The sequence below is a fragment of the Curtobacterium poinsettiae genome, from assembly GCF_047226435.1.
Taxonomy (GTDB): Bacteria; Actinomycetota; Actinomycetes; order Actinomycetales; family Microbacteriaceae; genus Curtobacterium; species Curtobacterium poinsettiae.
This window is the reverse complement of sequence record NZ_CP178434.1, coordinates 2,736,193-3,567,335: the sequence shown is the minus strand read 5'-3', so window position 1 is coordinate 3,567,335 and position 831,143 is coordinate 2,736,193. Positions and strand designations below refer to the sequence as shown.

The 831,143-nt window shown below is 70.6% G+C and carries 791 protein-coding genes, 7 tRNA genes, 3 rRNA genes, 3 pseudogenes and 1 riboswitch (1 of these 805 running past the window's edge); of the genes and pseudogenes, 466 read left to right on the top strand and 338 right to left on the bottom strand.

The window, feature by feature from the left end; all coding sequences use genetic code 11:
- Window positions 1-514 precede the first annotated feature (514 nt).
- The 9 genes from rpmH (at window position 515) to ACL00U_RS16855 (ending at window position 6,158) form a co-directional block, all read left to right on the top strand.
- Window positions 515-652 carry a 50S ribosomal protein L34 gene (rpmH, locus tag ACL00U_RS16895; protein WP_022889115.1) on the top strand — a complete coding sequence of 46 codons (138 nt, stop codon included), beginning with the start codon at window positions 515-517 and terminating at the stop codon, window positions 650-652.
- A gap of 48 nt (window positions 653-700) precedes the next feature.
- A complete protein-coding gene (gene rnpA / locus ACL00U_RS16890) occupies window positions 701-1,051 on the top strand; it encodes a ribonuclease P protein component (RefSeq protein ID WP_017887818.1) in 351 nt (116 codons plus the stop codon).
- Complete coding sequence (yidD, locus tag ACL00U_RS16885; RefSeq protein ID WP_017887819.1) at window positions 1,048-1,428, top strand: membrane protein insertion efficiency factor YidD; 381 nt, start codon at window positions 1,048-1,050, stop codon at window positions 1,426-1,428. The genes rnpA and yidD overlap by 4 nt, the downstream gene beginning before the upstream one ends.
- 8 nt (window positions 1,429-1,436) lie before the next feature.
- Window positions 1,437-2,405, top strand: a complete 969-nt coding sequence (yidC, locus tag ACL00U_RS16880; protein WP_412873672.1) for a membrane protein insertase YidC — start codon at window positions 1,437-1,439, stop codon at window positions 2,403-2,405.
- Window positions 2,406-2,906, top strand: a complete 501-nt coding sequence (locus ACL00U_RS16875; RefSeq protein ID WP_307358133.1) for a protein jag — start codon at window positions 2,406-2,408, stop codon at window positions 2,904-2,906.
- Window positions 2,903-3,562, top strand: coding sequence for a 16S rRNA (guanine(527)-N(7))-methyltransferase RsmG (gene rsmG, locus ACL00U_RS16870; RefSeq protein ID WP_412873671.1), 660 nt, complete (start codon window positions 2,903-2,905; stop codon window positions 3,560-3,562). The genes ACL00U_RS16875 and rsmG overlap by 4 nt, the downstream gene beginning before the upstream one ends.
- An 81-nt stretch (window positions 3,563-3,643) precedes the next feature.
- Complete coding sequence (locus ACL00U_RS16865) at window positions 3,644-4,537, top strand: ParA family protein (protein ID WP_017887823.1); 894 nt, start codon at window positions 3,644-3,646, stop codon at window positions 4,535-4,537.
- Window positions 4,537-5,505: a ParB/RepB/Spo0J family partition protein gene (locus ACL00U_RS16860; RefSeq protein ID WP_307358136.1), complete on the top strand. Its 969-nt coding sequence runs from the start codon at window positions 4,537-4,539 to the stop codon at window positions 5,503-5,505. Before ACL00U_RS16865 ends, ACL00U_RS16860 begins: the two co-directional genes overlap by 1 nt.
- A 164-nt stretch (window positions 5,506-5,669) precedes the next feature.
- Window positions 5,670-6,158 (top strand): RES family NAD+ phosphorylase, encoded by a 489-nt coding sequence (locus ACL00U_RS16855; protein ID WP_307358139.1) that lies wholly within the window; start codon window positions 5,670-5,672, stop codon window positions 6,156-6,158.
- A gap of 111 nt (window positions 6,159-6,269) precedes the next feature.
- Here ACL00U_RS16855 and ACL00U_RS16850 read toward each other — a convergent pair whose 3' ends face one another.
- The 5 genes from ACL00U_RS16850 to ACL00U_RS16830 all read right to left on the bottom strand — a co-directional run bounded on the left by ACL00U_RS16850 (window position 6,270) and on the right by ACL00U_RS16830 (window position 14,361).
- Entirely contained in the window at window positions 6,270-7,232 is a 963-nt protein-coding gene (locus ACL00U_RS16850) for a D-alanine--D-alanine ligase (RefSeq protein ID WP_412873670.1), read from the bottom strand.
- A gap of 60 nt (window positions 7,233-7,292) precedes the next feature.
- Complete coding sequence (locus ACL00U_RS16845) at window positions 7,293-8,597, bottom strand: PLP-dependent aminotransferase family protein (RefSeq protein WP_071249971.1); 1,305 nt, start codon at window positions 8,595-8,597, stop codon at window positions 7,293-7,295.
- A 150-nt stretch (window positions 8,598-8,747) separates the two neighbouring features.
- Window positions 8,748-9,074 (bottom strand): thioredoxin, encoded by a 327-nt coding sequence (trxA, locus tag ACL00U_RS16840; protein WP_017887828.1) that lies wholly within the window; start codon window positions 9,072-9,074, stop codon window positions 8,748-8,750.
- Window positions 9,075-9,140: 66 nt separating this feature from the next.
- Window positions 9,141-10,139, bottom strand: coding sequence for a thioredoxin-disulfide reductase (trxB, locus tag ACL00U_RS16835; protein WP_017887829.1), 999 nt, complete (start codon window positions 10,137-10,139; stop codon window positions 9,141-9,143).
- A gap of 94 nt (window positions 10,140-10,233) precedes the next feature.
- Window positions 10,234-14,361 (bottom strand): DUF6049 family protein, encoded by a 4,128-nt coding sequence (locus ACL00U_RS16830; protein WP_412873669.1) that lies wholly within the window; start codon window positions 14,359-14,361, stop codon window positions 10,234-10,236.
- Between the two features lie 133 nt (window positions 14,362-14,494).
- Between ACL00U_RS16830 and ACL00U_RS16825 the strand changes: the two genes are divergently transcribed.
- The 10 genes from ACL00U_RS16825 to ACL00U_RS16780 all read left to right on the top strand — a co-directional run bounded on the left by ACL00U_RS16825 (window position 14,495) and on the right by ACL00U_RS16780 (window position 28,146).
- Entirely contained in the window at window positions 14,495-15,952 is a 1,458-nt protein-coding gene (locus tag ACL00U_RS16825) for a CCA tRNA nucleotidyltransferase (RefSeq protein WP_194589903.1), read from the top strand.
- 176 nt (window positions 15,953-16,128) lie between these two features.
- Window positions 16,129-16,518, top strand: a complete 390-nt coding sequence (gene rpsF / locus ACL00U_RS16820) for a 30S ribosomal protein S6 (RefSeq protein ID WP_056072707.1) — start codon at window positions 16,129-16,131, stop codon at window positions 16,516-16,518.
- Between the two features lie 3 nt (window positions 16,519-16,521).
- Window positions 16,522-17,091 (top strand): single-stranded DNA-binding protein, encoded by a 570-nt coding sequence (locus ACL00U_RS16815; RefSeq protein WP_017887833.1) that lies wholly within the window; start codon window positions 16,522-16,524, stop codon window positions 17,089-17,091.
- Window positions 17,092-17,191: 100 nt separating this feature from the next.
- Window positions 17,192-17,449 (top strand): 30S ribosomal protein S18, encoded by a 258-nt coding sequence (gene rpsR, locus ACL00U_RS16810; protein ID WP_017887834.1) that lies wholly within the window; start codon window positions 17,192-17,194, stop codon window positions 17,447-17,449.
- Between the two features lie 14 nt (window positions 17,450-17,463).
- Window positions 17,464-17,916, top strand: a complete 453-nt coding sequence (rplI, locus tag ACL00U_RS16805) for a 50S ribosomal protein L9 (RefSeq protein ID WP_017887835.1) — start codon at window positions 17,464-17,466, stop codon at window positions 17,914-17,916.
- Between the two features lie 569 nt (window positions 17,917-18,485).
- Window positions 18,486-19,850 carry a replicative DNA helicase gene (dnaB, locus tag ACL00U_RS16800; protein ID WP_031260130.1) on the top strand — a complete coding sequence of 455 codons (1,365 nt, stop codon included), beginning with the start codon at window positions 18,486-18,488 and terminating at the stop codon, window positions 19,848-19,850.
- Window positions 19,851-21,379: 1,529 nt separating this feature from the next.
- On the top strand, window positions 21,380-23,326 hold the full coding sequence (locus tag ACL00U_RS16795) for a type I restriction-modification system subunit M (protein WP_412873668.1): 1,947 nt from the start codon (window positions 21,380-21,382) through the stop codon (window positions 23,324-23,326).
- 44 nt (window positions 23,327-23,370) lie between these two features.
- Window positions 23,371-24,567 (top strand): hypothetical protein, encoded by a 1,197-nt coding sequence (locus ACL00U_RS16790; RefSeq protein ID WP_412873667.1) that lies wholly within the window; start codon window positions 23,371-23,373, stop codon window positions 24,565-24,567.
- A gap of 20 nt (window positions 24,568-24,587) precedes the next feature.
- On the top strand, window positions 24,588-27,674 hold the full coding sequence (locus ACL00U_RS16785) for a type I restriction endonuclease subunit R (RefSeq protein WP_412873666.1): 3,087 nt from the start codon (window positions 24,588-24,590) through the stop codon (window positions 27,672-27,674).
- 67 nt (window positions 27,675-27,741) lie between these two features.
- Window positions 27,742-28,146 carry a hypothetical protein gene (locus tag ACL00U_RS16780; protein WP_412873665.1) on the top strand — a complete coding sequence of 135 codons (405 nt, stop codon included), beginning with the start codon at window positions 27,742-27,744 and terminating at the stop codon, window positions 28,144-28,146.
- A 127-nt stretch (window positions 28,147-28,273) separates the two neighbouring features.
- Here the strand turns inward: ACL00U_RS16780 and ACL00U_RS16775 are convergent, their stop codons facing one another.
- Window positions 28,274-29,017: a hypothetical protein gene (locus tag ACL00U_RS16775; protein WP_412873664.1), complete on the bottom strand. Its 744-nt coding sequence runs from the start codon at window positions 29,015-29,017 to the stop codon at window positions 28,274-28,276.
- A gap of 118 nt (window positions 29,018-29,135) precedes the next feature.
- Window positions 29,136-29,723, bottom strand: coding sequence for a hypothetical protein (locus ACL00U_RS16770; RefSeq protein WP_412873663.1), 588 nt, complete (start codon window positions 29,721-29,723; stop codon window positions 29,136-29,138).
- 299 nt (window positions 29,724-30,022) lie between these two features.
- Here ACL00U_RS16770 and ACL00U_RS16765 point away from each other — a divergent pair, with 299 nt between their 5' ends.
- The 9 genes from ACL00U_RS16765 to ACL00U_RS16725 all read left to right on the top strand — a co-directional run bounded on the left by ACL00U_RS16765 (window position 30,023) and on the right by ACL00U_RS16725 (window position 41,312).
- The gene (locus ACL00U_RS16765; protein ID WP_412873662.1) at window positions 30,023-30,289 is read left to right on the top strand and encodes a helix-turn-helix domain-containing protein; all 267 of its coding nucleotides are present in this window, start codon (window positions 30,023-30,025) and stop codon (window positions 30,287-30,289) included.
- A 302-nt stretch (window positions 30,290-30,591) separates the two neighbouring features.
- Entirely contained in the window at window positions 30,592-31,338 is a 747-nt protein-coding gene (locus ACL00U_RS16760) for a hypothetical protein (protein ID WP_412873661.1), read from the top strand.
- Window positions 31,339-31,390: 52 nt separating this feature from the next.
- Window positions 31,391-33,397, top strand: coding sequence for a hypothetical protein (locus ACL00U_RS16755; RefSeq protein ID WP_412873660.1), 2,007 nt, complete (start codon window positions 31,391-31,393; stop codon window positions 33,395-33,397).
- The gene (locus ACL00U_RS16750; RefSeq protein ID WP_412873659.1) at window positions 33,397-34,554 is read left to right on the top strand and encodes a hypothetical protein; all 1,158 of its coding nucleotides are present in this window, start codon (window positions 33,397-33,399) and stop codon (window positions 34,552-34,554) included. Before ACL00U_RS16755 ends, ACL00U_RS16750 begins: the two co-directional genes overlap by 1 nt.
- Window positions 34,503-36,620: a TniQ family protein gene (locus ACL00U_RS16745; RefSeq protein WP_412873658.1), complete on the top strand. Its 2,118-nt coding sequence runs from the start codon at window positions 34,503-34,505 to the stop codon at window positions 36,618-36,620. The genes ACL00U_RS16750 and ACL00U_RS16745 overlap by 52 nt, the downstream gene beginning before the upstream one ends.
- A gap of 108 nt (window positions 36,621-36,728) precedes the next feature.
- Window positions 36,729-38,249: a GNAT family N-acetyltransferase gene (locus ACL00U_RS16740; RefSeq protein WP_412873657.1), complete on the top strand. Its 1,521-nt coding sequence runs from the start codon at window positions 36,729-36,731 to the stop codon at window positions 38,247-38,249.
- Entirely contained in the window at window positions 38,222-38,656 is a 435-nt protein-coding gene (locus tag ACL00U_RS16735) for a hypothetical protein (RefSeq protein WP_412873656.1), read from the top strand. The genes ACL00U_RS16740 and ACL00U_RS16735 overlap by 28 nt, the downstream gene beginning before the upstream one ends.
- A gap of 1,049 nt (window positions 38,657-39,705) precedes the next feature.
- The gene (locus ACL00U_RS16730; RefSeq protein ID WP_412873655.1) at window positions 39,706-40,701 is read left to right on the top strand and encodes a hypothetical protein; all 996 of its coding nucleotides are present in this window, start codon (window positions 39,706-39,708) and stop codon (window positions 40,699-40,701) included.
- 176 nt (window positions 40,702-40,877) lie between these two features.
- Complete coding sequence (locus ACL00U_RS16725; RefSeq protein ID WP_412873654.1) at window positions 40,878-41,312, top strand: hypothetical protein; 435 nt, start codon at window positions 40,878-40,880, stop codon at window positions 41,310-41,312.
- 75 nt (window positions 41,313-41,387) lie between these two features.
- Here the strand turns inward: ACL00U_RS16725 and ACL00U_RS16720 are convergent, their stop codons facing one another.
- The 5 genes from ACL00U_RS16720 to ACL00U_RS16700 all read right to left on the bottom strand — a co-directional run bounded on the left by ACL00U_RS16720 (window position 41,388) and on the right by ACL00U_RS16700 (window position 50,264).
- Window positions 41,388-42,326 carry a DUF6602 domain-containing protein gene (locus ACL00U_RS16720; protein WP_412873653.1) on the bottom strand — a complete coding sequence of 313 codons (939 nt, stop codon included), beginning with the start codon at window positions 42,324-42,326 and terminating at the stop codon, window positions 41,388-41,390.
- A gap of 148 nt (window positions 42,327-42,474) precedes the next feature.
- Window positions 42,475-43,815: a hypothetical protein gene (locus ACL00U_RS16715; RefSeq protein ID WP_412873652.1), complete on the bottom strand. Its 1,341-nt coding sequence runs from the start codon at window positions 43,813-43,815 to the stop codon at window positions 42,475-42,477.
- Between the two features lie 393 nt (window positions 43,816-44,208).
- Window positions 44,209-46,494, bottom strand: coding sequence for an AAA family ATPase (locus tag ACL00U_RS16710; RefSeq protein ID WP_412873651.1), 2,286 nt, complete (start codon window positions 46,492-46,494; stop codon window positions 44,209-44,211).
- A 456-nt stretch (window positions 46,495-46,950) separates the two neighbouring features.
- Window positions 46,951-48,999 carry a CHAT domain-containing protein gene (locus tag ACL00U_RS16705; protein WP_412873650.1) on the bottom strand — a complete coding sequence of 683 codons (2,049 nt, stop codon included), beginning with the start codon at window positions 48,997-48,999 and terminating at the stop codon, window positions 46,951-46,953.
- 779 nt (window positions 49,000-49,778) lie between these two features.
- Complete coding sequence (locus tag ACL00U_RS16700; protein WP_412873649.1) at window positions 49,779-50,264, bottom strand: GNAT family N-acetyltransferase; 486 nt, start codon at window positions 50,262-50,264, stop codon at window positions 49,779-49,781.
- Between the two features lie 68 nt (window positions 50,265-50,332).
- On the opposite strand from ACL00U_RS16700, the gene ACL00U_RS16695 reads away from it, so the two are divergent.
- Together ACL00U_RS16695 and ACL00U_RS16690 are read left to right on the top strand one after the other, a co-directional pair.
- Window positions 50,333-50,902: a GNAT family N-acetyltransferase gene (locus tag ACL00U_RS16695; protein WP_412873648.1), complete on the top strand. Its 570-nt coding sequence runs from the start codon at window positions 50,333-50,335 to the stop codon at window positions 50,900-50,902.
- Between the two features lie 134 nt (window positions 50,903-51,036).
- Window positions 51,037-51,411: a DUF3021 family protein gene (locus tag ACL00U_RS16690; RefSeq protein ID WP_017887839.1), complete on the top strand. Its 375-nt coding sequence runs from the start codon at window positions 51,037-51,039 to the stop codon at window positions 51,409-51,411.
- Window positions 51,412-51,480: 69 nt separating this feature from the next.
- Here ACL00U_RS16690 and ACL00U_RS16685 read toward each other — a convergent pair whose 3' ends face one another.
- Window positions 51,481-52,299: a hypothetical protein gene (locus tag ACL00U_RS16685; RefSeq protein ID WP_412873647.1), complete on the bottom strand. Its 819-nt coding sequence runs from the start codon at window positions 52,297-52,299 to the stop codon at window positions 51,481-51,483.
- 209 nt (window positions 52,300-52,508) lie between these two features.
- On the bottom strand, window positions 52,509-52,976 hold the full coding sequence (locus tag ACL00U_RS16680; RefSeq protein ID WP_017887842.1) for a tetratricopeptide repeat protein: 468 nt from the start codon (window positions 52,974-52,976) through the stop codon (window positions 52,509-52,511).
- A 282-nt stretch (window positions 52,977-53,258) separates the two neighbouring features.
- Here ACL00U_RS16680 and ACL00U_RS16675 point away from each other — a divergent pair, with 282 nt between their 5' ends.
- Window positions 53,259-53,756 (top strand): hypothetical protein, encoded by a 498-nt coding sequence (locus ACL00U_RS16675; protein ID WP_412873646.1) that lies wholly within the window; start codon window positions 53,259-53,261, stop codon window positions 53,754-53,756.
- 45 nt (window positions 53,757-53,801) lie between these two features.
- On the opposite strand, the gene ACL00U_RS16670 is transcribed toward ACL00U_RS16675, so the two are convergent.
- On the bottom strand, window positions 53,802-54,236 hold the full coding sequence (locus ACL00U_RS16670) for a hypothetical protein (RefSeq protein WP_263136891.1): 435 nt from the start codon (window positions 54,234-54,236) through the stop codon (window positions 53,802-53,804).
- A 283-nt stretch (window positions 54,237-54,519) separates the two neighbouring features.
- Between ACL00U_RS16670 and ACL00U_RS16665 the strand changes: the two genes are divergently transcribed.
- The 4 genes from ACL00U_RS16665 to ACL00U_RS16650 are packed head-to-tail and all read left to right on the top strand — an operon-like array spanning window position 54,520 to window position 57,035.
- Window positions 54,520-54,984: a hypothetical protein gene (locus ACL00U_RS16665; RefSeq protein WP_412873645.1), complete on the top strand. Its 465-nt coding sequence runs from the start codon at window positions 54,520-54,522 to the stop codon at window positions 54,982-54,984.
- 54 nt (window positions 54,985-55,038) lie between these two features.
- On the top strand, window positions 55,039-55,458 hold the full coding sequence (locus ACL00U_RS16660; RefSeq protein ID WP_017887847.1) for a DoxX family protein: 420 nt from the start codon (window positions 55,039-55,041) through the stop codon (window positions 55,456-55,458).
- Between the two features lie 48 nt (window positions 55,459-55,506).
- Window positions 55,507-56,067, top strand: a complete 561-nt coding sequence (locus tag ACL00U_RS16655; protein ID WP_017887848.1) for an MOSC domain-containing protein — start codon at window positions 55,507-55,509, stop codon at window positions 56,065-56,067.
- Window positions 56,067-57,035 carry an NAD-dependent epimerase/dehydratase family protein gene (locus ACL00U_RS16650; protein ID WP_412873644.1) on the top strand — a complete coding sequence of 323 codons (969 nt, stop codon included), beginning with the start codon at window positions 56,067-56,069 and terminating at the stop codon, window positions 57,033-57,035. The genes ACL00U_RS16655 and ACL00U_RS16650 overlap by 1 nt, the downstream gene beginning before the upstream one ends.
- Window positions 57,036-57,058: 23 nt before the next feature.
- On the opposite strand, the gene ACL00U_RS16645 is transcribed toward ACL00U_RS16650, so the two are convergent.
- Window positions 57,059-57,505 carry a MarR family winged helix-turn-helix transcriptional regulator gene (locus ACL00U_RS16645; RefSeq protein WP_139179589.1) on the bottom strand — a complete coding sequence of 149 codons (447 nt, stop codon included), beginning with the start codon at window positions 57,503-57,505 and terminating at the stop codon, window positions 57,059-57,061.
- A gap of 174 nt (window positions 57,506-57,679) precedes the next feature.
- Here ACL00U_RS16645 and ACL00U_RS16640 point away from each other — a divergent pair, with 174 nt between their 5' ends.
- The 4 genes from ACL00U_RS16640 (at window position 57,680) to ACL00U_RS16625 (ending at window position 60,976) form a co-directional block, all read left to right on the top strand.
- A complete protein-coding gene (locus tag ACL00U_RS16640; RefSeq protein WP_017887851.1) occupies window positions 57,680-58,333 on the top strand; it encodes a hypothetical protein in 654 nt (217 codons plus the stop codon).
- Window positions 58,334-58,437: 104 nt separating this feature from the next.
- On the top strand, window positions 58,438-59,322 hold the full coding sequence (locus tag ACL00U_RS16635; protein WP_052481869.1) for a S26 family signal peptidase: 885 nt from the start codon (window positions 58,438-58,440) through the stop codon (window positions 59,320-59,322).
- Complete coding sequence (locus ACL00U_RS16630) at window positions 59,319-60,176, top strand: LamG domain-containing protein (RefSeq protein WP_042539953.1); 858 nt, start codon at window positions 59,319-59,321, stop codon at window positions 60,174-60,176. The genes ACL00U_RS16635 and ACL00U_RS16630 overlap by 4 nt, the downstream gene beginning before the upstream one ends.
- 230 nt (window positions 60,177-60,406) lie before the next feature.
- Window positions 60,407-60,976, top strand: a complete 570-nt coding sequence (locus ACL00U_RS16625; RefSeq protein ID WP_412873643.1) for a manganese efflux pump MntP family protein — start codon at window positions 60,407-60,409, stop codon at window positions 60,974-60,976.
- An 83-nt stretch (window positions 60,977-61,059) separates the two neighbouring features.
- Here the strand turns inward: ACL00U_RS16625 and ACL00U_RS16620 are convergent, their stop codons facing one another.
- Window positions 61,060-61,395 carry a DUF4190 domain-containing protein gene (locus tag ACL00U_RS16620; RefSeq protein ID WP_017887855.1) on the bottom strand — a complete coding sequence of 112 codons (336 nt, stop codon included), beginning with the start codon at window positions 61,393-61,395 and terminating at the stop codon, window positions 61,060-61,062.
- An 85-nt stretch (window positions 61,396-61,480) separates the two neighbouring features.
- Here ACL00U_RS16620 and ACL00U_RS16615 point away from each other — a divergent pair, with 85 nt between their 5' ends.
- Complete coding sequence (locus tag ACL00U_RS16615) at window positions 61,481-61,837, top strand: hypothetical protein (protein WP_412873642.1); 357 nt, start codon at window positions 61,481-61,483, stop codon at window positions 61,835-61,837.
- Window positions 61,838-61,866: 29 nt separating this feature from the next.
- On the opposite strand, the gene ACL00U_RS16610 is transcribed toward ACL00U_RS16615, so the two are convergent.
- Window positions 61,867-63,255, bottom strand: coding sequence for a hypothetical protein (locus tag ACL00U_RS16610; protein ID WP_412873641.1), 1,389 nt, complete (start codon window positions 63,253-63,255; stop codon window positions 61,867-61,869).
- 138 nt (window positions 63,256-63,393) lie between these two features.
- On the opposite strand from ACL00U_RS16610, the gene ACL00U_RS16605 reads away from it, so the two are divergent.
- Both ACL00U_RS16605 and ACL00U_RS16600 read left to right on the top strand, forming a co-directional pair.
- Complete coding sequence (locus tag ACL00U_RS16605; RefSeq protein ID WP_412873640.1) at window positions 63,394-64,116, top strand: SDR family NAD(P)-dependent oxidoreductase; 723 nt, start codon at window positions 63,394-63,396, stop codon at window positions 64,114-64,116.
- Window positions 64,117-64,183: 67 nt separating this feature from the next.
- Window positions 64,184-64,654, top strand: a pseudogene (locus ACL00U_RS16600) (DUF6766 family protein); the annotation flags it as partial.
- A 206-nt stretch (window positions 64,655-64,860) separates the two neighbouring features.
- Here ACL00U_RS16600 and ACL00U_RS16595 read toward each other — a convergent pair.
- Window positions 64,861-65,256 carry a MerR family transcriptional regulator gene (locus ACL00U_RS16595; protein WP_017887859.1) on the bottom strand — a complete coding sequence of 132 codons (396 nt, stop codon included), beginning with the start codon at window positions 65,254-65,256 and terminating at the stop codon, window positions 64,861-64,863.
- A gap of 95 nt (window positions 65,257-65,351) precedes the next feature.
- Between ACL00U_RS16595 and ACL00U_RS16590 the strand changes: the two genes are divergently transcribed.
- Window positions 65,352-66,053, top strand: a complete 702-nt coding sequence (locus ACL00U_RS16590; RefSeq protein ID WP_412873639.1) for an SDR family oxidoreductase — start codon at window positions 65,352-65,354, stop codon at window positions 66,051-66,053.
- 121 nt (window positions 66,054-66,174) lie between these two features.
- Window positions 66,175-67,158 carry a matrixin family metalloprotease gene (locus tag ACL00U_RS16585; protein WP_159556166.1) on the top strand — a complete coding sequence of 328 codons (984 nt, stop codon included), beginning with the start codon at window positions 66,175-66,177 and terminating at the stop codon, window positions 67,156-67,158.
- Between the two features lie 87 nt (window positions 67,159-67,245).
- Here the strand turns inward: ACL00U_RS16585 and ACL00U_RS16580 are convergent, their stop codons facing one another.
- Window positions 67,246-67,896, bottom strand: coding sequence for an NAD(P)H-binding protein (locus tag ACL00U_RS16580; protein WP_412873638.1), 651 nt, complete (start codon window positions 67,894-67,896; stop codon window positions 67,246-67,248).
- A gap of 160 nt (window positions 67,897-68,056) precedes the next feature.
- On the opposite strand from ACL00U_RS16580, the gene ACL00U_RS16575 reads away from it, so the two are divergent.
- Window positions 68,057-68,542 carry a DUF4126 family protein gene (locus ACL00U_RS16575; RefSeq protein ID WP_017887863.1) on the top strand — a complete coding sequence of 162 codons (486 nt, stop codon included), beginning with the start codon at window positions 68,057-68,059 and terminating at the stop codon, window positions 68,540-68,542.
- A 467-nt stretch (window positions 68,543-69,009) separates the two neighbouring features.
- Window positions 69,010-69,981, top strand: a complete 972-nt coding sequence (locus ACL00U_RS16570) for an NAD-dependent epimerase/dehydratase family protein (RefSeq protein ID WP_412873637.1) — start codon at window positions 69,010-69,012, stop codon at window positions 69,979-69,981.
- Between the two features lie 9 nt (window positions 69,982-69,990).
- On the opposite strand, the gene ACL00U_RS16565 is transcribed toward ACL00U_RS16570, so the two are convergent.
- From ACL00U_RS16565 to ACL00U_RS16555, 3 genes are all read right to left on the bottom strand, one after another.
- Entirely contained in the window at window positions 69,991-71,184 is a 1,194-nt protein-coding gene (locus ACL00U_RS16565; RefSeq protein ID WP_140448602.1) for an MFS transporter, read from the bottom strand.
- A gap of 155 nt (window positions 71,185-71,339) precedes the next feature.
- The gene (locus ACL00U_RS16560) at window positions 71,340-71,543 is read right to left on the bottom strand and encodes a hypothetical protein (RefSeq protein WP_412873636.1); all 204 of its coding nucleotides are present in this window, start codon (window positions 71,541-71,543) and stop codon (window positions 71,340-71,342) included.
- On the bottom strand, window positions 71,540-72,460 hold the full coding sequence (locus ACL00U_RS16555; RefSeq protein WP_412873635.1) for a helix-turn-helix transcriptional regulator: 921 nt from the start codon (window positions 72,458-72,460) through the stop codon (window positions 71,540-71,542). The genes ACL00U_RS16560 and ACL00U_RS16555 overlap by 4 nt, the downstream gene beginning before the upstream one ends.
- An 86-nt stretch (window positions 72,461-72,546) precedes the next feature.
- Between ACL00U_RS16555 and ACL00U_RS16550 the strand changes: the two genes are divergently transcribed.
- Complete coding sequence (locus ACL00U_RS16550; RefSeq protein ID WP_412873634.1) at window positions 72,547-73,431, top strand: aldo/keto reductase; 885 nt, start codon at window positions 72,547-72,549, stop codon at window positions 73,429-73,431.
- 110 nt (window positions 73,432-73,541) lie between these two features.
- Here the strand turns inward: ACL00U_RS16550 and ACL00U_RS16545 are convergent, their stop codons facing one another.
- Window positions 73,542-74,699, bottom strand: a complete 1,158-nt coding sequence (locus ACL00U_RS16545) for a PQQ-dependent sugar dehydrogenase (protein ID WP_259553159.1) — start codon at window positions 74,697-74,699, stop codon at window positions 73,542-73,544.
- Window positions 74,700-74,809: 110 nt separating this feature from the next.
- Between ACL00U_RS16545 and ACL00U_RS16540 the strand changes: the two genes are divergently transcribed.
- Both ACL00U_RS16540 and ACL00U_RS16535 read left to right on the top strand, forming a co-directional pair.
- Window positions 74,810-75,208 (top strand): cupin domain-containing protein, encoded by a 399-nt coding sequence (locus ACL00U_RS16540; RefSeq protein ID WP_412873633.1) that lies wholly within the window; start codon window positions 74,810-74,812, stop codon window positions 75,206-75,208.
- Entirely contained in the window at window positions 75,205-75,876 is a 672-nt protein-coding gene (locus tag ACL00U_RS16535; protein ID WP_017887872.1) for an SDR family NAD(P)-dependent oxidoreductase, read from the top strand. Before ACL00U_RS16540 ends, ACL00U_RS16535 begins: the two co-directional genes overlap by 4 nt.
- A gap of 167 nt (window positions 75,877-76,043) precedes the next feature.
- Here ACL00U_RS16535 and ACL00U_RS16530 read toward each other — a convergent pair whose 3' ends face one another.
- The 6 genes from ACL00U_RS16530 to ACL00U_RS16505 all read right to left on the bottom strand — a co-directional run bounded on the left by ACL00U_RS16530 (window position 76,044) and on the right by ACL00U_RS16505 (window position 82,271).
- Window positions 76,044-78,866 carry an ABC transporter permease gene (locus ACL00U_RS16530; protein WP_071250012.1) on the bottom strand — a complete coding sequence of 941 codons (2,823 nt, stop codon included), beginning with the start codon at window positions 78,864-78,866 and terminating at the stop codon, window positions 76,044-76,046.
- Window positions 78,863-79,591 (bottom strand): ABC transporter ATP-binding protein, encoded by a 729-nt coding sequence (locus ACL00U_RS16525; RefSeq protein ID WP_017887875.1) that lies wholly within the window; start codon window positions 79,589-79,591, stop codon window positions 78,863-78,865. The genes ACL00U_RS16530 and ACL00U_RS16525 overlap by 4 nt, the downstream gene beginning before the upstream one ends.
- Window positions 79,588-80,172, bottom strand: a complete 585-nt coding sequence (locus tag ACL00U_RS16520) for a PadR family transcriptional regulator (protein ID WP_071250014.1) — start codon at window positions 80,170-80,172, stop codon at window positions 79,588-79,590. The genes ACL00U_RS16525 and ACL00U_RS16520 overlap by 4 nt, the downstream gene beginning before the upstream one ends.
- A gap of 177 nt (window positions 80,173-80,349) precedes the next feature.
- Window positions 80,350-81,231 (bottom strand): aldo/keto reductase, encoded by an 882-nt coding sequence (locus tag ACL00U_RS16515; RefSeq protein WP_017887877.1) that lies wholly within the window; start codon window positions 81,229-81,231, stop codon window positions 80,350-80,352.
- Window positions 81,232-81,356: 125 nt separating this feature from the next.
- Window positions 81,357-81,902 (bottom strand): acyl-CoA thioesterase, encoded by a 546-nt coding sequence (locus ACL00U_RS16510; RefSeq protein ID WP_214518529.1) that lies wholly within the window; start codon window positions 81,900-81,902, stop codon window positions 81,357-81,359.
- A gap of 141 nt (window positions 81,903-82,043) precedes the next feature.
- Complete coding sequence (locus ACL00U_RS16505) at window positions 82,044-82,271, bottom strand: hypothetical protein (RefSeq protein ID WP_139179590.1); 228 nt, start codon at window positions 82,269-82,271, stop codon at window positions 82,044-82,046.
- 119 nt (window positions 82,272-82,390) lie between these two features.
- On the opposite strand from ACL00U_RS16505, the gene ACL00U_RS16500 reads away from it, so the two are divergent.
- Window positions 82,391-83,377 carry an aldo/keto reductase gene (locus ACL00U_RS16500; RefSeq protein WP_262118181.1) on the top strand — a complete coding sequence of 329 codons (987 nt, stop codon included), beginning with the start codon at window positions 82,391-82,393 and terminating at the stop codon, window positions 83,375-83,377.
- A gap of 164 nt (window positions 83,378-83,541) precedes the next feature.
- Here the strand turns inward: ACL00U_RS16500 and ACL00U_RS16495 are convergent, their stop codons facing one another.
- Both ACL00U_RS16495 and ACL00U_RS16490 read right to left on the bottom strand, forming a co-directional pair.
- Complete coding sequence (locus ACL00U_RS16495; RefSeq protein WP_017887881.1) at window positions 83,542-84,024, bottom strand: FBP domain-containing protein; 483 nt, start codon at window positions 84,022-84,024, stop codon at window positions 83,542-83,544.
- Between the two features lie 225 nt (window positions 84,025-84,249).
- Window positions 84,250-84,966: a methyltransferase domain-containing protein gene (locus tag ACL00U_RS16490; protein WP_412873632.1), complete on the bottom strand. Its 717-nt coding sequence runs from the start codon at window positions 84,964-84,966 to the stop codon at window positions 84,250-84,252.
- A gap of 38 nt (window positions 84,967-85,004) precedes the next feature.
- Between ACL00U_RS16490 and ACL00U_RS16485 the strand changes: the two genes are divergently transcribed.
- Complete coding sequence (locus ACL00U_RS16485; protein ID WP_017887883.1) at window positions 85,005-85,208, top strand: hypothetical protein; 204 nt, start codon at window positions 85,005-85,007, stop codon at window positions 85,206-85,208.
- Window positions 85,209-85,253: 45 nt separating this feature from the next.
- On the opposite strand, the gene ACL00U_RS16480 is transcribed toward ACL00U_RS16485, so the two are convergent.
- From ACL00U_RS16480 to ACL00U_RS16470, 3 genes are all read right to left on the bottom strand, one after another.
- On the bottom strand, window positions 85,254-86,165 hold the full coding sequence (locus ACL00U_RS16480) for a helix-turn-helix transcriptional regulator (protein WP_017887884.1): 912 nt from the start codon (window positions 86,163-86,165) through the stop codon (window positions 85,254-85,256).
- Between the two features lie 430 nt (window positions 86,166-86,595).
- Window positions 86,596-87,870 (bottom strand): hemolysin family protein, encoded by a 1,275-nt coding sequence (locus tag ACL00U_RS16475; protein WP_412873631.1) that lies wholly within the window; start codon window positions 87,868-87,870, stop codon window positions 86,596-86,598.
- A gap of 146 nt (window positions 87,871-88,016) precedes the next feature.
- Complete coding sequence (locus tag ACL00U_RS16470) at window positions 88,017-89,069, bottom strand: M23 family metallopeptidase (RefSeq protein ID WP_017887886.1); 1,053 nt, start codon at window positions 89,067-89,069, stop codon at window positions 88,017-88,019.
- A gap of 162 nt (window positions 89,070-89,231) precedes the next feature.
- Between ACL00U_RS16470 and ACL00U_RS16465 the strand changes: the two genes are divergently transcribed.
- A complete protein-coding gene (locus ACL00U_RS16465; RefSeq protein WP_071250024.1) occupies window positions 89,232-89,726 on the top strand; it encodes a hypothetical protein in 495 nt (164 codons plus the stop codon).
- Between the two features lie 106 nt (window positions 89,727-89,832).
- Complete coding sequence (locus tag ACL00U_RS16460) at window positions 89,833-92,043, top strand: NADP-dependent isocitrate dehydrogenase (protein ID WP_140448590.1); 2,211 nt, start codon at window positions 89,833-89,835, stop codon at window positions 92,041-92,043.
- A gap of 347 nt (window positions 92,044-92,390) precedes the next feature.
- Here the strand turns inward: ACL00U_RS16460 and ACL00U_RS16455 are convergent, their stop codons facing one another.
- Window positions 92,391-92,846: a DUF3817 domain-containing protein gene (locus ACL00U_RS16455; protein ID WP_017887889.1), complete on the bottom strand. Its 456-nt coding sequence runs from the start codon at window positions 92,844-92,846 to the stop codon at window positions 92,391-92,393.
- 79 nt (window positions 92,847-92,925) lie between these two features.
- The gene (locus tag ACL00U_RS16450) at window positions 92,926-94,365 is read right to left on the bottom strand and encodes a DUF4832 domain-containing protein (RefSeq protein WP_159556155.1); all 1,440 of its coding nucleotides are present in this window, start codon (window positions 94,363-94,365) and stop codon (window positions 92,926-92,928) included.
- Window positions 94,366-94,505: 140 nt separating this feature from the next.
- Here ACL00U_RS16450 and ACL00U_RS16445 point away from each other — a divergent pair, with 140 nt between their 5' ends.
- Entirely contained in the window at window positions 94,506-95,282 is a 777-nt protein-coding gene (locus ACL00U_RS16445) for a ThuA domain-containing protein (protein WP_235517678.1), read from the top strand.
- Window positions 95,279-96,436 (top strand): PP2C family protein-serine/threonine phosphatase, encoded by a 1,158-nt coding sequence (locus ACL00U_RS16440; RefSeq protein ID WP_017887892.1) that lies wholly within the window; start codon window positions 95,279-95,281, stop codon window positions 96,434-96,436. Before ACL00U_RS16445 ends, ACL00U_RS16440 begins: the two co-directional genes overlap by 4 nt.
- Before the next feature lie 41 nt (window positions 96,437-96,477).
- Here the strand turns inward: ACL00U_RS16440 and ACL00U_RS16435 are convergent, their stop codons facing one another.
- Window positions 96,478-96,921 carry a hypothetical protein gene (locus tag ACL00U_RS16435; protein ID WP_017887893.1) on the bottom strand — a complete coding sequence of 148 codons (444 nt, stop codon included), beginning with the start codon at window positions 96,919-96,921 and terminating at the stop codon, window positions 96,478-96,480.
- A gap of 90 nt (window positions 96,922-97,011) precedes the next feature.
- Between ACL00U_RS16435 and ACL00U_RS16430 the strand changes: the two genes are divergently transcribed.
- The 8 genes from ACL00U_RS16430 to ACL00U_RS16395 all read left to right on the top strand — a co-directional run bounded on the left by ACL00U_RS16430 (window position 97,012) and on the right by ACL00U_RS16395 (window position 103,926).
- A complete protein-coding gene (locus ACL00U_RS16430) occupies window positions 97,012-97,662 on the top strand; it encodes a ScbR family autoregulator-binding transcription factor (protein ID WP_017887894.1) in 651 nt (216 codons plus the stop codon).
- Window positions 97,663-97,779: 117 nt separating this feature from the next.
- Window positions 97,780-98,658: an aminoglycoside phosphotransferase family protein gene (locus tag ACL00U_RS16425; RefSeq protein ID WP_214518537.1), complete on the top strand. Its 879-nt coding sequence runs from the start codon at window positions 97,780-97,782 to the stop codon at window positions 98,656-98,658.
- A 58-nt stretch (window positions 98,659-98,716) separates the two neighbouring features.
- Window positions 98,717-99,319, top strand: coding sequence for a DUF6197 family protein (locus ACL00U_RS16420; protein ID WP_017887896.1), 603 nt, complete (start codon window positions 98,717-98,719; stop codon window positions 99,317-99,319).
- A complete protein-coding gene (locus ACL00U_RS16415; RefSeq protein WP_017887897.1) occupies window positions 99,316-100,020 on the top strand; it encodes a DinB family protein in 705 nt (234 codons plus the stop codon). The genes ACL00U_RS16420 and ACL00U_RS16415 overlap by 4 nt, the downstream gene beginning before the upstream one ends.
- A gap of 208 nt (window positions 100,021-100,228) precedes the next feature.
- Window positions 100,229-100,876 (top strand): ABC transporter permease, encoded by a 648-nt coding sequence (locus ACL00U_RS16410; protein WP_412873630.1) that lies wholly within the window; start codon window positions 100,229-100,231, stop codon window positions 100,874-100,876.
- Window positions 100,863-102,134, top strand: coding sequence for an ABC transporter ATP-binding protein (locus ACL00U_RS16405; protein ID WP_017887899.1), 1,272 nt, complete (start codon window positions 100,863-100,865; stop codon window positions 102,132-102,134). Before ACL00U_RS16410 ends, ACL00U_RS16405 begins: the two co-directional genes overlap by 14 nt.
- On the top strand, window positions 102,131-102,895 hold the full coding sequence (locus ACL00U_RS16400; protein WP_017887900.1) for an ABC transporter permease: 765 nt from the start codon (window positions 102,131-102,133) through the stop codon (window positions 102,893-102,895). Before ACL00U_RS16405 ends, ACL00U_RS16400 begins: the two co-directional genes overlap by 4 nt.
- Window positions 102,892-103,926, top strand: a complete 1,035-nt coding sequence (locus tag ACL00U_RS16395) for a glycine betaine ABC transporter substrate-binding protein (RefSeq protein WP_017887901.1) — start codon at window positions 102,892-102,894, stop codon at window positions 103,924-103,926. Before ACL00U_RS16400 ends, ACL00U_RS16395 begins: the two co-directional genes overlap by 4 nt.
- An 81-nt stretch (window positions 103,927-104,007) precedes the next feature.
- On the opposite strand, the gene ACL00U_RS16390 is transcribed toward ACL00U_RS16395, so the two are convergent.
- Entirely contained in the window at window positions 104,008-104,637 is a 630-nt protein-coding gene (locus ACL00U_RS16390) for a TetR/AcrR family transcriptional regulator (protein ID WP_412873629.1), read from the bottom strand.
- Between the two features lie 80 nt (window positions 104,638-104,717).
- Between ACL00U_RS16390 and ACL00U_RS16385 the strand changes: the two genes are divergently transcribed.
- From ACL00U_RS16385 to ACL00U_RS16360, 6 genes are read left to right on the top strand one after another with little or no spacing between them, the layout of a single operon-like run.
- A complete protein-coding gene (locus ACL00U_RS16385) occupies window positions 104,718-105,446 on the top strand; it encodes an ABC transporter ATP-binding protein (protein WP_159556154.1) in 729 nt (242 codons plus the stop codon).
- Window positions 105,443-106,720 (top strand): ABC transporter permease, encoded by a 1,278-nt coding sequence (locus tag ACL00U_RS16380; protein WP_159556153.1) that lies wholly within the window; start codon window positions 105,443-105,445, stop codon window positions 106,718-106,720. Before ACL00U_RS16385 ends, ACL00U_RS16380 begins: the two co-directional genes overlap by 4 nt.
- A 27-nt stretch (window positions 106,721-106,747) precedes the next feature.
- A complete protein-coding gene (locus ACL00U_RS16375; protein ID WP_017887905.1) occupies window positions 106,748-107,275 on the top strand; it encodes a GNAT family N-acetyltransferase in 528 nt (175 codons plus the stop codon).
- 54 nt (window positions 107,276-107,329) lie between these two features.
- A complete protein-coding gene (locus ACL00U_RS16370) occupies window positions 107,330-107,998 on the top strand; it encodes a hypothetical protein (RefSeq protein ID WP_017887906.1) in 669 nt (222 codons plus the stop codon).
- 39 nt (window positions 107,999-108,037) lie between these two features.
- Window positions 108,038-109,483, top strand: coding sequence for a phytoene desaturase family protein (locus ACL00U_RS16365; RefSeq protein WP_194589953.1), 1,446 nt, complete (start codon window positions 108,038-108,040; stop codon window positions 109,481-109,483).
- A gap of 5 nt (window positions 109,484-109,488) precedes the next feature.
- Window positions 109,489-109,932, top strand: coding sequence for an SRPBCC family protein (locus ACL00U_RS16360; RefSeq protein ID WP_071250042.1), 444 nt, complete (start codon window positions 109,489-109,491; stop codon window positions 109,930-109,932).
- 135 nt (window positions 109,933-110,067) lie between these two features.
- Here ACL00U_RS16360 and ACL00U_RS16355 read toward each other — a convergent pair whose 3' ends face one another.
- Window positions 110,068-110,886, bottom strand: coding sequence for a shikimate 5-dehydrogenase (locus ACL00U_RS16355; RefSeq protein WP_412873628.1), 819 nt, complete (start codon window positions 110,884-110,886; stop codon window positions 110,068-110,070).
- 103 nt (window positions 110,887-110,989) lie between these two features.
- Between ACL00U_RS16355 and ACL00U_RS16350 the strand changes: the two genes are divergently transcribed.
- The 3 genes from ACL00U_RS16350 to ACL00U_RS16340 all read left to right on the top strand — a co-directional run bounded on the left by ACL00U_RS16350 (window position 110,990) and on the right by ACL00U_RS16340 (window position 113,645).
- A complete protein-coding gene (locus tag ACL00U_RS16350; RefSeq protein ID WP_042537586.1) occupies window positions 110,990-111,916 on the top strand; it encodes an NADP-dependent oxidoreductase in 927 nt (308 codons plus the stop codon).
- Window positions 111,917-112,009: 93 nt separating this feature from the next.
- A complete protein-coding gene (locus ACL00U_RS16345; RefSeq protein WP_017887911.1) occupies window positions 112,010-112,204 on the top strand; it encodes a PspC domain-containing protein in 195 nt (64 codons plus the stop codon).
- Window positions 112,205-112,238: 34 nt separating this feature from the next.
- Window positions 112,239-113,645, top strand: coding sequence for an L-serine ammonia-lyase (locus ACL00U_RS16340; protein ID WP_412873627.1), 1,407 nt, complete (start codon window positions 112,239-112,241; stop codon window positions 113,643-113,645).
- 39 nt (window positions 113,646-113,684) lie between these two features.
- On the opposite strand, the gene ACL00U_RS16335 is transcribed toward ACL00U_RS16340, so the two are convergent.
- From ACL00U_RS16335 to ACL00U_RS16315, 5 genes are read right to left on the bottom strand one after another with little or no spacing between them, the layout of a single operon-like run.
- The gene (locus tag ACL00U_RS16335; RefSeq protein WP_017887913.1) at window positions 113,685-114,521 is read right to left on the bottom strand and encodes a class II fructose-bisphosphate aldolase; all 837 of its coding nucleotides are present in this window, start codon (window positions 114,519-114,521) and stop codon (window positions 113,685-113,687) included.
- Window positions 114,518-115,546, bottom strand: a complete 1,029-nt coding sequence (locus tag ACL00U_RS16330) for a 1-phosphofructokinase family hexose kinase (protein WP_412873626.1) — start codon at window positions 115,544-115,546, stop codon at window positions 114,518-114,520. Before ACL00U_RS16330 ends, ACL00U_RS16335 begins: the two co-directional genes overlap by 4 nt.
- A complete protein-coding gene (gene nagA / locus ACL00U_RS16325; RefSeq protein ID WP_412873625.1) occupies window positions 115,543-116,661 on the bottom strand; it encodes an N-acetylglucosamine-6-phosphate deacetylase in 1,119 nt (372 codons plus the stop codon). The genes ACL00U_RS16330 and nagA (ACL00U_RS16325) overlap by 4 nt, the downstream gene beginning before the upstream one ends.
- Complete coding sequence (locus ACL00U_RS16320; protein WP_412873624.1) at window positions 116,658-117,569, bottom strand: ROK family protein; 912 nt, start codon at window positions 117,567-117,569, stop codon at window positions 116,658-116,660. The genes nagA (ACL00U_RS16325) and ACL00U_RS16320 overlap by 4 nt, the downstream gene beginning before the upstream one ends.
- A complete protein-coding gene (locus ACL00U_RS16315) occupies window positions 117,569-118,447 on the bottom strand; it encodes an SIS domain-containing protein (protein ID WP_214518547.1) in 879 nt (292 codons plus the stop codon). Before ACL00U_RS16315 ends, ACL00U_RS16320 begins: the two co-directional genes overlap by 1 nt.
- A gap of 133 nt (window positions 118,448-118,580) precedes the next feature.
- Between ACL00U_RS16315 and ACL00U_RS16310 the strand changes: the two genes are divergently transcribed.
- The 13 genes from ACL00U_RS16310 (at window position 118,581) to ACL00U_RS16250 (ending at window position 133,126) form a co-directional block, all read left to right on the top strand.
- Complete coding sequence (locus ACL00U_RS16310) at window positions 118,581-119,369, top strand: DeoR/GlpR family DNA-binding transcription regulator (protein ID WP_031260150.1); 789 nt, start codon at window positions 118,581-118,583, stop codon at window positions 119,367-119,369.
- Window positions 119,370-119,516: 147 nt separating this feature from the next.
- Window positions 119,517-120,758, top strand: a complete 1,242-nt coding sequence (locus ACL00U_RS16305) for a Gfo/Idh/MocA family protein (RefSeq protein ID WP_412873623.1) — start codon at window positions 119,517-119,519, stop codon at window positions 120,756-120,758.
- A 23-nt stretch (window positions 120,759-120,781) separates the two neighbouring features.
- A complete protein-coding gene (locus tag ACL00U_RS16300; RefSeq protein WP_412873622.1) occupies window positions 120,782-122,107 on the top strand; it encodes an ABC transporter substrate-binding protein in 1,326 nt (441 codons plus the stop codon).
- A 9-nt stretch (window positions 122,108-122,116) separates the two neighbouring features.
- Window positions 122,117-123,094 (top strand): carbohydrate ABC transporter permease, encoded by a 978-nt coding sequence (locus ACL00U_RS16295; protein WP_140448581.1) that lies wholly within the window; start codon window positions 122,117-122,119, stop codon window positions 123,092-123,094.
- The gene (locus ACL00U_RS16290; RefSeq protein ID WP_031260151.1) at window positions 123,091-123,951 is read left to right on the top strand and encodes a carbohydrate ABC transporter permease; all 861 of its coding nucleotides are present in this window, start codon (window positions 123,091-123,093) and stop codon (window positions 123,949-123,951) included. The genes ACL00U_RS16295 and ACL00U_RS16290 overlap by 4 nt, the downstream gene beginning before the upstream one ends.
- On the top strand, window positions 123,948-124,721 hold the full coding sequence (locus tag ACL00U_RS16285; protein ID WP_259576674.1) for a hypothetical protein: 774 nt from the start codon (window positions 123,948-123,950) through the stop codon (window positions 124,719-124,721). The genes ACL00U_RS16290 and ACL00U_RS16285 overlap by 4 nt, the downstream gene beginning before the upstream one ends.
- A 34-nt stretch (window positions 124,722-124,755) precedes the next feature.
- The gene (locus ACL00U_RS16280) at window positions 124,756-124,950 is read left to right on the top strand and encodes a hypothetical protein (RefSeq protein WP_017887924.1); all 195 of its coding nucleotides are present in this window, start codon (window positions 124,756-124,758) and stop codon (window positions 124,948-124,950) included.
- A gap of 54 nt (window positions 124,951-125,004) precedes the next feature.
- Window positions 125,005-126,690 carry a bifunctional 3'-5' exonuclease/DNA polymerase gene (locus ACL00U_RS16275; protein WP_412873621.1) on the top strand — a complete coding sequence of 562 codons (1,686 nt, stop codon included), beginning with the start codon at window positions 125,005-125,007 and terminating at the stop codon, window positions 126,688-126,690.
- A gap of 43 nt (window positions 126,691-126,733) precedes the next feature.
- Window positions 126,734-127,552: a phosphatase PAP2 family protein gene (locus ACL00U_RS16270; RefSeq protein ID WP_017887926.1), complete on the top strand. Its 819-nt coding sequence runs from the start codon at window positions 126,734-126,736 to the stop codon at window positions 127,550-127,552.
- A gap of 180 nt (window positions 127,553-127,732) precedes the next feature.
- The gene (locus ACL00U_RS16265) at window positions 127,733-129,319 is read left to right on the top strand and encodes a protein kinase domain-containing protein (RefSeq protein ID WP_412873620.1); all 1,587 of its coding nucleotides are present in this window, start codon (window positions 127,733-127,735) and stop codon (window positions 129,317-129,319) included.
- Between the two features lie 46 nt (window positions 129,320-129,365).
- Complete coding sequence (locus tag ACL00U_RS16260) at window positions 129,366-132,578, top strand: GH92 family glycosyl hydrolase (protein WP_412873619.1); 3,213 nt, start codon at window positions 129,366-129,368, stop codon at window positions 132,576-132,578.
- A 34-nt stretch (window positions 132,579-132,612) separates the two neighbouring features.
- Window positions 132,613-132,849 (top strand): hypothetical protein, encoded by a 237-nt coding sequence (locus ACL00U_RS16255; RefSeq protein WP_412873618.1) that lies wholly within the window; start codon window positions 132,613-132,615, stop codon window positions 132,847-132,849.
- 64 nt (window positions 132,850-132,913) lie between these two features.
- Window positions 132,914-133,126, top strand: a complete 213-nt coding sequence (locus tag ACL00U_RS16250; protein ID WP_139179591.1) for a hypothetical protein — start codon at window positions 132,914-132,916, stop codon at window positions 133,124-133,126.
- A gap of 129 nt (window positions 133,127-133,255) precedes the next feature.
- Here ACL00U_RS16250 and ACL00U_RS16245 read toward each other — a convergent pair whose 3' ends face one another.
- The 3 genes from ACL00U_RS16245 to ACL00U_RS16235 are packed head-to-tail and all read right to left on the bottom strand — an operon-like array spanning window position 133,256 to window position 135,431.
- On the bottom strand, window positions 133,256-133,783 hold the full coding sequence (locus ACL00U_RS16245) for a GNAT family N-acetyltransferase (RefSeq protein WP_071250071.1): 528 nt from the start codon (window positions 133,781-133,783) through the stop codon (window positions 133,256-133,258).
- Window positions 133,784-133,820: 37 nt separating this feature from the next.
- Window positions 133,821-134,759 (bottom strand): aldo/keto reductase, encoded by a 939-nt coding sequence (locus tag ACL00U_RS16240; RefSeq protein WP_017887933.1) that lies wholly within the window; start codon window positions 134,757-134,759, stop codon window positions 133,821-133,823.
- A gap of 51 nt (window positions 134,760-134,810) precedes the next feature.
- A complete protein-coding gene (locus ACL00U_RS16235) occupies window positions 134,811-135,431 on the bottom strand; it encodes a CG0192-related protein (protein WP_017887934.1) in 621 nt (206 codons plus the stop codon).
- A 68-nt stretch (window positions 135,432-135,499) separates the two neighbouring features.
- On the opposite strand from ACL00U_RS16235, the gene ACL00U_RS16230 reads away from it, so the two are divergent.
- Window positions 135,500-136,312 carry a putative RNA methyltransferase gene (locus ACL00U_RS16230; RefSeq protein ID WP_412873617.1) on the top strand — a complete coding sequence of 271 codons (813 nt, stop codon included), beginning with the start codon at window positions 135,500-135,502 and terminating at the stop codon, window positions 136,310-136,312.
- 13 nt (window positions 136,313-136,325) lie between these two features.
- Here ACL00U_RS16230 and ACL00U_RS16225 read toward each other — a convergent pair whose 3' ends face one another.
- Window positions 136,326-136,859, bottom strand: coding sequence for a hypothetical protein (locus ACL00U_RS16225; RefSeq protein WP_017887936.1), 534 nt, complete (start codon window positions 136,857-136,859; stop codon window positions 136,326-136,328).
- 96 nt (window positions 136,860-136,955) lie between these two features.
- On the bottom strand, window positions 136,956-137,375 hold the full coding sequence (locus ACL00U_RS16220; protein WP_017887937.1) for a VOC family protein: 420 nt from the start codon (window positions 137,373-137,375) through the stop codon (window positions 136,956-136,958).
- A 62-nt stretch (window positions 137,376-137,437) separates the two neighbouring features.
- On the opposite strand from ACL00U_RS16220, the gene ACL00U_RS16215 reads away from it, so the two are divergent.
- Window positions 137,438-138,394, top strand: a complete 957-nt coding sequence (locus tag ACL00U_RS16215; RefSeq protein ID WP_412873616.1) for a helix-turn-helix transcriptional regulator — start codon at window positions 137,438-137,440, stop codon at window positions 138,392-138,394.
- Here the strand turns inward: ACL00U_RS16215 and ACL00U_RS16210 are convergent, their stop codons facing one another.
- Together ACL00U_RS16210 and ACL00U_RS16205 are read right to left on the bottom strand one after the other, a co-directional pair.
- The gene (locus tag ACL00U_RS16210; RefSeq protein ID WP_412873615.1) at window positions 138,395-138,928 is read right to left on the bottom strand and encodes an Abi family protein; all 534 of its coding nucleotides are present in this window, start codon (window positions 138,926-138,928) and stop codon (window positions 138,395-138,397) included. It lies immediately after the preceding gene.
- A complete protein-coding gene (locus ACL00U_RS16205) occupies window positions 138,903-139,241 on the bottom strand; it encodes a hypothetical protein (RefSeq protein WP_228500774.1) in 339 nt (112 codons plus the stop codon). The genes ACL00U_RS16210 and ACL00U_RS16205 overlap by 26 nt, the downstream gene beginning before the upstream one ends.
- Before the next feature lie 343 nt (window positions 139,242-139,584).
- On the opposite strand from ACL00U_RS16205, the gene ACL00U_RS16200 reads away from it, so the two are divergent.
- The 6 genes from ACL00U_RS16200 to ACL00U_RS16175 all read left to right on the top strand — a co-directional run bounded on the left by ACL00U_RS16200 (window position 139,585) and on the right by ACL00U_RS16175 (window position 147,345).
- Complete coding sequence (locus tag ACL00U_RS16200) at window positions 139,585-139,674, top strand: potassium-transporting ATPase subunit F (protein WP_017887940.1); 90 nt, start codon at window positions 139,585-139,587, stop codon at window positions 139,672-139,674.
- Window positions 139,674-141,356, top strand: coding sequence for a potassium-transporting ATPase subunit KdpA (kdpA, locus tag ACL00U_RS16195; RefSeq protein ID WP_056072128.1), 1,683 nt, complete (start codon window positions 139,674-139,676; stop codon window positions 141,354-141,356). Before ACL00U_RS16200 ends, kdpA begins: the two co-directional genes overlap by 1 nt.
- A complete protein-coding gene (gene kdpB / locus ACL00U_RS16190) occupies window positions 141,353-143,449 on the top strand; it encodes a potassium-transporting ATPase subunit KdpB (RefSeq protein ID WP_071250081.1) in 2,097 nt (698 codons plus the stop codon). The genes kdpA and kdpB overlap by 4 nt, the downstream gene beginning before the upstream one ends.
- 2 nt (window positions 143,450-143,451) lie before the next feature.
- The gene (kdpC, locus tag ACL00U_RS16185) at window positions 143,452-144,051 is read left to right on the top strand and encodes a K(+)-transporting ATPase subunit C (protein WP_159556144.1); all 600 of its coding nucleotides are present in this window, start codon (window positions 143,452-143,454) and stop codon (window positions 144,049-144,051) included.
- 121 nt (window positions 144,052-144,172) lie between these two features.
- Window positions 144,173-146,665 (top strand): ATP-binding protein, encoded by a 2,493-nt coding sequence (locus ACL00U_RS16180; protein ID WP_017887944.1) that lies wholly within the window; start codon window positions 144,173-144,175, stop codon window positions 146,663-146,665.
- Entirely contained in the window at window positions 146,662-147,345 is a 684-nt protein-coding gene (locus tag ACL00U_RS16175; protein WP_412873614.1) for a response regulator, read from the top strand. The genes ACL00U_RS16180 and ACL00U_RS16175 overlap by 4 nt, the downstream gene beginning before the upstream one ends.
- Window positions 147,346-147,375: 30 nt before the next feature.
- On the opposite strand, the gene ACL00U_RS16170 is transcribed toward ACL00U_RS16175, so the two are convergent.
- Entirely contained in the window at window positions 147,376-148,221 is an 846-nt protein-coding gene (locus ACL00U_RS16170; RefSeq protein ID WP_017887946.1) for a helix-turn-helix transcriptional regulator, read from the bottom strand.
- Between the two features lie 110 nt (window positions 148,222-148,331).
- Here ACL00U_RS16170 and hxlB point away from each other — a divergent pair, with 110 nt between their 5' ends.
- The 4 genes from hxlB to ACL00U_RS16150 all read left to right on the top strand — a co-directional run bounded on the left by hxlB (window position 148,332) and on the right by ACL00U_RS16150 (window position 150,907).
- Complete coding sequence (gene hxlB / locus ACL00U_RS16165) at window positions 148,332-148,895, top strand: 6-phospho-3-hexuloisomerase (RefSeq protein ID WP_017887947.1); 564 nt, start codon at window positions 148,332-148,334, stop codon at window positions 148,893-148,895.
- An 11-nt stretch (window positions 148,896-148,906) separates the two neighbouring features.
- The gene (gene hxlA / locus ACL00U_RS16160; protein ID WP_214518555.1) at window positions 148,907-149,533 is read left to right on the top strand and encodes a 3-hexulose-6-phosphate synthase; all 627 of its coding nucleotides are present in this window, start codon (window positions 148,907-148,909) and stop codon (window positions 149,531-149,533) included.
- Between the two features lie 148 nt (window positions 149,534-149,681).
- On the top strand, window positions 149,682-150,188 hold the full coding sequence (locus tag ACL00U_RS16155; RefSeq protein WP_214518556.1) for a GNAT family N-acetyltransferase: 507 nt from the start codon (window positions 149,682-149,684) through the stop codon (window positions 150,186-150,188).
- Entirely contained in the window at window positions 150,185-150,907 is a 723-nt protein-coding gene (locus tag ACL00U_RS16150; RefSeq protein ID WP_042537555.1) for an alpha/beta hydrolase, read from the top strand. The genes ACL00U_RS16155 and ACL00U_RS16150 overlap by 4 nt, the downstream gene beginning before the upstream one ends.
- Window positions 150,908-150,978: 71 nt before the next feature.
- Here the strand turns inward: ACL00U_RS16150 and ACL00U_RS16145 are convergent, their stop codons facing one another.
- Entirely contained in the window at window positions 150,979-152,334 is a 1,356-nt protein-coding gene (locus ACL00U_RS16145) for an APC family permease (RefSeq protein WP_071250089.1), read from the bottom strand.
- A 201-nt stretch (window positions 152,335-152,535) separates the two neighbouring features.
- Between ACL00U_RS16145 and ACL00U_RS16140 the strand changes: the two genes are divergently transcribed.
- From ACL00U_RS16140 to ACL00U_RS16130, 3 genes are all read left to right on the top strand, one after another.
- Complete coding sequence (locus ACL00U_RS16140; RefSeq protein WP_042537551.1) at window positions 152,536-153,309, top strand: HAD family hydrolase; 774 nt, start codon at window positions 152,536-152,538, stop codon at window positions 153,307-153,309.
- A gap of 73 nt (window positions 153,310-153,382) precedes the next feature.
- The gene (locus tag ACL00U_RS16135) at window positions 153,383-155,893 is read left to right on the top strand and encodes a glycoside hydrolase family 65 protein (protein ID WP_017887953.1); all 2,511 of its coding nucleotides are present in this window, start codon (window positions 153,383-153,385) and stop codon (window positions 155,891-155,893) included.
- 186 nt (window positions 155,894-156,079) lie between these two features.
- A complete protein-coding gene (locus ACL00U_RS16130) occupies window positions 156,080-156,847 on the top strand; it encodes an SDR family NAD(P)-dependent oxidoreductase (protein WP_017887954.1) in 768 nt (255 codons plus the stop codon).
- A 107-nt stretch (window positions 156,848-156,954) separates the two neighbouring features.
- Here the strand turns inward: ACL00U_RS16130 and ACL00U_RS16125 are convergent, their stop codons facing one another.
- Window positions 156,955-157,470 (bottom strand): DUF1697 domain-containing protein, encoded by a 516-nt coding sequence (locus tag ACL00U_RS16125; protein ID WP_412873613.1) that lies wholly within the window; start codon window positions 157,468-157,470, stop codon window positions 156,955-156,957.
- A 26-nt stretch (window positions 157,471-157,496) separates the two neighbouring features.
- Window positions 157,497-157,763, bottom strand: a complete 267-nt coding sequence (locus ACL00U_RS16120) for a hypothetical protein (protein WP_017887956.1) — start codon at window positions 157,761-157,763, stop codon at window positions 157,497-157,499.
- Between the two features lie 133 nt (window positions 157,764-157,896).
- Between ACL00U_RS16120 and ACL00U_RS16115 the strand changes: the two genes are divergently transcribed.
- Complete coding sequence (locus ACL00U_RS16115) at window positions 157,897-158,349, top strand: hypothetical protein (RefSeq protein ID WP_017887957.1); 453 nt, start codon at window positions 157,897-157,899, stop codon at window positions 158,347-158,349.
- Between the two features lie 195 nt (window positions 158,350-158,544).
- Here ACL00U_RS16115 and ACL00U_RS16110 read toward each other — a convergent pair whose 3' ends face one another.
- Window positions 158,545-160,020, bottom strand: a complete 1,476-nt coding sequence (locus tag ACL00U_RS16110) for an NCS2 family permease (RefSeq protein WP_042537544.1) — start codon at window positions 160,018-160,020, stop codon at window positions 158,545-158,547.
- A 157-nt stretch (window positions 160,021-160,177) separates the two neighbouring features.
- Between ACL00U_RS16110 and folE the strand changes: the two genes are divergently transcribed.
- From folE to ACL00U_RS16085, 5 genes are all read left to right on the top strand, one after another.
- Window positions 160,178-160,789, top strand: a complete 612-nt coding sequence (gene folE, locus ACL00U_RS16105) for a GTP cyclohydrolase I (protein ID WP_042537542.1) — start codon at window positions 160,178-160,180, stop codon at window positions 160,787-160,789.
- Window positions 160,786-161,736: a dihydropteroate synthase gene (folP, locus tag ACL00U_RS16100; protein WP_412873612.1), complete on the top strand. Its 951-nt coding sequence runs from the start codon at window positions 160,786-160,788 to the stop codon at window positions 161,734-161,736. Before folE ends, folP begins: the two co-directional genes overlap by 4 nt.
- The gene (locus tag ACL00U_RS16095) at window positions 161,733-162,482 is read left to right on the top strand and encodes a pyrimidine reductase family protein (protein ID WP_231564036.1); all 750 of its coding nucleotides are present in this window, start codon (window positions 161,733-161,735) and stop codon (window positions 162,480-162,482) included. The genes folP and ACL00U_RS16095 overlap by 4 nt, the downstream gene beginning before the upstream one ends.
- 24 nt (window positions 162,483-162,506) lie before the next feature.
- Window positions 162,507-163,160 (top strand): HAD-IA family hydrolase, encoded by a 654-nt coding sequence (locus ACL00U_RS16090; protein WP_071250096.1) that lies wholly within the window; start codon window positions 162,507-162,509, stop codon window positions 163,158-163,160.
- Between the two features lie 450 nt (window positions 163,161-163,610).
- A complete protein-coding gene (locus ACL00U_RS16085; RefSeq protein ID WP_031259152.1) occupies window positions 163,611-164,153 on the top strand; it encodes a type 1 glutamine amidotransferase domain-containing protein in 543 nt (180 codons plus the stop codon).
- Window positions 164,154-164,268: 115 nt separating this feature from the next.
- Here ACL00U_RS16085 and ACL00U_RS16080 read toward each other — a convergent pair whose 3' ends face one another.
- Entirely contained in the window at window positions 164,269-164,874 is a 606-nt protein-coding gene (locus ACL00U_RS16080) for a molybdenum cofactor biosysynthesis protein (RefSeq protein ID WP_412873611.1), read from the bottom strand.
- Window positions 164,875-165,123: 249 nt separating this feature from the next.
- Between ACL00U_RS16080 and ACL00U_RS16075 the strand changes: the two genes are divergently transcribed.
- Genes ACL00U_RS16075 through ACL00U_RS16060 form a run of 4 tightly spaced genes read left to right on the top strand, consistent with a single transcriptional unit; the run spans window position 165,124 to window position 167,762 of the window.
- Complete coding sequence (locus ACL00U_RS16075) at window positions 165,124-166,707, top strand: AlkA N-terminal domain-containing protein (RefSeq protein WP_263136850.1); 1,584 nt, start codon at window positions 165,124-165,126, stop codon at window positions 166,705-166,707.
- Window positions 166,704-167,216 carry a methylated-DNA--[protein]-cysteine S-methyltransferase gene (locus tag ACL00U_RS16070; RefSeq protein ID WP_017885832.1) on the top strand — a complete coding sequence of 171 codons (513 nt, stop codon included), beginning with the start codon at window positions 166,704-166,706 and terminating at the stop codon, window positions 167,214-167,216. Before ACL00U_RS16075 ends, ACL00U_RS16070 begins: the two co-directional genes overlap by 4 nt.
- Before the next feature lie 28 nt (window positions 167,217-167,244).
- Window positions 167,245-167,505 carry a type II toxin-antitoxin system Phd/YefM family antitoxin gene (locus ACL00U_RS16065; protein ID WP_262118136.1) on the top strand — a complete coding sequence of 87 codons (261 nt, stop codon included), beginning with the start codon at window positions 167,245-167,247 and terminating at the stop codon, window positions 167,503-167,505.
- Window positions 167,502-167,762, top strand: a complete 261-nt coding sequence (locus ACL00U_RS16060; RefSeq protein ID WP_071250103.1) for a type II toxin-antitoxin system RelE family toxin — start codon at window positions 167,502-167,504, stop codon at window positions 167,760-167,762. The genes ACL00U_RS16065 and ACL00U_RS16060 overlap by 4 nt, the downstream gene beginning before the upstream one ends.
- 4 nt (window positions 167,763-167,766) lie before the next feature.
- On the opposite strand, the gene ACL00U_RS16055 is transcribed toward ACL00U_RS16060, so the two are convergent.
- Together ACL00U_RS16055 and ACL00U_RS16050 are read right to left on the bottom strand one after the other, a co-directional pair.
- Window positions 167,767-168,360, bottom strand: a complete 594-nt coding sequence (locus ACL00U_RS16055; protein WP_412873610.1) for a TetR/AcrR family transcriptional regulator — start codon at window positions 168,358-168,360, stop codon at window positions 167,767-167,769.
- A 9-nt stretch (window positions 168,361-168,369) separates the two neighbouring features.
- The gene (locus ACL00U_RS16050) at window positions 168,370-168,930 is read right to left on the bottom strand and encodes a hypothetical protein (protein ID WP_412873609.1); all 561 of its coding nucleotides are present in this window, start codon (window positions 168,928-168,930) and stop codon (window positions 168,370-168,372) included.
- A gap of 211 nt (window positions 168,931-169,141) precedes the next feature.
- On the opposite strand from ACL00U_RS16050, the gene ACL00U_RS16045 reads away from it, so the two are divergent.
- From ACL00U_RS16045 to ACL00U_RS16035, 3 genes are all read left to right on the top strand, one after another.
- On the top strand, window positions 169,142-169,963 hold the full coding sequence (locus ACL00U_RS16045; protein WP_017885837.1) for an alpha/beta fold hydrolase: 822 nt from the start codon (window positions 169,142-169,144) through the stop codon (window positions 169,961-169,963).
- Between the two features lie 18 nt (window positions 169,964-169,981).
- Window positions 169,982-170,854, top strand: a complete 873-nt coding sequence (locus ACL00U_RS16040) for a hypothetical protein (protein ID WP_083389175.1) — start codon at window positions 169,982-169,984, stop codon at window positions 170,852-170,854.
- Window positions 170,855-171,029: 175 nt separating this feature from the next.
- The gene (locus ACL00U_RS16035; RefSeq protein ID WP_017885839.1) at window positions 171,030-172,505 is read left to right on the top strand and encodes an APC family permease; all 1,476 of its coding nucleotides are present in this window, start codon (window positions 171,030-171,032) and stop codon (window positions 172,503-172,505) included.
- A gap of 95 nt (window positions 172,506-172,600) precedes the next feature.
- Here the strand turns inward: ACL00U_RS16035 and ACL00U_RS16030 are convergent, their stop codons facing one another.
- Window positions 172,601-173,350 (bottom strand): LysE/ArgO family amino acid transporter, encoded by a 750-nt coding sequence (locus tag ACL00U_RS16030; RefSeq protein ID WP_412873608.1) that lies wholly within the window; start codon window positions 173,348-173,350, stop codon window positions 172,601-172,603.
- Between the two features lie 70 nt (window positions 173,351-173,420).
- Here ACL00U_RS16030 and ACL00U_RS16025 point away from each other — a divergent pair, with 70 nt between their 5' ends.
- Window positions 173,421-174,335, top strand: a complete 915-nt coding sequence (locus ACL00U_RS16025) for a LysR family transcriptional regulator ArgP (protein WP_017885841.1) — start codon at window positions 173,421-173,423, stop codon at window positions 174,333-174,335.
- On the opposite strand, the gene ACL00U_RS16020 is transcribed toward ACL00U_RS16025, so the two are convergent.
- Complete coding sequence (locus ACL00U_RS16020) at window positions 174,326-175,105, bottom strand: Fpg/Nei family DNA glycosylase (RefSeq protein WP_017885842.1); 780 nt, start codon at window positions 175,103-175,105, stop codon at window positions 174,326-174,328. The genes ACL00U_RS16025 and ACL00U_RS16020 overlap by 10 nt on opposite strands.
- 50 nt (window positions 175,106-175,155) lie before the next feature.
- Window positions 175,156-179,934, bottom strand: coding sequence for a DEAD/DEAH box helicase (locus ACL00U_RS16015; protein WP_412873607.1), 4,779 nt, complete (start codon window positions 179,932-179,934; stop codon window positions 175,156-175,158).
- Window positions 179,935-180,094: 160 nt separating this feature from the next.
- Between ACL00U_RS16015 and ACL00U_RS16010 the strand changes: the two genes are divergently transcribed.
- Window positions 180,095-180,769 (top strand): PadR family transcriptional regulator, encoded by a 675-nt coding sequence (locus ACL00U_RS16010; protein ID WP_017885844.1) that lies wholly within the window; start codon window positions 180,095-180,097, stop codon window positions 180,767-180,769.
- A 72-nt stretch (window positions 180,770-180,841) separates the two neighbouring features.
- Here ACL00U_RS16010 and ACL00U_RS16005 read toward each other — a convergent pair whose 3' ends face one another.
- A complete protein-coding gene (locus ACL00U_RS16005) occupies window positions 180,842-181,462 on the bottom strand; it encodes an alpha/beta hydrolase (RefSeq protein ID WP_412873606.1) in 621 nt (206 codons plus the stop codon).
- Between the two features lie 73 nt (window positions 181,463-181,535).
- On the opposite strand from ACL00U_RS16005, the gene ACL00U_RS16000 reads away from it, so the two are divergent.
- Window positions 181,536-182,078 (top strand): NUDIX hydrolase family protein, encoded by a 543-nt coding sequence (locus tag ACL00U_RS16000; RefSeq protein ID WP_017885846.1) that lies wholly within the window; start codon window positions 181,536-181,538, stop codon window positions 182,076-182,078.
- Window positions 182,079-182,185: 107 nt separating this feature from the next.
- Here ACL00U_RS16000 and ACL00U_RS15995 read toward each other — a convergent pair whose 3' ends face one another.
- Window positions 182,186-182,389, bottom strand: coding sequence for a CsbD family protein (locus ACL00U_RS15995; RefSeq protein ID WP_017885847.1), 204 nt, complete (start codon window positions 182,387-182,389; stop codon window positions 182,186-182,188).
- 251 nt (window positions 182,390-182,640) lie between these two features.
- Window positions 182,641-184,251: a DEAD/DEAH box helicase gene (locus ACL00U_RS15990; protein WP_412873605.1), complete on the bottom strand. Its 1,611-nt coding sequence runs from the start codon at window positions 184,249-184,251 to the stop codon at window positions 182,641-182,643.
- 295 nt (window positions 184,252-184,546) lie between these two features.
- Here ACL00U_RS15990 and ACL00U_RS15985 point away from each other — a divergent pair, with 295 nt between their 5' ends.
- On the top strand, window positions 184,547-185,374 hold the full coding sequence (locus tag ACL00U_RS15985) for an endo alpha-1,4 polygalactosaminidase (RefSeq protein ID WP_236559495.1): 828 nt from the start codon (window positions 184,547-184,549) through the stop codon (window positions 185,372-185,374).
- 139 nt (window positions 185,375-185,513) lie between these two features.
- Here the strand turns inward: ACL00U_RS15985 and ACL00U_RS15980 are convergent, their stop codons facing one another.
- The 4 genes from ACL00U_RS15980 to ACL00U_RS15965 all read right to left on the bottom strand — a co-directional run bounded on the left by ACL00U_RS15980 (window position 185,514) and on the right by ACL00U_RS15965 (window position 187,790).
- Window positions 185,514-185,873 carry a GntR family transcriptional regulator gene (locus tag ACL00U_RS15980; protein WP_031259158.1) on the bottom strand — a complete coding sequence of 120 codons (360 nt, stop codon included), beginning with the start codon at window positions 185,871-185,873 and terminating at the stop codon, window positions 185,514-185,516.
- A 10-nt stretch (window positions 185,874-185,883) separates the two neighbouring features.
- Entirely contained in the window at window positions 185,884-186,456 is a 573-nt protein-coding gene (locus tag ACL00U_RS15975) for a DUF1684 domain-containing protein (RefSeq protein WP_214563226.1), read from the bottom strand.
- A 132-nt stretch (window positions 186,457-186,588) separates the two neighbouring features.
- Window positions 186,589-187,071 (bottom strand): hypothetical protein, encoded by a 483-nt coding sequence (locus tag ACL00U_RS15970; protein ID WP_214584675.1) that lies wholly within the window; start codon window positions 187,069-187,071, stop codon window positions 186,589-186,591.
- 80 nt (window positions 187,072-187,151) lie between these two features.
- On the bottom strand, window positions 187,152-187,790 hold the full coding sequence (locus tag ACL00U_RS15965; RefSeq protein ID WP_017885853.1) for a GNAT family N-acetyltransferase: 639 nt from the start codon (window positions 187,788-187,790) through the stop codon (window positions 187,152-187,154).
- 91 nt (window positions 187,791-187,881) lie between these two features.
- Between ACL00U_RS15965 and ACL00U_RS15960 the strand changes: the two genes are divergently transcribed.
- Together ACL00U_RS15960 and ACL00U_RS15955 are read left to right on the top strand one after the other, a co-directional pair.
- Entirely contained in the window at window positions 187,882-188,487 is a 606-nt protein-coding gene (locus ACL00U_RS15960; protein WP_031259161.1) for a 2-phosphosulfolactate phosphatase, read from the top strand.
- Window positions 188,488-188,529: 42 nt separating this feature from the next.
- The gene (locus tag ACL00U_RS15955; RefSeq protein WP_412873604.1) at window positions 188,530-188,832 is read left to right on the top strand and encodes a DUF427 domain-containing protein; all 303 of its coding nucleotides are present in this window, start codon (window positions 188,530-188,532) and stop codon (window positions 188,830-188,832) included.
- Window positions 188,833-188,859: 27 nt separating this feature from the next.
- Here the strand turns inward: ACL00U_RS15955 and ACL00U_RS15950 are convergent, their stop codons facing one another.
- From ACL00U_RS15950 to ACL00U_RS15925, 6 genes are all read right to left on the bottom strand, one after another.
- Window positions 188,860-190,119 carry an Nramp family divalent metal transporter gene (locus tag ACL00U_RS15950; protein ID WP_017885856.1) on the bottom strand — a complete coding sequence of 420 codons (1,260 nt, stop codon included), beginning with the start codon at window positions 190,117-190,119 and terminating at the stop codon, window positions 188,860-188,862.
- Window positions 190,120-190,682: 563 nt separating this feature from the next.
- On the bottom strand, window positions 190,683-191,378 hold the full coding sequence (locus tag ACL00U_RS15945) for a CGNR zinc finger domain-containing protein (RefSeq protein WP_056072072.1): 696 nt from the start codon (window positions 191,376-191,378) through the stop codon (window positions 190,683-190,685).
- 47 nt (window positions 191,379-191,425) lie between these two features.
- Entirely contained in the window at window positions 191,426-191,917 is a 492-nt protein-coding gene (locus ACL00U_RS15940) for a SprT-like domain-containing protein (RefSeq protein ID WP_071250131.1), read from the bottom strand.
- The gene (locus ACL00U_RS15935; protein ID WP_052481644.1) at window positions 191,914-192,744 is read right to left on the bottom strand and encodes a hypothetical protein; all 831 of its coding nucleotides are present in this window, start codon (window positions 192,742-192,744) and stop codon (window positions 191,914-191,916) included. The genes ACL00U_RS15940 and ACL00U_RS15935 overlap by 4 nt, the downstream gene beginning before the upstream one ends.
- A gap of 140 nt (window positions 192,745-192,884) precedes the next feature.
- A complete protein-coding gene (locus ACL00U_RS15930; RefSeq protein WP_259553127.1) occupies window positions 192,885-193,643 on the bottom strand; it encodes a DUF308 domain-containing protein in 759 nt (252 codons plus the stop codon).
- A gap of 108 nt (window positions 193,644-193,751) precedes the next feature.
- Entirely contained in the window at window positions 193,752-194,594 is an 843-nt protein-coding gene (locus tag ACL00U_RS15925) for a spermidine synthase (protein ID WP_017885553.1), read from the bottom strand.
- 130 nt (window positions 194,595-194,724) lie between these two features.
- On the opposite strand from ACL00U_RS15925, the gene ACL00U_RS15920 reads away from it, so the two are divergent.
- The 6 genes from ACL00U_RS15920 (at window position 194,725) to rpoC (ending at window position 205,959) form a co-directional block, all read left to right on the top strand.
- Complete coding sequence (locus tag ACL00U_RS15920; protein WP_017885552.1) at window positions 194,725-195,246, top strand: hypothetical protein; 522 nt, start codon at window positions 194,725-194,727, stop codon at window positions 195,244-195,246.
- Window positions 195,243-196,520 (top strand): sensor histidine kinase, encoded by a 1,278-nt coding sequence (locus tag ACL00U_RS15915; protein ID WP_412873603.1) that lies wholly within the window; start codon window positions 195,243-195,245, stop codon window positions 196,518-196,520. The genes ACL00U_RS15920 and ACL00U_RS15915 overlap by 4 nt, the downstream gene beginning before the upstream one ends.
- On the top strand, window positions 196,517-197,194 hold the full coding sequence (locus ACL00U_RS15910; protein ID WP_412873602.1) for a response regulator transcription factor: 678 nt from the start codon (window positions 196,517-196,519) through the stop codon (window positions 197,192-197,194). The genes ACL00U_RS15915 and ACL00U_RS15910 overlap by 4 nt, the downstream gene beginning before the upstream one ends.
- A 332-nt stretch (window positions 197,195-197,526) precedes the next feature.
- Complete coding sequence (locus ACL00U_RS15905) at window positions 197,527-198,126, top strand: hypothetical protein (protein ID WP_159556129.1); 600 nt, start codon at window positions 197,527-197,529, stop codon at window positions 198,124-198,126.
- Between the two features lie 418 nt (window positions 198,127-198,544).
- Complete coding sequence (gene rpoB / locus ACL00U_RS15900; protein WP_017885548.1) at window positions 198,545-202,033, top strand: DNA-directed RNA polymerase subunit beta; 3,489 nt, start codon at window positions 198,545-198,547, stop codon at window positions 202,031-202,033.
- A gap of 44 nt (window positions 202,034-202,077) precedes the next feature.
- A complete protein-coding gene (gene rpoC / locus ACL00U_RS15895; RefSeq protein ID WP_017885547.1) occupies window positions 202,078-205,959 on the top strand; it encodes a DNA-directed RNA polymerase subunit beta' in 3,882 nt (1,293 codons plus the stop codon).
- Between the two features lie 129 nt (window positions 205,960-206,088).
- Here rpoC and ACL00U_RS15890 read toward each other — a convergent pair whose 3' ends face one another.
- Window positions 206,089-206,484 (bottom strand): VOC family protein, encoded by a 396-nt coding sequence (locus ACL00U_RS15890; protein WP_017885546.1) that lies wholly within the window; start codon window positions 206,482-206,484, stop codon window positions 206,089-206,091.
- A 185-nt stretch (window positions 206,485-206,669) separates the two neighbouring features.
- Here ACL00U_RS15890 and ACL00U_RS15885 point away from each other — a divergent pair, with 185 nt between their 5' ends.
- From ACL00U_RS15885 to map, 34 genes are all read left to right on the top strand, one after another.
- Entirely contained in the window at window positions 206,670-207,587 is a 918-nt protein-coding gene (locus tag ACL00U_RS15885; protein WP_412873601.1) for a prepilin peptidase, read from the top strand.
- Window positions 207,588-207,648: 61 nt separating this feature from the next.
- On the top strand, window positions 207,649-207,897 hold the full coding sequence (locus ACL00U_RS15880; protein ID WP_017885544.1) for a hypothetical protein: 249 nt from the start codon (window positions 207,649-207,651) through the stop codon (window positions 207,895-207,897).
- A gap of 161 nt (window positions 207,898-208,058) precedes the next feature.
- Window positions 208,059-208,670 (top strand): CBU_0592 family membrane protein, encoded by a 612-nt coding sequence (locus ACL00U_RS15875; RefSeq protein WP_412873600.1) that lies wholly within the window; start codon window positions 208,059-208,061, stop codon window positions 208,668-208,670.
- 27 nt (window positions 208,671-208,697) lie between these two features.
- A complete protein-coding gene (locus ACL00U_RS15870; RefSeq protein WP_042537507.1) occupies window positions 208,698-209,225 on the top strand; it encodes a DUF6121 family protein in 528 nt (175 codons plus the stop codon).
- A 37-nt stretch (window positions 209,226-209,262) separates the two neighbouring features.
- The gene (locus ACL00U_RS15865; protein WP_017885541.1) at window positions 209,263-210,495 is read left to right on the top strand and encodes a hypothetical protein; all 1,233 of its coding nucleotides are present in this window, start codon (window positions 209,263-209,265) and stop codon (window positions 210,493-210,495) included.
- Between the two features lie 228 nt (window positions 210,496-210,723).
- Window positions 210,724-211,092 (top strand): 30S ribosomal protein S12, encoded by a 369-nt coding sequence (gene rpsL / locus ACL00U_RS15860; protein ID WP_017885540.1) that lies wholly within the window; start codon window positions 210,724-210,726, stop codon window positions 211,090-211,092.
- Between the two features lie 5 nt (window positions 211,093-211,097).
- Entirely contained in the window at window positions 211,098-211,568 is a 471-nt protein-coding gene (rpsG, locus tag ACL00U_RS15855) for a 30S ribosomal protein S7 (protein ID WP_017885539.1), read from the top strand.
- 87 nt (window positions 211,569-211,655) lie between these two features.
- Window positions 211,656-213,773: an elongation factor G gene (gene fusA / locus ACL00U_RS15850; protein ID WP_017885538.1), complete on the top strand. Its 2,118-nt coding sequence runs from the start codon at window positions 211,656-211,658 to the stop codon at window positions 213,771-213,773.
- Between the two features lie 147 nt (window positions 213,774-213,920).
- The gene (gene tuf / locus ACL00U_RS15845; protein WP_017885537.1) at window positions 213,921-215,108 is read left to right on the top strand and encodes an elongation factor Tu; all 1,188 of its coding nucleotides are present in this window, start codon (window positions 213,921-213,923) and stop codon (window positions 215,106-215,108) included.
- A 173-nt stretch (window positions 215,109-215,281) separates the two neighbouring features.
- The gene (locus ACL00U_RS15840; RefSeq protein ID WP_412873599.1) at window positions 215,282-216,259 is read left to right on the top strand and encodes a DNA topoisomerase IB; all 978 of its coding nucleotides are present in this window, start codon (window positions 215,282-215,284) and stop codon (window positions 216,257-216,259) included.
- A 79-nt stretch (window positions 216,260-216,338) separates the two neighbouring features.
- A complete protein-coding gene (locus ACL00U_RS15835; RefSeq protein ID WP_052481641.1) occupies window positions 216,339-217,166 on the top strand; it encodes a DarT ssDNA thymidine ADP-ribosyltransferase family protein in 828 nt (275 codons plus the stop codon).
- 521 nt (window positions 217,167-217,687) lie between these two features.
- Window positions 217,688-217,996, top strand: a complete 309-nt coding sequence (rpsJ, locus tag ACL00U_RS15830) for a 30S ribosomal protein S10 (protein WP_017885534.1) — start codon at window positions 217,688-217,690, stop codon at window positions 217,994-217,996.
- 12 nt (window positions 217,997-218,008) lie between these two features.
- A complete protein-coding gene (gene rplC, locus ACL00U_RS15825) occupies window positions 218,009-218,665 on the top strand; it encodes a 50S ribosomal protein L3 (RefSeq protein WP_017885533.1) in 657 nt (218 codons plus the stop codon).
- A gap of 2 nt (window positions 218,666-218,667) precedes the next feature.
- Complete coding sequence (gene rplD / locus ACL00U_RS15820; RefSeq protein WP_027466730.1) at window positions 218,668-219,327, top strand: 50S ribosomal protein L4; 660 nt, start codon at window positions 218,668-218,670, stop codon at window positions 219,325-219,327.
- On the top strand, window positions 219,324-219,623 hold the full coding sequence (rplW, locus tag ACL00U_RS15815; RefSeq protein ID WP_017885531.1) for a 50S ribosomal protein L23: 300 nt from the start codon (window positions 219,324-219,326) through the stop codon (window positions 219,621-219,623). Before rplD ends, rplW begins: the two co-directional genes overlap by 4 nt.
- Before the next feature lie 18 nt (window positions 219,624-219,641).
- Complete coding sequence (gene rplB, locus ACL00U_RS15810; RefSeq protein ID WP_017885530.1) at window positions 219,642-220,481, top strand: 50S ribosomal protein L2; 840 nt, start codon at window positions 219,642-219,644, stop codon at window positions 220,479-220,481.
- Window positions 220,482-220,492: 11 nt separating this feature from the next.
- Window positions 220,493-220,774, top strand: coding sequence for a 30S ribosomal protein S19 (rpsS, locus tag ACL00U_RS15805; protein WP_017885529.1), 282 nt, complete (start codon window positions 220,493-220,495; stop codon window positions 220,772-220,774).
- A 25-nt stretch (window positions 220,775-220,799) separates the two neighbouring features.
- Window positions 220,800-221,192, top strand: coding sequence for a 50S ribosomal protein L22 (gene rplV / locus ACL00U_RS15800; protein WP_017885528.1), 393 nt, complete (start codon window positions 220,800-220,802; stop codon window positions 221,190-221,192).
- Window positions 221,192-222,004: a 30S ribosomal protein S3 gene (gene rpsC, locus ACL00U_RS15795; protein WP_017885527.1), complete on the top strand. Its 813-nt coding sequence runs from the start codon at window positions 221,192-221,194 to the stop codon at window positions 222,002-222,004. Before rplV ends, rpsC begins: the two co-directional genes overlap by 1 nt.
- A gap of 2 nt (window positions 222,005-222,006) precedes the next feature.
- A complete protein-coding gene (gene rplP, locus ACL00U_RS15790) occupies window positions 222,007-222,426 on the top strand; it encodes a 50S ribosomal protein L16 (protein ID WP_017885526.1) in 420 nt (139 codons plus the stop codon).
- Complete coding sequence (gene rpmC / locus ACL00U_RS15785) at window positions 222,426-222,746, top strand: 50S ribosomal protein L29 (RefSeq protein ID WP_017885525.1); 321 nt, start codon at window positions 222,426-222,428, stop codon at window positions 222,744-222,746. The genes rplP and rpmC overlap by 1 nt, the downstream gene beginning before the upstream one ends.
- Window positions 222,746-223,030, top strand: coding sequence for a 30S ribosomal protein S17 (gene rpsQ / locus ACL00U_RS15780; protein WP_017885524.1), 285 nt, complete (start codon window positions 222,746-222,748; stop codon window positions 223,028-223,030). The genes rpmC and rpsQ overlap by 1 nt, the downstream gene beginning before the upstream one ends.
- A gap of 31 nt (window positions 223,031-223,061) precedes the next feature.
- Entirely contained in the window at window positions 223,062-223,430 is a 369-nt protein-coding gene (rplN, locus tag ACL00U_RS15775; RefSeq protein WP_017885523.1) for a 50S ribosomal protein L14, read from the top strand.
- A 3-nt stretch (window positions 223,431-223,433) separates the two neighbouring features.
- Window positions 223,434-223,793, top strand: coding sequence for a 50S ribosomal protein L24 (rplX, locus tag ACL00U_RS15770; RefSeq protein WP_017885522.1), 360 nt, complete (start codon window positions 223,434-223,436; stop codon window positions 223,791-223,793).
- On the top strand, window positions 223,793-224,383 hold the full coding sequence (rplE, locus tag ACL00U_RS15765) for a 50S ribosomal protein L5 (RefSeq protein WP_042537502.1): 591 nt from the start codon (window positions 223,793-223,795) through the stop codon (window positions 224,381-224,383). The genes rplX and rplE overlap by 1 nt, the downstream gene beginning before the upstream one ends.
- A 153-nt stretch (window positions 224,384-224,536) precedes the next feature.
- Window positions 224,537-224,935 carry a 30S ribosomal protein S8 gene (gene rpsH / locus ACL00U_RS15760; RefSeq protein ID WP_017885519.1) on the top strand — a complete coding sequence of 133 codons (399 nt, stop codon included), beginning with the start codon at window positions 224,537-224,539 and terminating at the stop codon, window positions 224,933-224,935.
- 6 nt (window positions 224,936-224,941) lie between these two features.
- A complete protein-coding gene (rplF, locus tag ACL00U_RS15755) occupies window positions 224,942-225,478 on the top strand; it encodes a 50S ribosomal protein L6 (protein WP_017885518.1) in 537 nt (178 codons plus the stop codon).
- A gap of 2 nt (window positions 225,479-225,480) precedes the next feature.
- Window positions 225,481-225,855, top strand: coding sequence for a 50S ribosomal protein L18 (gene rplR / locus ACL00U_RS15750; RefSeq protein WP_031259041.1), 375 nt, complete (start codon window positions 225,481-225,483; stop codon window positions 225,853-225,855).
- Window positions 225,852-226,700 (top strand): 30S ribosomal protein S5, encoded by an 849-nt coding sequence (gene rpsE, locus ACL00U_RS15745; protein WP_017885516.1) that lies wholly within the window; start codon window positions 225,852-225,854, stop codon window positions 226,698-226,700. The genes rplR and rpsE overlap by 4 nt, the downstream gene beginning before the upstream one ends.
- On the top strand, window positions 226,700-226,885 hold the full coding sequence (rpmD, locus tag ACL00U_RS15740) for a 50S ribosomal protein L30 (protein ID WP_017885515.1): 186 nt from the start codon (window positions 226,700-226,702) through the stop codon (window positions 226,883-226,885). The genes rpsE and rpmD overlap by 1 nt, the downstream gene beginning before the upstream one ends.
- Window positions 226,882-227,346 carry a 50S ribosomal protein L15 gene (gene rplO / locus ACL00U_RS15735; protein WP_017885514.1) on the top strand — a complete coding sequence of 155 codons (465 nt, stop codon included), beginning with the start codon at window positions 226,882-226,884 and terminating at the stop codon, window positions 227,344-227,346. Before rpmD ends, rplO begins: the two co-directional genes overlap by 4 nt.
- 147 nt (window positions 227,347-227,493) lie before the next feature.
- The gene (secY, locus tag ACL00U_RS15730; RefSeq protein ID WP_017885513.1) at window positions 227,494-228,816 is read left to right on the top strand and encodes a preprotein translocase subunit SecY; all 1,323 of its coding nucleotides are present in this window, start codon (window positions 227,494-227,496) and stop codon (window positions 228,814-228,816) included.
- Window positions 228,813-229,403, top strand: coding sequence for an adenylate kinase (locus ACL00U_RS15725; RefSeq protein ID WP_017885512.1), 591 nt, complete (start codon window positions 228,813-228,815; stop codon window positions 229,401-229,403). The genes secY and ACL00U_RS15725 overlap by 4 nt, the downstream gene beginning before the upstream one ends.
- Before the next feature lie 59 nt (window positions 229,404-229,462).
- Complete coding sequence (gene map / locus ACL00U_RS15720) at window positions 229,463-230,242, top strand: type I methionyl aminopeptidase (RefSeq protein ID WP_042537634.1); 780 nt, start codon at window positions 229,463-229,465, stop codon at window positions 230,240-230,242.
- A gap of 150 nt (window positions 230,243-230,392) precedes the next feature.
- Here the strand turns inward: map and ACL00U_RS15715 are convergent, their stop codons facing one another.
- Window positions 230,393-231,682: an LCP family protein gene (locus tag ACL00U_RS15715; protein ID WP_042537499.1), complete on the bottom strand. Its 1,290-nt coding sequence runs from the start codon at window positions 231,680-231,682 to the stop codon at window positions 230,393-230,395.
- A 294-nt stretch (window positions 231,683-231,976) separates the two neighbouring features.
- Between ACL00U_RS15715 and infA the strand changes: the two genes are divergently transcribed.
- From infA to glmM, 13 genes are all read left to right on the top strand, one after another.
- Entirely contained in the window at window positions 231,977-232,198 is a 222-nt protein-coding gene (gene infA, locus ACL00U_RS15710; RefSeq protein ID WP_017885509.1) for a translation initiation factor IF-1, read from the top strand.
- Between the two features lie 70 nt (window positions 232,199-232,268).
- Window positions 232,269-232,385: a 50S ribosomal protein L36 gene (gene rpmJ / locus ACL00U_RS15705; protein ID WP_022903266.1), complete on the top strand. Its 117-nt coding sequence runs from the start codon at window positions 232,269-232,271 to the stop codon at window positions 232,383-232,385.
- Between the two features lie 186 nt (window positions 232,386-232,571).
- Window positions 232,572-232,946: a 30S ribosomal protein S13 gene (gene rpsM / locus ACL00U_RS15700; RefSeq protein WP_017885508.1), complete on the top strand. Its 375-nt coding sequence runs from the start codon at window positions 232,572-232,574 to the stop codon at window positions 232,944-232,946.
- 9 nt (window positions 232,947-232,955) lie between these two features.
- Window positions 232,956-233,354: a 30S ribosomal protein S11 gene (rpsK, locus tag ACL00U_RS15695; RefSeq protein WP_017885507.1), complete on the top strand. Its 399-nt coding sequence runs from the start codon at window positions 232,956-232,958 to the stop codon at window positions 233,352-233,354.
- 205 nt (window positions 233,355-233,559) lie between these two features.
- Window positions 233,560-234,555 (top strand): DNA-directed RNA polymerase subunit alpha, encoded by a 996-nt coding sequence (locus ACL00U_RS15690; RefSeq protein ID WP_017885506.1) that lies wholly within the window; start codon window positions 233,560-233,562, stop codon window positions 234,553-234,555.
- Between the two features lie 63 nt (window positions 234,556-234,618).
- Window positions 234,619-235,185 (top strand): 50S ribosomal protein L17, encoded by a 567-nt coding sequence (rplQ, locus tag ACL00U_RS15685; protein ID WP_042537495.1) that lies wholly within the window; start codon window positions 234,619-234,621, stop codon window positions 235,183-235,185.
- 141 nt (window positions 235,186-235,326) lie between these two features.
- Window positions 235,327-236,445 (top strand): FUSC family protein, encoded by a 1,119-nt coding sequence (locus ACL00U_RS15680; RefSeq protein WP_017885504.1) that lies wholly within the window; start codon window positions 235,327-235,329, stop codon window positions 236,443-236,445.
- A 76-nt stretch (window positions 236,446-236,521) separates the two neighbouring features.
- A complete protein-coding gene (truA, locus tag ACL00U_RS15675; RefSeq protein WP_175470701.1) occupies window positions 236,522-237,430 on the top strand; it encodes a tRNA pseudouridine(38-40) synthase TruA in 909 nt (302 codons plus the stop codon).
- Window positions 237,427-238,170: an MBL fold metallo-hydrolase gene (locus ACL00U_RS15670; protein WP_017885502.1), complete on the top strand. Its 744-nt coding sequence runs from the start codon at window positions 237,427-237,429 to the stop codon at window positions 238,168-238,170. Before truA ends, ACL00U_RS15670 begins: the two co-directional genes overlap by 4 nt.
- Window positions 238,171-238,254: 84 nt before the next feature.
- Window positions 238,255-241,314, top strand: a complete 3,060-nt coding sequence (locus tag ACL00U_RS15665; RefSeq protein ID WP_017885501.1) for an ExeM/NucH family extracellular endonuclease — start codon at window positions 238,255-238,257, stop codon at window positions 241,312-241,314.
- A 331-nt stretch (window positions 241,315-241,645) separates the two neighbouring features.
- A complete protein-coding gene (gene rplM, locus ACL00U_RS15660) occupies window positions 241,646-242,092 on the top strand; it encodes a 50S ribosomal protein L13 (protein ID WP_017885500.1) in 447 nt (148 codons plus the stop codon).
- 37 nt (window positions 242,093-242,129) lie between these two features.
- Window positions 242,130-242,615, top strand: a complete 486-nt coding sequence (gene rpsI, locus ACL00U_RS15655; protein WP_017885499.1) for a 30S ribosomal protein S9 — start codon at window positions 242,130-242,132, stop codon at window positions 242,613-242,615.
- Window positions 242,616-242,637: 22 nt separating this feature from the next.
- Window positions 242,638-244,011 (top strand): phosphoglucosamine mutase, encoded by a 1,374-nt coding sequence (gene glmM / locus ACL00U_RS15650; protein WP_056072023.1) that lies wholly within the window; start codon window positions 242,638-242,640, stop codon window positions 244,009-244,011.
- A 93-nt stretch (window positions 244,012-244,104) separates the two neighbouring features.
- Here the strand turns inward: glmM and coaA are convergent, their stop codons facing one another.
- Both coaA and ACL00U_RS15640 read right to left on the bottom strand, forming a co-directional pair.
- On the bottom strand, window positions 244,105-245,049 hold the full coding sequence (gene coaA, locus ACL00U_RS15645) for a type I pantothenate kinase (protein ID WP_017885497.1): 945 nt from the start codon (window positions 245,047-245,049) through the stop codon (window positions 244,105-244,107).
- 105 nt (window positions 245,050-245,154) lie between these two features.
- Entirely contained in the window at window positions 245,155-245,640 is a 486-nt protein-coding gene (locus tag ACL00U_RS15640) for a glutathione peroxidase (RefSeq protein ID WP_017885496.1), read from the bottom strand.
- A 70-nt stretch (window positions 245,641-245,710) separates the two neighbouring features.
- Between ACL00U_RS15640 and glmS the strand changes: the two genes are divergently transcribed.
- The 10 genes from glmS to ACL00U_RS15590 all read left to right on the top strand — a co-directional run bounded on the left by glmS (window position 245,711) and on the right by ACL00U_RS15590 (window position 254,340).
- Window positions 245,711-247,558 (top strand): glutamine--fructose-6-phosphate transaminase (isomerizing), encoded by a 1,848-nt coding sequence (gene glmS / locus ACL00U_RS15635; protein WP_017885495.1) that lies wholly within the window; start codon window positions 245,711-245,713, stop codon window positions 247,556-247,558.
- An 8-nt stretch (window positions 247,559-247,566) separates the two neighbouring features.
- On the top strand, window positions 247,567-247,962 hold the full coding sequence (locus tag ACL00U_RS15630; protein WP_017885494.1) for a holo-ACP synthase: 396 nt from the start codon (window positions 247,567-247,569) through the stop codon (window positions 247,960-247,962).
- Window positions 247,959-249,062 carry an alanine racemase gene (gene alr / locus ACL00U_RS15625; RefSeq protein ID WP_017885493.1) on the top strand — a complete coding sequence of 368 codons (1,104 nt, stop codon included), beginning with the start codon at window positions 247,959-247,961 and terminating at the stop codon, window positions 249,060-249,062. The genes ACL00U_RS15630 and alr (ACL00U_RS15625) overlap by 4 nt, the downstream gene beginning before the upstream one ends.
- Window positions 249,059-250,225 carry an alanine racemase gene (gene alr, locus ACL00U_RS15620; protein ID WP_017885492.1) on the top strand — a complete coding sequence of 389 codons (1,167 nt, stop codon included), beginning with the start codon at window positions 249,059-249,061 and terminating at the stop codon, window positions 250,223-250,225. The genes alr (ACL00U_RS15625) and alr (ACL00U_RS15620) overlap by 4 nt, the downstream gene beginning before the upstream one ends.
- The gene (gene tsaE, locus ACL00U_RS15615; RefSeq protein WP_017885491.1) at window positions 250,222-250,737 is read left to right on the top strand and encodes a tRNA (adenosine(37)-N6)-threonylcarbamoyltransferase complex ATPase subunit type 1 TsaE; all 516 of its coding nucleotides are present in this window, start codon (window positions 250,222-250,224) and stop codon (window positions 250,735-250,737) included. The genes alr (ACL00U_RS15620) and tsaE overlap by 4 nt, the downstream gene beginning before the upstream one ends.
- Before the next feature lie 92 nt (window positions 250,738-250,829).
- Window positions 250,830-251,192, top strand: coding sequence for a GNAT family N-acetyltransferase (locus ACL00U_RS15610; RefSeq protein ID WP_017885490.1), 363 nt, complete (start codon window positions 250,830-250,832; stop codon window positions 251,190-251,192).
- 20 nt (window positions 251,193-251,212) lie between these two features.
- Window positions 251,213-251,848: a tRNA (adenosine(37)-N6)-threonylcarbamoyltransferase complex dimerization subunit type 1 TsaB gene (gene tsaB, locus ACL00U_RS15605; protein WP_031259031.1), complete on the top strand. Its 636-nt coding sequence runs from the start codon at window positions 251,213-251,215 to the stop codon at window positions 251,846-251,848.
- Window positions 251,845-252,390, top strand: a complete 546-nt coding sequence (rimI, locus tag ACL00U_RS15600) for a ribosomal protein S18-alanine N-acetyltransferase (protein ID WP_017885488.1) — start codon at window positions 251,845-251,847, stop codon at window positions 252,388-252,390. Before tsaB ends, rimI begins: the two co-directional genes overlap by 4 nt.
- On the top strand, window positions 252,377-253,432 hold the full coding sequence (gene tsaD / locus ACL00U_RS15595) for a tRNA (adenosine(37)-N6)-threonylcarbamoyltransferase complex transferase subunit TsaD (RefSeq protein ID WP_031259030.1): 1,056 nt from the start codon (window positions 252,377-252,379) through the stop codon (window positions 253,430-253,432). Before rimI ends, tsaD begins: the two co-directional genes overlap by 14 nt.
- Before the next feature lie 86 nt (window positions 253,433-253,518).
- Window positions 253,519-254,340 carry a DUF4190 domain-containing protein gene (locus tag ACL00U_RS15590; RefSeq protein ID WP_412873598.1) on the top strand — a complete coding sequence of 274 codons (822 nt, stop codon included), beginning with the start codon at window positions 253,519-253,521 and terminating at the stop codon, window positions 254,338-254,340.
- Window positions 254,341-254,389: 49 nt separating this feature from the next.
- Here ACL00U_RS15590 and ACL00U_RS15585 read toward each other — a convergent pair whose 3' ends face one another.
- Window positions 254,390-255,592, bottom strand: a complete 1,203-nt coding sequence (locus ACL00U_RS15585) for a class I SAM-dependent methyltransferase (protein WP_017885485.1) — start codon at window positions 255,590-255,592, stop codon at window positions 254,390-254,392.
- Between the two features lie 159 nt (window positions 255,593-255,751).
- On the opposite strand from ACL00U_RS15585, the gene groES reads away from it, so the two are divergent.
- Window positions 255,752-256,048 (top strand): co-chaperone GroES, encoded by a 297-nt coding sequence (groES, locus tag ACL00U_RS15580; RefSeq protein ID WP_017885484.1) that lies wholly within the window; start codon window positions 255,752-255,754, stop codon window positions 256,046-256,048.
- Window positions 256,049-256,212: 164 nt separating this feature from the next.
- Complete coding sequence (gene rarD / locus ACL00U_RS15575) at window positions 256,213-257,175, top strand: EamA family transporter RarD (RefSeq protein WP_017885483.1); 963 nt, start codon at window positions 256,213-256,215, stop codon at window positions 257,173-257,175.
- An 84-nt stretch (window positions 257,176-257,259) separates the two neighbouring features.
- On the opposite strand, the gene ACL00U_RS15570 is transcribed toward rarD, so the two are convergent.
- The 4 genes from ACL00U_RS15570 to guaB all read right to left on the bottom strand — a co-directional run bounded on the left by ACL00U_RS15570 (window position 257,260) and on the right by guaB (window position 262,096).
- Window positions 257,260-258,588: an ABC transporter substrate-binding protein gene (locus ACL00U_RS15570; RefSeq protein ID WP_031259028.1), complete on the bottom strand. Its 1,329-nt coding sequence runs from the start codon at window positions 258,586-258,588 to the stop codon at window positions 257,260-257,262.
- 309 nt (window positions 258,589-258,897) lie between these two features.
- Window positions 258,898-259,299, bottom strand: a complete 402-nt coding sequence (locus tag ACL00U_RS15565; protein ID WP_017885481.1) for a VOC family protein — start codon at window positions 259,297-259,299, stop codon at window positions 258,898-258,900.
- A gap of 182 nt (window positions 259,300-259,481) precedes the next feature.
- The gene (locus ACL00U_RS15560) at window positions 259,482-260,387 is read right to left on the bottom strand and encodes a hypothetical protein (protein ID WP_017885480.1); all 906 of its coding nucleotides are present in this window, start codon (window positions 260,385-260,387) and stop codon (window positions 259,482-259,484) included.
- Between the two features lie 206 nt (window positions 260,388-260,593).
- Window positions 260,594-262,096: an IMP dehydrogenase gene (gene guaB, locus ACL00U_RS15555; protein ID WP_017885479.1), complete on the bottom strand. Its 1,503-nt coding sequence runs from the start codon at window positions 262,094-262,096 to the stop codon at window positions 260,594-260,596.
- Window positions 262,097-262,422: 326 nt separating this feature from the next.
- Between guaB and ACL00U_RS15550 the strand changes: the two genes are divergently transcribed.
- From ACL00U_RS15550 to ACL00U_RS15520, 7 genes are all read left to right on the top strand, one after another.
- On the top strand, window positions 262,423-263,733 hold the full coding sequence (locus ACL00U_RS15550; protein ID WP_017885478.1) for a branched-chain amino acid ABC transporter permease: 1,311 nt from the start codon (window positions 262,423-262,425) through the stop codon (window positions 263,731-263,733).
- A gap of 12 nt (window positions 263,734-263,745) precedes the next feature.
- The gene (locus tag ACL00U_RS15545; protein WP_017885477.1) at window positions 263,746-264,732 is read left to right on the top strand and encodes a branched-chain amino acid ABC transporter permease; all 987 of its coding nucleotides are present in this window, start codon (window positions 263,746-263,748) and stop codon (window positions 264,730-264,732) included.
- The gene (locus ACL00U_RS15540) at window positions 264,725-265,627 is read left to right on the top strand and encodes an ABC transporter ATP-binding protein (RefSeq protein WP_017885476.1); all 903 of its coding nucleotides are present in this window, start codon (window positions 264,725-264,727) and stop codon (window positions 265,625-265,627) included. Before ACL00U_RS15545 ends, ACL00U_RS15540 begins: the two co-directional genes overlap by 8 nt.
- Window positions 265,624-266,430 (top strand): ABC transporter ATP-binding protein, encoded by an 807-nt coding sequence (locus ACL00U_RS15535; RefSeq protein WP_412873597.1) that lies wholly within the window; start codon window positions 265,624-265,626, stop codon window positions 266,428-266,430. Before ACL00U_RS15540 ends, ACL00U_RS15535 begins: the two co-directional genes overlap by 4 nt.
- A gap of 362 nt (window positions 266,431-266,792) precedes the next feature.
- Entirely contained in the window at window positions 266,793-266,984 is a 192-nt protein-coding gene (locus tag ACL00U_RS15530; protein ID WP_139179596.1) for a hypothetical protein, read from the top strand.
- Window positions 266,985-267,079: 95 nt separating this feature from the next.
- The gene (locus ACL00U_RS15525; RefSeq protein WP_017885473.1) at window positions 267,080-268,198 is read left to right on the top strand and encodes a GuaB3 family IMP dehydrogenase-related protein; all 1,119 of its coding nucleotides are present in this window, start codon (window positions 267,080-267,082) and stop codon (window positions 268,196-268,198) included.
- A 62-nt stretch (window positions 268,199-268,260) separates the two neighbouring features.
- The gene (locus ACL00U_RS15520; RefSeq protein WP_412873596.1) at window positions 268,261-270,147 is read left to right on the top strand and encodes a glycerol-3-phosphate dehydrogenase/oxidase; all 1,887 of its coding nucleotides are present in this window, start codon (window positions 268,261-268,263) and stop codon (window positions 270,145-270,147) included.
- Window positions 270,148-270,380: 233 nt separating this feature from the next.
- Here the strand turns inward: ACL00U_RS15520 and ACL00U_RS15515 are convergent, their stop codons facing one another.
- The gene (locus tag ACL00U_RS15515) at window positions 270,381-270,884 is read right to left on the bottom strand and encodes a hypothetical protein (protein ID WP_259494488.1); all 504 of its coding nucleotides are present in this window, start codon (window positions 270,882-270,884) and stop codon (window positions 270,381-270,383) included.
- 75 nt (window positions 270,885-270,959) lie between these two features.
- Here ACL00U_RS15515 and ACL00U_RS15510 point away from each other — a divergent pair, with 75 nt between their 5' ends.
- Genes ACL00U_RS15510 through guaA form a run of 5 tightly spaced genes read left to right on the top strand, consistent with a single transcriptional unit; the run spans window position 270,960 to window position 275,761 of the window.
- Complete coding sequence (locus ACL00U_RS15510) at window positions 270,960-271,490, top strand: cation:proton antiporter regulatory subunit (RefSeq protein WP_017885470.1); 531 nt, start codon at window positions 270,960-270,962, stop codon at window positions 271,488-271,490.
- Window positions 271,491-271,493: 3 nt separating this feature from the next.
- Window positions 271,494-272,945 (top strand): cation:proton antiporter, encoded by a 1,452-nt coding sequence (locus ACL00U_RS15505; protein WP_042539854.1) that lies wholly within the window; start codon window positions 271,494-271,496, stop codon window positions 272,943-272,945.
- Window positions 272,946-272,950: 5 nt separating this feature from the next.
- Window positions 272,951-273,727 (top strand): SURF1 family cytochrome oxidase biogenesis protein, encoded by a 777-nt coding sequence (locus tag ACL00U_RS15500; protein WP_071250173.1) that lies wholly within the window; start codon window positions 272,951-272,953, stop codon window positions 273,725-273,727.
- A 10-nt stretch (window positions 273,728-273,737) separates the two neighbouring features.
- A complete protein-coding gene (locus ACL00U_RS15495) occupies window positions 273,738-274,184 on the top strand; it encodes a DUF3817 domain-containing protein (protein WP_412873595.1) in 447 nt (148 codons plus the stop codon).
- Window positions 274,181-275,761, top strand: coding sequence for a glutamine-hydrolyzing GMP synthase (guaA, locus tag ACL00U_RS15490; protein WP_042539757.1), 1,581 nt, complete (start codon window positions 274,181-274,183; stop codon window positions 275,759-275,761). The genes ACL00U_RS15495 and guaA overlap by 4 nt, the downstream gene beginning before the upstream one ends.
- A gap of 350 nt (window positions 275,762-276,111) precedes the next feature.
- Here guaA and ACL00U_RS15485 read toward each other — a convergent pair whose 3' ends face one another.
- Together ACL00U_RS15485 and ACL00U_RS15480 are read right to left on the bottom strand one after the other, a co-directional pair.
- The gene (locus ACL00U_RS15485; protein WP_017885465.1) at window positions 276,112-276,984 is read right to left on the bottom strand and encodes a Bax inhibitor-1/YccA family protein; all 873 of its coding nucleotides are present in this window, start codon (window positions 276,982-276,984) and stop codon (window positions 276,112-276,114) included.
- A 31-nt stretch (window positions 276,985-277,015) separates the two neighbouring features.
- Window positions 277,016-278,011 (bottom strand): DUF817 domain-containing protein, encoded by a 996-nt coding sequence (locus tag ACL00U_RS15480; protein WP_412873594.1) that lies wholly within the window; start codon window positions 278,009-278,011, stop codon window positions 277,016-277,018.
- 106 nt (window positions 278,012-278,117) lie between these two features.
- Here ACL00U_RS15480 and ACL00U_RS15475 point away from each other — a divergent pair, with 106 nt between their 5' ends.
- The 6 genes from ACL00U_RS15475 (at window position 278,118) to ACL00U_RS15450 (ending at window position 289,025) form a co-directional block, all read left to right on the top strand.
- Window positions 278,118-279,128 carry a glycerophosphodiester phosphodiesterase family protein gene (locus ACL00U_RS15475; protein ID WP_017885463.1) on the top strand — a complete coding sequence of 337 codons (1,011 nt, stop codon included), beginning with the start codon at window positions 278,118-278,120 and terminating at the stop codon, window positions 279,126-279,128.
- A 12-nt stretch (window positions 279,129-279,140) separates the two neighbouring features.
- A complete protein-coding gene (locus ACL00U_RS15470; RefSeq protein ID WP_412873593.1) occupies window positions 279,141-281,588 on the top strand; it encodes an ATP-dependent helicase in 2,448 nt (815 codons plus the stop codon).
- 99 nt (window positions 281,589-281,687) lie between these two features.
- Entirely contained in the window at window positions 281,688-283,679 is a 1,992-nt protein-coding gene (locus ACL00U_RS15465) for a LamG-like jellyroll fold domain-containing protein (protein WP_274007389.1), read from the top strand.
- A 95-nt stretch (window positions 283,680-283,774) separates the two neighbouring features.
- Window positions 283,775-285,199, top strand: coding sequence for a pyridoxal phosphate-dependent decarboxylase family protein (locus ACL00U_RS15460; RefSeq protein ID WP_071250177.1), 1,425 nt, complete (start codon window positions 283,775-283,777; stop codon window positions 285,197-285,199).
- Window positions 285,196-286,617: a lysine N(6)-hydroxylase/L-ornithine N(5)-oxygenase family protein gene (locus ACL00U_RS15455; protein WP_159556107.1), complete on the top strand. Its 1,422-nt coding sequence runs from the start codon at window positions 285,196-285,198 to the stop codon at window positions 286,615-286,617. Before ACL00U_RS15460 ends, ACL00U_RS15455 begins: the two co-directional genes overlap by 4 nt.
- Window positions 286,614-289,025, top strand: coding sequence for a GNAT family N-acetyltransferase (locus tag ACL00U_RS15450; RefSeq protein ID WP_412873592.1), 2,412 nt, complete (start codon window positions 286,614-286,616; stop codon window positions 289,023-289,025). Before ACL00U_RS15455 ends, ACL00U_RS15450 begins: the two co-directional genes overlap by 4 nt.
- A gap of 30 nt (window positions 289,026-289,055) precedes the next feature.
- Here the strand turns inward: ACL00U_RS15450 and ACL00U_RS15445 are convergent, their stop codons facing one another.
- From ACL00U_RS15445 to ACL00U_RS15395, 11 genes are all read right to left on the bottom strand, one after another.
- On the bottom strand, window positions 289,056-289,691 hold the full coding sequence (locus ACL00U_RS15445) for a pyridoxal 5'-phosphate synthase (RefSeq protein WP_412873591.1): 636 nt from the start codon (window positions 289,689-289,691) through the stop codon (window positions 289,056-289,058).
- A gap of 18 nt (window positions 289,692-289,709) precedes the next feature.
- Window positions 289,710-290,360 (bottom strand): NUDIX domain-containing protein, encoded by a 651-nt coding sequence (locus ACL00U_RS15440; protein ID WP_017885456.1) that lies wholly within the window; start codon window positions 290,358-290,360, stop codon window positions 289,710-289,712.
- Complete coding sequence (locus ACL00U_RS15435) at window positions 290,357-291,943, bottom strand: nicotinate phosphoribosyltransferase (RefSeq protein ID WP_412873590.1); 1,587 nt, start codon at window positions 291,941-291,943, stop codon at window positions 290,357-290,359. Before ACL00U_RS15435 ends, ACL00U_RS15440 begins: the two co-directional genes overlap by 4 nt.
- Window positions 291,940-292,791 (bottom strand): phosphoribosyltransferase family protein, encoded by an 852-nt coding sequence (locus ACL00U_RS15430; RefSeq protein WP_412873589.1) that lies wholly within the window; start codon window positions 292,789-292,791, stop codon window positions 291,940-291,942. The genes ACL00U_RS15435 and ACL00U_RS15430 overlap by 4 nt, the downstream gene beginning before the upstream one ends.
- Window positions 292,792-292,815: 24 nt before the next feature.
- Window positions 292,816-293,847 carry a hypothetical protein gene (locus tag ACL00U_RS15425; protein WP_412873588.1) on the bottom strand — a complete coding sequence of 344 codons (1,032 nt, stop codon included), beginning with the start codon at window positions 293,845-293,847 and terminating at the stop codon, window positions 292,816-292,818.
- A 47-nt stretch (window positions 293,848-293,894) separates the two neighbouring features.
- The gene (locus ACL00U_RS15420; protein ID WP_152427103.1) at window positions 293,895-294,329 is read right to left on the bottom strand and encodes a hypothetical protein; all 435 of its coding nucleotides are present in this window, start codon (window positions 294,327-294,329) and stop codon (window positions 293,895-293,897) included.
- Between the two features lie 188 nt (window positions 294,330-294,517).
- On the bottom strand, window positions 294,518-295,351 hold the full coding sequence (locus ACL00U_RS15415) for a hypothetical protein (protein ID WP_412873587.1): 834 nt from the start codon (window positions 295,349-295,351) through the stop codon (window positions 294,518-294,520).
- Window positions 295,342-295,950 (bottom strand): hypothetical protein, encoded by a 609-nt coding sequence (locus tag ACL00U_RS15410; protein ID WP_017885450.1) that lies wholly within the window; start codon window positions 295,948-295,950, stop codon window positions 295,342-295,344. The genes ACL00U_RS15415 and ACL00U_RS15410 overlap by 10 nt, the downstream gene beginning before the upstream one ends.
- Window positions 295,947-297,785 (bottom strand): WXG100 family type VII secretion target, encoded by a 1,839-nt coding sequence (locus ACL00U_RS15405; protein ID WP_368859542.1) that lies wholly within the window; start codon window positions 297,783-297,785, stop codon window positions 295,947-295,949. The genes ACL00U_RS15410 and ACL00U_RS15405 overlap by 4 nt, the downstream gene beginning before the upstream one ends.
- A 2-nt stretch (window positions 297,786-297,787) precedes the next feature.
- Window positions 297,788-298,117: a DUF6507 family protein gene (locus ACL00U_RS15400; protein WP_152427322.1), complete on the bottom strand. Its 330-nt coding sequence runs from the start codon at window positions 298,115-298,117 to the stop codon at window positions 297,788-297,790.
- Between the two features lie 107 nt (window positions 298,118-298,224).
- Complete coding sequence (locus tag ACL00U_RS15395; RefSeq protein ID WP_017888162.1) at window positions 298,225-298,521, bottom strand: WXG100 family type VII secretion target; 297 nt, start codon at window positions 298,519-298,521, stop codon at window positions 298,225-298,227.
- A gap of 105 nt (window positions 298,522-298,626) precedes the next feature.
- On the opposite strand from ACL00U_RS15395, the gene ACL00U_RS15390 reads away from it, so the two are divergent.
- Window positions 298,627-303,042, top strand: coding sequence for an FtsK/SpoIIIE domain-containing protein (locus tag ACL00U_RS15390; protein WP_056071947.1), 4,416 nt, complete (start codon window positions 298,627-298,629; stop codon window positions 303,040-303,042).
- 64 nt (window positions 303,043-303,106) lie between these two features.
- Here the strand turns inward: ACL00U_RS15390 and ACL00U_RS15385 are convergent, their stop codons facing one another.
- The 6 genes from ACL00U_RS15385 to ACL00U_RS15360 all read right to left on the bottom strand — a co-directional run bounded on the left by ACL00U_RS15385 (window position 303,107) and on the right by ACL00U_RS15360 (window position 307,735).
- Complete coding sequence (locus tag ACL00U_RS15385) at window positions 303,107-303,718, bottom strand: FHA domain-containing protein (protein WP_056071944.1); 612 nt, start codon at window positions 303,716-303,718, stop codon at window positions 303,107-303,109.
- Window positions 303,718-304,326, bottom strand: coding sequence for a hypothetical protein (locus tag ACL00U_RS15380; RefSeq protein WP_017888159.1), 609 nt, complete (start codon window positions 304,324-304,326; stop codon window positions 303,718-303,720). The genes ACL00U_RS15385 and ACL00U_RS15380 overlap by 1 nt, the downstream gene beginning before the upstream one ends.
- Before the next feature lie 5 nt (window positions 304,327-304,331).
- Window positions 304,332-305,171: an oxygenase MpaB family protein gene (locus ACL00U_RS15375; protein WP_412873586.1), complete on the bottom strand. Its 840-nt coding sequence runs from the start codon at window positions 305,169-305,171 to the stop codon at window positions 304,332-304,334.
- Window positions 305,168-305,500, bottom strand: coding sequence for a hypothetical protein (locus ACL00U_RS15370; protein ID WP_412873585.1), 333 nt, complete (start codon window positions 305,498-305,500; stop codon window positions 305,168-305,170). Before ACL00U_RS15370 ends, ACL00U_RS15375 begins: the two co-directional genes overlap by 4 nt.
- 71 nt (window positions 305,501-305,571) lie before the next feature.
- Window positions 305,572-305,859, bottom strand: coding sequence for a hypothetical protein (locus ACL00U_RS15365; protein WP_017888156.1), 288 nt, complete (start codon window positions 305,857-305,859; stop codon window positions 305,572-305,574).
- A 244-nt stretch (window positions 305,860-306,103) separates the two neighbouring features.
- Window positions 306,104-307,735, bottom strand: a complete 1,632-nt coding sequence (locus tag ACL00U_RS15360; protein WP_412873584.1) for a RecQ family ATP-dependent DNA helicase — start codon at window positions 307,733-307,735, stop codon at window positions 306,104-306,106.
- Between the two features lie 223 nt (window positions 307,736-307,958).
- On the opposite strand from ACL00U_RS15360, the gene sucC reads away from it, so the two are divergent.
- The 8 genes from sucC to ACL00U_RS15320 all read left to right on the top strand — a co-directional run bounded on the left by sucC (window position 307,959) and on the right by ACL00U_RS15320 (window position 319,284).
- On the top strand, window positions 307,959-309,128 hold the full coding sequence (sucC, locus tag ACL00U_RS15355; protein ID WP_412873583.1) for an ADP-forming succinate--CoA ligase subunit beta: 1,170 nt from the start codon (window positions 307,959-307,961) through the stop codon (window positions 309,126-309,128).
- A gap of 11 nt (window positions 309,129-309,139) precedes the next feature.
- A complete protein-coding gene (sucD, locus tag ACL00U_RS15350) occupies window positions 309,140-310,027 on the top strand; it encodes a succinate--CoA ligase subunit alpha (RefSeq protein ID WP_042539799.1) in 888 nt (295 codons plus the stop codon).
- A 141-nt stretch (window positions 310,028-310,168) separates the two neighbouring features.
- Window positions 310,169-312,247: a DUF6350 family protein gene (locus tag ACL00U_RS15345; RefSeq protein ID WP_412873582.1), complete on the top strand. Its 2,079-nt coding sequence runs from the start codon at window positions 310,169-310,171 to the stop codon at window positions 312,245-312,247.
- 41 nt (window positions 312,248-312,288) lie between these two features.
- Entirely contained in the window at window positions 312,289-312,882 is a 594-nt protein-coding gene (purN, locus tag ACL00U_RS15340) for a phosphoribosylglycinamide formyltransferase (RefSeq protein ID WP_042539801.1), read from the top strand.
- Window positions 312,879-314,513 carry a bifunctional phosphoribosylaminoimidazolecarboxamide formyltransferase/IMP cyclohydrolase gene (gene purH, locus ACL00U_RS15335; protein WP_056071930.1) on the top strand — a complete coding sequence of 545 codons (1,635 nt, stop codon included), beginning with the start codon at window positions 312,879-312,881 and terminating at the stop codon, window positions 314,511-314,513. The genes purN and purH overlap by 4 nt, the downstream gene beginning before the upstream one ends.
- 577 nt (window positions 314,514-315,090) lie before the next feature.
- Window positions 315,091-316,899 carry an ABC transporter ATP-binding protein gene (locus ACL00U_RS15330; RefSeq protein WP_042539805.1) on the top strand — a complete coding sequence of 603 codons (1,809 nt, stop codon included), beginning with the start codon at window positions 315,091-315,093 and terminating at the stop codon, window positions 316,897-316,899.
- A gap of 119 nt (window positions 316,900-317,018) precedes the next feature.
- A complete protein-coding gene (locus tag ACL00U_RS15325; RefSeq protein WP_031260262.1) occupies window positions 317,019-318,818 on the top strand; it encodes an ABC transporter ATP-binding protein in 1,800 nt (599 codons plus the stop codon).
- 37 nt (window positions 318,819-318,855) lie between these two features.
- The gene (locus ACL00U_RS15320; RefSeq protein ID WP_017888146.1) at window positions 318,856-319,284 is read left to right on the top strand and encodes a DUF805 domain-containing protein; all 429 of its coding nucleotides are present in this window, start codon (window positions 318,856-318,858) and stop codon (window positions 319,282-319,284) included.
- Between the two features lie 22 nt (window positions 319,285-319,306).
- Here the strand turns inward: ACL00U_RS15320 and ACL00U_RS15315 are convergent, their stop codons facing one another.
- The 8 genes from ACL00U_RS15315 to ACL00U_RS15280 all read right to left on the bottom strand — a co-directional run bounded on the left by ACL00U_RS15315 (window position 319,307) and on the right by ACL00U_RS15280 (window position 325,514).
- Entirely contained in the window at window positions 319,307-319,645 is a 339-nt protein-coding gene (locus tag ACL00U_RS15315; RefSeq protein ID WP_017888145.1) for an MGMT family protein, read from the bottom strand.
- A gap of 14 nt (window positions 319,646-319,659) precedes the next feature.
- The gene (locus ACL00U_RS15310) at window positions 319,660-320,115 is read right to left on the bottom strand and encodes a GNAT family N-acetyltransferase (RefSeq protein ID WP_017888144.1); all 456 of its coding nucleotides are present in this window, start codon (window positions 320,113-320,115) and stop codon (window positions 319,660-319,662) included.
- A gap of 104 nt (window positions 320,116-320,219) precedes the next feature.
- Window positions 320,220-320,969 carry an SDR family NAD(P)-dependent oxidoreductase gene (locus ACL00U_RS15305; RefSeq protein WP_017888143.1) on the bottom strand — a complete coding sequence of 250 codons (750 nt, stop codon included), beginning with the start codon at window positions 320,967-320,969 and terminating at the stop codon, window positions 320,220-320,222.
- Window positions 320,969-321,766, bottom strand: a complete 798-nt coding sequence (locus ACL00U_RS15300; RefSeq protein WP_228500948.1) for an SDR family NAD(P)-dependent oxidoreductase — start codon at window positions 321,764-321,766, stop codon at window positions 320,969-320,971. Before ACL00U_RS15300 ends, ACL00U_RS15305 begins: the two co-directional genes overlap by 1 nt.
- Window positions 321,763-323,112, bottom strand: a complete 1,350-nt coding sequence (locus tag ACL00U_RS15295; protein WP_412873581.1) for an MFS transporter — start codon at window positions 323,110-323,112, stop codon at window positions 321,763-321,765. Before ACL00U_RS15295 ends, ACL00U_RS15300 begins: the two co-directional genes overlap by 4 nt.
- A gap of 82 nt (window positions 323,113-323,194) precedes the next feature.
- Window positions 323,195-324,241, bottom strand: coding sequence for an asparaginase (locus ACL00U_RS15290; protein ID WP_017888140.1), 1,047 nt, complete (start codon window positions 324,239-324,241; stop codon window positions 323,195-323,197).
- Window positions 324,238-324,612, bottom strand: coding sequence for a hypothetical protein (locus ACL00U_RS15285; RefSeq protein WP_017888139.1), 375 nt, complete (start codon window positions 324,610-324,612; stop codon window positions 324,238-324,240). Before ACL00U_RS15285 ends, ACL00U_RS15290 begins: the two co-directional genes overlap by 4 nt.
- Complete coding sequence (locus ACL00U_RS15280) at window positions 324,612-325,514, bottom strand: polysaccharide deacetylase family protein (RefSeq protein WP_017888138.1); 903 nt, start codon at window positions 325,512-325,514, stop codon at window positions 324,612-324,614. Before ACL00U_RS15280 ends, ACL00U_RS15285 begins: the two co-directional genes overlap by 1 nt.
- Before the next feature lie 195 nt (window positions 325,515-325,709).
- Here ACL00U_RS15280 and ACL00U_RS15275 point away from each other — a divergent pair, with 195 nt between their 5' ends.
- The 4 genes from ACL00U_RS15275 (at window position 325,710) to ACL00U_RS15260 (ending at window position 331,942) form a co-directional block, all read left to right on the top strand.
- Window positions 325,710-326,762 (top strand): LacI family DNA-binding transcriptional regulator, encoded by a 1,053-nt coding sequence (locus ACL00U_RS15275; protein ID WP_017888137.1) that lies wholly within the window; start codon window positions 325,710-325,712, stop codon window positions 326,760-326,762.
- Window positions 326,763-326,865: 103 nt separating this feature from the next.
- On the top strand, window positions 326,866-328,155 hold the full coding sequence (locus tag ACL00U_RS15270) for an ROK family protein (RefSeq protein ID WP_412873580.1): 1,290 nt from the start codon (window positions 326,866-326,868) through the stop codon (window positions 328,153-328,155).
- 101 nt (window positions 328,156-328,256) lie between these two features.
- On the top strand, window positions 328,257-329,267 hold the full coding sequence (locus ACL00U_RS15265; RefSeq protein ID WP_262118087.1) for a hypothetical protein: 1,011 nt from the start codon (window positions 328,257-328,259) through the stop codon (window positions 329,265-329,267).
- Between the two features lie 266 nt (window positions 329,268-329,533).
- Window positions 329,534-331,942 carry a lamin tail domain-containing protein gene (locus tag ACL00U_RS15260; protein ID WP_194590019.1) on the top strand — a complete coding sequence of 803 codons (2,409 nt, stop codon included), beginning with the start codon at window positions 329,534-329,536 and terminating at the stop codon, window positions 331,940-331,942.
- Window positions 331,943-332,104: 162 nt separating this feature from the next.
- On the opposite strand, the gene ACL00U_RS15255 is transcribed toward ACL00U_RS15260, so the two are convergent.
- Window positions 332,105-332,617, bottom strand: coding sequence for a hypothetical protein (locus ACL00U_RS15255; RefSeq protein WP_056071909.1), 513 nt, complete (start codon window positions 332,615-332,617; stop codon window positions 332,105-332,107).
- A 144-nt stretch (window positions 332,618-332,761) separates the two neighbouring features.
- Between ACL00U_RS15255 and ACL00U_RS15250 the strand changes: the two genes are divergently transcribed.
- The 11 genes from ACL00U_RS15250 (at window position 332,762) to ACL00U_RS15200 (ending at window position 346,562) form a co-directional block, all read left to right on the top strand.
- Window positions 332,762-333,604, top strand: a complete 843-nt coding sequence (locus ACL00U_RS15250) for a PhzF family phenazine biosynthesis protein (RefSeq protein ID WP_194590020.1) — start codon at window positions 332,762-332,764, stop codon at window positions 333,602-333,604.
- A gap of 201 nt (window positions 333,605-333,805) precedes the next feature.
- Entirely contained in the window at window positions 333,806-335,164 is a 1,359-nt protein-coding gene (locus ACL00U_RS15245) for an extracellular solute-binding protein (RefSeq protein WP_017888132.1), read from the top strand.
- A gap of 108 nt (window positions 335,165-335,272) precedes the next feature.
- Window positions 335,273-336,223, top strand: a complete 951-nt coding sequence (locus ACL00U_RS15240; protein ID WP_017888131.1) for a carbohydrate ABC transporter permease — start codon at window positions 335,273-335,275, stop codon at window positions 336,221-336,223.
- A 5-nt stretch (window positions 336,224-336,228) separates the two neighbouring features.
- Window positions 336,229-337,122 carry a carbohydrate ABC transporter permease gene (locus ACL00U_RS15235; protein ID WP_371830315.1) on the top strand — a complete coding sequence of 298 codons (894 nt, stop codon included), beginning with the start codon at window positions 336,229-336,231 and terminating at the stop codon, window positions 337,120-337,122.
- Window positions 337,123-337,227: 105 nt separating this feature from the next.
- A complete protein-coding gene (locus ACL00U_RS15230) occupies window positions 337,228-340,263 on the top strand; it encodes an alpha-mannosidase (RefSeq protein WP_412873579.1) in 3,036 nt (1,011 codons plus the stop codon).
- Between the two features lie 385 nt (window positions 340,264-340,648).
- Window positions 340,649-341,389, top strand: coding sequence for a histidine phosphatase family protein (locus ACL00U_RS15225; protein ID WP_042539822.1), 741 nt, complete (start codon window positions 340,649-340,651; stop codon window positions 341,387-341,389).
- Window positions 341,379-342,242, top strand: a complete 864-nt coding sequence (locus tag ACL00U_RS15220) for an NAD(P)H-hydrate dehydratase (RefSeq protein WP_214518621.1) — start codon at window positions 341,379-341,381, stop codon at window positions 342,240-342,242. The genes ACL00U_RS15225 and ACL00U_RS15220 overlap by 11 nt, the downstream gene beginning before the upstream one ends.
- 228 nt (window positions 342,243-342,470) lie before the next feature.
- Window positions 342,471-343,613 carry an ABC transporter substrate-binding protein gene (locus tag ACL00U_RS15215; protein ID WP_017888126.1) on the top strand — a complete coding sequence of 381 codons (1,143 nt, stop codon included), beginning with the start codon at window positions 342,471-342,473 and terminating at the stop codon, window positions 343,611-343,613.
- 5 nt (window positions 343,614-343,618) lie between these two features.
- On the top strand, window positions 343,619-344,584 hold the full coding sequence (locus ACL00U_RS15210) for an ABC transporter permease (protein WP_412873578.1): 966 nt from the start codon (window positions 343,619-343,621) through the stop codon (window positions 344,582-344,584).
- Window positions 344,581-345,495: an ABC transporter permease gene (locus tag ACL00U_RS15205; protein WP_082509733.1), complete on the top strand. Its 915-nt coding sequence runs from the start codon at window positions 344,581-344,583 to the stop codon at window positions 345,493-345,495. Before ACL00U_RS15210 ends, ACL00U_RS15205 begins: the two co-directional genes overlap by 4 nt.
- Window positions 345,492-346,562 carry an ABC transporter ATP-binding protein gene (locus ACL00U_RS15200; protein WP_017888123.1) on the top strand — a complete coding sequence of 357 codons (1,071 nt, stop codon included), beginning with the start codon at window positions 345,492-345,494 and terminating at the stop codon, window positions 346,560-346,562. Before ACL00U_RS15205 ends, ACL00U_RS15200 begins: the two co-directional genes overlap by 4 nt.
- Window positions 346,563-346,726: 164 nt before the next feature.
- On the opposite strand, the gene ACL00U_RS15195 is transcribed toward ACL00U_RS15200, so the two are convergent.
- Window positions 346,727-347,206, bottom strand: a complete 480-nt coding sequence (locus ACL00U_RS15195; RefSeq protein WP_017888122.1) for an NUDIX hydrolase — start codon at window positions 347,204-347,206, stop codon at window positions 346,727-346,729.
- A 60-nt stretch (window positions 347,207-347,266) separates the two neighbouring features.
- Here ACL00U_RS15195 and nagB point away from each other — a divergent pair, with 60 nt between their 5' ends.
- Complete coding sequence (gene nagB / locus ACL00U_RS15190) at window positions 347,267-348,052, top strand: glucosamine-6-phosphate deaminase (RefSeq protein ID WP_274007368.1); 786 nt, start codon at window positions 347,267-347,269, stop codon at window positions 348,050-348,052.
- A 184-nt stretch (window positions 348,053-348,236) separates the two neighbouring features.
- On the opposite strand, the gene ACL00U_RS15185 is transcribed toward nagB, so the two are convergent.
- On the bottom strand, window positions 348,237-349,412 hold the full coding sequence (locus ACL00U_RS15185) for a MalY/PatB family protein (RefSeq protein ID WP_017888120.1): 1,176 nt from the start codon (window positions 349,410-349,412) through the stop codon (window positions 348,237-348,239).
- A gap of 145 nt (window positions 349,413-349,557) precedes the next feature.
- On the opposite strand from ACL00U_RS15185, the gene ACL00U_RS15180 reads away from it, so the two are divergent.
- The 3 genes from ACL00U_RS15180 to ACL00U_RS15170 all read left to right on the top strand — a co-directional run bounded on the left by ACL00U_RS15180 (window position 349,558) and on the right by ACL00U_RS15170 (window position 354,760).
- A complete protein-coding gene (locus tag ACL00U_RS15180; protein ID WP_240048641.1) occupies window positions 349,558-352,005 on the top strand; it encodes a GH92 family glycosyl hydrolase in 2,448 nt (815 codons plus the stop codon).
- 342 nt (window positions 352,006-352,347) lie between these two features.
- On the top strand, window positions 352,348-354,219 hold the full coding sequence (locus ACL00U_RS15175) for an alpha/beta hydrolase (protein ID WP_412873577.1): 1,872 nt from the start codon (window positions 352,348-352,350) through the stop codon (window positions 354,217-354,219).
- 13 nt (window positions 354,220-354,232) lie between these two features.
- The gene (locus ACL00U_RS15170) at window positions 354,233-354,760 is read left to right on the top strand and encodes a hypothetical protein (RefSeq protein WP_412873576.1); all 528 of its coding nucleotides are present in this window, start codon (window positions 354,233-354,235) and stop codon (window positions 354,758-354,760) included.
- Between the two features lie 25 nt (window positions 354,761-354,785).
- Here the strand turns inward: ACL00U_RS15170 and nagA (ACL00U_RS15165) are convergent, their stop codons facing one another.
- The 5 genes from nagA (ACL00U_RS15165) to ACL00U_RS15145 form a co-directional block, all read right to left on the bottom strand.
- Entirely contained in the window at window positions 354,786-355,952 is a 1,167-nt protein-coding gene (gene nagA, locus ACL00U_RS15165) for an N-acetylglucosamine-6-phosphate deacetylase (RefSeq protein WP_042539248.1), read from the bottom strand.
- Window positions 355,949-356,356 carry a YrdB family protein gene (locus ACL00U_RS15160; RefSeq protein ID WP_052481808.1) on the bottom strand — a complete coding sequence of 136 codons (408 nt, stop codon included), beginning with the start codon at window positions 356,354-356,356 and terminating at the stop codon, window positions 355,949-355,951. Before ACL00U_RS15160 ends, nagA (ACL00U_RS15165) begins: the two co-directional genes overlap by 4 nt.
- An 8-nt stretch (window positions 356,357-356,364) precedes the next feature.
- Window positions 356,365-357,225, bottom strand: coding sequence for a formyltetrahydrofolate deformylase (gene purU / locus ACL00U_RS15155; protein WP_031260247.1), 861 nt, complete (start codon window positions 357,223-357,225; stop codon window positions 356,365-356,367).
- Between the two features lie 91 nt (window positions 357,226-357,316).
- Window positions 357,317-357,529: a hypothetical protein gene (locus ACL00U_RS15150; protein ID WP_194590026.1), complete on the bottom strand. Its 213-nt coding sequence runs from the start codon at window positions 357,527-357,529 to the stop codon at window positions 357,317-357,319.
- Window positions 357,530-357,666: 137 nt separating this feature from the next.
- Window positions 357,667-358,122, bottom strand: coding sequence for a MarR family winged helix-turn-helix transcriptional regulator (locus ACL00U_RS15145; RefSeq protein ID WP_412873575.1), 456 nt, complete (start codon window positions 358,120-358,122; stop codon window positions 357,667-357,669).
- 75 nt (window positions 358,123-358,197) lie between these two features.
- On the opposite strand from ACL00U_RS15145, the gene ACL00U_RS15140 reads away from it, so the two are divergent.
- Complete coding sequence (locus tag ACL00U_RS15140; RefSeq protein ID WP_052481810.1) at window positions 358,198-359,070, top strand: NAD(P)H-binding protein; 873 nt, start codon at window positions 358,198-358,200, stop codon at window positions 359,068-359,070.
- Window positions 359,071-359,113: 43 nt separating this feature from the next.
- Here ACL00U_RS15140 and ACL00U_RS15135 read toward each other — a convergent pair whose 3' ends face one another.
- Window positions 359,114-359,587, bottom strand: coding sequence for a DUF2017 family protein (locus tag ACL00U_RS15135; RefSeq protein WP_017888109.1), 474 nt, complete (start codon window positions 359,585-359,587; stop codon window positions 359,114-359,116).
- On the bottom strand, window positions 359,584-359,889 hold the full coding sequence (gene clpS, locus ACL00U_RS15130) for an ATP-dependent Clp protease adapter ClpS (RefSeq protein ID WP_042539252.1): 306 nt from the start codon (window positions 359,887-359,889) through the stop codon (window positions 359,584-359,586). Before clpS ends, ACL00U_RS15135 begins: the two co-directional genes overlap by 4 nt.
- A gap of 38 nt (window positions 359,890-359,927) precedes the next feature.
- A riboswitch (ZMP/ZTP riboswitch) is annotated at window positions 359,928-360,012 on the top strand.
- A gap of 96 nt (window positions 360,013-360,108) precedes the next feature.
- Between clpS and glyA the strand changes: the two genes are divergently transcribed.
- The 3 genes from glyA to ACL00U_RS15115 all read left to right on the top strand — a co-directional run bounded on the left by glyA (window position 360,109) and on the right by ACL00U_RS15115 (window position 362,876).
- Window positions 360,109-361,386 carry a serine hydroxymethyltransferase gene (gene glyA / locus ACL00U_RS15125; protein ID WP_056071863.1) on the top strand — a complete coding sequence of 426 codons (1,278 nt, stop codon included), beginning with the start codon at window positions 360,109-360,111 and terminating at the stop codon, window positions 361,384-361,386.
- On the top strand, window positions 361,383-362,306 hold the full coding sequence (locus tag ACL00U_RS15120; RefSeq protein ID WP_412873574.1) for a tetrahydrofolate dehydrogenase/cyclohydrolase catalytic domain-containing protein: 924 nt from the start codon (window positions 361,383-361,385) through the stop codon (window positions 362,304-362,306). Before glyA ends, ACL00U_RS15120 begins: the two co-directional genes overlap by 4 nt.
- A 120-nt stretch (window positions 362,307-362,426) precedes the next feature.
- Window positions 362,427-362,876: a hypothetical protein gene (locus ACL00U_RS15115; RefSeq protein WP_214518630.1), complete on the top strand. Its 450-nt coding sequence runs from the start codon at window positions 362,427-362,429 to the stop codon at window positions 362,874-362,876.
- A 172-nt stretch (window positions 362,877-363,048) separates the two neighbouring features.
- Here the strand turns inward: ACL00U_RS15115 and galK are convergent, their stop codons facing one another.
- Window positions 363,049-364,188: a galactokinase gene (gene galK, locus ACL00U_RS15110; RefSeq protein ID WP_042539255.1), complete on the bottom strand. Its 1,140-nt coding sequence runs from the start codon at window positions 364,186-364,188 to the stop codon at window positions 363,049-363,051.
- On the bottom strand, window positions 364,185-365,282 hold the full coding sequence (gene galT / locus ACL00U_RS15105) for a galactose-1-phosphate uridylyltransferase (protein ID WP_140448512.1): 1,098 nt from the start codon (window positions 365,280-365,282) through the stop codon (window positions 364,185-364,187). The genes galK and galT overlap by 4 nt, the downstream gene beginning before the upstream one ends.
- Before the next feature lie 64 nt (window positions 365,283-365,346).
- On the opposite strand from galT, the gene ACL00U_RS15100 reads away from it, so the two are divergent.
- Both ACL00U_RS15100 and ACL00U_RS15095 read left to right on the top strand, forming a co-directional pair.
- Window positions 365,347-366,201 (top strand): DeoR/GlpR family DNA-binding transcription regulator, encoded by an 855-nt coding sequence (locus tag ACL00U_RS15100; RefSeq protein ID WP_110863128.1) that lies wholly within the window; start codon window positions 365,347-365,349, stop codon window positions 366,199-366,201.
- Entirely contained in the window at window positions 366,198-367,130 is a 933-nt protein-coding gene (locus ACL00U_RS15095; protein WP_412873573.1) for an aldose 1-epimerase family protein, read from the top strand. The genes ACL00U_RS15100 and ACL00U_RS15095 overlap by 4 nt, the downstream gene beginning before the upstream one ends.
- A gap of 88 nt (window positions 367,131-367,218) precedes the next feature.
- Here the strand turns inward: ACL00U_RS15095 and ACL00U_RS15090 are convergent, their stop codons facing one another.
- The 4 genes from ACL00U_RS15090 to ACL00U_RS15075 all read right to left on the bottom strand — a co-directional run bounded on the left by ACL00U_RS15090 (window position 367,219) and on the right by ACL00U_RS15075 (window position 368,941).
- Window positions 367,219-367,539: a hypothetical protein gene (locus ACL00U_RS15090; RefSeq protein WP_027466636.1), complete on the bottom strand. Its 321-nt coding sequence runs from the start codon at window positions 367,537-367,539 to the stop codon at window positions 367,219-367,221.
- Window positions 367,540-367,715: 176 nt separating this feature from the next.
- Window positions 367,716-368,552: an SGNH/GDSL hydrolase family protein gene (locus ACL00U_RS15085; protein WP_412873572.1), complete on the bottom strand. Its 837-nt coding sequence runs from the start codon at window positions 368,550-368,552 to the stop codon at window positions 367,716-367,718.
- Window positions 368,553-368,650: 98 nt separating this feature from the next.
- A tRNA-Lys gene (locus tag ACL00U_RS15080) sits at window positions 368,651-368,726 on the bottom strand.
- A gap of 53 nt (window positions 368,727-368,779) precedes the next feature.
- Complete coding sequence (locus ACL00U_RS15075) at window positions 368,780-368,941, bottom strand: hypothetical protein (RefSeq protein WP_017888098.1); 162 nt, start codon at window positions 368,939-368,941, stop codon at window positions 368,780-368,782.
- A 127-nt stretch (window positions 368,942-369,068) separates the two neighbouring features.
- Between ACL00U_RS15075 and ACL00U_RS15070 the strand changes: the two genes are divergently transcribed.
- The 3 genes from ACL00U_RS15070 (at window position 369,069) to ACL00U_RS15060 (ending at window position 371,696) form a co-directional block, all read left to right on the top strand.
- Complete coding sequence (locus ACL00U_RS15070) at window positions 369,069-369,698, top strand: hypothetical protein (protein ID WP_017888097.1); 630 nt, start codon at window positions 369,069-369,071, stop codon at window positions 369,696-369,698.
- A 526-nt stretch (window positions 369,699-370,224) separates the two neighbouring features.
- Window positions 370,225-370,824: an ECF RNA polymerase sigma factor SigK gene (gene sigK / locus ACL00U_RS15065; protein ID WP_017888096.1), complete on the top strand. Its 600-nt coding sequence runs from the start codon at window positions 370,225-370,227 to the stop codon at window positions 370,822-370,824.
- A complete protein-coding gene (locus ACL00U_RS15060; protein WP_017888095.1) occupies window positions 370,821-371,696 on the top strand; it encodes an anti-sigma factor in 876 nt (291 codons plus the stop codon). The genes sigK and ACL00U_RS15060 overlap by 4 nt, the downstream gene beginning before the upstream one ends.
- 275 nt (window positions 371,697-371,971) lie before the next feature.
- Here ACL00U_RS15060 and pstB read toward each other — a convergent pair whose 3' ends face one another.
- The 9 genes from pstB to ACL00U_RS15015 form a co-directional block, all read right to left on the bottom strand.
- The gene (gene pstB, locus ACL00U_RS15055) at window positions 371,972-372,751 is read right to left on the bottom strand and encodes a phosphate ABC transporter ATP-binding protein PstB (RefSeq protein WP_017888094.1); all 780 of its coding nucleotides are present in this window, start codon (window positions 372,749-372,751) and stop codon (window positions 371,972-371,974) included.
- Window positions 372,752-372,800: 49 nt separating this feature from the next.
- Complete coding sequence (gene pstA / locus ACL00U_RS15050) at window positions 372,801-373,886, bottom strand: phosphate ABC transporter permease PstA (RefSeq protein WP_017888093.1); 1,086 nt, start codon at window positions 373,884-373,886, stop codon at window positions 372,801-372,803.
- 13 nt (window positions 373,887-373,899) lie between these two features.
- A complete protein-coding gene (gene pstC / locus ACL00U_RS15045) occupies window positions 373,900-374,850 on the bottom strand; it encodes a phosphate ABC transporter permease subunit PstC (RefSeq protein ID WP_017888092.1) in 951 nt (316 codons plus the stop codon).
- 238 nt (window positions 374,851-375,088) lie between these two features.
- Window positions 375,089-376,195, bottom strand: a complete 1,107-nt coding sequence (locus ACL00U_RS15040; RefSeq protein ID WP_017888091.1) for a phosphate ABC transporter substrate-binding protein PstS — start codon at window positions 376,193-376,195, stop codon at window positions 375,089-375,091.
- 397 nt (window positions 376,196-376,592) lie between these two features.
- Window positions 376,593-377,540, bottom strand: coding sequence for an NUDIX hydrolase (locus ACL00U_RS15035; RefSeq protein ID WP_042539261.1), 948 nt, complete (start codon window positions 377,538-377,540; stop codon window positions 376,593-376,595).
- Window positions 377,537-379,702, bottom strand: coding sequence for an RNA degradosome polyphosphate kinase (locus tag ACL00U_RS15030; RefSeq protein ID WP_042539263.1), 2,166 nt, complete (start codon window positions 379,700-379,702; stop codon window positions 377,537-377,539). The genes ACL00U_RS15035 and ACL00U_RS15030 overlap by 4 nt, the downstream gene beginning before the upstream one ends.
- A gap of 116 nt (window positions 379,703-379,818) precedes the next feature.
- Window positions 379,819-380,412: a hypothetical protein gene (locus ACL00U_RS15025; RefSeq protein ID WP_214562582.1), complete on the bottom strand. Its 594-nt coding sequence runs from the start codon at window positions 380,410-380,412 to the stop codon at window positions 379,819-379,821.
- 83 nt (window positions 380,413-380,495) lie between these two features.
- Window positions 380,496-381,326 (bottom strand): mycothiol synthase, encoded by an 831-nt coding sequence (gene mshD / locus ACL00U_RS15020; protein WP_214518636.1) that lies wholly within the window; start codon window positions 381,324-381,326, stop codon window positions 380,496-380,498.
- Entirely contained in the window at window positions 381,326-382,009 is a 684-nt protein-coding gene (locus ACL00U_RS15015; RefSeq protein ID WP_017888078.1) for a response regulator transcription factor, read from the bottom strand. The genes mshD and ACL00U_RS15015 overlap by 1 nt, the downstream gene beginning before the upstream one ends.
- A 214-nt stretch (window positions 382,010-382,223) precedes the next feature.
- On the opposite strand from ACL00U_RS15015, the gene ACL00U_RS15010 reads away from it, so the two are divergent.
- From ACL00U_RS15010 to ACL00U_RS15000, 3 genes are all read left to right on the top strand, one after another.
- Entirely contained in the window at window positions 382,224-382,505 is a 282-nt protein-coding gene (locus ACL00U_RS15010; RefSeq protein WP_140448504.1) for a hypothetical protein, read from the top strand.
- A gap of 137 nt (window positions 382,506-382,642) precedes the next feature.
- Window positions 382,643-383,245 carry an FABP family protein gene (locus tag ACL00U_RS15005; RefSeq protein ID WP_214518638.1) on the top strand — a complete coding sequence of 201 codons (603 nt, stop codon included), beginning with the start codon at window positions 382,643-382,645 and terminating at the stop codon, window positions 383,243-383,245.
- Window positions 383,245-384,327: a YgfZ/GcvT domain-containing protein gene (locus ACL00U_RS15000; protein WP_214518639.1), complete on the top strand. Its 1,083-nt coding sequence runs from the start codon at window positions 383,245-383,247 to the stop codon at window positions 384,325-384,327. The genes ACL00U_RS15005 and ACL00U_RS15000 overlap by 1 nt, the downstream gene beginning before the upstream one ends.
- Window positions 384,328-384,423: 96 nt before the next feature.
- On the opposite strand, the gene ACL00U_RS14995 is transcribed toward ACL00U_RS15000, so the two are convergent.
- Entirely contained in the window at window positions 384,424-385,197 is a 774-nt protein-coding gene (locus ACL00U_RS14995) for a class I SAM-dependent methyltransferase (RefSeq protein ID WP_214518640.1), read from the bottom strand.
- 44 nt (window positions 385,198-385,241) lie between these two features.
- On the opposite strand from ACL00U_RS14995, the gene ACL00U_RS14990 reads away from it, so the two are divergent.
- Window positions 385,242-385,988, top strand: a complete 747-nt coding sequence (locus tag ACL00U_RS14990; protein WP_042539322.1) for a phosphoglyceromutase — start codon at window positions 385,242-385,244, stop codon at window positions 385,986-385,988.
- Between the two features lie 183 nt (window positions 385,989-386,171).
- On the opposite strand, the gene ACL00U_RS14985 is transcribed toward ACL00U_RS14990, so the two are convergent.
- Window positions 386,172-386,720: an AAA family ATPase gene (locus ACL00U_RS14985; RefSeq protein ID WP_042539320.1), complete on the bottom strand. Its 549-nt coding sequence runs from the start codon at window positions 386,718-386,720 to the stop codon at window positions 386,172-386,174.
- A gap of 31 nt (window positions 386,721-386,751) precedes the next feature.
- The gene (gene phoU / locus ACL00U_RS14980; protein WP_017888070.1) at window positions 386,752-387,420 is read right to left on the bottom strand and encodes a phosphate signaling complex protein PhoU; all 669 of its coding nucleotides are present in this window, start codon (window positions 387,418-387,420) and stop codon (window positions 386,752-386,754) included.
- Between the two features lie 146 nt (window positions 387,421-387,566).
- Between phoU and ACL00U_RS14975 the strand changes: the two genes are divergently transcribed.
- Together ACL00U_RS14975 and ACL00U_RS14970 are read left to right on the top strand one after the other, a co-directional pair.
- Complete coding sequence (locus ACL00U_RS14975; protein ID WP_214518641.1) at window positions 387,567-388,733, top strand: sensor histidine kinase; 1,167 nt, start codon at window positions 387,567-387,569, stop codon at window positions 388,731-388,733.
- On the top strand, window positions 388,730-389,410 hold the full coding sequence (locus ACL00U_RS14970) for a response regulator transcription factor (protein WP_017888068.1): 681 nt from the start codon (window positions 388,730-388,732) through the stop codon (window positions 389,408-389,410). Before ACL00U_RS14975 ends, ACL00U_RS14970 begins: the two co-directional genes overlap by 4 nt.
- Before the next feature lie 311 nt (window positions 389,411-389,721).
- On the opposite strand, the gene ACL00U_RS14965 is transcribed toward ACL00U_RS14970, so the two are convergent.
- The gene (locus tag ACL00U_RS14965; RefSeq protein WP_140448501.1) at window positions 389,722-390,324 is read right to left on the bottom strand and encodes a hypothetical protein; all 603 of its coding nucleotides are present in this window, start codon (window positions 390,322-390,324) and stop codon (window positions 389,722-389,724) included.
- 141 nt (window positions 390,325-390,465) lie between these two features.
- On the opposite strand from ACL00U_RS14965, the gene ACL00U_RS14960 reads away from it, so the two are divergent.
- From ACL00U_RS14960 to rlmB, 4 genes are read left to right on the top strand one after another with little or no spacing between them, the layout of a single operon-like run.
- Window positions 390,466-390,948, top strand: a complete 483-nt coding sequence (locus ACL00U_RS14960; RefSeq protein WP_017888066.1) for a CarD family transcriptional regulator — start codon at window positions 390,466-390,468, stop codon at window positions 390,946-390,948.
- Window positions 390,949-390,952: 4 nt separating this feature from the next.
- Window positions 390,953-392,215 carry a 2-C-methyl-D-erythritol 4-phosphate cytidylyltransferase gene (ispD, locus tag ACL00U_RS14955; RefSeq protein ID WP_412874074.1) on the top strand — a complete coding sequence of 421 codons (1,263 nt, stop codon included), beginning with the start codon at window positions 390,953-390,955 and terminating at the stop codon, window positions 392,213-392,215.
- 32 nt (window positions 392,216-392,247) lie between these two features.
- Window positions 392,248-393,657 carry a cysteine--tRNA ligase gene (gene cysS / locus ACL00U_RS14950; protein WP_042539317.1) on the top strand — a complete coding sequence of 470 codons (1,410 nt, stop codon included), beginning with the start codon at window positions 392,248-392,250 and terminating at the stop codon, window positions 393,655-393,657.
- A gap of 28 nt (window positions 393,658-393,685) precedes the next feature.
- Window positions 393,686-394,696 (top strand): 23S rRNA (guanosine(2251)-2'-O)-methyltransferase RlmB, encoded by a 1,011-nt coding sequence (rlmB, locus tag ACL00U_RS14945; RefSeq protein WP_017888063.1) that lies wholly within the window; start codon window positions 393,686-393,688, stop codon window positions 394,694-394,696.
- A gap of 435 nt (window positions 394,697-395,131) precedes the next feature.
- On the opposite strand, the gene ACL00U_RS14940 is transcribed toward rlmB, so the two are convergent.
- Window positions 395,132-396,448, bottom strand: a complete 1,317-nt coding sequence (locus ACL00U_RS14940; protein ID WP_140448498.1) for a DUF4032 domain-containing protein — start codon at window positions 396,446-396,448, stop codon at window positions 395,132-395,134.
- 84 nt (window positions 396,449-396,532) lie between these two features.
- Window positions 396,533-397,633, bottom strand: a complete 1,101-nt coding sequence (locus ACL00U_RS14935) for an ABC transporter ATP-binding protein (protein ID WP_017888061.1) — start codon at window positions 397,631-397,633, stop codon at window positions 396,533-396,535.
- 242 nt (window positions 397,634-397,875) lie between these two features.
- Between ACL00U_RS14935 and ACL00U_RS14930 the strand changes: the two genes are divergently transcribed.
- Window positions 397,876-398,808: a DsbA family protein gene (locus tag ACL00U_RS14930; RefSeq protein ID WP_274007358.1), complete on the top strand. Its 933-nt coding sequence runs from the start codon at window positions 397,876-397,878 to the stop codon at window positions 398,806-398,808.
- Between the two features lie 84 nt (window positions 398,809-398,892).
- Here ACL00U_RS14930 and ACL00U_RS14925 read toward each other — a convergent pair whose 3' ends face one another.
- Entirely contained in the window at window positions 398,893-399,786 is an 894-nt protein-coding gene (locus tag ACL00U_RS14925) for a neutral zinc metallopeptidase (protein ID WP_412873571.1), read from the bottom strand.
- Window positions 399,787-399,886: 100 nt separating this feature from the next.
- On the opposite strand from ACL00U_RS14925, the gene ACL00U_RS14920 reads away from it, so the two are divergent.
- Window positions 399,887-401,029, top strand: a complete 1,143-nt coding sequence (locus ACL00U_RS14920; protein ID WP_042539311.1) for a glycerol dehydrogenase — start codon at window positions 399,887-399,889, stop codon at window positions 401,027-401,029.
- A gap of 13 nt (window positions 401,030-401,042) precedes the next feature.
- On the opposite strand, the gene ACL00U_RS14915 is transcribed toward ACL00U_RS14920, so the two are convergent.
- Window positions 401,043-401,846, bottom strand: coding sequence for an NAD(P)H-hydrate epimerase (locus tag ACL00U_RS14915; RefSeq protein WP_031260218.1), 804 nt, complete (start codon window positions 401,844-401,846; stop codon window positions 401,043-401,045).
- Between ACL00U_RS14915 and ACL00U_RS14910 the strand changes: the two genes are divergently transcribed.
- Both ACL00U_RS14910 and ACL00U_RS14905 read left to right on the top strand, forming a co-directional pair.
- Window positions 401,845-402,630, top strand: coding sequence for an alpha/beta fold hydrolase (locus ACL00U_RS14910; RefSeq protein WP_042539307.1), 786 nt, complete (start codon window positions 401,845-401,847; stop codon window positions 402,628-402,630). The two genes, ACL00U_RS14915 and ACL00U_RS14910, sit on opposite strands and share 2 nt — an antisense overlap.
- A gap of 53 nt (window positions 402,631-402,683) precedes the next feature.
- Window positions 402,684-403,715, top strand: a complete 1,032-nt coding sequence (locus ACL00U_RS14905) for an aldo/keto reductase (protein WP_056071789.1) — start codon at window positions 402,684-402,686, stop codon at window positions 403,713-403,715.
- 242 nt (window positions 403,716-403,957) lie between these two features.
- On the opposite strand, the gene ACL00U_RS14900 is transcribed toward ACL00U_RS14905, so the two are convergent.
- A tRNA-Thr gene (locus tag ACL00U_RS14900) sits at window positions 403,958-404,033 on the bottom strand.
- Between the two features lie 37 nt (window positions 404,034-404,070).
- A complete protein-coding gene (gene msrB / locus ACL00U_RS14895; RefSeq protein WP_017888054.1) occupies window positions 404,071-404,478 on the bottom strand; it encodes a peptide-methionine (R)-S-oxide reductase MsrB in 408 nt (135 codons plus the stop codon).
- Between the two features lie 65 nt (window positions 404,479-404,543).
- Between msrB and ACL00U_RS14890 the strand changes: the two genes are divergently transcribed.
- The 7 genes from ACL00U_RS14890 (at window position 404,544) to ACL00U_RS14860 (ending at window position 410,595) form a co-directional block, all read left to right on the top strand.
- The gene (locus ACL00U_RS14890; RefSeq protein ID WP_162243023.1) at window positions 404,544-405,017 is read left to right on the top strand and encodes a GNAT family N-acetyltransferase; all 474 of its coding nucleotides are present in this window, start codon (window positions 404,544-404,546) and stop codon (window positions 405,015-405,017) included.
- Entirely contained in the window at window positions 405,017-406,096 is a 1,080-nt protein-coding gene (locus ACL00U_RS14885) for a DUF2332 family protein (RefSeq protein ID WP_412873570.1), read from the top strand. Before ACL00U_RS14890 ends, ACL00U_RS14885 begins: the two co-directional genes overlap by 1 nt.
- A gap of 96 nt (window positions 406,097-406,192) precedes the next feature.
- Window positions 406,193-406,504, top strand: a complete 312-nt coding sequence (locus ACL00U_RS14880) for a DUF3263 domain-containing protein (protein ID WP_231564081.1) — start codon at window positions 406,193-406,195, stop codon at window positions 406,502-406,504.
- Window positions 406,501-407,112, top strand: a complete 612-nt coding sequence (locus ACL00U_RS14875; RefSeq protein WP_412873569.1) for a LytR C-terminal domain-containing protein — start codon at window positions 406,501-406,503, stop codon at window positions 407,110-407,112. The genes ACL00U_RS14880 and ACL00U_RS14875 overlap by 4 nt, the downstream gene beginning before the upstream one ends.
- Window positions 407,113-407,292: 180 nt before the next feature.
- Complete coding sequence (locus tag ACL00U_RS14870; protein ID WP_017888049.1) at window positions 407,293-407,496, top strand: cold-shock protein; 204 nt, start codon at window positions 407,293-407,295, stop codon at window positions 407,494-407,496.
- A 257-nt stretch (window positions 407,497-407,753) separates the two neighbouring features.
- Window positions 407,754-409,376 (top strand): chaperonin GroEL, encoded by a 1,623-nt coding sequence (gene groL, locus ACL00U_RS14865; RefSeq protein WP_017888048.1) that lies wholly within the window; start codon window positions 407,754-407,756, stop codon window positions 409,374-409,376.
- Between the two features lie 322 nt (window positions 409,377-409,698).
- Window positions 409,699-410,595 (top strand): hypothetical protein, encoded by an 897-nt coding sequence (locus ACL00U_RS14860; RefSeq protein WP_152427318.1) that lies wholly within the window; start codon window positions 409,699-409,701, stop codon window positions 410,593-410,595.
- Window positions 410,596-410,805: 210 nt separating this feature from the next.
- On the opposite strand, the gene ACL00U_RS14855 is transcribed toward ACL00U_RS14860, so the two are convergent.
- The 5 genes from ACL00U_RS14855 to ACL00U_RS14835 form a co-directional block, all read right to left on the bottom strand.
- Window positions 410,806-412,503, bottom strand: a complete 1,698-nt coding sequence (locus ACL00U_RS14855; protein ID WP_031260211.1) for a sensor histidine kinase — start codon at window positions 412,501-412,503, stop codon at window positions 410,806-410,808.
- A gap of 79 nt (window positions 412,504-412,582) precedes the next feature.
- The gene (locus ACL00U_RS14850) at window positions 412,583-413,278 is read right to left on the bottom strand and encodes a response regulator transcription factor (protein ID WP_017888045.1); all 696 of its coding nucleotides are present in this window, start codon (window positions 413,276-413,278) and stop codon (window positions 412,583-412,585) included.
- Between the two features lie 51 nt (window positions 413,279-413,329).
- Window positions 413,330-415,027, bottom strand: a complete 1,698-nt coding sequence (locus ACL00U_RS14845) for a DNA repair helicase XPB (RefSeq protein ID WP_017888044.1) — start codon at window positions 415,025-415,027, stop codon at window positions 413,330-413,332.
- Between the two features lie 48 nt (window positions 415,028-415,075).
- Entirely contained in the window at window positions 415,076-416,842 is a 1,767-nt protein-coding gene (locus ACL00U_RS14840; protein ID WP_412873568.1) for a helicase-associated domain-containing protein, read from the bottom strand.
- Between the two features lie 28 nt (window positions 416,843-416,870).
- A complete protein-coding gene (locus ACL00U_RS14835) occupies window positions 416,871-417,170 on the bottom strand; it encodes a hypothetical protein (RefSeq protein ID WP_167578319.1) in 300 nt (99 codons plus the stop codon).
- A 55-nt stretch (window positions 417,171-417,225) separates the two neighbouring features.
- On the opposite strand from ACL00U_RS14835, the gene ACL00U_RS14830 reads away from it, so the two are divergent.
- Window positions 417,226-417,603: a cold-shock protein gene (locus tag ACL00U_RS14830; RefSeq protein WP_017888041.1), complete on the top strand. Its 378-nt coding sequence runs from the start codon at window positions 417,226-417,228 to the stop codon at window positions 417,601-417,603.
- Between the two features lie 4 nt (window positions 417,604-417,607).
- Window positions 417,608-418,402: a DUF3027 domain-containing protein gene (locus ACL00U_RS14825; protein ID WP_262118056.1), complete on the top strand. Its 795-nt coding sequence runs from the start codon at window positions 417,608-417,610 to the stop codon at window positions 418,400-418,402.
- Window positions 418,403-418,489: 87 nt separating this feature from the next.
- On the opposite strand, the gene serC is transcribed toward ACL00U_RS14825, so the two are convergent.
- Window positions 418,490-419,605 carry a phosphoserine transaminase gene (gene serC, locus ACL00U_RS14820; RefSeq protein WP_412873567.1) on the bottom strand — a complete coding sequence of 372 codons (1,116 nt, stop codon included), beginning with the start codon at window positions 419,603-419,605 and terminating at the stop codon, window positions 418,490-418,492.
- A 184-nt stretch (window positions 419,606-419,789) separates the two neighbouring features.
- Here serC and ACL00U_RS14815 point away from each other — a divergent pair, with 184 nt between their 5' ends.
- The 4 genes from ACL00U_RS14815 (at window position 419,790) to ACL00U_RS14800 (ending at window position 423,992) form a co-directional block, all read left to right on the top strand.
- A complete protein-coding gene (locus ACL00U_RS14815; RefSeq protein ID WP_017888038.1) occupies window positions 419,790-420,485 on the top strand; it encodes a metal-dependent transcriptional regulator in 696 nt (231 codons plus the stop codon).
- Between the two features lie 242 nt (window positions 420,486-420,727).
- On the top strand, window positions 420,728-421,699 hold the full coding sequence (locus tag ACL00U_RS14810; protein WP_051067405.1) for a C40 family peptidase: 972 nt from the start codon (window positions 420,728-420,730) through the stop codon (window positions 421,697-421,699).
- A 354-nt stretch (window positions 421,700-422,053) separates the two neighbouring features.
- A complete protein-coding gene (locus ACL00U_RS14805) occupies window positions 422,054-422,548 on the top strand; it encodes an HNH endonuclease (RefSeq protein ID WP_017888036.1) in 495 nt (164 codons plus the stop codon).
- A 298-nt stretch (window positions 422,549-422,846) separates the two neighbouring features.
- Window positions 422,847-423,992 (top strand): TIGR03364 family FAD-dependent oxidoreductase, encoded by a 1,146-nt coding sequence (locus ACL00U_RS14800; protein ID WP_262118050.1) that lies wholly within the window; start codon window positions 422,847-422,849, stop codon window positions 423,990-423,992.
- A 90-nt stretch (window positions 423,993-424,082) separates the two neighbouring features.
- On the opposite strand, the gene ACL00U_RS14795 is transcribed toward ACL00U_RS14800, so the two are convergent.
- Window positions 424,083-424,775 (bottom strand): HAD family hydrolase, encoded by a 693-nt coding sequence (locus tag ACL00U_RS14795; RefSeq protein WP_262118049.1) that lies wholly within the window; start codon window positions 424,773-424,775, stop codon window positions 424,083-424,085.
- A gap of 216 nt (window positions 424,776-424,991) precedes the next feature.
- Between ACL00U_RS14795 and ACL00U_RS14790 the strand changes: the two genes are divergently transcribed.
- Together ACL00U_RS14790 and ACL00U_RS14785 are read left to right on the top strand one after the other, a co-directional pair.
- Window positions 424,992-426,095: an epoxide hydrolase family protein gene (locus ACL00U_RS14790; protein WP_262118047.1), complete on the top strand. Its 1,104-nt coding sequence runs from the start codon at window positions 424,992-424,994 to the stop codon at window positions 426,093-426,095.
- A gap of 13 nt (window positions 426,096-426,108) precedes the next feature.
- Window positions 426,109-426,180, top strand: a tRNA-Arg gene (locus tag ACL00U_RS14785).
- 281 nt (window positions 426,181-426,461) lie between these two features.
- Here the strand turns inward: ACL00U_RS14785 and ACL00U_RS14780 are convergent.
- Window positions 426,462-427,544: a DUF3644 domain-containing protein gene (locus tag ACL00U_RS14780; protein ID WP_262118046.1), complete on the bottom strand. Its 1,083-nt coding sequence runs from the start codon at window positions 427,542-427,544 to the stop codon at window positions 426,462-426,464.
- Window positions 427,545-427,607: 63 nt separating this feature from the next.
- Between ACL00U_RS14780 and ACL00U_RS14775 the strand changes: the two genes are divergently transcribed.
- From ACL00U_RS14775 to ACL00U_RS14745, 7 genes are all read left to right on the top strand, one after another.
- Window positions 427,608-428,453, top strand: a complete 846-nt coding sequence (locus ACL00U_RS14775; protein WP_412873566.1) for a hypothetical protein — start codon at window positions 427,608-427,610, stop codon at window positions 428,451-428,453.
- Between the two features lie 30 nt (window positions 428,454-428,483).
- Window positions 428,484-429,338 carry a hypothetical protein gene (locus ACL00U_RS14770; RefSeq protein WP_262118042.1) on the top strand — a complete coding sequence of 285 codons (855 nt, stop codon included), beginning with the start codon at window positions 428,484-428,486 and terminating at the stop codon, window positions 429,336-429,338.
- Window positions 429,339-429,822: 484 nt separating this feature from the next.
- On the top strand, window positions 429,823-431,265 hold the full coding sequence (gene argG, locus ACL00U_RS14765; protein ID WP_042540079.1) for an argininosuccinate synthase: 1,443 nt from the start codon (window positions 429,823-429,825) through the stop codon (window positions 431,263-431,265).
- 258 nt (window positions 431,266-431,523) lie between these two features.
- On the top strand, window positions 431,524-431,691 hold the full coding sequence (locus tag ACL00U_RS14760; protein WP_017888026.1) for a hypothetical protein: 168 nt from the start codon (window positions 431,524-431,526) through the stop codon (window positions 431,689-431,691).
- Window positions 431,692-431,732: 41 nt separating this feature from the next.
- Window positions 431,733-432,344: a copper resistance CopC family protein gene (locus ACL00U_RS14755; protein WP_017888025.1), complete on the top strand. Its 612-nt coding sequence runs from the start codon at window positions 431,733-431,735 to the stop codon at window positions 432,342-432,344.
- Window positions 432,345-432,589: 245 nt separating this feature from the next.
- Window positions 432,590-433,417, top strand: coding sequence for an ammonia-dependent NAD(+) synthetase (gene nadE / locus ACL00U_RS14750; RefSeq protein WP_031260204.1), 828 nt, complete (start codon window positions 432,590-432,592; stop codon window positions 433,415-433,417).
- Between the two features lie 178 nt (window positions 433,418-433,595).
- Window positions 433,596-435,053 (top strand): SPFH domain-containing protein, encoded by a 1,458-nt coding sequence (locus tag ACL00U_RS14745; RefSeq protein ID WP_017888023.1) that lies wholly within the window; start codon window positions 433,596-433,598, stop codon window positions 435,051-435,053.
- A 27-nt stretch (window positions 435,054-435,080) separates the two neighbouring features.
- Here ACL00U_RS14745 and ACL00U_RS14740 read toward each other — a convergent pair whose 3' ends face one another.
- Both ACL00U_RS14740 and ACL00U_RS14735 read right to left on the bottom strand, forming a co-directional pair.
- Window positions 435,081-435,494, bottom strand: coding sequence for a hypothetical protein (locus tag ACL00U_RS14740; RefSeq protein ID WP_017888022.1), 414 nt, complete (start codon window positions 435,492-435,494; stop codon window positions 435,081-435,083).
- A 72-nt stretch (window positions 435,495-435,566) separates the two neighbouring features.
- Entirely contained in the window at window positions 435,567-436,517 is a 951-nt protein-coding gene (locus ACL00U_RS14735) for a phosphotransferase (protein ID WP_412873565.1), read from the bottom strand.
- A 169-nt stretch (window positions 436,518-436,686) separates the two neighbouring features.
- Here ACL00U_RS14735 and ACL00U_RS14730 point away from each other — a divergent pair, with 169 nt between their 5' ends.
- The 9 genes from ACL00U_RS14730 (at window position 436,687) to ACL00U_RS14690 (ending at window position 446,924) form a co-directional block, all read left to right on the top strand.
- A complete protein-coding gene (locus ACL00U_RS14730) occupies window positions 436,687-438,747 on the top strand; it encodes an MDR family MFS transporter (RefSeq protein WP_140449398.1) in 2,061 nt (686 codons plus the stop codon).
- A gap of 77 nt (window positions 438,748-438,824) precedes the next feature.
- Complete coding sequence (locus ACL00U_RS14725; protein ID WP_214531968.1) at window positions 438,825-439,418, top strand: TetR/AcrR family transcriptional regulator; 594 nt, start codon at window positions 438,825-438,827, stop codon at window positions 439,416-439,418.
- A 241-nt stretch (window positions 439,419-439,659) separates the two neighbouring features.
- A complete protein-coding gene (locus ACL00U_RS14720) occupies window positions 439,660-440,997 on the top strand; it encodes an enolase C-terminal domain-like protein (protein ID WP_071250318.1) in 1,338 nt (445 codons plus the stop codon).
- A 47-nt stretch (window positions 440,998-441,044) separates the two neighbouring features.
- Window positions 441,045-442,280 carry an ABC transporter substrate-binding protein gene (locus ACL00U_RS14715; protein WP_235517659.1) on the top strand — a complete coding sequence of 412 codons (1,236 nt, stop codon included), beginning with the start codon at window positions 441,045-441,047 and terminating at the stop codon, window positions 442,278-442,280.
- A 108-nt stretch (window positions 442,281-442,388) separates the two neighbouring features.
- On the top strand, window positions 442,389-443,363 hold the full coding sequence (locus ACL00U_RS14710) for a carbohydrate ABC transporter permease (protein WP_042540073.1): 975 nt from the start codon (window positions 442,389-442,391) through the stop codon (window positions 443,361-443,363).
- Window positions 443,356-444,246, top strand: coding sequence for a carbohydrate ABC transporter permease (locus ACL00U_RS14705; RefSeq protein ID WP_052481878.1), 891 nt, complete (start codon window positions 443,356-443,358; stop codon window positions 444,244-444,246). The genes ACL00U_RS14710 and ACL00U_RS14705 overlap by 8 nt, the downstream gene beginning before the upstream one ends.
- Window positions 444,247-444,295: 49 nt before the next feature.
- On the top strand, window positions 444,296-445,621 hold the full coding sequence (locus ACL00U_RS14700) for an alpha-L-fucosidase (RefSeq protein WP_214562566.1): 1,326 nt from the start codon (window positions 444,296-444,298) through the stop codon (window positions 445,619-445,621).
- Window positions 445,621-445,965 carry an L-rhamnose mutarotase gene (locus tag ACL00U_RS14695; protein ID WP_056071737.1) on the top strand — a complete coding sequence of 115 codons (345 nt, stop codon included), beginning with the start codon at window positions 445,621-445,623 and terminating at the stop codon, window positions 445,963-445,965. The genes ACL00U_RS14700 and ACL00U_RS14695 overlap by 1 nt, the downstream gene beginning before the upstream one ends.
- A complete protein-coding gene (locus ACL00U_RS14690) occupies window positions 445,962-446,924 on the top strand; it encodes an aldo/keto reductase (protein WP_042540067.1) in 963 nt (320 codons plus the stop codon). The genes ACL00U_RS14695 and ACL00U_RS14690 overlap by 4 nt, the downstream gene beginning before the upstream one ends.
- A gap of 88 nt (window positions 446,925-447,012) precedes the next feature.
- Here the strand turns inward: ACL00U_RS14690 and ACL00U_RS14685 are convergent, their stop codons facing one another.
- The 6 genes from ACL00U_RS14685 to ACL00U_RS14660 all read right to left on the bottom strand — a co-directional run bounded on the left by ACL00U_RS14685 (window position 447,013) and on the right by ACL00U_RS14660 (window position 451,087).
- Window positions 447,013-447,288, bottom strand: coding sequence for a GlsB/YeaQ/YmgE family stress response membrane protein (locus ACL00U_RS14685; protein WP_056071734.1), 276 nt, complete (start codon window positions 447,286-447,288; stop codon window positions 447,013-447,015).
- Window positions 447,289-447,384: 96 nt separating this feature from the next.
- Window positions 447,385-448,020 (bottom strand): FadR/GntR family transcriptional regulator, encoded by a 636-nt coding sequence (locus ACL00U_RS14680; protein ID WP_042540122.1) that lies wholly within the window; start codon window positions 448,018-448,020, stop codon window positions 447,385-447,387.
- A 138-nt stretch (window positions 448,021-448,158) separates the two neighbouring features.
- Entirely contained in the window at window positions 448,159-448,980 is an 822-nt protein-coding gene (locus ACL00U_RS14675) for an SDR family NAD(P)-dependent oxidoreductase (protein WP_412873564.1), read from the bottom strand.
- A complete protein-coding gene (locus ACL00U_RS14670; RefSeq protein ID WP_412873563.1) occupies window positions 448,980-449,828 on the bottom strand; it encodes a fumarylacetoacetate hydrolase family protein in 849 nt (282 codons plus the stop codon). Before ACL00U_RS14670 ends, ACL00U_RS14675 begins: the two co-directional genes overlap by 1 nt.
- A gap of 42 nt (window positions 449,829-449,870) precedes the next feature.
- A complete protein-coding gene (locus ACL00U_RS14665) occupies window positions 449,871-450,764 on the bottom strand; it encodes an amidohydrolase family protein (protein ID WP_412873562.1) in 894 nt (297 codons plus the stop codon).
- A 53-nt stretch (window positions 450,765-450,817) separates the two neighbouring features.
- A complete protein-coding gene (locus ACL00U_RS14660) occupies window positions 450,818-451,087 on the bottom strand; it encodes a glutaredoxin family protein (protein WP_017888006.1) in 270 nt (89 codons plus the stop codon).
- A 114-nt stretch (window positions 451,088-451,201) separates the two neighbouring features.
- On the opposite strand from ACL00U_RS14660, the gene ACL00U_RS14655 reads away from it, so the two are divergent.
- From ACL00U_RS14655 to ACL00U_RS14630, 6 genes are all read left to right on the top strand, one after another.
- Window positions 451,202-453,034 carry an adenosylhomocysteinase gene (locus ACL00U_RS14655; RefSeq protein WP_412873561.1) on the top strand — a complete coding sequence of 611 codons (1,833 nt, stop codon included), beginning with the start codon at window positions 451,202-451,204 and terminating at the stop codon, window positions 453,032-453,034.
- Window positions 453,031-454,416 carry an amidohydrolase family protein gene (locus ACL00U_RS14650; protein ID WP_017888004.1) on the top strand — a complete coding sequence of 462 codons (1,386 nt, stop codon included), beginning with the start codon at window positions 453,031-453,033 and terminating at the stop codon, window positions 454,414-454,416. Before ACL00U_RS14655 ends, ACL00U_RS14650 begins: the two co-directional genes overlap by 4 nt.
- The gene (locus tag ACL00U_RS14645) at window positions 454,413-454,931 is read left to right on the top strand and encodes a cupin domain-containing protein (protein ID WP_236559526.1); all 519 of its coding nucleotides are present in this window, start codon (window positions 454,413-454,415) and stop codon (window positions 454,929-454,931) included. Before ACL00U_RS14650 ends, ACL00U_RS14645 begins: the two co-directional genes overlap by 4 nt.
- Before the next feature lie 85 nt (window positions 454,932-455,016).
- Complete coding sequence (locus ACL00U_RS14640; protein ID WP_412873560.1) at window positions 455,017-455,838, top strand: ABC transporter substrate-binding protein; 822 nt, start codon at window positions 455,017-455,019, stop codon at window positions 455,836-455,838.
- Between the two features lie 4 nt (window positions 455,839-455,842).
- A complete protein-coding gene (locus ACL00U_RS14635; RefSeq protein ID WP_017888001.1) occupies window positions 455,843-456,721 on the top strand; it encodes an amino acid ABC transporter permease in 879 nt (292 codons plus the stop codon).
- Window positions 456,718-457,494, top strand: coding sequence for an amino acid ABC transporter ATP-binding protein (locus ACL00U_RS14630; protein WP_412873559.1), 777 nt, complete (start codon window positions 456,718-456,720; stop codon window positions 457,492-457,494). Before ACL00U_RS14635 ends, ACL00U_RS14630 begins: the two co-directional genes overlap by 4 nt.
- Here the strand turns inward: ACL00U_RS14630 and ACL00U_RS14625 are convergent.
- On the bottom strand, window positions 457,491-458,456 hold the full coding sequence (locus tag ACL00U_RS14625; protein ID WP_042540057.1) for an NAD(P)H-quinone oxidoreductase: 966 nt from the start codon (window positions 458,454-458,456) through the stop codon (window positions 457,491-457,493). The two genes, ACL00U_RS14630 and ACL00U_RS14625, sit on opposite strands and share 4 nt — an antisense overlap.
- A 146-nt stretch (window positions 458,457-458,602) precedes the next feature.
- On the opposite strand from ACL00U_RS14625, the gene ACL00U_RS14620 reads away from it, so the two are divergent.
- Window positions 458,603-459,010 (top strand): hypothetical protein, encoded by a 408-nt coding sequence (locus ACL00U_RS14620; RefSeq protein ID WP_017887998.1) that lies wholly within the window; start codon window positions 458,603-458,605, stop codon window positions 459,008-459,010.
- Entirely contained in the window at window positions 459,010-459,495 is a 486-nt protein-coding gene (locus tag ACL00U_RS14615; protein ID WP_071250337.1) for a hypothetical protein, read from the top strand. Before ACL00U_RS14620 ends, ACL00U_RS14615 begins: the two co-directional genes overlap by 1 nt.
- Before the next feature lie 81 nt (window positions 459,496-459,576).
- Here the strand turns inward: ACL00U_RS14615 and ACL00U_RS14610 are convergent, their stop codons facing one another.
- From ACL00U_RS14610 to ACL00U_RS14600, 3 genes are all read right to left on the bottom strand, one after another.
- Window positions 459,577-460,455: an aldo/keto reductase gene (locus ACL00U_RS14610; RefSeq protein ID WP_031260190.1), complete on the bottom strand. Its 879-nt coding sequence runs from the start codon at window positions 460,453-460,455 to the stop codon at window positions 459,577-459,579.
- A gap of 181 nt (window positions 460,456-460,636) precedes the next feature.
- Window positions 460,637-461,104 (bottom strand): DUF6264 family protein, encoded by a 468-nt coding sequence (locus ACL00U_RS14605; RefSeq protein ID WP_017887995.1) that lies wholly within the window; start codon window positions 461,102-461,104, stop codon window positions 460,637-460,639.
- Between the two features lie 10 nt (window positions 461,105-461,114).
- Window positions 461,115-461,987 (bottom strand): HpcH/HpaI aldolase/citrate lyase family protein, encoded by an 873-nt coding sequence (locus ACL00U_RS14600; protein WP_017887994.1) that lies wholly within the window; start codon window positions 461,985-461,987, stop codon window positions 461,115-461,117.
- 143 nt (window positions 461,988-462,130) lie between these two features.
- Between ACL00U_RS14600 and ACL00U_RS14595 the strand changes: the two genes are divergently transcribed.
- On the top strand, window positions 462,131-465,958 hold the full coding sequence (locus ACL00U_RS14595) for an AAA family ATPase (RefSeq protein WP_412873558.1): 3,828 nt from the start codon (window positions 462,131-462,133) through the stop codon (window positions 465,956-465,958).
- 352 nt (window positions 465,959-466,310) lie between these two features.
- Complete coding sequence (locus tag ACL00U_RS14590) at window positions 466,311-466,895, top strand: CDP-alcohol phosphatidyltransferase family protein (RefSeq protein WP_042540049.1); 585 nt, start codon at window positions 466,311-466,313, stop codon at window positions 466,893-466,895.
- A gap of 110 nt (window positions 466,896-467,005) precedes the next feature.
- Here ACL00U_RS14590 and mscL read toward each other — a convergent pair whose 3' ends face one another.
- The 3 genes from mscL to ACL00U_RS14575 all read right to left on the bottom strand — a co-directional run bounded on the left by mscL (window position 467,006) and on the right by ACL00U_RS14575 (window position 468,453).
- On the bottom strand, window positions 467,006-467,500 hold the full coding sequence (gene mscL, locus ACL00U_RS14585) for a large conductance mechanosensitive channel protein MscL (protein ID WP_412873557.1): 495 nt from the start codon (window positions 467,498-467,500) through the stop codon (window positions 467,006-467,008).
- Window positions 467,501-467,576: 76 nt separating this feature from the next.
- The gene (locus ACL00U_RS14580; RefSeq protein ID WP_071250341.1) at window positions 467,577-467,867 is read right to left on the bottom strand and encodes an FmdB family zinc ribbon protein; all 291 of its coding nucleotides are present in this window, start codon (window positions 467,865-467,867) and stop codon (window positions 467,577-467,579) included.
- A gap of 1 nt (window position 467,868) precedes the next feature.
- Window positions 467,869-468,453 carry a 5-formyltetrahydrofolate cyclo-ligase gene (locus tag ACL00U_RS14575; protein WP_017887988.1) on the bottom strand — a complete coding sequence of 195 codons (585 nt, stop codon included), beginning with the start codon at window positions 468,451-468,453 and terminating at the stop codon, window positions 467,869-467,871.
- 114 nt (window positions 468,454-468,567) lie between these two features.
- On the opposite strand from ACL00U_RS14575, the gene galU reads away from it, so the two are divergent.
- From galU to ACL00U_RS14550, 5 genes are all read left to right on the top strand, one after another.
- A complete protein-coding gene (gene galU, locus ACL00U_RS14570) occupies window positions 468,568-469,458 on the top strand; it encodes a UTP--glucose-1-phosphate uridylyltransferase GalU (protein ID WP_017887987.1) in 891 nt (296 codons plus the stop codon).
- A gap of 87 nt (window positions 469,459-469,545) precedes the next feature.
- A complete protein-coding gene (locus ACL00U_RS14565) occupies window positions 469,546-470,205 on the top strand; it encodes a GNAT family N-acetyltransferase (protein WP_017887986.1) in 660 nt (219 codons plus the stop codon).
- A 118-nt stretch (window positions 470,206-470,323) separates the two neighbouring features.
- Complete coding sequence (locus tag ACL00U_RS14560) at window positions 470,324-471,433, top strand: hypothetical protein (RefSeq protein WP_412873556.1); 1,110 nt, start codon at window positions 470,324-470,326, stop codon at window positions 471,431-471,433.
- Window positions 471,434-471,506: 73 nt separating this feature from the next.
- A tRNA-Ala gene (locus ACL00U_RS14555) sits at window positions 471,507-471,582 on the top strand.
- A gap of 215 nt (window positions 471,583-471,797) precedes the next feature.
- Entirely contained in the window at window positions 471,798-472,625 is an 828-nt protein-coding gene (locus ACL00U_RS14550) for a hypothetical protein (protein WP_017887984.1), read from the top strand.
- 117 nt (window positions 472,626-472,742) lie between these two features.
- On the opposite strand, the gene ACL00U_RS14545 is transcribed toward ACL00U_RS14550, so the two are convergent.
- Window positions 472,743-473,126 carry a hypothetical protein gene (locus tag ACL00U_RS14545; RefSeq protein ID WP_017887983.1) on the bottom strand — a complete coding sequence of 128 codons (384 nt, stop codon included), beginning with the start codon at window positions 473,124-473,126 and terminating at the stop codon, window positions 472,743-472,745.
- A 107-nt stretch (window positions 473,127-473,233) separates the two neighbouring features.
- Here ACL00U_RS14545 and ACL00U_RS14540 point away from each other — a divergent pair, with 107 nt between their 5' ends.
- Window positions 473,234-474,283 carry an amidase domain-containing protein gene (locus tag ACL00U_RS14540; RefSeq protein WP_194590069.1) on the top strand — a complete coding sequence of 350 codons (1,050 nt, stop codon included), beginning with the start codon at window positions 473,234-473,236 and terminating at the stop codon, window positions 474,281-474,283.
- Between the two features lie 105 nt (window positions 474,284-474,388).
- On the opposite strand, the gene ACL00U_RS14535 is transcribed toward ACL00U_RS14540, so the two are convergent.
- The gene (locus ACL00U_RS14535; protein ID WP_017887981.1) at window positions 474,389-475,618 is read right to left on the bottom strand and encodes a hypothetical protein; all 1,230 of its coding nucleotides are present in this window, start codon (window positions 475,616-475,618) and stop codon (window positions 474,389-474,391) included.
- Between the two features lie 150 nt (window positions 475,619-475,768).
- Window positions 475,769-477,631 (bottom strand): glycoside hydrolase family 2 protein, encoded by a 1,863-nt coding sequence (locus tag ACL00U_RS14530; RefSeq protein ID WP_412873555.1) that lies wholly within the window; start codon window positions 477,629-477,631, stop codon window positions 475,769-475,771.
- Between the two features lie 104 nt (window positions 477,632-477,735).
- Here ACL00U_RS14530 and ACL00U_RS14525 point away from each other — a divergent pair, with 104 nt between their 5' ends.
- Window positions 477,736-479,025, top strand: coding sequence for a phosphotransferase (locus ACL00U_RS14525; protein WP_042540041.1), 1,290 nt, complete (start codon window positions 477,736-477,738; stop codon window positions 479,023-479,025).
- A 76-nt stretch (window positions 479,026-479,101) separates the two neighbouring features.
- Here the strand turns inward: ACL00U_RS14525 and ACL00U_RS14520 are convergent, their stop codons facing one another.
- Window positions 479,102-479,452, bottom strand: coding sequence for a DUF1844 domain-containing protein (locus tag ACL00U_RS14520; RefSeq protein WP_017887978.1), 351 nt, complete (start codon window positions 479,450-479,452; stop codon window positions 479,102-479,104).
- 314 nt (window positions 479,453-479,766) lie between these two features.
- On the opposite strand from ACL00U_RS14520, the gene infC reads away from it, so the two are divergent.
- The 30 genes from infC to ACL00U_RS14370 all read left to right on the top strand — a co-directional run bounded on the left by infC (window position 479,767) and on the right by ACL00U_RS14370 (window position 513,662).
- Window positions 479,767-480,441: a translation initiation factor IF-3 gene (gene infC / locus ACL00U_RS14515; RefSeq protein ID WP_017887977.1), complete on the top strand. Its 675-nt coding sequence runs from the start codon at window positions 479,767-479,769 to the stop codon at window positions 480,439-480,441.
- 60 nt (window positions 480,442-480,501) lie between these two features.
- On the top strand, window positions 480,502-480,696 hold the full coding sequence (gene rpmI, locus ACL00U_RS14510; RefSeq protein WP_017887976.1) for a 50S ribosomal protein L35: 195 nt from the start codon (window positions 480,502-480,504) through the stop codon (window positions 480,694-480,696).
- A gap of 28 nt (window positions 480,697-480,724) precedes the next feature.
- Window positions 480,725-481,108 carry a 50S ribosomal protein L20 gene (gene rplT, locus ACL00U_RS14505; protein ID WP_017887975.1) on the top strand — a complete coding sequence of 128 codons (384 nt, stop codon included), beginning with the start codon at window positions 480,725-480,727 and terminating at the stop codon, window positions 481,106-481,108.
- Between the two features lie 65 nt (window positions 481,109-481,173).
- Window positions 481,174-482,025: a TrmH family RNA methyltransferase gene (locus tag ACL00U_RS14500; RefSeq protein ID WP_027466551.1), complete on the top strand. Its 852-nt coding sequence runs from the start codon at window positions 481,174-481,176 to the stop codon at window positions 482,023-482,025.
- Window positions 482,026-482,117: 92 nt separating this feature from the next.
- Window positions 482,118-483,158 (top strand): phenylalanine--tRNA ligase subunit alpha, encoded by a 1,041-nt coding sequence (pheS, locus tag ACL00U_RS14495; protein WP_042540039.1) that lies wholly within the window; start codon window positions 482,118-482,120, stop codon window positions 483,156-483,158.
- A complete protein-coding gene (gene pheT / locus ACL00U_RS14490) occupies window positions 483,158-485,650 on the top strand; it encodes a phenylalanine--tRNA ligase subunit beta (RefSeq protein ID WP_412873554.1) in 2,493 nt (830 codons plus the stop codon). The genes pheS and pheT overlap by 1 nt, the downstream gene beginning before the upstream one ends.
- A gap of 77 nt (window positions 485,651-485,727) precedes the next feature.
- Window positions 485,728-486,825, top strand: coding sequence for an N-acetyl-gamma-glutamyl-phosphate reductase (locus ACL00U_RS14485; protein ID WP_412873553.1), 1,098 nt, complete (start codon window positions 485,728-485,730; stop codon window positions 486,823-486,825).
- Window positions 486,822-488,021, top strand: a complete 1,200-nt coding sequence (argJ, locus tag ACL00U_RS14480; RefSeq protein ID WP_412873552.1) for a bifunctional glutamate N-acetyltransferase/amino-acid acetyltransferase ArgJ — start codon at window positions 486,822-486,824, stop codon at window positions 488,019-488,021. Before ACL00U_RS14485 ends, argJ begins: the two co-directional genes overlap by 4 nt.
- On the top strand, window positions 488,021-489,073 hold the full coding sequence (argB, locus tag ACL00U_RS14475) for an acetylglutamate kinase (protein ID WP_412873551.1): 1,053 nt from the start codon (window positions 488,021-488,023) through the stop codon (window positions 489,071-489,073). Before argJ ends, argB begins: the two co-directional genes overlap by 1 nt.
- A complete protein-coding gene (locus tag ACL00U_RS14470; RefSeq protein WP_017887968.1) occupies window positions 489,070-490,293 on the top strand; it encodes an acetylornithine transaminase in 1,224 nt (407 codons plus the stop codon). The genes argB and ACL00U_RS14470 overlap by 4 nt, the downstream gene beginning before the upstream one ends.
- Window positions 490,290-491,213, top strand: a complete 924-nt coding sequence (gene argF, locus ACL00U_RS14465) for an ornithine carbamoyltransferase (protein ID WP_017887967.1) — start codon at window positions 490,290-490,292, stop codon at window positions 491,211-491,213. Before ACL00U_RS14470 ends, argF begins: the two co-directional genes overlap by 4 nt.
- Window positions 491,214-491,231: 18 nt before the next feature.
- Window positions 491,232-492,428, top strand: a complete 1,197-nt coding sequence (locus tag ACL00U_RS14460) for an argininosuccinate synthase (RefSeq protein ID WP_017887966.1) — start codon at window positions 491,232-491,234, stop codon at window positions 492,426-492,428.
- An 81-nt stretch (window positions 492,429-492,509) separates the two neighbouring features.
- Entirely contained in the window at window positions 492,510-493,946 is a 1,437-nt protein-coding gene (gene argH / locus ACL00U_RS14455; RefSeq protein WP_412873550.1) for an argininosuccinate lyase, read from the top strand.
- Window positions 493,943-494,641 carry a DNA-3-methyladenine glycosylase gene (locus tag ACL00U_RS14450; protein WP_412873549.1) on the top strand — a complete coding sequence of 233 codons (699 nt, stop codon included), beginning with the start codon at window positions 493,943-493,945 and terminating at the stop codon, window positions 494,639-494,641. The genes argH and ACL00U_RS14450 overlap by 4 nt, the downstream gene beginning before the upstream one ends.
- Before the next feature lie 63 nt (window positions 494,642-494,704).
- On the top strand, window positions 494,705-496,018 hold the full coding sequence (gene tyrS / locus ACL00U_RS14445; RefSeq protein WP_412873548.1) for a tyrosine--tRNA ligase: 1,314 nt from the start codon (window positions 494,705-494,707) through the stop codon (window positions 496,016-496,018).
- A 581-nt stretch (window positions 496,019-496,599) separates the two neighbouring features.
- Window positions 496,600-498,121: ribosomal RNA gene (locus tag ACL00U_RS14440) — 16S ribosomal RNA — on the top strand.
- A 433-nt stretch (window positions 498,122-498,554) separates the two neighbouring features.
- A 23S ribosomal RNA gene (locus tag ACL00U_RS14435) occupies window positions 498,555-501,682 on the top strand.
- A gap of 157 nt (window positions 501,683-501,839) precedes the next feature.
- A 5S ribosomal RNA gene (rrf, locus tag ACL00U_RS14430) occupies window positions 501,840-501,956 on the top strand.
- Together the 16S, 23S and 5S rRNA genes form the textbook arrangement of a ribosomal RNA operon.
- Window positions 501,957-502,346: 390 nt before the next feature.
- Entirely contained in the window at window positions 502,347-503,330 is a 984-nt protein-coding gene (locus ACL00U_RS14425) for a hypothetical protein (RefSeq protein ID WP_412873547.1), read from the top strand.
- Entirely contained in the window at window positions 503,321-504,181 is an 861-nt protein-coding gene (locus tag ACL00U_RS14420) for a hypothetical protein (protein WP_042540840.1), read from the top strand. Before ACL00U_RS14425 ends, ACL00U_RS14420 begins: the two co-directional genes overlap by 10 nt.
- Window positions 504,182-504,212: 31 nt before the next feature.
- Window positions 504,213-505,184: an HAD-IIA family hydrolase gene (locus tag ACL00U_RS14415; RefSeq protein WP_231564126.1), complete on the top strand. Its 972-nt coding sequence runs from the start codon at window positions 504,213-504,215 to the stop codon at window positions 505,182-505,184.
- 10 nt (window positions 505,185-505,194) lie between these two features.
- Complete coding sequence (locus tag ACL00U_RS14410; protein ID WP_156155395.1) at window positions 505,195-505,362, top strand: hypothetical protein; 168 nt, start codon at window positions 505,195-505,197, stop codon at window positions 505,360-505,362.
- A complete protein-coding gene (locus ACL00U_RS14405) occupies window positions 505,355-506,188 on the top strand; it encodes a TlyA family RNA methyltransferase (protein ID WP_042540838.1) in 834 nt (277 codons plus the stop codon). Before ACL00U_RS14410 ends, ACL00U_RS14405 begins: the two co-directional genes overlap by 8 nt.
- The gene (locus ACL00U_RS14400) at window positions 506,185-507,108 is read left to right on the top strand and encodes an NAD kinase (RefSeq protein WP_017886924.1); all 924 of its coding nucleotides are present in this window, start codon (window positions 506,185-506,187) and stop codon (window positions 507,106-507,108) included. The genes ACL00U_RS14405 and ACL00U_RS14400 overlap by 4 nt, the downstream gene beginning before the upstream one ends.
- A gap of 16 nt (window positions 507,109-507,124) precedes the next feature.
- Entirely contained in the window at window positions 507,125-508,819 is a 1,695-nt protein-coding gene (recN, locus tag ACL00U_RS14395) for a DNA repair protein RecN (RefSeq protein ID WP_042540836.1), read from the top strand.
- Between the two features lie 123 nt (window positions 508,820-508,942).
- A complete protein-coding gene (locus ACL00U_RS14390) occupies window positions 508,943-510,658 on the top strand; it encodes a CTP synthase (protein WP_042540834.1) in 1,716 nt (571 codons plus the stop codon).
- Between the two features lie 172 nt (window positions 510,659-510,830).
- On the top strand, window positions 510,831-511,406 hold the full coding sequence (locus tag ACL00U_RS14385; RefSeq protein ID WP_017886921.1) for an NUDIX domain-containing protein: 576 nt from the start codon (window positions 510,831-510,833) through the stop codon (window positions 511,404-511,406).
- Complete coding sequence (locus tag ACL00U_RS14380) at window positions 511,403-512,002, top strand: DUF1349 domain-containing protein (protein WP_042540832.1); 600 nt, start codon at window positions 511,403-511,405, stop codon at window positions 512,000-512,002. Before ACL00U_RS14385 ends, ACL00U_RS14380 begins: the two co-directional genes overlap by 4 nt.
- Window positions 512,003-512,040: 38 nt before the next feature.
- Window positions 512,041-513,087 carry a site-specific tyrosine recombinase XerD gene (locus tag ACL00U_RS14375; protein ID WP_412873546.1) on the top strand — a complete coding sequence of 349 codons (1,047 nt, stop codon included), beginning with the start codon at window positions 512,041-512,043 and terminating at the stop codon, window positions 513,085-513,087.
- A gap of 116 nt (window positions 513,088-513,203) precedes the next feature.
- A complete protein-coding gene (locus ACL00U_RS14370) occupies window positions 513,204-513,662 on the top strand; it encodes an ASCH domain-containing protein (RefSeq protein ID WP_371831433.1) in 459 nt (152 codons plus the stop codon).
- Window positions 513,663-513,701: 39 nt separating this feature from the next.
- Here ACL00U_RS14370 and ACL00U_RS14365 read toward each other — a convergent pair whose 3' ends face one another.
- Window positions 513,702-514,739, bottom strand: coding sequence for an LLM class flavin-dependent oxidoreductase (locus ACL00U_RS14365; RefSeq protein WP_412873545.1), 1,038 nt, complete (start codon window positions 514,737-514,739; stop codon window positions 513,702-513,704).
- Window positions 514,740-514,789: 50 nt separating this feature from the next.
- Between ACL00U_RS14365 and ACL00U_RS14360 the strand changes: the two genes are divergently transcribed.
- Complete coding sequence (locus ACL00U_RS14360; protein ID WP_017886916.1) at window positions 514,790-515,122, top strand: TraR/DksA family transcriptional regulator; 333 nt, start codon at window positions 514,790-514,792, stop codon at window positions 515,120-515,122.
- Window positions 515,123-515,252: 130 nt separating this feature from the next.
- On the top strand, window positions 515,253-515,702 hold the full coding sequence (locus ACL00U_RS14355; protein ID WP_017886915.1) for a TIGR02611 family protein: 450 nt from the start codon (window positions 515,253-515,255) through the stop codon (window positions 515,700-515,702).
- Between the two features lie 134 nt (window positions 515,703-515,836).
- On the opposite strand, the gene ACL00U_RS14350 is transcribed toward ACL00U_RS14355, so the two are convergent.
- Window positions 515,837-517,090, bottom strand: a complete 1,254-nt coding sequence (locus ACL00U_RS14350; protein ID WP_042540827.1) for an MFS transporter — start codon at window positions 517,088-517,090, stop codon at window positions 515,837-515,839.
- Window positions 517,091-517,193: 103 nt separating this feature from the next.
- Between ACL00U_RS14350 and ACL00U_RS14345 the strand changes: the two genes are divergently transcribed.
- Together ACL00U_RS14345 and ACL00U_RS14340 are read left to right on the top strand one after the other, a co-directional pair.
- Window positions 517,194-517,559: an ArsR/SmtB family transcription factor gene (locus ACL00U_RS14345; RefSeq protein WP_042540826.1), complete on the top strand. Its 366-nt coding sequence runs from the start codon at window positions 517,194-517,196 to the stop codon at window positions 517,557-517,559.
- On the top strand, window positions 517,556-519,181 hold the full coding sequence (locus ACL00U_RS14340) for a DUF7059 domain-containing protein (protein WP_412873544.1): 1,626 nt from the start codon (window positions 517,556-517,558) through the stop codon (window positions 519,179-519,181). The genes ACL00U_RS14345 and ACL00U_RS14340 overlap by 4 nt, the downstream gene beginning before the upstream one ends.
- A gap of 3 nt (window positions 519,182-519,184) precedes the next feature.
- Here ACL00U_RS14340 and ACL00U_RS14335 read toward each other — a convergent pair whose 3' ends face one another.
- Window positions 519,185-520,048 carry an NAD-dependent epimerase/dehydratase family protein gene (locus tag ACL00U_RS14335; protein WP_031259567.1) on the bottom strand — a complete coding sequence of 288 codons (864 nt, stop codon included), beginning with the start codon at window positions 520,046-520,048 and terminating at the stop codon, window positions 519,185-519,187.
- 114 nt (window positions 520,049-520,162) lie between these two features.
- The gene (locus ACL00U_RS14330; RefSeq protein WP_159556950.1) at window positions 520,163-520,753 is read right to left on the bottom strand and encodes a TetR/AcrR family transcriptional regulator; all 591 of its coding nucleotides are present in this window, start codon (window positions 520,751-520,753) and stop codon (window positions 520,163-520,165) included.
- 176 nt (window positions 520,754-520,929) lie between these two features.
- Here ACL00U_RS14330 and ACL00U_RS14325 point away from each other — a divergent pair, with 176 nt between their 5' ends.
- Entirely contained in the window at window positions 520,930-523,410 is a 2,481-nt protein-coding gene (locus ACL00U_RS14325) for a beta-glucosidase (RefSeq protein WP_412873543.1), read from the top strand.
- Between the two features lie 548 nt (window positions 523,411-523,958).
- Here ACL00U_RS14325 and ACL00U_RS14320 read toward each other — a convergent pair.
- Window positions 523,959-524,972: an LLM class flavin-dependent oxidoreductase gene (locus ACL00U_RS14320; protein ID WP_412873542.1), complete on the bottom strand. Its 1,014-nt coding sequence runs from the start codon at window positions 524,970-524,972 to the stop codon at window positions 523,959-523,961.
- Window positions 524,973-525,154: 182 nt separating this feature from the next.
- Here ACL00U_RS14320 and ACL00U_RS14315 point away from each other — a divergent pair, with 182 nt between their 5' ends.
- Complete coding sequence (locus tag ACL00U_RS14315; RefSeq protein WP_412873541.1) at window positions 525,155-527,725, top strand: DEAD/DEAH box helicase; 2,571 nt, start codon at window positions 525,155-525,157, stop codon at window positions 527,723-527,725.
- A 64-nt stretch (window positions 527,726-527,789) separates the two neighbouring features.
- Window positions 527,790-528,041, top strand: a complete 252-nt coding sequence (locus ACL00U_RS14310; protein WP_017886906.1) for a DUF6458 family protein — start codon at window positions 527,790-527,792, stop codon at window positions 528,039-528,041.
- Between the two features lie 237 nt (window positions 528,042-528,278).
- On the opposite strand, the gene ACL00U_RS14305 is transcribed toward ACL00U_RS14310, so the two are convergent.
- A complete protein-coding gene (locus ACL00U_RS14305; protein WP_027465941.1) occupies window positions 528,279-528,800 on the bottom strand; it encodes a ribonuclease H family protein in 522 nt (173 codons plus the stop codon).
- Window positions 528,801-528,894: 94 nt separating this feature from the next.
- Window positions 528,895-529,725, bottom strand: a complete 831-nt coding sequence (locus tag ACL00U_RS14300) for a hypothetical protein (RefSeq protein ID WP_262159285.1) — start codon at window positions 529,723-529,725, stop codon at window positions 528,895-528,897.
- 118 nt (window positions 529,726-529,843) lie between these two features.
- On the opposite strand from ACL00U_RS14300, the gene ACL00U_RS14295 reads away from it, so the two are divergent.
- Entirely contained in the window at window positions 529,844-530,182 is a 339-nt protein-coding gene (locus ACL00U_RS14295) for a hypothetical protein (RefSeq protein WP_214585311.1), read from the top strand.
- A gap of 6 nt (window positions 530,183-530,188) precedes the next feature.
- Here the strand turns inward: ACL00U_RS14295 and ACL00U_RS14290 are convergent, their stop codons facing one another.
- From ACL00U_RS14290 to ACL00U_RS14280, 3 genes are all read right to left on the bottom strand, one after another.
- The gene (locus ACL00U_RS14290; RefSeq protein ID WP_412873540.1) at window positions 530,189-530,755 is read right to left on the bottom strand and encodes a hypothetical protein; all 567 of its coding nucleotides are present in this window, start codon (window positions 530,753-530,755) and stop codon (window positions 530,189-530,191) included.
- Window positions 530,756-530,810: 55 nt separating this feature from the next.
- The gene (locus tag ACL00U_RS14285; RefSeq protein WP_412873539.1) at window positions 530,811-531,629 is read right to left on the bottom strand and encodes an aldo/keto reductase; all 819 of its coding nucleotides are present in this window, start codon (window positions 531,627-531,629) and stop codon (window positions 530,811-530,813) included.
- 188 nt (window positions 531,630-531,817) lie between these two features.
- Entirely contained in the window at window positions 531,818-533,023 is a 1,206-nt protein-coding gene (locus tag ACL00U_RS14280) for an MFS transporter (protein WP_412873538.1), read from the bottom strand.
- A gap of 355 nt (window positions 533,024-533,378) precedes the next feature.
- Between ACL00U_RS14280 and nrdH the strand changes: the two genes are divergently transcribed.
- The 4 genes from nrdH (at window position 533,379) to nrdF (ending at window position 537,328) form a co-directional block, all read left to right on the top strand.
- A complete protein-coding gene (gene nrdH, locus ACL00U_RS14275; RefSeq protein ID WP_017886897.1) occupies window positions 533,379-533,612 on the top strand; it encodes a glutaredoxin-like protein NrdH in 234 nt (77 codons plus the stop codon).
- 111 nt (window positions 533,613-533,723) lie between these two features.
- On the top strand, window positions 533,724-534,140 hold the full coding sequence (gene nrdI / locus ACL00U_RS14270) for a class Ib ribonucleoside-diphosphate reductase assembly flavoprotein NrdI (RefSeq protein ID WP_031259561.1): 417 nt from the start codon (window positions 533,724-533,726) through the stop codon (window positions 534,138-534,140).
- Between the two features lie 17 nt (window positions 534,141-534,157).
- Window positions 534,158-536,263 carry a class 1b ribonucleoside-diphosphate reductase subunit alpha gene (nrdE, locus tag ACL00U_RS14265; protein WP_017886895.1) on the top strand — a complete coding sequence of 702 codons (2,106 nt, stop codon included), beginning with the start codon at window positions 534,158-534,160 and terminating at the stop codon, window positions 536,261-536,263.
- A gap of 90 nt (window positions 536,264-536,353) precedes the next feature.
- A complete protein-coding gene (gene nrdF, locus ACL00U_RS14260) occupies window positions 536,354-537,328 on the top strand; it encodes a class 1b ribonucleoside-diphosphate reductase subunit beta (RefSeq protein ID WP_017886894.1) in 975 nt (324 codons plus the stop codon).
- A gap of 164 nt (window positions 537,329-537,492) precedes the next feature.
- Here the strand turns inward: nrdF and ACL00U_RS14255 are convergent, their stop codons facing one another.
- The 4 genes from ACL00U_RS14255 to ACL00U_RS14240 form a co-directional block, all read right to left on the bottom strand.
- Window positions 537,493-538,344, bottom strand: coding sequence for a carbohydrate ABC transporter permease (locus tag ACL00U_RS14255; protein ID WP_017886893.1), 852 nt, complete (start codon window positions 538,342-538,344; stop codon window positions 537,493-537,495).
- Window positions 538,341-539,327: a carbohydrate ABC transporter permease gene (locus tag ACL00U_RS14250; protein ID WP_231564124.1), complete on the bottom strand. Its 987-nt coding sequence runs from the start codon at window positions 539,325-539,327 to the stop codon at window positions 538,341-538,343. The genes ACL00U_RS14255 and ACL00U_RS14250 overlap by 4 nt, the downstream gene beginning before the upstream one ends.
- 73 nt (window positions 539,328-539,400) lie before the next feature.
- A complete protein-coding gene (locus ACL00U_RS14245) occupies window positions 539,401-540,726 on the bottom strand; it encodes an extracellular solute-binding protein (protein ID WP_412873537.1) in 1,326 nt (441 codons plus the stop codon).
- A gap of 44 nt (window positions 540,727-540,770) precedes the next feature.
- Window positions 540,771-541,820 (bottom strand): glycosyl hydrolase family 32, encoded by a 1,050-nt coding sequence (locus ACL00U_RS14240; RefSeq protein ID WP_412873536.1) that lies wholly within the window; start codon window positions 541,818-541,820, stop codon window positions 540,771-540,773.
- 187 nt (window positions 541,821-542,007) lie between these two features.
- Here ACL00U_RS14240 and ACL00U_RS14235 point away from each other — a divergent pair, with 187 nt between their 5' ends.
- Window positions 542,008-543,060, top strand: coding sequence for a LacI family DNA-binding transcriptional regulator (locus ACL00U_RS14235; RefSeq protein WP_031259559.1), 1,053 nt, complete (start codon window positions 542,008-542,010; stop codon window positions 543,058-543,060).
- A 223-nt stretch (window positions 543,061-543,283) separates the two neighbouring features.
- Complete coding sequence (locus ACL00U_RS14230; RefSeq protein ID WP_412873535.1) at window positions 543,284-543,748, top strand: hypothetical protein; 465 nt, start codon at window positions 543,284-543,286, stop codon at window positions 543,746-543,748.
- Window positions 543,749-543,890: 142 nt separating this feature from the next.
- Here ACL00U_RS14230 and ACL00U_RS14225 read toward each other — a convergent pair whose 3' ends face one another.
- Window positions 543,891-544,664, bottom strand: a complete 774-nt coding sequence (locus ACL00U_RS14225; RefSeq protein WP_412873534.1) for an SGNH/GDSL hydrolase family protein — start codon at window positions 544,662-544,664, stop codon at window positions 543,891-543,893.
- A gap of 129 nt (window positions 544,665-544,793) precedes the next feature.
- On the opposite strand from ACL00U_RS14225, the gene ACL00U_RS14220 reads away from it, so the two are divergent.
- Window positions 544,794-545,255 carry a hypothetical protein gene (locus ACL00U_RS14220; RefSeq protein ID WP_412873533.1) on the top strand — a complete coding sequence of 154 codons (462 nt, stop codon included), beginning with the start codon at window positions 544,794-544,796 and terminating at the stop codon, window positions 545,253-545,255.
- Between the two features lie 136 nt (window positions 545,256-545,391).
- Here the strand turns inward: ACL00U_RS14220 and ACL00U_RS14215 are convergent, their stop codons facing one another.
- The 4 genes from ACL00U_RS14215 to ACL00U_RS14200 all read right to left on the bottom strand — a co-directional run bounded on the left by ACL00U_RS14215 (window position 545,392) and on the right by ACL00U_RS14200 (window position 549,761).
- Entirely contained in the window at window positions 545,392-546,627 is a 1,236-nt protein-coding gene (locus tag ACL00U_RS14215; protein WP_412873532.1) for an acyl-CoA dehydrogenase family protein, read from the bottom strand.
- Between the two features lie 416 nt (window positions 546,628-547,043).
- Window positions 547,044-547,469 (bottom strand): hypothetical protein, encoded by a 426-nt coding sequence (locus ACL00U_RS14210; RefSeq protein WP_412873531.1) that lies wholly within the window; start codon window positions 547,467-547,469, stop codon window positions 547,044-547,046.
- A 248-nt stretch (window positions 547,470-547,717) separates the two neighbouring features.
- Window positions 547,718-548,767, bottom strand: a complete 1,050-nt coding sequence (locus ACL00U_RS14205) for a methionine synthase (protein WP_071251293.1) — start codon at window positions 548,765-548,767, stop codon at window positions 547,718-547,720.
- Between the two features lie 37 nt (window positions 548,768-548,804).
- The gene (locus tag ACL00U_RS14200; protein ID WP_412873530.1) at window positions 548,805-549,761 is read right to left on the bottom strand and encodes a putative oxygenase MesX; all 957 of its coding nucleotides are present in this window, start codon (window positions 549,759-549,761) and stop codon (window positions 548,805-548,807) included.
- Window positions 549,762-549,880: 119 nt separating this feature from the next.
- On the opposite strand from ACL00U_RS14200, the gene ACL00U_RS14195 reads away from it, so the two are divergent.
- A complete protein-coding gene (locus ACL00U_RS14195; RefSeq protein ID WP_110861016.1) occupies window positions 549,881-550,822 on the top strand; it encodes a LysR family transcriptional regulator in 942 nt (313 codons plus the stop codon).
- A gap of 56 nt (window positions 550,823-550,878) precedes the next feature.
- Here the strand turns inward: ACL00U_RS14195 and ACL00U_RS14190 are convergent, their stop codons facing one another.
- Together ACL00U_RS14190 and ACL00U_RS14185 are read right to left on the bottom strand one after the other, a co-directional pair.
- Entirely contained in the window at window positions 550,879-552,279 is a 1,401-nt protein-coding gene (locus ACL00U_RS14190) for a family 20 glycosylhydrolase (protein WP_412873529.1), read from the bottom strand.
- 251 nt (window positions 552,280-552,530) lie between these two features.
- On the bottom strand, window positions 552,531-553,109 hold the full coding sequence (locus ACL00U_RS14185) for a hypothetical protein (protein ID WP_412873528.1): 579 nt from the start codon (window positions 553,107-553,109) through the stop codon (window positions 552,531-552,533).
- Between the two features lie 207 nt (window positions 553,110-553,316).
- Between ACL00U_RS14185 and ACL00U_RS14180 the strand changes: the two genes are divergently transcribed.
- On the top strand, window positions 553,317-553,832 hold the full coding sequence (locus ACL00U_RS14180; RefSeq protein ID WP_159556918.1) for a GNAT family N-acetyltransferase: 516 nt from the start codon (window positions 553,317-553,319) through the stop codon (window positions 553,830-553,832).
- Between the two features lie 94 nt (window positions 553,833-553,926).
- Here the strand turns inward: ACL00U_RS14180 and ACL00U_RS14175 are convergent, their stop codons facing one another.
- Entirely contained in the window at window positions 553,927-554,067 is a 141-nt protein-coding gene (locus ACL00U_RS14175; RefSeq protein ID WP_156463817.1) for a hypothetical protein, read from the bottom strand.
- 9 nt (window positions 554,068-554,076) lie between these two features.
- The gene (locus ACL00U_RS14170) at window positions 554,077-554,910 is read right to left on the bottom strand and encodes an ornithine carbamoyltransferase (RefSeq protein WP_071251284.1); all 834 of its coding nucleotides are present in this window, start codon (window positions 554,908-554,910) and stop codon (window positions 554,077-554,079) included.
- Window positions 554,911-555,181: 271 nt separating this feature from the next.
- Here ACL00U_RS14170 and ACL00U_RS14165 point away from each other — a divergent pair, with 271 nt between their 5' ends.
- Window positions 555,182-556,450: an MFS transporter gene (locus tag ACL00U_RS14165; protein WP_412873527.1), complete on the top strand. Its 1,269-nt coding sequence runs from the start codon at window positions 555,182-555,184 to the stop codon at window positions 556,448-556,450.
- Between the two features lie 16 nt (window positions 556,451-556,466).
- Here ACL00U_RS14165 and ACL00U_RS14160 read toward each other — a convergent pair whose 3' ends face one another.
- From ACL00U_RS14160 to ACL00U_RS14145, 4 genes are all read right to left on the bottom strand, one after another.
- Window positions 556,467-558,200, bottom strand: coding sequence for a glycosyltransferase (locus ACL00U_RS14160; RefSeq protein WP_159556914.1), 1,734 nt, complete (start codon window positions 558,198-558,200; stop codon window positions 556,467-556,469).
- A gap of 3 nt (window positions 558,201-558,203) precedes the next feature.
- The gene (locus ACL00U_RS14155; protein ID WP_259494168.1) at window positions 558,204-559,391 is read right to left on the bottom strand and encodes a hypothetical protein; all 1,188 of its coding nucleotides are present in this window, start codon (window positions 559,389-559,391) and stop codon (window positions 558,204-558,206) included.
- Window positions 559,392-559,672: 281 nt separating this feature from the next.
- On the bottom strand, window positions 559,673-560,479 hold the full coding sequence (locus ACL00U_RS14150) for a hypothetical protein (protein ID WP_412873526.1): 807 nt from the start codon (window positions 560,477-560,479) through the stop codon (window positions 559,673-559,675).
- A gap of 56 nt (window positions 560,480-560,535) precedes the next feature.
- Complete coding sequence (locus ACL00U_RS14145) at window positions 560,536-560,850, bottom strand: SdpI family protein (RefSeq protein WP_017886875.1); 315 nt, start codon at window positions 560,848-560,850, stop codon at window positions 560,536-560,538.
- Between the two features lie 294 nt (window positions 560,851-561,144).
- Here ACL00U_RS14145 and ACL00U_RS14140 point away from each other — a divergent pair, with 294 nt between their 5' ends.
- Window positions 561,145-561,516, top strand: coding sequence for a hypothetical protein (locus tag ACL00U_RS14140; RefSeq protein ID WP_412873525.1), 372 nt, complete (start codon window positions 561,145-561,147; stop codon window positions 561,514-561,516).
- Here ACL00U_RS14140 and ACL00U_RS14135 read toward each other — a convergent pair.
- From ACL00U_RS14135 to ACL00U_RS14120, 4 genes are read right to left on the bottom strand one after another with little or no spacing between them, the layout of a single operon-like run.
- On the bottom strand, window positions 561,513-561,941 hold the full coding sequence (locus tag ACL00U_RS14135) for a hypothetical protein (RefSeq protein ID WP_042540680.1): 429 nt from the start codon (window positions 561,939-561,941) through the stop codon (window positions 561,513-561,515). The two genes, ACL00U_RS14140 and ACL00U_RS14135, sit on opposite strands and share 4 nt — an antisense overlap.
- Window positions 561,942-561,987: 46 nt before the next feature.
- Window positions 561,988-562,665, bottom strand: coding sequence for a DUF402 domain-containing protein (locus ACL00U_RS14130; RefSeq protein ID WP_412873524.1), 678 nt, complete (start codon window positions 562,663-562,665; stop codon window positions 561,988-561,990).
- Between the two features lie 40 nt (window positions 562,666-562,705).
- Window positions 562,706-563,368, bottom strand: coding sequence for a response regulator (locus ACL00U_RS14125; RefSeq protein ID WP_412873523.1), 663 nt, complete (start codon window positions 563,366-563,368; stop codon window positions 562,706-562,708).
- Complete coding sequence (locus tag ACL00U_RS14120) at window positions 563,365-565,071, bottom strand: ATP-binding protein (protein WP_412873522.1); 1,707 nt, start codon at window positions 565,069-565,071, stop codon at window positions 563,365-563,367. Before ACL00U_RS14120 ends, ACL00U_RS14125 begins: the two co-directional genes overlap by 4 nt.
- A gap of 153 nt (window positions 565,072-565,224) precedes the next feature.
- Between ACL00U_RS14120 and ACL00U_RS14115 the strand changes: the two genes are divergently transcribed.
- Window positions 565,225-566,718 carry a CitMHS family transporter gene (locus tag ACL00U_RS14115; RefSeq protein ID WP_056069962.1) on the top strand — a complete coding sequence of 498 codons (1,494 nt, stop codon included), beginning with the start codon at window positions 565,225-565,227 and terminating at the stop codon, window positions 566,716-566,718.
- A gap of 33 nt (window positions 566,719-566,751) precedes the next feature.
- Here the strand turns inward: ACL00U_RS14115 and ACL00U_RS14110 are convergent, their stop codons facing one another.
- Window positions 566,752-567,825 carry a threonine aldolase family protein gene (locus tag ACL00U_RS14110; RefSeq protein ID WP_412873521.1) on the bottom strand — a complete coding sequence of 358 codons (1,074 nt, stop codon included), beginning with the start codon at window positions 567,823-567,825 and terminating at the stop codon, window positions 566,752-566,754.
- Window positions 567,826-567,911: 86 nt separating this feature from the next.
- Here ACL00U_RS14110 and ACL00U_RS14105 point away from each other — a divergent pair, with 86 nt between their 5' ends.
- Entirely contained in the window at window positions 567,912-568,490 is a 579-nt protein-coding gene (locus ACL00U_RS14105) for a TetR family transcriptional regulator (protein WP_156463819.1), read from the top strand.
- An 82-nt stretch (window positions 568,491-568,572) separates the two neighbouring features.
- On the opposite strand, the gene ACL00U_RS14100 is transcribed toward ACL00U_RS14105, so the two are convergent.
- The gene (locus ACL00U_RS14100; protein ID WP_159556904.1) at window positions 568,573-569,217 is read right to left on the bottom strand and encodes a GntR family transcriptional regulator; all 645 of its coding nucleotides are present in this window, start codon (window positions 569,215-569,217) and stop codon (window positions 568,573-568,575) included.
- Between the two features lie 97 nt (window positions 569,218-569,314).
- On the opposite strand from ACL00U_RS14100, the gene ACL00U_RS14095 reads away from it, so the two are divergent.
- The 4 genes from ACL00U_RS14095 to ACL00U_RS14080 all read left to right on the top strand — a co-directional run bounded on the left by ACL00U_RS14095 (window position 569,315) and on the right by ACL00U_RS14080 (window position 572,387).
- Complete coding sequence (locus ACL00U_RS14095) at window positions 569,315-570,022, top strand: DUF969 domain-containing protein (protein ID WP_017886865.1); 708 nt, start codon at window positions 569,315-569,317, stop codon at window positions 570,020-570,022.
- Entirely contained in the window at window positions 570,019-571,101 is a 1,083-nt protein-coding gene (locus ACL00U_RS14090) for a DUF979 domain-containing protein (RefSeq protein WP_042540668.1), read from the top strand. Before ACL00U_RS14095 ends, ACL00U_RS14090 begins: the two co-directional genes overlap by 4 nt.
- Window positions 571,088-572,143 carry a DUF2891 family protein gene (locus tag ACL00U_RS14085; RefSeq protein WP_274006815.1) on the top strand — a complete coding sequence of 352 codons (1,056 nt, stop codon included), beginning with the start codon at window positions 571,088-571,090 and terminating at the stop codon, window positions 572,141-572,143. Before ACL00U_RS14090 ends, ACL00U_RS14085 begins: the two co-directional genes overlap by 14 nt.
- Before the next feature lie 61 nt (window positions 572,144-572,204).
- On the top strand, window positions 572,205-572,387 hold the full coding sequence (locus ACL00U_RS14080) for a hypothetical protein (protein ID WP_071251269.1): 183 nt from the start codon (window positions 572,205-572,207) through the stop codon (window positions 572,385-572,387).
- Between the two features lie 52 nt (window positions 572,388-572,439).
- On the opposite strand, the gene ACL00U_RS14075 is transcribed toward ACL00U_RS14080, so the two are convergent.
- The 4 genes from ACL00U_RS14075 to ACL00U_RS14060 form a co-directional block, all read right to left on the bottom strand.
- A complete protein-coding gene (locus ACL00U_RS14075) occupies window positions 572,440-572,742 on the bottom strand; it encodes a putative quinol monooxygenase (protein WP_017886861.1) in 303 nt (100 codons plus the stop codon).
- A 63-nt stretch (window positions 572,743-572,805) separates the two neighbouring features.
- Window positions 572,806-573,690, bottom strand: a complete 885-nt coding sequence (locus ACL00U_RS14070; RefSeq protein ID WP_071251267.1) for a biotin-dependent carboxyltransferase family protein — start codon at window positions 573,688-573,690, stop codon at window positions 572,806-572,808.
- A complete protein-coding gene (locus tag ACL00U_RS14065; RefSeq protein ID WP_071251265.1) occupies window positions 573,687-574,319 on the bottom strand; it encodes a 5-oxoprolinase subunit B family protein in 633 nt (210 codons plus the stop codon). Before ACL00U_RS14065 ends, ACL00U_RS14070 begins: the two co-directional genes overlap by 4 nt.
- Window positions 574,316-575,095 (bottom strand): LamB/YcsF family protein, encoded by a 780-nt coding sequence (locus ACL00U_RS14060; RefSeq protein ID WP_056069985.1) that lies wholly within the window; start codon window positions 575,093-575,095, stop codon window positions 574,316-574,318. The genes ACL00U_RS14065 and ACL00U_RS14060 overlap by 4 nt, the downstream gene beginning before the upstream one ends.
- Window positions 575,096-575,263: 168 nt before the next feature.
- On the opposite strand from ACL00U_RS14060, the gene ACL00U_RS14055 reads away from it, so the two are divergent.
- Both ACL00U_RS14055 and ACL00U_RS14050 read left to right on the top strand, forming a co-directional pair.
- On the top strand, window positions 575,264-575,434 hold the full coding sequence (locus ACL00U_RS14055) for a hypothetical protein (RefSeq protein WP_017886857.1): 171 nt from the start codon (window positions 575,264-575,266) through the stop codon (window positions 575,432-575,434).
- 211 nt (window positions 575,435-575,645) lie between these two features.
- Window positions 575,646-577,010 carry an MFS transporter gene (locus ACL00U_RS14050; RefSeq protein ID WP_052481922.1) on the top strand — a complete coding sequence of 455 codons (1,365 nt, stop codon included), beginning with the start codon at window positions 575,646-575,648 and terminating at the stop codon, window positions 577,008-577,010.
- A gap of 99 nt (window positions 577,011-577,109) precedes the next feature.
- Here ACL00U_RS14050 and ACL00U_RS14045 read toward each other — a convergent pair.
- The 4 genes and pseudogenes from ACL00U_RS14045 to ACL00U_RS14030 form a co-directional block, all read right to left on the bottom strand.
- A pseudogene (locus tag ACL00U_RS14045) lies at window positions 577,110-577,259 on the bottom strand (DivIVA domain-containing protein); the annotation flags it as partial.
- A 9-nt stretch (window positions 577,260-577,268) separates the two neighbouring features.
- A pseudogene (locus tag ACL00U_RS14040) lies at window positions 577,269-577,364 on the bottom strand (DivIVA domain-containing protein); the annotation flags it as partial.
- Window positions 577,365-577,417: 53 nt separating this feature from the next.
- The gene (locus ACL00U_RS14035; protein ID WP_056069993.1) at window positions 577,418-577,762 is read right to left on the bottom strand and encodes a hypothetical protein; all 345 of its coding nucleotides are present in this window, start codon (window positions 577,760-577,762) and stop codon (window positions 577,418-577,420) included.
- 145 nt (window positions 577,763-577,907) lie between these two features.
- Complete coding sequence (locus tag ACL00U_RS14030; protein WP_412873520.1) at window positions 577,908-578,765, bottom strand: alpha/beta hydrolase; 858 nt, start codon at window positions 578,763-578,765, stop codon at window positions 577,908-577,910.
- Window positions 578,766-578,890: 125 nt separating this feature from the next.
- Between ACL00U_RS14030 and ACL00U_RS14025 the strand changes: the two genes are divergently transcribed.
- The 4 genes from ACL00U_RS14025 (at window position 578,891) to ACL00U_RS14010 (ending at window position 581,503) form a co-directional block, all read left to right on the top strand.
- Window positions 578,891-579,478 carry an LppP/LprE family lipoprotein gene (locus tag ACL00U_RS14025; RefSeq protein ID WP_140448778.1) on the top strand — a complete coding sequence of 196 codons (588 nt, stop codon included), beginning with the start codon at window positions 578,891-578,893 and terminating at the stop codon, window positions 579,476-579,478.
- A 73-nt stretch (window positions 579,479-579,551) separates the two neighbouring features.
- On the top strand, window positions 579,552-580,583 hold the full coding sequence (locus tag ACL00U_RS14020) for a YeiH family protein (protein WP_017886851.1): 1,032 nt from the start codon (window positions 579,552-579,554) through the stop codon (window positions 580,581-580,583).
- Window positions 580,584-580,661: 78 nt separating this feature from the next.
- Complete coding sequence (locus ACL00U_RS14015; protein ID WP_056070005.1) at window positions 580,662-581,273, top strand: hypothetical protein; 612 nt, start codon at window positions 580,662-580,664, stop codon at window positions 581,271-581,273.
- Complete coding sequence (locus tag ACL00U_RS14010) at window positions 581,273-581,503, top strand: helix-turn-helix domain-containing protein (RefSeq protein ID WP_017886849.1); 231 nt, start codon at window positions 581,273-581,275, stop codon at window positions 581,501-581,503. The genes ACL00U_RS14015 and ACL00U_RS14010 overlap by 1 nt, the downstream gene beginning before the upstream one ends.
- A 17-nt stretch (window positions 581,504-581,520) precedes the next feature.
- Here the strand turns inward: ACL00U_RS14010 and ACL00U_RS14005 are convergent, their stop codons facing one another.
- The 10 genes from ACL00U_RS14005 to ACL00U_RS13960 are packed head-to-tail and all read right to left on the bottom strand — an operon-like array spanning window position 581,521 to window position 592,731.
- Complete coding sequence (locus tag ACL00U_RS14005; protein WP_071251254.1) at window positions 581,521-582,339, bottom strand: GntR family transcriptional regulator; 819 nt, start codon at window positions 582,337-582,339, stop codon at window positions 581,521-581,523.
- Window positions 582,336-582,968, bottom strand: coding sequence for a TetR/AcrR family transcriptional regulator (locus ACL00U_RS14000; protein WP_412873519.1), 633 nt, complete (start codon window positions 582,966-582,968; stop codon window positions 582,336-582,338). The genes ACL00U_RS14005 and ACL00U_RS14000 overlap by 4 nt, the downstream gene beginning before the upstream one ends.
- Window positions 582,965-583,588, bottom strand: coding sequence for an isochorismatase family protein (locus ACL00U_RS13995; RefSeq protein WP_071251251.1), 624 nt, complete (start codon window positions 583,586-583,588; stop codon window positions 582,965-582,967). The genes ACL00U_RS14000 and ACL00U_RS13995 overlap by 4 nt, the downstream gene beginning before the upstream one ends.
- 46 nt (window positions 583,589-583,634) lie before the next feature.
- Complete coding sequence (locus tag ACL00U_RS13990; protein ID WP_412873518.1) at window positions 583,635-585,092, bottom strand: MFS transporter; 1,458 nt, start codon at window positions 585,090-585,092, stop codon at window positions 583,635-583,637.
- A 43-nt stretch (window positions 585,093-585,135) separates the two neighbouring features.
- Window positions 585,136-586,779 carry an amidase gene (locus ACL00U_RS13985; RefSeq protein ID WP_412873517.1) on the bottom strand — a complete coding sequence of 548 codons (1,644 nt, stop codon included), beginning with the start codon at window positions 586,777-586,779 and terminating at the stop codon, window positions 585,136-585,138.
- Window positions 586,776-587,687, bottom strand: coding sequence for a carbon-nitrogen hydrolase family protein (locus tag ACL00U_RS13980; RefSeq protein ID WP_412873516.1), 912 nt, complete (start codon window positions 587,685-587,687; stop codon window positions 586,776-586,778). Before ACL00U_RS13980 ends, ACL00U_RS13985 begins: the two co-directional genes overlap by 4 nt.
- Window positions 587,684-588,784, bottom strand: coding sequence for a pyrimidine utilization protein A (gene rutA, locus ACL00U_RS13975; RefSeq protein ID WP_042540642.1), 1,101 nt, complete (start codon window positions 588,782-588,784; stop codon window positions 587,684-587,686). The genes ACL00U_RS13980 and rutA overlap by 4 nt, the downstream gene beginning before the upstream one ends.
- Before the next feature lie 43 nt (window positions 588,785-588,827).
- The gene (locus tag ACL00U_RS13970; RefSeq protein WP_412873515.1) at window positions 588,828-589,865 is read right to left on the bottom strand and encodes an ABC transporter permease; all 1,038 of its coding nucleotides are present in this window, start codon (window positions 589,863-589,865) and stop codon (window positions 588,828-588,830) included.
- Window positions 589,865-591,553, bottom strand: a complete 1,689-nt coding sequence (locus tag ACL00U_RS13965) for a sugar ABC transporter ATP-binding protein (protein WP_259494116.1) — start codon at window positions 591,551-591,553, stop codon at window positions 589,865-589,867. Before ACL00U_RS13965 ends, ACL00U_RS13970 begins: the two co-directional genes overlap by 1 nt.
- Window positions 591,550-592,731 (bottom strand): sugar ABC transporter substrate-binding protein, encoded by a 1,182-nt coding sequence (locus tag ACL00U_RS13960; protein ID WP_284760580.1) that lies wholly within the window; start codon window positions 592,729-592,731, stop codon window positions 591,550-591,552. The genes ACL00U_RS13965 and ACL00U_RS13960 overlap by 4 nt, the downstream gene beginning before the upstream one ends.
- A 655-nt stretch (window positions 592,732-593,386) precedes the next feature.
- On the opposite strand from ACL00U_RS13960, the gene ACL00U_RS13955 reads away from it, so the two are divergent.
- On the top strand, window positions 593,387-593,899 hold the full coding sequence (locus ACL00U_RS13955) for an NADPH-dependent FMN reductase (protein ID WP_412873514.1): 513 nt from the start codon (window positions 593,387-593,389) through the stop codon (window positions 593,897-593,899).
- Entirely contained in the window at window positions 593,896-594,399 is a 504-nt protein-coding gene (locus ACL00U_RS13950; RefSeq protein ID WP_017886837.1) for a flavin reductase family protein, read from the top strand. Before ACL00U_RS13955 ends, ACL00U_RS13950 begins: the two co-directional genes overlap by 4 nt.
- A 121-nt stretch (window positions 594,400-594,520) precedes the next feature.
- On the opposite strand, the gene ACL00U_RS13945 is transcribed toward ACL00U_RS13950, so the two are convergent.
- From ACL00U_RS13945 to ACL00U_RS13920, 6 genes are all read right to left on the bottom strand, one after another.
- Window positions 594,521-595,597, bottom strand: coding sequence for an ABC transporter permease (locus tag ACL00U_RS13945; protein ID WP_071251241.1), 1,077 nt, complete (start codon window positions 595,595-595,597; stop codon window positions 594,521-594,523).
- The gene (locus ACL00U_RS13940) at window positions 595,594-596,475 is read right to left on the bottom strand and encodes an ABC transporter ATP-binding protein (protein WP_412873513.1); all 882 of its coding nucleotides are present in this window, start codon (window positions 596,473-596,475) and stop codon (window positions 595,594-595,596) included. Before ACL00U_RS13940 ends, ACL00U_RS13945 begins: the two co-directional genes overlap by 4 nt.
- Window positions 596,476-596,949: 474 nt before the next feature.
- Entirely contained in the window at window positions 596,950-597,669 is a 720-nt protein-coding gene (locus ACL00U_RS13935; RefSeq protein WP_412873512.1) for a response regulator, read from the bottom strand.
- Window positions 597,651-598,925 carry a sensor histidine kinase gene (locus tag ACL00U_RS13930; protein ID WP_412873511.1) on the bottom strand — a complete coding sequence of 425 codons (1,275 nt, stop codon included), beginning with the start codon at window positions 598,923-598,925 and terminating at the stop codon, window positions 597,651-597,653. The genes ACL00U_RS13935 and ACL00U_RS13930 overlap by 19 nt, the downstream gene beginning before the upstream one ends.
- 82 nt (window positions 598,926-599,007) lie before the next feature.
- Window positions 599,008-599,316, bottom strand: coding sequence for a transcriptional regulator (locus tag ACL00U_RS13925; RefSeq protein WP_194590784.1), 309 nt, complete (start codon window positions 599,314-599,316; stop codon window positions 599,008-599,010).
- Complete coding sequence (locus tag ACL00U_RS13920; RefSeq protein WP_152427231.1) at window positions 599,313-599,723, bottom strand: hypothetical protein; 411 nt, start codon at window positions 599,721-599,723, stop codon at window positions 599,313-599,315. The genes ACL00U_RS13925 and ACL00U_RS13920 overlap by 4 nt, the downstream gene beginning before the upstream one ends.
- A gap of 126 nt (window positions 599,724-599,849) precedes the next feature.
- Between ACL00U_RS13920 and ACL00U_RS13915 the strand changes: the two genes are divergently transcribed.
- A complete protein-coding gene (locus ACL00U_RS13915) occupies window positions 599,850-600,218 on the top strand; it encodes a YciI family protein (RefSeq protein ID WP_214585128.1) in 369 nt (122 codons plus the stop codon).
- Here the strand turns inward: ACL00U_RS13915 and ACL00U_RS13910 are convergent.
- Entirely contained in the window at window positions 600,124-601,326 is a 1,203-nt protein-coding gene (locus tag ACL00U_RS13910; protein ID WP_214585129.1) for an MFS transporter, read from the bottom strand. The genes ACL00U_RS13915 and ACL00U_RS13910 overlap by 95 nt on opposite strands.
- 62 nt (window positions 601,327-601,388) lie before the next feature.
- Here ACL00U_RS13910 and ACL00U_RS13905 point away from each other — a divergent pair, with 62 nt between their 5' ends.
- Both ACL00U_RS13905 and ACL00U_RS13900 read left to right on the top strand, forming a co-directional pair.
- Window positions 601,389-601,979 carry a TetR/AcrR family transcriptional regulator gene (locus tag ACL00U_RS13905; RefSeq protein WP_017886829.1) on the top strand — a complete coding sequence of 197 codons (591 nt, stop codon included), beginning with the start codon at window positions 601,389-601,391 and terminating at the stop codon, window positions 601,977-601,979.
- Window positions 601,976-602,869, top strand: coding sequence for an alpha/beta hydrolase (locus ACL00U_RS13900; protein WP_042537689.1), 894 nt, complete (start codon window positions 601,976-601,978; stop codon window positions 602,867-602,869). Before ACL00U_RS13905 ends, ACL00U_RS13900 begins: the two co-directional genes overlap by 4 nt.
- 118 nt (window positions 602,870-602,987) lie before the next feature.
- Here ACL00U_RS13900 and ACL00U_RS13895 read toward each other — a convergent pair whose 3' ends face one another.
- Window positions 602,988-603,470 carry an ATP-dependent zinc protease gene (locus ACL00U_RS13895; RefSeq protein ID WP_017886827.1) on the bottom strand — a complete coding sequence of 161 codons (483 nt, stop codon included), beginning with the start codon at window positions 603,468-603,470 and terminating at the stop codon, window positions 602,988-602,990.
- An 87-nt stretch (window positions 603,471-603,557) separates the two neighbouring features.
- Between ACL00U_RS13895 and ACL00U_RS13890 the strand changes: the two genes are divergently transcribed.
- The 4 genes from ACL00U_RS13890 to ACL00U_RS13875 all read left to right on the top strand — a co-directional run bounded on the left by ACL00U_RS13890 (window position 603,558) and on the right by ACL00U_RS13875 (window position 609,579).
- Window positions 603,558-604,736, top strand: coding sequence for a RimK family alpha-L-glutamate ligase (locus ACL00U_RS13890; protein WP_412873510.1), 1,179 nt, complete (start codon window positions 603,558-603,560; stop codon window positions 604,734-604,736).
- 69 nt (window positions 604,737-604,805) lie between these two features.
- Window positions 604,806-605,879: a 3-oxoacyl-ACP synthase III gene (locus tag ACL00U_RS13885; protein ID WP_412874073.1), complete on the top strand. Its 1,074-nt coding sequence runs from the start codon at window positions 604,806-604,808 to the stop codon at window positions 605,877-605,879.
- 8 nt (window positions 605,880-605,887) lie between these two features.
- Window positions 605,888-608,593 (top strand): alpha/beta fold hydrolase, encoded by a 2,706-nt coding sequence (locus ACL00U_RS13880; protein ID WP_412874072.1) that lies wholly within the window; start codon window positions 605,888-605,890, stop codon window positions 608,591-608,593.
- Window positions 608,590-609,579 carry an NAD-dependent epimerase/dehydratase family protein gene (locus tag ACL00U_RS13875; RefSeq protein WP_412873509.1) on the top strand — a complete coding sequence of 330 codons (990 nt, stop codon included), beginning with the start codon at window positions 608,590-608,592 and terminating at the stop codon, window positions 609,577-609,579. Before ACL00U_RS13880 ends, ACL00U_RS13875 begins: the two co-directional genes overlap by 4 nt.
- On the opposite strand, the gene ACL00U_RS13870 is transcribed toward ACL00U_RS13875, so the two are convergent.
- The 10 genes from ACL00U_RS13870 to ACL00U_RS13825 all read right to left on the bottom strand — a co-directional run bounded on the left by ACL00U_RS13870 (window position 609,555) and on the right by ACL00U_RS13825 (window position 615,381).
- Window positions 609,555-610,130 (bottom strand): gamma-glutamylcyclotransferase family protein, encoded by a 576-nt coding sequence (locus ACL00U_RS13870; RefSeq protein WP_412873508.1) that lies wholly within the window; start codon window positions 610,128-610,130, stop codon window positions 609,555-609,557. The two genes, ACL00U_RS13875 and ACL00U_RS13870, sit on opposite strands and share 25 nt — an antisense overlap.
- A 100-nt stretch (window positions 610,131-610,230) precedes the next feature.
- Entirely contained in the window at window positions 610,231-610,647 is a 417-nt protein-coding gene (locus tag ACL00U_RS13865) for an MFS transporter permease (protein ID WP_259494101.1), read from the bottom strand.
- Entirely contained in the window at window positions 610,644-611,555 is a 912-nt protein-coding gene (locus ACL00U_RS13860; protein WP_259494100.1) for an Asp23/Gls24 family envelope stress response protein, read from the bottom strand. The genes ACL00U_RS13865 and ACL00U_RS13860 overlap by 4 nt, the downstream gene beginning before the upstream one ends.
- Before the next feature lie 78 nt (window positions 611,556-611,633).
- A complete protein-coding gene (locus tag ACL00U_RS13855; RefSeq protein ID WP_017885408.1) occupies window positions 611,634-611,807 on the bottom strand; it encodes a CsbD family protein in 174 nt (57 codons plus the stop codon).
- An 83-nt stretch (window positions 611,808-611,890) separates the two neighbouring features.
- Entirely contained in the window at window positions 611,891-612,454 is a 564-nt protein-coding gene (locus tag ACL00U_RS13850) for a hypothetical protein (protein WP_017885409.1), read from the bottom strand.
- Window positions 612,451-613,026: a DUF6286 domain-containing protein gene (locus ACL00U_RS13845; protein WP_056070061.1), complete on the bottom strand. Its 576-nt coding sequence runs from the start codon at window positions 613,024-613,026 to the stop codon at window positions 612,451-612,453. Before ACL00U_RS13845 ends, ACL00U_RS13850 begins: the two co-directional genes overlap by 4 nt.
- A 9-nt stretch (window positions 613,027-613,035) precedes the next feature.
- Complete coding sequence (locus ACL00U_RS13840) at window positions 613,036-613,350, bottom strand: hypothetical protein (RefSeq protein ID WP_017885411.1); 315 nt, start codon at window positions 613,348-613,350, stop codon at window positions 613,036-613,038.
- Window positions 613,347-613,538: a DUF2273 domain-containing protein gene (locus ACL00U_RS13835; RefSeq protein ID WP_017885412.1), complete on the bottom strand. Its 192-nt coding sequence runs from the start codon at window positions 613,536-613,538 to the stop codon at window positions 613,347-613,349. The genes ACL00U_RS13840 and ACL00U_RS13835 overlap by 4 nt, the downstream gene beginning before the upstream one ends.
- On the bottom strand, window positions 613,535-613,993 hold the full coding sequence (locus tag ACL00U_RS13830; protein WP_017885413.1) for an Asp23/Gls24 family envelope stress response protein: 459 nt from the start codon (window positions 613,991-613,993) through the stop codon (window positions 613,535-613,537). Before ACL00U_RS13830 ends, ACL00U_RS13835 begins: the two co-directional genes overlap by 4 nt.
- A gap of 161 nt (window positions 613,994-614,154) precedes the next feature.
- Window positions 614,155-615,381: a helix-turn-helix domain-containing protein gene (locus ACL00U_RS13825; RefSeq protein ID WP_017885414.1), complete on the bottom strand. Its 1,227-nt coding sequence runs from the start codon at window positions 615,379-615,381 to the stop codon at window positions 614,155-614,157.
- A gap of 82 nt (window positions 615,382-615,463) precedes the next feature.
- On the opposite strand from ACL00U_RS13825, the gene ACL00U_RS13820 reads away from it, so the two are divergent.
- The 6 genes from ACL00U_RS13820 (at window position 615,464) to ACL00U_RS13795 (ending at window position 622,581) form a co-directional block, all read left to right on the top strand.
- Entirely contained in the window at window positions 615,464-615,754 is a 291-nt protein-coding gene (locus ACL00U_RS13820) for a metal-sensitive transcriptional regulator (RefSeq protein WP_027466001.1), read from the top strand.
- Between the two features lie 33 nt (window positions 615,755-615,787).
- Window positions 615,788-616,006 (top strand): heavy-metal-associated domain-containing protein, encoded by a 219-nt coding sequence (locus ACL00U_RS13815; protein ID WP_017885416.1) that lies wholly within the window; start codon window positions 615,788-615,790, stop codon window positions 616,004-616,006.
- Window positions 616,003-618,234, top strand: a complete 2,232-nt coding sequence (locus ACL00U_RS13810) for a heavy metal translocating P-type ATPase (RefSeq protein ID WP_412873507.1) — start codon at window positions 616,003-616,005, stop codon at window positions 618,232-618,234. Before ACL00U_RS13815 ends, ACL00U_RS13810 begins: the two co-directional genes overlap by 4 nt.
- Before the next feature lie 237 nt (window positions 618,235-618,471).
- Window positions 618,472-620,193 carry a glucose-6-phosphate isomerase gene (gene pgi, locus ACL00U_RS13805; RefSeq protein WP_412873506.1) on the top strand — a complete coding sequence of 574 codons (1,722 nt, stop codon included), beginning with the start codon at window positions 618,472-618,474 and terminating at the stop codon, window positions 620,191-620,193.
- A gap of 238 nt (window positions 620,194-620,431) precedes the next feature.
- Window positions 620,432-620,968: a hypothetical protein gene (locus tag ACL00U_RS13800; protein WP_139179692.1), complete on the top strand. Its 537-nt coding sequence runs from the start codon at window positions 620,432-620,434 to the stop codon at window positions 620,966-620,968.
- A gap of 155 nt (window positions 620,969-621,123) precedes the next feature.
- A complete protein-coding gene (locus ACL00U_RS13795) occupies window positions 621,124-622,581 on the top strand; it encodes a sugar porter family MFS transporter (protein WP_214585134.1) in 1,458 nt (485 codons plus the stop codon).
- A gap of 148 nt (window positions 622,582-622,729) precedes the next feature.
- Here ACL00U_RS13795 and ACL00U_RS13790 read toward each other — a convergent pair whose 3' ends face one another.
- The 3 genes from ACL00U_RS13790 to ACL00U_RS13780 form a co-directional block, all read right to left on the bottom strand.
- Entirely contained in the window at window positions 622,730-623,704 is a 975-nt protein-coding gene (locus ACL00U_RS13790; protein WP_412874071.1) for a zinc-binding dehydrogenase, read from the bottom strand.
- Between the two features lie 27 nt (window positions 623,705-623,731).
- Window positions 623,732-624,154 carry an organic hydroperoxide resistance protein gene (locus ACL00U_RS13785; RefSeq protein WP_017885422.1) on the bottom strand — a complete coding sequence of 141 codons (423 nt, stop codon included), beginning with the start codon at window positions 624,152-624,154 and terminating at the stop codon, window positions 623,732-623,734.
- Between the two features lie 100 nt (window positions 624,155-624,254).
- The gene (locus ACL00U_RS13780) at window positions 624,255-624,731 is read right to left on the bottom strand and encodes a MarR family winged helix-turn-helix transcriptional regulator (RefSeq protein WP_175470736.1); all 477 of its coding nucleotides are present in this window, start codon (window positions 624,729-624,731) and stop codon (window positions 624,255-624,257) included.
- A gap of 104 nt (window positions 624,732-624,835) precedes the next feature.
- On the opposite strand from ACL00U_RS13780, the gene mvk reads away from it, so the two are divergent.
- From mvk to ACL00U_RS13735, 9 genes are all read left to right on the top strand, one after another.
- Entirely contained in the window at window positions 624,836-625,819 is a 984-nt protein-coding gene (mvk, locus tag ACL00U_RS13775) for a mevalonate kinase (protein WP_140448800.1), read from the top strand.
- Window positions 625,813-626,826, top strand: a complete 1,014-nt coding sequence (mvaD, locus tag ACL00U_RS13770) for a diphosphomevalonate decarboxylase (RefSeq protein ID WP_412873505.1) — start codon at window positions 625,813-625,815, stop codon at window positions 626,824-626,826. The genes mvk and mvaD overlap by 7 nt, the downstream gene beginning before the upstream one ends.
- Window positions 626,823-627,905: a phosphomevalonate kinase gene (locus tag ACL00U_RS13765; RefSeq protein ID WP_042539904.1), complete on the top strand. Its 1,083-nt coding sequence runs from the start codon at window positions 626,823-626,825 to the stop codon at window positions 627,903-627,905. Before mvaD ends, ACL00U_RS13765 begins: the two co-directional genes overlap by 4 nt.
- Window positions 627,898-628,962 carry a hypothetical protein gene (locus ACL00U_RS13760; RefSeq protein ID WP_017885427.1) on the top strand — a complete coding sequence of 355 codons (1,065 nt, stop codon included), beginning with the start codon at window positions 627,898-627,900 and terminating at the stop codon, window positions 628,960-628,962. Before ACL00U_RS13765 ends, ACL00U_RS13760 begins: the two co-directional genes overlap by 8 nt.
- Window positions 628,959-630,122 carry a hydroxymethylglutaryl-CoA synthase gene (locus ACL00U_RS13755; RefSeq protein WP_042539902.1) on the top strand — a complete coding sequence of 388 codons (1,164 nt, stop codon included), beginning with the start codon at window positions 628,959-628,961 and terminating at the stop codon, window positions 630,120-630,122. Before ACL00U_RS13760 ends, ACL00U_RS13755 begins: the two co-directional genes overlap by 4 nt.
- A gap of 187 nt (window positions 630,123-630,309) precedes the next feature.
- Window positions 630,310-630,777 (top strand): hypothetical protein, encoded by a 468-nt coding sequence (locus tag ACL00U_RS13750; protein WP_017885429.1) that lies wholly within the window; start codon window positions 630,310-630,312, stop codon window positions 630,775-630,777.
- Window positions 630,777-631,682, top strand: a complete 906-nt coding sequence (locus tag ACL00U_RS13745; RefSeq protein WP_042539900.1) for a hypothetical protein — start codon at window positions 630,777-630,779, stop codon at window positions 631,680-631,682. The genes ACL00U_RS13750 and ACL00U_RS13745 overlap by 1 nt, the downstream gene beginning before the upstream one ends.
- A gap of 4 nt (window positions 631,683-631,686) precedes the next feature.
- Window positions 631,687-632,901 (top strand): alpha/beta hydrolase family protein, encoded by a 1,215-nt coding sequence (locus ACL00U_RS13740; protein WP_052481865.1) that lies wholly within the window; start codon window positions 631,687-631,689, stop codon window positions 632,899-632,901.
- A gap of 8 nt (window positions 632,902-632,909) precedes the next feature.
- Entirely contained in the window at window positions 632,910-633,305 is a 396-nt protein-coding gene (locus ACL00U_RS13735; RefSeq protein WP_042539899.1) for a hypothetical protein, read from the top strand.
- Window positions 633,306-633,667: 362 nt separating this feature from the next.
- Here the strand turns inward: ACL00U_RS13735 and ACL00U_RS13730 are convergent, their stop codons facing one another.
- From ACL00U_RS13730 to ACL00U_RS13720, 3 genes are all read right to left on the bottom strand, one after another.
- Window positions 633,668-635,458: a sulfite reductase subunit alpha gene (locus tag ACL00U_RS13730; RefSeq protein ID WP_042539898.1), complete on the bottom strand. Its 1,791-nt coding sequence runs from the start codon at window positions 635,456-635,458 to the stop codon at window positions 633,668-633,670.
- The gene (locus ACL00U_RS13725) at window positions 635,455-641,025 is read right to left on the bottom strand and encodes a glutamate synthase-related protein (protein ID WP_412873504.1); all 5,571 of its coding nucleotides are present in this window, start codon (window positions 641,023-641,025) and stop codon (window positions 635,455-635,457) included. Before ACL00U_RS13725 ends, ACL00U_RS13730 begins: the two co-directional genes overlap by 4 nt.
- Before the next feature lie 340 nt (window positions 641,026-641,365).
- A complete protein-coding gene (locus ACL00U_RS13720; protein WP_412873503.1) occupies window positions 641,366-642,658 on the bottom strand; it encodes a glycosyltransferase in 1,293 nt (430 codons plus the stop codon).
- A gap of 122 nt (window positions 642,659-642,780) precedes the next feature.
- Between ACL00U_RS13720 and ACL00U_RS13715 the strand changes: the two genes are divergently transcribed.
- A complete protein-coding gene (locus ACL00U_RS13715; RefSeq protein WP_031259005.1) occupies window positions 642,781-643,599 on the top strand; it encodes a helix-turn-helix transcriptional regulator in 819 nt (272 codons plus the stop codon).
- A gap of 39 nt (window positions 643,600-643,638) precedes the next feature.
- Here ACL00U_RS13715 and ACL00U_RS13710 read toward each other — a convergent pair whose 3' ends face one another.
- The 9 genes from ACL00U_RS13710 to ACL00U_RS13670 all read right to left on the bottom strand — a co-directional run bounded on the left by ACL00U_RS13710 (window position 643,639) and on the right by ACL00U_RS13670 (window position 653,357).
- A complete protein-coding gene (locus ACL00U_RS13710) occupies window positions 643,639-644,142 on the bottom strand; it encodes a hypothetical protein (protein ID WP_235045642.1) in 504 nt (167 codons plus the stop codon).
- Window positions 644,143-644,356: 214 nt separating this feature from the next.
- Window positions 644,357-644,626 (bottom strand): hypothetical protein, encoded by a 270-nt coding sequence (locus ACL00U_RS13705; protein ID WP_017885437.1) that lies wholly within the window; start codon window positions 644,624-644,626, stop codon window positions 644,357-644,359.
- A complete protein-coding gene (locus ACL00U_RS13700) occupies window positions 644,623-646,230 on the bottom strand; it encodes a sensor histidine kinase (protein WP_412873502.1) in 1,608 nt (535 codons plus the stop codon). Before ACL00U_RS13700 ends, ACL00U_RS13705 begins: the two co-directional genes overlap by 4 nt.
- Window positions 646,231-646,316: 86 nt before the next feature.
- The gene (locus tag ACL00U_RS13695; RefSeq protein WP_284731617.1) at window positions 646,317-647,039 is read right to left on the bottom strand and encodes a response regulator transcription factor; all 723 of its coding nucleotides are present in this window, start codon (window positions 647,037-647,039) and stop codon (window positions 646,317-646,319) included.
- Between the two features lie 35 nt (window positions 647,040-647,074).
- A complete protein-coding gene (locus tag ACL00U_RS13690) occupies window positions 647,075-649,246 on the bottom strand; it encodes an ArnT family glycosyltransferase (RefSeq protein ID WP_412873501.1) in 2,172 nt (723 codons plus the stop codon).
- A 334-nt stretch (window positions 649,247-649,580) separates the two neighbouring features.
- Complete coding sequence (locus ACL00U_RS13685) at window positions 649,581-650,393, bottom strand: fructosamine kinase family protein (RefSeq protein WP_017885441.1); 813 nt, start codon at window positions 650,391-650,393, stop codon at window positions 649,581-649,583.
- A gap of 53 nt (window positions 650,394-650,446) precedes the next feature.
- Window positions 650,447-651,172 carry a response regulator transcription factor gene (locus tag ACL00U_RS13680; RefSeq protein WP_042539892.1) on the bottom strand — a complete coding sequence of 242 codons (726 nt, stop codon included), beginning with the start codon at window positions 651,170-651,172 and terminating at the stop codon, window positions 650,447-650,449.
- Window positions 651,160-652,401, bottom strand: a complete 1,242-nt coding sequence (locus tag ACL00U_RS13675) for a sensor histidine kinase (RefSeq protein WP_412873500.1) — start codon at window positions 652,399-652,401, stop codon at window positions 651,160-651,162. Before ACL00U_RS13675 ends, ACL00U_RS13680 begins: the two co-directional genes overlap by 13 nt.
- Window positions 652,402-652,508: 107 nt before the next feature.
- Window positions 652,509-653,357, bottom strand: a complete 849-nt coding sequence (locus ACL00U_RS13670) for a LysR family transcriptional regulator (RefSeq protein WP_017885444.1) — start codon at window positions 653,355-653,357, stop codon at window positions 652,509-652,511.
- Window positions 653,358-653,428: 71 nt separating this feature from the next.
- Between ACL00U_RS13670 and ACL00U_RS13665 the strand changes: the two genes are divergently transcribed.
- The 3 genes from ACL00U_RS13665 (at window position 653,429) to ACL00U_RS13655 (ending at window position 656,953) form a co-directional block, all read left to right on the top strand.
- Entirely contained in the window at window positions 653,429-654,334 is a 906-nt protein-coding gene (locus tag ACL00U_RS13665) for a DMT family transporter (protein WP_159556088.1), read from the top strand.
- Window positions 654,335-654,454: 120 nt separating this feature from the next.
- Entirely contained in the window at window positions 654,455-656,041 is a 1,587-nt protein-coding gene (locus ACL00U_RS13660) for a long-chain-fatty-acid--CoA ligase (protein ID WP_140448815.1), read from the top strand.
- A 42-nt stretch (window positions 656,042-656,083) separates the two neighbouring features.
- Window positions 656,084-656,953, top strand: coding sequence for a UbiA family prenyltransferase (locus tag ACL00U_RS13655; RefSeq protein WP_042540242.1), 870 nt, complete (start codon window positions 656,084-656,086; stop codon window positions 656,951-656,953).
- 9 nt (window positions 656,954-656,962) lie between these two features.
- Here ACL00U_RS13655 and ACL00U_RS13650 read toward each other — a convergent pair whose 3' ends face one another.
- From ACL00U_RS13650 to ACL00U_RS13630, 5 genes are all read right to left on the bottom strand, one after another.
- Window positions 656,963-658,156: an FAD-dependent oxidoreductase gene (locus tag ACL00U_RS13650; protein ID WP_159556086.1), complete on the bottom strand. Its 1,194-nt coding sequence runs from the start codon at window positions 658,154-658,156 to the stop codon at window positions 656,963-656,965.
- 57 nt (window positions 658,157-658,213) lie between these two features.
- A complete protein-coding gene (locus ACL00U_RS13645) occupies window positions 658,214-659,488 on the bottom strand; it encodes an acyltransferase family protein (protein WP_159556085.1) in 1,275 nt (424 codons plus the stop codon).
- Between the two features lie 367 nt (window positions 659,489-659,855).
- Window positions 659,856-661,154: an NAD(P)/FAD-dependent oxidoreductase gene (locus ACL00U_RS13640; protein WP_017886975.1), complete on the bottom strand. Its 1,299-nt coding sequence runs from the start codon at window positions 661,152-661,154 to the stop codon at window positions 659,856-659,858.
- A gap of 103 nt (window positions 661,155-661,257) precedes the next feature.
- A complete protein-coding gene (locus tag ACL00U_RS13635; RefSeq protein WP_017886974.1) occupies window positions 661,258-661,806 on the bottom strand; it encodes a dihydrofolate reductase family protein in 549 nt (182 codons plus the stop codon).
- Window positions 661,807-661,827: 21 nt separating this feature from the next.
- Window positions 661,828-662,268, bottom strand: a complete 441-nt coding sequence (locus ACL00U_RS13630; RefSeq protein ID WP_159556084.1) for a hypothetical protein — start codon at window positions 662,266-662,268, stop codon at window positions 661,828-661,830.
- An 82-nt stretch (window positions 662,269-662,350) separates the two neighbouring features.
- On the opposite strand from ACL00U_RS13630, the gene ACL00U_RS13625 reads away from it, so the two are divergent.
- Together ACL00U_RS13625 and ACL00U_RS13620 are read left to right on the top strand one after the other, a co-directional pair.
- The gene (locus ACL00U_RS13625) at window positions 662,351-663,124 is read left to right on the top strand and encodes an alpha/beta fold hydrolase (protein ID WP_159556083.1); all 774 of its coding nucleotides are present in this window, start codon (window positions 662,351-662,353) and stop codon (window positions 663,122-663,124) included.
- A complete protein-coding gene (locus ACL00U_RS13620; protein WP_262117960.1) occupies window positions 663,121-663,876 on the top strand; it encodes an esterase/lipase family protein in 756 nt (251 codons plus the stop codon). The genes ACL00U_RS13625 and ACL00U_RS13620 overlap by 4 nt, the downstream gene beginning before the upstream one ends.
- 63 nt (window positions 663,877-663,939) lie before the next feature.
- Here the strand turns inward: ACL00U_RS13620 and ACL00U_RS13615 are convergent, their stop codons facing one another.
- The 4 genes from ACL00U_RS13615 to ACL00U_RS13600 form a co-directional block, all read right to left on the bottom strand.
- Entirely contained in the window at window positions 663,940-664,947 is a 1,008-nt protein-coding gene (locus ACL00U_RS13615; protein ID WP_262117959.1) for a LacI family DNA-binding transcriptional regulator, read from the bottom strand.
- A gap of 73 nt (window positions 664,948-665,020) precedes the next feature.
- A complete protein-coding gene (locus ACL00U_RS13610) occupies window positions 665,021-666,049 on the bottom strand; it encodes a Gfo/Idh/MocA family protein (protein WP_262117958.1) in 1,029 nt (342 codons plus the stop codon).
- Window positions 666,046-667,068 carry a Gfo/Idh/MocA family protein gene (locus ACL00U_RS13605; RefSeq protein WP_214533210.1) on the bottom strand — a complete coding sequence of 341 codons (1,023 nt, stop codon included), beginning with the start codon at window positions 667,066-667,068 and terminating at the stop codon, window positions 666,046-666,048. Before ACL00U_RS13605 ends, ACL00U_RS13610 begins: the two co-directional genes overlap by 4 nt.
- 39 nt (window positions 667,069-667,107) lie before the next feature.
- Window positions 667,108-667,761, bottom strand: a complete 654-nt coding sequence (locus ACL00U_RS13600; protein WP_262117956.1) for a chloramphenicol acetyltransferase — start codon at window positions 667,759-667,761, stop codon at window positions 667,108-667,110.
- Window positions 667,762-667,802: 41 nt separating this feature from the next.
- Between ACL00U_RS13600 and ACL00U_RS13595 the strand changes: the two genes are divergently transcribed.
- A complete protein-coding gene (locus ACL00U_RS13595) occupies window positions 667,803-668,360 on the top strand; it encodes a YbaK/EbsC family protein (protein WP_056070162.1) in 558 nt (185 codons plus the stop codon).
- Here ACL00U_RS13595 and ACL00U_RS13590 read toward each other — a convergent pair.
- The 7 genes from ACL00U_RS13590 to ACL00U_RS13560 all read right to left on the bottom strand — a co-directional run bounded on the left by ACL00U_RS13590 (window position 668,341) and on the right by ACL00U_RS13560 (window position 678,927).
- Window positions 668,341-668,709, bottom strand: a complete 369-nt coding sequence (locus tag ACL00U_RS13590; protein WP_042540251.1) for a VOC family protein — start codon at window positions 668,707-668,709, stop codon at window positions 668,341-668,343. The genes ACL00U_RS13595 and ACL00U_RS13590 overlap by 20 nt on opposite strands.
- 19 nt (window positions 668,710-668,728) lie before the next feature.
- Window positions 668,729-672,580, bottom strand: coding sequence for an ATP-dependent RNA helicase HrpA (gene hrpA, locus ACL00U_RS13585; protein ID WP_412873499.1), 3,852 nt, complete (start codon window positions 672,578-672,580; stop codon window positions 668,729-668,731).
- A gap of 39 nt (window positions 672,581-672,619) precedes the next feature.
- Window positions 672,620-674,452 carry a thioredoxin domain-containing protein gene (locus ACL00U_RS13580; RefSeq protein ID WP_412873498.1) on the bottom strand — a complete coding sequence of 611 codons (1,833 nt, stop codon included), beginning with the start codon at window positions 674,450-674,452 and terminating at the stop codon, window positions 672,620-672,622.
- A 91-nt stretch (window positions 674,453-674,543) separates the two neighbouring features.
- A complete protein-coding gene (locus ACL00U_RS13575; RefSeq protein WP_017886963.1) occupies window positions 674,544-675,074 on the bottom strand; it encodes an AAA family ATPase in 531 nt (176 codons plus the stop codon).
- A gap of 4 nt (window positions 675,075-675,078) precedes the next feature.
- Window positions 675,079-676,146 (bottom strand): NAD-dependent epimerase/dehydratase family protein, encoded by a 1,068-nt coding sequence (locus tag ACL00U_RS13570; protein WP_412873497.1) that lies wholly within the window; start codon window positions 676,144-676,146, stop codon window positions 675,079-675,081.
- Window positions 676,147-676,251: 105 nt separating this feature from the next.
- A complete protein-coding gene (locus ACL00U_RS13565) occupies window positions 676,252-677,112 on the bottom strand; it encodes a sulfurtransferase (RefSeq protein WP_412873496.1) in 861 nt (286 codons plus the stop codon).
- 273 nt (window positions 677,113-677,385) lie between these two features.
- Window positions 677,386-678,927, bottom strand: coding sequence for an MFS transporter (locus tag ACL00U_RS13560; protein WP_017886960.1), 1,542 nt, complete (start codon window positions 678,925-678,927; stop codon window positions 677,386-677,388).
- Between the two features lie 170 nt (window positions 678,928-679,097).
- Between ACL00U_RS13560 and ACL00U_RS13555 the strand changes: the two genes are divergently transcribed.
- Window positions 679,098-679,760, top strand: a complete 663-nt coding sequence (locus tag ACL00U_RS13555) for a TetR/AcrR family transcriptional regulator (RefSeq protein WP_181440417.1) — start codon at window positions 679,098-679,100, stop codon at window positions 679,758-679,760.
- A 112-nt stretch (window positions 679,761-679,872) separates the two neighbouring features.
- Here the strand turns inward: ACL00U_RS13555 and ACL00U_RS13550 are convergent, their stop codons facing one another.
- A complete protein-coding gene (locus ACL00U_RS13550) occupies window positions 679,873-681,504 on the bottom strand; it encodes a dolichyl-phosphate-mannose--protein mannosyltransferase (RefSeq protein ID WP_412873495.1) in 1,632 nt (543 codons plus the stop codon).
- Window positions 681,505-681,635: 131 nt separating this feature from the next.
- Between ACL00U_RS13550 and rsmI the strand changes: the two genes are divergently transcribed.
- From rsmI to ACL00U_RS13525, 5 genes are all read left to right on the top strand, one after another.
- Window positions 681,636-682,457 carry a 16S rRNA (cytidine(1402)-2'-O)-methyltransferase gene (gene rsmI / locus ACL00U_RS13545; RefSeq protein WP_194590752.1) on the top strand — a complete coding sequence of 274 codons (822 nt, stop codon included), beginning with the start codon at window positions 681,636-681,638 and terminating at the stop codon, window positions 682,455-682,457.
- A 134-nt stretch (window positions 682,458-682,591) separates the two neighbouring features.
- Entirely contained in the window at window positions 682,592-684,160 is a 1,569-nt protein-coding gene (gene metG / locus ACL00U_RS13540; RefSeq protein ID WP_071250709.1) for a methionine--tRNA ligase, read from the top strand.
- On the top strand, window positions 684,157-685,089 hold the full coding sequence (locus ACL00U_RS13535; protein ID WP_017886955.1) for a TatD family hydrolase: 933 nt from the start codon (window positions 684,157-684,159) through the stop codon (window positions 685,087-685,089). Before metG ends, ACL00U_RS13535 begins: the two co-directional genes overlap by 4 nt.
- Window positions 685,090-685,091: 2 nt before the next feature.
- Window positions 685,092-685,943, top strand: coding sequence for a 16S rRNA (adenine(1518)-N(6)/adenine(1519)-N(6))-dimethyltransferase RsmA (gene rsmA / locus ACL00U_RS13530; protein WP_214545523.1), 852 nt, complete (start codon window positions 685,092-685,094; stop codon window positions 685,941-685,943).
- 160 nt (window positions 685,944-686,103) lie between these two features.
- Window positions 686,104-686,760, top strand: a complete 657-nt coding sequence (locus tag ACL00U_RS13525; RefSeq protein ID WP_412873494.1) for a type II toxin-antitoxin system VapC family toxin — start codon at window positions 686,104-686,106, stop codon at window positions 686,758-686,760.
- Window positions 686,761-686,846: 86 nt separating this feature from the next.
- On the opposite strand, the gene ACL00U_RS13520 is transcribed toward ACL00U_RS13525, so the two are convergent.
- A complete protein-coding gene (locus ACL00U_RS13520; protein WP_262117950.1) occupies window positions 686,847-687,587 on the bottom strand; it encodes an SDR family oxidoreductase in 741 nt (246 codons plus the stop codon).
- A gap of 101 nt (window positions 687,588-687,688) precedes the next feature.
- Here ACL00U_RS13520 and ACL00U_RS13515 point away from each other — a divergent pair, with 101 nt between their 5' ends.
- The 5 genes from ACL00U_RS13515 (at window position 687,689) to ACL00U_RS13495 (ending at window position 693,203) form a co-directional block, all read left to right on the top strand.
- On the top strand, window positions 687,689-688,531 hold the full coding sequence (locus ACL00U_RS13515; RefSeq protein WP_071250668.1) for a helix-turn-helix transcriptional regulator: 843 nt from the start codon (window positions 687,689-687,691) through the stop codon (window positions 688,529-688,531).
- A 274-nt stretch (window positions 688,532-688,805) separates the two neighbouring features.
- Window positions 688,806-689,804, top strand: coding sequence for an ATP-grasp domain-containing protein (locus ACL00U_RS13510; protein ID WP_214519456.1), 999 nt, complete (start codon window positions 688,806-688,808; stop codon window positions 689,802-689,804).
- A gap of 85 nt (window positions 689,805-689,889) precedes the next feature.
- Complete coding sequence (locus tag ACL00U_RS13505; protein WP_412873493.1) at window positions 689,890-690,960, top strand: LLM class flavin-dependent oxidoreductase; 1,071 nt, start codon at window positions 689,890-689,892, stop codon at window positions 690,958-690,960.
- A complete protein-coding gene (locus tag ACL00U_RS13500) occupies window positions 690,957-692,261 on the top strand; it encodes an O-acetylhomoserine aminocarboxypropyltransferase/cysteine synthase family protein (RefSeq protein ID WP_194590747.1) in 1,305 nt (434 codons plus the stop codon). The genes ACL00U_RS13505 and ACL00U_RS13500 overlap by 4 nt, the downstream gene beginning before the upstream one ends.
- A gap of 9 nt (window positions 692,262-692,270) precedes the next feature.
- The gene (locus ACL00U_RS13495) at window positions 692,271-693,203 is read left to right on the top strand and encodes a 4-(cytidine 5'-diphospho)-2-C-methyl-D-erythritol kinase (RefSeq protein WP_042540561.1); all 933 of its coding nucleotides are present in this window, start codon (window positions 692,271-692,273) and stop codon (window positions 693,201-693,203) included.
- A 42-nt stretch (window positions 693,204-693,245) separates the two neighbouring features.
- On the opposite strand, the gene ACL00U_RS13490 is transcribed toward ACL00U_RS13495, so the two are convergent.
- Entirely contained in the window at window positions 693,246-694,898 is a 1,653-nt protein-coding gene (locus tag ACL00U_RS13490; protein WP_259552939.1) for a glycosyltransferase family 39 protein, read from the bottom strand.
- Between the two features lie 95 nt (window positions 694,899-694,993).
- Here ACL00U_RS13490 and ACL00U_RS13485 point away from each other — a divergent pair, with 95 nt between their 5' ends.
- From ACL00U_RS13485 to ACL00U_RS13460, 6 genes are read left to right on the top strand one after another with little or no spacing between them, the layout of a single operon-like run.
- A complete protein-coding gene (locus tag ACL00U_RS13485) occupies window positions 694,994-696,049 on the top strand; it encodes a ThiF family adenylyltransferase (RefSeq protein WP_259552938.1) in 1,056 nt (351 codons plus the stop codon).
- A 58-nt stretch (window positions 696,050-696,107) separates the two neighbouring features.
- Window positions 696,108-696,524: a TOBE domain-containing protein gene (locus ACL00U_RS13480; RefSeq protein ID WP_259552937.1), complete on the top strand. Its 417-nt coding sequence runs from the start codon at window positions 696,108-696,110 to the stop codon at window positions 696,522-696,524.
- Complete coding sequence (gene modA, locus ACL00U_RS13475; protein ID WP_262117947.1) at window positions 696,521-697,330, top strand: molybdate ABC transporter substrate-binding protein; 810 nt, start codon at window positions 696,521-696,523, stop codon at window positions 697,328-697,330. The genes ACL00U_RS13480 and modA overlap by 4 nt, the downstream gene beginning before the upstream one ends.
- A 3-nt stretch (window positions 697,331-697,333) precedes the next feature.
- Window positions 697,334-698,134: an ABC transporter permease gene (locus ACL00U_RS13470; RefSeq protein ID WP_056070218.1), complete on the top strand. Its 801-nt coding sequence runs from the start codon at window positions 697,334-697,336 to the stop codon at window positions 698,132-698,134.
- Complete coding sequence (locus ACL00U_RS13465) at window positions 698,131-699,171, top strand: ABC transporter ATP-binding protein (protein WP_263136671.1); 1,041 nt, start codon at window positions 698,131-698,133, stop codon at window positions 699,169-699,171. Before ACL00U_RS13470 ends, ACL00U_RS13465 begins: the two co-directional genes overlap by 4 nt.
- Window positions 699,172-699,183: 12 nt before the next feature.
- A complete protein-coding gene (locus ACL00U_RS13460; protein WP_017888287.1) occupies window positions 699,184-700,284 on the top strand; it encodes a calcium:proton antiporter in 1,101 nt (366 codons plus the stop codon).
- A gap of 142 nt (window positions 700,285-700,426) precedes the next feature.
- Here ACL00U_RS13460 and ACL00U_RS13455 read toward each other — a convergent pair whose 3' ends face one another.
- From ACL00U_RS13455 to ACL00U_RS13445, 3 genes are read right to left on the bottom strand one after another with little or no spacing between them, the layout of a single operon-like run.
- Entirely contained in the window at window positions 700,427-700,675 is a 249-nt protein-coding gene (locus ACL00U_RS13455; protein ID WP_042540574.1) for a MoaD/ThiS family protein, read from the bottom strand.
- Between the two features lie 3 nt (window positions 700,676-700,678).
- Entirely contained in the window at window positions 700,679-701,731 is a 1,053-nt protein-coding gene (gene moaA / locus ACL00U_RS13450; protein ID WP_412873492.1) for a GTP 3',8-cyclase MoaA, read from the bottom strand.
- Window positions 701,732-701,736: 5 nt separating this feature from the next.
- Window positions 701,737-703,176, bottom strand: coding sequence for a glycosyltransferase 87 family protein (locus tag ACL00U_RS13445; protein WP_071250655.1), 1,440 nt, complete (start codon window positions 703,174-703,176; stop codon window positions 701,737-701,739).
- A gap of 87 nt (window positions 703,177-703,263) precedes the next feature.
- On the opposite strand from ACL00U_RS13445, the gene ACL00U_RS13440 reads away from it, so the two are divergent.
- The 4 genes from ACL00U_RS13440 to pheA all read left to right on the top strand — a co-directional run bounded on the left by ACL00U_RS13440 (window position 703,264) and on the right by pheA (window position 706,712).
- Complete coding sequence (locus ACL00U_RS13440) at window positions 703,264-704,652, top strand: molybdopterin-dependent oxidoreductase (RefSeq protein WP_071250652.1); 1,389 nt, start codon at window positions 703,264-703,266, stop codon at window positions 704,650-704,652.
- Window positions 704,649-705,119 (top strand): hypothetical protein, encoded by a 471-nt coding sequence (locus ACL00U_RS13435; RefSeq protein WP_017888292.1) that lies wholly within the window; start codon window positions 704,649-704,651, stop codon window positions 705,117-705,119. Before ACL00U_RS13440 ends, ACL00U_RS13435 begins: the two co-directional genes overlap by 4 nt.
- Before the next feature lie 28 nt (window positions 705,120-705,147).
- The gene (locus tag ACL00U_RS13430; RefSeq protein ID WP_042540579.1) at window positions 705,148-705,693 is read left to right on the top strand and encodes a MarR family winged helix-turn-helix transcriptional regulator; all 546 of its coding nucleotides are present in this window, start codon (window positions 705,148-705,150) and stop codon (window positions 705,691-705,693) included.
- Window positions 705,694-705,755: 62 nt separating this feature from the next.
- Window positions 705,756-706,712 carry a prephenate dehydratase gene (gene pheA / locus ACL00U_RS13425; RefSeq protein WP_412873491.1) on the top strand — a complete coding sequence of 319 codons (957 nt, stop codon included), beginning with the start codon at window positions 705,756-705,758 and terminating at the stop codon, window positions 706,710-706,712.
- A gap of 39 nt (window positions 706,713-706,751) precedes the next feature.
- On the opposite strand, the gene ACL00U_RS13420 is transcribed toward pheA, so the two are convergent.
- A complete protein-coding gene (locus tag ACL00U_RS13420; protein WP_052481911.1) occupies window positions 706,752-707,822 on the bottom strand; it encodes a diacylglycerol/lipid kinase family protein in 1,071 nt (356 codons plus the stop codon).
- Between the two features lie 55 nt (window positions 707,823-707,877).
- On the opposite strand from ACL00U_RS13420, the gene serS reads away from it, so the two are divergent.
- From serS to ACL00U_RS13395, 5 genes are all read left to right on the top strand, one after another.
- Window positions 707,878-709,140, top strand: a complete 1,263-nt coding sequence (serS, locus tag ACL00U_RS13415) for a serine--tRNA ligase (RefSeq protein WP_017888296.1) — start codon at window positions 707,878-707,880, stop codon at window positions 709,138-709,140.
- Window positions 709,137-710,000, top strand: a complete 864-nt coding sequence (locus ACL00U_RS13410; RefSeq protein ID WP_214519465.1) for an HAD family hydrolase — start codon at window positions 709,137-709,139, stop codon at window positions 709,998-710,000. Before serS ends, ACL00U_RS13410 begins: the two co-directional genes overlap by 4 nt.
- Window positions 710,001-710,082: 82 nt before the next feature.
- Window positions 710,083-710,167: transfer RNA gene (locus ACL00U_RS13405), tRNA-Ser, on the top strand.
- A gap of 2 nt (window positions 710,168-710,169) precedes the next feature.
- Window positions 710,170-710,700, top strand: a complete 531-nt coding sequence (locus ACL00U_RS13400) for a GNAT family N-acetyltransferase (protein WP_214519484.1) — start codon at window positions 710,170-710,172, stop codon at window positions 710,698-710,700.
- On the top strand, window positions 710,697-711,260 hold the full coding sequence (locus ACL00U_RS13395) for a GrpB family protein (protein WP_071250640.1): 564 nt from the start codon (window positions 710,697-710,699) through the stop codon (window positions 711,258-711,260). Before ACL00U_RS13400 ends, ACL00U_RS13395 begins: the two co-directional genes overlap by 4 nt.
- Before the next feature lie 84 nt (window positions 711,261-711,344).
- On the opposite strand, the gene ACL00U_RS13390 is transcribed toward ACL00U_RS13395, so the two are convergent.
- The gene (locus ACL00U_RS13390) at window positions 711,345-712,040 is read right to left on the bottom strand and encodes an SDR family oxidoreductase (protein WP_412873490.1); all 696 of its coding nucleotides are present in this window, start codon (window positions 712,038-712,040) and stop codon (window positions 711,345-711,347) included.
- Between the two features lie 84 nt (window positions 712,041-712,124).
- Between ACL00U_RS13390 and ACL00U_RS13385 the strand changes: the two genes are divergently transcribed.
- Complete coding sequence (locus ACL00U_RS13385; protein WP_263136658.1) at window positions 712,125-712,580, top strand: winged helix-turn-helix transcriptional regulator; 456 nt, start codon at window positions 712,125-712,127, stop codon at window positions 712,578-712,580.
- A 71-nt stretch (window positions 712,581-712,651) separates the two neighbouring features.
- On the opposite strand, the gene ACL00U_RS13380 is transcribed toward ACL00U_RS13385, so the two are convergent.
- On the bottom strand, window positions 712,652-713,674 hold the full coding sequence (locus ACL00U_RS13380; protein WP_042540619.1) for a LacI family DNA-binding transcriptional regulator: 1,023 nt from the start codon (window positions 713,672-713,674) through the stop codon (window positions 712,652-712,654).
- A gap of 66 nt (window positions 713,675-713,740) precedes the next feature.
- Window positions 713,741-715,021: a Gfo/Idh/MocA family protein gene (locus ACL00U_RS13375; RefSeq protein ID WP_374101221.1), complete on the bottom strand. Its 1,281-nt coding sequence runs from the start codon at window positions 715,019-715,021 to the stop codon at window positions 713,741-713,743.
- A gap of 202 nt (window positions 715,022-715,223) precedes the next feature.
- On the opposite strand from ACL00U_RS13375, the gene ACL00U_RS13370 reads away from it, so the two are divergent.
- From ACL00U_RS13370 to ACL00U_RS13360, 3 genes are read left to right on the top strand one after another with little or no spacing between them, the layout of a single operon-like run.
- Window positions 715,224-716,198: a carbohydrate ABC transporter permease gene (locus ACL00U_RS13370; protein ID WP_081612346.1), complete on the top strand. Its 975-nt coding sequence runs from the start codon at window positions 715,224-715,226 to the stop codon at window positions 716,196-716,198.
- Between the two features lie 11 nt (window positions 716,199-716,209).
- Window positions 716,210-717,151, top strand: a complete 942-nt coding sequence (locus tag ACL00U_RS13365) for a carbohydrate ABC transporter permease (protein WP_175470719.1) — start codon at window positions 716,210-716,212, stop codon at window positions 717,149-717,151.
- 26 nt (window positions 717,152-717,177) lie between these two features.
- The gene (locus ACL00U_RS13360; protein WP_056071014.1) at window positions 717,178-718,551 is read left to right on the top strand and encodes an ABC transporter substrate-binding protein; all 1,374 of its coding nucleotides are present in this window, start codon (window positions 717,178-717,180) and stop codon (window positions 718,549-718,551) included.
- A 667-nt stretch (window positions 718,552-719,218) separates the two neighbouring features.
- Here the strand turns inward: ACL00U_RS13360 and ACL00U_RS13355 are convergent.
- Complete coding sequence (locus ACL00U_RS13355; protein ID WP_017888306.1) at window positions 719,219-719,647, bottom strand: BLUF domain-containing protein; 429 nt, start codon at window positions 719,645-719,647, stop codon at window positions 719,219-719,221.
- A gap of 76 nt (window positions 719,648-719,723) precedes the next feature.
- Window positions 719,724-720,878, bottom strand: a complete 1,155-nt coding sequence (locus ACL00U_RS13350) for an AI-2E family transporter (RefSeq protein ID WP_017888307.1) — start codon at window positions 720,876-720,878, stop codon at window positions 719,724-719,726.
- 91 nt (window positions 720,879-720,969) lie between these two features.
- Between ACL00U_RS13350 and ACL00U_RS13345 the strand changes: the two genes are divergently transcribed.
- From ACL00U_RS13345 to ACL00U_RS13335, 3 genes are read left to right on the top strand one after another with little or no spacing between them, the layout of a single operon-like run.
- Window positions 720,970-721,734, top strand: a complete 765-nt coding sequence (locus ACL00U_RS13345; protein ID WP_042540585.1) for an MSMEG_4193 family putative phosphomutase — start codon at window positions 720,970-720,972, stop codon at window positions 721,732-721,734.
- A gap of 48 nt (window positions 721,735-721,782) precedes the next feature.
- Window positions 721,783-722,310 carry a DUF3090 domain-containing protein gene (locus tag ACL00U_RS13340; protein ID WP_017888309.1) on the top strand — a complete coding sequence of 176 codons (528 nt, stop codon included), beginning with the start codon at window positions 721,783-721,785 and terminating at the stop codon, window positions 722,308-722,310.
- Window positions 722,307-723,065, top strand: a complete 759-nt coding sequence (locus tag ACL00U_RS13335) for an SCO1664 family protein (RefSeq protein ID WP_056070262.1) — start codon at window positions 722,307-722,309, stop codon at window positions 723,063-723,065. Before ACL00U_RS13340 ends, ACL00U_RS13335 begins: the two co-directional genes overlap by 4 nt.
- A 71-nt stretch (window positions 723,066-723,136) precedes the next feature.
- Here ACL00U_RS13335 and ACL00U_RS13330 read toward each other — a convergent pair whose 3' ends face one another.
- Both ACL00U_RS13330 and ACL00U_RS13325 read right to left on the bottom strand, forming a co-directional pair.
- A complete protein-coding gene (locus ACL00U_RS13330) occupies window positions 723,137-725,155 on the bottom strand; it encodes a vWA domain-containing protein (RefSeq protein ID WP_412873489.1) in 2,019 nt (672 codons plus the stop codon).
- Entirely contained in the window at window positions 725,148-726,533 is a 1,386-nt protein-coding gene (locus ACL00U_RS13325; protein WP_017888312.1) for an AAA family ATPase, read from the bottom strand. Before ACL00U_RS13325 ends, ACL00U_RS13330 begins: the two co-directional genes overlap by 8 nt.
- A gap of 210 nt (window positions 726,534-726,743) precedes the next feature.
- Between ACL00U_RS13325 and ACL00U_RS13320 the strand changes: the two genes are divergently transcribed.
- From ACL00U_RS13320 to ACL00U_RS13305, 4 genes are all read left to right on the top strand, one after another.
- On the top strand, window positions 726,744-728,198 hold the full coding sequence (locus tag ACL00U_RS13320; protein WP_040420052.1) for an MFS transporter: 1,455 nt from the start codon (window positions 726,744-726,746) through the stop codon (window positions 728,196-728,198).
- 169 nt (window positions 728,199-728,367) lie between these two features.
- Window positions 728,368-729,048 carry a GntR family transcriptional regulator gene (locus ACL00U_RS13315; protein WP_056070268.1) on the top strand — a complete coding sequence of 227 codons (681 nt, stop codon included), beginning with the start codon at window positions 728,368-728,370 and terminating at the stop codon, window positions 729,046-729,048.
- A gap of 264 nt (window positions 729,049-729,312) precedes the next feature.
- A complete protein-coding gene (locus ACL00U_RS13310; RefSeq protein ID WP_254783370.1) occupies window positions 729,313-730,536 on the top strand; it encodes an LCP family protein in 1,224 nt (407 codons plus the stop codon).
- 428 nt (window positions 730,537-730,964) lie between these two features.
- Window positions 730,965-731,054, top strand: a tRNA-Ser gene (locus ACL00U_RS13305).
- Between the two features lie 116 nt (window positions 731,055-731,170).
- Here ACL00U_RS13305 and ACL00U_RS13300 read toward each other — a convergent pair.
- Window positions 731,171-732,175 (bottom strand): LacI family DNA-binding transcriptional regulator, encoded by a 1,005-nt coding sequence (locus tag ACL00U_RS13300; protein ID WP_214585159.1) that lies wholly within the window; start codon window positions 732,173-732,175, stop codon window positions 731,171-731,173.
- Between the two features lie 115 nt (window positions 732,176-732,290).
- Between ACL00U_RS13300 and ACL00U_RS13295 the strand changes: the two genes are divergently transcribed.
- The 5 genes from ACL00U_RS13295 (at window position 732,291) to ACL00U_RS13275 (ending at window position 739,423) form a co-directional block, all read left to right on the top strand.
- Entirely contained in the window at window positions 732,291-733,529 is a 1,239-nt protein-coding gene (locus ACL00U_RS13295; protein ID WP_262117930.1) for a Gfo/Idh/MocA family protein, read from the top strand.
- The gene (locus ACL00U_RS13290; RefSeq protein WP_412873488.1) at window positions 733,526-734,530 is read left to right on the top strand and encodes a sugar phosphate isomerase/epimerase family protein; all 1,005 of its coding nucleotides are present in this window, start codon (window positions 733,526-733,528) and stop codon (window positions 734,528-734,530) included. Before ACL00U_RS13295 ends, ACL00U_RS13290 begins: the two co-directional genes overlap by 4 nt.
- Before the next feature lie 203 nt (window positions 734,531-734,733).
- Window positions 734,734-735,738: an AAA family ATPase gene (locus ACL00U_RS13285; RefSeq protein ID WP_259496748.1), complete on the top strand. Its 1,005-nt coding sequence runs from the start codon at window positions 734,734-734,736 to the stop codon at window positions 735,736-735,738.
- The gene (locus tag ACL00U_RS13280; protein WP_017888339.1) at window positions 735,738-737,069 is read left to right on the top strand and encodes a DUF58 domain-containing protein; all 1,332 of its coding nucleotides are present in this window, start codon (window positions 735,738-735,740) and stop codon (window positions 737,067-737,069) included. The genes ACL00U_RS13285 and ACL00U_RS13280 overlap by 1 nt, the downstream gene beginning before the upstream one ends.
- Entirely contained in the window at window positions 737,066-739,423 is a 2,358-nt protein-coding gene (locus ACL00U_RS13275) for a transglutaminaseTgpA domain-containing protein (protein ID WP_412873487.1), read from the top strand. Before ACL00U_RS13280 ends, ACL00U_RS13275 begins: the two co-directional genes overlap by 4 nt.
- 503 nt (window positions 739,424-739,926) lie before the next feature.
- Here ACL00U_RS13275 and ACL00U_RS13270 read toward each other — a convergent pair.
- Together ACL00U_RS13270 and ACL00U_RS13265 are read right to left on the bottom strand one after the other, a co-directional pair.
- The gene (locus tag ACL00U_RS13270; protein ID WP_017888341.1) at window positions 739,927-740,529 is read right to left on the bottom strand and encodes a TetR/AcrR family transcriptional regulator; all 603 of its coding nucleotides are present in this window, start codon (window positions 740,527-740,529) and stop codon (window positions 739,927-739,929) included.
- A gap of 246 nt (window positions 740,530-740,775) precedes the next feature.
- Window positions 740,776-741,537 carry a trimeric intracellular cation channel family protein gene (locus tag ACL00U_RS13265; RefSeq protein ID WP_056070282.1) on the bottom strand — a complete coding sequence of 254 codons (762 nt, stop codon included), beginning with the start codon at window positions 741,535-741,537 and terminating at the stop codon, window positions 740,776-740,778.
- 69 nt (window positions 741,538-741,606) lie between these two features.
- Between ACL00U_RS13265 and efeU the strand changes: the two genes are divergently transcribed.
- From efeU to ACL00U_RS13250, 3 genes are read left to right on the top strand one after another with little or no spacing between them, the layout of a single operon-like run.
- Complete coding sequence (efeU, locus tag ACL00U_RS13260; protein ID WP_017888343.1) at window positions 741,607-743,217, top strand: iron uptake transporter permease EfeU; 1,611 nt, start codon at window positions 741,607-741,609, stop codon at window positions 743,215-743,217.
- A complete protein-coding gene (gene efeO / locus ACL00U_RS13255; RefSeq protein ID WP_042540603.1) occupies window positions 743,204-744,424 on the top strand; it encodes an iron uptake system protein EfeO in 1,221 nt (406 codons plus the stop codon). Before efeU ends, efeO begins: the two co-directional genes overlap by 14 nt.
- The gene (locus ACL00U_RS13250; protein ID WP_412873486.1) at window positions 744,421-745,761 is read left to right on the top strand and encodes a Dyp-type peroxidase; all 1,341 of its coding nucleotides are present in this window, start codon (window positions 744,421-744,423) and stop codon (window positions 745,759-745,761) included. Before efeO ends, ACL00U_RS13250 begins: the two co-directional genes overlap by 4 nt.
- Window positions 745,762-746,097: 336 nt before the next feature.
- Here ACL00U_RS13250 and ACL00U_RS13245 read toward each other — a convergent pair whose 3' ends face one another.
- Both ACL00U_RS13245 and ACL00U_RS13240 read right to left on the bottom strand, forming a co-directional pair.
- The gene (locus ACL00U_RS13245) at window positions 746,098-748,479 is read right to left on the bottom strand and encodes a bifunctional metallophosphatase/5'-nucleotidase (RefSeq protein ID WP_140448852.1); all 2,382 of its coding nucleotides are present in this window, start codon (window positions 748,477-748,479) and stop codon (window positions 746,098-746,100) included.
- 87 nt (window positions 748,480-748,566) lie between these two features.
- A complete protein-coding gene (locus tag ACL00U_RS13240; protein WP_412873485.1) occupies window positions 748,567-749,724 on the bottom strand; it encodes a Gfo/Idh/MocA family protein in 1,158 nt (385 codons plus the stop codon).
- 76 nt (window positions 749,725-749,800) lie between these two features.
- On the opposite strand from ACL00U_RS13240, the gene ACL00U_RS13235 reads away from it, so the two are divergent.
- The 3 genes from ACL00U_RS13235 to ACL00U_RS13225 all read left to right on the top strand — a co-directional run bounded on the left by ACL00U_RS13235 (window position 749,801) and on the right by ACL00U_RS13225 (window position 752,220).
- Complete coding sequence (locus ACL00U_RS13235) at window positions 749,801-751,222, top strand: glucose-6-phosphate dehydrogenase (protein WP_017888348.1); 1,422 nt, start codon at window positions 749,801-749,803, stop codon at window positions 751,220-751,222.
- A 29-nt stretch (window positions 751,223-751,251) separates the two neighbouring features.
- Window positions 751,252-752,037 carry a dienelactone hydrolase family protein gene (locus ACL00U_RS13230; protein ID WP_042540609.1) on the top strand — a complete coding sequence of 262 codons (786 nt, stop codon included), beginning with the start codon at window positions 751,252-751,254 and terminating at the stop codon, window positions 752,035-752,037.
- A gap of 110 nt (window positions 752,038-752,147) precedes the next feature.
- Window positions 752,148-752,220: transfer RNA gene (locus ACL00U_RS13225), tRNA-Arg, on the top strand.
- A gap of 79 nt (window positions 752,221-752,299) precedes the next feature.
- Here ACL00U_RS13225 and ACL00U_RS13220 read toward each other — a convergent pair.
- The 10 genes from ACL00U_RS13220 to ACL00U_RS13175 all read right to left on the bottom strand — a co-directional run bounded on the left by ACL00U_RS13220 (window position 752,300) and on the right by ACL00U_RS13175 (window position 762,537).
- The gene (locus ACL00U_RS13220; RefSeq protein WP_412873484.1) at window positions 752,300-753,466 is read right to left on the bottom strand and encodes a N(5)-(carboxyethyl)ornithine synthase; all 1,167 of its coding nucleotides are present in this window, start codon (window positions 753,464-753,466) and stop codon (window positions 752,300-752,302) included.
- 52 nt (window positions 753,467-753,518) lie between these two features.
- The gene (locus tag ACL00U_RS13215) at window positions 753,519-754,148 is read right to left on the bottom strand and encodes a TetR/AcrR family transcriptional regulator (protein ID WP_017888351.1); all 630 of its coding nucleotides are present in this window, start codon (window positions 754,146-754,148) and stop codon (window positions 753,519-753,521) included.
- Between the two features lie 93 nt (window positions 754,149-754,241).
- A complete protein-coding gene (aroQ, locus tag ACL00U_RS13210; protein ID WP_017888352.1) occupies window positions 754,242-754,922 on the bottom strand; it encodes a gamma subclass chorismate mutase AroQ in 681 nt (226 codons plus the stop codon).
- Window positions 754,919-755,140, bottom strand: coding sequence for a hypothetical protein (locus tag ACL00U_RS13205; protein ID WP_017888353.1), 222 nt, complete (start codon window positions 755,138-755,140; stop codon window positions 754,919-754,921). Before ACL00U_RS13205 ends, aroQ begins: the two co-directional genes overlap by 4 nt.
- 28 nt (window positions 755,141-755,168) lie before the next feature.
- Window positions 755,169-756,830, bottom strand: a complete 1,662-nt coding sequence (locus ACL00U_RS13200; RefSeq protein ID WP_214519548.1) for a glycoside hydrolase domain-containing protein — start codon at window positions 756,828-756,830, stop codon at window positions 755,169-755,171.
- A gap of 228 nt (window positions 756,831-757,058) precedes the next feature.
- Complete coding sequence (locus ACL00U_RS13195; RefSeq protein WP_042540613.1) at window positions 757,059-758,153, bottom strand: alkene reductase; 1,095 nt, start codon at window positions 758,151-758,153, stop codon at window positions 757,059-757,061.
- A gap of 64 nt (window positions 758,154-758,217) precedes the next feature.
- Complete coding sequence (locus ACL00U_RS13190) at window positions 758,218-758,430, bottom strand: hypothetical protein (RefSeq protein ID WP_017888356.1); 213 nt, start codon at window positions 758,428-758,430, stop codon at window positions 758,218-758,220.
- Window positions 758,431-758,481: 51 nt separating this feature from the next.
- A complete protein-coding gene (locus ACL00U_RS13185) occupies window positions 758,482-758,925 on the bottom strand; it encodes a MarR family winged helix-turn-helix transcriptional regulator (RefSeq protein WP_017888357.1) in 444 nt (147 codons plus the stop codon).
- 233 nt (window positions 758,926-759,158) lie between these two features.
- Window positions 759,159-761,810, bottom strand: a complete 2,652-nt coding sequence (locus ACL00U_RS13180; protein ID WP_412873483.1) for an MMPL family transporter — start codon at window positions 761,808-761,810, stop codon at window positions 759,159-759,161.
- An 88-nt stretch (window positions 761,811-761,898) separates the two neighbouring features.
- Entirely contained in the window at window positions 761,899-762,537 is a 639-nt protein-coding gene (locus ACL00U_RS13175) for a TetR/AcrR family transcriptional regulator (RefSeq protein ID WP_017888359.1), read from the bottom strand.
- A gap of 161 nt (window positions 762,538-762,698) precedes the next feature.
- On the opposite strand from ACL00U_RS13175, the gene ACL00U_RS13170 reads away from it, so the two are divergent.
- Window positions 762,699-764,180, top strand: a complete 1,482-nt coding sequence (locus ACL00U_RS13170) for a mannitol dehydrogenase family protein (RefSeq protein ID WP_412873482.1) — start codon at window positions 762,699-762,701, stop codon at window positions 764,178-764,180.
- An 84-nt stretch (window positions 764,181-764,264) separates the two neighbouring features.
- Here ACL00U_RS13170 and ACL00U_RS13165 read toward each other — a convergent pair whose 3' ends face one another.
- The gene (locus ACL00U_RS13165; protein WP_259576132.1) at window positions 764,265-764,822 is read right to left on the bottom strand and encodes a GNAT family N-acetyltransferase; all 558 of its coding nucleotides are present in this window, start codon (window positions 764,820-764,822) and stop codon (window positions 764,265-764,267) included.
- A gap of 42 nt (window positions 764,823-764,864) precedes the next feature.
- Between ACL00U_RS13165 and bla the strand changes: the two genes are divergently transcribed.
- Window positions 764,865-765,809 (top strand): class A beta-lactamase, encoded by a 945-nt coding sequence (gene bla, locus ACL00U_RS13160; protein WP_412873481.1) that lies wholly within the window; start codon window positions 764,865-764,867, stop codon window positions 765,807-765,809.
- Window positions 765,810-765,837: 28 nt separating this feature from the next.
- Here bla and ACL00U_RS13155 read toward each other — a convergent pair whose 3' ends face one another.
- The 4 genes from ACL00U_RS13155 to ACL00U_RS13140 all read right to left on the bottom strand — a co-directional run bounded on the left by ACL00U_RS13155 (window position 765,838) and on the right by ACL00U_RS13140 (window position 769,627).
- Window positions 765,838-766,827, bottom strand: a complete 990-nt coding sequence (locus ACL00U_RS13155) for an alpha/beta hydrolase (protein ID WP_214563079.1) — start codon at window positions 766,825-766,827, stop codon at window positions 765,838-765,840.
- A 93-nt stretch (window positions 766,828-766,920) separates the two neighbouring features.
- Complete coding sequence (locus tag ACL00U_RS13150; RefSeq protein ID WP_412873480.1) at window positions 766,921-768,687, bottom strand: hypothetical protein; 1,767 nt, start codon at window positions 768,685-768,687, stop codon at window positions 766,921-766,923.
- Between the two features lie 123 nt (window positions 768,688-768,810).
- Window positions 768,811-769,002, bottom strand: a complete 192-nt coding sequence (locus ACL00U_RS13145; RefSeq protein WP_214519554.1) for a hypothetical protein — start codon at window positions 769,000-769,002, stop codon at window positions 768,811-768,813.
- Between the two features lie 55 nt (window positions 769,003-769,057).
- On the bottom strand, window positions 769,058-769,627 hold the full coding sequence (locus ACL00U_RS13140; RefSeq protein ID WP_412873479.1) for a GNAT family N-acetyltransferase: 570 nt from the start codon (window positions 769,625-769,627) through the stop codon (window positions 769,058-769,060).
- A 166-nt stretch (window positions 769,628-769,793) separates the two neighbouring features.
- On the opposite strand from ACL00U_RS13140, the gene ACL00U_RS13135 reads away from it, so the two are divergent.
- Entirely contained in the window at window positions 769,794-771,848 is a 2,055-nt protein-coding gene (locus tag ACL00U_RS13135; RefSeq protein WP_412873478.1) for a transglycosylase domain-containing protein, read from the top strand.
- 81 nt (window positions 771,849-771,929) lie between these two features.
- On the opposite strand, the gene ACL00U_RS13130 is transcribed toward ACL00U_RS13135, so the two are convergent.
- From ACL00U_RS13130 to ACL00U_RS13115, 4 genes are read right to left on the bottom strand one after another with little or no spacing between them, the layout of a single operon-like run.
- Window positions 771,930-772,949: an ABC transporter substrate-binding protein gene (locus ACL00U_RS13130; RefSeq protein WP_412873477.1), complete on the bottom strand. Its 1,020-nt coding sequence runs from the start codon at window positions 772,947-772,949 to the stop codon at window positions 771,930-771,932.
- 11 nt (window positions 772,950-772,960) lie between these two features.
- Window positions 772,961-773,875 (bottom strand): ABC transporter ATP-binding protein, encoded by a 915-nt coding sequence (locus tag ACL00U_RS13125; protein WP_412873476.1) that lies wholly within the window; start codon window positions 773,873-773,875, stop codon window positions 772,961-772,963.
- Window positions 773,872-774,978: a FecCD family ABC transporter permease gene (locus tag ACL00U_RS13120; protein ID WP_042540364.1), complete on the bottom strand. Its 1,107-nt coding sequence runs from the start codon at window positions 774,976-774,978 to the stop codon at window positions 773,872-773,874. Before ACL00U_RS13120 ends, ACL00U_RS13125 begins: the two co-directional genes overlap by 4 nt.
- Before the next feature lie 50 nt (window positions 774,979-775,028).
- A complete protein-coding gene (locus tag ACL00U_RS13115; RefSeq protein WP_231564117.1) occupies window positions 775,029-776,132 on the bottom strand; it encodes a FecCD family ABC transporter permease in 1,104 nt (367 codons plus the stop codon).
- Between the two features lie 28 nt (window positions 776,133-776,160).
- On the opposite strand from ACL00U_RS13115, the gene ACL00U_RS13110 reads away from it, so the two are divergent.
- Window positions 776,161-776,991 carry a siderophore-interacting protein gene (locus tag ACL00U_RS13110; RefSeq protein ID WP_017888372.1) on the top strand — a complete coding sequence of 277 codons (831 nt, stop codon included), beginning with the start codon at window positions 776,161-776,163 and terminating at the stop codon, window positions 776,989-776,991.
- 144 nt (window positions 776,992-777,135) lie between these two features.
- On the opposite strand, the gene ACL00U_RS13105 is transcribed toward ACL00U_RS13110, so the two are convergent.
- The 3 genes from ACL00U_RS13105 to ACL00U_RS13095 are packed head-to-tail and all read right to left on the bottom strand — an operon-like array spanning window position 777,136 to window position 780,421.
- Window positions 777,136-778,047, bottom strand: coding sequence for a carbohydrate ABC transporter permease (locus tag ACL00U_RS13105; protein ID WP_056070327.1), 912 nt, complete (start codon window positions 778,045-778,047; stop codon window positions 777,136-777,138).
- Window position 778,048: 1 nt separating this feature from the next.
- Window positions 778,049-779,014: a carbohydrate ABC transporter permease gene (locus tag ACL00U_RS13100; RefSeq protein WP_017888374.1), complete on the bottom strand. Its 966-nt coding sequence runs from the start codon at window positions 779,012-779,014 to the stop codon at window positions 778,049-778,051.
- A 54-nt stretch (window positions 779,015-779,068) separates the two neighbouring features.
- Window positions 779,069-780,421, bottom strand: a complete 1,353-nt coding sequence (locus ACL00U_RS13095; protein ID WP_042540360.1) for an extracellular solute-binding protein — start codon at window positions 780,419-780,421, stop codon at window positions 779,069-779,071.
- A gap of 294 nt (window positions 780,422-780,715) precedes the next feature.
- Here ACL00U_RS13095 and ACL00U_RS13090 point away from each other — a divergent pair, with 294 nt between their 5' ends.
- Window positions 780,716-782,221, top strand: coding sequence for an alpha-N-arabinofuranosidase (locus ACL00U_RS13090; RefSeq protein ID WP_017888376.1), 1,506 nt, complete (start codon window positions 780,716-780,718; stop codon window positions 782,219-782,221).
- 350 nt (window positions 782,222-782,571) lie between these two features.
- Here the strand turns inward: ACL00U_RS13090 and ACL00U_RS13085 are convergent, their stop codons facing one another.
- Window positions 782,572-783,597, bottom strand: a complete 1,026-nt coding sequence (locus tag ACL00U_RS13085) for a LacI family DNA-binding transcriptional regulator (protein ID WP_031260382.1) — start codon at window positions 783,595-783,597, stop codon at window positions 782,572-782,574.
- Between the two features lie 196 nt (window positions 783,598-783,793).
- On the opposite strand from ACL00U_RS13085, the gene ACL00U_RS13080 reads away from it, so the two are divergent.
- The 4 genes from ACL00U_RS13080 to ACL00U_RS13065 all read left to right on the top strand — a co-directional run bounded on the left by ACL00U_RS13080 (window position 783,794) and on the right by ACL00U_RS13065 (window position 789,055).
- Window positions 783,794-784,738, top strand: a complete 945-nt coding sequence (locus ACL00U_RS13080) for a carbohydrate ABC transporter permease (protein WP_017888378.1) — start codon at window positions 783,794-783,796, stop codon at window positions 784,736-784,738.
- Window positions 784,735-785,706 carry a carbohydrate ABC transporter permease gene (locus ACL00U_RS13075; protein ID WP_017888379.1) on the top strand — a complete coding sequence of 324 codons (972 nt, stop codon included), beginning with the start codon at window positions 784,735-784,737 and terminating at the stop codon, window positions 785,704-785,706. Before ACL00U_RS13080 ends, ACL00U_RS13075 begins: the two co-directional genes overlap by 4 nt.
- 97 nt (window positions 785,707-785,803) lie before the next feature.
- On the top strand, window positions 785,804-787,138 hold the full coding sequence (locus ACL00U_RS13070; protein WP_017888380.1) for an ABC transporter substrate-binding protein: 1,335 nt from the start codon (window positions 785,804-785,806) through the stop codon (window positions 787,136-787,138).
- An 87-nt stretch (window positions 787,139-787,225) separates the two neighbouring features.
- Window positions 787,226-789,055, top strand: coding sequence for a glycoside hydrolase family 35 protein (locus ACL00U_RS13065; RefSeq protein WP_042540358.1), 1,830 nt, complete (start codon window positions 787,226-787,228; stop codon window positions 789,053-789,055).
- A gap of 115 nt (window positions 789,056-789,170) precedes the next feature.
- Here ACL00U_RS13065 and ACL00U_RS13060 read toward each other — a convergent pair whose 3' ends face one another.
- The 4 genes from ACL00U_RS13060 to ACL00U_RS13045 form a co-directional block, all read right to left on the bottom strand.
- A complete protein-coding gene (locus ACL00U_RS13060) occupies window positions 789,171-789,476 on the bottom strand; it encodes a biopolymer transporter Tol (protein WP_412873475.1) in 306 nt (101 codons plus the stop codon).
- A gap of 184 nt (window positions 789,477-789,660) precedes the next feature.
- Complete coding sequence (locus ACL00U_RS13055; protein ID WP_412873474.1) at window positions 789,661-789,837, bottom strand: CsbD family protein; 177 nt, start codon at window positions 789,835-789,837, stop codon at window positions 789,661-789,663.
- A 107-nt stretch (window positions 789,838-789,944) separates the two neighbouring features.
- Complete coding sequence (locus ACL00U_RS13050; RefSeq protein ID WP_159556006.1) at window positions 789,945-791,045, bottom strand: SDR family oxidoreductase; 1,101 nt, start codon at window positions 791,043-791,045, stop codon at window positions 789,945-789,947.
- 37 nt (window positions 791,046-791,082) lie between these two features.
- Window positions 791,083-791,481: a DUF3253 domain-containing protein gene (locus tag ACL00U_RS13045; protein ID WP_017888385.1), complete on the bottom strand. Its 399-nt coding sequence runs from the start codon at window positions 791,479-791,481 to the stop codon at window positions 791,083-791,085.
- A gap of 81 nt (window positions 791,482-791,562) precedes the next feature.
- Between ACL00U_RS13045 and ACL00U_RS13040 the strand changes: the two genes are divergently transcribed.
- Window positions 791,563-792,903: an alpha-amylase family glycosyl hydrolase gene (locus tag ACL00U_RS13040; RefSeq protein ID WP_412873473.1), complete on the top strand. Its 1,341-nt coding sequence runs from the start codon at window positions 791,563-791,565 to the stop codon at window positions 792,901-792,903.
- An 81-nt stretch (window positions 792,904-792,984) separates the two neighbouring features.
- Here ACL00U_RS13040 and mmsB read toward each other — a convergent pair whose 3' ends face one another.
- From mmsB to chvE, 3 genes are all read right to left on the bottom strand, one after another.
- A complete protein-coding gene (gene mmsB / locus ACL00U_RS13035; RefSeq protein ID WP_017888387.1) occupies window positions 792,985-794,166 on the bottom strand; it encodes a multiple monosaccharide ABC transporter permease in 1,182 nt (393 codons plus the stop codon).
- Window positions 794,153-795,706, bottom strand: coding sequence for a multiple monosaccharide ABC transporter ATP-binding protein (gene mmsA, locus ACL00U_RS13030; RefSeq protein WP_042540350.1), 1,554 nt, complete (start codon window positions 795,704-795,706; stop codon window positions 794,153-794,155). Before mmsA ends, mmsB begins: the two co-directional genes overlap by 14 nt.
- Before the next feature lie 106 nt (window positions 795,707-795,812).
- The gene (gene chvE, locus ACL00U_RS13025) at window positions 795,813-796,940 is read right to left on the bottom strand and encodes a multiple monosaccharide ABC transporter substrate-binding protein (protein WP_017888389.1); all 1,128 of its coding nucleotides are present in this window, start codon (window positions 796,938-796,940) and stop codon (window positions 795,813-795,815) included.
- 180 nt (window positions 796,941-797,120) lie between these two features.
- On the opposite strand from chvE, the gene ACL00U_RS13020 reads away from it, so the two are divergent.
- Window positions 797,121-798,170, top strand: a complete 1,050-nt coding sequence (locus tag ACL00U_RS13020; protein WP_017888390.1) for a substrate-binding domain-containing protein — start codon at window positions 797,121-797,123, stop codon at window positions 798,168-798,170.
- 252 nt (window positions 798,171-798,422) lie between these two features.
- Here ACL00U_RS13020 and ACL00U_RS13015 read toward each other — a convergent pair whose 3' ends face one another.
- The 4 genes from ACL00U_RS13015 to ACL00U_RS13000 all read right to left on the bottom strand — a co-directional run bounded on the left by ACL00U_RS13015 (window position 798,423) and on the right by ACL00U_RS13000 (window position 803,748).
- Window positions 798,423-799,376, bottom strand: coding sequence for a carbohydrate ABC transporter permease (locus tag ACL00U_RS13015; protein WP_052481898.1), 954 nt, complete (start codon window positions 799,374-799,376; stop codon window positions 798,423-798,425).
- 3 nt (window positions 799,377-799,379) lie between these two features.
- Window positions 799,380-800,348: a carbohydrate ABC transporter permease gene (locus ACL00U_RS13010; RefSeq protein WP_259494051.1), complete on the bottom strand. Its 969-nt coding sequence runs from the start codon at window positions 800,346-800,348 to the stop codon at window positions 799,380-799,382.
- 77 nt (window positions 800,349-800,425) lie between these two features.
- A complete protein-coding gene (locus tag ACL00U_RS13005) occupies window positions 800,426-801,742 on the bottom strand; it encodes an ABC transporter substrate-binding protein (RefSeq protein ID WP_236559471.1) in 1,317 nt (438 codons plus the stop codon).
- Entirely contained in the window at window positions 801,739-803,748 is a 2,010-nt protein-coding gene (locus ACL00U_RS13000) for a glycoside hydrolase family 127 protein (RefSeq protein WP_412873472.1), read from the bottom strand. Before ACL00U_RS13000 ends, ACL00U_RS13005 begins: the two co-directional genes overlap by 4 nt.
- A gap of 162 nt (window positions 803,749-803,910) precedes the next feature.
- Between ACL00U_RS13000 and ACL00U_RS12995 the strand changes: the two genes are divergently transcribed.
- The 10 genes from ACL00U_RS12995 (at window position 803,911) to ACL00U_RS12950 (ending at window position 817,704) form a co-directional block, all read left to right on the top strand.
- The gene (locus ACL00U_RS12995; RefSeq protein WP_042540344.1) at window positions 803,911-804,909 is read left to right on the top strand and encodes a LacI family DNA-binding transcriptional regulator; all 999 of its coding nucleotides are present in this window, start codon (window positions 803,911-803,913) and stop codon (window positions 804,907-804,909) included.
- 519 nt (window positions 804,910-805,428) lie between these two features.
- Window positions 805,429-807,132 carry a xylulokinase gene (locus tag ACL00U_RS12990; RefSeq protein WP_412873471.1) on the top strand — a complete coding sequence of 568 codons (1,704 nt, stop codon included), beginning with the start codon at window positions 805,429-805,431 and terminating at the stop codon, window positions 807,130-807,132.
- Window positions 807,129-807,839, top strand: a complete 711-nt coding sequence (locus ACL00U_RS12985) for an L-ribulose-5-phosphate 4-epimerase (RefSeq protein ID WP_412873470.1) — start codon at window positions 807,129-807,131, stop codon at window positions 807,837-807,839. The genes ACL00U_RS12990 and ACL00U_RS12985 overlap by 4 nt, the downstream gene beginning before the upstream one ends.
- Complete coding sequence (araA, locus tag ACL00U_RS12980) at window positions 807,836-809,371, top strand: L-arabinose isomerase (RefSeq protein WP_140448871.1); 1,536 nt, start codon at window positions 807,836-807,838, stop codon at window positions 809,369-809,371. Before ACL00U_RS12985 ends, araA begins: the two co-directional genes overlap by 4 nt.
- Window positions 809,372-809,388: 17 nt before the next feature.
- Entirely contained in the window at window positions 809,389-810,663 is a 1,275-nt protein-coding gene (locus ACL00U_RS12975; RefSeq protein WP_071251966.1) for a D-arabinono-1,4-lactone oxidase, read from the top strand.
- Between the two features lie 511 nt (window positions 810,664-811,174).
- Window positions 811,175-812,101, top strand: a complete 927-nt coding sequence (locus ACL00U_RS12970; RefSeq protein ID WP_194590699.1) for a cation-transporting ATPase — start codon at window positions 811,175-811,177, stop codon at window positions 812,099-812,101.
- Window positions 812,102-812,304: 203 nt separating this feature from the next.
- The gene (locus tag ACL00U_RS12965; protein ID WP_412873469.1) at window positions 812,305-813,972 is read left to right on the top strand and encodes an ABC transporter substrate-binding protein; all 1,668 of its coding nucleotides are present in this window, start codon (window positions 812,305-812,307) and stop codon (window positions 813,970-813,972) included.
- Complete coding sequence (locus ACL00U_RS12960) at window positions 813,969-815,771, top strand: dipeptide ABC transporter ATP-binding protein (RefSeq protein WP_140448874.1); 1,803 nt, start codon at window positions 813,969-813,971, stop codon at window positions 815,769-815,771. The genes ACL00U_RS12965 and ACL00U_RS12960 overlap by 4 nt, the downstream gene beginning before the upstream one ends.
- Window positions 815,768-816,703, top strand: coding sequence for an ABC transporter permease (locus ACL00U_RS12955; protein ID WP_017888404.1), 936 nt, complete (start codon window positions 815,768-815,770; stop codon window positions 816,701-816,703). The genes ACL00U_RS12960 and ACL00U_RS12955 overlap by 4 nt, the downstream gene beginning before the upstream one ends.
- Window positions 816,700-817,704, top strand: coding sequence for an ABC transporter permease (locus tag ACL00U_RS12950; protein ID WP_412873468.1), 1,005 nt, complete (start codon window positions 816,700-816,702; stop codon window positions 817,702-817,704). The genes ACL00U_RS12955 and ACL00U_RS12950 overlap by 4 nt, the downstream gene beginning before the upstream one ends.
- 215 nt (window positions 817,705-817,919) lie before the next feature.
- Here the strand turns inward: ACL00U_RS12950 and ACL00U_RS12945 are convergent, their stop codons facing one another.
- The 6 genes from ACL00U_RS12945 to ACL00U_RS12920 all read right to left on the bottom strand — a co-directional run bounded on the left by ACL00U_RS12945 (window position 817,920) and on the right by ACL00U_RS12920 (window position 823,613).
- On the bottom strand, window positions 817,920-818,384 hold the full coding sequence (locus ACL00U_RS12945) for a DUF2087 domain-containing protein (protein WP_017888406.1): 465 nt from the start codon (window positions 818,382-818,384) through the stop codon (window positions 817,920-817,922).
- Window positions 818,384-819,703 carry a GNAT family N-acetyltransferase gene (locus ACL00U_RS12940; protein ID WP_412873467.1) on the bottom strand — a complete coding sequence of 440 codons (1,320 nt, stop codon included), beginning with the start codon at window positions 819,701-819,703 and terminating at the stop codon, window positions 818,384-818,386. The genes ACL00U_RS12945 and ACL00U_RS12940 overlap by 1 nt, the downstream gene beginning before the upstream one ends.
- 1,068 nt (window positions 819,704-820,771) lie before the next feature.
- Complete coding sequence (locus tag ACL00U_RS12935; protein ID WP_231564114.1) at window positions 820,772-821,545, bottom strand: signal peptidase I; 774 nt, start codon at window positions 821,543-821,545, stop codon at window positions 820,772-820,774.
- Window positions 821,542-822,438, bottom strand: a complete 897-nt coding sequence (locus tag ACL00U_RS12930) for a hypothetical protein (RefSeq protein ID WP_020381115.1) — start codon at window positions 822,436-822,438, stop codon at window positions 821,542-821,544. The genes ACL00U_RS12935 and ACL00U_RS12930 overlap by 4 nt, the downstream gene beginning before the upstream one ends.
- Window positions 822,435-823,013: a TasA family protein gene (locus tag ACL00U_RS12925; RefSeq protein ID WP_071251972.1), complete on the bottom strand. Its 579-nt coding sequence runs from the start codon at window positions 823,011-823,013 to the stop codon at window positions 822,435-822,437. Before ACL00U_RS12925 ends, ACL00U_RS12930 begins: the two co-directional genes overlap by 4 nt.
- 45 nt (window positions 823,014-823,058) lie before the next feature.
- Complete coding sequence (locus ACL00U_RS12920) at window positions 823,059-823,613, bottom strand: alternate-type signal peptide domain-containing protein (RefSeq protein ID WP_056070388.1); 555 nt, start codon at window positions 823,611-823,613, stop codon at window positions 823,059-823,061.
- Window positions 823,614-824,008: 395 nt separating this feature from the next.
- Here ACL00U_RS12920 and pnuC point away from each other — a divergent pair, with 395 nt between their 5' ends.
- The 4 genes from pnuC to ACL00U_RS12900 all read left to right on the top strand — a co-directional run bounded on the left by pnuC (window position 824,009) and on the right by ACL00U_RS12900 (window position 826,216).
- The gene (gene pnuC / locus ACL00U_RS12915) at window positions 824,009-824,674 is read left to right on the top strand and encodes a nicotinamide riboside transporter PnuC (protein ID WP_017888412.1); all 666 of its coding nucleotides are present in this window, start codon (window positions 824,009-824,011) and stop codon (window positions 824,672-824,674) included.
- A gap of 66 nt (window positions 824,675-824,740) precedes the next feature.
- Window positions 824,741-825,373 carry a TetR/AcrR family transcriptional regulator gene (locus ACL00U_RS12910; protein WP_042540330.1) on the top strand — a complete coding sequence of 211 codons (633 nt, stop codon included), beginning with the start codon at window positions 824,741-824,743 and terminating at the stop codon, window positions 825,371-825,373.
- 103 nt (window positions 825,374-825,476) lie between these two features.
- Complete coding sequence (locus tag ACL00U_RS12905) at window positions 825,477-825,911, top strand: chemotaxis protein CheY (protein WP_111022076.1); 435 nt, start codon at window positions 825,477-825,479, stop codon at window positions 825,909-825,911.
- Window positions 825,908-826,216 carry a winged helix-turn-helix domain-containing protein gene (locus ACL00U_RS12900; protein ID WP_017888415.1) on the top strand — a complete coding sequence of 103 codons (309 nt, stop codon included), beginning with the start codon at window positions 825,908-825,910 and terminating at the stop codon, window positions 826,214-826,216. The genes ACL00U_RS12905 and ACL00U_RS12900 overlap by 4 nt, the downstream gene beginning before the upstream one ends.
- A gap of 179 nt (window positions 826,217-826,395) precedes the next feature.
- On the opposite strand, the gene ACL00U_RS12895 is transcribed toward ACL00U_RS12900, so the two are convergent.
- The 4 genes from ACL00U_RS12895 to ACL00U_RS12880 all read right to left on the bottom strand — a co-directional run.
- Window positions 826,396-827,616: an ABC transporter permease gene (locus ACL00U_RS12895; RefSeq protein ID WP_262117867.1), complete on the bottom strand. Its 1,221-nt coding sequence runs from the start codon at window positions 827,614-827,616 to the stop codon at window positions 826,396-826,398.
- Complete coding sequence (locus ACL00U_RS12890; protein ID WP_056070397.1) at window positions 827,613-828,548, bottom strand: ABC transporter ATP-binding protein; 936 nt, start codon at window positions 828,546-828,548, stop codon at window positions 827,613-827,615. Before ACL00U_RS12890 ends, ACL00U_RS12895 begins: the two co-directional genes overlap by 4 nt.
- A gap of 125 nt (window positions 828,549-828,673) precedes the next feature.
- Window positions 828,674-830,332 carry a glycoside hydrolase family 13 protein gene (locus ACL00U_RS12885; RefSeq protein ID WP_214563619.1) on the bottom strand — a complete coding sequence of 553 codons (1,659 nt, stop codon included), beginning with the start codon at window positions 830,330-830,332 and terminating at the stop codon, window positions 828,674-828,676.
- A gap of 77 nt (window positions 830,333-830,409) precedes the next feature.
- Window positions 830,410-831,143, bottom strand: the 3' portion of a protein-coding gene (locus ACL00U_RS12880) for a carbohydrate ABC transporter permease (RefSeq protein WP_274006660.1). It continues 187 nt past the right edge of the window; the window shows 734 of its 921 coding nt (coding positions 188-921); the start codon falls outside the window, past its right edge; it ends in the stop codon at window positions 830,410-830,412.

Sequence of the window (831,143 nt, the reverse complement as noted above, 5' to 3'; positions counted from 1 at the left end):
GTCGCGCTCGTCTCCAGGGGTCGTGTCGTGCGTTCGCTGCCGGACGAGAGTGCGTCCCGCGGGGTCGGACATGCCGTGGCGTCCTCGGCGACCGCACTCGGGACAGGGTCGTCTCCGGCGGATCGTCGGTGGCTCCGGAGAGTTCTCCGAAGCCTCGTTGCCACGGAGGTTCCCACAGGGTTGTCCACAGTGTTGTCCACGACCGCTCCGAGTCGTCCCACAGGAGTACTTCCCTGTCGTACCGGGCCTTCGAGGCGATCGATCACACCACTGTAAAGGACCGGACCGAGTCCCACCGAACGGAAGTTGTCCCCAATGTGGAGAATTGGGTCGAGCGACACCAGCCACGGGTGTGACGGCACGACCGGTCCGCGCGGGGTTTGACCTGCCCGCCGCTGTCACGTACCGTTAACCAGTTGACTGCGGCCCTTTGGTCGCGCCCATCTGCGTCGTCCGCACCCGGACGACTACACATACGTGACGGCTCGCCGCGAGCAGCCGTGTGGAGAACATCATGAGCAAGCGCACCTTCCAGCCGAACAACCGTCGCCGCGCCAAGAAGCACGGCTTCCGCCTCCGCATGCGGACGCGTGCCGGCCGCGCCATCCTGTCGGCGCGTCGCGCCAAGGGCCGCACCGAGCTCTCGGCCTGATCAGGCTCATCCGCCTGATCCGGTCCTCGGTCTGACCCCGGCGTCGCAGTGTTGGCCAGCGCCAACCGCATCGTGCGCGGGGACGACTACCGGAACGTCGTGCGTCGTGGTCGCAAGAGCGCCACGGCGCACGTCGTCGTGTCCGTGGTCCGCCAACCGGCCGACCGCGACGGACCGACACGCTTCGGCTTCATCGTCGCGAAGACGGTGGGCAACGCCGTGACCCGGAACCTGATCAGGCGGCGGCTCAAGGCGATCGCGCACGACCTGCTCGTCGAGTGCCCAGAAGGGTTCGACGTGGTGGTCCGTGTACTGCCAGCCGCATCGCAGGCCGGATGGCCTACCCTGCTCGAAGACGTCACGCGCTCCTTCGCGCGCGGGGTGGAGAAGGCAGCATGAACCGCACTCTGTGGACCCGGCTGGCCTGGGTCATCGCGTTGCTCCCACGCAACGCGTGCGTCGTCGTGCTCCGGGCCTACCGTGCGGTGATCTCCCCGCTGTACGGCAACGTCTGCCGCTACCACCCGTCGTGCTCCCGGTACGCCCTCGACGCGATCCAGCAGTACGGCGTCGTGCGCGGATCCGCCATGGGCGCCTGGCGCATCGCCCGCTGCAACCCCTGGGCTGCCGGCGGCATCGACGACGTCAAGGAACGTCGTCACCCGTTCGTCGTCAACCGGTTCGGGTTCGTCCTCGCGCCGATCCCGCAGCAGCCGCACCCCGCGGTCGGAACGGCCCGGCCGGTCCTGCTCCCCCAGCGCACTCGAAAGGCGTAGCCGTCCCCATGGACATCATCGGAACGATCCTCTGGCCGCTCAAATGGGTGGTCTCGGCCATCCTCGTCGGCTTCCACTGGATCTTCGAGAGCATCGGGATGGACCCGAGCGCGGGCATCACGTGGGTGCTCTCGATCATTTTCCTGACGTTCGTCGTCCGCGCCGCGTTGATCCCGATCTTCGTCCGGCAGATCAAGTCGCAGCGTCGCATGCTCGAGGTCGCGCCGCAGCTGAAGAAGATCCAGGACAAGTACAAGGGCAAGAAGGACCAGTTCTCGCGCGAGGCCATGAGCCGCGAGACGATGGCGCTCTACAAGGAGACCGGGACCAACCCGCTCAGCTCCTGCCTGCCGCTGCTCCTGCAGATGCCGATCTTCTTCTCGCTGTACTCCGTGCTGCACGAAGCGCAGATCAACAAGACCGGCATCGGCCTGCTGACGAACGACCTCGCGGCCTCGTTCGGCAACGCGGCGCTGTTCGGCGCTCCCCTGCACGAGACGTTCACGAACGCCTCCGGCTGGGAAGTCCGCGCGATCGCCGGCTTCATGATCGTCGTCATGACCGCGTCGCAGTTCATCACGCAGCTGCAGCTCGTCGCCAAGAACATGTCGCCGGAGACCAAGGAGTCTCCGATGTACCGCCAGCAGAAGATGATGCTGTACATCCTCCCGCTGGTCTTCGTGATCTCGGGCCTCAGCTTCCCCCTGGGCGTCATGTTCTACTGGCTCGCCTCGAACCTCTGGACGATGGCGCAGCAGTACTTCGTCATCCGCAGCATGCCGACCCCGGGTTCCGAAGCTGCTCTGGCTCGTGAAGCCCGCCTGGCCAAGAAGGCCCAGCGTCGCGGGACCGCCACTCCGGTCCTCGCCGAGGCCGGCGCCGGCGTCGGCGCGACGGAGATCGAGCCCGAGCGCGTCACCACCCAGCGTCAGCAGCCGGTCGGCAGGCAGCGCCAGAAGAAGAACGGGAAGAAGTAAGTGACCGAGCAGGACACCGCGGCCGCCGTCGAGACGGCGGACACCGAGACCGAAGACGTCCGCGACGAAGCGGACATCGCAGCGGACTACATCGAGGAACTCCTCGACATCTGTGATCTCGATGGTGACATCGAGATCGAGGAACGCGGCGGTCGCGTGTACTTGTCGGTCACCGACGACGGAGAGGCACTTCGTGTCCTCTCGAAGCCCGACACGGTGACCGCACTGCAGGAACTCACCCGCATCGCGGTACAGGCGGAGACCGGCGAGTTCAGTCGGCTCATCCTCGACGTCGGCGGCTCGCGCGACGCCCGTGCCGAGGAACTCCAGCGTCTCGTCGACACCGCGGTCGAGCGGATCGAAGCCGGTTCGTCGACGGCAGCACTCCCCCCGATGTCGTCGTACGAGCGCAAGCTCGTCCACGACCTGGTCGCTGAGAAGGGCTTCCACTCGGAGTCCGAGGGTGAGGGTCGGGACCGCCACACGGTCGTCACCCGATGACGGACGAGCCAGTGGCCCCCACGGCCGCACCGGTGCTGGAGACCGAGCCTGCTGCCGCCGTGACGCTGTTCGGCGACCAGATCGAGGTGGCGCGGTCGTTCACGGACGTGCTGGCGCGACGAGGTGAGGAGCTGGGCCTGATCGGCCCGCTCGAACTCCCCCGGCTGTGGACTCGACACATCCTCAATTCTGCGTTGCTGGCGCCCCTCCTGGAGGCGCGTGGCCGGGTTGCGGACGTCGGTTCCGGGGCAGGACTGCCAGGCCTTGTGCTCGCCATCGCCCGCCCCGACGTCGAGTTCGTACTCATCGAGCCGATGGAGCGTCGGACGGATTGGCTCCGCGCTGAGGCCGACCGGCTCGGCCTGCAGAACGTGACGGTGCTCCGTGGCCGTGCAGAGGACGTCGCTGACGAAGTGGTGGTCGACCAGGTCACCGCTCGGGCCGTCAGCGCGCTCTCGAAGCTGATCCCCCTGACCGTGCCCTTGGTTCGGTCCGGTGGCCAGCTCATCCTGATGAAGGGTGCGCGTGTCGACGAAGAGATCGAGAAGGCCCGCAAGGTGATCCTCCGGAAGCGCCTCTCCGACGTCGAGGTGCTCGAGCTCGGAGACGGTGTGGTCGACGAGACCACTCGCGTCTTCCGGGCTACAGTTGACTGACGCTGCGGCTCGGGCCGGGTCATCCGGCCGCCAGTGGCTCCGCGTTCCACGTGAAACATCGAACCGGGGAAGAGGCACTCGTTGAGTTCATCGACCGACTACGACGCGTCGACACCGCTCGCTCGCGAGATCGCCGACCTCAACCGTCGCCGCCGCGCGATTGCGACGCAGCAGTTCCCGCTGCCTGCTGAGACGCGGATCATCACCGTCTCGAACCAGAAGGGTGGCGTCGGCAAGACGACATCGACGGTCAACCTCGCAGCGGGACTCGCCCACGGTGGCGCTCGAGTGCTCGTGATCGACCTCGACCCGCAGGGCAATGCGTCGACCGCACTCGGCGTCGATCACCAGGCCGAGGTCGCGAGCATCTACGACGTCATCGTCGATGAGGCACCGATGGCCGACACTGTCCAGGCCTCCCCCGAGTCGGACACGCTCTGGTGTGTGCCGGCAACGATCCACCTCGCCGGTGCAGAGATCGAGCTCGTCTCCCTCGTTGCACGTGAGCAGCGCCTGCGGACCGCGCTCGACATGTACCTGCAATCGCTCGACGAGCCGTACCACTACGTCTTCATCGACTGCCCGCCGTCGCTCGGTCTGCTGACGATCAACGCGTTCGTCGCGGCACAAGAGGTCCTGATCCCGATCCAGTGCGAGTACTACGCGCTCGAAGGGCTGAGCCAGCTCCTGCGGAACATCGAGCTGATCGAGCGCCACCTCAATCCGAACCTCCGGGTGTCCACGATCCTCCTCACGATGTACGACAGCCGCACGAACTTGGCGAACCAGGTGGCGAACGACGTCCGGGAGCACTTCGGTGACCAGGTACTCAAGGCGATGATCCCCCGCTCCGTCCGAGTGAGCGAGGCACCCAGCTACGGGCAGAGCGTCGTCGCGTACGACGTGAACTCCACCGGGTCGCTGTCCTACCTGGAAGCGGCCGCCGAGATCGCAGCACGAGGAGCAAAGCACTGATGGCACCGAAGCGAACCGGGCTCGGCCGAGGCATCGGCGCCCTGATCCCCACAGCGACGGACCAGCAGGACCGTCCCGTGGATGTGTTCTTCCCGACCGGGGGCTCCCCCGCCTCCGCGCCGACGGCGGACGATCTCGTGGCAGTGCCGGGCGCCCGTCTGGCGAACCTCAACCCGCTCGACGTGATCCCCAACGCGCAGCAGCCGCGGAAGGAGTTCCGCGAAGAGGAGCTCCAGGAGCTTGTCCACTCCATCCGCGAGATCGGCGTCCTACAGCCCATCGTCGTGCGTCCCATCGCCGGCGCGACGGGGACGGAGCCGCAGTACGAGCTCATCATGGGTGAGCGTCGTCTGCGAGCCACCAAGGAACTCGGGCTGAGCACGATCCCTGCGATCGTGAAGGACACCCCTGACGACGCGATGCTCCGGGATGCACTGCTCGAGAACCTCCACCGGGCACAGCTCAACCCCCTCGAAGAAGCGTCTGCCTACCAACAGCTCCTCGCGGACTTCGGCATCACGCAGGAGCAGCTCGGTCAGCGCATCGGTCGGTCTCGACCGCAGATCACCAACACCATCCGTCTCCTGCGCCTCCCCTCCCCCGTCCAGCGCCGAGTGGCCGCAGGTGTCCTCTCTGCCGGGCACGCTCGTGCGATCCTCGCTGCGCCGGACGCAGAGGCGATGGAGTACCTGGCAGAGAAGATCGTCAACGAAGACCTCTCGGTCCGGGCGGCTGAGGCGATCGCGCAGCAACTCGCCGCGAAGACCCCGCAGACGAAGCCGAAGCCCGAGCCGTCGAAGCGTCAGGCGCACTTCGACGACCTCGCAGAGCGGCTCGGTGACCGGTTGAACACCCGGGTGAAGATCGCGGTCGGCGCCCGGAAGAGCTCGGTCACCATCGACTTCGCGAACGGCGACGATCTCAACCGGATCCTCGCCGAGCTCGGCGTGCGGGACCTCGAGAGCTGAAGCAGGCCTCACGCGGCGCTGTGGGGCGCTGTGAGCCTCTGAGACGCAATAGCCGAAGTGGACGGACGCCAGACTTCTGCCGTGCGCTCTGTCGGCAACGCAGCGCTCCGGACGACGCTGCGCCGTTGGCGGATGCGAATGGCCTTCGCTGAGATGGTGGTGTGGTGACCACCAGCGGCTCGCCCTTCACGCCAGCGATCCGGGGAACGTTCTTCCGCGCCGTGGATCCGAGGTTCCGAGAGTTCGCGATCGCGGGATCGCGCTCCGTGGGCCGGTATTCCAGGGCCGATGAGCCGACGTTGTACCTCAGTGCGTCGGTCGAAGGAGTCGAAGCTGCGATGGTCGCGCACAGGGACGTCCGTGCGGCGACGTTGGAGATCGTCGCGATCGATGTCGACGCTGCACGAATCGTCGACCTGCGTGATCCAGGCACGCTCGATTCGATCGGCATCGACCTGCAGGACGCTGTTGCTCCATGGCAGGACATCGCCGCCGCCGGTGGGTCGCCCGGTTCGTGGCAGGTGCGCGACCGCTTGCTCGAGATCGGCGCCGACGGACTCATCGATCCGTCTCGGAAGAGCCCCGGCCTGTGGCACTTGGTGCTGTTCCGGTGGAACGAGGACGACGCGCCAACCGTTGTGATCCGTCGATGAGATCGGCCGGACGAGCAGTGCGACGTTCCACGTGGAACATCGAAGCCCGTCAATCACGCCAGCGTGGTCCCGAGCGCGCGGTGTTCCACGTGGAACATCGCGCGACACTGATCAGGCGCGGTGGTCCCGGATGGCCTGCTCGGCGAGCTCGGCGTAGGTCCAACCGAGGTCGAAGCCCGACGCCGAGAGCGCTTGCGGCAGCAAAGACGTCTCCGTGAGCCCGGGGAGCACGTTGGCCTCGAGGAACCACGGTGTTCCGGCGCCGTCGATGATCAGGTCAACGCGCGACAGGTGACGGAGTCCCAAGGCCGTGTGCGCGGCGACTGCTGCTTCTGCCGCTGCCGCCGCGAACTCGTCTGACAGCCGCGCCGGCGTGTAGAAGGTCGTCTCCCCCGCGTTGTAGCGAGCCTCGAAGCCGTAGATACCGTTGCGGGGCACGATCTCGACGGCGGAGAGGGCGACCGGGCCGTCACCGGTGTCGATGATCCCCACGGCCACCTCGGTGCCGCGGATGAGCTGCTCGACCACGACGTCGTCGCAGTACGTGTAGGCAGTGACCATAGCGCGTGGCAGGTCGTTGACGTCGTCGACGAGGGTCACGCCCTGGGCGCTCCCGCCACGTGCGGGCTTCACGGCGAGTGGCAATGGGTGTTCGGTGGCGATCGACTCGAGGACGCCGACGGCGCCGAGCTCACGGAAGACGTCGTGGGACAGTGTCACCGAACGAGGGGTCCGCACGCCGGCGCGGGCGACCAGTGCGGACGCCGTGGGCTTGTCCCATGCCAGCCGAGCCGAGGTCGAACGCGAGCCGACGAACGGGATGTCCACGGCCTCCAGGATGCCCCGCAGGGCCCCGTCTTCACCGGAGGCGCCGTGCAGCGCCGGCCACACGACGTCCGGGCGGGACTCCGCGAGGGCGGGCAACAGGAGTGCGTCGGCGTCGCGGAGATCGACCTGCCAGCCGTAGCCGGTCAGTGAGTCGGCGACCCGCCGACCGGATCGCAGGGAGACGTCCCGCTCGTGCGAGATGCCTCCGGCGACGACGACGACGTGACGACGGGTGAGCTCGGCCATGCGGGGTCCTCCGGTGTGGAACTGCGGTGCTGTGCGATCAGCGTCGCGCAAAAGTGCTGATCAGGAGATGTTCGGCGGCGGCGCGCTGACGGATGACGTCGCTCGGACCACCGTGTTGGGGCGCGTGGTCGGCCCGAAGGTCTCGATGAGTTCGAGCTCGTCGTTGACGACGTTCGCCAACCGCTTGACGCCGACGCGGATCTGCTCCGGCGTCGGGTAGCAGAACGACAGGCGGATGTGTCCACCGCCACGTCCGTCGGCGTAGAACGCCGTCCCCGGTGTGTAAGCGACGAGCTCCTTGACGGCACGCGGCAGCATGCCCTTGGAGTCGAGCGACTCCGGCAGCGTCAGCCAGACGAAGAAACCACCGTTCGGCTTGGTCCAGGACAGGTCGGGCAGGAACTCCCCCAGCGCGGACAGCATGGCGTCACGTCGCTCGGCGTAGATGCCTCGGAAGGTGTCGACCTGACCCTTCCAGTCCGCGGCGTCGAGGTAGGCGTTCACGACGTACTGGCCGAAGGAGTTGGGCGCGAGGACGGCCGACTCGTTGGCGAGCACGAGTTTCTCGCGGATCGCGTGCGGCGCGAGTGCCCAGCCGACGCGGAACCCGGGCGCGAGCGTCTTGGAGAAGGAGCCGAGGTACACGACGCCCTCTTCGTCGATCGAGCGGATGGCCTGGGGTGCCGGCTCGTCGAACCAGAGGAGTCCGTAGGGGTTGTCCTCGAGCACGAGGATGTTGTTCGACCGGCAGATGTCGAGCACCTCGATGCGTCGCTCTCGGCTCATCGTGACGCCGGCCGGGTTGTGGAAGTTCGGGATCGTGTAGAGGAACTTGATCCGCTTGCCCTGGGTGCGGAGGTTCGCGATCGCCTCACGCAGCGCCTCGGGGACCAACCCGAGCTCGTCGGTCGTCACGTGCACCGTCTCGGCCTGGTACGACCGGAAGACACCGATCGCACCGACGTAGGACGGCGACTCGGCGAGCACGACGTCGCCCGGATCGATGAACAGCCGCGTGACGAGGTCGAGCGCGTGCTGCGAGCCCGTGGTGACCACGACGTCCTCGGCGCTGGCGCGGATGCCCTCGAGGCTCATGACGTCCACGATGTGCTCGCGGAGGGAACGCAGGCCCTGTCCCCCGCCGTACTGGAGCGCCATGGCGGCGTGCTCGTTCATGACACGGTCCAGAGAGCCCGTGACGAGCTCCCTGGGGAGCGCGGAGACGAACGGCATGCCGCCGGCCAGCGAGACGACTTCGGGGCGCGAGGCGACGGCGAACAGGGCTCGGACCTCGGAGGCGCTCAGCCCGGCGGTGCGCTGGGCGTAGGAGTCGTACCAGGGGTCGAGGCTGTTGCCGTTCGTCATCGAGTGCTCCGTTCAGTGGGACATTCCCGCCACACTACGACATCGGCCCGGGGAACCCGGGTTCCGCGACGGGGCCGATCGGCATCCGGTGGCTCCGGACGAGAACGGCCCCGCTCTCCGGGGAGAGCGGGGCCGTTCGTGCGGGGCGACCTACGCGAGGAACTCGGCGAGGTCGGCCTCGAGCGCGGGCTTCGGCTTGGCGCCGATGACGGTCTTGACGACCTCGCCACCCTTGAAGACCTTCATCGCCGGGATCGACGTGATCTGGTAGTTCATGGCCGACTGGGGGTTGTCGTCCACGTTGAGCTTCACGATCTCGATCTTGCCGGCGTGCTCTTCGGCGATCTGGTCGAGGATCGGCGAGACGGCGCGACACGGGCCACACCACTCGGCCCAGAAGTCGACGAGGATCGTCTTGTCGGACTTGAGGACCTCGTCCGAGAAGGTGGCGTCGGTGACAGCCTTGGCGTTGGACATGTGTGCTCCTTCGAGAAGTCGTTCAGGGGGTACAACGGCGATGCCGTCGTGGTATTCCGAGACTGCTCAGGCCCGGGAGGCGATGACGTCGACCATGGCGGGTTCGGTCGGACCGACACCCTCGGCCTCGTTCGTCAGTTCGTCGTCGAGCTCGGCGAGGTACTTCTCGGCGTCGAGCGCGGCGACCGTACCCGAACCGGCGGCCGTGATGGCCTGGCGGTAGGTCGGGTCGATGACGTCACCGGCGGCGAAGACACCCGGCAGGTTGGTCTTCGACGAGCGGCCCTGGACAGCGATCGTGCCCTCGGGCGCGATGTCGATCTGGCCGTGGATCAGGTGCGTGCGCGGGTCGTTGCCGATCGCGATGAACAGGCCGTCCAGTGCGAGCTCGGACTCCTCACCCGTCACGGTGTCCGTGAGTGTGACGCCTTCGACCGCGGAGTCACCCGTGATGCCGGTGACCGCCTTGTTCCACGCGAACTCGATCTTCGGGTCGTTCATCGCGCGGTCCTGCATGATCTTCGAGGCACGCAGCGAGTCCTTGCGGTGGATGACCGTCACCTTGTCGGCGAAGCGGGTGAGGAACGTCGCCTCTTCCATCGCCGAGTCGCCACCGCCGACGACGGCGATGTTCTTCTGGCGGAAGAAGAAGCCGTCGCAGGTCGCGCACCACGAGACACCGTGGCCGGACAGGCGCTCTTCGTCGGGGAGACCGAGGTGGCGGTACGCCGAGCCGGTGGCGTAGATGACCGCGAGCGCCTCGTACGTCTCGCCCGAGCCGACGGTGACCTTCTTGACCTTGCCGGTCAGGTCGACGGAGACGGCGTCGTCGTACAGGACCTCGGCACCGAACTTCTCGGCCTGCTCCTGCATCTTGATCATGAGGTCGGGGCCCTGGATCCCCTCGGGGAAGCCGGGGAAGTTCTCGACCTCGGTCGTCTTGGTGAGTTCACCGCCCGTCTCGACACTGGAGGCGACGATGAGCGGCTTGAGCTCTGCGCGCGCTGCGTAGATGCCGGCGGTGAACCCGGCCGGACCGGAACCGATGATGATGAGCTGGCGCATGCCTGATTGCCCTTCCGTTGCGTCTGACCGGGTCAACCCATCGTACCGGCGTGGCATTCCGCACGGGCCGTGAGCGTGCGGTGCTCGGCTGGGATCAGCGGCCGAGCTTGCTGCGGAGCATCCGGACGGCGTTGCCGATCTCGCCGTTCTTCGCGACGACCAGGGCTCCGAAGTACACGGCGACCATCGCGGCGCCGGTGAGGACGATCGTGATGAGGGCCCCGGTGCGGTCGGACATCGCGAACCCGGACTCCGAGAAGGCACCGAAGAAGTTCACGACGAGGAGCCCGACGACGCCGGAGATGAGCGCCGCGATGACGAACTGGACGTGCGACCGGGTGATCACCGGCCCCTCGATGTGCCCCAGCCGCTTGCGGACGACCACGAGCGCGACGATCGTCTGCGCCGATCCGGCGATCGTGGTGCAGGCGGCGACACCGATGCCGATGACCGAGGTCGGGAACGTCGAGACCGCCAGGGCCCCGATGACGAAGAGCACCGACTGGATGCACTGCATGAGGAACGGGGTGCGGTGGTCGTGCATCGCCCAGAAGACGCGCTGGATGACGAACAGCATGCTGAACAGGACGAGACCCGGCATGTAGGCGACGAGCACGGCACCGACCTGCAGGGCGCTCTCGAACGTGCCCTCGTACAGGCGGCCGAACGGGACCGCGACGACGATCAGTGCCACCGAGGCGAAGACGGTGAACAGCCCGACGATGCGCAGGGACAGCGACAGGTTGCGGCGGACCGCGTCGAGGTCACCGCGCTCGGCGTCGTGGCTCATCCGGGTGAAGTACGCCGTCGCGATGGACACCGTGATGATCGAGTGCGGGAGCATGAAGATCAGCCAGGCGTTGCCGAGCACGGCGTTGCCCGGACCGTCGTCCCGTCCGAGCCACGCGACCTGCGACTGCACGATGCCGGCGATCTGGGTGACGAGGATCATCGCGAAGAGCCAGCCGGCAGCGGTCCCCGTGGACTTGAGGCCCACGCCGCGCCACCGGAAGTCGGGGCGGAACGACAGGCCGGCGCGCTTCCAGAAGAACGGCAGGAACGCTGCCTGGGCGAAGACACCGAGCGATGCGCTGCCGGCCAGGAGTGCGATCTTCGCCGGCGTCCACTGGTCGAGCTGGCTGCCGCTGGTGCCGTACAGGGCGATGAACACGACGAGGCCGCCGATGGCGATGACGTTGTTGAGCAGCGGCGCCCACGTGAACGGCCCGAAGACCTGCTTCGCGTTGAGGACCTCGCCGAGCAGCGAGTACATCGCGTAGAAGAGGATCTGCGGCAGGCACCAGAACGCGAAGGCGACGGCGAGGTCGGTCGCCTCGGGCCCGGAGCCGACCGATGAGCTCGTGTAGAACCGGACCAGCAACGGTGCGAACACCGTCGCCACGATCGCGATGACGACGAACACGGATCCACCGAGCGTCACGATCTTGTTGACGTACGCCTGGCCGCCGTCCGTGCCGGTCTTCATCGCGCGGACGATCTGCGGGATGAGCACGGCGGACAGCAGACCGCCGGCGATGAGCGCGTAGATGTTGTTCGGCAGCTGGTTCGCGACCGCGAACGCGTTGGCCGAGGGGCTCGCGTTCTGCCCGATCGCGTACGCGAGCACGAACGTCTTCGCGAAGCCGAGGATCCGGCTCACCATCGTGCCCGCCGCGAGCATCGCGCTCGCCCGGCCGAGACTGCGCTCGGCGACCGGCTCGGCGTCGACGTCGGGCTGGGGCTGGCTGGCGCTGATGGTCGGCTCCTCGGCGTCGCGGTCGTCCGCGACGGTGGTGCGTGCTGCGTCGGACGGGAGGCGCGGCTCGGCCCCGGCGCGCGCGATGGCGTCCTGCAGGGGGCCGTGGTCCACCCCCGTGGCCGGCGCCGTGGTCGACGTGGCGGCCGGCGTTCCTGCGGCCGCAGCGGCCGTGGACGCGGCCACGCTGGGTGCAGTGGCTGCTCCGGAGGGGCGATCCGTGCCTCCAGGCCGGGTCGTCGTCGCCTGCGCGCCCCCGACCGTCGGCTGGACCGCCAGGGGGCGGTTCGGGTCGTCGTCGTCCTCGTCGTCGAGTTCGCCGTTGCGGCGCCGGATGCGCTTGCGGATGCTGCGGAAGATGCCGAAGCCGAAGATGCCGATCAGGGCGATCGCAGCGACCGCGGTGATGACGGTCTCCCACTGCGCCTGCACGTTGAGCTCGACCGTGGCGGGCTGGGCGACGGCGACACCGGTCGGACTCGAGAGCGACATCGTCAGCTCGACCGTGCCGTTCGCGACCGACTGCACCGGGACGGTGGCACGCGTCGAGGAGTCCGGCTGGATCTCGACGACGATGTCGTTCCGGACGACCCGGAGCGCCGAGTTGGACGGCTGCACGGACAGGTGCACCGTGACCGGGTAGTCGGAGCTGTTCCGGATGGACACCGGCAGCGACGACCGGTCGCCGAGCAGGGTGAGACTGCTCGAGTCGACGATGCCGACCTCGGTCGTACTCTTCGCCCACGCGGCCGCTCGGGCCTCCACCGCGGCTGCGAGACCCTGGTCGTCATCGCGCCAGGCGTTCGAGGCGAGGGCGAGCAGGCGGAGCCGTGCCGGGGCCGTCAGCTGGTTCGGGTCGCCGAGGATCGTCGCGAACGCGGTGAGGCCCTGCTCCCCCCGCACGAGCTTCTGGAGCTGGTCGATGCGGGATTCGCCGGTGGACGCGCTGGCGAGCGTCAGTGACCCGGGTGTGGCGTCCGAGGCGGTGGAGAGGTCGGCGGGAGCGACCCACGGCGTGCCTTCGAGCGCGTCCAGCGCCTGGCTGAGCCGCGTGGAGTCGGACGGCCACTCGCGACCCAGGGTGAGCAGGATCGGGCCCGTCGCCGAGCCTTCACGGGCCGAGGTGGCCAGTGTCGCGGTGAGCTCGGACATCGTCGACGACCAGCTCTGGCGGTCGGGGGCGGTCGCTGCGCGGCGGAGCATCGACGACATCGACTGGTCGGAGACGAGCACGTGGTCGCCGCCGATCTTCTCGGACGCGGCGATCGTGGTGTCCGCGCCGGCCGAGGTGTTGCCGCTCGAGACGATGGTGGTCTTCGTGCCGGCTCGCCGGAGTGCGGGGAGGTCATCGGAGGACACCGTGCCGTCGGTCGGCCAGGCGATCGGGTCCATCGAGTAGGGGAAGTCGAGCAGGGACTCCGTGGTGGGCAGGGTCTCCTGCGCCTGGTCGGTCCCCGGGTCGGTCGTGGCGTCGTCCGGGGCCTGGGCGGGCGCCGGTGACGAGGTCTGCCCCGGGGTGGCGCTCGGCGTCGGCGCCGGGGTCTCGGCGCCGGGGAAGTTCTCGGCCTTGACGGACTCGTCGAGGGAGATCGGCGACAGGATGCCGTCGGACCCGGCCTGCCGGAGCCCGGTCACGTCCGCGTCGGCGTATGGCAACGCGAAGGTCTCGTTGCGCATGGCCTGCAGGCGTTGGAGCCAGCTGACCGCGCTCGAGGGGGCGTTCTCGCCGAGGATCCGGATCGAGGCGATGATCCGCGGGTCGACGGCCACGGCGACGTTGTGGTCTTCGGCCGCGTCGAGCTGCTGCGTGAGGGTGCCGTCCACCGAGGTCGCGGCGGCCAGCACGGCAGCGCTGAGGATGCCGTCGGTGGACTTCGGCACCGTGACGGGCATCGCCACGGACACGCTGACCGGAGCCTGCTCGAAGTCCGGGTACCAGGTGATCGCGGACCGGTCGACGGCGAAGGCGTCACCCGCCGTGTACTCCGCCGCGATGCGCCGGGCACCGAACGACGAGTACCCGCCGAGTGCCACGTTGCCGGAGACGATGTCGACCGAGTCGATCGTGACCGAACGGTGCGCCGGGACCGCCGGGATGTCCACGGAGTCCATCGGGGCGCCAAGGTAACCAGTTGTGGTGGTGTCGTTGAGCCAGCTCGCCAGGACGTCCCGGGTGCTCACCGAGCGGAAGATGTCGAACTCCGCGGTGCCCGCCGGCAGGGCTGCGTCGGTGTCGTTCGTGACGGTGACCGACAGGGTGAGGTCCTGGTCGCGCTGGACGATCCCCCGGTTCGCGGGGGCGATCGAGATGGTCGCCTTCCCCGCGTCGGCGGCGGCCGGGTCGGCGACGTGGCTCTTCGGTGCGGAGACCGTGGCGGCCGAGGCGAGGTCGGTGGTGACGGGCGCGACGACCAGGCCGAGCGCGACGAGGGTCGACGCGGCTGCGGCGAGCGTGGTGCGGAGCATCTGCATACGGGGAGCGGGCCACGGGGTCGGTTCGGGCCGAGCACGAGTGTATGAGGCGCGACCATGAACAGGACCCGTGCGCGCGCGGCTTGTGGAGAACTCGGGGCCTCGATCTGGGAGGATGAGCACCGTCATGCAGTCCGTTGCCCAGGCCGTCGAACGACTCGACGCACTCGCCACCACCGAGCCCGTCGACCTCCTCGCTCGGGCCTTCGCCGACGCCGGACACGAACTCGCCCTGGTCGGCGGGCCCGTCCGTGACGCGTTCCTCGGCCGTCCGGTGACCGACCTCGACTTCACGACCGACGCCCGGCCCGACGACATCCTGCGGATCGTCGAACCCATCGCGAGCGCCACGTGGGACGTCGGCCGCCAGTTCGGCACCATCGCCGCACGGGTCGCCGGCGAGCAGGTCGAGATCACCACGTACCGCAGCGACGTCTACGACGGCGAGACCCGCAAGCCCGAGGTCGCGTTCGGCGACACCATCGAGGACGACCTGCTCCGTCGCGACTTCACGGTGAACGCCATGGCGCTGCGGCTGCCGGCCCGCGAACTCGTCGACGTGCACGGCGGCGTCGAGGACCTGCTCGCCGCACGGCTCCGGACGCCACAGACCGCGGTCGTCTCGTTCCGCGACGACCCCCTGCGGATGATGCGCGCGGCCCGGTTCACGTCCCAGCTCGGGTTCACCGTCGACGACGACGTGCGCGCCGCGATGCAGGAGCTCGTCGCGTCGATTGACATCGTGTCCGCCGAGCGCGTGCGCGACGAGCTCGTCAAGCTCCTCAACACCAGCGACCCCGTCCCCGGCATCCGGCTGCTCGTCGACACCGGCCTCGCCGAGCGGTTCCTGCCGGAGCTGCCCGAGATGCGGCTCGAGGTCGACGAGCACCACCACCACAAGGACGTCTACGAGCACTCGCTCACCGTGCTCGAGCAGGCCATCGGGTACGAGGCCGAGCGGCACGCCGGCGATCCCCCGGACACCGTGCTCCGGCTCGCGGCGCTGCTGCACGACATCGGCAAGCCCGCGACGCGCAAGCTCGAGCCCGGCGGCGCCGTGAGCTTCCACCACCACGACCTGGTCGGCTCGAAGATGGCGAAGAAGCGACTCCGTGCGCTCCGCTTCGACAACGACACCATCGCCGCGGTGTCCCGGCTGATCGAGCTGCACCTGCGCTTCTTCGGGTACACCGAGGGCGCCTGGACCGACTCGGCCGTCCGCCGCTACGTCCGCGACGCCGGGGACCAGCTCGAGCGACTGCACGAGCTCACCCGCTCGGACGTGACCACCCGCAACCGCCGCAAGGCCGACCGGCTGGCGTTCGCGTACGACGACCTGGAGGAACGCATCCGGGTGCTGTCGGAACAAGAGGAACTCGAGTCGATCCGTCCGGACCTGACCGGCGACGACATCATGCGCATCCTCGACATCCCGCCGGGGCGTGCCGTGGGCGAGGCCTACCGGTTCCTGCTCGAGGCCCGGATGGACGAAGGACCCCTCGGCGAGGAGACCGCCGAGGAGCGCCTGCGCGCGTGGTGGGCCGCCCGGGGCGAGACCGGCGGCACCGGCGCCACCGGCACCTGAGACGCGACCGCCTGACGGGCGGAACCGTTCTCCACAGCCCGGTGGCGCGCCTCCAGGCAGTCCGGTAGGCTACGCAGGTTGCCCCACGCGCACCTGCGTGGTCTGGGGCACATGCATCAACCCTCCTGCCCCGGGAACCGCCCGGGGCCGCTGAGACCAGAGGAGGTGGGTTCCGCATGCACCAGTACGAACTGATGGCGATCCTCGACCCCGAGATCGATGAGCGCACCGTCGCTCCCAGCCTGGACAAGTTCCTGGCCGTGATCCGCAACGCGGGTGGCACCGTCGACAACGTGGACGTCTGGGGCCGTCGCCGGCTCGCGTACGAGATCGCGAAGAAGTCCGAGGGCATCTACGCCGTCGTCGACTTCACGTCGTCGCCCGAGGCCGCCAAGGAGCTCGACCGTCAGCTCGGTCTCTCCGAGGCCGTGCTCCGCACGAAGGTCCTCCGCGCTGAAGAGGGCATCGCGCAGGTCGCCGCCCAGAAGCAGCGTGACGAGGCACGGGCCGCCCGCAAGGCCGCCAACGCCTCCCAGGCCGCAACCGCGACCGCGAGCGCCGAGTAACCCGTGGCCGGCGAAACCGTCATCACGGTGGTGGGCAACCTCACCGCGGACCCCGAGCTGCGCTACACGCAGAACGGGCTCGCCGTGGCGAACTTCACCATCGCGTCGACCCCTCGCACGTTCGACCGTCAGGCGAACGAGTGGAAGGACGGCGACGCGCTGTTCCTCCGTGCGAGTGTGTGGCGCGAGTTCGCCGAGCACGTGGCGGGGTCGCTGACCAAGGGCTCGCGCGTCATCGCGCAGGGTCGTCTGCGTCAGCGTTCCTACCAGGACCGTGAGGGCCAGCAGCGCACGAGCATCGAGCTCGAGGTCGACGAGATCGGCCCGTCGCTCCGCTACGCGACCGCACAGATCACCCGCGCAGCGGGTGGCAGTGGCGGCGGTCGTGGCCAGGTCGGCGGCGGCGGCAACGCCCCCGCGGGCAACGGCGGCGGCAACTGGAACAACAACGGTGGCGCTCAGTCGGACGCGCCCTGGTCTCCCCAGGGCGGCCAGCAGGGTGGCGGCAACGCACAGTCGAACGACGTGTGGAGCACCCCCGGCGGCAACTTCGACGACGAGACCCCGTTCTGATCGGAGCACGCAGCGCCGCCTGACAGCGGCAACTGCGAGTTCCGGACTGACCCTCCCGGTTCCGACGGACACACAACTTTTCTTCTAAGGACAAATCACTATGGCTGGAAAGAGCACCGGCGACCGCCGGAAGCCTCGCGGCAAGGGCGGCAAGAACGCTGCTCCCGCGAAGTCGATCAAGGTCGGCGTCATCGACTACAAGGACGTTGCGACCCTTCGCAAGTTCATCTCGGAGCGTGGAAAGATCCGCGCCCGTCGCATCACCGGCGTCTCCGTCCAGGAGCAGCGCCTCATCGCCCGTGCCGTGAAGAACGCCCGTGAGATGGCGCTCCTCCCCTACGCCGGCTCCGGCCGCTGATCGGAGGTCGACACATGTCGAAGCTCATCCTCACCCACGAGGTCTCCGGCCTCGGTTCCGCTGGTGACGTCGTCGACGTCAAGAACGGCTACGCCCGCAACTACCTCATCCCCCAGGGCTTCGCTGTCGCGTGGTCCAAGGGCGGCGAGAAGCAGGTCGAGTCGATCCGTGCCGCGCGTACCGCGCGCGAGCTCGCCACCATCGAAGAGGCACAGGACCTCAAGATGAAGCTCGAGAACGCGACCATCACCCTGTCGGTCAAGGCCGGCAAGGACGGTCGTCTGTTCGGCTCCGTCCGTCCGGGCGACGTCGCTGACGCCGTTCAGGCGCAGGGCGTCGGCTCGCTCGACAAGCGCAAGGTCGAGGTCCCCGCGACCATCAAGACCGTCGGTGACCACGAGGCGACCGTGCGCCTGCGCGAGGACATCACTGCCGTGATCTCGCTCCAGGTCGTCGCTGCCAAGTAGCACCGACGTTCCGCTCCACGACGGGCGGGTCTCCTCCGGGAGGCCCGCCCGTCGTTGTGTTCCCGGGGCGGTCGCGCGGCTTGTCGTACGGCTGTCGCCGAGACGGTCGCCAGACTGGAGGCGCGGCTCGACTCGGCCTGGCTGGTTACGGTTCAGACGGGGTCACGTTGGCTGGGAGCGGGCCGAGAACTCTTCCCACAGGAGGGGTGCTTGTCAAGTCGTTTTACACAGTGGAAACGTGTCAAATCGGAACCTTCAAGGGGTAGTTGAACCCCACTTTTCCACACACCGTGTGCAACACAAAAGCCCAGGTCAAGCGGTCGAAAGTGTGTTCGTACGGGCCTTTTTCCACAGGCTCCTCCACAGTTGTCCACACAGCAGTCCGGCGTGTTCCGCAGCCTCTCCACAGAGTTATCCACAGGGCCGTTTGTTGGGGATAACTCTCGGGCCGTACCTTGGGCCAGCGACTCGGGGATGTCGGTCGCCGGGGGTAGAAACAGGGGTGCGGGTTCCGGCCGGTGGGTGCTGACCCGCCGCTTCCGGTCCGTGTCGTCAACAGAGGAGAGCGTGTGTCGATCGCACATCTTGAGCCCGCACCGCAGGACTACGCGGAGCGCGGCATGGAACGCACCCCGCCGCACGACATGCTCGCGGAGCAGTCGACCATCGGCGGCATGCTCCTGTCGAAGGACGCCGTCGCCGACGTCATCGAGACCGCACGCGGCGTGGACTTCTACGTCCCCAAGCACGAGGTCATCTTCGACGCGATCCTGTCGCTCTACTCGCACGGTGAACCCACCGACGTCATCGCCGTCACCGACGAGCTGACCAAGACCGGCCTGCTGTCCCGTGCCGGCGGCGCCGAGTACCTGCACAGCGTCACGAGCATGGTGCCGACCGCCGCGAACGCCGGCTACTACGCCGGCATCGTCGCCGAGAAGGCCGTGCTCCGTCGGCTGGTCGACGCCGGCACCCGCATCGTCCAGATGGGCTACGCGTCGGAAGGTGAGGTCACCGACCTCGTCAACAGCGCCCAGGCTGAGGTCTACAACGTCGCCGGTGGCGTGCAGACCGAGGACTACGTCCCGCTGACCGACGCCATCTCCGCCGCCCTCGACGAGATCGAGGCCGCCAAGGGCCGCGACGGCCAGATGACCGGCGTGCCGACCGGGTTCGCGCAGCTCGACGGCCTGACCAACGGCTTCCACCCCGGACAGCTCATCATCGTCGCCGCCCGCCCTGCGCTGGGCAAGTCGACGCTCGCGCTCGACCTGTGCCGCGCCGCCGCGATCAAGCACGACCAGACCGCCGCGTTCTTCTCGCTCGAGATGGGCCGCGCCGAGATCGCCATGCGTCTGCTCTCCGCCGAGACCAGCGTGCCGCTGCAGAACATGCGCAAGGGCACCGTGGACTCCCGCGACTGGACCACCATCGCGCAGACCCGCGGTCGCATCAACGACGCCCCGTTCTTCATCGACGACTCCCCCAACATGACGCTCGTCGAGATCCGCGCCAAGTGCCGTCGACTCAAGCAGCAGCACAACCTGAAGCTCGTGGTCATCGACTACCTGCAGCTGATGACCTCGGGCAAGAAGGTCGAGAGCCGCCAGCAAGAGGTCTCCGAGTTCTCGCGTGCCCTGAAGCTGATGGCCAAGGAGCTCCAGGTGCCCGTCATCGCCCTGTCGCAGCTGAACCGTGGGCCCGAGCAGCGTGCCGACAAGAAGCCCGCGATCTCCGACCTGCGTGAGTCCGGCTCCATCGAGCAGGACGCTGACATGGTCATCCTGCTGCACCGTGAGTCGGCGTACGAGAAGGACAACCCACGTCAGGGTGAGGCGGACCTGATCGTGGCGAAGCACCGTAACGGGCCGACGGACACCATCACCGTGGCGTTCCACGGGATGTTCTCGCGGTTCGTCGACATGCCGCAGTAGGCGCCTGTCGTTGTCGGTGTCCCAGCTAGATGGTCTCTCCGCCTAGGAGATGGTCCCTTCCGGTGAGACTGACCATCTGCAAGGCGGACGATGACCCGATGATCGGATCGACATCATGAGGTTCCTGCCCTACCTACCCGCGCCGGCGTCTGGGCCGTTCACTGGAGCACCCAGGACCTTCGCCCTCGGCCCCGAGCCTCGACGTCGACGTACCCCGAACCCCTGGGCGGATTTCGAAGCGTGGTGTGCGCGGCGCGGGATCAGCTCGTTGCCCGCCTCGGGCCCGGTTGTTGCTAGTTATCTACTCGATCGGTCCCGGGAAATCGATGACTCAGGCGCACTCGCTCATTCGCCTGGTCGACTTCAAAGTTGGATCGGTGCCATCGATGCAAAACACGTGGAAGCAGACCTTCCGCGAGTAAGACTTGCTCCGCCGGTGCCGGCCGTTCTCTCCACCCTCATCCGGTACCGAGACCGCAAGGCGGAGTGTCAGTCCTTCCGGGCGGTGCGCGCGCTGGAAGCTGTGCTCGAGGCTATCGAGTTCTCTCTCAAGGGAGCAGAGAAGGACCGCGCCCGGGCGTTGCTTCTGATCGGAGCAGTCGGAGGATTGACATACGCGAGCCTTGAGGCCCTACGAGTCGGCGATGTGCTTGCGGACCCCGGGGACGGCCTTCGAGTTTCGACTTCCTCCGCTGACACCATTTGGATCCCGGTGACCCGGCAGGCCGAATTGTGCCCCGCATGTGCTTTCGTCAGGTGGTGCGCCCACATTGCGCCCCGGAAAGAGCCGGTGGCGAATGCCGGGCAGTTCGGTCATGTCTGCTTAGTTGCCGCCATCTCGTCGCCGGCCGGGCTAGAGAAGTCCCCCTTGTTCCGTCAGTTAGGGACGAGACACGTGGAGGCTCTCATGGTTCGGGATGTTACGTCGATCCTCGACGAGGTGCTGCAACGTGCCGGTCAGAGTCGGGGCGAGTTGGACGGTCTTCGTGACGAGCTACTGATGGCTGACATCGTCTCATCTTTGTAACCACCCGCGAACAGTCCGTCGTCGCACGCCCCCGCAGCACCATCACAGTGACGATTTGGGGGATGTTTTCGCGAACCGCGAACCGCGAACCGCGAACCGTCGTCCGCCAGCTAACTTGTCCAACTGCCAGGCAACGTGTCTGAAATACGCACGTGGACACGTTGTTTGGCAGTAGGGTCGGCTGACGGGCTCCAAATGGGTTGGACCACCCTGGTCTTTTGAGCGAAAGGGTTCTGGGTCGTCCCTCCTGAACGAGCGTTAGTAGGGGCCGCGCAGGACCACCGCTCGCGATCCTGCGCCGATGCCCACCACTTGGCTCAGCTACTGACGGAGCGTCACTGAGGCCTACCCCTCACGATCGGCCCTGTCGTCGCTGAGGCAATGCGCCATCGATCGCGGGAGCCGGGCGATGCATGCCTGTCGGCTCCTATGGACCAAGATGGGAGCGTTCGCGGCACTGGTGCCGCTCGTCAGTTGCCCCACATCAGGAGTGCCACCTTTGGTGAATCACGTCGCCTTCATCTGGAACATCGCCGAGTCTCTTCGCGGCCCGTTCAAGCCCTCCGAGTACGGGTCAGTCGTTCTCCCGTTCACGGTGCTCCGCCGACTCGACGCCGTACTGGCCGACACAAAGCCCGCCGTCCTTCAGACAGCCAAGGCAATCGGATCGCTCCCCGAGATGCTGCAGACCGTCACGCTCACCGAAGCATCAGGTCACGAGTTCTACAACACGTCCCCCTTCGACCTCGGGAAGCTCGTCGCCGACCCGCAGGACCTCCGAGCGAACCTCGCCTCGTATCTGGCCGGATTCTCTCCGAACGTGCGGGACATCTTCGACCGGTTCGAGTTCGACAAGACGCTGAACAAGTTGGCCGAGAAGAACAAGCTGTTCGCGGTCACGGATAAGTTCGCGCAGGCCGACTTCCACCCCCGCACGGTCAGCAACATTCAGATGGGACTCGTGTTCGAGGAGCTCATCCGGTTCGCCAACGAGAAGTCGAACGAGACCGCCGGCGACCACTACACGCCCCGTGAGGTGATCGCGCTGATGGTGCAGCTGCTGTTCGCGCTCGACGACGATGCCCTGTCCAAGTCGGGGGTGGTTCGGTCCATCTACGATCCGACCGCCGGCACTGGAGGGATGTTGTCCGTCGCAGACGAGTACCTGCGCAGAATGAACCCGGGCATCCAGCTCAGCCTGTACGGGCAGGACTACAACGACGCCTCCTACGCAATCTGCAAGGCCGACATGGTCATCAAGGGCCAGGACGTCGACAACATCGCCCTCGGCGACACCCTCACTGAGGACGCCTTCGACGACAAGAAGTTCGACTACGGCCTGTCCAACCCGCCGTTCGGCGTCGACTGGAAAGACCAGCGTGCCGCCGTTGACGACGAGCACACCAAGCTCGGCTTCAACGGACGATTCGGCCCCGGCACCCCCGCTGTCAGCGACGGGGCCATGCTGTTCCTGCTGCACCTGGTGTCGAAGATGCGCAAGCCCGAAGATGGCGGCTCCCGCATGGCGATCGTCCTCAACGGATCCCCGCTGTTCTCCGGCGGCGCAGGCGGCGGAGAATCGAACATCCGCAAGTGGCTGCTCGACAACGACCTCGTCGAAGCAATCATCGGGCTGCCGAAAGACATGTTCTACAACACGGGCATCTCCACCTACATCTGGGTCCTCACCAACCGCAAGGACGCTCACCGCAAGGGCCTGGTGCAGCTCATCGACGGCCGCGACATGTTCACCAAGCTCCGCAAAGGCCTCGGGTCCAAGCGCAATGAGCTCTCGCCGCAGAACATTGAGACGATCGTCGGCCTCTACGCCGGATTCGCGGATGGCGGGGACTCGAAGATCTTCCGCAACGAGGACTTCCTCTACCGCACTATCACCGTCGAGCGCCCTCTAAAGCTCAACTGGCACGCCACTCCCGAAAGCATCGACGCCGTCCTCCGAGCGAAGGCTGTTCAGAAGCTGAGCGAGTCGGATGCGGCAGCGCTGCGTGGCGCGCTCGACCGGCTGGGCACCGACACGGTGTGGAAGAACCGCACGGCATTCCACAAGGCGCTGAAGGACGCCGCGAAAGCCGAAGGCCTCACCCTCCCCGCACCGCTGCTCAAGTCCGTGACCACCGAGCTCGGCGAGCAGGATGACAGCGCCGACATCTGCACCGACACCAAGGGAAACCCGGAACCGGATGCCGCGCTCCGCGACACTGAGAACGTGCCGTGGGATGAGGATGTGGACGCCTACTTCGCCCGCGAGGTGCTTCACTACGCGCCCAATGCTTGGGTCGACCACGCCAAGACCAGAGAGGGCGCGGAGATCCCATTCACCCGGCACTTCTACCAGTACGGACCGCCTCGTCCACTTGAAGAAATCGACCGCGACCTCGACGCCGTCATGGATGAACTCCGAGTGATGCTCGTCGAGGTCGAGCGGTGATAGACACAAGCGCTCCTCTGTCCAGCGAAGCGTGGATCGGCGTCGTGCCCAAAGACTGGAGCGTGGAGCCGCTCGGCCGCTGGTTCAGAGAACGAAAAACTACGGTAAGTGACGCCGACTTCGCGCCTCTCTCCGTCACCATGCAGGGAATCGTCCCCCAGCTCGACAACGTGGCAAAGACCGACAACAACGCGAACCGGAAGCTCGTTCTCGCGGGGGATTTTGCCATCAACAGCCGCTCCGACCGCAAGGGCTCGGCTGGCGTGTCTGGACTGGATGGCAGCGTCTCAGTGATCACGACAGTGCTGCAACCATGCGGTCTGAACGCAAGGTTCAGCCATCACCTGCTTCGGAGCCGCCCCTTTCAGGAGGAGTTCTACCGATGGGGCCACGGGATCGTTGACGACCTCTGGAGTACCAAGTGGTCCGACATGAAATCCATCAAGATCCCAGTGCCCCCTGAGCCCGAGCAGCGGGCGATCGCGGACTATCTTGATCGGGAGACGGCGCAGATCGACGCGTTCATCGCGAAGAACGAGGAACTCATCACCCTCCTCACCGAACGCCGCAGTGCAGAGATAGAGCTTGCCGTGGCACCACGAGAGTTGCCGGCGACGTGGGACTCGGTTCAGATACGTCGGCTCGGTCCAAAGAGTCAGTCTGGCGTCAGCGTCAACGGATTTTCGGTCCCTGCGGAGGGCGACGAGATTGGAGTCCTGAAGACCGGGGCGGTCTCCAAGGGCTTCTTCGACCCGGCTGAGAACAAGCGGGTCGTTCCGGAAGACCTGGGTCGAGTGGCGGCCGCGGTTCGCGGTGGGTCGCTGATTGTGAACCGCGCGAACACGCCGGAGCTCGTTGGTAGCGCCGCTCTCGTCGCCGAGAACCATCCCACGTTGTACCTTTCAGACAAGCTGTGGCAGGTTACATTCGAGTCGGCGAATGCCGCTTACATGCACTACTGGACAAAAACGGACGCTTATCGGTCGCAACTCCGAGGAATGAGCGTTGGTGCGAGCCTAAGCATGCAGAATCTCAGCTATGGAGATTTCTTATCGGTGAGGGTTTCGGTTCCTCCGATGCGAGAGCAGGCTGAACTCGTTGCGCGCCTGGACCAAGCCCTCGGGGAGATAAATCGCGCAATAGACGCTGCGCGACGAGGTAGCAACCTGGCAGGCGAGCGCCGGGCTGCGCTCATTGCGGCCGCTGTGACAGGGAAGATCAACGTTGGGGTGAAGTTGTGAGTGGGGTTGCGGGGGCACATTTGGAGTCGGTCCTGGAGGAGGAGATTGCCGAGCATCTTGCGGCAAACGGTTGGCTTTACTCGCCGACCGGCGAGGGGTACGACCGTGAACTCGCCCTCTTTCCCGAGGATGTGCTCGGTTGGTTGGAGGAGTCGCAGTCAGCCGAGTTCACGAAGGTTGTTCGGCCGCAGGACACCGATGATCAGCAGGGGGCCGCTCGTCGCAGCATCTTGCATCGTCTGGCGAAGTCACTGGATTTGGATCCGTTGAAAAACGGGGGAACGATCCGGATCCTGCACGATGGCTTCTCGATGGTGCCGCTGCAAGGGGGTGCGGTGAAGTTCCGGTTGGCGCAGTTCCGGCCGGCGACTACGCAGAACCCGGATACCCTCGACGCGTACGCGAAAATGCGGGTGCGGGTGGTGCGTCAGGTGCACTATTCGGTGAAGCATCCGAACAAGGCGTTGGACCTGGTGCTCTTCGTGAACGGTATCCCGGTCGCGACGGTCGAGTTGAAGACGGACTTCACGCAGCAGATCGTGAACGCGATCGATCAGTATCGGTTCGACCGGTCGCCAGCGGGCGAGCCGTTGTTCGGGTTTGCGAAGCGATCGCTCGTGCACTTCGTGGTGTCCAACTCCGAAGTGCGGATGACGACCAAGCTTGCCGGTGCTGCGACTCGGTTCCTGCCCTTCAACAAGGGCGCGGACGAGGGGGCAGGGAACCCGGTGAACCCGCACGGGTCGGCGTCCTCTTACTTCTGGCATGAGGTCCTCCAGCGCGACACCTGGCTGCAACTATTGGGGACCTTCGTGCACCTGCAGGTCGAGACAGAAGTCGACCCGGACACAGGGAAGAAGACAAGAACGCAAAAGGTGCTGTTCCCCCGCTACCACCAGTGGCGGGCCGTAACCCGACTTGTTGAGGCGGCGCGGACCGAGGGGGCAGGGAACCGTTACCTTGTTCAGCACTCGGCGGGGTCGGGGAAGACGAACTCGATCTCATGGCTCGCCCACCGCCTCTCTCAACTGCACGACGACGAGAACCAGCGAGTGTTCGACACGGTGGTCGTGGTCAGCGACCGCACCGTGCTGGACAAGCAGCTGCAGGACGCGATCGCACAGTTCGAGAAGCAGGCCGGGGTAGTCCAGTCCATCACGAAGGATGGAGGCGAGTCGAAGTCGAAGCAGCTCGCCGCGGCGCTCACGGGTGGTAAGAACATCGTGATCGTGACGATCCAGTCGTTCGAGGCGTTGATTACCGCGATCCAAACCCTGCCTGAGCTGAAGGGGCGCCGCTTCGCGATCATCGCTGACGAGGCCCACTCGTCGCAGACCGGGTCAACGGCGGGAGCGTTGACGAAGGTCCTTTCTCCGGACGAGCAGGCCGCAGTATCCCAAGGTGCGCCGATCGATTCGGACGCGTACCTCCAGTGGGCGATGGCGGTGACCGCGTCCGCACCGAACCTTTCCTACTTCGCGTTCACCGCTACCCCGAAAGCGAAGACGCTGGAGCTGTTCGGGCGAGTGCCGGAGGGTGCGGCCCCGGATGCGACGCCGGAGCCGTTCGACCTGTACTCGATGCAGCAGGCGATCGAGGAGGGCTTCATCCTGGACGTGTTGCAGAACTACACCCCGTACAAGGTGGCATGGAAGCTGCAGCATCCCGACGGCGACTACGACGGCGCCGGTGAGGTCGACGAGTCAACAGCGGTGAAGGCGCTCGTTCGATACGTGCGGCTGCATCCGACGAACATCAGTCAGAAGGCCAAGATCGTCGTCGACCACTTCCGCACCTTCGCGCAGCCGCTGCTGAACGGCAAGGCGAAGGCGATGGTCGTCACCGGGTCCCGGCTCGAGGCCGTGCGTTGGAAGAAGTACCTCGACAGCTACATCACCGATGCGAGCGTGCTCGGGGTGCGGTCTCTGGTGGCGTTCTCCGGCACGGTCGAAGACTCCGACGATGTCGGTGAGGGGCTGACGGAGCGAACCCAGAACCCTGGGGTGCAGTCAGACCTCGCTGAGGCGTTCAAGCCCGCCACCTACAACGTGATGATTGTTGCCGAGAAGTTCCAAACCGGCTTCGATCAGCCCCGCCTGGTCGCGATGTACGTCGACAAGAAGCTCGGCGGGGTGCAAGCCGTGCAGACCCTGTCCCGGCTGAACCGCACACACCCGGGTAAGAACAAGACGTTCGTCCTCGACTTCGTCAACGACCCGAAGGAGATACTGGACGCGTTCCTGCCGTACTACCGGAAGGCGACCCTCACCGCGACGACCGATGCGAACCTAATCTACGACCTCGCGACCAAGCTCGACTCGGCCGGGATCTACGACATGACCGAGGTGGAGCAGGCGTTCGACGCTGCATTCACTGGCGGGCTCAATGTCAATTCAAAGGTGTCCGCTGCGACCGCTCCGGCAGTGAATCGGTTCCAGAAGCGGTGGGTCGCGGCGGTGCTCGACGACGACAAGGACGAACAGGACGAACTTCGACTGTTCAAGGCGGACGTGGGGAACTACGTGAAGTTCTACGACTTCATCTCCCAAGCCCGCAACCTGGAAGATACCGACCTACCCCGCCGGCACTACTTCTTCCGCCGCATCCTCCCGCAACTCTCGACCGCGACGATCCTAGAACCAGTCGACATCTCGGACGTGTCACTTGTGGGCTACAAGATCCGCGCTGGCGACGCAGTGAAGCTGAACCTCGAGCAGGGGTCCGGACTGGATCCGATCACCGCGATCGGGTCGGGCGCGATCCACGAGAAGCATCGCAGCGCCCTCGAGGAGATCATCCAGAAACTCAACGAACGCCTCGGCGATAAGTATGGCGTTGGCGTCATCGATCTCCAGATGAACCACATCGTCGGCAAGCTTGCGCTCGATGAGGACCTCAAGGGTCAGGCGTCGGTGAACACGGCGCAGCAGTTCGCGGAGTCCCCGGCCCTTCCGAAGGCGTTCACGAAGGCGCTACTCGGGGTGCGGGACGAGACTCCAGCGTTCATCGACGACCTCTTCACCGACAGCGGCCTGTTCGGCGAGCTCGGGAAGGCGCTGCCGGCAATGCTGTACGAGTACTTGAAGAGCCCACCCACGGCGGAATGAGTGCAGGACATCAGTGACTGAAGTTTCACCAACGGGCCAGTCCTCGATGGGAGAGAGGGTGAAGGTTGTGGCGGACGAGCAGGAGCGGGAGGCGTTCGAGGACGCGCGAGCCCAGATTAGCTGGATGGCGGAGCAGCAGAATCAGCAGCCGAAGGTCGTCACGGAGGTGAAGGACCGGGACCTCATCACGTTGATGGACCGGTTCGCGGGGTCGCTCGAGTTCCACTCGATGCTGGTCGCGTCTCAGCTGATTGCAGAGGTGAGCCGTCGGCAGCTGTGGGAAGCCGTCGTGGAGCGTGGAACTGCCAGGCTCGCCCGCATGCACCCTGACGAGGACACGTCGACGCTGCGAGAACAGGCGCGGTCGTCCATTGATCACTTCCGCAACGAGCACTTCCCGGTCGATCCCGACATCTTCGATGAGGACGGGGCTAAGGCGGAGCAGGGCTGGAACGGGTATATCCAGTTCTGACCTCGGCGATCGCAAGGTCCCGCCGCTACCACTAGCGTTTCGCCTCAGGAGCGCGACCTGACTAGATTCGTCCCTTCTGTCCGTGAGGAGTAAGGCCGATCGGCCGAGAGACCCTTCGGCGCGGGAGCTATCTCAAGCGTCGGGTTTCGAGTAGTTCCAGCAACGGCTGCACGCGGCGGCCGGCGGTGAGCCACTCGATCGGCGTCGTGGGTTCATCGTGGATGCGCGTGTACGGGTGTGGTGTGGTCATGAAGCCGAGGATCGACGTCGGGTGCATGTCGTCGTCGAAGGCTCCGACCAACGTCGATAGGTGGTCCAGCACCGGGTGGTTCGGGTCGACGGTGAACTGCCATGCCGGGAACCGAAGCTCGTCGTCGCATACGAACGCGAACAGGTCGCCGAACGCGAGGTTGGTGAGGACCCGTGCCGTGCCGTCATTCAGCCAGTCGGCCGCCTCCTCCAAAGTGAGGGTGGCGCTCATCGAGCCCTGCCAAGAGCGGCGTTCGGCTGCGTCGAGCTCTCCTCGCGCGACGGCAGCCTTTGCTGCTTCGTACCGCTCCCGGGTACCGAACGCGGACTCGATGAGGGCGTCTTCCTCGTCTGGTGTGAGATCTCGGCCGGTTCGAGGACGCGGCGGATTGTGGCGCGGCCCGAAATCTCGACCGCCGGCGTGAACACCGATCAGTCGCGTAAAGGCGCCGTCTTGCCGCGGCGGGTCAAGAACGCGGTCCCGGGTGACCAGGACAGCGTCGTTAGCATCCGCGAAGTCCATGGTGGCGGTGTTGCGGACGCTGTCGGGCAGGTCTTCACCTGTCAGGGAGGCGAGAGCAACACGTGCGCGTGCGCGTGCGATCTGTACCCGTGACGTCATCAGGCACTCCCCTCTTGTCTGACTTCTAGGTCCCCCGCAGACATCGCCTGGAGGGATGGGCGGGTGGAGGGCGATTGCGAGACGCGAAATGGCGGACACCTGTGCATCCGAGGGGTTCCTAACTCCAGCTCGCGGCTTCGAGATGGTCGAGGACGACCTGGACATCGCCGCCGATCGTCAACCACTCGACGGGCGTGAAGGACTCATCGGTCCCCTCGATCTCGAGGTCCGCGTGGTACATGTAGCCGAGGATCGTGGACGGGTGCTTTTGCTCGCCCCACGCCGGCGTGAGTCGTGCGAGGCCGGGGAGGACCGGTGTCGCTGGGTCATCGGTGAACTGCCACGCCGGGTAACGCAACTGACCGTGGCAGACGAAGGCGGTCACTTCTCCCGCGACGAGGAGCGCATGTAGTTCCGCGTCGCTGATGCCCAACCAGTCCGCGGTCTCCTCGGCTGACAGTGAGGCGATGAGGCCCTCTAGCTCGGTGCGACGCTCGATCTCGTCGAGCTCGCCGCGAGCGACTTCTCCCTTCGATTCGTCGTACTGCTCGCGGGTGAAGCTGCCGGAGCGGATGAGGAACTCCTCCTCATCGGGCGTCGCTTGGCGTCCTTGTCCCTTTGCCGGCGGCTCATCTGCCGTACCGAAGTCGCGGCCATGTGCGAGAACCCCAGCAAGCGAGGCGAACGTCGGTTCTGGTTCGTCCATGTCGGCTACATCCCACGATTCGTCGATTTGGCTCGTAAACGAGGGAGAATGGTGGCGCTGGCCTGGCGGGAAGTCGGGCCGGGAGGGCGACGGGACCCGGGAGCTACCATGGCTTGTAGGCAGGACTCACAGGGGTCGTCATTGACCCCGTGGCACGCGACCGCCAAATCGCGTGAAGTGCCCACAAGAACCCAGATTCCTATGTCCGATCCGAGCGAGATTCGCGTCGGATCCTTCCACGTGCCCGCGGGGCGCGCAACTACCGTTCCGACGCTCGAACTGAACGTTGGAGCGCAACCGTGAGCACATCGACCCCGGGTCGCCGGATCGGCCGTCCCCCGAAGGTTGTGAAGGATCAGGCAAGGGCCGACGCCCTGCTTGACGCGATGCGAACCGCGGAGCGCGTTCTCCGTGAGACGACTGAGGAGCGCGTCCGGCTGGCGCTGGAGGCGTACGAGGAAGGTCTCACGTTGGACGCCATCGGGGAAGCACTTGGCGTGAGTGACCGGGCCGTCGGGAAGTGGATCCGGGCTGCCAAGGAGCAGACGACCTCGCACCGGCGGTAACCTCCTGCCACTTGTTTTCCGAACTCTGTTCGGGTTAGTTTGCCGTTGTGACCCCCTCGTTGTCCAGTACCGTTCCGCCTCTCTGGGCCGGTGATCGCGGCCCGGAGCTGGTCGAACTGACCGCGCAACAGGATCGGGTTGGCGTTGACGACCCTGCCACGCGCAACGTTGACCCGCTCGGTCTCTTCACCGCGTGGTTCGGGCCTGGCGATCGACGCTTGAAGCCCGTCCATCAGCCATCGTCGGCGCGCTTCCACCCAAAGCGCGTACGGGTCTTCAGACCCTCATCGGGTCCGCGCCGCTTGGCGATCGACACGCGCCACTTCGCCGATCAGATTCGCATCGCTTATACCCTGGACGGCGAGACGACCTCGGTGAGCAGGCTCGAGCAGTTCGACTTCGAGCTGCTGCCGCGGCTGCTGTCGATGCGGGAGTTCGCCCGGCGCCTGAGTCAACAGAACAAACCTGTGGCGACCTGGATGCATACGGTCGGCCATCACGTCGGGGCTGAATCCCATCACGAGCGGTCGCTCATGACGATTGCTGACTTCCATCCAGCGGTGCACTTCATCTCGGGCCAGCCGTTCACGATGCTTTGGCCAGCGGGCGCGCCGCTGAAGACACACACGCCCGACGTCATGACCTTGGGGCCGTCGAACGCAGCGTTGATCATCGACGTGCGGACGCCAGAGGAAGCTGCGGCCGACGACTGGGTGCGAAAGGTTCCAGCAATCGCGGAAGCAGCACGCTCGATTGGGATGGGGTACGCCATCTGGACAGGCATGTCGCGACCATTCCGATGCAACCTCGAGAACCTGTCGGAGGCGTTCGTCCCCGCGATCAGCTACGGCCGCTGGTCGCAGGTGGCGCTCGACCTGTGTGACGAAGCAATGCCCGCAACAGAGCTCGCTGACCGCTTAGACGCGAGCGGCTACCAGCGGCTCTGGTCACTGACCCTGATCCGGAGGATGCTCTGGCGACGGGCACTCCTCACAGACATGTTCTCCCCTTACAGTCAGCAGTCCCGTGTGTGGCGGAACGATGACTGACCGCGCCTGGCGGCAGGAAATCGCGCCGAACGTACCCGTGACCATCGACGGGGTGTCCCACATCATCGACACCGTAAACGAAGCCTGGGTGACGCTCCGTGACACAGCCGGCCGCGCGAGCTCGATGCCGATCCGTCGACTCGCACGCCTCATTGCACGGGACGACGCGCCTCCGCCACTGAGCGACAAGCTCGACTCACTGGAGCAGCGTGCATCGCCCACTCAGGCGGCGAAAGTCGCCGAACGGAAAGCGATCATTCGCTGGTTCGAAACGGGTCTCCGTCCCGAGCAGTCGGATGGGGACCAACCGGATTCGAGACACGACCCAGCGCGGATCACGGGACGGGTGCCCCGCATCACTGCGATGGCGCTCGTACTTGCCAAGCGGCGCGGGACGCAGGTCGAGAGCGCGAAGAAGTACATCCGCACGATGCTCGACAAGGCGACGACCGGGGAATCGGGGCTGTACGACACCCGAATGTTGACCGACGATCTGGGCACGCTGCCGCAGCGCATCGAGCCGTCTGTGCGGCGGTTTCTCAAGGACTCGACATTCCAATCGACCGTGACGGACCAGGCGATGTTCGAGGCCTACTGCGGATGGGCGCGACGCGGGTCTGACGAGATTGTGCCGACGCAACGGACGTTCGAGCGCGCCCTCACGATCGTTTACGCCCGTTACCCACACCTGCGGCGCAACGCGAAGAGCAAAGCATCCACCGCCGAGGGGCCGAAGGTGTCCCTGCAGCGACGCGATCCCGGGCGGGTTGGTGAGCTCTGGCTCATCGATGCAACCCCTGCCAACGTGATGGTCCGCGACCCGTACGCTGCTCCGGGCCTGCACCGCGAAGTGCGTCTTGATCACACGAAGATCATGGACGCCTGCTCCCGGTACATCGTCGGCAGGTCCATCGCCGAGGAAGTGACCGGGTACGCCGCCGGCCTCGCCATCGCGGACGCATTCCACCGGATGACCGATGAACACGACGCGATCGTGTTCGAAGGGCGCACCTACCCCCGGCCGTTCGTCGGACTGCCACGCGTCATCTCCCGGATGCCGGTCTGGCCGCGCCGATTGCTCATGGACAACGGTCGGGAATTCCTGAACAAGCACGGCATGCTCACCCTTCACCGCCTCGGTATCGACGTCGAACCCGCGCGCGTGAAGGACGGCCGTGGGAAGGGCCGCGTGGAGCGCCACTTCGGCTCCCAGAAGACCGGTTACGAGCAGCAGCAGCGCAACTACATCGGATCGGCAGTCAGCGAGCGTGGCCGCGACGCGACGAAGGAACTAATTCTCACCTGGCGGGAACTCGTTGATCGTGACCAGCAGTGGACCGATCTACACAATGTCGAGGAGCACGAGGGTCTGTACGCCGACACGCACCGCTGGCTCAGCCCAACGGATCGGTGGATTGAACTCGCCGAGGAACACGGTGTGACCGAGATGCCCGCGTGGCGGAACGAGTGGATCCGGTTCCTGCCGAACCAGGTGCTCCGGCTCACTCGGTACGGCGTGACTCGTAGGAGCCTCGTCTACAACGCGCCCATCATTCGGTTCCTGATCGAGGTCGACGGGGCTGCCCCGAGCGGCAAAGCTCGCATCTTTTGGAATCCTGCAGACCTACGGCAGGTGTACTGCTTCGACCCAGAGGGCAACGCCTACGTGGTCCCGTGGGTGCACCGCACCGAGGACACGATCCCCTTCGGGGACCTCGACCTTGATTGGGCCAACGCCCGGCTTGAAGGCGGCGCCTATTCCAAGAAGCAAGCACAGTCGCTTCGGATCGACATGATCACGCAGTGGCAAGCAGAGGACAAGATCCTCCTCGCCAACCTGCACGGCAAGAGGAACGCGGAAGAGATTCTCGTCTCCCAGCTGGCCGCGATCCAGCGGGGCGACGTCGGTACGATCGTCGGCGCTGAGCAATTCCTCGGCGCGGAGTTCGTCGACGACGTGCTCGCTGCTGAAGAAGAGCTCGTTCTTGACGATGCTGGCCTTGAGCTCTTGCCCAACGTCGACGCGGTTGACGTCGACCTGTTCGACCGGTTCGGCTAATGGGCGGACTCGATGGACGGATCCGCACCTACTTCGGATCCGACGAGCACCCGTCATCAAGCTGGATGCAGTTGCACGCGGTCGATCAACGATGGATCAGTCGAATCGCGCTCGCAGGCGGCGACGATCCTGGTGTGCTGTCGTACGACGCGCTCCGGAAGCTTGGAGGCGACGACCGGCGTCGCCGTTTGCGCGCGCTGGAGGATTGGTACAAGGCGTGGCCCTACGTCCGAACCGAGCAAGTGCGGGCAGTTGAGGACCATCTTGCGCAGCTGCCGGAACCGCAGCCCGGCGACGACAACAATCTCCTCGACGTTCCTGTCATCACCGGGCCACCCGGCGTGGGCAAGACAGCGATCCTGAAACGGGCCGCAGTCCGCGCACTCTGCACTGCCGCTTGGGACCGCCGTCTGGAGGGAACCGCCGAGCAGACGGGCGACGGGTCCGTTCATCCCGACTGGCGTCCGGTGATTTTCCACTCCATCGACGGTAATCCACGCGTCAACGCGTTCTTCTCACACCTGTGCGACGAACTCTCCGTCCCAGCGACGAAAGATCCCCAGATGGCCTTCCAGAAGGGGGCCCTCCGGCATGGCGTGCAGTACGTCTTCATCGACGAGGTGCAGATGATCAACTTCGATGGCCAGTACGGCATGTACCTGCACAACGCGATCAAAGCCCTGCAGAACTTGAATCTCCGGGTCGTGCTCGCCGGGCACAACATGCGCGACCTGCTCGTCGAGCAGAGAACCGTCGCGCAGAACGCCACACAGACCCAAACGATCGCCCGATGGGCTTTCCAGGACCTCACCCGGTACCCCCACGAAACGAAGGCGGACATCACGCAGTGGCGCACACTCCTGCGGGGACTTGACGCACACATCCGACTCGCAGGGCACGAACCTGGCGAACCTGTCTTCAGCGATCAGTTCGAAGAACACCTCTGGGTCTCGACCCTCGGTTACGTGAACGCTGTCGCCGCCCTCGTCACCGGCGCATGCCTTGCCGCTACCCGCACTCCGGGTCAACGCATCACAGCAGAGATCATCGATGCGGTGCGACTCAACGAGCGCGTAGCCCGGGGCCGCGAGCCGAGACTCAAGGGATGGCGTTCCGGAAAGTTTCGTTGGTCTGCGAACGCGCTAGCCGCGTCATGATTAGGCGACTCGACTACATCGACCTGACCGCCGTTCGACGAATCGGCGCGACCATCGACTTCACGCGCCGCGAATGGCTGCCTTCGATGTTCCGACGCGTTGGGCACCACCTCGACTCGTCCGCCGCGGACATCGTCACGTGGTGCGGCCTCAACGCCGCCCCGAGCGGGGATCGGCAGAAGATCGGCAATCTCCTCACTGACGAGATCGCCAGCGCGATCCAGATCGGCCTCGGCGTCGACGCCGACACGCTGTCAACAATGGTTATGGGGCACCTCCCCGAAGAGCTCGAAGCCTTCCGCGTCAATGGCACCTTCGCCCAGTCCAAGAACTGGACACGTGGCGGCGGCACCCGCTACTGCCCAACATGCCTCCTCGAACGGCCCGGCGTGTTTTACACAGAGTGGCGCCTGTGGTGGTGCTTCATCTGCGAGCGACACAACACGGTCCTGCATGAGTCGTGTTCCGCCTGCCAGCAGCCGATCGTCGAAGCGTCCCCTCGCGAAGTCGAGTCGCGCGACCCATCCCTGTGCTGGGCGCTGTTAAGCGAGGGCGACTACTGCCGCCATCCCCTCGCGCAGACATGGCAAGAGGAGCCGCTTGCAGGAAACTCACCCATGCTCCTCGCGCAACGCGCGATCTCGCATCATTGGCGTCCCGAGGACTCCGACAGCCCCGACATCCCGGCCGCGACCTTCCGAGGCACCGCGATAGCACTCCTCTCGGCGGGGCACCACGACACCATCGCTCAGCTCTCCGGCGTCGACGAATCCGAACTTCGAGGGCTGTTTGATCACAGCGTTCGCATCGGCACCTCCCCACCGAAGGAACCCCTCGCCATGGCGGCGCTCCTCGGAGCCGCCTACCTACTCATCATGGGTGACGAGCGAACCCTGGCAGCAGCGATCAGGCGCCTCACCTACGACCGGGCAGCTCGCACCGACAAAGAAGCGCCCGCACCGTGGAGCGCCCGCAACTTCCTCGACGCCTGGCCAGGAATCGACTCGCTGATGCGCGGCCGAGTCATCCGAAGCCTCGACAACGACCTCAGCCCCATCCAGCGGCTCGTACACGGATCGGCCGCCTCAGCAGCCGCATGGGAAGGCTTCGAACTCATCCGCCGAGCGGGATGGGAAGCGCCCGACGCGCACCCCGAATCGTTCAGCGCCCTGATGAACGCTGCCGACTCACCCACCAGCGTCACCTGGGCCGCGTCCGCCGTACCGCCGCTGCTCTGGCCATCATGGGCGACACCACTCGGCATCAACTCCAGAACAGACGGCAGCACGCTGCAACACGCACTCGCTGATGCGCTTCGCATCGCCGGGACCGGCGCTCTACCGGACTACGACGCAATCGCTGGCATCGGGCGGAAGCTGCGCCCGACCATGCTCGGCACACCCCAGCAGACCACCTCGGTACTGCGCCAACTCACCGAACTTGCCCTCACCCTCAGGGCCGCACCGGGACCCATCGATTACCTCCAACGCCGGCAGCTGGACACGTCGCGGCTCCTCGAGGAGAAACACTGGCAGGTCATTTGCGAGTCATCAGGACGTGACGCAGGCCGATCCCGGCGCCACCTCAATGCGCAGCGATACGCGTACATGCGCATCACCGCCACAGCGCCATCGGCATTGCCTGCCCGACTACGGTTCCGGGGCCACGTCCCCGATGCAGCGGACTACACCGAGTTCCTCCTGCAGATGACCGCGGAACTCAAGGCGTCGATCGACGAGTACCTCAGTGCCTGGCTCACCCTCATCGCACCACCCCACCCGTCGATGCCGCCCAATTCGCCGCTGGTCACCTGGGACCCGCCACGCTTCGCGCATCCCGACGCCAACCTCGGCCATGAACTCGGCGACATCGACCTCGAGCTGCTTCACGATCGCCTCAGGCTGAACGCGCCATCACTGAAGGCCCTCGCCGCCGAGCTCAGTCGGCCAGTGCGACACGTGCGGTGGGCTGTCGCGGCCTTCCCACCACCGACAGGAAATCGTTGCGCGCCGATCGACTGGCTTGAACACCTTCCGGCAGAGCAGTCCTCGCCTCGCTTGCCCTGACGCGAGTCCGAACGCACGATCGAGAAGCACTCCGACACCCGCGCGGGTTTCACAAGGAAGGCTCGCTTTCGGCTAGCTTCAGATCGACCTCACGAATGGGCTTCGATCATGGCCGCGCCGCCGCTCCTCACCTTCCTGCTCGACACCAACGCGGTTATCGCGCTGGAACCGTACGCAGGCTCCGACGATGAGCAGAGCCCTGCCCTGGCGGACCTGCTCCGCCTCGCCCGCGAACACAATCACCACGTCGTCGTCCATCCGGCCAACTTCGACGACCTGCGCGAAACTGCGGATGAAGGACACCGTGGCGCGAACCTCCGGGCGCTTCGGAAGTACGAGCTGATCGGTGAACCACCGATAGCTGACGATCTGCGCGATGCGTTCGGCAGCGTCGTCGACGGGTCAAATGACCATCGAGATTTGCGATTGCTTGCGGCCGCCGCTGCGGGCGCGGCAACGCACCTCGTCACGAACGACCGCCGGCTCCTTCGTCGTGCTGCCCGTGTTGGTCTTGAGGAGCAGGTCCTTCGACCCGCAGAGGCGCTGGCTCTACTCCAGACCTTGTACCCGGATGACCCTGCAGCGCCGCCGCAGGTGCACCGCCGGATGGCCGCCGCGCTCAGGCTCGATGAACCGATCTTCGACTCGCTGCGACGCGACTACGCCGAGTTCGATCACTGGATCCGCACGACGGTCGCACCCGACCCGAATCGTCGCGTGTGGGCCGTCGAGGATGCTGACGGCGGCTACCGTGCGATCGCAATTGTCAAGCTTTCCGATGACCACCCGCTCGTACCCGGCCGAAAGCTGATGAAGATCTCGACGTTCAAGGTCGACGAACGAGCTGAGGGCGAGAAGCTCGGCGAGTTGCTCCTGAAAACGGTGCTCGGTTGGGCCGCAACGAAGCGGGTCGAGGCCATGTTCGTCACAGTGATCAAGGACGAGGCAAAGCAACTCCTCATTCGTTTCCTCGAAACGTTCGGGTTCGAGGAGGCTGGTCAGCTACCTGGCACCGAGAACGAGTGGGTGTTCGAGAAGACGCTGCAGCCTGAACCCGAGGCGCCGCTCGACCCTCTCGCGTACCACGTGAAGTACGGGCCACCAGCGGTTGCATCACAGGCCGAAGTGTTCGTCGTGCCGATACAGCCGCACTGGTACGGCGGGCTCTTCCCGGACAGCCCGGCCGAGGAGGCGGACGCAGCCGCTCTGTTCGACGTCACTGAGCTCCTCCCGTTCGGCAACGCACTGCGGAAGGCGTACCTCAGCAACTCCAAGCGTCGAGTACTCCCTCAGGGGGCGGTGCTCCTCTTCTACAAGTCCGCTGGCGACAAGCCGGGCAGCGGGGCAGTGCGCGCGATCGGCGTCGTCGAACGCACCTTGCGCAGCTCGGTTCCCTCCGAGGTCCTTGCGTTCGTCGGGCGACGTACCGTGTACAGCGCAGAAGAAGTCGCCGGCATGTGTCAAAGTGGCGTGATCGCCGTTCTGTTCCGCCAGGACCGCTTCCTTGAGGGGCCGTGGAGTCTCGACGAACTCATCGAGATGCGAGTGCTCAACGGGGCCCCTCAGGCGATCACGCGAGCAGCATCGGACGAAGGGCGCGCATGGGTACTGCAGCAACTGAGCGCGTAGCGGTCATGGCGATTCACCCCCGCTATGCGGACGCGATCCTCAGCGGCGAGAAGCTTGTCGAGTTCCGGAAGCGAAAGCTTGCCGATGACATCACGACGGTGCTCATCTATGCAACGGCTCCGGTTCAGAGGGTTGTCGGCGAGTTCAGCATCAAAGAGACGGTGATCGATAAGCCCGCGTCCATCTGGGCCACCTTCGGTGGGGTGGGAATAATCGACGAATCTAATTTCGATGACTACTACGCGTCGTCGACTCAGGCCGTCGCCTTGGTTGTTGATCAGGCATACCGCTATGCCCGACCTCAAACGCTAGACGAGCTAGAGGCCAGCTCGATCCCGCAGAGCTTCTACTACGTGCACCGGAGTCGAAGAGTCGACCGTAAGCGATTGATGCCGGCGGTGGCGTAGGTGTGAGTGCTTCGGGACGTGTGACGAGCCGGCAGCGAGTCGAATGACGGAAGCCTGGCGTTGAAGCCCTAATGCTCGCCGTCGTCCTCCACTGATATGTCCGCGACGCACTCGAGCCAATGCCAGCGGCGGCCTTCGGTAATGACGGCCTTCCGCCCCGCGAGCGTGCACGCCACCCACACGCGGTCGACGCTCGAAGGTAGCTTCGGGGCCCGTTCCGGAGGAAGCGCGGGATCCGCGCGACATCCGGACCAGTGAGAAGTCCCGTGACAGTCAGATCGCTGGCGAGCGTTGCCCACATGAACACATCTCCGTGTCCGCCGACAAACGAGCGAATCTTCTTTGGAACCTTGTCGTCGCGCTCGAGAACCTCGAGAACCCAGCTGTTGAGCCGATCCGGCTCGTCAGCCCCGCTCCATCCTGAGCTCGCGGCTAGCGATCTGCCTTGACCAGCACTCGACGAGGAGCTCCCGATAACCCTTCGGCTGCTGGTTCACGCCGTTTTTCGCCTGCGGCCGATGACAAGGAAGTGAGACGCCGCACGCTCCCTAATTTGCCTTACGCGCCCTGCCTGCGGCTCAACACTGAAGACTTAGTTGGACCGATCACGGTCTCCGATGCAGGAGAACTTCCTGCTTGCTCATACAAGTCGTTTGGCCGTTGAATCAGGACGAGAGCAGCAGCCCAGCTGCCACCGACACGCCAAGCGCCCACGCGGTCTCTAAGGTGTTACTGAGAATCTTATGCGAAAGGTTTTTGTTCATAGGTGCCTCCTTCAGGCTATCATTTCGATGGGCTTCTGACTTGTCTTTCAGAGAGGTAATCAGACTTACAAACCGCATTGCAATGAGAGCCGCGAAAACACCAAGCGCACCAGCGACGAGGGGAATCGAACCCCAAACCCCTGCCCCTGACCTGATCCAACGGACTGGTCAGAAAGTAGCACATGAGGGGGCGAGTCGCGACCGGCATCGAGTCATCGCGGACGCCAAGGCGGAATCGCGCCCCTTCCACCGCCCGTTCAAGCGTCTAAGTCTTATGCTTGTGGGGTGACATCTCCGGAAGAAGCGCATCCGAAACTGACCGCTGCCGACGACCCGAAGAAGGCGTCTGCGCAACTACTGCTAGAAGGGGCCAAGCGGTGGATGCGAGATGCGCTCGAAGCATGGTCGAACGACGACCTCGAGCAGGTGGCGATGATAGCGCCGCTGAGCCTCGAACTACTTGGCAAGGCGACACTATGGGATATCAATCCTGTCCTGGTTATGCCGTCAGCGCCTTCGGAGGAACAAATACTTCGATCGGTGTCCCGCCCAGATCTCCGAGATCCGAGCGCTCGCACAGTCGGCCTCGGGGGAGTTTTGAACCGGCTGGCGTCGCTCATACCCAACTGGCCGATACCAAAGTCGCGCCAATCTTTGATTGCTGACGTACGCAACGGCGCAGCACACGTGGGGATTACCGACAGAGTGGAAAGTGTTCTGCAGGATTGCCTCCTTGCCACTACGGTACTACTGCCCCAGCTGGGGATGACCAAGGAACAGCATTTTGGAACGTACGTAGGTCTCGTAGATGCCCTCATGAATAAGCGTCGTGAGACGGTCGAGGGACGCGTCAGACTCCGCCGAGAACAGGCGCTCGCTCAGCTCGCAGCGCTGGAGGCCCGGCTAGGGCCGACAGGTTACGAGGGCGCTTTGGTGAGCAAGGAGTCGGCCCGACGATTGCTAGACCCGTCGGATGGACGCATCGGGGTGGATTCGCAATGTCCAGCCTGCGACTACATCGGACGCCTTCAAGGGGAGGCTGCTATCGAGGTCGAAGTCGACGTCGATGTGGAACGGGATATGGACGGCTGGATGCCCGTTTATCAGGCATTTCCTGTGGTTTGGTTCCATCCCGATGAGTTTGCCTGCGCTGTCTGTAATTTCCGGGTAGCGGATCAAGAGGAACTCGCCGAGGCTGGCCTACCTGGTGAGCGATACGTGTTGGAATCTGGAGACTACGACGAGGCCCTGATTGAGAATTGGCAGGACCAAGACTACTGATGCCGCGTCTATCCGCAGTGCTATGACCCGGTGCGTTCCGCTCGCGCTCCTCCGAAACGGTGATGACAGCGGCTAACTCGGCTGATCGTCGTGTGACCCGTGAATCGCCGGATGTGCGGGCGGGTTGAGATCTGGGCCGAGTGCGACGAGGACTGATCTTCGATCAGCGGGCGCAGATGCAAGTGTTCCAGGGCGGTGAGTACGCCGAGCTCTACCGCGCATTGCTGAGTATGAAGGTCGAGCATGCGCTGGCAATAGCAGATTCGGCTTCGCCTGAGCCGGATGACCGACACCGCGTGTTCGTCACCGTTGGCGGCGGTGGCAGCGCATCCGGAAGTAACGAGGCTGTCGAGCTATTGAGCGATGCGCTTGCAGCGACGACCGACAATGCAGCAAAGCTGACCGAGTCAGGCGCGCTGCAGCGACACCTGTTCGTCTGGATCGACGGTGCGACCCCGTTCGCCATTGAGCGAGCGCTCAGTCGTCAGCCGCCTTCCTCGGACGATGACGGTGACAACGGGTTCGGGGTGCCGACCCAGCCGCCGACGCTGGATCCGGCCTTCACCCACTTGTGGGTCTTGCACGAAGGATCAGGCCGCGGCTGGCTCTAAGATGGCCGGGACTGGCGGTCTCTTGAAGACGACTCGTCGTTCGGTGGTGATCTCTGAGCGCAGGCTCAATTGAGCTCAGAAGAGCAAAGGGTTCCCGTAGTCATTGAGCAGCATGCTTCCCTGCTCCAGCATCCTCGCCGGATAGATCGAACGCGGCCACGGGGTCGCCCTCCCTGACGATGCGTCTGCGCCGAACATCGCCTCCAATGCGCCGAGGGATGAGGCTCCTGGCGGGAGCAGTGTCTGGCTCAGCCACGTGACGAACTGCGCCAAGGGTGCGCCGGGAAGATCCGTCGCCGCACCGTGATAACTGTTGAAAGACGACATCGGCTGCCAGCTAAGTGCCGTACCAGGAACGCCTCCTGGGGCCAGTGACGCGCGTCGTGCGCTGAAGAAGGCGCGATCGGCGATGAGTAGAGCGTCCAGTTCCTCCCGCGGCGCCCGGACCAGCGGCTCCGTCGAGTTGTGGGCAGTCTTCTCGTGGAACTCTTGAATCGCAGCGCGGAAGTCGGTCGCGTTCCGGGCAACTTCGCTACTATGCGCGAGAAGTCCGAACGGGAACGGACCACACAGCGCTTCGCGGACTGACCCTGGTGATGCCCCGGCAACCTCGAGCAGTCGACGCTTCTGCAACAATGCATCGGTCAGATGCTGGGGCCGCAACGTGAGCTTCACAGAGAAGGCGGCCGCTACGCCGCTTGCGAGGACCGACGGGTCCTCCATCAAGTGCCTCGGGTAGTCGGGCTTCAGCACGAGGAGGTCAACCTCGTTCGAGTCACCTCCCGGCCCAACAATGTACTTCCGCGAAACGACGGGCCAGCCTGGTCCCCAGTCGCTCAGCAATCGAATCCAGGTGGCCTCACCTTCATGACCCGATCGCTGAGGGTCGTGCTCGCGCGCGTGCTGACGGGCTTCCTCATAGTCGGCTTGCACCTGGTCCGCGACGCGACGGATCAGACCCTGGAACCTGTTTTCGGTCACGTTCGATGCCCCGTTGTCTTCCTCTGTAATCATGGCTGGCTGAACTCCGGTTGAACATATGCGAACCGCTCTAGCGAGCAAAGCCGGCGAAAATGTCGTGAGAATTGGCGTCCCTAGAGAGGCAGTAGCCGACAGTCTCAGTGAGGGGTCACATGTGTCTCATACCGCTTGTTCTCCCAGGTCAGGATGGGTCAGCTGATTTCATCTTTCTAGGGCTGCGGGGTGCTGGTGTCCGGCCGACCGCGTCGGCGAACACATCGATAGGAGATTCAAGGCCTCCCATCAACTTCTGCATCACCTCAAGCACCCTACTGATGTTTGCGGCTTGAAGCGGTTTCGTGCGTTCGGGGTGAGTCATCGCCAGCGAGTCTGTTATTGTCGGGTCAATAATCGGTAAGTGTGCGACGACGAAGGAGAAGCCGGGAAACTCGAAGCCAACCACGAACCATCCGAGCGCCTCCCGGGGCGGAGCGAAGCGAATCACGCTGAAGCGATAGAATGGCTCGCTTGCCCTCGAGGTCGCTTCGGCCCAAATACGCAGGTGAGGATCGACTCGGCCTGTTGCAATAGTCCGCTGAAGGACCGTCGGAATGGGTAGGTTGGCGGCAGCTCCCAAGGTTGCAGCTGTTTTCGCCATCCACAAGTTCAACAGAGGCAAATTCTCTGATTCGCCCATGGTGTCCTGCTTATACATGTCACTGACCGGCACTTCGAGCTCGTCGCCAAGCTTGCTATTGCATTCGTTGCAAAGCACCTCGGCAACAATTGGCTCCAATTGCAGCGCGTGAGCTAACCAATTGGGGGTGCAATGCTCGCGGTTGACAGTTGTTGACTCACAAACAAGACACGACCTGGGGAACGTCCTCGGCGGGTAATGCACGTGGCGATCAGAATAGAATGTCCACTGTCGATCGCCTACGTCGACCCCGACTCCTGAATACGAACCAGGTGAGCCGAGGTCGGGATAGTTCGCCTCCCATTTTTTCGAGTTTAGGAGTATGTTCGCGGCATTCTTGCTCGTGATAGAACCCGGGTGAAAACCGTGCGCTACCATCGGGTGCAGGTTGTCCAATGCTAGGGTCGCGAGGGCGAAGCTATCTGTATCCTGTCGATCCTGGAGGACAAATCCTACGTTGCCAATCAGTCGAACAAACCAGGCTGTGCGCTTGTCTAGATCGATCTCAAGTTCCGTGCGCGAGTGCTCATCAAGGACTTCGAGTCTGGTCCCACTTAATCTGAGCGTGAAGGTCGGGTCGACGGTCTGAAGCACCGGCATTCTCGCTTGCTCATATGGAATTTGTTCTCGGTGAACTCCCGCTGGCAGGAGGCTGCGCCCGTTGCCAAGCAGGATGACAATCGGCACTAGGCTGACGACGCTTTTGGGAGTGGTGATTACGTCTCGACCGTTACTGTCCAGGGTGCCTAGCAGATTGCTATTTACGTAAGTAACGCCCCATTGTATGTCTGAGACTCCTGTGAATGCCGAGGTTGCCGCGGCGCCGAGTTCCTTGTATTCGATCATGCTTTCCCCCTGTAAAGCTGTGTCCCACGATGTGCGGTGTTGTAGCTCCTGACTAGTAGTCCGCTGGTTCAGCTTAGTAGTAATGTCCGCATGCGTTGCCCCCGGCGTCGATTTTGCCCTTTGATGGGCCTCTCGCTTCGGATTCACCGGTCGGCGTCGATCCCGATTGCGTGGAGGCGCGACTCAGGGTCGCAGCGACCTGCCCTAGCGCCGGACCGGTGATCGACCTCACGAATGCGCTCCGATCGAGCCAGCGCCGCCGATTCCTGCCCTCCTCCTCGAGACCACAGATTGACATCTGGCGGACCTCGGCGCGGTCAGTGGCACGACCCTCGACCTAAATGTTTGGCGCGACCGGCCGATGACGGTTCACGCGGGAAACGCCTCAGGTGTCTACTCGGACGTGTCGTCGTCTGAGTCACTTGTCCCGCTGTCGGGTTCGTCTTCCAGAGGCAGGCCCATCATCATGCGGTAGTGACCGGTCTGGTTTTCGTGCTCGAAGATCCGTCGGAAGACGTCGAGGTTGGCGGTCAGCGACATCGTGGTCTGCGTGTAGTGGAGGTCGTCGAAGATCGTGTGCGAGCCGGCGTTCACCCACGAGAAGAGCGCTTCGCAGATCCATCGATCAGATCCGTTGAAGTGCGCGACGATCTCGTCGGTGTCGATGCTGCCGAGGACCTTGAAGTACGTCTCGACGATACGTCGTAGCACGTTTTGCAGACCCACGACGGGAGTGCGCTGGTCGGTCTCGGCACGCTTGACCTCGTCCCACAACGCCGCGTACGCGGTCTGGATCGGGCTCGTGTCGGTGAACTCGACGATGCTCGGGTTCGTGGGATGCTTCCGCACCACTCCGTAGATACGCCTGGCTCGGCCGCTCTTGGTCTTGTCAGCCTTCCGGGGTGGCTCGTAAATGACTTCTTTGTGGAAGTGCGCGTTGTGGGTCAGGACGATGAGCTGTCGGACGCGGCCCAGGCCGTCGGCAATTCTTCGGAGTATGTGCCGGACGATGGTCGAGACGGCGTAGAGCACGTCGCTGTCGAGGCTGGAAATGGGGTCGTCGATGACCGCGAGGAGATTGGATGATTCATTGTCGCCGCGGGTGCCCTCCAGTGATTGTGCGAAGTACAGGAATGAGATAAAGGTGCGCTCCCCCTCGCTCAGCGATTCCGACGCCACGTCTCCGTTGGCGCGACGAATCGTATAGCCGTCCCGAAGCGATTCTGAAGGTCCGAGGGTGAAGTTGTGGAAGCCGGCACCGAGCAAGAGCTTGTTAATGGTCTCGATGATCGGGCGGCTTGAGGTGGTCTCGCTGTGGAGCTGACTGAGCCGATCTTCGAATTCTTTGACCCGCGTGTCGGTCCGCGCGAGCGACTCGGCGATGCCCTGCTCCGTTTTTCGCAGAGTCGTCATTGCCGTGGAGTATTCCGCGACGGAAGCAGCGAGGTCGTCGGTGACGAACGCGGTCCAGCAGTCAACGATGAGTTGGCTGCGGAGCGTGCTGCGCGCGCGTATGCGAGCGTTGTGGGCCGAGATCTCGGTGTTCGCGGCGTCGACCAGTTCGAGCAGAGCGGCTGCGGCTGCCGTCGGCGACGGGAACTCGAGTGGGGTCGACGGGGCACCGATCTTCTTCTCGACCGCGTCGAGGGCATCGTCTATGACGTGCTCGAGACGCTGCACGGCCGCAGCCCACGCGTCCGGCTGGATGTGTGTCGATCGTGCTGGTGCCGCGGTGGTGTCAGCGACGTATTGACGCAAGCCTGTTGCCCAGGCCTGAACGTTGTCGCGGAGAGCACGCACCTGCGCCATCTGCGTGGCGTACGTTTCGTCGAAGTAGGCGGCGAGGAGGGCTTCTAGATCGGTGGGAGCCGGTTGCTGGCAGAACGGGCATACGCCATGTGATTCTTGGAGGAGATGGCGTCCGTGCTCGACCCAGTCGGCGTTGTGCAGGCGTTCGATCAACCCCGCGAGTCGGACGTCGGTGCGTCCGACGATGGCGACGGGCATCAGATCGGCGCCATCGAGTGCACTGACATCCGCGCTCGCGTACAGCGGCAGCGGGGTCTGTGAACTGACCGAGTCGTCGAAGACCGTTGCAGCGTCGGCGACAAGTTCGCTGAGCCGTTTGCCGGTGGCGGGTCGCATGTTGGCGATCCGAATGACCTCGCCTACCAGCTTGTCGCGGCTGCCGTTGTATCCGGCGAACATCGGCTCGAGCTCCGACGCGACGCTCGCCTTTGCTTCCCACGCTCGTTTTCGCAGCGTCTCTCGAGCCGCCTGCTGGTTGGTGACGTTCTCGTCCCGTTTGGTGAGCAGTCCTCTTCGGAGATTCTTGGTCTGCTCAATGGTGCCCGTAGGCCCTTCGAGGCTGGCGATTTCGGCCTGCGCTTCGGCGCTGGTTTCCCCGAGCAGGAAAACACCGGGAAGGTTGGCCGCTTGGTTGATGGTGCGCTCGACGTAGTCACGGTTGTAGACCTTGACGCTCAGGGGACCGGTCGTTGGGTCCCATTCCAGCCGGCTGCCCGGGTAACGCGAGGGATCGGTCAAGGCGCGGCTGAGGGTTGTCTTGCCGGATCCGTTCGCGCCGAAGAGGAACGTCACCGGGGCGAAGTCGCCGATGCGTTGTCCTGGGGCGGGACCGAATGCGGGGCTGCTGCTGAGATGGAGGGCGTCGAGCACGGCGGAGTCCTTGGCGGTTGCGAGGTCGGAGCGATCATGTGGCCGTAACAGCTTCCGAAAGATGCTCACGTCCAGTGCAATCCTAGGCGGGGGACGACGTCAGGGCCTCGACACGTCGGACTTCAGGGGTGCTTGTCCGTGGCCGGTCGGAGGGTGAACTTCGTTGCGGTCCGTTTAATGGGTTTGGTGTGGACGAAACGGCGCTTTCAGGCACGATGAATCGTGGCGATCTTTAGTGAGGGTGTTGAATTCGGTTGCAGCGAGCGTATTTCTCAGGGCAATCGCCCCTCGGCGCCTCTCTGGGTCTGCTTGCCGTGACGCGGGATCAGACCAGCAATAAAGAAGCAGTTCCGGCTTTCGTCGGAAACCTTGCCAGGAGTTGGGTCCTCATCATCGTCAATCTGGAGTCCGCGTCTTTGTCTATGCTTGCCGGGTAACCGGGAGAAGTGGACCGATTCACGTCCGTAAAAGTATCGACGCGGGGTGTCCGAGGAGCGTATACATCAGAGATTCCGGCAGGTAGCCGGGCACTCGCAACCAGTTCCGCACCCGTGCGTCATCGCCGGTGGCTTTGGCGATCTCGATCAGTCGCTGTTCGGCGTCCTCGTACAGATGCCCGACGCGGAGCGGAACGCCAAAATCACTGGTCATAAACTGTTTGATGGGACTGGGCTTGGTACCATCGCGTTGAAATGACCATTCGCGCAGTCGCTCGTTGCCGTACGTCAAGTCGATGACGACGTTGCTCGATTGAACGCGATGCCATACGTCGAGCACGCTCGTGGCAGGCTCAGGTGCTTCCTCGCCAATCGCCAGCGCGAGGTAGCGCAGGAATCGGGAAGTGAGAGCGGAGTTGTGCTGGACGAGAACGGGCACTAGGGCGGTGAGGACGGCGTCGGCTCCGGCTCGTATGAGAAGATCGCCGACGCTCACGACGCCTCCACCCCTCGGGGTCGTATGGCAGGCACTGAGGATGACCAATGGAGGCAGTTCCCCGAGGTCGTTGCCCATACTGGGTGTATCCCCGATAACAAGGCCGGCTACGTTCAGGGATGGGTCGTGGAACCCGTGGGCGCTGAGAACGAGGACGTCGGGATGGACCCGTTCGATCGCGTCCCGAACTGCCGCCGGGGTGAGCGTCTCCGCCATGGTCACGTGAACGTGACGCTGGGTGCTCATCTCTGCCTCGACGGCTGACCATCCCCTGCGGCTGACCTGGCCTACAGGGTCAGAGTCGGGAATGCACTCGGCGATCAGGATTCTCATGCCGGACGACAAGTCGGTTGGGTGCTGTGGTGACAGCTCGAACTGCAAAGCCCGCGTCAGGGGATTCAGAGGGCTGTAGCTGATGGGTAGCCGGCCGGCAAGGGGCTCCTGATCCCCTGGGAGGGTGAGCAGGCCGATCGGGAAGTTGCTGTATACCTCCAAGCGAGACGCGACTTTGATCAATTGGACAAGATCGTCCGTCCACAGAGATTCGGCGGATTCGCTCAGACGCTTCAGGAGCTTCCGGATACCAGCCGCCCTCGCGTTCTCCGCCCAGCCACGTTCCAAATCCGCCAGAGCGACAAACATTGCGGGCGTTAAGGCATCTTCCAGGACGACACCGGTGCTATCTTCGCGGACTGCCGCGTGACCGACGAGGGTCGTTCGGACGTCGGAATAGTCATCGCGGAAAGTACTCTGGGACACTCCGTCCACGCCGGAGGCGAACCGAATGTACCGGGGTGCCGTACCCGACACCCCGAGAATGAGAGGAGTCCTGGTCAAGGGAGCCTGCCGCCGCATTTCTCCTGGAAGGCGTTGGGCGGCCTCATCTAGGGAGACGCCATCGAGCTCCATCTGCACGAGTGCGTTGAGCCGCAGCCATGTGAGCCGCAGCTCGTGCGCCGAATCGAACGGGTTCTTTGGATGTGGAAGGACGCTGAGCGGCGATCCCATCAGCCGACGAAGGCGTTGCAACGGGAGCAGGGATCCGTCGCCATCGATCGGCCACGTCCACCGCAGCGGAGTTCGGTCCGGTGCTGGTGCGTCTGCCGGCCACTCTGCTGCCCAGCGGTCCGCGAGAGATCCCCAATGCTTATTAAGCAGGGCCTGATCGAGCTGGTCGACAGTCACTGGTGGCAGGGCGAAATCGAGTTCGGCGGCGGCGAGGGCGGCGTCGGCCATCGCCCGATCCGTGGCGATGATCAGCGCTGGCTCGTGGGGGCCAATCAAAAGCCGGAGGAGATCGAAGTCGCGAAGAAGTTTATCCGGCACTAGAGCGATGTTGTGCGATTTACTGTACCGGCTGTCTCCGGCCTGCACGCCACGCAATGGCAGGTCGAGCATCTCGAACCTGTTCTTCGGTAGGTGCATGGCGTACCAGATGCCAGGAAGCACCGAAAGGAGGTCCTCGTCGAACGTTCCTCCCGGGAGAGTATCGGTCAGCAAGGGTGGCTCAACGTCATCAAGGCCACCGCTCAGCGGGGCAGCGACAACATAAAGGATGGGCTGGAACGACACCTCGCCTGGGCGCGGTTCGTGGGGTAGCATTCGGTGCCTTCCTGTCGGTGAGCCTACGTCTGGCCAGAAGTCCAGACGTCTCCTGTCGAGCCTGCCTCAGAATGGGAGGGAAGACTACTGACCACTCGGAGTCTTGTTCGATTCGAAAGTCAGTGACCGCGGCTGGAGATGCTGTTTAGTGGCGGTCGGAGAACGAGTTGTCAGGGACCTCCCGTCCGATTGTCTCCGTAGCCAGCAGGTCGTCGACATTCGCGACACTCGAGCGGCTCGCGACTAAGGTTCCGGGGAGCAGACGAAGCGGACCGGCTGCGCGTTCACCCAATCGGGGCTCTAGCCGCGCAGCGGTGTGGGGTGGCTCGTGCAGACTCGCCGCGTCCCGGCCGACGTCTTGCTGCCCGGCGGGCTCATGAAGTCGGACGATTTAGTTGGCGGAACGCGCAGACGAGATCATGGCGGAGACCGAGATGCGTGCCCAATTCCGGACCATCTGCTGCTGTCGTCGACAGTCGTCGCGCACACAATTTGTCTCCTTCGCGCACAACTTGTCGCCGTTCAGCGCGGGCGGGGTCACCCTGGTCATCCGCGCGAGCCCTAGGCCTGTCAACTCGCGCGAAGCGTCCGTATGACGCACCTTCACTGCGAGGGACCGCGGACCACCTATGTGAGACGGAGTCTCGCGGCAGCCAGCGCGAGGATGGGGATCTCAGCGATGCAGCGACTTCGGTCGCGGGAACTGACTCCGCGTTCGGTGCGAGCAGCTGAGTCCGGCAGCCGATCGGCTATTGAGGCGCAAGGCTGCGCCTGTAGTAGACAAGCGACTCGTCACGGTCGATCTCAAGGAACCCGTTCTTGATTAGGACCCGTTGCGACTCGATGTTCTCGAGGTCGGTGTCGGCGACGGCGAAGCGAGCCCCCCACAACGACGCACTCTCGAGCGCCAACCGAACCGCTTCGGTTGCAAGACCTACCCCTCGCGCCGACGGGACGAGACCGTAACCGAACTCCACCTGGTCCGTCGTATCTGGCGGACCGAAGAAGCCGAAGCCTCCGACTGCTCTCCCATCCTCAGTTCGCCGGAGCAGGTACATCGTGAACGGTGTGTTCGTCGGTTCTGCAGCCGCGAGGGATTTCAGCGGGTTGAGCTCATCGTCCAAGGGATACTCACGGTGCCAGTCGTCCCCAGGCAGCTCCTCCCGCTCGATGATTCGCCGAGCGAGGTCGGGAGAGATCGGCTCCAGCGATAGACGAGCACTTCGAAGAATCATCTGCCGATCATCCCATCGCGTCCGTTTGGTGATCGGTCACCGAACCTGACTCTTGAGAGGATGACGGGGTGCGCACTTCTCCGTGGCCCGCTCAGAGCGGGGCTCTCCTCCTCCGCGATCCTCGGCCCGAGGATGCAGACCAGCTCGTCGCCCTGCGGAACAACCCGGTCGTCAACCGGTTCATGCTCCGCACTCATGTCAATCCGGACGCCTACGCCCAAGAGTGGGCCAGCATTCCCGACAGCGACACCGACTTCTCCTGCATCGCGGAGCTGGACGGCCAGCTCGCCGGGCTGGGCTTCCTCGACGTCGTAGACGGCCTGGGACAGCCGGGGATACCGCTGGCGACGCAAGGCGTCATCGGTTACATGCTGCAACCCGACCTCGCCGGACAGGGACTGGGAACAGACCTGGCACGCGGTCTCCTGACCGCGGCGTTCGACGTGCTCCGGCTCAGACGCGTCACCGCGAGCTGTAACGCTGACAACATAGCCTCCGCCCGCGTACTCGAGAAGAACGGCATGCGACGTGAGCAGCACGGCGTCGAGGACTCCTGGCACGCTGACTTGGGCTGGGTCGACGGCTACCAGCACGCCATGCTCGATCGCGAGTGGACCGCCGCTCGGACCGTCCGATAGCCGATCCGCTATCGGACACCAGTCGGCCGGTCGACAGGTCGTCCTTTGAATGGGCTGTACGAGCGGACTCTGATGTGTGGTCGACTGGGCGCAAACCAGGGGGCACCATGCAACAACCACGTAGGCGAATCGCTTTGCGCGCCGTCCTCCTGGCAGCGATCCCGCTGGTGCTCATGTCCGCGATCGGTGCTTTCCTCCTCCACGACGGACAGGCCGAGGACGGTCGCAGCACCTTCACGGTCGGCGTAATCATTGCAGCTGTGTCCGCGTCGTCCGTCATCTACCAGGTGGACCGTTGGTCCCTCATGCGGCAGTCGCTCACGCACCTCACCATGATGCTCGTCACCGTCCTCCCCGCGCTGCTGCTCAGCGGCTGGTTCCCGGTGGACACGGTCGGCGGCGTGCTCCTCGTCGTCGCGGTGTTCGCGCTCGTGGGCTTGGTCCTCTGGTCGTCGCTGTTCCTCATCATGCGCTTTGTCGAGCGCCGCCAGGCCGCGCGCGTGCAGTAGCCCTCTCTGACTGGCGGCTCGGCATACGTTCGACTCGTCATCGCGCGGCGTCGTCCGGACCGGGATCGGCTACCGGACGCAACACACCACGTGTGCGTGGGCGCTCGGGCCTGTCAGTCGTCGGGCCGATCGCTCGCTCGCCGCGCCAGAGAACTGAGCCTCACGGCAGCGAGGACCGGGCCGAGAAGCGCGATCGGAAGCGGCGTTGACAACGCGATCAGCGTGAGGGCCATGATGCTCGCGCCCACGACCAATGCCAGGATCGCGAAAGCTGGTTGTATGTACCGCTCCTTCGGTCGGATGAAGACGACGGCCGAGACGTTGCCGACTGCCCCGTTCTCGACAGCATGGTAGGAGGATGCCGCGCGCTTCGTTGTGGTTCTTCTTGCAACTGTCCGCGTTCAGCCACGCCAACGCCGCGCCGGAGTCGGCCTGGTTGCCGGAGCCCTTCTCCTTGTCCTCAACGTTCCAGATGGGCGCGTTCGCACCGAAATTGGCGTCGTGCAACGACCCGAGCTTGGTCGACTTGCCACTGGTGTCGTCCGTCGCCATGTCGAGGTGTTGCAGCTTCGCGCACTTGTTGATGTCGAACTCCAGGGTCGCGACGTCTCCCGGATCGGTCTGCCCAGCGAAGTAGTTCGCGAACTTCCAGTGGCCTCCGAACTCCCACCCGTCCAGAGTGTTGACCTTGACGACCCAGACCTTGAAGACGTCTGTCGGGAGCGAGGAGAGCGTCGTCGTCGCCTGTCCGCGATGAGCCGCAGCCGCGTCTGCAGCGTCCTTCTGACCCTGCGCTGTGGTGCCGTCGACGAGCTTCGGCTGGCCTTCGAACCGTACCTGGATGTGAGTGTCGAACAGGCGCAGCGCTTCGGCATCTTGGGCAGCCAAGCGGCAGGGGCCGGGGGCAAGAACCCTTGAAGCGCTCGAATCTCACGATCCGGTGACAGACCTGTCCGAGCGCCTCCCCGAAGGAGCGGCGACCGGAACCAGTCAGCCCGCGCTCGGGCTCGTCGATAGGGCGAACGCGAGTGCGGGTACCGCGCGGAGCGCTGACGGCGACGAGATCGGAGGTCTCACGACACCGGTTCGGCCGGCGATCATCCGATGTCCACGCGACTGCGTGCGACCGCCAAACCCTGCTCTGCTGAGGCGAGGAGCACCGGGTCTGCTGTTCGTCGGAGTTCGACGGCTTGCTGGAAGTCCTCGATCGCGCGTCTTATTTCGCCGTTCGCGAGGAGGGCTTTCCCCCGGTGTTGCCGCATCACGGCCTCGCGTGCCGTGCCCAAGCTCTCTGCGACAAGGACGTCATACTCCCCCACAGCAAGAGCGGTGTCCCCGAGATCGCGACGGCAATCGGCAGCAAGCGCCCGCACTCGGGGCGTCTGCTGGAGCGATTCGAGGCCGTGAAGAGCAGCGCGGGCGTTCCCGGTCCACAGCAGTTCGATCGTCTCGGCAAGTGGATCCCCAGCGAGGCCGGCTCGGAAGGCGTCCAGGTCGGTGACGGCGGGGCGGAGGTCGGCAGCTCTGATGATCCAACCGGGTCCACCGTCGACGTCGCTCACCATGCAACGAGGGTAGGTGCCTGTCGTGGCTGCCGGCCGGACTGTTCGCGACCGGACACATCGTGGTGATGCGCCGGGTGGCGGCGACCGGGACAGCTCCTTCGGTACGAAGACGGTCTTGGATGCGGCAGCAGACCGAGGAGAATTGGCTCATGTTCGACTGGCAGACGGGACCAACGGGTGATCCGACACCGTAGGCGCTTGACTCTGGTGGGTGTGTTGATCTCGTCCGCTGCGCTTCTGATGACTGCGTGCGCCGATCACGGTCCGCATACTCCGGCGAGCATGGACTCTTCGTTGACCCCAGAACAGTCACACGACAACGTCATAGACATCTTCCAGGCGGTGAAGTCCGTCGTGGGTGAGGGGGGCTGGGACGAGGGAACCGAGTTCGAGTGGAACGACTGTTCGTCCAATGGCGAAGACGGAGCGCAATTCACGCTCACAGCCATCCGCAAGCACCCGCTGCTTGCCACTCCAGCCGTCGTGACCGGGCGAGTTGCTGCAGCGTTGAAGACGTCGGTCGGGTTGGACGGTGCCCCTGTCGAGCACGATGACACGCTCAAGCCCGCACGAACCGTGATCGCCTACCCGAACGGTTACAACGGCGGCACTTCTGCCGATGGGTTCGGTGTCGAATTCCAGTCCGGCACGGACTTCGCCAGCCTTCTCGTCTACGGGCACTGCGTGCCAGGGAAGCCCCCGAAGTTGGGAACTCCGCTCAACCCGCGCCCTTCCGACGCTCCGAAGCCGCTGCGAGCCGGGCCGTCGCTCCGCTCCTGAGCCTGATCGCTCACAAGACGGGCAACTGGCTCGTCGCTCGCCGTGTCAGCGGCACGCCCAATCGGTCCCGAAGGCTTCGTGCACGCGCCGGAGTGCTTCGGGGTTGCCCCACTCGTCGATCTCCGAGCAGTCGGCGGAGGAGCGCGCTGCGACGAGACCCCAGTTGCCGACGCTCTGCCACGAGTACCGGGTGTCGGAACTCGAGCCCGAGGATGCGCCGCCGCCACCTTGCTGCTCCGGAAGCTGCAGCTGCTCACCGTCGGGGAAGACCAGCACCTGACCCAGCGGGTCACAAGTCGGCAGGCGCGTCGTGTCCAGCTGCTCGACCGAGACCATCGCTGCGGTGGTGCAGGGCGACAAGGTGGCTTCCCCCGCAGAGAGCGTCAGGAAGTCGTCGTCCCGATCGGGCTGGGCACAGCCGACGAGTGCGACTGCAGCCGCTGCGAGGATCGCGGGTGCGGTCAGGAACTGAGGGATCACCACCTCAGTCTTGTCCTCGCCCGGCTTCTCGGGTTCACTGCGCTCATGGGTCTCGTCGAAGCAACAGCGTCGTGTGTCGAGTCAGTTCCGGAATGCAACGACACGATGAGCGCATCCACCGACCTGCTGTCGGCGGCGTGGCTCGCATCGGCCGTGGTCGTCGCGGTGCTCGTGGTCTTCGTCGTGATCGTCCTGCGGCGTCGTCGCCGACGGTAGGGCTCTCGCCTCTGGCCCGCTGGACACCTCGACGTGTTAGGTTGTGCACAACCTAATGGAGCACATCGTGAAACTGACCAGCTCGCTCGATCTCGTCACCGGCGTCCTGCTCGCCGGGCACGGCATCGCCACGGTTCGCCGCACCTCGCTGCGCGCCCGAGCCCAGCAGATGCAGCGCCGGGGCTTCGAGCCGGGCGTCCCGCACGCACTCGGCATCCCGGCGCTGCAGGTCCTGTCCGGGCTCGGAGTCGCTGCCGCAGCGGTCCGCCGTGCGCCCGGGCGCGACCTGGTCGGCACCGGCTCCGCCATCGCGGCGACCGCCCTGGGCGGGACCCGGCTCGTGATCGACCTCGAGGACCAGTCGGTGACGACCACAACCGGTGCTGCCGGGGCACTCGCACTCGCCGGTTGGCTTCGACTCCTCACCTCGACCCGCGGCCGTCCGGTCGCCCGGATCCTCACGCTCGGTGCCGCCGCTGCCGCGATCACGTTCGAGGCCGCACGCCGACGCCGAGTCCTCAGCAGCCGCTGACCTCGGCTCCCCACTCCACCGAACCCCACCCCGATCGTGAAAGGCACCACTCCGATGGCAACCCGCACCCCCGCAGTCCGCTCAACGCTCCCCCGGACCATCGTCCGCATCCTGTTCGGCGCGATGCTCACATGGGCTGGCATCAGCCACCTGACCGTGGCGCGCGAGGAGTTCCAGGCGCAGGTGCCGAAGTTCGTGCCGCTGCCGACGGACGTCACGGTGATCGCGTCCGGCGTGGTGGAGATCTCGCTCGGCGCTGCGCTGATGCTCCTGGCGCGGCGACAGGTGACCGTGGGGTGGGTCGTCGCGGTGTTCTTCCTGGCGGTCTTCCCGGGCAACATCGCGCAGTGGATGCACCACCGCGACGGCTTCGGTCTGGACACCGACACCAAGCGCTTCGTCCGCCTGCTGTTCCAGCCCGTGCTCATCGCGATCTCGCTCTGGTCCACGAACGCCCTGCGCAAGCGCCGCTGAACAAGGCCGCACTCGCGCCGCGCGGACGATGGGTGCAGAATCGGCCCCATGAGCGGGGACGACGAGGACCAGCCGCGCGTGGTCGCGGTCAGCAAGGACGGCGAGCACCGGTTCAGCAAACCGTTGGTCGACGCGGTGACCCTGGTCGCCGGGTGGGGCATCGAGGGGGATGCTCACGCCGGCACGACCGTGCAGCACCGCTCCCGGGTCGCGCGTGACCCGTCGCAGCCGAACCTGCGACAGGTCCACCTGCTCCACGCCGAGCTGTTCGACGAGGTCGCCGAGGCCGGGTTCAGCGTCGAGCCGGGCCAGATGGGCGAGAACGTCACCACGAGCGGCATCGACCTGCTCGGGCTGCCGGAGGGCACGGTGCTGCACCTCGGCGGCGACGCCTCCGTCCGGGTCACCGGCCTGCGGAACCCCTGCCAGCAGATCAACGGCTTCGAACCGGGGCTGCTCCGCGCGGTGCTCGGACGAGCCGAGGACGGCACCGTCGAGCGCAAGGGTGGTGTGATGAGCGTCGTGCTCACCGGTGGCACGGTCCGACCGGGCGATCGCATCCGGGTGGAGCTGCCCACCGGCGAGCGACGAGCACTCGAGCCGGTCTGATGCCGCAGCCCACGCGACGCGTCCTGGTGCTCGGTGGAACCGGCTGGCTCGGACGGACGATCGTCGACGAGCTGTTGATCGAGGGTGCCGACGTCACGTGCCTCGCCCGGGGCACCACCGGCAGCATTCCCGAGGGTGCACGCTTCGTCCAGGCGGATCGGTCCCTGCCCGGCGCCTACGAACCGGCCACCGGCACCTGGGACGAGGTCATCGAACTCGCTCACGCCCCCGAGCTCGTCGCCCCGGCGCTCGACGCCCTCGCCGACCGGGCCGCCCACTGGACGCTGGTGTCCACGGTCTCCGTCTACGCGGAGAACGACGAACCGGGCGCCGATGAGTCCGCCCGGCTGGTGGAGCCGAAGGACCCGTCCGCCTACGCCGACGCGAAGGTCCTCGCCGAGCGCACCACGCGGCTCCGGCTCGGGTCGCGGCTGCTCATCGCACGCCCGGGGTTGATCGTCGGCCCGGGTGACCCCAGCGACCTGTTCGGCTACTGGCCGGCACGCCTCGATCGCGGCGGGCCCGTGCTGGTGCCGACGTCGGCGGAGCGCTTCGTGCAGGTGATCGACGTCGCGGACCTCGCCTCCTGGCTCGTCCGGGCGGGGCGCGACGGGTCCGTCGGCACGGTCAACGCTGTCGGGGCACCGGTGCCGCTGCACGACTTCCTGCGGTGCGTGGCGGAGGTCACCGGGTTCGACGACGAACTCGTCGCGGTCGACGACGACGTCCTGCTTGCACACGACGTGGCCTACTGGGCGGGCCCCCGATCACTCCCCCTGTGGATCCCGGTGTCGGACGCGGGGTTCGCGCAGCGCTCCGCAGTGGCGTTCACCGACGCCGGCGGGGTGACCAGACCCCTCCGGGACACCGTCGTGCGGGTGTTCGAGGACGAGCGTGCCCGCGGGACGGATCGGGAACGCCGTGCTGGCCTCACCTCGACCGAGGAACGGGCGGTCCTCGCCAGGTAGACCCTCGGTCCCCACCAGGAAGGTCAGGACGCAGCGGCAGCCTGCTCGTACAGACTCGTCGCCAGGTCGTTGAGCACCTCGTGCAGTTCACCCTTGTGCGCCCCGTCGACGGCCCGGAGCATCGCCGCGTACCGCTCCTGGTAGTCCGACACGACGACATGGCCCGGGGGCAGCAGCCGCAGCAGTGATCCTCGGCGATCGGCCGGGTTCGGTGCGCGCTCGAGGAGCCCGGCGGCGCTCATCCGGTCGATCATGTTCGTCACCGCACCGGAGGTCAGCCCCAGGTACCCGGCGACCTCGGTCGGCGTGGAGTACCCGGTGTCGCTGATGAGCACCATGGCCCGGAGCGCGTTCTCGTGCACGCCCGCGCGAGCGCTCAGCTGACTCACCAGGCTCGCGTTCGCGCGCACCACAGCGGTGAACGCGGTCATGAGCTCGGCTGCGCTGTCACCGCTTCGTGCTGCTGTCACGACGGTCTTCCTCCGGGTCGGGTGATGGGGGGACAAGGGCCGTCCCCCGCACTGGGGTAAGTATACGAGTCGCACACATGCTCAATCACTGACTATCTTAACCATTGAAGCAAAACAGCCCGAATGTCTTGCTCCCCCCCGACCACTGAGCATCACCGAACGAAGAGGTACCCCGTGTCCACCAAGCTCCGCACCTCCGCACTGAAGCGGATCCGCTTCGCCCCCGTGGCCCTCCTCGCAGGCATCTTCGCCGCCGTCCTGCTCTCCCTCTCGCTCACCGGCACCCTGTCAGGGTTCGCCGCGAGCATCACGAACAGCAGCAACACCGCCGCCAGCGGCACGCTGATCATGCAGGAGCAGAACGCCGGCGCGACCGTCACCTGCCTCAGCACCGACGGCGGCTCGGTCTCGACGAACTCGGCGACCTGCTCGACGATCAACAAGTTCGGCGGCAGCACGACGATGACCCCGGGCAACACGGTCAACACCGCGATCTCGATCAAGAACACCGGCACCGCGAACGCCAGCACCTTCACGCTGAACCCGGGCGCCACGTGCACCCAGTCGGCGAACGGTTCGGCCAACGGCACCGCGACCGACCTGTGCGCCAAGATGAACCTCGTCGTCACCTCTGGCTCGACCACCGTGTTCAGCGGCACCCTCGCCAGCTTCAAGGGTGCGGCCGCGTCGGCCATCACGATGCCGCAGGCCCCGGCCGCCGGTGCGAGTGTCCCGTTCAACTTCGCGGTGACCCTGGACTCCTCGGCCGGCAACACCTACCAGGGCCTCGCCGCCTCGGTCCCGATGACCTGGACGTTCACGGCCTGATCCGGCCCGATCCGGTCCCCATCACCACTCCCCAGACCGGCGACGCTCGGCCGACCCCCCTCCGGTCGAGCGTCGCCATTCCCTGAACCCTCGGAGCAGCACCCATGAGCCAGACCGCAGCGATGCCGCTCAGCGGCATGCTCGACCGCTCGGTCCTGCGCGGCCGTCCGGTCACCCGCTCCGAGACCGTCCTGGCGTGGTCGGTCGCCGCGATCGCTGCACTCCTGCTCACCGCCGCCGTCCTGTTCCTCTCCGCCGGCGGCCGCTGGTTCGTCGTCGAGACCCCCTCGATGGGCGAGGCCGCCCCGGTCGGCACCCTCGTGCTCGACCTGCCGGTGGACGCCTCCACCCTGCGGGTCGGCGAGATCGTCTCGTTCGAGACCTCCGCCAACCCGGACGTCGTCTACACGCACCGCATCGTGTCGATCGACGCGGACGGTGGGCTCCACACCCGCGGTGACGTCAACGGCGCGATCGACCCGTGGACGCTCACCCAGGCGGACGTCATCGGCACCCCGGCGCTCCTGGTCCCGCACCTCGGGTGGCTGTTCCGGGCCGCCTCGGTCCTGCTCATCGGCACGCTGATCATCCTGACCCTGACCAGCGCGTTCACCGACCGGGTGACCCGCACATGCCTGCGGATCACCGGTGGCGCCCTCACGGCCGCGTACGCGGCCTTCGTGTTCAAGCCGTTCGTCAACGTGACGACGATCACGAACACGTCGAGCCCGAACGGGGTCGAGGCGACCGTGGTCTCGTCCGGGATCTTCCCGGTCCGCATCGACGCCCACGGCGGCAACAGCGTCCACCTGGTCGACGGCGAGGTCGGGCGCGTCGTCATCCACGAGCTCACGGAGCACGGGAACTACCAGCTCATGTCGAACATCGACCTCGACCCCCTGGGTTGGGTCGCCCTGATCGCCGTGTGCCTGGTGCCGCTCGTGGCCTGCCTGGCGGTCGGCCGTGTCGAGGCGGTGCGTCCCTCGTGATCCTCGGTCGCCTGCGCGACGGCCGCGTCGTCGCCGTCCTGCTCGTGGTCGCCCTGGCCGTCGTCGTCCTGCTCAACCAGTTCGCGCCGACCCGCTCGGCCTTCAGCGCACGTGTGACGAACAGCACGAACACCGCGGCGACCGCGCCGTACTTCACGTGCACGGGTGCGGTCGGCGCCGACACCGCGAACGCGCTGTTCGCCTACCGCCTGACCGAGGCCTCGGGGTCGAAGACCGCGACCGACTGGTCGGGTCGCGGCTCCAACGGCACCTACCAGGGCACCATGACCGCGACCACGCCGAGTCCGAACGCCTGCCCACGTGACAGCGGTAGCGCCTACGCGCTGAACGGTTCCACGAGCTACGTCTCGACCCCCCGCTCGGTCGCGAACCCGACGACCTTCAGCGAGGAGGTCTGGTTCCGCACGACCGTCGCGGGCGGCATGCTCATCGGCTTCGGGAGCAGCCAGACCGGCGCGTCGAGCCAGCACGACCGGAAGCTCTACCTGACCACCACGGGGCAGCTCGCCTTCGGTACCTACACCGGCAGCGCCACGCAGGTGCTCACGTCGCCGAGGTCGTACACCGACGGCAGCTGGCACCACGTGGTGACGACGATGTCGCCCACCAACGGCATGCGCCTGTCCGTCGACGGCAAACTCGTCGCGTCGAACGCGGCCTTCACGACCGCCGAGAACTTCACCGGGTACTTCCGCATCGGCTACGACGTCGTCAGCGGCTGGCCGGGTGCTTCCAGCAACCCGTACTTCACCGGGTCCATGCGGTACGCCGCCGTCTACAGCACCGAACTGACGGCCAGCCAGATCGCCGCGCACGCGGCCGCAGGTTCCTGACGCACTGACTGCCGGCCTGGAGGCGCATCGCGGCGCCGCCACGGGCCTCCAGTCCGTCCCCTGGGCACGTCGACGACGTGGGCCGGGTTGGCGGACCGGGCCCACCAACCCCCAGATTCGGCGCGACGAATCCCGCTGATCAGGCCTTTTCGTGCCCCGGACCGTGCCAGGATCGTCAGGTCCTGAGACGTCGGCGTCTCCGCCCGACCCTCTCGAAAGGCGCCGTTCCCATGTCGTTCTGGGCCCTCTTCCTCATCGCGCTCGGCGTCTCCGCAGACGCCTTCGCCGTCGCCCTCGGCAGGGGCCTGCACATGAAGCGCTTCGACGTGCGGCACGCGATCGTGATCGCGCTGACGTTCGGGGTGTTCCAGGCGGTGATGCCCCTGATCGGCTGGCTGCTCGGGTCCGCGTTCGCGCAGTACATCGCGGCCTTCGACCACTGGGTCGCGTTCGGGCTGCTCGCGCTGATCGGCGGGAAGATGCTGTGGGAGGCGTTCTCGAAGCACGAGGACACCGAGCAGGACACCGATTGGCTGCCGGTCCGGGAGCTCCTCGTGCTCGCGGTCGCGACCAGCATCGACGCCCTGGCGGTCGGGGTCACCCTGGCGTTCCTGCCCGTCTCGATCGGCGGCGCGGTGCTGCTCATCGGGATCACCACCGCGGTGCTGTCGTTCGTCGGGGTCCTGGTCGGTCGCCGTGTCGGAGCCCGCTTCGGCAAGCCTGCGGAGATCGCGGGTGGTGTCGTGCTGATCCTGATCGGCCTGAACATCGTGCTGGAGCACACCGGCGTCATCGGCTGAGGCCGCGTCTCCGGAACCGACCCCGGACACACCGGAGGCCCGTGGCGAGCTGCCACGGGCCTCCGGTCTGGTGCTGGTGCGCGTCAGTAGCCGGTGGTGCTGCCCGCCGGGGCGTTCGCGACGGCTGTGATCACGAGGATGATCCACAGGATGCCGAACACGACCGACAGGGCGCTGATGATGACGCCAGCGAGGGCCAGGCCGCGGCCGCGCTCCCCGGTCTTCTTGATCTGCGAGAGGGCGATGATCGACACGACCAGGCCGGCGATGTTCACCACGAAGGCCAGGACGAACCCGACGATCGCCATGACGTTGAAGCGGTCGGACGACGGCTGCATGGGCGCACCGTACGGCTGTGGTCCGCCGCCGGCGTAGGGGTTCGGGTTCTGCTGGTTGAACTGGGGCGTGCCGTCACTCATGGCGCCGCGTCCTCTCTGGTCAGGGATTGTCGACACAGGAAACGTACAGGACGAGCGGGCTGAACGGGGGTGGGATCATCGGAACATGGGATGGCTCCGCCGACACGTGCTGCACGGCGGCCGGTACGACGAGCGTGATCGACGTGACCAGCTCCGGCGGTACGTCGTCCGGGGCGACCGCCTCGTCGCGTTCCTCACCGGGCACGGCGATCCGTCCGCCGCGCGGGTACGGACACGCGTGGACCATGCGCGGGAGCTGCTCGAGCACGGATGGTCCCGTGACGACCTGCTGACGGTCGCCGCCCCGGTGTGGGCACCGTGGCCGAGCAGCAAGGGGCGTGATGCGGGGGCGCCTGCTCCGGAGGACGCCGACCGGGCGGACGGGTTGATCGCGGACCTGAACGCCGTGGCACTCGAGCTGCGGGCCGTCGCCGAGGTCTGACGGTGCACTGACCGGCAGCACGACACCCGTCAGATGTCGAGCACCCCGTCCACCGCGTCCGACCGGTCGGCGATGTGCCCGGTGGCGATCTCCTCCTCCAGGTGCACCGTGACGTACGTCCAGTCCTCCACGTGCCCGGCGTCGTCGAACACCCGGTAGCGCCGGCGGAGCCGCAGGTACGGCACGGCGCGGTGCTCCAACGACACCACGAGCTCGGTCGCCGGCCACTCCCCCTCGACGGTGACCTCGACCGCCCGGTAGTCGCTCGCCGACCGCCGGGGTTCGGGGTGGTCGCGGGTCCACAGGATGCCGGGCTGGTCGAGGGCTTCGAACACGTCCACGAGGTCCGCGACCGCGCGCTCCCGTGCGGCAGCGTCCAGGTCGTGCAGCGGCCAGTGTGCGCCCTCGACGTCGGTCAGGTCGAACCGCTCCGTCCACGGAGCGAGGGCTGCTTCCAGACGCTCCTGTTCGTCCTCCCACGACGTCTCGTCCTCGTCGCTCGCGGGGCGGGACGGCAGGTCATCGGTGGTGATGACGCTGGGCAGTCCGGCAGCGACGTCGAGGTCGACCTCCCGAGCGTCGTAGTGGTAGGTCAACCCGCTCGTCCGATCGGGCGTGCGCCGGGGTCCGGTGGGCATGTACCGGACGGTGAGCACCGTGCCGTCGCGACGTACCTCCTCAGCCAGGTGGTCGACGAAGATTGCCGTCCGGCTGCCGTCGGTCCGGACGAGCACGAGCTCGGTCGGCGGGGTCGGCAGGGGTGGACCCGGTTCGGCCTGTGGTTCCGGTGTCGGGACGAAGCCGCCGACGCTGACACTCCAGGAACGGGGGCCGTCGTCGTCCTCGTCGTCGTCTAGCAGCTCGGGGTCGTCGTCCTCCTGCTCCTCGCCGGCAGCGAGCGTCGCTGCCCACTCTTCCGGTGACGGCCAGAACGGCTCCGACGGCGCCCACGGCAGGGTCTCCGGGTCGACGCCGTCGAACGGGTCGGCCGAGTCCTCGTCGAGGTCATCCGCGGACGCGTCGTCCTCGGGATCCTCGTCCTCGTCCTCGCCTGCCCACATCGACGCGTCACGCGGGTCGCCGATCCACAGCCCCTCGACGTCCGCCCCGAGCACGCGTCGATCCCCGAGGTCGACCGCGCACGTCACCCCGGCCGGCGTGACGTGCACGGCCGTCCGCGACTCTGTGTCGAGGTCGCCTTCAGCGTCCTCGCGCGACAGGTAGACCACCCAGGCGCCCCCGTCGGTCGCGAGGACCCCGACCTCGTCGACCGCACCGTCCGGCAACCGCGCGTCCGGCCACGTCACCCACCGCACGTCGTCGCCCGTGACGACCGCCGCGACCGGTCGCGTGGCGTCCGGCACGATCGTCGCGTCACCGACGCCGACGGCGTCGATCGGCTCGAGGAAGCTGCTCATGCAGCGACCGTACCGCGGCCCTGTGGCCGGCCCGTGAACAGCCGGGAGGCCCGTGGCGGGCCCGCACCGTGCCTCCCGTCCGACCGTTGCCGGTCCACCTGCCGGACCCGCCGCAGCGGCCGGGCGCATGATGGGCGGATGGCACGCATCCTCGTCACCGGATCCACCGACGGCCTCGGGCGGGGGACCGCCGACGCGCTGCTCCGCAGCGGACACGACGTCGTCCTCCACGCGCGCAACACGGCGCGCGCCGAGGCGGTCGCCGACCTGGTGGAGCGCGGCGCCGAACTCGTCGTCGCCGACCTGGCGGACCGCGACGCCGTGATCGCCACCGCCCGGGAACTCGACGCCGGCACCGCGCTCGACGCCGTCGTGCACAACGCCGGGGTGATCTCCGGCCGTTCCCTGGTGCCCGTCAACGTCGTGGCGCCCTACCTGTTCACCGCGTTGCTGCGCTCGCCGGAGCGGCACGTGTACCTGAGCAGCGGGATGCACCGGGGCGGTCGTCCGCGCCTGGACACCGTCGACTGGACCGGGGCCTCGGAGACGAACTCGTACTCCGACACGAAGCTGTTCGTGACGGCGCTCGCCGCCGAGGTGCCGCTCCGACGCCCGGGCGTGCTGAGCAACGCCGTCGACCCGGGCTGGGTGGCGACCAAGATGGGCGGGGCCGGCGCTCCCGACGACTTCGAGCTGGGACACCGCACGCAGGAGACGCTCGCGACCGACCCGGACCAAACCGTGACAGGTGGTTACTGGTTCCACGGAGAGCGGCAGGAACCGCACCCGGCGGTCGCCGACCAGCGGTTCCGCACCGAATTGCTCGACGCGCTCGCCGAGGCCACCGGCATCACGCTCTGAGTCGCTGACGGAACCGCCGCGACCGGTCGGGTGCTCCTGCGAAGGCGTTCGTCGCGCCCGGACGAGGATGGCGTCGACACGACGAACGGAGGACCCGGTGACCCTCGGCCTGCACAACGGATCGAGCGGGTGGCAGCGCGTGCGACGGCACGGCCTGCTCCTCGCGAACGTCGCCGTCTTCGTCGTGTGCTTCGTCGGCATGGTGTTCGCCGGGTGGCGGGTGTCCGCGGCGGACGCGATGCAGCACGGCGAGGCGGCCGTGTCGCTCTGGGGCTTCCTGACGAGCGGCGACTTCGCCGAGGCCACCTTCGAGAACTGGGAGAGCGAGTTCCTGCAGATCGGCGCGTACATCGTGTTCACGGTGTTCCTGTTCCAGAAGGGGTCGAGCGAGTCCGAGCCCCTGGACGAACAGGGCCCGCAGGACGAGGACCCCCGGGAGCACGCCGACGACCCGAAGGCGCCGTGGCCGGTGCGCCGGGGCGGGATCGTGCTCGTGCTGTACGAGAACTCCCTGCTGATCCTGTTCGCGGTGCTGTTCCTCGGCAGTGTCGGCCGACTTCGACCGCACGGCTGCGACGGCCGTCGGGGTGCTCGTCGCCCAGCTCGAGGAGGGTGCCCCGGCGACACCCGGGGTGCTGCGCTCGCGCCACGCGCTGGTGGTGCGGGCGTCGTCAGCGACCCGCTCGGGACGGGAGGCCCGTGGCGGACCCGCCACGGTCCTCCCGTCCGTCCTGGGGTGGTGTCTCAGGCCGCGACCGGCTCCGCAGGTCGGTCACGCAGTGCCGGGCAGTGCTCGGCGGTGGGGTGCTCGGTGATCGCGATGACCTGCTCGAGGCGCCCGCGGACCGCCTCGAGCTCCGCCAGCTGCGCGGTGATCCGGTCCCGCTCCGCGAGGAGGAGCGCGAACGACTCTGGCGTCGACTCCCCGCGGTCGACGCACGGCAAGAGCTGCACGATCGTGCGGCTCGCGAGCCCGGCGGCGAACAGCTGCTGCACGAGCTGGACCCGCTCCACGGCTGCGTCCGTGTAGATCCGCTGCCCGCTCGCGGTGCGCGACGCGGTGAGCAGTCCCTGCTCCTCGTAGTACCGCAGCGAGCGGACGCTGACGCCGGTCGCGGCTGCGAGGTCGCCGATGCGCATGTGGACTCCGATCCGGGCTTGCCCCTGACATGGATGTGAGGTCTTAGCGTAGCCGAGCCGCTGCGGGAGACACCCGAGCGGCAGGAGGAGACACCATGGAGATCGCTGGATCGGTCGCACTCGTCACCGGCTCGAACCGGGGCATCGGACGCCGCTTCGCCCTGGAGCTGCTGGAGCGCGGCGCCACCAAGGTCTACGCGACCGCACGTCGACCCGAGCTCGTGGAAATCGAGGGCGTCGTGGCGCTGCCGCTCGACATCACCGACCAGGCATCGGTCGAGGCGGCGGCCGCCGCCGCGGGCGACGTCACCCTGCTCGTGAACAACGCCGGCATCTCGACGACGGGCTCGTTGCTCACCGACGACCTCACCGATGCGCGCCGCGAGATGGACACGCACTACTGGGGGAACCTCGCGATGATCCGGGCGTTCGCGCCGGTGATCGAGCGGAACGGTGGCGGCGGCATCGTGAACGTCCTGTCCGCACTGTCCTGGTTCGTCTACCCGGGATCCGGCGCGTACGCGGCGGCGAAGGCCGCCGAGTGGAACCTGACGAACGCCGTCCGGCTCGAGCTCGCAGGCAAGGGGATCAGCGTGCAGGGGCTGCACCTCGGGGCGGCGGACACCGACATGATGGACGGCTACGAGGGGCCGAAGGTCGACCCGGCCGACGTGGCGCGGGCCGCGCTGGACGGCGTCGAGCGCGGTGCGGCCGAGGTCGTCGTCGACGACTGGAGCCGGATGGTGAAGGCATCGCTCGCCGATGCACCGGAGCGCTTCTACGCGCAGTTCGCCTGAGCGTCGCCCCTGACTGGGGGCATGTCCCCGCAGCGCAGTCCTGGACCCGGCGCTGGGTCATCAGCGACCATGGACCCGGATCAGGAACGGGGGGCACGTCGCCCGCCGCTGGAAGGGAACCATGCGTCCTGTCAGGAACGCACTCAGCACCGGGGCGATCGTCGCGATCCTCGCCGGGCTCACCATCACCGCAGCACCCGCCCAGGCGGCGACCCCGGGGACCGGCGCGAGCTGCGCCCCGGGGACCCTGTCGGTGCAGACCCTCGAGAGCGGCTGCACCGCGACGTCCGGCACGGTCGTCACGCCCGACGGCCGCACCTTCGCGCTCCCCGCACCGGGTGAGAGCGTGATGGCGAGCAGCACCTCGGCGCCGGGCGCGCCCGAGCTCGCCGACGTCCTCATCGCGAACAACGGCTCCGCCGGCGTCGCCGTCCGCGTGGACGAGGCATGGCGCGGGTCCGCTCCCGCCGTCCAGCAGGAACGTGCGCAGAGCCAGGCCGCGACCGCGCAGGAGCCCGCCGCGACGACCGCTGCGACCACGAAGTGCACGAGCACGGCGTGGAAGGCGTCCGGCTACAGCTGGGCGAGCACGGTCAAGTGGTACTACAACCAGACCGGCCAGAAGTCGACCTACGCCAAGGACGCCCTGCGCAAGGGCGCGAACGCGTGGAACGGCACCATCTCGGCCTGCGACCGCACGGTGACGTCGACGGCGAAGAACGACTACCTGCGCCTCGCGACCCAGAAGCCGAACCTCACCGACCAGGGCGGCTGCTCGCGCAACAACGGGTACAACGTGATGGGCTGGGGCAAGCTCCCCACCGGCACCCTCGGGGTCACGTGCGTCTGGTTCGACGGCAACGGCAACGCCCGTGAGGCCGACCAGCGCTACGCCACCGGCTTCAAGTGGAGCTCGACGGCCACCTGCTCGGGCGCCCGCTTCGACACCCAGGTCGTCGCGACGCACGAGTGGGGCCACCTGTACGGGCTCGACCACGTCGCCACCGGTACCGGTCAGGTCATGGAGCCGTCCGGCGGCTACTGCGAGCTCGGCGGCCGCACGCTCGGCCGCGGCGACATGACGGGCATCTCGACGCTCTACTGAGCTCGATGCGCTCCTGGGACAGGGACGGGGTCGCGACGGAGAACCGCCGCGACCCCGTTCGTCTGTCTGTGGGGCTGGAGGTCTTGCTCAGACCGCGTCGGCGCGCAGGAACTCCGCCACCGGGGTCGACCCCTCGTTGAACCGGAAGGTGTTGCCGGCCGTGCCCGGGTTCTCGACCACGTCCGCGACCACGTGGGCCACGTCACCGCGCGGCACCTGGCTCGACGTGCCGTCCCAGTCGACGGACCCGGTCGGCTCGTCATCGGTCAGGGTGCTCGGGGCGACGATCGTCCAGTGCAACCCGGAGTCGCGGAGCACGGCGTCGGCGATCATCTTGGACTGCGCGTAGGCGAAGAAGTCCTGGTCCTGCGGGACCCCGTGGTCGAGCTGCGAGCCGGAGAACGACACCATCACGTAGCGGTCGACCCCGGCCTGCTTCGCCCCCTGGATCGAGAGCACCGCGGCGTCGCGGTCGATGGCCCAGGTGCGGTCGACGGAACCGCCACCGGCACCGGCCGACCACACCACCGCGTCGTGCCCGCGCACGAGCTCGGCGAAGTCGTTCAGGGACTGCTGCTGGATGTCCGCGACGTGCGGTTCGCCGCCGTGCGCCCGGATCTCGTCGGACTGGTCGGCGTTCCGGATGACGGAGGTGACGGTGTGCCCGCGCTCGGACAGGATGCGGGTGGCGAGGAGTGCGACCTTGCCGTGGCCGCCGAAGACGATGACGTTGCTCATGGTCCGGACGCTACTCGGGGCGGCTCCGTGCCCGGGGAACGCGGGACGTCCGCTCGTCGCTCGTCGCTCGTCGCTCGTCGCTCGTCGCCCGTCGCCTGCGATGCTCGGAACACCCGGGGGCACCGTGCGTACCGTCGGGGGCAACACGACAGGAGTCACGATGAGCAAGCAGCACGAGCAGCACACCCTGGTCCGCACCCTGGTCCTCGGCATCATGAGCGGCGGCCGGAGCGCCACCCCGCTCGCCGTCCTCGCACTGAACCACGACCGGTCATCGCTGAAGGGGTCGTGGCAGCAGTGGAAGGTCTTCAGCACCCCGCTCGGCCGTGGGCTGCTCGTGGCGTCCGCGGTCGGTGAGCTCATCGGCGACAAGCTGCCGAAGACCCCGAACCGCATCGCTCCCTCTGCGCTGCTCGGTCGCGTCGCGTCCGGTGCCCTCGCCGGTGCGGCCCTCGGCACCACCGGCAAGCGCGACCTGCGCATCGAGGGCGCGATCCTCGGTGGCGTCGGCGCCCTCGTCGGCAGCTTCGTTGGCTGGGGCGTGCGCAAGCTCGTCGGGAGCACGGGACTTCCCGACCCGGTCGTCGCGCTCGCCGAGGACGCCGCGGTCGTCGCGGGCTCGGTGAAGGTCATCACCGCCGACTGAGGGGCGGGAGCGGCGGTCACGACGTGCCGCTCAGGTCCGTGGGGTGGTCGCGATCTGTCGGTCGCCGGGTCGGTGGCCGACAGTTCGTGACCGGTCGGCATTCGCCTCGCGACGTGTCGTGACCGGCCGACGGATCGGCGGACGGACGGACGGACGGGCGGAAGGACGGACGGACGGACGGGAGGCGCGGTGCCAGGCCGCCACGGGCCTCCCGGCGGGCAGGTGCGAGCGGTCAGGACGTGCCGCTCAGGTCCCTGGGGTGGTCGCGAAGTGTCGGTCGGCGGGTCGGCAGTCGACAGTTCGTGACCGGTCGGCGTTCGCCTGGCGACGTGTCGTGACCGGCCGACCGACGGCCGACCGTCCGCCCGACAGCGGTAGGCACGGTGCCCGACCGCCACGGGCCTTCCCGGCCGCCACACCCGCCCGTTCCTGCTCACGATCCACAGGCCGCGGCCTACGGTGGCCCCATGCACATCGTCGTCATCGGAGCCACCGGCCACATCGGCTCGTTCCTCGTCCCCCGTCTCGTCCGCTCGGGTCACCGGGTCGTCGCCGTCACCCGCGGCACGAGCACCCCGTACGCCGACGCCCCGGAGTGGCAGCAGGTCGAGCGGATCACCGCCGACCGCGAGCAGGAGGACCGCGACGGCACCTTCGGCAGCCGCATCGCCGCACTCGGTGCCGACGCCGTCGTCGACCTCGTCTGCTTCACCGAGTCCTCGGCCGCAGCGATGGTCGACGCGCTCCGTGGCACCGGCACGCACCTGGTGCACTGCGGCTCGATCTGGCGCGCGGGTGTCTCGCACGTGCTGCCGATCACCGAGCGGAACGCGACCCAGCCGTTCGGCGACTACGGCGTCCAGAAGGACGCCATCGCCCGGATGCTCAAGGAAGAAACTGCATCAGGCGGTTTGGTCACGACGTCGCTGCACCCCGGGCACATCAGCGGGCCGGGCTGGACGCCGATCGGTCCGCTCGGCAACCTCGACACGTCGGTGCTGACGAAGCTGTCCGCCGGCGAACCACTCGAGGTCCCCGGGCTCGGTGCCGAGACGATGGCACACGTGCACGCCGACGACGTCGCGCAGGCGTTCCAGCTGGCGGTCGAACACCGCGACGCTGCGGCCGGCGAGGACTTCTTCATCACGGCCCCGACGGCGCTCACCGCGCGCGGGTACGCCCACCTGGCAGCGTCCTGGTTCGGCCAGGAGGCCCGGCTCGACTCCGTCACGTGGGACCGGTTCCGCGAGACCACGGCTCCGGAGTACGCTGACGCCAGCTGGGAGCACCTGTCCCGCAGCCAGGTCTTCAGCACCGAGAAGGCGAACCGGCTGCTCGGCTACGGCCCGGCGTTCACCGCCGAGGAGACCGTGCTCGACGCCGTGCGCTGGCTCGTCGACCACGGGGAGCTCGAGGTCGCGAACCCCCTGGTCCGCTGAGCACCGTGGTCACACCCGCTCCGGCTCGACCACGAGCCCGCGGTTCCGGTGCACGACCCAGACCGTCGCCGCGAACCCGGTCAGCACCGCGGCGCCGATCGTGACCGCTGTCCAGCCCCCGGCGTTCCACAGCACCGACGCCAGCGCGGAGCCGATCGCCCCGCCGATGAAGTTCGAGGTGACGAAGGCGGTGTTGAGCCGACTCCGCGCGGCCGGGTCGACCGAGAACAGCCGGGTCTGGTTGAGCACGTTCGCGGCCTGCACGGCGACGTCGAGCAGCAGCACGGCGAGCAGCACCACGACGATCGAGTGTGCACCGATCCCGGCGACGACCAGGGAGACGAGCAGGAGCACGATCGCTCCCCCGGTGACGGGTACCGACAGCCCCCGGTCGTGCAGTCGCCCGACCCGCTGCGCCGCCACGGCACCCGCGAGCCCCACCAGGCCGACCAGCCCGATGCTGCTGGTGGAGAAGTCGTAGGGGTCGCTGCTGAGCAGGAACGTCAGGGCGGTCCAGAACATCGTGAACACGGCGAAGACCGACGAGCTGATCACGAGCGTGACCTGCACGGTCCGGTGGGTCCGGACGGCACGGAACACCGACAGGATGAGCTGCGGGTACGCCACCTCGGCGCGGGTTCCGAGCTCCGGGATGGCGCGGCGCAGCAGCACGGCGAGGACGATCGCGACGACAGCGGCGAGCACGTAGATCGCACGCCACCCGAACGCGTCCGCGACCAGGCCGCTGATCGTCCGCGACACCAGGATGCCGGTGAGCACCCCGGACGCGATCGTGCCGACCACGCGTCCGCGCTGCGCGGGGTCGGCGAGGTCCCCGGCCAGCGGGATGAGGAGCTGCCCGGCGACCGTGGTCAGCCCGACCAGCGCCAGGGCGACCAGGAGCGTCGCGAAGGTCGGAGCGATCGCGGCGAGCAGCAGCGCGACGGCGGAGGCGACGAGCACCCAGGGGATGAGGCGCCGGCGGTCGAGGACGTCCCCGAGCGGCACGACGAGCAGGATGCCGAGGGCGTAGCCGACCTGGGTCAGCGTGACGAGCAGTCCGGCGAGCGACGCCGAGGTGCTGAGCGACGATGCGATGTCGTCGAGCAGCGGCTGCGACCAGTACAGGTTGCCGACCGCCGCTCCCCCGGCGACGGCGAACAGCAGTGTCCGGCCCGTCGACATCGAGTGCTCCGTGCTCATGCTCCGGGTGCTCCGAGCGAGGCGTTCCGCAGGGTCTCGTCCACGAAGTCGGCGTGGTTCCGGGTGAACTCGGGGTCGGTGTCGACGAACGGCATGACCTCGACGCTAGGGCCGACCGCGGGGCCGTGACAGGTGCTGTCTTCCCCCCTCAGCCGTCACCGCCGCCGGAACAGCTCCCCCAGGTGCCACGGCCCGGGCGCGAGCCGCACCGCTGCCTCGGCTCGGACCCGTTCCTCGAGTCCGCGGTCGCGGGTGAGTTCGTGGATCTCCTGATCGGCACGCCACCGGAACCGCAGTCGACCGAGGAACCCGGTCGTCGGAGCCTGGACGACGGTCTCGACGGACTCGGTCTCGTTCACGCGTCCTCCCCGGCAGCAGCAGCGGCGGCAGCGCCAGCAGCACCAGCGGAGATGGTGTCCGTCGACACGGCCGTCGCGCTCGTCGCAGCGAGGTTCGCCAGCAGCTGCAGCCGTTCCTCGGAGGACGACCCGGGCTCGGTGCCGTACACGACCATGGTCAGTCCGGAGTCGGTGACGAGCTCCATCGTCTCGTAGGTCATGTCGATGTCGCCGACGTCCGGGTGGTGCACCCGCTTCACGCCGCTCCGGTGCCGCATCACGTCGTGCGCGGCCCAGCGTCGCCGGAACTCGTCGCTGCGGGTGGAGAGCTCCCCGATCAGGTCCGTCAGCCCCTTGTCGTACGGCGAGCGGGCCGCCTCGGCGCGCAGCGCGGCGACCACGTCCCCGGCGACCGAGTCCCAGTCGCGCCAGAACTGCTGCCCCCGCGGGTCGAGGAACGCGAAGCGCGCGGTGTTCGGGGTACCGGAGGGCGAGAGGAACAGCGGCGAGTACACCGCTCGGGCGAGGCTGTTGCCGGCCAGGAAGTCGAAGCGTCCGTTGCGGACCCAGGCGGGCGCGCTGATCGAGTCGAGCACCCGCTGCACGTTCGGCCGCACCTTCGACGTCGGGGTCGTCCGGCGCGAGGCCCCCGAGGCGTTCTGCAGGCGGGCCAGGTCGAACAGGTGCGCGTGCTCGGCGTCGTCGAGATGGAGCGCGCGGGACAGCGCTTCGAGGACGCCCTCGGACACACCGGTCAGGTTCCCGCGCTCGAGGCGGACGTAGTAGTCGACGCTCATCCCCGCGATCAGTGCGAGCTCTTCACGACGCAGTCCCTTGACGCGGCGGACCCCGCCGAAGTCGGGCAGCCCGACCTGCTGCGGCGTGACGCGCTCGCGGCGTGTGCGCAGGAAGTCACGCACTTCGCTCCTGGTGTCCATGCGTCCACGGTACGGCCGGCAGGGTGGCGGAAGCAGGGGCTGCTGGTACCCGTCAGGTGGCGCCCGGCGGTCGTAGCGTCGTCGGCATGGAGACAGTCACCCTGAACAACGGCCTCGAGATCCCCGCCATCGGTTTCGGCGTGTTCCAGAGCGCCCCGGAGGAGACCGTGGACGCCGTCCGCACCGCCCTCGAGACCGGGTACCGCCACATCGACACCGCCGCCGCGTACGGCAACGAACGCGAGGTCGGCGAGGGCATCCGTGCCTCGGGCGTCGACCGTGACGACATCGTGGTCGAGACCAAGATCTGGGTCTCGGACTACGGCTTCGACGAGACCCTGCACGCCTTCGACAAGGCCACCGGCAAGCTCGGCTTCGACACGATCGACGTGCTGATCCTGCACCAGCCCGCGCCGGACCGCTTCGAGCAGACCGTACAGGCGTACCGGGCGCTCGAGCGCCTGTACGCCGACGGCCGGGTCCGCGCGATCGGTGTGAGCAACTTCATGCCGCACCACCTGCGCTCCCTGCTCGAGCAGTCCGACGTCATCCCGGCGCTCAACCAGGTCGAGCTGCACCCGTACTTCACCCAGCCGGACGTCCAGCGCGCCGACGCTGCGCACGGCATCCTCGACCAGGCGTGGTCCCCCATCGGCGGCATCACGTTCTACCCGGGCTGGGGTGACGAGCGGGTCAGCGTGATGGACGACCCGACGATCGGGTCGATCGCCGAGGCGCACGGCAGGACGCCGGCGCAGGTGATGCTCCGCTGGCACGTGCAGCAGGGGCGGAACGCGATCCCGAAGTCGACGAACCCCGGTCGCATCGCCGAGAACTTCGACGTCTTCGACTTCGCGCTGACCGATGACCAGCTCACGCGGCTCGATGCGCTGGACACCGGCCGTCGCAACGGCCCGGACCCGGACGGGGCGGACACGAGCCGGTTCGACCGGGTGATCCCGGAGGCCTGACGCGACCACGAGCGGCCCGGAGGCGCGGTGCGGGCCGCGCTCGGCCGTGCGGTGGTCGCCACCTCCGCGTCAGGCGACCTGGTGCGAACGAAGGGCCACAAGCCTCCCGTTCACGTGCGCGTGAACGGGACGGAGACGATCCGGTCGTCCCCGCTCGACGGCGTCCCGCGGCCGTCGGTGTTGTTCGTGACGAACCAGAGCGTGTCCGACGGCCCCTCGAGCACCGTCCGGATGCGGCCGAAGTCACCCGCGAAGTACTCGGTCGCGGTGCCGGGCTCGTCGGCGGGGACCGCCCGGAGCACCTCGCCCCGCAGGTTCGCGACGAACACGGTGTCGTCGACGACGGCGAGGCCGCTCGGGGACGCCTCATCGGTGGACCACTGCTGCACGGGGTCGACGAAGCCCTGGTCCTCGCCGCCGGTGCCCTCGACCTCGGGCCAGCCGTAGTTCGATCCCGGTTCGATCACGTTGAGCTCGTCGTGCGTGTTCTCGCCGAACTCCGACGCGAACATCGTGCCGTCCGACGACCACCCCATGCCCTGCACGTTGCGGTGCCCGAGGCTCCACACCGGCGACCCGTTGATCGGGTTGTCGGCGGGGACGTCGCCGTCCGGCGTGAGCCGCAGGATCTTGCCCGCGAGCGAGTCCTCGTCCTGCGCGTCCGTGCTCGCACCGGCGTCCCCGACGCTCGCGTAGAGCATGTCGTCCGGGCCGAACGCGATCCGGCCGCCGTCGTGGAACGAGTTCTTCGGCAGGCCGTCGATGATCGTCGTCGCCTCGCCGAGCCCCCACGACCCGGTGTCCCCGGTCAGCTCGTACCGCTGGATCCGGTTGCCGTCGTCGGCCGTGGAGTACACGAACAGGTCGTCGTCGTGCAGTGCGAGCCCGAGCAGTCCTCCCTCGCCGCCGTGGCTGACACCGTCGACGGTGCCGACCTGGCGGGTGGTGCCGTCAGACCGCAGCTCGAGCACCCGGGCCGAGTCGCGCTCGCTGACCAGCGCGTCGCCGTCGTCACCGGTCAGGACCACCGACCAGGGGGCCTCCAGGCCGGTGACCACGTCGGTGGTGTCACCGTCGAGCGCCACCTGCCCGGCCGACAGGTCGGCGGGTGCGGTCGCGCGCGCCGACGGCGAGCCGCCGCGATCGGACCCGTCCTGCTCCGTTCCGTCGCTGCTCGTGCAGGCGGTGAGGGCCAGCGCCGCGACGGCGGCGAGGCCGGCCACCGACCAGAGGCGGCGGCTGCGGGGCGTTCCGGCGGGTGTGTCCACGATGATCCTCCCGGGGTCGTTGGTCGATCACACACGCTGCGTTCGGGAAACCCCTGAGGGGGTCTGTCGGCACCTCTCGACGGTGCGCACAGCGGCCTACCGTCGTCGGCATGCAGATCGAACCGAAGCAGCCGACCGTCAAGAACCCGCCCGAGCAGTTCACCGGCGACGTGTACCTCGACGCCATCGCCTCGCCGAAGGAGCCCGGTCAGACGATGACCGTCGCCAAGGTCCGGTTCCTGCCCGGCGCCCGCACCGCCTGGCACTCGCACGCCAAGGGGCAGACCCTGCACGTCACCGAGGGCGTCGCGCGGATGGGCACCCGGGACGGACACGTCAGCGAGGTGCAGGCTGGACAGACCGTCACCACGCCGGCCGGCGAGGAACACTGGCACGGCGCGACCCCCACCGACTACATGGAACACCTCGCGATGCTCGATGCCGCCGACGACCCGGCGACGACCACCACCTGGCTCGAGCACGTGAGCGACGAGGAGTACACCGCATGACCACCATCGCCATCGTCGGGGCCGGCAAGGGCCTCGGCCTCGCCGTCGCCGAGCGCTTCGCCCGCGAGGGCTTCGCCGTCGCCCTGATCTCCCGCAACCAGGACCGCCTGGACGGCCTCGCCGCGGAGCTGCGTGAGCGCGGCCACACCGCAGCCGGGTTCGCCGCGAACGTCCGTGACGGGGACTCCCTGCGCACCGCACTCGAGCGCGCCACCGAGCAGCTCGGCCCCATCGAGGTGCTGCAGTACAGCCCGCTCCCCGCCAAGGAGTACATGCGCCCCGTGCTCGAGACCACGGCGGACGACCTGGTCGGCCCGATCGAGTTCTCGGTCTACGGCTCGGTCAACGCCGTCCGCCAGGTGCTGCCCGGCATGCGCGCGATCGGCCACGGCACGATCCTGTTCGTCAACGGCGGCAGCGCGGTCCGACCGGGCGCCCGCGTCACCGGCACGTCCGTCGCCTTCGCGGCCGAGAGCGCCTACGCGCAGCTCCTGCACGACGCCGTCCGCGACGAGGACGTCCACGTCGGGCAGCTCATCATCCCGTTCGGCATCGACGACGGGCAGCCCGAGCACTCCGGGGAGTCCATCGCCGACCGCCTGTGGGCGATCCACACGGAGCGCGGCGACTTCCGCGCCTACGCGGAGGCGCTGCCCGAGCTCCCGTGAGCGGCATCGAGTGAGCAGAACGCGACGGGTCCGGAGACGCGACCCGTCGTCTTCTGCTCACTCCCTGACGGACTGGAGGCCCGTGGCGACGCCGCCACGGGCCTCCAGTCCGAGCAGCCGACTCGACATCTTCTGCTCACCAAGCGAAGCCTCACGCAGCACGCGCGTCAGTGCGCCCGTCGCACCGCCACCCGCCGCCGACCCCGCGAGGTCAGCCACGCTCCGGCCGTCACCACGAGGGGCAGGCCGATCGCGAGCAGCGCCAGCACCGGCCAGTCCGGCACGAACGGCATGTGGTTCACCCCGACCGGACTCTCGGTGAACCGCAGGGTCAGGGCGCGGATCGGCAGGAGGCCGAGCAGCGTGCCGATCACCGAGCCGACCGTGGCCAGGATCGCCGCCTGCCAGGTCGACACCCCACGGCGCAGACGCGGAGCGGCACCGATGGCGTCGAGCACCTCGTCGTCCCGACGCCCGTCGGACCGTGCGAGTCCGATCGCCACCGCCGTCGCACCGATGGTCACGGCCGCGGCGAGTGCGAGGACGATCGCCCGGATGAGCGCCTCGTTGTCGGTGGGACCGGCTTCGTACGTGAACGTCGGGCCGCTCCACCGTGCACGGTCGTCGCCGCCGAAGCTCTGCCACGCCGAGCTCAGCTCGTCCGCCTGGGCAGGGTCGAGGTCGTGCGGCAACGTCGTGACGAGCATGCCGTCGACCACGGGGACGCCGTACTGCTCGGCAGTGGCCTTCGTCATGAAGACGCCGACCTGGATCCGCGGGGTCTGCACGTCGAGCACCGCGGGGATCGAGACGCTGGCCGCCGGTCGGGTGCGCTCGGTGATGGGCTCGCTGTCCCACGTCCGGTCGTGGAACGTGTCGATGCGGACCGCGCCGTCGTGGGCGTACTCGGGCCAGAGCGACACGGCCCGACCGCCCTCGAGTGCGCTCCGGACGGCTGCGGACGGCTGGTGTCCGGTGAGCACGGCGTAGTCGTCGACGGTGCCCGTCCAGATGTGCGGCATCGACGCGCTCGCCGTGTCCAGGTAGTACGAGCAGCTCGTCGTGTCGTTCGCCGGGCAGTCGTACGCGCTCCAGCGGTGCGGGATCGTGACGGTCGAGGGGGTGTCGCCCGGCTGCTCCTGCGTGACACCGAGCACCCGGATGCGGTCCTGGTCGAAGACCCCGGACACCACCTTCGCGGCGTGGGCGGTCAGCTCCGCGTCGTGGCGACCGGTACTGCCGCCGTCCTTCGTCTCGGTCAGCACCTCGGACGTCGCCACCCCGACCGCCGTCGTGTACTCGTACCCGCGGACGTACTGGGCGTGGCTCGACGCACTCCACGTGATGACGACCGAGGCCACGAACACCACGCTCATCACGCTGGCGAGCACCGGCACCGTGCGGACCGGGTTGCGGCGGGCGTCGCGGGCGGCCAGTCGCGCAGACAGACCGGCCCGCGAGGTGAGCCGGGTGACCAGGGCGAGCAGCCACGGTGAGCAGATGGCGATGCCGAGCTGCATCAGGCACGGCCCGAGCGCGACACCGGCACCGACCACCCAGGCCCAGTGGTCGTCCTGCACGGGACGGTCGTTGAGCATGAGCACCCCGACGCCGCAGACCATCGTCGTCAGGGCCCCGAGGACCACGAGCAGCGGCCCCCAGATGCGCCGACGTCGGCGGGCCGGACGGCTGACGGGCACCGGACGGAGCGAACCCCGCAGGGCTGCGAGCACGTTGATCCGGGTGGCCGACCGTGCGGCGACGAGCGCGGAGACGAGCCCGGCGAGCACTCCCGCGGCGGCGATGGACAGCAGCAGGAGCGGCGGCACGTGCAACCCGGGGAACGACACCACGTTGCCGTTGTCGATGAGTCGGTAGGCGAGCACGCCGATCCCGGTGCCCACGGCCACGCCGAGGACCGCGCCGACGAGCCCGAGCACCAGGCCGGACCCGGCGACGATCGTGCGGACGAACCGTCTGTCACCGCCGACGCTCGTGACGATGGCGTACGAGCGGGTGTCCGCCCGGGTGCCGACCAGGAACGCCGCACCGGCGAGCAGGGCGACCTCGAACATCGCGAAGACGCCGAGCAGTGCCATCGCGCCGAGGTACCAGCCGATCGTCGAGCTCATCTGACCGCCGGGGAGCCGGGCGTCCGGCGGGTCGAGCACGACCGGACGCGACTGCACGACGATGCCGTGCGCGTTGAGCTGCCGGATCTCCGACCAGGTCGGGGCGTCCGACGGCAGGTACACGGTGACGTCGGTCAGCCCGACGTCGTCGGTGGTGTCGGTCGTCGAGAGCGTCGTGCCCCAGGGCAGGAAGATGCCCTGCGATCCCGGGTCGGTGCCCAGGTCGGTCATGGTGCCGGTGATCGTGAAGCGCTTGGTGACGGGGTCGGTCAGGTCCACCGTGTCACCGATCCGCGCCCCGAGGCGGTCGAGCGTGGCCGGCGTGACCATGAGCTCACTGCGTGTGGTCGGCCGGGAACCCTCGAGCACGTGCCAGTGACCGTCGAGCGACGGGTCCCAGACGCTGCCCTCGACGGCGGTCAGCCCGACCGGACCCTTCGGCCCCTGGAGCACGACGGGCGTGCTGCCGACCGGGATCGACAGCGCACCGTCGGGCACGTGTGCCAGGACGTTCGCGAACGGGGAGTCCTGGTCCGACTTCGTGACCGGGCTGTTCCGCTTCGAGTCGGTGAACTCCCACTGCACCGGGTCCTGCACCATGCCGGGCAGGTCCGGGCCGGACACCCGCATCTGCGCCGATGCGTGCCCGAGGTCGTGGTCGAGCCGCTCGGTGGCGGTGGCCTGCGTCGACTGCACCACGACGGCGACGGCCGCGAACCCCGCGGTGGGGATCCCGATGAGCGCGATGATCAGTGCCGCGCGGCCTGCCTTCGCGAACGCCAGCCGACGCCCCAGACGGAGCGCCGGTCGGAGGGCGAACGGCGTCCGGGCGGTCCCGGAACGCCGGCCCCGGCTCACGACGCGGTCCGGTCCGTCAGCGCGGTCTCGACGCCCGAGTACACGGTCTCGTCGACGACACGTCCGTCGCGCAGGAACACGATCCGGTCCGCCCAGGCCGCGTGCCGGGCGTCGTGGGTCACCAGGAGGGCGCCGGCTCCAGCGTCGACGTGTCGACGGAGCATGCGGAGCACGACCTCGCCGGTCTGCGAGTCGAGGGCGCCGGTCGGTTCGTCGGCGAGCACGAGTCGACGTTCACCGACCACGCCGCGGGCGATCGCGACGCGCTGCTGCTGCCCGCCGGACAGGTCGTCCGGGTAGGCGTCGGCACGGTGCGACAGCTCGACGTTGTCCAGCGCGAGTTCCGCGGCGCGGCGGGCCTGCGAGGCCTTCCACCCGTCCAGTTCGAGCGGCAGCGCCACGTTCTCGACCGCGGTCAACGAGGGGATCAGGTTGAAGTCCTGGAACACGAACCCGATCAGCCGGCGCCGCAGCGCTGCGAGTTCCCTGGCGGGACGGTCGGAGACGAACGCGCCGTCGATCAGGACCTCGCCGCTCGTCGGCGGCAGCAGGGTGCCGGCGCAGGCGAGCAACGTCGACTTGCCCGACCCCGAGGTGCCCATCACGGCCACCATCTCGCCGCGCTCGACCCGCAGGTCGATGCCGGCCAGGGCGGTGACGGCCTTGGCGCCGGAGCCGTAGTGCACGCTCACGGCGTCGAGCTGCAGGAGCGGTGCGGCGGTCACCGTGCGCTCCGGGGAGCGGCAGCGGAAGCGGAGGCGTCGGCACTGGCCGGTGCCGCCGGGTGCTCGTCCGGCCGGTACCGCGCGACACTCGACTCCACGTGGTCGAGCCAGCGCACCTCTGCCTCGGCCTGGAACACCATCGACTCGAGCACGAGCGACCACGCCAGGTCCGACGACGGGTCGGTCGTCCGCTTCAGCCGCGTCAGGTCCTGCAGGTTCCGGATCGCGGCACCACGCTGCACCTGCACCAGCCGGGCGACGTCGACCCCGGGCACGGTCACGGCGAGGGCGAACTTGATCGCCAGCTCGTCGCGGCCGCGCTTGGCCGGCACGGGCTCGCTGAACCAGCGGGCCACCTCCGCGCGGCCCGCGTCGGTCGCCGTGTAGACGACGTGGCCGTCGTCGTCGGCGTCGCCGCGGGCGACCAGGCCGTCGCGTTCCAGGCGGTCCAGGGTCGTGTAGACCTGGCCGATGTTCAGCGGCCAGCTCCCGCCGGTGCGGTGCTCGAACTCCCCCCGGAGCTGGTACCCGTAACCGGGTCCCCCCACCAGCAGCGCGAGTACGCCCATCCGAACGCTCATGACACTTCCCCTGTCCCGGGCCACCATGGCCATACCGAGTATGCACATACCCGGTATGCGCACGCAAGCGCGGATCTGGACAGGGCGAAAAACGGACGGGAGGCGCGGTGCCAGCTGGCACCGCGCCTCCTGTCCGTCGGCTGGTCGCGTTCGCGACCCGCGGTCGCGTCCGAAGGGTCAGTGACCCAGCTTCGCCAGCTCCTCGAACTCGTCGTCGGTCAGCTCGACCGTGGCACCCGCCAGGTTGTCCTCGAGGTGCGCGACGCTCGACGTGCCGGGGATCGGCAGCATCACCGGGGAGCGCTTGAGCAGCCACGCGAGCGCGAGCTGCGCCGGGGTGGCGCCCTTGCGCTCGGCGATCTCGGTGAGCGGCGAGTCCTCGCCGGTCAGGCCACCCGTGGCCAGGGGGAACCACGGGATGAAGCCGATGCCCTGCTGCTCGGACCAGTCGAGCAGCTCCTCGGCGTCACGCTTCTGCAGGTTGTAGAGGTTCTGCACGGAGACGATCGTGGCGATCTGCTGCGCGGCCTTGACCTCGTCGACGGAGACCTCGGACAGGCCGATGTGGCGGATCTTGCCCTCGTCCTGCAGCTTCTTCAGCTCGCCGACCTGGTCCTCGAGCGGGACCTTCGGGTCGATGCGGTGCAGCTGGAACAGGTCGATGCGCTCCAGGCCCAGGCGGCGGAGGCTCATCTCCGCCTCTTGCCGCAGGTACTCGGGGCGGCCGACGGGCGGCCAGACGTTCGGGCCGGTGCGGGTCAGGCCGGCCTTCGTCGCGATGACGACGTCGTCGCCGTAGGGGTGCAGGGCCTCCTTGAGGAGCTCCTCGGCGACGTAGGGGCCGTACGAGTCGGCGGTGTCGAAGAAGTTCACGCCGAGCTCGACGGCGCGCTTGAGGACGCGGATCGCCTCGTCGTGGTCCTTCGGCGGTCCCCAGACGCCGGGGCCGGTGAGCTGCATGGTGCCGTAGCCGAGCCGGTTGACCTCGAGGTCGCCGCCGATGCGGAAGGTGCCGGAGGACGCGGCCGGACGGTTCGTGGTGTCAGTGCCTGTGGTCATGTCCCCGGTCTACGCCCGGTGCGTTGCCGGTCCCTGAGTCGGTGTCCCCCGACCGCTTGCCGTGTTCGCAGAGTCCACGGACGGGTTCGTGCGCACCGTGGCGTTCGGAGCGGTGGTGCTGCCGTTCAGGCCGCGCTGCTGCTGATCCGCGTCGCGGTCGCCCAGTCGTGCACCCAGTCGGGCAGCGTCAGGTCGCGGTCCGCGCCACCCGCAGCCTCGAGCAGGTCCGCGGTCGGCACGGTCCCGCCGGCACGCCGCAGGAACCGGGCCTGCACCACGGCTCGAGCCATCACGGCGCCGCCGCGCACGAACGTCTGCTCCAGGTACACGGCACGGTCGTCGACCCCGAGCACGTGGGTGCGGAGCTCGAACCGCTGCCCGAGCGTCAGCGACCGCTTGTACGTGATCGTCTGCGCCGACACGACGGGGTACCAGCCACGTTCGGACAGCACCGCCCAGTACCCGGAGCGGAGCATCAGGTCGAGCCGACCCAAGTCCAGCATCGACAGGTACTTGCCGTTGTTGACGTGCCGCAGCGGGTCGAGGTCGGTCGGAGCGACCCGGAACGGCGTCCGCACCTCGTCCCAGAGCGAGGCCCGGCGGCGTCCACCGACCCGAGCGCGCAACCGGGTGCGCAGCTGCAGCAGGAGCAGTCGGAAGTACAGGTTCACGGGACGATCACACCAGTGGACCGCGTGCTCGTGCCAGCACCTTGGAGGAACCTCACCAAGCGCGCGGGCGACCGGCGAACCGGAACGCCTGGTCCCGACAAGCGGCGCGAACGGCGGGGCCGACAGTCCAGCTCGGCCGGTTCAGCCGGGGATGCCGCCGCCGGCGCCGGTGATGCCGGGATGCGCGGACTTGGCGAGCCCCTCGGTCCTGGAGTGCGCCGCATCGGCTTCGGCCGCGGCGCGTGCGCTGTCACGCGGATCCGACAGGTCTTCGATCGATTCGAGCGCCCGCCGACGACGACGGTTCTGCACCTCGAGCACGGTCAGCAGGGCGCCGATGACGACGACCACGGCGATGACGATCCACATGACGACCACGACACTGCCCCGAACCCGGGGCCCCTGCCCCGTCCTGGCAGCGTAGCGATGACGAGGCGGGTACAGCCAGTGCCTCCCGCCGTCCCGGGGACCGGGAGTAGACCTGCAGCATGCACACACGCAAGCTCGCAGACCTCGAGGTCGGACCCATCGGCCTCGGAACCATGGGCATGAGCGCCTTCTACACGGGCGCCGGCACCGACGACGACGAGTCGATCCGCACCATCCACCGCGCGATCGACCTCGGCGTCACCCTGTTCGACACCGCCGAGGCGTACGGCCCCTACACGAACGAGGAACTCCTGCGCCGCGCGCTCGAGGGCCGTCGCGACGACGTCGTCATCGCGACCAAGTTCGGCCTGTACCGCCACGAGGCCGGTGAGGAGACCCCGACGCGGCAGCGCGGTCTCTCCAGCCAGCCGGAGTCCGTGCGCGAGGCGCTCGAAGGCTCCCTCCGTCGCCTCGGTACGGACCACATCGACCTCTACTACCAGCACCGCGTCGACCCCGCCGTCCCGATCGAGGACGTCATCGGCCAGCTCGCCGGCTTCGTGCAGGAGGGCAAGATCCGGCACATCGGGCTGTCCGAAGCCGGAGCCGAGACCATCCGCAAGGCCCACGCCGTCCACCCGATCACCGCACTGCAGAGCGAGTACTCGCTGTGGACGCGCGACCCCGAGGGCGACGTGCTCGACACCCTGCGCGAGCTCGGCATCGGCCTGGTGCCGTACTCGCCGCTCGGCCGCGGGTTCCTGACGGGTGCCATCACGAAGCCGTCCGACCTGGACTCCGACGACTTCCGCCTGGCGAACCCGCGCTTCCAGCAGGAGGCGTTCGCGCAGAACATGCGCATCGTCGACGCCGTCAAGGACATCGCGACCGAGGCCGACGCCACTCCGGCGCAGGTGTCGCTCGCATGGCTGCTGGCCCAGGGCGACGACATCGTCCCGATCCCCGGCACGAAGCGGGTCTCACGCCTCGAGGAGAACGTCGGCGCAGCCGACCTGACCCTCACGACGGACCAGCTGTCGCGCCTTTCGGCGCTGCCCGTCCCGACCGGTGACCGCTACCCCGACATGTCGACCATCGGTCGCTAGACGCGACCGGTTGACGGACGGGAGGCCCGGTGCCAGCTGGCACCGGGCCTCCCGTCCGTCGTCAGTCGCGTTTGCGGACGCGAGACGCCGGCGTCAGCGCGTGACGCCCCCGAATCCGGCGGCGTCTCGCTGACTCGGCGGCGTCTTGCGAGCACGCCGGCGTCTCAGACCTCGGCGGCGAAGGACGCGGCCCGGACCTGCAGGTCCTCGATGCGCCGGAGCCGCGCTGCCTCGACGTCGTAGCCCTCGTAGGCGGGCGGCGGCAGCTTCCGGACGTTCCGCGAGCACTGGAAGTCCTGGCACACCAGGGTGCCGACGGTGTTGCCGTTGCGACCGGCCGGCCCGGACCGCTTGGCGCTGTAGAACGTGACGTCGTTCGGCAGCTTGACGTCCTGGCACCACGAGCACTGGGCGCGGGAGCGCGGCGAGGCCTCGGCCTGCCGGAACAGGATGCCGATCAGTTCGCCGTCCAGGGTCGGCACGACGGCGTACGCCCGCCGACCGATCTTCGGGTCGCGCCAGCCGAGGTAGTCGAGCGCGTCCCAGTCGAGCGTCTCGAAGCCGGCGGGCAGTGTGATGTCGGTCGTCTCCTTGCGGGAGGCGTTGACGAAGGACGTGCGGAGGGTCTTCTCCACGATGGGGAGCATGGGTGATCGCTTTCGAGCAGGCCCGGGGTGTGCGGACGCACACCGCACCGGGCGGAGGAGGTCAGGGTTCGACGAGGACGGCCGCGCCCGAGGGCACGACCGGGGGCCTCACGCCCTGATGCCGGCGATACGGGCGCCGACCACCTCCTGGAAGCTCACCCGACCAGCCTACGACCGGGTGTCAAGCCCGGGCCGGGCCGGTGCCGCCGCGTTGATCGTCCGCGGTCAGTTCGGCGTCGCCGTGACCAGGACGACGGAGCCCTCGTCCGTCGGGCGGATCCGGAGCGACCCGTGCCGTCGGTCCCACTCCCCCGACTCCAGCGCGGTCCGGAGCGCAGCCACCGACCGCCGGACGGTGAACTCGTCGACCAGGTCCCATGCCGGGTCCGCGCGGCGCACGGCTGGGTCGAGCAGGCGTTCCGGGCGGGCGTAGTACGCCTCGGCGAACCCGTCGACGCACGTGAACGGGATCGGCAACGGGGTGCTCGTCACGGTGTCGTCGCCGAGCGCGTCGGTGATCCGAGGCAGTGCCGGGTGGCGACGGGCCTCGGCCGACAGCACCTCGGGGGCGTACTCGGCGAGCCAGGAGCGCTCGATGCGGTCGGGGTCGAACGTCACGATCACGATCGGCCCTCGGGTCACCCGACGCACCTCGGCGAGCCCGCGCTCGAGGTCGGCCCACCCATGCAGCGAGAAGGTCGACACCGCGGCGTCGAAGGTGTCGTCGGCGAAGGGAAGGTCCTCGGCGGCCTGCACCGCGGTCACGTCGCGGTCGGTCGGCGCGTAGGACCCGGCGGCACCGGCGCCGGCACCGGCACCGACGTCGAGCACGGTCCGGGCGTCGCCGAGGGCCTTCGCGACCGCACGGGCGAACGCGGGCTCGGGCCGGCGGTGCTGCCGACGGTCCGCATCCCCTGCTGAGCCGTCCGTCGTCGTGGTCACGTCCCCACCCTACGAACCCGCGCTGCTATCTTCGGCAGATGCTCGCAGACAGTGGTCTCGGATTCGTCGTCGTCCTGTACGCCCTGTTCGTGCTGGCGCTCGCCGTGCTGGCCGTCGCCCTCATCGTGCTCGTGTTCGCCGCGATCCGCGTGCTGCGGTTGTCGGCGACGGAGCGTCAGCTGCGCATCGAGCGGATGCGCTCACCGGAGCTGTTCGACGGCGACGTCCCGCCCCAGGCCTGACGGTCCGATCGCGGCGCTGACGCACCTGCCCGTCGGCGGGCCGGGTCAGTCGACGGACTCGGACTCGGACTCCGACTCGCGGACGGCCGCGTACTGCTCGGCCCGTTCCGTCGCGGCCCAGCTGCCGAGCAGCGCGAGCGACCGCTCGGAGTCGCTGCCCGGTTCGGCCGAGTACGAGAACAGCGTCAGACCGGGGTCGGCGACCAGGTCGAGCGCCTCGTAGGACAGCCGGAGTTCCCCCACGATCGGGTGGTCGATGCGCTTCTTGCCGGTCCGCTGCATCCGGACGTCGTGTGCGGCCCACCAGCCGCGGAACTCCTCGCTCCGGGTGGAGAGCTCACCGACGAGCGTGATGAGCCCCGGCTCGCAGGGGTTCGACACCGCGGCGGTCCGGAGCACGGCCACGGCGTCCTTCGCGGTCTGCGCCCAGTCCGGGAAGAAGTCGCGGGCCGCCGGGTCGAGGAACGTGAAGCGTGCGGTGTTGACCGGGCGCCCGGGGCCGGCGAAGAGCGGCGCGTACAGGGCACGGCCGAGTTCGTTCGTCGCGACGACGTCCCCGCGCTCGTTCCGCACCCAGGCCGGGGCGCCGGTGATCGCGTCGAGCAGGCGCTGGACGCCAGGGCGGACGCGGGTCGGCACGTTCCGGTGCATGACCTTCGCGCCGGAGTTCGCCAGGCGCGTCAGGTCCCACAGGTGCGCACGCTCGTCCTCGTCGAGCTGCAGGGCGCTCGCCAGACCCTCGAGCACACTGTCCGAGACGCCCTTGAGCGAGCCGCGCTCGAGCCGCGTGTAGTAGTCGACGCTGACGCCGGCGAGCATGGCGACCTCGTGCCGACGCAGCCCGGGGACCCGCCGCACCCCGCCGCCGAACGACGGCATGCCGACCTGCTCGGGGGTGAGCCGCGCCCGCCTGGAGGACAGGAAGTCGCGGATCTCGTTGCGCACGTCGATACCCATGCGACGAGCGTACGTGCCCGGGCCGTGCGGCACGCGGGCGGGAGGGCCGTGGCGGGGCCGCCGGCCGTCGCCGACTGGTCACGACACGTCGCGTGCTGCCCGCCGGGTGGTCGCGACCTGTCGGCTGGTGGCGCCGCAGGCGACGGCCTGTGACCGCTCGTCGGCGTCTGGCGGGGTGTTGTGACCACCCGGAGCGGACGGGAGGCGCGGGACGGCCCCGCCACGCGCCTCCCGTCCGCCGTCTGGTCGCGTTCCGTTGCGTGCCCGGCCGTGCCCGACCGGTCACGACACGTCGCGTGCTGCCCGCCGGGTGGTCGCGACCTGTCGGCTGGTGGCGCCGCAGGCGACGACCTGTGACCGCTCGCCGGCGCTCCGCGGGGTGTTACGACCGCCTGCCGCCACGGGCCTCCCGACCGCTGGGGGGCCGCGGTCAGGGCGCGGCGTCGGCCCCGATGCGCACCCGCGCGACGCGGTGACCGTCCATGGCGGTCACCTCGAGGCGGTGTCCGCCGGCCAGGACGACGTCACCGACTTCGGGTACGCGGTCCAGCTGCACCTGCACGAGCCCACCCACGGTCTCGTAGTCGCCGTCCGGCAGGACGGGACCGCCGTCCGCAGCCAGGTCCTCGAGCACCGTGGCGCCGTCGACGCCGTCGTGCGCCAGCACCGACTCGTCGTACTCGGTGGAGTCCCACTCGTCGCGGATGCGGCCGACGAGGTCCTCGAGCAGCGCCTCGAGCGTGACCATGCCGGCGCTGCCGCCGTACTCGTCGACCACCAGGGCGATCTGGTGGCCGTCGGTGCGCATGTCCGCGATCGCACTCGACAGCGACTTCGTCTCGGGCAGGGCGAGCACCGGCCGGACGAGCGTGGCGACCGGGGCCGCGGGGTCGACCGGACGCAGCAGGTCACGGAGGTGCACGAAGCCCTGCACCTCGTCACGCCCGCCGGAGGTCACGAGGTACCGCGTGTGCCCGGCCGCGATGGCCTGGTCGGTGGCCTCGGCGACGGAGACGCCGGCGTCCAGCGTCGAGACGTCGTACCAGGGGCGCATGGACTCGCGCAGGATGCGGTCACCGGCGTCCAGGGCGCTGCGGGCGATCCGGCGTCCCTGCTCGTCGACGCCGGTGTGCTCGTCGACCAAGCCGCGGAGCTCCTCGGTGCTCATCGACTCGCTGCGGGCGTCCGGGTCGCCACCGAGGAGCCGCACGACGGTGTCGGTGGACTTCGAGAGCAGCCAGATCACCGGGCGCATCAGCACCGCGAAGCGCTCCAGGGTCGGGGCGACGGCCATCGAGAAGCCCTCGGCACGCTGCAGGGCGAGGCGTTTCGGCACGAGTTCGCCGAACACGAGCGACAGGTACGCGATGACCAGGGTCATGAGCACGAGGGCAACTGCCTCGGACGTGCCCCGCTCGAGCCCGAGTCCCTGGAAGAGCGGCGCGACGTCGGGCGCGATCGACGACGCTCCGTACGCGGCGGAGAAGAACCCGGCGACGGTCACACCGATCTGCACGGCGGACAGGAACCGGTTCGGGTCGCGGCCGAGCTCGGCGACCCGCACGCCCCGGGGGCCGCGGCGTTCGAGCTGCTGCAGCTGCGATTCACGCAGGGAGACGAGTGCGATCTCGGCGGCCGCGAAGACCCCGCCGACGAGCACGAAGAGGATGACGAGCCCGAAGGCGATCCAGGTGTCGGCGCCCATCAGCGGGCAGCTTCCTCGGATCGACGACGGGCGGGCGGTCTGTGGGGATCGTCCATGCCTGTGAGTCTGCACAGGACGACTGGGACATCACCGTGCTGGTGCTCGACAACGGCTGTGGATCGTCGCGCGGCGACGGGGCGTGGTCGCTACAGGGTGAGCGAGCGACCGATGCGGGCCTCGAGCCACGCCTTCGGGTCGATCGGCGTGACGCCGTCCATCAGGACCTCGAGGTGCAGGTGCGCGCCGGTCGAGACGCCGGAGGACCCGACGAGTCCGATGAACTGTCCGGCCGCGACGGTGTCGCCGACCTTGAGCGGCGACGACCCGGGGATCATGTGGCCGTACAGCGTGGACACCTGACGGCCGTCGACCACATGGTCGATGATGACCGCGTTGCCGTACGAGAAGTACGTGCCGGAGACCCGGACCTTGCCCGCGGCGACGGCACCGATCGGCGTCCCCATGCCCGGGGTGAAGTCGAGGCCCTGGTGCAGCGACGAGCACGCGCCGCACGGTGCCGAGCGGTAGCCGAAGCCGGAGCTCATCTGCACGGGGCCGGGGAACGGCGAGCGGACCGCGCCGCCGAACGACACGGCGCCACCGGCGGTGCCGGAGGACCCTGCCGTCTTCGTCGTGACGGTCGACCCGCCGCCGACGGTGAACCCGTCGCGGTCGGAGCCGGCGGCCGTGACCGCCTGGGTCACGGCGTAGTCCTGGGTGCGCACGATCGGCGCGATGGTCGAGGTGGCCATCGAGGTGCCGGCGCTGGCGTGTGCGGGCATCGCCGACGCGGCGAACATCGCGATGGCGGCGGCGGCGCTGGTGAGCGTGATGCGTCCGGCGCGGGCCGACCGGGAGGCCCTGGGTGCGGTCGCCGTGCGGGTTGCCCGGGGTGCGGGGCGGCGGACCACGCGCTGGATGCGGTCGTCGACGTGCTCGGTGGTGGCGCGCGCGGCTGCGGCGCGGCGGCCGGTCGGCTCGGTGGTGGCGAGGACGAGGGGCTTCGCTGGCTTGGCGGGTTTCGCGACCTTGGCCGGCTTGGCGACCTTGGCTGGGTTCGCGACCTTCGCCGCCGGAGCCGCCTTGCTGCGACGCTGCGGACCGCGGGCGGCTGCGCGCTCGGCTTCGAGGGCGGCGCGACGGGACAGGTGCACCACCGGGGTCGCCGGGTGCTGTTCGGGTTCGGGTGCAGTCGTCATGGCCGCCAACCATTCTGCACGACTCTGTCGCTTTGTACAGGCCCTTCCGTGATCTTTTCGTTACCGAGTCGGCTGGGAGGGGCCTGATCACCCTGTGCTGCCGCGTCCCCCGGGCCGCCCCGATCAGTACGGTCGAGGGAAAGCGACGGAAGGACCCGCACCATGGCCCGAACGCCGCGCGAGCGGTACGGAACGGTCGACCTGTCGTCGGCCGACGTCGTGCTGGCCGGTACCCAGGAACTCCTGCCCGTGCTCCGGGCCGCGGCCGTGCGCGCCGGCATCGACGCCGCACGGATGCGGGTCATCGGGGTCGACGACCTGCCGGACCCCGAGGAGACCTGGGATGCCGCGCTCGCCGTCATCGCGATCCGTCGCCCCGGTGACGACCCCGCGTTCCACCGGGCCCAGGCGGCGGCCGAGCTCATCGCGCCGCTGCTCGCGCCGCACGCCGTGCGCATCGTCGTCACGGTGTCCGGGGTGACCCGCCTCGCACCGAATCTCGAGCGCACCCTGACGTCCGAGGTCCTGCACCAGATCGACGCGGCCTCGGCGTCGTCCGGGTTCCGACGCCCCTTCCGGCCCCTGCGCATGCGGCTCGGCCTCGCCGGGCTCCGTGCCGCGGGCGTCCGGGTGTTCCGCGTCTCGCTCGGCGACTGACGCGCTCACGCCCCACTCTGGGGGGCGATGTATCTTGATGTCGAGACATCCTGCGCCACGAGTACCGTGGACGTACCGACGGTCGAACAAGGGAGTACCCGCCAGCATGGCCAAGATCATCTACACCCTCACGGACGAGGCGCCGTTCCTCGCCACCCACTCCTTCCTCCCGGTCATCCAGGCCTTCGCCGGCACCGCGGGTGTCGACGTCGAGACCCGCGACATCTCGCTCGCCGGCCGGATCATCGCCCAGTTCCCGGAGCGGCTCACCGACGAGCAGCGCCTGGACGACGCCCTCGCCGAGCTCGGCGACCTGGCGAAGACCCCCGAGGCGAACATCATCAAGCTGCCGAACATCTCGGCGTCGATCCCCCAGCTCAAGGTCGCGATCAAGGAACTGCAGTCGCAGGGCTACGACCTGCCCGACTACCCGGACGAGGCCACGACCGACGAGCAGCGCGACGTCCGCGCCCGCTACGGCCGCGTCCAGGGCAGTGCCGTCAACCCGGTGCTGCGCGAGGGCAACTCCGACCGCCGCGCACCCCTGTCGGTCAAGAACTACGCCCGCAAGCACCCGCACCGCATGGGCGCCTGGTCGCGTGACTCGAAGACGAACGTCACCACCATGGGCGTCGACGACTTCCGGTCCAACGAGAAGTCCTGGATCGCCCCCGCCGACGACGTCCTGACGATCACCTTCGTGGCCGAGGACGGCACCGAGCAGGTCCTCAAGCAGTCGATCCCCGTGCTGCAGGGCGAGGTCGTCGACGGCACCGTGCTGCACGTCGCCGCCCTCGAGTCGTTCCTGCGGAAGCAGATCGAGCGTGCCGCGGCCGAGGACGTCCTGTTCTCCGTGCACCTCAAGGCCACGATGATGAAGATCTCCGACCCGATCATCTTCGGGCACGTCATCAAGGCGTTCTTCCCGTCGGTGTTCGAGCGCTACGGCGCCGACCTCGCCGCCGCCGGCCTCACCCCGAACGACGGCCTCGGCTCGATCCTCGCCGGCCTCGGTGCGCTGCCGAACGGCGCCGAGATCGAGCGCGCCTTCAAGCAGGGCATCGCCGACGGCCCCGAGCTCGCCATGGTCGACTCGGACAAGGGCATCACGAACCTGCATGTGCCGAGCGACGTCATCGTCGACGCCTCGATGCCCGCGATGATCCGCACCTCGGGGCACATGTGGGGTCCGGACGGCGACGAGCACGACACCCTCGCCGTCATCCCCGACTCGAGCTACGCCGGCATCTACCAGGCCGTGCTCGACGACTGCCGCGCCCACGGCGCCTTCGACCCGTCGACGATGGGCTCCGTGCCCAACGTCGGCCTGATGGCACAGAAGGCCGAGGAGTACGGCTCGCACGACAAGACCTTCGAGCTCCCCGGCGCCGGTGTCGTCCGCGTCACGACCGCCTCGGGCGACGTCGTCATCGAGCACGACGTCGAGCCCGGTGACATCTGGCGCGCCTGCCAGACCAAGGACGTCGCCATCCGCGACTGGGTGAAGCTCGCCGTCACCCGCGCCCGTGCTTCCTCGACGCCCGCCGTGTTCTGGCTCGACGAGACCCGCGCGCACGACGCCAACCTGATCGGGCTCGTCCGGAAGTACCTCGGCGAGCACGACACCGACGGCCTGCAGATCGAGATCCTCGCGCCCGAGGACGCCATGCGCTTCTCGCTCGAGCGGATCCGCCGCGGCGAGGACACCATCTCGGTCACCGGCAACGTCCTGCGCGACTACCTGACCGACCTGTTCCCGATCATGGAGCTCGGCACCTCGGCGAAGATGCTCTCCGTCGTCCCGCTGCTCGGCGGCGGCGGCCTGTTCGAGACCGGTGCCGGTGGTTCCGCGCCGAAGCACGTGCAGCAGCTCGTGCAGCAGAACTACCTGCGCTGGGACAGCCTGGGCGAGTTCCTGGCCCTGGCGGTCAGCCTCGAGCACCTGGCCGGTGTGACGGGCAACGAGCGGGCGAAGATCCTGGGCGAGACCCTGGACCGTGCCACCGGGACCTTCCTGGAGCAGGACAAGTCCCCTGGCCGCAAGCTCGGCTCAATCGACAACCGCGGCAGCCACTTCTACCTGGCGAAGTACTGGGCCGAAGAGCTCGCCGCGCAGACCCAGGACACCGAGCTCGCGGCGTCGTTCGCGGACCTCGCGGCGAAGCTCGGTGAGCAGGAGCGCACCATCGTCGACGAGCTCGTCTCGGTGCAGGGCCACCCGGCAGACATCGGTGGCTACTACCGCCCCGACGACGCCAAGACGAGCGCGGTCATGCGCCCGTCCGCCACGCTGAACGCGGCGCTGGCAGCGCTCTAGCAGCGCCCAGCCCACGGACGGGAGGGACGGTGCCAGCTGGCACCGTCCCTCCAGGCACGGCCGTCACCCCGCTGGCGCGGTGCGCCGGTACCGGCTGGTGGGGCCCACCTCCAGGCACGGCCGTCACCCCGCTGGCGCGGTGCGCCGGTACCGGCTGGTGGGGCCCACCTCCAGGCACGGCCGTCACCCCGCTGGCGCGGTGCGCCGGTACCGGCTGGTGGGGCCCACCTCCCGTCCGCCCGTGGTCGCGACCACGGCCGCGTCGAGTGAGCAGAAGACGTCGGGTCCCGCTTGCGAACCGGACGTCTTCTGCTCAATCGTTGATCAGCCGGGGGGCGCTCGTCGCCTCAGCCGCGCGACGGCACGGGCGGGCCGACGGCCAGCAGCCCGGTGAAGACCAGGGCGACGGCCACGACCCCGATGCCGGCGGCCACCGCGGGACGACGCACGACGAAGAACAGCAGGCGGTCCCAGAAGCCCGAGTGGGCGTCCGGCGAGCGGCGCCACGACCCCTCGAGCATGCCGCGGCGGGCGACCGCGACCTCGAACGGCACGGTGGCGTACGGCACGACGGCACTGACCCAGCCGAGCACGAGCGCCCCGAACGACCACCGCTGGTTCACGGCGACGACCGTCGTGACCACCAGGTACGCCAGGAACACGAAGCCGTGCACGCCGCCGCCGATGCGGACGCCCCAGTCGCCGGCGTCCAGTCCGTACTTGAGCACCATCCCGGCGATGAGCAGGGTCCAGGTCACGAGTTCGGCCACCGCGGCGGCGCGGAACAGGGAGCGCGGAGTCATGCCGTCAATCGTGGCGGACCCGGTTGACAGACAGCAGAACGCCCCGGATCGTCCGACCCGGGGCGCGCTGCAGGTCTGCTCAGTGCTGTACGACCACCGTCTGACCGAGGCGGTTCACGCCCGTGCTCGCGTCCCATGTGCCGGTGTTCGCCGTCTGGATCGCGAACGCGGGGTCCGTCGCCACCGAGGCCTCCGGTGCGGGCAGGGCCAGTGCGACGCTCCAGCGCCCGTTCGGCACGTCGGCGAGGGACGCCCGGACGGTCACGGTCCGTCCCGGCTGCCAGGACGACGCGTCGGCGGCCACGGGCACGGTCACCCGGCGGTCGCCGTCGGTCAGGACGAGCTGCACCGGGCGGCTGTTGTACGGCGCCGCCCAGCCGTCGTTCCGGATCGACACCGCCACCGACGCCTTCGCGCCCGAGGTGGCGGTGCTCGAGGTCATGGTGAAGCGGTAGCCGAGCTTCTTCGCGGCGTCGGTCATGCCGTCCGTGCCCCAGGTCGCCAGGACGTCCTTGTTGTAGTCCAGGTTGAGGTAGCTGTAGTGGTACTTCGCCATCTCGGCCGAGGCGGACGGGTAGTCGGTCCGCGGCGTGTTCACGGCGCAGGTCTCACCGCCGACGGGGACGTACCGCGACTCCGCCGCCAGGTAGTCCTGGTCGAGGGACAGCGGGTTGCTCAGGAACGTGCCGAAGTCGTCCGCCGAGGCGAGGAAGCAGTCGTTGTGGTGCCCGATCCGCGACGCCGGGGAACCGTCGTGCGCTTGCTCCGGGGTGAGCGCCCCGGCCGTGCCGGACGGGGTGCGGAGCGCGTCCTGCTTCATCTGCATGGTGCGGACCTGGACCGATCGGCTGGACGGCAGGGCGGCGAGCTCGGCCTGCAGGACCTGGCGTCTGGCGTCCTTGTCGGCCTCGGTCAGCACCCCCGGGTTCGCCGGGTCGCTGGCGAAGTGGTCGGTGTAGTAGCCCTCGCCCCAGAGCCCGATGAAGCCCCCCTGCAGGGTCGGGATGACGTCGGCGTTCCGGCGGAGCGTCGGGGTGAGCTGCTCGATGTGCGCGAGCACGGTCGGCAGGTCGGCGTCCCCGTAGGGCGCCGAGTACGGGTACGAGCCGCCCTGGACGTACGCGAACCGGGTGATCACACCCACGCCGGCTGCACGTGCGGTGTCGTAGTCGTGCTGCACGAGCGCGAGCCAGGCCGGGCTGAGCTGCCGCTGCTGGACGAACGCCTCCATGTAGAACACCCGGACGACCTGCGTGACGCCCTCGGCCCGGTAGCCCCGGAGCGTCGCGGCGTCGAGCGGCGTGTACCCGGTGCCGTCGGCGCGGTAGTGCGTCTCGGTGGTGTGGTCGAACCCGCGCGAGGGGTTCGGGATGACCGCGTCGCTCGCCGTGTAGGTCACGGTCGAGGTGGTCGCGGTCCGCTGCTGGTGGTGACCGGTGGGCGATGCCCACGCGGCGGTCGGTACGGCGAGTGCGAGCACCGCCGCGAGCGCGACGGTGGTGATGGTTCGGTGCTGCATCGGACGAGCCCCTGTCCTCGGCGCGGACGGGGATCGGTACCCCCTGGTACCGCCGTCTGCGCGTTTGTGATCTGAAGCTAGGCGAAACGATCAGAAAACGCCAGTGTCTGCGCAATCCGATCACGGGTAGCGTTGGTGCCATGTCGCCGTCGACCGAGAACCGTCCCCTGAACATCGTCGTCTGGAACGAGAACGTGCACGAGACCCGCGGTGACGCGACGGTCACCGGGCACTACCCCGACGGCATGCACACCGTGATCGCCGAGGCGCTCCGGCGGTCGCAGCCCGGGGCCGACGTCTCCACCGCCACCCTGCAGGAACCCGACCACGGCATCACCGCCGAACGACTGGCCACCACGGACGTGCTGTTCTGGTGGGGGCACGTCGCCCACGACGAGGTGCGCGACGCCGTCGTCGACCTGGTCGTCGACGCCGTGCACGCCGGCATGGGACTGGTGGTGCTGCACTCCGGCCACTACTCCAAGCCGTTCAAGCGCCTGATGGGCACGACCTGCTCGCTGAAGTGGCGGAACGACGGCGAGCGTGAACTCGTCTGGACGGTCGCGCCCGAGCACCCGATCGCCGCCGGGGTCCCGCACCCGATCGTCATCGACCGGCAGGAGATGTACGGCGAGTACTTCGACATCCCGCGCCCCGACGAAGAGGTCTTCCTGTCGACCTTCGCGGGCGGCGAGGTCTTCCGCTCCGGCGTCGCGTACCGCCGTGGTCTCGGCCGGGTCTTCTACTTCTCGCCGGGCGACCAGGAGTACCCCGTGTACCACCACCCGGACATCCAGCGCGTGCTGTCGAACGCCGCCGCCTGGGCTGCACCGGTTTCCGAGCGCCGCGCGCTGACCGCCGACCCCCACCCGAGGGACTGGTTCCTGGCGGACGATGCGGGTAGACAGGCCGGGTGACCAACCATCTCGCCGATGCGGACCGCCGCACCGCGGTGATCGAGGCGCTCGCCATCTTGGGATCAGGACCCGAGGAGCGCTTCGACCGCATCACCCGCATGGCCCACGAGGCGTTCGACGTCCCGTTGACCTTCCTCAACCTCGTCCACCACGACCTCGTCACCACCCAGTCGACCTTCGGCTGGCACCAGGGGTCGAGCGTCCCCGCGAGCGAGCAGTTCTGCGCGACGACCGTCCTCTCCCGCGAACCGATGGTGATCCCGGACGCGTCGCTCGACGCCCGCTTCGCCGACACGGCCGCGGTGGCGGAGCACGGCATCCGGTTCTACGCCGGCGCACCACTGACCATGATCGACGGCACCCGGGTGGGCACGCTGTGCCTGATGGACGCGGTGCCGCGCACGTTCTCCCCCGAGGACGTCGCCCTGCTGCGTGACCTCGCCCGGTGGACCGAGCGGGAACTCGGCGTCGCCATCGACCTGGGACGGGTCCGTCGGGTGCTCGACGGGCTGGTGCCGGACCCGGTCGCGGTGCCGGGGTACGCCCTCGACGTCCTGGTCGCCCAGCACGACGGTGGCGGGGGTGACGTCGCCGACTGGCGCCTCGCCCCGGACGACGCCCTGCACGTCACCGTCGGCCGGGTGAGCGCCGCCGGACCGGCGTCCGGCCTGCTCGCCGCGGTGGTCCGCGGCGCCGTGGTGGCGCGGACCGGTGCCGAGGTGCAGGACACGATCGTCGGCCTGGAGGCCCAGGTCACCGCCGACCTGTCGGCCGCGGACGCCGTCGGCTCGCTCTTCCACCTGCGGCTCGACCCGACGTCGGGGCACGTCGACTTCGGCGACGCCGGCCACGGGCTCGCGGTGCTCGTCCCCGCGGACGGGCCCGCTCGGGTGCTGCGCCCGGTCGACCTGCCGCTCGGGTTGCAGCCGGTGTCGATCCCCCGGTCGTCCGGCTCGCTCGACCTGGCACCCGGCGACCGGTTGGCGATCTGCACGCAGGGTGTCCTGACGCTGGACGGGACCCGCCGCCTGGACGACCTCGCCGCGCTGGTGCGGTCCGCTCCGGACGGGGCGGGCGTGATCGAGCGGGTGCGCACGGCGGTCACCGTGGACGCCGAGGTCGACGTCACGCTGGTGGTGCTCACCCGACTCTGAGCGCGGAGCACGTCCGGGCGCCGAGCGTTGCCACGGGGCGGTCAGGAGCGGAAGCGGTCCTGCCGGGGGCGTGGCGTGCCGGTCAGCGAGACCACGAGCAGGGTGGCGAGCAGGCCGAACCCGGCGAGCTCGATGCCCAGGCCGGCGAGCTGCCAGTAAGCACTGCCGACGGTCTGCGGCTGCGTGATCGACTCCGGCCACCACGACGCGATGAGCGGGAACGAGCCCGGGAACGGGTCGAGGCCGAACACCACCAGGCCGCCGAGCAGCAGCACGACCCCGAGGGCGGCCATGGCCCCACGGGACCGACCGAGCATGTGCACCACCAGGGCCGCTGCCATGCCGGCGAGCCCGACGACGGCGATCAGGAACGCGAGCACCACGATGGTCTGCGGCGCGAGCGCGACCCAGTCGAGCACCGCGATCGGCAGCAGCAGCCACCGGCCCGTCCGTGCCCAGCGCGCAGGGTTCCGCCATCCGTCCATGGCGACCGACCGTAGGGCACGCGGCCGAACGCCTGCCGAATGCGGCCAGGGCTCCCCGGCGATCGCGTGCGCTGACTACGATCGGACCCCATGGCGCAGGACCGACCGACCCGGCAGCAGCGGTCGCTCGCGACCCGCACCGCGATCATCGAGGGCGCGGCCGCGGAGTTCGACGAACGCGGGTACGTCGGAGCCTCGATGGACGGCATCGCCGAACGCATCGGGATGACCAAGGGTGCGCTGTACTTCCACTTCACGTCGAAGGCCGACATGGCGGGGGCCGTCGTCGCCGAGCAGCACGCGATCTCGCGCCGGTACGGCGAGGCCGCGGTGGCGCGGGGCACCACTCCGCTCGAGTCGATCATGTGGCTGTGCCAGGGGCTCGCCGTGCAGATGACCACCGAGGTCGTCGTGAGCGCCGGGGTGCGCCTGTCGACCGACGTGGCGGCGAGCGACGTGGACCGGCGGGACCCGTACACCGACTGGGCCGCGGTGGTCGCCGGGTTCGCGCGGCAGGCCGTCGACGCGGGAGAGCTCGATCCGCGGTGGGACCCGGAGCTCGTCGGCCGGGTCGTCGTCCGTGCCTACACGGGCGTGCAGACCGTCTCGGACGTGATGACGCGGCGGGCCGACCTGTTCGCGGGCCTGCGGGAACTCTGGACGGTCCTGCTGGACGCGTTCGTCACCGAACGGCTGCGTCCGGAGATCCCGCGACTCGTCGCGCTCATCGCTCCGGAGTGACGCGGGTCCCCCCAGGGAAACACCCACGTCACCTCGCCTCTGAGACTACCGAGAAGCCGGTCGCGCCACCGGCCCCAGTTCGCGGGCATGTGTCCGGCGGCCCACTAGCCTGACGCGGTGCCCACACCCGCTGCCGAGGTCGACGTCGACGTCCCGCTCGTCCGCTCCCTGCTGCGTGACCAGCACCCCGACCTGGCCGGGCTGTCGCTCGAGGTCGTCGCGAACGGGTGGGACAACGTCGTCCTGCGTCTCGGTGACGACCTGGCCGTGCGGGTCCCCCGCCGGCAGCTGGCCGCACGCCTCGTCGAGCACGAACAGCGCTGGCTGCCGGACATCGCCGCCCGGGTCGGGTCGGTCGTCCCGGTGCCGGCTCCGGTGCGGACCGGCCGACCCGCCCTCGGGTACCCGTGGTCGTGGAGCATCGTGCCGTGGCTCCCCGGCACCCCGATCGGCGCACGCGCGGCCGGGGTACCCGTGGCCGAGGCGCTCGCCGCGTTCGTCGGGCTCCTGCACGTGGCGGCCCCGGCCGGTGCCCCGGCGAACCCGTTCCGTGCGGTGCCGCTCGCGTCGCGGAGCGACGCGGTGCTGGCGCGACTCGATGGACACGACGTGCACCGGGCCGGCGAGCTGGCCGCGCTCTGGCGGGCCGCAGCCGCGGCGCCGACGCACGCCGGGCCTCCTGTCTGGGTGCACGGCGACCTGCACCCCTTCAACCTGCTCGTCGACTCGTCATCCGCTGGCGTCGACCACCTGTCAGCCGTGATCGACTTCGGGGACGTCACCGCGGGCGATCCCGCCGTCGACCTCGCGACCGCCTGGTTGACGTTCGACCAGCCTGGGCGACGCGCGTTCCGTGCCCACGTCGCAGCCTCGGACGCCACCTGGCAGCGCGCCCGCGGGTGGGTGGTGGCGCTCGCGTCCGCCCTGGCGACCGCCGACGAACACGCCTTCCGGAGCGTCGCCCGACGGAGCATCGACGCGGTGCTGGACGACTGAGTCTCCCCGGGGCTATCGTGACCGCACCATCCGTGCACAGTCGATCGGAGGGGCCGCCATGACCCTCGAGCTCCGCGTCCAGCACGACGTCGCCACCGACGCCTCCCCCGCCCCCGTCCGACGCGGTCTCCGCGGCCTGGTCGACCGACTCGCGGACCGCCGCGCCACCGCACGCGCGCGACGGGTCGACGACCGGGTGCGCGAACTCGGCGAACTCGTCCACCTGCTCTCCGACGCCCGCGCCGTCGTCGAGCGCGGCTGGGTGCAGCACGCCTGGTTCGCCTACCTCGACGAGCACGGCCACGAGCGGAAGGCCTCCAGTGCCGCCGCGATGGACGTGCAGGGCCGACCGCTCGTCGGCGCGTGCCTGGTCGGTGCGGTCGTGTCCGCAGCCGGTGGGCCGCTCGCGGTGCACGCACCGCGGGTCCAGCACGCGCTCGACGTCGTCTGGCACGCCCTGGCCCGCGACGAGGGCGAGCCCGTGCTGTGGTGCCCCGCGCCGGACATCCGGATGGGGCGCGTGCGCGACCTGACGAGCTGGAACGACGCCCCGGCACGCTCCGGTGCCGAGGTCGCGGGGCTGCTGCTGACGGCCGAACGGGTCGCGGTGCAGGAATCGACACGCCTGCAGGAGCTCCGGGTGGCACGATCGGGGGCATGAGCGACGTCGAAGCGGTCCCCGAGGTGCACCCCGCGAGCACCAGCACGCTGGCGGCCAGCGGCAACGCGCTGCTGTCGGACGAGGGGTCTGCGCCGACCCCCGACCAGGCGGCTGCCGACGCCGCGGTGAAGCAGACGCTGCACCGGTACCTGCAGAAGCACCGAGCAGCACTGCTGGCCAAGCTCGACGGGCTGGCGGAGCGACAGGCACGCTGGCCGGTGACGCCGACGGGCACGAACGTCCTCGGGCTGGTGAAGCACGTCGCGGGCGTGCAGGCCGGCTACTTCGGCGAGGTGTTCGGGCGCCCGCTGCCGGACCCGCCCGCGTGGCTCGAGTCGGAGGACGGCGACGACATGTTCGCCCCGCTCGACGAGACGATGGCGGACGTCGTGGCCTTCCACCACCGGAGTGCCGCCCACGCCGACGCGACCATCGAGGCGCTCGACCTCACCGCGACCGGCACCGTGTCGTGGTGGCCTGAGGAGCACCGGCACGTCACGCTGCACCGGATCCTGGTGCACATGGCCTACGAGACCGCGCGGCACGCCGGGCACGCCGACATCGTGCGCGAGATGCTCGACGGCCTGGCCGGTGACGGCGACGGCAACCTGGCCGACAAGACGCCGGACGAATGGGTCCGGTGGCGCGAGCAGCTCGTCGACATCGCGGAGCGCGCCGGGTTGCGTGACCTGAGCGCATAGCCGGGCACCCAGCCCGATCGTTACCGTTCTCCCAGGCTTGCCCTGGTGTTCCCCCTCTGACCAGGGGTTGTCCTCATCGCAACTGCGAGGGAAACTGCCGCTTCGGCAGGGTTGCGTTGTACAACCGGTCCAGGTGCTGCGTAGCTTTGGCCGAGCTCGTGCCCCGATCTGTGGGCAGTTCAGCCGACCGGAAGGGGAGCGCCCACCCGTGTTCCAGTACGTCGTGGAGCGATGGAACCAGATCTGGTTCGCATCGTGGCAGCACTTCTCACTGGTCGTCCAGTGCGTCGTCCTCGCCACGGTCATCGCCGTGGTGCTCGCCACACTCGTCTACCGCAGCCCGCGCTTGACCGCGTTCGCGAACGGGATGTCGGCCATCGGCCTCACCCTGCCGTCGTTCGCCGTCATCGGCCTGCTCATCGTCCCGCTCGGCTTCGGCGTCCTGCCGTCGGTCGTCACGGTCGTCTTCTTCGCCGCACTGCCGATCCTGCGCAACGCGGTCGTCGGTCTCGCCGAGATCCCGCCCACCGTCGTCGAGTCGGCGCGCGGCGTCGGCATGAGCCGGTTCCGCACCCTGCTGCAGATCGAACTGCCGATGGCGTGGCCGATCATCCTGAGCGGCGTCCGCGTCTCCGCACAGATGGTGATGGGCATCGCCGCCATCGCCGCGTACGCGCTCGGCCCCGGACTCGGCGGCTTCATCTTCTCCGGGCTGTCCCGCCTCGGCGGCGCCAACGCCCTGTCCTCCGTCGTGGTCGGGGTGGTCGGCGTCGTCCTGCTCGCCCTCGTCCTCGACCTGCTCCTCATCGGCCTCGGCCGCCTGACCATCTCGAGAGGTATCCGTGTCCAGCACTGACTCCGCCACCACCACCGCGCCCGACGGGGACGTCACCGGGCGCAGCATCCTGCTCGACGAGGTCACCAAGCGGTACCCCGGGCAGTCGAAGCCCGCCGTCGACGGCATCACGCTCGAGATCCCGGCTGGCAAGATCGTCATGCTCGTCGGCCCGTCCGGCTGCGGCAAGACGACGACGCTGAAGATGATCAACCGCCTGATCGAGCCCACCCAGGGCCGGATCGTCGTCGGCGACGACGACGTCACGGGCATCGACGGCGACGAGCTCCGCCGCCGCATGGGCTACGTGATCCAGGCCGGCGGCCTCTTCCCGCACATGACCGTCGCGGCGAACATCGCGATCGTGCCGAAGATGCTCGGCTGGTCGAAGGAGAAGATCGCGGCGCGCGTCGACGAGCTGCTCGACCTGGTCTCGCTCGACCCCGACACCTACCGGGACCGGTTCCCCCGCGAACTCTCCGGCGGCCAGCAGCAGCGCGTCGGCGTGGCCCGTGCGCTCGCCGCGGACCCGCCCGTCCTGCTCATGGACGAGCCGTTCGGCGCGGTCGACCCGATCACCCGCCAGCGCCTGCAGGACGAGCTCCTGCGCATCCAGGAGGAACTGCACAAGACGATCGTCATCGTCACGCACGACTTCGACGAGGCCGTGAAGCTCGGCGACTGGATCGTCATCTTCACCGAGGGTGCGCACATCGTGCAGTACGACACCCCGGAGCGGATCCTGGCGGAGCCGGCGAACGAGTTCGTCGAGAACTTCATCGGCTCCGGCGCCGGTCTGAAGCAGCTCACGCTGAACCGCGTGCGCGACGTCGAGGTCGAGTCGGCCGTGACGTGCTCGCCCGGCGAAGAGGTCAAGGCCGTGCTGCAGCGGATGAACGAGGCCGGTGGGCACCAGCACGCCGTCGTCGTCGACCACCGCCAGCGGCCGATCGGGTGGCCGTCGCGCCGCCAGCTCGAGCGCCTCGACCGCATCCCCGACGGCGTCGAGCCCGGCCTGCCCGTCGTGGGCGAGGCCGCGACCCTCAACGACGCGCTCGACACCATGCTCGTCTCGAGCGCGGGTGCCGCACTGGTCACCGGTCGTCGCGACGCGTTCCGCGGGGTCATCACCGTCGAGACCGTGATGGAGGCGATCACCCGCTCCCGCGCGACCGCCGCCGGCGACCAGGCCTACACGCCGGTCGGCACGAACACGAACCCGATCGAGACCATGCCGTCGTCGCCGGTGTCGGCGATGCCCACCGGAGAAGACCTGTGAGCGCAGTCGCCGTCGCCGGTCCCGCCACCGGTGCGAGCACCTCGTGGAAGGGCCTGCTGTTCCAGCCGATCGCGATCCTGGTCGTCCTGGCCGGCTTCGCGGTGTGGCTCGCGACGGCGGACCTGACCCCGACCGAGCGCACGACGCTCAACCCGGCGGACATCCTCTCCCTGACCGGCCAGCACCTCGTCCTGACCCTGCAGTCGACGGTGCTCGTGCTCGTGATCGGCATCCCGCTGGGCGTCCTGCTCACCCGCGGCCCGCTGCGCCGGGCGAGCCCGTACGTGCTCGCCGTCGCGAACTTCGGGCAGGCTGCCCCGGCCGTCGGCCTCATCGTGCTGCTCGCCGCCTGGCTCGGCCTGAACACGCGGTCGGCCGTCATCGCGCTCGTCCTCTACGCGATCCTGCCGGTGCTCCGGAACACCATGATCGGCGTGCAGAGCGTCGACGCCCGACTGGTCGAGGCCGGTCGTGGCATGGGCATGAGCGCCTTCAGCGTGCTGATGCGCGTCGAGCTCCCGCTCGCGGTGCCGGTCATGCTCTCCGGCATCCGGACCGCGCTCGTGCTGCTCGTCGGCACGGCGAGCCTGGCCACCTTCGTGGGTGCGGGCGGACTCGGTCTGCTCATCACCACGGGCGTGACCCTGTTCCTGCCGAAGGTGCTCGTCTCGGGTGCCCTGCTGGTCGCCCTGCTCGCCCTCTCCATCGACTGGCTCGGCCGCGTGGTCGAGACGGTCGCACGACCGAAGGGACTCCGATGACCCGCAGCACCCGCAGCACCCGCCGCACCCGCCGCACCCGCACCCGGGTCGGAGCCGCCGCGTTCGTCGCCGGTGCCACCGCCCTCGTCCTGACCGGCTGCGGCCTGCAGCCCGCCACCTCGTTCGTGCCCGAGGCCGGTGCCGGTTCCATCCAGCGCATCGACGACCTGCCGGCCGGCGCCCACATCACCGTGACGTCGAAGAACTTCACCGAGCAGCTCGTGCTCGGCAAGATCGCCGTGCTCGCCGCCAAGGCCGCCGGGTTCGACGTCACCGACGAGACGAACGTGCCCGGCAGTGTCGCGGTCCGTGAGCTGATGACCTCGCACGCGGCCGACTTCACGTACGAGTACACGGGCACCGCTTGGCTGACCTTCATGGGCCACGCGAAGGGGATCCCGGACAAGACCGAGCAGTGGACGGCGGTGAAGAAGGAGGACGCCGGCAACGGGCTGACCTGGCTCAACCCGGCGCCGATGAACAACACCTACGCCTTCGCCGTCCGTGACGAAGCGGTCAAGGAGCTCGGGAACGTCAAGACGCTCTCCGACATCACGAAGCTGCCGGTCGACCAGCGCACGTTCTGCGTCGAGTCGGAGTTCAACTCGCGTGCCGACGGCTTCAAGCCGATGCTCAAGAAGTACGGCTTGGAGCTCGGTGGCTCGGGGTCGAACGGCGTGCCGAGCAGCAACGTCAGCATCCTCGACACCGGCACGGTCTACACGGCCACCGACCGCGGCAAGTGCAACTTCGGTGAGGTATTCACCACCGACGGCCGCATCAAGTCGCTCGGTCTGACGGTGCTCGAGGACGACAAGGGCTTCTTCCCGGCGTACAACGTCGCGCCCGTCATCGACTCGAAGACGCTCAAGGAGTACCCGCAGCTTGAGGGGATCTACGACCAGATCTCGCCGAAGCTCACCGACGCGGTGCTGCAGGAGCTGAACCGTCAGGTCGACGTCGAGGGGCGCGAGCCGGCCGACGTCGCCTTCGACTGGATGGTGAAGGAGGGCTTCATCACGAAGCCCTGACCGTTCTCGACGCATCCACGTCACGGACGGGAGGCACGGTGCCAGCTGGCACCGTGCCTCCCGTGCGTTCGTGGTCGCGTCTCAGGCCGCGGCGATGCGCGCCGCCGTGTCGCGGATCGCCGCGACCACTGCCGCCCGCACCTGTTCGGGGTCGGAGCCCTCGTGCCGAGCGGCACTGCGCAAGCCCGTCATGCACATGCCGAGGAGCATCTCGGCCGCCTGCGGGGTCGCGGCGTCCGGCCCCCAGGCCGGGTCGCGTTCGAGGATCGTGCGCACCGCGCCGGTCATCGCCTCGGCGACCGTGGTCATCCGCGCGACCTGCCGACGCATCAACTGCGGGAACCGCACGATGACGGCCTTGCGCTCGAGCCGCTCGTGCTCGTCGCCGAACGACGACCCGAACACCAGGAACGCCAGGTCGACGACCGCCTGCGCTGCCGGCTCCCCCGAGACGGATTCCAGGTGTGCCTGGAGGGTGGCGGGTTCGAGGTCGAGTTCGGTGTGCCCGAGGACCGCGTCCTCCTTGCTCTCGAAGTAGTTGAAGAACGTCCGCGGGGACACGTCGGCGCGGGCGGCGATCTGCTCGATCGTGGTGCCGTCGACGCCCTGCTCGAGCACCAGGGACCGAGCGGCCTCGGCGATGCGGTTGCGGGTCTCGATGCGCTTGCGGTCACGGAGACCGAGTTCTGACGGCGTCGCGGAGTCGGGCATGGCCCGACTGTAACCGGAACGTCACATGATCTACAGCAAACGCAAACTTGCAGTCGTGCACCGGACACTACGGTGAACCCATGACCACTCCCGTGCTCGAGGCCCGTGACCTCGCCAGGACCTACGGCCGCGGCGCGACGCGGTTCGACGCGCTCAAGGGGGTGTCGCTGGCGGTGCACCAGGGCGAGAGCCTGGCAATCGTCGGCAAGTCCGGCTCCGGCAAGTCGACGCTCATGCACCTGCTCGCGCTGCTCGACAAGCCGTCGGCCGGACAGGTGCTGCTCGACGGCACCGACGCCGCGACGCTCGGTGCCCGCCAGGTCAACCGCACCCGGAACAGCACGTTCGGCTTCGTGTTCCAGCAGTTCTTCCTGACACCGAAGACCTCGGTGCTCGACAACGTCGTGCTCCCGCTCAAGATCGCCGGCGTCTCCGGGGCCGAGCGGAAGCGACGGGGCATGGCGGCGCTCGACGCCCTCGGGCTGGCCGACAAGGCGAAGAACGACGCCAACGACCTGTCCGGCGGCCAGAAGCAGCGCGTGGTCATCGCCCGCGCGCTGGTCGGTGAGCCGAGCGTGATCTTCGCCGACGAGCCCACCGGCAACCTCGACACGAACACCGGACAGGTGGTCGAGGACATGCTGTTCGGGCTGCAGCGCGAGCGGGGGATCACGCTCGTCGTGGTCACGCACGACGACGAGCTCGCCGCGCGCTGCGACCGCAGCGTGAACGTCCGCGACGGCCTGATCGTCGGCGGACCCGACGACGCGGTCGACGCGTCCGCCACGCACGGAAGGCACTCCGCATGAACTTCCTCGACCTCCTGCGCACCGCGGTCTCGAACACCTTCCGCTCGAAGCTGCGCACGACCCTGACCGTCATCGCGATCTTCATCGGCGCCTTCACGATCACGCTCACCTCGGCCATCGGCACGGGCGTCAGCAACTACATCGACACCCAGGTCTCGTCGATCGGCGACACCGGTTCCCTGACCATCACGAAGGCGGTCGACACCAGTTCGACCGACAGCGGCCCGGCGAAGTACGACCCCGAGGCCTCTGGTCAGAGCGTCGACCGTGGCCCGGCGTCGTTCTCCTACCTGTCGCAGTCCGACGTCGACGCGATCGAGAAGACCGACGGCATCAAGAGCCTCCGCCCCGCGGTCGCTCTCGCGCCGAAGTACGCCGAGTACGGCGACCACGGCAAGTACGTCGTCTCGCTCACGGCCAACGCCGGCGAGCTCGACGCCGACCTGGCGAGCGGCAAGCAGCTCGACGACCAGACCGACGCCAACCAGGTGATGCTGCCGACCGACTACCTGAAGAACATGGGCCTCGGCAGCGCCTCCGCCGCCGTCGGCAAGGAACTCACGATCGCCGTCGACGACTACCAGGGCAAGGCGCACACGCTCACCGCCACGGTCGTGGGCGTGCAGAACGAGTCGCTGTTCGGCAGTGGGGCCGGGGCGAACGCCGCGCTGACCGACGCCATGCAGGCCGCGCAGGAGATCGGCAAGCCCGACTCGATCGCGACCTCCTACGCCAGCGCCACCGCGACGCTCGATCCCGACGCCTCCGTCACCACGGTCAAGAAGTCCCTGGCCGACGACGGGTTCCTCGGCCAGACCATCCAGGACCAGCTCGGTCAGTTCCAGACCGTCATCAGCGGCATCGTCGGGGTCCTGAACGCCTTCGCCGTGATCGCGCTCATCGCCGCCGGCTTCGGCATCATCAACACCCTGCTCATGAGCGTGCAGGAGCGCACCCGCGAGATCGGCCTGATGAAGGCGATGGGCATGGGCGGCGGCAAGGTCTACACGCTGTTCTCGCTCGAGGCGGTCTTCATCGGGTTCCTCGGCAGCGCCATCGGCGCCGGGGTCGCGATCGCGCTCGGCACCGGGATCTCGAACGTCCTGGCCGGCACGCTCCTCAAGGACCTGCCGGGGCTGCAGATCATGCAGTTCGCGCCCGGGTCCGTCGCCACGATCATCCTCGTCGTGATGTTCATCGCGTTCCTGGCGGGCACCCTGCCGGCACGACGAGCCGCACGGCAGAACCCGATCGAGGCGCTCCGGTACGAGTGACAGGCAGGGCTGCCTAGTGTCGGAGCGGTGACGACGTTCGGACGCGACCTCGGTGACGGCTCCACGCTGACGCTGCGCGACCTGACGACGGTCGACCAGGTGCTCGCACTCGTGCACGCCAACACCGATCGTCTGCGGGCCGCCGAGCCCTGGGCGTGGGACCCGCAGACACGCGAGGCCATCGCCCTGCACACCGAGCGGCTGCTCGGGCAGTACGCGATGGACCGCTCGCTGCCCTGCGTCATCCGCCACGACGACCGCGTGGTCGGGGTGGCCTCGCTGACGTTCGACCCGTACCTGGGGCAGGCATCGCTCGGCTACTGGGTGGACGCCGGACAGGAGGGCCGTGGTGTCGCCCGGCGGGCCGCCACCGTGCTGATCGGGGTCGCCCGGGCCCGCGGCGTGGCCCGGGTGGAGATCCGGACGGCGGTCGACAACGTGCGGAGCCGGCGGCTCGCCGAGCGGCTCGGCTTCACCCACGAGGGCACCCTGCGTGGCGCCTTGCCGCTCGGCCCCGAGCGGGTCGACGTCGCCGTCTACGGCCTGCTCCTCTGACGTCCGCCGCCCTCGTGCAGACGGACCGACACCGGTCGCCGGTATCGTCGGAGCATGGCCTTGTTCGGACGACGCAACCACGACGTGCGCGATCGACCCATCAGCCAGGTCGAACTGAAGCGTGCGGTCGACGAGGGCTTCCTCATCGCGAAGGCCGCCGTCACCATCGCGGTGGCCAACCGCATCATCACGAACGCCCTGCGTGACCAGGGGTACTTCGACCACGCACTCATCGCCGAGGCCACGCGCGAGGAACTCCACCGCATGGCCGAGGAACAACGGGGTGACGCCGCACGGATGCGCGACATCCGTTCCACCTCGAGCAAGCAGAAGGGCCGTTCCCGCCACCAGCACGACTACCGGCGCGGCGACGACCTGAAGCTCCGGATGCGCGAGGCCACGTACGAGCAGCTCGCCGCCATGCTCGACAAGCGACGCGACGACCAGCACTTCGTCGACGGGATCGTCCTCGCCGCGCGGGCCCGCGCCTGGGACGACATCGGCACCACCGTCGTCGGACGCCTCGGCTGGGCACAGCGCCCGGCGGACGACTACGAGATCGGCCGCGACGACCGGTTGCAGCAGATGCTCGACGAGGACTTCGCCGAGTTGCTCGCCGAGCACCCCGTCGGATCGACCCCGGTCGACGCCGACGAACCGGACGACGCCGACGGTGACCAGGACGAGTCCGACCCGGCCGACCCCGACACCTCGCGCACCTGACCGACACCACACGCAGTCACGAGTCCCTAGGCTCGGGGCATGGTGGATGCGGTGGTCGTCGGAGCGGGACCGAACGGGCTCGCGGCAGCGGTGACGCTCGCACGGGCCGGACTGTCGGTCGAGGTCGTCGAACGGAACGACACGATCGGCGGCGGCGCCCGCACGGCCGAGCTCACCCTGCCCGGCTTCCTGCACGACGTCTGCTCCGCCGTGCACCCGATGGCCCTGCAGTCCGAGTTCTTCCGGCGCTTCCGCATGGAGGAGCGCATCGAGCTCCGCCTGCCCGAGGTGCAGTACGGCCACCCGCTGGACCACGGTCGCGCCGGCATCGCGTACCAGGACCTCGACCGCACCGCCGCCGAGCTCGGGGTGGACGGACCGGCCTTCCGGCAGCTGATGGCGCCGCTGGCGGAGAACGCCGACCAGGTCGCGGACTTCGCGACCGACGCGCTGCTGCACGTGCCGCGGCACCCCCTGACCGTCCTGCGGTTCGGGCTGCGGGCGCTCGAGCAGGGCACCGCCGCGTGGAACCTGCGCTTCCGCGGCGAGGCTGCCCCGGCGATGGTGTCCGGCGTCGCGGCGCACTCGATCCAGCACCTGCCGTCCCTGTCCACCGCGGCGGCGGCACTGTCGCTCGGCTCGTACGCGCACGCCCGCGGCTGGCCGGTGCCGATCGGTGGCAGCCAGGCGATTGTCGACGCGCTCGCCGCCGACCTCGTCGCGCACGGCGGCCGCATCGTCACCGGACACGAGGTCCGGTCGCTCGGTGACCTCACCCCGGCGAAGGCGGTGCTGTTCGACACGAGCGTGCCGGGCATGCTCCGGATCGCGGGCAAGCAGATCCCGACCCCGAAGCGCGGTGCGCTGCGTCGCTTCCGGTTCGGCAACGCGGCGGCGAAGGTCGACTTCGCGCTGTCCGACCCGGTGCCGTGGACCAACGAGTCGCTGCGGAAGGCGGGGACCGTGCACATCGGCGGGACCCGGCAGGAGATCGCGGCCGCCGAACGTGCCGTCGCGAACGGGCAGCACGCCGAGCGTCCGTACGTGCTCGGCGCGGAGCCCACGGTGGTGGACCCGACCCGCGCCCCGAAGGGCAAGCACGTCTTCTGGGCCTACGCGCACGTCCCCGCGGGCTCGGACGTCGACCCGACCGAGGCCGTCACCCGTCAGATCGAGCGCTTCGCGCCGGGGTTCCGCGACACGATCCTGTCGTCGAGCTCCCGCACCGCCGTGCAGATGGGCGAGTACAACCCGAACTACGTCGGTGGCGACATCGCCGCCGGTGCCGCGAGCTTCTGGCAGCTCGTCAAGCGCCCCGTCCTGTCCAGCGACCCGTGGCGGATGGGCGGCGGCATGTACCTGTGCTCCGAGTCCGCGGCACCCGGCCCCGGCGTGCACGGCATGGCCGGCTGGCACGCGGCGAAGAGCGCGCTCCGGCACACCTTCGGACTGCCGGAGGACGTCGACCTCACCCCGGAAGGCTGAACACCATGGCGAAGAACGTCCGCATCCTGCACTGCCGTCCCGAAGCCGTCTTCGACGTGCTCGGCGACGGGTGGCTCTACACGACCTGGGTGGTCGGGGCGTCGCGTATGCGCAAGGAGGAATCCGGGTGGCCGCAGGTCGGCACGCGGCTGCACCACTCGTTCGGCGCCTGGCCGATCGTCATCGACGACGTCACGACGTCGCTGGTCTGGGAGCCGCCACACCGCATGGTCATCCAGCCCAAGGGCTGGCCCATCGGCGAGGCCCGCGTCGAGCTGACGGTCGAACCGCACCGGCACGGCAGCAAGGTCACGATCACCGAGAACGCGGTGGCCGGGCCGGGGTCGCACGTGCCGGACTTCCTCATGCAGCCGCTCATCTGGATCCGCAACCGCGAGACGCTCCGCCGCCTCGAGTGGGTGGCCGTCGGGCGCGCGGCGAACGCCTGAGACGTCCCCACGAACGGACGGGAGGCCCGTGGCGGCGCCGCCACGGGCCTCCCGTCACGGCCGTCGTGCCGCTGGCGCGTCACGCCGGAACCGGCGGGTGGGGCCCACCTCCCGTCCGCCCTGTGGGTGCGTCGACTACTCGGCGCGCGAGAACTCGCTGGCCCGCGCCACCTGGTCGTCGGTCAGGGCGACGCCCGTGTACCGCTCGAACTGACGGGCTGCCTGCAGGGCGATGACCTCGGCGCCGGTGATGACGTGCTTGCCGGCGTCGCGGCCCGCCCGCACGAGCGGGGTCTCCGACGGGAACGCGACGACGTCGAAGACGGTGTGGGCAGCCTCGATCCGCTCCGGCGCGAAGGCGAGTGCGGCCTGCTGGTCGCCGCGCATGCCGAGCGGGGTGACGTTGACGACCAGGTCGGTCTCCCCCGCCTCACGCTCGTCGGCGACCCACTCGTAGCCGTACTGCGTCGCCAGGGCCGGGCCGGTCTGCTCGTTGCGGGCGACGACCGTCAACCGGTCGAAGCCGGCGCCTCGGAACGCCGCCGTGACGGCCTTGGCCATGCCGCCGGAGCCGCGGAGCAGCACACGCGAAGCCGGGTCGACCCGGTGCGACCCGAGCAGTGCGGCGATCGCCTCGTAGTCGGTGTTCGACGCGGTGAGCACGCCGTCGTCGTTCACGACCGTGTTGACCGACTGGATCGCGGCGGCGGAGTCCTCGATGTGGTCGACGAGCGGGATGATCGCCTCCTTGAAGGGCATCGACACCGAGCAGCCGCGGATGCCGAGCGCGCGGATGCCGGCGACGGCGCCGGGCAGATCCGTCGTGGTGAAGGCCTTGTACAGGAACTCGAGACCGAGCTCGTCGTACAGGAAGTTGTGGAAACGGGTGCCGATGTTGCTCGGTCGCGCGGCCAGCGACATGCAGACCTGCATGTCCTTGTTCAGGATGGGCATGCTCTCAGTCTCGCACTGTCGCACGCCCGCACTCTCCTGCTCTTGCAGGGATGGAGCGGTCCACGCAGGCCGGGTGCGGCGCTCCGGGGTAGCGTCTGTCCCGATGACTGAGATCCCGGAGACCATGCGCGCTGTCCGCTTCGACGAGTGGGGTGACCGATCGGTCCTGCACGTCGCCGAGGTGCCCGTGCCCGACGTGACCGCCGGGCGGGTGCTCGTCCGCGTGCGTGCCGCCGGGATCAACCCCGGTGAGTCGGCGATCCGCCAGGGCGCGTTCGGCGGCGACTTGCCGTCCGGGCAGGGCACCGACTTCGCCGGCATCGTCGTCGCCGTCGGGGCCGAGGTCGACGGCGTCGACGAGGGCGAAGAGGTCATCGGCTGGTCGTGGGACCGCGCGAGCCAGGCCGAGTACGTCTCGGTGCCGGCCGTGCAGGTCGTCCAGAAGCCACGCCTGCTCGACTGGACGGTGGCGGGTGGCCTCGACGTCATCGCGACCACCGCGGCGGCGGCCGTCCGCGCGGTCGACCCGCGTGCCGGTGAGACCGTCGTGGTGTCCGGTGCCGCGGGCGGGGTCGGCGGCTTCGTCACCCAGCTGCTCGCGAACGAGGGCATCGACGTCATCGCCGTCGCGTCCGAGGCGAACCACGAGTGGCTCCGCTCCAAGCGCGCACGACCCGTCGCGTACGGCGACGGCCTGCAGGAGCGCATCACGGAACTCGCGACGAACGGCGTCGACGCCGTGATCGACACCCACGGTGCCGAGTACGTCCGGCTCGGCATCGCGCTCGGGGTGCCGGTCGACCGCATCGAGACGATCATCGCGTTCGACGAGGCAGCCGAGGTCGGGGCGAAGACCTCGGGCAGTGCGGACACGGCCGATCCGGAGATCCTCGGCGCGCTCGCACTCGAGGTCGCGAACGGCGCGATCGAGGTGCCCGTCGCCGCGACCTACCCGCTCGACCGCGTGCAGGACGCCTTCGAGGAGCTCGAGCACGGCCACACGCGCGGCAAGATCGTCCTCATCCCCTGACCCCTCGACCACGCGGGTCCGGGGGTTTCCCCCACCACGCTCGGGGTGCGTCCCGGATGCGCCGGACCGGCGGCGTTGCGTAGCGTCGTCGGTATGAGCACACTCTCCCGTCCCCGCAACGGTCGTCTGCTGGCCGGTGTCTGCGCCGGTCTCGCCGACCGCTTCACCCTGTCCCGCACCCTGGTCCGGGTGATCTGGGTCATCCTGAGCCTGTTCCCCGGGCCGCTGTGGATCGCCTACGTCGTGCTGTGGTTCGTGATGCCGCCCGAGGGTGGTCGGCGGCGCTGATAACCGGTCCGTCCGGACGGGTTAGTGTGGCGGCGTGCCGGTCTCCGTCTTCGATCTGTTCAGCGTCGGTGTCGGCCCCTCGAGCTCGCACACCGTCGGCCCGATGCGGGCCGGTGCCGAGTTCGCGAGCCTGGTGCGTGGCCTGCCCGTCGCCTCCGTGGTGGTCGACCTGTACGGGTCCCTCGCGTCGACCGGGCAGGGCCACGGGACGCTCGGCGCCGTCGTCGCGGGGCTCATGGGTTCGCACCCCGAGACCGTCGACCCGGATGCCATGGCCCGCGCACTCGAGGCGCTGGAGCGCGACGGCGTCCTGCGGCTCGACGGCGGAGCGAGCGTGCCGTTCCGCCTCGCCGACATCGTCCTGCACCCCCTGACGATGCTGCCCCGCCACCCGAACGCCATGCGGCTGCGAGCCCGTGACGCCGCGGGTGTCGACCTGGCCGACGAGACCTACTACTCGATCGGCGGCGGGTTCATCGCGCGGGACGACGAGGCCGAACCCGCCGTGGACGCACCGGCTGCCGTCGCCGGCGCCGCGATCCCCGTCGACGACGCCGTGCCGTACCCGTTCTCGAGCGGTGCCGAGCTGCTCGCCGCCTGCGCGGATTCGGGCCTGCCGATCAGCGGCGTCGCCCTGGCGAACGAAGCCGTCACCCGGACGGACACCGAGGTCCGCTCGGGGCTGCTCGAGATCCACGGCGTGATGGAGTCGTGCGTCGACCGATCCGTCCGCCGGGGCGGGTGCCTGCCCGGCGGGCTCGACGTCCGTCGTCGCGCGGCCACCTGGCACGAGCAGCTCACCCGCGAGGACCCCGACCACGACCCGCTCTTCGCGATGGAGTGGGTGAACCTCGTCGCCATGGCGGTCAACGAGGAGAACGCCACCGGTGGCCGCGTCGTCACCGCCCCGACGAACGGTGCCGCCGGCATCATCCCCGCGGTGCTGTACTACGCGCGCACCTACGTCCCCACGGTCGCCGACGCCTCCGCGGACGAACGGGACGACGCCGTCGTGCGGTTCCTGCTGACCGCCGGGGCGATCGGGTCGATCTACAAGGAACGGGCGTCGATCTCCGGCGCCGAGGTCGGCTGCCAGGGCGAGGTCGGTTCGGCAGCGTCGATGGCGGCTGCGGGGCTCGCCGAGGTCCTCGGGGGCACGCCGGAGCAGGTCGAGAACGCCGCCGAGATCGCGATGGAGCACAACCTCGGGCTGACCTGCGACCCGATCGGCGGGCTGGTGCAGATCCCGTGCATCGAGCGGAACGCGATCGCGGCGAACAAGGCGATCAACGCCGCCCGGATGGCCCTGCGTGGCGACGGGGTGCACCACGTGTCGCTCGACCAGGTCGTCGAGACGATGCGGCAGACCGGGGCGGACATGTCCTCGAAGTACAAGGAGACCGCGATGGGCGGGCTCGCGGTGAACGTCCCGCTCTGCTGAGCGTCGCGGTCGCGCGTGCTCGTCTGCTCCGCTCGCTCGTCAGGCGTGCAGGAGCGTCAGCAGCCGCGCCGTCTCGGTGGCGATGGCGTCCCGGCCCGCTGCGACGTACTTGCGCGGGTCGACGACGTCCGGCCGCTCGTCGAGCACGGTGCGGAGCGCACGGGTGAACAGGCCGTTCAGGTGCGTCGAGATGTTGATCTTCGTCATCCCCGCGTGCACGGCGCCGCGGAGTTCGTCGTCGGACAGGCCCGAGGAGCCGTGCAGCACGAGCGGCACCGGCACCGCGGCACGCAGGCGCTCGACCAGGTCGCGGTCCACCGACGCCTCGCGGGTCTGCATCGCGTGCGACGTCCCCACCGCGACCGCCAGGGCATCGACGCCGGTGTCGGCCACGAACGCGGCGGCGTCGGTCGGATCGGTGCGGACGCCGGGTGCGTGCACGCCGTCCTTGCCACCGACCTCGCCGAGCTCGGCCTCGATCGCGACCCCCGCGGCGTGACACCGAGCAGCGAGTTCCCGCGTTGCAGCCACGTTCGCGGCGAAGTCCAGGTGCGAGCCGTCGTACATGACCGAGTCGACGCCCAGGTCGACGCCGGCCGCCACCAGCTCGGGGTCCTCGATGTGGTCGAGGTGCACGAGGACCTCGACATCGGCCGCACGTGCGACGGCCTGGGTCGCGGTCGTGATCGGTGCGAGGCCGCCGTGGTACCGGACGCAGTTCTCGCTGATCTGCAGGATCACCGGCAGCCCCGCCAGCTCGGCACCGGAGACGATCGCCTCGGCGTGCTCGAGCAGCACCACGTTGAACGCGCCGACCCCGCGGCGTGCCGTGCGGGCGGTGTCGAGCAGGCCGGTGAGGGCGAGGTCGGTGATCATGCGGAGGTCCTCGTTCGGTCGTGTGCGGGAGCAGGAGCGGGCGGGGTGGACAGGAAGCGGTCGACGTCAGCCGGGTCGACCGCGCCGGCCACCGGCTGCAGGACGGCGGCAGCCCCGTGTGCGGCGGCGGACCGCAGCGCGCGGAGCAGGGTGGCGTCGTCGGGGGCGCTGACACTGCCCTCGGGCGTGGGCAGGCCGGCCGCGACGAGCGCACCGACGAGTCCGGCGGTGGCTGCGTCGCCCGCGCCGGTGGGGTTGCCCGAGACCCCGGGGACCGCAGGCACCTCGAGCACGTGGTCGGCGGTGTGGGCGGCGATGCCCTCGGAACCCCGGGAGACCACGACGACCGCGGCGCCGAGCCCGAGGAGCCGGAGCGCCCCCGACCGTTCGTCGTCGGCGCCGGCGGCCTCGAGCAGTTCCTCGCGGTTGGGCTTGCAGACCGTCGCCCCGGCCGAAGCGGCAGCCAGCAGCGCGGTGCCCGAGCAGTCGACCACGGAGAGCACACCGCGGCGGCGGGCGGCGGTGACCCAGCGGGCGACGACCGCGGGGTCGGTGTCGCGGGGCAGGGAGCCCGACACCACCAGGGCCGCTGCGGTCGGGGCATCGGCGGCGCCGCCGACACCGCCGACACCGGCGGCACCGCCGACGAGCAGTGTCTCGACCGCGGTGGTGACGGTGTCCCACTCGCCGGGGCTGAGCACGGGCCCGGGCTCCCCGAACATCGTCGGGTGCGCGGTGTCGTCCACCACCGTCACGGTCGTGCGGGTCTCGCCACGGACAGCGACGTCGGTGTGGACGAGCCCGAGGCCGTCGAGGGCGTCGGCGATCCAGTGCCCGCCGTCGCCGCCGAGGGGCAGCACGGCATGGGTCGGGACACCGGTGGCGGCGAGGACCCGGCCGACGTTCAGCCCCTTGCCGCCGGGGCGTCGCTCGACCCCGAGCACGCGCTGGGTCTCGCCGATGCGCTGTTCGGCGACCCGGTAGGTCACGTCGACGGCGGGGTTCGGGGTGACGACGAGGATCACGAGACCACCGCCGTCGGCAGGGCTCGGACGCTGCCGTGCTCCGGGTCGAGCACGAGCAGATCGGCGGGGGCGCCCACGCTGAGGGGCGCCGGTGCCCCGAGCAGGCGTGCCGCACGCGCCGCGGAAGCAGCGACGACCTCGGGCAGGTCGGTCCCCGCGTCGAGCAGGCGGCGGACGGCGTCGGCGACCGTGATCGTGCTGCCCGCCAGCGACGAACCGTCAGCGAGCACGGCGAGCCCGTCGCGGACGGTCACGGCCGATCCGGCCACCGTGTACGCCCCGTCGGGGCAACCGGTCGCGGCCATGGCGTCGGAGACCAGGACCATCCGGCCCGGTGCGCTGCGCTGGACGACGTCGACGGTGACCGGGTCGAGGTGGTGGCCGTCGACGATGCACTCGAGCAGCACCCGGTCGTCGGTGAGCGCGACCCCGACCGGCCCGGGTGCGCGGTGGTGCAGCGGTGCCATCCCGTTGAACAGGTGGGTGACGAGCGAGGCGCCGGCGTCGACCGCGCGGCGGGTCTGCTCGGCGGTGGCGTCGGTGTGGCCGATGGCGACGACGACCCCGGCTCCGACGAAGCGGGCAACGGCGTCGAGGGCACCGGGCAGCTCCGGCGCGAGCGTGACGATCCGCAGTGCGCCACCCGCGGCGTCGCAGTAGGCGTCGACCTCGGCGGGGTCCGGGGCGTGCAGCAGGTCGACGCGGTGCGCCCCGCGACGGGCGGGCGCGAGCCACGGCCCCTCCAGGTGGAGTCCGGCGAGCGTGCCGTCCGCGACGAGCGGTCGGAGCCGGGTGAGGGCTGCCACGGTGTCCGCGCGCTCACCCGTGGCGATGGACCCGACCAGGGTGGTCGTGCCCCGTGACCGGTGGTGCCCAGCGGCGGCACGGGCGTCCTCGGCGGAGCACCCGGCGAAGTCGTGCCCGAGTGCGCCGTGGGCGTGCAGGTCGACGAACCCGGGCACGATCGCACCGTCGACGGTGACGGCGGTGTCCGTGCGCATCGGGGACCCGGTGCCGGTCGCCAGCACAGTGTCGTCATCGCCGATGACGAGCCAGCCGTCGTGCAGGTCCGACTGGGCCGTGACGATGCGACGGGCCCGGACGAGGGTGGTCACAGCAGGACCCCGGTCTCGGTCTCGAGCAGCTCGCGTGCGAGGATCCCCGCACCGATGGCGCCGGCTGCGTCGCCGTGCCGGGCGGGGACGATGACGGGGACACGGACGCCCCGCAGACGCTCCGTGACGGCAGCGCGCAGCGGGTCGAGCAGCAGCGGTCCGGACTCGGCGAGTCCCCCGCCGACGATGATCGTGTGGTTCCCGGCGACCGCGGTGGTCCAGGCGAGCGCATCGGCCAGGACCGCGACGCAGTCGTCCCAGACCGCACGGGCGGCTGCGTCGCCCTGGCGGACCAGGAGCATGGCGGCGTGTGCGGACGGCGCACCGGCACGACGTGCGACTCCCCCGGCGGACGCGATCTCCTCGACGCGGTGACCCGCGTGCGGGCCGGTCTGGATCCGGACCTGCCCGATCTCCCCGGCCCAGCCACCACCGGACACGACGACACCGTCGACCACCAGGGCGCTCGCGAGCCCGGTACCGACCGGCACGAACGAGACCGACCCCCGACACAGTGCCGGGTCGCCGGCCCGGACCTCGGCCAGGGCACCGGCGCGGACGTCGTGGCCGAAGGCGAGCGGGACGTCGATCGCCTGTCGCAGGAGCTCGGCGCGGACGAGGTCACGCACCGGGACGTCACGCCATCCCAGGTTGACGGACAGGTCGACGGTGCCGCGGGTCTCGTCGACGACGCCGGGGGTCACCAGCCCGATCGCTCCGAGCGGCGCCCGTCGCATGGCCTGGGCAGCCAGTCCGGCGACGGCCAGGGCGAGGCGCTCGGCGTCCGGGTCGTCACGCGGCGTCGGTACCCGGGTCTCGTCGAGGACGAGTCCGTCGGCGGTCGTCAGACGGGTCTTGATGCCCGTGCCGCCGACGTCGACCCCGAGCACCGCGCCTGCGCCACCCATCAGGTGAGGATGACCGACCGGGTGAGCGACCGGGGGTTGTCCGGGTCGAGCCCGCGTCCCTCGGCCAGGGCGACGGCGAACCGGTGCACGACGACGAGTCCGGCGAGCGGGTCGAGGTCGTGCTGGACGAACCGGGCACCGGTGGCGGCGACCTCGGCGGCCAGGCCCTCGGGTGCCGCGCCGAGCGACCAGACGAGTCGGCCGGGCTGCGCGATCGCGATGGGGCCGTGCCGGTAGTCCATCGCCGGATAGGACTCGGCCCAGAACTGCGCGGCCTCGCGCGTCTTGAGCGCGGCTTCGAACGTCAGACCCACGGCGGGCCCACGACCGACGAACGAGACCTGCTCGGCGTCGAGCAGGTCGTCGATCGGCACCGTCAGTGCGGTCTCGGCCTGGGCTGCGAGCGCGTCGACGTCGTCGCCGATGGACGCTCGCAGCAGTGCGAGCGTCGTGGTGGCGAAGCGGGTCTGGACGACCGAGCGCTCGTCGGCGAAGGGCAGTGCGACCACCTGGTCGGCGACGGCCGCGGCGGGGCTGTCGGCGACGGCGGTGACCAGCACGGTCCGCTGGGACGGCAAGGCCTGCAGCAGGTCGACGATCTCGGTCGTCGTGCCCGAGCGGCTGATCATGAGCACGCGGTCGTACTCGCGTGACGCGGGGTACTCGGACCCGGCGAAGGCGTCGGTCACGCCGAGGCCCGCCTGCTCACGGGCGACGGCGTAGCTCATGGCGATGAACCAGCTCGTCCCGCAGCCGATCACGGCCACGCGTTCGCCCGGCTGGGGGAGCGCGTGGGCGAAGGTCGGCAGGAGCGCGGCGGCTGCACGCCAGGTCTCCGGCTGCGAGGCCAGTTCAGCGCTCACGAAGGTGTCGGTCATGGGAGCCTTCCGGGTCCGGATCGATCCGGGTGATCGATGATCAGGAAGCGTAGCGAGCGATCGTGCGCAAGGGAAGGGCAAAACGTCATTTCCGATCACCGAGGGACGGCGGCGACGCCGTAGGATGACCGTCATGACCCCCCAACAGCGGCTGAACGCCCTGCTCGAACTGGTGAGCGAACGCGGCAACGTGTCGATCGCCGAGATCGGGGAGCTGCTGGGGATCTCCGCCGCGACTGCCCGCCGCGACCTCGCGATGCTGGCCGACCAGCGACTCGTCACCCGCACGCACGGGGGAGCAGCCGCACTCGGTGCCGGCTACGAGCTGCCGCTGCAGTACAAGATCGCCCGGCAGGCCGAGGCCAAGACCGCGATCGCCCGTGCCGCCGCCCGGCTCGTGCAGCCCGGCGAGACCGTCGGGCTCAACGGCGGGACGACCACGACCGAGGTCGCGCGCGAACTCGGCAAGAGCGAACGGTTCATCCGCGCTGACGGCGAGTTCGGCATCACGATCGTGACGAACGCCCTGAACGTCGGGTACGAGCTGTCCGTCCGTGCCAACGTGAAGATCGTGGTCACCGGCGGCGTGGCCCGACGCCAGTCCTACGAGCTGGTCGGGCCGCTCGTCCGGGACACCCTCGACGAGTTCGCCCTCGACCTGGTGGTGCTCGGCGTCGACGGACTCACCGGGCAGTACGGCGCGACGACCATGCACGAGGGCGAGGCCGAGGTCAGCAGGCACTTCGCCTCGGTCGGTCGACGGGTCGTCGTAGTCGCCGACTCCACCAAGATCGAACGCTCCACCTTCGCCCGGATCTGCCCACTCGACCGCATCGACGTCCTGGTCACCGACCAGCCCGTGCCGGCCTCGTTCGCCGCCGACCTGGCCAGCGCCGGCGTGGAGCTCGTCGTCGCCGACTGAGCCCTCCGTGCGTCCGGCCCCGGGTGGGCCGGACGTTTCGATCGTGTAAAACCCTTCCCTGCGCGGATGCGTGAGCGATCCGTGAGCGCCTATTGTGCATTCATGAGCGATTCGGCATCATGGACGTCACATTCACGCAAGGGAGCGATGAGCATGGGCGTCGACAACGCAGGACTCCGCGTCGCGGTGATCGGGATGGGCCAGCGGTCCGCCATCGCGCGCCACGTGGCCGAGGCCACCGCCGCCGACGCGTCGCTGCAGGCCCGGGTCATGGCCGTCGCGGACGTCACGGCGGCGGGCCGCCAGCGCGGACTCGACGAGTACCCGGATGCCCTGGTGGTCGAACACCACCTGGACCTCACCGGTCACGTCGACGCCGCCATCGTCACCACGCCGGACTGGACCCACGCCGAGATCGCGATCGACCTGCTCCGCGCGGGCATCGCCGTCTACCTCGAGAAGCCGCTCGCCATCACGGTCGAGGACGCCGACGCGGTCCTGAACACCGCGGCCCGGACCGGCACCCCGCTGTACGTCGGACACAACTTCCGGCACGCCGCCGTCGTCCGCCTGATGCGCGAGATCATCGGCCGTGGCGAGATCGGCCAGGTCAAGGCCGTCTGGTGCCGGCACTTCGTCGGCAACGGCGGTGACTACTACTTCAAGGACTGGCACGCCGACCGCAGCAAGGTGAACTCGCTCCTGCTGCAGAAGGCGAGCCACGACCTCGACGTCATCCACGCGCTCGGCGGGGGTGACACCGCCCGGGTCGTCGGGATGGGCTCGCTGTCGGTCTACGGCGACGTCACCGACCGCCGCGACCGCAGCGGTGAACTGATGGGGGACTGGTTCTCCCACGGCAACTGGCCGCCGCTCGCCCAGACCGGGCTGAACCCCGTCGTCGACGTCGAGGACGTCTCGATGGTGATGATGACGCTCGACAACGGCGTGCAGGCCAGCTACGAGCAGTGCCACTTCACGCCGGACTACTGGCGGAACTACACCGTCATCGGCACCGAGGGGCGCCTCGAGAACATCGGTGACACCGGTGGTGGCGTCGTGAAGGTCTGGACGCACCGCCGGGGCTGGGACACCGCGGGGGACCGCGAGTACCCGATCGACGGCGTCGAGGACGGCCACGCCGATGCCGACCTGCTCACCATGACCGAGTTCCTGCGGTCCGTCGCCCTCGGCGAACCGTCGGAGCTGTCCCCGATCGCGGCCCGTGCCGCGGTCGCCGCGGGCGCGCTGGCCACGCGCTCGCTCCGCAACGGGTCCGTCCCCATCGACGTCCCGCCCCTGCCGGCCGAGACCATCGCGCACTTCACGTCGAACGCCCTGCACTCCACCCCCTCCACCCCGCATCCCGCCCAGACCGTCGGCTCCTGACGGCCGTGCGAAAGGACACCCCGATGACCGCACACATCCCCACCCGAGGAACCGGCGTGCGCCGCGTCCTCCTCGGCGCCGTCGCCGCCCTCGGCGCGGCCGCACTCCTGGCCGGCTGCTCCTCGTCGTCCGGAGCGTCCGGCTCCGGCGGCGACTACGAAGCCGCGCCGAAGGACACCAGGGCGTCCCTGACCTACGCCGTCTGGGACGAGAACCAGGTGAAGGCGATCAAGGCCAACCTGAAGGGCTTCAACGAGGAGTACCCGGACATCAAGGTGAGCGTCGACGTCACACCGTTCGCCAACTACTGGACGAAGCTGCAGACCCAGGGGTCGAGCAACACGCTGCCCGACCTGTTCTGGATGAACGGCCCGAACTTCCAGCTGTACGCGGCCAACGGCAAGCTCGCGCCGATCACCGGCGAGGTCGAGTCCGGGGACATCGACGCGTCGAAGTACTCGAGCGCCCTCAACGACCTGTACACGTACGACGACACCCAGTACGGCGTGCCGAAGGACTTCGACACCATCGGCGTCTGGCTCAACAAGTCGCTGTTCGAGCAGGCTGGCATGGACCTGCCGTCCAAGGACTGGACCTGGGACGACTTCCAGCAGACCGGCGCCGAGCTGTCCGAGAAGCTCGAGTCGAAGGGCGCCTACGGAGCGGCCGGCGGCATGGACGGCCAGACGACCTACTACAACACGATCCTGCAGGCCGGGGGATCGGTCCTGAACGCTGACGGCACCGAGTCCGAGTACGCCACCAAGGCGTCCGAGGACGGCCTGCGGTTCTGGACCGACCTGATCGACTCGGGGGCATCGCCCTCGATCAAGCAGCTCACCGACACCACGGCCGACCAGTGGTTCACCTCGGGCAAGCTCGCGATGTACCAGGGCGGCAGCTGGTTCCGCTCCGCGCTGACCGGCACCGAGCTCGAGAAGGACGTCGTCGCCTACCCGCTGCCGAAGGGCAAGGAGCAGGCGACCGTCATCCACGGCGTCTCGAACGTCGTGTCCGAGGCCAGCAAGGACAAGGCCGCCGCCCAGGCGCTGCAGGTCTACCTCGCGGGCAAGACGGCCCAGCAGCAGCAGGGCGACATGGGCGCGGTCATCCCGGCGTACGAGGGCACGCAGGGCGCCTTCACGAAGACGATGCCCGACGCCGACCTGCAGGTGTTCCTCGACGCGGTGGACTACGCGAAGCCGCTGCCGGTGTCGAAGAACACCGCGGCCTGGAACACCCTCGAGACCACCCTGCTGCCGAGCGCGTTCGACGGGTCGAAGCCCGTCGACCAGGTGGCCGAGGACCTCGCACAGAAGATGGACGCCGCCCTCGCCAAGGAAGAGTAGGACCCGCGCGTGACGATCAACACCGAGCGGCCCCCGGCCGCAGCCGCCCCCGCCCGGACGACACGTTCGCCCGGGCGGGGTGCCCCGGCTCCGCGAGGCGGCGGCGGCCGAGCGCCACGACGGACCGACGGCTGGTGGCCGTGGCTCTTCGTGCTCCCGATGCTCGTGGGCGTCGGCACCTTCTACATCTGGCCGATCATCCAGACGTTCTGGTACTCGTTCACCAGCTGGGGCGTCTTCGGCGGTGCGACCTTCACCGGCGTCGCGAACTACGTCCGGCTCGTCGGTGACCCGCAGCTGTACCAGTCGCTGCTCAACACGGTGATCTACACGGCCGTCGTCCTGGCCGGGATCCCGATCGCGGTGTGGCTGGCCAGTCTGCTGAACACCCCGGGGCTGCGGTTCGCGCAGTTCTACCGGGTGCTCTTCTTCCTGCCGTACGTCGCCATGCCCGCGGCGATCGCGCTGGTCTGGCGCATCATGTACAACGGCGACTACGGCATCGTGAACTGGTTCCTCGGGAACGTCGGCATCGACGGCCCGTACTGGATCTCGACGCCCGGCTTCGCGCTGGTCGCGGTGAGCCTGGTCGGCCTCTGGTCGTCCCTCGGCTTCTCGATGATCATCCTCGGCGCCGGGCTCAAGGACATCCCGCCGGAGCTCTACGAGGCCGCCGAACTCGACGGCGCGAGCCGGTGGCGGCAGTTCCGCTCGGTGACCGTGCCGTTGCTCAGTCCGAGCATCTTCTTCGTGGTGATCGTGACGACGATCTCGAGCTTCCAGCTGTTCGACCTGCTGTACGCGATCCTCGGCAGCACCAACCCGGTGATCCCGAAGACGATGTCGCTCGTCTTCTACTTCTACAACGCCGGGTTCATCGACAACGACAAGGGCTTCGCGGCTGCGATCGCGATGGTGATCTTCCTGCTCATCGGCATCGTCACGCTCGTGCAGTTCCGCGTCCAACGGAAGTGGGTGCAGGGATGACCGCCACCGTCACACCACCCCGGGCGGCACGCCGGCCCGGCCGTCGAGGCGGCAGCCACTGGTGGATCCACGTCGTGCTGGGCATCGGCGGCTTCGCGATGGCGTTCCCGTTCCTGTGGCAGATCATCATGTCGCTGTCGACGAACGCGCAGGTGCAGTCCGTCACGCCGGTCTTCTGGCCGGGGGAGCTGCAGTGGCAGAACTACGCGCAGGTCTTCGAACGCCTGCCGTTCCTCAGCCAGCTCGGCACGTCGGTGTCCGTCACGATCATCCGCACGATCGCGCAGATCGTCCTGTGCACGCTCGCCGGGTACGCCTTCGCCCGGATGCGGTTCCGCGGCCGGGCGGCGCTGCTCGCGATCGTGCTCTCGATCCTGCTCGTGCCCTCGCAGGTCTACCTGATCTCGCAGTACCAGATCGTGCAGGGCCTCGGCTGGCTCGACACCCTGATGGGGATCGTCGCACCCGGGCTGTTCAGCGCCTTCGGCACGTTCCTGATGCGGACCGCGTTCCTGAACATGCCGCCCGAGCTCGAAGAGGCCGCGCGGATGGACGGCGCGAACCCGTTCCAGACGTTCTGGCGGATCATGCTGCCCCTGGCCCGTCCGTCGATCAGCGTGCTCGCGATCACGACCGTGCTGTGGTCGTGGAACGAGCTGCTCTGGCCGCTCGTGGTCTCCACCCGCGCCGAGGACATGCCGCTCGCCGCCGGCCTCGCGACGCTGTCGAGCGACCGCACGATCGACTACCCGGTGCTGATGGCCGCGAGCCTGATGGCGATGGCGCCGGTGCTCATCATGTTCGTCGTGCTGCAGCGTCGGGTGATGGACGGGCTCGCCTCGTCCGGTCTGAAGTGACCACCGCGACCCCCGGCCTGGAGGCCCGTCCCGCGTCCGTCGCGGTCCTCGCCGCCGCCGTGGGGTCACCGGACGACTCCGCGACGGTGGCGGCCGCAGTGGCCGCCACCGTCGCCGACGCCGGACCCGCGGAGCGGGACGCACTGCTGGTGGCAGCGCTCCGCGCCGCGGTGCCGGACACCGCCGATGCCCTCGCGGGGCGTGGGCTCCCGCGCGCGCTCGCCGAGGCATCCGTCGCCGACGTCGACCGCAAGCTCGCGCGCTACGGGCTGCACGGCACCGGGGTGGAGTGGCTCGTCGCCGTGGTGACCGGGCGCGTGGTGGCCGTGGGGCGCCTCCAGTTCGAACTCGGCGACCACCTGGCGGACGGCACGCTGGCCTGGGGTGTGCACGTGCCGGAGACGGGGCCGCTCGACCCGGCGGCCTGCGACCGCGCGTTCGCCGGCGCACCCGAGGTCCTGCGCGGCTTCGCGGGGCACCTCGCTGCGGACCGGTGGCAGTGCCGCTCCTGGATGCTCGACCCGGGGCTGCCCGCCGTGCTCGGTCCCGATGCCAACCTCGTGCGGTTCGCCCGGCGCTTCAGACTCGTCCCGCCGGGGGAGCACGATGCGACCGAGGGCGACGCCAGCGTCGCGAAGTTCGTCTTCGGGGTGCCGCTGGCGACCGCTCGGTCCGCGGCGCCGTCCGGTCGGTTGCGTGCGGCCGTGCTCGACCGGTGGGCTCGCGGTGGGCACTGGACCGAGCGGACCGGAACGGCGCCGGTCGCGTGACCGTCCGCAGCCGCGGCCGCGTACCGTGCACGGCATGACGAAGCCCGACCACGACCACCTCGACGACGGCGTCGACATGACGTTCGAGGAACGCCGACAGGACACGTTCCGTCGCATGTCCGGATCCGACGAGCACGACGCCGATCCGCGGGTCGAGGTCTCCCGTGCCGAGGACGGCGACGTCCGCATCGACGTCGCCGACACCGCGGCGGTCCGACCCGGCGAGTGACGCCCGTTCCGGCCCTGGTCCGCCGGGGTCGGTGGGGCACGGCATGATCGTGTCGTGCACCTCGTCCTCCGCCGCGTCGACGGCGGCGTCCTCGCGACGCCCCTGACCGACGCGGGGACCGCCGGGGGTGAGCCGGTCCGCCTGGACGAGCCGGGCCTCCCGGCCTTCGTCGCGGCCCACGACGCACCGGGCGTGCGCTGGGTGTGGGACGACACCGCGCGCTGGTACCCGGCCGTGCTCGCCGCCGGGGGTCGGGTCGGTCGCTGCGTCGACCTGCGCCTCGCCCGTCGTGTGCTGCGGGCCGCGCTCGCTGCTCGGGGATCCGCGCTCGCCGCTGCGCCGGCCGACGGCCTGGACGCCCCGGTCGCCGAAGCCCGCGTGGTCCGCCCGACGCAGGCCCAGCTCTTCGACGACGCGTTGTTCACCGCCGCCGTGCCCGACGACGAGGTCGACCCGGTGGCAGAGTTCCGCGCGCAGCTCGCCGCCGTTGCGGGGTCGAGCGCGCCCGGCGCCCTGCGCCTGCTGCTCACCGCGGAGTCAGCCGGTGCGCTCGTGGCGGCCGAGATGCTGCACGCCGGGCTGCCGTGGCGGGCCGACGTGCACGAGCGCCTGCTCGAGGACGCCCTCGGGCCGCGCGTGCCCTACGGCGTGCGGCCGCGACGGCTCGAGGAGATCGCCGCCGTCGTGCGGGAACGCCTCGACGACCCCGGTCTCAACCCGGACTCGCCCGCCGACGTGCTGAAGGCGCTCCGCCGCGTCGGCCTGATGGTCACCAGTACCCGGAAGTGGGAGCTGCAGGAGATCGAGCACCCCGTCATCGAGCCGCTGCTCGAGTACAAGCGCCTGGCGCGACTGCTCACCGCCAACGGCTGGACGTGGCTCGACGACTGGATCCGCGACGGCCGGTTCCACCCGAAGTACGTCGTCGGCGGTGTCGTCACCGGTCGTTGGGCGGCCGACGGCGGGGGAGCGATGCAGCTGCCGAAGGGCATCCGCGGAGCCGTCATCGCCGACCCCGGGTGGAAGCTCGTCGTGGCCGACGCCGCACAGCTGGAGCCCCGGGTGCTCGCCGCGATGTCCGGCGACCGGGCGATGGCCGCGGCCGGCGACGGACGCGACCTGTACGACGGCGTGGTGGCCTCGGGCGCGGTCGAGACCCGGCAGCAGGCCAAGGTGGCGATGCTCGGCGCGATGTACGGGGCGACCCAGGGCGAGGGCGGTCGGCTCGTGCCGCGCCTGGTCCGGGCGTTCCCGCAGGCGCTCGACATGGTGGAGCGCGCGGCCCGTGCGGGGGAGCGCGGCGAACCGGTGACGACGCTGCTCGGGCGGACGTCACCGGTGCCCGAGGACTCGTGGTTCGAGGCCCGGAACCAGGCCTACACGGTCGAGGGGACCCCGGCCATGCAGCGTGCCGTCGAGTCCCGCGCCCGGAGCTGGGGGCGGTTCACCCGGAACTTCGTGGTGCAGGGGACCGCGGCGGAGTGGGCGCTCGCGTGGATGGGGTCCCTGCGATCGCGGCTCCTCGCGCGGTTCCCCGGTGACGTGACGGACGGGCCGCACCTGGTGTTCTTCGTGCACGACGAGATCGTGGTGCACGCCCCGGCGGAGCACGCGGACTGGGTGGCACAGCAGATCCGGGAGGCCGCCGTCGACGCCGGGCGGCTGCTGTTCCAGGACTTCCCGGTGACGTTCCCGCTGTCGGTCGCGGTGGTGGGGGCGTACTCGGAGGCGAAGGACTGACGCTGCCGGGACGGCTCCCGGCGGCTTCGGGCAGGGTGGACGGATGCACACCGAACGCGGGGACGCCGCCGACCGCACCGTCGGCGAAGTCGACCTGACCCGCTGGCGCTCCCGGGTCGGCCGCGGTGTCGCCGGTGCGTGGACCGCACTCGGCAAGCGCTTCGGTGCCATGCCCGTGCTGCTGCTGACCCTCGCCGTGGGTCTCGGTGTCGCCGTCCTCGCCACGTGGATCGCGTCCGAGGTCTACGACGCCGTCCGTGAAGCCGACGACGTCGCGGTGCTCGACCGGCCCGTCCTCGACTGGGCCCTCACGCTCCGATCACCAACGGCCGACACGGTCGTCACCTGGTGGACCGACATCGCGGGCACGATCGGGATGCCGATCGTCGCGCTCGGGTTCCTGGTCGGCTTCACGATCCAGCGGCGTGCATGGACGCCATTGGTGCTCCTCGTCGCCGCGAGCGGTGGTTCGCTGCTCATGACGATCGCGGGCAAGGACCTGATCGGTCGGGCGCGTCCGCCGCTGTCCGACGCGGTGCCGCCGTACGAGACGTCGCCGTCGTTCCCGTCGGGGCACACGCTCAACTCCACGGTGATCGTGGGCACCATCGTGTACCTGCTGCTCCTGCGGCAGTCGCGCGTCGTCACCCGGGTGCTGACGATCGTCGTGGGCACCCTCTTCGTGCTGTCGGTCGGTGCGTCGCGCGTGTTCCTCGGGCACCACTGGCTCACCGACGTGCTGGCGGCGTGGGCGCTCGGGCTGGCGTGGCTCGCGCTCGTGATCACGGCGCACCGGTTGTACCTGACGGCGATCCACCACGGTGCCGAGCCCGCGCCGGACGTCGACCGCGTCATCCACTGAGCAGAAGAAGTCGGGTGGCCGCGAGCGACCCGACATCTTCTGCTCACTCGACGGCCGCCCGGGCCGCGCGGGCCGCGCGGGCCGCCCGGGCCGCCCGCGCCGGCGTCGCCCGGGCCCGCCCGCGCCGCGCCGCCGCGCTCCGGCAGAGCGCCGTCAGCCGCGACCGGTAGGTTGCCGGGCATGGAAGAACGGGTCTTCGGCGGCAGGTACCGCGTCACGGGCACGCTCGGACACGGTGGCATGGCGTCCGTGTACCGGGCGGTCGACGAGCAACTCGGTCGCGAGGTCGCGGTCAAGGTGTTCCGCATCGGCCCCGTCGACCGTGGTGAGCGCGCCCGCGCCGAGGCGGAGATCCAGACCCTCGCGACGCTCCGTGCCCCCGAGCTCGTCACGCTCTACGACGCCGCCCTCGACGACGTCGACGGCGACTCGTACCTCGTCATGGAACTCGTGCCGGGCAGCGACCTGGCGACGCGTCTGCGCGAGGGGCCGCTCGACCCCGCGACCGCCGCCCGCCTGGGTGCGCAGGTCGCCGGCGGCCTGGCCGCCGTGCACGCGCAGGGGATCGTCCACCGTGACGTGAAGCCCGCGAACGTGCTGCTCGAGAGCGACGGCCGGCACGTCAAGCTCGCCGACTTCGGGATCGCCCTGCTCCGCGACGCCTCGCGCGTGACGGGGACGGGCACCGTGATGGGCACGGCCGCGTACCTGGCACCGGAGCAGGTCCTGGCGCAGGAGATCACCGGCAAGGCCGACGTCTACTCGCTCGGACTCGTGCTGCTGGAGTGCCTGACCGGCCGCCAGCCGTTCCCGGGCAGCGCCGTCGAGTCCGCCACCGCCCGGCTCACCCGCTCGCCCGAGATCGACCGCCAGCTGCCGACGGCCTGGCGGACCCTCCTGCACGTGATGACGGCGCAGGACCCGGCGGAGCGCCCGACCGCCGCCGAGGCAGCCGAGCGCCTGCGTGCCCTGGGCCGCGACGAGCCCACCAACGCCACGCAGCTCCTGCCCGGTGCGCCCGGTGCGGTGACGGCCGCGGCCGCCGGCGCGGCTGGTGCCGCAGTCGGCGCCGCCGCAGCGGCGAACGCCGACGACCGGACGCGGGCGATGCCGGCGAGCGAACTACCGAACGGCGGCGCGCAGCCGGGCGACGACGCCACGCGCGTCCTCGACACCCACCGTCCGAACGCCGCTGACGACGTCTCGACGACCGTCCTCGGCGCCCAGGCGAACGGCCGCGGTGCATCGGGCCCGAGCGGGCCGACCCCGCCGCCGGTCGCGCCCCGCCCGGTCCGGGGCGACCAGCCGGAGGACCAGCCGGCGAAGAAGAAGCGCGGGCCCCTCATCGCCGCGATCATCGTGATCGTCCTGGTGCTCATCGGCATCGGTGTGGCCGTGTTCGCCCTGAACGGTGACGGTGACAGCACGCCGGCTCCGACGGACACCACCTCGACGGCTCCGACGGAGCAGCAACCGACCGAGGACCCGGGGCAGGAACAGCAGCCGAGCGAGCCGGCGGAGCAGCAGCCGTCCCAGGAGCAGCAGCCGTCGCAGCCGGCCGAGGAGCCCAGCGAGCAGCCGAGCGAACCGACCGAGCCGGAGCAGCCCACGCAGGACCCGCCCGTCGGCCCGGAGCCGAGCACCCCCGCCTCGAACCCGGTGCAGGCGCCCCAGGACGGCACCGGCGCGGTCGACACCTCGTCGGACAAGGGCCCCGGTGCCGGCCCCGGCAAGTCCGGCAGCGCCCCCGGGCAGAACAGGGACTGACACGCCGGGGTTTTCGTCCAGTTCCTGGAGCAAATAGGCTCGCACGGTGCGAGAACTGCAACGGAGCGGTGGTCCGACGACGGCCGTGGCCGCTCGGAACGGTGTCGGCTTCGGTTCTGCCGCGGGCTGGCTCGTCGAACGACCAGCGGGCGCGTCGGTGGCCGAGGCGATCGTCCCCGGCCTCACCGGACGCACCATCGCCCCCGGCGACGAGCTGTCCTGGGTCTGGTTCCCCGAGCGGACCCTTCCCGACGGGGCGACGGAGCCGACGGAAGCAGACCTGCCGCACTTCTGGGACGCCACGGCCTTCGCCGTCGACGTCGTCTTCACCGACGGCTCGCGGCTGCGTGAGCACGCGGGGGCCCGCGACCAGTACGGCGACGTGGTCACCCCGGGCGCGCAGGACACAGCACGCAAGCAGTGGGTGGATCAGTGGAACCGCCGAGCGGTCGACCTCACGCCGTTCGCGGGGCTGGTCGTCGACCGCCTGGAGGCCCGGCTCGGCTCCGACACGTCGGCTGCGGCCACCGACGGCGAGCGTCCGGCACTGCGCGGCTGGCTCGACGCCGTCCGGATCGGTCCCGCGCGCCCGACCCCGACGACCGCGCTCGGCCACGTCCGGACGACCCGCGGCACCCAGGCGTCGTCCCGGTTCTCCCGCGGCAACAACGCCCCGCTCGTCGGCGTCCCGCACGGCGGCGTGTTCGGGCTGCCGATGACGGACGCCTCGAGCAACCGCTGGCCGTACGCCTACCAGGAGCACGACCGGCTCGACGACCAGGGACGACTCCGTCCGGCGATCCAGGCCTTCGCGACGAGCCACATCCCGTCGCCGTGGATGGGCGACCGCGGGGTGTTCCAGGTGATGCCCTCGCCGCTCGACACCCCCGACGTCGACCGGGCCGCCCGCGCGCTCGGGTTCGACCACGAGGACGAGCAGGACGGCCCGCACCGCTACCGGGTCGCGCTCGACCACGGTGTGACGGCCGAGCTGACCGCAGGGGAGTTCGCCCTCGGGTTCCGGTTCACCGGTACCCGCAGCGTCGTGCTCGACCACCACGGCCGGGTGTCCGACGTCTCCGTGACGGTCACCGACGGCACCGCCGTGGTCGAGGCTCTGCTCGACGACCGCCCCGGCACCCCGCCGCACCACGTGCACCTGCGGGTCGCCGGGGTCACCGCCGACCACACGACGATCGGCGAGCACGAGCTGCGCGGCTGGCTGTCCGTGGGGGAGCCCGGCGGCACCGGCGGCCCGGTCGACGTCCTGCTCGGCATCTCGACCGTCTCGATCGAGGACGCCCGCGCGAACCTCGACGACGCCGGCTCGTTCGACGCCATGTGCTCCCGTGCCGAGGCGCTGTGGACCGAGAAGCTCGCGACGCTGTCCTTCGACGGCGCGAGCCCCGACCAGCTGACGAGCCTGTACTCGGGTCTGTACCGGCTGTTCCTCTACCCGAACCGTGCCGGCGAGACCGCCTTGACCGGCACCCCGCGGCACCGCTCCCCGTACGGCGGCGTGCTGGCGGAACCGATCCGCGACGAGCCCGGGCCGGAGACCGTCGACGGCCCGTTCACCACCACGAACGGCTTCTGGGACACCTACCGCACCGCCTGGCCGCTCCTCGGACTCCTGACCCCCGACACCGCGGGCGAGCTGGCCCAGGGCTTCGTCGAGCACCACCACGACGGCGGGTGGACCCCACGCTGGAGTGCTCCCGGTGCCGAGGACTGCATGACCGGCACCACGAGCGACACCGTCTTCGCCGACCTGGCCGTGAAGGGCGTGCGTGGCTTCGACCTGGCCGAGGCGTACCGGAGCGCGGTGCGGAACGCGACCGTCCCGCCGCGGGACGAGCGCGTCGGACGCAAGGGGAGCCTCCCGGGCGCCTTCCGCGGCCACGTCGACACGGCGACCCACGAGGGGATGTCGTGGACCCTGGACGCGGCCATCAACGACTGGGGTCTGGCCGTCATGGCGGGCCTGCTCGCATCGCGTGCGCGGACGCCCGCCGACCTGTCCCGGTACGAGGCCGAGGCCGAGTGGTTCGCCCGCCGGTCCCTGCAGTACCGGCACGTCTTCGACTCCGAGCGCGGGTTCTTCATCGGCCGCGACCCGGACGGCTCGTGGCGCGTGGGAACCGAGTTCGACCCGCGCGACTGGGGCGACGACTACACCGAGACGAACGCGTGGGGTACCGCGTTCACGGCGCCGCACGACGGCGCCGGCATCGTCGACCTGCACGGCGGGCCGGAGCGCTTCGACGCCGCCCTCGACGCCTTCTTCGCGACCCCCGAGACCGGCGCCCTCGCACGCTCCGGCTCGTACGGCTTCCCGATCCACGAGATGACCGAGGCCCGCGACGTGCGGATGGGCATGCTGGGGCTGTCGAACCAGCCGGCGCACCACATCCCGTTCTTCCCGATGTTCACCGGGCGCCACGACGACGCGCACCGCATCGTCCGCGAATCGCTCGAGCGCCTGTTCGTCGGGTCCGACCTCGGCCAGGGCTACCCCGGCGACGAGGACAACGGCGAGATGAGCGCCTGGTACGTCTTCGCCACCATCGGCCTGTACCCGCTGGCGCCGTCGACCGGCACCTACGTGCTCGTGCCGCCGTCGGTCCGCAGGACGGTGCTGCGACAGCCTGGGCCCACGCCGCCGGATCCTGACCGACGCGCCAGCGGCGGGCAGGCTGTGCCGGTGGGGAGAAGAACGGAGACGGTCATCGAGATCGCCGCCGGCTCCGCAGGCCGGTACGTGGCGTCGGTGACGGTCGACGGCTCGCCCTGGACCTCGGTCAGCATCCCGCACAGCGTGGTCGTGGCCGCGTCGCGGATCGAGTTCACCCTGTCCGACGAACCGCAGGGCTGGGCATCGGACACCCGGCCGGTGTCGGCCTCCGAGGTCCACGGCTACCGGGACGCCCCGGTGGACGTCCTGCCCGTCGGCGCCTCGGCGCTCACCGACGACACCGGCCGCACCGTCACGGCGCTCGCCGCCGGGGAGTCCGTCTCGTTCGACGTGTCGTGCGCCACCGCTTCGCTGTACACGGTGACGGTGGCATCGCCAGGGTCGTACTCGTGGCAGGTCGGCCTCGACGGCACCGTCACCGCGGTCGACGGCGCCGAGTTCACGTGGGCCGGCCAGACCCGGGTGTTCCGCATCATCGGCGGGGGTTCGTCGTTCACGTTCACCGCCGGCACCGACCTGGCGCTGACGCAGCTCGAACTCATCGCGGCCGACGGACAACGCTGACCGCGCGTGCACCGAGCGGGAGCATGCTCGCCCCATGTCGATGAGCGCACCGTTCGATCCCGAACAGCAGGGCCGGTCCATCCCCGTGGACGGCAGTGACGAGTCCGAGCTCAAGGTGGAGGAGGACCGCGGCGCCGACGTCGGCGACGACTCCGCCGACCCGAGCGTCTCGCCCGTCAGCCATCACGACGAGGACGAAGCCGGCGGCGGCCCGGTGTTCCGGCGTCCGCACGCCGGCGATCGGCTGCACCCGGACGACCTCGCCGGCTGAGCGGTCCGGGGGTCCTCAGAGGTTTCTTGGGCGATTGCCAAGCGGCTCGGGCATGCTCGTGCGCATGTCGATCGCGAACTCGTGGGACCCGTCCGGTGGCCGTGCGATCCCGGAGGACCAGGTCCGCCAGGACGGGCTCGAACTCGACGAGGACCCGGCGATGCTGGGGATCTCGTTCGACGTCGTGGGTGGCGCCTCCGCCGATCCCGCCGGGGTGTCCCCGGTCGACGTGAACGTTCCGACGCCGAGGTCTGCTGGTTCCGCCTCCGACGACTAGCGCGCCTGGTCGAATCGGGCGTACCTGGTCGAATCGGGCATACCTGGTCGAATCGCGCATACCTGGACGGAAATTTCGACCAGGTACGCCCGAAAGCACCTTGCATCGCACGCGTTCTGGGAAAGAACGTCAGCGCGCCGAAGGGTCGGGGACCCGGTACTTGAACCCGACGTGCGAGCCGGTGAAGCCGAGACGCTCGTAGAACCGGTGCGCATCGGTCCGTGCAGCGTCCGACGTGAGTTGCACGAGCGGGGTCCCGAGGGCCGGCGCCGCGACGTCGGTGACCCAGCGCATCAGCGCACTCCCGATGCCGGCAGATCGGCGTGCACTGCTGACCCGCACCGCCTCGACGAGCAGTCGGGTGGCACCACGACGAGCCATCCCGGGGATCCGGGTGAGTTGCAGCGTCCCGACGAGCCGCCCGTCGGCGTCCTCGGCGACGAGCAGCGCGTTCGCCGGGTCGTCCACGATCGATCGGAGTGCCTCGGCGTACCGCGGTCGGTCCTCCGGCGCGGCGACGTCACCACGTGCAGCGCTGATCGGGTCGTCGGACAACAGTGCCATGAGCGCATCGAGGTCCTCGTCCACCGCGTCCCGCAGCGTCACCTCGCCGGAGCGTGTGGTCAGGCGGACAGGCAGGGCGAGGTCGTTGAGCACGATCCCACCCTGCCCGACCTGACCGGGCGGTCCCGGTTCAGGGAACGGTGTGTCCGGCCGCGGTGAAGATCCGGTACCACTCCTCGCGCGACAGCTCGACGTCCGAGCCGGCGGCCGAGTCCCGCACGCGCTGCGGGTTCGTCGTGCCGAGGACGACCTGGAAGTGCGCGGGGTGGCGGGTGATCCACGCGACCGCGATGCCGGTCGGGGTGACTCCGTGCGCGGCGGCGACCTCCTCGAGCACGTCGTTCAGCTCGGCGTACTGCTCACGGTCGCCCAGGAAGACGCCGTCGAAGAAGCCCTTCTGGAACGGCGACCAGGCCTGCAGCGTGATGTCGTTGATGCGCGAGTAGTTGAGGATGTCGTTGTCGCGGTCGACCGACTGCTCGAGGCCGCCCATGTTCGCGGTCAGGCCCTGCGAGATCACGTTGGCGTGCGTGATGCTCAGCTGCACCTGGTTGAACGCGAGCGGCTGGCGGACGTGCTTCTTGAGCAGGTCGACCTGGCCGGGGGTGTGGTTCGAGACGCCGAAGTGGTGCACCTTGCCGGCGGCGTGCAGCTCGTCGAATGCCTTCGCGACCTCTTCCGGCTCGACCAGGGCGTCGGGGCGGTGCAGCAGCAGCACGTCGACGTACTCGGTCTGCAGTGCCTCGAGCGACTCGTGCACGGACTCGAGGATGTGCTCGTACGAGAAGTCGAAGTACGCGCCCTTCGGCGTCGGCCGGATGCCGACCTTGGTCTGCAGCACGATCTCGGCGCGTTCCGCGGGCGTCAGCGTGACGGCGGCGCCGAACCGCTCCTCGCAGCCGTGCCACTCGCCGTAGACCGCGGCGTGGTCGAACATGTTCACGCCCGCATCGCGCGAGGCGCTGTAGAGCGAACGGATGCCCTCGTCGCTCATGTCGTTGATCCGCATCAGTCCGACGACGACGTCGGAGGCGGTGAGGTCTGTCTGTGGCAACTCCAGTGTCTTCACGTCGTCGATCCTGCCAGCCGGTCCCCGGCACAGGCAGGCCCTGCCAGTACCTCAGGCGCGTTCGGGCAGCAGGACGGCGAGCACCTCGGAGCCGTCCGTCCACGTCCCGGTCAGCGTCTCGCCCTCGGGCAGGGCCGTACCGACGACCCGAGCGACGACGATCGTGCCGTGGTCGGTCGCGATCGACGTCACCGCACCCGTCGTCGTCGCGTGCAACGAGGTGATCGTGGGGGAGTCGGGTTCGGAGCCGCTGCCGCTGGCCCAGGCGTCCTTCGGCCGCTGTCCGGCACCGTTGGCCAACTCGAGCTCCGCTTCGTGCCCGCCGGTGACGATCGCCCGGCGCAGCACGTCGGCGTGCACGGGATCGCCCACCGCGTCGTACACCCACCGTCGTCCGAGCACGGAGTGGTCCATTTCGGTCACCAGGAACGCGTCGGCACCCGGCAGCGGTGCGTCCCGGTAGGTCAGTGGCGCCTGCAGGACCCGGCCGCCGTCGGTGCGGACGAGCAGCACTTCGATGCCGACCTCGCCAGCGGGGTCGTCGAACCGGAACTGCCCGACGACCTCGAGCGGCGCTCCCGCGACGACGCCGCTCCACGCCTGGTCGGGGAGCCAGGCGGCGAGCGCCTCGGCCTTGGACGGACGGAGCGTTGCCTGTTCGATGACTGCCATGTCCTGACCGTACTGCCGCGCAGGCAGCGACATCCGGTCAGGGTGAGCCAGCCCCGTACGCTGGGCCGGTGCGTGACGACCTGCTGCCGATGCTCGCCTGCCCCGTGTGCGCCGCGCTGCTCGGTCGCGTCGACGGCGGCCAGGTCGGCTGCCCGAACGGGCACCGGTTCGACGAGGCGAAGCAGGGCCACCTGACGCTCCTGCCCGCGAAGCGGCGTGCGCTCACCGCGGACACCCCGGAGATGGTGGACGCGCGGCTGCGGTTCCTGGGGCGCGGCCACTACGCGCCCGTCGAGCGGGCGCTCGCCGTAATCGTCGCGGACGCCACCGCGCCCGGCATCGTCCTCGACGTCGGTTCCGGCCCGGGGACCTACCTGGCGCATGCGCTGCGCGAGGCGGACGGGAGGCTCGGGGTCGCGCTCGACCTGTCGGCCGTCGCGATCCGGCGTGCGGCACGCGCCCACGAGCGTGCAGGGGCCGTCGTCGGGGACGTGACCGAGCGCCTCCCGGTCGTCGACGGCGCTGCCGCCGTTCTGCTCGACGTCTTCGCACCCCGCAACCAGACCGAGTACGCCCGCGTCCTGCACGCCGACGGCGTGCTCGTGGTGGTGACCCCGCGGACCGGCCACCTGGCGGAGCTCGCCGAGGCGACGATCAGCGTGGACCCGGAGAAGGAGCGCCGACTGCACGACTCCCTGACGCCGTCGTTCGCGCTGCGGTCCTCCGAGGACCTGATGTGGTCCATGGAGCTGTCGGCGGAGGACGTCCACGACGTCGTGCACATGGGGCCGAGCCACCACCACGTCTCGGCGGAGCAGGTGTTCGCGCCGACGAGCGTGACCGCGACCGTGACGGTCAGCACCTGGAGCCGCTCGGGCTGATCCTCCGACCGGGTCAGCGCTCGCCCACGTCCCGCGGACTGTCCTGTTCGGCCCGCCGACGGGCGGTGTGGGCTCGCCCGCGCACACGGTCGACGGCCATCCCGATCCGGGCGAGCAGGAGGACGACGCCCAGGCTCCCGGCTCCGATCGGCGTCACGAACAGCCCGAGGTCGATGCCGGGCATCCGCCACCAGTCGATTGACCACGCGGCGACGAGCGCGAACCCGAGCAGGAGCGCGCCCGTCCACCACCACCGCCCGGGGACCCGGACGGTGCCGAGACCGGCGAGCACGAGGAGCGCCCAGCACCCCTCCGGCGCGAAGGACCGCGGGTCGCTCGTGCCGCAGGTGGACACCGCGCACTCCCACTCGACCTGGTCGGCCACGCCCGCGTACCAGTGGAACAGCAGCGCGGCAGCGACGACGGCGACGAGTGCGACCGGCGGCCCGATCCAGCGCCACACGCTGCCGAACCGGGAGCGGCGTCGGCGGGCGGCCACCCATCCGTGGCCGAGCTCGTAACCGGGCATCGGGCGGAACTCGGGCATGCCAGCACGCTATCGGCGGCTGGATTCCGTGGGGAAGTGGTTCACAAACGTCCGAGCGTCGGTGCGGGGCGGGACCATCCGGGCCGCACCGCCGCGTCACTCGGTCGGGGCCGCGACGTCGAGCTGCCAGACCACGCCGAAGCGGTCGCGCAGCTGCCCGGCCAACGGTGCCCAGGCCGAGGGTTCCAGGGGCTGCCGTACTTCGGCGCCCTCGGACAGTGCCGCCCAGTACCGCTCGATCTCGGCCGTGTCGTCGCCGTGCACGAACACGTAGAAGGCGTTCGATCCCTGGTCGTAGGGCTGCCCGGGCCAGACGTCGAAGGCCATGACGCGGAAGCCGGCGGCCGTGGAGACCTGCCCGAAGACGATGCGGTCCGCCCAGTCCGGGTCGTCCAGGGCGCCCATCTGGCCGTAGGTGGCGGCGGTGACCTCGCCGCCGAAGACCGATGCGTAGAAGTCGAGCGCCGCGCGGGCGTCGCCGTCGAAGTTGAGGTGGGTTGTCGTTTCGATGCTCATGGGACGAGGATCTCGGGCAATGCGGTCAGATCCTGTCCGCTTCTCGGACGAAGATGGACGCCATGGCCGGACCCTCCGCACGGATGCTCACGCTGCTCTCCCTGCTCCAGGTGCACCGCGACTGGCCGGGGGACGAGCTGGCCGGGCGGCTCGAGGTCAGTCCCCGTACGGTCCGCCGCGACGTCGATCGACTCCGTGGGCTCGGGTACCGGGTCGAGGCGCTCCGCGGACCGGCCGGCGGCTACCGGCTCGAGGCCGGCTCCGACCTGCCCCCGCTGCTCTTCGACGACGACCAGGCGGTGGCGATCGCCCTGGCGCTCGCCGTGGCACCGGCATCGGGGGCGGACGTCGCCGAGTCGGCGGCCCGCGCCCTGGCGACCGTCCGGCAGGTGATGCCCGCGCGACTGCGGTCCCGGGTCGACGCGGTGCAGGCCGTGACCGCGACGAGCCGGACCACCACCGACCCGGAGGTCCTGGTGGCGGTGAGCGAGGCCGTCCACCTGCACGAGGTCTTCCGCTTCGGGTACGGCGACGACGAGACCCCGCACCGGGTGGAACCGCACGCCGTCGTCGCCCGGAACGGTCGCTGGTACCTGCTCGACTGGGATGCCGCCCGCGACGAATGGCGCACGCACCGCATCGACCGGATCACGCCGCGGATGCGCACCCGCGTCCCCTTCACGCCACGTCCGATCCCCGGTGGCGATGCGGCCGCGTTCGTGTCCGCGCGGTTCAAGGGGTCGGCGGTCGACGACGTGTGGCCGTGCACCGGTTCGGTGACCACGACGGCGGACGATGGGCGGCGGATCGCGCCGTACCTGCCCGAGGACGCCGTGGTCGAGCAGCTCGAGGGCGACCGGGCCCGCGTCACCCTCGGGTCGTGGTCGTGGGACGGGCTCGCCGGAGTCGTCGCCGGGCTGGCCGTGCCGATCCGGCTCGAGGGGCCGGAGGCGCTCGTCGAGGCCGTGGCAGACCTCGCTGACCGGTTGCGCACGGCCGGCACGCGTCGCCCAGCGTGATCAGTGGGGACCTGTCCAGAGCGCGTGGTCCAGCCAACCGCCGCCGACACCCATCGACGAGAGATCGAGGTGTTCGTTGCTCGGGAAGGCCCCGAGGAGAGCGGCCACGCGCTCGGCCCAGTCGTGGTCGGACGGGACCGACCTGAGCAGGTAGGCCATCACCGCCAAGGTGGTGTAGGCACCGAACTGCTTCGGGGCATCGGTTCCCGAGAGATGTGCGAGGAGCGGTACCGCACCGGACCTCGGCCGTTTCGGGACCACGACCAACTTCCGGTTGAACAGACGCGCATGGTGTGCTGCGACGTTCCGGACGTAGTTGACCGAGGCGAGCCAGCTCAGCATCGTCTTCTTGGTCGGGACGCCGAACTCTCGGGCGATCCGGGTGGCGACGTCGTTCCGGAGACCGCCGTACAGCCGAGCGAGGTGTCCCAGTTCGAGGATTTCGGTGAGTGCCCAGATGGGCATCCGGTCGTCGTACTCGGTTCGGAAGTGTGCGACGAACTGTTCGTCAGAGGAATCCTGTCGGTCTCGCACTCGCTGCAGCCACGCCGTGTGTGCGCTGGAGCCATCCGGTGGGTCGGGCCGAGGTGCAGTGAACGCTCCGGTGTCCGGCTGCTGCGAACTCCGTCCCTGCTCGGTACCGGTCGTGGACCTCGCCGTGTCGGCGGCCGACCTCATCGGTGACCGATGACGATTCACGGAAGGGATAGAGGTATCCGGTGAGGCGGTAGTAGCCGACTTCGCGCAGTACCGATCCCGCGACGCCCCGATCACCGATGCGGACTCCCTTGGAAGCCAGCTTCTCGATCTGCTCACCGATCGAGAGCCACGGTTTCACGTACTCCATGCGCCCCCCCGAGACAAGAAAATCGGCCCGAGCCGTGAGGCGAGCGGGCCGATCGTGATGCTGAAACCCTACCAGGATCCGCGTCACGGGATCGAGCGCTCTCCACAGGCGTTAGGAGCGTGCATGCGTCCGCCAGGGCGGCGTCAGGGATCCGTTAGGAGCGGACTGGAGGCCCGGCGCAGGATCCAGCATCGGTTCGGCACCACAAGTGGTGCCGGTCCGCGTCACCCGGCGCGGACACCGCAGACCTTCTGGAGTCCCTCGTGTTCGACGTGTTCGTCGTCGCCGGTGTCCTCGCCGTGTTCGGCGTGGTGGCACTGATCGCCAAGGGGGTGGAACGGCTGTGATCGGCATCACCATCGCGGCCGCCGTCCTCGGCATCGCCGCTGTCGTGTACCTCGTCTGGGCGCTCGTGCGTCCGGAGCGCTTCTAGTGGGCGCCGCGGACCTCTGGGCGGGCATCGCCCAGGTCGCCACCCTCGTCCTGCTGCTCGTCGTCGCGTACCGCCCGCTCGGCGACTGGATGGCGAAGGTCTTCACACCCGTCCGGCACAACCGGGTCGAGCGCGGGGTCTACCGGCTGATCGGCGTCGATCCGGACGCCGAGCAGTCCTGGCCCGTGTACCTGCGCGGGGTGCTGCTCTTCAGCGTCGCCGGGCTCCTGCTCGTCTACCTGCTGCAGCGCATCCAGGTCGTCCTGCCCGGCGACCTCGGACTGCCCGGTGTCGGACCCTCGCTTGCGTTCAACACCGCGGCGTCGTTCGTGTCGAACACGAACTGGCAGTCGTACTCGCCCGAGGTCACCCTCGGCTACACCGTGCAGATGGCCGGCCTCGCGGTGCAGAACTTCCTGTCCGCAGCCGTCGGCCTGGCGGTCGCCGTGGCGCTGGTGCGCGGGTTCGCCCGTCGCAAGTCCGGCACCCTCGGCAACGTGTGGGTGGACATCGTCCGCGGGCTGGGCCGGCTGCTGCTGCCCGGGGCGTTCGTCTTCGCGATCGTGCTCGTCGCCGGCGGGGTCGTCCAGTCGTGGGGGAGCGGCACCGACGTCACCACGCTCATCGGTGGCACGCAGCACATCCCCGGCGGGTTCGTCGCCTCGCAGGAGGCGATCAAGGAACTCGGCACGAACGGTGGCGGCTACTTCAACGCGAACTCGGCGCACCCGTTCGAGAACCCGCAGGCGTGGACGAACCTCGTCGAGATCTTCCTCATGCTCGTCATCCCGTTCTCGCTCCCGCGCACGTTCGGGCGGCTCGTCGGGGACGACCGCCAGGGCTACGCGATCCTCGCCGTGATGGGCGCGATCTTCCTCGTCTCGCTGTCGGTCATGTCGATCGCCGAGCTCGGCGGCGGCGGGATCGCCACACACGCCGCCGGGGCCGCGATGGAGGGCAAGGAGAGCCGCTTCGGCATCCTCGGTTCGACGCTCTTCTCGACCGCGACCACCTCGACGTCCACCGGCGCCGTCAACGCGATGCACGACAGCTACACCCCGATCGGCGGGATGATGGCGCTCGTCAACATGATGCTCGGCGAGGTCACCCCCGGCGGCGTCGGCTCCGGCCTGTACGGCATGCTCGTGCTCGCCGTCATCACGGTGTTCATCGGCGGCCTGCTCGTCGGCCGAACCCCGGAGTACCTCGGCAAGAAGATCCGCGCCAAGGAGATGACCTTCGCGGCGCTGTACATCCTCGTCACGCCGACGCTCGTGCTCCTGGCCACCGGGCTCTCGCTCGTGATCCCCGGGGTCCGCGAACAGGTGCTCGGGACGTCGATCTTCAACCCCGGCAACCACGGGCTGACCGAGCTGCTCTACGCCTTCACCTCGGGCGCGAACAACAACGGCTCGGCCTTCGGCGGACTCACCGCGAACACCACGTGGATGAACTCCTCGCTCGGCGTCGTGATGCTGCTCGGCCGCTTCGTGCCGATGGTGTTCGTCCTGGCGCTCGCCGGGTCCCTCGCGGCGCAGGACCGGGTGCCGGAGACCGCCGGCACGCTGCCCACCCATCGCCCGCTCTTCATCGTGCTGCTCGGCGGCGTCGCCGTCATCGTCACCGCACTCACCTACTTCCCGGTGCTCGCACTGGGTCCGCTCGCAGAAGGACTGTCATGACCACCGTGACCTCCGAGCACGAGGCGACCACCGCCTCCAGGCCGGCCATCCGCTCGTCCGCATTCGGACCCCGCCAGCTGGTGGCGGGCCTCCCGGGCGCCCTGCGGAAACTCGATCCGCGACTCATGTGGCGGAACCCCGTCATGTTCATCGTCGAGGTCGGCGCGGCGCTGACGACGGCAGCCGCCGTCGTCGAGCCGTCCGCCTTCACGATCGCCATCGCCGTCTGGCTCTGGCTCACCGTCGTCTTCGCCAACCTGGCGGAGTCGGTGGCCGAGGGCCGCGGCAAGGCCCAGGCCGACACCCTGCGGAAGACCCGCTCGACCACGAGTGCCCGCCGGGTGCTCGGGTACGCGACGTCCGACGCGGCCGCGACCGGCAACGCGACCGAGGAGGTCGCTTCCGTCGACCTGGCCAAGGGCGACGTGGTCCTGGTCGTCGCGGGCGAGGTCATCCCGGGCGACGGTGACGTCATCGACGGCATCGCGTCGGTCGACGAGTCGGCCGTCACGGGTGAGTCGGCACCGGTCATCCGCGAGTCCGGCGGCGACCGCAGCGCCGTCACCGGCGGCACCCGCGTGCTGTCCGACCGGATCGTGGTGCGCATCACCTCGACCCCGGGCGAGACCTTCATCGACCGGATGATCCGTCTGGTCGAGGGTGCGGCACGGCAGAAGACGCCGAACGAGATCGCGCTGAACATCCTGCTCGCCTCGCTGTCGATCGTCTTCGTGATCGTCTGCCTGACGATGCAGCCCATCGCGGGGCTCGTCGGTGCGACGGTCAGCGTGCCGGTGCTCATCGCCCTGCTCGTCTGCCTCATCCCGACCACCATCGGGGCCCTGCTCTCCGCGATCGGCATCGCCGGCATGGACCGACTCGTGCAGCACAACGTGCTCGCGATGTCGGGCCGCGCGGTCGAGGCCGCCGGTGACATCACGACGCTGCTGCTCGACAAGACCGGCACGATCACCTACGGCAACCGCCGGGCATCCCGCGTGGTGCCCGTGCCGGGCGTGACGACCGCCGACCTGCTCGAAGCCGCAGCGCTGTCGAGTGCCGCGGACAGCACCCCGGAAGGACGCTCGATCGTCGACCTGGCGCGCGAGGACGGCGCCGCCGTGGGCCTGCCGGACGGGGCCGTCGAGGTGCCGTTCACGGCGCAGACGCGCATGTCCGGTCTCGACCTGCCCGACGGATCGCAGATCCGGAAGGGTGCCGCTGCGGCTGTGCTCGCATGGGCGGACACCACCGAAGCCGGTGTTGTTTCGGCCATCGACGCGACCGTCGCGGAGATCTCCGACCAGGGCGGCACGCCGCTCGTCGTCGGCCGTCGGTCGTCGACCGGTGCGGTCACGCTGCTCGGCGTCGTGCACCTGAAGGACGTCGTCAAGGACGGCATGGCATCACGGTTCGCCGAGCTCCGGTCGATGGGCATCCGCACGGTGATGATCACCGGTGACAACCCCCGCACCGCGGCGGCCATCGCCCACGAGGCCGGCGTCGACGACTTCCTGGCCGAGGCCACCCCGGAGGACAAGCTCGCCTACATCAAGCGCGAGCAGGAGGGCGGCAACCTCGTCGCCATGACCGGTGACGGCACCAACGACGCCCCGGCCCTGGCCCAGGCGGACGTCGGCGTCGCGATGAACACCGGTACGACGGCGGCGAAGGAGGCGGGCAACATGGTCGACCTCGACTCCGACCCGACCAAGCTCATCGACGTCGTCCGCATCGGCAAGCAGCTGCTCATCACCCGCGGTGCCCTGACCACCTTCTCCATCGCCAACGACGTCGCGAAGTACTTCGCGATCATCCCGGCGATGTTCCAGGCCGCGTTCCCGGGCCTCGCGGCGCTCAACATCATGGGGCTGCACAGCCCGTCGTCCGCGATCCTGTCGGCGGTCGTCTTCAACGCGCTGGTCATCGTGGCGCTCATCCCGCTGTCCCTGCGTGGCGTCAAGTACCGCGCAGCCGCAGCGTCGTCGATCCTCGGCCGCAACCTGCTCGTCTACGGGCTTGGCGGCGTGGTCGTCCCCTTCATCGGCATCAAACTGATCGACCTCGTGGTCGGTCTCATCCCGGGGTTCTAGTCATGGCATCTGCACGTTCCACCTTCCGTTCCGCCGGTGTGGCCATCCGCCTCACCCTCGTCGCCACCGTCGTCCTCGGCGTCGGGTACCCGCTCGCCGTCTGGGGCGTCGGCCAGGCGGCGTTCCACGACCAGGCCAACGGCTCGATGGTCACGGACTCGTCCGGCAAGGTCGTCGGTTCCTCGTTGATCGGGCAGTCGTTCACCGGGAAGCAGGCCGACCGCTGGTTCCAGTCGCGGCCGTCCGCCGCCGGGGACGGCTACGACGCGGGGGCGTCCTCCGGCTCGAACCTCGGGCCGAACAACGCCGACCTGCTCAAGGCCGTCGAGGAGCGTCGTACCGCCCTGGCGAAGGCCGACGGGGTCCCCGCCGCACAGGTGCCGGCCGACGCCGTGACCGCCTCGGGTTCGGGGCTCGACCCGGACATCAGCCCGGAGTACGCACGCCAGCAGGTGGCGCGCGTGGCATCGGCGCGGGGGTTGTCCGCCGCCACCGTGCGGCAGCTCGTGCAGTCGCACACCGAGTCGCGGCAGCTCGGGTTCCTCGGTGAGCCCGTGGTGAACGTGCTCGCGCTGAACCTGGCGCTGGCGAAGGCCTCCTGAGCGTGGGCGACCCCTCCGCAAGACACCGGTGCTCGCGCGTCGAACACTCGCAGACCGCGGTGCGACAGGTGAACACCGGTGTTTTGCGGAGACCGACCCCCGCACGCGAGAGGATGAGCACGTGAAGCGCGGGAAGCTGCGGGTCCTGCTCGGTGCAGCGCCCGGTGTCGGCAAGACCTACACGATGCTCGAAGAGGGGCGTCGGCTGCTCGACGAGGGTCGCGACGTGGTCGTCGCCGTCGTCGAGACGCACGAGCGCGCCGCCACCGCGGCCCTGGTGAACGGGCTCGAGGTGGTGCCCCGCCGCACCGTCTCGCACCGCGGCGTCGACCTGGACGACCTCGACCTCGACGCTGTCATCGCCCGGGCACCCGAGGTCGCGCTCGTCGACGAACTCGCCCACACGAACGCCCCCGGCAGCCCGAACGAGAAGCGCTGGCAGGACGTCGAGGCGCTGCGGGACGCCGGCATCGACGTCATCTCGACGGTCAACGTGCAGCACATGCAGTCCCTCGGCGACGTGGTCCGCGAGATCACCGGCACCGTGCAGCGCGAGACCGTCCCCGACGCCGTGGTGCGCGCGGCCGACCAGATCGAGGTCGTCGACCTGGCCCCGGCAGCGCTGCGCGAACGGCTCTCCGACGGGCTCGTGTACCCGGCGGCCCGGATCGACGCCGCGCTGTCGAACTACTTCCGCCTCGGCAACCTCACCGCCCTGCGCGAGATCGCCCTGCTCTGGCTCGCGGACGAGGTCGACGACGCGCTCAAGGCCTACCGCGCCGAGCACGGCATCGAGCACCGCTGGGAGACCCGGGAGCGCGTGCTCGTCGCCCTGACCGGCGGCCCCGAGGGCGAGACCCTGCTGCGCCGCGGCGCCCGCATCGCCGCCCGCAGCGCCGGCGGCGAGCTCGCCGCCGTCCACGTGACCACGAACGACGGCCTGCGCGTGCGGCACCCCGGCGCGCTCGGCAAACAGCGGACCCTGCTCGAGCAACTCGGTGGGACGTACCACCAGGTCGTCGGCGACGACGTACCGAGCACCCTGGTGCGGTTCGCACGGTCGATCGACGCCACCCAGATCGTGATCGGGGTCAGCCGCCGCAGCCGGCTCGCGGCCGCCATGACCGGTCCGGGCATCGGCAACACCGTCATCCGGGAGTCCGGCGACATCGACGTGCACGTCGTCACGCACGAGCGGGCCGGCGGCGGGATCACCCTGCCGAAGCTCGGGGGCAGTCTGTCCCGCGGACGCGTGATCGCCGGGTTCGTGCTGTCGGTCCTGGTCGGCCCGCTGCTCACGTGGGTGCTGTCGATCGGCAGCGACCCGGACGCCATCACCGTCGACGTGCTGGCGTACCAGCTGCTCGTGCTCGTCGTGGCGCTCGTGGGCGGGATGTGGCCGGCGGTGTTCGCGGCCGTGCTGTCCGGGCTGAGTCTCGACTACTTCTTCGTGCAACCCCTCTACATGGTGACGGTCCAGCAGCCGTGGCACCTGTTCGCGCTGGTCATGTACGTCATCAGCGCGGTGCTGGTCAGCTTCGTGGTCGACCGGTCCGCCCGCCGGTCACGTGCCGCCCGTCGGGCCTCGGCCGAGTCCGGGCTCCTGATGGGCATCGCCGGCAGTGTGCTCCGTGGTGACGACGCCCTGCAGGCGCTGCTCGACCGCACCCGTGAGGCCTTCGGCTTCGCCGGCGTCCGGATCCGCCAGGGCGACGAGGTGCCGGCGACCTCCGGCGAGTTCGGTGCGACGCCGGACGCGTCGACGACGCTCGCTTCCGGCGCCGTGCTCGAGTTCGCCGGCGCACCCGACGACCCGACCCAGCGCCGCCTGCTGCGGGTCGTCGAGCAGCAGCTCGACGCCGCCGTCGAGCACCGCGAGCTGACCCGCACGGCCGTCGGTGCCGAACGCATCGCCGCCGCCGACCGGGTTCGCAGCGCACTGCTCGCGGCCGTCGGCCACGACGTGCGCCGACCGATCGCAGCGGCCTCCGCCGCCGTGCAGACGCTGCGTGCGCCCGACATCGACCTGTCCGGACCCGACCGGGAGGCGCTGCTCGCGACCGCCGACGAGAGCCTCGGTCAGCTGGCGGTGCTGTTGGCAGACCTGTTGGACGTCAGCCGCGTGCAGGCCGGTGTCCTCGCGGTCACCCCGGCGTCGATCGCACTCGAGACGGTGGTCGCCCCCGCACTCGACGAGCTCGAGCTCGGCCCCGACGACGTCGACCTCGACCTGCCCGCCGACCTGCCGCCGGTGCTCGCCGACCCCGTCCTGCTGCAGCGCGTCGTCGTGAACCTGCTCGCCAACGCCGCCCGGTACGCCCCGGACGGCACCCACGTCCGGGTCGCCGCCAGCGCCTTCGCCGGCGTGGTCGAACTCCGCGTCGCCGACCACGGCCCCGGGATCCCCGCGGACCGCCGCGACGAGGTGTTCCAGCCGTTCCAGCGGCTCGGCGACACCGACAACGAGACCGGCCTCGGGCTCGGCCTGGCTCTGGCGCGCGGGTTCACCGAGGGCATGGGCGGCACGATCGAGGTCGACGACACCCCGGGCGGTGGCCTCACCGTCGTGGTGCGGCTGCCGATCGCCGGGCACGTGGGAGTGGAGATCCGATGAAGGTCCTGATCGCTGACGACGACGCGCAGCTCGTCCGTGCGCTGTCGGTGACGCTCTCGGCGCGTGGGTACGACGTCGTCACGGCTCGGGACGGGCGCGAGGCGATCGACGCCGTCATCACCGAGCGCCCCGATCTGGTGCTCCTCGACCTCGGCATGCCCCGACTCGACGGCATCGGGGTGCTCGAGGGCGTCCGGGCCTGGTCGCAGGTGCCCGTCCTGGTGCTCTCCGGCCGGACCGACTCGTCGGACAAGGTCGACGCGCTCGACGCCGGCGCCGACGACTACGTGACGAAGCCGTTCCAGATGGACGAGCTCCTCGCCCGGCTGCGGGCACTCGGACGACGCCGGGTGGTGGCGACGGAGGAGACCCCGACGATCGCGATCGGACCGCTGCTCGTGGACCTCGTCGCGAAGCAGGTCAACCCGGCCGAGGGTCCGGCGATCCGCCTGACGCCCACCGAGTGGCGCCTGCTCGAGGTCCTGGTCACGAACCCCGACCGGCTGATGACCCGCGAGATGCTGTTGACCGAGGTCTGGGGGCCGACGCACGGCAACGACTCCGGGTACCTGCGCCTCTACATGGCCCAGCTGCGGCGGAAGCTCGAGCCCGACCCCGCGCACCCGCGCTTCCTGGTGACGGAGTCCGGCATGGGGTACCGCTTCGCCCCCGGAGCGTAGGAACCCGGCACGCGTCGCGATCCCGTCGGTTCACGCCCGGGAGCTGAACGCCGCGAGCTCGGCCCGGGTCCGGGCGCCGTGCTTCCGGAGCAGGTTCGCCACGTGGTACTTCACGGTGTTGACACTGATGCCGAGCCCCTCGGCGATCTCCCGGTTGCCGACACCGGTCGCCACGAGCCGCAGCACGTCGCGCTCCCGCGGGGTCAGATCGCCGTCGTCGACCGCGTCCACCTCGGTCGGTCGCGGGTCGAGGGGCAGCGAGATGTCGAGCACGGACCCCCAGCCGGGCGTGCTCGCGACCTGCACCCGCCCGTCGAGCGTGACGACCCGCTCGGCGATCGGTCGCATGGCGTCGTCCTGCACGTCGAGCGTGCCGGAGCCGTCGTCGCGGAGCTGCATGAGCAGGTTCCGGCCGTCGCAGTCCCACTGGATGCGCACCCGCTTCGCCGCACCGTCGTCGACCAGGGCGAGCACCGCGGTCCGCACGATCGCCCGGGCAGCGTGGGCGACGTCACCGGGGAGCGCACGACCGGTTGCCGGCGGCTCGACGAACTGCACGTCGAGGTCCCCGAAGCGCACGAGCGGCCGCAGGTCGGCGCGCAGCCGCGAGAACGCACCGGTGACCGGTTCGAGCAGGGTGCTCCGCTGCTGATCGGTCACGGTGCGCAGGTCGACGAGGGCGGCCGAGGCGATCTCGACGGCCTCGGCCCGGGCGGCCGCGTCGGTGACCCGCGACGACCGGAGCACGGCGAGGACGGATTCGAGGGTGAGGGCGTGCCGGTCCGCCTGCTCGGCGACGGTGCGGGCGTGCTCGGCGGCCGCGAGCCGGATGGCGGAGCCGCCCCGGGCCTCCAGGGTGTCGACCGATGCGTCCATGGAGGCGACCGTACCCGTCCCACCCGAGCGGACGGGCCCACCCGATGGGATGGGACCCCTGCCGGGGCGGGTAGCGGCGCGCAGGGTCCGCTGAAGGAAGGATCGTCGTCATGGCAGCAACCACCGTCTCCGCAGCGCTCGACCTGGTCGTCCGCGAGGTCGGCGACCTGGCAGCCCGCCTCGACGACGCTCCCGCACAGCGCGCACTCGACCTGATCGAGGGCGCCGACCGGGTGTTCGTCCACGGCGCCGGTCGCTCCGGCCTCGCCCTCCGCATGACCGCGATGCGTCTCATGCACCTGGGGCTCGACGCGCACGTCGTCGGCGAGGTCACCACCCCGGCCATCCGGCAGGGTGACCTGCTCCTCGTCGCGAGCGGTTCCGGGACGACCACCGGCATCGTGCAGGCCGCACGCACCGCGCACGAGGTCGGGGCATCCGTCGTGGCGCTCTCGACCACCGACGACTCGCCGCTCTCCGAGCTGGCGGACGTCACGATCGTGCTGCCCGCCGCGACGAAGACCGACCGCTCCGGCACCGCCTCGGCCCAGTACGCCGGTGGCCTCTTCGAACAGGCGGTCGCCCTGGTGGGCGACGCCGTGTTCCACGCCCTGTGGGCCCGAGGCGGGCAGTCCGCCGACGACCTCTGGCCCCGTCACGCCAACCTCGAATGAAAGGCACACCCATGCAGCTCCAGTTCGCCATGGACACCCTGACCACCGAAGCCGCCCTCGAGCTCGCCGCCGCGGCCGCGCCGCACGTCGACGTCCTCGAGCTCGGCACGCCCCTGATCAAGAGCGCCGGCCTGTCCGCCGTCACCGCGATCAAGGAAGCGCACCCCGACAAGATCGTGTTCGCCGACCTCAAGACCATGGACGCCGGTGAGCTCGAGGCCGACATCGCCTTCTCGGCCGGTGCCGACCTGGTCACCGTCCTCGGTGTCGCCGGCGACTCGACGATCGTCGGCGCCGTCAAGGCCGCGAAGAAGCACGGCAAGGGCATCGTCGTCGACCTGATCGGCGTCTCCGACAAGGCCGCCCGTGCCCGCGAGGTCGTCGCACTCGGCGCCGAGTTCGTCGAGGTCCACGCCGGGCTCGACGAGCAGGCGGAAGAGGGCTTCACCTTCTCGACCCTGCTCGACGCCGGCAAGGACTCGGGCGTCCCGTTCTCGATCGCGGGCGGCGTGAACGCGTCCTCGGTCGCCTCGGTGCAGGAGGCCGGTGCCCGCATCGCCGTCGCCGGCAGCGCGATCTACAGCGCCTCGGACGTCGGCGCAGCCGCCGCCGAGATCCGCGCCGCCATCAAGGCGTAGTCCCGGTCGCCCTTCCCGGGCGACGGCCGACGAGTGAGCAGAAGACGTCGGGTGCGACCACCGCACCCGACGTCTTCTGCGCACTGGATGCGGGACCCTGCCGGTCCCGCCCTGCCGGTCGCACCCCGCTCCGCGGTACCGTCGGGACGTGGGGATCGAACTGCGCCGCGTGACCGTCGACGACTGGGAAGCGTGGCGACCCGTGCGCCTCCGCGCCCTCGCCGACGCCCCGGACGCCTTCGGCTCGACGCTGCAGGACTGGGTGGACGCCCCCGAGCACCGGTGGCGCACCCGCCTGTCGATCCCGGGAGCGCTCGACCTGCTCGCGGTCGACACCGATGCCGACGGACCCGGCGCGGTCGTCGGGATGGCGAGCGGCGTCCCGTCCACCGACCCGGACGGCCCCGCCGAGCTCATCTCGATGTGGGTCGACCCGGCAGCGCGCGGCCGCGGGATCGCCCGTGCGCTCATCGACGCGATCGCCACGTGGGCGGCTGCTACCGGAGCCACCGAGCTCGAACTCTCGGTGCTGCCCGACAACGCCGTCGCCCGTCGCGCCTACGAGCACGTCGGCTTCAGCGCCCGCGACGAACCCGGCGATCCGTTGCCGGACGGCCGGACCGAGGTCCTGATGCGCCGTACGGTGGCCACATGAACCGAGCGCTGCGCTGGACCACCTGGATCGTCGCCGTCGTCGTCCTGCTCGCGGTGGTGTTCCTCGTGTGGGCGTACATCGTCATGCAGGGCACGCGCAGTGCCGCCCTGCAGGTCTGGCGTGACGACCGGATCGCGGTGCGGGACGCCGGTGACTCGGTGGTGATGACCCCGACCGGCCAGGCCGACGGGGTCGGGATCGTGTTCATCCCCGGTGCGAAGGTGGATCCCTACGCCTACATGGCGACGTTCCGGCAGGTGGTCGCCAACGGCACGACGGTCGTCATCACGAAGCCGACGCTCAACCTGGCGTTCTTCGACACCCGGCCGCTCGCCACGTTCGAGGCCCACGCCCCCTCGGTCACGCGCTGGGCCGTCGGCGGGCACTCCCTCGGCGGGGTCCGTGCGTGCCAGCTCGCCCAGGACGCCGACGGTCTGCTGCTCTTCGGCAGCTACTGCGCGAACGACATCAGCCGCTCGTACATCGACGTGCTGAGCGTCTCCGGTTCGCGTGACGGCCTGTCGACGCCGGCCAAGGTCGACGCCGCGCGGGACAAGCTGCCGTCGACCGCCACCATGACCGAGATCCAGGGGTCGAACCACGCCGACTTCGGTGCCTACGGCGACCAGCCGGGCGACCGGACGGCGACCATCAGCCGTGCTGATGCCCGGCAGCAGATCTCGGACGCGGTCGAGGCCTGGGTGCGCGACCTGCGCTGACTCCGCGCGCCGACCGGCGGACGCACCACGGGCCTCCAGACGGTCTGCCTGGAGGCCCGTGGTGCGCGACGTCAGTGGATCACGCCCGCCTCGTGGTCGCGTCCGGAACGGCGCCCGGTGAACCGGGCGATGAAGTAGAGCACCACGCCGACGGCGAGCAGGATCGCGGCGTAGAGCCAGACCTGGCCGCTCTGCTGCGTGAGCAGCAGGACGCACGACAGCACCCCGAGCACCGGGACGAAGGTCCAGACCCGGAAGTGGTCGTGCTCGACGTGGTCGCGGCGGAGCACCAGGACGGCGACGTTCGTGCTGATGAACACGAAGAGCAGCAGGAGCACGACGGTCTCGGCCAGCACGCCCACGTCACCCACCAGGGTCAGGAGCATCGCGACGACCGTCGTGGCGACGATCGCGGTCCACGGGGTCTTCCGGTTCGGCAGGACCTTCGCGAGCAGGGCGGGCAGGAGCCGCTGCTCGGCCATGCCGTAGGTCACGCGGCTCGCCATGATCATCGTGAGCAGCGCGCCGTTCGCGACGGCGACCAGGGCGATGAGGCTGAAGACCCAGTCAGGGATCGGGACGCCGGTGGCGGAGACGACCGCGAGCAGCGGGCCGCTGGACTCGGACAGCTCGGACGCGGGCAGGGCGATCGCGCTGGCGAGGGCGACGAGGACGTAGACGACACCGGCCGTGGCGAGGGCGCCGAACAGGGCCTTCGGGTAGACGCGGCGGGGGTCGCGGACCTCTTCGGCGATGTTGGCGGACGTCTCGAAGCCGACGAACGAGTAGTAGGCGACGATCGCGGCGCTCAGCGTCGCCAGGGCCGGGTTCGCCTCGGACGGGAACGCGCCGATGCGCGAGACGTCGCCGCCGCCCCCGCCGAGCATCACGGCCACGACGACGACCACGATGACGAGGCCGGAGACCTCGATGACCGTCATCACGACGTTGCTCCTGAGCGAGTCGGAGATGCCGCGGGCGTTCAGGCAGGCGATCAGGGCGAGGAAGACGATCGCGGTGGGCACCGGAGGCAGGTCGACGAAGGTGCCGAGGTAGTCGCCGGCGAAGGCGAGTGACAACCCGGCGGCGCTCGTGACACCGGCGGCGAGCATGCTGAAGCCGACCAGGAACGAGACGATCGGCGTCTTGTAGGCCCGTTCGGCGAAGACCGCGGCACCGCCCGCCTTCGGGTACTTCGTCACGAGTTCGGCGTACGACCCCGCGGTGAGCAGGGCCAGCAGGAGCGCGAGCACCAACGGTGCCCAGAGCGCTCCGCCGACGTCCTCCGCCAGGGTCCCCATCAACGCGTAGATGCCGGCGCCGAGCACGTCGCCCAGGATGAAGAGGAACAGCAGCGGGCCGGTGATCGCCTGGCGGAGCTTCGACTGCGAGCCGTCGTGGGGTGCGGCGGTGGTGTCGCTGGTCATGGAGGTGCCTTTCGTCCGGGTCAGCGTGCCGGGGTGTGTCTCGGAGGCTTCACAGGTGCGCCGCGGAGGGGGTTCCCCCTGCACAGTGCAGCCCCTGGTGAACTCTCTCCACAGCGTGCGGCGCGTCGGGACCCGGCACCTGGAGCGGTCCTAGACTCGTCGGGAGCCACACGTCCACCACCAGTCCCCGGAGGACCGCAGATGACGACGCAGGACCAGCGCACGCCCGCTCGACTCAGTGACCAGCGAGCGCTCCTGTTCGACCTCGACGGCGTGCTCACCCCCACCGCCGACGTGCACATGCGGGCCTGGAGCCGGCTCTTCACGCCGTACCTCGAAGCGCACGGGGTCGCGCCGTACACCGAGCAGGACTACTTCACGTACATCGACGGCAAGCCCCGGTACGACGGCGTGCGCTCGCTGCTCGAGTCGCGTGGCATCGACCTGCCGCAGGGCACCCCGGACGACGCGCCCGACACCGACACGGTGTGCGGACTCGGCAACCGGAAGAACGCGGAGTTCACGGCCGAGCTCGACGAGCACGGTGTCGAGCCCTACCCGGGCTCGCTGCGGTTCCTGACCGCCGCGATCGACGCCGGTCTGTCCGTCGCGGTCGTCTCGAGCTCGGCGAACGCCAACTCGGTGCTCCGGACCGCGGGCATCCTCGACCGGTTCCCGGTCGTCGTCGACGGGCTCGTCGCGCGCCAGGACGGCCTGACCGGCAAGCCAGCACCCGACACCTACCTCGACGCGGCAACCCGGTTCGGGCTCACCGCCGCCGAGTGCGCCGTGGTGGAAGACGCGACGAGCGGGGTCGAAGCCGGCCGCAACGGTTCGTTCGGTCTGGTCATCGGTGTCGACCGCGGTGCCGGGGCGGACGCCCTGCGCGAGCACGGTGCCGACGTCGTGGTGTCCGACCTCGCCGAACTCCTCGACGACCTGCCCGCACCGGTCGCCAGCACCAGCACGACGTAGGCCACCCGGCCGGGCGCTCCCTGCCTGCCCGCCGCACCGACGTACCCATCTCCCTCCCTTCCCACGGAGCAGCATGAACCCCATCACCTCGGACCCCCTCGACCGCGTCCGCTACCCGATCGACGAGTGGGCCCTCGTCGAGACCGAGTACACCCCCGACGAGCAGGGCGTCGCCGAGACGAACTTCGCTGTCGGCAACGGGTACCTCGGCCTGCGCGGCAACCTCGACGAAGGCCGTGGCGGCGTGCAGTACGGCACGTACGTCAACGGCTTCCACGAGACCTGGCCGATCCGGCACGCGGAAGACGCCTTCGGCTTCGCGAAGACCGGGCAGACGATCATCAACGCGCCCGACGCCAAGGTCATCCGCCTCTACGTCGACGACGAGCCCCTGGTGCTGGCCGAGGCCGACATCCTGCGGCACACCCGCCGGTTGGAGTTCCGTGGCGGGTACCTGTTCCGCGAGACCGAGTGGTCGACGCCGTCCGGCAAGCGGGTCCTCATCCGGTCGCGCCGGCTCGTGTCGTTCACCGACCGGCACCTCGCCGTCATCGACTACGAGGTCACCGTGCTCGACGCAGACGCCTCGATCCTGCTGTCCAGCCAGATCCTCAACCGCCAGGACGTGCAGGACGAGTACCACGCCGGCATGCGGGCCGCGGCGAACGCCTTCGACCCCCGCAAGGCCGAGTCGTTCACCGAGCGGGTGCTCGTGCCGAAGGTCAAGCGCAGCACCGGTGACCGTTCGGTCCTCGGGTACCAGGCGTCCAGCTCCGGCATGACGATCTGCGTCGGCGTCGAGCACCACATCGAGACCGAGAACAGCTGGGACGAGTCGTCGTCGATCGAGGACGACCTGGCGAAGCACGTCTACCGGGTGCAGGCCCGCGCCGGTCAGCCCATCCGCCTCGTGAAGCACGTGGTCTACCACACCTCGCGCGGCGTGCCCGTGCGTGAGCTCGCCGACCGGTGCGAGCGCACGCTCGACCGCGCACACGCCGAGAACGTCGACGAGACCTTCGCGAAGCAGCGCGAGTGGCTCGACGACTACTGGGCACGCAGCGACGTCGAGATCACCGGCCAGCCCGCGATCCAGCAGGCCGTGCGGTGGAACCTCTTCCAGCTCGCGCAGGCCACGGCCCGCACCGACGGCCACGGCATCGCCGCGAAGGGCGTCACCGGCTCCGGCTACGGCGGCCACTACTTCTGGGACATGGAGATCTACGTCCTGCCGTTCCTGTCGTACACGGCGCCGATCGTTGCCCGGAACGCCCTGCGCTTCCGCTACAACATGCTCGACGCGGCACGGGCGCGAGCCCGCGAGCTGAACCAGCGCGGGGCGCTGTTCCCGTGGCGGACCATCAACGGCGAGGAGTCCAGCGCGTACTACGCCGCCGGCACCGCGCAGTACCACATCGACGCCGACATCGCCCATGCACTCATGCAGTACGTGCGGGCATCGGGCGACCGTGAGTTCCTGAAGCGCGGCGCCATCGACGTGCTCGTGGAGACCGCCCGACTCTGGGCCGACCTCGGGTTCTGGCGGTCCAACGGCGACAAGAAGTTCCACATCGACGGCGTGACCGGACCGGACGAGTACACGACCGTCGTCGACGACAACCTCTACACGAACGTGATGGCGCGTGCGAACCTGTGGTTCGCCGTCAACGCCTGCCGCGAGCTCGCCGCCGACGACGCCGAAGAGTACGACCGCATGGTGCGCCGGACCGGCCTGCGCCCCGACGAGCTCGTCGAGTGGGAGCACGCCGCCGAGTCGATGGAGATCCCCTTCGACCCGCACCGCGGCATCCACCCGCAGGACGCCCAGTTCCTCGACAAGGAACTCTGGGACCTCGAGAACACCCCCGACTCCAAGCGCCCGCTGCTGCTCCACTACCACCCGCTGGTGATCTACCGGTTCCAGGTGCTCAAGCAGGCCGACGTCGTGCTCGCACTGTTCCTGCAGGGGCACGAGTTCACGGCGGCCGAGAAGCGTCGCGACTTCGACTACTACGACGCACTCACCACCGGTGACTCCACGCTGTCGGCGGTCGTGCAGTCGATCATGGCGGCCGAGGTCGGCTACCACGACCTCGCCGACCAGTACTTCCAGACCGCGCTCTACGTCGACCTGGCGGACCTGCACGGCAACACCTCGGACGGCGTGCACATCGCGTCGACCGGTGGCATCTGGGGTGCGTTGGTCAACGGCTTCGGCGGCATGCGCGACCACGGTGGCCGGATGACCTTCAACCCGCGGCTGCCGAAGCACTGGGACCGTCTGTCCTACCGCCTGACGGTGCGCGGCTCGCGCGTGCGGATCGACCTGGAGCAGGACACCATGACGCTCACGGTCGAGACCGGTGCGGGCTTCACCGTGTGGGTGCACAACCAGCAGTGGGACATCGAGGCGGGGGAGCCCACCGTGGTGCCGCTGCCGCACCACGGGCCGCGGATGTCCGGGCACGCTCCGACCACGAGCGACATCCAGGGCACGCTGCGTGCCGACGGCTCGGTGATCACCGCGTCGATCCCGACGATCTCGCTCGAGCGCGACTTCGACCTCGACGAGACGACCGCCTGACACCGGTTCCTCCGCCCGCGGTCACACGTCGCCCCGGTCCCGCCTCGCGGTGCCGGGGTGATGTGCGCGGCGCGTGCTCCCGGCACCTCCGAACGCGTTCAGTCGCCCCCGGGCACCGTGGTCTGCCGTGCCCTTCGGGTCGATGGCGTCTCCCCGGGCACGGTTCGTGCAACGAGAGGAGACATCATGGGCAACCGGTTCGAGGGCAAGGTCGCGATCGTCACGGGCGCGGGTTCGGGCATCGGCGCAGCGACGGCGCGCGCGTTCGTCGACGAGGGTGCGTCCGTCGTGCTGACCGACAGCGTCGAGGAGAAGGTCCGCACGGTGGGAGACTCCCTGCCGACCGACCGTGTCGTCTCCCTGCACGCCGACGTGGCGAGCCCGGAGGACTGGGAGACCGTCGTCTCCGCGGCGATCGACCGCTTCGACCGGCTCGACGTCCTGGTGAACAACGCCGGGACCTTCAGCTCGGGCGACATCACCGACATCAGCACGGCCGAGTGGCGCCGCGTCATCGAGACCGACCTGTCCGGGGTGTTCTACGGCACCCGGGCAGCGTTGCCGTTCCTGCGCGAGACGAAGGGTTCGATCGTCAACACGTCGTCGGTCTCCGGTGAGGACGCCGACTGGCGGATGAGCCCGTACAACGCGGCGAAGGGCGGCGTCACGAACTTCACGAAGGCGGCCGCGCTCGACAACGGGCAGTTCGGCGTCCGCGTGAACGCCGTCGCTCCGGGACTCATCTGGACCGACCTGACCCAGGAGCAGGCCGAGGACGAGGCCCTGCAGTCGAAGTTCGAGGAGCGGATCGCGCTCGGCCGTGGGGGTCGCTCCGCCGAGGTCGCCGAGGCGATCCTGTTCCTGGCCAGCGACGCTGCGTCGTTCATCACGGGCGCGGTCCTGCCGGTGGACGGCGGCACCATGGCGAGCAACGGGCAGCCTCCGCAGGCCTGAGTCTCCGCCGCGTCGGCGGAGATTCGGCCCGGCGGACACTTCGGGCGGTCAGGAACGCCCGGATCGTCCGCGGGAGCGAGTCTCGGCCCGCTTCGAGTGCACGAGCGTCACAGGAGCTTCCGCAGGGTGTTCGTGTTGCGGGTCGTCGTCGTGCGCTTGAAGCGTGCGGCGCCGGCCCGCTTGGCGAACACCGTGTCGGTGCTCGACCCCTTCGGGCACGACCAGTAGACGACGCCGTTCCCACGGGCGACCTGCTCGACCGCGTCGTCGAGCTCGAGGTCGGCCACCAGGTCGTCGAGCGCTGCATCCTCGGACCCGAACACGACGTAGTCGTGCCGATCGTCGTCACGCGCGAAGGGGAACCCGTCGACGACAGCGGCGAGGGCGTCGTGCCGGACGAGCACGATCCAGGCGTCGTACCCGAACCGGTCGCGCAGCCCCTGCTCGATTGACGTCTTGAGCCGTCCGGCGGGCACGTCGGCTGCGAACACGACGTTGCCCGAGGCGAGCACGGTGCGGACGTCGTCGAACCCGAGCCCCCGGAAGAGTTCCGCGAGTTCGGCGCTGCGGATCGTGATGCCGTTCACGTTGACCCCGCGCAGCAGCGCCACCCACCTGTCCATGTCCGGACGCTAGCGGTCCGAGCCGTTCACGTCCACGTCCGGGCCACGCCCCAACCGGAGCCCTGCGGGACGATGTCGACCACCAGCGCCTCACCGTCGTCGTCGCTGGTCGCCTGGAACCGCCAGCCCACGGTGCGCTCGGGTGCGTGCGTGATCGCTGTCGGCAGTTCGGCGCGCGTCACGGTCAGCCGCGTGGGGGTGTCGCTCACCCGCCAACGCCGTCCGGCCCACACCAGCCGGGTCGGCGTGCCCTCGGACCACCACACCGTGGCGGCCGTTTCGGTGATCATCATCGGGTCTCCTCGTTCGAACGTGTGTTCGAATGGTAGGTGTCGACCTCTGACGTCGCAACCACCGGCAGTGGACCTCGGCGGGTCGTGGACGAACCCCTCGAACGACGCAGCAACCCTCGTGTAGACGGGACCCATGACGAACGACGCACAGGGCCCCGACGCACAGCACCAGGTTCCCGAGGGGGTGTCCGAGGCCACGGTCGAGGCGCTCGGCAGCCTGTCCGCCGCGGTCGAGGTCATCGAGCACGCCCGTGGCCTGCTCTACGGGTTCCACCGCCTGACCGGCACCGCCGACCTGAACCTCGGTGAAGCGGTCGAGCAGCTCCGGAAGGCCGGGCACACCGAACTCGCCGAGCGCATCGACACCGAACTCGTGGGCCGCAACGTCATCGCGGGCCGCTGGACGTTCCAGATCGTCGAGGACTACGACGACGGCTACTACGCCCTCGCCAAGGAGCTCGAGCGCACCGCACGGGACGAGCTCGTGCAGGGCCGCCGCCACCTGTTCGAGGCGGGCATGAAGGAAGACCGACGCACCCAGGACCAGCGCCACCACGAGGCGACGCCGAGCGACCTGCCGGACTGAGCACGGGCCTCCAGGTCGACGCGGCCGACGTGGCCGACGGAAGACGCCGGCGTCCTGCGGAAGACGCCGGCGTCATCCGGATACGCCCCGGAAACGTCGAGACGCCGCCGGATTCGGCGGCGTCTCGATGACACGACGGCGTCTTGCGCCGGACCCCGATCAGCAAGGCCCAGCAGCAAGGCCCAGCAGCAAGCCTCAACCGACGCCGAGCATCGTCTCCAGCGGCCCCCGCGCGAAGTACAGCAGGAAGCCCGCGGCGACGACGTAGAGCAGCCACGAGACCTCGCGGCCACGGCCGGACAGCAGCTTGATGAGCACCCAGCTGATGAAGCCGGCGCCGATGCCGTTCGCGATCGAGTAGGTCAGCGGCATGACGACGATCGTCAGGAAGGCGGGCAGGGCCGAGCCGAAGTCCGACCACGAGATGTCCGCGACCTGCGCGACCATGAGCGCACCGACGACGACGAGCCCGGCGGCGGCGACCTCGAGCGGGACGACCTGGGTGAGCGGCGTGAGGAACATCGACGCCAGGAACAGCAGCCCGGTGACGACCGAGGCCATGCCCGTGCGGGCACCCTCGCCGATGCCGGAGGCCGAGTCGATGAAGACGGTGTTCGACGACACCGACGCGCCACCACCGGCGATCGCGCCGACGCCCTCGACGACGAGCGCCGACTTCAGGCGGGGGAACGTGCCGTCCGGCTTCGCGACACCGGCGGCCTTGGCCAGCCCCGTCATGGTGCCCATCGCGTCGAAGAAGTTCGTGAACACGAGGGTGAAGACGAGCATCGACGCGGCGAGCGGGCCGATGCGGGTGAAGGCGCCGACGACGTCGGCGTGGCCGACGAGCGACAGGTCCGGCACGGCGAACAGTGCGCTCGGCAGACCGGGGGCGTTGAGGTTCCAGCCGGTCTTCGAGTCGACCGAGGTCGGCACCTGGAAGATCGCCTGCAGGATGATCGCGATGATCGTGGTCGCGACGATGCCGATGAGCAGCGCACCCTTGACCCGGCGGGCCATGAGCGTGCCGATGATGATCAGGCCGATCAGGAACACGACGGTCGGCAGGGCGCCGACGGAGCCGTCCTCACCGAGCTGCAGCGGCGGCGACGGGTTCCCGGAGGACCGCACGAAGCCGGAGTCGACGAGCCCGATGAACGCGATGAACAGGCCGATGCCGACGGTGATCGCGGCTTTCAGCTGAGCCGGGACGGCGGTGAAGATCATCGTCCGGATGCCCGTCAACGCGAGGATCACGATGATCACGCCGTTGATGACGACCAGGCCCATCGCCTCGGCCCAGGTGACCTGGTGCACGACGCTGACAGCGAGGAACGAGTTGATCCCGAGCCCCGCGGCGATGCCGAACGGCAGGTTCGCGATGATGCCCATCGCGATGGTCATGACGCCGGCGACGAGGCCGGTCGCCGCGGCCACCTGAGCGTTCTCGAGCCACCCGCCGTTGACGTCCTTCGCGGCCTGGTCGGCGCTGAAACCACCGAGGATGAGGGGGTTCAGGATCACGATGTACGCCATCGTGACGAACGAGACGAGGCCACCGCGGACCTCGCGGGGGATCGACGATCCGCGTTGCGTGATGGAGAAGAATCGATCGAGGCCGGTCGCGAAGCGGTTCCGGGGCGTGGTGTCGGTCTGCGGGGCGCTCACCACGAGAGTTTAAAGGACGCTGGGTTTCGGGCGTGTCACACCGGTCTCACAGGTTCCGGCGGCCGGGAGGCCCGTCCCACGCGGGTCGCGCACGTCGCGCTGGGCGTCTGCCCGCGTTCTCCGGCCAGGGCTGGTGTTGGATGAGCGGGTGACGTCACACATGGACCGCGCCCGTGTGGAGGCCGCCGTCCGCGAGCTGCTGCTCGCCATCGGCGAGGACCCCGACCGCCCGGAACTCACCCGCACCCCCGCCCGGGTCGCCGACTCGTACTCCGAGTTCTTCTCCGGGATCGGCACCGATGCGGTCGCGATCGCCCGGGACGGCACCGTGCACGCCGAGGACGGCGAACGCGGTCGGCTCGTCATCGTCCGCGACGTGAAGTTCCGATCCGTCTGCGAGCACCACCTGCTGCCGTTCCTCGGGGTCGCGCACCTGGCGTACGCCCCGGGGGAACGGCTCATCGGCCTCGGCACGCTGGCACGGGTGCTCGACGCGGTGGCCTCCCGCCCGCAGCTGCAGGAGCGGCTCGGCGAACAGGTCACCGCGACCATCGCCGAGGGCCTCGGCGCCGAGGGTGTCCTGGTGGTCCTCGACGCGCAGCACCAGTGCGTGACGACGCGTGGGGAGCGCCAGACCGGTTCGACGACGGTGACGGTCGCGGCGACCGGCTCGCTGGCCGACACCGCGGGACGGGCCGAGGCGATCGCGCTCATCGGCGCGGGGCGTGGGACCGATGCCGCGGGTGCGGCGACTGCCGAGGCGGGCGCATGACCGGCCTCCCGCACGTCTCGGGCGAACACGCCGCGGCCGGACCCGACGCGGCCGGACCCGGCTGGGTCGTGCCGGACCTGCGGCACCCGGTCCGGACGTTCGGACGCCGCACCATCGACTTCGACCACCGCATCGCCGTGATGGCGATCGTGAACCGCACCCCGGACTCGTTCCACGACCGCGGCGCCACCTTCGAGCTCGACCGGGCCGTCGCCGCCTCGGTCCGCGCAGCCGAGCAGGGTGCCGACTGGGTCGACATCGGCGGCGTGAAGTTCGCCCCCGGCCCGGAGCTGCCCGCGTCCGACGAGATCGACCGGGTCGTCCCCGTCGTCGAGCAGCTCGCCCAGCAGTCCGACGTCGTCATCAGCGTCGACACCTTCCGACCCGAGGTCGCCGCGGCGGCGATCGCAGCCGGCGCGACCGTCGTCAACGACACCACCGGCCTGTCCGACCCGCGGATGGCCGCCGTGGTCGCCGACTCCGAGGCCACCGTCGTCATCACGCACTCGCTCGCCGAACCCCGTCGTCCCCTGCCGGCTCCACCGCAGTACGCCGACATCGCGGGCGAGGTCGTCGCGTTCCTGCGCGAACGGGTCGACCGGGCGCTCGCCGCGGGCATCCCGGAGTCGCGGATCATCGTCGACCCGGGCCACGACCTGCACAAGAACACCGTGCACACCCTCGAGATCACCCGGCGCCTGCCCGAGGTCGTCGCCCTCGGCTACCCGGTGCTCGCAGCGGTGTCGAACAAGGACTTCGTCGGGGAGTCGCTCGGCCGCCCCCGCGGGGAACGGCTCTCCGGATCGCTCGCCGTCGCGACCGTGAGCGCGATGCTCGGCGCCCGGATCGTCCGCATGCACGACGTCGCCGAGAGCGTCGACGCGATGCGCATGGTCGAGGCCACCCTCGGATGGCGCACCCCCGTGGAATCGAGGCACAACACGTGACCGTCCTGCCCCCGTCGATCGCGGACCTGTCCGACGACGACCTGCTCGAGCTCTACACCGCCGACGTCGGGGACCCCTGGCTCCGCGTGAACTTCGTCGCGACGCTGGACGGCTCGGCCTCGGCCGCCGGGGTGTCCGGGTCGCTCGGCGGCGACGACGACCTGCGGGTCTTCGACCTGCTCCGCCGCGTGGCCGACGTCGTGCTCGTCGCCGCCGGCACCGTCCGTGACGAGGGCTACGGGCCGATGGTCCTGCACGACGCCGACGTTGCCTGGCGTCGGGCCCACGGCATGCCGGACCACCCCGTGTTCGCGATCGTCACCGGGTCGCTGTCGCTCGACCCGGCGTCGCGGGTCTTCACCGAGGCGCCGGTGCGGCCGATCGTCCTGACCTCGGCGACGGCGGCTGCCTCGGCGACGGCCCGGGCGCTCGCCGAGGTGGCCGACGTCGTGCCCTGCAGCGCGGACGACGCCCCCGACTCGGTGGACGCCGGACGGATCCGCGGTGTGCTGGCCGATCGTGGCCTCGGGACGATCCACTGCGAGGGTGGTCCGTCGTTCCTCGGGGCGCTCGTCGCCGCGGACGCCGTCGACGAGCTGACCCTGACGATCGACCCGTCGCTCGAGGGCGGGGAGGGGCCGCGCATCGCCCGCGGGTCGTCCCCGGAGCTCCGGCGGATGCGACCGGCGCACGTGCTGCTCGGCGCCGGCGACGTGCTGCTCACGCGGTACGTCCGGGCGCGCTGACCCCCTTGGGCTAGGGTCGGGCGCGTGATCGACATCGTGGCGTCCGGGGTCCTCTTCGACATGGACGGGACCCTCGTCGACTCGACCGCGGTGGTCGAGGCGACCTGGACCCGGTTCGGCCACGCGAACGGCATCGACCCCGACGAGATCCTCGCGTTCTCGCACGGACGGCAGGCGATCGACACCCTCCGGCGCTTCCTGCCCGACCTGCCCCTGGCCGAGCAGCAGCGGATCGCGGCGGAGCTCGTCGCCGAGGAGACCGCGAGCACCGAGGGCATCCTCGAGATCCCCGGCGCCGTCGCCTTCGTGCAGCGCCTCGTCGACCTCGGCGTCCCGGTCGCCCTCGTGACGAGCGCGCCCCGTGACCTCGCCGCGGGCCGGATGGCGGCCGCCGGGTTCGCCGTGCCCGAGGCCTTCGTCCCCTCGGAGGACGTCGAGCACGGCAAGCCCCACCCCGACGGCTACCTGCGCGGCGCCGCACTGCTCGGCGTCGACCCCGCCGACTGCGTGGCGTTCGAGGACGCCCCCGCCGGCCTGGAGTCCGCCATCGCCTCCGGCGCGACCACGGTCGTCGTCGGTCCCCTCGAGCACCCCGTGACCGCCGGGCTGCACCGGGTGCACGGGTACGACGGGCTGACCGTCGAGCGCGACGGCGTCGCCTTCCGCATCCGGGGCTGAGCCCCGGCCGGTCAGGACACCCCGCCCGCCCTGCGCCGAGTGGTCGCGAACCGTCGGCTGCGCCGTCGCCAGCCGACACTTCGTGGCCACCGCGCGGACTTGAGCGGGGAGTTGCGACCGGTCGCGCTGTCGGCCTGGAGGCCCGTGGCAGGCCCGCACCGTGCCTCCCGTGCGACCGTGGGCGCGTCCACGGCACCCCGCCCGGCGTGCGCCGAGTGGTCGCGACCCGTCGGCTGCGCCGCCGCCAGCCGACACTTCGTGACCGCCGCGCGGACCTGAGCGGGGAGTTGCGACCGGTCGCCGTGCGACATGTCGTGACCGCCGGGCGGACCTGGGCGGGGTGTCATGACCAGTCAGCCGGGCGCCGGACCGCTCCTGGAGGACTGCCCAGCCGAGCCCGACGACCCTCGGGTGTGCGGCCGGAACGACCGGGCCGCGGAAGGAGTGATCATGGCAACCCTCGACGGCAAGAAGATCCTCGTCATCACGACGAACTACGGCGTGGAGCAGGACGAGATCGTCGTCCCCACCGAGCAGCTGCGCGAGCGCGGTGCCTCGGTGACCGTGGCGGCCAAGGAGACCGGCACGATCCAGACCCTGGTCGGCGACAAGGACCCGGGGCAGACCCTCGAGCCCGACACCACCCTCGCCGGTGTCGACGCGAACGACTTCGATGCCCTCGTCATCCCCGGTGGCACGATCAACGCCGACACGCTGCGCCAGGAGTCCCGCGCGGCGACGCTCGTGCAGGCCTTCGCCGAGGCGAGCAAGCCGGTCGCGGCGATCTGCCACGGCCCGTGGACCCTCGTCGAGGCGGGTGTGCTGTCCGGCAAGACCGTCACCTCGTTCCCGTCGCTGCAGACCGACCTGCGCAACGCCGGTGCCGAGTGGGTCGACCGGGAGGTCCAGGTCGACGGCGGCTTCATCACGTCCCGCACCCCGGACGACCTGCCGGCGTTCGTCGACGCGATCGAGAGCGCCCTCACCGCCTGAGCGCCTCGTCGCCGAGCCGAGTCTCGGCCGACCGGACACCGTGCGCCTCCGGCTGTCGACGAAGTGTCCGCCGAGCCGAGTCTCGGGTACGCCCGGGCGCCCGACCCCGCCGGCGTCAGCCGAGCGGCACGGGGCGGGCAGTGCGGAGCACCGCCGGACCGAGGGCGAGCACACCGTCGGACTCCGGATCGCACCGCACGCCGCCCCGGCCGCGCATCGCCCGGAACGCACCGGGGGCCACCTCGTGGTCCATCCAGGCGCAGGGGTTCGCCGCACGGTAGCCACGGAACCGGACGGCACGACCGAGGTCGCCGCTGCCGTCGCCGTCGCCACCGGGGAGCAGGCTCTCCAACGAGAACGGCTGGCCCCGCAGCGCTTCGACGTCGGCGCCGCGCAGGAACACGTTCCGCCGGGTCGCGACGGGGTCGACGGTGGTGCCGATCGCCTGACCGACCGCCTCGAGCCCCTCGAGGCCGATCACGGTGACCGAGGCGTGCACGTGTGCTCGCGCGGCGAAGTAGCGGTCGCCGACGATCCCGAGCCCGGCACGCAGCTCGATCCGGTCGCGCCGTTCGTCCGGGTCCGTCGACCGGGGTGGCAGCGCGCCGTCGGCCGGGCGCCCCTCGTACCGGTGCCGCGGTGAGACGAGCAGCAGTGCGATCTGTACCTCGGTCCGGAACGGCAGGTCGTCGAGCCCGGCCACGTCGTCTGCTGGGGTCACGCTGCCAACGCTAGCCGGGCCTCCCGGCCATGCGCTGCCGTGTCCGCCTGCGGTGACACGCCGTCGTGGCGCCGGGACGCCGGCTTCTTCGCGAGACGCCGCGTTCTCCGCGAGACGCCGCGGATTCCGGCGGCGTCTCACGCGGTCGGCGGCGTCTCGACGAGACGGCGGCGTCATGGCCACCTGGCCCTGCGCTGCTCCGTCCGATTCCCGCCAGTCGACGTCGGTGGCGCGTGCCAGGCTGAGGCCATGACCAGCCCGGACACCGACGCGCAGCACGACGCGCTGCACGCCGAACGACACCGCGCCGTCGCCTCGCGCGACGCTCGGTTCGACGGCCAGTTCGTCACCGCCGTGCACTCCACCGGCATCTACTGCCGCCCGAGCTGCCCCGCCCGCACACCGAAGGTCACGGGCGTCACCTTCTACCGAACGAGTGCCGCAGCGCACCTGGCCGGCTTCCGTGCCTGCAAGCGCTGCCTGCCCGAGGCGACCCCCGGCAGCCCCGAGTGGGACCTGCGCGAGGACGTCGCCGGCCGGGCGATGCGCCTCGTCCTCGACGGCGTCGTCGAGCGCGACGGCGTCCCCGGGCTCGCCGCACGCGTGGGCTACTCGGAGCGGCAGCTCAACCGCATCATGACCGCCGAGCTGGGTGCCGGGCCGAAGGCGCTCAGTCGAGCACACCGCGCGCAGACGGCCCGCACCCTGCTCACCTCCTCGGACCTGCCCGTCGCCGACGTCGCGTTCGCCGCGGGGTTCGCCAGCGTCCGACAGTTCAACGACACCGTCCGCGAGGTCTTCGCCGTCACCCCGACCGAGCTCCGCGCACGCCGGGTCGGCCGAGGCGACGGCGACCCCGACGGCGCACTGCACGTCCACCTGCCGGCCCGGGCACCCTTCGACGCGCAGGGCCTGCTCGACTGGCACGCGCTGCACGCCCTGCCGGGCACGGAGCAGGTGGACACCGACCCCACCGGCCGAGTCACGTCGTACGGGCGGCTGGTCGACCTGCCTGGAGGCCCGGGCTGGTTCAGCGCGTCGGCCGCCGTCCCCGACGTGCCCGGTCGGGGCACCGGGATCGACCTGCGCGTGCGCGTCGCCGACCTGTCCGACCTGCCCGCGCTCGTGGCGCGGGTGCGTGCGCTGTTCGACCTCGACGCCGACCCGGTCGCCGTCGACGCCGTCCTCGGAGCCGTGCCCGAGCTCGCCGGCCCCGTCGCACGGGTGCCCGGCCTGCGGCTGCCCGGCGCGGTGGACGCCCACGAGATCGTGTTCCGCACCCTGATCGGGCAGCAGGTCTCGGTGGCCGCGGCGCGCACCGCCCAGACCCGGCTCGTGGCCGCGCTCGGTGCGCCGGTGCCCGACGCGATCCGGCCCGGCGGGCTGCTGTTCCCGTCCGCAGCGGTGGTCGCCGAACGCGGGCACGAGGTCCTGCGCGGTCCGGCCGCGCGCGTCGACACGATCCTGCGGGTGGCTGCGGCGCTCGCCGACGGGTCCCTGGTGGTGGACGGCGCGCAGTCCCTCGGTGACCTGCGCGACGGACTGCTCGCGGTGAAGGGCATCGGGCCGTGGACCGCCGACTACGTCGCGCTGCGGGTCCGGCACCACCCCGACATCTTCCTCCACAGTGACCTCGCCGTGCGGAACGGTGCACAGGAACTCGGGCTGCCCGGTACGGCGCGTGAGCTCTCCCTATGGTCGGAGCAGGTGGCCCCCTGGCGGAGCTACCTCACGATGCACTGCTGGCGACCGATCATCGACCGCGCGATGACCGCGACCGCCGGCACCCGTGCAGCCCGTGCCCCCGAGGACCCCCGGAAGGACGACCGATGACCGACGCAACCATCCAGACCCTGGACACCCCCGACGGGCCGTTCACCGTGCTCGAAGACGCCGAGGGCAGGGTCCTCGCCTCGGGGTGGACCGACTCCGTCGAGCGGATCCTCGCCCGCCTGGCCGACCGGCACCGCCCCGACCGCGTCCTCGACGGCGTGGTCGCCTCGGCCGACGCGGTCGACGCCTTCTACTCGGGCGAGGTCGAGCACGCCATGCAGGTGCCCGTGCGGCAGTTCGGCACCGAACTCTTCACCGAGGGGTGGAGGCAGCTCCGCCGGATCCCCGCCGGCGGCACGCTGACCTACACCGGGTTCGCGGCGGCGATGGGGCGACCCGACGCCGTACGGGCGGCGGCGAGCGTGTGCGCCCGGAACGCCCCGGCACTGTTCGTCCCGTGCCACCGGGTGCTGCGCTCCGACGGCACGCTCGGGGGCTTCGCATGGGGGCTCGACGTCAAGCGGTCCCTGCTCGAACGAGAGTCGGTCGGCACCACGGCACTCGTCTGAATTGTACAAAACGCTCTAGAATGTACAGGTGAGCGAAGTGTCGATCTCCGAAGCCCGTGGCCGTCTGGCGTCGATCATCGACGACGCCCGGCATGCACCCGTCTACCTGACCCGGCGCAACAAGCGCGTCGCGGCCGTGGTCGACGCGGCCGTCCTCGACCGGTTGCTCGAGGCGGCGGAGGACCTGGACGACCTGAAGGCGGTGGAAGAGGCCCGACTCGAGAACGAGCGCATCGGCGGCGAGAACGTCAAGTGGGAGGACCTCAGGCGCGAACTCGGTCTGGGATGACCTACGACATCGAGTTCGAGCCGAGTGCGGGGCGTGCCATCCGCAAACTGCCGCCACATGCCCGACGACTCGTCGAAGGGGTTCTCGCGATCCTGGCTGACGAGCCACGTCCACCAGCGGCTCGTCGACTCGTCAACAGCCCGGAATGGCGTGTCCGGGTCGGTGACTACCGCGTGATCTACCTGATCGACGACGGGCGGCTCGTGGTCGTCGTCGTGCGCGCCGGGCACCGGCGCGAGGTCTACCGAGGTCGCTGAGACGTCAGGCGATCGTGCCGCGCAGGCTGTCCACGTGCAGTTCGACCAGCGCCAGGACCCGCTCCGGCGCACGCGCCGTCGGGTCCCACGTGTGCTCGATCGCCAGCCCGTCGATCAGCGCGTGCAGCCGGTCCGCCTCGTCGGTCAGGTTGCGATCGGCGCCGAGGCTGCCGTCCTCGCGCAGGATCTCCAGCGCCCGGGTGCACACCCGGCTGACCCCGTCGTTCAGGCGTCGAGCGCTCGCGGCCAGGTGTTCGTCGGTGCGCGCGAGCACGCCGAGCTGCACCTGCGCCAGGATCTCGGTCGTGCGCTCGGCGTCGAGCGGCAGCACCTGGGCGAGCACGTCCAGTGCACGGGCCCGGCCGGTCGAGCGCAGAGATGTGAGCCGAGCGATGACGCGTTCCTCGATGATCGTCAGGCAGTGCTCCCGCAGGGCGTGCTGCGTCGGGAACACGCGACGGAGTGAGGCCGGAGCGATGCCGGCCTCGTCCGCGACGTTCCGCACCGACAGCGCGCTCAGGCCTTCCCGCTCCAGGATCCGCAGGCACGCGGCGGCGACCAGGGATCCCCGTTCCTCCAGGTCGACGCGTCGTGGCACCGGGTCAGCCTACGACCGGGCCGCCTGTCCCGTCGGTGCACCGGCGGCGGGCCGGCGCGGCCAGATCGTGTAGCTGATCGCGCGCACCAGCTCGATGCCCATGAGCAGCCCGAGCAGGGACAGGTTGCCCTGCAGGTCGCTGGTGCGCTCCGGGTCCCCGACGACGAGGACGAGCACACCGATGACCCCGCCGGCGATCAGCACGGCGAGCCCGGTCCGCAGCACGTCGCCCCAGCAGTGGGCCGTGTGGCGCCGTCCGCTCAGGCGCTCCGGCGCGGGACCCCCGGCGAACCGGTGCGTGAACCGGACGTCGGCCCACGCGATCATCCGGTGCCCGTACGCGACCGAGAAGCCGATGTAGATCGCCGCGAGTCCGTGGTGCCACGACGCGGTCCCACCGCCGAGCAGGTCGACCGTGACGACCGCGAGCAGCACGACGTCGATCACGGGTGCCGCGACGAGCATCGCCGCGCCCGTCCGCGGCCGTCGCAGCAGGTACCGGGTGGTGAGGCCGCCGAGGATCGCGACCCAGAAGGCGATCTCGCAGGCGACGATGGCGATGAGTGTCATGGTTCCCCGTTGCAGTGGCGGTGATCGTGTGAGTACAGGTGTACTCAAACAGCATCGCACGGCGACCGCCGCGGTGTCGAGCGGCGGTGTTCTGCCCCTGGAAGCGGGGGGAGACACGGGCTCCCACGCCTGCGACACTCGGAGCACCGGTAATCCGCACGGTCCCCTCCGAGGCCCGACGCATCGCCGTCGACAGCCCGCAAAGGACCCCATGCTCCCTCCCGTCGACCGAACGGTCGTCTCCTCCGACGGCACCACCATCGCCGTGTCCGAGGCAGGGGACGGACCGGCGGTCGTCGTCGTGGGCGGTGCCTTCGACCACCGGGGGACCCCGTACCTCGACCGCGTGGTCGCCGAGCTCGCTCCCACCCATCGTGTCGTCACCTACGACCGACGCGGTCGCGGTGCCAGCGGCGACTCGGCGTCGTGGGCGATCGAGCGCGAGGTCGACGACCTCCGCGCCGTCGTCGAGAGCGTCGGCGTCCCCACGACCGCCGTCGGGATCTGCGTCGGTGCCGGTGTCGTCCTGCACGGCCTCGCCACCGGCCTGCCCGTCGACGGTGCCGTCCTGTGGGAACCGCCGTACCGCGCCTCGGTCGACCCGCACGCCGACGACGTCGTCTTCGCCGACCTGCTCGACGAGCACGTGGTCGCAGGCCGCCGCACCCAGGCCGTCCGCGGCTTCCTGACCCAGGTGCTCGGGCTCCCGATGGGCCAGGTCACGGCGCTCCGACTCAAGGGCTCGCTCTGGCGCTCCCTGGTCGTCGACGCCCACGTGCTCAGCCGCGAGGTCCGGGTGCTGAACGGCCTCGCCGTGCCCGAGCGGGTCGCCGCAGCCGTCGGCGTGCCGGTGCTCGTCGGCGCCGGCGGTGACGGTCTCGAGTGGATGCGTCGTGCGGCCCGCGCCGTCGTGGACGCGGTGCCGGGTTCGGAGTACGCGGAGGTACCCGGGCAGGGACACGTCCCCGCCCCCGCCGCCCTCGGAGCACTGATCGACCGCGTCCGGAGCCGGATCGTCTCGCCCAGCAGCTGACTGCGAGAGGATGGGCTGGTGAACGCACCCCGCCTCGGTCTCCTGCTCGACGTCGACGGGCCCATCGCCAGCCCGGTCTCCCGCACCATCGCGATCCCGAGCATCGTCGCGGACCTCGTCGCGCTCGCCGCCGAGGGCATCCCGATCGTCTTCAACACCGGCCGCAGCGATGCCTTCATCCGCTCCGAGGTCGTCGGTCCGCTGCTCGCCGGTGGCCTCGCCGAGGGCGGCCGGGTGCACGCGGTCTGCGAGAAGGGTGCCGTGTGGTGCTCGATCGGCCCGCAGTACGACGGCGGCATGGGTGAGCTGACCGTCGCCGAGGACCTCGCGCTGCCGCGGGACTACGCCGACGAGATGCGCGAGCTGGTCCGCACCGAGTACGCCGACCTGGTGTTCTTCGACGAGACGAAGCGCGCGATGGTGTCGATCGAGCAGCGCGTCGAGGTGCCGAACGCCACGTACCTCGCCCGCCAGCCGGAGTTCGACGCGAAGGCGATGGCCGCGCTCGAGCGTCGTGGCCTCGGTGTCCGCCGCCTCGACGATGTCCGACCCGACGCCGACGGTGCCGTGCAGTGGCGCATCGACCCGACCATCATCTCCACCGACGTCGAGTCCGACCGCAGCGGCAAGGACCTGGGCGCCGAGCGGTCGCTCGCACTCCTCGGGCAGGACGGCGAGCTCCCGATCACCTGGCGCACCGTGGGCGACTCGCGGAGCGACTACGCCATGGCGGACTGGCTGCACGCCAACGGGTACGAGGTCGCGCACGTCGACGTCCGTCCTGCCGACGGTGTGCCGGCCACGCCGTACCCGGTGCTCACCGCGCCCGACGGCGTCATCCACGACGAGGCCGGCGCCCGGTTCCTGGCGGACTGGCGCGCCGCGCGCTGACGCGACCGCGGCCCTGGACGCACCCGTCCGCCGACCGAGCGGTGCGCGCCGGACGGCCATCGCGCCTCCCGTCCGTCCCCGGACCGGCCCACCGTCCGGCCGGACGCTTTGCGTGACACAGTGGTACACCAGTACCCTTCCGAGGTCCGCCGCCAGCCGATGACGGGATCCACCCATGGCAACGAAGATCCGCATCAAGTCGATCGAGGCCTCCCTGGCCGACTCCGAGGAGCAGGGCAGGTCCCTGAAACGCTCCCTGAAGACGTTCGACATCGCCGCGATGGGCATCGCGGTCGCCGTCGGCGCCGGCATCTTCTCGGTCGGCGCGAACGCCGCCGCGAACTTCGCCGGGCCCGGCGTGATCGTCTCCTTCCTGCTCGCAGCCGTCACGTGCGGCCTGGCGATCATGTGCTACGCCGAGTTCGCGTCGACGATCCCCGTCGCCGGCTCCGCGTACACGTTCACGTACGCCACGATGGGTGAGCTGCTCGCCTGGATCGTGGGCTGGGACCTCATCCTCGAGACCCTCACGGCCAGTGCCGTGATCGCGAAGTACTGGGGCATCTACCTCAGCACCGCGTTCGACGTCTTCGGCGTGACCCTGCCCAGCACGATCCAGCTCGGTCCGATCCCGTTCACCTGGGGTCCGGTGCTCATCGTCGGGATCTTCACGGTGCTCCTCGCCTTCGGCACCCGCCTGTCCTCGCGGGTGTCGGCGGTCATCACCGTCATCAAGGTCGCCATCGTCGTGTTCGTCATCGTCGCCGGTGCGTTCTTCGTCAAGGCCGCGAACTTCACCCCGTTCATCCCGCCGGCCGAGCCCGCCAAGGGTGCCGAGGGCAGCGTCTGGACCCAGTCGCTCGTGTCCTGGTTCACCGGTGCGGAGCCCGCCCAGTACGGCGTCTTCGGCCTGCTCGCCGCCGCGTCCCTGGTGTTCTTCGCCTTCATCGGCTTCGACGTCGTCGCCACGAGCGCCGAGGAGACCGAGAACCCGCAGAAGACCCTGCCCCGCGGCATCTTCATCGGCCTCGGCATCGTGACGCTGCTCTACGTCGGCGTCAGCATCGTCATCACCGGCATGGTCTCGTACCAGCGCCTGGCGGAGGAGAAGGCACCGTCGCTGGCCTCGGCGTTCGACATCGTCGGGCTGCCGTGGGCCGCCGGCATCATCGCCATCGGCTCGCTGATCGGTCTGACCACCGTCGTCATGGTGCTGCTGCTCGGCCTGTCCCGCATCGTCTTCTCGATGAGCCGCGACGGCCTGCTGCCCCGCTGGTTCTCCAAGACCAACCCGAAGACGCAGACGCCGGTCCGCGTGCAGGTCGTCGCCGGTGTCGTCGTTGCGCTGCTGGCCGGGTTCACCGCGGTCGACAAGCTCGAGGGCATGATCAACATCGGCACGCTGTCCGCGTTCGTCCTGGTGTCGATCGGCATCGTCGTGCTGCGTCGTTCGCGGCCCGATGCCCCGCGGGCCTTCCGGGTGCCGTGGTCGCCCGTGCTGCCGATCATCTCGGCGGTGCTGTGCTTCTGGCTGATGCTGAACCTCGAGGTCGAGACCTGGCTCCGGTTCGTCGTCTGGCTGGTCATCGGCTTCGTCATCTACTTCGGCTACAGCCGTCGCCACAGCCGCGTCGGCCAGGGCATGCAGTAGGGCCGTCCCGCAAAACACCGGTGTTCGCACGTTGCACACCCGCACACCGCGGTTCGACGTGTGGACACCGGTGTTTTGCAGCCCGCAGCGCGCCCCTACGCGCCGACGAGCAGCAGCCCGCCGAACGCGAGCATCACGACGGCGACCAGGCCGTCGAACACCCGCCACGTCAGCGGCTTCGCGAACAGCGGCCGCAGCAGCCGACCGCCGAACCCGAGCGCACCGAACCACAGGCAGCTCGCCGCGACGGCACCGATCGTCCAGAGCCACCGGTCGTCCGCACCCTGCTGGTTCGCCACCGACCCGAGGAACACCAGCGTGTCCAGGTACACGTGCGGGTTCGCCCACGTGAAGACGAGCATGGTCAGCACCGCCGTCCGCATGGTCACCCCCTGGCCGGGAGGCACGGTGCGCGTCCGCCCCGCCGCCACCGTCGAACGCCCGGTCGCGTCGATCCCCGGACGGGCGCCCGCGCCCGTGTCGACCCCCGCGCCTGCGCCCACGACCCCGTCGTCGGCCGCCTCGTCGGCGACCCGCATCGCGTCCCCCGACGGCCGCAGCGCACGCCGCGCCGCGAGCACCCCGTAGGTGAGCAGGAACGCGGCACCGACGAACCGGACCACCAGGAGCGCCACGGGGAACCGCTCGACCACGGCGCCGATCCCGAGCACCCCGGCGACGATGAGCAGCGCATCCGAGACCGCGCACACCACGACCGCCGCGGCCACCACCCGGAGTCCTGCGCTGACCGCGAGCCGGAGCAGGTACGTGTTCTGCACACCGATCGCGACGATCAGTGCGAGTCCCGTGCCGAGGCCGGAGAGCAGGGGCAGGAGGGTGGTCACGGATCCGACGCTAGAGCGTCGCCGCGGTGCAGTACAGCTCACGTTCCTGCAGCGCCGTAAGCTCAGCTGTATGTCCCGGTTCCAGCGCGAACACCTCGAGACGCTGCTCGCCGCCGTCGACCACGGCACCCTGGACGCCGCGGCTCGCGCGCTGGCCATCACCCCGTCGGCGGTCTCGCAGCGGATCAAGTCGATGGAGCAGCAGGTCGGTCGGGTCCTGCTCCAGCGCACCACCCCGGTGCGCCCGACCGCGGACGGCGAGGTGGTGCTCCGGCACGCGCGGCAGGTCCGGTTGCTCGACGAGGAGACCTCCCGTGCACTCGGCGGTGGCTCCTCGGTGGTGCCGTCGATCCCGCTGGCCGTCAACGCCGACTCGCTCGGCACCTGGTTCCTCGACGCCCTCGCCCTCGTCCGGGCCGACACCGAGGTGGTCTTCGACCTGCACCGCGAAGACCAGGACCGCACCGCCGAGCTGCTCCGCGCCGGCACCGTGATGGGCGCGGTGACGGCCGAGGCGGACCCCGTGCAGGGCTGCTCGTCGGTGCCGCTCGGCATCGATCGGTACCGGGCCGTGGCGTCACCGGCGTTCGTCGCCCGGTACCTCGGCGACACCGGCACCGAGCGGCGGATGCTCCGGCGGCTCGACGAGGTCCCGCTCGTCGACTACGACCGCGACGACGACCTGCAGCAGGGGTACCTGCGCCAGGTCCTGGGGCACGCTCCCGGCGGCCCGCGCCACTTCGTCCCGACCTCTGCCGACTTCGCCCGCGCCGTCACGCTCGGGTTCGGGTGGGGGCTGCTGCCCGAGGCGCAGTGCCTCGACGCGATCGACCGCGGTGTCCTGGTCGAGCTGGCCCCGGGTCGGCACGCCGACGTCGCGCTGTGGTGGCAGCGCTGGAACCTGGCGTCACCGCTCCTCGAACGGGTCACCGACGCGGTCCGGGTGACCGCCGCGGAGCGCCTGCACCCCGTGCGTCAGGTCTGACAGCGCGGACACCAGTAGGTGTCGCGCAGGGTGAGCTCCGAGTCGCCGAGTTCGCCGTGCCGGATCGGGGTCCCGCAGCGCAGACACGGCTTGCCGGCGCGACCGTAGACCCAGAACCGTCGACCGGGGCGGTCGACACCGGTGGTCACGCGGGCGCTGCGGTCGCGGTTCGCCAGGATCAGTCGGCTGGCGAGCGTGATCGTGCGCGCCGGGTCGGGGACCTGGCCGGCCGGACGCGTCGGCAGCACCCCGCGCAGGAAGCAGAGTTCGTTCCGGTACACGTTGCCGAGCCCGGCGAGCACCCGTTGGTCGAGCAGCGCCAACCCGACCGGCCGTTCGGGGTCCTCCGTCAGGTTGGCGAGGGCCAGGTCGGCGTCCCAGTCGGGGCCGAGCAGGTCGGGCCCCAGGTGTCCGACGACCTCGGACTCCTGGTCGCGCGGGACGACCTCGAGCACCCCGAGCGCGAAGCCGACGGTGGAGACTCCTTCGGCGTCCAGGATCGCCCGGGCTTGGTGCGCCGGACGTCGCCAGCGGTCACCGGGCGCGTAGACGTCCCACCGGCCCTCCATCTTCAGGTGCGAGTGCACGGTCAGGTCGCCGATCCGGTGCAGCAGGTGCTTGCCGCGGGGGACGACCTCGTCGACGGTGCGCCCCACCAGGTCGAGGGTGGCGAAGGCCGGGACCCGGAAGTCGCTCTTCGTCAGGACCTTGCCCGCCAGCGCGGTGTGCAGGCGGCGTGCCGCACGGTAGACGGTGTCGCCTTCAGGCACGGGGCACCTCCGGCATGTGGTCACCGCACGGCCGGGAGGCGCGGCTCGCCTCACACACGGAGCCGCAGCCCCTGCGGGGTCGCCGTGAACCCCGCCTGACGGAGCGCGCCGCCGAGCGGCGTCTCGAGCACGAAGTCCCCGTCGACCCGCTCGACCGAGAGTTTCCGCAGCCCGGTCCGGACGATCGAGGCGATCGAGGTGGCGGCAGCGGCGAGGTCGGCCGCGTCGTCGGTGAACGTGAGCACGGACTTGCCGCCCCGCTCGACGTACACGGTGAGCTTGCCGTCGACGGTCGTCACGAGGGCGCCTGCCTTGCGCCCGGGCCGGTGACCGCGGGTGGCCTTCGCACCGCTCGCAACGCCGCTCGCCGCATCGTTCGCGCCGGTGCTCGCCCCACCGGCTGCGACGGCATCGTCCGCGACTCCGGGGTCGACGTCGCCCGTGGGCCACGGCAACGAGGCCCCGTACGGGTTCGCCGGGTCGGTCGCCGCGAGCGTCAGGGCCTCGCGCTTGCGGTCCGGATCGCCACGCTCGTCGTCGCCGAGCTCGCGGGCGTAGGTGCGCAGCCGGTCGACGGTCGGGCCGGTGGCGAACTGGGCGGCACCGAGCCCCTCGACGAAGTACCCGCGACGAGCCCGGCCGGACTCCTCGAACCGCGAGAGCACCCGGTACACCCCCGCGAAGCCGCCGCGGACACCCTCGACCTGCACGGCGCCGCGGGTCACGACGCCGTAGCGTTCGAGCAGCTGTTCGGCGGTCGCCGCGGCCCGCACGGTCGAGTCGGACTCGGCCAGCGGCAGGAGCGACCAGCGACCCCCGACGGACGGCGGCCCGGACTGCGTCGGCATGGTCGGCCGCCGACGGCCGCGGTAGGCCCGGGCCCGTGGAGCGCTCGAGCTCTTCGCCTTGCCGCCGAGCATCGACCGCAGCGGGGCGAACGTGTCGTTCGTGATCTGCCCGGCCCAGACCAGGTCCCACAGCGCGGTCGTGAGCGCCTGGTCGTCGCTGCTGCCCACGGCCTGGCCCAGCTGCCGGAAGAAGTAGGCGCCGCCACCGGCCAGCGCACCGAGCACGTCGCGCTGCAGCTCGGTCGTCTCGTCGCCGGAGGGCTCGGCGAGCGTCGTCGCCGCGGTGTCGGCCAGGTGCAGACGCACCCAGCCGTTGTTGCCGGGCAGTGTGCCGCCGCCGGACCACAGGACCTCGCCCGTGGCGGTCAGTTCGTCGAGCATGCTCGTCGAGTAGTCGGTGACGCGCGACGGCAGCACCAGGGTCTCCCACGCGCTGGCGGGCAGGGCCACCCCGGCGAGCTGGTCGATCACCTGCAGCACGCCGTCGACGCCACGGAGGCCACCGCGGGTCCCGGGAGTCTGCACGTGCTGCCAGGCCGGCAGGAAGCGGGCGAGGGTGTCCGGCGAGACCGGTTCGACCTCATGCCGCAGGGCCGCGAGGGACTTCGTGCGGATCCGTCGCAGGACCTCGGCATCGCACCACTCGGCACCCTGGCGATCGGGTCGGAACTCGCCCTCCACCACACGGCGGTCGGCGACGAGTCGGCGCAGGGTGTCCTGCACGACGGCGATCCCCAGGCCGAGGCGACCGGCGGCCTCCTGTGCGGAGAACGGTCCGTGCGACCTCGCGTAGCGGCCGATCAGATCGCCCAGGGGATCCGCCACGGGCTCGATGAACGCCGTGGGCACACCGATCGGCAGCGGGACCCCGAGGGCGTCACGCAGACGGGCGGCGTCCTCGATCACGGCCCAGCGCGTCGCCCCGGCGTGCGAGAACGAGAGCACCCGGCGATCACGTTCCAGGGCCTGGAGCGTGCTGCGCAGTTCGGCGGTCGCTCCGGCCCGGTCGGCGGTGTCGGCGAGCCAGCTCCGGTCGACCGCTTCGTCCAGGTCGAGCGCGCCGACCAGCCGCAGGACGTCGACGAGCCCCTCGGCGTCACGGGCACGGCGGTCCGGCGAGAGCCGCTGCAGGTCGCGTTCCACCGACGTGATGACCGCGGGATCGAGCAGCTCGCGCAGCTCCGCACGACCGAGCAGTTCGCCGAGCAGCGTCGAGTCGAGCGACAGCGCCGCTGCCCGGCGTTCGGCGAGCGGGGTGTCGCCCTCGTACATGAAGGCCGCGACGTACCCGAACAGGATCGACCGGGCGAACGGCGACGGCTGCTCGGTCTCGGTCTCGACCAACCGGATCCGGCGCCCGGCGATGTCGTCGGCGATCCCGAGCAGGGCGGGCACGTCGTAGACGTCCTGCAGCACCTCGCGCACGGTCTCGAGCACGATCGGGAACGTCGGGTACTTCTGCGCGACCTCGAGCAGCTGCGAGGCCCGCTGCCGCTGCTGCCAGAGCGGCGACCGCTGCCCGGGGTTCCGTCGGGGCAGCAGCAGGGCGCGCGCCGCACACTCGCGGAACCGCGCGGCGAAGAGCGCCGAGCCGCCGACCTCGTCGGTGACCAGGGCCTCGAGGTCGTCGCGCTCGAACACGAACAGGTCGGCACCCGGCGGCTCGGCGTCGGTCTCCGGGATGCGCACGACGATCCCGTCGTCGGCCGCCATCGCGTCGCCGTCGATGCCGTGCCGTTCGCGCAGCCGCGCGGCGACGGCCAGGGCCCACGGCGCGTGCACCTGCATGCCGTAGGGCGAGTGCAGGATGAGCCGCCAGTCCCCGAGCTCGTCGCGGAACCGCTCGACGACGAGCGTGGTGTCGTTCGGCACGTGGCCGGTGGCCGCGCGCTGGTCGCGCAGGAACGTCAGCAGGTTGGTGACGGCACGCTCGTCCAGTCCGCCGGCGGCGACCCGGGCGCGGGCGTCGTCGTCCGATGCGCCCTCGACCTCGCGCACGAACGCACCGGTGGCCCGGCCGAGCTCGGCGGGTCGGCCGATGCCGTCGCCCTTCCAGAACGGCACGCGACCGGGCTGCCCGAACGCCGGGCTCACGACGACGCGGTCGTGGGTGATCTCCTCGATCCGCCAGCTCGTGGCACCGAGGGCGAAGACGTCCCCCACGCGTGATTCGTAGACCATCTCCTCGTCGAGCTCGCCGACGCGGGACGCCTTCTCGCCGACCATGAACACGCCGAACATGCCACGGTCCGGGATCGTCCCGCCGCTCGTCACCGCGAGCCGCTGCGCCCCGGGCCGCCCGGTCAGGGTGCCGTGCACGCGGTCCCAGACCAGCCGTGGCCGGAGTTCGGCGAACTCGTCGCTCGGGTACCGACCCGTGACCAGGTCGAGCGTCGCCTCGAACGCCGACCGGGGCAGGCCGCTGAACGGGGCGCTCCGCCGCACGAGTTCGAACCAGTGCTCGACGTCGAGGGTGTCGATCGACCCGGCCGCCACGGTGTGCTGCGCCAGGACGTCGAGCGGGTTCGCCGGCACCGAGATCGACTCGATCTGGCCCGAGACCATCCGCTCGACCGTGACCGCGCTGTTGACCAGGTCGGCCCGGTGCTTCGGGAACAGCACCCCGCGCGAGATCTCGCCCACCTGGTGTCCGGCACGACCGACGCGCTGCAGCCCGCTCGCGACCGAGGGCGGCGCCTCGACCTGGACGACCAGGTCGACCTCGCCCATGTCGATACCGAGTTCGAGCGAGCTCGTCGCGACGACGCACCGCAGCCGACCGGACTTCAGGTCGTCCTCGATGATCGCGCGCTGGTCCTTCGACACCGAGCCGTGGTGCGCGCGGGCGAGCACCGGGACGGAGGCGTCCGAGCCCCCGCCGGCGGTCTGCCCGGACCCGCCGATGAGCTGCGCCGGCGGCCGTTTGGCCCCCTGGGGCGCGACCGCGTGCGCCGAGGTGCGCGCCGGAGACTGCGGCCGCCCCCGTGCCACGGGCAGGCCGTCGTCGTCCGGGGACGCCCCTGCCGGCACCAGGGCGCCGTCGCCGGCTGCGGCGAGCACGCGTTCCTCGTGGATCTCGTTGAGGCGTGCCGTCAGCCGCTCGGCCAGCCGCCGCGAGTTCGCGAACACGATGGTCGAGCGGTGTTCCTCGATCAGGTCGACGACGCGCTCTTCGACGTGCGGCCAGATCGACCCGTTCGTCGGCGACTCGGACGCGTCCGCACCGACCGGCGACGCCCCGAGCTCGGTCATGTCGTCGACGGGCACGACGACCCGCAGGTCGAAGGTCTTCTGCGCCGGCGGCGCGATGATCGTCACCGGGGCGCGGCCGCCCAGGAACCGCGCGACCTCTTCCGGCGGACGGACGGTCGCGGACAACCCGATGCGCTGCACGGGCTTGCCGAGCAGGTCGTCGAGGCGTTCGAGCGACACGGCCAGGTGTGCGCCGCGCTTGCTCGAGGCGACCGCGTGGACCTCGTCCACGATGACGGTGTCGACGTTCACCAGGGTCTCGCGTGCCTGCGAGGTGAGCATCAGGTAGAGCGACTCGGGCGTGGTGATGAGGATGTCCGGCGGCTGGCGCAGGAGCTTCTGCCGGTCGGACGACGGGGTGTCACCGCTGCGCACACCCACCGTGACGTCCGGTGGTTCGGTACCGAGACGGCGTGCGGTCTGGGTGATGCCGACGAGCGGGCTCCGCAGGTTGCGCTCGACGTCGACGCCCAGGGCCTTGAGCGGCGAGACGTAGAGCACCCGCGTGCGCTGCTTCGCCGGCGGCCGGTCGGTCGCGCTGATGAGCCGGTCGATCGACCACAGGAACGAGGCCAGGGTCTTGCCGGAACCGGTCGGGGCGATCACGAGCGCGTGCTGCCCGGTCGAGATGGCGTCCCACGCCCCGGCCTGTGCGGGGGTCGGTGCGTCGAAGGCGCCGCGGAACCACTCGGTGGTGGCGGGGGAGAAGCGCTCGAAGACGTCCGTCATGGTCCGTCCCATCCTGCCCGTCGCCACCGACAGCAGGCCGAGCGGACGTCGCTCTTGACAGAGCGATAGTTACCGATCTATCGTAAACACATCGCGATACGACGAAGACGATCAGGTCAGACCGGTCGCGAGCCGACTCAGCACGACGAAAGGACTCCTCATGCGCCCCTCGTATGACGACAACAGCAACACGTCCCCCCGCGACCAGCGCGGGTTCGGCCCGCGCGGCCCCCGCTTCGGCGGCGCGCGGCAGCACCACGGCGCCGGCTTCCCCGGCCGCGACCGCGGTGACCACGACCACGGCGGCCGGGGCTTCGGTGGCCGCGGGTTCGGCCCCGGCTTCGGCCCGGGCATGGGCTTCGGTCCCGGATTCGGCGGCCCCGGCTTCGGCCGCGAACGCCGTCGCCGCGGCGACGTCCGACTCGCGATCCTCGGCCTGCTGGCCGAGGGCCCGCAGAACGGCTACGCCGTGATCAAGACCATCGCCGAGCGCACCGGCGGCGCCTGGAAGCCGAGCCCCGGCTCGGTCTACCCGACGCTCCAGCAGCTCGTCGACGAAGACCTCGTGGTCTCGTCCGGCGACGGTCGCAAGACGCTCTTCGAACTCACCGACGCCGGCAAGGCCGAGACCGAGGCCAAGGCCGACGAGATCGCCGCGGCACTCGACGGGGCCCCTGGCATCCCGGACGCCCAGCGCGAGTTCTTCGAGGCGCTCCGGAAGACCATGGGCGTCCTGCACATGTACCGCAGCACCGCGACCGAGGAACAGGCCAAGGCCGCCACGGCCAAGGTGGACCAGCTCCGCAAGGACCTGCTCCAGATCCTCGCCGACTGACGGACGTCACCCCGTGACGGACAGGAGGCCCGGTGCCAGCTGGCACCGGGCCTCCCGTCCGTCGTCGTGCGCCTACACCGCGTCGACGAACGCCGTCACGTCCGCGAGCTCCGCCGTCGACACCGCGTGCGGCAGGCCCGCGTAGGTCCGGTCGGTCACGTCGGTGTGCGCCGCGGCCCACGCCTGTGTCCGAACGGTGGCCTCGGGCGGGATCACCGGGTCGAGGTCGCCGTGCCCCAGGAAGACCCTCGGCCGCACAGCCGAGACGGCCTCGTCACGCGAATCCGTGACGCCCGGCACCACGAACCCCGACAGCGACACCGCGAACGCGAAGGCCGCGGGCCGTGCCCGCAGGAGCTGGAGCGCCATCGAGCCGCCCTGCGAGAACCCGAGCAGTCCGATCCGCGGGTGGTCTGCGGCGACGGAGTCGATCCAGTCGAGCACCTCGTCGACCGCGGCGTCGACCGCCTCGAGCGCGGGGGAGCCGGGGGTGCCGAGCGGGTACCAGCTGAAGCCGGCCCCCCACGGCATCGGTGCCCGGAGCGAGGCGACGGTCCACGCGGGCGGCAGCGCGGGGGCGAGTCCGAGCAGGTCGTGCTCGTTCGACCCCACCCCGTGCATCGCGACGAGCAGGGGTGTGCCCCGCCGGTCCGAGGCACTCCGTGTCCACTGCACCAGGTCCGCATCGATCATGTGGACAACGCTAACCATCCCCAACTCCCGCGCCTTCCGCCGAACTCGCTGCCGTCCCTGGTAGACACGGTGCATGTCCTCGCTGCGCACCCCCGATCCCGACTCCGGCTGGCTGTCCGACGAGGAGCTCGCGAACGTCCGCCGTCGTCTGCCGATCTGCTACGTCGAAGCGGTCCCCGTCCGCACCGACGGCCTCGGTGTCGTGACCGAGGTCGGGGTGCTGCTGCGGGTCTCCCCGAGCGGTTCGATCGCCCGCACCCTGGTGTCCGGTCGCGTGATGTTCGGCGAGTCGATCCGCACCGCACTGTTCCGCCACCTGGAGAAGGACCTCGGGCCGATGGCGTTCCCGCAGCTGCCCTCGAGCCCGGCCCCGTTCACCGTGGCCGAGTACTTCCCGCTGCCCGGCGCCTCGGTGTACACCGACGAGCGGCAGCACGCGATCTCGCTGGCCTACGTCGTCCCGGTCACGGGGACGTGCGAGCCCCGGCAGGACGCTCTCGAACTCACGTGGATGAGCCCGATGGAAGCCGCGTCCGACGCCGTCGCCGACGAGATGGAAGGCGGCCGCGGCGCCCTGCTCCGGGCCGGTCTCGCGTCGGTCGGCGCCCTGCACTAGCCCGACGGGGGCGGTCGTACCCAGCGCACGACGAAGCCCCGCGCGCACGACGAAGCCCCCGGATCCGATCGGATCCGGGGGCTTCGCAGCGCGGTCGCGAACCGGCTTCAGTGCTTGTCGTTCTTGAAGCTGTCGGCGACGCCGTGCGCGGCGTCCTTGACGTCAGTGACGCCCTGCTTCGCCGAGGCCTTGCCCTGGTCGGTCTGGCCTTCGGCCTTCAGGCGGTCGTTGTCGGTCGCGTTCCCGACGGCTTCCTTGACCTTGCCTGCCGCCTTCTCAGCGGCGTTCTTGATGTCATCGATGCCAGCCATAGGCACTCCTTCCAGAAGCGGACGTGTTCCCCGTCAGCCGCTTGCGCGGCATCCGGTGAAGCAGACCGTACGCCCGCCGGGGTACCCCACCCCCAGCCCCCGCCAAGGTTTGGCCCCCGCCTTCACGCAAAACACCGGTGTTCGCGGATCACACCCCGGGATGCGGGGGTGCGAAACGTGAACACCGGTGTCTTGCGAGCACCGACGGGCTCAGACCAACGGGCTCAGACCGCGCGGGTCGAGCGGGTGGTTCAGTGGCGGTCCGCAGCGCCGGCCGGACGGGAGGCGCGGCGCGAGCCACCACGACGGTTGCTGCCCGACTCGTTGCCGGACCGACCCGCGGCGTAGCCGCCCTCGGACGACCAGACGGCCGACGAGCCGCCGCGCACGACGTCACCGCTGCCGGAGCGGCGGTTGCCGCCGCTGCGGCGACCACCGGTCGAACCGGCGGCCGCGGCGCCGGAGCGCCCGGCGCCCTCGGAACGCGCGCCACGGGCCGGACGGCCCTGACGGCCCCCGGCCGAACCGGCGGACTCGCCAGCGGAACCGGAGCGTGCGGGCTGCGCCGCGCCTCCCGACCGACCGCCGCGACCACGGCGACGACCGCCACCGTCACCGGCGGACTCGGCCGAGCGCTGCTTGGGCTGACGCTGCTGGGTGGGCTGCTCCTCGGCGACGTGGCGGATCGGGGCGACCTCGCCGACGAGCGCGGTGACCGCGGCGGAGGTCGAGGTGACGTGCTGCGGGGTGACCTTGATCGCGGCCGCACGCATCATCTGCGCGACGTCGCGACGCTCGGCGGGCATCGTCACCGTGACGACGTCACCGGACGAACCGGCGCGCGCCGTGCGACCCGAGCGGTGCAGGTACGCCTTGTGCTCGGTGGGCGGGTCGACGTGGACGACGAGCTCGACGTTGTCGACGTGCACGCCACGGGCGGCGACGTCGGTGGCGACGAGCACGAGGGCCTCACCGGAGGAGAACTTCGCGAGGTTGCGCTCACGGGCGCCCTGCGACAGGTTGCCCTGCAGGTCGACGGCCGGGATCCCCTGGCTGCTGAGCTGCTTGGCGAGGCGCTTGGCGTGGTGCTTCGTGCGCATGAAGAGGATGCGGCGACCGTTGCCCGAGGCGAGGGCGCTCACGAGGTGCTTCTTCGCGTCGGCGTCGGCGACCTCGAACAGGTGGTGGGTCATCGCCTCGACGGGGCTGTTCGCCTCGTCGACGGAGTGCATCACCGGGTTGTGCAGGAACTTCTTGACGAGCTTGTCCACACCGTTGTCGAGCGTGGCGGAGAACAGCAGACGCTGTCCCTTCTCGGGGGTCGCCTGCATGATCTTGGTGACACCGGGCAGGAAGCCCATGTCGGCCATGTGGTCGGCCTCGTCGAGGACGGTGACCTCGATGTCGCCCAGGTTCACGTGGCCCTGCTGCATGAGGTCGGCGAGGCGACCCGGGCAGGCGACCACGACGTCGACGCCGCCGCGCAGGGCGTCGACCTGACGACCCTGACCGACGCCACCGAAGATGGTCGTGGTGTTGAGGCCCATGGCCTTGGCGAGCGGGGCGAGCGCGACGTCGATCTGCGTCGCGAGCTCACGGGTCGGGGCGAGCACCAGCGCGCGGGGGCGACCGGCGCGGCGCTTGCGGCCACTGGCGGCGAGGCGGGCGACCAGCGGGATCGCGAACGCGATGGTCTTGCCGGAGCCGGTGCGGCCGCGGCCCAGGACGTCCTTGCCCTGCAGGGAGTCCGGGAGCGTGTCCGCCTGGATGGGGAACGCCATGTCCTTGCCCTGGTCGGCGAGGACGGAGACCATCGGCGCGGGGACGCCGAGGTCGGAGAAACGGATGTCTTCGGTGGTCATGGTGACCTTTCGAGCCGGAGCGAGCCGGCTGTGGGCGCACTTGCGAGGCAGCGCGCGGGCGGGATGCGCGCCAACGGATGTGGCTGGCGCAGTCGCCGCAGCAGAGAAGCCTGGGCACCTTCGTGAGGTGCTCGATCATCGACCGGAGTCCGGAGACAGGTGGTCGGGAGTTCGGGGCGTCCGTACGACGCACGAGGCGATCGGCGCCTCGAGTACGACCAGCATAGCGTGCACATGCCCGGATCAGCGAGGGCCGGGTGGTTCTCCCCGCGCATGCGAGGATTCCGGGGTGCGCATGCGAACCGTCCTGTTGACCACCGCGATGGCCCTGGTGGCCGTCCTCGGCACCGCCGGCTGCGCCGAGGCCGCCACGACGAGCGCGGCCGCCAGCTACCGGAACCTGCCGACCTCGGGCCGTGTGGACTATCAGCTCGGCGGCGGCTACACCCCGCCGTCCGGCGTCACGATCGTCGAGCGGGACAGCACCGACCGCCCGGCGAAGGGCAAGTACAACATCTGCTACGTCAACGGGTTCCAGACGCAGCCCGAGGCCGCCCGCACCTGGAAGAAGTCCTACCCGTCGGCGATCCTCCGCGACCGCGCTGGCAAGCCGGTCTCTGACCCGGGGTGGCCCGACGAGATGCTCCTCGACACCCGGACGGCGGCCAAGCGTGCCCTGATCACGAAGGTGCTCGCGAAGACCGTTGCCCGCTGCGCTGACCGCGGGTTCGACGCGGTCGAGTTCGACAACCTCGACTCCTGGACCCGCAGTGGCAAGCGGCTCACCCGGTCTGGCAACCTGGCGCTCGCGAAGTCGCTCGTCGCCAAGGGACACCGGCACGGCCTGGCCGTCGGGCAGAAGAACACACCGCAGCTCGGGGCGTCCGGCCGGAAGCAGACCGGGTTCGACTTCGTCGTCGCCGAGGAGTGCGTGCAGTACCGGGAGTGCGCGGCGTACACGAAGGCCTACGGCGGGCGGGTCATCGACGTGGAGTACTCGGACACCCTCAAGCGCTCGTGGGGGTCGGTGTGCACGCTGAAGAGCCGTCCGGCCATGACCATCCTGCGCGACCGCGACCTGGTGACCCCGAAGGACGACGCGTACGTCTACAAGCGCTGCTGATCGCTCGGGCGTTCCTTCCCAGAACGCGTGCGATGCCTGGTCGAATCGGGCGGAGCGGGTCGGAACTCCCGACCGGGTACGCCCGGAACGACCGGGTACGCCCGGAAGCGCCAGCCAGCCGGGCCAGCCCCGCGCAGCCTTACGCTGGCCAGGCCTCGCGCAACGCGGTCGCGGCCTGGTCCGCCGACAGCCCCGCCGAGCGCGCCGCGCCGGCCAGGGCACGAGCGGCCTCGGCCACGGCGTCCGGGACCGCTGCCGGCCGCACCACCCGGGTGCCGGCGCCCCGTGCGGTGTGCACGAGCCCGGCTTCCTCGAGCAGCTGGTAGGCCTTCGCGACGGTGCCGGCGGCGAGGCCGAGCTCGTCCGCCAGCCCCCGCACGCTCGGCAGCCGTTCGCCGTCCACCAGGTACCCGGCGGCGATCTGCGCGGCGATCTGCGATCGGACCTGCTCGAACGGGGGCACGCGGCCGCCGACGTCGAGCGCGACGAGTCCTGTCATGCGTTCCACCCTAGAAGTCGTACTGCTCGCCGACGGGGATCGGGACCGGCACGGTGTTCCCCGGAGGGGCGAGCGGGCACGCCCACGCCGGGTCGTACGCGCACGACGGGTTGTAGGCGAAGTTGAAGTCGAGCACGAGCGACCCGAGGTCGTCGCCGCCCAGGTCCGAGCCCTTGATGGTGTCGAGCAGGTAGCGGCCGCCGCCGTAGGTGCCGCGGGCCTTGCCGGCGCTGGCGTCCTTGACGGGTACGAACACCCCGCCCGCGTAGCCGCCGTGCTTCCAGACGTCGAGGGTGCCGACACCGGGGACCCGCACCAGGCCGAGGCGGTCGAAGTGGACGACGCCGTCGGTGCCGGTCTCGAAGTCGAACTCGGCTGGCTCCGTGGCCTCGATGCGGACCTGGAAGCGCCAGGCGGGGTCGTAGTCCGGCACCGGCAGGGACTCGAAGTCGCGGGCATCCTCGTCGAGCAGTGGCGATGCCGGGTGGTCCGCGAACATCGCGTCGCGGGTCTCCCGCCAGAGCGCGTGCGCCGTCTGGGGGTCCGGCGTCGCGCGGACACGGCGGTACAGGTCGAACGTCATCCGCCGCCAATCCGTCGTCGCCAGCGTGCTGCGCACACGGTCGTCGGTCGTCGGCTCCTGGGGGCGCGTCTGGCTCACGTGGACGAGGCTACGCCCGCTGCGCGGTGGACGGGAGGCCCGACCCGCGTCGCGTCACGCGCCGTCGGTCCGCCAGGTGGGCGCGAGGGCACGCATCCGGAACGCCCGCCACTGCCAGATGACCCACATGCCGGGCCACAGGGCGAGGCCGAGGGCGGCCGGTCGCATGCGGTAGGTCAGGCGGTCGAGCAGCAGGGTCCGGGCACCCGGTGCGGGGAGGACGGCCATCCGGTGCGACATCGTCATCCGGCCGAACAGCCCGGACGTGCCACCGCCGTTGTCGCGCTGCACGGGGACCCCCTGGACCTCGTACAGGTCGAGGTCGACGTGCGTGTCGCCGCTCGGTACCAGGCCGAAGGCGTCCGCGGTGATCGGGTGCGGGTGACCGGGTTCCCACCGCTCGGGGAACCCCTGCGGATCGCGGGAGCGGTACGCCAGGAAGGGCTTCGTCACCGCCACCATCACGGACGGGGACAGCAGGGCGTCGCGCACGGCCTCGACCGGCGCGTCGAGGACGATCCGGAGGCCGACGTGCATGCCGCTGACGCTACGCCCGCGGGCTGGGCGCTGCTCCGTGCGTCGCCGATGCGGGCATCACACCCGTCGCGGCGCGGGGATCAGGCGTGCCGGGCCGACCGGCGGCGGGACCCCTCGGCGCGGTCGTGCCGGCGGAGCCGCTCGGCCAGTCCGAGCCGGACGGCCGGCCACTCCGACGCGATGACCGAGAAGACCACGGTGTCGCGCAGGGTGCCGTCTCGGCCGATCGCGTGGTTCCGGAGCACGCCGTCCTGCTTGGCGCCGAGGCCCGCGATGGCCGCGCGCGACTGCAGGTTGTGCCAGTGGGTGCGGAACTCGACCGCGATGCACTGCCACGCCTCGAACGCGTGCGAGAGCATGAGCAGCTTCGACTCGGTGTTGATCCCCGAGCGCTGGGCGGACTTCGCCAGGAACGTGCTGCCGATCTCGACGTGACGGTTGCCCGTGTCGATGTTCATGAAGGTCGTCGCGCCCACCACCCGCCCGGTCGGGCGGTCCCGCACGGCGAAGGGCACCATGCGGCCGGCCTCGTGCTCGGCGAGCCGCCGGTCGATCTCGGCCTCGACCTGTGCCGGAGCGGGCACCGAGGTGTACCAGGTGCGCCACAGATCGCCGTCCGCGACCGCCGCCCGCAGGTCTTCCGCGTGCTCCTGCCCGAGGGGCTCGAGGGTCACACGGTCGCCGGTCAGGGTGGGCACGGGGGCGATCTCCATGACCATGCATCCTACGGTCGCCGACCCTGGCGGAACCCGGTCGGACGGCGACCCTGTGGAGAGGGACAGCATCGCCCGGACAGCTATCGTGACGGACGTGGCAGAACGCACCCAGGAGAAGTACCAGGTCCGGTTCGCGTGGGGTCCCGGAGGCGCGGCACGCATCGCCCACGGCACCCACCTGCTCGTCTGGGTCGACGCCCTGCCGCCGAGCCCCGACGCCGCCGCGCAGCGGCGCGCGCTCCGGAACGTGAGCGCCCAGCTGCCGGAGGGTCCGGAGGTCGTGCTCGGCCACCTCGGCAACGCGGCGGCGGTCGCGGAACGGGTGACGGGCCTCCAGGCCGCACGTGGTGACCGATGCGTCGTCGCGATCGTGGCCGCCGGGCTGCACCACACCGCGACCCTCGACGACGCGGCCGAGGCGGCGGGGGAGTCCGTCGACGTCGCCGACGCACCCGACTTCGCCGTCGAGGACCTGCTCGCCGCCGGAGCCGTCGTCGACGCACTCACCGAGGTCGGCATCGACCACACCTCGCCCGAGGCCGCTGCGGCCTGCGCGGCGTACACGGGGCTCCGCCGTGCCGTGCGGCACCTGGTCAGCGCGTCCGAGGGAGCCGCCGTCCTGAGCCGGGACGACGTGCACGCGGCGCTCGCCGCAGGCCCCGACCTGCCCGTCCTGCGGGAATCGGGGGAGCGCGCGTAGCGTTCGCCCCGTCACGGAACCAGCGAGCGAAGGAGCAACGCCATGAAGGCAGTCGTCGGCGACACGGTGATCGCGGAGGCCCGGGAAGAGGACCTCATCAAGATCGAGGGCAACTGGTACTTCCCGCCGTCGAGCGTGCACACCGAGCTCTTCACCGAGAGCCCCACCCAGTACCACTGCCCGTGGAAGGGCGACACCCAGTACTTCACGGTGAACGTGGACGGCCAGGCGCTGCAGGACCGCGCGTGGTCGTACCCGACGCCGATCCCGTCGTCGTTCGAGCGTGTCGGCAAGGACTACTCGGGCTACGTCGCGTTCTGGAAGGACGTCCAGGTCGTCGCGTGACGACCGCCGCGCCCTGACCGGTGTGCCTCAGCCGGTCAGGGTGAGCACCACCAGCGCGATGTTGAGCGCCACGATGACCGCCGCGATCACCCACGCCACCACGCGGGTGATCGCGGCGTTCACGTCGGTGCCCATCACGCTCCGCCGTGACGTGTAGACCACGAGCGGCACGATCGCGAAGGCGATCCCGAAGCTCAGCACCACCTGGCTGACGACGAGCAGCATCGTCGCGTCGATGTGCAGCGCGAGCAGCACGATCGCGGGCACCAGGGTGATCGCCCGCCGGGCCACCAGCGGGATCCGCACGTGCAGCAGCCCCTGCATGATCTCCGCCCCGGCCATGCAGCCCACCGAGGTCGAGGCCAGTCCGGACGCCAGCAGTCCGACGGCGAAGAGGACCCCGACGACCGGGCCCACGTTCTCGGCGATGGCCCGCTGCGCCCCGGGGATCGAGTCGGTGCCCGCGACGCCCGGCAGGGTGGCCGCGGCGAGGACGAGCATCGCGATGTTCACCCCACCGGCGACGATCAGGGCGAGCCCGACGTCCCACCGGGTCGCGACGAGCACCCGGCGACGCTCCGGCCCGGCGGGGACGTCCCCGTGACGGTCCCGGGCGAGCGCCGAGTGCAGGTACACGGCGTGCGGCATCACGGTCGCGCCGAGCATCGAGGCCGCGAGCAGCACCGACCCGGCGCCCTCGAACCGCGGCACGAGCCCGGCGACCAGGTCGGCCGGTGTGACCCGGGCGAACAGCAGCCCGGCGCAGAAGCCCACCGTCAGGATCGCGAGCATCGCCGTCACCACGGTCTCGAACAGGCGCGTGCCCCGGCGGCTGTGCAGGGTCAGCAGCAGCATCGAGACGAGCCCGGTGATGATCCCGCCGACCACGAGCGGCAGGTCGAAGAGCAGGTAGAGGGCCAGCGCGCCTCCGATGACCTCGGCGATGTCGGTCGCTGCCGCCACGATCTCGGCCTGGCCCCAGAACAGCAGGCGCGGCGCGCGCCGCATCCGCAGGCCCAGGTGTTCGGGCAGCGACTTGCCCGTCACCACCCCGAGCTTGGCGGACAGGTACTGCACCACCACGGCGCTGGCGTTCGCGGCCACGAGCACCCAGAGCAGCAGGTAGCCGTACTCGGCCCCGGCGGTCAGGTTGGCGGCGACGTTGCCCGGGTCGACGTAGGCGATGGCTGCGACGAAGGCCGGTCCGAGCAGGGTGAGGCCGGCTGCACGACGACGCGGGGCGCCGGGTGGGCGCTCGTCGAGCCGGGTGCTGGCAGTGTCGGTCATGCACCGATCCTGCCAGAGGATTCGGTGTGCCGAATCTTTTTCTTCGCCGATGCTGCGTTCGGTGGCCACCACGCCCGTGAGCGTGCCTCGGGCGGTCGCGATCCGTCGGCTGGGATGCCGTCGAGCGACGGTTGGTGACCACACGGCAGAGGCGAGCGGGGTGTCGTGACCGCTCGCGGAGGGCGGACGGGAGGCCCGTGGCGGCGCTGCCACGCGCCTCCCGGCCGGTGGCTGGTCGCGACTCGTCGCTTGCGTTGCGTCGAGTGGTCGCGATCCGTCGGCTGCGCCGCCGTCGGGCGACGGTTGGTGACCGCTCGGCGGAGGCGAGCGGGGTGTCGTGACCGCTCGCGGAAGGCGGACTGGAGGCCCGTGGCGGCGCTGCCACGCGCCTCCCGGCCGGTGGCTGGTCGCGACTCGTCGCTTGCGTCGCGTCGGCTGGTCACGACCGGTCGGCTGCGAGGCCGTCGGGCGACGGTTGGTGACCGCTCGGCGGAGGCGAGCGGGGTGTCGTGACCGCTCGCGGAGGGCGGACGGGAGGCGGTCAGGCCGTGCTCAGTGCCTGCTCACTCCGCTGCCCGGCGGGCGCGGTGCGCCCGGACCTTCGCACGGTTGCCGCACCGCTGCATCGAGCACCAGCGCCGGGTCCCGCCGCGCGACGAGTCGTAGAACACCAGGCCGCAGTCCTCGGCCGAGCAGCGGCTCAGCCGGGTCGGGCGGCCGTCGGCCTCGACGTCGTCGAAGCCGACCTCGGTGAAGAGCGCGACGGCGTCGCGCGCGACGCTCGACAGGGCCTGGGCCAGGCGGACCCGGTTGGCTCCGGCGCGGCGTCGGCCACCGGGGAGGCTCGGGGGCACGTCCGGCAGGGCGGCGAACAGGTTGACGGTGTCGATGTCGTCGGGCGCGGGGCGCGTGCGGCCGGCTCCGGCGCGCAGGCCCGCCGCCACGGCGGTGCGCTCGGCGGCCGTGCTCGCCGGCGCGGGGGCGGCGGCGACGGCCAACCGGGCGATCGCGGCGCGCAGGGCGCGGGCGTCCTGCAGCTCGCGGCCGCTGGCGCCGACGTCGATCGGCTCGGTGTGCTCGCTGAGCCACTCGTCCAGGTCGGCCGGGCTCGCGAGCAGTTCGCCGAGCTGCGACCGCGGGCGTCGTCCGGCGGAGTCGTCGGCGAAGCCACCCGTGTGCGCGAAGTCGAGCGCGATCCGTCCGGCGTCGAAGAACCAGGAGGAACCGGCGTCCGTGCGGATGTGCTGCCCCGTGTGCATCCGTCCAGGCTAACGGGTTACCGGCGCGCCTCCGTGCGTCGGGCACCTCATGCGGTAGTCGACGCCATCGTGGCCGCGTCGTCGTCCGCGGTCCGGCGCCGCCAGGTGATGACGTTCCGGGCGTCGAACCGTCGGGAGCAGCGGGCACAGGCCAGGGGGCGTGTGGGGGTGCGGTACCGGAAGTGCTCGTGGCCCGCGGGGCAGCTGCCGATCCACGGTGCGAGCTCGCTGGCGATCGGCCCGTCGTGCAGGCGGGAGCCGGTGTACCCGATCGACGCGGCCGTGCGCTTCCACTTCGGTCCGTGTGCCGCCCGTGCGCCGGCGAGGGCGTGGGCGACCTCGTGCAGCAGGACCTGCTCGACGTCGTGGTCGGAGAACCGGGTGGCCAGGTGACGGCTCACGGTGATCCGCTTCCGCGCGAAGTCGCACTGGCCGGCACGGGTCTTCGCGTGGTCGAACCCGAACGCCCAGGTGCCGGCGCCGAGGTGTTCTGCGATCAGGGCCTCGGCGCGGAGCCGGACGGTCTCGAGCGCGGTCACTGCTCGGCGCGCGGGTCGGCCTGGCCCTTCTTCGCTGCCCGGGCCGCGATCCGACCCCAGATGTCGTCGGCCTCGGTCCGCGCGGCGTCGGGAGCACCGAGCACGCGACGGCGGATCGGCGGGACCTGCTTCACCGGCTCGGCGACGCGGGTGACGGGTTCGTCGTCCTCGGCGCGACGGGCGGCGACCTCGCGGGCCGTCCGGGGCTTGTCCGACGGTTCCGCCGGGTGCGTGATGGCGGCACGCATCGCGGCCTCGACCGCGGTGCGCAGGGCGTCGGTGCGCTCCGACGGCGCCCCCGCCTGGCGGAAGGCCTGGTACGCCCGCGACAGGGCGGCGCGCGCCTCGTCGAAGCGGTCGTTCTCGAACAGCGACCAGCCCTCGATCTCGGCGGCGGCACCTTCGAGTTCCGGCCACTCCTCGGTGGCGGCGGTGTCGCGGGCCATGGCGGCTTCGTTGGCGGCGCGGTCGTGGCGCCCCAGGTCGTGCAGGACGTGCGCACGACGGATCCGTGCGGCGACCTTGTCCTGGCGCTCCCCGGTGAACATCGCGAGACGGAACACCTCTTCCGCGATGACGAGCGACTCGTCCAGACGACCGAGCAGACGGAGCAGCTCGGCCCGTTCGGCGAGGGCGTCGGTGCTGCGGCTCTGGCCGAGGTCGCGGAGCCGCTGGTGCACGGCGTCGACGTCGACCGCGGGTCGCAGGCTGATGGGCGCGAAGGTGCTGCCCGGGCTGACCCCGGCCGTCACGGGAGCCGCGTGGCGCGGTTCACGGGAACGGTCGGACGGGTCGGGCAGCTGGCGGTCGTCGGGCGGGAGGGACATCGGTTCGAGGGTAGCCGCGGTCTGCAGGGAGCCGTCGGTGCGACGCGCTCAGGTTGCGCGGGTGCGGCGGTCCGGGGTGCCCGGCGGAACGACCGACGGCCCGCCGTGCCGGAGCACGACGGGCCGTCCGGAGCGGTCGATCAGGAGTTGGCGGCCACCGCGGCGGCAGCGGCCACGCCGACGTAGGTGACCAGCGTCGCGATCGTGGCGACGACGGCCAGGACGATCGCGAAGATGCCCCAGCCGCGACCACGCTTGGTCACGGCGGCGATGATGCCCTGCACGAGCGCCCAGAGCCCGAGGATCGCGGCGACGCCGGCGATCACCGCACCGACACCGATCTGCGAGATGACGGCCGGGTCGTTCATGAGCTGACGCTGCAGCTCCTGCTGGTCCGGGGTCGCACCGCTGCTCGGGACGAGGTTGTTGATCGCGTCGCTGTTGGCGAGCGCCGACCCCATCACGTACCCACCGATGACGCCGATCACGAGCGCGGCGAGTCCGAGGACGAACGCCACCACACCGAGGGTCTTCTTCTTGGGCTTCGGCTCGTCGTAGCTCTGCCAGGCCGGGGCACCGGAGTGCGACGGCGCGGCGGCGTACGGCTGCTGGTCGTGGCCCTGCTCGTGACGCTGCTGGTCGTTCCAGCTCGGCGTGCTCGACGGCTGGTCGTACTGCTGCTGCCCGTACTGACCCTGCTGCTCGCCGTTCGGCTGGCCGTACTGCTGCTGGCCCTGCCCGTACTGCTCGCCGTACTGCGGGGTCGAGGTCGGCGTCGGGTCCACCCGCTCGCCGTACCGCGGGGCGTCGGCGTCGGGCCGCTGCTGCGGGGCGTCGCCCCAGCTCGGCGCCTGGCCGTCGCCCGTCCGGTCCTGGTCGTTCCGGTCGTCGTTCGTCATCAGGGTTCCCATCGCTCGGTCGCGCACCTGCGCGGTCGTTCAGACCATCCTGACAGCCGGACCGGCCGAGCGCCCGAAGTCCGTCCCCGGCGAGGCCCCGCGCGGGCGTCAGCCCCCGAACACGCTCCGGTTCGGCTCGGGGGACGCGACCGCCGTCTGGTCGGTGACGATCGGCGCTCCGGCGATGAACGAGCGGAGCTCCGCACCGTGCACGACCTTCGCCGGCATCGGGTCCGACGAGTACCGCCTGGGCATGTCCGCCACCGGCAGGTCGGTCGGCGAGCCGAGCAGCACGATGTTGCCGAACCGTCGGCCCTTGAGCATCCCGGTGTCCGCGACCGCGGCGACCGAGGGCAGCACCGACTGCAGGGTCGACGCCTGTCCGCGGGCGAAGGCCAGCCCGGCGCCGTCGGCCACGTTCACCGCGACGATGCCCGTCGGCGACAGGAACGCGGCGACCTCGCGGTAGAACTCGACGCTCGTCACGTGGGCGGGGATCTGCGAACCGCCGAACACGTCCACCACCGCCAGGTCCACCGTGCCGCGCAGGCCGGCGGGCAGCTTGCCGAGGACCTCGCGGGCGTCGCCGTACCGCACCCGGATCGAGGCGCCGCGGGGGAACGGCAGGGCCTCGCGCACGTGCTCGACCAGGTCGCGCTCGAGCTCGATGACCTGCTGCCGCGAACCCGGACGCGTCACGGCGACGTAGCGGGGCAGGGTCAGTGCCCCGGCGCCCAGGTGCAGCGCCGTGACCGGGCCGTCGGGCAGCAGGTCGATTGCGTGCCCGATCCGCCGGATGTACTCGAACGCCAGGTGCGTCGGGTCCTCGAGGTCCACGTGCGACTGCGGGGTGCCGTCCACCACCAGGGTGAAGGACCCCGGCCGGTGCCGGTCCGGCTCCACCACCGAGTACCCCGCACCGATCCGGAACCCGTCGAACGCATCAGCCATGCCATCAATGGAACACCACCGCGATCACCACCCGCGTCCCCACCCCTGGTTGGTGTGCCCGGGGGACACCCGGAACGAGGCTGATCCCACCGGTCGGAACACCCCGCCGGACCACCTCGAAAGGCACACCATGTCGGTCCAGCTCCTCGCGAACGTGCTCATCGGCCTCGCCCTCGTCGGCCTCCTGGCGTACCGGCAGGCGACCTGGCGCTCCCTCGACCCGGCGCGCATCTGGCGCGGACCGCTCGTCATGGCGATCGTCGGGGTGGTCGTCCTCGCGCAGACCACGACGACCGTCACCACCACCGACGTCGTGTTCCTCGGCCTCGAGGCCCTGCTCACCGTCGCCGTCGGCCTGGCCATGGGGGCCATGACCCGGTTCCGCACCGTGACGACACCGGACGACAAGGGCCGGACCCTGCAGTCCCGCACCGGTTGGCTCGGCGCCGGCCTCTGGATCGTCCTCATCGCCGCCCGCATCGGCCTCGACGTCCTCGGCGGCCACCTCGGAGCGCACCTGCTCACCTCGACCGGCACGATCCTGCTCGTGCTCGCCCTGAACCGAGCCGCCCGCGCCCTGGTCGTCGACCAGCGCATCCCCCGCGGGACCGACCGCCCGGCGACCGCCGGCCGCGGCATGATGGTGCGGTGAGCCTGCCGACCGAACCGGAGCGGACCGACCCCGCCGGGGTCCGGTCCCGCTCCGGCGTCTCGTGGCTGCTCAACGGCGTGGGCATCGCCGTGGTCGCCTTCTGGTTCGTCCGGAACGGCGTCCTGCTCCACCACCCCGCGTGGGTCTGGGTCCTCGGGGCCGCTGCGCTCGCCGCCTGGGCCGTCCGTGAAGGGGCACGCACACCCCGGGTCCTCGTCGCCGCAGCCGGCGTGATGGTCGCCGCCGGATCGCTCACCGTGGTGCCGACCGACTCGCTGCTGGTCGTGCCGGTGATCGTCGGGCTCGTCGTCCTCGGTGCCGACCTCCGCCTGCCGGTCTGGACGGCCGCGGTCGCCGCGCTCGCCGCCGTCGTGGTGGTCGCCGTCACCGCGACGATCGAGCAGACGTCCGTGCAGTTCGTCCTCGGCGTGAGCGGCGGGCTGCTGCTCGGCGTGCTCGTCGGGTTCAGTCGTCGGCAGGCGCGGCTCACGACGGCGCAGGCCCGCGAGACCGAGCGCCAGCAGCAGCGCGCACGGCTCCTGGCCGACCGGTCGCGGGCGTCCCGGGACATCCACGACGTCCTCGCCCACTCGCTCGGCGGCCTGGTGCTGCAGCTCGACGCGGTCGAGGCCCTGCTCGAGGCCGGCCGCGTCGACGAGGCCACCCGCCGTGCCGGTGACGCCCGCGCGCTCGCCGCCGACGGTCTGGCCGAGGCGCGGCGTGCGGTGCACGCGCTCCGCGACGAGCCGCCGTCCGGACGACCGGCGCCCGACGAGTCCCGGACCCACCGACCGCAGCCCGACCAGCCGGAGCCGACCCGTGCCTCCAGTCCGTCCGCCGACCGCGGGGCGGGCCTGACGGCCCTCGTCGACGCGCACCGCTCGTTCGGCGGCGAGGTCGTGGTGCAGGGCGACGCGACCCTCGCTGTCCTCGACGACGCCCACCGTGCCGCCGTGGTCCAGGTCGTCCGGGAGGCCCTCAGCAACGCCCGCAGGCACGCCCCCGGCCGCCCCGTGTCCCTGTCCGTGATCCGGGACGGCGACGCCGTGGACGTCGTCGTGGCGAACCCGTTGCCCAGCGGCGGCCAGGGGCTGCTCGGGATGCGCGAGCGGTTCGCGGAACTCGGCAGCGAGGCCACGGTCGAGGCCGAGCGTTCCGACGACGAGTTCGTCGTCGCCATGCACCTGCCCGTCGACGGCACGCGCGAGGCGGACACTGCGGACGACGCGGACGGCGCGGACGCGGCGGTCGTCGCCGAGGACGACCGCTCGTGACCATCCGGGTGCTCGTGGTCGACGACCAGGCCATCGTCCGCGACGGCCTGGTGACGGTGCTGTCGCTCGTGCCCGACCTGCGGGTCGTCGGGCAGGCGGCCGACGGGGCCGAGGCGATCGCCGCCGTCGGCCGGGACACACCCGACGTCGTCCTGATGGACCTGCGGATGCCGGGCGTCGACGGGCCGACCGCCACCGCACGGATCGTCGCCGAGCACCCCGGGGTCGCGGTGCTGGTGCTGACGACCTACGCCGACGACGACTCCATCGTCACCGCGATGCGGGCCGGGGCGCGTGGCTACCTGACGAAGGACGCGGGGCGGGCGGAGATCTCGGCCGCGGTGCGTGCGGTGGCCGCGGGGCAGTCGACCTTCGACGCGACGGTGGGAGCGCGGCTCGTGGCACACCTCGTCGGTGGTGCCGGTGCCGGTTCCGGTGGCCCTGCTGCTGCGCCTGCGGAGCCCGATCCCGGCCCGGCGCTCGGTGCGCGGTTCCCGGACCTCACCCCGCGCGAAGTGGACGTCCTCGAGCGCATCGCCGACGGCCGGACGAACCCCGAGATCGCCGCCGAGCTGTTCCTGACGGTGCCCACCGTGAAGTCGTACGTGAACCAGGTCTTCGCGAAGCTCGGGGTCCGCACCCGCGCCGAGGCCGTCGCCCGCGTCCTGCGCTGACCGTCGGCAGTCCGACGTTCTCCCCGGGCGACGCACTCGGGACAGGTGGATGCGTGCACATCGACGGCCAGCGGACGCCAAGACTCGTCGCCTACCGTTGACGCCTGTCGTCACGACGCCCGAGCGTCGATGCGTGTGTGCCCCACACCCCACGCGTCCGCCCGGACACCGTGACCACGACGTGCCCGTGAGCGCCCCCACCGCTCGAGCGTGCGCGCCGTCGGCGTGCTGCTGCGCGCCACCCCTCCGGCCACCCGCGCGCGCTGGCCGTCGAACGCACCGCACCCGATGACGAGTGCACCACTGCTGATCCGCCGCAGGAGACCTCCGTCATGACCGCCGACACCATGAGCGTGCCCACCACACGCCGCACCACCCCGGACCCCCACCGGTCCGGCAGCCGACCCACCCGGGCGATCCGGGCCTCCAGGCCGTTCCACGCCGACCGCGAGGCGGCGCCGACCTGGATGCGCCTCGTCGGCACCGCGCTGTTCGTGGCCGGCGCCGGGCTGTCCGCCGCCGTGCTCGGCTGGCCGGGCGATGCACCCGAGGTCGCGCTCCTGGTGCCGGGACTGCTCGCCGTCGCCCTCGGACTGCTGCTCGTCCTCGCCCGTGCCGGGTTCACCGTCACCGAGCGGCACGTGACCCTGCACTTCCGTCCGCTCCCGCCGCGACGCATCGCGCGCCGGCGGATCACCGACGTCCGTCTGGTCGAGGCGGACGCGGCCACCTACGGCGGGGTCGGCCTGCGGATCCGTCGCGGCGTGCGGGCGCTCATCCTCACGCCGGGGCTCGGGATCGAGCTCACCGACGACCGGGGGCGGGTCACGTTCGTCCGCACGCGGCGTCCCGAGGACGCGTTCCGTGCGCTGGCCGGACTGCCGGGCGGGCCGGGAGGCGCGGATCGCGTCGATCGCGAGCGTCTGGGCTGAGCAGGGGGCGCGTCCGGGCTGCACATCGGATGCGTCTCGGCTGCCTGCGCAGGGGAATGGAAGCGGCGTCCGGCGGCTTATACACGCCACTGCCGAATCCGGTCAAGCCGGGACTGGACAGCACGCCGCGGAGCGAACTATGATGACAGTTCGCGCTCCCTGGCATCCGTGTCGTCATATTTCGGTCGACGCAGAGTTCTGAGACAGAAACTCATCTCGCCCTGGTGCAGCCGGACCCGTATATGGCGGCGGGTACCGCTCACGGAGATCATCCCACACGTGCACCGACGTTCCGCGTCAGGCACGCGTCGGCGTGGTCGCAGGGCTTGCACTCTCAGGGTTCGCCGAGCGATCAATCCACTCACCTACACACTGCTCGTCAGTGTCGGCCCGACGGGGCCTACCGGAGGTCACACCCTTGGCTGCTGCGCCCAACGCATCCACCAACCCCAAGAACGGTCGCAACCACTCGCGACTCTCGTTCGCCAAGATCACGGACACCCTCACGGTTCCTGATCTGCTCGCACTCCAGACGGAGAGCTTCGACTGGCTCGTCGGCAACGACGTCTGGAAGGCCCGCCTCGCCGAAGGGCAGGAGCAGGGTCGCACCGACCTCGCGCTGCACTCGGGGCTCGAGGAGATCTTCGAGGAGATCTCCCCGATCGAGGACCTCGGCGAGACCATGCAGCTCTCGTTCACGGCTCCCGAGCTCGAGGACCCGAAGTACTCGATCGACGACTGCAAGGAGCGCGGCAAGACCTACGCCGCTCCGCTGTACGTCAACGCCGAGTTCATGAACCACATGACGGGTGAGATCAAGACGCAGACGGTCTTCATGGGCGACTTCCCGCTCATGACCGAGCGCGGCACGTTCATCATCAACGGCACCGAGCGCGTCGTCGTGTCGCAGCTCGTCCGTTCGCCCGGCGTGTACTTCGAGCGCCAGCAGGAGAAGACCTCCGACAAGGACATCTACTCGGCGCGGATCATCCCGTCGCGTGGTGCCTGGCTCGAGTTCGAGATCGACAAGCGCGACCAGGTGGGCGTGCGCATCGACCGCAAGCGCAAGCAGTCCGTGACCGTCTTCCTCAAGGCCCTCGGCCTGACGAGCGAAGAGATCATGGACGAGTTCCAGGGCTTCGCGTCGATCGAGTCGACCCTCGAGAAGGACGCCGTCCTCACGAAGGAAGAGGCGCTCAAGGACATCTACCGCAAGCTCCGCCCGGGCGAGCAGGTCGCTGCCGAGGCCGCGCGTGCGCTCCTCGACAACTTCTACTTCAACTCGAAGCGCTACGACCTGGCGAAGGTCGGCCGGTACAAGGTCAACCGCAAGCTCGGCATGGACGCCCCGCTGTCCGACTCGGTCCTCACCGTCAAGGACATCGTCGCGACGATCAAGTACCTGGTGTCGCTGCACGCCGAGCGCACCACGATCGACGGCATCCGTGACGGCGAGCCGGTGCAGCTGCGCCTCGACGTGGACGACATCGACCACTTCGGCAACCGTCGCATCCGCGCCGTCGGCGAGCTCATCCAGAACCAGGTCCGCACGGGTCTGTCCCGCATGGAGCGCGTCGTCCGCGAGCGCATGACCACGCAGGACATCGAGGCGATCACGCCCCAGACGCTCATCAACGTGCGTCCGGTCGTCGCCGCGATCAAGGAGTTCTTCGGGACCTCCCAGCTGTCGCAGTTCATGGACCAGAACAACCCGCTCGCGGGTCTGACGCACAAGCGTCGCCTGTCGGCCCTCGGCCCGGGTGGTCTGTCCCGTGAGCGTGCCGGCGTCGAGGTCCGCGACGTCCACCCGTCGCACTACGGCCGCATGTGCCCGATCGAGACCCCGGAAGGCCCGAACATCGGCCTGATCGGCTCGCTCGCGTCGTTCGGTCGGATCAACTCGTTCGGTTTCATCGAGACCCCGTACCGTCGCGTCGTCGACGGCGAGGTCACGAAGACCATCGACTACCTCACCGCTTCGGAAGAGGACGACTTCGTCGTCGCGCAGGCCAACGCCCCGCTGACGAACGACTTCCACTTCGCCGACGACAAGGTGCTCGTCCGCAAGAAGGGCGGCGAGGTCGAACTCGTCGCCAAGGGCGAGGTCGACTACATGGACGTCTCCCCGCGCCAGATGGTGTCGGTCGCGACGTCGCTCATCCCGTTCCTCGAGCACGACGACGCGAACCGCGCCCTCATGGGTGCGAACATGCAGCGTCAGGCCGTCCCGCTGCTCCGCTCCGAGTCGCCGCTCGTCGGCACCGGCATGGAGGGCTACACGGCCATCGACGCCGGCGACGTCGTCACCGCCGACAAGGCCGGTGTCGTCTCCGAGGTCTCGGCCGACGCCGTCACCCTGCAGCTCGACGAGGGCGGCACGCAGACCTACTACCTGCGCAAGTTCGACCGCTCCAACCAGGGCACGAGCTACAACCACCGCGTCATCGTCTCCGCAGGCGAGCGCGTCGAGCAGGGCGAGGTCATCGCCGACGGTCCCGCGACGGAGAACGGCGAGCTCGCGCTCGGCAAGAACCTCCTCGTCGCGTTCATGCCGTGGGAGGGCTACAACTACGAGGACGCGATGATCCTGTCGCAGAACCTCATCAAGGACGACACGCTCTCCTCGATCCACATCGAGGAGTACGAGGTCGACGCCCGCGACACCAAGCTCGGCAAGGAGGAGATCACCCGTGACCTCCCCAACGTCAGCCCGGACCTGCTGGCCGACCTCGACGAGCGCGGCATCATCCGCATCGGTGCCGAGGTCCGCCCCGGCGACATCCTCGTCGGCAAGGTCACGCCGAAGGGCGAGACCGAGCTGAGCGCCGAGGAGCGTCTGCTCCGTGCCATCTTCAACGAGAAGTCGCGCGAAGTCCGCGACACCTCGCTCAAGGTGCCCCACGGTGAAGAGGGCACGATCATCGGCGTCAAGGTGTTCGACTCGCAGGACGGCGACGACGAGCTCGGCTCGGGCGTCAACCAGCGCGTGGTCGTCTACATCGCCCAGAAGCGCAAGATCACCGCGGGTGACAAGCTCGCCGGTCGTCACGGCAACAAGGGCGTCATCTCGACCATCCTCCCGGTCGAGGACATGCCGTTCCTCGCCGACGGCACCCCCGTCGACATCGTCCTCAACCCGCTCGGCGTCCCCGGCCGCATGAACTTCGGTCAGGTGCTCGAGATCCACCTCGGGTGGCTCGCCAAGCAGGGCTGGAACGTCGAGGGCATCCAGGAGTGGGCCGAGAACCTGCCGGAGGCAGCGCACAGCGCCGAGCCCGGCACCAAGGTCGCCACCCCGGTGTTCGACGGTGCGTACGAGCGCGAGATCGAGGGCCTCCTCGACTCGACCCTCCCGAACCGCGACGGCGAGCGCCTGATCGGCTCGTCCGGCAAGGCGCAGCTCTTCGACGGCCGCTCCGGCGAGCCGTTCCCGGAGCCCGTCTCGGTCGGCTACATGTACATCCTCAAGCTGCACCACCTGGTCGACGACAAGATCCACGCGCGTTCGACCGGTCCGTACTCGATGATCACGCAGCAGCCGCTGGGTGGTAAGGCGCAGTTCGGTGGACAGCGATTCGGTGAGATGGAGGTGTGGGCGCTCGAAGCGTACGGCGCCGCTTACGCCCTCCAGGAGCTCCTGACGATCAAGTCCGACGACATCCTCGGCCGCGTGAAGGTCTACGAGGCGATCGTCAAGGGCGAGAACATCCAGGAGCCCGGTATCCCCGAGTCCTTCAAGGTCCTCATGAAGGAGATGCAGTCGCTCTGCCTGAACGTCGAGGTCCTCTCGGCCGACGGCCAGGCGGTCAGCCTGCGCGACAACGATGACGAGGTCTTCCGCGCTGCGGAGGAGCTGGGCATCAACATCTCCTCGCGGTTCGAGTCGTCCTCCGTCGACGACATCTGATCCCGCCCGTACATCGAAGCCTGAATCAGCAAGAGAGAAGAACATTGCTCGAAGCAACTTCCTTTGACGCCATTCGGATCGGCCTCGCAACCGCCGAGGACATCCGTCAGTGGTCGTACGGCGAGGTCAAGAAGCCGGAGACCATCAACTACCGCACCCTGAAGCCCGAGAAGGACGGTCTGTTCGGCGAGCAGATCTTCGGTCCTTCCCGCGACTGGGAGTGCGCCTGTGGCAAGTACAAGCGTGTCCGGTTCAAGGGCATCGTCTGCGAGCGCTGCGGCGTCGAGGTCACCAAGTCCTCGGTCCGTCGTGAGCGCATGGGCCACATCGAGCTCGCTGCCCCCGTCACGCACATCTGGTACTTCAAGGGCGTCCCGTCGCGCCTCGGGTACCTCCTCGACATGGCGCCGAAGGACCTCGAGAAGGTCATCTACTTCGCGGCGTACATGATCATCGACATCGATGAAGAGGGCCGTCACGCGGACATGCCGGGTCTCGAGAACGAGATGCGTCTCGAGATCAAGACCCTCGAGGGCCAGCGCGACTCGATCATCGCCGACCGCCTCAAGAAGCTCGAGGACGACCTCGCAGCCCTTGAGGAAGAGGGTGCGAAGGCCGACGTCAAGCGCCGCACCAAGGACACCGCCGAGAAGGAGATGTCCCAGGTCCGCAAGTCGTTCGACGAGGACATCACCCGTCTCGAGCGTGTGTGGGAGGACTTCCGCAACCTCAAGGTGGGCGACCTCAAGCCCGAGGACGCCGTCTTCCACGAGCTCCAGGACCGGTTCGGGATCTACTTCGACGCCTACATGGGCGCCGAGGCGATCAAGCTCCGGCTCGAGGCGTTCGACCTGGCCGCCGAGGCCGAGGCGCTGCGTCTGCAGATCGCCGAGGGCAAGGGCCAGAAGAAGATCCGTGCGATCAAGCGTCTGCGCGTCGTCAGCTCCTTCCTCGCCACCGGCAACTCGCCGGCGGCGATGGTGCTCGGCGTCGTGCCGGTCATCCCGCCGGAGCTGCGCCCGATGGTGCAGCTCGACGGTGGCCGGTTCGCCACGTCGGACCTCAACGACCTCTACCGTCGTGTGATCAACCGCAACAACCGTCTCCGCCGCCTGCTCGACCTCGGTGCTCCCGAGATCATCGTGAACAACGAGAAGCGCATGCTGCAGGAAGCCGTCGACGCGCTGTTCGACAACGGTCGTCGCGGACGTCCGGTCACGGGTACCGGCAACCGCGCCCTGAAGTCCCTGAGCGACATGCTCAAGGGCAAGCAGGGTCGTTTCCGCCAGAACCTGCTCGGCAAGCGTGTCGACTACTCGGGCCGTTCGGTCATCATCGTCGGCCCGCAGCTGAAGCTGCACCAGTGTGGTCTGCCCAAGCAGATGGCGCTCGAGCTCTTCAAGCCGTTCGTCATCAAGCGCCTGATCGACCTGTCGCACGCGCAGAACATCAAGTCGGCCAAGCGCATGGTCGAGCGTTCGCGTCCGCAGGTGTGGGACGTGCTCGAGGAGATCATCCGCGAGCGCCCCGTGCTGCTGAACCGTGCGCCGACGCTGCACCGTCTGGGCATCCAGGCGTTCGAGCCGCAGCTCGTCGAGGGCAAGGCCATCCAGCTCCACCCGCTCGTGTGTGCTGCGTTCAACGCGGACTTCGACGGTGACCAGATGGCCGTGCACCTGCCGCTGTCGGTCGAGGCTCAGGCCGAGGCACGCATCCTGATGCTCGCCTCGAACAACATCCTGAAGCCGTCCGACGGCCGCCCGGTGACCCTGCCCGCACAGGACATGATCATCGGTCTGCACCACCTCACGACCGTCCGCGAGGGCGCCGTGGGCGAGGGCCGTGCGTTCTCGTCGGTGGCCGAGGCGATCCTGGCGAACGACCAGCACACGCTGCACCTCAACGCGATGGTGAAGATCCGCATGACGGGTGTCCACTTCGCCGAGGGTGAAGCCCCCGAGGGCTACGAGCAGGGCGACACGCTGCTGCTCGAGACGACCCTGGGCCGTGCGCTCTTCAACGAGACGCTGCCGGCGAACTACCCGTTCGTCCAGAAGGTCACCGACAAGGGCGTGCTCTCCGCGATCGTCAACGACCTCGCCGAGCGCTACTCCAAGACCGAGACGGCCGCTGCGCTGGACCGGATCAAGGACGCCGGCTTCTACTGGGGCACCCGCTCCGGTGTGACCGTCGCCCTGTCGGACGTCGTGACGCCTCCTCGCAAGAAGGAGATCATCGCGGGCTACGAGATCCAGGCCGCCAAGGTGCAGGGCGAGTTCGACAAGGGTCTGATCACCGACTCCGAGCGTCGCGCCGACCTGATCAAGATCTGGACCGAGGCCACCAACGAGATCGCACAGGAGATGCGGGACAACTTCCCCGTCGACAACACGATCAACCGCATGGTGTCGTCCGGTGCTCGTGGTAACTGGCTGCAGGTCCGCAACATCGCCGGTATGCGTGGTCTGGTGAACAACCCGAAGGGCGAGATCATCGCCCGCCCGATCATCAACTCGTACCGCGAGGGCCTGACCGTGGCGGAGTACTTCATCGCCACCCACGGTGCTCGAAAGGGTCTGGCCGACACGGCGCTCCGTACGGCCGACTCCGGCTACCTCACCCGTCGTCTCGTCGACGTCTCCCAGGACGTCATCATCCGCGAGGACGACTGCGGTACGACGCGTGGCCTCGAGCTGCCGATCGCGACCGTGGACGCCGACGGCAAGCTCGTCCGCGACCCGCGCGTCGAGAACACCGTGTACTCCCGCACCCTGGCCACCGAGGCCGTGGACGCCAAGGGCACGGTCGTTGCAGAGGCCGGTGAGGACGTCGGTGACGTGCTCCTCGAGAAGCTGCTGGCAGCCGGTGTCGAGAGCATCAAGGTGCGCTCGGTCCTGACCTGCGAGTCGGCCGTCGGTGTCTGCGCGAAGTGCTACGGCCGTTCGCTCGCCACCGGCAACCTGGTCGACATCGGTGAGGCAGTCGGCATCATCGCCGCGCAGTCCATCGGTGAGCCCGGTACCCAGCTGACGATGCGTACCTTCCACACGGGTGGTTCGGCCTCGGCCGACGACATCACCCAGGGTCTGCCGCGTGTCACGGAGCTCTTCGAGGCGCGTACCCCCAAGGGCGCGTCCCCGATCGCCGAGGCCCCCGGCCGCGTCGTCGTCGAGGACACGGACAAGGGCCGTCGGATCATCCTGACGCCGGACAACGGCGACGAGCCGTTCATCTACCCGGTGCTCAAGCGTGCGACGCTCCTCATCGAGGACAACCAGCACGTCGAGCTCGGCGAGCAGTTCATCGCCGGCACCGTCGACCCGAAGGAAGTCCTCCGGGTCAAGGGCGTCCGAGAGGTCCAGAAGCACCTGGTCAACGGTGTGCAGGACGTCTACGGCTCGCAGGGTGTGCCGATCCACGACAAGCACATCGAGGTCATCGTCCGCCAGATGCTCCGCAAGGTCACCGTCGTCGACCACGGCGACACCGACCTGCTGCCGGGTGAGCTCGTCGACCGGTCGCGCTACAACGCGCTGAACCGTGCGGCGCTGCAGGAGGGTCGCAAGACCGCCTCGGCTCGCCAGGAGGTCATGGGCATCACGAAGGCGTCCCTCGCGACCGAGTCGTGGCTGTCCGCCGCTTCCTTCCAGGAGACCACCCGCGTGCTCACGCAGGCGGCCATGGAGGGCAAGCAGGACCACCTCGTCGGCCTCAAGGAGAACGTCATCATCGGTAAGCTCATCCCTGCCGGGACGGGCCTCAGCCGGTACCGTGACGTGGACGTGAACGCGACCGAAGAGGCGAAGGCGGAGCGGTACCCCAACCGCATCTTCGCTGACGACTCGTCGTTCTCGGACGCCGACCTGAGCTTCGTCGACTTCGACAGCTTCTCGTCGGACGACTTCACGCCGGGCACGTACAACTGAGCCTGATGTGATCCCACGAAGGCCCCGTCTCCGCAAGGAGGCGGGGCCTTCGTCGTGTCGTCACCACGTGACGGCCTGGAGGCACGGTGCCCGGCCGCCATGGGCCTCCCGTCCGCCGTGGGGTCGCGGCTAGAGCGCGCGGCCCGCGCCGTTGTCGCGGCCGGAGCCGCGACCGGTCTCGTCGACCAGCGAGAACAGGCTCAGCACGTTGCCGTCGGGGTCGCGGACGTCGAACCAGTCGACCGCGCCGTCGACGCACTCGACGGGGCCGATGTCGATGCCGAGCGCGCCGATGCGTGCGTGCTGCGCGGCGACGTCGTCGACGCCGAAGCGGACGCTGACCGGGTTCTCCTCGGCCTGTTCGTCGACGTAGAGCTGGATCCAGATGCCGCCGACCTCGTACTCGGCGACGCCGTCCTCGGGTTCGAGGTCCGGCTCGGTGCGCTCGAAGACCGCGCCGTACCAGAGGCAGGACGCCTCGATGTCGGTGACGGGCAGCCCCACGGTCACGCTCGTGATGTCCATGTCTCATCATGTGCCCGGGCGGGGGCGCGCGTCGAGAGGGATTCCGCTGCGTCGCGCTGTCCGGCCCGTGTCGACCTGGTGTCGTTCGTCGCGGTGTTCCTCCACAGGCGGCATCGCGCCGATGTCCTCCACCGCCTGCCGGTCTGAGGCCACGGAGCGGTCCGCGGTCCGTGAGGCTGGTCGTCATGTGCACCCGAACGACCGCAGCGAGACCGCACCGACGGCACCCCGACGGGGAGGTGACCGGCACCGTGTCCACCTCGGCGCTGCCCCTCGTCACCGCGTTGGTCGGTCTGCTCGGTCTCGCGATCGGGTCGTTCCTGAACGTCGTCGTGCACCGCATCCCCGCCGGGATGTCGGTCGTCGCACCGGCCAGCTCCTGCCCCGGCTGCGGCCACGGGATCCGGGGGCGCGACAACGTGCCGGTGGTGTCCTGGCTCCTCCTGCGTGCCCGGTGCCGTGACTGCGACGCGCCCATCTCGGCTCGGTACCCGCTCGTCGAAGCCGCCACGGGCCTCCTGTTCGTCGCGGTGACCCTGCTCTCGGTCCTCGCACCGTGGCCGACGTGGGCGGCACCGGACGGTCTTCCCGGAGCGATCCACGCTGCGATCCTGCTCGTCGCACTGCTGTACCTGATGGCGATCAGCATCTCGTTGACGCTCATCGACCTCGACACCCACACCCTGCCGAACCGGATCGTGCTGCCGGCGTACATCGTGTTGCCCGTGCTCCTGCTCGTGGCATCGGTGGTGTCCGGGGACTGGGGCGCCGCGGTCCGCGGGATCGGCGGTCTCGTCGTCCTCGGCGGTGTCTACCTCTTGCTCGCGCTGGCGGTCCTCGGCGGGATGGGACTCGGGGACGTGAAGCTCGCCGGCGTGCTCGGTCTCGTGCTGGCGTACCTCGGATGGGGACCCCTCGCGGTGGGTTCTTCCGCCGCGTTCCTGCTCGGCGGTACCTTCGCAGTCGTCCTCCTGGCCGTGCGCCGGGCGGGCCGCCGGAGCGGGATCCCGTTCGGCCCCTGGATGCTCGCGGGTTCCTGGCTCGGCATCGCCGTCGGTGCGCCCGCGTGGGATGGCTACCTGCGCCTCCTCGGACTCGCCTGACGCCTCGTCACGCGCTGCGCCACCAGACCGACCCGAAGACGGTCACGGGGAAGGACCGCCCATGTCGAAGAGCATCGTCGGCGTCGACATCGGCGCCGCCGCGATCCGTTCCGTCGAGGTGCAGGACGCGGACCGGGCGAGACCGACGATCCTGCGGTTCGCCGAGGTGCCGGTACCCGTCGGCGCGACGAAACAGGGCGAGGTGCTCGAACCGAACACCGTGGCGGTCGCACTCCGCCAGCTCTGGTCGATCGGGCGCTTCCGCTCGAAGGACGTGACGACGGACGCAGGCGGCACCGCGGCGGGCTGATCCGACCCGCACGGACCGGTGTCGGCCGCGCCACGCCGACATCACTTCCGCGACGCCCGTCGCGGAGATTACGATGCTCACGGCGCCGTGTCCGCGGCTGCTCATCCCCTCTCGAACGGTCGGCTCGAATCGGCCGTTCCTCGTCGTGCCCGGAGTCGCGCGTGTTGGTCGGAATCGTCGAATTCCTCGGTTGGTTCGGGGCAGTAACCGTCCTTGCTGGTTACATCTTGTTCTCCACGGGCAGGATCTCGAACGGTCCGCTCTACCAGTTGCTCAACCTGGTCGGCGGCCTCGCGGTGGCCGTCAACGTCGCCGCCCACCACGCCGTCCCCTCGACGATCGTCAACGGCATCTGGGCGATCGTCGCCGTCGTCGTCCTGGTGAAGATGGTCCGTGCGCGTCGCGCGGCGAAGCGCGACGGGTCCGCTGCGGCCGAGCCGCCGGTCCTGCGCGCGGAGCCGCCGGCCACGACCGGGGTCCTGCCGGTCATCGGGCCGGCGCTGCGCGACCACGAGCCGGAGGGGGCCGGCGAGACGGACGCGACCACGGGCCTCCAGCGGGTCGACCTGGCGGACGCGACGGTCGCGACGGACCCGACCCGCCCGACGACGTCGGATCTCGTGCCCGCGACGGTGCCGGAGGCGCCCGCCCCGATGACGGAGACCGTCCCGATCATCACGGCGACCATCGCGCTCGCCCTGGTCGCCGCAGCGCAGGAGCAGTCCGACCGTGCGCACGCCGACGACACGGACCACGCCGAACCCGCTCGCTGACCAGCCGGTCGGCGATACGATCGGCCCATGTCCCGGTGGCTGATCGCGACGATGACGTCGATCCTCTTCATCGCGCTCGTGATCGCCGTCACGGGCTTCGAAGCCCTGCTCGCCGACGTCGAGGTCATCTCGCAGCCCGACGCCACCCCGTACCTCGGGCCCGCGATGGTGGTCGGCGGCGCGGTGGTCGTCTTCCTGGCTACCGCGGCGGGTGTCCGCGACGGCAACCCCGGGGTGACCGCCCTCGTCGCGGCGGCGACCGTCTACCTGGTCATGCTCGGCGTCGGAGCCGTGGGCTACGCACTCGTCCGCTCGGACGCGACCGAGCTCCTCGTCTTCCCCGCGGGATACGCCCTCGGCCCGTTCGTGGTCGGTTCCGTCGTGGTGGCGCTCCTGTCGGTGCTCGGCGGGATCGCGACGGCTCGCCACCAGGCGCGGACCGCGGGCGGCTCGGTCGCGACCGACGGGACGCACGCGACCAGCGGCGCGGACGGGTCGGGCGGACTCTCCGGGCACAACCGGACGAACGCGGGCGAGGGACCCGCCGAGCGGTAGTCTTCGGACAGCACGACGCACACCAAACGGGGGAACGATGAGCGACCAGCACGCGCAGGATCCGGACCAGCAGGGCGGCTGGGGCGCCGTCCCGCCGGTGGCCTCGATCCGTGGCACCGACGGCGCGTCCGCCGCAGCCGGCCAGACGGTCGGCCCTGGTCCTGCGGTCGGTCCCGGCGCCGGCTTCGCCGGAGCGCCCGGCGCCGGCTTCGCCGGAGCGCCCGGGCCGGTGCCGCAGCGTCCCCGCCGGAAGCTCCGCCGCGGGCAGCTCATCGGGATCATCTCGGGTGGCACCGCCGTCGTCCTGCTGCTCGTCGCCGGGGTCGTCGGGTACTCGGTCGGTTCCGCCTCGCACTCGGCCGACCGCCCCGTGCGGGCGTTCCTCGACGACCTGACGGCCGGACGCGTGGCCGACGCCCTCGACGACGCGGGCATCGAACGTGGGAAGTCCGACGTGCTGCTCGGTGACGCCGCCTACGCGAAGGCATCGGACAAGGTCACCGGGTACCGCGTCGCCGCGACGCGGACGGACGGCGACACCGCGACCGTCCGGGCGTACCTGCGCCAGGGTGGCCAGGACGTCGCCGCGACCTTCACGCTCGACAAGACCGGGACCGACTGGGGTGTGTTCCCGGTCTGGGAGCTCCAGGCCCCCGAGCTCGGCTCGGTCGACGTCGCCGTGCGCGGACCCTCCGGTGCGTCGGTCACGGTCGCAGGCCGGAACGTGCGGACCGCGAAGGACGGCACGGTGAGCCTCCGCGCGCTGCCCGGTACCTACGACGTCGCCTTCGACGGCGGCAAGTGGACCACGGCACGTGGTGGATCGGCGGACGTCAGCGGGTTCGGCCGGACGACGTCGACCCCGGTGCAGATGACGACCACCCTCACGACCGCGGGGCAGCAGGCCGCCAAGCGAGCGGTGGACGACTGGGTGGACGGCTGCATCGCCTCCACCGACGCCGCGCCGGCCGGCTGCAGCTTCTACGCGTACGGCCAGAACCCCGCGTACACCTACACGAACCAGAAGTGGACGCTCGAGACGCGGCCGACGGTCCGGGTCGGCAGCTGGACGACGAACGGCTGGTTGATCACGACGACCACGTTCGGGCGGGCGAAGTACACGGCGGACATCTCGGGTGCCGCCGGCACCGGAACGGCGTCCGCGGGGCCGCTCAACGTCAACGCGAGCGGGTACGTCACCGGCTTCTCGAGCGACGGTGCGACGTTCCGCTCGGCGGTGGGCAACGGCTCGTCCGACACCGGCTCATGACGGTGTCGGTTCCCGGGGTGACCCGGATTGATTTCGTCCCGTTCCGCGGGTAGTCTCTACCGGGTGTGCGCCCTCGGGCGCGCCCGAAAAGTCCGGCGAGCGGGATCGCCCAGCCGGACCACTCCGTCCCCCACTCGAACACCCGCCGTCCGGCGGTGATCAGCGTGGGACGAGGAAGCCGGCGGAACGCGCCGGCCAGAGAGCACGAGCGAAGAACCAGGAGAACAGTTGCCTACTATTCAGCAGCTGGTTCGCAAGGGTCGTACGCCGAAGGTCACCAAGACCAAGGCGCCCGCCCTGAAGGCGAACCCCCAGCAGCGTGGTGTGTGCACCCGCGTCTACACCACCACCCCCAAGAAGCCGAACTCGGCACTGCGCAAGGTCGCTCGTGTCAAGCTCTCGAACGGCACCGAGGTCACGGCCTACATCCCCGGTGAGGGCCACAACCTCCAGGAGCACTCGATGGTGCTCGTCCGCGGCGGTCGTGTGAAGGACCTCCCGGGTGTGCGGTACAAGATCATCCGTGGCGCCCTGGACACCCAGGCAGTCAAGAACCGTAAGCAGGCTCGCAGCCGCTACGGTGCGAAGAAGGGTTGAGTTAGATGCCTCGTAAGGGTCCCGCTCCCAAGCGTCCCGTCGTCGCCGACCCGGTCTACGGTGCGCCGATCGTCAGCCAGCTCGTCAACAAGATCCTGCTCGACGGCAAGAAGGGCCTCGCTGAGCGCATCGTCTACGGTGCACTCGAGGGCGTTTCCGCCAAGAACCAGCAGGACGCCGTCGTGACGCTGAAGAAGGCGCTCGACAACGTCCGTCCGACCCTCGAGGTCCGCAGCCGCCGTGTCGGTGGCTCGACCTACCAGGTCCCGGTCGAGGTCAAGCCGCACCGCGCGAACACCCTCGCGCTCCGTTGGCTCACCTCGTACGCCAAGGCCCGTCGCGAGAAGACGATGACCGAGCGTCTCATGAACGAGATCCTCGACGCGTCCAACGGCCTCGGTGCCGCGGTCAAGCGCCGCGAGGACACGCACAAGATGGCCGAGTCGAACAAGGCCTTCGCCCACTACCGCTGGTAGTCCCGGCACCGTCCGGGCGCCGGTGGTCAAGAACCCCGGCGCCCGGACGGCCGCCAACCTCTCCTACAACTCTTCCGGAGGAACCCTGTGGCACAGGACGTGCTCACCGACCTGAACAAGGTCCGCAACATCGGCATCATGGCGCACATCGATGCCGGCAAGACCACGACGACCGAGCGCATCCTGTTCTACACGGGCATCACGCACAAGATCGGTGAGGTCCACGACGGCGCTGCCACGATGGACTGGATGGCGCAGGAGCAGGAGCGCGGCATCACGATCACGTCGGCCGCGACGACCTGCTTCTGGGACAACAACCAGATCAACATCATCGACACCCCCGGTCACGTGGACTTCACGGTCGAGGTGGAGCGTTCGCTCCGCGTCCTCGACGGTGCCGTCGCCGTGTTCGACGGGAAAGAGGGCGTCGAGCCCCAGTCCGAGACCGTCTGGCGTCAGGCCGACAAGTACGAAGTCCCGCGCATCTGCTTCGTCAACAAGATGGACAAGCTGGGCGCCGACTTCTACTACACCGTCGACACCATCGTGAACCGCCTCGGCGCGGAGCCCCTCGTGCTCCAGCTGCCGATCGGTTCCGAGAGCTCGTTCGAAGGCGTCGTCGACCTCGTCCAGATGCGTGCACTCACCTGGCGCGGCGACGCCAAGGGTGACGTCGCGATGGGCGCGAAGTACGAAATCGAAGAGATCCCGGCCGACCTGCAGGACCGTGCCGCCGAGTACCGCGAGAAGCTCATCGAGCGCGTGGCCGAGGCGGACGACGTCCTCATGGAGCGCTACCTCGAGGGCGACACCGACTTCTCGGTCGCCGAGATCAAGGCAGCGATCCGTGCCCTCACGGTGAGCAGCACGCTCTACCCGGTCCTCTGCGGTTCCGCGTTCAAGAACCGTGGTGTCCAGCCGATGCTCGACGCCGTCATCGACTACCTCCCGTCCCCGCTCGACGTGCCGCCGATGATCGGCCACGACGTCAAGGACGAGGAGAAGGAGATCATCCGCAAGCCCGACGCGACCGAGCCGTTCTCGGCGCTCGCGTTCAAGGTCGCGGTGCACCCCTTCTTCGGTCGTCTGACCTACGTGCGCGTCTACTCCGGCTCGATCGAGTCCGGTGCCCAGGTCATCAACTCGACCAAGGGCAAGAAGGAGCGCATCGGCAAGATCTTCCAGATGCACTCCAACAAGGAGAACCCGGTCGCCAACGTGACCGCTGGCCACATCTACGCGGTCATCGGCCTCAAGGACACCACCACCGGTGACACCCTGTGCGACCCGACCAACCAGGTCGTCCTCGAGTCGATGACGTTCCCGGAGCCGGTCATCGAGGTCGCCATCGAGCCGAACACGAAGGCTGACCAGGAGAAGCTCTCCACGGCCATCCAGAAGCTCGCCGAAGAGGACCCGACGTTCCGCGTCGAGCTCAACGCCGAGACCGGTCAGACGACGATCAAGGGCATGGGCGAGCTCCACCTCGACATCCTCGTCGACCGCATGAAGCGCGAGTTCCACGTCGAGGCGAGCGTCGGCAAGCCCCAGGTGGCCTACCGCGAGACGCTCACCAAGATCGTCGAGCGCTACGACTACACCCACAAGAAGCAGACCGGTGGCTCCGGTCAGTTCGCGAAGGTGCAGATCGCGCTCGAGCCGATGGAGGTCACGAGCGAGAAGGTCTACGAGTTCGTCAACGCGACCTCCGGTGGCCGTGTCCCGCGTGAGTACATCCCGTCGGTCGACGCCGGTATCCAGGACGCCATGCAGGTCGGCATCCTCGCGGGCTACCCGACCGTCGGCGTGAAGGCCATCCTCAAGGACGGCGCGGCGCACGACGTCGACTCGTCCGAGATGGCGTTCAAGATCGCCGGCTCGATCGCCTACAAGGAAGCGGCTCGCAAGGCCGGTCCGGCGATCCTCGAGCCGATCATGGCCGTCGAGGTCCGTACTCCTGAGGAGTACATGGGCGACGTCATCGGTGACCTGAACTCCCGTCGTGGCCAGATCGCCTCGATGGAGGACGCCTCGGGCGTCAAGGTGGTCCGCGCGAGCGTGCCGCTGTCCGAGATGTTCGGCTACGTCGGCGACCTGCGGTCGAAGACCTCTGGTCGTGCGGTCTACTCGATGACCTTCGAGACCTACAGCCAGGTCCCGGCCAAGGTCGCCGAGGAGATCATCGCGAAGAACGCGGGGGAGTAGCGCTCAGCGCTTCTCCACAGGCGGGGGCGCCCGGCGACGGGCCCCTCGCCACCAAGTAAAGTACAGACACACACCGCGCACCTCCGGTTCCGAGCCCATCCAGGGCCGGCCGGGGGTGACGCTTCCGAGTCCTGAGGAGGACCCACAGTGGCCAAGGCCAAGTTCGAGCGCACCAAGCCGCACGTCAACATCGGAACCATCGGTCACGTCGACCACGGCAAGACCACGCTCACGGCGGCGATCACCAAGGTTCTGCACGACCAGTACCCGGACCTCAACGAGGCCCGCGACTTCGCGCAGATCGACAACGCTCCCGAGGAGCGCCAGCGCGGCATCACGATCAACATCTCGCACGTCGAGTACCAGACCGAGAAGCGTCACTACGCGCACGTCGACGCCCCCGGTCACGCCGACTACGTGAAGAACATGATCACGGGTGCGGCACAGATGGACGGCGCGATCCTCGTGGTCGCCGCCACCGACGGCCCGATGCCCCAGACGCGTGAGCACGTCCTGCTCGCCCGCCAGGTCGGCGTCCCCTACATCGTCGTCGCACTGAACAAGTCCGACATGGTGGACGACGAGGAGATCCTGGAGCTCGTCGAGCTCGAGGTCCGCGAGCTCCTCGGCTCGCAGCAGTTCGACGAGGACGCCCCCGTCGTGCAGGTCTCGGCGCTCAAGGCGCTCGAGGGCGACGAGAAGTGGGTCAAGTCGGTCCAGGACCTCATGGCCCAGGTCGACGAGCACGTGCCGGACCCGGTGCGCGCCACCGACCAGCCGTTCCTGATGCCGATCGAGGACGTCTTCACGATCACCGGTCGTGGCACCGTCGTCACCGGTCGCGTCGAGCGTGGCACGCTCAACCTGAACGCCGAGGTCGAGATCGTCGGCATCCGCGCGACGCAGAAGACCACGGTCACGGGCATCGAGATGTTCCGCAAGCTGCTCGACTCCGCGGTCGCCGGTGACAACACCGGTCTGCTCATCCGTGGCCTCAAGCGCGAGGACGTGGAGCGCGGCCAGGTCGTCGTGAAGCCGGGTTCGGTCACGCCGCACACCGAGTTCCAGGCGAACGCGTACATCCTGACCAAGGACGAGGGTGGGCGTCACAACCCGTTCTACGCGAACTACCGCCCGCAGTTCTACTTCCGCACCACGGACGTCACCGGCGTCATCACGCTGCCCGAGGGCACCGAGATGGTCATGCCCGGTGACACCGTCGCCATGACGGTTGAGCTGATCCAGCCGATCGCCATGGAAGAGGGCCTCCGCTTCGCCATCCGTGAGGGTGGTCGTACGGTCGGCGCCGGTACGGTCGAGAAGATCATCAAGTAACTCCGGTTCCTTGCGACAGCGGGGTCGGGCCTTCGGGTCCGGCCCCGCTTCGTCGTACCCGGCCGCTGGCGCGCCGTACAGGGCGCCGGACAGGAGGAACGGGGCGGGGTCGGCCACGGGCCTCCTGTCCGCCCCGTGACCCGTCACAGGCTTCACGGAGTTGGCTCGGGCACGTGACCCGCCTCCGCAGATCCGCGACCTCCGGTCGCGGCTACCACCGCGTCCGTTCCGGACGCGGTTTCTCGTTCCGTGACCCCGACGGCAAGACCGTGACCGATGCGGACGAGCGCCGTCGGCTCGAGGAGTTCGTGATCCCGCCGGCGTGGGACGACGTCTGGATCTCGCCGTACCCGAACGGCCACATCCTGGCCACGGGCACGGACGGTGCTGGTCGTCGCCAGTACATGTACCACCCGTCGTGGCGTGAACGGATGGACCGGATCAAGTACGACCGCGCGCTCGCACTGGCGGAGTCGTTGCCGGTCGCCCGTCGCGGTGTCACACAGGACCTCCGCCGGCCGGAACCGGACCGCCGGCGCGCGCTGGCCGCAGCCTTCCGCATGCTCGACCAGGGGTCGCTCCGGGTCGGGTCCGAGCGGTACGCCACCGAGCACGGCAGCCGCGGGCTGTCCACGCTGCTCTGCGCGCACGCCCACGTGTCCGGCGACGACATCGAACTCGACTTCCCCGGCAAGAGCGGGCAGGAGTGGTCGTCGTCGATCCACGACCACGACCTGGCGCGGGTCATCGCCGGCATGAAGCGTCGCGGACCCAATGCGCGTCTGCTGTCGTTCCGCGAGCGCCGTGGGGCGGAATGGGAGCCGCTCTCCGCCGAGGACATCAACGCCTACGTCAAGGAACGTGCCGGCGACGAGTTCACCGCGAAGGACTTCCGGACCCTGCACGGGACGGTCGCGGCCGCGGTCGACCTGGCGAAGACCGGGCCGCAGTCATCCCAGGCCAAGCGGAAGAAGGCCGTGTCGCACGCGGTGAAGGCCGCGAGCGACGAGCTCGGCAACACCCCGACGGTGTGCCGACAGAGCTACATCGACCCCCGTCTGCTCGATGCGTACGACCACGGGGAGACCATCGATCCGGACCGCCTGGCGTCCGCCGAGGCCGAGGTCCGGGCACTGCTCTACCGACAATGACCCGGGGGCCGTCCGGATGACGTAGCGTTGGTCGACGTGCCGGACCACCCCACACGGCACGGAAGGACCCACAACAGTCGTGACCGACGAGTGCATCCACGGTTTCCCCACCGAGCTCTGCGACATCTGCGCACCCCGGCAGCGCGAGGCGTCGGAGATCCCAGCCACCCCGGCACCACGCCGGACCCGCATCACCACCAACCTGCGCGTCGACCCGCCGGCCTCCGGGCCGAACACGTCGCTCCGGTCGCCGACGTCGCTCCGTTCGTCGTCCGCCGACCTGCCCGAGGCACGTGAGTTCGCAGCGCTCCGTGCCCACCACGTCACCCACATCGACAACCTCGACGGCATCGTCGGCGCCGGCGCGATCCTGGCGGCCGACCAGGCCGAGCCTGTCGTGGACGTCAGCTCCGCCGACACCCGTGCCGCACGTGCCGAGGCCGAGGCACCGGACGGTTCCTCGATCGCCGGGCACGTGCCGTTCACGCTGTCGCCCGACGCGACGCGGTGGGACGAGCTCCGCACGGGCGCCGAGGGTGAGCGCTGGTCCGATGCCGCCCGTCGCACCCGCGCGATCGACTACGTGGTGCTCGTCGTGCCGGTCTCGGCGTTCGGCGCCTCGGTGATCGTCGCGGACCAGGACGCCGACGCCGACGACGTCCGGTTCGCCGTCGGCCCCGACGCCGGCACGAACCTGATCCGTCGCACCGACTTCACGGACCCGGAGATGCACGGCCTCGAGCTGCTCGCCGGTCCGAGCGTGCCGTTCACCTCGGTGGCCGTGATCGGTGTGCCGAACGACAAGGCCCGGCAGACCGTCCGCGCCGTGCTCGCCGACCACGGCGGACACGCTCCCCGCGTGGCCGTCTTCCCGCCGTGGTTCGTGCCCCCGGTGACCGCCGAGTGACGGTCTCCTGACCCGTCTCGACGCACCCTCCGGACCACGTCCGGAGGGTGCGTTGCGTTGCGGGGCCGAGCCGGGCCTCCAGACCGTCCGATCCCCGTGGATCCGGGCAAGCGAGCCGGCGGGACACGCCCGGCAATTCGCGACACGCCCGGGTTGCACGTGGGCCGGGGCTATGCGAGACTTGTCCGGTTCCGAATTCCCCGTGGGTGTACGCCCACAGGATCACTGCTCTGGCAGTGCACAACCCCCTTGTTCAGCAGGGCTGGGTTGGGCCGCAGGCAGCAGAACACGACTCCCCGAGATGTGACGGACGCGGTGCACCACTGCTGCGCCCGGAGCACGAGGCAGTCGATTGCCCACGCTGGACGGCCACGGTCGCCCGCGAGGTTGACAGGTGAACAGCGGTCATCCCCAGTGGATGCGGCCGGTTGGTTCAGGAAAACAGCACGGTCCGCAGGAATGCGGAACCGAGCGGCGTCAGGCGGCCAGAGGGTGCGCGGCGCAGAGAGGACAAGAGACACATGGCGGGACAGAAGATCCGCATCCGGCTCAAGTCGTATGACCACGAGGTCATCGACACGTCGGCCCGGAAGATCGTCGACACGGTGACCCGTGCCGGTGCAACCGTGGTCGGCCCGGTGCCGCTCCCCACCGAGAAGAACGTGATCGCAGTGATCCGTTCCCCTCACAAGTACAAGGACTCGCGCGAGCACTTCGAGAAGCGCACGCACAAGCGGGTCATCGACATCGTCGACCCGACGCCGAAGGCCGTGGACTCGCTCATGCGACTCGACCTGCCGGCCGACGTCAACATCGAGATCAAGCTGTAAGGGGGCTGACCAATGGCGAACTCAACCAAGACCGTCAAGGGCCTCCTCGGCAAGAAGCTCGGGATGACCCAGGTGTGGGACGAGAACAACAAGTTCATCCCCGTTACCGTGATCGAGGTCGGCCCGAACGTGGTCACCCAGATCCGCAACGCTGAGCGCGACGGCTACGAGGCGATCCAGATCGCCGCCGGTGCCATCGACCCGCGCAAGGTCAACAAGCCGGCCGCTGGCCACTTCGAGGCCGCTGGCGTGACCCCGCGTCGCACCCTCACCGAGATCCGTACCAACGACTCCGCTGAGTACACGCTCGGCCAGGAGCTCACCGTGGACAGCACGTTCACGGCGGGCCAGAAGGTCGACGTCGTCGGTACCTCCAAGGGCAAGGGCTTCGCCGGTGTCATGAAGCGCCACGGCTTCCACGGCGTCGGCGCCTCGCACGGTGCGCACCGCAACCACCGCAAGCCCGGCTCGATCGGTGCTTCCTCGACCCCGTCGCGTGTCTTCAAGGGCATGCGCATGGCCGGTCGTATGGGTGGCGACCGCGTGACCGTCCTCAACCTCACGGTGCACGCCGTCGACGCCGAGAAGGGTCTGCTGCTCGTCAAGGGCGCCGTCCCCGGTGCTCGTGGCCGCTCCGTCTTCGTCCGCACCGCCGTGAAGGGTAAGTGATCATGGCCACCACGACCGCAACCACGATCGACGTCCTCGACGCATCGGGTGCCAAGTCCGGCACCGTCGAGCTCCCCGCAGCTCTCTTCGACGTCGAGACCAACGTCCCGCTGATCCACCAGGTCGTCACCGCGCAGCTCGCAGCCGCGCGTCAGGGCACCCACAAGACCAAGAACCGCGGCGAAGTCCGCGGTGCCGGTCGCAAGCCGTTCAAGCAGAAGGGCACCGGCCGCGCCCGTCAGGGTTCCGTCCGTGCTCCGGAGCACACCGGCGGTGGCGTCGTCCACGGACCGACCCCGCGTGACTACTCGCAGCGCACCCCGAAGAAGATGATCGCCGCTGCTCTGCTCGGCTCGCTCTCGGACCGCGCCCGCGGTGGCCGCATCTCCGCTGTGGAGGGCTTCGTCGCGGCTGAACTGCCGTCGACCAAGACCGCCCGCACGCTCCTCGAGAAGGTCGCGCCCGTCAAGAACGTGCTCGTCGTGCTCGAGACGGACGACGAGCTGACGCTCAAGTCGATCCGCAACCTGTCGAACGTCCACGCGCTCTCGTACGGCCAGCTCAACGCCTACGACGTGCTGCGTTCGGACGCCGTCGTCTTCAGCAAGAGCGCCCTCGACGCCTTCATCGCGTCGAAGACCGCGAAGGAGATCACCGCATGAGCGGCTTCAACAAGGACCCGCGCGACGTCGTCATCTCGCCGGTCGTCTCGGAGAAGAGCTACGCGCTCATCGACCAGGGCAAGTACACGTTCATCGTGGACCCCCGCTCGAACAAGACCGAGATCAAGCTCGCCATCGAGAAGATCTTCAACGTCAAGGTCGCGAGCATCAACACGCTGAACCGCCCGGGCAAGACCCGTCGCACCAAGTTCGGTCTCGGCAAGCGCAAGGACACCAAGCGCGCCATCGTGACGCTCAAGTCCGGTTCGATCGACATCTTCACGGCTGTCGGCTGAGGACCAGAGGGATAAATCATGGCTATTCGTAACTACAAGCCGACGACCCCCGGTCGTCGCGGCTCGTCGGTCGCCGACTTCGCTGAGATCACCCGTTCGACTCCGGAGAAGTCACTGCTTCGTCCGCTGCCGAAGACCGGTGGTCGCAACAGCTCCGGCCGTATCACCACGCGTCACATCGGTGGTGGCCACAAGCGCCAGTACCGCGTGATCGACTTCCGTCGCTCCGACAAGGACGGCGTCGACGCCAAGGTCGCTCACATCGAGTACGACCCCAACCGCACTGCGCGCATCGCGCTCCTGCACTACGTGGACGGCACGAAGCGGTACATCATCGCGCCGAACAAGCTGAAGCAGGGCGACGTCGTCGAGCAGGGCCCCGGCGCCGACATCAAGCCCGGCAACAACCTGCCGCTGCGCAACATCCCCGTGGGTACCGTCGTGCACGCCATCGAGCTCCGCCCCGGTGGCGGCGCCAAGATGGCCCGCTCCGCGGGCGCCTCGGTGCGTCTCGTCGCCAAGGACGGCCCCTACGCGCAGCTCCGTCTGCCGTCGGGCGAGGTCCGCAACGTCGACGCACGCTGCCGCGCCACGATCGGCGAGGTCGGCAACGCCGAGCAGTCGAACATCAACTGGGGCAAGGCCGGCCGCATGCGCTGGAAGGGCGTCCGCCCGACCGTTCGTGGTGTCGCCATGAACCCGGTCGACCACCCGCACGGTGGTGGTGAGGGCAAGACGTCCGGTGGTCGTCACCCGGTCAGCCCCTGGGGCCAGTCCGAGGGCCGTACGCGCAAGCCGAACAAGCCGAGCGACAAGCTCATCGTCCGTCGCCGTAACGCCGGCAAGAAGCGCAAGTAGGAGTTCAGAAGATGCCACGCAGTCTGAAGAAGGGCCCCTTCGTCGACGAGCACCTGCTCCGCAAGGTCGTCACGCAGAACGAGGCCAACACCAAGAACGTGATCCGTACGTGGTCGCGTCGGTCGATGATCGTCCCGAACATGCTCGGGCACACGATCGCCGTCCACGACGGCCGCAAGCACATCCCGGTGTTCGTCACCGAGTCGATGGTCGGTCACAAGCTCGGCGAGTTCGCGCCGACCCGCACCTTCCGTGGTCACGTGAAGGACGACAAGAAGGGCCGTCGCCGCTGAGGCGGCGACGCAGAGGAGGAACGAAATGGTGGAGTCGATCGCACGCGTGCGACACATCCGCGTCACGCCTCAGAAGGCCCGTCGCGTCATCGAGCTGATCCGCGGCAAGCAGGCCCACGAGGCCCTCGCCATCCTGAAGTTCGCCCCCCAGGGCGCTTCGGAGCCCGTGTACAAGCTGGTCGCCTCGGCGATCGCGAACGCACGGGTCAAGGCGGACTCGACGAACAGCTTCCTCGACGAGCGCGACCTCTACGTGAGCCGCGTCTTCGTCGACGAGGGCACGACCCTGAAGCGGTTCCAGCCGCGCGCCCAGGGCCGCGCCTTCCGCATCAACAAGCGCACCAGCCACATCACGGTCGTCCTCGCGACGCCGGACGAGGTCGAGGCTGCCGCGACGAGCAAGAAGGCGAGCAACTAATGGGCCAGAAGGTCAACCCGTACGGTTTCCGTCTCGGGATCACGACGGACCACGTCTCGCACTGGTTCACCGACAGCAAGAAGGCCGGTCAGCGCTACGCCGACTACGTGGCCGAGGACATCAAGGTGCGCGAGTACCTGAAGAAGACCCTCGACCGCGCCGGTGTCGCACGCATCGAGCTCGAGCGCACCCGTGACCGTGTCCGCGTGGACATCCACACGGCTCGTCCGGGCATCGTCATCGGCCGCCGCGGCGCCGAGGCGGAGCGCGTTCGCGGTGAGCTCGAGAAGCTCACCAAGAAGCAGATCCAGCTGAACATCCTCGAGGTCAAGAACCCCGAGACCGAGGCCCAGCTCGTCGCGCAGGGCATCGCCGAGCAGCTCTCCGCTCGTGTCGCGTTCCGTCGCGCCATGCGCAAGGGCCTGCAGGGTGCACAGCGCGCCGGCGCCAAGGGTGTCCGCATCCAGGTGTCGGGTCGTCTCGGCGGCGCCGAGATGTCGCGTTCGGAGTTCTACCGCGAAGGCCGTGTGCCGCTGCACACGCTCCGCGCGAACATCGACTACGGCTTCTACGAGGCCCGGACCACGTTCGGCCGCATCGGCGTGAAGGTCTGGATCTACAAGGGCGACATCACGAACAAGGAGCTCGCTCGCGAGCAGGCGAACCAGCGTTCGTCGCGCCCCGAGCGTCGTGGCGGCCCGCGCGGTGAGCGTGGAGACCGTGGCGGCGACCGTCGTGGCGGCGACCGCGGTGACCGTCGCCCGCAGCAGGCCCCGCAGGACGCGCCGGCCGGCGCAGGAGTTGAGGCGTAACCATGCTTATTCCCCGTCGAGTCAAGCACCGCAAGCAGCACCACCCGAAGCGTTCGGGTCAGGCAACCGGTGGTACCAAGGTCAGCTTCGGCGACTACGGCATCCAGGCCCTCACCCCGGCGTACGTGACCAACCGTCAGATCGAGTCCGCTCGTATCGCCATGACGCGTCACATCAAGCGTGGTGGCAAGGTCTGGATCAACATCTACCCGGACCGTCCGCTGACCAAGAAGCCCGCCGAGACCCGCATGGGTTCCGGTAAGGGCTCGCCCGAGTGGTGGGTCGCGAACGTGAAGCCGGGCCGGGTGCTCTTCGAGCTCTCCGGCGTCAGCGAGGAGATCGCCCGCGAGGCGTTGACTCGTGCAATCCACAAGCTGCCCCTCAAGGCACGCATCATCAAGCGCGAGGAGGGCGACGCATAATGGCGATCGGTTCCAAGGAGCTCCGTCCGACGGAGCTCGACACGTTCGAGAACGAGCGTCTCGCTGACGAGCTGAAGAAGGCCAAGGAGGAGCTCTTCAACCTCCGCTTCCAGTCGGCCACCGGCCAGCTGGAGAGCCACGGTCGTCTCCGTGCCGTCAAGCGCGACATCGCCCGCATCTACACCGTCCTCCGCGAGCGCGAGCTCGGCATCCGTGCCACTCCCGCGCCCGTCGAGACCGCCCCCAAGGCCAAGAAGACGACGAAGAAGGCTGACAAGCCGGCCGAGTCGACCGAGGCCGAGACCGCCGAGGAGAAGTAATGGCGAACGAAGAGAAGAACTCCGCCGCCCTCACTCGCGGCTACCGCAAGACGCGTCGCGGCTACGTGACGAGCGACAAGATGGACAAGACCATCGTGGTCGAGGTCGAGGACCGCGTGAAGCACGCGCTCTACGGCAAGATCATCCGTCGTACGTCCAAGGTGAAGGCCCACGACGAGCTCGGCACCGCTGGTGTCGGTGACCTCGTCGTGATCAGCGAGACCCGTCCCCTCAGCGCGTCCAAGCGCTGGCGCCTGGTCGAGATCCTCGAGAAGGCCAAGTAGGCCTCGGCCTGCTTCGGAATAGGAGACAGCAGTGATTCAGCAGGAATCCCGCCTGAAGGTCGCCGACAACACGGGTGCCAAGGAGATCTTGACCATCCGCGTGCTCGGTGGCTCGGGTCGTCGCTACGCCGGCCTCGGTGACGTCATCGTCGCCACGGTGAAGGACGCCATCCCCGGCGGCAACGTGAAGAAGGGTGACGTCGTCAAGGCCGTCATCGTTCGCACCAAGAAGGAGACCCGTCGTCAGGACGGCTCCTACATCAAGTTCGACGAGAACGCGGCAGTGATCCTCAAGGCCGACGGCGACCCGCGCGGTACGCGCATCTTCGGTCCGGTCGGTCGCGAGCTCCGTGACAAGAAGTTCATGAAGATCATCTCGCTCGCGCCGGAGGTGCTGTAAGCCATGGCGAACATCAAGAAGGGTGACCTCGTCCAGGTCATCACGGGCGCGACGCAGGAGCGTGGCGGCGACCGTGGCAAGCAGGGCAAGGTCATCGAGGTCCTCAAGGACAAGAACCGCGTCGTCGTCGAGGGCGTGAACTTCGTCACGAAGCACGTCCGCGTCGGCCAGACGCAGCGTGGTTCGAAGACCGGTGGCATCGAGCAGCACGAAGCCTCGATCCACGTCTCGAACGTCGCGCTCGTCGACCCGAAGACGAAGAAGCCGACGCGTGTCGGTTTCCGCACCGAAGAGGTGGAGAAGGACGGCGTCAAGAAGACCGTCCGTGTCCGCTACGCGAAGAAGTCTGGTGAGAAGCTCTGATGACTGACACGACTGCTGCGCCCGCTGGCAAGATCCAGCCGCGCCTCAAGCAGAAGTACCTGGCCGAGATCAAGACGGCCCTCACCGAGCAGTTCGGTTACGCGAACGTCAACCAGGTCCCCGGCCTGGTCAAGGTCGTCGTGAACACCGGTGTCGGTGAGGCAGCTCGCGACTCGAAGATCATCGAGGGGGCCATCAAGGACCTCACGGCGATCACGGGTCAGAAGCCCCAGGTGAACATCGCCCGCAAGTCCATCGCACAGTTCAAGCTGCGCGAGGGTCAGGCCATCGGCGCGCACGTCACCCTCCGTGGTGACCGCGCGTGGGAGTTCCTCGACCGCCTGGTCACGCTCGCACTGCCCCGCATCCGCGACTTCCGCGGTCTCAGCGACAAGCAGTTCGACGGCAACGGCAACTACACGTTCGGTCTCACGGAGCAGTCCGTGTTCCACGAGATCGACCAGGACCGCATCGACCGTGTCCGCGGCTTCGACATCACTGTCGTGACCACCGCGAAGACGGACGACGAGGGACGCGCGCTGCTCCGGCAGCTCGGCTTCCCGTTCCGCTCCAACGAGCAGACGGTCTAAGCTACTTCGAGCAGTGCGGGCCGGAGGATTCACGTCCTCCGGCCCGCACGCACGAACACACCGATCTCGGGGAACCGCCCCGGGATCACTCGATCGCTCAGGTCGGCATTCGTGGAACGGGTGTCGAAACCAGGCGAGAAATGGACGAACATCATGACGATGACCGATCCGGTCGCAGACATGCTGACCAGATTGCGGAACGCGAACTCCGCGCACCACGACGCAGTCGCGCTCCCGAGCTCCAAGCTCAAGAAGAACATCGCCGACATCCTCAAGCGTGAGGGCTACATCAGCGAGTGGAAGGTGGAGGACGCCCGAGTCGGGCAGACCCTCACCATCGACCTGAAGTACGGCCCCGAGCGCGAGCGTTCGATCGCCGGCATCAAGCGCGTCTCGAAGCCGGGCCTCCGGGTCTACGCGAAGTCGACGGAGATCCCCCAGGTCCTCGGTGGCCTCGGTGTGGCGATCCTCTCGACCTCCTCCGGCCTCCTGACCGACCGCGAAGCCGAGCAGAAGGGCGTGGGTGGGGAAGTCCTCGCCTACGTGTGGTGATCGACAATGTCACGAATCGGACGTCTCCCCATCGACATCCCCGCCGGCGTCACCGTCTCCGTTGACGGTCAGAACGTGGCGGTCAAGGGCCCGAAGGGCGAGCTCGCGCTCGTCATCGCGGAGCCCATCCAGGCCAAGGTCGAGGAGAACCAGGTCCTCGTCACCCGTCCGGACGACGAGCGCGAGTCGCGTTCGCTCCACGGACTGACCCGGACCCTCATCGCCAACAACATCATCGGCGTGACCCAGGGCTACACCAAGGGCCTCGAGGTCGTCGGCACCGGTTACCGTGTCGCGGCCAAGGGCTCGAACCTCGAGTTCGCGCTCGGGTACTCCCACTCGATCACGGTCGAGCCGCCGGCGGGCATCAGCTTCGCGGTGGAGGGCAACAACAAGGTCACCGTCGCCGGTATCGACAAGCAGGCTGTCGGCGAGGTCGCCGCGAACATCCGGAAGCTCCGGAAGCCCGAGCCCTACAAGGGCAAGGGTGTCCGTTACGCCGGCGAGAACGTGCGCCGCAAGGCCGGAAAGTCAGGTAAGTGATCATGGGACTCCTCAAGACACGAGGCAAGAGCAAGGCGGCCGCCAAGGCGCGTCGTCACAACCGTCTCCGCAAGAAGATCACCGGCACCGAGGCTCGTCCCCGTCTCGCCGTCACCCGCTCGTCGCGTCACGTGTTCGTGCAGGTCATCGACGACGCGAAGGGTCACACCCTCGCCAGCGCCTCGACGATGGAGGCAGACCTCCGCTCGTTCGACGGCGACAAGACCGCCAAGGCCCGTCGCGTCGGTGAGCTCCTCGCCGAGCGCGCGAAGTCGGCTGGCGTCGAGGCCGTGGTCTTCGACCGCGGTGGCAGCAAGTACGCCGGTCGCGTCGCCGCGATCGCCGATGGTGCCCGTGAAGGAGGGCTGAACCTGTGAGCGACAACGCGAACACCAACGAAGACGCCAAGACCGAGGCCGTCGAGGCCACGGAGACCGAGGCAGTCGAGACCACGGAGGCCACCGAGGCGAGCACGGAGGCCACGGCCACCGATGCGACCGCCGAGGCACCTGCCGAGGGCGCCAAGACCGGCAAGGAGGCGGAGGCACCTGCCGTCGCCGAGCGTCCGGTCGAGACCGCCGCGGGTTCCGCGTCCAACAACCGCGACTCCGCTGACAACCGTGGCCGTCGTGGTGGCGGTCGTGACCGTCAGCAGGGCCGTGACCGCAACAACCGCGGTGGCGACAGCCAGTTCCTCGAGCGCGTGGTGACCATCAACCGCGTGTCGAAGGTCGTCAAGGGTGGTCGTCGCTTCAGCTTCACGGCGCTCGTCGTCGTCGGCGACGGCAACGGCCTCGTGGGTGTCGGCTACGGCAAGGCCAAGGAGGTCCCCACGGCGATCTCCAAGGGCGTCGAAGAGGCGAAGAAGAACTTCTTCCGCGTCCCCCGCGTCGGCAACACGATCCCGCACCCGGTGCAGGGTGAAGCCGCCGCTGGCGTCGTCCTCCTGCGTCCGGCCGGCCCCGGTACCGGTGTCATCGCCGGTGGTCCGGTCCGCGCCGTGCTCGAGTGCGCCGGCATCCACGACGTGCTGAGCAAGTCGCTCGGCTCGTCGAACACCATCAACATCGTGCACGCGACCGTCGAGGCTCTGAAGCAGCTCGAGGAGCCCCGCGCCGTCGCGAGCCGTCGTGGCCTCGACGTCGAGCGGGTCGTCCCGGCCCGTCTGCTCCAGGCCGAGGCCGCAGCCCTGCGTGCCGCGACCGAGAAGGCAGGTGCGTGATGGCGATGCTGAAGATCACGCAGATCAAGTCCGTTATCAGCGAGAAGCAGTACCAGCGCGACACCCTGCGCAGCCTGGGCCTCAAGCGCATCGGCCGTTCGGTCGAGCGTGAGGACAACTCCCAGAACCGCGGGTACATCGCGACGGTGGCGCACCTCGTGAAGGTCGAGGAGGTCGACGCATGAGCGACGAGAAGAACGAGCGCGTGCAGGTGCTGAAGCTGCACCACCTCCGTCCCGCAGAGGGCGCCAAGAAGGACCGCACCCGTGTGGGTCGCGGTGAGGGCTCGAAGGGCAAGACCGCTGGGCGTGGTACCAAGGGCACGAAGGCCCGTTACCAGGTCCGGGTCGGCTTCGAGGGTGGGCAGATGCCGCTGCACATGCGCACCCCGAAGCTCCGCGGGTTCAAGAACCCGTTCCGGGTCGAGTACCAGGTCGTGAACCTGGACAAGATCTCGGAGCTCTACCCCGATGGTGGCGACGTCACCGTTGCGGGCCTGGTCGCCAAGGGCGCCGTCCGCAAGAACGAGAAGGTCAAGGTTCTCGGTCAGGGTGACATCACCGTGAAGATCACGGTCGCGGTCGACAAGGTCTCGGCGTCCGCCGCCGAGAAGATCGTGGCTGCTGGCGGCACCGTCTCCCAGTAACCCCCGTCGGCGGCCCGTGCGTTTGCGCACGGGCCGCCGTTACGGTTTCCTTGACAGTGGCCGGCATCCGCCAGCCGGGTCGGCCCTGCCGACCGAAACCGGTCCGGCCGCGATCGACGGCCCCGGTCCCACAAGTTCGGAGTCATCGTGTTCAGAGCGGTCGCGCGCATCATGCGCACCCCTGATCTTCGCAAGAAGATCGGCTTCACCCTCGCGATCATCGCGCTGTTCCGTCTCGGGTCGTACATCCCGGCACCGTTCGTCGACTACACCGCTGTGCAGAGCTGTCTCGCCAGCGCGTCGTCCTCCGGCGGCCTCTACGACCTGATCAACCTCTTCTCCGGCGGCGCGCTGCTGAAGCTCTCGGTCTTCGCGCTCGGGATCATGCCGTACATCACGTCGTCGATCATCGTGCAGCTGCTGCGCGTGGTCATCCCGCACTTCGACACCCTCTACAAGGAGGGCCAGTCGGGCCAGGCGAAGCTGACGCAGTACACGCGGTACCTCACGATCGCGCTGGGCGTCCTGCAGTCCACGACCCTGATCACGGTCGCTCGTTCCGGCGCCCTGTTCGGCACCAACGCCTCCGCCTCCTGCACGTCGATCATCTCGAACGACAGCTGGTACGCCATCATGCTGATGGTCGTCACGCTGACCGCCGGCACCGGCATCATCATGTGGATGGGCGAGCTCGTCACCGAGCGCGGCATCGGCAACGGCATGTCGCTCCTGATCTTCACGTCGATCGCGGCGCAGTTCCCGTCGGCGCTCTGGGCGATCGAGCAGTCGCAGTCCTTCGAGCTCTTCCTGTTCGTGATCCTCGTCGGACTCGTGATCATGATGGCCGTCGTGTTCGTTGAGCAGTCACAGCGCCGGATCCCCGTGCAGTACGCCAAGCGCATGGTCGGGCGGCGGACGTACGGCGGCAACAACACGTACATCCCGATCAAGGTGAACATGGCCGGCGTCGTGCCCGTCATCTTCGCCTCGTCGCTGCTGTACCTGCCGGCCCTGGTCGCGCAGTTCAACCAGCCCTCCGACGGCTCCGAGCCGGCCGCGTGGGTGACCTGGGTCCAGAACAACCTGACCTCGGGTGACAACTGGTTCTACATGGTCCTGTACTTCCTGCTCATCGTCGGGTTCACGTACTTCTACGTGGCGATCACCTTCAACCCCGAAGAGGTCGCCGACAACATGAAAAAGTACGGCGGGTTCATCCCCGGCATCCGTGCCGGGCGTCCGACGGCCGAGTACCTCGACTACGTCCTCACCCGGGTGACGCTGCCCGGCTCGCTCTACCTCGGTCTCATCGCGCTCATCCCGCTGGCAGCACTGGCGCTGTTCGGCGCGAACCAGAACTTCCCGTTCGGTGGCGCGAGCATCCTCATCATCGTGGGTGTCGGTCTCGAGACCGTGAAGCAGATCGACTCCCAGCTGCAGCAGCGTCACTACGAAGGGCTTCTCCGTTGAGCGCACGTCTCATCATCGTCGGACCTCCCGGAGCCGGGAAGGGCACCCAGGCCGGCCGCATCGCCGAGTCCTTCGGGATCCCCGCCATCTCGACCGGGGACATCTTCCGCAAGAACGTGGCAGAGGGCACGCCCCTCGGCGTCCAGGCGAAGGCGATCATGGACGCCGGCGACTACGTGCCGGACTCGCTCACGAACGAGCTCGTCAAGTCCCGTCTGCAGGAGCCGGACGCCGAGAACGGGTTCCTGCTCGACGGCTACCCCCGGACTGTCGGCCAGGTCGAGTACCTCGACGCACTGCTCGCTGAGCAGGGCACCGGGATCGACGCCGTCGTGCAGCTCGTCGCGGACCAGGACGAGCTCGTCGGTCGCCTGCTGAAGCGTGCTGAGGACCAGGGCCGCAGCGACGACAACGAGGAGACGATCCGTCGTCGTCAGCAGGTCTACGCCGAGCAGACGGCGCCCATCGTGGCGGCGTACGGCGAGCGTGGCCTGGTGGTCGACGTCGACGGCCTCGGCGGCATCGACGAGGTCGGCGACCGGATCCAGACCGCACTGTCGGGTCGCGGGCTCGCCGCGGCCGTCTGACCAGCGTGGTGCGGTTCCGGAAGCCCTCGATCTACAAGACCCCGGACGAGCTCCGGGCGATGGTCCGCCCGGGGCTGCTGACGGCTGAGGCGCTGGACGCCGTCCGTGCAGCGATCCGTCCCGGCGTCACCACCGGTGCGCTCGACGTGATCGCGGAGCGCACGATCCGCGACGGCGGCGGCATCCCGAACTTCCAGCTCGTCCCCGGCTACCGCCACACCTTGTGCGTCTCGGTGAACGACGAGATCGTGCACGGGATCCCCGGCGACCGCGTGCTCGCGCCCGGTGACATCGTGTCGGTCGACGCCGGTGCCGAGGTCGACGGTTGGAACGGCGACAGCGCCTTCACGACCGTCGTCCCCGGTGGCGACGAGACGGTCACGGTGGCTCGGCAGGCGCTCTGCGACACGACGGAGCGGTCGCTCTGGCACGGCATCGCAGCACTGGCCAGCGCCAAGAACCTGCACGAGGTCGGCTCGGCGGTCGAGGACGCGATCGACGAGACCGGTTCGTGGGGCATCGTCGAGGACTACACCGGCCACGGCATCGGCCGGTCGATGCACGAGGAACCACCCGTCTTCAACTACCGCGTCCGTGGCGCCGGTCCGGCCGTCAAGCCCGGCCTGGTGGTCGCCATCGAGCCCATGGTCACGGCCGGGTCGATCGACAGCTCGACGGACGACGACGACTGGACGGTCCGCACGCTGGACGGCAAGGACGCCGCCCACTGGGAGCACAGCGTCGCGGTGCACGCGTCCGGCATCTGGGTGCTCACCGCCGCCGACGGCGGCGCACGGGGCCTGGCCCCGCTGGGCGTGACGCCCGTCCCGATCCCGTAGGGCGGGCCTCCAGGGCTGGGCCTGACGGCCTGACGGCCTGACGACCTGGAGGCGCGGCCCGGGTCCGCCCCGCCGGGTCCCCGTGTGTGCGGCGCGCGCTCAGGGCGCGTCAGGCGGACCGTGCGGGTGGGCGACCGACGGCGGCGGCCGTCAGTTGCCGACGGAGCAGGTCTGCTCCGAGGCACTCTGCCCGGTGATCGACGAGGGCAGCGGTGTCGCCGACGCGGCAGGCGTCCGGGTGGCCGTTGCGCTCGACGAGGGTGCGGGGGTGCCGGCAGGCGACGAACCGCCAGTCGACGTTCCCGACGATCCCGACGACCCCGACGACCCGGTCGTGCCCGACGATCCGCCGCTCGACGTCGACTCCTCGGACGCCCGGCCGGTGCTCGAGTCGCTCAGCGAGGACCGGACGTCGTTCTGCAGCGCCACGTTGAGCGTGTGCGCGGTCTCCTGGTCGACGACCACGCGCGCGTTGTCGGCGGGGTCGTCGACGACGGGGTACTGCACGAAGAGCATGTTGGCCGTGCTCATCCCACGCAGGGCGGCGGCGAGCTTGACCAGTGTCCCGGTCTGCGCCAGCCCGTCGGAGAGCGTCATGTTGGACAGCGCGGCGCCGGCCAGCTTGTAGAGCGTGATGGGGTTCGAGAGGGTGCCGTCCGAGGTGACCTTGCGGAGCAGTGCAGAGAGGAACACCTGCTGCGAGCTGATCCGGGCCAGGTCGCTGCCGTCCCCGACACCGTGGCGACTGCGCAGGAAGGCCAGGGCGTCCGTGCCCTGGAGCGAGTGCGAGCCCTTCGTCAGGTGCAGGCCGGTGAACGTGTCGTCGATCGGCTGGGCGACGCAGACGTCGACGCCGCCCAGGGCGTTCGACATCTCGATGACACCGTCGAAGGTGATCAGGCCGGCGTAGGGGATGCTCAGGCCGGTCAGGTTCTCGACCGTGTCCACGACGCAGGAGACACCACCGTTGCCGAGTGCGGTGTTGAACATCGCCGACGTCGCGGCGGGGTAGGTCGTGCCGGTCGCGGGGTTCGTGCACGCCGGGATCGGGACCATCAGGTCACGGGGGAAGCTGACCGCGGTGAGCTGCTGGTGGTCGGCTGAGATGTGGATGAGCATCGTGACGTCGTTGCGAGCGCCCTCGACGTCCTCGTCGGAGTCGAACTGGCCGACACGGGTGTCGCTGCCGATGAGCAGGATGTTCGCCCCGCCCTTGATCGCCGAGATGTCGGCGGTCTTCGCGGTGCTCTGGTCGTCGGTGCTGAGCGCGACGGTCCGGGGAGCGGACGACAGCTGTGCGCCGGCGATCGCGGCGACGCTCGTGCCGCTGACGAGCAGGACGGCGACGGCGGACGCCACGACGGTGACGAGCGTGCCCCAACCCCGGCGACGGGCCTGCTTGCCGTGACTGGCGAAGGGGCGTCGTGTGGCGTCGGGCACGTGTTCTCCGTTCGGTGGTCCGTCGCGAGCTGCTGGTGCGGCGGACGTGGCTGCGGAGCAAAACTACGGTTCGCACGCATGAGCGCGCCCGGAGCGCGCCGTCAAACCACTGTGGAACGCTCAGACACTGCTCCGGAAGCCCCAGACGTGGGGTGTTCCGCGCCCCCACTTGGCAATTGCGGGTTTACCACATAAGATCGATCTTTGGTGTGTCATGCCCTCTCGGGTGTGGCGACCGACCCGCAGACCGGTTCGGGGATCACACCTGTTCCACAACCAAGCGACAGTGAGGCTATGGCCAAGAAAGACGGCGTCATCGAGATCGAAGGCTCGGTGCTCGAAGCTCTGCCCAACGCGATGTTCCGCGTTGAGCTGACGAACGGACACAAGGTCCTCGCGCACATCTCCGGGAAGATGCGCCAGCACTACATCCGCATCCTCCCCGAGGACCGCGTGATCGTGGAGCTGAGCCCGTACGACCTGACCCGCGGCCGGATCGTCTACCGCTACAAGTGATCCGCGAGCTGGAAAGGAACGGCACGGCAATCCTGCCGAGCACGAAGCCAGCGAGCACGAGGAAAGAACCATGAAGGTCAACCCCAGCGTCAAGCCCATCTGCGAACACTGCCGTGTGATTCGCCGCAAGGGCCGCGTCATGGTGATCTGCAAGAGCAACCCGCGTCACAAGCAGCGCCAGGGCTAGTCCCGGGCGCGTGACCGGCGCCGACGGTGTCCCTCGGACACCAGGCTGCTCGAGCACGACCCACAACTGAAGATCGACAACGCAGTACCAGAACCCGACCGCACGACGGCCGGGGGACACCTCGGGGCGGAGGCCCGAGCACCGGTACTGCGCCACACCTCCATCGACAACAGGAGCAGCCATCACATGGCACGTCTAGCAGGCGTCGACATCCCGCGCGAGAAGCGCGTGGAGATCGCACTCACGTACATCTACGGCGTCGGCCGTACCCGCGCCGTCCAGGCACTGACGGAGACCGGTATCTCCGGTGACATCCGCGTCAAGGACCTGACCGACGACCAGCTCGTCGCCCTCCGTGACTTCATCGAGGGCAACTTCAAGGTCGAGGGTGACCTCCGCCGTGAGGTCGCCGCCGACATCCGACGCAAGGTCGAGATCGGCAGCTACGAGGGTCTCCGCCACCGTCGTGGTCTCCCGGTGCGCGGTCAGCGCACCAAGACCAACGCTCGTACCCGCAAGGGACCGAAGCGCACCGTGGCAGGCAAGAAGAAGGCTCGATAGGAGACCCCGATGGCTACCCCCAAGACTGCCGCGCGCAAGCCGCGCCGCAAGGAGAAGAAGAACGTCGCTGTGGGCCAGGCCCACATCAAGAGCACGTTCAACAACACGATCGTCAGCATCACCGACCCGTCGGGTGCCGTCCTCAGCTGGGCGTCCTCGGGTGCCGTGGGCTTCAAGGGTTCGCGCAAGTCGACGCCGTTCGCGGCGCAGCTCGCTGCCGAGTCCGCTGCGCGTCAGGCGCAGGAGCACGGCGTCAAGAAGGTCGACGTCTTCGTGAAGGGCCCGGGTTCGGGTCGCGAGACCGCGATCCGTTCCCTCCAGGCCGCTGGCCTCGAGGTCGGCTCGATCAACGACGTCACGCCGCAGGCGCACAACGGGTGCCGCCCGCCCAAGCGCCGCCGCGTCTGACGCGAGGAGCAACCGGCCGCGCCCTGCTCGTCCCCTGACCGGATCCGTTCCGGCGAGGGCGGGCAGGGCCCGCGGCCATTCCTGGTCGTTCGATCGCGCACGTGTGTGCGCGTGATCACAACTCAACAGACCCGTCGGGGCCCATGCGGCCCCGTCGTACCGCCAAGTGTCATATAGCGGACACTTCGCCGAAAGGAATCCCACAGTGCTCATTGCACAGCGCCCCACCCTGACCGAGGAGCCGATCTCCGAGCACCGCTCGCGCTTCGTCATCGAGCCGCTCGAGCCCGGCTTCGGGTACACCCTCGGCAACTCGCTGCGCCGCACGCTCCTCTCCTCGATCCCCGGCGCGGCTGTCACCAGCATCCGCATCGACGGCGTCCTCCACGAGTTCAGCACCGTTCCCGGTGTCAAGGAAGACGTCACCGAGATCATCCTCAACATCAAGAGCCTGGTCGTCTCCAGCGAGCACGACGAGCCCATCACGGCGTACCTGCGCAAGCAGGGTGCCGGTCAGGTCACCGCAGCGGACATCTCCGCTCCGGCCGGCGTCGAGATCCACAACCCGGAACTCGTCATCGCGACCCTGAACGACACCGCGCGCTTCGAGCTCGAGCTGACGATCGAGCGTGGCCGTGGCTACGTCTCGGCGACGCAGAACCGTTCCGAGTTCAGCGAAGCCGGTCAGATCCCGATCGACTCGATCTACTCGCCCGTCCTCAAGGTCACCTACCGCGTCGAGGCGACGCGTGCCGGTGAGCGCACGGACTTCGACCGCCTGGTCGTCGACGTCGAAGCGAAGCCGGCCATCACGCCGCGCGACGCCATCGCGTCGGCCGGTCGCACGCTGGTCGAGCTGTTCGGGCTCGCTCGCGAGCTCAACACGGCGGCCGAGGGCATCGAGATCGGCCCCGCGCCGGTCGACGCCGTGCTCTCGAACGAACTGCAGACCCCGATCGAGGACCTCGACCTGTCGGTCCGCAGCTACAACTGCCTGAAGCGGGAGGGCATCAACACGGTGTCCGAGCTCGTCGCCCTGTCGGAGACGCAGCTCATGAACATCCGCAACTTCGGTCAGAAGTCGGTGGACGAGGTCAAGGACAAGCTCACCGAGCTCGGCCTGTCCCTCAAGGACACCGTCCCCGGATTCGACGGCGCCCACTTCTACAGCGGGTACGACGAGGACGAGTCCAACAACTGACCTCGCGCTCACGCGCAAGCGCGCTGACACCGCGCGCACCACTTTCACCACTGGAGAACTGACATGCCGAAGCCCACCAAGGGCCCCCGCCTCGGTGGCGGTCCCGCCCACGAGCGCCTGCTCCTGAGCAACCTCGCCAACGCCCTCTTCACGCACGGTCGCATCACGACCACCGAGACGAAGGCCAAGCGCCTCCGTCCGGTCGCGGAGCGTCTCATCACGTTCGCGAAGCGCGGCGACCTGCACGCGCGTCGTCGTGTGATCAGCATCCTGCGCGATAAGTCCGTCGTGCACACGCTGTTCACCGAGATCGCCCCCCAGGTCGAGGACCGCCAGGGTGGTTACACCCGCATCACGAAGCTCGGCTTCCGCAAGGGCGACAACGCCCCGCTGGCGTCGATCGAGCTCGTCCTCGAGCCCGTCTCGAGCACGCCCGCTCCGGTCAAGCGCAACTCGGCTCCGGCCGCTGCTGCCGCCCCGGCCGCCGACGAGACCACCGAGGAGGCCCCGGTCGAGGAGACCGAGACCACCGAGGAGTCCGCCCCGGTCGAGACCGAGTCCGAGACCGAGGCAGCTGCCGAGGTCGAGGCCGACGCCGCCGAGAAGTCGGACGACGCCGACACCAAGTAGTCCGGTGCGCCCCTGGCGCGCTGCACCACCACGACGAAGCCCCCGCGACCCAGGTCGCGGGGGCTTCGTCGTGCCCGAGGCTGGTCGCGCTCACCGACGGCTCGGCGTAACGTCACCGGCCGGGTGCGACGGAGGGAAGTCATGGCGTTCCAGCACGTAGCGGGTCTGGGGACACGGGTCTGGCGGTGGAGCCGGACCTCGGGCACGCAACCGCGCCTGCTGCACGCAGGCAAGGCCGCTGCCGCCGCGGTGATCGCCTGGTTCGTGGCGCAGCACATGCCGGGCGTCGCGGCCGAGTACCCCTACTACGCACCGCTCGGTGCCGTCGTCGCGATGCAGACCACGGTGTTCGCGGGCATCCGGAGCGGCGTGCAGACCCTGGTCGGGATCGCGCTCGGCATCCTGATCGCCGGGTTCACGATGTGGGTCGGGGACCCCGGTTTCCTGGCGATCGCCCTGGCGGTCGGCGTCGGTGTGCTCGTCGGTGGGTTCCGCGTGCTGGGCGAGGGCAGCTCGTGGGTGTCCACCGCGGCGCTCTTCGTGCTGCTCGTCGGCGGCGCGCACGCCGAGGGCTACTCGCTCGGGTACCTGGTGCAGATGGCCGTGGGCGTGGTCGTCGGGCTGCTCGTCAACTTCCTGGTGTTCCCGCCGCTGCACTTCTGGGACGCCGAACACCGCATCGACGCGGTGAACGGCGTGCTCGCCGACCACCTCGACGGCCTGGCTGCCGTGCTCGAGGAGGGCAAGCGCGACGAGAAGGCGTGGGACCACCAGCAGGACCGCCTGGACCGCGCCATCGCCGACGTGCGATCGCGCGTGGCGATCGCGCACGAGAGCCGACGGCTCAACCCCCGCGGTGCCCTGCGCGGATCCCGCGCGCGGCTCCAGAAGGACGGTGGACGCTTCCGCGCGCTGGAACGGGTCGCCTGGTACACGACGGACCTCACCGAGCTCGTGGCACGTTCCGGCCCGGTGTCCGAGGGCGTCGGGCGGCCGGACCCCGCCTTCGCCACGCCCATCGCCGAGGCGGTCCGGAAGATCGCCAGCACGATCCGCGGCGACTCCCCGGAGGACCAGGCCGAGGCGGCGATCGCCGACCTCGAGCAAGCGCTCGACGCCTCGCGCGAGAACCCCTCCCACGTCGCCGTCACGTCGGCCGCGCTCGTCGCCCTGCGTGGGATCGTCGAGTCCGAGCGACGCGCCACCGACGACCTCGACACCCGCACGGGCCCGTCAGCGTTCGGTCGGCCGCGCGGCTGAACGGGTGCAGGCAGCCACGACCCGGTGGACGGGGCACCTGCCGGGAGGCACGGACCACCCCCGCTACGGTGGTCACGTGGACGAGACGGCCGGGTTGCAGGATTCCGACAGCACCGCCGACGTGCGGCTGCGGCTCGACATCGCCTACGACGGGGCCGCGTTCTCCGGGTGGGCACGGCAGCCCGGGCTCCGGACCGTGCAGGGTGCCCTCGAAGCCGCCCTCGCCACCGTCTTCACCCGCTGGGGCGAACCGCCGCTGCTCACCGTCGCCGGACGCACCGACGCCGGCGTGCACGCCACCGGGCAGGTCGCGCACCTGGACCTGTCGGCAGAGCAGTGGGCAGCACTCACCGGGAAGCGTGGGTCGGGCCGCTCACCCCTCGACGGGTTGCGCAAGCGGGTGAACGGCATCGCGGCACCCGAGGGGGACGTCGTCGTCACCGGGGCCTCGGTGGCGCCCGCCGGGTTCGACGCCCGGTTCTCGCCACTCTGGCGCCGGTACGAGTACCGGATCGCGGACGCCGACGCCCCGCGCGATCCACGTCGGCGGGGGCACACGCTCTGGCACGCGGCGCGGCTCGACCCGGCAGCGATGGAGCGCGGTGCGCTGACGCTGCTCGGGCTGCACGACTTCGCGACGTTCTGCAAGCCGCGCGAGGGGGCGACCACCATCCGGACGTTGCAACAGTTCCGCTGGGACCGCGAGCCGGACGGCGTGCTGGTGGCGCGCCTCCAGGCCGACGCCTTCTGCCACTCGATGGTGCGGGCCATGGTCGGCGCGACCATCGCCGTCGGCGAGGGCCGCTTCGGCCCGGACCGCCTCGAGGAACTGCGCGTCGCCGAGGAACGCACCAGCGCGTTCAAGACGGCGCCCGCGAAGGGACTGACCCTGACCGAGGTGGGCTACCCGGCGGACGCTGCGCTCGCGGAGCGGGCGGAGCAGACCCGGGCCCGACGCTCGGCGGACGGTACCGTCGAGGGATGAGCCCGCGCGAACCCCGTTCCGTCGTGTCCGTCGCCCCCGGAGTCGTCTTCGTCGAGGGCCCCGTGTCCAACTGGGTGGTGCTGGCGGAGGAGGACGGCGTCGCGCTCATCGACGCGGGGTACCCGGCCGACACGGACCTGGTGCTCGACACCGTGCGCGCCGCCGGACACGACCCCGCCGACCTCCGACGCGTCTACGTCACGCACGGACACGTCGACCACGTCGGCGGCATCCCCGGGATCCTGGAGCGGTACCCGCACGTCGAGGTGCTCGCCCACGCCGACGAGCTCGACAACGTCCGCGGGCCGGAGCGGCAGCAGGTCACCCCGGCGGAGATCGGCGGTCGGCTCGCCAGCCCACGCGTCCTCGCCTGGTTGGCACGGGCGATCCGGTCGGACGCCCTGCGGCCCACCACCGTGCCGTCGGCGCGTGCGTTCACGGGCGCGGACTTCGCGGGACGCGCGATCGCGCCGCTCCCGGCCGTCGGGCACACCGACGGTTCGACGGCGTACCTGCTGCCCGCAGCCGACGCGATCGTGACGGGCGACGCGGTCGTCAGTCGCCACGACACCCAGCCCGGGTCGTGGGCCCCGCGGCCGCGGATGATCACGCCGTTCTTCACCGCCGACCAGGACCGCGCGCTCGAGTCGGCGCGGGCGCTGCCGTTCCCGGCACTGGTACTGCCCGGACACGGACCAGCCGTGCGGCGCGTGGGCGGGACCTGGCTGCCGATCGGCTGATGCCGCCGCATCGCTGATGTTGCCGAACGCAATCATTTACCTCAGCGCAACCTGAATGTCCCCGCAGGTCGGTAGCGTGCGGGCATGGCCAACACCCTCGGGCGCACTCTGCTGTGCGCCACGGCGGCCGCGACGCTCCTCGCGGCACCACTCGTCACCGTCACCGCAGCGTCCGCGAACCCCGAGGGGACCGGCCTCGTCATCGAGGAGGCCTACCTGAAGGCGGGCAGCAAGGGCGCCTCCTACAACCAGAAGTTCGTCGAGATCGGCAACCCGACCGACGCCCCGGTGTCGCTCGACGGGTGGTCGCTGCAGTACCGCTCCGCGACGGGCACCGGCACCTTCTCGGCCAGCGCGCTCGCGGGCACCGTGCCGGCGAAGGGCACCTTCCTGGTGTCGATGGCGGGCAACGGCGGGGCCACCGCGGCCGGCGAGGACCTGCCCGCCGACGACGACACCGCGTCGCTCACCCCGTCGGGCACCACGGGCACCCTCGTGCTCTCCGACGCCACCGCACCGCTGGCGCTCGCCGCCGGACCCGTCGCCGCAGGCACCGACGGCGTCGTCGACCTGCTCGGCTACGGCGCCTCGAACACGTTCGAGTCGACCGTCCGCACCGTGACCGGGGACAACTCGGTGCCGAACGGCCTGGTCCGCCAGGGCACCACGGACACCGACGTCAACGGCGCGGACTTCTCGGTGACGACGACGCTCACCCCGCGGAACGCCGCGGGCGAGACGACGGCGCCGACCGAACCCACGGACCCGACCGACCCGGGCGACGGCGGGACCCCCACGCCCGGCACCCCCGCCGAGACGGTGACCATCGCCCAGCTGCAGGGCACCACGGACACCTCGCCGTACGCCGGCAAGAACGTCACGACCGACGGCGTCGTCACCGCGGTGTACGGCACCGGTGGCTTCGACGGCTACACGATCCAGACCGCCGGCACCGGCGGCGCGATCGACCTCGGCGCCCACACCGCGTCCGACGCCGTGTTCGTGTTCTCGTCCGCAACCGCCGGACTGGTGCAGCGGGGCGACCACGTCCGCGTCACCGGCGCCGTGTCCGAGTACTTCGGCCTGACCGAGCTCACGGTGTCCGGCGCCTCGTCGCTGCAGCAGCTCGACGACACCGTCGCGGCACCGCAGCCCGCCGCGGTCGCGTTCCCGTCGTCCGACGCCCAGCGGGAGTCGCTCGAGAGCATGCTCGTCGCTCCCCAGGGCGCGTACACCGTCGCCGACAACTACACGACGAACCAGTACGGCGAGGTCGTGCTCGCCAGTGGGACGAAGCGTCTGGTCCAGCCGACCGAGGTCGGTCGCCCCGGCAGCGCCGAGGCGAAGGCCGTCGAGGCCGACAACGCCGCGCGCAAGGTCACGCTCGACGACGGCGCGAGCACGAACTTCCTCACCCAGGCGAACCAGGGCATCCCGGTGTCGTGGCTCACCCAGGGCCCCGTCACCGTCGGGGCCGCCGCCACCTTCACCGAGCCGGTCGTCCTCGACTACCGCAACAACGGGTGGAAGTTCCAGCCGACCGCGCCGATCACCGGTGCGACCCCGGCGGCCGACCTGCCGGCGTCGTTCTCGAAGGTGCGCCAGCCGGCACCGCAGGACGTCGGCGGTGACCTGAAGCTCGCCGGCTTCAACGTGCTCAACTACTTCCCGACCACGGGCGACGAGCTCACCGGCTGCAAGTACTACACCGACCGTGCCGGCGACCCCGTCACGGTGAACTCCGGCTGCGACGCCCGCGGCGCCGCTGAGCAGGAGGACTTCCTGCGCCAGCAGGTCAAGATCGTCAAGGCCATCAACGGGCTGGACGCCGACGTCGTCTCGCTCGAGGAGATCGAGAACTCGGCCCGCTTCGGCCAGGACCGCGACGCCGCCGTGGCCACCCTGGTCGACGCGCTCAACGCCGCCACCGGCCAGGACACCTGGGCGTACGCGAAGTCCCCGGCCGTCGTGCCCGCGAGCGAGGACGTCATCCGCCTCGCACTCATCTACAAGAAGGCCCGCGTCGAGCCCGTCGGCGAGTCCACGATCCTGCTCGACGACGCGTTCACGAACGCCCGCCAGCCCGTCGCGGACGCGTTCCGCCCGGTCGGTGGCACCGCGGACGACGACTTCCTGGTGATCGCGAACCACTTCAAGTCCAAGGGCTCCGGCACCGGTGAGAACGCCGACCAGGGTGACGGGCAGGGAGCGTCGAACGCGTCCCGCGTGGCCCAGGCGAAGGCCCTCGTGACCTTCTCCAGCGCCATGCAGGACCAGTACGGCACCGACAAGGTGTTCATGCTCGGCGACTTCAACGCCTACAGCAAGGAGGACCCGGTGGTCGTCCTCGACGGCGCCGGCTACACCGACCTCGGCCCGGCTCGGGACAGCACCGAGTACTCCTACGTGTTCTCCGGCCTGAGCGGTTCGCTCGACCACGTGTTCGCCTCGAAGGCCGCACTCGAGACGGTCACGGGCGTGGACATCTGGAACATCAACTCGGTCGAGTCGGTGGGCCTGGAGTACAGCCGCTACAACTACAACGCGACGAACCTGTACACCGACGACGTGTACCGGGCGAGCGACCACGACCCGATCCTGGTCGGCTTCGACCTGGACGCCCCGGGCACCGAGCCCGGGACCGACCCGACCCCGGTGCCGAGCCCGACGCCCTCGAAGCCGACCCCCGCTCCGACCCCGTCGGCTCCCGGGGCGGTGCCGCCGGTGGCCCCGTCGGAGACCGGTCTCACCGACGCGAACCGCGGGAGCGTCTCGGCTCCGGCGTCGGCTCGTGCGGGGGAGACCATCACGGTGACGGTGGGTACTGCGTCTGCCGGTGACACGGTGAACGTGTGGTTGTTCTCGGAGCCGACGCTGATCGGCACGGCTGTGGTCGCTGCTGACGGGACGGTCCGGGTGACGATCCCTGCCGACACGGTGGTTGGTGCACACCGGTTGGCGGTGACGGCTGCGGACGGCACGCTGATCGGGTGGACCCCGATCACGATCACCGCGGACGGGCAGCTCGCATTCACGGGAGCGTCGGGGCTCGGTGCCGGTGCGCTGGTGGCGTTCCTGCTGCTCGCGGCGGGTGCGGGTGTGCTGGTCGTGCGTCGCCGCCGTCGGGCTGCGGCTGCGGAGTAGTCCCCACGCCCCACGTCGGGGCGATGAGTGTGCAGAAGACGTCGGGTTCGCGGTGCGGACCCGACGTCTTCTGCTCACCATGCGCGGTGGGCGCGACCGCGCGGCGGACTGGAGGCGCGGTGCGGGGCCGCCCCGCGCCTCCAGGCCGCGGGTGGCCGCGTTTGACCGACGCACCCCGCGTCGGCTAGGCTCTCACCTTGGTCTGTGCGCCCCGCGCGCGGACAGTCAGATGAGCCCTCCAACCGAGGTGTTCCCCGTGCTTCTGCCCGCGGAACTCCCGACCGGAGTGGGATTCACGGACTCCTCACCTCGACACGAAAGCAGCACTCCTGTGACTCGCACGTTCTCACCGAAGCCGGCAGACGTCCAGCACGACTGGATCGTCATCGACGCCACCGACGTCGTCCTCGGCCGTCTCGCCACCCACGCCGCGGCGCTCCTGCGCGGCAAGCACAAGGCCACCTTCGCCCAGCACATGGACATGGGTGACTACGTCATCATCGTGAACGCCGACAAGGTCGCACTGACCGGTTCGAAGCTCGCGAAGAAGGTCTACTACCGTCACTCGGGGTACCCGGGCGGCCTGACGGCGACCTCCTACCCGGAGATGCTCGAGAAGCACCCCACCCGCGCCGTCGAGAAGGCGATCCGCGGCATGCTGCCGAAGAACACCCTCGGCCGCGAGCAGCTCAAGAAGCTGAAGGTCTACGCCGGCGCGGAGCACCCGCACGCCGCGCAGCAGCCCAAGGCGTACATCTTCGACCAGGTCGCACAGTAGTTCCGGCCACGACGACTTCAAGGACATAGAGAAACTCATGGCTCAGATCGCTGATTCCCTCGACCAGACCCCGGAGAGCTTCACCACGGAGAGCGCACCCGCCGCTGCCGAGGCTGCTCCCCGTCAGATCCTCAACGTCTCCGGCGGTGCCGTCGGGCGCCGCAAGGAGGCCATCGCGCGCGTTCGCCTCGTTCCGGGCTCCGGCACGTTCGTCGTGAACGGCCGCACGCTCGAGGACTACTTCCCGAACAAGCTGCACCAGCAGCTCATCAACGACCCGTTCAAGGTGCTCGAGCTCCTCGGCTCGTACGACGTCGTCGCCCGCATCACCGGTGGCGGCCCCTCGGGTCAGGCCGGCGCGCTCCGCCTCGCCATCGCCCGCACGCTGAACGAGATCGACCGTGAGAACAACCGCGCGGCCCTCAAGAAGGCCGGCTTCCTCACCCGTGACGCCCGCGTCATCGAGCGCAAGAAGGCCGGTCTCAAGAAGGCCCGCAAGGCGTCGCAGTTCTCGAAGCGCTAGTCGTCACCGGCTGAAGATCGCCATGCCGCGTCTGTTCGGTACCGACGGGGTTCGTGGTCTCGCCAACGGCGAGCTGACGGCCGCGCTCGCACTGGGTCTTGCCCAGGCGAGCGCGGCCGTCCTCACACACGGACACCATGCCGACGCCCGCCGGGCGTCGGGTCGACCGCGCCCGCGCGCGGTCCTCGCGCGTGACCCGCGCGTCTCCGGCGAGTTCCTCGGTGCCGCCGTCGCGGCCGGGCTCGCCTCGGCCGGCGTCGACGTGCTCGACGCCGGGGTCATCCCCACGCCCGCCGCGGCGTTCCTCGTCGCGGACATCGACGCCGACTTCGGCGTGATGATCTCCGCGTCGCACAACCCCGCTCCCGACAACGGGATCAAGTTCTTCGCCACGGGTGGTCGCAAGCTGCCGGACGAGGTCGAGGACCGCATCGAAGCGGCCATGCACGACCACTCCGCACCGACCCCCACCGGCATCGACGTCGGGCGCATCTCGCGGTTCGCCGACGCCGAGGACCGCTACGTGGTGCACCTGCTCGGCACACTGCCGCACCGGCTCGACGGAATCCACGTCGTGCTCGACTGCGCCAACGGTGCCGCCGCTGGCGTCTCACCCGAGGTCTTCGTCAACGCGGGTGCCCGCGTGACGCTCATCGGTGCCGACCCCGACGGTTGGAACATCAACGACGGCGTCGGGTCGACCCACATCGACAACCTGTCGCGCGCCGTGCTCGAAGCCGGCGCGGACGTCGGCATCGCGCACGACGGCGACGCGGACCGCTGCCTGGCGGTCGACGCCGCGGGCAACGCGATCGACGGCGACCAGATCATGGCGATCCTGGCGTTGTCGCTGCAGGAGCGCGGACGCCTGAAGGACGACACCCTCGTCGCGACGGTCATGTCGAACCTCGGGCTCAAGCGGGCCATGGCCGACGCGGGCATCACCGTCATCGAGGCCGGTGTGGGCGACCGCTACGTGCTCGAGAAGATGACCGAGGGCGACTACTCCATCGGTGGCGAGCAGTCCGGCCACATCATCTTCAACGAGTTCGCCACCACGGGCGACGGCATCCTCACCGGGCTCCACCTGGTCGCCGAGATGGCGCGGACGGGCAAGACCCTGCAGGAGCTCGCCTCGTGCATGACGGTGTTCCCGCAGGTGCTGCTCAACGTCCGTGGCGTCGACCGTCACGGGCTCGCCGACCAGGGCGTGCAGGACGCCGTGACTGCGGCGTCCGCGGCACTCGGCGACACCGGTCGCGTGCTGCTCCGACCCTCCGGCACCGAGCCGGTCGTGCGGGTCATGGTCGAGGCTGCGTCGCAGGACGACGCCCAGCGCATCGCCGAGGAGCTCGCCGCCGTCGTGCAGGACCGCCTGGCGCTCGACGCCGCGTAGGTTCCCCTCCGCAAGACACCGGTGTTCGCCGGTTGAACACGCGCAGGACGCGGTTCAGCTCGCGAACACCGGTGTTTTGCTGCCCGCTCCCGTTCAGATCTTGCGGAGCAGGACCGAGTTCACCTTGTGGTTCGCGCCCTTCTTCAGCACCAGGGTGGCGCGGGAGCGCGTGGGCAGCACGTTCTCGAGCAGGTTCGGCTCGTTGATCGCCCGCCAGACCTCGGTCGCCGTCCGCACCGCGTCCTCACGCGAGAGCGAGGCGAACCGGTGGAAGAACGAGTCGGGGCTCGAGAACGCCTCTTCCTGCAGGGCGAGGAACCGGTCGACGTACCAGGACTCGATGTCCTTGGTCTTCGCGTCCACGTAGATCGTGAAGTCGAACAGGTCGGACAGCGCGAGCCGCCCGTGCACCGGGGGCGCCAGCACGTTGAGACCCTCGACGATGAGCACGTCGGGCTGCCGGACGACGATCTCGGCATCAGGCACGATGTCGTAGACCAGGTGCGAGTAGTACGGTGCCCGGACCTCGGTTGCCCCGCTCTTCACCTGGCTCACGAAGCGCAGCAGGGAGCGGCGGTCGTACGACTCCGGGAAGCCCTTGCGGTCCATGATCCCGCGGCGCTCCAGCTGGGCGTTCGGGTACAGGAAGCCGTCGGTCGTCACGAGCTCCACGCGAGGGGTGTCCGGCCAGCGCTTCGTCAGCTCCCGCAGCAGACGGGCGACGGTGGACTTGCCGACGGCGACGGAACCCGCGACGCCGATGACGAACGGCGTGCGTCCGGCGCGCTCACCCAGGAACCGGCTCGTCTCGGCGTGCAGGTTCCGTGCGCCGGCCGCGTAGAGCGTGAGCAGGCGGGACAGGGGCAGGTAGACCTCCTGCACCTCCTGCATGTCCAACCGGTCGCCGAGTCCGCGCAGCTGCACGATCTCGGTCTCGGTGAGCGACAGGTGCTCCTTGGGTGCGAGCTGCGACCACTCGGCACGCGGGATCTCCACGAACGGGGTCGGGTGCGCGACGGCGGTCTCCGGGATCGGCATGGGATCGAGCGTACAGACGGGAGGCCCGGGGCACGTGAGCCGGTCGGCTCACGTGCCCCGGGCCTCCCGGCCAGTGCTCGGTGCGCGCCCGCAGGACGCGACGCGTCAGGCGGGCAGGGCCGCCTCGATGGCGGCGACGACCTCGGGGGCGTCCGGCTTCGTGGTGGGGCGGAAGCGCGTGACGGTGCCGTCGGGGGCGACGAGGAACTTCTCGAAGTTCCAGCTCACCCGACCGGCCTTGCCGTCGGCGTCCGGGGTCTCCTTGAGGGCCTGGTAGAGCGGGTGGGCGCTCTTGCCGTTGACCTTGACCTTCTCGGACATCGGGAACGTCACGCCCCACGTGGTGGAGCAGTACTCGTCGATCGCCTCGGACGAGCCGAGCTCCTGCAGGAACTGGTTGCTCGGGAAGCCCAGCACCGTGAACCCGCGGGGGCCGTACTGCTTCTGCAGGGCCTCGAGCTGCTCGTACTGCGGGGCGAGGCCGCACCGGGAGGCGACGTTCACGACCAGTACGGCCTTGTCGGCGTAGGCGCCGAACGTGGTGTCCTCGCCGTGCAGCGTGGTGATGGCGATGTCGTCGAAGCGTCCCATGGCCGAAACGTTATCCCCACCCCCGGGACTTCGCAGGGTCGGCGTCCAGGCAGACCGTAGGATCGGTCCCATGTGTGGAATCGTCGGCTACGTCGGCAGCAACAGCAGCCAGGACGTCCTCCTCGGTGGCCTCCGCCGCCTCGAGTACCGCGGCTACGACTCGGCGGGCATCGCCGTGGTCGACCCAGCCGGAGACCTCGTGTCGGCCAAGAAGGCCGGCAAGCTCCAGGCCCTGGTCGACGAACTCGAGTCGTCGCCGATCCCGGACGGCACGACCGGCATCGGGCACACCCGCTGGGCGACCCACGGCGGCCCGACCGACGGCAACGCCCACCCGCACCTGGCCGACGGCGACAAGCTCGCCCTCATCCACAACGGCATCATCGAGAACTTCTCCGAGCTCCGCGCCGAACTGCAGGCCGAGGGCATCGAGTTCCGGAGCGAGACCGACTCCGAGGTCGCCGCGCACCTGGTCGGGCGGGCCTTCCGCGACACCGGTGACCTGACCGCCGCCATGCAGCAGGCCGTGCAGCGGCTCGAGGGCGCCTTCACGCTCCTCGTCGTGCACGCCGACCAGCCCGGTGTCGTCGTCGGCGCCCGTCGCAACTCGCCCCTGGTCGTCGGGCTCGGCGACGGCGAGAACTTCATGGGCTCGGACGTCGCCGCGTTCGTCGCCTACACGCAGCGCGCGCTGTCGATCGGGCAGGACGAGATCGCCACGATCCGCCCCGACGGCGTCGACGTCATCCACTTCGACGGCACCCCCGCCGCGCCGACCGAGTTCGAGGTCAACTGGGACGCCTCCGCCGCCGACAAGGGCGGCTGGTCCTCGTTCATGGCGAAGGAGATCAGCGAGGAGCCCGAGGCCGTCGCCAAGACGATCCTCGGCCGTGTCCACGACGGCGCCGTCACCCTGACCGACCTCGACCCGATCGCCGAGCGCCTGGCGACCGTCGACCGGGTCATCGTGATCGCCTGCGGCACCGCCGCCTACGCCGGCATCCTGGGCAAGTACGCCATCGAGCAGTGGGCCCGCATCCCGGTCGAGGTCGAGCTCGCCCACGAGTTCCGCTACCGCGACCCGGTGCTGAACGAACGCACCCTGGTCGTCTCGATCAGCCAGTCCGGCGAGACCATGGACACGCTCATGGCCGTCAAGTACGCCCGCGAACAGGGCGCCCAGGTCCTGTCGATCTGCAACACCCAGGGCGCCACGATCCCGCGTGAGTCCGACGCCGTGATCTACACGCACGCGGGGCCCGAGGTCGCCGTCGCGTCCACCAAGGCGTTCATCGCCCAGGGCGTCGCGCTGTACCTGCTCGGGCTGCACCTGGCGACGCTGCGCGGCACGCTCACCACCGAGCAGATCGCCGAGCAGGTGGCCGAGCTCGAGGGGCTCGCACCGAAGCTGCAGCAGACCATCGAGGACGCCGCCGGCATCAAGGACCTGGCCCGCTGGATGGCGGACACCCGGAGCGTGCTGTTCCTCGGTCGCCACGTCGGCTACCCGATCGCGCTCGAAGGTGCGCTGAAGCTGAAGGAACTCGCGTACATCCACGCCGAGGGCTTCGCCGCCGGTGAGCTCAAGCACGGTCCGATCGCGCTGATCGAGCCGGGCCAGATCGTCTTCGTCATCGTGCCGTCGCCCCGCGACCCGCGATCGCTGCACCCGAAGGTCGTCTCGAACATCCAGGAGATCCGCGCCCGCGGTGCCCGGGTCATCGCCATCGCGGAAGAAGGCGACGCCGCGGTGCTGCCCTTCGCCGACGAGGTCCTGCGGATCCCGCTCGCGACCCCGCTGTTCGAGCCGCTGCTCGCCGTGGCCCCGCTGCACATGTTCGGCATGGAGCTCGCCGCGGCCAAGGGCCTCGACGTCGACCAGCCACGCAACCTGGCGAAGTCGGTCACCGTCGAGTAGTCGAGACGGTGATCATCGGGATCGGGGTCGACGTGGTCGACCTGGAGCGGTTCGAACGGGTGCTGGAACGCACACCGGCGATGCGGGCGCGGTTGTTCACGCCGTCCGAGCAGGTCCGTGACGGCGAACCCCGTCCGATCGCGTCCTTGGCGGCACGGTTCGCCGCCAAGGAAGCACTGATCAAGGCCTTCGGGTCGAGTGCCGGGCTCAGCTGGCAGGACCTCGAGGTCGTGTCCGACGACCAGCGGAACCCCTCGCTCACCCTGCGCCAGGGTGCGCGCCGGGTCGCGGATGCGCGTGGCGTGACGAGCGTGCACCTGTCGCTCTCGCATGATGGAGGGATCGCGACCGCGTTCGTGGTCCTGGAAGGAACAGACGTGGTCCTGGAAGGAACGGCCCGGTGAGTGCGTTCACCGGCATCACGATCGATCGCGGAGCCCTGATCGAGAACTACGCGACGATCGCCGACCGGGTCGCCCCGGCTGGTGTGATCGCGGTCGTCAAGGCGAACGCCTACGGCCACGGGGCCCTCGACGCCGCGCAGGCCTTCGTCGACGCGGGCGCCGAGTGGCTCGGGGTCGCCGACATCGACGAGGCCGTCGCGCTCCGGCAGGGCGGCATCGACGAGGGGGTCCGGATCCTCACGTGGCTGCACGCCCCCGACGAGGACTTCCGTCGCGCCGCGCAGTTCGACGTCACGCCGGCGGTGTCGAGCGTCGAGCAGCTGTCCGCCGCCGCCGACTCCGACGTCCGTGCCGTGCACCTGTGCGTCGACACGGGCCTGAGCCGCAACGGGGCCGTCGAGTCCGAGTGGGCCGAGCTCTTCGCGACCGCCGGCGCCCTGGCCCGCGGCGGCAACCGCACCCGGGTCGAGGGGCTCATGTCCCACCTGTCGAACGCCTCGCGCACCGACGACCTCGACCAGGACGCCGCACTGCAGCGTGCGCTGGACGGTCTCGCCGCGAACGGCATCGTGCCGGACGTGGTGCACCTCGCCGCGAGTGCCGCGAGCATCGCCGTGCCGGAGACCCGCCACGACCTGTCCCGCGTCGGACTCGCTCTGTACGGACTGAGCCCCTTCGACGGCCGCACCTCGGCCGACCTGGGGCTGCGTCCGGCGATGCGGGTCACCGCCGCCGTGCTCCGCACCGTGCCGGTCGCCGCGGGTGACGGCGTCTCGTACGGGTACACCTGGCGCGCCGAGACGGACACCCGCCTCGCTGTGATCGGCCTGGGCTACGCGGACGGCTTCGACCGCGACTTCGGCAACCGGGTCTCGTTGCGCATCGGGGACCGCACGTTCCCGGTGGTCGGACGCGTCGCGATGAACGCCATGCACGTCGACGTCGGCGACGCGGACGTGCAGGTCGGCGACGAGGCCGTGCTGTGGGGCGACCCCGCGAACGGCGACCCCGCCGTCGAGGACTGGGCCGACGCCATCGGCACGATCAACTACGAGGTGGTCGCCCGGATCGGCCGCAGCGTGGAACGGAGGACCGCGTGAGCTCCGCACCACTGCGTCAGGCACGCATCGACCTCGACGCGTACCGCGCCAACCTCGAGCGTGTCCGCGAGTGGATGGACCCGGTCGAGGTCATGGCGATCATGAAGGCCGACGCGTACGGGCACGGCCTCGAACCGATCGCGCTCGCCGCAGTCGACGCCGGCATCCGTTGGATCGGTGTACTGACGGTCCCCGCCGCCCTGCGCCTGCGGTCGATCGGGGTGGGCGAGGACGTCCACCTGTTCACCTGGCAGCACGACCCTGACCTGGACTTCCGTGACGCCATCGACTCGGCCGTCGACCTCGGTGTCTCGAACGTCGCCGAACTGCAGCGCATCGTCGACGCCGTCGACCAGCGCCCCGCCCGGGTCCACCTGGGCGTCGACTCCGGACTGCACCGCGACGGCGCGGTCCCCGCAGACTGGCCGGCCCTCGTCGAGGCCGCGCGGGACGCCCAGCGGAACGGCCGCATCGAGGTCGTCGCCGCCTACACGCACCTGGCCGAGTCGTCCGACCACGAGGACAGCGCCGCGGTCGCCGTGTTCGACGCCGCGATCGAGATCGCCGAGGACCTGGGGCTCGATGTCCCGACGGAGCACGTCGCCGCGTCGCTCGCGGGGCTGGAACGCAAGGAGTTCCGCAAGGACATGGTCCGGATGGGTGCGAACCTGTTCGGCATCCCCGGGGCCGACGGGGTCTCGGCAGCAGACCTCGGGCTCGAGCCGGTGATGACCCTGACCGCGTCGGTGGCGAAGACGAAGCGTGTCCCCGTCGACACCGGCGTCTCGTACGACTACACGTACCGCACCGCGACCGAGACGACCCTGGCGCTCGTGCCCGTCGGGTACGCCGACGGGGTCCCGCGACTGGCGCAGGGCCGCATCGAGGTCGCGATCGGCGGCAAGCGCTACCCGATCGCCGGCCGCGTCGCGATGGACCAGTTCCTGGTGGACGTCGGCGACGACGACGTGCGGACCGGTGACACCGTCGTCCTCTTCGGCACCGGCGAGCACGACGAGATGACCGTGCTCGAGTGGGGCGCGGCGCTCGAGACCATCGGTGAAGAGATCGTCTGCCGGATCGGCAGCCGTGTGCCCCGGTCCTACGAGGGTCACGACATCGAGGGACGCGTCGGGGAGTACCTGCGGGGCGAGCGGCCGTGACCGGGTCGTCCCACGTCCTGCTCGACACCACCGTCGACGGCACCGAGGCGATGGGGGAGCTCGGTGCCCGGTTGGCCCGGGTGCTGCGCGCCGGAGACCTCGTCGTGCTGACCGGCCCCCTCGGCGCCGGCAAGACGACCCTGACCCGTGGGCTCGGCGCAGCACTCGGTGCGCGTGGACAGGTGTCCAGCCCGACCTTCGTCCTCGCCCGGACACACCCGACCACCGCCGGGCCGGACCTGGTGCACGTGGACGCCTACCGCCTGTCCGACCCGGTCGAGCTCGACGACCTCGACCTCGACTGGGACGCCGCGATCGTGGTGGTCGAGTGGGGCCGCGGGATGGTCGACGGCGTCAGCGACAGCCTGCTCGACGTCGAGATCACGCGGGCGACCGGTGCCGACGCCGGACCCGCAGCTCCCGACGACACGGACCCGGACGACGTCCCCGACGAGCCCCGCCGGGTCGTCGTCACCGCCTCCGGTCCGCGCTGGCAGGGCGTGGTCCTCTGACCCTGCGGCCCGTCACCGCGGACGACGTCGAGGCGCTCCGGGCGTTCCTCGTCGAGGCCGACCTGACCCTGGCCGGGCTCGACGTCCCGACCGTGCGGCTCTGGACCGATCGCGCCGACGACGGCAGCGTGATCGGCAGCACCGGCTTCGAGTCGAGCGCGGACGGCGTGCACGTCCTCGTCCGCAGCGTGGCCGTCGCTCCGCAGCACCGCGGGTCCGGAGCCGGCACCCGCCTCGCACGGTTCGCGATCGACCGGGCCGCCGAGGCCGGCGCCCAGCGTGCGTGGCTGTTCTCCCGTCGCTCCGGTCCGTTCTGGCAGTCGCTCGGCTTCGCACCCGCCGACCGACAGGCCCTGGCTGCCGCGCTGCCGGACACCCACCAGGTCCGCCTGTTCCGCCGGACGGGGCAGCTGGAGCACGAGGTCGCGTGGTCCCTGGGACTGCCGGTGCGCTGACCGCCGCCTACGATGGACGGGTGCTGCTCGCGATCGACACCTCCGCCGGGACCTCCGTCGCCGTCGTCGACCCGGTCACCGGCCAGGCCCTCGCGACCCGCGACACCGAGGACAGCCGCCGGCACGCCGAGGTGATCGGCCCGTTCCTGGCCGACACCCTCGCCGAGGCGGGCATCACCGGCGCCGACGTCACCGGGGTCGTCGCCGGCATGGGCCCGGGCCCCTTCACCGGCCTGCGCGTCGGCATCGCCGCCGCCCGCACCTTCGCCGCAGCCCGCGGCGTCCCCGTCCTGCCGCTCGTCAGCCACGACGCCGTCGCCCTCGACCAGCGCGCCGCCGGCCTCGCCGGCCCCTTCGTCGTCCTCACGGACGCCCGCCGCCGCGAGGTCTACTGGAGCGCCTACGACGCCGACGGCGTCCGCGTGGCCGGCCCCGGACTCGCCAAGCCCGCCGATCTCGACGACGCGATCCGCGCCTCCCGGCCCGCAGCCGTGGGCTGGGACCGCGTGACCGTCACGTCCATCCCGGCCTGGAGGCTCGGCGCGCTCGCCGCGGACCGACTCGCGTCCGGCGCGGCGTTCGACCAGGACACCCCCCTGTACCTGCGCGACCCCGACGTCACGGTGCCCGGTGCGCCGAAACGGGTGAAGCAGTGACCCTGCCGGACGCGCTCCGCCTGCGCCGAGCCCACCCGCAGGACCTCGACGACATCATGTGGCTCGAGCACGTCTCGTTCCCGACGGACGCCTGGTCGGCGTCGCAGATGTCGGGCGAGCTGTACTCACCGCACGGGTACTACGTCGTGATCGAGACCGTCGACGACACCGCAGCGCCGATGGTCGTCGGGTACGCCGGACTCTCGTCCCTGGCGGGCAACCCGGTGGCCGACGTGCAGACCATCGCGGTCGCCGCCGATCAGCGCGGCAAGGGGCTCGGACGGGTCCTGTTCACGGAACTGCTCGACGAGGCCCGGCGCCGCGGGGTGCGCGAGGTGTTCCTCGAGGTGCGGGCGGACAACCCCGTCGCGCAGGCGATGTACACGGCGTTCGGGTTCGAGCACATCGCGACCCGGCCACGCTACTACCAACCGGACGGCGTCGACGCGTGGGTGATGCGGGCGGAACTGCCCGGCCCGGACGCGGAACCGTCGTCGGACGTCGGACCCATCGGACAGGAGGCCCTCGGTGAGCGCGACTGAACCACTGGTGCTCGGCATCGAGACGAGCTGCGACGAGACGGGCGTGGGGATCGTGCGGGGGAACACCCTGCTGGCGAACGTGATCGCCTCGAGCATGGACGAGCACGCGCGCTACGGCGGGGTCGTGCCCGAGGTCGCCGCACGGGCCCACCTGGAGGCGATGACCCCGACGCTGCACGAGGCGCTCGAGCGTGCCGGCGTCACCCTCGACGAGCTCGACGCCGTCGCAGTGACCGCCGGGCCGGGTCTGGCCGGAGCGCTCATGGTCGGGGTGGGGGCAGCGAAGGCGCTCGCCGTGGCCACGGGCAAGCCGCTGTACGGCGTCAACCACCTGGTCGGGCACGTCGGTGCCGACGTGCTGCGCGAGGACGGCAGCGAGATCGAGCTGCCGACGATCGCGCTGCTCGTCTCCGGTGGGCACACGTCGCTGCTGCTGGTGCGGGACCTGGTCGGTGACGTCGAACTGCTCGGCGAGACGATCGACGACGCGGCGGGCGAGGCGTTCGACAAGGTCGCGCGGCTGCTCGGACTGCCCTACCCCGGCGGCCCGCAGATCGACCGGGCCGCGGCCGAGGGCGACCCGACGGCGATCCGGTTCCCCCGCGGGCTGACGCTGCCGAAGGACATGGCCGCACACCGGTACGACTTCTCGTTCTCGGGGCTGAAGACCGCCGTGGCCCGCTGGGTCGAACGCTGCCGCGACGAGGGCCGAGAGGTGCCGGTGGCCGACGTCGCCGCGAGCTTCCGCGAGGCCGTCGTCGACGTCCTGCTCACCAAGGCCCTGAACGCCTGCCGCGACACCGGTGTCGACCGGCTGCTGCTCGGTGGCGGCGTCGTCGCGAACGCCCGGTTGCGGCAGGTCGCCGAGGAACGCTGCGCGGCCGTGGGCGTGCGGCTGCGGATCCCGCCGTTCGACCTGTGCACGGACAACGGCGCGATGATCGCCGCCGTCGGCGCCCGACTCGTTGCCGAGGGGCACGCGCCGAGCGACCTCGGCATCGCGGCGGACTCGACCCTGCCGGTGACGACCGTCCAGGTCTGACCAGTTCGGCCCCGGTCCTTCTGGGGGAGCCTGTGGGAGGATTCACACGGGCGTCGGAGAGACCGGACGCCCGAGAGGGGTGGACGGTGTCCGATCAGAACGAGTGGCCGAAGCCGGGCGAGACGCCGAACGGCGCGGCGAACGGACAGCCCGACGGTGCACCCGCCCCGGACGCCCCGCAAGCACCTGACGCGCCGCAGGCCCCGTCGGCTCCGGAAGCGCCCCAGAACCCGTACGGCCAGCAGCAGAACCCGTACGGCCAGCCGCCGCAGCAGCAGAACCCGTACGGCCAGCAGCAGAACCCGTCCGGCCAGCCGCCGCAGCAGCAGAACCCGTCCGGCCAGCCGCCGCAGCAGCAGAACCCGTACGGCCAGCCGCCGCAGCAGCAGAACCCGTACGCCGCTCCGCAGCAGCCGCAGCCGCAGCCGAATCAGTACGGTCAGCAGCAGAACCCGTACGCGGCCCCGCAGCAGCAGCAGCAGCCGCCGCAGCAGGCGTACGGCGCACCGCAGAACCCCTACGGTCAGCAGCAGAACCCGTACGCGCAGCAGCAGCCGTACGCGGCCAACCCGTACTCGTACCAGCCCTACGCGCAGCGACCGAAGACGAACGTCCTGTCGATCCTGTCGATCGTCTTCGCGTTCGGCGGCGTCATCATCTGGCCGATCATCATCCTGACGAGCCCGGCCGGCGCGATCATGGGCCACATCGCCCTCGGCAAGATCAAGCAGAGCGGCGAGGGCGGCCGTGGCCTGGCGCTCGCAGGCATCATCGGTGGCTGGGTCCTGACGGGCCTGTTCATCCTGATCGTCGCCCTGGTGTGGATCTCGATCGCGAACTCGTCGAACTACTCGGACTACTCCGACTACTCCGACTACAGCTCGAACACCGGGGCCTTCGTCAGCTGACTTCGCCGCAGGGTGACGGAGGCCGCGAGCGGCCCCCGGCCCCCGGCCGTCAGCCGACCGTGTCGGTGAGCCGCTCGCACAGGATCGCCGTGTGGCGTCCCTCCAGGCGGGTGAGCACGAGTGTGACGCGACCCGATCCGCGCAACCGCAGCCGTTTGCGGAACTGCGCCGGGTCGACGTCGACGCCGCGCTTCTTGATCTCGACGGTGCCGATGCCGTCGGCGGCGAGCCGCGCGGCCAGCCGCTTGACGTCGAGCGGCATCGTGTCGAGCACCCGGAACCCCTGCGCGAAGGGTGTCGTGACGGCCCGGTCGGACGTGACGTAGGCGATGCCGTCGGACAGCATGTGCCCGTCGAGGCCCCTCGCCAGGTCGCCGATCAGTCGCGCGCGGATCACGGCGCCGTCCGGCTCGTACAGGTAGGCGCCGAGCGGTCCGACCTCGGTGTCGTCGGCGTCTGCCGCTCCGGTCATCTCGTCGATGCCGTGGCTGCCGATGACGGTGGCCGCGCGGCGGATGCCGGGGCGTGCGAGGGGGCCGAACCACAGGGCGAGCTCGACGACCTCGCGGTCGACGGAGGTCCACTGGGCCTCGGCGGTGTCCGGGATCAGGTCGCGGTCGATGCCGGGTCCGAGCTTCACGCCGGTCGGTGTCGTCGTCGCTGCGGCGAACACCGTGTCGAGCGAGGGGGACCAGTCGTCCGGGTCGGCGAGTCGGCGGGTGTCGGAGTGGCCGGAGGTGCGTCGTGCGGGGTCCATCCACGCGCCGTCCACCGAGGACAGGTCGAAGGACTCGGCGTCGCCGAGCTCCACCCGCGCGTTCGGCCAGAGGGCCAGGTTGTGGGTCGCGACGGCAGCCGTGACCTCGTCGCGGTCGACGGCGGTGACGTCCAGGTCGAGCGCCGCCATCGCCATGGCGTCCCCGCCGATGCCGCAGCCGAGATCGGCGACCCGGGTGAGCCCCGCGGCGGCGAAGCGTCCGGCGTGCTGGGCCGCGACCTGCAGTCGGGTGGCCTGCTCGAGACCGGCCTCGGTGAAGAGCATCCGGGACGCGAAGTCACCGAACTTGCCGCGGGCCTTGAGCCGGAGCTTCGCCTGGGTCAGCACGGCTGCGACGAGCCGTGGGTCGTGGCCCTCGGCGCGCAGCCGGGACACCACGCGGACGATCTCGCCGCCGTCGGAGACACCGGGGGTACGGTCGAGCAGGGCCATCCCGTCCGGGGTCAGCAGTGCGGTGAGTTCGGCGGCGTCCATGCGTCGATCCTCGCAGGTGCTGCGTGTTCTCCGGGTGTGCTGGCACTCGGATTGACCGAGTGCCAGTGGCCCCCTAGAGTTGGCGTTGGCACTCTCCTGCGCGAAGTGCCAACCGGTTTTCATCTGTACCGAGTCCGTACCGAGAAAGAAGAGGTCACCGTGGCCGTCAGCATCAAGCCGCTCGAGGATCGCATCGTCATCCGCCAGGTCGAGGCGGAGCAGACCACCGCTTCCGGTCTGGTCATCCCCGACACCGCGAAGGAGAAGCCCCAGGAGGGCGAGGTCGTCGCCGTGGGTCCGGGTCGCATCGACGACAACGGCAACCGCGTCCCGCTCGACGTCGCCGTGGGTGACAAGGTCATCTACTCCAAGTACGGCGGAACCGAGGTCAAGTACTCGGGCGAGGACCTGCTGGTCCTGTCGGCCCGCGACGTCCTCGCGGTCATCGTCCACTGAGTCCAGTACGCATGACGGACGCCCCGTCCGGCCTTCGGGCCGACGGGGCGTTCGTGTGTCCGGGGCCGGTCTGCAGAGCGCTCCGGTCCTGATCAGCCCGCTTGCAGCCCGCCTGGAGGCCCGGTGCACGTCCCGGGGTCGGCGGTCCTTCCTAGGATGGTTCCGTGAGTGAACCGAGTCCGGCGCGACCCGTCCGCAGCGAGGCATCCGTCGGCGTGGTGCAGGCCGTCGTGGCCTACGGGCTCTGGGGGCTGATGCCCCTGCTCTTCGCGGCCATGGCCCCCGCGGCGGCGTTCGAGATCGTGTCGTGGCGGATCGTCTTCGGTCTGGTGTTCTGCGCGGTGGCGATCGCGGTCACCCGGTCGTGGCTCCGCACCCGCACCTTGATGGCCCAGCGCCGCGTGATGCTCGTGATGGGGCTCGCCGCCGTCCTGATCCTGGTGAACTGGACCGTCTACGTCCTCGCGACGACGACCGGTCACACGGTCGAGGCCGCGCTCGGGTACTTCATCAACCCGCTCGTCACGATCGCCCTCGGCGTCGTGGTCCTGCGCGAACGCCTGCGTCCGGCGCAGTGGGCCGCGGTCGGGTTGAGCGTCGTGGCGGTCGTGGTCATCGCGATCGGCTACGGGCAGATGCCGTGGATCTCGCTGGCCCTGGCGTTCTCGTTCGGCCTGTACGGCTTGGTGAAGAAGCGCGTCGGCGGCACCGTGGACGCGCTGAGCGGCCTGACGATCGAGACCGTGTGGCTGCTGCCGATCGCGGTCGTGGCGCTGGTGGTGCTCGGTGTGACCGGGCTCGGCGGCGGCGTGACGTTCACGAGCGAGGGCTGGGGGCACGCTGTCATCACCGTGCTGACCGGGCCGGCGACCGCGGTGCCGCTGCTGCTCTTCGCCTCGTCGGCGCGCCGGGTGAGCCTGTCGACCCTGGGCTTGACCCAGTACCTGGCACCGGTGATGCAGCTGCTCGTCGGGGTCCTGGTGCAGCACGAGGAGATGTCGGCCGGGCGCTGGTTCGGCTTCGGCATCGTGTGGCTCGCGCTCGTGGTGCTGACGGCGGACTCGTTCGCCGCCGCACGCGCGTCCCGCCGCCGGGCGCTCGCACCCACCCCGGCCGAGCCGGTCTGACCCGGTCTCCACCGCGAAAGCGACAGGCCCCCGCGGAACTTCCGCGGGGGCCTGTCGCTCTCGCGAGCGGTGCTGGGCTGAACCCTACTTCTTCACCGCACCCTGGATGGCGCTCTGGTAGACGGGCTTGTTGTCGCCGTCGAACTTGTAGATGCCGATGTACGCGCTCGACGGGTCGTTGTTGTCGTCGAACGGACCGATGCCGGACGGGCCGGTGTAGTGGATGTCCTTGCCGTCGTCCAGGAGCGTCTTGCACTCCTTGAACGTCGCACACTCCGTGCCGCCGTCAGCTCCCGACACCGCAGCCATGTTGGCCTGGATCGTGCCGGAGTCGGTGCCCTTGCCCTTCACCGCAGCGAGGGCGGCGAGGACCGTGGCGTCGTACGACTCGGCCGCGTACGAGTAGTCGGCGAGCGTCTTGCCCGACGAGTCCTTGTAGAACGCAGCGAGCTGCTTCTTGAAGTCGTCCTTCGGCGAGGCACCGGGGATGGTGCCCTGGGCGCCGCTCAGGGTGCCCTTGTCGAAGTCCTTCGAGTAGTCCGCCGTGTTGCCGTCGGACATGTAGATCTTCGCTTCGTTCCCCTGCGAGACGAGCTCCGGGATGATCGACTTCGTCTCGTCGAAGGCCAGGACGACGATCGCGTCGGGCTTCTGGGCCAGTGCCGCGGTCACCTCGGACGAGAACGTGGTCTGGCCGGGCGGGAACTCCTGGCCCTCGCCCTTGCCGCCGTAGACGACCTGGCCGCCCGAAGCCTCGACCGCGGCCTGCACGGAGTTGCGGAGGCCGGTGCCGTACGTGTCGTTGAAGACCAGGAAGGCGACCTTCGCGTTGCCGTCACCGGTCACGAGCTGACCGAGCGCGGAACCCTGCACCGAGTCCGGCGGTGCGGTCCGGTAGTAGTACGACGAGTACCCGGAGAGGTCGCTCGCCGTGTTCGCCGGCGAGATCTCGACGATGCAGTTGCTGGTCAGCTGGTCGATGACGTTCAGCGTGACGGACGAGGACTCGGCGCCGATCGCGACCGGGACCTTCGCGTTGACGAGCTTCGTCGCCGCGGAGCTCGACACGGTCATGTCGTTGCTGTCACCGGAGTCGGTCGCCGGGTCGATCGTGACGTCCTTGTCGAGGACACCGCCCGCGGCGTTGATGTCCTTGACGGCCAGGCCGACACCGGACTCGGCCGGCGGGTTCAGGTAGGCCAGCGAACCGGTCAGGGGCAGGATCGTGCCGATCTTCAGCGCGTCCGTGCCAGGGGTGTCGGGGGCCTTGCAGCTGGCGGCGGGATCCTTCTTCGCATCGCTCGACGCCGAGCTCGAGGGGGAAGCACTGCCGGTGGTGGAACACGCGGCGAGGAGGACGGCTGCTGCGCCCGCCAACGCCAGTGCCGCGGTGGCACGGGTGGTTCTGATCATCCGTGGAGCCCTTTCTCTGCGCGGAGGCTGTGCCGCTTCGGGTGAATGCGACGCCTCCACTGGATGTCGAGAAACGTAGGGTCCATGTGTTTCGCCCGTGTGACGGGGCGGTACGCAAAGGTGTTTCGTTACCGAGCCGTGACGTTCCTGTGCGTGGGGACAGGCATCCGTGCAGGAGCCGCGGTGCCGGCGTGGTGCCCTGACCTGCGCCAGGCGGATGGTCCGGCAGGGTGTTCGGGAGGCCCGGGGGCGCGCCGGTGGACGGCGGGCCGGTCAGCCGTGCTGGCCCGGTCAGCCGTGCTGGCCCGGTCAGCTCTGCTGTCCGGCTTCCTCGTCGAGTTCGGCCTGGGACCGCAGGACGCAGAACTCGTTGCCCTCCGGGTCGGCGAAGACCACCCATCCGCCGTCCGGGTGGCGCAGGTCGGCGAGCTCCACGGCACCGATGCCGCGGAGCCGCTCGACCTCCTCGTCGCGGGTGCGGTCGGTGGGGCGCAGGTCGAAGTGGATCCGGTTCTTCACGGTCTTCGTCTCGGGCACCTGGAGGAACAGCACCGTGTGCGATCGATCGGGTGCTGTGATCTCGCACTCCTCGTGCCCCGGAGCATTCGGGTCGTCGGGCAGGTCCACGTACCCGAGCACCTGCTTCCACCACTCGGACTGGGCGTAGGCGTCGCGGGAGTCGATCGTGGTGTGGGAGACAGCGCTGACCATGCCGCGACACTACCGCCGGGGAACGCAGCTGCGGGGGACGGGGCGGGGGACTGGGTGAAGACGCCGTCGTGCTGCTCCGACGCCGCGGTGCTCGCGAGACGCCGCCAAATTCGGCGGCGTCTCGGGGACTCGGCGGCGCCCAACCCGCACGACGGCGTCTCGCGCTGCCCGCCAGCCGCTGCTCACGAGCCCGGCTGGCGACGTGCGCCGATCGGTGCTGCGCGGAACAAGGGGAGCCCGGCAGCCGACAGCACCGCAGCCAGCGCTCGTGCATCCGCAGCTTCCCGCATCGTCCACCGCGCGAACCCGCGCACCTCGGGATCCCGTCGGAGCGCGTCCTCACGGTTCTTCTCGTCCCACAGCGCTCGAGGGTCGTCGTACTTCAAGCGACCGTCGAACTCACCGATCACGCCGGCGTCGGGCCACCAGAAGTCCGTCCTGAACCTGCCGAGCGGTGTCTCGAACTCGCGCTGCAGCTCCGGAGCAGGACCCCCGAGGTCACGGGCGGTGACGCGGCTGATCGACTCGCCGGGCGATTCGGCACGGGCATCGGCGAAGTCGATCGCGGCGGCAGCCTGTCGGCATCCGCGCAGGCGCCCAGGTGGTCCGAGCGCGTCGAGTGCGGCGACGAGCCCTTCGCGGCTGACCAGGGCAGACCGGAGCACGTGGTCGAGCACGACGACGGCGTGGGTGAACGACTGCCGACGCGCGATGTCGAGCACGGTCCGGTCGAGCGAGGTCGTCGGGATCCCGTCGACCACGACGCGTTCGCCGTTCCGGATCCGCCCAGCGTGACGGACGACGCCTCGACCGGTGTGCGTCTTGTCGAGCCGGACGTCGATCACGTGCAGCCGCCAGTCGGTCGCGTCGAAGTCAGGCAAGCCCCAGAGCGCCGCGGCCGAGGTCCCCGAGACGACGCACTCGGACTGCAGGGACCCGTACCGTGCGCGGACGAACAGGCGCCGGCGTTCCAGGGGTGAGAGCGCCTCCCACTCCGGACGTTCGACGGCGGCGCCGTGGAACAGGCGTACCGGTTCGTGCAGGGCCGACGGGACACGGACCAGTGCTGTCCGGGCGAGCGCGTTCATCCCCGCAGCATGGAACGCGACCACGGCGCGAGGCGACTCGCACGACGGACCGGTGGAGAGCCTCCAGGCCGTTGCCGCCTGTGGAGGAGTCGCAAGACGCCGTCGTCTCCGAACCACGCCCGGAAAGCGTTGAGACGCCGCCGGATTCGGCGGCGTCTCAACGACACGACGGCGTCTTGCGGACCAGAACCGGCCCGGCCCGCAGGCTAGCTGCGGTAGTTCGGCGCCTCGACGACCATCTGGACGTCGTGCGGGTGGGACTCCTTGAGCCCCGCCGCGGTGATGCGGACGAACTTGCCACGGGCCTTCAGCTCGGGGATCGTGCGACCGCCGACGTAGAACATCGACTGCCGCAGCCCACCGGTGAGCTGGTACACGACGTTGCCGACCGAGCCGCGGTAGGGCACCTGGCCCTCGATGCCCTCGGGGATGAGCTTGTCGTCGTTCGGCACGTCCGCCTGGAAGTAGCGGTCCTTCGAGTACGAGGTCTTCTTGCCGCGGGTCTGCAGGGCCCCGAGGGACCCCATGCCGCGGTAGGCCTTGAACTGCTTGCCGCCCACGAACACCAGGTCACCGGGGGACTCGTCGGTGCCGGCCAGCAGTGATCCGAGCATGACGGTGTCGGCACCGGCGACCAGGGCCTTCGCGATGTCGCCCGAGTACTGCAGGCCACCGTCGGCGATGATCGGCACACCGGCTTCACGTGCGGCGAGGGACGCCTCGTACACGGCCGTCACCTGCGGCACGCCCACACCGGCGACGACGCGCGTGGTGCAGATCGAGCCCGGGCCGACACCGACCTTGACGGCGTCGACACCGGCGTCGATGAGCGCCTGGGCGCCCGCGCGGGTGGCGACGTTGCCGCCGATGACGTCGATCGCGTCGAACGTCGGGTCGGCCTTGAGGCGGCGGACCATGTCGAGCACGCCTTCGCTCTCACCGTTGGCGGTGTCGACGACGAGCACGTCGACGCCGGCGTCACGCAGGGCCTCGGCGCGCTGCCAGGCGTCGCCGAAGAAGCCGATCGCCGCACCGACGCGGAGCCGGCCCTCGTCGTCCTTGGTGGCGTCCGGGTACTGCTCGCTCTTGTCGAAGTCTTTGACGGTGATGAGGCCGCGGAGCTTGCCCTCGGCGTCGACCAGCGGCAGCTTCTCGATCTTGTGCTGGGCGAAGATGGCGATCGCCTCTTCGGGGTCGATGCCCTCGAGCGCGGTGATCAGCGGCGCCTTCGTCATGACGTCGCGCACGTACGTGGTGGCCTGCTCGAACGTGGCCACGAAGCGCATGTCGCGGTTCGTGATGATGCCGACGAGGGTGCCGTCCTGCTCGACGACCGGCAGGCCGGAGACACGGAACTGGCCGCAGAGCGCGTCGACCTCGGCCACGGTGGCGTCCGGGGTGGTGGTCACCGGGTTGGTGATCATGCCCGACTCGGAGCGCTTGACCTTGTCGACGTAGGCAGCCTGGTCCTCGATGGACAGGTTGCGGTGCAGGATCCCGATGCCGCCCTGGCGCGCCATGGCGATCGCCATGCGGGCTTCGGTGACGGTGTCCATCGCAGCAGAGAGCAGCGGGACGTTGACGGAGATCCGCTTGGTGAGCCGGGACGCGGTGGACGCCTCGCTCGGGATGACGTCGGTGTGCCCGGGCAGGAGCATGACGTCGTCGTACGTGAGTCCGATGAATCCGAACGGATCCGGCTGGTCCATGGGTCCCCTTCGTGGGCGAGTGAAGTGTCGAGACACCGGGAACACGACGACGGGTTCCGGATAGGACATGGTAACGCGAGCGGCTGTCGCCGCATTCCGCCTGGAGGCACGGATCGCGCCCGCCTCGGAGCATTCCTCCACAACGTCACAGTTCGGGTACGAATCACACAGGGAACGTGTTGGAAACACGGGTGTCACAAAATCCCCATAGGTTCCTCGTCATCCGAACGAGAGGCTCTTCCGTGGGATCCATCACTCCTCCGGGACGGGCGCAGCCGCGCCTGTTCCGCCTCCGCCAGACACGACGACGACCGGTCCTCGCGGCCGTGCTCGTGGCCGCGTTCCTGGCGACCTTCCTGATCGACTGGGCGGTCACCCTGCCGGCCTTCAGTGCCACGTCGGCTCCGGCCACCAGCCAGGCGTGCACCGTCAGCCCCGACAACGGGTGCATCCAGGGCACGATCACCGACTCCGAGCGTGATCCGGCCGAGGGCGTCGACGTCGACGTGACCGGCCCGAGCGGCTTCGACCAGACGGCTACGACCAACGCCGACGGCCGCTGGTCCGTCAAGGTCGAGACCGCTGGCGAGTACACGGTGAGCGTCGACCAGGGCACCCTGCCGAAGGGGCAGTACCTGACCAACGCCGCGGACGCCGAGCGGAAGGTGCAGGCGACGCTGAACGCCAACGTCGGGCAGATCTTCCAGCTGTCCGACCAGAAGGGCGCGACGACCTCGTCCGACTCGTCGGGTGTGAGCATGCAGCGGGCCTGGCAGCAGTTCGCATCCGGGCTCCGGCTCGGCCTGCTGATCGCGCTGGCGTCCATCGGGCTCTCGCTCATCTACGGCACGACGGGGTTGTCGAGCTTCTCGCACGGTGAGCAGGTCACCCTCGGCGGTCTGCTGGCGTACGTCTTCGCCAACCAGCTCGGCTGGAACATCTGGGTCACCGGCATCGTCGTCACGCTGTTGTGCGCCGCGACCGGGTACCTGCAGGACGCCGCGATCTGGCGCCCGCTCCGGCGCCGACGCATCAGCCTGACGCAGCTCATGATCGTGACGATCGGGCTGTCGATCGCCGCCCAGTACGCGTTCCAGTACTTCTTCGGCGCCTCGACGGTCCGCATCCAGCAGGGCAACCCGGAGACCGTGCGGTTCGCCGGCGTGACCCTGACGGTGCAGTCCTACGTCGCCATGGGGATCGCGCTCGTGGTCCTCGTCGCCACCGGGCTCTTCCTGGCGAAGACGCGCTTCGGTCGGGCCACCCGCGCCGTGTCGGACAACCCGGCGCTCGCCGCGGCCTCCGGCATCGACGTCGACCGGGTGATCCGCTTCGTGTGGACGCTCGCCGCCGGTCTGGCTGGCCTGTCCGGCGTGATGCTCGGGCTCGTCCTGAACGGCGTGAACTGGCAGACGGGGCTCCAGCTGCTCCTGCTCATGTTCGCCTCGGTCACGCTCGGCGGCCTCGGTACCGCGTACGGCGCCCTGGTCGGCTCGATGATCATCGGGGTCGTCGTGGAGCTCACGAACCTGGTGCTCCCCGGTGACTTCAAGTACGCCACCGCCCTCGTCATCCTCATCCTCATCCTGCTGTTCCGGCCGCAGGGCATCTTCGGCCGCGCCGAGCGGATCGGCTAAGGGAGCACGCGCATGGACTACATCCTCAACCTGCTGTCCTCGCTCACCCAGGAGGCACTCGCCCCGACCACGGCGGCGTTCGCGCTGGCCGCGATCGGCCTGAACGTGCACTTCGGGCTCACCGGGCTCGTGAACATGGGCCAGGCGGCGTTCCTGCTGCTCGGGGCCTACGGCTTCGCGATCTCGATCACCAACGGACTGCCGTTCGTGATGGCGGTGCTCATCGCCCTGCTCGTCTCGATCGTGTTCGCGATCATCCTCGGCGTCCCGACCCTGCGGTTGCGCGGCGACTACCTGGCGATCGTCACGATCTCCGGCGCCGAGATCATCCGCATGGTGGGCCGCTCGAGCCTGCTCACCTCGACCACGGGCGGCTCGAACGGCATCACCGGGTCGAGCTACCGCGACCCGTTCACCGCCCTCAGCCCACTGCCCGACGGCACCACCACGATCCTGTGGTTCACGTACGCCAACAACGGCGTCAACGGCTGGTGGATCCGCATCGCGGCGTGGGCCATGGTCGCCCTGTTCACCCTGGTGCTGTTCCTGCTCATGCGCAGCCCGTGGGGCCGCGTGGTGAAGGCCATCCGCGAGGACGAGGACGCCGTCCGCTCGCTCGGCAAGAACGTCTACTCGTACAAGATGCAGGCGCTCGTGTTCGGTGGGGCGCTCGGTGCGATCGCGGGCATCATCTACGTCCTGCCGAGTTCCGTGCAACCGGACGCCATGGGCCGCTCGATGACGTTCTTCATCTGGACGGCGCTCATCCTCGGTGGCGCGGCGACGGTGTTCGGACCGGTGCTCGGAGCCGTGCTCTTCTTCGTCGTCCGGCTCTTCATCCGCACGCTGGCCGGCGACTTCATCCCCGACTCGATCATGAACGCACAGCAGGCCGAGCAGTTCTCGTACGTGCTCGTCGGCGTCGCGCTCATGCTGCTCATCGTGTTCCGTCCACAGGGGTTGCTCGGCAACAAGAAGGAGCTGACGTTCAGTGTCTGAGACCTACGGCCACCCCAAGGCCGACCCGATCCTCACCGTCGACGACGTCACCCGCCGCTTCGGGGGCATGACCGCCGTGGACGTCGACCACCTCGAGGTCCAGCGCGGCTCCATCACCGCCCTGATCGGCCCGAACGGCGCCGGCAAGACCACGTTCTTCAACCTGCTCACCGGATTCGACAAGCCGAGCCCCGGTGCGAAGACGCAGTTCAACGGCGCCACGCTGCAGAAGACGAGCGCGACGCACATCGCGAACAAGGGCATGGTCCGCACCTTCCAGCTGACCAAGGCCCTGTCGCGGCTCACCGTGATGCAGAACATGCTGCTCGGCGCTCGCGACCAGCCCGGCGAGAACTTCTTCGCCGCCCTGGTCAAGCCGGTGTGGGCGAAGCGGGAGCGCGAGATCACGGCCAAGGCCGAGGACCTGCTCGCCCGGTTCAAGCTCGACACCAAGGCCGACGACTACGCGGGCTCGCTGTCCGGCGGGCAGCGGAAGCTGCTCGAGATGGCCCGGGCGCTGATGTCCGACCCGACGATGATCATGCTCGACGAGCCGATGGCCGGCGTGAACCCCGCGCTCACCCAGTCGCTCCTCGGGCACATCCAGTCCCTGCGCGACGACGGCATGACCGTGCTGTTCGTCGAGCACGACATGCACATGGTCCGGCACATCTCGGACTGGGTGGTCGTGATGGCCGAGGGCAAGGTCGTCGCCGAGGGCCCGGCGGACACGGTGATGGACGACCAGGCCGTGATCGACGCCTACCTCGGTGCGCACCACGACACCGACCTGGGTGACGACTCGCTCCTCACCGAGGAGACCTTCGAGGAACTGGCAGAGGAAGTCGCGGAAGAAGACGCGGCGGACGCAGCAGCAGAGGAGACGACCCGATGACGGACCAGGCGGACCCCACGAACGCGAGCAGTGCCTCCAGTCCGTCCCCGGCGGCCACGCTGGAACGCGAGCCGGTGCTCAGCGCGAAGAACCTCGTCGCCGGGTACCTGCCGGGCGTGAACATCCTGAACGGCTGCGACGTGGACTGCTACCCGGGCGAGCTCATCGGCATCATCGGGCCGAACGGGGCGGGCAAGTCGACGCTCCTCAAGGCGCTGTTCGGGCTCGTGTCCATCCGCGAGGGTTCGGTGACCCTGCAGGGTGACGACATCACGAACCTCAAGGCGAACAAGCTCGTGCAGGCCGGTGTCGGCTTCGTGCCGCAGACGAACAACGTGTTCCCGTCGCTGTCGATCGAGGAGAACCTGCAGATGGGGCTGTACCTGCGGCCCCGGAAGTTCACCGAGCGGCTCGAGGTCATCTACGACCTGTTCCCGGTCCTCGCCCAGCGGCGGAACCAGCGGGCCGGATCGCTGTCGGGCGGTGAGCGGCAGTCCGTCGCGATGGCCCGGGCGCTGATGATGGACCCGAAGGTGCTGCTGCTCGACGAGCCGAGCGCCGGACTGTCCCCCGTGCGTCAGGACGAGACGTTCCTGCGGACCCGCCGGATCAACAAGGCCGGTGTGTCGATCATCATGGTGGAGCAGAACGCGCGACGCTGTCTGCAGATCTGCGATCGTGGGTACGTGCTCGACCAGGGGAAGAACGCGTACTCGGGCACCGGGAAGGAACTCGCTGACGATCCCAAGGTCATCGAGCTCTACCTGGGGACGCTCGCCAAGGACGTCGACGCACAGCGCTAGCGCTGTCGTCGGCTACGGGTACCGCTGTGGGGGTGGTATCCGTGACGGGTGGGGCCGTGCGTGGTCGCTTCGCGCCGCACGGCCCCGCTCCTGTACCCGGCCCGGAGGCGCGGCTCGCGTCTGGTCGCGTCCGATCGCGTCTGGTCGGGTGACTGTGGTCGCATGACGCCGTCGTGTTCCGTCGACGCCGCGGTCCCGTCGAGACGCCTCGGAATCCAGCGGCGTCTCGTCGGGATGGCGGCGTCCTGCGCTGACGACGGCGTATTCCGTTGACGACGGCGTCTTCCGTTGACGACGGCGTCGCCCGTCGCACCCGGCCAGGAGGCGCTACTCGCCCCGCGCGGGTCGGTATCGTTCCGCAGGTGCAGAGACTGTCGGTGAGCGCGATGGACGCCCTGGTGTGGGTGGTCTTCATCGCGCTGTTCGTCGGTGCGGCGCTGCTCGTCAAGGTCGCGGCAGTGCTCCTCGTCGTCCTCGTGGTGCTCGCGCTCCTGCTCGGCTTCGTGCTGCGGGTGCTCCGCAAACGTCGACGAGCCCCGCGCCGCCCGCGCTGACGGCTCCGCCGTGACGGCTGCACGGTGCGAGGTTGCCGGCCGTCCGCACCGTCCGGCCCGTGCACGCCGCAGAGCCCGCCCGGTAGGCTGTCCTGGTGAGCGAAGTCGAGATCGGTGCAGGCAAGCGCGGACGTCGGGCGTACGCGTTCGACGACATCGCGGTGGTCCCCTCCAGGCGGACGCGTGACCCGCGCGACGTCAGCGTGCAGTGGTCGATCGACGCGTTCACGTTCGAGTCGCCGATCCTGTCGGCACCGATGGACTCCGTGTCCTCGCCCGCGACGGTCATCCAGATGGGCAAGCTCGGCATCCTGGGCGTGCTCGACCTCGAAGGCCTGTGGACCCGCTACGAGGACCCGACCCCGTACTACGACGAGATCAAGTCGCTCACCGACGGCAACGTCACGAAGCGCATGCAGGAGATCTACTCCGAGCCGATCAAGGCCGAGCTGATCACCGCCCGCCTGGCCGAGATCCGCGCAGCCGGGGTGCCGGTCGCCGGTTCGCTCAGCCCGCAGCGCACCCAGGAGTTCTCGAAGACGGTCGTCGACGCCGGTGTCGACCTGTTCGTCATCCGCGGCACCACGGTCTCGGCGGAGCACGTCTCCCAGACCGAGGAACCCCTCAACCTCAAGAAGTTCATCTACGAGCTGGACGTCCCGGTGATCGTGGGCGGCGCCTCGACCTACACGTCGGCGCTGCACCTCATGCGCACCGGTGCCGCCGGTGTGCTCGTCGGCTTCGGCGGCGGCGCAGCATCGACCACCCGTGCCGCACTCGGCATCCACGCCCCGATGGCCACCGCCGTCGCGGACGTCGCAGGTGCCCGTCGCGACTACCTCGACGAGTCGGGCGGCCGCTACGTGCACGTCATCGCCGACGGCGGGCTCGACACCGCGGGCGACATCGTCAAGGCCATCGCCGTCGGCGCCGACGCCGTCATGCTCGGCACCGCGCTGGCCCGTGCGACCGAGGCCCCGGGTGGCGGTTACCACTGGGGTGCCGAGGCGCACCACCCCGAGCTGCCGCGTGGCCGCCGGGTCGAGGTGGGCACGATCGCCCCGCTCGAGAACGTCCTGAACGGCCCGACGCCGACCCACGACGGCCGCGCCAACCTGGTCGGTGCCCTGCGCCGCTCGATGGCGACGACCGGATACTCCGACGCCAAGGAGTTCCAGCGAGTAGAAGTGGTCGTGGCGCCGTACCACCAGTGACGGTGGCACCCGGACACTGCTCCGGGTGACGCCTCGGCGCCGACCGTGACCCGGAGGCGACGATGGCGAAGTCCAGCACGACGAAGCAGACCAGCACGGCCGGACGTCCGCGTGACGTCGCGCCCGGCGTGGGGTTCGACCCCACGGCGAAGCTCGGACCGGACGAACGTGCGGCCGCGATCGAGACGCTGAAGACCAAGGAGCTCGACGTCCTGGTCGTCGGCGGCGGCATCGTCGGTGCGGGCAGTGCGCTCGACGCCGTGACCCGCGGCCTGAGCGTCGGCATCGTCGAGGCCCGTGACTGGGGCTCGGGGACGTCGAGCCGTTCGTCGAAGCTCGTGCACGGCGGCATCCGGTACCTCGAGCAGCTCAACTTCGCACTCGTCCGCGAAGCCCTCATCGAACGCGGGCTGCTGCTGCAGCGCATCGCCCCGCACCTGGTGAAGCCCGTGCGCTTCCTCTACCCGCTCAACCACCGGGTCTGGGAGCGCTTCTACATCGGCATCGGCATGGCGATGTACGACGTGTTCAGCTGGTCCGGCGGCCGTCCGCCCGGCGTCCCGCACCACCGACACCTCAGCCGGAAGCAGGTGCTCAGGAACATGCCCGGGCTCAAGAAGGACGCCTTCGTCGGCGGCATGACGTACTACGACGCCCAGGTCGACGACGCGCGCTACGTCGCGTCGCTCGTGCGCACCGCGGCCTCGTACGGTGCCGAGGCGGCGAGCCGCGTCCGCATCGAGGGGTTCATCAAGGTCGGAGAGCGCGTGGTCGGCGCGCAGGCCCACGACATCCAGACCGGTGAGCGGTTCGAGATCCGCGCGAAGCAGGTCGTCAACGCCACCGGTGTCTGGACCGACGACACCCAGGCGATGATCGGCACCCGCGGGCAGTTCAAGGTGCGGGCGTCAAAGGGCGTGCACCTCGTCATCCCGCGCGACCGGTTCCAGTCGAACACGGGCATGATCCTGCGCACCGAGAAGAGCGTCCTGTTCGTCATCCCGTGGGGCCGGCACTGGCTGGTCGGCACGACCGACACCGACTGGTACCTCGACAAGGCGCACCCGGCGGCGACCGCGGCGGACATCGACTACATCCTCGAGCACGTCAACAAGGTGCTCGCCGTCCCGCTGACCCGCGAGGACGTCGAGGGCGTCTACGCCGGCCTCCGCCCGCTGCTGGAGGGGGAGTCCGACCAGACGTCGAAGCTCAGCCGCGAACACGTCGTCGCGCACACCGTGCCCGGGCTCGTCGTCGTCGCCGGCGGCAAGTGGACGACGTACCGCGTGATGGGCAAGGACGCGATCGACGAGGCCGTCGCTGCCATGGACGGCAGGATCCCGGAGTCGACGACCGAGGACATCCCGCTCCTCGGCGCGGAGGGCTACCCGGCCGCGTGGAACCGACGCGCCCGCACCGCACGGAGCTGCAACGTGCACAAGGTCCGGATCGAGCACCTGCTCAACCGGTACGGCACCCTCGCGACCGAGGTGCTGCAGCTCGTCGAGCAGGACCCTGCGCTCGCCGAACCCCTGCCCGGGGCCGACGACTACATCGGCGCCGAGGTCGTGTACGCCGCCTCGCACGAGGGCGCCCTGCACCTGGAGGACGTCCTCGCCCGCCGCACCCGCATCTCCATCGAGGCCTGGGACCGCGGCGAGTCAGCAGCGCCCGTCGCCGCGAAGCTCATGGCGGACGTGCTCGGGTGGGACCAGGAGACGACCGAGCACGAGGTCGCGAACTACCTGAAGCGCGTCGCCGCCGAACGGGAGTCGCAGCTGCAGCCCGACGACGAGAGCGCGGACCGCGTGCGGCTCGAGGCTCCGGACATCGCGTTCGGCTTCGACGAGGACGACGTGGTCGTGGGTGGCGGCCGTTCGGACGGCGCGGAGGGCGCGAAGGCGTCCGACGAGCAGGTCATCGGCGAGAAGACGAGCGAGCCGGAGTGAGGAGGCCCGCAGACGCCGTCGTGTCACCGAGACGCCGGCGTCTGCGGGTTGCGTAAGACGCCGTCGTCTCGGGTCGACGCCGTCTGGTCGCCGAGACGCCGCCGAACATGGCGGCGTCTCGCGGTGGACGAGGCGTCTCGACGAGACGACGGCGTCTTGCGGAGTCCACGCGCGCCTCCAGGACGGAAGACCGGAAGGACGGAAGACCGGACTGGAGGCCCGTGGTGCGTCCGTCAGACGGCGCGCGACCGCAGGGCCGCACGGCGCACGTGCACCGCCTGGCCGACCACGAGCACCACCGGGATCCCGATCAGCGCGACGAGGCTCGTCACGTACAGGGCGCCCGACCAGATCGTGTGGGCACCGCCGCCGACCCCGTAGGCATCTGCGACGTCCATCTGCAGGGCGAACGCGGCCACGAACGACATCGGCGTCCCCATCACGACGACGGCGAGCAGCACCGCCGCGATGACGTGCGCCGTCGCCCGGGTGATGAGCAGCAGCACCGACAGTCCCGCGGCGAACAGGACGCCGACGACGGCGATCCCCACGACGGTCGCGATGTCCGCCCCGACCGAGAACCCCTGCTCCGAGAGCTCGGCGTGGATCTCGGCCAGGCTCGCACCGGGGACCGCGGCGAGCGGGTCGAGCACCAGTGCGTTCAGCGCCAGCAGTGCCGCGTACAGTGCGACGACCAGCACCCCGACGACGGCGACGACGATCCGTGTTCTCCCCATCCACAGAACAGTAGTGGGCGGAATGCGCGGGGTCACCGGGTGGTTATCATCGGGGTACTCGAAGAGGGAGCCATCATGGTCGACGTCCATCGCGTCAAACTCCCCGGAGTCGGCGTGCTGCACAGCTTCTACACCGACGACGGTGGCAAGTGCGGTGTCATCACGCACCGGTCGGGGCACTCCGACCTCATCTCGTTCGCCGACGTCTCCGACGGCGCGGACAAGTCCGAGAAGGTCTCGCTCCGTCTCAGCGAAGACGAAGCGCACACCCTCGCCGAACTGCTCGGCGGCACCCGGATCACCGAGGGCCTCGACAAGCTCGACGAGATCCCCGGGCTGTCCATCGACTGGTTCTCGGTCGACTACGACGACGCCATCGCGGGCAAGCCCCTCGGTGACCTGCACGACTCGGGCTTCATCGGCCTGACCGTCGTCGCCGTGGTCCGTGGCGACAGCGCCAACCCGGCGCCCTCGTCGGACTTCGTCGTCTTCCCCGGTGACACCATCGTCGTCGCCGGATCCCCCGAGAAGGTCGCCAAGGCGTTCTCCTTCTACCGCAGCGGAGAGCTTGCGGCCGCCTCGGCCGAGGCCCCGCGGAAGAGCTAGCGCATGCACCTGGGTGGTGAGCTGCTCACCATCGGTGTGCTCTTCGTCATCGCCTACGTCCTGGGCCGACTCGGCAAGACCATCGGTCTGCCGGCCATCCCGATCTACATGGTGGTCGGGCTCGTCGCGAGCCCGAACACGCCGTGGTTCGGGCTGAGCGTCGAGTCCCACACGATCGAGCTCATCGCCACGTTCGGGCTCATCCTGCTGCTGTTCAACCTCGGGCTCGAGTTCGACCAAGAGGAGTTCTACGGCAACGCCGGCAAGCTCCTGGTGTCGGGCGGCACCTACGTCGTCATCAACATGGGCGTGGGGTTCGCCTTCGGGTTCTCGCTCGGCTGGGGCACCCGTGAAGCCCTGATCATCGCGGGCATGACGGCGACGTCGTCGAGCGCCATCGTGACGAAGCTCCTCATCGAACTCCGCCGTCTGGCGAACGACGAGACCCCGATGATCCTCGGCGTCACCGTGATCGAGGACGTCTTCATCGCCGTGTACCTGGCGATCGTCTCCGTCGTGCTGTCCGGCGACACCAACCTCTGGGCCGTCGTCGGCAAGCTGGCCCTGGCGTTCGGGTTCCTGATCGTGATGTTCACGCTCGCGCGCTTCGCGGGCAAGTGGGTCTCGAAGATCTTCGCCACGCGTGACGACGAGCTGTTCACCGTGCTGTTCTTCGGACTCGCGGTCATGTTCGGCGGCATCGGCGACCTGCTCGGTGTGACCGACGCCATCGGCGCCTTCGTCATCGGCCTGCTCTGCGGAGCGACCCGGTACCGCGACCGCATCGAACAGCTCGCCCTGCCGATGCGCGACGTCTTCGCGGCATTCTTCTTCGTGAACTTCGGGCTCGGTCTCGACCTGTCGACCTTCGGCGAGGTGCTCTGGCCCGTCCTCGGCGCCATCGGCATGACCATCGTGCTCAACGCGGTCGCCGGCCAGATCGTCGCGCGGATGAACGGCTTCAACGTCCAGCAGGGCATCAACACCGCCGTCATCCTGGTGAACCGCGGCGAGTTCGCGCTGATCCTCGCGACGCTGTCGGCTGCCGCCGGGCTGGAGGCGCGGATCACCGCCTTCGCGGGCCTCTACGTCCTCTGCATGGCGGTCCTCGGGCCGCTGCTCGCGGTGAACTCGGAGCGGATCGGCCGCCTCGTGGTGCGCCCGGGCCGGCTCATCCGCCTGCGCGGACGCCTGGGCGGCCGACGTGCCGTCGCCGCGGCAGCCGCCGCCGAGAGCGCCGAAGCAGCCGAGGCCGAGGCGGACGCCACCGCCGCGGCACGGAAGGCCGAGCGGGATCGCCAGTTCGCCGAGGAGTTCGCCCTCGTGGAGGCCGCTGGCAGGGACGAGCGAGACAATGAGGGGCCCGAGCCGACGTCCGCACCCGTGACGTCGCCGGTCGAGATCCCCGCCGAGCGCCCCGAACGCCCGGTCCGACAGCGCGATCCGGAGTACTGATACAGATGTGGGCCGTTGCCCGACGACCGAGGTGGATCGCGCTGCTGTTGCTGGCGCTCGTGCTGGCGGCGGTGTTCGCCGGGCTGGGCAAGTGGCAGCTCGAGCGGTCCATCGCCAACGGCAAGCCCCTGCCGGCGACCACCGAGACCCGCCGCACGCTCGAGGCGGTCACGACCCCCGAACGCCCCGTCAGCGAGAGCCTCGCCGGGCAGAAGGTGACCGTCACGGGGACCTTCGTCGCCGACGACACCACCGTGCTGACCGGCCGCACCGGGGGTGGGAAATACCAGACCGTCGGGCACCTGGTGGACTCGGATGGTGGGGCGAGCCTCCCGGTCGTCATCGGGTGGTCCGACCAGCGGTCGGCCGCCGTCGCCGGGGGCGAGCGCCTGGCGGACGGCCAGACGCTCACGATCCAGGGCCGGTACTACCCGGCCGAGTCCCCGGACCAGGACGCCTACAAGAAGGCCGAGTACTCGGCCGTCGCGCCCGCACGGTTCGTGAACACCTGGCAGGCCTTCGACGACCGCATGTACCTGGGGTACGTCGTCGCCGACGGTGCCACCGCGAAGGCCGCCGACCTCGGCACCATCGCCGACCGTGCTCCGTCACGCGAGGTCCAGTTCGACTGGCTCAACCTGTTCTACGCGATCGAGTGGGTCGTCTTCGCGGGCTTCGCCGTGTTCCTCTGGTACCGGTTCGTGAAGGACGCCTGGGAGCGCGAGCAGGAAGAGGAGCGCGAGGCACTGCTCGCCACCGAAGCCGACGCGCTCCGACGGTAGGATTGCCGGCATGGCCCTGACCGTCCGAACCCGTGACATCCCCAAGATCCCGGGGGCGGTGAAGTGGTACCGCGTCTCGGCGTACATCACCGGTGTGCTGCTGCTCGCCCTGGTGGTCGAGGTCATCATCAAGTACACGCCGCTGCAGCTCGAGATGCAGCTCGGCAACGGCCCGTTCTTCGTGCCCAACGGCACGGCGGGCGAGACCCCGGGCACGTTCAACCTGTCGATCGCGATCCTCATCGCCCACGGCTGGCTGTACGTGCTCTACCTCTTCACGGACTTCCGTCTGTGGAGCATCATGCGCTGGAGGCCGTCGCGCTTCCTGCTCATCGCCCTCGGGGGCATCATCCCGTTCATGTCCTTCGTGGTCGAACACCGTATGCAGCTGAAGGCCATGGACACCTACCACGAGCTGATCGCTGCCCAGCAGCGTGAGAAGGAGGCCGCTCGGTGAGCGAGACCGAACAGCGTCCCGTCCTCGTCGTCGACTTCGGGGCCCAGTACGCGCAGCTCATCGCGCGTCGGGTCCGAGAAGCGAACGTCTACAGCGAGATCGTGCCGCACTCCATCACCGCGGACGAGATCCGCGCCAAGGACCCGGCGGCCATCGTGCTGTCCGGCGGTCCGTCGTCCGTCTACGAAGCAGGTGCGCCGTCGCTCGACGGTGACATCCTCGACCTCGGCGTCCCCGTGCTCGGCATCTGCTACGGCTTCCAGGCCATGGCGACCGCCCTCGGCGGCGAGGTCGCGAACACCGGTCTGCGCGAGTACGGCGCCACCGACGTGACGCTCGCGCCCGGCACCAGCACCCTGCTCGGCGACCAGCCGGCAGACCAGGTGACGTGGATGTCGCACGGCGACTCCGTGGCGAAGGCCCCGGCCGGCTTCGAGGTGCTCGCCTCGAGCGCATCCACGCCCGTCGCAGCGTTCGCGTCCGACGAGCGCAAGCTCTACGGCGTGCAGTGGCACCCCGAGGTGAAGCACTCCGTGTACGGCCAGGCCGTCCTCGAGAACTTCCTGCACCGTGCCGCGGGCCTGCCGGGCGACTGGAACTCCAGCAACGTCATCGAGGAGCAGGTCGCCCGCATCCGCGAGCAGGTCGGCTCCGCGCGGGTCATCGCCGGACTCTCCGGTGGTGTCGACTCCGCCGTCGCCGCAGCCCTGGTGCACAAGGCCGTCGGTGACCAGCTCACCTGCGTCTTCGTCGACCACGGGCTCCTGCGTGCCGACGAGCGCAAGCAGGTGGAAGAGGACTACGTCGCCTCCACCGGTGTCCGGCTCATTACGATCGACGCCGAGCAGCAGTTCCTCGACGCCCTCGCCGGTGTCAGCGATCCGGAGCAGAAGCGCAAGATCATCGGGCGCGAGTTCATCCGCACGTTCGAAGGCGCGGCCGAGGCACTCGTGCTCGAGGCCCAGGCGTCCGACTCCGACGCCGAGGTCAAGTTCCTCGTGCAGGGCACGCTCTACCCGGACGTCGTCGAGTCCGGCGGCGGAGCGGGCACCGCGAACATCAAGTCGCACCACAACGTCGGCGGCCTGCCCGAGGACATGACGTTCGAGCTCGTCGAGCCGCTGCGCACCCTGTTCAAGGACGAGGTCCGTGCCGTCGGTCGCGAGCTCGGCCTGCCCGAGGTCATCGTCGGTCGCCAGCCGTTCCCCGGGCCCGGCCTCGGCATCCGCATCGTCGGCGAGGTCACGAAGGACCGGCTCGAACTGCTCCGCGCGGCCGACAAGATCGCCCGCGAAGAGCTCACGGCGGCCGGCCTCGACGAGGAGATCTGGCAGTGCCCGGTCGTGCTGCTCGCCGACGTCCGCTCCGTGGGTGTGCAGGGCGACGGCCGGACCTACGGCCACCCGATCGTGCTCCGTCCGGTCTCGTCCGAGGACGCCATGACCGCCGACTGGACGCGTCTGCCGTACGACACCTTGGCGAAGATCTCGAACCGCATCACGAACGAGGTGCCCGACGTCAACCGGGTCGTGCTCGACGTCACGTCGAAGCCGCCGGGGACGATCGAGTGGGAGTAGGGCTCCCCTGAGCGACGGAAGGCCCGGTACGCGTCACGCGTGCCGGGCCTTCGTGTGTCCGGGGGCGCTGCCGGAGCGGTGGGCGTGGGTGCTGCCGGGGTCGTCGAGTGGTCACAACACCCCGCGGGCCCGGTGCCGAGCGGTCACGAAGTGTCGAATGGCCCCGGCTCGGGCGACGCTTCGTGACCACTCGGCGGGTGACTGGCGGGGTGTTGCGACCACCCGGGACCGCCGCCGCCTTCCGCCCCCGCCACCGCCGCCTCCCGCCACCGCCCCGGCTGTCGCCGACCACCGGCCCGGGGACGACGAAGGGCCCCGGCAGCGCCGGGGCCCTTCGTCGTGCGGTGGTGCTAGTTGCGCGAGCTGCTCGCGATGATGGCGAGGATGCGCAGGATCTCGAGGTACAGCCAGACGAGCGTCACGATCAGGCCGAACGCCGCGGTCCAGGCGTAGATGCGGGGTGCGCCGCGCTCGACACCGGTCTTGATCTGGTCGAAGTCGAGGATCAGCGAGTACGCCGCCATGACGACCACGAAGATGCCGATGAGCACACCGAGCGGGATGCCGAAGAGCGTCACGCCCATCAGGCCGAACGCGCTCTGCGTCACGCCGGTCCACATCAGGACCAGGTTGACGAGCGAGAACGCCATGTACCCGACCATCGCGATCAGGAAGAAGCGCGTGGCCTTCGGGGTCGCGCGGACCTTGCCGGAGCGGAACAGCAGCAGGGTGACGAAGAACACACCGAGCGTGCCGAACACCGCCTGCGCGACGATGCCGTCAGCTTCGGGGAACGCAGTCTGGAAGTAGTTCGAGATACCGCCGACGAACAGCCCCTCGAAGAACGCGTACGTCAGGATCAGACCCGGCGACGGCTTCTTCTTGAAGGTGTTGACGAGCGCCAGGACGAACCCGACGAGCGCGCCGACGACCCAGACGGCCGGCGGCAGGTTCCAACCGGCCACCGCGCCCACGACGAGCACGCCGAACGCGAGCAGCGTCTTGACGATGGTGTCTTCGTACGACATGCGGTCGGTGTCCACCGGGGACGCAGTCGGGCGGTCGTACATGTACTGCAGCTGCTCGGGGGTCATGCCGCCCTGTGCCTGCTGCGGGGTCTGTCCCCAGCCGGCCTGCTGCTGACCAGCACCGCGCCCGCCCCAGGTGTTTGCCCCCTGTGCGTTGAAGGCGGGGGACTGGTCGAAACCGGGCTTGAAGGCCATGGTGTCCTCTTCCTAGGAGATTCGAGTCCTCTCAGCCTAGGTGCGCTCGGTCGCGGAAGGCTGAGGATTCGCGGCGAGCGGACGCGGGCCCAGCGGGCCCCGACGAGGGAAGCCTAGGGTCGCCCGCTGCACGCGCGCCTCGAAGACGTCGAGAGTCCGCCGTCGAGCGCGGGGAGCCCGAGGGCGACGCCGGGTGCAACCAGGTCACGAGTGCGACCGAGATCGTCATGAGCAGGAACCACGCAACGATCTTCGTCGGGGCCACCGGGTGCCAGGCGGCGAGCTGCGCCGGGTAGCTCCACGCCCCGGCCCAGGTCGCGACGTTCTCGGCCGCCCAGACGAACACGGCCACCAACCCCATCGCGACGAGCACGGGCATCCGCATCGTCGCCCGGTGGATCCGGACGTCCATGGTGGTGCGGGCGAAGAGCAGCAGCACGAGCGCGAGCAGCACGTACCGGGCGTCGGCGACGAAGTGGTGGCCGAAGAAGTTCAGGTAGACGCCGCCCGCGACGACCGCCAGCAGCCACTGCCGCGGGTACCGGTCGAACCGCAGGTCGAACAGCCGGTGGACCCTGACCATGTACGACCCGACGGCCCCGTACATGAACCCCGAGAACAGCGGCACCCCGGCGACGACGAGCAGCCCTCCGGGTTCGTAGGTCCACGAGCCCACGTGGGTCTTGAAGACCTCCATCACGGTGCCGACGACGTGGAACAGCACCACCACCCGGAGTTCCCGTACGGTCTCGAGCCCGAACACGAGCATGCCGACCTGCAGCAGCACGGCCGCGGTCGTCAGGACGTCGTTCCGCATCGGGGCCGGCACGGTCAGGTGCACCAGGGCCATCGTCGCGAGCAGCAGCGCCCCGAACGCACACGCCCAGGCCTGCTTGGCACCGAACACCAGGAACTCGGTGACGAACACGCGGACGGGTCGGTGCGGTCGGTGCCCGGCGTCGAGCACACGGCGTGCGGCCCGGTCGATCCGGGCCTCGACAGCGGTGGAGAGCGATCGGACGGTCATGCGGTGATGCTCGGCGTCGGCGCTGGGAACGGCGGTCCCCGGCGCGACGAGTGTGTCCCGCGACACAGGTGGCCCGCTCGTCATCCCCGGCAAGTAGGGTCGCGCCATGACCCTCGTGATCGCCCACCGCGGCGCGTCCGGCTACCGCCCCGAGCACTCGCGGAGCGCGTACGACCTGGCCATCGAACTCGGCGCCGACGCGATCGAACCGGACCTGGTGCCCACGAAGGACGGCGTCCTGGTGCTCCGGCACGAGAACGAGGTCTCGGGCACCACGGACGTCGCCGACCACGCCGAGTTCCGGCACCTGCGCACGACGAAGACCGTCGACGGCCAGACGCTGACGGGCTGGTTCACCGAGGACTTCACGTGGGCGCAGCTGCAGACGCTCCGCACCCGCGAGCGCCTGCCCGCGCTGCGCCCGGGATCCGCCGAGCACGACGGCGCGCAGCCGATCCTGCGGTTCGTCGACCTGCTCGCGATCCTCGACGCGGCGCCCCGCCCGGTCGGGCTCGTCGCCGAGGTCAAGCACGCCGCGTCCTTCGACCGCGCCGGGTTCCCGATGGGCGAGCTCGTCGACGCCACGCTCGGCGAGGCCGGGTGGCGGCAGGACGAGCGGCTGACGGTGGAGAGCTTCGAGAAGGGCGTGTTGCGGGACCTGCGCGAGCGGGCGACCGGTGGTCGGCTCGTGTACCTCCAGGAGGCCCGTGGCAGCGCCGCGGACGAGGTCGCGTCCCACGGGGCGCTCGCCCCGACCTACGCCGCCGAGCGCTCCGAGGACGCGCTCGCGTCGTTCGCGACCGAGTTCCACGGCATCAGCGTCGACCTCGGCACCCTGATGGCCGGCGTGGACAGCGTCGCGCTCGACGACCCGACGCCGGTGCGCAGCGCGATCGTCGACCGTGCCCACGCCGCCGGGCTCGCGGTGTACACGTGGACCCTCCGGCCGGAGAACCGGTTCCTGCCGTCGCCGTTGCGTCGCGGCGGGGACGTCGCGGCCTTCGGCGACTGGGAACGCTGGTTCACCTCGGTCATCCGCACCGGACTCGACGGCGTGTTCGCCGACCACACGGACCTGGCGGTGCTCGCCCGGTCCGCTGTCGGGGGTCCCGCCTAGACTGTTCCGGACATGACGATCGTGCTCGACCCCTTCGAATCGACGCCCGAACCGGGCGCCGGTGCCCGCGCGTACGAAGACCCGTTCACCGCGGGTCTGAACCCCCAGCAGAAGGAAGCCGTCGAGTACCGCGGCGAGTCCCTGCTGATCGTGGCCGGTGCCGGTTCCGGCAAGACGAGCGTGCTCACCCGCCGCATCGCGCTGCTGCTCGCCAACCGCGAAGCCTGGCCGTCGCAGATCCTGGCGATCACGTTCACGAACAAGGCCGCCGCCGAGATGCGCGAGCGTGTCCGGGCCCTGGTGGGCGGCGAGGCCGAGGGGATGTGGATCTCCACCTTCCACTCGGCGTGCGTGCGCATCCTGCGGCGCGAAGCCGAGCGGTTCGGGTTCCCGCAGTCGTTCACGATCTACGACTCCGCCGACTCCAAGGCGCTGCTGAAGCGGATCATCAAGGAGCTCGAAGCCGACTCCCTCGGGCTGACCGTGGGTGCCGCGGCGTCGAAGATCTCGAAGCTCAAGAACGAGCTGCAGGACATCGACACCTACGCGCGCAACATCAACGTGAACGACCCGCAGGAAGTCATGTTCACCGAGGTGTTCCGGCGCTACACGAACGAGCTCCGCCGGGCGAACGCGTTCGACTTCGACGACCTCATCGGCCAGACGGTGTTCCTGTTCCGCGCCTTCCCGGACGTCGCCGCCCTGTACCAGCGGCGCTTCCGGCACATCCTGGTCGACGAGTACCAGGACACGAACCACGCCCAGTACGCCCTGATCCGTGAGCTCACCCGCCCGGTGCCGGTCGAACAGGTCGACAAGCTCGAGGACTCCGGGCAGCACGTCGCCCGGATGCGCGAGACCGACGGCTCGATCGCGCCCGCGTCCCTGACGGTGGTCGGTGACTCCGACCAGTCGATCTACGCCTTCCGCGGGGCGGACATCCGCAACATCGTCGAGTTCGAGCGGGACTTCCCGAACTCCAAGACGATCCTGCTCGAGCAGAACTACCGGTCGACGCAGAACATCCTCGACGCCGCGAACGCCGTCATCGCGAACAACTTCGACCGCCAGGCGAAGAGCCTGTTCACCGACGTCGGTGCCGGCGAGAAGATCGTCGGCTTCACCGGGTACACCGGCCACGACGAGGCGCAGTTCGTCGCCGACGAGATCCAGCGCCTGCGGGAAGACGGCATGGACTACCGCGACATGGCGGTGTTCTACCGGACCAACTCGCAGACCCGTGCGCTGGAGGAGATCTTCATCCGTGCGGCGATCCCGTACCGGGTGCTCGGCGGCACCAAGTTCTACGAGCGCGCCGAGATCAAGGACGCCATGGCGTACCTGATCACGGTCGCCAACCCGGCCGACCCGATGGCCCTGCGCCGCATCCTCAACGTGCCGAAGCGCGGCATCGGGTCGGTCACCGAGACCACGCTGCAGCGCTACGCCGACGAGCACGAGACCACGATGCGCGACGCCCTGCGGCACGCGGGTGAACTCGGGTTCGGGCCGAAGGTGCGGAACGCCATCACGGAGTTCGCGGCGCTGCTCGACGCCGTGTCCGAGAAGGCGCAGACGCAACCGGTGGTCGACACCCTGACGCAGCTGCTCGACGGCTCCGGGCTGCTCGACAACCTGCGGAAGTCGCCCGACGCGCAGGACGCCGCCCGAGCCGACAACATCGACGAGCTCGTGGCCGTGACGCGTGAGTTCCAGAAGAACAACCCCGAGGGCACCCTGTCGGACTTCCTGACCGAGGTCTCGTTGGTCGCAGCGGCGGACGAGCTCGACGACTCCTCGGGCACGGTCTCGCTGATGACCCTGCACACCGCGAAGGGCCTGGAGTACGACGCGGTGTTCCTGACCGGTGTCGAGGAAGACCTGCTCCCGCACCGGATGTCCGCCAACGAACCCGGTGGTCCGTCGGAAGAGCGCCGGCTGTTCTACGTCGGCATCACCCGCGCCAAGAAGGTCCTGTTCCTGTCGCTCGCGATGACCCGTGCGCAGTTCGGCGACGTCAACGTGGCGATGCCGTCGCGCTTCCTGCAGGAGATCCCCGAGGGGCTCATCGAGTGGAAGCAGTCGCCGGGCATGGCGAACAGCCGCGGTGGCACGCAGCCCCGGGCCCTGAACGCCAAGCGCGACGGTGGCTTCAACGGTGGTGGCGGCGGCGGTGGCTACCGCGGTGGTGGTGGCTGGGGCGGCGGATCGTACGACCGGGCAGCAGCGGCCTCGAAGACCCGTCCGAAGACCGAGTGGGCGAACCGGGTGTCCGGCCAGGTGCGCGACAACGGGGACATGGAACTCGTCGCCGGCGACCGCATCAAGCACGTCGACTTCGGCGAGGGCACGGTGTCCGCGGTGACGGGGCAGGGTGCCAAGCGCATCGCCGAGATCGCGTTCGACTCCGCGGGCCGCAAGAAGCTCCTCATCAAGATCGCCCCGATCGAGAAGCTGTAGGAGCCCTCACCGGTCCACACCGAACCGGCAGCAGCGGCCGGTCTGGTGTTCACGGGACGGACCCGGGGCGTTCCCCCGCGGACCGTACGGTGCGGTGCTGTGCAGAACAGCCCTGACGACCACGAAGCCGCCCACGACGGTGCAGCAGCCCCCGCCGACGATCGCAGCAAGCGCATCCCGGTCTCCCGCCGTGGCTTCTTGGTCGGGTCCGGACTGGCCGGCGCCGCAGGCCTCGTGGCGTCGAACGGTTTCGGCAGCGCCCCGGCCGTCGCCGACGCGCTGACCGCAGCCCCCGCCGTCACCCCGGCGGCCCTCGGCGGGTCCGGCATCGCGGCCCAGCAGGCGGTGGCACGTGGGCGCACCGGTCCGTGGCGACCCGACACGACCTCGCCGCGCTTCACCGTCGCGGTGATGCCGGACACCCAGTACATGTTCGACGGTGCCGCGGTCGACCAGGCCCCGATGCGCGCCTCGCTCGAGTACGTCGTGCGCGAGCAGGCCCGGCACAACACGGTGTTCCTCGTGCACCTCGGTGACCTGACCCAGAACGGTGCGGCGTCCGAGATGCGCGCGTCCGGCGAGGTCTTCGACGTGCTCGACCGTGCCGGAGCGCCCTACAGCGTGCTCGCCGGCAACCACGACGTCGACTCGTCGACCGACGACCAGCGGGGCCGCACCCCGTACCTCGACGTGTTCGGTCCGCAGCGGTTCCGGAAGGCCCCGGGCTGGATCGGTTCGAGCCCCGACGGCTACAACACCGCCCACCGGTTCACCGCGGCCGGCCGCGAGTGGGTCGTCCTGGCCCTCGACTGGCGGACGAGCGCGAGCGGCCTCGCCTGGGCCAGCTCCGTGCTCGCAGCCCGGCCGCACTCGCCGGTGATCCTCACGACGCACGCCATCGTCGACTCGGACGCCGACGGCGGGGCGGCGTTCGACCCCTACGGGCAGCAGCTCTGGGACTCCTTCATCACGAAGCACGACCAGGTGTTCCTGACGCTCAACGGCCACTACTGGGGGCCGGGCCGCACGACGGCGAAGAACGCGGTGGGACACGACGTCGCCCTGCACCTGACCAACTACCAGAACCGGTACTACGGCGGGGCGGCCATGATCCGGCTGTACCACGTCGACCTCGAACGGAACGTCATCGACGTCGAGACGCTGTCGCCGTTCCTGCTCGCCGGCGGGCTCGGCGAGGCGAACGAGCTCGCCGCCCAGGAGGTCAACCTCAGCGGTGACGTCGACCGCTTCACCATGGCAGTGGACTTCGAGGCGCGCTTCGCGGGCTTCGCGCCGGTCGCACCACGGGCCTCCCGGCCGGCGGCACGCATGCTGGTACCGGGGACGCTCGCGTACTGGCGGTTCGACGGCAACCCGGACGGGGCGGCGCTCGCGCCGACCACGCGGGTGCGCGACCAGAGCGGCAAGGGCAACGACCTGGTGGTCGCCCGCCGGACCGGCGCCGTCGCAGGGGCGTTGCGCTGGACCGCCGCGCACCACCCCGACCAGCCGGGTGCCGGCAGCCTCGCGCTGCAGGGTGGCAAGACCGGGGGCGACCACCTGCAGACCGTCCGGGCGGCGCCGCTCAACCGCACCCACTTCCCTCGCGGGTACACGGTCGAGGCGTTCTTCGCGCTGCCGACCACCTTCGACTCGAGCACGAACGGGTTCAGCGCCCTGCTGTCGCAGTACTCGAGCGCCGGCCAGGCGGGGAAGGCGACCGGAGCCGACGGCGACCCGGACGAACCCGCGGTGACCCTGAGCCTGTCGGGGGACCGCGAACTGCAGTGGTGCGTGTACCCGACGAGCCAGGACGGATCGTTGACGAACTGGGGGCACGAGCTGCCGCTCGGAGCCTGGTGGCACGTGGCCGTGGTGAACGACGGGACGCACACCGTGCTCTACGTCGACGGGTGCCCGGTCGTGCGGAACCCGTCCACCCAGAACCGCGGTCTGAGCACGATCGGCAAGCCGTGGCTGCTCGGCGGGTACCGCTACGGCGGCAAGCTCGACAACGTGTTCGTCGGGTCGATCGGTGACGTGCGCATCGTCGGCCGGGCGCTGCAGCCGAGCGAGTTCATGAACGCCTGACGACCCGACAGACGGCCGTCTGACACGCCCGGCCGACCAGGACACCCCTCGTTCGGGTGGCGTGAACGCGTTTTGTGAGGTTAGCCTTACCTAACGTGACACCTCCCATCGAACTCCTGACCACCGCCACCGCCGAGCGCTACCGCTCCGCCGTGACGTCCACGGTGGACCGTCTGGCCGACCGGTTCGCCGCGGCCGACCGTCCGACCACCGACACCGCCCCGGACGTCCTCCGGGCCCGGGTGCAGGACGTCGACCTCGACGCCGAACCCCTCGGGACGGACCGCGCGCTCGCCGAACTCGACGAGCTGTTCGTCAGCGAGGCCGTCTGGTTCCACGACCCGGCGTACCTCGCGCACCTGAACTGCCCGGTCGCGCTGCCCGCGGTCGCTGCCGAGTCGGTCCTGGCCGCCGTGAACCCGTCGGTCGACACGTGGGACCAGTCCCGCATCGGCACCGAGATCGAGCGCCACGTCGTCGCCTGGCTCGCCGGTCGGATCGGGTTCGCCGCGGGGGACGGCATCTTCACCTCGGGCGGCTCACAGTCGAACCTGCAGGCCCTGCTGCTGGCGCGCGAGGCCCTCGGCACCGGCGGCACCGTGTTCACGACCGCTGAGACCCACTTCAGCATCGCGAAGTCCGCCCGGCTGCTCGGGCTCGAGACCGTGGTCGCCGTCGCGACCGACCACGCCGGCCGGATGGTGCCCGCGGCCCTCGCCGAGGCGATCGCTGCAGCCAGGGCCAACGGGCAGCGACCGATGGCCGTCGTCGCCACGGCCGGTACCACCGACCGCGGCGTGATCGACCCGATCGAACCGATCGCGGACGTCTGCGACCTGGAGGACGTCTGGCTGCACGTCGATGCCGCGTACGGCTGCGGGCTGCTCGTGTCGCCGACGCGCCGCCACCTGCTCGACGGCGTCGAACGAGCCAGGAGCGTGACCGCCGACCTGCACAAGTCGTTCTTCCAGCCGGTGTCGTCGAGCGCCCTGCTCGTGCAGCGCCCGGAGGACCTGCGCCGCACCGCGTGGTACGCCGACTACCTGAACCCGGAGGACGCCGCCGAGCCGAACCAGGTCGACAAGTCCCTGCAGACCACCCGCCGGTTCGACGCCCTGAAGCTCTGGGCCACGCTGCGGGCAACGGGGGCCGACGCGATCGGTGCGGCGTTCGACGCCGTCATCGACCTCGCCGTGGTCACCCACCGGATCGTCGAGGAGCACCCCGACCTGGTGCTCGTCGCGCCGACGCAGCTCAGCACGGTGCTGTTCCGCTGGCAGCCCGCCGGCATGACCGACGAGGCCGCCGACGCGCTGGTCGCCCCGATCCGCTCGGCCCTGCTCGCCGAGGGCCGGGTGCTCATCGCCAAGACGGTCATCGACGGCCGGCCGTGCAACAAGCTCACGCTGCTCAACCCGGAGACGACGCCGGAGCAGATGCGCGCGTCGCTCGAGCACGTCGTCGCCACGGCCGCCCGGGTCAGGGCCACCACCACCGCCCCGGAAGGAGCGTCCCGATGACCGCCGACCGCGCAGCAGACCGCGCAGCAGACCGCACCGCCGACACCGTGCACGACGTCGTCGGCATCGGCATCGGCCCGTTCAACCTCGGCCTGGCCTGCCTGACCGACCCGATCGCCGACCTCGACGCGGTGTTCCTCGACGCTGCCGACGGCTTCGCCTGGCACCACGGCATGATGCTCGACGACGCCACGATCCAGGTGCCGTTCCTCGCCGACCTGGTGACGATGGCCGACCCGACCTCACCGTTCTCGTTCCTCGCCTGGCTCAAGGAGACCGGGCGCCTGTACCCGTTCTACATCCGCGAGGACTTCCACCCCCTGCGCAGCGAGTACGACGCCTACTGCCGCTGGGCCGCCGACCGGCTCGACACCCTGCGGTGGGGCCGCCGGGTGACCGCCGTCGAGCACGACCCGGTCACCGACACGTTCACGGTGCACGCCGAGACCGATCAGGGTCCCGAGACGTACCGCGCACACCACGTCGTCGTGGGCATCGGCACCGAGCCGTCCGTCCCCGCCCCGCTGCGCGGGATCGGCGGACCGGCGGTCCACTCCGCCGAGTTCCTGCCGAACCGCAATGCCCTGCGCGACGCCGGGTCGATCGCCGTCGTCGGCAGCGGGCAGTCCGCCGCCGAGGTCTACCGCGAACTGCTCGAGGACATCCGGCAGGACGGCTACCGCCTCGACTGGATCACGCGGTCGCCCCGGTTCTTCCCGATGGAGGACACCAAGCTCACCCTCGAGATGACGAGCCCGGAGTACACGGACCACTTCCACGGGCTGCCCGAAGCCGTCCGCGACCGCCTCGGACGGGAACAGCGGGGGCTGTACAAGGGCATCAGCGCCGACCTGGTCGACGACCTGTACGACCAGCTCTACCGGATCAGCGCGCGGGGTCCGGTCCCGACGACGCTCCGGACCGAGACGAGCGTCGTCGACGCCGCCTGGCTCGCCGACCGCGGCACGTACCGGTTGACGCTCCGCCACGAGCAGCTCGACCAGACGTACGAGCACGAGGTCGAGCAGCTCGTCCTCGCCACCGGGTACACCCCGCGGGTCCCGCGCTTCCTCGACCCGGTCGAGCACCTCGTCGCCCGCGACTCCCGCGGTCGCCTGGCGGTCGCCCGCGACCACCACGTCGACACCCTGGGCGGGCGCATCTGGGTGCAGAACGCCGAGGAGCACACGCACGGCCTGACCGCGCCCGACCTCGGCATGGGTGCGTGGCGGAACGCGTCGATCATCCGGTCCGTCACGGGTCGCCCCGTGTACGGCCTGGAGGCCCGGATCGCCTTCCAGGAGTTCGGCCTGCCCGCCTCGGAGCAGTCAACACCAGAGCCGTCCACCGCCCATCCCGGCGCCGCGGAGCGCGCGCCGGCCCGGCCCGCGACCGAACGTGCGGAGGTCTCCGCATGAGCACGACCGTGACCACCACGGCGCCGGACGCGACCGCGCCTGTGGGAGCCGGGCCGGGCCTCCTGACCGTCGAACCCGTGGACCCGGAACGCGACGCCGCCGTCGTGCAGTCGTGGCTCGCCCACCCGGCGTCGTCGTGGTGGGAGATGGGCGACCTCGACGTGGACGGCGTCCGCACCTACCTGGCCGGCGTGCAGGCCGACCCCGCGCAGGCCGCGTGGCTCGGCCGCCGGAACGGCGAACCGTGCTTCCTGGCCGAGACCTACGACCCCTCGGCCGTCCTGCTCACCGACGTGTGGGCTGCCGAACCCGGCGACGTCGGCATGCACCTGCTCGTCGCACCGGTGCCGGCCGAGGGCCGCGTGCACGGCCTGACGAGCGCGGTCATGCGTGCCGTCGTCGAGCACTGCCGGGACGTCCTCGGCGCGCGTCGGGTCGTCGTCGAACCGGACGTGCGGAACACCGCCGTGCAGGCGAAGAACGCCGAGGTCGGGTTCCGTGCCCTGCGACAGGTCGACGTCGACGGCAAGCGGGCGCTGCTGTCGGTGCTCGACACCGACCGGATCGGCGTCCCCGACGACGACGGGCCGGCCGCGCACCTGCGGCCCGAGCACCTGGAACCCGCCGAACGGCACCTCGTCGCGAAGGCGATCGCGGAGTTCACCCACGAACGGCTCATCGCACCCGTGCCGGACGGGGACGGGTGGCGGCTCGACACGGGGGAGTCGACCTACCGGTTCCGGGCACGGCAGCACCTGCTCGAGCACTGGTCGATGGACGAGGCCTCGCTGACGCGGACCCGTGCGGGGGCGTCGGCACCACTCAGCGCGCAGGAGCTCGTGCTCGAACTGCACGAGGTGCTCGGGATCCCCGACGAGTTGCTCGGGACGTACCTGGAGGAGATCGCGTCGACGCTGGCGAGTGCTGCGGCGAAGCACCGACGGGGCGGACCGTCGGCAGGGCAGCTGGCGCGGGGGCGGGGCGGGGCCGGGTCGGCCGGTTCGGTCGGTTCGACCGGTTCGACCGTCTCGTCCGGGGCCGTCGACGACGCCGTAGCGTCGTTCCAGGACGTCGAGTCGGCGATGACCGAGGGCCACCCGGCGTTCGTCGCCGCCAACGGGCGGATCGGGTTCGGCCTCGACGAGTACCGGGCGTTCGCGCCCGAGTCCGGCGGCCGGTTCCGGTACCGGTGGCTCGCCGCCCGACGCGAGCACACGCACCTGGCGCTCGCCGCGGACCGGACCGAGCAGGCGCACTGGGAGTCGGAGCTCCCGGCAGCGGTCGTGGCCGGGTTCCGCGCCACCCTGGAGCGCCGCGGGCTCGACCCCGACGACTACGTGTGGCTGCCCGTGCACCCCTGGCAGTGGCAGCACCGGATCGCCGTGACCTTCGCGCCTGACCTGGGGCGGCAGGACCTGGTGGACCTGGGCGAGGGGCCCGACGAGTACCAGCCGCAGCAGTCCATCCGCACCGCGTTCAACCGCACCGAGCCGGTACGCTCGTACGTGAAGACGGCGCTCGCCGTGCAGAACATGGGGTTCCTGCGGGGGATGTCGCCCGCCTACATGCGGAACACGCCGGCCGTGAACGACTGGGTCGCGTCGATCGTCGCCGCCGACCCGACGCTCGCCGAGGCCGGGTTCTCGGTGCTCCGGGAGCACGCCGCCATCGGCTACACCGGCGACGCGTACCACCGGGTCGACGTGTCCTCGCCGCAGCGCAAGATGCTCGCGGCGCTGTGGCGGGAGAGTCCCGTCCCGCAGCTGGCCGAAGGCGAACGCCTGCTCACCATGGCGGCACTGCTGCACCGGGACGCTTCGGGGAACGCCGTCGTGTCAGCCCTGATCGAGGCATCGGGAGTCCCTGCCGACGAGTGGGTCCGACGCTGGCTCGACGCCTACCTGCTGCCCGTCGTGCACTGCCTGACCGTGCACGACCTGGTGTTCATGCCGCACGGTGAGAACCTGGTGCTCGTCGTGCGCGACGGTGTCGTCGTCCGCGCCGTGATGAAGGACATCGGCGAGGAGGCCGCGGTGCTCGGCCGGCACGACGACCGCCCGGTGCCCGCCGACATCGACCGGATCGTGCACCCGGTGTCCGACGACGAAGCCGCGCTCGCCGTGTTCACCGACGTGTTCGACGGGGTGCTGCGGTTCGTCGCCGCGATCCTCGACGACGACGGGGTGCTGCCGGAGGCCCGGTTCTGGCAGGTCGCGGGGGAGTGCATCGACGCGCACGCCGCCGCACACCCGGACCGCCGTCGACCCCTGGACCTGCGGGTGCCGACGTTCGAGCACTCGTGCCTGAACCGCTTGCAGCTGCGGAACACCCTGTCGATGGTGGACCTGGCCGACCAGTCGTCGTCGCTCATCCGGGCGGGCGCGATGCCGAACCCGATCGGGCGGTAGGGGGCGCCGGCGCTCGCGATGCGCGAGACGTCAGGGCTGCAGGCGGGTGGCCGACCACGCAGCGTCGGCGAGGACGTACTGCAGCCGGCGGTGCATCCGGTCACGGCTGCCGTGCCAGAACTCGACGACGTCGGGTTCGAGTCGCCAAGCCACCCAGCCGGCCGGCCGCGGCACGGCGTCGTCGGTCTCGTCGAGCAGGTCGTTCGCGTCGTCGATCAGGTCCTGCAGGGTCCGCGGTTCGAGCACGTCGGACTGGTCGGCGATCGCGGTCGCCGCGCGGGACTTCGGGGAGCGGTCGGCGAACAGCGCGTCGGACTCGTCGTCGGAGAGCTGCACCGCCCGGCCCTCGAACCGCAGCTGCTGCATGGTCTCGCGCCAGTAGACCTGCAGTGCTGCATGCGGGTTCTCGGCGAGCTGGCGTCCCTTCGGGCTCAGGGTCGAGGTGCCGAACACCAGCCCGCGGTCGTCCAGGCGCTTCACGTCCACCGTCCGGGCGCTCACCCGACCGTCGGCGCCGGCGGTGGCGAGGGTCATCGACCTCGGCTCGGAGACGTCGCGCTCGTCGGCGGCCTCGAGCCACTGTCGGGCCAGGTCGAGGGGTGATGCCGGGGGAGCGTCGAACTCGGGCAGCTGCAGGGAAACGTCACCGGACAGGGAGGAGGACATGCCTCCACCCAACCGTGCTCAGGCGCTCCACGTCCAGGCTGCCGGGGGACGACCCCCGCGGGGACCGGCCGCCGCGGGGGCGTCGACACGGCTGAGCACCGGGTTCGTCCGGAGCATCCGGTTCAGGTTGCCCGGGTCCGGGCTCGCGCCGGTCAGCGCGGTGAGCAGCCGACGGGCGTCCGCCGTGGTGAAGGGCGATCCGAGCAGCGCACGCGTGAGGGGGACGTCCGACCAGCACCGCAGTCGCACGTGCTCCAGCGCGGCGTCGACGATCCGGTCGTGGTCGAAGGGCAGCGCGAGGGGGCGGTCCGCGGCGGCGTGCCACGTCGCCGTCGAGTCCGTGCCCGGCTCGACGACCGCCAGGAACGCGATGCTGATCGCGGCGCTCCGCGGGTCGCGGTCGGGTCCGTCGAACGCGCCGATCTGCGCCAGGTGGCGGACCGCGGCCGCGTCGATCCCGGTCTTGGTGCGCAGCGCGCGCCGCGCACCGTCCGCCAGGATCTCGGTGCCGTCCAGGAGCACGCCGGGCAGGGCCTCCAGTCCGGCGTACGGGGCGTAGGCCCGACGCGCGGTGGCGACCCGCAGGCCGTCCGCCCCCGCGAACGACACCGGGACGACGTCGATCGCGATGAGCGGTTGGTCGCGGGTCGCCGATCCGGCGGCCGTCACGCGATGGTCGTCCGGCGGGCAGCGCGGGCCGCACGTTCGTCCCGCAGCGTCTGCCGGACGTCGGCGAAGGACTGGAGGCGCGTGAACCGTCCGTCGATCCACACCGGCTGGAGCAGGCTGGTCGCCTCGTCCTCGGCCGTGGCCTGGTCGGTCTGCCGGATCTCGCCGGTCTCGTCGCGGTGCAGGGCGATGCGGCCCTTCGCGCTCTTCTTGCCGCTGCCCGTCTTCGGGTCCTTCTGGATGTCGACCGGCTCGCCGTCCACCAGTGCCCAGGTCGCCTTGACGGCGCTGCCGAGGTTGTCGCGCGTCATGTACTGGTACGTGTACGACCCGATACCGAGCACGATGTTGTCGCTCGAGTAGCCCTTCGCGGCGAGGCGCTCGTAGATGCGCTGTGCCCGGTCGAGCGTGATGCTGTCGCCGTAGATGACGCCGATGTGCTGATCGAGGACCTTGAAGCCCTGGTCGTTCACGGTGTGGCCGAAGATCTCGTCGAGCAGTTCGACGACGCCCTTCTCCTCGTGGCTGCGCCCGGGGGCGAGCAACTCGGCCTCGTCCACGCCGTGCACGGTGCCGGTGACGATGTCGACCGGGTCGCCCGAGTCGGGTCGGATGACGAGCTTGCCGTCGCGGGCCGTGATGCGGTCCTTGAGGGCCGGGAGGGTCTCGGTGACGACCTTGAACAGGTCGAAGCCGTCGCTGACCGCCGACACGATGCCCGTCGGGTAGACGTCGAGGATCTGCTCGAACGTCGCGAGCTCCCCGTCGGCGCCACGGACGCACATCACGCTGTGCTCGGTCGCGGGGACGCTCGCTGCCACCAGCCCGTTGTCGCCCGGGTAGTACCGGTCGATGAAGTCGAGCGACGGCATCGAGTCGGTGCCGAGGAACGAGAGCAGGTGGCCCGCGCCGCCCGCCGCAGCCGACTCGATGCTCGACTGCCCGCGGAACGAGAAGTCGTGCGCGGCGAAGTCGATGCCGGCCGGGACGGCACCGGTGCGCGCTGCCCAGTTCTCCATCAGGTCGCGGTAGGCGAGCGCCTTGGTCGCGACCGTGGACGGGTGCCAGATCGATGCGGACAGGGCGGTCTCGATGTAGTTGGGCAGCCAGAAGAACTCGTCGATCGTGTTCTCGACGGTCAGGGTCGCGACGCCGATCGGGGCGAGGGTGCCCTCGGGCAGGGCACGGATCTCGAGCGGCAGGTAACCCAGGCGGTGCAGGGCGCGGACGTGGTCGGTGCCGATGTGGTTCGGGCCGAAGTACCCCTGCAGGGCTTCTTCGAACAGTCGGGCGACCTCGTCCTCGTCCGCGGCGAAGAACGGCGCCCAGGCCTCGACGAGCGAGCGCTGGATGAAAGCCTGCAGCCCGAAGACCACGGCGTGCGTCGACTCGGGCATGTGCGCGTTCGACCGGTTCGTCCAGTTGATCAGGATCCGGGAGGTGCCCGCGGGGTAGACCTGCCGGTGCGAGTGCTTGTAGCCGTCGACGGCCAGCAGCGGCGCGATCGGGCTCGCCGTGGTGATGCGGGGTTCGAGGCCGGCGGCGCCGGTGCCGGTAGTGGTTGCGGGGGCGGTCTGGGTCATCGGATCTGCTCCGTCAGGTAGGGGGTGAGTGCGATCGTGCGCAGGCCGTCGATGGCGTTCTGCGCGGGGTACGAGTCGGTGGTGACGATCTCGCCGAAGTGGTCGGCGAGCTGCGCTGCCCGGCCGGAGAAGATACCGTGCGAGACCCAGAGGCCGAGCCGCTCCTTCGGCAGTCCCGTCGAGCCGGCGAGGCCCATGAACGTGCCGCCACCGTCGCAGATGTCGTCGACCACCAGGAACCGGCCGGTGTCCGGCAGCGGTTCGCAGGTGAAGCCGTCGAGCTTGCCGGTGTCCGGGTTGCGGTGCTTCTCGGCGCGGTACACCGGCAGGCCGCATGCCCGGGCGACCGCGGTCGCCCGAGGGACCGCGCCCTTGTCCGGGGCGATGATGCCGGTGTACGGGTCGCCACCGCCGTGCTCGGACGCCCCGACCACCGCGTCACGGACGACCTGTTCGCTCGTGACGACGGTGAGGTTGTCGACCAGGCCGACGATGACCGGCGAGTGCGGGTCGAACGCGATGACCTGGTCGACGTGGAAGCCGTTGAGGATGTCCGCGTAGACCTTCGCGCCGAACGGCAGGCCGCGGTCCTGCCGGGCTCCGGGCAGGTAGGGGACGAGCGCGACGGACTTCGAACCGCGCTGTCGCACGGCGTCCGCCCACATGCCGAGCATGATCAGGTCGTCGCCGTTCGTGCCGCGCAGGGTCGCGATCTCGGTGAGGCCCCCCGGCTCGGCGGTGTCGTTCGCGACCTTGACGTGGGCTTCACCGGCGGGGAACCGCATGGTGGAGAACGTCGGTGTCGTCTGGTTGCCCTGGGCGTCCCAGGTGCTGAGTTCGACTGCCATGGCTCGACCGTAGCACGGTATTTGTCAGTGTGACAAGAACGGTTTCTCCTGAACGATCCGGAGGTGCCCGACACCGCTGACGAGCACCTTGTAGGCCGCCTTGTCGGCCCAGCCGTGGAACGTCGTGTTCGACCCCTGGTCCTCGTCGCGACCGGTCGGGACACGGCCGCGGTCGGTCCAGAACATTGCATCGATAGCTGGTGTCGGCACCAGACCGAGACCCTGGACGTGCCGCCGCAGCGCATCGACCTGCCGCTGCCCGGTGAGCGCTGCCAACTCGTCCGGCCGGAACCGTGTCGGTGGCAGACCCTGCGCGCGGGTGTCGAGCAGCACCTCCACGTGCGCGCGGGTCCGTCCGGTGTAGCGGCGTCGGAACCGTCGGACCCGCACCACGCCAGCCTCGTCGACCCCAATGTCGACGAGGTCCGACCACCGCACACCGTCCTCGTCCGCACCGACCGTCGTCACGAGCCGCACACCGTCCGGTTCGTCGGACAGCGCTTCGGCCTCGTCCCATCGGTCTGGTCGCAGTGCATCGCCGACCAGCGAACGCACGACCTGCCATCGCTCGTCGCCGGGGCGTCGGCCACCGAAGAGTGCGGCACGGAGGCCGCCTCGCCGGCTCCGTTCGGCGACGAGCTGGTCGCACGGTGCCGAGACCGAGACCACCTCGTCGGCGTCCTCGTACGATGCGGCAGCAAGATCGAGTGGCGCGACCCCGACCGCCAGGCGCTGCTCGGCCACGGTCGCCAGGTGATCGGCAGCCGGAGCGAACACGTCGACCAGGTCCGCTGAACGGGGAGAACGCCCACGTCGGAGCCGGTAGGCGCGAAGGCCCCCGCCCTGGTCCCTCGCCATGCCGCTCGGCCAGACGTCGATCCGTGCACCCTCGACGCCGAGCAGCCAGCCGCGTCGTTCGAGCTCCATCCGCACCGTCGACAGGGCCCCGAAGGCGTCGTCCTCGACGGCGACGTGCTCGACACCGTCGACGACGACGGTCACGGAGTAGCGAAATCGGCCGTCCGAGCCGGACGGCTCGGAGCTCACGGTGATCATGGCTGGCGTCGTCTCGCCCTGGCGGTGCGCCGTTCGCGCGTACTCGGTCATCCGGGCGTCGATGCCAATGTCGGCCCGAGCAGGTTGCGGGCGGCGGTTCGCCAGGCACGGGCGACGGCGTCGAGGGAGTCGACGACGGTGATCTCCGGGTGCGGGCGTCGACCAAGGGCCTCGACCGCTCGCCTCCGCCATCCGTCCGGGTCAGGGTCGATGATGACGGTGCAGCTCGCACCGCCCGTCGACGCCTCGAGGAGCATCCATGCCGAGTGCGGCCGAGCCAGTCTGCTGACGACGTCCCCCCAGATCCCGTTGGCTGCCGACAGCTCGAGGACGCGGACGCCGGACGGCGCGAACGAGATTAGACCTGGGCGACGCGGCTGTCGTTCCGTGATCAGGACGCCGTCTCCGTGTCCCTCGGCGGCGGCGACCTGCACGACGAAGCGACCGCTCCGCTCGTCATCGAGCAGGGACTGCCGCGTCACCGGTCGCGTTGCGACTCCTCGCGTCGCCGGACGGTCCTCGGCGACCGAGTACGCGGACTCGACACGAACATCCCGATCGTGCGGTTCGGTGGCGGGGCGACCATCGGACTCGATCGCCAGGTAGAGGCCGTTCGGAACCGGTACAGCCCAGACCGTCGTCTGACGGGTACTCGCGCGCCAGGTCACCATCAGGACACGTGGCTGTCGGGCCGCCCGAGCACCCACGCCTGCTCTGGTGAGGACCGGCGATCGGTCACGAAGACGGGCAGGGGCACGAGCGATGCGGCCTGGACCCGGACGCGTCCGAGTTCGTCGGCGTCATCCGTGTCGACGAGTACCACGATCCGCTCGGACGCCCGTGCGACGATGACACCGACCGTGCTGATCGCCGCCCCGTCGTACTGTTCGCGGAAGTCGGTCACCGCCGGGTACTGCTCCGGCTTCGGGGCACCGACGACGACGTCGAACCCCGCCGGGAACGGGCTCGCCGCTCGGACGAGTGCCGCCGTCGTCCATGCGTCGAGTTCGAGGGGCATCGTCGGCCCCGCCGCCAGCGTCAACGGGACGCCGGATCGGCCGGCCTGGTCGAGGAGCACCCCCACGGGCAGACCATCCGGTTGCGGGCTGACGACTCCGTCCACGATCACCGCGGGGATCATCGACGTGATCGCCAGGTCGCGGGGTGAGAGCACCGGCGCGCGGTCTCGCGATACACCGACGATCCGGTCGATGTCCTCGGGCAGCAGGACCTGCTCGTCGGGCTGGCCGGGCTGGAGCAGGAGAGCCACGTCGGCCGGGGTCGCGCGGAGCGCCGACCACAGCGTCGTGTGCAGGAGGACCGCGTCGTCCGGGGCCGCGGCCTGCGCCTGTTGCTGGTCGAGGAACGCGAGCGCGACGGCCTGGGGCGACTCGTCAGCCGGGGCGATGACCGCCGGGACGCCGTCCTCCGTCGCCAGCATCCACAGGTCCGTGTCGACCGCCCGTCGCCAGGCCGTGAGCTCGGCCGGCTCGCTCAGATCCACGGGCCTTCGAGTTCCCGTTGCGCGGGAGTGGCCTTCGTCCGCCAGCGATCTACGATCTTCGTCCATCGGTGCAGTGCCTTGGTGGTCTGCTTCGAGGGCGGTGCAGCATTGTCGGTCTCGAAGGAGAGGACCTGGTCGAAGTACCCGGTGTCGCCGTGGCGCGTGAGTGCGGCTCCGGGGCCGATCTGCGAGACGACATCGGCGCCGCGGGGGAAGGTGAAGAGCCCTTGTGCCATCGAGGGTTCGTTGCGGACATCCACGAGTCGGCCGAGGTCACTCGACCGGATCACAGTGGTCGTCAGCGAGCCGTACGCGAGCAGGCGCGGCGGAGTCCCACCGGCGCGGGTGTCGACGCGCCCGTCGATGTGGTCGTTGAGCAGGAACTGGTGACGTGCGCCGACTCGGACGTCGACTTCGGGGTCGAGCGCGTCGAGGAGCAGCGCCAGGAGTTTCGCCCGTGCGACGAGATCCGGGAGCGTTGCGTCAGGGGACCACCGAGGCGCCGTGCCGTAATCGATGACCAGCTGGCCGTCATCGGAGAACGACCGATCGGCGACCGGTCCCACGACGAGGACGTCCGGGAAGCCCTCGTGGATCATTCGTCGCTCCCGACGAGCGGCTGCGTGTAGGCCACCGCGCGCCACGGTGCGTGCAGGGCTCCGCGCATACCGACCGACTCGGTGATCGACCGAACGCTCGGGTCCATGCCGGAAGGCCCGCCTGCCGGGAACGGCGATGGGCTGTCGGTCGCCATGCCGGAGTGGAAGTACTGCGTTCCACCGCCGGCGCCGAACTGCGGGTTGGCCTGCGCCGTGCCGACGGCGTACGGCTGGTCCGCTCCGATGTGTGCGACTGAGACGTCTTCACGGTACGGGGTCGGGTAGTCGAAGTTCGCGCCGACCTGGGCCGATTCGTGGAACGCGGCGGAGTCGCCGCTCGGGGCGTTCGGGACGGCGTAGCTCGCCGACGGGCTCTGCATGCCGGACGGCGTCGAGGCGAACGCGTCGATCTGCGCGTGCGGGCCGGTCACGTTGGTCATCGAGTCGACACCGTAGTAGCCTTCGCCGCCCTGCCACAGCTGGCTGGCCCGGGCCGGATCCGTCCGAGCGATGTCGGACACGTGGGCGTTGTAGGCGCCGCTGACGGTGCGGTTGAAGGCGCGGTCACTCGCGGTGAAAGCGTCGGTGAGGCGCTCGACGATCGGCTTGCCCTGCGACCCCAAGAAGCCGGTGTGCAGCCCCTTCGCCGCATCGACGGCGCTGTGCACCATGTTCGCTGGGGTCAGGTAGCGCACCTGGAGCGCCATGCGCTCGAGTCGCCGCGTCGGGTTTGACGCGAACTGCTTCACCGCCAGCGGAAGCTCCTTGAGCGCCATCACGCCGTAGCGGCCAGCTCCGCTGAGGGTCCGGGCGGCGAGCGAGCCGAGCGATCCGGTCGAGCGGGCGAGCGAGAACGCCTTGCGTGCGTCGCCGGCTGCGGACAGCAGCCGTCCGGCGGTGGTGATCCCCTTCATACCCGGGATGCAGTCGAGCAGCGCGAACGCGAGGTCCCACCCGTCGGCGGTGCCCTTGCTCATCTTGTACAGGGTGTCAGCGAGTACGAGCAGCGCTGCACCGAGCACGATCCATGCGAGCGGTCCGCCGACGATCATGACGATGATGCCGCCAACAGCGACGACGACCTTCGCAATGGAGACGATGGTCTCCCATCGTTCGGACCCGAAGATCTTGTCCCACGTGGACTGCTTCCCGAGGCCCGCGTCAGCAGCTTCACCGATCTTCGTCGCGGTCCGCTGCTCCGCGTCCTGCCAGTCACCCTTCGCATCCGCCACGAGCCGCTTCGCCGCATCGATCCGCGACTGCGCCGCCGAGATGTCCCCCTGCGCCGAGGACACCGACCCCTGCGCGACGGAAGCGTTGTCGGACGCTGCCCGCAACTGCGCCGGCGACGGAACATCCACCCCGTCCGGCACCTCGGAACCGGCCGGGTACTTGTCCGCGACCTTCGACAGGTCCTTCGACGCCGACTCGTAGTGCGACAGGTTCGACTGCGCATCTGCCAACCGGTCCTGCGCCGCGGCGAGGTCCCCGGAGGCGTCCTTCGCGTCCGCCAACGCACCGTCAGCCCGGTACTGGGCGTCATCGACCGTGTCAGCCCACCCCGACAACGCCGTCGCGGCGAGTTCGTACGAATCGACGAGCTTCGTCAGGTCCGACGGGGTGTCCTCGATCGCGTCGACGAACACGTCCGCGGCTTCACCCTCCCAGTCGGTCAGCCACCCCGAGCCCTTCACCGACTTCAGTCGGGTCGAGGCGTCATCGGCTGCGTCGGAGATGCGCTGGTACTCCCGCGCCATCATCCGCAACGTCGACGGATCACCCTTGACCGGATCATCACCCTGATCGACAACGTCCCACCCCGACGGCCGCCCCATGGCTACTGAGCCCTCGAGGCGACGGGCCCGCCGCCGCCGTTCTCGTCGTTGACCTGCAGGGCCTGCGCGAGCTTCTCGTCGGTCTCGGTGTAGGTCTCGATGGACGAGCTCAGCATGTCCGCCAACGCCTTCGTCGACTCGCTGATCTTGTCCCGCTTGTCGCCCCAGCGGTGGTCGAAGTCGTGCAGAGCGTCCTGTACCGTCCCCGAACCGATCTCGTCGTCGGACGCATCGACACGCTTGTGCGCCTGCTCGAGCGTGCTGTGCACGGTCGTCAGGTCGTTCTGGAGCTCCCCGAGCCCCATCAGATCAACCAGCAGTTTGCCTGCCACGGAACAATCCCTCCCCGATCACGAACCGGCGCCACCAGGACGACGCCACAGGAACCGCGACGACCCCGTGCCCCACGCGATCGCGGGGCACGGGGTCGACGACGATGTCAGCCCTTGAGGCCGGAGGCCAGCGACTCGTCCGTCTCGGACAGGGTCTGCGAAGCCTTCGAGAGGAACGTGGAGAGGCCTTCGAGCCCCTGGACCGTCTGGCTCACGCCACGGTTGAACTCGTCGTAGGACTCGCCGAACGCGACGGACGACTTGTCGGTGACGTAGCCATCCGAGATGAGCTGCTGGATCTTTCGCTGCAGTGCTGACAGACGGTCTTCGATGTCTGCCTGGCCTGCCTTGAGGTCGGAGGCTGCTGCCTCGAGGTCTGCGTACGAGACGTTGATGTTCGCCACGGTGTGACTCCCTTTCCCCGGAGTTTCGTTGTCCCCCCAACGGGGCGTGTGGGATGGACACTACCATCGTCCTGCGACACGAAGTCAACGCTACGGGGGATTGCCATGACCTTCACGTTCACGATGGTCGACCGCGAGAGCGGCCAGACCGCGAACGTCTACGTCGACGGTGACGATTCCCGGGCGGTGCGCGAGTTGGTGGCCGAGGCCGAGCGCCTCATCGCGACGGACGTCGACGCCTCCGGTCGGACTCCGGTGTACTTCGTCGGGGAGCAGCAGCTCGACCTCTCGGCGTCGGTCGCCGAGTCCGGTGTCCGGGAGGGAGTGGTGGTGAGCCGCAGCCTGGAACAGGTGCCGCCGCAGCCACTCCGTCCGCTGACCGACGCCGAGATCCGGATCGTCTCCGGGCTGCACGCGGGGACGATTGTCCGGGTCAGCACCGGCACGGTGACCATCGGTACAGCACGGTCCGCGCACGTGCGGGTGCCGGTGAGCACCACGGACGAGGTGGAGGCCGAGGCGTCGGGGGTCGACACGGTGCCGGAGATCGCCCTGCTGGTCACGGTGACCGCCGACGGCGCGAAGGTGCGTCCGGCGAACGGCTTCTCCGGAGCGCTGCTCGACGGTGAGCCGGTCACCGAGGAGACGGACTGGCCCGAGACAGCACAGCTCGCGATCGGTGCGGTACTGCTCGGATTCGGCCGCGCTCCGGACCGTGGCGCCCATCTGTCACTGGCGGACGACGGCATGTCGCTCGAGTACAACCGGCCGCCGCGCATCCTGCCCCCGGACGAGCACACCCGCTACCAGCTGCCGCCGCCGCCGACCGAGCCCCCCGCCCGGGCGCTGCCCATCCTGATGGCACTGGCGCCGATGGGCATGGCGGTCATGTTCGTGTCGACAACCGGCCGCTGGATCTACCTGCTCATCGCCTTGCTGTCGCCGGTCCTGATGATCATCACAGGGCTGCAGGGTCGCCGACAGGGCAAGAAGACGTACCGGCAGCGCGTCGTGGAGTACGAGGACACCAAGGCGCGGATCGAGGCGGACGCGACCGAGAGCCTCCAGTCCGAACGCGCACGCTGGATCGCGAGCGCGCCGGACCCGGCCGCCGTCTACGAGACCGCGGTCACGCCGCTGCCGCGACTGTGGGAGCGACGCCGGACTGATCCGGACCACCTGCTCGTCCGCGTCGGCACGGCGACGCAGCGCTCCGAGGTGACCATCGAGGACCCGGAGCAGCTGTCCCACAAGCGGACCGTGGCGTGGGACGCCACGGACGTGCCGGTCCGCATCCGTCTGGCCGAGCGCGGCGTGATCGGCATCGCCGGTCCCGACGACGACGCCCGACGACTGGCGAACTGGGTGGTCGCGCAGCTCGCGACGCTGCAGAGCCCGAAGGACGTCACCTTCACGCTGCTCACCGACACCACGCGCACGTCGCTGTGGGAGTGGATGTCCTGGCTGCCGCACGTCCGCCGGGACGGTGCAGACCAGCCGATGACGAGCATCGCCTCGAACGCCGCGTCGACCGCGCGGGCGATCGCCGAGCTCGCCGCGATCATCGACGCCCGGAAAGAGGCGGGTATCGGCAAGAAGACCCCGCCAGCTGACGAGATCGTCGTCGTGATGGACGGCGCACGGCGGCTCCGCGCGATGCCCTCGCTCGTGCAGGTGCTCAAGGAGGGGCCGTCGGTCGGGGTGTTCAGCATCTGCCTCGACCTGGACGAACGGCTCCTGCCCGAGGAGTGCGACGCGGTGGTGGTCGTCCGCGACGACCGGGTGCGGGTCACCCAGCAGCGCAGTGAGCGCATCGACGACGCACGCCCCGACCTGGTCGACCAGGACTGGCTCGAGTGGGTAGCCCGGTCGCTGTCGCCGATCGTCGACGCCAGCCCGGACGTGCAGGACGGCGCCATCCCCTCGTCCGCCCGCCTGCTCGACGTCCTCCAGCTCGAACCGCCGACGTCCGAGGCCGTCCAGGCTCGCTGGCTGCTCGGCGGCCGCAGCACCACCGCCGTGGTGGGGGCGTCGATCGACGGGCCGTTCGCGATCGATCTGCGGAACGACGGTCCGCACGGCCTGGTCGCCGGCACGACCGGTTCCGGCAAGTCCGAGCTGCTGCAGACGATCGTGGCGTCCCTGGCGGTGGCGAACAGGCCGGACGAGATGAACTTCGTGCTCGTCGACTACAAGGGCGGTGCGGCCTTCAAGGACTGCGTCGACCTGCCGCACACCGTCGGCATGGTCACGGACCTCGACACGCACCAGGTCGAGCGCGCGCTCGAGTCGCTCGGTGCCGAGCTCCGCACCCGCGAGCACGCCCTCGCGGAGGTCGGCGCGAAGGACCTCGAGGACTACCAGGACCTGCAGGCCAAGCGTGCGGCGAACGGGGACACCATCCCGAGCCTGCCGCGGCTGCTGATCGTCATCGACGAGTTCGCCTCGCTCGCCCGTGAGCTGCCCGACTTCGTCAAGGGCCTGGTGAACATCGCCCAGCGCGGTCGCTCCCTCGGCATCCACCTCATCCTCGCCACGCAGCGACCGGGCGGCGTCGTCTCGCCTGAGATCCGCGCGAACACGAACCTGCGGATCGCGCTGCGCGTCACCGACCAGTCGGAGAGCCAGGACGTCATCGGCGCGAACGACGCCGCGCGGATCGCGAAGTCGACCCCGGGGCGCGCCTACGTGCGGCTCGGCGCGGCCTCGCTGCTGCCGTTCCAGTCCGGTCGCGTCGGCGGGCGCCGGCCCGGCACGGACGACCAGGAGGCCCGACCCGCCCTGGTCCGCGAGCTCACGTTCGCCTCGTACAGTGACCCGGCCCCTCGCCCGGCCGCCGTCGAGGCCGCCGCGAGCGACGTGGAGGTCACCGACCTGAGCGTCCTCGTCGCGTCCATCGACGACGCCACCCGAGCCCTCGGCACCCCCGAGCAGCGGAAGCCCTGGCTGCCACCGCTCGGCGAGGTCGTCGGGCTCGACGACGTCGAGGCGACCGGCACCGGCGACCTGGCGCCCCTGGCGGTCGCCTGGGGCGTCGAGGACCACCCCGGTGACCAGCGGCAGCGCCCGGCGGTGTTCGACCTCGACGCGGACGGCCACCTGTTCGTGATCGGCTCGCCACGCTCCGGTCGCAGCCAGACCCTCCGCACCCTCGCCGGTGCGATGGCCCTGCGGCTCGGCGTCGGCGACGTGCACATGTACGGGATCGACTGCGGCAACGGTGCCCTGCTCGCCCTCGGTGCTCTGCCGCACTGCGGTGCCGTCGTGCAGCGGCACGAGCCCGACCGGGTCTCGCGGCTGCTCGGCATCCTGCTCCGCACGGTGCAGGAGCGCCAGGCCGCGTTCTCCGCCGGCGGCTACTCGTCGATCGCCGAACAGCGGACCGACTCCGGCACCGTGCCGATGCCCCACGTCGTCGTGTTCCTCGACCAGTGGGAGAGCTTCATGGCGACCCTGGCGGACGCCGAGAACGGCATGCTGCACGATGCCGTCCAGACCCTGCTGCGCGAGGGCGTCGGCGTCGGCGTGCACCTGGTCGTCTCCGGCGACCGCACCCTCACGTCCGGCCGGATGTCGAGCCAGGTGGAACGGAAGCTGCTGCTTGCCCTGGCCGACCGCGGCGACTACAACTACGAGGGCATCAACGGCAAGAAGCTGCCGGAGTCGATCCCGCCGGGGCGCGGGTTCCGCAACGCGACGGCGACGGAGACCCAGGTCGCCGTTCTGCCCGGCGGACTCGGGGGCCGCGACCAGGCCGCCGCGCTCCGGGGCATCGGTGACGAGGTCCGTGCGCACGTGTCGGCCGACGCCCCGAAGCCGTTCCGGATCGACGTGCTCCCGCGCTCCATCACCTTCGAGGACGCCGTGCGGTACCTGCCGTCGGCGGAGGCGTCGGTCGGCCGGGTCGCGCTCGGCGTCGGCGGCGACGAGCTCCGGCTGTTCACGCACGACTTCGTGCAGGACACCTCGGTCTTCATCGTCGGCGGCAGCCCCCGCTCGGGCAAGAGCACCGCACTCGTCGCGATGGCCCGCCACGTGCTGTCTGCCGGTGGTTCGGTGGTCGCGGTGACCCCGCGGGAGTCCCCGCTGCGGGCGCTCGACGGAGCGCCACGAGCCACGGTCGTGACCGATGGTGCGATCGGAGCCGAGGGCCTGTCCGCCGCCATCGACACCGGCGCCGCGGGCTTCACGCTCGTGCTCGTCGACGACGCCGAAGCCCTGAAGGAGTCGCCGGCCGAACCGGTGTTCCGGGCGATCATGGAGTCCGACCGGGGCCGTTCGGTCGGGCTCGTCCTGGCGGGAGACGTCGAGGGGGTGGCGAGCGGGTTCCGCGGTTGGCAGGTCGACGCGAAGAAGGCCCGTCGGGGCATGCTCCTCGCGCCGCTCAGCACGGTCGATGGCGACCTGATCGGCACGAAGCTGTCGAAGAGCCTCGTCACCCAGGACCGCGTCGCCGGCCGGGCTCTGCTGAACGACGCCGACCAGGCGCTCCGACTCGTGCAGGTGCCGGCCGGCGACTAGCGCCGGCCGCAGGGGCGCAGCCCGGAGCGTGCGCACCCCGCAGTCTGCCCGGTCCAGGGTCGGCTCAGCCCAGCGGCGTCTCGCTGACGAGTCCGACGGCGGGTTCGGCGCGGAGCGAGTGCCCGCCGAACACCACGGTGTCCCCGGGCCGCACGGTCGTGCGCTGCGACGGAACGAGCATCGCCGGGGGGAACCCCGGACGCTGCAGTTCGACCCCGTTGGCCGACGCGGTGTCGAGCACCCAGAGCGAGCCCTCGGCACCGAACCCGAACTCCAGGTGGGTACGACTGAGCAGCCGCTCCGGGTCCTCCAGGGCGATCATGTGGGCGTATCCGTCGTCGGGATGGGAGCTCGCAGGATCGCGGCCGATCAGTCCCCCGCCGGACACGGTGACCCGCTGGGCGCCGTCGAGGACGAGCACGGCCGCCGCGGCCTGGCGGGCCGGCGCGGCGTCGGGTCGCGCGGTGCTTCCGCCGGACGAGCCGAGTGGTCGGCCGGGCATCTGCGCCACGGTCGCCCGGACCCGGTCGGCGCTCGCACGCGGAGCCAGGGGAGGGGTGACGACGGAACGGGCGAGCTCTCCGCGCTGTGCCATCTGCGCCAGATCACGCTCTCCGACCCGTTCGACGACGGGTTCGACGACCTTGCGCTTCTTCCGGAACGGCCAGAGGCGCATCAGGACACCTCGCTGCCGACCGTGGCGGAGTCGATGAGCTCGAAGGTGTCGGTGACGGTCTCGAACAGTTCGTACAGCGGCTCGGCCAGGTCGGTCGCGGGTGACGAGACGCTGACCAGGGCGACCTGGTCGCCGGCCGGCACGAAGGTCTGCATGAGCACGACGTCGAACGATCCGCGGCCGTCCGGTGCCTGCACCGTCGAGACGCCCCAGACTCGCGGCACCCGGCCGATGCGAGGGACCTCGTGCACGTCGACGTGCATCCCGTCGTCGTCCCCGCCGAGCGCGGCGACGTGGTCGGTCAGTGCGGCGAGTGGGTCCCCGCCGGCCTCGGGCGCGGGCAGGACCGTCACGGTGAGGGCACCGGAGACGATGCCGTCCTCGCTGGGCTCGGCGAACGCGGCGCAGTACCGCGCCCCGCTGTCCCAGGCGGAGCGGGCGAACCGGCGGAGCACCCGGACGATCTCGGTGCGGTGGTCCCAGAGTTCCCGGTGGTCCTCGATGCGTTCCTGCACGAGGGCGCTGATCCGGTCGTCGCGGCGTTCCGGATCGACCGGGAGCTCGAACCAGGAACGCGGGACCGTGATGGCGAAGTGGTCGACCGACATGCCCGCTACCGTACCGCGCCGTGTCGCTCGGCGGTCCGCCGCATCGCCCGCAGCAGCACCGGCCCCGGCAACCGGAGCAGCGCCCGCGGCACGAGCGCCCGCACCCCGGCCACCACCCGCACGGTCCGCCGGAAGCGCCGCTCCTCGCGCCGCCCCCACGCGAAGCCGTACGCCGTGCGCACCGGTTCCGGCAGCATCCCCACGGTCACGATGCGCACGAGGGGCATCGCCGCCTGCACCCACAGCGGCGCGAACCGCGGGTGCAGCAGGTCACGGACGACCCCGCGGGCGTCGTCGGTGACCTGCAGTCCGTCGAGCGTCTGCTGCCAGTACCGGTCGAACGCCGCGACCGAGGTCGGCCAGCGCTCCGCTGGCACCCGCAGCGCGGTCGCGATCGGCGCGTAGGCGGCGAGGACCTGCTCGGCCCGGGCAGCGGAGACCTTCGTGCCGAACAGGTCGTGCGCCCGCCGGGCGGAGTCGAACAGGGTCGCGGCCACCCAGAGCTGCCGGTCGACGTCGTCGGCGCCGGCGACGGGCCCGTGCGCGTGGTTGACGAAGCCCGTCGCGGTCGCCGAGTCGGACTCCGTGCCGATGACGACGGCGTAGATGAACATCAGGGTGTGGGCGAGCCGCTGCTGGGGTCGCCGGGCGAAGTCCGAGTGCCGTCGGACACCGGCCGCGACGACCGGGTCGGCGATCTGCAGCAGGATGGCGCGGCCGCCCGCGGCCACGGGTGTGCTGTCGGCGAGGAACCGACGCAGGTGACGGCCGTGGACGTGCGCAGGAGACGGACGGGAGGCCCGGTGCGGGCCGTGCGCCGCGCCTCCAGGCCCTGGGGTGGTCACGCCGCACCCCGTCGGCGTCGCGCCCGCAGGACGGGTCGCAGGTCCACAGCGATCGCCACCAGGAGCGCGACTGCGCCGACGATCACGGCGACCCGTGCGGAGGCGGGGTCGACGGGCGCGTCACCGGTCAGGGCGAGGAGCGTCGCGACGAGCCAGATCGCGGGGAGCGGCCAGAGGCGGGTCGGGGAACCGGTGACCAGCGCGCCGAGGACGCCGGCGACGAGCAGCGGGACCCAGCGGCCACCGGGCTCCGAGCGGGCGGCGAGGTGCGCCGCGGCGGCGACCAGCAGCATCACCGCGACGGCCAGCAGCCGCGCCGCCGAGGGCATGCTGCGGACGCTGGCACGGACCCGTCGGAACACGGCCCGATGCCACCGAGCCGTGTTCCGGAGGAGCCTGATCAGAGCGGCTTCGTGCCGAGGTCGCCGCCGAGGTCCGGGCGCTCCTCGTCCTGCTCCCACAGGTCGGGCGAGCCCTCGCGCGGGGATCCGCCGGTGGGACCGTCGTCGGAGCCGTCACCGGGCTGCGGTTCCACCGTCTCGCCGGCGACCGCGTCGTTCGTGACGGTCTCGAGCGACTCCTCGGCCTCGTCCACCTCGTACGGGCCGACGTGCTCACGGTCGATGTCGTCGTCGCGACGCTGCTGGGAGTCGAAGTCGTCGACGGGGCTGATGCCGGGGTCGCTCATGGTGGTTCCTTTCCGTTGCGGGCTTCCTGCCTACCCGCGGGTGCTTGGCGGCTGTCCGGTTTCGTGTCGTGTTCACCCGGGCGTCACCTCCCGGTCACGCCGTCACGGCAGCATCGCCGATGCTCGGGGGAGTGGAGCGCGGTCGCCGACGGGTGGTCGAGCGGCCGCGCCTTCCCCGCCCGGGTCGGCTGCGCTGGTGCGCTGGCCGCCGGTGCGCTCCGTCCGTGCTCCGTCCGTGCCGCTGTCAGACGCGTTCGAGCAGGTCGCGTTCCTCGACGTCGGCGAGTGCGAGGGTGCGGTAACCGGCGGACTCGAAGAACACCGTGATGCGGTCCTCTTCCGTGCTCATCACCACGCCCGTGCCCCACTCCGCGTGCTCGACGCGGGCATCCGGTGGCCAGACGGCGTCGTTCGCACCGTCGGCGACGTGGGCGGAGGCGTCGCGTGCCGTGCCCGACGAGCAGGTGTCGCAGTTGCCGCACGGCTCCGGCAGTTCGTCGCCGAAGTAGCCGAGCAGGAACTGCCGGCGGCACGCGGTCGTCTCGGCGAGCTGGCGCATCATCGCGATGCGGGACTCCTCGACCCGTTCCCGTTCGGCGGCTCGGTCGGCGGTGGCGCGAGCCGCACGGTCGGCGTCCCGGGGGCCGTCCGGCATCCGGGAGACACCGTCGACGTCGTCTCGGAGGGCACCGGCGTCGAGCAGGGCGTTGAGCGCACGGCCGGCGGTGCGGGCCGACAGCCCCGAGGCCTCCGTGAGCGCGGAACGAGCGATCGAGCCGCTGGGCGGGACGGCGTCGAAGACGGCCCGCACCGATGCGGGCCGGGGGGAGCCGGACGCGAAGAACGTGCGCAGGCCGAAGTCCTCGGCGCGGTAGTGCAGGGTGGCGCCGGCCGGTTCGGCGTCCCGCCCGGCCCGTCCGATCTCCTGGTAGTAGGCGTCGACCGACTCCGGGACGTCGGCGTGCACGACGTACCGGACGTCGGGCTTGTCGATGCCCATGCCGAACGCGCTGGTCGCCACCACCACGTCGACGTCGCCGTCCAGGAACCCGGTGTGCACGGACTCGCGCTCCGCCACGCGCATGCCGGCGTGGTACGGCTGTGCGCGACGACCACGGGTGGCGAGGGCATCGGCGTACTCGGTGGTCGCGGCGCGGGTGGCGACGTAGACGACCGTGGCCCCGTCCAGTTCGGCGACCTGGTCGACCACGGCCTGGCGCTTCTCGGCGTCCTCGGCGTGCCGGATGACCTCGAGTCGGATGCCGGGTCGGTCGAACCCCGACGCGAGCACGAACGGGTCGCGCATGCGGAGCCGCTCGACGATGTCATCCCGCACCGGAGCGGAGCCCGTCGCGGTCAGGGCGAGCACGGGTGGGCGGCCCAGGCGCTCCGCGACCTCGCCGAGCGCCAGGTAGTCGGGTCGGAAGTCGTGACCCCAGGACGAGATGCAGTGCGCCTCGTCGACGGCGACCAGCGCGACGCCGGCATCGCGGAGTCGCTCGAGCACGTCGTCCTTCACCAGCTGTTCGGGGGCCAGGAACACGTAGCCGACCTGGCCTCCGGCAACGGCGTCCCAGGCATCGGCGACGTCCCGGGCTTTCTTCGTTGCGTTCAGGGCGACGGCGCGGGGTGCACCCGGATGGTGCTCGAGTCCGACCACCTGGTCCTCCTGCAGCGCGACGAGCGGGGAGACCACGACGACGAGCCCGTCCAGGCCGAGGCCGGCGACCTGGTAGATCGCGGACTTCCCCGAACCGGTGGGCATGACCGCCAGGGCGTCGCGGCCTTCGAGGACCGCGTCGATGACGGACTCCTGGTCGGGGCGGAGCTTCCAGCCGAAGACCTCGGTGGCGCGGGTACGGAGTTCGGGGTGCACCGATCCACAGTGCCGAGCGGGAGCCTGAGGCCGGTCCCAGCGATGCGCGCAGCGGCTCACGCCCGTCGGAGCCGGCTCGCTGCGGTATCCGTGCACCGGCCGTCCACCGAGCAGCGCTAGGCTGCGTGGCGGCCGTTGTCTCGACATCGAGCGACCCTCGATGTGGAGTGCGCGACCGGGAAACCGATGCCGATCGCACGAACCGTGCGGGAAGAAGAACAGCGTGGATCTTTTCGAGTATCAGGCCAGGGACCTCTTCGAGTCCTACGGCGTCCCCGTGTTGCAGGGGATCATCGCCGACACCCCCGAGCAGGCGAAGGCGGCGGCCGAGAAGATCGGCGGCGTCGTGGTCGTCAAGGCGCAGGTGAAGGTCGGCGGTCGCGGCAAGGCCGGCGGCGTCAAGGTCGCGAAGACCCCGGACGAGGCCTTCGAACACGCGCAGGCCATCCTCGGCCTCGACATCAAGGGCCACGCCGTCCAGCGGGTCATGGTCGCCCAGGGTGCCGACATCGCCGAGGAGTTCTACTTCTCCGTGCTGCTCGACCGGGCCAACCGCTCCTACCTCTCGCTCACCAGCGTCGAGGGCGGCATGGAGATCGAGCAGCTCGCCGTCGAGAAGCCCGAGGCACTCGCCCGGGTCGAGGTCGACCCGCTGACCGGCATCGACAAGGCCGCGGCGCTCGAGATCGCCGCGCAGGCGAACTTCCCATCGGAGCTGCAGGACGCCGTCGCCGACGTCTTCGTCAAGCTCTACGACGTCTACAAGGGCGAGGACGCGACCCTCGTCGAGGTCAACCCCCTGGTCCGCACCGGCGACGGCCAGATCCTGGCACTCGACGGCAAGGTCTCGCTCGACGAGAACGCCGACTTCCGCCACGAGGGCCACAAGGACCTCGAGGACACCGCCAGCGAGGACCCGCTCGAGGCGAAGGCGAAGGCCCACGGGCTGAACTACGTCAAGCTCGACGGCCAGGTCGGCGTCATCGGCAACGGCGCGGGGCTCGTCATGTCGACGCTCGACGTCGTCGCCTACGCCGGTGAGCGCCACGGCGGCGTGAAGCCCGCCAACTTCCTCGACATCGGCGGCGGCGCCTCGGCCGAGGTCATGGCCAACGGCCTCGACGTCATCCTCGGCGACCCGCAGGTGAAGAGCGTGTTCGTGAACGTCTTCGGCGGCATCACCGCGTGCGACGCCGTCGCGAACGGCATCGTCGCCGCGCTCGGCATCCTCGGCGACGCGGCCACCAAACCGCTCGTCGTGCGTCTGGACGGCAACAACGTGGAAGAGGGTCGTCGGATCCTGGCGGAGGCAGCGCACCCGCTCGTCACCGTCGCCGCGACCATGGACGATGCGGCCGAGCAGGCCGCCGAACTCGCCGCCGCAGCGGCCTGAAGGGACTGACCATGTCGATCTTCCTCAACAAGGACTCCAAGGTCATCGTCCAGGGCATCACGGGTGGCGAGGGCACGAAGCACACCGCCCTGATGCTCAAGGCCGGCACGAACGTCGTCGGCGGTGTCAACGCCCGCAAGGCCGGCACCACCGTCACCCACGGCGACGTCGAGCTGCCGGTCTTCGGCTCGGTGCGCGAGGCCATCGACACCACCGGTGCCGACGTCTCGATCGTCTTCGTCCCGCCGGCGTTCGCGAAGGACGCGGTGACGGAGGCCATCGACGCCGAGATCCCGCTCGTCGTCGTCATCACCGAGGGCATCCCCGTGCAGGACTCGGCCGAGTTCTGGGCGCACGCCAAGGCGAAGGGCGGCACGACCCGGATCATCGGGCCGAACTGCCCCGGCATCATCACCCCGGGGGAGTCGCTCGTCGGCATCACCCCTGCGACGATCACCGGCAAGGGGCCGATCGGCCTCGTCTCGAAGTCCGGCACCCTGACCTACCAGATGATGTACGAGCTCCGTGACCTGGGCTTCTCGACCGCCATCGGCATCGGCGGCGACCCCGTCATCGGCACCACGCACATCGACGCGCTCGCCGCGTTCGAGGCCGACCCCGAGACCGAGGCCATCGTGATGATCGGTGAGATCGGTGGCGACGCCGAGGAGCGCGCGGCCGAGTTCATCAAGGCGCACGTCACCAAGCCGGTCGTCGGCTACGTCGCGGGCTTCACCGCTCCCGAGGGCAAGACGATGGGCCACGCCGGCGCGATCGTGTCCGGTTCGGCCGGCACCGCCGAGGCGAAGAAGCAGGCGCTCGAGGCCGCAGGCGTCAAGGTCGGCAAGACGCCGTCCGAGACCGCCGCGCTGCTGCGCGAGGTCGTCGCCGCCCGCTAGCGACGAGCCCGTTCCGCAAAACACCGGTGTTCGTCGGGTGAACCGCGTCTTGCGCGTGTTCGTCCTGCGAACACCGGTGTTTTGCGTCGGCAGCCGCGCGGCTCCGGGGCGGCCGCGCGAGGGGCACGTATCCTCGCTGCGATGAACCGCCTGGGAACCGCTCTGCTCGCCGCGATCGAGGCGGTCGTGACGGTCGGCGTCGGCATCGGGATCGCCCTCGTGCCGCTGACGCTGCTCTGGGGGTTCGAGTACGGCCTGCAGGTCGACTGGGACGTCTTCTGGAAGGCCACCGGCAGCGTCTGGCTCGTCGGGCACGGCGTCGACGTCTCGTTCCTGCTCGGTTCCGCACTCGCCAAGAGCACCGGGGTCAGCGGCGCTGCCGACCCCATCCACGTCACCCTGGCGGCCCTCGGGTTCGCGGTCGTGACCGCCTGGCTCGGCGCCCGTGCCGGACGCCGGTTCGCCGAGACCGAGCACCGCACGACCGGCCTGCTGGTCGGCACCGCCGTCGTCGCGCTCCTCGGTCTGGCCGTCGCGCTGTCGACGACCTCCGCCGCCACCCACCCCACGCTCTGGCAGGCCGTGGTGCTGCCGGCGCTCTGGTTCGGGATCCCCGCACTCGCCGCGTCCGAGGTCTGCCGTCGTCGCCGGGACATGCCCGCCGACGCCGTCACCCAGCGGGTCATCGACCTGGTCGACCGCGTCCCCGCCGTCTGGCGGTCCGTCGCCGGGTTCGGCCTGCGCGCCGGGACCGCCGCGACCGCCGTGGTCGTCGGCGTGGCCGCGGTGCTGGTCGGCCTGCTGCTCTTCACCTCGTTCGCCGAGGTCATCACCCTGTACGAGCAGTCGCACGCCGGGGTGATCGGTGGTGTCGCGCTCACCGTCGGACAGCTCGCGTTCCTGCCGGACTTCGTCGGGTGGGCGACCTCGTGGCTGATCGGCCCCGGGTTCGCCATCGGCACCGGGTCGAGCGTGTCCCCGATCGCCACGACCCTGGGCCCGATCCCCGGCCTGCCGGTCTTCGGCGCGCTGCCGACCTCGGGTCACACCTTCGGGCTCGTCTGGATCCTGGTGCCCGTCATCGCCGGGTTCGCGATCGGCGGCTCGATGCGGCCGCGGTTGGTGCGGGCCCTGGGCGCTGCGGACTCCGCACTGCACCGTGCGTTCGGCGGCGTCGCGGCAGGACTCGTCGCCGGCGTGCTCACGGGGCTCGTCGCCTGGGTGTCGTCCGGTTCGTTCGGCCCGGGACGCCTGGCCGACGTCGGCCCGAACGCCCTGGCGGTCGGTGGGTTCGCCGCACTCGAGGTCGGCCTGCCGGCGATCATCGCCCTCGCCGCGGGCAGTGACCTCGTCCGCCTGCCGGAGGGCGGGTGGAGGCGCGAGCGCTGGACCGAGGCGGACGAGGCCGCCGAGGCCGACGAGGACCACGACACCGCGCGCGCCGGAGCAGACCTCGGCGAGGGGTCCCTGCTCGCCGCGCTCGACCAGGCCGGGGCCGGACGGACCACCGACGTGCACCGCTTCGTCGTCGAGGAGTCCCACGACGGGTCGACGGCAGCGCGCCCGCGGGCGACGACCGAACACGCGACGACCGAGCGGGCGACCGGGCCGATCGGCAGCGAGGTCGTCGGGGACGAGCCGGCCGATGCGACACCGGCGCGGCCCGCCCGCGAACCCGACCCCGCCTCCGCACCCACGCCTCCACCCCGCGCACCGCGTGCCGGCGACACCGACCACGACGTCGAGCTCCCCGACTGGGCGAAGACCGACGCGGTGGCCGCCGACCGCCTCGCCGCCGAGCCCGAACCGGTGCGACGCGGTACCGGACGAGCAGCCCTGGGCGGCCTGCGCGACCGTCTGGCCGGCGCGGCCGAGGGGGTCCGGGGACGAGCCGGTGCACTGCGCGGCCGCGTGACCGGCTCCGACGCCGAGCCGCAGCAGCCCGCCCCCGAGCCGCCCACGGCCACCGCCCCCGCGGCAGCACCGCCGCGCGTGCCCACCGACGCCCAGCCCGCGTTCCCGTGGAGCACCGAGGAGTTCGTCGCCGGCCGGGACGACCTGGACGAGACCGCCGAGGCGGACCGCGTCGACGTCGCCCACGACACCCGGGCGGCCACACCGGAGCGGGAGCAGCAGCCCCGCCAGGCGAAGTGGGACGTCACCGACCAGATCCCCGAGGACGAACTGCCCTGGTGGCGACAGCCGAAGGACGACCGGTAACAGCGCCCGCCGACGCCGTGCCTCCCGGTAGGGTTGGTGCCGTGCTCGAACTGGTCGTCCTGATCTCCGGTACCGGGTCGAACCTCCGAGCCCTGCTCGAAGCGACCTTCGACGCCGAGTACCCCGCCCGTGTCGTCGCCATCGGTGCCGACCGCGACGCCGAGGGGCTCGGGCTGGGCGAGGAGTTCTCGATCCCGACCTTCACGGTCCCGTTCACCCGCTACGACTCCCGCGCCGAGTGGGGTCAGGCCCTGGCGGAGCAGATCCGTCCGTGGTCGCCCGACCTGCTCGTGCTCTCCGGCCTGATGCGCCTGCTGCCCCCGGCCGTGGTGTCCGAGTTCGCACCGGGGATCATCAACACCCACCCGGCGTACCTGCCCGAGTTCCCCGGCGCCCACGGCGTGCGCGACGCACTCGCCGCCGGCGTGACCGAGACCGGCGCGAGCGTCATCGCGGTCGACGACGGCGTCGACACCGGGCCGATCCTGGCCCAGGAGCGCATCCCGGTGCTGCCGGGCGACAGCGAGTCGACGCTGCACGACCGCATCAAGCCGGTCGAGCGCCGCCTGCTCATCCAGACCATCCTCGACATCGCCAACGGCACCACCGAACTGAAGGGCACCCCGAGCGCATGAGCGTGCACGCAGCCGACCCCAGCCTCTACCGCGACCGGGACGTGGTGCCGGTCCGCCGTGCACTGATCTCGGTGAGCGACAAGTCCGGCCTGCTCGAGCTCGCCGGCGCCCTGGCCGACTCCGGGGTGGAGATCGTGTCGACCGGTTCCACCGCGCAGACCATCCGTGACGCGGGCTACGCCGTCACCGACGTCGCGAGCGTCACCGGGTTCCCCGAGTCGCTCGACGGTCGCGTGAAGACGCTGCACCCGTCGGTGCACGCCGGCCTGCTCGCCGACCTGCGGCTCGAGTCGCACGAGCAGCAGCTCGCCGACCTCGACATCGCGCCGTTCGAACTCGTCGTGGTGAACCTCTACCCGTTCGTCGAGACCGTGGCGTCCGGCGCCGACACCGCGACCGTGGTCGAGAACGTCGACATCGGCGGCCCCGCGATGGTCCGTGCCTCGGCGAAGAACCACCCGAACGTGGCGATCGTCGTGTCCCCGGCGTCCTACCCCGAGGTCGTCGAGGCCGTGCGTGCCGGCGGCACCACGCTCGAGCTCCGCAAGCGCCTCGCCGCCCAGGCCTTCGCGCACACCGCCGCGTACGACACCGCGGTGGCGTCCTACTTCGCGAGCGACGTCGTCTCCGCCGCCGCAGCCCCGACGGCCTCCGGCGACATCCGGACCCCCGGCGCGTTCGACGAGTACCTGTCGGTCGGTGCCGAGCTGTCCGCGACCCTGCGCTACGGCGAGAACGCCCACCAGGCCGCGGCGCTCTACACGACGCCGGACGGCACCGGTATCGCACAGGCGACGCAGCTGCACGGCAAGGAGATGTCGTACAACAACTACGTCGACGCCGACGCGGCGGTCCGCGCGGCCTTCGACTTCGACGAGCCCGCCGTCGCGATCATCAAGCACGCCAACCCGTGCGGCATCGCGATCGCCCCGGCCGACGCCGCCGACCCGATCGCCTCGGCCCACGCCGCCGCGCACGCCTGCGACCCGCTGTCGGCGTTCGGCGGGGTCATCGCCGCGAACCGCCCGGTCACCCTGACCATGGCCGAGACCGTCAAGGACATCTTCACCGAGGTCGTCGTCGCCCCCGGGTTCGACCCCGAGGCGCTCGAGGTCCTGTCGCGCAAGAAGAACATCCGCCTGCTCACGCTGCCGGCCGACTTCGCGCTCGCCGACCGCGAGGTCAAGCAGGTCTCCGGCGGGTTCCTGGTGCAGGACGCCGACCGCTTCACGGGCTTCGACCAGTCCACCTGGACCCTCGTGGCCGGCGAGCCCGCCGATGCGCAGACCCTGACCGACCTGGCCTTCGCGTGGCGTGCCAGCCGTTCGGTGAAGTCGAACGCCATCCTGCTGGCGAACCAGGGCGCGAGCGTCGGTGTCGGCATGGGCCAGGTCAACCGGGTCGACTCGTGCCACCTCGCCGTGAACCGTGCGGGTGACCGGGCTGCCGGCAGCGTCGCGGCGTCGGATGCGTTCTTCCCGTTCGCCGACGGCTTGCAGGTGCTGCTCGACGCCGGTGTCCGTGCGGTGGCGCAGCCCGGTGGCAGCGTCCGTGACGACGAGGTCATCGCTGCGGCGAAGGCTGCTGGCGTGACGATGTACTTCACGAGCGAGCGCCACTTCTTCCACTGATGTGCACTGCCACTTCGTCCACCGATGTGAACAATCGGTGGCAGACCATTGCGCGGCGACAGTCACTGTGAATAGTCTGTAAGGCTCCGCGGCAGGCAGCCGACGATCCCTCGGGACCGGCGGCACCGCGGACACAACGGTGACGAAGACGACGACTGGAGTGACGATGGACAACATGACCGGAACCGTGGCGACGGCCGCCCGCGCAGGTCTCGTGTCCGTCGTGGGGACCACTCCCGCACGGCGATCCCCGATCGCACCGCGACCCCGCGTCGCGGCCGCCGTCTAGTCGGGCCGTTCCCACGGCCCCGCGACGCAGCACCACCGGCGTCCGCGAACCACCCGCCTGAACCCGGGGGACGACGCTCCCCCGGTGCCTCCGGCCCGACCGACGTCACGCGAGTGACGGCGGAGACGCGACCACGCGCCCGGCCGATGATCACCACGCAACGCCACACCGAGCCTCCAGGCCGAAGCCGCGCGACGCGAGCAAGCAAGCAGCAAGCAAGCAAGCAGCAAGCAAGCACGCACCGCGCAGCGCGACCCGGGGACCCGGCAGACGCATGAGGACGCAACCATGTCCAAGTCGCCCACCACGGCGCGCCCGTCCACCTTCCGCGCGATCGCGCGGATCTACCCCTACGTGAAGCCCTACCAGGGGCGCCTCATCGGCGGCATGGCCGCAGCGATGGGAGCCTCCCTGGTGGCGCTCGCAATCCCCTACGTGCTGCAGTGGCTCGTCGACGGTCCGCTGTCGTCGCGCGACTCGGCACAGATCTGGCCCGCCGGGCTCGGGGTGCTCGCCCTCGGTGTGCTCGAGGCGTTCTTCATCGCCTCGCGCCGCCGGCTGGTGATGCGTCCCTCGACCCGCATCGAGACGAGCATGCGCAACTCGCTCTACGCGAAGCTGCAGGACCTGCCGGTCGCGTTCCACGACCGCTGGGAGTCCGGGCAGCTGCTGTCCCGTTCCGTGTCCGACCTGTCGCTGATCCGGCGCTGGCTGGCCTTCGGGGTCGTCCTGCTCGTCGTCAACATCGTGACGATCGTCGTCGGCTTCGTCGTGCTGTTCACCTTCGGGTGGATCCTCGGGCTGATCTTCCTGATCGCGTCGATCCCGCTGTGGATCAACGGCCTGCTGTTCGAGCGCCGGTACTCCGCCGTCGCACGCCGCAGCCAGGACCAGGTGGGCGACCTCGCCACGAGCGTCGAGCAGTCGGTGCACGGCATCCGCGTGCTCAAGGCGTTCGGTCGCGGCGGCGCGAAGCTCGAGGAGTTCAGCGAGCAGGCCGAAGCCCTGCGCGGCACCGAGATCAAGAAGGCGAAGGCCATCGCCGGCATCTGGCTGTGGCTGCTGCTCGTGCCGGACGTCGCGTTCGCGCTGTGCCTGCTCGCCGGCATCTGGCTGGCCTCGCAGGGGCAGCTCACCGTCGGCCAGCTGTTCGCGTTCTTCGCGACGGCGACGGTGCTGCGGTTCCCGATCGAGTCGATCGGCTTCCTGCTCTCGATGACGTTCGACACCCGCACGGCGGTCGACCGCTTCTTCGAGGTCATGGACTCCGAGAACACCATCACGGACCCGGAACACCCGAAGACGATCGCCGAGCCGCACGGTGCGCTGTCGTTCAACGGCGTGCACTTCCGGTACCAGGACTCCGCACCGCAGTACCCGGACCTGATCAACGGCGTCGAACTGCAGCTGCAGCCGGGCGAGACCATGGCGCTCGTCGGGCTGACCGGCTGCGGCAAGACGACCCTGCTCTCGCTCGTGCCGCGTCTGTACGACGTGACCGGTGGTTCGGTGACGATCGACGGGGTCGACATCCGCGACCTCACCCGCGAAGAGCTCCGCCGGCACGTCGGCGTCGCCTTCGAGGACGCCACCCTGTTCTCGTCGACCGTGCGTGAGAACGTGCTCCTCGGTCGACCGGACGTGCAGGGTGCCGAGGCCGAGGCGCTCATGCGCGAGGCACTCGACATCGCGCAGGCGTCCTTCGTGGACGACCTGCCCGACGGCGTCGACACCCGGGTCGGTGAAGAGGGGCTGTCGCTGTCCGGTGGCCAGCGACAGCGCCTGGCACTCGCCCGCGCGATCGCCGCGCGGCCGTCGGTGCTCGTGCTCGACGACCCGCTGTCGGCGCTCGACGTCGACACCGAGGCGCGGGTCGAGGCGGGCCTGCGACGCGTGCTCGCCGACACCACGTCGCTCATCGTGGCGCACCGTCCGTCGACGGTGACGCTGGCCGACCGGGTCGCCCTGATGGAGAACGGCGTCGTCACGGCCGTCGGGACCCACCACGACCTGATGGCCACCAACGAGCACTACCGCTACGTCATCTCGTCGCTCGACGACGACGACGCGACCGCACGACAGGAGGCGATGGCATGAGCCAGCAAGAGAAGAACCTGCCGCTCGACACGTCGGCCGGGCCGGGAGGCGCGGATCCCGTCGTCGACGACATCGCCGACGCGCAGTCTGCCGCCCCCGTCACCGCCTCGATCACCACCATGGGCGTGCGCGGCGAGGAGCGTGAGGACTTCACGAAGGCCGAGAGCAAGCGCCTGCGGCGCCGGTCCCTCGCCCTGCTCGGGTCCCTCGCCGCACCGCTGAAGCTCCGGCTGGTGCTGCTCGGCATCGTGGTCGTGGTCTCGACCGCCGGCACCGTCGCGGGTCCGGCGCTCATCGCGTGGGGCATCGACAACGCCCTGCCCGCGGTGATGGACCAGAACGACTGGGTGCCGGCGTTCGGCGTCGTCTCGACGTACATCGTCGTGGCCGTCCTCGGTGCGGTGCTCACCGCCTGGTACACGGTGCTCGCGGCTCGGATCAGCCAGGCGATCCTGTTCGACCTGCGCAAGCGGGTGTTCCTGCACACGCAGCGGCTCTCGCTCGAGTTCCACGAGACCTACACGTCGGGCCGGATCATCTCGCGCCAGACGAGTGACCTCGACTCGATCCGCGAGCTGCTCGACTCGGGGCTGAACCAGCTCATCCAGGGCGTGCTGTACATGGCGTTCACCGCCGTGGCCCTGGTGCTGCTCGACCCGACGTCCGGGCTCGTGCTCGCGGTGTCGCTCGTGCCGCTCTGGTTCCTGATCCGCTGGTTCCAGACGAACTCGCAGACGCTGTTCCGCTCCACCCGTGTCACCTCGGCGCGCGTGATCGTGCACTTCGTCGAGACGATGACGGGCATCCGCGCGGTGCAGGCGTTCCGCAAGGAGTCCCGCAACCGTGACGAGTACGGCGGCTACGTCGAGGACTACCGGGTGGCGAACACGAAGGTGTTCAACCTGTTCGGGACCTTCGACCCGGTGCTCGTGCTCATCGGCAACGCCACGCTCGCCGCGGTCGTCATCGTCGGCGGCTTCCGGATCGTCGGCGGGACGCTCGAGGTCGGTGCGCTGCTCGCGGTCGCGCTGTACGCCAAGCGCTTCTTCGACCCGGCGCAGGAACTCGCGATGTTCTACAACGGGTACCAGTCCGCCTCAGCGGCGATGGAGAAGATCTCCGGCGTCCTCGAGGAACGGCCGAGCGTGCCGGACCCCGTGAAGCCCACCCGTCTGGCGGACGCCACCGGGAAGATGGACTTCGACGACGTCGTGTTCGCCTACAACAAGGGCAAGGTCGTGCTGCCGGAGTTCGACCTGCACATCCCGTCGGGGCAGACCATCGCCCTCGTCGGTTCCACCGGCGCCGGCAAGTCGACGCTCGCCAAGCTCATGGCGCGCTTCTACGACCCGAGTCAGGGCTCCGTCAAGCTCGACGGTGTGGACCTGCGTGACCTCGACACGAAGGACATGCGCCGCGCGATCGTCATGGTCACGCAAGAGGCCTACCTGTTCTCCGGAACCGTCGCGGACAACATCGCGCTCGGCAAGCCCGGGGCGTCCCGCCAGGAGATCGAGGCGTCGGCCAAGGCGGTCGGCGCGCACGAGTTCATCATGGCGCTGCCCGACGGGTACGACACCGACGTGAACAAGCGCGGTGGCCGTGTCTCGGCGGGCCAGCGGCAGCTGCTCTCGTTCGCGCGGGCGTTCATCGCGGACCCGAAGGTGCTCATCCTCGACGAGGCCACGGCGTCGCTCGACATCCCCTCGGAGCGACTCGTGCAGGAGGGCCTGGAGACCCTGCTCGCCGACCGCACCGCGGTGATCATCGCGCACCGGCTGTCCACCGTCGCGATCGCCCACCGGGTGCTCGTGATGGAGCACGGCCGGATCGTCGAGGACGGTACCCCCGCCGACCTCATCGCCGGCACCGGGCGCTTCGCCCAGCTGCACGCAGCCTGGCGCGACTCGCTCGTCTAGGCCCCGGTCGGGCTGCACCACGTGGTTGGCTTGCTCCATGAGCAACGACAGCGTGGTGCAGCCCGGCGGCGTCGCCCTGCACGACCCCTTCTACGGTGCCCCCTTCACCGAGGCCGTTCGCCGGTTCTGGCGGAAGTACACCGTGTTCACCGGACGGGCATCGCGCGCCGAGTTCTGGTGGTGGTGGCTGACGTCGCTCGCGATCGGGCTCGTGCTGCAGCTCGTGCCGCAGGTGTTCACGCCGGACACCCCGGTGCTCGAGAACCCCGTCGGGTCGTACCTGTTCATGCTGTGGGTGCTCGCGACGCTCGTCGGCTCCCTCGGCCTCGGCGCCCGACGACTGCACGACGCGAACCTGTCCGGCTTCTGGCAGTTCCTGCACGTGCTGCCGGGCCTCGGCTCGCTGATCGTCTACGTGCTGTGCCTGCTGCCCGCGAACCCGAAGGGTGCGCGCTTCGACCGCTGAGGTCGACCCGCGCGGCGCGGGGTCAGAACGGGTCGTCCGCGTCCGTTGCCGGTGACCAGCGCGCACGACGCATGTCGAGCCTCCAGGTCGTCGTCCCCTGCACGAGCGGGGTCCCCTCGGCCCGGTAGTGCTCGAGCGCCCGGGCCTCGTGGCGGAGCGGCGGGTGCCCACCCGCGCGCACCACACGCCACCACGGCAGGTCGGCGCCCTCGTGCGCCATCACCTTGCCGACGGCACGAGAGGCCCGCGATCCGAGGACTGCGGCGACGTCGCCGTACGTCATGACGTGACCGGGCGGGATCATCCGCACCACCTCGGCGACGGCGGCGCCGAAGTCGACCGATGCGTCGTCGGTGGGCACGTCGTCGGAGCGTGCTAGAGCGTCAGGACCGCGAAGTGGTCGCCGTACTGGGTCTCGCGCACGACCTCGAAGCCCACGGCGCGGAAGAACGCCTCGGGGCTGTCGTCGCCGCCGGGCTCGTACACGACCGTCAGTCGCTCGAACCCGCGGCTGCGCGCTTCGTCCGCCAGACCGTGCACGGCGAAGCGACCGACGCCACGGCCCTGCGCGCTGGCTGCCACGTTGACGCGCCAGATGCAGCTGCGCAGTTCTTCCTGCGCGTTGTCGGCGTCGAACGAACCGATGATCAGGCCGAGGACCTCGTCGTCGTCGAGGACGACACGGGTCCACGCGGAGCTCGGCTTGACGTCGGTCTCGGCGACCCCGTAGGTGGTCGGCTGCACGAACTGTTCCTGGCCCGGCTTGAGCGTCAGGGAGTTGGCCGCGGCAGCGGTCTTCGCGGAGAGTTCTTCCAGGCGCAGGTCGGACATGCGGCCAGGGTAACGGTGCTGACCCTGCGGAAGCCAGTGGCGACGGCAGACCGAGACCGCACCGTTGTCGCGGCGGAACCGGGCGGCCGACCGGCGGGTGCTGCTCACGGCATGACGTCACCCGAGTTCGGGCCGAGCGTCTGCCCGGTGTACAGGTCACCCGCCGGGGACGACGCGAGCAGCAGGGCGGTCGGCGCGACCTCGGCGGGGACCCCGAAGCGTCCGATCGGGAGCTCGGCGGCCTTGTCCGTCCGCCACTGCTGGGTCATCCGGTCCGTCATCGGGGAGACGATCGGGCCGGGTGCGATCGCGTTGACGAGCACACCCCGCCCGCTCCACTCGATCGCGGCGCTCTTCGTCAGCGCGATGACGCCGGCCTTCGCTGCCGCGTAGTGCGCGACCTCGGAACCGCCCTTGATCGCCAGCTGCGAGGCGAGGTTGATGATGCGCCCGTGCCCGTCGCGGAGCATCCGCCGACCGACTGCTCGCATCACCAGGAAGACCCCGGTCAGGTCGATCGCGATGACACGCGCCCAGTCCTCCGTGGTGAGTTCCTCGAGCGGCGCCTGCGAGAGCACGCCGGCGGCGTTCACCAGGACCTGGATCCCGCCGGACTCCTCGTCGACCGACGCCACGGCGGCCTCGACCCGGTCCTCGTCGGTGACGTCGAGCACGATGGTCCGGACGCCCAGCCGCTCGGCGAGGTCCGCCAGGCCGTCGGCGTCGAGGTCGGCGGCGACGACCCGCGCTCCTGCGGTGACGAAGGTCTCCACGATCGCGAGCCCGATGCCGCTCGCACCGCCCGTCACGAGCGCGGTCGTCCCGGTGAGGTCGAACGCCGTCCGGTCCGGCATCAGTCGGCCATCAGGATCGTCAGGCCGCCGTCGACGACGAGTTCCTGCCCGGTGACGTAGCGCGCCTCGTGGCTGAGCAGGAACCGGATGGCCGCGGCGGCCTCCTCGGCGTGGCCGACCCGACCCCACGGGATCCGAGCACCCGCGGCGGCGAGGCCCGCCGGACCGAGCGAGTTCTGGGCGTCCGAGGACTGCGGCGTCTCGATGAGCCCCGGGATGATGGTGTTTACCCGGATCCCACGCGGTGCGAGTTCGGCTGCCGCACTCCGGGCGAGGCCGATCACCGCCGCCTTGCACGCGGCGTAGTGGCTGTGCGCGACCCAGCCGTACACCCCGCCCGCGATCGACGAGACGGCCACCATCGACCCGCCCCGGTCGAGGTGTCGGGCGCCGGCCCGGAGCGTGCGCATCACACCGTGCAGGTCCACCTGCAGGATGTCGTCCCACGCCGCGTCGGTCATGGTGTCGAGCGGCTGCCGGCGGAGCACCCCCGCTCCCGCCACGACGTGGTCGACGCGCCCCCAGCGGTCGACGGCCGCCTGGAACACGGCGTCGACGTCCTCGGTGCTGCGGACGTCCGCGGCGACCGTCAGCGCACTGCCACCGGCCGCCTCGACGGCGTCGACGACGGGTGCGGGATCGTGCGGGTCACCCGCGAAGACGGGGATGACGATGTTCGCGCCGTACTCGGCGAGCTGCACGGCGAGGGCCGCGCCGATCCCGCTCGCGGCGCCGGTGATGACGACCACGCTCCCCGCGAACTCGGAGTACACGCCTGCCGGTGTCGTGACGCTCAATGCTCGATCACCGCCACGCGCTTCGTCGCGAGCATGATCAGACCGGAGAGGACCATGCCGCTCGCACCGACGATGAGGGCTGCCGGGCCGAGCCCGATGCTCCCGGCGACGAGGGCCGTCAGCACAGCCGAGCCGATGATGGTGCCGGGCTGTCCCATCGCGGTGACGAACGCGGACCCGGTCGCGCGGCAGCTCGAGTCGAAGCACTCCGCCTGCAGGAAGAGCAGCGACGCGTACGGTCCGAGCAGGAAGAACAGCGTCAGCATGTACGTGACGAGGACGTAGCCGAAGTCGTCCGGCCCGAGCACGAAGAGGGTCCAGCACACACCGGCGAGCACCCAGCCCACGACGATCGTGGTCTTGCGGCCGATGATGTCGCCGAGCCAGCCGTGGAACAGGTAGCCCGCGGCGCCTACCACGTTGGACAGCACGATGATGAGCAGCGACATGCTCGGGTCGACACCCTTGACGCCCTCGAGCATCGTCGTCCCGAGCACGCTCGTGGTGGTGATGCCGAAGTAGTTCACGATCCAGGCGATCGAGAGCACGACGGTGTTGCGTGCGTACCGTCGGCCGAAGATCGCCCGCAGCGGGTTCGGACCCTCGTCGACGATGCCGAAGCGGGCGGCGACCTCGGCGGCCTCCTCGGTGCGACCGGACTTCCGCAGCTGCCGCAGGTAGGTGTTCAGACGGTGCTGCGGCGTCTCCTTGATGCCCTTGCGCAGGAACAGCACGAAGAGCGCCGGGACGGTGGCGATGAGGAACGCGAGCCGCCAGGACTCCTGTCCGAACAGCCCGTTGATGCCGGCGATGAACGCGGCCGCGAGGAGCGCGCCGATCGGCCACCCGGTCTGGACGAGGCTGTAGAAGAAGCCGCGACGCTTCTTGACGCCCTCGAGCTCGGTGAGCGCGAAGACCTCGTTGAGGTAGGTGGAGTTGACCGACTGCTCGGCCATCCCGAAGCCGCTCAGGGCCCGGAAACCGACGAGCGAGGCGACCCCCGTCGACGCCGCCGTCAGCAGCGAGGACAGGGCCGCGCCGCCGATCGTGATCATCATGCCCCGGCGCCGACCGAGTCGGTCCACGAACAGACCGACGAGGACGACGACGACGAAGACCCCGACGCTCACGAGGGTGTTCGCCAGCAGGGCGGTCTGCTCGTTCCACCCGAAGTCCTCGGCGATGCGGGGGAGGAGCGTGCCGAACATGATGAAGTCGTAGACGGCGAGGGTCCAGGCGAAGAACGCCAGCGTCGCGCCGCGCTTGGTCTCCTTCGGCCCGATCGTCGGGAACGTCCCGGTGGCGAGCTCGAGGTCCTCGGGCTCGTGGATGGTCGTGGTGGACATGGTCTTCCTCTCGGTACGGCGGTGCGGCGCTGCGACGGTGTCGCGGCGCGGGCTGACGGGCGGAGGCGGAGCGTCGGTGCGGTCAGGGGTGTCCGGTCGGGGATGAGCCCCGGCCATGGGCGTCGAACGCCGCGTGGATGCGGTCGTCCGGGGCGTCGAGGGCGAGCAGCGCGGCCAGCAGGAGGCGCGCCTTGAGGCCGTCGAGGGTGCCGGCGGGGACGAGTCCGGCGCCGAGCAGGTCGATCTCGCCGCCCGCGAAGCCGTACGTCGTCGTGAGCGTCGCGCCGGCGCCGGTCCGCGACGCCAGCACGACCGGCATCTGCGCGGCGAGTGCGCGGACGGCATCGACCGTGCGCTCGGCGACGTGCCCGCCGCCGAAGCCCTCGATGACCGCGCCGCGGTACCCGAGTCCGTCCAGGGTCGACAGGACCCGGCCGTCGTCAGCGAGGGTGACCCGCTGCAGGGCCACCGGGGGCAGCGGGGCGACGCGTGTGGTGAGCGCGGGCACTCGGGCCGCCGGAGCGTGGAAGACGGGCGAGCCCTCGGTGACCCGTCCGAGCGGACCGGAACCCGGAGAGGTGAAGGCGCCGGTCGACGAGGTGTGCGTCTTGCGGACCGCCCTGGCGGCGTGCACCTCGTCGTCGAGCACGACGAGGACACCGCGTCCCGCTGCTGCCGGTGCCGCGGCCACGTTCACGGCCGCCAGCAGGTTCGCCGGACCGTCCGCACCGGGCGAGGAGGCGTGGCGCATCGCTCCGGTGACGACGAGGGGCTCGGGGCGGTCCCACGCGAGGTCGAGCAGGTACGCGGTCTCCTCGATGGTGTCCGTGCCCTGCGACAGCACGACGCCCGAGGCTCCGGAGCCGACGGCGTCCCGCGCGGCGTCGAGCGCGCGCTGCACGTCGTCGAAGTCGAGCGAGGGAGAGGGCACCATGCCGAGCTGGCGGGCCTCGACCCGTGCGACCTGCGCGATGGCCGGCACACCGGCGAGGAGGTCACGGGCTGCGATCCGCGGGACGGCGCCGGAGCCGCGCGGATCGCCGGAACCGCGCGGATCGCCCGAGGTGACGCTCGCGATGGTCCCACCGAGGGCGAGGTACACGATCCGCGGGAGCGTGGGGTCCGTCACGGCCGGGTGTCCCTTCGTCGATCGACCGCGCGGGCGAGGCTGCGGTGTTCCCAGTCGGTGTCGTCCCGCGGGTCGGCCCTGCGGACGCGGGTCGCGACGGCCGACCAGTCGGTGCGCCCGGCTCCGACCTGTTCGACCGCGTCCAGGACGCCGTCGACGCCCTGCGCCACGACGCGCTTGCCGGTCGGCCCGACGATCACGAGCCGGACGGTGCCCGGGACCTCGTGGACACGGATCCGGTCGTCCGCGAAGAGCCGGGTCGCCCAGGCGGCCAGCCGGAGCTGCGCCCGCTTGCGCGCGGCCGGGGAGTCCTCGACACCGGCGGCGTACCAGTCACGGTTCCCGCCGTTGCCGCCACATCCGCCGCACATCAGGACTCGCGTGGACGCTCGGGCTGCGCGAACGGGAAGCGGACGCGGAAGTCGTCGGCGATCTCGTTCATCGTGACGAACCGGACGCCCTCGTGGCCCCTGATGTACTCGATGAGCCGCTCGATCATGAGCAGGACCTGCGGGCGCCCGGAGACGTCGGGGTGGATCGTGATCGGGAAGACGGCGTAGTCGAGTTCGCGGTACACCCAGTCGAACTGGTCCTTCCACATCTGCTCGACGTCGCGCGGGTTGACGAAGCCGTGGCTGTTCGGGCTCGACTTGATGAACATCATCGGGGGCAGGTCGTCGACGTACCAGTTCGCCGCGATCTCGACGAGGTCGATTTCGCTCCCGTGGACGAGCGGCGTCATCCACGTGTGCGGGTCCTGCGAGTAGTCGATCGGTGTCCACTGGTCGCCGACGATCGAGTAGTAGGGGACGAAGTCCTTGTGCTGCTGACTGTGGTCGTAGCTGAACCCGAACTTCTCCAGGAGTGTGGGCGTGTAGCTGCTCAGTTCCCACCACGGAGCGACGTAGCCCGTCGGCTGCCGACCCGTGAGCCGGGTGATCAGCTCGACCGAGCGCTCCATCACCGCGTCCTCCTGCGCCTCGGTCATCGCCACCGGGTTCTCGTGGCTGTACCCGTGCGCACCGATCTCGTGGCCGGCGTCGAACAGGGCCTTGCACTCGTCCGGGAAGGTCTCGAGCGAGTGGCCGGGGATGAACCAGGTCGCTGCGATGTCGGCGCGGTCGAACACCTTCTGCAGACGCGGCACACCGGTGCGCCCCGCGAAGATCCCGCGCTGGATGTCCGAGGGGGAATCCGCCCCGCCGTAGGAGCCGAGCCAGCCCGCGACCGCGTCGATGTCGACGCCGAAGGACACGAAGATCTCTTTCACCATGGGACACCGTCTCTCATCGTTGCTGCAATTCGTGCAATCGTTTGCATTGCCCGGAATCCTGACACCCGACTGTTTCGACCGACGTCCAGCCGTGTAACCAGTGTGTTTCGGATCCTCCGGGCCGTCGTCGGTCGAGGTGCTCGCAAACGTTCGCGCCGCACGGTGTCACGACGATCCGTCACCTAGACTCGACGGATGGGCAGTGCAGGCGACGACCCGGCCGGACACGGTCAGCAGGATCGTCGTGGTGACGTGAACCTCCAGGCCATCGCCGCGCTCGCCGGCGTGCACGTCTCGACGGCGTCGCGCGTGCTCCGACAGGCGGAGCCGACCAAGGGGTGGAGCGACTCGGCGCAGCGGGTGATCGCGGCGGCGGCCGAGCTCGGGTACCGCCCCAACCGGATCGCAGCGTCGCTCCGGACCCGGCGGTCGAACACCATCGGCGTCGTGATGCCGCGGCTCGCCGACACGGTCATCGCGACGATCTGCCAGTCCGTCGAGTCGGCTGCCCGCTCCGCCGGGTACCAGCTCCTGCTCACGACGCCCCCGGACGACATGGGCGCGCAGCTGGACGCGGTCGACTTCCTGCTCTCCCGACAGGTCGACGGCCTCATCGTCAGTTCGCTCCACCTGTCGTCCCCGAACCCGCGGCTGACGGACCTCCCCGTGCCGGTCATCGCGACGAACCGCCACCCCGGGGACTGGATGCCCGCGGTGGTCGGTGACGACGTCGAGGGCGGCCGGATGGCCACGGAACACCTGCTCGCGTTGGGGCACCGCCGCATCGGCGTCATCGCCGGTCCGCGCCACGCCAGCACCGCCGTGGAGCGGGTGGCCGGGTTCCGTCTGGCACACGAGCGACGGGACGTCGTCGTCGACGACGCGCTCGTCGTCCACAGCGACTTCGAGGTCGAGGGAGGCGTCGTCGGCGCGCACACGCTGCTCTCGCTGTCGGACCCGCCGACCGCGATCTTCGCCGTCAACGACACCGCGGCGATCGGCGTGATGGGCGCTGCACGGCAACGCGGCCTCCGCGTGCCCGACGACCTGTCGATCGTCGGCTACAACGACATCTCCGTCGTGGCGCAGCTGCCCACACCCATGACGACCGTGCACTCACCGACCGCCCTGATGGGCACCGTGGCCGTGGAGCGACTGCTCGCGGCGATCGGCGACGGGACACTGCAGGGTGCGACGCTCCCGGTCTCGCTCGTCGTGCGGTCGTCGACCGGGCATCCGGCGGGCTGACCCGGCACAGGGCACCCGGACCGGACCACGCGAGCGGGCGCCAGAGCGGCGGACGCTGGCCCACCCGCCGGGTACCCGGGCGGGGTCGCGGTATCGTCGCGGCATGGCAGAGCATCGACGCGGAGCGAACCTCCCGTCGATCGGCGGGTTCAACCGCACCGTGGTCCTCGACGCCGTCCGCCGCTCGCCCGACGGCCTGAGCCGCGTCGAGCTCGCCGCCCGCACCGGCCTGAGTGCGCAGACCGTGTCGAACGTCACCCGGTTCCTGATCGATGCCGGGATGATCGTCGAGTCCGGCACCGTCGTCTCGGGCCGCGGCAAGCCCCGCACCATCCTGCGGCTCGAGCCCGGCAGCCGGTACGCGGTCGGCGTGCACGTCGACCCGGCCGTCGTCACCTACGTGCTGCTCGACCTCGCCGGCACCGTCGTCGCTGCGTCCACGACCTCGACCCCCACCGCCGACGACCCGTCCCAGGTGGTGCGCACCATCGCCTCGGCCGTCGACGGGCTCGTCGCCGACGCCGGGGTGGCCGTCGACAGCGTGCTCGGCGTCGGGATCGCGAGCCCCGGACCCATCGACGTCGAGGCGGGCATCGTGGTCGACCCGCCGTTCCTGCCGCGGTGGCGGGACGTGCCCCTGCGCGACGCGCTCGCCGAGGCCACGGGCTACCCGGTGCTGCTCGAGAAGGACGTCACGGCCGCCGCGGTCGGTGAGATGTTCCTGGCGGGGGAGTCCTCGGCCCGCAACTTCGCGTTCGTGTACTTCGGCACCGGGTTCGGCGTCGGGCTCGTCGTCGACCACGAACCCGTGCGCGGGGTGGGGTCGAACGCGGGCGACGCCGGACACATCATGGTCGACCAGGGGCCGCTCGCGGGCACCCCGGACGGCTCGGGCACGCGTGGCGAGGTCGGCGCTGCCGTCGCGCCCGACCGGCTGGTGCGGGTCGCGCGGTCGCGGGGCCTGGCGTTGTCCGGCGGCGGCGTGAGCGCCGAGGCCGTCGCCGCCGACGCCACGGACAGCGGCGCCACCGACGTCGACGCCGTGGACGCCGCGTGGGACGAACTCGCAACGGCGATCGCGGACGGGGACGACACCGCCGTCACGCTCGCGGCCGATGCCGGCACCGTCATGGGCAACGCCGTCGTCCTCATCGTCAACCTGCTCGACATCGACCGCGTGGTGTTCGGCGGTCCGTTCTGGTCGCGCATCGCGAGTGCGGCGCTGCCCGCGGCGCGTGCAGCCATCGTCGGGTCGCCGCTGCTCGTGCCGAAGCACCCGGTGCAGGTGGTCGAGAGTGACCGCGGTGCCGACGTCGCCGCCGTGGGTGCCGCCTGCCTGGTGCTCGACGCCGCGCTCTCGCCGCGGGCCAGCACCCTGCTCATCCGGCGCTGACGACCCCGGCAACGAGACGGGCCCGATCCGTGGGCACCGCCCCGGCCCGCTACGCTGCGGTCCGACGCACCCGCCGTGGGTGCGGGGACGACGGGGGACACATGACGGACAGCGGCACGGACAGCACGGACAGCACGGACAGCACCGACGGCACGATGGACCCGCGGTGGGCGAGGGTGCGCCCGCTCGTCTTTCGCACGATCATCGGCGCGGTCGTCGCCGCCGGGCTCGTCGGGATCGCCGCGGTGCTCCTCGGCGACTTCGGCATGGTCGCGGTCCAGCTGCTCCTGACGATCGTCGTGGTGGTCGTCTTCGCACTGCTGTCCTGGTACGACGCCGACGTGTCGTCCCGGCGGTCGGGGATCTTCGCGTTCGCGAGCATCGCCACGTCGATGTACCTGCTCGTCGCCGGCCTGTACAAGGTGTGGATCGTGCCGACGGGGCCGGACGGTGACGGCATCTGGTACGTCCTGGAGCACTTCTGGCACTGGATCTGGCTCGTCGGCGTCGCCCGGGTGGCGCTCCTGCACGTCCACCTGCTGCTCGTGATCCACCGCCGCTACCCGACGCCCGTCCTGCAGGTCGTCGCGAAGACCACCGTCGGCGTCATCGCCCTGCTCGCGCTGCTGCTCTCGATCCCGCTGCTCGCGCCGGACGTCGACTACGCGCGGGGCTACTGGCGGCTCGTCTGGGTGGTGGTGATCCTCGACCTGCTCGGCACCGTCGTGGTGCCCCTCAGCAACGCGCTGTTCCGGCCCCGAGCGCCCCGGTCATCGGCGACGTGGCCGGTGCCCGACCAGCAGCCGGCGTGGGGTGCGACGCCGACGCCCGCCGCTCCGGAGCCCGAGGCTGCCGTGCCCGAAGCGCCCTCGCCGCCCGCGCCGCCCGCGCCCGCGCCCGCACCCGCACCCGCACTGCACCCTGAGCCCACCCCGGCACCGGCACCGGCACCGACGCCCGAGCCCGGCACGGTCGTCGCGTCCGACGGACGGCGCTACGCGGCCCGTCCGACGGCCTCCCGCGCGCTGGCCTGGCCCCGCTACGTCGACGGCACGCCCCTGCCCGCGCTGCCCGACGGGACGCCGGACTTCTCGGAGGTCACCGAGCGCTGACACCACGGGCAACGAGTGTGCAGAAGACGTCGGGTTCGCCGTGCGGACCCGACGTCTTCTGCACACCGGATGCGGTGGGCTGTGCCCACGGCGGACGGGAGGCGCGGTGCGGGCCCGCCCCGAGCCTCCAGGCCGACACGTCGCGCGTCCAGCGCGCCGGGCGCGACCCGGGACACCGCCCGTTCACCGGGCGGCCACCGGCCGGTCGCGTGGATGCTGAACAGTCGTGCAGGTCTTCAGCCCGATCGCCCCGAGAAGGACCCTGCATGCGCGCTCCTGCCCTGCGCCCACCCACCCTCCGCATCGGCGCGGCCGTCGCGACTGCCCTGGTCGTCGCCGCCGGTGTCGTCACCGCCAGCCCGGCCCTCGCCGCCGTCGGTGACGACGACCCGTCCGTCGGTGCCGTCGCCGCGAACGGCCTCGTCGTCAACGAGGTCGAGTCGAACGCCGACGACACCGATTGGGTGGAGCTCGAGAACACCTCGGGCACCGCGATCGACCTGACCGGGTACACGTTCCTCGACTCCGACAACTCGCACGACGCGTACGTGCTCCCCAGCGGCTCGACGATCGCCGCCGGCGGGTACTTCGTCGTCGACCAGCTGTCCGCGACCGCCCCCGGCTTCGACTTCGGGCTCGGTGGTGCCGACACCGCGCGCCTCTACGACCCTGCCGGCGACCTGGTGCTCCGGTACGCCTGGACGACCCACGCGGGTGTCACCTACGGCCGTTGCGCCGACGGCGTCGGGCCGCTCGTGGACACCACGGCCTCGACCAAGGGGGCTGCGAACGACTGCTCCTCACCCGTGCGGATCAACGAGGTCGAGTCGCAGGACGGCACTCCCGGCGACTGGGTGGAGCTGACCAACACCGGCAGCACCACCGTCGACCTGGGCGGGTACGTCCTGCGCGACAACGACGACGACCACGCGTACACGATCCCCGCGGGCACGACCGTCGCGGCCGGGGGCTTCACCGTCCTCGACGAGGCGGCGTTCGGCTTCGGACTCGGCAAGGCGGACTCCGCGCGGCTGTTCGACGCCCGCGGCGCGGTCGTCGACTCGACCTCGTGGACGGCGCACGCGACCACGACGTACGGCCGCAACCCCGACGGCACCGGGGACTTCGCCGAGACGGCAGCACCCACGAAGGGCGCGGCGAACCGGTTCGCCGGCGTCGTCACCGCCGAGGCCTGGCCCGGCGGCCCGGACGAGACCGTGCTCGACGACGAGGACACCTTCACCGGTGACCTGAGCGGCCTCGACTGGACGACCTCGACGACCTCGCGGGACGGGCAGCTCTGGGCCGTGCAGAACGGCGACGGCCTGCTCTACCACCTGACCTCGGACGGCGCGGGCGGCTGGGCGCTGTCGAACGCCGCGGGCACCGACCTGCGCTACGCCGACGGCACGGGCACCCCGGACGCCGAGGGTGTGACCGTCACGAGCGACGACCCCGGCGCCGTCTACGTGTCGACCGAGCGCAACAACGACGTGTCGAGCACGAGCCGCCCGTCGGTCCTGCGCTACGCCACGACCGACGGCTCCGAGGCCACCCTGCGGGCCACCGACGAGTGGAACCTCGCCGCGGACTTCCCCGGGCTCGGCGCGAACGCCGGGCTCGAGGGCGTCACCTGGATCCCGGACACCTGGCTCACCGCGCACGGCTTCACCGACGAGCGCACCGGCGCCGCCTACGCACCGTCGCGCTACGCCGGACACGGCGAGGGGCTGTTCTTCGTCGGGGTCGAGGGCACCGCGAGCGTGTACGCCTACGCCCTGATGGACGACGGGTCCTCGGCGCGCATCGCCACGATCGCGACCTCGCTCGCCGTCGTCGCCGACGTGCAGTTCGACCCGACGCTCGACGCGCTCTGGGTGGTCTGCGACGAGGTGTGCTCCGGCCGGACCGCGCTGTACGAGGTGACCGACGGGGCCTTCAGCGCCTCGACGCTGTACGAGGCACCCTCGGCCGCCGACCGCACGCTCGCCAACGAGGGCTTCGCGATCTCGGGCATCTGCACCGACGGGGAGCGCGCGACCTTCTCCGCCGACGACAACGACACGGACGGGTTCTCGCTCCGGACGGGGACGTACCCGTGCGAGGGCGGCGACACCGATCCGGGCACGGAGCCGACGCCGACGCCGACGCCGATCCCGTCGCCGGGCGACGGCGGCACGACCCCGACCCCGACTCCGGGTGGGACGCCCACCGCGGTCCCGACCCCTGGTCCGTCGGCTGCGCCGGTCGCCCCGGTGGCGCCGTCGGAGTCGGTGTTGACGGAGGCGAACCGTGGTGGGGTCTCGGCGCCGTCGTCGGCTCGTGCGGGGGAGACCATCACGGTGACGGTGGGTACTGCGTCTGCCGGTGACACGGTGAACGTGTGGCTGTTCTCGGAGCCGAGGTTGATCGGCACGGCTGTGGTCGCTGCTGACGGGACGGTCCGGGTGACGATCCCTGCCGACACGGTGGCTGGTGCGCACCGGTTGGCGGTGACGGCTGCGGACGGCACGCTGATCGGGTGGACCTCGATCACGATCACCGCGGACGGGCAGCTCGCGTTCACGGGCGCCGCAGGGATGGGTGCCGGTGCGCTGGTCGCGTTCCTGTTGCTCGCGGCGGGTGCGGGTGTGCTGGTCGTGCGTCGCCGCCGTCGGGCTGCGGCTGCGGAGTAGTCCCCACGCCCCACGTCGGGGCGATGAGTGTGCAGAAGACGTCGGGTTCGCGGTGCGGACCCGACGTCTTCTGCTCACCGTGCGCGGTGGGCGCGACCGCGCGGCGGACGGGAGGCGCGGTGCGGGGCCGCCCCGCGCCTCCAGGTCGGTGGGTGGCTGCGTTCAGTGCTCGGTGCCGTGCATGGTCTGGGTGTCGTCCTGACCGGGGATGGCGTCCTTCGTGGTCCAGCCGTACCAGCGGCCGTCGATCTCGGTGACCGCGCGACCGTCGCCGCAGGTGACGAGGCCCTTGGTCGGAAGACGCTCCGGCAGGAAGTCGGCGGTCATCGCCGTGCCGCCGTAGGACGTATCGAGCGGGGTGCAGGCGTCCACGTCCACGCCGTCCTTCGAGGCGAACCCGATGACGTACCCGGGCTGCGAGACGTGGAGGCGGACGTCGATGTCCTTCGCGTCCTTCGGCACCCACTTCGGCATGAAGAAGGCCAGGTCCTCGGACTCCCCGGAGTGCGGGGCGTCGGAGTACGTGTCGAAGTGCTTCTGCGGCGTCTTGTTCGGCACCATGTCCTGGATCGCGCTGCAGCCGGCGGTCAGCAGCAGGGCGGACACCGCAGCCGTGGTGGCGAGGGCGATCCGGAGGGTGCGGCGAGCGGTGGTGGGGCGCGTGTCGGTGCTCATGGATCCAGTCTCACGACGGACGCGTCGCTGAAACATCACGTGCGCACCCGGATGTGGTCGGGGGTTACCCCCACCCGCCACGCCGGGCCACCCGTCGGTGATCGGCCCGCGCACCCCGTCGTGACGCCGCAGTATCGTCGGGGCATGCAGCAGGAGATCCTCCGGTACACCGCGTTCGCCGCCGAGCCGGGCGGCGGCAACCCCGCAGGGCTCGTGCTCGACGCGGCCGGACTGTCCGACGACCAGATGCTCGCGGTCGCCCGGCAGGTCGGGTACCCCGAGACCGCATTCGTCGTGGGTGCGACGGCGACCGGGCCGCGGGTCCGCTACTTCTCGCCGAGCGCCGAGGTGCCGTTCTGCGGGCACGCCACCGTCGCGCTGGCCGTCGCGCTGGCCGAGCGCGAGGGGCCGGGCCGCCGGGTGTTCACGACCCTGGCCGGCGAGGTCACGCTCGATGCCACCGTCGGTGCGGACGGCTCGGTGCTGGTCGCGATGACGAGCGTCGAGCCGGCGACACGGGACATCGACCCGGTTCTGCTGGTGCGGCTGTTCGACCTGCTCGGGCTCTCGGCCGCGGACGTCGCTCCGGGGTTCCCGGTGCTGGAGTCCTTCGCCGGCAACTGGCACCCGGTGCTCGTGCTGCACGACTACGAGCTGTTCCACCAGTTCCGGTTCGCGCCGGGGCCCCTGGCCGAGCTCAAGCGCGAGGCCGGCTGGGCGGGGACCGTCACGGTGCTGCACCGCACCGGCGAGCGGGAGTACGAGGCGCGCAACCTGTTCCCCGCCGGACGCATCACCGAGGACCCGGCGACGGGATCGGCAGCAGCGTCGACCGGGGCGTACCTGCGGCAGATCGGTGCAGCGCATCCGGGCGACCGCGTCACGATCCGGCAGGGGCGACACGTCGGGCGTCCGAGTCTGCTGCTCGTGGACGTGCCCGAGGCCGGCGGGATCACGGTGACGGGGAGCGCGACCCCGATCTCCTGACGGACGTTCCTTCCCAGGACGCACGCGATGGGAAGCGGAATCGGGCGTACCTGGTCGAAACTTCCGACCCGGTACGCCCGATTCGACCCGGCACGCCCGAATCCGCCAGGCAACCACTTGACACGGTTAAGTCAATACGGTGGACTAATCCTGCGCGCGGGCGATGGTGCCCGCGGACATCACCCGTGCAAAGGAGCACCGATGAAACGCACCCGCATCATCGCCGGACTCGCAGCTGTGGCCGTGGCCGCAGTCGGTCTGGCTGGCTGCTCGAGCTCGGGGTCTGCCTCGAGCGACACGATCAAGATCGCGTACCAGAAGTTCGGCGCCTTCCAGCAGCTCGACGCCCAGATGAAGGTCGTCAAGAAGCAGTACGAGAAGGACAACCCCGGCAAGAAGGTCACCCTCGTGCCCATCCAGGCGCAGGGCAACGACTACTACACCAAGCTCGCGCTCATGAACAAGGCGCCGGCCACCGCCCCGGACGTCATGTACGAGGACACGTTCCTCGTCAAGGCCGATGCCGAGGCGGGCTACCTGCTGCCACTCGACAAGTACACGGACAAGTGGGACGAGTGGGACCAGTTCTTCGACAACGCCAAGCAGGCCGGGCAGGGTGACGACGGCAAGATCTACGGCGTCCCCATGGGCACCGACACCCGAGCCCTCTGGTACAACAAGGACATCTTCAAGAAGGCCGGGCTCGACGTCCCGTGGAAGCCGAAGACGTGGGACGACGTGCTCGCGGCGGCGAAGACCATCAAGGAGAAGCAGCCCGACGTCATCCCGTTCAACATCTACTCGGGCAAGGCGCAGGGCGAGGCCTCGACCATGCAGGGCTTCGAGATGCTCCTGTACGGCGCCGACGGCTCCGGCAACACCCTGTACAAGGACAAGAAGTGGGTCACCGGCTCGAAGCAGTTCGAGGACTCGCTCAAGTTCGTGAAGGACGTCTACCAGGGCGGCCTCGGCCCGACACCGCAGCAGGCGCTCGACACGAACGTCGGCACGACCATCGCCCAGACGTGGCTGCCGAAGGGCAAGCTCGCGATCGACCTGGACGGTTCGTGGCAGTCCGGCACGTGGCTGAAGTCCGGCACGGCGCCGTGGCCCGAGTGGAACGACGTGATGGGCCAGGCACCCATGCCGACCCAGAACGGGCAGGCTCCCGGCTACAACTCGATGTCCGGCGGCTGGACCCTGGCGGTCGGCGCGAAGTCGAAGAACCCGCAGGCGGCGTTCGACTTCATCACGAGCTTCCTCGACAAGGACGGTTCGCTCAAGTACGACACCGAGAACAGCCAGATCGCCGTCCGGAAGGACGTCGCGGACGACCCGGAGTACACGGCGGCGAACCCGACGTTCAAGTTCTTCTCGGGGCTGGTGGAGAACACCAACTTCCGCCCGGCGACGAGTGACTACTCGCAGGTGTCCAACGCGATCCAGGTCGCGATGGAAGCGGTCATGACCGGTCAGCAGTCGCCGAAGGACGCGGCTGCCGCCTACGACAAGGCCGTCACGCAGGTGGTCGGCAAGGAGAACACCGTCTCCGCTGGTTGACGGTCCGTCACCCACTGACGGACTGGAGGCGCGGGGCGGTCCCGCACCGCGCCTCCCATCCGTCCTTCCCCACCTTCGGAACCCCTCCGCACCCGGAAGGCACCCATCGTGTCCAGCACCCCCCTCGCGCCGACGCTGTCGGCGCCCGGTGCGCCGAAGCGCACCGATCCACCCGTGCCGCGCAAGCGGCGACCACTGCGGAACGTCGGACGAGCCGTCCCGCTCCTGCCCGCCCTGGTCCTGCTCGTCATCTTCCTGCTCGGCCCGGTCATCTCGTCGTTCTACGGGTCGTTCACCAACTCGGCCCTGACCGGTGCGAGTGCGGCCGACCAGCAGTTCGTCGGCTTCCAGAACTACGTCGAGCTGTTCCAGGACCCGGACTTCCCGAAGTCCGTCATCCTGACCATCGTCTTCCTGCTGGCCTCGGCCGTGGTGGGGCAGAACGTGCTCGGGCTCGGCCTGGCGCTGCTGATGCGCTCGGCGAACAAGGCCGTGCGGGCGATCGTCGGCACCTTCGTGGTCGCGGCGTGGGTCCTGCCCGAGATCGTGGCGTCCTTCGCGGCGTACGCGTTCTTCAACGACGAGGGGACGCTCAACACGTTCCTCGCGTCCATCGGGATCACCGGCGCGAACTGGCTCTACACGTACCCGATGCTCGCCGTGATCCTGGCGAACATCTGGCGCGGCACCGCGTTCTCGATGCTCGTCTACTCGGCCGCCGTGCAGGAGGTCCCCGAGGAGATCACCGAGTCCGCCGAGGTCGACGGCGCCACCGGCTGGCAGCGGCTCGTCTACATCACGCTCCCGGTGATCCGCCGGAGCATCTCGACGAACCTCATGCTCACGACGCTGCAGACCCTGTCCGTCTTCACGCTGATCTTCGTGATGACCGGCGGCGGTCCGGGCACGAACTCGTCGACCCTGCCGATCCTGGCGTACCAGGAGGCGTTCAAGTTCTCGCAGCTCGGCTTCGGGACCGCGATCGCGACCATCCTGCTCGTGGTGGGGGCGGTCTTCTCGATCATCTACATCCGAGCTCTCAAGCCGGAGGTGGACTGATGGCCATGACAGCCCCGTCCCTGGACCAGACCACGACCCGATCGGTGACCGCACCGGGGTCGATGCACATGACCTCGCCGCGCGGCCGCACCATGCGGTGGGTGTCGAACGTCGTGCTGCTCGTCATCGCGGTGTGCTTCGCGGTGCCGCTGCTCTGGCTCGTGCTCGCCTCGTTCGACACCCAGGCGTCGCTGTCGGTGAAGCTGCCGTCGCAGTTCACGCTCGACAACTTCGCCAAGGTGCTCACCCCCGAGCTGTCGTTCATCCCGCTCGCGAACAGTCTGCTGCTCTCCGGCGGCACCGCGGTCGTCACCGTGGTGTTCGCCCTGCTGGCCGCGTACCCGCTGTCCCGCTACAAGATGCGCGTCAACAAGCCGTTCCTGTACAGCATCCTGTTCGGCACCGGCCTGCCGATCACCGCGATGATGGTGCCCGTCTACGCGCTGTTCGTGTCGCTCAACCTGATCGACAACGTGTGGGGCTGCATCTTCTTCCTCGCCGCCACCAGCTTGCCGATGGCGATCTGGATGGCGAAGAACTTCATGGACTCGGTGCCGATCTCGCTCGAAGAGGCGGCATGGACCGACGGCGCCTCGATGCTCACCACCCTGACCCGCATCGTGATCCCGCTCATGCGTCCGGGCATCGCGGTCGTGTTCATCTTCGTGTTCATCCAGGCGTGGGGGAACTTCTTCGTCCCGTTCGTCCTGCTGCTCTCGCCCGAGAAGGTGCCCGCCGCGGTGAGCATCTTCAACTTCTTCGGGCAGAACGGGGCCGTGGCGTACGGCCAGCTCGCCGCGTTCTCGATCGTCTACTCCGTGCCCGTCATCGCCCTCTACGTGATCGTGTCCCGAGGCCTCGGCGGCGGCAACGCCCTCGCCGGTGGCATCAAGGGCTGACGCCGGCCCCCACCCCCGCAAGACACCGGTGTTCGCGCGTCGAACACCCGCGAACCGCGGTTCGATCCGCGAACACCGGTGTTCCGCGAACCAGAAAGGAAGCACATGCACCAGGACGAACCGCTCGTCGAGGCCCGGATCGCCCGCCTCGTGCGCGACCGTGTCGACCCCGCCGTCCTCCGTCGCTCGGCGCCGGTGACGATCGAGGCGTGGGAGGTGCCGGGCGAACCGGTGCCGTTCGACGCCGCCGTGGGCGAGACGTACACACCGTTCACGGTGGGGTCGCACTGGGGCGGGCGCCCGTGGGGCACGACGTGGTTCCGGGTGACCGGCACCGTGCCGGCGGACTTCGGCACCGCGCAGGGGACCACAGCCGAGCTCCTCGTCGACCTGGGGTTCACCAAGCGGCAGCCCGGGTTCCAGGCCGAGGGACTCGCGTTCCGCGCCGACGGCTCCACGATCAAGGCGATCGAGCCGCGGAACGACACCGTGCCGCTCGAGGTCGGCCCGGGGGAGTCCTTCGAGCTCTGGATCGAGGCCGGGGCGAACCCCGACATCGGCGGCGACTCGTTCCAGGGGGCGACGCCGCTCGGCTCGCGCTCCACCGCCGGCGACGACCCCATCTACCGCCTGAAGGCCCTGGAGGTCGTCGAGCGGGACGACACCGTGTGGGAACTGCAGCAGGACCTCTGGGTGCTGCGCGGGCTGATGGCCGAGCTCCCCACCGACGGCACCCGCGGCGCCGACATCCTGCGCGCGCTCGAACGGGCCGCCGACGCCCTGGACCCGGACGACGTCGCCGGCACCGCCGCGGACGCCCGGCAGGTCCTGGCGCCCGTGCTCGCCGTCCCCGCCAGCCCCGCCGCCCACCGTGCCATCGCCGTCGGGCACGCCCACATCGACTCCGCCTGGCTGTGGCCCGTGCGTGAGACGAAGCGCAAGTGCGCCAGGACGTTCTCGAACGTGCTCGACCTGATGGACCGCGACCCCGACTTCACCTTCGCCTGCTCGTCCGCCCAGCAGTACGCGTGGATCCGCGACGAGTACCCCGAGGTCTTCGCGCGCATCAAGCAGCGCGTCGCCGAGGGCCGGTGGATCCCCGTCGGTGGCATGTGGGTCGAGTCGGACACCAACCTGCCCGGCGGTGAGGCCCTGGCCCGCCAGTTCGTCGCAGGCAAGCGCTTCTTCCTCGAGGAGTTCGGCATCGACACCCCCGAGGCCTGGCTCCCTGACTCGTTCGGCTACTCGGGCGCCCTGCCCCAGATCGTCCGTGCCGCCGGCTCGAAGTGGTTCGTCACCCAGAAGCCGTCGTGGAACGAGACGAACGTCATCCCGCACACCTCGTTCCACTGGGAGGGCATCGACGGCTCACGCGTCCTGACGCACCTGCCCCCGGCCGACACCTACAACTCCGACGTCTCACCGGCCGACCTGCGCCGCGGCGAACGGAACAACAAGGAGCGCGGCACCGCCAACACGTCGATGCTGCTGTACGGCTTCGGCGACGGTGGTGGCGGTCCCACCCGCGAGATGGTCGGTGCCGCACACCGCCAGCACGACCTCGACGGGTCGCCGCACGTGACCCTCGGCACGCCGGCGCAGGTGTTCGAGCAGCTCGAAGCCGAGCTGTCGACGCCCGGGGTCTGGTCGGGGGAGATGTACCTGGAGTTCCACCGCGGCACCTACACGTCGCAGATCCGCACGAAGCAGGGCAACCGCCGCTCCGAGCACCTGCTGCGCGAAGCCGAGCTCTGGGCAGCGACGGCGGCCGTCCGGCTCGGCAGCGAGTACCCGTACGCCGAACTCGAGGACGCCTGGCACACCGTCCTGCTGCAGCAGTTCCACGACATCCTGCCGGGGTCGTCGATCGCGTGGGTGTACGAGAACGCCGAGGAGCAGTACGCCCGGGTCGCCGAGGTGCTCGAGGGGCTTATCGGGAGCGCGACGACGGCGCTCGCCGCAGGCGGGAGCGGTGCCGCTGCCGGCGCAGCCGACGACGCCGCGTCGGTCGTGCGCTTCAACGCCTCGCCGGTCGCGGCGGGAGAGGTGACCGCCCTTGCAGGTTCGGTCGTCCACGCGCCGCGACCCGTGCCTCCCGTCCGGGCAGGCGACCGCTTCGTCTTCGACACCGGCGTCGTCACCGCGACCATCGACGCAGCCGGCCACGTCGTGTCCTTCGTCGACTCCGCGACCGGACGCGACGCGATCGCGCCAGGCGCGGCGGCGGCCGAGTACACGGTGTTCCGCGACACCCCGAACCAGTGGGAGGCCTGGGACATCGACCGCGCGTACCAGCGCAACGGCACGGTGCTGTCGGCGTCGTCGGTCTCGATCGCAGGCGACGCGCTCGTGGTCGAGCGGTCCTTCGGATCGTCGACGCTCACCACGCGCTACTCGGCGGTGCAGGGCGAACCGGAGCTGACCGTCGAGACCGAGGTCGACTGGCACGAGCACCAGAAGCTGCTGAAGCTCGCGTTCCCGATCGACGTGCTCGCGTCGTCGGCCTCGAGCGAGATCCAGTTCGGGCACATCGACCGGCCGACGCACCAGAACACCTCGTGGGACCACGCCCGGTTCGAGACCTCGGCGCACCGCTGGGTGCACGTCGCCGAGCCCGGGTTCGGCGTCGCGGTGGCCAACGACTCGACCTACGGCCACGACATCACGCGTGAGACCCGGGCGGACGGCGGGACCACCACGCTCGTGCGGGAGTCGCTGCTGCGCGGACCGACGTTCCCGGACCCGAACGCCGACCAGGGGCACCACGTGTTCCGGACGGTGCTGCGGATCGGGGCCTCGGTGCTCGACGCCGCAGACTCCGGGTACCGGCTGAACCTGCCGGTGCGGAGCGTCCCCGGGTCGACCCCGATCGAGCCGCTCGTCACGGTGTCGTCGCCGCAGGTGTTCGTCGAGGCCGTCAAGCTCGCCGAAGACCGCTCCGGCGACGTCGTCGTGCGGCTGTACGAGGGGCTCGGGGGCCGGGCGACGGACGTCGGGGTGGCCTTCGGGTTCGACGTCGAGTCGGTGTCGCAGGTCGACCTGCTCGAGCGGCCGCTGGAGCGCTCGTGGTCGGCCGGTCAGGCAGTCGCGTTGACCTTGCGTCCGTTCGAGATCGTGACGCTGCGCGTGCGTCGGGCCTGAGGCAGCGGGCCCGGCGCACTGCTGGGAGGGACCACGGCGCCGGACGGGACACGGGTGCGTTCCGTTCGGCGCCGTGTTGTGCGCGGGGCTGGCCGGGTGGAATCGGGCGTGGCTGGTCGAATCGGGCGTACCTGGTCGGAACTTCCGGCCAGGTACGCCCGATCCCGCTTGGCATCGCGCCCGTTCTGGGAAGAAACGTCTTCCCTCCACAACCGCCCAGGCCTGGAGGCCCGTCCACAGTTCGCGACATCGGCCCGCTGGGCGGGTGGCCGGTCCGGCATTGCGGACGCGGCGTTGCGAGGTGGGTTCGACGTCGGCGACCTCGCGTGGGGTGACCTCGTCGCACCGGTGAACCGGCACAGCACGCTCTGGCTAGCGTGGCGGCATGGCAGTGCAGGAGATCTGGCTCGTCCGTCACGGCGAATCGGTCGCGAACGTCGCAGCGGCTCGGGCCGAGGCAGCGGGGGACGACGTCATCGACGTCGAGTTCCGCGACGCCGACGTCCCGCTCAGCCCGCTCGGCGCCGCCCAGTCACGTGCTCTCGGGCAGGAGCTCGCCGACCGCGGGATGGACGACGTCCCCGTCGCGCTCTGGGTGTCGCCGTACCTCCGCGCACAGCAGACCATCGCCATCGCGCTCGAGGCAGCCGGGCTCGCCGAACCCCGCAAGCGTGTGGACGAGCGCCTGCGCGACCGCGAACTCGGCGTCCTCGACCTGTTGACCCTGCAGGGCGTCCGCAACCGGTACCCGGACGAGGAACGCCGCCGGCAGTGGCTCGGCAAGTACTACCACCGGCCCGCGGGCGGGGAGTCGTGGGCGGACGTGATGCTCCGGCTCCGGACGCTCCTGGGTGACCTCGAGCGAGTCGACGGTGTCGAGCGCCTGGTGATCGCCGCACACGACGCCGTGGTGATGCTCGCCGTCGCGGTGTGCCTCGACCTCGACGAGCCGGCACTCATGGAGTTCGCCCACACCCACGCGGTCGCCAACGCCTCCCTCACCCGACTCCGACGCGACGGCGCCGGGTCGCCGTGGGTCCTCGAGGAGTTCTCCTCGGTCGGACACCTGGACGACGACGAGGTCACCGAGCACACCGGCCGGAAGGACGACGAACATGTCCACTGAACCCGTCACCCCGAACTTCCTGCGGGACTGGCCGCTGCCAGAACCCGGTGCCGGCAAGTACGGCCGCGGGCAGGTGCTCGTCATCGGGGGCGCGGCTCGCACCCCGGGAGCCGCGCTGCTCTCGGCGCTCGCCGCACTCCGCGTCGGCGCCGGTCGCCTCACCCTGGCCGTCGGCCGGAGCGTCGCGAACGAGGTCGCGGTCGCCGTGCCCGAGTCCGGGGTCGAGCCCCTCGACGAGGACGAGGACGGGCACATCGCCGTCGGCGCGATCGAGGGCATCGCGGACAGCGCCTCGAGCGCCGATGCCGTGCTGGTCGGCCCGGGACTCGACGAACCGGACGGTTCCCGTGACCTCGTGGCCGGACTCGCCGACGTCGTCGGTCCGCGGACCACCGTCGTGCTCGACGCCTTCGCCCTCGGTGTCGCCGCCGACGTACGGGACCGCCTCGAACCGCTGCGTGGACGGCTCGTGATGACGCCGAACTCCGGCGAGGCAGAACGCCTGCTCGGTCGGGAGTGCAGCGACGACGGCGTGGCCGACGCCGTCGCGATCGCGAACCGGTTCGGTGCGGTCGTCGCCCTCGGTGACGCCATCGCGACACCGCACGGTCGTGCGTGGCTCAAGGGCACCGGCTCGGGTGGTCTCGGCACCAGCGGGAGCGGGGACGTGCTGTCCGGCGCGGTCACCGGGTTGCTCGCCCGCGGTGCCGATCCGGCACAGGCCGTGGCGTGGGCGTCGTACGTGCACGCTGCCGCCGGTGACCGGCTCGCGGTGCAGGTCGGACCACTCGGCTACCTGGCGAGCGAACTCGTGACCGAGATCCCGCGGGTCCTCGTCGAACTCGGAGCCTGAGCGCGCCCGGAACGACCCGCGGGACCGTCGTCGTGAACCGCATCCGCGCCTCCAGGCCTGGTGCGGGCGCGACCCTGCGCCCAGAACGAGCAATGCGTACAGCCGCACCCGCTGTTCCGCCGTCGTTCACCACCGGAGCACGGGCCGGAAACCGGCTGCGTCCACGATCGACCAGAACCCGGACACCCGGTCTGGCGCAGCACCCTCTCCCACCCGAAAGGCCCACCCGTGCAGCACAAGCGCACCCTGGCCGGCATCGCCCTGGCCGCCGCCGCAGTCGTCACCCTCGCCGGATGCTCCTCGACGAGCTCCGCCAGCACGAGCAAGGGCGACGCCGACTGGAAGACCACCACCAGCGCCCAGTCCGCCGGCGGCATGGACGCCCTGGTCAAGGCCGCCAAGGCCGAGGGCCAGCTCAACGTCATCACGCTCCCGCCGACGTGGGCCAACTACGGCAAGATCATCGACGGCTTCACCAAGAAGTACGGCATCAAGATCAACTCCGCGAACCCGAACGGCTCGAGCGCCGACGAGGTGGCAGCGGTCAAGTCGCAGAAGGGCCAGTCCACCGCCCCCGACGTGCTCGACCTCGGCAACGCCGTGCTGCAGGAGAACCTCGACCTGTTCGCCGACTACAAGGTCGCGAACTGGGACGACATCCCCACCAACCTGAAGGACAAGGACGGCGCCTGGACGCGCGACTACACCGGCCTGATGTCGATCGGGTACGACTCGTCGAAGATCTCCGACGCCCCGAAGGACATGACGGACCTGCTCGGTTCCGAGTACAAGGGCAAGGTCTCGATCGGCGGCGACCCGACGCAGGCCAACCAGGCCGCGTCCGCGGTGTACCTGGCGGCGCTGGAGAACGGCGGTTCGGCCGACGACATCACCAAGGGCGTCGACTTCTTCGGCAAGCTCAAGCAGGCCGGCAACTTCCAGAACGTGCTGCCGACGCAGGCCACCGTCGCCTCGGGTGAGACCCCGGTCGTCGTCCAGTGGTCGTACAACAACCTGGCCTGGGGTCCCGCCGCCGGCGGCTCGGGCAACAAGGACTGGAAGACCGTCGTCCCGAAGGGGCAGGCGCTCGGCTCGTACTACTCGCAGGCCATCAACAAGGACGCCCCGCACCCCGCGGCCGCCCGCCTGTGGGAGGAGTACATCGCCAGCCCCGAGGTCCAGAACCTGTACCTGCAGGCCGGCGCCTTCCCGTCCACCCTCGCCGCGCTGACGAAGTCGGGCAAGGTCGACCAGGACGCCCTCGACGCTGCCGGTGGTGCGCCGAAGGACTACGTCGAGCTGACCGACGCGCAGGTCGCCGCCGCCGCGAAGGTGCTCAAGGCCAAGTGGTCCTCGACGATGGGGTCCTGAGCAGCATGACCACCGCATCGGCAGACGCGCCCGCGACGGCGACGAGCGCCCCGAGCACTGCGCGCACGGCGTTCGCGGCGGCGCCCGCCGATGCCGTCCGACGCGGCGCCGGACCCCGTGTCCGGCGCCGCGTCGGCCTCGCCTGGCTGGGGCTGACCCCCTTCGCCGCCTACGTCCTGCTCTTCCTCGCCGTCCCCGCCGTGATCGCGATCGGCAGCGGGTTCTTCGACGGCTCCGGCGCGTTCACGCTCGCGAACCTCGCAGCCTTCGCCGACCCCTCGGTGCTGCAGGCGTTCGCCGGGTCCTTCGGCCTGTCCGCCGCATCCGCGGTCATCGGCGCGGTCATCGGCGCGGTCGTCTGCTGGGCGCTCTCGGCGCTGCGGCCGGACGGACTGGTCCGGTCGATGATCGACTCGGCGGCCAGCGTCCTCGCCCAGTTCGGCGGCGTCATGCTCGCGTTCGCGTTCATCGCCACGATCGGCGTGCAGGGACTCGTCACGACCTGGCTGGTCACGGTCTTCCACGTCGACCTCAACGCCGACGGGGCCTTCCTGTACACGGTGCCCGGGCTCGTGATCCCCTACGTCTACTTCCAGGTGCCGCTCATGGTCCTCACGTTCATGCCCGCACTCGAGGGCGTCAAAGCGCAGTGGGGTGAGGCCGCGGCGACGCTCGGCGCCTCGCGCCTGACGTACTGGCGCCGCATCGCGTTGCCCGTGCTGGCGCCGGCGTTCTGGGGGTCGCTCCTGCTGCTCTTCGCGAACGGCTTCTCGTCGTACGCCACCGCCGCGGCCCTCATCTCCCAGGGCGGCATCGTGCCGCTCACCATCCGCACGCAGCTCACCAGCGAGACAATCGTCGGCCTGCAGAACGTCGCCGGGGTGCTCGCCTTCGGCATGGTCGTCGTGATGGCGGTCGTGATGGGCGCCTACTCGCTGCTGCAGCGCCGGGCCGCCAGGTGGCAGCGATGAGCGCCGCGGCTCCGGTGCGGCCGGTGCGGCCGGTACGTCCCGTCCGGTCTGGAGGCTCGTCCCGCGTCCGCCGGTTCGGCACCGCCCCGTCCCGTGGTGCGGCAGCCATCGTGCTCACCGTGATCGGGCTCCTGTTCGCCGTCCCGCTGGTCGCGCTGCTGCAGTTCACCTTCCGGCAGGGCACGGACGGTGGGCTCACCCTCGCGCACTGGGCGGCGATCGGTGACCCGGCCAACGCCTTCACCTACCAGCCGGTGTTCGACGGGCTCGGGGCGTCGTTGCTCATCGCCGTGATCACCGTCGGGATCGTGCTGTTCGTGCTGCTGCCCGCCCAGATCATCACCGCGCTCCGCTACCCCAGGCTCCGGAGCGTCCTGGAGTTCGTCTGCATCGTGCCGATCACCGTGCCGGTCGTGGTGCTCGTCGTCGGGTTCATCCCCGTGTACCAGGTCGTCTCGCAGGTCTTCGGGTCCGGCTCGTGGACGCTGGCGTTCGCGATCGGCATCATCACGCTCCCGTTCGCGTTCCGCCCGATCGCGGCCGCCATCACGGCGACGGACCTGATCGTCCTGTCCGAGGCGGCCAGGTCGCTCGGCGCCTCGTGGTGGACCGTCACCTGGCGCGTGCTCCTGCCGAACCTGCGCCGGGGCATCACCGCCGCGTGCTTCCTGACGATCACCGTGGTCCTCGGCGAGTACACCCTCGCCTCGTTCCTCTCCCGCTCCACGTTCCAGACCGGGCTCGTCCTCGTGCAGGGGACCGACCCGTACGTCGCCGCCATCTTCTCGGTCGCCGCGCTCCTGTTCGGCTTCGTGCTGCTCGTCCTCATCGGCCGGATCGGGACCCGCCGCACCACCCGCGTCCGCCGCACCCGCACCACCCGTCGTCCCCGACTCGAGGAGTCCGCATGACCGTCACCGCCCCGGTAGCCCCGGCGTCCCTCGCCACCACCGGTGCCGTCGTCGAACTGCACGCCGTCGAGAAGCACTACGGCCCGCACCGGGCCCTCGCCGGACTGTCGCTCCGGGTCGAGCCGGGGGAGTTCGTCTCGCTCCTCGGTCCGTCCGGCTGCGGCAAGACGACCGCGCTCCGAGCACTCGCGGGCCTCGAGGCCATCGACGCCGGCTCCATCCGCATCGACGGCCAGGACGTCGCGGACACTCCGGTCAACAAGCGCGACATCGGCATGGTGTTCCAGCAGTACTCGCTGTTCCCGCACATGACGGTCCGGCAGAACGTCGCCTTCGGTCTCGAGATGCGCCGGGTCCCCGCCGCCGAGCGCAAGACCCGCGTCGTCGAGGCCCTCGACATGGTCCGCCTCGGCGAGTTCGCCGAGCGGTACCCGCACCAGCTCTCGGGTGGGCAGCAGCAGCGTGTCGCCCTGGCCCGAGCGCTCGTCACCCGGCCCCGTGTGCTCCTGCTCGACGAGCCGCTGTCGGCGCTCGACGCGAAGGTCCGGGTCTCACTGCGCGACGAGATCCGCCGCATCCAGAGCGACCTCGGCATCACCACCGTGTTCGTCACGCACGACCAAGAGGAAGCGCTCGCCGTCTCCGACCGGATCGCCGTGATGCAGGCGGGTGACATCGAGCAGATCGGCACGCCCGAGGAGCTCTACCGCACCCCGTCGTCGGCGTTCACCGCGGACTTCGTCGGGCAGTCGAACCGGCTGCAGGGCGACCTGCGCGGCGCGGACGTGTTCGTCTACGGGTTCCGCGTGCCGGCGCTCGACTCGTCGATCGCGGACGGACCGGTGCTCGCCTACGTCCGACCGGAGGACATCGCCTTCGCCGCCGAGGGCGTCACCGGCACCGTCGTCAGCTCGAGCTTCCTCGGGTCGATCCGCCGCACCACCGTCCGCCTGGACGACGACACCGTCGTGACCGTCCAGCACGAGGTCGGTGACCGCCGGGCCACCGGCGACCCCGTCGCCGTGCGCCTGCTCGGCGCACCCGTCGCCGTCGCGCCGCTCGCGTAGTCGCGAGGGCGACAGTTCCCGCCGGGCCTGCCGGTGTCCTCTGCGGAAGCGACAGTTCGCCGCGGAACGTTCGCGGCACACTGTCGCTTCGGCGGGGTGGGCGCGACCGACGGGCGGACGGGAGGCCCGTGGCGGCCTGGCACCGCGCCTCCAGGCCGGTGAGGTCAGCGCTGGAAGCGCGCCTCGCGCTCGTCGGCGAGCCCGGCCTCGACGCGTGCGCGCATGTTCTCGGACATGTCGGGCAGTGCGTCGAGCCGGGCCCAGAACGCCTCGGTGTTCTCGCCGTCGGCGGGGTTCGGCGTGCCGGAGACGTACCGGCAGGCGAAGACCAGGTCGAGGTACTGCGAGCGGTCGCCGTTCGGGTAGGTCATCTCGGGCAGCACCTGGACCCACGCCAGGCGTTCGGCGACGGCGACGACGTCCGCTTCTTCCAGGACCTCGCGTTCGGCGGCGACGGCGGGTTCCTCGCCCGGGTCGACGATCCCGGTGACCGGGGTGTACGCGCCGGTGTCGGCCCGCCGAACCACGAGCAGTTCGCGATCGGCGCCGGAGCCGCGGGTCACGATGGCGCTCACGCCCGACAGCCAGAGCGGTGCCGTGCCGATCTTCTCGCGCAGGGACAGGACGAAGTCGGGGGTCGGCATGCCTCCACGCTACCCACCCGACCCCTGTCGCAGACTGGTCATGACCAGTAGGCTGGTGGTGTGGAGATCATCATCCTGCCCACGCCGGACGAGGTCGGTCGCGTCGCCGCGGCCAAGATCGCGTCCGTCGTCGCCAAGAAGCCGTCCGCCGTCATCGGTCTCGCCACCGGATCCAGCCCGCAGGGCATCTACGCCGACCTGCGGCGCCGGGTGCAGGCTGGTGAGATCTCGTTCGCCGAGGCGCGTGGGTTCGCCCTCGACGAGTACGTCGGCATCCCGCTCGAGCACCCCGAGTCCTACGCGGCCGTGATCGCCCGCGACGCCGTGGCCCCGCTCGGCTTCGACGCGTCGCGTGTGCGTGTGCCGGACGGCCGTGCCGCCGACCTGGAGTTCGCGGCCAAGGAGTACGACGCCGCGATCCGTGCCGCCGGTGGGATCGACGTGCAGATCCTCGGCATCGGAGCGAACGGCCACATCGGGTTCAACGAGCCGACGTCGTCGTTCGCCTCGCGCACCCGCATCAAGACCCTCGCGCCGTCGACCCGTGACGCCAACGCGCGCTTCTTCGACTCGCCCGAACAGGTCCCGACGCACTGCATGACGCAGGGGCTCGGCACCATCCTCGAGGCCCGCGAGCTCGTCCTCGTCGCCCAGGGGCCGTCGAAGGCAGCGGCCGTCGCCGCCGCGGTCGAGGGGCCGCTCAGCTCCTTCGTGCCCGGTTCGGCCCTGCAGCTGCACGAGCACGCGACCGTCGTCGTCGACGAGGAAGCCGCCGCCGGGCTGCAGCTCGCCGACTACTACCGCTACACGTACGCGAACAAGCCGGCCTGGCAGCGGTTCGAGTAGGCGCTGCGCCCTTCTCTCCACTCACACGCCGGCGTCTTGCCCCGGCGCCGCCGAAGCGTCGAGACGCCGCCGAATCCCGCGGCGTCTCGACGATTGCAGGGCGTCGAACGCACACGCCGGCGTCTCGCGGCAGCCACACGCCGGCGTCTCGCGGCAGCCACACGCCGGTCGACGCAGCTCGGGTTCAGGCGCGGGCGGCTGCGGCCAGGCGGCTGAGTCCCTCGTCGAGGGTCTCCGCCGAGCACCCGAAGTTCAGCCGCGCGAAGCCCCGGCCCTGCCGTCCGAACGCCGGGCCGGAGCCGAGCGCCACCTTCGCCCGGTCGACGAGCTCCGCTGCGGGATCGTCGCCCCACGGCAGCGCCCGCAGGTCGAGCCACGCCAGGTACGACGCCTGCGGCTGCCGGTACTCGGCGCCGGGCAGCACGTCGCCGATCCGCTCGGCCAGGGTCCGACGGTTCGCCGCGAGCTCGGTGAGCAGTGACGCCAGCCACGGTCCGCCCTCGCTGAAGGCCGCGACGCTCGCCGTGTAGCCGAGGATGCCGGTGCGCTCGACGACCTCGGTCGGCAGGCCGTCGAACCACGCGCGGGCCCGCTCCGAGGCGCCGATCATCATCGCGCACTTCGTGCCGGCGAGGTTCCAGGCCTTGCTCGCGCTCGTCAGGGCGACGCCGAGCGACGCGGCCTCGGGGCAGGACTCCAGGAACGGCGTGAAGACCGCGTCGGCGTGCACGAGCGGCGCGTGGATCTCGTCGGACACCACGACGGCGTCCCACTCGGCGGCCAGCTTCGCGAGTGCGACGAGCGACTCGCGGTCGTGCACCAGCCCGAGGGGGTTGTGCGGGTTGCAGAGCAGCACCGTGCGGGCTCCGTCGGCGAACGCCTGCGCGAGGCCGTCGAGGTCCATCCGCCAGCCGGCCGTGGTGTCGAAGGGGTCGGCCGGGCCCGCGGGGGCGAGCAGCGGGACCTCGGTGACGGTGCCGCCGGCCTCGGACACGTACTCCCAGAACGGCGGGTACACGGGCGGCATGATGACGACCTGGTCGCCCGGCTCGATGACCCGGCGCAGCACCTCGACCGCAGCGACCGACACGTCCGTGGTGGTGCGGACCAGGTCGGGGTCGACCCGCCACGCCCACCGGCTCTCGGCGAAGTCGGCGAACGCCTCGGGCAGGGCCCGTCCGTGCCCGACGTAGCCGGTGTCGCCGTTCGTCACCGCCGTGACCAGGGCGTCGCGGATCGGTTCGGCGAGCATGCTGTCCATCTCGGCGACGAACATGGGGAGCACGTCCGGCGGGTAGGCCGTGTACTTCTCGCTCGTGCGGGACCGGTACGCATCGAAGACGGACACCATGACGCTCATGCGCCCATCCTGACAGCGACCCCCGCGGGGCGCGAGGGTCGGGCGCCGCGCGGGCCGCGTCCGACGCCGGACCCGACGTGAACAGCGGGAGAGCGATCGGTGACGCGGGCGGCGTCCCCCGTCCGAGGGGGCTAGCGTCGCCGATGTGAACCGATCTCGCGTGCACCGTCGCCCGCTCGTCCGTCCGTTCCCGCTCGCCGCGGTGGCCGCGATCGCCGCCCTGGTGGGAACGGGGATCGTCGCCGCGCCCGCTGTGGGCTCGCCCTCGGCACAGGCCGGGCGGACCGTCAGCGATCCTGCGCGGTACGTCGACCCCTTCATCGGCACGAGCAACAACGGCAACACCTGGCCGGGTGCCACGGCGCCGTTCGGGATGATGCAGTGGAGTCCCACGGGCACCGCGGGTGACCAGACGTCGACCCCGGTCGCGAACGGGTACTCGTACGACGTGAACCGCTTGCGTGGCTTCAGCCTGACGCACCTGAACGGCGCCGGGTGCGCTCCGGGTGCAGCCGGCGACGTGCCGATCATGCCGGTCACCACCCCGGTCACGACCTCGCCGTCGGCCGACTCGAAGGACGCCGTCTACGCCGCCGGGTACTCGCACGACCAGGAGTCGGCGAGCCCCGGCCGCTACGGCGTGACGCTCGACAACGGCGTCCGCACCGACCTCGCCGTGACCACGCGTGCCGGCGTCGGTGCGTTCACGTTCCCGGCGGGCAAGGACGCGAACCTGCTGTTCCGCACCTCGAACTCGATCAACGGCAGCGAGGCCGCGGTCACCCGCGTCGACCCCCGCACCCGCACCGTCAGCGGCAGCGTCCTGACCGGCGGCTTCTGCAGCCGCCGCGCGAACGGCGGCGGCGCCACCAACCCGGACCGTCGCAGCTACTACCGCCTCTACTTCACCGCGACCTTCGACACGGCGTTCGCGAGCACCGGCACCTGGAAGGACGGCACGGTCCAGCCTGGAGGCACGTCCTCCTCCGGTGGGGAGGGCTACCTGACCGGCGCCGACCGCGCCGGACGCGGCTCCGGCGCGTGGGTCGGGTTCGATGCGCGTCGCGGAGCGACGGTGCAGGCGAAGATCGGCATCTCGTACGTGAGCGCGGCCGGGGCGGTCGCGAACCGTGACGGCGAGGTGACCGGGCGCTCGACCGTCGCCAGCGTCGCGGCAGGCACACGGGCCTCCTGGAACCGTGAACTGTCGCGCCTGCGCGTCGGTGGCGGCACGGCGGACCGCACCACCCAGCTCTACACGTCCGTCTACCACGCACTCATGCAGCCGAACACGCTGAACGACCGCGACGGGCGCTACCTCGGGCCGGACCTGCGGGTGCACCGGATGGACCGCGGACACCGGGCCGTCTACGGCACGTACTCCGGGTGGGACCAGTACCGGGCGCAGATCCAGCTGCTGGCCCTGCTGCGGCCGGACGTCGCCGGGGACATGGCGCAGTCGATGCTGCGGTTCGCCGAGCAGAACGGCGGGGTGTGGGACCGGTGGCTGCACCTCGGAGCGCCGACGCACGTGATGACCGGCGACCCCTCGGCCGCGACGCTCGCCACCTGGTACGCCATGGGCGTCCGGAACTTCGACGTCCGGGCCGCGTACGCCTCCCTCAAGCGCCAGGCGACGGTCGAGAACGCGGACGCCGAGAGCGACGTCGGGTGCCCCGGACAGTGCCTGTCGCAGCGGCCCGCGCTCGACGAGTACCTGGATCGGCAGTACGCCGCGAACGACGACTGCGCCTGCTGGGGTGGTGCGGCCGAGACCCTCGAGGACTCGATCTCCGACAGCGCGCTCGGGTACTGGGCAGGCGCACTCGGACTGCACTCCGATGCCCGGATGTTCGCCGCTCGTGGTGGGTACTGGAAGAACACCTTCAACGCGGCGGTCGGCCACCAAGCCGCTCGGCAGGCCGACGGATCGTGGACGCCGGGCTGGTCGCCCTCGACCGGCACCGGGTTCGCGCAGGGCACCAGTGCGCAGTACACCTGGCTCGTGCCGCAGGACGTGCGGGGGCTGTCGAGCGCGCTCGGTGGTGACGACGCCGCCGTCGCACGGCTCGACGACTTCTTCCACGACGCCTCGGGCAACTGGGCCGTCACGGGCGGGGACGCCACGAAGTTCGACCCGACGAACGAACCCGACATCCACACACCCTGGATGTACAACGCACTCGGCACGCCCTGGAAGACGCAGGAGACCGTGCGCCGGGTCGTGGACGACGCCTACTCGACCGGCCCCGGTGGGCTGCCGGGCAACGACGACCTCGGCACGATGAGCGCCTGGTACGTCTTCGCTTCGATCGGCCTGTTCCCGCAGACGCCCGGGCGAGCGGAGATGCTCATCGGCAGCCCGACGTTCAGCACGGTCGACATCCGACGCTCCAGCGGCGAGCGGCTCGTGATCCGGTCCTCGGGGACCGAGCCGTACGTGCAGGGGGCGCGGTTGAACGGGTGGACCCACGAGCGGTCGTGGGTGCCGGCGTCGTTCGTGACGCGTGGCGGGACGCTGTCGCTGCGGGTGGGCAACTCGGCGGACACGGGCTGGGCGAGCGGCGAGCGGGGGCGCCCGATCGATCACTGAACACTCCTTGACACACCGTACTTCAGCGGTGATATGTTGACCTCCTCGGGGAACACGAGGGGGAACCATGGGGGATCTGACGGTCGATCTGCCGACCATGCAAGCGGTCGCGCGAGCGGCGGGGCGAGCGGTCACTGACCTGCATCCCGAGCGACCGTTGTCCGGTTCGGACGGCGGTGCGTTCGGCTCAGGGGCGGTCGCATCCGCGTTCATCGCATCGTCCTCGGCCCACGATGCGATGATCCGTTCGCTCGGCGACGACGCGGACACACTCCGTGCGTACGTGACCACCGCCGCCGAAGCAGTCCTGCGGGCGGACGCCGACCTCGCCCGGCGGGTCCGGTGAGCGCGGACCCCGTCGCGGGCGATCCGGACGGCATCCAGCGGATCGCCCGAAGGCACGAAGACCGCTCGGACGCGGTCCGTGACGGCGCCCGGCACGTGCTCGTCGCTGCCGAGCACGCCGCCTCGGGCTGGGCGGGGCGGGCACAACAACAGTTCCTCGTGGCGGCAGCGGCGATGCCGGCGAGTGCGCATCGCGTCGCGGCGAGGCTGGACGCGGCGTCGGCTGCACTCGCCACCTACGCGCGCCAGGTGCGGGAGATCCAGGACGACGCCGCGAGCCTGCAGACGACGCGGCGGAACACCGCGGACGACATCGCGGCCAACGACCGAGCAATCCGCGACGCGACCGCGGCGGCATCCGGACCGGACGCGGTCGAGTCGGATCGGGCACTCCTGCAACAGCTGCAGCACAGCGGCGAGTGGCTGGCCGGGCTGGACGCTCGGCTGTCGGCGCAGTGGGACGAGCTCGTCGCCCGCCGGGCCGCAGCTGACCGAGCGGCGGCCGCTGCGCTCGAGGACCGCTCGGTGCTCGGCAAGCTGGTCTCCGCCGCGGTCGTGTCCGCGATGAGCGACGGGCAGTTCCTCACGTGGCTCGCCACCCTCGATCCGGAGAGCATCGCTGCGCTCGGTGGCGACTCGCGGGTCGCGAAGCGGCTCGCCGGCATCGACGCGGCGCAGGTCGCCGGGTGGTGGCAGGCGATGTCGGGCGTCGACGGTGCGCCGTCCGCGGCCCAGCGGGCGTTCGTCGCGGCGATGCCGGCGGTCATCGGCAACCTGAACGGTGTCGCCTCCTGGGCGCGGGCACGGGCGAACACGACGGTCTTGGCCGACCGGCTCGCACACGCACGGCGGCAGGTGCGCCACTGGCGCGAGCTGCACGACGCCGCCCGGAACCCCGCCGACGCGGCCGCGGCGCGCGAGCAGCTGCTCGTCTGGGAACGGCAGCGTGACGCCTACCGGAACATCCAGGACACCCTCGCGACGACGCCGGTCTCACTGGTGGCACTCGTCGACGACCGTCCACCGCTCGCGCAGATCGTCGCGGGTGACCTCGACCGTGCCACGCACGTCAGCGTCATCGTGCCGGGCATGAACACCGCGACGTACCAGGACGGCACGGTGCAGGACTACAGCGCGATCGCCATCGGCATGCGTGCGGAACAGGTCCGGGTGTCCGGTGCCCGCGCGGGCGACGTGGCCGTCCTGTCCTGGATCGGCTACCACCCGCCGATGGCTGACGACCCATCGTTCCGGACCGTCCTGGCGGACGACCGCGCGCAGGCGGGCGCGGGCCGGCTCGTGGCCGACCTCGACGGGTTCCACGCGGCACGAGCCGCTGCCGGGCGGGACGCCGACCTGACCGTCATGGGGCACTCCTACGGCACGACCGTGGCGACGATCGCCCTGACGAAGACGCACGCCGACCACGTGGTGCTGTTCGGCTCGGCCGGCGTCACGGACGCCGCACCGAAGGCGTCCGCACTGCACGTGCCCGAGGGACAGGTCTTCGCCACCCAGGGCGCGAAGGACGGCTGGGCCGTCACCGGGCAGAACCTGTCCGGTCGCCGTGACCCGACCGAGTCCACGTGGGACGCGCACGAGTTCAGCTCCGAGACCGAGGGTCGTGGGTCGGACACCCGGCACGGCGTCACCCGCCACGGGCCGTACGACGGCGATGACGACGACGGCCGGTACTCCTACTTCGACAACGGGACCACCGCCCAGTACAACGCTGCACGAGCGGCGATGGGGCACGGGGACGAGATCCCCGAGCGGGGCGGCCCCTTCGACCGGATGCGGCAGCAGACCAAGGACGACTGGCTCATGTACGGCTGGCAGACCGGGGGCACCGGTGACCCGATGCTCTGAACCGTGGGGCGCGGTGATCGCCGTCGTGTGTGCCGTGCTCCTGACCGGGTGCACCGACCCCGCCCTGTACTCCCCGATGCAGAAGGACACGTCGATGAACGTCGAACAGTCGCACCAGGACGTCCTGGACATCTTCGCCGCCGTGCGCTCGGTCGTCGGGCAGGACGGTTGGGGCGATGACGAGCCCGCCTGGTTCATCTGCGGCACGGGAGACCAGGAAGCCGCCCAGTACTCGTACTCGGCCTCGCGGAGGCTCCCGCTGCCGGGCACCCCCGACCAGGTCGCCGGGCGGGTCGCGAAGGCCCTCGCAGCGATCGGGTACGGCGGCGCCCGCGTCGAGCACGACGACACCCTGACGCCCGAGCGCACCGTCATCAGCTACCCGAAGGGGTACCTCGGCGGCACGGCAGGGGACGGTTTCGCCGTCCTGTTCCAGGCGTACGAGTCCCACGCGGACGTGACCATCTACGGGCACTGCGTCCCGGGCCGGGCCCCGAGGTTCGGTGAGCCCCTCAACCCCCGCCCGACCGACCTGCCGTGACGGGTTCGAGCGAACGGTGCGTGCCTCAGCGCAGCTCGCGCCCGCCGCCCCACACACGTTCGACCTCGAGCGCCGACGACAGCGCCACGAGGTCCGCGGCGAACCCCGGCGCCAGCCGACCCAGGCGGTCGCCGAGCCCCAGCGCGCCGGCCGGCACACTCGTCAGCGCCGCCACGGCCTCGGGCAGGGTCCGCCCGGCGAGCGAGACCGCGTTGCGGAGCGCCACGTCCTGCGTCAGTGTCGATCCCGCGATGGTCTCGGTCCCCGCGACGTGTGCGACGCCGTCGGTCACCGTGACGTCGAGCGACCCGAGTCGGTACGAGCCGTCCGCGGCGCCGGCAGCACCCATCGCATCGGTGATCAGCGCGACACGACCCGGCGTCGCCCGGAAGAGCGTGTCCGCCACGACCGGGTGCACGTGCACGCCGTCCAGGATGAGTTCGAGCGTCACGCGGTCGTCCGCCACGGCAGCGCCGATCGGTCCCGGCGCGCGGTGGTGCAGGCCGGGCATCGCGTTGCACGCGTGGGTCAGGATCGTCGCGCCGGCGTCGAAGGCGGCCCGGGCCTGGTCGTACGTGCCGACCGTGTGGCCGACGGCGACCGTGACACCGGCTTCGACGAACCGACGGACGGCGTCGAGCGCGCCCGGCAGCTCGGGCGCGATGGTGACCTGGCGGATGACGCCCTCGCCCGCTTCGAGCAACGCGTCGACCGCAGCGGGCGTCGGGTCGATCAGGAACGACTCGTTGTGGGCGCCCTTGTTGTGCGGGGACAGGAACGGCCCCTCCAGGTGCACGCCGAGCACGAGTGGGTCGGTAGCCATGACGGCACGGACGTGGGTCAGCGACGCCACGAGCGCGGGGACCGGGTTCGCGACGAGCGACAGGACGGAACGGGTCGTGCCGTGCGCGCGGTGCATCGCGAGCGAGCCGTCGAACGAGTCGTCCTCGTACGCCTCGGTCGCCCCACCGTGCCCGTGCAGGTCCACGAACCCGGGCGTCAGGACCCGGTCGCCCAGGTCGACGACCTGGTCGGCCGCGGGGGCCTCGGGGCCGGAGCCGGTCGCGTGGATCGTGTCACCGACGACCAGGACCCAGCCGTCGGCCGTGGTGCCGGCCGCGTCGACGACGCGGGCCGCGCGGACCAGCGTGCGCTGGGCCTCCCGGCCGGTCTGGAGGCCCGTGGCGGTCATGCGGTCTCCTTGCGGAACGCGATCACGCCGCTCAGGGCGGCGATCACGATGAAGACGATCCCGACGACCGGATGGCCGATGGAGATCCAGGTCGCGCCTGCGGCGACGACCAGGGCGACCTCGACGATGGTCTTGCCGACGATGTCGGTCTCGATCGGAGAGCGCGGTGAGCGGAAGAAGTACCAGACGACCGCGGCGAACAGCGGGGCGCCGACCATGAACAGGTAGCCGGGGAGTGGGAGCTGCCACGACCAGTAGCCCCAGAAGGCCAGGGACAACAGCCCGAACACCATCACGGCGATGCGCAGGACCTTCCAGGCCTCGAACCGCGGTCGCGGCTGCCGGACGGCTGCCGGGTCGGGGACCGATTCCCAGTCGACGGGGGACTGCGGGGCGTTGGTCATGGTGCTGCCTACTTGAAGATGATGGTGCGGGCGCCGTCGAGCAGGACGCGGTCCTCGGCGATCCAGCGCACCGCCTGGGTGAGCGTGCGGGACTCCTCGTCCTGCCCGATGGACACCAGCTCGGCCGGTTCTTTGGTGTGGTCGACGCGGACGACGTTCTGCTCGATGATCGGGCCCTCGTCGAGGTCGCTCGTGACGAAGTGCGCGGTCGCGCCGATGAGCTTCACCCCGCGGGCGTGCGCCTGCCGGTACGGGTTCGCGCCCTTGAAGCCGGGCAGGAACGAGTGGTGGATGTTCACGGCACGGCCCTCGAGCGCGGCGCAGAGTCCGGGCGACAGGATCTGCATGTAGCGGGCGAGGACGACGAGCTCGATGTCGTGCTCCTCCACCGCCTGCAGCACGCGCCGCTCCATCTGCTCCTTCGACTCGGCGTCGGTGACCGGACGGTGCTCGAACGGCACGGAGTAGAACGCGGCGAGCTCGGACAGGTCCGCGTGGTTCGACAGCACGAGGGGCACCTCGATCGGCAGCTGTCCGCCGCGCTGCCGGTAGAGCAGGTCGTTGAGGCAGTGACCGGCCTTCGACACGAGCACGAGGGTGCGCAGCGGACGACCGACGACGTCGAGCTGGACGCGGGCGTCGTAGCGGGTGGCGACGGGCGCGAGTGCTGCCTCGAAGGCGGCGCGGTCGACCGGCGCCATCACCTGCAGGCGCATGAAGAACGTGTTGGTGTCGGCGCTGGAGAACTGCTGCGACTCGGTGATGTTGCCCTGGGCGGCGACGATCGCTCCGGAGACGGCGTGCACGATCCCGGGCTGGTCGTCGCAGACGAGCGTCAGGGTCCAGTGCGTGGGGGTCGGGTCGGTCACCGGATCAGGGTACCGGCCGCGGGGGAGGTGCTTCGTGAGCACGAATGGTCGAGTGCGCCGCGGCGACTCGACCACTCGTGCTCACGAAGCGTCAGCGCCGGTGCGCGAGCAGGCGGCGGACGAAGGAGACCTCCATGCACAGGGCCAGGACCGTCGCGGCGATGCCGCTGCCGACGGACGCGGAACCCCGGTCGGCGTTGACGATCGCCGCGATCGGGATGCCGATGCAGAGGATGCCGCAGATCACCACGTTCCAGATCGCGCCTGCCGTGGTGTCACTGCTGAACCCGCCGCCCTTCGCCATGCCCCGACGCTACCGGTCCGCGGGCGGCGAGGCTCCAGGACGTCCGGCGGTCGTCGAGTGAGCAGAAGACGTCGGGTGCGGGGGTGCGAGCCGTCGTCTTCTGCTCACTCGGCGTCGGGCGAGGCTTCCGATGTCGGTCAGGGAACGGCGGACCCGTCGTCGCCCGCGTCCGGCTCGAGCAACGGGAGCAGGGTCGCCGAGATCGGTTCCGCACCGTCGCCGAACCACGCGTTGCTCGCCCGGACGATCGGGTGGGCGCGTGCCAGCAGCGCCTCGCCCTGGTCGGTCAGTCGCATCCGGGAGGCCCGTCCCCGGCCCGGTGCGGCGCCCCGCTCCACGAGTCCCCGCGTCGAGAGCCCCCCGACGAGCGTCGTCATGCTCTGCGGTCGGACGCCGACCGCGCGCGCCAGGTCGGCCTGGCTGAGCTCGCCGGCCGCTGCGAGCTGGATGAGCGCGCCGAACTCGACGGGCGTCAACCCGAGCGGCGCCAGCTCGGCCGCGAGTCGGCGGGAGAGCGTCCGTGCGGCCCGGATGACCGTCCACGCCACGATGCCGTCGACGTCGTCGCACGGGGCTGGGAGTTCCTGGGGCACGGGGCGATCGTACCGGCGTACGTTCTGGTATCAGGAAACTGATACCAGAACGGGTCAGTGGGACGAGGAGCAGACATGGGCGAGATCGTGGCGGTCACCGGCGTGACCGGGGACGTCGGGGGCAAGACCGCGGAGCTGCTGCGGGCGGCAGGGGTGACGGTCCGCGCAGTGGTCCGACGCCCCGAGCAGGTCGACGCGCTCCGGGCACGCGGCATCGACGGTCGCCTGGCCGACCTGGACGACGAGGACGCGCTCACCGCGGCGCTCGACGGGGCCGACCGCTTCTTCCTCGTGACGCCGGTCAGCCAGCGGCAGCGGGAGCAGGGCGCCAGCGGGGTCCGAGCGGCACAGCGGGCCGGGGTCGGACGGATCGTGCAGCTGTCGGGCGGAGACGCCGCCGAGCACTCCCCGATGTCGTGGGCGAGCGCCGCCTGGCACACCGACCGGCTGGTACGCGAGAGCGGGTTGGCGTGGACGATCCTGCACCCCTCGTCGTTCATGACGAACGTGCAGCCCTCGGCACCGGCGATCCGACGGGGGTGGTTCCCGCACACCACGGGCCGCGGGGTGATCGGCTGGATCGACACCGAGGACATCGCCCGGACGGCGGCGCGGGTGCTGACCGAGGACAGCCACGACGGCACCGAACCGGTGCTCACCGGCCCGGACCTGCTCGATGCGCGGGGTGTCGCCGCCGCGCTCGCCGAAGGGCTCGGCCGACCCGTGCGCCCCCTGCACCTGCCGAGCCGGGTCTACGCCGCTGTGCTGCGCCTGAGCGGGGTGCCCGCCTGGCAGGCCGAGGGGCTCCGGCAGCAGTTCGGCCGGGTCGTCCGCCGCGGCCTCGACGGCGTCGACGTGATGAGCGCCGACGTCCTGCGCATCACCGGCACCGCACCGCGGAGCCTGGCCGACTGGGCGCGAGCCCACCGCGACGACCTGCTGGGGTGACCCGTCGCGCCGGAGGTGATCCGGGCCTCCAGGCCGTGGGCCGTCAGCGCGACGTGAGCGTGACGACCAGGTGTTCCTGTACGAAGCCGAGCCAGTCGTAGACGTCGCGCAGGCCGACGCCCGCGTCGGCCTCGACCGAGCGCTCCTCGTCGTCGGCGTCCTCGATGCCCAGCCGGTCGGCGATCGTCAGCCGCAGGTCGGTGAGGGTGCGGAGCCACGCCTGCTCGTCCTCGGCGTCGAGCGAACCGTCGCGGGTGCCCGTCAGCCACTCGTGCACGATCGAGGCGTTCGTCGTCTTCTGCGTGAGCAGGTCGGACTGCGTGTACTTCCGGAACTCTGCGCTCGCCTCGTCGTCACCGGGGTAGGCGTCCGGGAACATCCGCTCGCTGATCGGGTCGGCGGACAGGTCGCCGCCGAGCACCTGCCGCAGCTGCTCGGTGAGCGAGGCGAGCAGGTCGCGCTCGCCGGAGGACAGGCCGAGGTGGACGCCGTCGGCGCGGCGGACGAACGGGATCACGCTTCGGGGGCCTTGTCGACGGTCGCCTGCAGGCCGTAGCCGTGCATCGACTGGACGTGGGCCTCCATCGACTCGCGCGGGCCCGTTGCCACGATCGCGCGGCCGTCGTCGTTCACCTGGTGCATGAGCCGCTCGGCCTGCGCGCGCGAGAACCCGAAGTGCTGCTGGAAGACGTAGGTGACGTAGGACATCAGGTTGACCGGGTCGTCCCAGACCACGGTGACCCACGGGGTGTCCGCCCGTGCACTGGTCCGTTCGTCCGTGGTGGTCCGTTCGTCCACGTCGGGCGAGAGCAGCGTCATGCATCCAGGGTGACACAGGGCGGGGTCGCTCGGTACGATCGTCACGTCGCGACTGGCGTTGGATGGGTCACCATCAGGGAGCGACATAGACACGGTGCGCGGCCGTACGCCTGGGCTGCACCGACCGACCGTCCGAGTGCGACCAGCTGGTCGTCCGCACACCGTAGGAGTCCCGTGTCCATTGCCGATCTGCCCCCGTTCGTCTCCGACTCTGCCGAGGTGGCCGAGCAGGCCGCCGCCCGCGCCGCGTTCAACGCCCCGCTCACCGAGGTCGACCCCGAGATCGCCGCCGTCCTGCAGCAGGAGCTCGGCCGCCAGCGCGACACCCTCGAGATGATCGCGTCCGAGAACTTCGTGCCGCGTGCCGTGCTCGAGTCGCAGGGCTCCGTGCTCACCAACAAGTACGCCGAGGGCTACCCGGGCAAGCGCTACTACGGCGGCTGCGAGTACGTCGACGTCGCCGAGCAGCTCGCCATCGACCGTGCCAAGGCGCTGTTCGGTGCCGAGTACGCCAACGTCCAGCCGCACTCCGGCGCGACGGCCAACGCCGCTGTCCTGCACGCCATCGCCTCGGCGGGCGACACCATCCTCGGCCTCGAGCTCGCCCACGGTGGTCACCTGACCCACGGCATGAAGCTGAACTTCTCGGGCCGCATCTACAACGCCGTGGCGTACGGCGTCGACCCCGAGACGTTCGAGGTCGACTACGACGACATCCGCGCCAAGGCCATCGAGCACCAGCCGAAGGTCCTGATCGCCGGCTGGTCCGCCTACCCGCGCCAGCTCGACTTCGCGAAGTTCCGCGAGATCGCGGACGAGGTCGGCGCGAAGCTCTGGGTCGACATGGCGCACTTCGCCGGCCTCGTCGCCGCCGGGCTGCACCCGTCCCCGGTCCCACACGCCCACGTCGTCTCGTCGACGGTCCACAAGACCCTGGGGGGCCCCCGCTCGGGCATCATCCTGTCGAACGACGAGACCCTGTTCAAGAAGCTGAACTCCGCGGTCTTCCCGGGCCAGCAGGGCGGCCCGCTCATGCACGTGATCGCCGCCAAGGCCACCGCGTTCCTGCTCGCCGGCACCCCCGAGTTCAAGGACCGTCAGGAGCGCACGATCCGCGGCGCCCAGGCCCTCGCCGCCCGCCTGACCGCGGACGACGCCAAGGCCGCGGGCATCGACGTGCTCACCGGCGGCACCGACGTGCACCTGGTGCTCGTCGACCTGCGCACGTCCGAGGTCGACGGCAAGCAGGCCGAAGACCTGCTGCACGAGGTCGGCATCACCGTGAACCGCAACTCCGTGCCGTTCGACCCGCGCCCGCCGATGGTCACCTCGGGTGTCCGCATCGGCACCTCTGCGCTGGCGACCCGCGGCTTCGGCGACGCCGAGTTCACCGAGGTGGCCGACATCATCGCGCTGACCCTCATGCCGAACCCGGACGTCGCAGCGCTCTCGGCACGGGTGAAGGCCCTGACCGACGCGTTCCCGCTGTACGCGTGAGCGGCACCATCCCTCGGACGCTCTGGGCCGGAGAGGGCAGCGCCGTCCGCATCGACGGCACGGCCCTCGCCGCCCGGACGCTCGACGAACTGCGGGGCCGGATCGACCGCCTGCACGAGCACGGCATCCGTCCGGGCCTCGGCACGATCATGGTCGGCGCGAACCCCGGCTCGATGTCCTACGTCGCGGGCAAGCACCGCGACTCGGCGTCGATCGGCCTCGACTCGCACCGCATCGACCTGCCGTCGTCCGCGAGCGCCGCGGACATCCGGGCCGCGATCCTGCAGATGAACGACGACCCCCGCGTCACCGCCTTCATCGTGCAGCTCCCGCTGCCGCAGGGCATCGACCCGACGCCGATGCTCGAGCTGATGGACCCGGCGAAGGACGCCGACGGCCTGCACCCGACGAACCTCGGCGAGCTGGTGCTCGCCGTGCCGGGTGGTGCCGGCACGATCGACGCACCGCTGCCGTGCACCCCGCGGGGCATCGTCGCGATGCTCGACGCGTACGAGATCCCGATCCGTGGTGCGCACGTGACGATCATCGGCCAGGGGCTGACCGTCGGACGGCCGCTCGGCCTGCTGCTCACGCGACTCGAGGCCACCGCGACCCTGACGCACTCGCTGACCGCCGACGTCGCCGCGGAGTGCCGTCGCGCCGACATCATCGTCGCCGCTGCCGGGGTCGCCGGGCTCGTCAAGCCGGACTGGGTGCGGCCCGGTGCCGCCGTGATCGACGTGGGCATCACCCGCGTGGTCAACGAGGAGACCGGCAAGGCGAAGCTGCACGGCGACGTCGACCCCGCGGTCGCATCGGTCGCGGGCTTCCTGTCGCCGACTCCCGGCGGCGTCGGGCCGATGACCCGCGCGATGCTGATGAAGAACGTGGTCGAGGCCGCCGAGCGCCAGCTGTCGTAGCACGCGCGGTCGCGCGGGGCTCGGCGCGGTCGCGATCGTGAGCAGCAATGGTCGGGTGGCGTCATCGCACCCGACCATTGCTGCTCACGAAGTGCACCCCGCCGGTGCTACGGTCGCGGCATGGGGGACGAACGACTGCAGACGGCGCCGGTGATGCGACCCCGGCCCGAGCCGTCGCAACTGACCAAGGACGCCCGGTGGCTGATCGTCATCGTGGCGATCTGCGTGCTGTTCCAGGCTCCGGGGTCGACCTGGGCGACGACCTTCGTGCACGCCGGCCAGGAGTACACGTTCACGTCGGGTCCCTGGTTCGGGTGGACGCTCGCGACGGTGGGGTTCGCAGTCGTCGGGTTCGTCGTCGCGATCGCCCGCCGTGGGGCAGCCCGGTTCGACGAGCACACCGTGATGGGCCTGACCCTGGCCGCCGTGCTCGGGACCACCGCGCTGGTGTGGCTGCTCATGCCGGCGCAGTCCGCGTGGGTGGAGTGGGCCGTGGAGCACGGTCGGGCGCACCCGTTCGTGCTCGGGAACGTCGTGGAGCACGTCCGGTACGCGGACTACCTCGGCTGAGTCGGCCGAGCCGTCGAACGCACGGCGGGCACGGCTCGTCCGGCCTCGCCGTGCTTTCGTGCTGAACGACAGCTCACGGGCTGATCGCCGCGTGACCTGTCGCTGAGCGCGAAACGTCGAGCGCCGAGCGCCGAGCGGCCGAGCGCGCGGGTGACGGCCTGCGCCGCAGCGGTCAGTCGCGCCGAGCGCCCTGCGCGGCGCGCACCGTGAACACGTTCGGCTCGCGGTACCCGGCGTCGGCGAACGCGGCGGTGACCGCTGCGGCGATCGCGTCACGCGACGCCTGGTCGACGAGCGCGATCGCCGCACCGCCGAACCCCCCGCCGGTCATGCGGGCGCCGACGGCGCCGTGCTCGACCGCCGTCGCGACGGCCAGGTCGAGCTCCGGAACGGAGATCTCGAAGTCGTCGCGCATCGACTCGTGCGACGCGACCAGCAGCGGACCGATCGCCCGGGGGCCCTGTTCGCGCAGGGTGCGGACGGTGTCCAGGACACGCTGGTCCTCGGTCACGATGTGCCGCACACGACGGAAGGTCTCGTCGTCCAGGAGCTCCTGCGCACGGGGCAGGTCCTCGATGCTGACGTCACGCAGTGCCTCGACGCCGAGCACCTCGGCACCCTTCTCGCACGAGGCCCGACGAGCGGCGTAGCCACCGGTCGCGTGGGCGTGCTCGACACGGGTGTCGATCACCAGGACCTCGAGCCCGTTCGCTTCGAGCGCCAGGTCGACGACGGCGGTGTCGAGCGTGCGGCAGTCGAGGAACACGACGGCGTCCTGCTCGCCGAGCAGCGAGGCCGACTGGTCCATGATCCCGGTGGGGGCGCCCACAGCGTGGTTCTCCGAGTACTGCCCGACGCGCGCCAGGGACTTCCGGTCGAGGCCGAGTGCCCACAGGTCGTTGAACGCCAGCGCGACACCGCACTCGATCGCGGCACTGGACGACAGGCCGGCACCGACCGGGACCTCGGAGTCGATGAAGACGTCGAACCCGGTCTTGTCGCTCAGATCGGCACCCGCCTGCTCGCGCAGGGCCCAGGCGATCCCGAAGACGTAGGCCGACCAGCCGTCCATGGCCCCGGGCGACAGGTCGTCGAGGGACAGCGCGACAGGCTCGCTCGCGGCGTCGAAGGCCGATGCCACGCGGATCATCCGGTCGTCGCGCTGGGCGATGGACGCGGTGGTGCGACGGTCGATCGCGAAGGGCAACACGTAGCCGTCGTTGTAGTCGGTGTGCTCACCGATCAGGTTGACGCGACCCGGTGCGGAGTACCGCACCGTCGGCTCGTACCCGAAGACCTGCTGGAACGTCATGCGCGCTCGACTCCTTGTCGGATGAACTCGGCCGCCTTCTCGGGCACGAGGTCCCCGATCCAGGCGCCCATGGCGGCTTCGCTGCCGGCCAGGAACTTCAACTTGTCCGCCGCGCGTCGCGGCGAGGTGATCTGCAGCATCAGCCGCACGGTGTCGCGGGCGGTGTGCACCGGCGCCTGGTGCCACGCGGCGATGTACGGCGTCGGGTCGCCGTAGAGCGCGTCGAGCCCACGGGTGAGCCGGAGGTGCATGTGCGCCAGCTCGTCCTTCTCGGCGTCGGTCAGGCCGGCGAAGTCGGGCACGTGGCGGTGCGGCAGCATGTGGATCTCGATGGGCCAGCGCGCGGCGAACGGGACGAAGGCGGTGAAGTGCTCGCCGGCGAGGACGACCCGCTCGGAACCCCGCTCGTTCGCGAGGTGCTGCTCGAACAGGTCCGGCCCGAACCGCTCGATGCTCGCGAGCAGGCGCTGGGTGCGCGGCGTGATGTACGGGTACGAGTAGATCTGCCCGTGCGGGTGGTGCAGCGTGACGCCGATCGCCTCGCCCCGGTTCTCGAAGGGGAACACCTGCTGGATGCCCGGCATCGCGGAGAGCGCGGCGGTGCGGTCGGCCCAGGCTTCGACGACGGTGCGGGCACGCGACTCGGAGATGGAGGCGAAGGAACCCGAGGTCTCGGGGGAGAAGCACACGACCTCGCACCGGCCGACCGAGCGGAGCTGGCGGTTCAGGCCGACGTCGCTCAGGGACTCGAGCGACTCGGGGGCGTCGTCGGCTTCGAGCAGCGGTCCGAACGACGGCGAGCGGTTCTCGAACACCGCGACGTCGTAGCGGCTCGGGATCTCGGACGGGTTGGCCGGGCTCTGGGGCGCGAGCGGGTCCTGGTCGGCCGGCGGCAGGAACACACGGTTCTGCCGGGACGCAGCGATCGACACCCACTCACCCGTCAGGACGTCCTGCCGCATCCGCGCCGTCTCGGGCCGCGGGTCGAGCACGCGGTCGTCGATGCTGCGTTCCGCGGGCAGCGTCGAGTCGGCGTCGTCGAAGTAGAAGAGGTCGCGGCCGTCCGCGAGCTTCGTCACGCGCTTGGTGATCACCGGAACAGCCTAGCGCCCATCCGAAGCGTTGCGAAGGACATCGGAAGCAAGCGAAACTGTCCACATGACGGACGCCGACCTCTCCTTCCTCGCCGGCGCGCTGCCCGCGCCCCTGCGGCAGGACCGCATCGTCGCGATCGTCGACGGTGCCCCGGGCATGGTCCGGACGGCCGCGTTGGCCGCGTCCCTCGGCACCAGCGAGGTGACCGTCCGCCAGGACCTCGCCGTCCTCGACCAGGAGGCCCGGATCCGCCGGGTGCACGGGGGCGCGGTCCGCCTCGGGGCCGGCTCCACCGAGCGCCCCTTCGAGGAGACCGCCGTCGAGCACCAGGTGGCCAAGGCCGCCATCGGCCGCGCGGCCGCTGCGCTGGTCCGCCCGGGGGAGTGCGTCGTCCTCGACGTCGGCACCACGCCGGCCGCCGTCGCCGAGGCCCTCGTGGCGCGCACCGAGCTCACCGGCGTCACGGTCGTCACGAACTCCCTCACCACGGCGCTCGCGCTCGAGCGAGCTGTCCCGCGCTTCACCGTGATCGTCACCGGCGGCACCCTCCGGCCCCTGCAGCACTCGCTCGTCGCCCCCTTCAACGGCGCGGTCCTGCCGATGATCGCCGCGGACCTCGTGTTCCTCGGCGGGACCGGACTCGACGTCGACCACGGCCTGACGAACGTGAACCTGCCCGAGACCGAGGCCAAGCGGATGCTCGCGGCGACGGCCCGGCGTACGGTCGTGGTCGCGGACGGGTCGAAGTTCGGCCGGGCCCACATCGGGGTCGTCCGCGCGCTCGAGGACATCGACGTCGTCGTCACCGCCGAGGCCGACGCCGCCGCGGTCGCCACGATCCGGGCGGCCGGGGCCCAGGTGATCGTCGCCGACGGCGAGCAGCACACCGAACCAGCCGGAAGGAAGAACACCCCATGACCGCAGCACCCACGGGTGGCCAGTACCGCCTCCACCACGCCGGACCCGACGGGGTCGTCGAAGCCGTGGTCACCGAGGTCGCCGCGGGCATCCGCGAACTCCGCGTCGCCGGCTTCGACATCACCGAGCCGTTCCCCGTGACCGAGCAGCCGCCGGGGGCGAACGGCATCGTCCTGGCACCCTGGCCGAACCGCGTGGCCGGTGGTGTGTGGGAGCTCGACGGGAAGCGGCAGCAGCTCGACGTCTCGGAGCCCAAGTACGGCAACGCCTCGCACGGACTGCTCCGGTTCGCCCCGTACCGGGTGGTCTCGCAGACCGAGACGTCGATCCAGCAAGAAGCGACGATCCACCCGCAGCACGGGTGGCCCTTCACCCTCGAGACGCGCGTGCTGCACGAGCTCGTCGACGACGGCATCCGCGTCACGCACCAGGTCACGAACCGCTCGGGCGTCCGCGCACCCTTCGCCGTCGGCGCGCACCCGTACCTGCGTGCCGGTGACACCCCCGCCGACGACCTGGTCGTCACGCTCGACGCCGCGACCGCCTTCACCGTCGACGAGCAGAAGGTGCCGAAGGGGTCGGTGCCGGTCGAGGGCACCCCGTACGACCTCCGTCAGGGGCGGCGGGCCGGGGACTCGGACCTCGACACCGCGTACACGGACGTCACCCCCGACGCCGAGGGGATCCGCCGCACGACGATGCACGGGCCCGAGGGTGACGGGGTGGAGCTCTGGCAGGACGCCTCGTTCCCGTACGTGCAGGTCTTCACGTCGCGCGAGTACCCGCGCGGCGACGGGAAGGGCCTGGCCGTCGCGGTGGAACCGATGACGGCGCCCGCGAACGCCCTGAACTCCGGCGAGGGCCTGCGCTGGCTCGAGCCCGACGAGACCTGGACCGGTTCGTGGGGGATCCGCCGCGTCTGGTCCTGAGGACTCCGGTCGGCTCGCACCGCTGACACGACGAAGGCCCCGCCGGGTGTCCGGCGGGGCCTTGTGCGTTCGCGTCGGAAGCCGGGCGTCAGCCGCGGCGCATCCGGAGCGCCTCGACCGCGAGGGACTCGGTGGCGTACCGGCCGACCTCGTGCGCCCAGGCTGGGTCGTCGCCGCGGAGCGCGATGAAGTCCTTGCGCTGGCGGCAGACGTAACCGAGCACGGCGGTGGCGGTCGCGACCTCGATGAAGTCCTTGCGGATGTGGCGGGTCGTGACCTGGGCGTTGCGGCGGAGCGTGTCGAGCAGGAGCTCGTTGCTCATCGTCGTGTTGGTCGCTGCTGCGAGCTCGACGATGCGGCGCGCGTCACCGGTGGTGCTGGTCTGCGTGGCTTCGATGGGCTCGATCACGGTGTACCCCGTTCGTTCGTGGTGGTGCGGTGCTGCAGGATCCGGTGATCGGATCCGGGAACGACACTATCTGCGGGAGCCCAACAGTCCGCTGGGCACCGACTGTGCTGTGCAGGGGATCTCCCATGAGCTCGCTGGGGATGGGTTGTACCCCGTTCAGGAGCGGACGGCACCCGTCAGGCGCACCGGGCACTGTCGGCGGGGGTGGCGAGGGCGTCCAGCGCCTCGCTGACGCGGTCAGCCAGGTACTGGTGGCCGGCATCGTTCGGGTGCCCGCCGTCGGGCGCCGAGTACCCGGGACTGTTCGTGGTCGTGAACCACCGGCCGGCGAGGGCATCGATGTAGGGGACCCCGACGGTGGCTGCAGCCGACGAGACCGAGGCGGCGACACCGACCGTGGTCTTCGCGTGCGGCAGGGGTGCCGACGGACCGAACGCGACGACGACCGCGTCCGGCCAGGTCTGCTGCGCCGTGCGGAGCGTGCGCTCGACGGCGGCGCGCAGGGTGTCGGCGTCGACGAGCCAGTCGTTCTGACTGCCCTGCACGATCACGAGTTCCGGGTCGAAGGAGGCGTCTCGTTCGATCCGGGGACCGAACGTGAAGTGCGACGAACCGGAGGCGCCAGCGTCGACGTAACCCGTGCCCGGGTAGTCGTCGATCTTGGCCTTCCACTCGCGGTCCTCGCTGATGTCCTGGGCCCAGCCGTGGATCCCGCTGGTCGACCCACGACCGGACGTGTACGAGTCGCCGACGATGAGGACACGCGATCCGGGCTCGATCGCCGCCGCGATCCGCTCGGCCGAGACCCCGGGGGCCGCGACGGCCGAGGCCGAGGTCGACGAGGAGACGGGCTGGCAGGCACTCGACACGCTCGGCAGGATCAGCAGGAGTCCGGAGACCCCGAGTGCCATGGCGCCGAGGGCGAGTGCGGGGACGAGTCTGCGGCGGCGTCGCGGCATCGTCGCCGGGTCGGTGGGGGTGCCCGGCCGTTCGCGCTGCGATCCTCGGCCCATCGGACCGATTGTAGACAAGAGCAACAGGGAAGACTGGTGGTGGGCCCCGTGGGGCTCGAACCCACGACCCTCGGATGAAAAGCCGGCGTTCAGGAAGGTGGTGGGCCCCGTGGGGCTCGAACCCACGACCCTCGGATTAAAAGTCCGGTGCTCTACCAACTGAGCTAGAGGCCCTCACCCGCAAGGCTAGCGGGTGAGGGCCTCTGGGACAGAACCGTGCGAGCGGGTCAGCCCCGGCGTCCGGTGAGCGTTCGCAGCAGCCACGCGATGACCGCGATGATCAGCAGCACGATGCCGACGTAGAGCAGGAACTTCAGGCTCGCGGCGAACCCGCCGACGAACAGCAGGATGACTGCGATCACAGCCAGGATGATGAGCAGGGCGTTCATGGAAGATCCTCTCCTTCACGTGCAGGGAGGAGCGCCTCCCTGCCGCAACACGGTACGCGCGGCGCAGTCGTTGCGTTCTCGGCGAACGGGCCGCGGGCGTGTCACCGGCCGCGCCTACACTGCTGCGGTGCCTCGCGATCACCACCGTCCTGTCCACTTCACCGACGCCGAGTTCGCCGCCATCCAGGGCGGTGAGGACCCGGCGCTGGTGAACCGTGTCGCGCACGAGACCGCGAACGCCCTGCTGCACCGTGTGCGTGAGGACCCGGACCCCGCCGTGGTCGAGCGGCTCGTCACCTACACCGACGTGCACGGCATCGACGCCATCGCGGAGCTGTGGGCGCGGGTGGGGGCGCACACCCTGCCGGGGGCGCTCTGGCGGGTCTACCTGGTGCGCATCGTCATCCGGCAGAACCCGGAGGAGATCGCGTACCTGTTCGAACGGGGCACGGCGCAGATCGGCACGATCGACCAGGCGGTCGCGGGTGCTGAGGAACCGACCGGCCCGGCCGAGATCCTGACGCTCGCCGACCGCATCCTGCACGGCCTGTACACGGGCGACCTCGCGGTGGCGCTGGACCGCGGGGCATCGTTCTGCCGCCTGACCGCCGCCGGTGCGACCGCCGTGGCGGACGAGTCCGACCTGGTCGCGTCCGAGCGGGCGGGCGAGCTGACGACGCGGGCGCTCCGCCTGACGGAGCTGGCGGCCGACCTGACCGAGGCGGCGGCGCTCTGGCGTCGCGACAGCCTGGACTGAGCGGGCGGCGGGGCGGACCCGCACCCAGCCTCCAGGCCAGGGGCGCGGAGTTTCGCGACGACGCGCACGGCCGCGCGAGCGCGCGACGCATCCGGGCATGGAGAAGCCGAGCCGCAGAAAGCGCCTCTCGGCGCGAGGCCGCTCGAAGCGGCGAATTTTGGAGCCCGGGGCTTGCTGCGGCCCGGCGATCACCAGTCTACGAGACGTCGGCTGATCACTCGACCCTGTTCACTCATGGTGGACAGAACCGGCCCCGGGCGTGCCAGCGCACCGCCCGCGGGGAGCCCGCCGCGCCCGCGCCGCCGAGAAATCCCGATCCCCGCCCAATCCACAGCGGGGACCGCGCCGAATCATCATCGTGGCGGACGGAATGCCCGTCACGAAGCGAGAGGCCCGGTGTGACCCGGACCGGCACCGCCGGTCAATTCCCTGTGGGTCACGCCGGCCCCTCGTCTCGACCGCCCATGCGGGGGCTTCGTGCTACCCGCCTGGTCAACGAAAGCAACCGAGAGGAGGGAAACCTGCAATGCTTGCCCTCGTGGATAGCGACACCGAACGCTGGAGCTCGTCAGAGCCAGCTCAGGCATCGCCGGACGACCTCCTCGCCCGGGTCGCCTCCGGTGACCAAGCCGCCTTCGCGGACCTCTACGACGCACTGTCCGGCCGGGTCCTCGGTCTGATCACGCGGCTCCTCCGGGACCGCGCGCAGTCGGAAGAGGTCACGCAGGAGGTCTTCCTGGAAGTCTGGCAGCAGGCCACCCGCTTCGACCGGACGCGCGGAACGGCCGCCAGCTGGGTCCTCACCATGGCCCACCGCCGCGCGGTCGACCGGGTCCGCGCCTCGCAGTCCTCGCACGACCGCGACACCAAGATCGGCATCCGCGACCTCGAGGCCGGTTTCGACCAGGTCTCCGAGTCCGTCGAGATCCGCATCGAGCACGAGCGCGTCGGCCGAGCGCTGGCGAAGCTCACGGAGTTCCAGCGGCAGGCTGTGCAACTCGCGTACTACGGCGGCTACTCGCACAGCGAGATGGCCGAACACCTCGGTGTCCCCATCGGCACCGTCAAGACCCGTCTCCGTGACGGGATGATCCGACTCCGAGACGAGATGGGGGTGACCTCATGACCGAACGCCACGACGACCCCGCACTGATGACGGGGTCCCACGCACTCGACGCGCTGTCCGATGACGAGCGCGCGCTCCTCGAGGACGCCCTCCGGACGTCCCCCGAGCTGCAGGCCGAGAACGACTCGCTGCGCGAGACCGCGCTGCAGCTCGCCTACGCCGTCGCACCGATCGAGCCCCCCGCGTCGCTGAAGGCGTCGCTGCTGGCCCGGATCGCCACGACCCCGCAGGCCGCACCCCTCGCCGACACGACGGTCGACCAGACCCCGGTCGCCGAGACCACCCCCGCCCAGGAGGCCCGCCCTGCGCCCGCCGTGCCCGTCACCTCGATCGCCGACGGCCCCACCGCCGGTGGCCGGGCGTCGTCCGAGGCTCGCCGCCGCTGGTTCCAGCGTCCGGCGGTGATGCTGACGGCCGCTGCTGCCGTCGCCGCGGTCTTCTTCGGGGGACTCGGCGTCGGATCGGTCTTCGACCCGAACGGCTCCGGACCGGGCACCACGCAGGCCTCGAGCGGCCTTGACCGCATCTACGCCGCGTCGGACTTCCAGCGCACCACGACCAAGGTCGCGGGCGGCGGTTCGGCGACGGTCGTGTGGTCGAACGACCTCGGCAAGTCCGCGGTGATCCTGGACGGCGTCGAGCAGGCGCCGAAGGGCAAGACGTACGAGCTCTGGTACATCGGCTCCGAGGAGCAGGGCGGTGCCATCAAGTCGGCCGGCCTGGTCGACGGCGCGGCGGACGGTGTGCACTCCGCTGTGCTGAAGGGTGCGATGTCCGAGGGTGCGACGATCGGCATGACGGTCGAGCCCGCTGGTGGTTCGAAGCAGCCGACCTCGTCGCCGATCATGGCTGTCCCCACCACCACGGCCTGACGGTACTCCGGAAGGTGCCCGTGCAGTCGATGCGCGGGCACCTTTCGTCGTTCCACGAGTCGATCGACGCGTGGACTGTCGGAACATGCGCACGCAACGTCTGCGTGCGCATCGAACGACGATCCACGAGTCGATCGACGCGTGGATCGTCGGAACATGCGCATGTCCGGCGGGCCGCCGCGGCACCCGGCGCAACCACGAAGGCCCGGTGCGCGTCCGTGACGGACGTGCACCGGGCCTCCAGGCCGTCCGTCAGCGCGACGGACGGATGCCGATCAACCGAAGCGGCCCGAGACGTAGTCCTCGGTGGCCTGCACGGACGGGTTCGAGAACATCGTCGCGGTGTCGTCGAACTCGATGAGCTTGCCCGGAGCGCCGGTGCCGGCGATGTTGAAGAACGCCGTCTTGTCGCTGACGCGCGACGCCTGCTGCATGTTGTGGGTCACGATCACGATCGTGAACTCCTTCTTGAGCTCCTCGATCAGGTCCTCGATGGCCAGGGTCGAGATCGGGTCGAGGGCCGAGCAGGGCTCGTCCATCAGCAGCACGTCCGGCTCGACCGCGATCGCGCGGGCGATGCAGAGCCGCTGCTGCTGGCCACCGGACAGGCCCATGCCGGGCTTGTCGAGGCGGTCCTTGACCTCGTTCCACAGGTTCGCACCCTGCAGCGAGCGCTCGACGATGTCGTCGGCCTCGGAACGGGAGACGCGCTTGTTGTTGAGCTTGACGCCCGCGAGCACGTTGTCGCGGATCGACATCGTCGGGAACGGGTTCGGTCGCTGGAAGACCATGCCGACCTGACGGCGGACGAGCACGGGGTCGACGCCGGGGCCGTAGAGGTCGTCGCCGTCGATCTTGACCGATCCCTCGACCCATGCGCCGGGGATGACCTCGTGCATGCGGTTCAGGGTGCGGAGGAAGGTGGACTTGCCGCAGCCCGACGGGCCGATGAAGGCCGTGACGGTGCGGGGCTCGATGGTGATGTCGACACCCTCGACCGCCTTGAACTTCGAGTAGTAGACGTTGAGGCCGTCGACCTCGATGCGCTTGGACACGTTGATCCTTCTGGGTGGGTGGTGACGCTGGATCCGCGGGGGCGGACGGTCAGCGGCTGAGCTTGGGGGCGAAGAGGCGGGTGATGATCCGGGCAAGCAGGTTGAGCAGCATCACGATCAGGATGAGCACCAGGGCCGCGGTCCACGCCCGGTCGACGAACGGCACCGGGTTGGCGCCCTGCTGCGAGTACTGCGTGTAGGCGTACACCGGCAGGGTCATCATCGGGTCGCGGAACAGGTTGTAGTTCATGCTCGCGGTGAAGCCGGCCGTGACGAGCAGCGGGGCGGTCTCACCGATGACGCGGGCGATCGAGAGCATGATGCCGGTCATGATGCCCGCGAGGCTCGTGGGCAGCACCACCTTGAGGATCGTCAGGTACTTCGGGACACCGAGGGCGTACGAGGCCTCGCGGAGTTCCATCGGGACGATCTTCAGCACCTCTTCGGTGGAGCGCACGACGATCGGGATCATCAGCACCGACAGGGCGACGGAGCCGACCAGACCGAAGCGGGCACCCGGGCCGAGGAACAGCGCGAAGAGCGCGTAGGCGAACAGCCCGGCGACGATCGACGGGATGCCCGTCATGACGTCGACGAAGAACGTGATGCCCTTCGCCAGCGCGCCACGACCGTACTCGACCAGGTAGATCGAGGTGAGCAGACCGATCGGCACCGAGATGAGCGCCGCGAACAGGGTGATCTCGAGGGTGCCGATGAGCGCGTGGACCGCGCCGCCGCCCTCGGAGATGACCCCGCGCATCGAGTACGAGAAGAAGTTCGCGTCGAGGCGGGCGACGCCCTTGGCGATGACCGTCCAGAGCAGCGACACCAGCGGCAGGACCGCGATGACGAACGCCGTGATGACGAGCGAGGTGACCAGGCGGTCGACGGCCTTGCGACCGCCCTCGACGATGCGCGAGACGACGACGATGAGCACGTCGAACAGGACCGTGCCGAGGAAGATCGCGGCGACGACGTTGAAGTCCTTGACGGCGCCACCGGCGTTGAGCAGGGCGAAGACCAGGACGAGGGCGACCCAGCTGCCGACCAGCAGCAGCCACGGGACGGACGCGTGCAGCTTGCCGTTGGCGTAGACGTTGCCGGCGGTGCCGGTCTGACGGAGCGCGAGGGACATCGGGTGCGACCTCTCAGCTGACTCGGCTGCGGACGATGTACCGCGCGAGCATGTTGATGACCAGGGTGATGACGAAGAGGATGAGACCCGACGCGATGAGCGCGTTCAGTGCCGTCCCGGAAGCCTCGGCGAACTGCAGGGCGATGTTCGCGGCGATCGTCGAGGGGTTCTGCGACGTCAGCATCTCGAACGTGACGTTCGTCGAGACCGACAACACCAGCGCGATCGCCATCGTCTCGCCGAGTGCACGACCGAGGCCGAGCATGATCGCGGACACGATGCCGGACTTCGCGAACGGCAGGACAGACAGGCGGATCATCTCCCAGCGGGTCGCGCCGAGGGCCAGGGCCGCTTCCTCGTTGAGGGTCGGGGCCTGCAGGAAGATCTCACGCATGACCGCCGTCATGATCGGGATCGCCATGACGGCGAGGACGATCGAGGCCGTCAGGATCGTGCGGCCGGTGCCGGACACCTGACCGGAGAACAGCGGGAACCAGCCGAGGTACTCGTTCAGGAACACGTAGAAGGGCTTCACCAGGGGAGCCAGCACGGCGATGCCCCAGAGGCCGTAGACGACCGACGGCACCGCGGCCAGCAGGTCGATGACGTAGCCGAGGACCGGAGCGAGTCGACGCGGCGCGAAGTGCGAGATGAAGAGGGCGATCCCGAGGGACAGCGGCACGGCGATCACGAGCGCGATGAGCGCGGACCAGACGGTGCCGAACACCAGGGGGCCGACGAAGTCCCAGAAGTTCGTGGCCTTCCCGGGCAGCTCGCCGACCTTGGCGGAGAACGCCGGGATGCTCTGCCAGACGAGGAACGCGGCGACGAGCACGAGCACGAAGAGGATGAGGCCGCCGGCGATGACCGAGGCGGCGGAGAAGATCCGGTCACCGACGCGGACGACGGCCTTCGGCTTGATCGGGGTGACGGTGGCCCCTGGCTGGGCCGGTGCGGTCGTCATGGGGTACTCCAGTCGGAGGAACGCCGGGGGAGGCGACGGGTGCGGGTGGTGGAGCGGGGTGGGACGTCCGGGTGCGGGCTCTTCCCGGTGGGAGCGGTGATGCTGTGCTCCCGGTGGCGGCAGTCGTGCTGCGCTCCCGGTGGCGGCGGTGGTGCTGCACTCCCGGTGGGGCCCGGACGGGCGAGGGCCCGGACGCCGGTCATGTGGGTGGGACCGGCGTCCGGGCGCTCAGGGGGCCTTACTTGATGGACGCGACCGCGTCCTTGGCCTTCGACGCGAGGTCGGAGGAGAGGGCGGCCGACTTGGCCTCCTTCGCAGCGGCGTCCTGAGCAGCGCTCGAGACGACGTAGTCCAGGTAGCCCTTCACGAGCTCGGCCTTGTCGGCGTCCTTGTACTCCTGGCACGCGATGGCGTAGGAGACGAGGACCAGCGGCCAGGCACCGTCAGCGGTGTCCTTGCGGTCGATGTCGATCGCGAGGTCGTTGTCCTCGCGGCCGGTTGCGATCTTCGAGTCGGCGACGACCTGCGCGGCACCGTCGGCCGAGATCTCGGTCGCCTTGTCGCCGACCATCAGCTTCGCGCGGTCGAGGTCACCGGCGCCGGAGTCGTCGATGTAGGTGATGGCGTTGGTGGCGTTGCCCATCGCGGAGGCGACACCGGAGGTGCCCTTCGCGCTGTCACCGACCGAGTACGGGAAGGTCTGGCTCGGCTCTTCGGTCCAGACGTCGCCGGCGTTCGCGGAGACGTACTCCGAGAAGTTCTGCGTGGTGCCCGAGTCGTCGGAGCGGTGCACGACCGTGATGTTCGCGTCCGGCAGCTTCGCGTCCTTGTTCAGGTCGGCGATCTCCGAGTCGTTCCACTTGGTGATCTTGCCCGAGAAGATGCCCGCGATGGTCTTCGCGTCGAGGGTCAGGTCGCTGACGCCGTCGACCTTGTACGCGATGGCGATCGGGGAGATGTAGACGGGGATGTCGATGCCCTTGGTGTCCGCCTTGCAGGACTCGAACTTGCCCGAGAGCTCCTCGTCCTTCAGTGCGGCGTCGGAGCCGGCGAAGTCCGCGGCACCCGACATGAAGTTCTCGCGGCCGGCGCCGGAGCCGTCCGGCGTGTAGTTCACCGTGACGCCCTTGGCTTCGTCCTGGAAACCGGCGGCCCAGGTGGCCTGCGCGGTCTGCTGTGCGGACGAGCCCGAGCCGGTCAGGGTGCCGGAGAGCTTCGAGTAGTCGCTGCCGCTGGTGGAGGAGGACTTGGTGCTGCCCGCGTCCTCGTTTGCCGCGCACGAGGAGAGCACGACTGCGCCGGCGATCGCGATTGCTGCGATCGAACCGATTCGCTTGATGTTCACAGGGGTCCCTTCGGGAATGGAATGCAGTGGGACCACTGCGGTCCCTGGGCCGGTGCCGACCCGGGAGCGACTGTAGGGACGCGAGGTGACGGGGATCACCCCCGCTGGTGAACGGAAGGTGAACGAGGGGTTGTCCGCGTCGGGGCGGCGTGCGCCGCGCCCGCGCAGGGAGCAGGATCGGGGGCACTGTGCGCGCGTTCGGAAGATACGCACGCATGATCGCGGAAGGGCGGTCGGGAGGCCCGGATCGCGTTCTCCGGGCGCGGCGCGGCCCCGTCATGTGGTCGGGTGCCGAGCGCGTCGGCTGCGGCGCTCTGGTCCGGCGGCGCTGCGGTCCGGCGGCGCTGCGGTCCGGCGGCGCTGCGGTGCGGCGGCACTGCGGTCCGGCGGTGGCCGGCTACGCCGGGGTCGTGTTGCGGTGCGTCTCGACCGCGACGAGCGTGTCTCCGGCGATGTGCATGACGGAGAAGTCCCCGACGGACAACATCGCCGCACGACGCAGGTCGAAGCGGCCGGAGTCGTCGGCGGTCACGGTGGCGATCCGGGCGATGATGTCGGGCAGCACCGGGCCGTGCGAGCAGAGCACGGCGGTCTTGCCCTTGTCGAGGCGGCGCCGGACGACACCCTTGACGTCGGCGGCTCCGCGGTCGTGAGCGTCCTGGCTGATGTCCGGGGTGCTCGAGACGCCGAGCTTCGTCGCGGCCGAGAGCGGTTCGACGGTCGCGAGGCACCGCGCCGCCGTGCTGCTCACGATCTTCTTCGGGCCGAACGCCGCGACCGGCGCCGCGGCGGCCTTGGCCTGCGAACGGCCGACGGGCAACAGCGGTCGGGTGGCATCGGGACCGTCCCAGTCCGAGCCGGGCACGGTCTTCGCGTGGCGCAGGGTGATCAGGGCGAAGGTGCGGTGCTGTCCGGCGGCGGCGCGTTCGGCGAAGCGGTCGAGGATCGCGACGTCCCGCTCGTACGTCAGACGGTTGCGGGCGTCGTCGATGGTGACCCACTCGAGTGCGGCGACCTCGTGGTTCGGCTCGAAGGCCCCGGCGCGGGCGTACTCCTTGGCCGAGACCCGGGCCGCCCAGTAGTGCACGACCTTGTCGCGACCGTTCGGCAGCACGTACTCGGCGGTGCCGAGCGGAGCGCCGAGGTGGACGCGGTAGCCGGTCTCCTCGTCGATCTCGCGCACAGCGGTCGTCGGGACGGCCTCGCCCGGGTCCACCTTGCCCTTGGGCAGGGAGACGTCCTTGTGGTGGTCGCGGTGGATGAGCAGCACGAGGGGTGTGCCGTCCTGTTCGCGCCAGACGACCGCACCCGCAGCGACGACGGGGCCCGAGGGACCGCCGCTCACCGAGTCGAGCGCTTCCGAGCCGAGATCTTCCGCATGGTCACATTCTGCACGTCCTCGAGCGGGCGGCCCGCATCGTCGGTGGAGTGCCGCGTCCACTCGCCGTCGGACTCCAGGTGCCACGAGCTGGCGGTGTCGGCCATCGCCAGGTCGAACATCTCCTGGACCTCGTTGATGTGGTCCGGTGCGACCAGCCGCACGAGTGCCTCGACGCGACGGTCGAGGTTGCGGTGCATCATGTCGGCGCTGCCGATGAACACCGCCGGGTCGCCGTCGTTGTGGAACGCGAAGGCGCGGGAGTGCTCCAGGTAGCGGCCGACGATGCTCCGCACGCGGATGGTGTCGCTGACGCCTTCCATCCCCGGCTTGAGCGAGCAGATGCCCCGGACCCAGACGTCGATCGGCACCCCGGCCTGGCTCGCCAGGTAGAGCGCGTCGATGATCTGCTCGTCGACCATCGAGTTGACCTTGATCCGGATGCCCGAGGGCTTGCCGGCACGGGCGTTCGCCGCCTCGGTCTGGATGCGCTTGAGCAGGCCCTTCCGCAGGTGCAGCGGTGCCACGAGCAGGCGCTTGAACTTCTTCTCGATGGCGTAGCCGGACAGCTCGTTGAACAGGCGGGTGAGGTCCTTGCCCACGGTGTCGTCCGAGGTGAAGAGGCCCATGTCCTCGTAGATGCGCGAGGTCTTCGGGTTGTAGTTGCCCGTGCCGATGTGGCTGTAGTGCTTGAGCGTCCCGCCCTCTTGCCGGATGACGAGCACCAGCTTCGAGTGCGTCTTCAGTCCCACCAGGCCGTACACGACGTGCACGCCGGCCTTCTCGAGCTTGCGGGCCCAGGTGATGTTGTTCTGCTCGTCGAAGCGCGCCTTGATCTCGACCAGGGCGAGGACCTGCTTGCCGGCGGCCGCTGCGTCGATGAGCGCTTCGACGATGGGGCTGTCGCCGGACGTACGGTACAGCGTCTGCTTGATCGCCAGGACGTTCGGGTCGGCGGCGGCCTGCTCGAGGAACGCCTGCACGCTCGTGGCGAAGGACTCGTAGGGGTGGTGGACCAGGACGTCGTTCGCCTTGATCGCACGGAACAGGTCGGGCTTCGTGTTCGGCTCACCCGGCTGGAACTGCACCGGGGTCGTCGGCACGTGCTTCGGGTAGTGCAGGTCCGGGCGGCTGATCTTCGAGATCTCGAACAGCCCGCCGAGGTCGAGCGGCGACGGCAGCCGGAACACCTCTTCCTCGGTGATGTCGAGTTCACGCACGAGCAGGTCGAGGGTCACCGGGTCCATGTCCTCGGTGATCTCGAGGCGGATCGGCGGGCCGAACCGGCGGCGCAGGAGCTCGCGCTCGAGGGCCTGGATGAGGTTCTCGGCCTCGTCCTCCTCGATCTCGACGTCCTCGTTGCGGGTGACCCGGAACACGTGGTGCTCGAGGACCTCCATCCCCGGGAACAGGTCGTCGAGGTGGTTCGCGATGAGGTCTTCGAGCGGGATGAAGCGCATCCGGCCGGAGTTGTCGTCGGGGAGCTTGATGAAACGGGAGAAGTTCTGCGGCACCTTGAGGCGCGCGAACTCCTGGCGCTGCGACTTCGGGTTGCGGACCCGCACCGCCAGGTTGAGCGAGAGCCCGGAGATGTAGGGGAACGGGTGCGCCGGGTCGACCGCCAGCGGCATGAGCACCGGGAAGATCTGCTCGTTGAAGTACTCCCGCATCCGCTGCCGGTCGGCTTCGTCGAGGTCGGACCAGTGCTCGATGTGGATGCCCGCGGCGTCGAGGTCCGGCTTGAGCGACCCGATGAACGCCTGGGCGTGCCGGTCCTGCAGCTCGTGGGCCTTCTTCGCGATGTCGCGCAGGACGTCACTGGGGGCACGGCCGACGTTGGTCGGGACGGCGATGCCGGTGTCGATGCGGCGCTTCAGGCCGGCGACGCGGACCATGAAGAACTCGTCGAGGTTGGACGCGAAGATCGCCAGGAAGTTCGCTCGCTCCAGCAGGGGCTGCGTGCGGTCTTCACCCAGCTCGAGCACGCGCTGGTTGAACCTGAGCCAGCTGAGCTCGCGGTCGAAGTAGCGGTCCGTCGGCAGCGACTCGTGCTCGATCTCGACGACCTCGTCGAAGTCGTCGAGGTCGGGTGCGACGGATTCGCCGTCGAGCTGCGGTTCGGTGTCCATCCCCACATCCTGCCACCCGGCCCCTGCCGTCGGAGGGGCCCCGGTGGACGCTGTGGAAACCGGTGGTGAACCGTTCGTGTGTGGAGGAACCGTCACGACGGACCGAGGTGCTGCGCTCAGCGCGTGAAGACCTGCACGAACGCGCCCCACTGCGCCGGCGCGCGCTGCTCGAGCCACGCGCAGAACTCGGGGTACGCGGCGTCGATGGACAGGACAGTGATCACCCCGCGCTGGCCGTGCACCTTGACGTCCAGGCCGCCGAAGCGGTTCGTCGTGGGCCGGATGTGCTTGATGGCCGCGGGGTCGACGGTCCGGGCGGCACGGAACATCGGCGTGACGACCAGCTGGGTGTCGTACGCCTCGACTCGGCGACGCTTCTGTCCGACACCGAGGTAGACGAAGAGCAACCCGAACAGCCCGAAGGCGACACCGCCGAGCAGCATCCCGGTCGAGTCGGGGTCGTCGAGCAGGGCGAGTGCGGACAGCAGGAACAACCCGCCGACCACGATGACGACGATCCCGACGATCCGGAGCAGCAGGTAGTTCCACCGGCGAGCCCGGACGGTGAAGAGGACGCCGTACGCCTCGTCCCCGACGACCGTCGACGGGGGTCGCTTCCGGTCGCTGTGGCGGACGAGTGCGGTGACGGCGGCGGGGATGGCGACCATCGCGGCCATCGCGAGGAACACCGGCGACGGGTTGAAGTTCACCGCCCTGCCCCCGACCGTGCGTCCGGACGTCGTCGTTCGATGGGCGATCCGCCCTGGTCCCCCTGGATCATGGGCGCACGGTATCAGTGACCGATGGACTGCTCCGGGGCCGCGTACTGCACGTCGATCGCGTGCTGCGTGAACCCCGAGCGCCGGTACAGCGCGAGCGCCGGCTCGTTGTCCCCCTCGACGTACAGTGCGGCGGCGGTCAGCCCACGGCCGTGCAGCCGGGCGGTTCCCGCACGCATGAGCACACCACCGAGCCGCTGTCCCTGCAGGTCGGGCCGCACGGCGACGGCGTAGAACTCGCCGATGCCGTCCTCGACCTTGAGCCAGCACGACCCGGCGAGCTGCCCGGAGGCATCGCGGAGCAAGAGCAGGTCGTCGCCGGAGAACCAGGCGTCGGCTTCTCGGGCATGCAGGTCGTCCAACGTCATCCGCCCCTGCTCGGGGTGGTGCGCGAAGGCTGCGGCGTTCAGCGCGAGCCAGTCGGTCTCGTCGTCGGTGCCCGGGCGGAACGCCGACAGGCTGAACCCGTCGGGCAGCTCGACGTCGGCGGCGACGTCCACCTCGGAGTCGGCGACGGGCGCCCGGAGCTGCAGCAGCGTGCGGACCGCGCGCCAGCCGAACCGGTCGGCCAGCGCCCGCGCTGCCGGGTGGTCCCCGTGCGCCCAGGCGAGCCGGGGAGCGGCCCCGCCGCCCAGCGCGAGCGCCTGCGTCACCAGGGCGGTGCCGATGCCGCGGCCGCGGGCCTCCTGGGCGACGACCATCTCGAGCTCACCGTCACGGACCACGGCGACCCCGTCGTCGACGGACAGGACGCTCGCGCGCCCGGCGCGGACGTCCACCAGGGTCTGGTCGGAGAACGGCGGGGCCTCGCCAGGGGCGACGAAGGCGCCGAAGTCGGGCAGCACTACTGCCCCATCAGGCGCTCGGCCTCGTCGTCGTAGACGTTGAAGCGGTACCCGACGTTGCGGACGGTGCCGATGAGCGACTCGAGGTCCCCGAGCTTGGCGCGGAGCCGTCGGACGTGCACGTCGACGGTGCGGGTGCCCCCGAAGTAGTCGTAGCCCCAGACCTCGCTGAGCAGCTGCTCGCGGGTGAAGACGCGTGACGGGTGGGTGGCGAAGAACCGCAGGAGCTCGAACTCCTTGAACGTCAGGTCGAGCGGCCGACCGCGGACCTTGGCGGAGTAGCTGGCCTCGTCGATGACGACACCGGACGCCTGGATCTTCGAGCTCGTCTGGCCCTTCGCGGCACGACCGGCCGACAGGCGGATGCGGGCGTCGATCTCGGCGGGGCCGGCGCTCTCGAGCACGACGTCGTCGACGTTCCAGTCGCTGTTCACCGCGGTCAGACCGCCCTCGGTGACGACGAGCACGATCGGCGTGGTCGACCCCGACGATGCGAGGATCTTGCACAGGGCCTTCGCGCTGACCAGGTCGGTGCGGGCGTCCACGAACATCAGGTCGCTCTGCGGGGCGTTGACCAGCTGCGCGGCCTCGGCCGGCACGTGGCGGATCCGGTGGCTCAGGAGGCCCAGGCTCGGCAGGACGTCTCCGGGCGCGGTCGAGGTGAGTACCAGGAGCTGTGCCACAGGACCTCCGGAGGTGGATGACGTCGTGGAGACATCCTAGTGATGCTCGGGAAGGACTCATCCGGCCGGACGGATTGCGCGCCGTCCCGCACAGCACCGCACCGGCGGTGCGAGCGTCCCGCACGAGCACCGCACCCGGCGGTGCGAGCGTCCCGCACGAGCACCGCACCCGACGGTGCGAGCATTCCGCACGTCCCCTGTCATGATGGATCGCGTGACCGAGCCCGTGCACCCCACCGACCAGCGTCGCCTGCGGCTGACGTCCGTCCTGCCGGTCTGGGTGCTGGCGGTCGTCGGGGCGGTGCTCGTCCTGACCCTGGCCGAGCGTGACTCGTTCGCCTGGCTGCTGCTCGTCTTCGTCGCCTGCGTCATGGTCAGCTTCGTGCTGCAGCTCATCACCGCCACCAAGGACGGGCTGGTCGAACGGATCAGCATCGCGTCGTCCGGGGCGTTCGTCGTGGTGCTCGTCACCGCGGTGGTGCTCCTGGCGCGTTGAGCCGAGCCGCGTAGACTCCGGACCATGGATTCGCTGCTTGCGCTCGAGCTCTTCTACGTCGGCCTCCTCGGCCTGGCGTCGCTCGCGATCGCGTTCATCTCGGTGGTCGTCGTCGTGAAGCTGTTCAAGGGTCAGCGTTGATCGAGCTGCCCGAAGGCCTCGCCCCCGAACTGGTCCCGCTGTCGTGGCTGGTCGGCGTGTGGGAGGGCACCGGTGTGGTCGAGTACCCGGTCGGTGACGACGACGAGGTCCGGAACTACGAGTTCGGCCAGCGCGTCAGCTTCAGCCACGACGGCCTGCCCTACCTGAACTACTCGTCCACCACGTGGCTGCTCGACGACGACCACACCCCGCTCGCCGCCGAGATGGGCTACTGGCGGATCGACCGTCCGACCGAGCCCGGCGACCGCGGCCCCGCGATGCTCCTGGGCGAGGGGCCCACGCCCTTCAGCACGGTCGAGAGCGTCGAGGCGCTCCGCAACACGACCGACGGCTTCGACGTCGAGGCCGCGATCATCCACCCGACGGGCGTCAACGAGCTCTACGTCGGCCGTGTGCTGAAGGGCCGGATCGACCTGTCGACCGACGCCGTGCTGCGCTCGCCGAACGCGAAGGACTACTCCGCCGCGACCCGCCTGTACGGCCTGGTCGAGGGCAAGCTCTTCTGGGCGTGGGACATCGCCGCGCTCGGCCGTGAACTCACATCGCACGCCTCGGGGCAGCTCGCGAAGGTCGAGTGATGTCGGTGTTCGCCGCGCGGGACGGCTTCGTCGCGGCCGATTCGGTCGCCGCGCACTTCGGCAACCCGATCGGGGAGCAGCGCCTGCTGTCCCGCGGCCGCGCCGTCGTCGAGCTCGGTCTGGGTGTCGTCACGGTCTCCGGGCCGGACCGCCTGTCGTGGCTCAACTCGATCACCTCGCAGCAGCTCACCGGGTTGCCCACGGGCGTCAGCACCGAGACGCTCGTGCTCGACCAGGCCGGACGCGTCGAGCACGCGGCCCGGATCGTGGACGACGGTGCGACCGCCTGGCTGCTCTCCGAGCGCGCTGACGCTGCGCCGCTCGCCGGCTGGCTCGACTCGATGCGCTTCATGCTCCGGGTCGAGGTCGCCGACCGTTCGGCCGACTTCGTCACCCTCGGCTGGCTCGGCGAGGCCGCACCGTTCGCCTCCGTCGAACTGCCGAAACCACCCGTCGTCGAGTGGGTCGACCCGTGGGGCGTCGTCACGCCCGGCGGGTGGGGCTACGCCGCCCAGGAGGCCCACCCCGGCTCCGACTGGACCCTCCGCATCGCCGTGGTCACCCCCGGCACTGCGGCCGCGATCGCCGCGTCGGACGTCCCCGTCGCGGGGCTCCTGGCGTACGAGGCGTTGCGGATCGCCGCCTGGCGACCGGTCCTGTCCGACGTCGACGAGCGGACGATCCCGCACGAGCTCGACTGGCTGCGTTCCGCCGTGCACCTGTCGAAGGGCTGCTACCGCGGGCAGGAGACCGTCGCCAAGGTCCACAACCTCGGGCACCCGCCGCGTCGGGCCGTGCTGCTGCACCTGGACGGGTCCGACGGCGTGCTGCCGGCACCCGGCACCCCCGTGCTGCTCGACGACAAGCAGGTCGGTCGGCTGTCGGCGTCGGCGATCCACCACGAGCTCGGTCCGATCGGGCTCGCCGTGGTCAAGCGTTCCCTCGACCCCACCGCGACCCTGCGGCTCGAGGCCGACGACGTCGTGGTGACCGCGGCGCAGGAGACCATCGTCCCGCCCGAGGCCGGTGCGACGGCGAACGTCCCGCGCCTGCCCCGTCTCGGAGCCGTGAAGCGCTCCTAGCCTGCGCGTTGACGGTCGCAAGACACCGGTGTTCGCCGGTCGCACCGCGGTTCGCGGGTGTTCGGAGCGCGAACACCGGTGTTCTGCGCCGCGGCGTCAGGCGGGCTCGACGGCCGACCAGGGGACGCTGAGCTCGCCGAGCCGCCACCTGGTCACGCCGTGCAGCACCGGCCACCCGCGGTCGCGCATGCCGCGCACCGTGGCGATCCACCGCTGCCGGGGTCCGTACGTGCCGAGCGGAGCCGCGACCGCCCACGACAGGTCGAGATCGCCGAGGAACGCGTGCACCCGTTCGCCGGGCACGTTGCGGTGGATCAGGGCCTTCGGCAGGCGCTCGGCGACGATCGAGGGCACGTCGAGCCCGGCGAGCCGCAGCGACACCGTGAAGGTCCGTGGCGCGACGTCGTCGAGCGTGACCCACGAGGCGACCCGGCCGACCTCGTTGCAGGTCCCCTCGACGAGCGCACCGCCGGGCTGCAGCCGGTCCTGCATGATCCGCCACGACCCGACCACCGCGGACTCGTCGTACTGCCGCAGCACGTTGAAGGCCCGGATGACGGCGGGTCGGCGCTGCCCGGGCGTCGGCGTCTCGAAGCCACCCAGGCGGAAGGTCACGCCGTCGCGGGTCCCGGCGTTCGCGAGCGCGACCCGCGAGGGCTCGATCTCGATGCCGGTCACCTCGACGTCCGGTCGGACGGCCGCCAGCCGGTCGCGGAGCTCGAGGGTGGTGGTCGGCGATGCCCCGTAGCCGACGTCGGCGACGAGCGGGTCGTCCGTCCGGCGCAGCACCGGCAGGGTCGCGATCCACCGGTCGACGCGGCGGAGCCGGTTGTACCCGGTCGTCCCGCGCGTCACGTTCCCGATGGGCATGCGTCAAGGGTACGGGGCCGGTACCGCTCGGTAGACTCGGAGGCATGACCTCCACGCTCGTCCTGCTCCGTCACGGCAACAGTGACTGGAACCAGAAGAACCTGTTCACCGGTTGGGTCGACGTCCGGCTCAGCGAGCTGGGCGAGAAGGAGGCGAAGCGCGCCGGCGACCTCATCGCCGAGTCCGGCATCGTCCCCGACGTCCTGTACACCTCGCTCCTGACCCGCGCGATCCAGACCGCGGACATCGCGCTGCTGCAGGCCGACCTGGCCTGGCTGCCGGTGAAGCGCGACTGGCGCCTCAACGAGCGCCACTACGGCGCCCTGCAGGGCAAGGACAAGGCCCAGACCCTGGCCGAGTACGGCGAGCAGCAGTTCATGGAGTGGCGCCGCTCGTTCGACGTCCCGCCGCCGCCCATCGCAGACGGAGCCGAGTGGTCGCAGTCCGGTGACCGCCGCTACGCCGAGCTCGGCGACCAGCTGCCCCGCACCGAGTCGCTCAAGCTCGTGATCGACCGCCTGCTGCCGTACTGGGAGTCCGACATCACGAAGGACCTCGCCGCCGGCAAGACCGTGCTCGTCACTGCCCACGGCAACTCGCTGCGTGCGCTCGTGAAGCACCTCGACGGCATCTCCGACGACGACATCGCCGGTCTGAACATCCCGACCGGCATCCCGCTGGTGTACGAGCTCGACGACGACTTCACGCCGACGAAGCCCGCGTACTACCTGGACCCCGAGGCCGCCGCTGCCGGCGCCGCCGCCGTGGCCGCCCAGGGCGCCAAGAAGTAGCGCCCACGCAGAACGCCCCGTCCGGCATCCGGGCGGGGCGTTGGTGCGTGTGCCGTGCTTCCCGGAAGCGACAGTGGGCCGCCAACGTTCCGCCGACTCCTGTCGCTCTGCCAGGAGGAACGGATCGCCCCGTCGACGACGTGTCGCTCCGGCAGCACGGTCGGCTCGACGAGCCGTGGCTGGTCAGACGAAGTGCGACGCGATCTCCTGCACCAGGGCCCCGACGTCGTAGGGCTTCGTGGTGTCGACCCGGATCACCGGGACACCGGCGAGCCCGACCGGGTGCGCGTCGTCGCCGTGCTCGTCCCAGAAGGCCAGCACGTCGGCCATGTCCCCGTGCACCTCGTGCCGCACCGGCACGGTGCCCGGGTCGTACCGGTCCCGCAGCCGCTGCTCGGCGGCGGCGCGGTCCGTGTCGCACCACACCTCGACGGCGCGCGGCGACCCGGCGGAGGCGAGCCCGGCCTCCAGGCGGTCCCGGTCGCGGGACGGCAGCCAGACGGCGTCGAGGACGACCCCGTTCTCGACGGCCCGGGCCATGGACCACATCGTGTCCATGGCGATGCCGCCGAGCGGACGCGAGGCGATCATCGGGCCGACGACGTCGGCCAGGGGCTCCTTGATGCGGTCCTTCGACAGGAACGGGCAGCCGAGCACCTCGGCGAGTGCCGTGCCGATCGTGCTCTTGCCGGAACCGGGCATGCCGTTGACGATGATCGCGACCTGGGCCATGCCACGATCCTCGCAGACCGATCGGGTCGGGTCAGACCGCCGCGGTCGAGGTGGACGCGCCGGTCCAGTCGCCGGTCGCCAGGTACTCGACCTTCTTCGCGATCGAGACCGCGTGGTCGGCGAAGCGCTCGTGGTAGCGGGAGGCCAGGGTGGCGTCGACCGTGTCGATCGGGCCGCCCTTCCAGGCCTCGCCGAGCACGAAGTCGAAGACGCTGGCGTGCAGCTCGTCGACGGCGTCGTCCTCGTCGCGGATCTCGGCCGACAGTGCGATGTCCTCGGTGGCGAGCAGGCGCGTGAGCTTCTGCGCCATCGCGACGTCGTGCTTGCCCATCTCCTTGAAGGTGCTGCGGAGGCCCTTCGGCACGACCTTCTCGGGGAAGCGCTGGCGGGCGAGCTGCGCGATGTGCTCGGCCATGTCTCCCATGCGCTCGAGCGAGGAGCTGACGCGCAGGGCGGTGACGACGACGCGCAGGTCGCGGGCCACCGGCGCCTGGCGGGCCAGGATGTCGATCGCGATCTCGTCGAGGCTGTTCGCAGCGAGGTCGATCTTCTCGTCGTCGGCGATCACCTCTTCGGCGAGGGCGACGTCGGAGTCGCCGAAGGCCTGCGTGGCTCGGGTGATGGCGGACTCGACGAGCCCGGCGATCTCGGTCAGTCGCTCCTGGACGTCCTGGAGTTCCTGCTGGAAGACTTCGCGCATGGGGGAGTACCTCTCTCTGCGTACCGGACGAGTGTCGTCAGCGCAGGTGAACGAACGGTGACGCGGGGCTGAACGCTTCGCGTTCTGGCCTTCCGCGGACGGTGAACGGTACCGGAACCCCGCATGACCATCCCTACACTGGCGGCATGGACAACGCGTGGCTCGTGCCACTGTCGATGCTCCTCGGCGGGGTCTTCGGCGCGGGCGTCGTGGTGCTGATCATCACCGCCGAGCGCACGGCACGTGCTGCCGACGTGGCGGAGCGGACCCTGCCGGACGGTGTCGCAGCGGTCATCTCGACGATGCACAACCCGGCGGTCGTCATCGACCCGTCGAACACCGTCGTCGCGGCATCGCCCCAGGCACTCACCGCGGGGCTCGTCGTGCGCCGACGTCTGGTGCACCAGGAACTGCTCGGCCTGATCGACCGGGTGCGCAAGAGCGGGGAGATGGGGGTGGAGGACCTCGAGCTGCCACGCGGCCGCCACGGGGAGCTCATCGGCTACCTCAGCTTCCGCGCGGCCCAGCTGGGCAACCGGTACGTCCTGCTCACCGCGGACGACCTGACCGAGAGCCGCCGCATCGACGAGGTCCGCCGCGACTTCGTCGCCAACATCTCGCACGAGCTGAAGACCCCGATCGGTGCCATCGGGCTGCTGTCGGAGACGCTCGTGCTCGCCGCCGACGACCCCGCGCACGTCAAGAAGTTCGCCGCGCAGCTCATCACCGAGTCCGAGCGGCTCGGGGCGCTGACGAAGGACATCATCGAGCTGTCCCGCCTGCAGTCGGTCGACGCGCTCGAGAACAGCGAGGAGACCGGCATCGACAAGATCGTGCAGGCCGCCATCGACGGCAACGAGGTCGTCGCCCGCGCCCGGTCGATCGAGATCATCCGCGCCAAGAAGTCGAAGCTGCGGGTGATGGGCGACCCGGGCCTGCTGCAGGTCGCGGTGTCGAACCTCATCGCCAACGCGGTGAAGTACTCGCCGGACGGCACCCGCGTCGGTGTGGGCGTCCGGTCGTCGAAGGGCTTCGTCGAGATCGCCGTCACCGACCAGGGTGTCGGCATCCCCGAGGCCGACCTCGACCGCGTCTTCGAACGGTTCTACCGTGTCGATCCCGCACGGTCGCGCGCCACCGGGGGCACCGGCCTCGGGCTCGCGATCGTCAAGCACGTCGTCAGCAACCACGGTGGTGACGTGCGCGTCTGGTCGCAGTCCGGCAAGGGCTCGACCTTCACCATCCGTCTGCCCGAGGCAGATCCCGAACTGACCACAGCCCTCGAAGAGCAACTGGAAGAGCAGCCATCGTGACCAAGATCCTCATCGTCGACGACGAGCCGGCCCTGAGCGAGCCCCTGGAGTTCCTGCTGCAGCGTGAGGGGTACGAGACCTCCGTCGCTGCCGACGGCGTGACAGCGCTGTCGAAGTTCGACACGGAGAACCCTGACCTGGTGCTCCTCGACCTCATGCTGCCGGGCCTGAGCGGCACCGAGGTGTGCCGGCAGATCCGGACCCGCTCGAACGCGCCGATCATCATGCTGACCGCGAAGGACTCGGAGGTGGACATCGTCGTCGGGCTCGAACTCGGCGCCGACGACTACGTCACGAAGCCGTACTCCACGCGGGAGCTCCTGGCCCGGATCCGTGCGGTGCTCCGCCGGCGTACCGAGGACGACCCGGCCGACAGCGGCATCCTGCAGGTCGGCGGCATCCGGATGGACGTCGAGCGCCACACGGTGTCCGTCGACGGGTCCGAGACGCCGATGCCGCTCAAGGAGTTCGAGCTCCTCGAGCTGCTGCTCCGGAACGCCGGCCGCGTGCTGACCCGTGGTCAGCTCATCGACCGGGTCTGGGGGTCCGACTACTTCGGCGACACCAAGACCCTCGACGTGCACATCAAGCGCATCCGCTCGAAGATCGAGCGGGTCCCGTCGACCCCCGAGATCCTGGTGACGGTCCGCGGTCTCGGCTACCGCATCGAGGCGTAGGCCCCGCGACCGGTCACGACTCACCGCGCGTCGTCCTGGGAGTGGTCGCAAGTCGTCGCCTCCGGCGCCTTGCAGTGACGGTTCGTGACCACTCGACGAGTGGTCTGCGACGAGTCATGACCGGGCCGCGCGCGAGGGCGCGCGCGACGGCTGGCGACGGCTGGCGACGGCTGGCGACGGCTGGCGACGGCTGGCGACGGCTGGTGTGTGCACCGCACGGACAGGAGGCCCGGTGCCGGTCCCTGGGACCGGCACCGGGCCTCCCGGTCTGCAGTGGTCGAGCGTCGCGTCAGCGCGTCAGCGCGGACGGACTACTGGCCGTCCGTCGGCGTGGCCGTCGGGGTCGAGGTCGGCAGCGTGACCGTGTCGGTCGGCTCCGGGGTCGGGCTCGGCGCGAGGGTCTGGTACTCCTCCTGCGAGCTGGTCAGCACCGGCACGTTCGCCGAGGTGCCCTCGGCGTCGGGGTAGCTGAAGTAGACCTTGACGAGCGACCCGGGCTTCGCGTCCGCGTTGTCGAACACGATCGGCTCGGCGTCGGCGGCGGTGGTGCCCTGGGTGGTGTCGCCCTCTTGCACGCTCGACTCGGCGTCGCTGCCCGCACCCGCTGCCATGGCGAGGTCGACGTGGCTGTTCGCCGGCACGTCGACGGTCTGGGTGTCGCCGCCGATCTCGATCGAGACGGTGTAGTCGTCCTGGTCGTCGTTGTTCACGAGCGTGCCGATGAAGCGGGCGCTCTCGCCGTCGTCCGAGATCAGCAGGGCGTTCCGCACGTCGACCTTGCCGGTCGAGACGTCCACGCCGTCGGTGATCTGCTTGATGTCGACGGTGTGGGCCGGCGACATGAACTCGCACCCGGTGGCGCCGAGCGCGATGGTTGCCGCAACGGCGACGGACACGAGTACCCGAGGTCGCAAGAGATTCCTCCGTAAGTCACGATGAGGACCGGGCGGTCCCCGCGCCCATCCTAGCGATCACCGGGAGGGGTGAGCGTTGAGGGTCCCCTTACCGGAACGGCCCTTGTGGTAAACTGGAGGTCTGGGAACGGAGCCTGATACATGCAATTCGAGGTCGGCGAGACCGTCGTCTACCCCCATCACGGGGCGGCAACCATCTCTGAAGTCAAGACTCGCGTCATCAAGGGCGAGGAAAAGGTCTACCTGAAGCTGCGGGTGACGCAGGGCGACCTGACGATCGAGGTCCCGGCGGACAACGTCGACCTGGTCGGCGTCCGCGACGTGATCGGCAAGGAAGGGCTCGACAAGGTGTTCGAGGTCCTCCGGGCACCGTTCACCGAAGAGCCCACGAACTGGTCACGCCGGTACAAGGCGAACCTCGAGAAGCTCGCTTCCGGTGACGTCATCAAGGTGTCCGAGGTCGTCCGCGACCTCTGGCGGCGCGATCAGGACCGCGGGCTCTCCGCGGGTGAGAAGCGGATGCTGGCCAAGGCCCGGCAGATCCTGATCTCCGAGCTCGCGCTGGCCGAGAAGACCGACGAGGACAAGGCATCGACCGTCCTCGACGAGGTCCTGGCCTCCTGAACGCCTGAACGCTGAACCACTGAGCGCGACAGCACGAACGACGACCGCACGGTTCCCCGACGGGGTGGACCGGGCGGTCGTCGTCGTTGCAGCGGGGTCCGGCACCCGGCTCGGCATCGGGACGGCGAAGGCGTTCGTGCCCGTGGCCGGTTCGCTGATGCTCGCGCGGGCACTCGAGCCCCTGTTCGCGTTGCCGTCGCCGACGCTCGTCGTCGTGGTCGCACCGGCGTCGCACCTGGACGAGTGCCGGCAGGTGGTCGGTTCCGTCGCGGGTGCTGCGGTCGCGTACACGGCCGTCGTGGCCGGAGGCGCGGATCGCCACGGTTCGGTCGAGGCCGGCCTGGCCGTGCTGCCGGACTCCGTCACCACGGTGCTCGTGCACGACGCGGCACGGTGCCTGACACCCGCGGCGCAGTTCGCGCGGGTGTTCGACGCCGTCGCCGCCGGGGACGGTGCGGGCGTCGTGCCGGCACTCCCCGTCACGGACACCGTGAAGCGCGTCGACGGTGACGTCGTCGTCGAGACCGTCGACCGTGCCGCACTCGTCGGGGTGCAGACGCCGCAGGGCTTCCCCCTCGCCGCACTCCGGCGGGCGTACGCGGTTTCGTCGCAGTCCGAGACGGACGATGCCGGCGTGTTCCAGGCCGTCGGGGGCACCGTCCGGTTTGTACCGGGTGACGCCGACGCCTTCAAGATCACGACGCCGTGGGACCTCGGCCGGGCCGAGTCGATCGCGCGGGCGCGGTCCGAAGCCGGTGCTGGTGCTGGTGCGGCGGGTGCCGGCCAGGCGGACACCGTCGCGGTCCGACTCGGGCTCGGGGTGGACGTGCACGCCTTCGACGACGCCTCGCCCTGCCGCGTCGGGCTGCTCGACTTCCCCGGCGAACCCGGGCTCTCCGGGCACAGCGACGGCGACGCGGTGGCGCACGCGGTGTGCGACGCCCTGCTCTCCGCCGGGGGCCTCGGCGACATCGGCGGCCGCTTCGGCACCGCCGACCCGCAGTACGCCGGCGCCACGGGCGACGTCTTCGTCCGCGGCGCGGTCACGCTGCTCGCCGACGCGGGGCTCGTGCCGGTGTCGGTCACCGTGCAGGTCATCGGCAACCGGCCGCGCATCGGTCGTCGCCGTGACGAGATGCAGGACGCCCTGTCCGCCGTGGTCGGCGCACCCGTGGCGGTGTCCGGCACCACGACGGACGGACTCGGGTTCACCGGCCGCGGTGAGGGGCTCGCCGCGATCGCCACCGCGCTCGTGCGTCCCGCCTGAAACCGCGGCCCCGCGCCGATTAGGGTTGAGGCGTGACCGTTCGCCTCTACGACTCCCGCGCCGCAGCCGTCGTCGACCTCGTGCCCCTGGTCGACGGACACGTGAGCGTCTACGTCTGTGGGCCGACGGTGCAGTCGTCGCCACACATCGGGCACCTGCGGTCCGCGCTGGTCTACGACATCTGGCGCCGGTGGCTCACCCACCGCGGGTACCGGGTGACCCTGGTGCGCAACGTCACCGACATCGACGACAAGGTCCTCGACCTGGCTGCCGGCACGGACGAAGCGTGGTTCGCACGCGCCTACCGGGTCGAGCTCGAGTTCACCGCCGCGTACAACGCCCTCGGCATCCTGCCCCCGACCTACGAGCCGCGGGCCACGGCGAGCGTGCCGCAGATGCACGAGATCATCCAGCGTCTCATCGACCGCGGGCACGCCTACGCCGCCGACGACGGCTCGGGCGACGTCTACTTCGACACCGGCAGCTGGGCCGACTACGGGGTGCTCACCCGGCAGCGGCGCGAGGACATGGTCGAGGCTGCCGACGCCGATCCGCGTGGCAAGCGCGACGCCCGTGACTTCGCGCTCTGGAAGGGTGCGAAGCCCGGCGAACCGTCGACCGCCAACTGGGACTCCCCGTGGGGCGCCGGCCGTCCGGGCTGGCACATCGAGTGCTCGGCGATGTCACGTCGGTACCTCGGCCCCGCGTTCGACATCCACGGCGGCGGGCTCGACCTGCGCTTCCCGCACCACGAGAACGAGCTCGCGCAGTCCACGGCCGCCGGGGACCCGTTCGCGTCGTACTGGCTGCACAACGGCCTGGTGACGGTCGAGGGGCAGAAGATGTCGAAGTCGCTCGGCAACTCGATCTTCGCCGCGGACTTCATCGGATCTGCTCGTCCCGCGGTCGTCCGGTACTTCCTCGGCGCCGCCCACTACCGCTCGTCGATCGACCACCACGAGGGCTCCCTGGCCGAGGCCGAGGCGGCGTACGACCGCATCGCCGGGTTCCTGGAGCGCGCCGAGCCCCGGCTCGAGGGCGTCCACCTCACCGATGCCCCATCCGTGCCCGAGGCCTTCGCCGCGGCCATGGACGACGACCTCTCCGTGCCCCAGGCCCTGGCCGTGCTGCACGAAACCGTGCGCACCGGCAACGCCGCCCTGGACGCCGACGATGCGGAAACGCTCGGGACCGCGTACCATCAGGTGGCTGCGATGGTGGAGGTGCTCGGCATCGACCCGCGAGCCGCCCACTGGTCGGGCGGCGGCCACGACACCTCGGCAGGCCCGCTCGCCGCCCTCGTCGAACGCCTCGTGCAGGAGCGCGCGGACGCCAGGGCAGCACGGGACTTCACCGCGGCCGACCGCGTGCGCGACGACCTCGCCGCCGCGGGCATCACGATCGAGGACACGCCGTCCGGAACACGCTGGAGCATCGCCTGAACACGGCAGTGCCGAACAGGAGCTACGCATGAAGAACGTCTCGGGAAGCAAGAAGGGTCGGCCCGGCGCCGTCCGCGCCGGTCGCAAGGGCAACAAGCAGGTCGGTTCCGGCGGACAGGGCGCGCAGGCGCTCGAGGGCCGCAAGCCGACCCCGAAGGCCGAGGACCGCCCGTACCACCCCGCGGGCAAGCGCAAGGCCGCGAAGGACCGCTTCGAGGCAGCCAAGGGTCGGCACGGTTCCTCGAGCACCCCGCAGGGTCGCACCGGCCGTCCGCCGGCACGCAAGACCGACGACTCCGAGCTGGTGACCGGGCGCAACTCGGTGCTCGAGGCGCTGCGCACGAAGACCCCGTCGTCGACGCTCTACATCGCGTCGCGCATCGAGGTCGACGACCGTGTGAAGGAGATCCTCGCGCTCGCGAACCACCGTGGCGTGCCGATCATCGAGCTCATGCGTCCCGAGCTCGACCGCATCACCGGGCACGACAGCGTGCACCAGGGAGTCGCCCTCAAGGTGCCGGCGTACCAGTACGCCGTGTCCGAGGACATCGTCGAGCAGGCGTTCTCGCGCGACCAGGTCCCGCTGCTCGTCGCCCTCGACGGCATCACGGACCCCCGTAACCTCGGTGCGATCATCCGCTCGACCGCGGCGTTCGGCGGACACGGTGTCATCGTGCCGCAGCGTCGCTCGGTCGGTGTGACGGCGTCGGCGTGGAAGACCTCGGCCGGTGCCGCGGCCCGCACCCCCGTCGCGATGGCCCCGAACCTGACGCAGACCCTGAAGTCGCTCAAGTCGATGGGCCTGTTCGTCCTCGGGCTCGATGGCGACGGCGACGTGGAGCTCGACGGCCTCGAGCTCGCCGACCGCCCGATCGTGATCGTCGTCGGTTCCGAGGGCAAGGGCCTGTCGCGCCTGGTCACCGAGACCTGCGACGCCATCGTGTCGATCCCGATCTCGAGCGCCACCGAGTCCCTGAACGCCGGCATCGCCGCGAGCGTCACCCTGTGGGAGGTCGCGCGGCGCCGCCGCACCGCGTAGCCCCGGCGCTTCGTCCGCAGGAACGGCCGCCTCCCCTCGTGGGAGGCGGCCGTTCCTGCGTGCGGCGCCGACCGGGGCAGGCCCGACGGGTCAGGACACGTCGGATGATGCCCGCCGGCAGGTCACGAGTCGTCGCTGCGCGACGCCGCAGGCGACGGTTCGTGACCGGCCGACGTGCACCTGGCGGGGTGTCGTGACCGCTCGACGTCCAACGGCACCACCGGCGGTGCAGGTGACGGTCTGGAGGGCCGGCACCGGTCTCCGGGACGCACGCCGGGCCTCCAGGCGGTCGCGTTCTCGAACCCCGAGCGGCCGCGACCCGTCGGCGGGTGTCGGCCGTGTGGTCATGAGTCGTCGCTGCGCGACGCCGCCAGCGACGGTCTGTGACCAGTCGGCACCCACCCGGCGGGGCGTCGTGACCGACCGGGGACCGCGTCAGACGGTGGCGCGCCAGTCGTCCACGTCGTCGGACTCGTCGGACTCATCGGCGGCGTCGTCGTCGAGCACCGGGATCGGCACGGTGATCGACGAGGTCGGCGGGTTGATGAGCAGGCGCTCGTCGCGACGGTGGCGGAGCACGTCGTTGATGTACGCGGTCGTGGCCTCTGGCAGGGAGACGGAACGCTCCTCCTGCTGGGACATGAACCAGCGGTGCTCGAGCAGCTCGTGGAACACCTCGGCGGGTTCGAGCCGACCGCGCAGGTCACGGGGGATCGACCGGACGACGGGCTCGAAGACCCGTGAGACCCACTCGTGCGCCACCATCTCCTCGTCGAGTTCGTCACGGCCGTTGCGGGCACGGTACGAGTCGAGGTCGTTGAGCAGGCGCCGGGCCTGGTTCTCGCCGGCGTCGAGCCCGGTGAGCCGCAGCAGTCGGCGCTGGTGGTGCCCGGCGTCGACGACCTTCGGCTGGATCCGGACCTGCGAGCCGCCCTCGGTCGTGTGGATCGACAGTTCTTCGATGTCGAAGCCGAGCTCGTTCAGGCGCTCCACGCGGTCGTTGATGCGCCAGCGTTCCTTGATGTCGAACTGCTCGGTGCCGGTGAGCTCGGTCCAGAGCGTGCGGTACTGGGCGACGATGCGGTTCGAGACGTCCACGGGGTCGGCGTTCTCGTCGAGCCGTCCGCCGGCCTCCAGGTCGAGGAGCTCGCCGGCGATGTTCACGCGGGCGACCTCGAGGTCGTTCTCGCGCTGGCCGTTCGACAGCCCGCCGGGGTAGAGCTTGCCGGTCTCCGCGTCGACCAGGTACGCGGCGAAGGCGCCGGCGTCGCGACGGAACAGCGTGTTCGACAGGGACACGTCGCCCCAGTAGAAGCCGATGACGTGCAGGCGGACGAGCAGCAGCGCGAGGGCGTCGACCAGACGGGTGGCGGTCTCCGGGCGCAGCGTCTGCGAGTAGAGCGCACGGTAGGGCAGCGAGAACCGCAGGTGACGAGTCACGAGCACAGGGTGCAGTGGTTCACCGTCGGCATCGGCGCGGTTCGTGATGACCGCGACCGGGTCCACACACGGCACGTCCATGCGCTGCAGGGTCCGGAGCATCTCGTACTCGGACCGGGCGACCTCCTCGCCGGTCTCCTTCACCGCGGCGACGTACCCACTCAGGTGCACGAACCGCACGAGGTGCCGTGAGATGCCCTTCGGCAGCGCGACGATCGCGTCGTCGGGCCAGTCGGCGAGCGGCAGGTCCCACGGCAGGTCGAGCAGGCCGGGGTCGACGGTGGCGGCGGTGATGGACATCGAGTCGGGCACGGTGGTTCCTCTGGTGTCGGGGACAGCCGAGAGCCCGCGTCCGGCCTGGTGAGGCGGGCGCGGGCTCTCGGGGGAGTGCGCTGGTTACGCGCTGACGACGGCCTTGTCGTCGAGGCGGTCGCCCGACTCGGTGTCGAAGGCGTGCACGTGGCCCTGCTTCGGCGTGATGACGATCGTGTCACCGATCGACGGGTGCGCACGACCGTCGACGCGGGCGACGATGTCGGCGCGCTGGCCGTTCACGTCGGCGTGACCGTAGAGGTAGCCGTCGGCGCCGAGCTCCTCGACGACGTCGACCGTGACGGGCAGGCCCTCGCCGGACTGCGACACGACGACGTCCTCGGGGCGGATGCCGACCGTGATCTGTGCGGCACGGGCGTTCGACAGCGTGTCGCGGTCGATCGCGTGGTTGAGCGTGCCGAACTTGATGCCGCCCTCGATGACGTCGGCGGGCAGCAGGTTCATGGCCGGCGAACCGATGAAGCCGGCGACGAACACGTTGTTCGGCTTCTCGTACAGGTCGCGCGGGGTTCCGACCTGCTGCAGGATGCCGTCCTTGAGCACCGCGATGCGGTCACCCATGGTCAGTGCCTCGGTCTGGTCGTGCGTGACGTAGACCGTGGTGACGCCGAGACGACGCTGCAGCGACGCGATCTGCGTGCGGGTCTGGACGCGGAGCTTGGCGTCGAGGTTCGACAGCGGCTCGTCCATGAGGAACACCTGCGGCTGACGGACGATCGCACGGCCCATCGCGACGCGCTGACGCTGACCACCGGAGAGCGCCTTCGGCTTGCGGCCGAGGTAGTCCTCGAGGTCGAGGAGCTTGGCGGCTTCCTGCACGCGGGTGGCGCGCTCTTCCTTGCCGACGCCGGCGATCTTGAGCGCGAAGCCCATGTTCTCGGCGACGGTCATGTGCGGGTACAGCGCGTAGTTCTGGAACACCATCGCGATGTCGCGGTCCTTCGGCGGGACGTCCGTGACGTCGCGGTCGCCGATGCGGATCTGACCGGAGTTGACCTCTTCGAGGCCGGCCAGCATGCGGAGCGAGGTGGACTTGCCGCAGCCCGAGGGGCCGACGAGGACGAGGAACTCGCCGTCGGCGACGTCCAGGTCGAGGGAGTCGACCGCGGGACGGTTGCCTCCGGGGTAGAGACGGGTTGCCTTGTCATAGGTGACGGACGCCATGAGCGTTCGGTCCTTCCTTCACCGGCAGGTACGTGCCGGACGATCCGAGTGAAGCGGTGTGCCCGTACGGGCCCCGGACAGTCGTCGTCGACTGTCGAGCTTCATACAACACGAGTTCACCCGGGTGCGCCAGTGTTTTCCCCTTGGTCGGCTGCTTCCCAGAGCGCCCCACTACAATCGCCGGGTCCGTCCGCCGAGCAGGGGAACGCCGAGCGGACACCGATCAGGAGGACGACGCACCGATGAACAACCGCCCCGAGGGTGCTGCCCGCGCCGCGCGGAACGAGCGCCGTGAAGCCGCCCGCCAGCGAGCCCAGCGTGCCCGGACCCAGCAGAAGCGACGCCAGCGCGGTGTCCGGCTCGGACTGCAGATCGGGCTCGGGGTCGTGCTCCTCGCCGCCGCGACGATCGTCACGCTCGTGCTGGTCGACTCCGTGAAGCCCGCCGGGCCCGGACCGTCGACGATGTCGCAGGGCGGCATCACGATCGGACAGGACCTGAAGCCGGTCACCGCGTCCGCATCCGGATCGGCCTCTGCCGCCCCGAGCAACGCCGAGACCGACGGTGCCGGGACCGTCCGGATCACCCTGTACGTCGACTACCTCTGCCCCGGCTGCGGCCAGTTCGAGCGGGCCAACGGTGACTACATCAAGGACCTGGTCGACTCCGGCGCGGCCACGGTCGACATCCACCCGGTCGCGATCCTGTCGAACCGCTCGCAGGGCACGAAGTACTCGCTCCGCGCCGCGAACGCCGCTGCCTGCGTCGCCGAGCACTCGCCGAACCAGTTCTACGCGGTCAACCAGGCGCTCTTCGCGAAGCAGCCGGACGAGGGCACGGCGGGCCTGACGGACGCGGAGCTCACCGAGGTCGTCACGGGTGTGCAGGGGCTCCAGGAGCGCAGCGCCGTCCGGAGCTGCATCACCGACCAGGACTACGCCAAGTGGGTGGACGAGCAGACGTCGAAGGTGTCCGACGGCACCATCCCCGGGTCGACGCTCAAAGAGTTCCCGGGGACGCCGCTCGTGCTCGTGAACGGCCAGCGGTACGAGCTGACCTCGCCGGTCACGAACGACGACTTCCGCACCTTCGTGGTGACGGCCGCCGGGACGACCGACGCGACCCCGACGCCCACCCCGAGCGCGACCCCGACGCCCACGCCGACCAAGCGCTGACGTCTGGACGAGCGCTGACGCGCTGACCACGGGCGTCAGGCCCGGTGCCGGCTGGTACCGGACCTGACGCCCGCAACGGCGCGGCTACAGGGCCGAACCCGGGATGCTCAGGGTGTCGCAGTGCGTCGCACCCTGCTGGTAGCCCCGCAGGAACCAGCGCTGCCGCTGCTCGCTCGACCCGTGCGTGAACGAGTCCGGGTCGACGCGGCCGGTCGCACGCTCCTGGATGCTGTCGTCGCCCACCGCACTCGCCGCCGACAGGGCGTCCGTGATCTGTGTGCGGGTGATCGGCTCGAAGAAGGTCTCGCCGTCCGCGTCCTCGGTGGTCGCGGCGTCGCCGACCCAGGCTCCGGCGTAGCAGTCCGCCTGCAGCTCGACGCGGACGCTGTCCGACGACGCCCCCGTGCCGGAGCGGTCGGTGCTCGCGAAGGATCCCTGCAGCTGCTGGATGTGGTGCCCCCACTCGTGCGCGACGACGTACATCTGCGCGAGCGGACCGCCTGACGAGCCGTACTGCGACTGCAGGTCGTCGTAGAACGCGGTGTCCAGGAAGACCGCCCGGTCCGGCGGGCAGTAGAACGGGCCGGTCGCGGCGGACGCCTGCCCGCACGCGGTGTCGGTGGAGTCCTGGAACAGGAAGAACTCCGGCGAGGTGTACGAGATGCCGAGGGATCGTGCCTCGGACGTCCAGTAGGCGTCGAGGGACTCGGCTGCGCCCTCCATCCGGCACTCGACGCGCAGGTTGGCATCCCGCCCGGTCCGGCACTCGGGGGCGGCGTCGGCGGACTCGCCCCCCTGCTGGATCGCCGTCAGGCCGTTGTCGCCGCCGACGATCCCGCTCAGGTCGACCCCCGTGAACTGCAGGATCAGGAACACCACGACGGCGCCGACACCCACGGCACCACCGCCGATCGCCGTGGTGCGACCCCGCCGCTTGACCTTGCCGCCCCGGAGCCGAGCATCGTCGTTGAACGTCATGGCCCCGAACCTACCGATCAGCGGCCCCGCGTAGCGTCGGCGGCGTCGGCCACCCCGACACCTGACGTACACCTGTCGCACAACCGGAAGGAACCGCACGATGGCCACTCCCATCAGCACCGTGATGAGCCCCGCCCGCTACGTCCAGGGCAAGGACGCGATCACCCGCGTCGGCGAGTTCATCGCCCCGATCGGCAAGCGGCCCCTGATCGTCGCCGACGACGTGGTCTGGAGCATCGTCGAGACCGCCGTGACCGAGAGCTTCCGGTCCGCCGACCTGGCCGTCGAGCGTGTCGGGTTCGGCCGCTTCGCCACCCCCGAAGCCGTCGACGAGCTCGTCGAGCAGATCGCCGCGAAGGACGCCGACGTCATCGTGGGACTCGGCGGCGGCTCCGCCATCGACGCCGCGAAGGCCGCCGGACACCTGGCCGGCATCCGGTGGGCGAGCGTCCCGACGGCCGCGTCCACCGACGCCCCCACCTCGGCGCTCGCCGTCATCTACACCGCCGAGGGCGAGTTCATCGAGTACCGCTTCTTCCCGCACAACCCGGACCTCGTGCTCATCGACACCAGGCTCGTCGCCAACGCCCCGGTGCAGTTCCTGGTCGCGGGCATCGGCGACGCGCTGGCGACCTGGGTCGAGGCCCGTGCCGCGAAGCGTGCCAACGCCGACACCATGGCCGGCGGCCTGCAGACCCAGACCGGCGTCGCGCTGGCCGAACTGTCGTGGCGGCTCCTGCACGAGAACGCCCTGCAGGCCATCGAGGCCGTCAAGTCCAAGGTCGTCACCCCCGCGCTCGAGAAGGTCGTCGAGGCGAACACGCTGCTGTCCGGCCTGGGGTTCGAGTCGGGCGGGCTCGCCGCCGCCCACGCGATCCACAACGGGCTGACCGCCGCTCCGCAGGCCCACGGCCTGGCGCACGGGCAGAAGGTCAACATCGGCACGATCGCGCAGCTCGTGCTCGAGGGCGCCCCGGCGGAGGAGATCGAGGACTTCGTCGTCTTCACCACGAAGGTCGGCCTGCCGAACACCCTGACCGAGATCGGCCTGACGGTGGACGACCGCGACGTGCTGCAGGCCGTGGCCGAGGCCGCGACGGCGGAGGGCGAGACCATCCACAACATGCCGTTCCCCGTCACGCCGGAGCTCGTGGTCGACGCCCTGGTCGCGATCGAGGGCATCGCGCGCAGCATCCGCGCCGAGCACGGTCTGCCGGAGCCCGTGCTGTACGAGCACCACTGACCCCGGCGCGGGATCAGGTGCGGATCAGCGGTTCCATCGTCGCCAGGTCCGCACCGATCCCGACGTCGACGAGTTCGATCCGACCCGCGAGGGTGGCGGCGGGTCCGGTCAGCAGTCCGGCCTTCACGCCGCCGAACGTGACGGTGACGTCGGCGTGCAGGACGTGGTCGTCCGCGACGCCGCCGGTGTCCACGTCGACGCCGCTCGGCACGTCGACCGCGACGACGAACGGCGCGCGCTGGTCGCGGGCGAGCTCGCGGATCGCGTCCACGACCTCGCGGGCGGGGGACCGCAGTGCGGTCGCGCCGTGCACCCCGATGCCGAGGATGCCGTCGAGCACCAGGTCGGCCTCGAGTGCCGCCTCGGTCGCGACGGCGGCCAGGCGCTCGCCGTCGCTCCGGCCGGCTGCCCGCAGGATGTCGGCCGCTCCGCCCGCGTTCGGTCCCGAGGTGCCGGACGCGCCGTCCAGCAGACGGGCGCCGGCGTCCAGCGCCGCTGCCAGGCCGGCCGCGTGGACACGGGAGCCGACGCGCAGGACCGCCACGTGCCTCCCGGCCGCTGCCAGGCGAGCACCCGCGAACAGGGCGTCCCCGCCGTTGTCGCCGCTGCCCGCCAGCACGAGGACCGATCCCGGCCCGTCGACCGGCCGCACGGCCGGGTCGTCCAGCAGGTCGCCGACGATGCGCGCGAGCCCTGCGGCGGCTCGCTGCATGAGCGGTTCCCCCGCGTCGAGGTGGGGGCGTTCCGCCGCCCGGATCTGATCGCCGCCGTAGCCGTCCATGGCGACCACACTGCCCCGATACGCTGGAGAGGACATGTCACTCGTCCCCGAAGCGCCCCGCCCCCGGTTCGTGATGTCGCCCGACGGGCTGCGACTCGCGACCTACGACTTCGGCGACCCCGACGCCCCGGCCGTCATCGCGGTGCACGGGTTCGCCTCCGGCGCGGTGCTCAACTGGCACGCATCGGGCTGGACGCGACACCTGGTCCGTGCCGGCTACCGCGTGCTGGCGCTCGACCAGCGGGGGCACGGCGCGAGCGCGAAGCCGCACGACCCGGGTGCCTACTCGATGGACCTGCTCGTCGCCGACGTCACCACGGTCATCGACACGTACCTGCTCGACGACGTCGCGTACCTCGGCTACTCGCTCGGCGCCCGCGTCGGCTGGCACACCGCCGAACGCCTGCCCGGCCGGATCTCGCGAGCGGTCTTCGGCGGGATCCCGGACGCCGACCCGATGCGTCGCGTCCGCGTCGACCAGGCGAAGGCCTACATCGCCGACGGCACCCCGATCGAGGACCGCGTGACGAACGGCTACCTGACGATGGCGGGCAACGTCGAGGGCAACGACCTCGGCGCGCTCGTGGCCATGGTCGAGGGGATGCGGAACAGCATCGAGCCGACCCCGCAGAACGCCCCGGCGCAGCCGCTCCTGATCGCGGCCGGCAGCGAGGACGGCATCCGCGACAGTGCGGTCCGGCTCGCCGAGGCCGCACCGGACGCCACCTTCTTCGAGATCCCGGGGCGCAACCACTTCAACGCACCGACCTCGCGGCCGTTCCGCGAAGCGGCGCTGCGGTTCCTGTCCGCCCCGCGCTGAGGGGTACTCGTGGGTCCCCTCGGTCGGACCCCACCGGGCGTACCGTCCCCGCCATGGACTACAGACTCCTCGGCAACAGCGGGACATCGGTGTCGACGCTGACCCTCGGCACCATGACGTTCGGCAGCGAAGCCGACGAACCCACCTCACACGCCATCCTCGACGCCTTCGTGGCCGCCGGTGGCACGCTCGTCGACACGGCGGACGTCTACTCCGGCAACGAGTCCGAGCGGATCATCGGCCGCTGGCTCGCAGCACACCCCACCGAGGCGGCGCAGGTCGTCCTCGCCACCAAGGGCCGGTTCCCGCAGGGCGACGGTCCGAACGACCTCGGGCTGTCCCGACGACACCTGCGCGTGGCCCTCGACGCCTCGCTCGAACGGCTCGGCGTCGACCACATCGACCTGTACCAGATGCACGCCTGGGACGCCCTGACCCCCATCGACGAGACCCTGCGGTTCCTCGACGACGCCGTGTCCGCCGGCAAGATCGGCTCGTACGGGTTCTCGAACTACCTCGGCTACCAGGTCACCAAGGCCGTCTACGAGGCGAAGGCGCACGGCTGGGCACCGCCGGTCACCCTGCAGCCGCAGTACAACCTGCTCGTCCGCGACATCGAGCACGAGGTCGTGCCCGCCTGCCTCGACGCCGGCATCGGCCTGCTGCCCTGGTCGCCCCTGGCCGGCGGCTGGCTGTCGGGCAAGTACCAGCGCGACGAGGCCCCGTCCGGCGCCACCCGCCTGGGCGAGAACCCGGAGCGCGGCATGGAGGCGTGGGAGGCCCGCAACGGCGACGAGCGCACATGGGAGGTGCTCGACGCCGTCTCCGAGGTGGCCGACGCCCACGACGCGTCGAAGTCGCAGGTCGCACTCGCCTGGCTGCTGGCCCGGCCCGCGGTCACGAGCGTGATCCTCGGTGTCCGCACCCTGTCGCAGCTCGAGGACAACCTCGGTGCCGCCGACCTGGTGCTCACCGACGACGAGCTCGCCCGGCTGACCGACGCCAGCGCGCCCCGCATCGACGACTACCCCTACGGCACGGCGGGCGTCGCGCAGCGGGAGCGGAAGATCACCGGCGGGCGCTGAACCGGCGGGCGCTGAGCCGGCGGGCGCTGAGTCGGCGGGCGTCGGCCGGACCGCGCCGTTTCGCGTTCGTGCACATCGTGCGGATTTCCGCGGATGTGGGGTCAGGGTGTGGACGCGCGGGTCGGTGAGGTGTCATCCTCGTCGCACGACCGGCTGGTTACCGCGTCCAGCGCCCGGAACGCCCCCTGATCCGCGTTCCGTGTGCCGATGCCCCGGGCGAGACTTCGCCCGGGGCATCGCTCTGGGGCCGGCAGCGGGACTTGAACCCGCAACCCCCGTATTACAAGTACGGTGCGCTACCAATTGCGCCATGCCGGCTGACGCCGCTCATCCTACCGGTGAGGGCGTCCGGGGCTCACTCGCCCGACTTCTCCGAGAAGTTCAGCGAGATCGAGTTCATGCAGTACCGGTCACCGGTGGGGGTGCCGAACCCGTCGGGGAACACGTGGCCAAGGTGCGAACCGCAGCTCGCGCACCGGACCTCGGTCCGGGCCATGCCGAGCGAGTTGTCCTCGATGAGCTGCACGGCGTCGGGGTTCACCGACTCGTAGAACGACGGCCAGCCGCAGCCGGAGTCGAACTTCGTGCCGCTCTTGAACAGCTCCGCGTTGCAGGCCGCACAGGTGTAGACGCCGGCGCGCTCCTCGTCGAGGAGTTCACCGGTCCACGGTCGTTCGGTCCCCGCCTGGCGGAGGACGGCGTACTGGTCCGGGGAGAGCTCCTCGCGCCACTGGGCGTCGGACTTGTCGACGTTGTATGCCATTGGTTCCTCCTGCTTCCGGTCGGGCTCTTCCGGGTACTCCCGACCACTTCAGTAAACTCGCCACGATGTCCGAGCATTCCGTGCACCACGCCCGCTGGACCCGTCTGACGACGGACGCACTGTACGGCATCGTCGTCCTGCGCAACCGCGTGTTCGCGCTCGAGCAGCGGGTCACCGCCGAGGACTTCGACGGCCGTGACCGCGAGCCCGACACCGAGCACTGGTGGTTCGGCACGGACACCGCTGCGGTTGGGTACCTGCGGCTCATCCGCCCGGCGGTGGACGAGGTCCACCCGGACGGCGCCGAGTCGCCGGCGTGGGTCATCGGGCGGGTCGCGACCGACCCGGAGCACCGCGGGCAGGGGATCGCCGGCGGGCTCGTCGCCGCCGTCCTCGACGAACACGGACACGACCCGTTCGTCCTGCACGCCCAGGAGTACGTCGCGGCCCTGTACGAGCGGTACGGCTTCGTGCGGTTCGGGGAGCCGTACGTGGAGGCCGGCATCCGCCACGTCGGCATGCACCGGCCCGGGCGCTGATGGGCACCCGGGCCCGGTACGCCGCCTTCGCCGACCGCATCGAGGCGGTCTCACCGTCGTACGCCGCCTGGGCACGGTCGCTCGACGACGCCCTCGTCGCGCTCCTCGCCGAGGTCCCCGAGCAGCAGCGGCAGCCGGAACTGTTCTTCGCGGTCGCGCGGCGGCTGGGCGCGGACCCGTCGGACCCGGGTGCGCTCGGCGCGCTCGGCCTGGAGGCCCGCCCCGCGCTGGTCACGGCCCTCGCGTCCGCCACGGTGCAGGCCAACGACCCGCGGCGGCTCGCCCCGGTCGTCCCGCTCTTCGCGGCGCTCGCCGAACGCTCCTCACGGCCGCTCGGCCTGGTCGATGCCGGGGCTGCCGCCGGGCTGTGCTCGATCCCGGACCGGGTGACGCTCGACCACCGGACGTCGGAATCCGGAGTGTCGGCGGAACGCGCCCCGGTGCCGTCGTCGCGCCCCGACTCCTCGGGGCGCGACGACCACGGCGGGGCGCGCACCGAGCTCGTCCGGATGCACGCGGCGGTCGACGAACCCGCGGTCCGTCTCGTCGCGGACGTCTCCGGGGTCCTTCCGGCTCCGGCGAGCAGGCCGATCCGGATCGGCGCGCGGATCGCGCTCGACCCGAACCCGATCGACCTCGCCGCACCGGGCGCGTTCGACCGGTTGGTCGAGGCGGTCCCGCCCGAGGCGACGGACCGGATCGCCCTGATGCGCGAGGCGGCGCGCGCGACGCTCGCCGTGCCTCCCGTGCGGATCAGGGGCACGCTGCCGGGTGACCTCGACCGTGCACTGGACGCCCTGCCGGACGACGTCGAACCGGTCGTCCTGACCACCGGGACCCTTGTCTACGTGCCGGGCGCGGACCGGCAACGGTTCGTGGACCGGATCCGTGAGCGGGGGGTGCACTGGATCGCCCTCGAGCGCACCGGGATCCTGCGCGATGTGGCCGCGACGCTCCCCGATGACGTCGACGCCGCTGACCCGGACGCGTTCGCGACGGCCTCAATCGACGGGGTCGCGGTCGCCGCCTCCGACCCGTTCGGTACCCGCGTGCGCTGGTTCCGTGCGCCGAACCTGTGACCAGTGTTCGCGACAGTCCAGCCCCGTGCCAGGGTCCGGATCGACTCCACCCCTACGATGTGCGAGACCCGTTACCCGACCGTGATCGGAACCGCCGTGACCAGCCCCACCGACGAACGCAGCACTGAGCAGCTCAGCGAGCTCGCCCAGCGCGTGCTGTCGTTCGAGCAGGACCGGGCACGGCACGACCGCACGAAGGAAGCGGAGATCCGGGTCGAGTTCGAGATGTCGGCGGCGCGCTACTACCAGGTGCTGAACCGCGTGATCGACTCGCCCGCGGCACTCGCGTACGACCCGCAGCTCGTCAGCCGGCTGCAGCGGCTCCGGCACGCGCGCACCAGCGCCCGGGCCACGCGCAGCTTCGTCGCGCCAGGCGTGGCTCCCGAAGGACGTGAAGAGGAACGATGAGCACGAGATTCCCCCGAGACCGGTTCGACGACGTCGCCGACGGCCCGCGGGTCGGTGCGCACCGCGGTGCCCAGCGTCGCGGCCGTGGCTGGATCGCCTTCGCCTGGGCGGCACTCGCCACCGGGGTGCTCGTCGGCATCGGCGTGCTCGTGCTCGCGCTGCTGAACGGCAGCTACTCCTTCAACGGCTCGGACTCTCCGTCGGCGTCCACGTCGGCGTCCGCCACCGCGAAGCCCTCGGCGACGTCGAAGCCGTCCGCGTCCTCGTCGGCCGGATCGGGTTCCGCGGGGTCCGGCGCGGGCAGTGCCGCGGCCGCGACGCCGGCGCAGCAGGGCACCACCACCGTGGTGGTCCTGAACGGCACGACCACCACGGGCCTGGCAAGCCGGGCGAGTGCGGCGCTGACCGGTGCCGGCTGGCAGGTCGCCTCGACCGGTGACGCCGGCACGACGGGCTCGACGTCGACGATCGTCTACTACCAGCAGGCGTCGCAGGCGGCGGTCGCGCAGGGCATCGCGAAGCAGCTCGGGGTCACCGCGGTGCAGCAGTCGGCGGCGTTCCCGAACGCGGACGTGAGTGTCGTCCTCGGCGCGGACTACACCGGTTGATCCCGGCACCACCGCGTTTTTCGCGCATTGTGTGACGGGTGTGTTTCGGGCACGTTGATTTCTGCCGGAATCGACGTGAAACAACGTCACACCTCTTGCCTGATCCGGCGCGTTCGGTCAGAGTCCCATGCAGACGACGATCACGTCGTTCCGCACTGCAGTACCAGGGAGCAAGAGATCATGGCCAACGGAACCGTGAAGTGGTTCAACGCTGAAAAGGGCTTCGGCTTCATCACCGTGGATGGAGGGGGCCAGGACGTGTTCGTGCACTACTCGGCCATCGACATGTCGGGTTACAAGGTCCTCGAGGAGGGCCAGGCCGTCGTGTTCGACGTCGGGACCGGGTCGAAGGGCCCGCAGGCAGAGTCCGTCCGCCCCGCCTGAGCACCACCACTTCCAGAACGCGCCGTCCCGTCAGGGGCGGCGCGTTCGTCGTGTGCGGGGGTGAGGACGGGTGCGGGGAGCGCGACCGCGGCGGTGGTGCGGGGTCCGCCGGACGTGGCGTGTCCTGGGAAGTCGTCACGAGCCTCCCGACTGTGTTGCACTCGCACCCGTCGAGTGCCAGAATCGGCGTTGGCACTCGCTCACGCTGAGTGCCAGCACGACCCCCAAGACGACGTCCGGGAGGGACGAAAAACCACATGGCTAAGATCATTGCTTTCGACGAGGAGGCCCGCCGTGGCCTCGAGCGCGGCCTGAACCAGCTGGCCGACGCCGTGAAGGTGACGCTCGGCCCGCGCGGCCGCAACGTCGTCCTCGAGAAGAAGTGGGGCGCCCCCACGATCACGAACGACGGTGTCTCCATCGCCAAGGAGATCGAACTCGACGACCCGTACGAGAAGATCGGTGCGGAGCTCGTCAAGGAGGTCGCCAAGAAGACCGACGACGTCGCCGGTGACGGGACGACCACCGCGACCGTCCTCGCCCAGGCCCTCGTCCGCGAAGGCCTGCGCAACGTCGCCGCCGGTGCCGACCCCGTGTCGCTCAAGCGCGGCATCGAGAAGGCCGTCGCCGCCGTCTCCGACCAGCTCCTCGCCAACGCGAAGGACATCGAGACCAAGGACCAGATCGCCGCGACCGCGTCGATCTCGGCCGCTGACCCGACGATCGGCGCGCTCATCGCCGAGGCCATCGACAAGGTCGGCAAGGAAGGCGTCGTCACCGTCGAGGAGTCGAACACCTTCGGCACCGAGCTCGAGCTCACCGAGGGCATGCGCTTCGACAAGGGCTACCTGTCGCAGTACTTCGTCACCGACCCCGAGCGTCAGGAAGCCGTCTTCGAGGACGCCTACATCCTGATCGTCAACTCGAAGATCTCGAACATCAAGGACCTCCTGCCGGTCGTCGACAAGGTGATCCAGGCGGGCAAGCAGCTCCTGATCATCGCCGAGGACGTCGACGGCGAGGCCCTGGCCACGCTCGTCGTGAACAAGATCCGCGGCATCTTCAAGTCCGTCGCCGTCAAGGCTCCGGGCTTCGGCGACCGCCGCAAGGCCATGCTGCAGGACATCGCGATCCTCACCGGTGGCCAGGTCATCTCGGAAGAGGTCGGCCTCAAGCTCGAGAACGCGACGCTCGACCTGCTCGGTCGTGCCCGCAAGGTCGTCATCACCAAGGACGAGACCACGATCGTCGAGGGTGCTGGCGACGCCGAGCAGATCGCCGGCCGTGTCCGCCAGATCCGTGCCGAGATCGAGGCGACCGACTCCGACTACGACCGCGAGAAGCTCCAGGAGCGCCTCGCGAAGCTCGCCGGTGGCGTCGCCGTCATCAAGGCGGGTGCCGCGACCGAGGTCGAGCTCAAGGAGCGCAAGCACCGCATCGAGGACGCCGTCCGCAACGCGAAGGCTGCCGTCGAAGAGGGCATCGTCGCCGGTGGTGGCGTCGCCCTCATCCAGGCCGGTGCCGTCGCACTCGAGGCCCTCGAGCTCGAGGGTGACGAGGCGACCGGTGCGAACATCGTCCGCGTGGCCATCGACGCGCCGCTCAAGCAGATCGCGCTGAACGCCGGTCTCGAGCCGGGCGTCGTCGCCGCCAAGGTCCGCGAGCTCGAGTCGGGTTGGGGCCTCAACGCCGCGACCGGCGAGTACGTCGACCTGATCGCCGCCGGCATCATCGACCCCGCCAAGGTCACGCGTTCGGCGCTGCAGAACGCTGCGTCGATCGCCGGTCTGTTCCTGACCACCGAGGTCGTCGTCGCCGAGAAGCCCGAGCGCACCCCCGCTGCTCCGGCTGGCGACCCGACGGGTGGCATGGACTTCTAAGTCCGCCTGACGGAAGGGCCCCGCACGCTGCGCGTGTGGGGCCCTTCTGTGTGTGTGGGGGGTGCGGGCTGCGGGTGGGCCTGTTGGTCACGACACCCCGCTCAGGCTCGCGGCGCGGTCACGAACCGTCGGTTTGGCCGCTTCCCGTCGACACTTCGTGACCGTCCGGCGGCGCAGGAGCGGGGAGTCATGACCGGCTCGTGGATGCGGCTTGCTCGTGTCGCGCCTCACCACTCCCGCACAGGAGGCCCGACTCACCTCGTTCTCCACAGGTTCCGAGCGCAGGTGGTCGGCTCGCGTGCCCTGCAGCGACCATGACGGCATGCCAGCTGCCCGTCGCCTCCCCGCTCCGTTCGACCGATCCACCTTCCGCGTGGCCGATGCCGTGGGTGGTGGCATTCATCCGGAACGACTCCGACGTGCCGACCTGGCAGCCCCGGTCCACGGTGTCCGCGCTCCGATCGACTCGGTGGACTTCATCGACGCCGTCGCCCTGGTCATGCGTCCCGACCAGTTCTTCAGTCACACGACCGCCGCTGCGATCTGGGGTGCGCCACTGCCGCAGTCGGTGCAATCGCTCCGGACCGTGCACGTCTCCACTGTGGGAGACGGGGTCCGGATGCGTCGGCCGGACGTGATCGCGCACCGCATCCGTCGGCCGACCGTCGTCGAACACCGCGAGCGCCGGGTCAGTTCGCCCGCGCAGATGTGGTTCGAGTGCGCCGGTGTCGTGGACCGTGACGGCCTGGTCGCGATCGGGGACCACCTCGTCGGAGTGTCGGGTCTCGCGACTGCGGACGACCTCCGTGCTGCGATCCGTCCCGGCACACGCTTCGCGCTCGCTGCTCGGCGCGCGCTGGAACTCGTCCGGGCCGGGGCGGAGTCGCCGCAGGAGACCTGGCTCCGTCTGGCAGTGGTCGAAGCGGGGTTCCCCGAGCCGGAGCTGAACGTCGACGTGCACGACGGTGCGGGACGGTTCCTCGGCCGCGTCGACATGGCGTGGCCGGAGTTCGGCATCGCGTTGGAGTACGACGGCGATCACCACCGCGAGCGTGACACCTTCCGACACGATCAACGACGGGACAACGGGTTCGTGGTGAACGACTGGCTCGTGATCCATGCAACGGCGTCGGACGCCCACCGGCCCGCAGTGTTGTTCGAGCGGCTCCGGCAGGCGTTCGAGGTCCGTGCGGTCGGAAACCGTCGGCGCTCGGCGTGAGAGCGGCATGTGCCACGCGGACGAGTACTTCGTCGGGCGGTCACGACATGTCGTCGGCTGTGCGCCGGTCGGTCACGAACTGTCGGTCAGCGAGTGCGCAGACGACAGATCGTGACCACTCGGCGGCCGTGAACGGGGTGTTGTGACCAGCCGGGACGCCGCGGGACGGCCGGGACGCCGCGGGACACACGGCCCTCGCCGGTCAGGCGGTCAGGCGGCGAAGTCGCGGGGGAGCAGGGGGAGCCAGACGCGGAAGGTCGCGCCGCCGCCCTCGGTGTCGAAGACCTCGACCGAGCCGTGGTGCGCCGCGACGATCCCGGACACGATGGCGAGTCCGAGACCCGAGCCACCGGTGTCGCGTGCGCGCGAGGTGTCGGCACGCCAGAAGCGCTGGAAGATCTTCTCGCGCAGCTGCGGCGGGATGCCCTCACCGTGGTCGATCACGTCGAGGTGCGCCATGCCGCGCTCGTCGTCCACGCCGATGCCGATCTCGATCGGGTCGTCGTGCGCCGTGAACCGCATGGCGTTGCCCATCAGGTTCGTGACGATCTGGCGGATCTTGTTCTCCTCTGCCAGGACGATCGGCGGGCGCTTCGGCAGCACGACCGTGGGCAGCGGCGTGGTCTCGTCGGTCGGTGTGGCGCCGGCGTCGATGTTCATCGCGCGCGTGCGGCGGGCTCGGAGGCGCGCGATGGTCTGGCGCGAGAACGCGATCGGGCCCGTGGTGTTCGCCGAGGTCGGCGACACGGGCGGTGCCTCGCCGGTGTCCGGAGAGACGACGGACGACGGGGACGACGACGGACGGACGGCCTGCGGCACGCTCTCGCCGGTCAGGGAGTCCTCGACGAGGACCTGGATCTCGCGGTCGGGGTTGGAGGCCATGGTGTCGAGCGCCGAGTCGCGGGCGATGGCGACGAGGTCGACGGGGCCGAGCTCGAGCGGCTTGGACTCGTCGATGCGGGCGAGCTGCAGCAGGTCCTGCACGAGCAGGCCCATCCGCTGCGCTTCCTTCTCGATGCGCTCCATCGCCTGGGCGACGTCTTCTTCCTTGCGGAGGGCACCCATCCGGTACAGCTCGGCGTACCCGCGCAGGGACACAAGCGGGGTGCGGAGCTCGTGGGAGGCGTCCCCGACGAACCGGCGCATCTGGTCGATGGTGCGCTCACGGTCCTCGAACGCGGAGTCGATCCGCTCGAGCATCACGTTGAGGGAGCGGTTGAGCCGGCCGACCTCGGTGTTCGGGGTGTCGGCTTCGAGGCGCTGGTTGAAGTCACCGGCGGCGAACCGGGCCGCGGTGTCCTCGACGTCGCGCAGCGGGTCGAAGGTCGCGGTGACGAGCAGCCGGGTGAGCATGGCGCCGAGCAGGATGACCGAGGCGCCGAACCCGAGGAAGATCGCGGTGAACTTGCCGATCGTCTCGTCGGTGCCGGCACTGGAGACCGCGATGAGCACGTAGCCGGTCTCGGTGGTGCCGTCGGACTGGTTCTGCAGCGACGCCGGGATGATCTGGGCACGCCACTCGTGGTCGTGCTGGCTGTCGTAGAGCGAGATGCGCTGGTTCGACTGCGCGGCCTGCACCAGGGTGGCCTCGCGGACGTCGGGCCGACTCGACGCCTTCGTCTGGCAGATCCGGTCGCCGTCGGCGTCGTACGCGGCGACGTAGGCGCTCTGCGACACCACGACGGACAGCTTGCAGTACTGCTCGCCGTCACTGATGTTCTGGCCCTCGAGCTGCTCGGTCGTCTGCTTGACCGTGTTGTCGAGCTGCTGCATGAGGTAGGTGGACAGCACCGTCATCGTGCCGAGTCCGGCGACGAGCAGTCCGAGCGCGACGAGGAGCACCGTGATCCCGGTGATCTTGGTGCGCAGGGAGATCCCGTCCCACCAGTGGTTCATTCGCGTGTGCATGCTGCCTCAACGATAGACAGCGGCCGCCCGGTGAAACCGGACGGCCGCCGTGAAGTCGAGCCCCGAGGGGCCCTGGTCCCTAGGAAGCCTTGGACGCCTTCAGCATGTAGCCGAAGCCGCGCTTGGTCTGGATGATCGGCTCGGCGGAGTACTGGTCGAGCTTGCGGCGCAGGTACGAGATGTAGCTCTCGACGATGCCCGCGTCGCCGTTGAAGTCGTACTCCCACACGTGGTCGAGGATCTGCGCCTTCGACAGCACGCGGTTCGGGTTGAGCATGAGGTAGCGGAGCAGCTTGAACTCGGTGGGGGAGAGCTCGATCTGCGCGTCACCGATCGTGACCTCGTGCGTGTCCTGGTCCATCGTGAGCTCACCGGCGCGGATGATCGCGTCTTCCTCGTCGTTCATGGTGCGACGGAGGATGGCCTTGATGCGGGCGACGATCTCGTCGAGCGAGAACGGCTTGGTGACGTAGTCGTCACCACCGACGGTGAGGCCGGTGATCTTGTCCTCGGTGTCGTCCTTCGCCGTGAGGAACAGGATCGGCGAGGTGTAGCCCGAGGAACGGAGGCGCTTGGTGACGCCGAAGCCGTTCATGTCGGGCAGCATCACGTCGAGGATGATGAGGTCCGGCTCTTCTTCCAGCACGGCGGAGATCGCCTGTGCGCCGTTGCCCACCGCACGCACGGCGAAGCCGGCGAAGCGCAACGAGGTCGTCAGGAGGTCGCGGATGTTCGGCTCGTCGTCGACGATCAGGATCTTGGGGCCATCGCTCATGGTCTTATCTTCTGACTGTTCCCTCGGGGTTTCCTGAGAGCGCTTCGTACGTCAGCCCACGGGCGTCTGGACCTGGTCGGCGTCGAGGATCGTGTAGGAGTACCCCTGCTCCGCCAGGAACCGCTGCCGGTTCTGCGCGAAGTCCTGGTCGACGGTGTCCCGGGCCACGAGCGTGTAGAACGACGCGGGCAGGCCGTCCTTGTTCGGGCGGAGGAGTCGGCCGAGCCGCTGCGCCTCTTCCTGCCGGGACCCGAACGAGCCGGACACCTGGATCGCGACGGTCGCGTCGGGCAGGTCGATCGAGAAGTTCGCGACCTTGGACACGACGAGCACATCGACCTCGCCGGACCGGAACGCGTCGTACAGCCGCTCCCGTTCGTCGACCGGGGTCGCTCCGGTGATCTCCGCCGCGTCGAGCGACGCGGCCAGTTCGTCGAGCTGGTCGATGTACTGCCCGATCACCAGGATCTGCTCACCGCGGTGCTTCTCGATGAGTTCCCGCACCACCGGGGTCTTCGCCGGCGACGTCGCGGCGAGCCGGTAGCGCTCGTCGTCGCTCGACGCCGCGTACTCCAGGCGGTCCTGGTGCGGCAGGTCGATGCGGACCTCGTAGCAGGAGGCCGGCGAGATGTAGCCCTGCGCCTCGATCTCCTTCCACGGGGCGTCGTAGCGCTTCGGCCCGATGAGCGAGAAGACGTCGCCCTCGCGGCCGTCCTCGCGCACGAGCGTGGCGGTGAGGCCGAGGCGTCGGCGGGCCTGCAGGTCGGCGGTCAGCTTGAACACCGGAGCGGGGAGCAGGTGCACCTCGTCGTAGACGATGAGGCCCCAGTCGAGGGCATCGAGGAGCGACAGGTGCGTGTACTCGCCCTTCCGACGGGCGGTGAGGATCTGGTACGTCGCGATCGTGACCGGCCGGATCTCCTTGACGCTGCCCGAGTACTCGCCGATGTCCTCCGGCGTCAGGGTCGTGCGCTTCAGGAGCTCGGTGCGCCACTGCCGCGCCGAGACGGTGTTGGTGACCAGGATGAGCGTCGTCGCCTTGACGGTCGCCATCGCACCGGCGCCGACGAGCGTCTTGCCCGCACCGCAGGGCAGCACGACGACGCCGGAGCCCTGGGCGAAGAACGTGTCGACCGCCTGCTCCTGGTACGGCCGCATGTGCCACTCGGCGGTGTCCAGGTCGATCGGGTGCGGCTGGCCCGGGGTGTAGCCCGCCAGGTCCTCGGCCGGCCAGCCGAGCTTCACGAGTTCCTGCTTGATCTGCCCACGCGCCCACGGCTGCAGTTCGACCTCGGTCGAGGACCGCATGTCACCGAGCAGCGGCTTGATCCGCTTCGACCGGATGACCTCGGCGAGCACCGACGGGTCCTCGGCGGTGAGCAGCAGGAGCGGCAGCCGCTCGAGTTCCTCGGCGGGGGAGTTCGCGATCACGGGCGCGTCGGGGCGTTCCTCGCGACGGATCACGAGTCGTCCGTAGCGCGAGACCGTGTCGCGGATGTCGACCGTGACGCTCTGCGGCACGGGGAACTTCGCGAAGCGTTCCAGGGTGTCGATCATCGCCTCGGCGTCGTGGCCCGCGGCGCGCGCGTTCCAGAGTCCGAGTCGGGTGATCCGGTAGGTGTGCACGTGCTCGGGAGCGCGTTCGAGCTCGGCGAAGGCCGCGAGCTCGTGGCGTGCGTCCTCGGCGTCGGGGTGCGCGACCTCGAGGAGCACGGTGCGGTCGCTCTGCACGATCAGCGGTCCGTTCATGACCTGCCAGCCTAGCCGTCAGCGCCTGCGTACTGGTGACCGCACGGCTCAGGCGTCGCTCTCGACCGACACGACGAGCGACAGCGGCAGCGTGCGCTCGACGTCGACGGCGGTGTCCCGCCCGCGGACGCGTCCGGCGGCGACCGACGTCGGCACGATCGAGAACGGTCGCTCCGAGCCGTCCGGCATCCGGACGGTCACGCGGATCGGCGTGCGCCCGCGGACGGCCAGGTCGATCTGCCGACCGAGCCACTCCTGCTCCGGCTCCGCGTCGCCGCGCCGGGTCGTCAGGCGGAGCCGTTCGACGAGTGCGTGCGCCGACTGCTCCGGCGAGCGTCCGGTGGGGCTGCGCCGGCCGGGAGGCCCGTGGTGCGCCTCGGGACGGGCTGCGGTCGTCAGGACGGCCGGGTAGCGCTGGTCCTCGAGCGCGTTGTGCACGACGTGCGGCGGGTAGCGCGTGGTCAGCGTCGTCAGGTCGGGCCGGTCCCAGGCGAGCTGCCGGAGTTCGGCGTCGACCCCGATCAGGTCGAGCTGGTCGGGGGTGCCTCGGACCTCGGTGCCGACACCGCCGGGTCCCCGGTCGACGACGATGCTGCCGTCGCGTCCGGCGACCTGGTCGATCAGGTAGGCCAGGGGCTGCGGGATGCCGGTGGCCGACAGCCGCCCGAGCAGCGCCAGCAGGTCGTCGCGGGAGTGTCCGGCCCGGAACGCCGTGCGCAGGGTGTCCTCGGAGATGCGGTACCGCGCCGCGAGCCCCGGTGCCTCGAGCACGGCGACCGTGCGCAGGGCGTCGTCGTCCACCGGCGCGAGGGGGCCCGGCGCGATGACGGTGAGGTCGTGCTGCAGGTAGACCCGTTCGACGGTGCCCGGCAGGTCGTCGGCGGCCTGCTCGGCGTCGCCGTCGAACAGCGCCCGGCCCGTGCTCGTGACGAGACCGTCGACGGCCAGGCCGAGCGACGCCGCGGTGCCGGCGACGTCGAGCAGCAGGGCGTCGAGCCAGCGGGATCCGGCCGGGTAGGCCCAGCGTCCGAGCGGTACGAGGTCGCGCAGGTCGCCGTCGGCCAGCGCGAGCACTTCGTGCACGGCCGGCGGGAGGGTGTCCGACCATGCGGCCACCAGCGACACCCAGCGCTCCGGCCAGCTGGCGAGCAACCAGGCGTGCCCGGCGTCGGTGACGATCCAGCGTCCGGTGTCGGGGTCGGCGAACCCGATGCCGTCGAGCAGCGCCAGGCGACCGGCGACGAGTTCGGCGTCGGTGCCGATGCGCTCCGCGAGGGTCCGGGCGAGCGGCATGCCGATCCCGCCCTTGACGAGTTCGCGGACCGCGCCGGCGTCGACCGCCCGCAGCAGCTCCGCGAGCACGGTCATCGTCGCGAACGCCTGTTCCGCTCCCGTGGTGCGCGCACGCGCGAGCGCCGCGGCATCGAGGACGGGAGCAGCGGGGCGGACCTGCTCCGGGCCTCCAGGCTGTTCGTCGAGTGAGGTGAGGTCGGGGTGGGCGGCCACGCGTGCGGCGACCGCGTCGTCGACGGCGCCGTCCTGGTCGGCCAGGCCGAGCTCGACCGCGGGGCCGAGCGCGTCGACGGCACCGCCGTCGCGGAGCGCCAGGATCGTGGCGCGCGGCAGGTGCTCGACGGCGGCGTCCACAGCATCGTCGCCGCGGAGCGCCTCGGCGAGGTCGAAGAAGTCGGTGATGCGCTGCGGGCCGGTCTCGGCGAGTGCAGCGGTGGGGAGTCGCCTCGCCGCGACGAGGCGCTGGAGCGCGTCGTCCGGCATCGCCCGGAGTCGGGCGGCGAGGTCGGCGGTGGTCGTCATCGTCCGGTGCCAGCGTCCGGGGCGGACGTCAGCGAGCCGTCCGGTTCGCTCGTGCGCGACGCGTCCAGGTGATGGCGAGGAGCGTGAAGACCAGCACCATGCCGATCGGGAAGCCGATGAGCGGGACCGCCATGATCACCGGCCACGGCATCGACGCCTGCGCACTCGAGGCCGTCAGCCACATGACGATGATGGCCGCCATGCAGAGGAAGGCAGCGATGAAGATGCCACCGATCATGAACGCCAGAGCGCGTTCGGTACGATTGAACGTCAGCGGGGGTTCTGCGGAATCCTGCGGGTTCCCGGTTGATCGGGTCGGATTGGCCATCGACCCAGGATATCCGACGCACCACGGCCGTACCACGACCTCGAGGAGTCCACGCATGCCCACCGGCAAGGTCAAGTTCTACGACGACGACAAGGGCTTCGGCTTCATCACCGGAGACGACGGCGACCAGGTGTTCCTGCACGCGTCCTCGCTGCCCGACGGCGTCGTGACCGTCAAGGCAGGCACGCGGCTCGAGTACGGCGTCGTCCAGGGCAAGAAGGGGTCGCAGGCGTTGTCCGTGCGGCTGCTCGAACCCCAGCCGTCGCTGTCGCGGATGACCCGTCGCTCCGCGGACGACATGGCCGTGATCGTCGAGGACCTGGTGAAGGAACTCGACCGGATCAGCGGAGACCTCCGCCACGGCCGCTACCCGAAGAACGGCGATCGCATCGCCGCCATCCTGCGGCACGTCGCAGACCAGTTGGAGGCGTGACCCCATGACCGAGTCCGAGACAGCAGGGGCCGAGTCGGCTCCCGACGCAGCGTCGACTGACGCCGTGTCCATCGACGCAGCGTCCATCGACGCAGCGTCCATCGACTACACCGACCTGGCGCGCGAGGCCTTGCTCGAGGTCACCCCCGAGTCGACCGTCGGCGCACCCGTCGGCACCGTTGACGAAGGGGACGGCGTCGTGTCCGTCCTGTTCGCCAACCGCCTGCCCGGGTACCCCGGGTGGCGCTGGACCGTCAGTGTCGCGAAGATCGGCGACGACGAACCCACCGTGCTCGAGGTCGAGCTGATGCCCGGGGACGGCGCGCTCGTCGCACCCGAGTGGGTTCCGTGGTCCGAGCGGCTGGCCGAGTACCGGGCCGCGCAGGAGCACGAGGCAGAGGACGGCGAGTCGGACGAGGACGACGAGTCGGACGATGACGATGACGACGACGAGTTCGACGACGAGTCGGATGACGACGAAGACGAGTCGGACGACGACGAAGACGACGACTACGACGACTCGGACGACGAGGACGACGAAGACGATGACGAGTTCGATGCCGACGAGGACGACCTCGACGAGTCGGACGACGACGACATCGAGGGCGTGGACGTCGATGCGCTCGCCGATGTGAGCGACACCGACGCCTCCGACGGCGACGACGAGGACCAGGATGAGGCTCCGCAGTCGCCGCGCCGCCGCCGTGCCCGCCGCGTGCAGCCGGTCGAGCCCGACGCCGACCTCGAGGTGGACCAGCTCGACGCGGGCGAGGCCGACCCGGACTTCCACCGCGCCTGACGCACCCGCCCCGACGAACGAACGGGCCCGGCACCACCGATCTGGTGGTGCCGGGCCCGTTCGGCGTTCCGGCGGGTGTCCCCGGCGTCAGCGCAGGGCGTCGACCGTGAAGTCGATCGCACGCACGAGCTTCGCGACGTCGTCCGGGTCGATCGCGGTGAACGTCGCGACGCGCAGCTGGTTGCGGCCGAGCTTCCGGTACGGCTCGGTGTCGACGATGCCGTTGGCGCGCAGGGTCGCGGCCACGGACTTGGCGTCGATCGAGTCGTCGAGGTCGATCGTGGCGACGACCTGCGACCGAGCAGCGGCGTCGGTGACGAACGGGGTGGCGTACTCGCTCGCCTCGGCCCAGTCGTAGATCGTCGACGACGAGGTCTTCGTGCGGAGGTCCGCCCACGCCAGACCGCCGGACTCGTTCATCCACCGGACCTGCTCGTCGAGGAGCAGCAGCGTGGAGATCGCCGGGGTGTTCAGGGTCTGGTTCAGGCGCGAGTTGTCGACCGCGTTCTTCAGCGACAGGAACTCGGGGATGTACCGGTCCGATGCGGCGATGCGCTCGATCCGCTCGATCGCCGCGGGGGAGAGCAGTGCGAGCCAGAGCCCGCCGTCAGAGGCGAAGTTCTTCTGCGGCGCGAAGTAGTAGACGTCGGTGGCGCTGACGTCGAACAGGGCACCACCTGCGGCGCTGGTCGCGTCCACGACGGTCAGGGCGCCGGCGTCACCGGTCGCTCGGACGACCGGGGCCATGACGCCCGTCGAGGTCTCGTTGTGCGGGTAGGCGTAGACGTCGACGCCGTCCACCGGCTCGAGTGCGGCGAGGGAGCCGCCCGGCGCTTCGACGACGTGCGGAGCCTGGAGCCACGGGGCTGCGGCGGCCTTGGCGAACTTCGACCCGAACTCGCCGAAGGACAGGTTCTCGGCCCGACGCTCGATGAGGCCGAAGGCGGCGGCGTCCCAGAACGCTGTCGAGCCGCCGTTGCCGAGGACGACCTCGTAGCCCTCGGGGATCTGGAACAGGTCGGCGAGGCCGGAGCGGACGCTGCCGACCAGGTCCTTCACGGTCTTCTGGCGGTGCGAGGTGCCGAGGACCGTGGCGCCGCGCGTCACGAGTGCCTCGAGCTGTGCACCGCGGATCTTCGACGGACCGCAGCCGAAGCGACCGTCGGTGGGGAGGAGTTCGGCCGGGATGACGATGTCTGCCATGCACCGATCCTACCGACGCCGATCCGCATGCCCCCGCCCGTGTACCGGCCGGACGGGGTGGGTCCGGCGCACCCGCTCACCGCGTCCGATGACCCTTTCTCACGTGTGCCCGGGCGCCGGTCGGTGTTCGTCGGTGCGAACAAGTAGTGTGGTCGGCGCTGGGCCCAGACATGAGAGGCGGACCGTGACCGATCTCGTCGACACCACGGAGATGTACCTTCGCACCATCCTCGACTTGGAGGAAGAAGCGATCGTGCCGCTGCGCGCGCGCATCTCCGAGCGCCTCGGCCACTCGGGTCCGACCGTCTCCCAGACCATCGCCCGCATGGAGCGCGACGGCCTGGTCGTCGTCTCCGGTGACCGGCACCTGGAGCTCACCGACGAAGGCCGTTCCCGCGCCACCCACGTGATGCGCAAGCACCGTCTTGCCGAGCGCCTGCTGGCCGACGTCATCGGACTCGACTGGGCGTTCGTGCACGACGAGGCATGCCGGTGGGAACACGTCATGAGCGAGCAGGTCGAGGTCCGTCTGCTCGAGATGCTCGGCAACCCGACCGAGTCGCCGTACGGCAACCCGATCCCCGGGCTGGCCGAGATCGGTGGCCCCGCGGCCGCCGGGTTCCTCGACGGCGTCCAGAACATCGTCGCCGCGACCGAGGGCACCGACGCCGTCGCGACCGGCGTCATCCGACGACTGGGCGAGCCCGTGCAGTTCGAGCCGGAACTCCTGCACCAGCTCCGCACAGCGGGTGTCATGCCCGGCCGGGTCGGCAGTGTGCAGCGTGCGGGGGCCTACGTGGCGGTCCGTGTCGAGGGCGAAGACTCGGGCATCGAGCTCCCCATCGAGGTCGCCCAGCACGTCTACATCGAGCGCGACTGACCCCTCCGGGGTCGTCCCTGAGAGTCTTTACCGATTCGTTACCTCGGGGCGTTTTGTCTCGACACGGTAACGACGCCTCCGTACACTCGTCCGAGTCGCCGTGCTGCCCCTGAGCCGGAGACCCGTGGCAGGACGTCTCGAACCCGTCTCCTGCCTCGATCGGAAACGATGACGAACGGATGGGGTTGCACACCGCCGGACACCCACGGCGGCGTGATGACGAGACGTTGGAGACACACCTCTTGACGCAGACCGGTACCGCCGCGGACGACCAGACGCCCGCGAACCCGACGAACACCGAGAACGCCACCACCGCCCCGCTCACCCGGCGGGCCGTGCGCGAGACCGAGGGCCGAGCCGTCCGCAAGGTCGTGCCGGTGCGCTCCGCTCCGCTGCCCGGCGGTCGTCGTGCCGCGCAGGCCGCCGCCGCCGCGAGCACCGCGAAGGCCAGCTCGGTGTCGCGGAAGCGCAAGTTCCTCGCGCCCGTCGTCCTCACCGTCGCCGCCGGCATGTTCGGGACGGTCGCGGTCGCTCCGGCCTTCGCCGCGACGTCCGCCAGCAACTCGACCGTCGCCGCGGACGCCCAGCGTCAGGTCCGCGCCACGCAGAGCCAGGAGCTGTCGGTGTCCGACGCCGTGGCGCTGGCGGACACGAGCCGTGACGGCTACGGCGCCACCTCCACCGCGACGCTCAACGCCGAGAAGGCTGCCGCGCAGGCAGCCGCCGACCAGGCTGCTGCAGCGAAGCAGGCCGCAGCTCAGGCGAAGGAGACGCAGGCCGCCCGCGCCGCGACCGCGAAGCAGTACGCCTCGTACACCGGGCCGTCCGCGGCGGAGTACGCAGCCAGCTCGTCGGCGGCGAACACCCCGTTCTCGCTGCCGGCCGTGGTCAACACCGCCAAGCAGTACATCGGCACCCCGTACGTCGTCGGCGGCGCTGACCCCTCGGGCTTCGACTGCTCCGGCTTCATCATGTTCGTCTACGCCCAGTACGGCATCAACCTGGCGCACTCGGTGCCGCTGCAGGACCAGGCCGGCACCACGATCCCCGAGTCCGAGGCGCAGCCCGGCGACGTCGTCATCTTCAACAACGAGGCGCACGACGGCTTCTACATGGGCAACGGCATGATCATGGACGCCCCGAAGCCCGGTGGCGCGGTGTCCATCCGCCCGATCTGGACGAGCGACTACCACATCGTCCGCTTCGGCATCTAGCGAACACTGCCCCCGGGGGAGTGTGAACTTCTCCAGAACCGGCCCGCACACCCTCGTGCCGGGCCGGTTTCTGGGTTAACCTGACGCTGCACCGGTCCGCACCGGCGCGAACAGGAGACCCTCATGTCGACGTTCCGCACGACCCGCACCATGGGTCGGCGCGCGCGTGTCGACATATGGTCGAGCACAGCCTGCGTGCACGAGCACGCCCCTGCATGACGAGAGCACTGCCCATCCGGGTGGTGCTCTTCGTGGTTCCAGGGGTGTGAACAGGCCGTGTTCACCCGTTCCGCGTCGTCGGTCCGACGCACCCGCAGCGCCTGGAAGCCGTCCAGGCACGTCGGAAGGGAACCCATGCGCACTCTCGTCCTCAACGCCGGTTACGAGCCCCTCGCGGTGATCTCGTTCCGACGAGCCCTCGTGCTGGTCATGAACCAGAAGGCCGCCGTCGTCGCGGCCGACGTCGAACACCCGGTCACCGGGTCGACGTCGAGCTACGAACGTCCGACAGTCATCATCCTCACCCGCTACGTCCGCATCCCGCACTCCCGGCTCGTGCCCGTGTCCCGTCGCGGCGTCCTGCGTCGCGACGGCAACCACTGTGCCTACTGCGGCCGGCACGCCACCACCATCGACCACGTGCACCCGCGGTCGCGCGGTGGGCAGGATTCGTGGGAGAACCTGGTCGCCTGCTGCCTGACCTGCAACAACACCAAGGGCGACCGCACCCCGCAGGAGATGGGGTGGCGCCTCCGGTTCCCGCCGAAGGTGCCGCACGGGTCCTCGTGGGTCGTGCGTGGCATCGAGCGCCCGCAGGCGGAGTGGGACGAGTACCTCGTGGCCGCGTAGCGGCCGTCGGTAGGAGGCACCACGAGACGGACGGGAGGCCCGTGGCGACGCCGCCACGGGCCTCCAGTCCGCCCTGACGCGCGTGCAGGGCACGCGGCTCCGCAGTCGACGGGACCGCCGCGCCACGCCGGGCGGCACCGAGACCACCTGACCCGGCCGGGCTGTCCGGACAGGTGCCGATCGATTTCACCTGCCGTCCACGCCGTGTGCACCGGGACGGAACCCCGCCCCACCGGTTGCCTGCGACAGTTGCGACGTCCGCACCGGACCGGCGTCCCGCACTGCCCGAAAGGTCTCCATGCCCCGCTCCGCACGCACCGCACTCGACACCGAGACGGACCACCAGCCGCTGACCGAACGGTACGACGTCGTCGTGGTCGGCGCGGGCATCGTGGGACTCGGCATGGCGTACGAGGCACTCCGGCAGGGCGCCCGGGTCGCGGTGGTCGACCGTGCGGGCGCGGTCGTCGGGGCGAGCGTCCGGAACTTCGGCCACGCCTGCGTCACCCCGCAGAGCGGCGAGGCAGCCGGGTACGCCCAGGAGGCACGCCGCCGCTGGCTCACACTCGCGCAGCTCGCCGGCTTCACGGCTCGGGAACGCGGTGCCCACGTCGTCGCCCGTCGCCCCGAGGAGATGGCGGTGCTCGAGGAGTACCGCGACTCGGGCGCGGAGGTGCGGCTGGCCGACGCTGTCGAGATCGCCGCGGCCGTGCCGGTCGACCCGGACACCGCCCTGGGCGGCGCGCACCTGGCGCACGACCTGCAGGTCGACCCCCGGGAGGCAGCACCCGCGATCGCGCGCTGGCTCGCCGAGCAGGGGGTCACCTTCCTCTGGCGCACCCCCGTGCTCGAGGTCGCCGCCGGCGCCGTCCGCACCGGTCGCGGCGTCGTCGAGGGGACCAGGGTCGTCGTCTGCACCAACCACGACCTCGACCAGCTCTTCCCGGAGCTCGCCGAGTCGATCGGCCTGGTCCGCTGCCGGCTCCACATGCTGCGTGCGACGATCCCCCTCGCCTTCCCGCTCGCCACACCGCTGCTGACCGGGTGGTCGCTACTGCGCTACTCGGGGTTCGCCGCGATGCCCGGAGCGGGAGCCCTGCGGGACCGGCTCGCCGCCGACCTGCCCGAGGGGATCCGCTGGGACCTCAACCAGATGTACACGTCGCCGCCGGACGGCAGCATCATCGTCGGGGACACCCACGAGCGCGGGGTCGACGCACCGCCGTTCCAGGACGAGGACGGCTTCCGGCTGCTCGTCACCGAGACCGAGCGCCTGTTCGGTGCGCCGGTCTCCGTGGTCGACCGGTGGCAGGGCGTCTACGCCTCGGCGCCGGGGCGGGAGTTCCTCATCGACCAGCCGCTGCCCGGCGTCGACGTCGTGACGGTCACAACGGGCATCGGCATGACGACCGGCCTCGGCATCGCCCCGGCGGTCCTCGGCTGAGGGGGACCGTCAGTCGCGGAGCCGCCGACCAGGCCGGCCAACGCTGCGACCCCGGCGGCCTCTGGCACCGGCGAGGTCGTCACGCGGTCGTCACACCGCGGCCACGGCCTCGTCGACCTCGGCGAGCACCGACGGCAGCTCGGCGACCGAGTCGAGGACGTGGGTGTGCTCGACCGTCGCGAAGTCCGCGTCCTGGTGCGTCCCGGTCCGCACGCCCGCCACGACGGAGGCGCCGGCGCGGTGTCCCGTGAGCAGGTCGGCGACGGTGTCACCGACGACCGCCACGGCACGGACGTCGTCGGTGCCGGTCCGGAGCACGGCGGTGAGCACCATGTCCGGGTACGGGCGCCCGCGTCCGGCGTCGGCGGGGGAGAGCGCGAGGTCGATCAGCGGCCGCCAGCCGAGCAGGTCGAGCACCGCGTCGCGCGTCGTGGGCGAGAACCCGGTGGTCAGCGCGATCTGTCGCCCCGCGGCGCGGAGTGCGACGAGCGTCTCGACGGCGCCGTCCACCGGCCGCACGCCCCGGTCGAGGGTGCGTGCGTAGGCGCGTTCGAACGCGGTGTTCGCCGCTGCGGCGCGGACGCCGTCCCCGTCGAAGAGCGCCGTGAAGACGGCGATCTTCGACTGGCCCATGGTGTCGACGGCGTACTGCACGGCATGGTCGTGCTCGGCGCTCCCACGCTCGAGGCCGACGTCGGTGAGCGCGGTGCGGAAGGCGTCGAGCACGACGCCACCGTCGTCGACGGTGGTTCCTGCCATGTCGAGGCAGACGAGCGAGATCATGGGACTCCTGGGTACGTGCCGCCACGCCGGGACCGGCGCGGTCCGACCAGCGTCGACGCACCCCATGGCGGGCAGACGATGCGCGGGTGTCCGCCAGGTGAACGCCGCCAGGAGGCTCGTCACGGCCTGTGCGGACATGCAGCCGGTCCGCCAGGGGGAGCGGCGCCGGTCCCCGTTCGCCGATCTGCGTCGGTGGCGCCGCGTAGCGTCGGCCGCATGGGCGAGACACCGCACATCGACGGCGCGACCATCGACGACCTGCGCGCGCGGCTGCGTGCCACACGCTGGCCGGACGCACCCGCCGGGGTCGGCTGGTCGCTCGGTGCCGACTACGACGTCCTGCGGCCACTCGTCGAGTACTGGGCCGACGGCTTCGACTTCGACGCGCACCGTGCCGCGCTCGCCGCGCTGCCCTCGCGTCGTGCCGTCGTGGACGGCATCGGCATCCACCTGCTGCACGCCCGGGCCGCACAGCCGGACGCGCTGCCGGTCCTGCTCGCGCACGGCTGGCCGGACTCCGGCTGGCGGTACCGGAAGGTGCTGCCGATGCTCGTCGACGCCGGGTACGACGTCGTCGTGCCGGACATGCCCGGGTACGGCTTCTCGGATGCGCCGCCGCAGGTGCTCGACGCCCGGCAGGTGGCCGGCATGTGGGCGACACTGATGACGGATCTCGGGTACGAGCGGTTCGCGGTCTCCGGTGGCGACATCGGCACACACGTCGCCCGGTACCTGGCACTCGACCACCCCGACCGGGTCGTCGCCGTGCACCGCATCGACGGCGGGCTCGCCTGGCCGGGGCTCGACCCGTCGACGCTGTCCGCCGCCGAACGGGAGTTCGTCGCCGCGACCGACCGCTGGCGCACCGCCGAGGGCGCCTACGCGATGCTGCACCGGACGAAGCCGCAGACCGCAGCGGTCGGGCTGAACGACTCACCCGCTGGGCTGGCCGCCTGGATCGTCGAGAAGCTCCGGGCGTGGAGCGACTGCGACGGCGACCTGTGGTCGGTCTACACGCGCGACCAGGTCCTGGCGCTGCTCACCGAGTACTGGGCCACCGCCACGATCGGCTCGGCGATGCGGATGTACCACGCGAACGCCGCGATCCCTGCGGAGCAGCTGGAGCGACGGGTCGAGGTGCCGTCCGGGTTCTCGATCTTCCCCGGCGACCTGGTGCGGGCGCCGCGCGAGTGGCTCGAGCGGACCACGAACCTCGTGTTCCACCACGAACTCGACCGCGGCGGGCACTTCGCGCCGTTCGAGCAGCCCGACCTGTTCGTCGACGAACTGCACGCGTTCCTGGGGCCCTTCCGCCGCTAGAGTGGACGGGCCAGCCTCTGTAGCTCAATGGAAGAGCAGTTCCGTCCTAAGGAAACGGTTGGGGGTTCGAGTCCCTCCAGGGGCACTGACGTTGCCCCCCACCAGGCATAGTGGCCTGGTTGGGGGCAAAGTGACTCGGACGGCTTGCCCATCAGGGAAGTAGTCCTGACGCAGATCAAGGCGGTCGTACAGGTACGCTCGCTGCTCTCGGCTAGCGAGCCCCATCACTACCCGCATCTCACGTCCCACAAAGAGCGAGTAATCAAAATACAGAAAAGCCTGGGCAGTCGCCCTGCTCGGGGTCTTTTATCGCCGCACTCTGCGGACGGGCTATGGATGTAAGTGCTCAGGGGCTGGTGGTCGTTCTCAGGCTGGGTCCTTGGCCGCAGGGAGCTTCGCTGCAACCCCCACGGTCTTCTTGAAGCCTTCTTCTGTGCTGCACTGCTTGATGAGCCATGCCGTGTACGCGGGCGTGTACGTGTAATCGTTGTGTGGTGCGTCCCAAATGCACCACTCCTTGCGCGTCTCCGCTGGCGAATTAGTGGCCCCGTACGGGCGAACATGCTGAGCCTTGTTCACGAGGACGAAGTGACGTTGGTTGAACACGAACGGGATGGCAGAGGCAACGTCCGCGATGACCTGCTTCGGTTTGCTGTTGCCAGCGTTGGAGACAGCCACTTCCTTCGCATGCTTGATAACCATCCCGCGCTGCGCGAGCTTCTCAGCTGCTTCGCGTTCCTCTTCGGTCAGGTCGTCCATGTTGAAGAACTGGATCGGCATGTCACCCTTGCGGTTGCCTCTCTCCAGCAGCACGGTCAGCCGCATGCAGTACTTCGGATCACGGGTCACTGCGTCGTCAAGGCTGCTGTCGTACTCCGCGAGGAACGTCCGAAGGTCTGCTGGCAGGCTCTTCGTCATCCGAAGTAAGTCTGCTTTCCCCCTGTCGGTGAACCCGCCGATGAACACGGGGAACCTCAGGATGTGCGCAAGGGACTGTTCGCTGCCAGCCAGGGCCACAAGAGCTTCCTCGTAGTTCAACAGCAACGAGTGGCACTCGCCGCTCACTATGGACTGCAAGACCTCCTCGGCCCCGTTGTGCCGATGCTCGATCTTGTTGCGGAGCTTGATGAAAAAATTGAGGTTTGCCCGAACGGGGTTCGCGGGGGCGGGGTACTCGCTCTTCACAAACCAGTCCAGCGGGTAGTTCTCGTACTCACCGTCAATCTTCTTGTAGCGCAGCGGCTTGTCACTCTCGCGGCGGCGGTACGCCTTTTCCTTGCCCGCCTTCATCCACTTCGCTTGGAACAGGTACAACCACGCTATGTGCATGTGAACAATGAACCCCTCCAGCGACCGCGCCTCTTTGGGATCGTTGTACAGACGCACGGCAAGGGTCGCTTCGTCTTTGGACGCATCCAGCATGCGCTGCCACTTGTACGGAGGGGCCATGATGCGAGCGTGCCACAACTGAGCCGACGTCAGGGTGTCCGCCGCGCTGTGTAGCCTGCTGACATGACCGACAACACCTGGCAGCCTCCTGTCCCCTCTGGGATGGAAGGGGTGCTCGTTGACGGGTTCCCGCGATGGCTGCGAGAGCCAACCATCACCTGGTTCCGAGAGAAGTTGCTATCTGCATACGAGGAGCAGTTCTTCCCTGCTGCGCTGATCCGCTTTCAGCTTACGATGCGCGCGGACTATGGGTTCAGCCCACGAGAGATCTACTTTGAGGACGACGTGCGGCCGTTCTTGCGCCGGTGCGACGACGCGACGCTCGTCAACTTCATGGACTACCTGCTCGTGTTCGGGGAGGATGACCGCCCTGAGGGTCCGAATAACAGCTACCTGGAACACATCCTCAGCGAGGGTGGAAGCAAGTGGGCTGTCGCCGTAGTGGGTGATGAGCCACGGCTGGTGGAACGTGTCCCAGCAGGAGTGTTGAACTCGGTCCAGCAGGCCGCGGCAGGGGCGGACGCCGCAGCGCAGAAGTTGCAGGAAGCATGGGTTGACGCGTTCGGTACGAATCCGCGCGCGTCCATCGCCTACTACAACGCGGTGGTGGCGGTTGAGAGCGCAGCCTTCGCTGTCATCCCTCTCGGCATGCCGGAGCCGACCCTTGCCAACATCTTCTCCTTGCTTGAAGCCGAGACACCGAAGTGGAAGCTGACGCTCCGCGACTCAGAGAAGGCTCCTGGAGCGAAGAGCCTAGCCGCGATGCTACGTACGCTCTGGCGTGGCCACGACTCTCGGCACGGTGCAAAGGAGTATGCGAATGTGACAATTGAGCAGGCGCGAGCTGCCGTGATCCTCGCAGCCACCCTCGTGTGGTGGTTCCGTAGCGGAGTAGTTATTGCCGCATGATGCCGCCCGCCGTTTAGTAGAGTTCCGATCATGACGGCAGTCTGGCAACCGATCTTCCCGAACGGGCGAGAACAGCTCGTCACCGAGGGCTTCCCGCCGTGGTTGCGTAGACCGCTCATGCCCTGGTTCCGCAACCGCTTGTCACCGCACGGCGACTACTTTCCTTCCGACGCTCTCACTGATTTCCAGCTTCTGACGCACACGGACTGGGGCTTCACCAGCGCCAGCATCTCCTTCGGTTCGCAGATGATGAAGTTCCTTGAAACGGTTGAGGACGAGACATACATCAACTTGATGGACTTCCTTCTCGCCTGGATCCCTCAGCCCGCGGGCTGGGGGATTGATCCGAAAGCCAACGAGTTGAACGAAGTGTTGAAGAAAGCCAACAGCGAGTGGACTGCTGCTCGCATCGGTGACAGATTTACGCTCGTCAAGTCTGTCTCCGCCGGCGTACTGCGCAGCGTGGAGCAAACACTGAACCGCGACAGCGCCGCCGCGGTGGAACTGCAACAAGCCTTCACGCAAGCCTTCGGAGTGCACCGATCGCCCTCGGATGCGTACTCCAACGCCGTCGTCGCCGTGGAAATCGCTGCTCTCACCGTCGTGAAGGTCAACAAGGACACGGCAACGCTGAGCAACGTCATCAATTACTTGGAGACGCAGCCTGACAAGTGGACTCTGGTCTTCCGTGACGATCGCAACGCACCGGGGGCTGAGACATTGGCGAAGATGCTCCGCGCCCTCTGGAAGGGTCACGAGAGCCGCCACGGGCGCGAAGACTACAAGGATGCGACCGAGCAGCAGGCACAGGCCGCAGTGCTGCTTGCGTCAACCCTCGTGTGGTGGTTCAGTGAAGGAGTGGTGCGGCCAGCATCGGAAAGCTGACGGTCACGTTCGCAAGTCTGTTCGGAGAGGGCGGAGCCTGTCCTGCGTGGTCACTTTAAGTAGAAAGCGCACCCTCATCTGCTCCGCTCAATGGCTTCATCGCGCGGCCCGGCCCCGTCATTCTCAGCAATGAGGAGTTGGAAGGTCGCCCGGTAATGGAGGCGGATACCCCTGTCCCCGTCACAGCGTAGGTGCTCTATCCCGAGACGGCTATTCAGATGGAGGCGTTTCTTCGCCCACACCGCCCGAGCTCTCCTCGTGCAGTACACGGCGGACGGCGGAGCTACGCGCCACGTGTGGGTCTGGGGAAGAGCCGTGAGTCGGAGATAGCCCCAGGCCACTTCGTGCAGCCGCACCAGACCCGAGGGCACGGCGGGGTTAGGGGCGAACTTTTGTCTCCCGCAAGGGGCACTTGGCCGGAGAGGTCTCCACAACCGTCGCCCCGGACGGTAGTCCACCCCGCTGGCCCCGTACGATTGACCCTGTGTCCAAGGTCCTGAGCAGTCTCCCCGTCGGCGAACGAGTCGGCATCGCGTTCTCAGGGGGTCTCGACACCTCCTGCGCCGTTGCCTGGATGCGCGAGAAGGGAGCGATCCCCTGCACGTACACGGCCGACATCGGCCAGTACGACGAGCCGGACATCGACGCCGTCCCGAGCCGCGCCCACGAGTACGGCGCGGAGATCGCCCGACTGGTCGACGCGAAGAGCGCCCTGGTCGAAGAAGGCCTGGTCGCCCTGCAGACCGGTGCGTTCCACATCCGTTCAGGCGGCAAGACGTACTTCAACACGACGCCGCTCGGTCGCGCGGTGACGGGCACGATGCTCGTCCGCGCCATGAAGGAAGACGGCGTCGACATCTGGGGCGACGGCTCCACCTACAAGGGCAACGACATCGAGCGGTTCTACCGCTACGGCCTGATGGCCAACCCGCGCCTGCGCGTCTACAAGCCGTGGCTCGACTCCGAGTTCGTCGAGGAGCTCGGCGGCCGCAAGGAGATGAGCGAGTGGCTCGTCGCCCGTGGGTTCCCGTACCGCGACTCCACCGAGAAGGCGTACTCGACCGACGCGAACATCTGGGGCGCGACGCACGAGGCGAAGAGCCTCGAAGAGCTGTCCAGCGGCCTGGACATCGTCGAGCCGATCATGGGTGTCGCCGCCTGGCGTGACGACGTCGAGGTCGCGACCGAGATCGTCAGCGTCCGGTTCGAGGCCGGTCGCCCCGTCGCGATCAACGGCGTCGAGTACACCGACGCGGTCGCCCTGGTCTACGAGGCGAACGCCATCGGTGGCCGCCACGGCCTGGGTGCGTCCGACCAGATCGAGAACCGCATCATCGAGGCGAAGAGCCGCGGCATCTACGAGGCGCCGGGCATGGCGCTGCTGCACATCGCCTACGAGCGCCTGCTCAACGCGATCCACAACGAGGACACGGTCGCCTCGTACCACAACGAGGGTCGCCGTCTCGGTCGCCTGATGTACGAAGGCCGCTGGCTCGACCCGCAGTCCCTGATGCTCCGTGAGTCGCTGCAGCGCTGGGTCGCCTCCGCCGTCACCGGCGAGGTCACGCTGCGTCTGCGTCGCGGCGACGACTACACGATCCTCGACACCACGGGCCCGGCGCTGTCGTACCACCCGGACAAGCTGTCGATGGAGCGCGTCGGCGACGCCGCGTTCGGGCCGGACGACCGCATCGGCCAGCTCACGATGCGCAACCTCGACATCGCGGACTCTCGTTCGCGACTCGAGCAGTACGCCGCCGCCGGCCTCATCGGTGGCGCGACGGCCGAGCTCGTCGGCGAGCTCGAGGCGGGCGAGGCCGAGGAGATCCTCGGTGGCGCGATCGTCGCCTCCGACGCCGAGGACGCGATGGGCCGTCGCACCGACCTGGCCTCCGAAGGCGCCGCCTTCGACTCCGGCACCGACTGATCGAGCGGACCCGCGCCCTGGGCGCGACCCCCTGACGACGGGAGGCCCGGTGCCGGCTGGCACCGGGCCTCCCGTCGGTCGTCAGCCGCGAAGCGCATCCACCTCGACGGCGGTGGGACGCGACCGTATCGTTGCGGTACCGGGTCAGTCATCAGGGACTCGTCGTCACGATGCTCCTCACGATCTGTGGGGTCTGGCACAGCGGGTCGACCCGGACGGATCCGAGATGCGCATCATCTCGACGAAGGGCTGGTCATCATGGCCGCCAACTTGCAGAACATCTGGCACCGCCACGGGCTCCGGTCCCCGGAAGAACTCGCCGCCCTCGTTGCCGAGCGCCTCGAAGGAACCGGCCACCAGCTCGTCGGCGCCGGCGACGCGCGCTACGAGCCGACGTACGCAGACTTCCTCGGCGAGCAGCTCTGACCCGCAGCGGATTGCCGCTCGACCGTCGGTAGAGTCTGCGCATGCGTACAGCCCGAACCACTGCGGCGGCACTGGCGATCGTCGCGGCGGGACTGCTGACGCTCGTCGGCGTCCAGCCCGCGTCTGCCCACTCGGCCCTGACGAGCAGTACCCCGGCGGACGGGGCGGTCATCACCGAACCGCTGCAGACCGTCGACCTGACCTTCTCCGAGGCGCCGCTCGCCGGCCTCGACGCCGGGCTCCGGATCCAGGTGACGGATGCTGCCGGCACGGACGTCGCCACGGGTGACGTGACCGTCTCCGGCACGACCATGCGCCGCGCGGTCGATCTCGACCGGGGCAACTACACGGTGCTCTGGCGGTACGTGTCGCCGGACGGCCACCCGATCGAGGGCACGCTCGCGTTCGACTACCGGGCTGCAGCTGCTGTTCCGACCCCGAGCGCGACCGGTGCTCCGACCCCGACGGCGAGCACCGCGCCCACACCGAGCGCCACCGCGACGGCCACCGGGGCGTCCGACGGAGCGCCGTCGTCGTCACCGGGCATCGCGCCCGGCGTGTGGGTCGCCCTCGGCGCCGGCACGGTCCTGGTGGCCGGTGCTGTCGTCGTGCTGCTGCTGCGCCGTGGGCGCAGCGCCGAGCGCAGCTCGTAGCGCGGCGCACCTCACTTCGTGAGCAGGAACGGTCGGGTCGCAGGCGCGCACCCGACCGTTCCTGCGCACGAAGCGCACGCGGCGCGACCGCGTGCGCCACGGGAGTGGCCTCGAGTGCGGCGTCGGCGTGGCGACGAACACGATCGGGACGAACAGCACTCCTGGGCGATCGACAGCGCCATCGCGTGGCATCGAACTGTCGATCGATCCGGTCCATCCGGGCCGATCGGCGTGATACTGGGGTGGTGCGTGAACTCCAAGCCGCCATCGCAGCGGACCTCAACGTCCAGCCGACCATCGACCCGGAGCAGGAGGTCGCCCGTCGTGTCGGGTTCCTGCGCGACTACCTGCTGACGACCGGGGCGAAGGGGTACCTCCTCGCCATCAGCGGCGGGCAGGACTCCACCCTGGCCGGCCGCCTGACCCAGCTCGCGGTCGAGTCGCTCCGTGCTGAGGGGCACCCGGCCGAGTTCACGACCGTCCGCATGCCCTACCGGGTGCAGGCCGACGAGGACGACGCCCAGCTCGCCCTGCAGTTCATCGCGGCCGACCCGGGCATCACCGTGAACATCGAGCACGGGGTCGACGGGGTCGTCGAGGACACCGCGGCCTCCGGCGTCGAGCTGAGCGACTTCGTGAAGGGCAACGTCAAGGCCCGCATGCGCATGGTCGCCCAGTACGCGGTCGCCGGGCAGCGTGGCCTGCTGGTGGTCGGCACGGACCACGCGGCCGAGGCCGTCACGGGCTTCTTCACCAAGTACGGTGACGGCGGCGTCGACCTCACCCCGCTCACCGGGCTGTCGAAGAGCCAGGGGCGGCAGCTGCTCGAGCACCTCGGCGCACCCGCCCGTCTGTACGAGAAGGCCCCCACCGCGGACCTGCTCGACGAGACGCCCGGGCAGACCGACGAGGCGAACCTGGGGCTGTCCTACGCCGAGATCGACGCCTACCTGCAGGGGCACGACGTGCCGATCGAGGTCGCCGAGGCGATCGAGTCGCGCTACCGCGCGACGGAGCACAAGCGGCAGGTGCCGGCGACGCCCTTCGACGACTGGTGGCGTGCGGGCGCGTAGGCGCTGACGCGACACGGCCGGGAGGCGCGGTGCAGGTGATCCTGCACCGCGCCTCCCGTCTGTCGTCCCCGACACTTCCCTGCGCGCCCCCCGCTGTCCGCCGGCGCTCCTAGGATGGGAGCCAACGGAACAACAGATGCGGAATCCAGGCTGGTACCTGGTCCGCAAGGGGGGAAACATGGACGTCCTGTTCGCGCTCGGAGCCATCCCGCTGGTCATCGTGGGGATCATCGTCCTCGCCGTGATCGCGCTGATCTACGCCAAGGTCGTGTACCGCAACGCCGGCGCCGACGAAGCGCTCATCATCACCGGCAAGCGCTCGCGCAAGGTCAAGAACGACGACGGCACCGAGACCGTCGAGTCCGGCATCAAGGTCGTGCTCGGCGCCGGCGTGCTCGTCCGACCCTTCTTCGAGAAGGTCGCGAAGCTGTCGCTCAGCTCGCGCGCGATCGACATCAACGTCAACGCGCAGGACTCCCGAGGGGTCACCATCGACGTCGAAGCGGTCGCGCTCGTCAAGGTCGGCGAGACCGACGCCTCGATCCGGGCTGCCGCGCAGCGGTTCCTCGGGCAGGAGAAGAAGATCGACGACTTCGCGCGCGAGGTCCTGTCCGGTTCGCTCCGCGCCTCGATCGGTGCGACCGACGTGTCGACCATCATCCGCAAGCGCGACCAGCTCACCGTCGCCGTGCTCGACGTCGCGAAGGACGCCCTGCACAGCCAGGGGCTCGACGTCGACTCGTTCGAGATCAAGGGCATATCGGACCGCAACGAGTACATCAGTGACCTCGGTCGTGCCGAGCGTGCACGGGTGCGACTCGAGGCCGAGAACGCCGAGGCCCAGGCCGACCGTGAAGCGCGAGAGGCGCGCGCGACCGCCGACCAGGCGATCGCCGAGGCCGAGAACACCCTGGCCATCCGTCGTGCCGCGCTGCAGCTCGACGCCGACCGTGCGTCCGCCGAAGCCGCTGCCGCCGGCCCGCTCGCCCAGGCGCGTGCGTCCCAGGGCGTCGTCGAGCAGGAGCAGATCACCGCGCAGAAGCGTGCCGAACTGCGCCGTGCCGAGCTCGAGTCCGAGGTCTCCGCCGTCGCCGAGGCCCAGGCTCGCAAGACCCGCGTCGAGGCCGAAGCCGCTGCCGGTGCCCAGGTCGAGACCGCACGCGCCCAGGCCGAGGCCCGCCGGATCTCCGCCGAGGCCGTCGCGGCCGAGGCGAAGGCCGAAGCGGACGCCCGCAAGCTCGCCGCCGACGCCTCACGCGCCGAGGGTGAAGCCGCCGCCGACGCGATCCGTGCGAAGGGTCAGGCCGAGGCCGATGCGACCAAGGCGCAGGCCGACGCGCTCGCACAGCACTCCGAGGCCGTCCTGCGGGTCAAGGCGATCGAGACACTGCCGAGCATCGCCCGCGAGCTCGCTGCTCCGATGAGCAACATCGACACGCTCACCGTGGTGTCCTCCGACGGCGCCGGCGCACTGTCGAAGAGCGTCGTCAGCCAGTTCAGCGAGGTCGATGCGCTGCTCGGTGCCACCGCCGGGTTCACCCTGAGCGACATCGTGAAGAGCACCACGACGGGGCAGGCAGCCGCCCGTGCCGTTGTGCGCGAGCAGGCGGCGCCGCAGGCCGAACCGGTCGAGTAACCGAGCGTTCGGCGGGCGCGTCGGGGGTCAGCCCTCGCCGCGCCCGTTCTCGTCCTGTTGGTCGCGCTGCTGCCCACCGGCGTCCTCACGCTGCTGCGACCCGGCGTCCTCGCGCTGGTCGGCCAGCCGCTGCTGCCAGACGACACTGCGAGCGGCGCCCTCGAGCACGTCGTCGACGCTGCGTCCGCTCTGTGCGGCGAGGGCGCCGCTGAGCCCAGCGGTCAGGGTCCCACCGGCCGCGGCGAGTCGCTCGACGACCTCTTCCTGCCGCTGCGTCAGGGGCTCGTCGACCAGCTCGTCGATCGTGTCGCGGATGTTCTGCTCGCTCGCGTCCAACGCCGCTTCGTCGCCGGACTGCAGGGCTGCTGCCTCGCCGACGACGACGAGACCGAGGCGCGCGGCGTCGTCTTCGGGGCGCGGGGTGCGGTGCTCGTCAGTCATGCGGTGGACCGTACGCTCCGGCGCGCTGCGCTCCCTGGACAGATGCGTCCCCCGGCGTCCGCGGACGAGCCGTCAGTCGGCCCAGCGGCGGAGCAGCCACTCGGCGGCCGCCACGCCCTCGCGCCGCTGGAAGTCGCGGATCGTGGGCATGTTCGGTGGCGCCGGCGGCAGGGCGTGCTCGAAGAACAGCCCGGCGAGCCCGGCCAGCACGGCGTCGATCGTGTCGGCCGGAACCTCGGCGAACACCGGGTGCGTGGCGAGGTGGTGCTCGACGTCGGCGTCCTCACCACGCACGAGGGTGTCGAGCAGGTAGGTCAGCGGGTCGAGCCAGTGCGCACCCACGCTCGCCCAGGGCCAGTCGACCACCCAGACGAGCCCGCCGCCGTCGACGAGCAGGTTGTCCGCTCGGCAGTCGGCGTGCACGAGGTGCTCGCCGTCGACGAGCGCGGCCGCCTGCGACGCCGCACGGGCGATCGCGGGGCCGGCGTCGAGCACGTGCGGCGGCACGACCTCGGCGACGCGGGCGGCGGTCGCGTCGTCGGTCAGCATCCGGTCCCAGGCCCCGAACTCGTCGCGCAGGTCCTCGGCGATGCGGGGGAGTGCCGCCAGCGCGCCGGTCGCGAGGGGCAGGGTGTCGAGCGCGTCGAGCACGGCCGTCGTGTCCGAACCGTCGAGGTGGCTGCCCGGGTGCTGTCCCGCGACGTCGTCGAGCACGAGCGCGACCCAGTCGTCGCCGTCGACGGTGGTGTGCAGTGCGTCGAGCAGCCGCGGCGCCTGCACGGTGGTCGGCAGCTGCGCCATGACCGTCGCCTCGCGCCGGTGCAGCTCGAAGGCCGCTTCGTTGCGCGAGCGCGACACGGTCTTCACGAAGGCGCGTCGTCCGGCCCCGGTCGTCACGCGGTCGGCGCTGCCGGGGGACCACCCGCTCGCCTGCGACTGGGCGGTCACGACGGGCCCGCCCAGCATCCCCTCCACCTGCTGCCGCAGCGTCGTCGGTACGTCGGTCCAGGTGGTTCGCCCCATGACCCGACGCTACCTGAGAACCCGTACACAAACGTGCACGCTCGGCAACTTTGCGTTGGCGGCAAAGGTGCTTGCGGTGTAAAGTTGCAGAGCCTGCAAGGTTGATCCTCGTTCGGGGTCCCGACCAGGCCGACGACAACCACGCCACACCCCCTGTGAGGAACACCGCATGTCCACTGCCACCGCACCCGTCGAGGTGTCGCGCGGACGACAGGACTCCCCGGCGAGCACGCCGGGCAAGCCGATCATGTCGCACCGCCAGATCCTGCTCGTCATCTACGGCCTGATGGCGGGCATGTTCCTGTCCTCGCTCGACCAGACCATCGTCGGCACCGCGATCCGCACGATCGGCGACGACCTGCACGGCCTCGACCAGCAGGCCTGGGTCACGACCGCCTACCTGATCGCGTCGACCATCACCACGCCCATCTACGGCAAGCTCTCCGACGTCTTCGGTCGTCGCCCGCTCTACATCTTCGGCATCGCGGTCTTCATCCTCGGGTCGCTGCTCTCGACCCTGTCGACGTCGATGACCATGCTGGCCGCCTTCCGCGCGTTCCAGGGCATCGGTGCCGGTGCGCTGATGTCGCTGCCGCTGGCGATCATGGGCGACATCCTCGCGCCCCGTGAGCGTGCGAAGTACCAGGGCTACTTCCTGGCGGTCTTCGGCATCTCGTCCGTCATCGGCCCGCTCATCGGCGGACTGTTCGCCGGTGCGAGCTCGATCGTCGGCATCACCGGCTGGCGCTGGGTGTTCCTGATCAACGTGCCGATCGGCGTCGCGGCGCTGCTCATGGTGATCGCGTTCCTGCACCTGCCGAAGTTCGGCGAGGCCAAGGCGAAGCCGCGCATCGACTGGTGGGGCGCCACCTCGGTCATCGTCACGCTGGCACCGCTGCTCCTCGTCGCGGAGCAGGGTCGCACGTGGGGCTGGGGTTCGGCGAGCGCGCTGGCCTGCTACGGCATCGGCGCACTCGGCCTCGTCGCCTTCCTGGTGATCGAGACCCGCATGCAGGACGACGCGATCATCCCGCTCAAGCTCTTCCGCTCGGCCACGTTCTCGATGGCGACCGTCCTGGGCTTCCTGGTCGGCTTCGCGATGTTCGGTGCGATGCTCACCATCCCGCTGTACCTGCAGATCGTCACCGGTCTCACGCCGACGGAGTCCGGGTTCGCCACGCTGCCGATGATCGGTGGCCTGATGATCGCCTCGATCGCGTCGGGGCAGATCGTGGCCCGTACCGGCCGCTACCGGATCTTCCCGGTCATCGGGACGGCGTTGGTGTCGCTCGGCTACGTCGTCCTGACGTTCATGACGATCGACAAGCCGCTGTGGTTCCTGATGATCGGCATGTTCCTGATCGGCCTCGGGCTCGGCCAGCTCATGCAGAGCATCACCCTGGCGTCGCAGAACGCGGTGCAGCCGCGGGACATGGGTGTCGCGACGTCGTCCGCCACGTTCTTCCGCCAGATCGGTGGCACGCTCGGCACCGCCGTGCTGCTGTCCGTCCTGTTCTCGCTCATGCCGACGAACATCCTGCACGCCACGGCGGACCAGTCGAACCTGAAGCCCGCCCTCAGCGCGGCGCTCGACCCGACTGTCGCGAGCGCCAAGGCGAACCAGGGGGTCATGGACCAGATCTGGAACCCGATCGTCACCCCGCTCCAGCAGCAGGTGCAGTCCGGGCTCGACACCGCCACCGACCAGGTGACCGCGGCCACCGCCGGTGCTCCCGATGCGGTGCGGCAGCAGGCGCTCACCGCAGCCGCCGACAAGGCGCACGCCAGCGTGCAGGACGGCCGACTCGTCGTCGACTGGTCCGACTCGTCGCAGCGCACCTACTGGGTGGACCAGCTCGCCCCGGAGCTGTCGAAGCAGATCGACAAGGGCGCGAACGACTCGAAGGACTCGAACGCCGAGACGAGCGACACGTCCTACCTCAACGGTGCGGACCCGGCCCTGACCCGGCCGTTCATGTCGGGGTTCAACGCCTCGGCCGTGACCGTCTACTGGGTCGGTTTCTCGGTGATCCTGCTCGCGTTCGTCCTGAGCTTCTTCTTCAAGGCGCCGCCGCTCCGCAAGAGCTCGGCCCTGCAGGAGCAGGCGGACGACGCCGGCACCGCCGACGACCTCGAAGCGCAGGCCGTGCGGGCCGCGGACACGATGGGCTCGCCCACCGCCCCGGTCACCGGTTCGATCCCGGTCCAGGGCGGTCGGTCCAAGGACTGAACCCCGCCGGGCCTCCTCGTCACACGACGCGGAGGCCCGGCGTCGCACGGACCCGAGAGCAGGACGGAGCGCAGCACGTGCACCAGACCACCACCACCGAGGACCTCGTCGCGAGCGACTGCGGCCTGCGGGAACGCAAGAAGCAGCAGACCCGATCCGCCATCCACCGGTCGGCACTCGCCCTGGTCACCGAGCGGGGGCTCGCCGGGGTGACGGTGGAGCAGATCTGCGCGGACGCCGGGGTCTCCCCGCGGACGTTCTTCAACTACTTCCCGTCGAAGGCCGAGGCGGCCCTCGGGTTGCCGGCGACGATGGTCCCGGACGCGGCGCGCGCAGTGTTCCTCGGCTCCGCGGGTCCGCTGGTGTCGGACCTCTGCGAGCTCGTCGCGCAGACGGTCACCCTGCCACAGGACCGTCGGCGCATGAAGGAGCTCGTCCGGGCCCGGCCCGAGATGGTCCCGGCGATGATGCAGTGGATGGCGCACGCCCGGCAGACGGTCCTGACGGTCGCTGCCGAGCGGGTCGGCGAGGACACCGCGCGGACCGCGACCACGCTGGTGATGGCCGCCGTGATCGAGTCGGCCCACCGGTCGGCGGACGGTTCGCGCGACGAGCTCGCGGCGCGGCTGCGTGCGGTCGTCGCCGAGATGGGGCGGCTCGCCTCCGCCTGACCGGCGCGACCATCGCGTCGCCCCCGGCGCGGGGGTGAGAACGGCCTGGAGGCGCGGTGCGGGACCGGCCCGCACCGCGCCTCCAGGCCGTTGGTGCGTCCAGGCCACCGCATGCGCAGTCATCGGACGGTTGCGGGGTGACTTTCGCCGAAACGGCACGAACACGGCTCTTGACGCGCAAGACATCGGATGTTTTGATTGCACCGTTCGGTCGACGGAGACCGGACGGCAGGAGACACAGATGAGCCGCATCACCGGTCTGCACGTGCACGACATCCGGTTCCCGACCTCGCGAGAGCACGACGGGTCCGACGCCATGAACCCCGCACCCGACTACTCCGCCGCCTACGTCGAGATCACCACCGACGCGCTCGACGGCCTGGTCGGCACCGGCTTCGTCTTCACCATCGGCCGCGGCAACGAGGTGCAGGAGTCGGCGATCGCGGCGCTCCGCGGGCACGTCGTCGGCGCCGATGCCGAGGCGGTCCTGGCCGACATGGGCGGCACCTGGCGCGCGATGGTGCACGACTCGCAGCTGCGGTGGCTCGGCCCGGAGAAGGGCGTCATGCACATGGCGATCGGCGCCGTCGTCAACGCCCTGTGGGACCTGCGGGCGAAACGTGCGGGGCAGCCGCTCTGGGCCCTGCTCGCCGACCTGCGCCCCGAGGAACTCGTCGACCTGGTCGACTTCCGGTACCTGACCGACGCGATCACCCCGGCCGAGGCGCTCGAGCTGTTCCGCGCCGCCGAACCGCTGCGTGCCGAACGCCGTGCCCGTCTGGAGCGCGAGGGCTACCGCGCCTACACGACGACCCCGGGCTGGCTCGGCTACGACGACGAGAAGCTCGCGCGGCTGTGCCGCGAAGCCGTGGACGACGGGTTCACCCAGATCAAGCTCAAGGTCGGCGGCGACGTGGACGAGGACGTCCGACGGATGGGCATCGCCCGCGCCACCGTCGGCCCGGACGTCCGGATCGCGATCGACGCGAACCAGCGCTGGGACGTCGACGAGGCCGTGGCGTGGATCGACCGGCTCCGCCCTTTCGACATCGCGTGGGTCGAGGAGCCCACGAGCCCGGACGACATCCTGGCCCACGCCGAGATCGCCCGGCGCATCGCCCCGATCCCGGTCGCGACGGGGGAGCACATGGCGAACCGCGTGATCGCGAAGCAGCTGATCCAGGCCGGGTCGATGTCGGTGCTGCAGATCGACGCCACCCGGGTCGCCGGGGTGAACGAGAACCTGGCGATCCTGCTCCTCGCCGCGAAGCACGGCGTCCGTGTCTGCCCGCACGCCGGCGGTGTCGGCCTGTGCGAGGCGGTGCAGCACCTGTCGATGTTCGACGCGGTCGCCCTGACCGGCGACCTCGACACCCGGTGCATCGAGTTCGTCGACCACCTGCACGAGCACTTCGTGACCCCGGTCGACGTCCACGACGGCCGCTACTGGCCGCCGACCGCGCCCGGCGCCGGCACCGAGATGCTCGCCGACACCCTGACCACCCACGCGTTCCCGGACGGCCCGGTCTGGGCCGAGTCCGACGCAGCGCACGTCCCGGACGCCGTCCGGGTCGCCTGACTCCTCCTCCCCGCACACCCCATCACCACGACGAAGTGGAGACACCGATGCAACGACGACGTACCGCCGGGCTGGCGGCAGCAGCAGCTGCCCTGCTCGCGCTCACCGGCTGTTCCGCTGGCAGCAACGCCAGCGACGGCCAGTCGAAGGACTCCCTCACCTGGGCCATGTGGATCGCCGGGAAGGAGGACAAGGCCGCGTGGCAGAAGGTCGCCGACACCGTCAAGACCGACGACGACGTGGACGTGTCGATCCAGGGCTCCCCGTTCAACGACTACTGGACGAAGCTCCGCACGCAGCTGTCCACCGGCACCGCCCCGTGCATCGTGAGCATCCAGTCGCTCCGCGCCGCGAACTACACGGACGTGCTCGTGCCGATCGACGACATGGCGAAGCAGGCCGACCTCGACCTGAGCGAGTACGACCAGACCGGGCTCGACGGCATGAAGGTCGACGGCAAGCTCTACGGGCTGCCGTACGACACCGGCCCCATGGTCATGTTCTACAACAAGGACATCTTCGACAAGGCGGGCGTCCCCGAGCCGAAGCCGGGCTGGACGGTCGACGAGTTCGAGGACGCCGCGAAGCAGCTCAAGGCCGCCGGCACGCCGATCTGGGGCACGAGCGTCGAGGACATCCCCCTCGAGTCGATGATCCTCGGCTACAACGGCGGTCGGGTCATCGGGGCCGACGGCACGCTCGACGCCTCGAACACGAAGTTCGCCGAGGGGCTCGACTGGATCGGCAGCCTGGTCAAGGACGGCTACGCCACGCAGGCGAGCACGGACGGCTCCACCGACGACAACGCGTTCGTGTCCGGTGACGTCGCGATGTACAGCGACGGTCCGTGGTCGATCATCAGCCAGAAGGCCAAGGTGCAGTTCGACCTCGGCATCACGACCATCCCCTCGGGCACGGACGGACCCAGCTCGTTCGCCGCCGGGTCGGGCTTCGGCATCTCGAAGCAGTGCAAGTACCCCGAGCAGGCGTTCAAGGCCATCACGACGATGACGAACGAGGCCACGCTCACCTCGCTCGCCGAGCAGGGTCGCGCCTTCCCGGCACGCACCGCGGCGCAGCAGGCCTGGTACGACAACGCCGGCATCGACGGGGTCGAGGACGCCCTGAAGACGGGGCTCGAGAACGCCACCCCGCTGCCCGGCAACAAGCAGAGCGACCAGCTCAACCAGCTCTTCGCGCAGTACGCCCTGCAGGCGGTGAACGGACAGACCTCCGGCAAGGACACGATGTCGTCCATCGCGAGCCAGCTCGGCTCGCAGTGACGGGCGTCACCCCTTGACGGACGGGGAGGCCCGCCACGGCCCCGCCACGGGCCTCCCGTCCGATCCCCACCCTGTTCAGGACCGCGCGAACGACGAGGAGGTCGTCGCATGACCACCATCCAGGACCCACCCGCCGAGGCGGCGCTGCCCGCCCCCGCGGTCGCGGTCGCGACCGGCGCGGCGCCCCGCCGGAAGACCGGCGGCGCCGACGCCGAGCTCGGCCGCCGCTCGTGGTGGGGCGCGGCGTTCGCCGCACCGCACTCGATCGGCCTCGTCGTGTTCACGGCGTTCCCGATCCTGGCGTCGCTCGTCGTGAGCTTCATGAACTGGCCGATGCTCGGTGAACGCTCGTGGGCCGGCCTGTCGAACTACGCGCAGCTGTTCTCCGACCCGATCTTCCGGACGGTCACGCTCAACACGGTGCTGTTCGTCGTGCTCTACGTGCCGCTCAACCTGGTCGTGTCCCTCGGACTCGCGGCCTGGCTCACCCCGAAGATCCGGCACCGGCACGTCTTCCGCGTGCTGTTCTTCATCCCGACGATCACGCCGATCGTCGCGAACGTCGTCGTCTGGCGGATGCTGTACCAGCCGGGCGGCGCCATCGACGCGACGCTGCAGTCGACCGTCGGCGTGCACGCCCCGAACTTCCTGGCGGACGACCACTGGGCGATGCTCGCCGTCGTCGCGATGAGCGTCTGGCAGGGGTTCGGCTACAACATGCTGATCTTCTCGGCGGCGCTCGACTCGGTGCCGGAGAACCAGATCGAGGCTGCCCAGCTCGACGGGGCGAACGCCTGGCAGATGTTCTGGCGGATCAAGTTCCCGCTCATCTCGCCGTCGATCTTCTTCGCGACGATGATGACCCTGATCACCTCGTTCCAGGTGTTCGTGCAGCCGTTCGTCCTGACGAAGGGCGGTCCCGGCACCGCGACCGAGACCCTGGTGCAGTACATCTACAACACCGGGTTCCAGACCCAGCAGCTCGGGCTCGCATCGGCCGGGGCATGGGTGCTGTTCGTCATCATCCTCGGCATCACGGCCGTCCAGTTCCTCGGACAGAAGCGGTGGGTGCACTATGAGTGAGCTGACCTCGTCCAACCGGACGATCAACCCGCGGGCGCTGCCCCGCACGCACCGGCAGGCCGGCAGGGTGCGCCACGCGGTCGGGTACGTGCTGCTGTGCCTGGTGGCCCTGCTGTTCGTCTCGCCGCTCATCTACATGGTGGCGACGAGCCTGAAGCCGTCGGCCGACGTGTTCACGACCCCGCCGACCCTGTGGGGCTCGTCCATCGAGTGGGGCAACTACGCGCAGGCGTTCACCTACCTGCCGTTCGCCCGGTTCATCCTGAACGGCGTGTTCGTCGCCGCGGCCGGCACGGCGATCAACGTCGCCGTCGCGGTGCTGTCCGGCTACGCGTTCTCACGGCTGCGGTGGCGCGGCCGGAACACGGTGTTCGTCCTGTTCCTCGCGACGCTGATGATCCCGCAGGACGTCCTCGTCATCCCGATGTACGTGATGATGCAGGGCTTCGGGTGGGTCGACACGTTCCAGGCGCTCATCATCCCGTGGGCGTTCACGGCCCTCGGCGCGTTCCTGGTGCGGCAGTTCTTCCTCACCGTGCCGCAGGAGCTCGACGACGCCGCCCGGGTGGACGGTGCCGGAGCGATCCGGACGTTCTTCTCGGTGATGCTCCCGCTCGCCCGGCCGACGATGGCGGTCCTCGCCGTGTTCTCGTTCATCGCGTACTGGAACTCGTTCCTCTGGCCGCTCGTCATCGTCAACGACGTCGAGGCCCGTGGCACCATCCCGCTCGGCCTGCAGCAGTTCTTCGGGCAGCAGGGCTCCGAGTGGAACCTCGTGATGGCGGCGTCGGTGATCTCGATGCTGCCCACCGTGATCCTGTTGATCCTGCTCCAGAAGCACCTGGTCAAGGGGATCGTCACCAGCGGTCTCGGTGGCCGGTGACGCCGCCGAACGTCTTCCCTCGTCCTCCACTGAAAGGAACACTGGCCTCATGACCATCACCGCACCTGCCGACCCGCAGACCGCGACGGATCCCGCGGGGTTCCCCGCGTGGTTCTCCCACGACCGGTTCGGCATGTTCATCCACTGGGGGCTCTACGCCCTGCCGGCACGGCACGAGTGGGTGAAGAACCACGAACGGATCACCGACGCCGACTACCAGAAGTACTTCGACCACTTCGACCCGGACCTGTTCGACGCCGCCGACTGGGCCCGCCGTGCGCGCGCGGCGGGGATGAAGTACGTCGTCCTCACCACGAAGCACCACGAGGGCTTCTGCCTGTGGGACACCGCACTCACCGACTACAAGTCCACGAACACCCCCTTCGGCCGGGACATCGTTCGGGAGTTCGTCGACGCCGTCCGTGCCGAGGGGCTGCGGGTCGGTTTCTACCACTCGCTCATCGACTGGCACCACCCGGACTTCACCGTCGACGGCGTGCACCCCCGGCGCGACGACTCGGCGGAGGAGATCGAGGCGTTCAACGAGGGCCGCGACATGTCGCGCTACCGCGAGTACCTCCACGGTCAGATCGAGGAGCTGCTCACCGACTACGGGCAGATCGACTACCTGTTCTACGACTTCTCGTACCGGGACAACGACCACGAGGACATCTGGGGCGGCAAGGGTCGCGACGAGTGGGGCTCCGAGGAACTCATGGCGCTGACGAAGCGCCTGCAACCGGGCATCATCGTCAACGACCGGCTCGACATCCACGGTGACCTGGTCACCCCGGAGCAGTACCAGCCCGACAAGCCGATGGAGGTCGGCGGGGTCCCGGTGCCGTGGGAGGCCTGCCAGACGTTGAACGGCTCGTGGGGTTACGACCGCGACAACCTGAACCTGAAGCCGGTCGACCTGCTCGTCCGCATGCTCGTCGACGGCGTCTCGAACAACGGGAACATGCTGCTCAACATCGGGCCGACCGGTCGCGGTGAGTTCGACGGGGTCTCCCGCCGGACGCTCGAGGGCATCGGGACGTGGATGCACCAGCACGCCCGCTCGGTGTACGGCGCCGGACCCGCGAAGTTCGTCGCCCCGCGGAACACCGTCTACACGCAGAACGGGAACCGCCTGTACCTGCACCTGTTCGCCTGGCCGTTCGAGCACGTGCACCTGCCAGACCTGGCCGGCAAGGTGGCGTACGCGCAGCTGCTCAACGACGCGTCGGAGATCCACTTCCGCGAGATCCCGCCGGGCACCCGAGCGCAGAACACCGGGCTCGGCGGCCAGCCCGCCGGCACCCTCACCCTGACGCTGCCCATCGTGCGACCCGACGTCGCCGTCCCCGTCGTCGAGCTGTTCCTGCGCGACTGATGCAGCGGATCCTGACGCGGACGCGACTGCGGGCCGGGAACGAGGCGGCGTACGACACCGTGCACGCCTCGGTCCCGCCCGCGCTCGCGGCACGACTGCGCGAGGCCGGCGTGCACGACTGGACGATCTGGCGGGACGGGCTCGACCTGGTCCACCTGATCGAGGTCGAGGACCACCGGGCGATGCGCCGGGCGCTCGCCGACGACCCGGTCAACGCCGAGTGGCAGGAGACGATCAACCCGCTGCTCCAGGCGGCCGACGACTACTCGGGCGACGACGACGGCGTCCCGCGGGTCTGGTCGCTGGCGGACCAGGTGGACGGCGTGGACCAGGTGGCCCCGTGACGGACCTCGCCCTCGACCTGGACCGTGGGCCGTTCTGGTTCGGTGGGGCCGGCATCGGCAACCTGCTCCGTCCGGTCTCCGACGACGACGCCCGCGACACGGTCGACGCCGCCTGGGACGCCGGGGTGCGCGGGTTCGACACCGCTCCGCACTACGGCCTCGGATTGTCCGAACGACGGCTCGGGGTGGCGCTCGCCGGACGCCCCCGGCAGGAGTTCCTCGTGTCGACGAAGGTCGGGCGGGTGCTCGTGCCGGGGCGCGGCGACGGCGACGACCTGGCGTCCGGGGGCTTCGCGGTGCCGGACGACACCGTGCGGCAGTGGGACCCGTCGCCCTCGGGCGTGCGGCGCTCGCTCGACGACTCGCTCGGCCGGCTCGGGCTCGACCACGTCGACGTCGCCTACCTGCACGACCCGGACGTCTACTCGCTCACCGACGGCCTGACCCAGGCGCTGCCGACCCTCGCCGAGCTCCGCGACGAGGGCGTCGTGCGGGCGGTCGGCGTCGGGTCGAACTCCGTCGAGGCGCTGTCGGCGGCCGTCGACACCGGGCTCTGCGACGTCGTCATGCTCGCCGGCCGGTACACGCTGCTCGAGCAACCGGCGGCGGCGCTCGTCGACCGGTGCGCGGCGCTGGGCGTCGCGGTCGTCGCGGTCGGCGTCTACAACTCGGGGCTGCTCGGGCAGGAGCGCCCCGCGGCCGGCGTGACCTACGACTACGCCGAGGCGCCCGCGCGGTTGCTCGCGCGGGCGAACGCCATCGCCGACGTGTGCGACCGCCACGGGGTCACCCTGCCCGAGGCCGCGCTGGCGTTCCCACGGCGGGCCCCGGCGGTCGCCGCGATCGCCCTCGGCGTGCAGTCCGCCGACCAGGTGCGCTCGAACGTCGCCCGGGCCGCCGCCGTCGTGCCCGAGGCGCTCTGGGACGACCTGCGTGCTGCGGGCCTGCTCGACACCTGACCCACGCACGACGAAGGCACCCCGCCCACGCGGTTGCGCGGTTCGGGGTGCCTTTCGTCGTGCGCCGGTCAGACCGGCAGTGTGGTGCCTAGCGGCGCGAACCGCGGCCGGCGACGCGCGTGTAGATGAACAGCACGATGACGGCGCCGATGATCGAGCCGATGATGCCGGCCGGCTGGAAGAAGCCGTCGTTCCCATCGTGGTTGAAGATCAGGTAGCCGAGGAATCCGCCGACGAACGAGCCGACGATGCCCAGGACGATCGTCATGAGGATGCCGATGTTCTGCTTGCCGGGGATGATGAGCCGGGCGAGAGCGCCGGCGATGAGTCCGATGATGATCAAGCTGATGATGAGACCGAGCACGGTGTCCTCCTCGTGGGTGCGGTTGCCGCGGCATGGTTGCCGGAGTCAGGGCCGAGGACTGACACAACTCCGAGGTTCCTGGGAGGATTGTCGGGTTCAGTCCAGGGAGCGCCGCAACCAGCGCTCGACCCCTTCGACGTGGGACACGACGAGGGCCTGCACGAGCTGCGGGTCGCGGCGTCGGATGGCGTCGACGATGGCCGCGTGCTCGTCGAGGGTCCGCTGCACCGAGCCGTTCTGGGTCAGCCCCCGCCACACCCGCACCCGCACCGTCTTGCTCGACAGGGCGTCGAGCAGTCCGGACAGGTACTGGTTGCCGCCGATGCCCGCGATGGTCGAGTGGAACAACAGGTCGTGGGCGACGAGGTCCTCGACGCCGGTGTCGTCGGTGACGGACTGCATCAGGGTCGCGAGTTCGTCGATCTGCTGTTCCGTGGCACGCGCGGTCGCCAGGACGGCGGACGCCGGTTCCAGGATGCGTCGCACCTCGAGCAGGTCGACGAGCGACCGGTCGTGGTGCATGTCGACGACGAACGACACCGCCTCGAGCAGGACGCCCGGTTCGAGGGACGTCACGTACGTGCCGTCGCCGCGTCGGACGTCGAGCACGCGGATGAGCTCGAGCGCCTTCACCGCTTCACGCAGGCTGTTCCGCGACAGGCCGAGCGACTCGCTCAGTTCCTTCTCGGGCGGGAGGCGCTGGCCGGGTTGGAGCTCGCCGCTCACGATCATCTGTTGGATGCGTGCGATCGCATCGTCGGTCAACGACGCCACGTCACCACCTCCTGTGGACCCGGCCGCCTGTGCGACGGGACGTCCCGACGATACCCGGGACGGGCCTCCAGGCCGTGCGGCGGAGCCGTGGCGCGATCACGCCGGCCGCAGCCGGAGCGCCTGCATCCCGCCGTCGACCGCCAGCTCGACGCCCGTCGTCGACCGGGCGAGCGGGCTCGTCAGGTAGGCGACCGCCTCGGCCACCTCGGCTGCCTGCACCAGTCGGCCGTGCGGCTGGCGTGCCTCGAGCGCGGCGCGTTCGGCTGCCGGGTCGTCCGCGGTCGACAGGAGCCGTGCGATCCACGGGGTGTCGGCGGTGCCCGGGTTGACGGCGTTGACGCGGATGCCCTCGCGGACGTGGTCGGCTGCCATCGCGCGGGTGAGTGCAGAGATCGCCCCCTTCGTGGCCGAGTACAGCGCACGCTGGGGGAGTCCGGCGGTGGCCGCGACGGAGCACGTGTTGACGATGCTCGCGCTGTCGGAGGCCCGGAGGTGGGGGAGTGCGGCGCGGGACAGGCGAACGGCACCGAGCACGTTGACCTCGTACACGCGGCGCCACTCGTCGTCGGTGTTGTCCTCGACGCTCCCCTGAGCGCCGATGCCGGCGTTGTTCACGAGCACGTCGAGACCGCCGAGCTGGTCGACGGCCGACGCGACGGCGGCACGGACGGACTCGTCGGACGACACGTCGCAGGTGACGGAGACGAGTCCCTCGGCGGTGGACGGCTGCAGGTCGAGCACGGCGACCGCTGCGCCGCGCTCCCGCAGGGCTGCCGCGATGGCCGCGCCGATGCCGGAGGCGCCGCCGGTGACGATCGCGCGGAGACCCGCGTGGCTGCCGGGCGTCCCGGTGGTGCCGGTGGTGCCGGTGGTGCCGGTGGTGCCGGTGGTGCCGGTCTGGTCGGTGGTGTCGGTCATCAGGCTGCTCCTACGGTCTGGCGCTGCGAGCCGAGCCCGTCGGCGGTGAGTTCGACCACGTCGCCGGGCTGCAGGTACGGCGCGTGTCCTGCGAGGGCGACCCCGGCCGGGGTGCCCGTGCTGATGACGTCGCCCGGGTACAGCACCATGAACTGCGACAGGTACCGGACGATCTCGACGGGTCGGAAGATCATGTCGGCGGTGGTGCCGTCCTGCCGCACCTCGCCGTTGACGGTGAGCCGGAGCGCGAGCGCCGCCGGGTCGACCTGGTCGGGGGTGACCAGCCACGGGCCGAGCGGGTTGAACGTCTCGCAGGACTTCCCCTTGTCCCACTGCCCGCCGCGCTCGAGTTGGAAGGCGCGTTCGGAGACGTCGTTCGCGATGGTGTAGCCCGCGATGCAGGCGCTCGCCGCCTCGTCGGAGTCGCAGTACCGGGCGGTGGCGCCGATGACGACGGCGAGTTCGATCTCCCAGTCGGTCTTCTCGCTGCCGCGGGGGATCAGGACCTGGTCGTCCGGGCCGATCACCGTCATCGGGTCCTTCATGAACACGATCGGCTCGGTCGGGATATCGGCGCCGGTCTCGGCGGCGTGGTCGCGGTAGTTCAGGCCGATGCAGACGACCTTGCCGGGGCGGGCCACCGGTGCGCCGCGCCGCAGGCCCTCGGCGTCGGGCAGCACCCGGACGTCGCCGGCGTCGCGCGCGTGCCGGACGCGGGCGACCGGGTCCGCTGCCAGGAAGGCGCCGCTGATGTCGGTCGTGATCGGGCGGAGGTCGAGGACCTCGCCGTCGGTGTCGACCGCGACGGGGATCTCGTCGCCCGCGGGGCCGAGTCGTGCGAACTGCATCGTTCCTCGCTCTCCGGTTGCACCGGCGCAACCAGAGACATCCTATGTCTGGTCCGAGGTGTCGACAAGGTTCCGGGTGCTGAGGGTCCTGTCATGCAGGTAGGTGCGCTCCGCCGTGCCGCCGAGGACCGCCTGGCGGTCGTCCGGGCTCAGGTCGGCCAGCGCCTCGGTGGTGCGTCGGGCCACGTCGTCGTAGGTCGTGGCGAGTGTCGAGACGGGCCAGTCCGACCCGAACATCGACCGCGCCGGGCCGAACCGCTCGACCACGGCGCGGACGTACCGGTCGACCGGCTGGCGTCGCCACTCCGGGCCGGCCTCGGTGAACAGGCCGGACACCTTGCAGACGACTGTGGGGCGTGCGGCGAAGTCATCCATCCGGCTCGGCCACCCGGGGTCCTCGCCCGCGATGTCGGGCTTGCCGGCGTGGTCGAGGACGAACGAGGCCTCGGGCACGGCGTCGACCAGTGTCAGCGCTGCACGGTGCTCCCGTGCGCGGACGAGCAGGTCGAACACCAGGCCGGCGGCGGCCAGGGCGCGGACGCCTCGGACGACCTCGGGCCGGGCGAGCCAGTCCGGGTCCGGTTCGTCTTGCGCCTGGTGCCGGATGCCGACCAGGCGGTTCCCGGCCACGGGGGTGCGACCGGGTCGTGCGACGAGGGCGACGAGGGCGGCGATCCGGTCGGCGACGTCCGGGGCGGTCAGGTCCACCCAGCCGACGACCCCGGCGACCGGCTCGGGCTGCTCGAGGAGCCAGGCGGTCTCGCCGGGGTCGTGCACGGCCTGCACGACGATCGTCCGGGTGACGTCGGTGCTCCGAGCGGCGGCGCGCAGGTCGTCCACGTCGAACCGTCGGCGGATCGGGGCGACCGAGTCGTCCATCCAGGGGTACGGCCGGTCGGCGGGATCCCAGAGGTGGTGGTGAGCGTCGATGATCACGCGCTCATGATGCCTGATTCATCCGATGTTCACCCGCGCGTTGCCGGTGCGGCTCAGACGACGCCGGAGGCCTCGAGCTCGGCGCGCAGCTCGGCGTCGGACGGCTCGACGAAGTGCTTGCCGTTCGGCAGCACCACGACGGGGATGTTCTTCCGGCCGCTGATCGCCTCGGCACGGTCCGCCGCGGACAGGTCCTGCTCCACGTCGACGTACTCGTAGTCCACGCCGAGGGTGTCGAGCAGCGCCTTGGACCGACGGCAGTCGCGGCACCAGTCGGCGCCGAACATGGTCACGCGGTCGGGGGCAGTCGTCGCATCGCTCATGTGCAGAGAGTACGTCGGAGCGCCACCGGGCATTCCCGGAGCCCGCGTCGCAGGGCGACAGGACCGCAGGCCTCCGCAGCAGGCGCGTGCCCGGCCTCGCCCTACGATTGGCACATGCCGCCAGCACCCGACCCCGCGACGCTGGCCTGGGCCTCGGCGGCCGTCCGGCGGTTCGCCGCTGCGACCAACCTGCTCGTCGCCGCCCGCCGGTTCCGCATCATCGGCGGGGACCCCCGGGACGCCGCGGCGCTCCGGCACCTGCTGACCGCACTCGGCGCGCGCGAGGCCGACGAGCAGCAGCCGAACCCGCGGCAGCCGTCCGACCTGGTCGACCAGCTCTGGTGTCTCGGCACGCCCGAGGAATCGACGCCCGCCGTCGAGCAGGCCGCCGACCGCCCGCGCGGCACCACCCTGGTCGTCATCGACGCCGGCCGGTACCTGCCCGCCGTCGACGAGGACGCCTTCGGCCCCGTCGCACCCGCCCGCCCCGGCGTGCTCGCCGTCCCGATGCTGTCCGACGACGTCTTCCTCGTCTCCACCGGCCGCGACCCCGAGCACGACCCCGCAGCCGAGGCCCGCCTGCGATGGGCCCGGCGGTCGATGCCGGTCGCCCGGTCGGTCGCCGCCGAACTCCGCGACGGCGGACTCCTGCGCGGCACACGCATCGGCGTCGCGATGTTCCTCGAACCCAAGACGGCGGTGCTGAGCCTGCTGCTCCGCGATGCCGGTGCCGAGGTCGTCGTCTACGCCCACGCCGACGAGACCGACGACGCCGTCGCCGACGCACTGCGGTCGGCCGGCCTGACGGTCTTCGCGAGCAGCACGGCGACGCTCGCCGAACAGAAGCGGCTGGCCCTCGCGATGCTCGACACGGCGCCGCACATCCTGCTCGACGACGGGGCACACGTCATCCGGCTCGCCCACCAGGAGCGCCCCGACCTGCTGCCGACGATGCTCGGCGCCGCCGAGGAGACCACGAGCGGCCTGCGGCCCCTGCGTGTGCTGGCAGCGCGCGGCGAGCTCGGCATCCCCGTGATCGCGGTGAACGACGCCCGCACCAAGACGTTCTTCGACAACCGGTACGGCACCGGGCAGTCGACGGTGTTCGCGGTGCTCGACCTGGTCGACGGGCTCGCGTCCGGCGCACACCGATTGCAGGCTGGGCCCACGCCGCCGGTTCCGGCCCGACGCGCCAGCGGCGGGCTGGCCGTGCCGGTGGGGAGAGGCGCGGCGGCGGTCGCCGGGTTCGGGCACGTCGGCGAAGGGGTCGCCCTGGTGCTCGCCGCCCTCGGGTTCCGGGTGACGGTCGCCGAGACCGACCCGGTCCGCGCCCTGCAGGCCCGCTTCGCCGGGTACGCCGTGGCCCCGCTGGTCCAGGCGGTGCGTGACGCCGACCTCGTGATGAGCGCCACCGGGGTGCCGGACACCATCGACCTCGAGGTGCTCCGTGCTTGCGCGGACGGCGCGATCGTCGCCGTCGCCGGTGGGGTCGACCAAGAGATCGCGGTCGATGACGCCCTCGCCGCCGGGGTCGAACGGCGGCCCGTGGGGCCGAAGGCCGAGCGGTTCGTGTTCCCCGGCGTCGACGGCGGGCCGATCGTGCTCGACGACGGTGGCTGCATCAACATCACCGCGGCCGAGGGCAACCCGGTCGAGATCATGGACCTGTCCTTCGCCGTGCAGCTCGGCGCCGTCCGGATGCTCCTGGAACGCGGCGACGAGCTGGAGCGTGCCGTCGTGCCGATCGACCCCGCGGTCGACGACATCACCGCCCGCACGGCGCTCGCCGCCTTCGGAACGCACGTCGGGCCTCTCCCCACCGGCACGGCCGGGCTGCCGCTGGCGCGTCAGACCGGAACCGGCGGCGTGGGCCCAGGCCTCCCCCCTGAACACCCGGCGGACCGCGAGCCGGACGTCCGGACGCACCGTTTCGGAGACCCCACGTGAGCGCCCGACAGCACCCGGTCACGGTGCACTCGGCGCGCGTCGTCGTGCCGATGACCGCGCCGCCGATCGCGGACGGCGCGGTCGCCGTGCAGGACGGCCGCATCCTGCACGTCGGCGACCGGTCGTGGGTTATCGACCAGCTCACCGGGTCCGGCGCGACGTTCACCGAGCGGCAGTGGCGTGGCGCGCTCCTGCCCGGACTCGTGAACGCGCACTCGCACCTGCAGTACACCGGCATGGCCAGTGTCGGCCAACGGCAGTACGGCGGATTCGAGGACTGGGCCGCAGCGTTCAACGTCGACTACGCCGAACCGCACGACTGGCGGGCCGAAGCCGCGGACGGTGCACGGGCGTCGATCCTGGCCGGCGTCACGAGCATCGCGGACATCGTCACCGACATCGAGGCCGCCACCGCGCTGCAGGACGCCGGGCTCGGCGGCATCGCGTACTGGGAGGTCATGGACTGGGAGAACGACGCCTGGCAGTCGCACGGTCGCGACCAGGTGCTCGACGAACTCGACCGGATCCCCACGACGCCCGGTGCGGGTCTGTCGCCGCACGCGCCGTACTCGCTCGAGGTCGCCCCGCTGCTCGAGCTCCCCGACATCGTGCGGCAGCGCGGTCTGCGACTGCACCTGCACCTCGGCGAAGCGGCGTTCGAGGGGGAGCGCACCGCCCTCGGTCCGGTCCCCGGGCTCGACGGGGTCGACGGCGTCGGACACGGGAACGACTGGCACCTGGCGAACGTGCCGTCGTTCCGGGCGCTGCGAGCCCTGGGCTTCGGCGCGAGTGCCACCGCGTTCGTCGACCGGCTCGGGGTGCTCGGCCCGGACTGCCACATCGCCCACGGCGTCTACATGACCGCGGCCGACCGGGCCCTCCTGCGTGCCCGGGGCACCGCCGTCGCACTGTGCCCGCGGTCGAACGCCGTCATCGGCCTCGATCCGCCGCCCGTCGCCGACTACCTGCGCGAGGGCAGCCCGATCGCCATCGGCACCGACTCCCTGTCGTCGTCGCCGTCCCTCGACCTGATGGCCGACGTCACCGCGCTGCACCGGATCGCCCGCGCCCAGGGCTACGGGCACCGGGACCTGCACGAGCGGCTGCTCGCGGCGGCGACCCTCGGTGGCGCGCACGCGATGGGGCTCGCCGTCGGGCCGGACCGCATCGGGCACCTCGCCGTCGGGGCGCGTGCCGACCTGGCGGTCTTCGACGTCGATGCCCGTACCGTGCCGGACGCGCTCGCCGAGCTCGTCGAGGACGGCGCCGGGCGGGCGGCCGCCACCGTGATCCGCGGGGTCGTCCGTGCCGCGGCGGGCGTCGTCACCGAACCGGCTTCCCCGCACATGGACATCCCCGCACCGCACCAGGAGGAACGATGACCGAGACCGCACCCCGCCCCGGCATGGCGGCCCGTCGCACCGTCGACGGCGACCTGATCGAGTGGCTCGACGTGCCGAAGCGCGCCATCGCCCTCGGCATGGAACCGCACCCCGAGGGCGGTTGGTACGTCCGCACCTGGACCTCGCCGGCGACGGTCACCACCCCCGCGGGGGACCGTCCGGCCGCCACCCTGATCCACTTCCTGCTGCCCCCGGGCGAGGCCTCGGCCTGGCACCGGGTCACGAGCGACGAGATCTGGATGTGGCACGGTCCGGACACCGTCGACCTGCAGCTCGGCGGCGACGGTGACGTCCCCGAGCCCGGCGCGACGATCACGCTCGGCCCGGACGCCGGCCGCGACCGGGTGAACGACGCGCAGGCGTTCGTGCGCGGCGGGGTGTGGCAGCGGACGATCCCGGGCGACGGCGAAGTGCTGCTGAGCTGCCTGGTGTCGCCGGGCTTCTCGTTCGACGACTTCACGATGGCCGACGACGGGGACTCTGCCGCCGAGTAGCACCGCGACACCGTTTCGCGTTGGTATCCCACCGCGAAGTACACTTCGACCTGCCCCCACCCCCCCCTCGCACGAAGGCCCGACCGTGACCCGTCCCCTCCGCTTCACCCTCGCCGTCGCCACCGCCGCGGTCGCCGCCCTCGCCCTGTCGGCCTGCTCCGCCGGGGGCAGCAGCAACGCCGACGGCACCGTGACCGACGGCAAGCTCACGATCGCCACCGGTGACCCGGCGTACTCGCCCTGGGTCGAGGACAACAAGCCGCAGTCCGGCAAGGGCTTCGAGTCCGCCGTGGCGTACGCCGTCGCGAAGGAGATGGGCTACGGCAAGTCCGACGTCGTGTGGAAGCGCAGCACCTTCGACAGTGCCATCGCCCCGGGCCCGAAGGACTGGGACCTCAACGTCCAGCAGTTCTCGATCGACGCGAAGCGCAAGAAGGCCGTCGACATGTCGAGCGCGTACTACACGACGACGCAGGCCGTGGTCACGACGGAGAAGTCGAAGGCCGCCGACGACACCACGATCGCGGCGCTCAAGCAGGACGCCATCGGTGTCGCGACCGGCTCGACGAGCATCGCGAGCGTCAAGGACGTCCTCGGGGTCACCCCGCAGGTGTTCAACTCGAACGACGACGCCGTGCTCGCACTCAAGTCCGGCCAGATCGACGCCATCGTCACCGACCTGCCGACGGCGTTCTACATGTCCGGCGCGCAGCTCGACGACGGGACCGTGTCGGCGCAGTTCCCCGACGACGGCAAGGGCGACCAGTTCGGCTTCGTCCTGCCGAAGGGCTCGGAGCTCACGAGCAAGGTCGACAAGGCCCTCAAGACCCTCGACGACGACGGCACCCTGCACAAGCTGCAGACCAAGTGGCTGTCGTCCGAGACCGGCACCCCGGTCCTGAAGTAACCGCATGACGCTGCCAGCAGGCACCGGCACCCCGGTGGCCGCCCCCGCGCCGAGCCAGGTCGAGCTCGAGCGTCGGCTCTACCGTCGCCAGCGCGGCCGTCGTTCGGTCGTCGTGTCGGTCGTGTCCACCCTGGTCGTGCTCGCCGTCGTGTACTTCGGCGTCGTGAACACCCCCGGCTGGGCGGCGGTGCAGCAGTCGTTCTTCGACCCCGAGACCGCGATCGACACGTTCCCGGACATCCTGCTGGGCCTGTGGCTGAACGTCCGGATCCTGTTCTTCAGCGCCATCGGCGTCGCCGTGTTCGGCACCCTGCTCGCGGTCGTGCGGGGCCTGCGCAACCCGGTGTTCTTCCCGCTGCGGATGCTCGCGACCGGGTACACGGACCTGTTCCGCGGCCTGCCGCTCATCATCGTGCTCTACCTGGTGGGCTACGGCATCCCGGGGCTCGGGGTGTTCCCACGGCTGCCCGCCGAGGTCTGGGGCACGATCGCGATCACCCTGACCTACTCGTCGTACATCGCCGAGGTGCTCCGGGCCGGCATGGAGGCCGTGCACCCCTCGCAGCGCCTGGCCGCCCGGTCGCTCGGGCTCTCGCACGCCAAGACGCTGCGCCTCGTGGTGCTGCCGCAGGCGATCCGCAAGGTCACGCCGGCGCTCATGAACGACTTCGTGTCGATGCAGAAGGACGTCGGTCTGGTCTCGATCCTCGGCGCCGTCGACGCGGTCCGCTCCGCTCAGATCGCGCAGGCCGAGACCTACAACTTCACCCCCTACTTCGTCGCCGGGCTGCTGTTCGTGGTGATCAGCCTGCCGCTGATCCGCGTCACGGACGCGATCGCGCGTCGGCAGCAGCGGCGTGAGCAGATCGGAGGGACCGTATGAGCCAGGCAGGCCTGGAGGCCCGTAGTGCGTCCGGTACGGACGCCGCGGTCCTCGAACTGCGCGGGTTGCGCAAGGCCTTCGGCGAGCACGAGGTCCTGCGCGGGATCGACCTGACGGTGCACCGCCACCAGGTCATCTGCGTCATCGGGGCGTCCGGGTCGGGCAAGTCGACGCTGCTCAAGACGGTCAACCTGCTCGAAGGCATCGACGACGGCGAGATCCTGCTGCAGGGCACGGACATCGCCGACCCGCGCGTCGCCGTCGACGCCGTGCGGGCCCGCATCGGCGTGGTGTTCCAGCAGTTCAACCTGTTCCCGCACATGAGCGTGCTCGACAACGTCACGCTCGCTTCCCGTCAGGTGCACGGCATCGGACGGGCCCAGGCCGAGGAGACCGCGCGACGGTTGCTCGACCGGATCGGCCTCGCTTCGTTCGCCGACGCGTACCCCGACCGGCTGTCCGGCGGGCAGCAGCAGCGCGTCGCCATCGTCCGGGCCATCGCGTCCGACCCCGAGCTGCTGTTGCTCGACGAGGTCACGAGTGCGCTCGACCCCCAGCTCGTCGGCGAGGTGCTCGACCTGGTCACCGAGCTGAAGCGGCAGGGCTCGACGATCCTGATGACGACGCACGAGATGCACTTCGCGCGGAACGTCGCCGACCGGATCGTCTTCCTGCACCGCGGCGAGGTCGTCGAGCAGGGATCGCCCGCCGAGGTCCTCGACCACCCGCAGCACCCCGCGCTGGTCGAGTTCCTCGCCCGCGTGCACGCCTAGGGCGTCAGCAGCACCTTGCCGATCACCTCACCGTCGCGCACGCGGCGGTGGGCCTCCTCGACCTCGGCGAGCGGCAGTACCGAGTCGATGACCGGTCGGATGCTGCCGTCGGCGACGAAGGGCCAGACGTGCTCGCGGACGGCGGCGACGATCGCGGCCTTCTCGGCGAGCGGCCGGGCGCGCAGGGTCGTGCCGCTGATCGACGCGCGCTTGCGCATCAGCACCCCGAAGTCGAGCTCGGCGGTGCGGCCGCTGCCCGCGGCGATCACCGCGATGTGCCCGTTCGGGGCGAGGGCCTGCAGGTTCCGGTCCAGGTAGGACGGGCCGACGACGTCGAGCACCACGTCGACACCGACCCCGTCGGTGAACGCCAGGACGCGCTCCACGAAGTCCTCCGTGCGGTGGTCGACGACCAGGTCGGCACCGAGGTCCCGGGACGCGGCGACCTTGCGCTCCCCACCGCTCGTCGCGATGACCGTCGCACCGAGGGCCTTCGCCCACAGCACCGCGTGCGACCCCATGCCGCCCGTGCCACCGTGCACCAGGAGCGTCTGCCCGGGTCGGAGCCCGGCGAGCATGCCGATGTTCGAGTAGACCGTGCAGGCGGCTTCGGGCAGACCGGCGGCCTCGACCAGGTCGACCCCGTCGGGGACCGGCAGTACCTGGGTGACCGGGGCGACGACGAGCGACGCGTACCCGCCGCCGGAGAGCAGTGCGCACACCCGGTCGCCCACCGCGACGGTCGTGACCCCGGTGCCGACGGCCCGGACCGTGCCGGAGACCTCGAGCCCGAGGACGTCCGAGGCCCCGGGCGGCGGCGGGTAGTTCCCGGCGCGCTGCTGCAGGTCCGCGTTGTTGACGCCGGCGGCGGCGACCTCGATCAGGACCTCGTCGGTGCCGGGTCGGGGGTCGGGCAGGTCGGTGACGGACATGGAAGCGTCGTCGAACGTGATGGCGTGCATGCCCTCGACGGTACGCGCCCCGTCCCTCGTGCCGGCTGTCGGGGGCCGCGGCCGGCCGGACCCGGAGCGGATCTTCCCTGTACGCTCAATCATGGATCTGCACCTCATCCGGGGGAGTGCGGACGGATCGAGGGGGACCCTCCACCATGCCCAAGAAGCTCATCGCGCTGGCCACCGCCGGCCTCGCACTCACGCTGCTCGCCGGTTGCTCCACCGGGCCGTCCAAGGCCGAGCAGTGCACCCAGTTCGAGAAGACCGTCAAGTCCGCTGCCGAGGGCGTGCAGTCCGAGGCCGCGAACCTGCAGTCCGACCCGGACGCCGCCGTCACGAAGCTCAAGGAGCTCGACGCGAAGATCTCCGACGGCGTCGACGACCTGTCGGACGACGACCTGAAGGCCAAGGGCGACGCCTTCGAAGAGGCCTACGGCGACCTGGTCGACGACATCGAGGACATCGCCGAGGACCCGAAGTCGGCCGACGTCTCGGGCCTGACGAAGTCCAGCACCAAGGTGCAGGACGCCGGCAACGCGTTCCAGAAGGAGTGCAACTCCTGATGCGCCGCACCCTCACCGCGCTGGCCACCGCCGGCCTCGCACTCACGCTGCTCGCCGGTTGCTCCGGCGGTGACGGTGGCAACGGTGGCAACTCGTCCGGCGGTGACTCGGGGGCGTCCAGTGCGCCCTCGGCGTCGAAGACCGCGGCGGCGGCACCCGCGCAGAGCAAGCAGGAGGCCTGCTCCCTGCTCGAGAACGAACTCGCGTCGTTCCTCAAGGAGCAGGGGGCCAACACGGCTCCGTCCGACGTGAAGGCCCGCGGGGCGCTCATCGGCGAGTTCGTCCAGCGCATCGACTCGGCGCTGACGAAGGTCTCGAACGAGCAGGTGCACGACACGTTCGAGGAGTTCTCGGGCGCGGCCAAGCGCTACAGCTCGGCCATCGAGTCCGGTTCGGCAGAGGACTCGACCGAGGTCAAGAAGGCCCAGTCCGACGTGCAGAGCACGCTCGACCAGGTTTCGGCCGTCTGCCCCGCCAAGAGCTGACCGCCACCGCGCACCACACACGACGACGCCCCGCCCTCCTGCGAAGGAGCGGCGGGGCGTCGTGCATCCCAGGGGGACGGGTCAGGCGGCCGCGGCCTGCGACGCGTCGAGCCGTGCGACGTCCTCCGGTCGCAGCCGCACGGTCGGCGCGGTGATCGAGTTCAGGATCGACTGCGGGCGCGACGCCCCGGGGATCGGGACGACGACGTCGCTCTTCTGCAGCTCCCACGCCAGGGCGATGACCTGCGGGGTGACGCCACGGTCGCGGGCGATGTAGGCGAAGTCCTCGAACGCCGTGCCGAGGTCCGCCGCACTCCCGATGCCGCCGAGGGGGCTCCACGGCAGGAACGCGATGCCGAGCTCGTCGCACAGTTCGAGCTCCGGCTCGCTCGAGCGGAACTTCGGCGAGTACTGGTTCTGCACCGAGGCCAGGCGTCCGCCGAGCACCTCGTTCGCGGTGCGGATCTGGTCCGGGTCGGCGTTCGAGATGCCCGCCATCCGGATGACGCCCTCGTCGAGCAGCTCGGCGAGCGCCCCGATCGAGTCGGCGTAGGGCACCGCGGGGTCGGGACGGTGGAACTGGTACAGGCCGATCTGCTCGACGCCGAGCCGCTTCGCCGACGCCTTCGCCGCCTCCTTCAGGTACTCCGGGTGCCCGTTCTGGGTCCAGTTGCCGGCTTCGGGGCGCAGGTGTCCGCCCTTCGTCGCGATGAGCACGGCCGAGGTGTCGTCGTGGTACTCCCGGACGGCCCGCGCGATGAGCTCCTCGTTGTGCCCCACCTCGTCGTGGCCGCCGAGGTGGTAGGCGTCGGCGGTGTCGATGAGCGTGACACCGTTCTCGAGCGCTGCGTGGATCGTGGCGATGGACTGACGCTCGTCCGGTCGGCCCTCGATCGACATGGGCATCCCGCCCAGACCGATGGCACTGACGGACACGTCTCCGATGACTCGTTGCTTCATCGGCCCAGCATGCGCCGGGGGTGCGCCCGCACGCCCAGGTGGTCACGCCGTGACCGTGACCGACAGGCGGACGGGAGGCGCGTAGCGGCCCCGCCTTCGCGCCTCCAGGCCGGAACGCACACGCGTTCTCCGACAGGACACGCGTCAATCGACGCGTGTCCTGTCGGAAGGGTGGTGTCGGTCAGGCGGTGGCGGACACCGACGACGCGGCGGAACCGCTGTCGACGGCGTTCGCGAACACGACGCCGCCCCAGGCGATGACGACGATCGCGAGCACGAAGCCGATCGCGGCGATCCACCACGACGGCTTGCGGCGGATCCAGGCGCCGATCGACAGCACGATCGTGGCGACCCCGATGACGAACGCGCCACCGACCGCGATGGCGGCGCCACCGAAGTACCCGCCGGGCGAGCACCCGGCCGAGGCGTCGCACGACGTCGTGGCCGAGGCGACCGCGATGATGCCGACGACCGCCGTGATCGCGGTCATCACGGCACCGAACACCAGGAGCAGGACCGTCGAGATCCGGTCGGCGAGCTTCGCCGGCGGGAACAACGTGGTGCCGCCGCGCTCCCACGCCGCGCGCTGCGCGTCCGTGGGGGCGGAGGAGGGCTGCTGCGGAGGGCCGGGGACGTTGGACCAGGTCATGCGTGCAGTCCTACCGCGCCTCGACCCCGAACGCCTGTGCGAGCCGCTGGATCTTCTGCGCCCGACCGAGTCGGGGCAGGTCGGAACCGTCGCGGATGACCCGGCCGCGGGCCTCGAAGTCGTCCAGGAAGTCCTGTGCCCAGGCGACGTCGGTCGGGGTGGGGGAGATGACCTCGTTGATGACGGGGAGCTGCTCGGTGTCCAGGCAGAGCTTCCCGGTGAGGCCGAGCGACACGGCGACCTGCGACTGCTCGCGGAGGATCGGGTGCGACGACCCGACCGTGGGGCCGTCGATCGGGCCGGGCAGGTCGCCGACGCGCGAGGCGACGACGAGCTTCGACCGCGGGTACGCCATCGCGAGGGTGTCGGCGCTCGTCCCGGTGTCGCGGCGGTAGTCGCCGGACCCGAAGGCCAGGCGGAACGCACCCTGCGCCTTGGCGATCGACACGGACTCCTCGATGCCGAGCGCCGACTCGACCAGGGCGATCACCGGCGTCTGGCCGCCGAGCCGGTGCCAGGTGTCGGTGACCTGGGCGGGGGACTCGGTCTTGGCGAGCATGACGCCCTGCAGCCCGGGCAGGCCACGGAGCTCCTCGACGTCGTCGGCCCAGAAGTCCGTCGTGACGTCGTTGATGCGCACCCAGGCCTCGCCACCGCCGGCCAGCCAGGCGGCGACGCCCTGCCGTGCCGAGGGCTTCGCGGCGGGGTCGACGGCGTCCTCGATGTCCAGGATGATCTGGTCGGCGCGGGACCGCTGGGACTTGTCGAACCGATCGGTCGCGGTGCCGGAGACCAGCAGCCACGAGCGTGAGATCTCGGCGGGGACCGATCGACGCCGGTTCGGCGTAGGGGCGGACGGAGCGGTGCGGTCGTCGATGGCCATGCCCCGTTGGTACCACACCAGAGGGGACGAACGCCTCGCTCGGACGCGTGCCGCGTCGATGCGGAAACCCCGAAACCTCGGTTCATTGCCAGAGAGGCCGTCCGGTTCCGCCTACAGTGTCGGATGTGTGGCGAGCGGACAGGGTGACCGACGGTGAGGACGACGTGAACGACGACGTCCCCGTCGAGGGTGCCCGCGCGCGCTCCGACGACGATCGAGACGAGCAGCAGGACGTGGACCAGGAACGGACCGACGACGAGCCGGACCGCATGCTCCGCCCGGAGCTGCAGATGACGAGCCCGCAGGCGATCAGCCTGGGCGACCCGCGGTTGCAGGCGGGCAACGCGGCGGAACCGACGTGGGACGGCTGGCGCACCCAGCTGACCGGGGTCGGTGGCACCAGCCCGCTCACGCACTTCAGCGACCACCCGCGCGCCCGCATCGAGCTGTCGACCACCCACCCCGGTGGTCTCGCGCAGTTCATCACCGGCAAGACGACCCTGCTGTCCAGCCTGATCCGCGACGAGGTGGCGCTCCGTGCCGCCCGCGTGGCCGCCGGACACGTTGAGGCGAAGGGCACCGAGCTCGCCACCGTGCGCGGCATCGACGCCGTGAAGCTCGGCATCGGCATGGCCGACTGGAAGCACGGCGACGAGCAGTTCCGCGGCCCCGTGCTCCTGCGACCGCTGGCGATCCGTCGGCACGGACGCGACTTCGAGGTGCGCCTGCTCGGCGAGCCGGTGCTCAACCCGGGCCTCGCCGACGCCCTCCACGAGCAGTTCGGGGTGATCCTCGACGCGCAGTCCTTCGTGGCCCTCGCACAGCAGGACGGCTCGTTCACACCGAACCCCGTCATCGACCGGCTGCGTGGGCTGACCGCGCACATCCCGGGCTTCTCGGTGCACGCCCGACTCGTGGTGTCCGCCTTCGCCGAGGTCGCGACCGGCATGGTCGAGGACACCGGCGACCTGTCGCACCCCGTGCTGGACGCCCTGGCAGGCAACCCGAGCGCGAAGTGGCAGGTCGAGCAGTCCTACCACCCTGTCGAGCAGACCCCGTCGGACGAGCGCAGCCCCGAGACCGACACGCTGCTGCTCGACGCCGACGACGAGCAGGAGAACGTGATCGCCCAGATCACGGCCGGCAACTCCATCGTCGTGAAGACCCTGCCGGGCACCGGAGGCACCCAGACCATCGTGAACGCCCTGGGCGGCCTGGTCGCGGCGAACAAGCGCGTCCTCGTCGTGAGCCCGCGCCGCGCCACCCTGCGGGGCATCGCCGCACGCTTCGGCGAGGTCCAGCTGCCCGGGGTCGCCGTCACACCGTCGACCCTGCGCCGCGACGTCGTCCGTGCCATCGCCCGCAACGAGAAGGCCACGCGGCCGAACCTCCGCGAGGTCGACGACGCCCTGGTCCGCCTGCGCAAGGTGCTGAAGGACTACCGCGGCTCACTCACCCGCAAGGACCCCGACTTCGGCGTCTCGGTGCTCGACTGCCTGGTGGAGCTGTCGCGCCTGTCGCTGCTGCCCGTCGCCCCGTCGACGACCGCCCGGCTGTCGAAGCAGTCCGTGGCCTCGATGGTCGACGGCCGGTCGCGCGTCGCCGAGACGATGGTCAGCGCCGCGAACCTCGGCGAGTTCCGCTACGGCCCCGATGACTCGCCCTGGTACGGCGCGAAGTTCTCCTCGAGCGACGGGGCGCAGCGTGCGCACCGCATCGCGAAGGACCTGGACGCCGACGGCCTGCCGACCCTGCTCCGCCGCGCCCACGACCTGGTGAGCACGACGCACATGCGCCAGTTCACGACGATCAACGAGCTCGGCATCTACCTGCGCCTGCTCACCGAGATCCGCGACACGCTCGACCGCTTCTTGCCGGTGGTGTTCGACCGCTCGGTGTCCGAGCTCGTGGCCGCCACCGCCCCCCGCGGCGAGGGCGCCCCGATGTCGTCCACGAACCGTCGGCGGCTGAAGAAGCTCGCACGTGAGTACGTCCGACCGGGCGTGCACGTGTCCGACCTGCACGAGGCGTTGACCCGCGTCCAGCAGCAGCGCGTGCTCTGGCAGCGCTACGTCGCCGCCGGCGTGAACCCCGAGGTGCCGACCGGCATCGCCGATGTGCAGGTGCTGTTCTCGAACGTCGCCGAGGACCTCGCGCGTCTCGACGAGCCGCTGGGCCGCACCGAGCGCGACCGCCAGCTCGCGAACACCCCGGTCGACCAGCTCGTCCCGACCATCGCCGAGCTCGCCGCCGAGTCCGACGTCCTGCACAACCTGCAGGAGCGCACCGAGCTCATGCAGACCCTGCGTGACCTGCAGCTCGAACCGCTCATCACCGACCTGGCGAACCGGCACGTGCCGGACGTGCAGGTGCCGGCCGAGCTCGAGCTCGCCTGGTGGCAGTCCGCCCTCGAGACCATGCTCGAGTCCGACCGGGCCCTGCTCGGCGCGAACACCGACATGCTCGACCGGGTCGAGGCCGACTTCCGCCTGGTGGACGACGCCCACGCGGCCGGGGTCTCCCAGGGCCTGGCGTGGCAGCTCGCCGAGAACTGGAAGGTCGGTCTTGTCGACTGGCCCGAAGAAGCGACGGCGCTCAAGACGCAGCTGCGTGACGGCGCGATCACCTCGCGCCTGCTGCAGGACTCCGCACCGCACCTGTCCCGGTCGATCGCCCCCGTCTGGCTCGCGAGCCCGTACGAGGTGCCGCAGATCGCCGACACGATGCCGTTCGACACCGTGATCCTGGTCGACGCCGGTGCCGTGACGATCGCCGAGACCGTCGGTGCCGTCCGTCGTGCCCGCCAGACCGTCGTGTTCGGTGACCCCGTCACCCAGACGCCGTCGCCGTTCCGCATCGCCGTGGACCCCGAGCACCGGGCGCTGCAGGTCGACGAGGGCACGCTCGACGCGTTCCACGCCGACTCCGCACTCGCGAAGCTCTCCACCCTGCTGCCCACCCTGTCGCTGTCGCGGTCGTACCGCGCCGGCGGCGAGGACCTGGCGGAGCTCGTGAACCGTCGCTTCTACGGCGGGAAGATCGAGTCCCTGCCGTGGGCCGGCTCGTTCCTGGGCCACGGCTCGATCGCGCTCGACTACGTCAGCGACGGCAAGGCCGTCCCCGACCCCGAGTCCGGTGCCGTCGAGAGCGTCGACGCCGAGGTGGACCGCGTGGTCCGGCTCGTCATCGACCACGCCCGCACCCGTCCGACCGAGTCGCTCATGGTCATCACCGCGTCGGCGAAGCACGCCGTGCGGGTCGAGCAGGCCGTGCTGACCGCCGCCCAGGGCCACAAGGACCTGACCGAGTTCGTCATCGGCGACCGCGCCGAACCGTTCATCGTGGCGACGCTCGAGCAGTCGGTGGCGCAGAGCCGCGACCGTGTCGTGTTCTCCATCGGCTACGGCCGCACCCCGCACGGCCGCGTGCTGCGCGACTTCGGTCCGCTCGGCAAGCCCGGCGGCGAGCGGCTGCTCGCGGTCGCGATGACCCGTGCCCGTCGCTCGATGGTCATCGTCACGTGCTTCCAGCCGTCCGACATCGAGGCCGAGCGCATGGGCCACGGCACCATCGCCCTCGCCGAGATCCTGGCCGAGGTGCGCGCCCGCACGACCGCCGAGTACGTGCCGGACGACTCCGACCCGTTGCTCGTCGACCTGGCCCGTCGCCTCGAGATGCGCGGCATCCCGGTCGCGCTCGGCCACCGTGGCAAGCTCGGCCTCGTCGCCGCGCACGGCGGGGTGTGCGTCACCATCGAGACCGACGCGTCACTGGTGAAGGGGTCGCTGCGCGAGTCCCTGCGCCTGCGCCCCGAGGTGCTCCGTCGTCTCGGCTGGCACTACGTGCGCGTGCACGCGTTCCAGCTGTTCTCCGACCCGGACCGCGTCGCCGACACCGTCGCGTCCGTGCTCGGGGTCGACCGCGGTGCCACGCAGGAGATCTCGATCCCACCGATCCCCGCCCGCCGGTGAGCACGCAGGATCTCGATCCCCGCGTGTCCACGGTCGGCCCCGCCCGCCGATGAGCCGCCGGGCCTCGCGGCCCGCCGGTCCGGTGACGCCGGAGACGGACCAGCTGGTGGGCACGTGGACGCGGGCCGACGACGTGTCGTCAGCCGCGCCTCCCGGATCAGCGGTCCCGCAACCTGACACGGACGACCCGTCGGGAGGCCCGGTGCGGCGCCGCAGGCGCGTCACCACCCAGCCGGTGGCGGGCTACGACCCGGCGCCGCCGCCGGAGCCGGCGCGACACCGCGACGGTGAGAACGACGACCAGCTCCGGCGCGACGTCCCGCCGCACTGGTAACCGGTACCCTGGCCCGTGATGACTGACACCGCGCGGCAGCGCCCCGACTGGCAGACCTGGCCGAACCTGATCACGCTGTTCCGCCTCGTGCTGATCCCGGTGTTCATCGGCCTCGTCGTCGCCGGCCACCCGGGGTGGGCGCTCGTCGCCCTCGTCGTGATCGGCGTGAGCGACTGGGCGGACGGCTTCATCGCCCGGAAGTTCGACCAGGGCTCGAAGCTCGGCAAGGCGATCGACCCCGTCGCCGACCGTCTGGCGATCATCGCGATCGTGCTGTCCCTGGTGCTCGTCGGCCTGCTGCCCTGGTGGGTGGTGGCCGTCGTCGTGCTCGTCGACCTGGTGCTCGTCGTCCTGTCGAGCGTGCTGTTCCACGGCAACCCGGACCTCGACGTCACGTGGACGGGCAAGATCCGCTCGGCACTGCTGTTCGTCGGGCTGCCGGTGCTGCTGTTCTCCGCGGTGCACACCGTCGACGAGAACGCGCCGTGGGTCCGGGTCGTGGCCCTGGTCTTCGTCTACCTCGGCACCGCGGGGCACGTCCTCGCCGGCGCCCAGTACGCCGTCGCGATGTTCGCGAAGCGCCGGGCTGTCTCCGCCGCCTGACCCCCCCTCCAGCGCAAAACACCGGTGTTCACGCTGCGCACCGCGGTTTGCGGGTGTGCAGAGCGGGAACACCGGTGTCTTGCGGGTCCGAGCGCGGTCGTGCGCCGGGGCTAGAGCTTCGTCGAGCCGCCGATGCCGGGCCCCTCGGGAGCGTTCGACGGGGCGATGTGCGCCCCCGTGCTCGCGACGCCACCGTTCTGCGGGCGGAGCAGGTCGCGGATCTCGAGCAGCACTTCGACGTCGGTCGGGGGCACGTCCTGCGGGGTCTGCTCCTCGTCGTTCTTGACGCGCTCGAACGCCACCTTCTTCAGGTGGTTCACGGGTACGACGAGCGCGAAGTACACGACCGCGGCGACGATGACGAAGTTGATGACTGCGCCGATGATCGCGCCGAAGAGGATGTCGGCGCTGCCGCCGGACACCGTCGGGATGCTCCAGACGAGCGCCTTGTCCAGGCTCGAGGCGTTGAACACCGCACCGATGAGCGGGTTGATCAGGGCGCTGACGATCGTGCTGACGATCGCGGTGAACGCCGCACCGATGACGACTGCCACGGCCAGGTCGATGACGTTGCCGCGGAGCAGGAACTCCTTGAAGCCCTTCATGCGAGGGTCTCCTTCCGGGTCGAGGACGGCCGCCGAGTGGCGACGCGCCCAATGTATCCGGAGAGCGCAGACCGCGTCAGGATGCGGCGGACTTCGAGCTGCTCGGCTTCGACTCGGGCTTCTTCGCCGGCTCGGACTTCTTCGGCTCCGACTTCGCAGGGGCGCTCGACGACCCCTCGGCCTTTGGCGCCGGGCGGGAGTCGGTGCGGTAGAAGCCACCGCCGTTGAAGGTCACGCCGACGGGGGAGAACACCTTGCGCAGGACGCCGCCGCAGACCGGGCACTCCGTCAGGGTGGCGTCGGAGAACGACTGCTTGATGTCGAACGCGTTGTCGCACTCGGTGCAGCGGTACGAGTAGGTGGGCACATCAGCTCCGGAACGTGATGATGCGTGACGGCGTGATGATGCCGTCGACGGGTTCGTCGTGGGGTTCGCGCGGGACCTCGTCGAGGTACTCCGCGTCGAAGATCACAGCATAGACGGGCGGGCGGTTCGCCATGGACCCGAGGGTCTTGTCGTAGTAGCCGCGCCCCCAGCCCATGCGGACGCCGTCGTGTCCCACCGCCGCCGCGGGGGCCAGGATCGCGTCGACGTCGTTGATCGCGAGCGGTGACAGGACCTCGCCGACGACCTCGGGCAGGCCGAGCAGGCTCTCGGTCTCGCTCTCACCGTCGCCCACGGCCCAGTCGAGCAGGCCGTCCTCGCGGGTGACGGGCAGCAGCACGCGGATGCCCTGCTCGAAGGCCCAGTTCAGGAACGGCCGGACGTTCGGCTCGTCCGGCGCGGACAGGTACAGGGCGATGGACGTCACCTGGCGCTCCTCGACGAAGCGCTGCAGGGTCGCGGTCAGGGTCTCGGTGTCCGCGTCGCGTTCGGTCGTGGTCCGGGTGCGCCGCCGCTGCCGGAGTTCGGCTCGCAGGGCGCGCTTCTCGTTCCCGAGATCGGCGATCATGCCGAGGAGTCTACCGAGGGGTGTCGTTGCGGCTTCCCGCCGGGAACGCGCGCACTCCCGTGTCCCCCGGAGCGACGACATGCCCTCGAAAGGGGGATCGGATACGGTCTGACCATGGGCTTCCAGATTTCGAAGGCGGTGATCCCGGCCGCAGGGCTGGGTACCCGCTTCCTCCCCGCGACCAAGGCGATGCCGAAGGAGATGCTCCCCGTCGTCGACAAGCCGGCCATCCAGTACGTGGTGGAAGAGGCTGTCGGTGCCGGGCTGACCGACGTGCTGATGATCACCGGGCGCAACAAGAACGCGCTCGAGAACCACTTCGACCACGTGTCGGAGCTCGAGGAGACCCTCCGCAAGAAGGGCGACCACGAGAAGCTGCAGAAGGTGAACCAGTCGACGGACCTCGCCGACATGCACTACGTGCGCCAGGGTGACCCGCTCGGCCTCGGCCACGCGGTGCTCCGCGCGAAGATGCACGTCGGCCGCGAGCCGTTCGCCGTGCTCCTCGGTGACGACATCATCGACGCCCGTGACCCGCTGCTCCAGCGCATGATCGAGGTCCAGGGCGAGAAGAACGCCACCATCGTGGCCCTGCTCGAGGTCCCCGAGTCGCAGACGCACCTGTACGGCATCGCCACGGTCGAGCCGACCGAGACCGACGACGTGGTGAAGATCACCGGCCTCGTCGAGAAGCCCCCGCAGGGCGAAGCGCCCTCGAACCTGGCCATCATCGGCCGCTACGTCATCCGTCCCGAGGTCTTCGACGTCCTCGAGAAGCAGGAGCCGGGCAAGGGCGGCGAGATCCAGCTGACCGACGCGCTCATGAAGATGGCGAGCGCCGAAGAGTGGACCGGCGGCGTGTACGGCGTCGTGTTCCGTGGACGCCGGTACGACACGGGTGACAAACTCGACTACATCAAGGCGATCGTGCAGCTCGCCTCGGACCGCGATGACCTCGGCCCCGACCTCAAGTCGTGGCTGAAGGAGTTCAACGCGGGCGAATAGTCGGCCATCCCGCTCGGGTCCGGTGATCACGGACCCGGGCGGGACACCCCGTCCCGCACCGGGGCGGGACCCCGGAGGAACCCAGCGATGACGACGATCCCGACCCTGTCCCACGGGCGGGTCACCATCCGGCCCCTCCGGCTCCGCGACACCCGCGACCTCGACGCGGCACTCGCGACGAACCGTTCGTGGCTCCGCACCTGGGAGGCCACGAACCCCTCCGGACACGTCTCCACCGACGTCCGTGGCAGCATCCGCGCGCTCCAGGCCAACGCCCGCGCGGGACTCGGTCTGCCGTTCGCGATGGAGCTCGACGGCCGCTTCGTCGGGCAGCTCAACGTCTCCGGCATCTCGTACGGCTCGCTCGCGAGCGCCTCGATCGGCTACTGGGTCGTCGAGGACGCCGCCGGCCACAACGTGACGCCGATCTCCGTCGCCCTCGCCGTCGACCACTGCTTCCGGTCGCTCGGCGTGCACCGGATCGAGATCTGCATCCGGCCGGAGAACGCCCCGAGCCTGCGGGTCGTCGAGAAGCTCGGCTTCCGGTACGAGGGGCTCCGTCGCCGCTACATCCACATCAACGGGGACTGGCGCGACCACTTCTGCTTCGCACTGGTGGCCGAAGAAGTCCGCGGTGGCGTCCTCGAGCGCTGGGTCCAGGGGCAGGTGCCCCCGGGCGTGGGGACCGTGCCGCTCGCCGCTCGCGACGAGGCCGCGATGCCGCTGGACACGACGCCGCGCATCTGACGCGCTGCACCTGACGGGCCTGGAGGCGCGGCGCACCTCCCACGGATTCCGCCCCGACACGCGCAACACGCGTCCGGCAATGACGGGGCCGGGGAACCGCCGCCCCTACCGTGTTCGCATGGCAGGAATCGGCTCGTGGGGTGGCGGCATCGTCCTGCTCGTCGCGGCCGTCCTCTGGCTCGTCTACCTGATGCCGTCGTGGGCCGCTCGTCGCCAGTACCTGGCCACCGAGCGGAACGCCATCCGGCTGCAGCAGACCCTCCGGATCCTCGCGCAGACCGCCGAGCTGCCGGACGAGGTCCGCATCGAGATGAACGCGAAGTCCCTGGCCCAGGCGCAGCGCGTCGCCCGGTCCGAAGAGGCCAAGCGCACCGCCATCGTCCGGGCCCACGAGGCCGCGCGGCAGCGTGAGATCACCCGCCGCCTCGCCGAGCAGGCCCCGGTGCTCGAGCGGGCATCCGCCGTGCCGGCCCTGACCGCGATGCGGATGCGCCGTTCCCGGCTCGGAGCGACCCTGTTCGGCACGCTCGGCATCGTCATCGCCCTCGTGGTCTTCATCGCATCGCCGTCGCTCTGGCTCGTCGGTGTCGCCGGCCTCGTCGCCGCCGGTGGGTCCGCAGCGGTCCTGGCCCAGCTGCACCAGGTGGCGACGGCGCGGAAGCAGCGTCTCGCGGCCGCCGAGACGGGCGCGATCCGCGCCTCCCGGCAGTCCACCGCGTGGACCGACCCAGCGCCGCCCCTGTCGACGGAACAGCCCGCTGTGCCCACGCAGGACCGCTCGTGGACCCCGAACCACGTGCCGAAGCCCCTCTACGTGGAGCGACCGGCCGCGCCGGCCGCGTCGCCCGAGTCGTCGGCCGAGCTCGCCGCCCGGTTGAAGGAGCGCGTCGCCGCGGCCAAGGCGGAAGCCGAGGCCGAAGCTGCGGCGATCCGTGCGGGCGAGTCGGACCCGTCGCTCGCCACCGTGTCCCGGATGCGTCCCGAGCTCGAAGAGGCGGCGGCGTCGCTGTCCGCGCACGACCAGGGGCGTCTCGCCGAGCGGCTCGGGCTCCGGGCCCCGGCCGCGTCCGCCGGCCTTGCCCCCGGCGCTCGTGCTCCAGCCGCTCCTGCTCCCACCGACGAGCCTGCCGGGCCGCCGAGCAAGTGGGCCGGCATGGGCGTCCTCGACGACGATGCGTACCAGCAGGCCGACCTCGACGCGATCATGCGACGGCGCCGCGCGGTCTGACCCGCGGCACGCCCGACGGGCCACGCGCGATTTCGGCTGGGCCGAACGAGGGTGCTAGTGTGGTCGAGCACTTGGGGCTATGGCGCAGTTGGTAGCGCGTCTCGTTCGCAATGAGAAGGTCAGGGGTTCGAATCCCCTTAGCTCCACCACGTGGCAACCACGAGAACGGCCCGGAACCGACAGGTTCCGGGCCGTTCTGTCGTTGCTGCGCGCGTGCGGTGAGACCTTCCTCCACAGGCCGAGCAACGGGGATCGTTCGACACAGTTCACGCACCGGGGTGGTGTGTTGTCCAACGCATCGCCCTAGACTCCCGGTGCGCCGCAGGGGCGTCGCCGGCCCACCGGGCCCGACCAGGGGGAGAGCATGTTCCGTATCAGTCGTCTCGTCGCGACCATCGCGACCACGGTGGTGGTGGCCGCCGGCATCGCGGTCGCCGGACCGTCCTCGGGTGCGTCCGCGGCGGTCACACCGCTGGGGGTCGACATCTCCTGGCCGCAGTGTGGCAGCCAGGTGCCGACCGACCAGGCGTTCGGCATCGTCGGGGTCAACGAGTCCCTCGGCAACACCACGAACCCGTGCCTCGCCGAACAGCTCGACTGGGCATCGAAGTCCGTCGGCGGTTCGGCCCAGCCGAAGACCCAGCTGTACGCGCTGTTCGCCAACCCGGGGCTCCAGGCCTCGGTCTGGCCGACGTCGAACAGCTACCAGGGCACGGTGCCCACCAACCCGTTCGGCACGTGCGTGACCAAGAGCGGCAAGAAGCAGCTCACCCTGGCCTGCTCGTTCATGTACGGCTACGCCCGCGGGTACGACGACGTCCAGAGCCGTGGGGTCCCGAACCCGTCCGCCTACCGCTGGTGGATCGACGTCGAGACGGGTCTGTCGTACCAGCGCGACACCGCGCAGAACCGTGCGGCGATGCAGGGCATGATCGTCGGGCTCAAGACCGCCGGCGTGAAGCGGATCGGCCTGTACTCGACCGGGTCACAGTGGAAGACCATCGCCGGCACCGTCAAGGCGAACAGCCCGCTGTACGGCCGCTCGAACTGGATCGCGCTCGGCAAGAGCACGGTGACGAAGGCACGGAAGGCGTGCTCCGGCACGCCGCTTCCCGGCGGCACCATCGCCATGGTCCAGGTCGAGGTGCCCTACGGCTCCGGCACCATCGACCGCAACGTCTCCTGCACCTGATCGACCTGACCTGACCTGACCTGACCTGACCTGACAGACGGGAGGCCCGGTGCCAGCTGGCAACGGGCCTCCCGTCCGTCCGAGGGTCGCGTCAGACCCATCGCCACCGCCCGATCGTCAGCCCGCGATGCTCTCGGTCAGCACGCCGGACTGCGCGAAGGTGGTGTGGATCGCGTTCGCGGCCTGCTCGAAGGCGCGGTTGCCGCGCGAGACGCCGAGCGCGCCGCCCTTGATCGCGGACTTGCCGGATCCGCGCAGCAGTCGGGCGACGGTGCGGCCGTCCGGGGCGATCATGATCTGCACGTCCAGGCGGGTGTGGAACGTGCGGTCGTTCGCCATGCCGCCGATGAGCAGCGTCAGGCCGAGGCTGCCGCGGGTCGCGCGGAGCGCACCCTGTTCGGCGTCGTCGACGGTGTAGCCCTCGTGGGCGAGCGCGTCGCGCACCTGGGCACGGGCGGTCTCGGGGTCGGTGGCGACGAAGAAGTCGTGGCTCTCGGGCATGTGTGTGTTCCTTCCGAACGGGTCCGCTGGGACACGGAGGACGCTCGTCCCCGGAGATGATCATGCCGTGTCGGAACGACGGAGGTGTCGCTTACGCTGGTCGTGTCATGACTGCCTCGATGAACCGCCGCGCACTCCTGTCCCTCGCCGGCGTCGCCGGGATCGGGTTCGCCGTTGCGGCGTGCTCCTCCGGCAGCGACAAGGGCGGCGACGGCGGCAGCGGCCGGGGCAGCTCCGGCGGCGGGGGCGGGACGACGTCCACCCCCGCGACGAAGCCCGTCGCGAAGGCCCTCGCCCCGGCGCAGGTCCCGCTCGCCGGTGGCGTCACGGTCACCGTCACGGGGACCGGGCTCGCCGCGGTCAAGGGCGTCACCGTCGGTGGTGTCGCTGCGCGCGACGTCGAGGCGACCGCGTCGAAGGTGACCTTCACGGCCCCGCACCAGGCGATGTACACCGCCGGTGACGCCGACGTCGCGCTCTTCACGTCGGCGATCGAGCCGAGCCCGTCCGCCAACCAGTCCTCGGACGGCAACGGCAGCGCCGCGAACGACGGGCAGAGCGGCGCCACCCAGGACACCGCGACCACCACGCCCACACCGACCGCCGCCCCCACACCGGACGTGGGCAGCGCCGTCGCGACGACCACCCTCGCGTACGCCGCACTGACCGACGTCGACCGGCAGCTCGCCTACGCGATGCGGTACTGGAAGGACTACAACCTCGCCGAGTACGGCACCATGAACCCGATCGGCGGCGACTGCGCGAACTACGTCAACCAGACGCTCATCGCCCGCGGCTGGAAGCAGCGGTCCGACTGGTACAACCGCGCGGCCGGCGCCGAGCACAGTGCGACGTGGACCTACTGCCCCACCATGGACCCGTGGCTCGAGACCAACGCGGCCGAGTTCGGTCTGACCCGGCGCTCGTCGGACGAGCGCGACAAGGTGCAGGTCGGCGACATCGTGTTCTTCGACTGGAACGCCAACGGCTCACCGGACCACACCACCATCGTGTCCGAGGTCTTCACCGAGTCCGACGGCACCATCCGCATCAAGTCGGCGAGCCACAACCAGGACGGCCCGTACCGCGACCTCGACGAGATGATCACGGTGCAGCATCCCGGTGGGACGGCCTGGTTCCACACGTTCGACGCGTAGCGCTGTCCAGGCCCGCACGACACCGGTGTTCGCGCGTCGCGCCGCGGTCTGCGCGTGTTCAACCGGCGAACACCGGTGTCTTGCAGAGCCGACGGACAGGCCCGCTCAGGGGTACCCGAGGAACCAGAGCAGCACGATCGCGACCGGCTGCAGGCACACCCCGACGACGAGCCACGTCACCGCCCGCCGCCGTGTCCCCACGAACACGTCCGACCCGAGCAGCGGCGCCATCGGCATGAGCAACCGCGGCAACGACTGCTGCGGCAGGAACACGGCCACCAGGTACAGCCCGTACGAGGCCGTGAACGCGAGCACGTCGGTGCCCAGGGCCCGGGTGCTCCTGCGCGAGATGAACCACACGGCGCCGGCGAGCACCACCACGACGAGCCCGATGCCGAGCGGCCCGAGCCACGTCGACGCCATGATGAACCACGGCGTCAGCGGCGCGAAGTGCTGCCGGCCGACGAACCCCACCCACCACGACAACTCGGTGTCCAGGTAGGCGTCCGGCCGCCCCGTCACGGCGGTCGCGATGACGGGCCACGCCAGGCCCGCAGCCGCGACGACCAGGCCGGTCACCACGATCGCGATCCGATCGCGCCACGGGAACACCTCGGCGGCTCGCCCGGACCGGCGCGCTCCGACCCACCGCACCACCAGGTGCACGGCCAGTGCCAGTGCCAGCGCCAGGACCCCGGGCTTCGTGAACGCGGCCACGACACCGAGCGGCGCGATCAGCCAGTACCGTCGCCGCACCAGGGCCAGCAGTGCGCCGAACAGCAGCACGAGCAGCAGGCTCTCGGCGTAGGCGACCTGCAGCAGGAAGCCCGTCGGCGCGAACGCGAACAGCGCGGTCGCCCAGCGGGCACGGTGTGCGCTGCCGACGGCGAGCACCAGCCGGTACAGCAGCACGCACGCGCCGGCTCCGGCGATCGAGGCGACGACGACTCCGGCGACCCAGAACGAGGCGCCGGTCAGCGTCATCAGGATCCGCACGACCGTGGGGAACACGGGCAGGAACGCCCACGCGTTCGGCAGGACGTGCCCGGCGTCGTCGACGGGCAGCGTCTCCGGGTACCCGTGCTCGGCGATGATCCGGTAGAACGAGGCGTCCCACGACCCCGAGAACGTGAAGAACGACGGGTCGCGTCGGTACGAGGCGAACGGCCAGCCGTTCGCGGTCGCCAGCAGGTACACGGTCGCCAGCAGCACGGTGCTCACCACCCGGGAGCCCATCCAGAGCAGCAGCGGCGCGGTCCACGCGCTGTGCCGTCCGGTCAGCAGGTTGCGGAACCCCCGCCTGGAGGCCCGGCTCGCTTCGGCCACGTTCGTCACCCGCCCGATCCTCCCAGACCGTGGGCCGCGCCCCGCATCGCGGGTCGCCACCCGCCCGGCGCGAGGCGACCCGTGTGCGTCGTGAGCAGCGGTGGTCGGGTCCGTCTGCCGGAGGTGACCACCGCTGCTCAGGGGGTGTGGGCCTCCCGGCTAGCGCTCCGTGACCGCGCGACGGATCTGCTCGATCGGGACCTTCGGGGAACGGTCTGCGTTGAGCAGGCCGTTCGTCTCCTGCACGGTGTCGGTGAGCTGCGTCCAGCAGGACCCGGCGAGGAACGAGCTCGCACGGACCGCGTCGTACAGCGCGGTGATGCGGGAGACCCAGTCGTCGCCGTCCGTGGCCGACGTGTACCCCCAGCCGTCCTCGCGCTGGACGCCCGGCTGGTAGTTCACGCCGCCGAACTCGGTGAGCATGACCGGCTGGCCGAGGTCCTCGGCGCCACCGACCAGGATGCGGCGGTCCGCCGGGCCGATCCCACCGAGCAGCCGGGTCCGTGCGGTCTCGTCCGCGTAGGTCGCTGCGAGCCGGGGTCCGTCACCCTCGTAGTCGTGGATCGTGACGATGTCGGAGTTCGTGTGCTCCCACCCGTCGTTCGAGATCACCGGACGCGTCGGGTCGAGTGCCCGCGTGACGTCGGCGAGGGCCCGGGCGTAGGCCTGCTGGGCCGGGTCGGTGGCGATGTGCTGCACACCCCAGCTCTCGTTGACGGGCACCCACGTGACGATCGACGGGTGCGAGGCGTCACGCTCGACGGCGTCCATCCACTCACGCACCAGTCGCTGCACGGCGCGGGGGGAGAACGCGTAGGCGCCGGGGGCCTCGCCCCACACCATGAGTCCGAGTCGGTCGGCCCAGTACAGGAACCGCGGGTCCTCGATCTTCTGGTGGTTGCGGGCTGCGTTGAAGCCGAGCTCCTTGATGAGTTCGACCTCGCGGCGGAGTGCCCGGCGGGACGGGGCGGCGATGTGCGATTCGGGCCAGTAGCCCTGGTTCAGGACGCTGCGGACCTCGTGGCGTCGGCCGTTGAGCAGGAACGCGCCGCCGTCGACCCCGACCGTCCGGATCCCGAAGTAGCTGGCGACGGCGTCGAACGGCGTCGCCCCGGTACGGGGGAGCAGCGAGACCGTCGCGTCGACCAGGCGTGGGGCGTCCGGGGTCCAGTGCAGCTCGTCCTCGGCCTGCCCGTTCGTCTGCCGCGCGATCGGGACGACCACGTCGAACTCGTCCCCGGTCTCGCCGACGGTGGTCTCGATCGTGGCGAGGTGCTCGTCGCGTTCGTCCCAGCGGGCCTCGACGCGCAGGCGCTCGCCGCCGGTGCGGTGCCCGTCGAGCCGGACCGTCAGGCGCATGGTCGCGTGGTCGACGTTCGTCCAGCGCAGGGACGCGATCGAGACGGTCGGCACGGCCTCGAGCCAGACCGTCTGCCAGATCCCGGTGGTGCGGCGGTACCAGATCGCGTGCGGGTCCTCGTGCCAGTCCTGCTTGCCGCGCGGCTGGGTCAGGTCGTGCGGGTCGTCCTCGGCGCGGACCACCAGGGTGTGCACGGCGTCGGGGTCCGTGACCAGCGCCTCGGTCACGTCGAAGGAGAACGGCGTGTGGCCGCCCTCGTGCTCGCCGATGAACTGCCCGTCGACCCAGACGCGGGCACGGTGGTCGACGGCACCGAAGTGCAGCACGAGTCGAGGCGCGCCGGTGCCGAACCCGGCGGCGTCGAGCTCCGAGCGGGTGATCGCACGGGAGTACCAGACCACGGGGTGGAATCCGGGCTCGTCGATGCCCGAGGCCGGGGACTCGGGCGGGAACGGGACGACGATGTCCCGGGCGTCGGTGAAGCCGGTGCGCCAGGCGTCGTCGTCGCCGTCGTTCCGGAACGACCACGTGCCGTCGAGGTCGGCCCAGGCGGTGCGGAGCATCTGCGGCCGGGGGTACGTGCCGTCCTGCCGCGAAGCGAGGGGGAGGCCGGGGGCGGAAGCGGAGTCAGGTGCGGCCACGGTGCCGTCGAGCGTGCTCATACCTCCATGTTCCCGGTTCGGTACATCGTTGTAAAGGGCACGCCGCCCGCCGTCGCGCCGAGGACTCGGCACCTCGCCAGCCCCCGGCGCGTAGGTTCCGCTGCATGAGCGACGGAGCACCCAGCGCCCCCGACACCACCGCCCCCGACACCCGCACGCCGAGCGACCACGACCTCGAGTCCTGGATCGCCGACCGTCGCTGGTACGCCTCGAAGGGGTCCGTGCCGCGTCTCCGCACCATCTCGACCGACGACGGGACCCGCCTGGTGCTCGACGAGGCCCCCGCGGTCCCCGTGCTCTACCAGGCACCGATCACGAGCGGCCCCGACGGCACGGTCGTCGACGCCACCACCGACCTCGCGTGGGTGTCGGCGCTCGCCGCACGCATCGACGCTGCGCCGGAGTGCCTCAGCCCGATCGGCCGGGTCACCGCGGCCCGCGTCCTGACGGGCGAGCAGTCCAACACCTCGGTCATCTGCGACACGGAGTCCGGCGATCGCGTCATCATCAAGGTCTTCCGCGTGCTGCACCACGGCGACAACCCCGACGTGACCACGCAGCTCGCCCTCACCGCGGCGGGCAGCACCCGCGTGCCCCGGGTCTACGGGGCCCTCCGCGCCGACTGGCCCGACGTCGGCCGCCCGGACGGCGCCGCGACCGGCCACCTCGCCTTCGCCCAGGAGTTCCTGCCCGGGCTCGACGACGCCTGGCGCGTCGCCCTGCAGGAAGCCCAGGCCGGCACGCCGTTCGGGGACCGAGCCGAGCAGCTCGGCACCGCGCTCGCCGACGTGCACCGCACCCTGGCCGGAGCGCTGCCGACCGAGCCGGCCGACGGGTCACGACGCGCCACCGCAGTCGCCACGATGCACACCCGACTCGACACCGCCGCCCGCGAGGCCCCCGCCGTCGCCGACCACGCCGACGCGATCCGTGCGGTCTACGCCCGGGCAGCCGACGCGATCTGGCCGGACCTGCAGCGCATCCACGGCGACCTGCACCTCGGGCAGGTCCTGGCGGCTCCGGATCCCCGCGGGTGGGTCTTCCTCGACTTCGAGGGCGAACCGCTCCGCCCCCTCGACGAACGGTCGCTGCCGGACGTCACCCTGCGCGACGTCGCGGGCATGCTCCGCTCGTTCGACTACGTCGCCGGTGCCCTGGCGCACGACGCCGAGCCGGTCGACGCGTCAGCCTGGGCAGCCGAGGCGCGAGCGCGCTTCCTCGACGGCTACCAGCGCGGCACCGGCGCGGACCTCGCCGGCCACAGTGCGCTGCTCGACGCCTTCGAGCTCGACAAGGCGGTCTACGAGGTCGTCTACGAGACCCGCAACCGACCCGACTGGGTCGGCATCCCGCTGGCGGCCGTCGCGCGCCTGGTCGGCGACAGCGGGTCCTGACCGCGACCCACGAACGAACAGGAGGCCCGTGGCGACACCGCCACGGGCCTCCTGTCCGTCACCGGGTGACGCCCGTCTAGTTGACGGGTCCCGTGTACTTCTCGCCCGGCCCGGCGCCGATCGCGTCCGGGATCGCCGACGCCTCGCGGAAGGCGAGCTGCAGCGACCGCAGCCCGTCGCGGAGCGGGCGGGCGTGGTGGTCGCCGATCTCGGTCGCGGCGGCGGTGACCAGACCGGCCAGCGCGGTGATGAGCTTCCGTGCCTCGTCCAGGTCGGTCTGCTGCTGCGGGTCGTCGGCCAGGCCGACCTTCACGGCCGCGGCACTGAGCAGGTGCACCGCAACGGTGTTGATGAGTTCGACCGCCGGCACCTCCGCGATGTCCCTGGCGGCGTCGATGCCGGTGTCGTCGATCGGGGTGTCGCTCACGGTGCTCCTCTGCTAGGCTTGCTCGCGGCAGATGCTGTCCGTGTGCCATCAGTTCTCTTGACATCAGTTCTCCTGACGTCACGAACCCTGACAACTCCCGGACGGTGTCACGAAAGAGGAGTCTCTCCCACCCGCGGCCGCGTTCCACCAGGCTACCGGGTCACCACCGCTCCGCGAGTGCACGTGTTGCGCTCGTCGGTCGGATCCCACGGATCCGATGCAGGGCGGCTGCCGAACGGGTCGACATCCCGTGCGTCAGATCTCCTCTCTCGTGCTGTCGTCCAGGGCAAACGCCCCGGACGGCCACCACCTGATTGAAGGAGCTCCGCATCACCGATCCCCGTACCAACGACCGAATCCGCGTTCCCGAAGTCCGACTCGTCGGTCCGCAGGGTGAGCAGGTCGGCGTTGTCCCGATCGCCATGGCCCTGCGTCTCGCGCAGGAAGCCGAACTGGATCTGGTCGAGGTCGCGCCGAACTCGAAGCCGCCCGTGGCCAAGATCATGGACTACGGCAAGTTCAAGTACGAAGCCGCTCAGAAGGCCAAGGAAGCCCGTCGCAACCAGGTGAACACGGACCTGAAAGAGGTCCGTTTCCGCCTGAAGATCGACGTGCACGACTACGAGACGAAGCGCAAGCGCGCCGAGGGGTTCCTCCTCGGTGGCGACAAGGTGAAGGCGATGATCCTCTTCCGTGGCCGCGAGCAGTCGCGTCCTGAGCAGGGTGTCCGTCTCCTCCACAAGTTCGCGGAAGAGATCGCCGAGTTCGGCGTCGTCGAGTCGCGTCCGACCCAGGACGGCCGCAACATGACGATGATCATCGCCCCGCTCAAGAACAAGTCCGACGTCAAGGGCGAGCAGAACGCCAAGCGTGCTGCACAGAAGGCCGAGCGTCGTGCCACCGAGCACGCCGCGAAGGGCAAGGACGAGGCCGAGGCCGGTTCCACGTCCGAGGCAGCTGCGGAATCCACGGACTCCGCGGCCGAATAGGTCCCCGGACCGAACCCGCAACGACGCGGCCCCCCATCCATCCCACGGAAAGGCACCACCATGCCCAAGCAGAAGACCCACTCCGGGTCGAAGAAGCGCTTCAAGGTCACCGGTACCGGCAAGATCATGAAGCAGCAGGCCGGTATGCGTCACAACCTCGAGGTCAAGAGCTCCAAGCGCAAGGCCCGCCTGAACGAGGACCAGGTCCTCTCCAAGGGTGACGCGAAGAACGTCAAGAAGCTCCTCGGCCACTGAGCCCCGCAGATCGTAAAGGAATAGTGCAATGGCACGAGTAAAGAGAGCGGTCAACGCCGCCAAGAAGCGCCGCGTCATCCTCGAACGCGCCGAGGGCTACCGCGGCCAGCGTTCGCGTCTGTACCGCAAGGCCAAGGAGCAGGTCACCCACTCCCTCGTCTACGCGTACCGCGACCGTCACGCGAAGAAGGGCGAGTTCCGTCGCCTCTGGATCCAGCGCATCAACGCTGCGTCCCGTGCGAACGGCCTGACCTACAACCGCCTCATCCAGGGTCTCAACCTGGCCGGCGTCGAGGTCGACCGTCGCATCCTCGCCGACCTCGCGGTGAACAACCCCGAGACCTTCACCGCGCTCGTCGAGACCGCGAAGAAGGCCCTCCCGGCCGACACCTCGGCCCCGAAGGCTGCGTAGTCAGTTCTTCTGCTCGCGAAACCCCCGTCGCACGGCGGGGGTTTCGTCGTTCCTAGACTTGGGTCGTGAGCGATCTCCTCGAGAACCCCCGTGCCGGACGCGTGAAGGCCGTTGCGGCCCTGGCCAAGAAGGACGTCCGGGCCGAGACCGGCCTGTTCCTGCTGGAAGGACCCCAAGCGGTCCGCGAAGCGCTGGAGTACGCGCCGGAGCTCCTGCGCGAGCTGTACGTGACCCCCACCGCCGCAGCCCGCTACGGGCTGGACGACGCGCCGGTGGACACGTGGTTCGTGACCGAGCAGGTGCTCGACGCGATGGCGGACACCGTCACCCCGCAGGGCGTGGTCGCGGTGTGCCAGCAGTTCCCGACGTCGGTGAAGGACGTCTTCCCGGACCGCGCTGCGGCTGCCGCCGACGCGGAGGCCCGTGATGCGTCCGACGAGCAGGCCGCGTTGCCCGGACTGGTCGCCATCCTCGAAGAGGTGCGGGACCCGGGGAACGCCGGCACGATCATCCGCGCCGCTGACGCGGCCGGAGCCGATGCGGTGGTGCTGACCGGCCGGTCGGTGGACCCGTACAACCCGAAGGTCGTCCGGTCGACGACCGGGTCCCTGTTCCACGTGCCGGTGTCGGTGGGTGTCACGCTGGCGGACACGATCGAGCGGGCGAAGGCCCTCGGCTACACGGTGCTCGCCGCCGACGTCTCCGGCGACGACCTGCCGGTGGTGCGCGCCGAGGGGATGCTCGACGGTCCGACCGCGTGGGTCTTCGGCAACGAGGCACGCGGGCTCACCGCCGACGACCTGGCGCTCGTCGACCGGGCAGTCAAGGTGCCGATCTACGGGCAGGCGGAGTCGATGAACCTCGCCACGGCGGCGTCGGTGTGCCTGTACGAGTCGGCCTTCGCGCTCCGGAGCTGACGCTTCTCCACAGACCGGTCGTCGGCGTCGGCCATCCACCGTCCGCTCGGTGCAGGTGGGTGGTATCCCGACGGCCGGTAGGCTTGGGTCTCGTGTCAGAACCTCTCGAGATCAGCGAATCGGCCGTCGCCGACGCGGTGGACGCGGCCCTCGCCGCCGTCCGTGCCACGACGACGGTCGCCGAACTGAAGCAGGCCAGGGCCGAGCACACCGGTGAGCAGTCACCGTTGGCGCGGATGAACGCATCGATGCGCAGTGTGCCGCCGGAACAGAAGGCCGCGGCGGGCAAGCTCGTCGGGCAGGCCCGTGGGCGGGTGAACGCGGCGATCGCCGAGCAGGAATCCGTCCTCGCGGTGGCCGAGGAACGCGCACGGCTCGAAGCCGAACGCGTCGACGTCACCGCGTTGCCGACCCACCGCGCCACCGGCTCCCGCCACCCGCTCTCGCTGCTGAACGAAGCCGTCGCCGACATCTTCGTCGGCATGGGGTGGGAAGTCGCAGAAGGCCCGGAGCTCGAGCACGAGTGGTTCAACTTCGACGCGCTGAACTTCGACCAGGACCACCCCGCCCGGGCCATGGCGGACACGATCTTCGTCGAGCCCGTCGACCGGCACCTGGTCATGCGGACCCACACCTCGCCGGTGCAGGTGCGGTCGCTGCTGTCGCGCGACCTCCCGCTGTACGTCATCGCGCCCGGACGCGTCTACCGTGCCGACGAGCTCGACGCCACGCACCTGCCGGTCTTCACCCAGGTCGAGGGCATCGCGATCGACAAGGGCCTGACGATGGCGCACCTGCGCGGCACGCTCGAGCACTTCGCCCGGCAGATGTTCGGCGCCGAGGCGCAGATCCGCCTCCGCCCGAACTACTTCCCGTTCACCGAGCCCAGTGCCGAGATGGACGTCTGGCAGCCGAACGCCAAGGGTGGCGCACGGTGGGTCGAGTGGGGTGGCTGCGGCATGGTCAACCCCAACGTCCTGCGTGCCGCCGGGATCGACCCGGACGAGTACCAGGGCTTCGCGTTCGGCATGGGCATCGAGCGGACGCTGCAGTTCCGCAACGGCCTGAACGACATGCGTGACTTCCTCGAGGGCGACATCCGCTTCTCGCAGCAGTTCGGAACGGTGGTCTGATGCGCGTCCCACTCCGTTGGCTCGGTGAGTCCGTCGACCTCCCCGACGACGTCACCCTCGAGCACGTCCACGCGGCGCTCGTGTCGGTCGGCTTCGAGGAAGAGGACGTCCACACCTTCGACCTGACCGGCCCCGTCGTGGTCGGTCGGGTGCTCGAGCGCGTCCCCGAGCCGCAGAAGAACGGCAAGACCATCAACTGGTGCCAGGTGGACGTCGGCGAAGCCGAGCCCCGCGGCATCGTCTGCGGCGCGCACAACTTCGACGTCGGCGACCTCGTCGTCGTCACGCTGCCCGGTGCGGTCCTGCCCGGGCCGTTCCCGATCGCCGCCCGCAAGACCTACGGACACGTGTCCGACGGCATGATCGCCTCGGCGCGCGAGCTCGGGCTCGGCGACGAGCACGACGGCATCCTGCGCTTCGCCGACCTCGGCATGGAGCCAACCGTGGGCGCCGACGCGATCGCGCTCCTCGGCCTCGACGACGCCGCGGTCGAGATCAACGTCACGCCCGACCGTGGGTACGTGCTGAGCATGCGCGGGGTCGCTCGTGAGTACGCGCACGCCACCGGAGCCAGCTTCCACGACCCCGTCGAGCGCATCGCGCCGCGTGCGGCCGAGGGCTTCCGGGTCACGATCGACGACCAGGCTCCGGTCCGGGGTCGGGTCGGCGCCTCCACGTTCGTCACGCGCGTCGTGCGCGGGATCGACCCGGCAGCGAAGACACCCTCCTGGATGGTGTCGCGCCTGTCGCTGGCCGGGGTGCGTTCGATCTCCCTGCCCGTCGACATCACGAACTACGTCATGTTCGAGCTCGGCCAACCGCTGCACGGCTACGACCTGCAGACGATCGCGGGGGGCCTCGGCGTCCGCCGGGCGAACGCCGCTGAGACGCTCGAGACTCTCGACGGCACCGTCCGGGAGCTCGACCCCGAAGACCTCGTGATCACCGACGACGACGGTCCCGTCGGGCTCGCCGGCGTCATGGGCGGGGCCCGCACCGAGATCTCGGCGAGCACGACGGACATCCTGATCGAGGCCGCCGGGTTCGACCAGGTCTCGATCGCCCGCACCGCTCGTCGGCACAAGCTGCCCAGTGAGGCATCCCGTCGCTTCGAGCGCGGGGTCGACCCGCTGGTGGCCGAGGCCGCGGCGAACCGCGCCGTCGAGCTCCTCGTCGAGCTCGCCGGCGGCACCGCCGACCCCCTCGGGTCCACGCTCGTCGACAGCGACCCGCGGCCGACCGTCACGATGCGGGTCTCCCGCCCGGCCGAGCTCGTCGGCGTCGACTACACCGACGCCGAGGTCATCGAGACGCTCCGTGCGATCGGCGCCACGGTCGAGTCCGACGGCGAGCAGCTCGCGGTCACCCCGCCCACCTGGCGCCCTGACCTGACCGACGACACCACGCTGGTCGAAGAGGTCGCGCGCATCGTCGGCTACGACCGCATCCCGAGCGTCCTGCCCGTCGCCCCGCCCGGCCGGGGGCTGACCCGGCACCAGCAGGCACGTCGTCGGGTGGCCTCGGCGCTGGCCGCGGCGGGCCTGACGGAGGTCGTCACGGCCCCGTTCGTCTCGGCCGCCACGCAGGACGACTACCCGGGGATCGACCCGCAGGGCGGACCGAGCGTCGTGCTCGCCAACGCCCTGGACAGCGAGCAGAACCTGCTGCGCCGCAGCGGCGTCCCGGCCCTGGTCGACGCCGCCCGCCGCAACGTCTCGCGCGGGCTCGTCGACGTCGCCCTGTACGAGACGTCCCGGGTGTTCCTGCCGGTGACGGGCGTGACGCTCGGCACCGACGAGGTCCCGGCGGGCGCCGTCCGGCCCGACCGTGCGATGCTCGAAGCACTGGACGCCTCGCTGCCGGCCCAGCCCTTCCACGTCGCCGCACTGTTCACCGGCCACCGCGTCGTCAAGCAGCCCGGCGCCACCGCGGAACCGTTCGGCATCGCCGACGCCATCGACACGGCCCGCCAGGTCGCGTGGGCCGTCGGTGTGGAACTGACCGTCGCGCAGACCACCCACCCGTCGCTGCACCCGGGTCGCGCCGCGTCCCTGCTCGTCGACGGCACGGTGGTCGGCGTCGCCGGGGAACTCCTGCCCGGACTGGCCGAGGCCGCCGTCCTGCCCCGCGTGGTGGCGGTCGTCGAGCTCGACCTCGACGCGCTCGTCGCCGCAGCCCCGGAACTCGTCGCGGTCGCGCCGATCGTCTCCTACCCGGCAGCCACGCAGGACCTCTCCCTGGTCGTCGACGCCGGGGTACCGGCCGGCGAGGTGCTGGATGCGGTGCGCTCTGGCGCCGGAGACCTGTTGGAGTATGCTCGGCTCGTGGATGACTACCGGGGCTCCGGCGTGGACGAGGGACAGAAGTCCCTGACGTTCGCCCTGCGCTTCCGTGCCACGGACCGCACGCTGACCGCTGCCGAGGCCACCGAGGCCCGTGACGGCGCTGTCCGACGTGCCGGCGAGCGATTCGGGGCGACCCTGCGCGACTGACCCACACGGGATCAGCACCGCCCGGGGTCGCCGCCTCCGACTCTCTCGACGACCAGTCCGACCAAAGGTGGAATCCCATGTCCGTATCCGTCGCCGTGGCGGGAGCCTCCGGCTACGCGGGTGGCGAGCTCCTGCGTGTGCTCTCCGCCCACCCCGAGTTCGAGGTCAGGACGGTGACCGCGTTCTCGAACGCCGGACAGCCCCTGATCGCGACCCAGCCGCACCTCCGTTCGCTGTCGCACCTGACCCTGGCGGAGACGACGGCCGAGACGCTGCGCGGGCACGACGTGGTCTTCCTGGCGCTGCCGCACGGACAGTCGGGTGCGATCACCGCGGAGCTCGGCGACGACGCGCTCGTCATCGACTGCGGCGCGGACCACCGTCTGACGGACCCGGCTGCGTGGGAGCGGTTCTACGGCGGCGACTACTTCGGCGCGTGGACGTACGGTCTCCCCGAACTCCTGCTCGCGGCTCCCACTCCGGGTTCGGCCGACGAGTGGCGCGACGTCGACGACATCGCCTCCCAGGGCAAGCAGCGTTCCGCCCTGGTCGGCACGAAGCGCATCGCGGTCCCCGGCTGCAACGTCACCGCGGTGACGCTCGGCATCCAGCCGGGCATCCAGGCTGGCCTCGTCGAGTCCGACGACCTCGTCGCGGTGCTCAGCGTCGGGCCGAGTGGTGCCGGCAAGAAGCTCAGCACCACCTACCTGGCCTCCGAGATCATGGGGTCCGCCAGTGCCTACGCCGTCGGGGGGACGCACCGGCACGTCCCCGAGATCCAGCAGAACCTGCAGGTCGCGGGCGCTTCCGACGTGACGATCTCGTTCACGCCGGTCCTGGTCCCGATGTCGCGGGGGATCCTGGCGACCACGACCGCGAAGCTCTCGCCCGGCGTCAGCGCGCGTGACGTCCGGCTCGCGTGGGAGCAGGCGTACGCCGACGAACCCTTCGTGCACCTGCTGCCCGAGGGCGAGTTCCCCCGGGTGGCCGACACGATCGGCGCGAACACCGCGCTCGTCGGCATCGCCGTCGACGAGGCCGCCGGCCGCGTCGTCGCGGTGACCGCCCTCGACAACCTCGCCAAGGGCACGGCGGGCGCCGCCGTCCAGTCGGCGAACATCGCCCTCGGTCTCCCCGAGACCACGGGCCTCAGCGTGGACGGAGTCGCACCGTGACCGACGCAGGCACGACCACCCAGACCGAGCCGGGCCTCCAGGGCGTCACCGCGGCAGCGGGTTTCCGCGCCGCCGGCGTGACCGCAGGCCTGAAGACCAGCGGCAAGCCGGACGTGGCACTCGTCGTCAACGACGGCCCCGACGCGGCCGTGGCCGCCGTGTTCACCAGCAACCGTGCCCAGGCACACCCGGTGATCTGGTCCCGCCAGGTCGTCGGGGACGGCGTGGCCCAGGCCGTCGTCCTGAACTCCGGCGGCGCGAACTGCTTCACCGGACCGTTCGGCTTCCAGACCACGCACCTCACGGCCGAGGCCGTGGGCGACGCCCTCGGGATCGGGGCCGGCGACGTCGTCGTCTGCTCCACCGGGCTCATCGGCGTCGGCGACCAGTCCTTCCGCGACAACGTGCTCCGTGGCGTCGACCTGGCGAGCGCCGCACTCAGCGACGACGGCGGTCCGGACGCCGCGACCGCCATCATGACGACCGACACGAAGGCCAAGCAGTCCGTCGTGACCGAGGACGGCTGGACCGTCGGCGGCATGGCCAAGGGTGCCGGCATGCTCGCACCCGGGCTCGCGACGATGCTCGTCGTCATCACGACCGACGCCGTGCAGACGCCGGACCAGCTCGACCAGGCGCTCCGGGCGGCCACCCGCATCACGTTCGACCGGGTCGACTCCGACGGCTGCATGTCCACCAACGACACCGTCGTCCTGCTGTCGTCGGGTGCGAGCGGCGTGACGCCCGAGGTCGGGGACTTCCAGGAAGCCCTGACCGCGGTCTGTGCCGACCTGGCCCGGCAGCTGCAGCAGGACGCCGAGGGCGCGAGCCACGACATCACGATCGAGGTCGTGCACGCCGTGACCGAGGACGACGCCGTGACCGTCGGTCGGAGCGTCGCCCGGAACAACCTCTTCAAGGCGGCCGTCTTCGGCAACGACCCGAACTGGGGACGGGTGCTCGCAGCGATCGGCACCACCGACGCCGAGTTCGACCCGTACGCGGTGGACGTCAGCATGAACGGTGTCCGGGTCTGCCACGCGGGTGCACCCGACGAGCCGAGCGACTCCGTCGACCTGACCCCGCGTGACACCCACGTGCGCATCGACCTCGGGGTCGGCACGCACTCGGCCACGATCCTGACCAACGACCTCACGCACGACTACGTGCACGAGAACAGCGCGTACTCCAGCTGATGGCGGCCGACACGAACGGGGCCGGCACGCCCCTCACGAAGGAAGAAGAACACGAGTTCGCCGCGGTCAAGGCCGCGACGCTCATCGAGTCGCTGCCCTGGCTCAAGCGCTTCTCGGGCAAGGTCGTCGTGGTCAAGTTCGGCGGCAACGCCATGGTGAACGAGGACCTGAAGCGCGCCTTCGCCGAGGACATGGTCTACCTGCGCTACGCCGGCCTGCACCCTGTCGTCGTGCACGGTGGGGGTCCGCAGATCTCGGCCGCCCTCAAGGAACAGGGCATCGAGTCCGAGTTCCGCGGCGGCTACCGCGTCACGACGACCGAGGCGATCACGGTCGTCCGGGACGTCCTGGCCGGCGAGGTGAACCGCGAGATCGTCGACTTGATGAACGAACACGGCGAGGGCCTGGCCGTCGGAGTGTTCGGCGACGGCGGCTCGCTGTTCACCGGCGAGAAGAAGGGCGTCGTCGTCGACGGGCAGGAGTACGACCTCGGCCACGTCGGGGACCTCACCCACGTCGACCCGTCCGGTGTGCTCGCCGCGATCGAGGCCGGCCGGATCCCGGTGGTCTCGAGCATCGCGATCGACGACGCGCACCCCGACCAGGCGCTCAACGTGAACGCGGACGCTGCGGCCGGTGCCCTGGCGATCGCACTCCGGGCGTCGAAGCTCATGATGCTCACCGACGTCCCGGGGCTCTACCGCAACTGGCCGGACCGTGACTCGATCGTCGACCTCATCGCCGTCGAGGAACTCCGTGAACTCCTGCCGAGCCTCGAGTCGGGGATGATCCCGAAGATGACCGCGTGCCTCGACGCCGTGGTCGGCGGGGTCGGCGGCGCGACCATCATCGACGGCCGGATCCCGCACTCGATCCTGCTCGAGGTCTTCACCCTGCGGGGTGCGGGCACCGAGGTGATCCCGGACCCGAGCCGACGAACCGAGAACCAGATGACCCACGCCGAGATCGGCCGGCGCGTGGCGTCGCCGTCGATCGACAGCAGTACCGGCCAGCACGTGGCGGGTACGGACGAGAAGGGACACCAGCAGTGAGCACCGAGACGCAGACCGAGACCTGGAACGACCGGTTCGGGGCGTCGCTCATGCGATCCCTGACCCCTCCGAAGATCATGCTCGAGCGCGGACAGGGCTGCCGTGTGTGGGACGTGGAGGGCAACGAGTACCTCGACTTCCTCGCGGGGATCGCGGTGAACTCGCTCGGCCACGCGCACCCCGCGTTCGTCGCGGCGATCGCCGACCAGGCGGCGAAGCTCGTGCACGTGTCGAACTACTTCGCCACCCCGCCCCAGCTCGAACTCGCCGAGCGCCTCAAGCGCATCACCGGCGCGGGCGAAGCGGGCCGTGTCTACTTCGGCAACTCCGGCGCCGAGGCGAACGAGGCCGCGTTCAAGCTCGCCCGCCTCAACAGGGGCGCCGACGGCACGAAGACGCGGATCCTCGCGCTCAAGCAGGGCTTCCACGGGCGGACGATGGGCGCCCTCGCGCTCACCGGCAAGCCCGCACTGCAGCAGGACTTCCTGCCGATGATCCCGGGCGTCGAGCACATCGACACCTCGATCGACGCGCTCGAAGCATCGATCGACGACACCGTGGCCGCTCTGATCCTCGAGCCCATCAAGGGCGAGGCCGGCGTGGTCGACCTGCCCGAGGGGTTCCTGCTGGCCGCCCGCCGGCTGACCGAGGAGCACGGTGCGCTGCTGATCCTCGACGAGATCCAGACGGGAGTCGGCCGGACCGGCAACTGGTTCGCGTTCCAGGGGCACGGGGTGACGCCCGACGCCATCACGATCGCGAAGGGCATCGCGGGCGGCTTCCCGATCGGCGCCCTCGTGACCTTCGGCTGGGCGTCCGACCTGTTCTCGGCCGGGCAGCACGGTTCGACCTTCGGCGGCAACCCGCTCGGCACCCGTGTGGCGAACGCCGTGCTCGAGGAGATCGAGCGCGCTGACCTCGTCGCCAGCGCGGTGGTCAAGGGTGAGCGCATCCGTGACGGTATCCGTGCCATCGGCTCCCCGCTGGTCGAAGAGGTCCGCGGCACCGGCCTGCTCATCGGCGTCGGTCTCGCCGGCCCGGTCGGCCCGCTCGTCAACGCAGCCGCCCTCGAACGCGGCCTCATCATCAACGCCCCCAACGAGTCGAGCCTGCGCATCGCGCCGCCGCTCATCGTGTCCGACGCCGAGGTCGACGAGTTCCTGTCGATCCTCGCCCAGAGCCTCGCGGCCGTCGCCGCAGCGCAGGAGCCCACCGCATGACCCGCCACTTCCTCCGCGACGACGACCTGAGCCAGTCCGAGCAGTCCGCGATCCTCGACATCGCCGACCGCATGAAGGCCGACCGCTGGGCGGAGAAGCCGCTCGCCGGTCCGCAGAGCGTCGCGGTGATCTTCGACAAGTCGTCGACCCGCACCCGGGTGTCGTTCCACGTCGGCATCTCGGACCTCGGCGGCAGCCCGCTGATCATCTCGACGGCGAACAGCCAGCTCGGCGGCAAGGAGACCCCGTCGGACACCGCTCGCGTGCTCGAGCGCATGGTGTCGGCGATCGTCTGGCGCACCTACGGCCAGGCCGGGCTCGAGGAGATGGCCGCCGGCACGACGGTCCCCGTCGTCAACGCGCTGTCCGACGACTTCCACCCCTGCCAGCTCCTCGCCGACCTGCTCACCATCCGTGAGCACCGCGGCACACTGGCCGGGCAGACCGTGGCGTTCATCGGTGACGGCGCGAGCAACATGGCGCAGTCGTACCTGCTCGCCGGTGCGACCGCGGGCATGCACGTCCGCGTCGCCGCCCCGGCCGAGTTCTCCCCGTCGGCGCAGGTCGTCTCCGACGCCGAGGACCGCGCTGCCGTGACGGGTGGCTCCGTCCTCGTCGTGACCGATCCGGTGGCCGCTGTGGCCGGTGCCGACGTCGTCGTCACCGACACCTGGGTCTCGATGGGCAAGGAGTCCGAGAAGCAGTCGCGCCTCGACACCTTCGCGGGGTACCGCGTCGACGACGCGCTCTTGGCGCACGCCGCCGCCGACGCCGTCTTCATGCACTGCCTGCCGGCAGACCGTGGGTTCGAGGTGACCGCCGACGTCATCGACGGTCCGCGCAGCATCATCTGGGACGAGGCGGAGAACCGTCTGCACGCCCAGAAGGCGCTGCTGGCCTGGCTGCTCGCCAACGACTGACCGACCGGGTGATCACCAGTGGCTGACCGCGTCGTCCTCGCGTACTCGGGCGGTCTCGACACCTCCGTCGGGATCGGCCGGTTGCGCGACGGCACCGGCAAGGACGTGGTGGCACTCGTGGTCGACGTCGGCCAGGGCGGCGACGACCTCGAGGCGATCCGGCAGCGCGCACTCGACTGCGGCGCGGTCGAGGCGCTCGTGGTCGACGCCAAGGACGAGTTCGCGGACGAGTACATCGTGCCGGCGCTCCGAGCCAACGCGCTGTACCAGAAGCGGTACCCGCTCGTCTCGGCCCTGAGCCGACCGCTCATCGCGAAGCACCTCGCCCTGACGGCGAAGCAGCTCGGTGCGGACAGCGTCGCGCACGGCTGCACGGGCAAGGGCAACGACCAGGTGCGCTTCGAGGCCGCCGTCGCGGCGATCGCGCCGGACCTCCGGACCATCGCCCCGGTGCGGGACCTCGCCCTCACCCGCGACCGTGCCCTCCAGTACGCGCAGGAGCACGGGCTGCCGGTCCAGCAGCCTGAGCGGCAGCCGTGGTCGGTCGACCAGAACGTGTGGGGTCGTGCCGTCGAGACGGGTCTCCTCGAGGACCCGTGGAACGGCCCGACCGAGGACCTCTACGCGACCACGCAGGACCCGGCCCTCCCGCAGCCGGCCGACGAGGTCACGATCACCTTCGACCGCGGGGTGCCGGTCGCCCTCGACGGGCAGCGGTTCAGCGTGCTCCGGATGGTGCAGGAGCTCAACGCCGTCGCCGGCAAGCACGGGGTCGGACGCATCGACGTCGTCGAGGACCGCGTGGTCGGGATCAAGTCGCGCGAGGTCTACGAGGCACCGGCCGCGGTCGCCCTCATCGCCGCGCACGAGGAACTCGAGAGCCTGACGCTCGAGCGAGACGTCGCGCGGTTCAAGCGCGGTGTCGAGGCCGAGTGGGCCGACCTGGTCTACGACGGCCTGTGGTTCGGCGGACTCAAGCGCAGCCTCGATGCCTTCGTCGAGCACACCCAGCAGCACGTCTCCGGCGACGTCCGGTTGCGGCTGCAGGGCGGACGCGCCACGGTGACGGGTCGTCGGTCCGAGCAGAGCCTCTACGACTTCGACCTGGCGACGTACGAATCCGGCGATGCGTTCGACCAGTCCGTGTCCAGGGGGTTCATCGAACTCTGGTCACTGCCCAGCAAGATCTCCGCCCGCCGCGATGCGGCGAACTGACCGACAGCCGCACCGCACCGACCACCAGCCCGCGGCCCCGCCCCGGCCCGCCCGAGCACCGACGAAACGACGCAGGACGACATGACCGACGAGAAGACCGACGCCACCAACACCGGTGCCCTCTGGGGCGGCCGCTTCGCCGACGGCCCGAGTGCGGCCCTCGCTGCGCTCTCCAAGTCGACGCACTTCGACTGGCAGCTCGCGCCCTACGACATCGCGGGGTCACGTGCCCACGCCCGAGCGCTGCACACCGCGGGCTACCTGACCGCCGACGAGCTGGAGCGCATGCTCGCCGGCCTCGACCGGCTCGAAGCGGCGCACGCCGACGGCACGCTGCAGCCCGACGACTCCGACGAGGACGTCCACGGCGCCCTCGAACGCCTGCTCATCGCCGACCTCGGTCCCGAGCTCGGCGGCAAGCTCCGCGCGGGTCGCAGCCGCAACGACCAGATCGCCACCCTCGGCCGGATGCACATGCTCGACCACGGACGGCGCATCGGGCGGCTCGTGATCGACCTCGTCGACGCGATCACCCAGCAGGCCACCGAGCACCCGTCCGCGATCATGCCGGGGCGCACGCACCTGCAGCACGCCCAGCCCGTGCTCCTGGCCCACCACCTGCTCGCGCACGCCTGGCCGCTCGTCCGCGACCTCGAGCGCCTGCGCGACTGGGCCGGCCGCGCGAGCGTCAGCCCGTACGGCGCCGGTGCGCTGGCGGGCAGCTCCCTCGGTCTCGACCCCGCTGCGATCGCCGCGGAGCTCGGCTTCGACCGCCCGGCCGACAACTCGATCGACGCCACAGCAGCCCGCGACGTCGTCGCCGAGTTCGCGTTCGTCCTCGCGCAGATCGGCATCGACGTCTCGCGTCTGTCGGAAGAGGTCATCCTCTGGAACACCAAGGAGTTCGGCTTCGTCCGGCTCCACGACGCGTTCTCGACCGGGTCGAGCATCATGCCGCAGAAGAAGAACCCGGACATCGCCGAGCTCGCACGAGGGAAGTCCGGGCGTCTGATCGGCAACCTGACCGGCCTCCTCGCGACCCTCAAGGGACTGCCACTGGCCTACAACCGCGACCTGCAGGAGGACAAGGAGCCGGTTTTCGACTCGGTCGCCACGCTCGAGGTCCTGCTGCCCGCGTTCACCGGCATGATCGCGACCCTGACCTTCGACACGGACCGGATGGCGGAGCTCGCCCCGCAGGGGTTCTCGCTCGCGACGGACGTCGCCGAGTGGTTGGTCCGCCAGGGTGTGCCGTTCCGTGACGCGCACGAGGTCTCCGGCGCGCTCGTCCGGTACTGCGAGGAGCGCGGCATCGAGCTCGACGAGCCGACCGACGACGAGTACCGCTCGGTGTCCGAGCACCTCACGCCCGACGTCCGGTCGGTCCTGACCATCGAGGGCAGCGTCGCGTCGCGCTCCGGCGTCGGGGGCACCGCGCCCGACCGGGTCGCCGAGCAGCTCGCGTCCGTCACCCGCCGCGTCCGCGACCTGGCCGAGGGCGCACCCTTCTCGCGATGACCCGGGGGATCGCCGCGCTGCTCGCCGAGCCCGCCCCGGTCATCGCGCCGGCCCTGCTCGGTGCGACGATCGCCGGCCGCGGCGTGACGCTCCGCATCACCGAGGTCGAGGCCTACTCCGGCACCACCGACCCCGGATCGCACGGCCATCGGGGGATGACGGAGCGCAACCGCCACCTCTTCGGTCCGCCCGGCACGCTGTACGCCTACCGCTCGTACGGCATCCACACCTGCGTCAACGTCGTGAGTGGGCCGGCCGGCACCTCGTCGGGCTCCCTGCTCCGCGGTGCGCAGGTCGTCGAGGGGCTGGACCTCGCGCGAGCGCGTCGCGGTCCGACGGTCGCGGACGTCGCGCTGGCACGCGGGCCCGGCAACCTCGGGGGAGCGCTCGGCGCGGTCCTCGGGCAGGACGACGGCACGTCGCTCCTCGACGGTTCCGGCCCGTTCGTGCTCACCCTGGCACCCGGCCTGGAGGCCCGGCTCGCCTCCGCCGGACCGGCCCGGGTGATCGACGAGCTCCTGTCCGAGACCCTGCCCGGCCCGCGGGCCGGCGCTGCCGTCCCACGGATCTCCCGCGGTCCGCGCACCGGCGTCGGCGGCATCGCCGGCGGGGTGCGGTACCCCTGGCGCTTCTGGCTGACGGGTGACCCCACGGTCTCGACGTACCGACGGCACAAGGGTGCCTTCGGCCCGTGAACCCGGCCACGGGCCTCCCGGCTGCCGCGCCTGCCGGTCGTCCGTCGCCGCTACGATGGCGGGGTGTCCAGTGATACCGCTCAAGACGTCCTGACGCGCCAGCAGAACGACCCCGCCTTCGACTCGGTGTGGGACGAACTGCAGTGGCGCGGTCTGGTGCAGGTCTCGACCGACGAGGCCGCGCTGCAAGAGGCCCTCGACGGTGAGCCGATCACGTACTACTGCGGCTTCGACCCGACGGCCCCGTCGCTGCACTGCGGCAACCTCCTGCAGCTCCTGACCATGCGCCGGCTGCAGCTCGCCGGGCACAAGCCGCTCGCGTTGGTGGGCGGGTCGACCGGTCTCATCGGCGATCCGCGTCCGACGGCCGAGCGCACGCTGAACACCCCGGAGACCGTGGCCGAGTGGGTCTCCCGACTGCAGACCCAGGTGTCGCGGTTCCTCAGCCCGAACGGCGACAACGGCGTCCGACTGGTGAACAACCTCGACTGGACCGCCCCGATGTCCGCGATCGACTTCCTGCGCGACGTCGGCAAGTACTTCCGCGTCAACTCGATGCTCAAGAAGGACGCCGTCGCCGCGCGGCTGAACTCCGATGCGGGGATCAGCTACACCGAGTTCAGCTACCAGATCCTGCAGGGACTCGACTACCGCGAACTCTGGCGCCAGTACGGGTGCACGCTGCAGACCGGCGGTTCGGACCAGTGGGGCAACCTGACCTCCGGCACCGAACTCGTCCGTCGCGCCGAAGGCGCCACGGTGCACGCCCTCGGCACCCCGCTCATCACGAACTCCGACGGCACGAAGTTCGGCAAGAGCGAGGGCAACGCGATCTGGCTCGACGCCGAGATGACCTCGCCGTACGCGATGTACCAGTTCTGGCTCAACACGACGGACGCGGACGTGATCGCCCGGTTGCGGCAGTTCACGTTCCTGACGCGCGCCGAGATCGAACGACTCGAGCAGGCCGTCGCCGACGAGCCCTTCCGACGAGAAGCCCAGCGGACCCTGGCGTTCGAGGTCACCTCGATCGTGCACGGCGTGATGGCGACCCAGGCGGCGATCGACGCCGCGGCCGCGCTGTTCGGCAACGGCGACCTCGGTGCGCTCGACCCCGAGACCCTGCGGTCGGCGATCGCCGCGCTGCCGGGGTCGGTCACGCTCGACCCCGGGGCGGACGTCGCACGGGCACTCGTGGAGACGGAACTCGTGAAGTCCCTCGGCGAGGCCCGACGCGCGATCGACCAGGGCGGTGTCTACGTGAACAACGTCCGAGCCGAGGACGCGGCCGCCCCGTTGTCCGACCTCGCCCTGCCCGGGGGAGTCCTCGTGCTCCGTCGCGGCAAGAAGACCCTCGCCGGTGTGACGCTCGGCTGACCCCGATCGCTCGACCTCTCGTGATGCCCGGTTCCCCTGCGGAACCGGGCATCACTGCGTCCGGGCGACGTGTGTTGCACAACGCGACACGCCCGGGATGGGAGCTGGCTTGGCGCACCCGCTCAGGGCTGCGTATAGTTCTTACTCGTCACCCCAAAGGTGCGGCGGAGCGGCTGGAGCGAAAGCCCAGAGCACGTCGGCCCTCAAGCGGGACCATCCTCCACTGAAGTTCAGATCGGGCCTTGCGCCGGATCGCTTCGACGCCTAGGATGACAAGCCCACCGGTTCTCTCCCCTCGGGATGAGCCACTGGACCTCCGGGTCCGACGAACAACCGGTGGCAAGCCAAGAACACAAGCCTTGTGGCTGAAGCTCGAACTCGAGCCGAAGAGCAAGTGCGTCTGGTCCTTGAGAACTCAACAGCGTGCACATTGTCAATGCCAATTTATTGATTGACCTCGTGCCTGGTCGGCTTGCTGACTGGGTCATGAAGCAATTCCTTTTGGATTGAAGATTGTCAGTAGACAGTCAACAGTCAGAATCAACTCGGTCTGATGCCTTCGGGTGTTGGGTCTGTATTTTTTTACGGAGAGTTTGATCCTGGCTCAGGACGAACGCTGGCGGCGTGCTTAACACATGCAAGTCGAACGATGATGCCCAGCTTGCTGGGTGGATTAGTGGCGAACGGGTGAGTAACACGTGAGTAACCTGCCCCTGACTCTGGGATAAGCGTTGGAAACGACGTCTAATACTGGATATGATCACTGGCCGCATGGTCTGGTGGTGGAAAGATTTTTTGGTTGGGGATGGACTCGCGGCCTATCAGCTTGTTGGTGAGGTAATGGCTCACCAAGGCGACGACGGGTAGCCGGCCTGAGAGGGTGACCGGCCACACTGGGACTGAGACACGGCCCAGACTCCTACGGGAGGCAGCAGTGGGGAATATTGCACAATGGGCGAAAGCCTGATGCAGCAACGCCGCGTGAGGGACGACGGCCTTCGGGTTGTAAACCTCTTTTAGTAGGGAAGAAGCGAAAGTGACGGTACCTGCAGAAAAAGCACCGGCTAACTACGTGCCAGCAGCCGCGGTAATACGTAGGGTGCAAGCGTTGTCCGGAATTATTGGGCGTAAAGAGCTCGTAGGCGGTTTGTCGCGTCTGCTGTGAAATCCCGAGGCTCAACCTCGGGCTTGCAGTGGGTACGGGCAGACTAGAGTGCGGTAGGGGAGATTGGAATTCCTGGTGTAGCGGTGGAATGCGCAGATATCAGGAGGAACACCGATGGCGAAGGCAGATCTCTGGGCCGTAACTGACGCTGAGGAGCGAAAGCATGGGGAGCGAACAGGATTAGATACCCTGGTAGTCCATGCCGTAAACGTTGGGCGCTAGATGTAGGGACCTTTCCACGGTTTCTGTGTCGTAGCTAACGCATTAAGCGCCCCGCCTGGGGAGTACGGCCGCAAGGCTAAAACTCAAAGGAATTGACGGGGGCCCGCACAAGCGGCGGAGCATGCGGATTAATTCGATGCAACGCGAAGAACCTTACCAAGGCTTGACATACACCGGAAACGGCCAGAGATGGTCGCCCCCTTGTGGTCGGTGTACAGGTGGTGCATGGTTGTCGTCAGCTCGTGTCGTGAGATGTTGGGTTAAGTCCCGCAACGAGCGCAACCCTCGTTCTATGTTGCCAGCGGGTTATGCCGGGGACTCATAGGAGACTGCCGGGGTCAACTCGGAGGAAGGTGGGGATGACGTCAAATCATCATGCCCCTTATGTCTTGGGCTTCACGCATGCTACAATGGCCGGTACAAAGGGCTGCGATACCGTAAGGTGGAGCGAATCCCAAAAAGCCGGTCTCAGTTCGGATTGAGGTCTGCAACTCGACCTCATGAAGTCGGAGTCGCTAGTAATCGCAGATCAGCAACGCTGCGGTGAATACGTTCCCGGGCCTTGTACACACCGCCCGTCAAGTCATGAAAGTCGGTAACACCCGAAGCCGGTGGCCTAACCCTTGTGGAAGGAGCCGTCGAAGGTGGGATCGGTGATTAGGACTAAGTCGTAACAAGGTAGCCGTACCGGAAGGTGCGGCTGGATCACCTCCTTTCTAAGGAGCATCTGGTCAGTGCTGGTCGCCCATTAGGGGTGGTTGGTTGCTGGTCCAGGCGCCTGTTTCGGACCGAACGTGTCCGACGGGTAGCTCATGGGTGGAACATTGACAGTGCAGTTGGGAGTGATGCTTCCGACCTCAGTACGCTCTGCTTGCAGGGTTGGGACGGGTCGGGGGTGGAGCGCTCAGCTGGTGCACGTTGTTGGGTCCTGAGGGACCAGGCTTCCTGCTGCTACGTGAGTGGTGGTGGGGGTTGGGCCTACGGGTCCTTCGTCGGGCCAGTGTGATCCTGCTGTTGTGGTGGGGGAGTGCTGGTGCCGATCGTATGTTGAGAACTACACAGTGGACGCGAGCATCTTTGATTCGCGTCATCCATGATCAGCCTTTGGGTTGTTGAGTGGTGACGTTGGATCGCAATTTTAATCTTTGTGGTCAAGTTTCTAAGAGCAAACGGTGGATGCCTTGGCATCTGGAGCCGATGAAGGACGTAGAAATCTGCGATAAGCCTCGGGGAGCTGATAATCGAGCTGTGATCCGAGGATTTCCGAATGGGGAAACCCCGCCAGGCGTTTTGCGACCTGGTGACTCCCGCCTGAATATATAGGGCGGGTAGAGGGAACGTGGGGAAGTGAAACATCTCAGTACCCACAGGAAGAGAAAACAACATGTGATTCCGTGAGTAGTGGCGAGCGAAAGCGGATGAGGCTAAACCGATCATGTGTGATAGCCGGCGGGCGTTGCATGGTCGGGGTTGTGGGACACGTCACTCAGTTCTGCCGGACTGGGGCGGTTACAGCGCATCATAGTCGAACCGGTTTGAAAGCCGGGCCGTAGTGGGTGCCAGCCCCGTAGACGAAATGGTGTTATGGCCGGATGTGTATCCCAAGTAGCACGGGGCCCGAGAAATCCCGTGTGAATCTGTCAGGACCACCTGATAAGCCTAAATACTCCCAGATGACCGATAGCGGACAAGTACCGTGAGGGAAAGGTGAAAAGTACCCCGGGAGGGGAGTGAAATAGTACCTGAAACCGTTTGCTTACAAACCGTCGGAGCCTCCTTAGTAGGGGTGACGGCGTGCCTTTTGAAGAATGAGCCTGCGAGTTAGTGATATGTGGCGAGGTTAACCCGTGAGGGGCAGCCGTAGCGAAAGCGAGTCTGAATAGGGCGTTTGAGTCGCATGTTCTAGACCCGAAGCGAAGTGATCTATCCATGGCCAGGTTGAAGCGACGGTAAGACGTCGTGGAGGACCGAACCCACTTCAGTTGAAAATGGAGGGGATGAGCTGTGGATAGGGGTGAAAGGCCAATCAAACTTCGTGATAGCTGGTTCTCTCCGAAATGCATTTAGGTGCAGCGTTGCGTGTTTCTCGCCGGAGGTAGAGCTACTGGATGGCCGATGGGCCTCAACAGGTTACTGACGTCAGCCAAACTCCGAATGCCGGTGAGTGAGAGCGCAGCAGTGAGACGGTGGGGGATAAGCTTCATCGTCGAGAGGGAAACAACCCAGACTACCAACTAAGGTCCCTAAGCGTGTGCTAAGTGGGAAAGGATGTGGAGTTGCACAGACAACCAGGAGGTTGGCTTAGAAGCAGCCACCCTTGAAAGAGTGCGTAATAGCTCACTGGTCAAGTGATTCCGCGCCGACAATGTAACGGGGCTCAAGCACACCACCGAAGTTGTAGATTTCGCACTATAGACAAGCCTTCGTGGTTCAGTCGTGCGGAGTGGTAGGAGAGCGTCGTGTGGCGAGTGAAGCGGCGGAGTGATCCAGCCGTGGACGCTACACGAGTGAGAATGCAGGCATGAGTAGCGAAAGACGGGTGAGAAACCCGTCCTCCGAAAGACCAAGGGTTCCAGGGCCAGGTTAATCCGCCCTGGGTAAGTCGGGACCTAAGGCGAGGCCGACAGGCGTAGTCGATGGACAACGGGTTGATATTCCCGTACCGGCGAACAACCGCCCAAGCTAATCCAGTGGTGCTAAGAGTCCTAACCCGGTACAACCGGATCCCTTCGGGGTGATGGTGGCCGGTCTAACGCTCGACCCCATGCTGGTGCGGTTAGCGTATGAACAGGTGTGACGCAGGAAGGTAGCTGAGCCAGGCGATGGTATCCGTAAGGTGAACCTGGTGTAAGGATGTAGGGCTGACGATAGGCAAATCCGTCGTCTGTGTGCCTGAGATCCGACGCGTACCCGTAAGGGGAAATCAGTGATCCTATGCTGCCGAGAAAAGCATCGACGCGAGGTTGCAGCCGCCCGTACCCGAAACCGACTCAGGTGGTCAGGTAGAGAATACCAAGGAGATCGAGAGAATCGTGGTTAAGGAACTCGGCAAAATGCCCCCGTAACTTCGGGAGAAGGGGGGCCGGACACGTGACCGGATTTACTCCGTGAGCGTTGAAGGCCGCAGAGACCAGTGGGAAGCGACTGTTTACTAAAAACACAGGTCCGTGCGAAGTCGCAAGACGATGTATACGGACTGACGCCTGCCCGGTGCTGGAAGGTTAAGAGGAAGGGTTAGCCTTTGGGCGAAGCTCTGAATTTAAGCCCCAGTAAACGGCGGTGGTAACTATAACCATCCTAAGGTAGCGAAATTCCTTGTCGGGTAAGTTCCGACCTGCACGAATGGCGTAACGACTTCCCAGCTGTCTCAACCGCGAACTCGGCGAAATTGCACTACGAGTAAAGATGCTCGTTACGCGCAGCAGGACGGAAAGACCCCGTGACCTTTACTACAGTTTGGTATTGGTGTTCGGAGTGGCTTGTGTAGGATAGGTGGGAGACTGTGAAGCGGGCACGCTAGTGTTCGTGGAGTCATTGTTGAAATACCACTCTGGTCACTTTGGATGTCTAACGTAGGACCCTGATCGGGTTCATGGACAGTGCCTGATGGGTAGTTTAACTGGGGCGGTTGCCTCCCAAAGAGTAACGGAGGCGCCCAAAGGTTCCCTCAACCTGGTTGGCAATCAGGTGGCGAGTGTAAGTGCACAAGGGAGCTTGACTGTGAGACTGACAGGTCGAGCAGGGACGAAAGTCGGGACTAGTGATCCGGCAGTGGCTTGTGGAAGCGCTGTCGCTCAACGGATAAAAGGTACCTCGGGGATAACAGGCTGATCTTGCCCAAGAGTCCATATCGACGGCATGGTTTGGCACCTCGATGTCGGCTCGTCGCATCCTGGGGCTGGAGTAGGTCCCAAGGGTTGGGCTGTTCGCCCATTAAAGCGGTACGCGAGCTGGGTTTAGAACGTCGTGAGACAGTTCGGTCCCTATCCGCTGCGCGCGTTGGAAATTTGAGAAGATCTATCCCTAGTACGAGAGGACCGGGATGGACGAACCTCTGGTGTGTCAGTTGTTCTGCCAAGGGCACCGCTGATTAGCTACGTTCGGACCGGATAACCGCTGAAAGCATCTAAGCGGGAAGCCGTCTTCGAGATGAGATTTCCATGCACCTTGAGTGTGAGAGGCTCCCAGCAGACTACTGGGTTGATAGGCCGGATGTGGAAGCGGGGACTAACGACCCGTGGAGCTGACCGGTACTAATAAGCCGAAGACTTGATAACACACTGATTTCCGTGCACTTGTTGCACGGGCTCGCGTCCACTTTGTGGTTCCCGACAGACGATCGGGAATCGAAACTGAATACACCGCTCTGCCCTCTTCACGGAAGGCAGTAGTCGGGACAGCTTTGAGACCAATGTATGATCTGGTCGAGAGTGTTCCGGTGGTCATAGCGAGAGGGAAACGCCCGGTCACATTCCGAACCCGGAAGCTAAGCCTCTCAGCGCCGATGGTACTGCAAGGGGGACCTTGTGGGAGAGTAGGACGCCGCCGGACTTAACGTAAGAAAGATGTGGCCATCGGCCCTCCATCGAGAATTCGCAGGGGAAACCCTCGTTCTCGGTCGGGGCCGGTGGCCATTTCTGTTTCTGCCGCCGTTCACTCGACGCCGGCTCCGGTTCGTGATGGACTGGAACCACCGTCGGGCGACCGACGCGGCACCCAACACAACGACACAGCGGACGAACGCCCGAGGCACTGCACCGGGCACGCGATGAGGAGCAACGGTGGCGAACGACGACGATCAGCGGCGGAACGACGGCGACCGCGGAGATCGACCCCGGCGGGACGGCGATCGTTTCCCCCGTCGTGATGGTGCTCCGCGTCGTGACGACCAGAGCAACGGCCGGTGGTCCTCTGGTCCTCGTGAGTTCGAGCGTCGCGAGGGTGACCGTCGCGATCGTCCGCATGGTGGCGACCGTCCGTTCCGCGATGGTGCTCCCCGCCGGGACAGCGCTCCGCGTCGTGACGGCGATCGTCCGTTCCGGTCAAGCGACCGCAATGACCGACCCTCGTGGCAGGGTGATCGTGGCGCCGCCGGCCGTCCGCCGCGCGGGGATGGTCCGCGTGGTGCCGACCGCCCGGGTCGTGACGGTGACCGTCCGTACCGTGGTGGGTCTTCGGATCGTCCGGCTCGTGATGCTGACCGTCCGTACCGTGGTGGGAGCTCTGACCGTCCGCGTCGGGACGGTGACCGCTCGTACCGCGGTGGCTCGGATCGTCCCGCTCGTGATGGCGATCGCCCGTACCGCGGTGGCTCGTCCGATCGTCCCGCTCGTGATGGTGACCGCCCGTACCGCGGTGGCTCGTCCGATCGTCCCGCTCGTGATGGCGATCGCCCGTACCGCGGTGGATCGTCCGACCGTCCGGCTCGTGATGGCGATCGCCCGTACCGCGGTGGCTCGGACCGTCCCGCTCGTGATGGCGATCGTCCGAACCGTGGCGGGTCCTCGGACAGGCCGCGCCGTGACGGGGACCGACCCTTCCAGGGCGGTTCGGACCGCCCGCGTCGTGATGGCGATCGTCCCTACCGCGGGGGATCCTCGGACCGTCCGGCTCGTGATGGTGACCGTCCGTACCGTGGTGGCTCCTCGGACCGCCTGCGTCGCGACGGCGACCGTGGCGGCTCCTCCGACCGTCCGTTCCGTGGCGGGTCCTCGGACCGTCCGAGCCGCGATGGTGGCGAGGAGCGTCGTCGGTTCGGCGACGGCTCCCGGCACGCCGGTGCACGCTTCGGCGAAGCGGCCCGCGACGACTGGGAAGACCGCGATCCGTACGGCACGAAGTCCATCCGTCCGCGTCACGAGGACCCGGAGATCCCCGAAGAGATCGATGCGCGTGACCTCGACCCGGCCGCCCGCATGGAGCTGAAGACCCTCAGCAAGGACAACGCGGACTGGGTGGCTCGTCACCTGGTGGCTGCTGCGCTGTTCGTCGACGACGACCCGGAGACGGCGAACCAGCACGCGCTGAGCGCGGCTCGTCGTGCTGGTCGGGTCGGTGTCGTCCGTGAGACCGCTGCCATCACCGCCTACCGTCTCGGCGACTTCGCCACGGCCCTGCGTGAGCTCCGCACCTACCGCCGGATCTCGGGTCGCAACGACCAGCTGCCGATGATGGTGGACTGCGAGCGCGGCCTCGGACGTCCGGAGCGCGCGCTCGAACTCGGCCGCTCGGTCGAACGGTCGGCCCTCGAGACACCGGTGCAGGTCGAACTCGCGATCGCCATGTCCGGCGCCCGTCTCGACCTCGGGAATCCCACAGCTGCGCTCGGCGAGCTGGAGATTCCACAGCTCGACCCGTCCACCGCCTACACGTGGTCCCCGGCGCTCTACAGTGCTTACGCGGCCACGCTCGAGGAGCTCGGTCGACAGGACGAGGCCGACGAGTGGTGGGCCCGAGTGGACCGCGCGGCAGCGGCCCTCGCCGAAATCGCGGACGACAACGCTTGGGAGACAGTTGATGTGGTCGAGGAAACGATCGAAGTCGAAGTACACGGAGACGCCGGAGACGCCGGAGACGACGACGCCGAAGACCTCGGAACCGACAACGTCGCGACCGACGCACTCGACGGCGACGACGACTCCGCCGACGATGTCGACGACGACCTCGACGACGAACCAGCCTTCGACGACCTCGACGACGACACCTCGGCAGCCGACGAGCCCGGCGAGATCGACGACGACAACCCCCGCGACGTCGACGGCTCCGCAGCCGGCTGAGCACCCGGCGGCGCTGACCGACGGCGTCGACGTGGTCCTCACCGACCTCGACGGCGTCGTCTACCGGGGCCGCAACGCGATCCCGCACGCGGTCGAAGCACTGACCCGGGCATCCCTCACGGCGCGGGTCGGCTACATCACGAACAACGCATCGCGCCGCCCGATCGACGTCGCTGAACACCTCGAGCGCTACGGGCTCGAGGTGTCCGAGGGCGACGTCGTCACCTCGTCGCAGGCCGGCGTCCAGCTGCTCGCGACCCTGGTGCCGGCCGGGTCGACCGTCCTGGTGACCGGCGGGCTCGGCCTGTCCAGCATCGTCGAGGCAGCCGGGTTCACGGTGACGTCGAGCGCCGAGGACTCTCCGGCAGCGGTGATCCAGGGCTTCTCGCCGGATCTCGGCTGGAAGGAACTGGCCGAGGCGTCGTTCGCCCTGGCCGACCCGGACGTGCCGTGGGTGGCGACGAACATGGACTGGTCGATCCCCGTCGAGCGCGGCATCGCCCCCGGCAACGGGACGCTCGTGTCCGCCGTGCACCAGGCCGTCGGTCGCATGCCCGTGGTCGCCGGCAAGCCCGAGCGGCCGATCTTCGACACCGCGGTGGAACGCTTCGGCGGCGGTCGGACCCTGTTCATCGGTGACCGGCTGGACACCGACATCAAGGGCGCGAACGACGTCGGGATCCCGAGCGTGCTCGTGCTCACCGGCATCGACCAGGCCAAGCAGGTGCTCGCGGCCGACCAGCGCTCGCGTCCCACCTACGTGCTGGAAGACCTCCGCGGCTTGTCCCAGCCGTACCCGGAGACGGTGCGGCGCGAGGACGAGGACGGCACCCGGTACGTGACCGTCGGAACCTCGACGGTGGCGATGCGCGGGCACGTGGTCCGGGTGCTCGACGCCGGGACGGACATCGATCGACTGCGCGCCGGCTCCACGATCATCTGGGAGTCCGAGTTGGCCATCTACGGGCTCGACGTCGACCCGCAGCTGTACGGCGGCGAGTAGCGTGTCGGACGTGCCGAACCCCGAGCAGCCGTCCGCCGAACCCGAGCAGCAGGACGCCTTCGCCGCGCGGACCGCCGAGGCAGAGACGCTCCCGCTCGTCGATCGCGCCGACGCCTTCTCTGCGCTGCACGACGAGCTGCGGACGCGGCTCGAGAGCGGCGGCTCCGCGAGTGCCTGAGCCGGACGGAGCCGTCCCCGACGCGACCCCGGTCCGCCTCGACGCGCTGCTCCCTGCACGCGGACTCGCTCGGTCGCGCACCGTGGCCAGCAAGCTGATCCAGGACGGCCGAGTGCTCGTCGGCGGGCGTGCCGTGCTCAAGCCGTCGACGCCGGTCGCGCCAGACGCCGAGATCGAGGTCGACGCCGCGGACGAATGGGTGTCGCGTGCAGCCCGGAAGCTCGTCGGTGCGCTCGACGCCTTCGACGTCGACCCTGTGGATCGTGTCGTGCTCGACGTCGGCGCGAGCACCGGCGGGTTCACCCAGGTGCTGCTCGCACGTGGTGCGCGCCGTGTCATCGCGCTCGACGTGGGCCACGGACAGCTGCACCCCACCATCGCGCTCGACGAACGCGTCGCCGTGGTCGAGGGGACGAACGCCCGGAACCTCACGCGCGCCGACTACCTGGCGCTCGACGACGCAGCCACCGACACGAGCCTCGTGGTGGGGGACCTGTCCTTCATCTCGCTCAGACTCGTGCTGCCGGCGCTGGCCGAGGCCGTCCCGGCGGACGAGTTCGTGCTGCTGGTGAAGCCCCAGTTCGAAGTGGGCCGCGGCGGTGTGCGCGAGGGCATCGTGCACGACGCGGGGCTGCGGAACGACGCGCTCATGAACGTGCTCTGGGCGGCGTGGGACCAGGGCCTCGGTACCAGCGGGCTCACCGCATCGCCGATCGTCGGGACCCACGGCAACCACGAGTACCTGGCCCGCTTCCAGCGCGGTGTCGGGGGCAATCCGACAGAATGGAGAGTCCGGGCGACCGAACTCACGGAAGGGTCTTCATGAGCGACGAACGGCACATCCTGCTCGTGTCCCACACGGGTCGCCGCGACTCGATCGACGCCGCGGTCGAGGTCTGCGACCTCCTGCACGCCGCCGGTCTCACGCCCGTCATGCCCTTCGACGAGTACGCGGACATCCGCCGCGCCGAAGCGTCGGTCGGCAAGGTCGACATCCTGGGCGTCGACGTCCAGCCGAACCAGCTCGAGATCGTCATCGTGCTCGGCGGCGACGGCACGATCCTCCGCGCCGCGGAACTCGTCCGGAACACCGGTGCTCCGTTGATCGGCGTGAACCTGGGGCACGTCGGGTTCCTGGCAGAGAGCGAGCGCGACGGTCTTGCCGAGACGGTCGAGCGTGCGCTGTCCGGCGAGTACAACGTCGAGGAACGCGTCACCCTGCAGGTCGACGTCGTCGTGGGCAACCAGATCGTCTACTCGAGCTGGGCGCTGAACGAAGCCACGATCGAGAAGGCGTCCCGTGAGCGGATGCTCGAGGTCGTGACCGAGGTCGACGGGCGCCCGCTGTCGTCCTTCGGTTGTGACGGTGTTGTCGTGTCGACCCCGACGGGCTCCACGGCGTACTCGTTCTCGGGTGGTGGCCCCATCGTGTGGCCCGATGTGGACGCACTGCTCATGGTGCCGCTGAGCGCCCACGCCCTGTTCGCCCGTCCGATCGTCGTCGGGCCGGACTGCACGCTCGCGATCGAGGTCCTGCGGCGAACGAGCGGCGTCGGCGTGCTCTGGTGCGACGGACGCCGCACCCACGACCTGCCCCCGGGTGCCCGCGTCGAGGTCCGGCGTTCGCCCGACCCGGTGCGCGTCGCCCGGCTCAAGGACGCCCCGTTCACCGACCGGCTGGTCGCGAAGTTCCAGCTGCCCGTCGCCGGGTGGCGCGGCCCCCAGAGCGACGAGGACGACCGATGAGCACGGAGGACGACCGATGATCGAGGAGATCGCGATCCGCGACCTCGGTGTCATCGGTGAGACCACGCTCGAACTCGGGCCGGGCTTCACCGTGGTCACCGGGGAGACCGGTGCGGGCAAGACGATGATCGTCACCGCACTCGGGCTGCTGCTCGGTGCGCGGGCCGACGCCGGTTCGGTTCGCCGTGGCGCGTCGAGCGCGGTCGTCGAAGGCCGCTGGCACGTCCCCGAGCAGGACGCGGTCGCCGAACGTGTCGAGGACGCCGGCGGCACCGTCGAGGACGGCGAGCTCATCCTCACCCGCACGGTCTCCGCCGAGGGGCGCAGCCGTGCCACGGTGGGCGGTCGCAGTGCCCCCGTCGCGGTCCTCGGTGAACTCGCCGACCAGCTCGTCACCGTGCACGGGCAGTCCGATCAGATCCGCCTGACCTCGGCCACCGCGCAGCGGGCAGCGCTGGACGGGTTCGGGGGATCCTCGCTCGAGAAGGCCCTTGCCCGGTACGTGGCCGCGTACGACGCCTGGCAGCAGCACGCCGGTGAACTCGAGGTCCTGGTCCGTGACCGGGACGACCGGGTGGCCGAGGCCGAGCGGATCCGTGCGGCCTCCGACGAGATCGAAGCCGCCGACCCGCAGCCCGGGGAAGACGTCGAGCTGGCCGAGCGCGCCGAGCGCCTGGGGAACCTCGAGGAGCTCCGGCTGTCGGCTGCCCTGGCGCACGAGGCACTGTCCAGCGAGTCCCTCGACGGCGTCTCGGACGTCGTCGGCCTGGTCGAGTCCGCGCGCCGTGCCGTCGAGCGTGTGGTGTCGTCGGACAGTGCCCTGCAGCCGGTGCTCGAGCAGCTCACGGAGCTGGGCATCCAGGCGGCCGAGGCGTCGGCGAGCATCTCGAGCTACCTCGGTTCCCTGGAACCCGAAGCCGGGCACGACCTCGAACTCATCAACGAACGCCGGGCGTTGCTGGCCGGCCTCACCCGCAAGTACGGCGAGACGGTGGACGACGTCATCGCCTACGGTCAGCGCGCGAGTGACCGGCTGCTCGAACTCGACGGCGACGACGACCGGATCGCGGCGTTGCAGCAGTCGGTCGAGCAGGATGAGCAGGCGCTCGAGTCCGCCGCCGCAGCGCTCACCACGGCGCGCACAAAGGCGTCGGCCGACTTGGCGAAGCGTGTGACGGCCGAGCTGAAGACCCTCGCGATGGGTGGCGCGACCCTGGTGGTCGAGGTCACGGACGCGGGGGAGTACCGCCGCCACGGCCGTGACCAGGTGACGATCCTGCTCCAGCCGCACTCCGGCACCGACCCCCGGCCGATCGGCAAGGGGGCGTCCGGTGGTGAACTGTCGCGCGTCATGCTCGCGATCGAGGTCGTCATGGCTGGCAGCACCACCGTGCCGACCTTCGTCTTCGACGAGGTCGACGCGGGTGTCGGTGGGGCGGCGGCCATCGAGATCGGCCGGCGGCTGGCGAAGCTCGCCGAGCGCACGCAGGTCATCGTCGTCACGCACCTGGCCCAGGTCGCCGCGTTCGCGAACAACCACCTCAACGTCGTGAAGGACGCCAGCGGTGCCGTGACCTCGTCGAGTGTGCGACGGCTCGAAGGCGAGGACCGGCTGCAGGAGATGGCTCGGCTGCTCTCCGGGCTCGGCGACAGCGCCAGCGGCATCGAGCACGCCCGCGAGCTGCTCGACGTGGCCGGCCAGCGGGCCTGACGGCCAGACCTGCCTGATCCCGGTGACCCGGCCACGTCACGACGACCCGGCCACCCACCCGCGCAACGCCCACGGCGAACCGGGGTCGCGCCTCCCGGCAGTTCTGACGTACGATGGAATCCCGTGGCGGACACTCTCAGCGGCGGTACCAATTCTTCGAACTCGACCCCGAAGGTGACGAAGCAGATCTTCGTGACCGGCGGGGTCGTCTCGTCTCTCGGCAAGGGCCTGACGGCGGCCAGCCTCGGCAACCTGCTCACTGCTCGCGGCCTCAAGGTCGTCATGCAGAAGCTCGACCCGTACCTCAACGTGGACCCGGGCACCATGAACCCGTTCCAGCACGGCGAGGTCTTCGTGACCGACGACGGCGCGGAGACGGACCTCGACATCGGGCACTACGAGCGCTTCCTCGACATCAACCTGTCGCAGGCCGCGAACGTCACGACCGGTCAGGTGTACTCGACGGTGATCGCCAAGGAGCGTCGCGGCGAGTACCTCGGCGACACGGTGCAGGTCATCCCGCACATCACCGACGAGATCAAGCGCCGTATGCGCGAGCAGGCGCAGAACGACCCGCAGCCCGACGTCATCATCACCGAGGTCGGTGGGACCGTCGGCGACATCGAGTCGCAGCCGTTCATCGAGTCCGCCCGTCAGGTGCGGCACGAGCTCGGCCGCAGCAACGTGTTCTTCGTGCACGTGTCGCTGGTGCCGTTCATGAACGCCTCGGGTGAGCAGAAGACCAAGCCGACGCAGCACTCCGTCGCCGCGCTCCGCTCGATCGGCATCCAGCCCGACGCGCTCGTGCTGCGGAGCGACCGTCCGGTGTCGGAGTCGAACAAGCGCAAGATCGCGCTGATGTGCGACGTCGACGAGGACGCCGTGGTGAACGCCGTGGACGTCCCCTCGATCTACGACCTGCCGACGCTGCTGAACAACCAGGGTCTCGACCAGGTCATCGTCGAGGCGCTCAAGCTGGACGCCGGTCCGGTCGACTGGACCGCGTGGACGCCTGTGCTGAAGGCCGTGCACGAGCCGAAGAAGGACGTCACGATCGCGCTGGTCGGCAAGTACATCGACCTGCCGGACGCCTACCTGTCCGTCACCGAGGCGCTCCGTGCGGGTGGCTTCGCGCACGACGCGAAGGTCACGCTGAAGTGGGTCGTGTCCGACGACTGCACCACCCCCGAGGGCGCGGCGAAGCAGCTCGGCGACGTCGACGGCATCTGCATCCCGGGTGGGTTCGGCGTGCGCGGCATCGAGGGCAAGCTCGGCGCGCTGCAGTTCGCGCGTGAGCAGGGCATCCCGACGCTCGGCCTGTGCCTCGGCCTGCAGTGCATGGTCATCGAGTACGCCCGCCACGAGGTCGGTCTGACCGACGCGTCGAGCACCGAGTTCGACCCGGAGACCTCGACCCCGGTCATCGCGACGATGGCGGAGCAGGTCGACATCATCGCGGGTGGCGACCTGGGCGGCACGATGCGCCTGGGCCTGTACCCGGCGTCGTTCACCGAAGGATCGCTGGCGGCGGAGCTGTACGGTGCGCCCGAGGCCTCCGAGCGGCACCGTCACCGCTACGAGGTGAACAACAAGTACCGCGAGCAGATCGCGGGTGCCGGCCTGGTGTTCTCGGGCACGTCGCCCGACGGCACGCTGGTGGAGTACGTCGAGCTGCCGCGCGACGTGCACCCGTTCTACATCGCCACGCAGGCGCACCCGGAGCTCCGCTCGCGTCCGACCGATGCGCACCCGCTGTTCGCGGGGCTCGTCGCGGCCGCGATCGAGCGCCACGAGGCGTCCAGCCTGTTCGACCCGCAGACCGAGGAGCAGGTCGCGTAACGCGAGTGGTCTCTGACTGGAGGCGCGGTGCCAGCTGGCACCGCGCCTCCCGTCCGTCTGGGGGCGCGTCCACGGCACCTGATTCCGGACACGGAACCACGGAATGACGCGGTGCTGTGTCCGGAACCTGGTTCCGACGGGGCGTCCGGCGCGCGCGTGCTTGGATGGAGCCGTGACAGACGCACCGATCGCCGACGAGTCCGCCTCCTTCGAGGTCACCGAATCCACCGTCGTCTACGAGGGCGCCGTCTGGGACGTGCGTCGCGACACCGTCGCGTACAACGGTGACGCGATGGTCCGCGAGTACATCGACCACACCGGCGCGGTCGCGGTGTACGCCGAGGACGACGAGGGCCGCGTCCTGGTCATCCAGCAGTACCGGCACCCGGTGCGGATGCGTGACTGGGAGCTGCCCGCCGGCCTGCTCGACATGGCGGGCGAGGACCACCTGACCGCCGCGAAGCGCGAGCTGGGCGAAGAGGCCGACCTCGAAGCCGACACGTGGGAGCCGCTGATCCGCTACAACACGTCGTCCGGCGGCAGCGACGAGTTCATCCAGGTCTACCGGGCGCGCGGCGTGCGGTCGACCGGGTCCGCGTTCGAGCGCGAGGCGGAAGAGGCCGACATCGTGACGCGCTGGGTGCCACGGGCGGAGCTGCTCGACGGGATCCTGGGCGGTCGGCTCAACAACTCGGCCCTCGTCGTCGCGACGCTCGCGGTCGAGGCCATCGAACAGCGCAGCAAGTGAGCGGGGCAGCGGTCGACGGTCTGCGTGACCTGGTCGGCGCCGGTGCCTGGACGCACAAGCCGCAGGCCTCCGTGCTCGACGGCGACGTGTTCCGTGTCACCGCCGTCGAGGGCAGCGATGCCTGGCGGACCACCTCGTACGGGTTCGTGCACGACTCGGAGCACGCGCTGCTGCAACCGACCGACGGCCCGTTCTCGGTCGAGGCGTCGTTCGTGCTCGACTACACCGAGCAGTTCGACCAGGCCGGGGTGTTCCTGCGCGTCGACGAGCGGACGTGGATCAAGGCCGGTGTCGAGTTCTCGGACGGTGCTCCTCAGCTCGGCGCCGTGGTCACGCGTGGGTTCTCCGACTGGTCCGTGTCGCCCGTGCCGGAGTGGGTGGGCCGGGTGGTGACCGTCCGCGCGAGCCGCGACGGTGACGCCGTGACGATCCGGGCGTGGGCCGAGGGCGACGAGCCCCGGCTCGTCCGGGTCGCGTACCTGGACCCGGAGGCCGTCGTGTCCGCGGGGCTGCTGTGCGCCGGGCCGACGCGGGCTGGCTTGACCGTGACGTTCACCGGCTTCCGGGTGGGCGCGCCGGACGAAGCGCTGCACTGACGGGCAGGTGGCCGTTCGCCGGTTAGCCTGCTGAGGTGATGCCCCTCGATCGTGCCGTGGAGACGTACCTGCGGCACGTCGCGATCGAGCGGGGACTCTCGCAGCACACGCTGTCGGCGTACCGGCGGGACCTCGCCGTGTTCGCCGAGTGGCTCGGCGTCGCACCGGTCGTCGAGTCGGACGGCGCTGACCGGGCCGGAGGCTCCTCGGTGCTGCAGGACGTCGCTCGCCTGGCGCGGGCGGACGTCTCGGGGTTCGTCGAGCACCTCGCCACGCGACCATCGGGACCGTTGGCGCCGCGGTCGATCGCGCGCATGCTCAGTTCGGTCCGTTCGTTCACCGCCTTCGCCGCGGGAGAGGGCTGGCTGCCGCTCGACCCCGGCACCGCCGTCCGTCCGCCGAAGGCCCCGATGCGGCTGCCGAAGGCGATCCCCGTCGAGGACATGGAACGGCTGCTCGGGGCGGTGTCCGTCGATGCTGACGACCCCGTCCAGCTGCGGGACAAGGCCCTGCTCGAGCTGCTCTACGCCACCGGTGCGCGGATCTCCGAGGCGGTGGGGCTGTCGGTCGACGACGTCACCACGCTGTCGGACGCCGCTGCCGACGCTCCGGGCCTGGGCCCCGGTGCGGACGGGCTCGCCGTCGTGAAGGTCACCGGCAAGGGCAACAAGCAGCGGATCGTCCCGCTCGGCAGCTTCGCGCGGGCCGCGATCGACGCGTACCTGGTGCGGGCACGGCCGGTGTTCGCGGCACGGGGAGCGTCGACGCCGGCGCTGTTCCTCGGCGCCCGTGGTGCGCGGTTGTCGCGACAGAGCGCCTGGCTCGTGATCCAGGCCGCTGCTGCCGCCGCCGACCTGGAGGCGCACGTGTCACCGCACACCTTCCGGCACTCGTTCGCGACGCACCTGCTCGAGGGCGGTGCTGACGTCCGCGTGGTGCAGGAGCTGCTCGGGCACGCGAGCGTCGCCACGACGCAGATCTACACGATGGTCACGGCCGACATGCTGCGGGACGTGTACCAGACGGCGCACCCGAGGGCGCGGCGGCAGGCGCTGCCAGATGGGCGCGACGGGCGCGCTTCGTGAGCAGCACGATGGGGGGAGACGGGCGTGCTTCGTGAGCAGCAATGGTCGGGTCGCGGCATCGCACTCGACATCTCCTGCTCACGAAGTGCCGTCTCCCGGTGCACTACGGTCGGGGCGTGCCCTCGACGCTCGACGACTTCTGGACCGCACGACGCCTCGAGCGACCGGACCTTCCGGTGGACATGCCGGAAGCCTGGTCGTTCGGTGCGACCCCGGAGCAGGCGGACGCGCTCCTGCAGCTCGTGCTCGACGGGGTCAAGGTCGGCACGGCGTCGTCGCTCTGGGACTACGAGGCGACCGGTGACCCGCTGCCCGCAGTGGACGAGTTGAGCATCGTGACCGACGGCTCCGATGCGCCCCGCGCGGTCATCGAGACGACGCTGGTCCAGGTGGTCCCGTTCGATCAAGTCGATGCTGACCACGCCTGGGCCGAGGGTGAAGGCGACCGCACGCTCGAGCACTGGCGGGCCGTGCACGAGGCGTTCTGGCGTGCACACTCCGAGCACCCGCGCGGGTTCGCGCCGGGCATGCCCGTCGTGTGCGAGCGGTTCCGGCTGCTGTGGCCGAACGGCTGAGGCCGATCCCGAACGGCTGAGCCGGATCCCGATACGGGGTCAGGCGGGAACCGGCTCCGCGTCGACCTCGGTGAAGACGTCCTTCACCGCCGCGAGCAGCCGCGCGTTGAACTCCACACCGAGCTGGTTCGGCACGGTGACGAGCACGGTGTCGGCAGCGCGGACGGCCCGGTCGGCCGCGAGCTCCGCGACGAGCTGTTCGGGCTCACCGATGTAGGACCGCCCGAACCGGGCCAGTCCGCCGTCGAGGTGCCCGACCTGGTCCTGCCCCTCGACCTGTGCACGGATGCCGAAGTAGTGGCGCGACTCGTCGTCGATGATCGGGATGATGCTGCGCGAGACCGACACCCGTGGGGTCCGCTCCCAGCCCGACTCCGCCCACACCCGGCGGAAGCGCTCGATCTGCTCGGCCTGCAGCTGGTCGAACGGCACACCGGTGTCCTCGGTCAGCAGGGTCGAGGACATCAGGTTCATGCCCTGCTCGGCCGTCCACTCCGCGGTGGCGCGGGTGCCGGCACCCCACCAGATGCGGTCGCCGAGCGAGTCGGACAACGGGGAGATCGGCAGGGACCCGACCGATCCGGTCATCTGCGGGTTGGCGTTGGCCATCGGCTCGCCGGCGATCGCACGGCGGAACACGCTCGTGTGCGCTCGGGCCATGTCGCCACCGTTCTCATCGGAGGCGTCGGGCACGTAGCCGAACTGCTGGTAGCCGGCGAGGGCGGTCTCGGGTGATCCCCGCGAGACGCCGAGCTGCAGTCGCCCGCCGGAGATCAGGTCGGTGGCCGCGGCTTCTTCCGCCATGTAGAGCGGGTTCTCGTAGCGCATGTCGATGACGCCGGTCCCGATCTCGATCCGGCTCGTCTTCGCGGCGATGGCGGCGAGCAGCGGGAACGGTGCGGCCTGCTGCGGCGCGAAGTGGTGGACGCGGAAGTAGGCGCCATCGACGCCTGCTTCCTCCGCTGCGACGGCGAGGTCGATCGCCTGCACCAGGGCCTCTCGCCCGCTGCGCACCTTCGACCCCGGCACGTCACGCCAGTGTCCGAACGACAGGAACCCGATCTTCGTCATGTCCATGCGAACGCATCCGGGGGCGGGGTCATTCCGCCGCGACTACCGTGTCCGGGATGGAGGACCCCCGCCCCGCACTCGAAGCCGAACGCGCCCGCAACGAACGGCTGCTGACCGAGGTCGAGCGGAGCATGCGTGACGTCAGTGACGCCCGGCAGGATGCCAACTCCGACGACGAGCACGACCCCGAGGGTGCGACCCTGGCGTGGGAACGTGGCTCGCTCGGTGCGGTCCGCGACGGTGCGCAGCTGCGGATCCGCCAGGTGGACGCCGCGCTCGCACGGATCGACGAGGGCACCTACGGCCGCTGCACGGTCGGCGGCGAGCCGATCCCGAAGGCCCGGCTGGCCGCCGTCCCGTGGGCGGCGACGTGCGTCGCGCACGCCTGAGGGGTGGGCGGACGCTGCCACCTGCTGGCCTGGAGGCGCGGCGCAACCCCGCCCCGCGCCTCCCGGCCTGCGCACCCCGCGTCCACCGCGTGCGCCGCTGATTCCCAGCCGCGCGCCCTACGTTTTCGGCATGGACGGCGACCCGAACGACCGACCCGGCGACGCCCGGGCCGATGGTGCGGCCCGACAGCGCTTCCAGTGGTTCCACCGCCTGCGCGCCTGGATCCACGAGCGGCCGCACGTGCACCTGTTCTACAAGGTGCTGGTCGGTCTGGTGGGCGGGCTGGTCGTCATCATCGGGCTGATCCTGGTGCCGCTGCCGGGCCCGGGGTGGCTCGTGGTGTTCATCGGTCTCACCGTGCTGGCGAGCGAGTTCCACTTCTTCCACAAGATCATCACGTGGCTCAAGGCGCAGCTGCACCGCTTCTGGGACTGGGCCAAGCGGCACGGGCCGAAGCGTCTGCGCGATGCGGCCGACCGGGGCAAGGCCGACGTCGATGCTGCGCACACCGGAGCGGCGCGGACCGTCGGGGTCCGTGCGCGCGCTCGCGGGGCGAACTCGGCACACCCGGGCCACTAGTCGGGCCGTCGCAGTCGGCACCGTGCGGTGCTGGTCACCGCGTGCGAGGTTGACGCCTCCGTGCGGCGCTGCAGGCTCGCACCGAGCGATCAACCTCGCACCGAATGGGCAGCGCCGCACCGTGCCGGGCGCGCCTACTCGGCCGCGACCCGGACCGAACCAGTCGCGGTGCGCTCGATGACCTCGGCAGCGCGCTCCTCGACCTCGGCGGCGTCCTTCGACGACAGCTGCAGCACGAGGGCGACGACCGCGGCGAGCACGATGAAGCCGCCGTAACCAGCGATGACCGGGACGAGGCCGACCGACGGCTCGAGCAGGCCTCCGATGACCGAGGGCACCCCGAACGCCAGGTAGCTGACGACGTAGATCGTGGAGAGCAATCCGGCGCGGTGGGTCGGTGCAGCGGTGGCGAGCAGCATCCGCAGCGGTGCCTGGAACCCGGCGCCGAAGCCGACACCGGCGACGGCGCTGCCGACGACCATGCCCGGCAGGGAGTGCGCGAACACGAACGACACGGTGATGATCGGGCCGAGCACGAGCGCCACGAGCCCGAGCAGGACCGCACGTCGGGTGTCCATCCGCTGGATCGCCAGGCCGGTCAGGGCGCCGACACCGGTGACGACCGCGATGAGCGCACCGGCGGCGAAGTGGTTGGTGATGCCGAACACCGCGCCGAGTGCCGAGGGGACGAGCGACAGGAACATGCCGCCCAGTGCCCAACTGGCCACGAGCGATCCGGCGACGCCGCGGAACAGCCGACGCGATGACCGCGGCACGCTGATCGTCGGGCGCAGGGAGCGGAGTGCTCCTGGGCGACGCTCCACCTGCTCGGGGACGACGGACAGCGCGAGGACGAGCAGCACGAGGAGCGCGCCGAACAGCAGGTAGACGAGCTGCTCCGGCGCCGGACCCCACTGCACCAGGGCGCCGCTCGACAGCGCGCCGGTGGCCAGGGCGATCGGCGGGATGACCCCGTTCAGCACACCCGCCATGGTCGGGTGGCGTTCGAGGGAGTTGTCGATGAGGGCCGCGCCGAGTGCGCCGATGAGCAGTCCGACCGAGACGCCCTGCACGATCCGGTCCACGATGAGCGCGACGACCCCGTCCGCCGCCGCGAACAGGCCGAGCGACAGTGCGACGCCCAGCCCGCCGACGACGAGCACGGGCTTCCGGCCGACGTGGTCGGACAAGCGCCCCGCGATGAGCAGGCTCGCCAGCAGGCCGGCGACGTAGATGGCGAAGACCCCGGTGAGCATGAGCGGCGTGAGGTGCCACTCGGCGGCGTAGACCGGGTAGATCGGCGACGGGACGGCCGACGAGGCGACCGAGACCAGGAGCATCGCCGCCAGGATCCAGAACCCGGCGACCGAACGAGCTGACTGGTGCATGCGCACCCCTTTCCATCTCCGTGCAGTACGACTGCATTCGTACCGCACTCGAACAGTACGACGCAAGTCGTACAGCAAGCCGAACGGTGGTAGCGTCCCGTCCATGCCCGCGCACGTCGATGCTCCCGAACGGTTGCCGCAGCCGTCCGTGGCCGAGATGGACCTCCCCGTCGTCATGGACGCCCTGAGCGACCCGATCCGGCTCGCGATCCTGCACCGCTACCTGGTCGACGCGGCCGGGGGTGAGCGCAGCTGCGGGTGGGTCGGCATCGACCGGCCGAAGTCCACGCTGACCCACCACTTCCGTGTGCTGCGCGAGGCCGGGTTGCTCGAGCAGCACCTGGAGGGCCTGACCCGCGTCAGTCGTGTCCGGGTGGAGGACGTGCAGCAGCGGTTCCCCGGGCTCCTCGACCTGGTGCTCGACTGGCAGGTCCCATCGGCCCTGCTCCGCGAGGGGCTCGCCTCGTGAGCGGCGAGCCCGACGCCGCCCCGAGCCCGACCGTGCACACGCTGCCGTCGATCGTCGCAGACCCCGCCGTCGCCACGGCGCTCGCCGCGGACCTGACGGCCGCCGGCTTCACCGTCGACCGGCTCGACTCCCTGTGGGGCGCCGAGGCTGCCGCATCGCTGCACCGCGGTTCGCGGGTCGCTGCGCTCCGTGCGCTCGCCGCCCGCGAGACCACGCCGCTCAGCACCCTGGCGACGCTGTTCGTGCTCGGGCTGCCGGTGGCGCGGGCTGAGGCAGCCGCCGCGTTCCCGACCGCCGGGCTCGACGCCGTCATCGCATCGGGTCTGCTGCGCAGCGAAGGCGAAGGCGAAGGCGAAGGCGAAGGCGACGGCGACGGCGACGGCGGCGCCCCGCTCGTCCACCCCACCGTCGACCTGCGCCCCTACGCCTTCGTCGACGACCTCGGCGCCGGCAGCTGGTGGATCGTCTCCGACCTGGGCGAGCTCGCCCTCGGACACGAGATCAGCGAGGAACACGTCCTCGGCATCGGCGGCGCCACCACGACGCTGAGCGGCCTGCAGGTGCCCGTGCCGGTCGAGCGGGTGCTCGACCTGGGCACCGGCTGCGGGATCCAGGCCATGCACGCGCGGCGGTTCGCCGACCACGTGGTCGCCACCGACATCTCGCGCCGTGCCCTCGACATCGCCCGCTTCAACGCGCAGTTGAACGGCATCGACGGCATCGACTTCCGGTTCGGCTCACTGTTCGAGCCGGTCGCGGGGGAGCGCTTCGACCGGATCGTCTCGAACCCGCCCTTCGTCATCACGCCTCGTCGCGAAGGCGTCCCGTCCTACGAGTACCGCGACGGCGGCATGGTCGGTGACGCCCTGGTCGAGACGGTGCTCCGGGGCCTCGGGGACCACCTGGAGCCCGGTGGCACCGCACAGCTCCTCGGCAACTGGGAGTACCGCTGGGGCGTCGACGGCCTGGACCGCGTGCGCGCCTGGTTCGCCGACACCGGCCTCGACGTGTGGGTGATCGAGCGCGAGCGGCAGGACCCGACGTCCTACGCCGAGACCTGGATCCGCGACGGCGGCACCAAGCCCGGCACGGACGGGTTCGACACCCTGATGGGCGCGTGGCTCGACGACTTCGCGGATCGCCGCGTCACCGGCGTCGGCTTCGGTTACGTCGTGGTGCGTCGACCCCTGCCGGGAGGCCCGTCCGGCCTCCGCCGGTTCGAGCGCGTCCCCGAGACGCTCGGCTCCAACCCCGCGGGTCTGGGGGCGACGGTCGCCCGCGTCCTCGACGCGGCCGCCTGGCTCGCTGCGCACGACGACGCCGCGCTCGCTGCCGCCCACCTGGCGGTGGCCGGTGACGTCACCGAGGAGCGGTACTACTGGCCGGGCAACGACGACCCCACCGTGATGACGCTGGTGCAGGGCGGCGGGCTCGGGCGCCGGGTGGACGCGGACACCGCACTCGCGGCGTTCGTGGGCGCGTGCGACGGTGACCTGTCCGTCGCGGCGATCATCGGCGCGCTCGCGCAGATCACCGGCGCGGACGAGCAGGCCCTCGCCGCCGACCTGCTGCCGGCGGCGCGCGACCTGGTGCTCGACGGGCTGCTCGTCCCCGCCGCCTGACGATCAGGCGCGGTGGTCGCGCCAGCTGTGCTCGGGCGTGTAGCCGAGGAGTTCGCGGGCCTTCTCCGACGACAGCAGCGAGCTGACGCCGTCGATGTCCGCACGGCGCTCGATGTCCGGCACGAAACGCTCGACGAGTTCGATCGTCGGGGTGTCCATCACCGTGTCGGGGCTCGCGATGACGAACGCCTCGAACCCGGTGAGGTCCGCCTCGAGCGCACGGCGGACGGCCTGGGCCCCGTCGCGCGAGTCGATGTACGACCACAGGTTGAACGTCTTCGCCTCGGGGGTGGCGTCCCACGGGAACGCCGGGTAGTCGGTCTCGTCCATCACGTTCGAGAAGCGCAGCCCGATCATCTTCAGCTCGGGGTCCCAGCGCGTGAAGTGGCGGGCCATCTCCTCCTCGACCGCCTTGCCGAGCGAGTACGACGACTGCGGGCGGACGGCGAACTCCTCGTCGACCGGCAGGTAGGGCGGCAGGTGTTCGCCCATCGGGATGCCGAGCAGGGTCTCGCTCGACGCCCACACGACGTTCTTGATCTTGGCGGCACGGGCGGCGTGGAAGACGTTGATGGACGAGGTCACGTTGTTGGTGATCAGGGCCACGTCGGGCACCTGTCCCGGGGCCGGCACCGCCGCGAGGTGCACGACGGCGTCGACGTGGTCGTACCGGTCGTCGATGCCGAGCAGGGCGTTCAGGACCTGGCCGTGGTCGGTCAGGTCGATCCGCACGAACGGGACACGCTCGGGCTTGTCCGGCGAGGGGACACGGTCGAGCAGGACCACGTCGTACCCGTGCGCATCGAGGTCGCGCACCACCGCTCGTCCGAGCTTGCCGCTGCCACCGGTCACCACTACACGCGTCATCGCGTCACTCCACATCGTCGTCGGAACACGCCCTGGCGGGCACCGACCATCCTGCCCCGCCTGCCCTGACACGACCAGGCCCTGTCCGTACCCCACTGCCGGGGCGGGGGTCTGTCAGGCGGTGGGGGCGACCTGGGCGATCGCCAGACGGGCGACGAGCTCGACGTGCTCGGCCATGTCGCGGGTGGGGTCGAAGAGCCACTGGATCTGCATGCCGTCGGACACCGCGAGCAGCACGCTCGTGAGCTCGTCGGGGTCGATGTCGGACCGCAGCCGACCGTCCTGCTGCATGGTGCGGAAGTCGGCGGACAGGTCGCGGCGGCTGCGATCGTAGCGCTCGCGGAAGTACTCGTGCGCCGGGTGCTCGGCGTCGGTGGCGGCCGCGGCGGACAGGTTGACGAACATCTGCACCAGCCCCGGGACCTCGGCGTTGTGCCGCACGATCGCCGCGAGCAGGGCCGCCGGGTCCGCGGCCTGCCAGTCGTGTGCCAGGTCGAGCTCGTCGCGGCGGCGGAGGATCTCCACCCAGAGCTCGTCCTTCGAGTCGAAGTAGTGCAGCAGGCCGGCCTGGGTCAGTCCCACGGCGTCGGCGATGTCCTTGATGCTCGTCCGCCGGAAGCCCTGCGACGCCACGAGGTCCAGCGCGACCGTGAGGATCTCCTCGCGCTTCGCGATGCCCTTTGCGTACGAACCCCGTCGTGCCATGGCCAGACTGTACCGCCCGCGGGAGACCCCAGAAAACCAACCAACGGTCGGTTTTGGGTGGTACGGTGCAGGAGCTGCCAGCGCGGGCGGCGAACCCGGTGGATGGTGGGTGTGGGCGACGAGGCCCCGGCCGTCCAGGCGGCGCCCCGCGGCCCTGAACGAGAGGACCGACCACCGTGACCACCGTGAACGACGCGAGCACCGCCTCCAGTCCGTCGACGCCGCTGACCGAGCGCATCGATGCGCTCCTCGGCCAGTTGACCACCGACGAGAAGGTGCAGCTGCTCACCGGACGTGACTTCTGGACCACCTGGCCCGTCGAGAAGATCGGGCTGCGCCGGATCCTGATGTCGGACGGGCCGTCCGGCGTGCGCGGCGAGGTGTGGGACGAGCGTGACCCGTCCCTGAACCTGCCGTCGGCGACCGCGCTGAGCGCCTCGTGGGACCGCGCGATCGCGAAGCGCTACGGCGCCGCCGCTGCCGTCGAGGCCCGTCGCAAGGGCGTCGACGTCGTGCTCGGCCCGACCATCAACCTGCACCGGTCCCCGCTGGGGGGCCGGCACTTCGAGGCGTTCAGCGAGGACCCCGTGCTCACGGGCGACCTGGCCGCGTCGTACGTCGACGGTGTGCAGGAGAACGGTGTCGCCGCCACCCCGAAGCACTACATCGCGAACGACTACGAGACCGACCGCTTCACCGCGTCGACCGAGGTGTCCGACCGCGCGCTGCGTGAGCTGTACCTGCTGGCGTTCGAGAAGGCCGTGACCGAGGCGCACGCCTGGGCGGTCATGTCGTCGTACAACGCGATCAACGGCGTGACGGCGTCGGAGAACGACCTGCTCGAGACCCCGCTCAACTCGGAGTGGGGCTTCGACGGCATCGTCGTGTCCGACTGGACCGGAGTGCGTTCGGTGGACTCCGCGAAGGCGTCGCAGGACGTCGCGATGCCCGGACCGAACCCGTGGTGGAGCGAGGGGCCGCTGCTCGCCGCCGTGCAGTCCGGCGAGGTGTCGATGGCGGCGATCGACCGCAAGGTCCGCCGGATCCTGACCCTGGCGGCCCGCGTCGGCGCGCTCGAGGGCTTCGAACCCGTGGCCGCGTCGCCCGTGCACGTCGAGGACGGCATCGCGTTCGTCCGCGAGGCCGAGGCCGAGGGCACCGTCCTGGTCCGCAACACCGGTGTCCTGCCGCTCGACGCCCCCGCCGTGTCGCGCATCGCGGTGATCGGCCACAACGCCGACCAGGCCCGCACGCAGGGCGGTGGCTCGGCCACGGTCGTGCCGTCGCAGGTCGTGTCGCCGCTGGACGGCATCCGTTCGGCGTTCCCCGGCGCGAGCGTGGACTACGCGATCGGCGCCGTCGTGCAGGAGGGCATCGCGGAGTTCCCGCTGTCCACCATCACGAACCCCGGCACCGGTGAGCCCGGAGCGCGGGTCGCCTTCGTCAAGGACGGCGAGGAGCTGTTCGTCGAGGACCGCCGCGCGACGGCACTGTTCTGGTTCGGCGGTGACGCGCCGACGCGCGAAGCCGACCGGCTCGACATCACCACCACCTACACCGCCGAGTCGACGGGGACCGTGCGGTTCGGCATCGGCGCGGCCGGACGGTCACGCATGTGCATCGACGGCGAGCTGCTGCTCGACGAGGACGTGCCGTACGAGGGCGACCAGCTCGGCGCCGCGTTCCTGAACCCGCCGGCGCGGTCGGTGCCCGTGTCGGTGACCACCGGCCAGCAGGTCGCGATCCGGATCGAGTACGACGTCATCCAGGACGAGACGCTCGGCGGGGTGCTGGCGTACCAGTTCGGTACCGAGCCGTCCGACGACGACCCCGCCGTGCTGATCGACGCAGCGGTCGAGGCCGCTCGTGGTGCGGACGTCGCCGTCGTCGTGGTCGGGACGAACTCCAAGGTCGAGTCCGAGGGCTACGACCGCTCCTCGCTGGCGCTGCCCGGTCACCAGGACGACCTGGTGCGCGCGGTCGCCGCCGTGAACCCGAACACGGTCGTCGTCGTGAACGCCGGTTCGCCGGTCGAGATGCCGTGGCGGAACGACGTCGCCGCGGTGCTGCTGACCTGGTTCGGCGGGCAGGAGTACGGCAACGCCCTGGCCGACGTGCTGACGGGGCGGCAGGAGCCCGGTGGACGCCTGCCCACCACGTGGCCGGTCGCGATGGCCGATGTCCCCGTGCTCGACGTCACCCCGGTGGACGGCAAGGTCTCCTACGACGAGGGCGTCCACGTCGGGTACCGGGCCTGGCTGCGGGCCGGCACCGAGCCGGCCTACCCGTTCGGGCACGGCCTCGGCTACACCACGTGGTCGATCGACGGGGTCTCCGCGACGCCGACCGTGCGCGAGGGCGACGCCGTCATCGTCACGGCGACCGTCGCGAACACGGGCGACCGCGCCGGCAAGCACGTCGTGCAGGTCTACGCGTCGCGTGCGGAGTCGGCGGTCGACCGCCCGGTTCGCTGGCTGGTCGGGTTCGCCCCGGTCCGGCTCGGTGCCGGGGAGTCGACGGAGGTCTCGATCGAGGTCCCGGCACGCGCCTTCGCCCACTGGGACGGTTCGTGGCAGTACGAGTCGGGGACCTTCACGCTGTACGTCGGCGCTTCCGTCGTCGACGACGCCGGAACCGCGTCCCTCGAACTGGAGTGACGAAGTCGTCCGGTTTCCGCGCAGCTCCCGACTCCGTTCAGTAACATCGGTGTGCGCGAGTCGGCTGGTTACCGTCCGCGCACGCACCGACTACGGGGTCGCTGGGTGAGCGATTCGGCCTCCTGATCCGGCCGTTGTCGCCCTGGCTTCCCCGGTGCGTCCCAGAATGCGTCCCCGCGTCCGCGCGGGGGCGCATTCGTCGTTCCGGGTCGGAGCCGCATCGGTGCTCCGTGCCGGAACCTCGTTCCGTGGATCGTCCCGGACTCGGTGCGCACCGGTGAACCGGTTGCCGGACTTCGTGCCGGTTCGCAAAAACGAGTGACACTTGGTCAACTTCTTTGCTCCAGGGACGCAGATCGGTGTGACAAACCGGTCGGTAGGTGGAACGATGGGGGCACCATCTCGTGCGGATCAGGGACGAGATGGTCATCCGGCCGGGCTCTCGGGCTTCACCAACTCGATCAGAGCCCCGCCGGATGCCCTCGACTCTCGGTGGCGGCAGGGCCGCAGGCGATCAGGCTCCAGGCGTCTGCCCGCGTCGCTGGCCCTCAGGCCCGCAGCGCCGGAGCGACCTCCTCGGCCACGATGCGCAGGATCCGCTCGTGTGCCGCACGGTCGCCGTTCGCCGGCAGGGTGATGACGAGCTCATCGGTGGCGGTGACAGCCGGGTCGGCGAGCAGGGCGTCGACGATGGCCGCCGCCCCGCCGGACACGACCTTGCTGAAGCGGAACGGCGGCGTGCCCGACAGCGGTCGGCCCTCGTCGTCCATCCCGGACGCGTACCCGGTCAGGAACTCCTGGTGCACGGCGCGGTCGTGGTCGTCGAGGAGCGGCACCACGATCCGGCCCACGGCGACCTTGGACTCGCGGTGCGGGTGCAGCTCGGCGAACCGCTCGCGGTAGGCGGCGATCTGGTCGGCCTGCGCCTCGGCGAACGGCGCACCCGTGTCCTCGGTGTTCAGGGTCGAGCAGTGCAGCAGCAGCCCCTTCTCGGCCGTGCGCACCGCGGTGCCCATGCTGCCGCCACCCCACCACACGCGGTCGCGCAGGCCCGGGCTGAGCGGCTGCAGGGTCAGGTCGGCCCCGGCGGGGATGCTCTCGTAGCCCTTGCCGGCACTGCCCAGGGGTTCGCCCTGCAGGACCTCGAGCAGCCGTCCTGCGCGGGCCTCGGCCTCGTCGCGGAAGCTGCGGTCGACCGTGCCGAACACCGGGTCGAGGATCGGCCCGTACCCGGCGATGCCCGTGCTGATGCCGAGCTGCACACGGCCGCCGCTGAGCAGGTCGACCGTGCTGGCATCCTCGGCCAGGCGCACCGGGTCCTCGTAGCGCATGCCGAGCACGGCGGTGCCGAACGCGATGGTGCTGGTGCGCTGCGCGGCGGCCGCGAAGAAGGTCATCGGGCTCGTCAGGTACGGCTCGAAGTGCCGTCCACGCACCCAACCTGTGCCGTAGCCGAGGGACTCGGCGGTCTCGAACAGGCGCAGGCCGTCCTCCAGGGCGCCGGCGGCGCCGTCGGTGCCGCCGTGGTTCGGGACGAAGGAGAGGAAGCCGAGTTCGCGCATGGCGCGAGTCTATGCGCACGTATCGAAACGCGCCTGAGTCGGCGACGGGGCGGACGGGAGGCCCGTGGCGGGCCGACACCGCGCCTCTCCCCACCGGCACGGCCGGTCCGCCGCTGGCGCGTCGCCCCGGGACCGGCGGCGTGGGCCCAGTCCGTCATGGCCGTACCTGGGAGGATGGGCGCATGACCGACGTCACCACCGTGCCCCCGCTCGTCGCCGCGATCCCGGCGGCGGTGGACGGCGTCGTCGACCCCGACGAGGTCTACGAGGCCTTCGCGGCCTGGGCCGCCGAGGGCGGCCGACCGCTGTACCCGGCGCAGGATGAAGCGGTCATCGAGCTCGTGTCCGGCGCGAACGTCGTGCTGAGCACGCCGACCGGCACCGGGAAGTCGCTCGTCGCGGCCGGCGCGCACTTCGCCGCGCTCGCCGAAGGCAAGCGGAGCTACTACACGGCACCGATCAAGGCGCTGGTGTCCGAGAAGTTCTTCCAGCTCGTCGAGCTGTTCGGTGCACAGAACGTCGGCATGGTCACCGGTGACTCGAGCGTCAACGCCGACGCCCCGATCGTCTGCTGCACCGCCGAGATCCTGGCGAACCTCGCCCTGCGGCAGGGGCCGGACGCCGACGTGGACGTCGTCGTGATGGACGAGTTCCACTTCTACGGCGACCCCGACCGAGGCTGGGCGTGGCAGGTGCCGCTGCTCGTGCTCGAGCGGGCGCAGTTCCTGCTCATGTCGGCGACCCTCGGCGACGTCACGACCATCGCCGACGACCTGTCCCGCCGGACCGGTCGGCCCACCGCCCGCGTGACCGGTGTCTCGCGACCCGTGCCGCTCGAGTACCAGTACGTGATGACGCCCGTGCAGGAGACGGTCGAGCGGCTCCTCGAGGAAGGCAAGGCGCCGATCTACATCGTGCACTTCGCCCAGGCCGCCGCACTCGAGCGGGCGCAGTCGCTGATGTCGGCGAAGGTCGCCTCGCGCGAACGCCGTGACCAGATCGCTGACGCCATCGCCGGCTTCCGGTTCAGCGCCGGGTTCGGACAGACCCTGTCGCGCCTGATCCGGGCCGGCATCGGCGTGCACCACGCCGGCATGCTCCCGAAGTACCGACGACTCGTCGAGCAGCTCGCCCAGCGCGGCCTGCTGCCCGTCATCTGTGGCACCGACACCCTGGGTGTCGGGATCAACGTGCCGATCCGGTCCGTGCTGTTCACCGGGCTGACGAAGTTCGACGGCACGAAGATGCGCCAGCTGTCCGCGCGGGAGTTCCACCAGATCGCCGGCCGGGCCGGACGTGCCGGGTACGACACCGAGGGCGACGTCGTCGCCGAGGCACCCGAGCACGACATCGAGAACGCCCGCGCCGTCGCCAAGGCCGGCGACGACCCGAAGAAGAAGAACAAGATCAAGCGGAAGAAGGCGCCCGAGGGCTTCGTGTCCTGGGGGCAGGCGTCGTTCGAGCGGCTGATCGCGGCCGAGCCGGAGCCGATGGTCTCGCGCATGCGGATCACGCACGCAATGGTGCTGTCGGTCGTCGCCCGTGGTGGCGATGCCTTCGCGGACGTCCGGTCGCTGGTCTACGACAACCACGAGCCGCGCTCCCGGCAGCTCGCGATGGCCCGGCGGGCACTCGTCATCGCCCGGACCCTCATCAACGCGCGGGTGATCGAGAAGGTCGACGGTGCCTACCGCCTGACCGTCGACATCGCACCGAACTTCGCGCTCAACCAGCCGCTGTCGCCGTTCGCGCTCGCCGCGTTCGAGTTGCTCGACCCTTCTTCTCCCACTTATGCACTGGACATGGTCTCGGTCGTCGAGGCCACGCTCGACGACCCGCGGGCGATCCTGTCGCAGCAGCAGTTCAAGGAGCGTGGCGAGGCCGTCGCCCGCATGAAGCAGGAGGGGATCGAGTACGAGGAGCGGATGGAGCTGCTCGAGGAGGTCACCTGGCCGAAGCCGCTCGACGAGCTGCTGACCGCCGCCTACGAGGCCTACGCCGCCGAACAGCCCTGGGTGCTCGACTTCCAGCTGTCCCCGAAGGCCGTCGTCCGCGACATGTACGAACGCGCGATGACCTTCGGCGACTTCGTGCGCTTCTACCAGCTCACCCGCTCCGAGGGGCTCGTGCTCCGCTACCTGTCCGACGCGTACCGGACCATGCGGCAGACCATCGCCGAGGAACAGCGGACCCAGGAGCTCGACGACCTGATCGAGTGGCTCGGCGAGGTCGTGCGGCAGACCGACTCCTCACTCGTCGACGAGTGGGAGGCGCTGCTCAACGGCGACGTCCTGCTGGCCTCCGAGGAACACGAGGAGATCGCGCCGCCGCAGCCCGCACGGCTCACCGGCAATCCCAGGGCGTTCCGGGTGCTCGTGCGCAACGCCCTGTTCCAGCGGGTGCTGCTCGCCGCGGCCGACGACATCGACGGGCTCGGGGAGCTCGACGCGACCGCCGGCTTCGACCGGTCGGCGTGGGACACCGTGCTCGAGGAGTACTACGAGGAGCACGACAGCATCGGCACGGACGCCGACGCACGGTCCATGCAGTACCTGGTGCTCGACGAGAGCGGTGCCACGGCATCACCGCGGGTCTGGAAGGCACGGCAGATCTTCTCCGACCCCGAGGGCGACAAGGACTTCGGGTTCTCGGCGACGATCGACCTGGACGCCTCGGACGAGGTCGGCGAGGCCGTCGTGCGGGTCACCGAGATCGGTCGGTTCGACGGGTGGGCCGAAGTCGACGTCGACTGATCCGCGCGGGGGTTGTCGGACGTGTACCGTCTGCCGCACCACCCCGACCCGAGAGGACTGCGTCATGCGCATCGGATCCAGCATCGCCCTGATCGTCATCGGCGCGATCGTCGCCTTCGCGCTGAACATCCAGCTCGCCGGCGTCGACCTGCGCCTGATCGGCTACATCCTGATGGCAGCCGGTGTCGTGCTGCTCATCATCAGCCTCGCCGTGGCCTTCGGTGGTCGCCGCACCACGACCACCACGCGCTCGGGCGTCGACCCGGCGTCGGGGGAGCAGATCACGCAGCAGGAGCGGCGCGACGGGACCTACTGACCCGCGGGGACAGGACTTACTGACCGCCCAGCTCGGTCTTCCCGTCAGCCGGGTGGAATTCGTCTGCCCCCAGAGCCGATGCGCGAGCGATGATCCGCTCGACGGCATGCGACTGAGCTCGTTCCACCTCTCCGTCGAAGGGGGCGGTGCTGTCGGGCATCAGATCTGCTTCCGGTTCGAGTGGAGGTTCGTCTGGCGGTTTCGATTCCGCCGAAGTCGCTGCTTGCCGCTCCGCCGTCAGAAGAGGGTCGCGGGCGGGGTGGCGTCGGGCAGCGCGGACGGCTCGGGGACCTCGGCCCCGGGCCAGCCGGGACCGTGCGGCACGTCGGTGCCGTTCTGGAACGCGGTGGCAGCACCACGGGCACGGACGTCGGCAGCTTCGTTCATCTCGTGACCGACGTGGCCGCGGACCCACTCGAACGTGACCTTGCGACCCTGCAGTTCCGCGTCGAGTTCCTTGATGATCTCGACGTTGAGGACCGGCTTGCCGTCGGCCTTCCGCCAGCCCTTGCGCTTCCAGCCGGCGAGCCACTCGGTGCAGGCCTTGATGGCGTACTGGCTGTCGCACAGGATGTGCAGCGGCTCGCCGGTGTCCTTCGTGGCACGGAGCAGCTGCAGCACGGCGGTGAGCTCGCCGATGTTGTTCGTCGCGCGGGGCCAGCCTCCGGCCGCCCACCGGTCGTCGTCGACGTACCAGGCCCATCCGGCGGGGCCGGGGTTGCCGAGGGCTGAGCCGTCTGCGGCGGCGACGATCGTCACGATGGGACCTCCTGGTGGTGCCGAGTGCTCGCGAGTGCTGGTCAACCGTAACCGACCGTACGGACGGGCTCCGTCCGGCGGGGCGGCGACCGGATCAGCGCGCTGCGGGATCCAGGTTGAGATCGGTGTCCGTGATGAGTTGGTCGCCCGCGCCGGTCTGCAGCGACGGGTTCAGCCAGCGGAGTTGCGCGACGGTGATGCCCAAGCGTTCGGCGACCGTCACCTGCGCGTCGTCGCTCGACACCTGGTACGACACCGGCACGCCGTCACGTTCGTGCACCCAACCGTTCGCCCCGGGCCGCGATGCGCCCACGTCGACCTGCAGGTCCGGGTACGGGTCGGGGATCGTCCAGTGCAACGGAGCGATTGCGAGCACGGGGCCGATGCCGGTGCGTCCGGAATCGTCCCCGTCATCAGACGGCGCCGGCACGAGCGCGACGCTGTGCAGAAAGTCCGGAGTGGGGCCGGCGTCTGACAGCCCGACCGAGTCCGGAGCGCCGGTCTCCGGGTCCCAGATGACGACTCCGGCACGGTACCCGCTGGCGTCGCCGGCACCGTCAGCGTCACCTCCGCGGAACTCCAAGCTCATCCACTGCGGGTTCGTCGTGCGGTAGCCGGACAACTCGGCGTCGAAGGTGCCGCTCTCGTTCGCGACGACCCGCACGTGGATCCGGGTGTCACCGCTCGCCGAGACGACATCGGTCTCGGCGGCGACCGTGCCGGCCGCCAAGACCTGCGGTGTGCTGACCTGCTGTGCGGCGGAGGTCGGGTCGGCTCCCGGGCTCCGGCTCGTCCCGTCGAGTGATGCCTGTCGCGTCGGCGTCGGGATCGCGTCGTCGCCGCCGAACGCTGTGCACCCGGCGAGCAGCAGCCCCACCAGTAGCGAGCCGATCACCGCGGTCGTCGCGGTCCGTGTTCGTCGCATCGTTCCCCCTCGTCCGCAGCGTAGCGGGGGCCAGGGGCGTCATCGAGTGCGGGGAGCGGACCGAGCCAGGCTCGTTACACGGGGCCGAGGACTAGCGTCCGCTGCAGGAGGAAACACCATGAGCGACAGCATCCCGAAGGCCCCCGGCCCCGAGCCGTCCGACGACCGAGCACGCAACGACGCGCTCCGCGACGCCGCGCACAGCGACGACGTCGACGGGGTCAGCGGCCGCGAGCAGCGAGCGGCGGACACGTCGTACAGCCCGTCGAGTGAGCGCGAGATGGACGCGTCCCAGACGAAGCAGCGTGACGACGACGACCTGCGTGAGGACGGCATCGACCCGTCCAAGGTCATCGCGGCCCCCGGGACCGGCGGCGCGGACGACGCCGGCGACGTGGAGCCCGAACCGGGCGACCTGCACCTGCCGTGGCGGTCAGAGGAGGACCGCCGGGGCTGATCCGGGCTACCGGGTCGCGAGCTCGAGTGCGCGCACGAGTTCCTCGCCGTCGCGGACATCCCAGAACGCCACGAGCTGCGGACCGAAGAATCCATCGAGTCCGGTGTTCGCGTAGATCTGCGTCTGCAGACCGCGGGTCACGCCAGCGAACGGACCGAACTGCTCCTGCCACTCGACCGTGCAGTGCCGTCGGTCGGCCGACCAGCGCGTCGTGCGGTCCGATCGGCCCACCGGGACGTCGCGGGTCCCACGCGCCGTGATGACCAGGGCGCGGCGGTCGGTCACGGCGTAGACCGTCGTCCGCTTCCGGTGGAGCTTCACGAGGAACCGGCCGAACAGCAAGTGGAGGCCGAGGACGAGGAAGAGCGGGAAGACGACGAGCTCTGGCCCGATCTGACCGTCTCGGAGGACGCTGACGGTGCCGAAGCCGACGAATCCGCACCAGAGCAGCGAGAACGGAATGAGGAAGCCGTCGCGGCCCGAGAAGAGCTTGGCCGGGTCACTGGTGCCCGCCCAGTACAGGTGCTCATCGGGACGCAGATGTTCACGGGCGGCCTGTTGAGGATCGATCACCCCTCGACAGTACGACCTTGCCCTCGCCGTGGCTGACCGGTGCGTACCCCGCCCGCTACGACACCGTGTCCGGGTGGGAGCCCGTCCGCTGGCCGGACTCGAGTGTCGCGATCGCCGCGAGCTCGTCGTCGGTCAGCTCGAACCCGTCCACGTCGAGGTTCGACCGGATCCGCGAGGGCGTGACCGACTTCGGCAGCACCACCACGCCCTGCTGGACGTTCCACCGCACGAGCACCTGCGCCACGCTCACGCCGTGTGCGTCCGCGATGCCGGTCAGCACCGGCTCGTCGATCAGGCGCCCACGACCGAGCGGGGACCACGCTCCCGTGACGATGCCGTGCTGCTCGTGGAACGCGATGAGCTCGCGCTGCGGCAGCCAGGGGTGCCGTTCGACCTGGTTCAGCGCCGGTACCTCGCCGGTCTCGTCGATGAGTCGCTGCAGGTGCGGCACCTGGAAGTTCGAGACGCCGATGCTCCGAGCCCGCGCCGACTCGCGCAGTTCCACCAGCGCCCGCCAGGTCTCGACGTAGCGGTCGTTCGCGGCGGCCGGCCAGTGGATCAGGTAGAGGTCGACGGCGTCGAGCCCCAGTTGCTCGAGGCTTCCGTCGAACGCCCGCAGGGTCGCGTCGCGCCCCTGGTGGTCGTTCCACACCTTGGTCGTCACGAAGACGTCGTCACGGTCCAGCCCGGAGGCCCGGATCGCCTTGCCGACGCCGGTCTCGTTGCCGTACATCTCGGCGGTGTCGACGTGCCGGTAACCGGCGTCGAGCGCGAGGCCGACCGCCGTCTCGGCCTGGGTGTCGTCGACCTTGTAGACGCCGAAGCCGATCGCGGGGATCGAGCGGCCGTCGCGCAGGGGAACTGAGGTGACCATGCACCCATCCTGCCGGTGCCTGGCGGGCGCGCGCCGGGCCTCCAGGCCGTCTGTGGAGAACGCGACCCGTACGCCGGGCGCACGTTCCTTCCCATACCGGCGGCGATGGCGAGTGGAAACGGGCGTACCTGCTCAGAACTTCCGACCGGGTACGCCCGATTCGACCAGGTACGCCCGAAAGCGCCCGCTCAGGTCGGCAGGTGCACCGGCTCGGTGTCGGGGAGCGGGCTGGCGTCGCGGCCGCGCAGGTCGGGCAGCCAGCTCCGCATCGCCAGGGGGAGCAGCACGCCCAGCCCGGCCATCACGGCGCCGACGGTGAAGCCGCCGACGGGGCCGCTGCCGTCGATCAGGAAGCCGGCGATCGCCGAACCGCCGGCCGCGCCGATCAGCTGGCCGGTGCCCATCCAGCCGTAGGCCTCGGCCGTGTCGGAGAACTTGACGGTGGCGGAGACCGAACCGAACATCACGGCGAGGGCCGGCGCGATGCCCACACCCGCGATGACCAGGGCGAGGCACAGCCACCAGAAGCCCGTGCCGCCGAGGGCCAGGGTGAGGCCGACGAACACGACGGCCATGCGCGTCCACAGGGTGTTGCGGGAGATCGGGCGGTGGCCGAACGCCAGGCCACCGGCGAGCGAGCCGACCGCGAACACCGCGAGGACGATGCCGGCGTTCGGGCTGCCCTCGCCGAAGACGCTGGTGACGCTCGCCTCGACCGCGGCGCACGCCCCGATCAGGAGCAGGCCGGTCAGGGTGGCGACGACGACCGCCGGACGCTTCAGCACGACACCGAACGCGCGCTTCGAACGAGGGATGCGGACGCGTCCGAGCTCGGGGGAGGCGATGAACCACGTGCCGCCGACGACCAGGAACACCATCGCGACGACGATCGCCTCGGCCGTGCCGACCTGGGTCGCGACGAAGGTGGTGATGACCGGGCCGGCGACCCAGATGAGCTCCTGCGCGCTGGCGTCGAGGGAGAAGAGCGGTGTGAGCTGCGCCGACGTCACCATCTTCGGGTAGATGGTGCGCACCGCCGGCTGCACGGGCGGGACCGCCAGCCCGCCGAGGAACCCGACCACCACGTATCCCCAGAGCGGCATGACCACGAATGCGATCACCACCATGCTGACCAGCGCGACGATGCTCGTCAGGATGAGGACGGGGCGCATGCCCCAGCTGCCCATCCAGCGGCTCGTCAGCGGCCCGGCCAGCGCCTGCCCGACACTCGTCGTCGCGAGCACCAGACCGGCGGCGCCGTAGGAGTGGAACACGTGCTCGACGTGCAGCAGGTAGGCCAGCGACAGCATGCCGAACGGGAACCGTGCGGTGAGCTGTGCGGCGATGACACGACCCACGCCAGGGGTCTTCAGGAGGGGCCCGTACGTACTCACGAGACGAGTGTACGGACCGGCCGGATCGGGGTGTCCCCCGTCCTGGGGAGGGGGCCTTCGCGACACGCCGATGGGCTGATTCCACATCTGTGGATCGTGACTGTCCCCCGGTGTGGGGAAGTGTCGGTGGCCGGCCGCAGACTGGCGGAAACTCGGGCCTCCCGGGAATCCACAGACTGTGGAGGGCGTTGTGGAGAACTACACGGCTGTAACACTCCCTCTTGTGGTCGGTGCTGCGGCTAGCCACTAGATGTAGTGTGGAGACATCGCAGCGGCCCCTCCCGGACACGACTGCGGACAGACATCAGCACCACCTCCACAGCACAGCAGAAACCAGTAGGAACCAGGGGAGAACATGGCCGTCACCGTCTACACCAAGCCGTCCTGCGTCCAGTGCACCGCGACGTACCGGGCCCTCGACAACAAGGGCATCGAGTACGAAGTGCACGACGTGTCCACGGACGAAGCAGCGCTCGAGCACGTCAAGAGCCTGGGCTACATGCAGGCCCCCGTCGTCGTCACGGACGACGACCACTGGTCGGGCTTCCGCCCCGACAAGATCGCGACCCTCAGCGCCGAACTGGCGTAGTCGTCCTGCGGGCCCCGAAGGGGCCCGCAGGCAGGGCATCTCGGGAGGCGCGACTCGCCTCTCCTGGCCCGCCCGGTCCGCCTGTCCGCACCTTTCCACGAGGAGCGCACCATGAGCCGATTGGTCTACTTCTCGAGCGTGTCCGGGTACACCGCACGCTTCGTCGAGAAGCTCGGCCGCGATGCGGACCGGATCCCGATCTACCCGAGCGAACCGTTCCTGCACGTGGACGAGCCCTACGTCCTGGTGCTGCCCACCTACGGTGGCGGCAACGGCGACGGGGCAGTGCCCAAGCAGGTCATCAAGTTCCTCAACGACGCCCACAACCGCTCGCTCATCCGCGGCGTGGTGGTGGGTGGCAACACGAACTTCGGCGAGGCGTACGGCCTCGCAGGGGACGTCATCGCACAGAAGTGCAACGTCCCCCTTCTCTACAGATTCGAACTCTTCGGGACCCCTGACGACGTGTCGGCGGTCAACTCAGGATTGGATGCATTTTGGACGCAGCAGTTGCAGACGTCGATCTGACGTCGCCGCAGACGGGGATGGACTACCACTCCCTCAACGCGATGCTCAACCTCTACGACGCGGACGGGAACATCCAGTTCGACAAGGATCGTGAGGCCGCCAAGCAGTTCTTCCTGCAGCACGTCAACCAGAACACCGTCTTCTTCCACAACCTGAAGGAGCGGCTCGACTACCTGGTCGAGAACGAGTACTACGAACAAGCCACGATCGACATGTACTCGCTGGACTTCATCCAGCGACTCAACGACCTGGCGTACTCGAAGAAGTTCCGGTTCCAGACGTTCCTCGGCGCGTTCAAGTACTACACGAGCTACACGCTCAAGACGTTCGACGGCAAGCGGTACCTGGAGCGCTTCGAGGACCGCGTCGTCATGACCGCCCTCGGCCTGGCCCAGGGCAACGAGCAGCTCGCCATCGACCTGGTCGAAGAGATCGTCGCCGGCCGCTTCCAGCCCGCGACCCCCACGTTCCTCAACACGGCGAAGGCACAGCGCGGCGAGCTCGTCTCCTGCTTCCTGCTCCGCATCGAGGACAACATGGAGTCGATCTCGCGCGGCATCAACTCCTCGCTGCAGCTCTCGAAGCGCGGCGGCGGCGTGGCCCTGCTCCTCTCCAACATCCGCGAGGCCGGCGCCCCGATCAAGCAGATCGAGAACCAGTCCTCGGGCATCATCCCCGTGATGAAGCTGCTGGAAGACTCCTTCTCCTACGCGAACCAGCTCGGTGCGCGTCAGGGTGCCGGCGCGGTCTACCTCAGCGCCCACCACCCGGACATCATGAAGTTCCTCGACACCAAGCGCGAGAACGCCGACGAGAAGATCCGCATCAAGACGCTGTCCCTGGGCGTCGTCGTGCCGGACATCACGTTCGAGCTCGCGAAGAACAACGAGGACATGTACCTGTTCTCGCCGTACGACGTCGAGAAGGTCTACGGCGTCCCCTTCGGCGACGTCCCGATCTCCGAGAACTACCGCGCGATGGTCGACGACTCGCGCATCAAGAAGACGAAGATCAAGGCGCGTGACTTCTTCACGACCATCGCCGAGATCCAGTTCGAGTCGGGCTACCCGTACATCGTGTTCGAGGACACGGTGAACAAGGCCAACCCGATCAAGGGTCGGATCAACATGTCCAACCTGTGCTCGGAGATCCTGCAGGTCAACACCCCGACGACCTTCAACGAGGACCTGTCCTACAAGGAGATCGGCAAGGACATCTCCTGCAACCTCGGCTCGCTGAACATCGCGCTGACGATGGACTCGCCCGACTTCGGCAAGACCATCGAGACCGCCATCCGCGGCCTGACCTCGGTCTCGCAGATGTCGCACATCACCTCGGTGCGTTCCGTCGAGGACGGCAACGACAAGTCGCACGCCATCGGCCTCGGCCAGATGAACCTGCACGGTTACCTCGCTCGTGAGCGCGTCTACTACGGCTCCGAAGAGGGCATCGACTTCACGAACATCTACTTCTACACGGTGCTGTTCCACGCCCTTCGTGCGTCGAACAAGATCGCGATCGAGACCGGCGAGACCTTCGACGGCTTCCGCGACTCGAAGTACGCATCGGGTGAGTTCTTCGACAAGTACACCGACCAGACGTGGACCCCCGCGACGGCTCGCGTTGCCTCGCTGTTCGACAACGCGAACATCACGATCCCGACGCAGGACGACTGGAAGGCGCTGAAGGCGTCCATCCAGGAGCACGGCATCTACAACCAGAACCTGCAGGCCGTCCCGCCGACCGGTTCGATCTCGTACATCAACCACTCGACGTCGTCGATCCACCCGATCGCGTCGAAGATCGAGATCCGCAAGGAAGGCAAGCTCGGCCGCGTCTACTACCCGGCGCCGTTCATGACGAACGACAACCTGGACTACTACCAGGACGCGTACGAGATCGGTGCCGAGAAGATCATCGACACGTACGCCGCCGCGACGCAGCACGTGGACCAGGGCCTGTCCCTGACGCTGTTCTTCAAGGACACCGCCACCACGCGTGACATCAACAAGGCGCAGATCTACGCATGGCGCAAGGGCATCAAGACGATCTACTACATCCGTCTCCGCCAGCTCGCGCTGGAGGGCACGGAGGTCGAGGGCTGCGTCAGCTGCATGCTGTAGAGCTTCCGCTCTGCTCCCTGGAGGCGCGGTGCCAACCCGCACCGCGCCTCCAGTCCGTCACTTAGTCACCATCTCTGTAAGGAACACACGTTGGTCGAGAAGCTGAAGCTCATTGATCGGGTCCAGGCCATCAACTGGAACCGCATCCAGGACGACAAGGACGTCGAGGTCTGGAACCGTCTCGTCAACAACTTCTGGCTGCCCGAGAAGGTGCCGCTGTCGAACGACGTGCAGTCGTGGAACACGCTGACGCCGGCCGAGCAGACCCTGACCATGCGCGTGTTCACCGGTCTGACCCTGCTCGACACCATCCAGGGCACCGTCGGCGCCGTGTCGCTCATCCCCGACGCGATCACCCCGCACGAGGAAGCCGTCTACACGAACATCGCGTTCATGGAGTCGGTGCACGCCAAGTCCTACTCGTCGATCTTCTCGACGCTCGCGTCGACGCGTGAGATCGACGAGGCCTTCCGCTGGTCCGAGGAGAACCCGAACCTGCAGAAGAAGGCGTCCATCGTGATGGACTACTACCAGGGCGACAACCCGCTGAAGCGCAAGGTCGCCTCGACGCTGCTCGAGTCGTTCCTGTTCTACTCGGGCTTCTACCTGCCGATGCACTGGTCGTCGCGCGCGAAGCTCACGAACACCGCCGACCTGATCCGCCTGATCATCCGTGACGAAGCCGTCCACGGGTACTACATCGGCTACAAGTACCAGAAGGGCCTCGAGACCCTCACGCAGGCCGAGCGTGACGAGCTCAAGGACTACACGTTCTCGCTGCTGTTCGAGATGTACGAGAACGAGGTGCAGTACACGCAGGACCTCTACGACGAGGTCGGTCTGACCGAGGACGTCAAGAAGTTCCTGCACTACAACGCCAACAAGGCGCTGATGAACCTGGGCTACGAGCCGATGTTCCCGAAGAACATCACGGACGTGAACCCGGCCATCCTCTCCGCCCTGTCGCCGAACGCGGACGAGAACCACGACTTCTTCTCGGGGTCGGGCTCGTCGTACGTCATCGGCAAGGCCGTGAACACTGAGGACGAGGACTGGGACTTCTGATCCTGGACTGACTCGACGGGGACGCCCCGCTGGCTTCGGCCGGCGGGGCGTCCTTCGTTCACCGGCCCCGCCGCCCGAGAGGCTTGCTGGCACCCCCGTCGAGGTTCAGCTCGGAAGGGGCGTCTGCGACCGACCGGTTCCACCTCGACTCGAGCAGGCGAGCGTCATCCCTTGACGGCCGAACCGGCGACACTCTGGATGAAGAACCGCTGGAACGCGAGGAAGACGATCAGGACCGGCAGCACCAGCAGGGTCCCGAAGGCGAACGTCTGTCCCCAGTCGACCGGCGTCTGGCCGGAGAACACGCTCATCTCGAGCGGGAGCGGGCGGGCGGTCGGATCGGACGTCACGATCGACGGCCAGAGGTACGACCCCCACGAGCTGAGGAACGTGAGGATGGCCACGGTCGCGAAGACCGGTCTGGCGTTCGGGACGACGACCCGGGCGAACGTGCCGAATGCCCCGAGACCGTCCAGGCGCGCGGCCTCCTCGATGCTCTTCGGCAGGTTGAGGAAGAACGTGTAGAACAAGAAGATCGAGAACGCGTTCGCCACGAACGGGATCATCTGCACGAACAGGGTGTCGCGCTGGCCGTTCAGCAGGAACAGCAGCGGGACCGCGACGGACTCGAACGGCACGATGATCAGCAGGACGACGATGACGAACACCGCGTTCTTGCCGCGCCACTGCAGGCGCGCGAAGGAGTAGCCCGCCATCGAGTTCACGACGAGCCCGCCGAGCACGATGACCAGCGAGATGGCGACGGAGTTGCCCATGAACCGCCAGAAGTACCCCGTCGCGTCCGAGTCGAGGGCCTTGAAGACCCCGAGGTAGTTCTGGAGCGACAGGTGGATGGGGAGGAAGCCGGTGAAGCCGTCGAGGACCTCGGAGCTCGGCTTGAAGCTGCCGATCAGCAGGTAGTAGATCGGCGAGAACATGACCGCCGACATCACGATGAGGATGGCGTAGGAGCCGGCCTTCGAGAGTCGCTTGCGGGTGGGTCGGATGGTGCTCAACTTTCGCTCCTCTGGCGCAGGACGGCTCGCTGGACGAGGGTGATGACGACGATGATCAGGAAGAGGACCACCGAGATGGCGGCAGCCTGGCCGACGCTGTTCTCGGCGAGGATCGCGTTCGTCGCCTGGTACAGGACCGTGCGGAGGGCGTTCTCGTTCCCGCCGGCGGTGGTGATCAGGATGTACACCTGGTCGTAGACCCGGAAGGCGAAGATCGTCGTGAGCAGCACGACGAAGATCAGGGTGTTCCGGACGCCGGGCACGGTGATGTAGCGGAACTGCTGGAAGACGTTCGCTCGGTCGAGTCGTGCGGCCTCGTAGCGCTCCTCGGGGATCTCCTGCAACGCCGCGAGGATGATCACCATCTGGAAGCCGACGCCCTGCCAGACCGACAGGACGATGACGGAGAGCATCGCCGTGTTGCCGGAGCCGAGCCAGTTGTGCGCGCCGACGGTCCCGCCGGTCACGGTCTCGACCGCGCTGTTCAGCAGGCCGTCCCCGCTGCGGTCGAGGATGACGCGCCAGATGACGGCGACGAGCGCCATGGGGAAGACGACGGGCATGAAGAAGAACGTGCGGAAGAACTTGATGCCCTTGAGCTGCTGGTTGAGCAGGACGGCGAACACGAGCGCCAGCCCGGTCTGCACCGGGATGACGACCGCGGCGAAGAAGAGGTTGTTGCCGAGGGCGCGGAAGAACTGCGGTGCCTCGACGGGGTCGGTGAAGAGGCGCACGTACTGCGTGAACCCGAGGAACGTCGGCGGACGCGGCGACCCGATCTGGACGTTGAAGAACGACAGCCCGATCGCGGCGACGAAGGGTACTGCGATGAACAGGACGATGCCGCTCATCGCGGGGAGGGCCATCAGCGGACCGGCGAAGGTGCCGCTCCGCTGCTTGCGCAGTTGTCGGGGAGCGCGGTGCTCCCGCGCCCTGGATGGCGTCGGCGGGGCATCCGACTGGGGACTGGTCGTGCTGGTCACTGGTGCTCCTGGTCGTCCTGTTCGGGGGCGGTGCCGGTGGAGACGTCGGGCAGGCCGACGTCTCCACCGCCGATCACTTGTAGTCGTTGCTGTCGGAGAAGGCCTGGTCGATGGACTGGGCCGCGGTGGTCAGCTGCTCCTTCGCGTCGGCGCCGCCCCAGACCGCGGAGAGCGCACTGGCGAACTTCGAGGTGATGACCGGGTAGCCCGGGGTCACCGGTCGGTAGACCGCGATACAGGAGTCCGTGATCGCCGTGGCGGGGCAGGACTGCTCGAGCTGTTGCCCCCAGAGGGCGAGGGCACCACCGGGCTGGTAGTCGGCCTGCTTGTCGAACACGGACTTCGTCGCTGCCGGAGCACCGTTCGCGTCCGTGATCGCCTTGACGCTGGTGTCGTTGAGCAGGTAGTCCATGAAGGCACCTGCGGCCTTGCCGTTCTTGGTGGCCGAGCTCATGCCCCAGGTCCAGGACCCGGCGCCGACCTTCTCACCCTTGCCGAAGTTCGGCAGCGGCAGGGCCACGAGGTTGCTGCCGACCGCCTTCGAGTAGGCCGGGTAGTTCCAGTGTCCGCTGAGGCTCAGCGCGACGCGGCCGTTCTGGAAGGCGTTGCCGTCCGTGTTCGCGTCGACGTAGGGCTTCCAGGACGCGATGTCCTTGAGGGCCTTGACCGAGGCGGCGGAGTTCAGCACACCGGTGGCCTTGTCACCCTGGACGAGGTTGCCCCCGGCAGACTGGACCATCGGCGAGAAGCCGTACGTGCCCCACTCGGCGTTCAGCGACGCTTCGGTGAGGTCGAGCGCTTTCCCTGAGGAGTTCGCCGCGGCGAGCTTCTTCAGCGCCGCCGAGAACTGTTCCGGCGTCCACGCAGTGGACGGCGAAGTCGGGAGCTGAACACCGGCGGCCTTGAGGAGCTTCTTGTTGCCGTAGAGGCCCATCGCCGAGCTGTACTGCGCGAGGCCGTAGAGCTTGCCGTTGTCGGTACCCTCGGCGATCGAGCCGCTCGTGGCGTTGCTGACGGTGGACTTCGACACGTAGTCGCTGAGCGGAGTGAGCTTGCCGTTGTAGACGTAGCTCGCGAGCGTCGGGCCGTCGATCTCGAGCACATCCGGCAACTTGTTCGTCGGGGTGTTCGTCACGGTGCTGGTGTAGGTGTCGCCGGAGATGAGCTTCAGGGTCGCCTTCACCTTCTTCTGCGACGCGTTGAAGCCCTTGACGGCGTTCTGGATGGCCGCGACCTCGGAGTCCTGGCCTTGGTGGCCCCAGACGACGATGCTGCCGGTCCCGCTGCCAGCAGCACTGCTGGAAGCGGAGCCGGAGGAGCAGCCGGTGAGGGCAGCAGCGGCGACCGCGGCGAGGGCGATGACCGTTCCTGTCCGGCGGACGAGGGACGTGGTGTGCATGGTTCTCCTTGAGTGGGATCGGGTGTCGGTCGGTGGGACGGCGCTCAGGGAGCGGCCGTACCGCTGCCGGCGGGGCAGGGTTGGGTCTGGGTCTGGGTCTGGGTCTGGGCCGTGGGCGTCGCTGGACGGAGGGCCAGCCGACCGTCGACGACGTGCACGTCGACCGGGTCGTGCAGGAAGCCGGGCAGGGGTTCTCCGGCGCGGCCGTTCGCGAAGGTCATCAGGACGGGTGAGCCGTCGCGACGACGGACGATCCGGCCCGAGTAGCACGTCACGTCGGTCAGCGGCTCGGCATCCGTCACGTCGAACGGACCGAAGGGCCCGTCGATCGGGACCGACCAGGTGCCCGGTGTCTCGTCGGCGCGTGGATTGGCCGTGCTGAGGGCGTCAGCGGGGCAGGAGAACACCAGGAACCAGGCGCCGTCGACCTGCACGACCTGCGGTACCTCGAGGTGGACGAAGCCCGATCCGGGTGAGGTCAGCGGTGGCTGTACCTCCCAGCGCTCGAGGTCGGTGGACGTCGCGTGTCCGATGACTCCGCGGTCGTCGAGCGCTCCCTCGGTGGAGCGGGCGGTGACGAGCATGTGCCAGAGGCCGCCAGAGGGGTCCTCGTGGACCCACGGGTCGCGCCAGGCCTCTTCCGGGAAGAGTGCGCCGTCGACGTCGGGGTCGTTGCCGAGGGTCTCGTACCAGCGGGGGTCGGAGCGCGTCACAGGGCCGGGCAGCTTCTGCCAGGTGACGAGGTCGTCGGACACGGCGACCCCGACCGTCTCGATGTTGGTGTGGACGGGTTCGTCCTCGAGGAACCGTGTGCCGGTGTAGAACATCCGCCAGCGGTCGTCCTGGCCGCGCACGACGCTCCCGGTCCAGGTCGTCGTCCCGTCGAACGCGTTGTCGGGACCGGGCCCGAACGGTCCGTCCAGGATCGCCCAGTCGACGAGGTCGTCGGAGACGGCATGACCGATGCGGGCTGCACGGTGTCGACGGTGCTCGTCGCCGAGTGACCGCGGTGCGTGGAGGAAGAACACGTGGTGGCGGTCGCCGTCGTCGGCGAACCAGAAGTCCCACACCCAGTGGTCGGGGAGCCTCAGCACGGGAGCACCGTTGCCCGGAAGCGGCGTTGGCCGTCGGTCGAGGGAAGGTCGTGCACGGGGTTCCACCACTCATCATCGAGGGGTCCACCGCCATGGTGAACCGGTTAATCACGTATGGTGTACCGGTTCACCACGGTCTGTCAAGCCCGTATGCTGGAGAGGTGCGAACAATGACGACGAGGTCGAGATGAGCGCCCGTCGAGTGACGCTCTCCGACGTCGCCGCTCGCGTCGGGCTGTCCAAGGCAGCCGTCTCGCAGGTGCTCAACTCCCACCCGGCATCGCGCGTTTCCGTCGACGCCGCAGCCCGCATCCGTGCCGCAGCGGGTGAACTCGGTTACCGACCGAACCTCACCGCACGGTCACTCACCACTCGCCGGTCCGGTGTCATCGGACTCGTCTCCGAGGCCATCACGACTGACCGGTTCGGGTCGGGCATGATCCGCGGCGCCCTCGCCGAGGCGAAGCGCCAGGGATACGTCCTCTTCATCACCGAGACCGAGGACCAGCAGGCCGGGATCGTCTCGTCGTTCGGTGTGCTCGTCGACCACCAGGTGGACGGGCTCATCTACGCTTCGATCCGACCGCACGCCGTCGAACTCCCTGAGATCAACGCGGACATCCCCGTCGTCATGCTCAACGCAGTCGCATCCCGTCCGACCGCCACCGTCCTCGCCGATGAGCACGCCGGCGGCGAGTCGATCGTGCGGCTCCTGCTCGACGCCGGCCACACCGAGGACGTCGTCATCATCGGCCGCGATCGGTCCGTCCGCCCGGCTTGGACCACCCGCGCGATCGAACGGCGCCTCGCCGGGATATCGGCGGCCCTCGCGGCCCACGACGTCGTGCCGATCAGTGAGATCGACATGCCCGAGTGGGATCCCGACCACGGCTACGAAGCCATGCGGGGCCTGCTCGCCAGCGGCCGTCGCCCTGGAGCGGTGATCGCCCTGAACGACCGGCTCGCCTTCGGTGTCTACCGCGCCCTGACCGAAGCGGGACTCCGGGTCTCCGAGGACGTCTCAGTCGTTTCCTTCGACGACGACGACATCGCGTTGTACCTCGAACCGACCCTCACCACCGCGGCGCTGCCGTACGAGGAGATGGGGGCCCTGGCGGTCCGCATCCTCCTTGACCCGGACTTGACCGTCGGTGAACAGCTCGTCCCGATGCCGATCCGGGTACGCGGTTCGGTGTCCGCAGTACCGCAGGAGCTCAAATCGTTCGACAGGCCCCACTGAGTCGTCCAGCGACGGTCCGCGGCTCGGGATGTGCGATCGCAGCCTGGGCCGAGCGGGCATCTCGTTCGTCGACGCCATGGTCCGTTCGGCGAGCGCCGAACCGCGAGCTGCCAACGTCGGACCAGGGGGGGTGTGATGCCCCGACGAACCCACGTGTGCCACGCTCAGAGGAGCGCGGATCACGATCACCTCTGTCGCCGACGAGCACGTGGAGGAGCCCGCCTTGATCATCACGAAAACCAACGGGTCGGTCAGCAGTGTGCTGAACGACACGTTCCGACCGCTCCCGGAGCAGGTGCGACGTAGCCTCGGCCTTCTCGACAACGACGACCACTTCGCGTGGCTCGTCTTCTCCGCGCCGATCGACGACCAGACCTGGCGCGCCGGCCCGCAGGCGGTCATCGACGAGTACGGCGACTCGTACCTGCAGGCCGGTGGCACCGCGGAGAAGATGACCGTGGAGCTACGCCGCCGTGCGGACGACGGCGAGTACCGCTTCTCCATCGTCGGCCGTGCCCACGATCTGTCGGAACCGCTCACGGAGACCATCGACGTGCAGGCGGCGCACGAGTCCCGGCATTCAGCCGAGCTGTTCACGGCCGATCAGGCGGCGCCGGTGTTCATGCACTACGTCGAACACCAGACGGTCCCCGACGGCTACGCGCTCCGTCTCGTCGCCGACATGTAGAAGATGGTGACGCCTCCCGTCCGTCATGTGTCGCGCGAGCGCGTGGAGTCTCGACGTGTTCTCGCCGGTGCCAAAGACTTCCGACTGCCCACGAGCGCTGTCCACGGGGTGCTTGAGGTGGGCTGATGTGACCGGTGGAGGCCTACGCGTTGAGCGTGCGCTCCAGCTCCGCGGCGATGGCGGTCATGCCGGCCTCGTTGGGGTGGAACGAGGACATGTCCAGGTGGAACGGCTGGATCCAGGGCTTCGCTGAGCCGAGCGCGTGGCCCTCGCTCAGCGCCGAGGCGAGGACGAGTTCGGCGCCGGTCCTCGATGCCGCGTCGCGGAAGACCTTGCGGATCGCCGTCTTTATGACCAGGAACTGATCCAGCTCGTCCTGGTCGAACGGCGTGTGCTCGAGCGAGTCGCCGTCCACCACCGTGAGGTAGTCGACAAGCATGATCCGCGCACGTGGTGCCTTCTCGCGGGCCTTCTCGACGACCTGCACGAGTCCCGCTGTCGCCGCTTCGACGGCCTCGTCGGTCGGTGCGGGGATGTCGTCCGGCAACATGGTGCTGAGCGTGGCGACCATGGGAGATTCCGGTGCCGTCCGGCGCAACGCCACGGAGAACATCGCACCGGCGAACTGCAGGTCGTTGCCGCCGGCGGTCACGGTGACCACGTCGGCATCGGCCGGAACGCCGTCGACCTGCGGCGGGTAGACGACACCGGACAAGGCTTGCTGCGGGGTGTCGAGGACATTCGCCGTCGTCGCGCCCGAGACGGTGAGATCGACGAGTTCCGCCGAGAGGCGTCCGGCGAGCTGGTGCGCGTAGTTCTTCGCGGACCGCACGGCGCTGGCGTCGACGATCGGCTCGATGCCCGGGCCGGCTGCGAAGGAACTCCCGAGTGCTGCGATGACCTTGGAGGGGGACATGGGACCAGCGTGTCACCGGGAGCACCTCGTTGCCGGAGCGTTCGTTCAACAATGACCATCCCGCGTCGGCCACACTGAACGGAGAACGAATCCAGATCACCTCGGTCAGCGCAACGAGTGAAGCGGCACATGATCATCGAAGAGACCAACAGCAGCATCAGCAGCATCCTGCGGGACACCTTCCGGCCGATGCCCGACCAGGTCCGCCGCATGCTGGGACTCCTCGACAACGACGAGCACTTCGCGTGGAGGCTCTGGTGGTGTCCCGACGACGCCGACTGGATGTTCAACCCCGACAAGACTGAGGAGCAGTACGGCAACTCCTACCTGCAGGCCGGTGGCACCGCCGAGAAGATGAGCGTGGAGCTGCGCCGTCGCGAGGACGACGGGGAGTACCGCTTCTCCATCGTCGGCCGTGCCCACGATCTCACCGAACCGCTCACGGAGACCATCGACGTGCAGGCCGCGCACGAGCCGCGGCATCCTTCCGAGCTGTTCACGGCCGACCAGGCTGCGCCGGTGTTCATGCACTACGTCGAACACCAGACGGTCCCCGACGGCTACACGCTCCGTCTCATCGACGACATGTAGAAGGTGGCGACGCCTCCGTCGCGTGTCCGCGACCGTGTGCGGGACAGGAGGCGCGGTGCCAGCTGGCACCGCGCCTCCCGTCCGTTGTGTGTCACGAAATCGCGTGCAGTCACGCGGCCAGCTTCCGGTGCAGGCGTCACGAGGTGCGGGTCGCACCGATCGCCCAGACGCGGGGCGGTTCGGCACCGTTGACCGCGTGGTCACCGATGATCCGCGCCTTGAACACCCACGGGTTGTGGCTGCCGGCGGTGCGAGCGTTCCGCCAGTGCCGGTCGAGGTTCTTCGTCGTGCTCACCCCGGACGCCGCGAGCGCGTCGAACAGGTGCGAGGTCGCCGTCGTCGCCAGCGTGGTCAGCGCCACCTGCGCCTGCGCGGTCGCGAGTTCGGCGCGGTCGTTGCGGCGCTCGTCCTCGGCTGTGTCGAGCCCCGCTCCCTCGTATGCACCCTGCAGGGCCGCGGCGGCCCGGTCGACGATCGCGGTGGCGGCGAACCCGGCCGCCGACACCTCGCCGACGACCTGGAGGATCTGCGGGTCCGATGCGAACGTATCGGCGTTGCCGTGTGAGAAGACGCGGGTGCGGTTGCGGACCTCGCGCGCGATCTCCCGTTCGGCTGCGACGACGGACCCGGCGAGGACGCTCAACAGCACGCCCTGGTAGAACGCCGTCTGGTACTTGAACCGCTCGTCGAAGGGGATCACCGCGTCGGCCTGCACCACGGCGTCGTCGAAGGTGCTGGTGCCGGAGCCGGTGGTGCGCTGCCCGAACCCGTCCCAGTCGTCGGTGTGGGTGACCCCGGGCTGGTGTGCGTCGACGATCGCGATGACCCGCTCGCCGGTGTCCGTGCGTTCGGCGTAGGTGTCGATCCAGTCGGCGAAGATGCTGCCGGTCGAGTAGTACTTCTGCCCGGTGATCCGGAACGTCCCGTCCGGCTGCGGGGTCACCTTCGTGATCACGTCGCCGACCTGCACTGACCCGACCTCGGTCCACGAGTTGCCGGCGATCTCACCGCGGCCGAAGCGGTCCAGCCACCCCTCGCGTTCCCCGGACCGGGCGACCAGCCGGTCCTCCACCAGTGCGAAGTGGCCGCGGAGCGCCTGGGGGATGTTGCTGTCAGCGGCGGCGAGTTCGGTCAGCAGGCGGAACAGCTGGGGCAGTGTCGCCCCGGCTCCGCCGTGGGCGACGGGGACGCGGACGGCGCCGAATCCTGCGGCGGCGAGTTCGCGGATCTCCTCGAACGGGAGGCGGTGGTCGCGTTCGCGCTCAGAGGCGCCGGCAGCGATGCGGTCGAAGATCGGACGGAAGCGGGCGAGGAGTTCGTCGTCGGCCCGGTCGTCGATCGTGCTGTCGGCGGTCTGGTTGCTGATGGTCACGAGGACTCCTTCGTGCTCTGGGTTGCTACCTGTCGCGTGGTGTGGCGCCGTGTGGTGTCGATTCGTCCGGTGTGGGCGGACAGCCCGACCAGATGTGCGCCATCGCGAGACTGTGGCATCGCCGAACGCCGGCGAGAAGGGTTGTGTCGATGTGTGTCGGAGGGTGACTTCCCATGACACGTGACCACGCTGCGACGCCGTGAGCGTTCGCAGCAGCGCCTTCGCGGTGCTGCGCGTGTGTGATGGCCGCGGAGCCCGTCCGACGAAGAGGGGCGTGCTCCTCCGAGAAGCCCGCGTGTGCCGCGCTCACAGAAGCGCGCGTCAATGAGGGAGCACGCACCCGCCAGAGGACTGGCCACTGCCTGGCCGGGTGTGGGCGAAAGCCTCGGTTTCGGCGTCGTTCACTCCGGTGAGGTTCAGGCCGGCGGTGTCGTCCCAGCGCCCTCGGTGTCGTCGGCACCCGCAAGACCTGTCCCGGCCTGGTCGAGGTTCTCGTGTGGGTCGCCCATGTCGCCGGTCGCAGCGCCGGTGCGGGACAGCCCGAAGTGTTTGCGGACGGCGTTCGCCTCGGCGGGGGACAAGGTGCGTCCGGCTCCGAGGGACGGCGCGCCCTTGATCGCGTCCTTCGTGTACCCGACGTGCACGTCCGTGCCGTCGAACGTGGCGTCGTCGGCGGGGACGAGCGCCTGGTGACGCCCGAGCAGTCCGGTCGCGACACAGACGTAGGCCGCACTGCCGTCCTCCTCGGAGGGGAACGCCTGCACGACCTTGCCGACTGATACGCCGTTGCGATCTCGGACAGTCGCACTCTCGACCTGGTGGATGACGCCCTTGGTGATCATGACCGTAGTCAACGCCCTCGAGTCTGACGCTTCGCAGACGCCGTCCCCCTGGTGGGCGGTCAGGACCCGAGCGCCGATGGTGACGGAGAGACGCCCTGTCGTGGTCGGCACCCCGGTGCCAACGTGCCTCGTCGGCGCAACCGCAGCCGCGCCTCCAGGCCGGACCGAAAGCCGCCCACGCGGCGGACGCAACACGAACGGCGGCCCGCCTCCTTCCGGAAGAGAGCCGCCGTGGTGTCTCGCAGTGGTCAGCGCCCCGACGGGACCGCCGCGCCGACGAGCTCAGCCCGGACGATGTCCGCTCCCGCGGACAGCGCGCCGAGCTTGTCCAGCGCCGCGCCCCGCGCCAGGGGTGCCATCCCGCAGTTGGAGCTGGGGATGAGCTTGTCCGCATCGACGAACTCGAGCGCCCGACGCAGCACCTCCGCGACCTCTTCCGGGGTCTCCACGGTCTCGGTCGCCACGTCGATCGCCCCGAGCATGACCTTCTTGCCACGGATGAGCTCGACGAGTTCAAGCGGAACGTGCGAGTGGATGCACTCGAGCGAGACGATGTCGATCGACGACTGCTGCAGCAGCGGGAAGGACTGCTCGTACTGCCGCCACTCGGCGCCGAGGGTCTCCTTCCACTTGTTGTTCGCCTCGATGCCGTAGCCGTAACAGATGTGTACGACGGTCTCGGCGCGCAGGCCCTCGGCTGCGCGCTCGAGCGCGGCCACGCCCCAGTCCTGCACCTCGTCGTGGAAGACGGTGAAGGCGGGCTCGTCGAACTGGATGATGTCGACGCCGGCGTCCTGCAGTTCCCGGGCCTCTTGGTTGAGGATCGTGGCGAACTCCCACGCCAGCTTCTCGCGGCTCTTGTAGTGCTGGTCGGAGAGCGTGTCGATCATCGTCATCGGGCCGGGGAGCGCCCACTTGATGGGGCGATCCGTCTGAGCCCGCAGGAACTTCGCGTCCTCGACGAAGACCGGCTTCCGACGGCTCACGGCACCGACGACGGTCGGGACGGCCGCGTCGTAGCGGTCGCGGATGCGGACGGTTTCCTTGCGCTCCAGGTCGACGCCGTCCAGGTGCTCGATGAACGTCGTGACGAAGTGCTGGCGGGTCTGCTCACCGTCGCTGACGATGTCGATGCCGCGGCGTTCCTGCTCGTGGACGGCGGACCGGAGGGCGTCCTGCTTGCCCTCGGTCAGGGCCGCGCCCTGCAGCTCCCAGGGGGACCAGAGTCGTTCGGGCTCGGCGAGCCAGGACGGTTTCGGCAGGCTGCCGACGATCGAGGTGGGGAGGAGAGAACGCATGGGTGTGATGGTCCAGTCAGTCGAAGGGCAGAGGAAGTCAGTGCGCGAGGGCGAGGTCAGCCCACCGGGCGAGGAGTGCGCGGTGCGGCCGCACCAGGTGCTCCTCGGTCCACCGGCCCTGCGTGATCCCGAGGCGGCTGCGCTCCTCGCGGTCGTACGTCACCGGGGTCGGCGTGAAGTCGGTGTGGTCGAGGGTGGGGCGGTAGGTGCTGCCGGCCGGGGTGTTCGCGGCGTAGACCTCCGGGCGGTAGATCTTCTGGAAGGTCTCCATGGTGGCGATCGTGCCGATGAGCTGGAGGTTCGTGTAGTCGCCGGTCAGGTCGCCGCGCGTGTAGAACGCGAGCGGGGCAGCCGCCCCGGCGGGCTGGAAGTACCGGACCCGCATGCCCATCCGGCCGAAGTAGTCGTCGGTGAGCGAGGAGTGCTCGTGCTCGTACTCGGCGCCGAGGACGGGGTGGACGTACCCGTTCCGGCGGTAGGTCTGGCTCGTCGAGACGCTGATGCAGACGACGGGCTCGGCACTGAAATTCGAGTGGAACGCGGAGGACTCCAGGAAGCGCTGGAAGAGTGCCCCGTGCAGCGCCCCGAAGTCAGACGGCAAGCCCGGGGACGACGGCAGCAGGACGGAGAAGTCGTAGTCGCGCAGGTACGACGAGAAGTTGTTGCCGAGGATCCCCTGGTGGCACTCGCCGGTGTGCTCGTCGACGATCGTGACGTCGAGCATCTCGAGCAGCGGGAACTCGGCGTCCGAACCACCGTCGGAGAACTCCAGCGCCACCGAGACGATGTCGAGCTGCAGACGGTAGCGGTCGTGTGCCGCGGCCAGCTCGTTCGCTCGCCCGTCGATCATCGCCAGCGCAGCGCGGAGGTTCTGCTGACGGTGCTCGCCGCGCGCCAGGTTGGCGAAGTTCGTGGTCAGCCGGGAGCTGTCGGCGGGGGAGTAGTCCTCGTCGAACCGGGTCCGGGTGATGCTGAAGGTGAGGTCGTTCGCCATGGTCGGCAATCTGTTCGTCGAGCGCCCGCGGGCGCTGGGGAAGGGGTGCCTCGATCATCGCGGGATTCATGGGTCATCAGGTAATACCGAGACGCTATGCACCGGTATAGCCTCGGCCTATGGCCCGTGTCTCGAACGACATCACCCTGCAGCAGCTCCGGTACTTCATCGAGGTCGCGACGGAGGGCTCGATCAGCGCAGCGGCCGACCTGCTCTACGTGTCGCAGCCGACGATGTCCGCGGCGATGAAGGACCTGGAGACGCGGATCGGGCGCCCGCTCTTCACCCGATCGGCCCGGGGCGTCGTCCTCACCGTGGACGGCGTCGAGTTCCTCGGGTACGCCCGGCAGGTCGTCGAGCAGGTCTCCCTGCTCGAGCAGCGGTACGTCGGCGGCCAGCGGTCGCGTCGGCTGCTCGGGGTGTCCGCCCAGCACTACTCGTTCGCGGTGGAGGCCTTCGTCCGGATGGTCGAAGCGGCGGCTGCGGACGAGTACGAGTTCTCGCTGCGTGAGACGCGCACCTGGGACATCATCGAGGACGTCCGCACCCTGCGCAGCGAGGTGGGCATCCTCTACCGCAACGACTTCAACAAGCAGGTGCTCGGCAAGCTGCTGCGGGACGCCGGCGTCGTGTTCACACCGCTGTTCGTCGCGCAGCCGCACATCTTCGTGGCCAAGCGGAACCCGCTCGCGTCACGGGAGCGTGCGACCCTCGAGGACCTCGCCGACCTGCCTCGGCTCACGTTCGACCAGGGTGCGAACAACTCCTTCTACCTGGCCGAGGAGATCCTGTCGACGATGTCGAGCAAGCGGGAGATCCGCGTCTCGGACCGAGCGACGATCTTCAACCTCATGATCGGCCTCGGCGGGTACACGATCTCCACCGGACTCATCAGCGACGACCTCGACCCCGAGATCGTCGCCATCCCCCTCGACGTCGACGAACGCATCGAGATCGGCTGGATCGCGCACGCCTCGGTTCCCCTCACCGTGCAGGCGCAGACCTACCTGGACGAGTTGCGCGCGGTGGTCACCAGTTACGGCGTGGAGCCGCTGGGGTAGGCAGGCGGTGGGTCCGGCGGGTCCGGCGATCGGCCTGGAGGCACGACACGCGTCCGTCAGGAGGCTGCGGTCTCGATCATCGCCGTCACGTGCGGTGCGCTCCACCGCAGGAGCGCGTCAGATGGCGGGTCCTCGAGGTCCTCACCCCAGATCGCGACGGCGGCGCCCGACATCGGAGCCGCGAGCAGCGAACCGGAGTCGCCGTCCCACGTCCGGAGTGACCAGTTCTCGCGGAGATCGGCCACGGTGTACTCGCTGTCGGCCGGGTCGAGGTCCGTCGGCACCTCGTACAGGTAGTACGAGTTGTAGTTGAGCATGTCGATCCCGGCCTGCTGCAGGTCGACCGCACTCGCCCGCCGCGCTCGCCGTTCGCGCCGCTCGGCTGCGTCCTCGGTGTCGCCGTCGAAGCTCCAGTACGTGACGTGGATGCGCGGGTCCAGTCGCCCGACCGCAACCCGATTGATCCCGTCGTTCCAGGCCCAGACCTCGCGGTTGCCGAGAGCGGCCGCCATCGCGTTCATCCAGGCGACGCGCTGGGCGGCGGTGACGTCGTCGCCCCATTCGTCGCCGCCGATGTGCACGGTTCGGCTGGCGGGGAAGGTCCGCCGCACCTCGGCGTACATCTTCTTGGCCAGCGCGAGACTCCCGGGCGCCGACGGGTCGAGCTCGCTCTCGCCCGAACGGATGCGATCGACCCACTTCGTGCCGTGCTTCGCCTCGAGCAGGTCGAATGCCGCAGCCATGTGGCCCGGAGTGTCGATCTCCGGCACGATCGCGACACCCCGCTTCGCTGCGTAGTCGGAGATCGTGCGTGCCTGCGCGACGCTCAGGAACGGACGATGGGTCACGCGGCTCGTGTACACGCCGTCGTCGAGATCAGCGTTGGCGAGGGTCTGGCCGAGCACCGTGCTCTCGATCCCGACGTTCTGGTCATCGGTGAGGTGCAGGTGCAGGAAGCGCCCACCGTCGTCGGCGAGCAGGTCGATGTGCCGCTTGATCAGCGCCACGGGGTAGTAGGCGCGAGCGACGTCGAGCATCACGCCCGTCTCCGGGCGCGCGCGCTTCGTGGGCGTGCTGGTGATGGTCGCAGTCGACGTGCGGCACTGCTTCGCGGAGTACGCACCCACGCAGGCCAGGACGGAGTACTTGCCGGCTGCGGCGCGGGCAGGTGTCCCGCGGACTGCGGTGACGGAGGTGCTCGAACCAGCGGCGAGTGCCTTCACCGCGACCCGGCCGAGTGTGTACTTCTTCGTGCCGGCGGACAGGTACAGCCAAGCGGAGGAAGCCGGCTTCCGCACGGCGGCAGTGTTCTTGATCTTGAGGGTGGTGCGAACGGCACTGCCGGTCGAGGTGACGGTGGTCGTCGCGGTGACCTGGGTGACCGTCACCGTCGAGGTGGTCGACCCGGCAGCCGACCCGGCGATCACATCGATGCCGATCAGGGCTGCCGCAGACACCGCGATCGCCAGACCGGCTGCGACGGTTCGTCTGACGTGGTGTGGCGCAGGCGCTGTGGACGATCGGGACGAGATCCTGTTCTGACGTGCCACCACGCGCTCCCTCTCAGCCCTGCACGTCGTCGACCCGCGAGACGGCGCCATCTTTCTACCGCAGGTGGATCACACGGCGCAGGTTCGTATCCGAACCACGTCGAAGGCGCATCGCGGCCCACCGACATCGCGGTCAAGCGGAGCCGTGAGCCGACCCCTCAACGCACCTCCGCGCTCGACCACAGCTCACGCGCAAGACCCCGGACCCGGCGAAGAACGGATTCCAGGCTGAGGACGGCCGCGACGAGCAGTGTGCCCGCCTGCACGACCAAGAACGCCACGAGCGCCACCGGGACGAACGCAGTGACGATCCAGGCGGCGGCGAGCCCCAGGAGCATCACCGTCAGGGCTCGAACCGCGGCGAACTCCCGCTGGCTGTGGAGGGCGAGCAACCCGCCCGCGGCGAACGCCAACGGGACGAGGGCCTGCATCGCGATCGACACGGGGAGCCACATATGGCTCTCGGTCGCTGGTGACAGCGCGGCCACGAAACCGACGACGGCGACGGCGAGGAGTGCGCGTGCCCCGTCGCGAGTGAGCGCGGCGCCCGCAGCGGCTCCCACCCCGGCCGACACGGAGACCACCGCGACGGTCGTGACGAAGCTCGCCGCGATGAGGTGTGCACTGACGAATCCGAGCAGGTTGTCGATCGCGAGCAAGGCGGCACCGATGGTCGCCATCATCAGGGCGACGGTGGTGGCTCTGCGCACCGAGAGCCCGAATCGTGGCGTGCTCATCGCTCGTCCCCGTTGAGCGGCCTTCGTCATGTTCTTCCTCCACGCGTCGTCGCCGAGATCACGGCGAACCCAGCCAGAGTGCTGCATATCAATACGAAGCACAACCTTGCAGGTGCGATCTGCACCTCGAGCAACTATCGCCATCAGACCACGAGCGCGCGGCGCTTCAGCACCTCTCCGGCGAGGCCGCTCCCGTAGCGTCGTTCCATGGATCGAGACGTACTGACGGTCGAAACAGCCACGTCCGCGGATGTCTCCGCGGCTCAGGCGCTCATCGACGGCGCACGGCAGTGGCTCCGCGCGCGAGGGATCGACCAGTGGCAGGACCCAGTTCCCGACGCCGTTCTCCTGCGCGACGCAGAGCAGGGGCGTCTCTTCGTGGTGCGCCAGGACCAGGTGATCGTGGCGATGGTCACGGTGTCCGACTCCGACCCGGAGACATGGGGAGCGGACAGCAGTCCCGCGGTGTACGTGCACCGGCTGGCTGTTGCTCAGACGCACCGGGGCAGCAGGCTCGGGCAACGACTGCTGGCGTGGGTCGAGGCACGAGCTGCCGACCGTGGGGCTGCCTGCGTTCGTCTCGACTGCGCGACGGACAACGCGGGTTTGCGGCGCTTCTACGACCAGCTCGGGTTCCGGCACGTTCGCGATGTGACGGTGACCTCCCTCGACGGCGGGCGCCAACTCGCTTCCAGCCTCTACGAACGCGGGTTGGCCCGGTAGCCGATGTTGAGCCGGACGCGAGTCCGACGGCCGCACCGGCGGGTTGTCCCGCCCAACCGGCCCGATGCCGACACGGCCATGACGGCCGCGTGCATCAGTAGTCGGGGTCCTGACGGTCCTGGTCCTGCCAGGGGAGCATCCGACCGGCGACGAGCGCGAGCACGCCCCCGAACAGGTACACGAGCGCGACGGCCCAGCACGGGTTGCGTCGGACAGGCTTCGGCTTCGGCTTCACGCCGCCAACCTACGGCGTCGCGGACGGCAGTTCGAGGCAGTGTGCCATGACGGCTTGCTGGACCGGCAGCAGCGCGGCCTTGAAGGCGTGCCCGACGAAGGCAGGGTGTTCGAGCGCATCGGTGCTGAACTCCCGACCGCGCACGAAGGGTGGACACGGGTCGAGCAGCACCCCTGTCGGCGCGAGGTCGAGCAGGGCCGCGGTGATCCGGAACGGTTCGAGGGCTCGGGCGTGCTGACCGGGGCCGTCGGTGAGGATCACGTCCGCCGACCGGACGGCGGTCTCCAGGTCGTCCGTCCACACGGCACCCGGGGAGGCGAGCTCGGCGGGGCAGCACTGGACCAGATCGAGCTGCAGGACCCGAGCCGCTTCCTGCCACGCCCGAGCGATGTTGCCGTCAGCACCCACGAACAGGTATCGGAGCGACGAGATGTCGCCTCGCTGCCGCAGCGCGTACAGGTCCGACAGCACCTCGCAGGGGTGGTTCTCGTCGGTCATCGCGTTCACCACGGGCAGTGCCGCTGCTGCGGCCAGACCCTCGACGACGGCGAGGTCGTGATGGCGCACGACGAGGATGTCAGCCCACGCAGCCAGGTACTGCGCGACGTCCGTCAACGCTTCTGGCTTGTCCAGCGTGGTGTCGGGGAACACGATCGGCTGCAGGCCCATCAGGGACGCGCCCCGTTCGAACGTGACCCGGGTCCGCAGGCTCGTGGACGGGAAGAACATCACCGCGGAGCCCGCCGTCGCGGGCCCTCGGCCGTCGCGGTAGTCGTCGGCCAGGTCGAAGACGGCGTCGACGTCGGACCTGCTCCAGTCATCGAGCTTGGTGAGCGATCGCATCCCACCACCCTAGGGACGCGCCGGCGCGCCCCCGACGTGACCGGATGACGGCCTGGAGGCGCGTGGCGGCGCCGCCACGCGCCTCCAGACCGTCGTGTGGTCGGTCCGACAACGCATCAGCGCCGTCGGCACCGCTTGGGTGGTTCCCTTTCCACTCCCTCATGGGAAGGCGCGAGCAGGCGTCCTACTGTCGTCTCAACCCGAGGTGCCCCAACGCCGGCTGGGACGTCGGCGGCGGCTGCGGGGCTCGGCGGAGGTGAGGAGGAGAGCGATGCCCCTGCGCGTCTTCTTCCCCCTCGTGTCGCTGACGTACGGGATCGGGAACTGGTTCACCTACCTGGCGCTGATCGTCTACGTGCAGACCCAGGCCGGGTCGACCGCGAGCGCGGGGCTGTTCCTGGCGCAGACGGTCCCGGCACTGCTCGTCGCCGGTCACATCGCTCGAGCTGTTCCGATCGAGAGCGTCCGCACGGCGTGGATCGGTTGCCAGGTCACCCTGGCCGTGATGACGGTCGGCGCGGCGTTCTTCGTCGAGCACCTGTGGGTGGTCTACGTGTACGCGGGGTCGAGCATGATCGTCCGTGCGGTTGCGAATCCGCTCCTGCTGTCGCTCGTGAGCTCGTCGGTCACTGCCACTGAGCGTCCGGTGGTGCTCCGCTCGGTGAGCGCGACGTCGGCAGTGACCCTCGCCGTCGCGCCGGCCGTGGGAGGTTCACTGCTCCCAGTGATCGGGCCGACGTGGTTGCTGCTCCTGAATGCGCTGATGTTCGTCGGCGTCGGAGCAGCCATGTGGGCTCACGGCGGTGTCGGACGTGCGTTGCGAGCGGCTCGCGATCATGGCGGGAGGACGGCGACCGAACTGCGCACGGGGAGCTGGTTCCGCTTGCCGGGGTTCGCCGCCCTCGTTCGCGTGGAAGGGTCCGATCTGTGGGCCTGGCGACAGCCCTACACACGGCTGTGGATGCTCCTGCTCATCGCGGGCGCGGTCCTCAACATCATCGAGACGCCGCTCGTGTTCGAGGTCGTGAAGCTCGGTGAAGCCGCGTACGGATGGATGCTCGCCGCCTACGGATGCGGCGGCCTCGTCGTGCTGCTCAGTAACCTGCGCCGTGGTCGCGCTCAGGACCTGTCCCCCGGGAACGACCGTGTGCCCGCGTCGATCTCAGCAGTGGCGCTGGCCGCAGGCTTCCTGGCGGTCTCAGCGGTCGCGTTGGCGAGACCGTCGGAGGTCACCACGGTGGTGACGGCGGTCGCCGCGTTCTTCCTCCTCGGGTACGGAGCGAGCTGGCTCTCGGGGACGTCGCGGGCGTGGCTGAACTCGTCGTTCCAGGACCAGGGCGACACCGTCACGAAAGCGATGTGGACCTGGGCTTCGCAGGTGACGCTCGCGATCAACCTCGTCGTCTACCTCGCGTTCTTCGTCGTCTACGCGATGGTCCCGACCGGAGCGTGGATGCTCGTGCCTGCCCTGGTCGCCTACGGCGCGCTCCTGGTCACCCTTGCGCGGACCCGATCGCCACGAACGCTCGTCGTGGGCTGAGCCGAGGGCCTGCGCGTCAGCTCGTCGTGTCCGCCGCAGGCCCCTGTGTCGTCAGCCCGTGCTCCGTCTTCTCCCAGTAGTGCGGCCGGGTCAGGAGCTGCCAGAGCGCCTTGTAGGCGGCGATGGAGTGCAGCGTCCAGTACACGGGGTTCAGGAGCGACCAGAGGATCAGGTGGAAGGTCCCGCGCTTGAACGGGCCCATCATCGACAGGTAGATCATGATCGCGTTGCCGACCAGGAAGTTGAACAGGCACAGCCACAGCACCCACACCGGGAACAGCGCATCGACGGTCTCCCGCGGCAGGAAGAACGTGACGACGGTGAGCGCGTAGAACGGCAGCACGCAGAGGAACGTCGCCGGAGTACCTGCGATGAGCAGGACGAACGCCGCGAACCGGACGAGTCCGATCTCACGGACCAGTGCGACGGGCCGCCGCGCGTGGACGAGGCTCGTCTGCATGTAGCCCTTGATCCACCGGGACCGCTGCCGGATGAAGTTCGGCACCGAGGTGTTGGCCTCCTCCATCGTGGTGGAGTTGATGACGCCCACCCGGTACCCGACAGCGCTCGCCCGGATGCCGAGGTCGGCGTCCTCGGTCACGTTGTAGGGGTCCCAGCCGCCGAGCTCGATGAGCGATGCCGTGCGGAAGTGGTTCGACGTGCCGCCCAGGGGGATCGGCAGGGACGCGTGGTCCAGACCGGCCAGCATGTAGTCGAACCAGTACGAGTACTCCAGCGTGAACATGCGGGTGAGGACGTTCTCGCGGGCGTTGAAGTAGTTCAGCGCCGCCTGCACGCACACCGTGGACTCGCCACCGCGCTCGAACGCGATCAGTGCCTTCTTCAGCTGGTCGGGGTCTGGTGTGTCCTCGGCGTCGTAGATCACGAGGAAGTCGCCGGTCGCGACGTAGAGCCCGACGTTGCACGCACGTGGCTTCGTCTGCGGGTGCCCCTTCGGCACGCTGATGACGCGGAAGTGCGGCGGTGGGTTCGCCGCGGCGATCGCGTCCCGTGTCTCCTGGTCCTCTTCCTCGGTCAGGATGATGACCTCGAGCTTGTGTACCGGGTAGTCCAGGCCGCCGAGGTTGTCGATCAGCTGGGCGACGATGTTCGCCTCGCGGAACACCGGGACCAGGACCGTGTAGCCGGGGAGATCTGCGTCGTCCAGAGCGGCGACCTCGGTGTCGGTGATCCGTTCGACGACGTCGTAGCGGGCTCCCTGCGTGGCGACGACGAACTTGAAGCCCGTCCCCGCGAGGAACACGAGGCTCGCTGCGATCAGTGCTGCGATGGCGGTCTGGACGGGCCAGACGATCCCGCACGCCACGGCGATCACGGCGAGGACGATGCCCGAGGCCTTCTGTGACCGTGAGAAGACGACGCGGGCGGAGAGCGTCGGGTTCCGGTCGTGGAGTTCGTTCGCGGCAGCGTCGGCGACGGCGCCGTGGAACTGGCTCAGCACGGCACGGCGGAGCGTCCAGCTGTCGACCGAGACGAACGTGACCGGAGCCCCGAGCTCCTCGGACAGCGCATCGCCGAGGGTGGCGTCGTCGGCTCGGCCGGAGGTGAGGACGAGGATGCTCCCGTCCTGCAGCACGCGCACCGGCATCCAGTCCTCGGCGAGGTACCGCTGTCCGGATCCGGGGCGCTGCAACGCCGGGTCGATCCCGGAGGCCTCGAGTTCGGTGAGTTCGTCGGGTCGGGACGTGGCCGTGTGCCGGCCGAGCCCGGAGGGGTGCGGGGTCGTCACGCGTCACCACCACCCGAGCGATGCACCGATGGCGGCCATCCACTGCAGCGTGATCGGCCGGTTGAACGCAGCCGCCCACGCGATCACGATCTGCGCTGCGCCCACGGCAGCGATCAGGCCACTCACCCGGGTGGTCCGGGCGGCGGGGACCACGGCGATGCCCATCATCGTCATGATGAGGAACACGTTGCCCGCGGAGTTCACCGGGATGAGGCCGCCCACGTAGCCGATGATCAGTGCCCCGAAGACGAACACCGAGATCAGGACCGAGCCGGGGCGCCGGCTCAGCAGCGCCAGGGCGCAACCGCTCACGACCGGGGCGAGGATGAGCAGCCCGTTGAGTGTCGTGACGAGCTCCGGGACGAGCGCCCAGAGCGCGGGGTCGTAGTGGACGGCGTTCTGGAACACCAGCAACGGGTTCCGTCCGAACAGCGCCTCGAGGAACATCACCGCCCCGAAGACCGCGATCGTCGGGAACAGCACGATGAGCACGTTCGACCATCGCGCCCCCGACTCGCTCCGCCGTGCGACGGAGAGCAGTGGGGCGGTGATCGCCGCCGCGACCACGAGGACGAGCCCCGAAGCATCCGCCAACGCCGCGAGCATGAAGAGGATCCCGGACTCGAAGCCTGCCTTGGTGTTCCGGCTGGAGACGAAGCGGACCATGTTGATCGCGCCGATCCCGAACAGTGCGATGCCGAGGAGCGCTTCGAAGTTGCCCGTGGCGGTGTACGCGAAGAGCGGGTTCGCGCCGATCGCGACGAGGAAGACCGTGCTCTTCCACCACGGGAAGCGTCGCTGGACCATGGCCTCGAGCAACTGCTGCAGCAGGATCCCGGCGACCAGGGCCCCGGCCGCCGCGAGGCCGGCGGCGCCACCGGGGATGAGCCGCACCAGGACCGTGCCCAGCGGCGGGTACAGCTCACCGAGCCACGAGACGTCCGCCCGGTCCCAACTCAGTGTCGCGACGTGGTCCACGACGGAGCGGTTGACGGTGACGTCGGCCACGGTGGGGTCGGCGCTGACGACGGCGAGGATCAGGAACGGGACGGCGAACGCGAGCCGGAGCAGCCACCGTGCGCCCGCGCGGCTCGGGAACGGTTCCAGCCGTGTGCGCGCGTGGCCGTCCGCACGCGCGGCTTCCAGCTCGCGCCGCAGGGAGCCTGCACGTTCCGCTTCCAACAAGACCACTGGGGCCACCTCACAGCAAGGCCGACTCGGTCTTGTTTGACATCGATATCCGCGCACGACACGCAAGTCGTGGACGCCGCGGCAGTGCGGACGCGAGCGAATCCTCTCACCTCCAGCCGATCGCCGACCCGGGCCTCGGTCTGTCTGACCGCACGTGACGTCGAGCACGCGGCTGTCGGGTGCTCGTACCGGCCGGTCGAGGCGGTTCGACCGCGTCGTCGAGGCGATCGACGTGTTCGCCTCCCGCCCAGACGCCACCCGTGCGGGCATGCGTTCCGCGGCTATCGTCGAGGTCGCCCGACGGTCGTTCCGTCAGGCCTGACGAGTTCATTCACATCGGTCACTGACGACGGCTCGGGCACCGGATCGAACATCGCCACGCGGAGCGGAACACGACCATCGCAGTTCGGGAGCCCGGCGATCGAATCGACTCGCACCACTCCGTTGCCATCACGCTCGAGCCGGTACTCGACTCCGTACCCGGCATCGAGGCTGCCGAGCGATCGCCCCGGGGTCATGGTCCAGTTGCGCGCCTTGCAGCCGCGGACAGCTGCCACGTCCTCACCGTTGTTCCCGTTGCCCAGTTCGACCTCTGTGGGTGCGAACGGCCAGGGGCCGGCGAAGAGGTCGGTGTCGTGGTTCTGGCGGAGCGTCTCCATCGCCACGCTGGCGAGGCGATCGATGTAGGAAGGCGTCGCGCTGTGAGCGAGTTCGGGGATGCTGAAGTCGTTCCGGTTGCGCGCCACAGCCTCCGCTTCGAGCTCTGCGCGGACTGCTCGTACCCAGGGGTCCTTCTCGAGCGGCCCCGATGGTGCTGCGCCAACCCACCGGACGTCTGGGTAGACGGCCGGGGGCTCGTCTTCGGCGCATCCTGCGAGCGTGAGGACTGCGCAGCCGATCGCAAGCGGCACCCACACCACACGCCGCAGCCGACGACGTCTTCCGCGGTTCGAACTCCCCGATGCCACTGCTGCGAAGCGCTGTGTCCCCGACTTCCCCCAGGTCGCCATGGAGTCGAATCTACACACCGGGGTGTCCGGCCCGACGGTGCTGCGCCCCGAGATGCCCGCGCGGGTGCCGATCGTCACGGGACCACCTGACGGTCTGGAGGCCGCTTGCGGCGCCGCCCCGCGCCTCCTGTCCGTCATCTGGTCGCGCGGCCTGCGGCGACCACGCTCCAGAGCGCCCCGCCGACGAGGGTGACGGCGCAGGCGACGAACGCGGGAACGTCGTCGGCGCGTCCGAGTCCGACGGAGACCAGGCCCACGACCACCGTCGCGCCACCGGCGATGCTCGTCGGGACGACCGCTGCGCGGTGGCCGAGGAGCCAGTTCTCGTCGCTGCGCATGGTTGCCCTGGTGCGGATGCCGGCGATCCCGTTCCTGCCGATGACGCCGCGCGCCGGCAAGGCGACTAGGACGACGGTTAGCGCGGCGGCGACGATCTCGATGGCGATCATGTGCGGTCTCCTTCCGGGGTCGTTGCGCGCTCAAGCGGACTTGCAATGCACCCGCTGCGTCGCACGAGTCCAACCTGCCGGTATACGGTGAAATACGCAAGGGGTTGAGTCGGCGAGAAGTGGGCAGCGCGGCTGTGGGGGTACTCATTGCGCTGGTGCGAGGTCGTGCGCTTCGCTTGCCGAGACCGCCGGACCGTCGGACCGTCGGCGGCAGTGTGAGGGGTGCAGGTGCGGACGAGCAGGCTGCCGGGGCGTTCGCCGCTCCTGACGCGCACCCTCGCTACGACCATCGTGGTGACAGCTGGGCTGGCGCTGATGACCGGGTGCAGCTCGCCCGACCTGCCGCCGTCGTCAGCGTCTCCGGTCGAGGTGACGAAGGCGTACCTCGCTGCGGCCGAGGCGCAACGGTGTGACGTGACGAAGGCGTTGACGCTCGACAGCACGTGGGCGTGGTGCCGGGACCCGACGCTGCGGAAGTACACCGTCGCGGACAAGGCGGAATCGGTGCCGTTCAACCCTGGCCACACGACGGAGTCCTGCGTCGACACGACGGTGACGAGTCGAGCGTCGGAGGAATCGGAGCCGATGAACGGGACGCGCACGTGGAGCTTCTGCTTCACGAAGACGGCGTCCGGATGGCGGCTCACGGACCAGGGACAGGGCTAGGGCGTCCGCCCCTCCCGTGTCGGCCGGAAGGGCCAGGCGTCAGCGTGCGTATGTGGCACCGCGACGACCTGGACCGCGTCCCGGTAGACGATCCGACCCGGCGAGCGGGTCACGAGCTGCATCCACGGGATCCCGTGGCGGTCGAGGAGTTCCAGGTACGGGCCGACCATCTCGAGCAGCTCGACGGCGTCGGCGGCGAACCAGGCCCGGGCCCCGGGGTTGCGGGTCTCGTCGTAGCAGTCGGGCTGCACCGTGGTCGGGTCCGTGTACATCGCGGTCGCGTGCAGGTTCGCTTCTCGGAGCCACCTGGTCTCGGCGTCACTGAGCCTGCCGTCCCGCTGCAGACCGTTGGCGAGGGCGAAGACCCCCGGGAACCGCCCGCGACGGTTGGGAACGGCGCTCTGGTACCGGACGAACTCGCTCACGACAGCGAGCGTAGGAGGCTGTGCAACGCTGCACCGACTCCGCGGATCACTGCACGGCGCTCCACTCCTGGGGGAGCGCAGTCGTGCCCCACGCCGGGTCGGGCACCCAGCCGGACCAATCGGTGTCGAACGGGAAGCGCTGCGCGACCGCGAGTTCGGTGGCTTCTTCGCCAGCGCGCTCGATGATCGCCCGCATCGCCGCCGGCCAGTACCCGCCGGCCGCGTAGAACTCGAGCTCGTCTTCGTCCTTGTACCGGACGGACCACGAACCGTCGGGTTCGGTGGTCGCCACCACGTCGAGTGTCCAGTCCTGACTGTCGAACCCGATCGGCGTCCGCACCCACGGCAGCTCGAGGTTGACGTACCAGTCGGGAAGCCAGTCCGACCCGTCGTGCCAACGCCAGACGGACCAGCGCGTCCCCTTCTGATGGACGCGGACGACGCTGGAGCCGACCCACCGGTCGTCGACGTAGGAGCCGTCCCAGTTCTCGGGAAGCACGAGGCGTCCGTTGGGGCCGCTCCCGACGCCCGCTCGTCGTCGGACGGCCGAGCCGACCGTCGTGGCGACCACCGCGAGCTCGTCGTCGTCCACCAGGACCCGGCCGGCGACCGCGAAGCCGACCGCTTCGCCGCGCTCGCCGAAGTCGTTGAGGCTCCGGAGCGCAACGGGAGTCCCCGAGGGGAACGGATCAGTCCTGGTGTCGGATCGCGCAGCGTCGGTCATCCACCGATGGTGCCACGGCGCAGTCTTCGGAACGGCTGACTCACCGCCGCACGTACCGGTGCTCCGGCCGCCCCGCAGCCCCGTACCGCAACTGCATCGCCACCGTCCCGTCGGCCGTCAGCTGCGCCAGGTACCGCTGCGCCGTCGCCCGCGAGACCCCGATCGCCGCAGCGACCTCGGCGGCCGATCGTTCTTCACCGGCGACGAGCTGCTCGAGCACCAGCGCAGCAGTGGCCGCCCGGGACGGGGATGCCCCACCGCTGTCCCCGGCGTGCAGGATCCGGAACGCCCGCTCGACGGCCTCCTGGTCGAGCGTCGACCGCTCGTCGAGCACGTTCCGCGACCGCGCGTACGCCTGCAGCCGCTCGGCCAGCACCCCGGCTGCGAAGGGCTTGATCAGGTAGGCGAGCGCTCCGCTCCGCATCGCCCGGCGCACGGTGCCGGAGTCCGAGGCCGCGCTCAGCACGAAGGCGTCGGCGCCGGTGTCGATCAACCGCAGCAGGTCGAGGCCGCTGCCGTCGGGCAGGTACACGTCGACGAGCACCAGGTCCACGGCTCCGCCCGACAGCGCGGAGCGAGCACCCGCGAGGGTCCCGACGGGTTCGAGCGCCCGGAAGCCCGGTACCTGGTCGACCTGCCGCCGGTGCAGGTCTGCGACGTGGAAGTCGTCGTCGACCACCAGCACGGTGAACACGGAACTCACGACACCACTCCTTCCAGTCGGGCGCAGAACACCGCGCCGTGGTCGTCGCCGCAGGGGGAAGCGAGCCACACGTCGCCACCGTGTCGCCGGGCGATCTCCCGCGACAACGGCAGCCCGATCCCGAGCCCGTGCACCTGCGCGACGTCCCCGGACGCGGCGGTCATCGTACTGCGGAGGAACAGCGAGTCCGCGGCACCGTCCGGCACCCCCGGCCCGGAGTCCATCACCGACAGGTGCAGGGTCGTACCGTCGTCGAGCACCTCGACCTCCACCCACGGGGAGCCCCCGTCCCGCGTGCGCTCGTCCCCGCGGAGGGCCGCCGTCACCGCGTTGTCCACTAGGTTGCCGAGCACGGTCGTGACGTCGCCCGGCTCGGTGATCGTCCCCTGCACGAGCGTCTCCGCCCCGATCCGCAGCAGCACCCCGCGCTCGGCGGCCTCGACGCCCTTCGCCCCGAGGAACGCCTGCAGGTACGGCTCGGTCAACCGGTCGGCGTGCTGCACCGGGTAGCGCAGCGGCCCGCGCTCCTGCACGTCCGCCAGGTACGCCCGCGCCCGTGCGGTCTCGCCGATGTCGAGCAGCCCCGAGATCGCGTGCAGTCGGTTCGCGAACTCGTGGCGTTGCGCCCGGAGCGCTGTGCTCATCGCTCCGACGGCGTCGAGCCGCCGGGTCAGGGCCTCGACGTCGGTGCGGTCGCGCAGGACAGCGACCCGGCCCAGGTCGCGTCCGTCGCGGAACACCGTGCGGACGTCGACGAGCAGCACCCGGTGCCCGGCGACGATCGTGGCGCTCGCCGGAGCCGCGGTGGTCACGTCCAGCATCGACCCGAGCGGCGCGGGCAGGTCGAGGGAACCCACCGGCTGCCCGACCGGGCCCGCCAGCCCGAGCAACTGCACGGCTTCGGGGTTGCAGACGGTGACGACCCCCGACGGGCCGATCGCGATGACGCCTTCACCGACCCCGCCGAGCACGGCCTGCTGGTTCTGCACGAGCGTCACGAGCTCCTCCGGCTGCAGCCCGAGCGTCAGCCGCACCAACCTGCGTCGGATCAGCACCGACGCGATCAGCGCGAGCAGGACCGCCGCCAGCCCGGCACCGATCACCGGCATGCTGTCCTCGACCAGGGTGTCGTAGACGCGTGCCCGGGTGAACCCGACGCTCACCTCGCCGACGACGGTGGACTGCCGGGAGGCGCGGCTCGTCCCCGCCCCGCCGGCTGCGGGTGCGGAGACGGGCACCTTCGCCCGCGCCGACTCGCCGAGCGTGCCGCGGGCCCAGGACACGGTCTCGCGTCCGGCGAGTGCGGCGTCGGGGGAGGTGCTCACCATCTCGCCGATGCGGTCGACGTCGGGGTGGGCCAGCCGGACACCCCGGTCGTCGGTGACCACGACGAAGAGCGCCCCGGTCCGGCGCTGGGCGGCAAGGGCAGCACGCTGGACGGGCCCGTCGGCGAGGGTCGCTCGGTCGAGGTCGGTGCCGTCGACGCTGAGCCGGGCGACCGCGGCCCGGACGTCGGACTGGGCGGCGACGCTCTGCGCGATCGCCAGTGCGGTCCCCTCGGCAGCGCGCTCGAGCCGGGTGACCTCGATCCGGACGAACACGGCACTGGTCAGGGCGACGACGGCGACGACCACGGCGAGCTGCAGGACGAGCACCTGGGTGGCGAAGCGGAGCCTGGGGCGCCGTGAACGGTCGTCGGTCACGACCCCAGCGTACGGAGGGTGCGCCGACCTGCTTGCGCACAATGCGCAGAATGCGGTCAACGCGCGATGGTGCGCCAATGTGCAGAAGCGCGCCGCGCCTCCAGGCCGGGTCGTAGCGTGCCCGGACCGCCAGACACGGACGAAGGAGTCCTGATGCTCGTCATCCTCGGGTACGCGATGGTCCTGACCTTCATGGTCCTGATCATGACCAAGCGCATGTCGCCCATGCTCGCGCTGATCATCGTGCCGACCGTGTTCGGCCTGTTCGCGGGGGCGGGCCTGGGACTCGGCGACATGGTGACCGAGGCGATCGGCACCCTGGCGCCGACGGCAGCGCTCCTGATGTTCGCGATCATGTACTTCGGGCTGATGATCGACGTCGGCCTGTTCGACCCCCTCGTCCGGTTCATCCTGCGGGTGACCGGCAACGACCCGGCGAAGATCGTGCTCGGGACGGCCCTGCTGGCGGGCGCGGTCTCGCTCGACGGGGACGGCTCGACGACGTTCATCGTGGTGACCGCGGCGATGTTGCCCATCTACCTGAAGCTCGGCATGAGCCCGGTCGTGATGACGTGCGTCGCCGGTCTGACGAACGGCACGCTCAACATCGTGCCGTGGGGTGGTCCCACCGCCCGGGCCGCCGCTGCACTGAAGATCGACCCGACGGACATCTTCGTCCCGCTCGTGCCGTCGCTCGTGGTGGGGCTGCTGCTGTGCTTCACGTTCGCGTGGACGATGGGGCTGCGGGAGCGGAAGCGCCTCGGGCTGATCGAGTTCACCGAGGCCTCGCGGGGTGCAGGGGTGCCGGAGCGCGCGAACGCCCGGGCCGGGTCGCGCGTGCTCGCGGCGGTCGGCGGGACCGGCGGCGGGATGTTCACGAGCCCCACGGTCGCGCTCGGGCTGCGCGGCGGGAAGGCCGACGGCCGACGTGCGGACGGCGACGGCGTGGACGGAACCGGTGCGACGGACGAGGGCGCGGGCACCGGCACGATGGCCGAGACGATGCTCGACCCGAACCGTCCGACCCTGCGCCCGAAGCGCATCTGGTTCAACCTGGCACTGACCGTCGCCGTGATGGTGGCGCTCGTGATGGGCCTGCTGCCGCTGCACTTCGTGTTCATGATCGGCACGGCGATCGCCCTGCTCGTGAACTTCCCGCAGCTCAAGCAGCAGACCGCGCAGATCGTCGCGCACGCCCCGAGCATCGTCGGTGTCGTGTCGATGGTGTTCGCCGCCGGGGTGCTGATCGGGGTGCTCGACGGCACCGGGATGGTCGCTGCGATGGCCGACTGGCTCGTTGCGGTCATCCCGGACTCGATGGGCCCGTACCTGGCGGGCATCACCGGCATCCTGAGCATGCCGCTGACGTTCTTCATGAGCAACGACGCGTTCTACTTCGGGATCCTGCCGGTGCTGTCCGAGAGCGCTTCGGCGTACGGGATCACACCGGCGGAGATGGCCCGCGCCTCGGTCGTCGGGCAACCCGTGCACATGCAGAGCCCGCTCGTCCCCGCGATCCTGCTGCTGGTGTCGCTCGCCAACGTGAACCTCGGCGACCACCACAAGAAGGTGCTGTGGCGGGCCGCCGTGGTCGCGATGGCGATGCTCGTGGTGGCGATCGTGGTGCGGGTCATCCCGTTCGGGTGATCTGACCGCCACGCCGGAGTGCGCCGGGCCGGCTCAGGCGGGGTCGAGCTCGCGCGTCAGGGCTGCGACGAAGTCGTCGACGTCCTGCTCCGAGGTGTCGTACGCGCACATCCACCGCACCTCGTTGCGGCTGGCGTCCCAGTCGTAGAACCGGAAGTGCTCCCGCAGCCGGTCGGCCACGCCGGCGGGCAGGGTCGCGAAGACCCCGTTCGACTGGGTCTGCTGGCTGAAGCCGACACCTCGGATGCTGCCGTCGGCGATGCCGGCCTCGAGTGCACCGCGCAGGCGGGCGGCCATCGCGTTGGCGTGCCCGGCGGAGCGCAGGTACAGGTCATCGCTGAGCAGGGCGATGAGCTGGGCGGAGACGAACCGCATCTTCGACGAGAGCTGCATGTTCATCTTGCGCAGGTAGTGCAATCCCTCGGACGCGGAGGGGTTCAGCACGATGATCGCCTCGCCGTAGAGCATGCCGTTCTTCGTCCCGCCGAAGCTCAGCACGTCGACGCCGGCGTCGGTGGTGAAGTCGCGCAGGGGCACCCCGAGCGACGCCGCGGCGTTCGAGATGCGAGCGCCGTCCATGTGCAGCGTCATGCCGAGCGAGTGCACGTGGTCGGCGATCGTCCGGATCTCGTCCACCGTGTAGGCGGTGCCGAGCTCGGTGGTCTGGGTGATCGACACGACGAGCGGCTGCGCACGGTGCTCGTTGCCCCAGCCCCAGGCCTGCCGGTCGATGCGCTCGGGGGTGAGCTTGCCGTCCGGTGCATCGACCGTCAGCAGCTTGATGCCCCCGATGCGCTCGGGTGCTCCGGCCTCGTCGGTGTGGATGTGCGCGGTCGAGGTGCACACCACCGCACCCCAACGCGGCAGCATCGACTGCAGGCCGACGACGTTCGCGCCGGTCCCGTTGAACACCGGGAACGCTTCGGCCTGCGACCCGAAGTGCTGCCGGACCACCTCGTGGAGACGCGCCGTGTAGACGTCCTCGCCGTACGCGGTCTGGTGGCCGTCGTTGGCCTCGGCGATGGCCGCGAGGATCTCGGGGTGCACGCCGGCGTAGTTGTCCGAGGCGAAGCCCCGCAGGTCCAGGTCGTGGAGTCGGAGGGTCACTCGCTCATCCTAGGTTCGGGGGATCAGGTGCCCTGAGCGACGGTCGCACCCGCGTCGCGGGCCGCGTGATCGGTACGGTGGTCGCCATGGCCCGATTCACGCCCCCTGCTGCCGACGCGATGCGCGCACGACTCCTGCTCGCCGCGCGGGACGAGTTCGCCGCGGTCGGACTGGCCGCCGGCAGGGTCGAACGGATCGGCGCGGCGGCGTCGAGCAACAAGGCGCAGGTCTTCCACTACTTCGGCAGCAAGGAGGGCCTGTTCGACGCCCTCGTCGCGGAGACCATGACCGAGACGTTCGCCGACGCCCCGCTCGACACCGCCGACCTGGCCGCCTGGGCCGGCGGGGTGCACGACTCGTACGTCCGTCGCCCCTGGGCCCAGCGGCTCGCGACGTGGCACCGGCTCGAGCGTGCCGACATCCCGCTCGAGTCCGTCGCGACGAGCTACGCCGACGCGGTGGCCGAGGTCGAGCACGCCCAGCGCGCCGGGGTCCTGCCGCGGGCGTTCCGTCCGGCGGTGCTCCTCGGGCTCGTCCTGCACACCGCTGCGTTCTGGAGCGCGACCGCTCCGGAGTACGAGCCGCTCGTGCAGGCCGTGACGCCACCGCGACGTCGCCAGGTCGTGGTGGACGCGGTCACGGCGCTGCTCGGCGGGAAGTCCTGACCGAGGGCTCGACCGGCACCAGCGCGACCGCGATCGGACCGGGCGGGCGGGACGGAGCCGCGCCGGGCCTCCTGGAGGTCCCTCAGCCGGTTGCGCCGGCGGCGACCCGCAGCGTCCGCTCCGCATCGTCGAGGTAGACCGCGAGCAGTGCCGAGGCGGCGTCCTGGTCGCCACCGCGCAACGCGGACACGATCGCGTCGTTGCGTTCGACGAAGTCGGCGTGGAACGACGCCGGGTCGGCGGTGGTCAGGAACGCGAGTCGCATCTCGGCGAGCAGGCCGTCCATCAGGGCGTGGATCCGCTCGCTCGGCACCGCGCGCACGAGTTCGGTGTGGAACCGGATGTCGGCGGTGCCGACGGCGCCCCAGTCGCCCGCGGCTGCTGCGGCCCGGGCGTCCGCGACCGCTGCGGCGGCCGCGGCGAGGGCTGGCGAGTCGGGGGAGCAGGCACGCACAGCGGCTTCCTCGAGAACCCGCCGAGCCGCGTAGAGATCGGTGACGTCGGCGGCGGAGAGACGTCGGACGAACACCCCGCGGTTGAACACGTGCTCGACCAGTCGGTCGCGGGCGAGCAGCCGGAATGCCTCGCGCAGGGTGTTCCGCGACACCCCGAGCTGATCGCTCAACCGCTCCTCGGACAGCTGCGCCCCGGGGGAGAAGCCGCCCGACGCGATCATGGTGCGCAACCGCGTGGCCGTGGAGTCAGCGCCGCCGACGGTTCGGGTCATGGCACCGATCCTGGCACGGGCGGCGTTTGTGAAGGGCGTGTTACAGAGCAGAACCGGCTCTTGCGATTGTTGAACAATGCGGTCCAGACTGTCCCGCATGTTCGTCCTCATCGGCGTCGCCGTCGTCATCGTCGGCTTCGCGTTGCGCGTCAACGCGCTCCTCGTCGTCACGGTCGCGGGCATCGTGACCGCGGCCATCGGCGGGATCGGTCCCGTCGGCATCCTCGACGCGTTCGGCAACGGGTTCGCCTCGAGCCGGTCCGTCACGACCTTCGCGCTCGTCCTGCCCGTCATCGGCCTGATCGAGCGCTACGGCCTGCAGGACCAGGCGAAGCGTCTGATCGCGAAGCTCGACAAGCTCACGACGGGTCGTCTGCTCGCCGGCTACCTGGTGATCCGGCAGGTCACCGCGGCGGTCGGCCTGACCAGCATCGGTGGCCCGGCGCAGACCGTCCGCCCGCTGGTATACCCGATGGCCGAGGGCGCGGCGACGAAGAAGTACGGGCGGATCGACGACCGCATGCGCGAGAAGATCAAGGGCTACTCGGCCTCGTCCGACACCGTCGGGGTGTTCTTCGGCGAGGACGTCTTCGTCGCGGTCGGCTCCATCCTGCTCATCACGACGTTCGTCGACGCGACCTACGGGCTGTCGCTGGAACCGATCGACCTGGCCCTGTGGGCGATTCCGACGGGCATCGCGGCGCTGATCGTCCATGGCGGACGCCTGCTGCTGTTCGACCGCCGACTCGACAAGATGGCGGCGGACGCCCGTGCCGACGCTCCGACTCTGGGGGCCGCAGCGTGATCACCAGCGAATGGCTCTACTGGCTCATCGGCGCGTTCTTCATCGCCGTCGCCGTCCTGATCGTCACCGACACCGCGCACGCGAAGCGCCTGGGCAACGCCGCGTTCTGGGGCATCCTCGGCCTGTCGTTCTTCGCCGGCACGTTCGTCGCCGCTGGCAGCATCCCGCCGTGGACGCTCGGCATCGCCGTACTCGTGATGGTCGCGCTCGCCGGACTCGGCTTCACCGGCACGACCAGCCGCACCCGGGTCGCGAGCATCCCCGGCGCCGGTACCGGTGCGGAGACCGGCCCCGCCGAACCAACCGGCGTGACGCAGAAGATCACGAGCGCGGGCAGCGGCAGCACGAGTGTGCTCGCCACCACCAGCCCGGACGAGCGTGCCGCGTTCGCGACGAAGTACGGCAACCGGCTCTTCATCCCGGCCTTGGTGGTGCCCGTGGTCGCCGTGCTGGTCGCGACGCTCGGCCCGCTCGTCTCGTTCGGCGGCGAACCGCTGCTGGCCGAGGGGAGCGCGACCCTGACCGGCTTGGGCATCGGCTCGGTCCTCGCCGTGGTCGTGGCCGTGTTCGTCCTGCGCCCGCCGAAGATCGCCACCCCGATCCGCGAGGGCGGTCGGCTCCTGCAGGCGATCGGCTGGGCGGCGCTGCTGCCGCAGATGCTCTCGACCCTCGGCATCGTCTTCACCCAGGCGGGGGTCGGCGACGCGGTCGGCACGATCATCAAGTCGGTCCTTCCCGACGGCTCGCTGCTCGCCGCAGTGGTCATCTACTGCCTGGGCATGGCCCTGTTCACGATCATCATGGGCAACGCGTTCGCCGCGTTCCCGATCATGACGGCCGCGATCGGCTGGCCCGTCCTGGTGCAGGGCTTCGACGGCAACCCGGCCGCGATCTTCGCGATCGGCATGCTCGCCGGCTTCTGCGGCACGCTCGTCACCCCGATGGCCGCGAACTTCAACCTGGTGCCGGCCGCCCTGCTCGAGATGCGGGACAAGTACGGCCCGATCAAGGCGCAGATCCCCACCGCCGCCATCCTGCTCGTCGTCAACATGGGAGTCATGTACCTTGTCGCATTCTGATGCCGCCCCGATCGACCTGACCCGGGCGGCCTGGGCCGACCGCTTCGCGGCCGTCGCCGCGGACAACACGACCCGTGAGTACCCGTACGCCGCGCACCACGCGACGTCCGGGCCGGACGACCGGGCACTGCCCGTCGAGCTCCACCCCGCCTTCGCCACGTCGTACGACTGGCACTCGTCGGTGCACATGCACTGGCTCGCGGCGCGCCTGGTCGCGCACGGTCTGCCCACCGACCTGGAGGCCCGGCTCACCTCGATCCTGCAGGCGCACCTCACGACGGATCACCTGGCGACCGAGGCCGCTTACCTGCGCGAGACACCGCACTACGAGCGCCCCTACGGCTGGGCCTGGCTCGCACGGCTCGCCGCCGAGGTGTCGGCATCCGAGGCGCCCGCCGTCCGGGCACTCGCACCGGGGTTCGCGCCCGTCGTCGACGTCCTCGAAGACCTGGTCGTCCGGTGGATCGACGGTGCCGCGCACCCGGTCCGGCACGGCGTGCACTCGAACTCGGCGTTCGGGCTGCTGCTCGTGCTCGAGGCCGCCCGGTCACTCGAACGTCCGGCCCTGGCGGCAGCGGTCGAGGGGGCAGCACGGGACTGGTTCGGCGCGGACGCCGGGTGGCCGTTCGCCTGGGAGCGGAGTGGGCACGACTTCCTGTCCGCCGGTCTCGCCGAAGCCGACCTGATGCGTGCGGTGCTGCCCGCTGCGGAGTTCGCGACGTGGGCCCGTGGCTTCTTCGCCGCGGTGCAGCCGGGCGACGCGATCCTGCGGTCGACGGTGGTGCGCGACGAGAACGATCCGCAGCAGGTGCACCTGTTCGGGCTCGACCTGTCGCGGGCGGGATCGGCCCGGCGCATCGCGGACGCACTCCGTGCCGGCAGCTCGGACGACTCCTGCATCGCGGACCTGCTCGACGACGCCGCCGACCGGCTGCTGACCTCCGGGCTCGCGGCGAGCGTGGGCGAGGAGTACTACTCCACCCACTGGCTGGCGAGCTTCGCCTGGGACGCCATGGAGGCCCGGGAGCACGCCGCTCGATGACCGGCTTCGGGGTGGTGATCGTCTGCGGACACACTGAGGATCCGGAGGTACCTTCGGGGCCATGAGCGATCCGAAGGACGACGAGACCCTCGACGACTTCCGCGAGGCGCAGGAGACCGACTACGAACCGGAGCCCACCGTGCTCGACCCCGACGACCTCCCGGTGGTCGACGACGCGAACGACGAAGTGCTCCCCGACGACGAACGGCCGGTGCCGCTCGACACCGACGACGACGTGGTCTGACCGACCGCGGCCGACGCCGACCCATGCGCCGTGGGGCGGGGCCGGTGTCGGCTCAGTGGAGCGGGATGGTCCGCGCGAAGGTGCGGGTGACCGGTGTCGCTTCGAGGAACGGTGCCATCGCCGGAGCACCCTCGGGCGTCGCACGCCAGGCCACGTACGTGTCGTGGTCCGCGGCGGTCGTCCACGACTCGACGACGACCATGCGCGCCGGGTCCTCGTCGTCGACGAGGACCTCGAGCGACTCCAGGCCGTGGAACGACGCGGTCTGTTCGAGCGTCTCGCGGATCGCACCCTGGAGCGCGTCTTCGGGGGCGTCGCTCTGGAACTGGACCTCGAGCAGGACGGTGATCGACATGGGGAACCTTTCGTCAGCGGTGTCCAAGCCAACTCCGGACCCCCTGCGCTTGTTCCGGGTCGGTCAGTCGAGGATGCGGAACCGGAGCGGATCACCAGGCCGGAGCTGCGCGGCACGGTCGACCGACCGGGGCGTCAGGACCGCGACGACCGGGTAGCCGCCGGTGACCGGGTGGTCGGCGAGGAACAGCACGGGGAACCCCTCGGGCGGCACCTGCAGCGATCCCGTCTCGACACCCTCGCTCGGCAGCTCGCGTGTCACGGAGCGGGCGAGCGGCGTCGCAGCCGTGGTGCGGACCCCCACGCGGTCGCTGTCCGCACTGACGGCGAAGTCCTGACCGGTCAGGGTCGATCGCCACTCCGGGGTGAACCAGTCGTCGCGCGGCCCGGGCACCACGTCGAGCACGACCGGCTCGTCCGGCCACCGCGGTTCGGGCTGCGGCACCGCGTCGACGACCGGCCACGAGACCCGGGCTCCGCCGACCGGCAGGAGGTCGCCGGCCGACAGCGGCGGCGGACCGAGGCGCGCCAGGGAGTCCCACGAGCGGCTGCCGAGCACCGGTTCCACCGCGAAGCCCCCGAGGACCGCGATGTAGGCGCGCAGGCCCACGGTCGCGGTGCCGATACGGAGCGTGTCGCCCGGGGCCAGCAGCAGCACCTCGTGCGAGGCCGCCCCGCGGACCGATCCGTCCGCCCGCTCGACCTCGACCGGGCAGGCCGCGCCGGTGGCGGCCGCCACCACGTACGCGTCGGTGCGGAGCGTGACGGAGCCGAGCACGGCCTCCAGGACGGCCGCGTCGGCACGGTTGCCGACCAGTCGGTTGGCGAGTGCCGCGGACCCGCGGTCGGCCGCGCCGGCCGCCCCGAGGCCCATGTCGCTGAAGCCCGGGCGACCGAGGTCCTGCGTGGTCACGCCGTAGCCGACCTGCACGACGGTCAGCGCGCTCATGCCGCACCCGCCACGACGAAGCGGACGAGGGTGCCGGCTGGCGCGAGCGCCGGGGGCGTGCGCTCGAGCGACCACATCGGCACGTCGGTGCGGCCGATGAGCTGCCAGCCGCCGGGCGAGGTCCGCGGGTAGACGGCGCTGAACTCGCCGGCCACCGCGACGGCACCGCTCGGGACGGCCGTGCGGGCGGTGCTGCGGCGGGGCAGGTCGAGCGGTCGATCGCTGCCGGTCAGGTAGCTGAAGCCCGGGGCGAAGCCACAGAAGGCGCTCGTCCAGAGCTGCCCGGTGTGCCACGCCACGAGTTCGTCGCGCCGCATGCCGGTCAGTTCGGTGACGGTGTCGAGGTCCTCGCCGTCGTAGGTGACGGGGATGACGAGCGGTTCGGCGTCGTGCGCTTCGAGCGTGGCGCTGACCGGGATGACGTGCGCCAGCTCCGAGCGGAGCCGACCGGCGTCCGTCGTCGCGGGGTCGAACCGGAACAGCAGCGTCCGGGCGCCGGAGACGACCTCGGTCAGGCCGGGCAGGGAGGCCTCGTCGAGCCCGGCGCGGAAGGCGACGACCTCGGCGAGGGACTCGAACGTGGCGAGGAGTGCGGTGCCGCCAGCGGAGCGGACGTCGGGACCCGTCACGGCGCGAGCGGTGCGGGCAACACGAACGGCGCGATCGTCACGCCGTGCTCGGTCAGGAGTGCTCGGATCGCACGGGCCATCGCGACCGCGTCGGGGGAGTCGCCGTGCACGCACACCGAGTCGGCACGCACCGCGATCTCGGACCCGTCGACGGCGATCGCGACGCCGTCGGTGACCATGCGGAGCACCCTCGCCGCGACCTCGTCCGGGTCGTGCAGCACCGACCCCGGCTGCTTCCGGGACACCAGCGAGCCGTCGGGTTCGTAGGCGCGGTCGGCGAAGGACTCGCTCACGGCGCGGAGCCCGTGTCGTTCGGCCGCCAGCAGCAGTTCCGACCCGGGCAACGCCAGCACGGCGAGCGACGGGTCGACGTCGGCGACGGCGCGGACGACCGCCTCGGCCTGCACCGGGTCGGCGCAGGCGGTGTTGTACAGGGCGCCGTGCGGCTTGACGTAGGTGACGGCCGCGCCGGCGACGTGCGCGGTGGCCGCCATCGCCCCGAGCTGGTGGACGACGTCGGCGTACAGCTCGTCCGGTGTGACGTGCACGGGGCGGCGGCCGAAGCCGATCAGGTCCCGGTAGGCCACGTGGGCGCCGATCGCCACACCGCGTTCCGCGGCGGCGCGGGCGGTGGTGAGCATGATCGTCGGGTCGCCGGCGTGGAACCCGCACGCGACGTTGGCGCTCGAGACGACGTCGAGCATCGCGGTGTCGTCGCCCATGGCCCAGGCGCCGAAGCCCTCGCCGAGGTCGCTGTTCAGGTCGATCGTCGTCACGGGTGCTCCCTGTCGTCGCGGGTTGTTGAACAATCTACCGAGAGCCCCGGCCCGTGTCATCCGCTTCCCCCGCTCGGACGGTGGATTCCGAGGCGGGGCACGTACTGTCCGAGTCCTCAGTACCCCGGTGGCGGTGCCGCCGGGTCGATCCCTGCACTGGAGCAGCTCATGACCGACAGCAGCAACACGCACGACGCCCCGAAGAACGACCCCGAGGGCACCGAGAAGCCGGGCGGCCTCGGCGACGACAACACCATCCCGAACAACCCCGACGGCCTGGCCGCGGGCCACTCGGGCGACGACTCGCACTTCAACCCGGAAGAGGACGGCGAGCAGTAGGCGCTCCTTTTCGGCCTGCGGGTCGATGCAGAACGACACCGTCGTTGTCCTCCGACAACGGCGGTGTCGTTCTTCGTCGGCACGCATCCGCACCGACGAAACAATCAGAGCAAAACCTTCCGGCCTGCGGTTTCCGGTGCTACAGTCCCGATCACCTAGCAGCGCTAGGTATTCGAGGGCCCCGAAGCCCCCTATGACTCGAGGAGGAGTCATGTCGACACCGTCGTCGAAGGAAGAACCCACACGCGGCATCGCCGGGACCGCGTCCCCCGCGGTCACCGCAGCCGCCGGAGCCACCGCCACGGACGCTGCTGCGTCCCGAGCGTTCTCGGTCGAGGGCATCACACAGTCCGTCAGCACCGTCCGGGTGGGTCGCGGGTACCTCTGGGGCCTGAGCTTCGCCCAGTTCGGCCTGTTCGTCGCCCTGCTCACCCCCGTCTTCGTGAGCATGTCGATCAAGGCCACGGAGCTGAACCCGACGAGCCCCGAGACCGTCGTCGGCTCGGTCCTGCCGTTCGGAGCGCTCGGTGCCCTGTTCGCCAACCCGCTGTTCGGTGCGCTCTCCGACCGCACCCGCACGCGGTGGGGTCGTCGTCGCCCGTGGATGGTCGGCGGTGTCGTGGTCTTCGTCGGCTCCCTCGCCTGGCTCGCGTTCTCGCCCGACGTGCTGCAACTCACCCTGGCCTGGGTGCTCGCGCAGGTCTCTGCCAACGCGGTGCTCTCGACCCTGACGGCGAGCTTCGCCGACAACGTGCCGGAGTTCCAGCGCGGCAAGGCCTCGAGCGTCATCGCGCTGGCGCAGAACATCGCGATCCTCGCCGGGCTCTACCTGGCCGTGTACCTGGTCGGCAACCTGCCGGTCCTGTTCATCGCACCGGGTGTCCTGGCGATCGTCGCGGTCCTCGTCTACTCGTTCGTCGCCCGTGACGACCTGCCGACGACTCCGGTCAAGCCCTTCAGCTGGGTCAACCTGATCAGCTCGTTCTGGACGAACCCGATCAAGCACCGCGACTTCGGGCTCGCCTGGTGGGGCCGCTTCCTCATCACCTTCGGCACGTTCATGTTCACGACGTACCGACTCCTGTACATGCAGGACCGCATCGGGCTCCCGCAGGGCGAGGCGGTCGGGGTCGTCGCGTTCGGCGTGCTCCTGTACACGATCGCCCTGCTCGTCAGCGCAGCGGTCTCCGGCTGGGTGTCCGACCGGATCCAACGTCGCAAGGTCTTCGTCTGGGGCTCGACGGCCATGACCGCCGTCGGTCTGGTGATCCTGGCCCACGTCGACACGGTCGGCGGGTTCTACTTCGCCGAGATCGTCCTGGGCTTCGCCTTCGGCATCTACGCCGCCATCGACACGGCCCTGGTCGTCGACGTGCTGCCCGACCCGGAGCGCCCTGGCAAGGACCTCGGCGTCATCAACATCGCGAACGCGTTGCCGCAGTCACTCGCCCCCGCCGTCGGCCTGTTCCTGCTCGGCATCGGTGGCGGCCAGAACTACACGCTCATGCTCTGGGGTGCCGGCGTCGCCGTCATCCTGGGTGCCCTGGTGATCCTGCCCATCAAGTCGGTCCGCTGACCGACGCGACCGCCTGGAGGCGCGACCTGCGTCCGTGACGCACGCCGCGCCTCCAGGCGGTCACCTGCACCGCCGGTGACCGTTTCAGCGGGCGCCGTGCTGGCGCAGTGCGACGACGACCTCGTCGAGGAAGTCGTCGACCTGCCCCTGGTCGTACCCCTCGCGGAACTTCGTCGGCTGGAACCGCACATCCATGACCTGTTCCGGCGTGAGCGGGTCGACGGGCCGCCGCTGCTCGTACCCGGTCAGGGTGGCCTGGATCCGGTCGAGGAACGCATCGACCTGGCGCTGGTCGTACCCGTCGCGGAACTTGGTCGGTCGGAACCGCTTCTCGGACACCTCTCGTGCGAGCATGTGCTCCCCCTTCTGTCTGTCCGGCAATGCTCCCATGGGCCGGTTGCCGAGGGTCAGCGCTGCGGCGTCCGCTTGCCGAACAGTGCGTCGAGGAACCGCGAGAACCGGGACTCCGGCTCGTGGATCGTCTCGATCGAGCGGGTCGGCGACCGGAACGCCAGGTCGTGCAGCATGTTCCGCTTCGAGCCGTCCCAGTTCGCGAACAGGTAGGTCCCGCCGATGAACGACATGCTCCGGACCGGCGCGCGCTTCCACGAGTCGGCAGCCACGTAGTACCCCGCGTGGCCGGCGCGGATGTGCTGGATCACGGTGTCCACGTCGATGACACCGGTCGGTGTCACGACGGCGGTGATGCCCGTGCGGTCGCGGGCGACGTACTCGATGAGGTGTTCGGTCACGATGGAACTCTTCGTCACGGTGGTGAGGCGCCACGGGGGAAGCGTGGCGAAGGGGATTCGGAACCGCCGTTGCTTCCGTTCCCAGAGTACGTCCGCCTCGGGCGCGGCGTTCCCCGATGTCCGCCGTTCGTCCGTGGAAGAGCGCTCAGCGGATGGGCGTGTGGTGGTCGGCCGTCCGGTGGTCGGGTGTCCGATCCGCCCACGCGGCGATGCGGTCGATCGCGTCGTCGAAGTCCCGCGTGCCGGGTCGGTTGAGGAACGCGTGACGGCTGTCCGGCAGGACGTGACGTTCGACGGGGACGCCCGCGTGCTCGAGCTCGCCCGCGAAGCGTTCCCCCGACCCGCGCATCACGTCCCGCTCGGCGTCGACCATCAGGGTGCGAGGGAACCGGGTGAGGTCGTCGGACGCCGGGTAGACCGCAGCGGGGTGGCCGCCCGCGTACGCCCGGTTGCTCAGGTCCAACAGCACCGGGGCGTGCGTGAACCACCGGTGTCCGCGGACGAGTCGCCGCACCGCCCGGTCGCGGGGGAGTCGGGCGTGGAAGAACCCGTAGGTCAGCACGAGGCCGACCAGTGCCGGGGCGGTCGCGACCGCGGAGGCCGCCAAGCACGCACCGGCGCTCGCCCCGCCGAGCAGCAGACCCGAGGGTGCCTCGTCCTGCAGGTGGTGGAGGACGGCGACGATCTCGTCCCGCGCGTGCGGTGCCCGTCGTCGCCCACGTGGTCCACCCCGGCCGAGCCAGGGCAGCCCGGGCAGCGGTCCGAGGCGGTAGCCGACGGTCACGACCGGCAGCCCGCGCTCGGCGAGTGCCCGTGCGACGGCGTCGGACTCGGGCAGTTCGAGGTCGCCCCGGAAGAACCCGCCGCCGTGGACCCAGACCAGGGTCGGGGCTCCCGTGCTGGCGCTCGGATCGGCCGGTCGGTACCGACGGACGGGGACCGGCCCGTGTGGTCCGTCGATCTGGTCGTCCCGGACCTCGACCCGGACGGTCCCCTGGTGCATCCCCCGCATGGGAGCAGTGTGGCAGCACGCCGGCGGACGCCACAGGCACACCGCTGCAGCGTCCGGAGGGACACATCCCGGTAACGATGCGGGCGACCGTTCGGCGGCGCAGGCAGCGTGGAGGGATGCGCCTGACGAGAACCGCCCTGATCCTGACCACTGCGACCCTGGCCGCACTGCTGACGGGGTGCTCCGGCGCGGACGGGGCGGACGGCAGCGCGGCGACCCCGACCGTGACCGAGACCGTCACCGCCCCGCCCTCCGACGCCGCGAGCACGCCGACGCCGACCCCGACCCCGACCTGCGGGCCGACGAGCGGCGCCGAGGCTGCTGCCGCGGGCATCGCGGCCCTGCCGCTGCCCGCCGGACTCGAGGACGCGAAGTGGGACGCCGCGAACGCCGACTACTCCGGCTACGACGCCTGCGCGCCGCTGTCCTGGTCCGTGGTCGAACCCGAGTTCGCCACAGCCGGCTCCCCGTACGCGATCCTGCTGTTCCACGAAGGCCGGTACCTCGGCACCGCCACTGCCGAGCAGTACGCCTTCGAGCCGACGATCGAACGACGGAGCGAGTCGGCCGTGACGGTGACCTACAAGTTCGCGAAGGCGGGCGAACCGAACGCAGCACCCTCCGGCCGGACCACGGCCACCTTCACCTGGAACGACGAGACCGGCCGCGTCGACATGACGGGTGACACCCCGCCCGCTCAGTGACGATCGGGCGCTGCCCGTCGCGGTGACGCCCGTTCCGCGAGCGCGGCATCTGCCGGCACGACATGCTGTCCTCATGCAGTCCGTCCGTGCAGCCGCCCCCGGTGTCGCCCTCGCCGTCGCGATCGGCATCGTCGCCACCCTGGTCGGCCGGGTCGTCCCGGTGGTCGGCGGCCCCGTCCCCGCCGTCCTGATCGGTGCCGTGGTGGGGTGGCTCGTCCGGCGTCGCACCGGTGGCACACTCGCGGTGCTCGCCCCCGGGGTGAAGTTCTCGTCCAGCCGGGTGCTGCAGTTCGCGGTGGTCCTGCTCGGCGCGCAGCTGTCCATCGGCGAGGTGCTGCGCATCGGCGGTGAGACCCTGCCGGTGATGCTCGCGACGCTCGTCGTCTGCCTGGTGGCCGCGTGGGGGATCGGTCGACTGCTCCGGGTGTCGGGCGCGCTCCGCACCCTGATCGGCGTCGGGACCGGCATCTGCGGCGCCTCGGCGATCGCCGCCGTCACGCCGGTCATCGGCGCGGTGAGCGCCGACGTCGCCTACGCGATGTCCACGATCTTCCTCTGCAACATCGCCGCCGTCTTCGCCTTCCCGCTGCTCGGGCACGCCCTCGGCCTCAGCCAGCACGCCTTCGGCGTCTTCGCGGGCACCGCCGTGAACGACACGTCGTCCGTCGTCGCCACCGCGACCGTCTACGGTCGCCAGGCGACCGACACCGCGGTCGTCGTGAAGCTGGTGCGCACCCTGATGATCATCCCGATCGTCATCGGGCTGGCCGGACTGGAGGCCCGCCGCGCCTCCCGCGAGCAACTCGCCCCCGCCTCGGGGTCGGGCCGCGGATTCCGCGTGTTCCGCTTGGTGCCGTGGTTCCTGATCGGGTTCCTCGTGGTGGTGCTGCTCCGGACGGTCGGGGTCCTGCCCGCGTCCGTGGCACCGGGGTTCGCGACCGCCGCCTCGTTCCTCATCACGGTGGCGCTCGCCGCGATCGGCTGCTCGACGGACTTCGCGGCGCTGCGACGTGCCGGGTTCCGTCCGATGCTGCTCGGCATCGCGCTCTGGGTCCTGGTGGCGGGGACGAGCCTCGGCGTGCAGGCGGCGTTCGGGCTGCTGTAGGGGCTTGCCCGAGCCGGACCCATCGTTTATCGTTGCATCGAAATTCGATGGTATCGATGATCGACAGGGGAAGCAGCCATGACCACACCCGTCTACGAACCGCCCCGCGGGCGGAACTCCTACTTGGCCTACGTCGTTTCGTGCGCCATCGGCATCGTGTTCGTCGTCTGGCGGTACGTCGAACAGCTCGTCCAGTCGATCACCTCGGGCACGGTGGCGGTGCCGATCCGGATGCGTGAGACGAGGGCCATCCCGCAGCCCCCGGGTGGCGCGACGGTGACGTCCGACCAGCTCGTGCTCCGGGCGCCGGTCGCCGACGTGCCGGGTGGTGCGATCGGGTGCATCCGCGTCGGCGACGCCCTCGAGGTCCTGCTCGTCAGCGTCCTGATCGCCCTGGTGGCGGCGGTGGCCTGGAAGATCTCGCGCGGCGGGCTCTTCGACCGCTCGACCACCCGGATCCTCGACTGGCTCGCCGGCGCGGTGCTGGCCGCCGGGTTCCTGCCGTCGTTCGTCCGCCGGATGGGGTGGAACTGGGTCGTGTCCGGGCTCGGCTGGGACGGGTACCTGCCCACGCCGGTGGTCGATCACCAGTTCCTGCCCGTGTACCTCGGCCTGCTCGTCGTCGTCTGCTTCCGGTTCGCGCTCACCGCCTCGCAGCGGATGGTGCGGGACCAGGCCGGGCTGGTCTGATGCCCCCGGAACAGGAGGACGGCCACGCGGTCGTCTGTCACCTCGACGATCTGCTGGCCGCGCGGGGGATGACCCTGACCGAGCTCGCCGACCGCGTCGGTGTGACCGTCGTCAACCTCTCGGTGCTCAAGAACAACCGGGCCCGCGCGATCCGGTTCTCCACCCTCACCCGACTGTGCGAGGTGCTCGGCTGCCAACCGGGCGACGTCTTCTCGGTGCGCACGGACTGACGATCCCCGCCCGTGCCTCACGTGATCCGGGAGTCGATCACCGCCCGGTCGCCGCGGTACCGCGAGAACCCGTACTCGACGGGTGTCCCGTCGGCAAGGCACATCAGCCGTTCGATGTGGAAGATCGCCTGGCCGGGATCGATGTCGAGCAGGTCGGCCGTCCACTGGTCGGCGTTCACGGTGCTCAGGAGCAACCGTCGTGCCTCCGGCCGCGCGCCGGCCTTCCTGACGAGTACATCCGGCACGTACTCGGTGAGCGGTTCGGCGACCAGGTCGGGGAACCGCTCGTGTGGGACCCAGCTCGTCCGGACCCGGCTCGGTTCGCCGTCGAACGAGATGAGGCTCTCGACGAAGAACGCGCTGCTGCCGGTCATCTCCAGGTTGCGCCGGACGGTCTCCGGCGCGGTCACCTGCTGCACGCACAGGTGCACGATGCTGAGCCGGGGCGACTCGAACACGCTGCCCCCGGCCGTCTCGCCGTAGATCGTGACCTCGTCGGACGTGCGGGCCAGGCTCACCGAGGCGACGGGCCGCACACCGAACGTGCCTGATCGCGGCGCACGGGTGAGCAGCCGCTGTTCCTTGAGCAACGCGAGGGCAGCTCGCAGGACGTTCCGCGTCGTGCCGTACAAGTCGAGCAGCTCCCACTCGTACGGCAGCGGACCGGTGAACCGCCCCGCGACGATGTCGGCCCGGATCAGGTCGGACACCTGGCGGGCCGCGTCGGATCGTCGGTTGAACCCGATCCAGTGCCCCGGCGTCGACGGTGTCGCCCCGACCCCCATGTCGGTCCAGGCAGCGGACGGGGCGAACCCCTCCGGCACGGTCCCGGTCACGAGGTCACCCCCACCGTCGACAGGTCGCCGGTCCAACCGGCCCACCGCAGGAACTCCCGGGCCAGCCGCACCGGGTAGTCGGGTGCCTGGATGTCGAGCGAGACGAACACGCGTCGGTAGAACGTCGGCCCGCCGAGCAGGTCCACGGCGATGCCGAGGTCGACGTCCGGTCGCAGGTCGCCCGCGTCCATCGCCCGCTCCAGCATCGCGTTGACCCGCAGCCGCCGGTCCAGGTGCCACTCGGCGACGGCCTCGGCGACCCGCGGCTCGTGCGACGCGGTCTCCACGATGAGCGGGAGCGCCCGACCGACCGGCGTCGCGACGAGGGCGTGCACCCATCCCCGGGTGAGTCCCAGGACACCCTCGGCGATCGGGGCGTCCTGCACCGTCGGGATGTGCGCCTCCATCAACCGGATCACGGTCTCGGTGAGCAGGACCTCCTTGCTCGACCACCGCCGGTAGATCGTCGCCGCACCCACGCCGGCCGCGTCGGCGACGGCCCGGATCGTGAACGCGCGGGGGTCGCCCTCGGCCAGGATCTCGACGCACGCGGTGTACACGGACTCGCCGACGGCAGCGCTCCGCGGCCGGCCCCGGACCGGCGCCTCGACTCGCGTCGTGGTGCTCATGCCGCGTCCCAGTGCTCGAGGACCTGGTCCATGGGCCAGACCTCGCCGATCTTGGCGGCGATGTCGAACAGGTTGGCCTCGTGCACGCTCGGCAACCGGTCGCCGACGGCTTCGCGCACGACGATCGGCACGAACCCGTACTGCATGGCGTCCGTGGCGGTCGCGCGGATGCACCCGCTCGTCGACAGCCCCGCGATGAAGAGCGTGTCGACGCCGCGGGCGACGAGGTCGGCGGCCAAGGACGTGCCGAAGAACGCGCTCGGGTACTGCTTGGGCACCAGGGTGTCGCCGTCGAGCGGTTCGAGCCCGTCGACGAACGCTCCGGTCGACGCGCCGGGCAGGTACGCGGCGAGTGCCGGCACCTTGCGGAAGAACACGCCGGCGTTGGACCCGTCGGCGGAGAGTGCCATCGTCGTGATCGCCACGTGCACCCCGGCGGCGCGGGCAGCGGTGGTGAGCTCCCGCATCCGCTCGACGGGTTCCTCGACGCCGGCGTAGAGCCCGCAGTCGGGGTCGACGTAGGCGCGGACCGGGTCGACGACGACGAGCGCAGCGCGTCGTCCTGGCTGCAGCGTGCCGGTGAAGCCGGCTGCCGCGTAGTCCTGGTGGTCGTCGGTCATGGCGTCCTGCTTCCGTCGTGGGTGGTCGTTGCCAGGGTGGGGACGGTCACGTGGACGCCCCCGGCTCGGGGATCGGCCCCGACCTGTCGGGCCGGAGTGGCGCCTCCCGGTCGGGAGGCCCGAACGGCCCGAACGCGACGATGAGCGCCCCCAGGGCCGCGCAGCCGGCGAACGTCAGCGCCGCGGCGCGGACGCCGTCGACGAACACCTGGACGTCGCCGGACGGCAGGCTGAGCAGGCTGCCGTCGTAGGCCGCAGCCGCCTGTGCCGCGGACAGGCCGCCCGTCGCGATCGCGAGGCCGAGTGCCGTCGAGAACAGGAAGCCGGCGTTCTGCAGGGCCGAACGGATGGCGTTCGCGATGCCGCGGCGGTGCTCCGGGACGCGGGTCATCAGTGCCGACGTGCTCGGCGTCATGAACACGCCCGTGCCGACCCCGACGGCGCCGAGGCCGGTGGCGGTGACGGCGTAGGCGTCGCCGTCGGCGAGGGACACCGCGAGCACCGCGGCGCCGAGCGCGATCAGGAGCATGCCGATGGTCGACAGCGTCCGCGCGGCGACCCGGCGGGCGAGGAACCCGGCGCTCACCGCTGCGACCGTCGTGCCGATGGGCGTGGGCAGCACCCAGAGCGCGGCGTCGACAGCGTCCTTGCCGTCGACGGCCTGGAACGACAGCGACGCCAGCAGGACCAGTGCGTAGCTGGACAGGGCGCACAGCCCGGCGGCGGAGAACAGGGTGATGGTGGTGCGGTCGCGGAAGATCGCCGGGTCGACGAGGGGGTGCGCGACCCGGCGTTGCGTCCACACGAACACACCGCCGAGCACGACGGCGCCGGCGGTCATCGCGACGACGGGCACGGCCGACCAGCCGATCGAGCCGCCGGTCGAGACCGCACCGACGAGCAGCCCGACGGCCGTGACGGACAGGACTGACCCCGGCACGTCGAGGCGCTCGCCGGAAGGGGGACGCGTGCTGTGCGGGATCAGCCGGAGCGACCAGATGAGTCCGGCCAGTGAGATCGGCACGCCGGCGAGGAAGATCCACCGCCACCCGAACGACTCGGCGACCAGCCCGCCCACGACGGGCCCGATGACCTGGCCCACCGCGGCGACCGTGGCGTTCAGGCCGAGGCCGAGCGACAGGATCGACTCCGGGAAGACATCGGTGAGCAGCGCGGTCGTGTTGGTGACGATCGCTGCCGCCCCCACGCCCTGCACGAGTCGGGCACCGAGCAGCACCGCGGCGTCCGGGGCGAAGCCGCAGGCGAGGGAGGCGAGCAGGAAGACGAGGATGCCGGCGATGTACAGACGGCGCCGACCGACGAGGTCGGCGATGCGCCCGAAGACCAGGATGAGGGTGGTCGTGGTGAGCATGTAGCTGAGGAGCACCCAGCTGGACTGCACGGCGCTGGCGTCGAGGTCACGGCTGACGTCGGGGAGCGCGATGAGGAGCGCGCTCGAGGAGATGAAGACGAGGACGACGCTCAGGCTCGACGCGCAGAGCACCTGCCAGGCGCGTCGCCGGGCGGCGCCCTCGTCGATGGTGCGGCTACCGATCGGTCGGCCCTCGCACGGCGGACGACGGCGGCACCAGGCGGTGGTGCGTCGTGACCCGCTGGAAGGCGGCGGCCGCGGACAGCACGAGGCGGTCGTCCCACGGCCGCGCGACGAGCTGCACGCCGACGGGCAGGCCGTCCGGCGCGGTGCCCGCCGGCATCATCAGCGCGGGGAACCCCACGTAGTCGAACAGCCGGGTGTTCCGGGGGATGACGTCGTGCAGGTTGAGGCGCTCGCCGTCGACCGACATCGTCAGGTCGTCGAGTCGCGGGGCGGTGGCGCCGATCCCGGGGGTGAGCACCACGTCCACGCCGGCTTCGTCCATCCGCGCGACCATCGCGGCCTGCACGAGCGGGCGACGGCGGAGTGCCCGGAGGTAGTCCGCCGCGGTCGGCAGGAACGAGACGTCGAACCGCGCGCGGGTGCCGGCGTCGAACAGGTCGGCCGTGTCGGCGTTGGCCTCCTGGTTCGCGGCGAGCTCCCCGTAGAACACCGTCCAGCACTCGGAGTCGATCGACTCCAGGTCGTCGAACTCGATCGGCACGAGTGTCGCGCCGAGCTCGCGGAAGCGCTCGACCGCCGCGGCGTGTGCGTCGAGCACCGCGCGGTCGACGCGTTCGGTGAACCAGTCGAGCGGGACCCCGATCCGGAGCCCCTCGACCCGTTTGGGCGCGGCCTCGATGAGCGGCACGGTGGGGAACGTCGTCGGGTCCTCGCCGTCGGAACCGGCGATGACCGCCAGGACGAGGGCGAGGTCCTCGGCCGAGCGTGCCATCGGGCCGACGTGGTCGAGCGTCCACGACAGGCTCGCGACCCCGGTGCGCGGCACGAGGCCGTACGTCGGCTTGATCCCCGTGGTCCCGCAGAGGGCGGACGGGACGCGGATCGATCCGCCGGTGTCGGACCCGAGCGCGAGCGGGACGATCCGGGCGGCCAGCGCCGAACCCGACCCGGTCGAGGAGCCACCGGTCCAGCGCTCGGGGTCCCACGGGTTCCGCACGGCGCCGTACCGGGCGTTGTGCGGCCCGCCGCAGGCGAACTCGGTGGTGGCCGCCGTGAACACCGGGATCGCGCCGGCGGAGCGGAGCCGAGCCACGACGGTGGCGTCCTTCGGGGCCACACGGTCACCGGTCTGGAGCGAGCCGCTCGTGACGATCGTCCCCGCGACGTCGATGATGTCCTTCACCGCGAACGGGATGCCCTCGAGCGGCCGGGCGTCGTCGTCCGCCCAGCGGCGGGTGGACTCGGCGGCGGCTTCCTCGGCCCCCTGCACCAAGCGCAGGACGGCATCGGACCAGACGTCGTCGCTCGTCCAGTGCGGGGCGAGTGCGGCGAGGACCTCGGAAGGGGTCGTGGTGCCGGACCGGTACGCGGCGAGGAGTTCGACGACCGAGGCGCCGGCGGGGTCGGTGGCAGCCCGGCACACCGCCAGGTCGTCGTCCGGACCGGCAGCGGTCGGCGCCGGGGCCCCGTCGATCGCCGCGCCGAGGAGCCGGCCGAACAGCTGCGCGCTGTGGGCCGGTTCCGCGGGCAGCGCCGACGGAGCCGCGGGCAACGGGTTCGCGCGACTCGCGGCCAGCGCGCGGTCGAGCTGCGGTGCGATGGTGCCGCGGACCAGGGCGGCGACGTCCGTCACGCGGGGACCGCCGCCGCTGCGTGGGCGTCGGCGAGGTACCGGAACACCCCGGGCTGCCGGTCACGTCCGAGCGGGAAGTCCCGGCGGGCTGCCGAGACCTCGCCGACGTCGATGGTGGCCCGGATGATCGGCCCCGCCTGGTGGGCGGGGGCCGAGACGACCAGGTCACCCCGTGGTGAGACGACCGAGGACCGACCGAAGTAGCTGACGGTCTTGCCGTCGACGGTTTCTTCGCCGCCGCGGTTCGGGGCGAGGACCCACGTCTGCGTCTCGAGCGCACGGACCTGCAGTTCCTGGGTGAACAGGGTCTCGCGGAAGCCCATCGACGACACGAGCACGAGCATCACCTCGGCCCCGGCGGCACGTGACGCGAGCCAGTACTCGGGGAAGCTCCGGTCGTAGCAGATGAGCATGCCGAAGCGGGTGCCGAGCGCGTCGAACACGACCGGTCCGGCACCGGCGGCGAAGTAGTGCTTCTCGTCGACGTCGGAGATCGCGTTCGTCGGGATCGACGTCTTGCGGTACGACGCCACGCGGTCGCCGTGCACGTCGGTGCCGTGCACGAGCGTGCCGTCGGCGTCGATGAGCACCGCACTGTTGTACTGCGCGTCGCCCGCGTCCTCGTAGAGACCGAAGGCGACGGCGGTGCCCAGACGCTTCGCCGCGCTCGCGAAGCGGGCGGTCGCCGGACCGGGGACGGGCTGTGCCCAGGACTTCCGGCTGTCGTTGACCACGCCGCAGAAGTAGGGCGTGGTGCAGAGCTCGGGGAACACGACCAGGTCGGCACCCTCCGCGGCCTGCTCGAACAGGGCGATGAGTTCGTCGAGTGCGGTGTCGCCGTCAGCGGGGGTCTCGCCGGCCTGGACGACCGCGACCTCGATGACCGGACGGCTCGCGGCGGCGCTCATGCGGTGACCGCGCTCGGAGCAGCGGACGCGACGCCCTCGCGGGTGCGCATCAGCGGCTGGATGCGGGTGCCGAAGTCGTCCATCCCCTGCAGGAAGTCGTCGAACACCAGCATGATGCCCTTGGTGCCCTCGACGGCGGCGGCTTCGTCGAGCATCGCGGCGACGTGCTCGTAGGAGCCGACGAGCGTGCCCATGTTCATGTTCACGGCCCCCTCGGGCAGCGAGATCCGCTTGGCCGTGTTGCCGTCCTCGCCCTCGGCGTCGGTGAGCGCCTGGCCGGTCATCCAGGCGATGGCCTCGACGTCGACCCCGTCGCTGTACCGCTCCCACTTCGCCTGGGCGGCCTCGTCGGTCTCGTCGGCGATCACCATGAAGAGCACGTAGGAGCCGACGTCACGGCCGGTCTTCTCGCGTGCCTCGAGCAGGGCCTGGTTCTGTTCGGCGTAGGCGGTCGGGGTGTTCACACCGACGCCCATCGAGAAGTTGTAGTCCGAGTACTCCGCGGCGAACGCCATGCCCTGGGACGACTGACCGGCCGAGACGATCGGGATGTGCGACGTCGGCCGCGGCAGCATCCGGCAGTCGTCCATCTGGAAGTACTCGCCGTGGAAGTCGCTCCGGCCGGTCTCCCACAGCTCCTTCATCACCTGCATGTACTCGGTCTGGTACGCGTAGCGGCGCTTGAAGTGCACCTCGTCGCCCGGCCACAGGCCCATCTGGTCGTACTCCGCCTTCTGCCACCCGGCGACCAGGTTCAGCCCGAAGCGGCCGTGCGAGATCGAGTCGACGGTCGCCGCCATGCGTGCCGCGATCGCCGGCGGGATGGTGAGGACCGCGGTCGTCGCGAACAGGCGGATCCGTTCGGTGCGGGCGGCGAGACCGGCCATCAGGGTGAAGGACTCGAGGTTCTCGTCCCAGAAGCCGCTCGGGCCACCGAAGCCGCGCAGCTTGATCATCGACAGGGCGAAGTCGAAGCCGTACGCCTCGGCCTTCTGCACGATCTCGAGGTTCAGGTCGAACGACGGCTTGTACTGGGGCGACGTGGTGGAGATGAGCCAGCCGTTGCTGCCGATCGGGATGAAGACTCCGATGTCCATGGGGAACTCGCTTTCTGTGGTGGGTGTCGAAGGGGGAGCAGGGTCAGGGACGCTTCGCGGCGGCCTTGGCGGCGGTCGCGACGGAGTGCCGCCGGATGGTCTGCGAGACGGCGACGGCGACGATGAGGGCGCCGCCGTAGAAGAGCTGCTGCACGAAGTTGTCGGCGCCGAGCATCTGCAGACCGACCACGCCGGAGAACAGGAAGTACACGGCGATGAACGTGCCGATCGCGTTGAAGCGCCCCGGGACGATCGCGGTCGCACCGAGGTAGCAGGCGGCGAACGCGGGGAGCAGGAACGACTGTCCGCTCGACGGGTCGGCGCCGCCGAGGGTGCCGGCGTAGACGACCCCGGCCACCGCGGCGGTGAAGCCGGCGCCCACGAACGCACCGACCCGGAGCCGTCGGACGTTCAGCCCGGAGAGTTCCGCGACGGTGCGGCCGGTACCGACGAACAGCAGCCGTCGGCCGACCGGGGTGGCGCTCAGGACGACCAGGACGACGACCGTGGCGATCAGGCCGTAGACGAACGCGAGCGGCAGGCCTGCGAGCCCGCGCCACCCGACCGTGGCCTGCACGAGCGCCGGGTCGATGCCCGTCACCGAGGACGACACGCTCATCCACTGGATGATCCCGATCATGAAGGTCGACGTGCCGAGGGTGACGATGAACGAGTCGATGCGGAACCCGACGGTCAGCAGCCCGTTGATCAGGCCCACGACGACGCCGATGACCAGACCGGCGGCGATCGCGGGCACGAGCGGGACGTCCATCTTCGCGTTGAGCACGGCGATGGTCATCGCGGAGAGCGACATCGTCGAGGCGCCGGACAGGTCGAACTCACCGGCGGTGAGCGGGAACAGGAACCCGAGCGCCAGGATGAGCAGCACCGACTGGGACCCGAGGATGTTCTGCAGGTTGCCGAGGGTCGGGTACGTGTCGGGCAGCGCGATGCTGAACGCGATGACGATGACGAGCCAGGCGCCGAGCAGCGCGTACCGCTCGGTGTGCCCCCACGAGAAGCGCGGGCGGGTCGGACGGACGATCGAGGTCTCGAGGACGGGGTCGGCGGTGGTGGACATCAGGCGTTCTCCTTGACTGCGGAGGAGGCATCGGGGGAGGACGAGCCCGCGGGGGACGGGGACCCGGTGGGTGACGCCTGGGCATCTCGGTCGACGAGGCTCGCCACGACCGCGGCCGCGATGACGTCGCGGTCGACGCGGTCGTCGGTCAGCACGTCGTGCACGCGACCCTGGGCGAGGACGACGACGCGGTCGCAGACCTGCGCGAGCTGGTCGTAGTCGGTGGAGGCGCAGACGATTGTCACGCCCTGCTCGGCGCTCCGTCGAAGCATCGAGAAGATCGCGGCGCGTGCCCCGACGTCGATGCCCTGGGTCGGCTCCTGCAGCAGCACGAGCCTCGGGGCGTCCTGCATCCACTTGGCCAGGACGGCCTTCTGCTGGTTGCCGCCCGACAGCGTGCCGAACAGGGCGGCCGGGTCGGCTGGTCGGACGTCGTAGTCGCGGACGAGTCCCGCGACGTGGGCGCGTTCCCGCGCGGGCGAGAGGCCGAGCAGTCCGCGGAGCTTGCCGAGGACGGGGAGCGTGACGTTCTGCTCGACGGACAGGGTGAGCGCCCCGCCCTCGCGCTTGCGGTCTGCGGGAACGTAGACGACGCCGCAGGCGATCGACGAACCGGGCGTCACCCGCGTCAGGTCGACCGGAGCGGGTGTCGCCCCGTCGTGCCGCACGGTGAGCGAGCCCGTCGCGGGGCGTGCCCCGTACAGGCCGGGCAGCACGTCCTCGACACCGGAGCCGGCGAGCCCGGTGATGCCGACGACCTCGCCGTCCGCCACGTCGAACGACAGACCGTCGACGACGCCGACCCGCAGGTCCCGCACCGTCACGACGGCGTCGCCGGTGGTCGCCGGGCGCGGAGTCCTGGCGGCGGGACCGTCCAGTCCGCGTCCGACGATGAGGGAGACGAGCTCGTCCGCCGTCGTCGTGGCGGTGTCCCGGTGCGCCTGGACCCGGCCGGCCCGCAGGACGGTGACACGGTCGGCGTGTTCGAGGACCTCGGACATGTCGTGCGACACCAGCAGCGCCGAGGTGCGGCCGTCCGCGACCAGGTCCTGCACGACCCGGAAGAGCAGGTCGGCGTCCTCCTTCGGCAGGAAGACCGTCGGCTCGTCGAGCACGACGAGCGCCCGGTCGTCGCCCAGCTCGGCGACGGCCCGCAGGATCGCGACGAGCGCCTTCTGGGTGTCGGTGAGTTCGTCGATCCGGGCCCGTGGGTCGATGTCGACCCCGTACCGCGCGAACAGCTCGGCCGCGGCACGGTGCTCGGCGCCCCAGCGGACGAAGGGTCCACGCCCGGCCACCACGGTCGCGAGCCGCAGGTTCTCGGTCACACCGAGCGAGGGGACGAGTGCGAGGTCCTGGTGGACGAAGCTGATCCCCACACGGCGGAAGTACCCGGGAGGCACCGGTAGTGGCAGCCGGGCGCCACGGACCTCGATCGTCGCGCCCGGTTCCGGCGCGTAGGTGCCGGACAGGACCTTGATGAGGGTCGACTTGCCGGAGCCGTTCTCGCCGAGCAGCGCGTGCACCTGGCCCGGCAGGACCTCGAGGTCGACGTCGTCCAGTGCGGTCAGCCCGCCGAAGCGCTTCGTGAGCCCGCTGATCCGCAGGACCGGCGCTGTGTCCGCACCCGTGCCGACGACCGCAGCCGACGATGCGGAGCCGAGCCGAGCCTCCCGGGTGGCGGTCACTCGGCCGCGCCCCAGATCGCTTCGTACCCGGTCTTGTACGCGTCGCCGTAGCCCTTGCTCGGCGCCGGCGGCGTGCCGGTCGCGTCGACGTTGTCCTTCGTGAAGACCTTGAGCGGGGTCTTCTCGTCACCGTCCTCGATGATCGGCGTGCCGGTCAGGACACGGCCGGCCTGGTCGAGCGTCGCGTAGGCGAGCCACTCCATGTTCTCGCCGATGTCCATCGTGAGGACGCTGCCCTCCTGCAGGATCTTCAGCACCGCGGGGGTGCCGTTGTACGACGAGGTGAACACCTGGCCGGTCTTGCCGGCAGCGGTCACACCGGCCTCGACGTAGAGCGTCATCGAGTCGTAGACCGGCAGGACGTAGTCGAGGTTCGGGTCGGACTGCACGGCGGACTGCACGGTCGACGAGATCTTCGTCGCCCAGTCGGCGACGGGGACGTTGGTCACCTTCACCTTGCAGCCGTCGCACTGCGCCTCGAACTCGTCCTGCATCGCCGTGACGATGCCGTCGGACGGGGGCACCTCGGACGACGTGATGATGAGGACGTCGCCCTGACCCTTGGTCTCCTTGATGGCCCAGTCGGCGTTGAGCTTCGCGGCTTCGTGGAACGGGGCGGTCACCTGTGCGGCCACGAGCCCCTGCAGCTGGTCCGGCAGCGCTTGCCCGGTCTGGTAGGTGTGGCTGATCAGCACGGGGATGCCCGCTGCCTTCGCACGCTTCAGCGCCGGGACGATCAGCTCGCCGTTGACACCCTGCGCCAGCACGATGATGTCGGCTCCGCGGCTGATCGCCTGGTCGATGCCGGCGGAGTGCTCGGTGGGTGTGCCCTGGTTCGTGTACTCGATCCACTTGGCGCCGTACTGCTCGGCGACCTTCTCGCCGGCCTCGTCGACCGCGGTGATGAACGGGACGGCTGACGAGTTCGGGATGTTGAAGATCGTCTTGCCGGCGATCCCCGACATGTCGAAGCGCGCGCCCTCGAAGGTGAACGCCGGGTCGACGCTGGCGGCCTCGATCTGGCTCGTGGCGTGCTCGACGCCGGCGGTGACGTCACCGGAGCTCGTCGACGCGGTCGAGGTGGCGGAGCACGCGGACAGGAAGAGCACGCCGGAGATCGCGGCGGCGAGGAGCACGGGACGCGACGGACGCGTTCGGGACGGTGCGGGGGACGACATCGGTCGGGGACCTCCTGGACGGGTGGAGCAGGGAAGGTGCGGGGACGGGGAGCCGGTGCGGGGACGGGCGGCGGGGACGCCGAAGGCCCCGCGGCGCGGGGTGGAGCGTGCAGGGAGCCGGGGACGGGCGGCGGGGCATCGGATCGGGGCGGGGCCGACGTGTGGCGGATCGCCGGTGACGCCGGCCGCTGCAGTGGGGTTGATGCGAATGTAACGGCCGCGGGGTGCCGACAGAGGGTCGCCCGGTAACGGTCCTGTTAGGCGTTTGTTTCGCTGGTGTTAGGCCACCTGCGGCGCCCGACGCGGAGGGGCGTTCGACCCACGGATCCGGGGCGGACGACTGCGCCACCGACCCGCGTGCAGGGGCGGATCCGGGCGGTGACGGGCCGGCGACGGCGGGGCGAAACACGCCGGACCCATCCGAGGCGACTTCCGGAAACGACGCTCTCACAATCCGGCGCGGTCAGTGGGGACGACGCCTGGCGGAATGGCGGAGCGGCCCGGACGCGCAGCCCCGCTGACCGGGACATTCGGGTGCCGCAGGGCCGGGGCAGCTGGCGTAACCCAGCCGATACGGACGCGGTACGGCGGCGAAACGAACGAGCGGTGGACTGCACCAAGCACCCACCACCCGCCCATCGACAGGAGCACCCCGATGATCACCACCGTCGTCGCCGGCAACCCCAAGCCGGCCTCACGGACACTCGACGCCGCGACGGTCGTGCTCGAGCGGCTCACCGGCCGGGCCCCGGACCACGTCTTCGACGTCATCGACCTCGGAGCCGGACTGCTCGGCTGGGGCGACCCCGCCGTCTCGGACGCCGTCCGCACCGTCGCCGGCTCCGACCTCGTCGTCGTCGCGTCGCCGACGTTCAAGGCGACGTACACCGGCGTGCTCAAGCTGTTCCTCGACCAGTTCGGCACCGGCGACGGACTCGCCGGCGTCGTCGCGGTGCCGCTCATGCTCGGTGCCGGTCCGGCGCACGCCCTCGCTCCGGAGGTCTTCCTCAAACCGGTGCTGGTCGAACTTGGCGCGACCGTCGTCGCCCCAGCCCTGTACCTGAACGACAAGCACTACTCGGACCCCGCATCGACCGACGTGTGGCTCGCCCGCTGGCAGGACGTCGTCCTCGCCGCCGCCGCTCACCAGGAAGGAACCGCGTCATGATCAGCCCCTACTCCACCGAGGCCCCGGACCGCTCCGCGCTCAAGCAGGCGTTCTCCGGGTTCCCGTGCGGTGTCGCCGCGCTCTCCGCCGTCGTCGACGGCGAACCGACCGTGCTCGTCGCGTCCTCGTTCACGGTCGGCGTCTCACAGGACCCACCGCTCGTGATGTTCGCCGTGCAGCACACGTCGACCACGTGGCCGGTACTCCGCGACGCCGGCACGATCGGGGTCTCGATCCTCGGTGAGGGGCACGCGCAGGTCACCCGGCAGCTCGCATCGCGGGACAAGTCGATCCGGTTCGTCGGTGTCGACACGACGGTCGCCGAGACGGGCGCGGTGTTCCTGCAGGGGGCGCCGATCTGGCTGGAGTGCTCGGTCGAGCACACCTACCCGGCCGGCGACCACGACATCGTGGTGCTCCGGGTGCTCGGACTCATGTCCGACTTCGCGCACAACCCGCTGGTCTGGCACCGGTCCGCCTTCGCGACGCTGACCGCCTGACCGGCGCCGGGCAACGGACGGGAGGCCCGCCCCACGTGAGCAGGTCTGCTCACGCTGGGCGGGCCTCCCGTCCGGGGCAGCCGGGTGCGCCGGGTGCGCTGGGCCTGCCGGTCCTGCGGCGTCAGCCGCGCAGCGCCTCCGACAGCTTCACGCGACTGCCGGTGCGGAGCAGCGCGTTCTCGTAGACGCGGGCACCGATGACCACGACCGCGACCACCGAAGCGGCGACGATGACGAGCGACAGGATCGGCTCCCACCACTCGGCCGTCCCCAGGAAGATCCGCATCGGCATGCCGATCGGGGCGCTGAACGGCACGTACGACATGATGCCGAGGATCGTCGGGTTGTCGTACGCGACGATGATCAGGAAGTACGGGATCATCACGAGCATCATCACCGGGGTGGTGACGCTGCCGACGTCCTCCTGCCGGGACACCAGCACGGCGGCGGCCGCGAACAGGGACGCCAGCAGCACGAACCCGATCGCGAAGAAGCCGATGAACCACAGGATGCTCGGGCCGAGCATCGCGAACGTGTTGTCCTGCCCGGTCACCGCCAGGGTGACGATGGCGGCGACGGCCACCGCGACGATCTGGGCGAACGCCATGACGCTGTTGCCGAGCACCTTGCCGGCGAGCAGCGCCCGGGCCGGGATCGCGGACATCAGGATCTCGACCACCCGCGTCGACTTCTCCTCGACCACGCTCTGCGCGATCGACTGGCCGAACGTCACCGCCGACGCGAAGTACACGACGCCGAACGCGATCGCGATGAGGTAGACCAGCCCACCCGGCAGCGCGTCCGGGTCGAGCAGCTCGATGCGCGGGGTGACGCTCAACGCCGAGACGACCTCGGACGGGGCCTCGTCGAGCCCGACGACCTTGTAGCCGAGCGGGTCGTCCGACGGCACGATCGCGGCGTCGACGTCGCCCTTCGTGACGAGCCGTTCGGCGTCGTCGACCGATGCCGACTTCGTGACGTCGAGCCCACTGGTGGTCGGCAGCGCGACACCGTCGACGACCGCGACCGCGGTGGTGTCGTCGGCGGTGGCCTTGCTCACGATCCCGCCGACGACGATCGAGGCGACCACCATGCCGATCAGGATGAGTGCCGAGACCACGAAGGCCTTGCTGCGGATGCGTGCCTGGATCTCGCGTGCGGAGACGAGCCGCACGGCCTGCACGAAGGAGCTGTTCATCGGACGACCTCCCGGAAGACCTCGCTGAGCCGCGGCACCCGCGGCGAGAACGACCCGACGGAGCCGTGCTGGACGGCACGCTGCAGGACGCGCTGGGCGGTGGCGGCGTCGGCCTCGAAGACCGCGTAGCCGCCGTCGAACTCCCGCACGGCCACACCCGGCTCGTCGCGGAGCCAGGCGACGTCGCCGTCGACCAGCAGCTCCCACGCGGCGGGGCCGGCCTGCTTGCGGAGTTCCTCCTGCGGACCGGCGGCGCGGATCGTGCCACCGGCGATGACCACGACGTCGTCGCACAGCCGTTCGACCACGTCGAGCTGGTGGCTCGAGAACAGCACCGGGACGCCACGGGCGGCGGTCTCGCGCAGGACACCGAGCACCGTGTCGACGGCCATCGGGTCGAGGCCCGAGAACGGCTCGTCGAGCACGAGCACCTCGGGGTCGTGGGCCAGCGCCGCCGCGATCTGCACGCGCTGCTGGTTGCCGAGCGAGAGCTTCTCGACGGCGTCGCCGGCGTGCTGCGTGAGCTCGAGTCGTTCGAGCAGTTCGCCGGTGCGGATCGTCGCGGTGCGCTTCTCGACGCCGTGCAGCCGGGCCAGGTAGGTGATCTGCTCGGCCACCGGCATCTTCGGGTACAGGCCGCGTTCCTCGGGCATGTAGCCGAAGCGGCGGCGGTCGGCGGGACGGACCGCGGTGCCGTCGATCGAGACCGTGCCCGCGTCGGCCTGGAGCACGCCGAGCATGATGCGCATGGTGGTGGTCTTGCCGGCACCGTTGCCGCCGACGAAGCCGGTGAGGCGGCCGCTGCCGACCGTGAACCCCACGTCGTCGAGCACCCGGCGGTCACCGAAGTGCTTGGTCACCCCTTCGATGGTGAGCATGTCGTTCCCCTTCGTCACGACGCTGGTCGTCGCTGCGTCCGACGCTATTGGCCGGGAGGCACGCCCCGCCTCCGCCGCCAGGCGGGACTTGGGTGGGTGGTCGGCTCCACCGCGTGGGGGAGGAGCGTGCGGGGTGGGTGCGGCCGGGGTACGGGGCGCGTGCGTCGAGTCGGCACGGTGCGGGCTTGTTCGGCTGGTGCGGGTTCGGTTGCTCGGTGCGTCGTGCTGGCGCGGCACGGTGCGGTCAACGCTGCACGGGTTGAACGATGGCGCACGGTGCGGGCGTGGGGTGCGGTGGTGGGCACGGTGCGGGCTTGTTGGGCTGGTGCGGGTTTGGTTGCTCGGTGCGTCGTGCTGGCGGGGCACGGTGCGGTCAACGCTGCACGGGTTGAACGATGGCGCACGGTGCGGCGATGTCTGCGAACTCGGCACCGTGCGGACTTGTCCCGCCGGTGCCGGATCGGTCGGGCTCGGTCAGCCGGCGACGCCGTGCTCGAACGCCCAGACGACCGCCTGGATCCGGTCGCGCAGTGCGAGCTTCTGCAGCACGTTCGACACGTGGGTCTTCACGGTGGCGTCCCCGACGTAGAGCTCGGCGGCGATCTCCGCGTTGCTCAGGCCCCGGGCGAGGAGCCGCAGCACCTCGGTCTCCCGCTCGGTGAGCCCGGCGGCGGTGAGCGCCTCCCGGCCGGACGTCGCTGCCGTCGCGGTGGTCGCCGGCTCGGGCCGGGTCTCCGGCAGCGTCGTCGCCGTCGCCCGGCTGATCACCCGCCGCGTGACGTCCGGCGCGAGCAGAGCGTCCCCGGCGGCGACGGTCCGCACCGCGTCGATCAGCCGCTCGGGGGAGGCGTTCTTCAGCAGGAACCCGCTCGCTCCCGCCTCGAGCGCCTGGAACAGTGCATCGTCGCTGTCGAACGTCGTGAGGATGAGCACCGCCGGCGGGTCCGGCAGCGCCGCGATCCGCCGCGCGGCCTCGAGCCCGTCGACGCCGGGCATCTGCACGTCGAGGCAGACCACGTCGGGGCGAAGCGCCTGCACGGCCTCGACCGCCCGCGCTCCGTCCGACGCCTCTCCGACCACCCGGAGGCCCGGCTCGGACTCCAGGATCACGCGGAACCCGGCACGGACGAGTTCCTGGTCGTCGGCCAGCACGATGGTCAGGTCGGCCGTCCCGTTCACGTCGTCGGCAGCCATGCACGCACCAGGTAGCCTCCCCGGGCGCGTGGCCCGATCTCGATCCGTCCGTCCACGGCGTCGACGCGTTCCCGCATCCCGACGTGCCCGAGCCCGCTGCCGGAGGTGCTCCGGGCTGCACGGGCACCGAGTCCATCGTCCGCGACCTCGACCTCGACGCTGTCGTCCAGGTACCGCAGCCGGACGTCGGCGCGGGCGGTCGGTCCGGCGTGCTTCAGGATGTTCGTCACCGCTTCCTGCACGATCCGGTACGCCACGGCGGCCACCGTCGGTGGCACCGGGCGCTCGGTACCCACGACGACGTACTCGGCGGGGTGGCCGGCCACCCGGGCCGACTCGGCCAGTTCGGCGATCCGCGTGATGCCCTCGGTGCTCGGCCCGTCGCCACCGGTCGTCCCGCCGCCGGCCGCATCGTCGTCGGAGCGCAGGGTACCGAGCATCCGCCGCAGCTCCTCCACCGCGGTACGGGCGTTCTCCTCCACCACCCCGAGCGATGCGGACGCCTGCCCCGGGTCGCGGTCGAGCACGCGCCGTGCCGCACCCGCCTGCACACCCATCAGCGACACGTGGTGGGCGACGACGTCGTGCAGCTCGCGGGCGATCCGCACCCGCTCGATCGTGACCGCTTGCGCGGCCGACCGTTCCCGCTCCGCAGCGAGTTCGGCGGTGCGCTCGGCGAGCTGGTGCCGCGCGACGGCGGAGACCCAGGCGCGGTTGCCGGCGTACCAGGCGGCGCCGAAGTAGATCACGTTGATGAAGATGTTGAGCAGCGAGAACGCCACGTACGGCGCCACGGGCGAGTCCGTGTCGTTCGGCAGGGAGTTCGGTGACGCCCACCCGAACGAGATCGCGATGAACAGCCACGCGAACATGCCACCGATGACGACCCAGCGCACCGCTTCCGACCGGACACGGTCCGAGCACCACGCTCCGACCGTGTACAGCGCGATGAAGAGCGTGAAGTTGACGAGGAAGACCTCGGGGACACGGAGCAGCTGCGTCGCGGCGAACGCCACCGCCGACACCAACGCCACCGACATGGGGAACCGTCGGCGGAACGCGATCGGTGCCGCGTTCGCGACGATCATCAGGGCCGAGACCCACCAGGCGGCCTGGTCGTCGCCGTACGTGCCGGCCGACCCGTACAGGAACGTCGTGAGCGCGAGCCCACCGGCCAGCACCACGGCGAGCACCGTGTCCTGTCGGTACTCGTGCCGCCCCACCGGCAGTCGCGACCACTCCGCCGTCGTCCCCACTCGCGGAACGCTAGCGGAATCCCGGTGCGATGTCGCCATCACGCTGGACTGCTCGGCGTCCGCTCGCTTCACGGTGCTCTGGTCACCCGTCGGGTTCGGCGATCGCCCGGATGACGGCGACGTGCCGCTCGAACGCATCCCGTCCTGCGTCGGTGAGGGCGAGCCAGCTCCTCGTGCTCCGCCCCACGCGAAGCCTGCGGACCCGGAGGAACCCCGCCTCGCCCAGAACCGCCGCTGCTTGGGACAGTGTTGAGTCGCTGACCTCGAGTGCGTCCCGGACGACACCGAACTCCGCTTCGTCCACCGTCCTGAGCAGGGCGAGCAGTGAGAACCGCACCGGCGAGTGGATCCGGTCGTCGAGTTCGTGCCGAGGGTGGGCGCCGCTCGTCATCGGCGCCGCGGCCGAGCCTGCGCTGCCGCCACGATGAGTGGAGCTGCGACGACGAGCGAGGTCGCTCCCCATGCCATCAGCGACGTCGACCCGTCGAGTCCTCGGAGCACCGCGGCGTCGAGCGGAGCAACGGCGAGGACGTAGAGGACGCCGGTTGCGACCCAGGCGACGGTCATCAGTCGGTTGCCTCCGCGGGGGACGACCCGCCGGGTACTCGCGACGAGCCACAGTGCGATGACGGCGACAGCGGCAATCGCGAGGACGGGCAGCCGCGGGGCACCCAGCCCCTCGGCCACGAACACGAAGGACGCGACCAGGGCGGCACTGCACAGGAACACCGGCGTCTGCCAGCCGCGCCCTTGCCTGAGGCGAGTCCCGGCTGCAGCTCCTCGAGTGGAAGTGTTCATGTTCACAGATGGTAAACGTGAAACTGCCGCATGCGCGGATGTCCCAGTGGAACCGCAGCTTCGGGGCGAAGGGGCCGGCCAGTGCGCGACGAGAGTAGCCTCCCGCCAACGAGCAGGGGAGACGCCATGCAGTTCCTCGTCAACGTCATCGACGACGGCCAGGCCGCCGCCGTCGGCAACACGTACTCCGCGACCGACGCCGAAGCCGCCGCGGTCGACGCCTTCAACCAACGGATGGCCGACGCGATCGTGTTCGCGGCCGGGGTCTCCGCACCGGCCGACGCCACCCTGGTCGACGCCCGTGCAGGTGCGGGCGACGCGGCCACCGGCCCCGCGACGGCCGGGCGCGCCACGACCGGACCCGCGACCGCCACCGACGAGTACGTCGCCGGCTTCTGGGTCATGGAGCTCCCGGACGCCGAGACGGCGGCCCGGGTGGCCCAACAGGCGTCGCAGGCGTGCAACCGGAAGATCGAGCTCCGCCCGCTGCTCTGACGGCACGGACCCCACCCGGCCGACGGACCACCGCGGGGACGGCGCTCGCCGCGGTCACGACGGCCCCGACCACGAACGTCGCGACGAACCCGATCGCACCGACGAGCGCTCCGGCACCCGCCGCGCCGACGGCCTGCCCGAGCACGAGTGCGACGAACAGCATCGACGTGCCGGCCGACGACCGCTCGGAGTCGATCTCGGTCGTCCACGCGATCAGCGCCCCGGTCGCCGCCGTGTAGCCCCAACCGAACACGGCACACGCCAGCAGTGCTGCGACCGTCGACTGCGGCAAGGCCCCCAGCACGACGACGGCGACGGCGACCGAGCCCGCCGTGACCGCCCAGAGGGTCCGGGCGTGCAGTCCGTTCGTCCACCGCGCAGTGACCACGACGGCCGCTCCGCCGACCCCGAGCGCGATCCAGGCCGACACCGAGACCACGACCGACGCACCGGCGTCCACCAGGGCCGAACGACCGTAGGTCCAGACGACGGCGGACCCGGCCCCGAACAGCAGCGCCAGCACGATGACCCCTCGGTGCGCCGCGAACCACGGAGCACCGGGCAGTGGGGGCCGGGATGTCGCCGCACCACCCCGGGACACCACGAGCAACAGGGTTCCGACGGCCAGGGCGAACACCGCGGACACCGCCCAGGCCGTCCGCCAGTCGGGCAGCAGCACGAGCGCGAGGACCCCGGCGCCCACGAGCCCCGGTCCGGTGCCGGCGTTCACGACCGCCTGCGCTCGACCGAGCAACGCGGACGGCACCTGCTCCTCGACGAGTCGCACGAGTGCGGGGGACGCGAGCCCGGCGCCTGCCGACGCGAGCACTGCGCTGACACCGAACGGCACCGGACCGTCGGCGGTGGCCATGGCGATCGCACCGACCCCCGCCACCAGCGTGGCAACCGCGACGAGGACCCGGGGCATCCGTGCGGCGAGCAGGAACCCGGCGACCGCACCGACGCAGTACAGCGCCGAGGCGCCCGACGAGACCCATCCGGCGGCGTCGGACCGGAGCCCCAGGTCGCGTTGCGCGTCGGGCAGGAACAGCCCGTACGCCAGCCGCACCAGGCCGTAGGTGGCCGCGATCAGGCCGAGTCCGCTCACGAGGAGCAGTCGATGTCGCAACGAAAACGATCGTTTCACTTTTCAGACCCTAGGGTGCTGTCATGGTGATGCGCCCAGGAACCGAGCAACGGCTGCTCGACGCCGCCGAGGAGCTCTTCTTCTCGCAGGGGATCGCCGCCACCCCGATCGACGCCGTCCTCGAACGGGCCGGGGTCTCGACGGCGACGCTCTACCGCGGCTACGCGAGCAAGGAGGCACTCGTCGCCGCGGCGCTCACCCGTCGCCACGACGACTGGATCGCCACCTGGGACCGTGCGGTCGCCGCAGAACGGGACGACCTGGGCCGGCTGCTGGCCGTGTTCGACGCCCTCGACGACTACCGCTCGACGCCCACGGGCTCCCGCTGGTGCGCCTTCCTCGGCACCGCCGCCGAGTACGCGGACGCGCCCGCCGAGGTCCGGCAGGTCCTGGACCTCGAGACCACCACGTTGCGGCAGCGGCTCGTGTCGCGGGCCGCGCCGGTGGTCGGTCCCCGTGCCGAGGCCCTCGCCGACCAGCTGCTCCTCATCGTCTCCGGTTCCCTTGCGATGCGGTTGCGCGACCCCGCGCTCGACACGACGACGGCACGGTCCGTCGCCGCGTCCCTCATCCGGGAACACACCACCCCCGACGGAACGGCGCCCACCCCATGACCCGATCGCGTGCTGCCACGATCACCCGCCGCTCCCTGCTGATCGGCGGGACGGGCGTCGTCGCCGCGGGAGCCGTGGCCGAGGCGATCAACCTCGGACTGCTGCCCGGGCGCTCGACCATGTACCGGGTCCTCGGTCTGGACGGCACCGACGGCACGGTCCCCGACGTCGAGCCCGTCCCCACGACCTCCGGCACCTTCGTGTCGGCGGCGCGGAAGGGCCGCACCGTCGGCTGGACGATCGCGGCACCGGCGTCCGACACCCCCTTGCCGGTGGCGGTCGCCCTGCACGGGTACGGCGACGACCACACCTCGTTCTTCGGGCGCAGCCTGGGCTACGACCGGTTCCTCGCGGCGCACGTGGCCGCCGGCGGAGCCCCGTTCGCGATCGCCTCGATCGACGGCGGCAACCGGTACTGGCACCCACGAGCCGACGGGGACGACCCCGCCGCGATGGTCGTCGACGAGTTCCTGCCCCTGATCGCCCGCCGCGGGTACGACACCGACCGCCTCGCCGTGACCGGCTACTCGATGGGTGGCTTCGGCGCGCTCCGGCTCGCAGGGGTCCTCGGCGCCGCGCGCGTCCGGGCCGTCTCGGCCATCAGCCCCGCGCTCTGGAAGTCGGCCGCGGACACCGCCCGCGGCGCCTTCGACGACGCGGCCGACTTCCGCGCGAACACCGTCCTCGGGCGGCAGCGTGCGCTCGACGGCGTCGCGGTCCGCGTCGACTGCGGCAACGGCGACGGGTTCGCGCCGGCGGTGCACGCCTACGTCGACGGCTTCGCCGAGCCGCCGGCCGGGGGCTTCGCACCCGGCGGCCACACGCACGGCTACTGGCGCCGCCTGGCGCCCCAGCAGCTCGCCTTCCTCGGCCGCCACCTGGGCCGCTGACCCGAGCCACGCCCCGGACGCGCGTCGCGGCGGACGGGAGGCCCGTGGCGGCCCCGCACCGCGCCTCCAGGCCGTCGACCGGTCGCGGCAACGGCCCGTGCCGGGTGACCAGGACCGCTCAGGCGCGCCCGCGGTTGCGGCGCCGGATCTCCTTCGGAGCCCGCCCGGCCACGAAGGACCGCGCAGGATCGACGAGGAAGCCCTGCCGGAGCGCCTCGCGCCCGACGAGCATCCGGAAGCCCATCTGGTCGCGGTTGCTCAGCGTGACCTCGGACTCGACGACGCGCCCGGCCAGGGCGATCTGCGTCAGCACCACGATGCGTTCCTGGGTGTGCCCGGTGGAGCTGCGGACGACGCGCCGGTCGTGCACGTCGCACTCGATCGTGGCGGCGTCGGCATCGGTGTCCTGCCAGGGGTGCAGCGAGAACCGGACCCGCTCGCCGGGCAGTTCCTCGAGGTCGAAGGCGTGCAACGCGGAGCTCCGGGCGCCGGTGTCGAGCTTCACCTTGATCCACGGCACGCCGAGGTCCGGCAGGCCCGCCCACTCCCGCCACCCGGCGACGACGAGCCCGCTGTCGGAGGACTTCGGAGCTCGGGCCATGTGCCCATCCTGTCGCATGCTCCGCGGCCACGTCCTCATGCTTTGATGGAGCGTCGCCGTCGATCCGACCCAGCGGAGAACCCCTCGATGAAACTCGCCATCCTGTCGCGTGCGCCCCAGGCGTACTCGACCCAGCGCCTCCGCGCAGCGGCACTCGACCGCGGGCACGAGGTCAAGGTGCTCAACACGCTGCGCTTCGCGATCGACCTGTCCGGTGACGACCCGGACCTGCTCTACCGCGGCAAGCTGCTGAGCGACTACGACGCCGTGCTGCCGCGCATCGGCAACTCGATCACCTACTACGGCACCGCCGTCGTGCGGCAGTTCGAGCAGATGGACGTCTACACGCCGAACACGGCGAACGGCATCACGAACTCGCGTGACAAGCTCCGGGCGAACCAGATCCTGTCGCGGCACGACATCGGCATGCCGGCGACGACGTTCGTGGCCGGCCGCAACGACGTGCGCGGCGCGATCGAGCGGGTCGGCGGCGCGCCCGTCGTCATCAAGCTCCTCGAAGGCACGCAGGGCATCGGCGTGATCCTGGCACCCGAGGCGAAGGTCGCCGAGTCGATCGTCGAGACCCTGCACTCCACCAAGCAGAACGTCCTGATCCAGCGGTTCATCGCCGAGAGCCGCGGCCGGGACATCCGTGCCCTGGTCGTCGGTGACCGGGTCGTCGCGGCGATGCGCCGGACCGCCTCGGGTGACGAGTTCCGGTCGAACGTGCACCGCGGCGGCACCGTCGAGAAGGTCACGCTCACGCCCGAGTACGAGGCCGTGGCCGTCCGTTCGGCGCAGATCATGGGCCTGAAGGTCGCCGGCGTCGACATGCTCGAGGGCAACGACGGGCCGCTCGTGATGGAGGTCAACTCCTCACCGGGGCTCGAGGGCGTCGAGCGCGCCACCGGCCTCGACATCGCCGGTGCGATCGTCGACTTCATCGCGAACCAGGTCGCGTTCCCCGAGATCGACGTCCGCCAGCGGCTGTCCGTCTCGACGGGCTACGGCGTCGCCGAGCTCCTCGTGCACACGAACGCCGACCTGGTCGGCAAGACGATCAAGGAGTCCGGGCTCTGGGACCGCGACATCACGGTCCTCACGCTGCACCGCGGCTCGAACGTCATCCCGAACCCGCGCAGTGGCGTCGCCCTCGAGCCGGGCGACCGCCTGCTCTGCTTCGGCAAGCTCGAGGAGATGCGGTCGATGATCCCGGAGCGTCGCAAGCGGCGTGCGAAGGTGCGGAAGCTGCCGAAGGACATCTGATCCGGAGCCGTCCAGCGCATCCGGATCGCGCACACAGGCCAGATGCGGAAGTATGTGTCGGTGACGATCATGACGGAACGGCCGGTCGACCAGGCATCGAGCAGTGAACCGGAGCAGCCCGGCAACGCCACGGCGAAGCACCGGAACGTCTCACTGCTCTCCGTGGCGACCACCACGGCGGAGCGTGTGACGACCTCGGCCGACATCGAGGCCAAGCTGCGTGGGGTCCTCCGTCGACTCCGTCTGCCGATGGGACTGCTCGAGCGCGTCGCCGGGGTCATCGAACGTCGCAACTGGGGCGAGGGCCAGACCTTCCAGGACGCCGCGATCGACGCCGGCCGCCGTGCCATGGCCGAGGCCGGGGTGCGTCCGGACGAGATCGGCCTGCTCATCAACACCTCGGTGACCCGTCCGCACCTGGAGCCGTCGGTGGCCGTCCGCCTGCACCACGGGCTCGGGCTGCCGTCGTCGGCCATCAACTTCGACATCGCGAACGCGTGCCTCGGGTTCGTCAACGCCATGAGCGTCGCCGCGGGCATGATCGACTCCGGGCAGATCAAGTACGCGCTCGTCGTCGACGGCGAGGACGCCGACCAGGTGCAGCTCAACACCATCGACCGCCTGAACCAGGGCGGGCGGAACCGCAAGGACTTCATGAGCGAGTTCGCCAGCCTGACCCTCGGGTCCGGCGCCGCGGCGGCCGTGCTCGGCCCGGCGGACCTGCACCCCGAAGGACACCGGATCGTCGGCGGCGTCACCCGCGCGGCGACCCAGTGGTACGACCTGTGCGTCGGCAGCGTCGACGGCATGTTCACGGACGCCAAGATGCTGCTCAAGGGCGGCATGGAGCTCGTCGTCGCCGCCTGGACCGAGGCCCGCGCCCACTTCGACTGGGCCGACATGGACCGCTACGTGCTGCACCAGGTCTCCGACGTGCACACCAACGCCTTCGTCGAGGCGATCGGCATCCCGCGCGACAAGGTCCCCACCACCTACCAGCGGTTCGGCAACGTCGGCCCCGCGTCGATCCCGATCACCCTGGCCGACGAGGTCGCCTCCGGCGGCATCTGTCGCGGTGACCGCGTGTTCCTGGGCGGCGTCGGCTCCGGCATCAACACGGCGATGATGGAACTCCACTGGTGAGGTCCCGGTTGCCCCGCGTCGCCGCGAGCACGGCTCCGGCGACGCAGCCACCCTCCCTGCCCGGCCTTGACCCGGCGTGGTCGCGTCTGGTCACGGTCCCCGCGTGGTCCGGAGATCGCAGGGGAGGAACGGATCGCGCCGCGCGCACCTGGCACCTCCTCGACACGGCCGGGTCCCTGGCCGCGCTCGGCGTGGAACCGGTCGGCACCATCCTGTGCGTGCACGGCAACCCGACCTGGTCGTACCTCTGGCGGTCGGTGCTCCGCACCTCGCTCGAGGTCGCCCAGGCCGGCGGCCCGGCCTGGCGCGTGGTCGCCGTCGACCAGCTCGACATGGGCTTCTCGGAGCGCACCGGCGTCGAGCGGGGGCTGCCGCAGCGCGTCGCGGACCTCGGTGCCCTGACCGACGAACTCGGGCTGACCGGCCCGGTCGTCACCCTCGGCCACGACTGGGGTGGTGTGGTGTCGCTCGGCTGGGCGGTCGACCACCCGGACGTCCTGGCCGCCGCGATGACGTGCAACACCGCGGTGCACCAGCCCGACGAGGCCCCGATCCCGGCACCGCTGCGGCTCGCCCTCGGCCCCGGCATGCTCGGCCGCGCGACGGTCGTGACGCCGGCGTTCCTCGAGACCACCCTGGCCATCGCGCACCCGAAGCTCGACCGTGCCACGGCCGACGGCTACCGGGCGCCCTACCGTGGTGCCGCGCGGCGCGGTGGCATCGGCGGCTTCGTCGCGGACATCCCTGTCGACGCCCGGCACCGGAGTGCGCCGGAGCTCGACCGCATCGCTGCGGGTGTGGCGGCGCTCGACGTGCCGGCGCTCCTGCTCTGGGGTCCGCGTGACCCGGTGTTCCTCGAGCGCTACCTGGACGACCTGACCGAGCGGATGCCGCACGCCGACGTCCACCGGTTCGAGGGCGCCGGGCACCTGCTGCCTGATGACGCCGACGTGGCGGGCGCGGTGTTCGACTGGCTCGGTGACCGCCTGCCGGACGGTGGCCGTCCTGCACAGGCCGACCCGGGCCTCCAGTCCGGACCCGTGGACACGGACCGGCCCGCCGCGGCGACGCCGCCGCTCTGGGCGCGGCTCGACGAGCTGCGGGGGAGTGACGAGCCCGCCCTGGTCGAGATGGCCGCCCCGGGCGGTCCTCGCACGATCACGTGGCGGCTGCTCGCCCGACGGGTCGACGAGATCGCCGCCGGGCTGGACGACCTGGGGGTCCGGAGCGGCGACCGTGTCTCGCTCCTGGTGACCCCCGGTGCCGACCTGACCGCCGTCCTGTACGCCTGCGTGCGGATCGGGGCGGTCGTCGTCGTCGCCGATGCCGGTCTCGGCCTCGGCGGCCTGACCCGCGCGGTCCGCGGTGCCCGACCCGACTGGATCATCGGCGCGCTGCCCGGCCTCGGTGCCGCGCGTGCCCTCGGCTGGCCGGGGCGACGCATCGCGACGGTCTCGCTGCCCGCACCGGCACGGAGGGCGCTGCGCGTCGAGCACACGCTCGTCGACGTCGCCCGACGTGGTGCGCGTCGTCTCGCGCACGGGGCGGAACTGCCGGCGGTGCCGTCGCCGGACGCGCCCGCCGCGGTGCTGTTCACCTCGGGATCGACCGGCCCGGCGAAGGGCGTCGTGTACACGCACGGGCAGCTGAGTGCCGTCCGGGACGCCCTTGCCACCCAGTACGACGTCGGGGTCGGCACCGGACTCGTCGCCGGGTTCGCACCGTTCGCGCTGCTCGGCCCGGCCCTCGGCGCCGGGTCGGTCGCGCCGGACATGGACGTCACCGCACCGCGCACGCTCACGGCGAAGGCGGTCGCTGCGTCGGTCGCCGCCGCCGATGCCACCGTGGTGTTCCTGTCGCCGGCAGCGCTGGCCAACGTGGTCGAGACGGCGTCGGAGCTCACCGACGCCGACCGTGCGGCGCTGCGGGGCGTGCGGCTGTTCCTGTCGGCCGGCGCTCCCGTGTCGGCCGCGCTGCTGACCGCGGCGACCGAGCTGATGCCGAACGCCACTGCCCACACCCCCTACGGCATGACCGAGGGGCTGCTCATGACCGACGTCGACCTGGACGGGGTCCGCGCCGCCGGCCGGTCCGACGACGAGGGGATCTGCGTCGGGGTGCCGGCGGAGAACGTCCGCGTCCGCATCGCGCCGCTCGACGGTTCCGGTCGCGCGACCGGAGCCCTGACGGACGCGCCCGGGGTCACCGGCGAGATCGTCGTCGCGGCACCGCACGTGCGCGACCACTACGACCGGCTCTGGCGCACCGACCGGGTCTCGCGCCTCGGGGTCGACGACCCGCGCGGGCACCGCACCGGGGACGTCGGACACCTCGACTCCGCGGGACGGGTCTGGGTCGAAGGCCGGCTGCAGCACGTGCTCACCACGCCCGACGGGGTCGTCACACCGGTCGGGCCGGAGCAGCGGATCGAGGGCGTCGACGGTGTCGGACGTGCCGGGGTGGCGGGCATCGGTCCGATCGGCACGCAGCAGGTGGTGGCCGTCGTCGAGACCGAACCCGCCGGGCGCCGGCCGGGTCTGGCGTCGCCGCAGCTCGCCGCCGCGGTCCGCGCTGCCGCCGGGGTCCGGCTCGCCGCGGTGCTCGTCGTGCCCGTGCTGCCGACCGACATCCGGCACAACTCGAAGGTCGATCGCACCCGGCTGTCGCGCTGGGCCGGCTCGGTGCTGTCCGGCGGACGGATGGTCCGGCCGTGAAGGTCCTGGTCACCGGGGCAAGCGGGTTCCTCGGGCAGGCCACCGCCGCGGCCGTGCGGGACGCCGGGCACGAGGTCCGCACCTTCCAGCGCCGTCCCTCGGGCGTCGCCGGGGTGCAGGACGTCGCCGGCACGATGACCGACGACGCCGCGCTCGCCCGCGCGGTCGGCGGGGTCGAAGCCGTCGTGCACCTGGCCGCCAAGGTGTCGCTCGCCGGGGACCCAGCCGACTTCGCGCGCGTGAACGTCGACGGGACGCGATCACTGCTGCGAGCCGCCCGTGCCGCCGGGGCCGCGCGCTTCGTCTTCGTGTCGTCGCCGTCGGTCGCGCACACCGGTTCTTCGCTCGTCGGGGCCGACGCCGGACCTGCCGAACCGTCCCGTGCCCGTGGCGACTACGCCCGCACCAAGGCCGCGGCGGAGCTGCTGGCACTCGACGCCGACGCCCCGGACTTCGCCGTCGTGGCGGTCCGGCCGCACCTGGTGTGGGGGCCGGGTGACACGCAGCTCGTCGGACGGATCGTCGAGCGGGCCCGGGCCGGACGACTCCCACTGCTCGACTCCGGCGCCGCGCTCATCGACACGCTCTACGTCGACAACGCCGCGACGGCCATGGTCGCGTCGCTCGAGCACGCCACGGACGACGGCGTCCACGGCAACGCGTACGTCGTCACGAACGGTGAGCCCCGACCCGTCGCCGACCTGCTCGCCGGCATCTGCACGGCGTCGGGCGTCCGACCGCCGCAGTGGAACGTGCCGGCGGCGGTCGCCCGGATCGCGGGATCGGTGGTCGAGGCCGTCTGGCGTGTCCGACCGGGCGAGGACGAGCCGCCGATGACCCGGTTCCTGGCCGAACAGCTCTCGACCGCGCACTGGTTCGACCAGCGGCGGACCCGGCGCGACCTGCAGTGGACCCCGTCGGTGTCGATCGACGAGGGGCTGGAGCGGCTGCGCGTTGCGGCTCAGGCTTCGTCGGCCGCCACGTAGACCCAGGCCGTCCAGCCCGAGGCCAGCGTGACCCGGATGCGCTGGTAGTCGGCGACCTCGTAGTCGTCGACCGCGCGGAGCTGCCACTCGTACCCGAGCGTCAGGGCCACGCCCTCGACGACGTCGCCCGCGGCGCCGCGGCGCAGGATCGGGTGCCGGTCGGAGCCGCTCGTCCGGATGACGTCCGGGTCGGTGATCGTCACCCAGTCGAGTCGCCAGCCGGGCAGGGAGTCCGCGGTCGTCGGGACGTGGTCGCCGAACAGGGACTCCTGCACCAGGGGCTGCTGGAGGGTGCCGTACGAGAAGACCCGGTGCGTCGCTCCGGGGCGCGGCGTCGGACGCTTGACGGGACGCGGCGCGATCGCCGGGGTCGAGGTCCAGACGAGTGCACCGGCCAGGCCGGTCAGGCCGAGGTGCAGCAGCCCGATGATGCCGACGACGCCGCCCCAGGGGAAGCCGACCGCGAACGCGATGATCCCGACGACGAGACAGACGAGCGCGAACGCGCCGAGACCGATGACCCAGCGCTGGCCGGGGGAGAGACGCTTCACGTCGCGAGGCTAGCGGACGGGCAGTGGACCGGAGGACCACCCGGGTGGGCCGACGTGGTCGGGTGGGGCGGGCCTCCAGGCCGTCGCCGTGTGCACGACGTCAGCCGGTGAAGCGGTTCCAGAGCTCCGTGACGATCGGCCAGACGTCGCCCGCGCGGTCGGCGGACCCGACGGCGACCAGGACGACGGGGACCAGGGTGACGGCCACGCTCACCAGGACAGCGAGCACGACGGCGGTCGTCGCGGTGGCGGTGTGCCGGCGGGTCAGGGCGAGCAGGAGCAGGGCGAGCACCACGACCGCGCCGAGCAGGGCGATGAGGGTGACGCGGACGAACGGGAACGGCACGAGGCCGGCGGTCGTGGCGGTGACCCCGCCCAGGAACCCCACCAGTGGCAGGAAGCCGCCGACCGCGATGGCGAGCACGAGGAAGACCCCGATGCCGCTGGCGATCCAGACGCCGCGGGGTCGGGGGCGCCGGTCGCGGGACCGGCGCCCTCCGGACCAGGCGGTGGTCACGGCTGGTCCCGGTGCCGCGGTGCCGCTGCGGCGTCGGCGGCGTCGTCAGCCGATTCGGCCGCGGCATCGGCGGCGTCGGCGGCCCGGTCGCGGGTCGTGCCAGCTGTCTCGACGACGACGTCGCGGGCCTGTTCGGCGGCGTCCTTCGCGGACGATGCCGCGTCGGCGGCCTGTTCCGATGCGCGGGCGAGGGACTCCGAGGCGGAGTCGCGAACACGCTCGCCGGTCTCGGCAGCGGCGTCGACGGCACGCTTCGTCGTGTCGGCGGTGGCGTCGGCAGCGCGCTTGGTGGCGTCGGCGGTGGCGGACGCTGCCTGTTTGGTGGCGTCAGCGGTGGCGTCGGCAGCCTGCTTCGTCGCGTCCGCTGTGGCCGTGGCAGCGCGCTTCGTGGCGTCCGCGGTCGTCTCGGCGGCCCGCTTGACGGCGTCGCCGGTCGACTCGGCCGCCTGCTTGAGGGCGTCGGTCGTCTGCTCGGCGGCGCGACCCAGCGGGGACTGCTCGTCGTCGAACGGGCCGTGCACGTCGAGGACGCGCACGTCGACCGTGGTGTGCAGGTCGGACAGCTGGCGCGTCGCTGCGCGCACCTGCTGCCGGACCTCGGCGGCGACGTCGAGCACCGGGTGCGGGTAGCTGACGACGACGGCGACCTGGACACTGAGCTCGCCGTCCTGTTCGTCGACCTGCACGCCGGCGGTGCCCGCCGAGCGGCCGAGCTGCTTCCGCAGCTGGTCGGCGGCACGGGCGGCGATCCCGCCGAGGTGGTGCACGCCGGGCACGCCGAGTGCGGTCTCCGCCGCGGTGCGCGCGACGATCGTCGCGGTGCTCGCGTCGTCGGGCAGCGGCTCCGTCAGTGCTGCGGGCAGGGCCACCTCGGTGACCTGCGTGTTCGCATGGGGGTCGTGCTGCATGGTTCCTCCTCGTTCGGGATCAGCGCGGGGACGCGTCGGGGCACCCGTTCGACGGGTGCCCCGACGCGGTCGTGCGACCTACTTCTTGAAGACGTCCTTGACGTCCTCGCCGGTCTGCTTCGCGCTCGCAGCGGTCTGGTCCTTCTTGCCTTCGGCGACCTTGGCGTCGTCGTTGGTCAGGTTGCCGACGGCTTCCTTCGCCTTGCCGGCGAGGTCCTGAGCGGCGTTCTTGATCTTGTCGTCGAGTCCCATGACGGGTCCTTTCGTGGGTGGGCGTGTGCCCGGTGGTGTGGAGGTGGGCCGGGAGGCCCGGGGGTGCGTCCGGCTGACGGGTGTCAGTGGACGCGGGTCGCCTTCGCGAGCGCGGAGCGGGTACCGCCGGTCAGGTGCACGAGCACCGGGACCGGACGGCCGAGGGTGCGGTCGAGGACCGCGACGGCTCGGTCGACGGCGTCGAGCACGGTGACGGCGTCCCCGCCGCGGCGGACCGCGACACGGATCCGTGCGGCGCGCTGCCGGCGGACGAGGTAGGTGTCGACGCGGGAGCCGACCACGTCGCGGACACCCGCGAGTTCGTGTTCGACGACGTCCCGGACGAGTGCGACGTTGATGGTGACCGCGTCGTCGCCCGAGCGTTCCCGGACGGCGACGGACGTGCCGCCACCACCGCGGGTGGACGCCCACACGAGTGACAGGACGACCACGAGGGCCGCGGCCCCGGCGACGATCCACAGCGCGGACGCGGGCACGTCGAGGCTGCGGGGGAGGTCGACGTACGGCTTGAGCGCATCCTGGACGGCGGGCAGGACACCCGCGCCCATCGCGATCCCGACGACGACGGCGACCAGGCCGAGGACGAACAGGATGATCCGGTTGAGGGTCCGGTTGCTCTTGGTCATGCGAGGGTTCCCTTCTCCTCGACCCGGACGCGGACGCGTCGGCCGAAACGCTCGTCGAGGCCGCTCAGGCGCTCCACGACGGCGGCGCGGACGGTCGCCTCGTCGACCGGCACACCGGTGACGGGGACGATGCGGACCTCGGTGGAACGGCCGCGGGCGGTGGCGGAGGCGTTCCCCTCGGGGACGCCGGCCGCCATGCCGGCGGCGTTCGCCGCGGTGGAGGCGACGATGCGGGAGTCGATGACGACCGCACCACGCTCGTGCTCGACGACCGATCGGTGCTGGCGACCGGGCTTGAGGGCCAGGACGACCAGCACGACGCCGAGGACGACGAGCACGCCAGCGATGACCTCGACGATGGTGACGAACGCGGCGTCCGGGCGGAGCGCCGTGTCGACCACGGTCTGGGGGTCGGCGACGAGCGGTGGGCGTCCGATGGCGCTGAGCACCGACTCGGTGCCGATCCAGGCGGCCACCAGGGCGAGCACCACGAGGGCCACCGCCACTGCTGTGGAGCGGGAGCGGTGCACGCTCCGACGACGGATGCGTCGTTCGACGGAACCGTTGCTCATGATGGCCTCCTAGCGGGCGCGGGACTCGTGCTCGCGCACGATCCCGGTGAGTTCGATGTGGGCACTGCCGACGCGGCGCCCGGTCAGGTCGCTCACGCGGCCCTTGACCTGGTCAGCGATCCGGATCGACCCGGAGACGATGTCGTCGCTTGCGGCGATCGGCCCGGTGATGTCGAGGGACAGTGCTCCCGACGCGTCGCCGAGGCCGACGCGCACCCGCTTGGCGGGGGCGCCGAGCCCTTCGGCTGCGACGGCCCGCGCCAGCGAGGTGAGCGCGCGTGCGGTGATCTCGACGCGGCCCGGGACGTCCGGGCCGGCGTTCACCGGGAGCTCCGGCGTCCGGTCAGCACGTCGGTCAGGGCGCCGCGGTCGATGCGACCGGTGGCGAGGGCGGCCACGAGGGCCCCGATCGCACCGAACACGATCACGAGCACGAAGCCCCAGAACCCGAACTGCAGTGCCACGACGGCGAGGACTGCGCCGATGAGGGCGCCGATCAGCGTGTTGCTCATGCGACTCGCGCTTCCTTCTTCTCGTCGTCGTTGTCGTCGTCGTCACCCGGGATGTAGACGTCCTGGACGGTCACGTTGACCTCGGCGACCTCCATGCCGACGATCTGCTCGAGGGCACGGGCCACACCGGTGCGGACACCGTCGGCGACCTGCTGGAGCGACACCGGGTACTCGGCGACGATCACGATGTCCGCGGCGACCTGCTTCTCGCCGACCTCGACCTTGACGCCCTGACCGAAGTCGCGCTGGCCGATCGCGTCGCGGATGGCGCCGATGGCACGGGCTGCGCCGTTGCCGAGGGAGTGCACGCCGTTGACCTCGCGGGCGGCGATGCCGGCGACCTTCGACACGACGGTGTCGTCGATGACGGTCTTGCCGGTGACGCCGCTGGTGCCGGCGTGCGAGGTGGCACGGGTCGCCGTGGTGGCCGGGGTGGGGGTGGTGGTGTCAGCCATGGTTCATTCCTTCCGTTGACCCGCCGGGCGTTCCCAGCGGTTGCTGTTCACGGATGAGACGGGCTGTGGAAGAGATTCGTCACACACGACTTCTCGGATTCGGGAAAAATCCAGGGATCCCCGGAAATCCGGGGATCTGCGTGTACCCCCGGGGCGTTCCGTCAGGCCGTTTCGCCGATTCCGGCCGCGTCGTTGCGTTCGGCAGCGGCCCGCATGGCGCGGACACAGGCCATCGGGGACTCGCCGCGCTCCTCGCGGAAGAGCTGCTGCAACCGACGGGGGAGCACCCCTGCGGCGGCTGCGATGTCGTCGAGCGTGAGCGGGTCGTCGAGGTGCTGTTCGATGTAGGACACCGCACGACGGACACGCCACGACGCCCTGCCGGCCTCCGGCTGCGCCGCGAGTGCCGCGCGCTTCGTGGTGGCCGGGTCCTCGCCGAACCGTTCGCGGTAGGTCTCGGCGAACCGGCCGGGGTTCGTGAAGCCCCACCGCCGGGCGATCACGGCGATCCCCGACGACACGAGCGGGCAGTCCGCTGCAGTCGCGCCGCCGCGGTCCGCGCGCAAGAGCTCTTCCCGCACCCGGTCCAGGCGGTGGTCGCGGAGGAACCGGTGCGGAGTGGTGTCGAGCGTCCGGGCGAAGACGTCCTGCAGTCCACGCTGGCTGAGCCCGCAGGCGGCGGCGATGGTGGGGATCGAGGGGCGTTCGGCGGCGTGCAGCTCGATGAACCGGACGGCGTCACGCAGCCGGTTCGCCACGGGGACGTCGTCGCCGCGGTTGCGGATGGGGAACGTGTCGAGGATGACGACGGCCAGCCGACGGTTCAGCGCGGTCCGCATCGGGCCGAGCACGCGGTCGTCGACCAGTGCCGGGCCGAGTTCGCGGATGAGGTGCCGGAGGGGTTCACGCCGGGCGATGACCTCGTCCTGCTGGTCGAACAGCAGCGGACCGTCCGGCAGCCGGTAGCCGAGGTCCCGGCCGACGCTCCGCAGGAAGCGGTCGGACACGTGCACGCCGTTGTAGACGGTGCCGTCGGACTCGAACCGGTACGCCTCGGACGCCGAGGCGATGTACGGGCTGCCCGGCTCGACGACGCGGGTGCGGTCGGCGAAGTGCATCTCGAGCCGGCCCTTGGTCAGCCAGAACACCACGTGGTCGTCCCGCACACCGATGACCCCGCCGCGTCGCCCGCCCTCGGCACGCATGGTGCGGAGTGACAGGTCGTCGTCGCCGACGACCGTGTACTCGTACCGGGTGTCGTCGGTGGCGAAGGTCTCCGAGGCGAAGTCCGAGCCGCCGTACTCCGCGGCGAAGATCTCGGAGTAGTCGGAACCCTCACCGTCGGAGAACCGCAGCCGGCGGAATCCGTTCGTCGTCGAGGGGTCCATGCGCCGATCATGCCACCAGTTGCACCGGACAAGGAAAGGAATACCCTAGGGGGGTACCGTATTGAGAACGGTGGAGGCGGACATGCACGAACACGTCGGGTACATCGGCGACAAGGACGACCTGCTCAAGCGACTCCGTCGCGCCGAGGGGCAGGTGCGCGGGATCGCGCGGATGGTCGAGGACGAGACGTACTGCATCGACGTCCTGACCCAGATATCCGCGGCGAACCGGGCGCTCGAACGCGTCGCGCTGTCGTTGCTCGAAGACCACCTGGCGCACTGCGTCGCCGAGGCCGTCGCCGAGGGCGGGGACGCCGCCGACGAGAAGGTGCGCGAGGCCAGCCAGGCGATCGCCCGGCTCGTCCGCTCCTGACCCCTGACGATCGATCAACCAGAAGGAGACACCATGACCACCGAGACGCTGCTCGTCGAGGGCATGACCTGCGAACACTGCGTGATGAGCGTCACCGAGGAACTCTCCGAGGTCGACGGGGTGACGGGCGTCGACGTCCGACTCGTCCCCGGCGGCTCGTCCGAGGTCACCGTCAGCTCCGCGGCGCCGGTCGATGCGGACGCCCTGCACGCCGCGGTGGCCGAGGCAGGCTACGAGGTCGCGCGCTCGTGACGGACCGCACCGTCGAACTCGACATCACCGGGATGACCTGCGTCTCGTGCGCGAACCGCATCGAGCGAAAGCTCGGCAAGATGCCCGGCGTCACCGCCACCGTGAACTACGCCACCGAGAAGGCGCAGGTGCAGGTCGCGGCCGACGGCACCGCCGACCCCCAGTCGCTGATCGCCGCGGTGGAGTCCGCCGGTTACGGCGCCACGGTGCCGGCACCGCCCGCTGCCGCCGACGCCGAGCCCACGGCCGACCAGGACCGGGCGGAACCGCTGCGACGACGCCTGGTCGTGTCCGCCGTGCTCGCGGTGCCCGTCGTGGTGCTCTCGATGGTGCCGGCCCTGCAGTTCCCGAACTGGCAGTGGCTCGCCCTGACGCTCGCGGCACCCGTCGCGGTCTGGGGAGCGCTCCCGTTCCACCGTGCCGCGTGGGTGAACGCACGCCACGGTGCCGCCACCATGGACACCCTGGTGAGCGTCGGGGTCCTCGCCGCGTTCGGGTGGTCGCTGTACGCCCTGTTCCTCGGGGACGCCGGCACGACCGGCATGCACATGACGTTCTCGTGGTTCGCCACCGATCCCGAGGCCGCCGACCTGTACCTCGAGGTCGCGACCGCCGTGACGGTGTTCATCCTCGCCGGCCGGTACATGGAGGCCCGTGCGAAGACGCAGTCCGGTGCCGCACTCCGGGCGCTGCTCGAACTCGGTGCGAAGGACGCCGCGGTCCTGCGCGACGGTGCCGAACACCGCGTGTCGACCTCGTCCCTCGTCGTCGGCGACGTCGTCGTCGTGCGACCCGGCGAGCGGATCCCGAGCGACGGCCTGGTGCAGGACGGCTCCTCGGCCGTCGACCGCAGCATGCTCACCGGCGAGTCCGTGCCGGTCGAGGTCGGACCGGGCGACCGTGTCACCGGTGCCACGATCAACGTCGGCGGCCGACTCGTCGTCGCCGTCACCCGCATCGGTGCCGACACCGAGCTCGCCCGCATGGGGCGCCTGGTCGAGGACGCCCAGACCGGCAAGGCCGAGGTGCAGCGTCTGGCCGACCGCGTGTCCGGCGTCTTCGTGCCGATCGTCATCGCGCTCGCCGTGTTGGCCTTCGTCGGCTGGCTCGTGCTCGGCGGCTCGGTCACGGCGGCCTTCACCGCCGCCGTCGCCACCCTGATCATCGCGTGCCCGTGCGCCCTCGGGCTCGCCACGCCCACCGCGCTGCTGGTCGGCACCGGTCGGGGCTCGCAGCTCGGGATCCTGATCGGCGGCCCGCAGGTCCTCGAGCGCACGCGCGGCGTCGACACCGTCGTGCTCGACAAGACCGGCACCGTCACCACCGGGTCGATGACCCTGCGGTCCGTGACCGTCGTCGACGAGACCGAGGACGCCGTGCTCCGGCTCGCCGCCGCGGTCGAGGACGGCTCGGAGCACCCCGTCGCCCGCGCCGTGACCACCGCGGCCCGCGCCCGGGGCGCCGACCTGCCCGCGGCCGAGCAGTTCACCGCCACCGCCGGTGCCGGGGTGCAGGCCGTCGTGGACGGTGACGTCGTCCTGGTCGGCACGACCCGCTGGCTCGCCGACGCATGGTCGATCACCCTGCCGCCGGTGCTCGCCGACGCCGTGGACGGCGCCGAGGCCGACGGGGCCACCGCGGTCGTCGTCGCCCGGAACGGCAGCGCCCTGGGCGTGGTCGTCGTCGGCGACACCGTGAAGCCCGAGGCCGCCGACGCGATCACCCGCTTCCGCGCGCTCGGCCTGCGCCCGGTCCTGCTCACCGGCGACAACGACGGCGCAGCACGTGCCGTCGCCGCCCGGGTCGGCATCGACGAGGTGCACGCCCGCGCGACCCCGGTGTCGAAGCTCGAGACCGTCCGCCGGCTGCAGTCCGAGGGCCGGAGCGTCGCGATGGTCGGCGACGGCGTGAACGACGCCGCCGCGCTGGCAGCCGCAGACCTCGGCATCGCGATGGGCGCCGGCACCGACGCGGCCATCGCGGCGAGCGACATCACGGTCGTGAGCGGTCGGCTCACCGTGGTGGCCGACGCCGTCCGGCTGTCCCGCGCGACGCTCGGCGTCATCAAGGGCAACCTGTTCTGGGCGTTCGCGTACAACGTGGCGGCGATCCCGCTCGCGATGGCGGGGCTGCTGAACCCGGTGCTGGCGGGTGCGGCGATGGCGTTCTCGTCGGTCTTCGTCGTGACGAACAGCCTGCGCCTGCGCCGCTTCGCACCGCAGTCGTGAACCCGGCCACAGTCGTGAACCGGGCAGGCCGACCGCAGCCCTGAACCCGGCAAGCCGACCGCGGCGATGAACGCGACCGGCCGGGAGGCGTGACGCGCGCAGCGAACGCGAGCCGCGCCTCCCGTCCGACTGTGCGCACCACCTGCCGGAGCGCACTACGCTCGAAGACGGTCCGCGACGCAGCGCTGCGTGACCCGCGGGCTGTACGTCTCGAACGTGATCCCCAGGAGGACCGAAGTGACCGAATCCGCTCCCGTCGACCCCACATCGACCGAAGGCTGGAAGAAGCTCGACAGCATCGCTGCCGGCTTCACCCCGGACCTGCGAGGGTGGTTCGACAGCGACCCCGGTCGTGCCGAGCAGTACACCTTCCAAGCTGCCGACCTGACCGTCGACCTGTCCAAGGGCCTGGTGACCGACGAGGTCGTCGCCGCGCTGCTGCAGGTCGCCAAGGACACCGGCGTCGCCGAGCGCTTCCAGGCGATGCTCGCCGGTGAGCACATCAACGTCACCGAGGACCGCGCCGTACTGCACACCGCGCTCCGTCGTCCGAAGGCGACCGAGGGCCTCGTGCCGGCCGCGCCCCTGACCGTCGACGGCCAGGACGTCGACGCCGACGTGCACGCCACGCTCGACAAGGTCTACGGCTTCGCCGAGCAGGTCCGCAGCGGCGCCTGGACCGGTGTCACCGGCAAGCGCATCGAGACCGTCGTCAACATCGGCATCGGTGGCTCCGACCTCGGCCCGGTCATGGTCTACGAGGCGCTCAAGCCGTACGTCCAGCCCGGCCTCGAGGCCCGCTTCGTGTCGAACATCGACCCGGCGGACATCTACGAGAAGACCGCGGACCTGGACCCCGAGACCACGCTCTTCATCGTCGCGTCGAAGACCTTCGGCACGCTCGAGACCCTGACGAACGCGCGCCTCGCCCGCCAGTGGCTGTGGCAGGAGCTCGGCCTGACCGACGCCGCCGACGACGAGAAGAAGAACGCCGTCGCCAAGCACTTCGTCGCCGTCTCCACCGCGCTCGACAAGGTCGAGGCGTTCGGCATCGACCCCGAGAACGCCTTCGGCTTCTGGGACTGGGTGGGCGGCCGCTACTCGGTCGACTCGGCCATCGGCACGAGCGTCGTCATCGCCATCGGCAAGGAGAACTGGGAGCAGTTCCTCGCCGGCTTCCACGCCATCGACGAGCACGTCCGCACCACGCCGCTCGAGCAGAACGTCCCCGTCCTGATGGGCCTGCTCAACGTCTGGTACACGAACTTCCTCGGTGCGCAGAGCCACGCGGTCCTGCCCTACACGCAGTACCTGCACCGCTTCGCCGCGTACCTGCAGCAGCTCACGATGGAGTCGAACGGCAAGCGCGTCCGCTGGGACGGCTCGCCCGTCACCACCGAGACCGGCGAGGTCTTCTGGGGCGAGCCCGGCACGAACGGCCAGCACGCGTTCTACCAGCTCATCCACCAGGGCACCCGCCTGATCCCGGCCGACTTCATCACGGTCGCCAACCCGGCCCGTCCGCTGCAGGACGAGACCGGCGACGGCAAGGGCGTCGCGCCCGGCACCGACGTGCACACGCTGTTCCTGGCGAACTTCTTCGCGCAGACCAAGGCGCTGGCGTTCGGCAAGAGCGCCGACGAGGTCCGCGCCGAGGGCACCACCGACGAAGGAATCGTCGCGGCCCGCACGTTCCCCGGCAACAAGCCGACCACGTCGATCATCGCGCCGGAGCTCACCCCGAGCGTGCTCGGCCAGCTCATCGCCCTGTACGAGCACATCGTGTTCACCGAGGGCACGATCTGGGGCATCGACTCGTTCGACCAGTGGGGTGTGGAGCTCGGCAAGCAGCTGGCGCTGCAGGTCACGCCGGCCGTCGAGGGCGACCAGGCCGCGCTCGACGCGCAGGACCCGTCGACCAAGGCGCTCATCGCGAAGTACCTGGAGCTGCGGAAGTAGCGCACGCCCCCACCTGACGGACGGGAGGCCCGTGGCGGATCCGCCACGGGCCTCCCGTCCGTCGTGTGCGTGCGCTGCGGCCGCGGGCCGGTCGCCGGGCCGGTTTCGCGCTCAGCGACACCTCATGCGCGCGCCGTCCCGTGCGGTGTCGCTCAGTGCGGAACGCGGCTGGTCGCGGTGCCCCGCCACCGCGACGGACGGTCCGCCGGTGTCGGTCGGAGCGGCTACGGTCGAGGGCATGGAGCGTTCGGAGATCCTCGCCGCGGCTGCCGCCGCGCACGCCGCCCGCATCGCAGCGGCGGGTGGTGACGACGCCGCGGCGCGTGAACGGGCCGACAGTGTCCGGCGCCGGGCCGACGGGCTCACCGACCGGTACGACACGGTCGAGGGCACGGACACCGAGTCCGACGCCCGTGACGCCGCCCGCCGTCGTGCGGGAGAGGCGGACCGCGCGGCCTCACGCACCGAGGGCGTGCTGTCCGACTGGCACCGGATGGGCACTCGTCGTGGCGTCACCCCGGACGCGCAGGTCCGCACGGCCTGGACCGTGACCGGGGTCCCCGAGCGGGGTGACGCCCGTGCGCTGGCGAACGTGCTGCTCTCGACCGCGGGGCACGCGGGCCGCGTCGCCGACGCCGCTCGGCGCAACCCCGCCCTGTCCGGCGCCGCCAGTGCGGCCGCTCGACGCACCGTCCGCCGCTACACCGACCACGGTGCGGACATGGCGTCGTTGGGGGACGTCCTCGGCGACGGCCCCGTCGACGACGACCGCTGACGCTGCATCGCAGATTGGACCGCTCCCGTCCTCATCAGGTGTTCTGTGGACCGATCCAAACGACCTGACGACAGAATGTCCAATTGACAGGACATGGAATCGGGTTACGATCGGTCCACGCACTGACGCGCGATCACCGACGAAGGAGTCACCGAATGGTCGACATCAAACCGACAGCCCCGACTGTCGCACTGCCCCCGTTGGGGACCGGGCCGCACCGCCGACGTCTCGGCGTGCTGGCCCTCGTCGCCACGTTCGGCGGGTTGCTCTTCGGGTACGACACCGGCGTCATCAACGGCGCCCTGAACCCGATGAAGGCGGAGCTCGGCCTCACCAACTTCACCGAGGGTGTCGTCACGAGCTCGCTGCTGTTCGGCGCCGCGATCGGTGCCATGCTCGGCGGCCGCATCGCCGACGGCTGGGGTCGCCGCAAGACGATCATCCTGCTCGCCGTCACGTTCTTCGTCGGCACGCTGATCTGCGTGTTCGCGCCGACGTTCGAGGTCATCGTCATCGGTCGTGTGCTCCTCGGCCTCGCGGTCGGTGGCGCGTCGACTGTGGTGCCCGTCTTCCTCGCCGAACTCGCCCCGTACGAGATCCGCGGATCCCTGTCCGGCCGCAACGAGCTGATGATCGTCATCGGCCAGCTCGCGGCGTTCGTGGTCAACGCGGTCATCGGCAGCGTGTGGGGTGAGGGCAACGGGGTGTGGCGAGTCATGCTGGCCGTCTGCGCGCTCCCCGCGATCGCCCTCTTCGTCGGCATGCTCCGGGTGCCGGAGTCGCCGCGCTGGCTCGCGTCGAAGAACCGTTACGACGAAGCACTCTCCGTCCTCGAGCAGGTGCGGACCACCGACCGTGCCCGTGCCGAGCTCGACGACATCAAGCGGAGCAACGACATCGAGGCGAAGGTCGAGCGCGTCAGCGGGTGGCAGACGCTGCGCGGGAACAAGTGGCTCATCCGCATCGTGCTCATCGGCGCCGGACTCGGCGTCGCGCAGCAGCTCACCGGCATCAACTCGATCATGTACTACGGCCAGACCGTGCTCATCGAGTCCGGGTTCCAGGCATCGGCAGCCCTCATCGCGAACATCGCACCCGGTGTGATCGCCGTGATCGGTGGCGTCATCGCCCTGTACAACATGGAGAAGATCAACCGCCGGACGACGCTGATCCTCGGGTTCACGCTGACGACGACCTGCCACTTCCTGATCGGCATCGCGTCGGTCGCACTGCCCGAGGGCAACCCCGCTCGTCCGTGGGTGATCCTGTTCCTGGTCGTCGCGTTCGTCGGCTCGATGCAGACCTTCCTCAACATCGCCGTGTGGGTCGTCCTGTCCGAGATCTTCCCGACCCAGATCCGTGCGCTCGGCATGGGCATCTCGGTGTTCTGCCTCTGGATCGCGAACGCGTTCCTCGGGCTGTACTTCCCGACCATCGTCGCCGCGACCGGCATCACCGGTACTTTCTTCGGCTTCGGGATCGTCGGGCTCCTCGCCCTGCTCTTCATCTGGAAGTTCGTGCCGGAGAGCCGCGGCCGCACCCTGGAAGAGGTCGAAGAGGGCGTCACCACCGGCAACATCTTCACCGTCCCCGTGAAGGCGTCGCGCCGCTAGGCCGCACCACGCTGCACCGAGTGCGCAGAAGACGTCGGGTCGCCCCAGGGCACCCGGCGTCTTCTGCTCATTCGGTGTGCGACGAAGCACGCAGACGGACGGGAGGCCCGGTGCCAGCTGGCACCGGGCCTCCCGTCCTGTGGTCGCGCTACGGGCGCAGGAGCACCTTGCCGACGCGGCCGGCGGTGTCGCTGGCGCGCACGGCGTCGCGGACCTGCTCGAAGGCGAAGGTCTCGGCGACGGGGAGCGTCAGCGAGCCGTCGAGCACGCGGGTGATGAGCTCACCGAAGAGCTGGCCCTTCGTCTCGGCGGGCATCGTCTTGCTGACGACGGAACCCCAGAAGCCCTTCACGGTGAGCTGGCCGAAGATGACCTTGCCCGACGGGATCTCGAGCGTCGGCGACGCCATCGCGCCGAAGACGACGAGGGTGGCGTTCTCGCCCAGCACCGAGGCGATGTCGCCGGCGGCCTTGCCACCGACGGACTCGACACCGGCGATGATCGGGGCGCCGCCGGTGATCGCGGCGACCTGGTCCTGCCAGTCGTCGGCGTCGGTGGCGACGATGCGCTCGATGCCCTGCTCACGGAGCTCGTCGACACCGGCGGCGCGACGGACGAGTCCGATGACGTTGATGCCGCGTGCGGCACCGAGCTGGGCGACCATGCGACCGACCGCACCGTTGGCGGCGTTCTGGAGGATCCAGTCGCCCTCGTGCAGGTCGAGCGAGTGCAGCAGGCTGATGGCGCTGAACGGCATCGAGACGAGCTGCGCGGCGGCCTCGTCGGTCATCGCGTCCGGCACCGGCACGAGGCCTGCGGCGTTCGCGGTGTAGTACTCGGCCCAGACGCCGAAGGCGCCACCGGCGACGCGCTGGCCGACCTGCAGGTTCGTGACGCCCTCGCCGAGCGCCTCGACGACGCCGAGTGCCTCGGTGCCCGAGGCGGCGGGCAGCTCCGGCTTGAAGCCGTAGGTGCCGCGGACGGTCCACAGGTCGTGGTTGTGGATGGGGGAGAGGACCGTGCGGACGAGGACCTCGCCGGCGGCGGGCGTCGGGACGGGGCGCTCCTGCACCTCGAGGACGTCGGCGGGCTCGGCGAACGTCTCGTGGACGACGGCGCGCATGGTGGTGGGGGTGGTGGTGCTCATGGGTCAGTCCTCCGAGACGACGATGGTGACGTCGATGTTGCCGCGGGTCGCGTTCGAGTAGGGGCAGACCTGGTGGGCTGCGTCGGCGAGGGCCTGGGCCTGGTCGTGCTCCAGGCCGGGGATGACGACCTCGAGCATGACGGCGAGCTGGTAGCCACCGTTGCCGTTCGGGCCGATCTGCACGCGACCGCCGACGGACGAGTCGGTGATCTTCACCTTCTGGCTGCGGGCGACGCCCTGCAGTGCGGAGTGGAAGCAGGCCGCGTAGCCGGCTGCGAAGAGCTGCTCGGGGTTCGCGCCGTTGCCGGAGCCACCCATCTCCTTCGGGATGGCGAGGTCGAACTCGACCGTGCCGTCGCTCGTGGCGACGTGGCCGTTGCGGCCTTCGCCGGTGGCCAGGGCCTCGGCGGTGTAGAGGGCTTCCATGGGGTTCCTTCCTTGTGGGGCGGATCGTGCAGTTCGGGGTGTGCGGCGTGCTCTCGCGCTCAGCGACAGTTCACGGGCACACGTGGCCGTGAGGTGTCGCTCAGCGCGGAACGGCGCCGGGGTCAGCGCCGGCGGCGTCGCGCTCGGGATCGGCCGCCGTGTGCATCGTCTCGGTCAGCCGGTGCAGCGTCGCGATGAGCTCGGCAGCGGCACGTTCGTCGGCCAGGCCCATCCCGGCGGCTATGCGTGCGGGGATGCCGCTCAGCTCGGACCGCAGTTCGCGGCCGCGCTCACCGACGGTGACGGTGACGACGCGTTCGTCGGTGCTGCGGCGCTCGCGACGGACCAGGTCGCTCTGCTCCATGCGGCGGAGCAGCGGCGAGAGGGTGCCGGAGTCGAGCTGCAGGTGTTCCCCGAGGCTCGAGACGGTCTGGTCGCCCTCGACCCACAGGGTGACGAGCACCAGGTACTGCGGGTACGTCAGGCCCCAGGGTTCGAGCATCGTGCGGTACGCCTGCGTGGTGGCGCGGGACGCCGCGTAGAGGGAGAAGCACACCATCTCGTCGGTCACGGGCATGCGTCCACACTGTCACGCAACCCAGTTGTGCACAACTCGATGCAGCGGATGCCCAGCTGACGAACACGCCGACGGCCCGTGCGGTTAGGCTGACGTGACCCACGATGACCAGCTGCGACCTCGACAACACCACGACCCCCGGCAACGGATCGGCGTCGTCCCACGGCAAGACGATCCTGATCGGTGAGCACGCCGTGGTGTACGGCGCACCCGCTCTCGTCCTGCCGGTGCTCGACGCGCGGGTCGTGGCGACGGTCACCCCGGTCGCCGCCGACGCCGAGCAGCCCGGTCACAGCCTGCAGTCCACCGTGCACACCGGCCCCCTCGACCTGGCCCCCGCTGCCGTGATGCCGACCGTCACCGCGGTCACCGCGACCCTGCGGCACTTCGGGGTCACCGACCGGCACTTCCACGTCCGGGTCGACAGCGAGGTCCCGACCGCCCGCGGCATGGGCTCGAGCGCCGCGGTCGCCGCGGCCGTGACCGCCGCCGTCGCCGACGCGCTGGGCGAGACACTCGACGTCGAGACCCACCACGAACTCATCCAGGAGTGCGAGCGCGTCGCCCACGGGCGTCCGTCGGGCCTCGACGCCCGGGGCGTCGTCGCGTCCGCGCCGGTCTGGTTCGAGGCCGGGCACATCGAACCCGTCGCGCTCGGCGCCCGGTTCACCTTCGTCGTCGCAGACACCGGCGTCCCCGGGCACACCAGGGAAGCCGTGTCCGCGGTCCGAGCACGCCACGACCAGGACCCGGCCGGTGTCGGCGCCGTGATCGACCGGATCGGCGCGCTCGCCCGGCGGGCACGGGGGACACTCGAGGACGGCGATGCCCAGGCTCTGGGTGTCACCATGGACGCCGCGCACGACCTGCTCAGCACACTCGACGTGTCGAGTGTCGACCTGGACCGGCTCGTCGACGCCGCACGCGCTGCGGACGCCCTCGGCGCGAAGCTCACCGGCGGCGGGCGGGGCGGGTGCGTCCTCGCGCTCGCCGCGGACGACGACCACGCGGACCGCATCGCGGCCGCACTCCGCGCTGCAGGGGCCGCAGCCACCTGGACCACCACGATCGGAGCCCGCGCTTGCTGACAGCCACCGCCGTCGCGCACCCCAACATCGCCCTCGTCAAGTACTGGGGGAAGGCAGACGCGCAGCTCGCGCTGCCCGCCACGGGCAGCGTCTCGATGGGGCTCGACGTGTTCCCGACGACGACCACCGTCACGGTGGACGGCGGACGGGAGGCGCTGGGCGCACGGGGAGACACGTTCACGCTGAACGGTCACGTCGTCGACGACGGGGCGCTGGTGCGCGTGCAGCAGTTCCTCGACCTGGTGCGGGAGCTCGCCGGCAGCGACGCCCGCGCGTCAGTCGTCTCCGAGAACACCGTGCCGACCGGTGCCGGGCTGGCCTCGAGCGCCTCCGGCTTCGCAGCGCTGGCCACCGCGGCCGCCGCGGCGTACGGCCTCGACCTGTCGCCGCGCGACCTGTCGCGTCTGGCCCGTCGTGGTTCGGGTTCGGCCACGCGCTCGATCCCCGGCGGTGTCGCCGTCTGGCACGCCGGCGACGACCAGGGCTCCTTCGCCGAGCCGATCCCCGCTCCGCCGATGGCCATGGTCGTCGTCACGATCGACGCCGGCCCGAAGCCGATCGGGTCGCGCGAGGCCATGCGTCGCACCATCGCCACGTCGCCCTTCTACCCCGCCTGGGTCACCTCGACCACCGAGACCGTCGGTGACATGCTCACGGCCTGTGCGGCCGGCGACTTCACCCGCATCGGCGAGATCACCGAGAGCAACGCGCTCCGGATGCACGCCACGATCGAGGGCGCCTTCCCGCCGATCCGCTACCTCAACGCCCGCAGCGTCGCCGTGTTCGACGCCGTCGCCGAGCTGCGTGCCGGCGGGGTCGAGGCCTACGCCACGGCCGACGCCGGCCCGAACGTCGTCGTGCTCACGAAGCCGCAGGACCGGTCGGCCGTCGCCGGGGCGCTCGCGTCGCTGGGCGACGTCATCGAGTCCGGCACCGGACCTGCCGCGCGGGTGCTCCGCTCCGAAAAGACCGGGAGCAATCCCGACCAGAAGGAGTCCGCGCAGTGATCGAGTTCCGTGCACACGGCAAGCTGTTCGTCGCCGGCGAGTACGCCGTCGTCGAGCCGGGCCAGCCGTCCGTCCTGATCGCCCTCGACCGCGCCATCACGGCGAAGGTGCGCGAGGGCCACGGCGCGGGCAGTGTGCACTCCGAGGAGTACGGGCACCTCCCGCTCACGTGGACCCGTGCCGAGGACGGCCTGGCGCTCGACCGCGAGCACCACCCCTACGACTACGTGATGGCCACGATCGACCTGGTCGAGAAGCTCCGCGCCGAGCGCGGCATCGCCCCGCGGTTCCACGACCTGCGCATCGAGAGCCAGCTCGACGACGCCAGCGGCCGGAAGTTCGGACTCGGGTCCTCGGCCGCGGTGACCGTCGCGACCGTCGGTGCCCTCGACCGCTTCTACGGCATCGGTCTGACCCAGCGCCAGCGCTTCCAGGTCGCCCTGCTCGCGACGATCCGGGTCAACCCCCGGGCCTCGGGCGGTGACCTCGCCGCGAGCACGTTCGGCGGGTGGCTGCGCTACAGCGCCCCGGACCGCGAGCGGCTCGCCGCCATGCTCGGGGACCACGCGGTGTCCGCGATCCTGGCCGACGCGGACGCGTGGCAGGGCTTCGACGTCCAGCGGCTCCCCGCCCCCGAGAACCTGCAGCTGCTCGTCGGCTGGACCGGCTCGCCCGCGTCCACCACGAAGCTCGTCGACGTGGTGCGTCGGCACCGCAACGGCGGGTACCAGGCGTTCCTCGACGAGAGCCGCAGCTGTGTCGACGACCTGACCACGGGCCTCCAGACCGGCGACGCCGAGCGCACGCTCGATGCCCTCAAGCGTGCACGCGTGCTCATGCAGCGTCTCGGTGACTCGGTCGGGTCGCAGATCGAGACCGAGCGGCTCGCGACCCTGTGCGACGTCGTCGAGGCGGCTGGCGGGGCGGCGAAGCCGTCCGGTGCCGGCGGCGGCGACTGCGGCATCGCGCTCGTCCCGGCGGACACCGACCCCGCCGGCATCCACCGCGCCTGGGAGGCGCACGACATCAGACACCTCAGCGTCGCGGTGCGAGCACCAGAAGGAGCCCTCGATGAGTGACCTGCTCACACCGATCCCCACCAAGTGGGTCGGTCCGATCCGCGTCAGCGGCAACGCCGTGCAGGGGGAGCACGAGGTCCCCCTCGCCACCTACGAGTCGCCGCTCTGGCCGTCCGTCGGCCGCGGTGCCCGCATCTCGCGCATGGTCGAGGACGGCATCGTCGCGACCGTCGTCGACGAGCGGATGACCCGATCCGTCGTGGTCCGTGCCGACAGCGCCGCCGCCGCCCACGTCGCCGCCGGGCAGATCCTGGCACGCCAGGACGAGCTCGCCGCGATCGTCGCCGGCCAGAGCCGGTTCGCCAAGCTCATCGAGGTGCACCCGGAGATCGTCGGGGACCTGCTGTTCCTGCGCTTCGCGTTCACCACGGGCGACGCCTCCGGCCACAACATGGTCACCCAGGCCGCGGACAAGCTGCTGCCGGCGATCCTGGACTGGCAGCCGGGCCTGCGGTACGTGTCGGTGTCGGGCAACTTCTGCACCGACAAGAAGGCCACCGCGGTGAACGGCATCCGTGGCCGCGGCCGCAACACCATCGCCGAGATCGTGATCCCGGGCGAGGTCGTCGAGAAGCGCCTGCGGTCGAGCACCGCACGCATCGTCGAGCTCAACATCGCGAAGAACCTGATCGGGTCGACGATCGCCGGCGCCATCCGCTCGGCGAACGCGCACTACGCCAACATGCTGCTCGGCTTCTACCTGGCCACGGGCCAGGACGCCGCCAACATCGTCGAGGGCTCGCAGGGCATCACGAGCGCCGAGGACCGCGACGGCGACCTGTACTTCGCGACCTCGCTGCCGCACCTGATCGTCGGCACGGTCGGCAACGGCAAGGGCGGCGACCTGCCCGTCGTCGAGGACGCCCTGGTGCGCCTCGGCTGCCGCGACGACCGCGAGCCGGGGGCGAACGCCCGCCGCCTCGCCGGTCTGTGCGCCGCCACGGTGCTGTGCGGGGAGCTCTCGCTCCTCGCCGCGCAGACCAACCCGGGCGAGCTGATGGCCGCCCACGTCGCCATGGAACGCCGTGGCACGAAGCCCGCAGGCGGTGCAGCATGAGCGGCGTCGGCATCCACGACATCGCGATCGCGACCGGGCACCACGTGCTCGAGCTCGACGACCTGGCCGAGCGGCTCGGCGTCGACCCGGCCAAGTACCACGTCGGCATCGGGCAGGACGCGTTCAGCGTGCCCGCCCCCGACGAGGACATCGTCACGATGGGCGCCACCGCTGCGAAGGAACTCATCGACCGGCACGGCGTCGAGGGCATCCGGACGGTGCTGTTCGCCACCGAGTCCGGCGTCGACCAGTCCAAGGCCGCCGGCGTCTACGTGCACGGTCTGCTCGGGTTGCCGAAGGCCGTCCGCGTGGTCGAGCTGAAGCAGGCCTGCTACGGCGGGATGGCCGCGGTGCAGCTCGCGCTCGGCATCGTCGCCCGCGCCCCGCACGAGCGGGTGCTCGTCATCGCCGCCGACGTCGCGCGCTACGACGTCGACACCGCCGCCGAGCCGACCCAGGGTGCCGGTGCCGCCGCGATCCTGGTGTCCGCCGACCCCGACCTGATCGAGATCGAGCCGGCCGCCGGCGTCTACACCGCCGACGTCGACGACTTCTGGCGGCCGAACGACCGCTCCACCGCGCTGGTCGACGGACGGCTGTCCGTCAGCGCCTACGTCGACGCGTTCGTCGGCGCGTGGGACGACCTCGCCGAGCAGGGCGGGCCGGCGTACGAGGACATCGTGCGCTTCGTCCACCACCAGCCGTTCACGAAGATGGCGCTCAAGGCGCACCGGAAGCTCACGCAGCACGTGGGCGTGCCGTTCGACGAGTCGGAGCTGTTCGTCGGGTTCACGTACAACAAGCAGACCGGCAACACGTACACGGCGTCGCTCTGGATCGGGCTCGCCGCACTGCTCGACCTCGACGAGCACCTGGCGGGGGAGCGCATCGCCCTGTTCAGCTACGGCTCGGGCAGCGTCGGCGAGCTCATCACCGGTGTCGTCCGGCCCGACTACCGCGAGCACCGCCGGGTCGGTCGGGTGCGCGCGCTGCTCGGCGCACGCGTCCCGCTGACGGTCGACGCGTACCGCGAGCTGCACGCAGCCGGCGCCGCCACCAGCGAGGACGTCGAGCGTCCGCGCGTCACGACCGCGCCGTTCCGGTTCGAGGGTGTGCGCGGTGGCGCGCGCCACTACGAGGCGACGACGCAGCAGGCGTAGCCGGCGTCGCCGGGCTGCTCCCGCCCCGCGGACCCGGCGCACGTGCCGGCACCTGTCGCTTCCGCGGACCGGACTGGAGGCCCGTGGCGGCGCCGCCACGGGCCTCCAGTCCGTCCACCGGTCACGCCGGCGGTCTCGTGCACGAGGGCGAGGTGCCGGTAGTCTTGCCGCGGAGATCGGAGGGTCGATGGCGGAGCAGCTGGGCGCGTCCGGCGCCGTCCGTGCCCTCGTCGCCACCCTGCCCCGCGCACCGCACCTGTCCGACGTCGTCACCGGCGTCGGCACGATGGTCGGCAAACCCACTCGCGTCGTCGACGTCGACGGTCCGAGCTGGGGGCCGCTCACGGCGCTCGTGTCGCAGTTCGAGCACGAGAACCTGGTGCTCGTGCCCGCCGGGGCGCCGCCGCTCTACCGCATGCACTGCGTGCTGCACGAGCTCGGGCACCTGGTGCACGGCGACGTCGGCACGCCGACCGCGTCGTCCGTCGCCGAGTTCGCCGCCGGGGGCCACGTGTGCCGTCGTGCGCTCGACGCCGACTCGGGGCTCGTGAGCATCTCGGACGACGACGAGCACTTCGCCGAGCGGTTCGCGTACGAACTCGCGACCGTCCTGCTCGCCGGTGCCACGGGCGCGGACGAGCGGGCCTACGGCTGATGGCAGCACTGCACGCCGCAGCCTTCTGGTTCGCGGCGCTGATCTTCCTCGCCCGCACGCCGTACGTGCTGCGGAACCCGCGCGGCCGGGCGGCCTGGGGTGCCACGGGTGTCGGCGCACTCGGGCTCCTGACCCTGGGCAGCGTCGTGCCGCAGACCGTGCTCGACGGCGCACTGGGCGGCTCGAACCTGATCAACCTGGTGCAGAACGTCTGCGCGACCGTGGCGTTCTGGCTGATGCTGCGGGCGAGCACCGACGACCTGCCGGAACGCCCGATGCTGGCGAAGCCGGTGGCGCTGCTCGTCGTGGTCGTGGCGTTCACCGTGCCGTTCCTGCTGGTCGAGGAGCGCGGCGGTACCGACTTCGACTTCATCGTGCACGGGATCGCACAGACGCCGATGTGGTTCTACGCGACCGTCTACATGGTGAGCGTGGGGCTGATCGCCGCGACGACCCTGCGGCGTGGCGTGCTGCAGAACCCGGTGGCGCTCGTGGTGTTCCGCGTCGGGCTGGCCCTGGTGGTCCTGGCGAGCGTCGACGAGGTCGCCTCGCTGACGGCGGACCACTTCGGGGTGTTCCCAGCCGGGGTCCGTGACGGACTGCGTCTGGCCTTCGACCCGCCGTTCTACCTGGGCATCGTGTTGATCGTCGTCGCGATGGCCTCGTTGACGTTCCGGCGGTGGGGGCGTGACCTGCGGCACCGCGGGCACCACCGCCACCTGCGCCGCATCGTGCGCCGGCACGAGGTGCGCGCGGTCGAGCGGCCGGGCGACCCGCAGGCCCGGACTTACGACCTGGTCATCGCGATCCGCGACGCCGAGGTGCAGGGACGGACCCTTGACGATGCCGAGCTCGCCCAGGTGCGGGCGGCGGAACGGACCCTGACCCGGAGCCTCGGAGGATGACGGCGTGACGATCGTGTGGTGGGTGCTCGGTGCGCTCGTGGTGCTGGCGGTGGCGGCGCTGCTCGTCCTGCTCGTGGTGCGGAAGGTCGTCGGACGGATCGTGCTGCCCGGGGGCGACCGCTGGACCCCCGTGCTCGGGTCCGACGCCGACTCCGTCCGGCTGCCGATCACCGACGACACCGTGCGCCCGGGGGAGTACGGCCTGTGGCACGACGGCCCGGGCCACACCACCGTCGGGCCGGTGCTCGAGATCGACGAAGCCGCCGGGTCGGTGCGGCGGGCCGTGGTGCGGACGACCGGCGCGGTGTCGTCGCGGGTGCGGTGGAGTGGGCACGTGCACCCGGACCCGGCGGCGATGGAGGTCGACTGGTCCGAGGTGTCGCTGCCGACGCCGGTGGGGCCGGCACCGGCGTGGGTGGTGCGGCCGGGCCCCGACGGCGCGGCCGACGGCCGTGCGGGAACGGACGGCACCGCCGACGGCGTTGCCGACCGCGTTGCCGACCGCGATGCCGCCCGGACCTGGGCGGTCCACGTCCACGGGATCCGGACGACCCGGGTCACCGCGCTCCGGACCGTCCCCGCGGCGCTCGAGCTCGGCTGGACGTCGATCGTCCCGTCGTTCCGTGGCGACGGCGAGGCCCCGTGGGAAGGCCGGGCCTCGCACCTCGGTGCCCGCGAGTGGGCGGACGTCGAAGCGGCGCTCGACCACGCCGTCGCGAACGGCGCCGAACAGCTCGTCCTGGTCGGCTGGTCGATGGGCGCGACGATCACGCACGAGCTCCTCGCCCGCTCGGCGCACCGCGACCGCCTGGCCGGGATCGTGCTCGTCGCCCCCGCGCTGGACTGGTCGGTGGCGGTCCGGTCACAGGCCCGCCGTGCTGGTCTCCCCGGCATCGTCGTCTCGGCCGCCCTCGGTGCGATGGCGACCCCGGTCATCTGCCGGCTGGTCGGGCTGCGGGAAGCCGTCGACGTCCGGGCCCTCTCCTGGTTGCGCGCACCCCGGGCGTTGCCACCGACCCTGCTCATCCACTCCGCCGGCGACACGACGGTGCCGTTCTCGGCCAGCCAGGAGTTCGCCGAGGCACACCCGGGCACGGTGACGCTGGCGGTCAGCGAACCGGCCGAACACGCGTGGGAGCGCAACGTCGACGCCGTCTGGTTCGACCGGACGATCACGACCTGGGCGTCGAACCTCGCGCACACCGCGGCACAGGAGTAGAAGGAGCCATGGGTCAGCTCATCTACGGCGGGCAACCGCTCGACCTGCGGATCGACGACCGCGCGCTCACACACCTGCAGATCGTCATCGTCAACATGCTCCGGCGCGACCACCGTTTCGCGTTCTCGTGGAAGGACGACGTCATCCACGGCAACGGTCGCAGCACGATCTGGTTGCATCCGAGCGTCAGCCTGCACTTCAAGTTCACGGGGAGCCGGGTGCCGTCGATCAACCGCAGCTGGCTCGAGGACCTCTACGCATCGGCCACGTCGGGGTCCGGGCTCGTGCTGACACCGGAGCCGACGGACACCAGCACGGCCGACGACTCGGCGTGGTCACGTGCCGTCGCACCCGGGGACGCGGACGACGCCTCGAGCACTCCGAGCGGTACCACAACACGCTGATCTGGGTCAACGGGTTCCGGTCAGTCCGTCCGACCCGTACGCTTTCTGTACCGCGGTACAGAGTCGTCCCCCGCACCGGAATCCAGGGATCCGGTGTTGACCTGTCCCGCGGCAGGAGGGGGACCCGAATTGACCGTGACGCACTGCGAGTCCGGCACCGACCAACCATCGGTGCTCTGGGCGAGCGAGCGAGGTGAGTCCCGGATCAGGGGATTCGCCGCTCATGCGACCGGCGCCGTGCGCCGGGACCGCCGCGTCACGGTGCTGGGCTCGCCGATCGGTCTCGACCGACCGGCGCTCCTCCGGGATCGCCCCGGCCATCGGATTCGGGTTCCGTGGCCGGGGCGGTCTCTCCGCTCGCCTCAGTAGACGTCGCGCACGTACCGCTTCGCGCGACGCATGTCGGCCAGGTACGCCTGCGCGTCGTCCTCGTCGCGCCCGCGGCCGGTGCGGATGACCTGCAGCAGCGCGGCCTCGACGTCCTTCGCCATGCGTGAGGCGTCGCCGCACACGTACACGTGGCCGCCGTCCTCGAGCCAGGCGAACAGCTCCGCCGACCGTTCGAGCATCCGGGTCTGCACGTAGACCTTCTCGGCCTGGTCGCGCGAGAACGCCAGGTCGAGGCGGTCCAGCACGCCCTGTTCCTGCAGCTCGGCGAGCTCGTCCTGGTACACGAAGTCGGTGTCCCGGTGCTGGTCGCCGAAGAACAGCCAGTTGCGCCCGGTCGCACCGGACACCGCACGCTCGTGCAGGAACCCGCGGAACGGCGCGACCCCGGTGCCCGGTCCGATCATGATCATCGGCGCCGACTCGTCCGCCGGTACCCCGAACGACGCGTTCGGCTGCAGGTACACGTCGACGGTGCCGTCCGGGTCGACCCGGTCGGCCAGGAACGTCGACGCGACGCCCGCGTACATCCGGTGCGGGTCGCCGTAGCGCACCGACGCGATGGTCAGGTGGATGCGGTCCGGGTGCGCCAGCGGGCTCGACGAGATCGAGTACTGGCGAGCCTGCAGCGGCCGGAGGTTCGGCAGCAGCTCGTCGAGTCCGGGGGCAGCCGACCCGGCGTCGCGGAGCAGGTCGAGGACGTCACGTCCCCACAGCCAGCGGTCCAGCTCGTGCTTGTCGCCGTGCGCCACGACGGCGGCGAGCTCGCTCGACGGCGCGCGCTGCACCAGGTCGGCGATGAGGTCCTTCGAGGGCGTCCGGATCTCGCGGTCGGTCCGCAGGACCTCGCTGATCGGACGGCCGTCGAACGCCTCGCCGCCGTTCGCGCCGACCTGCTCGAGCAGGCCCGCCACGAAGACCTCGTCGTTCACCGGCACCACCGCTAGGGCGTCACCGGCCGCGTACTCGATCCCCGAGTCGCCGAGGTCGAACTCGTAGTGCCGGATCTCCTTCGCGCTGCGCGGCGAGGAGAGCAGCCGGTTCTCGACCAGGCGCGACGGGTACGGGTTGCGCTTGTTCCACTGCGACCCCGGCCGGGAGGCACGGCTCGCGCCCGCCCCGCCGGTCGCGGCTGCACCGTCGCCGGTGCCACCGCCCGTGGCAGCGTCGGGTGCAGCCGTCGCGCCGGTCTCGGCGGCCAGGCGGTCGAGGACCCCAGCGGTCCACAGTGCGGCCGCGTCCTCGAAGTCGACGTCGCAGTCCACGCGGTCGTGGACCCGCGTCGCGCCGAGCTGCTCGAAGCGGGTGTCGAGGAGCTTGCCGGCCTGGCAGAACTCGTCGTAGCTCGTGTCACCGAGCCCGAGGACGGCGTACTGCAGCCCCTCGAGCCGCGGCACCGTGCTGGCCTGGATCGCGTCCCAGAACAGGCCGGCGTTGTCGGGCATCTCGCCCTCGCCGTAGGTCGAGGTGACGACGAGCACGTGCGACATCTCGGCGAGCTGCTCGGGCGTGACGGCGTCGAGCGCGCTGGAACGGCCACCGAGCCCGCGGGCCCTTGCGCCGGCGACGAGCTCGTCGGCCAGGAACTCGGCGTTGCCGGTCTGGGTGCCGAAGAGCACGTCGATCGTCGTCGTGGGCGCGCTGGCCGCGACCTTCTTGCCGGCGGCGGCGATGCCCGCGATGAACCCGGCGAGCCAGGACTCCTGGGCGGCGGAGAACGGTGCGTCGACGGGGATCAGCGACCCGGTCGGGGGGAGCAGGCTCACGCGGTCACCGCCTCGGTCGGCGCCTGCGGTGCACGGCGCGCGATGTCCTCGAGCGCCGCGGTCGCGAGCAGCTCGTCGAAGCGTGCCTCGCGGACGCGGCCGTCGTTCTGGGCGTTCTGGTGCATGATCCACCCCGTGGTGCCCGGCGCGTCCATGCTGCGGTTGTTCCGCTGCGTGAGCGCGCGCTTGTAGTCGTCGAGCCGCTTGATCGCGATCAGGGTCGCGAGCTGGTCGTCGGCGAACCGGTCGAGCGTGCCGCGCAGGTACTTCACGACGCGCTGCTTGACGGAGAAGTCCTCGGTGAGCACGAGGTTCTTGACGGCGTCGGCGACCCGCGGGTCGGCGGCACCGGACGCGCCGGGGACGCGCTCGAGGGCGACGTCCTGGGCGACCCCGAGCACGGTGTACGACGACAGCAGCGAGAACATGTCCTCGCCCTGGTCGCCGAGCGCCGGGGCACGGCCGTCGAGCACCGTGCGCTGGTCGCGGTAGTCGAGCTTGAACGCGCGGAGCTTGTCGGTGGCGATCGAGGTCGCGAGCTCGTCGAGGAGCTCCGGCCGGGTCGCCGCCGCCAGGATCTCGCCGGCGTCCTGCGTGAGCAGCAGGGCGCGGGGCATGCCGACGAACACGTGTGCGCGTGCGGTGTCCCACTCGGCGAGCAGCCGCTCGGCCAGGGCCGAACCGGTCGCCTCGAGATGCCACTCGAGCAGCAGGCGGGCGGCGGCCTCGTGGAACGCACCGCGCTCGGTGTCGGTGACGGGGAACACCAGGAGCGAGTCGGTGCTGGCACGCTCGGCGACCTGGCCGGACGGGTCGTACTGGTACAGGAACCCGCCGGACATGCCGTTGCCGAGGCCCTTGCCGAACGCGCCGAGGTTGAACACGGCGCCACCGGTCATGTACTCGCAGCCGAAGTCGCCCACGCCCTCGACGACGGCGGTCGCGCCGGAGTTGCGGACGGCGAACCGGTCGCCGGCCTCGCCCTCGACGAAGGTGCGGCCGCCGGTGGCCCCGAAGAGCGCGAAGTTGCCGACCAGCACGTTGCCGCCCTGTTCGGCACTGCCGCCACCGGGGGCACGGACGATGATCCGTCCGCCGCTCTGGCTCTTGCCGACGCCGTCGTTCGCGGTGCCGGTGTGCTCGAGTACGACGCCGTCGTTGTTGAAGACGCCGTAGGACTGCCCGGCTGATCCCTGCGTGCGGATCGTGACCGCGCCGTCCACCAGCCGGCGGCGTCCGCGGTCGTCCGTCGTCACGGCGGGCAGGCCCTGCACGTCCTCGGAGCGGAGCTCGTGGTTGAGCAGGCGCTCGAGGTCGATGCCGAGCTGGCCGCCGACCGACTTGTCGCTGTTGCCGAGCAGGACGCCGTGCACGAGCACGTGCTCCTGCGCGTGGTCGACCAGGGCGGTGCGGACGCGCTCGAGCAGGGCGTCGTCGGTGTGGAAGTCCTTCTCCAGGTACTCCGGGTCGGTGACGACCTTCTCGGGCACCTGGGCGAGCAGGGCACGTGCGTCGAGCCGGCCGACGCTCGCCGGGTGGTCGAGGAGCTGCAGCAGGTCGGTCCGGCCACGGGCCTCGCGCAGGGAGCGCAGGCCGAGACGGGCCAGGATCTGCCGCACGTCGTGCGCGATGTTGAGCAGGTACTGCGCGAGCGCGCGGGGGTCGCCCTCGAACGCCTCGGCGTTCGTGGTCAGGCCCGCCGGGCACTTCACGTTGCAGTTCTTCGCCATCACGCAGCCGAGCATCATGAGCGCGGTCGTGCCGAACTCGAAGCTGTCGCCGCCGAGCAGGGCGCTGGTGACGACGTCGCTGCCGGTCTGGTGCGCACCCGAGCAGCGGAGCGTGACCTTCTGGCGCAGGCCGTTCGCGACCAGGGCCTGGTGCACCTCGGCGACGCCGATCTCCGCGGAGCGGCCGGCGTACTTCAGGCTGGTGACGGCCGCGGCGCCCGTGCCGCCGGTGTTGCCCGCGACGTTGATGACGTCCGCGCCGGCCTTCGCGACACCGACCGCGATGGTGCCGATGCCCTCGGACGAGACGAGCTTCACGATCACCCGGACGCGGGCGGCCTTGCAGTCGTGGATGAGCTGCGCGAGGTCCTCGATCGAGTACGTGTCGTGGTGCGGCGGCGGCGAGATCAGCTCGACGCCGGGCGTGCCCCCACGGGCCGCGGCGATGTCCACCGTGACCTTGGGTGCGGGCAGCTGACCACCCTCGCCGGGCTTCGCACCCTGGCCGATCTTGATCTCGAGCTCCTCGAGCATGGGGTCGGCGAGGTAGCCGGCCCAGATGCCGAACCGGCCCGAGGCGAACTGCTTGATGCGCGAGCCGCGGATGGTGCCGTAGCGGGAGTGGTGCTCGCCGCCCTCACCGCTGTTCGACATGCCGCCGACCATGTTCGTGCCGTGCGCGACGGCCTCGTGGGCGGTGGCGACGAGCGCGCCGTGGCTCATCGCGCCGGACGCCAGGGTCCGGGTGATCTCGTGGGCCGGCTGCACCTCGTCGAGCTCGACGCTCGCCGGGGCGCTCTGCAGCAGCGCGAGCAGCGCGACGGCCGCACCGGTGGCGCGGAGCGTCACCTGGGTGTCGTCGACGGCGTCGACGTCGATCTGCCCCGGGTGGAGCAACGCGAGGCCGTCTGCCAGGGCTGTGTGGCGCAGTGCACCCGTGGTCCCCGTCGACGTGAGCTCCAGGCGGAACCGCTCCGTTCCTCCAGGCAGGTCCTGGTCGTCCGACGGACGCGAGCCGGACAGCCCGCGCACGGTGACGCTGGCGTTGCCGCTCGTCGAGAAACGACCGAGCTCGCGCGCGAAGTCCTCGGCCGTGTCGATGCCCGTGACGTCCGCGGGCAGGGCGAGCACGTCGCGGAGCGCGGCGGGGCGGCGGGACCGCTCGTCGTGCGTGGTCTGCAGGAACGTGACGTAGCCCGGCGTGATGCGGTGCGCGTCGATCTCGGCCTCGCTGAGGCGGTCGTACCCGGTGTTCCGGTACGCGGCGTCGGTGATGCCGAACGAGTCGTCGAGCTGGCGGAGCGTGAGCAGCCGCAGCGCGTCCGAGTCGCCGGAGCGCTCGAAGGCCGGGCGCTCCTCGGTCATGCCGCCGAACCCGCGGACGCTCGCGACGCCGAACGAGTGGCCGGCGCCGTCGGAGCGTTCCTTGAACAGGCCGAGGAGCGGGACCTGACCCTCGGACGCCACTGAACGGGCACGCTCGTGCCAGTCCGTCGCCGCCTGGGCGATGCGCACGAAGCCGACGCCGCCGACCGGGGCCTGCATGTGCGGGAAGACCCGTGCGAGCACGTCGTCGCCGGTGTCGAGGTAGTTCGGCTCGAAGAACTCGCCGCCGATGTAGCTCTCGGCGGTGCACAGGCCGACGCGGCCCATGGTCTTCGCCAGGGCCTTCTCGGCGGCCTTGCGGAACTGCTTGAGTGCCAGGTCGGTCGCGGTCAGCTCACCGGCGGGTGCGGGCGCGGCGGGGTACTTCTCCTCCGCACGCAGCCGTGCGCTCAAGCTGTACACAGCGGCGGCACCGAAGCCGAGCGCGGTCGCGACGTGGTGTGACGATGGCAGCTGACCGCTCTCCGCGACGACGGACACCCGCAGGCGCAGACCGGTCTCGATGAGTCGCTGGTTGACGGCCGCCACGGCCAGGATCACGGGAAGGGGCGCATGGGTCGACGACACCTCGCGGTCGGTTACGACCGCGATCCCACCACCACGCGACGCGAACGCCTCGATCGCGTCGCACAGGGCGTCCAGTGCGCCGCGCATCGCGTCGGCGTTCGCCTGCTCGTCGGCGGGCACCGGCACGTAGAGCATGTCGAAGCGCCCGAGCGGCACGATGTCCTGGTCACGCAGCCGCACCATGTCCAGGTGCCCCAGGATCGGCGACTGCACGACGAGCTGCCGGCCCGTGGTGCCGGTGCCGTCCGGCTTGGCGCCGAGTGCGACGCGCATCGACATGCCGTCGGCTTCGCGGATCGAGTCGAGCGGCGGGTTCGTCACCTGGGCGAAGCGCTGCGAGAAGTACTTCGCCATGCCGCCCTCGGTGTCGCTCAGGGCGTTGATCGCGTTGCCGTAGCCCATCGCCGAGATGCGCTCCGACCCGTTCTGCAGCATCGGGTCGAGCATGAACCGGAAGCTCTCCTGGTTCAGCGAGTACGCGACGTACCGGCCCGCGAGCGACAGGTCGCCGTCGTAGCCCAGGGTGTTCCTGGTGCGCTCGTAGGCGGGCGCGGGCAGGTCGTCCAGGTTCACGCGGGCCGCGTCGAGCAGGGTGCCGTAGTCACGGCGGGCCGCGAGCATGCGCAGCACCTCGCCGGTGCGCATGCGGGATCCGGTGCGGTGGTCGACGACGAGCATGCCGCCGGCCTCGATGCGGCCGCGGTGCACGACCTCGTCGGCGGCGAACTCGACCTGGCCCGCCTCGGACGACACCATCAGGTACTCGGCCGTCTCGACGGTGCGCAGCGGGCGCAGGCCCAAACGGTCCAACCGGGCACCGACGACGTCGCCGTCGCTGAAGATCACGGCCGCGGGGCCGTCGTTCTTCTCCTCGTACAGCGAGAAGTACTCGAGCATGTCCCGGACGTCGGGGGTCAGGGTGCGGTCGTTCTCCCACGCCGGGGGCATGAGCGAGACGACGGCCTCGACGATCTCGAGCCCGTCGTCGAACACACGGCTCTGCAGGGTCTGGTCGAGCCGGCTCGAGTCCGACTGCCCGGGCGGACGCACGATGCTCCGGGTGCGCGCACGCGCGAGCGCCTCGTCCGACAGCCGGTTCTTCCGGTCGGTGTTCAGCTCGCCGTTGTGCGCCATCAGGCGGAACGGCTGCGCCATCGTCGGGTGCGGCTCGGTGTTCGTCGAGAACCGGGTGTGGAAGTACAGCGTCCGCACCGAGTGCCGGGGGTCACGCAGGTCGGTGAAGTAACCGATCACCTCGCCGGAGTTCAGCCGGCCCTTCAGGATCTGGGTCCGGGCGCTGAGTGACAGCGGGTACAGGGCGGCGTGCTCGGCACGCTCGGCGGCGGCCTGGGCGTAGGACACGGCCTCGATGGCGAGCAGGGCACGGTTCGCGGCGGCGTCGACCTCGGTGCGGTCCCAGTCGGACGGTGCACGGAAGACCCACTGCACGATCGGCAGCTGGTACTGCTCGGCCTCGGGGCGCGCGACCGAGTGGTCGACCGGGACGTCACGGACCAGCAGCAGCTCGAAGCCCTCGGCCGCGATGGCGTCCGAGACCGTCTGCTGGGCCCGGGTGCGCTCGTCGGCGCCGTCCGCGCCGGTGCCACTCGGCACGAAGCAGTTCGCGACGCCGAAGTGCCCGGCGCGCAGCTGCTGGCCGGTGATGGCGCTGAAGAACTCCACCGACAGGTCGATGCTGACGCCCGCGCCGTCACCGACACCCTCGGCGGACTTGCCGCCGCGGTGCGGGATGGAGCACAGCGCTTCGTCGCCCTTGCGGATGACGTCGTGGCTCGGCGTCCCGTCGAGACGGGTGATGAAACCGACGCCGCAATCGCTCGATTCGCGGGCAGGGTCGTAGAGACCGAAGGGTGTGGGGTTCACGTGCGGGTCCAGTGGGGCGTTGCCGGCAGCGGACGGCGCGGGCTGCATCGATGGAGCGCTCGCCGCGGGCAGACCGATGGTGGCAGTCGGGCCCTGTGGGGTGGTGGTGCGGTAGGGCGATGCTACGGCTTGGTATACCGACCGTGCAACACGGGTGGTCCGGGCGTGTGACGGGGTCGCACCGTGCGGGTCTGTTCGGCTGGTGCGAGGTTGCACGCTCGGTGCGAGTTCGTAGCGCTGCACGGAGCGTGCAACCTCGCACGGGATGGCCGACGCCGCACGGTGCGGCGTGCCGCGGGCGCCGTGCAACCTCGCACCGGGTGGGTGACCCGGCACGGTGTCAGGCCGCTCGCTCACCGGTTCGGTCGCTCACCGCGATCGGCTCCGTGACTGCCGTGCTCGCGTCGGCGGCGGGGGTCGTCCCGGGGCGGACGAGCTCCGGGTGACGGCGGCCGGTGCGGAACACCCACGCCTTGAAGAGCACGAAGCGCACGCACGTCGCGAACAGGTTCGCGGCCGTCAGCACGAGGATCTCCGTGCCGTGCGAGGCTCCCGGCGTCGTGCTGTGCAGCACCACGAGCGACCCCGACGTGATCGCCCAGGCGACGCCGAAGACCACCAGCCCCTGCACGTGGTGTCGCCCGGCTCCGGCGCGGCCCCGCACGCCGAACGTGAACCGCCGGTTGAGGGCGGTGTTGCCGATCGCCGTCAGCAGCAGGGCCAGGAAGTCCGCGGTCTGCGCTCCGATCGCCGGCCGGAACAGCGCGTAGAGCACGGCGAACGCCACCGTGGAGAGCACCCCGATCGCCCCGAACCGCAGCAGCTGCCCGAGGAACGCGACGTGCGGTGGGGTGAAGGGGCGGCGGCCGATCGCCTCGTACACGGCGCCGATGGGAACCCGACCCGTGGCGATGCCCCGCGAGACGCGCCACATGCCCTTCAGGTCCGCGGTCGCGGTCGACGCGATGTGCACCGACGAGTTGACGTCGTCGACCCAGTCCACCGGGACCTCGTGGATGCGCAGTCCGGCGTGCTCGGCCAGCACCAGCATCTCGGTGTCGAAGAACCACGCGTCGTCCTCGCAGAGCGGCAGCAGGTGGTCGGCCGCGCGCTTGGTGACGGCCTTGAAGCCGCACTGCGCGTCGGAGAACGACACCCCCATCGTGGACCGGAGCAACAGGTTGTACGAGCGGGAGATGAACTCGCGCTTGCTGCCCCGCACCACCCGCGACGAATCCGCCAGCCGCGTCCCGATCGCCAGGTCCGAGTGCCCGGAGAGCAGCGGCGCGACGAGTGGCTCGAGGGCCGCCAGATCCGTCGACAGGTCCTCGTCGACGTACACGAGCACCGTCGCCGGGGACGCGGCCCACACGGCCTTGAGCGCACGACCCCGGCCCTTCTCGGGCAGGTGGACCGCGTGCACGCCGGGGAGCATCGCCGCGAGGTCGTCGGCGATCCGGGCGGTGTCATCGGTCGAGGCGTTGTCCGCGATCGTGATGCGCCACGAGTGGTGCAACGACGTCCGGCAGAACGTGTGCAGCCGCCGCACGTGGGCGGCGAGTGTGTCCTGCTCGTCGTAGCAGGGGACGACGATGTCGATGTCGATGTCGAGGGGCTGGTCGGTCTCCGTCATGCCGCTCATGCTCGGGAGCCCGGCTACGGGGGCCGAAGCAGGGCCCTGTGTCCGGGGTAAGAACGAACACCACGTGAACGCAGCGGACACGACACCTGTTGTCCGGATACGTTCGACGCACGATGACGACCGAGCGCGACGACGCACGACGGACGGCCGTGCTGCTCCCGGGGGAGCGGCTGGGTCTGGCGCTCGACGAGCGGTGCCCCGAGTTCACCGAGCTGCTGCTCGCGCCACCGTTGCACGGCATCCGTCCGGACGGACACGACTGGCTCCGGCGGCGCTACGAGCAGATCGTCCCGCTCGTGCTCCCTGCAGCGCTGCGGGCGGTCGAGCACGGTGAGCCGCTCGACCCCGACTGCCTCGTCCGGCTGCGCGAGGTCGCCGCCGCCAGTGCCGGTGATCCGCACGTCGACGTGTCGGTCGTGCTCCGCGGCGCACTGCCCGCCATCCGCGTCTTCGCGCTCGTCATGCACACGGCCACCCGCGAGCACGCGACGACGATCGACCACGCGGGGCGGACGATGCTCGCGATGAGCCGGGCGTCGCTCGTGGCGCACGAGCTCGGCTCCTGCTGGGCCGAGGCTTGGGCGCAGCAGCGTGGCGGTCCGTCAGAGGACGCCGCGGCACCGCTCGGCACCGACGACATCGACCTGGTCGCGTCCGCGCCCGGCCTGGACGAGACCGAGGAACGGATGCTCGCGCTCGCCGCCAGCGGGCTCTCGAACGACGCCATCGCCAAGGAGACCGCCTACAGCCGGCAGGCCGTCGCCTGGCACCTCGGGCGGCTCATGAAGTCGTGGAAGGCGCCGAACCGGACGGCGCTGGTGTCGGTCGCCTTCGTCCGGGGCTGGATCCGGTCGCGGCGCCAGCTCGGCCTGGCGGCGGGGACCCGGCCGTTGGGGATCGAAGCACCGCCGGCGCACGACGACGCCCCCTGAGACCGGGGTCCCAGGGGGCGTCGTCGGCCGGAGCCGGAGTCAGCCGCCGTTGACGTGGATGACGTTGTCGATGCGCTCGATGTTGCCGAACACACCCCAGTTCAGCCAGCCGCCGTCACCGTTGTTGGTGACCTTGCCGGGGCCCTTGAACCAGTAGATGACGTAGTTGCCGCCCTTGATGTCAATCGACTGGGCATCCGCGACGTCGCCTTCGACGGTGATGTCCTGGTTCTTGTTGACCACCGCGACGGTGAGGCGGTCGGGGTTGCCGGCGTTCCAGTACCCGACGTCGAGTGCCGCCTGCACGGCACCGCCGCGGTCGCTCTGGTCGTTGACGGCGTCCTTGATCGCGTTGACGATCGCGACCGGGTCGAGGTTGACGTTGACGCTGCCCCCGACGGACGACGAGGTGCTGGGCGCGGGCTCGGCGGCCTGCGCAGGGGCTGCGACGAACGCCCCGGCGATGACGGCGCCACCGAGGGCGGTGCCGGCGAGGAGCTTCACGGACTTGCGCTTGAACGAGTTCATGATCGTGTTTCCCATCTCTGCAGTGGTGACCCGTTCGGGTCGTCTTGCTCGGACAAGACCCAGCCTGCGGGCGCTCCGCCACGGATGCACGCGATCGGGTTCGACGTTGGTCGATCGTCTGACGATCCGGACCGCGCACGACTTTCGTGCTCAACGACACCGCACGCGGCCAGTGGTGCGTGAGGTGTCGCGGGCGCGTGAGCACGCGTCCGAGCGCCTGACGAGCGGTTCAGCGGGGCAGCAGGATCTGCACGATCGCGACGACCACGAGCGCTGCGATCGGGACGCCCGCGATCCACACGCCCGCCCGCATCTGCGTCCGGCGGATCGTGGGGGCTGCGTGCGATGACCGTGCGAACTCGGTCGCGGCCACGAGCTCCGGCGCCGCGGCGGGCGGTGCGGGCTCGGGTTGGGGCCGGTCGTCCTCGAACGCCGGGACCTCGACCACCAGGTCGGCGGGGTCCGGACGGCCGGGCAGCTTGTCGTACGCGTTCGTCACGGGGCCTCCTCGTCCGACGTTCTCCGACCAGTATGCGACCCCGTGCCCGGCCCCGGCCCCGTGCCCGTGCCCGGCCCCGTGCCCGTGCCCACGCCCACGCCGACGGCAGCGGCAGGCAGGTCCACCGTGAACGCCGTCCGCCCCGGCTCCGACGAGACCCGGACGCTGCCGCCGTGCGCCAGGACCACCGCTCGGACGATCGCGAGCCCGAGGCCACTCGTCCCCTGCCCCGGCGAACGCGTCCGCGAGGCCTCGCCCCTGGTGAAGCGGTCGAACAGGGTGGGCAGGGTCTCCGTGGGGATCGGCGGCCCGTCGTTCGCCACGACGAAGCGCGCCACGGAGCCACCGGCCCCGTGGCCCTCGTCGACGCCGTCCAACGCCTGCAACGACACCACCACGGTCGTGCCGACGGGTGTGTGCGTCCGCGCGTTCGCGAGCAGGTTCGTCACCACGCGGCGCAGTCGTGCGGTGTCCCCGGGCACCACGAGCGGGTGGTCGTCGACGACCTGCAGCGTCCACCGGTGCTCCGGCGCGGTGGCGCGGGCGTCCATCGTGGCCTCGACGACGAGCGAGGTGAGGTCGACGGGCTCGGGCACGATCGGTGGCGCGGTGCCGAGGGCCGAGGCGTCGAGCCGCGCGAGCAGCAGCAGCTCGTCGACGAGCTCGCCCATCCGGAGGGCCTCCTGCCCGATCCGGTCGACGTTCCGGTGGATGGCGTCGAGGTCCGACGAGCCCGCGGTCAGCTCGGCGTAGGCGCGCACGGTCGCGATCGGCGTGCGGAGTTCGTGCGACGCGTCGGCGACGAAGGTGCGCATGCCCGCCTCGGCGTCGCGTCGGACCGTCAGGGCCCGGGCGACGTGGCCGAGCAGGCGGTTCAGTGCGGTGCCGACCTGGCCGACCTCGCGGTTGGCTGTCAGGTCGGCGTCGGCGACCCGCACGGGGATGTCCGTGTCGCCGCGCTCCAGGTCGAGTGCCGTGACGTCCGAGGCCACGGACGCGACGCGCTCGAGCGGTCGCAGGGACCGTCGCACGAGCAGCGCGAGTGCCCAGGCGGCGACCACCAGGCCGAGCACCGTGACGATCCCGATCACGAGCAGCAGGCGCGCGATCGCGGCGTTCAGGTCGCCGAGCGGCAGGGCCGTGACGAACACGTCGCCGTCGTGCCCGACCGCCTGCACCCGGTAGGCGCCGAGGGGTCCGAGGTCGATCGTCGCGGGGTCCGCGCCGATGTCGACCGCGGTGAGCGTCTTCCGTTGCGCCGACGCCAGCCCGTGCTGGTCTCCGTCGCTGTCGGTGTACCCGCCGAGCACGACGGTGCCGTCCCGCACGATCGCGACGACCGTGCCGGCGGACTGCCCGGGTGCACCGATGAAGGCGTTGTCGGGATCCGGACGATCCGACGACGACGAGGATGACGACGAGGACGACGACCCGGGCGGCGGTCCGGTGGGCGTGTCCGCGCCGTCCCGTCCGCCGACGGTCCGGTTCGCGGCCGTCGACAGTTCCGCGTCCAGCCGGTCGACCAGGTACCCCCGGAACGCGACGACGGTCACCGCCCCCACGACGACGTTCGTCGCCACGAGCAACAGCGCGACGGCCGCCACGACCCGCCACCGCAACGACGGCACCCGTCCGGCGCCGGGGCGGCCGTGACGGTGGGGAGAGGCCCGGATCACCCTCGCCGATCGGCTCACGTCGTCGGCCGCAACACGTACCCCGCCCCGCGGACGGTCTGCAGCATCGGCTCGCGCCCGACGTCGAGCTTCTTCCGCAGGTACGACACGTACATGTCCACCAGGTTCGACGACGTGCCGAAGTCCATGCCCCACACGCTCGCCAGCAGCTGCTCGCGGGACAGCACCCGGTTGGCGTTCCGTGCCAGGTGCCGCAGCAGTTCGTACTCGGTCGGCGTGAGTTCGATCGGGTCCCCGTCGCGGCTGACCGTGCGGGCGTCCTCGTCGAGCCGCAGGTCGCCGACCACGAGCTCGGTGCTCGCCCCGGCTGCGGCGACCCTGGCCGAGGTACGCGCCAGGATCCGCGCACGGACGAGCAGCTCCTCGATGCCGAAGGGCTTGGTCAGGTAGTCGTCGCCGCCGCCGGTCAGCCCGGCGAGCCGGTCCTCGGGGGCGTCGCGTGCGGTGAGGAACAGCACCCGGACGCCGTCGCGGGCGTCGCGGAGCCGTTCGAGCACCTCGAACCCGTCGATGTCGGGCAGCATCACGTCGAGCACGATGACGTCGGGCTGGAACTCCCGGGCCGCGAACAGCACGTCGCGACCACGGTGCACGGACCGCACCGCCCAGCCGTCGCCCGCGAACGCCAGGGCGACGGCATCGGCCAGGGCGTGCTCGTCGTCGACGACGAGGGCGCGGACGGGGGAGCCGTCGGTGTGCTGCAGCGGGTGGCCGGGCATGTCCCGGAGCCTATCCACCGCGCCCCCGTCGCCGGTCACTCCGTGCTGCTCAGGTCGTAGACGGTCTGGCCGCCGACCGTCGTCGACCCGTAGTTCGCCGCGACCCACTCCTGGATCGCCGACGCGGTGGACGACCCGCCGCCCATCCCGCCGCGGGAACCGGACGAGACGTAGTACCCGATGTCGCCGTCGGCGACGGCGGCCTTGAACTGCGCGAGCGTCGGAGCCGGGTCGCTCGACCAACCGCCGATCGCCATCACGGCGGTGTCGGTGTCGAGTTCGAGCTGCGCGGCCGACTGCGATCCGTTCACCGCGGCCGCCCACTTCGCGTCGGATGCCTCGAGCAGCTTCCGCAGCGCCGACGAGGTCGACGTGCCGCCGCCTGTGCCACCACCCCCGGCCTGGAGGCCCGTGCCCGACCCCGCCTCGGAGCCCGCGCCGTCGGATCCCTCCGTCGTACCGCCCGGTGCCTGCCCGGTGGCGCCTTCCGGCGCCTCGCCGGAAGCGCCCTCCGGCGGGGTCCCGCCGGGACCCTGCTGGGAGTCGGACGTGCTGTCGGAGCCGCCGTGGTCGGAACCGGAGGCCGGTCCACCCGGTCCATCCGTGCCTCCCGGCATGCCACCGGTGCCACCGCCGCCCGTCCCACCGGAGCTGCTGCCCGCCGGACCGACGCTCGGGATCGAACCGGAGTGCGCGACGGTCGTCGTGGCGAGGGCGTAGGCGGTGGTGCCGGACAGCCCGAACAGGGTGCCGGCGAGGACGCCGACCGTGACGAGCCTGCGCAGCGACGGCACACTGCCGATGACGATCAGTGCCGCGGACAGCAGCCCACCGGCGAGCATCACCCAGCGGAGCCACGGCAGCCACGTCGGGTTCTCGTTCAGCAGGCACCAGCCCCAGAACGCGGTGACGCCGATCATCGCGGCGAGGCCGAGGCGGCCGAGGAAACGGGCTCGTGCGTGCCAGAGCAGGGCGCCGCCGGTTCCGACGAGTCCGGCGATGGCCGGGGCGAGGGCGACCGTGTAGTACGGGTGGATCGTGCCGGACATGTACGAGAACACCAGGCCGGTGACCAGGAGCCACCCGCCCCACAGGACGAGCCCGGCACGGGCGGGGTCGGCCAGGTGCCGGCGGCCGATGACGACCAGGCCGACGACCAGGGCGATGAGCGCCGCGGGCAGGAGCCACGAGATCTCGAGCCCCATCTCGGACGAGAACAGCCGGTTCAGGCCCGTCGAGCCACCGAAGGAGCCACCCGCGGTACCGCCGGTCATGCCGCCGCCTCCGCCACCGTTGCCCGAGCCGCCGAAGATCCGACCGAGGCCGTTGTAGCCGAACACCAGGTCGAGGACGGTGTTGTTCGTCGAGCCGCCGATGTACGGGCGGGACTCGGCGGGCCAGAGCCACACGGCGACGACCCACCAGCCGGCGGCCACCACGAGGGAGCCGGCGGCGACGACCAGGCCGATCACCCGCCGGCCCCACCCGGTGCGGGCGGCGAACAGGTACACGAGGCCGAAGGCGGGCAGGACGAGCAGGCCCTGCAGCATCTTCGTCAGGAACGCGAAGCCCAGGGCGACCCCGGCGAGCGCGATCCACCTCCAGCTGCCCTTCGGCAGCGCCCGCACCGTGCAGTACGCGCCGGCGGTCATCAGCAGGACGAGCAGGGCGTCCGGGTTGTCGAAGCGGAACATCAGGGCCGCTGCCGGGGTCGCTGTGACGACGAAGCCCGCGAGCAGGGCGCCGACGTTCGCGGTGGTGGCACCGAGTCGGGCCAGGGTGCGGCGGACCGTGCCCCAGACCAGGGCGACGGAACCGACGGCCATCAGCGCCTGGGGGAGCAGCAGACTGGTGCTCGAGAAGCCGAACAGCCGGGCCGACAGCACCATCACCCAGAGTGAGGCGGGTGGTTTGTCGACGGTGATGAAGTTCGACGAGTCGAGGGAGCCGAAGAAGAACGCCTCCCACGACTTCGTGCCGGCCTGCACGGCGGCGGCGTAGAAGCTGTTGGCGTACCCGGAGACGCTGAGGTCCCACAGGTACACCACGGCGGTCACGGTGAGGAGCGCCCAGAACGCGGGCCGGAGCCAGCGGGCGTCCTCGCGCTCGCCGAGGAACAGCCGGGCGAGGGGCGGGCGGCGCCGATCCCGCGCGGCACTGCGCGCGGGGTCGCGTCGGTCGGTCACGGGTACCGGGTAGGTGGTCATGTCGATGAGCATCCGGGGCGTTCCCCGACTGCTGCACTGTGCCGGCTGTGGGCGAGCTAAGGACGCACGGTGCGAGGTTGGCCGGCGGGGAGAGCGCGGGCGGCGCGGGCGCACGGTGCGCTGTCGTCCGGTCCGTGCGGGGTCGCCTGCTCGGTGCGCGGTTGTAGCGCTGCACGGGGTGGGCAACCTCGCACGGGGTGAGCGAGGGTGCACGGTGCGGCGCCGGCACCCGGGTGGGCAACCTCGCACGATGTGAGCGAGGCCGCACGGTGCGCCGCTGGCACCGGGGCGGGCAACCTCGCACGGGGTGAGCGAGGCCGCACGGTGCGAGGGGTCAGGCGTACCGCTGCGCCGCCCGGAGCGCGGCCCCGGTGTACGAGCCGCCGAACAGGAACACGTGCAGCAGCAGCGGCGCGAGCTGGTGGAGCTCGACGCGCTCCTGCCAGCCGTCGGCCAGCCGTGACTCCCGGTCGTAGGCGGCGAGCACCGTCTCGAGCCGGGGCAGCCCGAACAGCCCGAGCAGCGCCAGGTCGGTCTCCGCGTGCCCGCCGTGCGCGATCGGGTCGATGAGCACGGCGCCGGTGGGTTCGGACGAGTCCGTCGGCCAGAGGACGTTGCCGGCCCACAGGTCACCGTGCAGGCGAGCGGGGCGGTCCCCGACGAGCGCGGGCTGCGGTGAACCGAGGGTGCCGTCCTGTACCCGCGACGCGACCCGCTCGAACACGGCGGCCTCGGCATGGTCGAACCCGCCGGCGTCGACGATCCGGCGGACGAAGTCCAAGATCCGGTACTCGGCGAAGAACTCGCCCCAGGTCGCCGGTGCCTGTTCGGCTGCGACGAACGGCGTGCGCGAACGGCCCATCCGCAGCGCCGCTCCTCGGGTCCAGCCGGTGGGAGGTGCGCCCCAGTGGTCGGCACCGGCGGCGTGCGTGTGGGCGAGCGATCGGCCGAACCGCTCGGCCTGGGCGGTGGTGGGGGAGCCGTCGGAGATCAGTTCGAGGTCGAGCACGGTCGGACTCGGGCGCCCGAGCACGCGGGCGAAGCGGGTGCCGCCGGCGTCCTCGGCCTCGGCGAGCCAGGCGAGCCCTGCGGCCTCGGCTGCCGCTTCGTCCGCGGTGGTGAACGTCTTCACGTGCGTCTCGGCCATCGGTCCATCCTGCCGAGCGGACACCGCCGACCGTTCAGACGACGCTCACCCGGTCACCCGGTGGGCTGTCCCCACCCCGTCCCACCCCGCCGCGCGGCGTGCACGACGAGCGCGAGCTGCACCCGGTTCTCGACGCCGAACTTCTCGTACACGTGCCCGACGTGCGTCTTCACGGTGGCCAGGCCCACGTACAGCTCGGCGGCGATCTGCGCGTTCGACGCCCCGTTGGCCACGGCGAGCGCGACCTCGCGCTCGCGCTCGGTCAGCAGGGCGAGCAGTCGACGTTCCTCGGCACCGTCCGCAGCAGCGCCGCCCGTTCCACCGGCCGCGGGGCCCGAGCGTGGCCCGGCGGCGAACGCGATCACCCGGTCGAGCACCGAGGGGGACAGGATCGAGCGCCCGGACGCCACGGTCCGTACGGCCTGCACGAGTTCGTGCGGCGGGGTGTCCTTGAGCAGGAACCCACGGGCGCCGGCCTGCAGCGCTCCGAGCACGAGGTCGTCCCCCTCGAACGTGGTCAGCACCAGGACGGCCAGGTCGGGCCGCCGTCGCAGTTCGCGTTCGGTGGCGACGAGTCCGTCGCACCGGGGCATCCGGATGTCCATGAGCACGACGTCGGGCGCGGTCGCGGCGATGACGCCCTCGGCTTCGAGCCCGTCGCCCGCTTCGCCCACGACCACCAGACCGTCGTCGCCGCTGAGCAGCATGCGGAGCCCGACGCGGACGAGCTGGTCGTCGTCGACCAGGACGACCCGGACGGGAGCGGTCACGGCGTCCACGGCAGCACCGCCTCGACCACGTGCACGCGTCCGTCGTCGCTGCCGGCACGGAAGCTCCCGCCGACGAGTCGGGCGCGTTCGGCGAGCCCGCGCAGACCGTGCCCCGCGACGGAGCCGGCGGCGTGCCCGGCACGCTGCCCGGCGGCGTCGGCGTTCGTGCGCGCTGGCTCGTCGGTCAGCGTGTTCGACACCACCACCCGGATCGCCGGACCGCCGACGGTCTCGACGACCACGTCGACGGGCTGTCCGGGGGCGTGCCGACGGACGTTCGTCAGCGTCTCCTGCACGATGCGGTACGCATGTCGCCCGACGGCAGTCGGCACCGCCGCGGCGTCGGAGTCGACGCGCGCCCGGACGGTCGCGCCCCCGGAACGGGCCTGGTCGAGCAGGGCGGGCAGGTCGACGAGTGTCGGCTGCGGAGGCGCGGTGCCGGTCACCTCGTCGCCGGCGTTCGCGGCCGGGTCGCGCAGCACCCCGAGCACGTCGCGCAGGTCGGTGAGCGCGGAGTGCGCCTCGGCCCGCACGACCCCGGCCGCTGCGGCGGTCTCGTCCGGGGTGAGCCCCGGGCCGCGGTACTCGAGTGCGCCGGCGTGCAGCGCGACGAGGGAGAGCCGGTGGCCCAGGACGTCGTGCATCTCGCGGGCGATGTGGGCGCGTTCCTGCTCGCGGGCGCGGTCCTCGCGCAGCTGCTGGTCGCGCTCGAGCAGGTCCGCGCGCTCGCGCAGGGAGAGCAGGAGCGCCCGGCGCTGCCCGATCCCGATGCCGATCGCGACGAGCAGGGCGATGCTGACGGTGCCTGCGAGCACGATCTGCCAGAACGGCACGGATTGGTCGGGGGCCAGGACGACGTCGTATAGCACGGTGGCGCCGAGCAGCACCGCACCGACGACGGCGATCTCGACGGCACGGCGCCGGGTGGCGAGCGAGACCGTCGCGATCGCGGCCGACCCGACCGCCAGCGTCGACACCGAGCTGAGGGCACCGATGACGACCGTGACCACGAGCGGTGCCCGGTGCCGGAACGGCAGCAGGACGAGGGCGACCAGGCCCGCTCCCATGTCCCCGAGGATCAGGGCGCCGACATGCAGGTCGCTCCAGCCGCGGGTGTCCGTCGTCGGCCACACCAGACCGGCGGTGAACAGCCCGGTCAGCGCCGCGACGGCCACGCGCCACGTCTGGGACCACACACGCTGCCCGAGGGGCACGGCGGGGAGCGCGGTCGAGGTCATGCCCCGAGCCTAGGGAGCCGCGTCGACGAGCGGATCCGCCGAAGGTCGGAGCTGCCGGAGCTGCCGGAGCTGCCGGAGCCGCTCGACCGGCGACCCGCCCGCCCGCCTCAGACCGCGTCGACCAGCGCCCGCGCCAGGGGGTGCCACGCACGGGACGACGGCCCGCTCAGCACCAGGGTGCGCTCGAGCCGCCGGGCCATCGGGATCATCACGAGGTCCGGCGGCAGCATCCCGCGGCCCAGGGTCGGCACGATCGACACGCCCTCGCCCCGCTGGATCATCCCGAACATCGTGCTCATCTCGCGCACCCGGTGGGCGTACCGGAACGGCCGGCCGTCGAGTTCGTGGAGCTTCTGGACCTGGTACTCGCACCCGCCGCCGCCCGCCACCAGGCCGTCCTCGTGCAGGTCGTCGAGGGTGAGTGCTGGCAGCTCGGCGAGGGGGTGGTCGCGGCGGATCACGGCGGCCATCTCGTCCCGCGCGACGACCACGCCGCCGTCCGGCACCGGCGACGGGTCGACGAGCACGGCGGCGTCGACGGTGCCGGCCTCGAGCCACTCCGGCATCTCGTCGTCGTCCCCCTCGTAGACCTGCACGTCGACGTCCGGCAGGGTCACCGCCCACAGCTCGCGGAGCCGCGGCAGCAGTCCCTGGCAGACGGTGGGGACGGCGGCGAGGCGCACGGTGCCGCGCGCCGTGCCGGGCCGGACCACCGCCTCCAGGGCTTCGACCGAGGCGAGCACGCTGCGGGCGTGGGCCAGCAGGCGGTCGCCGAGCGGGGTGGGGGCGGCGACCGCGCCGCGGTGCACGACGGAGCCGCCGACCTCGCGCTCGAGCCCCGCGACGGCGTGCGACACCGCGGACTGGCCGACGCCCAGGGCGACGGCCGCGGCGGTGAAGGACCCGGCGTCGAGCGTGGCGACGAACGCGCGCAGTTGCTGGACCGAGACGGTCATGCGTCCTCCTCATGTGGGCATGAGCGACATGCGTTTGCCGCATGTCGCTCGGTGGTCCGACACTAGGCCACGTGAACGCCCTCCTCTACGTCCTCGTCGCACTGACCTGGGGCTCGAGCTTCCTCTTCGCGAAGATCGGCCTCGACGGTCTCGCCCCGCAGCAGGTCGCCACCGTGCGGACCGTGCTCGGTGGGGTGACGCTCGTCGTGGTGCTCCTGGCGACCCGTCGGCGCTGGCCCCGGGAACCGCGGACCTGGGCGCACCTGGCGGTCGTCGCGGTGTTCCTCAACGCGGTGCCGTCGTCACTGATGGCGTGGGCGGAGCAGACGGTGCCGTCCGGCCTCGCGAGCATCTACAACGCGACGACCCCGATCATGACGCTGGCCGCGCTCGCGGTGCTCGTGCCGTCCGAACGCCTGCGCGGACGGCAGGTGCTCGGGATCGTGCTCGGCATCGTCGGGGTGCTCGTGCTGGTCGGCCCGTGGGACGTCCTGACCGACCCCGAGGTCCTGGCGAGCGTGCCGGGGCAGGTCGCACTGCTCGGCATGACCGCGTCCTACGGCATCGGGCTCGCCTACCTGCGGCGGGTGGCCGTGGCGAGTGCGTACGACCCGGTCACGCTGGCGACGGTCCAGCTGACGCTGGCCTCCGGGATGCTGCTGCTGGTCGCGCCCGTCATCGCGACCGGTCCGGTCGAGCTGGACGGGAGGATCGTGGCCGCGATGATCGCGCTCGGTTGCGTCGGCACGGGGCTGGCCTACGCCTGGAACACGCGGCTCGTGCAGGCGTGGGGCGCTGGTCGCGCCTCCACCGTCACCTACCTGACGCCGGTGGTCGGGGTGGCGCTCGGGGTGCTCGTGCTCGGGGAGCGGGTGCGGTGGAACGAACCCGTCGGCGGACTCGTCGTGCTGCTCGGGATCGCCCTGGCGTCCGGGGTCCTGGTGTGCCGGAAGGTCCCCGCGCCGACCGCTGCCTGACCGGACACCCGTGTGGCGACCGCCCCGGACGGGTGTCGTCGGGGCACGCGCGACGCGGCAGGACGAGCCGTAGGATCGGCTGCGACGACGACGAGGTCGTCGACGACGACGGAGACCGGCATGCACGACACCCACACCACCCGCGCGACCGCATCGGTCGCAGCGATCCTCGCCGAGTCGGCGGCACGGTACCCCGACGACGTCGCCGTCATCGTCGGCGACGTCCGCACCACCTACGCCGAGCTGTGGGCCCAGACCCTGTCCTACGCCGGAGCGCTCCGTGCGCGGGGCGTCACCGAGGGGTCGAAGGTCGCGATGCTCGTGCCGAACGTCGCGGACTTCCCCCGCGTCTACTACGCCACCCTCGCCCTCGGCGCGGTGGCCGTGCCCGTGCACGCCCTGCTGAAACGCCGCGAGATCGAGTACGTCCTGCGCGACAGCGGGGCCACGTTGCTCGTCTGCGCCGCACCGCTGCTCGGCGAAGGTGCTGCCGGCGCCGAGCTGGCCGGGGTCGACGTGGTGACCGTGCTCGCCCCGGCGCCAACCGGCGACCAGTCCGCGGCCGGCCCCGACCGGCTCGAGGCCCTGGCCGCGCAGAGCGAACCGCTCGACACCTACGTCCCCAGGCACCCGTTCGACACCGCGACCATCCTGTACACGAGCGGCACCACCGGCCAGCCCAAGGGCGCCGAGGGGTCGCACTTCGCACTGCTCGAACAGGTCAACACCAACCTGATGACCACGTTCGACATGCACCGCGGCGACGTCCTGCTCGGCGCGCTGCCGCTGTTCCACACGTTCGGGCAGACCTGCACGATGAACACCGGGTTCCGCGCCGGCGCGACGCTGGTCATGCTGCCGAAGTTCGACGGCGACTCGGCGCTCGCCGCGATGGTCGAGCACGGCTGCGGCATCTTCATGGGCGTCCCGACGATGTACATGGCGCTGCTCGACGCCGCGACCCGGTCCGAGGCCCGTCCGACGCTCCGGTACGCGATCTCCGGTGGTGCCTCGCTGCCGCTGGCGGTGCTCGAGCGGTTCGAGCAGGTCTTCGACGCCCCGATCCACGAGGGGTACGGCCTGACCGAGACCTCGCCGGTCGCCACCTTCAACCACGTCGGACAGCCGCCGCGGCCCGGCACGATCGGCACGCCGGTGTGGGGCGTCGACGTCGAGATCGCCGACCCCGAGGTCCGCGACGCGATCGTCATGCTGCCGCACGGTGCGATCGGCGAGCTCGTGATCCGCGGCCACAACCTGATGAACGGGTACCTCGACCGGCCCGAGGACACCGCAGAGGCCATCGTCGACGGGTGGTTCCGCACCGGCGACCTGGGCACGAAGGACGACGACGGCTACCTGACGATCGTCGACCGCACCAAGGACATGATCATCCGCAACGGCTACAACGTGTACCCCCGCCAGGTCGAGGAGGTGCTCGCCACCCACCCCGACGTGGCGATGGCCGCGGTGTTCGGCGTGCCGCACGCGGTGCACGGGCAGGAGATCGAGGCGGCGGTGGTGCTGCGCTCCGGCGCGACCGTCGAGCCGCAGGTCCTGGTCGACTTCGTCGCCGCCGAGATCGCCGCGTACAAGTACCCCCGGGTCGTGCACGTCCTCGACGCGCTGCCGCTCGGCCCGAGCGGCAAGGTGCTCAAGCGCGAGCTCGTCGACCGCTTCGGCGTCGAGGTGACCGCGGTCCCGTGACCGGCCCCACGACCGCGCAGGAGCGATCCGTACGCTGACCGGGTGACCGCCAGCAGCGCCCCGTCGACCGCACGACTGCTCTTCGCGTCGTCGCACCCCGGGCCGACCGTCACCGTGACCGTCCTCGCCGCGGTGGTCGCCGCCGCCGTCGGACACCCGGTGTGGCTCGTGGCCCTGGTGGCGCTGACGGTCGTCGCCGGGCAGCTGTCCATCGGGCTGGCGAACGACTGGATCGACGCGGACCGCGACCGGGCCGTCGGACGGCGCGACAAGCCCGTGGCCCGCGGCCTCATCGCCGTCGGCACCGTCCGTACCGCTGCGTACGTCACCGCCGGGATCGCCATGGTGCTCTCGCTGTTCCTCGGGCCGGTCGCCGCGGTCGCGCACCTCGTGCTGGTCGCCGCCGGGTGGGCCTACGACGCCGGCCTGAAGCGTTCGGTGTGGTCGGTGGCGCCGTTCATCGTCGCCTTCGGGCTGTTGCCCGTCGTGTCCGTCGCGGCCGGGCCCGAGGGACAGTGGCCGACGTGGTGGGCGATCGCGACGGGGGCCGTCTTCGGCATCGCGATCCACTGCACCAACGTGCTGCCCGACCTGGTCGACGACGCCGCCACCGGTGTCCGGGGGTTCCCGCACCGGCTCGGGCTCCGCGGCGCGGGGATCGTCGCGTTCGCCTCGCTCGTCGTCGCGGCCGCCCTGGTGCTCGGCGGACAGGTGCTCGGTGACGACCCGGTGCGGGGCGTCGGGATCGTGCTCGCGCTCCTCGGTGCCGTCGTGGTGCTCGTCCTCGCCGTCGTCGGCGTGCGGCTGGTGCTCGCGGGACGGGCGTCGCGCACCCTGTTCCGGCTGGTCATCGCGTCGTCGCTCGTGCTCGTCGTCGAGCTCGGCTTCGCGGGCGCGCGACTCGTCGCCTGACGTCAGCCGTCAGGCCCAGCGCATCGCGTAGAGCCGGGCCAAGCCGTGCGCGGTCGGCAGCGACAGGGCGGTCCGGAGCAGCGCCTCCCGTCCGGTCGTGCTGACGGGGCCGAGCGGACGACCGAGCGCCATGTTCGCCTCGGCCTGGCGAGCCGCACGACGGGCGGCTGCCTGGCGGCGGGCGGCGTAGCCCGGCCACGGCCCGGCCGTGCCGGTGCGGACCGCTCCGGCGAGCAGCGGCGCCAACTCGGCGGCGTCGAGCCACCCGAGGTTCATGCCCTGCCCGCCGATCGGGCTGATCTCGTGGGCGGCGTCGCCGACGAGCACGACCCGGCCGGCACCGACGCGGTCGGCTGTGCGGCGACGCACCCGGAAGCCGCTGGTCATCGAGCAGGTCGCCGGGTCGGGGACGACACCGGTGCGCTCCGCGACGAGGGCCGCGAGACGGGCGACGAGCGCGGGGTCCGGGTCGCCCGTCGCGCCGCGTTCCGCTGCGGCGAACGCTGCGTCGTCCGGCACCAGTGCCACGTACCGGCGACGCGCGCCCGGCAGCGGGAAGGACTCGACCACGCCGTCCGGGCCCACGTCGACCAGCGCGGCGGACCGGGCCGACGGAGCCTCGGGGTCGGCGAAGTCGCCCATCACGTAGCGGTCCGGGTACTCGCGCCCGGTCGTTCCGATGCCGAGCAGGTCACGGACGACGCTCCGAGCGCCGTCCGCACCGACGACGAAGGCCGCACGGACCGTCACCACGTCGCCGTCCGGCCCGGTCCCGGTGGCATCGACGTGGTCGGTGTGCCGGGTGAGGGCGGTCAGGGCGGTCCCGGTACGCAGGGCCTCCGGCGCACCGGTGTGGAGCCGGTCGCGGAGCAGGGACTCGGTGCGGTGCTGGTCGAGGGTCGCCACGTACGGGTGGGTCGGCGAAGCCCGGTCGAAGCGCAGCGTGCCGAGGGTCCGACCGCGGCTCCTGGCCACCCCTGCACGGACGAGCGACGCCTCGGCGAGCACCGCGGTGTCCAGGCCGATCGCGGCGAACGCGTCGAGGGACGGCGGGTGGATGCCGATGGCCCGCGAACCGGTCGGCGGCTCCGCGCGGCGTTCCCACACCCGGACGTCGACGCCCCGCGCCGCGAGGAGCGCCGCCACGAACAGCCCGACGGGTCCGCCGCCGACGACGAGGACGTCCGTCCGTTCCGAGTGCACGGGGGCGAGCCTACGGTCGGCGTGCGCCGGGGCACTCAGTGAGCAGAAGACGTCGGGTCAGCGCGCCGTACCCGGCGTCTTCTGCTCACTCGACGGCGCGGGCGCGGGCGCACGCACAGGTGCGGCCGCAGGCATCGGCGCGGATGCGCTGCGTGCCGCACGAGCCCGCGCGCGGAACCGCTCGACGGGCACCTCGACGGCGTACGCGGCACCGATCGACACGATCACCACGGCGCCGACCAGGCCGACCGTGCCCCAGGGGCCGATCGCGAAGGTGCCGAGCAGCGCGATCACCAGCGGGTGCCAGAGGTACGCCGAGTACGACACCCGGCGGCCGAACCACGACACCGGCGTCCACCCCAGGGCCGCGGACACGGGGGACCGGACCGAGACCAGGCCGCCGATCGCCACCGCCGAGACCAGTCCGGTCGCCGGCAGCACGATCCCGAACGTCGACGCGTGCTCGGTCCAGTCGTCGTCGATGCCGAGCAGCACCGCGACCAGCAGCACGAGGCCGACCCAGGTCGCCAGGTGCCCCAGGACCCCGGCGGCCCGCACCCGCACGCGTTCGTCGTCGAGCAGCAGGGCGAGTCCGCAGCCGATCGCGAGCGGCACCACCCCGAGCACGGGCGAGAAGTAGACGTCGGGCGTGGTCCCGCCGCTCGGGGTCCGGTAGCTCGCCCACGACACCGCCGACGCCCCGACGACCAGGACGCCGAGCCCCGCGAGGAGCCAGCGACGCCGCACCCTGAGCGCGGCCAGCAGCACCAGGACCGGAGGCCACACCAGGTAGAACTGCTCCTCCATCGACAGGCTCCACGTGTGCGCGAAGACGCCCTGCGAGGTGTCCCAGAAGGCGCGGAACAGGTTGCCCGTGTAGGTCAGCGCGATGAACGCCGCTTCGCCGGAGTGCAGTGACGCGCCCTTGTAGTCACCGGCCCAGTTCCAGAGCAGCAGCCCGACCACGACGAGCGCCAGCAGCGCCGGGTACAGGCGCAGCAGCCGCTTCACCCAGAACGAGCCGAGGCGCACCCGCCCGGTGCGGCGCCGTTCGCCGAGCAGCAGCGTCGTGATGAGGAACCCGGAGAGCACGAAGAAGACCGTGACCCCGATGAAGCCGCCCTCGAACTGCGGCACGTGCAGGTGGTACAGGACGACGACCAGGATGGCGAGCGTCCGGAGTCCGTCGAGCGCGGGCGCACGGTGCGTCAGCGGGGGCGGCGGAGCCTCGGGCGCACCGGTTCCGGCGCGTGCCGGGGCGGCCGTGCGGTGCTGCGGTCGCGCCGATGTCGGCGCGTCCGTCGGCGCGTGCGTCAGCGTCGTCGTCGCCATGGTCCCTCCGCGCGCTGCTCGGTTGCGTGTCGCCGACCAGGGTGCCTCTCGCGGGTAAGAGGAGGCTCAACGAGCGGGGTGTACCAGGCTCGTCAGTGTCGACGCCGAACGTGCGGACCGTCGCGCTGCGCGCACAGCGACCATGTCGCTGTCGTACGACGGCGACATGGTCGTTCCGCGTCGGCGCCAGCCCCGCGCACCACGCGTCGGCCGGGAGGCCCGTGGCCAGCCCGCACCGCGCCTCCAGACCGTCGCGCCCAGCGTCCACCGCACGCACACCGTGAGCAGGAACGGTCGGGTCCGACGTGCGGACCCGACCGTTCCTGCTCACGAAGCGAGCGCGCGAGCGCGCGAGTGGACTCGGCGGCTACTCGGCCTTCTGCAGCTGCCAGGGGTCCGGCTCGCGGTCGCCGTTCGGGCGCACCGGGCGGACGTCGCCGACGATCGGGATCGAGCGCTTCCGCATGAACCACACGTAGCGGACGAAGAAGTGCGTCAGGGTCGACATCCGGTTGCCGGCGCCGAGCAGGCTCGTGATGTGCACGAACACCCAGGCGAGCCAGGCGACCGGGCCGACCATCGTGATCCCGCCGCGCAGCTGGGCGACCGCGGCGTTCGTGCCGATCGTCGCCATGGTGCCCTTGTCGAAGTACTTGAAGCGCTCGGTGGCCTTGCCCTCGAGCAGGCGCACGATCTGCCGAGCCGAGTGCCGGCCGCCCTGCAGTGCGGGCTGGGCGAGCTGGGCGAGGGCGTCGTCCTGCGCGGCGATGTCGCCGGCGGAGAAGATGCGCTCGGCGCCCTTCACGCTCAGGTCGTCGTTCACCTGGATGCGGCCCCCGTGGGTCTGCGGCAGGCCCCAGCCGGAGACCTCCTTGTGGGCGGCGACACCGGTCGCCCAGACGACCTGCGACGCGGGGATGAACTCGCCGTCCGCGGTCATCACGCCGTCGGGCTTGACCTCGGAGACGCCCGTGTTCAGCCGGAGCACGACACCGCGCTTCCGCAGCACCTTGGCGGCGTAGCGACGCAGGCGCGGGGCGAACGGCTTGAGCAGCTCACCACTGCGGTGCACGAGCGTGATGGAGATGTTGCCCCGCTCGATCTCCGGGTACGCGCCGACGAGGGCCTGGTCACGGAGCTCGGCGAGCGCGCCGGCCATCTCGACGCCGGTCGCGCCGCCGCCGACGATGACGATGCGGATCTCGTCGGGGCCCTGGTTCGCCGCCGCCTCTTCGAGTCGGGTGAACAGCTCGTCGCGGATGCGGAGCGCCTGCGAGCGGGAGTACATCGAGTACGCGTACTCGTACGCGCCGGGGGTGCCGAAGTAGCTCGTGTTCACGCCGTTGGCGAGGATCAGGTAGTCGTAGTGCAGGTGTTCGCCGTCGGACATCTCGGCGATGCGCTCGTCGGTGCGGATGCCGGTGAGCAGGCCGTGGCGGAACTCCGCGTTCGACTGCCGGGCACGGAGCGAGCGCAGGAAGTACGTCACGTCGCCGGCGTTCAGGCCGCCCGTCGCCACCTGGTACATCAGGGGCTGGAACATGTTGTAGACGTGGCGGTCGACCAGGGTCACCCGGACCGGCGCGTCGGCGAGCTCCCGCATGGCGGCCACACCGGCGAATCCACCGCCGACGATGACGACGTGCGGGCGGGTGTCCTGGGTCATGCTTGCTCCGGTGTTCCTCGGGTGCGTGTGGTCACCCACGAGGGTACGCGCGGTTCGGCAGGGCGCATGACGGGCAGGGGCCGGGAGGCCCGTGGTGGGTCCGTCAGGCGTCGAACCGCCCGTAGGTGTTCAGCACGTTCCCCTTGCTCGTCACGGTGCTGTCGACCAGACGCAGGCGCGTGGGCGGGTCGGTCGGCTCGAAGAGCCGCCGGCCACGGCCGGCGATCGCCGGGTGGATCATGAGCTGCAGTTCGTCGAGGACCCCGGCGAACAGCAGGCTGCGGACGAGCGTGACACTGCCGCACACGGCGATGTCGGCTCCGTCGCGCTGCTGCAGGTCGCGGACGAACGCGGGGACGTCGCCCGGGATCCGGGTGCTGTTCTGCCAGGTCAGGTCGTCGCCGAGCGTGGTGGAGGCCACGTGCTTCTCGATCGGGTTGATCCACTGCCCGAAGGGGTCCTCCGGGTGGGCTGGCCACCACTCGGACCACTCGAGGTAGCTGTTCCGGCCGAGCAGCACGGTGTCGGTGCGGGCCGTGAAGGCACCCATCGCGGCACCGAGCTCGGCGTCGAAGCTGTCGTACTGGAACTCGTAGGGGTCCTGCACGACGCCGTCGACCGACGTGAACAGACCGGCAGTGGTCTTCCGCATGGTCCGGATCGTACGCGCTGGTCAGCTCCCGGTGCCGTTGCCCGGGAACCGGTCCGTGCCCGGCACCCGGGTCGTGGACTGTGACCGATCGGCGCCGATCGCGTGGCCGACGGCGAACCCGACGCCGCCACCGACGAGCAGCGCTGCGAGTGCGACGACGGCGGCGAGCACCGGCCAGAACCACGGGGGCTTCGGGCCGGTGCTCCGGCGGTCGCCCGTGGTTCCGGCTCCGTACCAGGGGGTGGTGCCGTTCGGGGCGCCGGGGTTCCAGGCTCCGGTGTCGGCGCGGTACGGCTGCTGCTGCTGCGGCTGCTGCTGCGGCGGCTGTTGTTGCGCGAGCGCGGGCCCGTCGAGCGTGGCGGTCGACGTCGGGGTGGCGTCCCAGCCGGTCGGCGTCGTCGCCCGGTTCGCCGGGACGGAGCCGTCCGGTTCGTGGCCGTGGGTGGGAGTGGTGTCGCTCATGCCAGCACTCCACACGGCCCGGCTGTGGGCAGCCGATGACCAGGCTGACCCGGTGCTGCGAACCGCCGCGTAGCCTCGGCTCGTGCGCGCTGCTGTGGAGACCGTCCGGATCGACGGGCTGCCCGTGCGCCTGCACACCATGCCGTCGCGCGGGCCGCTCCGCGACGAGGCCGACCCCACCGTCGTGTTCGTCCACGGCATCGGGATGTCACACCGGTCCTTCGCCCGGTCGCAGCGCGCCGTCGCCGCCGAGCACCACACGATCAGCGTCGACCTGCCGGGGTTCGGCTGGTTGCCCGCGGCCGGTCGGCGGCTGTCGATTGAAGAGCTCGGCGACGTGGTGGTGCGGGCCGTCCGACACCTGGTCGACGATGACCTGGTGCTCGTCGGGCAGTCGATGGGCACGCAGGTCGTCATCGAGTCCGCCCGCCGTCACCCCGACGCCGTCACGGCGATCGTGCTCGTCGGTCCGGTGATCGACGCCGAGCGGCGATCGCTCCCGATGCAGGCGCTCGACCTGGGCCGCGACGGCTTCGTCGAGGGGGTCCGGATGAACACGGTCCTGGTCACCGACTACCTCCGGAGCATGCGCCAGTACCTGCGCGAGCTCGGGCCGATGCTCCGCTACCCGACCGAGCAGACGATCACCGAGGTCACGCAGCCCGTCCTCGTCGTCCGCGGCACCCAGGACCCCATCGCGCGGCACGACTGGTCGGCCCGGCTCGCGGCCGCTGCGCCGGACGGCACCTTCGTGGAACTGGCGGGGCCGCACCACGTGCAGGAACGGCAGCCGGACGCGCTCGCACGACTCCTCGAGACGTTCCGCAGCGCCGAGCGCCTGGAGGGACTCCGATGACCCGGCCGGCCACGTCGGGGACCGAGGCGGCGCGGACGACGCGATCCGGGCCTCCAGGCCGTGTCCCGCTGGTTCGGCGTGCCTGCTGGGCCGCACTCGACTGGGGGTACGCGGCCCGGTGGCAGGTCCGGAGCCTCGGCCCGACCACCGCGGACGACTACCGGACCGGCGACGGGCAGCCCGTCGTCGTGGTCCCCGGCGTCTACGAGACCTGGCACTTCATGCGGCCGCTGATGGACGCGCTCCACGACCGGGGACACCCGGTGCACGTGCTGCCGGTCCTGCGGCACAACCTGCGACCCGTGCCGGACTCGGCGCGTGCGGTGATGGCGTACCTGCAGCAACAGGACCTGCGGAACGTGCTCGTGCTCGCGCACAGCAAGGGCGGGTTGATCGGCAAGTACGCGATGACGCAGCTCGACCAGCACGAGCGGATCGACCGGATGGTCGCGGTGTCGACGCCCTTCGCGGGGTCGGTCTACGCGCGGTTGGCGCCGGTGCCGCACCTGCGGGCGTTCCGGGCGGCGGACCCGGTGCTGGCGGGACTGGCGCGGGAACTCGATGCCAACGCGCGGATCACGTCGGTGTACGGGGTGTTCGACACGCTCATCCCGGAGGGCAGCGAACTGCAGGGCGCGACGAACGTGCGGTTGCCGGTGGGCGGGCACTTCCGGATCCTCGGCGATGCGCGGACGCGGTCGGCGGTGCTGGCGGCTGCGGCTGACGGCTGTTCCGGCCGAGACTCGGCCTGACGGACAGTTCTCGCTGTTCCGACGGCGCCGACTGTCCGCCGGGCCGAGACTCGGCCGACGCGCTCAGCGGGCAGCGACGCTCGCGCGCTCGACGATCCGGTGCGGCACGACGACGGTCTCCGGCGCGACCCCGCGGTCCGCGATCCGCCGGGTCAGCAGGTCGAGTGCCGCCGTCGCGAAGGCCCGACGGTCGAACGACACCGTGCTGAGCGACGGGATCGCGTACGCGGCAGCCTCGACGTCGTCGAACCCGATGACGCTGACCTGCTCGGGCACCGGGACCCCGCGGGCGGCGAGCACGTGCAGCACCCCGAACGCGATCGAGTCGGTGAAGGCGAAGACGGCGTCGGGCAGGGGGTGCTCGTCGAGCCAGGCCGCGAAGGTCGTCGCCGCGGCGCTCGTGGTCCACGCCGGCAGCGGGACGCGGAGCGACGGGTCGGGTGTGATGCCTGCTGCGGTGAGCGCTGCGGTGTACCCGTGTTCGCGGAGCTCGCTCGTCGCCGTCGCAGCCCCCTCCGCTGACGCGCCGACGATCGCGATGCGCCGGTGCCCGCGGGCGATGAGGTGTGCGGTGACCTGGTCGGCCGCCGCACGGCTGTCGACGTGCACCTGGTCGACGTGCTCGGGCTCGACCTCGCCGATGACGACGGTCGGCGGCAGCCCCTCGGTCGAGGCCAGGACACTCGCGCTGAGCGACACCGGGTTGAGGATCAGTCCGTCCACCAGGTGTGCGCGGGCGCGGGACACCAGTTCGTGTTCGAGAGTCGGGTCGTTGCCGGTCTGCTCGAGCTGCAGGACCCAGCCGCGTTCGCGGGCGAGTTCCACGAACGACTGCGCGAGTTCGGCGGAGTAGGCGCTGCCCATCTCCGGCAGCGTCAGCGCGATCGCTCCGGAGCGGCCGTTCCGCAGCCCGCGGGCGGACAGGTTCGGCACGTAGTCGAGCTCGGCGATCGCGCGCTCGACGCGTTCACGGGTCTCCGGGCGCACGACGACGCCGCCGTTGACGACGTTGGAGACGGTCTTCGGGGACACCCCGGCGAGGGCAGCCACGTCCCGCACGGTTGCGCGCATCGGGACGAGCGTAGCGCGGCGGCGGGCAGGGGTGGGGCGGCGTGCGGCGACGGTGGCGCGGTGTGGTGCGGGGCTAGCCCGCGGCCTGCACCGCGACCGTCCGGCGCGTCCGCACCGACTCCTGCGCCGCCAGCACGATCGACAGCGTCCGCAGGCCGACCCCGACGTCCGGCTGCGGCTGCTCCCCGGACGCCACGGCCGCCAGGAACGTCCGGAGCATCGGCACGTCGTGGTCGGGCCCGTACCGGAGCTCGATCGGCCGGCCGCCCACGGCGTCGAGCCCGCGAGCAGCCGCCCCGAAGAAGTCCACCGACACCGTGCCGCCCGTCCCGGCGACGTCGAGCGTCAAGCCGCCCCACACCGGCGACGTGTCCGGTCGGCTCCACGAGCAGTCGATCGCCGCGATGGTGCCGTCGTCGTACGTGATGGTCACCAGGCCCGCGGTCTCGGCGTTCGCTCGGTCGGCGTGCAGCACCTGGTTCGCGACGGCGGTGACGGACACCGGCGTCGCTCCGGTCAGCCCGTCGATCAGGTCGGCGACGTGCACGACGTGGTCGACGAGGGCGCCGCCTCCGCTCAGCCGGACGTCGGTGAACCAGTCGCGGGCGAGCGGCAGCATGCCGTTGTTCGCGCCCCGCACCGAGAACACCGTGCCGAGTGCGCCCGAGTCCCGCGTCGCCCGCAGCCGGTCGAACGCCGAGGCGAAGCGCACCGGGAACGCCATCATCAGCAGCACCCCGGCGCGGTCCACGGCATCGCGGATGGCGAGGCCGTCCTGCCACGAGGTCGCGAGCGGCTTCTCGCAGAGCACGTGTGCCCCCGCTGCCGCCGCGAGCTCGACGAACTCGCGGTGCCGGGCGTTCTCGCTCGTGACGATCACCGCGTCCGGGCCCCAGGCGAGCAGCTCGTCGACCGAGTCCGCGTACCCGGCGCCGAGCGCGCGTGCCAGTTCGGCTCCGCGCAGGTCGCCGAGTTCCGTCCCCGTGGACACCCCGCCCGGGTCCGTGCCGCGCACCTCGACATCGGGCATGGCCGCCAGAACACCGAGGTAGCTGATGGCGTGCGTGTGGGCGAACGAGAGCACCCCGATCCGGAGCGTCACCGTGCGACCTCGACCGGCTGGCCGGACTCGATCGACTCGATCGCCGCGTTCGCGATCCGCACCGCGGCGACGCCGTCGTCGACGGTGACCCGGGGTGGCCGACCGCCGTCGAACGCTGCGAGGAAGTCGGTGAGCTCCAGCGCGTACGGGTCGGCGGCCGGGTCCACCGGCGGCAGGAAACCGTCGACGGACGCCGGCGCCGCCAGGTCGCTCCGGGTGTCCTCCTCGGCCCGGGAGGAGTGCGACAGGCTGCCGAGCGTCCCCGTCACCGAGTACTCCGTCGTGAAGGCCAGGTGCTGCGGCCCCCACAGCCCGGCGACGTGGCTGATTGCGCCCGACTCGTGCGTGAGCAGGACGTGCGCCGCCTCGACCGGCTCCGCCTCGGACCCCGCGCGGACGCTCACCGCCGACACCCGGGTCACCTCGCCCGCCACCCAGCGCGCGATGTCCAGGTCGTGGATCATCTGGTCCATCACGATCCCGCCCGACAGCGCGCGGTCGCCGAACCAGGGGACGTGGGTGGGGAAGGCGCCGGATCGCGAGAACCGCAACACCGCCAGGTCGCCCAGGAGGCCCGTGGTCGCGGCCTCGTGCAGGCGCGCGTACGCGGGGAACCAGCGCACCACCTGGGCCGGGTAGAGCTGGACGCCCGCGTCCGCAGCGCGGGCCGCCAGGTCCGCCGCGTCCGCGTCGGTCCGGGCCAGGGGCTTCTCGGAGACGACGTCCTTGCCGGCCGCGATCGCCGCGCGGACCACCTCGGCGTGGGCGTGCGTCGGGACCACGACGTCGACGACGTCGACCGCGGCGAGGAGCTCGTCGAGGCTGTCGGCGACGGTGATCGTGCTGCCCTCGGCACGGGCGGTGTCGGCGAAGGCGTCGACGAGTTCGTGGGCGCCCTCGCGAGCGTGCACCACCACATCGCCCAGGCGGAGCAGCCCGGGCAGGTGCGCGACGGAGATGCCGCCCGCGCCGACGAGCCCGATGCGTTTCCGGGCGAGGGGCTCCGACTGTGGCGTCATGGGGTCAGCGTAGGAGATGCGGTCCGAGGACGGGCAGGGTCAGCCGAGCCAGCCAGGGTCGGTGAAGAGCTCCTCGAGCTCGCGCAGCAGCCGGGTCGTGTGGAAGCCGTCGGCGGCGGCGTGGTTGACGTGCAGCGCCAGGGGGAGCAGCGTCCGGTCACCAGCGGTCCGGTACCCGCCGAGCGTGATGATCGGCAGCAGGTGGTCCCAGCCGTCACGCACCTGCAACGAGAACCCGGTGAACGACGCCCCCGGCAGGGTCGACACGTCGAACACGTTGCCGGGGCGGTCGTCCTGCGGGAACATCCGGGTGTCGTCGCGGTACCGCTCGATCGTCGACACCGCGGCATCGTGGAAGGTGCCGAAGTCGTCGTCGTACGGCACGACCAGGGCGGAGAACGTCTCGGTGTCCGGGTGGAACACGGTGAACATCGGGTGGACGCGGTCCCACACGGCGGGGGAGCCGTCGTCCAGCAGCTGCATCCGGAACTCGTCGTGCCGGTTCACCACGGTCGCGATGGCCCAGAGCTGTGACGCGTAGGTCCGTCGGCCGGTCGAACGGACGCGTTCGACGAAGGCGGTGACGTCGAGCTCGACGGTCACCTCGTACGCGCACGGCACCCGCTGCCGGTAGTGCTCGAAGTGCTCGCGGCGGGCCCACTGGTCGACGTCGATCGCCCGGAGTTCGGTCATGGCTCCACCCTCGTGCGGAATCGCTTCCCTACGGTGGAGCCATGCCGACGCTCGAACGTGTTCCCGCCCTGGTCGCCACCGGATTCCTCGCGATCCCCGTCGCTGAAGCCCTCGTCGCGTTGCCGAGCGACGTCCTGACGAAGATCGAGGGCGCACCGATCGACGCCGACCTGGCCGACACCGCCGCGTTCTCGGAGGCGTACGGCTACCCGCTGGCCGGCGGTGCCAACTGCATCGTCGTCGCGGGGAAGCGCGGCGACGAGGTCCGCTACGCCGCCTGCGTCGTCCTGGCATCGACGAAGCTCGACGTCAACAGGGTCGTGAAGCAGCTGCTCGACGTCCGCAAGGCGAGCTTCGCCCCGATGGACGAGGCGGTCGAGCTGACCGGCATGGAGTACGGCGGCATCACGCCGATCGGACTGCCGTCGTCGTGGCCGCTCTACATCGACGCGCGCGTCCTCGACGCCCCCGAGGTCGTCATCGGCGCCGGGCGCCGCGCCGCGAAGCTGTTCCTGCCCGGCGCCGCACTCACCGCGTTGCCGAACGTCACCGTGGTCGAGGGCCTGGCGACCGAACCGGTCAGTCCGACGGCCGGATGAGGCAGAACGGGTGGCCCGCGGGGTCGAGGTAGACGCGGAACGTCTCCGTGCCTGACCCCGTGGCCGTCGCACCGATCGCGAGCACCGCGGCCTCGCCGTCGTCCAGGTCGTCGACCTTCACGTCGAGGTGGCTCTGCTGCGGGACCGTCTGCCCGGGCCATTCCGGCGCCTGGTAGTCGTCGACCTGCTGGAACGCCAGGATCGGACGGTGGTCGGTGAACGGGAGGGCGAGCTCCGCCCAGTCCTCGTCGAAGCCGACGATCTCCCCGCCGAGCAGCTCGGCGTAGAAGCGGGCGAGGGCGCGGGTGTCCGGGCAGTCCAGGACGACGACGTCGAGTGTGCCGATCATGGCCGACACGGTAGACCCATCAGCGCGCCGCGGTCAGGGCCTTCGTGATCCGCTGCAACGAGACGGTCTCGGCGGTCCCGAGTTCCTGCGCGAACAGGCTGAGCCGGAACTCCTCGAGCATCCACCGCGCGTGCACGAGCTCCGGGTGCGCCCCGACCGCGGGCGGGAAGACACCGCCGGCATCGGTGTAGCGGTCGGTCGCCACGGTGACCTCGCGCATCCACGTCGCGTCGCGCCCGGGGTTCTGCAACAGCTTCTGCACGCGCGCCTCGATGCCCTGCAGGTACACGCGGATCCGACGCAGGCGGTCGAGCCCCGCGACGGCGACGAACCCTGGGAACACCAGGCGCTCCATCTGCTGCCGCATGTCGCTCAGGGCGGCGAGCAGCGACATCGAGTTCGCCTGCTTGAGCGCTCGTTCGGCGGAGCGTTGCGCGGCGAGCACCGCCGCGACCTCGGACACCGCGGTGAACATCGTGTCGACGACGGTGGCCGACACGGCATCGCGGACGGCCTCGAACCCGGCCTTCGTGAAGACCATGCCGTCCGGGTGGGCCCGACGGATGCCGGCGTCGACCACGGCGGCCAGGACGTCGTCGAACAGCGCGGCGGTCGACGGGTAGGGGCTGGCGGCGAGCGCGAGCTTCTCCTGCGCGGTCAGGTGCGACTGGATGTACGACACGGGCGACGGCACCGCGTGCATCACCAGACGGCGGACCCCGGCGGGCATCCGGACGACGCGGTCGGAGGGAGTGGCGAGCAGTTGCACGCCGACGGTCGCCTTCGGACCCGTGCCTTCCTCGACCAGGGACGGGTACGCCCGGATGACGCCGCCGGCCTGCTTGGTGTCGAGGGTCTGCGGCAGGTCCTGGTCGGGCCAGGCGGTGAGTCCGGACTGTTCCAGCGGGCGACCGGCGCCGGCGGACGCGACGCGAGCCGCGCCTCCTGACCGTCCCGCGCCCTTCGCCGTGGCGGAGGCGACGCTCTGCTGGGTCCGGTCCTTGAGCTTGGTCTGCAGGGCCGACAGGTCCTTGCCGGTCTCGACCCGGCGACCGCGCTCGTCGACCACCGCCCATGTCGGCAGCAGGTGTGCGGGGACGCGGGTCAGGTCGAAGTCGGACTCGGAGACCGGCACGTAGGTCATGCGCTGGATCGCCTTGGCGAGGGTGGCGCGGAACGACTCCGTCGGCTCGGTCGGGGCGTCGTCGGGCAGTTCGGCGACGATCTTCTCGGCCCAGTCGGCAGCGGGCACCACGTTCTTCCGGATCTGCTTCGGCAGCGACTTGATGAGCGCGGTGACGAGTTCTCGTCGGAGGCCGCGGACCTGCCAGTCGAAGCCCTCTTCGCGCATCCGGGGCAGGAGCGCGAGGGGGACCTGCACGCTCACGCCGTCGTCCTGGGCGCCGGGCTCGAAGCGGTACTGGATGGCGAGGCGCTGGTCGCCGCTGTGCCACTGGGTCGGGTACTCGACGTCGTCCTCGGCCGCTTCGGCTGCGGATTCGTCCAGCAGGTCCGACCGGCGCATCGTGAGCAGGTCCGGCTGCTCGCGGCGAGTGGTCCGCCACCACCCCTCGAAGTCGCGGGTCGTCGCGACGTCGGCCGGGATACGGGCGTCGTAGAACTCGTAGACGTTCTCGTCGTCGAGCAGGATGTCGCGGCGACGGGTGCGTTCCTCGAGCTGCTCGAGTTCCTTGCGGAGCTTCCGGTTGGCGCGGTCGAAGGCCTGCTGCGATTCCCACTCGCCCTCGACCAGGGCGTGCCGGATGAACAGCTCGCGGGAGTGTTCCGGGTCGATCCGCGAGTACTGCACGCGGCGGCGCTGCACGATCGGGACGCCGAACAGGGTCACGCGCTCGTAGGCGACGACCGCGCCCTGCTTCTTCTCCCAGTGCGGCTCGCCGTAGGTGCGCTTGAGCAGGTCACCGGCGAGCGGTTCCACCCACGCGGGGTCGATCCGGCCGACGGTCCGGGCGAACAACCGGCTCGTCTCGACGAGCTCGGCGGCCATCACCGCGTCGGGCTGCTTCTTCGCGAGCACGCTGCCCGGGAACACCACGAACCGGGTGTTCCGGCAGCCGAGGTAGTCGCGCTTCTCGCGGTCGCGCAGCCCGATCTGGCTGAGGAGTCCGGAGAGCAGGGCCCGGTGCACGGCGTCGCCGTCCTCGGAGCGTGCCTGCCCGACACGGACGTCGACCTGCTTCGCGGCGCGGGAGAGCTGCCGGTACAGGTCCTGCCACTCGCGGATGCGCAGGTAGTTGAGGAACTCGGCCTTGCACAGCCGCCGGAACGCGCTCGACGACAGTCCCTCCTGCTGCTCCTCGATGTGGTTCCAGAGGTTCAGCAGGGTCAGGAAGTCACTCGTCGGGTCGGCGAAGCGGGCGTGCAGCTGGTCGGCGTGCGCACGCTTCTCGAGGGGGCGCTCGCGGGGGTCCTGGATGCTCAGGGCGCTGACGATGGCGATGACCTCGCGCCCGACGCCCTGGCGCCCGGCTTCGAGCACCATGCGACCGAGGCGGGGGTCGATCGGCAGCCGGGTCAGCTGCCGCCCGGACTTCGTGATGCGGCCGTCCTTGTCGACGGCGCGGAGTTCGCGCAGCAGGTCGAGGCCGTCCTTCACGCCCCGGCTGTCCGGCGGCTGCAGGAACGGGAACGACTCGATGTCCCCGAAGCCGAGCGAGATCATCTGCAGGATCACCGCGGCCAGGTTCGTGCGGAGGATCTCGGGGTCGGTGTACTCGGGGCGACGGCCGAAGTCGTCTTCCGAGTAGAGCCGGATCGCGATGCCGGCACTCGTGCGGCCCGCTCGGCCGGAGCGCTGGCTGGCGCTGGCCTGCGAGATCGCCTCGATCGGCAGACGCTGCACCTTGGCTCGCGGGGAGTACCGCGAGATGCGCGCCGTCCCGGTGTCGATGACGTACTTGATGCCGGGCACGGTGAGCGAGGTCTCGGCGACGTTCGTGGCGAGGACGACACGACGGCGGATGCCCGGGGTGTGCCGGCGCTCGAAGACGCGGTGCTGGTCGGCGGCGGACAGGCGGCCGTACAGCGGCAGGACCTCGGTGCCCGGGTAGCGCTTGCCCTCGATCGCGTCCTGCGCGTCGCGGATCTCGTTCTCGCCGGACAGGAACACGAGCACGTCGCCCGGGTCCTCCTGCGCCAGCTCGTCGAGGGCGTCGGTGATGCCCTGCAGGGTGTCGCGGTCGTCGGCAGCGTTGCCGCTGTCACCGGTGCGGGAGTCCGACTCGTCGTCGGCGGCGTCGTCCTGGTCTTCGGCGACGAGGGGGCGGTACCGGATCTCGACCGGGTAGGTGCGGCCGGACACCTCGATGATGGGGGCGTCGTCGAAGTGCTTCGAGAACGACTCCGGGTCGATGGTCGCACTCGTGATGATGAGCTTCAGGTCGGGGCGCCGGGGGAGCAGCCGCTTCAGGTAGCCGAGCAGGAAGTCGATTGTCAGGGACCGCTCGTGCGCCTCGTCGATGATGATCGTGTCGTACCGCTTGAGGTCGCGGTCGAAGTGGATCTCGTTCAGCAGGATGCCGTCGGTCATCAGCTTCACGCGGGTCTCGGAGCTGACCTTGTCGGTGAACCGGACCTGGTAGCCCACGAGTCCGCCGAGTTCGCCGCCGCCCAGTTCTTCCGCCACACGCTCCGCGATGGTCCGGGCTGCGATCCGACGGGGCTGGGTGTGCCCGATGTGCTCCCGACCGAGCTCGAGGCAGATCTTCGGCAGCTGGGTCGTCTTGCCCGAGCCGGTGGCCCCGGCGACGATGACCACCTGGTTGTCACGGATGGCAGCCGCGATGTCGTCCCGCCGCTGCGAGACCGGCAGTTCGGGCGGGTACGTGATGACGGGCAGCGGAGAAGACATGAGCATTCCAGGATACAGGCGCGCCGGGCGGGAGGGGCGTCAGACGATCTGCCCGGCCAGCGCGTCCGCCGACCGGGACGGCAGGTCACACACCCGGTCGTGGCAGACGTACGCAGCGGGGTCGAGCACATCGCGTCCCTCGAACAACGAGAACCCCGCCGCGGCCCAGTCGCGGGCCTGATCCGGCGTGGTGGTGGCGACGACCGTGCCGGGGCGCCGAGCACGGTGTGCAACGGCCTGCATCGGATCGTCGGTGCTGCTCGTGACGACGACGATCTCCCGTGACGGCCGCTGCAGGGCGAGGGCGACACCGAGGGCGTCCGCGTGGCCCAGGGGGCGTTCGGTCCCGGTGCGGGCCCGGTCGGCGACGAGTCGTGCCGCGGCGGTCCGCAGTTCCTGGTCGCCCGTCAGCGCCCCGAGTGTCGCGGCGGCCGATGCCAGCGCCACCGTGCCGGACCGCATCGCGGTCTGCGGCTGTTCGCCGGTGGCCGTCCCCGCAGCGGCCAGCACCGGGTCGACGTCGAAGCGCTCGGCCAGACCGTCGTCGACGAGCGAGCGTGCGACGGTCGCGTAGGAGACCTCGCCCGTGACCAGGGCCAGTTCGAGCAGCCCTTCGGCCAGCAGTCCGACGTCCTCGACGGTGGCCGGTGCCGAGGACACCCCGCGCGGTGTGCTGGACCGCACCGACACGTGGCCGTCCTGCACGTGGGCGGCGAGGACCGCGTCGGCCGCACCCCGGGCGAGCGCGACGAGTTCCGGATCACCGTGCCGTGCGCCGGCGATCGCGAGCCCCCGGATCGCCAGGCCGTTCCACCCCGTGAGCACCTGGTCGTCCAGCGGTGGTGGGTCGAGCTGTGCGCGCTCGGCGATCGGTCGGCGGTACCACTCGCCCTCGACCCGACGGCCGTCGATGGTCGATTCGCTGTCCTGTGCGGCGACGAACGCCCCGTCGGCGCGGCGCAGGGTGTCCCGCAGGAAGTCGGCGATGCCACGGGCCTGCTCGGCACCGGCGACCGCGAGCAGCCCCGCGTTGTCGGAGAGCATCCGTTCGTAGTGCGGCACGCTCCAGTCGCGCCTGGTGGCGTACCGGAAGACACCGCCGTCGGCGTCGGTCAGCTCGGACGCGCGGATCGCGTGCAACGAGCGGTCGAGCAGCCCGTCGGCCTCGGCGTCGCCGTCGGCCGCCGCGTCGGCGAGGAACTCGAGCAACGGCGTGCTCGGGAACTTCGGCGCGCCGCCGAAACCACCGTAGGTGGTGTCCTCTGCGTGCAACAGCTGGCTCGTGACGGCCCGGACGGTGTCGACGGACGGGAGGCCCGGGTCGGCTCCGGTACCGCTCTCGCCCGAGCGGGCGGTCGCGTCCGCCACGGCACCCTGCCGGATCGCCGTCGCGATGGCCGAGGCGTTCGCGTCGACCTCGTGCCGACGTTCGGTCCAGGCGTCGAGCACCGCTGCCAGGATCTGCCGGAACGCCGGGACCTGCCCGACGGGAGTGGGTGGGAAGTACGTCCCCGCGAAGAAGACGTGGCCGTCGGGCGTCAGGAACGTCGTCAGCGGCCAGCCGAGCTGCTGCGTGAACGCACTCGCCGAGGCCATCAGGCTCGCGTCCACGTCAGGGCGCTCTTCGCGGTCGACCTTGACCGACACGAAGTCCCGCCGGAGCAGCTCGCCGATCTCCGGGTCGGCGAAGCTCTCGCGCGCCATGACGTGGCACCAGTGGCACGTGGCGTACCCCACGGACACCAGCACCGGGACCCCGCGCTCGCGTGCTTCGGCGAAGGCTTCGGGGCCCCATTCGCGCCAGTCGACCGGGTTGTCGGCGTGCAGCCGCAGGTAGGGGCTGACCGAGGTGCCGAGGCGGTTGTCGTTCATGGCTCCAGCGTGCCCCCGGGCGACTGGACGGACCACCGCTCGGGGGGATCTGTGGACGAGCTGCGCGCTGTGCACAGGCTGCGCAGGGGGATCAGCGCGGGAGCCATCCCGTGAGCGACGCGAGCCGTGCGGCCACCTGGGCGGGGCTCTGGCCGTCCGTGTCCACCCGGGTGACGGTGTCCGCGGTGGCCGAGTCGAGCCTCCCGGCCGTCCGCGTGCTGTGCGCGAGCTGCGCCTGCGGGACCGCGCCACCCGCCCGTCGTGCGAGCCGTTCGGCGGTCGTGTCGTCCGCGGCACGGAGCAGGACGACACGCACCAGCGGGTCGTCGCCCATCGCCGCAGCGAGGCGCTCGTGTTCGAGTACGGACACGGTGTTCGTGTAGACGAGCCGGTGGTGTCCGATCGCCCGGTAGCCGGCCCAGAGCGCGGCGAGGTTCCGCTCCGTCAGGTGCGCCTCGGGGTGTTCGACGTGCGGTGCCGGGTGGGCCAGGTCGAGCAGGTCGCCCTCGATCACCGCGTGCCGGACGTCCGCCGCGACGAGCAGGTCGTGCAGCGCCTCGGCCGCCGTCGACTTGCCCACGCCGGAGCGTCCGCCGATGAACAGGACCTCGGACCGGAACACGGTGTCAGCCCAGGTCGAGGGAGAGGAGTGCGAGTGCGGCGTCCTCGGGACCGTAGTCGAACAGGTGCTCCCAGAAGGGGTCGTCGGCCCACGGCACGTCGCCGTCCGCAGGGGTGGCGCGGGCGGTCTCGACGAGCCAGTCGAGTTCGGGGAGGACGGCGGTCGCGAACTCCGGCGGTTCCCATCCCAGTGCACGTGCCGCCGTGGTGTCGAGGACGAACGGCGGTCGTGACGACCATGGCGTGCCGCCGACGAAGGCGGGCGCGTCCTCGTCGAGCAGGACCTCGTCGAACCGGTGGTCCAGGTGCCCGCCGATCGTCCGGACGATCTCGAGCGCGGTCGGGGCCGAGGCGTCCGCGACGTTGAGGATCCGGCGGTCCGGCGCGTCCGCGACCACACGGACGAGCGAGCCGATGCCGCTCGCCGCCGTCGTGTGGTCGACGCCGCGGCCGTGGTCGGCGAGCAGGATGCGTTCCCGGCCGTCGAGCACACGGCGGACGACGAACCACTCCCGTGGGCGGCCGATGCCGACGCCGTACACCTTCGACGGGCGGAGCACCGTGACCGGGGCACCGTGGTCGAGCAGGACCTGCTCGGCCGCCACCTTCGCCGCACCGTAGCCGTCACGACTCGTCGGGTCGCCGTCGCCGGCGGTGACCGTGGGCTGGATCTCGGTGACCGCGCCGCCGAACACCGGCTTGTCGAGCGAGTTCGCGTGCCGCCCCTGCTCGTCGGCGTACACCGACCTGGACGACACGAAGACCGTCGAGCCGACGTCGTCGAGGAACGGCAGGAGCTGCTGGGCGTCGTCACGGGTCAGGCCGACGGTGTCGACGAGCAGGTCGGCTCCGGGGCGCAGCAGGTCGCGCAGGACGGACCGGTCGCGGCGGTCGCCGGACGTGAACGTGGCGCCGGAGGCGGTCAGGGCGTCCGCTACGGGGCCGCCCTGGCGGGCGAGGACGTCCACCTGCCAGTCGTCGCCGCCCCGGCCGGACGCGTCGAGGAGCTCGCGTGCGACCGCCGAACCGATGCCGCCGGTGCCGCCGAGGATGACCGCGCGTCTGGTGCTCATGGTGCAACGGTAGTGCGGCGCGGCAGTCGGCCGGCGGCAGTCAGCCGGCCGCAGTCAGTCGGCGGCCGCCGGCCAGGTGCGGCCGTCGTTCCGCGATCGGATCGGTCAGGACGCCAGTTGCTCGTGCCGCCACCAGTCGGCCAGCGAGCCGTCGTAGACCTGCACCCGGTCGTGCCCGAGCACCGTCAGGGCCAGGGCGTCGACGCACGCGGCGCTGCCCACCCCGCAGTAGGTGACGATCTCGCCGGCGCCGATCACCGCGGCGAAGGCCCGCTCGAGTTCGGCCCCGCGCAGGTACGCGTTCGTCTCGGGGTCCACCAGCGAGTCCGCCGTGATCGGGGTGCTGCCCGGCACGATCGGCGGGTGGTCGTCGCCCAGGGCAGCCCACGAGGCGGCGAACACCAGGGACGCCGGCTCTTCACCGGAGACGGCACGGGTCACGCGGTCGTGGTCGGCCCAGAGCGCGCGTTCTTCGCCGGCCAGGAACGCGCCGGCGTCTGGGCCGGACGGCGCCGCCGGCGCGCGGAGTGCACCCACACGGACCGGCCGGCCTTCGTCGCGCCACTTCGTGAAGCCGCCGTCGAGCACCGCGACCGAGTCGAAGCCGAACGAGCGGAAGATCCACCACAGGCGCGCCGACCACTCACCGACGCTGTCGTCGTAGATGACCACGGTCGACGTGTTGGTCACGCCGAGCTGCCCCGCGGCGGCCTCGAAGCGCTCGGCACCGGGGCGGGTGAAGGGGACGTCGGCGTCGGCGGCCGAGAAGTCGTCGATCAGGTCGGCGAAGCGGGCGCCGGGCACGTGGCCGCGCTGTTCGTGGGCGTCGCGTCCGGGCAGCCAGGTGGTGTCGAACCCGGCCCCGACCGTGTGCACCGAGGCGTCGAGCACGACGAGCTCGTCAGCACCGAGGTGGTCTGCGAGCCACTGCGTCGACACGAGTGGTGAGGTCAGGACGGGGGCCATGCGGGCCACCATAATCCGCACCCCTGACGTGGGCCAGAGTCGTGGACACACGGCGCAACCGGGGGTGCGTGTGTGGGCGGTGACCGACGGTCCACCAGTCGTTCGACGAGTGGTCCGTCGGAACATGCGCGGGCACCGAGTGCGTGCGCATCCGTCGACGATGCACGCGTTGTTCGACAGGTGGATCGTCGTGAAACGGGTGTCGCCGCAGCCCCCCCCCGCACAACGGCCCACCCCGGCAGTACCGGAGCGGGCCGCAGCGCAGCGCGAGCGTCAGTGCGCTGCGGCGGGGATGCTCCCGGTCGTCGCGGACCCGGCGCGGGCGAGCCGCTCGAGCCGGACCGACTGCCGGTTGATGAGCAGTCCGCCGGCCAGGGCGACGAGCACGAGCACGCCGGCCGAGATGCCGAACGCCACGTGGTACCCGTCGAGCGTGGCCTGGGCCTGCTGCAGCTTCGTCGGGGCGGCGGACAGCCCGGACAGGCTGTTCGACACCACGTCGGCGAAGATCGTCGACAGCAGGGCCGTGCCGATCGAGCCACCGATCTGCTGCATGGTGTTGACGGTTGCCGAGGCCACACCGGCGTCGGCCCGGGCGACCCCGGTGGTCGCGGTGTTCATGGCGGACGAGAAGATCGTGCCCATGCCGAGACCGATGACGATCAGCGCCGGCAGGACGGTGCCCGCGTAGGAGCTGTCCAGGTCGGTGCGGAGCAGCAGGAGCAGTCCGGTCGCGGCGACCAGGCCACCGGCGAAGATGAGGATCTTCGGCCCGACGCGCGGCAGCAGGCGGCCACCGATCTGCGTCGCCGAGATCATGATCGACAGCGGCATCGGCAGGAACGCGAGACCGGTCTGCAGCGAGCTGAAGCCCAGGGTCTGCTCCAGGTAGTAGGTCAGGAACAGGAAGATGCCGAACATGCCGATCGCGACGAGGCCGATCGCGATGAACGAGCCGCCGCGGTCACGGTCGAGCACGACGCGCAGGGGCAGCAGCGGGTGGGCGACGCGGGTCTCGATGAACACGAACGCGGCGATCAGCACGACACCACCGGCGAGCATGGCGATCGTGACGGGGGAGTCCCAGCCGTTCGTCTCGGCGTTCGAGAAGCCGTAGACGACGCCGACCAGACCGAGCGTGATGGTGATGACGCCGAGCACGTCGATGCGCGGACGCTCGACCTTCGGCGGCTTCTCCATGAAGACGAGGGCGCCGATCACGCCGAGCACGGCGAAGACGACGTTGACGTAGAGGCACCAGCGCCAGGACGCGTACTCGGTCAGCACGCCGCCGAGCAGCAGGCCGATGGCCGCGCCGGAGCCGGCGATGGAGCCGAAGATGCCGAACGCGCGGCCACGTTCCTTGGGGTCGCGGAACGTGGTGGTCAGCATGCCGAGTGCGGACGGGGCGAGCAGCGCGCCGAAGACGCCCTGCAGTGCGCGGGCCGCGACGAGCAGGCCGAACGAGTCGGCCAGGCCACCGAGCACCGAGGCGACGGCGAAGCCGACGAGCCCGATGATGAAGGTGTTCTTGCGTCCGAACAGGTCGCCGAGGCGCCCGCCGAGCAGCAGCAGCGAACCGAAGGCCAGCGAGTACGCGGTGACGATCCACTGTCGCTGGTCGGTGCCGAAGTCCAGGTCGGCCTGGGCCGAGGGCAGGGCGATGTTCACGATGGTCGCGTCGAGCACGACCATCAGCTGTGCGAGGGCGATGACCGCCAGAGCGATCCAACGGTGGTTGCTCTTGGCGGGGGTGGTGCCCGGAGTCGTGGGTGCTGTCCCGGTGGGGGTCGGCACGGTGTGTTCTGCCGTCACGGCAGCCTCCTCGAGAAGGTTGGAGGGTGAGGTGGAGGTGCGCGCCGTCGGGCACTCCGGTGGTGTGGTGGTGACGAAACCGGATGCGAGGCATCCGTTTGTGGCCAGTGTAGACCGAAACGGAAGGATGGCATCCACTTGTTCCCAGAAAGTGCAACTACGGTCAGATCGTGAGCACCACCGAGTCCGCGTCCGACCTCGAGCGACCGCTGCGCGCCGACGCTGCGCGCAACCGCGAGCTGATCCTGCAGACGGCACGCAAGTGCTTCGCGGAACGCGGACTCTCCGTCACGCTGAACGACATCGCGCACGAGGCCGGTGTCGGCGTCGGCACCGTCTACCGCCGGTTCGCCGACAAGGACTCCCTGATCGAGGCGCTGCTCGCCACCAAGTTCGAGGCCATGAACGACGCCGCAGCGCGCGCCGCGGACGTGTCCGACCCGCGCGAGGCACTCCGGGTCTACCTGATGGGCGTCTTCGCGTTCCGCGCCCGCGACCGTGCCCTCGCCGACGCCATCGTCCGTGCCGGCAAGGCCCGCCCGTCCATCGTGCAGGAGCGCGACCGGCTCGAACGTCAGGTCGCCGCGATCATCGGCCGTGCCGAGACCGCCGGCGTCGTCCGGCCGGGCTTCGACTACCGCGACCTGCCGATGCTCACGGCGATGGTCGGCGCGGTCGCCGACGCCACCCGCGAACACGACCCGGACGCCTGGCGCCGCTACGCGGAACTCCTGATCCAGGGCGTCCTGCCGGGCACGGACGACTCCGCGCCGATGCTCGGCGACCCGCTGGACCGCGAGTCGATCGAGCGCGCGCTGCACGCGCAGTCCTGACCACTGCGGACTGGAGGCCCGTGGCGGCGCCGCCACGTGCCTCCAGTCCGGCGGTGGTCGCCACCAGCGCGCCCACCGCGACGGGCGCGACCGGACCGGCCGGACCTGCCGGCTAGAGCCAGCTGGGGATCCAGTAGTGCGACCGGACGAAGTCCCACGGCACCTGCATCGCCGTCCACATCGGGTACCAGTAGACCGAGGCCAGCACGACGACGCCCAGGTACACGCCGACCCACAGGATCGCCCGCGACCGGCGTGACCGTTCGTCGCTCCGTCTGCCGAGCACCAACCCGATCGCGGCGGCCAGCGCCATCAGCATGTAGGGCTCGAAGGCGATCGTGTAGAACTGGAACACCGTCCGGTCGACGTACATCAGCCAGGGCAGGTACCCCGCCGCGACGCCGAGCAGGACGAAGCCGTACTCCCACTTCCGGCGCAGGACCCAGAGCACGAGCAGCGCCACCGTCGCGATGACCGAGGCGTACCAGATGAACGGGTTCGCGATGCCGGTGATCGCCTCGCCGCAGCGGTCCGCCCAGCAGCCGTCCTGCCCGGCGTCCGTGCCGACGTAGAACATCGACGTGGGGCGCTGCATCACGAGCCAGAGCAGCGGGTTCGCCTGGTACGAGTGCGGGGTGTGCAGCCCGATGTTGAAGGCGTAGATCTCCGACTGGTAGTGCCACCAGTTCTGCAGGCTGTCCGGCACCCAGGCGAGGAGCCCCGTCCACCGTTCGCCGCCCGACGACAGCCAGTTGCGGTCCCAGCCGTCCTTCGACACGAACCATCCGGTCCACGACGCCACGTAGGTCACCGCGGCGATCGGCACGGTCAGCAGGAACGACACCGGTGCCTGCTGCAGCAGCGCGCTCGACGACCAGAACTCCACCCCGGCCCGGCGGCGCATCATCATGTCGCTCAGCACGGAGTACACGGCGAAGAACGCCAGGAAGTACATCCCCGACCACTTCGTCGCCGCCGCCAGCCCGAGGGCCAGGCCCATCGCGAACAACCACGGTCGCCACCAGAGCACCGGCCCCCACAGGGTGGTCCGGCCGGCGGCGGCGCGGTCGGCGACCCACGCGTCGAGCCGTCGTTGGCTGTGCCGCCGGTCGAGCAACAGCGCGCCGAAGCCCAGGATCACGAAGAACGTCAGGATGCCGTCGAGCAGCGTCACCCGCGACATCACGATGGCCTGCCCGTCGATCGCGAGCAGGAAGCCGGCGAGCGTGCCGATCATCGTCGAGCGGAACAGCGACCGGGCGATCACCGCGGTGAGGAACACCGTCGCGATGCCGAGCACGGCCACCGTGAAGCGCCAACCGAACGAGTTGTCCGCCCCGAACAGCAGCATCCCGAGGCCGATCAGGTACTTGCCGAGCGGCGGGTGCGCGATGAACTCAGCGGCACTCGTGAAGACGTCCGTCTCGCCGCGGACGAACCGGTCGTCGGTCGTCGGGGCGCCGTCACCGCTCGGGTTCGCGGGCCAGGTGCCCTCGTACCCCAGGTGCACGATCGACCAGCCGTCCTTGACGTAGTACGTCTCGTCGAACACGAGCGAGTGCGGGTTGCCGAGGTTCACCAGCCGCAGCACGGCGGCGAGGAGCGTCACGGCGAGCGGACCCGTCCACCGCCACACGGCGACCCGCTGCGACGTGGAGAGCACCCGCCCCCACCAGTCGTCCAGGCGCGAGCCGACCGGCCCGTCGGACACGGCCGTGCGGTCGTCGGTCAGCTCGCTGGTCATCGCTGAGCATCCTACGGATCGACCTCTGTCCCCGCTGCGACGGGCGTGCACGCGCCGCGCGGCCGCGCTGGACGACGCCGGCGTCGCCGCGCCGGGCCGCGCCGGCGTCGCCGTGCGGGGACAATGGGTGCGTGATCGTCCTCGCAGCAACCCCCATCGGCAACCTCGGGGACGCCTCGCGCCGTCTCGTCGAGACCCTCTCCAACGCCACGGTCGTCGCGGCGGAGGACACCAGGACCGCCATCCACCTGATGCGCGCCCTGGGCATCGAGAACCGTCCGCGGCTCATCGCCCTGCACGAGCACAACGAACGGGCGAAGGCGTCCGAGGTCGTCGAGCTCGCCCGTGACGAGGACGTCGTCGTCCTCACCGACGCCGGCATGCCCGCGATCAGCGACCCGGGCTTCCCGCTCGTCGAGGCCGCAGCCGCAGCCGGGGTCACCGTCACCGCGCTGCCCGGGCCGTCGGCCGTGCTGATGGCGCTCGCCGTGTCCGGGCTGCCGACGGACCGCTTCACGTTCGAGGGGTTCCCCACCCGCAAGGCCGGGGAACGCCGTCGCGTGTTCCAGGCACTGGCGGGGGAGCAGCGGACCATGGTGTTCTTCGAGTCGCCGCACCGGCTGGCCGAGACCCTGGCCGACATGGCCGTCGGGTTCGGGGGCGACCGCCGCGCCGCGGTCTGCCGCGAGCTCACCAAGCTCTACGAAGAGGTCCGCCGCGGGCCGCTCGACGAACTCGTCACGTGGGCGTCCGAGGGCGTGCGGGGCGAGATCTGCGTCGTCGTCGCCGGGGCCGCCGAGGCCACCGAAGAGGCAACGCTCGACGACGGGGTACGCCTGGTGCTCGAGCGGGTGGCCGCCGGCATGCGCATGAAGGAGGCCGCCGCGGCGGTCGCGGACGCGACCGGGCTGTCGAAGCGCGACCTGTACGAAGGGGCGCTCGCGGCGCGCTGAGCGGGGCTCGTCACGTTCGCGTCCGCCGGTCTGGAGGCGCGGGGCGGGCCCGCCACGGGCCTCCCGGACCCGGTTCTCCACAGTCCACCGCCGCACGCGTCATCAGCGTTCGGAGCGCCCGTAGGATGGTCCGCATGTCCGCCGGGTCCTCGTTCAGCATCACCACGCCGATCTTCTACGTGAACGACGTGCCCCACATCGGGCACGCCTACACCGAGGTCGCCGCGGACTTCCTCGCGCGCTGGCACCGGCAGCGTGGTGACGACACCTGGCTGCTCACCGGCACCGACGAGCACGGGCAGAAGATCCTGCGCACCGCCTCGGCGAACGACGTCTCGCCCAAGGAATGGGCCGACCGCCTGGTCAACGACGCCTGGAAGCCACTGCTCGACACGGTCGACGTGGCGAACGACGACTTCATCCGCACCACCGACGAGCGCCACGAGCGTGGCGTGACGGCGTTCCTGCAGAAGCTCTACGACGACGGCTTCATCTACGCCGGTGAGTTCGAGGGCTTCTACTGCGTGGGTTGCGAAGAGTACAAGCAGCCAAGCGACCTGGTGGCCGGCACCGGTGCGTACGAGGGGCAGCAGGTCTGTGCGATCCACTCGATCCCGGTCGAGGTCCTGGCCGAGCGCAACTACTTCTTCCGGATGTCCGACTTCGAGCAGCGCCTGCTCGACCTGTACGAGTCGAACCCGCTGTTCATCCAGCCCGAGAGCGTCCGCAACGAGATCATCTCGTTCGTCAAGCAGGGGCTCCGCGACCTGTCGATCTCGCGTTCCAGCTTCGACTGGGGCATCACGATCCCCTGGGACAGCGACCACGTGCTCTACGTGTGGTTCGACGCCCTGCTCAACTACGTCACGGCGCTCGGCTACGGCACCGACGACGACGAGGCCTTCCAGCGCCTCTGGCCGAGCGTGCACATCGTCGGCAAGGACATCGCCCGGTTCCACGCCGTCATCTGGCCGGCGATGCTCATGGCCGCGGGGCTGCCCGTGCCGGAGCGCGTCTTCGGCCACGGCTGGCTGCTCGTCGGCGGCGAGAAGATGTCCAAGTCGAAGCTGACCGGCATCGCGCCGTCCGAGATCACCGACACGTTCGGGTCCGACGCGTTCCGCTACTACTTCCTGCGCGCCATCACCTTCGGGCAGGACGGCAACTTCAGCTGGGAAGACATCTCTGCGCGCTACCAGGCCGAACTCGCGAACGGCTACGGCAACCTGGCGTCCCGGCTGGTCGCGATGCTGCAGAAGTACTTCGACGGCGAGGTCCCGGCGCGCGCCGAACTGACCGAGTCCGACCAGGCGATCGATGCCCTGGCCGTCTCGGTCACCGAGCGTGCCGACGCCGCGATCGCCGCCTTCGCCCCGCACGAGGCGATCGCCAGCGTCTGGGAGCTCGTCGACGCCCTGAACGGCTACATCACCGAGCAGGCGCCGTGGGCTCTGGCGAAGGACGACGCCGAGCGCGAGCGCCTCGGCACGGTCCTGACCACCGCGCTCCGCGGCCTCGGCACCGTCACCGTCCTGCTGTCCCCGGTCATGCCGAAGGCGACCGAGAAGCTCTGGGCCTCGATCGGCGCCGGCGGGTCCGTCGCCGAGCAGCGGGTCGACCGCGCGTACGAGTGGCAGGGTGCGTCGCACGTGGTGCCACTGGAGAGCGGGCTGTTCCCCCGGATCGAGCAGGTCTCCGAGTGACCGACGCCGAGTCGCACGTCCGGTCCCGCAGTGACGGGGCGTCCGGGGCCTCGAAGCGCGACCTGACGTACCCGCCGCTTCCCCAGGCGCTCGTCGTGCCGGTGTACGACAACCACACCCACATGGAGATCGCCGACGGTGTCGGCGACGGGGGTGACGGTCCGCTCGAGTACCGCGAGCACCTCGACCGTGCTTCCAGCGTCGGCGTCCGCGGTGTCGTGCAGGTCGGCACGGACCTCGCCACCTCGGAGTGGTCCGCGTCGATCGCCGCTCGGGAGCCCCGGGTCCTGGCGGCCGTCGCGCTGCACCCGAACGAAGCGCCCGTACTGCAGGAACAGGGGCTGCTCGACGAGCACCTCGCCGGCATCGAACGGCTCGCCGCGCTGCCGCGGGTCCGGGCGATCGGTGAGACCGGCCTCGACTTCTTCCGCACCGGCGAGGACGGTCGCGACGCCCAGGTCCGTTCGTTCGAGGAGCACATCCGCATCGCGAAGGAGCACGACCTCGCGCTGACGATCCACGACCGCGATGCGCACGACGCCGTGGTCGAGGTCCTCGACCGCGTGGGTGCCCCGGAACGCACCGTCTTCCACTGCTTCTCCGGCGGACCGGACCTGGCCCGGCTCTGCGCCGAGCGCGGCTGGTACATGTCCTTCGCCGGCACCGTGACGTTCAAGAACGCCGCACTGTTGCGTGAAGCCCTGGTCGTTGCCCCGCGGCACCTGATCATGGTCGAGACCGACGCGCCGTTCCTGACGCCCACCCCGTTCCGTGGTCGTCCGAACGCGCCGTACCTCATCCCGCTCACCCTGCGGTCGATGGCAGACACCCTGGGCACCGATGCCTCGATGCTCGCGGCCCAGATCGCCTCGAACACCGAGCTCGTCTACGGTGCGTGGGACGCCGAGCCCGTGACGGTGGACGAGTAGTCGTGGGTGCCCTGCTCGGCCCGGCAGAGATCCGGGAACTCGCGGCCGAACTCGACGTCACCCCGACGAAGAAGCTCGGCCAGAACTTCGTGCACGACGCCAACACCGTGCGGCGCATCGTGTCCGTCGCCGGCGTCACCCCGTCGGCGCAGGTGCTCGAGATCGGCCCGGGGCTCGGGTCGCTGACACTCGGGTTGACCGAGACCGGCGCCCCCGTCACCGCGGTCGAGATCGACAAGCGCCTGGCCGCCAAACTGCCGTCGACGGTGTCGTCGATGCAGCCGGACGCCAGACTGACGGTCGTGCAGCAGGACGCCATGACCGTCGCCGCCACGGACCTCGACGTCGAGCCGACGCACCTCGTCGCGAACCTGCCGTACAACATCTCCGTGCCCGTGCTGCTGCACCTGCTCGCGACCTTCCCGTCGATCGAGCGGTCGCTCGTGATGGTGCAGGCCGAGGTCGGGTACCGGCTCGCCGCCGGCCCCGGCAGCAAGGTCTACGGTTCGCCGAGCGTCAAGGCCGCCTGGTACGGGTCGTGGAGCACCGCCGGGCTGGTCAGCCGGCAGGTCTTCTGGCCGGTGCCGAACGTCGACAGCGTCCTGGTGGCCTTCGACCGGCACGAGCCCCCGGGTGACGAGCGTCTGCGGTCGCGGGTGTTCACGCTGGTGGACGCCGCGTTCCAGCAGCGGCGCAAGATGCTGCGGCAGAGCCTGTCCGGGGTGCTCGGCGGTAGTGCGCACGCGTCCGAGGTGCTGACGGCGGCGGGCATCGACCCGACCGCCCGGGGCGAGGCGATCGGTGTGGACGACTTCGTGCGGCTCGGGCGGACGGTCCTGGCGGCTGCGGAGTAGTCCGTCCCTCCCCGCGAGCGAAATACGGAATGTTTCGGGGTGTCCGGTCGGTGCTCCTACGGTTGATCGCATCAACCAAGGAGGCATCATGGGATCCACCGAGTCGCCCCTCTCGCCCCGCCGGGTGCCGAGCCCGTCCACAGCAGCCGAGCGCCGAGCGTTGTTCGCACGGACGCCTCGGCCTGAGGGCACGTTCGAAGAGCGCCGCGAGCGTCGGCGGCGTGCGATCGAGGCGATCGATCCGGACTGCCGCGTCGAGCCGATTCGAGCGTCTGCGCCGGGTGCCCTGACCGTGTTCGAGTCGCTCGGTTCCGATGACTTCGACGAGCACCGGGTCCCGGAGTTCCACAGATGCTCCGGCCGACCCGCCGCGGTCCTCGTGGAGACGAGTTTCATCGAGTGCGTTCTCCACCGTGCGGAGCCACAACATGCCCGAGCTGCGGCGTTCTGGGATCACCTCGACCTGGCCGACACGAGCATCGTGGACAGCGGGTTCGCCGAGTTCGAGATCTTCGAATCAGCGCATCGCAAGGGACCGCGGGCGGCACGTCAGCACAAATCGGCCTGGCGGGACCTGCTGAGTTCGACCCAGATGCACTGGGCCAGTGTCGACGCGGTCGCCGATGACGTCCCCGGCCTGATGGAAGAGTTCGGCCTGACCGCTGCAGGTGCCGTGCATGTTGCCACGGCTGAGCACTGGGAGGTCGACGGCTTCGTGACCGTCGATCCTTCGTTCGGTGTGGTGGACCGGGCACGCCTCCCGCTGATGATCGACGTCGAGGGCGCTCACTTGGCGCGACGCCTGCGTACCAGCTGACCGCGATGGTGCGAGGTTCCGTGGTCGGTGCGAGCCGAAGTGGCTCGCACCGACCACAGAACCTCGCACCATTCGAGGCACCCGGGTCAGTGCTCGCGGGACGCCATCATCTCGAGGATCTGCTGGTGGTTGCCGTTCCGCTCGGCGAAGCGCAGCGGGTGCACGTTCTGCACCAGGATCTCCGGTGCAGCACCGGACTCGATGAGCGCCATGACCTCGTCGGCGAAGGCGTCGAGCGGCATCCCACCGAAGTCGGCGCCGCCCATCAGGTCGGTCATGACGGCCGGTGGCGCGAGCTCGAGCACCTCGAGCGACGAACCGACGAGCTGCTGGCGCAGGGCCTGCGTGTAGGCGTGCACACCGGCCTTCGTCGCGCTGTACGTCGGTGACGCGGTGAGCGGGACGAACGCGAGACCGGACGTCACGGTCATCAGGGTGGCCGAGGGCTGGGCGAGCAGGTGCGGCAGGAACGCGTCGATGAGCCGGATCGTGCCGACCAGGTTCGTCTGGACGAGGTCGAGGGCATCGTGGATGTGTCCGGGGTCGCGGAGGTCCTCGTCGCGCATGATCCCCGACATGGTGATCAGGGCATCGAGCGACGGGTAGGCCTCGAGCACCGAGGTGGCAGCGGTTTCGATCGACGACGCATCGGCGACGTCGATCTGCACGGTGCCGAAGCCGTGCTCGGCGGCGAGGGAGTCGAGGAGGGCCTGGCGACGGCCGCCGATGACGACGGTGCTGCCGGCGGCCTGCAGGCGCTGGGCGAGCGCGAGACCGATGCCCGAGGTCGCGCCGGGGATGAAGACGGTGGAGTTCGTGATGTCCATGACCACCACGATGCTCCGCGGACGGGGTCACAACCAGAGCGCGGTCATCGGGGGATCGCCGATCCCTGGCACCCGGGCGGGAAGCGGACGACAATCGACCCATGGACCGTGCCGCGCTCGCCGACTTCCTCCGCCGTCGCCGCGAGCTGCTGCGCCCCGAGGACGTCGGCCTCGGGCAGGGCCCGCGACGCAGGACTCCGGGGCTCCGCCGTGAAGAGGTCGCTGCCCTCGCCGGCATGTCCGTGGACTACTACACGCGACTCGAGCAGCAGCGTGGCCCGCAGCCGTCCGAGCAGATGATCGCCGCGATCGCCCGCGCCCTGCGGTGCAGCCTCGACGAGCGCGACCACCTGTTCCACCTGGCCGGGCAGAACGCCCCGACCCGGATGCACCGCGCCGACCACGTCGACCCGGCGATCCTGCGGGTGCTCGACCGGCTCGAGGACACCCCGGCGATCGTCGTCAGCCATCTGGGCGAGACCCTGGTCGAGAACCGGCTCGCGGCGGCACTGCTCGGGTCGTCCGTCAGCCTGCCCGGCAACGAGCGCTACCAGGCGTGGCGGTGGTTCGTGACTGGGAAGGAGCTCGCGAAGTACGCGCCGGAGCAACACGAGCGACTGGCCCGGGTCGTGGTGGCGTCGCTGCGGGCGGCGGTGGGGCTCGCGGGCCCGGGCGATCGTCGGGCGACCGAACTCGTCGCCGAGTTGCAGACGCGCAGCCCCGAGTTCCGCGACCTCTGGGCCAAGCACGAGGTGGCCACCCGCTGGTCGGACAACAAGACCATCGTGCAGCCGGAGCTCGGGCGCATCACCGTTGACTGCCAGGTGCTGCACACCGACGACCAGGCGCAGGCACTGCTGTTGTTCACCGCGCCTCCAGGATCAGAGGACGCGCAGAAGCTCGAGCTCCTCGGGGTCGTCGGACAGCAGACCTTCGCCGGCTGACGACCTCGCACGGTGCGCGTTCGCTCGGCTCGTGCGAGTTTGGTCGACCCCGCACGGTGCCAGGTTGGTGAGCCCGTGCATCGTCGACCGCTTGGTGCCGCCCTACAGTCCGCCACCGAGCGACCAACATCGCACCGACCGGACAAGCGCGCACCGTGCGACCCGCCCCGCCCGACCCGACCCGACCCGCCCCGCCCCGCCCCGCCCGCCACCGAGAAGCAACGCCGCGTCACACACTTGGCCGCGTGCGGTATACCGTGCCTAGGGTGGGGGCGTGAGCACTCCGCGCGTGTACGTCATCCACGAGAACCCCGAGTGGTTCCCGCCGCTCGCCGCCGCCTTCGAGGCCGAGGGCGTCCCGGTCGAGGAGATCCTGCTGACCGAGGGGCAGATCGACCTCGCGGCCGAGCCGGCACCCGGCGTGTACTGGAGCCGCATGTCCGCGAGCTCCCACACCCGCGGCCACGAGCACAGCAAGGAGTACACCCGCGCCGTCCTCGGGTGGCTCGAGCGAGCGGGTCGCCAGGTCGTCGGCGGCAGTCACGTGCTCGAGCTCGAGGTGTCGAAGGTCGCCCAGCACGGCCTCCTGCAGCAGGCCGGCTTCGACGTGCCCCGCACCACCGCCGTGTTCGGCACGACGACGCTCAAGCAGGCGGCGAAGGACTTCACGAACGGCCAGGACGTCCCGTTCATCACGAAGCACAACCAGGGCGGCAAGGGCCTGGGCGTGCGGCGCTTCGACTCGCTCGCCGAGTTCGACGCCTACGTCGACAGCCCCGAGTTCGAGGCCCCGGTCGACGGCATCACGCTGCTGCAGGAGTACCTGACGGCGCGCGAACCCTTCATCACCCGCGTCGAGTTCGTCGGCGGCGAGTTCGTCTACGCCGTCCGCGTCGACACCAGCGCCGGCAGCTTCGAACTCTGCCCCGCCGACGCGTGCGAGGTGCCCCAGGTCATCGCCGGCGCCGTCTGCGACGTGCCCGGCACCGAGACCGCCGGTGCGCCCCCGGCGTTCGCCGTCCGGACCGAGATCACCGCTGGCCACCCGCTGGTCCAGCAGCTCCGCACGTTCCTCGCCGACCAGCGAATCACCATCGCGGGCGTCGAGTTCATGGAGACGACGGACGGCCGCACCGTCGTCTACGACATCAACACGAACACGAACTACAACCCTGCTGTCGAGGAGTCCGCGCCGGCCTCCGGCCCGCGCTCCATCGCGAAGTACCTCGGCGGCCTGCTGGCGGCCGAGTACGCCGCAGAGCTCACGGCCTGAGACCGCAAGGACCACCGGACTGGAGGCCCGTGGCGGGCCCGCCACGGGCCTCCAGTCCCCTTTCCCACACCCCCAAGGAACCCACGTGCGATTCGGATACTGGACCCCGCTCTTCGGCGGCTGGCTGCGCAACGTCGACAACGAGAACATGCCGGTCACCTTCGACTACGTGAAGCGCCTGGCGCAGCGCGCCGAGCGGATCGGCTTCGACCTGACGCTCGTGCCGGAGCTCAACCTCAACGACATCAAGGGCATGGCGGCGCCCTCGCTCGAGGCGTGGTCCCTCGCGGCGGCGATCGCGGCGACGACCGAGCGCCTGGAGATCATGGCGGCGATGCGTCCCGGCTACCACCTGCCCGCGGTGACGGCGAAGCAGGCGGCGACGATCGACGACATCTCGTGCGGCCGGTTCACCTTCAACGTCGTGAGCGCCTGGTGGGCGGAGGAGGCGAAGCAGTACGGCGGGATCTTCTCGGAGCACGACGACCGGTACAAGCGCACCGCGGAGTTCGTCGAGGTCATGAAGGGCCTGTGGCGCGAGACCCCGTACTCGTTCTCGGGTGAGTACTACGACATCGAGAACGCCCACCTCGAGCCGAAGCCCCGCGTGACGCCGCGCATCTACGCCGGTGGTGAGAGCGAGGCCGGCAAGGCCGCGATCACCGGGTACGCCGACGCCTACCTGACCCACGGCGGCACGGCCCCGGAGCTCCGCGCGAAGATCGACGAGATGAAGCGCCGCCGCGTCGACGCCGGGCTGCCGCCGTTCGAGGCGTTCGGCATGGCCGCCTACGTCATCGTCCGCGAGACCGAGGAAGAGGCGCAGGCCGAGTTCGCCCGGATCACCGACGTGCAGCACGGCACGGCGTACGAGTCGTACCAGGACTTCATCTCGAAGTCGCAGCTCGAGCACGTGCCCTCGCTCGAGGACTACTCGGTGTCGAACCGCGGCCTGCGCCCCGGGTTCGTCGGCACCCCCTCGCAGGTGGCCGCCCGCATCAAGGAGTTCGAGGACGCCGGCGTCGACACGCTCCTGCTGCAGTTCTCGCCGCAGCTCGAGGAGATGGACCGGTTCGGCGAGCAGGTCATCCCACTCGTCCGGCCGACGGCCCCGACCACCCCGACCGCCGCGGGTGTCTCGGAGCCGGTCTCGTGAGCACCGAGGACGACTGGGCCTTCGAGACCCGTCAGATCCGCGCCGGCTTCAAGGCCGACCCGGGCTGGGGCGCGAACGTGCCGCCGATCGCACAGAGCGCCGCGTACGTGTACCCCTCGGGCGAGGACGCGGCCGCGCGCTTCATGCTCGACGCCCCCGGCCACACCTACACGCGGGTCAACAACCCGTCGGCGGCAGCGCTCGAGCGCCGGATCGCCGACCTCGAGGGCGGGATCGGCGCGCTGGCGCTGGCGTCCGGGCAGGCGGCGACCTCGCTGGCCGTCCTCGGTGTCGCACGCGCCGGCGACCACGTGGTGTCGAGCGCCTCGCTGTACGGCGCGACCTACACGCTGTTCGCGTCGACGCTGCGGGACCTCGGCATCACCTTCACGTTCGTGCAGGACCCGACCGACCTGTCCGAGTGGGCGGCGGCGGTGCGTCCGGAGACGAAGGCGTTCTTCGGCGAGTCCATCCCGAACCCCCGCGGGGACGTCCTGGACTTCGCCGGGGTCTCCGGCGTCGCGCACCGGGCAGGTGTCCCGCTCATCGTCGACAACACCATCGCGACGCCGTACCTGGTCCGCCCGATCGAGCACGGTGCCGACATCGTCGTGCACTCGGCGACGAAGTACCTGGCCGGACACGGCAGCGCCATCGCCGGGCTCATCGTCGACAGCGGGAACTTCGACTGGGCAGCCCACGCCGACGCCTACCCGCAGCTGGCCACGGCCGAGCAGTCCGGGTTCGCGAACACGAACTTCGCCGAGAAGTTCGGGCGGCGGGCGTTCATCCAGCGCACCCGCTCGAAGCTCTCCGCCGACCTCGGGCCCGCGATCGCACCGTTCAACGCGTTCCTGGTGCTGCAGGGCGTCCAGACCCTGTCGCTCCGCATGGACCGGCACGTGTCGAACGCCGCCGCCGTGGCCACCTGGTTGGACGCGCACGACCAGGTCGAGCACGTGCACTACGCCGGCCTGCCGGACTCGCCGTGGCACCACCTGCAGCAGCGCTACGTGCCGAAGGGGCCGTCGGCGGTGCTGTCGTTCGACCTGGCCGGCGGGGTCGCTGCAGGCCGGCGGTTCGTCGCGGCGCTCGAGCTGTTCGACCACGTCTCGAACCTCGGGGATGTCCGCTCGCTCGTCGTGCACCCGGCATCGACCACCCACGTGCAGATGACCTCCGCCGAGCGGGCGGCCGCCGGGGTGGGGGACGGACTCATCCGCCTGTCGATCGGCCTGGAGCACATCGACGACATCACCGCCGACCTGGCGCGGGGCTTCACGGCAGCTGCAGCGGGATAGGTTGGGGGCATGACCACGTTGGCCGCCCCGACCCGCGTGCGGACGCGCGCCCCCGGCAAGATCAACGTGTTCCTGTCCGTCGGGGCGCTGCAGGACGACGGCTACCACGACGTCGCCACGGCGTACCAGGCCGTGTCCCTGTACGAGGACGTCACCGCCGAGGCCGCCGACGACTTCTCGGTCACCTTCACCGGCCCGATCGACACGCGTGCCGTGCCGGTCGACGAGTCGAACCTGGCGATCCGTGCGGCCCGGCTCGTGGCCGACGCGGCCGGACACCGCGGTGGGGTGCGGCTGACCATCGACAAGCAGGTGCCGGTCGCCGGCGGCATGGGCGGTGGCTCCGCGGACGCCGCGGCGACCCTGCTCGCCGTCGACACGCTCTGGGGCACCGCGCTCGGTCGCGAGGAGCTGCTCCGGCTCGCCGCACAGCTCGGCGCCGACGTGCCGTTCGCGTTCGCCGGCGGCACCGCCGTGGGCACCGGTCGCGGTGACGAGCTGAGCCCGGCGCTGGCCAAGGGCGAGTTCCACTGGGTCCTCGCCCTGAGCGACGACGGGCTGAGCACCCCCGCCGTCTACCGTGCGCTCGACGAGCACCGGGAGCGGTACCGCGCCGACATCTCCCCGGCGCCGTCGCACCCCGTGGTCGAGGCCAACGTGCTGCAGGCCCTGCGCGCGGGCGACCCCGACCTGCTCGCCGACTGCGTGCACAACGACCTGCAGGCACCGGCCATGCGCCTGCAGCCCCGGCTCGCGGCGACGCTGGAGCTCGGTGAGAAGTCCGGTGCCCTGGCCGGCCTGGTGTCCGGCAGCGGACCGACCGTGGCGTTCCTGGTCGGTGACCGTGACGCCGCGCTCGAACTGCAGGTCGAGCTCAGCGCCGCCGGCCTCGTCGCACTCCGTGCCACCGGCCCGGTGCACGGCGCACGCGTGGTGCACTGACCCGACGCTCGACCCGGTCGGCCGACGGTCGGCGTCCCACCGTCAGCGGCTGTACTTCCAGAGGATGACCGTGCCGGTGTGCCAGTAGCGCACGACGTGGAACCCCTCGGCCACGAGCGTCTCGGTGACCTGCGGCCGGATGTTCCGTGACTTGCCGCCGACGAACCACACGGTGTCGATGCCGGAGAGCCGCGCGGGTACCGTCTCCGCGACGTCGCCGTTGACGTCCCAGAGCTGCCCGCGTGCGGCGCCGGTCTCCGTGACGGCGAGGTCCCGCATGCCGGTGAACGCGTCGGGGTAGGTGTCGGCGATGACCTGCGTGGTGGTGGTCGGGTGCCCCCAGACGCTGCCGAAGACGACGCCCTCTTCCTGGTCCGTGCGCCAGTCCCGCTCACGATCGATGATCGCCGCCGCGTTCGCCCAGTGCGAGTCCTGCTTGGCGTGGGGCAGGCGGACGGTCGTGCTCGTCGGCGCCGACACCAGCAGCATGCCGACGACCGCGAGCGCCACCCACCGGCGGGGACGGATCGCGGTGATCGCCAGGCCGATGAGCAGCGCGACGAACGGCAGGCTCAGGCTGGCGTACTTCGGCGTGTACAGGTGCTCGCCGGCCGCGGTCGCGCCGACCAGCAGCGCGGTGGGCAGGATCGTCAGCGGGACTGCGACGCGGACCGCCTGCATGCGCAGCGCTTCGCGGGCCGCGGGGGCGGGGCCCCGGGACGCGCGGACGGCGAGCACGACGGCGACGCCCATCAGGACCCACCCGAGCGCCGCGTACGGCCACACGGCCCCGAACCAGGCGGTCGCGACGACCTGTCGCACCGTCGCCCAGCCGACGCCGGTGATCCAGCCGACCTGCTTGGCCTGCCCGGCCGCCAGGACGATGAACGGTGACACCACGAGCGCGGCCCCGACGGCGGCGACGCCCCAGCGGACGAACGCCGCGCGGTCCACCATCGGCGCCGGCACCGGACCGGTGCGCTCGGACAGCACGGCGTCGCGCCGCGCGGCACGGTCGGCGACGGCCGTCCAGAGCAGCACGACCCCGTGCGCGACGACGGCCAGGGCCAGGTACACGTTGAACAGCACGGCCAGCACGGCGAGCAGCCCGTAGACGACCCACCACCGGGTCGCGTGGTGCCCGGACCGGCTGCGTCGGACCGCGGTGATGCCGACCAGGGTCAGCGCGACGGCGAAGGTCGTGACGGTGGCGTACGGGCGTCCTTCGCCGCCGGCCCAGGCGACGCGGGGCAGCAGCAGGAACACGATGCCGGAGACGACGCCCAGGCGGACGCCGCCCAGCCGCCGGCCCAGGGCGACGACGAGTCCGGCCGACACCCCGATGGCGAGTGCGCTCGGGAACCGCAGGGTGAAGGGGGAGTACCCGACCAGGGTGAACCACACGTGCATCACCGCGTAGTACAGACCGTGCACCGCGTCGACGTTCTGCAGCTCGGCCCAGAGCGCCGGCCAGCTCCGCTGTGCGCTTGCGACGGTCGCGGCCTCGTCGTACCAGACCGACGGCACCCAGGCGAAGGCGGCCACGACGACGACACCGAGCGCGCCGACGGTGATCTCGGGCGTCCGTGCGAGGGCCCGGACAGCGGCGACGACGAGCGCCCAGGCGCGTGCGCGCACCGACGAAGCCGACGTCGTGCGTCGGATCGGGACGGTGCCGGTACGCGGGGAACTCACGCCCGCGACCGTACCGATCTGCTCTGGGGATCCGCCGCGTCCGGGCGCTGAACTCTCACATGCACGAGTTCGTTGCGACGGGCCAGAATGACGGGATGGAACCCCTCGTCGCCCCTGTCTCCGCGCTGTCCCCGGGGCGGGCGCAGCTCGGTTCGCGCACCGCGGCGCTCGCCGACGTCGGGACGACCGGGCTGCGACGCCTGGCCACATCGCGCATCCTCGTCGTCGGGGCCGGCGGGCTCGGGGCACCGGTGGTCGCGTACCTCGCCGGGATCGGTCGGCTCACGGTCGTCGACCCGGACGTCGTCGACGCCTCGAACCTGGCCAGGCAGACGCTCTTCGCGGCGGCCGACGTCGGCTCGCCGAAGGCGCAGGTCGCGGTCGCCCGGGCCGTCGCCGTCGACCCGGAACTCGACGCGGTCGCGGTGGTCGGGTCGTTCACGCCGGACCTGGTCGCCGGGCACGACGTCGTGGTCGACGCCGCCGACTCGGTCGTGGTCACCCGCGCCGTCTCGGACGCCTGCGCCGCGGCTGGTGTGCCCTTCGTGTGGGGCACCGTGCTCGGCCACGACGGGCAGGTCAGCGTCTTCCGCGACGCCGGACGAGACGGTGTCGACTTCCACGACCTGCACCCCGACGCCCTGCCGGACGAGGGGTCGTGCGCCCTCGACGGGGTCGTCCCCGCCCTGTGCGGTGCGGTCGGCGCGGTGATGGCCGGGCAGGTCCTCGCGCTGGTCACCGGCACCGGCGACCCCCTGCTCGGCCGCGTCCTGACCGTCGACGCCCGCCGCTGGCGCTGGACCGAGAGCCCCGTCCGTCGCGGCCCCGCCTCGCGTCGCCCGGCACCCGCGGCCGCCGCCGCGCCGCCGCGCATCGCGCCGTCCGCCCTGGCCGCCCGGGTGGCGGACCCGGCGGACCCGCTGGTCGTCGTCGACGTCCGGACCGCCGAGGAACGCGCGGCCGGCGTGGTCGCCGGTGCCGTCACCGACGACACCGGCGGGGACGAGGTCGTCGTCTACTGCGCACGCGGACCCCGTGCGGACGCGTGGGCGGCCAGACAGCCGGCCGGGAGGCGCGTGGCGGTGCTCGACGGCGGGTTCGAGGCCTGGCGTCGCGAGGGGCTGCCCGTGGCGATCGAGCACCGGTCCTGACCCAGCCCGGTCACCAGCACTGCCCGGTCGCCGCATCCGCGGCTAGGATCGGTGGATCATGACGCAAATGCGGGTACGGGACGCTGCGGCCTTCCTCGGGATCAGTGACGACACCGTGCGTCGGCTCGTCGACGGCGGCACCTTCACCCGTGCCACGGACGACGCGGGGCGGGCGGTGGTCGACGGGCGCGAGGTCGCTGCGTACGCCCGGGAACGCAGCTCCGAGCTGACCGACCCGGCAGCGGCGGTGACGAGCTCGGCCCGCAACCGCTTCGTCGGGATCGTCACCGACCTGGTCGTCGACACCGTGATGGCGCAGGTCGAACTGCAGTGCGGCCCGCACCGGGTGGTGTCCCTGATGAGCGCCGAGGCCGTCCGCGACCTGGGGCTCGAGATCGGGTCCGTCGCGGTGGCGTCCGTGAAGGCCACGATGGTCGCGGTCGAGGCGCCCACCCGACACGAGGACGAGCGATGAGTCGTCGTCGCCTCCGGTCCGCCGCCGCACTGGCCCTCGCGGTCGCCGTCTCGACCGGGCTCGCCGCCTGCACCGCTGCAGACACGGGCCCGGGCGCGTCGACGCCGTCGGGCTCCGGGACCGAGGGACCGACCGGCTCGATCACCGTCTTCGCCGCGGCGTCGCTCCAGCAGACCTTCACGACCCTGGGCAAGGAGTACGAGCAGGCGCACCCCGGCGCCTCGATCCGGTTCTCGTTCGCCGGGTCGAGTGACCTCGTGAGCCAGATCCAGAACGGCGCTCCCGCCGACGTGTTCGCGTCGGCGGACGAGGCGAACATGGCGAAGCTGTCGTCGGACGACCTGGCGAGCGGATCGCCGCAGGACTTCGCCACGAACACGCTCGAGATCGCGGTCGCACCCGGCAACCCGAAGGGCATCTCGGGGCTCGACGACCTGCGCGCCCCGGGCGTGCAACTCGTCACGTGCGCCGCCCCCGTGCCGTGCGGTACCGCGGCCGCGAAGGTCGAGCGAGCCGCCGATGTCGACCTGCGCCCGGTCAGCGAGGAGCAGTCCGTCACCGACGTCCTCGGCAAGGTGGAGTCCGGGCAGGCCGACGCCGGACTGGTCTACGTGACCGACGTGCGCGGCGCGGACGGCAAGGTCGACGGTGTGCCCTTCGACGAGTCCGGGGACGCCGTCAACACGTACCCGATCGGCGTGCTCCAGCAGTCCGCTGACCCGGAGCTCGCGAAGGCGTTCGCGGAGTACGTCCGCTCCGCCGACGGGCAGCGCGTGCTGTCCGCCGCGGGCTTCGGGAAGCCCTGACCCGTGGCGCCGCGCGCTGACGGACGGCCGCCGGTCGCGTGGTGGCTCCCGCTGCCCGCGGTGCTCGGCGGACTGTTCGTCGTCGTGCCGGTGCTCGCGATGCTCGGTCGGGTGGACTGGTCGTCGTTCGTCGGGCTCGTGACCTCCACCGCGTCGCTGACCGCGCTCGGGCTCAGCCTCGGCACGGCGCTCGCGGCCACCGGGGTCGCGTTCGTCCTCGGGTACCCGCTCGCCGTGCTGTTCGCGCGGTCACGCTCACGCTGGGTCGGTGTCGCACGGGCGGTCGTGCTCCTGCCGCTCGTGCTGCCGCCGGTGGTCGGTGGCCTCGCGCTGCTCGCGGCCTTCGGTCGGCTCGGGGTGGTCGGAGCGTTCCTCGACGACCACGGGCTGCACATCGCGTTCACCACGACCGCGGTGGTCATCGCCCAGACCTTCGTCGCGATGCCGTTCCTGGTGTCCTCGGTCGAGGGGGCGCTCCGTGTCGAGGGCGACCGGTACGAGCGGGTCGCCGCGACCCTGGGCGCCGGGCCGACCCGGACCTTCCTGACCGTCACGACGCCGCGGGTCCTGCCGGGGATCGTGTCCGGGCTCGTGCTCTGCTTCGCCCGGGCACTCGGCGAGTTCGGGGCGACCCTGACCTTCGCCGGCAGCCTGCAGGGGGTCACCCGGACCCTGCCGCTCGAGGTCTACCTGCAGCGCGAGGTCGACCCGGACACCGCGGTGGCCCTGGCCGTCGTGCTCGTGGTGGTCGCCGTCGTGGTCATCGGGGCGTCGTCGATCCGCACCCGCGGAGCACTGGCGTGACGGGCGCGGAAACCGTGGCCGTCCGGGCGCACGTCGTCGTCGGGTCGCGGGACGTCGACGTCACGATCGAGGTCCGCGCGGGGGAGTGCGTGGCGGTCATCGGGCCGAACGGTGCCGGCAAGTCCACGGTGCTCGAGGCCCTGGCCGGACTGCTGCCGATCGACGCCGGCCGGATCGAACTCGACGGCGTCCGCGTGTCGGACCCACGGCACACCGTCCCCGCACACCGCCGCCGGACCGGGCTCGTCGCACAGCGGTCCGACCTGTTCCCGTTCCTCGACGTCGTCGGGAACGTCGCCTTCGGACCCCGTGCCGCCGGAGCCGGTCGCGCCGCCGCCCGGGAGCGTGCCCGCGATGCGCTCGACGCCGTCGGGGTCGCCGACCTGGCCGCCCGCGACCCCCGGACGCTCTCCGGCGGTCAGGCGCAGCGCGTCGCGATCGCCCGCGCGCTCGCCACCGACCCCGCGGTGCTGCTGCTCGACGAACCGACCTCGGCGCTCGACGTCGGCTCGCAGGACGAGGTCCGCGCAGCGCTCCGGACCGCGGTCGCCGGCCGGCCCGCCGTGCTCGTCACGCACGACCCGGTCGAGGTCGTCGCCCTGGCCGACCGCGTCGTCGTGCTCCAGGGCGGCCGGGTCGTCGAGCAGGGCACCCCCGCGGCCGTGCTCGGCCGTCCGACCAGCGCGTTCGCCGCGACGTTCTCCGGGCTCGCGCTGGTGCGCGGGACCGCCACCGGGGGTGGGATCGCGATCGACGGCGGGGGTGCGCTGGCGTCGGGGACGCACGCCGTGCCTCCCGGCCGGCCCGCCCTGGCCGCCTTCCACCCGACGGCCGCCGTGCTGACGCGGGACGGCGCCGGAGCCGCGCGCACCGTCTCGTCGCTCGAGCCGCGCGACGGACTGGTCCGCGTCCGCGCCGGCGACCTGGTGGCGGACCTGACGCTCGCCCGGCTGACCGCGCTCGGCATCGTCCCCGGCGACGCGGTGTGCATCGACGTCCCCGCGGCCGAGGTGGCGGTGTACGCGCCCCGCGGTTGAGACAATGGTCCGATGACCTCCTGGTTCCCCAAGGTGTGGCCCGTGGCCACGCCGATCCTGGCGGCCGTCGTGCTCGCGTTCTCGTACGGCCGCTACGGACTCGGCACCGCCGTGGTGGTCGTCGTCGCCGTCGTGCTCGCGGTCACGGTGCTCGCGGCCGTCCACCACGCCGAGGTCGTTGCACACCGGGTCGGGGAACCGTTCGGGTCGCTCGTGCTGGCCGTCGCCGTGACGATCATCGAGGTCGCGCTCATCATCTCGCTGTCGAGCTCCGGCGGTGCGCAGGCCGAGACCCTGGCGCGCGACACCGTGTTCTCGGCGGTGATGATCACGATGAACGGGCTCGTCGGCCTCGCGATCCTGATCGGGACCCTGCGGCACAACACCGTGCGCTTCAACCAGGAGGGTGCGAGCGCCGCGACCATGACGGTGGCCGCGCTCGCCGTGCTGACCCTGGTGCTGCCGACGTTCACCACCGGCACCGACGACGCGTCCTTCACCGGCACGCAGCTGGTGTTCGTCGCCATCGCGTCACTCGTGCTCTACGGGTTGTTCGTCGTCACGCAGACCGTGGCGCACCGCGACTTCTTCCTGCCGGTCAACCGTGCCGGCGGGGTGCTCGTCGAGTCCGAGGACGCCCACGCCGCACGCCCGTCCGGCCGCACCACGATGGTGTCGCTCGGGTTGCTCGTCGTCGCGCTCGTCGCCGTGGTCGGACTCGCCAAGGTGGAGTCGCCCGCGATCGAGGCCGGGGTCGCCGCCGTCGGGTTCCCGCCGTCGTTCGTCGGTGTCGTGATCGCGCTGCTCATCCTGCTGCCGGAGGGCATCGCGGCGTCGAAGGCCGCCGCACGGAACCGGATCCAGACGAGCCTGAACCTGGCGATGGGGTCCGCGATGGCGTCGATCGGGCTGACGATCCCGTCGATCGCGGTCGCGTCGCTGTTCATGCCGGGGACCCTGCTGCTCGGGCTCGGGCCGTCGCAGATCGTGTTGCTCGCGTTGACGATCGTCGCGGCGGTGCTCACGGTGCTGCCCGGTCGTGCGACGCGACTGCAGGGTGGGGTGCACCTGGTGATCTTCGCCGCGTTCATCGTGCTGTCCGTCTCGCCGTAGGGCGCGGGCGGGGCGGGCGCGGGGCGGGCGTACCTGGTCGAATCGGGCGTTCCTGGTCGGAAGTTCGCACCAGGTATGCCCGGAAGCACCAGGCATCGCGGGTGTTCTGGGAAGGAACGGGCGCGCCGCTCAGCCGCCGAACTCAGCCCCCGGCGAAGGGCGGCATGACGTCGACGACCTCCACGCCCGACAGCGAGGTCGCCCGGTCGCGCGTGGTCACACCGTCGACCAGGTACGAGCAGCGCTCCTGCAACGCACTCCAGCGCGCAGGGTCTGCCACGGCAGCCGTGTCGATCGCTCCGAGGGCCGCGTCGATGGTGGCGCCCGACGTGGTCAGCGAGTCGACACCCACGGCAGCCCGGGCCGCGGCGAAGAACCGGATCGTGGTCATGGCTCAGCCGCCGATCGCGCTCATGCCGCGGGTCGGGTGCACGAGCTCGTCGCTGTCGTCACCGTGGTCGCGGGGCTTCGCCCACATCGCGAGCCGCCACAGCTCGGCGACCTGGTCGTCGTCTGCCCCGGAGCGCATCGGCCCGAGCACGTCGGTCTCCTCGTCGGAGAACAGGCAGCTGCGCACGTGGCCGTCGGCCGTGAGCCGGGTGCGGGTGCAGTCGGCGCAGAACGACTCGGTGATGCTCGCGATGATCCCGACGGTGCCGAGCGGTTCGCCGGTGACGGCATCGTGCACGCGGTACCGCTCGGCCGGGGCGCCGTCGCGCGGGGCGTCGTCCGGCGTGAGCACGAACGACGTCGCCAGCAGCGCGCGGGTCTCGGCCGCGGTGATCATCTCGGTGCGGTCCCAGGCGTGGTCGGGGTCGAGCGGCATCTGCTCGATGAACCGCAGCTCGTAGCCACGCTCCAGGCACCAGCGGAGGAGCTCCGGGGCGGCCTCGTCGTTGATCCCGCGCAGCAGCACCGCGTTCACCTTGATGTCGAGCCCGGCGTCGTGCACGGCCGACAGCCCGGCGATGACCTTGTCGAGGAACGGGCGTCGGGTCACGGTGGTGAAGACGTCGGGGTCGACGGTGTCGAGCGACACGTTCACGCGTCGCAGTCCGGCGTCGTACAGGCCCTGGGCGCGGTGGGCCAGGCCGATCGCGTTCGTGGTGAGCGACAGCTCCGGGGCGTCGGGCAGTGCGGCGCACCGGGCGATCACGTCGACCAGGTCGTGCCGCAGCATCGGCTCGCCGCCGGTGAACCGGACCTTGCGGACACCGAACCGCGCCGAGCCGATCCGGACCAGCCGCTCGATCTCGGTCGCCGTCATCAGGGCTTCGTCGGGGGCGAACGGCAGCCCTGCCGCGGGCATGCAGTACGTGCAGCGCAGGTTGCAGCGCTCGGTGAGCGACACCCGAAGGTCGACGGCGCGACGCCCGAAGCGGTCGACGAGCCCGGTGGGAGCCGGGTCCACGGAGCCGGTCGTGCCGAGCAGGGTCGCGGGTGCCATGGTCGTCAGCGTACGTGCTCCACGCGTCGGAACGTCAGCCGCTCCCACCACCGGCGCCAGTCCGACCGGCTCGTCCGCAGCAGCGTGACGACCACGATGACCGCCACGGCCGCGAGCAGCCACCACCGGTAGGCGTCCGCCGACGGCCACACCCCGCGCAGCGCGATGGCCAGACCGATCGACAACCACTCCCACCGCCCGGACAGCACCACGAACGGGATGAGCAGCAGCGCGTACCAGGGGTAGCGCGGGGTCACGGCGAGGAACGTCACGCCGATCATCAGGACCTCGCCGGACCAGGGGCGCGCCGGGTCCGACAACCGCCACGCGACGAACGCCGCCAGCAGGACCAGGAGCCCGACCGCCAGGGTCCCGGCGTCGCCCTTGACCACGAGCGACACCAGCGCGAAGCGGGAGCCGTCCTCGTAGCCCTCCTCGTTCAGGTAGCCGGGCAGGTACCCGAGCACGTCGAGTCCGGTCGTCAGCACGTACGGCACGTAGAGCAGCCCGAACACCGCGATGCCGATCGGGATCGCCCACCACGCCCGCCCGCGGCCGAGCAACGGTGGGTACACGATCGCCGGGATGAGCTTCGTCGCGGTCGCGGCCCCGAGTGCGATCCCGCCCCAGATCGGCCGGCCGAACGCGACGAGCACGACACCGGCCGTGGCGAGTGCGGCGCCGACGACGTCGACGTGCGAATTGGTGACCGCCTCGGACGCGACGAGCGGCGACCAGGCCCAGAGCGCCGCCCACCAGGTCGGACGGCCGATCCGGCGGAGCACCACGACGAGCCCGATGGTCACGCCGAGCGACACGAGCAGGCCGGCGACCTGGAACGGCAGGTACTGCGCCGTCGCCGGCACGAAGAACCGCACCGCCGCGAACCACAGCTGCGCCATCGGCGGGTAGATCGTCGTGACGTCCGGCCGGTTGATCGCGGTGCAGTGTCCGTCGGCGCCGTCGCCGAGTCCGCGGAACCGGGGCTTCAGCGGGTCGCACGTGCCGTCCACCTTGTCGGGGAACAACCAGTCGGGTCGCAGACCGGACAGTGCCGCGGATTGGGGGGTGTGCGCGTACGGTGAGACACCGGCATGCTGGACGATGCCGTCCCACGCGTACCGAGCGGAGTCGGTGCTCGTGTTCGGCGGGCCGACCAGGGCAGCGATGCCGATCACCACCGCTCCGCCGATGACCATGGTGGTCATCCACCGGACGGGCACGAAGCGCACCGCGAGCACGGCGATGACGAAGACGGTCCAAGCGATCAGCGTCCACGCAACGAATGCAGAACGATGGCCCGATCGGAGGAACCCCAGATGCGTGACGCCGACGGCGATGACGCCCGACAGGGCCAGCACTCCGACGACGGCCAGCACGGTGCCGATCCGCGCGGCGGTGCCGTCGGCCAGGGACGGTCGGAGGGCACGCAGTCGGTCGCTCATGGTGCGTCGAGGCTATCCGGCGTCCAGCGTCTGCTGCACGACGGACGAGCAGCTCTGGCGTCCCCCAACCGCAACGCCCGCTCGGCGGTGGTGCTCGGACGCCTGCTCGGCATCGCGTTCCTGATCTGCTTCGGTACCGGGATCTACAGCCACCTGCTGCAGGAACCGCTCGGCTGGATGCGGTTCCCGACACGGCCGACGCAGCTGTACCAGTTCACGCAGGGCCTGCACATCACGACCGGGATCGCGATCATCCCGCTGCTGCTCGCCAAGCTCAACACCGTGATGCCCGCCCTGGTGCAGGTACCGCCGGTGCGCGGCGTGCTGCACCTGCTCGAGCGGCTGTCGATCGCGGTGCTCGTGTCCGCGTCGATCATCCAGGTCGTCACCGGCCTGCTCAACACGTACCAGTGGTACCCGTGGCCGTTCCCGTTCCGCCAGGTGCACAACGCGATGGCGTACGTGATCATCGGCTCGCTGGCCATCCACATCGCGGCCAAGCTGCGGGTCATCGCCCGCTACTGGCGGAAGCGCGACTCCTACGACGTGCACGGCCGGTTCATCGCGGACCCCGCGTCCGGCAGTGAGCTGCTCCCACCGGGCCTGGAGGATCGTGGTGCGTCCGCCCCGAGCGCTGCGGTCGCCGAGACCGCCGGGTCCACCGCCCCCGGCCTGTTGGGCCGCGTGTTCCGCTGGATCGATGGCGTCGACGGCGTCGACGCCGCCGGCGGCGCCGAGTCCCGTCCCACCGGACCGGAAACGGCCCCGGAGACCCGCGAGGTGTCCGAGGAGCCGAGTCCCGCCCAGCCGACGGCCGACGTGCCGGAGCCGGACCGGGCCTCCCGGCCGACGCCGGAAGCAGCCACCGGACGACGCCAGCGCATCGCCCGACGCGGGTTCTTCGCCGGTGTGACGGCGGCGACCGTGGGGGTCGTCGCGCTCACGGCGGGGCAGTCCTCGAAACTCGCGGAGCCGTTCAACGTCTTCGGCGCCCGTGGGCGTGGCATCGGCGCGAACGGCCTGCCGGTCAACCGCACCGCGCGTGCCGCCGGCGTGCTCGCCAGCGCGACCGCAGCCGACTGGACGCTCACCGTCGTCGGCCACGACGTGAGCCGGACCTTCGTCCGGGCGGAACTCGTGGCGCTCGGCACCGCGCAGGTCGACCTGCCGATCTCGTGCGTCGAGGGCTGGAGCCAGATGGGTACCTGGAAGGGCGTGCGGATGCGCGACCTGCTCGACGCCGTGCAGGCGCCGCAGGGATCGCACGTGCGGGTGACGAGCCTGGAACGGCACGGCGGCTACCGGATCATGGACATGGGGCCGGAGTACGCCGAGGACCCGACGACGCTCGTCGCCCTCGAACTGAACGGCGCGACACTCGACCTGGACCACGGGTTCCCGGCGCGGATCATCGCTCCGGGGCGGCCCGGTGTGCTGCAGACCAAGTGGATCGAGAAGATCGAGGTGCTCCGGTGAAGGCCGCGCGGATCGTGCTCGTGGTGATCGGTGTGCTGGTCATCGCGTTCGGGGCGTACGTGCTCGTGACGTCCGTCACGCCGAAGCGCATCGGCGGGCTCGGGGTGTGGCTGCTCGCGGCGGTGGTGCTGCACGACGCGATCCTGTCGCCGTTCGTGGTCGGTGCCGGGCTGTTGCTGCGTCGGGCCGGACGCTCGTTGCGGGCCTGGGTGCTCGTCGTCGTGCAGGCGGCGATCGTGCTCGGCAGCGTGCTCGCCCTGGTGGTGCTGCCGGAGATCGCGGCCAAGGACCACGGGCAGAAGAACCCCACTGTGCTGCCGTTCGACTACGGCACGCGGCTGCTGCTCGTCGAGGGGGCGCTCGTCGTCGTCGTGGTGGTCGTGCTCGTGGTCGGGGTGCTGCGGTCGCGTCGCGCAGGTGGGCCGTCTGGTTCGGCCGGTTCGTCCGCGGTACGCAGCACTGGTTAAAGGGACAACCTTTCGGTATGATCAGGCCATGACCGAGGAGACCCCGTGGCTCACCCGCGAGCAGCTGCGCGCGTGGATGAAGCTCGTCGCGGTCATGGAACTCCTGCCGGCGGCGCTCGACCAGCAGCTCCAGCGTGACGCCGACCTGACGCACTTCGACTACATGGTCATCGCGATGCTCTCCGAGACCGACACCAGGACCCTGCGGATGTCCGCGCTCGCCTCGGCCACGAACGCCTCGTTGCCGCGGCTGTCGCACGTGGTGTCCCGGCTCGAGAAGCGCGGGCTCGTCACCCGGTGCCCGTCGACCTCCGACCGCCGGGCCACCGACGTCCGGCTGACCGACGCCGGCTACGCCACCATCGTCGACGCCGCTCCGGACCACGTCCGCACCGCCCGCCGGGTGGTCATCGACGCGCTCTCCGACGAGCAGGTCGCGCAGCTCGACGGCATCGCGGCGTCGCTCCTGACACGCCTCGACCCCGAGGGGCGGTTCGCGGCGCTGACCTACCCGCGCGAGGACGACGACACCGCGATCTGCGAGCAGCGGCTGACGGGTGCGGCGACGGACTGAGCGGCCCTGCGCGGTGCGCTGCGGACGATCGTCGGTCGTGGTGCTTGCAATAGGCTCGCCGCATGACCGACCCCGCCGCGCCGTCCGACACGTACTCCTACCTCGGACCCGCCGGCACCTTCACCGAGGCGGCCCTCAAGCTCGTCGAGGCCGCCGCCGGCAAGCCCTGGCGGAGCGTCAACAACGTCGGTGAGGCCCTGGACGACGTCATGTCCGGCCGCTCCGTCGGGGCCGTCATCGCGATCGAGAACAGCGTCGACGGCGGGGTCAGTGCCACGCAGGACGCCCTGGCCCGGATCCCCGGTGTGCGGATCGTGGGGGAGTACCTGGTCCCCGTCGACTTCGTGCTCGTCGCCCGACCCGGCACGACCCTGGCCGACGTCCGCACCGTGAACGCACACCCGGTCGCCTACGCGCAGACCCACAACTGGCTCGAGGCGAACCTGCCCGGCCACGGCCACATCCCGGCGTCGTCGAACGTCGCCGCGGCCCTCGCCCTGCTCGAGGCGGACCCCACGGCCGACGCCGCCGTCGCGCCGCCCGGCATCACCGACCACCACGACGTCGTCGTGCTCGCGTCGTCCATCGGGGACAACGCCTCGGCGGTCACCCGGTTCGTGCTCGTGTCGAAGACGCTCGCGCTGCCCGAACCGACCGGAGCCGACAAGACGAGCGTCATCGTCGAGCTGCCCGCCGACCACCCCGGCGCCCTGGTCGACATGCTCGAACAGTTCGCGACGAGGGGCATCAACATGGGGCTGCTGTCGTCACGGCCGATCGGTGACGAGCTCGGCCGCTACCGGTTCGTCATCGACCTCGACGGGCACGTGCGCGACGAGCGGGTGGCGGACGCGCTGCTCGGCCTGCGGCGGTTCAGCCCGCGTGTGACGTTCCTCGGGTCGTACCCGCGGGCAGACGGTGCCCGCCCCGAGGTGCCGGCGCGCTACTCGGACGCCGCCTTCGTCGAGGCGCGCGACTGGTTGCGCGCCATCGTGTCCGGCGAGCCCGGGGGGCGGTAGCGCGGACCGCGGCCCGCGGCCCGCACGACAGGGTCAGGCTCAGGGCACCTGGCGCGAGCCGTGGCGGTCGTCCGCCGGGTCCGGCACGCGCACGGAGAGCCCCATCGGATCGATCCGCGAGCGGAAGGCGATGACCTCGCCCACCGGGTCGCCGTCGATCTCGAACTCGTCGGGGCGCTCGAGCCGCGCCGTGAACTCCTGCCCACGCAGGTAGCGCAGGGGCCGTTCCTCGCGCGAACGCGACACGATCTTCTTGCCGACGGCGGTCTTGCCCAGGTTCGACCGGCGGAACGCCCGCAGGATCCCGTTCTCCCAGAACACCCGCGCCCCGATCCGGACCCAGCCGAAGAACCCGCGGGGACGCATCACGGCGATGTCGAACACGCCGTCGTCGATCTCGGCGTCGGGCAGCAGGATCGCGCCGGCCTGCAGCATGCCGCAGTTGCCGACGATGAGCGAGTGCGCCCGGAGCGAGTGGTTGCCGTCGTCGTCGAGCTGGTAGCGGAACTCGAACGCGTTCGCGTCGCGCACCGAGCGGAACAGCGAGTCGACGTAGGCGAGCCAGCCGACCTTCTTCTTCAGCTCGGGCCGGGTGTTCACGAGCATCCGGGCGTCGAGCCCGAGGCCGGCCATCACCAGGAAGCCGAAGCGTTCGCGCTCGCCGCCGGGACGCTCCACCTTGAGCATGCCGAAGTCGATCTTGCGGTCGTCGCCGTGGAAGATCGTCCGGACGCTCGCAGCCAGGTCGTCGAGGGGCAGCTTCATGTTGCGCGCGAGCAGGTTGCCGGTACCGCTCGGCAGCAGGGCCAGGGTCGAACCGGCCTCGTGCACGACCTCGGCGACCGCACGGACCGTACCGTCACCACCGGCCGCCGCGACGACGTCGGCACCGGCCTCGATCGCTTCGCGGGCCATGCCGCCGCCCGGGTCCTCTTCGGAGGTCTCGAACCACAGGGTCTCGGCCCAACCGGCCTGCTCCTGGTGTTCCTGGACCGTGCGCTTGAGGGTCGGCAGGTGCACCTTGACCGGGTTGTAGACCACCGCGGCCGTCCGCTGCTCGGTGGGGAGGGCGTCCTGGTCCGCGGGCGCGGTCTCCGAAGGGCTCGACATACGTCCACGCTACCGATCGAGGCTGCGTGCGGTTGCCCCTGTCTAGGATGGAGCGGTGATCGATCCACAGCTGCTCCGCGACAACCCGGACGTCATCAAGGCTTCACAGCGGGCACGCCGTGCCTCCGAGGCCGTCGTGGACGAAGCCGTGGCCGCCGATTCCGCCCGCCGCAGCGCGATCACCTCGTTCGAGTCGCTCCGCGCCGAGCAGAACGCGTTCGGCAAGACCGTCGCCAAGGCCCCGAAGGACGAGAAGGCCGCGCTCGTGCAGCAGGCTCAGGCCCTCGCCGCCAAGGTGAAGGAGGCGCAGGCCACCGTCACCGCGGCCGAGGACACCTTCAACACCGTCGTCCGCGGCATCCCGAACGTCGTGCTCCCCGGGGTCCCCGAGGGCGGCGAGGACGACTTCGTCACACTCCGCACCGTCGGCACCAAGCCCGAGTTCGACTTCGAGCCGAAGGACCACGCCGACCTCGGCGAGCACCTCGGCATCATCGACATCCCGCGCGGCGTGAAGGTCTCCGGCTCACGCTTCTACTTCCTGCGCGGCATGGGCGCCCGGCTCGAGATCGCCTTGATGTCGCTCGGCCTCGACCGTGCGATCGCCGCGGGCTTCGAGCCGCTCATCACCCCGACGCTCGTGCGCCCCGAGACGATGGCCGGCACCGGGTTCCTCGGCGAGCACGCTGCCGAGGTCTACCGGCTCGAGGCCGACGACCTGTACCTGACGGGCACGAGCGAGGTCGCTCTGGCCGGCTTCCACGCCGACGAGATCCTCGACATCGAGAAGACCGCGCACCGCTACGCCGGCTGGTCGACCTGCTACCGGCGTGAGGCCGGGTCGGCGGGCAAGGACAACCGCGGCATCCTCCGCGTGCACCAGTTCAACAAGCTCGAGATGTTCACCTACGTGCATCCCGACCAGGCCGAGGCCGAGCACGAGAAGCTCGTCGGGTACCAGGAGCAGATGCTGCAGGACCTCGGGCTGCACTACCGCGTGATCGACGTCGCGGGCGGTGACCTCGGCACGAGCGCCGCGAAGAAGTACGACATCGAGGCCTGGGTCCCGACGCAGGGCACGTTCCGCGAGCTCACCTCGACGTCGAACTGCACGACCTACCAGGCCCGCCGCCTCGACATCCGCTACCGCACCGAGAGCGGCAAGACCGCCCCGGTCGCCACCCTGAACGGCACCCTCGCCACCACCCGCTGGATCGTCGCGATCCTCGAGACGCACCAGCAGGCCGACGGTTCCGTCGTCGTGCCGGAGGTCCTGCGCCCCTACCTCGGTGGCGTCGAGGTGATCGAGCCCCGATGAGCACCCAGGGACGGTTCGTGGACGGATCCGAGCAGGGCGCCGGCGCCGAGGCACCCGCGCGAACCAAGCGCTGGCTGGTCGCGCTCGACATCGACGGCACCACCATGCGTGAGGACGGTGTCATCACCGAGGCCGTCGTCGCCGCCGTCCGGAACGCCGAGGCCGCCGGGCACGAGGTCATGCTCTCCACCGGCCGCAGCGAGGGCATGACCGTGCCCCTGCTCGAGACCCTCGGCATCCGGCCGAAGTACCTGGTCTGTGCCAACGGTGCGCTCGTCCTGGCCCGTCGCGCCGACGGCTCCTACGTGCGCGAACACGTCGAGCGGTTCGATCCGTCCGAGGTGCTGCAGACCATCCACGGTGCGCTCGAGAACGCCGCGTTCGGCGTCGAGGACGAGACCGGTCACTTCCTGCTGTCCGGCAACTTCCCCGACGACACGATGACCGTCGAGGGTGAGCACGTGCCGTTCGAGCAGCTGCTCGGCGTCGAGGCCACCCGCGTCGTCGTCATCTCGCCCGGCCACGACACCGAGGACTTCCTGCAGATCGTCGAGCAGATGGGCCTGCACAAGGTCTCCTACTCCGTCGGCTGGACCTCGTGGCTCGACATCGCCCCCGAGGGCGTCACCAAGGCCACCGCCATGGAACGCGTCCGCGAGTGGCTCGACATCCCGCGTTCCCGCGTCTTCGCCGCGGGAGACGGCCGCAACGACATCGACATGCTCCGCTGGGCCTCGACCTCCGGTCGCGGCATCGTCATGGGCCAGGCCCCCGACGACGTCGTCGACGCCGGCAACGAGCTCACCGGCGGCATCGCCGACGACGGCTTGGCAGCGGCGCTCGACTCGCTTCCGCGCTAGTCCGCCTCCGCGCGCACCCCTGCCTGGAGGCCCGTTAGACTTCCAGGGACGCGATCACGTCTCGCCACGTGGTCGCGTCACTGGAGGGTTGTCCGAGCGGCCGATGGAGCCTGTCTTGAAAACAGGTGGGCAGAGATGTCTCGTGGGTTCGAATCCCACACCCTCCGCGATGGACACACGGTTGCGCCCACTCCGCCTCGACGACGCGGCCGTCCTGGCTGCGGTCATCACCGAGAACGCCGACCACCTACGACCGTGGGAACCGGCCCGTGCACCGTCGTACTTCACCGAGTCCGGGCAGCGGGACGTCATCACGCAGGCCCTCGCCGCGCAGCGGTCCGGCAACGCGGTGCCCTTCGTCATCGAGTCGACCGACGGGGAACTCCTCGGCCGCATCACGTTGAGCGGTGTCGTCCGCGGCGCCCTGCAGTCGTGCGCGATGGGGTACTGGATCCGCGCCGACCGCACGCGCCAGGGCCACGCATCCCGCGCTGTCCGCGCCGCGGCCGATCACGCGTTCGACGTGCTCCGTCTGCACCGCGTGCAGGCCGAGACCCTGCCCGAGAACGTCGGCTCGCAGCGCGCGCTCGAGTCGGCCGGCTTCACCCGGTACGGCTTCGCGCCGGAGTACATCAAGATCGACGGGGTCTGGCGCGACCACGTCATGTTCCAGCTCCTCGCCCCCACGCCGGTCCCGTGATCGAGGTCGTCGAGTACCGGTCGTCGTGGCCCGAGCGGTTCCGGCAGCTGCGCGATGCGTACGCCGCCGCACTCGACGACGCTGACGTGCGGTTCCGGAGCATCGAGCACGTGGGCAGCACGTCCGTGCCCGGCTTGGCGGCGAAGCCCGTGCTCGACGTCGACGTCGTGGTGGACGCTGCCGACGTCCCGGCTGCAGTTGCGGCGATGGCGACCATCGGCTTCGAGCCGCGGGGTGAACTGGGCGTCCCCTGGCGGCAGGCGTTCCGGGCGCCGGACCGCTTCGCCCCGACCAACACCTACGTCGTCGCGGCCGGGTCGCTCGCACTGCGGAACCACCTGGCCGTGCGCGACGTGCTGCGTGCCGACCCGGCGCTCCGCGACGAGTACGCCGCCGTGAAGCGCCGGGCAGCCACGGAGGCCGAGGACATCGACGACTACATCGAGCGCAAGAGCGAGGTGCTGGGACGGATCCTGCGCGTCGGTGGCCTGTCCGACGACGAGCGCGCCGCCATCACCGCCACGAACCGTCGGATCACGGACCGCGGCGCGGGCGGCTGACGCGATCGGGGCGGGTGGCGGTTCTGGTTCAGGAATCCGGGTGATCGTGAACCAGAACCGTCAGCGCCCGAACGGGAACAGGTCTCAGGCGCTGGCGAGCATCGGGTAGAGCGCAGTGAGCGGGGCGCTCAGGCCGGCACGGACGTCGCGGCTGACCTGGTCGGCGAGGACCTCGTGCTCGCCGGCCTCGACCGCGTCCCAGATCGACCGGACGATGTCGGCGGGGTCGGACTTCTCGACGTCGAGGTCGGCGATCATGCCGGTGTCGGTGTAGCCGAGGTGGGCGCCGACGACCTGGGTGCCCTGGGGTGCGAGCTCGAGGCGCAGGGAGTTCGTGATCGACCAGAACGCGGCCTTCGACGCCGAGTACGCGCCGGCGAGGGCGACCCAGCTCAGCGCGGAGTGCACGTCGACCAGCGCACCGTAGGCGATCGAGGGGGCGAAGGTCTTGGCGACGCGGAGTGCGCCGAAGACGTTGGTGGCGAAGATGCGCTCGACCTCTTCGACGGAGACGTCGACGAGCGGGTCGGAGCCGGCGATCCCGGCGTTGTTCACGACGACGGTCACGTCGGCTGCGGCGCGGGCTGCGGCGTCGACGCTCTCCTGGCTCGTGACGTCGAGGGCGAGCGGGACGATGCGCTCGTCGTCCCAGGTGCGCGGGTTGCGGGCGGTCGCGTAGACCTTGGTGGCGCCACGCTCCAGTGCCTGGCGGACGAACTCGGCGCCGAGGCCGCCGTTCGCTCCGGTGACGAGGACGACGGCGTTGGTGAGGTTGGTCATGAGTGCTCCAGAGAAGAGAAGTTGAGTACGGAAATCGAACCTAGCACGTTGTGTCCGGAAATCGAACCCAGCTAGGATGAACACATGCTCGGCATCCTCGGCGGCGACGAGCGCTGCCCCATCGCACGCTCCCTCGACGTCCTCGGCGAGAAGTGGACGCTCATGATCGTCCGCGACGCCCTCGGCGGCTCGACCCGCTTCAGCCAGTTCCAGCAGAGCCTCGGCATCCCGCGCGAGGTCCTGACCGCACGCCTGGCCTCACTCGTCGACGGGGGAGTGCTCGAGCGCACGACCTACAAGCCCGAGGGAGCCCGTGCCCGCGAGGAGTACGTCCTGACCGGCGCCGGCCGCGACCTGTCGCTCGTGCTGCTCGCCCTCGGCAGCTGGGCGGACCGGCACCGCCCGTCCGAGCGGCCGTCGGACCTGCGCTTCGTCGACGCCGACAGCGGCGAGGCGGTCGAGGCCGCCGCCGTGACGGTGGATGCGCAGCAGCGCATCCCGACCGCGCGCCTGCGTGCCGTCATGGAGCCGGCGCCCTGAACGCGACCAGCTGACGGACGGGAGGCCCGTTGCGGCCCCGCCCCCGAACCTCCAGTCCGCTTTTGGGTGCGTCAGCGACGCACGTCGCACCCGCAGCTCGCGCCGAGGACCAACTCGGCGGGGACCAGGTCACGGTGCCACTGGTTGTCGGCGTCGAGGCCGAGCACGCGGTCGACCGCGGCGACCGCCATCGTCTCGATCGGCTGCCGGACCGTGGTGAGCTGCGGGTTCGTGTAGTCCGCTTCGGCCGCGCCGTCGAACGACACGATCGCGACGTCCTCGGGGACGCGCAGACCGAGCTCCCACAGTGCCCGCATGACGCCGATCGCCTGCATGTCCGAGCTGACGAAGACGGCTCGGGGCCCGGTCTCGTCGGCGAACATGCGGAGTCCGGCTTCGTAGCCACCGCGGCGGGTGAAGTCGGTACGGACGATGGGCCCGTCGGGCAGGCCGGCCTGGCGCAGGGCACGCATCCAGCCCTGCTCGCGGAGCTCCATCGATCCGGTGTGCCCCATCACGAGGCCGATCGAGGGGTAGCCGTGCTCGACCAGGTGGCGGGTCCCGTCGAGGGCGCCGCGCAGGGCGTCGACACCGATGCTCGCGTACTCGGGGACCTCGAAGAACGTGTTGAGCAGGACCATCGGCAGGCCGGGGTCGGTGACGGTCGACAGGTCCGGGTGGGTCATGATGCTCGTCACGATGACACCGTCGACCTGGCGGGCGGAGAGGCTGCGGAGCCGCTCACGCTCCTGGGCGGCATCGCCGTCGCTGTTGGCGAGCAGGACGTCGTAGCCGCGTGCTGCGGCGGCGTGCGTGACGGCGACGGCGAGCTCGGACCAGAAGGGGTTGTCGAGCTCCGGAACGATCAGGCCGAGCATCTTCGACGAGCCGGTGCGCAGGGCCTGGGCGCTCGCGTTCGGGCGGTAGCCGAGGACGCGGATGGCCTCGCGGACACGTGCGGCGGTGGCGGCGGCGACGGGGCGGGGGCCGTCGTGCACGACGTAGCTGACGACGGAGGTGCTGACACCGGCGTAGCGGGCGACGTCCGCGCGGGTGACCGCCCTCGGGTTCGTCGGGACGGTCACGGGTGCCACCTTCGTCGGGTCCGGGAGCGTCGTTCGGGTGCCGGCCACGACGGACCGGCACCCGAACGACACGTGTTACTCGGACGCGATCGTAGCCGACGACGTGCTGCCGGCTGACGTCGGTGCGCTCGTCGGCGTCGCGGGCGTCGCTCCGGCGTTCGTCGTCTCCGGGGCGTCGCCGAAGTCCGGCACCTCGAGCCGGGCGCCGCCCTGCAGCGCCGACTGGTGGGCGATGATGCCCGGCAGGGTGAAGCGCGCGGCGGTCCAGGCGTTCACCGGCGGCAGGGTCCGGTCGACGACGGCGCGGACGAAGTCGTCGGCCAGGAACTGGTGGCTGCCCTCGTGCCCGGTCGGCACGCCGTCGTACTCGGCGGGCAGGCGGTCGGTGTCGTGCACCTCGGCGTAGCCGGACACGAACGCGTCACGCAGGGACGGGTCGACGTCGGCCAGGCGCGGGTCGTCGAGGGACATCGTCGCCTGGGTGTCGATCTTGTCGCTGATGTCGTACGAGTCCTCCTTGTCCTGCCACACGCTCGTCTTCGCGAGCTGCTCGAAGCTGGCCTCGGTGCCGAAGTAGCGGAACCGCGACTCGCGGATGTGCGACGGGTAGCCGACGCGACGCATCTCGTTGATGCGCATGACCCCGCCGTTGTCGAGCTCGAACAGGGCGGTGGCGTTCGAGAAGTCGTTGTCGAACTGGCTGACGTCCTTGTCGAAGACGCCGTCGCCGCGTTCGTCCTTCACGCCGATGCAGCTGACGCTGACCGCGTGCCCGGGGATCGCGCCGAGGACCCCGCCGACGGAGTGCGTCGGGTAGAGCATGGGCGGGTAGCTGGCGGTGCGCTTCCACTCGTCGCCGCCGCTGTACTGGTACGCGGCGTAGAAGCCGAGGTCCATGTCGTGCACGTAGTCGCCCTCGGCGTAGAAGACCCGACCGAAGGCGCCGGCGGCGACCTGCTTGCGGGCGAACACCGTCGCGGGGTTGTAGTAGCTCGTCTCGCCCATCATGTAGGTCAGGCCGGTCTCGCGGACCGCCTGGATGATGTCGCGGATCTCGTCGACCGAGATCGCCATCGGCACGGCGGAGTACACGTGCTTGCCGGCGCGCAGGGCCTTGACCACGAGCGGGCCGTGGGTCCAGCGCTGCGTGAAGATCGCGACGGCGTCGACGTCCGAGGCGAGGACGGCGTCGAAGTCGTCGAAGGTGCCGTCGAGGTGCTGCGTCTCGACGAGTTCGGATGCCCGCTCGTCGACCAGGTCCGTGACGTAGACCCGGTCGACGTCGGGGTGGAGCTTGAACAGCTTGGCGAACTGGGGGGCGAACTGGCCCGCGCCGACCATTCCGACAGAGATCATCAGTGACCTTTCCAGGGGTGTGGGATGCGTCGCCGAGCGGGTCGCTCCGATGCGATCGAGCGCCATCCTGACACACGCTGTCTACACGTGACAACCCCTGTCCACAGCACGGAAAAAGCCTCTTGCGAGCCGTGGTCCCCACGTGTAGATTCCCGGCTCACGGACTGCTGCACGTCAGTCCACCGCAGACGAAGGAGTCGCGATGGCAACCGAGAGCCCTGTGTCGTCACCCTTGACGACCGCCAGCACGAGACGGAGGAGTCGGTCCGCCGACCTCGCCCGTGCCCGCACCACCGCCCCGCGGCGCCGCCCCAGGAACGACCTGTGGCTCGCGCTCGTCTTCATCGCCCCGGCAGCCGTCGGGTTCGCGGTGTTCCTCGCCTGGCCGACCGTGCGGGGCATCTACCTGAGCTTCACCTCGTACAACCTGCTTACCGAGCCGGAGTTCACCGGCCTGCAGAACTACGCCCGACTGGTGCAGGACTCGATCTTCTGGCACTCGATGGTCGTGACGATCGAGTACGTCCTCATCAACATCGTCATCCAGACCGTCGTCGCGCTGTTCATCGCCGTGATGATGCACCGGCTGACCAAGTCGACGTTCGTGCGTGGCATCGTGCTCGCGCCCTACCTGGTGTCGAACGTCGTCGCCGCCCTGGTCTGGCTCTGGATCCTCGACACCCAGCTCGGCATCGGCAACGAGATGCTCGCAGCGCTCGGCCTCGACCGCATCCCGTTCCTGCAGAGCGACGTCTGGGGCATCCCCTCGATCGCGCTCATCAACGTCTGGCGACACGTCGGCTACACGGCGCTGCTCATCTTCGCCGGCCTGCAGTCCCTGCCCGAGACCGTGTACGAAGCCGGGCGCATCGACGGTGCGAGCGAGTGGAAGATGTTCTGGCGCATCACGGTGCCGCTGCTCCGCCCGATCCTGTCCCTGGTGCTGATCATCACCGTGATCGGGTCGTTCCAGGTGTTCGACACCGTCGCCGTCACCACGCAGGGCGGCCCCGCGAACGCCACGAACGTCGTGCAGAACTACATCTACAACCTGGCGTTCGGTCGGTTCCAGTTCGGCTACGCGTCCGCGGTCTCGGTCGCGCTCCTCATCGTCCTCAGCATCATCACGATCATCCAGTACCGACTCACCCGCTCGGGTGAGTCCGACCTGGACTGAACGGAAGCGCCATGACCACGACCCTCACCCGCTCCGTCTCCACGTCCCGCCCGCCCCGGATGGGCGCCGGCCACCGTCGCCGCCCGTCGCTCGGCCGGGTGCTCGCCTGGGTCGCGATGATCCTCGTCATCGTCGTCACCCTGTTCCCGTTCTACTGGATCCTGCGCACCGCGCTGTCGTCGAACACCGCGATCAACTCCGACCCCACCTCGCTGCTGCCCGTCGGGTTCAGCCTGGGCGGGTTCGAGCGGGTCTTCGGCCTGCAGTCCACCGAAGAGGCGTTGGCGCAGGGCGGCTCCGGCGCCGCGCTGAACTTCTGGCGGTACCTGCTCAACTCGATCCTGGTGTCGACGCTCGTCACCGTCGGCCAGGTGTTCTTCTCGGCAGCGGCGGCCTACGCCTTCGCCCGGCTGCGCTGGCCCGGCCGCGACAAGGTGTTCGGGGTGTTCCTGGCCGGGCTGATGGTCCCCGCGATCTTCACGCTGCTGCCGAACTTCACGCTCATCAAGCAGCTCGGGCTCGTCGACAACCTGCTCGGCATCGCCCTGCCGACGATGTTCATGACCCCGTTCGCGGTGTTCTTCCTGCGCCAGTTCTTCCTCGGCATCTCGAAGGAGGTCGAAGAGGCGGCGCTCATCGACGGCGCCGGCAAGGTCCGCGTGTTCTTCCGGCTCGTCATCCCGATGGCGGCCGCCCCGATCGCCACCCTCGCCGTGCTGACGTACATCACGAGCTGGAACGACTACTTCTGGCCGCTCATGGTGTCGTACACCGACAGCTCGCGGGTGCTGACCGTCGCGCTCGGCGTCTTCAAGTCGCAGACCCCGCAGTCCGGCACCGACTGGGCCGGGCTCATGGCCGCGACCCTGGTGGCGGCGCTCCCGATGATCCTGCTGTTCGGCGTCTTCGCCAAGCGGATCGTCAACTCCATCGGCTTCTCCGGGATCAAGTGACCCGGCTGTCGGACAGGACGAACACCATGACGAACCAACTGACCCGCCGCACGCTCTTCGCCGGCGGCGCCTCCGCCCTGGCCCTCGGTGCGCTCGCCGCCTGCTCGTCGCCCGGTCGGCGTACGACCAGCCGATCGGGTGCACGGACCGTGAGCTACTGGCTGTGGGACGCGAACCAGCAACCCGCCTACCAGGCCGTCGCCGACGCCTTCCACCGCGCGAACCCGGACATCACCGTGAAGATCACCCAGCTCGGGTGGAACGACTACTGGACCAAGCTCACCGCGGGGTTCATCGCCGGCACCGCGCCCGACGTCTTCACCGACCACCTGACGAAGTTCCCGCAGTACGCCGACCTCGACGTGCTCTACAAGCTCGACGAACTCGACGCGACCAAGGGCATCCGCGACGACGACTACCAGTCCGGGCTCGCCGAACTGTGGAAGGGCCAGGACGGCCACCGCTACGGCTCCCCGAAGGACTGGGACACCGTCGCGATGTTCTACGACAAGAAGGCGATGGCGAAGGCCGGGGTCTCCGCCGAGGAACTCGGGTCGCTCGAGTGGAACCCGGACGACGGCGGCACGTTCGAGCGGATGCTCGCCCGGCTGACGGTGGACTCCAAGGGCCGACGCGGCGACGAGGACGGCTTCGACAAGGACGACGTCGCCGTCTACGGCATCTCGTCGAACGGGTCGGGCGGCGACGGCTTCGGACAGACCCAGTGGTCGCCGTTCACCGGGTCGGTCGACTGGTTCTACACGAACGAGAACCCCTGGGGTGACAAGTTCCGCTACGACGAGCGGGTCGTGCAGGACACCCTCGCCTGGTACTACCGGCTGGCCGAGAAGGGCTACATGGCGAAGTACGGGGTGTTCTCCACCACGACCGGGCCCGAGGTCCAGCTCGGCGCTGGCAAGTGCGCGCTGTCGTTCAACGGCTCGTGGATGATCGGCTCGTACCTCGGCATGGACGACCTCGACGTCGCCGTCGCCCCGACCCCGATCGGTCCGGCGGGACACCGCGCGTCGATGTTCAACGGGCTCGGCGACTCGATCACGAAGCAGGCGAAGGACCCCGAGGCCGCGGCGAAGTGGGTGGCGTTCCTGGGCAGCGACGAGGCGCAGCGGATCGTCGGTCGGAGCGGGATCGTGTTCCCCGCTCGTCCCGCGGGCACCGAGGCCGCGGTGGCGTCGTTCCGGAAGCGCGGCCTGGACGTCTCGGCGTTCACCCGGCAGGTCGAGGAGGAAACGACGTTCCTGTTCCCGGTCACGAAGAACCCCGCCGACGTGCAGGCCCTGCTGCAGCCCGCCTTCGACGACGTCTACGCGAACGGCAAGCCGGTCTCGACGCTGACCGGGGTGAACGAGCAGGTGAACAACCTGCTCGCCCTCACCTGATCGCGCGCGGTGCGGGTCGGCCACGGGCCTCCCGTCCGACGGTGCGCACGGTGCGTGTGTGGTGACTGGGTGCGGGGTTGGTGGCGTGGTGCGGCGCTGTGAGCGCGCACGGTGTGGGCAAGCTCGCACCGGGTGGCGAAGCCCGCACGGTGCGGTGGCCGGGAGGCGCGGTGCGGGCCGGCCACGGGCCTCCCGTCCGGCGGTGCGCACGGTGCGTGTGTGGTGACTGGGTGCGGGGTTGGTTGCGTGGTGCGGCGCGGTAAGCGCGCACGGTGTGGGCAAGCTCGCACCGGGTGGCGGTGGGCGCACGGTGCGGTGGCCGGGAGGCGCGGTGCGGGCCGGCCACGGGCCTCCCGTCCGGCGGTGCGCACGGTGCGTGTGTCGTGACCGGGTGCGGGGTTGGTGGCGTGGTGCGGCGCTGGGGGCGCGCACGGTGTGGGCAAGCTCGCACCGGGTGGCGGTGGGCGCACGGTGCGGTGGCCGGGAGGCGCGGTGCGGGCCGGCCACGGGCCTCCTGTTCGGCGGTGCGCACGGTGCGTGTGTGGTGACTGGGTGCGGGGTTGGTGGCGTGGTGCGGCGCGGTAAGCGCGCACGGTGCGGGCAAGCTCGCACCGGGTGGCGAAGCCCGCACGGTGCGGTGGCCGGGCGGCGCGGCGCAGCCGACGGGTCAGAGGTCGTGCAGCTCGCGGTCGCGGAACCACTTCAGCAGCCAGGCCGCACTGGTCCGGTCGAACGAGCGCGGGAAGTCCATCGTGCCGGAGAGGAAGGGACTGAAGCCCGCTTCTGACCGGATGTCGGAGTCGTCGAGTGCTCGGTACGCCATCGACCAGCCGTCGAAGCGCCGGCGCTCGATGTCCTCGCGCACGAGCGACTTGACCTCACCGTGCCGCCGGTCCTTCGCGATGACGTCGTACCGGTCCTGCACGCTCCATGCCGGCCCCTCGAGCAGCTGCATGAACCGGCCGCCCTTGGCGAGCAGGAGCCCGGAGACCCCGAGCGCTTCGTTCCGCAGCCGGGACTCAGCGAGCAGCACCGCCATGGCCTGGTCGTCGAAGGGCACGACGGCACGACTCATGTAGACGATGGAGACGAGCACTCCTCCATACTGCTGGGTGGCAGGCCGTTGCGCGAAGTGGATGTCCGCAACGCGCCCCACGTATCGGCGCCGCGGATCAGCCCTGCGGCAGCTCGTGCGCGGTGACGTCCTCGTTGCGCTTCTTCCGCCAGGGGCGAGCCGGGGTGTTCGGGCCGTCCCACACCAGGATGGCGCCCCAGGCCGCAGCGATCAGCGGCACCGAGATGATCGCGCCCGTGATGCCGGCGAGCACGGTGCCGGCGGTCAGGCCGATCAGGATGACGAGGCCGTGCAGCTTGAGCGTCCGCCCCATCAGGACCGGCTGCAGCAGGTTGCCCTCGAGCTGGTTCACCAGCACCACGATGCCGATCACGATGAGCGCCTGCACCGGGCCGAGGGCGACGAGCGCGACGAGGGCGGCGAGGATGCCGGCAGCGGTCGCACCGACGATCGGGATGAACGCCGTGATGAAGACGATGACGGCCAGCGGCAGGGCCAGGGGCACGCCGACGATCGCGATGCCGACCCCGATGCCGATCGCGTCCACCGCGGCGACGGTGGCGGTGCCGCGGACGTAGCCGCCGAGGGTCGAGACGACCCGGTCACCGACACGACGTGCGCGGGCGTAGCGCTCACCGGTGAAGGGACGGAGCAGGAACTCCCAGATGCTCGGGCCGTCCTTGAGGAAGAAGAACAGCACGACGATCATCAGCACGAGCCCGGTCAGGAAGTTCGCGGTGGCCGACGCGCCCGCCAGCGCACCGGAGCCGAACTGGGCGCTCGTGACGAAGTCGGACGCCGACGCGACCGCGTCGTCGATCTGCTTGTCGGAGATCGAGAACGGCAGGTTCTTCGCGAACTCCTGCAGCTGCTGGAACCCGTCGACCGCCGACTTCTGCAGCTGCGACCACTGGTTCTCGACCGCGACGACGATGAGCCAGCCGATCAGGCCCAGGATCGCGAGCACGCCGATCAGGACGGCGAGGGTGGCGAGCACCGACGGCACGCGGTGCTTGCGCAGCCACGACACGACCGGGTGCATCGCCGACGCGATGATGAGCGCGAGGAGCACGGGGATCGTGACGACGCTCAGGATGTTGCTCGCCCAGACGACCCCGGCGACGACCACCACGACGATGATCAGCTGCAGGCACCGGGTCGCGAAGTGCCCGGCGGAGTCGGACCATGCGGCCTGGACCCTGGACGGCGGGGCTGGGGTGGTCGGGCGCGGAGCGTCGCGGAAGAACGGCATGCGCCAGACGCTACCGACCAGCGGGCCGCCGCGCCGCTTCTGACGGGCAACGCGTCGAGGGCAGCACGTCCGCGCGCCTAGGATCGGGCGCATGGCGACCGTCCTCCTCGTCCGTCACGGACGCACCACCGCGAACGCCACCGGCGTCCTGGCCGGACGCACCGCCGGCGTGCGACTCGACGCCGTCGGGCGGACCCAGGCCGAGCGGACCGCGGAGCGCATCGCCGCGGTGCCCGTGGTCGCCGTGGTGTCGAGTCCGCTCGAGCGCTGCCGACAGACCGCCCGCGCGATCCTCGACCGGCAGCCCGGCCGCCAGACCGACCGGCAGTCCGGCGCGTCCGATCTGCTGATCGAGCGGGCCATCACCGAGGCCGACTACGGGCAGTGGCAGGGCCGGAAGCTCGCCGACCTGGCGAAGGAGCCCCTCTGGCGCACGGTGCAGGCGAACCCCAGTGCCGTCGTGTTCCCCGGCGGCGAGTCCATGCAGACGATGCAGTCCCGTGCCGTCGCGGCCGTCCGGCGCATCGACGCCGAGGTCGAGGCGGAGCACGGACCCGGCGCGGTCTGGGTCGCGGTGAGCCACGGCGACATCATCAAGAGCGTCCTGGCCGACGCGTTCGGCATGCACCTGGACCTGTTCCAGCGCATCGGCGTCGGGCCGGCCTCGGTGTCGGTCGTGCGGTACGGCGAGCACCGCCCCGAGGTCGTCGCGACGAACACCGAGTCGGGCGACCTGTCCTGGCTGCGCACCGCCCCGGCTCCCAGCGGGGAGGCCGCGGTCGGCGGCGGCGCAGGACATCCGGAACCCGATGCGCACACCGGCACCGGGCGTCCGGCCCCCGACGCGCCCGGCTGACCTGCGCGACCCTGAACGGGCGGAGCCGAGCGCTCCTACAATGCGGGTATGCCCACCATCGTCCACGGCTTCGACTGGCCGGACCGCCTCGTCGTCGGCACCATCGGCCGTCCGGGTGAGCGCGCCTTCTACATCCAGGCCCGCTCCGGTCGACGCGTCACCAGCGTCGCGCTCGAGAAGGAGCAGACCTCCGTGCTCGCCGACAAGATCGACGAGCTCCTCGACGAGGTCGCGACCGTCGACGACAACCGCTTCAGCGTGCCGCCGTCCGTGCCCGCCGAACTCCGCGACCCGGAGCCCCTCGACCAGCCGGTCGAGGCCGAGTTCCGCGCCGGAGCGCTGAGCTTGGGCTTCGACCCGTCCACCGCCCAGGTCGTCATCGAGGCGTACCCGATCGACGACGAGGTCGAGATCGTGTCCGAGGAGAGCGAGGACGGCGTCGAGATCGAGGCCGTCGTGGAGATCCCCGAACCCGCCGAGCTGTTCCAGGTGAAGATCCCGGTCGGCACCGCCCGGGCATTCGTCGAGCGCACGCGTGAGGTCGTCGCCGCCGGTCGTCCGCCCGGCGACGCATGAGCGACGGATCGCTCTCCGTCCGGGCGCGCATCCGTGAGGCGTCCAACGCCACCTTCCTCGCCGACCTCGACGGCGCGACCGTCGTCTACAAGCCCGTCGAGGGCGAGCGCCCGCTGTGGGACTTCCCGGACGGCACGCTCGCCGGCCGCGAGATCGCCGCACACCTGGTCTCCGAGGCGTTCGGCTGGGGCGTCGTCCCGCCCACGTGGATGGGCGACGGTCCGTTCGGCCCCGGCATGGTGCAGCGCTGGCAGGACGTCGACCCCGAGCAGGACGCCGTCGACCTGGTGGCACCCGAACTCGCCGAGGCGGACGGTTCGCCCTGGCTGCCCGTGCTCGAGGCCATCGACGAGCGCGACCAGCCCGTCACGCTCGTGCACGAGGACTCCGAGGCCCTGCGCCGGATGGCCGTCTTCGACGTCGTCGTGAACAACGCCGACCGCAAGGGCGGGCACGTGCTCGCGATGCCCGACGGCCACCGCTTCGGCGTGGACCACGGGCTCACCTTCCACGTCGAGCACAAGCTCCGGACGGTCCTGTGGGGTTGGATCGGCGAGCCCCTCGGGCCGGACGAGCTCGAGGGCCTCGACCGCGTGTCCGAAGCCCTGCGCGGCGGGCTCGGCGACGAGCTCGCCGAGCACCTGACGGACGAGGAGATCGACACGCTCCGGGCGCGCTGCGCGGCCCTGCGCGCCGTCGGGATCTTCCCGCCGCCGCCGGGTCACGGCCCCGCCGTGCCCTGGCCGCTGTTCTAGACGCACCCAGGGACGTAACTGGAGGCCCGTGGCGGTCTCGCCACGGGCCTCCCGGCTGTCCGGGGCTGGCTTCAGAGCCCCCAGTCGTCGCGGAAGAGCGCGCCGCCGGCCCCGCGACGCGAGCCGAGGTACGAGCCGACCACGGCGACCCCGAGGTCGTCGTTCTCCGGCGCCACGACGCTGCCGTCCACCCGCTTCGCCATCGCGTCGATGAACCGGGCGAGCCCCGGGTCCTCGCCGAGCCGGAAGAACGTCGTCTGGGCGCCGAGGCGTCCGGCGTTCTCGAGCTCCCGGACGGTCAACGCGATCGTCACCGGGTCGGGCGGGTAGTCGAACCAGACCTGCCCGTTCGGCTCGAGGTGCGAGGTCGGCTCGCCGTCCGTGACGATGAGGAGCACCGGTTGGGCCGTGGGGTGCTTGCGGAAGTGCCGGTTGGCGAGCAGCAGGGCGTGGTGCAGGTTCGTGCCCTTGTCCCACATCGCGTCGAGACCGACGAGCTGTTCGACGTCCATCACCTCGGCCTCGCGACCGAAGGCGATGAGCTGCAGGTCGTCGCCGCGGAACCGGGTCGACACCAGGGTGTGGAGCGCCAGGGCCGTGCGCTTCATCGGGACCCAGCGGTCCTCCATCGCCATCGAGAACGACGTGTCGACGAGCAGCGCGACGCAGGCCTGGGTGCGGGCCTCGGTCTCCTGCACCTCGACGTCGTCGATGCTCAGGTGCACGCCGGCTCCCTGCCGACCGCTGGCCGCCGTCCGCACCACGGCGTTCGTGATCGTGCGGGGGATGTCCCACGGCTCGGTGTCGCCGAACGCCCACTGCCGTGACGCCCCTGACGGTTCACCCGCGGCGCCCGAGCGACGGAGGTCCCTGGCGCCCTGGCGACCGGACATCTGCTGGGCGACGTCCTTGAGCAGGCTCTTGCCGAGCTGCCGCATCGCCTTCGGGGTCAGCCGGAGCTGCCCGTCGGCACCGCGGCGCATCGCCCCCGAGTTCCGGAGCGCCTGTTCGAGCCGCTGCAGGGTCTTCGCGTCGACCGCCGCTTCGTCGCCCAGCTGCCGGGACAGCGCGTCGAGGTCCAGGTCGTCGAGTTCCGAGCCGGGGCCGGACTGGGCGAGCTGGTCGGCGAGCGCGTCGAGGTCCGCGATGTCCTGGAACACCCCGGTGCCGTCGCCGAGCCCGAGGCCCTGCTCGCCGTCCATGCGCTCCGACCCGCCCCAGTCCTCGCCGGGCCGCAGGGACCGCAGGTTCCCGTCGAGCTGGGACAGCTGCCCCATCAGGTCGGGGGAGCCGAAGGCCTGCTGGGCGAGGGAGTCGAGTTCGTCCCGCTGCTCCTGGGTCATCGAGTTCCGCATGCGCTGCGCTGCGGCCGCACGGGCTGCCAGGTCGTCGAGCAGCTCGTCGACGTTCGCGGGGTCCGACGGGAAGTACTCGCCGTGCTGGTCCATGAAGTCGTCGAACTGCTGCCGGGTGTCCTCACCGCGGGCGTGCGCCTCGAGCAGGGCGTTGAGGTCCTGCATCATCGCGCTGACCGCGGCCCGGTCCTGTTCGGTGGCGCCCTCGAGCGCCTGCTTCATACCGGCGAAGCGCTGGTCGAGCACCTCGCGGCCGAGCAGGTCCTTGATCTCGTCGTACTTCTGCCGGGCCACGGGGCTCGTCCAGTCGTAGCCGCCGAGCTCCTGCACCGCGGCGGCGGGGGAGGGCGACAGGCTGTCGAGCTGCAGTTCGGCCAGCGCCCGCTCGCCGTCGTCGAGGTCGACGTTGCGGGCGAGTTCGCCGCGTTCGGCACGGAGCGCCTGGTCGAGCAGTTCGCGGACCTGCTGCAGGGTGCCGTCGAGGTTGTTCCGGCTCGTCAGTTCACGGCGCCGCTCGGCCACCTGGCGGGCCAGGTCGTCGAGGCCGCGCTGCGTCCGGCCACCGCGTCGCAGGAACTCCCGCATCGCGCGCTCGGGCGACGTGCCGCCCATCACGTCCTGCCCGATGGCGTCGAGTGCCTCGGCCAGGTCGACCGGGGCCGCGAGCGGGTCCGGCCCGTTGGTGTAGGCCCCGTAGCGGGTGTCGCGCGTCAGGCGTCGGTTCTGCCTAGCCATAGACGGCTTCGCCCCCGCCGGACTCCTTGCTGATGCGTCGGGCGAGGAACAAGCCCTCGAGGGCGAGCTCGATCGCGCCGGCGCGTTCGCCGTCGTTCGTGGCACCCATCCGGTCGCACACCTGGTCGTACAGGTCGGACTCGCCGATCGACGGCAGCCCCTCGAGGAACGCCCGGGCGCTGACCTGCTCGCCCGTGGTGACCATCGTGCCGCCGTCGAGCGCGTCCACGAGCACCGCGAAGTCGAGACCCCTGAACCGGGCGCGCACGGTCTCGGCGGTCGCGGTGCGGAGCAGGTGCTCGAGGACCTCGTCGGCCCGGTCCTCTTCGCCGTTCTCGAACTCGATCTTGCCGCCGAGGACGTCCACCGCGGTCTCGAGGTCGATCGGGCGGGCGACCGCCTCGTCCTCGCCCTGGCGTGCTGCGCGGTGCACGGCGGCGGCGGACACCGTCTCGGCACCCGCGATCGCGAACCGGGCGCTCACGCCGCTGCGCTGGTCGACGGCGCTCGACGAACGGAGCGCCCGGGTGAAGCGGGCGAGGATCTCGATCAGCGCGTCGGGCACCTCGGCCGTCAGCTGCGCCTCCTGCCGGATGACGGCGATCTCGTCGTCGAGCTCGATCGGGTAGTGCGTGCGGATCTCGGCGCCGAAGCGGTCCTTCAGCGGCGTGATGATCCGGCCGCGGTTCGTGTAGTCCTCGGGATTCGCACTCGCCACGACGAGCACGTCGAGCGGCAGCCGCAGCACGTAGCCGCGGATCTGGACGTCGCGTTCCTCCATCACGTTGAGCATCGCGACCTGGATGCGTTCGGCCAGGTCGGGCAGTTCGTTGATCGCGACGATGCCACGGTGGCCGCGCGGGACGAGCCCGAAGTGGATGGTCTCCGGGTCGCCCAGGCTGCGACCCTCGGCGACCTTCATCGGGTCGACGTCGCCGATCAGGTCGGCGACGCTCGTGTCCGGCGTCGCGAGCTTCTCGACGTAGCGGTCGTCGCGGTGCCGCCAGCTGATCGGCAGGGCGTCACCGAGCTCGTCGGCACGACGGATGCTCGCCGTCGTGATCGGTTCGTACGGGTGCTCGCCGAGCTCGGAGCCGGTGATGACCGGCGTCCACTCGTCGAGCAGGCCCTGCAGGGTGCGGAGCAGGCGGGTCTTGCCCTGGCCGCGCTCGCCGAGCAGGACGACGTCGTGCCCGGCGATCAGGGCGCGTTCGAGCTGGGGGATGACGGTGGTCTCGAAGCCGTGCAGGCCGGGCCACGGATCGGTGCCCTGGCGCAGGGCGGTGAGCAGGTTGTCGCGGATCTCGGCGCGGACCGTCTTCTGGACGTGACCAGAGGTGCGGAGCTCGCCGACCGTGCGGATGTCAGGTCGGGTCACGTTCTGGACGTTACGCCTTGTCGGACGGGAGGCCCGTGGCGGGCCCCGCCACGGGCCTCCCGTCCGTCCGCTTGTGGGTTTCCATCGCACTTGCGATCATTGAGATCCCGGCGACGGAGCCGGATTCGAAGTAGGGGGATCCGGCTCCGCCCCCGGTTGCTCGTACCGCATCTGAACCACATCGGCGATCTCGGCGTACGGTCCCCTTTCGTGAGCAGCGCGAACGCAACCATCAAGAGCCTGGTGCCCGCCAGGATGGACCGCTTGCCGTGGACCCGGTTCCACTGGAGCGTCGTCGTCGGACTCGGCGTGTCCTGGATCCTCGACGGTCTCGAGATCCAGATCGTCTCGAACGCCGGGTTCCAGGCCGACCTGAACCTGTCGACGCAACAGGTGACGTTGCTCGGCACGATCTACCTGGTCGGGCAGGTCGTCGGCGCCCTGGTGTTCGGGCGGATGTCCGACCGGCTGGGCCGCCGCAAGCTGTTCATCCTGACGCTGGCCATCTACCTGATCGGTTCCGGCATCGCGGGCCTCGCGCAGGACTTCTGGTTCCTGGCGGCCTTCCGATTCGTGGCGGGGTTGGGCATCGGTGGCGAGTACGCGGCGATCAACTCCGCGATCGACGAACTCATCCCCGCGAAGTACCGCGGGCACGTCGACATCGCCATCAACGGCACGTACTGGGGTGGCGCGGCACTCGGCGCCTTCGCGAACATCTACCTGCTCGACACGTCGTACTTCGCCGAGGACATCGGCTGGCGCATCGGGTTCTTCCTCGGCCCGGTGCTCGGCATCGCGATCATCTTCCTGCGCCGGCACATCCCGGAGAGTCCGCGGTGGCTGATGACGCACGGACGTCAGGAAGAAGCCGAGGCCACCGTCTCCCGCATCGAGGCGTCGGTGGAGCAGGCGACCGGCAAACCGCTGCCCGAGGTCGACCAGTCGAAGGCGATGACCGTCACACCGACCGACCGCGTCGGGTTCCTGACCATCGCGCGCGTGCTGCTGAAGCAGTACCCGACGCGGACGCTCGTCGGCGCGACGATGATGATCACGCAGGCGTTCCTGTACAACGCGATCTTCTTCACCTACGCGCTCGTGCTGACGAACTTCTTCGGCCTGAAGACAGCGGAGACGGCGGTGTACTTCTTCCCGTTCGCGATCGGCAACCTGCTCGGGCCGATCATCCTCGGGCGCTTCTTCGACACCTGGGGTCGTCGCCAGATGATCTTCCTGACGTACCTGGTGTCCGGGCTCGTGCTCGCCACGTCGGCGTTCCTGTTCCGGGCCGACGCGATCTCGGCCACGGTGCAGGTCGCCTTCTGGTGCGTCTCGTTCTTCTTCGCCTCGGCCGGTGCGTCGAGTGCGTACCTGACGGTCAGCGAGATCTTCCCGCTCGAGCTGCGGTCGCAGGCCATCTCGTACTTCTTCGCCCTGGCGCAGATCTTCGGTGCGGTCGCCCCGGCCATCTACGGTGCCTTCATCGGGGACGGGTCGTCGCGGGAGCCGCTGTTCTGGGGGTACCTGCTCGGATCCGCGGTGATGATCGGCGGCGGCGTGGTGGCCCTGATCTTCGGGGTCGACGCCGCGCGGAAGGGGCTGGAGGACGTCACCCAACCGCTCTCGGTGCTCACCGGGGATGCGAAGTCCGACCGGAAGTGAGCACGGTGGCGGCGGCCTGACATTCTGTATGCAGAGTGTTTAGCGCCGCCGCCGCAGCGCTGTCACTGTGCCTGCATGGCACTCCTCCACAGTCCGACACCGGCGACGATCATCCACGACAGCGGCCGCCCGCTCCCCGGGGGCTTCGCCCGTGCGTGACCCTGGGGTGATGGAGCACACCCCGATGCGCGCCGCGGCCGGCGACCTCGATCCCCACGGCCTGCGCCGCAGCCTGCTGCGCGACGCGGTGTTCCTGCGCCTGCTCGACAACGTCCTGCGGGGCGAGTACCGCCGTGGGCAGCGGCTGCGGCTCGACACCCTGGCATCGGACATGCGGGTGTCGCGGACGCCCGTGCGCGAAGCCCTGGTGACCCTCGAATCGCTCCAGCTGGCGACCGTCCAGCGGTACGTCGGGGTCGTGATCTCGCACTGGTCGGTCGACCAGATGACCGAGCGCCTCCGGATCGCGCAGACCATGCTCGCCGATCCTCCGTCGAGCGCCGTCGGCTACCAGGACCGGTTCGACAAGGCGTGGCTCCGCGAGTGCTGGACCGAAGCCGGTGCCTTCGTCGAGCTCGGGTCCTGGTACCTGCGGCGCCGCGGATCGTCGGTGAGCGGCGACTGGTTGCTGTCGCAGCGCATCGTGCTCGACATGTTCTTCACCGATGACGTCGCCCTGGCGAACGGGATCGACGCCGTGGTCGACCGGCGCCGACGGGTCGAGATCGTGGAGCGAGCGGTGGACGCCGCCGGCCGCGATGCCCTCGACGACTGCGCCGCCGCACTCCTCGAACTCTCGACCGCCCTGATCGCACTGCCGGACCGCTTCCGGGTGGTGGTGTCGGCCTGATGCGCGTCGGCTGCGGATCCGTTCAGGTCCGTGCCGACCGCCGCGGATCCGCTGGTCGCGATGCCGTTCACCGAGCATCGCCGGTGCGCCTCGCACCGGATCGTCAGGAAACGTCGTGGCAGCCTTGACCGGTTGCCGTCCCCGGCGTGTCCACCGACGACAGGAGTGCCCGTGAACGACGTCCGCGACCGATCCCACCGCTTGAACCGAGCGTCCGGGATCGCACGGCACGGACGTCTCCGGCGCTCGAGCCCCCTCGCGACCGTGGCCAAGACGGTCTCCGCCGTCGTCGCGGTGGCGCTCGTGAGCTCGGTCTCGGTCACGGCGATCGCGGCGAAGCAGGTCACGGACGACCTCGGTGACGGTGTGGAGATCCAGGGCCAGCCCGCGCCGCAGGCGAAGGGTGGTCCCAAGCCCCTCAGCGCCTTCAAGGGCGGGTTCAACATGCTCGTCGTCGGCACCGACAACGACCCCGACCAGAGCGCTGCGTTCGGGGAGCGCGACGCGACCCTCAACGACGTCAACATCCTGCTGCACGTCTCGGCGGACCACACCAACGCCACCGCGGTGAGCATCCCGCGTGACCTCGTCACACCGATCCCGGCCTGCAAGAAGACCGACGGCACGGGCACCGCCCCGGCGATGGCGGCGCAGCCGATCAACACCTCGTTCGGCGAGGGCGGCCTGAACTGCGTCACCCAGACGGTCGCCGGGCTGACCGGGCTCGACATCCAGTACTCGGCGGCGGTGTCGTTCAAGGGCGTCATCGAGATGTCGAACGCGATCGGCGGCGTGCCGGTCTGCGTCGCCCAGCCGATCACCGACTCGTACACGGGGCTGAACCTGCCCGCCGGCACCTCGACGCTGCAGGGTGACGATGCCCTGGCGTTCCTGCGCACCCGGCACAGCGTGGGCGATGGGTCGGACCTCGCCCGGATCTCGAGCCAGCAGGTGTTCCTGTCGTCGCTGCTCCGAACCGTGAAGTCGAACGACACCCTCGGTTCGCCCGCCCGCCTGTACAAGCTGGCCCGGGCGGCGGCGTCGAACATGCAGCTGTCCCAGAGCCTGAACGACATCGGGACGATGGTGCAGATGGGCCTGGCGCTGCGGGACCTGCCGCTGGCGCAGGTGAACTTCGTGCAGTACCCGGGCACCACGGGCGGCACCGGGGTCTACGCCGGCAAGGTCCAGCCGACGACGTACCTGGCCGACCAGCTGTTCGCGAAGATCAAGGCCGACCAGTCGTTCTCGCTCGGGGCGGACAGCACGGGCATCGGGTCGGAGACGAGTCCGACGCAGACGGGTCCGACGCAGCCGACCGCTGCACCGTCGTCTCCGGAGGCTGCGCCGAAGCCCGCGACCCCCGCGACCCCGGCAGCACCGTCGTCGGCTGCGCCCCGCACCCCCTCGGCGACGCCCGAGACCATCGACGGACTCGAGGGCCAGTCAGCCGACCAGCAGACCTGCTCCAAGGCGTTCGGGTACTGAGGCGCGGGGCGGGCCCTCGCTGGCCCCGAGTCTCGGTCGGGCGGACTCTTTGCGGCCTTCAACGCCCGTGGACTGTCCGCGGGGACGAGTCTCGGCTCGGTAGCTGCCTGCCCCCGAACGCAGGAACGGGGGCGCGGTGGTGGGCCGCGCCCCCGGGGAAGTCGCTCCCCGCCGGGCGCCACGCGATCGGGCGCGCCGGGCCCGCGCGGAGAACGACGTCGGGTGCTGTGTCGCGACGACGGGGGCGAACCCCGGAACGTGATTGCCGCGTCCCGACGATGCTATGCAGTGGGGTACGCCCCGACAACCCCGATGTGTCCCCACTTCGGGGGACCGCGCTATCCGGCCCGAGCCACGCGCGGGCGTGCGTCGGGTCGAGAGTGGCGCGGTCCTCCTGTATGGTGGTCGGAGCGCTCGCGAGAGTGCTTGGAGACGTCGCATAGTCCGGCCGAGTGCACCACCCTGCTAAGGTGGAGTCCCCTTTGAGGGGACCGAGGGTTCAAATCCCTCCGTCTCCGCACTGTACGAACAGCATGACGAAACCCCGGTCCGATCGGACCGGGGTTTCGTCGTTCCCGGGCGCCTCGCACGGCGGTCGACCCCGCCGGAACCAGGTTCCGCGGCTCGAGCGCGATCAGGCGCGGGGCGGCCCCGTCGTCGACCGGACCACGAGCGTCGGCGGCACGAGCGTCCGGATGGGACCCGCCGGGGCTCCCGCAGCCGCGCCGATCCGCTCCACCAACCGCGCAGCCGCCAGGCGCCCCACCTCGTCGTTGTGCGGGTCGACCGTCGTCAGGCGAAGCAGGGGTGACGCGGCGAGCGGGGTCTCGTCGTTGCCGATCACCGAGACGTCCTGCGGCACGCGGAGTCCGGCTTCCTGCACGGCGGCGATCGCACCCATCGCCATGACGTCGTTCGCGGCGAACACCGCGGTCAGGTCGGGGTGCTCCCGGAGTGCGAGCCGCGTGCCCTCGTAGCCGGTGGCTTCCGAGGTGGGGCCGGAGCCGGAGACCAGCGGCTCGATGCCGGACGCGACCAGCTGTGCGACGGTGGCGTCCCGGCGGAGCGCAGCCGGGCCTCCCGAGCCGGTGACGTGGACGATGCGGCGGTGACCCAGCCCGATCAGGTGATCCGCTGCCAGCCGTCCGCCGGCGGCTTCGTCGGATGCGACCACGTCGAGTCCGCCTGGGACGTCCTCACGCGCACCGGCGACCACGACCGGGGTGTCCGCGGGGACGACGACGTCGGGGAAGCCCTCGGCGGCGAGCACCACGCCGTCGACCCGCAGGGAGACCAGGTCGTCGAAGGGCGAGGAACCGAGGTGGGCGTTGGCGCGGGTGTCGGCGAGGGTGAGGCGGAGTCCGTGCGGGGCGAGGGCCTCGCGGATGCCGTCGAGCATCGGGACGTACCAGGGGTTCCGGAAGTCGTCGACGATGACGCCGATGGTGCGGGTCCGGGTGCCGGCGAGGATCGCGGCGGCGCGGTTCGGGCGGTAGCCGAGCTCCGTGACGGCGGCGAGCACCGCGGAGCGGCGGGCGGGGGAGACCCCGGGGTCGTCGCGCAGCACCATCGACACCAGGGACTTCGAGACGCCCGCGCGTGCGGCGACGTCGATGATCGTCGGCAGGCGAGGGGTCACGCTGAGCCTTTCCGGCACGGTGCTTGACAGGACATGGGCTGGTGCGGCTACAGTCTACCGACACGTTCTGGAACGTTCCAGAATCGGATCCAGCGACCTTCTCGAAGGAGAGAACATGAGCGACAGCATCGGCGTCGCCGTCATCGGCGCGGGCATGGCGGGCAAGGCCCACATGGCTGCGTGGCGGAACGCACCCTCCCTCTTCACCTCGACGCTGCCGCCGGTCCGGCTCGTCTCGGTCGGCGACGTGTACGAGCCCCTCGCCGCCGAGGCCGCACGGCGCTTCGGCTACGAGCGGCACGACACCGACTGGCGGGCCATCGCGGCAGCGGACGACATCGACGTGGTGAGCGTCGTCGTCGCGAACACGCTGCACCGCGAGATCGTCGAGGGGCTGCTCGCCGCCGGCAAGCACGTGCTGTGCGAGAAGCCGCTGTCCGACTCGCTCGACGACGCCCGCGCGATGGCGTCCGCCGCTGCCGAGGCCGAGCAGCGCGGAGTCCTCGGCCGCATCGGTTTCACCTATCGTCGGGCTCCCGGGCTCGCGGCCATCAAGGAGCTCGTCGAGGACGGCACGCTCGGCCGGGTCCTGCACGTCTCGGGCCGGTACTGGACCGACTACGGCGCCTCGCCCGACGTCCCGTTCTCGTGGCGCTTCGCCGGGGAGCCCGGGTCCGGGGCGCTCGCCGACGTCGGCTCGCACCTGTCCTACGTCGCCGAGTTCCTCGCCGGACCGGTCCGGAGCGTCAGCGGTGGGACGTTCACCACGTCGATCACCGAGCGACCCGTGGCCGCCGCACACGCCCTGCGGGGGCAGGCGGTCCCGCTCACCGGTGCGACCGCGGCCGTCGGGAACGACGACTACGCCACGTTCAGTGCACGCTTCGGTGACGGCACGGTCGTCGGGTCGCTCGAGGCCTCCCGCGTCGCGGCCGGGCACCCGAACGGCCTCGTCATCGAGGTGTTCTGCGAGCGCGGGGCCGCCCGGTGGGACCAGGAGCGCGCCTCCGAGATCGGCCTCGCGCTGCAGTCCGACGGCTCGCGCACGGGCGGGTACCGCCAGGTCGTGCTCGGCCCGGACCACCCCTACGTCGCGGGCGGCATGGCGATGGACGCCCCGGGCGTCGGCTGGGGGCAGAACCAGATGTTCGAGTACCAGGCGCGGGCGTTCCTCGACGAGGTCGCCGCGCTGTCCGGCGACGTGCCCGACGCGCTGCCCGCGAACGCCACGTTCGACGACGGCGTGCACAACATGCAGGTCCTCGACGCTGTGGCACGGTCCGCCGCGGCCGGGGGTGCGTCCGTCGACGTGGCCGACGCCGTCGTCCCGACCACGGAGGGTGTCCGCGCATGAAGCTCGGTCTCTACGACGCGATCCTGCACGACCGCCCCCTCGCCGACGCACTCCGGGTCATCGCGGCCAACGGCCTCACCGGCATCGAGCTGAACACCGGCGGCTTCCTGCCCCCGGTGCACGTGCCAGACTTCGACGCGATCCTGGTCGACGACGACGCCCGTGACGCCTTCCTCGCGCAGTTCGCGGGGACGGGTGTCTCGATCGCCGGCCTCAACTGCAACGGCAACCCGTTGCACCCCGACCCCGCGATCGGTCCCGCCCACGCCGAGGACGTCCGCCGCAGCATCCGCCTCGCGGCCCGCCTCGGACAGGACCGCGTCGTCACGATGTCCGGGCTTCCGGCGGGGGAGCCGGGCGGGACGCGGCCGAACTGGATCGTGAACGCGTGGAACTCGGCCGCGCTCGACGTGCTCGAACACCAGTGGAACGTCGCGGTGCCGTTCTGGCAGGAGATCGACGCCCTGGCCCGGGAGCACGGCGTGAAGGTCGCGCTCGAGCTGCATCCGCAGAACCTGGTGTTCAACCCGGCGACGATCCGCGAGCTCGTCGAACGCGGCGGGCTGACGAACGTCGGGGTCGAGCTCGACCCCTCACACCTGTTCTGGCAGCACATGGACCCGGTGGCGGTCGCCCGCGACCTCGGCCCGCTGGTGTTCCACGCCGCCGCGAAGGACGTCCGGATCAACCCGCACGCGGCGATCAACGGCGTGCTCGACAACTCGTTCCGCCGGTTGTCGACCGACGAGCCACGCACGAACCTGGGCGGCGACGAGTGGGCGAACGAGTGGCCGAAGCCGTCGGCGTGGGACTTCGTCGCGCTCGGCAAGGGCCACGACGAGGCGTACTGGACGACGTTCCTCGAGGCCCTGCGCGCGATCGACCCGGACATGTGGGTGAACATCGAGCACGAGGACACCGAGCTCGGGCGCGAAGACGGCGTCGCGGTCGCCGCGCGCGTGCTGCGCGCCGCGGACGCGGCACTGCCGCACCGGGCCTGACCGTCCGGCGGCAGACCCGCACACCGCCTGGAGGCCCGTGAACCGTTCCGCGCACCGGGTGACGGATCCGCTCGTGGTGCGCCGTGCCTCCCGGCCGCACCCTGCGCGGATCGGCCACCGGTGCGCGGAACGACCAGTCGGTGCACCCGTGCCGGGTGCTGTCACCGGGCCGGGGTAGCATGCACGACACCTGTCCTGTGACGATGGAGCCCTGCGTGCCGGAACCGACCGACCCCGCCTTCCCGCTCGAACACGTGCGATCGGTGGGCGACGACATCGTGGCCTCCGTCGCCACGGTGATCGACGGCAAGACGGAAGCCATCCGAACCGCCCTGACGGTGATGCTCGCCGAGGGGCACCTGCTCGTCGAGGACGTCCCCGGGGTCGGCAAGACCGTGCTCGCCAAGGCGCTCGGCGCCTCGGTCGGCGGATCGGTGAACCGCATCCAGTTCACCTCCGACATGCTGCCGTCCGACGTCACGGGCGTGAACATCTTCGACCAGTCGTCCGGCACCTTCCGGTTCTCGCCCGGTCCGGTGTTCGCGAACGTCGTCATCGGCGACGAGATCAACCGCACCAGCCCGAAGACCCAGTCGGCCCTGCTCGAGGCGATGGCCGAGTCGCAGGTCACCGTCGACGGCGTGACACGGCAGCTGGACCGTCCGTTCATGATCGTCGCGACGCAGAACCCCATCGACATGGAGGGCACGTACCCGTTGCCCGAAGCCCAGCGCGACCGCTTCATGGCGCGCATCGCGATGGGCTACCCGAGCGTCGACGCCGAACGGCAGATGCTCGCGAACCGCGGCGGCATCGACCCGCTGTCGCGCCTGCGGCCGATCGTCGACGTCACCACCCTGCGGCAGATCATCGAGACCGTGGCCCGCGTGCACATCGCCCCCGACGTCGAGGCGTACATCATCGCGATCGTCCGGTCGACGCGCACGCACCCCGACCTGGTGCTCGGTGCGAGCCCCCGTGCGACGCTGCACCTCGCGCAGGCCGCGCGTGCGCACGCTGCGCTGGCCGGCCGGCCGTTCGTCACCCCCGACGACGTCGCAGCGCTCGCCCCGATCGTCCTCGCACACCGGCTCGTGCCGGTCGCCCGCGGGCTCGGCGGCACCGGCGAGGACACCGTGCGCGAGATCGTCGTCCGCATCGTCTCGGACACCGCCATCCCGTTCACGGCCACCCCCGTCCGCTCCTGATGGCGCGTCCACCGGCACCGCCGTCGCTGCTGCGACGCGTCGGTGCCGCGCGGTCCACGGCCGCCCGGTTCGGTCGCCGCGGGCTCTCGTTGGCACGCCGGACCCCGTTCCCGCGTCCGACGGTCCGCGGCTGGACGGTCATCGCGGTCGGCATCGGCCTGGTCGGCGGCGGCCTGGTCGGCTCTACGAGCGTCGCGGTCACGGCAGGGCTCCTGCTGCTCGTGCTCGTCGTGCTCGGCATCGTCATGGCGTTCGTCGTCGCGACCCCGCTGCGAGGCAGCCGCAGCACCGCCCGGGCGATCGTGCAGGTGGGCGAGGTCTACCGCGAACGCATCACCCTGGGCGGCACCAGCCTGCCGTTCGGGCCGCGGGCGACGCTGCTCGTCCGCGAACAGCTCGAGGACGCCTTCGCCAGCCTGGCCGAGGCGGAGACCTACGCCGAGGTCGGACCGGGCCTGCCGCCGGCGGTGCTCGACGTCGAAGCGCTCGCGATGCACCGCGGCCGCTCGCTGGTCGGGCCCGTCACGATCCGGGTCGAGGACCCCTTCGGCCTGCTCCGGATCGACCGTCCCGTCGTCGCGGCCGAAGAGATCGTCGTCGTGCCGGCCTCGGCGCCGCTTGGTGCGATCGACGCCGGAGCGCTCGCCGGTGCCGTCTCCGCCGACGAGGGCCGGGTCGGACAGGGCGGTTCGGCCGACGACAGCGAACTCCGTCCGTACCGACCGGGTGACCCGATCCGCCGGGTGCACTGGGCCCAGAGTGCGCGCCGCGGGGAACTCCACGTCCGCCAGACCACGCAGGCCCAGCCGCCCGAGGCCGTGATCGCGCTCGACGTCCGGCGCGAGTCCTACCAGCGCCTCGGTCGGGAAGACCTCGCCGAGCTCTCCGACCTGGGCGGCGACCAGGCCTTCGAGCACGCCGTGGTGGTGGCCGCCAGTGTCGCCCGCGCGCTCGCCGCCCGGACCTCCCGCGTCGTGCTCGTGTTCGACGGCCCCGAAGGCGCGACCCGGCACGCGGGCGACGTCGGCGGGCTCACCGACGTGCTCGTCGGGCTCGCCGACGTCCGGCTCCGCTCCGATGCGCGACAGGTGACCGACGTCCTGCCCGAGGTCCGCGGCCGCGACGTGCACGGGATGACCGCCGTCGTGACCGGTACCTGCACCGCGGAGGAAGCCGCCGAGCTCGTCAGTGCGACGAGTGGGTCGAGCCGCGGCATCCTGGCGACCATCGTGCCGCCGGACCCTGCCGTCCGGGGCATCCTCGACCGCGGCGGCTGGCGGACCCTCGTGGTGCCGGTCGCCGGTGCGACGCCGTCCGGAGCAGCACGGTGACCGGGGCGACCGCCCCGGTGCGTGGCCGCGTGGACGTGCGCGAGATCCTGGAGCGGGACGACCTGCGTGACGTCCCGAGCGCCTGGGTCGTCGCCCTCGCGCCGGTGCCCGTGCTCCTCGCCGCCCTCGCCATCCGGCCGCTCGTGCAGGGCATCGCCTGGTGGGTGTCCGGTGTCGTCGTCGTCGCCGTGCTCGTCGCGGTGATGCTCGCGGTGCGCCGGCAGACGCCCGGCATCCGCTTCGTCGTCCTGGTCGGCACGGTCATCGCCTGCTCGTGCGCCGCCGCCCTGGTCAACGACATCCAGCCGCTCGGGTGGCTCGACGCCGACGGGGCCCTCGGGCAGACGCTCGCCGCGATCCGCCTCAACCCGGCACCCCTGCCACAGACCGACGCGATCCGGCTCGTGGTCACGGCGTCGATCGGGTGGGTGGCGGCGGTCGCACTGTTCCTCGCCGCCATCGCGCGGATCCCGTCGCTCGCCGCGGCCCCGGCCCTGGTGATCCTGATCGTGCCGGGCGTCATCACCGGCCAGCCCGCCGGCACCCCGCTCGTCATCGCCACGTCGGTGGCGTTCCTCGCCCTGCTGTGGTTGTCGGTGCGCCCCGTGCAGCGCGCACTGCCCGCCGCCGTCGTCGGTGCCATCGGGCTCGTCGTCGCCATCGGACTGCCGACGATCGTGCCGCTCAACGCCAGCTGGCTCTCCGGCGTCACCGGTGCGATCCAGTCCCCGATCCAGCCCGGACGGCCCGGCACCCTGCTCGAACTCGGCAACGACCTGCGCCGCCCGAGCGAGCTCGAGGTCTTCCGGTACCGCTCGTCGGACGGGCAGCCCGAGTACCTCAAGCTCGCCGACCTGGACGAGTTCGGCACGGGGGACTGGGTGCCGACCGTGACGAACGCGGCCGAAGCCGACACCGCCGACGAACAGCAGTGGGCCGAGGGCGTCAACCCGCGCCTGGCGAGCCGCGGCGACGTGACGGTCCGTATCACCGGGCTGTCGAGCACCTACCTGCCGGTGCCGTCAGGTGCGGTCTCGATCGAGTCGCAGTCCACCAACCTCGACCTGTCGCAGTGGCGCTGGATGGGGAACTCGAGCACCGTCCGGTCGACCGGCGCCGCGACGGCCCGGGGTGCGATGTACGAGGCGTACGGCGCCTCGACCTTCGCCAACGACTACCTCGACGCGGTCGCCGCCTCGGGGGTGCTCGCGCGCTCCGACGGCCGTGGCTTCCGGGAGCCCAGCCGCGAGCAGCTCCGCACCGACCTCGCCCTGCCCGACGACCTGCCGGCGAACATCTCGTCCACCGCCACCCGTGTCGCCGCAGCCGCGACCGACGACTACGTCCGGGCACGGGCGCTCGAGCAGTGGTTCCGCAGCGACCTGTTCACGTACTCCGAGACCGCTCCGGTGGAGCAGGGCTACGACGGTGACAGCATGGACGTCGTCTCGACGTTCCTGCGCGTCCGCGACGGGTACTGCGTGCACTTCTCGTCCGCGATGGCCGTGATGGCCCGGACGCTCGGCATCCCCTCGCGCATCGCGGTGGGGTACCGGGCCGGGTCGCCGCAGCCCGACGGCGAGTACGCGGTGTCGAACCGGCAGCTGCACTCGTGGCCCGAGCTGTACATCAAGGGCGCCGGCTGGGTCGCGTTCGAGCCGACGCCCGACTCCGACGAGGCCGCTCCGTCCGAAGAACCCTCGGCCTCCCCGACGGCAGCGGCGCCGGAGACCCCGCTGCCGGCGCCCGAGCAGACCACCCCGGCGGAAGAGTCGGCGTCGTCGACTCCGTCGGAGTCCCCGGTTCCGGGTGCTGCGGGTGCGTCCAGCACCGGCGGCGGCGGTGGCCCCGTCGGTCTGCTGGTGGGCCTGTTGCTCGTGCTCGCGGTCCTGGTCGCCCCGGGCTTCGTGCGTGCCGTTCGTCGCCGCTCCCGGCTGTCGGCGATCGCCGCCGGTCGGTCACCTGCCGTGCAGGCGTGGCGGGAACTGCTCGACGACGTCGCCGACCACGGGTACGCCCCGGGCCTCGCGCCGCCGGGTGACGCCGCCGCCGTGGCCCGGACTGCCCGAGCCGTGCTCGGACGCCTGCGGCCCGGACTGCCCGCGTCGGTCGTGCCGCACCTGGAGGCCGCCGTCGACGCGGTCGACCGTGAGCGCTTCGCCGCCGACGGGGCCGCATCGGCGGACGGTGCGGCGCTGGGCAGCCACGTCCGACAGGCCCGTGTCGCCCTCGACGAGTCGGTGCCGAGCGTGCGCGTCGTGCGGTCGCGGCTGCTGCCGCCGAGCCTGTTGCCGTCCTCGGCCTGGTCCCACGACGGGCCGAAGCCCCGCCGTCGGGATCGTCGCACGGCCTGACGCCGGCGCGGCCGCGTGGTGCGAGCCTCGCACGGTGCGGGGTTCGTCGGGCGCTGCGGGGTTCGTCGGGTGGTGCGTGGTTGGTGGCTCGGTGCGGGGCTGTAGGCGTGCACGGGGCGGTCGAGCGGGCACGGGGTCGCGAACCTCGCACGGTGCGGGCTCCGTTGGGCGATGGCCCGGCGGATGTTGCACGGTGCGGGGTTGGTCGGGTGGTGCGTGGTTCGTGGCTCGGTGCGGGGCTGTAGGCGTGCACGGGGCGGTTGAGGGGGTACGGGGTCGCGAACCTCGCACGGTGCGGGCTCCGTTGGGCGACGGCTCGGCGGATGTTGCACGGTGCGGGGTTGGTCGGGTGGTGCGTGGTTGGTGGCTCGGTGCGGGGCTGTGGGCGTGCACGGGGCGGTTGAATGGGCACGGGGTTGCGAACCTCGCACGGTGCGAAGCCCCGACCGCCGCGCCCGACCGCCGCGCCCGGCCGCCAGGCCCGCCCGCGGGCCGCGGCAGCGTCAACGCCGGCGGATGACCGCCTCGAGCAGGGTCGCGACCAGCTCGCCCGGGTTGACCCCCGGCAGCGCCGGCGCGTCGAACACCAGGCCGACGTTCGCCGCGATGAGCACGTTTGCGAGCTCCTCCGGCGTCATGCCCACGTCGACCTCGGGGTGGCCACCGAGCCACAGCCGCACCAGTTCGAGCACGCCGTCCTGCAGCACCCGGCGCTGCCGGATGAACTCGGGCAGGAACTCCGGGTGCCGGACGGCGTACCCGCGGAACGTCGACAGGAGCGCGAACTGTTCGCTTTGGTCGTTCTGACCGAACGCGACGCGCAGGACGTTCCCGACGTCGACGGAGTCGATGTCAGCGTGCACGAGTTGCCGCAGGGAGCCGAGCACCACGTTGGTGGACCGCTGCATGACCTGTCCGAGCAGGTCTTCCTTCGACGAGAAGTTCGAGTAGACCGCACCCTTGCTGAACCCGGCGCGCGCAGCGACCTCGTCGAGCCGGGCGCCGTGGACCCCCTGTTCGGCGAAGACGGCCGCACCGGCGGCGAGCAGGCGCTCTCGGACCTCAGCGCGCGGGATGCGCTGGGCGGGGGAAGCGTCGTCGCTCATCGGTTGGTGCTCCGACCTGTGCTGGTGGTCGTCGGGGAGAACATCGTGGAGGAGACCTGCCGCGCCGCGCGTCTGATCCCGCGCGGCATCAGCGAAGCCCCCATCCCCACGTCTGCTCGGAACCGCCGCGTTCGGGTCGCGTCGGTGCTGTGCGGACAGCGTTCACCGGGATCGCACCGGCAGAACCACCAGGACGATACCCGGCGGTACTGATCGTACCGTCGCGGAGCCGCGGATGACAGCCCCTCAGTCCTCATGCTCTTCCCGGACGCTGCCGGCACCGGTCCGACGCCCCGGTCGACGGAGCAGTCGGAGCGCGTCCGGTCGCAGGCTCCGACCGCGCCGCAGCAGCGAACCGAGAGTCGACTTCGGCTGCCAATCACGACCGTTCGGCAGTCCCCAGCCGCGGCGGACCGCGCCCCAGCGGAGCCCGAGCGACAGGGTGATCGCGAGCAGGATGCCGATTGAGGGTGACCCGAGGGCCGAGGCGATCACCATCGTGGCCGACGCGGCGACGGCCACGGTGGCGTACAGCGCGTTCCCGCCGAAGACCGCCGGCACCCGTCGCAGCAACAGGTCGCGCATGGCCCCGCCACCGACCGCCGTGATGGTCCCCATGATGATCGCGGCGGGCCAGTCGAGGCCGGCGTCGTAGGTCCGCTGCACGCCGACGACCGCCCAGAACCCGATCACGGCGGCGTCGAGCACGGTGAACAGGCGGTCCCAGGTGATCTCGGAGAACGACACGAGGAACGCGATGAGCGCCCCGGCGACGGCGACCGGCACGTACAGCGGGTCGACCAGTGCGACGGGCGGCCCGTTCTGCAGCAGGGTGTCGCGGAGCATCCCGCCACCGAGTCCGGAGACGAACCCGACGACCAGGAACCCGAACAGGTCGAAGTCCATCGCGCGGGCGATGGAGCCGCCGAGCAGGGCGGACGCGAAGACCCCGGCGAGGTCGAGCACGTTCGTGACCGACGCCAGGCCGTCGACGGACAGCAGGTTCATGAGAACCATCAAACATCACGTCGCACGACTGGCGGGCCGATCCGCGGTTAGGTTAGCCTCACCTTCGTCATGCTCGCCACTCTCGTCATCGGTCTCCGTGAAGGCCTCGAAGCCACGCTCATCGTCGGCATCATCGCCGCGTTCCTGCGTCGCAACCGCGTCCCGCTCGCCCCGATGTGGTCGGGCGTCGGGCTCGCGGTGCTGCTCAGCATCGCCGTCGGCTTCGGGCTGCAGGCCGTCGAGCAGGCGCTGCCGCAGGCGCAGCAGGAGGGCATGGAGGCGGTCATCGGCATCGTCGCCGTCGTCTTCGTCACGGGCATGATCGTCTGGATGCGCACGCACGCGCGCACCCTGACCGCCGACCTCGAAGCGAGTGCGACCGCCGCGCTCGGCCGCGGCACCGCCTGGGCGCTCGCCGGCATGGCGTTCCTCGCCGTCCTGAAGGAGGGCTTCGAGACCTCGGTGTTCCTCCTCGCCACGTTCCAGGCGTCGTCGGACACCGGCCTCGCCGCGCTCGGCGCCGTGATCGGCATCGCCGCCGCGGTCGTCGTCGGCTTCGGCATCTACACCGGTGGCGTCCGCCTCAACCTGTCGCGGTTCTTCACCGGCACCGGGGTCTTCCTGGTCTTCGTCGCCGGCGGCCTGGTGCTGACCGTCCTCCGCCGCGCGCACGAGGCCGGCTGGATCGTCATCGGCCAGCAGCGCACCGTCGACCTGTCGTGGCTCGCCCCGAACGGTTCCGTGCAGGGCGCCCTGGTCACCGGCGTGCTCGGCATCCCGCCGGACCCACGGGTCATCGAGGTGCTCGGCTGGGTCCTCTACGTCGTCCCGGTACTGGCCCTGACCCTGTGGCCGCGCGCCTGGCGTCCGTCGCCGGACCGTGTGCCCCGGGTGCGCGCCGTCGTCGCCGGCACCCTCGCCGTGGCGGCAGCGGCGCTCGCGATCGCCGTGCCGACCGGCGGTGTCGACCTGCCCCGCACCACCGCGGTCAGCGGCGACGCCAGCTCCGTCTCGGCCAGCGTCGACGGTGCGTCCGGCGTCCTCCGTGTGGCCGGCACCGGAACCGGCCAGGAGGCCCGACTCGCCCTGCCGACGTCGGCCCACCGCCGCGTCACCCGCGCGGGCGTGGCCGCCGACCGGTGGCGCGTCGTGCAGGACGGAACCGGTGCGCAGGGGAGTGGTGCTGACCGTCCGTCGAGGCTGACCCTCGACGACCTCGTCACACTGTTCGGCCGACTGCCCGTCGGGGTCTCCCCGTCGACGAACCCCGGCCCGTTCGCGGCCCGCTGGGCCGTCCGCGACACCGTGACCCTGTGGACGGTCCGGGGTGGGGTCCTGGACGCCACCCGCGACGAACGCGACGTGCTGACGCTGAGCGGTGGGGGCCTCCCGTCCGCACGCACCACGACCCTGGACCGCACCGTCTGGTCCGTCCCCGACGCCCGCGTCGAGCGGTCGGCCGCCTCGGTGGCCGCGGCCGACGCCCGGTCCGCCGACCTGCTGCTCTGGAAGGCCTGGCTGCCGATCGCCCTCGGCACCGCGGCCGCCGCACAGGCGCTGCTGGCGCTGCGTGACCGCCGTCGTCGGCGGCTCCCCACGACCCGCACCCCCGAACCCGTCCCCGCTCGTGGCCCTCCGGCCGCGGACCCTGCAAGGAGCACCGACCATGTCCTTCGGTAAGCCCGTCCGACCCCTGATCACCCTGGGCGCCCTCGGCGTCGTCACCGCCCTCGCACTCTCCGGATGCTCCGGCGGGTCCGCCGAGACCGGCGGCTCCGGCACCGACGCGAAGGTCTCCCGCGTCACCGTCACGCTCACCAACGACGGGCAGGACGCCTGCGCGGTGTCCGCGACGAAGGTCCCCGCGGGCCCCGTCACCTTCACGGTGAAGAACGAGTCGTCGACCGCGATCACCGAGGTCGAGCTGCTGCAGGACCAGCGGATCCTCGGCGAGAAGGAGAACCTGGCACCCGGCCTCGACGCCGTCCGGTTCACCGCCACGCTGACCGGCGGGAAGTACCAGGTGTACTGCCCCGGTGCCGAGACCGAGCTGACGGACTTCACCGTCACCGGCAAGGCCGCATCCACTGCGAACAGCAGCGCCTCGACGCTGCTCCGTGACGGGACGAAGGGCTACGCGACCTACGTCGACGGCCAGGTGACCGACATGGTCGCCGCGGTCGAGCAGCTGCAGAAGCACATCGACGCCGGCGACCTCGACGCGGCGAAGACCGACTACGCGAACGCCCGTCCGTTCTACGAGCACGTCGAGAGCGACGTCGACGGCTTCGTCAAGAAGGGCTTCAAGGCCACCGACAACGCGGGCAACCTCGACTACCTGATCGACATGCGCGCCTCGAACCTCGACCCGGCCGTCGGCTGGAGCGGGTTCCACGCCGTCGAGAAGGACCTGTTCCAGGCGGGGAAGATCACCGCGTCGACGAAGCAGACCGCCGCGGACCTGACCGAGGACGTCCAGCTGCTCGCGAAGCTCGTGCCGACGCTCGACTACAAGCCGGAGGACCTGGCCAACGGCGCCGCCGGGCTGCTCGAAGAGGTGCAGTCGAACAAGATCACCGGCGAGGAAGAGGCCTACAGCCACATCGACCTGGTCGACCTCGCCGCCAACGTCGAGGGTGCCCGCCAGGCCTTCGCGTACCTCAAGCCGGGGCTGACCAAGCTCGACCCGACCTTGACGAAGCAGATCGCGAAGCAGTTCGACGCCACGAACACGCTGATGGACGGCTACCGCGACGCCGACGACCTGGGCGGCTTCGCCAGCTGGGACGCCGCCACCAAGAAGTCCGACGCGAACACGATCTCGCAGCAGATCCAGGCGCTGCAGGACCCGCTGTCCCGCCTGGCCGAGAAGGTCGCGACCGCGTGACCGAGCCGGATGGGGGACCCCGGGCGGACGAGGCGCCCCGGGCGGACGAGGGACCCCGGGCGGACGAGGCACCCCGGGCGAACGTCTCGCGCCGCGGACTGTTCGGCGCCGGCCTGGCCGTGGCCGGTGCCGGGGTCGGCGCGGCCGCGGGCATCGGCGGCGCCACCGCGGCGACCGGGGTGAACCCGTTCACGGCGGCGACGAACGGCGACGAGTCAATCGACCTGTCCACGAGCCACCCGTTCTACGCCACCGCGGCACGGCAGCCACAGGGCGGGATCCGCACCACCCCGCAGCGGCACTGCGTCTACATGACGTTCGACCTGTCGACCACCGTGACGACCGAGCTGCAGGTGCTCCTGGCCCGCTGGTCGGCCGCGATCGCCCAGCTGCAGGCCGGCAAGACCGTCGGCAGCGTCGAACCTGCCCACGGCAACGGGGTCGGTGCCGACACGGGCGAGGCGCTCGACCTCGGTCCGGCGTCCCTGACCGTCACGGTGGGGCTCGGCCCGGGCGTCTTCGACGAGCGCTTCGGGCTGGCCGACCGGCGTCCGGCGTCGCTCGCCGACATCCCGACGCTGCCGAGCGACAACCTGCAGCGGGGCCTGACCGGCGGCGACCTGTCGCTGCAGGCCTGCGCGGACGACCCCCAGGTGGCGTACCACGCGGTGCGCGACCTGGCGCGGATGGCCCGCGGCACCGCGACCGTCCGCTGGACCGTGCTCGGCTTCGGTCGGGCATCGGCCGGGCCGGACCAGAGCACGCCCCGCAACCTGATGGGGTTCAAGGACGGCACCCGGAACATCACGACCGACGCCGACCACGACCGGTTCGTCTGGCTCGACCGCGACGCCGGGTGGATGGCCGGGGGCAGCTACCAGGTGGTGCGGAAGATCCGGATGAACATCGAGACCTGGGACGCCGACGTCGTCAGCGACCAGCAGCGGGTGTTCGGGCGGACGAAGATCCAGGGGGCACCGCTCTCCGGCGGACAGGAACACACCACCCCGGACTTCCACGCGAAGGACGACGACGGTGCGACGAAGATCGACGCGACGTCGCACATCGCCCTCGCCGCACACGAGGCGAACGGCGGCGTGAAGATCCTGCGCCGGCCGTACAACTACACCGACGGGCTCAACGAGTACGGCCAGCTCGACGCCGGGCTGCTGTTCATCGCCTACGTGAACGACCCGGACCACTTCACGCGGTTGCAGCGGAAGCTCGGCGCCTCGGACCGGCTGAACGAGTACGTCTCGCACATCGGCTCCGCGGTGTTCGCCGTGCCGCCGGCACCGCGCAAGGGGTCGTACATCGCCGAGCAGCTGTTCCGCTGAGCTGAGTCGCCGACACGACCCACCGACGCAGAAGAGATGGGCGTCCTCCGCCGTTTCCCTGGAGGCGGAGGACGCCCGCGTCGCGGAGTCTTGTCGAACGGAACCACCGCCGACTTGCTGAAAGCGACCCGGCACGACGCGTCGCGGTGCGACAACCCCGAGAGTACCGCGTGGATCCGCGGATCCGCAGTGTTCGACCGGGATGGGACAGCAACCGTGGCGGCCGGCTCGCGCGACGCGTGCGCCGGACGCGCCCCGGGCCTCCTGACCGACGCGAACCGGCCGCCTCACCATGGTGAGACGGCCCGTTGCGGTGTGCGCTCGGGAGGCGCGGGGTCAGTCCGTCAGGACCATCGCAGCACGTCGTGCACGGTTGCGGCGGAGGACCACGAGTGCTGTGGTCCCGGCGAGCAGGAGCAGGCCGGCCGCGATCGCCGGAGCGGTCAGGTCCGCACCCGTGTAGGCGAGGTCGCCACCGGCGCGCGGGTCGTCGTCGGTCCCGCCGACGCCGCCGATGCCGGCGTCGTCACCGGTTCCCGCGCCGGGGCCGGGGGTGACCCCGCCACCGGTGCCCGGGGTCGGGTCAGCCGGGTCCGTCGGGTTCGTGGGGTCGGTCGGGTCCGTCGGATCGGTGGGGTCGACCGCCGCGGCGACCGGGATCGTCACGGCGAGGGTGACGGTCTGATCACCCGGCAGGGAGACCACGAGCGGTGCGTCGGTCGTGGCGACCGGCTCCGCCACGGCGGCGAGCGAAACGGACCCGGCGGTGCGGGCGGCAGCGCGTGCAGCCGGCGCCTCGATGTCGGGGACCGTGACGGTCAGGGTCGCGCGACCCTGCTCGTCGTTCGTGTCGATGATCGTCGGGTCGATGGCGGCCGACGCGAGCTCCTTGCCGTCCGCGCTGACCGAGACGGTGCCGGCCTTCGCGGGGTCCTCGCTGCTGAACACGAGCGACGACAGGTCGAGCTCGATCTCGTCGCCGGGCTGGAACCCGTCGGACGGGGTCGGCGTGACCGTGACCCCGACGGCGCGCTGGTCGGTCGGGGGCGTGACCGTCGGGTTGGCGAGGAAGTAGTCCACCTGGGCCTGCAGGTCGACCTGGCCCGAGTCGGCGATGTTCGTGCCGGTCGCGAAGGCGCCGAAGTTGTCACCACCGGTCGACAGGAACGAGTTGACGGTCACCTTGAGGGTGTCGGTCAGCGCGATCGGCTCGCCGTCGAGGGTCATCCCGGTGATGCGGTCGCCACGGCCCTTCGACGGGTCGTAGGTGTACGCGAAGCCGTCCGAGACGCCGAGCTTCAGGAACGGACGCGGCAGACCGTCCGGCTGCCACTGCTGCTCGAGGGCGTTCTTGATCTGCTGGCCCGTCATGTCCTCGGTGACCAGGGTGTTCGCGAACGGCTGGACGAGCGCGGCTTCCTTGTAGGTGACGGTGCCGTCCGGGTCGCCGGCGCCGCTCGACGCGGCGATCATGTCGGTGCGGAGTCCGCCGGGGTTCATGAAGGCGACCTGTGAGCCGTTGCGCTCGGTGGCGCTGCGCTGGACCTCGGCGATGTAGTTGCCCAGGACGGATTCGCCACCGCGGTTCTCGGTCGTGCGGTCGGACTGCACGGCGCGACGCAGGTCACCCGTGATCGTGCCGAGCTTCTTGCTGCCCTCGACGTCGGCGACGGCCTTCGCGGCGGTCACGATGTCGGCCACCGCGTTCACCGAGGTGGGGTCGGTCGGCACACGGGTCTCGCCGTTGACCGACTTGACCTCGCTCGTGATGCCGGTGAGCTGCTTGTCGGCGTCCACCGTGAGCTGCAGGTGCCCGAAGGCCACGCCGTAGGACCCGGCCTGGATCACCGGACGCTTCGTGCCGTCGGGGCCCGCGATCGAGTGGTTGTACGTCGCGTGGGTGTGCGCTGAGACGATGGCGGAGACCTTCGACGAGACACCCGAGGTGATCTCGCCGAACACACCAGAGCCGGTGGCGTCGGCGAGGACGTTCGTCGGTGCGCCCTCGTGGACGAGCAGGACGAGCACGTCGGCCTCGTCGTTGTCGTCCTTGCCGTCGGTGAGCTGCTCGGCGTACTTGTTGACCTGGCTGACGATCGGGGCCATCGCGAGGCCCTCGACACCGCCGGGGCTGACGAGCCCGGGGATGAGGTCCTCGGTGGTGGCGCCGATGAAGCCGATCTTCACGCCGCCCTTCTCCACGATTGAGTACGGCGTGAACGCGGGGTCCGTGGTGCCGGCCTTGACGATGTTCGCCGAGACGTAGGGCCACTCGGCGCGGTCCTCGATGCGGCCGGTCAGGTCGCTCTGGCCCTTGTCGAGCTCGTGGTTGCCGATCGCGCTGACGTCGAGGTCCATGGCGTTCAGGGCGTCGATCGTCGGGGTGTCCTGCTGGATGAGCGACGTGAAGGTCGAGGCCCCGACGTTGTCGCCGACGCTGGCGAAGATCGTGTTCGGGTTGGCCTCGCGGTACGACTGCACGACGCCGGCGAGCTTCGCGGCGCCCGCGGCCTTGTCGGCGGCGGTGCCCTCGGACTCGATGCGACCGTGGAAGTCGTTGACGTCGATGATGTCGATCGTCGTGTCGCCCTCGGCGGCGACGGCTGCGGACGGGACGGACAGTGCGACCAGGACCCCGGCGGTGGCGAGGGCCGCGCCGGCGCCGAGGCGCCGTCGGGTCGTCGCACCGGCGGATCCGGTGGTGTGGGAAGTGTTCATCGCCGTCGAACCTACGAAGACGCACAGGCGACTCGCCAGACCCCGTCGCATCTCGTCACACGACGTTCACATCCACGATGTCGAGCTTCAGCGGATCTCCCGCCAGGTCGTCTCGGCCGCGCTGCCGATCACGGCCTCGATGATGTCGGCGGAGCGGGCGCCGTCCGCGAAGGTCGGCAGTCCGTCTGGTGCCACCCCGGTGCGGGCCGCGGTGTAGGTGTCGGCGACGAAGGCCGCGAACGCGTCGAGGTACCCCTGCGGGTGTCCGGCCGGCACGATCGCCAGCCGGCGCTGGTCCGGGTACCCCTGCGAGGGGTCGCGCACGACGATCTGCGCGCCGCGCTCGTTGCCGAACCACGCGGACTCGGGCTGCTCCTGGTCGAACGCCGCGCTGCCGCGGGTGCCGTCGACCTCGAACCACAGGCGGTTCTTGCGGCCCGACGCGACCTGCGAGATCACGACGTTGCCGATGCGGCCCGTGGCGGTGCGGAAGGTCGCCACGGCGGTGTCCTCGGTGGTGACCTCGGCACGCTCCGCCGCGTCCGCCACCGGGTCCGGGTCGGGGGAGCCGGAGAACGACGGACCGGACGCCGCAGGCCGGGTGGGGTAGACGATGTCGGTCGCCGCGGACACCGAGGCGAAGCGCTCACCCGTGACGAACTCGACCAGGTCGCACCAGTGCGAGCCGATGTCGGCGAACGCGCGGGACAGCCCGCTCGAGGTCGGGTCGACCCGCCAGCTCGAGGCGTCCTCGTCGAGCATCCAGTCCTGCAGGTAGTGGCCGTGCACCGCGAGCAGCCGGCCGAGCTCCCCGTCGGCGATGCGCGCCCGGATCTCGCGGACCATCGGGTGGTAGCGGTACACGAACGGCACCGTGGCCACGACACCGGCGTCGGCAGCGGCGGCGACGAGCTCGGCGGCCTGGGCGGGGTCGATCGCCAGGGGCTTCTCGCACACGACGTTGATGCCGGCCGCGCTCACCGCGAGCGCCTGCGGGTGGTGCTGGTCGTTCGGGGTGCAGATGTGCACGACGTCGGGGGCGTCGGCGATGACCTCGTCGAGCGAGGCGTAGCCACGGGGCAGGTCGAGCTGCGCCGCCACCTGCTCGGAGCGGGTGGCGTTCCGCCCGAGGACACCCAGGACCTCGGCACCGGAGGCCCGGGCCGCCCGGGCGTGGACGCCGGCGATCATGCCCGTCCCGACCACGGCGACACGGAGGCGTCGCCCTTCGTACCCATTGCTCATGGTGCTCCCTCGCGCCGGAATGACACCACCGTAGCGGCCCGGTCATCCACCGGGGCCGATGAGTACCGTCTGCAGCATGTCGAGCCTCCAGACCAGCCTGCTCATCCTCGGAGCCAGCGGCGACCTGTCCAAGCGCCTGCTCCTGCCCGGCCTCGCGACCCTGCTCCAGGTGAAGGACGACTGGGACGTCCAGCTCGTCGGGGCCGGTGTCGAGGACCTGTCCGACGCCGACTGGAAGGCGCAGGTGCGCGAGTCCTTCGAGAACGCGCAGGCGTCGAAGAACGAGGAGGACGAGGGCGCTTCCGGCGACACGGCGCTGCCGGAGCGACTGCAGGCCGTGGTCGACGCCTCCACATACCGGAAGGCCGACGTCACCGACCCGGACGACCTGCGGGCACTGCTCGAAGTGTGCGACCACGACCCGGCGATCTACTTCGCGCTGCCGCCGGCCGTCACCGAGAAGAGCTGCGAGCAGCTCGCCCACCTCGACCTGCCCGCCCGCACCCGGCTGGCGCTCGAGAAGCCGTTCGGCACCGACGCCGACAGCGCCTCGAAGCTCAACGACCTGCTGCACTCGTTCATCCCCGAGGAACGGATCCACCGGGTCGACCACTTCCTCGGACGCTCCACCGTGCTCAACCTGCTCGGGCTGCGCTTCGCCAACCGCATCATCGAGCCCCTGCTGTCGTCGCAGCACGTCGAGCGCGTCGACATCGTCTACGACGAGACCCTCGGGCTCGAGGGTCGTGCGCGCTACTACGACAAGGCCGGCGCGCTCACCGACATGATCCAGAGCCACCTGCTGCAGGTGATGGCGGTCGTCGCGATGGAGGCCCCCGCCTCGATCAAGGCCGACGACCTGCGCACCCAGAAGGAGCTCGTGCTGCGGGCCGTCCGGCCCTGGGGTGGCGACGTCGTCACCGCGGGCAAGCGCGCCCGGTACACCGCCGGCACCGTCGGCGACCGCCAGCTGCCGTCGTACGTCGACGAGGACGGCGTGGACCCGTCGCTCGGCACCGAGACCCTCGCCCAGCTCACCCTGGAGATCGCGAACTGGCGCTGGGCCGGCGTCCCGTTCACCCTGCGCTCCGGCAAGGCGCTCGCCGCACAGCGCCGCGAGATCGTCATCACGTTCAAGGACTCCCCGCACGTGCCCGAGGGACTCACCGGCACCGAACTGCCCGACCGGCTGCGTATCTGGATCGCCCCGGACGAGATGCAGCTCGAGCTCAACGTCAACGGCGCCGGCGACCCGTACACGATCGACCACACGAGCCTCGAAGTGACCTTCAACCCCGGGCGCCTGAGTGCCTACGGCGAGGTGCTGGCCGGCGTGCTCGAGGGTGACGCGACGCTGTCGGTCCGCGGCGACAGCGCCGTGCAGGGCTGGAAGGTCGTCGGGCCGTTCCTCGACGCGTGGAAGGCCGGCAAGGCGCCCCTCGACGAGTACGCAGCGGGATCGGTCGGCCCCGACGGCTGGGACAACATCGAGGCCTGAGCCCGACGGGCGGCGTAGCGTCGGGCGACGTGAACACCACCGACGACGTCCTGCAGACCGTTCCCGAACCCGCCGGCGCCGACATCCGTGTCGACGACGTCTCCTACGACCACGAGGGCACCGAACTGCTCGGTGTGCTCGCGAAGGACGCCGCGATCGCGGGCCGTCGTCCGGCCGTCCTCGTCGTGCACGACTGGCACGGCGTGAACGAGCACGTCGAAGCCCGGGTGACCATGCTCGCCCGACTGGGCTACGTCGCGTTCGGCGCGGACGTCTACGGTGCGGGCGTCCGCCCCGGGGACGACACCGCGGCCCAGGTCGCCGGCGGTTTCTACCAGGACCTGCCGCTGCTGCGGGCCCGCGCCACCGCCGGACTCGAGCGACTGCTCGCCGACCCGGACGTCGACCCCGCCCGCGTCGTCGTCATGGGGTACTGCTTCGGCGGCTCGACCGCACTCGAACTCGCACGGACCGGGGCCGACCTGGTCGGTGCCGTGTCGTTCCACGGCGGGCTCATCGCGCACGACCCCTCGGACGCCGCCGACATCCGGGCGAAGCTGCTCGTCCTCACCGGGGGCGCCGACCCCGTGGTGCCGGACGAGGCCGTGCACGCGTGGCAGGACGAGATGCGCGCTGCGCCGGACGTCGACTGGCAGGTCGTGACGTACTCGGGCGCGATGCACGCGTTCGCGGTGCCCGGCACCGACGCCCCGGACCACGGTGCGCAGTACCAGGAGCGCGCCGACCGCCGGTCGTGGCAGGCGCTCCGGGTGTTCCTGGCCGAGGTGTTCGACGAGGAGCCCGCGGCACGGTGACCGCGCGGCCGCCGGGGGCTGCTCGCGACACGCCGGGCACGGGGGCCGGAGCGCCTCGATTGGCGCCCGGGCCGCACCTGTTGTAGAGTCTTCCACGGCCGCAAGGCCACGCGCTCGTAGCTCAATGGATAGAGCATCTGACTACGGATCAGAAGGTTGGGGGTTCGAGTCCCTTCGAGCGCACAGTACGAAGAAGGGCCCCGGTGGACACCACCGGGGCCCTTCTCCGTTCCGGCCGGCGAGGGCCAGAGCCCGGCGAGGGTCAGCCCGCGGCGTGGTGCGGGTACTCGGCGGAGCGGCCCTGGAACGCCAGGATCGCGGGGTTGCGGATGTGTCCGTCCCCGATCTCGATCGCCCGGCGGATCGTCTCCGACCCGGCCCAGGCGTCGGCGCCCGACATCACGGTCCGCAGGAACGGCAGCAGCGCCTCGCTGATCTCCCAGGTCGACGAGTTCCAGAGCAGCGACGGGCTGTGGTCGACCGCGTAGTAGTTGGTGGTGCCGCCGACGGTGGTCATCGGTTGTGCGAAGGACGTCGGGTGCGCCCAGCTGAACCCCATCCCCTCGTCGACGGAGACGTCGACGACGAGGCTCCCCGGACGGAAGGCCGCCAGGTCCTCGGTGCGCAGGAACACCAGGGGCGCGTTGGGGTCCTGGAGCGTGCAGTTCACGACGATGTCGTTCTCGGCCAGGTACGGCGCGAGCGGGACCGGCCCGTCCGGGGTGCTGACCACGCTGTCGAACGGCGGTGCGTCGGTCTGCCCGAAGTGCAGGATGTCGACGGAGGGGATGGGTGAACCGACGGCCGCGATGTCCCGGTTGGTCAGGACGCGGACGTCGTGGATGCCGTGTGCGTTCAGGGCGGTCACCGCACCGCGGGCCGTGGCACCGAACCCGATGACGACCGCGGTGAGCCGGCGCCCGTAGTCGCCCGTCGACCCGCAGAGCTGCAGTGCGTGGATCACCGAGCAGTAGCCGGCGAGTTCGTTGTTCTTGTGGAACACGTGCAGGCCGAAGCCACCGTCGTCACGCCAGTGGTTCATCGCCTCCCACGCGATCAGCGTCAGTCGTTTGTCGACGGCGAGCTGCGTGAGTTCCCGGTCCTGCACGCAGTGCGGCCACCCCCAGAGCACCTGACCGTCACGCAGGTCCGCCAGGTCGGACGGCAGGGGCTTGGGCAGGAGGACGACGTCCGCGGTCGCGATGACCTCGTCACGGTCGGCCATCGCGCCGACGAGTGGTTCGAGCTGGTCGTCCGGCACGCCGAAGCGAGCGCCGTACCCGCGCTCGAGCGTCATCGCTCGGCGAAGGGCCGGATCGATGCGCTCGAGGTGGGCCGGGTGGATCGGCAGGCGGCGCTCGTCGGCCTTCCGGGAGTCGGCGAGCACCCCGAGGTGGAGCAACTGGTGCGCTGGCGCTGTTTCGGTCATGGTGCACTGTACGGTGCAGGCCGACCACGGGTGCGCCGGACGGGACGACCGCTCAGGAACCGGGCGAGTACGGCCGGGCCGCGTCGATGATCTCCGGGGCACGCTCGATGCCGAACGACGTGAAGAGCGGCGACCACAGGGCCTTGAGCTGCGCGACGAGTTCGTCGTCGGTCAGCTGTGTCGAACCGTCCACCATGCCCAGTGTCGTGTTGAGGAGCAGCAGGACCGACGGCTGGACCTCGGCCGCGTCGACGTCAGCGGCCGCCACCCCGGCGCTGACGAGCTCGCCGCGCGTCATCTCGAACCAGTCGAAGCCGCGCGGCACCGGCACGCCGGCCTTGCCGAGTTCGTGCAGGAGCCGCACGGCGCCGCCCGCGACCGAACCCCTGCGGACGTCGATCCCGGTGGTCAGGAGGAACACGGTCAGGCGCTCGAGCCCGGGCTCGGCGGGCAGCGCGTCGAACAGTTCACGCCAGCGCTGCTGCTGCAGCTCGATGACCGCCGTCGCCAGGTCCTTCTTCGACGGGAACAGGTGGTACCCGATCGCCGACTTCGGCTTGCCCATGGCCTCGGCCACGCGGGAGAACGTGGTCGCCTCGTAGCCGAAGGCCGCGAACTGTTGCCCTGCGGCGTCGATGATGGCTCGTCGAGACGCCTCCATGGCGAGCTGCCGCTGGTTCATCTGGCGCGGTGTCCTTCCTCGCCCGGGATCGAGCGGTCAGTGAACACCACATCCTAGGGCCGCTCACTCCTGCGGCCCGTCACCCCGTTCGGGTCAGGCGGCGCAGAACGTGTTCCACGCCACGTCGATCCCCTTCCGGTGCAGCGAGTCGAGTCCGACGTCGAGGTGCTTCCGCTCCGCGTCCACCAGGTGCGCGCACCGGTGGTCCTGGGCCACGGTCTGCAGCTGGCCGAGCGCGGTCACCAGGTCGGTGTCGATCGCGTCGAGCTGGGGCCGGATGGTCGCCAGGTCCGGTGCCGTCGTCGGTGCGGTCCACGGGTTGTGCGTCCAGTGGTTGATGAGGCCGCGCTGGACGACCTTGCTCGCGGCGATCTGTGCGCGGACCACCCGGGTCACCAGGACGGGGTCGACGCCCTGCTGCTCGGCCAGGGTCACCGCTTCGTCGACGACGGCCTGTTCGCGCACCGGGTCGGCGACCGGCTTGCCGCTCAGCCACTTCGACTCGGCCACCGGGTCGGCGAGCTCGAGTCGACGCAGGATGAGCGCGCCGAGGGTGTCGAGCTGCGCCGTCGACGCCGCGGGACCGGAACCGTCGTGGGAGATGGTCATCGTGGAACCCGTCGGTTCAGCCGAGGTGGACAGGGTGTCGGCGTTCGCCACCGACGTGGGCAGTGCGATGCCCGCTGCGAGCAGGCCGAGGGCGAGCGCGGTCGCGGCGCTCCGGCGGGCGCGCTGACGGGCGGAGGTCGAGGTGGTGGGGTGTGCGGTGTTCACGGGGTTTCCTTCCCGAACCGGCGCCGGAAGCGTCGGGTCAGATCGTCGATGATCGGTTTGATGACCTCGTCGTAGAACGGGTAGACGCCGAAGTGGTCGGCGCCCTCGTCGCAGTAGCAGTCCATCGAGATGGCCTCCTCGAAGTTCGAGAAGACGTAGGTGGCACGGTGCGGGAACACTGCGTGCGGCTCGTCGTCACGCGGGGTCGTGGTGGTCACGGCGGTGCTCGATCCCGGTCAGCAGCCGTCAGCCGGCCAGGCGTGCCGCGGGGACGCCCGGGTCGCGCCCGGAGACCACCACGGCGTCGATCTCGGTGGACCCGTTCCCCGACCCGACCGTGCGGTTCTGGATCTGGTTGAGCGCCCAGTTGCCCGGCAGGGACTCGAGCTGGTTGCCCGCCCACGCCGGCGACATCCCGGCGACGAACGAGAAGTGCGCGAGTCCGGAACTGCTCACCGCGGTGCACGTGGCACGGGATCCGTAGACGCCCTGCTTGTACAGGTTCCCCCGGCCCCGCAGGCCGGCTGCGACGCCGCGGAAGTACGGCACCACGAGCGACTCGTCCTGCGCGGCGGTGGCGTCGAAGTCGGCGGCGAAGTAGATGGTGGTCTGCTTGGGGATCCCGAGTTCCCGAGCGGCGTCGTGGGCGCGGTGGGCGTCCTTGACGCCCTGCTCCTCGGTGAACCACGAAGCGGCGAACCCGCCCTCCTCGAAGATCGGCCACAGCCCGAGCCCGGCACTCGCCATCACGCGCAGTTCGTCGGGCGTCAGGGCCTTGTCGAGCGCCCCCGACCGCTGGTGGTTCGTCAGGTAGCGGCCGACGCCGGTGGCGCCGGATGCGCGGACGGCTGCAGCGCGCGCGTCGTCGAGGCGCACGGCGGTGTCGGCCCCGGTCGTGGCCCGGTCGGGGTCGCCCGTGCTCGCTGCCAGCGCCGCCCACGTGCCGGCGTCGCACGTCCCGGTCTGCTCGGCGGGCGGGAACGCCTGGAACTGCTGGAACGCACGGACCACCGCGGCGTCCGCCGCGGAGTAGGCGCTGCTGAACACGACGCGCTCACCGTTCAGCACGAGGAGCGCCTTGACGAGCAGCACCCAGGCGCCGGTGGCCCCCACGCCGACGACGCTCGGTCCCGCGGCGCGGAGTGCAGCAGCCGTCCCCGGACCCCAGGCTCCGTCGACCGTGACGCCGACCGCGACCTGCACGGCGCGGATCGCTGCCGCGTACGTGCTCGTGTCGACGACTCCGCTCGTGCTGCCGTACGCGCCGCCGACCGCCTCGGCGTACGTGCGGTTGAGGTACTGCTGGACGGTGCGGACCGATCGGGACCCGCCGGAGGCGAGCCGCACCGGGTCGACGGTCAGGAGTGCGCCGAACAGGTGGGCCGACAGCGGGAGCCCGCCGGGAGCTGCGCCCAGGTCGGACCGCAGGGCCTCGGCGGCCGCGACGGTGGCCGCGTCGAACGCACCGGTGAGCGAGACGGTCGACGCGCCCTTGCAGATGAGTCCCGCCTGGACGAGCCGGCGCCAGGTCTCGGCGTCGTCGCCCGTCTCGGCGCCGACGTCCCCGTGCTGCTCGAGTTTCTGCCGTGTCGTCGGACCGAACGTCGCGACGACGGGGGAGATGCCGAGGAGCGACTGGGTTCCCTGCACGATCCCGAGCACGGTGCCGCTGCCGGTCAGTCCGTCCTCGTCCACCTGCACCCACCCGTGCACGTGCCCGAAGGTCTTGTTGAGCCAGCGCTGCACGGCCAGGACACCCGCGTCGGCCGAACCGGAGGTGCCGGTCGACCCGGGGGAGCCGGCCGAGCCGGAGGGGGTCGCCGCGTCGGCCGGGGCCGCGAGCGTGGTCGTGACGAGCGGGACGGCGGCGGTGATGCCGATGAGCGCAGTTCGGCGCGAGATGTGCACGGGGGTGCCCCTTCAGTTGCCTCGAGCGTCCGCTGGCCACCGATCACGCTGTGCGATGCTGATGGCTGCGGCATGGTCCGAGCAACTTCGTCCCTCAACTTGGGACGGTCCTGCATTTCAATAGACGATCGACTGATGAAGCGCTCAGTCCGACAGAACGGACGGGAGGCCCGTGGCGGTTTCGCCACGGGCCTCCCGTCCGTTCCGTCCGTTCTGTCGGTGCGTCGACTACGCGACGGTCGCGCGCGCCTCGGCGAGCGACGGGTAGTCCGTGTAGCCCTCGGCGGTCGCGCCGTAGAAGAGCTCCGGACGCGGCTCGTTGAGCTCGGCGTCGTGCTCCCAGCGGTGCGCGAGGTCCGGGTTGGCGATCGCGGCGCGGCCCACGGCGACGGCGTCGGCGTGGTCGCCGTCGACGAGCGTGATGGCCTCGTCGCGGGTGGTGAGCGACGAGAAGCCGGAGTTCACGATGAACGGGGCACCGGTGGTCCGGCGGATGTGCTGCACCAGGTCGCCGGTCGGCTCGGCGTGCAGGACGTCGACGAAGGCGAGCCCGAGCGGCGCGAGGCCCTCGGCGACGGCCGTGTAGGTGGCGCGGACGTCGTCGGCGTCGTCCTCGATGACGCCCTGGATCCCGTGCTCGGGCGACAGGCGGATGCCGGTGCGCTCGGCGCCGATGGCCTCGGCGATGGCCGTGGTGACCTCGATCGCGAAGCGCGCGCGGTTCTCCGGGGAGCCGCCGTACTGGTCGGTGCGGGTGTTCGACACCGGCGACATGAACTCGTGCACCAGGTAGCCGTTGGCACCGTGGACCTCGACCCCGTCGAGCCCGGCGGCGATCGCGTTGCGGGCGGCCTGCACGAAGCCCTGCACGGCCTCCTGCACCTCGGCGGTGGTCAGCGCGTGCGGGACGGGCATGTCGGCCTTCGAGCCGTCGGCCAGGTGCGTCTGGCCGGGAGCGGCGACGGCGGACGGGCCGACGATGCGCGGCGTCTGCGAGATGTCGGTGTGCGAGACGCGGCCACCGTGCATGAGCTGCATCACGATCGTGCCGCCTGCGGCGTGCACGGCGTCGGTCACGCGGCGCCAGCCGGCGATCTGGTCGTCGGTCTCGATGCCGGGCTGGCCGGGGTAGGAACGGCCCTCCTGCACGGGCCAGGTGCCCTCGGTGATGATCATGCCGAGGCCGGCGCGCTGCCGGTAGTGCTCGACGAGCAGGTCGTTCGGGACGCCGTGCTCACCGGCGCGGGTGCGGGTGAGCGGGGCCATGACGACGCGGTTCGACAGGGACAGGGCACCGATGTTGGTGGGTTCGAAGAGCTTCACGTCAGGGGGAACGACGAGTTGTCCGATGCAATTCCGTCTCGGAGCAGTTCTTCAGGCAGCGCCGTCAGTCGCGCGGGCACACCAGCGTCGACGAGCGCACCTGACCCTCCGGCCGGATCACCTGGTGCTGGGAGAGGGGCTTGCCGCACAGGGGGCAGCCCCGGTCGATCGTCCGGTCGTCGATGCCCTCGGGGCGGCCGGCGCCGATCTGCGAGGGGCCCATCTTGTCGATGAGCGTCGTGTTCCATCGTTCGTACCACTGGCCGAAGCGTCCCACGGTGCATCCTTTCGTTCGTGCACGAACCATTATGGCACTGATGGTCGCGGATCACACCTGGTCGACGCGTTCCAGCAGCTCGGTCAGTTCGTCCTTCAGGGACTCCAGGCGAGCGAGTGGCCACCCGAGCCGGTCGGCGACGGCCAGCGGCACCGCCTGGGCGCGGTCGCGCAGGGCGTGTCCGGCGGTGGTCAGCGAGACCTCGAGCTGGCGTTCGTCGGCGGCACTGCGCGTGCGGCGGACGTAGCCGGAGGCCTCCAGTCGCTTGAGCAGTGGGCTCAGTGTCGCGGAGTCGAGTCGCAGCTCGCCGGCGATCTCGCGCACCGACCGCGGGTCCCGTTCCCACAGGGCGAGCATCACGAGGTACTGCGGGTGGGTCAGGCCCATCGGTTCGAGCAGGTCGCGGTACAGCCCGATGACGCTGCGGCTCGTCGCCGCCAACGCGAAGCAGAGCTGCCGGTCGAGCGCGAGCGGGTCCGGTGCGGTCTGGGTCATGCGCCCAGGGTACTTCGTTCGTGCACGAAGTGGTCTGAGGCGCGGTGGTGGCGCGTCCATGCAGGGACAGGTATCGACAGAACACCAGTCGATCGACGCGTGTTCTGTCGCGCGTTGCGGACGCATCAGGTGCGGACGCATGCGTCGGGGCGGTAGGCGCAACGGCCTGGAGGCCCGGTGCCGGTCTCGTGGACCGGCACCGGGCCTCCAGGGTGGTTGCGCTGGTGCGTCGACTACGCGCGGTGCGCGGGCGGGTGCCCCGAGTCGTGCGTCGTCGCGTCCGGCTCCACGGGGAGTGCGTGGGTGCCGGTGTGCGTGTCCTCGTGCCCGGCGACCGGGTGGGAGCGCTCGAGCTTCGCGCCCTCCACGTCGACGTCCGGCACGATGCGGTCGAGCCACTTCGGGAACCACCAGGCGCTCTTGCCGAGCAGGTGCATCGCCGACGGGATGAGCAGCATGCGGACGACGAAGGCATCGATCAGCACACCGAACGCCAGCCCGAAGCCGATCGGCTTAATGGTGGACGAGTCCGAGAAGATGAAGCCCGCGAACACCGAGATCATGATGATCGCCGCTGCTGTGACCACCGCGCGACCCGCGTGCAGACCGCGCTGGACGGCCACCTTCGCGCTCGCGCCGTGGGCGTAGGCCTCACGCATGCCGGACACCAGGAACAGCTGGTAGTCCATCGCCAGACCGAACAGGATGCCGATCTCGATGATGGGCAGGAAGCTCAGGATCGGTGCCGGGTCGTGCACACCGAAGACCGAGCCGAGCCAGCCGAACTGGTAGATCGCGGTCAGACCACCGAACGACGCCAGCACGGACAGGATGAACCCGGCGGTGGCGGTGATCGGCACGAGGAACGACCGGAACACGATGATCAGGATGATCAGCGACAGTCCGACGACCACCACGAGGTAGAGCGGCAGCACGTTCGACAGCTTCTCGGAAACGTCGATGTTCGCCGACGCGTTGCCTGCGACGCCGAGCGTGACCTTGCCGTCGTCGGTGGAGACGGTCTGCTCGCGCAGGTCCTTCACGACGTTCTCGGTCGAGACGCTGTCCGGGCCACCCGAGGGCTTCACCTGGAACGCGACGATGTCACGGTCCTTCGATGCACCGATGGGCAGCACGGCCTCGACGTCGTCGTTCTTCGCGATCGCCTGGCCGATGGTGACCTCGGTCGCGGTGACGTCGCTCTTGCTGATCGACTCCGGCAGGGTCGCCACGACGAGCAGCGGGCCGTTCTGGCCGGCGCCGAACTCCTTCTCGAGCGTCTTGTAGGCCTTGTACTGGCTGGAATCGACGGCCTCGGACGATCCGCTCGGCAGGCCGAGGCGCATCTGGGTCGCCGGCAACGCGATGGTGCCGAGCACCGCGACGCCGAGGACGAGCGTGATGACCGCGCGCCAGCTCGACATGGGCTTGTTCGGGATCCGCGTGGAGTCGGTGTTGCCGATCTTCGCGCGCTCCTTCTTCCGCAGGATCCGCATGCCGATCAGCGACAGCAGGGCCGGCGTGAAGGACGTCGCGATGAGGATCGCGAAGAGCACCGCGACCGCACCGACCGTGCCCATCAGGCCGAGGAACGGGATGCCGGTGATGTTCAGGGCGAGCAGCGCGACGATGACGGTCGCACCGGCGAACACCACGGCGTTGCCCGAGGTGCCGTTCGCGAGCCCGATCGACTCGTGCACCTGCATGCCCTGCTTCAGCTGGGTCCGGTGCCGGTTCAGGATGAACAGCGAGTAGTCGATGCCGACCGCCAGGCCCAGCATCACCCCCAGCACCGGCGTGACCGAGATGAACTCGACCACGCTCGAGAACGACAGGGCGGTGAGCGAGGCGACGCCCACGCCCAGGACGGCACTGACGAGCGGGACCGCGGCGCCGATGACCGTGCGGAGCATCAGGAGCAGCACGATCGCGGCGATGATGACACCGCCGATCTCACCCGGTCCGAGGATCGACGGCACACCCTGCGCGATGTCGTTCGAGACGTACACGTTGACGCCCCGGATGTCGGCCGACTCGGCGTCGTCCGCGATGGCGGTCTTGGTGTCGGCGGGGACCTCGTAGGTCGACGTCGTGAACTGGACGGTGCCGATCGCGGCGCTGCCGTTGTCCGACACGAAGCGGATGTCCTTCGACAGGTCGAGCAGGTCCGAGCCCTGTTCGAGCTCCCGCTCGTTGTCGTCGAGCTTCTGCTTGTTCGTGTCGATCTTCTTCTGGGCGTCGGCGATCTGCTGCTCGCCGGCGTCGATCTGGGCCTGCTGGGCGTCGATCTGCGCCTGGGCCTGCTGGAGCTGGGCCGCTGCGGCCTGCGCCTGCGCGGCGGGGACGGCTGCGCCCCCGGCTGCCTGCGCCTGGGCCTTCTGCGCGTCGAGCTGTGCCTGCGCGTCCGCGATCTTCTGCTTGCCGGACTCCAGCTGCGCCTTCTGCGCGTCGAGCTGGTCCTGGCCGGTCTCGATCTTCGCGCGGCCGGACTCGATCTGGTCGCGACCGTCGACGATCTTCTGCCGCTGCTCGTCGAGCCGGTCCTGCGTCGCGAAGCCGCTCGTCGTGCCCTTGACGCCGTCGAGCTTCTCGAGGCTGGTCAGGAAGTCGTCGATCTCGGACTGCTGCGAGGACGAGAACGCCTTGCCGTCCTTCGTCTCGAAGACGATCGTGCCGTTGCCGCCGTTCGCCGACGGGAACTTGTCGGCGAGCTGGTCCTGCACCTGACTGGTCTTGGTGTTCGGGATGGTGATCGACGACGAGATCGTCCCGGCGAAGAGCGTGTACGTGACGCCCGCGACGGCCATGATCACGACCCAGGTGATGATCACGAGCCAGTGGCGTCGTGCGGAGAACCGTCCGAGACGGTAGAGGAGACCGGCCATGCGGAGTGCCTGCGGTCCTTTCGTTGTCAGGTGCTGGTGGTGCGGGGTGCGCCGGTGGACCCCTGGGGGACGAGGAGGTGGGGTGGTGTCAGTCGTCGGCCATGTAGCCGCTGCGGACGCTGTGCACGAGTCGGGCGAGCAGGTCGTCCCACGCGTCGAGGGCGGGCTGGTCGAGGTCGGGGCCGGAGGTCGCCAGCCAGTGTTCCGCGATGACGACGATGCCGCTCATGAGGCCTTCGACGAGCAGCGCTGCATCGAGGGGGTCGGCGGCCGGGTAGCGACGGGCGACCTCGTGCCGGAGTCGTTCGGTCACGCGTGAGAACGCCGTCTGGGTCAGGACCGCGGCCTTCGGGTCGTCCTTGCCGGGGTCGCCGAGGATCCGGTACATGCCGGCGATCGCCGGGGCCAGGTCGGCGCCGCGGGCCGCGGACTCGAGCTCGTCGAACATCGACGCCCGGCTGCCGTCGCCCACCGGCGTCCGGGCCATGTCGGCGAGGAACCGGTCGATGATGACGGACAGCTCCTGCTCGCAGACGGCCAACAGGACCTCGTCGAGCGAGGCGAAGTGGTTGAACACGGTGCGCCGGGCGATGTCGGCCCGGGCGGCGAGGTCGTCCACGCTGAAGTCGCGTCCGCCGCGCTCGTCGATCAGGTCGCGGGCGGCCTGCAGGATCGCCGCGCGGTGCTTCGCCTTGAGGGCGGCACGGCGGTCGGTCACGATGGTCACGAGAGGGAACACTAGGTGCATCGATGCACTCGGTGCAATGAGGCTCGGTGCTTCCCCAGGTTCGTCCCCCGGCGTGAACGTCTGTGCTGCACCGGTGTTCAGGCGGAGGCGTCCGGTGCCAGACTGGACCGACGAACCACCGTCGTACGAAGGAGTACCCGATGCCCGTCCGCCTGTCCCCGGAGACCCTCGACGAGATCGCCGCGAACGGTGTCGCCGTCCCCACCTACGACCGCGCCGGGATCACCGCCGGCATCGTCCACTTCGGCGTCGGCGGGTTCCACCGCGCGCACCAGGCGATGGTGATCGACCGGCTCCTGCAGCAGGGCGAGGCCCGCGAGTACGGCATCTGCGGCGTCGGCGTGCTCGAGCAGGACCGCCGGATGGCGACCGCCATGGCCGAGCAGGGCGGCCTGTACACGCTCGTCCTCAAGCACCCGGACGGCACCCGCGAGTCCCGCGTCGTCGGCAGCATCGTCGAGTACCTGCTCGCCGTCGACGACCCCGACGCCGTCGTCGAGAAGATGGCGCACCCGGACACGAAGATCGTCAGCCTGACCATCACCGAGGGCGGCTACAACTTCGACCACGTCACGGGCGAGTTCGTCGCCGACGAGCCGGGTGTCGCCGCCGACCTGCGCGGCGACGGCCCGCCCCGCACGGTCTTCGGCCTGGTGGTCGAGGCTCTGCGCCGCCGACGGGACCGCGGGCTGGAACCCTTCACCGTGATGTCCTGCGACAACATCCAGGGCAACGGGCACGTCGCCCGGTCGATGTTCACCGCCTACGCCCGGCTGCAGGACCCGGCCTTCGCGGACTGGATGGACGAGCACGTGTCGTTCCCGAACTCGATGGTCGACCGCATCACCCCGGTCACGGCCGACGAGGACCGCGCATGGGTCCGCGACGAGCTCGGCATCGACGACGCCTGGCCCGTCGTCGCCGAACCGTTCTTCCAGTGGGTGCTCGAGGACGACCACCCCGCCGGCCGGCCGCCCTACCAGGACGCCGACGTGCAGATCGTCGAGGACGTCGAGCCGTACGAACTCATGAAGCTCCGGCTCCTCAACGCCAGCCACCAGGGGCTCTGCTACTTCGGGTACCTGTCCGGCTACCGCTACGCGCACGAGGCCACACAGGACCCGGCGATCGCGACCTTCCTGCGCCGCTACATGGACGAAGAGGGCGCACCGACGCTGCACCCGGTGCCCGGCATCGACCTCGATGAGTACGAGTCGACCCTGATCGAGCGCTTCCAGAACCCCGAGGTGCGCGACACCCTCGCCCGGCTCTGCGCCGAGTCGAGCGACCGGATCCCGAAGTGGCTGCTCCCCGTCGTGCGCGAGAACCTGGCCGCCGGTCGGCCCGTCACGCTGTCCGCCGGCATCGTCGCGTCCTGGGCCCGCTACGACGAGGGCACCGACGAGTCCGGCGAGCCCATCGAGATCGTCGACCGGCTCGCCGAGCCCCTGCACCGCATCGCCCTGACCCAGCGCGAGGACCGCCTCGCCTTCATCGCGAACCGCCAGGTCTTCGGCGACCTGGTCGACGACGAACGGTTCGTCGCCGCCTACCGCGACGCCCTGGACGGGCTCATCGCGGACGGCGCGCACGCCACCGTCACGCGCCTGTCGCGGTCCTGAGACGCGACCGACGAACGGACGGGAGGCCCGTGGCGGCGCCGCCACGGGCCTCCCGTCCGCCTGCTGGCGGCTGCCGTCAGACGCTCACCGCGCGACGTCGTCCCACGGCACCGGGGTGGTCTCGCCCGTCTCCCAGTCGCGACGCAGCACGCCGTAACCGACCGACCCGACGGCCGGGCCGCCGTCGACAGGCCACGCCTCGCGGTAGTGGGCCTCCTGCACCCAGCCGGCACGGACGAAGACCCGGCGCATGGCGGTGTTGTCCTCGCGGGTCTGGCCCTCGAAGCGCGTGATCGCCGGCATCGTCGTGAACACGTGGTCGGTCACCGCACGCAGGACGGGAACCCCGAGGCCGCGGCCCCGGAACCGACCGGCCAGGCGCAGGTCGAACAGGGGGACGGGGTCGGCGAGGTCCTCGAGGCGGACCAGCCCGATGCGTCCGAGGTCGTCGTGGTCGAGCCAGGCCGTGTCGTGCTCGTCGTCGCGGTAGGCGCCGGAGTCGACGGCGCTCGCCGCGTCGGCCGCGCTGATGCGCCGTCGGACGTGGAACGGGAACTCCTCGGACGTCAGGAACGCGAGCAGATCCGGGCGGTCGGTGCCGGTGGGGTCCAGGCGGGTGAGTCGGACGGCGGGAGCTGGCATGCCGCTCAGGGTAGTTGCACGGTCGTCGGGCAGGCTCGGGGCGTGCGAGGTGGGACGAAGACGACGACCACAGCCCTGACGGCCCTGGTGCTGGTCGGACTGGTGGGGTGTTCCGGCGAGCCGGGCGGTGCGTCGGCTCCTGCTTCTGCCGCTGCGTCGGCTCCGGGTGCAGCGGCGCCGTCGACCGACCCGGCGACCGACCCCGCAACCGCGCGGGCCTTCGCGTCGCTCGAGCGGCGGTACGACGCTCGGCTCGGCATCACCGCGGTCGACACCGGCAGCGGCCGGAACCTCGTGCACCGTGCAGGGGCGCGGTTCGCGTTCGCGTCGACGGTGAAGGTGTTCATCGCGGCGGCGGTCCTCGACGCCTCGTCCGACGCCGACCTGGCGACCGTCGTGCACTACGACCGCGGTGACCTGCTCGAGTACGCGCCCGTGACGAGCGAGCACGTCGACACCGGGATGACGGTCCGGGAGCTCATCGACGCGGCGCTCCGGTCCAGCGACAACACCGCTGCCAACCTGCTCGTGGAGCGGCTCGGCGGCCCGGACGCCGTCGAGCGGTGGCTGCGCGGCATCGGGGACCAGACGACGAGCGTCGACCGGGTCGAACCCGACCTGAACCAGGCGACGCCGGGCGACCGGCGTGACACGACGACGCCGGAGCGGTTGGCGGCCGACCTGCGGGCGGTGCTGCTCGGGGACGTCCTCGACGCTGCCGACCGGCGGGTGCTCCGCGACGCGATGCTCGGCAACACGACCGGGGACGCGACGATCCGTGCCGGGGTGGACCCGTCGTGGCGGGTCGCCGACAAGACCGGCACGGCGTCCTACGGGGTCCGGAACGACATCGCGGTCGTGACGCCGCCGGGACGAGCACCGATCGTGCTCGTGGTGATGACGAGCCGGGCCGATGCCGCCGCGGAACCGTCGGATGCACTGGTCGCCGCGGCGACCCGGGCCGCGGTGGCCGGGCTGACCGGCTGAGCCGCACGCCTCGCGGAGCGTCGCGGGACTACCGGAGTGTGCTCGCCCAGCGCTCGATGGTGTCGTACGCCCGTTCCCGGACGTCCGGCGCGGACAGGACGACGTCGTGCAGGGCCCCCGCGAGCCGGCGGACCGTGACCTCGTCACCGAGGGAGAGCGCACGGTGCGCCACCGTGTCGACGTTCAGGGCGACGTCGGCCCGCGCCATCCCCGGGTCCCACCGCGGCTGGAGCATGCTCTTGTCGCTCAGCATCACCAGGGTCGGGACCGTGATGCCGAGCCCCTTCTCGACCTCTGCCTGACCGTCGAAGACCGCGGCGAGCCACCCGGGGTGCAGGGGGAAGCCGCGCTCCGGCCGCCACTGCTGCTCGTAGGTCCACGACCCCTCGCCCTCGGCCGAGACGGTGCGCGTGTAGAAGCCGGGGTCGACGGCGGGCATCGGCGCGAGCGGGTTCCGGCGCGCGCCGAGCCTGATGACCGGTGCGACGATGGCCCGCCCCACCGCGGTGGCCTGGAACTCGAGCCACGGGCTGTTCAACACCAGGCCGTGCACGAGCTCCGGGTGCCGGGCCGCCCACAGCGACAGGGTCAGACCGCCCGTGGAGTGGCCCATCGGCACGAGCTTGCGGCGGTCCGAGCCGGGGTGCTCGGCCGAGATCGCGTCGAGCGCTGCGGCGATGTCCTCGTCGTACACGGCCAGGTCGTCGACCATGCCCGGGGTCTGGTGCGGACGCAGACTCCGACCGTACTTCCGCAGGTCCAGCGCGTGGAACCGGGCGCCGAGCCGCTCCAGGCGTTCGGCGAGCTCGACCTGGAAGAAGTAGTCCGACCAGCCGTGCACGTAGAGCACATCGACCCCGTGCAGGGGCCCGCGACCGTGCAGCAGCAGGTCCGTCGGGGTGTGCCGTCGGCGGACCAGGGTGGCGACGACGGGGCCCTCGGAGTCGGTGCCGAGCGGCAGTTCGAGCCGCTCGTACGGTGCTCCGAGCACGTCCTCGTGCCACCCCTGGTCCGTCATGCGCCGAGCGTATCCGGCGCCGGTGCGGGCGGTGCTGCTGCGGGGTCGTGCACCCGTCACCCGGCCAGGACCACCCGCTCCCTCAGACCCCGGTCAGTTGTACGACGCGAGTCGGTTCGGAGCGGTGTTGCCCGCAGGTGTGGGAACCGCGCCGCCGACGCCGTTGATGATGCTCGAGATGGTGCCCGTGTCGCCGAGCGAGACGGTGACGAGCCCGTGGGCGCGGACGCCGGCGGTCTGCGGGACCTCGAACGCCCGGTCGGCGTGCACGGACGGGTTCGTGTTGAAGAAGGCGTAGACGCCGCCGCCCCAGATCTCGTGCTTCGTGACCGAGGACGCCACCTTGTAGGCCGCGTAGCCCGCGCCGGTCGGGCTCTGCCAGGAGGCGTTGTCCGGCACGTCGTACGGCATCTCGTTCTGGAAGAAGATCGTCCTGCCGTTCTCACCGTTCCAGAGCACATCGTACTTCTGGTAGTGCTCGACGAAGAGCCCGGTGGCGAGCACGTCGTTGCCGTTCACCTCGACCCCGGTCGCGCCGGTGTTGACGTTCCAGCCCGTCGGTGCCCCGCCGTGGTCGGCTCGCCAGGCCCAGATGTGGTCGACCAGTGTGTCGTCGGCGTTCACCTGCAGGGTGGTCGTCGCCTTGCCCTGCACGCTCGAACCGACGCGGAAGAAGACGTCCTGGATGCTCTGCGGATCTCCCGCGTGGTCGACGTGCGACCCAGCGCTGCCGAGGCGGACGAGCTGTGCGCTGTTCTGCGCACCGGCGTCCACGACGAGGTTCGACACGTTCACCCCGGCGACGTCCGTCGACGTCAGAACGGCGTTGCCCCTGGTGGGAACGAGGGTGGGGAAGCCGATTCCCGTCACGACGGTGTCCGCCCTGGTGACGGCGATCGGCGAGTCGAGCTGGTACGTGCCCGGCGTGAAGAACAGGTTCAGTCCCTGTGCGAGTGCGGCGTTGATCGTGGCGGCCGAGTCGCCCGGGTGCGCGACGTAGAAGTTCCGCATCGGGAGGTCGGTGCCGGCGGTGTTCGGCCACGTGACACCGCTCGCGTTCTGCTTGAGCGAGGGGACGAACACGTGGTACTTGTTGGACGAATCCACGTACAGGTACGGCTTCTCCCGAGTGGTCGGCGTGGTGGCGAGCGTCGTGTAGCTCTTCGAGAAGTCGTTCGCCGGGGCGCCCTGGACCCCTGAGAAGGTCATGTTCCAGTTGCCGCCCTGCCACGACCCGATCGTCGAGTTCCGCGTGTACCACTGCTGCTGGGACCCCGAGGTCACCGTGCCGTCCACCTTCGTGTCGGCGATGTAGCCGCCGGACGAGTACCCCTGTCCACCATCCTGGTTCGACGGACCCATCGTCAGGTTGCCCTTCACGTGGACCCGGCGCATCGGGGCGGCCTGGGACACCGCCCACCGGTCGGTTCCGCTCTCGGGCGCGATCGCCACGTTCTCGACCGACCGCCAGAAGTTCTGTGTCGCGTTCTTCTCGTCGCCGGCGTTCCACCCGGAGTCGACGTTCACCGCGCCGTTGATCGTGACGTCGTCGGGGTTCTTGCCGAGCCCGGCGACCGACGTGTAGAAGCCGAGGTTCGCCCAGATGCGGCCGTAGCTGCCGGGCTTGAACAGGAAGACGTGCCGCTGCGTGCCGAACTGCGCCGTCGTGCTGCGGAGCTGGCTGGTGAACGCCGCGTCGACGTCGGCCTGGATGGTCGACGCCGGCACCGTGGGGTCGTAGACCTTCACGTTGCTGCCGAAGTCCGGGGTGTCGCTCGTGGCGACTGCCTGGGCCGAGATCGCCGGAGCCAGTGCCCCCACGACTCCGACGCTCAGGGCGAGCGCGAGGATCCGCTTCATCCGTCGTTGCATGATGCTCGATTCGTCATCGTGCGGCGTCGTTGCCGCACGGGACAGACCGTAGACCCGTTGCCGCGCTCGGACAGTCGGGAGAAAAGGGGACAAGTGCCCCGGCGGCGGGGACTAGCTGCGTGGCGCCCGGACGAAGAACAGCGTGAGGGCACCGAGGACGACCGCGGCGACGATGAGCGCCCAGGCGAGCAGGACGACCGGCCCGTCCCAGGGGGAGACGAGCAGTCCGACCCCGATCACCAGGGCCACGGCGGCGCCGATCAGGGCGAGGCGGTGCGGTCGTACCGGAGCGGTGCGTGTCACGGTTCCAACGGTACGCGCGAAGGGCTGGCAGCGCGGCGTCGAACGGGTACGCCGGTCACACCGTCGTGCGCATCACCCACCGCCACTTCGCGATGCGGCGGTCGCGCACGAACCCGAACTGCGTGAACAGTTCTTCCGGTCCGGTGTGCAGGTACGCCCCGCGCTGCGGTTTCCGCTCGACCGTCTGCTCCGGGTAGGCCTCGACCGTCCCGCCGCCCGCCCGGCGGATCTCGTCCAGGGCCGTGGTGACCGCGGCACGTGCGACACCGTGGCCGCGGTGCCGGGACTCCACGAACACGCAGCCGATCCGCCAGTCCGGCGGGGTCGAGGCGTCGCGTGCGTAGGCGCCGGGGTTCAGGATCGTCGGCAGCTCGGCCGGGCGTCCGAACTGGCACCAGCCGACCGCCGAGCCGTCGGCGTAGACGAGCACCTGGCGGTTCGTGCCGTTGCGCACGTGCCGGTGCTTCGCCTCCTGGTGGGACACCGTGGGGTCCGGTGTGCCGCGCGGGCCGTCCGGGTGGAAGCCGATGCACCAGCACCCGCCCCACACGCCATTGCTGCGGGTCACGAGCGCGGCGAAGTCGGGCCACGTCTCCTCGGTGAGCATCGCCGTCGAGTACTCCATGCGCCGATCATGCTCCGCACGGGCGGCGAGCGCCGAGCGGCGACCGACCCCGGCACTTTCCCAGCGGACACGACGGTGTTCCGCGGGGAAGTCCCGGCGGCCACCCGAGCAGGACTGCGAGCCTCTCCGGACCGCGCCGACGGTGGCGCGGACGAGGGGGAACGACATGACGATGCGACGTGCAGGGGGAGCCGCGCTCGGCTTCGTGGGTGGCAGTGTGCTCGCCGGGTTGCTGGTGAGCGTCGGGGTGACGCCGGTGATCGCGGTCGCCGGCGTCGGCACGACCTCGGCGATCGGGGTGTTCGAGTCGTTGCCGGAGGACATCGAGATCGGGCAGCTCCCGCAGCGCAACCAGATCTGGGCGTACCGCGGCGGCGAGCCGGTGCACCTGGCGAGCGTGTGGGACCAGGACCGCCAGGAGCTCACGCTCGAGCAGATCAGCGACCACCTGGAGCACGCCGCGGTGGACGGCGAGGACAAGCGGTTCTACGAGACCGGCGGTGTCGACGCGACGTCCGTCGTCCGGTCGCTCGTGAGCGTCGCCACGTCCGGGACCGAGGGCGGGTCGGGTGGTTCGACCCTGACGATGCAGCTCGTGCGGAACATCAAGATCCAGCAGGCCAGCGAACTGCCCACGGCCGAGGAGCGCGAGGCCGGGTACGAGGAGGCGACCAGGCGGACGCCGCAGCGCAAGCTCGCCGAGATGAAGCTCGCGATCAGCCTGGCGAAGCAGTACACGAAGCGGCAGATCCTGGCGGCGTACCTGAACATCGCCTACTTCGGCGACCAGACCTACGGCGTGCAGTCGGCGGCGCAGCACTACTACGGCAAGTCGGCGAGCGACCTGACCCCGGCCGAGGCGGCGTCGCTCATCGCGATCGTGCAGTGGCCGGAACGACGGGACCTGTCGACGCCGGACCACCACCGCGACAACGCCGCCCGGCGGAACGTGATCCTGCGGTCGATGCACGAGCAGGGGCACCTGTCGGCCGAGGAGTACCGCACGGCTCGGCTGTCCCGTGTCGCCGACTCCGTGCACCTGACGGCACCGCAGCAGGGGTGCGAGGCGGTCGAGGTGGGCGCTGCGTTCTTCTGCGACCACGCGGAGACCATCGCCCAGCGGCTCCCGCAGCTCGGCGCGACGAAGCAGCAGCGGGCGGACGCCTGGCGCACCGGCGGGTACCGGATCCAGACCACGCTCGACCTCGACCTGAACGCGGAACAGAAGCGGCTGCTCGACCGGTACGACCCGAAGACCGAGACCCGGCTGGCACTCGGGGCCACGTTCAACACGGTCGAGGCAGGGACGGGCCGCGTGCTGACGATGGCACAGAACACCGACCACGACCGCTCGTCCGACGCGCCCCGCACCGCGACCTCGCTGAACTACGCCACCGACGAGGCGGACGGCAGCTCCACCGGCTTCCAGACCGGGTCGACCTACAAGATGTTCACCCTGCTCGCGTGGATCGAGGCCGGCCGCAGCCCGGACACCGTCGTGGACGGCACGCCGCACCCGCACAGCGAGTGGACCGCGTGCGGGGAACCCGCCTCGGCGTTCTGGCAGCCGAAGAACGACTCAGCCGGGCAGCGTGGTCCGTACTCGGTCCGGTCGGCGACGGCGCAGTCCGTCAACGCCGCGTACCAGTCGATGGCCGAACAGCTCGACCTGTGCGACATCCGCGACGTGGCCGAGCGGCTGGGGGTGCACCTGGCGAGCGGCGGCGAGCTGCCGTGGAACCCTGGGTCGTTGCTCGGCACCGAGAGCATCGCCCCGCTCACGATGGCCTCGGCCTACGCCGGCATCGCGAACGGCGGGCGGTTCTGCGCACCCGTGGTGATCGACCAGGTCGTCGCGCCCGACGGCGAGGAGCTCGGCGGACAGCCCCGCTCGTGCACGCAGGCCGTGTCCCGGCAGACCGCGGCCACCGCGTTCGACGTCATGCAGGGCGCCTTCCGCGGCGGGACGGCGAGCGGTGGGCAGACCCCCGACGGCGCGACACTGTTCGGCAAGACCGGCACCACGGACGCGGCCGACCAGGTGTGGTTGGTGGGCGGGACCTCGCGTGCCGTCACCGCCTACTGGCAGGGCAACACGGACGGCGCGAAGCACAACCTGCGGACGTTCTCCAACGGCCAGGGCGGCACCTACGCCGGGTCGCGTGCGGCCGTCTGGCGCGACGCGCAGACGGCGGTGAACGCGGCGCTGCCGGTCGGCTGACGGCCCGGAACGCAGCCACGAACGGCCTGGAGGCGCGGTGCCAGCTGGCACCGCGCCTCCAGGCCGGTTCTCGGTTGCGTCCTACGACAGCTTCTTGCTGTCCTCGAGCCAGCCCGCGAGCTTGGTCATGTAGTCGGCCTGCGACGTGTAGTCGAGGGCCGGGAACGTCCAGCTGTGGACCTGGCCGGCCTTGAGCGCGGCGTTGTCGGCGAAGGTCGGCTGCTTCTCGAGGTCGGCGACCTGGTAGCCCTGCTGCGACAGCAGCAGCACGTCACCGGTGATCTGACCGGCGTTCTCCCACGAGTAGATGCCCCAGTAGAAGCCCTTCGGCTTCGGGTTGACGAAGTCGACCCCGTACGACGCGTACATCTGCAGCGACGGCTCGTCGGTCGGGCGGGTGACGTACGCGCCGTCACCGTCGGCGTACATCGAGACGACCGACAGGTCCGTGTCCTTCGAGACCTTCTCGAGCTCGTCGGCGGCGGTGTCGAAGCGCTTCTCGGCGGCGTCGACCGTCGACTCCTTCGCGCCGAGCGACTCGGAGAGCTTCGCGATCTCCTCGATGACGTCCTCGCCCTTGCCGCCCCACTTCACCTCGGCGACCGGCGCGATCGCCTTGATCTGCTTCTCCTGCGCCTTGTCCTTGAAGCCGTAGCCGGGCTGCTTGGTGTCGAGCGTGCCCTTCGCGTCGGTCGGGTAGACCGAGGTCACGACGAGGTCGGGCTTCAGCGCGGCGAGCTGCTCGAGGTCGATGTCGCCGTAGGCGGTGCCGAGCTGGGTGATGCCGTCGGTGTCGAGGCCCTTGAACCGGGCGTCCTTCGCCATCGTCAGCTGCCCGAAGGTGCCGACGGGCTTCAGGCCGTACTCGATGAACGACAGGGCGATGTCGTTCAGCACGACGACGCGCTTCGGCGTGTGGTCGATCTTGACGGTCGCGCCGGTGGCGTCCTGGTACGACCACGCCTTCGACGCGGCGGTGCCGCCGTCTGAGTCGGAGTCGTTCGAGTTGCCGGTGCTCGAGCAGCCGGTCAGGAGGAGTGCCGAGACGGTCACGGAGGTCAGGAGGGCGGCGCGCAGGTGGCCACGTCGGGAGGTCTTCACATTAGGAGAGGCTAACCTAACTTTGCGGCACTCGCCAGCGCGTCTTCGGTTTTCGTGCGCGTGACGGTGTGCTCGGCCGGGGCGTGCGGGACCGGGTCGTGCTCGTCCGCTTCGGGCCCGATCATCGGCGCACCGGTCACGGGGTCGGGGAACACCCGTGCGTGCAGGCCGAACGCGTGCTCGAGCAGTGCCGGGGTGAGGACCTCGTGCGGTGTGCCGTCGGCCACGACCCCGCCGTCGTGCAGCACCACGAGCCGGTCCGAGTACCGCGCCGCCAGCGACAGGTCGTGCAGTACCATCACGATCGTCGACCCCTGCTCGCGGTTCAGCCGTCGGACGAGCCGCAGGACCTCGAGCTGGTGCGCGAGGTCCAGGTAGGTCGTCGGCTCGTCGAGCAGGAGCGTCTCGGCCTGCTGCGCGACAACCATGGCGATCCAGGCGCGCTGGCGCTGTCCGCCGGACAGGCTCGTGACGTCACGGTGCGCGACCTCGGTCAGGCCGGTGGCAGCGATCGCGTCCTCGGCGACGGCGGCGTCCTCGGCGGTCCATGGCTTCGCCCACGACTGGTGCGGGTTCCGGCCGCGCATCACCAGGTCGAGCACGCTGGTGCCGGCCGGGGCGACGGGGGACTGCGGCAGGATCGCGAGCTTGCGGGCGACCTGGCGGTTCGGCTCCTTGCGGATCGGGGCGCCGTCGAGCAGGACCTCGCCGGCCTGCGGCTTGAGCACGCGGCCGAACGCTTTGAGCAGGGTCGACTTGCCGCAGCCGTTCGCGCCGAGGAACGTCGTGACGGTGCCGCGTTCGATGCGCAGGTGCAGGTCGCGCAGGACCGGCTGGCGGTCGTAGCCGACGGACAGGCCCTGGGCTTCGAGCACGCTGTCGTGCTCGTGCTCGTGCTGGTGGTCGCGGTCGTGCGCTGTTGTCATCGGGACATCTCCTTGCGGTGACGGACGAGGAGCCAGATCAGGTACGGCGCCCCGATCACGGTGGTGATGATGCCGACCGGCACCTGCCACGGGAACGCGGAACGGGACAGCAGGTCGGCGGCGAGCACGAGCACGGCTCCCAGAGCACCGGCGAGCAGCAGCGGCGGCCGGTTCGTGCCGGCGAGCCGGAGCCCGACCTGCGGCACGACGAACGCGACGAAGCCCACCGGTCCCGCGGCGGCCACGGCGGCGGCGGTCAGCACGACCGCGAGTGCGATGACGAGCAGCCGGTGTCGCTGGACGCCGAGTCCGACGCCGGTCGCGACCTCGTCGCCGAGCTGCCCGATACCGAGTGCCGCACTCGTCGCGAGTGCGATCGGCACCGCGACCACGGCCACCAGGAGCAGCGGCCAGACGCTCTCCCACGAGGTGCTCGACAGGCTGCCGACCAGCCACTGCGAGGCCGCGGTCGCGACCGTGATCTTCGCCCGGACGAGCAGGTAGCTGGTCACGGCGTCGAGGGTCGCGCTCACGCCGATGCCGACCAGCACGAGCCGGTAGCTCTGCACGCCACCGCGCCAACCCAGGCCGTAGACCAGGACCGCTGCGACCAGGGCGCCGATCGTGGCGGCCACCGGGATCCCGCCACCGAGCACCAGGGACGACACCGAGTACGTCCCGCCTCCCAGGACGATCGCGGCGACCGCACCGACGCTCGCGCCCGCGGTGACGCCGATGATGTCCGGGGTGCCGAGGGGGTTCCGCGTGAAGGTCTGGGTCAGTGCCCCGGCGACCCCGAGGGTCAGGCCGACGAGTGCGCCGGTCAGCACGCGGGGCAGGCGCAGGGTGGTGATGATGAAGGCGTCGGGACCGGACTCCAACCCGAGCAGGGACCGGATGACGACCCCGGGCGCGATCCACGTCGAGCCGACCGCGGTGCCGAGGACGATGAGCACCAGGACGGTGGCGAGCGACGCGACGGTGTACCAGAACACCCGGGGGCGCCAGGCGAGGCCGACGGGGCCGATGCGGATGCCGGCACGGCCGGGGGTGCGGGCCGCGGGGCCGTTCGTGCCCGGCGCACCGGGTGTACTGCCGGGCATGCCGGTTGTGCTGCCGGGCGTCCTCCCGCTGCTGCGCACCGCTGCCCCGCTCACAGTGACACCAGCGATCGGCGGCGGGCCACGGCGACGAACACCGGGCCCCCGATGACGGCGAGCACGATGCCGACCTCGACCTCGGAGAACCCGCCGATCAGGCGACCGATGACGTCGGCGACCAGCACGAGGGCGGCGCCGACCAGACCGGACACCGGCAGCGTCCAGCGGTGTCCGGTGCCGACGAGCGCGCGGGCGACGTGCGGGACCGTCAGGCCGACGAAGCCGATCGGGCCGGCCGCCGCGGTCGCCCCGGCGGCGAGCAGCGTGATCCCGCCCAGGCCGACCAGCCGGGCGACGAGCACGTTCTCGCCCAGGCCCTTCGCCAGCTCCGACCCGAGCCCGAGGGCGTCGAGGGCGCGGACGTTCAGCACCGCGAGCACGAGTCCGGCGGCCAGGAACGGCCACACCGCCCCGAGGATGTCGAGCTGGCGTGCGGCGAGCGACCCGACGACCCAGAGCCGGTACGCGTCGAGCGACGCCTGGTCGGTCAGCACGACGAACGAGGTCAGGGCGGCGAGCAGCGCCGAGACCGCGGCGCCGGCGAGGGCGAGCGGCACCGGGCTGGCCGTGCCGCTGCCGGCGATCGTCACCGAGAAGACGACGACGCTGGCGACCAGGGCCCCGACCAGTGCGAACCAGACGGTCGCGCTCGTGCTCGTCACCCCGAACACGTAGACGCCGAGCACCACCGCGAGCCCCGCGCCCGACGAGACGCCGAACAGACCGGGGTCGGCGAGTGGGTTGCGGGTGTGTCCCTGCATGAGCAGTCCGGCGATGCCGAGGGCCGCGCCGACCGCTGCGCCGATGAGCGTGCGCGGGATGCGGGAGCCCCACACGATCGCCTCGTCGGTGCTCGATCCGGTGCGCGTGAGCCCCGCCCACACCTCGGCGACGCCGATGCGGTTGCTGCCGAGCAGCATGCTCGCCACGGCGACGAGGACCAGGGCGACGACGAGGCCGATGATGACCGCGGTCCGTCGTCGCATCGCGGTCCGGTGCACACCGAGGGCGCGGGACGCGTCGCCGTCCCGGGCGCTGGACACGACGGGTTCGGGGGCCTCCGGACCGGAAGCCAGAACGGGATTGGGGGCTGGCACGGAAGTCATCTTAGGTTAGCCTTGCCTCATGGCGAAGACCCCGCGGCTCCTGCCGACGAACCCCCGGCTCTTCCGCGCCCGTGTCCTCCGGACCCAGCGGGTGACACCCTCGATGCAGCGTGTCACCGTCACCGGCGACGACCTGCACGAGTTCGGCTACCTCGGTTTCGACCACTGGTTCCGCCTGTTCGTCCGTCGCCCCGACCAGGACGCCTTCCGGATGCCCGACCTGGACGGCAAGAAGTGGTGGCCGACGTTCCTCGGCATCCCCGAGGACATCCGCCCGCACTGCGCGAACTACACCGTCGCCGCGTACCGGCTGCTCGCCGACGGCACCGCCGAGCTCGACATCGACTTCGTCGTGCACCTGGACCACCGCGGTCAGCTCGAGGGCCGTGCCGCGATCTGGGCCTGCTCCGCCCGCCCCGGCGAAGAGCTCGCGATGCTCGACCAGGGCTGCATCTTCGACGTCCCGGCCGGCACCAGCGAGGTCGTCGTCGCGGCGGAGGAGACCGGCCTGCCGGGCATCGTCGGCATCGCCGCGTCGTTGCCGCGCGACACCGTCGGCCGCATCATCCAAGAGGTCCCGACCGCCGCCGACATCCGCGACCTCGACGCCCCCACCGGCGTGCAGGTGACGTGGATCGTCCGGCAGCCGGGCGCGGTCCCCGGCAGCGGCGCCCTCGCGGAGCTGCAGCGGCACGTGCCGTCCGACGACAGGGGCTACGCGTTCGTCGTGGGGGAGTCGAAGCTCGCCACCGAGGGCCGCCGCCACCTGCACCGTGCGGGACTGCCGAAGTCGCGCATCACGTTCTCCGGGTTCTGGAAGCACGAGACGAAGGTGTCTGTCCCCGCCTGACCCGCGCGCTGCCTGGCAGGTGTGCCCGGTCCCGCCAGGTACGCCCGCTCTCGCCGGGTGCGCCGCGCCCGTGGCGCGACCAACGGACGGACGGGAGGCCCGGTGCCAGCTGGCACCGGGCCTCCCGTCCGTGGTGGGGCCGCGTCAGCCCTTGAGGCCCGAGCCCGTCACGCCCTCCACGATCTGCCGCTGGAAGATCAGGTAGAGGATGATCAGCGGCAACGCCGCCAGGAGTGCACCAGCCTGGATGTCGGCGTAGCGCTGCCCGAAGCTGCCCTGGACGGTGGCGAGCCCGACCGGGATCGTCATGAGGTCCGGGTTGGACAGCACGAACAGCGGCAGCAGCAGGTTGTTCCACACCCCGACGAAGGTCAGGATCGTCACCGCTGCGATCACCGGACGCGACAGCGGCAGGATGACCGACCAGTAGACCTTCCAGATGCCGGCGCCGTCGATGCGCGCAGCCTCTTCGAGCTCCTTCGGGATGCCGTCGAAGAACTGCTTGAAGATGAACACCGCGATCACGGCGGGCACCTGCGGGAAGATCACCGACCAGTACGTGTTGAGCAGGCCGACCGCGTTGAGCTCCTGGAAGATCGGGATGATCAGCACCTGGGTCGGGATCATGATGCCCAGGATGATGAGCAGGAACGCGATGTTCCGGCCGCGGAACACCAGCCGCGACAGCGCGAACGCCGCCATCGAGGCGAACAGCACGGTGAGCACCGCGGTCACGACGCTCGTGATGCCGCTGGCCAGGTACCAGTTCCAGATGTCGCCGGCCTGGAACAGCGACGCGTACGAGTGCAGCGTCGGGTTCCAGTTCGACAGGATCGAGTTCGCGCCGAGCGCGGCGACGCCGTTGTCGGACAGCGACGTCTTCAGCGCGAACACACTCGGGATGAGCCAGATGATCGCGAAGATCGTCAGGATGATGCCCGACGCGATCGTGAAGCCGCGCCCGCTGACACCGATCTTGGCGGCGCTCGTGGGAGCGGCGGACGAGACCCCGGTGCGGAGCTTCCGGCCGGTGGTGATGCTCTCGGTGGCGGTCATGTCAGGCACCGATCTCTCGCTTGGCGGCAGCGCGCTCGACGAGCTGCCGGATGACCGCGATCGCCACGATCACGATGAACAGGAGGACCGACGCGGCCGACGCGGCACCGAGTCGGTTGTCGGTGAAGCCGACGCCGGTGATGAGCTGCAGCGAGACCTGGGTGGAGATGCCCGGGCCGCCGTTCGTCATCAGGTAGACCTGGTCGAAGATCTTCAGGCTCGCGATGATCTGCAGCAGGATGACGAGGGTCGTCGTGCGGCCGAGCAGGGGGAGCGTGATCGACTTGATCTGCTGCCAGTTCGAGGCACCGTCGACGGCGGCGGCCTCGTACAGTTCGCGCGGGATCTCCTGCAGGCCGGCCAGGTAGAGCACGAAGTTGAAGCCGAGGGTCCACCACACGGTGGCGATGGCGACACCGATCATCGCCGTGTTCGGGCTGGCCAGGACACCGGCGCCCGGAGTCATCCCGAGCAGCGACTGGACGCTCGCGAAGAGACCGGTGCTCGGCGTGAAGATGAACACCCAGATGAGCGAGATCGTCGCCGACGGCAGGATGAACGGCAGGAAGAACGCCAGACGGAAGAACCACTGGCCGCGGTTCATCCGGTTCGTCAGCACGGCGAACACGAACGCCAGGATCACGAGCGGCGGGGTCGTGTACAGCGTGAACTGCAGCGTGTGCCAGAGCGAGGACCAGAAGTCGTCGCGACCGAGCATCTCCGCGTAGTTCGCGAACCCGGCGAAGCTGCCGAGCCCGGTGCGGACCGTCGAGGTGTTGAAGAAGCTCGTGACGATCATCCAGACCGTCGGACCGAGCAGGAAGGCGATGTAGAACAGGCCGAACGGGGCGAGGAACAGCCAGCCGCTGCGGCCCTGGCCGCGGGTCAGGCTGGAGCGGTACGGGCGGAGTCGTCGCGGCGCGCTCGCCGCGTCCGTCGGGCGGTCGAGGACAGGTGCTGTGGTCACGTCATCGTGCCTTTCGCAGGGTGTTCACGTCGTTCGTGGTGGTCGCAGGCCCGATCACAGCGGGCTCGGCGTGTTGAGGTAGGTCGACAACTGGGACTTGATCGCGCTCATGGCCGCGGCGGGGGAACTGCTGCCCTGCTGTACGAGGGCCAGCTGGGCGCCCACGGTGTTCTCGAACGTGGACCCGGAGCCGCCGTACCAGGCGGCGTCGTCGAACACCGCGGTCTCGGCGGCGGAGGCGTAGTTCGACTGCGGCGTCAGCTTCTTGTAGGCCGAGCTGTCGTACGTCGGCAGGTACGCCGGCACGTGGCCACCCTGTGCCCAGGTCAGGCTCTGCTCGAGCATCTGCTTGATGAACAGCATCGCCGCCTGCTTCTGCTCCGGCGTGCGGTCCTTCTTCGGCAGGATGAACGTGTGCGAGTCGGCCTGGGTCGCCGGCTTGTCGAAGAGCTGCGGGACCGGAGCCATCCCGAACTTCAGCCCCTTGATCGACTGGGCGGTGCTGATCTCCCACTCGCCCTGCATGAAGAAGCCGGCCTTGCCGGTGAACATGAGCGTCTGCGCGGTGGCGTAGTCGAGGCCCTTGTTGAGCCAGCCCTGCTTGACCCACTTCTGGGTCATGTCGGTGACCTTCGTGTAGGCGTCCTCGTTGACGGTGAGCTTGGAGCCGCCGTCGCTGATGAACGGCGTCGCACCCTCGATCTGGTTGTACATCGTCCAGAAGAAGCGCCACGGGGTCGCGACCTCACTGACGTTCGCGACGTTGAGCGCCGTGCCGCCGGTGACCTTCGAGACTGCCGCCAGGGCCTTCTCGAAGGCGTCGATCCCCGTCAGGTCCTTGAGGTTGTCGTCGCTGTCGAGCAGGCCGGCCTTCCGGCACACGTCGACGTTGTAGAACAGCACGAAGGGGTGGGTGTCGAGCGGCACGCAGATGTTCTTGCCGTCGGTCTTCTGCGCCGTCCAGGCCTTCTGGTTGAAGTCGGCGGCGCTCATACCGACGCCGGCGAGGTCCTCGGAGGTGATGGGATCGAGCAGGTCACCGTCCCACAGGGGCTTCGCCCGGGTCAGGTGGGAGATCGCGACGTCCGGCGGCTTGTTCCCGACGGTGGCGAGTGTGACCTTCGAGTAGTACGGGTTGCCCCACGCGAACGTGGTGGCCTGCAGCGCGCTCGATCCGCCGTGCTGCTTGGCGTAGCCGGCTTCCATGTCCTGCATGCGGACGCCGTCACCGCCGCCGAACAGGTTCCAGAAGACGAGGGTCTCGGGGTTGAGGGCACTGCCGGCGAGACCGGCGGCGAGGGGACTGGAGCAGGCGGCGAGCGGCAGGACCGTCGCGGCCGCTGCACCGGCGGCGAGGAAGCCCCGCCGCGAGAGGCGCGACGCAGGTGTTGCGGGTGGGATCGGCATGGCATCACTCCATCGGGATGGGCCGGGCTCGGGAACAGGGTCGGTGCTCCCGCCGGAGCATCGCTGCTCCGGACCCGGAGCACTGCTGCTCCGGACACGGAACGACCTTCCGGTGCTCCGTGAGCGCTCACATTAGCGCTCGCCCCTGTCATCCGCCACCCCTTTCGCGACGGCGTGGAACCCGGTAGCGTTTCCGTCAGGTGAGCGCTCACTTTCGTGACGGCCCGCTTCGGTTCCCGTACGCGCCCCCACCGCTCCCCGCACGAACCGCACTGCCACGATCGAAGGAGATCCATGCCCCGCACACACCTCGTCCTCGACGCCGCGTTCACCGTGGGGCCGGTGCGACGTCGCCTGTTCGGCGGGTTCGTCGAGCACCTCGGCCGCCACGTCTACGACGGCATCCACGAGCCCGCCCACGAGACCGCCGACGAGCACGGCTTCCGAGGGGACGTCGTCGAACTCGTCAAGGAACTCGGCGTCTCCGCCATCCGCTACCCCGGTGGCAACTTCGTCTCCGGCTACAAGTGGGAGGACGGCGTCGGCCCCGTCGAGCAGCGCCCCCGCCGTCTCGACCTCGCCTGGCACTCGACCGAGACGAACGAGGTCGGCCTGCACGAGTTCCAGCACTGGCTCGACCGGGTCGGCTCCGAGCTCATGCTCGCCGTGAACCTCGGTACCCGCGGCACGCAGGAGGCGATCGAGCTCCTCGAGTACGCCAACATCGACGCCGGCACCGCACTGTCCGATTACCGTCGTTCCAACGGTCGCCAGGAACCCTTCGCCATCACGATGTGGTGCCTCGGCAACGAGATGGACGGCCCGTGGCAGCTCGGCCACAAGAACGCCGACGACTACGGCAAGCTCGCCGCCATGACCGCCAAGGCCATGCGACAGATCCAGCCCGACCTCGAGCTCGTCGCCTGCGGTTCCTCCGGGGCGTCGATGCCGACGTTCGGCGAGTGGGAGCGCACCGTCCTCGAGCACACCTACGACGACGTCGACTACATCTCCGCGCACGCCTACTACGAGGAGGACGACGACCTGCCGTCGTTCCTCGCCTCGGGCGTCAACATGGACCACTTCATCAAGACGGTCACCACGGCCGCCGACCACGTCCAGGCGCAGAAGAAGTCCGACAAGCGCATCGACATCTCGTTCGACGAGTGGAACGTCTGGTCGATCAAGAAGTGGGAAGCCAAGGCCAAGACCTTCACGCTCGACGAGTGGCCCGTCGCCCCGCGTCTGCTCGAGGACGTCTACACCGTCGCCGACGCCGTCGTCGTGGGTGGCCTGCTCATCTCGCTGCTCCGCCACGCCGACCGCGTCGCCTCGGCCTCGCTCGCCCAGCTCGTCAACGTGATCGGCCCGATCATGACCGAGCCCGGCGGCCCGGCCTGGCGCCAGACGACGTTCTTCCCGTTCTCGGTCACCTCGCGCCTGGCGCAGGGGACGTCGCTGCAGGTCAAGGCCTCCGGTGACACCGTCGACGGTGGCAAGCACGGCGAGGTCCCGGTCGTGGACTCCGCCGCCACCGTGACCGAGGACGGCAAGGCCGCGGTCTTCCTGGTGAACCGCCACCCGTCCGAGCCGACCACGGTGACGATCGACCTCGCAGGCATCGGTGCGACGGGCGACGTCCACGCCGAGGGTGTCTGGGACGACGACCTGCACGCCGTGAACGACCTGGAGAACACCTCGCGCGTGGGGCTGCGCACGAACGAGTCGGTCCGCCGCGAGGGCGACACCGTCACGATCGAGCTCCCGCCGGTCTCCTGGACCGCCGTCTCGATCGGCTGACAAGACGCCTCGGCGCACGCCACGGCGGGCGTCGAGTGAGCACAGAGGACGTCGGGCGCTCGCGCCCGACGTCCTCTGCTCGTTGCGGGGGCGCGGCGCGCGGCGGGCCGCGACCGAGTCTCGTCTGAGCGGACAGAGCGCGGCACGCGGATGGCGCAGCCTGTCCGCGGGGCCGAGTCTCGGGCCTCGGACGTGGACGCGGCGGCCGGGAGGCCCGTGGCGGCCTGGCACCGAGCCTCCCGTCCGGCGTCCGGCGAGACCACGACCGAGTCTCGTCTGAGCGGACAGAGCGCGGCACGCGGACGGCGCAGCCTGTCCGCGGGGCCGAGTCTCGGCACGAGCGCGCCGCGTCAGCGCGCCGGCGGTGCCGCCGTGCTCGCGCGCTCGACGAGCCGCACCGGCACCAGGTCGGACGCGACGCTGACCCGCTCGCCGTCGATCTGGGCGAGCAGCGTGGCGACCGCTCGGCGGCCGACCTCGTCGAAGGACTGGTGCACGGTGGTCAGCGGCGGCCAGAACGAGTCGGACTCGGGGGAGTCGTCGAACCCCACCACGCTGAGCGACGACGGCACCGGGCGGCCGGACTCGTGTGCGGCGCGCAGGACCCCGAGGGCGGTCTGGTCGTTCGCGGCGAACACCGCGGTGATCTCCGGCCGTGCGGCGATCTCGAGCCCGGCCTCGTACCCGTGCTCGGTCGTCCACCCACCGCGGAACACCGGGGGGACGGGCCGACCGGCGCGCGACAGGGTGTCCTGCCACGCGGCGAGGCGACGGGCCGCCGAGTACGACGAATCCGGACCGGCGACGTGCCAGACGGTCTCGTGGCCCAGGTCGAGCAGGTGCTGCGTGGCCTGCCGGGCGCCGTCGGCCTGGTCGGTGTCGATCGCGGGGTGGTCCGTGCTGCCCGTGGAGTCGACGATCACCATGGGGACGCCGTCGGGCAGCACGACCTCGGCGGTGTCGATGATGTGCGACTCGATGATGATCACGACGCCGTCGACGGCCTGTTCGTGCAGGCGTGAGAAGGCGGACCGGACGCCCGCCTCGGTGCGCGAGGCCATGGGCAGCAGGGTGATCGTGAAGTCGGCGACCCCGGCGGCGTCGGCGATCGCCTCGAGCGTGCGCATGTTGCCGAAGGACGCGAGCGTGAACATGATCACGCCGATGGTGCGGAAGCGGCCCGAGCGCAGGGCGCGGGCGGCACGGTTCGGCCGGTAGCCGAGGGACTCCATCGCGCGCTGGACGCGGTCGCGGGTCTCCGGGCTGACGTTGTCGAAGCCGCGGGCGACCCGCGAGACGGTCTGCATCGAGACCCCCGCGGCGTCGGCGACGGCGGCCATCGAGGGGGCGCGGCGGGTGCCGGCGGGGGACTCCATCGTCACGCTGGCGCTCCTTCCGGATCGAGGGGCCGAACGGTCGGCCTCCCCGGACGCTAGCGCATGTTGACGTTGCCATGCTATCGTCGCGACGTTCGATGTTGACGTCAACATCGGTGACCGCCCGGACACCCTGATCCGGCCCGGGCCGAGCCGCCGACATCGACCACCCGAACGCAGCAGACGAAGGAGTCACATGAGCACGCTCGCAGCGCGCCCCGGTGAGGCAGCACCGCGCCCCACCGCCGAGCGCCCCGCCGGCCGCCGCCCCAAGCCGCGGGGACGGTTCACCGGATGGCTGTTCGTCGGCCCGTTCGTCGTCGTCCTGGTCCTGATGCTCATCGTGCCGATCGGGTACGCGCTCTGGCTCAGCCTGTTCCGCGACCAGCTCATCGGCGGCAACCAGTTCGTCTGGTTCGCCAACTACGTGCAGCTCTTCCAGGACGCCAAGTTCTGGTCCGGGCTCGGTCGGGTCGCGATCTTCCTGGTCGTCCAGGTGCCGATCATGCTCGGCCTCGCGCTCGTCGCCGCCCTGGCCCTCGACAGCGCCCGACTGTGGGGGACGAGCTTCTTCCGCATCGCGGTGTTCCTGCCCTACGCGGTCCCCGGTGTCGTCGCAGCCCTGATCTGGGGCTTCATCTACGGCAACCAGTTCGGTCTGACCGGTGCCGCGAACGACGCGCTCGGCATCGACCTGCTGCAGCCGTTCAGCCCGAGCTGGGTCCTGACGTCGATCGGCAACGTGGTCACGTGGGAGTTCCTCGGCTACAACATGCTGATCTTCTACGCCGCACTCCGCACCGTCCCCGGTGAGCTGTACGAGGCGGCGGAGCTCGACGGCGCCGGCCCGATGCGCACGGTCCTCTCGATCAAGCTCCCGGCGCTCCGCGGCCCGATGGTCATCGCCACGATCTTCTCGATCATCGGCAGCTTCCAGCTCTTCAACGAGCCGAACCTGCTCAAGACGCTCGCCCCGAACGTCATCGGCAGCGCCTTCACCCCGAACATGTACGCCTACTCGCTGTCCTTCAGCGGCCAGCAGTTCAACTACTCCGCCACGGTCGCGATCGTGATGGGCGTGATCACCGCGGTGATCGCCTACGTCGTCCAGGTCCGCGGCACCCGCGAGGAGAACCGATGAGCACCATCCAGCACCCCGCCGGGCCCGCAGCGGCCACGGTGACCGAGGCGACCACGACGCAACGTGCGCCGCGCACCCGCTCGATCCGCGCCTCCCGGCAGCTCCGCACCGCGGAAGGCGGACGCAAGCCGAAGCGTTCCGGCCTGCTGACCGCGGTCATGGTCGTCTTCGTCGTGTACTCGTTCGCGCCGCTGTTCTACCTGCTCGTGAACAGCACGAAGACGCAGTCGTCGCTGCTCTCCACCTTCGGTCTGTGGTTCGGCGGGGACTTCAACCTCTGGCAGAACATCGTCGACACGGTGACGTACAACGACGGCATCTTCCTGCAGTGGTTCGGCAACACGCTGCTCTACGTGGTCGTCGGCGCCGGCGGGGCCACCCTGCTCGCCACGGTCGCGGGCTACGGCATGGCGAAGTTCCAGTTCCCGGGGCGCCGTGCGGTCTTCGCCGTCGTCCTCGGCGCCATCGCGGTCCCCGGCACGGCACTGGCCGTCCCGACCTTCCTGCTCTTCTCGCAGGTGGGCCTGACGAACACCCCGTGGTCGATCATCCTGCCCTCGCTGATCAGCCCGTTCGGCATGTACCTGATCTGGACCTACGCGGTCGACGCGATCCCCGCCGAACTGCTCGAGGCCGCCCGCATGGACGGTGCCGGCGAGTTCCGGATCTTCTTCACCATCGCGCTCCGCCTGCTCGCTCCCGGTGTCGTCACGGTCCTGCTGTTCGCGGTCGTCGCCACCTGGAACAACTACTTCCTGCCGCTCATCATGCTGAGCGACCCGAAGTGGTACCCCCTGACGGTCGGCCTGAACCAGTGGAACGCGCAGGCCACCGGGTCCGGCGCGCAGCCGATCTACAACCTCGTCGTCACGGGATCGCTCCTCACGATCATCCCGATCGTGGTCGCGTTCCTCTTCCTCCAGCGCTTCTGGCAGTCCGGCCTCGCAGCCGGGTCGGTCAAGGCCTGACCCCTCGGACACCAGGCGCACGGCGACCCCGCCACGCGCCGCCCGGTCCGGCACACAGCAGCACCACCCCCTCCACGAAGAAGTGAAAGGCACTCCCATGAACAAGCGTCTCCGGCGCGGGCTCAGCGCCCTCGCCATCGGCGTCACCGCGGCGATCGCCCTCGCCGCGTGCGCCTCCGGCAGCTCCGGCTCCGGCGGTTCGGCCGACGACATCGACAAGGCCTTGAAAGACGGTGGCACCCTGACCTACTGGTCGTGGACCCCGTCGGCGAAGGCCCAGGTCGCCGCGTTCGAGAAGCAGTACCCGAAGGTGAAGGTCAAGCTCGTCAACGCCGGCACCGGCGCCGACCAGTACACCAAGCTGCAGAACACGATCAAGGCCGGCTCGGGTGCCCCCGACGTCGCCCAGGTCGAGTACTACGCCCTGCCGCAGTTCGCCCTGTCCGAGTCGCTCCTCGACCTGTCGAGCTACGGCTTCGACTCGCTCGAGAAGGACTTCGCGAAGAGCACCTGGAGCTCGGTGTCGATCGACGGCAAGGTCTACGGCCTGCCGCAGGACTCCGGCCCCATGGCGCTGTTCTACAACAAGAAGGTCTTCGACAAGCACGACATCGCCGTGCCGAAGACGTGGGACGAGTACGTCACCGCGGCCAAGAAGCTGCACCAGGCCGACCCGAAGGCGTACATCGCCGCGGACTCCGGCGACGCCGGCTTCACCACGAGCATGATCGCCCAGGCCGGTGGCACCCCCTTCACCACCGACGGTGACAAGGTGACCATCAACCTGCAGGACGCGGGCTCGAAGAAGTGGACGAGCACCTGGAACGAGCTCGTCGAGCAGGGCCTGCTGTCGAAGACGGTCGGTTGGACCGACGACTGGTACAAGCAGCTCGGCAACGGCGAGATCGCCACGCTGATCACCGGCGCCTGGATGCCCGGCAACCTGGAGTCCGGCGTCGCCCAGGCCTCGGGTGACTGGCGTGTCGCCCCGATGCCGACCTACGACGGTGGCACCGCCCAGACCGCGAACAACGGCGGCAGCGCCGAGGTCGTCATGAAGCAGTCGAAGAACCCGGCACTCGCCGCGGGCTTCCTCAAGTGGCTGAACTCCTCGAAGGAGTCCACGAAGGTCTTCATGGAGTCCGGCGGCTTCCCGTCGACCACCGCTGACCTGGACTCGTCGGCCTTCCTCGACGAGAAGCCGTCCTACTTCGGCGGCCAGCAGATCAACAAGGTGCTCGTCGACGCGTCGAAGTCCTCGGACAACGACTTCACGTACCTGCCGTACCAGGTGTACGCGAACAGCGTCTACGCCGACACCGTCGGTCAGGCGTACGAGAACGGCACCTCGCTCGACGCCGGCCTGCAGGCCTGGCAGAAGGCCCTCGCCAAGTACGGCAAGGACCAGGGCTTCACGGTCTCGACCAAGTAGTTCCCGGTATCCCCGCGGGGCCGTGCGGACACGTCCGCACGGCCCCGCTCCACGCCCGGCTCCGGCCGGCCATGAGAAGGTCACACCATGCGCTTCGCCATCGGCGACACCGACTTCCTGCTCGACGGCGAGCCGCACCGGGTCCTGTCCGGCGCGATCCACTACTTCCGCGTGCACCCCGACCTGTGGGCCGACCGGATCCGCAAGGCCAAGCTGATGGGCCTCAACACCATCGAGACCTACGTGGCGTGGAACGCGCACGCGCCGTCGCCGGGGGAGTTCGACCTGTCCGGAGGCCTGGACCTCGGCCGCTTCCTCGACCTCGTCGCGGCCGAGGGCATGCACGCCATCGTCCGCCCCGGCCCCTACATCTGCGCCGAGTGGACCAACGGCGGGCTGCCGTACTGGCTCTTCGCCGACGGCTCCGTGGGGGTCCGCCGAAACGAGCCCGGGTTCCTCGCAGCGGTCGAGACGTACCTGCAGCACCTGGCCCCCGTGCTGGTCCCGCGGCAGATCGACCAGGGCGGGCCCATCGTCCTGGTGCAGGTCGAGAACGAGTACGGCGCCTACGGCTCCGACCCCGAGTACCTGCGCGCGCTGGAGCAGATGCACCGCGACATCGGGCTGACCGTCCCCTTCACGAGCGTCGACCAGCCGATGGGCACCATGCTCGAGGACGGCTCGCTGCCCTCACTGCACAAGACCGGTTCGTTCGGCTCCCGCTCCGCCGCCCGGCTCGAGCGCCTGCGGCAGGCCCAGCCCACCGGCCCCCTGATGTGCTCGGAGTTCTGGGACGGCTGGTTCGACAGCTGGGGCGAGCACCACCACACCACGCCGGCGTCCGCCAGTGCCGAGGACCTGGACGTCCTGCTCGCCGCCGGCGGCTCGGTGAACATCTACATGTTCCACGGCGGCACGAACTTCGGCTTCACGAACGGCGCGAACGACAAGGGCGTCTACCGTCCGATCGCGACGTCGTACGACTACGACGCCCCGCTCGACGAGGCCGGCCGACCGACGTCGAAGTTCCACGCGTTCCGCTCGGTCATCGAGCGCTACGCGCCCGTGCCGCCGCTGCCCGCAGCGATGGAGCCGGGTGGGTCGGGTCGCCTCGGTCCCGTGGCCGCGTCCGGCGACGGCCTGGAGGCCCGGATCACCCCCGCCACGGACCTCGCCGTCCGGCTGGACCGCGTCGCGTCGCTCCGTTCCCTGCTGCCCACGCTCACGACGTGGTCCGCGCACGACGAGCCGCCGACCTTCGACGCCCTCGGAGCCGCAAGCGGCTTCGTCGTCTACCTCGCCGAGGCCGACCTGCCCGCCGGAGGGGTGCTGACCGTCGGCACCGAGGTGCGTGACCGTGCGATCGTGTCGGCCGACGGTGTCGTCGTCGGGGTCCTGGAGCGCGAGCACCACGACCGGGCCATCACCCTGCCGCCGGTGACCGGCACGCTCGAACTCCTCGTCGAGGACCAGGGCCGGGTCGACTACGGCGTCCGCATCGGTGAGCCGAAGGGCTTGATCGGGGGCGTCTCAATCGACGGCGTCCCGGTGGCCCGCTGGACGGCGTCCCCGCTCGCACTCGACCCGATCGCGCCGGCAGCCGTCACCGCACTGGCCGAGGTCGCTGCCTCCGGCGGGGACGTGCTCGCGGGGCCGACGTTCGCCGCGGGGTCGTTCGACCTCGACACCGTCGACGACCGGTACCTGTCGCTCGTCGGGTTCCGCAAGGGAGTCGCCTGGGTCAACGGATTCTGCCTCGGTCGGTACTGGTCGCGAGGCCCGCAGCGGACCCTGGCGATCCCGGGCCCGGTGCTCCGCCACGGTCGCAACGAGCTCGTCGTGCTCGAGCTGCACGCCGCCGCGTCGCGCACCGCGTGCCTGCTCGTCGAGCCCGACCTGGGCCACACCGAGGCGTAGCCGCGCGGCCGCCCTGGTCAGATCGGGCCTACCTGGTCGAATCGGGCGTACCTGGTCGGAAGTTTCGACCAGGTACGCCCGATTCCGCTTTCCAGCGCGGGCGTCATGGGAAGGATCAGTCGCTGTCGAGGGCGTCCAGGTCTGCCAGCGCCCGCTCGGCGTCGGCGATCCGGTCGGCCTCGGGGCGACTCCACCACTCGGGGCCGCGCTCGCCCAGGCCGTGCTTGGCCAGGCCGTTCCGGTGCCGCGCCGCCGCCAGGGCCTCGTCGTCGCCTGCGCGCTTCGCGGTCTTCACGGCGTTGCGGCCGCGCCCCAGGTGCGAGCGGAGTGCGGCGGCGAGATGCTCGGGCACGGCGGGGTCGGTGCGCCGCCAGCGTCGGCCGTCCACGACGAAGAAGTGGTCGTCGGGTTCGGCGGTCATGGTCCGAGTCTGCTCCGTCGGTGGTGGGTGGACAGGGGTCGATGAGCCGCGAACGCGTCCGCCCGCCGACCCGGTCGACCTGCTTCGCGGGCATCGACCAGAGCGGAGTGCGTGGCACGGACCGACACACGAACGGCCCGACGTCAGCAGACATCGGGCCGTTCGTGTGTTCACGAGCAGGTGCTCACTTGTCGTCGACGGCGTCCTTCGCCTTCTCCGTCTGCATGCGCGCCTCGCCCATGTGCTGGTCCTTCTTGCCCTGGGCGTGGAGCTCCTGGTCGTCGGTGTGCTTACCGACCTTCTCCTCGACCTTGCCCACGATCTTCTGGGTGGCGTCCTTGGCCTTGTCTCCGAGCGACATGGTGATTCCTTCCGGTGGGGGCATCACCGGTGGACCCGGCGGTGTGTCACCGACAGTACGGACGGCGGTGTACCCCGTTCACTGCGGCAGGACATGTGCTTCGCTGATCAGGGGATGAGGCGGTCGGCCCGGTAGCGAGCGAACAGGTCCGCGAAGGCCTGTTCGGTCCGACGGAACGCCGTGAACCCGGCGTCTCGGCTCTTGCCCATGTCGGTCACGACCTCCATCGCGCGGCCCAGGTCGGCGTCGGTGTGCCACCACGAAGCGAGTCGGTTGATGTCGGCCTCGGCGAGACCGTGGCGCTCGGCGATGCCGGCCCACTCGGACTCGTACGGGGCCATCTGCTCCTCGAGCGGTCGCGGAGCGTCCTGGTAGCCCACCACGCGCGCGGGGTCGACACCGAGGTGCGCGGCCAGGCGCGGCCACATCCAACGCCAGCGGAAGACGTCACCGTTGACGATGTTGAACGGCTCGTCCGCACCCTCGGGTGACGTCGAGGCCCACACCATGTGCTCGGCGAGGATGCCGGCGTCGGTCATGTCGGTCAGGCCGTTCCACTGCGCCTCACTGCCGGGGAACACGAAGTCCAGGTCGAGTTCCTTCGCCAGCGTGGCCTGCACGGCGAGTGTGAGGCCCATGTTCATGGCGTTGCCGACGGCGTGCCCGATCACGGTGTGGGAGCGGTGCACCGACCAGGTGAACCCCTGGCGCTCCGCGGCTGCGAAGAGTTCGTCCTCTTGCGCGTAGTAGAAGTTCGGGGTGTCGAGGCGCGGCTCCTCCTCGTGGAAGGGGGTGTCGGGCATCTCGCCGGCGGCGTACGCCTCGAACGGGCCGAGGTAGTGCTTCAGGCCGGTGACGAGGGCGACGTGCTCGAGCGGAGCGTGCGACAGTGCCGCGAGCAGGTCGCGGACCATTCCGCCGTTTACGCGGATGTTCTCCGCCTCGGTGTCCTGCCGCTGCCAGGCGGTGAAGAAGACGTGGGTCGGGTGCTCGTCGGTGAGTGCGGCCGCCAGGCTCTCGGGGTCACGCAAGTCGGCCGCGACGGTCCGGACGCCCTGTTCGGCGAGCGGTCGGCGGGAGAGCGCCGTCACGTCCCAGCCGAGGTCGAGCAAGTGGCGCACCAGGGCAGAACCGGTGATGCCACTGGCTCCGACGACCAGGGCTTCGCGGCGGGCAGGGGTCGGTTCGGTCGATCCGGTTGCAGTCATCCCTCGATGCAACTCACGTTGGACGACACGTGTTCCCTCAACGCGGACGGCGGATGCGGATCGGACCCTTGGCGGTCGACGGGTCGACGACGGACCCGCCCTGGGTGATCTCGACCTCGCCGCGCGCGACCATGCGCCGGGCGGCTCGCCGTGCCGGCTCCATCAGCGGTCGCCAGTCGTCCGGGTCCAGCGAGCGTGCGACCTCGGACGGGCAGATGCTCGAGGTCCGTGCCCGGGCTGCGAGCAGTTCGTCGATGCGCTGCTCGAGGGCCCGGTCGGTGTCGTCGAGACCGTGCCGGCGACAGGCGCCCGAGCACCACTTCGCCTCCGGTGCCGCGGACGACGGCATCCGCCGACCGCACGAGGCGCAGGTCCGCTCGGCGTGTGCCGACTCCGACGCCGACGCATCGGCTTCCGTCCTGATCGCCCGTCCCATCACCCCATCCTCGTCCTGCCGTCCGCGGGGGTACACAGCGACCACGCACCCGGTCCAGGTGCGCCTGGCAGCATCGGAGCGGTGAACCCCGACACCGTCCCCGCCCGTCCGTCCGAGCCGGCTTGGGTCCAGCACGTGATGTGGTGGCACGTCTACCCGCTCGGCTTCGTCGGCGCCGAGGTCCGCCCTGCGTCACCGGTGGGGGAGCATCCGCTCGAACACCGCCTCGACGGCCTGACCGGGTGGCTCGACCACGTCGTCGACCTCGGTCTGAACGGCCTGTTGCTCGGCCCGGTGTTCGCGAGCTCGACCCACGGGTACGACACGGTCGACCACTTCCGGATCGACCCGCGCCTGGGCGACGACGCCGACTTCGACCGTCTGGTCACCGCGGCGCACGAGCGGGGCGTGCGGGTCCTGCTGGACGGGGTGTTCAACCACGTCGGCCGCGAGCACCCGGCCTTCACCGCGTTGTCGGAACAGGGCCCCGAGGCACCGACCGCCGACCTGTTCGCCATCGACTGGTCCGGCTGGCAGCCGGGACAGCCCGTGCCCGTCGGGCTGTTCGAGGGGCACGACATCCTCGTCGCGCTCGACCACGACAGCCGCGCCACCGAGGACCTCGTGGTGCAGGTCATGACGCACTGGTTGGAGCGGGGGATCGACGGCTGGCGGCTCGACGCGGCGTACGCGGTGCCGCCGGCGTTCTGGGCGCGGGTGCTGCCACGGGTGCGGGAACGGTTCCCGGATGCCTGGTTCAGCGGTGAGGTCATCCACGGCGACGCGGCGGCGATCGCACGCGACTCGACGATGGACTCGCTCACCCAGTACGAGCTGTGGCAGGGGATCTGGCACGGCATCGCGGACCGCAACGGCCACGAGCTCGCGCACGCGATCGAGCGGCACGACGCCCTGCTCGCCACCTTCGCCCCGACCACGTTCGTCGGCAACCACGACGTGACCCGGATCGCGAGCGCGGTGGGGGAGCGGTTCGCCGGGCACGCCGCCGCGGTGCTGTTCACGGTCGCGGGGACGCCGGTGGTCTACGCCGGTGACGAGTACGGCTGGACCGGTGTGAAGGAGGAACGCGAGGGCGGCGACGATGCAGTCCGCCCGGAGTTCCCGGCCGAGGTGCCCGCGCCGACGGACCTGACGCACGCGTACGAGGCGCTCATCGCCCTGCGCCGCCGGAACCCGTGGCTGCACCGGGCACACACCGACGTCGTGCACCTGACCAACACCGCCGTGGTGCTGCGCACCGCGACGGCGGACGCCGCCGTGGTGACCGCCCTGAACCTGTCGGACGACCCCGTCGAGGTGCCCGTGGCCGACGCGACGCAGGTCGAGGCGGGCGGGGCCGATGTCGGGGACGGGACCCTGCGCCTCCCGGCCGGGGGGTGGGCCGTCCTGTCGCGTTCGTGAGCAGAAACGGTCGGGTCCCCATCGAGGACCCGACCGTTTCTGCGCACCGAGCGAACGCGAGCGAACGCGAACGCGCGCTCCCTACTTGCGGGCGGACGCCGCCCGGCGCTTGTTGAACACGTCGAACGCGACGGCGGCGAGCAGCACCAGACCCTTGATCAGGGACTGGAACTCGGTACCGACACCGAGGATCGACATGCCGTTGTTCAGCAGGCCGATGATGAGACCGCCGACGATGGCACCCGGCACGGTGCCGATGCCGCCGGTGACGGCCGCGCCACCGATGAAGACGGCGGCGATGGCGTCGAGCTCGAAGCCGTTGCCAGCGCCCGGTGCCGCCAGGTTGAGCTGGCCGGTGAAGACCACGCCCGCCAGGGCCGAGATGACACCCATGTTGACGAAGAGCAGGAACGTGACCCGCTTCGTCTTCACACCCGACAGCTGCGCGGCCAGCGCGTTGCCACCGATCGCGTAGATGTGGCGGCCGAACACGGCGCTCCGCATGACGACCGAGTAGATCACCACGAGCGCACCGAGCACGACGAGCACGATCGGGGTGCCGTTGTAGCTGGCGAGCAGGAGTGCCACGTAGATCACGAGCACGGCGCCGAAGGCCGTCTTCACGATGAACCAGGCGAACGGCTCGCTCTCGAGCTGGTACTTGCGACGCGTGATGCGACCGCGGAACGCTGCGATCACCATGACGGCCGCGGCGGCGAAGCCGAGGATCATCGTGAGCGGCTCGTACCCGGTGGTGCCGAAGGACGGCAGGAAGCCGGAGCCGAGCGAGCGGAAGCCGGTCGGGAACGGCGAGATCTGCTGGTTCTGCAGCACGATCTGGGCCGCGCCGCGGAAGGCGAGCATGCCCGCCAGCGTCACGATGAACGCCGGGATCCCGAAGTAGGCGATCCAGAAGCCCTGCCAGGCACCGACGAGGGCACCGACGACCAGGCAGAGCACGACCGCGATGGGCCACGGGATGTTCCACTGCGTGATCATCACGCCGGCCATGGCACCGGTGAAGGCGACCACCGAACCGACCGACAGATCGATGTGCCCGGCGATGATGACCATCACCATGCCGATGGCCAGGATGAGGATGTAGCTGTTCTGGACGATCAGGTTCGACACGTTGATCGGGGCCAGCGTGATGCCGTTCGTGGTCACCTGGAAGAAGATGACGATGACGATCAGCGCGATGAACAGGCCGATCTGTCGGAGCTGCCCGGTGAGGTAGCCGACGGCGGACTTAAGCGCGTTCATTGACAGGGGTCTCCCGTTCCTGGGTCATGTACTGCATGAGGACCTCGGGCGTCGCCTCGGAGCGCGGGACGTCGGCCGTGATGGTGCCCTCGGAGAGCGTGTAGATGCGGTCGCAGATGCCGAGCAGTTCGGGGAGCTCGGAGGAGATCACGATGACCGCCTTCCCCTGGTCGGCGAGCTGGTTGATGATCGTGTAGATCTCGTACTTCGCGCCGACGTCGATGCCGCGGGTGGGCTCGTCGAGGATGAGCACGTCGGGGTCGGCGTACATCCACTTCGACAGGACGACCTTCTGCTGGTTCCCGCCGGAGAGCTTCCCCGTCACGACGTCGACGTTCGGCGCCTTGATGTTGAGGCTCTTGAGGAACTGGCTCGCGACCGTGGTCTCCTCCGAGGAGTTCACGAACCCCCAGTTCGCGAGCTTCCCGAGCGCCGACCCGGAGATGTTCCGCTTGATGTCGTCGATCAGGTTCAGGCCGTAGCGCTTGCGGTCCTCGGTGACGTAGGCGATGCCGTTGTCGATCGCCTGCGAGACGGTGTGCGTCTTGATCGGCGTGCCGCGCTTGTAGACGGTGCCGCTGATGCCGGTGCCGTACGACTGGCCGAAGACGCTCATCGCGAGTTCGGTGCGGCCGGCACCCATCAGCCCGGCGATGCCGACGACCTCGCCGGCCCGGACGTTCAGGTTGGCCCGGTGGATGATCTCGCGCGACGAGTCGAGCTGGTGGTGGACGGTCCAGTCCTCGATGCGCAGCAGTTCCTCGCCGATGACGGGGTGCTCGCGCTCGGGGTACCGGTTCGACAGGTCGCGGCCGACCATCCCGCGGATGATGCGGTCCTCGGACACATCGTCGGCGCGCATGTCGAGCGTCTCGATGGTCTTGCCGTCACGGATGATCGTGACCTTGTCCGCGATCGCCTTGATCTCGTTGAGCTTGTGGCTGATGATGATCGCCGTCATGCCCTCGGCCTGCAGCGAGCGGATGAGCTCGAGCAGGTGCGCGGAGTCGTCGTCGTTCAGCGCGGCGGTGGGCTCGTCGAGGATGAGGAGCTTCACCTCCTTCGAGAGCGCCTTCGCGATCTCGACGAGCTGCTGCTTGCCGACACCGAGGTCGACGACCTTGGTGACGGGGTTGTCCTTCAGCCCGACGCGCCCCAGCAGCTCGGCTGCCGTCAGGTTCGTCTTGTTCCAGTCGATGAAGCCGCCCTTGGACTGCTCGTTGCCGAGGAAGATGTTCTCAGCGATCGACAGGAAGGGGCTGAGGGCCAGCTCCTGGTGGATGATGACGACGCCGGCGGCCTCGGAGTCGTTGATGTTGGCGAACCGCACGGGTTCGCCGTCGAGCAGGATCTCGCCGTCGAAGGAGCCGGCCGGGTAGACCCCCGACAGCACCTTCATCAGGGTCGACTTGCCTGCGCCGTTCTCGCCGCAGATCGCGTGGACCTGGCCGCGCTCGACCTCGATCGTGACCCCCTGCAGGGCCTTGACGCCGGGGAACGTCTTGGTGATGTCCCGCATCTCGAGGATGGTGTCCGCCATGTGGACGCCTTTCCGTCGTGCGCGCGCGTGCGCGCGCTGGTGGAGACGGACTGGAGGCGCGGTGCGCAGCTGGCACCGCGCCTCCGGTCCGAGAGATGGGCCCTGACTACTTCAGGTCGGCTTCGGTGTAGTACCCCGAGTCGACGAGGACTTCCTTGTAGTTGTCCTTCGTGACGACCGTCGGCTGGAACAGGAAGGTCGGGACGACCTTGACCTTGTTGTCGTAGCTCTTGGTGTCGTTGACCTCGGGCTTCTTGCCGGTGAGCAGGTCCTCGGCCATGGTGACCGACTGCTTGGCGAGCTTGCGCGTGTCCTTGTAGATGGTCGAGTACTGCTGCCCGGCGATGATCGACTTGACCGAGGCGGCCTCGGCGTCCTGGCCCGTGACGGTCGGGAGCGGACGGTCGCTCGTGCCGTACCCGGCACCCTGCAGTGCCGAGATGATGCCGATCGAGATGCCGTCGTACGGCGAGAGCACGCCGTCGAGCGTGGTGCCGCCCGAGTAGGACTTGGCGACCAGGTTCTGCATGCGGGCCTTGGCCGTGGCCGGGTCCCACTGCTGCGTCGCGGCCTGGGACAGCTTGTCCTGGCCGGACTGGATCTTCAGCGTGCCGTCCTCGAGGTACGGCTTGAGCGTCTTCATGGCGCCGTTGAAGAAGAACCCGGCGTTGTTGTCGTCGAGCGAGCCGGCGAAGACCTCGATGTTGAAGGGGCCCTTCTCGCCGGTCTTCTTGCCGTCCGCGTCGAGGACACCCAGGCCGGTGAGCAGGCTGTTCGCCTGGTCGACGCCGACCTTCTCGTTGTCGAAGGACACGTAGTAGTCGACGTTCTTGTTGCCCGTGAGCAGGCGGTCGTACGAGATCACCTTGATGCCGGCCTTGGCGGCGGCGTCGAGCTGGTCGGAGAGCGCGCCACCGTCAATCGACGCGATGATCAGGACCTTCGCGCCCTTGGTGATCATGTTGCTGACCTGCTGGGCCTGCTGCTGGACCTTGTTGTCGCCGTACTCGAGGTCGACCTTGTAGCCGGCCTTCTCGAGGTCGCTCTTGACGGCGTTGCCGTCCTTGATCCACCGCTCGGAGACCTTGGTGGGCATGGCGACGCCGACGAGGGCGCCCTTGTTGTCGCCGCTGCCGCCACCATCGGTGGATGCACGGCCGCCGGCCGAGCAAGCGGCCAGCGAGATCGCGATGCCGACGGCTGCGACGCCCGCGATGATCCTGCGCTTCATCATCGAAGTACCTCTGTTCCTTCGCGTCGTCCTCGACGCGGTCGGGTGCCGGGGCTGCTGTGCCCCGCGGGATGCGCTCGTGTGAGCGCTCACATCTTGTGGGTTCCGTGACGGGGTGTCAACTCAGCGTCGCCGTTTCGTGATCTTGCCGCGGTGGCCGGACCGAGCGGTACGGTTGGCCACGTGAGCACCAGGACCGCCCCCGAGGGCACGGGCGGCAAGCGCCGGAAGGCCCCGACGATCTTCGACGTCGCCGAACGCGCGGGCGTGTCCCACCAGACCGTCTCGCGTGTCATCAACGGTGACCCGACCGTCCGCGAGCAGTACCGGACGCAGGTCACCGACGCCGTCACCGCGCTCGGGTACCGGCCCCGCGCCGCCGCCCGGGCACTCGCCGGCGGGCGGAGCAAGGCGCTCGGCATCATCACCGCCGGCGACGCGCTGTACGGACCGTCGAGCACCTCGATCGGCTTCGAACGGGCCGCGCGGTCCGCCGGGTACCACGTGCTGCTGTCCACCCTGCCCGAGGAACCGACGCCGTCCGACCTGTCCGGCGCGCTCACCACGCTGCTCGCGCAGGACGTCGCCGCGATCGTGCTCGTCGCCGCCGACAACCGGGTGCTCGACGCCCTCGCCTCGCTCACCGTGCCGGTCACGGTGCCCGTCGTGGTGTCGAACGCGGTGCAGCGCGACGCCGTCCGGAACCCGGTCGCGCCGAGCGTCGCCGCGGTCGCGATCGACCAGGCCGCCGGCACCTCGCTCGTGATGCAGCACCTGTTCGACCGCGGACACCGCCGGATCGTGCACATCGCCGGACCGCACGTGTCGCAGGAGTCCGAGGTCCGCCGTGCCACCTACGTGCGGATCATGCAGGACGCCGGGCTCGAACCCGTCGTGCTCGAGGGCGACTGGACCCCGGCGAGCGGCTTCGCAGCTGCCCGGCACATCGACGTTGGGACGGTCGACGCGGTCTTCGCGGGCAACGACCAGATGGCGCTCGGGGTGCTGCACGCCTTCGCCGACGAGGGGCTGCGGGTGCCCGACGACATCGCGGTCGTGGGCTTCGACGACGTCCCCGAGGCCGCGCACTTCACGCCGCCGCTGACCACCGTGCGGCAGGACTTCCGGGCGATGGGGGAGCGGGTGCTCGACACCGTGCGGGCCCTGGTCGAGGGGGAGCCCCGTGACGAGACGCTGCTCGCGCCCGAGCTGGTGGTGCGGCGCAGCACGTAGCGCCCCCTCGCACCGTGGGGCGGTGTGCGGGTGGTGCGAGGTTCTTCCGTGCGCCGGCCCGCGGCGCACGGTGCAGCGTTGTGCGGCCGGTGCGAGGTTGATCGCTCGGTGCGGCGCTACAGTCCCGCACCGAGCGATCAACCCCGCACCGGTTGAGGGGCCGCGCACGGTGCGAAGCCGCGCACGACCCTGCACCGACCGAGGGGCCGCGCACGGTGCGACACCGCGCACGACCCCGAGCTGACCCGACCGTCAGCCCTTCAACGCCCCGGACGACAGCCCGGCGACGTAGAACCGTTGCAACCCGACGTACAGCGCGATGCAGGGGATCATCGCCACCACCGACCCGGCGACGAGGTTGCCGTAGGACACCTGCCCGTACGCCCCGGTCTGCAGGTTGAGCAGCGCGACCGGCAGCGTGTACAGCGAGTCCTTCGTCAGGAACGTCAGGGCTCCGAGGAACTCCGTCCACGACGCCAGGAACGCGTAGAGCGCCGCGGTCGCCGCCCCGGGCAGGAGCAGCGGGCGGAGCACCGACACGACGACCCGGAAGCGCGAGGCCCCGTCGACGAACGCCGAGTCCTCGAGCTCGGTGGGGATCGACTCGAACGCGTTCCGCATCACGAACACCCCGAACGGCAGGTTCACCGTCGTGTAGAACAGCACGAGCCCGAGCAGCGAGTTCGTCAGCCCCATCGCGTTCATCTCGAGGTACAGCGGCGTGAGGATGGCCTGGAACGGCACCATCATCGTCAGCAGCACCAGGCCGAACACGACGCCGGATCCCCGGAACCGGAAGCGGGCGAAGCCGTAGCCGGCCATCGTCGCGATGACCGCGGTCAGCACCGCCGTGGCGATCGACACGATGAGCGAGTTCACGACGCCGGTGAGCAGGTGCGACGACGAGGCGAACACGGCGGCGAAGTTCTGCCACCCGAGCTGGAAGAACGTCGCCGGGTCCGGGGCCTGCGTGATGACGGCCTCGGACTGGAACGCCCGCAGGATCGACCAGATGAGCGGGACGCCGAACACGAGGGCCGATCCGATGCCGGCGATCGCGTAGAGGGTGCGCTTCACGGTGGTGTCGCGCGGGTGCTGGACGCTGCCCTGCTGGTGGCGACGACGTCGGCCGTCGCCCGTGGTGGTCAGGGTCCTGGTGGACAGGTCCGGCGCCGCGAGGGCCGCACGGGAGGTCGTGGTGCTCATGGCTCAGTCCTTCTCTCGCAGTGCCCAGAACTGGAACACCGTCACGGCGGCGATCACCACGACGAGGGCGATCGACTGGGCGGTCGCGGCCCCGAGCTGCAGGTTCACGAACCCGCGGTTGTAGATCGCGTTCACGATGGTGGTGGTCTCGGTGCCCGGTCCGCCCTGGGTCAGGATGTAGAACTGGTTGAAGGCCAGCAGCGACCCGATCACCGAGATGATGACGCTCAGCGCGACGGTCGAGCGGATCATCGGGAACGTGATGAGGCGTTCGGTCTGCCACCAGGACGCCCCTTCGAGCTGCGCGGACTCGTAGACCTCGTCGGGGACGCCCTGCATCGCCGACATGAGCAGCACCATCGTCAAGCCCGACACCGCCCAGACCACGAGCACGCAGATGAGCACCGTCGCCAGCGGGCCGTTCACGAGCCACGCGGTGCTGCCGTCGGTGATCCCGAGCCAGCGGAGCACCATGTTGACGGCGCCGGAGTTCGGTTGCGCCTCGAGCACGAGCATGAACGAGAGCGTCGTCAGCCCGACCACGTACGGCAGGAAGAACACCGTCCGCAGGATCGTGCTGCCGCGGCGGCGGGCCCGGACGAGCACGGCCAAGAAGTACCCGAGCGCCAGGATCGGCAGGGTCACGATCGCCGTGTACAGCAGCGTGTAGCCGATCGCGTGCACGAACGTCGGGTCCTGGAACAGCGTCAGGTAGTTCTGCAGCCCGATGAACCGGTACGGACCGATCAGGGGCCAGTTCGTGAACGAGATGTAGAGCGCGAACACGAGCGGGACGAGCACGAAGACGGCGACGAACAGGATCGCCGGGGCGACGAGGACGGCGCCGGTGCGCGGCGGGTGGGTGAGCGAGTTGCGGGTCCGGGCGGAGCCGCCGCGCCCCGGGCCGCGGCCCACGGTGGGACGGCCCGGGCCGGTCCGGGCGGCGGGACGCCGGGTGGAGATGGTCGACATGCGTGCACCTCTCTGTGCATCAACAAGAGCGAGACGAGCCAGAGCCCGAGACGAGCGAGACGAGCGAGCAGGCAGGCTCAGGCCTGCACCTGGTCGAGGATCCGCTGGTAGTCGGACTGCGCCGTCCGCATGGCGGCAGCGCTCCCCGACCCGAACACGGCCTCGCGGAACATCGCGAAGTACGGCGACGACGGCTGGTTGTTGAGCAGGTTGTACGCCAGCGTCTGCGGCGCGTAGCCCTTCTCGATGGCGTCGAGCGGGCCGTACGCCAGCGGGAACCGCTTGCGGTACTCCGGGGTGGCGGCGTCGGACCGCGTCGGGAAGTACCCGCCGTCCGGCAGTGCCTGCTGCTGTTGGAGCGCGTTCGCGTACTGCATGAACGCCCATCCACCGGACGGGTTCGCCGCCCCGTTCGGGATGCACATGTTGTCGCCGCCGTCGAAGAACGACCGCTGGCCGTCCCACGACGGGATGAGCACCGTCTGCATCTTCGCCCGCATCGCCTTGGTGGCCGCGGGCACGGTCGCCCCGTACGAGGTCGGGAAGATCCCCACCTTGCCGGCCCGGAAGTCGGCACCCCACGTGGTACCGGCGTCGGAGTACGTCGCCTTCGACAGCACGCCGTCCTTCCACAGTTGCCGGTAGAACTCGAGCATGCGTTCGAGGGCCTCGTTGCCGGTGATGTTCGGCCGCTGGGAGCCGACCTCGCCGGTCATCATGTCGACGCCGGTCGCCCAGACGTGCGGCTGCGTGACGAAGCCGATGATGCCGGCGGCGTTGCCGGAGATCGACCAGCCGTACACGTCGTCGTCGAGCTTCCGGATGGCCTTCGCCGCGTCGAGCAGCGTCGACAGGTCCCTCGTCGACTCCTCGACGTCGAGGCCCGCACGCTCGAACAGCTCGGTGTTGACGAACAGCTGCGAGTTGTCCGCCAGGTACGGCAGCCCGTAGTACCGGTCGCGGTACTCGAGCAGGCGCAGGTGCCCCGGCGAGATCGCATCGAAGTAGTCCAGGCTCTTGACGACGTCGGTCAGGTCGGCGAACGCCTCGCGGAAGATGAACAGCTGCGAGTTGATGTCGTCGATGTCCACGACGTCCGGCGGCTCACCGCCGCGGATCGCGGTCGCCAGCTTGGTCACGTACTGCGCGTCCGGCACCGGGGTCAGCTGGACCTGCAGCTCCGGGTTCGCCTTGTTGAACCCGGCGACGGCCGACGTCAGGCCGGCCTGGGTCGCCGACCGGCACCACACCTGCACCGTGCCGGTCGCGTTCTTCCCGAAGCTCGCGGGCTTCGCGACGACCTTCGGCAAGGTGCCGGAGCACCCGGCCAGGGCGAGGGCTGCCCCGCCGGCGACGCCGCCGACGAGGAACGCACGGCGGTCCACGCCGGTCACCGCGCCAGCGGGAGCCAGACGCGCATCGGCGCGGCTCCCCGGTTCGCCCACGCGTAGTACGGGACCGCGGTCGCGGTGACGTCGTGGACGTTGCGACCGGCCTGGAGGCCCGTGGTGGCGCCCTGCAGACCGGCCACGTCGTCGACGTTGGTCGCGTCGCGGGCCGTGGTCGCGCCTCCCGGCCCGTCCAGACGCTGGTACGGCCAGGCCGGCTGCACGTGCTCGGCCGGGGCGTGCCCCGGGATCCGCAGCGTGACGACGCCGTCGAGCAGGTCGCCGCGGTGTTCCTCGGTGATCGGCGCGTCGGCGTCGACCGTCAGGTCGTCGACCGTGAAGCCCCGCTGGTCCGCCTGCTCGACCGCGTACACGAGCGGGCCGCGCTCGATCGCGACCTGCCCGCGGGCGGCGTCGATGCGGGCGTCGGCGACGTACCGGTGCGGCGTCGTGTCGAAAACGAGCTCGACGGTGTCGCCCGCCGACCACTCGCGGTCGACGACGTGCAGCGTGCCCGCCGTGGGGTTCGCGGACCCGTCCGGACCCGTGACGGTCGTGGTGTCCGACCAGGCCGGGATCCGCAGGCCCAGGGCGAGCGGGCCGTCCTCGGTGACCGTGACGCGGACGCGGCCGTCGTGCGGGGAGTCGGTGTCGACGCGCACCGGACCGAGGTCCGCGGTGGCGTACTGGTGGATCTGCAACCCGCCGTCCGTCGCGGTCGCCAGGTAGCCGTCGAGGCTCGCGAAGGTCCGCATGATGTTCGGCGGGCAGCAGGCGCAGTCGAACCAGCCGCGACGCCCGTGGGCGGGGGAGCGGTTCTCGTCCTGGTGGGCGTGGTCGCGCTGCTGCAGCGGGTTCACGTAGAAGTACTCGGTGCCGGCCAGGCTCACCCCGGCGAGGAACGCGTTGTAGAGCAGGCGCTCGATCGCGTCCGCGTACACGGGCTTGCCGGTCGCGAGCAGCAGGCGCCAGGCCCACTGCACCCCGCCGATCGCCGCGCAGGTCTCGGCGTAGCCGCGGTCGGTCGGCAGCTCGTACGGGTCGCCGAACGCCTCCCAGTCCCAGCGAGCCCCGAGGCCGCCGGTGATGAACGCCTTCGTCGCCATCATGTCCGCGAACTGCGTCTCGCTCGCGGTGAGGAGCTCGGTGTCCCCGGTCTCGATCGCGACGTCCACGGCACCCGCGGCCAGGTACACGGCGCGGACGGCGTGCCCTTCCACCGTCGTGGCTTCGCGGCTCGGCACCCGGTCGGAGAAGTACGTCGGCTCGCCGCCGGCACGCTCGATGATCCCGTGGCCCCGGGCATCGACGAACCAGTGCGCCAGGTCGAGGTAGGCGCGGTCGCCGGTCTCGCGGTACAGCTCGACCAGGCCCATCTCGACGACGGGGTGGCCGTCGACGTCGCGGGTCTTCGGCGTGCCGTCCGGGGCGGTACCGTCGCCGAACGTGCGGACCAGGTGGTCGGCGTTCTTGATCGCGACCTCGAGGAGCCCGGTGTCGCCCGTCGCACGGTGCTGGGCCACGGCCGCCTGGTACAGGTGCCCGGCGCAGTACATCTCGTGGCTCCACTTGAGGTCCGTGTACCGCTCGCCCTTGCCGCGGACCTGCTGCACGGAGTCCAGGTAGCCGTCCTCGGCCTGGGCTCGGGCGTACAGCGCGGTGACCTCGCGCTGCAGGTCGAGCAGGTCCTCGGCGGGGGCGCGGCCGTACTCCCACGCCACGGCCTCGAGCCACTTCGTCACGTCCGAGTCCATGAAGATCGGGCCGACGGCCTCGCCCTCCTCGAGCCCCGCGGCGATGCGCAGGTTGCGGAAGTTACCGGCCGTCTCGAGCTGCTGGTAGCCGCTCCGCACGGCGTCGCGGCCGTTGCGCTCCTGTCGGAGCGCCCAGAAGCCGCCCGTGATCCGGGCGTCGCCGGTCGGCAGCGGCCGGAGCGTGAGGTGCGCGTCGGCGGTCGGGAGGACCGGGGTCGCGGTGTGCGCGCCGCGATCGGTCGCGAGCGTGGTGGTCATGTCGCCTCCTTGCGATGTGACTCGGGCCGTCCGGGTCGTCATCGATCCGGAAAACGGTTTCTGCGGTGGACGCTACGACACGGGGCGCACGTCGCGCAAGAGCATTCCGGTGCTTTTGTGTAAGGTCATCGGCATGTCCTGGTCATCGGAAAGGTGGTTGCCGTGACGCTCGAACGCACCGGACAGCCGATCCGGATCACCGACGTGGCGGCGCTCGCCGGAGTGTCGATCGGCACCGCGTCGAAGGCGCTGAACGGCACCGGACAGCTGCGGGACGCCACCCGGCTGCGGGTGAAGGAAGCCGCCGAGAAGCTCGGGTTCGTCGGCGACGCCCGTGCCCGTGCGCTGTCCTCGGGGCGGACCTACACCGTCGGCATGATCACCACCGACTCGTTCGGCCGGTTCTCGATCCCGGTGCTGCTCGGTGCCGAGGACGCCCTGTCCGCTGGGCGTATGGCCGTGCTGCTCTGCGACACCCGCGACGACCACGTGCGCGAGGCCCACTACCTGCGCTCCCTGGCGGCCCGCGGTGTCGACGGCATCATCGTGACCGGCCGCTCCGCCGACGCCCGGCCCCCGATCGACGCGTCCATCCCCGTCGTCTACGCCTTCTCGCCCTCGACCGACGACAGCGACGTGTCGGTCACGCTCGACGACGCCGCCGGTTCGGCACTCGTCGCCTCGCACGTGCGCTCGCTCGGGAAGCAGCGGGTCGCGATCGTGACGGGGCCGGCGCGGCACCGGTCGGCAGCGCGACGCGTCGCCGGTGCCACGTCGGTGCTCGGGTCGCACCTGGTCACCGAGCCGCTGTACGGCGAGTGGTCGGAGCGCTGGGGGCGGCAGGCCGTGGACGTGCTGGCCCGGCAGTCGCCCGACGTCGACGCGATCGTCTGTGGCAGCGACCAGATCGCCCGGGGCGTGTGCGACCGGCTGCGGGAGCTCGGGCGTTCGGTGCCCGGAGACGTCGCGGTCACCGGGTTCGACGACTGGGACGTGATGGCGCTCGCCTCGAGGCCGCCGCTGACCACGGTCGACCTGCGGCTCGAGGAACTCGGGCGCGTCGCGGGGCAGGCGCTCCTCGCCCTGATCGACGGCGGGACCGCGGCGTCGGCGGCCGTGACGCCGTCGCTCGTCATCCGCGAGAGCACCGTCGGGGCGTAGGTCGGTCACGACACCCCGTCCGCCGTGGTCGAGTGGTCACGAACCGTCGCTCTGCGCGCCTCCAGCCGACCGTTCGTGACCGCGCGGTGGGGAGGCAACGGGGTGTCGTGACCGTGCCGGGCGCCGCCGTTCGGGGTGTCGCGGGTCCGGCGGGTCGGCGCTCCCGGGTGTGGGGCAGCGAGGGGTCAGGACTCGCGCGGGTGTGGGGCGGCGAGGGGTCAGGACTCGCGTGGGTGTGGGGCGGCGTGTGGTCGCATGTCGTCGTCGCCCTCGTGCGTCGCGCGGTCACGACCCGTCGTGCGTGGGACGTCGATCGGTCAGGAATGGTCGGCTGCAGGTGCGTCGGACGACGGTTCGTGACCGGTCGGCGGAACTGAGCGGGGAGTTTCGACCGGCGGGGGAAGCGGGCGGACGAGTGGGACGGGCAGGACGGGCGGCGCGCCGCCGCGTTGCGTGTGTGAGCGCTCACGTGCCAGGATGTGAGCGCTCACTGAGGACGACGAGGTTCTGGAGGAACGCATGGGCGACGACCGCCGACAGCGGATCGTGGACGGCCGCACCACGCTCGGGATCGAGCTCGGCTCCACCCGCATCAAGGCCTGCCTGGTGGACGAGGACCTCGTCCCCATCGCAGCCGGCTCCCACGAGTGGGAGAACGAGTACGTCGACGGGCGCTGGACCTACTCGCTGCAGGCCGTCGAGACCGGACTCCGTGCCGCGTACGCCGCCCTGGTGGCCGACGTCGAGTCGCAGTACCGCGTGACCCCGACGACCTTCCGCGCGGTGGGCGTGAGCGCGATGATGCACGGCTACCTGGCGTTCGACGCCGCGGGCGAGCTGCTCGTGCCGTTCCGCACCTGGCGCAACACCTCCACGGGTCCCGCAGCCGAACGGCTCAGCGAGGCCCTCGGGTTCAACATCCCGCTGCGCTGGTCGATCGCGCACCTGTACCAGGCGGTCCTCGACGACGAGCCGCACGTGGCCGAGATCGCCGGTGTGACGACCCTGGCCGGCTACGTCCACCGTCGTCTGACCGGTCGGAACGCGCTGGGTGTCGGTGACGCCAGCGGCATGTTCCCCATCGAGGGCGGCCCCGTCGACAGCGGCCCCGGTGACCCCGGTGCCAAGGACTTCGACCCCGCCATGCTCGCCACCGCGCAGGACCTGATCGGCCTGCCGGACCTGCGGTCCCTGCTGCCCGAGGTCCTCGTCGCCGGCGCCGAAGCAGGCGACTTGACCCCCGAAGGTGCGGCCTGGCTCGACCCGACCGGCACGCTCGAACCCGGTGCACCGCTCTGCCCGCCCGAGGGGGACGCCGGCACCGGCATGGTCGCGACGAACGCCGTCGCCCCGCGCACCGGCAACGTCAGCGTCGGCACGAGCATCTTCGCGATGGTCGTGCTCGAGCAGCCGCTGACCACCGCGCACGAGGAACTCGACGTCGTCACCACCCCGGCCGGGGACGCCGTGGCGATGGTGCACTGCAACAACGGCGCGAGCGAGATCGCGAGCTGGGCCCGGGTGTTCGGGCGCTTCGCCGAGGCCTCGAGCGAGCGGACCGGCGCGACGCCGATCGGCATCGACGACGTCTACGCCACGCTGCTCGCCGAGGCCGTCGCCGACGACACCGACCCGGACGCCGGCGGCCTGCTCTCCTTCAACTACCTGGCGGGCGAACCGGTCACCCACGTCGAGGACGGCCGGCCCCTGCTGCTCCGCACCCCCGGCGCACGCTTCACGCTCGGCAACCTGGTGCGCTCCGAGGTGCACGGCGCCTTCGCGACCCTGGCCATCGGCATGGACGTCCTGCACGGCGAACAGGTGCAGGTGGACCGGATGACTGCGCACGGCGGGCTCTTCCGGACGCCCGGCAGCCCGCAGCGGCTGCTCGCGGCGGCGTTGCGCGTGCCGATCGCGCTCGAGGAGACCGCGGGCGAGGGCGGAGCGTGGGGGATCGCGGCGCTGGCCGCCTACCTCGAGCACACCGACCAGCAGCTCGCCGACTACCTGTCGGACACCGTGTTCGGCGGGGACGCCGTGCACGTGGCCGAACCCGAGCCGGCGGACGTCGCCGGGTTCCAGACGTACCTGGACCGCTACCGGGCGGCACTGCCCGTGCAGGACGTCGCCGCGGCGGCGACCCGCCCCAGCGCGACCACAGGACCGACCGAAGCGACCGACGGCGCCGACCCGCGCCTCCAGACAGAGGAAGTGACCCGATGACGGACGCGATCGACGAGACCACACGCCAGGCGGTGGCGACGACGCGGGAGCGTGTCGCGCGCCTGCACGGCGAACTCGTCCGCTACGGCCTCGTGATCTGGACCGGCGGCAACGTCTCCGAGCGCGTGCCCGGTACGGACCTGTTCGTCATCAAGCCGAGCGGGGTGTCGAGCGACGACCTGACGCCGGAGAACCAGGTCGTCTGCACCCTCGACGGCGTGCCGGCCGAGGGCTGGGGCAACGCGCACGGCCCCTCGAGCGACACCGCTGCGCACGCCTACGTGTACCGGAACATGCCCGAGGTCGGCGGTGTCGTGCACACCCACTCGACGTACGCCACCGCCTGGGCCGCCCGCGCCGAGGCGATCCCGTGCGTGATCACGGCGATGGCGGACGAGTTCGGCGGACCGATCCCGGTCGGCCCGTTCGCGATCATCGGCGACGACTCGATCGGCCACGGCATCGTCGACACCCTGAGCGGTCACCGCAGCCGTGCGGTCCTGATGCAGAACCACGGCGTCTTCACGATCGGCAAGGACGCGAAGGACGCCGTCAAGGCCGCCGTGATGTGCGAGGACGTGGCACGGACCGTCCACATCGCGAAGCAGGGAGGCGAGGTCGTCCCGATCCCCGAAGCAGACATCAATCGACTCTTCGATCGCTACCAGAACGTCTACGGACAGAACCCCGAAGGAGCCATGCGATGACGCAGGACACCACCGTCGACCCCCAGGCCACGCTCGACAGCTACGAGGTCTGGTTCCTCACCGGCTCCCAGGGGCTCTACGGCGAGGAGACCCTGCGCCAGGTCGAGGAGCAGAGCAAGGCCGTCCACGCGGAGCTCGCCGGGCACCTGCCGGTGCAGCTCGTCTGGAAGCCCGTCCTCAAGGACGCCGACGGCATCCGCCGGGCGCTCATCGAGGCGAGCGCCGACGACAAGGTCATCGGTGTCACCACGTGGATGCACACGTTCAGCCCGGCCAAGATGTGGATCGGCGGCCTGCAGGCCCTGACCAAGCCGCTGCTGCACCTGCACACGCAGGCGAACGTCACGCTGCCCTGGGCGGACATCGACTTCGACTTCATGAACCTCAACCAGGCCGCGCACGGCGACCGTGAGTTCGGCTACGCCCTGGCCCGCCTGGGCGTCCGGCACGCCACGGCCGTCGGCCACGTCTCGGACCCGCGCGTCCAGCAGCGCGTCGCGAACTGGACCCGTGCCGCCGCAGGTGCCGCGGCCGTCCGCGAGCTGAAGCTCACCCGCTTCGGCGACAACATGCGCTACGTCGCCGTCACCGAGGGCGACAAGACCGAGGCCGAGATCGAGCTCGGCGTGCAGGTCAACACGTGGGCGGTCAACGAGCTCGCAGCAGCGGTGGACGCCGCAGCAGCGGACACGGCAGCGGTCGACGCGCTCGTGGCGACGTACGAGCGCGACTACGACGTGGACCCGTCACTCCGCAGCGAAGGTGGCGAGCGTCACGCCGCGCTCCGCGACGGCGCCGCCATCGAGATCGGCCTCCGCACGCTGCTCGCGCAGAACGGCAGCGCCGCCTTCACCACGAACTTCGAGGACCTCGGCTCGCTCAAGCAGCTGCCGGGCCTGGCCGTGCAGCGCCTGATGGCCGACGGCTACGGCTTCGGCGCCGAGGGCGACTGGAAGACCTCGGTCCTGGTCCGCGCGATGAACGTCGCCGGCGCCGGCCTGCCCGGTGGTGCGAGCCTGATGGAGGACTACACCTACGACCTCACCCCGGGCGCCGAGAAGATCCTCGGGGCGCACATGCTCGAGGTCTCGCCGACGCTCACCACCACGAAGCCGACGCTCGAGATCCACCCGCTCGGCATCGGCGGCAAGGACGACCCGGTCCGCCTGGTCTTCACCGCCGACTCCGGCGAGGCCGTCGTCGTCGCGCTCTCCGACACCCGCGACGGGTTCCGCCTCACCGCGAACGTCGTCGACGTCGTGCCCCCGACCGAGGCCCTGCCGAAGCTTCCCGTCGGCCGTGCGGTCTGGGAGCCCCGGCCGTCGTTCCCCGTCGCCGCCGAGGCCTGGCTCACCGCCGGCGCCGCGCACCACACCGTCATGACGACGGCGGTCGGCCTGCAGGTCGTCGAGGACTTCGCGACGATGGTCGGCACGGAGTTCCTGGTGATCGACGAGCACACCACCGCACGCGGGTTCCGCGACGAGCTGCGTCTCCAGCAGACGTGGCACCGTCTCGACCGCGGCTTCTAGGGGAGTCAGGACCCACGATGGACGACGTGATCGCGGCCGAGCGCACGCGCACGAACTGGGCGGGCAACGTCACCTACCGCGCCTCGGCGCTGGCCCGCCCGACGTCGGTGGACGAGCTCCAGCAGCTCGTCGCCTCGACGCCGCGCCTGACGGCGCTCGGCTCGCGACACTCGTTCAACACCATCGCCGACACGGATGCCGTCCAGGTCTCGCTGTCGGACCTGCCGCCCGTGCTCGACATCGACACGGCCCGGCGGGTGGTCCGTGTGGCCGCGGGCATGACGCACAGTCAGGTCGCGGCCGGCCTGGAGGCCCGTGGCTGGGCCCTCGGGAACCTCGCGTCCCTGCCGCACATCTCCACGGCCGGTGCCGTCGCCACGGGGACGCACGGCTCCGGTGTGCGGAACCCGTCGCTCGCGCAGGCGGTGGTCGGCCTCGACGTGGTGCGCGCCTCCGGCGCGCTCGACCACGTCGACGCTGCGTCGCCGGACGGGCTGCTCGACGCCCACCGCGTGGGGATCGGCGCGCTCGGCGTCGTCACCGCGGTGGAGCTCGCGATCGAGCCGACGTTCCAGGTCGCCACGACGGTGCACCTCGACCTGCCGTGGGAGGCCGTGGCCGCGCAGTTCGACCAGGTGATGTCCGACGCGTACTCGGTGTCGATGTTCACGTCGTTCGACGACCGGGGCGCCCGGCAGGTCTGGGTCAAGCACCGCGTCGACGAGGCCGCACCGACGGTCGACCTCGTGGCCCTCGGAGCCCGTGCAGCCTCGGGTCCGGTGCACCCGGGTGAGAACGACCCTGCCGGGGTCACCGAGCAGGGCGGCGTGCCAGGGCCGTGGGCCGAGCGGCTGCCGCACTTCCGGTCCTCGTTCACCCCCTCGACCGGGGCCGAGATCCAGGCCGAGTACCTGATCCCCGCGGCCTCGGCCGTGGCGGCACTCGAGGCGCTCCGACCGCTGGCGTCGCTGTTCGCGCCGATCCTCATCGCCGCCGAGGTCCGCACCATCGCGGCCGACACCGCCTGGCTCGCGCCGTCATCCGGCCGACAGTCGGTCGGTCTGCACTTCACGTTCCGCCGGGACGCCGCCGCCGTGGCCGCGGCGGTCACCCGGATCGAGGACGTCCTCGAGCCCTTCGACCCGCGGCCGCACTGGGGCAAGGTCTCCGCTGCCGGCGCCGAGCGGCTGCACGAGGCGTACCCGCGGCTGTCCGACTTCGCCGCACTCGCCCGTGACCTCGACCCCACGGGGCGGTTCCGCAACGCGTTCCTCGCGCGCATCCTGTCCTGACGCGATTGACAGGTGTCCCGCACCACCGGCTGTGGTGCGGGACACCCGGGTCCTCAGTCCTTGCGGGACAGGTCGATCAGGAGCCTGACCACGGTCACGAGCAAGCTCGCGATCCCCAGCCAGGGCACCCGACGCCTGGACCGATCATCGGTGTCGTTCGACATCGCTGACCTCCTGGTGTCGTCGCCGGCTGACACGAGGAGCTTCGGCCGAGGGATGCGTCGCCGAGCGGGCTCGGCTACCATCGGTTCCGAGCGTTGGACTCGGGATGGTTGATGCATCCCTTGGCTTTCCACTCGGAAGGCGAATCGAGGCCCGGAACTGTTGTCGCAGTCCCGGGCCTCACGCTTTCGCCCAGGTCGCGCTCCGGCGGTGACGCGACCGGAGCCAGCCTACGTGCATGTGTCCGCTGATATGCAGATCGACTCTCACAGGGGATCCCCATCGGATGCCCCGGCGAACCCCCGCTTCGGTACCGGTCGTCCACATGTGAGGACGCAAAGGTCGGGGCATGGCGAACCTCAACCGCATCATCGGCATGGCCTCGAAGGTCATCGACAAGCAGCTCCAGAAGCGTGGGCAGGGGGGAACCGCGCCCGGCGCCGGATCGCAGCAGGGCGGGACGGACTGGCGTGGCATCGTGCGGAGCGCCGCGGACAAGCTGACCGGTGACGACCGGGGCCAGCAGCAGCCGCCGCAGCAGTACGGCCAGCCGCAGCAGTACGGCCAGCCGCAGCAGTACGGCCAGCCGCAGCAGTACGGCCAGCAGCAGCAGCACGCAGGCACGCCGCAGCACGGGGCCGACGCCGACAAGGTCGCCCTGGCGAAGTACGACTACCTGCTCCGCACCTCGTCGCCGGAGCAGCTCGAACAGGTCCACCACGACGCCTTCGCGCGGCTCACCCCCGGGCAGCGCCAGCAGGTCCGCGACCGCCTGAACTCCGAGCTCCCGCCCCACGAGCACCTGCGCGACGACTCGGCGGGCGGCATGGCCCGTGCGATGACCCGCGGGGAGATGTCGCGTCCGGGTCTGGTCCGACGGGTCCTCGGGGGTTCCGGCCGCTCGGGCAACGCCAACGGCAACGGTCGCGGCCGCGCCGGGGCCTTCGCCGGCGGTGCAGCGGTCGGCGCTGGCGCGATGGCGTTCGGTGGCCTCGCCGCCGCGGTGGCCGGGGGAGCGGTGCTGAGCGCCGCCGCCGGTCCGGTGCTGGCCGGGGCTGCCGACCTCGGCGTGGACTTCGAGGGCATCGCCTCGGGCATGGGTGACCTCGGGCTCGGTGACCTCAGCGGTGGCGTCGAGGGACTCGCCGGTCAGGGTGAGCAGCTCCTCGGTGGCTTCGGTGAGCAGGCCGCGGGCTTCGGTGAGCAGGCGTCCGGTCTCGGCGAGCAGGCGTCGAACCTCGGCAACGACTTCCTCGGTGGGCTCTTCGACCGCTGACACACGACGGTGCGAACGCATCGGGAATAGCGGGACGGCGTCCGGCGCTTGCAATGTTTCGTCGTGCGTCGTCCGACGCACGCGAGATTCGGACGGGCCACCGTCGCGGTGTCAGGATGGATGCCGCCCGGCGGGTGGACCGTTCCGCCGTCGCAGCGACCGCCACCGCGATCGCGCCCCCTTCCCCGAGGAGCAGCCCCGTCATGAGACGCCCCAACCGCCTGACGATCACCGCGGCCGTCGCCGCAGCAGCAGCCCTGGTCCTGACCGGCTGCTCGGGTGGGGGCTCGTCCGACGACGGCGCCGACGGCACGGCCAAGGGCGGCACGCTCAACATCCTGACGCCGCAGACCTCGTTCCACCTCGACCCGGCGACCAGCCAGAGCCTCGGCATCACGTCGATGGGGCTCGTCGCGCGTCGACTCACCACCTGGGACGTCGAGCCGGGCAAGACGGCGAAGGTCGTGCCCGACCTGGCGACCAACACCGGCGTCTCGAGCGACGACGGCAAGACCTGGACCTACACGCTGAAGGACGGCGTCGAGTTCCAGGACGGCACGCCGATCACCACGAAGGACATCAAGTGGGGCATCGAGCGCTCGTTCGCGCCGACGCTGAGCGGTGGCCTGAGCTACCACAAGTCGCTCCTGGTCGGTGGTGACTCCTACAAGGGCCCGTTCGACGGCAAGTCGCTCGACAGCATCGAGACCCCGAACGACAAGACCATCGTCTTCAAGCTCAACGCCGCGTACGGCGACTGGCCGTGGCTCGCGTCGATGCCGGCGTTCACCCCGGTGCCCGAGGGCGACGGCAAGGACACCGGCGCCTACGACCTGAAGCCGGTCGCGTCCGGCCCGTACCAGGTGCAGTCGAACACGCAGGGCTCGCAGGTCACGCTGGTCCGCAACAAGAACTGGAGTGCGAAGACCGACGAGGTCCGCACGGCCGGCCCGTCGAAGATCGTGTTCAAGGAGAGCCAGGACCAGTCCACGGCCACGCAGACCCTGATCGCGGACAACGGCGACGCCAAGAACTCCTTCGGGGCGATCTACCTCGGTGCCGCGGAGCTGAACCAGGTGCGCAGCAACCCGGCCGCCCAGGACCGCCTCGCCACCTCGAAGGCCGGCCCGATCAGCTACATGGCGATCAACACGCAGCGCGGTGCGCTCAAGGACCTCAAGGTCCGACAGGCCCTGCAGTACGCCGTCGACCGCAAGTCGTTCCGGATCGCCGCAGGCGGCGCGATCGCCGGGTCGTACGCCTCGACCCTGATCACCCCGGGCATCGCGGGGCGCCAGGACTACGACCTGTACAAGACGAAGGCCACCGGCGCCGTCGACAAGGCGAAGCAGCTGCTCAAGGAGGCCGGTGTCTCGGGCCTGAAGCTGACCCTCGTCACGCAGAACGACCCGACGTACCTCGCCCAGGCGCAGGCGCTGCAGTCCGGCCTGAAGCGTGCCGGGATCACGGTGACGCTCAAGCCGCTCGACTACGACTCCTTCACGCAGGCGACCACCAACGGCACCGACTTCGACCTGTCGCTGTCGAGCTGGCAGCCGGACTTCCCGAGCGCGAACGCCAACCTCCAGCCGCTCTACGCCTCGTCGCAGATCGGTGGCGGCGGCTACAACGTCTCGAAGTACCGCAACCCCGAGGTCGACGCCCTCATCGCGAAGGCGAGCTCGACGGTCGACCAGGACGCCGCGCAGAAGCTCTGGGCACAGGCCGACCAGAAGATCATGGCCGACGCCCCGGTCGTGCCGCTGATCTACGCGAAGCAGTCGTTCCTCGCCGGGTCGAACGTGCAGAACTTCCAGATCGCGGACTTCCCCGCGTACCCGAACTACCTCAAGGTCTCGCTCAAGCAGTGACCGATCCGATCCTGCAGGTCGAGGGGCTCCGCGTCGTGTTCGGCGACGCGGAGCCCGTCGTCCGTGACGTCTCCTTCGACCTGACGCCCGGCCGGGTCCTCGCCCTGGTGGGGGAGTCAGGCTCGGGCAAGTCCGTCAGCGCCATGAGCGTGCTCGGGCTCCTGCCGCCGCAGGCCTCGGTGTCGGGCAGCGCCCGGTTCCGCGGCGAAGAGCTCATCGGTGCCGCCACCGAGACCGTCCGCGCCGTCCGTGGTGCGGGCATCGGCGTGGTGTTCCAGGAGCCGATGAACTCGTTCACACCGGTCCTGTCGATCGGCACCCAGATCGCCGAGGCCGTCCGGGTACACCCGTCGGGACTCGACCGTGCCGGTGTCACGGCCCGCGTCGACGAGTTGCTCCGCGACGCCGGGCTCGCCGACCCCGAGCGCATCCGGAAGGCCTACCCGCACGAACTGTCCGGCGGCCAGCTCCAGCGTGCGATGATCGCGATGGCCCTGGCCGGCGATCCGGTGGCGCTCTTCGCCGACGAACCCACGACCGCGCTCGACGTCACCGTGCAGGCCGGCATCCTCGACCTGCTGCGTCGGCTCGGCCGCGAGCGTTCCCTGGCCGTGCTGCTCATCACCCACGACATGGGCGTGGTGGCGGACGTCGCGGACGACCTGCTGGTGCTGCGTCGCGGCGACCCGGTCGAGCACGGGACCGTCGCCGAGGTCTTCGCCCACCCGACCGCCGACTACACGCGCGAGCTCCTCGCGGCCGTCCCCAGCCTGGAGGCGCGTGGAAGCTCCGCCGAGCCGCTCGCGTCGACCGAGACTCGGCCTGCCGGACCGGACGCGGCTCCGGCAAGCCGCAATCTGTCCGCAGACGCGAGCACCGCCTCGGCCCCGGCCGACGTCGACGACGCGAGTCGCGCCTCTCCCCACCGGCACGGCCGGCCCGCCGCTGGCGCGTCGGACCGGAACCGGCGGCGTGGGCCCAGTCCGCTCGTGGCGCGCCTGCGCGACGTCGCCGTGCGGTACTCGCGCCGAGGCGGACCCACCGTGTCCGGTATCGACCTCGACCTGCACGCCGGTGAGACCGTCGGCCTGGTGGGCGAATCCGGTTCCGGCAAGTCGACGATCGGGCGCGCGCTCGCGGGCCTGGTGCCCGTCGTCGCCGGCTCGGTCGAGGTGGACGGCAGCGACCTGCGCACCGCTCGCGGACGCCGGCTGCGCGAACTGCGCAGCCGGGTCGGCATCGTGTTCCAGGACCCGGCGTCGTCGCTCAACCCGCGGCAGACCATCGGCTGGAGCATCGCGGAACCGCTGCTCGTGCACGGCACCGACTCCGCAGCCGAACGCGCCGAGCGTGTCCGCGAACTGCTGATCGCCGTGCAGCTCGACCCGACGTGGGCCGAGCGGTTCCCGCACCAGCTGTCCGGCGGCCAGCGGCAGCGAGTCGCCGTCGCGCGTGCGCTCGCGCTGCGGCCGGCACTCGTGATCGCCGACGAACCGACCTCGGCACTCGACGTGACGGTGCAGGCCGCCGTGCTCGACCTGCTCGCCGGCCTGCAGCAGGAGTTCGGCTTCGGCATGCTGCTCATCAGCCACGACCTCGCCGTCGTCCGCCAGCTCGCCGACCAGGTGATCGTGCTGCGCGACGGCCGGATCGTCGAACGGGGGAGCACCGACGCGGTGCTCGACGACCCGCAACAGGACTACACGCGCATGCTCCTCGCCGCAGCGCCCGTCGCCGATCCCGTGCGACAGGCCGCCCGCCGCGAGGCGTGGCGCGCGTGGGAAGGAGTGGCCTCGTGACGGCCAACGTGGTCGACCGACCGGTCGCACCGTCCGGCCGTACGACCGGCTTCCGGGCCGTCGTGCGGCGGGTGCGGCAAGACCGCTGGGCGGTGGCCTCGGCCGTCGTCATCGCGGTGTTCCTGGTGGTCGCCGTGGCGGCCCCGCTCATCGCGAAGGCGTCCGGGCAGGACCCGTACTCGTACGACATCGACGCGCTCAACTCGTTCGGCGCTCCGCGCGGTCCGGGCGGCGGCATCAGCGGCGAGCACTGGTTCGGCGTCGAGCCCCTGACCGGGCGCGACCTGTTCTCGATCGTCACGTACGGCGCGCGGACCTCGCTCGGCATCGGACTCGCCGCCACCCTGGTGTCGATCGTCATCGGCGTGCTCGTCGGCGTCACGACCGGGTTCTTCGGCGGCTGGTACGACCGGGTGCTCTCGCGGGTCGTCGACGTGATCTTCGGGTTCCCGTCGCTCGTGTTCATGATCGCCCTCACCGCGATCGTGCCGTCGTCGTTCCCGAAGCCCGTGCTCGTCGTGCTCGTCATCGGGTTCTTCGGCTGGCCGGCCGTGGCCCGTGTCGTGCGAGGGCAGACGCTGTCGCTCGTCAGCCGGAACTACGTCGTGGCCTCCACCGCGATGGGTGCCGGCCGGTGGCACGTCATCCGCACGCAGCTGCTGCCGAACCTCGCCGCGACCATCACCGTCTACGCGACGATCTCGATCCCGTCGATGATCGGTGCCGAGGCCGCGCTCTCGTTCCTCGCCGTCGGGGTCAACCCGCCGACGCCGTCGTGGGGTCGCAGCATCGGTGACGCCATCGGCTGGGTGCAGACCGACCCCATGTACCTCGTGTTCCCCGGAGCCGCACTGTTCCTCATCACCCTCGCCTTCAACGTGCTCGGCGACGCCCTGCGCGACGCCCTCGACCCGCGAGGGGGCACCGCGTGAACGCTGCGACCCTGCGGTTCCTCGCGGTCCGCCTGCTCGGTGCGGCGGTCGTGCTGCTCGTCGTCGCGGCCATCACGTACGCGCTCTTCATGCTGCTGCCGACCAACCCGGCGCGGGCGATCTGCGACAAGCCCTGCACCCCGGACCGACTGCGCGAGGTGCAGGCGTTCCTGGGCACCGACAAGCCCTGGCTCGCACAGTTCGGCGCCTACCTGGCCGGCATCTTCACCGGCCGGACCTTCGGCAGCGGCAACAGCGTCATCGAGTGCGCGGCACCGTGCTTCGGGTACTCGTTCCAGCTGCACGAGAGCGTCACCGAGCTCATCCTCGCGCGCCTGCCCGTCACCGCCTCGATCGCCGTCGGAGCCGCTGTGCTGTGGCTCGTGGCCGGGGTGTTCGGGGGCACCGTCTCGGCGCTGCGCCGCGGCACCTTCGTCGACCGGGCCGTGATGACGGTCGCGGTCGCGGGTGTCTCGTCGCCGGCGTACCTGGTCGGGCTGCTCGGCATCCTGCTGTTCGGGTTCGTGCTCGGGATCCTGCCGACGAGCGGCTACGTGGCCTTCGGTGACGACCCGGTCGGCTGGTTCACCCACCTGATCCTGCCGTGGTGCGTGCTCGCCTTCATCAGCGCTGCGATCTACGCCCGGTTGACCCGCGGCGAGATGCTCGAGTCGATGTCGCAGGACTTCGTCCGGACCGCTCGGGCCAAGGGACTGCGCGAGCGCCAGGTCGTCGTGCGGCACGGACTCCGGACGGCGATCCTGCCCGTGGTGACGCTGTTCGGGCTCGACCTCGGGTCGCTGCTCGGCGGTGCAGTCATCACCGAGAAGGTGTTCTCGATGCAGGGTCTCGGCGCGCTGCTGATCGACGCGGTGCACACGCTCGACCTGCAGGTGGTCGTCGGCTTCACGCTGTTCTCGGCGCTGCTGATCGTGACCGCGAACGTGATCGTCGACATCGTCTACGCGTTCGTCGACCCGCGGGTGCGGCGCCGGGCGTAGGGCGCGGTCGAGCCTCGCACCGTGCGGGGCTCGCTGGTTCGTGCGAGGTTGCCCGCTCCGTTCTGCACTACGGCGCCGCACCGAGCGGGTAGCCCGTCACGGTCCGACGAACCCTGCACCGTGCGTCTGCGCCCGGCCCGGCCCGGCCCGGCTCGCCCCGCCCTGCGCCGGCTGCCCGCCCCGCCCTGCCCCGGCTCTCCGCCTGCCCGGCTGCCTCAGGCCGGGCGCCCCACGAACCGGTAGACCGAGCCGTCGTCGGTGCGCGTCAGCACGCCGAGGTCCACCGCATCCCGGCGCACGATGGACACGTCGGCCGCCAGCATGCCGATCGCGGCGTTCAGCACGGCCTCCGGCACGGCGCGGTCACACCCGAGGCGCTCGAACACGAGCTCCACGATCCGGACGGACAGCGCATGTCGTTCGACGTCCTTCACCGGCATCCGCTCGATCCGGTCGAACTCGAGCACCGCTGCCGGCGACTGCAGCCGCTGGAGTTCCCGTGCCGTCCGACCGAGCACCGCGGCGTCGGGGCCGTCGTCGGTGACCCAGTCGAACGAGCCGACCGCCGCCTGGGTGCGGTCGTCGGCGGGGGCTCCGCCGAACACCGCCGCACGGAGGGCCGGGGACGCCAGGACGGAGACGACCTGACGCGCCCGGCCGACCACCCGGGCGACGTCCATCAGAAGTACGTGATGCCGTGCGGCGTCCGCGGCGGCAACAGCATCGCGCGGAGCAGCTCCACCGACGCCGGGTCCGCAGCGCGGACCAGGCCGGCGGCCGCCAGGGTGACGGGGGAGACCGAGCCGATCAGCACCGCACCGAGCTCCGCGACGTCGAGCTGGACGTCAGACCCGGCCACGTCGACGTCGTCGGCGACGCGCGTGACGGTGCCACGGGCCTCCTGGACGTCCAGCCGGTACGTGCCGGTCGTGTGGCCGAGCGCATCGGTGACCGCGAGTGTCAGCGAGCCGTCGGTGGCGAACGGCCTCGACTCGAGCACCGCCGCCACGTCGAGCACGCGCAGCCAGACGTGGTCCTCCTCGTGGTCGACGTCGTACGCACGGTTGTCGCCGAGCGCCGCGACGATCGGGTCGTCGAGGCGGGACCGGTTGTACTTCACGACGTCGTTGAGGTCGACCGACAGCAGGAACTCCCACAGGGCGGTGTAGGCCCGGTCGTCCGCGTAGACCAGGTCGACGATCTCGAGCGCGGTGTCGGAACCGCTGGTCTCCTTGACGCGCCAGGTGACGTAGCCGTCGATCTCGTCGGAGCCGTCGGGACGGTGCACCGCCGCACGGACGTCCTTCGCCTTCTGCCCGTCGGGGCCACGCAGGCCGAAGACGACGTCCCAGGTGCCGGTGTTGCGGACCATCGAGCCGGGGGTGCGGACGTGGAAGCGGTCGAAGACCGCCTTGCCCGGGCCGTCGGCCAGCCACTGCGGCGTCACGACCGACACCGTGCCGGAGGTCGGCGCCAGCAGGGGGAGCGCGCGCTCGCGGCGGACGTGCACAGCACGCTCGCGGATGGCGCAGCCGAAGCCGAAGCGGCGGTAGATGGTGCCTTCGGACGCGGTCAGCGACGCGACGGCGTAGCCCTCTGCTACCCCGCGCTCGAGCGCGTGCGTCATCATCCGGCGCAGGATGCCGCGGCGACGCTCGGTCGGGCGGACGGTGACCGCGGAGATCGCCTGCGTGTCGACGGAGGACCCGTCGCCCCAGCTCAGCGCCTTGCGGAACCACGTGAAGGTGCCGGCCGGCCACGTCTCGTCGACGGACCCCGGGAACGGCTCGCGCACGTAGACCCCGAGGAACGTCTCTTCGTCGGCGATGAAGTGGGACGCCATGCGGGCTGCGCCCTCGGCGTCGGGGTCGGCTTCGTGGAAGCCCATCCCGACGGCCTGCATCCACGCTGCCGTCTCGGCGTTCGGTGCCCCCTTGTCGTCCGTCCCGGGCGCGAACTCGCGCAGCTCGTAGCGGTCGTCGAATGCATCGTTGCTCACGTTCCGACACTATCGGGACCGGGTGACGTCGCGACAGCCGGGTGGTCTGCGTGGGGTCACGTGCCGGGAGTTGGGTGTCGGGGTGCACGGCGCGGGGTGCGGGGTGCGGGGTGCGGGGTTCGTGGTGCGGGGCGGTGGGCGGTGGGCGGTGTGCGGTGGGTGCGGGGCGCACGGTGCGGGGTTCGTGGGTCAGGGCGGTGGAGGTGGCTCGGTGCGGGGTTGTGGCGGGGCACGGGGCGGGCAAGTTCGCACGGGTCGGGCGATCCGGCACGGTGCGCATGCCCGAAGAACCTGCACCGCACGATGAGCCCTGCACCGCACGACGAACCCTGCACCGCACGACGAACCCGGCGCGGTGCGGTTCCGTGGTCGCGTCCTGGGGGCTCGCCCGGAGCTGCACGGTGGGGGGTTCGTGGGCCGGGGCGGTGGAGGCGGCTCGGTGCGGGGTTGTGGCGGGGCACGGGGCGGGCAAGTTCGCACGGGTCGGGCGATCCGGCACGGTGCGATTCCGCGGTTCCGCGGTTCCGCAGTTCCGCAGTTCCGCGGCTCTGCGGCAGGAGCTCGCACCGGGAGCGGGAACGCGCACGGAGTCTCCCGCGCTGCACGGTGCGCAGGCGCGACGAACCTGCACCGCACGACGAACCCCGCACCGTGCGACGGGCGGTGCCGTGTCAGTCGGTCGCGCCCCGCGGGGGATCGACGAGCAGTCCGACGCGGTCGGCCAGGTAGTCGGCGAGGGGGACGGCGGCGCCGGCCGTCGGGGACCACCGGACGGAGGGCACGTCGTCGGCGACGAAGAGCACGCCGTCGGCGGCGACCAGGGTCTCGTCGACGGGGATCGGGACGGCGCCGTGGTTGACCGTCTCACCGGCGGCGAAGTGTCCCTTCGCGGCGGCGGCACGGTAGGCGCGACGGACCTCGGCGGAGACCGACTGGTACTGCGAACGACCGGGTTCGGTGACCCGGGTGATCGACCCGGTGGCCCAGACACCGCCGGCGGTCTCGGGGGACGACCCGATCAGGAGCGCTCCGACCCGCCACACCCGCCCGAGCGGCCGCATGGTGGGGTCACGACGGATCCCGAGGACGGCCTTCGGCTGGACGTACTCGCCGAGCGCTTCGTCGGGGACGTCCGCGGCGCGGAGCCGTCGGGCCGCTGCGTCGAGGAGCTCCCGCGCCCGCTGCACTCCGTCCGTCACGTCCACCGAGCCTAGACCGGGTGGGGGTCGTGGTCTCGGTGGTGCTCCGTTCGACGTGGTGTGCTGCGCTGCGACGCCCGCGGCCGGTGCCCGCCCGACGACGACGAGCGGTGCTGACGAAGCCCGCGGTCATCATGACCGCGCCGTACGTCAGGAGCACGCCGGCGACCAGCGGGATGAGCCAGCTGCGCGATCCGTTGACGAGCTGGTTGACCAGGCCGATCTCCGGGACGCTGTACCAGAGGACACCGCGGATCTGCACGGCGGTGACGGGGGCGGGGTCGGCCTCGGCGTTGTTGTCGCCCTTGAGGACGAAGGTCCGTCCGCCGTCCGACGACGAGGACACCGACACCACGCGGTGGCTGATGACCGCGGGCTGGCCGGAGACGATCTGGTAGGTGACGACGTCGCCGACCTGGATGTCCTCGACGGGGGTCGGCCGGACCACGAGCAGGGTGCCCGGGGGGAGTGTCGGCTCCATCGACTGCGTCAGGACGGTGAGCGGCATCGACCCCGTGGCCTTCGGGACGACGATCAGCACGACGGCCAGCGCAGCCACGATGAGCAGGAGCCCGGTGCTGAGCCCGAACGCGACGGCGCGGACGACCGCTCGCCACCCGGTGCGTGGGGCGGGGGTGCTCATGCGCCGCATCGGATCGCCGCCCCGTTGTCCTGGGTGAAGAGCGTGACCTTGCCGGTGCCCGCGACGGTCGAGGTGGGGTTGCCGGCGCTGTCGAGCACCTTGACGGTGACGGTGAGCGTGCCCGAGGTGCCGGCGCTCGCGGGGACGTCCGGCGGTGCGATCGTGATGAACGCGGAGTAGTCCTGCGCCTTCTTCCCGACCGGGGTCGAGCCGACGAAGGCCCCGTACCAGGTGTCCTGCGGGCGGTTCGCGGCGTCCCAGCGCACCTCGACGTACCAGCCGCCGTGGTCGGTGCAGACCAGCGACGGGGTGGTGTCGACGGTCGCCGCCGGGGTGGTCAGCGTGAAGCTGCCGGTGACGACGCCCGAGCTCCAGGTGCCGCTCGTGACGGTGAGGCCGACGTTCACCGTGGTGGTCGCACCGGCCGGGGCAGACGACTGCAGGGTGCTGCGCGTGCACCAGATCGCGGAGGCCCCGGCGGCGAGCTTCGCGCTCATGCTCGGCAGCGACGCCCAGGTTCCGCTGACGGATCCGGTTCCGACGGCCGTGCTCGTGGTGCAGGCCGTGGTCGAGGCGACCGGCCAGGCGACGACGGTGACGGCCTTGGCGAGTGCAGTCGAGCTGCCGGAGGCGACCGAGACCGTGGTGGTGGCGGTGCCGCCGAGGGTGCCCGAGTCGGTCAGGGTGATCGGCTTCGTCGTCGAGGTGACACTCGCCGAGAAGGCGGTGGTGAGTGCGCTCGTGCCGCCGATCGACGCCGTGACGGTGCCGACCGTCGTGCTCGCCGCGGTGGTGCCCGAGGCGCTCCACAAGGCCCACGCGGCACTCGAGGTGCCACCGACGAACACGGCGGTGAGGAGCACGGCGACGAGGAGCCGGAGGCGGCGGTTCATGCGGCGACCTGCGTTCCGGTGACGGTGAGGGTGAAGTCGGTGGTTGCGCCGGCGACGGTCTGCGGGGCGTCGGCGTCGAGGGCCATCTCGAGGCATGCGATGCCGCTGCCCCCGGCCGGCAGGGTGACGACACCGGAGCCCGTGTCGAAGGTGGCGAGCCGCGCGCTCGTGCCGGTGAGCCCGGGCACGCACTTCGCGGTCGACGACACCATCGCGAGGTGGAGCGTCAGCTCACCGGACGCCGCCGCGACGGATGACTTCGAGGACGTCGTCGTGACGCGCACGGAGAGCGGGATCGACCCGGTGTTCCGCATGGTGAACGTGCCGGTGGTGCTGGTGCCCGGCCCGAGGACCGCGGTGTTCATCGCCGTCGTGCCGCCGACGGTGATGGTCGCCGTCGCGGAGCGCACGGTGGTGGCGGCCGTGCTGGCCGTGCCGTTCCAGAGTGCGTAGGTGCCGCCGACGCCGAGGAGCGCCGTGCCGACCGCGACGACCAGGCCGAGCGCGACCGGCCACACCCAGCGGTGGCGTCGGGAGGCGCGGTGGCGTCCCGTCGTCCGCGGTGTGGCGGTCATGTCCCTGCTCCTGGTCGTCGTGGTCGGTGGGGTGCGATCGGTGGGTCAGGAACCGATCGCGGTCTGGGTCAGCGTGAAGGCGAGCGCGCTGAGGTTGAGCGAGCCGCCCTGACCGGTGGTCGCGGCGGCGGGCAGCGTCACGGTGAAGACGACCTTGACCGTCGAGGTGGACGACGACGGCGAGACGACGAAGGTGTTCGCGTTCGACGAGGACTGCACGATCGAGGCGCTCGTCGACGTGACGGCCAGCGTCTTCGTCGTGGCGGCGATCAGCGCGCTGTCACCGGTGATGCTCTGGTTGGCGTAGGTCAGGTTGGCCTTGAGGTCCTGGCCGGTCGCGCCGATGTTCAGCGTCTGCGTGAACTGGAACGTGTTGCCCGGCACCATCAGCGCCTTCGTCGGGTCGATCGCGGCGGAACGACCGTTCGTGATGTCGGTCCAGGCGCCGTCGTTGTTGGCGCTGAGCGTCAGGGTGCCGGCGCTCACCGCGGACGCGGCGCTCGAGGCGCTGGCGTTCCAGAGGGCGAACGTGCCGGCACCGCCGAGGAGGAGTGCGACGCCTGCTGCGCCGGCGATGGCACCGGTGACGATCTTGTGCATGGAGTGGTTCCGTTCCTGCGTGCCTGGGCGCGCTGAAGCCCACCGGGGACGTTCGGGTGTCCTGCCCGGTGGGGAGGTTGTCATCGACCCAGTGGTTGGAAGGGGTCGCGGCTGACCGGTGCCGAGAACGGTCGCCGGGCCTCTGAGCGCAGGGACTGCTGCTCGGGCGGGCTGGACTCGCTCTGGGGACGACGTTAGCTGTCCCCCAAAGTGCGGACAAGCGAGAACGAGCGTTCACCGGGACCCCAGAACGGGGGGCATTTGAGTCCTCGTGTTGGAGGACATGGTTTGTACCCCGATTTCTGGGTGTGCGCTCCGTGCGGACAGGGGAAACCCGGAAGGAATGCCGGTACGGGTGGCGTCGTTGCACCGTCCGGCGGAAACGAGGAGGGCCCATGGACATCGTGCGTTGGTTGTTCGACGCGCAGATCGTCATCGGCGACCAGACGGTGCTGTGGCGTGAGGTGATCGGCAACGTCTTCGGGCTGCTCAGCGCCCTCGGTGGCATGCGTCGCAAGGTCTGGGCCTGGCCGGTCGGACTGGTCGGCAACGCCCTGCTCTTCACCGTCTTCATGGGTGCGCTGTTCGACACCCCCAACCCCGTCAACCTGCTCGGTCAGGCGGGCCGTCAGGTCATGTTCATCATCGTGAGCGTCTACGGCTGGTACCGGTGGACGCACCGCCCCGAGGACGCGACGACCGTGATCGACCCGCACTGGGCCTCCTGGCGGTCCCGCCTGCTGCTCGTCGTCGGCCTGGTCGGCGGCACCGCCCTGCTGACCCCCGTCTTCCGCGCGCTCGGATCCTACGAACCGGTGTGGAGCGACGCCTGGATCTTCGTCGGCTCGCTGCTCGCCACCTACGGCATGGCCAAGGGGTGGGTCGAGTTCTGGCTCATCTGGGTGGCGGTCGACCTGGTCGGCGTGCCGCTGCTGTTCTCCGCCGGGTACTACGCATCGGGGCTGATGTACGTCTTCTACGGCGTCTTCACCCTGACCGGGTTCTTCGTGTGGATGCGCCAGCGGGTCCGCCCGCCGGCGGCGCCGATCACCGTCGGCTGACGGCCCGGGGGTACGGCCCCCGCTCTGGGACGAGACAAACGGCCCGCGATGCGCTGCAATGGTCGGATGGAACCCCTGCACGGCGAACGCGTCGAGGACGACGAGTCCCTCGCAGAGCGCACCGTGCGCGCAGCCATCCGCGCGTACCGGTTGCACCCGTTCGACGACGTCGACGCCGCGGTCATCGCCGACGTCGCCGGCGTTCCGCTCGAGACGGTCGAGCGGCTGTTCCCGACCTGGCACGCCCTGCTGCTGGTCACCTACGACCGGTGGGTGCGGCTGCGCGGGACCCGACGGAAGGCCCCGCCGACGTGCATGATCGAGCACGTCCGCCTGACCCTCGCCGAGGACGTCGCCGATCCGGGCCTCGTCCGGGTCCTCGCCGGACTGATCACCGTGGCCAGCTCGGAGTCCGGGTTCGCCGAACTGTTCCGCAAGCGGTTCGAGGAGTACGCCGAGCAGCTGACCGTCGGGCTGCAGCGCGACTTCGACAAGGGCGCCGAAGAGGCCGGGATCCCCGCGTACCAGGCGGCGACGCAGCTGCTCGCGATGTACGAGGGGCTGCAGATCCAGATGCTCGTCCGCCCGCACATCGACGTCCTGGTCGAGTTCGACCGTGCGGCCGACACCCTGCGTCAGGGGTGGAAGCGGCATGCCGTTCCCTCGTGGGACCTCGACGAGACGCCTGTCCGCGTCTGAGGGCCGCGAGCGCGAGCGCACCGCGAACGCGACTCGTGCATCAGGAAAGTGCTTGCCAAGTTGGAAAGTAGTTGCCATACTGGTGTCAACGAGAGGGGACACCATGGACAACACCACCGCACGACCCGGACCCGCCGAGGCGGCCCGACTGCTCGACCAGGCGGACCGGATCGGCCGACGCGCGCACGACGCCGTCCGCTGGCCGTACGTCACGTTCATCACCGCGCTCGGCGTCGCGACGTCGCTCGGCACGCTCGGCATGGGACTCACGACGGGGGACGCGTTCGCCGCGGTCTACGTCGGCACCCTCGTCGCGCTGTTCGCCCTGGTGGTGTTCTTCATGGTGAGCATCCGCGGCCGCTCGGCCTTCGCCCGGAGCCGCCGCTGGACCGTCTACATCGCCAGCTGGGCGGTCACCTACCTGGCGGCGATCGCCGTGGTCGGGTGGGTGCACGGCTCGGTGCTCTGGTCGGGCATCACCTCGGGGCTCGTCCTGCTGGTCGCGCTCGTCTGTGCGGCTCGTGAGGCCCGCTCGTGAGCACCACGGAACGGACGCACCCGCGGCACGAGCTCGACGACCTGCTGCAGCACCCGGTGCGCTTCTCGGTGATCGCCGCCCTGACCCGCGCCGGCACGCTGGGGTTCCGCGAGGTGCGGGACGCGGTCGAGGTCAGTGACTCGGTGCTGAGCAAGCAGGTGTCCGCGCTCGAGGCGGCCGGCTACGTGTCGGTGGGGAAGGGCTTCGTGGGCAAGACGCCCCGGACGTCGATCACACTGACCGCCTCGGGCCGGGCCGTCTGGGCCGCCCACCTGGACGCGCTCCGCCGCATCGCCGCCGGCTGACCGGCGGCGCGAGCGCGGCGGGCCGGCGGCGCGAGCGCGGCGGGCCGGCGGCGCGAGCGCGGCGGGCCGGCGACGCGAGCACGGCGGGCCGGCAACGCGAGCGCGGCGGGCCGACGGCGCGAGCTCCGCGGGCCGGCGACGCGAGCACCGCGGGCCGACGGGGCCGAGCACCGCCCCGCTCAGCCCCGCCGCCCCCGCCGCCACGACAGCACCTGCCGCACCGTCACCTTCGACCCGTACTGCGCGACCGAGTGCCGGAACAGGTACTCGGCGAACCACAGCAGCAGCCCGGCGACGACGAACACCTCGACGATGCAGACCACCGACTCCGTCACGGTCAGGGCCCCGACGGCGTTCCGCACCATCGCGGTGATCGGCGTGAAGGTCGGGAAGTACGTGAAGAACTGCGCCACCGGCGACGTCGGCGTCGTCATCACGAAGAACGCCGCGTACACGGGGATGATCAGCGCGAAGATCGCTGCCGACTGCAGGGCCGAGGCGTCCTTGATCGACGGCACCGCGGCCCCGACGGCGACGAACAGCCCCGATGCGAGCAGCACTCCGCCGACGAGCAGCAGCGCCCCGGTCACCATCCGCCACGGGTCGACGGTCAGCCCGCCGAGCTGCGACGACAGCAGCGGCAGGGCGACGAGCAGTCCGACCAGTCCGGGCACGACGAACACGCTGACCTGCACGAAGCCGACGAGCAGCATCGCGATGACCTTGCCGCGGATCAGGTCGCCCGCGGTCACCGTGGTCAGGATCATCTCGGAGATCCGGTTCTCCTTCTCCTCGACCACGACGGTGACCATCCGGGCGGCGAGCAGGATGACGAGCCCGAAGAACGCGGCGACGAACAGGAACGGCGGCACGACGGACAACCAGCCCGGGGCGACCGTTCCGTCGGCGTAGGTGGTGACGTCGGTGGCGGGCGGGTTGCGGAGCAGCTGCACGGTCTCGGGGTCGTCGACCGACGCGGCGACGCTCTGCTCGAGCACCCGCTGGGCGAGCGACGAGTACACGCCGTTGGCGAAGAGCCCGCGGTCGGCCGCGTCGACCCGGATCGCGGTGGTGGACGGTGACGACGGGAACACGATGAAGGCGTCGAGGTCGCCGGACCGCACGGCGGCGCGGTCTGCGGCGGCGCTGGTGGACGGTGTCCCGCCCCACTTCGCGGCGACGGACTCGGACACCAGGCCGGAATCGTCGACGTAGTGGAACGGTGTCTTCGTGGCCGACGACCCGGAAACCACCGAGTCCGTGCCGGCGGCCTGTCCGATGCCGACGAGCAGCGAGACCACCACGATGACGACCGGCAGCGCGAGCGTGCCGATCCAGAACGCGGGCTTCTTGACCGCGCGGACGAACTCGAACCGGACGACCGTGCCGAGGTTGCTCATGCCGCTGCCCCGTCGGTCGACGTCAAGGCCAGGGCGTCGTGCCCGTACACCTGCACGAAGATCTCGTCGAGCGGGATCCGGCGCATCTCGAACGCGGTGACGTGCACCCCGGCCGCGATCAGTTCCGCCAGGACGTCCGCACCGTCCGGGGCGGCGGCCTGCGTGGGGACGAGGTAGGCGACGTGCCCTTCGTGCCGGGCGAGCCGGTACAGCGGCGACTTCGGCACCGGGCCGTCGAGCCCGACGCGGGCGACCGCGCCGCCGAAGGCGTCCTGCACGTCGGGCACGGATCCGTAGGCGGCGGCCCGGCCGTCCTTGAGCAGCAGGATGCGGTCGCAGAGCCGCTCGACCTCGTCCATGTGGTGGGTCACGAGGACCACGGTCGCGCCGTCGGCCTTGCGCTCGTCGACCAGGTCGAGCAGGAGCCGCCGGTTCACCGGGTCGAGCCCCTTGGTCGGTTCGTCGAGGATGAGCAGCCGCGGCTGGTCCATGATCGTGATGCCGAGCTGCACCTTCTGCTGCTGCCCGCCGGACAGCTTGTCGACGCGCAGCTTCGCACGGTCGGCCAGCCCGACGCGCGCCAGGTAGTCCATGCTCCACGCGGTCGCTTCGGCGCCGCGCAGCCCGCGCAGACGCCCGAAGTAGGTCATCACGTCGATGACGGATTCCTTGCGGTACAGCCCGCGCTCTTCGGGCAGGTAGCCGATTCCGCCCGTGGCCGGCCGGTAGGGGCGGCCGTCGATCGTCAGCGTCCCCGCCGTCGGCGTGGTGATGCCGAGCAGCGCCCGGATCGTCGTGGTCTTGCCGGAGCCGTTGCTGCCGAGCAACCCGAACGTCTCACCGGGGGCGACGTCGAACGACAGCCCGTCGACCACGGTGCGGTCCCCGAACCGCATCACGAAGTCCTGCACGCCGATGCTCGCCCCGCTCATGCGGCGACCCTACCGGCAGCGGCTGACGTCTCGGATGCCGGTCGCGGCCCGAGATGGTGACCTCACGGCGGACGGGAGGCACGGTGCCCGCCTGCACCGCGCCTCCCGTCCGCCACCTGGTTCCGTCAGGAACGCAACCAAGCCGTCCCCACGCCCGACAGGGCGCCGTCGACCACCGGGGCCGAGGCGAGCAGCAGTTCGCCGGCCGGCAGCGCGAAGGGCTCGTCGCCGAAGACCGTCACGCTCGTCCAGCCGTTCGGCCGACGGAACGCGAGCACGTCGTCGCGGCCGGTCTCGATCCACTCGAGCTGTTCCTCGGACTGCAGCTGGCCACGCAGGCCGAGCGCCTTCCGGTACAGGTGCAGGGTGGAGTCGGGGTCGGCGTCCTCGGCCTCGACGCTGGAGTCGGCGAACCACGCCGGCTGCGGCAGGTGCGAGCCGTCCGGACCGAAGCCGAACGACGAGCCGGTGCGCGTCCACGGGATCGGCACGCGGCAGCCGTCACGGCCGACGTCGACGCCCGGGTTGCGGAAGAACGCCGGGTCCTGGCGGTCGGCGTCCGGGATGTCGCCGACCTCGTGCAGGCCGAGCTCCTCGCCCTGGTACAGGTAGGCGGAGCCGGGCAGGGCGAGCTCGAGCAGTGTGGCGGCCTGTGCGCGGCGCAGGCCGAGCGACCGGTCGAGCGCGTCCTGCGAGCCGCCGGCGAGCAGCCAGGCGCTGCCCTGCTTGTCGGTGCCGCCGGCGCGCGGCGGCAGGGCGTAGCGGGTGGCGTGCCGGACGACGTCGTGGTTGGAGAACACCCACGTGGTCGACGAGCCGGACTGCTCGGCGAGGCCGAGGTTGAACTCGATGATCGTGCGGAACTGCCCGGCGTCGAAGTCGGCCTCGAGCAGGTCGAAGTTGAACGCCTGACCGAGCCCTTCGGCGCTGGCGTAGCGGGCACGGCGGTGGGCGGGGACCCAGGCCTCGGCGACCGCGGTGCGGGCCGGTGTGTACTCGTTGAAGACCGTCCGCCACTCGGCGTAGATCTCGTGCACGTCGTCGCGGTCCCAGAGCGGGTGCGTGCCGTCCTTCGGCATCTCGGCGAGCTCGGCCCAGGTGGGCAGGGTCTCGCCCAGGTCCTTCGCCAGGCCGTGGGCCACGTCGATGCGGAACCCGTCGACGCCGCGGTCGGACCAGAAACGCAGGGTGTGCAGGAAGTCGTCGCGGACCTCGCGGTTCGCCCAGTTCAGGTCGGGCTGCTCCTTCGCGAAGCTGTGCAGGTACCACTGGCCGTCGCCGACGGCGGTCCAGGCCGGCCCGCCGAAGATCGAGATCCAGTCGGCGGGGGCGTCCTCGCCGGACGGTCCACTGCCGTCGCGGAACACGTAGCGGTCGCGGGCGGGGGAGCCCTTCGGCGCTGCGAGCGCCTCGCGGAACCACTCGTGCCGGTCGCTCGTGTGGTTCGGGACGACGTCGACGATCACCCGGATGCCGGCGGCGTGCAGTGCCTCGACCATCCGGTCGAAGTCGTCGAGGGTGCCGAGGCGCGGGTCGACGTCGCGGTAGTCGTCGACGTCGTAGCCGCCGTCGGCCAGGGCGGACGGGTAGAAGGGGCTGAGCCAGACGGCCTCGATGCCGAGTGAGGCCAGGTACGGCACCCGCTCGGTGATGCCGGGCAGGTCGCCGATGCCGTCGCCGTTCGCGTCGGCGAACGAGCGGGGGTAGATCTGGTAGACGCTGGCCTGGCGCCACCAGGTCTCGTCGTTCGTGGTGGCGGCGGGCTGGGCGAGGGTGTCGGTCACGTCGGGCCTTTCGTGGGTCGAGGGGTTCGTCGGGTTCGTGGGGTGTGTGTCGGTCGGGTCCGCACCGGCGGTGTCGGTCACTTGATGGCGCCCTGCGTCACGCCCGCCATCACCCACCGCTGGGTGACGAGGTAGACGATGATCGCCGGGGCCATGGCCATCAGGTACGAGGCGAACGACACGTTGTAGTTGTTGCTGAACTGCGTCTGGAACATCTGCTGCAGCACCGGCAGGGTCTGCAAGCCCGGGTCGGAGGTGATCAGCGACGGCATCACGAAGTCGTTCCAGGACGCGAGGAACGCGAAGATGCCGACGGTGGCGCCCATCGGTGCCAGCAGCGGGAACACGAGTCGCCAGAACACCTGTCCCGTGCTCGCACCGTCGATGCGTGCACTCTCCTCCAGTTCCGCCGGGATCGAACGCAGGAAGGCCGTGAAGAGCAGCACGCTGAAGGACAGTTGGAACATGACGTGCAGGATCGCGACGCCGAGCGGGTTGTCCAGGTGCGCGAGCCCGGTGAGCTTCACCTGCGACAGCGCGAGCACCGGGAACGGCAGGAACATCGCGGCGAGCAGGTAGAAGAACGACCAGCGGAACAGCCGGCGGTCCCAGTTCCGGGCGATCGCGTACGCCGTGAACGAGGCGAGCAGGATCGTGCCGACGACGGTGATCGCGGCGACGAACACGGAGACCCCGAACGCCCGCGGGAAGTCGGTCAGCTGCCACGCCTGCACGAAGCCGTCGACGCTGAACGGCGCCGGCAGCGAGAACGCGTTGCCGTCGACCGCCTGGCCGATGGTCTTGAACGCCA

Coding starts and splice junctions, on each gene's coding strand:
- rpmH (WP_022889115.1), top strand. CDS start 515: ATGAGCAAGCGCACCTTCCAGCCGAACAACCGTCGCCGCGCCAAGAAG.
- yidD (WP_017887819.1), top strand. CDS start 1,048: ATGAACCGCACTCTGTGGACCCGGCTGGCCTGGGTCATCGCGTTGCTC.
- yidC (WP_412873672.1), top strand. CDS start 1,437: ATGGACATCATCGGAACGATCCTCTGGCCGCTCAAATGGGTGGTCTCG.
- rsmG (WP_412873671.1), top strand. CDS start 2,903: ATGACGGACGAGCCAGTGGCCCCCACGGCCGCACCGGTGCTGGAGACC.
- ACL00U_RS16860 (WP_307358136.1), top strand. CDS start 4,537: ATGGCACCGAAGCGAACCGGGCTCGGCCGAGGCATCGGCGCCCTGATC.
- ACL00U_RS16850 (WP_412873670.1), bottom strand. CDS start 7,232: ATGGCCGAGCTCACCCGTCGTCACGTCGTCGTCGTCGCCGGAGGCATC.
- ACL00U_RS16845 (WP_071249971.1), bottom strand. CDS start 8,597: ATGACGAACGGCAACAGCCTCGACCCCTGGTACGACTCCTACGCCCAG.
- trxA (WP_017887828.1), bottom strand. CDS start 9,074: ATGTCCAACGCCAAGGCTGTCACCGACGCCACCTTCTCGGACGAGGTC.
- trxB (WP_017887829.1), bottom strand. CDS start 10,139: ATGCGCCAGCTCATCATCATCGGTTCCGGTCCGGCCGGGTTCACCGCC.
- ACL00U_RS16830 (WP_412873669.1), bottom strand. CDS start 14,361: ATGCTCCGCACCACGCTCGCCGCAGCCGCGTCGACCCTCGTCGCGCTC.
- ACL00U_RS16825 (WP_194589903.1), top strand. CDS start 14,495: ATGCAGTCCGTTGCCCAGGCCGTCGAACGACTCGACGCACTCGCCACC.
- rpsF (WP_056072707.1), top strand. CDS start 16,129: ATGCACCAGTACGAACTGATGGCGATCCTCGACCCCGAGATCGATGAG.
- rpsR (WP_017887834.1), top strand. CDS start 17,192: ATGGCTGGAAAGAGCACCGGCGACCGCCGGAAGCCTCGCGGCAAGGGC.
- rplI (WP_017887835.1), top strand. CDS start 17,464: ATGTCGAAGCTCATCCTCACCCACGAGGTCTCCGGCCTCGGTTCCGCT.
- ACL00U_RS16775 (WP_412873664.1), bottom strand. CDS start 29,017: ATGACGTCACGGGTACAGATCGCACGCGCACGCGCACGTGTTGCTCTC.
- ACL00U_RS16770 (WP_412873663.1), bottom strand. CDS start 29,723: ATGGACGAACCAGAACCGACGTTCGCCTCGCTTGCTGGGGTTCTCGCA.
- ACL00U_RS16750 (WP_412873659.1), top strand. CDS start 33,397: ATGGGCGGACTCGATGGACGGATCCGCACCTACTTCGGATCCGACGAG.
- ACL00U_RS16745 (WP_412873658.1), top strand. CDS start 34,503: ATGGCGTTCCGGAAAGTTTCGTTGGTCTGCGAACGCGCTAGCCGCGTC.
- ACL00U_RS16740 (WP_412873657.1), top strand. CDS start 36,729: ATGGCCGCGCCGCCGCTCCTCACCTTCCTGCTCGACACCAACGCGGTT.
- ACL00U_RS16735 (WP_412873656.1), top strand. CDS start 38,222: ATGGGTACTGCAGCAACTGAGCGCGTAGCGGTCATGGCGATTCACCCC.
- ACL00U_RS16725 (WP_412873654.1), top strand. CDS start 40,878: ATGCAAGTGTTCCAGGGCGGTGAGTACGCCGAGCTCTACCGCGCATTG.
- ACL00U_RS16720 (WP_412873653.1), bottom strand. CDS start 42,326: ATGATTACAGAGGAAGACAACGGGGCATCGAACGTGACCGAAAACAGG.
- ACL00U_RS16715 (WP_412873652.1), bottom strand. CDS start 43,815: ATGATCGAATACAAGGAACTCGGCGCCGCGGCAACCTCGGCATTCACA.
- ACL00U_RS16700 (WP_412873649.1), bottom strand. CDS start 50,264: ATGATTCTTCGAAGTGCTCGTCTATCGCTGGAGCCGATCTCTCCCGAC.
- ACL00U_RS16680 (WP_017887842.1), bottom strand. CDS start 52,976: ATGGTGAGCGACGTCGACGGTGGACCCGGTTGGATCATCAGAGCTGCC.
- ACL00U_RS16675 (WP_412873646.1), top strand. CDS start 53,259: ATGGACTCTTCGTTGACCCCAGAACAGTCACACGACAACGTCATAGAC.
- ACL00U_RS16660 (WP_017887847.1), top strand. CDS start 55,039: ATGGCAACCCGCACCCCCGCAGTCCGCTCAACGCTCCCCCGGACCATC.
- ACL00U_RS16655 (WP_017887848.1), top strand. CDS start 55,507: ATGAGCGGGGACGACGAGGACCAGCCGCGCGTGGTCGCGGTCAGCAAG.
- ACL00U_RS16650 (WP_412873644.1), top strand. CDS start 56,067: ATGCCGCAGCCCACGCGACGCGTCCTGGTGCTCGGTGGAACCGGCTGG.
- ACL00U_RS16635 (WP_052481869.1), top strand. CDS start 58,438: ATGAGCCAGACCGCAGCGATGCCGCTCAGCGGCATGCTCGACCGCTCG.
- ACL00U_RS16625 (WP_412873643.1), top strand. CDS start 60,407: ATGTCGTTCTGGGCCCTCTTCCTCATCGCGCTCGGCGTCTCCGCAGAC.
- ACL00U_RS16620 (WP_017887855.1), bottom strand. CDS start 61,395: ATGAGTGACGGCACGCCCCAGTTCAACCAGCAGAACCCGAACCCCTAC.
- ACL00U_RS16615 (WP_412873642.1), top strand. CDS start 61,481: ATGGGATGGCTCCGCCGACACGTGCTGCACGGCGGCCGGTACGACGAG.
- ACL00U_RS16610 (WP_412873641.1), bottom strand. CDS start 63,255: ATGAGCAGCTTCCTCGAGCCGATCGACGCCGTCGGCGTCGGTGACGCG.
- ACL00U_RS16605 (WP_412873640.1), top strand. CDS start 63,394: ATGGCACGCATCCTCGTCACCGGATCCACCGACGGCCTCGGGCGGGGG.
- ACL00U_RS16595 (WP_017887859.1), bottom strand. CDS start 65,256: ATGCGCATCGGCGACCTCGCAGCCGCGACCGGCGTCAGCGTCCGCTCG.
- ACL00U_RS16590 (WP_412873639.1), top strand. CDS start 65,352: ATGGAGATCGCTGGATCGGTCGCACTCGTCACCGGCTCGAACCGGGGC.
- ACL00U_RS16585 (WP_159556166.1), top strand. CDS start 66,175: ATGCGTCCTGTCAGGAACGCACTCAGCACCGGGGCGATCGTCGCGATC.
- ACL00U_RS16580 (WP_412873638.1), bottom strand. CDS start 67,896: ATGAGCAACGTCATCGTCTTCGGCGGCCACGGCAAGGTCGCACTCCTC.
- ACL00U_RS16575 (WP_017887863.1), top strand. CDS start 68,057: ATGAGCAAGCAGCACGAGCAGCACACCCTGGTCCGCACCCTGGTCCTC.
- ACL00U_RS16570 (WP_412873637.1), top strand. CDS start 69,010: ATGCACATCGTCGTCATCGGAGCCACCGGCCACATCGGCTCGTTCCTC.
- ACL00U_RS16565 (WP_140448602.1), bottom strand. CDS start 71,184: ATGAGCACGGAGCACTCGATGTCGACGGGCCGGACACTGCTGTTCGCC.
- ACL00U_RS16555 (WP_412873635.1), bottom strand. CDS start 72,460: ATGGACACCAGGAGCGAAGTGCGTGACTTCCTGCGCACACGCCGCGAG.
- ACL00U_RS16550 (WP_412873634.1), top strand. CDS start 72,547: ATGGAGACAGTCACCCTGAACAACGGCCTCGAGATCCCCGCCATCGGT.
- ACL00U_RS16540 (WP_412873633.1), top strand. CDS start 74,810: ATGCAGATCGAACCGAAGCAGCCGACCGTCAAGAACCCGCCCGAGCAG.
- ACL00U_RS16535 (WP_017887872.1), top strand. CDS start 75,205: ATGACCACCATCGCCATCGTCGGGGCCGGCAAGGGCCTCGGCCTCGCC.
- ACL00U_RS16520 (WP_071250014.1), bottom strand. CDS start 80,172: ATGAGCGTTCGGATGGGCGTACTCGCGCTGCTGGTGGGGGGACCCGGT.
- ACL00U_RS16515 (WP_017887877.1), bottom strand. CDS start 81,231: ATGACCACAGGCACTGACACCACGAACCGTCCGGCCGCGTCCTCCGGC.
- ACL00U_RS16505 (WP_139179590.1), bottom strand. CDS start 82,271: ATGTGGATCGTCATCGCCGTGGTCGTCGTCATCGGCGCCCTGCTGACC.
- ACL00U_RS16500 (WP_262118181.1), top strand. CDS start 82,391: ATGCACACACGCAAGCTCGCAGACCTCGAGGTCGGACCCATCGGCCTC.
- ACL00U_RS16495 (WP_017887881.1), bottom strand. CDS start 84,024: ATGCTCCCCATCGTGGAGAAGACCCTCCGCACGTCCTTCGTCAACGCC.
- ACL00U_RS16485 (WP_017887883.1), top strand. CDS start 85,005: ATGCTCGCAGACAGTGGTCTCGGATTCGTCGTCGTCCTGTACGCCCTG.
- ACL00U_RS16480 (WP_017887884.1), bottom strand. CDS start 86,165: ATGGGTATCGACGTGCGCAACGAGATCCGCGACTTCCTGTCCTCCAGG.
- ACL00U_RS16475 (WP_412873631.1), bottom strand. CDS start 87,870: ATGGGCGCCGACACCTGGATCGCCTTCGGGCTCGTCATCCTCTTCGTG.
- ACL00U_RS16470 (WP_017887886.1), bottom strand. CDS start 89,069: ATGACGACTGCACCCGAACCCGAACAGCACCCGGCGACCCCGGTGGTG.
- ACL00U_RS16465 (WP_071250024.1), top strand. CDS start 89,232: ATGGCCCGAACGCCGCGCGAGCGGTACGGAACGGTCGACCTGTCGTCG.
- ACL00U_RS16460 (WP_140448590.1), top strand. CDS start 89,833: ATGGCCAAGATCATCTACACCCTCACGGACGAGGCGCCGTTCCTCGCC.
- ACL00U_RS16455 (WP_017887889.1), bottom strand. CDS start 92,846: ATGACTCCGCGCTCCCTGTTCCGCGCCGCCGCGGTGGCCGAACTCGTG.
- ACL00U_RS16450 (WP_159556155.1), bottom strand. CDS start 94,365: ATGCAGCACCGAACCATCACCACCGTCGCGCTCGCGGCGGTGCTCGCA.
- ACL00U_RS16445 (WP_235517678.1), top strand. CDS start 94,506: ATGTCGCCGTCGACCGAGAACCGTCCCCTGAACATCGTCGTCTGGAAC.
- ACL00U_RS16435 (WP_017887893.1), bottom strand. CDS start 96,921: ATGGACGGATGGCGGAACCCTGCGCGCTGGGCACGGACGGGCCGGTGG.
- ACL00U_RS16430 (WP_017887894.1), top strand. CDS start 97,012: ATGGCGCAGGACCGACCGACCCGGCAGCAGCGGTCGCTCGCGACCCGC.
- ACL00U_RS16420 (WP_017887896.1), top strand. CDS start 98,717: ATGACCCTCGAGCTCCGCGTCCAGCACGACGTCGCCACCGACGCCTCC.
- ACL00U_RS16415 (WP_017887897.1), top strand. CDS start 99,316: ATGAGCGACGTCGAAGCGGTCCCCGAGGTGCACCCCGCGAGCACCAGC.
- ACL00U_RS16395 (WP_017887901.1), top strand. CDS start 102,892: ATGACCCGCAGCACCCGCAGCACCCGCCGCACCCGCCGCACCCGCACC.
- ACL00U_RS16390 (WP_412873629.1), bottom strand. CDS start 104,637: ATGCCCGACTCCGCGACGCCGTCAGAACTCGGTCTCCGTGACCGCAAG.
- ACL00U_RS16385 (WP_159556154.1), top strand. CDS start 104,718: ATGACCACTCCCGTGCTCGAGGCCCGTGACCTCGCCAGGACCTACGGC.
- ACL00U_RS16380 (WP_159556153.1), top strand. CDS start 105,443: ATGAACTTCCTCGACCTCCTGCGCACCGCGGTCTCGAACACCTTCCGC.
- ACL00U_RS16370 (WP_017887906.1), top strand. CDS start 107,330: ATGGCCTTGTTCGGACGACGCAACCACGACGTGCGCGATCGACCCATC.
- ACL00U_RS16365 (WP_194589953.1), top strand. CDS start 108,038: ATGGTGGATGCGGTGGTCGTCGGAGCGGGACCGAACGGGCTCGCGGCA.
- ACL00U_RS16360 (WP_071250042.1), top strand. CDS start 109,489: ATGGCGAAGAACGTCCGCATCCTGCACTGCCGTCCCGAAGCCGTCTTC.
- ACL00U_RS16355 (WP_412873628.1), bottom strand. CDS start 110,886: ATGCCCATCCTGAACAAGGACATGCAGGTCTGCATGTCGCTGGCCGCG.
- ACL00U_RS16350 (WP_042537586.1), top strand. CDS start 110,990: ATGACTGAGATCCCGGAGACCATGCGCGCTGTCCGCTTCGACGAGTGG.
- ACL00U_RS16345 (WP_017887911.1), top strand. CDS start 112,010: ATGAGCACACTCTCCCGTCCCCGCAACGGTCGTCTGCTGGCCGGTGTC.
- ACL00U_RS16335 (WP_017887913.1), bottom strand. CDS start 114,521: ATGATCACCGACCTCGCCCTCACCGGCCTGCTCGACACCGCCCGCACG.
- ACL00U_RS16320 (WP_412873624.1), bottom strand. CDS start 117,569: ATGGGTGGCGCAGGCGCGGTGCTCGGGGTCGACGTCGGCGGCACGGGC.
- ACL00U_RS16315 (WP_214518547.1), bottom strand. CDS start 118,447: ATGACCGACACCTTCGTGAGCGCTGAACTGGCCTCGCAGCCGGAGACC.
- ACL00U_RS16310 (WP_031260150.1), top strand. CDS start 118,581: ATGACCCCCCAACAGCGGCTGAACGCCCTGCTCGAACTGGTGAGCGAA.
- ACL00U_RS16305 (WP_412873623.1), top strand. CDS start 119,517: ATGAGCATGGGCGTCGACAACGCAGGACTCCGCGTCGCGGTGATCGGG.
- ACL00U_RS16300 (WP_412873622.1), top strand. CDS start 120,782: ATGACCGCACACATCCCCACCCGAGGAACCGGCGTGCGCCGCGTCCTC.
- ACL00U_RS16290 (WP_031260151.1), top strand. CDS start 123,091: ATGACCGCCACCGTCACACCACCCCGGGCGGCACGCCGGCCCGGCCGT.
- ACL00U_RS16280 (WP_017887924.1), top strand. CDS start 124,756: ATGACGAAGCCCGACCACGACCACCTCGACGACGGCGTCGACATGACG.
- ACL00U_RS16270 (WP_017887926.1), top strand. CDS start 126,734: ATGCACACCGAACGCGGGGACGCCGCCGACCGCACCGTCGGCGAAGTC.
- ACL00U_RS16265 (WP_412873620.1), top strand. CDS start 127,733: ATGGAAGAACGGGTCTTCGGCGGCAGGTACCGCGTCACGGGCACGCTC.
- ACL00U_RS16255 (WP_412873618.1), top strand. CDS start 132,613: ATGTCGATGAGCGCACCGTTCGATCCCGAACAGCAGGGCCGGTCCATC.
- ACL00U_RS16250 (WP_139179591.1), top strand. CDS start 132,914: ATGTCGATCGCGAACTCGTGGGACCCGTCCGGTGGCCGTGCGATCCCG.
- ACL00U_RS16235 (WP_017887934.1), bottom strand. CDS start 135,431: ATGGCAGTCATCGAACAGGCAACGCTCCGTCCGTCCAAGGCCGAGGCG.
- ACL00U_RS16225 (WP_017887936.1), bottom strand. CDS start 136,859: ATGCCCGAGTTCCGCCCGATGCCCGGTTACGAGCTCGGCCACGGATGG.
- ACL00U_RS16220 (WP_017887937.1), bottom strand. CDS start 137,375: ATGAGCATCGAAACGACAACCCACCTCAACTTCGACGGCGACGCCCGC.
- ACL00U_RS16215 (WP_412873616.1), top strand. CDS start 137,438: ATGGCCGGACCCTCCGCACGGATGCTCACGCTGCTCTCCCTGCTCCAG.
- ACL00U_RS16205 (WP_228500774.1), bottom strand. CDS start 139,241: ATGGAGTACGTGAAACCGTGGCTCTCGATCGGTGAGCAGATCGAGAAG.
- kdpB (WP_071250081.1), top strand. CDS start 141,353: ATGACCACCGTGACCTCCGAGCACGAGGCGACCACCGCCTCCAGGCCG.
- kdpC (WP_159556144.1), top strand. CDS start 143,452: ATGGCATCTGCACGTTCCACCTTCCGTTCCGCCGGTGTGGCCATCCGC.
- ACL00U_RS16175 (WP_412873614.1), top strand. CDS start 146,662: ATGAAGGTCCTGATCGCTGACGACGACGCGCAGCTCGTCCGTGCGCTG.
- ACL00U_RS16170 (WP_017887946.1), bottom strand. CDS start 148,221: ATGGACGCATCGGTCGACACCCTGGAGGCCCGGGGCGGCTCCGCCATC.
- hxlB (WP_017887947.1), top strand. CDS start 148,332: ATGGCAGCAACCACCGTCTCCGCAGCGCTCGACCTGGTCGTCCGCGAG.
- hxlA (WP_214518555.1), top strand. CDS start 148,907: ATGCAGCTCCAGTTCGCCATGGACACCCTGACCACCGAAGCCGCCCTC.
- ACL00U_RS16150 (WP_042537555.1), top strand. CDS start 150,185: ATGAACCGAGCGCTGCGCTGGACCACCTGGATCGTCGCCGTCGTCGTC.
- ACL00U_RS16145 (WP_071250089.1), bottom strand. CDS start 152,334: ATGACCAGCGACACCACCGCCGCACCCCACGACGGCTCGCAGTCGAAG.
- ACL00U_RS16140 (WP_042537551.1), top strand. CDS start 152,536: ATGACGACGCAGGACCAGCGCACGCCCGCTCGACTCAGTGACCAGCGA.
- ACL00U_RS16135 (WP_017887953.1), top strand. CDS start 153,383: ATGAACCCCATCACCTCGGACCCCCTCGACCGCGTCCGCTACCCGATC.
- ACL00U_RS16130 (WP_017887954.1), top strand. CDS start 156,080: ATGGGCAACCGGTTCGAGGGCAAGGTCGCGATCGTCACGGGCGCGGGT.
- ACL00U_RS16125 (WP_412873613.1), bottom strand. CDS start 157,470: ATGGACAGGTGGGTGGCGCTGCTGCGCGGGGTCAACGTGAACGGCATC.
- ACL00U_RS16120 (WP_017887956.1), bottom strand. CDS start 157,763: ATGATGATCACCGAAACGGCCGCCACGGTGTGGTGGTCCGAGGGCACG.
- ACL00U_RS16115 (WP_017887957.1), top strand. CDS start 157,897: ATGACGAACGACGCACAGGGCCCCGACGCACAGCACCAGGTTCCCGAG.
- folE (WP_042537542.1), top strand. CDS start 160,178: ATGGACCGCGCCCGTGTGGAGGCCGCCGTCCGCGAGCTGCTGCTCGCC.
- folP (WP_412873612.1), top strand. CDS start 160,786: ATGACCGGCCTCCCGCACGTCTCGGGCGAACACGCCGCGGCCGGACCC.
- ACL00U_RS16085 (WP_031259152.1), top strand. CDS start 163,611: ATGGCAACCCTCGACGGCAAGAAGATCCTCGTCATCACGACGAACTAC.
- ACL00U_RS16075 (WP_263136850.1), top strand. CDS start 165,124: ATGACCAGCCCGGACACCGACGCGCAGCACGACGCGCTGCACGCCGAA.
- ACL00U_RS16070 (WP_017885832.1), top strand. CDS start 166,704: ATGACCGACGCAACCATCCAGACCCTGGACACCCCCGACGGGCCGTTC.
- ACL00U_RS16060 (WP_071250103.1), top strand. CDS start 167,502: ATGACCTACGACATCGAGTTCGAGCCGAGTGCGGGGCGTGCCATCCGC.
- ACL00U_RS16050 (WP_412873609.1), bottom strand. CDS start 168,930: ATGACACTCATCGCCATCGTCGCCTGCGAGATCGCCTTCTGGGTCGCG.
- ACL00U_RS16045 (WP_017885837.1), top strand. CDS start 169,142: ATGCTCCCTCCCGTCGACCGAACGGTCGTCTCCTCCGACGGCACCACC.
- ACL00U_RS16035 (WP_017885839.1), top strand. CDS start 171,030: ATGGCAACGAAGATCCGCATCAAGTCGATCGAGGCCTCCCTGGCCGAC.
- ACL00U_RS16025 (WP_017885841.1), top strand. CDS start 173,421: ATGTCCCGGTTCCAGCGCGAACACCTCGAGACGCTGCTCGCCGCCGTC.
- ACL00U_RS16015 (WP_412873607.1), bottom strand. CDS start 179,934: ATGACGGACGTCTTCGAGCGCTTCTCCCCCGCCACCACCGAGTGGTTC.
- ACL00U_RS16010 (WP_017885844.1), top strand. CDS start 180,095: ATGCGCCCCTCGTATGACGACAACAGCAACACGTCCCCCCGCGACCAG.
- ACL00U_RS16005 (WP_412873606.1), bottom strand. CDS start 181,462: ATGATCGATGCGGACCTGGTGCAGTGGACACGGAGTGCCTCGGACCGG.
- ACL00U_RS16000 (WP_017885846.1), top strand. CDS start 181,536: ATGTCCTCGCTGCGCACCCCCGATCCCGACTCCGGCTGGCTGTCCGAC.
- ACL00U_RS15995 (WP_017885847.1), bottom strand. CDS start 182,389: ATGGCTGGCATCGATGACATCAAGAACGCCGCTGAGAAGGCGGCAGGC.
- ACL00U_RS15990 (WP_412873605.1), bottom strand. CDS start 184,251: ATGACCACCGAAGACATCCGTTTCTCCGACCTCGGCGTCCCCGCGCCG.
- ACL00U_RS15985 (WP_236559495.1), top strand. CDS start 184,547: ATGCGAACCGTCCTGTTGACCACCGCGATGGCCCTGGTGGCCGTCCTC.
- ACL00U_RS15980 (WP_031259158.1), bottom strand. CDS start 185,873: ATGACAGGACTCGTCGCGCTCGACGTCGGCGGCCGCGTGCCCCCGTTC.
- ACL00U_RS15975 (WP_214563226.1), bottom strand. CDS start 186,456: ATGACGTTCGACCTGTACCGCCGTGTCCGCGCGACGCCGGACCCCCAG.
- ACL00U_RS15970 (WP_214584675.1), bottom strand. CDS start 187,071: ATGCACGTCGGCCTCCGGATCGTCCTCGACGCGCCGGTCGAGGCCGTG.
- ACL00U_RS15965 (WP_017885853.1), bottom strand. CDS start 187,790: ATGGTCATGGAGATCGCCCCCGTGCCCACCCTGACCGGCGACCGTGTG.
- ACL00U_RS15955 (WP_412873604.1), top strand. CDS start 188,530: ATGAAGGCAGTCGTCGGCGACACGGTGATCGCGGAGGCCCGGGAAGAG.
- ACL00U_RS15950 (WP_017885856.1), bottom strand. CDS start 190,119: ATGACCGACACTGCCAGCACCCGGCTCGACGAGCGCCCACCCGGCGCC.
- ACL00U_RS15945 (WP_056072072.1), bottom strand. CDS start 191,378: ATGCACACGGGGCAGCACATCCGCACGGACGCCGGTTCCTCCTGGTTC.
- ACL00U_RS15935 (WP_052481644.1), bottom strand. CDS start 192,744: ATGTCCCTCCCGCCCGACGACCGCCAGCTGCCCGACCCGTCCGACCGT.
- ACL00U_RS15930 (WP_259553127.1), bottom strand. CDS start 193,643: ATGACGAACGACGACCGGAACGACCAGGACCGGACGGGCGACGGCCAG.
- ACL00U_RS15925 (WP_017885553.1), bottom strand. CDS start 194,594: ATGGCTGATGCGTTCGACGGGTTCCGGATCGGTGCGGGGTACTCGGTG.
- ACL00U_RS15920 (WP_017885552.1), top strand. CDS start 194,725: ATGTCGGTCCAGCTCCTCGCGAACGTGCTCATCGGCCTCGCCCTCGTC.
- ACL00U_RS15905 (WP_159556129.1), top strand. CDS start 197,527: ATGACCGCCGACACCATGAGCGTGCCCACCACACGCCGCACCACCCCG.
- ACL00U_RS15890 (WP_017885546.1), bottom strand. CDS start 206,484: ATGGACATCACGAGCGTGACCGTGGGGCTGCCCGTCACCGACATCGAG.
- ACL00U_RS15885 (WP_412873601.1), top strand. CDS start 206,670: ATGTGCACCCGAACGACCGCAGCGAGACCGCACCGACGGCACCCCGAC.
- ACL00U_RS15880 (WP_017885544.1), top strand. CDS start 207,649: ATGTCGAAGAGCATCGTCGGCGTCGACATCGGCGCCGCCGCGATCCGT.
- ACL00U_RS15870 (WP_042537507.1), top strand. CDS start 208,698: ATGTCCCGGTGGCTGATCGCGACGATGACGTCGATCCTCTTCATCGCG.
- ACL00U_RS15865 (WP_017885541.1), top strand. CDS start 209,263: ATGAGCGACCAGCACGCGCAGGATCCGGACCAGCAGGGCGGCTGGGGC.
- rpsG (WP_017885539.1), top strand. CDS start 211,098: ATGCCTCGTAAGGGTCCCGCTCCCAAGCGTCCCGTCGTCGCCGACCCG.
- rpsJ (WP_017885534.1), top strand. CDS start 217,688: ATGGCGGGACAGAAGATCCGCATCCGGCTCAAGTCGTATGACCACGAG.
- rplC (WP_017885533.1), top strand. CDS start 218,009: ATGGCGAACTCAACCAAGACCGTCAAGGGCCTCCTCGGCAAGAAGCTC.
- rplD (WP_027466730.1), top strand. CDS start 218,668: ATGGCCACCACGACCGCAACCACGATCGACGTCCTCGACGCATCGGGT.
- rplW (WP_017885531.1), top strand. CDS start 219,324: ATGAGCGGCTTCAACAAGGACCCGCGCGACGTCGTCATCTCGCCGGTC.
- rplB (WP_017885530.1), top strand. CDS start 219,642: ATGGCTATTCGTAACTACAAGCCGACGACCCCCGGTCGTCGCGGCTCG.
- rpsS (WP_017885529.1), top strand. CDS start 220,493: ATGCCACGCAGTCTGAAGAAGGGCCCCTTCGTCGACGAGCACCTGCTC.
- rplV (WP_017885528.1), top strand. CDS start 220,800: ATGGTGGAGTCGATCGCACGCGTGCGACACATCCGCGTCACGCCTCAG.
- rpsC (WP_017885527.1), top strand. CDS start 221,192: ATGGGCCAGAAGGTCAACCCGTACGGTTTCCGTCTCGGGATCACGACG.
- rplP (WP_017885526.1), top strand. CDS start 222,007: ATGCTTATTCCCCGTCGAGTCAAGCACCGCAAGCAGCACCACCCGAAG.
- rpmC (WP_017885525.1), top strand. CDS start 222,426: ATGGCGATCGGTTCCAAGGAGCTCCGTCCGACGGAGCTCGACACGTTC.
- rpsQ (WP_017885524.1), top strand. CDS start 222,746: ATGGCGAACGAAGAGAAGAACTCCGCCGCCCTCACTCGCGGCTACCGC.
- rplX (WP_017885522.1), top strand. CDS start 223,434: ATGGCGAACATCAAGAAGGGTGACCTCGTCCAGGTCATCACGGGCGCG.
- rplE (WP_042537502.1), top strand. CDS start 223,793: ATGACTGACACGACTGCTGCGCCCGCTGGCAAGATCCAGCCGCGCCTC.
- rpsH (WP_017885519.1), top strand. CDS start 224,537: ATGACGATGACCGATCCGGTCGCAGACATGCTGACCAGATTGCGGAAC.
- rplF (WP_017885518.1), top strand. CDS start 224,942: ATGTCACGAATCGGACGTCTCCCCATCGACATCCCCGCCGGCGTCACC.
- rplR (WP_031259041.1), top strand. CDS start 225,481: ATGGGACTCCTCAAGACACGAGGCAAGAGCAAGGCGGCCGCCAAGGCG.
- rpmD (WP_017885515.1), top strand. CDS start 226,700: ATGGCGATGCTGAAGATCACGCAGATCAAGTCCGTTATCAGCGAGAAG.
- rplO (WP_017885514.1), top strand. CDS start 226,882: ATGAGCGACGAGAAGAACGAGCGCGTGCAGGTGCTGAAGCTGCACCAC.
- map (WP_042537634.1), top strand. CDS start 229,463: ATGGTCCGCCCGGGGCTGCTGACGGCTGAGGCGCTGGACGCCGTCCGT.
- infA (WP_017885509.1), top strand. CDS start 231,977: ATGGCCAAGAAAGACGGCGTCATCGAGATCGAAGGCTCGGTGCTCGAA.
- rpmJ (WP_022903266.1), top strand. CDS start 232,269: ATGAAGGTCAACCCCAGCGTCAAGCCCATCTGCGAACACTGCCGTGTG.
- rpsM (WP_017885508.1), top strand. CDS start 232,572: ATGGCACGTCTAGCAGGCGTCGACATCCCGCGCGAGAAGCGCGTGGAG.
- rpsK (WP_017885507.1), top strand. CDS start 232,956: ATGGCTACCCCCAAGACTGCCGCGCGCAAGCCGCGCCGCAAGGAGAAG.
- rplQ (WP_042537495.1), top strand. CDS start 234,619: ATGCCGAAGCCCACCAAGGGCCCCCGCCTCGGTGGCGGTCCCGCCCAC.
- ACL00U_RS15680 (WP_017885504.1), top strand. CDS start 235,327: ATGGCGTTCCAGCACGTAGCGGGTCTGGGGACACGGGTCTGGCGGTGG.
- ACL00U_RS15670 (WP_017885502.1), top strand. CDS start 237,427: ATGAGCCCGCGCGAACCCCGTTCCGTCGTGTCCGTCGCCCCCGGAGTC.
- ACL00U_RS15665 (WP_017885501.1), top strand. CDS start 238,255: ATGGCCAACACCCTCGGGCGCACTCTGCTGTGCGCCACGGCGGCCGCG.
- rpsI (WP_017885499.1), top strand. CDS start 242,130: ATGGCTCAGATCGCTGATTCCCTCGACCAGACCCCGGAGAGCTTCACC.
- glmM (WP_056072023.1), top strand. CDS start 242,638: ATGCCGCGTCTGTTCGGTACCGACGGGGTTCGTGGTCTCGCCAACGGC.
- coaA (WP_017885497.1), bottom strand. CDS start 245,049: ATGCCGATCCCGGAGACCGCCGTCGCGCACCCGACCCCGTTCGTGGAG.
- ACL00U_RS15640 (WP_017885496.1), bottom strand. CDS start 245,640: ATGGGACGCTTCGACGACATCGCCATCACCACGCTGCACGGCGAGGAC.
- glmS (WP_017885495.1), top strand. CDS start 245,711: ATGTGTGGAATCGTCGGCTACGTCGGCAGCAACAGCAGCCAGGACGTC.
- ACL00U_RS15585 (WP_017885485.1), bottom strand. CDS start 255,592: ATGGACGCCGCCGAACTCACCGCACTGCTGACCCCGGACGGGATGGCC.
- ACL00U_RS15570 (WP_031259028.1), bottom strand. CDS start 258,588: ATGATCAGAACCACCCGTGCCACCGCGGCACTGGCGTTGGCGGGCGCA.
- ACL00U_RS15565 (WP_017885481.1), bottom strand. CDS start 259,299: ATGGTCAGCGCTGTCTCCCACACCACGATCGACTCCCGCGACGCCTAC.
- ACL00U_RS15560 (WP_017885480.1), bottom strand. CDS start 260,387: ATGAACGCGCTCGCCCGGACAGCACTGGTCCGTGTCCCGTCGGCCCTG.
- guaB (WP_017885479.1), bottom strand. CDS start 262,096: ATGGACCAGCCGGATCCGTTCGGATTCATCGGACTCACGTACGACGAC.
- ACL00U_RS15545 (WP_017885477.1), top strand. CDS start 263,746: ATGGACTACATCCTCAACCTGCTGTCCTCGCTCACCCAGGAGGCACTC.
- ACL00U_RS15535 (WP_412873597.1), top strand. CDS start 265,624: ATGACGGACCAGGCGGACCCCACGAACGCGAGCAGTGCCTCCAGTCCG.
- ACL00U_RS15520 (WP_412873596.1), top strand. CDS start 268,261: ATGGCGAAGTCCAGCACGACGAAGCAGACCAGCACGGCCGGACGTCCG.
- ACL00U_RS15515 (WP_259494488.1), bottom strand. CDS start 270,884: ATGGGGAGAACACGGATCGTCGTCGCCGTCGTCGGGGTGCTGGTCGTC.
- ACL00U_RS15510 (WP_017885470.1), top strand. CDS start 270,960: ATGGTCGACGTCCATCGCGTCAAACTCCCCGGAGTCGGCGTGCTGCAC.
- ACL00U_RS15505 (WP_042539854.1), top strand. CDS start 271,494: ATGCACCTGGGTGGTGAGCTGCTCACCATCGGTGTGCTCTTCGTCATC.
- ACL00U_RS15500 (WP_071250173.1), top strand. CDS start 272,951: ATGTGGGCCGTTGCCCGACGACCGAGGTGGATCGCGCTGCTGTTGCTG.
- ACL00U_RS15495 (WP_412873595.1), top strand. CDS start 273,738: ATGGCCCTGACCGTCCGAACCCGTGACATCCCCAAGATCCCGGGGGCG.
- ACL00U_RS15485 (WP_017885465.1), bottom strand. CDS start 276,984: ATGGCCTTCAAGCCCGGTTTCGACCAGTCCCCCGCCTTCAACGCACAG.
- ACL00U_RS15480 (WP_412873594.1), bottom strand. CDS start 278,011: ATGACCGTCCGATCGCTCTCCACCGCTGTCGAGGCCCGGATCGACCGG.
- ACL00U_RS15475 (WP_017885463.1), top strand. CDS start 278,118: ATGACCCTCGTGATCGCCCACCGCGGCGCGTCCGGCTACCGCCCCGAG.
- ACL00U_RS15470 (WP_412873593.1), top strand. CDS start 279,141: ATGACGATCGTGCTCGACCCCTTCGAATCGACGCCCGAACCGGGCGCC.
- ACL00U_RS15455 (WP_159556107.1), top strand. CDS start 285,196: ATGACCGCCGACCGCGCAGCAGACCGCGCAGCAGACCGCACCGCCGAC.
- ACL00U_RS15450 (WP_412873592.1), top strand. CDS start 286,614: ATGAGCACGACCGTGACCACCACGGCGCCGGACGCGACCGCGCCTGTG.
- ACL00U_RS15445 (WP_412873591.1), bottom strand. CDS start 289,691: ATGTCCTCCTCCCTGTCCGGTGACGTTTCCCTGCAGCTGCCCGAGTTC.
- ACL00U_RS15435 (WP_412873590.1), bottom strand. CDS start 291,943: ATGACCCAGACCGCCCCCGCAACCACTACCGGCACCGGCGCCGCCGGC.
- ACL00U_RS15430 (WP_412873589.1), bottom strand. CDS start 292,791: ATGGCAGTCGAACTCAGCACCTGGGACGCCCAGGGCAACCAGACGACA.
- ACL00U_RS15425 (WP_412873588.1), bottom strand. CDS start 293,847: ATGATCACCGTGAGCTCCGAGCCGTCCGGCTCGGACGGCCGATTTCGC.
- ACL00U_RS15410 (WP_017885450.1), bottom strand. CDS start 295,950: ATGATCCACGAGGGCTTCCCGGACGTCCTCGTCGTGGGACCGGTCGCC.
- ACL00U_RS15405 (WP_368859542.1), bottom strand. CDS start 297,785: ATGGGGCGGCCGTCGGGGTGGGACGTTGTCGATCAGGGTGATGATCCG.
- ACL00U_RS15390 (WP_056071947.1), top strand. CDS start 298,627: ATGACCTTCACGTTCACGATGGTCGACCGCGAGAGCGGCCAGACCGCG.
- ACL00U_RS15385 (WP_056071944.1), bottom strand. CDS start 303,718: ATGCGCCTCTGGCCGTTCCGGAAGAAGCGCAAGGTCGTCGAACCCGTC.
- ACL00U_RS15380 (WP_017888159.1), bottom strand. CDS start 304,326: ATGTCGGTCGACCACTTCGCCATCACGGTCCCGCGTTCCTGGTTCGAG.
- ACL00U_RS15370 (WP_412873585.1), bottom strand. CDS start 305,500: ATGCCCTCGGCGGCGCGGCTGCTGGCCGTCGCGGTGATGCTGCTGGTC.
- ACL00U_RS15365 (WP_017888156.1), bottom strand. CDS start 305,859: ATGAGCGACCCCGGCATCAGCCCCGTCGACGACTTCGACTCCCAGCAG.
- sucD (WP_042539799.1), top strand. CDS start 309,140: ATGTCGATCTTCCTCAACAAGGACTCCAAGGTCATCGTCCAGGGCATC.
- ACL00U_RS15345 (WP_412873582.1), top strand. CDS start 310,169: ATGAACCGCCTGGGAACCGCTCTGCTCGCCGCGATCGAGGCGGTCGTG.
- purH (WP_056071930.1), top strand. CDS start 312,879: ATGAGCGTGCACGCAGCCGACCCCAGCCTCTACCGCGACCGGGACGTG.
- ACL00U_RS15330 (WP_042539805.1), top strand. CDS start 315,091: ATGTCCAAGTCGCCCACCACGGCGCGCCCGTCCACCTTCCGCGCGATC.
- ACL00U_RS15325 (WP_031260262.1), top strand. CDS start 317,019: ATGGGCGTGCGCGGCGAGGAGCGTGAGGACTTCACGAAGGCCGAGAGC.
- ACL00U_RS15320 (WP_017888146.1), top strand. CDS start 318,856: ATGAGCAACGACAGCGTGGTGCAGCCCGGCGGCGTCGCCCTGCACGAC.
- ACL00U_RS15310 (WP_017888144.1), bottom strand. CDS start 320,115: ATGTCCGACCTGCGCCTGGAAGAACTCTCCGCGAAGACCGCTGCCGCG.
- ACL00U_RS15305 (WP_017888143.1), bottom strand. CDS start 320,969: ATGCCGGACCGGACGGCGTTCGACCTCACCGGGACGACCGCGCTCGTG.
- ACL00U_RS15295 (WP_412873581.1), bottom strand. CDS start 323,112: ATGTCCACCACGACCATCCACGAGCCCGAGGACCTCGAGCTCGCCACC.
- ACL00U_RS15285 (WP_017888139.1), bottom strand. CDS start 324,612: ATGTGCGGCGGATGTGGCGGCAACGGCGGGAACCGTGACTGGTACGCC.
- ACL00U_RS15280 (WP_017888138.1), bottom strand. CDS start 325,514: ATGGTGAAAGAGATCTTCGTGTCCTTCGGCGTCGACATCGACGCGGTC.
- ACL00U_RS15275 (WP_017888137.1), top strand. CDS start 325,710: ATGGGCAGTGCAGGCGACGACCCGGCCGGACACGGTCAGCAGGATCGT.
- ACL00U_RS15270 (WP_412873580.1), top strand. CDS start 326,866: ATGGCAGAGCATCGACGCGGAGCGAACCTCCCGTCGATCGGCGGGTTC.
- ACL00U_RS15265 (WP_262118087.1), top strand. CDS start 328,257: ATGACGGACAGCGGCACGGACAGCACGGACAGCACGGACAGCACCGAC.
- ACL00U_RS15260 (WP_194590019.1), top strand. CDS start 329,534: ATGCGCGCTCCTGCCCTGCGCCCACCCACCCTCCGCATCGGCGCGGCC.
- ACL00U_RS15255 (WP_056071909.1), bottom strand. CDS start 332,617: ATGAGCACCGACACGCGCCCCACCACCGCTCGCCGCACCCTCCGGATC.
- ACL00U_RS15250 (WP_194590020.1), top strand. CDS start 332,762: ATGCAGCAGGAGATCCTCCGGTACACCGCGTTCGCCGCCGAGCCGGGC.
- ACL00U_RS15245 (WP_017888132.1), top strand. CDS start 333,806: ATGAAACGCACCCGCATCATCGCCGGACTCGCAGCTGTGGCCGTGGCC.
- ACL00U_RS15235 (WP_371830315.1), top strand. CDS start 336,229: ATGACAGCCCCGTCCCTGGACCAGACCACGACCCGATCGGTGACCGCA.
- ACL00U_RS15230 (WP_412873579.1), top strand. CDS start 337,228: ATGCACCAGGACGAACCGCTCGTCGAGGCCCGGATCGCCCGCCTCGTG.
- ACL00U_RS15225 (WP_042539822.1), top strand. CDS start 340,649: ATGGCAGTGCAGGAGATCTGGCTCGTCCGTCACGGCGAATCGGTCGCG.
- ACL00U_RS15220 (WP_214518621.1), top strand. CDS start 341,379: ATGTCCACTGAACCCGTCACCCCGAACTTCCTGCGGGACTGGCCGCTG.
- ACL00U_RS15210 (WP_412873578.1), top strand. CDS start 343,619: ATGACCACCGCATCGGCAGACGCGCCCGCGACGGCGACGAGCGCCCCG.
- ACL00U_RS15205 (WP_082509733.1), top strand. CDS start 344,581: ATGAGCGCCGCGGCTCCGGTGCGGCCGGTGCGGCCGGTACGTCCCGTC.
- ACL00U_RS15200 (WP_017888123.1), top strand. CDS start 345,492: ATGACCGTCACCGCCCCGGTAGCCCCGGCGTCCCTCGCCACCACCGGT.
- ACL00U_RS15195 (WP_017888122.1), bottom strand. CDS start 347,206: ATGCCGACCCCCGACTTCGTCCTGTCCCTGCGCGAGAAGATCGGCACG.
- ACL00U_RS15185 (WP_017888120.1), bottom strand. CDS start 349,412: ATGAGCGTCATGGTGTCCGTCTTCGATGCGTACCGGTCCCGCACGAGC.
- nagA (WP_042539248.1), bottom strand. CDS start 355,952: ATGACCGCCACGGGCCTCCAGACCGGCCGGGAGGCCCAGCGCACGCTG.
- ACL00U_RS15160 (WP_052481808.1), bottom strand. CDS start 356,356: ATGACCAACGCCCCGCAGTCCCCCGTCGACTGGGAATCGGTCCCCGAC.
- ACL00U_RS15150 (WP_194590026.1), bottom strand. CDS start 357,529: ATGGCGAAGGGCGGCGGGTTCAGCAGTGACACCACGGCAGGCGCGATC.
- ACL00U_RS15140 (WP_052481810.1), top strand. CDS start 358,198: ATGGGCGAGATCGTGGCGGTCACCGGCGTGACCGGGGACGTCGGGGGC.
- clpS (WP_042539252.1), bottom strand. CDS start 359,889: ATGACGCTGCTCTCGCCCGACGTGGACGAACGGACCACCACGGACGAA.
- ACL00U_RS15115 (WP_214518630.1), top strand. CDS start 362,427: ATGGGGGACGAACGACTGCAGACGGCGCCGGTGATGCGACCCCGGCCC.
- galK (WP_042539255.1), bottom strand. CDS start 364,188: ATGACGTTCCAGCAGGTCTTCGGGTACGAGCCGACGGTGCGGTACTCC.
- ACL00U_RS15100 (WP_110863128.1), top strand. CDS start 365,347: ATGACGGACGCCGACCTCTCCTTCCTCGCCGGCGCGCTGCCCGCGCCC.
- ACL00U_RS15095 (WP_412873573.1), top strand. CDS start 366,198: ATGACCGCAGCACCCACGGGTGGCCAGTACCGCCTCCACCACGCCGGA.
- ACL00U_RS15085 (WP_412873572.1), bottom strand. CDS start 368,552: ATGGGCCGAGGATCGCAGCGCGAACGGCCGGGCACCCCCACCGACCCG.
- ACL00U_RS15075 (WP_017888098.1), bottom strand. CDS start 368,941: ATGAACGCCCTGCTCATCATCCTGGCTGTGATCGCAGTCATCCTGCTG.
- sigK (WP_017888096.1), top strand. CDS start 370,225: ATGCTTGCCCTCGTGGATAGCGACACCGAACGCTGGAGCTCGTCAGAG.
- ACL00U_RS15060 (WP_017888095.1), top strand. CDS start 370,821: ATGACCGAACGCCACGACGACCCCGCACTGATGACGGGGTCCCACGCA.
- pstA (WP_017888093.1), bottom strand. CDS start 373,886: ATGTCCCTCGCGCTCCGTCAGACCGGCACCGCCGGCAACGTCTACGCC.
- pstC (WP_017888092.1), bottom strand. CDS start 374,850: ATGACGACCGCACCGGCCCAGCCAGGGGCCACCGTCACCCCGATCAAG.
- ACL00U_RS15030 (WP_042539263.1), bottom strand. CDS start 379,702: ATGGACACCGAACCGCAGCTCGACGGCGAATCCGTCGCACCCGACCTC.
- ACL00U_RS15000 (WP_214518639.1), top strand. CDS start 383,245: ATGTCGGTGTTCGCCGCGCGGGACGGCTTCGTCGCGGCCGATTCGGTC.
- ACL00U_RS14995 (WP_214518640.1), bottom strand. CDS start 385,197: ATGCCCATCGGGAACGTGACGCGCGGGACGACCGGGTACAACCGGCTC.
- ACL00U_RS14990 (WP_042539322.1), top strand. CDS start 385,242: ATGACCTCCACGCTCGTCCTGCTCCGTCACGGCAACAGTGACTGGAAC.
- ACL00U_RS14985 (WP_042539320.1), bottom strand. CDS start 386,720: ATGGCCCAGGTCGCGATCATCGTCAACGGCATGCCCGGTTCCGGCAAG.
- phoU (WP_017888070.1), bottom strand. CDS start 387,420: ATGCGCGAAGTCTTCCAGCAGGAACTCCAGGACGTCCAGGAGCGACTG.
- ACL00U_RS14975 (WP_214518641.1), top strand. CDS start 387,567: ATGGACAACGCGTGGCTCGTGCCACTGTCGATGCTCCTCGGCGGGGTC.
- ACL00U_RS14960 (WP_017888066.1), top strand. CDS start 390,466: ATGCAATTCGAGGTCGGCGAGACCGTCGTCTACCCCCATCACGGGGCG.
- rlmB (WP_017888063.1), top strand. CDS start 393,686: ATGAAGAACGTCTCGGGAAGCAAGAAGGGTCGGCCCGGCGCCGTCCGC.
- ACL00U_RS14935 (WP_017888061.1), bottom strand. CDS start 397,633: ATGGCGTCCGTCACCTATGACAAGGCAACCCGTCTCTACCCCGGAGGC.
- ACL00U_RS14930 (WP_274007358.1), top strand. CDS start 397,876: ATGAACAACCGCCCCGAGGGTGCTGCCCGCGCCGCGCGGAACGAGCGC.
- ACL00U_RS14925 (WP_412873571.1), bottom strand. CDS start 399,786: ATGACGTTCAACGACGATGCTCGGCTCCGGGGCGGCAAGGTCAAGCGG.
- ACL00U_RS14920 (WP_042539311.1), top strand. CDS start 399,887: ATGGCCACTCCCATCAGCACCGTGATGAGCCCCGCCCGCTACGTCCAG.
- ACL00U_RS14910 (WP_042539307.1), top strand. CDS start 401,845: ATGTCACTCGTCCCCGAAGCGCCCCGCCCCCGGTTCGTGATGTCGCCC.
- ACL00U_RS14915 (WP_031260218.1), bottom strand. CDS start 401,846: ATGTCCTCTCCAGCGTATCGGGGCAGTGTGGTCGCCATGGACGGCTAC.
- ACL00U_RS14905 (WP_056071789.1), top strand. CDS start 402,684: ATGGACTACAGACTCCTCGGCAACAGCGGGACATCGGTGTCGACGCTG.
- msrB (WP_017888054.1), bottom strand. CDS start 404,478: ATGGCATACAACGTCGACAAGTCCGACGCCCAGTGGCGCGAGGAGCTC.
- ACL00U_RS14890 (WP_162243023.1), top strand. CDS start 404,544: ATGTCCGAGCATTCCGTGCACCACGCCCGCTGGACCCGTCTGACGACG.
- ACL00U_RS14885 (WP_412873570.1), top strand. CDS start 405,017: ATGGGCACCCGGGCCCGGTACGCCGCCTTCGCCGACCGCATCGAGGCG.
- ACL00U_RS14875 (WP_412873569.1), top strand. CDS start 406,501: ATGAGCACGAGATTCCCCCGAGACCGGTTCGACGACGTCGCCGACGGC.
- ACL00U_RS14870 (WP_017888049.1), top strand. CDS start 407,293: ATGGCCAACGGAACCGTGAAGTGGTTCAACGCTGAAAAGGGCTTCGGC.
- groL (WP_017888048.1), top strand. CDS start 407,754: ATGGCTAAGATCATTGCTTTCGACGAGGAGGCCCGCCGTGGCCTCGAG.
- ACL00U_RS14860 (WP_152427318.1), top strand. CDS start 409,699: ATGCCAGCTGCCCGTCGCCTCCCCGCTCCGTTCGACCGATCCACCTTC.
- ACL00U_RS14855 (WP_031260211.1), bottom strand. CDS start 412,503: ATGCACACGCGAATGAACCACTGGTGGGACGGGATCTCCCTGCGCACC.
- ACL00U_RS14850 (WP_017888045.1), bottom strand. CDS start 413,278: ATGAGCGATGGCCCCAAGATCCTGATCGTCGACGACGAGCCGAACATC.
- ACL00U_RS14845 (WP_017888044.1), bottom strand. CDS start 415,027: ATGAACGGACCGCTGATCGTGCAGAGCGACCGCACCGTGCTCCTCGAG.
- ACL00U_RS14840 (WP_412873568.1), bottom strand. CDS start 416,842: ATGACGACCACCGCCGACCTCGCCGCCCGACTCCGGGCGATGCCGGAC.
- ACL00U_RS14835 (WP_167578319.1), bottom strand. CDS start 417,170: ATGGCCAATCCGACCCGATCAACCGGGAACCCGCAGGATTCCGCAGAA.
- ACL00U_RS14830 (WP_017888041.1), top strand. CDS start 417,226: ATGCCCACCGGCAAGGTCAAGTTCTACGACGACGACAAGGGCTTCGGC.
- ACL00U_RS14825 (WP_262118056.1), top strand. CDS start 417,608: ATGACCGAGTCCGAGACAGCAGGGGCCGAGTCGGCTCCCGACGCAGCG.
- serC (WP_412873567.1), bottom strand. CDS start 419,605: ATGGCAGACATCGTCATCCCGGCCGAACTCCTCCCCACCGACGGTCGC.
- ACL00U_RS14805 (WP_017888036.1), top strand. CDS start 422,054: ATGCGCACTCTCGTCCTCAACGCCGGTTACGAGCCCCTCGCGGTGATC.
- ACL00U_RS14800 (WP_262118050.1), top strand. CDS start 422,847: ATGCCCCGCTCCGCACGCACCGCACTCGACACCGAGACGGACCACCAG.
- ACL00U_RS14795 (WP_262118049.1), bottom strand. CDS start 424,775: ATGATCTCGCTCGTCTGCCTCGACATGGCAGGAACCACCGTCGACGAC.
- ACL00U_RS14790 (WP_262118047.1), top strand. CDS start 424,992: ATGGGCGAGACACCGCACATCGACGGCGCGACCATCGACGACCTGCGC.
- ACL00U_RS14780 (WP_262118046.1), bottom strand. CDS start 427,544: ATGGCCCCTCCGTACAAGTGGCAGCGCATGCTGGATGCGTCCAAAGAC.
- ACL00U_RS14775 (WP_412873566.1), top strand. CDS start 427,608: ATGACCGACAACACCTGGCAGCCTCCTGTCCCCTCTGGGATGGAAGGG.
- ACL00U_RS14770 (WP_262118042.1), top strand. CDS start 428,484: ATGACGGCAGTCTGGCAACCGATCTTCCCGAACGGGCGAGAACAGCTC.
- ACL00U_RS14760 (WP_017888026.1), top strand. CDS start 431,524: ATGGCCGCCAACTTGCAGAACATCTGGCACCGCCACGGGCTCCGGTCC.
- ACL00U_RS14755 (WP_017888025.1), top strand. CDS start 431,733: ATGCGTACAGCCCGAACCACTGCGGCGGCACTGGCGATCGTCGCGGCG.
- ACL00U_RS14745 (WP_017888023.1), top strand. CDS start 433,596: ATGGACGTCCTGTTCGCGCTCGGAGCCATCCCGCTGGTCATCGTGGGG.
- ACL00U_RS14740 (WP_017888022.1), bottom strand. CDS start 435,494: ATGACTGACGAGCACCGCACCCCGCGCCCCGAAGACGACGCCGCGCGC.
- ACL00U_RS14735 (WP_412873565.1), bottom strand. CDS start 436,517: ATGGGGCGAACCACCTGGACCGACGTACCGACGACGCTGCGGCAGCAG.
- ACL00U_RS14730 (WP_140449398.1), top strand. CDS start 436,687: ATGTCCACTGCCACCGCACCCGTCGAGGTGTCGCGCGGACGACAGGAC.
- ACL00U_RS14720 (WP_071250318.1), top strand. CDS start 439,660: ATGAGCCGCATCACCGGTCTGCACGTGCACGACATCCGGTTCCCGACC.
- ACL00U_RS14715 (WP_235517659.1), top strand. CDS start 441,045: ATGCAACGACGACGTACCGCCGGGCTGGCGGCAGCAGCAGCTGCCCTG.
- ACL00U_RS14710 (WP_042540073.1), top strand. CDS start 442,389: ATGACCACCATCCAGGACCCACCCGCCGAGGCGGCGCTGCCCGCCCCC.
- ACL00U_RS14705 (WP_052481878.1), top strand. CDS start 443,356: ATGAGTGAGCTGACCTCGTCCAACCGGACGATCAACCCGCGGGCGCTG.
- ACL00U_RS14700 (WP_214562566.1), top strand. CDS start 444,296: ATGACCATCACCGCACCTGCCGACCCGCAGACCGCGACGGATCCCGCG.
- ACL00U_RS14695 (WP_056071737.1), top strand. CDS start 445,621: ATGCAGCGGATCCTGACGCGGACGCGACTGCGGGCCGGGAACGAGGCG.
- ACL00U_RS14680 (WP_042540122.1), bottom strand. CDS start 448,020: ATGATCGTGAGCGGCGAGCTCCAACCCGGCCAGCGCCTCCCGCCCGAG.
- ACL00U_RS14675 (WP_412873564.1), bottom strand. CDS start 448,980: ATGACCGACACCACCGACCAGACCGGCACCACCGGCACCACCGGCACC.
- ACL00U_RS14670 (WP_412873563.1), bottom strand. CDS start 449,828: ATGCAGTTCGCACGACTCGGCCCCGCGGGCGACGAGATCCCCGTCGCG.
- ACL00U_RS14660 (WP_017888006.1), bottom strand. CDS start 451,087: ATGAGCGATGCGACGACTGCCCCCGACCGCGTGACCATGTTCGGCGCC.
- ACL00U_RS14655 (WP_412873561.1), top strand. CDS start 451,202: ATGCCGCCAGCACCCGACCCCGCGACGCTGGCCTGGGCCTCGGCGGCC.
- ACL00U_RS14645 (WP_236559526.1), top strand. CDS start 454,413: ATGACCGAGACCGCACCCCGCCCCGGCATGGCGGCCCGTCGCACCGTC.
- ACL00U_RS14635 (WP_017888001.1), top strand. CDS start 455,843: ATGACGCTGCCAGCAGGCACCGGCACCCCGGTGGCCGCCCCCGCGCCG.
- ACL00U_RS14630 (WP_412873559.1), top strand. CDS start 456,718: ATGAGCCAGGCAGGCCTGGAGGCCCGTAGTGCGTCCGGTACGGACGCC.
- ACL00U_RS14625 (WP_042540057.1), bottom strand. CDS start 458,456: ATGCACGCCATCACGTTCGACGACGCTTCCATGTCCGTCACCGACCTG.
- ACL00U_RS14620 (WP_017887998.1), top strand. CDS start 458,603: ATGCCCAAGAAGCTCATCGCGCTGGCCACCGCCGGCCTCGCACTCACG.
- ACL00U_RS14615 (WP_071250337.1), top strand. CDS start 459,010: ATGCGCCGCACCCTCACCGCGCTGGCCACCGCCGGCCTCGCACTCACG.
- ACL00U_RS14610 (WP_031260190.1), bottom strand. CDS start 460,455: ATGAAGCAACGAGTCATCGGAGACGTGTCCGTCAGTGCCATCGGTCTG.
- ACL00U_RS14605 (WP_017887995.1), bottom strand. CDS start 461,104: ATGACCTGGTCCAACGTCCCCGGCCCTCCGCAGCAGCCCTCCTCCGCC.
- ACL00U_RS14600 (WP_017887994.1), bottom strand. CDS start 461,987: ATGGCCATCGACGACCGCACCGCTCCGTCCGCCCCTACGCCGAACCGG.
- ACL00U_RS14590 (WP_042540049.1), top strand. CDS start 466,311: ATGACTGACACCGCGCGGCAGCGCCCCGACTGGCAGACCTGGCCGAAC.
- mscL (WP_412873557.1), bottom strand. CDS start 467,500: ATGAAGGGCTTCAAGGAGTTCCTGCTCCGCGGCAACGTCATCGACCTG.
- ACL00U_RS14575 (WP_017887988.1), bottom strand. CDS start 468,453: ATGATCGCCGATCTCGGGAACGAGAAGCGCGCCCTGCGAGCCGAACTC.
- galU (WP_017887987.1), top strand. CDS start 468,568: ATGGGCTTCCAGATTTCGAAGGCGGTGATCCCGGCCGCAGGGCTGGGT.
- ACL00U_RS14565 (WP_017887986.1), top strand. CDS start 469,546: ATGACGACGATCCCGACCCTGTCCCACGGGCGGGTCACCATCCGGCCC.
- ACL00U_RS14560 (WP_412873556.1), top strand. CDS start 470,324: ATGGCAGGAATCGGCTCGTGGGGTGGCGGCATCGTCCTGCTCGTCGCG.
- ACL00U_RS14550 (WP_017887984.1), top strand. CDS start 471,798: ATGTTCCGTATCAGTCGTCTCGTCGCGACCATCGCGACCACGGTGGTG.
- ACL00U_RS14545 (WP_017887983.1), bottom strand. CDS start 473,126: ATGCCCGAGAGCCACGACTTCTTCGTCGCCACCGACCCCGAGACCGCC.
- ACL00U_RS14540 (WP_194590069.1), top strand. CDS start 473,234: ATGACTGCCTCGATGAACCGCCGCGCACTCCTGTCCCTCGCCGGCGTC.
- ACL00U_RS14530 (WP_412873555.1), bottom strand. CDS start 477,631: ATGAGCACGCTCGACGGCACCGTGGCCGCACCTGACTCCGCTTCCGCC.
- ACL00U_RS14525 (WP_042540041.1), top strand. CDS start 477,736: ATGAGCGACGGAGCACCCAGCGCCCCCGACACCACCGCCCCCGACACC.
- rpmI (WP_017887976.1), top strand. CDS start 480,502: ATGCCCAAGCAGAAGACCCACTCCGGGTCGAAGAAGCGCTTCAAGGTC.
- rplT (WP_017887975.1), top strand. CDS start 480,725: ATGGCACGAGTAAAGAGAGCGGTCAACGCCGCCAAGAAGCGCCGCGTC.
- pheT (WP_412873554.1), top strand. CDS start 483,158: ATGCGCGTCCCACTCCGTTGGCTCGGTGAGTCCGTCGACCTCCCCGAC.
- ACL00U_RS14485 (WP_412873553.1), top strand. CDS start 485,728: ATGTCCGTATCCGTCGCCGTGGCGGGAGCCTCCGGCTACGCGGGTGGC.
- argB (WP_412873551.1), top strand. CDS start 488,021: ATGGCGGCCGACACGAACGGGGCCGGCACGCCCCTCACGAAGGAAGAA.
- argF (WP_017887967.1), top strand. CDS start 490,290: ATGACCCGCCACTTCCTCCGCGACGACGACCTGAGCCAGTCCGAGCAG.
- argH (WP_412873550.1), top strand. CDS start 492,510: ATGACCGACGAGAAGACCGACGCCACCAACACCGGTGCCCTCTGGGGC.
- ACL00U_RS14450 (WP_412873549.1), top strand. CDS start 493,943: ATGACCCGGGGGATCGCCGCGCTGCTCGCCGAGCCCGCCCCGGTCATC.
- ACL00U_RS14420 (WP_042540840.1), top strand. CDS start 503,321: ATGGAGCTGAAGACCCTCAGCAAGGACAACGCGGACTGGGTGGCTCGT.
- ACL00U_RS14400 (WP_017886924.1), top strand. CDS start 506,185: ATGAGCGACGAACGGCACATCCTGCTCGTGTCCCACACGGGTCGCCGC.
- recN (WP_042540836.1), top strand. CDS start 507,125: ATGATCGAGGAGATCGCGATCCGCGACCTCGGTGTCATCGGTGAGACC.
- ACL00U_RS14375 (WP_412873546.1), top strand. CDS start 512,041: ATGCCCCTCGATCGTGCCGTGGAGACGTACCTGCGGCACGTCGCGATC.
- ACL00U_RS14365 (WP_412873545.1), bottom strand. CDS start 514,739: ATGGACATGACGAAGATCGGGTTCCTGTCGTTCGGACACTGGCGTGAC.
- ACL00U_RS14360 (WP_017886916.1), top strand. CDS start 514,790: ATGGAGGACCCCCGCCCCGCACTCGAAGCCGAACGCGCCCGCAACGAA.
- ACL00U_RS14355 (WP_017886915.1), top strand. CDS start 515,253: ATGGACGGCGACCCGAACGACCGACCCGGCGACGCCCGGGCCGATGGT.
- ACL00U_RS14350 (WP_042540827.1), bottom strand. CDS start 517,090: ATGCACCAGTCAGCTCGTTCGGTCGCCGGGTTCTGGATCCTGGCGGCG.
- ACL00U_RS14345 (WP_042540826.1), top strand. CDS start 517,194: ATGCCCGCGCACGTCGATGCTCCCGAACGGTTGCCGCAGCCGTCCGTG.
- ACL00U_RS14335 (WP_031259567.1), bottom strand. CDS start 520,048: ATGACGCGTGTAGTGGTGACCGGTGGCAGCGGCAAGCTCGGACGAGCG.
- ACL00U_RS14330 (WP_159556950.1), bottom strand. CDS start 520,753: ATGGCACGACGGGGTTCGTACGCAAAGGGCATCGCGAAGCGCGAGGAG.
- ACL00U_RS14320 (WP_412873542.1), bottom strand. CDS start 524,972: ATGCGCGAACTCGGCTTCCTCTCCTTCGTCCCGAACCACGGCGGCACC.
- ACL00U_RS14315 (WP_412873541.1), top strand. CDS start 525,155: ATGACCGACGTCACCACCGTGCCCCCGCTCGTCGCCGCGATCCCGGCG.
- ACL00U_RS14310 (WP_017886906.1), top strand. CDS start 527,790: ATGCGCATCGGATCCAGCATCGCCCTGATCGTCATCGGCGCGATCGTC.
- ACL00U_RS14300 (WP_262159285.1), bottom strand. CDS start 529,725: ATGCGACGAACACGGACCGCGACGACCGCGGTGATCGGCTCGCTACTG.
- ACL00U_RS14295 (WP_214585311.1), top strand. CDS start 529,844: ATGAGCGACAGCATCCCGAAGGCCCCCGGCCCCGAGCCGTCCGACGAC.
- ACL00U_RS14285 (WP_412873539.1), bottom strand. CDS start 531,629: ATGGTCACCTCAGTTCCCCTGCGCGACGGCCGCTCGATCCCCGCGATC.
- nrdH (WP_017886897.1), top strand. CDS start 533,379: ATGGCCGTCACCGTCTACACCAAGCCGTCCTGCGTCCAGTGCACCGCG.
- nrdI (WP_031259561.1), top strand. CDS start 533,724: ATGAGCCGATTGGTCTACTTCTCGAGCGTGTCCGGGTACACCGCACGC.
- nrdE (WP_017886895.1), top strand. CDS start 534,158: ATGGACTACCACTCCCTCAACGCGATGCTCAACCTCTACGACGCGGAC.
- ACL00U_RS14245 (WP_412873537.1), bottom strand. CDS start 540,726: ATGCACACCACGTCCCTCGTCCGCCGGACAGGAACGGTCATCGCCCTC.
- ACL00U_RS14235 (WP_031259559.1), top strand. CDS start 542,008: ATGAGCGCCCGTCGAGTGACGCTCTCCGACGTCGCCGCTCGCGTCGGG.
- ACL00U_RS14225 (WP_412873534.1), bottom strand. CDS start 544,664: ATGTCCCCCTCCAAGGTCATCGCAGCACTCGGGAGTTCCTTCGCAGCC.
- ACL00U_RS14220 (WP_412873533.1), top strand. CDS start 544,794: ATGATCATCGAAGAGACCAACAGCAGCATCAGCAGCATCCTGCGGGAC.
- ACL00U_RS14210 (WP_412873531.1), bottom strand. CDS start 547,469: ATGATCACCAAGGGCGTCATCCACCAGGTCGAGAGTGCGACTGTCCGA.
- ACL00U_RS14205 (WP_071251293.1), bottom strand. CDS start 548,767: ATGCGTTCTCTCCTCCCCACCTCGATCGTCGGCAGCCTGCCGAAACCG.
- ACL00U_RS14200 (WP_412873530.1), bottom strand. CDS start 549,761: ATGGCGAACGACCTCACCTTCAGCATCACCCGGACCCGGTTCGACGAG.
- ACL00U_RS14195 (WP_110861016.1), top strand. CDS start 549,881: ATGGCCCGTGTCTCGAACGACATCACCCTGCAGCAGCTCCGGTACTTC.
- ACL00U_RS14185 (WP_412873528.1), bottom strand. CDS start 553,109: ATGAGCACGCCACGATTCGGGCTCTCGGTGCGCAGAGCCACCACCGTC.
- ACL00U_RS14180 (WP_159556918.1), top strand. CDS start 553,317: ATGGATCGAGACGTACTGACGGTCGAAACAGCCACGTCCGCGGATGTC.
- ACL00U_RS14170 (WP_071251284.1), bottom strand. CDS start 554,910: ATGCGATCGCTCACCAAGCTCGATGACTGGAGCAGGTCCGACGTCGAC.
- ACL00U_RS14165 (WP_412873527.1), top strand. CDS start 555,182: ATGCCCCTGCGCGTCTTCTTCCCCCTCGTGTCGCTGACGTACGGGATC.
- ACL00U_RS14145 (WP_017886875.1), bottom strand. CDS start 560,850: ATGATCGCCATCGAGATCGTCGCCGCCGCGCTAACCGTCGTCCTAGTC.
- ACL00U_RS14130 (WP_412873524.1), bottom strand. CDS start 562,665: ATGACCGACGCTGCGCGATCCGACACCAGGACTGATCCGTTCCCCTCG.
- ACL00U_RS14115 (WP_056069962.1), top strand. CDS start 565,225: ATGCTCGTCATCCTCGGGTACGCGATGGTCCTGACCTTCATGGTCCTG.
- ACL00U_RS14105 (WP_156463819.1), top strand. CDS start 567,912: ATGGCCCGATTCACGCCCCCTGCTGCCGACGCGATGCGCGCACGACTC.
- ACL00U_RS14100 (WP_159556904.1), bottom strand. CDS start 569,217: ATGACCCGAACCGTCGGCGGCGCTGACTCCACGGCCACGCGGTTGCGC.
- ACL00U_RS14095 (WP_017886865.1), top strand. CDS start 569,315: ATGTTCGTCCTCATCGGCGTCGCCGTCGTCATCGTCGGCTTCGCGTTG.
- ACL00U_RS14080 (WP_071251269.1), top strand. CDS start 572,205: ATGAGCGATCCGAAGGACGACGAGACCCTCGACGACTTCCGCGAGGCG.
- ACL00U_RS14075 (WP_017886861.1), bottom strand. CDS start 572,742: ATGTCGATCACCGTCCTGCTCGAGGTCCAGTTCCAGAGCGACGCCCCC.
- ACL00U_RS14070 (WP_071251267.1), bottom strand. CDS start 573,690: ATGAGCGCGCTGACCGTCGTGCAGGTCGGCTACGGCGTGACCACGCAG.
- ACL00U_RS14055 (WP_017886857.1), top strand. CDS start 575,264: ATGACCGACAGCAGCAACACGCACGACGCCCCGAAGAACGACCCCGAG.
- ACL00U_RS14050 (WP_052481922.1), top strand. CDS start 575,646: ATGTCGACACCGTCGTCGAAGGAAGAACCCACACGCGGCATCGCCGGG.
- ACL00U_RS14030 (WP_412873520.1), bottom strand. CDS start 578,765: ATGCACCAGGGGACCGTCCGGGTCGAGGTCCGGGACGACCAGATCGAC.
- ACL00U_RS14025 (WP_140448778.1), top strand. CDS start 578,891: ATGCGCCTGACGAGAACCGCCCTGATCCTGACCACTGCGACCCTGGCC.
- ACL00U_RS14020 (WP_017886851.1), top strand. CDS start 579,552: ATGCAGTCCGTCCGTGCAGCCGCCCCCGGTGTCGCCCTCGCCGTCGCG.
- ACL00U_RS14015 (WP_056070005.1), top strand. CDS start 580,662: ATGACCACACCCGTCTACGAACCGCCCCGCGGGCGGAACTCCTACTTG.
- ACL00U_RS14010 (WP_017886849.1), top strand. CDS start 581,273: ATGCCCCCGGAACAGGAGGACGGCCACGCGGTCGTCTGTCACCTCGAC.
- ACL00U_RS14000 (WP_412873519.1), bottom strand. CDS start 582,968: ATGAGCACCACGACGCGAGTCGAGGCGCCGGTCCGGGGCCGGCCGCGG.
- ACL00U_RS13995 (WP_071251251.1), bottom strand. CDS start 583,588: ATGACCGACGACCACCAGGACTACGCGGCAGCCGGCTTCACCGGCACG.
- ACL00U_RS13980 (WP_412873516.1), bottom strand. CDS start 587,687: ATGAGCGCCGCCGCGAGCCGTCCGGTCATCGAGGTCGCGGTCGTCCAG.
- rutA (WP_042540642.1), bottom strand. CDS start 588,784: ATGGACATCGGAGTCTTCATCCCGATCGGCAGCAACGGCTGGCTCATC.
- ACL00U_RS13970 (WP_412873515.1), bottom strand. CDS start 589,865: ATGTCCACCACCGCCGACCCCGTCCTCGAGACCTCGATCGTCCGTCCG.
- ACL00U_RS13960 (WP_284760580.1), bottom strand. CDS start 592,731: ATGTCGTCCCCCGCACCGTCCCGAACGCGTCCGTCGCGTCCCGTGCTC.
- ACL00U_RS13955 (WP_412873514.1), top strand. CDS start 593,387: ATGATCACCACCGTCGTCGCCGGCAACCCCAAGCCGGCCTCACGGACA.
- ACL00U_RS13950 (WP_017886837.1), top strand. CDS start 593,896: ATGATCAGCCCCTACTCCACCGAGGCCCCGGACCGCTCCGCGCTCAAG.
- ACL00U_RS13945 (WP_071251241.1), bottom strand. CDS start 595,597: ATGAACAGCTCCTTCGTGCAGGCCGTGCGGCTCGTCTCCGCACGCGAG.
- ACL00U_RS13940 (WP_412873513.1), bottom strand. CDS start 596,475: ATGCTCACCATCGAAGGGGTGACCAAGCACTTCGGTGACCGCCGGGTG.
- ACL00U_RS13935 (WP_412873512.1), bottom strand. CDS start 597,669: ATGGCTGCCGACGACGTGAACGGGACGGCCGACCTGACCATCGTGCTG.
- ACL00U_RS13925 (WP_194590784.1), bottom strand. CDS start 599,316: ATGACGAGCGGCGCCCACCCTCGGCACGAACTCGACGACCGGATCCAC.
- ACL00U_RS13920 (WP_152427231.1), bottom strand. CDS start 599,723: ATGAACACTTCCACTCGAGGAGCTGCAGCCGGGACTCGCCTCAGGCAA.
- ACL00U_RS13915 (WP_214585128.1), top strand. CDS start 599,850: ATGCAGTTCCTCGTCAACGTCATCGACGACGGCCAGGCCGCCGCCGTC.
- ACL00U_RS13905 (WP_017886829.1), top strand. CDS start 601,389: ATGGTGATGCGCCCAGGAACCGAGCAACGGCTGCTCGACGCCGCCGAG.
- ACL00U_RS13900 (WP_042537689.1), top strand. CDS start 601,976: ATGACCCGATCGCGTGCTGCCACGATCACCCGCCGCTCCCTGCTGATC.
- ACL00U_RS13895 (WP_017886827.1), bottom strand. CDS start 603,470: ATGGCCCGAGCTCCGAAGTCCTCCGACAGCGGGCTCGTCGTCGCCGGG.
- ACL00U_RS13890 (WP_412873510.1), top strand. CDS start 603,558: ATGAAACTCGCCATCCTGTCGCGTGCGCCCCAGGCGTACTCGACCCAG.
- ACL00U_RS13885 (WP_412874073.1), top strand. CDS start 604,806: ATGACGGAACGGCCGGTCGACCAGGCATCGAGCAGTGAACCGGAGCAG.
- ACL00U_RS13860 (WP_259494100.1), bottom strand. CDS start 611,555: ATGCAGCACGACCCCCATGCGAACACGCAGGTCACCGAGGTGGCCCTG.
- ACL00U_RS13855 (WP_017885408.1), bottom strand. CDS start 611,807: ATGGGACTCGACGACAAGATCAAGAACGCCGCTCAGGACCTCGCCGGC.
- ACL00U_RS13850 (WP_017885409.1), bottom strand. CDS start 612,454: ATGACCAAGAGCAACCGGACCCTCAACCGGATCATCCTGTTCGTCCTC.
- ACL00U_RS13845 (WP_056070061.1), bottom strand. CDS start 613,026: ATGAGCAACGGTTCCGTCGAACGACGCATCCGTCGTCGGAGCGTGCAC.
- ACL00U_RS13835 (WP_017885412.1), bottom strand. CDS start 613,538: ATGAGCAACACGCTGATCGGCGCCCTCATCGGCGCAGTCCTCGCCGTC.
- ACL00U_RS13830 (WP_017885413.1), bottom strand. CDS start 613,993: ATGGCTGACACCACCACCCCCACCCCGGCCACCACGGCGACCCGTGCC.
- ACL00U_RS13825 (WP_017885414.1), bottom strand. CDS start 615,381: ATGGACCCCTCGACGACGAACGGATTCCGCCGGCTGCGGTTCTCCGAC.
- ACL00U_RS13820 (WP_027466001.1), top strand. CDS start 615,464: ATGCACGAACACGTCGGGTACATCGGCGACAAGGACGACCTGCTCAAG.
- ACL00U_RS13815 (WP_017885416.1), top strand. CDS start 615,788: ATGACCACCGAGACGCTGCTCGTCGAGGGCATGACCTGCGAACACTGC.
- ACL00U_RS13800 (WP_139179692.1), top strand. CDS start 620,432: ATGGAGCGTTCGGAGATCCTCGCCGCGGCTGCCGCCGCGCACGCCGCC.
- ACL00U_RS13795 (WP_214585134.1), top strand. CDS start 621,124: ATGGTCGACATCAAACCGACAGCCCCGACTGTCGCACTGCCCCCGTTG.
- ACL00U_RS13790 (WP_412874071.1), bottom strand. CDS start 623,704: ATGCGCGCCGTCGTCCACGAGACGTTCGCCGAGCCCGCCGACGTCCTC.
- ACL00U_RS13785 (WP_017885422.1), bottom strand. CDS start 624,154: ATGGAAGCCCTCTACACCGCCGAGGCCCTGGCCACCGGCGAAGGCCGC.
- ACL00U_RS13780 (WP_175470736.1), bottom strand. CDS start 624,731: ATGCCCGTGACCGACGAGATGGTGTGCTTCTCCCTCTACGCGGCGTCC.
- mvk (WP_140448800.1), top strand. CDS start 624,836: ATGACCAGCTGCGACCTCGACAACACCACGACCCCCGGCAACGGATCG.
- ACL00U_RS13760 (WP_017885427.1), top strand. CDS start 627,898: ATGAGTGACCTGCTCACACCGATCCCCACCAAGTGGGTCGGTCCGATC.
- ACL00U_RS13755 (WP_042539902.1), top strand. CDS start 628,959: ATGAGCGGCGTCGGCATCCACGACATCGCGATCGCGACCGGGCACCAC.
- ACL00U_RS13750 (WP_017885429.1), top strand. CDS start 630,310: ATGGCGGAGCAGCTGGGCGCGTCCGGCGCCGTCCGTGCCCTCGTCGCC.
- ACL00U_RS13745 (WP_042539900.1), top strand. CDS start 630,777: ATGGCAGCACTGCACGCCGCAGCCTTCTGGTTCGCGGCGCTGATCTTC.
- ACL00U_RS13735 (WP_042539899.1), top strand. CDS start 632,910: ATGGGTCAGCTCATCTACGGCGGGCAACCGCTCGACCTGCGGATCGAC.
- ACL00U_RS13720 (WP_412873503.1), bottom strand. CDS start 642,658: ATGACGGAGACCGACCAGCCCCTCGACATCGACATCGACATCGTCGTC.
- ACL00U_RS13715 (WP_031259005.1), top strand. CDS start 642,781: ATGACGACCGAGCGCGACGACGCACGACGGACGGCCGTGCTGCTCCCG.
- ACL00U_RS13710 (WP_235045642.1), bottom strand. CDS start 644,142: ATGGGAAACACGATCATGAACTCGTTCAAGCGCAAGTCCGTGAAGCTC.
- ACL00U_RS13695 (WP_284731617.1), bottom strand. CDS start 647,039: ATGCCCGGCCACCCGCTGCAGCACACCGACGGCTCCCCCGTCCGCGCC.
- ACL00U_RS13690 (WP_412873501.1), bottom strand. CDS start 649,246: ATGACCACCTACCCGGTACCCGTGACCGACCGACGCGACCCCGCGCGC.
- ACL00U_RS13685 (WP_017885441.1), bottom strand. CDS start 650,393: ATGGCCGAGACGCACGTGAAGACGTTCACCACCGCGGACGAAGCGGCA.
- ACL00U_RS13675 (WP_412873500.1), bottom strand. CDS start 652,401: ATGACCTCGACCGCGCTCCCCGCCGTGCCCCTCGGGCAGCGTGTGTGG.
- ACL00U_RS13670 (WP_017885444.1), bottom strand. CDS start 653,357: ATGACCGTCTCGGTCCAGCAACTGCGCGCGTTCGTCGCCACGCTCGAC.
- ACL00U_RS13660 (WP_140448815.1), top strand. CDS start 654,455: ATGCACGACACCCACACCACCCGCGCGACCGCATCGGTCGCAGCGATC.
- ACL00U_RS13645 (WP_159556085.1), bottom strand. CDS start 659,488: ATGGCGACGACGACGCTGACGCACGCGCCGACGGACGCGCCGACATCG.
- ACL00U_RS13640 (WP_017886975.1), bottom strand. CDS start 661,154: ATGACCCAGGACACCCGCCCGCACGTCGTCATCGTCGGCGGTGGATTC.
- ACL00U_RS13635 (WP_017886974.1), bottom strand. CDS start 661,806: ATGCGGAAGACCACTGCCGGTCTGTTCACGTCGGTCGACGGCGTCGTG.
- ACL00U_RS13630 (WP_159556084.1), bottom strand. CDS start 662,268: ATGAGCGACACCACTCCCACCCACGGCCACGAACCGGACGGCTCCGTC.
- ACL00U_RS13620 (WP_262117960.1), top strand. CDS start 663,121: ATGACCCGGCCGGCCACGTCGGGGACCGAGGCGGCGCGGACGACGCGA.
- ACL00U_RS13615 (WP_262117959.1), bottom strand. CDS start 664,947: ATGCGCGCAACCGTGCGGGACGTGGCTGCCCTCGCCGGGGTGTCCCCG.
- ACL00U_RS13605 (WP_214533210.1), bottom strand. CDS start 667,068: ATGACGCCACAGTCGGAGCCCCTCGCCCGGAAACGCATCGGGCTCGTC.
- ACL00U_RS13600 (WP_262117956.1), bottom strand. CDS start 667,761: ATGACCGAACTCCGGGCGATCGACGTCGACCAGTGGGCCCGCCGCGAG.
- ACL00U_RS13595 (WP_056070162.1), top strand. CDS start 667,803: ATGCCGACGCTCGAACGTGTTCCCGCCCTGGTCGCCACCGGATTCCTC.
- ACL00U_RS13590 (WP_042540251.1), bottom strand. CDS start 668,709: ATGATCGGCACACTCGACGTCGTCGTCCTGGACTGCCCGGACACCCGC.
- hrpA (WP_412873499.1), bottom strand. CDS start 672,580: ATGTCTTCTCCGCTGCCCGTCATCACGTACCCGCCCGAACTGCCGGTC.
- ACL00U_RS13580 (WP_412873498.1), bottom strand. CDS start 674,452: ATGAACGACAACCGCCTCGGCACCTCGGTCAGCCCCTACCTGCGGCTG.
- ACL00U_RS13570 (WP_412873497.1), bottom strand. CDS start 676,146: ATGAGCACCAGACGCGCGGTCATCCTCGGCGGCACCGGCGGCATCGGT.
- ACL00U_RS13565 (WP_412873496.1), bottom strand. CDS start 677,112: ATGGCCCCCGTCCTGACCTCACCACTCGTGTCGACGCAGTGGCTCGCA.
- ACL00U_RS13550 (WP_412873495.1), bottom strand. CDS start 681,504: ATGACCAGCGAGCTGACCGACGACCGCACGGCCGTGTCCGACGGGCCG.
- metG (WP_071250709.1), top strand. CDS start 682,592: ATGTCCGCCGGGTCCTCGTTCAGCATCACCACGCCGATCTTCTACGTG.
- ACL00U_RS13520 (WP_262117950.1), bottom strand. CDS start 687,587: ATGGACATCACGAACTCCACCGTCTTCATCCCCGGCGCGACCTCGGGC.
- ACL00U_RS13515 (WP_071250668.1), top strand. CDS start 687,689: ATGGACCGTGCCGCGCTCGCCGACTTCCTCCGCCGTCGCCGCGAGCTG.
- ACL00U_RS13495 (WP_042540561.1), top strand. CDS start 692,271: ATGACCACGTTGGCCGCCCCGACCCGCGTGCGGACGCGCGCCCCCGGC.
- ACL00U_RS13485 (WP_259552938.1), top strand. CDS start 694,994: ATGGAACCCCTCGTCGCCCCTGTCTCCGCGCTGTCCCCGGGGCGGGCG.
- ACL00U_RS13480 (WP_259552937.1), top strand. CDS start 696,108: ATGACGCAAATGCGGGTACGGGACGCTGCGGCCTTCCTCGGGATCAGT.
- modA (WP_262117947.1), top strand. CDS start 696,521: ATGAGTCGTCGTCGCCTCCGGTCCGCCGCCGCACTGGCCCTCGCGGTC.
- ACL00U_RS13460 (WP_017888287.1), top strand. CDS start 699,184: ATGACCTCCTGGTTCCCCAAGGTGTGGCCCGTGGCCACGCCGATCCTG.
- ACL00U_RS13455 (WP_042540574.1), bottom strand. CDS start 700,675: ATGACCACGATCCGGTTCTTCGCCGCGGCCCGGGCTGCCGTGGGTGTC.
- moaA (WP_412873492.1), bottom strand. CDS start 701,731: ATGGCACCCGCGACCCTGCTCGGCACGACCGGCTCCGTGGACCCGGCT.
- ACL00U_RS13445 (WP_071250655.1), bottom strand. CDS start 703,176: ATGAGCGACCGACTGCGTGCCCTCCGACCGTCCCTGGCCGACGGCACC.
- ACL00U_RS13430 (WP_042540579.1), top strand. CDS start 705,148: ATGACCGAGGAGACCCCGTGGCTCACCCGCGAGCAGCTGCGCGCGTGG.
- pheA (WP_412873491.1), top strand. CDS start 705,756: ATGACCGACCCCGCCGCGCCGTCCGACACGTACTCCTACCTCGGACCC.
- ACL00U_RS13420 (WP_052481911.1), bottom strand. CDS start 707,822: ATGTCGAGCCCTTCGGAGACCGCGCCCGCGGACCAGGACGCCCTCCCC.
- ACL00U_RS13410 (WP_214519465.1), top strand. CDS start 709,137: ATGAGCACCCAGGGACGGTTCGTGGACGGATCCGAGCAGGGCGCCGGC.
- ACL00U_RS13400 (WP_214519484.1), top strand. CDS start 710,170: ATGGACACACGGTTGCGCCCACTCCGCCTCGACGACGCGGCCGTCCTG.
- ACL00U_RS13390 (WP_412873490.1), bottom strand. CDS start 712,040: ATGACCAACCTCACCAACGCCGTCGTCCTCGTCACCGGAGCGAACGGC.
- ACL00U_RS13385 (WP_263136658.1), top strand. CDS start 712,125: ATGCTCGGCATCCTCGGCGGCGACGAGCGCTGCCCCATCGCACGCTCC.
- ACL00U_RS13375 (WP_374101221.1), bottom strand. CDS start 715,021: ATGATCTCTGTCGGAATGGTCGGCGCGGGCCAGTTCGCCCCCCAGTTC.
- ACL00U_RS13370 (WP_081612346.1), top strand. CDS start 715,224: ATGGCAACCGAGAGCCCTGTGTCGTCACCCTTGACGACCGCCAGCACG.
- ACL00U_RS13365 (WP_175470719.1), top strand. CDS start 716,210: ATGACCACGACCCTCACCCGCTCCGTCTCCACGTCCCGCCCGCCCCGG.
- ACL00U_RS13360 (WP_056071014.1), top strand. CDS start 717,178: ATGACGAACCAACTGACCCGCCGCACGCTCTTCGCCGGCGGCGCCTCC.
- ACL00U_RS13350 (WP_017888307.1), bottom strand. CDS start 720,878: ATGCCGTTCTTCCGCGACGCTCCGCGCCCGACCACCCCAGCCCCGCCG.
- ACL00U_RS13345 (WP_042540585.1), top strand. CDS start 720,970: ATGGCGACCGTCCTCCTCGTCCGTCACGGACGCACCACCGCGAACGCC.
- ACL00U_RS13340 (WP_017888309.1), top strand. CDS start 721,783: ATGCCCACCATCGTCCACGGCTTCGACTGGCCGGACCGCCTCGTCGTC.
- ACL00U_RS13335 (WP_056070262.1), top strand. CDS start 722,307: ATGAGCGACGGATCGCTCTCCGTCCGGGCGCGCATCCGTGAGGCGTCC.
- ACL00U_RS13330 (WP_412873489.1), bottom strand. CDS start 725,155: ATGGCTAGGCAGAACCGACGCCTGACGCGCGACACCCGCTACGGGGCC.
- ACL00U_RS13315 (WP_056070268.1), top strand. CDS start 728,368: ATGGAGCACACCCCGATGCGCGCCGCGGCCGGCGACCTCGATCCCCAC.
- ACL00U_RS13295 (WP_262117930.1), top strand. CDS start 732,291: ATGAGCGACAGCATCGGCGTCGCCGTCATCGGCGCGGGCATGGCGGGC.
- ACL00U_RS13290 (WP_412873488.1), top strand. CDS start 733,526: ATGAAGCTCGGTCTCTACGACGCGATCCTGCACGACCGCCCCCTCGCC.
- ACL00U_RS13285 (WP_259496748.1), top strand. CDS start 734,734: ATGGAGCCCTGCGTGCCGGAACCGACCGACCCCGCCTTCCCGCTCGAA.
- ACL00U_RS13280 (WP_017888339.1), top strand. CDS start 735,738: ATGGCGCGTCCACCGGCACCGCCGTCGCTGCTGCGACGCGTCGGTGCC.
- ACL00U_RS13270 (WP_017888341.1), bottom strand. CDS start 740,529: ATGAGCGACGACGCTTCCCCCGCCCAGCGCATCCCGCGCGCTGAGGTC.
- ACL00U_RS13265 (WP_056070282.1), bottom strand. CDS start 741,537: ATGAACCTGCTGTCCGTCGACGGCCTGGCGTCGGTCACGAACGTGCTC.
- efeU (WP_017888343.1), top strand. CDS start 741,607: ATGCTCGCCACTCTCGTCATCGGTCTCCGTGAAGGCCTCGAAGCCACG.
- efeO (WP_042540603.1), top strand. CDS start 743,204: ATGTCCTTCGGTAAGCCCGTCCGACCCCTGATCACCCTGGGCGCCCTC.
- ACL00U_RS13245 (WP_140448852.1), bottom strand. CDS start 748,479: ATGAACACTTCCCACACCACCGGATCCGCCGGTGCGACGACCCGACGG.
- ACL00U_RS13240 (WP_412873485.1), bottom strand. CDS start 749,724: ATGAGCAATGGGTACGAAGGGCGACGCCTCCGTGTCGCCGTGGTCGGG.
- ACL00U_RS13235 (WP_017888348.1), top strand. CDS start 749,801: ATGTCGAGCCTCCAGACCAGCCTGCTCATCCTCGGAGCCAGCGGCGAC.
- ACL00U_RS13220 (WP_412873484.1), bottom strand. CDS start 753,466: ATGACCGAAACAGCGCCAGCGCACCAGTTGCTCCACCTCGGGGTGCTC.
- ACL00U_RS13215 (WP_017888351.1), bottom strand. CDS start 754,148: ATGAACCAGCGGCAGCTCGCCATGGAGGCGTCTCGACGAGCCATCATC.
- ACL00U_RS13185 (WP_017888357.1), bottom strand. CDS start 758,925: ATGACCCAGACCGCACCGGACCCGCTCGCGCTCGACCGGCAGCTCTGC.
- ACL00U_RS13180 (WP_412873483.1), bottom strand. CDS start 761,810: ATGGCCGGTCTCCTCTACCGTCTCGGACGGTTCTCCGCACGACGCCAC.
- ACL00U_RS13170 (WP_412873482.1), top strand. CDS start 762,699: ATGCCCGTCCGCCTGTCCCCGGAGACCCTCGACGAGATCGCCGCGAAC.
- ACL00U_RS13165 (WP_259576132.1), bottom strand. CDS start 764,822: ATGCCAGCTCCCGCCGTCCGACTCACCCGCCTGGACCCCACCGGCACC.
- ACL00U_RS13155 (WP_214563079.1), bottom strand. CDS start 766,827: ATGACGGACCAGGGGTGGCACGAGGACGTGCTCGGAGCACCGTACGAG.
- ACL00U_RS13150 (WP_412873480.1), bottom strand. CDS start 768,687: ATGAAGCGGATCCTCGCGCTCGCCCTGAGCGTCGGAGTCGTGGGGGCA.
- ACL00U_RS13140 (WP_412873479.1), bottom strand. CDS start 769,627: ATGGAGTACTCGACGGCGATGCTCACCGAGGAGACGTGGCCCGACTTC.
- ACL00U_RS13135 (WP_412873478.1), top strand. CDS start 769,794: ATGACGATGCGACGTGCAGGGGGAGCCGCGCTCGGCTTCGTGGGTGGC.
- ACL00U_RS13125 (WP_412873476.1), bottom strand. CDS start 773,875: ATGACAACAGCGCACGACCGCGACCACCAGCACGAGCACGAGCACGAC.
- ACL00U_RS13120 (WP_042540364.1), bottom strand. CDS start 774,978: ATGCCCGGCAGTACACCCGGTGCGCCGGGCACGAACGGCCCCGCGGCC.
- ACL00U_RS13110 (WP_017888372.1), top strand. CDS start 776,161: ATGGCGAAGACCCCGCGGCTCCTGCCGACGAACCCCCGGCTCTTCCGC.
- ACL00U_RS13105 (WP_056070327.1), bottom strand. CDS start 778,047: ATGACCGCCACCGAGAGCATCACCACCGGCCGGAAGCTCCGCACCGGG.
- ACL00U_RS13095 (WP_042540360.1), bottom strand. CDS start 780,421: ATGCCGATCCCACCCGCAACACCTGCGTCGCGCCTCTCGCGGCGGGGC.
- ACL00U_RS13090 (WP_017888376.1), top strand. CDS start 780,716: ATGCCCCGCACACACCTCGTCCTCGACGCCGCGTTCACCGTGGGGCCG.
- ACL00U_RS13085 (WP_031260382.1), bottom strand. CDS start 783,597: ATGGAGTCCCCCGCCGGCACCCGCCGCGCCCCCTCGATGGCCGCCGTC.
- ACL00U_RS13080 (WP_017888378.1), top strand. CDS start 783,794: ATGAGCACGCTCGCAGCGCGCCCCGGTGAGGCAGCACCGCGCCCCACC.
- ACL00U_RS13075 (WP_017888379.1), top strand. CDS start 784,735: ATGAGCACCATCCAGCACCCCGCCGGGCCCGCAGCGGCCACGGTGACC.
- ACL00U_RS13070 (WP_017888380.1), top strand. CDS start 785,804: ATGAACAAGCGTCTCCGGCGCGGGCTCAGCGCCCTCGCCATCGGCGTC.
- ACL00U_RS13065 (WP_042540358.1), top strand. CDS start 787,226: ATGCGCTTCGCCATCGGCGACACCGACTTCCTGCTCGACGGCGAGCCG.
- ACL00U_RS13060 (WP_412873475.1), bottom strand. CDS start 789,476: ATGACCGCCGAACCCGACGACCACTTCTTCGTCGTGGACGGCCGACGC.
- ACL00U_RS13055 (WP_412873474.1), bottom strand. CDS start 789,837: ATGTCGCTCGGAGACAAGGCCAAGGACGCCACCCAGAAGATCGTGGGC.
- ACL00U_RS13050 (WP_159556006.1), bottom strand. CDS start 791,045: ATGACTGCAACCGGATCGACCGAACCGACCCCTGCCCGCCGCGAAGCC.
- ACL00U_RS13045 (WP_017888385.1), bottom strand. CDS start 791,481: ATGGGACGGGCGATCAGGACGGAAGCCGATGCGTCGGCGTCGGAGTCG.
- mmsB (WP_017888387.1), bottom strand. CDS start 794,166: ATGAACGCGCTTAAGTCCGCCGTCGGCTACCTCACCGGGCAGCTCCGA.
- mmsA (WP_042540350.1), bottom strand. CDS start 795,706: ATGGCGGACACCATCCTCGAGATGCGGGACATCACCAAGACGTTCCCC.
- chvE (WP_017888389.1), bottom strand. CDS start 796,940: ATGATGAAGCGCAGGATCATCGCGGGCGTCGCAGCCGTCGGCATCGCG.
- ACL00U_RS13015 (WP_052481898.1), bottom strand. CDS start 799,376: ATGAGCACCACGACCTCCCGTGCGGCCCTCGCGGCGCCGGACCTGTCC.
- ACL00U_RS13010 (WP_259494051.1), bottom strand. CDS start 800,348: ATGTCGACCATCTCCACCCGGCGTCCCGCCGCCCGGACCGGCCCGGGC.
- ACL00U_RS13000 (WP_412873472.1), bottom strand. CDS start 803,748: ATGACCACCACGCTCGCGACCGATCGCGGCGCGCACACCGCGACCCCG.
- ACL00U_RS12990 (WP_412873471.1), top strand. CDS start 805,429: ATGGGCGACGACCGCCGACAGCGGATCGTGGACGGCCGCACCACGCTC.
- ACL00U_RS12985 (WP_412873470.1), top strand. CDS start 807,129: ATGACGGACGCGATCGACGAGACCACACGCCAGGCGGTGGCGACGACG.
- araA (WP_140448871.1), top strand. CDS start 807,836: ATGACGCAGGACACCACCGTCGACCCCCAGGCCACGCTCGACAGCTAC.
- ACL00U_RS12975 (WP_071251966.1), top strand. CDS start 809,389: ATGGACGACGTGATCGCGGCCGAGCGCACGCGCACGAACTGGGCGGGC.
- ACL00U_RS12970 (WP_194590699.1), top strand. CDS start 811,175: ATGGCGAACCTCAACCGCATCATCGGCATGGCCTCGAAGGTCATCGAC.
- ACL00U_RS12965 (WP_412873469.1), top strand. CDS start 812,305: ATGAGACGCCCCAACCGCCTGACGATCACCGCGGCCGTCGCCGCAGCA.
- ACL00U_RS12945 (WP_017888406.1), bottom strand. CDS start 818,384: ATGGACGTCGCCCGGGTGGTCGGCCGGGCGCGTCAGGTCGTCTCCGTC.
- ACL00U_RS12935 (WP_231564114.1), bottom strand. CDS start 821,545: ATGAGCACCCCCGCCCCACGCACCGGGTGGCGAGCGGTCGTCCGCGCC.
- ACL00U_RS12930 (WP_020381115.1), bottom strand. CDS start 822,438: ATGAACCGCCGCCTCCGGCTCCTCGTCGCCGTGCTCCTCACCGCCGTG.
- ACL00U_RS12925 (WP_071251972.1), bottom strand. CDS start 823,013: ATGACCGCCACACCGCGGACGACGGGACGCCACCGCGCCTCCCGACGC.
- ACL00U_RS12920 (WP_056070388.1), bottom strand. CDS start 823,613: ATGCACAAGATCGTCACCGGTGCCATCGCCGGCGCAGCAGGCGTCGCA.
- pnuC (WP_017888412.1), top strand. CDS start 824,009: ATGGACATCGTGCGTTGGTTGTTCGACGCGCAGATCGTCATCGGCGAC.
- ACL00U_RS12910 (WP_042540330.1), top strand. CDS start 824,741: ATGGAACCCCTGCACGGCGAACGCGTCGAGGACGACGAGTCCCTCGCA.
- ACL00U_RS12905 (WP_111022076.1), top strand. CDS start 825,477: ATGGACAACACCACCGCACGACCCGGACCCGCCGAGGCGGCCCGACTG.
- ACL00U_RS12895 (WP_262117867.1), bottom strand. CDS start 827,616: ATGAGCAACCTCGGCACGGTCGTCCGGTTCGAGTTCGTCCGCGCGGTC.
- ACL00U_RS12890 (WP_056070397.1), bottom strand. CDS start 828,548: ATGAGCGGGGCGAGCATCGGCGTGCAGGACTTCGTGATGCGGTTCGGG.